At 52.1% G+C, this 922,746-nt stretch carries 786 protein-coding genes, 80 tRNA genes, 6 rRNA genes, 3 other RNA genes, 1 pseudogene, 2 riboswitches and 3 other annotated features (2 of these 881 cut by a window edge); of the genes and pseudogenes, 485 read left to right on the forward strand and 391 right to left on the reverse strand.

What is annotated here, in order from left to right:
• The 6 genes in view from lptB to FH974_RS01685 are tightly spaced (at most 14 nt apart) and all read right to left on the reverse strand, a layout consistent with a single transcriptional unit that may run on beyond the window.
• Positions 1–137, reverse strand: partial view of an LPS export ABC transporter ATP-binding protein gene (lptB, locus tag FH974_RS01660; RefSeq protein ID WP_047886991.1) — the beginning only. 589 nt of this gene lie to the left of the window's left edge; 137 of the gene's 726 nt are visible here — the first part of the coding sequence; its start codon is at positions 135–137; the stop codon falls past the left edge of the window.
• Positions 138–144: 7 nt separating this feature from the next.
• Positions 145–648 (reverse strand): lipopolysaccharide transport periplasmic protein LptA, encoded by a 504-nt coding sequence (gene lptA, locus FH974_RS01665; protein WP_047886990.1) that lies wholly within the window; start codon positions 646–648, stop codon positions 145–147.
• On the reverse strand, positions 635–1,192 hold the full coding sequence (gene lptC, locus FH974_RS01670) for an LPS export ABC transporter periplasmic protein LptC (RefSeq protein WP_047886989.1): 558 nt from the start codon (positions 1,190–1,192) through the stop codon (positions 635–637). The genes lptA and lptC overlap by 14 nt, the downstream gene beginning before the upstream one ends.
• Positions 1,189–1,740, reverse strand: a complete 552-nt coding sequence (gene kdsC, locus FH974_RS01675) for a 3-deoxy-manno-octulosonate-8-phosphatase KdsC (protein WP_047886988.1) — start codon at positions 1,738–1,740, stop codon at positions 1,189–1,191. Before kdsC ends, lptC begins: the two co-directional genes overlap by 4 nt.
• Positions 1,740–2,711 carry a KpsF/GutQ family sugar-phosphate isomerase gene (locus tag FH974_RS01680; protein WP_047886987.1) on the reverse strand — a complete coding sequence of 324 codons (972 nt, stop codon included), beginning with the start codon at positions 2,709–2,711 and terminating at the stop codon, positions 1,740–1,742. The genes kdsC and FH974_RS01680 overlap by 1 nt, the downstream gene beginning before the upstream one ends.
• 14 nt (positions 2,712–2,725) lie before the next feature.
• On the reverse strand, positions 2,726–3,691 hold the full coding sequence (locus FH974_RS01685; RefSeq protein ID WP_047886986.1) for a calcium/sodium antiporter: 966 nt from the start codon (positions 3,689–3,691) through the stop codon (positions 2,726–2,728).
• Positions 3,692–4,123: 432 nt separating this feature from the next.
• Between FH974_RS01685 and mlaF the strand changes: the two genes are divergently transcribed.
• Genes mlaF through murA form a run of 7 tightly spaced genes read left to right on the forward strand, consistent with a single transcriptional unit; the run spans position 4,124 to position 8,728 of the window.
• Positions 4,124–4,942, forward strand: a complete 819-nt coding sequence (gene mlaF / locus FH974_RS01690; RefSeq protein ID WP_047886985.1) for a phospholipid ABC transporter ATP-binding protein MlaF — start codon at positions 4,124–4,126, stop codon at positions 4,940–4,942.
• A gap of 3 nt (positions 4,943–4,945) precedes the next feature.
• On the forward strand, positions 4,946–5,728 hold the full coding sequence (mlaE, locus tag FH974_RS01695; RefSeq protein WP_047886984.1) for a lipid asymmetry maintenance ABC transporter permease subunit MlaE: 783 nt from the start codon (positions 4,946–4,948) through the stop codon (positions 5,726–5,728).
• A 20-nt stretch (positions 5,729–5,748) separates the two neighbouring features.
• Positions 5,749–6,225 carry an outer membrane lipid asymmetry maintenance protein MlaD gene (gene mlaD / locus FH974_RS01700; RefSeq protein WP_047886983.1) on the forward strand — a complete coding sequence of 159 codons (477 nt, stop codon included), beginning with the start codon at positions 5,749–5,751 and terminating at the stop codon, positions 6,223–6,225.
• Positions 6,226–6,237: 12 nt separating this feature from the next.
• Complete coding sequence (mlaC, locus tag FH974_RS01705; protein ID WP_047886982.1) at positions 6,238–6,876, forward strand: phospholipid-binding protein MlaC; 639 nt, start codon at positions 6,238–6,240, stop codon at positions 6,874–6,876.
• Positions 6,873–7,184 (forward strand): STAS domain-containing protein, encoded by a 312-nt coding sequence (locus FH974_RS01710; protein WP_047886981.1) that lies wholly within the window; start codon positions 6,873–6,875, stop codon positions 7,182–7,184. The genes mlaC and FH974_RS01710 overlap by 4 nt, the downstream gene beginning before the upstream one ends.
• 19 nt (positions 7,185–7,203) lie before the next feature.
• Positions 7,204–7,461 carry a BolA family iron metabolism protein IbaG gene (gene ibaG / locus FH974_RS01715; protein ID WP_047886980.1) on the forward strand — a complete coding sequence of 86 codons (258 nt, stop codon included), beginning with the start codon at positions 7,204–7,206 and terminating at the stop codon, positions 7,459–7,461.
• 10 nt (positions 7,462–7,471) lie between these two features.
• On the forward strand, positions 7,472–8,728 hold the full coding sequence (gene murA, locus FH974_RS01720) for a UDP-N-acetylglucosamine 1-carboxyvinyltransferase (protein ID WP_047886979.1): 1,257 nt from the start codon (positions 7,472–7,474) through the stop codon (positions 8,726–8,728).
• Positions 8,729–8,809: 81 nt separating this feature from the next.
• Here the strand turns inward: murA and degS are convergent, their stop codons facing one another.
• From degS to zapG, 3 genes are all read right to left on the reverse strand, one after another.
• Positions 8,810–9,877, reverse strand: a complete 1,068-nt coding sequence (gene degS, locus FH974_RS01725) for an outer membrane-stress sensor serine endopeptidase DegS (RefSeq protein ID WP_047886978.1) — start codon at positions 9,875–9,877, stop codon at positions 8,810–8,812.
• A gap of 164 nt (positions 9,878–10,041) precedes the next feature.
• Positions 10,042–11,409 carry a Do family serine endopeptidase gene (locus FH974_RS01730; protein ID WP_047886977.1) on the reverse strand — a complete coding sequence of 456 codons (1,368 nt, stop codon included), beginning with the start codon at positions 11,407–11,409 and terminating at the stop codon, positions 10,042–10,044.
• 109 nt (positions 11,410–11,518) lie between these two features.
• Complete coding sequence (gene zapG, locus FH974_RS01735) at positions 11,519–11,941, reverse strand: Z-ring associated protein ZapG (RefSeq protein WP_047886976.1); 423 nt, start codon at positions 11,939–11,941, stop codon at positions 11,519–11,521.
• Between the two features lie 236 nt (positions 11,942–12,177).
• On the opposite strand from zapG, the gene zapE reads away from it, so the two are divergent.
• The 8 genes from zapE to sspB all read left to right on the forward strand — a co-directional run bounded on the left by zapE (position 12,178) and on the right by sspB (position 18,680).
• Complete coding sequence (gene zapE, locus FH974_RS01740; protein ID WP_047886975.1) at positions 12,178–13,275, forward strand: cell division protein ZapE; 1,098 nt, start codon at positions 12,178–12,180, stop codon at positions 13,273–13,275.
• Positions 13,276–13,546: 271 nt separating this feature from the next.
• Positions 13,547–13,975 carry a 50S ribosomal protein L13 gene (gene rplM, locus FH974_RS01745; RefSeq protein ID WP_047886974.1) on the forward strand — a complete coding sequence of 143 codons (429 nt, stop codon included), beginning with the start codon at positions 13,547–13,549 and terminating at the stop codon, positions 13,973–13,975.
• A 15-nt stretch (positions 13,976–13,990) separates the two neighbouring features.
• Entirely contained in the window at positions 13,991–14,383 is a 393-nt protein-coding gene (gene rpsI / locus FH974_RS01750) for a 30S ribosomal protein S9 (RefSeq protein WP_007464367.1), read from the forward strand.
• A gap of 488 nt (positions 14,384–14,871) precedes the next feature.
• Complete coding sequence (gene petA / locus FH974_RS01755) at positions 14,872–15,462, forward strand: ubiquinol-cytochrome c reductase iron-sulfur subunit (protein ID WP_047886973.1); 591 nt, start codon at positions 14,872–14,874, stop codon at positions 15,460–15,462.
• Positions 15,462–16,727, forward strand: a complete 1,266-nt coding sequence (locus FH974_RS01760; protein ID WP_047886972.1) for a cytochrome b — start codon at positions 15,462–15,464, stop codon at positions 16,725–16,727. Before petA ends, FH974_RS01760 begins: the two co-directional genes overlap by 1 nt.
• The gene (locus tag FH974_RS01765) at positions 16,724–17,461 is read left to right on the forward strand and encodes a cytochrome c1 (RefSeq protein WP_047886971.1); all 738 of its coding nucleotides are present in this window, start codon (positions 16,724–16,726) and stop codon (positions 17,459–17,461) included. The genes FH974_RS01760 and FH974_RS01765 overlap by 4 nt, the downstream gene beginning before the upstream one ends.
• Before the next feature lie 86 nt (positions 17,462–17,547).
• Positions 17,548–18,186, forward strand: a complete 639-nt coding sequence (gene sspA, locus FH974_RS01770; RefSeq protein ID WP_047886970.1) for a stringent starvation protein SspA — start codon at positions 17,548–17,550, stop codon at positions 18,184–18,186.
• A complete protein-coding gene (gene sspB, locus FH974_RS01775; protein WP_047886969.1) occupies positions 18,186–18,680 on the forward strand; it encodes a ClpXP protease specificity-enhancing factor in 495 nt (164 codons plus the stop codon). Before sspA ends, sspB begins: the two co-directional genes overlap by 1 nt.
• A 105-nt stretch (positions 18,681–18,785) precedes the next feature.
• Here the strand turns inward: sspB and FH974_RS01780 are convergent, their stop codons facing one another.
• From FH974_RS01780 to FH974_RS01795, 4 genes are read right to left on the reverse strand one after another with little or no spacing between them, the layout of a single operon-like run.
• Entirely contained in the window at positions 18,786–19,325 is a 540-nt protein-coding gene (locus FH974_RS01780; RefSeq protein WP_047886968.1) for a BON domain-containing protein, read from the reverse strand.
• 17 nt (positions 19,326–19,342) lie between these two features.
• On the reverse strand, positions 19,343–19,933 hold the full coding sequence (locus FH974_RS01785) for a phosphoheptose isomerase (RefSeq protein ID WP_047886967.1): 591 nt from the start codon (positions 19,931–19,933) through the stop codon (positions 19,343–19,345).
• Positions 19,934–19,936: 3 nt separating this feature from the next.
• A complete protein-coding gene (locus tag FH974_RS01790; protein ID WP_047886966.1) occupies positions 19,937–20,305 on the reverse strand; it encodes a YraN family protein in 369 nt (122 codons plus the stop codon).
• A complete protein-coding gene (locus FH974_RS01795) occupies positions 20,289–22,118 on the reverse strand; it encodes a penicillin-binding protein activator (protein WP_047886965.1) in 1,830 nt (609 codons plus the stop codon). The genes FH974_RS01790 and FH974_RS01795 overlap by 17 nt, the downstream gene beginning before the upstream one ends.
• A gap of 61 nt (positions 22,119–22,179) precedes the next feature.
• Here FH974_RS01795 and rsmI point away from each other — a divergent pair, with 61 nt between their 5' ends.
• The 16 genes from rsmI to lpxC all read left to right on the forward strand — a co-directional run bounded on the left by rsmI (position 22,180) and on the right by lpxC (position 40,524).
• Positions 22,180–23,040 (forward strand): 16S rRNA (cytidine(1402)-2'-O)-methyltransferase, encoded by an 861-nt coding sequence (rsmI, locus tag FH974_RS01800; protein WP_047886964.1) that lies wholly within the window; start codon positions 22,180–22,182, stop codon positions 23,038–23,040.
• Between the two features lie 91 nt (positions 23,041–23,131).
• An RNA gene (gene rnpB, locus FH974_RS01805) (RNase P RNA component class A) lies at positions 23,132–23,520 on the forward strand.
• Positions 23,521–23,840: 320 nt separating this feature from the next.
• Positions 23,841–24,788 (forward strand): 16S rRNA (cytosine(1402)-N(4))-methyltransferase RsmH, encoded by a 948-nt coding sequence (rsmH, locus tag FH974_RS01810; protein WP_047886963.1) that lies wholly within the window; start codon positions 23,841–23,843, stop codon positions 24,786–24,788.
• On the forward strand, positions 24,785–25,108 hold the full coding sequence (ftsL, locus tag FH974_RS01815) for a cell division protein FtsL (protein WP_047886962.1): 324 nt from the start codon (positions 24,785–24,787) through the stop codon (positions 25,106–25,108). Before rsmH ends, ftsL begins: the two co-directional genes overlap by 4 nt.
• Before the next feature lie 5 nt (positions 25,109–25,113).
• The gene (locus FH974_RS01820) at positions 25,114–26,883 is read left to right on the forward strand and encodes a penicillin-binding transpeptidase domain-containing protein (RefSeq protein WP_415719988.1); all 1,770 of its coding nucleotides are present in this window, start codon (positions 25,114–25,116) and stop codon (positions 26,881–26,883) included.
• Complete coding sequence (gene murE / locus FH974_RS01825; RefSeq protein ID WP_047886960.1) at positions 26,870–28,381, forward strand: UDP-N-acetylmuramoyl-L-alanyl-D-glutamate--2,6-diaminopimelate ligase; 1,512 nt, start codon at positions 26,870–26,872, stop codon at positions 28,379–28,381. Before FH974_RS01820 ends, murE begins: the two co-directional genes overlap by 14 nt.
• Complete coding sequence (gene murF, locus FH974_RS01830) at positions 28,378–29,766, forward strand: UDP-N-acetylmuramoyl-tripeptide--D-alanyl-D-alanine ligase (protein ID WP_047886959.1); 1,389 nt, start codon at positions 28,378–28,380, stop codon at positions 29,764–29,766. Before murE ends, murF begins: the two co-directional genes overlap by 4 nt.
• A complete protein-coding gene (gene mraY, locus FH974_RS01835; protein ID WP_047886958.1) occupies positions 29,763–30,845 on the forward strand; it encodes a phospho-N-acetylmuramoyl-pentapeptide-transferase in 1,083 nt (360 codons plus the stop codon). Before murF ends, mraY begins: the two co-directional genes overlap by 4 nt.
• A complete protein-coding gene (murD, locus tag FH974_RS01840; protein WP_047886957.1) occupies positions 30,846–32,180 on the forward strand; it encodes a UDP-N-acetylmuramoyl-L-alanine--D-glutamate ligase in 1,335 nt (444 codons plus the stop codon).
• The gene (gene ftsW, locus FH974_RS01845; RefSeq protein ID WP_047886956.1) at positions 32,180–33,388 is read left to right on the forward strand and encodes a cell division protein FtsW; all 1,209 of its coding nucleotides are present in this window, start codon (positions 32,180–32,182) and stop codon (positions 33,386–33,388) included. The genes murD and ftsW overlap by 1 nt, the downstream gene beginning before the upstream one ends.
• The gene (gene murG, locus FH974_RS01850) at positions 33,375–34,439 is read left to right on the forward strand and encodes an undecaprenyldiphospho-muramoylpentapeptide beta-N-acetylglucosaminyltransferase (protein WP_047886955.1); all 1,065 of its coding nucleotides are present in this window, start codon (positions 33,375–33,377) and stop codon (positions 34,437–34,439) included. Before ftsW ends, murG begins: the two co-directional genes overlap by 14 nt.
• Positions 34,440–34,456: 17 nt before the next feature.
• On the forward strand, positions 34,457–35,917 hold the full coding sequence (gene murC, locus FH974_RS01855; RefSeq protein ID WP_207103456.1) for a UDP-N-acetylmuramate--L-alanine ligase: 1,461 nt from the start codon (positions 34,457–34,459) through the stop codon (positions 35,915–35,917).
• A 274-nt stretch (positions 35,918–36,191) separates the two neighbouring features.
• Positions 36,192–36,944 carry a cell division protein FtsQ/DivIB gene (locus FH974_RS01860; protein ID WP_047886953.1) on the forward strand — a complete coding sequence of 251 codons (753 nt, stop codon included), beginning with the start codon at positions 36,192–36,194 and terminating at the stop codon, positions 36,942–36,944.
• 67 nt (positions 36,945–37,011) lie between these two features.
• On the forward strand, positions 37,012–38,268 hold the full coding sequence (gene ftsA / locus FH974_RS01865; protein WP_047886952.1) for a cell division protein FtsA: 1,257 nt from the start codon (positions 37,012–37,014) through the stop codon (positions 38,266–38,268).
• Between the two features lie 34 nt (positions 38,269–38,302).
• Positions 38,303–39,484: a cell division protein FtsZ gene (ftsZ, locus tag FH974_RS01870; RefSeq protein ID WP_047886951.1), complete on the forward strand. Its 1,182-nt coding sequence runs from the start codon at positions 38,303–38,305 to the stop codon at positions 39,482–39,484.
• A 122-nt stretch (positions 39,485–39,606) separates the two neighbouring features.
• Complete coding sequence (gene lpxC, locus FH974_RS01875; RefSeq protein WP_047886950.1) at positions 39,607–40,524, forward strand: UDP-3-O-acyl-N-acetylglucosamine deacetylase; 918 nt, start codon at positions 39,607–39,609, stop codon at positions 40,522–40,524.
• 178 nt (positions 40,525–40,702) lie between these two features.
• Here lpxC and FH974_RS01880 read toward each other — a convergent pair whose 3' ends face one another.
• Positions 40,703–41,167: a DUF721 domain-containing protein gene (locus FH974_RS01880; protein ID WP_047886949.1), complete on the reverse strand. Its 465-nt coding sequence runs from the start codon at positions 41,165–41,167 to the stop codon at positions 40,703–40,705.
• A 420-nt stretch (positions 41,168–41,587) separates the two neighbouring features.
• Between FH974_RS01880 and secA the strand changes: the two genes are divergently transcribed.
• Positions 41,588–44,305 (forward strand): preprotein translocase subunit SecA, encoded by a 2,718-nt coding sequence (gene secA / locus FH974_RS01885; protein WP_047886948.1) that lies wholly within the window; start codon positions 41,588–41,590, stop codon positions 44,303–44,305.
• Positions 44,306–44,417: 112 nt separating this feature from the next.
• On the forward strand, positions 44,418–44,816 hold the full coding sequence (gene mutT, locus FH974_RS01890; protein ID WP_047886947.1) for an 8-oxo-dGTP diphosphatase MutT: 399 nt from the start codon (positions 44,418–44,420) through the stop codon (positions 44,814–44,816).
• 93 nt (positions 44,817–44,909) lie between these two features.
• On the opposite strand, the gene yacG is transcribed toward mutT, so the two are convergent.
• The 8 genes from yacG to nadC all read right to left on the reverse strand — a co-directional run bounded on the left by yacG (position 44,910) and on the right by nadC (position 52,428).
• Complete coding sequence (yacG, locus tag FH974_RS01895; RefSeq protein ID WP_047887028.1) at positions 44,910–45,128, reverse strand: DNA gyrase inhibitor YacG; 219 nt, start codon at positions 45,126–45,128, stop codon at positions 44,910–44,912.
• An 8-nt stretch (positions 45,129–45,136) separates the two neighbouring features.
• Positions 45,137–45,874 (reverse strand): cell division protein ZapD, encoded by a 738-nt coding sequence (gene zapD / locus FH974_RS01900; protein WP_047886946.1) that lies wholly within the window; start codon positions 45,872–45,874, stop codon positions 45,137–45,139.
• Positions 45,875–45,898: 24 nt separating this feature from the next.
• Entirely contained in the window at positions 45,899–46,513 is a 615-nt protein-coding gene (gene coaE, locus FH974_RS01905; protein WP_047886945.1) for a dephospho-CoA kinase, read from the reverse strand.
• Positions 46,514–46,517: 4 nt separating this feature from the next.
• Positions 46,518–47,387 carry a prepilin peptidase gene (locus FH974_RS01910; protein WP_047886944.1) on the reverse strand — a complete coding sequence of 290 codons (870 nt, stop codon included), beginning with the start codon at positions 47,385–47,387 and terminating at the stop codon, positions 46,518–46,520.
• 275 nt (positions 47,388–47,662) lie between these two features.
• Positions 47,663–48,883, reverse strand: coding sequence for a type II secretion system F family protein (locus FH974_RS01915; protein ID WP_047886943.1), 1,221 nt, complete (start codon positions 48,881–48,883; stop codon positions 47,663–47,665).
• Positions 48,884–48,938: 55 nt separating this feature from the next.
• Positions 48,939–50,639: a type IV-A pilus assembly ATPase PilB gene (gene pilB / locus FH974_RS01920; protein ID WP_047886942.1), complete on the reverse strand. Its 1,701-nt coding sequence runs from the start codon at positions 50,637–50,639 to the stop codon at positions 48,939–48,941.
• Between the two features lie 8 nt (positions 50,640–50,647).
• Positions 50,648–51,070, reverse strand: a complete 423-nt coding sequence (locus FH974_RS01925; protein ID WP_047886941.1) for a pilin — start codon at positions 51,068–51,070, stop codon at positions 50,648–50,650.
• A 470-nt stretch (positions 51,071–51,540) separates the two neighbouring features.
• Positions 51,541–52,428, reverse strand: coding sequence for a carboxylating nicotinate-nucleotide diphosphorylase (gene nadC / locus FH974_RS01930; protein WP_047887027.1), 888 nt, complete (start codon positions 52,426–52,428; stop codon positions 51,541–51,543).
• 299 nt (positions 52,429–52,727) lie between these two features.
• On the opposite strand from nadC, the gene ampD reads away from it, so the two are divergent.
• The 7 genes from ampD to acnB all read left to right on the forward strand — a co-directional run bounded on the left by ampD (position 52,728) and on the right by acnB (position 66,244).
• Entirely contained in the window at positions 52,728–53,291 is a 564-nt protein-coding gene (gene ampD / locus FH974_RS01935; RefSeq protein ID WP_047886939.1) for a 1,6-anhydro-N-acetylmuramyl-L-alanine amidase AmpD, read from the forward strand.
• Positions 53,292–53,587: 296 nt separating this feature from the next.
• Positions 53,588–54,361 (forward strand): pyruvate dehydrogenase complex transcriptional repressor PdhR, encoded by a 774-nt coding sequence (gene pdhR, locus FH974_RS01940; RefSeq protein WP_047886938.1) that lies wholly within the window; start codon positions 53,588–53,590, stop codon positions 54,359–54,361.
• An 82-nt stretch (positions 54,362–54,443) separates the two neighbouring features.
• On the forward strand, positions 54,444–57,107 hold the full coding sequence (gene aceE / locus FH974_RS01945; protein ID WP_047886937.1) for a pyruvate dehydrogenase (acetyl-transferring), homodimeric type: 2,664 nt from the start codon (positions 54,444–54,446) through the stop codon (positions 57,105–57,107).
• Positions 57,108–57,121: 14 nt separating this feature from the next.
• Positions 57,122–59,014 (forward strand): pyruvate dehydrogenase complex dihydrolipoyllysine-residue acetyltransferase, encoded by a 1,893-nt coding sequence (aceF, locus tag FH974_RS01950; protein ID WP_207103457.1) that lies wholly within the window; start codon positions 57,122–57,124, stop codon positions 59,012–59,014.
• 182 nt (positions 59,015–59,196) lie between these two features.
• A complete protein-coding gene (gene lpdA, locus FH974_RS01955; protein ID WP_047886935.1) occupies positions 59,197–60,630 on the forward strand; it encodes a dihydrolipoyl dehydrogenase in 1,434 nt (477 codons plus the stop codon).
• Between the two features lie 412 nt (positions 60,631–61,042).
• On the forward strand, positions 61,043–63,403 hold the full coding sequence (locus FH974_RS01960; RefSeq protein WP_242551843.1) for a patatin-like phospholipase family protein: 2,361 nt from the start codon (positions 61,043–61,045) through the stop codon (positions 63,401–63,403).
• A gap of 243 nt (positions 63,404–63,646) precedes the next feature.
• Positions 63,647–66,244: a bifunctional aconitate hydratase 2/2-methylisocitrate dehydratase gene (acnB, locus tag FH974_RS01965; protein WP_047887025.1), complete on the forward strand. Its 2,598-nt coding sequence runs from the start codon at positions 63,647–63,649 to the stop codon at positions 66,242–66,244.
• 101 nt (positions 66,245–66,345) lie between these two features.
• On the opposite strand, the gene FH974_RS01970 is transcribed toward acnB, so the two are convergent.
• The 3 genes from FH974_RS01970 to FH974_RS01980 all read right to left on the reverse strand — a co-directional run bounded on the left by FH974_RS01970 (position 66,346) and on the right by FH974_RS01980 (position 70,077).
• On the reverse strand, positions 66,346–67,491 hold the full coding sequence (locus FH974_RS01970) for a glycerate kinase (protein WP_207103458.1): 1,146 nt from the start codon (positions 67,489–67,491) through the stop codon (positions 66,346–66,348).
• Positions 67,492–67,501: 10 nt separating this feature from the next.
• Positions 67,502–68,767: a GntP family permease gene (locus tag FH974_RS01975; RefSeq protein WP_047886933.1), complete on the reverse strand. Its 1,266-nt coding sequence runs from the start codon at positions 68,765–68,767 to the stop codon at positions 67,502–67,504.
• 134 nt (positions 68,768–68,901) lie between these two features.
• The gene (locus tag FH974_RS01980) at positions 68,902–70,077 is read right to left on the reverse strand and encodes a sugar diacid recognition domain-containing protein (RefSeq protein WP_047886932.1); all 1,176 of its coding nucleotides are present in this window, start codon (positions 70,075–70,077) and stop codon (positions 68,902–68,904) included.
• A 117-nt stretch (positions 70,078–70,194) separates the two neighbouring features.
• Here FH974_RS01980 and FH974_RS01985 point away from each other — a divergent pair, with 117 nt between their 5' ends.
• From FH974_RS01985 to FH974_RS02010, 6 genes are all read left to right on the forward strand, one after another.
• Positions 70,195–70,563, forward strand: a complete 369-nt coding sequence (locus FH974_RS01985; RefSeq protein ID WP_207103459.1) for a YacL family protein — start codon at positions 70,195–70,197, stop codon at positions 70,561–70,563.
• Positions 70,564–70,755: 192 nt separating this feature from the next.
• Positions 70,756–71,094, forward strand: a complete 339-nt coding sequence (locus FH974_RS01990; RefSeq protein WP_047886930.1) for a P-II family nitrogen regulator — start codon at positions 70,756–70,758, stop codon at positions 71,092–71,094.
• A gap of 30 nt (positions 71,095–71,124) precedes the next feature.
• A complete protein-coding gene (locus tag FH974_RS01995; RefSeq protein WP_207103460.1) occupies positions 71,125–72,354 on the forward strand; it encodes an ammonium transporter in 1,230 nt (409 codons plus the stop codon).
• Positions 72,355–72,516: 162 nt separating this feature from the next.
• A complete protein-coding gene (locus tag FH974_RS02000) occupies positions 72,517–73,530 on the forward strand; it encodes a Fe(3+) ABC transporter substrate-binding protein (RefSeq protein ID WP_047886928.1) in 1,014 nt (337 codons plus the stop codon).
• Between the two features lie 224 nt (positions 73,531–73,754).
• Positions 73,755–75,383, forward strand: a complete 1,629-nt coding sequence (locus FH974_RS02005) for an ABC transporter permease (RefSeq protein WP_047886927.1) — start codon at positions 73,755–73,757, stop codon at positions 75,381–75,383.
• Positions 75,383–76,426 (forward strand): ABC transporter ATP-binding protein, encoded by a 1,044-nt coding sequence (locus FH974_RS02010; RefSeq protein ID WP_047886926.1) that lies wholly within the window; start codon positions 75,383–75,385, stop codon positions 76,424–76,426. Before FH974_RS02005 ends, FH974_RS02010 begins: the two co-directional genes overlap by 1 nt.
• Positions 76,427–76,551: 125 nt before the next feature.
• Here the strand turns inward: FH974_RS02010 and FH974_RS02015 are convergent, their stop codons facing one another.
• Positions 76,552–77,142 (reverse strand): TetR/AcrR family transcriptional regulator, encoded by a 591-nt coding sequence (locus tag FH974_RS02015; protein WP_047886925.1) that lies wholly within the window; start codon positions 77,140–77,142, stop codon positions 76,552–76,554.
• Between the two features lie 227 nt (positions 77,143–77,369).
• On the opposite strand from FH974_RS02015, the gene hpt reads away from it, so the two are divergent.
• Positions 77,370–77,906, forward strand: coding sequence for a hypoxanthine phosphoribosyltransferase (gene hpt, locus FH974_RS02020; RefSeq protein ID WP_047886924.1), 537 nt, complete (start codon positions 77,370–77,372; stop codon positions 77,904–77,906).
• A gap of 51 nt (positions 77,907–77,957) precedes the next feature.
• Here the strand turns inward: hpt and can are convergent, their stop codons facing one another.
• On the reverse strand, positions 77,958–78,617 hold the full coding sequence (gene can / locus FH974_RS02025) for a carbonate dehydratase (RefSeq protein WP_047886923.1): 660 nt from the start codon (positions 78,615–78,617) through the stop codon (positions 77,958–77,960).
• A 209-nt stretch (positions 78,618–78,826) separates the two neighbouring features.
• Between can and FH974_RS02030 the strand changes: the two genes are divergently transcribed.
• Together FH974_RS02030 and FH974_RS02035 are read left to right on the forward strand one after the other, a co-directional pair.
• Entirely contained in the window at positions 78,827–79,762 is a 936-nt protein-coding gene (locus FH974_RS02030; RefSeq protein WP_047886922.1) for an ABC transporter ATP-binding protein, read from the forward strand.
• On the forward strand, positions 79,759–80,529 hold the full coding sequence (locus FH974_RS02035) for an ABC transporter permease (RefSeq protein ID WP_047886921.1): 771 nt from the start codon (positions 79,759–79,761) through the stop codon (positions 80,527–80,529). Before FH974_RS02030 ends, FH974_RS02035 begins: the two co-directional genes overlap by 4 nt.
• Positions 80,530–80,666: 137 nt before the next feature.
• Here FH974_RS02035 and panC read toward each other — a convergent pair whose 3' ends face one another.
• The 8 genes from panC to thpR form a co-directional block, all read right to left on the reverse strand.
• Positions 80,667–81,542, reverse strand: coding sequence for a pantoate--beta-alanine ligase (gene panC / locus FH974_RS02040; RefSeq protein ID WP_047886920.1), 876 nt, complete (start codon positions 81,540–81,542; stop codon positions 80,667–80,669).
• Between the two features lie 9 nt (positions 81,543–81,551).
• The gene (gene panB, locus FH974_RS02045; protein WP_047886919.1) at positions 81,552–82,346 is read right to left on the reverse strand and encodes a 3-methyl-2-oxobutanoate hydroxymethyltransferase; all 795 of its coding nucleotides are present in this window, start codon (positions 82,344–82,346) and stop codon (positions 81,552–81,554) included.
• Positions 82,347–82,377: 31 nt separating this feature from the next.
• Entirely contained in the window at positions 82,378–82,863 is a 486-nt protein-coding gene (folK, locus tag FH974_RS02050; RefSeq protein ID WP_047886918.1) for a 2-amino-4-hydroxy-6-hydroxymethyldihydropteridine diphosphokinase, read from the reverse strand.
• Positions 82,860–84,275: a polynucleotide adenylyltransferase PcnB gene (gene pcnB / locus FH974_RS02055; protein ID WP_084712673.1), complete on the reverse strand. Its 1,416-nt coding sequence runs from the start codon at positions 84,273–84,275 to the stop codon at positions 82,860–82,862. Before pcnB ends, folK begins: the two co-directional genes overlap by 4 nt.
• A gap of 248 nt (positions 84,276–84,523) precedes the next feature.
• Entirely contained in the window at positions 84,524–85,423 is a 900-nt protein-coding gene (gluQRS, locus tag FH974_RS02060; RefSeq protein ID WP_207103461.1) for a tRNA glutamyl-Q(34) synthetase GluQRS, read from the reverse strand.
• A gap of 68 nt (positions 85,424–85,491) precedes the next feature.
• A complete protein-coding gene (dksA, locus tag FH974_RS02065) occupies positions 85,492–85,941 on the reverse strand; it encodes an RNA polymerase-binding protein DksA (protein WP_047886915.1) in 450 nt (149 codons plus the stop codon).
• A gap of 138 nt (positions 85,942–86,079) precedes the next feature.
• The gene (gene sfsA, locus FH974_RS02070) at positions 86,080–86,784 is read right to left on the reverse strand and encodes a DNA/RNA nuclease SfsA (protein WP_047886914.1); all 705 of its coding nucleotides are present in this window, start codon (positions 86,782–86,784) and stop codon (positions 86,080–86,082) included.
• Between the two features lie 106 nt (positions 86,785–86,890).
• Positions 86,891–87,481 (reverse strand): RNA 2',3'-cyclic phosphodiesterase, encoded by a 591-nt coding sequence (thpR, locus tag FH974_RS02075; protein WP_053061923.1) that lies wholly within the window; start codon positions 87,479–87,481, stop codon positions 86,891–86,893.
• Between the two features lie 12 nt (positions 87,482–87,493).
• On the opposite strand from thpR, the gene hrpB reads away from it, so the two are divergent.
• Both hrpB and mrcB read left to right on the forward strand, forming a co-directional pair.
• On the forward strand, positions 87,494–89,977 hold the full coding sequence (gene hrpB / locus FH974_RS02080) for an ATP-dependent helicase HrpB (protein ID WP_207103462.1): 2,484 nt from the start codon (positions 87,494–87,496) through the stop codon (positions 89,975–89,977).
• 11 nt (positions 89,978–89,988) lie between these two features.
• A complete protein-coding gene (gene mrcB, locus FH974_RS02085) occupies positions 89,989–92,439 on the forward strand; it encodes a penicillin-binding protein 1B (RefSeq protein WP_242551844.1) in 2,451 nt (816 codons plus the stop codon).
• A 146-nt stretch (positions 92,440–92,585) separates the two neighbouring features.
• On the opposite strand, the gene FH974_RS02090 is transcribed toward mrcB, so the two are convergent.
• From FH974_RS02090 to FH974_RS02145, 12 genes are all read right to left on the reverse strand, one after another.
• A complete protein-coding gene (locus tag FH974_RS02090) occupies positions 92,586–93,842 on the reverse strand; it encodes a cyclic di-GMP phosphodiesterase (RefSeq protein ID WP_207103463.1) in 1,257 nt (418 codons plus the stop codon).
• 236 nt (positions 93,843–94,078) lie between these two features.
• Positions 94,079–94,154: transfer RNA gene (locus tag FH974_RS02095), tRNA-Thr, on the reverse strand.
• 48 nt (positions 94,155–94,202) lie between these two features.
• Positions 94,203–94,278 (reverse strand) — tRNA-Asn (locus FH974_RS02100).
• A gap of 43 nt (positions 94,279–94,321) precedes the next feature.
• A tRNA-Phe gene (locus FH974_RS02105) sits at positions 94,322–94,397 on the reverse strand.
• A 32-nt stretch (positions 94,398–94,429) separates the two neighbouring features.
• A tRNA-Thr gene (locus FH974_RS02110) sits at positions 94,430–94,505 on the reverse strand.
• A gap of 43 nt (positions 94,506–94,548) precedes the next feature.
• Positions 94,549–94,624: transfer RNA gene (locus FH974_RS02115), tRNA-Asn, on the reverse strand.
• A 43-nt stretch (positions 94,625–94,667) separates the two neighbouring features.
• Positions 94,668–94,743: transfer RNA gene (locus FH974_RS02120), tRNA-Phe, on the reverse strand.
• 32 nt (positions 94,744–94,775) lie between these two features.
• A tRNA-Thr gene (locus tag FH974_RS02125) sits at positions 94,776–94,851 on the reverse strand.
• Between the two features lie 43 nt (positions 94,852–94,894).
• Positions 94,895–94,970: transfer RNA gene (locus FH974_RS02130), tRNA-Asn, on the reverse strand.
• A 49-nt stretch (positions 94,971–95,019) separates the two neighbouring features.
• A tRNA-Phe gene (locus tag FH974_RS02135) sits at positions 95,020–95,095 on the reverse strand.
• A 147-nt stretch (positions 95,096–95,242) separates the two neighbouring features.
• Positions 95,243–95,869, reverse strand: coding sequence for a glutathione S-transferase family protein (locus FH974_RS02140; protein ID WP_047887870.1), 627 nt, complete (start codon positions 95,867–95,869; stop codon positions 95,243–95,245).
• A gap of 80 nt (positions 95,870–95,949) precedes the next feature.
• Complete coding sequence (locus FH974_RS02145; RefSeq protein WP_047887871.1) at positions 95,950–97,278, reverse strand: lytic polysaccharide monooxygenase; 1,329 nt, start codon at positions 97,276–97,278, stop codon at positions 95,950–95,952.
• Between the two features lie 511 nt (positions 97,279–97,789).
• On the opposite strand from FH974_RS02145, the gene FH974_RS02150 reads away from it, so the two are divergent.
• The 5 genes from FH974_RS02150 (at position 97,790) to FH974_RS02170 (ending at position 106,642) form a co-directional block, all read left to right on the forward strand.
• Positions 97,790–99,994: a prolyl oligopeptidase family serine peptidase gene (locus FH974_RS02150; RefSeq protein WP_053061961.1), complete on the forward strand. Its 2,205-nt coding sequence runs from the start codon at positions 97,790–97,792 to the stop codon at positions 99,992–99,994.
• A 110-nt stretch (positions 99,995–100,104) separates the two neighbouring features.
• Positions 100,105–102,249 carry a TonB-dependent hemoglobin/transferrin/lactoferrin family receptor gene (locus FH974_RS02155; RefSeq protein ID WP_047887872.1) on the forward strand — a complete coding sequence of 715 codons (2,145 nt, stop codon included), beginning with the start codon at positions 100,105–100,107 and terminating at the stop codon, positions 102,247–102,249.
• 11 nt (positions 102,250–102,260) lie between these two features.
• Positions 102,261–104,582 carry a proprotein convertase P-domain-containing protein gene (locus FH974_RS02160; RefSeq protein WP_242551875.1) on the forward strand — a complete coding sequence of 774 codons (2,322 nt, stop codon included), beginning with the start codon at positions 102,261–102,263 and terminating at the stop codon, positions 104,580–104,582.
• Positions 104,583–104,598: 16 nt separating this feature from the next.
• Entirely contained in the window at positions 104,599–106,068 is a 1,470-nt protein-coding gene (locus tag FH974_RS02165) for an Lcl C-terminal domain-containing protein (protein ID WP_207103465.1), read from the forward strand.
• A 10-nt stretch (positions 106,069–106,078) separates the two neighbouring features.
• Positions 106,079–106,642, forward strand: coding sequence for an Lcl C-terminal domain-containing protein (locus FH974_RS02170; RefSeq protein WP_207103466.1), 564 nt, complete (start codon positions 106,079–106,081; stop codon positions 106,640–106,642).
• 249 nt (positions 106,643–106,891) lie between these two features.
• On the opposite strand, the gene FH974_RS02175 is transcribed toward FH974_RS02170, so the two are convergent.
• The 11 genes from FH974_RS02175 to mutY form a co-directional block, all read right to left on the reverse strand.
• Positions 106,892–106,967, reverse strand: a tRNA-Asn gene (locus tag FH974_RS02175).
• A 43-nt stretch (positions 106,968–107,010) separates the two neighbouring features.
• Positions 107,011–107,086 (reverse strand) — tRNA-Phe (locus FH974_RS02180).
• A gap of 32 nt (positions 107,087–107,118) precedes the next feature.
• A tRNA-Thr gene (locus tag FH974_RS02185) sits at positions 107,119–107,194 on the reverse strand.
• 43 nt (positions 107,195–107,237) lie between these two features.
• A tRNA-Asn gene (locus tag FH974_RS02190) sits at positions 107,238–107,313 on the reverse strand.
• Positions 107,314–107,356: 43 nt separating this feature from the next.
• Positions 107,357–107,432: transfer RNA gene (locus FH974_RS02195), tRNA-Phe, on the reverse strand.
• 32 nt (positions 107,433–107,464) lie between these two features.
• Positions 107,465–107,540, reverse strand: a tRNA-Thr gene (locus FH974_RS02200).
• A gap of 43 nt (positions 107,541–107,583) precedes the next feature.
• Positions 107,584–107,659 (reverse strand) — tRNA-Asn (locus tag FH974_RS02205).
• Positions 107,660–107,708: 49 nt separating this feature from the next.
• Positions 107,709–107,784, reverse strand: a tRNA-Phe gene (locus FH974_RS02210).
• 129 nt (positions 107,785–107,913) lie between these two features.
• Positions 107,914–109,047, reverse strand: coding sequence for a membrane-bound lytic murein transglycosylase MltC (mltC, locus tag FH974_RS02215; RefSeq protein ID WP_047887456.1), 1,134 nt, complete (start codon positions 109,045–109,047; stop codon positions 107,914–107,916).
• Between the two features lie 115 nt (positions 109,048–109,162).
• Positions 109,163–109,435, reverse strand: a complete 273-nt coding sequence (locus FH974_RS02220; RefSeq protein WP_047887455.1) for an oxidative damage protection protein — start codon at positions 109,433–109,435, stop codon at positions 109,163–109,165.
• Positions 109,436–109,501: 66 nt separating this feature from the next.
• Entirely contained in the window at positions 109,502–110,569 is a 1,068-nt protein-coding gene (mutY, locus tag FH974_RS02225) for an A/G-specific adenine glycosylase (protein WP_207103467.1), read from the reverse strand.
• Positions 110,570–110,731: 162 nt separating this feature from the next.
• Between mutY and trmB the strand changes: the two genes are divergently transcribed.
• The 3 genes from trmB (at position 110,732) to FH974_RS02240 (ending at position 113,142) form a co-directional block, all read left to right on the forward strand.
• A complete protein-coding gene (trmB, locus tag FH974_RS02230; RefSeq protein ID WP_207103468.1) occupies positions 110,732–111,469 on the forward strand; it encodes a tRNA (guanosine(46)-N7)-methyltransferase TrmB in 738 nt (245 codons plus the stop codon).
• Positions 111,470–111,563: 94 nt separating this feature from the next.
• Entirely contained in the window at positions 111,564–112,484 is a 921-nt protein-coding gene (glsB, locus tag FH974_RS02235; RefSeq protein ID WP_047887452.1) for a glutaminase B, read from the forward strand.
• A gap of 208 nt (positions 112,485–112,692) precedes the next feature.
• On the forward strand, positions 112,693–113,142 hold the full coding sequence (locus FH974_RS02240; RefSeq protein ID WP_146149707.1) for a hypothetical protein: 450 nt from the start codon (positions 112,693–112,695) through the stop codon (positions 113,140–113,142).
• Between the two features lie 68 nt (positions 113,143–113,210).
• Here the strand turns inward: FH974_RS02240 and hemW are convergent, their stop codons facing one another.
• The 7 genes from hemW to FH974_RS02275 all read right to left on the reverse strand — a co-directional run bounded on the left by hemW (position 113,211) and on the right by FH974_RS02275 (position 118,284).
• Positions 113,211–114,377 carry a radical SAM family heme chaperone HemW gene (gene hemW, locus FH974_RS02245; protein ID WP_047887451.1) on the reverse strand — a complete coding sequence of 389 codons (1,167 nt, stop codon included), beginning with the start codon at positions 114,375–114,377 and terminating at the stop codon, positions 113,211–113,213.
• Positions 114,378–114,381: 4 nt separating this feature from the next.
• A complete protein-coding gene (locus FH974_RS02250; RefSeq protein ID WP_047887450.1) occupies positions 114,382–114,975 on the reverse strand; it encodes an XTP/dITP diphosphatase in 594 nt (197 codons plus the stop codon).
• 92 nt (positions 114,976–115,067) lie between these two features.
• Positions 115,068–115,505, reverse strand: a complete 438-nt coding sequence (locus tag FH974_RS02255) for a DUF4426 domain-containing protein (RefSeq protein WP_047887449.1) — start codon at positions 115,503–115,505, stop codon at positions 115,068–115,070.
• A 133-nt stretch (positions 115,506–115,638) separates the two neighbouring features.
• A complete protein-coding gene (gene yggU / locus FH974_RS02260) occupies positions 115,639–115,932 on the reverse strand; it encodes a DUF167 family protein YggU (protein WP_047887448.1) in 294 nt (97 codons plus the stop codon).
• Positions 115,929–116,483, reverse strand: coding sequence for a YggT family protein (locus FH974_RS02265; protein ID WP_047887447.1), 555 nt, complete (start codon positions 116,481–116,483; stop codon positions 115,929–115,931). The genes yggU and FH974_RS02265 overlap by 4 nt, the downstream gene beginning before the upstream one ends.
• Positions 116,484–116,496: 13 nt before the next feature.
• Positions 116,497–117,315, reverse strand: coding sequence for a pyrroline-5-carboxylate reductase (proC, locus tag FH974_RS02270; RefSeq protein ID WP_047887446.1), 819 nt, complete (start codon positions 117,313–117,315; stop codon positions 116,497–116,499).
• Between the two features lie 252 nt (positions 117,316–117,567).
• Positions 117,568–118,284 carry a YggS family pyridoxal phosphate-dependent enzyme gene (locus FH974_RS02275; protein ID WP_047887445.1) on the reverse strand — a complete coding sequence of 239 codons (717 nt, stop codon included), beginning with the start codon at positions 118,282–118,284 and terminating at the stop codon, positions 117,568–117,570.
• A 23-nt stretch (positions 118,285–118,307) separates the two neighbouring features.
• On the opposite strand from FH974_RS02275, the gene FH974_RS02280 reads away from it, so the two are divergent.
• Both FH974_RS02280 and FH974_RS02285 read left to right on the forward strand, forming a co-directional pair.
• Positions 118,308–119,345, forward strand: coding sequence for a type IV pilus twitching motility protein PilT (locus tag FH974_RS02280; RefSeq protein ID WP_047887444.1), 1,038 nt, complete (start codon positions 118,308–118,310; stop codon positions 119,343–119,345).
• A gap of 24 nt (positions 119,346–119,369) precedes the next feature.
• Positions 119,370–120,476: a PilT/PilU family type 4a pilus ATPase gene (locus FH974_RS02285; protein WP_047887443.1), complete on the forward strand. Its 1,107-nt coding sequence runs from the start codon at positions 119,370–119,372 to the stop codon at positions 120,474–120,476.
• A 504-nt stretch (positions 120,477–120,980) separates the two neighbouring features.
• Here FH974_RS02285 and ruvX read toward each other — a convergent pair.
• From ruvX to rsmE, 4 genes are all read right to left on the reverse strand, one after another.
• The gene (gene ruvX, locus FH974_RS02290; RefSeq protein WP_047887442.1) at positions 120,981–121,409 is read right to left on the reverse strand and encodes a Holliday junction resolvase RuvX; all 429 of its coding nucleotides are present in this window, start codon (positions 121,407–121,409) and stop codon (positions 120,981–120,983) included.
• Positions 121,406–121,972 carry a YqgE/AlgH family protein gene (locus tag FH974_RS02295; protein WP_047887441.1) on the reverse strand — a complete coding sequence of 189 codons (567 nt, stop codon included), beginning with the start codon at positions 121,970–121,972 and terminating at the stop codon, positions 121,406–121,408. Before FH974_RS02295 ends, ruvX begins: the two co-directional genes overlap by 4 nt.
• A gap of 133 nt (positions 121,973–122,105) precedes the next feature.
• Positions 122,106–123,056 carry a glutathione synthase gene (gene gshB / locus FH974_RS02300; RefSeq protein WP_207103469.1) on the reverse strand — a complete coding sequence of 317 codons (951 nt, stop codon included), beginning with the start codon at positions 123,054–123,056 and terminating at the stop codon, positions 122,106–122,108.
• A 30-nt stretch (positions 123,057–123,086) separates the two neighbouring features.
• A complete protein-coding gene (rsmE, locus tag FH974_RS02305; protein ID WP_047887439.1) occupies positions 123,087–123,818 on the reverse strand; it encodes a 16S rRNA (uracil(1498)-N(3))-methyltransferase in 732 nt (243 codons plus the stop codon).
• On the opposite strand from rsmE, the gene FH974_RS02310 reads away from it, so the two are divergent.
• Positions 123,817–124,032, forward strand: a complete 216-nt coding sequence (locus FH974_RS02310) for a hypothetical protein (RefSeq protein WP_047887438.1) — start codon at positions 123,817–123,819, stop codon at positions 124,030–124,032. The two genes, rsmE and FH974_RS02310, sit on opposite strands and share 2 nt — an antisense overlap.
• Positions 124,033–124,059: 27 nt before the next feature.
• Here FH974_RS02310 and endA read toward each other — a convergent pair whose 3' ends face one another.
• From endA to metK, 3 genes are all read right to left on the reverse strand, one after another.
• On the reverse strand, positions 124,060–124,764 hold the full coding sequence (gene endA, locus FH974_RS02315) for a deoxyribonuclease I (RefSeq protein ID WP_207103470.1): 705 nt from the start codon (positions 124,762–124,764) through the stop codon (positions 124,060–124,062).
• Between the two features lie 243 nt (positions 124,765–125,007).
• Entirely contained in the window at positions 125,008–125,487 is a 480-nt protein-coding gene (locus FH974_RS02320; protein WP_084712689.1) for a SprT family zinc-dependent metalloprotease, read from the reverse strand.
• A gap of 135 nt (positions 125,488–125,622) precedes the next feature.
• On the reverse strand, positions 125,623–126,777 hold the full coding sequence (gene metK, locus FH974_RS02325; RefSeq protein ID WP_047887435.1) for a methionine adenosyltransferase: 1,155 nt from the start codon (positions 126,775–126,777) through the stop codon (positions 125,623–125,625).
• 394 nt (positions 126,778–127,171) lie between these two features.
• On the opposite strand from metK, the gene tkt reads away from it, so the two are divergent.
• The 5 genes from tkt (at position 127,172) to mscS (ending at position 134,128) form a co-directional block, all read left to right on the forward strand.
• Positions 127,172–129,166: a transketolase gene (gene tkt / locus FH974_RS02330; protein ID WP_207103471.1), complete on the forward strand. Its 1,995-nt coding sequence runs from the start codon at positions 127,172–127,174 to the stop codon at positions 129,164–129,166.
• A 271-nt stretch (positions 129,167–129,437) separates the two neighbouring features.
• Positions 129,438–130,496: an erythrose-4-phosphate dehydrogenase gene (gene epd, locus FH974_RS02335; protein ID WP_207103472.1), complete on the forward strand. Its 1,059-nt coding sequence runs from the start codon at positions 129,438–129,440 to the stop codon at positions 130,494–130,496.
• Between the two features lie 77 nt (positions 130,497–130,573).
• Entirely contained in the window at positions 130,574–131,737 is a 1,164-nt protein-coding gene (locus FH974_RS02340) for a phosphoglycerate kinase (RefSeq protein ID WP_047886825.1), read from the forward strand.
• Positions 131,738–131,874: 137 nt separating this feature from the next.
• Complete coding sequence (gene fbaA, locus FH974_RS02345; protein WP_047886826.1) at positions 131,875–132,951, forward strand: class II fructose-bisphosphate aldolase; 1,077 nt, start codon at positions 131,875–131,877, stop codon at positions 132,949–132,951.
• A gap of 292 nt (positions 132,952–133,243) precedes the next feature.
• Positions 133,244–134,128 (forward strand): small-conductance mechanosensitive channel MscS, encoded by an 885-nt coding sequence (gene mscS, locus FH974_RS02350; RefSeq protein ID WP_047886827.1) that lies wholly within the window; start codon positions 133,244–133,246, stop codon positions 134,126–134,128.
• A gap of 86 nt (positions 134,129–134,214) precedes the next feature.
• Here mscS and FH974_RS02355 read toward each other — a convergent pair whose 3' ends face one another.
• Both FH974_RS02355 and FH974_RS02360 read right to left on the reverse strand, forming a co-directional pair.
• Positions 134,215–134,739: a YbaK/EbsC family protein gene (locus FH974_RS02355; RefSeq protein ID WP_047886828.1), complete on the reverse strand. Its 525-nt coding sequence runs from the start codon at positions 134,737–134,739 to the stop codon at positions 134,215–134,217.
• A 5-nt stretch (positions 134,740–134,744) separates the two neighbouring features.
• Positions 134,745–135,377, reverse strand: a complete 633-nt coding sequence (locus tag FH974_RS02360) for a LysE/ArgO family amino acid transporter (protein WP_047886829.1) — start codon at positions 135,375–135,377, stop codon at positions 134,745–134,747.
• Between the two features lie 282 nt (positions 135,378–135,659).
• On the opposite strand from FH974_RS02360, the gene FH974_RS02365 reads away from it, so the two are divergent.
• Both FH974_RS02365 and FH974_RS02370 read left to right on the forward strand, forming a co-directional pair.
• Positions 135,660–136,556, forward strand: a complete 897-nt coding sequence (locus FH974_RS02365; protein WP_207103674.1) for a LysR family transcriptional regulator ArgP — start codon at positions 135,660–135,662, stop codon at positions 136,554–136,556.
• Between the two features lie 125 nt (positions 136,557–136,681).
• Complete coding sequence (locus FH974_RS02370; protein ID WP_047886830.1) at positions 136,682–137,383, forward strand: oxidative stress defense protein; 702 nt, start codon at positions 136,682–136,684, stop codon at positions 137,381–137,383.
• A gap of 189 nt (positions 137,384–137,572) precedes the next feature.
• On the opposite strand, the gene serA is transcribed toward FH974_RS02370, so the two are convergent.
• From serA to zapA, 5 genes are all read right to left on the reverse strand, one after another.
• Positions 137,573–138,802, reverse strand: coding sequence for a phosphoglycerate dehydrogenase (gene serA, locus FH974_RS02375; RefSeq protein WP_047886831.1), 1,230 nt, complete (start codon positions 138,800–138,802; stop codon positions 137,573–137,575).
• A 252-nt stretch (positions 138,803–139,054) separates the two neighbouring features.
• Entirely contained in the window at positions 139,055–139,714 is a 660-nt protein-coding gene (rpiA, locus tag FH974_RS02380) for a ribose-5-phosphate isomerase RpiA (protein ID WP_047886832.1), read from the reverse strand.
• A 226-nt stretch (positions 139,715–139,940) separates the two neighbouring features.
• Positions 139,941–140,543, reverse strand: a complete 603-nt coding sequence (locus FH974_RS02385) for a 5-formyltetrahydrofolate cyclo-ligase (protein WP_047886833.1) — start codon at positions 140,541–140,543, stop codon at positions 139,941–139,943.
• Between the two features lie 79 nt (positions 140,544–140,622).
• Positions 140,623–140,805, reverse strand: a non-coding RNA gene (ssrS, locus tag FH974_RS02390) — 6S RNA.
• 7 nt (positions 140,806–140,812) lie between these two features.
• Positions 140,813–141,115, reverse strand: coding sequence for a cell division protein ZapA (gene zapA, locus FH974_RS02395; RefSeq protein ID WP_047886904.1), 303 nt, complete (start codon positions 141,113–141,115; stop codon positions 140,813–140,815).
• Between the two features lie 261 nt (positions 141,116–141,376).
• Between zapA and FH974_RS02400 the strand changes: the two genes are divergently transcribed.
• From FH974_RS02400 to gcvH, 4 genes are all read left to right on the forward strand, one after another.
• The gene (locus FH974_RS02400; RefSeq protein WP_047886834.1) at positions 141,377–142,039 is read left to right on the forward strand and encodes a UPF0149 family protein; all 663 of its coding nucleotides are present in this window, start codon (positions 141,377–141,379) and stop codon (positions 142,037–142,039) included.
• Positions 142,040–142,069: 30 nt separating this feature from the next.
• Positions 142,070–143,257 (forward strand): 2-octaprenyl-6-methoxyphenyl hydroxylase, encoded by a 1,188-nt coding sequence (gene ubiH / locus FH974_RS02405; protein WP_084712668.1) that lies wholly within the window; start codon positions 142,070–142,072, stop codon positions 143,255–143,257.
• A gap of 2 nt (positions 143,258–143,259) precedes the next feature.
• Entirely contained in the window at positions 143,260–144,468 is a 1,209-nt protein-coding gene (locus FH974_RS02410) for an FAD-dependent 2-octaprenylphenol hydroxylase (RefSeq protein WP_207103473.1), read from the forward strand.
• 282 nt (positions 144,469–144,750) lie between these two features.
• A complete protein-coding gene (gene gcvH / locus FH974_RS02415) occupies positions 144,751–145,146 on the forward strand; it encodes a glycine cleavage system protein GcvH (protein WP_047886835.1) in 396 nt (131 codons plus the stop codon).
• 105 nt (positions 145,147–145,251) lie between these two features.
• Here the strand turns inward: gcvH and FH974_RS02420 are convergent, their stop codons facing one another.
• Positions 145,252–145,461 (reverse strand): DUF1107 domain-containing protein, encoded by a 210-nt coding sequence (locus FH974_RS02420; protein WP_047886836.1) that lies wholly within the window; start codon positions 145,459–145,461, stop codon positions 145,252–145,254.
• A gap of 462 nt (positions 145,462–145,923) precedes the next feature.
• Here FH974_RS02420 and FH974_RS02425 point away from each other — a divergent pair, with 462 nt between their 5' ends.
• The 3 genes from FH974_RS02425 to nqrM are packed head-to-tail and all read left to right on the forward strand — an operon-like array spanning position 145,924 to position 146,906.
• Entirely contained in the window at positions 145,924–146,217 is a 294-nt protein-coding gene (locus tag FH974_RS02425) for a DUF134 domain-containing protein (protein WP_047886837.1), read from the forward strand.
• A 3-nt stretch (positions 146,218–146,220) separates the two neighbouring features.
• Positions 146,221–146,691 carry a NifB/NifX family molybdenum-iron cluster-binding protein gene (locus tag FH974_RS02430; protein WP_047886838.1) on the forward strand — a complete coding sequence of 157 codons (471 nt, stop codon included), beginning with the start codon at positions 146,221–146,223 and terminating at the stop codon, positions 146,689–146,691.
• Positions 146,688–146,906, forward strand: coding sequence for a (Na+)-NQR maturation NqrM (gene nqrM, locus FH974_RS02435; RefSeq protein ID WP_047886839.1), 219 nt, complete (start codon positions 146,688–146,690; stop codon positions 146,904–146,906). Before FH974_RS02430 ends, nqrM begins: the two co-directional genes overlap by 4 nt.
• Positions 146,907–147,029: 123 nt before the next feature.
• On the opposite strand, the gene FH974_RS02440 is transcribed toward nqrM, so the two are convergent.
• Genes FH974_RS02440 through ygfZ form a run of 3 tightly spaced genes read right to left on the reverse strand, consistent with a single transcriptional unit; the run spans position 147,030 to position 149,422 of the window.
• Positions 147,030–147,968, reverse strand: coding sequence for a LysR family transcriptional regulator (locus FH974_RS02440; protein WP_047886840.1), 939 nt, complete (start codon positions 147,966–147,968; stop codon positions 147,030–147,032).
• 11 nt (positions 147,969–147,979) lie between these two features.
• A complete protein-coding gene (locus tag FH974_RS02445; protein WP_047886841.1) occupies positions 147,980–148,441 on the reverse strand; it encodes an aminoacyl-tRNA deacylase in 462 nt (153 codons plus the stop codon).
• 3 nt (positions 148,442–148,444) lie between these two features.
• A complete protein-coding gene (gene ygfZ / locus FH974_RS02450) occupies positions 148,445–149,422 on the reverse strand; it encodes a tRNA-modifying protein YgfZ (RefSeq protein WP_047886907.1) in 978 nt (325 codons plus the stop codon).
• 408 nt (positions 149,423–149,830) lie between these two features.
• Here ygfZ and FH974_RS02455 point away from each other — a divergent pair, with 408 nt between their 5' ends.
• The 3 genes from FH974_RS02455 (at position 149,831) to FH974_RS02465 (ending at position 152,653) form a co-directional block, all read left to right on the forward strand.
• On the forward strand, positions 149,831–150,091 hold the full coding sequence (locus FH974_RS02455) for an FAD assembly factor SdhE (protein WP_047886842.1): 261 nt from the start codon (positions 149,831–149,833) through the stop codon (positions 150,089–150,091).
• Positions 150,063–150,488 carry a protein YgfX gene (locus tag FH974_RS02460; RefSeq protein ID WP_169776054.1) on the forward strand — a complete coding sequence of 142 codons (426 nt, stop codon included), beginning with the start codon at positions 150,063–150,065 and terminating at the stop codon, positions 150,486–150,488. The genes FH974_RS02455 and FH974_RS02460 overlap by 29 nt, the downstream gene beginning before the upstream one ends.
• A gap of 335 nt (positions 150,489–150,823) precedes the next feature.
• On the forward strand, positions 150,824–152,653 hold the full coding sequence (locus FH974_RS02465) for a methyl-accepting chemotaxis protein (protein ID WP_047886844.1): 1,830 nt from the start codon (positions 150,824–150,826) through the stop codon (positions 152,651–152,653).
• A 261-nt stretch (positions 152,654–152,914) separates the two neighbouring features.
• Here FH974_RS02465 and nadB read toward each other — a convergent pair whose 3' ends face one another.
• Positions 152,915–154,534, reverse strand: coding sequence for an L-aspartate oxidase (gene nadB / locus FH974_RS02470; RefSeq protein WP_207103474.1), 1,620 nt, complete (start codon positions 154,532–154,534; stop codon positions 152,915–152,917).
• A 385-nt stretch (positions 154,535–154,919) separates the two neighbouring features.
• Between nadB and rpoE the strand changes: the two genes are divergently transcribed.
• The 11 genes from rpoE (at position 154,920) to acpS (ending at position 164,090) form a co-directional block, all read left to right on the forward strand.
• Positions 154,920–155,498, forward strand: coding sequence for an RNA polymerase sigma factor RpoE (gene rpoE / locus FH974_RS02475; RefSeq protein WP_047886846.1), 579 nt, complete (start codon positions 154,920–154,922; stop codon positions 155,496–155,498).
• A gap of 23 nt (positions 155,499–155,521) precedes the next feature.
• Complete coding sequence (locus FH974_RS02480; protein ID WP_047886847.1) at positions 155,522–156,178, forward strand: RseA family anti-sigma factor; 657 nt, start codon at positions 155,522–155,524, stop codon at positions 156,176–156,178.
• Positions 156,179–156,209: 31 nt separating this feature from the next.
• A complete protein-coding gene (gene rseB / locus FH974_RS02485) occupies positions 156,210–157,181 on the forward strand; it encodes a sigma-E factor regulatory protein RseB (RefSeq protein ID WP_047886848.1) in 972 nt (323 codons plus the stop codon).
• Complete coding sequence (locus tag FH974_RS02490) at positions 157,178–157,675, forward strand: SoxR reducing system RseC family protein (protein WP_047886849.1); 498 nt, start codon at positions 157,178–157,180, stop codon at positions 157,673–157,675. Before rseB ends, FH974_RS02490 begins: the two co-directional genes overlap by 4 nt.
• 129 nt (positions 157,676–157,804) lie before the next feature.
• Positions 157,805–159,601 (forward strand): translation elongation factor 4, encoded by a 1,797-nt coding sequence (lepA, locus tag FH974_RS02495; protein WP_047886850.1) that lies wholly within the window; start codon positions 157,805–157,807, stop codon positions 159,599–159,601.
• Between the two features lie 175 nt (positions 159,602–159,776).
• Positions 159,777–160,676, forward strand: a complete 900-nt coding sequence (lepB, locus tag FH974_RS02500) for a signal peptidase I (RefSeq protein ID WP_047886851.1) — start codon at positions 159,777–159,779, stop codon at positions 160,674–160,676.
• A 10-nt stretch (positions 160,677–160,686) separates the two neighbouring features.
• A complete protein-coding gene (gene rnc / locus FH974_RS02505) occupies positions 160,687–161,361 on the forward strand; it encodes a ribonuclease III (protein WP_047886852.1) in 675 nt (224 codons plus the stop codon).
• A complete protein-coding gene (gene era, locus FH974_RS02510; RefSeq protein WP_047886853.1) occupies positions 161,358–162,263 on the forward strand; it encodes a GTPase Era in 906 nt (301 codons plus the stop codon). The genes rnc and era overlap by 4 nt, the downstream gene beginning before the upstream one ends.
• Positions 162,264–162,271: 8 nt before the next feature.
• On the forward strand, positions 162,272–162,982 hold the full coding sequence (gene recO, locus FH974_RS02515; protein ID WP_047886854.1) for a DNA repair protein RecO: 711 nt from the start codon (positions 162,272–162,274) through the stop codon (positions 162,980–162,982).
• On the forward strand, positions 162,979–163,710 hold the full coding sequence (pdxJ, locus tag FH974_RS02520; protein ID WP_047886855.1) for a pyridoxine 5'-phosphate synthase: 732 nt from the start codon (positions 162,979–162,981) through the stop codon (positions 163,708–163,710). Before recO ends, pdxJ begins: the two co-directional genes overlap by 4 nt.
• Positions 163,710–164,090: a holo-ACP synthase gene (gene acpS, locus FH974_RS02525; protein ID WP_047886856.1), complete on the forward strand. Its 381-nt coding sequence runs from the start codon at positions 163,710–163,712 to the stop codon at positions 164,088–164,090. Before pdxJ ends, acpS begins: the two co-directional genes overlap by 1 nt.
• A gap of 178 nt (positions 164,091–164,268) precedes the next feature.
• On the opposite strand, the gene barA is transcribed toward acpS, so the two are convergent.
• On the reverse strand, positions 164,269–167,061 hold the full coding sequence (gene barA, locus FH974_RS02530) for a two-component sensor histidine kinase BarA (RefSeq protein ID WP_047886857.1): 2,793 nt from the start codon (positions 167,059–167,061) through the stop codon (positions 164,269–164,271).
• Positions 167,062–167,216: 155 nt separating this feature from the next.
• Between barA and rlmD the strand changes: the two genes are divergently transcribed.
• The 13 genes from rlmD to rpoS all read left to right on the forward strand — a co-directional run bounded on the left by rlmD (position 167,217) and on the right by rpoS (position 181,207).
• The gene (gene rlmD / locus FH974_RS02535) at positions 167,217–168,533 is read left to right on the forward strand and encodes a 23S rRNA (uracil(1939)-C(5))-methyltransferase RlmD (RefSeq protein ID WP_047886858.1); all 1,317 of its coding nucleotides are present in this window, start codon (positions 167,217–167,219) and stop codon (positions 168,531–168,533) included.
• A gap of 31 nt (positions 168,534–168,564) precedes the next feature.
• A complete protein-coding gene (gene relA, locus FH974_RS02540) occupies positions 168,565–170,790 on the forward strand; it encodes a GTP diphosphokinase (protein WP_047886859.1) in 2,226 nt (741 codons plus the stop codon).
• Positions 170,791–170,878: 88 nt separating this feature from the next.
• Positions 170,879–171,694 carry a nucleoside triphosphate pyrophosphohydrolase gene (mazG, locus tag FH974_RS02545; RefSeq protein ID WP_207103475.1) on the forward strand — a complete coding sequence of 272 codons (816 nt, stop codon included), beginning with the start codon at positions 170,879–170,881 and terminating at the stop codon, positions 171,692–171,694.
• A gap of 211 nt (positions 171,695–171,905) precedes the next feature.
• The gene (locus tag FH974_RS02550; RefSeq protein WP_047886860.1) at positions 171,906–173,546 is read left to right on the forward strand and encodes a CTP synthase; all 1,641 of its coding nucleotides are present in this window, start codon (positions 171,906–171,908) and stop codon (positions 173,544–173,546) included.
• A gap of 80 nt (positions 173,547–173,626) precedes the next feature.
• Positions 173,627–174,928 (forward strand): phosphopyruvate hydratase, encoded by a 1,302-nt coding sequence (eno, locus tag FH974_RS02555; protein WP_047886861.1) that lies wholly within the window; start codon positions 173,627–173,629, stop codon positions 174,926–174,928.
• Positions 174,929–175,156: 228 nt separating this feature from the next.
• Positions 175,157–175,429 carry a cell division protein FtsB gene (gene ftsB, locus FH974_RS02560; RefSeq protein WP_047886862.1) on the forward strand — a complete coding sequence of 91 codons (273 nt, stop codon included), beginning with the start codon at positions 175,157–175,159 and terminating at the stop codon, positions 175,427–175,429.
• Positions 175,430–175,474: 45 nt separating this feature from the next.
• Positions 175,475–176,173 carry a 2-C-methyl-D-erythritol 4-phosphate cytidylyltransferase gene (gene ispD / locus FH974_RS02565; RefSeq protein WP_047886863.1) on the forward strand — a complete coding sequence of 233 codons (699 nt, stop codon included), beginning with the start codon at positions 175,475–175,477 and terminating at the stop codon, positions 176,171–176,173.
• On the forward strand, positions 176,173–176,646 hold the full coding sequence (gene ispF / locus FH974_RS02570) for a 2-C-methyl-D-erythritol 2,4-cyclodiphosphate synthase (RefSeq protein WP_047886909.1): 474 nt from the start codon (positions 176,173–176,175) through the stop codon (positions 176,644–176,646). The genes ispD and ispF overlap by 1 nt, the downstream gene beginning before the upstream one ends.
• Before the next feature lie 64 nt (positions 176,647–176,710).
• The gene (gene truD, locus FH974_RS02575) at positions 176,711–177,796 is read left to right on the forward strand and encodes a tRNA pseudouridine(13) synthase TruD (protein WP_047886864.1); all 1,086 of its coding nucleotides are present in this window, start codon (positions 176,711–176,713) and stop codon (positions 177,794–177,796) included.
• Positions 177,777–178,523 (forward strand): 5'/3'-nucleotidase SurE, encoded by a 747-nt coding sequence (gene surE / locus FH974_RS02580; protein WP_047886865.1) that lies wholly within the window; start codon positions 177,777–177,779, stop codon positions 178,521–178,523. The genes truD and surE overlap by 20 nt, the downstream gene beginning before the upstream one ends.
• Before the next feature lie 2 nt (positions 178,524–178,525).
• Entirely contained in the window at positions 178,526–179,155 is a 630-nt protein-coding gene (locus FH974_RS02585) for a protein-L-isoaspartate(D-aspartate) O-methyltransferase (RefSeq protein WP_047886866.1), read from the forward strand.
• 12 nt (positions 179,156–179,167) lie between these two features.
• On the forward strand, positions 179,168–180,154 hold the full coding sequence (locus tag FH974_RS02590) for a peptidoglycan DD-metalloendopeptidase family protein (protein WP_242551845.1): 987 nt from the start codon (positions 179,168–179,170) through the stop codon (positions 180,152–180,154).
• 60 nt (positions 180,155–180,214) lie between these two features.
• The gene (rpoS, locus tag FH974_RS02595; protein ID WP_047886868.1) at positions 180,215–181,207 is read left to right on the forward strand and encodes an RNA polymerase sigma factor RpoS; all 993 of its coding nucleotides are present in this window, start codon (positions 180,215–180,217) and stop codon (positions 181,205–181,207) included.
• Between the two features lie 177 nt (positions 181,208–181,384).
• Here rpoS and mutS read toward each other — a convergent pair whose 3' ends face one another.
• Positions 181,385–183,922 (reverse strand): DNA mismatch repair protein MutS, encoded by a 2,538-nt coding sequence (gene mutS / locus FH974_RS02600; RefSeq protein WP_207103476.1) that lies wholly within the window; start codon positions 183,920–183,922, stop codon positions 181,385–181,387.
• A 254-nt stretch (positions 183,923–184,176) separates the two neighbouring features.
• Here mutS and pncC point away from each other — a divergent pair, with 254 nt between their 5' ends.
• The 29 genes and pseudogenes from pncC to luxS all read left to right on the forward strand — a co-directional run bounded on the left by pncC (position 184,177) and on the right by luxS (position 204,464).
• The gene (gene pncC / locus FH974_RS02605; RefSeq protein WP_084712670.1) at positions 184,177–184,659 is read left to right on the forward strand and encodes a nicotinamide-nucleotide amidase; all 483 of its coding nucleotides are present in this window, start codon (positions 184,177–184,179) and stop codon (positions 184,657–184,659) included.
• Positions 184,660–184,782: 123 nt separating this feature from the next.
• Positions 184,783–185,853: a recombinase RecA gene (gene recA / locus FH974_RS02610; protein ID WP_047886871.1), complete on the forward strand. Its 1,071-nt coding sequence runs from the start codon at positions 184,783–184,785 to the stop codon at positions 185,851–185,853.
• Positions 185,854–185,968: 115 nt separating this feature from the next.
• Positions 185,969–186,433 carry a recombination regulator RecX gene (recX, locus tag FH974_RS02615; RefSeq protein ID WP_047886872.1) on the forward strand — a complete coding sequence of 155 codons (465 nt, stop codon included), beginning with the start codon at positions 185,969–185,971 and terminating at the stop codon, positions 186,431–186,433.
• A 276-nt stretch (positions 186,434–186,709) separates the two neighbouring features.
• The gene (alaS, locus tag FH974_RS02620) at positions 186,710–189,334 is read left to right on the forward strand and encodes an alanine--tRNA ligase (protein ID WP_047886873.1); all 2,625 of its coding nucleotides are present in this window, start codon (positions 186,710–186,712) and stop codon (positions 189,332–189,334) included.
• A gap of 16 nt (positions 189,335–189,350) precedes the next feature.
• Positions 189,351–190,529 carry an aspartate kinase gene (locus tag FH974_RS02625; RefSeq protein ID WP_047886874.1) on the forward strand — a complete coding sequence of 393 codons (1,179 nt, stop codon included), beginning with the start codon at positions 189,351–189,353 and terminating at the stop codon, positions 190,527–190,529.
• Positions 190,530–190,614: 85 nt separating this feature from the next.
• On the forward strand, positions 190,615–190,812 hold the full coding sequence (gene csrA / locus FH974_RS02630) for a carbon storage regulator CsrA (protein ID WP_036800069.1): 198 nt from the start codon (positions 190,615–190,617) through the stop codon (positions 190,810–190,812).
• 207 nt (positions 190,813–191,019) lie between these two features.
• Positions 191,020–191,112: transfer RNA gene (locus FH974_RS02635), tRNA-Ser, on the forward strand.
• Positions 191,113–191,166: 54 nt separating this feature from the next.
• Positions 191,167–191,243: transfer RNA gene (locus FH974_RS02640), tRNA-Arg, on the forward strand.
• A 54-nt stretch (positions 191,244–191,297) separates the two neighbouring features.
• A tRNA-Arg gene (locus tag FH974_RS02645) sits at positions 191,298–191,374 on the forward strand.
• Positions 191,375–191,384: 10 nt separating this feature from the next.
• Positions 191,385–191,477: transfer RNA gene (locus tag FH974_RS02650), tRNA-Ser, on the forward strand.
• 53 nt (positions 191,478–191,530) lie between these two features.
• A tRNA-Arg gene (locus tag FH974_RS02655) sits at positions 191,531–191,607 on the forward strand.
• Between the two features lie 55 nt (positions 191,608–191,662).
• Positions 191,663–191,739, forward strand: a tRNA-Arg gene (locus tag FH974_RS02660).
• Between the two features lie 10 nt (positions 191,740–191,749).
• Positions 191,750–191,842 (forward strand) — tRNA-Ser (locus FH974_RS02665).
• A gap of 53 nt (positions 191,843–191,895) precedes the next feature.
• Positions 191,896–191,972: transfer RNA gene (locus tag FH974_RS02670), tRNA-Arg, on the forward strand.
• Positions 191,973–192,064: 92 nt separating this feature from the next.
• Positions 192,065–192,141, forward strand: a tRNA-Arg gene (locus FH974_RS02675).
• A gap of 38 nt (positions 192,142–192,179) precedes the next feature.
• Positions 192,180–192,256 (forward strand) — tRNA-Arg (locus FH974_RS02680).
• 49 nt (positions 192,257–192,305) lie between these two features.
• A tRNA-Arg gene (locus FH974_RS02685) sits at positions 192,306–192,382 on the forward strand.
• Positions 192,383–192,419: 37 nt separating this feature from the next.
• Positions 192,420–192,496 (forward strand) — tRNA-Arg (locus FH974_RS02690).
• Between the two features lie 49 nt (positions 192,497–192,545).
• A tRNA-Arg gene (locus FH974_RS02695) sits at positions 192,546–192,622 on the forward strand.
• Positions 192,623–192,659: 37 nt separating this feature from the next.
• Positions 192,660–192,736, forward strand: a tRNA-Arg gene (locus FH974_RS02700).
• An 816-nt stretch (positions 192,737–193,552) separates the two neighbouring features.
• Positions 193,553–193,801 carry an oxaloacetate decarboxylase subunit gamma gene (locus FH974_RS02705; RefSeq protein ID WP_207103478.1) on the forward strand — a complete coding sequence of 83 codons (249 nt, stop codon included), beginning with the start codon at positions 193,553–193,555 and terminating at the stop codon, positions 193,799–193,801.
• A gap of 96 nt (positions 193,802–193,897) precedes the next feature.
• Entirely contained in the window at positions 193,898–195,685 is a 1,788-nt protein-coding gene (gene oadA, locus FH974_RS02710; protein WP_047886876.1) for a sodium-extruding oxaloacetate decarboxylase subunit alpha, read from the forward strand.
• Positions 195,686–195,694: 9 nt separating this feature from the next.
• Positions 195,695–196,828, forward strand: coding sequence for a sodium ion-translocating decarboxylase subunit beta (locus FH974_RS02715; RefSeq protein WP_047886877.1), 1,134 nt, complete (start codon positions 195,695–195,697; stop codon positions 196,826–196,828).
• A 145-nt stretch (positions 196,829–196,973) separates the two neighbouring features.
• Complete coding sequence (locus FH974_RS02720) at positions 196,974–197,936, forward strand: NADP-dependent oxidoreductase (RefSeq protein ID WP_047886878.1); 963 nt, start codon at positions 196,974–196,976, stop codon at positions 197,934–197,936.
• Between the two features lie 94 nt (positions 197,937–198,030).
• Positions 198,031–198,462 (forward strand): YqaA family protein, encoded by a 432-nt coding sequence (locus FH974_RS02725; protein WP_047886879.1) that lies wholly within the window; start codon positions 198,031–198,033, stop codon positions 198,460–198,462.
• 2 nt (positions 198,463–198,464) lie between these two features.
• The gene (locus FH974_RS02730; RefSeq protein ID WP_242551846.1) at positions 198,465–201,335 is read left to right on the forward strand and encodes a M16 family metallopeptidase; all 2,871 of its coding nucleotides are present in this window, start codon (positions 198,465–198,467) and stop codon (positions 201,333–201,335) included.
• 160 nt (positions 201,336–201,495) lie between these two features.
• A complete protein-coding gene (gene gshA / locus FH974_RS02735) occupies positions 201,496–203,061 on the forward strand; it encodes a glutamate--cysteine ligase (RefSeq protein ID WP_047886881.1) in 1,566 nt (521 codons plus the stop codon).
• A gap of 165 nt (positions 203,062–203,226) precedes the next feature.
• Positions 203,227–203,810: pseudogene (locus FH974_RS02740) on the forward strand (transglycosylase SLT domain-containing protein).
• Positions 203,811–203,945: 135 nt separating this feature from the next.
• On the forward strand, positions 203,946–204,464 hold the full coding sequence (luxS, locus tag FH974_RS02745; protein WP_047886883.1) for an S-ribosylhomocysteine lyase: 519 nt from the start codon (positions 203,946–203,948) through the stop codon (positions 204,462–204,464).
• Between the two features lie 276 nt (positions 204,465–204,740).
• Here luxS and FH974_RS02750 read toward each other — a convergent pair whose 3' ends face one another.
• On the reverse strand, positions 204,741–206,018 hold the full coding sequence (locus FH974_RS02750) for an HlyC/CorC family transporter (protein ID WP_047886884.1): 1,278 nt from the start codon (positions 206,016–206,018) through the stop codon (positions 204,741–204,743).
• 78 nt (positions 206,019–206,096) lie between these two features.
• Positions 206,097–206,894, reverse strand: coding sequence for a cytochrome C assembly family protein (locus FH974_RS02755; protein WP_047886885.1), 798 nt, complete (start codon positions 206,892–206,894; stop codon positions 206,097–206,099).
• Between the two features lie 221 nt (positions 206,895–207,115).
• Between FH974_RS02755 and ffh the strand changes: the two genes are divergently transcribed.
• The 5 genes from ffh (at position 207,116) to rplS (ending at position 210,629) form a co-directional block, all read left to right on the forward strand.
• Complete coding sequence (gene ffh / locus FH974_RS02760) at positions 207,116–208,480, forward strand: signal recognition particle protein (protein ID WP_047886886.1); 1,365 nt, start codon at positions 207,116–207,118, stop codon at positions 208,478–208,480.
• A gap of 191 nt (positions 208,481–208,671) precedes the next feature.
• Entirely contained in the window at positions 208,672–208,920 is a 249-nt protein-coding gene (gene rpsP, locus FH974_RS02765; protein WP_047886887.1) for a 30S ribosomal protein S16, read from the forward strand.
• Positions 208,921–208,946: 26 nt separating this feature from the next.
• A complete protein-coding gene (rimM, locus tag FH974_RS02770; RefSeq protein ID WP_047886888.1) occupies positions 208,947–209,474 on the forward strand; it encodes a ribosome maturation factor RimM in 528 nt (175 codons plus the stop codon).
• A 21-nt stretch (positions 209,475–209,495) separates the two neighbouring features.
• On the forward strand, positions 209,496–210,242 hold the full coding sequence (trmD, locus tag FH974_RS02775) for a tRNA (guanosine(37)-N1)-methyltransferase TrmD (protein ID WP_047886889.1): 747 nt from the start codon (positions 209,496–209,498) through the stop codon (positions 210,240–210,242).
• Positions 210,243–210,278: 36 nt separating this feature from the next.
• Positions 210,279–210,629, forward strand: a complete 351-nt coding sequence (gene rplS / locus FH974_RS02780; RefSeq protein WP_047886890.1) for a 50S ribosomal protein L19 — start codon at positions 210,279–210,281, stop codon at positions 210,627–210,629.
• A gap of 831 nt (positions 210,630–211,460) precedes the next feature.
• Here the strand turns inward: rplS and FH974_RS02785 are convergent.
• A complete protein-coding gene (locus FH974_RS02785) occupies positions 211,461–212,948 on the reverse strand; it encodes a carbon starvation CstA family protein (RefSeq protein ID WP_047886891.1) in 1,488 nt (495 codons plus the stop codon).
• A gap of 342 nt (positions 212,949–213,290) precedes the next feature.
• On the opposite strand from FH974_RS02785, the gene FH974_RS02790 reads away from it, so the two are divergent.
• Complete coding sequence (locus FH974_RS02790) at positions 213,291–213,770, forward strand: DUF2799 domain-containing protein (protein ID WP_053061922.1); 480 nt, start codon at positions 213,291–213,293, stop codon at positions 213,768–213,770.
• 14 nt (positions 213,771–213,784) lie between these two features.
• Here the strand turns inward: FH974_RS02790 and btsR are convergent, their stop codons facing one another.
• Together btsR and FH974_RS02800 are read right to left on the reverse strand one after the other, a co-directional pair.
• Positions 213,785–214,498, reverse strand: coding sequence for a two-component system response regulator BtsR (gene btsR, locus FH974_RS02795; RefSeq protein WP_207103480.1), 714 nt, complete (start codon positions 214,496–214,498; stop codon positions 213,785–213,787).
• The gene (locus FH974_RS02800) at positions 214,495–216,201 is read right to left on the reverse strand and encodes a sensor histidine kinase (protein ID WP_047886893.1); all 1,707 of its coding nucleotides are present in this window, start codon (positions 216,199–216,201) and stop codon (positions 214,495–214,497) included. The genes btsR and FH974_RS02800 overlap by 4 nt, the downstream gene beginning before the upstream one ends.
• Positions 216,202–216,417: 216 nt before the next feature.
• Between FH974_RS02800 and FH974_RS02805 the strand changes: the two genes are divergently transcribed.
• Together FH974_RS02805 and tyrA are read left to right on the forward strand one after the other, a co-directional pair.
• Positions 216,418–217,491, forward strand: a complete 1,074-nt coding sequence (locus FH974_RS02805; RefSeq protein ID WP_047886894.1) for a 3-deoxy-7-phosphoheptulonate synthase — start codon at positions 216,418–216,420, stop codon at positions 217,489–217,491.
• A gap of 25 nt (positions 217,492–217,516) precedes the next feature.
• A complete protein-coding gene (gene tyrA / locus FH974_RS02810; protein WP_047886895.1) occupies positions 217,517–218,644 on the forward strand; it encodes a bifunctional chorismate mutase/prephenate dehydrogenase in 1,128 nt (375 codons plus the stop codon).
• A 94-nt stretch (positions 218,645–218,738) separates the two neighbouring features.
• Here the strand turns inward: tyrA and pheA are convergent, their stop codons facing one another.
• The 3 genes from pheA to bamD form a co-directional block, all read right to left on the reverse strand.
• On the reverse strand, positions 218,739–219,914 hold the full coding sequence (gene pheA, locus FH974_RS02815) for a prephenate dehydratase (protein ID WP_047886896.1): 1,176 nt from the start codon (positions 219,912–219,914) through the stop codon (positions 218,739–218,741).
• Positions 219,915–219,937: 23 nt separating this feature from the next.
• Positions 219,938–220,059, reverse strand: a sequence feature (Phe leader region).
• A 121-nt stretch (positions 220,060–220,180) separates the two neighbouring features.
• The gene (hpf, locus tag FH974_RS02820) at positions 220,181–220,525 is read right to left on the reverse strand and encodes a ribosome hibernation-promoting factor, HPF/YfiA family (RefSeq protein ID WP_047886897.1); all 345 of its coding nucleotides are present in this window, start codon (positions 220,523–220,525) and stop codon (positions 220,181–220,183) included.
• Positions 220,526–220,919: 394 nt separating this feature from the next.
• Positions 220,920–221,645: an outer membrane protein assembly factor BamD gene (gene bamD / locus FH974_RS02825; protein ID WP_207103481.1), complete on the reverse strand. Its 726-nt coding sequence runs from the start codon at positions 221,643–221,645 to the stop codon at positions 220,920–220,922.
• Positions 221,646–221,784: 139 nt separating this feature from the next.
• Between bamD and rluD the strand changes: the two genes are divergently transcribed.
• Both rluD and pgeF read left to right on the forward strand, forming a co-directional pair.
• Entirely contained in the window at positions 221,785–222,759 is a 975-nt protein-coding gene (gene rluD, locus FH974_RS02830; protein ID WP_207103482.1) for a 23S rRNA pseudouridine(1911/1915/1917) synthase RluD, read from the forward strand.
• A gap of 1 nt (position 222,760) precedes the next feature.
• Entirely contained in the window at positions 222,761–223,504 is a 744-nt protein-coding gene (gene pgeF / locus FH974_RS02835; RefSeq protein ID WP_047886900.1) for a peptidoglycan editing factor PgeF, read from the forward strand.
• A 187-nt stretch (positions 223,505–223,691) separates the two neighbouring features.
• Here pgeF and FH974_RS02840 read toward each other — a convergent pair whose 3' ends face one another.
• On the reverse strand, positions 223,692–224,084 hold the full coding sequence (locus FH974_RS02840) for a hypothetical protein (protein ID WP_047886901.1): 393 nt from the start codon (positions 224,082–224,084) through the stop codon (positions 223,692–223,694).
• A 358-nt stretch (positions 224,085–224,442) separates the two neighbouring features.
• Here FH974_RS02840 and clpB point away from each other — a divergent pair, with 358 nt between their 5' ends.
• The 9 genes from clpB (at position 224,443) to FH974_RS02885 (ending at position 235,408) form a co-directional block, all read left to right on the forward strand.
• Positions 224,443–227,016 (forward strand): ATP-dependent chaperone ClpB, encoded by a 2,574-nt coding sequence (gene clpB / locus FH974_RS02845; RefSeq protein ID WP_047886902.1) that lies wholly within the window; start codon positions 224,443–224,445, stop codon positions 227,014–227,016.
• Between the two features lie 603 nt (positions 227,017–227,619).
• Positions 227,620–229,171: ribosomal RNA gene (locus tag FH974_RS02850) — 16S ribosomal RNA — on the forward strand.
• Positions 229,172–229,236: 65 nt separating this feature from the next.
• A tRNA-Glu gene (locus tag FH974_RS02855) sits at positions 229,237–229,312 on the forward strand.
• A 256-nt stretch (positions 229,313–229,568) separates the two neighbouring features.
• Positions 229,569–232,460, forward strand: a 23S ribosomal RNA gene (locus FH974_RS02860).
• Between the two features lie 118 nt (positions 232,461–232,578).
• Positions 232,579–232,694: ribosomal RNA gene (gene rrf, locus FH974_RS02865) — 5S ribosomal RNA — on the forward strand.
• The 16S, 23S and 5S rRNA genes sit together here with 2 tRNA genes alongside, the layout of an rRNA operon.
• 43 nt (positions 232,695–232,737) lie before the next feature.
• Positions 232,738–232,814 (forward strand) — tRNA-Asp (locus FH974_RS02870).
• 599 nt (positions 232,815–233,413) lie between these two features.
• Positions 233,414–233,713, forward strand: a complete 300-nt coding sequence (locus tag FH974_RS02875) for a hypothetical protein (protein WP_047883226.1) — start codon at positions 233,414–233,416, stop codon at positions 233,711–233,713.
• A 108-nt stretch (positions 233,714–233,821) separates the two neighbouring features.
• The gene (locus FH974_RS02880; RefSeq protein WP_047883218.1) at positions 233,822–235,021 is read left to right on the forward strand and encodes a multidrug effflux MFS transporter; all 1,200 of its coding nucleotides are present in this window, start codon (positions 233,822–233,824) and stop codon (positions 235,019–235,021) included.
• Between the two features lie 39 nt (positions 235,022–235,060).
• Complete coding sequence (locus FH974_RS02885) at positions 235,061–235,408, forward strand: DUF2799 domain-containing protein (RefSeq protein WP_047883217.1); 348 nt, start codon at positions 235,061–235,063, stop codon at positions 235,406–235,408.
• Between the two features lie 113 nt (positions 235,409–235,521).
• On the opposite strand, the gene dapD is transcribed toward FH974_RS02885, so the two are convergent.
• Together dapD and FH974_RS02895 are read right to left on the reverse strand one after the other, a co-directional pair.
• Positions 235,522–236,553 (reverse strand): 2,3,4,5-tetrahydropyridine-2,6-dicarboxylate N-succinyltransferase, encoded by a 1,032-nt coding sequence (gene dapD, locus FH974_RS02890; protein ID WP_047883216.1) that lies wholly within the window; start codon positions 236,551–236,553, stop codon positions 235,522–235,524.
• Between the two features lie 286 nt (positions 236,554–236,839).
• The gene (locus tag FH974_RS02895; RefSeq protein ID WP_047883215.1) at positions 236,840–237,154 is read right to left on the reverse strand and encodes a YebG family protein; all 315 of its coding nucleotides are present in this window, start codon (positions 237,152–237,154) and stop codon (positions 236,840–236,842) included.
• Positions 237,155–237,236: 82 nt separating this feature from the next.
• On the opposite strand from FH974_RS02895, the gene FH974_RS02900 reads away from it, so the two are divergent.
• Complete coding sequence (locus FH974_RS02900; RefSeq protein WP_047883225.1) at positions 237,237–237,923, forward strand: DNA-3-methyladenine glycosylase I; 687 nt, start codon at positions 237,237–237,239, stop codon at positions 237,921–237,923.
• On the opposite strand, the gene FH974_RS02905 is transcribed toward FH974_RS02900, so the two are convergent.
• Entirely contained in the window at positions 237,903–238,811 is a 909-nt protein-coding gene (locus FH974_RS02905) for a LysR substrate-binding domain-containing protein (RefSeq protein ID WP_047883214.1), read from the reverse strand. The genes FH974_RS02900 and FH974_RS02905 overlap by 21 nt on opposite strands.
• A 156-nt stretch (positions 238,812–238,967) precedes the next feature.
• Here FH974_RS02905 and FH974_RS02910 point away from each other — a divergent pair, with 156 nt between their 5' ends.
• The 4 genes from FH974_RS02910 (at position 238,968) to recD (ending at position 249,641) form a co-directional block, all read left to right on the forward strand.
• The gene (locus tag FH974_RS02910) at positions 238,968–239,945 is read left to right on the forward strand and encodes a TDT family transporter (protein WP_047883213.1); all 978 of its coding nucleotides are present in this window, start codon (positions 238,968–238,970) and stop codon (positions 239,943–239,945) included.
• A gap of 133 nt (positions 239,946–240,078) precedes the next feature.
• The gene (recC, locus tag FH974_RS02915) at positions 240,079–243,534 is read left to right on the forward strand and encodes an exodeoxyribonuclease V subunit gamma (protein ID WP_047883212.1); all 3,456 of its coding nucleotides are present in this window, start codon (positions 240,079–240,081) and stop codon (positions 243,532–243,534) included.
• A gap of 322 nt (positions 243,535–243,856) precedes the next feature.
• Positions 243,857–247,522 (forward strand): exodeoxyribonuclease V subunit beta, encoded by a 3,666-nt coding sequence (gene recB / locus FH974_RS02920; RefSeq protein WP_047883211.1) that lies wholly within the window; start codon positions 243,857–243,859, stop codon positions 247,520–247,522.
• On the forward strand, positions 247,515–249,641 hold the full coding sequence (recD, locus tag FH974_RS02925) for an exodeoxyribonuclease V subunit alpha (RefSeq protein ID WP_047883210.1): 2,127 nt from the start codon (positions 247,515–247,517) through the stop codon (positions 249,639–249,641). The genes recB and recD overlap by 8 nt, the downstream gene beginning before the upstream one ends.
• Before the next feature lie 90 nt (positions 249,642–249,731).
• Here recD and argA read toward each other — a convergent pair whose 3' ends face one another.
• Entirely contained in the window at positions 249,732–251,057 is a 1,326-nt protein-coding gene (gene argA, locus FH974_RS02930) for an amino-acid N-acetyltransferase (RefSeq protein ID WP_047883209.1), read from the reverse strand.
• Between the two features lie 339 nt (positions 251,058–251,396).
• On the opposite strand from argA, the gene FH974_RS02935 reads away from it, so the two are divergent.
• Positions 251,397–251,720: a DUF2850 domain-containing protein gene (locus FH974_RS02935; protein WP_242551847.1), complete on the forward strand. Its 324-nt coding sequence runs from the start codon at positions 251,397–251,399 to the stop codon at positions 251,718–251,720.
• 12 nt (positions 251,721–251,732) lie between these two features.
• Here the strand turns inward: FH974_RS02935 and FH974_RS02940 are convergent, their stop codons facing one another.
• Positions 251,733–251,969 carry a hypothetical protein gene (locus FH974_RS02940; protein WP_047883207.1) on the reverse strand — a complete coding sequence of 79 codons (237 nt, stop codon included), beginning with the start codon at positions 251,967–251,969 and terminating at the stop codon, positions 251,733–251,735.
• A 278-nt stretch (positions 251,970–252,247) separates the two neighbouring features.
• Between FH974_RS02940 and mltA the strand changes: the two genes are divergently transcribed.
• Complete coding sequence (gene mltA, locus FH974_RS02945; RefSeq protein ID WP_047883206.1) at positions 252,248–253,336, forward strand: murein transglycosylase A; 1,089 nt, start codon at positions 252,248–252,250, stop codon at positions 253,334–253,336.
• Positions 253,337–253,446: 110 nt separating this feature from the next.
• The gene (gene tcdA, locus FH974_RS02950) at positions 253,447–254,253 is read left to right on the forward strand and encodes a tRNA cyclic N6-threonylcarbamoyladenosine(37) synthase TcdA (RefSeq protein WP_047883205.1); all 807 of its coding nucleotides are present in this window, start codon (positions 253,447–253,449) and stop codon (positions 254,251–254,253) included.
• A gap of 194 nt (positions 254,254–254,447) precedes the next feature.
• Here the strand turns inward: tcdA and csdE are convergent, their stop codons facing one another.
• Together csdE and csdA are read right to left on the reverse strand one after the other, a co-directional pair.
• Entirely contained in the window at positions 254,448–254,876 is a 429-nt protein-coding gene (gene csdE / locus FH974_RS02955) for a cysteine desulfurase sulfur acceptor subunit CsdE (RefSeq protein ID WP_047883204.1), read from the reverse strand.
• Positions 254,877–254,885: 9 nt separating this feature from the next.
• The gene (gene csdA / locus FH974_RS02960; RefSeq protein ID WP_047883203.1) at positions 254,886–256,106 is read right to left on the reverse strand and encodes a cysteine desulfurase CsdA; all 1,221 of its coding nucleotides are present in this window, start codon (positions 256,104–256,106) and stop codon (positions 254,886–254,888) included.
• A 388-nt stretch (positions 256,107–256,494) separates the two neighbouring features.
• Here csdA and FH974_RS02965 point away from each other — a divergent pair, with 388 nt between their 5' ends.
• From FH974_RS02965 to rlmM, 4 genes are all read left to right on the forward strand, one after another.
• Entirely contained in the window at positions 256,495–257,415 is a 921-nt protein-coding gene (locus FH974_RS02965; protein WP_047883202.1) for a transcriptional regulator GcvA, read from the forward strand.
• Between the two features lie 66 nt (positions 257,416–257,481).
• Positions 257,482–258,156: an alpha/beta family hydrolase gene (locus FH974_RS02970; RefSeq protein WP_047883201.1), complete on the forward strand. Its 675-nt coding sequence runs from the start codon at positions 257,482–257,484 to the stop codon at positions 258,154–258,156.
• On the forward strand, positions 258,157–258,540 hold the full coding sequence (locus tag FH974_RS02975; RefSeq protein ID WP_047883200.1) for a DUF423 domain-containing protein: 384 nt from the start codon (positions 258,157–258,159) through the stop codon (positions 258,538–258,540). It abuts the gene before it with no gap.
• Between the two features lie 9 nt (positions 258,541–258,549).
• Entirely contained in the window at positions 258,550–259,632 is a 1,083-nt protein-coding gene (gene rlmM, locus FH974_RS02980; protein WP_047883199.1) for a 23S rRNA (cytidine(2498)-2'-O)-methyltransferase RlmM, read from the forward strand.
• Between the two features lie 191 nt (positions 259,633–259,823).
• On the opposite strand, the gene xni is transcribed toward rlmM, so the two are convergent.
• The 5 genes from xni to queF all read right to left on the reverse strand — a co-directional run bounded on the left by xni (position 259,824) and on the right by queF (position 267,305).
• Positions 259,824–260,618, reverse strand: coding sequence for a flap endonuclease Xni (xni, locus tag FH974_RS02985; RefSeq protein WP_047883198.1), 795 nt, complete (start codon positions 260,616–260,618; stop codon positions 259,824–259,826).
• Positions 260,619–260,754: 136 nt separating this feature from the next.
• On the reverse strand, positions 260,755–262,131 hold the full coding sequence (gene ppnN, locus FH974_RS02990; RefSeq protein ID WP_047883197.1) for a nucleotide 5'-monophosphate nucleosidase PpnN: 1,377 nt from the start codon (positions 262,129–262,131) through the stop codon (positions 260,755–260,757).
• Positions 262,132–262,383: 252 nt separating this feature from the next.
• On the reverse strand, positions 262,384–264,003 hold the full coding sequence (locus FH974_RS02995; RefSeq protein ID WP_242551848.1) for a sensor domain-containing diguanylate cyclase: 1,620 nt from the start codon (positions 264,001–264,003) through the stop codon (positions 262,384–262,386).
• 73 nt (positions 264,004–264,076) lie between these two features.
• Positions 264,077–266,356 carry a tetratricopeptide repeat-containing diguanylate cyclase gene (locus tag FH974_RS03000; protein WP_047883196.1) on the reverse strand — a complete coding sequence of 760 codons (2,280 nt, stop codon included), beginning with the start codon at positions 266,354–266,356 and terminating at the stop codon, positions 264,077–264,079.
• Between the two features lie 103 nt (positions 266,357–266,459).
• The gene (gene queF, locus FH974_RS03005; RefSeq protein WP_047883195.1) at positions 266,460–267,305 is read right to left on the reverse strand and encodes an NADPH-dependent 7-cyano-7-deazaguanine reductase QueF; all 846 of its coding nucleotides are present in this window, start codon (positions 267,303–267,305) and stop codon (positions 266,460–266,462) included.
• A gap of 63 nt (positions 267,306–267,368) precedes the next feature.
• Here queF and syd point away from each other — a divergent pair, with 63 nt between their 5' ends.
• Together syd and FH974_RS03015 are read left to right on the forward strand one after the other, a co-directional pair.
• Positions 267,369–267,935, forward strand: a complete 567-nt coding sequence (gene syd / locus FH974_RS03010) for a SecY-interacting protein (RefSeq protein WP_047883194.1) — start codon at positions 267,369–267,371, stop codon at positions 267,933–267,935.
• A 3-nt stretch (positions 267,936–267,938) separates the two neighbouring features.
• Positions 267,939–268,715 carry a Zn-ribbon-containing protein gene (locus FH974_RS03015; RefSeq protein WP_047883193.1) on the forward strand — a complete coding sequence of 259 codons (777 nt, stop codon included), beginning with the start codon at positions 267,939–267,941 and terminating at the stop codon, positions 268,713–268,715.
• A 37-nt stretch (positions 268,716–268,752) separates the two neighbouring features.
• Here FH974_RS03015 and FH974_RS03020 read toward each other — a convergent pair whose 3' ends face one another.
• The 4 genes from FH974_RS03020 to FH974_RS03035 form a co-directional block, all read right to left on the reverse strand.
• Positions 268,753–269,028 carry a hypothetical protein gene (locus FH974_RS03020; RefSeq protein WP_047883192.1) on the reverse strand — a complete coding sequence of 92 codons (276 nt, stop codon included), beginning with the start codon at positions 269,026–269,028 and terminating at the stop codon, positions 268,753–268,755.
• Between the two features lie 255 nt (positions 269,029–269,283).
• On the reverse strand, positions 269,284–269,514 hold the full coding sequence (locus FH974_RS03025) for a DUF2789 domain-containing protein (RefSeq protein WP_047883191.1): 231 nt from the start codon (positions 269,512–269,514) through the stop codon (positions 269,284–269,286).
• A 2,654-nt stretch (positions 269,515–272,168) separates the two neighbouring features.
• Entirely contained in the window at positions 272,169–272,471 is a 303-nt protein-coding gene (locus FH974_RS03030) for a DUF3301 domain-containing protein (protein WP_047883189.1), read from the reverse strand.
• A 153-nt stretch (positions 272,472–272,624) separates the two neighbouring features.
• The gene (locus FH974_RS03035; protein WP_084712415.1) at positions 272,625–273,674 is read right to left on the reverse strand and encodes a DUF3549 family protein; all 1,050 of its coding nucleotides are present in this window, start codon (positions 273,672–273,674) and stop codon (positions 272,625–272,627) included.
• Positions 273,675–273,885: 211 nt separating this feature from the next.
• Between FH974_RS03035 and FH974_RS03040 the strand changes: the two genes are divergently transcribed.
• The 3 genes from FH974_RS03040 (at position 273,886) to FH974_RS03050 (ending at position 275,502) form a co-directional block, all read left to right on the forward strand.
• A complete protein-coding gene (locus FH974_RS03040; RefSeq protein WP_047883186.1) occupies positions 273,886–274,206 on the forward strand; it encodes a YqcC family protein in 321 nt (106 codons plus the stop codon).
• 5 nt (positions 274,207–274,211) lie between these two features.
• The gene (gene truC, locus FH974_RS03045) at positions 274,212–274,949 is read left to right on the forward strand and encodes a tRNA pseudouridine(65) synthase TruC (protein WP_047883185.1); all 738 of its coding nucleotides are present in this window, start codon (positions 274,212–274,214) and stop codon (positions 274,947–274,949) included.
• 91 nt (positions 274,950–275,040) lie between these two features.
• Positions 275,041–275,502, forward strand: a complete 462-nt coding sequence (locus FH974_RS03050) for a flavodoxin (protein WP_047883184.1) — start codon at positions 275,041–275,043, stop codon at positions 275,500–275,502.
• Between the two features lie 210 nt (positions 275,503–275,712).
• On the opposite strand, the gene FH974_RS03055 is transcribed toward FH974_RS03050, so the two are convergent.
• From FH974_RS03055 to map, 3 genes are all read right to left on the reverse strand, one after another.
• Entirely contained in the window at positions 275,713–276,093 is a 381-nt protein-coding gene (locus FH974_RS03055) for a DUF3461 family protein (RefSeq protein WP_047883183.1), read from the reverse strand.
• Positions 276,094–276,142: 49 nt separating this feature from the next.
• Positions 276,143–278,758 carry a bifunctional uridylyltransferase/uridylyl-removing protein GlnD gene (glnD, locus tag FH974_RS03060; protein ID WP_047883223.1) on the reverse strand — a complete coding sequence of 872 codons (2,616 nt, stop codon included), beginning with the start codon at positions 278,756–278,758 and terminating at the stop codon, positions 276,143–276,145.
• A 147-nt stretch (positions 278,759–278,905) separates the two neighbouring features.
• Positions 278,906–279,736 (reverse strand): type I methionyl aminopeptidase, encoded by an 831-nt coding sequence (map, locus tag FH974_RS03065; RefSeq protein WP_047883182.1) that lies wholly within the window; start codon positions 279,734–279,736, stop codon positions 278,906–278,908.
• Between the two features lie 329 nt (positions 279,737–280,065).
• Here map and rpsB point away from each other — a divergent pair, with 329 nt between their 5' ends.
• The 20 genes from rpsB to FH974_RS03165 all read left to right on the forward strand — a co-directional run bounded on the left by rpsB (position 280,066) and on the right by FH974_RS03165 (position 303,311).
• Complete coding sequence (rpsB, locus tag FH974_RS03070; protein ID WP_047883181.1) at positions 280,066–280,794, forward strand: 30S ribosomal protein S2; 729 nt, start codon at positions 280,066–280,068, stop codon at positions 280,792–280,794.
• A gap of 113 nt (positions 280,795–280,907) precedes the next feature.
• Positions 280,908–281,753 (forward strand): translation elongation factor Ts, encoded by an 846-nt coding sequence (gene tsf, locus FH974_RS03075; protein ID WP_047883180.1) that lies wholly within the window; start codon positions 280,908–280,910, stop codon positions 281,751–281,753.
• A gap of 95 nt (positions 281,754–281,848) precedes the next feature.
• Positions 281,849–282,577: a UMP kinase gene (gene pyrH / locus FH974_RS03080; RefSeq protein ID WP_047883179.1), complete on the forward strand. Its 729-nt coding sequence runs from the start codon at positions 281,849–281,851 to the stop codon at positions 282,575–282,577.
• A 77-nt stretch (positions 282,578–282,654) separates the two neighbouring features.
• The gene (frr, locus tag FH974_RS03085; protein WP_047883178.1) at positions 282,655–283,212 is read left to right on the forward strand and encodes a ribosome recycling factor; all 558 of its coding nucleotides are present in this window, start codon (positions 282,655–282,657) and stop codon (positions 283,210–283,212) included.
• A 78-nt stretch (positions 283,213–283,290) separates the two neighbouring features.
• Positions 283,291–284,055 carry an isoprenyl transferase gene (locus FH974_RS03090; protein WP_047883177.1) on the forward strand — a complete coding sequence of 255 codons (765 nt, stop codon included), beginning with the start codon at positions 283,291–283,293 and terminating at the stop codon, positions 284,053–284,055.
• Between the two features lie 160 nt (positions 284,056–284,215).
• On the forward strand, positions 284,216–285,061 hold the full coding sequence (locus FH974_RS03095; RefSeq protein ID WP_047883222.1) for a phosphatidate cytidylyltransferase: 846 nt from the start codon (positions 284,216–284,218) through the stop codon (positions 285,059–285,061).
• A gap of 110 nt (positions 285,062–285,171) precedes the next feature.
• Positions 285,172–286,368, forward strand: a complete 1,197-nt coding sequence (gene ispC / locus FH974_RS03100) for a 1-deoxy-D-xylulose-5-phosphate reductoisomerase (protein WP_047883176.1) — start codon at positions 285,172–285,174, stop codon at positions 286,366–286,368.
• Positions 286,365–287,720 carry a sigma E protease regulator RseP gene (gene rseP, locus FH974_RS03105; protein ID WP_047883175.1) on the forward strand — a complete coding sequence of 452 codons (1,356 nt, stop codon included), beginning with the start codon at positions 286,365–286,367 and terminating at the stop codon, positions 287,718–287,720. The genes ispC and rseP overlap by 4 nt, the downstream gene beginning before the upstream one ends.
• 34 nt (positions 287,721–287,754) lie before the next feature.
• Positions 287,755–290,157 carry an outer membrane protein assembly factor BamA gene (gene bamA, locus FH974_RS03110; RefSeq protein WP_047883174.1) on the forward strand — a complete coding sequence of 801 codons (2,403 nt, stop codon included), beginning with the start codon at positions 287,755–287,757 and terminating at the stop codon, positions 290,155–290,157.
• Between the two features lie 20 nt (positions 290,158–290,177).
• Positions 290,178–290,687 (forward strand): OmpH family outer membrane protein, encoded by a 510-nt coding sequence (locus FH974_RS03115; protein ID WP_047883173.1) that lies wholly within the window; start codon positions 290,178–290,180, stop codon positions 290,685–290,687.
• A gap of 214 nt (positions 290,688–290,901) precedes the next feature.
• A complete protein-coding gene (lpxD, locus tag FH974_RS03120) occupies positions 290,902–291,930 on the forward strand; it encodes a UDP-3-O-(3-hydroxymyristoyl)glucosamine N-acyltransferase (RefSeq protein ID WP_207103675.1) in 1,029 nt (342 codons plus the stop codon).
• Between the two features lie 106 nt (positions 291,931–292,036).
• Positions 292,037–292,489 (forward strand): 3-hydroxyacyl-ACP dehydratase FabZ, encoded by a 453-nt coding sequence (gene fabZ / locus FH974_RS03125; protein WP_047883171.1) that lies wholly within the window; start codon positions 292,037–292,039, stop codon positions 292,487–292,489.
• Positions 292,489–293,277, forward strand: a complete 789-nt coding sequence (gene lpxA / locus FH974_RS03130) for an acyl-ACP--UDP-N-acetylglucosamine O-acyltransferase (RefSeq protein WP_047883170.1) — start codon at positions 292,489–292,491, stop codon at positions 293,275–293,277. Before fabZ ends, lpxA begins: the two co-directional genes overlap by 1 nt.
• A complete protein-coding gene (lpxB, locus tag FH974_RS03135) occupies positions 293,277–294,419 on the forward strand; it encodes a lipid-A-disaccharide synthase (RefSeq protein WP_047883169.1) in 1,143 nt (380 codons plus the stop codon). The genes lpxA and lpxB overlap by 1 nt, the downstream gene beginning before the upstream one ends.
• Positions 294,420–294,448: 29 nt before the next feature.
• A complete protein-coding gene (gene rnhB / locus FH974_RS03140; protein ID WP_047883168.1) occupies positions 294,449–295,054 on the forward strand; it encodes a ribonuclease HII in 606 nt (201 codons plus the stop codon).
• 263 nt (positions 295,055–295,317) lie between these two features.
• A complete protein-coding gene (dnaE, locus tag FH974_RS03145; RefSeq protein ID WP_207103483.1) occupies positions 295,318–298,797 on the forward strand; it encodes a DNA polymerase III subunit alpha in 3,480 nt (1,159 codons plus the stop codon).
• 54 nt (positions 298,798–298,851) lie between these two features.
• Positions 298,852–299,811: an acetyl-CoA carboxylase carboxyl transferase subunit alpha gene (accA, locus tag FH974_RS03150; protein WP_047883166.1), complete on the forward strand. Its 960-nt coding sequence runs from the start codon at positions 298,852–298,854 to the stop codon at positions 299,809–299,811.
• 213 nt (positions 299,812–300,024) lie between these two features.
• Positions 300,025–301,335 carry a tRNA lysidine(34) synthetase TilS gene (gene tilS / locus FH974_RS03155; protein WP_084712413.1) on the forward strand — a complete coding sequence of 437 codons (1,311 nt, stop codon included), beginning with the start codon at positions 300,025–300,027 and terminating at the stop codon, positions 301,333–301,335.
• 107 nt (positions 301,336–301,442) lie between these two features.
• Positions 301,443–301,754, forward strand: a complete 312-nt coding sequence (locus FH974_RS03160; protein ID WP_047883165.1) for a c-type cytochrome — start codon at positions 301,443–301,445, stop codon at positions 301,752–301,754.
• 207 nt (positions 301,755–301,961) lie between these two features.
• On the forward strand, positions 301,962–303,311 hold the full coding sequence (locus tag FH974_RS03165; protein ID WP_047883164.1) for a sodium-dependent transporter: 1,350 nt from the start codon (positions 301,962–301,964) through the stop codon (positions 303,309–303,311).
• A 241-nt stretch (positions 303,312–303,552) separates the two neighbouring features.
• On the opposite strand, the gene FH974_RS03170 is transcribed toward FH974_RS03165, so the two are convergent.
• The 6 genes from FH974_RS03170 to tsaA form a co-directional block, all read right to left on the reverse strand.
• Positions 303,553–303,741, reverse strand: coding sequence for a DUF4250 domain-containing protein (locus FH974_RS03170; RefSeq protein WP_047883163.1), 189 nt, complete (start codon positions 303,739–303,741; stop codon positions 303,553–303,555).
• Entirely contained in the window at positions 303,741–303,947 is a 207-nt protein-coding gene (locus FH974_RS03175) for a YaeP family protein (protein WP_047883162.1), read from the reverse strand. Before FH974_RS03175 ends, FH974_RS03170 begins: the two co-directional genes overlap by 1 nt.
• Positions 303,948–304,076: 129 nt before the next feature.
• A complete protein-coding gene (locus tag FH974_RS03180) occupies positions 304,077–304,934 on the reverse strand; it encodes a GGDEF domain-containing protein (RefSeq protein WP_047883161.1) in 858 nt (285 codons plus the stop codon).
• A 93-nt stretch (positions 304,935–305,027) separates the two neighbouring features.
• Positions 305,028–306,152 carry a patatin-like phospholipase family protein gene (locus FH974_RS03185; RefSeq protein ID WP_047883160.1) on the reverse strand — a complete coding sequence of 375 codons (1,125 nt, stop codon included), beginning with the start codon at positions 306,150–306,152 and terminating at the stop codon, positions 305,028–305,030.
• Positions 306,153–306,315: 163 nt separating this feature from the next.
• A complete protein-coding gene (locus tag FH974_RS03190) occupies positions 306,316–308,031 on the reverse strand; it encodes a proline--tRNA ligase (protein WP_207103484.1) in 1,716 nt (571 codons plus the stop codon).
• Positions 308,032–308,158: 127 nt separating this feature from the next.
• Positions 308,159–308,863, reverse strand: coding sequence for a tRNA (N6-threonylcarbamoyladenosine(37)-N6)-methyltransferase TrmO (gene tsaA / locus FH974_RS03195; protein ID WP_207103485.1), 705 nt, complete (start codon positions 308,861–308,863; stop codon positions 308,159–308,161).
• Positions 308,864–309,110: 247 nt separating this feature from the next.
• Between tsaA and FH974_RS03200 the strand changes: the two genes are divergently transcribed.
• Entirely contained in the window at positions 309,111–309,380 is a 270-nt protein-coding gene (locus FH974_RS03200; protein WP_047883157.1) for a type B 50S ribosomal protein L31, read from the forward strand.
• Positions 309,377–309,517, forward strand: coding sequence for a type B 50S ribosomal protein L36 (ykgO, locus tag FH974_RS03205; RefSeq protein WP_047883156.1), 141 nt, complete (start codon positions 309,377–309,379; stop codon positions 309,515–309,517). Before FH974_RS03200 ends, ykgO begins: the two co-directional genes overlap by 4 nt.
• A gap of 71 nt (positions 309,518–309,588) precedes the next feature.
• Here ykgO and FH974_RS03210 read toward each other — a convergent pair whose 3' ends face one another.
• From FH974_RS03210 to metN, 3 genes are all read right to left on the reverse strand, one after another.
• Positions 309,589–310,401: a MetQ/NlpA family lipoprotein gene (locus FH974_RS03210; protein ID WP_207103486.1), complete on the reverse strand. Its 813-nt coding sequence runs from the start codon at positions 310,399–310,401 to the stop codon at positions 309,589–309,591.
• 97 nt (positions 310,402–310,498) lie between these two features.
• Positions 310,499–311,185 (reverse strand): methionine ABC transporter permease, encoded by a 687-nt coding sequence (locus tag FH974_RS03215; protein WP_047883154.1) that lies wholly within the window; start codon positions 311,183–311,185, stop codon positions 310,499–310,501.
• Positions 311,175–312,209, reverse strand: coding sequence for a methionine ABC transporter ATP-binding protein MetN (gene metN, locus FH974_RS03220; protein ID WP_047883153.1), 1,035 nt, complete (start codon positions 312,207–312,209; stop codon positions 311,175–311,177). Before metN ends, FH974_RS03215 begins: the two co-directional genes overlap by 11 nt.
• A gap of 339 nt (positions 312,210–312,548) precedes the next feature.
• Here metN and gmhB point away from each other — a divergent pair, with 339 nt between their 5' ends.
• Together gmhB and FH974_RS03230 are read left to right on the forward strand one after the other, a co-directional pair.
• The gene (gmhB, locus tag FH974_RS03225) at positions 312,549–313,103 is read left to right on the forward strand and encodes a D-glycero-beta-D-manno-heptose 1,7-bisphosphate 7-phosphatase (protein ID WP_047883152.1); all 555 of its coding nucleotides are present in this window, start codon (positions 312,549–312,551) and stop codon (positions 313,101–313,103) included.
• A gap of 460 nt (positions 313,104–313,563) precedes the next feature.
• Positions 313,564–313,911 carry a hypothetical protein gene (locus FH974_RS03230; RefSeq protein ID WP_047883151.1) on the forward strand — a complete coding sequence of 116 codons (348 nt, stop codon included), beginning with the start codon at positions 313,564–313,566 and terminating at the stop codon, positions 313,909–313,911.
• 239 nt (positions 313,912–314,150) lie between these two features.
• On the opposite strand, the gene FH974_RS03235 is transcribed toward FH974_RS03230, so the two are convergent.
• The 7 genes from FH974_RS03235 to FH974_RS03265 all read right to left on the reverse strand — a co-directional run bounded on the left by FH974_RS03235 (position 314,151) and on the right by FH974_RS03265 (position 321,761).
• Complete coding sequence (locus tag FH974_RS03235; protein ID WP_207103487.1) at positions 314,151–315,371, reverse strand: tetratricopeptide repeat protein; 1,221 nt, start codon at positions 315,369–315,371, stop codon at positions 314,151–314,153.
• Between the two features lie 10 nt (positions 315,372–315,381).
• Entirely contained in the window at positions 315,382–316,014 is a 633-nt protein-coding gene (locus FH974_RS03240; protein WP_047883149.1) for an energy transducer TonB, read from the reverse strand.
• A 4-nt stretch (positions 316,015–316,018) separates the two neighbouring features.
• On the reverse strand, positions 316,019–316,426 hold the full coding sequence (locus FH974_RS03245; RefSeq protein ID WP_047877572.1) for an ExbD/TolR family protein: 408 nt from the start codon (positions 316,424–316,426) through the stop codon (positions 316,019–316,021).
• Between the two features lie 26 nt (positions 316,427–316,452).
• Positions 316,453–316,980 carry a MotA/TolQ/ExbB proton channel family protein gene (locus FH974_RS03250; RefSeq protein WP_047883148.1) on the reverse strand — a complete coding sequence of 176 codons (528 nt, stop codon included), beginning with the start codon at positions 316,978–316,980 and terminating at the stop codon, positions 316,453–316,455.
• A gap of 9 nt (positions 316,981–316,989) precedes the next feature.
• Positions 316,990–318,351, reverse strand: a complete 1,362-nt coding sequence (locus FH974_RS03255) for a MotA/TolQ/ExbB proton channel family protein (protein WP_047883147.1) — start codon at positions 318,349–318,351, stop codon at positions 316,990–316,992.
• A complete protein-coding gene (locus FH974_RS03260) occupies positions 318,351–319,118 on the reverse strand; it encodes a DUF3450 domain-containing protein (RefSeq protein ID WP_047883146.1) in 768 nt (255 codons plus the stop codon). The genes FH974_RS03255 and FH974_RS03260 overlap by 1 nt, the downstream gene beginning before the upstream one ends.
• Positions 319,119–319,187: 69 nt before the next feature.
• On the reverse strand, positions 319,188–321,761 hold the full coding sequence (locus FH974_RS03265; RefSeq protein WP_047883145.1) for a TonB-dependent receptor plug domain-containing protein: 2,574 nt from the start codon (positions 321,759–321,761) through the stop codon (positions 319,188–319,190).
• Positions 321,762–322,578: 817 nt separating this feature from the next.
• Between FH974_RS03265 and FH974_RS03270 the strand changes: the two genes are divergently transcribed.
• The 15 genes from FH974_RS03270 (at position 322,579) to FH974_RS03340 (ending at position 337,859) form a co-directional block, all read left to right on the forward strand.
• A complete protein-coding gene (locus FH974_RS03270) occupies positions 322,579–323,607 on the forward strand; it encodes an ABC transporter permease subunit (protein ID WP_047883144.1) in 1,029 nt (342 codons plus the stop codon).
• A 1-nt stretch (position 323,608) separates the two neighbouring features.
• On the forward strand, positions 323,609–324,652 hold the full coding sequence (locus tag FH974_RS03275; protein ID WP_047883143.1) for an ABC transporter permease subunit: 1,044 nt from the start codon (positions 323,609–323,611) through the stop codon (positions 324,650–324,652).
• A 38-nt stretch (positions 324,653–324,690) separates the two neighbouring features.
• Positions 324,691–326,526, forward strand: a complete 1,836-nt coding sequence (locus FH974_RS03280) for an extracellular solute-binding protein (protein ID WP_047883142.1) — start codon at positions 324,691–324,693, stop codon at positions 326,524–326,526.
• Between the two features lie 11 nt (positions 326,527–326,537).
• Positions 326,538–327,404 carry an ABC transporter ATP-binding protein gene (locus FH974_RS03285; RefSeq protein ID WP_084712412.1) on the forward strand — a complete coding sequence of 289 codons (867 nt, stop codon included), beginning with the start codon at positions 326,538–326,540 and terminating at the stop codon, positions 327,402–327,404.
• A gap of 29 nt (positions 327,405–327,433) precedes the next feature.
• Positions 327,434–328,270 carry an ABC transporter ATP-binding protein gene (locus FH974_RS03290; protein ID WP_084712411.1) on the forward strand — a complete coding sequence of 279 codons (837 nt, stop codon included), beginning with the start codon at positions 327,434–327,436 and terminating at the stop codon, positions 328,268–328,270.
• Between the two features lie 94 nt (positions 328,271–328,364).
• Positions 328,365–330,188, forward strand: coding sequence for an extracellular solute-binding protein (locus tag FH974_RS03295; RefSeq protein WP_207103488.1), 1,824 nt, complete (start codon positions 328,365–328,367; stop codon positions 330,186–330,188).
• A 357-nt stretch (positions 330,189–330,545) separates the two neighbouring features.
• A 16S ribosomal RNA gene (locus FH974_RS03300) occupies positions 330,546–332,097 on the forward strand.
• Positions 332,098–332,167: 70 nt separating this feature from the next.
• A tRNA-Ile gene (locus FH974_RS03305) sits at positions 332,168–332,244 on the forward strand.
• Between the two features lie 40 nt (positions 332,245–332,284).
• Positions 332,285–332,360: transfer RNA gene (locus FH974_RS03310), tRNA-Ala, on the forward strand.
• Between the two features lie 266 nt (positions 332,361–332,626).
• Positions 332,627–335,518, forward strand: a 23S ribosomal RNA gene (locus FH974_RS03315).
• Between the two features lie 118 nt (positions 335,519–335,636).
• Positions 335,637–335,752: ribosomal RNA gene (gene rrf / locus FH974_RS03320) — 5S ribosomal RNA — on the forward strand.
• Between the two features lie 43 nt (positions 335,753–335,795).
• Positions 335,796–335,872: transfer RNA gene (locus FH974_RS03325), tRNA-Asp, on the forward strand.
• Between the two features lie 104 nt (positions 335,873–335,976).
• A tRNA-Trp gene (locus FH974_RS03330) sits at positions 335,977–336,053 on the forward strand.
• A 563-nt stretch (positions 336,054–336,616) separates the two neighbouring features.
• Complete coding sequence (locus FH974_RS03335; protein WP_047886818.1) at positions 336,617–336,952, forward strand: DUF1904 domain-containing protein; 336 nt, start codon at positions 336,617–336,619, stop codon at positions 336,950–336,952.
• Between the two features lie 61 nt (positions 336,953–337,013).
• On the forward strand, positions 337,014–337,859 hold the full coding sequence (locus FH974_RS03340) for an endonuclease/exonuclease/phosphatase family protein (RefSeq protein WP_047886817.1): 846 nt from the start codon (positions 337,014–337,016) through the stop codon (positions 337,857–337,859).
• On the opposite strand, the gene FH974_RS03345 is transcribed toward FH974_RS03340, so the two are convergent.
• The 3 genes from FH974_RS03345 to gloB all read right to left on the reverse strand — a co-directional run bounded on the left by FH974_RS03345 (position 337,846) and on the right by gloB (position 340,923).
• Positions 337,846–338,535: a YIP1 family protein gene (locus FH974_RS03345; protein WP_047886816.1), complete on the reverse strand. Its 690-nt coding sequence runs from the start codon at positions 338,533–338,535 to the stop codon at positions 337,846–337,848. The genes FH974_RS03340 and FH974_RS03345 overlap by 14 nt on opposite strands.
• Positions 338,532–340,094 (reverse strand): lytic transglycosylase, encoded by a 1,563-nt coding sequence (locus tag FH974_RS03350; RefSeq protein ID WP_047886815.1) that lies wholly within the window; start codon positions 340,092–340,094, stop codon positions 338,532–338,534. Before FH974_RS03350 ends, FH974_RS03345 begins: the two co-directional genes overlap by 4 nt.
• Positions 340,095–340,164: 70 nt before the next feature.
• Complete coding sequence (gene gloB, locus FH974_RS03355) at positions 340,165–340,923, reverse strand: hydroxyacylglutathione hydrolase (RefSeq protein ID WP_047886814.1); 759 nt, start codon at positions 340,921–340,923, stop codon at positions 340,165–340,167.
• Between the two features lie 59 nt (positions 340,924–340,982).
• Here gloB and FH974_RS03360 point away from each other — a divergent pair, with 59 nt between their 5' ends.
• Entirely contained in the window at positions 340,983–341,726 is a 744-nt protein-coding gene (locus tag FH974_RS03360) for a methyltransferase domain-containing protein (RefSeq protein WP_047886813.1), read from the forward strand.
• A gap of 80 nt (positions 341,727–341,806) precedes the next feature.
• On the opposite strand, the gene rnhA is transcribed toward FH974_RS03360, so the two are convergent.
• Positions 341,807–342,271 carry a ribonuclease HI gene (gene rnhA / locus FH974_RS03365; RefSeq protein ID WP_047886812.1) on the reverse strand — a complete coding sequence of 155 codons (465 nt, stop codon included), beginning with the start codon at positions 342,269–342,271 and terminating at the stop codon, positions 341,807–341,809.
• Between the two features lie 52 nt (positions 342,272–342,323).
• Here rnhA and dnaQ point away from each other — a divergent pair, with 52 nt between their 5' ends.
• Together dnaQ and FH974_RS03375 are read left to right on the forward strand one after the other, a co-directional pair.
• The gene (gene dnaQ, locus FH974_RS03370; RefSeq protein ID WP_047886811.1) at positions 342,324–343,052 is read left to right on the forward strand and encodes a DNA polymerase III subunit epsilon; all 729 of its coding nucleotides are present in this window, start codon (positions 342,324–342,326) and stop codon (positions 343,050–343,052) included.
• Between the two features lie 8 nt (positions 343,053–343,060).
• Complete coding sequence (locus tag FH974_RS03375) at positions 343,061–344,302, forward strand: TIGR03503 family protein (protein ID WP_047886810.1); 1,242 nt, start codon at positions 343,061–343,063, stop codon at positions 344,300–344,302.
• Between the two features lie 116 nt (positions 344,303–344,418).
• Here the strand turns inward: FH974_RS03375 and fadE are convergent, their stop codons facing one another.
• Positions 344,419–346,869 carry an acyl-CoA dehydrogenase FadE gene (fadE, locus tag FH974_RS03380; protein ID WP_047886809.1) on the reverse strand — a complete coding sequence of 817 codons (2,451 nt, stop codon included), beginning with the start codon at positions 346,867–346,869 and terminating at the stop codon, positions 344,419–344,421.
• Positions 346,870–347,350: 481 nt separating this feature from the next.
• On the opposite strand from fadE, the gene dauA reads away from it, so the two are divergent.
• The 3 genes from dauA (at position 347,351) to FH974_RS03395 (ending at position 350,559) form a co-directional block, all read left to right on the forward strand.
• Positions 347,351–349,069: a C4-dicarboxylic acid transporter DauA gene (dauA, locus tag FH974_RS03385; protein ID WP_207103489.1), complete on the forward strand. Its 1,719-nt coding sequence runs from the start codon at positions 347,351–347,353 to the stop codon at positions 349,067–349,069.
• 62 nt (positions 349,070–349,131) lie between these two features.
• Positions 349,132–349,710: a D-sedoheptulose 7-phosphate isomerase gene (gene lpcA, locus FH974_RS03390; protein ID WP_047886806.1), complete on the forward strand. Its 579-nt coding sequence runs from the start codon at positions 349,132–349,134 to the stop codon at positions 349,708–349,710.
• 39 nt (positions 349,711–349,749) lie between these two features.
• On the forward strand, positions 349,750–350,559 hold the full coding sequence (locus FH974_RS03395; protein ID WP_047886805.1) for a class II glutamine amidotransferase: 810 nt from the start codon (positions 349,750–349,752) through the stop codon (positions 350,557–350,559).
• 62 nt (positions 350,560–350,621) lie between these two features.
• On the opposite strand, the gene purN is transcribed toward FH974_RS03395, so the two are convergent.
• On the reverse strand, positions 350,622–351,266 hold the full coding sequence (gene purN / locus FH974_RS03400; protein WP_047886804.1) for a phosphoribosylglycinamide formyltransferase: 645 nt from the start codon (positions 351,264–351,266) through the stop codon (positions 350,622–350,624).
• Positions 351,267–351,270: 4 nt separating this feature from the next.
• Complete coding sequence (purM, locus tag FH974_RS03405) at positions 351,271–352,311, reverse strand: phosphoribosylformylglycinamidine cyclo-ligase (protein ID WP_047886803.1); 1,041 nt, start codon at positions 352,309–352,311, stop codon at positions 351,271–351,273.
• A 196-nt stretch (positions 352,312–352,507) separates the two neighbouring features.
• Between purM and upp the strand changes: the two genes are divergently transcribed.
• Positions 352,508–353,134 carry a uracil phosphoribosyltransferase gene (gene upp / locus FH974_RS03410; protein WP_047886802.1) on the forward strand — a complete coding sequence of 209 codons (627 nt, stop codon included), beginning with the start codon at positions 352,508–352,510 and terminating at the stop codon, positions 353,132–353,134.
• A gap of 383 nt (positions 353,135–353,517) precedes the next feature.
• Here the strand turns inward: upp and FH974_RS03415 are convergent, their stop codons facing one another.
• A complete protein-coding gene (locus FH974_RS03415) occupies positions 353,518–354,774 on the reverse strand; it encodes a uracil-xanthine permease family protein (RefSeq protein ID WP_047886801.1) in 1,257 nt (418 codons plus the stop codon).
• Between the two features lie 299 nt (positions 354,775–355,073).
• Here FH974_RS03415 and FH974_RS03420 point away from each other — a divergent pair, with 299 nt between their 5' ends.
• The gene (locus tag FH974_RS03420; protein ID WP_053061920.1) at positions 355,074–356,234 is read left to right on the forward strand and encodes a DUF2066 domain-containing protein; all 1,161 of its coding nucleotides are present in this window, start codon (positions 355,074–355,076) and stop codon (positions 356,232–356,234) included.
• Between the two features lie 134 nt (positions 356,235–356,368).
• On the opposite strand, the gene FH974_RS03425 is transcribed toward FH974_RS03420, so the two are convergent.
• From FH974_RS03425 to bepA, 4 genes are all read right to left on the reverse strand, one after another.
• Entirely contained in the window at positions 356,369–356,800 is a 432-nt protein-coding gene (locus FH974_RS03425; RefSeq protein WP_047886800.1) for a DUF2069 domain-containing protein, read from the reverse strand.
• A 45-nt stretch (positions 356,801–356,845) separates the two neighbouring features.
• Positions 356,846–357,424: an NAD(P)H:quinone oxidoreductase gene (wrbA, locus tag FH974_RS03430; protein ID WP_047886799.1), complete on the reverse strand. Its 579-nt coding sequence runs from the start codon at positions 357,422–357,424 to the stop codon at positions 356,846–356,848.
• A gap of 8 nt (positions 357,425–357,432) precedes the next feature.
• The gene (gene arsC / locus FH974_RS03435) at positions 357,433–357,783 is read right to left on the reverse strand and encodes an arsenate reductase (glutaredoxin) (RefSeq protein ID WP_047886798.1); all 351 of its coding nucleotides are present in this window, start codon (positions 357,781–357,783) and stop codon (positions 357,433–357,435) included.
• Positions 357,784–357,960: 177 nt separating this feature from the next.
• Positions 357,961–359,415: a beta-barrel assembly-enhancing protease gene (gene bepA, locus FH974_RS03440; RefSeq protein WP_047886797.1), complete on the reverse strand. Its 1,455-nt coding sequence runs from the start codon at positions 359,413–359,415 to the stop codon at positions 357,961–357,963.
• Positions 359,416–359,599: 184 nt separating this feature from the next.
• Between bepA and FH974_RS03445 the strand changes: the two genes are divergently transcribed.
• Both FH974_RS03445 and FH974_RS03450 read left to right on the forward strand, forming a co-directional pair.
• Positions 359,600–359,827, forward strand: a complete 228-nt coding sequence (locus FH974_RS03445; RefSeq protein ID WP_047886796.1) for a sulfurtransferase TusA family protein — start codon at positions 359,600–359,602, stop codon at positions 359,825–359,827.
• Between the two features lie 8 nt (positions 359,828–359,835).
• On the forward strand, positions 359,836–360,915 hold the full coding sequence (locus FH974_RS03450; RefSeq protein ID WP_047886795.1) for an AI-2E family transporter: 1,080 nt from the start codon (positions 359,836–359,838) through the stop codon (positions 360,913–360,915).
• A 129-nt stretch (positions 360,916–361,044) separates the two neighbouring features.
• Here FH974_RS03450 and bcp read toward each other — a convergent pair whose 3' ends face one another.
• Both bcp and FH974_RS03460 read right to left on the reverse strand, forming a co-directional pair.
• On the reverse strand, positions 361,045–361,515 hold the full coding sequence (bcp, locus tag FH974_RS03455) for a thioredoxin-dependent thiol peroxidase (RefSeq protein WP_207103490.1): 471 nt from the start codon (positions 361,513–361,515) through the stop codon (positions 361,045–361,047).
• A 10-nt stretch (positions 361,516–361,525) separates the two neighbouring features.
• Positions 361,526–362,065: an ACT domain-containing protein gene (locus FH974_RS03460; protein WP_047886765.1), complete on the reverse strand. Its 540-nt coding sequence runs from the start codon at positions 362,063–362,065 to the stop codon at positions 361,526–361,528.
• Positions 362,066–362,550: 485 nt separating this feature from the next.
• On the opposite strand from FH974_RS03460, the gene dapA reads away from it, so the two are divergent.
• Both dapA and bamC read left to right on the forward strand, forming a co-directional pair.
• Positions 362,551–363,432 carry a 4-hydroxy-tetrahydrodipicolinate synthase gene (gene dapA / locus FH974_RS03465; protein ID WP_047886820.1) on the forward strand — a complete coding sequence of 294 codons (882 nt, stop codon included), beginning with the start codon at positions 362,551–362,553 and terminating at the stop codon, positions 363,430–363,432.
• 30 nt (positions 363,433–363,462) lie between these two features.
• Positions 363,463–364,485 (forward strand): outer membrane protein assembly factor BamC, encoded by a 1,023-nt coding sequence (bamC, locus tag FH974_RS03470; RefSeq protein WP_047886764.1) that lies wholly within the window; start codon positions 363,463–363,465, stop codon positions 364,483–364,485.
• Between the two features lie 456 nt (positions 364,486–364,941).
• Here bamC and lipA read toward each other — a convergent pair whose 3' ends face one another.
• The 12 genes from lipA to leuS form a co-directional block, all read right to left on the reverse strand.
• Entirely contained in the window at positions 364,942–365,910 is a 969-nt protein-coding gene (gene lipA, locus FH974_RS03475) for a lipoyl synthase (protein WP_047886763.1), read from the reverse strand.
• Positions 365,907–366,554: a lipoyl(octanoyl) transferase LipB gene (lipB, locus tag FH974_RS03480; RefSeq protein WP_207103491.1), complete on the reverse strand. Its 648-nt coding sequence runs from the start codon at positions 366,552–366,554 to the stop codon at positions 365,907–365,909. Before lipB ends, lipA begins: the two co-directional genes overlap by 4 nt.
• Positions 366,555–366,687: 133 nt before the next feature.
• Positions 366,688–366,963, reverse strand: coding sequence for a DUF493 family protein YbeD (gene ybeD, locus FH974_RS03485; RefSeq protein ID WP_047886761.1), 276 nt, complete (start codon positions 366,961–366,963; stop codon positions 366,688–366,690).
• A 149-nt stretch (positions 366,964–367,112) separates the two neighbouring features.
• The gene (locus tag FH974_RS03490; RefSeq protein WP_047886760.1) at positions 367,113–368,288 is read right to left on the reverse strand and encodes a serine hydrolase; all 1,176 of its coding nucleotides are present in this window, start codon (positions 368,286–368,288) and stop codon (positions 367,113–367,115) included.
• 204 nt (positions 368,289–368,492) lie between these two features.
• Entirely contained in the window at positions 368,493–369,299 is an 807-nt protein-coding gene (locus FH974_RS03495) for a septal ring lytic transglycosylase RlpA family protein (protein WP_047886759.1), read from the reverse strand.
• The gene (gene mrdB / locus FH974_RS03500) at positions 369,300–370,421 is read right to left on the reverse strand and encodes a peptidoglycan glycosyltransferase MrdB (RefSeq protein ID WP_047886758.1); all 1,122 of its coding nucleotides are present in this window, start codon (positions 370,419–370,421) and stop codon (positions 369,300–369,302) included. It lies immediately after the preceding gene.
• Positions 370,418–372,373, reverse strand: coding sequence for a penicillin-binding protein 2 (gene mrdA, locus FH974_RS03505; RefSeq protein ID WP_047886757.1), 1,956 nt, complete (start codon positions 372,371–372,373; stop codon positions 370,418–370,420). The genes mrdB and mrdA overlap by 4 nt, the downstream gene beginning before the upstream one ends.
• Before the next feature lie 6 nt (positions 372,374–372,379).
• Positions 372,380–372,850: a 23S rRNA (pseudouridine(1915)-N(3))-methyltransferase RlmH gene (gene rlmH, locus FH974_RS03510; protein WP_047886756.1), complete on the reverse strand. Its 471-nt coding sequence runs from the start codon at positions 372,848–372,850 to the stop codon at positions 372,380–372,382.
• 6 nt (positions 372,851–372,856) lie between these two features.
• Positions 372,857–373,174, reverse strand: a complete 318-nt coding sequence (rsfS, locus tag FH974_RS03515; RefSeq protein WP_047886755.1) for a ribosome silencing factor — start codon at positions 373,172–373,174, stop codon at positions 372,857–372,859.
• Between the two features lie 149 nt (positions 373,175–373,323).
• Positions 373,324–374,352, reverse strand: a complete 1,029-nt coding sequence (holA, locus tag FH974_RS03520) for a DNA polymerase III subunit delta (protein ID WP_207103492.1) — start codon at positions 374,350–374,352, stop codon at positions 373,324–373,326.
• Positions 374,349–375,032 (reverse strand): LPS-assembly lipoprotein LptE, encoded by a 684-nt coding sequence (locus tag FH974_RS03525; RefSeq protein ID WP_207103493.1) that lies wholly within the window; start codon positions 375,030–375,032, stop codon positions 374,349–374,351. Before FH974_RS03525 ends, holA begins: the two co-directional genes overlap by 4 nt.
• Before the next feature lie 123 nt (positions 375,033–375,155).
• Complete coding sequence (gene leuS, locus FH974_RS03530) at positions 375,156–377,729, reverse strand: leucine--tRNA ligase (RefSeq protein ID WP_047886752.1); 2,574 nt, start codon at positions 377,727–377,729, stop codon at positions 375,156–375,158.
• 183 nt (positions 377,730–377,912) lie between these two features.
• Between leuS and FH974_RS03535 the strand changes: the two genes are divergently transcribed.
• On the forward strand, positions 377,913–378,395 hold the full coding sequence (locus FH974_RS03535; RefSeq protein WP_047886751.1) for a zinc ribbon-containing protein: 483 nt from the start codon (positions 377,913–377,915) through the stop codon (positions 378,393–378,395).
• A gap of 172 nt (positions 378,396–378,567) precedes the next feature.
• On the opposite strand, the gene FH974_RS03540 is transcribed toward FH974_RS03535, so the two are convergent.
• The 7 genes from FH974_RS03540 to mtgA all read right to left on the reverse strand — a co-directional run bounded on the left by FH974_RS03540 (position 378,568) and on the right by mtgA (position 385,851).
• A complete protein-coding gene (locus tag FH974_RS03540; RefSeq protein WP_047886750.1) occupies positions 378,568–379,236 on the reverse strand; it encodes a lipid-binding SYLF domain-containing protein in 669 nt (222 codons plus the stop codon).
• A gap of 150 nt (positions 379,237–379,386) precedes the next feature.
• The gene (lnt, locus tag FH974_RS03545) at positions 379,387–380,946 is read right to left on the reverse strand and encodes an apolipoprotein N-acyltransferase (protein WP_047886749.1); all 1,560 of its coding nucleotides are present in this window, start codon (positions 380,944–380,946) and stop codon (positions 379,387–379,389) included.
• A 3-nt stretch (positions 380,947–380,949) separates the two neighbouring features.
• Complete coding sequence (gene corC / locus FH974_RS03550) at positions 380,950–381,822, reverse strand: CNNM family magnesium/cobalt transport protein CorC (protein WP_047886748.1); 873 nt, start codon at positions 381,820–381,822, stop codon at positions 380,950–380,952.
• Positions 381,823–381,928: 106 nt separating this feature from the next.
• Complete coding sequence (gene ybeY / locus FH974_RS03555; RefSeq protein WP_047886747.1) at positions 381,929–382,393, reverse strand: rRNA maturation RNase YbeY; 465 nt, start codon at positions 382,391–382,393, stop codon at positions 381,929–381,931.
• Positions 382,393–383,493, reverse strand: a complete 1,101-nt coding sequence (locus FH974_RS03560) for a PhoH family protein (RefSeq protein ID WP_047886746.1) — start codon at positions 383,491–383,493, stop codon at positions 382,393–382,395. Before FH974_RS03560 ends, ybeY begins: the two co-directional genes overlap by 1 nt.
• Before the next feature lie 84 nt (positions 383,494–383,577).
• Positions 383,578–385,002, reverse strand: a complete 1,425-nt coding sequence (gene miaB, locus FH974_RS03565) for a tRNA (N6-isopentenyl adenosine(37)-C2)-methylthiotransferase MiaB (protein WP_047886745.1) — start codon at positions 385,000–385,002, stop codon at positions 383,578–383,580.
• Positions 385,003–385,164: 162 nt separating this feature from the next.
• A complete protein-coding gene (mtgA, locus tag FH974_RS03570; RefSeq protein ID WP_084712663.1) occupies positions 385,165–385,851 on the reverse strand; it encodes a monofunctional biosynthetic peptidoglycan transglycosylase in 687 nt (228 codons plus the stop codon).
• Positions 385,852–386,001: 150 nt separating this feature from the next.
• On the opposite strand from mtgA, the gene FH974_RS03575 reads away from it, so the two are divergent.
• A complete protein-coding gene (locus FH974_RS03575; RefSeq protein WP_047886744.1) occupies positions 386,002–387,162 on the forward strand; it encodes a 2-octaprenyl-3-methyl-6-methoxy-1,4-benzoquinol hydroxylase in 1,161 nt (386 codons plus the stop codon).
• A gap of 633 nt (positions 387,163–387,795) precedes the next feature.
• On the opposite strand, the gene FH974_RS03580 is transcribed toward FH974_RS03575, so the two are convergent.
• From FH974_RS03580 to lolB, 29 genes are all read right to left on the reverse strand, one after another.
• A tRNA-Leu gene (locus FH974_RS03580) sits at positions 387,796–387,880 on the reverse strand.
• A gap of 43 nt (positions 387,881–387,923) precedes the next feature.
• Positions 387,924–387,998, reverse strand: a tRNA-Gln gene (locus FH974_RS03585).
• Positions 387,999–388,035: 37 nt separating this feature from the next.
• A tRNA-Leu gene (locus FH974_RS03590) sits at positions 388,036–388,120 on the reverse strand.
• 70 nt (positions 388,121–388,190) lie between these two features.
• Positions 388,191–388,275, reverse strand: a tRNA-Leu gene (locus FH974_RS03595).
• 41 nt (positions 388,276–388,316) lie between these two features.
• Positions 388,317–388,403 (reverse strand) — tRNA-Leu (locus tag FH974_RS03600).
• A 32-nt stretch (positions 388,404–388,435) separates the two neighbouring features.
• Positions 388,436–388,512 (reverse strand) — tRNA-Met (locus FH974_RS03605).
• 41 nt (positions 388,513–388,553) lie between these two features.
• Positions 388,554–388,628 (reverse strand) — tRNA-Gln (locus tag FH974_RS03610).
• 29 nt (positions 388,629–388,657) lie between these two features.
• Positions 388,658–388,742 (reverse strand) — tRNA-Leu (locus FH974_RS03615).
• A gap of 40 nt (positions 388,743–388,782) precedes the next feature.
• A tRNA-Gln gene (locus FH974_RS03620) sits at positions 388,783–388,857 on the reverse strand.
• A gap of 38 nt (positions 388,858–388,895) precedes the next feature.
• Positions 388,896–388,982 (reverse strand) — tRNA-Leu (locus FH974_RS03625).
• Positions 388,983–389,014: 32 nt separating this feature from the next.
• A tRNA-Met gene (locus FH974_RS03630) sits at positions 389,015–389,091 on the reverse strand.
• 41 nt (positions 389,092–389,132) lie between these two features.
• Positions 389,133–389,207: transfer RNA gene (locus tag FH974_RS03635), tRNA-Gln, on the reverse strand.
• Positions 389,208–389,236: 29 nt separating this feature from the next.
• Positions 389,237–389,321 (reverse strand) — tRNA-Leu (locus FH974_RS03640).
• 40 nt (positions 389,322–389,361) lie between these two features.
• A tRNA-Gln gene (locus tag FH974_RS03645) sits at positions 389,362–389,436 on the reverse strand.
• A 38-nt stretch (positions 389,437–389,474) separates the two neighbouring features.
• Positions 389,475–389,561 (reverse strand) — tRNA-Leu (locus FH974_RS03650).
• 32 nt (positions 389,562–389,593) lie between these two features.
• A tRNA-Met gene (locus tag FH974_RS03655) sits at positions 389,594–389,670 on the reverse strand.
• A 45-nt stretch (positions 389,671–389,715) separates the two neighbouring features.
• Positions 389,716–389,790 (reverse strand) — tRNA-Gln (locus FH974_RS03660).
• 37 nt (positions 389,791–389,827) lie between these two features.
• Positions 389,828–389,912: transfer RNA gene (locus tag FH974_RS03665), tRNA-Leu, on the reverse strand.
• Positions 389,913–389,982: 70 nt separating this feature from the next.
• Positions 389,983–390,067 (reverse strand) — tRNA-Leu (locus FH974_RS03670).
• A gap of 41 nt (positions 390,068–390,108) precedes the next feature.
• Positions 390,109–390,195, reverse strand: a tRNA-Leu gene (locus tag FH974_RS03675).
• Between the two features lie 32 nt (positions 390,196–390,227).
• Positions 390,228–390,304, reverse strand: a tRNA-Met gene (locus FH974_RS03680).
• 45 nt (positions 390,305–390,349) lie between these two features.
• Positions 390,350–390,424 (reverse strand) — tRNA-Gln (locus FH974_RS03685).
• A gap of 40 nt (positions 390,425–390,464) precedes the next feature.
• A tRNA-Leu gene (locus FH974_RS03690) sits at positions 390,465–390,551 on the reverse strand.
• A gap of 33 nt (positions 390,552–390,584) precedes the next feature.
• Positions 390,585–390,661 (reverse strand) — tRNA-Met (locus tag FH974_RS03695).
• Between the two features lie 442 nt (positions 390,662–391,103).
• Positions 391,104–392,195 (reverse strand): redox-regulated ATPase YchF, encoded by a 1,092-nt coding sequence (ychF, locus tag FH974_RS03700; RefSeq protein ID WP_047887635.1) that lies wholly within the window; start codon positions 392,193–392,195, stop codon positions 391,104–391,106.
• 79 nt (positions 392,196–392,274) lie between these two features.
• The gene (gene pth, locus FH974_RS03705; protein ID WP_047887636.1) at positions 392,275–392,865 is read right to left on the reverse strand and encodes an aminoacyl-tRNA hydrolase; all 591 of its coding nucleotides are present in this window, start codon (positions 392,863–392,865) and stop codon (positions 392,275–392,277) included.
• A gap of 200 nt (positions 392,866–393,065) precedes the next feature.
• Positions 393,066–394,013, reverse strand: a complete 948-nt coding sequence (locus FH974_RS03710) for a ribose-phosphate pyrophosphokinase (RefSeq protein WP_146149710.1) — start codon at positions 394,011–394,013, stop codon at positions 393,066–393,068.
• Between the two features lie 32 nt (positions 394,014–394,045).
• Complete coding sequence (ispE, locus tag FH974_RS03715) at positions 394,046–394,909, reverse strand: 4-(cytidine 5'-diphospho)-2-C-methyl-D-erythritol kinase (RefSeq protein WP_047887638.1); 864 nt, start codon at positions 394,907–394,909, stop codon at positions 394,046–394,048.
• A 7-nt stretch (positions 394,910–394,916) separates the two neighbouring features.
• Complete coding sequence (lolB, locus tag FH974_RS03720) at positions 394,917–395,549, reverse strand: lipoprotein insertase outer membrane protein LolB (protein WP_107193920.1); 633 nt, start codon at positions 395,547–395,549, stop codon at positions 394,917–394,919.
• Between lolB and FH974_RS03725 the strand changes: the two genes are divergently transcribed.
• The 8 genes from FH974_RS03725 (at position 395,548) to FH974_RS03760 (ending at position 402,760) form a co-directional block, all read left to right on the forward strand.
• A complete protein-coding gene (locus tag FH974_RS03725; RefSeq protein ID WP_157038333.1) occupies positions 395,548–395,709 on the forward strand; it encodes a hypothetical protein in 162 nt (53 codons plus the stop codon). The two genes, lolB and FH974_RS03725, sit on opposite strands and share 2 nt — an antisense overlap.
• Before the next feature lie 84 nt (positions 395,710–395,793).
• Positions 395,794–397,056 (forward strand): glutamyl-tRNA reductase, encoded by a 1,263-nt coding sequence (hemA, locus tag FH974_RS03730; protein ID WP_047887639.1) that lies wholly within the window; start codon positions 395,794–395,796, stop codon positions 397,054–397,056.
• 50 nt (positions 397,057–397,106) lie between these two features.
• A complete protein-coding gene (prfA, locus tag FH974_RS03735) occupies positions 397,107–398,195 on the forward strand; it encodes a peptide chain release factor 1 (RefSeq protein WP_047887640.1) in 1,089 nt (362 codons plus the stop codon).
• Positions 398,195–399,043: a peptide chain release factor N(5)-glutamine methyltransferase gene (gene prmC / locus FH974_RS03740; RefSeq protein WP_047887641.1), complete on the forward strand. Its 849-nt coding sequence runs from the start codon at positions 398,195–398,197 to the stop codon at positions 399,041–399,043. The genes prfA and prmC overlap by 1 nt, the downstream gene beginning before the upstream one ends.
• A 13-nt stretch (positions 399,044–399,056) precedes the next feature.
• Complete coding sequence (locus FH974_RS03745; RefSeq protein WP_047887642.1) at positions 399,057–399,437, forward strand: SirB2 family protein; 381 nt, start codon at positions 399,057–399,059, stop codon at positions 399,435–399,437.
• Positions 399,438–399,439: 2 nt separating this feature from the next.
• Positions 399,440–400,252 (forward strand): SirB1 family protein, encoded by an 813-nt coding sequence (locus FH974_RS03750; protein ID WP_047887643.1) that lies wholly within the window; start codon positions 399,440–399,442, stop codon positions 400,250–400,252.
• 31 nt (positions 400,253–400,283) lie between these two features.
• Complete coding sequence (gene kdsA / locus FH974_RS03755) at positions 400,284–401,138, forward strand: 3-deoxy-8-phosphooctulonate synthase (protein WP_207103494.1); 855 nt, start codon at positions 400,284–400,286, stop codon at positions 401,136–401,138.
• A gap of 365 nt (positions 401,139–401,503) precedes the next feature.
• A complete protein-coding gene (locus tag FH974_RS03760; RefSeq protein ID WP_047887644.1) occupies positions 401,504–402,760 on the forward strand; it encodes an SLC5/6 family protein in 1,257 nt (418 codons plus the stop codon).
• A gap of 486 nt (positions 402,761–403,246) precedes the next feature.
• Here the strand turns inward: FH974_RS03760 and FH974_RS03765 are convergent, their stop codons facing one another.
• On the reverse strand, positions 403,247–405,130 hold the full coding sequence (locus tag FH974_RS03765; protein WP_047887645.1) for a methyl-accepting chemotaxis protein: 1,884 nt from the start codon (positions 405,128–405,130) through the stop codon (positions 403,247–403,249).
• A gap of 485 nt (positions 405,131–405,615) precedes the next feature.
• Here FH974_RS03765 and FH974_RS03770 point away from each other — a divergent pair, with 485 nt between their 5' ends.
• The 5 genes from FH974_RS03770 to FH974_RS03790 all read left to right on the forward strand — a co-directional run bounded on the left by FH974_RS03770 (position 405,616) and on the right by FH974_RS03790 (position 411,374).
• Positions 405,616–406,977 (forward strand): Na+/H+ antiporter NhaC family protein, encoded by a 1,362-nt coding sequence (locus tag FH974_RS03770; protein WP_047887646.1) that lies wholly within the window; start codon positions 405,616–405,618, stop codon positions 406,975–406,977.
• Positions 406,978–407,332: 355 nt separating this feature from the next.
• Entirely contained in the window at positions 407,333–409,003 is a 1,671-nt protein-coding gene (gene ushA / locus FH974_RS03775) for a bifunctional UDP-sugar hydrolase/5'-nucleotidase UshA (RefSeq protein ID WP_047887648.1), read from the forward strand.
• Between the two features lie 114 nt (positions 409,004–409,117).
• A complete protein-coding gene (gene ybaK, locus FH974_RS03780) occupies positions 409,118–409,594 on the forward strand; it encodes a Cys-tRNA(Pro) deacylase (RefSeq protein ID WP_047887649.1) in 477 nt (158 codons plus the stop codon).
• Between the two features lie 45 nt (positions 409,595–409,639).
• The gene (locus tag FH974_RS03785) at positions 409,640–410,566 is read left to right on the forward strand and encodes a LysR family transcriptional regulator (RefSeq protein ID WP_084712694.1); all 927 of its coding nucleotides are present in this window, start codon (positions 409,640–409,642) and stop codon (positions 410,564–410,566) included.
• Between the two features lie 193 nt (positions 410,567–410,759).
• A complete protein-coding gene (locus FH974_RS03790) occupies positions 410,760–411,374 on the forward strand; it encodes a LysE family translocator (RefSeq protein WP_047887650.1) in 615 nt (204 codons plus the stop codon).
• 84 nt (positions 411,375–411,458) lie between these two features.
• On the opposite strand, the gene smrA is transcribed toward FH974_RS03790, so the two are convergent.
• Both smrA and FH974_RS03800 read right to left on the reverse strand, forming a co-directional pair.
• Complete coding sequence (smrA, locus tag FH974_RS03795; RefSeq protein ID WP_047887651.1) at positions 411,459–412,040, reverse strand: DNA endonuclease SmrA; 582 nt, start codon at positions 412,038–412,040, stop codon at positions 411,459–411,461.
• A 130-nt stretch (positions 412,041–412,170) separates the two neighbouring features.
• On the reverse strand, positions 412,171–412,311 hold the full coding sequence (locus FH974_RS03800) for a DUF3149 domain-containing protein (protein ID WP_047887652.1): 141 nt from the start codon (positions 412,309–412,311) through the stop codon (positions 412,171–412,173).
• Between the two features lie 286 nt (positions 412,312–412,597).
• Between FH974_RS03800 and FH974_RS03805 the strand changes: the two genes are divergently transcribed.
• The 8 genes from FH974_RS03805 (at position 412,598) to FH974_RS03840 (ending at position 413,557) form a co-directional block, all read left to right on the forward strand.
• Positions 412,598–412,697, forward strand: a tRNA-OTHER gene (locus FH974_RS03805).
• A 39-nt stretch (positions 412,698–412,736) separates the two neighbouring features.
• Positions 412,737–412,813 (forward strand) — tRNA-Pro (locus tag FH974_RS03810).
• Positions 412,814–412,853: 40 nt separating this feature from the next.
• Positions 412,854–412,930, forward strand: a tRNA-Pro gene (locus FH974_RS03815).
• 39 nt (positions 412,931–412,969) lie between these two features.
• A tRNA-OTHER gene (locus FH974_RS03820) sits at positions 412,970–413,069 on the forward strand.
• 39 nt (positions 413,070–413,108) lie between these two features.
• Positions 413,109–413,185: transfer RNA gene (locus FH974_RS03825), tRNA-Pro, on the forward strand.
• A gap of 39 nt (positions 413,186–413,224) precedes the next feature.
• Positions 413,225–413,301 (forward strand) — tRNA-Pro (locus FH974_RS03830).
• A gap of 40 nt (positions 413,302–413,341) precedes the next feature.
• Positions 413,342–413,441, forward strand: a tRNA-OTHER gene (locus FH974_RS03835).
• Between the two features lie 39 nt (positions 413,442–413,480).
• Positions 413,481–413,557: transfer RNA gene (locus FH974_RS03840), tRNA-Pro, on the forward strand.
• Positions 413,558–413,659: 102 nt separating this feature from the next.
• Here the strand turns inward: FH974_RS03840 and FH974_RS03845 are convergent.
• Together FH974_RS03845 and FH974_RS03850 are read right to left on the reverse strand one after the other, a co-directional pair.
• Positions 413,660–414,541: a TraB/GumN family protein gene (locus tag FH974_RS03845; protein WP_047887430.1), complete on the reverse strand. Its 882-nt coding sequence runs from the start codon at positions 414,539–414,541 to the stop codon at positions 413,660–413,662.
• A 217-nt stretch (positions 414,542–414,758) separates the two neighbouring features.
• On the reverse strand, positions 414,759–417,767 hold the full coding sequence (locus FH974_RS03850) for a cation transporter (protein ID WP_207103495.1): 3,009 nt from the start codon (positions 417,765–417,767) through the stop codon (positions 414,759–414,761).
• Between the two features lie 277 nt (positions 417,768–418,044).
• On the opposite strand from FH974_RS03850, the gene cueR reads away from it, so the two are divergent.
• Positions 418,045–418,440: a Cu(I)-responsive transcriptional regulator gene (gene cueR, locus FH974_RS03855; RefSeq protein ID WP_047887429.1), complete on the forward strand. Its 396-nt coding sequence runs from the start codon at positions 418,045–418,047 to the stop codon at positions 418,438–418,440.
• A gap of 168 nt (positions 418,441–418,608) precedes the next feature.
• Here cueR and FH974_RS03860 read toward each other — a convergent pair whose 3' ends face one another.
• The 3 genes from FH974_RS03860 to tesA form a co-directional block, all read right to left on the reverse strand.
• Positions 418,609–419,466: a co-chaperone YbbN gene (locus tag FH974_RS03860; protein ID WP_047887428.1), complete on the reverse strand. Its 858-nt coding sequence runs from the start codon at positions 419,464–419,466 to the stop codon at positions 418,609–418,611.
• A 544-nt stretch (positions 419,467–420,010) separates the two neighbouring features.
• Positions 420,011–420,838, reverse strand: coding sequence for an SDR family oxidoreductase (locus tag FH974_RS03865; RefSeq protein WP_047887427.1), 828 nt, complete (start codon positions 420,836–420,838; stop codon positions 420,011–420,013).
• A gap of 54 nt (positions 420,839–420,892) precedes the next feature.
• Entirely contained in the window at positions 420,893–421,492 is a 600-nt protein-coding gene (gene tesA, locus FH974_RS03870) for a multifunctional acyl-CoA thioesterase I/protease I/lysophospholipase L1 (protein WP_047887426.1), read from the reverse strand.
• Between tesA and FH974_RS03875 the strand changes: the two genes are divergently transcribed.
• Positions 421,491–422,162 carry an ABC transporter ATP-binding protein gene (locus tag FH974_RS03875; protein WP_047887425.1) on the forward strand — a complete coding sequence of 224 codons (672 nt, stop codon included), beginning with the start codon at positions 421,491–421,493 and terminating at the stop codon, positions 422,160–422,162. The genes tesA and FH974_RS03875 overlap by 2 nt on opposite strands.
• Complete coding sequence (locus tag FH974_RS03880) at positions 422,159–424,606, forward strand: ABC transporter permease (protein ID WP_047887424.1); 2,448 nt, start codon at positions 422,159–422,161, stop codon at positions 424,604–424,606. Before FH974_RS03875 ends, FH974_RS03880 begins: the two co-directional genes overlap by 4 nt.
• Before the next feature lie 252 nt (positions 424,607–424,858).
• On the opposite strand, the gene FH974_RS03885 is transcribed toward FH974_RS03880, so the two are convergent.
• Positions 424,859–425,767: a TIGR01777 family oxidoreductase gene (locus tag FH974_RS03885; protein WP_047887423.1), complete on the reverse strand. Its 909-nt coding sequence runs from the start codon at positions 425,765–425,767 to the stop codon at positions 424,859–424,861.
• 244 nt (positions 425,768–426,011) lie between these two features.
• Here FH974_RS03885 and FH974_RS03890 point away from each other — a divergent pair, with 244 nt between their 5' ends.
• The 5 genes from FH974_RS03890 to yfcE all read left to right on the forward strand — a co-directional run bounded on the left by FH974_RS03890 (position 426,012) and on the right by yfcE (position 428,950).
• Positions 426,012–426,746, forward strand: a complete 735-nt coding sequence (locus tag FH974_RS03890; RefSeq protein WP_047887422.1) for a DUF1538 domain-containing protein — start codon at positions 426,012–426,014, stop codon at positions 426,744–426,746.
• Between the two features lie 18 nt (positions 426,747–426,764).
• Entirely contained in the window at positions 426,765–427,559 is a 795-nt protein-coding gene (locus FH974_RS03895; protein ID WP_047887421.1) for a DUF1538 domain-containing protein, read from the forward strand.
• Positions 427,549–427,899 carry a P-II family nitrogen regulator gene (locus tag FH974_RS03900; RefSeq protein WP_047887420.1) on the forward strand — a complete coding sequence of 117 codons (351 nt, stop codon included), beginning with the start codon at positions 427,549–427,551 and terminating at the stop codon, positions 427,897–427,899. Before FH974_RS03895 ends, FH974_RS03900 begins: the two co-directional genes overlap by 11 nt.
• Positions 427,896–428,300, forward strand: coding sequence for a CBS domain-containing protein (locus tag FH974_RS03905; RefSeq protein WP_047887419.1), 405 nt, complete (start codon positions 427,896–427,898; stop codon positions 428,298–428,300). The genes FH974_RS03900 and FH974_RS03905 overlap by 4 nt, the downstream gene beginning before the upstream one ends.
• A gap of 101 nt (positions 428,301–428,401) precedes the next feature.
• Positions 428,402–428,950 (forward strand): phosphodiesterase, encoded by a 549-nt coding sequence (gene yfcE, locus FH974_RS03910; RefSeq protein WP_047887418.1) that lies wholly within the window; start codon positions 428,402–428,404, stop codon positions 428,948–428,950.
• Positions 428,951–429,351: 401 nt separating this feature from the next.
• Here the strand turns inward: yfcE and FH974_RS03915 are convergent, their stop codons facing one another.
• Positions 429,352–430,113 (reverse strand): sulfite exporter TauE/SafE family protein, encoded by a 762-nt coding sequence (locus FH974_RS03915; protein WP_047887417.1) that lies wholly within the window; start codon positions 430,111–430,113, stop codon positions 429,352–429,354.
• Between the two features lie 359 nt (positions 430,114–430,472).
• Here FH974_RS03915 and focA (FH974_RS03920) point away from each other — a divergent pair, with 359 nt between their 5' ends.
• On the forward strand, positions 430,473–431,324 hold the full coding sequence (gene focA, locus FH974_RS03920) for a formate transporter FocA (protein WP_047887433.1): 852 nt from the start codon (positions 430,473–430,475) through the stop codon (positions 431,322–431,324).
• Between the two features lie 137 nt (positions 431,325–431,461).
• Here the strand turns inward: focA (FH974_RS03920) and FH974_RS03925 are convergent, their stop codons facing one another.
• From FH974_RS03925 to FH974_RS03935, 3 genes are all read right to left on the reverse strand, one after another.
• Positions 431,462–431,899 carry a DUF3291 domain-containing protein gene (locus FH974_RS03925; RefSeq protein ID WP_047887416.1) on the reverse strand — a complete coding sequence of 146 codons (438 nt, stop codon included), beginning with the start codon at positions 431,897–431,899 and terminating at the stop codon, positions 431,462–431,464.
• 320 nt (positions 431,900–432,219) lie between these two features.
• Positions 432,220–434,373 carry a phosphate acetyltransferase gene (gene pta, locus FH974_RS03930; protein ID WP_047887414.1) on the reverse strand — a complete coding sequence of 718 codons (2,154 nt, stop codon included), beginning with the start codon at positions 434,371–434,373 and terminating at the stop codon, positions 432,220–432,222.
• A gap of 173 nt (positions 434,374–434,546) precedes the next feature.
• Positions 434,547–435,743 carry an acetate kinase gene (locus FH974_RS03935; protein WP_047887413.1) on the reverse strand — a complete coding sequence of 399 codons (1,197 nt, stop codon included), beginning with the start codon at positions 435,741–435,743 and terminating at the stop codon, positions 434,547–434,549.
• A 333-nt stretch (positions 435,744–436,076) separates the two neighbouring features.
• Between FH974_RS03935 and yfbV the strand changes: the two genes are divergently transcribed.
• Entirely contained in the window at positions 436,077–436,529 is a 453-nt protein-coding gene (gene yfbV / locus FH974_RS03940) for a terminus macrodomain insulation protein YfbV (protein WP_047887412.1), read from the forward strand.
• 135 nt (positions 436,530–436,664) lie between these two features.
• On the opposite strand, the gene FH974_RS03945 is transcribed toward yfbV, so the two are convergent.
• The 6 genes from FH974_RS03945 to rlmA all read right to left on the reverse strand — a co-directional run bounded on the left by FH974_RS03945 (position 436,665) and on the right by rlmA (position 442,735).
• On the reverse strand, positions 436,665–436,979 hold the full coding sequence (locus FH974_RS03945; RefSeq protein WP_047887411.1) for a DUF6172 family protein: 315 nt from the start codon (positions 436,977–436,979) through the stop codon (positions 436,665–436,667).
• 107 nt (positions 436,980–437,086) lie between these two features.
• Entirely contained in the window at positions 437,087–437,881 is a 795-nt protein-coding gene (locus tag FH974_RS03950) for an ABC transporter ATP-binding protein (protein ID WP_047887410.1), read from the reverse strand.
• 18 nt (positions 437,882–437,899) lie between these two features.
• The gene (locus FH974_RS03955; RefSeq protein WP_047887409.1) at positions 437,900–438,832 is read right to left on the reverse strand and encodes an ABC transporter permease; all 933 of its coding nucleotides are present in this window, start codon (positions 438,830–438,832) and stop codon (positions 437,900–437,902) included.
• Between the two features lie 231 nt (positions 438,833–439,063).
• Complete coding sequence (locus tag FH974_RS03960; protein WP_047887408.1) at positions 439,064–440,038, reverse strand: ABC transporter substrate-binding protein; 975 nt, start codon at positions 440,036–440,038, stop codon at positions 439,064–439,066.
• Between the two features lie 674 nt (positions 440,039–440,712).
• Positions 440,713–441,675 carry a ChaN family lipoprotein gene (locus FH974_RS03965; protein ID WP_047887407.1) on the reverse strand — a complete coding sequence of 321 codons (963 nt, stop codon included), beginning with the start codon at positions 441,673–441,675 and terminating at the stop codon, positions 440,713–440,715.
• Between the two features lie 187 nt (positions 441,676–441,862).
• A complete protein-coding gene (rlmA, locus tag FH974_RS03970; protein ID WP_047887406.1) occupies positions 441,863–442,735 on the reverse strand; it encodes a 23S rRNA (guanine(745)-N(1))-methyltransferase in 873 nt (290 codons plus the stop codon).
• A gap of 377 nt (positions 442,736–443,112) precedes the next feature.
• Here rlmA and FH974_RS03975 point away from each other — a divergent pair, with 377 nt between their 5' ends.
• Positions 443,113–444,102 (forward strand): porin, encoded by a 990-nt coding sequence (locus FH974_RS03975; protein ID WP_242551849.1) that lies wholly within the window; start codon positions 443,113–443,115, stop codon positions 444,100–444,102.
• 166 nt (positions 444,103–444,268) lie between these two features.
• On the opposite strand, the gene FH974_RS03980 is transcribed toward FH974_RS03975, so the two are convergent.
• The 4 genes from FH974_RS03980 to FH974_RS03995 all read right to left on the reverse strand — a co-directional run bounded on the left by FH974_RS03980 (position 444,269) and on the right by FH974_RS03995 (position 450,023).
• Positions 444,269–445,540, reverse strand: coding sequence for a sigma-54-dependent transcriptional regulator (locus FH974_RS03980; protein ID WP_047887404.1), 1,272 nt, complete (start codon positions 445,538–445,540; stop codon positions 444,269–444,271).
• Complete coding sequence (locus FH974_RS03985; protein ID WP_047887403.1) at positions 445,527–447,890, reverse strand: ATP-binding protein; 2,364 nt, start codon at positions 447,888–447,890, stop codon at positions 445,527–445,529. Before FH974_RS03985 ends, FH974_RS03980 begins: the two co-directional genes overlap by 14 nt.
• Positions 447,877–449,154, reverse strand: a complete 1,278-nt coding sequence (locus FH974_RS03990) for an ABC transporter substrate-binding protein (protein WP_047887402.1) — start codon at positions 449,152–449,154, stop codon at positions 447,877–447,879. The genes FH974_RS03985 and FH974_RS03990 overlap by 14 nt, the downstream gene beginning before the upstream one ends.
• Before the next feature lie 368 nt (positions 449,155–449,522).
• Positions 449,523–450,023 carry a YfbU family protein gene (locus tag FH974_RS03995; protein WP_047887401.1) on the reverse strand — a complete coding sequence of 167 codons (501 nt, stop codon included), beginning with the start codon at positions 450,021–450,023 and terminating at the stop codon, positions 449,523–449,525.
• A gap of 275 nt (positions 450,024–450,298) precedes the next feature.
• Here FH974_RS03995 and FH974_RS04000 point away from each other — a divergent pair, with 275 nt between their 5' ends.
• The gene (locus FH974_RS04000) at positions 450,299–450,943 is read left to right on the forward strand and encodes an energy-coupling factor ABC transporter permease (protein ID WP_047887400.1); all 645 of its coding nucleotides are present in this window, start codon (positions 450,299–450,301) and stop codon (positions 450,941–450,943) included.
• Positions 450,944–451,127: 184 nt separating this feature from the next.
• On the opposite strand, the gene FH974_RS04005 is transcribed toward FH974_RS04000, so the two are convergent.
• Positions 451,128–452,882, reverse strand: coding sequence for a formate--tetrahydrofolate ligase (locus tag FH974_RS04005; RefSeq protein WP_047887399.1), 1,755 nt, complete (start codon positions 452,880–452,882; stop codon positions 451,128–451,130).
• Between the two features lie 266 nt (positions 452,883–453,148).
• Positions 453,149–454,633, reverse strand: coding sequence for a formate transporter FocA (gene focA / locus FH974_RS04010; protein ID WP_047887397.1), 1,485 nt, complete (start codon positions 454,631–454,633; stop codon positions 453,149–453,151).
• A gap of 207 nt (positions 454,634–454,840) precedes the next feature.
• On the opposite strand from focA (FH974_RS04010), the gene FH974_RS04015 reads away from it, so the two are divergent.
• A complete protein-coding gene (locus FH974_RS04015) occupies positions 454,841–455,746 on the forward strand; it encodes a LysR substrate-binding domain-containing protein (protein WP_047887396.1) in 906 nt (301 codons plus the stop codon).
• Positions 455,747–457,339: 1,593 nt separating this feature from the next.
• Here FH974_RS04015 and pflA read toward each other — a convergent pair.
• On the reverse strand, positions 457,340–458,083 hold the full coding sequence (pflA, locus tag FH974_RS04020) for a pyruvate formate lyase 1-activating protein (RefSeq protein WP_047887395.1): 744 nt from the start codon (positions 458,081–458,083) through the stop codon (positions 457,340–457,342).
• A 428-nt stretch (positions 458,084–458,511) separates the two neighbouring features.
• Between pflA and FH974_RS04025 the strand changes: the two genes are divergently transcribed.
• A complete protein-coding gene (locus FH974_RS04025; protein WP_047887394.1) occupies positions 458,512–460,131 on the forward strand; it encodes a methyl-accepting chemotaxis protein in 1,620 nt (539 codons plus the stop codon).
• 111 nt (positions 460,132–460,242) lie between these two features.
• On the opposite strand, the gene pflB is transcribed toward FH974_RS04025, so the two are convergent.
• The 3 genes from pflB to ycaO form a co-directional block, all read right to left on the reverse strand.
• Positions 460,243–462,519, reverse strand: coding sequence for a formate C-acetyltransferase (gene pflB / locus FH974_RS04030; RefSeq protein WP_047887393.1), 2,277 nt, complete (start codon positions 462,517–462,519; stop codon positions 460,243–460,245).
• A 213-nt stretch (positions 462,520–462,732) separates the two neighbouring features.
• Positions 462,733–464,247, reverse strand: coding sequence for a DUF3360 family protein (locus tag FH974_RS04035; protein ID WP_047887392.1), 1,515 nt, complete (start codon positions 464,245–464,247; stop codon positions 462,733–462,735).
• Positions 464,248–464,755: 508 nt separating this feature from the next.
• Positions 464,756–466,516, reverse strand: a complete 1,761-nt coding sequence (ycaO, locus tag FH974_RS04040) for a 30S ribosomal protein S12 methylthiotransferase accessory factor YcaO (protein WP_047887391.1) — start codon at positions 466,514–466,516, stop codon at positions 464,756–464,758.
• A 308-nt stretch (positions 466,517–466,824) separates the two neighbouring features.
• Here ycaO and FH974_RS04045 point away from each other — a divergent pair, with 308 nt between their 5' ends.
• Together FH974_RS04045 and FH974_RS04050 are read left to right on the forward strand one after the other, a co-directional pair.
• A complete protein-coding gene (locus FH974_RS04045; RefSeq protein WP_207103496.1) occupies positions 466,825–468,195 on the forward strand; it encodes a M20 family metallopeptidase in 1,371 nt (456 codons plus the stop codon).
• Positions 468,192–469,679 (forward strand): YfcC family protein, encoded by a 1,488-nt coding sequence (locus tag FH974_RS04050; RefSeq protein WP_047887389.1) that lies wholly within the window; start codon positions 468,192–468,194, stop codon positions 469,677–469,679. Before FH974_RS04045 ends, FH974_RS04050 begins: the two co-directional genes overlap by 4 nt.
• Positions 469,680–469,875: 196 nt before the next feature.
• On the opposite strand, the gene FH974_RS04055 is transcribed toward FH974_RS04050, so the two are convergent.
• Positions 469,876–471,435: an ABC transporter substrate-binding protein gene (locus tag FH974_RS04055; RefSeq protein ID WP_242551850.1), complete on the reverse strand. Its 1,560-nt coding sequence runs from the start codon at positions 471,433–471,435 to the stop codon at positions 469,876–469,878.
• A 508-nt stretch (positions 471,436–471,943) separates the two neighbouring features.
• Between FH974_RS04055 and FH974_RS04060 the strand changes: the two genes are divergently transcribed.
• The 4 genes from FH974_RS04060 (at position 471,944) to FH974_RS04075 (ending at position 475,077) form a co-directional block, all read left to right on the forward strand.
• Entirely contained in the window at positions 471,944–472,714 is a 771-nt protein-coding gene (locus FH974_RS04060; protein ID WP_047887388.1) for an ABC transporter ATP-binding protein, read from the forward strand.
• 82 nt (positions 472,715–472,796) lie between these two features.
• Complete coding sequence (locus FH974_RS04065) at positions 472,797–473,573, forward strand: ABC transporter substrate-binding protein (protein ID WP_047887387.1); 777 nt, start codon at positions 472,797–472,799, stop codon at positions 473,571–473,573.
• An 83-nt stretch (positions 473,574–473,656) separates the two neighbouring features.
• Entirely contained in the window at positions 473,657–474,397 is a 741-nt protein-coding gene (locus FH974_RS04070) for an ABC transporter permease (protein ID WP_047887386.1), read from the forward strand.
• Positions 474,398–474,399: 2 nt separating this feature from the next.
• Positions 474,400–475,077 (forward strand): ABC transporter permease, encoded by a 678-nt coding sequence (locus FH974_RS04075; protein WP_047887385.1) that lies wholly within the window; start codon positions 474,400–474,402, stop codon positions 475,075–475,077.
• A 377-nt stretch (positions 475,078–475,454) separates the two neighbouring features.
• Here FH974_RS04075 and grxB read toward each other — a convergent pair whose 3' ends face one another.
• The 4 genes from grxB to FH974_RS04095 all read right to left on the reverse strand — a co-directional run bounded on the left by grxB (position 475,455) and on the right by FH974_RS04095 (position 478,243).
• A complete protein-coding gene (gene grxB / locus FH974_RS04080; protein WP_047887384.1) occupies positions 475,455–476,105 on the reverse strand; it encodes a glutaredoxin 2 in 651 nt (216 codons plus the stop codon).
• Between the two features lie 27 nt (positions 476,106–476,132).
• Positions 476,133–476,939: an exodeoxyribonuclease III gene (xthA, locus tag FH974_RS04085; RefSeq protein WP_207103498.1), complete on the reverse strand. Its 807-nt coding sequence runs from the start codon at positions 476,937–476,939 to the stop codon at positions 476,133–476,135.
• Between the two features lie 195 nt (positions 476,940–477,134).
• Entirely contained in the window at positions 477,135–477,683 is a 549-nt protein-coding gene (locus tag FH974_RS04090) for a GNAT family N-acetyltransferase (protein WP_047887382.1), read from the reverse strand.
• Positions 477,671–478,243: a P-loop NTPase family protein gene (locus FH974_RS04095; protein WP_047887381.1), complete on the reverse strand. Its 573-nt coding sequence runs from the start codon at positions 478,241–478,243 to the stop codon at positions 477,671–477,673. The genes FH974_RS04090 and FH974_RS04095 overlap by 13 nt, the downstream gene beginning before the upstream one ends.
• 242 nt (positions 478,244–478,485) lie before the next feature.
• Between FH974_RS04095 and FH974_RS04100 the strand changes: the two genes are divergently transcribed.
• Positions 478,486–478,734: a GlsB/YeaQ/YmgE family stress response membrane protein gene (locus FH974_RS04100; protein ID WP_047887380.1), complete on the forward strand. Its 249-nt coding sequence runs from the start codon at positions 478,486–478,488 to the stop codon at positions 478,732–478,734.
• Positions 478,735–478,863: 129 nt separating this feature from the next.
• On the forward strand, positions 478,864–479,832 hold the full coding sequence (locus FH974_RS04105; RefSeq protein WP_047887379.1) for a glutathione S-transferase family protein: 969 nt from the start codon (positions 478,864–478,866) through the stop codon (positions 479,830–479,832).
• 50 nt (positions 479,833–479,882) lie between these two features.
• Here the strand turns inward: FH974_RS04105 and FH974_RS04110 are convergent, their stop codons facing one another.
• The 9 genes from FH974_RS04110 to FH974_RS04150 form a co-directional block, all read right to left on the reverse strand.
• Positions 479,883–481,613 carry a response regulator gene (locus FH974_RS04110; protein WP_047887378.1) on the reverse strand — a complete coding sequence of 577 codons (1,731 nt, stop codon included), beginning with the start codon at positions 481,611–481,613 and terminating at the stop codon, positions 479,883–479,885.
• A gap of 259 nt (positions 481,614–481,872) precedes the next feature.
• A tRNA-Tyr gene (locus FH974_RS04115) sits at positions 481,873–481,957 on the reverse strand.
• 79 nt (positions 481,958–482,036) lie between these two features.
• Positions 482,037–482,121, reverse strand: a tRNA-Tyr gene (locus tag FH974_RS04120).
• A 78-nt stretch (positions 482,122–482,199) separates the two neighbouring features.
• Positions 482,200–482,284: transfer RNA gene (locus FH974_RS04125), tRNA-Tyr, on the reverse strand.
• A gap of 78 nt (positions 482,285–482,362) precedes the next feature.
• Positions 482,363–482,447, reverse strand: a tRNA-Tyr gene (locus FH974_RS04130).
• 78 nt (positions 482,448–482,525) lie between these two features.
• Positions 482,526–482,610, reverse strand: a tRNA-Tyr gene (locus tag FH974_RS04135).
• Between the two features lie 78 nt (positions 482,611–482,688).
• Positions 482,689–482,773: transfer RNA gene (locus tag FH974_RS04140), tRNA-Tyr, on the reverse strand.
• A 79-nt stretch (positions 482,774–482,852) separates the two neighbouring features.
• Positions 482,853–482,937: transfer RNA gene (locus FH974_RS04145), tRNA-Tyr, on the reverse strand.
• A gap of 82 nt (positions 482,938–483,019) precedes the next feature.
• A tRNA-Tyr gene (locus FH974_RS04150) sits at positions 483,020–483,104 on the reverse strand.
• 235 nt (positions 483,105–483,339) lie between these two features.
• On the opposite strand from FH974_RS04150, the gene FH974_RS04155 reads away from it, so the two are divergent.
• The 6 genes from FH974_RS04155 to aroC all read left to right on the forward strand — a co-directional run bounded on the left by FH974_RS04155 (position 483,340) and on the right by aroC (position 493,230).
• Positions 483,340–484,425, forward strand: coding sequence for an efflux RND transporter periplasmic adaptor subunit (locus tag FH974_RS04155; RefSeq protein WP_047887377.1), 1,086 nt, complete (start codon positions 483,340–483,342; stop codon positions 484,423–484,425).
• Entirely contained in the window at positions 484,425–487,565 is a 3,141-nt protein-coding gene (locus FH974_RS04160; RefSeq protein ID WP_047887376.1) for a multidrug efflux RND transporter permease subunit, read from the forward strand. The genes FH974_RS04155 and FH974_RS04160 overlap by 1 nt, the downstream gene beginning before the upstream one ends.
• Positions 487,566–488,098: 533 nt before the next feature.
• Positions 488,099–488,851, forward strand: coding sequence for an ETEC_3214 domain-containing protein (locus FH974_RS04165; protein WP_047887375.1), 753 nt, complete (start codon positions 488,099–488,101; stop codon positions 488,849–488,851).
• 83 nt (positions 488,852–488,934) lie between these two features.
• Positions 488,935–490,293: a transglycosylase SLT domain-containing protein gene (locus FH974_RS04170; protein WP_053061937.1), complete on the forward strand. Its 1,359-nt coding sequence runs from the start codon at positions 488,935–488,937 to the stop codon at positions 490,291–490,293.
• Positions 490,294–490,544: 251 nt separating this feature from the next.
• Positions 490,545–491,792, forward strand: coding sequence for a 23S rRNA pseudouridine(2604) synthase RluF (rluF, locus tag FH974_RS04175; RefSeq protein WP_047887374.1), 1,248 nt, complete (start codon positions 490,545–490,547; stop codon positions 491,790–491,792).
• Between the two features lie 352 nt (positions 491,793–492,144).
• The gene (gene aroC, locus FH974_RS04180; protein WP_047887373.1) at positions 492,145–493,230 is read left to right on the forward strand and encodes a chorismate synthase; all 1,086 of its coding nucleotides are present in this window, start codon (positions 492,145–492,147) and stop codon (positions 493,228–493,230) included.
• A gap of 151 nt (positions 493,231–493,381) precedes the next feature.
• Here the strand turns inward: aroC and FH974_RS04185 are convergent, their stop codons facing one another.
• The 5 genes from FH974_RS04185 to FH974_RS04205 form a co-directional block, all read right to left on the reverse strand.
• Complete coding sequence (locus tag FH974_RS04185) at positions 493,382–494,035, reverse strand: trimeric intracellular cation channel family protein (protein WP_047887372.1); 654 nt, start codon at positions 494,033–494,035, stop codon at positions 493,382–493,384.
• A gap of 389 nt (positions 494,036–494,424) precedes the next feature.
• Positions 494,425–495,735, reverse strand: coding sequence for an outer membrane protein transport protein (locus FH974_RS04190; protein WP_047887371.1), 1,311 nt, complete (start codon positions 495,733–495,735; stop codon positions 494,425–494,427).
• A gap of 348 nt (positions 495,736–496,083) precedes the next feature.
• Complete coding sequence (locus FH974_RS04195; RefSeq protein ID WP_207103499.1) at positions 496,084–497,334, reverse strand: outer membrane protein transport protein; 1,251 nt, start codon at positions 497,332–497,334, stop codon at positions 496,084–496,086.
• A gap of 296 nt (positions 497,335–497,630) precedes the next feature.
• Positions 497,631–498,362, reverse strand: a complete 732-nt coding sequence (locus tag FH974_RS04200) for a DUF3379 domain-containing protein (protein WP_047887369.1) — start codon at positions 498,360–498,362, stop codon at positions 497,631–497,633.
• Complete coding sequence (locus FH974_RS04205; RefSeq protein ID WP_047887368.1) at positions 498,355–498,921, reverse strand: sigma-70 family RNA polymerase sigma factor; 567 nt, start codon at positions 498,919–498,921, stop codon at positions 498,355–498,357. Before FH974_RS04205 ends, FH974_RS04200 begins: the two co-directional genes overlap by 8 nt.
• Positions 498,922–499,496: 575 nt before the next feature.
• Here FH974_RS04205 and fadI point away from each other — a divergent pair.
• Both fadI and fadJ read left to right on the forward strand, forming a co-directional pair.
• On the forward strand, positions 499,497–500,807 hold the full coding sequence (fadI, locus tag FH974_RS04210; protein WP_047887367.1) for an acetyl-CoA C-acyltransferase FadI: 1,311 nt from the start codon (positions 499,497–499,499) through the stop codon (positions 500,805–500,807).
• Entirely contained in the window at positions 500,807–502,918 is a 2,112-nt protein-coding gene (gene fadJ / locus FH974_RS04215; protein ID WP_047887366.1) for a fatty acid oxidation complex subunit alpha FadJ, read from the forward strand. The genes fadI and fadJ overlap by 1 nt, the downstream gene beginning before the upstream one ends.
• Positions 502,919–503,319: 401 nt before the next feature.
• Here fadJ and FH974_RS04220 read toward each other — a convergent pair whose 3' ends face one another.
• Together FH974_RS04220 and FH974_RS04225 are read right to left on the reverse strand one after the other, a co-directional pair.
• Positions 503,320–503,643: a hypothetical protein gene (locus FH974_RS04220; RefSeq protein ID WP_146149687.1), complete on the reverse strand. Its 324-nt coding sequence runs from the start codon at positions 503,641–503,643 to the stop codon at positions 503,320–503,322.
• A 321-nt stretch (positions 503,644–503,964) separates the two neighbouring features.
• The gene (locus FH974_RS04225) at positions 503,965–506,730 is read right to left on the reverse strand and encodes an insulinase family protein (protein ID WP_047887364.1); all 2,766 of its coding nucleotides are present in this window, start codon (positions 506,728–506,730) and stop codon (positions 503,965–503,967) included.
• A 389-nt stretch (positions 506,731–507,119) separates the two neighbouring features.
• Between FH974_RS04225 and sixA the strand changes: the two genes are divergently transcribed.
• Entirely contained in the window at positions 507,120–507,593 is a 474-nt protein-coding gene (sixA, locus tag FH974_RS04230) for a phosphohistidine phosphatase SixA (RefSeq protein ID WP_047887363.1), read from the forward strand.
• A gap of 96 nt (positions 507,594–507,689) precedes the next feature.
• Entirely contained in the window at positions 507,690–508,049 is a 360-nt protein-coding gene (locus tag FH974_RS04235) for a hypothetical protein (RefSeq protein ID WP_047887362.1), read from the forward strand.
• Positions 508,050–508,223: 174 nt separating this feature from the next.
• Here the strand turns inward: FH974_RS04235 and smrB are convergent, their stop codons facing one another.
• A complete protein-coding gene (gene smrB, locus FH974_RS04240) occupies positions 508,224–508,754 on the reverse strand; it encodes an endonuclease SmrB (RefSeq protein ID WP_047887361.1) in 531 nt (176 codons plus the stop codon).
• 53 nt (positions 508,755–508,807) lie between these two features.
• Here smrB and prmB point away from each other — a divergent pair, with 53 nt between their 5' ends.
• Entirely contained in the window at positions 508,808–509,740 is a 933-nt protein-coding gene (prmB, locus tag FH974_RS04245) for a 50S ribosomal protein L3 N(5)-glutamine methyltransferase (RefSeq protein ID WP_047887360.1), read from the forward strand.
• 129 nt (positions 509,741–509,869) lie between these two features.
• Here the strand turns inward: prmB and queC are convergent, their stop codons facing one another.
• Together queC and FH974_RS04255 are read right to left on the reverse strand one after the other, a co-directional pair.
• On the reverse strand, positions 509,870–510,568 hold the full coding sequence (queC, locus tag FH974_RS04250; RefSeq protein ID WP_047887359.1) for a 7-cyano-7-deazaguanine synthase QueC: 699 nt from the start codon (positions 510,566–510,568) through the stop codon (positions 509,870–509,872).
• 246 nt (positions 510,569–510,814) lie between these two features.
• The gene (locus tag FH974_RS04255; protein ID WP_047887358.1) at positions 510,815–511,882 is read right to left on the reverse strand and encodes a PLP-dependent cysteine synthase family protein; all 1,068 of its coding nucleotides are present in this window, start codon (positions 511,880–511,882) and stop codon (positions 510,815–510,817) included.
• A gap of 136 nt (positions 511,883–512,018) precedes the next feature.
• Here FH974_RS04255 and FH974_RS04260 point away from each other — a divergent pair, with 136 nt between their 5' ends.
• From FH974_RS04260 to FH974_RS04270, 3 genes are all read left to right on the forward strand, one after another.
• Positions 512,019–512,492: an Lrp/AsnC family transcriptional regulator gene (locus FH974_RS04260; RefSeq protein ID WP_207103500.1), complete on the forward strand. Its 474-nt coding sequence runs from the start codon at positions 512,019–512,021 to the stop codon at positions 512,490–512,492.
• 288 nt (positions 512,493–512,780) lie between these two features.
• Complete coding sequence (locus FH974_RS04265; RefSeq protein ID WP_047887356.1) at positions 512,781–514,520, forward strand: ABC transporter transmembrane domain-containing protein; 1,740 nt, start codon at positions 512,781–512,783, stop codon at positions 514,518–514,520.
• Positions 514,520–516,340, forward strand: a complete 1,821-nt coding sequence (locus FH974_RS04270; protein WP_047887355.1) for a SmdB family multidrug efflux ABC transporter permease/ATP-binding protein — start codon at positions 514,520–514,522, stop codon at positions 516,338–516,340. The genes FH974_RS04265 and FH974_RS04270 overlap by 1 nt, the downstream gene beginning before the upstream one ends.
• A gap of 194 nt (positions 516,341–516,534) precedes the next feature.
• Here the strand turns inward: FH974_RS04270 and tesB are convergent, their stop codons facing one another.
• A complete protein-coding gene (gene tesB, locus FH974_RS04275; RefSeq protein WP_047887354.1) occupies positions 516,535–517,401 on the reverse strand; it encodes an acyl-CoA thioesterase II in 867 nt (288 codons plus the stop codon).
• A gap of 188 nt (positions 517,402–517,589) precedes the next feature.
• On the opposite strand from tesB, the gene FH974_RS04280 reads away from it, so the two are divergent.
• Positions 517,590–518,009: a YbaY family lipoprotein gene (locus FH974_RS04280; protein WP_047887353.1), complete on the forward strand. Its 420-nt coding sequence runs from the start codon at positions 517,590–517,592 to the stop codon at positions 518,007–518,009.
• Positions 518,010–518,021: 12 nt separating this feature from the next.
• Here the strand turns inward: FH974_RS04280 and FH974_RS04285 are convergent, their stop codons facing one another.
• Entirely contained in the window at positions 518,022–518,327 is a 306-nt protein-coding gene (locus FH974_RS04285) for an MGMT family protein (RefSeq protein ID WP_047887352.1), read from the reverse strand.
• 88 nt (positions 518,328–518,415) lie between these two features.
• Here FH974_RS04285 and FH974_RS04290 point away from each other — a divergent pair, with 88 nt between their 5' ends.
• The 6 genes from FH974_RS04290 (at position 518,416) to FH974_RS04315 (ending at position 528,716) form a co-directional block, all read left to right on the forward strand.
• Positions 518,416–519,150, forward strand: a complete 735-nt coding sequence (locus FH974_RS04290; RefSeq protein ID WP_047887351.1) for a VP0952 family biofilm-associated protein — start codon at positions 518,416–518,418, stop codon at positions 519,148–519,150.
• A 182-nt stretch (positions 519,151–519,332) separates the two neighbouring features.
• Positions 519,333–519,429: signal recognition particle sRNA small type (ffs, locus tag FH974_RS04295), an RNA gene on the forward strand.
• 698 nt (positions 519,430–520,127) lie between these two features.
• Positions 520,128–521,240, forward strand: coding sequence for a response regulator (locus FH974_RS04300; protein ID WP_047887840.1), 1,113 nt, complete (start codon positions 520,128–520,130; stop codon positions 521,238–521,240).
• Positions 521,241–521,274: 34 nt separating this feature from the next.
• A complete protein-coding gene (locus FH974_RS04305; protein WP_047887839.1) occupies positions 521,275–523,860 on the forward strand; it encodes a sensor histidine kinase in 2,586 nt (861 codons plus the stop codon).
• Between the two features lie 750 nt (positions 523,861–524,610).
• A complete protein-coding gene (locus FH974_RS04310) occupies positions 524,611–525,669 on the forward strand; it encodes an efflux RND transporter periplasmic adaptor subunit (protein WP_277991779.1) in 1,059 nt (352 codons plus the stop codon).
• A 5-nt stretch (positions 525,670–525,674) separates the two neighbouring features.
• Complete coding sequence (locus FH974_RS04315; RefSeq protein WP_047887837.1) at positions 525,675–528,716, forward strand: efflux RND transporter permease subunit; 3,042 nt, start codon at positions 525,675–525,677, stop codon at positions 528,714–528,716.
• Positions 528,717–528,914: 198 nt separating this feature from the next.
• Here FH974_RS04315 and FH974_RS04320 read toward each other — a convergent pair whose 3' ends face one another.
• The gene (locus FH974_RS04320) at positions 528,915–529,595 is read right to left on the reverse strand and encodes a TetR/AcrR family transcriptional regulator (protein ID WP_047887836.1); all 681 of its coding nucleotides are present in this window, start codon (positions 529,593–529,595) and stop codon (positions 528,915–528,917) included.
• Positions 529,596–529,844: 249 nt separating this feature from the next.
• Here FH974_RS04320 and FH974_RS26420 point away from each other — a divergent pair, with 249 nt between their 5' ends.
• The 6 genes from FH974_RS26420 (at position 529,845) to FH974_RS04350 (ending at position 537,920) form a co-directional block, all read left to right on the forward strand.
• Positions 529,845–529,925 carry a potassium-transporting ATPase subunit F gene (locus tag FH974_RS26420; protein WP_084712712.1) on the forward strand — a complete coding sequence of 27 codons (81 nt, stop codon included), beginning with the start codon at positions 529,845–529,847 and terminating at the stop codon, positions 529,923–529,925.
• Between the two features lie 8 nt (positions 529,926–529,933).
• Positions 529,934–531,658, forward strand: a complete 1,725-nt coding sequence (kdpA, locus tag FH974_RS04330) for a potassium-transporting ATPase subunit KdpA (protein WP_047887835.1) — start codon at positions 529,934–529,936, stop codon at positions 531,656–531,658.
• Positions 531,659–531,661: 3 nt separating this feature from the next.
• A complete protein-coding gene (gene kdpB, locus FH974_RS04335; protein WP_047887834.1) occupies positions 531,662–533,683 on the forward strand; it encodes a potassium-transporting ATPase subunit KdpB in 2,022 nt (673 codons plus the stop codon).
• A gap of 10 nt (positions 533,684–533,693) precedes the next feature.
• Entirely contained in the window at positions 533,694–534,344 is a 651-nt protein-coding gene (gene kdpC / locus FH974_RS04340) for a potassium-transporting ATPase subunit KdpC (RefSeq protein ID WP_084712711.1), read from the forward strand.
• 217 nt (positions 534,345–534,561) lie between these two features.
• A complete protein-coding gene (locus tag FH974_RS04345) occupies positions 534,562–537,240 on the forward strand; it encodes a sensor histidine kinase (RefSeq protein WP_207103502.1) in 2,679 nt (892 codons plus the stop codon).
• On the forward strand, positions 537,237–537,920 hold the full coding sequence (locus tag FH974_RS04350; RefSeq protein ID WP_084712710.1) for a response regulator: 684 nt from the start codon (positions 537,237–537,239) through the stop codon (positions 537,918–537,920). Before FH974_RS04345 ends, FH974_RS04350 begins: the two co-directional genes overlap by 4 nt.
• 190 nt (positions 537,921–538,110) lie before the next feature.
• Here FH974_RS04350 and FH974_RS04355 read toward each other — a convergent pair whose 3' ends face one another.
• Positions 538,111–539,772 (reverse strand): pullulanase-associated domain-containing protein, encoded by a 1,662-nt coding sequence (locus tag FH974_RS04355; RefSeq protein WP_207103503.1) that lies wholly within the window; start codon positions 539,770–539,772, stop codon positions 538,111–538,113.
• Between the two features lie 925 nt (positions 539,773–540,697).
• On the opposite strand from FH974_RS04355, the gene FH974_RS04360 reads away from it, so the two are divergent.
• Positions 540,698–541,207 carry a phage regulatory CII family protein gene (locus tag FH974_RS04360; RefSeq protein ID WP_047887831.1) on the forward strand — a complete coding sequence of 170 codons (510 nt, stop codon included), beginning with the start codon at positions 540,698–540,700 and terminating at the stop codon, positions 541,205–541,207.
• Between the two features lie 793 nt (positions 541,208–542,000).
• Here the strand turns inward: FH974_RS04360 and FH974_RS04365 are convergent.
• Positions 542,001–542,999 (reverse strand): HD domain-containing phosphohydrolase, encoded by a 999-nt coding sequence (locus FH974_RS04365; protein WP_047887830.1) that lies wholly within the window; start codon positions 542,997–542,999, stop codon positions 542,001–542,003.
• A 20-nt stretch (positions 543,000–543,019) separates the two neighbouring features.
• Entirely contained in the window at positions 543,020–546,595 is a 3,576-nt protein-coding gene (locus tag FH974_RS04370; protein WP_207103504.1) for an MHYT domain-containing protein, read from the reverse strand.
• A 185-nt stretch (positions 546,596–546,780) separates the two neighbouring features.
• On the opposite strand from FH974_RS04370, the gene FH974_RS04375 reads away from it, so the two are divergent.
• Positions 546,781–547,824 carry a DUF4118 domain-containing protein gene (locus tag FH974_RS04375; protein ID WP_207103505.1) on the forward strand — a complete coding sequence of 348 codons (1,044 nt, stop codon included), beginning with the start codon at positions 546,781–546,783 and terminating at the stop codon, positions 547,822–547,824.
• Between the two features lie 26 nt (positions 547,825–547,850).
• On the opposite strand, the gene FH974_RS04380 is transcribed toward FH974_RS04375, so the two are convergent.
• Complete coding sequence (locus tag FH974_RS04380; RefSeq protein ID WP_047887828.1) at positions 547,851–548,645, reverse strand: AraC family transcriptional regulator; 795 nt, start codon at positions 548,643–548,645, stop codon at positions 547,851–547,853.
• Between the two features lie 239 nt (positions 548,646–548,884).
• Here FH974_RS04380 and FH974_RS04385 point away from each other — a divergent pair, with 239 nt between their 5' ends.
• From FH974_RS04385 to FH974_RS04470, 18 genes are all read left to right on the forward strand, one after another.
• Positions 548,885–550,027, forward strand: coding sequence for a multidrug effflux MFS transporter (locus tag FH974_RS04385; protein WP_207103506.1), 1,143 nt, complete (start codon positions 548,885–548,887; stop codon positions 550,025–550,027).
• Positions 550,028–550,193: 166 nt separating this feature from the next.
• Entirely contained in the window at positions 550,194–550,682 is a 489-nt protein-coding gene (locus FH974_RS04390; RefSeq protein ID WP_047887827.1) for a hypothetical protein, read from the forward strand.
• Between the two features lie 343 nt (positions 550,683–551,025).
• A complete protein-coding gene (locus FH974_RS04395) occupies positions 551,026–551,862 on the forward strand; it encodes a transcriptional regulator (RefSeq protein WP_047887826.1) in 837 nt (278 codons plus the stop codon).
• 2 nt (positions 551,863–551,864) lie between these two features.
• Entirely contained in the window at positions 551,865–552,371 is a 507-nt protein-coding gene (locus tag FH974_RS04400; RefSeq protein ID WP_047887825.1) for a FidL-like protein, read from the forward strand.
• Between the two features lie 927 nt (positions 552,372–553,298).
• Positions 553,299–553,577 (forward strand): BMC domain-containing protein, encoded by a 279-nt coding sequence (locus FH974_RS04405; protein WP_047887824.1) that lies wholly within the window; start codon positions 553,299–553,301, stop codon positions 553,575–553,577.
• A gap of 18 nt (positions 553,578–553,595) precedes the next feature.
• A complete protein-coding gene (locus FH974_RS04410; RefSeq protein ID WP_047887823.1) occupies positions 553,596–553,880 on the forward strand; it encodes a BMC domain-containing protein in 285 nt (94 codons plus the stop codon).
• A gap of 13 nt (positions 553,881–553,893) precedes the next feature.
• Positions 553,894–554,172 (forward strand): BMC domain-containing protein, encoded by a 279-nt coding sequence (locus FH974_RS04415; protein WP_047887822.1) that lies wholly within the window; start codon positions 553,894–553,896, stop codon positions 554,170–554,172.
• Between the two features lie 100 nt (positions 554,173–554,272).
• Complete coding sequence (locus FH974_RS04420; protein WP_207103507.1) at positions 554,273–555,901, forward strand: acetaldehyde dehydrogenase (acetylating); 1,629 nt, start codon at positions 554,273–554,275, stop codon at positions 555,899–555,901.
• 16 nt (positions 555,902–555,917) lie between these two features.
• On the forward strand, positions 555,918–556,175 hold the full coding sequence (locus FH974_RS04425; protein ID WP_047887821.1) for a EutN/CcmL family microcompartment protein: 258 nt from the start codon (positions 555,918–555,920) through the stop codon (positions 556,173–556,175).
• A gap of 12 nt (positions 556,176–556,187) precedes the next feature.
• Positions 556,188–557,330, forward strand: a complete 1,143-nt coding sequence (locus tag FH974_RS04430) for a 1-propanol dehydrogenase PduQ (protein WP_207103508.1) — start codon at positions 556,188–556,190, stop codon at positions 557,328–557,330.
• A 154-nt stretch (positions 557,331–557,484) separates the two neighbouring features.
• On the forward strand, positions 557,485–560,898 hold the full coding sequence (cutC, locus tag FH974_RS04435) for a choline trimethylamine-lyase (protein ID WP_207103509.1): 3,414 nt from the start codon (positions 557,485–557,487) through the stop codon (positions 560,896–560,898).
• Between the two features lie 71 nt (positions 560,899–560,969).
• Positions 560,970–561,938, forward strand: a complete 969-nt coding sequence (cutD, locus tag FH974_RS04440; RefSeq protein ID WP_207103510.1) for a choline TMA-lyase-activating enzyme — start codon at positions 560,970–560,972, stop codon at positions 561,936–561,938.
• Between the two features lie 9 nt (positions 561,939–561,947).
• Entirely contained in the window at positions 561,948–562,562 is a 615-nt protein-coding gene (locus tag FH974_RS26425; RefSeq protein WP_207103511.1) for a BMC domain-containing protein, read from the forward strand.
• Positions 562,559–563,212: a phosphate propanoyltransferase gene (locus FH974_RS04450; protein ID WP_207103512.1), complete on the forward strand. Its 654-nt coding sequence runs from the start codon at positions 562,559–562,561 to the stop codon at positions 563,210–563,212. Before FH974_RS26425 ends, FH974_RS04450 begins: the two co-directional genes overlap by 4 nt.
• Positions 563,213–563,224: 12 nt before the next feature.
• Entirely contained in the window at positions 563,225–563,911 is a 687-nt protein-coding gene (locus FH974_RS04455) for a hypothetical protein (protein WP_207103513.1), read from the forward strand.
• A 52-nt stretch (positions 563,912–563,963) separates the two neighbouring features.
• A complete protein-coding gene (locus FH974_RS04460) occupies positions 563,964–564,371 on the forward strand; it encodes a DMT family transporter (RefSeq protein WP_047887815.1) in 408 nt (135 codons plus the stop codon).
• Positions 564,365–564,694, forward strand: a complete 330-nt coding sequence (locus FH974_RS04465) for a DMT family transporter (protein ID WP_047887814.1) — start codon at positions 564,365–564,367, stop codon at positions 564,692–564,694. Before FH974_RS04460 ends, FH974_RS04465 begins: the two co-directional genes overlap by 7 nt.
• Before the next feature lie 227 nt (positions 564,695–564,921).
• Positions 564,922–565,434 carry a glycine cleavage system transcriptional repressor gene (locus tag FH974_RS04470; RefSeq protein ID WP_047887813.1) on the forward strand — a complete coding sequence of 171 codons (513 nt, stop codon included), beginning with the start codon at positions 564,922–564,924 and terminating at the stop codon, positions 565,432–565,434.
• A gap of 181 nt (positions 565,435–565,615) precedes the next feature.
• Here FH974_RS04470 and FH974_RS04475 read toward each other — a convergent pair whose 3' ends face one another.
• From FH974_RS04475 to dinG, 13 genes are all read right to left on the reverse strand, one after another.
• Positions 565,616–566,032, reverse strand: a complete 417-nt coding sequence (locus FH974_RS04475; RefSeq protein ID WP_207103514.1) for a MarR family winged helix-turn-helix transcriptional regulator — start codon at positions 566,030–566,032, stop codon at positions 565,616–565,618.
• Positions 566,033–566,046: 14 nt separating this feature from the next.
• Positions 566,047–566,997: a CDF family Co(II)/Ni(II) efflux transporter DmeF gene (gene dmeF, locus FH974_RS04480; RefSeq protein WP_207103515.1), complete on the reverse strand. Its 951-nt coding sequence runs from the start codon at positions 566,995–566,997 to the stop codon at positions 566,047–566,049.
• Between the two features lie 327 nt (positions 566,998–567,324).
• Entirely contained in the window at positions 567,325–567,858 is a 534-nt protein-coding gene (locus FH974_RS04485) for a CueP family metal-binding protein (RefSeq protein WP_207103516.1), read from the reverse strand.
• Positions 567,859–567,872: 14 nt separating this feature from the next.
• Complete coding sequence (locus FH974_RS04490; RefSeq protein ID WP_207103517.1) at positions 567,873–568,397, reverse strand: cupredoxin family protein; 525 nt, start codon at positions 568,395–568,397, stop codon at positions 567,873–567,875.
• 47 nt (positions 568,398–568,444) lie between these two features.
• A complete protein-coding gene (locus FH974_RS04495; RefSeq protein WP_207103518.1) occupies positions 568,445–571,573 on the reverse strand; it encodes an efflux RND transporter permease subunit in 3,129 nt (1,042 codons plus the stop codon).
• Positions 571,570–573,105, reverse strand: a complete 1,536-nt coding sequence (locus tag FH974_RS04500) for an efflux RND transporter periplasmic adaptor subunit (protein ID WP_207103519.1) — start codon at positions 573,103–573,105, stop codon at positions 571,570–571,572. Before FH974_RS04500 ends, FH974_RS04495 begins: the two co-directional genes overlap by 4 nt.
• Positions 573,106–573,113: 8 nt before the next feature.
• Positions 573,114–574,442 carry a TolC family protein gene (locus tag FH974_RS04505; protein ID WP_107193851.1) on the reverse strand — a complete coding sequence of 443 codons (1,329 nt, stop codon included), beginning with the start codon at positions 574,440–574,442 and terminating at the stop codon, positions 573,114–573,116.
• A 98-nt stretch (positions 574,443–574,540) separates the two neighbouring features.
• On the reverse strand, positions 574,541–575,098 hold the full coding sequence (locus FH974_RS04510; RefSeq protein WP_047887806.1) for a hypothetical protein: 558 nt from the start codon (positions 575,096–575,098) through the stop codon (positions 574,541–574,543).
• A 138-nt stretch (positions 575,099–575,236) separates the two neighbouring features.
• A complete protein-coding gene (gene rsmS, locus FH974_RS04515) occupies positions 575,237–575,413 on the reverse strand; it encodes a pleiotropic regulatory protein RsmS (protein WP_047887805.1) in 177 nt (58 codons plus the stop codon).
• A gap of 42 nt (positions 575,414–575,455) precedes the next feature.
• A complete protein-coding gene (locus FH974_RS04520; protein ID WP_047887804.1) occupies positions 575,456–576,379 on the reverse strand; it encodes a histone deacetylase family protein in 924 nt (307 codons plus the stop codon).
• Positions 576,379–576,930: a primosomal replication protein PriC gene (gene priC / locus FH974_RS04525; protein WP_047887803.1), complete on the reverse strand. Its 552-nt coding sequence runs from the start codon at positions 576,928–576,930 to the stop codon at positions 576,379–576,381. The genes FH974_RS04520 and priC overlap by 1 nt, the downstream gene beginning before the upstream one ends.
• 22 nt (positions 576,931–576,952) lie before the next feature.
• Entirely contained in the window at positions 576,953–577,726 is a 774-nt protein-coding gene (locus FH974_RS04530; protein WP_047887802.1) for a sulfite exporter TauE/SafE family protein, read from the reverse strand.
• A gap of 6 nt (positions 577,727–577,732) precedes the next feature.
• Positions 577,733–579,823, reverse strand: a complete 2,091-nt coding sequence (gene dinG / locus FH974_RS04535) for an ATP-dependent DNA helicase DinG (RefSeq protein ID WP_207103520.1) — start codon at positions 579,821–579,823, stop codon at positions 577,733–577,735.
• A 544-nt stretch (positions 579,824–580,367) separates the two neighbouring features.
• Here dinG and FH974_RS04540 point away from each other — a divergent pair.
• Together FH974_RS04540 and FH974_RS04545 are read left to right on the forward strand one after the other, a co-directional pair.
• Entirely contained in the window at positions 580,368–581,348 is a 981-nt protein-coding gene (locus FH974_RS04540; RefSeq protein ID WP_047887800.1) for a porin, read from the forward strand.
• Positions 581,349–581,450: 102 nt separating this feature from the next.
• Positions 581,451–582,092, forward strand: a complete 642-nt coding sequence (locus FH974_RS04545; RefSeq protein ID WP_047887799.1) for a YccT family protein — start codon at positions 581,451–581,453, stop codon at positions 582,090–582,092.
• A gap of 128 nt (positions 582,093–582,220) precedes the next feature.
• On the opposite strand, the gene FH974_RS04550 is transcribed toward FH974_RS04545, so the two are convergent.
• The gene (locus tag FH974_RS04550) at positions 582,221–582,586 is read right to left on the reverse strand and encodes a dksA-type zinc finger protein (protein ID WP_047887798.1); all 366 of its coding nucleotides are present in this window, start codon (positions 582,584–582,586) and stop codon (positions 582,221–582,223) included.
• 445 nt (positions 582,587–583,031) lie between these two features.
• Between FH974_RS04550 and FH974_RS04555 the strand changes: the two genes are divergently transcribed.
• The 6 genes from FH974_RS04555 to FH974_RS04580 all read left to right on the forward strand — a co-directional run bounded on the left by FH974_RS04555 (position 583,032) and on the right by FH974_RS04580 (position 588,956).
• Complete coding sequence (locus FH974_RS04555; RefSeq protein ID WP_047887796.1) at positions 583,032–583,418, forward strand: YbaN family protein; 387 nt, start codon at positions 583,032–583,034, stop codon at positions 583,416–583,418.
• A gap of 151 nt (positions 583,419–583,569) precedes the next feature.
• Positions 583,570–584,115, forward strand: a complete 546-nt coding sequence (apt, locus tag FH974_RS04560; RefSeq protein WP_047887795.1) for an adenine phosphoribosyltransferase — start codon at positions 583,570–583,572, stop codon at positions 584,113–584,115.
• 113 nt (positions 584,116–584,228) lie between these two features.
• Complete coding sequence (gene dnaX, locus FH974_RS04565) at positions 584,229–586,550, forward strand: DNA polymerase III subunit gamma/tau (RefSeq protein ID WP_047887794.1); 2,322 nt, start codon at positions 584,229–584,231, stop codon at positions 586,548–586,550.
• A 27-nt stretch (positions 586,551–586,577) separates the two neighbouring features.
• Positions 586,578–586,907 (forward strand): YbaB/EbfC family nucleoid-associated protein, encoded by a 330-nt coding sequence (locus tag FH974_RS04570; protein WP_047887793.1) that lies wholly within the window; start codon positions 586,578–586,580, stop codon positions 586,905–586,907.
• 3 nt (positions 586,908–586,910) lie between these two features.
• A complete protein-coding gene (recR, locus tag FH974_RS04575; protein WP_047887792.1) occupies positions 586,911–587,513 on the forward strand; it encodes a recombination mediator RecR in 603 nt (200 codons plus the stop codon).
• Between the two features lie 402 nt (positions 587,514–587,915).
• On the forward strand, positions 587,916–588,956 hold the full coding sequence (locus tag FH974_RS04580; RefSeq protein ID WP_047887791.1) for a porin: 1,041 nt from the start codon (positions 587,916–587,918) through the stop codon (positions 588,954–588,956).
• 467 nt (positions 588,957–589,423) lie between these two features.
• Here the strand turns inward: FH974_RS04580 and FH974_RS04585 are convergent, their stop codons facing one another.
• Both FH974_RS04585 and FH974_RS04590 read right to left on the reverse strand, forming a co-directional pair.
• Positions 589,424–589,972 (reverse strand): regulatory protein ToxS, encoded by a 549-nt coding sequence (locus FH974_RS04585; protein WP_047887790.1) that lies wholly within the window; start codon positions 589,970–589,972, stop codon positions 589,424–589,426.
• Positions 589,963–590,877 carry a winged helix-turn-helix domain-containing protein gene (locus FH974_RS04590; protein ID WP_047887841.1) on the reverse strand — a complete coding sequence of 305 codons (915 nt, stop codon included), beginning with the start codon at positions 590,875–590,877 and terminating at the stop codon, positions 589,963–589,965. Before FH974_RS04590 ends, FH974_RS04585 begins: the two co-directional genes overlap by 10 nt.
• Before the next feature lie 348 nt (positions 590,878–591,225).
• On the opposite strand from FH974_RS04590, the gene htpG reads away from it, so the two are divergent.
• From htpG to FH974_RS04615, 5 genes are all read left to right on the forward strand, one after another.
• Entirely contained in the window at positions 591,226–593,124 is a 1,899-nt protein-coding gene (htpG, locus tag FH974_RS04595; protein ID WP_047887789.1) for a molecular chaperone HtpG, read from the forward strand.
• A 197-nt stretch (positions 593,125–593,321) separates the two neighbouring features.
• Positions 593,322–593,966 carry an adenylate kinase gene (gene adk, locus FH974_RS04600; RefSeq protein WP_047887788.1) on the forward strand — a complete coding sequence of 215 codons (645 nt, stop codon included), beginning with the start codon at positions 593,322–593,324 and terminating at the stop codon, positions 593,964–593,966.
• Positions 593,967–594,175: 209 nt separating this feature from the next.
• Positions 594,176–595,171, forward strand: coding sequence for a ferrochelatase (hemH, locus tag FH974_RS04605; RefSeq protein ID WP_047887787.1), 996 nt, complete (start codon positions 594,176–594,178; stop codon positions 595,169–595,171).
• A 142-nt stretch (positions 595,172–595,313) separates the two neighbouring features.
• On the forward strand, positions 595,314–596,618 hold the full coding sequence (locus FH974_RS04610; RefSeq protein WP_047887786.1) for an inosine/guanosine kinase: 1,305 nt from the start codon (positions 595,314–595,316) through the stop codon (positions 596,616–596,618).
• Positions 596,619–596,758: 140 nt separating this feature from the next.
• Positions 596,759–597,295 (forward strand): outer membrane beta-barrel protein, encoded by a 537-nt coding sequence (locus tag FH974_RS04615; protein WP_047887785.1) that lies wholly within the window; start codon positions 596,759–596,761, stop codon positions 597,293–597,295.
• Between the two features lie 209 nt (positions 597,296–597,504).
• On the opposite strand, the gene asnB is transcribed toward FH974_RS04615, so the two are convergent.
• The 5 genes from asnB to nagB form a co-directional block, all read right to left on the reverse strand.
• Positions 597,505–599,184: an asparagine synthase B gene (asnB, locus tag FH974_RS04620; protein ID WP_047887784.1), complete on the reverse strand. Its 1,680-nt coding sequence runs from the start codon at positions 599,182–599,184 to the stop codon at positions 597,505–597,507.
• Between the two features lie 303 nt (positions 599,185–599,487).
• Positions 599,488–601,077 (reverse strand): cation:proton antiporter family protein, encoded by a 1,590-nt coding sequence (locus FH974_RS04625; RefSeq protein WP_047887783.1) that lies wholly within the window; start codon positions 601,075–601,077, stop codon positions 599,488–599,490.
• A gap of 174 nt (positions 601,078–601,251) precedes the next feature.
• On the reverse strand, positions 601,252–602,466 hold the full coding sequence (gene nagC / locus FH974_RS04630) for a DNA-binding transcriptional regulator NagC (protein ID WP_047887782.1): 1,215 nt from the start codon (positions 602,464–602,466) through the stop codon (positions 601,252–601,254).
• Between the two features lie 3 nt (positions 602,467–602,469).
• The gene (gene nagA / locus FH974_RS04635; protein ID WP_047887781.1) at positions 602,470–603,606 is read right to left on the reverse strand and encodes an N-acetylglucosamine-6-phosphate deacetylase; all 1,137 of its coding nucleotides are present in this window, start codon (positions 603,604–603,606) and stop codon (positions 602,470–602,472) included.
• A gap of 15 nt (positions 603,607–603,621) precedes the next feature.
• Positions 603,622–604,422, reverse strand: a complete 801-nt coding sequence (gene nagB, locus FH974_RS04640) for a glucosamine-6-phosphate deaminase (RefSeq protein WP_047887780.1) — start codon at positions 604,420–604,422, stop codon at positions 603,622–603,624.
• Positions 604,423–604,677: 255 nt separating this feature from the next.
• Here nagB and nagE point away from each other — a divergent pair, with 255 nt between their 5' ends.
• Positions 604,678–606,168: an N-acetylglucosamine-specific PTS transporter subunit IIBC gene (gene nagE / locus FH974_RS04645; RefSeq protein ID WP_047887779.1), complete on the forward strand. Its 1,491-nt coding sequence runs from the start codon at positions 604,678–604,680 to the stop codon at positions 606,166–606,168.
• A gap of 427 nt (positions 606,169–606,595) precedes the next feature.
• Positions 606,596–608,260, forward strand: a complete 1,665-nt coding sequence (gene glnS, locus FH974_RS04650) for a glutamine--tRNA ligase (RefSeq protein WP_047887778.1) — start codon at positions 606,596–606,598, stop codon at positions 608,258–608,260.
• Between the two features lie 125 nt (positions 608,261–608,385).
• Here the strand turns inward: glnS and fur are convergent, their stop codons facing one another.
• Positions 608,386–608,832, reverse strand: coding sequence for a ferric iron uptake transcriptional regulator (fur, locus tag FH974_RS04655; protein ID WP_047887777.1), 447 nt, complete (start codon positions 608,830–608,832; stop codon positions 608,386–608,388).
• Between the two features lie 217 nt (positions 608,833–609,049).
• On the opposite strand from fur, the gene FH974_RS04660 reads away from it, so the two are divergent.
• Complete coding sequence (locus tag FH974_RS04660; RefSeq protein ID WP_047887776.1) at positions 609,050–609,550, forward strand: DUF4442 domain-containing protein; 501 nt, start codon at positions 609,050–609,052, stop codon at positions 609,548–609,550.
• A gap of 156 nt (positions 609,551–609,706) precedes the next feature.
• Here FH974_RS04660 and fldA read toward each other — a convergent pair whose 3' ends face one another.
• The 3 genes from fldA to FH974_RS04675 all read right to left on the reverse strand — a co-directional run bounded on the left by fldA (position 609,707) and on the right by FH974_RS04675 (position 611,459).
• On the reverse strand, positions 609,707–610,234 hold the full coding sequence (gene fldA / locus FH974_RS04665) for a flavodoxin FldA (RefSeq protein ID WP_047887775.1): 528 nt from the start codon (positions 610,232–610,234) through the stop codon (positions 609,707–609,709).
• 158 nt (positions 610,235–610,392) lie between these two features.
• The gene (locus FH974_RS04670; RefSeq protein ID WP_047887774.1) at positions 610,393–610,614 is read right to left on the reverse strand and encodes a DUF2788 domain-containing protein; all 222 of its coding nucleotides are present in this window, start codon (positions 610,612–610,614) and stop codon (positions 610,393–610,395) included.
• A 77-nt stretch (positions 610,615–610,691) separates the two neighbouring features.
• Complete coding sequence (locus FH974_RS04675) at positions 610,692–611,459, reverse strand: alpha/beta fold hydrolase (protein WP_047887773.1); 768 nt, start codon at positions 611,457–611,459, stop codon at positions 610,692–610,694.
• 102 nt (positions 611,460–611,561) lie between these two features.
• Here FH974_RS04675 and seqA point away from each other — a divergent pair, with 102 nt between their 5' ends.
• A complete protein-coding gene (gene seqA, locus FH974_RS04680) occupies positions 611,562–612,110 on the forward strand; it encodes a replication initiation negative regulator SeqA (RefSeq protein ID WP_047887772.1) in 549 nt (182 codons plus the stop codon).
• 35 nt (positions 612,111–612,145) lie between these two features.
• Entirely contained in the window at positions 612,146–613,792 is a 1,647-nt protein-coding gene (gene pgm / locus FH974_RS04685) for a phosphoglucomutase (alpha-D-glucose-1,6-bisphosphate-dependent) (protein WP_047887771.1), read from the forward strand.
• A 184-nt stretch (positions 613,793–613,976) separates the two neighbouring features.
• On the opposite strand, the gene FH974_RS04690 is transcribed toward pgm, so the two are convergent.
• Positions 613,977–614,735, reverse strand: coding sequence for a DUF1853 family protein (locus tag FH974_RS04690; RefSeq protein WP_207103677.1), 759 nt, complete (start codon positions 614,733–614,735; stop codon positions 613,977–613,979).
• Positions 614,736–615,150: 415 nt separating this feature from the next.
• Here FH974_RS04690 and FH974_RS04695 point away from each other — a divergent pair, with 415 nt between their 5' ends.
• On the forward strand, positions 615,151–615,909 hold the full coding sequence (locus FH974_RS04695; RefSeq protein ID WP_047887769.1) for a Nif3-like dinuclear metal center hexameric protein: 759 nt from the start codon (positions 615,151–615,153) through the stop codon (positions 615,907–615,909).
• 84 nt (positions 615,910–615,993) lie between these two features.
• On the opposite strand, the gene FH974_RS04700 is transcribed toward FH974_RS04695, so the two are convergent.
• Positions 615,994–617,283 (reverse strand): citrate synthase, encoded by a 1,290-nt coding sequence (locus tag FH974_RS04700; protein ID WP_047887768.1) that lies wholly within the window; start codon positions 617,281–617,283, stop codon positions 615,994–615,996.
• Positions 617,284–617,713: 430 nt separating this feature from the next.
• Between FH974_RS04700 and sdhC the strand changes: the two genes are divergently transcribed.
• The 8 genes from sdhC to sucD all read left to right on the forward strand — a co-directional run bounded on the left by sdhC (position 617,714) and on the right by sucD (position 627,267).
• Positions 617,714–618,094, forward strand: a complete 381-nt coding sequence (gene sdhC / locus FH974_RS04705; RefSeq protein ID WP_047887767.1) for a succinate dehydrogenase cytochrome b556 subunit — start codon at positions 617,714–617,716, stop codon at positions 618,092–618,094.
• Positions 618,088–618,435 (forward strand): succinate dehydrogenase, hydrophobic membrane anchor protein, encoded by a 348-nt coding sequence (gene sdhD, locus FH974_RS04710; RefSeq protein ID WP_047887766.1) that lies wholly within the window; start codon positions 618,088–618,090, stop codon positions 618,433–618,435. Before sdhC ends, sdhD begins: the two co-directional genes overlap by 7 nt.
• The gene (gene sdhA / locus FH974_RS04715; RefSeq protein WP_047887765.1) at positions 618,436–620,202 is read left to right on the forward strand and encodes a succinate dehydrogenase flavoprotein subunit; all 1,767 of its coding nucleotides are present in this window, start codon (positions 618,436–618,438) and stop codon (positions 620,200–620,202) included. It abuts the gene before it with no gap.
• A gap of 14 nt (positions 620,203–620,216) precedes the next feature.
• The gene (locus FH974_RS04720) at positions 620,217–620,930 is read left to right on the forward strand and encodes a succinate dehydrogenase iron-sulfur subunit (protein ID WP_047887764.1); all 714 of its coding nucleotides are present in this window, start codon (positions 620,217–620,219) and stop codon (positions 620,928–620,930) included.
• A gap of 109 nt (positions 620,931–621,039) precedes the next feature.
• Positions 621,040–623,850: a 2-oxoglutarate dehydrogenase E1 component gene (sucA, locus tag FH974_RS04725; RefSeq protein ID WP_047887763.1), complete on the forward strand. Its 2,811-nt coding sequence runs from the start codon at positions 621,040–621,042 to the stop codon at positions 623,848–623,850.
• Positions 623,851–623,881: 31 nt separating this feature from the next.
• Positions 623,882–625,099, forward strand: coding sequence for a 2-oxoglutarate dehydrogenase complex dihydrolipoyllysine-residue succinyltransferase (odhB, locus tag FH974_RS04730; protein ID WP_047887762.1), 1,218 nt, complete (start codon positions 623,882–623,884; stop codon positions 625,097–625,099).
• Positions 625,100–625,228: 129 nt separating this feature from the next.
• Positions 625,229–626,395 (forward strand): ADP-forming succinate--CoA ligase subunit beta, encoded by a 1,167-nt coding sequence (gene sucC, locus FH974_RS04735; RefSeq protein ID WP_047887761.1) that lies wholly within the window; start codon positions 625,229–625,231, stop codon positions 626,393–626,395.
• A complete protein-coding gene (gene sucD, locus FH974_RS04740; RefSeq protein ID WP_047887760.1) occupies positions 626,395–627,267 on the forward strand; it encodes a succinate--CoA ligase subunit alpha in 873 nt (290 codons plus the stop codon). The genes sucC and sucD overlap by 1 nt, the downstream gene beginning before the upstream one ends.
• 119 nt (positions 627,268–627,386) lie before the next feature.
• On the opposite strand, the gene FH974_RS04745 is transcribed toward sucD, so the two are convergent.
• The 4 genes from FH974_RS04745 to FH974_RS04760 all read right to left on the reverse strand — a co-directional run bounded on the left by FH974_RS04745 (position 627,387) and on the right by FH974_RS04760 (position 631,614).
• A complete protein-coding gene (locus FH974_RS04745; protein ID WP_047887759.1) occupies positions 627,387–628,058 on the reverse strand; it encodes a 3-oxoacid CoA-transferase subunit B in 672 nt (223 codons plus the stop codon).
• 3 nt (positions 628,059–628,061) lie between these two features.
• Positions 628,062–628,715, reverse strand: coding sequence for a CoA transferase subunit A (locus FH974_RS04750; RefSeq protein WP_047887758.1), 654 nt, complete (start codon positions 628,713–628,715; stop codon positions 628,062–628,064).
• A gap of 208 nt (positions 628,716–628,923) precedes the next feature.
• Positions 628,924–629,817 carry a LysR family transcriptional regulator gene (locus FH974_RS04755; RefSeq protein ID WP_047887757.1) on the reverse strand — a complete coding sequence of 298 codons (894 nt, stop codon included), beginning with the start codon at positions 629,815–629,817 and terminating at the stop codon, positions 628,924–628,926.
• A gap of 414 nt (positions 629,818–630,231) precedes the next feature.
• The gene (locus tag FH974_RS04760; RefSeq protein ID WP_047887756.1) at positions 630,232–631,614 is read right to left on the reverse strand and encodes a short-chain fatty acid transporter; all 1,383 of its coding nucleotides are present in this window, start codon (positions 631,612–631,614) and stop codon (positions 630,232–630,234) included.
• 191 nt (positions 631,615–631,805) lie between these two features.
• Here FH974_RS04760 and FH974_RS04765 point away from each other — a divergent pair, with 191 nt between their 5' ends.
• A complete protein-coding gene (locus tag FH974_RS04765) occupies positions 631,806–632,114 on the forward strand; it encodes a VF_A0006 family four-cysteine protein (RefSeq protein WP_047887755.1) in 309 nt (102 codons plus the stop codon).
• A gap of 75 nt (positions 632,115–632,189) precedes the next feature.
• Here the strand turns inward: FH974_RS04765 and znuB are convergent, their stop codons facing one another.
• Positions 632,190–632,975 (reverse strand): zinc ABC transporter permease subunit ZnuB, encoded by a 786-nt coding sequence (gene znuB / locus FH974_RS04770; protein WP_047887754.1) that lies wholly within the window; start codon positions 632,973–632,975, stop codon positions 632,190–632,192.
• Complete coding sequence (gene znuC / locus FH974_RS04775; RefSeq protein WP_047887753.1) at positions 632,968–633,762, reverse strand: zinc ABC transporter ATP-binding protein ZnuC; 795 nt, start codon at positions 633,760–633,762, stop codon at positions 632,968–632,970. The genes znuB and znuC overlap by 8 nt, the downstream gene beginning before the upstream one ends.
• A 93-nt stretch (positions 633,763–633,855) precedes the next feature.
• On the opposite strand from znuC, the gene znuA reads away from it, so the two are divergent.
• The 6 genes from znuA (at position 633,856) to FH974_RS04805 (ending at position 643,646) form a co-directional block, all read left to right on the forward strand.
• Positions 633,856–634,986, forward strand: a complete 1,131-nt coding sequence (gene znuA / locus FH974_RS04780) for a zinc ABC transporter substrate-binding protein ZnuA (protein WP_207103521.1) — start codon at positions 633,856–633,858, stop codon at positions 634,984–634,986.
• 2 nt (positions 634,987–634,988) lie between these two features.
• Positions 634,989–636,341: a murein DD-endopeptidase MepM gene (mepM, locus tag FH974_RS04785; RefSeq protein ID WP_047883227.1), complete on the forward strand. Its 1,353-nt coding sequence runs from the start codon at positions 634,989–634,991 to the stop codon at positions 636,339–636,341.
• A gap of 301 nt (positions 636,342–636,642) precedes the next feature.
• Positions 636,643–640,365, forward strand: coding sequence for a two-component regulator propeller domain-containing protein (locus tag FH974_RS04790; RefSeq protein WP_047883228.1), 3,723 nt, complete (start codon positions 636,643–636,645; stop codon positions 640,363–640,365).
• Positions 640,366–640,897: 532 nt separating this feature from the next.
• Complete coding sequence (locus tag FH974_RS04795) at positions 640,898–641,125, forward strand: FeoA family protein (RefSeq protein ID WP_047883229.1); 228 nt, start codon at positions 640,898–640,900, stop codon at positions 641,123–641,125.
• A complete protein-coding gene (feoB, locus tag FH974_RS04800) occupies positions 641,125–643,404 on the forward strand; it encodes a Fe(2+) transporter permease subunit FeoB (protein WP_047883230.1) in 2,280 nt (759 codons plus the stop codon). The genes FH974_RS04795 and feoB overlap by 1 nt, the downstream gene beginning before the upstream one ends.
• Positions 643,401–643,646, forward strand: a complete 246-nt coding sequence (locus tag FH974_RS04805; protein ID WP_047883231.1) for a FeoC-like transcriptional regulator — start codon at positions 643,401–643,403, stop codon at positions 643,644–643,646. The genes feoB and FH974_RS04805 overlap by 4 nt, the downstream gene beginning before the upstream one ends.
• Before the next feature lie 217 nt (positions 643,647–643,863).
• Here the strand turns inward: FH974_RS04805 and FH974_RS04810 are convergent, their stop codons facing one another.
• Positions 643,864–644,298 (reverse strand): HIT domain-containing protein, encoded by a 435-nt coding sequence (locus FH974_RS04810; protein ID WP_047883232.1) that lies wholly within the window; start codon positions 644,296–644,298, stop codon positions 643,864–643,866.
• A gap of 233 nt (positions 644,299–644,531) precedes the next feature.
• Between FH974_RS04810 and FH974_RS04815 the strand changes: the two genes are divergently transcribed.
• Positions 644,532–645,137: a DUF924 family protein gene (locus tag FH974_RS04815; protein WP_047883233.1), complete on the forward strand. Its 606-nt coding sequence runs from the start codon at positions 644,532–644,534 to the stop codon at positions 645,135–645,137.
• Positions 645,138–645,235: 98 nt separating this feature from the next.
• Here FH974_RS04815 and FH974_RS04820 read toward each other — a convergent pair whose 3' ends face one another.
• Together FH974_RS04820 and argS are read right to left on the reverse strand one after the other, a co-directional pair.
• Positions 645,236–646,255: a GGDEF domain-containing protein gene (locus tag FH974_RS04820; RefSeq protein ID WP_047883234.1), complete on the reverse strand. Its 1,020-nt coding sequence runs from the start codon at positions 646,253–646,255 to the stop codon at positions 645,236–645,238.
• 164 nt (positions 646,256–646,419) lie between these two features.
• Positions 646,420–648,150, reverse strand: coding sequence for an arginine--tRNA ligase (argS, locus tag FH974_RS04825; protein WP_207103522.1), 1,731 nt, complete (start codon positions 648,148–648,150; stop codon positions 646,420–646,422).
• A gap of 417 nt (positions 648,151–648,567) precedes the next feature.
• Here argS and FH974_RS04830 point away from each other — a divergent pair, with 417 nt between their 5' ends.
• Entirely contained in the window at positions 648,568–649,161 is a 594-nt protein-coding gene (locus FH974_RS04830; protein ID WP_207103523.1) for a VOC family protein, read from the forward strand.
• Between the two features lie 9 nt (positions 649,162–649,170).
• Here the strand turns inward: FH974_RS04830 and purU are convergent, their stop codons facing one another.
• Complete coding sequence (gene purU, locus FH974_RS04835) at positions 649,171–650,004, reverse strand: formyltetrahydrofolate deformylase (protein WP_207103524.1); 834 nt, start codon at positions 650,002–650,004, stop codon at positions 649,171–649,173.
• Between the two features lie 188 nt (positions 650,005–650,192).
• Here purU and FH974_RS04840 point away from each other — a divergent pair, with 188 nt between their 5' ends.
• From FH974_RS04840 to rnd, 8 genes are all read left to right on the forward strand, one after another.
• Positions 650,193–650,696, forward strand: a complete 504-nt coding sequence (locus FH974_RS04840; protein WP_053061691.1) for a group I truncated hemoglobin — start codon at positions 650,193–650,195, stop codon at positions 650,694–650,696.
• A gap of 124 nt (positions 650,697–650,820) precedes the next feature.
• On the forward strand, positions 650,821–652,779 hold the full coding sequence (gene yoaA, locus FH974_RS04845) for a DNA repair helicase YoaA (RefSeq protein ID WP_207103525.1): 1,959 nt from the start codon (positions 650,821–650,823) through the stop codon (positions 652,777–652,779).
• The gene (gene tsaB / locus FH974_RS04850; protein ID WP_047883238.1) at positions 652,780–653,481 is read left to right on the forward strand and encodes a tRNA (adenosine(37)-N6)-threonylcarbamoyltransferase complex dimerization subunit type 1 TsaB; all 702 of its coding nucleotides are present in this window, start codon (positions 652,780–652,782) and stop codon (positions 653,479–653,481) included.
• Between the two features lie 161 nt (positions 653,482–653,642).
• The gene (locus tag FH974_RS04855; RefSeq protein ID WP_047883239.1) at positions 653,643–653,921 is read left to right on the forward strand and encodes a hypothetical protein; all 279 of its coding nucleotides are present in this window, start codon (positions 653,643–653,645) and stop codon (positions 653,919–653,921) included.
• 108 nt (positions 653,922–654,029) lie between these two features.
• Positions 654,030–654,584 carry a Slp family lipoprotein gene (locus tag FH974_RS04860; RefSeq protein ID WP_047883240.1) on the forward strand — a complete coding sequence of 185 codons (555 nt, stop codon included), beginning with the start codon at positions 654,030–654,032 and terminating at the stop codon, positions 654,582–654,584.
• Positions 654,585–654,615: 31 nt separating this feature from the next.
• Positions 654,616–655,560 carry an alpha/beta fold hydrolase gene (locus FH974_RS04865; RefSeq protein WP_242551851.1) on the forward strand — a complete coding sequence of 315 codons (945 nt, stop codon included), beginning with the start codon at positions 654,616–654,618 and terminating at the stop codon, positions 655,558–655,560.
• Positions 655,561–655,673: 113 nt separating this feature from the next.
• The gene (gene fadD / locus FH974_RS04870) at positions 655,674–657,362 is read left to right on the forward strand and encodes a long-chain-fatty-acid--CoA ligase FadD (protein ID WP_047883241.1); all 1,689 of its coding nucleotides are present in this window, start codon (positions 655,674–655,676) and stop codon (positions 657,360–657,362) included.
• 56 nt (positions 657,363–657,418) lie between these two features.
• Positions 657,419–658,543: a ribonuclease D gene (gene rnd / locus FH974_RS04875; RefSeq protein WP_047883242.1), complete on the forward strand. Its 1,125-nt coding sequence runs from the start codon at positions 657,419–657,421 to the stop codon at positions 658,541–658,543.
• 82 nt (positions 658,544–658,625) lie between these two features.
• Here rnd and minE read toward each other — a convergent pair whose 3' ends face one another.
• Genes minE through minC form a run of 3 tightly spaced genes read right to left on the reverse strand, consistent with a single transcriptional unit; the run spans position 658,626 to position 660,392 of the window.
• Positions 658,626–658,889 carry a cell division topological specificity factor MinE gene (minE, locus tag FH974_RS04880; protein ID WP_047883243.1) on the reverse strand — a complete coding sequence of 88 codons (264 nt, stop codon included), beginning with the start codon at positions 658,887–658,889 and terminating at the stop codon, positions 658,626–658,628.
• 7 nt (positions 658,890–658,896) lie between these two features.
• Complete coding sequence (minD, locus tag FH974_RS04885; RefSeq protein ID WP_047883244.1) at positions 658,897–659,709, reverse strand: septum site-determining protein MinD; 813 nt, start codon at positions 659,707–659,709, stop codon at positions 658,897–658,899.
• A gap of 20 nt (positions 659,710–659,729) precedes the next feature.
• Positions 659,730–660,392: a septum site-determining protein MinC gene (minC, locus tag FH974_RS04890; RefSeq protein ID WP_047883245.1), complete on the reverse strand. Its 663-nt coding sequence runs from the start codon at positions 660,390–660,392 to the stop codon at positions 659,730–659,732.
• Between the two features lie 219 nt (positions 660,393–660,611).
• On the opposite strand from minC, the gene FH974_RS04895 reads away from it, so the two are divergent.
• Both FH974_RS04895 and FH974_RS04900 read left to right on the forward strand, forming a co-directional pair.
• Positions 660,612–660,902 carry a YcgL domain-containing protein gene (locus FH974_RS04895; protein ID WP_047883599.1) on the forward strand — a complete coding sequence of 97 codons (291 nt, stop codon included), beginning with the start codon at positions 660,612–660,614 and terminating at the stop codon, positions 660,900–660,902.
• A gap of 3 nt (positions 660,903–660,905) precedes the next feature.
• On the forward strand, positions 660,906–661,877 hold the full coding sequence (locus FH974_RS04900) for a lytic murein transglycosylase (protein WP_047883246.1): 972 nt from the start codon (positions 660,906–660,908) through the stop codon (positions 661,875–661,877).
• Between the two features lie 374 nt (positions 661,878–662,251).
• Here the strand turns inward: FH974_RS04900 and FH974_RS04905 are convergent, their stop codons facing one another.
• Positions 662,252–662,671 (reverse strand): DUF3037 domain-containing protein, encoded by a 420-nt coding sequence (locus FH974_RS04905; RefSeq protein ID WP_277991785.1) that lies wholly within the window; start codon positions 662,669–662,671, stop codon positions 662,252–662,254.
• Between the two features lie 340 nt (positions 662,672–663,011).
• Positions 663,012–663,195: riboswitch (Lysine riboswitch) on the forward strand.
• 98 nt (positions 663,196–663,293) lie between these two features.
• Here FH974_RS04905 and FH974_RS04910 point away from each other — a divergent pair.
• Positions 663,294–664,889, forward strand: a complete 1,596-nt coding sequence (locus tag FH974_RS04910) for a Na+/H+ antiporter NhaC family protein (protein ID WP_047883248.1) — start codon at positions 663,294–663,296, stop codon at positions 664,887–664,889.
• Positions 664,890–665,118: 229 nt separating this feature from the next.
• Positions 665,119–665,697 carry a thymidine kinase gene (locus tag FH974_RS04915; RefSeq protein ID WP_047883249.1) on the forward strand — a complete coding sequence of 193 codons (579 nt, stop codon included), beginning with the start codon at positions 665,119–665,121 and terminating at the stop codon, positions 665,695–665,697.
• Positions 665,698–665,924: 227 nt separating this feature from the next.
• Here FH974_RS04915 and hisIE read toward each other — a convergent pair whose 3' ends face one another.
• The 10 genes from hisIE to FH974_RS04965 form a co-directional block, all read right to left on the reverse strand.
• Positions 665,925–666,551: a bifunctional phosphoribosyl-AMP cyclohydrolase/phosphoribosyl-ATP diphosphatase HisIE gene (hisIE, locus tag FH974_RS04920; protein ID WP_047883250.1), complete on the reverse strand. Its 627-nt coding sequence runs from the start codon at positions 666,549–666,551 to the stop codon at positions 665,925–665,927.
• Positions 666,548–667,321 (reverse strand): imidazole glycerol phosphate synthase subunit HisF, encoded by a 774-nt coding sequence (gene hisF, locus FH974_RS04925; protein WP_047883251.1) that lies wholly within the window; start codon positions 667,319–667,321, stop codon positions 666,548–666,550. Before hisF ends, hisIE begins: the two co-directional genes overlap by 4 nt.
• Before the next feature lie 17 nt (positions 667,322–667,338).
• Positions 667,339–668,073 carry a 1-(5-phosphoribosyl)-5-[(5-phosphoribosylamino)methylideneamino]imidazole-4-carboxamide isomerase gene (gene hisA / locus FH974_RS04930; protein ID WP_207103526.1) on the reverse strand — a complete coding sequence of 245 codons (735 nt, stop codon included), beginning with the start codon at positions 668,071–668,073 and terminating at the stop codon, positions 667,339–667,341.
• A gap of 18 nt (positions 668,074–668,091) precedes the next feature.
• The gene (gene hisH, locus FH974_RS04935; RefSeq protein WP_207103527.1) at positions 668,092–668,724 is read right to left on the reverse strand and encodes an imidazole glycerol phosphate synthase subunit HisH; all 633 of its coding nucleotides are present in this window, start codon (positions 668,722–668,724) and stop codon (positions 668,092–668,094) included.
• Positions 668,724–669,794: a bifunctional histidinol-phosphatase/imidazoleglycerol-phosphate dehydratase HisB gene (hisB, locus tag FH974_RS04940; RefSeq protein ID WP_207103528.1), complete on the reverse strand. Its 1,071-nt coding sequence runs from the start codon at positions 669,792–669,794 to the stop codon at positions 668,724–668,726. Before hisB ends, hisH begins: the two co-directional genes overlap by 1 nt.
• A gap of 18 nt (positions 669,795–669,812) precedes the next feature.
• Positions 669,813–670,865, reverse strand: coding sequence for a histidinol-phosphate transaminase (gene hisC / locus FH974_RS04945; RefSeq protein ID WP_207103529.1), 1,053 nt, complete (start codon positions 670,863–670,865; stop codon positions 669,813–669,815).
• An 11-nt stretch (positions 670,866–670,876) separates the two neighbouring features.
• Positions 670,877–672,184 (reverse strand): histidinol dehydrogenase, encoded by a 1,308-nt coding sequence (gene hisD / locus FH974_RS04950; protein WP_047883256.1) that lies wholly within the window; start codon positions 672,182–672,184, stop codon positions 670,877–670,879.
• A 4-nt stretch (positions 672,185–672,188) separates the two neighbouring features.
• Positions 672,189–673,085: an ATP phosphoribosyltransferase gene (gene hisG / locus FH974_RS04955; protein ID WP_207103530.1), complete on the reverse strand. Its 897-nt coding sequence runs from the start codon at positions 673,083–673,085 to the stop codon at positions 672,189–672,191.
• 33 nt (positions 673,086–673,118) lie between these two features.
• Positions 673,119–673,256: a sequence feature (His leader region), on the reverse strand.
• Between the two features lie 550 nt (positions 673,257–673,806).
• Entirely contained in the window at positions 673,807–674,343 is a 537-nt protein-coding gene (locus FH974_RS04960; RefSeq protein WP_053061692.1) for a YchJ family metal-binding protein, read from the reverse strand.
• Entirely contained in the window at positions 674,343–675,572 is a 1,230-nt protein-coding gene (locus tag FH974_RS04965; RefSeq protein WP_047883259.1) for an EAL and HDOD domain-containing protein, read from the reverse strand. The genes FH974_RS04960 and FH974_RS04965 overlap by 1 nt, the downstream gene beginning before the upstream one ends.
• Before the next feature lie 217 nt (positions 675,573–675,789).
• Between FH974_RS04965 and FH974_RS04970 the strand changes: the two genes are divergently transcribed.
• The gene (locus FH974_RS04970; protein WP_207103531.1) at positions 675,790–676,710 is read left to right on the forward strand and encodes a sulfite exporter TauE/SafE family protein; all 921 of its coding nucleotides are present in this window, start codon (positions 675,790–675,792) and stop codon (positions 676,708–676,710) included.
• Between the two features lie 293 nt (positions 676,711–677,003).
• Here the strand turns inward: FH974_RS04970 and lpxH are convergent, their stop codons facing one another.
• Positions 677,004–677,759: a UDP-2,3-diacylglucosamine diphosphatase gene (gene lpxH, locus FH974_RS04975; protein WP_047883260.1), complete on the reverse strand. Its 756-nt coding sequence runs from the start codon at positions 677,757–677,759 to the stop codon at positions 677,004–677,006.
• 45 nt (positions 677,760–677,804) lie between these two features.
• Complete coding sequence (locus FH974_RS04980) at positions 677,805–678,302, reverse strand: peptidylprolyl isomerase (protein ID WP_047883261.1); 498 nt, start codon at positions 678,300–678,302, stop codon at positions 677,805–677,807.
• 383 nt (positions 678,303–678,685) lie between these two features.
• Between FH974_RS04980 and cysS the strand changes: the two genes are divergently transcribed.
• Together cysS and glpQ are read left to right on the forward strand one after the other, a co-directional pair.
• Positions 678,686–680,068, forward strand: a complete 1,383-nt coding sequence (gene cysS, locus FH974_RS04985) for a cysteine--tRNA ligase (RefSeq protein WP_207103532.1) — start codon at positions 678,686–678,688, stop codon at positions 680,066–680,068.
• 255 nt (positions 680,069–680,323) lie between these two features.
• Positions 680,324–681,400, forward strand: a complete 1,077-nt coding sequence (glpQ, locus tag FH974_RS04990) for a glycerophosphodiester phosphodiesterase (RefSeq protein ID WP_207103533.1) — start codon at positions 680,324–680,326, stop codon at positions 681,398–681,400.
• A gap of 174 nt (positions 681,401–681,574) precedes the next feature.
• Here the strand turns inward: glpQ and FH974_RS04995 are convergent, their stop codons facing one another.
• Both FH974_RS04995 and FH974_RS05000 read right to left on the reverse strand, forming a co-directional pair.
• Positions 681,575–682,393: an ion transporter gene (locus FH974_RS04995; RefSeq protein ID WP_047883264.1), complete on the reverse strand. Its 819-nt coding sequence runs from the start codon at positions 682,391–682,393 to the stop codon at positions 681,575–681,577.
• A 242-nt stretch (positions 682,394–682,635) separates the two neighbouring features.
• Complete coding sequence (locus FH974_RS05000) at positions 682,636–683,274, reverse strand: YchE family NAAT transporter (protein WP_047883265.1); 639 nt, start codon at positions 683,272–683,274, stop codon at positions 682,636–682,638.
• Between the two features lie 721 nt (positions 683,275–683,995).
• Here FH974_RS05000 and adhE point away from each other — a divergent pair.
• Entirely contained in the window at positions 683,996–686,686 is a 2,691-nt protein-coding gene (gene adhE, locus FH974_RS05005) for a bifunctional acetaldehyde-CoA/alcohol dehydrogenase (RefSeq protein ID WP_047883266.1), read from the forward strand.
• 313 nt (positions 686,687–686,999) lie between these two features.
• Here the strand turns inward: adhE and FH974_RS05010 are convergent, their stop codons facing one another.
• From FH974_RS05010 to FH974_RS05050, 9 genes are all read right to left on the reverse strand, one after another.
• Positions 687,000–687,689: an SDR family oxidoreductase gene (locus FH974_RS05010; protein ID WP_047883267.1), complete on the reverse strand. Its 690-nt coding sequence runs from the start codon at positions 687,687–687,689 to the stop codon at positions 687,000–687,002.
• 309 nt (positions 687,690–687,998) lie between these two features.
• A complete protein-coding gene (locus tag FH974_RS05015; protein ID WP_047883268.1) occupies positions 687,999–688,520 on the reverse strand; it encodes a VC2046/SO_2500 family protein in 522 nt (173 codons plus the stop codon).
• Positions 688,521–688,643: 123 nt separating this feature from the next.
• Entirely contained in the window at positions 688,644–689,789 is a 1,146-nt protein-coding gene (locus tag FH974_RS05020; protein WP_107193855.1) for a MalY/PatB family protein, read from the reverse strand.
• Positions 689,790–690,005: 216 nt separating this feature from the next.
• The gene (locus FH974_RS05025) at positions 690,006–690,980 is read right to left on the reverse strand and encodes an alpha-L-glutamate ligase-like protein (protein ID WP_047883270.1); all 975 of its coding nucleotides are present in this window, start codon (positions 690,978–690,980) and stop codon (positions 690,006–690,008) included.
• A 3-nt stretch (positions 690,981–690,983) separates the two neighbouring features.
• Positions 690,984–692,489: an inactive transglutaminase family protein gene (locus tag FH974_RS05030; RefSeq protein ID WP_047883271.1), complete on the reverse strand. Its 1,506-nt coding sequence runs from the start codon at positions 692,487–692,489 to the stop codon at positions 690,984–690,986.
• Positions 692,490–692,510: 21 nt separating this feature from the next.
• Positions 692,511–693,281, reverse strand: coding sequence for a putative ATP-dependent zinc protease (locus FH974_RS05035; protein ID WP_047883272.1), 771 nt, complete (start codon positions 693,279–693,281; stop codon positions 692,511–692,513).
• Positions 693,282–693,369: 88 nt separating this feature from the next.
• Positions 693,370–694,344, reverse strand: coding sequence for a tRNA 5-methoxyuridine(34)/uridine 5-oxyacetic acid(34) synthase CmoB (cmoB, locus tag FH974_RS05040; protein WP_047883273.1), 975 nt, complete (start codon positions 694,342–694,344; stop codon positions 693,370–693,372).
• A 15-nt stretch (positions 694,345–694,359) separates the two neighbouring features.
• The gene (gene cmoA / locus FH974_RS05045; RefSeq protein WP_047883274.1) at positions 694,360–695,088 is read right to left on the reverse strand and encodes a carboxy-S-adenosyl-L-methionine synthase CmoA; all 729 of its coding nucleotides are present in this window, start codon (positions 695,086–695,088) and stop codon (positions 694,360–694,362) included.
• 407 nt (positions 695,089–695,495) lie between these two features.
• Positions 695,496–696,377 (reverse strand): DUF72 domain-containing protein, encoded by an 882-nt coding sequence (locus FH974_RS05050; protein WP_047883275.1) that lies wholly within the window; start codon positions 696,375–696,377, stop codon positions 695,496–695,498.
• A gap of 595 nt (positions 696,378–696,972) precedes the next feature.
• On the opposite strand from FH974_RS05050, the gene aspS reads away from it, so the two are divergent.
• The 18 genes from aspS (at position 696,973) to nadA (ending at position 713,248) form a co-directional block, all read left to right on the forward strand.
• Positions 696,973–698,757, forward strand: coding sequence for an aspartate--tRNA ligase (gene aspS / locus FH974_RS05055; RefSeq protein WP_047883276.1), 1,785 nt, complete (start codon positions 696,973–696,975; stop codon positions 698,755–698,757).
• Between the two features lie 263 nt (positions 698,758–699,020).
• On the forward strand, positions 699,021–699,764 hold the full coding sequence (locus tag FH974_RS05060; protein ID WP_047883277.1) for a YebC/PmpR family DNA-binding transcriptional regulator: 744 nt from the start codon (positions 699,021–699,023) through the stop codon (positions 699,762–699,764).
• A 34-nt stretch (positions 699,765–699,798) separates the two neighbouring features.
• Positions 699,799–700,320, forward strand: coding sequence for a crossover junction endodeoxyribonuclease RuvC (gene ruvC / locus FH974_RS05065; protein ID WP_047883278.1), 522 nt, complete (start codon positions 699,799–699,801; stop codon positions 700,318–700,320).
• A 350-nt stretch (positions 700,321–700,670) separates the two neighbouring features.
• Positions 700,671–701,294, forward strand: coding sequence for a Holliday junction branch migration protein RuvA (ruvA, locus tag FH974_RS05070; protein WP_047883601.1), 624 nt, complete (start codon positions 700,671–700,673; stop codon positions 701,292–701,294).
• Between the two features lie 11 nt (positions 701,295–701,305).
• The gene (gene ruvB / locus FH974_RS05075; protein WP_047883279.1) at positions 701,306–702,319 is read left to right on the forward strand and encodes a Holliday junction branch migration DNA helicase RuvB; all 1,014 of its coding nucleotides are present in this window, start codon (positions 701,306–701,308) and stop codon (positions 702,317–702,319) included.
• A 585-nt stretch (positions 702,320–702,904) separates the two neighbouring features.
• Positions 702,905–703,165, forward strand: coding sequence for a hypothetical protein (locus FH974_RS05080; RefSeq protein ID WP_146149688.1), 261 nt, complete (start codon positions 702,905–702,907; stop codon positions 703,163–703,165).
• 171 nt (positions 703,166–703,336) lie between these two features.
• Complete coding sequence (gene cydA, locus FH974_RS05085) at positions 703,337–704,923, forward strand: cytochrome ubiquinol oxidase subunit I (RefSeq protein ID WP_047883280.1); 1,587 nt, start codon at positions 703,337–703,339, stop codon at positions 704,921–704,923.
• A 17-nt stretch (positions 704,924–704,940) separates the two neighbouring features.
• A complete protein-coding gene (gene cydB / locus FH974_RS05090; RefSeq protein WP_047883281.1) occupies positions 704,941–706,077 on the forward strand; it encodes a cytochrome d ubiquinol oxidase subunit II in 1,137 nt (378 codons plus the stop codon).
• Positions 706,078–706,088: 11 nt separating this feature from the next.
• A complete protein-coding gene (gene cydX, locus FH974_RS05095; protein ID WP_047883282.1) occupies positions 706,089–706,199 on the forward strand; it encodes a cytochrome bd-I oxidase subunit CydX in 111 nt (36 codons plus the stop codon).
• The gene (ybgE, locus tag FH974_RS05100; RefSeq protein WP_047883283.1) at positions 706,192–706,494 is read left to right on the forward strand and encodes a cyd operon protein YbgE; all 303 of its coding nucleotides are present in this window, start codon (positions 706,192–706,194) and stop codon (positions 706,492–706,494) included. Before cydX ends, ybgE begins: the two co-directional genes overlap by 8 nt.
• A gap of 248 nt (positions 706,495–706,742) precedes the next feature.
• Positions 706,743–707,150 (forward strand): tol-pal system-associated acyl-CoA thioesterase, encoded by a 408-nt coding sequence (ybgC, locus tag FH974_RS05105; protein WP_373689506.1) that lies wholly within the window; start codon positions 706,743–706,745, stop codon positions 707,148–707,150.
• A complete protein-coding gene (gene tolQ / locus FH974_RS05110) occupies positions 707,151–707,837 on the forward strand; it encodes a protein TolQ (protein WP_047883285.1) in 687 nt (228 codons plus the stop codon). It begins immediately after the preceding gene.
• Positions 707,838–707,842: 5 nt separating this feature from the next.
• A complete protein-coding gene (gene tolR / locus FH974_RS05115) occupies positions 707,843–708,289 on the forward strand; it encodes a protein TolR (RefSeq protein ID WP_047883286.1) in 447 nt (148 codons plus the stop codon).
• A 13-nt stretch (positions 708,290–708,302) separates the two neighbouring features.
• Positions 708,303–709,367, forward strand: coding sequence for a cell envelope integrity protein TolA (tolA, locus tag FH974_RS05120; RefSeq protein WP_047883287.1), 1,065 nt, complete (start codon positions 708,303–708,305; stop codon positions 709,365–709,367).
• A gap of 13 nt (positions 709,368–709,380) precedes the next feature.
• A complete protein-coding gene (gene tolB / locus FH974_RS05125) occupies positions 709,381–710,727 on the forward strand; it encodes a Tol-Pal system beta propeller repeat protein TolB (RefSeq protein WP_047883288.1) in 1,347 nt (448 codons plus the stop codon).
• Between the two features lie 35 nt (positions 710,728–710,762).
• A complete protein-coding gene (gene pal / locus FH974_RS05130) occupies positions 710,763–711,290 on the forward strand; it encodes a peptidoglycan-associated lipoprotein Pal (RefSeq protein ID WP_047883289.1) in 528 nt (175 codons plus the stop codon).
• Positions 711,291–711,311: 21 nt separating this feature from the next.
• The gene (gene ybgF / locus FH974_RS05135) at positions 711,312–712,061 is read left to right on the forward strand and encodes a tol-pal system protein YbgF (protein WP_047883290.1); all 750 of its coding nucleotides are present in this window, start codon (positions 711,312–711,314) and stop codon (positions 712,059–712,061) included.
• Between the two features lie 125 nt (positions 712,062–712,186).
• A complete protein-coding gene (gene nadA, locus FH974_RS05140) occupies positions 712,187–713,248 on the forward strand; it encodes a quinolinate synthase NadA (protein ID WP_047883291.1) in 1,062 nt (353 codons plus the stop codon).
• A 202-nt stretch (positions 713,249–713,450) separates the two neighbouring features.
• Here nadA and FH974_RS05145 read toward each other — a convergent pair whose 3' ends face one another.
• Positions 713,451–714,032, reverse strand: coding sequence for a UPF0149 family protein (locus FH974_RS05145; RefSeq protein ID WP_047883292.1), 582 nt, complete (start codon positions 714,030–714,032; stop codon positions 713,451–713,453).
• A gap of 230 nt (positions 714,033–714,262) precedes the next feature.
• Between FH974_RS05145 and FH974_RS05150 the strand changes: the two genes are divergently transcribed.
• Positions 714,263–714,350, forward strand: a tRNA-Ser gene (locus FH974_RS05150).
• 1,072 nt (positions 714,351–715,422) lie between these two features.
• On the forward strand, positions 715,423–715,872 hold the full coding sequence (locus FH974_RS05155; protein ID WP_047883293.1) for an L-alanine exporter AlaE: 450 nt from the start codon (positions 715,423–715,425) through the stop codon (positions 715,870–715,872).
• Between the two features lie 208 nt (positions 715,873–716,080).
• On the opposite strand, the gene mscM is transcribed toward FH974_RS05155, so the two are convergent.
• A complete protein-coding gene (gene mscM / locus FH974_RS05160; RefSeq protein WP_047883294.1) occupies positions 716,081–719,392 on the reverse strand; it encodes a miniconductance mechanosensitive channel MscM in 3,312 nt (1,103 codons plus the stop codon).
• A 224-nt stretch (positions 719,393–719,616) separates the two neighbouring features.
• On the opposite strand from mscM, the gene FH974_RS05165 reads away from it, so the two are divergent.
• The 17 genes from FH974_RS05165 (at position 719,617) to yiaY (ending at position 735,575) form a co-directional block, all read left to right on the forward strand.
• Positions 719,617–719,704: transfer RNA gene (locus tag FH974_RS05165), tRNA-Ser, on the forward strand.
• Positions 719,705–719,710: 6 nt separating this feature from the next.
• Positions 719,711–719,801: transfer RNA gene (locus FH974_RS05170), tRNA-Ser, on the forward strand.
• A gap of 570 nt (positions 719,802–720,371) precedes the next feature.
• Positions 720,372–721,445: a sensor domain-containing diguanylate cyclase gene (locus tag FH974_RS05175; RefSeq protein ID WP_047883295.1), complete on the forward strand. Its 1,074-nt coding sequence runs from the start codon at positions 720,372–720,374 to the stop codon at positions 721,443–721,445.
• A 138-nt stretch (positions 721,446–721,583) separates the two neighbouring features.
• Positions 721,584–721,802: a Flp family type IVb pilin gene (locus FH974_RS05180; RefSeq protein WP_107193856.1), complete on the forward strand. Its 219-nt coding sequence runs from the start codon at positions 721,584–721,586 to the stop codon at positions 721,800–721,802.
• Positions 721,803–721,816: 14 nt separating this feature from the next.
• Positions 721,817–722,221 (forward strand): prepilin peptidase, encoded by a 405-nt coding sequence (locus tag FH974_RS05185; protein WP_047883296.1) that lies wholly within the window; start codon positions 721,817–721,819, stop codon positions 722,219–722,221.
• Positions 722,209–722,730, forward strand: a complete 522-nt coding sequence (locus FH974_RS05190; RefSeq protein WP_053061693.1) for a TadE/TadG family type IV pilus assembly protein — start codon at positions 722,209–722,211, stop codon at positions 722,728–722,730. Before FH974_RS05185 ends, FH974_RS05190 begins: the two co-directional genes overlap by 13 nt.
• A gap of 30 nt (positions 722,731–722,760) precedes the next feature.
• A complete protein-coding gene (gene cpaB, locus FH974_RS05195) occupies positions 722,761–723,873 on the forward strand; it encodes a Flp pilus assembly protein CpaB (RefSeq protein WP_047883297.1) in 1,113 nt (370 codons plus the stop codon).
• A 30-nt stretch (positions 723,874–723,903) separates the two neighbouring features.
• Positions 723,904–725,091, forward strand: coding sequence for a type II and III secretion system protein family protein (locus FH974_RS05200; RefSeq protein ID WP_047883298.1), 1,188 nt, complete (start codon positions 723,904–723,906; stop codon positions 725,089–725,091).
• 1 nt (position 725,092) lies between these two features.
• Positions 725,093–726,217, forward strand: a complete 1,125-nt coding sequence (locus FH974_RS05205) for a P-loop NTPase family protein (RefSeq protein WP_047883299.1) — start codon at positions 725,093–725,095, stop codon at positions 726,215–726,217.
• Positions 726,210–727,463: a TadA family conjugal transfer-associated ATPase gene (locus tag FH974_RS05210; protein ID WP_047883300.1), complete on the forward strand. Its 1,254-nt coding sequence runs from the start codon at positions 726,210–726,212 to the stop codon at positions 727,461–727,463. Before FH974_RS05205 ends, FH974_RS05210 begins: the two co-directional genes overlap by 8 nt.
• On the forward strand, positions 727,460–728,377 hold the full coding sequence (locus FH974_RS05215) for a type II secretion system F family protein (RefSeq protein ID WP_053061694.1): 918 nt from the start codon (positions 727,460–727,462) through the stop codon (positions 728,375–728,377). Before FH974_RS05210 ends, FH974_RS05215 begins: the two co-directional genes overlap by 4 nt.
• A gap of 80 nt (positions 728,378–728,457) precedes the next feature.
• A complete protein-coding gene (locus tag FH974_RS05220; protein ID WP_053061695.1) occupies positions 728,458–729,369 on the forward strand; it encodes a type II secretion system F family protein in 912 nt (303 codons plus the stop codon).
• 50 nt (positions 729,370–729,419) lie between these two features.
• Positions 729,420–730,220: a tetratricopeptide repeat protein gene (locus tag FH974_RS05225; RefSeq protein WP_053061696.1), complete on the forward strand. Its 801-nt coding sequence runs from the start codon at positions 729,420–729,422 to the stop codon at positions 730,218–730,220.
• Positions 730,217–730,660 (forward strand): DUF3613 domain-containing protein, encoded by a 444-nt coding sequence (locus FH974_RS05230; RefSeq protein WP_047883301.1) that lies wholly within the window; start codon positions 730,217–730,219, stop codon positions 730,658–730,660. Before FH974_RS05225 ends, FH974_RS05230 begins: the two co-directional genes overlap by 4 nt.
• 13 nt (positions 730,661–730,673) lie before the next feature.
• Positions 730,674–732,521 carry a pilus assembly protein TadG-related protein gene (locus FH974_RS05235; RefSeq protein ID WP_207103534.1) on the forward strand — a complete coding sequence of 616 codons (1,848 nt, stop codon included), beginning with the start codon at positions 730,674–730,676 and terminating at the stop codon, positions 732,519–732,521.
• 126 nt (positions 732,522–732,647) lie between these two features.
• Positions 732,648–732,781, forward strand: a riboswitch (cyclic di-GMP riboswitch).
• Between the two features lie 61 nt (positions 732,782–732,842).
• A complete protein-coding gene (locus tag FH974_RS05240) occupies positions 732,843–734,072 on the forward strand; it encodes a lytic polysaccharide monooxygenase (protein ID WP_207103535.1) in 1,230 nt (409 codons plus the stop codon).
• Between the two features lie 354 nt (positions 734,073–734,426).
• A complete protein-coding gene (gene yiaY / locus FH974_RS05245; protein ID WP_207103536.1) occupies positions 734,427–735,575 on the forward strand; it encodes an L-threonine dehydrogenase in 1,149 nt (382 codons plus the stop codon).
• A 100-nt stretch (positions 735,576–735,675) separates the two neighbouring features.
• Here the strand turns inward: yiaY and FH974_RS05250 are convergent, their stop codons facing one another.
• The 3 genes from FH974_RS05250 to cls form a co-directional block, all read right to left on the reverse strand.
• The gene (locus FH974_RS05250) at positions 735,676–736,848 is read right to left on the reverse strand and encodes a GGDEF domain-containing protein (RefSeq protein WP_047883304.1); all 1,173 of its coding nucleotides are present in this window, start codon (positions 736,846–736,848) and stop codon (positions 735,676–735,678) included.
• Between the two features lie 25 nt (positions 736,849–736,873).
• Positions 736,874–737,365 carry a putative pterin-binding protein gene (locus FH974_RS05255; RefSeq protein ID WP_053061698.1) on the reverse strand — a complete coding sequence of 164 codons (492 nt, stop codon included), beginning with the start codon at positions 737,363–737,365 and terminating at the stop codon, positions 736,874–736,876.
• A gap of 392 nt (positions 737,366–737,757) precedes the next feature.
• Positions 737,758–739,215 carry a cardiolipin synthase gene (gene cls, locus FH974_RS05260; protein WP_207103537.1) on the reverse strand — a complete coding sequence of 486 codons (1,458 nt, stop codon included), beginning with the start codon at positions 739,213–739,215 and terminating at the stop codon, positions 737,758–737,760.
• A 369-nt stretch (positions 739,216–739,584) separates the two neighbouring features.
• Here cls and FH974_RS05265 point away from each other — a divergent pair, with 369 nt between their 5' ends.
• The 3 genes from FH974_RS05265 to FH974_RS05275 all read left to right on the forward strand — a co-directional run bounded on the left by FH974_RS05265 (position 739,585) and on the right by FH974_RS05275 (position 743,140).
• The gene (locus tag FH974_RS05265) at positions 739,585–740,922 is read left to right on the forward strand and encodes a sodium-dependent transporter (RefSeq protein WP_207103538.1); all 1,338 of its coding nucleotides are present in this window, start codon (positions 739,585–739,587) and stop codon (positions 740,920–740,922) included.
• 90 nt (positions 740,923–741,012) lie between these two features.
• Complete coding sequence (locus FH974_RS05270) at positions 741,013–741,702, forward strand: TIGR01621 family pseudouridine synthase (RefSeq protein ID WP_207103539.1); 690 nt, start codon at positions 741,013–741,015, stop codon at positions 741,700–741,702.
• Positions 741,703–742,204: 502 nt separating this feature from the next.
• Complete coding sequence (locus tag FH974_RS05275) at positions 742,205–743,140, forward strand: class I SAM-dependent methyltransferase (RefSeq protein WP_207103540.1); 936 nt, start codon at positions 742,205–742,207, stop codon at positions 743,138–743,140.
• Positions 743,141–743,211: 71 nt separating this feature from the next.
• On the opposite strand, the gene FH974_RS05280 is transcribed toward FH974_RS05275, so the two are convergent.
• From FH974_RS05280 to FH974_RS05340, 13 genes are all read right to left on the reverse strand, one after another.
• The gene (locus FH974_RS05280) at positions 743,212–744,804 is read right to left on the reverse strand and encodes an ArnT family glycosyltransferase (RefSeq protein WP_207103541.1); all 1,593 of its coding nucleotides are present in this window, start codon (positions 744,802–744,804) and stop codon (positions 743,212–743,214) included.
• Between the two features lie 650 nt (positions 744,805–745,454).
• Entirely contained in the window at positions 745,455–745,859 is a 405-nt protein-coding gene (locus tag FH974_RS05285) for a GspS/AspS pilotin family protein (RefSeq protein ID WP_047883310.1), read from the reverse strand.
• A gap of 24 nt (positions 745,860–745,883) precedes the next feature.
• Entirely contained in the window at positions 745,884–746,183 is a 300-nt protein-coding gene (locus FH974_RS05290; RefSeq protein WP_047883311.1) for a YciI family protein, read from the reverse strand.
• Between the two features lie 140 nt (positions 746,184–746,323).
• Positions 746,324–746,722: an acyl-CoA thioester hydrolase YciA gene (gene yciA, locus FH974_RS05295; RefSeq protein ID WP_047883312.1), complete on the reverse strand. Its 399-nt coding sequence runs from the start codon at positions 746,720–746,722 to the stop codon at positions 746,324–746,326.
• A gap of 15 nt (positions 746,723–746,737) precedes the next feature.
• Positions 746,738–747,277, reverse strand: coding sequence for a septation protein A (locus FH974_RS05300; protein WP_047883313.1), 540 nt, complete (start codon positions 747,275–747,277; stop codon positions 746,738–746,740).
• Positions 747,278–747,399: 122 nt separating this feature from the next.
• Entirely contained in the window at positions 747,400–748,671 is a 1,272-nt protein-coding gene (locus FH974_RS05305) for a dicarboxylate/amino acid:cation symporter (protein ID WP_084712422.1), read from the reverse strand.
• 619 nt (positions 748,672–749,290) lie between these two features.
• A complete protein-coding gene (gene trpA / locus FH974_RS05310) occupies positions 749,291–750,097 on the reverse strand; it encodes a tryptophan synthase subunit alpha (protein WP_047883314.1) in 807 nt (268 codons plus the stop codon).
• Positions 750,097–751,287 carry a tryptophan synthase subunit beta gene (gene trpB, locus FH974_RS05315; protein ID WP_207103543.1) on the reverse strand — a complete coding sequence of 397 codons (1,191 nt, stop codon included), beginning with the start codon at positions 751,285–751,287 and terminating at the stop codon, positions 750,097–750,099. Before trpB ends, trpA begins: the two co-directional genes overlap by 1 nt.
• A 14-nt stretch (positions 751,288–751,301) precedes the next feature.
• A complete protein-coding gene (trpCF, locus tag FH974_RS05320) occupies positions 751,302–752,672 on the reverse strand; it encodes a bifunctional indole-3-glycerol-phosphate synthase TrpC/phosphoribosylanthranilate isomerase TrpF (protein ID WP_047883316.1) in 1,371 nt (456 codons plus the stop codon).
• Positions 752,673–752,674: 2 nt separating this feature from the next.
• Positions 752,675–753,685 carry an anthranilate phosphoribosyltransferase gene (gene trpD / locus FH974_RS05325; protein WP_422894359.1) on the reverse strand — a complete coding sequence of 337 codons (1,011 nt, stop codon included), beginning with the start codon at positions 753,683–753,685 and terminating at the stop codon, positions 752,675–752,677.
• A 33-nt stretch (positions 753,686–753,718) separates the two neighbouring features.
• Positions 753,719–754,348 (reverse strand): aminodeoxychorismate/anthranilate synthase component II, encoded by a 630-nt coding sequence (locus FH974_RS05330; RefSeq protein ID WP_047883318.1) that lies wholly within the window; start codon positions 754,346–754,348, stop codon positions 753,719–753,721.
• A 10-nt stretch (positions 754,349–754,358) separates the two neighbouring features.
• Complete coding sequence (locus FH974_RS05335) at positions 754,359–755,939, reverse strand: anthranilate synthase component 1 (protein WP_047883319.1); 1,581 nt, start codon at positions 755,937–755,939, stop codon at positions 754,359–754,361.
• Positions 755,940–755,956: 17 nt separating this feature from the next.
• Complete coding sequence (locus FH974_RS05340; RefSeq protein ID WP_047883320.1) at positions 755,957–756,970, reverse strand: bifunctional 3-deoxy-7-phosphoheptulonate synthase/chorismate mutase; 1,014 nt, start codon at positions 756,968–756,970, stop codon at positions 755,957–755,959.
• A 72-nt stretch (positions 756,971–757,042) separates the two neighbouring features.
• Positions 757,043–757,136 (reverse strand) — a sequence feature (Trp leader region).
• A 125-nt stretch (positions 757,137–757,261) separates the two neighbouring features.
• On the opposite strand from FH974_RS05340, the gene rnm reads away from it, so the two are divergent.
• The 3 genes from rnm (at position 757,262) to rluB (ending at position 760,009) form a co-directional block, all read left to right on the forward strand.
• Positions 757,262–758,155: an RNase RNM gene (gene rnm, locus FH974_RS05345; RefSeq protein ID WP_047883321.1), complete on the forward strand. Its 894-nt coding sequence runs from the start codon at positions 757,262–757,264 to the stop codon at positions 758,153–758,155.
• On the forward strand, positions 758,152–758,772 hold the full coding sequence (locus tag FH974_RS05350; RefSeq protein WP_047883322.1) for an L-threonylcarbamoyladenylate synthase: 621 nt from the start codon (positions 758,152–758,154) through the stop codon (positions 758,770–758,772). Before rnm ends, FH974_RS05350 begins: the two co-directional genes overlap by 4 nt.
• A 226-nt stretch (positions 758,773–758,998) precedes the next feature.
• Positions 758,999–760,009: a 23S rRNA pseudouridine(2605) synthase RluB gene (gene rluB / locus FH974_RS05355; RefSeq protein ID WP_047883323.1), complete on the forward strand. Its 1,011-nt coding sequence runs from the start codon at positions 758,999–759,001 to the stop codon at positions 760,007–760,009.
• Positions 760,010–760,089: 80 nt separating this feature from the next.
• On the opposite strand, the gene FH974_RS05360 is transcribed toward rluB, so the two are convergent.
• Positions 760,090–760,851: a YciK family oxidoreductase gene (locus tag FH974_RS05360; protein ID WP_047883324.1), complete on the reverse strand. Its 762-nt coding sequence runs from the start codon at positions 760,849–760,851 to the stop codon at positions 760,090–760,092.
• A 104-nt stretch (positions 760,852–760,955) separates the two neighbouring features.
• On the opposite strand from FH974_RS05360, the gene sohB reads away from it, so the two are divergent.
• Both sohB and FH974_RS05370 read left to right on the forward strand, forming a co-directional pair.
• Positions 760,956–762,014: a protease SohB gene (gene sohB, locus FH974_RS05365; protein WP_047883325.1), complete on the forward strand. Its 1,059-nt coding sequence runs from the start codon at positions 760,956–760,958 to the stop codon at positions 762,012–762,014.
• 9 nt (positions 762,015–762,023) lie between these two features.
• The gene (locus FH974_RS05370; RefSeq protein ID WP_047883326.1) at positions 762,024–762,458 is read left to right on the forward strand and encodes a DUF805 domain-containing protein; all 435 of its coding nucleotides are present in this window, start codon (positions 762,024–762,026) and stop codon (positions 762,456–762,458) included.
• A gap of 82 nt (positions 762,459–762,540) precedes the next feature.
• Here the strand turns inward: FH974_RS05370 and FH974_RS05375 are convergent, their stop codons facing one another.
• Positions 762,541–762,786: a YciN family protein gene (locus FH974_RS05375; RefSeq protein ID WP_047883327.1), complete on the reverse strand. Its 246-nt coding sequence runs from the start codon at positions 762,784–762,786 to the stop codon at positions 762,541–762,543.
• Positions 762,787–763,391: 605 nt separating this feature from the next.
• Between FH974_RS05375 and topA the strand changes: the two genes are divergently transcribed.
• Positions 763,392–766,025: a type I DNA topoisomerase gene (gene topA, locus FH974_RS05380; RefSeq protein WP_047883328.1), complete on the forward strand. Its 2,634-nt coding sequence runs from the start codon at positions 763,392–763,394 to the stop codon at positions 766,023–766,025.
• A 133-nt stretch (positions 766,026–766,158) separates the two neighbouring features.
• On the opposite strand, the gene miaE is transcribed toward topA, so the two are convergent.
• Both miaE and FH974_RS05390 read right to left on the reverse strand, forming a co-directional pair.
• The gene (miaE, locus tag FH974_RS05385) at positions 766,159–766,953 is read right to left on the reverse strand and encodes a tRNA isopentenyl-2-thiomethyl-A-37 hydroxylase MiaE (RefSeq protein ID WP_047883329.1); all 795 of its coding nucleotides are present in this window, start codon (positions 766,951–766,953) and stop codon (positions 766,159–766,161) included.
• A 137-nt stretch (positions 766,954–767,090) separates the two neighbouring features.
• A complete protein-coding gene (locus FH974_RS05390) occupies positions 767,091–767,852 on the reverse strand; it encodes a hypothetical protein (protein ID WP_047883330.1) in 762 nt (253 codons plus the stop codon).
• A 282-nt stretch (positions 767,853–768,134) separates the two neighbouring features.
• Here FH974_RS05390 and cysB point away from each other — a divergent pair, with 282 nt between their 5' ends.
• The 3 genes from cysB (at position 768,135) to FH974_RS05405 (ending at position 771,209) form a co-directional block, all read left to right on the forward strand.
• Positions 768,135–769,109 (forward strand): HTH-type transcriptional regulator CysB, encoded by a 975-nt coding sequence (cysB, locus tag FH974_RS05395; RefSeq protein ID WP_047883331.1) that lies wholly within the window; start codon positions 768,135–768,137, stop codon positions 769,107–769,109.
• Between the two features lie 183 nt (positions 769,110–769,292).
• The gene (locus tag FH974_RS05400; RefSeq protein WP_047883332.1) at positions 769,293–770,480 is read left to right on the forward strand and encodes a methyltransferase; all 1,188 of its coding nucleotides are present in this window, start codon (positions 769,293–769,295) and stop codon (positions 770,478–770,480) included.
• A complete protein-coding gene (locus tag FH974_RS05405) occupies positions 770,481–771,209 on the forward strand; it encodes a sulfite exporter TauE/SafE family protein (RefSeq protein WP_047883333.1) in 729 nt (242 codons plus the stop codon).
• 111 nt (positions 771,210–771,320) lie between these two features.
• Here FH974_RS05405 and FH974_RS05410 read toward each other — a convergent pair whose 3' ends face one another.
• Together FH974_RS05410 and tyrP are read right to left on the reverse strand one after the other, a co-directional pair.
• Complete coding sequence (locus tag FH974_RS05410; protein WP_047883334.1) at positions 771,321–773,279, reverse strand: putative bifunctional diguanylate cyclase/phosphodiesterase; 1,959 nt, start codon at positions 773,277–773,279, stop codon at positions 771,321–771,323.
• A 312-nt stretch (positions 773,280–773,591) separates the two neighbouring features.
• Positions 773,592–774,800 (reverse strand): tyrosine transporter TyrP, encoded by a 1,209-nt coding sequence (gene tyrP / locus FH974_RS05415; protein WP_207103544.1) that lies wholly within the window; start codon positions 774,798–774,800, stop codon positions 773,592–773,594.
• Positions 774,801–775,342: 542 nt separating this feature from the next.
• On the opposite strand from tyrP, the gene FH974_RS05420 reads away from it, so the two are divergent.
• The 4 genes from FH974_RS05420 to FH974_RS05435 all read left to right on the forward strand — a co-directional run bounded on the left by FH974_RS05420 (position 775,343) and on the right by FH974_RS05435 (position 779,562).
• Positions 775,343–776,590: a CinA family nicotinamide mononucleotide deamidase-related protein gene (locus FH974_RS05420; protein WP_047883336.1), complete on the forward strand. Its 1,248-nt coding sequence runs from the start codon at positions 775,343–775,345 to the stop codon at positions 776,588–776,590.
• Positions 776,591–776,892: 302 nt separating this feature from the next.
• Complete coding sequence (locus FH974_RS05425; RefSeq protein WP_047883337.1) at positions 776,893–777,711, forward strand: PhzF family phenazine biosynthesis protein; 819 nt, start codon at positions 776,893–776,895, stop codon at positions 777,709–777,711.
• 246 nt (positions 777,712–777,957) lie between these two features.
• Positions 777,958–778,713 carry a GNAT family N-acetyltransferase gene (locus tag FH974_RS05430; RefSeq protein WP_207103545.1) on the forward strand — a complete coding sequence of 252 codons (756 nt, stop codon included), beginning with the start codon at positions 777,958–777,960 and terminating at the stop codon, positions 778,711–778,713.
• A 210-nt stretch (positions 778,714–778,923) separates the two neighbouring features.
• Positions 778,924–779,562 (forward strand): LysE family translocator, encoded by a 639-nt coding sequence (locus FH974_RS05435; RefSeq protein ID WP_047883339.1) that lies wholly within the window; start codon positions 778,924–778,926, stop codon positions 779,560–779,562.
• Positions 779,563–779,740: 178 nt separating this feature from the next.
• Here FH974_RS05435 and FH974_RS05440 read toward each other — a convergent pair whose 3' ends face one another.
• From FH974_RS05440 to FH974_RS05465, 6 genes are all read right to left on the reverse strand, one after another.
• A complete protein-coding gene (locus FH974_RS05440; protein ID WP_047883340.1) occupies positions 779,741–780,061 on the reverse strand; it encodes a 2Fe-2S iron-sulfur cluster-binding protein in 321 nt (106 codons plus the stop codon).
• Complete coding sequence (gene nrdB / locus FH974_RS05445) at positions 780,058–781,191, reverse strand: class Ia ribonucleoside-diphosphate reductase subunit beta (RefSeq protein WP_047883609.1); 1,134 nt, start codon at positions 781,189–781,191, stop codon at positions 780,058–780,060. Before nrdB ends, FH974_RS05440 begins: the two co-directional genes overlap by 4 nt.
• Before the next feature lie 47 nt (positions 781,192–781,238).
• Positions 781,239–783,503, reverse strand: coding sequence for a class 1a ribonucleoside-diphosphate reductase subunit alpha (gene nrdA, locus FH974_RS05450; protein ID WP_047883341.1), 2,265 nt, complete (start codon positions 783,501–783,503; stop codon positions 781,239–781,241).
• Positions 783,504–783,907: 404 nt separating this feature from the next.
• Positions 783,908–784,564, reverse strand: a complete 657-nt coding sequence (locus tag FH974_RS05455) for an HAD family hydrolase (protein ID WP_047883342.1) — start codon at positions 784,562–784,564, stop codon at positions 783,908–783,910.
• A 280-nt stretch (positions 784,565–784,844) separates the two neighbouring features.
• On the reverse strand, positions 784,845–785,552 hold the full coding sequence (gene ubiG, locus FH974_RS05460; RefSeq protein ID WP_047883343.1) for a bifunctional 2-polyprenyl-6-hydroxyphenol methylase/3-demethylubiquinol 3-O-methyltransferase UbiG: 708 nt from the start codon (positions 785,550–785,552) through the stop codon (positions 784,845–784,847).
• A gap of 208 nt (positions 785,553–785,760) precedes the next feature.
• Positions 785,761–785,907 (reverse strand): hypothetical protein, encoded by a 147-nt coding sequence (locus tag FH974_RS05465; RefSeq protein ID WP_169776005.1) that lies wholly within the window; start codon positions 785,905–785,907, stop codon positions 785,761–785,763.
• A gap of 500 nt (positions 785,908–786,407) precedes the next feature.
• On the opposite strand from FH974_RS05465, the gene gyrA reads away from it, so the two are divergent.
• Together gyrA and serC are read left to right on the forward strand one after the other, a co-directional pair.
• Positions 786,408–789,068 carry a DNA topoisomerase (ATP-hydrolyzing) subunit A gene (gene gyrA / locus FH974_RS05470; RefSeq protein ID WP_047883344.1) on the forward strand — a complete coding sequence of 887 codons (2,661 nt, stop codon included), beginning with the start codon at positions 786,408–786,410 and terminating at the stop codon, positions 789,066–789,068.
• Between the two features lie 225 nt (positions 789,069–789,293).
• A complete protein-coding gene (gene serC, locus FH974_RS05475; protein WP_047883345.1) occupies positions 789,294–790,376 on the forward strand; it encodes a 3-phosphoserine/phosphohydroxythreonine transaminase in 1,083 nt (360 codons plus the stop codon).
• A 107-nt stretch (positions 790,377–790,483) separates the two neighbouring features.
• Here the strand turns inward: serC and FH974_RS05480 are convergent, their stop codons facing one another.
• Positions 790,484–791,059, reverse strand: a complete 576-nt coding sequence (locus FH974_RS05480; RefSeq protein WP_242551852.1) for a lipocalin family protein — start codon at positions 791,057–791,059, stop codon at positions 790,484–790,486.
• Between the two features lie 141 nt (positions 791,060–791,200).
• Between FH974_RS05480 and aroA the strand changes: the two genes are divergently transcribed.
• From aroA to pyrF, 7 genes are all read left to right on the forward strand, one after another.
• Positions 791,201–792,481 carry a 3-phosphoshikimate 1-carboxyvinyltransferase gene (aroA, locus tag FH974_RS05485; RefSeq protein WP_047883346.1) on the forward strand — a complete coding sequence of 427 codons (1,281 nt, stop codon included), beginning with the start codon at positions 791,201–791,203 and terminating at the stop codon, positions 792,479–792,481.
• A 222-nt stretch (positions 792,482–792,703) separates the two neighbouring features.
• Positions 792,704–793,387 (forward strand): (d)CMP kinase, encoded by a 684-nt coding sequence (gene cmk, locus FH974_RS05490; RefSeq protein ID WP_047883347.1) that lies wholly within the window; start codon positions 792,704–792,706, stop codon positions 793,385–793,387.
• Positions 793,388–793,486: 99 nt separating this feature from the next.
• Positions 793,487–795,157, forward strand: a complete 1,671-nt coding sequence (gene rpsA / locus FH974_RS05495) for a 30S ribosomal protein S1 (RefSeq protein ID WP_047883348.1) — start codon at positions 793,487–793,489, stop codon at positions 795,155–795,157.
• 72 nt (positions 795,158–795,229) lie between these two features.
• Positions 795,230–795,520, forward strand: a complete 291-nt coding sequence (gene ihfB, locus FH974_RS05500; RefSeq protein WP_047883349.1) for an integration host factor subunit beta — start codon at positions 795,230–795,232, stop codon at positions 795,518–795,520.
• Between the two features lie 201 nt (positions 795,521–795,721).
• On the forward strand, positions 795,722–796,006 hold the full coding sequence (locus FH974_RS05505) for a LapA family protein (RefSeq protein ID WP_047883350.1): 285 nt from the start codon (positions 795,722–795,724) through the stop codon (positions 796,004–796,006).
• A 6-nt stretch (positions 796,007–796,012) separates the two neighbouring features.
• Positions 796,013–797,182, forward strand: coding sequence for a lipopolysaccharide assembly protein LapB (gene lapB / locus FH974_RS05510; protein ID WP_047883351.1), 1,170 nt, complete (start codon positions 796,013–796,015; stop codon positions 797,180–797,182).
• 233 nt (positions 797,183–797,415) lie between these two features.
• A complete protein-coding gene (gene pyrF, locus FH974_RS05515; protein WP_047883352.1) occupies positions 797,416–798,111 on the forward strand; it encodes an orotidine-5'-phosphate decarboxylase in 696 nt (231 codons plus the stop codon).
• A gap of 22 nt (positions 798,112–798,133) precedes the next feature.
• On the opposite strand, the gene FH974_RS05520 is transcribed toward pyrF, so the two are convergent.
• Complete coding sequence (locus FH974_RS05520) at positions 798,134–798,361, reverse strand: hypothetical protein (RefSeq protein WP_207103546.1); 228 nt, start codon at positions 798,359–798,361, stop codon at positions 798,134–798,136.
• A gap of 189 nt (positions 798,362–798,550) precedes the next feature.
• Here FH974_RS05520 and FH974_RS05525 point away from each other — a divergent pair, with 189 nt between their 5' ends.
• Positions 798,551–799,819, forward strand: a complete 1,269-nt coding sequence (locus tag FH974_RS05525) for an MgtC/SapB family protein (RefSeq protein WP_047883353.1) — start codon at positions 798,551–798,553, stop codon at positions 799,817–799,819.
• Positions 799,820–799,878: 59 nt separating this feature from the next.
• On the opposite strand, the gene FH974_RS05530 is transcribed toward FH974_RS05525, so the two are convergent.
• The 6 genes from FH974_RS05530 to pspF all read right to left on the reverse strand — a co-directional run bounded on the left by FH974_RS05530 (position 799,879) and on the right by pspF (position 806,371).
• Positions 799,879–800,703, reverse strand: coding sequence for a peptide ABC transporter ATP-binding protein (locus FH974_RS05530; RefSeq protein ID WP_047883354.1), 825 nt, complete (start codon positions 800,701–800,703; stop codon positions 799,879–799,881).
• The gene (locus FH974_RS05535; RefSeq protein WP_047883355.1) at positions 800,700–801,701 is read right to left on the reverse strand and encodes a peptide ABC transporter ATP-binding protein; all 1,002 of its coding nucleotides are present in this window, start codon (positions 801,699–801,701) and stop codon (positions 800,700–800,702) included. Before FH974_RS05535 ends, FH974_RS05530 begins: the two co-directional genes overlap by 4 nt.
• Positions 801,701–802,588, reverse strand: a complete 888-nt coding sequence (sapC, locus tag FH974_RS05540; protein ID WP_047883356.1) for a putrescine export ABC transporter permease SapC — start codon at positions 802,586–802,588, stop codon at positions 801,701–801,703. The genes FH974_RS05535 and sapC overlap by 1 nt, the downstream gene beginning before the upstream one ends.
• Entirely contained in the window at positions 802,575–803,537 is a 963-nt protein-coding gene (locus tag FH974_RS05545) for an ABC transporter permease (protein ID WP_047883357.1), read from the reverse strand. Before FH974_RS05545 ends, sapC begins: the two co-directional genes overlap by 14 nt.
• Position 803,538: 1 nt before the next feature.
• Positions 803,539–805,161: an ABC transporter substrate-binding protein SapA gene (gene sapA / locus FH974_RS05550; RefSeq protein WP_207103547.1), complete on the reverse strand. Its 1,623-nt coding sequence runs from the start codon at positions 805,159–805,161 to the stop codon at positions 803,539–803,541.
• A 139-nt stretch (positions 805,162–805,300) separates the two neighbouring features.
• The gene (pspF, locus tag FH974_RS05555) at positions 805,301–806,371 is read right to left on the reverse strand and encodes a phage shock protein operon transcriptional activator (RefSeq protein WP_047883359.1); all 1,071 of its coding nucleotides are present in this window, start codon (positions 806,369–806,371) and stop codon (positions 805,301–805,303) included.
• Between the two features lie 205 nt (positions 806,372–806,576).
• Between pspF and pspA the strand changes: the two genes are divergently transcribed.
• From pspA to tyrR, 6 genes are all read left to right on the forward strand, one after another.
• Entirely contained in the window at positions 806,577–807,242 is a 666-nt protein-coding gene (gene pspA / locus FH974_RS05560; RefSeq protein ID WP_047883611.1) for a phage shock protein PspA, read from the forward strand.
• Positions 807,243–807,331: 89 nt separating this feature from the next.
• Complete coding sequence (pspB, locus tag FH974_RS05565) at positions 807,332–807,562, forward strand: envelope stress response membrane protein PspB (protein ID WP_047883360.1); 231 nt, start codon at positions 807,332–807,334, stop codon at positions 807,560–807,562.
• Entirely contained in the window at positions 807,559–807,945 is a 387-nt protein-coding gene (pspC, locus tag FH974_RS05570) for an envelope stress response membrane protein PspC (RefSeq protein WP_047883361.1), read from the forward strand. The genes pspB and pspC overlap by 4 nt, the downstream gene beginning before the upstream one ends.
• 240 nt (positions 807,946–808,185) lie before the next feature.
• Positions 808,186–809,583: a YcjX family GTP-binding protein gene (locus tag FH974_RS05575; RefSeq protein WP_047883362.1), complete on the forward strand. Its 1,398-nt coding sequence runs from the start codon at positions 808,186–808,188 to the stop codon at positions 809,581–809,583.
• The gene (locus tag FH974_RS05580; RefSeq protein ID WP_047883363.1) at positions 809,580–810,632 is read left to right on the forward strand and encodes a YcjF family protein; all 1,053 of its coding nucleotides are present in this window, start codon (positions 809,580–809,582) and stop codon (positions 810,630–810,632) included. The genes FH974_RS05575 and FH974_RS05580 overlap by 4 nt, the downstream gene beginning before the upstream one ends.
• Before the next feature lie 102 nt (positions 810,633–810,734).
• On the forward strand, positions 810,735–812,270 hold the full coding sequence (gene tyrR / locus FH974_RS05585) for a transcriptional regulator TyrR (RefSeq protein WP_047883612.1): 1,536 nt from the start codon (positions 810,735–810,737) through the stop codon (positions 812,268–812,270).
• Positions 812,271–812,518: 248 nt separating this feature from the next.
• Here the strand turns inward: tyrR and FH974_RS05590 are convergent, their stop codons facing one another.
• The gene (locus FH974_RS05590) at positions 812,519–812,995 is read right to left on the reverse strand and encodes a methylated-DNA--[protein]-cysteine S-methyltransferase (protein ID WP_047883364.1); all 477 of its coding nucleotides are present in this window, start codon (positions 812,993–812,995) and stop codon (positions 812,519–812,521) included.
• Between the two features lie 158 nt (positions 812,996–813,153).
• Here FH974_RS05590 and rimJ point away from each other — a divergent pair, with 158 nt between their 5' ends.
• A complete protein-coding gene (gene rimJ, locus FH974_RS05595; protein ID WP_047883613.1) occupies positions 813,154–813,756 on the forward strand; it encodes a ribosomal protein S5-alanine N-acetyltransferase in 603 nt (200 codons plus the stop codon).
• A gap of 81 nt (positions 813,757–813,837) precedes the next feature.
• Here the strand turns inward: rimJ and cydC are convergent, their stop codons facing one another.
• From cydC to ald, 4 genes are all read right to left on the reverse strand, one after another.
• On the reverse strand, positions 813,838–815,559 hold the full coding sequence (gene cydC / locus FH974_RS05600; RefSeq protein WP_207103548.1) for a heme ABC transporter ATP-binding protein/permease CydC: 1,722 nt from the start codon (positions 815,557–815,559) through the stop codon (positions 813,838–813,840).
• Positions 815,552–817,324: a heme ABC transporter permease/ATP-binding protein CydD gene (gene cydD, locus FH974_RS05605; RefSeq protein WP_207103549.1), complete on the reverse strand. Its 1,773-nt coding sequence runs from the start codon at positions 817,322–817,324 to the stop codon at positions 815,552–815,554. Before cydD ends, cydC begins: the two co-directional genes overlap by 8 nt.
• A gap of 81 nt (positions 817,325–817,405) precedes the next feature.
• Positions 817,406–818,368, reverse strand: coding sequence for a thioredoxin-disulfide reductase (trxB, locus tag FH974_RS05610; protein WP_207103550.1), 963 nt, complete (start codon positions 818,366–818,368; stop codon positions 817,406–817,408).
• A gap of 226 nt (positions 818,369–818,594) precedes the next feature.
• Entirely contained in the window at positions 818,595–819,716 is a 1,122-nt protein-coding gene (gene ald, locus FH974_RS05615) for an alanine dehydrogenase (protein ID WP_047883368.1), read from the reverse strand.
• 156 nt (positions 819,717–819,872) lie between these two features.
• On the opposite strand from ald, the gene lrp reads away from it, so the two are divergent.
• The 5 genes from lrp to serS all read left to right on the forward strand — a co-directional run bounded on the left by lrp (position 819,873) and on the right by serS (position 827,807).
• The gene (gene lrp / locus FH974_RS05620; protein WP_036832575.1) at positions 819,873–820,367 is read left to right on the forward strand and encodes a leucine-responsive transcriptional regulator Lrp; all 495 of its coding nucleotides are present in this window, start codon (positions 819,873–819,875) and stop codon (positions 820,365–820,367) included.
• Between the two features lie 311 nt (positions 820,368–820,678).
• Positions 820,679–824,278 (forward strand): DNA translocase FtsK 4TM domain-containing protein, encoded by a 3,600-nt coding sequence (locus FH974_RS05625; protein WP_207103551.1) that lies wholly within the window; start codon positions 820,679–820,681, stop codon positions 824,276–824,278.
• 55 nt (positions 824,279–824,333) lie between these two features.
• Positions 824,334–824,948, forward strand: coding sequence for an outer membrane lipoprotein periplasmic chaperone LolA (lolA, locus tag FH974_RS05630; RefSeq protein ID WP_479724822.1), 615 nt, complete (start codon positions 824,334–824,336; stop codon positions 824,946–824,948).
• 83 nt (positions 824,949–825,031) lie between these two features.
• On the forward strand, positions 825,032–826,372 hold the full coding sequence (locus FH974_RS05635; protein WP_207103553.1) for a replication-associated recombination protein A: 1,341 nt from the start codon (positions 825,032–825,034) through the stop codon (positions 826,370–826,372).
• Between the two features lie 127 nt (positions 826,373–826,499).
• Positions 826,500–827,807: a serine--tRNA ligase gene (serS, locus tag FH974_RS05640; protein ID WP_207103554.1), complete on the forward strand. Its 1,308-nt coding sequence runs from the start codon at positions 826,500–826,502 to the stop codon at positions 827,805–827,807.
• Between the two features lie 167 nt (positions 827,808–827,974).
• On the opposite strand, the gene FH974_RS05645 is transcribed toward serS, so the two are convergent.
• The 3 genes from FH974_RS05645 to metG form a co-directional block, all read right to left on the reverse strand.
• Positions 827,975–828,853: a hypothetical protein gene (locus FH974_RS05645; RefSeq protein WP_207103555.1), complete on the reverse strand. Its 879-nt coding sequence runs from the start codon at positions 828,851–828,853 to the stop codon at positions 827,975–827,977.
• Between the two features lie 235 nt (positions 828,854–829,088).
• On the reverse strand, positions 829,089–830,429 hold the full coding sequence (locus FH974_RS05650) for a dicarboxylate/amino acid:cation symporter (protein WP_047883373.1): 1,341 nt from the start codon (positions 830,427–830,429) through the stop codon (positions 829,089–829,091).
• Positions 830,430–831,342: 913 nt separating this feature from the next.
• Complete coding sequence (gene metG, locus FH974_RS05655) at positions 831,343–833,397, reverse strand: methionine--tRNA ligase (protein WP_207103556.1); 2,055 nt, start codon at positions 833,395–833,397, stop codon at positions 831,343–831,345.
• A 181-nt stretch (positions 833,398–833,578) separates the two neighbouring features.
• Between metG and apbC the strand changes: the two genes are divergently transcribed.
• From apbC to FH974_RS05670, 3 genes are all read left to right on the forward strand, one after another.
• Positions 833,579–834,655, forward strand: coding sequence for an iron-sulfur cluster carrier protein ApbC (gene apbC, locus FH974_RS05660; RefSeq protein WP_207103557.1), 1,077 nt, complete (start codon positions 833,579–833,581; stop codon positions 834,653–834,655).
• A gap of 216 nt (positions 834,656–834,871) precedes the next feature.
• Entirely contained in the window at positions 834,872–835,516 is a 645-nt protein-coding gene (gene udk / locus FH974_RS05665) for a uridine kinase (RefSeq protein WP_047883376.1), read from the forward strand.
• Positions 835,517–835,665: 149 nt separating this feature from the next.
• Positions 835,666–837,789 carry an AsmA family protein gene (locus FH974_RS05670; protein WP_207103558.1) on the forward strand — a complete coding sequence of 708 codons (2,124 nt, stop codon included), beginning with the start codon at positions 835,666–835,668 and terminating at the stop codon, positions 837,787–837,789.
• Positions 837,790–838,058: 269 nt separating this feature from the next.
• Here FH974_RS05670 and FH974_RS05675 read toward each other — a convergent pair whose 3' ends face one another.
• Entirely contained in the window at positions 838,059–838,511 is a 453-nt protein-coding gene (locus tag FH974_RS05675) for a CBS domain-containing protein (protein ID WP_047883378.1), read from the reverse strand.
• Positions 838,512–838,750: 239 nt separating this feature from the next.
• Between FH974_RS05675 and FH974_RS05680 the strand changes: the two genes are divergently transcribed.
• The 3 genes from FH974_RS05680 (at position 838,751) to FH974_RS26310 (ending at position 842,104) form a co-directional block, all read left to right on the forward strand.
• Positions 838,751–839,794, forward strand: a complete 1,044-nt coding sequence (locus FH974_RS05680; protein ID WP_047883379.1) for a metal-dependent hydrolase — start codon at positions 838,751–838,753, stop codon at positions 839,792–839,794.
• 522 nt (positions 839,795–840,316) lie between these two features.
• Entirely contained in the window at positions 840,317–841,639 is a 1,323-nt protein-coding gene (locus FH974_RS05685) for an anaerobic C4-dicarboxylate transporter (protein ID WP_047883380.1), read from the forward strand.
• Between the two features lie 342 nt (positions 841,640–841,981).
• Positions 841,982–842,104: a hypothetical protein gene (locus FH974_RS26310; protein ID WP_277991780.1), complete on the forward strand. Its 123-nt coding sequence runs from the start codon at positions 841,982–841,984 to the stop codon at positions 842,102–842,104.
• 268 nt (positions 842,105–842,372) lie between these two features.
• On the opposite strand, the gene FH974_RS05690 is transcribed toward FH974_RS26310, so the two are convergent.
• The 3 genes from FH974_RS05690 to FH974_RS05700 all read right to left on the reverse strand — a co-directional run bounded on the left by FH974_RS05690 (position 842,373) and on the right by FH974_RS05700 (position 844,443).
• Positions 842,373–842,807 (reverse strand): phosphate-starvation-inducible protein PsiE, encoded by a 435-nt coding sequence (locus tag FH974_RS05690; protein ID WP_047883381.1) that lies wholly within the window; start codon positions 842,805–842,807, stop codon positions 842,373–842,375.
• 243 nt (positions 842,808–843,050) lie between these two features.
• Positions 843,051–843,656, reverse strand: a complete 606-nt coding sequence (cobO, locus tag FH974_RS05695; protein ID WP_047883382.1) for a cob(I)yrinic acid a,c-diamide adenosyltransferase — start codon at positions 843,654–843,656, stop codon at positions 843,051–843,053.
• 19 nt (positions 843,657–843,675) lie between these two features.
• Positions 843,676–844,443, reverse strand: a complete 768-nt coding sequence (locus FH974_RS05700; RefSeq protein ID WP_047883383.1) for an adenosylcobinamide-GDP ribazoletransferase — start codon at positions 844,441–844,443, stop codon at positions 843,676–843,678.
• Between the two features lie 550 nt (positions 844,444–844,993).
• Between FH974_RS05700 and FH974_RS05705 the strand changes: the two genes are divergently transcribed.
• Complete coding sequence (locus FH974_RS05705; protein ID WP_047883384.1) at positions 844,994–845,464, forward strand: HIT family protein; 471 nt, start codon at positions 844,994–844,996, stop codon at positions 845,462–845,464.
• Positions 845,465–845,642: 178 nt separating this feature from the next.
• Here the strand turns inward: FH974_RS05705 and FH974_RS05710 are convergent, their stop codons facing one another.
• The 6 genes from FH974_RS05710 to FH974_RS05735 all read right to left on the reverse strand — a co-directional run bounded on the left by FH974_RS05710 (position 845,643) and on the right by FH974_RS05735 (position 849,805).
• Positions 845,643–846,734: a methyl-accepting chemotaxis protein gene (locus FH974_RS05710; RefSeq protein WP_047883385.1), complete on the reverse strand. Its 1,092-nt coding sequence runs from the start codon at positions 846,732–846,734 to the stop codon at positions 845,643–845,645.
• Positions 846,735–846,967: 233 nt separating this feature from the next.
• The gene (locus FH974_RS05715; protein WP_047883386.1) at positions 846,968–847,351 is read right to left on the reverse strand and encodes an SH3 domain-containing protein; all 384 of its coding nucleotides are present in this window, start codon (positions 847,349–847,351) and stop codon (positions 846,968–846,970) included.
• Positions 847,352–847,444: 93 nt separating this feature from the next.
• Entirely contained in the window at positions 847,445–847,663 is a 219-nt protein-coding gene (locus FH974_RS05720; protein WP_047883615.1) for a DUF6500 family protein, read from the reverse strand.
• An 86-nt stretch (positions 847,664–847,749) separates the two neighbouring features.
• Positions 847,750–848,091 carry a GFA family protein gene (locus tag FH974_RS05725; RefSeq protein ID WP_047883387.1) on the reverse strand — a complete coding sequence of 114 codons (342 nt, stop codon included), beginning with the start codon at positions 848,089–848,091 and terminating at the stop codon, positions 847,750–847,752.
• A gap of 508 nt (positions 848,092–848,599) precedes the next feature.
• Positions 848,600–849,076 (reverse strand): DUF2846 domain-containing protein, encoded by a 477-nt coding sequence (locus FH974_RS05730; RefSeq protein WP_047883388.1) that lies wholly within the window; start codon positions 849,074–849,076, stop codon positions 848,600–848,602.
• 207 nt (positions 849,077–849,283) lie between these two features.
• Positions 849,284–849,805 carry a GNAT family N-acetyltransferase gene (locus FH974_RS05735; protein WP_047883616.1) on the reverse strand — a complete coding sequence of 174 codons (522 nt, stop codon included), beginning with the start codon at positions 849,803–849,805 and terminating at the stop codon, positions 849,284–849,286.
• A 337-nt stretch (positions 849,806–850,142) separates the two neighbouring features.
• Here FH974_RS05735 and FH974_RS05740 point away from each other — a divergent pair, with 337 nt between their 5' ends.
• Positions 850,143–850,601, forward strand: a complete 459-nt coding sequence (locus tag FH974_RS05740; protein WP_207103680.1) for a low molecular weight protein-tyrosine-phosphatase — start codon at positions 850,143–850,145, stop codon at positions 850,599–850,601.
• Between the two features lie 193 nt (positions 850,602–850,794).
• Here the strand turns inward: FH974_RS05740 and FH974_RS05745 are convergent, their stop codons facing one another.
• Both FH974_RS05745 and rne read right to left on the reverse strand, forming a co-directional pair.
• Positions 850,795–852,351: a SulP family inorganic anion transporter gene (locus FH974_RS05745; RefSeq protein WP_047883390.1), complete on the reverse strand. Its 1,557-nt coding sequence runs from the start codon at positions 852,349–852,351 to the stop codon at positions 850,795–850,797.
• A 359-nt stretch (positions 852,352–852,710) separates the two neighbouring features.
• Positions 852,711–856,055, reverse strand: a complete 3,345-nt coding sequence (gene rne / locus FH974_RS05750) for a ribonuclease E (RefSeq protein WP_047883391.1) — start codon at positions 856,053–856,055, stop codon at positions 852,711–852,713.
• A gap of 436 nt (positions 856,056–856,491) precedes the next feature.
• Here rne and rluC point away from each other — a divergent pair, with 436 nt between their 5' ends.
• Positions 856,492–857,442 carry a 23S rRNA pseudouridine(955/2504/2580) synthase RluC gene (gene rluC, locus FH974_RS05755; RefSeq protein ID WP_047883392.1) on the forward strand — a complete coding sequence of 317 codons (951 nt, stop codon included), beginning with the start codon at positions 856,492–856,494 and terminating at the stop codon, positions 857,440–857,442.
• Between the two features lie 251 nt (positions 857,443–857,693).
• Here rluC and FH974_RS05760 read toward each other — a convergent pair whose 3' ends face one another.
• On the reverse strand, positions 857,694–858,275 hold the full coding sequence (locus FH974_RS05760; RefSeq protein WP_047883393.1) for a Maf family protein: 582 nt from the start codon (positions 858,273–858,275) through the stop codon (positions 857,694–857,696).
• A gap of 299 nt (positions 858,276–858,574) precedes the next feature.
• Between FH974_RS05760 and yceD the strand changes: the two genes are divergently transcribed.
• The 14 genes from yceD (at position 858,575) to ptsG (ending at position 871,188) form a co-directional block, all read left to right on the forward strand.
• Entirely contained in the window at positions 858,575–859,087 is a 513-nt protein-coding gene (gene yceD / locus FH974_RS05765; protein ID WP_047883394.1) for a 23S rRNA accumulation protein YceD, read from the forward strand.
• Between the two features lie 25 nt (positions 859,088–859,112).
• Positions 859,113–859,283, forward strand: a complete 171-nt coding sequence (gene rpmF, locus FH974_RS05770) for a 50S ribosomal protein L32 (protein WP_047883395.1) — start codon at positions 859,113–859,115, stop codon at positions 859,281–859,283.
• Between the two features lie 9 nt (positions 859,284–859,292).
• Positions 859,293–860,315 carry a phosphate acyltransferase PlsX gene (plsX, locus tag FH974_RS05775; RefSeq protein ID WP_084712426.1) on the forward strand — a complete coding sequence of 341 codons (1,023 nt, stop codon included), beginning with the start codon at positions 859,293–859,295 and terminating at the stop codon, positions 860,313–860,315.
• A 5-nt stretch (positions 860,316–860,320) separates the two neighbouring features.
• Positions 860,321–861,277: a beta-ketoacyl-ACP synthase III gene (locus FH974_RS05780; RefSeq protein ID WP_047883397.1), complete on the forward strand. Its 957-nt coding sequence runs from the start codon at positions 860,321–860,323 to the stop codon at positions 861,275–861,277.
• A 113-nt stretch (positions 861,278–861,390) separates the two neighbouring features.
• Positions 861,391–862,314 carry an ACP S-malonyltransferase gene (fabD, locus tag FH974_RS05785; protein ID WP_047883398.1) on the forward strand — a complete coding sequence of 308 codons (924 nt, stop codon included), beginning with the start codon at positions 861,391–861,393 and terminating at the stop codon, positions 862,312–862,314.
• A 95-nt stretch (positions 862,315–862,409) separates the two neighbouring features.
• Positions 862,410–863,144 carry a 3-oxoacyl-ACP reductase FabG gene (gene fabG / locus FH974_RS05790; protein WP_047883399.1) on the forward strand — a complete coding sequence of 245 codons (735 nt, stop codon included), beginning with the start codon at positions 862,410–862,412 and terminating at the stop codon, positions 863,142–863,144.
• A 157-nt stretch (positions 863,145–863,301) separates the two neighbouring features.
• On the forward strand, positions 863,302–863,538 hold the full coding sequence (acpP, locus tag FH974_RS05795) for an acyl carrier protein (protein WP_047883400.1): 237 nt from the start codon (positions 863,302–863,304) through the stop codon (positions 863,536–863,538).
• An 87-nt stretch (positions 863,539–863,625) separates the two neighbouring features.
• Positions 863,626–864,864 carry a beta-ketoacyl-ACP synthase II gene (fabF, locus tag FH974_RS05800; protein WP_047883401.1) on the forward strand — a complete coding sequence of 413 codons (1,239 nt, stop codon included), beginning with the start codon at positions 863,626–863,628 and terminating at the stop codon, positions 864,862–864,864.
• Positions 864,865–864,967: 103 nt separating this feature from the next.
• Positions 864,968–865,777 carry an aminodeoxychorismate lyase gene (gene pabC / locus FH974_RS05805; protein WP_047883402.1) on the forward strand — a complete coding sequence of 270 codons (810 nt, stop codon included), beginning with the start codon at positions 864,968–864,970 and terminating at the stop codon, positions 865,775–865,777.
• Entirely contained in the window at positions 865,771–866,784 is a 1,014-nt protein-coding gene (gene mltG / locus FH974_RS05810) for an endolytic transglycosylase MltG (protein ID WP_047883403.1), read from the forward strand. The genes pabC and mltG overlap by 7 nt, the downstream gene beginning before the upstream one ends.
• 2 nt (positions 866,785–866,786) lie before the next feature.
• Positions 866,787–867,416 carry a dTMP kinase gene (gene tmk / locus FH974_RS05815; protein WP_047883404.1) on the forward strand — a complete coding sequence of 210 codons (630 nt, stop codon included), beginning with the start codon at positions 866,787–866,789 and terminating at the stop codon, positions 867,414–867,416.
• Position 867,417: 1 nt separating this feature from the next.
• Complete coding sequence (gene holB, locus FH974_RS05820; RefSeq protein WP_047883405.1) at positions 867,418–868,380, forward strand: DNA polymerase III subunit delta'; 963 nt, start codon at positions 867,418–867,420, stop codon at positions 868,378–868,380.
• Between the two features lie 131 nt (positions 868,381–868,511).
• Positions 868,512–869,288, forward strand: a complete 777-nt coding sequence (locus FH974_RS05825; protein WP_047883406.1) for a TatD family hydrolase — start codon at positions 868,512–868,514, stop codon at positions 869,286–869,288.
• A 469-nt stretch (positions 869,289–869,757) separates the two neighbouring features.
• Positions 869,758–871,188, forward strand: coding sequence for a PTS glucose transporter subunit IIBC (gene ptsG / locus FH974_RS05830; RefSeq protein ID WP_047883407.1), 1,431 nt, complete (start codon positions 869,758–869,760; stop codon positions 871,186–871,188).
• A gap of 474 nt (positions 871,189–871,662) precedes the next feature.
• Here the strand turns inward: ptsG and FH974_RS05835 are convergent, their stop codons facing one another.
• The 3 genes from FH974_RS05835 to FH974_RS05845 all read right to left on the reverse strand — a co-directional run bounded on the left by FH974_RS05835 (position 871,663) and on the right by FH974_RS05845 (position 874,406).
• Positions 871,663–872,562: a LysO family transporter gene (locus FH974_RS05835; protein WP_047883408.1), complete on the reverse strand. Its 900-nt coding sequence runs from the start codon at positions 872,560–872,562 to the stop codon at positions 871,663–871,665.
• Between the two features lie 220 nt (positions 872,563–872,782).
• Complete coding sequence (locus FH974_RS05840) at positions 872,783–873,706, reverse strand: HDOD domain-containing protein (RefSeq protein ID WP_047883409.1); 924 nt, start codon at positions 873,704–873,706, stop codon at positions 872,783–872,785.
• Positions 873,707–873,812: 106 nt separating this feature from the next.
• A complete protein-coding gene (locus FH974_RS05845) occupies positions 873,813–874,406 on the reverse strand; it encodes an LON peptidase substrate-binding domain-containing protein (RefSeq protein ID WP_047883410.1) in 594 nt (197 codons plus the stop codon).
• Positions 874,407–874,683: 277 nt separating this feature from the next.
• Here FH974_RS05845 and FH974_RS05850 point away from each other — a divergent pair, with 277 nt between their 5' ends.
• Both FH974_RS05850 and dsdC read left to right on the forward strand, forming a co-directional pair.
• Positions 874,684–875,271, forward strand: a complete 588-nt coding sequence (locus FH974_RS05850; RefSeq protein ID WP_047883411.1) for a TfoX/Sxy family DNA transformation protein — start codon at positions 874,684–874,686, stop codon at positions 875,269–875,271.
• Between the two features lie 96 nt (positions 875,272–875,367).
• Positions 875,368–876,270 (forward strand): DNA-binding transcriptional regulator DsdC, encoded by a 903-nt coding sequence (gene dsdC / locus FH974_RS05855; protein ID WP_207103559.1) that lies wholly within the window; start codon positions 875,368–875,370, stop codon positions 876,268–876,270.
• 226 nt (positions 876,271–876,496) lie between these two features.
• On the opposite strand, the gene FH974_RS05860 is transcribed toward dsdC, so the two are convergent.
• From FH974_RS05860 to FH974_RS05875, 4 genes are all read right to left on the reverse strand, one after another.
• The gene (locus FH974_RS05860) at positions 876,497–877,045 is read right to left on the reverse strand and encodes a hypothetical protein (protein ID WP_047883413.1); all 549 of its coding nucleotides are present in this window, start codon (positions 877,043–877,045) and stop codon (positions 876,497–876,499) included.
• A gap of 237 nt (positions 877,046–877,282) precedes the next feature.
• Positions 877,283–878,272 (reverse strand): 2-hydroxyacid dehydrogenase, encoded by a 990-nt coding sequence (locus FH974_RS05865; RefSeq protein WP_207103560.1) that lies wholly within the window; start codon positions 878,270–878,272, stop codon positions 877,283–877,285.
• A 126-nt stretch (positions 878,273–878,398) separates the two neighbouring features.
• On the reverse strand, positions 878,399–878,899 hold the full coding sequence (locus FH974_RS05870) for a response regulator (protein WP_047883415.1): 501 nt from the start codon (positions 878,897–878,899) through the stop codon (positions 878,399–878,401).
• Complete coding sequence (locus tag FH974_RS05875; RefSeq protein WP_047883416.1) at positions 878,896–880,884, reverse strand: ATP-binding protein; 1,989 nt, start codon at positions 880,882–880,884, stop codon at positions 878,896–878,898. The genes FH974_RS05870 and FH974_RS05875 overlap by 4 nt, the downstream gene beginning before the upstream one ends.
• Positions 880,885–881,089: 205 nt before the next feature.
• On the opposite strand from FH974_RS05875, the gene FH974_RS05880 reads away from it, so the two are divergent.
• The 8 genes from FH974_RS05880 (at position 881,090) to ygjK (ending at position 895,005) form a co-directional block, all read left to right on the forward strand.
• On the forward strand, positions 881,090–882,391 hold the full coding sequence (locus FH974_RS05880; protein ID WP_047883417.1) for a DUF945 family protein: 1,302 nt from the start codon (positions 881,090–881,092) through the stop codon (positions 882,389–882,391).
• A gap of 301 nt (positions 882,392–882,692) precedes the next feature.
• Positions 882,693–883,109, forward strand: a complete 417-nt coding sequence (locus FH974_RS05885; protein ID WP_047883418.1) for a CBS domain-containing protein — start codon at positions 882,693–882,695, stop codon at positions 883,107–883,109.
• Between the two features lie 421 nt (positions 883,110–883,530).
• Complete coding sequence (locus FH974_RS05890; protein ID WP_047883419.1) at positions 883,531–884,946, forward strand: SLC13 family permease; 1,416 nt, start codon at positions 883,531–883,533, stop codon at positions 884,944–884,946.
• Between the two features lie 14 nt (positions 884,947–884,960).
• A complete protein-coding gene (locus tag FH974_RS05895; protein ID WP_047883420.1) occupies positions 884,961–885,434 on the forward strand; it encodes a response regulator in 474 nt (157 codons plus the stop codon).
• Between the two features lie 125 nt (positions 885,435–885,559).
• Positions 885,560–887,998 carry a zinc/cadmium/mercury/lead-transporting ATPase gene (locus FH974_RS05900; protein ID WP_207103561.1) on the forward strand — a complete coding sequence of 813 codons (2,439 nt, stop codon included), beginning with the start codon at positions 885,560–885,562 and terminating at the stop codon, positions 887,996–887,998.
• Between the two features lie 455 nt (positions 887,999–888,453).
• The gene (locus tag FH974_RS05905; RefSeq protein ID WP_053061699.1) at positions 888,454–890,403 is read left to right on the forward strand and encodes a HAMP domain-containing methyl-accepting chemotaxis protein; all 1,950 of its coding nucleotides are present in this window, start codon (positions 888,454–888,456) and stop codon (positions 890,401–890,403) included.
• A gap of 475 nt (positions 890,404–890,878) precedes the next feature.
• Complete coding sequence (gene udp, locus FH974_RS05910; RefSeq protein WP_047883422.1) at positions 890,879–891,646, forward strand: uridine phosphorylase; 768 nt, start codon at positions 890,879–890,881, stop codon at positions 891,644–891,646.
• 785 nt (positions 891,647–892,431) lie between these two features.
• Positions 892,432–895,005: an alpha-glucosidase gene (ygjK, locus tag FH974_RS05915; RefSeq protein ID WP_207103562.1), complete on the forward strand. Its 2,574-nt coding sequence runs from the start codon at positions 892,432–892,434 to the stop codon at positions 895,003–895,005.
• Between the two features lie 183 nt (positions 895,006–895,188).
• On the opposite strand, the gene FH974_RS05920 is transcribed toward ygjK, so the two are convergent.
• Complete coding sequence (locus FH974_RS05920) at positions 895,189–896,355, reverse strand: Card1-like endonuclease domain-containing protein (protein WP_047883424.1); 1,167 nt, start codon at positions 896,353–896,355, stop codon at positions 895,189–895,191.
• Positions 896,356–896,721: 366 nt separating this feature from the next.
• Here FH974_RS05920 and treR point away from each other — a divergent pair, with 366 nt between their 5' ends.
• From treR to treC, 3 genes are all read left to right on the forward strand, one after another.
• Positions 896,722–897,666: a trehalose operon repressor TreR gene (gene treR, locus FH974_RS05925; RefSeq protein WP_047883425.1), complete on the forward strand. Its 945-nt coding sequence runs from the start codon at positions 896,722–896,724 to the stop codon at positions 897,664–897,666.
• Between the two features lie 231 nt (positions 897,667–897,897).
• Positions 897,898–899,343 carry a PTS trehalose transporter subunit IIBC gene (treB, locus tag FH974_RS05930; RefSeq protein ID WP_207103563.1) on the forward strand — a complete coding sequence of 482 codons (1,446 nt, stop codon included), beginning with the start codon at positions 897,898–897,900 and terminating at the stop codon, positions 899,341–899,343.
• A 70-nt stretch (positions 899,344–899,413) separates the two neighbouring features.
• The gene (gene treC / locus FH974_RS05935) at positions 899,414–901,090 is read left to right on the forward strand and encodes an alpha,alpha-phosphotrehalase (protein ID WP_207103682.1); all 1,677 of its coding nucleotides are present in this window, start codon (positions 899,414–899,416) and stop codon (positions 901,088–901,090) included.
• Positions 901,091–901,211: 121 nt separating this feature from the next.
• Here the strand turns inward: treC and FH974_RS05940 are convergent, their stop codons facing one another.
• Entirely contained in the window at positions 901,212–901,853 is a 642-nt protein-coding gene (locus FH974_RS05940; protein WP_047883428.1) for a LysE family translocator, read from the reverse strand.
• A gap of 532 nt (positions 901,854–902,385) precedes the next feature.
• Here FH974_RS05940 and FH974_RS05945 point away from each other — a divergent pair.
• The 7 genes from FH974_RS05945 to FH974_RS05975 all read left to right on the forward strand — a co-directional run bounded on the left by FH974_RS05945 (position 902,386) and on the right by FH974_RS05975 (position 907,892).
• Positions 902,386–903,117, forward strand: a complete 732-nt coding sequence (locus FH974_RS05945; RefSeq protein WP_207103564.1) for a riboflavin synthase subunit alpha — start codon at positions 902,386–902,388, stop codon at positions 903,115–903,117.
• A gap of 239 nt (positions 903,118–903,356) precedes the next feature.
• Positions 903,357–904,076 (forward strand): SIMPL domain-containing protein, encoded by a 720-nt coding sequence (locus tag FH974_RS05950; RefSeq protein ID WP_047883430.1) that lies wholly within the window; start codon positions 903,357–903,359, stop codon positions 904,074–904,076.
• A 421-nt stretch (positions 904,077–904,497) separates the two neighbouring features.
• The gene (locus FH974_RS05955) at positions 904,498–905,106 is read left to right on the forward strand and encodes a pyridoxamine 5'-phosphate oxidase family protein (protein WP_207103565.1); all 609 of its coding nucleotides are present in this window, start codon (positions 904,498–904,500) and stop codon (positions 905,104–905,106) included.
• Positions 905,107–905,194: 88 nt separating this feature from the next.
• The gene (locus FH974_RS05960; protein WP_207103566.1) at positions 905,195–905,704 is read left to right on the forward strand and encodes a GNAT family N-acetyltransferase; all 510 of its coding nucleotides are present in this window, start codon (positions 905,195–905,197) and stop codon (positions 905,702–905,704) included.
• A gap of 52 nt (positions 905,705–905,756) precedes the next feature.
• Positions 905,757–906,260, forward strand: coding sequence for a GNAT family N-acetyltransferase (locus FH974_RS05965; protein ID WP_047883432.1), 504 nt, complete (start codon positions 905,757–905,759; stop codon positions 906,258–906,260).
• A 90-nt stretch (positions 906,261–906,350) separates the two neighbouring features.
• On the forward strand, positions 906,351–907,199 hold the full coding sequence (locus FH974_RS05970; protein WP_047883433.1) for a GNAT family N-acetyltransferase: 849 nt from the start codon (positions 906,351–906,353) through the stop codon (positions 907,197–907,199).
• Positions 907,200–907,307: 108 nt separating this feature from the next.
• Complete coding sequence (locus FH974_RS05975) at positions 907,308–907,892, forward strand: DJ-1/PfpI family protein (protein WP_047883434.1); 585 nt, start codon at positions 907,308–907,310, stop codon at positions 907,890–907,892.
• Between the two features lie 155 nt (positions 907,893–908,047).
• Here the strand turns inward: FH974_RS05975 and FH974_RS05980 are convergent, their stop codons facing one another.
• Positions 908,048–908,638 carry a LysE family translocator gene (locus FH974_RS05980; protein ID WP_047883435.1) on the reverse strand — a complete coding sequence of 197 codons (591 nt, stop codon included), beginning with the start codon at positions 908,636–908,638 and terminating at the stop codon, positions 908,048–908,050.
• 134 nt (positions 908,639–908,772) lie between these two features.
• Here FH974_RS05980 and FH974_RS05985 point away from each other — a divergent pair, with 134 nt between their 5' ends.
• Positions 908,773–909,675 carry a LysR family transcriptional regulator gene (locus tag FH974_RS05985; RefSeq protein WP_047883436.1) on the forward strand — a complete coding sequence of 301 codons (903 nt, stop codon included), beginning with the start codon at positions 908,773–908,775 and terminating at the stop codon, positions 909,673–909,675.
• A 157-nt stretch (positions 909,676–909,832) separates the two neighbouring features.
• Here FH974_RS05985 and FH974_RS05990 read toward each other — a convergent pair whose 3' ends face one another.
• The 4 genes from FH974_RS05990 to FH974_RS06005 form a co-directional block, all read right to left on the reverse strand.
• Positions 909,833–911,776 (reverse strand): S9 family peptidase, encoded by a 1,944-nt coding sequence (locus FH974_RS05990; RefSeq protein ID WP_047883437.1) that lies wholly within the window; start codon positions 911,774–911,776, stop codon positions 909,833–909,835.
• Positions 911,777–911,972: 196 nt separating this feature from the next.
• Positions 911,973–912,755, reverse strand: coding sequence for a hypothetical protein (locus tag FH974_RS05995; RefSeq protein WP_047883438.1), 783 nt, complete (start codon positions 912,753–912,755; stop codon positions 911,973–911,975).
• Between the two features lie 449 nt (positions 912,756–913,204).
• Positions 913,205–914,140 carry an alpha/beta hydrolase gene (locus tag FH974_RS06000; protein WP_047883439.1) on the reverse strand — a complete coding sequence of 312 codons (936 nt, stop codon included), beginning with the start codon at positions 914,138–914,140 and terminating at the stop codon, positions 913,205–913,207.
• 27 nt (positions 914,141–914,167) lie between these two features.
• Positions 914,168–915,379, reverse strand: coding sequence for an MFS transporter (locus FH974_RS06005; protein WP_047883440.1), 1,212 nt, complete (start codon positions 915,377–915,379; stop codon positions 914,168–914,170).
• A 494-nt stretch (positions 915,380–915,873) separates the two neighbouring features.
• Here FH974_RS06005 and FH974_RS06010 point away from each other — a divergent pair, with 494 nt between their 5' ends.
• Together FH974_RS06010 and FH974_RS06015 are read left to right on the forward strand one after the other, a co-directional pair.
• A complete protein-coding gene (locus FH974_RS06010; protein ID WP_047883441.1) occupies positions 915,874–916,266 on the forward strand; it encodes a DUF2391 family protein in 393 nt (130 codons plus the stop codon).
• Between the two features lie 238 nt (positions 916,267–916,504).
• Positions 916,505–916,726 (forward strand): hypothetical protein, encoded by a 222-nt coding sequence (locus FH974_RS06015; RefSeq protein ID WP_146149689.1) that lies wholly within the window; start codon positions 916,505–916,507, stop codon positions 916,724–916,726.
• Positions 916,727–917,025: 299 nt separating this feature from the next.
• On the opposite strand, the gene yccS is transcribed toward FH974_RS06015, so the two are convergent.
• Positions 917,026–919,236: a YccS family putative transporter gene (gene yccS, locus FH974_RS06020; RefSeq protein WP_047883443.1), complete on the reverse strand. Its 2,211-nt coding sequence runs from the start codon at positions 919,234–919,236 to the stop codon at positions 917,026–917,028.
• A 257-nt stretch (positions 919,237–919,493) separates the two neighbouring features.
• On the opposite strand from yccS, the gene helD reads away from it, so the two are divergent.
• The gene (gene helD, locus FH974_RS06025; protein WP_047883444.1) at positions 919,494–921,581 is read left to right on the forward strand and encodes a DNA helicase IV; all 2,088 of its coding nucleotides are present in this window, start codon (positions 919,494–919,496) and stop codon (positions 921,579–921,581) included.
• Between the two features lie 212 nt (positions 921,582–921,793).
• Here the strand turns inward: helD and FH974_RS06030 are convergent, their stop codons facing one another.
• Positions 921,794–922,746: the 3' portion of a zinc-binding dehydrogenase gene (locus FH974_RS06030; protein WP_047883445.1), read on the reverse strand. 28 nt of this gene lie beyond the right edge of the window; only the last 953 of its 981 coding nucleotides appear in the window; the start codon falls outside the window, past its right edge — the gene reads right to left on this strand; the stop codon is at positions 921,794–921,796.

A 922,746-nucleotide genomic window follows, 5' to 3' on the forward strand; every position in this document is an offset into this window, starting at 1 on the left:
AACGAGGTGGTTTTACCGGCACCATTTGGCCCAAGCAGGCCGACGATCTTGCCGGACTCTACTTGCAGGCTGACGTCCGAGACCACTTTGCGGCCGTTATAACTTTTTGCCAGATGCTCTGCTTTCAATACTGCCATATCGGGCTTACTTCTTACTCTTGTTCAGCTGGTTAGGCTGCAAAATGGTGGTGACACGTTTCTTCTCGCCACTTTCTGCGACCAGCTTCTGCTCGTCAATCTTGTAGCTGATCATCTTGCCCTGAATCTCGCTGCCTTCCTGAACCAGAACGGCGTCGTCAGTCATCCTCAGGTATTCGGTGTCAGTTTCATAGCGCATTTTTTTCGCCGCGCCGTCAATCGGTTTACCGTTGTCCATCAACTGGTGGAACGTGGCCGGATTGCCGTAGGCATCGATGGTCTCTTTACCTTCCTGACCGTTTGGCCGGGTCACAACAATTCGGTCCGCACGGATATCAATGCTGCCCTGGCGAAGGACCACACTGCCGGTAAAGGTGACGATATTCTTTTGTATATCAAGCTCTTGTTTTTCAGAGTTGATATAGATTGGCTGCTCTGTATCGTTGCTCAGGGCCCAGCTTGGGCTGCTGAGGCAGAGACATAGCAAAGTCGTCAATTTATAAAGCTTCATATCTACCTTTTACGTTCTTCAGTAAGGTGGCGATGCTACGGTCCATGTTACCTTGCAAACCCGTTCCTTCATTCTGGAAGGCGTCACCGGTAATGGTGACATGGTCTGGGGTATCGAAATCTTTGCTGACCAAATCCAGGCGCAGGGTCTCTGTCTGGATCACCTTGATCGCGGATGCGGGCAGCAGGTTAAAAATGCGTACGTTGCCGGTCATTTGCAAGACGTGGTCTTTGTCCAGACGGGCCTCGCTGGCGCTGATCCGCCACTCGGTCTCTGTGCCTTCACGATAGACCCAAAGTACCGGTTCGACAAAATTGGTATTACCGCTCTGGCTGAAATGCTCCAGGTAGCTGGCATCAATCTGGTAACTGCGCTGGCCGGACTCGTTATAGGTGGTGTTTACCACTGCGCTGCCGGTGAACAGCGGCTTTTCGGCATCCGGAGTAACCTGTACGTCTTCCTGCCAGTGTTTATCCAGCAGGTAGTAGCCGGCCCAGCCGCAAACAACCAGCAGTGCTACATACAGCAGCCGTTGTAAGGTCATATACTCAAGCCTTTATGTTTATCTAATTCCCCTTTGGCTTCAAGGATAAGGTCGCACACTTCCCGTACGGCCCCATAGCCACCCGGGATGCGGGTGACAAAATCTGCGCGGCGGGCCAGCAGCGGGTGGCCATCAGCCACACAGACGGACAAGCCGACTTTTTCCATGACCGGCCAGTCGATCAGATCGTCACCGATATAGGCGGTGTGAGCCGGGTCAATGCCAAGGTTGGCGTGGATATCCTCGTACGCCGCCAGTTTGTTATCCTGCCCCTGATAGACATGGTGGATACCCAGCGCCCGCATACGGTTTTCCACAATGGCTGATTTGCGGCCGGTGATAATGGCCACTTCAATCCCGGCATTCATCAAGGATTTAATGCCATAGCCATCTCGGGTATGGAATGTTTTTAGCTCTTCGCCGTCGTTGCCCATATAAATGCGGCCGTCGGAAAAGACCCCGTCCACATCACAAATCAGCAACCGGATGTGCTGTGCACGCTCAAACAGGCCGGCGTCCACCGGGCCGTAAAGGGTATCTACCTGCATCACATCACCCCGGCTTTTAGCAGGTCGTGCATGTTGAGCGCTCCCACTAATTTACCTGCATCTGTTACCAGCAGGCCATTGATTTTTCTGTCTTCCATCATTTTCAGCCCTTCGGCTGCCAGCACGTCGGCGGAAATGGTGGCCGGATTTCGGGTCATCACATCGCCAATGGCGGTGTTATGGATGTCAATGCGCTTATCCAGAAGACGGCGCAGGTCACCATCGGTGAAAATGCCGCTTAGCTGCTGATTACTATCAATGATAGCCGTCATTCCCAGCCCCTTGCGAGAGACTTCCAGCAGGGCGTCTTTGATGCTGGCTTCCTCATACACCATCGGCAGCAGATCCCCGGTGTGCATGACATCGCTGATTCGCATCAGCAGTTTACGGCCCAGAGCGCCACCCGGGTGGGAGAGGGCAAAGTCATCAGCCGTAAAACCACGGGCTTCCATCAGGGAAATAGCCAGTGCGTCGCCCATCGCCAGTGTGGCGGTGGTGCTGGATGTGGGAGCCAGATTCAGCGGACAGGCCTCTTTGGCCACCGTGATCTGCAGATGGATCTGAGACAGTTTGGCCATACTGGATTTCGGTTTCCCGGTCATGCTGATCAGCGGGATGCCCAGACGTTTGATTACCGGCAGCAGCGTCAGAATTTCCTGCGCTTCACCGGAGTTGGAAATGGCCAGCACCACATCCCCTTTTTCGATCATCCCCAGATCGCCATGACTGGCTTCCCCTGGGTGCACAAAAAAGGCCGGGGTTCCCGTGCTCGCCAGCGTGGCGGCAATTTTGTTCCCGATGTGGCCGGATTTGCCCATCCCCATCACAATCACTTTCCCGCTGGCGGCGGCGATCAGTTCGCAGGCGCGGGTGAAATCCCCATTAATATATTGGGTCAGTGTGTGCAGGGCGTCGGCTTCAATTTCTATTACTCTGCGGCCAATGGCGCAGTAATCAAACGTTTCAGACATATCTTGGCTCTCCGTTAAGCCCCCAGATTATAAAATAGATAACCTTGATAGGCGACAAAGCATACCAGCAGAATCAATCCTTCCACACGATTGATTCGACGGCGTTTTCCAAGAGCCATCACAACCAGTAATACAGAAATACCCAGCATGACGTAATAGTCACGCCCCATCGCCAGCGGGCTGAGCTGCGACGGGTTCAGCAGGCCCGGCAGACCCATGACCGCCAGGATGTTAAACACGTTGGAGCCGATGATGTTACCGACCGCCATGTCATCTTCGCCTTTAAACAGGCTGGCAATAGAGGCGGCCAGCTCCGGCAGGCTGGTACCCACGGCAATGATCGTCAGGCCGATCACCAGATCACTCATGCCGAAGTGCTTGGCAATGATGACGGCGGAATCAACCAGCATGCTGGCGGCGTAAGGCAGCAGCAGCAGACCGACCACGGTCCAGATCCCGGCTGCCATGTTACTGACGCCCTGCGGGATTTCGGATTCTTGCTCATCAACCAGCGGATCGCCCGTTTCTTTGGCGCTGCGGCTGATTTTCAGCATCGCCAGCAGGAAAATCACGAACAGCGCGATCAGCAGTACACCTTCCATGAAGCCCAGGTGGCTGTCCCACAACAGCAGGCCCGCTACTAGTGTGACACCCATCATCAGCGGCAGTTCACGACGAATGATCGCCGAACTGATCGACAGCGGCTTGATGAGGGCGGTCAGACCCAGAATCAGAGCGATGTTGGCAATATTGGAACCCAGTACGTTACCGACCGCGGTATCGGTTTTGCCTTCCAGTGCCGCAGTTGCTGAAACCATCATTTCCGGGGCGGATGAACCCATGGCCAGGATTGTCATACCAATGACCAAAGGGGTAACCCCCAGATTTTTTGCAAGCGCCGCAGCGCCAAAAACAAGTCGATCTGCACTCCATACCAGTAACGCCAGACCAATACAGAGCAACACGATGGCTTCGAGCATTGTTATCCCTTTTATCTTCAGATAGTGGATTTAACCGCCGTACCATGTCGGGCTGGCAACGACGGAAGTGTAATAGTGTGAATTGTTTAAAGGGCTAATTTTGACGGTTCAGGCTGTAAAAAGAAAGCAAAAGGCGAGATAAATTAGTCTGACTTGGCGGAATTGGACGGGGACTATCCGTACGTGACAAAAGCTGACAAATTCGACACAAAATAGGGCGGAAAATAGACGGTTTTCCGTTATTATTGCGTCCTAAAGGAGCGAGAAATAACAGACTTCTAACAGTTATTTCCTTGAGTTGGTTGCATAATCTTCCTATCATCAAGGCAACATTCAGGTAATATCTTAAATATTTCATTCTATACAAATACATCGGTTTGCGGCGAATAGGGCGGCAGACCAGTATGGCTTTTGCGCCAAATTAGGGTAGCTATGAAGCAAACTGAATCGCTGGTATCAATCCGGCATATGACTTTTTCCCGCGGCGAGCGAAAGATTTTTGACGATGTCTCGCTGGATGTACCCAAGGGAAAAATAACGGCGATCATGGGGCCGTCGGGGATCGGTAAAACCACCCTGTTGCGCCTGATTGGCGGCCAAATTCTGCCAGATAGCGGGGATATCTGGTTTGAAGGCTGGAATATCCCGACGCTGGGTCGTCAGGAACTGTACCAGGCACGAAACAAGATGAGCATGCTGTTTCAGTCCGGTGCGCTGTTCACGGATATGACGGTGTTTGATAATGTGGCGTTCCCGCTGCGTGAACACACGGATTTGCCGGATGACCTGCTGCGTACGCTGGTGCTGCTGAAACTCGAGGCCGTGGGCCTGCGGGGCGCGGCACAGCTGATGCCGGCAGAGCTGTCTGGCGGGATGGCACGGCGTGCCGCACTGGCAAGAGCGATCGCGCTGGATCCCGACCTGATCATGTATGATGAGCCTTTTGTCGGCCAGGACCCTATCAACATGGGGGTGCTGGTGAAGCTGATTCGAGATCTGAATCAGGCGCTGGATATCACCTCGGTGATTGTGACTCACGATGTCCATGAAGTGATGGGGATCGCTGACCATGTTTACCTGCTGTCGGGCGGTAAGATTATTGGTCAGGGCTCGCCTTCCGAACTGCAGCACAATGCTGATCCTAGGATTCGCCAGTTCCTGGACGGCAAGGCGGATGGTCCGGTGCCGTTTAAGTTCCCGGCGGGTGCAATAGAAGATGAATTGTTTGATGTTAATAGTAAGGGGCGCTAACACATGATTGCGGATTTTGTCGCGCGTCAGGGGCGTCTCGCACTGGATAAATGCCAGACCCTGGGACGAGCCTCGCTCATTCTGTACGGGGCGCTGGTCAGCCAGCCGCAGCCGGGGAAAATGTTTCCGCTGCTGCTGCGCCAGCTGTACTCCGTTGGGGTGCTGTCGGTCGCGATTATTCTGGTTTCCGGCCTGTTTATCGGGATGGTACTGAGCCTGCAGGGCTACATTGTCCTGGTGGATTTCGGGGCAGAGACCAATCTGGGGCAAATGGTGGCACTGTCGCTGTTGCGGGAACTCGGGCCGGTAGTGACAGCCTTGCTGTTCGCGGGCCGGGCGGGATCGGCGCTGACGGCGGAAATTGGCCTGATGAAAGCCACCGAGCAGTTGTCCAGCATGGAAATGATGGCCGTTGACCCGCTGCGCCGGGTGATTGCGCCGCGCTTCTGGGCTGGGGTGATCTCAATGCCGCTGCTGGCGATGCTGTTCTGTGCCGTGGGCATCTGGGGCGGCCAGCTGGTAGGGGTCGACTGGAAAGGGATCGACCACGGCAGCTTCTGGTCGGTCATGCAATCGTCAGTGGATTTGGGCTACGACATTGGTAACAGCCTGATCAAATCACTGGTGTTCGCGATCACAGTGACCTGGATAGCGGTATTTAACGGGTACGATGCCGTACCTACTTCGGCGGGAATCAGCCGGGCCACGACCCGCACTGTGGTGAATTCATCACTGGCGGTACTTGGATTGGATTTTGTATTGACGGCTCTGATGTTCGGTAGCTAGGGCGAAACGGGAAATTTCTGATGCAGCAAACAAGAAAACTAGAATTATGGGTAGGTAGCTTTGTCCTGGCGGGCATTGCTGCCATCCTGGTGCTGATTTTTAAAGTCGCGGATGTGCAGAACATCGGCGGCAATGAGACTTACACCCTGAAGGCGAATTTTGACAATATCGGCGGGCTGAAAGTCCGCTCACCGATCAAAGTGGGCGGTGTGACCGTAGGTAAGATTACCAGCATCACGCTGGATACCGAGAGTTACCTGCCGGTAGTGACAATGGCGATTGAGAAAAAATACGGCTACTTTCCGGAGACCAGTTCGGCGTCAATTTTGACATCCGGTTTGCTGGGTGAGCAATATCTGGGGATTTCTCCTGGGTTTGTGGATGACGACGTTGCCATGCTGCAGGACGGTGATCTGATTGAAGACACCAAGTCTGCACTGGTACTGGAAGATATGATCGGCCAGGTGCTGTACAGCATCGGCGGTGACAGTAAATAAGAGGACAGGCTAATGAAATGGTTGAAATACGCATTCTTTTTGCTGGTGAGCTTGCCAATGGTCAGCCAGGCAGCCGTGGATCTGAAAGATCCGTACCGCATGATTGATCAGGTCTCACAGAAGACATTTAGCCGACTGAAGTCGGAGCAAAACCAAATTCAGCGCAACCCGGAGTTGCTGCGCCGAGTGGTGCGCGAGGAATTACTGCCATACGTGAATACCCGTTATGCAGCATACAAAGTGCTAGGTCCGCACCTGAAACAAACGTCACCGTCACAGCGTGACAGCTTTGTGTCTGCGTTCTCTGACTACCTGGTTGCGTCTTACGCGCAAGTACTGACTCAGTACACTAATCAGGATATTCAGGTTGAATCGGCCAAGTCAGTACCGGCTAACCGTAATATCGTATCGGTTCGCGTCGATATTCTGGACACCAAACGTCCACCAATCCGCCTGGATTTTAAACTGCGTAAAAACAATAAAACCGGTGAGTGGCAGGGCTATGACATGGTGGCCGAAGGGGTCAGCATGATCTCAACCAAGCAGAGCGAGTGGAGCGGACAGCTGCGCAGCGAAGGGGTAGAGGCCGTCACTAAATCACTGCGTGACCTGGCTGCCAAGCCAATTCGCCGCGAGGCCGAAAAACAATGAGTAAGCCCAAGATTGAGTGGCGAGTTCAGGAAAATGGGTATTACTGCTTGTCAGGGGCGTTGGAACGTGACACAGTTCCCGCCTTTTGGCAGCGAAGACAAGAGTGGATGCCGCGTGATGGCTCGGTCACTATCGATCTGAAAGCGGTCAGCCGGGTGGACTCCGCAGGCATGGTTATGCTGTTGCATGTCAATCAAGTGCTCAGCCAGAAAGGGACTGAGCTAAAACTATTAAATGTGCCGGAACAGCTGATGACGCTGTTGCGCCTGAGCCACGTTGAATCAATGTTCGCTGCTTGCTTGGCGTGAGTAGTAAAGAGGATAGCTTGTGGAAATCTCTGAAATCAAAAACATCCTGGAAAATGCCGTAGAGCTGGATGAAGTCATCGTGAAAGGCGATGGCAGCCACTATGAAGTGATTGCAGTTGGCGCCCTGTTCGAAGGCATGAGCCGAGTGAAAAAACAGCAGACTATTTATGGTCCGCTGATGGGACATATCGCGACCAATGCAATTCACGCCCTGAGTATTAAAACGTACACACCGGAAGAGTGGGCGCGAGACAAAAAGTTAATGTCGCTGTCCTAAGAGGTAAATGATGCAGAAGTTTCGAATCCAGGGCGGTGGCCCACTGAGCGGCGAAGTCTCCATTTCTGGTGCTAAGAATGCAGCATTGCCTATTTTGTTCGCCTCCCTGCTGGCCGAAGAGCCGGTAGAAGTGGCGAATGTGCCAAAACTGCGTGATATTGATACTACCATGGAGCTGCTGAGCCGACTGGGTGCGAAAGTCACCCGCAATGGTTCTGTCCATGTTGATGCCGGTCCGGTAAACGAATTTTGCGCGCCTTATGATCTGGTGAAAACCATGCGCGCATCTATCTGGGCATTGGGCCCGCTGGTCGCTCGCTTTGGTCAGGGACAGGTTTCCTTGCCGGGCGGTTGTGCCATTGGTGCCCGTCCTGTGGATTTGCATATCCACGGTCTGGAGCAACTGGGTGCAACCATCGCGCTGGAAGAAGGGTACGTGAAGGCGTCGGTTGACGGTCGCCTGAAAGGTGCTCACATTGTCATGGATAAAGTCAGTGTTGGCGCGACCGTGACTATCATGTCTGCGGCGACGCTGGCTGAAGGGACGACCGTGATTGAAAACGCAGCCCGTGAGCCAGAAATTGTCGATACGGCGATGTTCCTGAATACACTGGGTGCGAAAATCACTGGTGCCGGCTCTGACACCATCACCATCGAAGGTGTGGAACGTCTGGGCGGGGGCTATCACAAAGTTGTGGCTGACCGTATTGAAACCGGGACATTCCTGGTAGCAGCAGCGGTTTCCGGTGGCAAAATTGTGTGTCGTAACACTAAGCCTGCGTTGCTGGAAGCGGCACTGGCGAAGCTGGAAGAGGCGGGAGCCGCCATTGAAACCGGTGACGACTGGATCAGTCTGGATATGACCGACCGTGAGCTGAAAGCCGTGAATATCCGTACTGCGCCGCACCCGGGCTTCCCGACAGATATGCAGGCTCAGTTCTCACTGTTGAATCTGGTTGCCAAAGGTACCGGGATCATCACTGAGACCATTTTCGAAAACCGTTTCATGCACATCCCGGAACTGATCCGTATGGGAGCAAAAGCGGAAATCGAAGGTAACACCGTGATTTGCGGCGATACCAAAGGTCTGAGCGGCGCTCAGGTGATGGCGACTGACCTGCGCGCATCAGCCAGTCTGGTGATTGCCGGCAGCATCGCGAAAGGTGAGACGATTGTGGATCGTATCTACCATATCGACCGCGGCTACGAGCATATCGAAGATAAGTTCCGCGCGCTGGGTATGAATATCGAGCGCTTCAGCGAGTAATCTCTCTGAAAGTGACCCAACAAAAAGCGAGAGCCAAGGCTCTCGCTTTTTTTATGGGGAATGCTTTTAGTGGCGACCAGATCAGTAATCCTGCGGGTCATCCCCAATCAGTACACTGAGCTTGGTTGGTTGACCATTTCGCAGCACGGTCATTTCCACTCGGGTTCCTGGGCGTAACTCGGTCACGATATCCAGCACATTACGGCGGTCAGTCACCGGCTTGCCGTCTATCTCCACCAAAATATCTTGCACCTGGAAGCCGGCTTTGGCTGCCGGGCCATTCGGGTCCATGCCCATTACAATGATGCCGCTAATCTGGTCTGCATCGTACAGGCGTGCCATCACTGGGTTGATATCTCTGGCTTCTAGGCCGATATAACCGCGAATTACCCGGCCATCCGCAATCAGCTTATTCATGATTTTATGGGTCAGCTCATACGGAATCGCGAAAGAGATCCCATAGGTTTCGATATCGGTCGCCTGTTGGAAAGAGGCGGTATTAATACCAACCAGCTCGCCGCGCGTATTGACCAGCGCGCCGCCGGAGTTCCCCTCGTTGATGGCGGCATCCGTTTGCAGGAAGTCCTGCCGACCATAGAAGCTCATGCCGGAACGCCCGGTGGCAGAAATGATGCCGTAGGTGGTGGTCTGGCCGAGGTTGTAAGGGTTACCGATAGCCAGAACCACATCCCCTACCGCGGGTTGGTAATCGGTGCTGAGCGGAATGACCGGTAGATTCTCGGCCTGAATTTTCAGTACCGCCAGATCTGTGCGCTTGTCTTTACCAATGAGCTGGGCAGTCAGAATGCGTCCGTCCTGAAGGGCTACAATTACCTGATCGGCTTCCGCGACGACATGATAGTTCGTCACGATATAGCCTTTATCGCTCATGATGACGCCGGAACCCAGTCCCTGCGTGCTGAGCTGAAGGCGATCGTTGGCGTTATACCGGCGGTTGTAAATATTGACGACAGCAGGAGATGCTCGCCGGACAGCGTAGTTGAAGGATACCTGAGTTTGATCATGCTGTGCCGGAACCAGAACCTGAGGGGTTTCCAGCATCTGGGTTCGAAGATCAGGAAAAACGGCCAGCAGAGCTGCGGCCGTGACCACACCAAGCAGAATGGATCGGCTAAAAAAAGCCAGCATGTATGCTCCCCTGAACACGAAACGGCAAACGTAGCCGATGAGAGTATCACTACCTCAGTGAGATACCAAATTTCGATGTTATTTTGTTGAATATAGCGGTAATTGCCGTAGGCGCAAAGCAGCCGGACACTGCCGGCTGCTTGGGATGTTGCGAGGGGAGGGAATCAGCGGATGATCAGATACAGGATGTTGTCACCGCGTTTGACTTCAAGCGCCATGACACCAGCGCTGCGGTCAAGCGCTTTACGCAGTTCACCCAGGTTACGGATGGCCTGACGATTCACGCCCAGGATAATATCCCCTTCCTTCAGACCGTAACGTGCCGCCAGCGAATTGGCCTGCAGGCTGGTAACTTTCACGCCTTTCACACCATCGTCGGCGGTGGTGTTGGCAAATTCAGCCCCGGCAAGATTCTGGTGCAGGTTGTCCGCCTTCACTTTATTCAGTGACGCTTCCTGAAGGGTCACGTTGACGCTTTGTTCTTTACCGTCGCGCACGATACCCAGGCTCACTTCTTTACCTGCGCCCAAGGTTGCAATTTTTGCTCTCAGCTCGGCAAAGCTGCGGATCTTCTTACCGTTGACCGTAGTGATGATATCCCCGGCTTTGAGTCCGGCTTTGGCCGCCGCAGAATCCGGCATTACCTGATTCACGAAGGCGCCGTAATTTGTGTCATAGCCGAACGCTTCGGCCAGCTCAGCGGTCAGTTCGCCCCCCTGAACCCCCAGAACACCACGTTTGACTTCGCCGTATTCAAGAATTTGCTGGGTCAGGTTCTTGACCATGTTGACCGGAATGGCAAAGCCAATCCCGACGTTGCCGCCGTTAGGGCCTAGAATGGCGGTGTTGATACCCACCAGTTCGCCGTTCAGGTTGACCAGTGCGCCACCGGAGTTACCGCTGTTAATGGCGGCATCGGTCTGAATGAAGTTTTCGAAGTTTTCGATATTCAGACCACTGCGGCCCAACGCTGAAATAATACCGGAGGTGACCGTCTGGCCGAGGCCGAACGGGTTACCGATCGCAACAGCAAAGTCACCGACCCGCAGTTTGTCGGAATCCGCCAGTTTGATTTCAGTCAGGTCGTCGGTTTTCTTGAGTTTCAACAGGGCAATGTCAGACATTTCGTCACTGCCAATCAGTTCGGCAGCCACTTCGCGGCCATCATGCAGCTGCACCATGATTTTATCGGCACCGCCGATCACATGGTGGTTCGTGACCACATAGCCTTTATCCGCATTAATAATGACCCCGGAGCCCAGGCCGCGGAACGGACGCTCACGAATTTGCTCTTCCGGAAAGTCCGGGCCAAAGAAGAAGCGGAATGTTTCCGGAAGGCGTTGCTTCGAAACCTGCTTGCCTTCGACAGCAATACTGACAACGGCAGGGGTCACTTGCTCAAGCATCGGGGCGAGGCTTGGCAATTGTTGGCTATTCACCGATTGAGGAAGGGCGGCAGACGCAGTTACAGGAGAAAGAACAGAACTGATGCCTAGTGCCAGAGCATTTAATACAAGCAAAGGTTTTTTCATTATCACTAAACTCCGATTTTCAAGTCCAATGGCAGGCATGGGCCTATTATGTTGATATGCCTGCTTTATCTCAGACTTGAAAATCAGTGTTTAGTTCCTGAGAAAATGATTAGCCGGCTTTTGGCGCCTCAACCACTGGTTCAGGGATGTCTTTCAATAGGCCACTCGCACCGTTGGCGTAATCGCGAGGCTGATCTTGCGGAGCCTCCACGTTTTTTACGGCTTCCAGCGTGCTGATGCGGCGGGCAAACGGATTATCCTGCTCCGGCAGGTTCGGCATTAGCTCTGTCGAGGTTTTCGCCATATGCTCGTACAGCTTGCTGTAGTCTTTCGCCAGGTTATCCAGCAACTCAGAGCTTTGGGCGAAGTGATCAACCAGCTCCTGACGAAACTGCTCGAGTTCGTATTTTGATTTGTCGAGCTCTTTTTTCAGCTCCTTCTGATTTTTAAGACTCTTGGTGCCCAGGCGAGCCGCAAAAGCCCCGACTGCCGCACCGGCGATAAAGATAAGAAGCGCGTAAATCCAAGCCATGAAGTACTCCTTTTGACTTAAGTAGCAGGGCCGCGACGGGTCTGGCAGGTTACATTGTTCCTGCAGTCTTGGAACATCGTGACACCGTTTATAACTGGCCGTTGTATAACAAAAAGATTAATTGGCGCTGAATCGTGACCAAGTTAATCAGATTCGTATAGATACTATACATGGTCACGCGCTGGCATGGTACTATCTCGGTCACTGAAGGGAGATGATTAGGTCTAGTTAGAAGGATGACGCCGCTACAAAAATACCAGGAAGATCTTAAACGGGACGACTTTATGGCTGACCCGGCTCAGGCAATGGCCGTTCGTCACCTTGATGATCTTTATCACCGGCTGCTTAAGCCGAAACCGGTCGCAGAACGAACCATGATGGATCGGGTGCTGCGCCGCTCACCGCCGCCTCCGCCGCCTGAAAAAGGGCTTTATTTCTGGGGTGGGGTCGGTCGTGGTAAAACCTATCTGGTGGACACGTTTTATGACTGTCTGCCGACACAACGCAAGATGCGGGTCCACTTCCATCGCTTTATGCAGCGGGTTCATGATGAATTGAGAACCCTGGAGCAGCAGGCCGACCCGCTGCAGGTTGTGGCCGATCGGTTCAAGCGAGAAGCTGACCTGATTTGCTTTGACGAATTCTTCGTCTCAGATATTACCGATGCCATGTTGCTTGGCACGCTGTTTGAAGCCCTGTTTAAACGCGGTATTACGCTGGTGGCCACCTCTAACATTCCACCTGATGAGCTGTACCGAAATGGCTTGCAGCGTGCGCGTTTCCTGCCGGCCATCGCCCTGATCAAAGCGAACTGCGAGGTGGTGAATGTCGATTCCGGGGTGGATTATCGGTTACGTACCCTGGAGCAGGCCGAAATCTACCATGCTCCGCTTGATGCGGCGGCCGAGCAGAATATGCTGAGGTATTTCGAACAGCTGAGTGTGGCACCACGTTTCAGTGGCAAAAACATTGAGATTAATCATCGGACGTTGCCGACGCTGCATGAGGCGGAAGGGGTAGTGCATTTTAATTTTGCCACTCTGTGCCAGACCGCGCGCAGCCAGGCCGATTACATGGAATTGGCCCGGCTTTACCATACGGTTTTACTGTCTGAGGTAAAACAAATGGGTGAGGCAGAAAGTGATGCCGCACGGCGCTTTATCGCCCTGGTCGACGAGTTCTATGAACGTAACGTCAAATTGATCATTTCTGCCGAAGTAAACTGGGAAAACCTGTATCAGGGACAACGCCTTGCATTTGAGTATAAACGCTGTTGCTCACGGCTTGTCGAGATGCAGAGTCACGACTATCTGGCTCGTCCTCACCTAGCCTGATGTGGGGCTTTTCCTGCCGTAAAACAGGGGAAATCCCGAAGTAAAATGGTGAATTTGAGGCAAAAATGCTCAGAGAGAAAAAATCGCAATTTTTTTTCAAAAAAAGGTGATTTTTTCTCCACCCTTCCCTATAATCTTGCGACCCACCGTACCTGTAACGGCAAAAGCCGGGAGTGCCAACCACTCGAAGGGGTGATGACTGGGCTCTGTACAGAGATGGAGCAATATGCTCCAGTGAAGTGAAACTATTTAATTTTGGGTAAGAATTAGCATGAAAACTTTCGTTGCTAAACCAGAAACTGTAAAACGTGACTGGTATGTTGTAGACGCTGAAGGTAAAACACTAGGCCGTCTTGCAACTGAAATCGCATCTCGTCTACGTGGCAAGCACAAGCCTGAGTACACTCCACACGTTGACACTGGTGACTACATCGTAGTTATCAATGCTGAGAAAGTTGCGGTAACTGGTGCTAAGCGCACTGACAAGATGTACCACCACCACACTGGCTACATCGGTGGTCTGAAGTCAATCAGCTTCGACAAGCTGATCGCTAAGAAACCAGAAATGGTTATCGAAATTGCTGTTAAAGGCATGCTTCCTAAGGGTCCTCTAGGCCGTGCAATGTACCGTAAGCTGAAAGTTTACGCTGGTGCTGAGCACAACCACGCTGCACAGCAGCCTAAAGTTCTAGACATCTAATTGGGGAAGATGACAATGGCAGAGAATCAATACTACGGCACTGGCCGTCGCAAAAGCTCAGCTGCTCGCGTTTTCATTAAGCCGGGTACTGGTAACATCGTAATCAACAAGCGTAGCATCGAAGAATACTTCGGTCGCGAAACTGCTCGCATGGTTGTTCGTCAGCCACTTGAGCTTGTTGAAATGACAGAGAAACTTGACCTGTACATCACTGTTAAAGGTGGTGGTATCACTGGTCAATCAGGTGCGATCCGTCACGGTATCACTCGCGCTCTGATGGAATACGATGAGACTCTACGTCCTGCTCTACGTGCAGCTGGTTACGTTACTCGTGACGCACGTCGCGTTGAACGTAAGAAAGTTGGTCTGCGTAAAGCACGTCGCCGTCCACAGTTCTCTAAGCGTTAATTTCAACGCTCCAGATTTTATCTGGTTTCTGTGGTCAAAAAGCTCAGCCTTCGGGTTGGGCTTTTTTTATATCTCAAAGCTTTCCCGCCTCCGCTGTCACTCTTATCAGTAATAACCAGATATTTGTTTTAGGAATGTGTTAGCTTGGTCACACCTAAGCAACAAACTTATCTGAATCAGATAATTATCAACCTAGTTTTTTGTTTGGTTGAAACCCGGAAATTTCCCATATAACAGCAATTTGCATGATGGCAAGTAACAAAAAGAACATACCTCTCACATTTGTTGCGAAAAGGTAGCTTTATCTTGTCATAAAGTAGGGTTTTCTTTATCATTTGGCGTGATAAGCAACAGCTTTAAAATGAATTAATTCTGCCGCTTGGGCAGGAGTAACTGTTGTTTCTTTCCGTTGAAAGTTAGCCGTAAGCTCCAGGGACGCAAAAGGACATAATAATAATCCAGAGCGGGAGCACATGGGAGAATGTTGGATGAGCAATGCGCCAGTAAGTAACGGCCGACGCCGCTTCCTGACTGCGACGACTTCGGTTGTTGGAGGCTTAGGTGCAGTCGCTGTAGCCGTGCCTTTTATCAAATCATGGAACCCGAGCGCGAAAGCAAAAGCCGCCGGTGCGCCAGTTGAAGTTGATATCAGCAAGTTGGAAGTAGGCCAGATGGTTCGCGTCGAGTGGCGTGGTAAACCTGTCTGGGTTGTCCGCCGTAGCGATGCGATTTTGAAAGAATTGGGTGGCCATGACGGCCAGCTGCGTGACCCTTCATCAGAAGAGCCACAGCAGCCGATGTATGCCCAGAATGAATATCGTTCTGTTAAGCCTGAAATTTTTATAGCCGTAGGTATCTGTACCCACCTTGGCTGTTCCCCTACCTATCTGCCAGACAGCTTCAGTGAGCAGGTCAGTGGTGTGTCGGCAGGTTTCTTCTGCCCGTGTCACGGCTCGAAGTTTGACATGGCGGGTCGTGTCTTTGCTGGGGTTCCGGCACCACTAAACCTGGTTGTGCCGCCTCACACGTTCCTGGACGACAACACCATTCTGGTTGGTGAAGATGGGGAGACTGCCTAATGGAAGCCTTACTCGGTTGGATTGAAAAACGTCTGCCTGCGATGAATGCTTATCGCAAGCATATGTCTGAATACCCGATGCCGAAGAACTTTAACTTCTGGTATATCTTCGGTTCGTTGGCAATGCTGGTACTGGTTAACCAGCTACTGACGGGTATCTGGCTAACCATGAACTACGTACCTTCCGGCGATGGTGCGTTTGCCTCTGTTGAATACATCATGCGTGATGTGGAATATGGCTGGTTGCTGCGTTATATGCACTCTACCGGTGCGTCTGCATTCTTCATCGTGGTGTACCTGCACATGTTCCGTGGGCTGATCTACGGTTCTTACCAGAAACCACGTGAGCTGCTGTGGTTGTTCGGTATGCTGATCTTCTTGGTACTGATGGCTGAAGCCTTCATGGGCTACCTGCTGCCATGGGGTCAGATGTCATACTGGGGTGCTCAGGTAATCATCTCGCTGTTTGGTGCGATTCCTGTTATTGGTGATGACCTGACATTGTGGATCCGTGGTGACTACGTTATCTCGGGCGCTACACTGAACCGCTTCTTTGCCTTGCACGTGATCGCTCTGCCGATTGTTCTGCTGCTTCTGATTGTGCTGCACATTCTGGCTCTGCACGAAGTTGGTTCGAACAACCCGGACGGTATCGAGACCAAACTGCCGAAAGGCAGCAAAGGCGAAGATTACAAAACGCAGTTCAAGTTCCACGAGTACTACACCAAGAAATACGACATCATCGACTCTATCCCGTTCCACCCTTATGGTACGGTGAAAGATCTGGTTGGTGTGGCGGTGTTTGCATTCCTGTTCAGCTACGTGATCTTCTTCAACCCGGAAATGGGCGGCTACTTCCTTGAGCCACCTAACTTTGAAGCTGCGAACCCGCTGAAGACTCCTGAGCACATTGCTCCGGTTTGGTACTTCACACCGTTCTACGCCATCCTGCGTGCGGTTCCGGATAAGCTGCTGGGTGTTATCGCAATGGGTGCGTCGATTGTTGCGCTGTTCCTGTTGCCATGGCTGGATCGCTGTAAAGTTCGTTCGTACCGTTACCGTAGCAAGCTGCACCTGGGGAACATTGTTCAGTTCACCATCTGTTTCATTGCTCTGGGAATTCTGGGTGCTCTGCCTGCCACGCCGGTGTACACACTGATGGCACAGATCTTCAGCTTCGGCTACTTCATGTTCTTCGTCCTGCTGTTCTTCTACAGCAAGAACGAAGCAACTAAGCCATTACCAGAGAGGGTAACATTCAAATGAAAAAGTTGATTGTCATGTTATTTGCCCTGCTGCCATCTCTGGCTATGGCAGCGGGTCCTGCAGTACCACTGGATGCAGCCAATAACGATCTGAGCGATAAAGCATCGCTGCAGAACGGGGCTCGTACGTTCATGAACTATTGTTTTGGCTGTCACGCCACGCAGTACCAGCGTTATGAGCGTGTCGCGACCGATCTGGGTATTCCGGCAGAGTTGATGAAAGAGAACCTGATCTTCGATCCTAATGCGAAGATCGGTGATCTGATGACCAACGCGATTCCAACGGAATATGCGGCGGCATCATTCGGTGCGCCGGCACCAGACCTGACAATGGTTGCCCGTGTCCGTGGCGCTGATTGGATCTACACCTACCTGCGTTCATTCTACGCGGACCCAAGCCGTCCGTTTGGCGTGAACAACGTTGTCTTCCCAAGTGTTGGTATGCCGCACGTTCTTGAAGAGCTGCAGGGTGTGCCAAGCAAGGTTTACGAGACGCGTCTGGTTGACGGTAAAGAAGTTCAGGAATTCGTTGGTATTGAGGCTGATGGCAGCGGTGAACTGAATAAAGAAGAGTATGATGCAGTGGTTCGCGATCTGGTGAACTTCCTGGCGTACTCTGCTGAACCGATGAAACTGGAACGTCAGCGTATGGGTTACTGGGTGATGGGCTTCATCGTCGTATTCTTTGTACTAACCTTACTGTTGAAGAAAGAATATTGGCGTGATGTCCACTGATCGGGTAATCTAGTGGGTTAGAATCTCGCAATGGGGGCAGAGGCCCCCGTTGCTTTTTGTGTATTGCTATAATACTGGAGGGGTTAATGGCTGTTGCTGCCAATAAACGCTCTGTGATGACTCTGTATTCTGATGCTTCTGACATCTACAGCCATCAGGTGCGTATCGTACTCGCGGAAAAAGGTGTGAGTGTTGAAATTGAGCTGGTTGATCCAAACAACCTGCCGGAAGATCTGCTTGACCTGAATCCGTACAACTCCGTGCCGACCCTGGTTGATCGTGAGCTTGCTCTGTATCAGGCAAGTATCATTATGGAGTATCTGGATGAGCGTTTCCCTCATCCGCCGCTGATGCCTGTATATCCGGTTGCCCGAGGTAACAGCCGCTTGATGATGTACCGTATCGAGCGTAACTGGTACAGCCTGGCTGACAAGATCAAGGGCGGCTCTGCCGACGAAGCTGACAAAGCTCGTAAGCAGCTGCGCGAAGAGCTTCTGGCTCTGGCACCAGTGTTTGCTGAATTCCCGTACTTCATGAGCGAAGAGTTCAGCCTGGTCGATTGCTACCTGGCTCCACTATTGTGGCGTCTGCCTGAAATGGGCATCGAACTGGCTGGTGCCGGTGCGAAGGAAGTGAAAGCGTACATGACCCGTGTGTTTGAACGTGATTCATTCCTGGCTTCTCTTACCGAAGTTGAGCGTGAAATGCGCCTGGCTGGTAAATAATGGATATGGATCGCATGACGCCACGCCGTCCGTATATTCTTCGGGCGTTTTACGACTGGTTGGTGGATAACGATTTGACCCCGCATTTGGTGGTTGATGCGACCCAGCCTGGCGTGCAAGTTCCGATGGAATTCGTGAGCGATGGTCAGATCGTGCTGAATATTGCCCCGCGTGCGGTAGGCAATCTGGAACTGGGCAACGAGGCGATCAGCTTCAATGCTCGTTTCAGCGGTCGTCCTCATTCGGTCATTGTTCCACTGTACGCAGCACTGGCAATCTATGCCCGTGAAAATGGTGCAGGGACGATGTTCGAGCCAGAACCGGCTTATATGGCTGACATTGAAGAGCTGGATGACATCGAGCTTGAAGATGATGCGCCGATGGTATTAAGTTCTGTTGAGGTTGATGAAGAGCCTGAACTGGTGAGTGAGTCAGATTCTAATGACGAGCCGCCTCGACCTCGTGGTCGCCCAAGCCTTCGTGTCGTCAAATAACGCGAAACCAATCCACAAAAAACGCAGCCCAGGCTGCGTTTTTTTATATATGTATTTTGGGATGGGCGCTGAACCAAACTGCCGGGCAGGGCGAATATCCGCGGTTTATTGCGGCGGGTACTCAAAGACTTTCACGACCTTTTTCACGCCAGATACATTGCGCGCGATTTCGGCGGCCACATTTCCCTGCTCTGGGGTGACATAACCCAGTAGGTACACTTCCTGCCCCGCGGTATACACCTGGATGGTTGCATCGCGAAGTTTCTTGCTGCCAATGAGCTGCGTTTTGACTTTGGTGGTCAGCCAACTGTCTTGGCTGACTTCGCTCAGAGCGGCAGGCGGACGAATTTGCAACTGGTTAAAGACGGTTTTCACCCGTTTGAATTCGCGAACCTTACTTTCTAGTTGCTGGCTGGTGGCCTGATCCGCGGCCTGACCAATCAACAGTACCTTGCCATCTACCGCGATGGCATTGGCTCGTACTTGCTCGCGAAACGGCGGCTTGTTAACCAGTCCGCCGATTTCCATCTCAATCTGTTGGTCATACCATTGTTGCGTGGTGGTACGGGTATCTGCCGGGTTAGTCAGGGCGCACGCCTGAAGAGCCAGTGACAAACACGCAATGAACAGGAGGCGACGCTTCATGAATATATCTCCCCTCATTAGGCTTCGTGATGAGGGAACAGGACTTTATCAATCAGATCGCACAGGCAGTGTACGGCCAGTAAGTGGCCTTCCTGGATACGTGCGGTACGCTGGGAAGGAATGCGGATTTCAACATCCTGCGGGCCTAGCAAGCCGGCCATTTCACCGCCGTCCATACCGGTGAGGGCTACAATGGTCATGTCACGGGTCAGGGCCGCTTCCATCGCTTTGATGATGTTTTTGCTGTTACCGCTGGTAGAAATCACCAGCAGGATGTCGCCGCCTTGTCCCAGTGCACGTACCTGTTTGGAGAAGATTTCATCCTGGTGGTAGTCGTTTGCGACAGCGGTCAGGGTTGTGGTATCTGCGGTCAGGGCAAGGGCTGGCAAACTCGGACGCTCAGTTTCAAAACGGTTGATCAGGCAAGAAGCAAAATGCTGGGCGTTCGCTGCTGACCCGCCGTTGCCACAGCAGAGGATTTTGTTACCGTTAAGCAGGCTCTGGACCATGAGCTGGGCCGCTTGAGACAGCGCGTCGGGCAGAGCCTCGGCGGCGGCAATCTGGGTTTGGATGCTTTCGGTAAAACTTTCTTTGATGCTTTCTAGCATGGATCAACCTTCAACTAGGATGTTGGTAAACCATTCGATTTGCGGTGGGGTTCCTTCCAATGACACCACGTCAAACCGAAACTCAGTATGCTCAATGGCATGGCCCTGTTGTTGGAGCCAGAACAGCGCGGCGCGTTTGATTCGCTGTTGCTTGCGCCAGTTTACCGCTTCTGCGGCCGAACCGTAATGGTTGTGTTGCCGGAATTTGACTTCAATGAAGACCCAGCAGTGACGATCGCGCATGATCAGATCGATTTCACCGCCCCGGCACTGGAAATTCCGGGCAACGGCAACGAGGCCATGGCGACGCAGATGCGTCTCAGCCATGACCTCGTAGGTTTTGCCTTGCTGGCGTTTATTGAACAGGTTCAATGCCTTCGCCAGAGAAGACGCCCCAGCTCAGCTCGCGCTGGACGACACACTGATCATTCAGGCTCAGCTGGCCGGTATGACCGGTAATGGAGTAGTGTTCAACTACCCGCATCTGAGGCAGTTCAGTGATCATCTTGTACGCATCCATTCCGAACGCGTGCAGGCGCATATTTGTATTGCTGGCGTTAGGCCACTGTGTTTCAAACTGGCTCATGAACCCCGGGTCCGCATTGACCAGCATCGGGATATCGCTGAACTCGACGCCTTTAATGTCCATGTGGCTGATATTGCGATCCGGGTAGCTGCGTGAGCTGGCGTACAGCTTCGGCGGTGTCACGCCCGGGTCGACGGCCACATCCACAAACGGCTTCAGCAGCTTCAGCTCGTTGACATTGCCGATCACATACACGGCATCGGTATCACGACGGCTGCGGGATTCGCTTTGGGTATCGCTACCCAAGATCTGCTCCATCTGACGGATACGGGCTTTGCTGTCATTCTGACCAAACACTTCCGTCATGACCTGTTGGATGTTTTTGCGCGAGCTAAACTGACGGGAGGTCGGGGTGTGACCGGTCAACTGTTCCCATTGCTTAACAAAGGCATCACTGACCCGGCGGCCATAGCTGTTCGCGGGTGCCAGGACGATAGGGAACTGGTGGCCATTGGCAAACAGGTGCTTGGCTGCTTGTTCTGCTTCCTGCTCCGGTGACAGCGAGAAATAACAGGTGTTGGCTTGGCTTACGCTGCCGGCATCCGGTTCGTTCAGGGCCAGTTGCGGGATCTGATCGCTGTTCATGCGCTGGAATTCCGTGATCTTCTCTTTGCGCAGCGGACCAATCACCAGCTCAACATTGTTTTGCTTCAGCTTCGCCAGAATGGCTGGCATTGGCTCGGCATCGGTATCGTACAGGGTCAGCTCGGTGTTGGCATCGCGGCCGGAATCGTCCAGCATCGCGTTAAGGAAGCCGTCACGCACCGCTTTCCCGGACTGCTCGAAGCGACCACTAAGTGGCAACAACAGTGCCACATTGTTCAGCTGGGTGATCTCCAGTGACATGATGGCCGTCAGATCGGCAGGCAGGTACTGGTTAGCCGGGTGGTACGGATTTTTGGCCAGCCAATCTTCAACCATGGTTTTCAGTTTGGCCGGGCGTTGCCCATATGTGTTTTTCAGCACGGCCAGCTGTACCCAGCCGCGCAGCACCTCTTCGTTGCTGCCCAGAGACAGTGACTGCAGTTGGCTGTTACTGTAATGGCTTAGATCCTGCCACAGGTTCTGCCAGTTCGCTTGTTTTTGCTCGGCGCTCAGCAATTGATCCAGAGCCGTGCGCTCACGGGCCGCCAGCAGATACTGGTTGGTTTGCCCAAGCAGGTCGGCGCGCAGCATGTGATAGCGCAGGTACTGGCTGTCAGCTAGCGTCCACCATGGCTGGAAGTTCAGGGTATCCAGCGCTGCCTGAGGCTGGCCTTGTTGGTAGCGCAGTGTCGCGTTGGCTAGCTGCCATTCCGCCATCTGAACCGGATCCAGGTTCATGCGGCTCAGTCGGTTAGACTGCTGCTCGGCCTGTTCCCAGCGACCTTCTTTAATGAATGCTTTTAAGGCAAGGATGTGCCAGTTGATACTGGTGGCACCTTCGGTAGATTCGGCTTTAATCAGATAATTGGCCGCGGTATCGGTAGCAGCGACAGTGATATCCGTGCCCACGACCTGTTGCTGATTAGGCGCACTACAGCCAGCTAGGATGACAGCAAGGGCTACAGGGGCTAACAGTCGTGATACACTTTTACGCTTATGGGTAAAATTGATCATTGAATTCATTCAACTATGACAAATTACTCTCTATATTAATTGCAGATGAGATCTTAAACAAATGAGTGAGACCAATTCATGCACGGTAGATGCCGCAACTTTGTACATCGTACCTACACCCATCGGTAATCTGGCAGATATTACACAGCGTGCATTGGACGTGCTGGCCAAGGTGGACTTGATTGCTGCGGAGGATACTCGCCATACATCACGCCTGCTGACCCATTTTTCGATCTCGACCCGCACCTTCGCGCTTCACGATCACAACGAACAGCAGAAAGCTGACTTCCTAATCGAAAAACTTCAGGCAGGTAACAGCATTGCATTGGTTTCTGATGCCGGTACGCCGCTGATCAGCGATCCAGGATATCATCTTGTCAATCGTTGTCGTCAGGCGGGTGTTAAAGTTGTTCCGCTTCCGGGACCTTGTGCGGTGATTACTGCACTCAGTGCTGCCGGTCTGCCTTCAGACCGATTCAGCTTCGAAGGCTTTTTGCCACCGAAAAGCAAGGGCCGTCGGGATTGTTTTCAGGCGTTGGCTGAGGACGAACGCACTCTGATTTTCTATGAATCACCACACCGTATTATGGAATCGCTGGCTGATATGTTGGCGGTACTGGGGCCGGAGCGGGATGTTGTCCTGGCGCGTGAGCTGACCAAAACCTACGAGACCATCCACGGCGCGCCGCTGGCGGAGCTGATTGAGTGGCTGAAGCTGGATAGTAACCGCATTCGTGGTGAGATGGTGCTGCTGGTGGCCGGTCATCGGGCAGAGAAAAATGCGCTGCCGGCCGAAGCGTTGCGTACTTTGGCGCTGTTGGTCAAGGAACTGCCGCTGAAAAAAGCCTCGGCACTGGCGGCGGAAATCCACGGTGTGAAGAAAAACGCGCTGTATAAGTGGGGGCTGGAAAATCTGGAGTAACCGGTGCGCGTTGCTGGCTTTTTAAGCGTTGTCACGTCGGGCAGGATATTTCACTGGTAACCGCGTGCCAACTTCTATACAATCGCTCGCCTGAGTTGGCCAGGTAATCGCTGCTTCGTTGATGTCCTTAGGGAGACTGACGAGGGGGAGGAAAGTCCGGGCTCCATAGGGCAGGGTGCCAGATAACGTCTGGGGGGCGCAAGCCTACGACCAGTGCAGCAGAGAGCAAACCGCCGATGGCCCGTTCTTCGGAATGGTGCACAGGTAAGGGTGAAAGGGTGCGGTAAGAGCGCACCGCGCGGCTAGTAATAGTTCGTGGCACGGTAAACTCCACCCGGAGCAAGACCAAATAGGTCCCCAGTGGCGTGGCCCGCGTTGGGGACGGGTAGGTTGCTTGAGCCTGTGAGCGATTGCAGGCCTAGAGGAATGATTACCACCGCGCAAGCGGTACAGAACCCGGCTTATCGGCCAACTCACCTCTTTCCGCATAAAAGGTGATGAGAGACGCCTCCTGGCATGTCTCTCATCACCTTTTGTCGTTTATGCCTCCCCGTTGCCTGTCTGGCAAAGCATTCTGAGGTCATTGAAAATTATCAATTGATTGTCAGAAAACGAGACCTTGGCTTGACATCTTTTTTGCCAAATACGTACACTTTGCGATGGGAATTTGCAGTAAATGCTTTTAAAACAGTGTTTTAATTGCTTAACTGAATGAATTCCTTCACGAATCAAATTTATCCCGCAGACGTCACCAGTCACGCTGACGTACGGGCAGCTTTTTAAGAGCCAATTAAATTATTATGTCTGAACAGTTTGAGCACGTTTCCGTGCTGTTGCACGAGTCTGTAGATGGCCTGGCGATTAAGCCTGATGGTATCTACATTGACGGCACGTTTGGTCGTGGCGGTCACAGCCGGTTAATTCTTTCACAGCTCGGAGAAAACGGGCGTCTGTACAGTATTGACCGTGATCCCCAGGCTATCGCTGAGGCTCAAAAAATTGATGACCCGCGTTTTACTATTATCCATGGCCCGTTTTCTGGCATGGAAAAATACATGGTTGAGCGTGATCTGATTGGCCGCATTGACGGCGTGCTGCTGGATCTTGGTGTCTCTTCGCCGCAGCTTGATGATGCCGAGCGCGGCTTCAGCTTTATGCGTGACGGCCCGCTGGACATGCGGATGGATCCAACATCCGGTATTTCGGCCGCTGATTGGCTGGCGACAGCGGAAGCGGACGACATTGCCTGGGTTCTGAAAGAGTTTGGTGAAGAGCGTTTCGCCAAGCGTATTGCCCGTGGCATTGTGGCGCACCGTGAAAATCCGGAGAACGAGCCACTGACCCGTACCACTCAGCTGGCCCGCCTGATTGCTGAAGTGTCGCCGTTTAAAGACAAGCATAAGCACCCGGCGACCCGTAGCTTCCAGGCCATCCGTATCTACATCAACAGCGAGCTGGAAGAAATCGAGACCGCGCTGAATGGCGCGCTGCAGGTGCTGGCTCCGGGTGGCCGTCTGTCCGTGATCAGCTTCCATTCGCTGGAAGACCGCATGGTGAAGCGTTTCATCCGTAAGCAGAGCAAAGGGCCGGAAGTGCCTGCTGGCCTGCCGCTGACCGATGAGCAAATCAAGGCGTTGGGCTCGGCGAAGCTGAAAGCGGTAGGTAAAGCAATTAAACCATCGAATACCGAAATTAACGTGAACGCCCGTTCACGCAGTTCGGTTCTGCGTTTGGCTGAGCGTCTATGAAGTCTGCGCCGGAACCGACAGACAATCTGGCCCGCCTGATTGGGCGGGACTTACTCTCTGTAGGACGGTTTCCGCTGTTCCTGCTGGTTCTGGTGCTGATTTCTGCATTGGGGGTTGTTCTGATCACCCATCATTCCCGTCAGTTAATTGCCGAACAGGAACAACTGTTGATCGAGCGTGATCAGCTGGATATTGAATGGCGTAACCAGATCCTGGAGGAGAACTCCCTTGCCGAACACAGCCGGATTGAACGGCTGGCTGAAAAGGACATGGAAATGAAACGCCCATCCCGTGATAACGAAGTCATTGTTCACGAATGAAGTTGATGAAGAATATCAAGCGCGATAATACGCCCAATCAACGTCGACAAAAAGCGCCACCGGCTTTTATTCCGTGGCGCTTTGGCGTTATTTGCGGCTTTGTAGTACTGGCGCTCGGGGCACTGATTGCCCGTGCCGCTTATATTCAGGTCCTGGATCCCGGCAAGCTGATCCAGGAAGGCGACATGCGCTCACTGCGAGTGAAGGCACTGCCGTCAGCCCGAGGCATTATTTCGGATCGCAACGGTGAACCGCTGGCGGTCAGTGTGCCGGTTCAGGCGGTGTGGGCCGATCCGGTTCAGATTTTCAAAAACGGTGGCCTGGCTCAGGTGGATCGCTGGCACGCGCTGGCGGATGTGTTGGGGCTCGATCGTAAAGCGCTGCTCAATCGCCTGGAGCAAAATCAATCCCGCCGTTTTATCTACCTTCAGCGTCAGGTCAGTCCGGCCATGGCGGCATATGTCAATAAACTTAAACTGCCAGGCATTGGCCTGAAAGACGAATCCCGTCGCTTTTATCCTTCCGGCGAAGTCAGCGCGCACCTGATCGGGGTGACCGGTATCGATAGTCATGGCCTGGAAGGGGTTGAGCGTACCTACGACGGCTGGCTGACCGGTGAGCCGGGACGGCGCACCGTGCGTAAAGACCGTTACGGCCGGGTGGTGGAAAATATCTCTCTGAAACAGCGTGAACCGGGTAAACCGCTGAGTTTGAGCATTGATCAGCGCCTGCAGGCGGTGGCCTATCGTGCCGTGAAGCAGGCCGTTGCGGATTATCAGGCGACCTCAGCCACTGTCATTATGGCGGATGTCCGGACCGGGGAAATTTTGGCGATGGTGAATGCCCCGTCTTATAACCCGAATAATCGCGATCAGCTGCAAAGCTTCCGAATGCGTAACCGCTCCATAACCGATGCGATGGAGCCGGGTTCAACAATTAAGCCCTTTGTGGTTCTGGCCGCCCTGGAAAATGGGGTGGCGGATGAAAATACAATAATCGACACCGGCAACGGCCTGATGCAAATCGGGGGTAGCCGGGTGCGTGATGTGTCTCAGGTCGGTAAGGCGGATCTGGCGCAAATCCTGAAAAAGTCCAGTAACATCGGCGTCAGTAAACTGTCGCTGGCGATGCCGGTGGATGCGGTGCTGGGCATGTACAGCGGAGTCGGGCTGGGGGATGCTTCCGGCATCAACCTGATTGGCGAAGCGCAGGGCTTTTTCCCTGACCGCCGCCGCTGGTCTGATTTCGAACGTGCCACTCTGTCATTTGGCTACGGCATTTCGACGACCCCGATCCAGTTGCTGCGGGCGTATGCCACTCTTGGAGGGATGGGGGTCAACCGTCCGCTGTCAATCCTGAAGACTGAGCAGGTGATCCCGGGGCGTCAGGTTGCCTCGGTGGAAAACACCCGCAAGCTGCTCAATATGCTGGAAACCGTTACGCAGAAAGGTGGTAGTGCCTTCCGCGCGGGTGTGCCCGGCTATCGGGTTGGGGCAAAAACCGGTACGGCGAAAAAAGCCGTGGCGGGCGGATACAGTGATGAATACATCGCAATGACAGCCGGCCTGGCGCCGATCAGCAACCCGCGTCTGGCGATGGTTGTGGTGGTTAACGAGCCCCAGGGCGACAAATACTATGGCGGTCTGGTCGCCGCACCGATTTTCGCGGAAGTGATGGAAAGCGCCCTGCAAATTTTGAATATCCCGCCTGACGCGGGAACCCGAGAAGAATTAAAAGTAGTAAGTCACAGGGGCAAAACGCATGCCGGAACTTAATCAGAATACTTCAGTTGGCGCCTTGGTTGCGCCGTGGCGTGATGCCCTCTCGTTACCGGATCGCCTGGCGGCGTTGACGGTCACGGGAATGACTCTGGACAGCCGCAAGGTTCAGGCCGGTGATCTTTTTGTCGCGGTCAACGGACACCAGGTGGATGGTCGGCGCTTTATCTCGTCGGCCATTGAATCCGGCGCTGCGGCAGTGCTGGCCGAAGCCGACGATGGTAAACCGGCACTGTGCTGGCAGGATGAGGTGGCGGTTATTGCGCTGCCGGAGCTGGGCCAGAAGCTGTCGGCGATTGCCAAGCAGTTTTACGGCGCGCCGGATCAGGCTCTGGAGCTGATCGCGGTGACCGGAACCAACGGGAAAACCACCATCAGCCAGTTACTGGCGCAGTGGGCACAGTTACTGGGCCACACCAGTGGCGTGATGGGAACCACCGGTAACGGGCTGCTGGCGAACATTCAGCCAGCCGCCAATACCACGGGCAGCGCGCTGGACATTCCTTGTGAGCTGGCGACGATGCACCGTCAGGGCGCAGATTATGTGGCGATGGAAGTGTCCTCACACGGTTTGGTTCAGGGGCGGGTGAAGGCGCTGCAGTTTGCGGCCAGCATTTTTACCAATCTGAGCCGGGATCACCTGGATTACCACGGTGACATGGCAAGCTATGCGGCGGCGAAGCAGACCCTCTTTACTGAGCACCACAGCGGGGTTGCGGTCATTAACGCTGACGATGAGGTAGGCCGTCAGTGGCTGGCAGGATTGCCTGATGCTGTTGCCGTGGCCACTGATGCTGCCGGTGTGGCGGAACATTCTGGCCCTAAACTGTGGCTGGATGAGGTGGCGTACAGCACCCAGGGCGTTAAGATTGCGTTTGACTCCAGCTGGGGAGCCGGACAGTTTGAGGCTCCGCTGGTCGGGGCGTTCAATGTGATGAACCTGATGCTGGCACTGGCCACGTTGCTGGCGACCGGGCGTGATAAAGCTGCGCTGCTGGCTGCCGCACCGCAATTGCGTGCCGTGACCGGGCGGATGGAAGTTTTTCAAGCGGCTGACAAACCTATGATGGTTGTTGATTATGCTCACACCCCCGATGCGCTGGAAAAAGCGCTGCAGGCACTGCGCGTACACTGTGAAGGCCGCTTGTGGTGTATTTTCGGCTGTGGCGGCGATCGCGACAGCGGCAAGCGTCCAATGATGGCCGCTGTGGCGGAGAAGATGGCTGATCGGATTGTGTTGACTGACGATAATCCGCGCTCTGAATCGCCGGTACAAATCGTGGAAGACATGCTGGCCGGGCTGGCACAGCCAGCGCAGGCGACAGTGGTTCATGACCGCCGTGCTGCCTGTGAGTGGGCACTTACCCAAGCCGGGGCTGACGACATCATTCTGGTGGCGGGAAAAGGCCACGAAGATTACCAGATTCTTGCGGATCGGACGATTCATTACTCTGACCGTGAAACCGTACAGGCGTTACTGGAGGCACACGCATGATAAATGTTCAACTTTCCCAGCTGGCTGAAGTGCTCGATGCTGAGCTGGTCGGTGAGGATATGGTTATCAGTGCGGTGTCGACCGATACCCGCCAAATCGGGGCAGACACCTTGTTTGTCGCCCTGATTGGCGAACGTTTTGACGCTCATGATTTTGCGCAGAATGCTTGTGAACAAGGGGCTAAGGCATTGCTGGTAAGCAAACACTTACCGATTGCCTTGCCTCAGCTGATTGTGGCAGACACACATGCGGCACTGGGCCAGCTGGGCGCCTGGCTCAAAGCCCTGATGGAGCGCGAGTACGGGTTACAGACTGTGGCCCTGACCGGCAGCTGTGGGAAAACCACCGTGAAAGAGATGACGGCAGCCATTCTGGCGGAAAAAGGCAAGGTGCTGGCGACCAGTGGCAATTTTAATAATGACATCGGCGTCCCCCTGACCTTATTGCGTTTGGAACCTCAGCATGAATATGCGGTCATTGAACTGGGTGCAAACCATCAGGGTGAGATTGCCTACACCACTGATTTGGTGAAACCGCAGGTCGCGCTGATTAACAATCTGGCTGCAGCGCATCTGGAAGGGTTCGGCTCGCTGCAGGGCGTGGCCAAAGCCAAGGGGGAGATTTTCCAGGGGCTGGCAACCGGTGAAGCCGGTACTGCCATCATTAACCTGGACTCCAACGATCGTACATTGTGGCAGCCGCTTCTGGACGGGCATCCGGTGATGACTTTCTCTGCAACCCGAGAGGATGCGGACTATCACGCCACTGATATAAATATTAACAATTTGGGGCGTGCTTGTTTTACAATGCGCACCCCCGCCGGGGAGTTCCCGGTGTCGCTGACGCTGGCAGGGGAGCATAACGTTGCCAATGCTCTCGCCGCCGCGGCGCTGGCCATGGCGCTGGGTGCCACGCCTGCACAGGTTCAGGCCGGACTCGGCCAGGTGGCAAACGTCAAAGGCCGGGTGGATATCACCGAGCCGCGAACCAATCTGCGGCTGATTGATGATACCTACAATGCCAGTGTGGCCTCAGTGAAGGCGGCGATTGACCTGCTGGCCGGTTTTGCCGGACAGCGCTGGTTTGTACTGGGGGATATGGCTGAGCTGGGTGATGACAGCGCTGCTCTGCACCGGGAAGTGGGTGAGTATGCGCAAGGCAAAGCACTGGATCAGGTGCTGACCTTCGGCGTTGCCAGTGAAGTCGTGAGCTCTCTCAACGGCGGCAAACATTTTAATAACAAGACAGCATTGATTGAGGCGCTGAAACAGCAACTCGAACCATTGCTCAATGACGATAACATCCAAGTGACAGTGCTGGCGAAAGGGGCTCGCAGCTCCCGCATGGAAGAGGTAATTGTCGCACTGCAGGACAACAAAGAATGATTTACTGGTTAGCCGAATTACTAGAACCCACGTTTCCATTTTTTCGACTATTTGAATACCTGACGTTCCGGGCCATCATTAGCATCCTGACGGCTCTGGTGATTTCGCTGTGGATGGGGCCACGTCTGATTGCCCGTCTGCAGATGCTGCAAATTGGTCAGGTGGTTCGCCACGACGGTCCGGAGTCTCACTTTAGCAAGCGTGGTACGCCGACTATGGGCGGGATCATGATCCTGGCCGCGATTACGATCACAGTACTGCTGTGGACGGATCTGAGCAACCCGTATGTCTGGGCCGTGCTGACGGTCATGCTGGGCTACGGGGCTGTTGGCTTTGTGGATGACTACCGCAAAGTGGTACGCAAGAATACAGACGGTCTGATCGCCCGCTGGAAATACTTCTGGCAGTCAGTGATCGCGCTGGGTGTGGCGTTTGCCTTGTATGTACACGGTAAAGACACGGTGGCGACTCAGCTGGTGGTGCCATTCCTCAAAGACGTGATGCCACAATTGGGGCTGTTCTATATCGTCTTTACCTATTTTGTGATTGTCGGTACCAGTAATGCCGTTAACCTGACCGATGGTCTGGACGGCCTGGCTATTATGCCAACGGTTATGGTGGCCAGCGGCATGGCGTTTATCGCTTGGGCAACCGGCAACGTGAATTTCGCGAACTATCTGCATATTCCTTACCTGAAAGATGCTAGTGAACTGGTGGTCGTCTGTACTGCGATAGTCGGAGCCGGACTGGGCTTTTTGTGGTTCAACACCTACCCGGCACAGGTCTTTATGGGCGATGTCGGCTCTCTGGCACTGGGCGGTGCGCTGGGTACAATTGCGGTGCTGGTGCGTCAGGAACTGCTGCTGGTATTGATGGGCGGTGTGTTCGTGATGGAGACCGTTTCGGTGATCCTCCAGGTGGGCTCGTACAAACTGCGTGGCCAGCGTATTTTCCGCATGGCCCCGATTCACCACCATTATGAATTGAAAGGCTGGCCGGAGCCGCGAGTGATCGTCCGTTTCTGGATCATCACCCTGATGCTGGTTCTGATCGCGCTGGCAACACTGAAGGTACGATAAATGAAAGGCTTGGAAGGCGTACAAAATGTTGTGGTAATTGGCCTGGGGATGACCGGTTTGTCGGTTGTGAACCACTTATGCCGATTGGCGCAGCCGTTGGATATCAAAGTGATTGATACCCGGGAGACGCCTCCGGGCCGAGAGCAACTGCCACCAACCGTTGCGCTGTGCAGTGGTGAGTGGCAGATGGACTGGCTACTGGCCGCCGATTTGATTGTGGCCAGCCCGGGGATTGCCCTGGCAACGCCGGAGTTGGTGCAGGCCGCACAGGCCGGCATTGACATTGTCGGCGACATTGAGCTGTTTGCCCGGGCGGTTACCAAGCCGGTGGTTGGGATTACCGGCTCTAACGGCAAAAGTACGGTAACCAGTCTGGTCGGTGAAATGGCGAAGGAAGCCGGTATGAATGTCGGCGTCGGAGGCAACATCGGCTTTGCAGCGCTCGATATGCTGGCCGAAGATCATGACGTCTATGTTCTGGAGCTGTCCAGCTTCCAGCTCGAAACTACTGCTTCGTTGTCGCTCAAAGCCGCGGTCTACCTCAACCTTTCTGAAGATCATATGGATCGCTACACCGGGCTGGATGATTACAGCCTGGCAAAAATGCGTATCTTCCGTCATGCCGAACTGGCAGTGTATAACCGCAATGATCTGGCAACCCGTCCGGAATTTGCTGGCCCGATGACCAGCTTTGGTCTGGATGCCGGTCCATACGGGCTGGTCGAGTTGGATGGCCGGGAGTGGCTGGCGGTGAACGGTGATGCTGTGCTGCCAAGTGATGAGATTGCGCTGGTGGGCCGTCACAATGTCGCCAACAGTCTGGCGGCACTGGCGCTGGCCGATGCCTTGGGCGTCGATCGTGGCGCTGCCTGCCGAACACTGCGTCGTTATACCGGACTGGCACACCGTTGCCAGTTGGTTGCCGAGCAGCACGGCGTGAAGTGGGTCAATGACTCCAAAGCCACTAACTTGGCGAGCACGGTCGCGGCCCTGAGTGGTCTCACCCTGCAGGGCAAGTTGCATCTGCTGATGGGCGGGGATGGCAAAGGCGCGGATTTCTCTGAGCTGGCGCCCGTACTGGCGGCGCTGAACGTTCAGCTGTACTGCTTTGGTCGCGACGGCCACCTGATGGCTGAGCAGGTATCAGGTGCGGTGCAGGTTGAAACGATGGCACAGGCCATGACAATGGCTGCCGCTTCAGCAGCCTCTGGCGATATGGTGCTGTTGTCTCCTGCCTGCGCCAGCTTTGATCAGTTTGCCAATTTCATGGCGCGCGGTGAGGCGTTTGCCGCACTGGCCGGTGAGCTACAGCATCAGGTCGGTGGGGCCGGATAATGCTGGGCGTACTGAGAGACAGTGTGGAGTCTCTGTTTGACTGGCTGACCCGACCGGCCGCACAAAGCAGTTACGATCGTCAGCTGGTGTGGATTGCGCTCTCTTTGATGGTAACCGGTCTGGTGATGGTGACTTCCGCCTCGGTGCCGGTGGCGACCCGCCTGACGGACATGCCGTTTTATTTCGCCCTGCGCCATGCATTCTTTTTGGCCGGGGCTCTAGTGATCGCTGGCTTCGTGGTCATGGTGCCGCTGGAAAAGTGGCGGCAGTACAGCGTACCGATGCTGATCACCTCGTTGGTGCTGCTGGTGGTTGTGTTGCTGATTGGCCGTTCGGTCAATGGTGCTTCCCGCTGGATCCCGCTCGGGATCTTTAATTTGCAGCCAGCCGAAGTGGCCAAGCTGTCTCTGTTTCTGTTTTTGTCCGGCTATCTGGTTCGTCAGTATGAGCAGGTACGTGAAAGCTTTCGTGGCTTTCTAAAGCCGCTGGTCGTACTGGGCGTGCTGGGCGTGCTGCTGCTGGCGCAGCCTGACCTCGGCTCCTTCGTCGTGATGTTTGTTACGACAGTTGGCATGCTCTTTATTGCCGGGGCCAAGTTGTGGCAGTTCATTGCCATGCTGGTGATGGCGATTGGCGGCATCGGCCTGCTAATCCTGCTGGAACCTTATCGGATGCGCCGGGTAACGTCGTTTCTTGACCCGTGGGAAGACCCGTTTGGCAGTGGTTACCAGCTGACGCAGTCACTGATGGCGTTTGGCCGCGGTGACTGGCTGGGACAAGGGCTGGGGAACTCCATTCAGAAGCTCGAATACCTGCCGGAAGCTCACACGGACTTCGTATTTGCGGTACTGGCGGAAGAAGTTGGCCTGATTGGCGTGACAGTCGTCCTGCTCCTGATTTTTGCTCTGGTGTTCAAATCACTGATCATTGGCCGCCGTTGTCTGCAGACCGGGCAACTGTTTGGCGGTTTCCTGGCGTTTGGTTTTGCCTTCTGGTTTGCGTTCCAGACGTTGGTTAACGTGGGGGCTGCTGCCGGTATGGTACCGACCAAAGGTCTGACCCTGCCGCTGATCAGTTACGGTGGCTCCAGTCTATTTATTATGGCAACCGCTGTTGCCATCCTGATCCGGATTGACTTTGAGCAGCGCCTGGCTGCCCGTTATGCCCCGGATCCTGAAAAAGAAGATACAGAGAATGAACAAGAATAAACGCTTGCTGGTGATGGCTGGCGGAACCGGTGGCCATGTATTTCCCGGGCTGGCGGTAGCCAAGAAGCTGCAACAGGAAGGCTGGGAAATTCGCTGGCTGGGTACCGCGGATCGTATGGAAGCGGATCTGGTGCCGAAACACGGTATTGATATCGATTTTATTAAAGTCAAAGGCCTGCGCGGACAAGGGATCCTGCGTTTGCTGTCGGCGCCGTTTAAAATCGTCGGGGCGATTCTGCAGGCCAGACAATACATCAAAGCCTGGCAGCCGGATGCGGTGTTGGGCATGGGGGGGTACGTGAGTGGCCCAGGCGGCGTGGCAGCCTGGCTGTCGGGCGTACCGGTGATTTTGCATGAGCAGAATGCCGTGGCCGGGCTGACAAACCAGTGGCTGTCCCGTATTGCCAGTGGCGTGCTACAGGCGTTCCCGGGAGCGTTTAAAGGGCGTGATGTTGTCGGTAACCCGGTGCGCGAAGATGTGACGGTGCTGCCAGCGCCGGCAGAACGTTTTGCGGAGCGCCAGGGGCCAGTGCGTATCCTGGTGATGGGGGGAAGTCAGGGGGCACGTATCCTGAATCAGACTCTTCCTCAGGTGGCAGGGATTCTGGGTGATAAAGTCACTATCTGGCATCAGGCCGGTAAAGGGGCGCAGGCCGAAACCCAGGAGGCCTATGAAGCTAACACCACGGTGCCACATAAAGTAACCGAGTTTATTGATGATGTGGCCGCAGCTTACGCCTGGGCCGATTTGGTGGTATGCCGCTCCGGTGCACTGACAGTCTCTGAGCTGTCAGCGGCGGGACTGGGGGCTATCTTTATTCCGTTCATGCACAAGGACCGCCAGCAGGCGCTGAATGCCGACCATCTGGTAGCCTGCGGTGCCGCAAAAATGATTGAGCAGCCGGATCTGACCGTTCAGGGGCTGGCTGATGAGATTGCACAACTAGACCGTAGTCAGCTGACGGCGATGGCCGAGGCGGCACGGAATGCAGCGATTCTTGACGCGGATGTCCGTGTCGCAGAAGTGATTAAATCGCTGGCAAAACAATAACAAGACGAGACAAAGTGATGAGTAAACTGGATAACCAGCAGCTAGCTAAAATTCGTACCATGGTACCAGAGATGCGCCGCGTAGAGCGTATTCACTTTGTTGGTATCGGCGGCGCCGGAATGAGCGGAATCGCCGAAGTACTGGTCAATGAAGGCTATCGGGTCAGTGGTTCTGATCTGGCGCCGAATGCGGTGACAGAGCGGCTGACCAGCAAGGGTGCTGAGATCTTTTTTGGTCATCAGGCATCAAATGTTCAGGGCGCGAGTGTGGTGGTGGTGTCGACCGCAATCCGTCAGGACAATCCAGAGTTAGTTGCAGCCCGTGAGCAGCGTATTCCGGTAGTGCGCCGTGCCGAAATGCTGGCCGAGCTGATGCGCTATCGCCACGGGATTGCAATTGCGGGAACGCACGGCAAAACCACAACGACGGCCTTGGTCACTCAGATTTATTCCGAAGCGGGGCTGGATCCGACGTTCGTCAACGGCGGTCTGGTGAAAAGCGCAGGAACCAATGCCCGTTTGGGTTGCAGCCGTTACCTGATTGCTGAGGCGGATGAAAGCGACGCGTCTTTCTTGCACCTGCAGCCGATGGTCTGTGTTGTGACGAACATTGAAGCTGACCACATGGATACCTATGGTGGTGACTTTGAAGTTCTGAAGCAGACGTTTATTGATTTCCTGCATAATCTGCCGTTCTACGGGCTGGCTGTGATGTGCATTGACGATCCTGTGGTTCGTGAACTGCTGCCGCGGGTCGGCCGTCCGGTGATCACGTACGGTTTCTCAGAAGATGCTGATGTTCGCCTGGTGGATTACACGCAAACGGGTCAGCAAGGCCACTTCTCGATTCTGCGCAAAGGCAAGCCTGCACTGAAAGTTACCCTGAATATTCCGGGGAAACACAATGCGCTGAATGCAACGGCGGCAGTGGCTGTTGCCAGTGAAGAAGGCGTGGAAGAAGATGCCATCATTCGTGCATTGGTAGAATTCCAGGGCACCGGTCGTCGTTTCGACCATTTGGGTGAGTTTGAAACCGGTAACGGCAACGTCATGCTGGTGGATGATTATGGTCATCACCCGAGCGAAGTGGATGTCACCATCAAAGCTGCGCGGGCCGGTTGGGCGGATAAGCGCTTGGTGATGGTGTTCCAGCCACACCGTTACAGCCGTACCCGTGACTTGTATGAAGATTTCGCCAATGTGCTGGAGCAGGTTGATGTTCTGGTAATGCTGGATGTCTATTCTGCCGGGGAAGCACCGATTACCGGAGCAGATGGGCGCTCTCTGTGCCGCACTATTCGCGGGCGCGGCAAAATTGATCCGATTTTTGTGCCCAACGGTGAAGCATTGCCGTCAGCGTTGGCCAACATTCTACAAAATGATGATTTAGTTCTGACACAAGGCGCCGGTGATGTTGGCAAAATTGCACGCCAACTTGCTGAAATGAAACTGAATATTGACATGATGCGTCAGAAGTAGTCAGCGGAGGCGCAAGTCTGGCGTAAATCTTGCGTGAGTATCAGGTTCAGTGATGTTTGCCGTGATGTTTGCCGGAAAAAGCTGTGCAATAGGTCTCTTAAGTGTCTTATTGCTATCAGTAATTGCAAGGAATCATGAGACAAGTGTTGGAGTGCCAGAGCTTGCTCGGTATAATCTGTCAACTTTGCTCGCAAGATGCGGTCTGATTTAGAGCGGTTTAGGCTGCCAGTTCCGTATCTTGCCGGTAAATGTCGGCTATTAGGGTTTTGAATGTATGGCTGATACGGTTTTAAATCGCATACCGCTACCTTCCCCTGTGGCCAGAAAACACTGGGGTGGGTTGGCTTTTTTTCTTTTTGTCATCAGCTTTATTGTCTGGCTGTTCAGTGCCGCAATAGACTGGATGACCGATGCCAACCGGCTGCCATTATCGCAGCTCATTATTCAGGGGGAGCTGCATTACCTGACGCCGGATGATGTCCGAAACGGAATACTCCAGCTTGACAGTCTGGGCAGCTTCATGACGCAGGATGTGGATGATATTCAGCATACGCTGGAAGCCATGCCCTGGGTAGCCAGAGCGGCAGTTCGCAAGCAGTGGCCGGATACGGTGAAAGTGTATCTGGTTGAACAGGAGCCCGCGGCCTTTTGGGATGATGAGTTTCTGCTGAATACGTCTGGTGACGTATTTTATGCCCCGAAAGAGCAGGCCGGACAGGCGTTTGTCGCGCTATCCGGACCGGAAGACAGCAGCCGACAGGTATTGGCTGCGTTGCATGAAATGCAACCCAGATTACAGCGAGCCGGCTTTGAAATTGCTAGGCTGGTATTGAACGAACGTCGTGCCTGGCGCGTGTGGTTAACCAACGGCATCAGGCTCGAATTAGGGCGCAAGGAAAGAATGGAGCGGCTGGAACGTTTCATTACCTTGTTCCCGGAGATAGAGCAGCAGGGAAAGGCCATCGAGTACGTAGACTTGCGCTATGACACCGGGGCTGCTGTAGGCTGGACTACAGATCCAGAGTAAGCGAAACCAAATGGGACGGCATCGCCGCTTTCTGTTTGGCTTGGTAGAACTATAAGAGCGTGCGCTAATGACGAAGGCAGCAGATAAAAAACTGATAGTGGGCTTGGATATTGGTACATCCAAAGTCTGTGCTTTAGTCGGGGAAGTGTTGCCGGATGGTGAAGTAAACGTCATCGGTGAGGGTAGCAGTCCTTCTGGCGGAATGGACAAAGGCGGCGTGAACGATCTTGAGTCCGTCGTAAAATCGGTTCAGAGCGCTGTTTACAAGGCCGAACTGATGGCTGATTGCCAGATTTCCTCGGTTTTCCTGTCTTTATCAGGTAAGCATATTCGTTGCCAGACAGAAGAAGGTATGGTGCCGATTTCTGATAAAGAGGTGACACAAGACGACGTTGATAATGTTATACATACAGCGAAGTCAGTAAAAATTAGTGATGAACATAAAGTTTTGCATGTTATTCCTCAGGAATTTGCTATTGATTACCAAGAGGGGATAAAAAATCCTGTTGGTTTATCAGGGGTGCGCATGGAAGCCAGTGTTCATCTAATCACTTGCCATAACGACATGGCGCGCAACATCGTGAAAGCGGTTGAGCGCTGTGATCTGAAAGTCGATCAGCTGATATTCTCTGGTCTGGCTGCCAGTTATGCTGTTCTGACACCGGACGAGCGCGAGCTCGGCGTGTGTGTCGTGGACATCGGTGGCGGTACAATGGATATCGCGGTCTGGACCGGTGGCGCACTGCGCCATGCTGCCGTCATCCCGTATGCCGGCAATGTGGTGACCAGCGATATTGCTTATGCCTTTGGTACACCGCTCGGTGATGCGGAAGAAATCAAGGTCAAATACGGTTGTGCACTGAGTGAAATGGTCAGCAAAGATGCGAAGGTCGATGTACCGAGCGTCGGCGGACGGCCTTCACGTAGTCTGCAGAGCCAGACATTGGCGGAAGTGATCGAGCCTCGTTACAGCGAATTGCTGGGGCTGGTGAATCAGAAGCTAATCGAAGTACAAGAACAACTGCGTAATGCGGGCGTCAAGCACCAACTGGCAGCAGGTATTGTCCTGACCGGTGGTGCGGCTCAAATGGAAGGGCTGGTTGAATGTGCCGAACGGGTATTCAGCAATCAGGTCCGGGTAGGATTGCCGCTGGACGTGACTGGACTGACAGAACATGTCCAATCACCGCATTACGCGACAGCAGTCGGTCTGCTGCATTACGGAAAGGATAGTCAGACATTTGACGATAGTGATCTGGAGCCGAAACGGTCTGTCTCCAGTATTTTCACTAGAATAAGTGGTTGGCTTAAAAAAGAATTTTAAAACCTGATGCGAACAGGATGAACGGAGAGAACACATGTTTGAACCGATGATGGAAATGTCTGACGAGGCAGTAATTAAGGTCATTGGCGTTGGCGGCGGTGGCGGTAACGCTGTCGATCACATGGTACGTGAATCTATTGAAGGCGTTGAGTTCATCAGTGTAAACACTGACGCTCAGGCACTTCGTAAAAGCAGTGTCAGCACTGTAATTCAGATTGGCGGCGCGATCACTAAAGGTCTGGGTGCCGGTGCCAACCCACAGGTTGGCCGTGATTCGGCGCTGGAAGATCGTGAAGCAATCAAAGCTGAGCTGGAAGGTTCAGACATGATTTTCATCGCTGCCGGTATGGGCGGCGGTACCGGTACCGGTGCGGCCCCGATTATTGCGGAAGTCGCGAAAGAGCTGGGTATTCTGACGGTTGCCGTAGTTACCAAGCCATTCAGCTTCGAAGGTAAAAAGCGTATGGCTTTTGCCGAGCAAGGTATCGAAGAACTGTCTAAGCACGTTGACTCGCTGATCACGATTCCGAATGAGAAGCTGCTGAAAGTGCTGGGCCGTGGCATCACTCTGCTGGACGCTTTTGCGAAAGCGAACGACGTGTTGAAAAACGCGGTACAGGGTATTGCCGAGCTGATTACTCGCCCGGGCATGATCAACGTCGACTTTGCGGACGTACGTACAGTGATGTCTGAAATGGGTCATGCGATGATGGGTAGCGGCGTTGCGACCGGTGATGACCGTGCAGAAGAAGCCGCTGAAATGGCGATTTCCAGCCCACTGCTGGAAGATATCGACCTGGCGGGTGCTCGTGGCGTACTGGTTAACATCACCGCGGGTATGGACATGCGTCTGGATGAGTTTGAAACCGTTGGTAACACCGTCAAGGCATTTGCTTCTGACAACGCGACCGTGGTTATCGGTACATCACTGGATCCGGAAATGTCTGACGAGCTGCGTGTAACAGTAGTGGCAACGGGTATTGGTAAAGACACCAAGCCTGATATCACTCTGGTTACAACCAGCAAACCAGCACCAGCAGTTGCACAGGAAAAAACGGTTCAGCCTACGCCTGTGATGGAAGACACGAAGCCAGCTCCGCTGACTCAGTCTGCCCCAGCCGCTGAAGGTAACGCTCAGGCAGCAGCGAAAGCTAAACCACAAGCGGACCACGACTACCTGGACATCCCGGCGTTTTTGCGCAAGCAAGCAGACTAATTGCTTAGCTGTTGCAAATTATTTGGGAAACAGGTAACAAAGTGGTATGATGTCTGTCCTTGTCCTATTTTTGAACAAGGATAAGGGCCGACATTAGGCATTTAAACAGTTGAGAAACGCAGATGATCAGACAACGTACATTGAAAAGCATTGTCCAAACGACCGGGGTGGGTTTGCACTCTGGACGTAAAGTCACGCTGATCCTTCGTCCTGCTGCGGCAAACACCGGTGTGATTTATCGTCGTACGGACTTGAATCCACCTGTTGATTTTCCAGCGAACGCCGACTCAGTGCGCGATACAATGTTATGCACCGCTCTGGTGAACGAAGAAGGTGTGCGTATCTCGACTGTGGAACACCTGAATGCCGCATTGGCAGGTATGGGTATCGATAACGTGATTATCGAAGTGGATGCGCCGGAAATTCCGATTATGGACGGCAGTGCCAGCCCGTTTATTTACCTGCTGCAATCAGCCGGTATTGAGACGCTGAATGCGCCTAAGCGCTTCCTGCGTCTTAAGAAAACTGTTCGCGTCGAAGATGGTGACAAATGGGCCGAGCTGCGTCCATACAACGGCTTCCGCCTGGATTTCACTATCGAGTTTAACCATCCGGCGATTGATGCGGATCAGCAGCGTTTGGTTCTGGACTTCTCAAGCCAGTCATTTGTAAAAGATATCAGCCGCGCACGGACCTTTGGTTTCATGCGTGATATCGAGTATTTACAGTCACAGAACCTGTGTCTGGGTGGTAGCTTTGATAATGCCATCGTACTGGATGATTACCGTATCTTGAATGATGACGGCTTACGTTTCGACAATGAACTCGTGACTCACAAAGTACTGGACGCCATTGGTGACCTGTACATGTGCGGCCACAACATCATTGGTGAGATGGTGGCTTATAAATCAGGCCACGCGCTAAACAACAAATTGCTGCGTGCTGTTCTGGCTGACCAAGAAGCTTTTGAATGGTCGACCTTCGATAATGAACAGCAGGTGCCTGTTACTTTTGCCCAGCCGGGCATGGTACTTGCCTGATACCCAATCAGATTGAAAAACGCCGGACTCTGTCCGGCGTTTTGCTTTTCTGGCTTCGTGAATCTCGCCTCGAGAAATACTTTACTATTTTCGGCAATAGCCACTCTCAGTATTCGCTTCTTTAAGCAATAGCTACTTTAGTTAGTAGCTACTTTAAACAATAGCTACTTATGCCGTGTTATTTTGAACGATTTCGGGCTTCAGCCATAGCGGCGATACGTTCCAGCCGAGCTTTAATTTTATCAGGGGCATCTGCTGCGGTTTGACGCAGGTAACCTGCTGCCTTATCCGAGATTGGCTTGCGAACGATATCCGGGGTTTTTTCTGACGGTGCCGGAGCGACCGCAGCTAAAGCCGGATTGACCCGAATGTCAATTTGACTGAGATTCGGGAGTAGTTTTTCCCGGAGCTTCTGCATCAGCGTATTGCGCTCGTAGTTCAGGCGCATTGACCAGGCCGCTGAGGCCGTTTCAATAATCAGGACTCCCTGGCGGTAGTTACTGACTCGACAGTGTTCAGCACAGTTCAGGTGCGCCTTAACCGCTTTATCCAGCTTACTCAAGGCGATAGCACGCTGCTGAATATTCCCCATCTGGCTGTTGTCCAGCAAAGTCGCGGGTGTTTGAGGGCGGTGATCACGCATGTCTGGCAATTCCTGGCTCTGAATTAGGGGATAAGTTCTAATTTTTCGGATATGGTAAACATCGCCGGGGGATTTGCCATAGGCGACACTGTCAATATGGCTTATTATATCAGGCTTGGGAACCTAATGAATAACACGACATAACTGTCTTGTGGCTCCCAAAATGAACACCGGTGAGCGGAAAATGTGGGTATTTTACGGTTTCGACTTGAAATGGCGGAGATAGGCCACAATATCTTTCTTAACCACTATTTTCCGGTCGGCTTGTTTCGCCACTTGTGTGGTGGATTGAAACGGGACAGGGACGAAGACGTTCAGGCCATGACCTCGATTCCGTCTGGTAGTATCCCGGTGAAATATTCAGATTGAGTCATCAGCCCGACCTACTGGCTGACATAACAAAGAGAAAACGGCAACGCCATGTTATCAAAACTACTGACTAAAGTTATCGGTAGCCGTAACGACCGCACACTGCGTCGTATGCGCAAAATCGTTGACCAAATTAACAAGCTTGAACCGCAATTTGAAAGCTTACAAGACGAAGAACTGAAAGCCAAAACGGTTGAGTTCCGTGAGCGTTTGGATCAGGGCGAAAACCTGGATCAGCTGTTGCCAGAAGCGTTTGCCACGGTTCGTGAAGCGTCGAAGCGTGTGTTTGGCATGCGCCATTTCGATGTTCAGCTGATTGGCGGTATGGTACTGAATAACTGCCAGATCGCAGAAATGCGTACGGGTGAAGGTAAAACGCTGACGGCGACGTTGCCAGCTTACCTGAATGCACTGACCGGTAAAGGTGTGCATATCGTTACGGTGAACGACTACCTGGCTGCCCGTGACGCCGAAACCAACCGACCACTGTTCGAATTCCTGGGGATGACCGTTGGGGTGAACATCCCGAATATGCCTCCGCATGCGAAGAAAGAAGCGTACGCGGCAGACGTACTGTATGGTACCAACAACGAATTCGGTTTTGACTACCTGCGTGACAACATGGCTTTCCGCCCGGAAGACCGTGTACAGCGTGAGCGTTTCTTTGCGGTTGTCGATGAAGTCGACTCCATCCTGATCGATGAAGCCCGTACCCCGCTGATTATTTCTGGTCCGGCTGAAGACAGCTCGGAGCTGTACATTAAGATCAATGCCCTGATTCCTCAGTTGGTGAAGCAGGACAAAGAAGATAGCGAAGAATACCGTGGTGAAGGCCACTATACGGTTGATGAAAAATCTAAGCAGACTTACCTGACGGAGAACGGTCAGGAATTTGTTGAAGAGCTGCTTAAACAAAACGGTATGATGGACGAGGACGATACACTGTACTCGCCAGCCAACATCAGCCTGCTTCACCATGTGAATGCCGCATTGCGTGCCCATGTGTTGTTTGAGCGTGACGTCGACTACATCGTGAAAGACGGCGAAGTGATCATCGTTGATGAGCACACAGGCCGTACGATGCCGGGCCGTCGCTGGTCTGAAGGCTTGCACCAGGCTGTTGAAGCCAAAGAGGGTGTGAAAATTCAAAATGAAAACCAGACTCTGGCTTCCATCACTTTCCAGAACTACTTCCGCCTGTATGAGAAGCTGTCAGGTATGACAGGTACTGCGGATACTGAAGCCTTTGAATTCCAGACAATCTACGGTCTGGAAACCGTGGTTATCCCAACCAACAAGCCGATGGTTCGTGATGACATGGGTGATTTGGTTTACATGACTGAACGTGAAAAGTTCGCGGCGATCAGTGAAGACATCAAAGCGCGCGTCAGCAAAGGTCAGCCGGTGCTGGTGGGTACCGTCTCGATTGAAAAATCAGAAATGCTGTCAAACGCCCTGAAAAAAGAAGGGATTAAGCATCAGGTTCTGAATGCGAAATTCCATGAAATGGAAGCTGAAATTGTGGCGCAGGCGGGTAAAGCCGGTGCGGTGACAATTGCTACCAACATGGCGGGCCGTGGTACGGATATCGTGCTGGGCGGCTCCTGGCAGAGCGAAGTGGCGAAGCTGGATAACCCGACAGAAGAACAAATTGCCGGCGTGAAGGCCCAGTGGAAAGAAGCCCACGATGCGGTACTGGCAGCCGGTGGCCTGCACATTATTGGTACAGAACGTCACGAATCCCGCCGTATTGATAACCAGCTGCGCGGCCGTTCAGGTCGTCAGGGTGACCCGGGTTCCTCGCGTTTCTACCTGTCGATGGAAGATGGCCTGATGCGTATCTTCGCGTCTGAGCGTGTTTCCGGGATGATGAAGAAACTGGGCATGGAAGAAGGCGAGGCCATTGAGCACCCATGGGTGACGAAGGCGATCGAAAACGCCCAGCGTAAAGTAGAAAGCCGTAACTTCGACATCCGTAAACAGCTGCTGGAATTCGATGATGTGGCTAATGATCAGCGTAAAGTCGTGTACGAGCTGCGTGACGAGCTGATGAATGCCGAAGACATCAGCGATATGATCGAGCAGAACCGTGAGGATGTGCTGCAGGCTGTGATTGACGAGTTTATCCCGCCTCAGTCTCTGGAAGAAATGTGGAATATTGCGGGCCTGGAAGAGCGCCTGAAGAACGATTTCGATCTTGAACTGCCGATTCAGGAGTGGCTGGACAGCGAAGAGAAGCTGTACGAAGAAGCGCTGCGTGAACGTATTGTCGAGAAAGCGGTGGAAGTTTACCGTCACAAAGAAGAAGTGGTTGGCGCGCCTGTGCTGCGTAACTTCGAGAAGACGGTCATGCTACAAAATCTGGACATGCTGTGGAAAGAGCACCTGGCTGCCATGGATCACCTGCGTCAGGGTATCCACCTGCGTGGTTATGCACAGAAAAACCCGAAACAGGAATACAAGCGTGAATCGTTTGAGCTGTTTGAGGGCATGCTGGAAAGCCTGAAGTCTGATGTGATTGCCATCCTGAGTAAGGTTCGCGTCCAGCAGCAGGAAGAAGTCGAGCGAATGGAAGCGGAGCGTCGTCGTCAGGCCGAAGAACTGGCCCGCCGTCAGCAGTTCCAGCATCAGGAAGCCGAAAACCAGGTGGCGGACGAGAGCCATGAAGATGGTGTTCCACACCGTGCTGAGCGTAAGGTAGGTCGTAATGAACCTTGTCCTTGCGGTTCAGGTAAGAAATACAAACAGTGTCACGGTAAAATCAGCTAACAACTGACCGTGTTATAGAATAAAAGGCCGCCAACGCGGCCTTTTGTTTATGCGCACAATGAGGCAAGATAACACAGAGACGCAGCATTACCGTTTGATGATAGGGTGAAGAGTGGATAAAAAACGCGTGTGGATCTCTGCGGGGATCATTCTAAATGACAGTAAAGATTCGGTCTTTATAACCCGACGTCCTGCCAAGGCGCACAAAGGCGGCTTCTGGGAGTTTGCCGGCGGCAAAGTCGAGCAGGGCGAAACGGCAGAGCAGGCGGTGATTCGTGAATTGCATGAAGAAGTCGGCATTGAAGCGACGGCCCTGGAGCATTTCATGGCTCTTGAGCATGACTATCCGGAAAAGGCGTTGAAATTTGATTTCTTTCTGGTGACGGCGTTTGAAGGGGAAGCCTTTGGTAAAGAAGGTCAGCCCGGGGAATGGGTCGCTCTCTCAAACTTGCGTGACTATACCTTTCCGGAAGCCAATGAGGTGGTTCTGGACAAACTGATGGGTCTGTAGTGCTGCTGGTTATAAGCGCATGACAGAGCCTATGCTCGGTGTTCTGTGGATTGAGATACGATAAGACCCGGCGAGATGCCGGGCCTTATGCTGTCAGTATCCCATGTCTTCTGACCAGCCATCAGAATCGGACATGTCCGGAGCGCCGGGAATGGATTTTTCCTCGTCCGCCCACTCACCCAAATCAATCAGTTGGCAGCGCTTGGAGCAAAAAGGTCGGAATGGGCTTTGCTCTCCCCATACCACGTCGGTGCGACAAGTCGGGCACTTGACCACGGTGAGATCAGATTGGGTGGATTTGGCTTGTGTCATGGTGAACCTCAGCATATCGCCAGTTTAAACTCGAGCAATTCCGCGATGCCGGTTCCTTCCTCAAAAGGTAGGAAGCGAACAGCAAAGCGGCTGCGATGGCCCGATATCATAGGGTATACCCCATGGCTTGAGCAAATATCAATCCTCAGCATGTTAGCCGCTTCGGCGTCATGCTGGAAGAAGCCGCCCCGAGCGACCTGCGGGCGGAATTGCCCTGACTCCCTGATCAGCTTTAGCCACAAGTGCAGCGCCACGCTCAGTTCGCTGATGTGATTGAGCCAGTTTTGCATATTGCTTTGTTTGTGCGCCAGCGGCAGGTGCAGCCAGTGATGCAGTGTCGGCAAGTCAAAGCTGCAGCTCCCGCCGGGAATTGACAGGCGCTGTTTAATACTACTCAAGAAGCGATCTTCACGCAGCTCCTGCCCCAGCCGGGTGGCTGTCAGCAGTTGATGGTGAGCAAGATCCAGCTTATCTAGCAGCTCCAGCAGTGCGTTTTGGTCCACTCCGTCAATGTTCAGCCACTGCTTGAGTTTACCGCGTTGTTTTTCTAGATCTTTGGCCAGCTCTGATTTCAGCTGTATTTGATCCAGGATTTCCAGCATATCAAACAGGGCACGAAAAAAGATCTGATGTTGCCAGGGGTCAGTAAGCTGGCTGGCATGCGTCATCTGGCGGATCAGGTATTCCAGCCGCAGGTAGATCCGGACTTTCTCGCTGAGAGGGTGTTCATAGCGAATCATTTGCATATCGACTTACCCAAAAATGTTCGGTTAATTTGATGCCGCCGGAGACTGGCTTAATGTCAGGTAATAGGCGTGCAGTTCCGCCACTTTTTGTTTCAGGCTCTCTGCGTCACCGTTATTGGAAATCACATCATCGGCAGCGGCCAGACGCTGCTCCCGGGTTGCCTGTGAAGCCAAGATTTTACGGACCTGCTCTGCTGCAACATTGTCGCGTTGCTGTGTACGTTGGACCTGTACCGATTCATCCACATCCACCACCAACAGACGATCGGTCATGGTTTGCAGGTTATTTTCCACCATCAGGGGGATGACCAACAAGCAGTAGGCGGATGTCGTCTTTTCAATGTCGGCTTTCATCTTTTCCCGAATCATCGGGTGCAGCAGATCGTTGAGCCATTGTTTGAGCGAGTGGTCATTGAAGATGGCCTCTCGCAGCTTACTGCGGTTGAGAGAACCATCTGTCAGTAAGATGTCAGATCCCAGTTTGTCAGCGATAGCCTGAAGGCCGGGCGTTCCCGGTTCCACGACTTCCCGGGCAATAACATCAGCATCAATAATATCAATATGGTAGGCGGCAAACAGATTGGCAACGGTTGTTTTACCGCTGCCGATGCCGCCAGTCAGGCCAATCACCATGGTCATAGCATTACATTCCCAGATATGAAGTCAGGTACCAGTTGAGCAGTGGCTCACCCCACAAGATGGCTATCCAGCCGGCAATCGCCAGATAGGGGCCAAATGAAAACGGTGTTTGGCTGTCGGAACGCTGCACCCGCATCAGAATGATGCCGCAGATTGCCCCAACCAAAGAAGAAAGCAGCACGACAAAAGGCAGCAGTTGCCAGCCAAGCCAGGCTCCCAGTGCGGCGAGAAGTTTAAAATCCCCGTAGCCCATTCCTTCTTTGCCGGTCAGCAGCTTAAACGTCCAGTACAGGCTCCACAGCGACAGGTAGCCCGCCATGGCACCGATGACGGCATCGGTCAGGCTGACTGGCGAAAAGCCAAGCAGCGCCATCAGCAAGCCAGCCCACATCAACGGCAGCGTAATTTGATCCGGTAGCAGCATTTTGTCAATGTCGATAAACGTCAGGACAATCAATGCAAAGCTGAAAAAGATAACGGCAAGCGCCCATTCAGAGTGCGGTAGCGTCAGCGCCACTGTCGTAGCAATGGCGGCAGTAAACAGCTCGACCAGCGGGTAACGGATGCTGATTTTTGCCTGGCAATTCTTGCAGCGCCCCTTTAGCAGCAGCCAGCTGACAACCGGGATATTTTCCCACATGCTGATGGGATGCTGGCAATGTGGACAGCGCGAGCGGGGAATGCTGAGGTTGAATGGGCCGGTTTCTTGAACAGAACCAAATTCCGGAAAACACTCGGCGCAGTCGGCTTTCCACTGCCGCTCCATCATGATAGGTAGGCGATAAATGACGACATTCAGGAAACTGCCGACAAGCAGTCCAAAAACAGCCGCAAAAACAGGAAAAAGCCAGGGATAGAGGATCAGCAGTTCCATGAAAACATTCTCATATCAGTCAATGGGATTATTGTAGGGGATTCGCAGTTCGGATCATAGCGGTCGCTGGAGGAGTGAGTCACAATGGTGCTCGCGTGCCGCGAAACCCGTACAGCGCAAAGTGATGTCACTAAAAGCTAAGCAAAGGCAAATGGGGCAAAGGTTATGAAGCAGAAGCAATAGCTTGTGGCAGAAAGCAGGGAAAGCTGATTTGGCCATGGCTTCCCTCCCTCTTTCTGTTGTTTATAACAAACCCACAGTTATCTAATCCACAGTTACCCAATCACACTCATCAGTTTGAATATCGGCATATACATGGCAACGAGTAATCCGCCAACAACCGTTCCCAGGAAAATAATGATCAGGGGCTCAATAATTTTTCCCAGGTTGTCGACGGTATTATCGACATCATCTTCATAAAACATCGCCATTTTATTGAGCATATCGTCCAGAGAGCCGGACTCCTCGCCAATCATCGTCATTTGCAGCATGAGTTCTGGAAATACATCGCTCTGGCGTAACGCAATATGCAAAGGCATGCCAGATGCTGTGCTGCCGTGGGCCTCCATCGCGGCTTTTTCGATATACAGGTTACCGGCAGTTTTTGCCGCGGACTGTAACCCGCTGAGCAATGGGATACCTGCACTGAAAGTGGTTGCCAGGGTGCGGGCAAACCTTGCGACTGTGGCTTTCAGTAATACCTCGCCAATCACCGGAATCTTAAGCATAGAGCGGTGCCAGCGATAGCGCAGAGGGGCAGAACGCTGGTAGCTGTAACGTAACGTGATAAATCCCAGCAACAACAGGATGGCCAGGTATTTCCCGGAATCAACCAACCAGTCAGAAGCCGAAATGACCTGACGGGTAAACCACGGCAACTCTGCACCAAAGCTATTGAAAATACTGGCGAACTGCGGAATGACAAACAGCAGCATCATGACCGTTACGCCGACGGCTGTCAGCGTGACGATGGATGGATAGATCATGGCTTTGATCACTTTTTTCCGCATGGCTTCATTTTTTTCCCGATAGGTCGCGATCCGGTCAAATACCTGGCCCAAATGACCGGTTTGTTCGCCGGTACTGACAAGGTCGCAATAGAAGGTATCAAACAGTGGGGAGCTGTTGCGCATCGCCCGGGCGAGAGAGGAGCCAGACTCGACCTGGACGGATACCTGGGTCAGTGTGGCGCGTGCTTCTGCTTTGTGATGGCTGTCGGCCATGAGTTTGAGCGCCTGGACGACGGGAACGCCGGCGTTAATCATGGTCGCCAGTTGACGGGTAATGGTCGTAACATCGGTTGGCTTCAGCTGATTTTTTAGTTTACTGAACGTAGACGGGTTACGGTGGCGAATTTTTTTTACCTGGATCATCTGCTCTGTGAGCTTGGCCCTGACTTCCTGCTCCTGGAAACCAAGGATCACCCCGGAGAGCTTTTTGCCTGACGGGTTAACCCCCCGCCAGTGGTAGTAACGGATTTTTCCGGCTTGCGCCATGGTAAGGTCCCTCAGATGGTTCAATCGGTCTGACGCAATCAGGCCCGCGGTGGTCTTAACTAAAGTGCAGTACGCGTTGTAACTCTTTTAAACTGGTGATGCCTTCGCATAGCTTCTCTATACCTGACTGTTGCAGGGTTTTCATGCTTTGCCGACAGGCAATGCCTTCCAGCTCCAGTGTATTGGCACCTGCCATTAAGGCTTCGGCGAGCTCTCGTGAAAAGGGCATGACCTCGTAGATACCGACCCGTCCCAGATAGCCTTTGTTACACTCATCACACCCTGTTGGGCTGGCTTTGAAAATGGTGGCATTGTCGGGAATCGCGAGGGTATCTCTGATAAAACGATCCGGGTCATCAGGCTGCTTGCAATGTCCGCAAAGACGGCGGGCCAGCCGCTGAGCAATAATTAGGCTCAATGACGATGCTAGGTTGAAGTTCTCGATCCCCATATTGGTCAGTCGGGTAATGGTTTCTGCCGCTGAGTTGGTGTGCAGTGTCGACAACACCAGGTGGCCAGTCTGAGCTGCTTTCACGGCAATAGAGCCGGTTTCCAGATCCCTGATTTCCCCGACCATGACGACATCCGGATCTTGGCGCAAGAATGAGCGCAGTGCTTCGGCAAACCCAAGCCCGACGGTGGGGCGTATCTGTACCTGATTTATGCCCGGCAGGTTGATTTCCACCGGGTCTTCGGCGGTGGAGATATTGCGTTCCTCGGTGTTCAGGATTTTGAGGCCGGTGTACAGGGAGACTGTTTTGCCACTGCCAGTCGGTCCGGTCATCAGAATCATGCCCTGAGGGCGCTGAAGGGCACTCAGGTATGCGGCTTTTTGGGGCTCGGTATAACCCAAAATATCGATATCCAGATTGGCACTGGAGCTGTCAAGAATCCGCAGCACCACCTTTTCACCCCACAGGGTAGGCAGTGTGGAAACCCGCAAATCCACGGCCACATTTTCGGACAATTTGAGCTTGATCCGGCCATCCTGAGGCTGGCGCCGCTCGGCAATATTGAGCCTGGACATGACCTTCAGCCGGGTGGATAAGCGACGGGACAAATTGGCCGGTGGGGAGGCGTGCAGATGCAAAATTCCGTCACAGCGAAAACGGATCCGATAGCTCTCTTCATAGGGTTCAAAATGGATATCGGAAGCGCTTTTACGCAGGGCGTCCAGTAGCACCTGGTTGATATAGCGGGTTACCGGGGCGTTATCACTGGTGAGATCTGTGGCGTCGTCAGCCAGTTCGGTGTCGGTCAGATCCACCAGCTCCATTAGATCTGCATCACTGACACTGCGCTGTGTTTTGTTGGAGCCGGCCCCTTTAATGTCACTGCCGTATACCCGGCGGATCGCCGCTTCCAGCTGCTTATGATCCAGCAATAGCGGCTCAATGTTTTTGCCGGTGGCAAAGCGAAATTCATCCAGCACATCAATACGGGTCGGATCGCTCAGGCCAATAAAAATACTGGTGTCCGTGTTGTACAGCGGCAGCACTTTGTGGCGTAACACCAGATCCCGCAGGTTCAGGCTTTTGCAACATTCCGCGTAATCGTACTGATGGACATCAACCAGCGGCAGGGCGAACAGCTGTTCCAGTTGCCGGGCCAGCTCGGCGCTGCCGATGATGCCAAGTTGCAACAGAACAGAGGGCACCGAGGCGCCCTCTGACTGAACCTGATCCACCACTTGTTGTTGCTCCACCAGACTGAGAAGATCTGCTTGGTGAAGAATGGAGGCGAGGTTTGTTTGCATTTTCTTGTCTACGGTTTCTTAGCTGCTGGGCAGCTATCTGTTTCAATGTCTGCATTGTTAACTTCACAACCCCAGCCTGTAGCTGAACGGGTAAATGTTATCTTCGTTGTATTTGGGAGTGAAGAATTGCCTGAAAAAGTAAAATCAAGTGAATTGTCTGAAGGAATAGAAATATCGCCTAGGCTATTTGATTTTGCGGAGATTCCAAGTGCCGTAAAAATATTTGCTTGTTCTGATTTTAGGTAGTCACCATTTTCCTGGTACCAAAGTTCTGATGGCGTGATAAGTGATTTTAATGTTGCAAGAGCTGAAGCACCTTCACTTCGTTTAACATAGTCTTGATAAGCAGGTACTGCTATTGCTGATAATACACCGATAATCGCCACCACAATCATCAGTTCAATCAGCGTAAAGCCGTTTTGTTTTTTCATTTCTGTTTCCTTTCAAAATAAAGAGATGCAAATAAGCCCAAATAATTGGTGGAGCGAGGATATGCCGATTGCGCAACGTGCTGAATTGGCTACAAATGATTGCTCGGCCCAGTCGAAAAAAAATTCAGGAGACTTGCATGGTTTTCAGTGGCTTTGCGAGTGAGTAGACGTAATGTCATTGGGGATTTTGTCAGTGAGGGATAGGGGATCGGCTCAGCGGCATTTTTATCCGGAAATACAGGACTTGGGCTTTGCCTGGTTAACAAGGTAAAACCGGGTGGGAGAGGTGAGAAAATGGTATGTGGAATAGAGGGTGCACAAAAGCGCAGGGAAAGGGTGTATTGGTGTGGATATGGTCACGGGCTGCTTATCTGAACAAGCTGGTCAAACAAGTTATTCACACAGGTAAAGCAAAAAAGGCAGCGGATGCTGCCTTTTTGTATGAACAGATTATGAAGAGTTACGCTGTATTATTTGAAACGCATTGACAAATCCAGTGCCTTCAGGTGCTTGGTCAGTGCGCCGACCGAGATATAGTCCACGCCGGTTTCAGCGTATTCCCGGATGGTGTCGAGCGTGATATTACCGGAGTTTTCCAGTGCTGCCCGGCCGGCGTTGAGCTTGACAGCGTCACGCATCATGTCAGTGGTAAAATTGTCGAGCATGATGATGTCTGCACCGGCATCAATAGCTTGTTGCAGCTCATCCAGGCTTTCGGTTTCCACTTCAACCGGTTTACCGGGAGCCAACTGCTTGGCGGTTTCTATCGCCTGACGAATCCCGCCACAGGCGATGATGTGGTTTTCTTTGATCAGGTAGGCATCAAACACCCCGATGCGGTGGTTGAAGCCGCCGCCGCAGGTCACGGCGTATTTCAGGGCGCTGCGCAGGCCCGGAATGGTCTTGCGGGTATCCAACAGGCGGCATCCGGTGCCTTCAAGTTGCTTGGCATACGCTGCCACTGTGGTCGCACAGCCTGACAACGTCTGAATAAAATTCATGGCGTTGCGTTCACCGGTGAGCAGAATGCGCGATGGTCCGTGCAGGGTGCAAAGCGTCTGATTTGGCTCTACCTTATCGCCGTCCTGGACATGCCAGGTAATGTCCACTTCGCCACCCAGTTGTTTAAATACCTCGTCCGCCCACAGTTGGCCGCAGAAAATACCGTGTTCACGGGTAATGATAGTGGCTTCGCCCTGGCTATCGACCGGGATCAGATTGGCGGTGATGTCGCGGCTCGGATCAACCTCGCCACCGAGATCTTCTCTGAGGGTATCGGCGACCATGCGGGTAATTTCGGCCGGAAGCTGTTGCTTGAGGTAGTTCAGGCGCGACGCGCTGTCGTGCATCTTTTCCATTTGAGTCATTACACGTCCATACAAGTGAGCATATATTGGGCAAACGAAAGCACGGTTCTGGGCGGCTTTCGGGGCCGTCTGGGCTTGCCGACGGTCATATAAGGATCATACCTTGGCTTTTCCGGAGATCCTAGGAGGGAGATCGGAGTTCTGGTGTTCGCTTTGTAGCTAAGCCAATTTGGGCAGTAAAAAAATGCTTCATCTCTATATAAAGAAGAACAAGAAGAATAAGCCAGGTGCTTGACCTTACGGCAGTTCACGCTACCCTTGCGACATTATGGTAAACCGGGATCGCACAGATGCTCACGATTAACGCACAACACTGGCTGGAAGGTGTCCGGCATGTTCCTTCTCCCTTTCATGATCCGCGTCCGGATCCGGCAGATATTTCGCTGCTGGTGGTGCACAACATCAGTTTGCCGCCGGGGCAGTTTGGTGGTCCGTACATTGAGCAATTGTTTACAGGGACGTTAAATCCGACAGATCATCCCTATTTTGAAGCAATTTCAGGCATTCGTGTTTCGGCCCACTGTTTAATTCGGCGTAACGGCGATATCATCCAGTTCGTTCCCTTCGACAGCAGGGCCTGGCATGCCGGAGTATCCCAGTTTGCCGGACGCGATAAGTGCAATGACTACTCGATTGGTATTGAGTTGGAAGGAACCGACAATCTGCCTTATACCCAGGTTCAGTACGACGTTCTGGCCGAGTTAACACGGGTTTTATTAAACCGCTATCCGCGATTGGACAGCCAGCGCATCACCGGGCATGAGTTTATTGCTCCGGGACGGAAAACCGATCCGGGGCTGGCGTTTGACTGGTTGGCTTATCGACAAAAGCTGCAAGCCGACATTGAATCGTGAAATGGATGTGAAGTGGCGAGATTGTGACCGATCAAATTGGTCAGACCATTGATTTTTTTCTTGCCGCTCCTTGCCCACAAGTCAGTTGACGACTATTTTTCATCTTGTTTTAACAAGTTTTCATATCTTGAAATTTTTGTTAAATCCCCCTTCGTTCTATGATTTCCATCAAGTTGTCGGTGGACATCTTCAATTATTTCTGTAAACTTTGCTGCTATCGTTAAATTGGTAATACCAATTGTCCGAACACAGACTGTCCAGAAGCGCGATAAGTACTCAGAAGAAATAATAAAAAAATGACTTATAAACGAATTCGCCAGCCCAAACTGTCTGATGCGATCGAGCAAGAGCTTGAGCATCTGATCCTCGAGGGCATTCTGTCTCCGGGACAGCAGCTCCCCCCTGAGCGTGAGCTGGCTAAGCAATTCGATGTTTCTCGCCCGTCTGTTCGTGAAGCTATTCAGCGTCTTGAAGCCAAACATTTACTGACGCGTCGCCAGGGCGGCGGCACATTTGTAACGGAAAAACTGTGGCAGAGCTTTTCCGAGCCGTTGTTGGATCTCTTGTCCGCCCATCCTGAAACCCAGCTAGACTTGCTGGAGTCTCGCCACGCCCTTGAAGGCCTGGCTGCTTACTATGCAGCCCTGCGAGGCACCGAAGAAGATTTTACCCGTATCCGTGACTGCCACGGTCGGATACAGGACGCTCAGCAGCAAGGTGATTTACCGGCAGAAGCTGCCGCTGTTATGCAGTACCTGATTGCGGTCACCGAGTCCGCACACAACGTGGTTCTGCTTCATATCATCCGTAGCCTTGCCCCATTGCTAGAGCAAAACGTATTACAAAACTTTGAGCTCCTGAACCGTCGCCCTGAGGTGGTGGAAAAGGTGCGAAATCATCGAGCCAACATTGTCCAAGCGATTGTTTCTGGCGAGCCGGAGCAGGCCCGAGAAGCATCGCATGCACACCTGGCTTATATCGAGGAAACCTTGTTGGATTTATCGCGTGAAGATAGCAGACGTGAACGCTCTCTTCGTCGTATTCAACAACGCAAGGATGGGCTGGATTAGTACCCCTCATATAAGCCTGGGGCGCTAGTGAACAGTCGCGACATTGTTAGTTTTGTAGATTATCAACGAAAGGATAGATCGCATGTCTGAAGTCATGAAAAATGACGTGGACGCACTAGAAACTCAAGAGTGGCTTGAAGCTCTTGAATCAGTCGTTCGTGAAGAAGGTGTAGAACGTGCCCAGTACCTGCTTGAGCAAGTAATGGAAAAAGCGCGTCTTGATGGCGTAGATATGCCAACTGGCATCACTACTAACTACATCAACACCATCCCTGCCGCACAGGAACCAGCATATCCTGGTGACACGACTCTTGAGCGTCGTATCCGTGCTATTATCCGCTGGAACGCAGTAATGATCGTACTGCGCGCGTCTAAGAAAGACCTAGACCTGGGTGGCCACATGGCATCATTCCAGTCTGCGGCAGCGTTCTACGAGACCGGTTTCAACCACTTCTTCCGTGCGCCAAATGCGAAGGACGGCGGTGACCTGGTTTACTACCAAGGCCACATCTCTCCGGGTATCTATGCACGTGCCTTCGTTGAAGGTCGTCTGACTGAAGACCAACTGGACAACTTCCGTCAGGAAGTCGACGGTAAAGGTATTCCTTCATACCCTCACCCTAAACTGATGCCTGAATTCTGGCAGTTCCCGACCGTATCTATGGGTCTGGGTCCAATCTCTGCTATCTACCAAGCTCGCTTCCTGAAGTACCTGGATGGCCGTGGCATGAAAGATACGTCTGAGCAGCGCGTGTACGCGTTCCTGGGTGACGGTGAGATGGATGAGCCAGAATCACGTGGTGCGATTTCTTTCGCTGCGCGTGAGAAACTGGACAACCTGTGCTTCCTGATCAACTGTAACCTGCAGCGTCTGGACGGCCCGGTAATGGGTAACGGCAAGATCATCCAAGAGCTGGAAGGCCTGTTCAAAGGTGCTGGCTGGAACGTTGTTAAAGTTATCTGGGGTAACAACTGGGATTCTCTGCTGGCGAAAGATACCACTGGTAAACTGCTGCAGCTGATGAACGAAACCATCGACGGTGACTACCAGACGTTCAAGTCGAAAGACGGCGCTTACGTTCGTGAGCACTTCTTCGGTAAGTACCCAGAAACTGCTGCTCTGGTTGCAGACATGACTGATGACGAGATCTTCGCGCTGAAGCGTGGTGGTCACGAAACATCTAAGATCTTCGCTGCGTACCAGAATGCGAAAGAAACCAAAGGCAAGCCAACTGTAATCCTGGCCAAGACCGTTAAAGGTTACGGCATGGGTGACGCTGCCGAAGGTAAGAACATTGCGCACCAGGTTAAGAAGATGGACATGACTCATGTTCTGCACCTGCGTGATCGCCTGGGTCTGCAAGACCTGATCTCTGATGAAGATGTGAAAGCTCTGCCGTACCTGAAGCTTGAAGAAGGTTCAAAAGAGTACGAATACCTGCACGCACGTCGTCAGGCTCTGCACGGCTACACGCCACAACGTCTGCCTAACTTCACTCAAGAATTCATCGTTCCTGAGCTGGAAGAATTCAAACCTCTGCTGGAAGAGCAGAAGCGTGAAATTTCTTCAACTATGGCTTACGTTCGTGCACTGAACATCCTGCTGAAGAACAAGAACATTGGTAAGAACATTGTTCCTATCATTGCTGACGAAGCGCGTACTTTCGGTATGGAAGGTCTGTTCCGTCAAATCGGTATCTACAACCCACACGGCCAGACGTACACGCCTGAAGACCGTGGCGTTGTGTCTTACTACAAAGAAGACACTGCTGGTCAGGTACTGCAGGAAGGTATCAACGAACTGGGTGCGATGTCATCTTGGGTTGCAGCTGCGACTTCATACTCGACAAACGACCTGCCGATGATTCCGTTCTACATCTACTACTCTATGTTCGGCTTCCAGCGTGTTGGCGATATGGCGTGGATGGCGGGCGACCAGCAAGCACGTGGTTTCCTACTGGGTGCAACAGCCGGTCGTACTACGCTGAACGGTGAAGGTCTGCAGCACGAAGACGGTCACTCGCACATCATGGCGGGCACGGTTCCTAACTGTATCTCTTACGACCCAACATTTGCTTACGAAGTTGCGGTAATCATGCAAGACGGTATCCGTCGCATGTACGGCGAACAAGAGAACGTGTTCTACTACCTGACGCTGATGAACGAGAACTACGAGATGCCAGCAATGCCAGAAGGCGCTGAAGAAGGCATCCGTAAGGGTATCTACAAGCTTGAGTCTTACGCGGGCGACAAGTCTAAAGTTCAGCTGATGAGCTCTGGTACGATCATGAACGAAGTACGTAAAGCTGCTCAGATCCTGAGCGAAGAATACGGCATCGCTTCTGACGTTTACTCAGTAACCTCGTTCAACGAACTGACTCGTGACGGTCAGGATGCAGAGCGTTTCAACATGCTGCACCCAGAAGCAGAGCAGAAAGTACCTTACATCCAAACTGTAATGGGTACTGAGCCTGCAATCGCTGCGACTGACTACATGAAGAACTACGCTGACCAAGTTCGCGCATTCATCCCAGCTGAATCTTACAAGGTTCTGGGTACAGACGGTTTCGGTCGTTCTGACAGCCGTGCGAACCTGCGTCGTCACTTCGAAGTTAACGCTGGCTACGTAGTTGTTGCTGCACTGACTGAACTGGCTAAGCGTGGTGATGTTGAGAAATCTGTGATTGTTGAAGCAATCAAGAAATTCGACATCGACGCTGACAAGATCAACCCGCTATACGCGTAAGAGGCATAGAAACAATGGCAATCGAAATTAATGTACCTGACATCGGTGCGGATGAGGTTGAAGTAACTGAAATCCTTGTAAGCGTTGGCGACAAGGTTGAAGAAGAGCAGTCTCTGATCACTGTAGAAGGCGATAAAGCTTCTATGGAAGTGCCAGCTTCTCAGGCGGGTATCGTTAAAGAAATCAAAGTTGCAGAAGGCGACAAGGTTTCTACCGGTTCTCTAATCATGATTTTCGAAGCCGAGGGTGCAGCAGCTGCTGCACCTGCTCCTGCGGCAGAGGCAGCTCCAGCAGCTGCACCTGCTCCAGCAGCAGCGGCTCCTGCTACTTCTGAACTGAAAGAAGTTCACGTACCGGATATCGGTGGCGACGAAGTAGAAGTGACTGAAATCATGGTTGCTATCGGTGACAGCATCGAAGAAGAGCAGTCACTGATCACTGTGGAAGGCGACAAAGCGTCTATGGAAGTACCAGCACCTTTCGCTGGCGTTCTGAAAGACATCAAAGTAGCGGCTGGTGACAAAGTGTCTACTGGCTCTCTGATCATGGTCTTCGAAGTAGCAGGTTCAGGTGCTCCGGCAGCGGCTCCTGCAGCAGTTGAAGCTCCATCAGCAGCGCCTGCGGCGGCAGCTGACAAAGAAGTTAACATTCCAGATATCGGTGGCGACGAAGTAGAAGTGACTGAAATCATGGTTGCAGTTGGCGACATGGTGGAAGAAGAGCAATCTCTGATCACTGTGGAAGGCGACAAAGCTTCTATGGAAGTTCCTGCTCCATTCGCAGGTAAAGTAAAAGAAATCAAGATCGCAGCGGGTGACAAAGTGTCTACCGGCTCTCTGATCATGGTCTTCGAAGTAGCGGGCGCAGCGCCTGCGCCAGTTGCAGCAGCGCCGGCGGCAGCAGCACCTGCTCCGGCAGCGGCGCCAGCGGCAGCGCAAGCAGCGGCTCCGGCAGCGAGTGATTTCGTTGAGAACAACGAATATTCACACGCTTCTCCGGTTGTTCGTCGTCTGGCTCGTGAATTCGGCGTTAACCTGGCGAAGGTGAAAGGTACTGGTCGTAAGAACCGTATCCTGAAAGAAGACGTACAGAACTTCGTGAAAGATGCGCTGAAACGTCTTGAGTCTGGTGCTGCGGCATCTGGCAAAGGCGACGGTGCAGGTCTGGGTCTGCTGCCTTGGCCGAAAGTTGACTTCAGCAAGTTCGGTGAAACTGAAGTTAAACCACTGTCTCGCATTAAGAAGATCTCTGGTGCGAACCTGGCGCGTAACTGGGTAATGATCCCTCACGTGACTCAGTGGGATAACGCAGACATCACTGAGCTGGAAGCATTCCGTAAAGAGCAGAATGCTATCGAAGCGAAGAATGACTCTGGCATGAAGATCACTCCACTTGTGTTCATCATGAAAGCAGCTGCTAAAGCACTGGAAGCGTTCCCGTCGTTCAACTCTTCTCTGTCTGAAGACGGTGAGAGCCTGATTCTGAAGAAATACGTGAACATCGGTATCGCAGTAGACACGCCAAACGGCCTGGTTGTTCCTGTCTTCAAAGACGTGAACAAGAAAGGTATCTACGAGCTGTCTGAAGAGCTGATGGTTGTGTCTAAGAAAGCACGTGCCGGCAAACTGACTGCTGCTGACATGCAGGGCGGCTGTTTCACCATCTCTAGCCTGGGTGGCCTGGGTGGTACTGCGTTTACTCCAATCGTAAACGCGCCAGAAGTAGCAATCCTGGGTGTATCTAAGTCTGAAATGAAGCCTGTGTGGAATGGTAAAGACTTCACTCCACGCCTGCAGCTGCCACTGTCTCTGTCATACGACCACCGTGTGATCGATGGTGCTGAAGGTGCACGCTTCATCACTTACCTGAACGGTTGTCTGTCTGACATTCGCCGTCTGGTGCTTTAAGGTATCCAATCGCAACGTCCATGCCTGCAACAGCAGGCATGGATTCTGTTGTGTAGCTCACAGGCTCCGGGAATTTACTTTTCAGTTTGTTAACACCTCTGTAAAATCGTTGGCCAGCTGAAACAAAAAGAAGAACATACCCGATAGCCTGAAAGGGATAAAAGACTTACAACGAGGTCATGATGAGTAAAGAAATTAAAGCCCAGGTAGTGGTGTTGGGTTCAGGCCCTGCTGGTTACTCTGCGGCGTTCCGTTGCGCTGACTTAGGTCTGGAAACGGTACTAATCGAAAAATACAGCACCCTGGGTGGTGTATGTCTGAACGTGGGTTGTATCCCATCTAAAGCACTGCTTCACGTAGCGAAAGTTATCGAAGAAGCTAAAGCGATGGCCGACCACGGCGTAGTATTCGGTGAGCCTCAAACCGACATCAACAAAATCCGTGTTTGGAAAGAAAAGGTTATCAACCAGCTGACTGGCGGTCTTGGCGGTATGGCTAAGATGCGTAAAGTTAACGTTGTTAACGGTTACGGTAAGTTCACTGGCCCTAACTCTATCCTGGTTGAAGGTGCTGACGGTGAGCAAACTACCGTTAACTTCGACAACGCGATCGTTGCTGCGGGTTCTCGTCCAATCGAGCTGCCATTCATCCCGCACGAAGACCCACGTATCTGGGACTCAACTGACGCACTGGAACTGAAAGAAGTTCCTGAAAAACTGCTGGTTATGGGCGGCGGTATCATCGGCCTGGAAATGGGTACGGTTTACCACGCACTGGGTTCTCAGATCGACGTTGTTGAGATGTTCGATCAAGTTATCCCTGCAGCGGATAAAGATATCGTTAAAGTCTTCACTAAGCGCATTCAGAAGAAATTCAACCTGATGCTGGAAACGAAAGTGACCGCGGTTGAAGCGAAAGAAGACGGTATCTACGTGTCAATGGAAGGCAAGAAAGCACCTGCTGAGCCTGTACGTTACGACGCGGTTCTGGTTGCAATCGGCCGTGTACCAAACGGTAAGCTGATTGACGCTGAGAAAGCGGGTATCGAAGTTGACGAGCGTGGCTTCATCAACGTTGATAAGCAAATGCGTACCAACGTTCCTCACATCCACGCGATCGGCGACATCGTAGGTCAGCCAATGCTGGCTCACAAAGGTGTGCATGAAGGTCACGTAGCAGCTGAAGTTATCTCTGGTAAGAAGCACTACTTCGATCCTAAAGTGATTCCTTCAATTGCTTACACTGAGCCAGAAGTGGCATGGGTTGGTCTGACTGAGAAAGAAGCAAAAGCACAGGGCATCAACTACGAAGTAGCGACGTTCCCATGGGCAGCTTCTGGCCGTGCAATCGCTTCTGACTGTGCTGACGGTATGACGAAGATGATCTTCGACAAAGACACTCACCGTGTGATCGGTGGTGCAATCGTTGGTACTAACGGTGGTGAACTGCTGGGTGAAATCGGTCTGGCGATCGAGATGGGTTGTGATGCCGAAGATATCGCGCTGACTATCCACGCTCACCCAACACTGCACGAATCTGTTGGTCTGGCTGCTGAAGTGTTCGAAGGTTCGATCACTGACCTGCCTAACCCGAAAGCAGTGAAGAAGAAAAAATAATTGTCGTCTCGGAATCACTTCCGCTACGAATTGCTGAAAGCGCCCCTCGGGGCGCTTTTTTTATGTCTGAGATCTTCCGGTTAAACCGATAGCACGCATTGTGGTCTCAAGGTTTTAAGCCAACCAGGTCTCAAGCCAACAAAGTCTCAAGAAAACAAGGTTTCAAGCCAAACGAGCTGTATTTCACATTGGGCTCTCTCTGGGCCGGTGCTGGCTAAAATTTGAACCATGTCACACAGTGGTACGATGAGAATGTCTTCCGATCTGCTGAAAACGAGATTTTGATATTATGCAGAGCGGTGTTATGCAGGCACATTCTGTCACAGCGTCTCAGACTGGGAGGCTGCATATCACCGACTGACTGTATTGACCCTTATTTTGAACCTGCTGTTAAGCATGGAATCCATCGCCAATGACCCGAACCCTGCGATTACAACCACTGTTTCTCTTACGCTCATTGCTGGCTGCGCCAGTCCGTTCACTCGTTGGGTGTAAGTGGGCCACTTGCATGTTCGTGACCTGTTTGCTGACGACCTGTTTGTTGGCAACTCAGGCTGTACAGGCGGCGGTCCCCAACCTGGCGGCGTCTCAGGAAAGGCCGAAGATCGGTCTGGTATTGGGGGGCGGGGGGGCCAAAGGGGCTGCCCATATCGGTGTGCTGAAAGCGTTGGAAGAAATGCAGATCCCGGTCGATTACATTGCCGGGACCAGTATGGGCGCCTACGTAGGGGGACTGTATGCCACCGGCATGAGTGCCGACGAAATCGAGTCGCTGCTTAACACCGTCAACTGGGATAAAGGCTACAAGGACAGGGTTGAGCGCAGCGAGCGGCGGGTCAGGGAGAAGCAGCAGGAAGATCGATTCCAGATCAGCAGTGAAATCGGGTTTGACTGGTGGGAGATCAAAGCGCCGAAAGGGTTTGTACAGGGCCAGACCATGGGAGAGATCCTGCGCTCGACGTCCGGCAACCTGCCGGTCTTTGACAGCTTTGATCAGCTGCCGATTCCGTTCCGTGCGGTGGCGACGGATATTGAGCATTTGGTGCCAGTCGTGCTGGATCACGGCGATCTGGCGGCCGCCATGCAGGCCAGTATGTCGATTCCGGGCCTACTGCCGCCGATGGCACTCAATGATCGGCTGTTAGTGGATGGCGGTATTACCAATAACCTGCCGATTCAGGTGGTACGTGAGATGGGGGCTGACATCATCATTGCGGTGGATATCAGTAATGAATTTCGCCAGCGGGATGAGCTGGACAGCTACTTTTCGGTGATGGATCAGCTGACCGACTACATGGTACGTGATAACGCCAACCGGCAGATCGAGACCCTGACTGATAAGGATGTACTGATCCGGCCGAATATCAAAGGGATCCGGACTGCCGACTTTGCTCAAATGCCGTTAGCGTTTGAGCGCGGCTATATTGAGACCAAAGCCCAGTCAACCAAACTCAGCGCGTTGGGGCGTTCGACCTGGTATCAGCGCTATATCGATCATAAACAGAAACGCCGGCGTCACATGCAATATCTCGACGAGCTCAGCGTGGAAGAAATCCGTCTGGTTAACAACAGCGCTTATTCGGACGATGTGTTGCTGGACAGGCTTGAGTTGGAAGCCGGCTCGCAGATTACGTCGGAACAGCTATCGTCGAGTATTCGCAGCCTGTATGCCCTGGATCGGTTTGAGCGTATCGATTACCACATCGAAAATGATGACGGCCACAATGCAATTTTTCTGAATGTCCGGGAAAAAAGCTGGGGACCTAACTTCATCGATTTGCGCTTCGCGCTGGAGGATGATTTTGAAAGTAATACCGATTTCTCTATTGGGGCGGCATTTAATGTGACCGGCTTGAGCCGGGCGGGGGCCGAATGGCGGACCGAGCTGGAATACGGCTCTGACAAGCGCATCGCCACCGAATTCTACCTGCCGTTCTATCAGAATCAGGACTGGTTCAGCCTGCTTTCGGCGGAGTACAAGATTGCGGATAAAAACGTGCGCCTGTTTTTCGGCGAAGAGCCGGAGCTGGAATTTATTGATAACTTCCTGCCTGCTACTTATACCGATGTGACTCTGGATGCCTCGTTTGGCTGGCAGCCTCAACTGTGGCAGGAGTTTCGGGTGGGGATGCGGTACATCACCGGTGAAACCGAGTACATCGGGTTTCCTGATGCTGGCCGGGATAAGCGGGAGAACAGGGTGGGATACCTGCATTACAGTCTGGATACTTTGGATAACCTGATGCTGCCGTCAACGGGGAATCTGCTGGAAATTGAACTGGCGGCGTCAGACGACAACATCCGCAACTTCGGCATTGAGTATAACGGTACCTCTATTCATCTGGATGCTTCCTGGAAAGGAGCGTACACGTTCGGACGCCACACCCTGATGGGGAAAGCGGAATACGGCAGGGTCGATTCGGATCTTGAATTGCGGCTGGATCCCAAAGAGCTGGGCGGTTTTTTAAATCTATCCGGTATTCCGAAGAATAGCCTGACGGGCAACAACAAGCTTTTCACCGCCGGGGTATACCGTTATCACCTGACGGATCAGGACTTTGGGTTGTTTAAATCGTCGATATATCTGGGCGGCTCCATGGAATACGGCGGGGTATACAACAACACCAGCCTGAGTATCAGCGATCTGCCGCTGTATTTTGCCGGCAGTGCATTCACCGGGATGACCACCCCGATTGGCCCGTTGATCCTGGCATATGGGCAGACCGAACAAAATAACAAGACCTTCTACGTCTTTTTTGGCGGGGCATTGTAGGTGGATTTTGAGAATACCCTCGATATTTATTCGAAATTTGTGAATGTTGTAAAAAACGGGCTGATTTTAATTTTACGTTAAAACTGGTATGCTGAGCGGACGGTTTTGGTCTCCCTTGACGAAAATTGAGGCAGCTACTGTCTGGTCTGCACAGCACCCGTCGCCTCATTGTAGCGTTCGAGAGATCAATCACTTCCAAGGATGTTCGGTCAGTGCGGCCGAACCAACAATGAGGAATATGTCGTGCTTGAAGCCTACCGTAAACACGTCGAAGAACGTGCCGCTGAAGGAGTGGTGCCTAAGCCCCTGGATGCTGAGCAGGTTGCCGCTCTGGTTGAACTACTGAAAAACCCGCCAGCAGGCGAAGAAGCGTTCTTGCTGGATCTTCTTGAAAACCGCATTCCGCCGGGGGTTGACGAAGCAGCATACGTGAAAGCCGGCTTCCTGGCCGCGGTAGCGAAAGGGGAAGCCCAGTCACCGCTGGTCAGCAAGGAAAAAGCGGCAGAGTTGCTGGGCACCATGCAAGGTGGCTACAACATCGAGCCTCTGGTTTCTCTGCTGGACGATGCCGAGCTGGCTCCGATCGCCGTTAAAGCTCTGTCTCACACACTGCTGATGTTTGATTCTTTCTATGATGTGGAAGAGAAAGCCAAAGCCGGTAACGAAGCGGCGAAGCAGGTGATCCAGTCGTGGGCGGATGCCGAATGGTTCCTGTCTAAGCCTGAACTGGCTGAAAAAATCACCCTGACAGTGTTCAAAGTAACCGGTGAAACCAACACCGATGACCTGTCTCCAGCCCCTGATGCCTGGTCGCGTCCGGATATCCCGCTGCACGCCCTGGCGATGCTGAAAAACGAACGTGAAGGGATCACACCGGATTTGCCGGGAACCGTCGGCCCAATCAAACAAATCGAAGCCCTGAAAGAAAAAGGTCACCAGCTGGTTTATGTTGGTGATGTTGTGGGTACCGGTTCATCACGTAAATCGGCGACCAACTCCGTCCTGTGGTTCATGGGTGAAGATATTCCACATGTACCAAACAAGCGTGCTGGTGGCTTCGTACTGGGCGGCAAGATTGCTCCAATCTTCTTTAACACCATGGAAGATGCCGGTGCATTACCGGTTGAGCTGGATGTGTCCAAGTTGAGCATGGGCGATGTTATTGATGTGTACCCACATAAAGGCGAAGTGCGTCGTCATGACAGCGATGAAGTGGTTTCCACCTTCAAGCTGAAAACCGATGTACTGCTGGACGAAGTCCGTGCCGGCGGCCGTATTCCTCTGATCATCGGTCGTGGTCTGACTGACCGTGCGCGTCAGGCGCTGGGTCTGCCGACATCTGACGTGTTCCGCCGTCCTGCGGGTGTTGCTGACAGCGGTAAAGGTTACACCCTGGCTCAGAAAATGGTTGGTAAAGCCTGTGGCGTGGAAGGTATCCGCCCTGGCACTTACTGTGAGCCTAAGATGACGACCGTTGGTTCTCAGGATACCACGGGCCCAATGACCCGCGATGAGCTGAAAGACTTGGCGTGTCTTGGTTTCTCGGCTGATCTGGTGATGCAGTCATTCTGTCACACGTCGGCGTATCCGAAGCCGGTTGACGTGAACACGCACCACACCCTGCCTGATTTCATCATGAACCGTGCCGGTGTCTCACTGCGTCCGGGTGACGGCGTGATCCACTCATGGCTGAACCGTATGCTGCTGCCAGATACCGTAGGTACGGGCGGTGACTCGCACACCCGCTTCCCGCTGGGTATTTCGTTCCCGGCCGGTTCTGGTCTGGTGGCGTTCGCGGCAGCGACTGGCGTTATGCCACTGGATATGCCGGAATCTATCCTGGTGCGTTTCAAGGGCGAAATGAAGCCGGGCATCACCCTGCGTGACCTGGTACATGCAATTCCTTACTACGCGATTCAGCAGGGTCTGCTGACGGTTGAGAAATCTGGCAAGATCAACGAATTCTCTGGTCGTATCCTGGAAATCGAAGGTGTTGAACACCTGACCGTTGAGCAGGCGTTCGAGCTGTCTGATGCCTCTGCAGAGCGTAGTGCTGCGGGCTGTACTGTGAAGCTGTCTGAAGATTCAATTGCCCAGTACCTGAAGTCAAACATCACCATGCTGAAGTGGATGATTTCTGAAGGCTACGGCGATGTACGTACCATCGAGCGTCGTATCAAGGCGATGGAAGCGTGGTTGGAAAATCCAGAGCTGATGAGCGCGGACAACGATGCAGAATATGCTCACGTGATCGAAATCGATCTGGCGGAAATCAACGAGCCAATTCTGTGTGCACCTAACGATCCGGATGACGCGCGTCTGCTGTCTGATGTACAAGGTACAGAAATTGATGAAGTCTTCATCGGTTCTTGTATGACTAACATCGGTCACTTCCGTGCGGCCGGTAAACTGCTGGATAAATTCAAAGGCCAGCTGGAAACCCGTCTGTGGGTGGCTCCGCCAACGAAGATGGACCGCGATCAGCTGACTGAAGAAGGCTACTACGGCATCTTCGGTCGTGCCGGGGTTCGTATTGAAACTCCGGGATGTTCACTGTGTATGGGTAACCAGGCTCGCGTGGCTGACAAAGCAACGGTTATGTCGACCTCTACCCGTAACTTCCCGAACCGTCTGGGTACGGGCGCGAATGTCTTCCTGGCTTCGGCTGAGCTGTCTGCGGTTGGCGCTATTCTGGGCCGCATTCCTACGGTTGAGGAGTACATGGAATACGCGAAACAGATCGATGCCACGGCAGCCGATACGTATCGCTACCTGAACTTCCACCTGATGGAGCAGTACACCAAAAAAGCGGACACGGTTATTTTCCAAGAGCCGGCATAAGCACTGCTTTGAATCATCATTAGCAAAACGCCTCCAGACGGAGGCGTTTTTTATGGCTGATTGCTGCACCTGAATCCTGTCGGAGTCAGGGACCTCTGGACTCAGGCCGAAAACTGGCGGGCCAGAGCAAGTGATGCCGCGACATTGCGCGCCGTCTGACGTACGTTGAACGCGGCTTCCTGCAGGGCTTCAGATAAAGGCATCGCTCGCGGTACCACACTAAACACTGCATCAATACCGTGCTGGTGGACCACATGGCAGTCCGGTGCGACGCAACCGGCAATCCCGATAACCGGCAGCTGATACTGCTTGGCAATCCGGGCAACCCCCATCGGGGTTTTACCGTGAATGGTCTGGCTGTCGATACGCCCTTCACCGGTGATCACCAGATCTGCATCTTGCACTGCGGCTTCCAGTCCGGCTGCTTCAGTGACGATCTCAATCCCCGGACGCAGGCTGGCATTCAGCAGACCCATCAGCGCCGCGCCCAGTCCTCCGGCGGCACCGGCTCCCGGGATATTTTTCACGTCACGTCCAAGCTGAGATTGGATGACTGCGGCATAGTGCGCCAGATTGGCATCCAGCTGTGCCACCATCTCTGGTGTAGCCCCTTTCTGCGGACCAAACACGGCTGAAGCACCTTTGGGCCCGCACAGCGGGTTATCGACGTCGCAGGCCACTTCCAGTTTCACTTGTGCCAGACGCGGGTCGACTTTTTGGGTATCGATTCGGTTCAGGGCTGCCAGTTCGCCACCGCCGAACCCCAGGCTGCGGTTGTCGGCATCCAGCAGCTGAAAGCCGAGTGCCTGGGCCATCCCGATCCCGCCATCATTGGTGGCACTGCCGCCAATCCCGATAATGATGTGCTCGACGCCGCGCTCCAGCGCCGCGGTGATCAGCTCACCGGTGCCGTAGGTGGTGGTCAGCAGGGGATTGCGCTGATCCGGCGCGACCAGGTGCAGGCCGGATGCCGCCGCCATTTCAATCACCGCGGTTCGGCCATCGCCCAGCAGGCCATAAAACGCTGAAACCGGTTCGCCTAACGGCCCGGTGACCGTGTGCTCGACGATGGTGCCCTGGGTCGCGTCGACCAGTGACTGAACCGTCCCTTCGCCACCATCGGCCATCGGCAGCTTCAGGTATTGTGCATCAGGCCAGATGTCCTTGAATCCTGCTTCAATAGCATCAGCGACTTCCATCGCGGTCAGGCTTTCTTTATAAGAATCAGGGGCAATCACAATTTTCATACATTTATCCTTACACGAAGAAACCGAAGACACCGAAAATCAGGGTCGACACAAAAGCAATGATCAGACCGACCGCAGATTCGTAAGGGATCAGCTTCAGTCGTTCTTTAATGTCCATGTGCAGCGCGCCGCCGGTGGCGTGGAAGAAGCTGCCATGCGGCATGTGATCCATCACCGTGGCACCGGCATGGATCATGGCCGCGCCAGCCAGAGCAGGCACACCCAGCTCCAGGATGGTATGGCTGAACACGCCGGCTGCGACCGCGGTACCGGCGGTCGTGGAGGCGGTGGCCAGTGACATCAGGGCACCCGAGATTGGCGCCAGCAGGTACGACGGTAGACCGGAAGCCGTCAAGACATCAATCAGACCTCCTTTCAGCCCGGAGTTAGCGATGATCCCTGCCAGGGTTCCGGTACCGAGCAGCATCACAGCGACCGGCGCCATGCGCGTCAGGCCGGAGACGGCAAAATGGTTGGTATCGCGAAAACGGCCCATGGCCAGAGCGCCCATCAGGCCACCCAGCGGCAGGGCAATCAGCGGATCGACCTGAATCCCGGCCAGCGGGCGCAGCGCCAGCAGGGCAATGGCGACCAACGGAGCCACGATGGCGGCACCAAAGCCTGGCAGGCGGCTGTGATCAACGGCAACCACTTCGTGCTCTTGTACTTTACTGCCGCGGTTCACCAGTTTTTTGGCGATCAGGTAGGCGACTGCCATGCCGCACAGACCGGGAATCACCCCGGCAGCCATCACGGATGTCAGCGGCACGTTGAAGGCATCGGCCGCGGCAATTGCATTCGGGTTCGGCGACATCACGTTACCGGCTTTGCCGCCACCGACCATGGCCAGCAGGATCGCCATCTTGGACAGATCGGCCCGGCGGGCAATTGCCAGGGCAATCGGTGCCACGGTGATCACCGCCACATCCACAAACACCCCCACGGCGGTCAGGATCATGGTTGCCACTGCCAGCGCCAGCAGGGCACGGGTTTCCCCCACTTTTTTCACGATGGTTTCGGCAATGGAGGTTGCCGCACCGGATTCAATCAGCACCCCAGCCAGCACCCCGGCCGCGAGAATACGCAGGACGGCGGTCACAATGCCCTGGGCACCGCCAATCATCAGGCCGACGGTGTCGCTCAGCGAAACACCACCAATCACCCCGCCGACCAGTGCACCTATGATCATGCCGTAAGCGGGCGGGACTTTTCTTAATATCAGGAATATCGCGACGACCAGTGCCGCTAATGCCCCGAGGGTAGAGACTTCTGCCATGTTTTGTTCCACGTAAAATTATAAAAAGAAATTATCAGCAGGCAGGAATGTACTGTGGGGCGGCAGGTTTGGCTTTAGGCGAGATGACAAAAAAGCCTGCCAAGAGAAAGGTTGATTTGTGCAGATGCACAAAATTAGAGTTTTTCGGGGAGACAGGTCACCGCCAAGTATAGCCGGGTCTTGTCATTTATGTTGTTGATTTTTAATTGAGTTATCTGTTCTATCCGCTCCAGGCGATAACGTAGGGTGTTACGATGAATATGAAGGGTTTGGCAGATTTGCGCCAAATCACAATTCTGAGCAAAAAATGCCTGCAGGGTTCGCATCAGGACACCCCGCGGATCCTGACTGCGCAGTGCCTGTATTGGCTGCATCAGTTGTTCATGACGCCAGCTGTCCTGTTTCAGGCCGCTAAGCAGGACTTGCAGGATATGATCCTGATAGAACACAACTCGGGTGGTATCCAAGGCCGCTGCCGGAGTAGCATCAAGCGTGGCTTCGAGGGTCGCTTTGGCGGTCTGGTACGAGCGGGCTAATCCCTGCAGACCCGGAAAATAGTCACCAATGGCAATCCGTATGGAAAACTGGCGTTCTCTGGCAACCTGACGCATCAGCTTGTCGAGCCGTTTCTGAGTCCGGGCTTTCGACCAGCCATCAGAGGTCAGGGTGATGGGTTTCAGCACCACGATTTCATTATGGGAAACGGAGACGATGCCGACCAGGTTATCCCGTTCCGGGTGCTCCAGCAGGTGAACCATCCGTTGCAGGTGTTCCAGCGACAGGCTGGCACCTTCTGCGGGCAGCACTTTGACGATGGCGGCGACGCGGGGCTGATCCAGATCCAGTGCCAGTTTCTGGGCGATGGACAGGCGCTGGGACTCACTCAGTTCGGTGCCGTTGATCAGTTGCAGCACCAGCTCTTCACGGTGGCGCTGGTTCCATTGTACCTGCGCCATCAGGGCTTCCTGCTCGATGATCAGCTCGGCAGTCATTTTGACCAGCTCACCGTAGTTGCGCACTTTGTCGGGCTCGCCGGAGATCCCCACCACGCCGATCACCCGGTGCTGAAACACGATCGGCAGGTTGATACCGGGTTTAACGCCCTTGAGTTGCTGCGCAGTCCCCGGATCGATCTCGACCACCCGATTTTCATTGATGGCAAGGATTGCACCCTCATGGCGTTGGTTCAGGCGGGTCGGATCGCCGGACCCGATGATCCGGCCATACTCATCCATCACGTTGACAGAGTAGCGAATGATTTTCATCGCCCGCTCGACAATTTGACGGGCCAGTGTGGCATTGAGTTGCATTTCTGAATCAGATCCTGACAATGTGCGCTCCGGCGTGCGGCTGTCTGTGACAGTGCAGCCATCTTATTGGTCGCCAGTGTATCACCAAGATGAACGAATGAGTGAAAGAGGATAGCTATGGATTACGAGTTTAAGAAAAATACCCTGGATGGTAGCTATCATGCCAACTTCTCAATGGGCCACGAGGCGCTGGGGCGCTGGCTGACGGAGGAGGTGGGCAAAAACTTCGCACTGATGGACGAGGTGGTGTCCCAGCTTGGTGCACTAAAAAACAGCACCCGGGAATGGCGGCGGATTGGTGAGGAGCTGACCCTCAGCCTGCAGGAAAATGAAGCGCTGATTCAGGCTAACTACCTGTTTTCTGAAGACGATACTGAGCTGGAAGAAAACATGGATTTTTATGATGAAGAAGCCGTAGCCATCTGCGGATTTGAAGATTTTGAGCAGGCTCTGCAAGCCTGGCGTGCATTTGTGACCCGTTTTTAGGTCATTATGCTGTTCTAAGAGCAAATTTGCTTCGTTTTAGTGAAAGGGCTGCACCCAATTGGTGCGGCCCTTTTTGCATTTTGGTACGGATATTTAGCAAGTTAATGAAAATTAAGGAATAAAAAAATTGGCACAGTGCTTGTTTATTCATCAGTGGTGACTGAGAAGGAATTCTGAATTGAGGAGCAGGCAATGAAAATAATTAGCGCAATCATTAAACCGTTCAAGCTCGATGATGTTCGTGAGGCACTGGCTGATGTCGGCGTCGAAGGGATGACGGTCTCGGAAGTGAAAGGGTTCGGGCGGCAGAAGGGCCACACCGAACTGTACCGTGGCGCGGAATACCAGGTCGACTTTCTACCAAAGGTAAAGCTGGAGATCGCGACTCAGGCTGACAACATGGAAGCCATTATTGAGGCGATCACCAAGGCGGCCCAGACCGGCAAGATTGGCGACGGCAAGATTTTTGTGTACGACCTGGAGCATGCGGTTCGCATCCGTACCGGGGAAACTGATTTAGAAGCCTTATAACAAACAGGATTGAAGTAGGGGACAAAGATTATGGAATTATCAACTACCGTTACCGAGCTGCGTTATGCGCTCGACACCTTTTTCTTCTTAATGTCAGGTGCCCTCGTGATGTGGATGGCCGCCGGGTTTGCCATGCTGGAAGCAGGGCTGGTGCGGTCGAAAAACACCACCGAAATCCTGACCAAGAACTTCTGTCTGTACGCGATTGCCTGCACCACGTACTTGATTGTCGGTTACAACATGATGTATGTCGACAACGGGGAAGGTGGCTGGCTGCCTACGTTCGGCACATTGATCGGCACTCAGGCGGACGGAGCTGATCACTCGCTGGAATCGGATTTCTTCTTCCAGGTAGTGTTTGTCGCGACGGCGATGTCGGTGGTATCCGGTGCCGTTGCTGAACGCATGAAGCTGTGGTCGTTCCTCATTTTCTCAGTCATTCTGACGGCCTTTATCTATCCAATGGAAGGGTACTGGACCTGGGGCGGTGGCTTCCTGTCTGAAGCCGGTTTCAGCGACTTTGCCGGCTCTGGCATCGTCCACATGGCGGGTGCGGCTGCAGCGCTGGCCGGGGTACTGCTGCTGGGCGCTCGTAAGGGGAAATACGGTAAGAACGGCGAGATCTACCCGATCCCGGGTTCGAATATGCCGCTGGCGACAGTGGGGACCTTCATCCTGTGGTTCGGCTGGTTTGGTTTTAACGGCGGTTCACAGCTGATGTTGTCTGACTTTGAAAACGCCACCGCTGTCGGGAAAATTTTCCTCAACACCAATGCCGCGGCGGCCGCGGGTGCGATTGCGGCACTGGCGGTGTGTAAAACCACGTGGGGCAAAGCGGATTTAACCATGATTCTCAATGGGGCGCTGGCTGGCTTGGTTGCCATCACGGCAGACCCGCTGTCACCGTCACCAATGGCGGCAGTGATTATCGGGGTAGTGGCTGGTTCACTGGTGGTATTTAGCATCATTGGTCTGGATAAAGTGAAAATCGATGACCCGGTAGGGGCGATTTCGGTCCACGGTGTGTGTGGCTTCTTTGGCCTGATGGCGGTGCCATTTAGTAATGCCGATGCCAGCTTTGGCTCACAGTTGCTGGGCGCGGCGGTGATTTTCGGCTGGGTATTTGCGACCAGTCTGGGTGTCTGGGCGGCACTGAAATATACCGTGGGCATTCGCGTGACCGAAGAAGAAGAGCTGGCAGGGATGGATGTACACGATTGTGGTATCGATGCCTACCCAGAGTTTGTCAGTGTGAAATAGTTAACATATATATAGATCACAACTTTACAAAAAACGCTGCCAATAAGGCAGCGTTTTTTTTATCTCAACGGCAATGACGCATTGTATTGATGAACTGCTACAGTATAATTGAGCGAAACTGATAACTGTTATCATTCTATTTTGCGTTTAAGGGAAGTAAAAATGAAAAAGCTGTTGGCATCGGCAATTCTATTGGGTCTGGCTGCTCCTCAGGCGGCAATGGCGGCGGAAGAAGTGAACGTTTATTCTTACCGTCAACCTTTCCTGGTTGAACCTATGTTCAAAGAGTTCACTGCAGAGACCGGTATCAAAGTAAACGTGAAGTTTGCAAAAGAAGGTCTGGCAGAGAAACTGCAGCAGGAAGGCGAATACAGCCCGGCCGATGTCCTTCTGACAACAGATATCAGCCGTCTGGTTGAACTGGCAGACAAGAAGCTGGTTCAGTCCGTTGACAGCAAAGTGATTGAGCAAAATGTTCCGGCTCAGTTCCGTGATAACGAAGACGAGTGGTTTGCGCTGACTATGCGTGCACGTAACGTGTATTCGTCTCGTGACCGTGTGGGCAAACTGCCAGCGGAATTTGATTACAAAGATTTGGCCAAGCCGGAGTGGAAAGGCAAGATCTGTACGCGTTCAGGTAAGCACCCTTACAACATCTCGCTGGTTTCTTCGATGATTGCTCACTACGGTGAAGCAGAAACAAAAACCTGGTTGGAAGGCGTGAAAGCGAACCTGGCGCGTAAGCCACAAGGCAACGACCGTGCGCAAGTTAAAGCGGTGAAAGAAGGTCTGTGTGACCTGGCAATCGGTAACAGCTACTACCTGGGTAACATGCTGAACGATGAGAGCCAGAAAGCATGGGCAGAGTCGGTATACATCAACTTCCCAGGCCAGCAAGCAAACGGCACACACGTAAACGTGAGTGGCATGGCAATGGCTAAATACGCGCCAAACAAAGCTAACGCGCAGAAGCTGATGGAATTCCTGACAGGCGACAAAGCCCAGCACATGTATGCAGAAGTGAACTACGAATACCCGGTTAAAGAAGGCGTAGCGCGCTCTGAGCTGGTAGCTTCATGGGGTGACTTCAAGTCCGATACGCTGTCACTGGAAAAAGTGGCTGAATACCACACTGCCGCCATCAAGCTGATGGACGAAGTGAAATTCGACCTGTAATACACCAAAAAATGGGGCCACAGGCCCCATTTTTGTTTAAGGATCGGGGAGCAGACAATCTGGCTTGATGTTGGAAAACGAATGAAAAATCCTTAGATCCTTGTACTTTTTCCAATGACTTGTGGTAGCTTCACTTCCCTACTCAGAGAAAGGATTTATCAGGCTCTGACAGTGGTATGGCGTCGTACCAGGGTTAAGTTGCAAAAGGTACTAAGTTGTAAGCAATGAAAGAAAGATATCTTTGTTGGCAAACCAGTGGCTGGGTGTTTTCCCTGCTGCTGGTTTTGCCTATTCTGGCCATTTTTTACACCGCAGCCGGTGAGAGCGATGAAGTCTTCTCTCACCTGATGGACACGGTGATGGCCACCTATACCACTAATACCTTCCTGCTGGTGGTCAGTACCAGCTTGCTGGCCTTGCTGTTTGGCTTGCCTGCGGCCTGGATCATGGCGATGTGCCGGATTCCGGGGGAGCGGGTGCTGCAGTGGGCGATGGTACTGCCTCTCGCCATGCCGGGCTACATTGTCGGGTACATCTACACGGACTGGCTGGACTATGCCGGGCCGGTGCAGATTATGCTGCGTGACTGGTTTGGCTGGCAGAATTACCAGGACTACTGGTTTCCGGATATCCGCTCTCTGGGCGGTGCCAGTCTGGTACTGGCTCTGGTGTTGTATCCCTACATTTATCTTCTGGCACGGGCAGCGTTTATGGAGCAGAGCACCAGCCTGCTGCAATCAGCTCGTCTGCTGCGCTGCTCACCGTGGGAAAGTTTCCGCCGTATTTCTTTGCCATTGGCTCGCCCGTCCATTGCGGTCGGCCTGTCGCTGGTGGCCATGGAAACCCTGGGGGACTTTGGTACGGTCAGCTATTTTGCCGTGAACACGTTGACCACCGCGGTTTACGATACCTGGCTGGGTTACTCCAACCTCAATGCTGCCGCGAAAATTTCCGCCATTATGCTGCTGGCGATCTTCCTGCTGATCAGTGCCGAACGGTTCAGTCGGCGTAAGCAGAAGTTGTTCCAGCAGGAGTTTGAACACGGTGATGACATTCGTTACCCGCTCAGCGGCGTGAAAAAGTGGGTCGCGGTGATTTGGTGCTGGGGACTGGTCGCTTTTGCCTTTGTCCTGCCGCTGCTGCAACTGAGCTATTACGCCTGGCATTACTTTGCTGCAAGCTGGACGCCGGAATTTCAGCAATACGGTCTGAACAGCCTGAAAGTGTCGTTGATGGCAGCGGCTGTTGCCGTCGTATTGGCCTTGATCTTTAACTTTTACCGCCGTCTTGACGGGCGCCGTACCACGGTTGTGCCGTCGCGGATTTCCTCGCTGGGGTATGCGGTGCCGGGCACAGTGCTGGCAATTGGGGTGATGATTCCGCTGACGGGGGCTGACCACTTGCTTAATGATACGACAATCGCGCTCGGTTTAGGGCGTCCTGGGCTGGTGTTCTCCGGCACCATGTTTGCCATTATTTTTGCCTTTGTGGTGCGTTTTGCTGCGGTGGCTGTCGGCAGTATTGAAAGCAGCCTAGCCAAGATTCCGCCGTCACTGGATATGGCTTCCAAGACTATGGGGTATGCCTCGATACAGATGCTGCGTCGGGTTCACCTGCCGCTGATCCGCCGCGGTTGCCTGATTGCCGGTCTGTTGGTGTTCATTGAGTCGATGAAAGAGCTCAATGCCGCGCTGCTGTTGCGCCCGTTTAATTTTGAGACGCTGGCAACCTACGTATTCAATTTCGCGTCTGATGAGCAGCTGGAGATGGCCGCTCTGCCGGCGATACTACTGGTCATTGTTGGCCTGATCCCACTGGTGATGGTTAACCGTTCTTTGGAGCAGAAACACTGATGAGTCATGCATTATCCGTAACCAACCTGACCTGTAAGTACAATGGTCAGGCCGTGCTGGAGAATTTGTCGCTGCCGGTTCAGGACAACGAAATTGTGTGTCTGCTGGGGGCCAGTGGCTGTGGCAAGACGACCCTGCTCAAAGCTATTGCCGGTCTGCTGCCGCTCGACAGCGGTGAGATTCACATTAACGGTCGGGTGATCGCTGATGGCAAAACCTGGCTGCCGCCGGAGAAGCGCAACATCGGCATGATCTTCCAGGATTACGCCCTGTTTCCGCATCTGACGGTGGCGGAGAACATCGCCTTCGGCCTGAGAAACTGGGACAAAGCCCGGGTTCAGAGCAAGGTGCAGGACATGCTGGAACTGGTGCACCTGAGCGGACTGGATGATCGCTATCCGCATCAGCTGTCAGGTGGTCAGCAACAACGGGTGGCGATTGCCCGGGCCCTGGCGTGCGAACCGGATCTGATCCTGCTGGATGAACCGTTTTCAAATATTGATACCCAGGTGCGCTACAGCCTGATCCGTGAAATTCGCCGGATTTTTAAAGCGCAGGGTGTGACAGCTATTTTCGTGACCCACAGCCGCGAGGAAGCGTTTGTGTTTGCCGATCGGATGGCGGTGATGAACCACGGCGTGATCGAGCAGTTTGGTTCTGCCACAGAGCTGTATTACCGACCGAGCAGCCGGTTTGTGGCGGAGTTTCTCGGAACCGGTACCTATCTGCCGGTGACCATGGGGAATGACAAAACGCTTGCCACCCCGTTTGGCCCGATTAATGTCGGCAGCCCGATCATGATGGAAGCGGGCAGCAGCAACGTGGAATGGTTGCTGCGCCCTCAGAATCTGAAGGTGATACCGGCAGCAGAAGGTGCCGGGGTGATCATTGATCAGCTGTTTATGGGAGACAGCTGCCGGTATACCGTCGATTATCAGGGACACCACCTGATGGTCTACTCTCACCTGATTCTGCAGATGGGTGAGCGGGTAGAAGTCAGTGTTGAGCCTCATGAGCCGGTGGTGTTTGCCTCTGCCTGCTAGCGCAGGGTTTTTGATATTGAACCTGGTGCAGCGGCTTAGTACTGGATTATGCCGAGCAGCAGGACAGAGATAGCCTTTGGCGCTAAATAATCAGGCCGGCATATTGCCGGCCTGATTGGTTTGGATTATTTTTCCAGGAGTGCCTGGATATGCAGGGTGGCTTTTTCCTGCATTGCATCGCGATCCGGATTAATATTGGTCTGCAGGTACAGCACGTAGCACAGGCCCTGAAACTGCCAGGCTCGCTCCTGACCAGACAGGACACCGTCAATCTTCGCGGCTTCAAACTGTTCAGAGATGAAGGCAAAATTCTGTTGGTTGTTACTGACAAACTGTGGCCAGATCTCGTCGCGAACTGAAGTGCTCCACTCGAACCAGACTTTGACCCAGTCCTGCTGCTCGATCACTTCGTCGATCAGTCGATGGGAGATCTGAGTCAGTTGCGCCTGGAACGGCTGGTCGTTGTCAAACGACTCGGCCAGCATGGACTTGAAGCATTGTTCCACTTGTCCCAGTACTTCTTCAACCAGTGCTTCGCGGGTAGGAAAGTAATTGAATACCGTCGCGACCGAGACATTCGCCATTTCCGCAATATCAGCGTGCCCGGCACGACCGATGCCGCGACGGGCAAAAACGTCCATAGCAAAGTTGAGTAGTTGTTCCTTCCTTTTTTCCGGTGACAGGCGTGTTCTGGTTTTTTTTAGGATGGTATCCATATCACTGATTCCCTAGCTCCAAAGTATTTGTTTTGGTTATCATTTGTTCTTGCGGGATAACTTTACAGGAGCAATCGGTTGTATTCAAACCAGTTTTTAATCAATGTGTATCATATCATTGACAGGGCGGATAAAATAACCATTACAATTGAAGGAATGCTAGAATAGGCGTCCGTTTTACCGCAAGCCGACAGCCGACGAAGACGGTCGGACTGATGGAGAATAAAATGAAACACACTATTGAAGTAATGATTTCTGAGCAGGACGTTCAGGCACGTGTTAAAGAGCTAGGAAAGCAGATCACAGAACACTATAAAGATTCAGAAAACCTGGTAATGGTTGGCCTGTTGCGCGGCTCCTTTGTGTTCATGGCTGACCTGGCCCGTGCCATTGAACTGCCGCATGAAGTCGACTTCATGACCGCATCAAGCTATGGCAACACCATGGAAAGCAGCCGTGATGTACGTATCCTGAAAGATCTGGATGACGACATCAAAGGTAAGGATGTCCTGCTGATCGAAGATATTATCGATACAGGTAATACGCTGAACAAAGTGTGTGAAATCCTGGCGCTGCGTGAGCCAAACTCTATCCGTATCTGTACCCTGCTGGACAAGCCTGAACGTCGCGAAGTGAAGGTAGATGTCGCTTGGATCGGTTTTGAAATTCCTGACGAGTTCGTGGTAGGTGTGGGTATCGACTACGCCCAGAAATACCGCCACCTGCCGTTTATCGGCAAAGTGGTGCCGCAGGACGGCGAATAACCAATAGGAAAAAGCGACTGATTTCAGTCGCTTTTTCTTTATGGCATCAATTTACTTGTGGGTGTTGCCCGGCAGGATTTCTGCCATGGCTGCCTGATACGCCACTTCCAGGCTCTCGCGGCTGGTCGCTGTCACGCCCAGGTTCCGCAGCTTGCCGTCACCGATACCATAAATCCAGCCGTGCAGTTTCACCTGCTGACCGCGCTCCCAGGCACTCTGCATAATGGTCGAGTTACCCAGGTTATAGACCTGACTGGCGACGTTAATTTCGCACAGCTTGTTGTCCCACTCTTCGCGAGGCAGCTGGCCCAGGTCTGAGCGATACTTCATGAACAGGTCGCGAATGTGCAGCAGCCAGTTGTTGATCAGGCCCAGCTGAGGATTATCAATCGCGGCACTGACCCCACCACAGCCGTAGTGGCCGCAGACAATCACGTGGCGAACTTTCAGCACGTCTACGGCGTACTGTACAACTGACAGACAGTTGAGATCGGTGTGGATGACCTGGTTTGCCACGTTACGGTGGACAAACAGTTCACCTGAGTTGAGGCCGGTCAGGCGTTCTGCAGGAACTCGGCTGTCTGCACAGCCAATCCATAGGTATTCCGGGTGCTGGGCTTTGGCGAGATGAGAAAAAAACTCCGGGTTTTCATCCTTGATATTCTCTGACCAAGCCAGGTTATTTGCAAATAGCTGTTTGATATCTGCCATTGTTGTGCCTTTCTCTGATACATTCGTATACCCGCAACGGCGGTGCCATTGCGTCTGGTGTCATATGGTATGGGTTACCATTCACATACCTGTCAGCACTGTAGCAATACTGGCAGATATACGAACCCGGCATCACTATACACAAGTTAACAACTTATCAAATCGGAGTAGTTATCCGACGAAAGTTTCTAACATAAAGATCGCATTTTATGAACGCATTGGAAATAAAAAATTTAAGCAAAACCTACAAGGGTGGTGTTAACGCCCTGAAAGATATGAGCTTATGTGTCGAAGAAGGTGATTTTTTCGCACTGCTGGGGCCAAATGGTGCTGGTAAATCAACCACAATCGGGATTATCAGCTCTTTAGTCAATAAGAGCGCCGGGGAGGTTAAAGTCTTCGGCTATGACTTAGATACCCAGCTGGTGGACGCCAAGCGTCAGCTCGGTCTGGTGCCGCAGGAATTCAACTTTAACCAGTTTGAGACCGTGGAGCAGATCGTGGTCAATCAGGCCGGGTACTACGGTGTACCGCGCCTACTGGCCAAGGAGCGGGCCCGTAAATACCTCAGTCAGCTCGACCTGTGGGAAAAACGCAACGAGCGTGCCCGTAACCTGTCAGGCGGGATGAAACGCCGTCTGATGATTGCCAGGGCGCTGATGCATGAGCCAAGACTGCTGATTCTCGATGAGCCGACGGCCGGTGTTGATATCGAGCTGCGCCGCTCAATGTGGGCGTTCCTGCGCGAGATTAACCGTCAGGGCGTCACGATTATCCTGACCACGCACTACTTGGAAGAAGCGGAGATGCTGTGCCGCAATATCGGTATCATCAACCACGGTGAATTGATTGAGCACACCTCGATGAAAGCTTTGCTGAGCAAGCTGGAAATGGAAACCTTCATTCTGGATATCAAGCTCAACGGCAATCATCCCGAGCTGGAAGGGGTGAACTGGCGGCTGCCGGACAACCATACCCTGGAGGTGGAGATCAACCGGGGATCGAGCCTGAATCAGGTGTTTGTCCAGCTGACCCGTCAGGGGATCGATGTGATATCAATGCGTAACAAGGCCAACCGCCTGGAAGAGCTGTTTGTGACGCTGGTATCGAACAGTAAGCGAGCCAAACAAGGAGAGCAGGCATGAACCCGATTTACTGGATTGCTTTTAAAAGCCTGATCACCAAAGAAGTGAGCCGCTTTGCCCGGATCTGGATCCAGACCATGGTGCCGCCGGCGATCACCATGACCCTGTATTTCATTATTTTCGGTAACCTGATCGGGAGCCGGATCGGGGAGATGGGCGGTTTCAGCTACATGGAATATATCGTACCGGGACTGATCATGATGTCGGTGATCACCAACTCGTATTCGAACGTCGCTTCGTCGTTTTTCAGTGCCAAGTTCCAGCACAACATTGAAGAGCTGCTGGTGGCGCCGGTGCCGAACTATGTGATCATTGCCGGTTACGTGGGCGGCGGGGTACTGCGTGGACTGGGCGTCGGATTCATTGTTTCCGTGGTGTCACTGCTGTTTGTCGACTTGCAGATTGCGCATCTGGGCATTGTGGTGGCGACGGTAGTGATGACCTCGGTGGTTTTCTCGCTCGGCGGCCTGATCAATGCGGTGTTTGCCAAGACATTTGATGACATCAGCATCATTCCGACTTTTGTGCTGACGCCGCTGACCTACCTAGGCGGGGTGTTTTATTCGCTGAGTCTGTTACCGGAATTCTGGCAGGGTGTGTCGAAGCTAAATCCGATTGTCTACATGGTCAATGCGTTCCGCTATGGCTTCTTAGGTGTGTCGGATGTGGGCATCGGGACGTCGTTTGCGGTGCTGGGACTGTTCACGGCGATCCTGTACGGGATCTGCTATTACCTGATCTCCCGTGGGATCGGTCTGCGCTCATAATCGACCCGTCACGTTGTAGTCCTTCTTGCGGCAAATAGTGACGACAAATCAGGTATAAAAAATCCCGGCACAGGCCGGGATTTTTTGTTTTGCGTATCACTCGTTGCGTATACCTGCGGTGGAGATCGGTGCAGGATTTATTCTTCGGTCGCTGCTGTTGGCGGGTTCAGATCCACAACCTGATTATCGATCAGGCGGGCTTTACCAAGGAACGCCGACATCAGGATCACCGCTTGCTGTGATTCGTCGCTGACCGGTAGCAGAGAGGCGGCGTCGCGAATGTAGATTTCATCCGGCTGCAGACCGGCGGCGCGCAACTGATCATTAGCATCCATCACCAGCTCGGCATAGTCGTTACGACCACCGCGCATCTGGCTGCTGATCCAGCGCATGGTGCGGGCCAGGACCGGGGCACGCTGACGTTCGTCAACGGTCAGGTAACCGTTGCGGGATGACATGGCCAGGCCGTCCATTTCGCGTACGGTCGGTACGCCAATGATCTCGATGTCCATCGCCATATCGGCCACCATCTGGCGAATTAGCGCCAGCTGTTGATAATCTTTTTCGCCGAAACAGGCGACATCCGGCTGAACAATGTTGAACAGCTTGGTCACCACGGTGGACACCCCACGGAAGTGGCTCGGGCGCAGGGCACCCTCCAGCATGGACGACAGGCCCGGTACGTCCACGAGCGTGTGACGATCCAGCCCTTGCGGGTACATGATGTCCGGGGTCGGAGTAAAGACCAGATCAACGCCTTCGCTGTTCAGCTTGGCCAGATCGTCATCCATGGTGCGCGGATAATTGTTCAGGTCATCGGCTTTATCAAACTGCATCGGATTGACAAAAATGCTGACCACAACCACATCGGCGACTTCGCGGGCTTTGCGAACCAGAGTCAGGTGGCCATCATGCAGGTTGCCCATGGTTGGCACGAAAGCAATCCGGCGGCCTTCACGGCGCCAGACGCGAATCTGCTCGCGGATTGGGGCAATCTCAGCGAATGTTTGCATCTTTATTCCTTATTCAAAGGTATGTTCTGGGCCAGGGAAGGTTCCGGCCTCAACATCTTCTAGATATTTAGTGACGGCTGCGCGCATGTCGCCGGTTTCTGCCAGATAGTTCTTGGAGAAACGTGGCATATAGTTTGCGGAAATCCCAAACATGTCGTGCATGACCAGAATCTGGCCATCGGTAACATTACCGGCACCAATGCCGATAACCGGGACTTCAACGGCTTTGGTGATACGTTCTGCCAGACTGGCAGGTACGCACTCCAGCAAAATGATCTGCGCACCGGCATTTTTCAGCAGAATAGCATCTTTCACCATCTGCTCAGCGTGGTCGGAATCACGTCCCTGCACTTTGTAACCGCCAAAAATATTGACGGATTGCGGCGTCAGGCCAAGGTGCGCACAAACCGGTACGGCGCGTTCAGTCAGTTTGCTGACCGTTTCTGCCAGCCAGGCTCCGCCTTCCAGTTTCACCATGTTTGCCCCGGCACGCATCAGGGTAGCCGCGTTTTCACATGCTTGCTCTGGCGTGCTGTAGCTCATGAACGGCATGTCAGCCATCAGCAGCGAATTCGGGCTGCCGGCACGGACGCAGCGGGTGTGGTACGCCACATCGTCAACGCTGACCGGCAGGGTGTCAGGTTTACCCTGTAGCACCATCCCCAGCGAGTCACCGACCAGCATGACCGGCACGCCCTGTCCTTCGAACAGTTGGGCGAAGCTGGCGTCATAGGCGGTGACGGAGGCAAATTTACGACCTTCTTTCTTCCATTTCATCAGGTCGTTAATCGTGATCTTTTTCATTTTCTCTCCCTCTGGTGCCTGAACGTCGGGATCAGTCAGACCAAACGGTCAAACCGTTGCGATCGACCTGAGCCAGCAAGGATTGCAGGCGGGTGTGATCGGGCAAAATCAGTTCAGGCGCAATTTCTGCAAGTGGGTATAAGACAAACTCACGCACCTTCATGCCATAGTGAGGCACGGTCAGGCGTTCACACTGATGGATCAGATCGCCATACAGTATGATGTCGAGATCCAGCGTGCGGGGTCCCCAGCGCTCGGCTTTACGGACCCGGCCATGTTCCTGCTCGATGGCCTGCGTACAGTCCAGCAGTGCCAGCGGCGCCAGTTCGGTGTCTACAGCGACCACGGCATTGATGTAATCCGGTTGATCCTGCGGGCCCATCGGGGTGCTGCTGTACAGGGACGAAACCGCCACCACCGTCAGATCCGGATGCTGTTGCAGGGCATCAATCGCACGGCGAGCCTGGCTGATGGGATCAGCCAGGTTGCTGCCAATGGCAATGTAGGCGCGGATCATGACGATTTGGCCTGTGGTTTCTTACGGCGCACCGGACGACGACGGCGACGGCGGGTCGTTGCACTTCCGCCATCGTTGATGATCTGCACCATCTTGTTGCGTTGGTTGCGATCGCCCTGTTGGAACTCGTCCCACCATTGGGCCAGTTCGGTCACTTCCGGTCCTTCGAAATGCCCTCGCATTTCCAGGAAGTCGAAAGCCGCGCGGAATTTCGGATGTTCCATCATCTTGAACGCACGTTTGCCAGTGCGGCGGCTTAAGCGCATCTGTTGCTGCCAGATATCCCGGATCGTGGTGGTGAAACGACGCGGAATCGCGATGTTTTTCACCTGCTCGTCAAGAATATCGTTGGCCGCCACCATGAAGGCGTCGTAGTAGCCCAGGCCGCTAGCAAATGCAATTTCCTCGGCACGGGTCATGGCCGGGTACCATAGCATAGCTGCGTACATGAAGGCTGGGTTGACCCGCTTGCCTTCCTCGATTCGGGCGTCGGTTGCTGCCAGAATATGCTCAAGCATTTTCTCGGTCAGGCTGCTCTCGTCTTCGGTAAAGTGCTCCGCCAGCAACGGAAAGAGTTGCTGGAACAGGTTGTACTGACGCAGCAGCTTATAAGTTGCCAGACCATTGCCGGACTGAAGCAGCTTGAGGCTTTCTTCAAACAGGCGGGCCGCCGGAATATCCTGGAGCAGGCTTGCCAGCAGCTTGATCGGCTTGGCGGTTTCCGGCTCGATGGTCATATCCAGCTTGGCAGCGAAACGTACGGCACGCAGCATCCGTACCGGGTCTTCGCGGTAACGGGTTTCTGGGTCACCAATCAGACGGATCACGCGATTGTCGAGATCTTCAACACCGTGGGCATAGTCTGCTACGGTGAAGTCCTGAATATTGTAATACAGGGCGTTGATGGTGAAGTCACGACGCTCGGCGTCTTCCTCGATGGTGCCGTAGACGTTATCACGCAGCAGCATGCCTTCCTGGCTTTGCGCCGAGATCTGCTTCTTGTCGTTCAGCGGCTGGGTGTCAGCGTGGTGGCCCCGGAATGTGGCGACTTCAATGACATCGCGGCCAAACAGGATGTGGGCCAGACGAAAACGACGGCCAATCAGGCGGCAGTTACGAAACAGCTGCTTGATTTCTTCCGGAGTGGCATTGGTGGCAATGTCAAAATCTTTGGGTTGTTTTCCTAACAGGAGATCGCGAACCCCGCCTCCCACCAGATACGCGTCGTAACCGGCTTTGTTTAGGCGGTAAAGGACTTTCAGCGCATTTTCGCTGATATCTTTACGTGAAATACCGTGCTCTTGGCGCTGATAAACTTGCAAAGCGAGTTCCTCGGTGTCGAGCGTACTACTATCGCGATTCAATACCTTACGGCAAAAGCTGGCGACTCGATTAAAGATAATACACCTCATTTATGTGGTTCGGATTCGATAAACGGCCGCTTATGATATATCACGGCAAGGAATTTTAGAATCCTATGGCCTGTTTCGTCTGTTTTACCCGCAGACAGGGCTGATGTCGGTTAACATTCAGGCTGGTTGAATCCTGGTTTGTGCTCAGTTCTGCAGCGCCGCTCCGGATTTCTCGGCCCGGATGAAAGAAGCAGACCTAGTGGCCGGAGAGATGGCCCGCCGGGCGGTGGTAACTTCCGGAGCGAGCACTACGGGATGCCCGCTTCGTGACGCAGAGTGATCGCCGTGGTGCGGGGGAGCTGTTCGACCTGCCAGTGTTGTGTTCCCCAGCGCAGAATCTCGTCCAGCGAGCAGGCGGCCAGATCGGCCGGCGGCTGCAGGCCGAGAAAACGCATCGCGGCGAGCAGGGCCGGTTTAGGGGCGGCCTTGTCGATCGCTGGCGCGTGATTCTGTTTTGACAGCTTGTTGCCGTTATCAGTTACCGCCAGCGGCAGGTGCAGGTAGCGGACTTCCGGTTGCCCCAGCAGGCGGTACAGACCAATTTGGCGGCTGGTCGGCTCTATCAGATCTGCGCCACGGACAATTTCCGTTACGCCCTGCTCAATATCATCCAGTACCACAGCCAGGTTATAGGCGTACAACCCGTCGCGGCGGCGGATAATAAAATCTTCCTCTGCCAGTGCCTGAGGGATGGACATGGTGCCATGGAGCTGGTCGGTAAAGGAGGTGACCGGTTGATCAACCCGGATCCTCACTGCGCTATCCTGAGCCGGCAGCCGTTTATCACGGCAGGTGCCGGGGTAAAAACCACCGGCTTCTTTAATTTGCTTACGGCTACACTGGCAGTAATAGGCCTGCCCGTCGGCCAGCCAGGTATCAATCCAGTGCTGATAGGCCGCATAGCGGGTACTCTGGTACATCACCTCACCGTCCCAGTGCAGGCCGTAGGCATCGAGCGTACGTAGAATATCGTCTGCGGCACCGGGCATTTCGCGCGGCGGATCGACATCTTCCATCCTGACCAGCCAGGTGCCCTGGTGAGAGCGGGCCTGCAGGTAGCTGCCGAGCGCGGCAATCAGTGAACCGAAATGCAGCGGACCGGATGGTGAGGGCGCAAAGCGGCCAATGTAATGTTCGAGTGTACTCATAAGCAAATCAGTGAAATGAAAGAGGGAGCGTCTGCTCCCTCTTCGGTAGAATGGTGTGGTTCAGGGGATTAGCCTGCCATCTGTTTTTCTTTGATTTCTGCCAGTGTCTTGCAGTCGATGCAAAGTTCTGCTGTTGGGCGAGCTTCCAGGCGACGGATGCCGATCTCAACACCACAAGAATCACAAAAACCAAAGTCATCGTCTTCGATGCGTTGCAGCGTTTTTTCGATCTTTTTGATCAGCTTACGCTCGCGGTCGCGGTTACGAAGCTCCAGGCTAAACTCTTCTTCCTGGGCTGCACGGTCAACAGGATCTGGGAAGTTTGCTGCTTCATCCTGCATGTGGTTTACGGTGCGGCCAACTTCTTCGCGTAGCTGGTTGCGCCAAGCTTCAAGAATTTTACGGAAGTGAGCCAGTTGCGCTTCACCCATATATTCTTCGCCAGCTTTTTCCTGGTAAGGCTCAACCCCAGCAATAGCCAGGATGCCCAGCGATTTTTTAACTTTGCTCTCTGGCATATAGCATCTCCTAATATACCTACATTAACCGTCACTGGTTAATTTGGGGCGGTATCTATAGCAGAAAGGGTGTGGAGTGGCAATTGCTGCATATATTCAATTTTATACCAATGTGAAGAAAGCATCACTTTGGGAAAACTAGCGATTGAATTTTATGCAGTGGCCCAGATAGAGCTCTTCCTGGGTCAATACCGCTTTGTAACACAGGATCTCTACGCCTGCCCTTTCTGCTTCCCGGATTAATGAAAAATAGTCCGGGTCTATATGGTGCGCCGCCGAAACATTTTCAATCCCTGAATGCAAAATTGCGAAAAAAAGTATGGCACGCTTTCCGCTTTCTGCTATTTCCTTGAGCTCTCTCAGGTGTTTTTGTCCCCGAGTTGTGACGGCATCCGGAAAATAGCCTCGACCATCCTGCAGCAGGGTCACGCTTTTTACTTCAATGTAGCAGTCGGGCTTACTTTCGTCCTGAAGAAGCACGTCTATCCTGCTGTTTTCGCTACCATACTTGACTTCGGTGCGAAGTGAGGAATAACCGGTCAATTCTGTGACGATCCCCTTGTTTATCGCCTCAACCACTAATCGGTTAGCCTGCGCGGTATTGACGCAGATGGTGTGGCCGGCTGCGGTTTCACTGAGTTCCCAGCTGCAAGGGTACTTGCGCTTGGGATTATCCGAGGTGGAGTACCAGACGCGGTTGCCCGGCTCGGCGCAGCCGGTCATGGCCCCGGTGTTGGCGCAATGAATGGTGGTGACTGACCCGTCAGGCAATTCAATATCGGCCAGAAAGCGCTTATAGCGCTTAATCAGCGTGGCGGGTTGCAGCGCCGGGGAAAACTTCATGCGGTGTCCTTTGTCGTGTTGTGTTGGGTGGTTCGGGGCCCTGGCTCTACTCTGGGGCTCAGATCTGGGATTCAGTTCAGGCACTCAACTCAGAGACTCTGTAAAGCTATGGGGACAGCGGCCATTGCCGAAGGCAGCGGTACACAACCCCCTGGCGGCCAGGCTGGCTGACAGACTGGGAAATATACAGGCCAAAGTGAGCAAAGTGAAAGTGCAGCGGCGAGATTGCCGGAAAAGGCGCTGGTCTGACCGGAACCGATTTGGCCAGTGTCAGGTGGGGGCGGTAGGGCCGTTCTTCCTGTGGAATCCCGCATCCGAGAGCCATATCGCGCAGCAGGGTGGCCAGCAGCGGCAAGTCCGGAGGGGGCGTTTCCGGCGCCAGCCAGATCACCTTGCTGCGCTTCCAGTAACCGAGTTGATCAAACCCGATGGAAAAAGGCGCGACGGTCGGCAGGTGAGCGGCAGCGTCCAGCAGCTGATCCCGTTGGTTAGCGGTGACGTTGCCCAAAAAAGCCAGAGTCACGTGGAGATTCTCGGGTGGCACGGTGCGGCCATAGTGCCGACACTGGCTCACCAATTGGCAGAGGCGGTGGAAATCGGCGGTGTCGTGACGCAGGCCAAGGGCAAAAAACAGGCGCTGTTTTTTCTCTTTCATAGCAGTCATGTACAATAGCTCAGCGTAAATTGAATATGACACAAGGTGTTTCCATTGTCACAGCTGCCTATCGATGAAGTGCTGACTCCGCTGCTGGATAAGCTGGGTTCCAGCTCTCAACTGATCCTCAAAGCCCCGCCGGGGGCGGGTAAATCAACCCGCCTGCCGCTGGTGCTGCTGCAACAAAAGGTGGTGCCAGGGCGGATTGTGATGCTTGAACCTCGCCGCCTGGCGGCCCGCAACATTGCGACGTACCTGGCCAGACAGCTGGGGGAAAAGGTCGGCGAGACCATCGGGCTGCGGGTACGCGGAGAAACGCTGATCAGTCGGCAGACCCGGCTGGAAATTGTGACAGAAGGGGTGATGACCCGGATGCTGCAGCAGGATCCGGAACTGGACGGCATCGATCTGCTGATTTTCGATGAATTCCATGAGCGCAGCATTCATGCTGATACCGCGCTGGCACTGGCGCTGGAAGTGCAGGAAGCGTTGCGTGACGATCTTAAACTGCTGGTGATGTCGGCGACCCTTGATGAAGCGGCACTGTGCAGCCTGCTGCCTGCTGCCGGTTACCTTGAATCGGCTGGCCGCTGTTTTCCGGTGGCCTATCGCTATCAGCGCCTGACAGACAACAGCCACTGGCTGGATGAGGCAGCCAAAGCCATTCTGCGTTTACTGGCCCAAGAGCCGGGTTCGATGCTGGTTTTCCTGCCCGGCGCCGGGGAAATCCGTCGTCTGACCGAACAATTAGCGCATTCGCTAGCGACTCAGGCCGGGAGTGTGGGGGAGGTGGAGCTGTGTCCTTTATACGGTCAGCTGTCACCGGCACAGCAGCAGCAGGCCATCAGCCCGGCCCCGCCGGGCAAGCGTAAAGTGGTGCTGGCCACCAATATCGCGGAGACCAGCTTGACCATCGAAGGGATCCGGCTGGTGGTGGATGCCGGGCTGGAGCGGATTGCTCGCTGGGATCCGAAAACCGGCATCAGTCGGTTGGAGTCGGTTCGTATTGCCCGTTCATCGGCCGAGCAGCGGGCGGGGCGGGCCGGTCGTCTGGAGCCGGGGATCTGCCTGCGTCTTTACAGCGAAGAGCTGTTGGCACGGCAGCCTGCGACACCTCAGCCGGAAATTTTGCGGGCTGACCTGACTGCGCTGGCCATGGAGCTGGCACAGTGGGGATGCCAGTCTGCGACCGAGCTGCGTTGGCTCGATGTACCGCCGGATACCGCGTTGCAGCAAAGCCGCCGCCTGCTGACCCTGCTGGGAGCGCTGGATGAGCGAGGACAGCTGACGGACATCGGCCGGGCTATTCAGGCGCTGGGCGCGGATCCGCGCCATGCGGCGATACTGGTGATGGCGCGGGATCAGGGGCGCGAGGCGATGGCGACAGCGGCGATGCTGGTCGCGTTGCTGGAAGACCCGCCGCGGGGGATGGATAATCCGGATCTGCATTTTCAGCTCAACCTGATGGAAAACGGCAAGTTACCACGCAGCCAGGCTTACCTGCAGCGTGCCCGGCAGCATCTCGCTAAACTGGGGGCGCAGAATGTGCCGTTACAGGTGGCCGGAACATGGCTGGCACCGCTGATGGCGGCCGGTTTTCCGGATCGCATTGCGCTTTCCAGAGGACGAGACAGCCGCTACCAGCTGGCAAACGGGCAAGGGGCGATGCTCCTGCCGGATGAACCGTTGGCGGACAATGAGCTGCTGGTGGTTGCCGATATCGTGAAGACCCGTCAGGGAGACAGCCGGATATTCTCGGCGGTGGCGGCGGAGCTGCATGCCCTGCGGGATGTCTTACCGCACCTGTTCGCTGAGCGGGAATGGCTGGACTGGGATGATCGGAAAGGTCGGCTGACGGCGGAGAAGCAACTGTGTTGCGGCAAGCTGGTCTTGTCTCGTCAGCTGATGGGCGAGCCTGATCCGGCCAAAGCCAGCGAAGCGCTGCTCAATGCCGTGGTCCGAAAAGGACTGGCGGTGCTGCCGTGGTCTGATAAAGCAGTCAACCTGCTTGAGCGGGCGCGTTGTGCCGCGGAATGGCTGCCGGAGCTGGCGCTGCCGGCCATGGATGATGACAGCCTGCTGGCTGATGCCGCGGACTGGCTGCTGCCGTATATGAACGGTATGACAAGCCTGAAAGCGCTGGAAAAGCTGGATGTGCTGGCGGCCTTGGAGGCCCGGCTGGGCTGGGACAAGGCGCAGGCGCTGGATGCGGCATTGCCGACCCATTACCAGGTACCGACCGGCTCGCGCTACGCCATTCGTTACCAGCAGGGCCAACACCCTGTACTGGCAGTCAAACTGCAGGAAATGTTCGGGGAAAAAAGCTCTCCGCTGATCGCCAACGGGAAAGTGGCGCTGGTGCTGGAATTGCTTTCTCCGGCCCAACGTCCGTTACAGATTACCCGGGATCTGGCCGCATTCTGGCAGGGATCCTACCGGGAAGTACAGAAAGAGATGAAAGGGCGCTATCCGAAGCATCCGTGGCCGGATGATCCTGCGAATCACGCCCCGACTCGTAAAACTAAAAAATACATGTAGATAAGATAATAATGATGAAAATGTTGCCTGTCCGCCAAGCGGCACCAGCTTCCCAGAGACCCGAATCGGGCAAAGGGGACGGGAAAAGAGGGGACGGGAAAAAAGCCCCTGTTCGCCGCAAGTCGACCACGGCGAAAAAGCGCCCGACGAAGACTACGCGGAAGCGCAAAAGCACCAAGAAATCACCGGGATCGGGCTTGCCGTCCTGGCTGAAATGGCTGCTGGCGTTTGGGGTCAAAGTTGCGATTGCGGTCCTCGCCGTGCTGGTAGTGGTCGGGATTTATCTCGATACCATTGTCCGCGATAAGTTCGAGGGCCAGCTCTGGAACCTGCCTGCCGTAGTCTACGGGCGGGTGCTGGACCTGCAGCCGGGCCAGGCGATTTCGCTCAATGAAGTGCGGCGCGAGCTGGATTTGTTGCAGTACCATAAGGTGCGAACACCGCAGCGAATCGGCGAGTACTCATCGTCGTCTACCCGGATTGAACTGATCCGCCGCCCGTTTGAGTTTGATGACGGCCCAGAAGGGGCGCGTCACATCATGCTGACTTTTGACGGCAACGAGCTCAAGCAGATCGAAGAAGCCGAGACCAAGCGTGCGCTGGGCTTTCTGCGGATCGAGCCGAAAATGCTGGGAATGCTCGGGACCAATGAAGCAGAACAGCGGATGTTCATGCCGCGCGAGCAGTTCCCGGAAGTGCTGGTGGATGCCCTGCTGGTAACAGAAGATCGCGACTTTTATCACCACGACGGCGTTTCTCCGCTGGCGATCATCCGGGCCATGGCGGTGAACCTGCGTGCTGGCCGGACCGTGCAGGGTGGCAGTACCCTGACTCAGCAGCTGGCTAAGAATATCTTCCTGACCCGTGAGCGAACCCTGTGGCGTAAGCTCAGCGAGGCCTATATCGCGGTGATTATCGATTACCGCTACAGCAAAGATCGTATCCTCGAAGCGTACCTGAATGAAATCTACCTGGGCCAGAACGGCTCACAGGAAGTGCACGGATTTGCGCTTGGGGCACGCCTGTACTTTGGCCGTCCGCTGCAGGAGTTGCGTATCGATCAGCAGGCACTGCTGGTGGCGATGGCAAAAGGGCCATCTTATTACAACCCGTGGCGTAATCCGGAGCGGGCCCGCCAGCGCCGGGATCTGGTTCTGCGCCTGATGATGGACAATGGGATCCTCGACGGCGCTCAGTATGAACAGGCCGCTTCCCGTCCGCTTGATGTGCAGGACAGGCCGATGATTTCCAGTCGCCAGCCTGCATATTTCCAGCAGTTGCAGCGTGAACTGCAGGATAAGGTCGGTGATAAATTTACCCCGGGCGTGGGGCTGCGGGTATTCAGTACCCTGGATCCTCTGTCTCAGCAGGAAGCGGAACAGTCAGTGCTCAGCATGGTGCCGCAGCTGAGCAAGAAGGCCGGGCTCAGTGTTGAGACGGCTCTGGTGGCAGCTGATCGCCACAGCGGTGAAATCCGTGCCATGATTGGTGGCAGCCGACCGGGTTATGCCGGATTTAACCGGGCACTGGATGCCAGCCGTCAGATTGGCTCGCTGGTGAAACCGGCAGTTTACCTTGCGGCGTTACGCCATCCGGAAAAGTTCTCACTGGCGACCACGATTGATGACAAGCCGATTGCCCTCAAGGGCAGCAATGGTAACCAGTGGAAGCCGCGCAATTATGACCGCCGCTTCCGGGGGGAAGTGCCGCTTTATTACGCTCTGGCCAAGTCGCTCAATGTGCCGACGGTCAATCTCGGGATGAAGGTCGGACTGGATGAAGTGATCGATACCATGGTCGAGCTGGGCGTCAAGCGGGATGAAATTCCCCGTCTGCCGTCGATTCTGCTGGGCGCGTTCACTCTGTCGCCGCTGGAAGTGACCCAGATGTACCAGTCGGTTGCCAGTGGCGGTCGCCGTGCTGAGCTGACTGCGCTGCGCAGTGTGGTGGATCTCAATGGCAGCGTCCTGTACCGGGCGATTCCCAAAGCGCGTCAGGCGGTGCCGGAGCAGGCAGCGTGGCTGACGACGTATGGCATGAAGAATGTTGTGTCACAAGGTACCGCACGATTCCTTCAGCCGCAGTTTGGCTGGGCGGCCCTGGCCGGTAAGACCGGGACGACAGACAAGGCGCGTGACAGCTGGTATGTCGGGATCGACGGACGGGAAGTGGTGACGGTGTGGATGGGACGCGATGATAACAAACCGGTCAACCTGACTGGCTCGGCCGGTGCCCTGCGTCTGTACAGTGACTACCTGCAACGGCGTCAGCCTGAGCCGCTGCGTCTGGCCTGGCCGCAGAAGCTGACAACAGCCAAGTTTAATCAGCTGCCAAATGGCACACTGGTGCGCGACTGTGGCGGCAAGCACTCTTTGCCGATGTGGGACAAGGACGGTTCGGTGAAAGCATACTGTGACCGGAAGCAACCGGCTGGCTGGATTAAAGACATGTTCAGCTGGTAGCGCTTTGTCGAGTACCCGACTGCAAAAGCAGACTGCAGCAAAAGGATCCTGAAGTAAAAGGATCCTGCAGAAAAGGGATTCGCTTACTCGTTCCCACTTCGAAATCCCCCGGTTACCGGGGGATTTTTTTATCCATGCGGTAACGATCAGTCGTCCGGGTCGAAATAATAGGAAATTCGCACCCGCGGGTTGAGGTAGGTATAGATCTTTTCCGGCAGTTTGTTCGGGGCGATTGCCTGCTCAATCCGCAGATCACTGCCTTCCAGCTCAATAATCGGGGCTTCATTGGATGGAACGGTCGGATCGTACAGCAGCACATTGGGGTACAGCAGGCTGTCCGTGTTCACGGAAATCACCAGCCCCAGCTGCTGATTCGACAACTGTACCACGCTGCCGGGAGGATAAACGCCAAGTAGGCGGATCAGCAAAGCCAGATAGTCATTGTTGTACGCCTCTTTCTTGTGTTTAAACAAGTAGGAGAGGGCGCTGTACGGAATTCTGGCTCGGGCCGGGTCCTGCGGGTGGCAAAGATTGTCATACGCGTTCACCACGGCGACCAGCTGCGCCATCGGCGTAATCTGATCGCCTTGCAACTGCTTGGGATAACCACTGCCGTCCAGCAGTTCATGATGCTGAGCAAGAATCGATTTAGCGTCTTCCGGAAAGTCTGCAGTCAGGTTGGCCAGATCGGTGCTGTAGCGGGTGTGCATCCGCAGATAGTTTTCTTCCGGCTCGGTCAATGGCGTGGTTTTGCGCAGGATTGCCGTCGGAATTTTCAGTTTACCCATGTCGTGGAATAGCGCACCCATGGCAATGGTTTTGATATCTTCGTGCGCCATGCCACACGAACGTGCCAGCATCATCGACAGAACGGCCACGTTCAGTGAATGGCAGTAGATATCCTCGTTCTCCTTGCCTTCATTCATCAGGTGCAGTGCCACGTTGTCGGACTCCAGCAAGGCATCGACCATTTCCTCTACCAGCATTTCAGCTTCGCGAATTGCGGTGACCGGGCGGCTTTTGATTTTGCCGGTGATCGAGCGCAGCTGCGCCATGGAGCGATTGAAGTTTTTCTCGCAACGTTGCAGCTTGCGTTTGTAATTCTTCAGCCGGGCGATGCGTCCCTGTTTCTCTTGCCAGAGCTTTTCGGCCTGTTGTTCGAGAAACTTGCTTTCCTGTGAGCTGATGACTTCCTGTTCGGTTTCCGGTTCCAGAGGCGGATTGTCACTTTTTTCCGGGATCAGATAGACATAGCGGATACCCAGATTCCGGATCAGGTGAATCTGCTGTTGGTCTTTGATTTTGAAGTGATTCAGCAGAAAAGGATGGTCTGTCCATTGCAAGGGGAGCTTAACATATAGACCTTCGGTTAAGCGCTCTACTGAAAGTTTGATACTGGCCATATGTCAGCTCAACCTGTTGTTTTTATTCTTACTCATGAGGTCGTCCAAGACCTGAAACACAAATCCAGACACAGTGCATGGCGGTGGTCTGGGAAAAAGTACCGGCCGGTTAAGTAACTGACTGGTAATAGAGGCTTTTTATTGTAACCATAATTGAGTAAACACCCAATATGAAAGGCGGAGAGTAGTGAACAACAGGCGAAAAAAAACCTCATCATGTGATGAGGTTTCAAAGATGGTGCCGACTACCGGAATCGAACTGGTGACCTACTGATTACAAGTCAGTTGCTCTACCTACTGAGCTAAGTCGGCAATTTATTCTTATTATTCGAGATTAAGCGGTGAAGCTTAAACTGAAAGTGGCTCCCCCTGCTGGACTTGAACCAGCGACATACGGATTAACAGTCCGCCGTTCTACCGACTGAACTAAGGGGGAATTGTTTGCTATCGGACGCAATAATCACGCATCTGATGAAATATGGTGCCTCGAGGCGGAATCGAACCACCGACACGAGGATTTTCAATCCTCTGCTCTACCGACTGAGCTATCGAGGCAAAAGTAAAGCATTGCTTTACTTTGCAAATAATGGTGCCGACTACCGGAATCGAACTGGTGACCTACTGATTACAAGTCAGTTGCTCTACCTACTGAGCTAAGTCGGCACACGTTATTTCTTGTCCATCAGGATTAACCTGAGTGGAAATTTGGCTCCCCCTGCTGGACTTGAACCAGCGACATACGGATTAACAGTCCGCCGTTCTACCGACTGAACTAAGGGGGAATTGTTTGCTATCGGACGCGATAATCACGCATCTGATGAAATATGGTGCCTCGAGGCGGAATCGAACCACCGACACGAGGATTTTCAATCCTCTGCTCTACCGACTGAGCTATCGAGGCAAAAGTAAAGCGTTGCTTTACTTTGCAAATAATGGTGCCGACTACCGGAATCGAACTGGTGACCTACTGATTACAAGTCAGTTGCTCTACCTACTGAGCTAAGTCGGCACACGTTATTTTTTGTCCATCAGGGTAAACCTGATTGGAAATTTGGCTCCCCCTGCTGGACTTGAACCAGCGACATACGGATTAACAGTCCGCCGTTCTACCGACTGAACTAAGGGGGAATCAACTTTTTACGTTATGTTGCTACCAGAGCACCACAATCAAAATTCATGGTGCCTCGAGGCGGAATCGAACCACCGACACGAGGATTTTCAATCCTCTGCTCTACCGACTGAGCTATCGAGGCAACGGGGCGCATTAAATAGTTTTTGCCGCTGTGCGTCAATGGTTTTTTCTGAAATCCAAACCAAAATGGCTTTTTTTGTTCTGATTGCTGTGTTTTTAAACTTTTCGCCGTCAGGACGGTGCTCTGTGATACGCAATTCTTGCCGTTTCAGGTGTTACCAAGGGCGCGGGTTTCCCGCTCAAGCGCCCGGGAAAGAGCAGGACGTCGGCTGACATACTGGCGGTATTTTTCCAGCTTCAAAGGCAGTTTCTGATCAAATTTGACGGCCCAGTTGAGGGTGTGTGCCAACAGAATATCGGCGACGGTAGGGAAATGGCCAAACAAGTACCCCTGCTCCGGGATTCGTGCCTCGGCCGTTTGCAGGGCTTTCTTGAATTCCCAGCTGGCGACGGGGAGCATTTCCGGCAGGCGGATCGATTCCGGCAGGGCAAAACGGTGTTTTCCCATGGACCACAGTGGCTGCTCCAGTTCGGTAATGATAAAGCTGGTCCATTCATGGTGAGTGGCAGACTCAGCCGTGCCGGGCTCTGGCAGCCAGTGATGGCCATAACGCTCGGCCAGGTAAAAGCAAATGGCGGCCGATTCCGTGACCACGGTATCGCCGTCAATCAGACAGGGGACTTTCCCCTGCGGGTTGAGTGCCAGAAACTGGCTGGAGCGGTGCTCGCTTTTATTAAAGTCAACCAGATGGTACTGCCAGTCGACACCCAGTTCTTCCAGTAGCCAGGAAACACGTAGTGAGCGAGTACGGGGATAGCCATAGAGTGTAATCATTCGTCATCCTTGAAACGTGACCAGGGGATGTCATTAAAGTTAGCTCAAAAAACACCGCCCGGCAGTGCCGGGCGGGAGGCTTATTGTTGTTGCCATGGGCCGCCTGAGGTGGGCTGATCCCCCTGCGTCCACCATCTGGCTTTATAGGACTGGCCGGAAAAGGTCACGATGGTACCTGCCTGATAGGCTTGACCGGTCTGCCACGCCGGGATGCTGTCGTTGTGTTGGGCTTCCCACACGGCTGACTGACCGGGATGTTCGCCTTTGGTCCACCATTTGGCCACATATGTCACCCCCTCATACACCACGCTGTCACCGGTATTGTAGACACGGCTGGCTTCCCAGGTCGTTGTCTCACCCGGCAGTGTTGGCGGGATCGGCTCTTCAGCCTTCACCTCCAGCCGGAAGGTGTAACCGGACTGCTGGAGGTACACCTGATTGGCATACAGATCGGCAGGATCAAAGGCGATCGTGCGGTCTGTGCCCTCGCGTCCGATCCGGCCACTGTCACTGGCGTGGCGATTAACGATGTCTGCCAGAGCGGCTGCCCACACTGCTTCATCCTGATTAGCCACTGTAATTGCCATTTTTTCAAAGAGTTGCTCTTGGCCTTGGGCATTGAAGATGCGGAACCACACGGTATCACCGGCACTGGCATCGGTGGTGGCTTTCAACAGCGGACCGGCTGATGTCCAGATTGGTGCGGGCACTTCCGGCTGGGCAGGCCCTTCACCAAATGAGATATCACTGCAGTTATAGAAGCCTTCACCGGCTGGGTCATGGCGCTGCCAGCGGGAATAAAGCACGGCATCGCCCAGACGGTCTGTCGGCAGGGTAATGGTGATTTCATAGTATTTCAGGCCGTTGATCGTGGTCACCGGGACATCACCGGCCTGATCGACCAGCGTCAGATCGGCCCAGGTCAGTGGCTGGCTGGCAGCGTCAAAGCCTGGCTTGGTGAGGTAAAACTGCCAGAAACTGGGGTTGTGTGGGGTTTCTGCACGGTAGCGAAGGGTCAGCTGACCATGAGTGTCGAGGGTTATCGGGGTTTTTTGCCAGTCAGGGGAGGGAATGTCCATCCCGGCTTTTTTCTTGTCGGCGGCTGAACACAGGCTGCCGTCAGGAATGGCCAGTTCGACGGCGGCCTGATTCTGATAGTCAGAGACCAGACGGGCGAACTCCGGCTGCTGGACGAAGGGATACCAGCCCGACTGAATAAAAGCCGCGCGGCAGGCAGCATTTGGGATCTGGGAACCGTCACTGGCTCCCCAGTATCCGCCGTCCAAATGGCAGACGTGCTGACGGGCCGGGGGATATTCCATGTAACCGTGGCTAAAGGCTTGTGGGGCAATGCTGAGCGCGAGCAGGCCTGCGGTACTGGCCAGCCCGAGAGAATTGAGTTTGCGCATGACGATCTCCGTTGTAGTTGCTCAAGGTGTGAGGGCAAGGTGTCACTGTGTGGATGTCGCTCAATATGTGTGTGCTTGCAATGAGAAGGGACAGGGTTTGCGGTCGGCTTCTAGGCCGGAAATGAATGTTTTCATCTGCCTCACCGGAAATGAGATGCGCCTTCGGATGTTTTCGTGTGTTTTTTAGCCATGTGGTAAAGGGATGTTCACCTTGTTGCGTGATCAACATCACAAAATGTCGTTATCACAATTAGGTTGATGATATTGATAATTGATCTCATTTTCATTTGGTCGCATGATTGCGGCCACTTTGCGGGTAGAATTTTGCTCTGCCTTTTCTTCTCTGGCCGGATAGTGCTGTGTTAAATGAACGCCTAAGTCTCATTTAAGACTGGATTTTTGCGGCGTTTGGTTTTTGTCTCTGGCGAGTTCGAACGCAATCGCGATGGAATTGAGCGCTTTGTTTGCTGAATGCCGGGGTTGGTTGCGGTGCGTTGCCATGGTCATGAGCATGGCCATAGCCAAGTGGTGTGGTGGTGTGGTGGTGAAAATGAAAACCGGAATGCGGACATTGATTGGAATGCTGATCATTGTCGGCTGCGTGCAGGTAAAGGCCGCAGATTCTGATGTTCGCGTTGTGACGGATACGACAGGCACAATACCCCTGAAAGGCGGGCCAGCAGACCCCACCTACCAGTGGCTGCGTGATGACAGCCGCCAGTCGCTGGCGGTGCGTCATTTTCTGGAGCAGGAGAACAGGCATACCGAGCAGGTTTTGCTGGAGCAGGCGAGTCTGGAGCAGACGTTGCTGACCGAATGGCAAGCCAGAACTAAACAGCCTGCGGAGCAGCCGTGGAGCCTACAAGGCCGTTTTGAATACCGCCTGGAGGCGGGGCATGCGATTGTGCGCCGGGAGGCGGGTTCCGCGCAGGCGCCACAAATTCTGGTGGATCTGGCGCAACGTGCGGCTACATCGGCGTATTACCAGCTTGGCAACTGGTCGGTCAGTCCGGACCATCGTTATGTGGCATTGGCTGAGGACCGGCGCGGCGATCGTCACCACAGGATCACGCTGCTGGATACCCATACTGCACGGATGATCGACACACCGCTACAGCAGGCGGCGACGGATCTGGTCTGGGCCAGTGACAGCCGGTCTTTATATTGGATCGCAAACGAGCGTGAGACCTACCGGCCTTACCGTGTGATGCGCTGGGATCTGGGGGCAAAGCAACAGCAGGAAGTGTATCGTGAGCCGGATCCTGCCTGGCTGGTGTCGCTATACCGCACTAGCGACACCGGTTTGGCGATCATTCAAAGCAACAGTCATAACGCCAGCGAACAGTTTCTGTTGGATCTGACTACTGGCCACCGTGGTACGCCGCTGCGTCCGCGTCAGGCCGGGATGGAATACTACGCAGATGTGCGCCACGGTCGCATGTACCTGTCGAGTAACTTGCACGGCGAGTTTGCCTTGTATCAGCGCAAGCTGGAATCAGTCACCCTCAACAGGAATGACGGAGATGAAGAGTCGGCCGGACCGACCGCCCAGGACTGGCAGCTTATCTGGCAGCCCGCGGTCGGTGAAGAGATCCGCAATTGGTATCTCTACCCTCAGCACATTGTGATCGAGACAGCCGTGCAGCAACACCATGATGTGGTGCTGCTGGATTATCAGGGGCGGGCGTGTTTCCGGCAGCGCATAACGCCGGAAGGCGGCGTGGCTTGGGTGTCAGGCAGCAAAACCCCGCACGATACCAAAGTGTGGATCCGTCGTATGTCGCTGTCTCAGCCCGCGCAATGGCTGACGCTGGATCTGGCCAGTGTGTCGCGGCCAGTGGTTCCGGGAGAGTCGGCGCTGCAACTGCGTCTCGAAGCCGAAGACCATTATGCCGGGCTTGATCCCCGTCTGTATCGCAGTGAGCAGATCGTGGTGCACCATGATGGTGTCGCCGTGCCTGTCTCGCTGGTTTATCGGGCGGATGCCCTCACACCGACCTCCGCAGTCGTGTTGTACGGGTACGGCGCTTACGGAACGCCGATGCGGCCATATTTTATGCCACAGATTCTTAGCCTGCTGGATCGCGGTATGGTTTATGCCATCGCTCATGTACGAGGCGGTGGTTATCTTGGGGAAGAGTGGTATCGGCAGGGGCGTGGCACCCTCAAACAGAATGGCATTGATGATTTTCGCGCGGTGGCCCAGACACTACGGCATTACCAGACTGGTCGGCAACGTCCGGTTCTGGCAATCGGCGGCAGTGCCGGTGGCACACTGGTGGCGGCCGCATTGAACCAGGCTCCGGCGCTGTTCCGTGCAGCGGTACTCCAGGTGCCTTTCTTGGACGTAGTCGCGACCATGTCGGATCCGGCTTTGCCGCTGACCCGACAGGAATACGCCGAGTGGGGCAACCCGGCCGATCCTGAGCAACGCCGTGCCATGCAGGCGTACAGCCCGCTCGACAACATTCAGCCGCAGGCGTATCCGCCGATGCTGGTCAGTGCCGGGCTGTATGACAGTCAGGTGCCGTACTGGGAAGCGGCCAGATGGGTCGCCAGAGTTCGCGAGCTGAGCCTGACGAAAGCGCATTATCTGCTGAGTACCAACATGCAGGGCGGGCACCAGCAGGACAGCCGTAAGGCGGCCGGACAGCAGGCGCGGGAGTATGCCTTTTTGATCCGTCAGGCGGCAAAAGCCGCGCCACACGCGCAGTAAAACACGTTTATCCCTTTATTTGCTTATCTGGCTGCCCTGGCAGCCGGAGGGGGCTGTTTTGTCCCATTTTTCTGTTTATCCACGATATTGAATTCACCTGGAGAACCACCATGCAGTTGAAGCCTGTCCCTCTGGCTCTGATGTCGATTTTTGGCTTGTCAGGCCCGGTTATCGCCGCCGGGGACGTTGTTGAGATCGCCCCTGTGATCGTTACCGCCAATAAAATTGAGCAGCCGCTGTCGCAAACACAGGGGTCAGTCGCTGTGCTGACCAGTCAGGACATTGAGCGGGAAGGCGCCACTGAGCTGTATGACGCGCTCAGCAATGAGCCGGGAGTGAGCGTAACCGGGGGAGCCGGCCGACCGCAGAACATCGTGATCCGCGGTATGACGGGGAACCGGATTGCGGTGGTGAAAGACGGTGTGCGGGTCGCCGACGGCTATGGCGCAAATGACATTAACGATGTCGCCGGTCGCAACAGTTTCGATCTGGGCGATATCCGGCAGGTGGAAGTGGTCAAAGGGGCGGGCTCATCTTTGTACGGCTCGGGCGCGATCGGCGGTGTGGTTGTCCTGACGTCCAAATCACCGCAGGACTATCTGGGCAAAGAGGACGGTTACCTCAGTGCTGAGGCCGGTTTTGCCGGGATCAGCGACAAGTACACCACCACGGTCACGGCAGCCAAGCGTCTGGGCGACACGGAGCACCTGGCGCGGGTCAGTTACTGGAACGGCAATGAAACCAAAAATTTTGCTGAGGATCTGTACCTGCGTGATATCGAGGGGTACAGCGCGGCGTTGACCAGCGAATGGTTCATGACGGATGCCTGGCTGCTGACCGGAAAGATCAACGTGTTCCGCGAAGAGATGATCCGTAACGAAGGGATACCGCCGGTTCAGGAAGACGGCAATGGCTGGTATTCCAAGTCTTTCCACGAAGAAGCCGTGACACGGTCAGTGGAAGGTCGGATGGGCGCTGAATGGGAAGGTGACAGCCTGCTCGCGGATACTGCGGCTTTCAACATCTATTACCGCCGGACCGAGAGTCGGGATGATCTGGACGTTGCAATGAGCCGCCAGAGCCACCAAGATCTGGAGTATAAACGTCGTCTGAATGATTCCCGTCAGTTTACCGATACCCTTTACGGTAGTTCGGCGACGATGCAGAAGCAGTTTGAGACCGGTGCGGTCAGGCACAATCTGGCATGGGGGGTAGAGCTGGAGTGGCTGGAGCATGAACGCCCGATCAATAAGACCGTGAGTGACTCGAATGGCGTCAATACCAAAGTGTACAGCCCATTTGCGGGAGCCACGACGCAGCGGGGCGGTGCGTATCTGCATGACGTGATCGAGCTGGGCCAGTGGCGTGTTACCCCCGGTCTGCGCGTTGACTATCAACGGGTAACGGCAACGGATGCCAAGGATATCGGTGGTTTCTCGCTACATGATGCGACCAGCAGCGAGGTCTCTCCAAGCCTGTCAGTCGGATACCTGTGGACCGACACTTTCAACACCTACCTGAGCTATACCCATGGCTTCCGGGCGCCATCGTATGACAAAGCCTACGGTTACGTGCCGCATTTCAGCAGTGGCCTGAACAACTTCGTCATTATCCCTAACGCTGATCTGAAGGCGGAAACCAGCGATAACCTTGAGCTGGGGGCGAAGTACGATGACGGTGCGCTGTCGTTGTATGGCGCGGTGTTTTATTCCCGTTTCGATGATTTCATCGGCCATAAGACCGTCAACTGGGATGATGAACTGAAAGCATCACAGGTGCAGTACGTCAATCTGGACGGAGTGAAAACCTATGGTGCCGAGCTGACGGCCGGTTACTGGTTTAACAACCACTATCAGTTGGTGAGCAAGCTGGGGATTGTGGATGGGGAAGATGATAACGGTGAGCCGATCCGTTCGCTGACTCCTCTGGAAGGCAATACCCAGCTGAATTATCACAGCGACAAGCTGAATGCATTCGTGCGGGCGAATTATGCCGGCGCCATGAGCCGGACACCGACCTGTCAGGACAGCGCTAAGGTGGAACAGGAGTGCGCCACCACGTCCGGCTGGCTGACTATGGATCTGGGCGTCGGGTATCACTTCACGCCGGATTTGCGAGTCAACCTGACCGTGCACAACGTGCTGGACGATGAATATACCCGATACCAGGATGTGGCCGGTCTCGCCAAGAGCAACACGCTCTATTCCTCTGAACCGGGGCGCTATTTCAACGTAAATGCCCGATACAGTTTCTAGGAGATGCCGTGATGAGAACCTTTTTCCTTGCGGCAGCCGTTGCAGCCAGTTACCCGGCCTGGGCCAATGACGCTCAACCGCACCTGATTTACCCGACAGAGACGCCGGTCATTCTCAATGCAGAAGATGCCCTGCGTCTGGCACAGCGCCGTTTTCCCCACACGGAAACCCTGGTGCATCGCTACACCCGCACCAGCCTGCTGGGGACTCATTATAACTTTGTACAGCACAACAGCGCCGATCAGCCATGCGTTGGCGCCCTTGTTGTCACCACTGATCAACAAGGGCAGCTGTACCGGATTTTCAACAATCTGATTGACGATCCGGACGGCTGTGAACTGAATCTGCCGTTGCCGCCACGAGCACATCAGCTGGTGGCACCGCCGACCGGAGAGCCGGTGACGGCCTCAATGCGGGTGTTCGATCCGGATCCGCGTACTGCAACCGGTGAGGCCCTTGAAGCGCAAGCAAGCAGCTCTGCGGATGAGGAAAGCCAGGGCAACCTGGAAGGGATCGCGATCCCGGCGCACGCCTACCATCAGGCTGACGGGGTCGAAGTGACCCGGCAGGACGGCAGGCTGTATCTTGCCAACAGCCGGGTGATGGCCGTTGACCTGACGGAGCTAGCCAGCGAGGCGCAGACGCCGCTGCAAGGGCTGATCTCGGTCACTGAGAATGAAGATTTCCTGTTTAACCGTGAGCAAGCGGCATTTCGTGACGTTAATGCTTTTTTTCATCTTGATCACTCGCTGCAGTATCTGAATCAGCTCGGTTTTAGCGGGGAGAGGGCGCTGTTTAGCACGCCGCTGAAAGTGGATGCTCAGGGGGAATCAGGCAACAGCTCGACCTACCTGACGGATATCGGCGTCCTGACGATGGGGATCGGCGGGATCCCGGACAGTGAAGACGCGGATATTGTGCTGCATGAGCTGGGCCACGCAATCAACCATCAGCTGGTGCCGGACTGGAAAGACGGTGACAGTGACGGGATGGGCGAAGGATTCGGGGATTACTGGGCCGGTGCTTACAGCTTCTGGGCCCAGCGCGATCGGGCTGACAAGTTTGAACTGGATGTGTTTGCCAACTGGGACGGGTTGTCTGGTGTGCTCAAATCGCAGCGCTCACTCAACGATCAGGAGGCCCGTTATTTTCCGGCGTTTGATTATCGAGCCCATGTCTCGGTAATGGGGACGCTGAGCGATCAGCTGTGGTCAACGCCGCTGTTCCAGACCCTGAAGCAAGCTGTGGCGCAGTACGGTGAACCCGCATTCGATGAGTTTAACCGGATTGTGCTCGAAGGAATGGCGGGCATGGGGTACGGCGTGAAGATGTATGACCTGGCGCAATCGACCGTGGATGCTGCCAACCGCCTGTATCCGGAAAAAGCCTACGCCCGTTTGCTGAGCGCGCAATTTCAGTATCACCAAATTCTGCAGGATGGCGTGGTTGTCGCGCAGCGCTCCACACTACTGAGCAGCGAGGAGGGGCACACGGCGGTGTTGCCGGTGTCACTGGCAAACGTCAGCGGGCAGCCATTGGTCAGCTACCGCGCCGAGTTGTCGCTACCTTCGCTTGGCTGGCGGCAGGTGATTGAGCGGGAACATATTCCGACGGATGCGAGCGAGGCGCTGGCGCTGGATATCCCGCTGCCAGTCGGGTTGCAGTGCGGCAGCCCTCTGGTGCTGGACGCCGATATCAGGGTCAGCAAAAACGCCGATCAGCAACCTCTAAACCTGCACCAGCAGCTCTCGTTTATTTATGGGCAACCTGTCTTTGCCTTGCCGCTGCAGACACTTAATCGACCTCTGACCGATGCCCGGCTGTCAGCGCAACACGACAAGTTACTGCTGGGCGAAGATTTTTTTGTCATGACGGTGCCGATGACGGTACCAGGGGAAAGCAGCGTGGTTGACGACCACTTTGCGATTTATCTGGATCTCGCCCACCCGCAGTTTGCCGATCTGAAAGTGGTGGTGCGAACCCCGTCGGGACGCAGCCTCACGCTGTTGGATTATCAGCACAAGCCTGTTGCTCAGCATGAACAGCTTTTCACCCTGGCCAATACCCCGGAGCTGGAGAACTGGCTGGGCGAGTCGCTGAGCGGCAACTGGACGCTGGAGGTGACCGATCGGGTTGCCGGCCACCAGGGCCAGATTCACCGCTGGGGGATTGGACCTGTAACCACGTTCCGCTGCCCGGAAGCGGACAAAAAAGAAAGTAAAGAGCCCACACCGTCAGTATCGGGCTCCTCCGGTGGCAGTGTCGGACTGTACAGCCTGCTGGCTGGCCTGGTTCTGGCCGGGGTACGACGCAAGGCCAGACATCATCGATAACGACAGAGAGATTTTTATGAAAACAATGCAATTTGCGTTACTGCCGGTTGCCATCACCTTCGCCCTGGCGGGATGTGGTGGTTCGGGTGGTGGCAGCAGTCATGACAGCAACCAGAGCGGGAAAGATCATGGCGCGCCGACCTACGAGGTAGCCGGTGTGCTGCCATCGGCGGTGCTATCAGCACCGTTCACCGCTTGTGCGGATTTCAACCGCAACTGGGAGTGCGACAGTAACGAGCCAGCTGTCCGTTCGGAGCAGCCGATGTTTACGCTGGTAAGCACAGATATCAAAGTGAAGGCGTCACCGCTGCTGGTGAAGGCAACTATGAACCAGGCCACGGACCATGCCGGAGCGGCGGTGCTGCTGGTTACTCCGGCGGTGGGTGAGCGGCAGTCTAATCCGGTGAACGGCATTACAACCCTGGTAATGGGCGAGATGCTGATGGGCAGTCACAAAGAGCAGGCCATCGCCTCGGTGGCTGCCAGTCTCACCACGTTGGGGCTGACGCCACCGGCTGATTTACTCGGAAACAGCGATGATGCGGCATTGGCGGAACTGGATGAGCAGCTGGTGACAGTGCTGGCGAAAATGGCGATGCGTACGGAGCCTTACGACAAACTGGTCGGCAATGTGGCCAAGGGGCTGGCGATGTACGGCCGGGATATTCTGGCCGGTACTCTGACTGATGCGCAGTATGACGAGCTGGCGAGGCTGGGGGTCACTGCCGGTCAGGCCCTTAATGATACCGGTTTGAGCCGGCATTTGAATCTGGCGACGGGGCAGATGACCGCAGAACCGGATCCGGGGGCGCCGGGACAGGATGCCAGTTATGGTCTGGATGTGACGGATGGCGGTTTTCAGTTCACCAAGCTGGACAGCAAGGGTCAGCCATTGCCCGTCAGCAGTACAACCTGGCAGTGCGTCAGAGATGAGCGTACCGGACTGATCTGGGAGCATAAAGCTGATGACGCACGTTCCTACCGCGATAAAAACAGGATGTTTGCGTTTGAGACCGCCAGTCATCAACCGCACCAGAAAGAGATCGCGGCGGCTTCATGTAAGACCGATGGTGTGAGTGTGTGTACAACGCAGGAATATGTCACCCGGCTGAACCAAGATAACGTCTGTGGTAAGAGCAACTGGCGCCTGCCCACGCTCAACGAGCAGTACGACCTGCTGGATTTTGGTGAAACGGCGAAGGATGAACACGGTAATGTATACGGCCTGGACGTGGCCTATTTTGATGATCTGGTAACAGGGGCTGGTGATTTGCCGTACAGCATTTACTGGTCAGCAACAACCATTCACTCCGATCCGTCTTACACCAGTGGCAGGCAGATTCCGTTGTTATCGCAAATGTCCCTGATAGAAGACCAGACAATGTTGGGGGATATCAATGCTGGCTACTCAGTGTGTGACGCTGGCCAGACGGATGATGAATGCTCGTCGCCGACTGTGATTCTGGCTCGTATGGTTGCTGAATAGGAAATTGAATATGATGAAGAAAACGTTGATTGTACTGTCCTCTTTCCTCGCTGTCGCCGGACAGGCCAGTGCTGCCATGCAGTCTTGTTATACCGATGAGCCGGGGAGTGCGGCAGATATCCGTTTTCAGGATAACCGCAATGGTACGGTAACCGATTTAAAAACCCGCCTGGTTTGGCGTCGTTGCTTGGTTGGCACCACCTGGAATCAGGCAGACCAACGCTGTGAAGGCGAACCGACCGGATTTAAATGGAAAGCGGCGTTGTTCCATACTGAATACAATGAGCGAAATACTCAGTACGGCGGTATGAATAACTGGCGTATCCCCAATATCAAAGAACTGGTTAGCCTGCGTGAAGTGGCCTGTATTGCACCGGCGGTCAACCTCAAGGCGTTCCCAAGTTTTATCAATACAGATAATGATAAGTGGGATCCCAAGCGAACCGTATGGTCAGCAACGCCGAATCAGACGAGTCAGGAAATTGCCACATTTGGCCTAAGTGAGGGGCTGGTGGTGCACTACGGTTTTCAGGATCATGAACTGGGTGTGTTGTTGGTCAGCGACGGTCAATAAAGACGGGCAATAAACAACGAGTAAGCCGCAGCAATACGCTGCGGTTTTTTTGTTCTCTGGCGTTGGCTTTCTTTCGCCATTTATATTTATGATTTCTAGGCTTCTTCCTGAGACGTCTTTCTCTGGGGTATTCAATTGTGTGGAGACGGCTGCAACTGGGGGAGGAGAGGTGGGCAGAAGTGAGGATATCACTGAGTGGTTGTTAACAGGCATAAAAAAAGCCTCGTCCGAAGACAAGGCTTTTTAAAGTGGCTCCCCCTGCTGGACTTGAACCAGCGACATACGGATTAACAGTCCGCCGTTCTACCGACTGAACTAAGGGGGAATTGTTTGTTATCGGACGCGATAATCACGCATCTGATGAAATATGGTGCCTCGAGGCGGAATCGAACCACCGACACGAGGATTTTCAATCCTCTGCTCTACCGACTGAGCTATCGAGGCAAAAGTAAAGCGTTGCTTTACTTTGCAAATAATGGTGCCGACTACCGGAATCGAACTGGTGACCTACTGATTACAAGTCAGTTGCTCTACCTACTGAGCTAAGTCGGCACACGTTATTTTTTGTCCATCAGGATAAACCTGAGTGGAAATTTGGCTCCCCCTGCTGGACTTGAACCAGCGACATACGGATTAACAGTCCGCCGTTCTACCGACTGAACTAAGGGGGAATTGTTTGCTATCGGACGCGATAATTACGCATCTGATGAAATATGGTGCCTCGAGGCGGAATCGAACCACCGACACGAGGATTTTCAATCCTCTGCTCTACCGACTGAGCTATCGAGGCAAAAGTAAAGCATTGCTTTACTTTGCAAATAATGGTGCCGACTACCGGAATCGAACTGGTGACCTACTGATTACAAGTCAGTTGCTCTACCTACTGAGCTAAGTCGGCACACGTTATTTTTTGTCCATCAGGGTAAACCTGATTGGAAATTTGGCTCCCCCTGCTGGACTTGAACCAGCGACATACGGATTAACAGTCCGCCGTTCTACCGACTGAACTAAGGGGGAATCAACTTTTTACGTTATGTTGCTACCAGAGCACCACAATCAAAATTTATGGTGCCTCGAGGCGGAATCGAACCACCGACACGAGGATTTTCAATCCTCTGCTCTACCGACTGAGCTATCGAGGCAACGGAGCGCTATTAAACGGGTTTTCACTCTTTTCGTCAACCTCTTTTTCAGAAATTTTTGTGTTTACGTTTCGTTTGGTTGTTTTCTGAACGTTGTGGCCGATTTGTTGCTATTTCCTTGTCTATTAATCAAATTTTTCCCTGATTGAACTCTTTCTGAAAGCGCGTCACTTTCTGTAAATACCGTCTGGCTTCGGCTTTGGGATGCTTGTTGGTCAGTGCCCAATAAACCTGATTGGGTTGCAGGCGGTTTAAGTCGTTCATCGCCCGTTGCCGATCGCGGTGGAACGTATTTAAGACGCCGCCGGTACCACCGTTATAGGCGGAAATCATGCTGTAATGGAGCGACAGGGGATCGTTGACCGCTTTCAGGTACCGGGTTTTCAGCAGGTAAAAATAGGCCGTGCCGGTATCAATGTTTTTCGCCGGATCAAACAAATAGGCAGGGGTGGGTTTGCCCGATTTGTTCTTGACCAGCTTGAAGACATCAGCGCCTGCTGTATTCGGTACAACCTGCATCAGGCCATAAGCATTGGCATGGCTGACAGCATAGGGGTTGAAACTGCTTTCAGTTTTGATGATGGCGTAGATCAGATCTTCGGCAATGCCATAGCGGCGAGAGGCATCGCGAACTATGCTCGCGTACTTGTAACCGCGCTGATTGACGTGATCCGCGACCATCGGAATTTCCACATAGTAGACCTGATGAAAGCGCTCGGATCGTTTCTGCAGTTTGGCGTCGATCAGGTAGTCAGCAAACCGGTTCGCGCGCCAGCTCCATTCGATCGGTTTGCCTTCCTGATCGAGGATCTGTCCATAAAGGAATGGTTTTCCGTGCAGATCAATGGCGGAATCGGAGTACAGATCGACCCCGGCAGGATCATCCGGAGTCAGCAGGGTCGTCGCAATAGCGTCTTTCAGATGGCGGGTTGGATCTGTTTTGGCCACGGTTTCGACGATCACCACGCCGCGCTCAAAATCAACATGGGCCCGGCTCTGGTAGCCGTCGGTATATTTGACGTACTGACGCTTACTGGCGATGAGTGAATCATTGTCACCCCAATGGCGTTTGACCTGGCCACTGAACGAGTTGATCAAGCGGTCCAGAGCCGCCTCGTCCTTGGTGAACTGGCCGGGCAGCGGAGCCAGATTTTTAGCAAACCGGTTTGTGGTAGTGTAGTCGACGTCGTAAATTTTCTCGACAAACTCCCGGCTACAGCCGCTTAACAGCAGGACAGACAGAATTAGCGCGCGTACTTTCATGACACCCTGAAAATAAAAATGGCACCATTTGGAGATGCAAATGATGCCATTATCAATATGTTAGCGATGTTTGGCGAGCGAAAATGCCCGCCAAGGGCTTCAAATGTGACGCGATTTACTCGCTTGGCGGAGTGTAACCGTCGATGATCACATCCTGGCCTTCAAACAGAAACTTCACCATCTCAGTTTCCAGCAGCTTACGGTGCTCCGGATCCATCATGTTCAGCTTCTTCTCGTTGATCAGCATAGTTTGCTTGCCTTGCCACTCGGCCCAGGCTTCTTTCGAGATGTTGTCGAAAATACGCTTGCCCAGTTCGCCCGGGTACAGTTGGAAATCCAGGCCATCCGCTTCTTTCTTCAGGCGGGCGCAAAATACAGTACGGCTCATCGGGAAGCTCCTTAGTTAAACCTTTTTGAATTCGTCGCTCTTTATACCAGAGTGTCGCGACAGCATCTAGTTTTGCTGCCTGAGCTCGTAGCGCAGGCTTTCCAGGATCTGTTGCACCGGTGCCGCCAAGCCGATTTCGGCGGGTTGATTCAGGTTATACCACTGGCCGTGATGCGCATCGCTGACCATGTCAGGCAGTTGCGACAGGTGCATGCGAACCGGGATGATATCCAGGTGATAGTGACTGAAAGTGTGGCGGAAAGCGTGCAGCTGCTCGCTGGCACTGATCAGCGTGGTTTGCTGGCCTAAGCGCTGATCGACGATCTCATTCAGCTCGTCGCTGTCATGCTGCGGGAAACACCACAACCCGCCCCAGATACCCGTCGGCGGACGTTTCTCCAGCCATACCTGTTCGCCATGCTGAAGAATGGCAAACCAGGCCTGTTTTTCAGGCAAGGTTTTCTTGGGCTTTTTGCCCGGGAAATCAGCCTGACGTCCCTGAACTTTGGCCTGACAAAGGTGTGCGACCGGGCACAGCTCACATTTGGGCTTGCTGCGGGTACAAATCATCGCCCCCATGTCCATCATCGCCTGGTTATAGCGTTCGACACCCGCCGCCGGGGTGTTGGCTTCCGCAATTTCCCACAGGCGATTCTCAACCGGTTTTTTGCCCGGCCAGCCTTCTACTGCGTAACAGCGGGCGAGGGTGCGCTTGACGTTGCCATCGAGGATCGGATGGTGCTGCTTGAGTGACAGTGACAACACGGCCCCGGCGGTAGAGCGTCCGACACCGGGAAGTGCCATCACCTCTTCCAGCGTGGCTGGGAATTGGCCCTGATGGTGGTCAACGATATGCTTTGCGGCTTTGTGCAGGTTACGCGCCCGGGCGTAGTAGCCCAGCCCCGTCCACAGGTGCAGCACTTCGTCCTGCTTTGCCGCCGCCAGATCGGCTACCGTCGGGAAGCGTTCGAGAAAGCGTTCAAAATAGGGAATGACCGTCGCTACCTGAGTCTGCTGGAGCATGATCTCCGACAGCCACACTTTATACGGGGTTTTATTCTGTTGCCAGGGCAGGGTCTTCCGGCCGAATTTGTCATACCACGTTAAAATGGCATCTGAGAAGGTTTTGGTCACAGTTTCAAGCTCACTTTACTGACAGGCATGTTGGTCTGCCTTATTTTGAGCGTGATTGCACCACAAAGTCAGGTCGGCCGCAAACGATAGACTTGCACTTGCGCGATATCTTTGGATAATGCCGACGCTTAGTTTCTTTTCAGTTCTAGTGTAGGTAATACGATGAGCAAAGTTTCAAAAACCTCAGGCGAAGTCACCGTGTCTGAATTTAACGAAGACGGCAAGCTGATACGCAAAGTTCGTAGCTTTGTTCGTCGTGAAGGTCGACTGACAAAAGGGCAGGAGACGGCGCTGGAAACCAACTGGTCAGCAATGGGTATTGATTTTGCCAAGCAAATGCTGGACTGGAAAGAAGTCTATCACCGTGAAGCGCCAGTTGTACTGGAGATCGGTTTTGGTATGGGCGCATCGCTGGTAGAAATGGCGAAGAACGCACCGGAAAAGAACTTCATCGGCATTGAAGTGCACAGCCCGGGCGTGGGCGCATGCCTGATGGGTGCAGAAGAAGCGGGTCTGACTAACCTGCGCGTGATGTGTCACGATGCAGTAGAAGTGTTTGATTACATGATTCCGGACGGCAGCCTGGATACCGTTCAGCTGTTCTTCCCTGACCCATGGCACAAAGCTCGTCACCACAAGCGTCGTATCGTTCAGCCTGAGTTCGTTGAAATGGTGCGTAAAAAGCTGAAAATTGGTGGCATCTTCCACATGGCGACGGACTGGGAAAACTATGCCGAGCATATGGTGGAAGTGATGAACGTTGCACCGGGTTACCGCAATACGGCAACCGATGGCGATTACATTCCGCGTCCGGAAGACCGCCCGCTGACCAAATTTGAAGCCCGTGGCCACCGTCTGGGTCACGGTGTGTGGGATATGAAGTTCGTGCGCACCGAATAAGCCGTAGAATGCTATTCCCGCCCGATAGTAGCGGGCGTACAATGATGAAAGAAGCCAACCTCGGGTTGGCTTTTTTAGCCTTGGAGAACCTGTAATGAAGCCTACTGAGCAGTTGCTTGATGAAATTCTGGATGAAGTTCGGCCGTTGATTGGTCAGGGGAAAGTGGCGGATTATATTCCGGCGCTGGCCGAGGTACCGGCGAATAAGCTGGGCATCGCGGTGTGTTATAACGACGGGGAAATTATCCAGGCAGGCGACAGTGAAGAAGGTTTTTCAATTCAGTCAATCTCTAAGGTGCTGAGCCTGACGCTGGCCATGACCCTGTACGAGCCGGAGGAAATCTGGCGCCGGGTCGGTAAAGAGCCGTCCGGTCATGCGTTTAACTCCATGATTCAGCTGGAGCTGGAAAACGGCATTCCGCGTAATCCTTTCATTAATGCCGGTGCCCTAGTGGTGTCGGATTTGCTGCACAGCCGCTTGTCGGCGCCACAATACCGCATGTTGGAGCTGGTACGCAGCCTGGCGCAGAACCCCTGCATTGTGTACGACAAGGTGGTGGCCAATTCGGAGATGCAGCACAGCGATCGCAACGCTTCGATTGCCTATCTGATGCGCTCGTTTGGTAACTTTGACAATGAAGTGATGCCGGTACTGACCAACTATTTCAGTTATTGTGCGCTGAAGATGAGTTGTGTCGATCTGGCGCGAACGTTCAGCTATCTTGCCAACAAAGGGCTTCCTTTAGGCGCAAAAAAAACGATCATCACCCAGACTCAGAGTAAGCAGATCAATGCGCTGCTGGCGACCTGTGGACTGTACGACGGCGCAGGTGAGTTTGCGTACCGGGTCGGGATGCCGGGTAAATCCGGGGTCGGCGGCGGGATCATTGCGGTGGTGCCGGGCGAGATGACGATTGCTGTGTGGTCGCCGGAGCTGGATCCATCCGGCAACTCGCTGGCCGGAACGGCGGCACTGGAGCTTCTGGCCGAACGGATTGGCCGTTCTATTTTCTGAGTTCAGTCACCTTGGCTGAACCTGCTTGGGGATGCCTATGCTGTGTCTGAAACACGTCTGTTGTTCTGTTAACCAGCCTGAAAACCTGCGGCATGGACTGTCGCGCCGCGGGCTCTGTCTTTATCCTGTTTTCTCAGTTTTTGCATCGACTTTGGGCTCCTTCAGCCGCTGTGCTGAATTGCGTCCTGTTGCGGGTGTAAGAGCTGGCTTGGCTGTGGTATCGCTGGTACTGGCTTTGTTTTCTGTTCCTGCAACGGCTCAGGGCGCAGAGGCGCTGGAAGACAGTCGCCAACCTGCTCTGAAGAGCAAGGTTGAGGACAAGAGCAACCCCCCGCTTTGTCAGTTGCAGTGGCACAATCCCGTCAGCCTGCAGGACGACAACCTGACTCTCGAACTGGGTGGGGAAACCTTCAAGATCACATCCACTGGCCAGCTCTATTTTGGCATCCATCCGGTTAAACTGAATCCGCAGCAAACGACGGTACTGGCTGAGTATCACCGACTGATGCAGGATGATTTGCCGTTTGTTCTGTCGCATTCGCAGCTGATAGACGACGAGCTGTGCACGCGGGTAGCGGCCAGACAAGCCAAAGAAGGGGAAATTCAGTCACTGATTCCGGCGCTCAGGCGCTGGCAGAGTGTTTCGCTCGGGGAGTAACAGAGCGGGCATTGCAGCTGAGCACACGCATCAGCTGCAATGATCCAGCGAAAAGTCCCTGAAAGGGATTACGCGTCGTCTTCGTCGTCGACAAAAGCGGCGAGCAGATCATTGAGGAACAGTTTTCCTTGTTCCGTGATTTGCCAGCTGTCGCCGTGATCCGCCAGATAGTTTTTCTCCAGCGCCCACTCAATCGGTCCGGCAATGCTGGCCAGCGGCAGGCCGGTTCGCTCTACATAATCTTGTTTCGGGCACGCTTCAAGCAGCCGGAAACGGTTCATAAAGAACTCAAAGGGACGCTCGCCGGCGGCAACCTGAGTCTCCTGATCCAGGTATGGCTTGGCCGGATTCAGGTAGCCGCGCGGGTGCTTCACCTTGACCGTACGGGTAATCGTGCCGTCAGGGAAACTGATCTTCCCGTGGGCCCCGCAGCCAATCCCCAGATAGTCACCAAAGCGCCAGTAATTGAGGTTGTGGCGGCACTGCACGCCCGGCTTGCTGTAGCCGGAAATCTCATATTGCACATAGCCGGCTTCGCGCAGCAACTCATGGCCCTGCTCGAAGATATCCCACAGCTCATCATCATCCGGCAGTACCGGAGGCTTGGAGTAGAACAGGGTGTTCGGCTCAATGGTCAGCTGATACCACGACAGGTGCGGCGGGTTGAGTGCGATCGCCTGGCGCAGATCCGACAGGGCGTCTTCGACACTCTGATCCGGCAGGCCGTGCATCAAATCGATGTTGAAGCTGTTGAGCCCGGCCTCTTCGGCCAGCCCTGCCGCCCGAATGGCTTCCTGGCTGCCGTGAATGCGACCCAGGCGTTTGAGCTTCTCATCCTGAAAACTCTGCACCCCGATAGAAATGCGGTTGACTCCCGCTTGGCGGTAGGCCGTAAACCGTCCGGCTTCCACCGTCCCCGGGTTGGCTTCCATGGTGATTTCAATGTCGTCACTGAACGGAATGCGCGCTTTAACCGCCTCAAGTAACCGGCCGATTTCAGCCGGTGCGATCAGGCTTGGCGTGCCGCCACCAATGAAGATCGAATGCAGCGGGCGCGTACTGTGCTCCAGCCCGTATGCGGCCAGATCTGTGTCCAGATCGTCGATCAGGGCGTCAATGTAATCCAGCTCCGGAATGTCAGCCTTGAGGGCGTGGGAGTTGAAATCACAGTACGGGCATTTCTGCACACACCATGGAATGTGGATGTACAGGCTCAGTGGCGGTGGAACAAGCATAGTGTCAGGCATCCTTCAGGGCAGCGAACAGCTTCGACAGAGCCTGGCCGCGGTGCGAAAGTTGTTTCTTGCGTGCCGGAGCCAGCTCGGCCGAGGAGCACTGATCTTCCGGTACCCAGAAAATCGGGTCGTAGCCAAAACCGTTTTCGCCGCGGGTCTCGGTCAGGATGCTGCCTTCCCAGGTTCCGTGGCAAACCAGCGGTGTTGGGTCGTCAGCGTGACGCATCATGACCAGCACGCAATGGAAACGGGCGGTGCGCTGCTCTTCCGGCACGCCGTCCATTGCTGCGAGCAGCTTTTGCAGGTTGTCTTCATCAGAGGCCTCTTCTCCGGCAAAGCGCGCGGAGTAGATCCCCGGTGCACCCTGCAGGAAGTCGACTTCCAGGCCAGAGTCGTCGGCAATAGCCGGCAGGCCGGTTTCTTTGGCAGCGTGACGAGCCTTGATAATGGCATTTTCGACAAAGGTGGTGCCGGTTTCAGCGACTGATGACACGTTGTAATCGCTCTGGGCAACAACATCAAAACCAAAGTCTGCCAGCAGGCTGGCCATTTCTCTGACTTTGCCCTGATTCCCGGTAGCCAGTACCAATTTGCTCATCACAGTTCCTCGCAAGGGTTGAAAGAGGCGCTATCTTATCTTACTGCCCGGAAATTGAAAGGGGCCGTTTCGGCCCCTGTCGTGGATGTGGTTCAGTCAACAAAGAAGGTTTGCTGGAAGGCCAGGTTGCCGCTGGCGCCAGTGGCATGAATTTCAATCGAGAAATTAAAGCTTTCCTCGTTGGCGTGTTTGATTTCCGCGATGTAGTAAATGGCCTCGCCCTCGCGCACTTCGCGGAAAGAGAGATTTTTCACGCTGCCCAGCAGGTTTTTGGCAGTCCCGCTCAGGACGGCCTGAACCGCGGGTTTACCCGGCTGGCTGCTGTCGAGCACGGTAATGTTGATGACGGCAGAGTAGCGGCTACGCTGAATCTTGTAAGTGCTGGCGATATCCGGAGTGAGGAAGGTGGAAGGAAAGCTGGAGTAATGCACTTCCAGATTACGGATTTGCTTGGTTTGTTCGGCACTGGCTGGCAGGGCAGTGAGTAGAGAGGCCAGTAAAAGTGCCATCAGGCTGAAAAATCGAGTCATATTATTATCCTTCTTGAACGCCACAGGTGGGAACCGAACCCTACCAGCCATGTGGGCATGTGTCCTTTAGTATAGTTGAGATAGCAGTCAGCCCGGCGCCGAAACGGCCGCCGGGCTGACTGGATAAGCAGTGTTACAGCAGGGTGGTGATGGTGTCGGGGATTTCTCGTGGCGCTTCAATCAGCACCTGCTTATGGCGTCCGAGTTCCCCTTTCTCGATAACGACCTGTCCCTTGGCGACGCGGAACAACTTGGCCAGGTACTTGGTCAGGTGGGCGTTGGCCTTACCATCAATCGGTGGTGCTGTAATGGCCACTTTCAGCTCGTCGCCGTGCAGGCCAACCAGCTGATCGCGGCTGGCTTTCGGCTGAATATACAACCGAAGCCGCAAATCATCACCGCTGCGTGTCACTGCCTGCGTGGTCATAGTTGGTACCAGATTGGCCCCACCATGTCACCAATCAGCATATTGGCGAACTGCAGACCGATAAACAGAATCAGTACACTTAGATCCAAGCCGCCCATCGACGGAATCACCCGGCGAATCGGTGCGGTCATTGGTTCTGTCAGCTGGTGCATGACGTATTCGATCGGGCTGCGGCCCTGGCTTACCCAGCTCAGGATGGCGCGTAGCAGCAATACCCAGAACACCAGGCCACCGGCTGCTTTAAGGAGTGACAGCGCGCCGACCCACAGGTATTCGGGAGTCAGGAGCAGACCACCGCCAAGCACCAACTGGAGCACCACAAATTTCGCCATACTCAGGAGATAAGCCAGCAGCAGGGTTGCCATATCCAGCGAGCCGATAGACGGGATCAGGCGGCGCAGCGGGCCGACAATCGGCTGAGTTGCTTTCACGATGAACTGGGAAAACGGGTTATAGAAGTCCGCTCGTACCCACTGAAGCCAGATACGCAGCAGGACCACCATGATAAAGAGGTCGAACAGAGTACTGACGAGAAAACCAAGTGCATTCATAATTTACTAAACCTTAAAATAGCGTTTCCATCTCTTGGGCGCGGGCTACCGCAGCACGCATTGCTTTGGCTACGGTATCACTAAGCTGCTCTTCATTAAATGTGCGGATTGCTTCCGCCGTGGTGCCGCCTTTTGACGTCACCTGCTCACGCAGGGTCGACAGTTCAATATCCGGATTCGCGACGACCATTTCGGCGGCGCCCAGGGCTGCTTGCTGAACCAGCAGGCGGGCTTGCTCAGAACTGAACCCTTGCTTGACGGCTTCAGCCTGCATCGCTTCCATGAACAGGAAGAAATAAGCCGGTGCACTGCCTGCAGCAGCAATAATACCGTTGATTGCTGATTCTTGCTCTACCCAACAGATCTCACCGACAGCTTTCATTAAGTTACCGGCAAATTGGCGATCGTTCGGATTCAGATCCGGTGAGGCGTACAGGCCGCTCATGCCTTTGCCGATCAAAGACGGCGTGTTTGGCATCACACGGACCAGATTCAGACGGGTGGCCAGCATCTCATTGAGACGTGCCGCGCTGATCCCGGCGGCGATCGATATCACCAGCTTGCCGGAAAAGTCGAGGATCTGAAGTGGGCGGCAGACATCTTCCATCAGCTGCGGTTTCACGGCCAGAACAATCACGTCGGCCTCAGAAGCCGCCTGCAGGTTATTGTCAGTAGTGTGAATTCCATAATCGCGGGCCAGCGGCTCACGTCGCTCAGGGCTGGGTGCTGTCGCGGTGATTTTCTCCGGTGCGTAACCGCTGACCACCAGACCGGCAATGATAGAGCGGGCCATGTTACCGGCGCCGATAAAAGCAATGGTGCGTTGTTCCATGTTCATTCCTTATGAGGGTGCTGGACCGGGAAGGGTAAAACGGGTGTCCTTCCTGGACGAATTATACCTAGATTGTTTCTGATACGGTTTGCGGATGCGACGGCGTGTGACCTTTGTCCTTTCCCGTTTGGCTGACGGTGCCGCTTGGCATCTGCTGTTCGATCCTTTGTTTGCATCAGAGCTTGCGAGAACACGTTCCTTTCAGCTGTTTTTGTCTGTGGCGTTTCACAGTAAAACGCCACAGTCAGGGCGTTACTGGGACGTCTTCTCGCCGTAGTCACGAGCGCCGAAAATGGCGGTACCGATACGCACTATGGTACTGCCGGCCGCCACGGCGGCGTCCAGATCGCCGCTCATTCCCATCGACAGGGTATCCATCTGCGGATGGAGTGTTTTCAGGGTCTGCATGGCATCCGCCAGGCTCTGGAACGCAGCCAGCTGGCTGTCATAGTCATCCGCTTTTTCCGGAATTGACATCAGACCGCGCAGCACCAGATTCGGCATGGCGGCCACTTCATCGGCCAGGGCGGCCAGTTCAGCAAAGGCCAGGCCGGACTTCGTGGCTTCACCGCTGGTGTTAACCTGCAGCAGGACATTCAGCGGAGCCATGTCAGCCGGGCGTTGTTCACTCAGGCGGCGGGCAATTTTGGCGCGGTCGACGGAATGGACCCAGTCAAAATGCTCGGCAATCGGCCGGGTTTTGTTGGACTGAATCGGCCCGATGAAATGCCAGCTCAGTGCCGCTGCGTTCTCGCTATCGGAAAAATGCTGAATTTTTTCAACGCCTTCCTGGACATAGTTTTCGCCAAATGCCCGCTGGCCGGCGGCAATGGCTTCTTCGATTGCGGCAATAGGTTTGGTTTTGCTTACCGCCAGCAGTTGCACGGAATCGACTGGTCGACCGCATTTTTCTGCCGCCAGGCCAATCTGAGAGATGACCTGTTCAATGTTTTGTTTGATACTACTCATAATTGATTCTGTTGGGAAAATTTATGGATATCACCGAACTACTGGACTTTAGTGTAAAGCATAATGCCTCGGATCTGCACCTCTCTGCGGGAGTTCCGCCGATGATTCGGGTAGATGGCGATGTTCGTAAACTGAGCTTGCCATCACTGGATCACAGTGAAGTACACCGCCTGGTGTTTGACATTATGAACGATGCCCAGCGGCGCGAGTTTGAAGAAAAGCTCGAAGTCGATTTCTCGTTCGAGCTGCCGGACGTCGGGCGGTTTCGTGTGAATGCCTTTCATCAGTCACGGGGATGCGCAGCGGTTTTCCGAACCATCCCGGTGCATGTGCCGACACTGGAATCACTGAAAGTGCCGGACATATTCTATCAGATCGCCCAATGCCAGCGCGGGCTGGTGCTGGTTACCGGGGCAACCGGCTCCGGTAAATCCACCACGATTGCTGCGCTGGTCGATTACATCAATGAAAACTATAACCGCCATATCCTGACGATTGAAGATCCGGTGGAGTTTGTTCACCACGGCAAACGTTGCCTGATTAACCAGCGTGAAGTACACCGCGATACCCACAGTTTCCACAATGCACTGCGCTCTTCCCTGCGTGAAGACCCGGATGTGATTGTGGTGGGGGAATTGCGTGATCAGGAAACCATCAGTCTGGCGCTGACCGCAGCAGAAACCGGCCACCTTGTGCTGGGCACTCTGCACACCAGCTCGGCGGCCAAAACCGTCGATCGGATCATTGATGTCTTCCCGGGGAACGACAAGGCGATGGTGCGTTCTATGTTGTCTGAGTCGCTGCGGGCGGTGGTATCGCAGAGCCTGCTCAAATGTACCAGCGGAGGCCGAATTGCGGCGCATGAAGTCATGATGGCGACCCCGGCTATCCGTAACCTGATTCGTGAAGACAAAGTGGCCCAGATGTATTCCATGATCCAGACCGGCTCATCCGTCGGGATGCAGACCATGGAGCAAAGTGTCCGGATGCTGGTGGCTCAGGGGCAGGTTGAGGCGGAAGAAGGACGCCGGGTCGTCGACAACGCGTTTGCGCAGTTTTAATCATTTCGTTTCCCGGGAGGGGATATGACATTACAGGATGCGCTGAATGAAATGGTCAGTAGCAAAGCCTCCGATTTGTACATCACGGTGGAAGCGCCATGTCTGCTGAAAATCGACGGTAATCTGCACCCGTTGGGGCAGGCGCTGGATCGTCCGGCGATTGACCGGATGTTCAGCGAAGCCATGGACGACGCGTTGTATCAGGAGTTTTGTGCCACTAAAGAAGCAAACTTTGCGCTGGTACGCGGCGAGTACCGGTTCCGGGTCAGTGCCTTCTGGCAGCGGGAGCTGCCGGGCATGGTGATCCGGCGGATTGAAACCGATATCCCGGACATTTTTGCCCTTAACTTGCCGATGGACATGCAGAAGATGGCACTGGCGAAGCGGGGGCTGGTGCTGGTGGTCGGGGCGACCGGCTCGGGCAAATCCACGTCACTGGCGGCTATGACCGGCTACCGTAATGCCAACCGTAGCGGTCACATTCTGACGGTGGAAGATCCGATTGAGTTCGTGCACAAGCATAATAAGTGCATCGTGACCCAGCGCGAAGTCGGCTTGGATACGGAGAGCTACGAGGTGGCGCTCAAGAACTCGCTGCGCCAGGCTCCTGACATGATTCTGATTGGCGAAATCCGGACCCGGGAAACCATGGAATATGCCATGAACTTTGCCGAAACCGGGCACCTGTGTATGGCGACCTTGCATGCCAATAATGCCAACCAGGCGTTGGAGCGTATTCTCCATCTGGTTCCGAAAGAGCGGCGGGATCAGTTTTTGTTCGATTTATCACTGAACCTGAAATGTATTCTGGCTCAGCAGCTGATCCCGGATGCCCACGGTATGGGACGGCACGGTGCCTTTGAGCTGTTGATCAACACGCCACGGGTTGCGGATCTGATCCGTCGGGGTGAGCTGCACGAAATCAAGGACACCATGGCGAAATCAGCCCAGTCGGGGATGATGACGTTTGATCAGTCTCTGTATGACCTCTATAGCGCCGGCAAGATCACGGAGCAGGACGCTTTGCACCATGCCGATTCGGCCAACGATCTGCGACTGATGATTAAAGTCGGCAACAAACATCATCAGGCAAACAGCAGCTTGGATGGGGTCACGATCGATATGGACTGAGTCGGTATTAAAAAGCTTACTATGTGTAAAAAGCTTTAGGGTTACTATGATCCTAAAGCTTTTTTATTGTCATGATGTTTTTAATCATCTGATTTTAAACATTTTGTGTTGTTTTTTTATTTTGGCTGTACAGCTTGTGGAGCTTTTGGGTTCCTGTAGTCAAAAAGCTGTACAGGCTGATCAGGCCGCAGAACACGCGGGATCAGGATGATCGGTGCAGATCCATTTTTTCGCTGTGTGGCTAGAGGGTGAGCAAAGTGAGAAAAGCTGTACACTGGGGTTTGTGCTCGATCAACCCGCGTTTGAGATTGAACACCAAAGACGAGTATTTGAAGACGAGCTGACTGTTGCGGTTAGGCTGAGACTGGGTGAGTAACCATTTGGGTAGGGCGTAATCTGGGAGTGAAAGAAGTGGTGGCCGCTGAGCGCAGCGATAACAAACAGGCCCCGATGGGCCTGCAGATAGTCAGTGTTAGCGGGGAGTGCGAAAGCAGAATGCGGGGATTAGCCGTACTGTTGTTCAAACCAGCTTTCGAGGATCACGACCGCTGACTGAGAGTCGATATTTCCTTTGCTCAGGTTACGATAGCCGCCACGATCGAACAGATCAGAGCGGGCTTCAGCGGTGCTCAGGCGCTCATCGTGTAACTCGACCTGGCAACCGAATCGGCCGTGCAGGCGGTTAGCAAATTTTTTCGCGCGCGGTGTAATGGCTTCCAGTTCGCCACCGTGCAGATCCAGCGGCAGGCCGACGACCACTAAATCCGGTTGCCACTCCTTGAGCAGCTTTTCAATGTCATCCCAATTAGGGATGCCGTCGCGAGCCTTCAGGGCTGCCAATGGGTTGGCTGTACCGGTCAGTTCCTGGCCGATAGCCACACCGATGCTTTTGGTGCCGTAGTCAAATGCTAAAACAGTACGAGACTGGCTCATGCATGTCCTTTATCTGTCGAGAGGTGAGTAGAGGTAATGCCCAGTTTGGCAATGGCTTTATTCCAGCGCTCATGAATCGGGGTGTTAAATACCAGATCCGGATCGGCTTCAATGGTCAGCCAGGAGTTGTCAGCCAGCTCTTGTTCCAGCTGACCGGCATCCCAACCGGCATAGCCGAGGGCAACCAGAAAGTTGTCCGGCGATTCGCGGGTACCCAGCAGCGACAGGATGTCTTTGGAGGTCGTGACGGACACCTGATCGGTAATGTTTATGCTGGAGCTGAGATCGTCGCCAATCCGGTTGTGCAACACGAAGCCACGGTCAGCCGCGACCGGACCGCCGTTGAAAACCGGTTGTTCCAGGCTGGCCGGGTTCTGAACAGGCAGCTCGCGGTCAATGTCAATTTGTTCAAGCATGTTGCCCACGGAAATCTCAATAGGCAGGTTGATCACAATCCCCATCGCGCCTTCATCGTTATGCTCGCAGATATACACGACGCTGCCTTTGAAGTTTGGATCCTGTAGTTGGGGCATCGCAACCAGAAAGTGATTGGTCAAATTCATTGGAGTACCTATTACTTAAGCTGCTTCTTTAAAGTATGCCGAGTAATTGACAGAAATGGTATTTAAATGACGAGGTGAGAGCCGGCCTCACGCAGCCCGTGCGGGCTGCGTGGGAGGGCGAAAAGGAGGAGCCTTATGCCTGGTTCAGGCGGCGCTCAATCGCATCCATAAGTTTGCCGGTGATGGAGATATCAAAGGCCGCTTCGATTTCTCGAATACAGGTCGGGCTGGTCACGTTGATTTCTGTCAGCTTGTCGCCAATCACGTCCAGACCGACAAAGATCAGGCCTTTTTCTTTCAGCACCGGTGCAACGGTTTCCGCAATCTTGCGGTCTGTGTCGCTGATTGGACGTGGTTCGCCACGACCACCGGCGGCTAGGTTGCCACGGGTTTCGCCTTCGGCCGGAATACGCGCCAGGCAGTATGGCATTGGCTCACCGTCAACCACCAGAATACGCTTGTCACCGTTACTGATGTCAGGCACGAAAGTCTGCGCCATGCAGTAGTTCTGACCGTGGTTGGTCAGGGTCTCGATGATCACCGACACGTTCGGGTCATTCTTCATGACGCGGAAGATGGATGAGCCCCCCATGCCGTCCAGCGGCTTCAGGATCACGTCACCGTGCTCCTGCTGGAATGCACGAATCTTGTCGGCACGACGGGTTACAATGGTGGTCGGGGTCAGTTCCGGGAACCAAGCGGTGAACAGCTTTTCGTTGCAGTCACGCAGGCTTTGCGGTTTGTTGACAACCAGTGTGCCTTGTTCTTCTGCTCGCTCCAGAATGTAGGTCGCGTAAATGTATTCGGTATCGAACGGCGGATCTTTGCGCATCAGTACCACATCCAGCTCAGACAGGGCAATTTCCTGCTCGCCGTGGAATTCGAACCAGCCGTTCGGATCTTCTTTCAGGCTAACCACACGGGTACGGGCAATGGCCTTGCCTTGTTCCAGCGACAGGTCGTTCATTTCCATGTAGTGGATTTCCCAGCCGCGGCGCTGGGCTTCCAACATCATGGCAAAGCTGGAATCTTTCTTAATGTTGATGGACTCGATAGGGTCCATCACGATACCCAGTTTGATCATTGGTTTCTCCTAAGTTTGTCTTCCCGAGGGTTAGCCGAGATCGCCGAAGCGAACCTGCAGGGCTGTAATGGCGGTCATGGCAGCCGTTTCAGTGCGCAGGACACGAGGACCCAGCAGGATTTCATCAAATTGGTAGGTTTCTGTCATGCTGATTTCTTCAGCGGACAGACCGCCTTCCGGACCAATCAGTAGGCGTACCTTGCTGACAGGTGCTGGCAGGGTGTTAATTGAGTAACTGGCTCGTGGGTGCAGGTTCAGCTTCAGGCCGTCGTACGGCTCGCTGCACCAGTCTTCCAGTTTCATGATCGGGCGGATTTCCGGCACGCGGTTACGACCGCACTGCTCGCAGGCGCTGATGGCGATCTTCTGCCATTGCTGCAATTTTTTATCGAAGCGATCGGCGTTAAGTTTGACGCCGCAACGTTCAGAAATCAGCGGGGTAATCGTGTTGACCCCCAGCTCGACAGATTTCTGAATCGTAAATTCCATTTTTTCACCACGAGAAATCACTTGGCCGAGGTGGATATCCAGCGGGGATTCCACGCTGTTTTCACGACGTTCCTGAATGTCGACTTCCACACTTTTCTTGCTGGCGTTACTGATAATGGCTGGAAACTCAGCATTGCTGCCATCAAACAGCAGGACTTCCTGGCCAACTTGCATGCGCATGACCCGGCCAACGTGGTTGGCGGCTTCTTCACTGAGCATGATGATACCTGAAGCCGGCAGGGTTTCAGGGTGATAAATTCGTGGGATTCTCATGGCTGATTGGTCATCGTTTTCATCTAGTCTGGCAGCATTATACGAAGGATTGCTGCCTCATGGTACAGAGATGGATGCCGTGCCTCGGAAAAACAAGGGCAAAGTGGATTTGTTTTTGTTGTCCGCCATCTCCCGTGCCATCAGCTGGAAAAAGGCCAGTGTCTTCACGACGCTGGCCCAGATGCGGTTTTCGTCTCGCCAAAGGCGGTTTTAGTCCGCTGAGCGCTGGCGGAGCGGGCGGTTACAGTCCTTTTGCCTGACACAACGGCTGAACGTAAGGGTTGTGGTTACTCTGGATTTTGGCAATTCGACGGTCGCGTTCACATTCCCATTCGGTCACGGCGTACTGTCGGTTCCAGGCTTCCATCAACTGGCGCTGCTGGCGGGACAGACGGAACGGGTAGGTGTCACTCATATAGAGATAAGTGCGGGCAATCGGCCCCCGGCTGGCTGGTGGTGGATCGGCTCGTTTCTGGCTGAAGTCCACCTTCATCTCACACTGGCCGTAATTGGCGCCGTTGGTACCGTTCCAGGGCATAAAGCTGAAGTTGGAACGGTCACCGTTCACTTCGCCGATTGCCGGAGTCAGGTTATGCAGATCGGCTTCCATCTGGCGGAACTGGGCGCTGCTCTGGCAGGCTTTGCGGCCGCCTTCTTGCCAGCACTGAAGCTGGTGGCCAAATTGCCAGGCCGGTACCACGTGTTCCCATTCGATACGGTTTGCCCGGTTGGGTTGTTTGCGGACTTCATAGCCGCAGCTGGCTAGATCCGGAATCCCTTTTTTGCCCTGCCAGGTGATGTCACAGCCGCAGTAAAAGCTGACCGGATGATCCTGATAAATGCCGATAGCCAGTTTTTTGGCTTGGCTGAATGAGGTTGGATGGGCTGCCAGTGCGGAAACTGGCGCAAGCAGGCTGATCAGCAGCCAGGGAGAGGGACGACGCATGCCTTTCCTTATTCTGAAAATGAGGGCGACAAGCCTATCATCTGGCTGATTTTTTGGAACTACTTCACAGTAAGTTTTGTGTTATTTACATTCGGCAATAGCAATAGCAGCAGGGGGGCTGAGTGGCAGAACATCCGCGGTGGTTTGTATACCTACGCTTATCGGAATTACGGAATAACCGGAAGGGATAGCTCAATGCTGTCACAGACGGCTTTTGACACCAGGAGTGATAACGACAACTTTTCAGCTCAGGCGCAGTTGGCTGCCGCATCGGCGACAGTGATATACCGCCTGACCGCGGACGATTTTGTTGTGGCGGCGAACGGTCATCTGGTGCTCACTGCACTGACAGCGGTAGACAAAAGTCTGCCCCTGCACGGAAGAAATATCAAAGCTGTGTGTGGTGCGGGGGGCAACGCCAAACACGTTGTGCATGACGCCTTGCCATTCCCGGCCATGCGGACGGACCCGGCCAAACAGCTTAAAGACCACCAGATGAGCCACTTCGTGCGGAACGACTTCATCAAGAAAAGTCTGCGGATTTTCAGCCAACAGCACAGGGTTAAACCTGACTTCCCAACCCTGTAACCGCGCACTTCCTGCGATTTTCCCCCGTTGTTTGAAATTGACGACGGGCAGGGGGAAATGCTGGTTAAGGTGCCGGTTGGCCTGATGGATACAGGACTCGACCTTGGCGATCACCGTTTGCTGTAATGGGGTCATAACAATGGGCTATTAGGCGGTGTGAGTTAACGAATCTGCGCGGGAGTATAGGGGAGAGGATAACAAAAAAGGAAGCCTAAGCTTCCTTTTTGTATCTTTTCTGTATCGGAGACTGCTGGCTCCGGAGTGACATGCTTATTTGATGTTTGCGAACTCGCGCAGCATCTCAGCTTTGTCAGTTTTTTCCCATGGGAATTCTTCACGACCGAAGTGGCCGTAAGCCGCCGTTTTCTTGTACATTGGCTTCAGCAAATCCAGCATTTCGATCAGACCGTATGGGCGCAGGTCGAAGTGTTGACGTACTGCTTCAACGATGATGTCGTGAGCCACTTTCTCAGTACCGAACGTTTCGACCATGATCGACGTTGGATCAGCGACACCGATAGCGTAAGACAGCTGGATTTCACAACGGTCAGCCATGCCGGCCGCAACGATGTTCTTCGCCACATAACGAGCCGCGTAAGCTGCAGAACGGTCAACTTTCGATGGATCTTTACCAGAGAATGCGCCGCCACCGTGACGAGCTGCACCGCCGTAGGTATCAACGATGATCTTACGACCAGTCAGACCACAGTCACCCATTGGGCCACCGATAACGAAACGGCCGGTTGGGTTAATGAAGTATTTGGTGTCTTTCGTCAGCCACTCGCTTGGCAGAACCGGCTTGATGATTTCTTCCATCACCGCTTCCTGCAGCACTGGCAGTTCGATGCTGTCACAGTGTTGAGTTGACAGAACAACGGCATCGATACCCACGATTTTGCCTTGGTCGTAGGCAAAAGTGACTTGGCTTTTTGCATCCGGACGAAGCCATGGCAGGGCGCCATTTTTACGCACTTTCGCCTGACGCTCTACCAGACGGTGGGCGTAAGTAACCGGTGCTGGCATCAGCACGTCAGTTTCGTTACAGGCATAGCCAAACATGATGCCCTGGTCGCCAGCACCCAGTTCACGTGGGTCTTCACGGTCAACACCCTGGTTGATATCCGGAGACTGTTTGCCGATTGCGCTCAGAACGGCACATGAGTTTGCATCGAAGCCCATGTCAGAGTGAACGTAGCCGATTTCACGTACGGTATCACGGGTCAGTTCTTCGATATCAACCCAAGCAGACGTTGTGATTTCACCACCAACCATTACCATGCCGGTTTTTACGTAAGTCTCACACGCAACACGTGCTTTTGGATCTTGTTCTAAGATCGCATCCAATACTGCATCCGAAATCTGATCGGCAATTTTATCTGGATGGCCTTCTGACACAGACTCAGAAGTAAACAGGTGCTTCGCCATGAGCGCTCCCACAAAGTAATGTTAAAAATGGATGATGTTGGGCTCTATACCGCAGGTTGGAGATTGACATCGTATAAGGATGTACGTTCGTATGTATAGAGCTACCTCCGTCTAGACGTCTATGATACCTCTGCTCGCCGTAGAAAATCAACAATACGAAGGGTATGGGTTTGCGTTTATTCTCAGGCAAACGTTTCCGTGTTTAGGGTGAAATTACAGGTGGTTGGCCATTAGTATCGCCCATTTTGTTGATATTCGTGTTTATTTTGGCAGGAAATCGTTTGCAGATAGCCGCCAGACTTTGCGACAATACATGCCCGCCGAATACCGGTTAGTCTGGTTACCCTAAAACCAGGCTACTCCATCATAACGTCTACGAATTTCTGGAGCAGACATGTCTTCTCGTAAAGAACTTGCCAATGCAATCCGCGCCCTGAGTATGGATGGTGTGCAACAAGCTAACTCTGGCCACCCGGGTGCCCCAATGGGGATGGCTGATATTGCTGAAGTCCTGTGGCGTGGCCACCTGAACCACAACCCTCAGAACCCACAGTGGGCTGATCGCGACCGTTTCGTCCTGTCGAACGGCCACGGCTCGATGCTGATTTACTCTCTGCTTCACCTGACCGGTTACGATCTGTCTATCGATGATCTGAAAAACTTCCGTCAGCTGCACTCGAAAACCCCGGGTCACCCTGAGTACGGTTACGCACCGGGTATCGAAACGACGACTGGTCCGCTGGGTCAGGGCATCACCAATGCCGTAGGTATGGCGATTGCGGAAAAAGCACTGGCAGCGCAGTTCAACAAAGACGGCCATGACATCGTTGACCACTTCACCTACGTGTTCATGGGCGACGGCTGTCTGATGGAAGGCATCTCTCACGAAGCGTGCTCACTGGCCGGTACTCTGGGCCTGGGCAAACTGATCGCATTCTGGGATGACAACGGCATCTCTATCGACGGTCACGTGGAAGGCTGGTTCTCCGACGACACACCAAAACGTTTTGAAGCATACGGCTGGCACGTTATTCCAGCGGTTGACGGTCACGATTCTGACGCGATCAACGCGGCAATCGAAGCGGCGAAAGCCGACCCTCGTCCAACCCTGATTTGTACTAAGACCATCATCGGTTTCGGTTCACCAAACAAAGCAGGCTCACACGACTGTCACGGTGCACCACTGGGCCACGACGAAATCGCGGCTGCCCGTGAATTCCTGGGCTGGAACCACGGTCCGTTTGAAATCCCGGCAGACATCTACGCTGAGTGGGATGCAAAAGAAGCGGGCGCTGCCAAAGAAGCGACCTGGAACGACAAGTTCGCGGCGTACCAAGCGGCTTACCCTGAGCTGGCTGCTGAGTACAAGCGCCGTGTCAACGGTGAGCTACCAGCGAACTGGGAAGAAGCGACCAGCGCAATCATTGCTGAGCTGCAAGCCAACCCAGCGAACATCGCATCCCGTAAAGCGTCTCAAAACGCGCTGGAAGCGTTCGGTAAACTGCTGCCGGAATTCATGGGCGGCTCAGCTGACCTGGCACCGTCTAACCTGACCATGTGGTCTGGCTCGAAGTCTCTGGAAGCGGGTGACTTCTCGGGTAACTACATCCATTACGGTGTACGTGAATTCGGCATGACTGCGATCATCAACGGTATCGCCCTGCACGGCGGTTTCGTGCCTTATGGTGCCACCTTCCTGATGTTCATGGAATACGCCCGTAACGCGATGCGCATGGCCGCTCTGATGAAAATTCAGAACATCCAAGTGTACACGCACGACTCTATCGGTCTGGGTGAAGACGGCCCGACGCACCAGCCGGTTGAGCAAATGGCGTCTCTGCGCCTGACGCCGAACATGAGCACGTGGCGTCCGTGTGACCAGGTTGAGTCTGCGGTTGCCTGGAAACTGGCTATCGAGCGTAAAGATGCGCCATCAGCGCTGATCTTCTCGCGTCAGAACCTGGCGCAGCAAGAGCGCTCTGAGGTTCAGGTGGCTGACATCGCGAAGGGTGGTTACATCCTGAAAGATTGTGCCGGCAAACCTGAGCTGATCCTGATCGCGACCGGCTCTGAAGTCGAGCTGGCTGTGAACGCAGCAGCGGAACTGACAGCCGAAGGCAAGCTGGTTCGCGTGGTCTCTATGCCATCGACTGACACGTTCGACACGCAAGACGCGGCATATCGCGAAGCAGTGCTGCCATCTGACGTGACAGCACGTATCGCTATCGAAGCGGGTATCGCAGATTTCTGGTACAAGTACGTCGGTTTCGACGGCCGCATCATCGGCATGACCAGCTTCGGTGAATCTGCACCGGCTGGCCAACTGTTCGAAATGTTCGGCTTTACCACTGAGAATGTCGTCAGCACAGCGAAAGAGCTACTGGCGTAATTTAGCGGGTAAATATACGGTAGCTTAAGGGCTACAGTATTTATTTCGAAGGATGAAAAAAAGACCTCTTCACGAGGTCTTTTTTTATATGAATTGAGATCTCACTCACATTGGATTGTGTTGGAAAAGTCATCATGCCAAGCGTGGGAATTATCTTAACGTTTTGTTTTATTTTGGGTTTGTAAGTCAGGGTGATGGCCTTCACAATTATCGTGATTCTCACAATCGCTTGGTATACACTAACCCCGCTTAATAATTTTGTAGCACGGATATGACACTAAGAGTCGCAATTAATGGATTTGGCCGTATCGGACGCAGTGTGCTTCGCGCCCTGTATGAAAGCGGCAAACACCACCACATTCAAGTCGTGGCAGTCAACGAGTTAGCTGAGCCTGAAGCCATGGCTCATCTGCTGCAGTATGACACCAGCCATGGCCGCTTCCATAAGTCTGTCAGCCATGACCAGGAGCATCTGTTCATCGGCGGGGCGGATAATCAGGATCAAATCCGTATCCTGCACCAAAGCGACATCCACTTGCTGCCTTGGAAAGACTTAGCCATTGATATCGTGCTGGACTGTACCGGCATCTTTGGCACCCGAAGCGACGGCGAAGCCCATATCAAAGCCGGCGCGAGAAAAGTCCTGTTTTCCCACCCTGCTGCAAACGACATCGACAATACAATCATATACGGTGTTAACCACCAGACCCTGACCGCCGACGACCTGATTGTGTCCAACGGTTCCTGTACCACCAACTGTATTGTCCCGGTTATTAAAGTGCTGGATGAAGCCTTTGGCATTGAGTCCGGCACCATTACCACCATTCACTCGGCGATGAATGACCAGCAGGTCATTGACGCCTACCACACCGACTTACGTCGTACCCGAGCTGCCAGCCAGTCAATTATCCCCGTTGATACTAAACTTCATCTGGGTATCGGTCGTATCTTTCCGGAATTTTCTGACAAATTTGAAGCTATTTCTGTGCGTGTACCAACAATTAACGTCACAGCGATGGATTTAAGTGTCACCGTGAAAACAAATGTGAAAGTTAATGACGTAAATCAATCACTGGCAGAAGCGTCTCGTTGTACATTAGACGGTATTGTGGACTATACCGAAGCGCCCCTTGTCTCCATTGACTTCAACCACGATCCACACAGTGCGATCGTTGACGGGACGCAAACCCGGGTCAGTAACCAGCATTTAATCAAGTTGCTGATCTGGTGCGATAATGAATGGGGATTTGCCAACCGGATGCTTGATACCGCGTTGGCAATGCAGGCGGTTGATGACAGCCGTGCTGCCTGTAACACAACTGAGCAGTAAGAATTAGCGGGCCTGGCAGTGACGCCGGGCCGACAAAAACTTTGACTTTAAATTAATCACTGTTGAGAGGACAAACCATGTCTGTAATCAAGATGACTGATCTGGACCTTGCAGGTAAACGCGTATTCATTCGTGCGGACCTGAACGTGCCAGTAAAAGACGGTAAAGTAACTTCAGATGCGCGTATCCTGGCATCTCTGCCAACGATCAAGCACTGCCTGGAAGCGGGTGCCAAAGTAATGGTTACTTCTCACCTGGGTCGTCCGACTGAAGGCGAATACGCTGACGAGTTCTCTCTACAACCAGTAGTGAACTACCTGAACGACGCTCTGGATTGCGAAGTGAAGCTGGTAAAAGACTACCTGGACGGCGTGGAACTGAATGCTGGTGAACTGGTTGTTCTGGAAAACGTTCGCTTTAACAAAGGCGAAAAGAAAAACGAAGAAGAACTGTCTAAGAAATATGCGGCACTGTGTGACGTATTCGTGATGGATGCATTCGGTACAGCTCACCGCGCACAAGCCTCTACTCACGGTGTAGGTATGCACGCACCGGTTGCTTGTGCGGGTCCTCTGCTGGCTAACGAACTGGAAGCGCTGGGTAAAGCGATGGACAAACCGGCTCGTCCGATGGTCGCTATCGTTGGTGGTTCTAAAGTTTCGACTAAACTGACAGTACTTGAGTCACTGTCTAAAATTGCTGACCAACTGGTTGTGGGTGGCGGTATCGCTAACACCTTTATTGCGGCGGCTGGCTACAATGTAGGTAAGTCTCTGTACGAAGCTGATCTGGTTGATACAGCGAAGAAACTGATGGATGAGTGTGCAATTCCGGTTGCTACTGACGTGGCATGTGCAAAAGCCTTCGACGAGAATGCGGAAGCAGAAATCAAACACGTTTCTGAAGTACAAGACGACGACATGATCTTCGACCTGGGCCCTGAATCAACAGAAGCGCTGGCGAAAATCCTGAAAGACGCGAAAACTATCCTGTGGAATGGTCCGGTTGGCGTTTTCGAGTTCAAGAATTTCGAAGCGGGTACGAAAGGCATCTCTGAAGCGATTGCCGCGTCTGACGGTTTCTCTGTTGCAGGTGGCGGTGATACGCTGGCTGCCATCGACAAATTCGGCATCAAAGCTGACGTATCTTACATCTCTACTGGTGGTGGTGCGTTCCTTGAGTTCGTTGAAGGCAAAAAACTACCAGCAGTTGCTATGCTGGAAGAGCGTGCTAAAGCTTAATCAAACAGGGCGGGAGCGTATGGCTCCCGCGCTTTAATTGTTTGTTAACAAGGTGCCGTTTTTGTAGAATACGGCGGTAGCAAACGATTGCAAAGATTTCCATTTATACAGACAACAAGGCAAATAGGACTATTGTTATGTCTAAGATCTTCGATTTCGTAAAACCTGGTGTGATTTCTGGCGACGACGTACAGAAAGTATTTGAAGTTGCAAAAGAAAACCAGTTTGCACTTCCAGCGGTAAACGTAGTTAACACTGACTCTATCAACGCTGTACTGGAAGCGGCTGCGAACGTTAAAGCTCCAGTTATCGTTCAGTTCTCTAACGGCGGTGCTGCATTCTTCGCTGGTAAAGGTCTGAAACTAGAAGGTCAGGAAGCACAAATCAAAGGTGCGGTTGCTGGCGCGAAATACGTACACGCTATCGCTGAATCTTACGGTGTGCCTGTTATTCTGCACACTGACCACGCAGCGAAGAAACTGCTGCCATGGATCGACGGTCTGCTGGATGCGGGTGAAGAGTACTTCGCTCAAACTGGTAAGCCTCTGTTCTCTTCTCACATGATCGACCTGTCTGAAGAGTCTCTGGAAGAAAACATCGAAATCTGTGCGAAGTACCTTGAGCGCATGGCGAAGATGAACATGACTCTGGAAATCGAACTGGGTTGTACTGGTGGTGAAGAAGACGGCGTAGACAACTCTGACATGGATCAGTCTGAGCTGTACACTTCTCCAGAAGACGTTGCTTACGCTTACGAAAAACTGAGCGCAATCAGCCACCGTTTCACTATCGCAGCATCTTTCGGTAACGTACACGGCGTATACAAACCAGGTAACGTTGTTCTGACTCCGACCATCCTGCGTGACTCTCAAGCTTACTGCTCTGAGAAATTCGGTCTGCCAACTAACACGCTGAACTTCGTATTCCACGGTGGTTCAGGCTCTACACTGGAAGAAATTCGTGAGTCTATCTCTTACGGTGTAATCAAAATGAACATCGATACTGATACTCAGTGGGCAACTTGGGACGGCGTTCGTAAATACGAAGCGGATAACCACGATTACCTGCAAGGTCAAATCGGTAACCCAACAGGTGAAGACGCGCCGAACAAGAAATACTACGACCCACGCGTATGGCTGCGTGCTGGTCAGGCTTCTATGGTTAAGCGTCTGGAGCAAGCGTTCTCTGACCTGAACGCGATCGACGTACTGTAATCTGTCGTTCTTTCTCCAAAGATTTAAAAAGCCCGCAATCGCGGGCTTTTTTATATCGTCAAAAAAATGACGTGATCTATGTCATATTTTTGTTGGTCTTTTTTGCACCCGCAGGTATTATCGCGGCACGGCGATACTTGGGAATGACTAACCAATTCAATGAAATCACTGTTATAGTGGTAGTTGCATAAGTCATTTATCTGAGTACTGCACGATAATAATTATGCTCCCGGACGATGTGGTATCGCAACGGGAACCACGTAGATAACCTATTTAGCAGAGTAAGATACGTATGAGTGAAAGTGTCGCAAATAGTGTCGTAGAGACGATTACGGATAACGATTTAACTAATGGTGTGCTGAATGCTGGTACATGGATTTCTGATAACCAGGATTTGCTGATTCAGTATGGGGTTAACCTTTTATCTGCCCTGCTGATCCTGTTTATCGGTAACATTATTACTAAAACTATCGCCAATGGCGTAGCGCGCATGCTGCGTAAAAAGCAGATGGACGATGCAGTGGTGGAGTTCCTGCATTCACTGGTTCGTTACCTGCTGTTTGTGATCGTACTGATTGCCGCTCTTGGCCGTGTTGGCGTTCAAACGGCGTCTGTGGTTGCTGTTATCGGTGCCGCGGGTCTGGCCGTTGGTCTGGCCCTGCAAGGTTCTCTGTCTAACTTTGCGGCTGGTGTGCTGATTGTTGCTTTCCGCCCGTTCAAATCTGGTGACTACGTAGAAGTCGGCGGTGTGGCTGGTTCGGTAGAATCCATTCAGGTGTTCTCTACGGTTCTGAAAACGCCAGACAACAAGATGGTTGTGGTTCCTAACGCATCGGTGATCGGTGGCCCAATCACAAACTACTCACGTCATGAGACCCGCCGTATCGACTACGTGATCGGTGTGTCGTACAAGTCTGATCTGAAGAAAACCAAAGCGGTTCTGGAGCGAGTGGTTGCTGCTGAAGCGCGCGTTCTGAAAGACCCAGCGCCAACCATCGGTGTGGTAGCACTGGCTGACTCTTCCGTTAACTTCGTGGTACGTCCATGGGTGAAAACGTCTGATTACTGGGGCGTGTACTTCGACCTTTTGCAAGCGATCAAAGAAGAGCTGGACAAAGAAGGTATCGAGATCCCATTCCCACAAATGGATGTTCACCTGAACAAGATCGAAAAGTAATCACCGAGTTGGTATTACTGACTGATTCAAAAAAGAAAATGGAGCCGATTGGCTCCATTTTTTATGGCGGGTGCTGTGCGGCTGAGTTATGCGCTGTGCACCTCAGGCAGCGGGATCACTGTGTTCGGCAGGGCCGCCAGCAGCGTATCAAGGTCCGCACTGGCAAAGGCGAAAGTAAACTCCGGTTTGCCCGGGGTATACATCAGCTCAGGGTGCTGATACAGCACCGGGTCGACCAGCAGGGTAATCTCTTCGGGCAAGCCGAACGGGCAGACCGCACCTGGCACACAACCTATCGCGGCAGCCATTTCATCATGGGTGCACACGGATACCCGTTTCCCCAGCGCTTGTTTGACTAGCTTACTGTCCAAGCGGCTGTCTTTATGTGTCAGGAGCAGGCTGTGGCCGCCTCCCTTCATTTTCATAAACAGACTTTTGGTGGGTGCCGCTGTCCAGCCCAGCTCATCGGCCAGTCTGGCATCTGTCTCATAATCCAGTACCGGTTCGTGTTCCCATGCCTGATAAGCAATCCCAGTCTGGCGGAACAGCGCCAGGTTACTCTGGTAAATTGTGTCTACGTTTTTCCCTAAAGCTAAAATTTCCTGCTGCATAAAGACTACCCCAATGTTTTTGTCCAGAGTTCCTGGCTGAGATGGAATGCAATGAAGAACATCATACCGGCAACGGCCAGATCGATTCCGCGCTTGACCTTTGGTTGGGACAGCGTGGGCCCGAGCTTGGCAGCGCCGATGGAAAGGGTATAGAACCAGACGAAAGATGCCATGATCGTACCCAGGGCAAACGCGATTCTGTCATGTCCTTCAAACTGACCGCCAATCGACCCGAGAATCACCACGGTATCCAGGTACATGTGCGGGTTCAGCACTGTCACAGCCAGGGCGCCGAGAATAACGGCACGTCGACCACGCGCCAGTACCTGCGTCGAGGCTTCCTCGGCGGATGCTGAACGCAGCGCGCTGCTGAGTGACAAAGCGCCGTAAAAAGTCAGAAACAGAATACCGCCAATGGTGACACAGGTCAGCAGGGTTTTATTGCTGGACAGCAGGGCACCGCCGCCGAAAATGCCCAGGCTGATGAACAGGGTATCAAGCAGACTGCAGATCGTCGCCGTGGTCAGATGATGGTTACGCTTGATTCCCTGATTCAGAACAAACGCGTTTTGCGCACCAATCGGGATGATCATCGAAGCGCCCAGTCCAAATCCTTGCAGTAAAACCCAGATACTCATTGTTTTGCGATTCCTGTCATTATTACAAACACCGAGTGGGCTTTGCCCACGTGATGGCGTGGTGAAAAAGATGGAGGCAGCATACAATCGCCATATAGTCTGGGTACAACTAATAATATTTATTGATTATTAGAGTTTCTAATAATAGTGGGGCGGTGTGCTGAGCTTGAGAGTGTCAGCCTGTAGGTCTGCCGCCAAGGCTGGACCGCAATGGAGAAACTCAGCATCGCAGAAGACACTGCGTTGAAGTCGACCACCCAGCCGGAACGACAGGAGAAAGGAATGCGGGGACTGGATTATCGCTGGATTGAAGCACTGGATGCGGTGATTTCCCAGCGTGGGTTTGAACGGGCCGCTGAGCATTTGTGTATCACCCAGTCAGCGGTCTCGCAACGGGTGAAACAGCTGGAAAAACTGATGGCTCAACCAATGCTGGTGCGGGGACAGCCCCCAAGAGCCACTCCGGCCGGTCAGAAAATGCTGGGCTTATACCGCCGGGTTCGTTTGCTGGAGCAGGAATTACTGCCGGTGTTGGCGACCGATGCCGACGATCAGCCGATGTCGGTTGCCATTGCCACGAATGCAGACAGTCTGGCAACCTGGCTGCTACCGGCACTGAGCCCTCTACTGAAGTCGCGTCGCATTGAGCTGAATTTGCTGGTGGAAGATGAGGCCCGAACGCTGGATAAGCTACGCAGCGGTGAGGTGGTCGGGGCGCTCAGTATGGAAAGCCGCCCGCTGCCGGGATGCGTCGCTGAGTACCTGGGACGGGTTGACTATCTGTGTGTGGCCAGCCCTGAATTTGCCGCCCGGTATTTTGCTGCCGGGGTAAGTCGTGACAGCCTGCTGGCGGCTCCCGGCGTGACCTTTGACCAGCATGATGATATGCATGAGCAGTTCGTCCATCAGCATTTTAACCTGCCGCCGGGCAGTGTGATGAAGCATACCGTCCGTTCGTCGGAGGCCTTTGTGCGGCTGGCGCTGGAAGGGATTGCGTTCTGCCTGATCCCCCGAGTGCAGATAGAGCAGGAGCTGGCGCAGGGGGTGTTGGTAAACCTGACCCCCGAGATAATGCTCAGTCGACGGATGTACTGGCATCACTGGGCGCTGGAGAGTGGGGTACTGGCCGAGCTGACCCGGCAGCTGACGGAGTATGCCCGGCGTATACTGCCGCAATAGTGGCTGTGCAGGATGATCGTTAATGATAAATAAAACAATGTACAAAAAATTTCACTAGAATGGGAATTTTTTGTGGTGACGAGTTGTCGAAAGGATATATTTCGTAAAACGAACAGGAAATCACGATGAAAAAACCACTAGTTGCTGCAATGCTGGGTATGAGTTTGATGGGGCTGAGCGGCGTGGCATCTGCCAACGTTTCGGTTCCTCACCTACAAACCACCGGTCACGGTGAAGTGACGGCACAGCCGGATATGGCCGTTTTTTCTGTCGCGGTGGAAGAGCTGCGTCCGACAGCTAAAGCAGCCAAAGAGGCCGCAGATAAAGCGGTAACCGCATTTGTGGATCGCCTGCTGAAAGAAGGTCTGGATCGCAGCCAGATCCAGAGCGCCAATATTAATCTGCAGCCGCAGTACCATTATCCGAAAGACCAAGAGCCAGAACTGAAAGGCTACCGTGCCAGCCGTTACATCACGGTCACCGTGAACTCACTGGATAAGCTGAATACCTATCTCGACAATGCGTTGGGCGACGGCATCAATCGCATCAATAATATCGAGCTGAAAGTCAGCAATGAAAAAGAGTATCAAGATCAGGCGCGTCAGGCTGCGGTAAAAGATGCGATGGAAAAAGCCAAGTCTCTGGCTGATGGATTTGGCGAGAAGCTGGATGGCGTTTGGCAGATTAACTACCAGACCAGCTACCCGCGTCCAGTGATGATGCGCATGGCGATGGATGCTCCGGCAATGGAAAAATCTATGGGCTATCAGGACACTCAGATCGTGATCCGCGATCAGGTGGATGTCACCTTTAAGCTTCAGGATTAATTACGTTGCTGACATGCCGCTAAAGCGGGGCTGAAATGCAAAACACGGAGTGATGGCTGACGGACTCTGCGTCGTCAGGTAACAGAATCAAAAAGCGAGAGGCTGGCCTCTCGCTTTTTTGTTTCAATCGCTTGTCGGACGGGGCTGGTTGTCGCGTTTATCCCCGTCACGCAACTCAGTCTCAGTGACTTAGTGCAGGATACGGGCGCGGATTGTGCCGTCGATCGCTTTCAGTTTCGTTAAGGCTTCTTCTGCGCGCTCGGTTTCGACATCAATTACCACGTAGCCGATTTCCGGCCCGGTTTGCAGGTACTGCGCGGCAATGTTGATGCCGTCTGAAGCAAAGATCGTCGTGATCTGGTTCAGGATACCCGGACGGTTTTCGTGAATGTGCAGCAGGCGCGAGCAGTTGCGGTGTTCAGGCAGCGATACTTCCGGGAAGCCAACGGCCGACAGGGTCGAACCATTGTCTGAGTATTTCGCCATCTTACCGGCAACTTCGATACCGATATTGGCTTGGGCTTCCTGAGTGGAACCGCCGATGTGCGGCGTCAGCAGTACGTTGTCAAATTTGCTCAGTGGCGTTTCGAACGGATCGTTGTTGGTCTTCGGCTCTACCGGGAAGACGTCGATCGCCGCACCAGCCAGGTGGCTGCTTTCCAGCGCAGAGCACAGCGCGTCGATGTCGACAACGGTGCCGCGAGCAGCATTGATAAAGATTGAGCCCGGCTTCATCAGTGCAAATTCTTCCGGCCCCATCATATTTTGAGTATCGTGCGTTTCCGGCACATGCAGGCTGATCACGTCACACATGTTCAGCAGTTCAGTACGGGACGCCACCTGTGTTGCATTACCCAGCGACAGCTTGTTTTCGATGTCGTAGTAGTACACGTGCATACCCAGATTCTCCGCCAGAATACCCAGCTGTGTACCGATGTGGCCGTAGCCGATAATACCCAGGCGCTTACCACGTGCTTCGTAAGAGTTATCCGCTGATTTCAGCCACTCACCACGGTGAGCTTTGGCATTTTTCTCCGGCACGCCGCGTAGCAGTAGCAAAATTTCACCCAGTACCAGTTCCGCGACACTACGGGTATTAGAGAACGGTGCGTTAAAGACCGGAATACCGCGCTTAGTCGCTGCATCCAGATCTACTTGGTTGGTTCCGATACAGAAACAGCCTACCGCGGTCAGTTTCTTCGCCGCTTCGAAAACTTCGTCAGTCAGCTGAGTGCGGGATCGGATCCCGATAAAGTGAACGTCTTCAATGGCAGTCAGCAGTTCCTCTCCGGAGAGGGAGCCTTTGTGGTACTCGATGTTGGTGTAGCCAGCCTGCTGCAACACTTCGATTGCTGAAGGGTGGATGCCTTCGAGCAGCAGAATTTTTATCTTTTCTTTATCCAGTGAAACTTTTGCCATTGATACTCATCCTTAACAACACTTGGGGCGAAGGGAGGGGCTCATGGGAGCGAGGCAGAGGCAGGAAAAGGAAGGAACAGATTTCCTGTATGCGGGCCATCCATGAGCGCCACAAATTACAATTGCTTACATGCAGGCTTTTACGTTACCAAAAAATGCGCAGGAAGGGTAAGAATATTACAGGATTGATAAGAAAAAACGGCATATATTATGCCGTTTTGAAACTCAATAACGAGATGAAAGCCAAATCGCTTATTTTTCGAAAGTTTTCACGCCTTCCGGAGAACCAACCAGCAGGACATCAGCGCCGCGGTGTGCAAACAGACCGACCGTAACGACACCCGGCAGGGCGTTAATTTGGTCTTCCAGCGTTTTCGGATCAGTGATCTGCATGTTGTGCACATCCAGAATGATGTTGCCGTTGTCGGTAACACAACCTTCACGGTATACCGGATCGCCGCCCAGCTTTACCAGCTCACGGCCAATGAAAGAACGGGCCATTGGAATCACTTCAACCGGCAGCGGGAACTGGCCCAGCACATCGACCTGCTTAGTGTCATCGACAATACAGATGAACTTCTTGGCAATCGCGGCAACAATTTTTTCACGGGTCAGAGCGGCACCGCCACCTTTGATCATGTCGAACTCGCCGTTGATTTCATCTGCGCCGTCAACATATACGTCCAGGCTGGACACTTCGTTGGCATCGAAGACAGGAATCCCGATTTTTTCCAAACGCTCTGTCGAAGCGACGGAGCTGGATACTGCGCCCTGAATTTCTTCTTTACGGGTCGCTAACGCATCGATGAAGTGATTAACTGTCGAACCGGTGCCGACACCCACGATACTGCCTTTTTTGACATATTCCAGAGCAGCCCAGCCGGCAGCTTTTTTCATTTCATCTTGTGTCATGCTTTTCTCCTAATGATGACAAACGTTGCGCGGAGCGACGATTATAGCCAAATGATGGCCTGCCGTCAGTCCTTATCTCCCAAGCGATATGCTGTGTTATTCGCCGAAAAAAGATAATTCTTTTAATAACATAGATTTAAATTTTGACCAGGGGCCGTCTGTCCCACAATGAGGAGCCAATCGTTTGCCTGGCGCGGCGTGAGCGGACAGTGATAGTTGCCAGGTACTACCAATGAAAATGGTAAGACGGGGTGATGATCTCCGGCAACGGCACGTCCCAGGCCTCAACGGGCAGGGTGTCGACCTGCTGGCAGTCGTGGGCAAGGCCTATCGGGCGGGGCCCTTGGCGCTCTTGGTGCCAGCGGTTTAAGGTGCGGTCGTAGTAGCCGCCGCCCATGCCCAGACGCTGGCCGGTGTTGTCAAACGCGACCAGCGGGGTTGCAATCACATCCAGTTCGGTAATCGGCTTCACCAGGCGAATATCCAGCATCGGCTCTCGGATCTGGTAGCGGTTCGCGGTCATTCGGGTGTCCGGGGTGTAGTGCAAAAACAGCAGATTGCCTTTGCTGAAGGGGTGCAGGACTGGCAGGTAGACCGATTTTCCCTGATGCCAGAGCCAGTCAATGACCGGTTGGGTATCGAGTTCGCCGTCGTTGGCCAGATAGAGGGCAATGTGCTGCGCGTGGAGCAGGGTGGCAGACTGCTGACAATGCTCAAGTAAATCTTGTGCGGCTAGTTGCTGCTGGTCGGGAGTAAGTGCCCGGCGATGCTGGCGAATAATCTGGCGAATGTGCTGACGGGTAGCATCCGGGTGAATTGCTGATCGCATAGGTCATCCATTGACGTTGTTGGAGAGCGATCGTTAAGAGTGACAGAAAGTGACTCGCGACGCTCGTCACAATATGTGGAGGTACCCCAAGGTGCCGTTGCGAATTGTGGCCCTTGAACCAGATGTTCAAGGTGGATCAGCAACATTAACCGTAGGCTTCTCGGTACATGCCGAGCATGCTCAATAGCTAATAAAAGCAGATCCTGGTTTTTTGCTTATCGGCTCGGGGACGTTAATCCGCTGACGTACACCCCAGGGTCAATTCATTATCAACGCTCAGGCTGATATTGCAATGCTTTCTCCAACAAATCTTCCATCTCGTTGATTCTGTTGGTTAGTTTTTCTTCATTGCGCTGTTGTTCATGGCGTTCGTTATGCAGTTCGTTACAGACATTCAGGCCGGTAAACATCAGCAGCTGCTCAAGATTGCTGATTTTCGTTCGCTCAGACAGATCATGCAGGCGCTGATCAAAGTCGGCGGCCGAAGCACGCAGCGCATCTTCTTGCCCGGAAGGACAATTAACTTTAAAGACACGACCATAAACCTTAATTTCTACTGCCTGGTTACTCATAACCTTTTCATCTGCTCCGTGCCAGTCATAAACATGGCATTCCGCTTGCGATACACGTGTGGGCTCAATATAGAAAAAGCCCGAGAAACATGCAAGTTGGCGCATCACGCTTTGTCCTGAAAGGTGATTAACTAATCAGATCTTAACCAGATTGGGGCAATCCTGTCCCAGAGGCGGGAAATGCCGAGTGACTGCGCTTTCGTATAAGTGGTAGCATACCACAATTAAGATTGACACCCATGACATGAAGGCGAACAACGCATGAGCGAAGTAAAATTGCCCACCTATGAATCCCTTGAGCCAATGCTGAAAGAGCATGGGCTGACCGCCACCCCGGCCGAACTTCACGGTCTGCTGAGTGGGATGATCTGCGGCGGTCTCGAGCTGGACGGCGAACAATGGCTGGCTCCGGTGTGCGATTATGCCAATCAGGGCGAACCGCTGACCGATGGCGCGAAAACGCTGGTGCGTGCGGTGTACGATGCTGCGGCTCATGAACTGAGTGGCTTACTCAATACTCTGTTTACCTCAACAGGCGCAGAGCTGAACGAGGTCGAACTCACTGTGTCGCTGTTGCTGCCGGAGCAGGATGGTGATCTGATGCTGCGTGCCGAAGCCCTGAGTGAGTGGGTGACGAATTTTATTTCCGGCCTGGGATTGATGGGACTAGATAAGAAAGCCTTATCGGAAGATGTGACCGAAGCAATTGAAGCGCTGGAAGAAATTGCCAAGCTCGGGATTGATGATACGGAAGATATGGACGAGCAGGCGATGCTGTTCGATAACATTGCGGCATATGTGCCGGAGTGTGTGATGGTGTGCCTGATTGGCCTCAGCCAGCGCCGCGATGCGAGCAGTGATGAGCCGGTGAATGGCGACCTGGCTGATGATGCCGCATCAGCGCAAAAACCGACCTTGCACTGAGGGGCGGGGCAGTAACATAAGGGACAGGATGTGAAGCAGTACGATGTCGTCATTGCGGGCGGTGCGATGGCCGGGGCAACCCTGGCCATTGCGCTGCACAAGCTGACCGCCGGTCAGCTCCGTGTCGCGGTGGTTGAAGCCGTGGCGCCAAATCTGGTGGATCACCCGGGTTATGATGCCCGAAGTATCGCCCTTTCGCTGGGGTCAGCGAACCTCCTTGAAAAGATCGGCTGCTGGGACACGCTGGCACCGGTGGCCACCCCGATCGACCATATTCATGTTTCGGATCGCGGCCATGCCGGACTGGTTCGGATCGATCGGCGGGATATCGCCGTGGATGCGCTGGGCTATGTGATTGAACTGGCTGATGCCGGGCGGGTGTTTCACCATCAGCTGGCTGACCTGACAAACGTGGACTTGCTTTGCCCAGCCATGATCACCGGCATTACCCGTCATCAGGATGCAGTGGATCTGGTGCTTGATAATGGCGACAGCCTGCAGGCCAAACTGCTGGTGGCGGCGGATGGCGCGTTGTCCGGTTGTTGCGAGATGCTCAATATCGGTCGCAGCGAGTATGATTTTGACCAGATTGCGGTGATTGCCAACATCACCACTGCCGAACCGCATCAGGGGCGGGCGTTTGAGCGCTTCACCCCACAAGGACCATTGGCCCTGCTGCCGATGACCGAAGGACGCAGTTCACTAGTGTGGTGTATCCGCCCGGAAGCCCGTGACGAAGTGATGGGCTGGGATGACGAGACTTTTCTGGCACAGCTGCAACAGGCCTTTGGCTGGCGTTTGGGCGAGCTGGTGAAAACCGGTCGCCGCAGTGCCTATCCGTTGCTGCTTCGCCAGTCTGAGCGCCTGACATCACACCGGGTGGCCGTGGTGGGCAATGCCGCGCAAACCTTGCACCCTATCGCGGGACAGGGTTTTAACCTCGGCCTGCGTGATGTCATGAGCCTGGCCGAAGAAATCGCAACGGGTGTGGCTGCCGGTGAGGATGCCGGGAGCGCAGCCGTTCTCAGCCGTTATCGTCAGCGCCGGGAGGCAGATCGTGATGCCACGGTGGCGATGACCACAGGGCTGGTCGGGCTGTTTGCCAATGATAGTTTTCCTCTTGTGGCCGGTCGCAATGTCGGCCTGATGGCCATGGGAGCGATGGATGTAGTGAAAGGCCCGCTGGTTCGCCGGGCAATGGGACAGGTAGAAAGATAACCATGATGCAGAGTGTGGATGTTGCCATTATCGGCGGCGGAATGGTCGGGCTGACGCTGGCGGCGGCCCTGGCTGAGACAGAATTACGAGTCGCTGTCATTGAAGGGCATCAGCCTGAACCGGAACTGTCGGCCCTGCCGGACGTGCGGGTCTCTGCGCTCAGTCGGGCGAGTGAGCGAATTCTGCGTCGTCTGGGAGCCTGGGAAGGCATCGCCGGACGCCGGATGGCGGCATATGACAAAATGCAGGTCTGGGAGCAGGACAGCTTTGCCCGTATCTCGTTTGACGCTGCCCGTCTGGCACAGCCTAACCTGGGACACATCGTGGAGAACCGGGTGATTCAGCTCGCTTTGCTGGAGCGGGTGAAACAATTACCTATGGTCAGTCTGATGATGCCGGAGCGTTGTCAAAGCATCGCGTTTGGGGAAACCGAAGCATGGCTGACGCTGGCTTCGGGCAAACACCTGACGGCCAAACTGGTGGTTGGGGCTGACGGCGCTAATTCCTGGCTGCGCCAGCAACTGGATATTCCTCTGACTCACTGGGATTACGGACACAGTGCCATTGTGGCCAATATACGCTGTGAAGAACCGCATCAGCAGACCGCGCGACAGATTTTCCGCCCGCAAGGCCCGCTGGCCTTCCTGCCGCTGTCAGACAGCCATCTGTGCTCGATTGTCTGGTCAGTTGCCCCGGAAGAGGCAGAGCGCTTGTGTACACTGTCTGACGAAGCATTCAATCGGGAGCTGACTTCGGCGTTTGACGGCCAGTTGGGGCTGTGCCGGGTTGAAGGCGAACGTCAGGCATTTCCGCTTAAAATGCGCTATGCCCGGGACTTTGTTCGTGATCGAGTGGCACTGGTCGGCGATGCCGCGCACACCATTCATCCACTGGCGGGGCAGGGCGTCAACCTTGGCCTGCTGGATGCGGCCAGTCTGGCCCAAGAGCTGAAACAGCTTTGGTTGGCGGATCAGGACATCGGCAAAAAGGCCAAGTTACGTCCGTATGAACGTTGGCGTAAGGCCGAAGCTGCGAAAATGATCACTGCGATGCAGGGCTTCCGCGACCTGTTTGACGGCAGCCATCCGGCCAAGAAACTGGTGCGTGATTTGGGCATGTTGCTGGCTGACAAAGCCCCGGGGCTGAAAGACGAATTCATGCGCCGGGCGCTGGGTTTATCCGGCGAGTTGCCGGAGCTGGCCAGGTATTAATCCCTCGCGGTCTCTCCTGAGATCACAAACGCCGTGAAAAAACCGCTCAGAGAGCGGTTTTTTATTGGGTTGTTTCTGTATAAAAAACCACCCGTTTTTTGTATTCCTTTTTCGGATTTTTCTCCTACAGTAAATATCAGGAAAAAATTGAGTCTATGTCACTTATTGCAGGATCTTTTTGACCGGGCACTCCTGACTCCAGGCTCATAACCTGAAATTAACGATGCTGCACGGTGCGACCGGAAGGCGACGCTTTGCAGGCTTTCATAAGGAAGTTTCGTCATGAGCTATATTCCGTCTGAACTGAAGTTTACCAATACCCATGAGTGGGTCCGCCCGGAAGGGGACGGTATTTATACCGTAGGGATCACCGATCACGCGCAGTCGCTGCTGGGTGATATGGTGTTTGTTGAGCTGCCGGAAGTGGATGCGGCGACCGAAGCCGGGGAAGACTGCGCTGTGGCAGAATCGGTGAAGGCGGCGTCGGATATCTACGCCCCGCTGACCGGCTTTGTGGTGGCGATCAATGAAGAATTAGAGGGGGCGCCTGAGCTGGTCAATAATGATCCGTACGGGGATGGCTGGCTGTTTCAGATTAAAGTGGATGACGAGAGCGAATTTGAGGATCTACTGGACTCTGACAGTTACATGGATCTGGTGGCCGACGAAGACGATTAAGCCGGTTGTCAGTATTGCTCTCCGTGGCCAGACTGTCTGGCGTTGTCATTAAAGCCCACCGGTTGCACCGAAGGTGGGCTTGTTTTGCCTACGGGAACGGCTTTGTTATCGTTGATTATTTTCCCGCATCCGCCGGATTTCACCGTTAATTTCGTTAACGGTGTCGTAGTGACGTTGCTGTGCTTTGACCGGCACCAGCAACTGGCCGTTGTCAAATTCATACCCGCCCCGGCCGTCAATGTAGATCCTTCCACTGAATAAACGACTGACGTGCTTTGCAATCATTTTAGGCACGTAGCGTTTGAACATTCGCATAATTAGCCAACCTTTCCTTATGTTTTTGACGGCCTGAAGTATAAAACAACATGCATGACGCTTTTGTGATAGCTTCAGCATAATAACAAAGTTAAATAGATCTTCATTTTGAAAATCTGTTGCATATATGGTCAGTATTGGAGTTTTATTCTGTTTATTATCAATGGTAATTAAGTTTTCTGACAGTGGGTTGGCGGTTCCTGGTTTGCATTTCTTATAAATATTTCTGCTTTATTAGTAAGTTATCGTGAAATTTGGAAAAAGAGACGGGTATTGAGTTTATGCGCAGCAGTATCAGGCGATTACAGGATTGATAGAATTCCTATCAGATTTTTATACCGGACAGAAGAAAATGCTGAAAATGTAAAAAGGTCTGATCTCTCAACCGGTTTCCTGCGCCAGATCAAAGCCGGTTATTGGCATATGCCAATAATAATGGCGTTGATTAATGACGGAGTGCCAATGCCCAGACCTTTGAAACCCCGCCGGATAGGTTGTCGTCCGGCTTACCAGTGCTTTAAACCCAATGGCGTCCCGATGTCGGCGCTGGCCTGTTTGCCGCTGGCGGCTGATGAACTGGAAGCGCTCAAGTTAGTGGACTTGCAGGGACTGCAACAGCAGGCTGCTGCCACTGAAATGGGCATTTCCCGGCAGACCTTGGGGAACATTCTGGCCAGAGCGCGCCACAAAGTGGCCCAAGCGCTGGTACAAGGAATGGCATTAGAGCTGACTCCGTCTCATTGTGAAAAGGAATAAGCCATGTCAGTAGCAATAGCATTAACCGCTCATTCAGATGTTGCCGGTCACTTCGGTAAAGCCGCCGTTTTTGTCATTGTCGATGAGCAGAACCGGGAAGTCGCACGGCTGGAGAATCCGCAAGGGCGAGCCATGGGCTGCCGCTATAAAAAGCAGCTTCAGCAGGCTTTACTGGCGCAGGGGGTGACGACGCTGATTTTAGGCAATGTGGGACAACGCTCGCTGGCGAGGTTGCTGCAGGCCGGATTGACCATGATCCGCGTACCGGCCCGCTCGTCGCTTGCGGCTGTGCTCAATGGTGAGGTGCCAAAAGAGACGCTGACTGAGTCGTCTCAGGGGCGTCCCTGCAAGCGGGAAAAAGGCAGTTGTGGCTGCGGTTGTGGTAAACCCAAAGGCGCAGTAACCGCTAAAATTGGTATGACAAGAGCGGCAACCATGACAGGACTGACGCGTCTGGGAGGTGTGAAGTTATGACCTATCTGCTGACTGTACTGATTTTTTTGGTGGTGATTGGGGCGATGGCAATTGGCTGGATCGTGAAGAAAAAAACGATTCAGGGGAGCTGTGGCGGCTTGGCCAACGTCGGCATCGAGAAAGAGTGCGATTGTGACTCGCCCTGCGACGAGCATAAGCTGTATCAGATTCAGGAGCCAGGCGCCGCGACAAGCCGTAGCCCAGACCGGGGTTGAGCCTTGATTGTTAAGCGTTGATTGTTAAGCGTTGATTGTTAAACGTTGAAGCCAATCTGGCTTAACGTTTTTACAGCGAAGAGAAAAGCAATAAGGATCTGGCCACTACGCCTCGTAATTGAGTCAGTCTGGTTGTCTGAGCTCTGTGACCCGCGCTGTGATGGTCTGACGCACACACTGACGCAGCCAGGCGAGGCGCGGATGGCTGGCATTGCGCTTCAGCCATACCATATTGATGTCAAAATCGGGAATGGTGACCGGTGGCGGGCACTGGCTGAGGCTGTCATTGAACATATCAAGCCGGGCCATCAGGGTCGAGACGACACACAGCAGGTTGCGGCCGGTCAACAGGTGGCGGATCGTCAGAAAGTTACTTGAGCCAACGGCAATGTGGCGCTGAAAACCTTGCTGCTGCAGTTGCTGGTCAACCTGGCTGGCCAACTGCCCATCCGGAGACACCAGCGCCTGCGGGGTCTGGATATAACGCGCCAGATCAATTGGAACTGACAACCCGGTCGCCTTGGCATCAAACAGGCACACATGATCTTCGGTATAGAGATACTGTGAGTCAAACTCTCGGGGCAGGTTGGTCATCGAGCCGATCAGCACATCGATGCCGTGGGTTTCGGCCGCTTGCTGATAATTGTTGCGATCGACGTGATAAAAGCTGAGTTGGCTGCGGGGGGCCGCCTGCTGAATGGCATCAAACAGGGCCGGTGCAAACAGCAGTTCGGCGTAATCGGTCAGGCCAATTTTGAACAGCCCGGTGTAGTGCTCGGGATCAAACGCCCCCGGCTGGAGTATTTCTGTCGTGATCAACTGCAGGATCAGATCGACCACGGGAGCCAGCTCCAGCGCTTTGGCCGTGGCGATCATCTGGTGGCCGTTTCGTTCAAACAGCGGGTCATCGAGCAGAGTGCGCAGCCGTGACAGGTTGTGGCTCATGGCCGACTGGCCAATCGACAGCTTGTTCGCGGCCTTAGTGACACTGCGGGTTTCCATCAACGCTGAGAATGCGATCAGCAGGTTGAGGTCGACACCGCGCCAGTTAATATTGCTCATGCCCGGCACTCCTAGCGGCAGATATCCGCAAACAGGGGATCGCAGAGCAGGAGCAGATCTTCGGTATCGAGTTCGATCCCGGCCATCCGGTCACCACTGCTGATATTGACCCGTTGCAGGCGGGTGATACTGTGATCAAAAATCACTGGCAGCGTTTGTTTCAACCCAATGGGGGCAACTGTCCCGATCACCAGTCCCGTGACTTTTTCGACATCCCTCGCATCAGCACAGGTCATCCGGCGGCAGCCGAACATGGCCCGGACTTTTGTCGGGTCGACCTGAGCCAGCCCCGGAACACAGGCCAGCACATGAAAGCCGCTCATATCCCTGAGCAGGATAGACTTAACCATATGGCGGGGATCAACCCCGCGCTCGCGGGCGGCTTCCTCAATGGTTTTGGCCGGCTGCTGGTGGGGCAGCAGCCGGTATGCCACCCCTTCGTGATCCAGAAAAATGGTGACGGGGGTTTGCATAACTTACGCGTTTTCTTCCAGTGAGTAAGGCAGTGGCAGTTTATGCCAGATGCCCTCTTGTTCCGCCAAACGGAACTGCGTGTCTTCTTCCAGATCGTTTGGCAGGCCAACCAGGGCAATCGCGGTACCGTCATTGAACAGGTAACCCGCGATAATTGTGCCGCCTTTACGCCAGTTCTCACCCACACTGCGCTCCAGCGCATCGCCTGCCTGCGGACAGCGTGCCGCCGGGCCACTGACGATGTACATCGCACGTTTGTTGATGCCGCGGTATTTGGCGCGTGCCACGGTTTCCTGGCCGGTGTAACAGCCTTTCTTAAAGCTGATGCCGTCCAGCGCCTGCAGGTTCACTGCCTGCGGGATAAACTCCAGTTCTGTGGCGCCGTCAACCCGAGGGATCGCGGCACGAATGTCGTACAGATCCCACAGCGTATCATCACTCAGGATTGCGTCGCTGAGCTGCTCCGCAAGGGTCTGTGCCTGAGCTGGTTCCACGGCCAGTAACCAACGCTGGTCATCAACTTTGACGGCGGTACCGCCAGGGATTGGGCGCACATCACCGCTACCGCCAAACAGGCTGTCGATGCGGGCCGTTGCGTCGCTACCGGTCAGGCCGAGCAGCACATCATTACTTTCGGCAATGTCTACTTTCGAAAATACCGCGTACTTTTTCAATTCCGGCAGTTGCGTGGCCATGACGCTACGGCGCTGAACAAAGCCATAACCATCATGATGATGGAACAGACGGAAAATGGTGCGCATTTTGCCTTTGGCATCACAATGGCCGCCCAGCGTAGACTGATCCGCAGCCAGAGAGACCACATCGCAGGTAACTTGACCGTGCAGGTAAGATTTCTTGTCGTCGCCGACCAAAGTCACCAGAGCCCAGCTGGCCAGATCAACCAGTGCCAGGGCCGGCAGAGGATCGGCTGGGGCCAATGAAAGCGTGTCAAAATGTAAGGTTTCAGACCAGGTGCTCATAGGATATCCGTGATTTGCTGCACCGACGAAAACAGCCTGAAATGCGGCTTCGGCGGTGGGTGAAATTGACAAGTATAGGTGACCCCAACTGCCTGCCCGTAAGATCTTCAGACGGCCCGGGCTGGCACAGATCATTTCTGGCTATGTTAAAGACCTTATTGGCATTTGTCAGCATCAATACCTGAGGTTATTGGTCGGAATTGGTTTACTGGCTGGATGAAATGCCGGGAATGCTGCCGGAAAATTGATCCTAGCTCTCAACTTGGCGGTTTGCTTGCGCTGGCGCATAGTCGGCGGCGGGGCTGGCTGCTAGTATTGGGTGCATTGTTAACGACCGGCCAGGCGGGGGCCACACCCTGTTGTTGTGGTGCTGCAGGCCGGCTCAGAAAATCAGCTTGAGGTTGTAACATGTTGAGTGCAGATGAAAAAGCACGAGTAAAGTGGGCATGCCGCCGTGGGATGCTGGAGCTGGACGTGATCATTATGCCGTTTTTTGAAGAGTGTTTTGACGCACTTACCGAGCAGGAGCAACTGGACTTCGTTTCTCTGCTGACCTGTGATGATCCGGATCTGTTTAACTGGGTTATGCAGCACGGCCGCAGTGATAACCCGGCACATGCTGCCATGGTGGACAAGATTGTTGCCCACAACAACAGCAAGCTTCGCTGATTTTACGCTGAGACCTTCCGCGTTACTGATGACCGCACTGGCATTGTTGTATGCCAGTGCGGTTTTTCTTTTGCTGCTTTCTGCCTGGTGGCTGTCGGTGCCGCTCTCGCTGGTTGTGGCATGGCTGCTGTTGCTGTTTCACGAAGGGTGGCACCTGGCACTGGCACACAGTCAGGATTCTGGCCGGATACAGCTTTTTGCCGGACGTAAGCTGCATTGGCAGGGGCAAGACTGGCTGTTGGTGAATGCCAAAATCTGTACCGCCTGGATCATGGTGTTTAAGGTTCAGGGCGCGGCCGGTAGCCGCTGGCTGGTCATCGCGCCGGATCGCTGCGATTTCGAAGCCTATCGCAGCCTGGCCCTGTTCGGCCGTTATCCGGATGCGCTTGACGGCTGAGCGGCAACATCCGGAGGTTCGCGGCTGGTACTCTCAGTGCGCCGACTGTTTGGTCTTTTATCCGTCGGCGGCGGCTTCTCATCATTTTTGCCTGCATCGTTCTTGTCTTATATCGCTTCCTGTTTAATCTGTTTCCTTTTTCGTCAGTCTTTCTTGCCTGTCTTTATTTTCAGCTGTTTTTGTCCGCCTTTCACTGCATCCTGATGGATAAATGTGCGTTCGAAGCAGGCTAAGCGAATAATCGTCGCTTGGGTGCTTCAGGATTTGCGGCGCAGGCCGACACAGGGAGCAGGCGCAATGTTGTGGACGCGTCAGACGGAGTAGAAAGGGTAACAATGAAAATAAAACATAAATTGGTCGGGTTGACAGTACTGTCAGCTGTCGCCCTGACGGCTGTGTTGTTTATGAGTTGGCTGGCCAATGAACAGGTTGTGCGTATCAACCAGTCTGTGACAACCGTCAGTGAGATGGAAGTCTCGCTGCTTAACCTGCGTCGGAACGAGAAAGATTTCCTGATGCGGATGGACACCAAATACCGTACCCGGTTTGAAGAAAATCTGGCGAATTTTCAGGTGCTGGAACAATCATTGCTGCAGGATGTGCGCGAGCTGGATCTGGCGTTGCCGGAACAGTCAACGCTGACTTCGGCGATGCAAAGCTATGCCACGGGCATGATGAACCTGATCGCGGCCTATCAGCAACTGGGGCTGAGTCATGAGCAGGGCATGCTGAAAACGTTTTTTGCTTCCGCTTCTGCGCTGGTCAATGCTGCCGGAGCCTATCCTGAACACTATGACACGGTTTTTCGCCTGACTTTGGCGGGCAAAATGCTGGTGTTGGATGCCAGCCCGCAAAATGCCGATGAATTCCAGACCCTGCTGACTCAGTTGCAGCCACGTTTGATGCCGGCAATGGGCACCGCGTTTACCCAGTATGAGATGGTTGCCCGCCGTGTTCTTGATCAGTTGCGTATGATTGGCCTCGACCATAACAGCGGACTGCGCGGAGAAATCCGCAGCTACTCCCATCAGGTCGAAAGTACCTTTGCCGGTCTGAAAACCCATTTGCGCGAAGAAGTGGTCACCGCGCAGCGGACAACCGTCACTGCGACCCTGGCAGCGGTTGTGCTGGTGGTCATTGCTTTGCTCGTGCTGTCCGGCTGGATCAGTCGTTCGATTCAGCAACGGCTGTCTTCACTGGGCGATTTGATGCGTGAAATTGCTGCCAGCCACGACCTGCGTAAAACGGCTGACACCCAAGGTAATGATGAATTGGCGGACATTGCTGCGAATTTCAACTACCTGCTGGCAAACCTGCGCAAGTTGATAGGTGAAGTGCAAACCGCGATCACGGAACTGGGCCCGGCGTCAGTGCAATTGCAACAACGCAGTCAGGACTCGGAGCAGGCAATGCTGCAGCAACAGGGTGAAACGGACTCTGTCGCAACGGCAATCACCGAGATGGGGGTGACAATTCGTGATATCGCGGCCAACACTGAAACGGCCGCGGCCAATGCCGATAACTGCTATCGCGGAGCGGAAGCCGGGCTGGCAGAGGTCAGTGCGACCAAACAGCAAATCGGTGTGCTGTCTCAGGATTTAAGCCAGGCCAGTGACGAAGTGGCCAGCCTGTCGACCCTGTCGGATAACATCGGCTCAGTGCTGGATGTGATCAAAGCGATCGCCGAGCAGACTAACCTGCTGGCCCTGAATGCCGCGATTGAGGCGGCCCGAGCCGGTGAGCAGGGGCGGGGTTTTGCCGTGGTGGCTGATGAAGTTCGCTCGCTGGCACTGCGTACCCGCCAGTCGACGGAAGAGATCACCACTATTATTGGTTCGCTGCAAGGGCAAACGGATCAGGTGGTCGAACATATCAACCGCTGCCGTTCGCTGGGTGAAAGCAGTGTGTGTCAGGCGGACAGTGCCGAGCTGAAAATTCAGCAAATCATGGCCGATATTCAGCAGATCATGGATACCAGTACCCAGATTGCCACAGCGGTGGAGCAGCAGAGCATGGTATCGGAAGAGATTGGCCAGAATGTCACGGCGATTCGGGATATCACCAGCCTGAATTCCACGGTAGCCCATGAAAATGCCCAGGCTGCTGAGGCGGTAGCCAGTCAGGCGCACGGACTGGAAAAAGCCATCGAGGTTTACCGCGTCTAGCGGGTTCCGCACGGTTAAACGGCTATCAGGTGTGAGATCGCTGCTTGGTATGAGATAGCGGTTTGGTATGTAAGAAAGAGGCTTGGTATAAGAAAGCCGCTTGGTATGAGATAGCGATCTGGCATGAGATAGTGGTGACGGAAGCCAGAAAGTAACAACAGAGAGGGGCCTTGAGTGTAGGCCTCCCGCTGCGGATAGCAAAAAGTAAAAAGCGAGAGGCAATGCCTCTCGCTTTTTTATTGGTCATCATCGACTGGTGTATCAGCAAGGCTGATCCGGGATCAGAATGGTCGGAACTGGCGTACCGGACGCTTCCGGGTAATCCAGGGTGTAATGCAGCCCCAGACTTTCTTTTCGTTCCAACGCACAGCGAACCATCAGCTCGGCAACTTGCAGCAGGTTACGCAGCTCCAGCAGGTTGTTCGACACCCGGAAGTTGCTGTAGTACTCGTGGGTCTCATCCTGCAGTAACTGAATCCGGCGCATCGCCCGCTCCAGACGCTTGGTGGTACGGACAATCCCCATGTAGTCCCACATGAACAGGCGCAGTTCGTGCCAGTTGTGCTGAATCACGACTTCTTCATCAGAGTTGCTGACTTTACTTTCATCCCAGCCCGGCAGGCTGTCCGGCAGGCTGACCTGATCGAGTTGCTCGGCGATGCTGGTTGCCGCTGCCCAGGCATACACCACGCATTCCAGCAACGAGTTGGAAGCCATGCGGTTGGCACCATGCAGGCCGGTGTAGCTCACTTCCCCGATCGCGTAGAGGCCATCTAGGTCGGTTTTGCCGGATTTATCCACCACGACACCCCCGCAGGTATAGTGTGCAGCCGGAACGATAGGGATAGGCTCTTTGGTAATATCGATGCCAAACGTCAGCAGCTTCTCGTAAATGGTCGGAAAATGCTTGGCCACGAAATCAGCCGGTCTGTGGCTGATATCCAGGTACATGCAATCGGCACCGAGACGTTTCATCTCAAAGTCGATAGCCCTTGCCACCACATCACGCGGGGCCAGCTCGGCGCGTTCATCGAAGTCCGGCATAAAGCGGCTGCCGTCCGGACGACGCAGATAGGCACCTTCGCCGCGTAGGGCTTCGGTCAGCAGGAAATTACGGGCTTCCGGGTGATACAAGCAGGTTGGGTGGAACTGGTTGAATTCCAGGTTGGCGACCCGGCAGCCTGCGCGCCAGGCCATTGCGATGCCGTCACCGGATGAAACATCCGGGTTAGAGGTGTACTGATAAACTTTGGAGGCACCGCCGGTCGCCAGCACGACGAATTTAGCGCGCACGGTTTCAACCGCTTCCCGATTCCGGTTCCAGATATAGGCACCCAATACCCGGTTAGGCTGCTCTGTGCGGCCCAGTTTCTGGTTGGTGATCAGATCCAGTGCATTGTGGCGTTCAAGCACTTCAATATTGGGATGGTTGAGGACATTTTCCTGCAGAGAGGTCTGCACTGCCATGCCGGTGGCATCTGCGGCATGCAGAATACGGCGGTGGCTGTGGCCGCCTTCGCGGGTGAGGTGATAGCGAGGCTGGTCGCTGTCGCCGCTGTCTTCACGATCAAACGGTACTCCGCCGTCAATCAGCCATTGCACACAGTGCTTGGCATTTTCGGCGATAAACCGCACCACGTCCTCGTCACATAAGTGGGCGCCAGCAATCTGGGTATCCTCAACGTGAGAATCAACGCTGTCATCTTCATCAAAGACAGCGGCAATGCCGCCCTGGGCATAATAGGTGGCTCCTTCACTGCGCGGTCCTTTGCTCAGCACAATCACTTTGCCCAGTGGCGCTAGACGCAACGCCAGTGAAAGTCCTGCAGCACCACTTCCGATCACAAGCACATCACATTGATGTTCGCGGTTTTCGTTCATAATGATTTCATATCCCTGTGGTAGTCACGCCATCTTAGCAAATTCTGTCCAAATTGTTCATTTTTGACCAGTGATTCACACATCTAAGCAGTGAAACGCTATAATGCCCGTTTTGGCCGAATGGCCAATATTGCTTTATCACAGTCAAAAAATCGCGCACTATTGATGAGAAATAATTTCTCGCCGGGGAACTTTGCTTTGTCCTCCGTGTCTTACATAGTGCTCACGCTCATAGTGTTTTATCAAAAGTTTTGGAATGGGCATGCAGGCTTTCCCCTTGCTGAGTCGAGGCGGTTGCCGCATCAGGCATGGGGAAGTTAACGCAGTGCAAACGACCAATACGGATGAAATATCGAGTGAAACAGATATAGGAGTACACGCTCGGATGAGCGAGCAGCAAACTGATCAGGTATTAATCGAGCGGGTACAGCGAGGCGACAAGCAGGCTTTTAATTTGCTGGTTATGAAATACCAGAATAAGGTTTGCAACTTAGTGGCCAGATATGTCGGTAACTCCGGTGATGTGCCGGATGTTGCTCAGGAAGCCTTTATTAAAGCGTATCGTGCTCTGCCGACGTTTCGCGGGGAAAGTGCTTTTTATACATGGTTGTACCGTATCGCCGTGAATACGGCTAAAAATTATTTGGTGGCCCAGGGGCGCCGTCCGCCGGCAACGGATGTGGATGCTGACGACGCGGAATATTTCGAAAATGGCAATGCCCTGAAAGAAATTTCGAACCCTGAGAATCAAATGTTGTCTGATGAATTAAAGCGGGTTGTTTTCAGTACCATTGAGGCATTACCTGACGATCTGAAAACAGCGATTACGTTGCGCGAGCTTGACGGCCTGAGCTACGAAGAAATCGCTGAAGTGATGGATTGCCCGGTTGGAACTGTGAGATCTCGGATATTCCGTGCGCGAGAGGCGGTCGAGAAACGTATTCGTCCCCTTTTACAGCGTTAGTGTTGGGCCAAACGGTGAACAAGATGGCTGATAAAGAAAAGATTTCGGCATTATTAGATGGCGAAGAGCTGGATCAGAGCATTATCAATGCATTGGCAGTCGATGACGACAGCCAGCAGACCTGGCAGCATTTCAACCTGATTGGTGATGTGATGCGCGGGGAAGCACCGCAAAACAAGGATTGGGATATTTCGGCAAGGGTTGCACTGGCACTGGATAACGAGCCAGCCCACACCGGCGTAGCTGAATCTGTTGCAGAACCAGCACCTGTGGTGCAGATCGCAACGGCACGTCAGGCGCGGGAAGTCGAGACTCAGCCATCTCCTCAGCAGGCAAAACGTACCTTGCCAGCCTGGTTTACTCAGGTAGGGCAAGTGGCCGTCGCCGCGTGTGTGTCGCTGGCGGTGATTGTTGGGGTGCAGCAGTACAATGGCGGGGAAGAGAACCTGGGTGCAGGTGATTCTCAGCTATCTGTGCTGGAAACCATCCCGTTTGCCGGTACAGCCGAACCGGTTAGCCTGACAGCGGATTCAGTAAACCGTCGTCACGCAGGTCCGACAGAAGAGCAGGTCATGGAACAGCGCCGTCGTATCAACGCTATGCTTCAGGATTATGAGCTGCAATTACGCCTGAATGCGGAAGACGGTACCATTGACCGTACATTGCTTGAATCGAATTAAGCTTGAACCGAATTAAATTGTTGGCGGGTAAATGAAAAGATTTCTGGTCGGTGTGATGACACTGGTCAGCCTTGCGATGCCATTGCAAGCCTCTGCTGAAGAAACCGCTTCTTCGGCCGAGGCTTTGTTGCATCAAATGGATGAGGCTAGCCGTGAACTCAGCTATGAGCTGTCGTACATCCTAATCAAGAAAAACAGTATTGAACCTCTGCGCTATCGTCATGCGCTGGAAGATGGCGAGGTTTTTGCGCATCTGGTGTACCTCAGCGGCCCGCCGCGCGAAGTGATTCAGCGTGGGCACGAAGTCAGCTACTTCGAGCCCGGACTGGATCCTTTCACGATCGAAAGCAACAAAATGGTGGCACCTCTGCCGCCGATCATGCGTACCAACATTGACGAACTGGCCAGTTACTACGATTTTATCTCTATGGGACGGGCCCGTGAGGCCGGTGTCGCCTGCGATGTGGTGCGAATTGCGCCGAAAGACGGGGCACGTTACTCCTACCTGTTGTGGATTGATACCCGCAGTAAGCTGGTCATGCGTGCCGACTTGCTGGACCGTGACGGTGAGCCGCTGGAGCAGTATCGCGCGGTGTCTTATGTGATCAATTCCAAAGTGGGCGACGTATTGAAAAGCCTGAAGACGGTGGAACTGCCTGCCGTGGTTCAGTTGCCGCCGCAACCTCAGGCGGAGCTGGACTGGAAAGTCAGCTGGCTACCGCAGGGATTTGAATCCGTGTCCCGCAACCGCCATCGTCTGATGATGACCGAGCGTCCGGTTGAGAGCAAAATGTACAGCGATGGGCTGTTCAGTTTCTCGATTTATATTTCAGCCGCTGACCATTTTACCGTGCGTGAGCAGCTGGTTCGTCAGGGGCGTCGTACCTTGCACAGCTACATGCTGCAGGACAAAGAAGTCACCGTGGTGGGAGATATTCCCCCTGCGACGGCCCGGCGGGTAGCAGAATCCGTAGTCTTTGCCGACGGCGGTAAAGCACAATGATGCGCTCTTTGGCGACGGTAGTGGCTGTCGAGACCGGGCGGATCACCGTCAGTTGCCAGCAGCAGACCAGCTGCGGCAGTTGTGGGTCCCGTGACAGTTGCGGAACCGGCATCGTCTCCAAGGCATTGCCGGGGCGGCGTCACGAAATCACGATCGCCACCCGGGAAAAAGCCAGCGTCGGGGATACGGTTGAAATCGGGCTGTCTGAGCGCAGTATGCTTCAGTCGGCTCTGTTAGTGTATGTGTTGCCGCTGCTCGGCCTGGTACTGGGTGCCATTCTCGGGCAGTGGTGGTTTGTGTCGCTGGCCGGCGGCGGTGAGCTGGGTGTGATTGTGACTGCACTGGGATTTGCCGGGGCCGGGTTATGGCTGGCGCGTCGTCTGGCCACCCGCCTGGAAGGCGACAGTGCCTATCAGCCGACCCTGATTCGCGTGTTGGGGACACCGGTTTCAGCCAGCCTGGCGATAAATGCTATACCGAAAGATAGCGACTAGCGGCGAAATTCTGTAGAATCCTCCAACTTGATCGTAGGGTCGGTTTACCTTTGGGGTTATGGAACGAAGCCAAAGGTAAACGGACTCTATGTCTCATTCATTTTAATCACGAGTTAGTCACGCCAATTCATGAAGCACATTCGTAACTTTTCGATTATTGCACATATCGACCATGGTAAGTCGACCTTATCCGACCGTTTGATTCAAGTCTGCGGTGGCCTTTCCGATCGTGAAATGGCAGCCCAGGTTCTTGATTCCATGGATCTAGAACGTGAACGTGGTATTACCATCAAGGCCCAGAGCGTGACGCTCGATTACAAGGCCAAAGATGGTGAGACCTATCAGCTGAACTTTATCGACACCCCAGGACACGTTGACTTTTCATACGAAGTATCGCGTTCGCTGGCAGCCTGTGAAGGGGCTCTGCTGGTGGTGGATGCAGGCCAGGGGGTGGAAGCCCAGACATTGGCGAACTGCTACACCGCGATTGAAATGGATCTGGAAGTTGTGCCGATCCTGAACAAAATCGACCTGCCAGCGGCGGATCCTGATCGTGTAGCCGAAGAGATTGAAGAAATCGTCGGCATTGATGCGATGGAAGCGACCCGCTGTTCCGCTAAGACCGGCCTGGGTGTAGAAGATGTACTTGAGAACATCGTTTCTGCGATCCCGGCACCGGAAGGCGACCCGGATGCACCACTGCAGGCGCTGATCATCGACTCCTGGTTCGATAACTACCTGGGCGTTGTTTCTCTGGTTCGCATCAAGAACGGCGCACTGAAGAAAAACGACAAGATCAAAGTCATGAGCACCGGCCAGACCTGGGGCGTTGACCGTCTGGGTATCTTCACACCGAAGCAAGTAGACAAAGACGTGCTGAAGACCGGTGAAGTGGGCTGGGTGGTTTGTGGTATCAAAGACATCCTGGGCGCACCTGTAGGTGATACCCTGACGCTGGCGAAAAACGGTTGTGACAAACCGCTGCCGGGTTTCAAAAAAGTGAAGCCGCAGGTTTATGCCGGTCTGTTCCCGGTTTCGTCTGATGACTACGAGAACTTCCGTGACGCACTGGGCAAACTGAGCCTGAACGATGCTTCGCTGTTCTACGAGCCAGAAAGCTCGGCGGCACTGGGCTTTGGTTTCCGTTGTGGTTTCCTTGGCATGCTGCACATGGAAATCATTCAGGAACGTCTGGAACGCGAGTACGACCTGGATCTGATCACCACGGCTCCAACCGTAGTGTACGAAGTGAAGAAAACGGACGGCACAACGATTTACGTCGACAGCCCGGCGAAATTGCCAGCGGTGAATGATATCGATGTAATCGGTGAGCCAATTGCCCGTTGTAATATCCTGGTGCCGAGTGAATACCTGGGTAACGTCATCACGCTGTGTGTTGAGAAGCGTGGTATGCAGGTAGACATGGTTTACCACGGTAACCAAGTGGCACTGACTTACGACATTCCAATGTCTGAAGTGGTACTGGACTTCTTCGACCGCCTGAAATCGACCTCTCGCGGTTATGCGTCTCTGGACTACAACTTCCAGCGCTACGAAGAATCCGACATGGTACGTGTGGATATTATGCTGAACGGCGACCGTGTTGACGCTCTGGCGATTATCACGCACAAAGGTAATGCGCAGAATCGCGGTCGTGATCTGGTTGAGAAAATGAAGGAATTTATTCCTCGTCAGATGTTCGATATCGCGATTCAGGCCGCTATCGGTAACCATATCATTGCTCGTTCAACGGTTAAGCAGCTGCGTAAGAACGTTATCGCCAAGTGTTACGGCGGTGACGTGAGCCGTAAGAAGAAACTGCTGCAGAAGCAGAAAGAAGGTAAGAAACGTATGAAGCAGATCGGTAACGTCGAACTGCCTCAGGAAGCTTTCCTGGCAATTCTGCACGTGGGCAAAGATAAGTAATACTCGTAACCCATTGTTATTGGTGGACGCATATTCTAAACGATTGCTACCATTAGCGGTGTACACTAGTAACAATGACAATGCAGCAGGCTCCTCTGCTGCATTGTCGTATCGAGCGGACGCGTGCGTTCTCATCACACGCGGCAGCCTGATAGCAAGTTAAGTAGGGAATAGAATGGCAAATATTTTTTCGCTTATTCTGGTGCTGGCGACGCTGGTAACCGGAATCATCTGGGCTTTGGATAAATTTATCTGGGCGCCGAAACGTCAATTAAAAATTGAGGCAGCGGCGGTCAATGCCGGCGGACAGGTTGATGCTAAAACCCTACAGACCGTGGCACCGCAACCGAGCTGGGTCGAATCTGCCAGCTCTATGTTTCCGGTGATCGCGCTAATTATGGTATTTCGCTCATTTATTTATGAGCCGTTCCAGATCCCATCCGGTTCAATGATGCCGACATTATTGGTCGGGGACTTCATCCTGGTTGAGAAATTTTCTTACGGTCTGAAAGATCCGGTCTTCCGTCACCAACTGGTGGAAACCGGTGAACCTGAGCGTGGGGACATTGTGGTATTCAAATTCCCGCCTCAGCCGAATATCGACTACATCAAGCGTGTTGTTGGCCTGCCTGGCGATACCGTGCGCTACAGTGCTCACAAGCAACTGTGCGTGGCGGTGAAAGGCTCTGCCGAATGTCAGCCGGTACCGCTGACTGACATGACCGACAGTGAATTCAGCCAGGGCATGACTCGTCTGGTCCAGTTCGATGAAAAGCTGGGTGAACACGAGCACAAAATTCTGGTGCATCCGCTTAAGCGTGATCGCACGCTGGCTTACCAGCCACGTCCGGGCGTGAACGAGTGGGTGGTGCCTGAAGGACACTACTTTGTGATGGGTGATAACCGCGACAACAGTGCTGACAGCCGTTACTGGGGCTTCGTGCCTGAAGCGAACCTGGTGGGCAAAGCGGTCGGGATCTGGATCAGCTTTGAGTTTGAACGAGGTGCGGACAGTGCACTTCCATCTTGGATTCCTACCGGTGTGCGATTCAATCGCATCGGTGGCATAAACTGATCGGGAAAAAATGACCACTCCTGTAAACAGACTCCAGCGCAAGCTGGGCTATGAATTTAACAATCTTGATTTACTGACTCTGGCACTGACACACCGCAGTGCCAACGGAACACACAACGAGCGTCTGGAATTTCTGGGTGACTCGATCCTGAGTTTTGTGGTGGCTGATGATCTGTACCACCGTTTTCCGGCGGTAGACGAAGGCGACATGAGCCGGATGCGTGCCACGCTGGTACGCGGCAAAACCCTGGCCGAGCTTGGACGCGAGTTTGAGCTGGGCGATCACCTGCTGCTGGGCCCGGGCGAACTGAAGAGTGGCGGTTTCCGCCGTGACTCGATTCTGGCGGACTGTGTGGAAGCCATTATTGGTGCGATTTACCTGGACAGCGACATTGAAAATGTCCGTGCGATTGTCCTGCGCTGGTATCAGTCTCGTCTGGAAACGATCAAGCCGGGCATCAACCAGAAAGATCCGAAAACCCGCCTGCAGGAATGCCTGCAAGGCCGTCGTCAGCCCCTACCGGCTTACACGGTCACTAAGGTACAGGGCGAAGCTCACAATCAGGAATTCACGGTACAGTGTGAAGTGGCAGGCCTGGATAAGCCTGTTATCGGTAAAGGCGGCAGTCGGCGCAAGGCAGAGCAGGCAGCGGCAGAAATTGCGCTTAAGCAGTTGGAATCATGACAGAGAAGACACATTGCGGCTTTATTGCCATCGTTGGCCGGCCGAATGTCGGTAAATCAACGCTTCTGAACCGTCTGGTAGGACAAAAACTGTCTATTACCTCTCGTAAGCCTCAGACGACGCGCCACCGTATTATGGGGGTGGACACTCGTGACGGCTATCAGGCTGTCTACGTTGATACTCCCGGGCTGCACATCGAAGAAAAGCGTACCATTAACCGTCTGATGAACCGGGCGGCCAGCAGCTCGCTGACCGACGTGGAACTGGTCCTGTTTATGGTGGATGGCACCATCTGGACCCCGGACGATGAAATGGTGCTCAACAAGCTGATGAAGTCTCAGCTGCCGACCGTGCTGCTGGTCAACAAGGTTGATAACGTCAAAGAGAAATACGATCTGTTCCCGCACCTTCAAGAGCTGGCGAACAAGATGGAATTCGTTGACGTAGTACCGGTTTCTGCCAAGCACGGCACAAACATTGAGGCGGTCGAGAAGATCGTGCGTAAGCACCTGCCGGAATGCGAATACTACTTCCCGGAAGAGTACGTGACGGACCGTTCACAGCGCTTTATGGCGTCAGAGATCATCCGTGAGAAACTGATGCGTTTCACTGGTGACGAGTTGCCGTATTCGGTGACGGTGGAAATCGAGCGCTTTGACTACAACCCAGATACCGATGGCTTTGATATCAATGGCCTGATCCTGGTTGAGCGCAAGGGCCAGAAGAAAATGGTGATCGGCAAAGGTGGCGATAAAATCAAAACCATCGGCCGTGAAGCCCGTCTCGATATGGAAGATCTGTTCGAGCGCAAGGTGTACCTGGAACTGTGGGTGAAAGTGAAGTCCGGTTGGGCGGACGACGAACGCGCACTGCGTAGCCTGGGCTATATTGACGATCTGTAAGGGCCGCTATGGAAGGGCTTCAGCGCTGTTTTGTCCTCCACTCTCGTCCTTACAGTGAGACGAGCCTGATCCTTGATGTCTTCAGCGAGGACTCAGGCCGAATTACCCTCCTGTCAAAAGGGGCGCGCCGTAAGCGCTCCAACCTCAAAGGGGCGCTACAACCGTTTACGCCCCTTTTTATGAAATGGTCGGGACGCGGCTCCATGCTCGTACTGACCTACGCCGAACCTATCAGTATCGGTTTGCCGATGCGCAGCTATATCCTGTACTCTGCGATGTACGTCAACGAGTTACTGGCTCGCGTCTTGGAAACCCATACACCATACCCGGTGCTGTTTCTGGATTACCTGAATGTGCTGCGTGAGCTGGCACAGGCGGAGAATCCAGAGCCAGCATTGCGACGCTTTGAACTGGCCTTACTCGATCATCTGGGCTATGGCATCGATTTTCTGCATTGTGCTGGCAGCAGCCTGCCGGTTGAAGATACGATGACGTATAACTACCGCGAGCAGCGGGGCTTCATTGCCTCATTAACTATCGGGCAACTGACCTTTACCGGCGAACAGCTAAAAGCGATTGCCGCCCGGCGGTTTGAAACCCCGGAACAGCTGCGCGCGGCCAAGCGTTTTACCCGCATAGCCCTGAAGCCATATCTTGGCGGCAAACCATTAAAAAGCAGGGAATTGTTTATCCCTAGAGGAAGGAGTACCGGAAAATGAACAACATCTTACTCGGCGTGAATATTGACCATATTGCGACCTTACGTAATGCCCGTGGTACCCGCTACCCGGATCCGGTGCATGCGGCGGAAGTCGCAGAGCGCGCCGGGGCTGACGGGATCACGATTCATTTGCGTGAAGATCGCCGCCATATTACCGATCGCGACGTACGCATTTTGCGTGAAACCATCCAGACCCGCATGAACCTGGAAATGGCCGTGACCGACGAGATGGTGCAGATTGCGCTGGAAACCCAGCCGGAATTTGTTTGTCTGGTACCGGAAAAACGTGAAGAGCTGACCACTGAAGGTGGTTTGGATGTGGCTGGCCAGCTGGAAAAAATCAAAGCAGCGACCGAGAAACTGACTGACGCTGGGATCAACGTGTCACTGTTCATTGATGCTGACCGTACCCAGATTGATGCGGCGGTAGCATGTGGTGCTCCTTATATCGAGCTGCATACCGGTCACTATGCCGATGCGGAAACCGAAGCTGAGCAACAGGCGGAGCTGAAGAAGATCGCTGCCGCAGCCAGTTATGCGCACGATCAGGGCATCAAAGTGAATGCCGGTCATGGCCTGACTTACCACAACGTGAAGCCGATTGCGGCGCTGCCTGAGCTGTATGAACTGAACATCGGTCACGCGATTATTGGCCGTGCGGCGTTTGATGGCCTGCAAAAAGCTGTCGCTGACATGAAAGCGCTGATGCTGGAAGCTCGCGGCTAATGGCGATTGTCGGGCTGGGAACGGACATTGCTGACATTGCGCGCATCGAGGCGGTGTATGCCCGCAGTGGTGCGCCGTTTGCCGAGCGTGTGCTGACCCCGTCTGAGTTGGCGATTCTCAGTGGCCTGAAACAGCCTGCGCGCTATCTGGCCAAGCGGTTTGCGGTGAAAGAAGCTGCCGCCAAGGCGCTGGGAACCGGGATTGCCTGCGGTGTGTCGTTTCAGGATTTTACCGTCAGTAACGACGAGCGGGGTAAGCCGGTGCTGACCCTGTCCGGTAAAGCGGCGGAACTGGCGGCACGGATGGGGGCTAACCATGTGCACCTGACTATTGCTGACGAAAAGCAATATGCCGTGGCAACCGTCATTCTGGAGTCCTGAATCACTCCCGTTTGCCAACAACGGCAATATGTCACGAGCAGCCAGCCAACAGCATGGCAACCCCAATCAAAAAGAACCCCAAACAAAAAGCGAGCCCTCGGGCTCGCTTTTTTTATATCACGGCTGACAGAGGCCGGGTTCAGTCGGCTGTCTGCCGAATGTGGCCAATGGCGACGCGCTACGGCCGGTAGCGCTTTGACGCTTTGACGACGTTGTTCATTTCATCCACCAGTTCAAACAGCTCAGGCTCGATGTCTCTGATGCTGGCTCCGGCTTTCAGCTCCGTCTCAATCCTATGGCACAGGTTCTTCAGGCGCGGAACCCCGCTGTAGGCACAGCTTCCATGCAGTTTATGAATAGGCGGCCAGAGGTCGATTTCCTTGCCGTCCAACGCCTCGTTGACCAGCATTTCCACTTCCGGCATGAAATCCAGCAGCATCTGGAGCATGTCCCGCGCCAGATCTTCTTTGCCAGCCGCTTGCTTGAGGGCCAGATCCCAGTTCCAGCTGATATTGGGGTCTGCGGTGACTGCTTGTTCGGTACTGCTTTCCGGATGGTGCGCTTCCGTCAGGCCAGTGCCGTTAGCCAGCCCGTTGTCTGGGTGGCTATCGTGCGCGCTGGTCCATTTGGCCAGCATCTGCTCCAGAATCGGCTCTTCAATTGGTTTGGTGAGGTAGTCGTCCATCCCGGCTTTAATCAGGCGTTCGCGCTCCCCGGCCATGGCATGGGCGGTGACCGCAATCACCGGTGTCGTGTGGTTAAGCTCGGTCTTGTGAATTTCCTGGCAGGCGGTCACGCCGTCCATCTCCGGCATCTGGATATCCATGAAGACCAGATCAAAATGCTTCTGGTGGGCATACTCAACGGCTTTTCTGCCGCCGGTGGCGGTGATCACTGTCTCGACCCGCTCGCTCAGCAGGGCAGAGATCAGCTTCAGGTTCGCCGGGTTATCATCCACCGCCATGACCGTGATCGGCAGAATGCGCGGGGCCGCCTGTGGAATCGGCAGACCTTCCGGCTCGCCCAGCATATCCGGCTCGGTCACCAGGGTTTCGTACAGCTTGCGGTGGCCCAGCGGTTTCGGCAGGCAGGCGGTCACCCCGGCATTGAGCAGCCGCTCGGACAGAGCCAGCTCGGTAGTTGGCAGGGTGACAATCACTTTGTCACTGATTTGCTCTGCCTTGAATACCATGTCCAGCACACTGGCCAGCGGTGGCTGTTCGCCCGGCGACAGGTTCAGCAGGGCAAAATCGTGGTGCTCAGCCTCGTCCGGCATGGTCGAACGATAAGTCACATGGATGCCGGCACGGATCAGACGTTGCTGAATCACCGAGGCCGCCTGCATGTTAGGCTCTATCAGCAGCAGCTTGCGGTTCATCAGTGAGCTGGTGTCGATAGGCTGCGAGACCGGCAGATCGGTCTTGGTCAGACGCAGGCTGAACCAGAACGTGGAGCCCTGGTGCAGGCGGCTGGTCAGGCTGATCTCGCCGCCCATCTGGGTGACCAGTTTCTGGGTGATTACCAGCCCCAGACCGGTTCCGCCGTAACGACGGGAAATGCTGGCATCGGCCTGGCTGAATGCCTGGAACAGCTGGGCCTGCTGGCGTTCGGAAATCCCGATCCCGGTATCCCGGACCATAAACTGCAGATCGATGTTTTCTTCACGGTCAGCTTTCACTTCTACCGCGACATCAATGTTGCCGCGTTCGGTGAATTTCACTGCGTTACCGATCAGGTTGGTCAGAACCTGCTGAATACGCAGCGGATCGCCAATCAGGCCGGTCGGAATCCGGTTATCGACTTTCAGAGTTAGCTCCAGACCTTTCTCATGAGCACTTGGAGCCAGCAGTTTCATGACTTCATCAAGTGCATCGGTGAAGTCGAACGGAATGTTTTCTAGCAGCAGCTTACCTGCCTCAAGTTTCGAGAAGTCGAGGATGTCATTGATGATGGTCAGTAGATTGTTAGCTGATTTTTCAATGGTTTGCAGGTAGTCCTGCTGGCTGGTGCTGAGCCGGGTCTTGAGCATCTGACGGGTGAAGCCGATGACCCCGTTCAGCGGGGTACGTAGCTCGTGGGACATGTTAGCAAGGAATTCCGATTTAACCCGGGCGGCCTCCTGGGCACGTTTCTTGGCAATATCTAGTTCGACGTTCTGGATTTCCAGCTGCTCCAGGGTTTCCCGTAAATCCGAGGTCGCCTGGTCAATACTCTGCTGCATTTCAATGTGGTATTCCGACAGCGATATGGCCATCGCATTGATCCCGTTTTTCAGGGTGTCGAGTTCGCCCAGTAACTGGCCTTCAATCCGGACATCAAGGTGACCGCGGCGGATCCGGTCGACCACGCTCACCATGTGGGAGATAGGCCGGGTCACGTCTTTCATCAGGCGGTAGGCAAACAGCGACGAGAGAGTCAGGCCGAACAGCAGCACCATCAGCGCGGTGAAAATTTCCTGGTATTGCTGCAGACGCAGGGCGCTGAGATCCAGCTCCAGCGCGATATAGCCCAGCGTTTCTGCCTGATAGCCCGGCAAGGAGGAGTTGTTAAACTGGCCCTCGCGCAGGATCGGTGCCCGCAGAATCAGGTTGTTCTCATTGAGCTGGGTTTCAAGCAGCATCGGGAACGGCTGGTCGTCCGGGTACATCAAGGCTTCGAAATTGCGGTGAAAGTTTGAGGTGACAAACAGCTCGTTATTGTTGGTGAAGACCGCAATGCTGCGCACAATCTGGGAATGCTTGCGGTGGGCGTAGCTGATCAGGCGACGAACTGCCTCCCGGTTGTGATCGGCCATGCCGTATTCCGTGGAGATCGCCAGGGGTTCGATGATGCTGGCACCGGTTGAGATCAGCTGATGCTCCAGATCGCGATAGCGGCTCATGGTAAAAAAGGCACTCAAAAGCAGGCCAATAATCAGCGTCGGTGCTAATGTCAGGGTGAATACCCTGGCACGAAGTCCATATTTGGTCATGGTTCTCTTAATTACAAGAATGCGATTCTGTGGGAGAATTGTCGCCCAACTATGGTCGTTAGCTTAATGAAACCAAGGCTGTTCGACAATCAACGAATTCCAAACTGTCGGAAATATCACTCAGTTTGGCGAATCTGATCCGTGAGTCCGAAACAATGGCACGCTTTTTCAAGCCTCAGAAACGAAAATTAACTGATACCAAACACAAAGAAATCACTATCAGCCGTCTGGATCACCTGGGGGCGGGTATCGGCCACCTCGATCGCAAGCCGGTGTTTGTTCCCGAAGCCCTGCCGGGAGAAAAGGTGGTTATTCAGTTAACCGAGGACAAAAAACAGTTTGCCCGCGGCAAAGTGATGCGTCGGCTGAATGACAGTGCGTCTCGGGTGAAACCGGCCTGTCCGCTGTATGCGCAGTGCGGTGGCTGTAATCTGCAGCACCTGTCCCATGAGGGGCAAATCGCGGCCAAACAGCAGGCGCTGGGTGAACTGATGGGCAAATTTGCTAAGGCGGGTAGCATTGAACAGGTTGCGCCGATTGTCAGCCAGCCGTGGCACTACCGCCGTTGTGCCCGGTTTAGCGTGATGCCGGCGGGTAACGGCCTGCAAATCGGGTTCCGTAAAAAACAGAGCAAAGACATTGTCGATGTGGCGCATTGTCCGGTTCTGGCTGAATCTCTCAACGCGCTGTTACCGGCGCTGCGCGAACTGCTGACGTCGCTTAAAGGGCGCAGGCATCTTGGCCATGTGGAACTGGTGGAGGCCGACAACGGCCGGGTTGTGTTGATTCGTCACCTGCAGCCATTTTCTGACACAGACATGACGGCACTCCGTCAGTTTGCTGACCAGCACCAGCTAATGTTATACCTGGCACCAACGTCCGATGCTGTAGATAGCATTTCTGGCCCGGTTCCGTATTATGAACTGGACGGCCAGCAGCTCTTTTTCTCACCGAAAGACTTTATTCAGGTAAACCGGGATGTGAACCAGCAGATGGTGGCACAGGCGATTGACTGGCTGGATCTTCAGCCGGGTGACCGGGTGCTTGACCTGTTTTGCGGGCTGGGGAACTTCAGTCTGCCGCTGGCCAAGCGGGCCCGGGCGGTCGTCGGGGTTGAAGGTGTCGATGAAATGGTGGAAAGGGCAGGGGAGAACGCGGCGCGTAATCAGTGCGACAATGCTGCATTCTACCAGGCCAATCTGGAAGATGACGTGACTACAAAGAGTTGGGCGCAAGAACAATTCAATAAAATTCTGCTCGACCCTGCGCGTGCCGGTGCAGCCGGTGTGATGCAGCATGTCGTTAATCTGCACCCGGAAAAGGTGGTGTACGTTTCTTGTAATCCGGCGACGTTGGCCCGAGACAGTCAGGTCTTGCTGGAGCAAGGTTATCAGTTGGAAAAACTCGGTATGATGGACATGTTTCCGCATACCGGGCATTTAGAATCAATGGCGCTGTTTACCAAGCGGTAGCCGCCATTCACGTAAAACACAGGATAGAAAAATGGTCGCAGTTCGCGGTGCGCACTTAAAGGAAAATGATACATTTGAGCTTTCATCTTGGGTCGAAAGCCTCAAGCAGGACGCCGGTGTGGCGGAGCGGATCAAGCAGACTTATCAGCGTTGTACCGATCTGACCGCTAACATCGAGTCAGCGCCACTGCTGTTATGGCGTGGCCGTGAGATGGTGGAGATCCTGGTGACCCTCAGCATGGACAAGGATACCCTGACAGCGGCATTGCTCTTCCCGCTGGTGGAGGCGCGTGTCTATCCTCTGGACAAGTTGAAGGAAGATTACAGCAGCACGATTTTACAGATGGTGACCGGGGTCCGTCAGATGGCGGCGATCGGTCAGCTCAACGCGACTAAGGATGGCGCGGAGCAGTCGGTACAGGTTGATAATATCCGCCGGATGCTGCTGTCGATGGTGGATGACTTCCGTTGCGTGGTCATCAAGCTGGCTGAGCGAATCTGCCACTTGCGCGAAGTGAAAGATGAGCCGGAAGAGGTTCGCCGTGCTGCGGCGAAAGAGTGCGCCAATATTTACGCCCCGCTGGCTAACCGGCTGGGTATCGGTCAGCTCAAGTGGGAGATCGAAGATTACGCCTTCCGCTACCAGCACCCGAATACTTACAAGCAAATCGCCAAGCAGCTGTCGGAGCGCCGCATTGACCGCGAGCACTATATTGAGCATTTCGTGACGGATCTGCGTGAGTCGATGAAGGCGTCGCACATCAAGGCTGAAGTGCAGGGGCGCCCAAAGCACATCTACAGCATTTGGCGGAAGATGCAAAAGAAAAACCTGGCCTTTGATGAGCTGTTTGACGTCCGTGCGGTGCGGATTGTCGCGGATGAAATCCAGGATTGTTACGCCGCGCTGGGTATTGTGCATACCAAATACCGTCATCTGCCGAAAGAGTTTGATGACTATGTCGCCAACCCGAAGCCGAACGGTTACCAGTCTATCCATACCGTGGTGATCGGCCCGGAAGGCAAAACCATTGAAATCCAGATCCGTACCAAGCAGATGCACGAAGAGTCGGAGCTGGGGGTTGCGGCGCACTGGAAGTACAAAGAGAGCGGCTCTTCATCCGGCGGTGCGCGTTCTGCCTATGATGAGAAAATCAACTGGTTGCGTAAACTGCTGGCGTGGCAGGAAGAAATGTCCGATTCCGGCGAAATGCTGGAAGAGCTGCGCAGCCAGGTTTTTGATGACCGCGTTTACGCCTTCACCCCGAAAGGGGATGTGGTGGATCTGCCGCTGAACGCTACCCCGCTGGATTTCGCATACCATATTCACTCGGAAGTGGGCCATCGCTGTATCGGGGCCAAGGTGGAAGGGCGTATCGTACCGTTCACCTACCACCTGCAGATGGGCGATCAGGTCGAAATCATTACTCAGAAAGAGCCGAACCCCTCGCGGGACTGGCTGAACCCGAACCTGGGCTTTGTTAATTCCAGTCGGGCGCGGGCCAAGGTACATGCCTGGTTCCGTAAGCAGGATCGCGATAAGAACATTGCCGCCGGACGGGAAATTCTGGAAACCGAGCTGGTGAAAATCGGCGCGACCCTGAAAGATGCCGAAGCCTATGCCCTGAAGCGCTTCAACGTGAATTCGCCGGACGAACTGTATGCCGGGGTCGGCAGTGGTGATCTGCGTATTAATCAGGTGATCAACCACATCAATGCGCTGGTCAACAAGCCGACGGCTGAAGAAGAAGATCAGCAGTTGCTGGAGAAGCTGGTGGAAGCCGGCAACAAAACCAGCAAGAAACCGCGCCGTGATGCGGTGGTGGTGGAGGGGGTGGATAACCTGATGACCCACCTTGCCCGCTGCTGTCAGCCGATTCCGGGCGATGACATCCAGGGCTTTGTGACTCAGGGACGTGGCATTTCGGTGCACCGCAGCGACTGTGAACAGCTGGAAGAGCTGCGCCATGTGGCGCCAGAGCGTATCATTGATGCGGTCTGGGGTGGCGGTTTTGTCGGCAGTTATAACATTACCGTCCGGGTTGTGGCTTCTGAGCGCAGCGGTTTGCTGAAAGAGCTGACCAACACCTTCTCTAACGAAAAGGTCAAGGTGGCCGGCATGAAGAGTCGGGTCGACTTCAAGAAACAGCTGTCGATCCTCGACTTTGATTTGGAACTGACCAATATCGATGTCCTGGGCCGGGTGCTTAAACGCATCGAACAGGTGAAGGATGTGGCTGAAGCCAGACGTCTGCACTAACACTCAGCAATCAAAAGCGGGAAGCCACGGCGGCCCGCTTTTGTTTTTAACCGTTCCACTGAACCATTCAACCGAGACTCCAGCTACCATGAGTAACGCGAAACCTGCTCCGATCGAGCAACTGATTGACATTATGGCCACCTTGCGCGACCCGCAGCAGGGATGCCCGTGGGATCTGAAACAGACTTTTGCCACCATCGTGCCGCACACACTGGAAGAAGCGTACGAAGTGGCGGACGCCATTGCCCAGCGAAACTGGGATGACGTGCGAGAGGAGCTGGGCGATTTGCTGTTTCAGGTGGTGTTTTACAGCCAGTTGGGCAAAGAGCAGGGGCTGTTTGATTTTGACCAGGTTGTGGCCGGCATTAACGATAAACTGATCCGCCGTCACCCTCATGTGTTCAGCCAAACCGAGTTTGCCGATGAGTCGGCCATTCATGCTAACTGGGAAGCGGAAAAAGCCAAAGAGCGTGCTGCCAAAGGTGAGGATCACAGTGTGCTGGCAAATATTCCCCTGGCGCTGCCAGCGCTGAGCCGGGCAGAGAAAATCCAGAAGCGCTGTGCCAGTCATGGCTTTGACTGGGAGACACTCGGGCCGGTGGTCGACAAAGTGCGTGAAGAGATTGAAGAAGTGATGGAAGAAGCCGTTCAGGCCACGCGGGATCAGGATCGCATTGAAGAAGAAATGGGGGATCTGCTGTTCGCGGTGGCCAATTTAAGTCGCCACCTTAAGGTCAAACCGGAGCAGGCGCTGGCCCGGGCTAACCAGAAATTCGAGCGCCGGTTTCGCCAAGTTGAACAAACTGTGCTAGAACAAGGAAAGCAACTTGACGACTGCAGCCTGGAGCAGCTGGATCGCATCTGGGATGAGGTAAAAGTGCGGGAGAAAAAGGGCACATGGTAAGTGCAAACAGGGCTTGCCATACGGGGAATCAGGGCGTTATCTGATCAACATTGTTATTATTAACGCCCCTGACAGGCAGAATTGATTTGAAACAAAAAAAAACCAATCCTGCTGTGATAGTTTTCACGTTGTGGCGATAAAGTGTGTCTGGTATACTAATTTCCCGTCCAGATACTTTTTATATCCTCTATACCAATCTTCCAGGTAAAACATGACAACGAATTACATTTTTGTTACGGGCGGGGTCGTATCCTCACTAGGTAAAGGTATTGCTGCAGCCTCTCTTGCGGCTATTCTAGAAGCTCGTGGTCTGAAAGTGACCATGATGAAGCTTGACCCTTACATCAATGTTGACCCAGGCACAATGAGCCCAACTCAACACGGTGAAGTATTCGTAACGGAAGACGGTGCAGAGACTGACCTAGACTTGGGTCACTACGAGCGTTTCATTCGTACCAAGATGACGAAACGCAACAACTTTACAGCAGGTCGCGTGTATGCCGACGTACTGCGTAAAGAGCGTCGTGGTGACTACCTGGGCGCCACTATTCAGGTTATCCCTCACATTACCAATGCCATCAAAGAGCGCGTGATCGCAGGTGCGGAAGGCCACGACATCGCAATCGTTGAAGTTGGCGGTACTGTTGGTGATATCGAATCACTGCCGTTCATGGAAGCAATCCGCCAGTTGGCGGTTGAACTGGGCCGTGAGCGCGCCATGTTCACTCACCTGACACTGGTGCCATACCTGGCAGCAGCAGGCGAAGTGAAAACGAAACCAACTCAGCATTCTGTAAAAGAACTGCTGTCTATCGGTATTCAGCCAGATGTGCTGATTTGCCGTTCTGACCGTATGATCCCAGCCAACGAACGTGCCAAGATTGCGCTGTTCTGTAACGTGCCGGAGAAAGCGGTTATCTCAATGAAAGACGTAGATTCAATCTACAAGATCCCACAACTGATTAAAGCTCAGGGTCTGGATGATCTGGTATGTCAGCGTTTTGGCATTACAGCACCAGAAGCCGATCTGTCTGAGTGGGAACAGGTTATCTACGAAGAAGCCAATCCGACCGCTGAAGTGACCATCGGTATGGTGGGCAAGTACATCGAACTGCCAGACGCGTACAAGTCAGTGAACGAAGCGTTGAAGCACGCCGGCCTGAAAAACCGTCTGTCAGTGAAAATCAAATACATTGATTCTCAAGACGTAGAATCAAAAGGTACTGAAGTACTGGAAGGCCTGGATGCAATCCTGGTTCCGGGTGGCTTCGGTAACCGTGGTATCGAAGGCAAGATCATGACTGCTAAGTATGCTCGCGAGAACAAGATCCCTTACCTGGGTATCTGTCTGGGCATGCAGGTTGCTCTGATCGAGTTCGCTCGTAACGTCGCTGGTCTGGAAGGCGCGCACTCAACTGAGTTCAACCCTGAATCAGCGAACCCTGTTGTTGGCCTGATCACTGAGTGGGTTGATAACGAAGGTAAAGTTGAAGAGCGTACAGAGAAGTCTGATCTGGGCGGTACAATGCGTCTGGGCTCACAGCTGTGTCACCTGATTGATGGCACGAAAGCGCGCGAGCTGTACGGTAACGCGACGATTCACGAGCGTCACCGTCACCGTTATGAAGTGAACAATCACTACATCCCGCAGTTGGAAAAAGCGGGTCTGAAAATTTCTGGCCTGTCGGCGGACAAGAAGCTGGTGGAAATTATCGAGAACCCTAACCATCCTTGGTTTGTGGCTGCTCAGTTCCACCCTGAGTTCACTTCAACCCCTCGCGACGGTCACCCGCTGTTTGCCGGCTTCGTAAAAGCCGCTGGCGAAAACCAGCGCGGTGAGCTAAACAAGTAAGGATTACGGATAGCTGTAGCGGTAAGAGCTACAGCTATTTTTTTAGCTTTTAAATTGAAGATAAAGCAAGAGGAAACACAATGTCTAAGATCGTTAAAGTTCTAGGTCGTGAAATTATCGATTCACGTGGTAACCCTACTGTTGAAGCGGAAGTTCACCTGGAAGGCGGTTTCGTAGGTATGGCGGCTGCACCATCTGGTGCATCAACTGGTTCTCGTGAAGCTCTTGAGCTGCGCGACGGTGATAAGTCTCGTTTCCTGGGTAAAGGTGTACTGAAAGCTGTTGAAGCAGTTAACGGCCCAATCGCTGAAGCCCTGATTGGTAAAGACGCGAAAGCACAAGCTGACATCGATCAGATCATGATCGACCTTGACGGTACTGAAAACAAATCTAACTTCGGTGCGAACGCAATTCTGGCTGTTTCTCTGGCGAACGCTAAAGCAGCAGCTGCTGCTAAAGGCATGCCTCTGTACGAGCACATCGCTGAGCTAAACGGTACTGCTGGTCAGTTCTCTATGCCTCTACCAATGATGAACATCATCAACGGTGGTGAGCACGCAGACAACAACGTAGACATCCAAGAGTTCATGATCCAACCAGTTGGCGCGAAAACTCTTAAAGAAGCTCTACGTATCGGTGCTGAAGTATTCCACAACCTGGCTAAAGTTCTTAAGTCTAAAGGCTACAACACAGCTGTTGGGGACGAAGGTGGTTTCGCTCCTAACCTTAAATCTAACGCTGAAGCTCTAGAAGTTATCGCAGAAGCTGTTGCAGCTGCTGGTTACGAGCTAGGCAAAGACGTTACTCTAGCTATGGACTGTGCGGCTTCTGAGTTCTTCGACAAAGAAGCTGGCATCTACAACATGAAAGGTGAAGGAAAAACTTTCACTTCTGAAGAGTTCAACCACTACCTAGCTGGCCTAGTTGCGCAATTCCCAATCGTATCTATCGAAGACGGTCTAGACGAGTCTGACTGGGATGGTTTTGCACACCAAACTCAACTTCTAGGCGACAAGATCCAACTAGTTGGTGACGATCTATTCGTTACAAACACTAAGATCCTAGCTGAAGGTATTGAGAAAGGCATCGCTAACTCTATCCTGATCAAGTTTAACCAGATCGGTTCTCTGACTGAAACTCTGGCTGCAATCAAGATGGCGAAAGACGCTGGCTACACAGCGGTTATCTCTCACCGTTCAGGCGAAACTGAAGATGCAACTATCGCTGACCTGGCGGTAGGTACTGCAGCGGGCCAAATCAAAACCGGTTCTATGAGCCGTTCTGACCGTGTTGCTAAGTACAACCAGCTGATCCGTATCGAAGAAGCACTGGGCGAACGTGCTCCTTTCAACGGTCTGAAAGAAGTGAAAGGCCAGGCGTAATCGTCTGTCTCTGACACCTGGGCATCTTGCCTGAGATGGAAACCGCCTCACTGAGGCGGTTTTTTTATGGGCGAATAAGAGCCAGGCGCTAGAGTCAAAGTGCGCTTTGTGGGATTATTACAGGCTGACTGCCTGTCTGATGAATCGTATGAAGCAACCGCATTTCAGGCTGTTAGCTGAGAGGGGTTGCTTCATATTCTGATTTAACAATCGTTGCCGGAGAGAGGAATGCGTCTGTTTACCTTGCTGCTGCTGATGGTTCTCGGCTGGTTACAGTATGATTTCTGGTTGGGTAAGAACGGGATGATGGACTACCTGGCGGTACGGGATAACGTTGTACTGCAAAAACAGGCGAATGCTGAGCTGCAACAGCGTAATCAGCAGATGTATGTCGAAATCCATGATTTGAACCGTGGTCAGGAAGCCATTGAAGAACGTGCCCGTAACGAGCTGGGCATGCTTCGACCGGGAGAAACCTTCTTCCGAATCGTGAGCCCGTAATCGGTGCCGCCGTTCTGGCAGTGCCTGCGTCAGTGAAAGATACCCATGAAAGAAAGTTTGATTGCAGTCGTACCGGCTGCCGGGGTCGGGAGCCGGATGGCCGCTGACCGTCCGAAACAATACCTGCAGATTGCCGGTAAGACGATCCTGGAACACACGGTTGACCGCCTGCTGCAACATCCGCAAATCACTCGCGTGGTGATTGCAATCAGCAAAGATGACCCTTATTTCCCAACGTTGCCGCTGGCAACGGACCCGCGTATTGAACGTGTGAACGGTGGGGCTGAGCGGGCCGATTCGGTGTTTGCCGGATTAGCCGTCGTGGCAGATCCAGCGGCATGGGTACTGGTGCATGATGCTGCTCGCCCGTGTTTGCATCCGGAGGATCTGCAGCGCCTGATTGATGAAGCTCAGGCCAGCCCGTACGGGGCGATTCTGGCCGCGCCGGTACGCGATACCATGAAACGGGGCAATGGCGATGGCGCGATCTCGTCAACGGTCGACAGGGCTGATCTGTGGCATGCCCTGACGCCACAAATGTTTCGGGCCGGTGTCCTGAAGCAGGCGCTGGAACAGGCTTTAGCGGCTGGTGCCGTCGTGACGGATGAAGCGTCGGCGTTAGAATATTGCGGTCAGATGCCCATCCTGGTGAAAGGGCGCGCCGATAACCTGAAGGTCACTCAACCTGAGGATCTGGCACTGGCGGAATTTTATTTAGCAAAACTACTGGGGGATCCAGCATGATGCGAATCGGACATGGCTTTGATGTACACAAGTTTGGTGGCGAAGGGCCGGTTATCATTGGCGGGGTGGCGGTGCCTTACGAGCAGGGTTTGATTGCTCACTCTGACGGTGATGTCGCCTTGCACGCTGTGTGTGATGCGCTGCTGGGCGCAATCGGGGCCGGAGATATTGGTCGCCATTTCCCGGATACAGATGCCGAGTGGAAAGGGGCGGACAGCCGTTTTCTGCTGCGTGATGTATACAGTAAAGTGAAGGCCAAGGGCTATCGCCTTGGCAACCTGGACGTCACTATTATCGCCCAGGCACCCAAAATGGCACCGCATATTGACGCGATGTGCCAGGCAATCGCTGACGATCTGGAAACGGATATCAGCAACATCAATGTGAAAGCGACCACTTCTGAGCGACTGGGTTTTACCGGGCGCAAAGAGGGCATTGCCTGTGAAGCAGTGGTTCTGATCATTCAACAATAATGACTGTAATGAGGGGGTCGCTGATTGGGTGGCCGGCGCCTCATTGCAACGCGATGGTATTACTATGTCTGGTATTATGGACAACTTCAGCTGGCTTTACGGTAAACCCAGCTGTCAGGGTCGGATCAAAGTTGAACCTGAAGACTTTATCGTAAACGAAAATCTTGGCTTTGATTTCGCTGGTCACGGCGAGCACTTCATGGTGAAAATCCGTAAAACCGGTGAGAACACCAAATATGTTGTGAACGAACTGGCAAAAGCGTGCGGCGTGAAGTCGCGCGATGTCAGCTGGGCGGGCCTGAAAGATCGCCATGCCGTAACGGAGCAATGGCTGAGTGTTCACCTGCCGGGCAAGCCGGATCCGGATCTGACTCAGTTTGTGGCTGAGCACCCGGGAGTCGAAGTGCTGGAAACGGCCCGCCATGATAAGAAACTGCGTCCAGGCGATCTGAGCGGCAACTGGTTCCAGTTACGCCTGCGCGATTTGGATCAGCCAGAGGCGGTGCTGGAGCGACTGACGCACATTGCTGCTCACGGGGTTCCCAACTATTTTGGCGAGCAGCGCTTTGGTCATAGCGGCAATAACGTGGTTAAAGCCCGTGCCTGGGGTAACGATGAGTTCCGGGTACGCGATAAAAGTAAGCGCAGTTTCTACCTGTCTGCAGCACGCTCCTGGCTGTTCAACATGATTCTGTCGGCGCGTATTGAACAGAAACTGGTACATACTGTTATGGCAGGCGACTGGCTACAGCCGGGCTCTGATGCCGGGCTGGAAAGCGGTATGACGGGTCACTTAGTGGAAGATGTGGCCGCTGCGCAGCAGGCTGTTGATGACAGCAGTTGGCTGCTGACCGCCCCAATGATGGGAGATAATGCCCTGCCGACAACAGGCGAGGCTGAAGCGTTTGAAATGGCGCTGGTCGAACAGGAACCACTGCTGCTGAAACTGATTCGGGATAACCGGATGCGCCATGAGCGTCGCCCATTGTTGCTGAAGCCAACGGATATGGCTTGGGCGCAGGAAGGCGATCAGGTGACAGTCTCATTCTCTCTGCCTGCCGGCTGCTTTGCCACGGCGGTTGTCCGGGAATTGATGCTGGAGCCGGAGCTGGAGGACAAGGAAAATAACAATGAGAATTCTGATCAGTAACGATGACGGGATTTTTGCCAGGGGAATTAATACCCTGGCATCAGTGCTGAGTGAGCTGGGGGAAGTGACAGTTGTGGCCCCGGATCGCAATCGCTCGGGGGCGTCTAATTCGCTAACCCTGGATTACCCGTTGCGTATTCGCGAAGAGGGTGAGCGTCGGGTGTCTGTGGAAGGCACCCCGACCGACTGTGTGCACTTTGCCCTCAATGAGTGGTTGGCATACCGGCCTGACGTTGTCGTGGCCGGAGTCAATCACGGTGCCAATCTGGGGGATGACGTCCTCTATTCCGGTACCGTTGCGGCGGCAACCGAGGGGCATTTCCTCGGGGTGCCGGCGATTGCGGTTTCACTTGTCGGTGATACACATTTTGAAACGGCAGCGCAGGTGGTCAAACAGATATTGCAGAACATGCAGACGCGCCCGCTGCCGACCAATAAAATTCTTAACGTCAATGTTCCTGACGTACCGATGAATGAACTGGGTGATTGGCAAGTGACTCGCCTGGGGGCTCGCCACCGAGCGGAAAACATGGTTAAAGGTGTGGATCCTCGCGGCAAGCCGCTGTATTGGCTGGGCCCGCCGGGAGCCTGCCAGGATGCCGGGCCGGGTACCGACTTCTACGCGATCGAACAACGGTGTGTATCGATTACTCCATTACAGGTAGACCTGACGGCGCATGATTCGCTCGGGGCCATCCGGGAGTGGATTCATCAGGAGAAAAATTGAGGATGCGCTATGTGGAAAAGCGGAGTTCGCTGCTGAATTATTTGCGCCAGCAGGGAATCCGTAATGACAATGTGCTGCGTGCAATGGCAGCCGTTCCCCGAGAGCGGTTCATTGACGAAGCACTGTCACACAAAGCCTATGAAAATAATGCCTTGCCGATTGGCAGCGGGCAGACGATCTCACAGCCCTACATTGTGGCCAAAATGACGGAACTGCTGGCGCTGACCCCGCATAGCCGGGTGCTGGAAATCGGCACCGGTTCGGGTTATCAGACCGCCGTTCTGGCCCACATGGTGGATCAGGTGTTTTCCGTCGAGCGCATCAAGGCACTGCAATGGCAGGCCAAACGTCGACTCAAACAGCTGGAGCTGCATAATGTCGCCACCAAACACGGTGACGGCTGGCAGGGCTGGGCCAGTAAAGGGCCGTTTGATGCTATTATCGTCACCGCTGCGGCCTCGGATGTTCCAGCTGCGTTACTGGCGCAACTGGCGGAAGGCGGGCGGCTGGTGATCCCGGTTGGGGTACACAGTCAGGTGCTCAAAGTCATCACCCGTGAGGGTGAACATTTTTCATATCAGGATGTCGAACCAGTCCGGTTTGTGCCGTTGGTGGCGGGAGAGTTACGGTAGAAAATTATGGGGATGGAGAATAACCAAGCGAAATGGTGGCAATGGGTGACGGTGGTCGCCAGCTTGTCGCTGTCAGCATGCAGCAGCCATCCTCCGGCTCCCGTAACCAGTCTTGGTAAGGATTACAGTAGCATTGAGCGGGGCAGCTATCGGGGCAGTTATTACGAAGTCAGGAAGGGAGATACCCTTTACTTTATTTCGTATATTACCGGCCGTAATGTTGATGAAATTGTCAGCGCGAACAAGCTGAAGGCACCTTACACCATTTTTCCGGGGCAAAAGCTGACTTTGTGGAAGCCTAAATATGATGCTCCGCAATATGGCAAAGGTGCACCGAATGTGATCGCCGCGGGTTCCACAGGCTCACAACGCACATCCGGTACCACTTCTGTAACATCTTCGAAACAAGCTGCTGCAGGCCAAACGACAAACAAAACGGCTGCCCAGAATCAGCCGACAGCGAAACCTACCACAAATACGCCGTCTCAGTCCCAGAAGACAGCGTCTACGCCTAAAGTTGAACAAAAAAACAGCGATAAAAACGTTGATCCGTCTCGCACAAAAGGGTACTCTCAAGACACTAAAAGTAACAAAGTTGTTACAACTCAGCCGAGTTCCAGTAACAACAAAGTTGCCGAGTGGGCATGGCCGGCGAAAGGTCGCATCATTGCCAAGTTCTCAAATACTGAAAACGGGAACAAGGGCATAGATATTGCTGGAAACAAAGGCCAGCCTGTGACTGCGTCAGCCAGCGGTGTTGTGGTGTACGCTGGTAACGCATTGCGAGGGTATGGCAACTTGGTCATTATCAAGCACAGCGAAGATTACCTCAGCGCCTATGCCCACAATGACCATTTATACGTCAAGGAGCAGCAGAAGGTTGTGCTGGGTCAGAAGATAGCTGCCATGGGTAGTTCTGGTTCCAGTAACGTGAAGTTGCATTTTGAGATTCGTTACAAAGGTAAATCCGTCGATCCGATGCGCTATTTACCGCGATAGTCAACATGGCATAGTCAGGTTGGTAATGTTTTTTTGCTAACTCGCCATCTGGGAGGCGCTATGAGCAGAAGCAATACGGCTACAGATATCGAAGACTTTGATTTTGAAGAAGATATGGAGATTGACTCCGAAGATATCGACGTCAAGGCCGAAGAGGTAGAAGTTGGCGATGAGGAGATGGATATCTCCCACTACGGAACATCGCAAAAGGCACTGGATGCGACGCAACTCTATCTGGGCGAGATTGGTTTTTCCCCACTGCTGACCGCTGAGGAAGAAGTGCTGTACGCACGGCGTGCCCTTCGCGGAGATGAAGTGGCTCGCAAACGGATGATCGAAAGTAACCTGCGACTGGTGGTGAAGATCTCCCGCCGTTACAGCAATCGTGGTCTGGCGCTGCTGGATCTGGTTGAAGAAGGTAACCTCGGCTTGATCCGTGCGGTTGAGAAATTCGATCCAGAACGTGGATTTCGCTTCTCGACCTATGCGACTTGGTGGATCCGCCAGACCATCGAACGTGCAATCATGAACCAGACCCGTACTATTCGCTTGCCGATCCATGTGGTCAAAGAGCTGAATGTGTACCTGCGTACCGCCCGTGAACTGGCACAGAAGCTGGATCATGAACCGACGGCGGAAGACATCGCCCTGAAACTGGATAAATCCGTCGATGACGTCAACCGGATGTTGCGCCTCAATGAGCGTGTCGGCTCTGTCGATAATCCGATTGGCGGGGATTCTGAAAAAGCCCTGCTGGATATTATCCCGGATGAGAAAGGTGGTGGTCCGGAAACATCTACCCAAGATGACGATATCAAAACCTCGATCGTACACTGGCTGCAAGAGCTGAATCCGAAACAGCGTGAAGTGCTGGCTCGACGTTTTGGCCTGCTGGGGTATGAAGCCTCGACCCTGGAAGATGTCGGTCGTGAAATCGGTCTGACCCGTGAACGAGTCCGCCAGATTCAGGTAGAAGGTCTGCGTCGCCTGCGCGATATGCTGACCCATCAGGGTCTGAATATCGAATCTCTGTTTAACCATGGCCAGCTTTAAGTCAGCTTTAAGTTTTTGTTGAACAACCTTTTGGGACAGTATTGTCCAAGCTGAACAGCAATGGGTTAAGTAGAAGAAATCAGACAGAAACAACCAGAACGTTTTGATACGACATTGATGAAAAAAGGGAGATGCCTGGCATCTCCCTTTTTTGCGTCTGAAACCAATCTCCGTAGCTTACAGCAAGGCCTTCAGGCGATACAGCTCATCCAGTGCCTGACGCGGTGTCAATTCATCCGGGTTCAGGTTGGCCAGTGCTTCTTCGACTTCGCTTGGCTCAGGGATCAGGCTCAGTTGCTGTTCGGCACGCGGTGCATTGCTGGCCGGTGCCAGAGCCTGCTGATGGCCGCTGGCTTCCAACTGCTGCAGCTTGATTTTAGCCCGCTTAATGACCGACTTCGGTACCCCGGCCAGACTGGCGACTGCCAGACCGTAGGACTTGCTCGCGGCGCCTTCCTGCACGGCGTGCATGAAGGCGATATCGTCGCCGTGTTCAACCGCATCAAGGTGAACGTTCGCCAAGCCGTCAATCAGCGATGGCAGTTCGGTCAGCTCAAAGTAGTGGGTCGCGAACAGGGTCATGGCCGCAATTTTGTCTGCCAGCCACTCGGCGCTGGCCCAGGCCAGTGACAACCCGTCGTAGGTGCTGGTACCCCGGCCAATTTCATCCATCAGGACCAGACTGTTCTGGGTAGCATTATGGAGAATATTAGCGGTCTCAGTCATTTCCACCATGAAGGTCGAGCGACCGGATGCCAGATCGTCCGACGCGCCGATACGGGTGAAAATGCGATCCAGCGGGCCGATTTTCACGGCTTCTGCCGGTACAAAAGAGCCCACATGTGCCAACAGGGCGATCAATGCCGTTTGCCGCATATAGGTGGATTTACCGCCCATGTTCGGACCAGTAATGATCAGCATGCGACGATCGCGGTGCAGGGAGATTGGGTTGGCAATAAACGGCTCGTCCAGGACCTGCTCAACCACGGGGTGGCGGCCGGCAGTGATTTCAATGCCTGTGGTGTCCGTCAGCTCAGGACGGCAGTAGTTAAGGGTGTCAGCCCGCTCAGCCAGGTTGGTCAGGACATCCAGCTCCGACAGGGCGCTGGCGGTATTTTGCAACTGCTCCAGGTGCGGCAGCAGCTGATCGAACAGCCCTTCCCACAGCTGTTTTTCCAGAGCCAGTGCCTTGGACTTGGAGTTCAGAACCTTGTCTTCGTGCTCTTTTAGTTCAGGAATGATGTAGCGTTCGGCATTCTTCAGGGTCTGGCGGCGTACATAATGGCTTGGCACCAGGTGGCTCTGACCGCGGCTGACCTGAATATAAAAACCGTGTACCTGGTTGAAGCCCACTTTCAGGCTGTCAATGTCATGGCGTTCGCGCTCACTGGCTTCCAGCTCTTCGAGGAACTTGGTTGCCCCGTCTGCGAGATCACGCCATTCGTCCAGCTCGGTATTGTACCCCGGTGCCAACACGCCGCCGTCACGGATCACGACCGGCGGATTTTCAATAATGGCACGTTCCAGCAGTTCACACAGCTCATCCATCGGGGCTGCCAGGGTGGCCAGTTCACTGATGCGTGACTGGTTCAGTTCGGCCAGCAGTTCGGCCAGCTCCGGCAGGTGCTGCAGAGCCGTACGCATTCGCGCCAGATCGCGAGGACGGGCAGAGCGCAGGGCAAGACGAGCTAGAATCCGCTCCAGATCGCCCATATGGCGCAATACACCCGCAATATCCAGGAACATGCCGGTATCTTTCAGTGTCCCAATGGCATCCAGGCGGCCATTGAGTTGCTGGCGATCACGAATCGGTTGATGTAGCCAGCGTTTGAGCAGACGGCTGCCCATTGGGGTCGCAGTTTTATCCAGCACCGCGGCCAGGGTATTGTCGAAGCCTCCGGCCAGGTTCTGGGTCAGCTCCAGGTTGCGGCGGGTTGCGGCATCGAGGATGACCGCATGATCTTTGCGATCCAGAGTGATTGCGCGGATGTGCGGCAGGGCGGTACGCTGGGTATCTTTGACGTATTGCATCAAACAGCCAGCTGCGCACAGGCCACGCTCGGCATGTTCGACACCAAACCCGACCAGATCTCGGGTGCCAAACTGCATGGTTAATTGCTGGCGCGCTGTTTCCAGATCAAATTCCCAGACCGGACGGCGGCGGCTGCCTTTGTAGCCTTGCAGCAATCCCGGTAGCGCAAAGTCTTCCGGGTACAGGATTTCTGCCGGACTGGTACGCTGTAGTTCGGCTTGCATGGCTTCTTCGGTCTCTGGCTCGGTCAGCATGAAACGCCCGGACGTAATATCCAGTGTGGCGTAGCCGAATGTTTCGCCATCGTAGTAGATAGCTGCGATCAGGTTATCGTGTCGTTCATTCAGCAGCGCTTCATCACTGACAGTACCCGGTGTAATGATCCGCACAACTTTTCGCTCAACCGGCCCTTTGCTGGTTGCTGGATCGCCAATCTGCTCGCAAATCGCGACCGACACCCCTTGCTGAACCAGACGCGCCAGGTAACCTTCAACGGCATGATACGGCACGCCCGCCATAGGGATTGGCTGACCGTTGGATGAGCCCCGTTTGGTCAGGGAAATATCCAGCAGTTGTGATGCCCGCTTGGCGTCGTCAAAAAATAGTTCGTAGAAGTCACCCATCCGGTAAAACAGCAGGACGTCAGGATTTTCCGCCTTGATCCGTAAAAATTGCTGCATCATTGGGGTGTGCTGTTCTATGCCTTTTACTGTCACGATTATGCCTGCTACATTGTGCCGGTCGGAGTGAGTTATTCCGCACTGTCCGGAGAAATTTCTGGTCGCCTAGGATACGTGAATCATGCCGGTCGGCAAAGGGTCAGCCGTGAATTTTCCCGCGTTGAGGTGCGGGGAATTCGGGGGTTGAACTGGCGGTCTGTACAAGGTGAATACCTGTCCGGCGAAGGGCTTGCAAGGCAGAACACGGGGAGATGAAGATGGAATTAGCAACAGAAGTGGGGCAGGCGTTAGCCCGCCAGCAATGGATGGCGACAACCGCAGAATCATGCACCGGTGGCGGCGTATCGACAGCCATTACCGATATTGCCGGCAGTTCCGGCTGGTTCGACCGGGCATTTGTTACTTATAGCAACGAAGCCAAGCAGCAAATGCTGGGGGTGCAGGCTGATACACTGGCCACTTACGGTGCCGTCAGTGAGCCGGTGGTACGGGAAATGGCAGCAGGCGCACTGGCAAATTCGGCCGCCAATATCAGTGTTGCGATCAGTGGTATTGCTGGCCCGGGGGGCGGCAGTGTAGAAAAACCGGTTGGCACCGTGTGTTTTGCCTGGGCCGATGATAGCGGTTGGATGACGGTTAAAACCTGCCATCTGCCCGGAGATCGGCAGCAAGTCCGGCAACAGGCTGTTGAGATCGCACTGACGGGGTTATTGGATCGTCTGAATCAGCTGACCGATTAGGGCGGGCGCGGTAGAGCGGTCAGGCTCGTAAAAAAATTTCATCCAGTGCTAGACACTGTATGAATAGACAGTATACTAGTCATCATTATCAGTACTTAATTGAAGCATCCCTTGGAGAGTCGAATGGACGACAACAAGCAGAAGGCACTTGCCGCCGCGTTAGGTCAAATTGAGAAGCAATTCGGTAAAGGCTCGATCATGAAATTGGGCGACAACCGCGCAATGGATGTAGAAACAGTGTCTACTGGTTCTCTGTCTCTCGATATCGCCTTGGGTGCTGGCGGCCTGCCGATGGGTCGTATTGTTGAAATTTACGGTCCGGAATCATCAGGTAAAACCACACTAACTCTGGAAGTGATTGCCGCGGCGCAACGTGACGGTAAAACCTGTGCGTTCATTGATGCTGAGCACGCCCTGGATCCGGTATATGCGAAAAAACTGGGTGTTGATATTGACCAGCTGCTGGTATCTCAGCCGGACACTGGTGAGCAAGCCCTGGAAATCGCTGATGCACTGGCGCGTTCAGGCGCGGTAGATATCCTGGTGGTTGACTCCGTTGCAGCCCTGACGCCAAAAGCGGAAATCGAAGGTGAAATGGGTGACTCGCACATGGGTCTGCAGGCACGTATGCTGTCTCAGGCGATGCGTAAGCTGACCGGTAACCTGAAGCAGTCTAACTGTATGTGTATCTTCATCAACCAGATCCGTATGAAGATTGGTGTGATGTTCGGTAACCCGGAAACCACCACCGGTGGTAACGCCCTGAAATTCTATGCCTCTGTTCGTCTGGACATCCGCCGTACCGGTGCGATTAAAGAAGGCGATGAAGTGGTGGGTAACGAAACCCGTATCAAAGTGGTGAAGAACAAGATCGCGGCACCGTTCAAGCAGGCTGATACCCAAATCCTGTACGGACAAGGTTTTAACCGTAATGGTGAACTGGTGGATTTGGGTGTTAAGCACAAGATGATCGAAAAAGCCGGTGCCTGGTACAGTTACAAGGGTGACAAGATTGGTCAGGGTAAGGCGAATGCCTGCAAATATCTGGCTGAGAACACTGAAATTGCGGCGGAAATCGAGAAGCAACTGCGTGATATGCTGCTGAACACTGAAAACGTGCAAGGCGGCGAATCTGCTCCAGCGTCTGAAGACGACGTACTGGAAAACATGGATGCAGAAGATCAGGCGTTCTAAGTCCGTCTGGCCGAAAACTAGCAAACCAGTGTTAATCTATTGAGAATTAGCAAAACGGGCGGGTAGCAGTACCTCGCCCGTTTTTGTTTATCACCCGTTTGCCGAGGGGAAGAACATGAAGAGCAAGCAACCACCCAGACAAAGTGCCAAAGAAGCGGCGGTCGGCTACTTGTCGCGGCGTGATCATGCCGAAAAAGAGCTGCGGCTGAAGCTGAAAAACCGCGGTTACAGCGGTGCGGATATTGATGAGGCCGTGGCATTCTGTCAGGACTATAACTGGCTGGACGATGCCCGCTTTGCCGCGCTGATGCTGCGTAATGGGATTGCTAAAGGCTGGGGGCTGATGCGCATTCGGCAGGAAATGAAAATGAAAGGGGTGCACGACGCTATCGTCAGTCAGTTGCTGGAGCAGGATGAATTCGACTGGTTCGAGCATGCCCGCGAAGTGGCGCAGCGAAAATTCGGCGGCAGCCCGATGGATACCCCGAAAGAGCAGGCCCGCCGGTTTCGCTTTATGCAGTACAGGGGGTTCGACTTCGAGCAAATTAAATACGCGCTGAATGCCGAGGAAGAATATTAACGCCTGTGCGTGACGGTCTGTTGACGGCAGCGCCGGACAACGACCGGATGCGCAGCAAACAGGGCGCTCAAAGCACAGAAAACACCCCATTTTTGAACATAACATTTCCAGTTATGCCTACCGTTGTTTTACAATAGCCGCCAAAGAATTTATGTTAGTTTCATTATCCCTGCTTATTCTGTCCGGCCAAGGGCATGGTGGCTATTGCACAGGCAGGCGATTCAACAGTTAATTCGATTATTCCGTTTACAGAAAAGCATTATTCAGGATTTGCCAATGTACATGAGCACTGATGAGATTCGCCGTGCGTTTCTTGCGTTTTTTGAGAGCAAAGGTCACCAAATCGTCCCGAGCTCGTCTCTTGTACCTGCTAACGACCCAACGTTGTTGTTTACAAACGCAGGTATGAACCAGTTTAAAGATACTTTCCTCGGTCTAGAGAAGCGCAGCTACACTCGAGCGACCACAGCTCAGCGCTGTGTGCGTGCAGGTGGTAAGCACAACGACCTGGAAAATGTAGGCTTTACAGCTCGTCACCACACGTTTTTTGAAATGCTGGGTAACTTCAGCTTCGGTGACTACTTCAAGCAAGACGCCATCAAGTACGCATGGGAATTCCTGACTGACGTACTGCAACTGCCTCAGGATCGTCTGCTGGTCACCGTGTATGAAACCGATGACGAAGCGTTTGACATCTGGAACAAAGAAGTGGGTATCCCGGCTGATCGCATCATCCGTATCGGTGACAAGAAAGGCGGCAAAGCTTACGAGTCTGACAACTTCTGGCAGATGGGCGATACCGGTCCATGTGGTCCATGTACTGAAATTTTCTACGATCACGGTGAGCACATCTGGGGCGGCCGTCCGGGAACACCGGAAGAAGACGGTGACCGTTTCATCGAGATCTGGAACAACGTATTCATGCAATTCAACCGCCAGGCTGACGGCACGATGGAGCCACTGCCTAAACCGTCGGTTGATACCGGTATGGGTATTGAGCGTATCTCTGCCATCATGCAGGGCGTTCACTCAAACTATGAAATTGATATTTTCCAGACTTTGATCAAAGAAGCGGCAGCAGTGATCGGTCACGATGACCTGAGCAATCAATCGCTTCGCGTTGTTGCAGACCACATCCGTTCATGTGCCTTCCTGATTGCCGACGGTGTGATGCCATCCAACGAAGGCCGTGGTTATGTACTGCGCCGTATCATCCGTCGTGCTGTTCGCCATGGTAATAAGCTGGGCGCGAAAGGTGCCTTCTTCTACAAACTGGTTGGCCCGCTGGCTGAGGTGATGGGCACGGCCGGTGAAGAGCTGAATAAACAGCAGGAAATGGTTGAGAAAGTACTGAAGATCGAAGAAGAAAACTTCGGTCGTACGCTTGACCGCGGTATGACGATTCTGGCGGAAGCGCTGGATAGCCTGGACGGTAAAGTACTGGACGGCGAAACCGTATTCAAACTGTATGACACCTACGGCTTCCCGGCTGACCTGACAAACGACGTTGCACGTGAGCGTGGTTTCACTATCGATGAAGAAGGCTTCAACGATGCAATGGAAGCCCAGCGTCAGCGTGCACGTGAAGCAGGCCAGTTTGGTGTTGATTACAACGACGCGATCAAAGTAGACGCTGACACAGAATTCTGTGGCTACAGCTCGACTGAAGGCGAGTCGACGGTAGTGGCGCTGTACCGCGAGGGTGAGCAGGTTGATACCGTGAATGCCGGTGAAAATGTGCTGGTGGTCCTGGACAACACGCCGTTCTACGCAGAGTCAGGCGGCCAGTGTGGTGATACTGGTGTGATGCAGGCAGACGGTGTGCTGCTTAACGTCACTGACACGCAGAAATTTGGTGCGGCAATTGGTCACTACGGTGTGATGAGCGAAGGCTCACTGAACGTGGGCGACAAAGTGGCGGCGAAAGTGGATGCCAAACGTCGTGAGGCAATCAGCCTGAACCACTCAGCGACTCACCTGCTGCACGCGGCACTACGTCAGCTGCTGGGCGAGCACGTGACTCAGAAAGGCTCCCTGGTGAAGCCGGAAGGTCTGCGTTTTGACTTCTCTCACCTGGAATCGGTGAAGCCGGAGCAACTGCGTGAAGTTGAGCGCCTGGTGAACGAGCAAATCCGTCGTAACCACGCGATCAATACCGATCTGATGGACATTGAGTCTGCCAAACAGAAAGGTGCCATGGCGCTGTTTGGTGAGAAATATGACGATGAAGTGCGCGTGCTGAGCATGGGCGACTTCTCGACTGAACTGTGTGGTGGTATCCACGCCAAAAATACCGGCGACATCGGTCTGTTCAAGATCGTATCGGAAGGCGGTATTGCAGCCGGTATCCGTCGTATCGAAGCGGTGACTGGCGAAGCGGCGATTGACGCCCTGCACGCACAGGAAGCCCTGCTGACAGAAACGGCGGGCCTGGTGAAATCTGACGCGGCTTCCGTAGCCAGCAAAGTCAGTGCCCTGGTTGCCCACAGCAAGCAGCTGGAAAAAGAAATTCAGCAGCTGAAAGACAAACTGGCCGCACAGGAAAGTGCGGGACTAATCAATCAGGCGAAAGACATCAACGGTGTGAAAGTCCTGATTGCGAAACTGGACGGTGCCGACAACAAAGGCCTGCGCGGTATGGTTGATGAAATGAAGAACCAGCTGGGCAGCGGCATTGTGGTACTGGGTAATGTCAGCGATGACAAAGTCGGCCTGATCGCCGGTGTGACCAAAGATCTGATCGGTAAGGTGAAAGCCGGTGACCTGATCAACATGGTGGCACAGCAAGTTGGCGGTAAAGGCGGCGGCCGTCCGGATATGGCTCAAGCGGGTGGTACAGATGCTGCGGCATTGCCAGCAGCACTGGAATCTGTCACCCCTTGGTTGGCAGAGAAGCTGTAATACTTGGAGTGGTGATGTGGCACTATTAGTGCAGAAATTTGGTGGAACATCGGTCGGCAGCATTGAGCGAATTGAAGCTGTCGCCGATCGCGTGATTCAATCACGCCTGCAGGGTCATCAAATTGTTGTCGTCGTTTCGGCAATGGCGGGGGAAACCAACCGCCTGCTGGGATTGGCAAAACAGATCGATGAGGTGCCAACACAGCGAGAGCTGGATGTGTTGCTATCGACCGGGGAGCAGGTAACCATTGCGCTATTGGCAATGGCCCTGAATAAACGTGGCTATCCGGCCACCTCCCTGACTGCCGATCAGGTCGCCATCCGCACGGACAACGCATTTAATAATGCCAGCATCACCCAAGTTGATACGGACACGTTGCAACATTTTCTCAGCCGCGACCACATTGTGGTGGTGGCTGGGTTCCAGGGGCGTGATAGCCTGAACAATATCACGACACTGGGACGTGGCGGCTCTGATACAACGGCTGTGGCAATTGCCGGGGCGTTGAATGCAGACGAATGCCAAATCTTCACTGACGTTGACGGTGTCTATACCACAGACCCCCGTCTGGTCAGCGAAGCGTGCAAGCTCAGCGCCATTCATTTCGATGATATGACGGCAATGGCACGGCACGGAGCAAAAGTGCTACAATTACAGTCAGTTGAATATGCTGAGTCACACCGGGTGCCTTTGAGGGTGGTGTCATCGTTTGATGACGGCGAAGGAACTCTGGTGAACTTTGAGCCATCTTCGGCGGCGGGAGCTGTCGGCGTGGCGATCAAGGCACAGCAATCACTGCTGAATGTGGAACAGCCGATCCATGAGGTTGAGCAACGATTGCAGTTGCTCGGGTTTGATGTTTGGTGTTATGCCGGCGACAATCACTCCACCTGGATGGTGACGGCGGCGGATGCACTGGCCAGACTGAAACTGATAATGGGTGACCTAGCGGTAGTGGAAGAAAACGTCGCTACCGTTACCATTGTTGGGGAAGGGAGCGGGCAGATGTGGCCACATGTAGAAACACTGTTGCTCGAACATGAGCTGGCTGTGTATCAACAGACGTCAACCGTGCGATGCTTGTCACTGTTAGTGCAGGGACTGGATGTCCAGCGGGCCACAGCGATCCTCCATAAAAAATTTGTGGTCGAGGCAGAAAGTCTGGATAATCGGCCACTTCTCGCTGTTTCTTGAGCAGTGACCATTTACGATAACGTAAAATTTGTTGGATAATTAACCGTAACTCTTATAAGACAGAGATTACTCAAGGAGCACACGAATGCTAATTTTGACACGTCGCGTAGGTGAAACGCTGATGATCGGTGATGAAGTAACTGTTACTGTTCTGGGCGTTAAAGGTAACCAGGTTCGTATTGGTGTAAATGCACCAAAAGAAGTTTCTGTGCACCGCGAAGAGATCTACATGCGTATCCAAGCTGAAAAAGAAACGGGTACCCAAGGTTCTGGTAACTACTAATTCGAAGAAGGTCGGCCTGATGAGCTGGCCTTTTTTGTAGTCAGACAATTTTGCCATTTTATTGAAATTAAGTGCTTTCCTGTGCTTGTGCGTCCGATAATGTGCCGAGTTGGCTACTTAGTGCGCACACGCGCAGTTGATGTCGTTTTTTGATAATAAAGTGTTTGACTTATTTTGGGGGCGAAGTAATATGAGCCCCCGCAAGACGGTGAGGTGGCCGAGAGGCTGAAGGCGCTCCCCTGCTAAGGGAGTATACGGTTTATAGCCGTATCGAGGGTTCGAATCCCTCCTTCACCGCCATTCTTTCTTAACATGGTTTAAGTAAAGAGTTCTCTTGCAAATAGAAATGCCTGCGCGTCCGTAGCTCAGCTGGATAGAGTACCTGGCTACGAACCAGGCGGTCGGAGGTTCGAATCCTCCCGGACGCGCCATGATTGATTTGCATTGCCCGAATGGCAGTGCGAAATAAAAACCGAATTAAGTGTGCGCTCGTAGCTCAGCTGGATAGAGTACCTGGCTACGAACCAGGCGGTCGGAGGTTCGAATCCTCCCGAGCGCGCCATTATTCGTGCGGTGAGGTGGCCGAGAGGCTGAAGGCGCTCCCCTGCTAAGGGAGTATACGGTTTATAGCCGTATCGAGGGTTCGAATCCCTCCTTCACCGCCATTCTTTCTTAACGTAGTTTAAGTAAAGAGTTTTCTTGCAAAAGAAAAGCCTGCGCGTCCGTAGCTCAGCTGGATAGAGTACCTGGCTACGAACCAGGCGGTCGGAGGTTCGAATCCTCCCGGACGCGCCATTATATTGATTTACATTGCCAGGTAGGCGATGTGAAATAAAACCGAATTAAGTGTGCGCTCGTAGCTCAGCTGGATAGAGTACCTGGCTACGAACCAGGCGGTCGGAGGTTCGAATCCTCCCGAGCGCGCCATTATTCGTGTGGTGAGGTGGCCGAGAGGCTGAAGGCGCTCCCCTGCTAAGGGAGTATACGGTTTATAGCCGTATCGAGGGTTCGAATCCCTCCTTCACCGCCATTCTTTCTTAACGTAGTTTAAGTAAAGAGTTTTCTTGCAAAAGAAAAGCCTGCGCGTCCGTAGCTCAGCTGGATAGAGTACCTGGCTACGAACCAGGCGGTCGGAGGTTCGAATCCTCCCGGACGCGCCATCATTCCTTAAGTATCAACGGACTGTTACTTAAGCCAATGTCTACAAGGCATTGGCCGTTAGGTGTTCCTGACGATTGAAAACAGATTCTGCGCGCTCGTAGCTCAGCTGGATAGAGTACCTGGCTACGAACCAGGCGGTCGGAGGTTCGAATCCTCCCGAGCGCGCCATTAATCCCGTATTCTGGATCATAAAGAATACAGCCTGCGCGTCCGTAGCTCAGCTGGATAGAGTACCTGGCTACGAACCAGGCGGTCGGAGGTTCGAATCCTCCCGGACGCGCCATTATTGATAAGCATTGCCTCGGCAGTGTGAAACACCCGGAATTAAGCGTGCGCTCGTAGCTCAGCTGGATAGAGTACCTGGCTACGAACCAGGCGGTCGGAGGTTCGAATCCTCCCGAGCGCGCCATTATTTCCATATTCTGCATTGTCAGAATATAGCCTGCGCGTCCGTAGCTCAGCTGGATAGAGTACCTGGCTACGAACCAGGCGGTCGGAGGTTCGAATCCTCCCGGACGCGCCATTATTGATAAACATTGCCTCGGCAGTGTGAAACACCCGGAATTAAGCGTGCGCTCGTAGCTCAGCTGGATAGAGTACCTGGCTACGAACCAGGCGGTCGGAGGTTCGAATCCTCCCGAGCGCGCCATTATTTCCATATTCTGCATTGTCAGAATATAGCCTGCGCGTCCGTAGCTCAGCTGGATAGAGTACCTGGCTACGAACCAGGCGGTCGGAGGTTCGAATCCTCCCGGACGCGCCATTATTGAAAAGCTCAGCTTCGGCTGGGCTTTTTTCATTTCTGCGTCCTGCCTTCTAATGACTGTGACGGGGACCTCTCCTCTCGGCTTTTGGCTACAGCCAGAATTGCCGCTGTTGGACAACACCTAATTCCCGCGACCTTTATCCATCCGCTTTGTCGTTTTCCCCCGCGTTGTCTGTTGCCAGCCCTTCAAACTTAATCTGTGTGCTTACGTTGCTGTCTGCGTTGCTGTGTACCTGGCTTTGGCCGTAGCTTTGGACTTAGCTGTGGATTTAGCAATCTACAAAACGGTTTCGGTTTCGGTTTCGGTTTCGTTCGCTTGCTGCGTGTCTCATTCCCTTTGTTCGCATCTGGGTTAGATTAAGAATGAGAGAAAGGGGTAGAGACGGGTCGCCCAATCTCTTTTTTGATGTGATTTGTTATGCTTTAAATGTAAATACATATCTCACTGTGGGTGATGAGTGAAATGCGGCGCAACATCGGATCTTTTGCTGGGAACTGTTTCACTTTCCTGTCACTAATGTTTCTTTTTGATTTTAATGATCTTACCTTTACGTAAGCGATAAGGTTTTAGTTAAAAATTAGGTTATTCAAGGATCTACAACTTCCAAAATGAGAGGTGGCGCGCTGCATACAGTGGAATATCCAAGCAAAATACAGGCAAATTTTGCTGATTGAATAAATTTTTGCTTTCAGCGTGCCAAAAGCAAGAGACAAAATTTGCTGGCGTGTCGCATTGTTAATCAATTTGACATGATTTTGTGCGGCGTGATATTTGTTACATCGCCTATTACATCATCAAGGAAAGGAAGCATTATGGCCGATTTAGGAAGTTTGCTGTGGGAGGCCGCCACGATCATGGTCACCGGGATGGTGGTCGTGTTTTTATTTCTCAGTGTGCTGATTGTCCTGGTACAGCTGTTGGCCAAGATAGCCCCTGAGGACGCACCCCCCATTCAGAGCACTCCGCGCCAAGCCCCTCCCGCACCGGGCAATGGCGTTCAGCCTGAAGTCATCGCAGCTATAACGGCTGCCGTTCATCAATATCGCAGCCAGAAAACCTAAAGTTGTACCACAAAGCCTGCTTACAGGGGGCTCTGTACCGAGCCAGCAGGACATTGTGGTAATTAGGACCTATATTAAGACAAGGAGTTTGAGAGCATGTCTAAGCCATTAGCCATCACCGACGTCGTGTTACGTGATGCCCACCAATCTTTATTCGCTACCCGTTTACGTATCGAAGATATGCTGCCTATCGCAGAGCAGCTGGATAACGTCGGCTACTGGTCACTGGAAACCTGGGGCGGTGCCACCTTTGATGCGTGTATTCGTTATCTTGGTGAAGATCCCTGGGAACGTCTGCGTTTACTGAAACAGGCAATGCCTAAGACCCCGATGCAGATGTTGCTGCGCGGGCAGAACCTGCTGGGGTACCGTCACTATGCGGACGACGTGGTCGAAAAGTTTGTGGAGCGCGCCCATGCTAACGGCATGGATGTGTTCCGTATCTTTGATGCCATGAATGATGTCCGCAACTTTGAAAAAGCCGTCAAGGCGACGGTGGATGTCGGCGCACATGCTCAGGGTACCATTTCTTATACGACCAGCCCGGTACATAACCTGGATACTTGGACGGATCTGGCCAAGCGTCTGGAAGATCTAGGCTGTCACTCCTTGTGTATTAAAGACATGTCTGGCCTGCTTAAGCCGTATGAAGCGGAAGAGCTGGTGAAACGCATTAAAGCGTCCTGTGATATTCCGCTGGCCCTGCATTGCCATGCGACAACCGGTCTGTCGAGTGCGACGGCAGTGAAAGCGATTGAAGCCGGACTGGATATTCTGGACACCGCGATTTCTTCCATGAGTCAGACCTACGGGCACACTCCGACAGAAACTGTGGTCGCGATGCTGGAAGGCACACCGCGCGATACCAACCTGAATCTGCAGCAACTCGAACCTATCGCGTCCTACTTCCGTGATGTCCGTAAGAAATACGCCAAGTTTGAAGGCAGTCTCAAAGGGGTGGATGCCCGTATTCTGCTGGCTCAGGTGCCGGGCGGTATGCTGACGAACATGGAAAGTCAGCTCAAAGAGCAGGGTGCTGCAGATCGCTTTGATGAAGTGCTTGAAGAAATCCCGCGTGTGCGCGAAGACCTCGGTTACATTCCTCTGGTCACCCCGACCTCTCAGATTGTTGGTACGCAGGCGGTACTGAACGTCCTGACCGGTGAACGCTACAAGAGCATCAGCAAAGAAACCGCTGGGGTGCTGAAAGGTGAGTACGGGGCCACTCCGGCACCGGTTAACACGGCGCTTCAGCAGCGTGTACTGGAAGGACAGGCACCGATTACCTGTCGTCCGGCCGATCTGCTGACTGCCGAGTTGCACATTCTGACGGACGAACTTCAGGCCAAGGCTAAAGCAGAAAACATCGCCCTGGCTGAAGCGCAAGTCGATGATGTTCTCACTTACGCCCTGTTCCCACAGGTCGGGCTTAACTTCCTGAAAAACCGCCATAGTGCCGAAGCGTTCGAGCCAGTACCCGGCAGTGAGCCGGTGGCAGCGGCTGCGCCTGTGACGACAGGGTCAGCCAATGGCACAGAAGCTTACAGCGTGAAAGTGAATGGCCAGATGTACCATGTGGAAGTGGGGCCGGGTGGCGAATTGGCATCGGTTGAGCCGGTGGCAGCAAATTCTGGCGCGGCAACCGCTCCTGTGGTTCCGGTTGCTTCCAGTGCCGAACCGGTGGCGGCACCGCTGGCTGGTAATATCTTTAAAATTAATGTGCAGCCCGGCCATCAAGTAGCAGAAGGGGACGTTCTGGTGATCCTGGAAGCGATGAAGATGGAAACCGAAGTGCGTGCCTCTCGCAGTGGGGTGGTGCAGGATCTGCATGTGAAAGAGGGTGATTCGGTCGCCGTCGGCTCGCCAATTCTCAGTCTGGCGTAAGAGGGGACCATGGAAGGTTTGTTAATACTCTGGAGTGAAACCGGACTGGCGAACTTTGAGTTCGGCCAACTGGTGATGATGCTGGTCGGTGCCGGTCTGCTGTTTCTGGCCATTCGCAAGGGATTTGAGCCCCTGCTGCTGTTGCCGATGGGCTTTGGCGCGATTCTCGCCAATATCCCCAATGCCGGTTTTACTGAGCCGGGGGGATTGCTCTATTACATCTACCACATCGGGATCGAAACCGGGGTTTTCCCGCTGCTGATCTTTATGGGGGTCGGGGCGATGACGGACTTTGGAGCCCTGATTGCTAACCCGAAAACCCTGTTATTGGGGGCGGCGGCGCAGTTTGGGATCTTCTTTACCCTGTTTGGTGCGATTTTGCTGAATGTCGTGCCGGGAATGGAGTTCACCCTGGCCGATGCTTCGTCCATTGCGATTATCGGCGGTGCCGATGGCCCGACGGCGATCTTCTTGGCAAGCCGGTTGTCGCCGGATCTGCTGGGGGCGATTGCGGTCGCCGCTTACAGCTACATGGCGCTGGTACCGATCATTCAGCCTCCGATCATGAAAGCATTGACCACCCCGGAGGAGCGCAAGATCCAGATGCAGCAACTGAGGCATGTCAGCAAAGGGGAGAAGATCCTGTTTCCGCTGGCAGTGTTGCTGATGACGATCCTGTTTCTGCCGTCGGCCACCCCACTGGTCGGGATGTTCTGCTTGGGTAACCTGATGCGGGAATCCGGCGTGGTGGATCGTTTGTCCAACACGGTGCAGAATGAGCTGATTAATATTGTCACCATTATGCTGGGACTGGGAGTGGGCTCCAAGCTGGAAGCTGATAAGTTCCTGCAGTTTGAAACCCTGGGTATTCTGGTGCTCGGTGCTGTGGCCTTCGGGGTCGGTACTGGCGGTGGTGTACTGATGGCCAAGCTGCTCAACCGCTTTAGCAACGAGGATATCAACCCATTGATTGGTGCCGCCGGGGTGTCAGCGGTGCCTATGGCGGCGCGGGTCGTGAACAAGGTCGGGCTGGAAGCAAACCCGCAAAACTTTCTGCTGATGCATGCTATGGGACCAAACGTCGCAGGCGTGCTGGGTTCGGCGGTTGCGGCGGGTATTCTGCTGGCTCTGGTCGGCGGCTAAAGGTGCCTGGCACGATAAGCGTTTACCGGACCTTATTACATCCGGTAACAGACGGTAACGGGTAGCCATTCGGCTACCCGTTCTTTTTGGCCGGAAATACGCTATTGTACTTATTCACAAACCAGCAAGATAAAAGGAAAAGGAAATGACTTATCAGCAACTTGCTATCACCGAGTTTGGCCCGCCGTCAATGCTGGCGCTGCAGTGCGCCAATTTACCGGAGCCGCAAGCCGGGGAGGTCGTGGTGAAGGTGCACTTTGCCGGAGTGAATCCTATTGATGCCAAGACCCGGGCGGGATTGGGCTGGGCTGCACAGCAAAATCGCGACAAGTTGCCCTGGGTGCCTGGGTATGACATCGCCGGTGAAGTGGTCGCCTGTGGCGAAGGGTGTGAATTGCCGGTCGGTGCGCGTGTTGCTGGGTTTATTGGTTTTCCTTTGCAAGGTGGCGGTTACAGCGAATACTGCCAGGTTCCGGAAACCGCACTGAGCCTGGTGCCAAAAGGCGTGGAGCTGGCGCAGGCTGCCGCATTACCGCTGGCCGGACAAACGGCTTGGCAGGCACTGGATAAAGCCGGTGTCATGGCAGGCCAGCGCGTTCTGATTCTGGCCGGTGCCGGTGGTGTCGGCCATATCGCGGTGCAGCTCGCCGCCGCTCGCGGGGCGGAAGTGTTCGCCACTTGCTCGGCAGACAACAAAGCCTTTGTTGCTGCGATGGGAGCGCAGGCCGTGGATTATCGTGCCGGTGCCCTCGACAGCCAGATTGCGCCGGTGGATTGCCTGATTGATCTGATGGGGGGCGATGTTGGTTTGCAGGCTCTGACTTGCGTGAAGCCCGGTGGCATGGTGGTTACGGTGCCGACGATCACGGCCGAAGCGGTGTGTGAGAAAGCGATTAGTCTGGGATTGCAAGCGGAAGGCATGCTGGTGTCACCGAGTGTGGCGCAGAACGGTGCGATGTTGACCATGCTGGCCGAAGGGCAATTGGTCCTGAAGGTGGCTGCTGTTTTCCCACTTGACGACGGTATCGCCGCCCATGAGCAGATTGAATCGGGCCATACTCAGGGTAAGTTGCTACTCATGATGCCGGCTGCGGCAGTCGAGGCATAAAGTGAGGCACAGATCGGGGCAGATGTCATGATCAGTCTCAGCCAGCCGCAATAAAGGATGACGGACAAAACAGAACACAGGTGATGTTGTACTCATGCAAGCATTATTAGAGGGAGGATCAGCCTTATGGGTGCTGTTTTCAACCGGATTTTTAAGTGCCACCTTGCTGCCGGGTGGGTCGGAAGCCAACCTGATTGCGGCACTGAAGCTGGGAGATAACCCGGTCTGGCAGCTGGTTGGCGTGGCGACGTTGGGCAATACGCTGGGCGGAATGACCAACTATTGGCTGGGACGTATCCTGCCGGATAAAACTTCTGACCAAAAACACGGTCATAAAGCATTGCAATGGCTAAAAAAATACGGTTATTGGACGCTCTTGTTCAGTTGGCTCCCTGTCATCGGGGATCCATTGTGTCTGGCGGCCGGGTGGCTGCGGATGAGGCAGGGGCTCTGTCTGGTGCTGATCCTGATCGGGAAAGCGATCCGGTACACCGCGCTGACACTAATCGTAACAGGTTTACTATAAGGATGGCTCTAGTGCATAAATGGTTTGTAGGGGTTGCGCTGTTCTCGCTGGCAGGTTGTAGCCAGTTCGCAACGCAATCGGAATCGCCCGTCTTGCCCCAAGGGGTAACGTTTGTCGAGCAACTGAAAGCGGATCCAACGGCTGACACGCCGGTGATCCCGTATCAAAAATACCGGCTGGCCAATGGCTTGACTGTGATACTGCATGAAGATAATTCAGATCCGCTGGTGCATGTGGATGTGACCTACCATGTGGGATCGGCGCGTGAGGAGCTCGGGAAATCCGGCTTTGCCCACTTTTTTGAGCACATGATGTTCCAGGGCTCGGAAAATGTCGGGGATCAGGAGCATTTCCGTCTGATCACCGAAGCTGGCGGCACCCTGAACGGCACAACCAACCGCGATCGCACCAACTATTTTGAAACCGTGCCAGCCAATCAGCTGGAAAAAATTCTGTGGTTGGAGTCTGACCGCATGGGCTTCCTGCTGGGCGCGGTATCGCAGCGTAAGTTTGAAATCCAGCGCTCGACCGTGAAAAACGAGCGTGCCCAGCGCTACGAAAACCGTCCTTACGGATTGGTCTACGAACAGATTGGGGAAGCGCTTTTCCCACGTACCCACCCGTATTCGTGGCAGACCATCGGTTATGTTGAAGATTTGGACCGGGTGGACGTTAATGACCTGAAAGCCTTCTTCTTGCGCTGGTATGGCCCGAACAATGCGACCCTGACTATTGGGGGAGACATTGATGCGGCGCAGACGCTGGAGTGGGTGAATCAGTATTTTGGTTCTATCCCTCGCGGGCCGGAAGTGGCCAAACCGTCTAAACAGCCGGTCACGCTGGATCAGAACCGGTTCATGACGCTGGAAGATAATATCCAGCAGCCGATGCTGCTGATGGCATGGCCGACGTCGTACAACGGAGCCGAAGATGAAGCCTCGCTGGATCTGCTGTCACGAGTGATTGGCGGCGGCAAGAACAGTCTGCTGTATCAGGATCTGGTGAAAACCGGGGAAGTGGTGGACGCCGGTGCCTTCCATGATTGTGCGGAGCTGGCCTGTACTTTTTATGTGTACGCTATTGGTCAGAGCGGCGACAAAGGCAATCTGAACACCCTGCGCGGTAAAGTCACCGGTATCCTCAAGGGGCTGGAACAGCGCGGCGTAAACACCAAAGAGCTCAATGAGATCAAAGGTACCGTGGAAGCCAGTGCAATTTTCGGTCTGCAAAGCGTAAGCGGTAAGGTGTCTCAGCTGGCAGCGTACGAAACGTTCTATGATGATCCAAGTTACCTGAAAACCGAGTTGGGCAAACTCCGGGCGGTGACGACCGACAGCATGGAGCAGGCTTACATGCGCTATCTGAAGGGCCATCCGTCTGTGACCCTGAGCGTGGTGCCAAAAGGCCGCCCAGAGCTGCAGGCCGCGGTACCGAACTATAAGCCGGCGCCACGCATTATTCCTGAGCACAAAAAGATGAGTGAAGCGGAGCTGCAAAAGCAGATGCGTATCGCCAAGGACGACTTTGATCGTACCGTGATGCCGCAGCCGTCTTCGCCGGTAGAAGCGGTAATGCCATCGCTCTATCGCTTTGAACTGGCAAACGGCATCAAGGTGCTGGGAACCGAGTTCCGCGAAACACCAACGGTTGAGCTGCAGCTGGTGGTACCGGCCGGACGCCGTTTCGAGCCTGCGGGCAAAGACGGTCTGGCTCGTCTGACGGCCAGTATGATGGAAGAGGCCTCGCAGAAATCGACTGCCGAAGCCCTGTCTTCGCGTCTGGATACCCTGGGCAGTACCATCGGCTTTACTGCCGGTCAGTATGGCACTGTGATTTCCGTGACGTCACTGACCAAGAACCTGCCGCAGACACTGGCAATTCTGGAAGAGCGTCTGTTCCATCCGGCGTTCAATGCCGACGACTTCGCGCGAGTGAAGCAGCAGGCGCTGGAAGGCATCATTTATGAGCATCAGCAGCCATCTTGGCTGGCAGCGCAGGCAACCCGTGAAGTGCTGTATGGCGGAACCACGTTCAGCCGTCCGCCGGAAGGCACCAAAGCGTCACTGGAAGCGATTACACTGGGTGACGTAAAAGCCTTCTATTCGCGTTACTACACCCCGAATGGGGCGGATATCGCTGTCGTGGGTGATATTGATCAGGCGCAGCTGACGCCGCAACTGGGTTTCCTGGCTAGCTGGCAGGGACAGCCTGCGCCTGTGTACCAGACGCCGGCTCTGCCTGAGCGGAACTCGCAGACAGTATGGCTGGTCGACAAGCCGGGAGCGCCACAGACAGTGGTACGTCTGGTGCGTCAGGGACTGCCTTATGATGCTACCGGAGAGCTGTACCAGACCCAGTTGGCGAACTTTAACCTGGCCGGTAACTTTAACAGCCGGATCAACCTGAACCTGCGTGAAGACAAAGGCTTCACTTACGGTGCTGGTGGTTACCAGAGCGGTGGTAAAGAAGTCGGTTTATCCGTGTTCTACGCCCAGGTGCGTGCTGATGCCAGCCTGGCATCGGTGAAAGAGTTCCTCGCTGAAATGCAGCGAATCGCCACGGAAGGGGTCACCGATAAGGAAATGGACTTTATGCGTTTGGCGGTAGGTCAGAAAGATGCCCTGAACTATGAAACCCCGGGCAAAAAAGCCCAGCTGCTGGGCCAGATCCTGACCTATTCGCTGCCGGATAATTTTGTTGAGACCCGCAACGACATCGCAGCCTCGATCTCTAAAGCGGAGATCAATGAACTGGCGGCGAAATGGTTCAATCCGGATGATTATCAAATCATTGTGGTGGGAGATGCCAAGACGCTGCAGCCTCAACTGAAAACGTTGGGACGGCCGGTTAAGCGCCTGACACCGGCGTTGTAAGGCCAATAAAAAAAGCCGGCAGACGATGCCGGCTTTTTTGTCACTGACGGCGGCGCGTGATCCTGTAATCTGCGTTTTTTTCAGTGCAATAATCGTGGTAATCGCAAACAATTATGTTTACCCTACCGGACTAAGTTGTTACAAATTGAGAAGCACCTTGATGGATTTTTCACAAAGGTTGCAGCAAATTGCTGCGAATCCCGATGCCCTGACCCAAATGGGACGTGGCCTAGAACGTGAAGCGCTGCGTATTACGCCTCAGGGGCAGTTGTCGGCCAAGCCGCACCCTGCCGGGTTGGGTTCGGCGCTGACCAATAAGTGGGTGACCACTGACTTTGCTGAGCCGCTGCTGGAGTTTATTACCCCGGTATCGCATGATGTCGAGCAATTGCTGGCGCAACTGAGTGATATCCATCGGTTTACTTACACCAAACTGGGTGATGAAAGCCTGTGGCCGATGTCGATGCCGTGTTTCGTTGGCTCGGAAGATGAAATCAACCTGGCGCAGTACGGCAGTTCAAACACCGGCCGTATGAAAACCCTGTACCGTGAAGGTCTGAAGCACCGTTACGGCAGCGTGATGCAGGTGATTTCCGGCGTTCACTTCAACTTCTCTTTCCCAAATGCATTCTGGGACCAGTTGTTTGGTGAGCAGTCCGAAGAAGCCCGTCAGGCCGCTGTGTCGGACGCCTATTTCGGTCTGATCCGAAATTACTACCGTTTCGGCTGGCTGATCCCTTATCTGTTTGGTGCCTCTCCGGCACTGTGCGGATCGTTCCTGGATAAATCGGCGTCACCGCTGAACTTTGAGCAAGTCGGTTGCGGAACCTATTTCCTGCCGAATGCTACGGCATTGCGCCTGAGTGATCTGGGCTACACCAACCATGCCCAAAGCTCGCTGAAAATCGGCTTTAACAGCCTGTCGGAATACCTGGATGGCGTACGTCGTGCTATCCGTACGCCGTCTGAAGAGTTTGCCGCAATTGGGGTGAAAGTAGACGGCGAATATCGTCAGCTGAATGCCAATGTCCTGCAGATTGAAAACGAGCTGTATGCACCGATCCGTGCCAAGCGTGTGACCCGCAGCGGTGAAAAACCGTCGGAAGCGCTGGAGCGTGGTGGCGTGGAATATATTGAAGTACGCTCGCTGGATGTGAACCCGTTCAGCCCGGTAGGGGTGACGGCGGAGCAAATCCGGTTCCTGGATCTCTTCCTGACCTGGGCTGTGCTCAGCGACTCGGCACCGATGGATGAATCAGAACTGGCTTGCTGGCGCGACAACTGGAACCGCGTGGTACTGGATGGCCGTAACCCGGAGCTGCTGCTTAAGATTGGCTGTGACGGTGAACGCCTGACAGTGCAGCAGTGGGGTAACCGAGTGTTTGCTGAGCTGGCTCAGGTCGCTGACGCGATGGATAACGCCTCTGGCACCAGTGATTACCGGGATACGTTGAGCAAGCTACAAACCTGGATTGACGATCCGTCATTGACCTTGTCAGCGCAGCTACTTAACCAGATCCGTGAACAGCAGGGGATCGGCAAAACCGGGCGGGCACTGGCCGAGCAGCACACCTCGGCATTGCAAACGCAGGACTACCTATTCTATCAGGAGCAGGAGTTTGAGCAGGAAGCCCGTGAATCGGTGGCTCGCCAGCAGGCAATCGAAGCCGCTGACACGATGAGCTTTGATTCTTTCCTGGATAGCTATTTTGCGGATATCCGGTAACGTAAAAGAGAAATAAAAAAAGGGCAGCTACCATGCTGCCCCATAAGTCATTTCGCAGGGATGATGGCAGCGCATAATCGCTGCCAGTCATTCTTTAAGACCATAAGGATGGTGAAGAGTTCCATGGCTTCCGGAAAAAAGCGACGTCTTTCCCGTCTGCTCGGGATGTTAGCCGCAGGTGCTTTGCTCGCCGGTTGTGCGACCCCCCTCCCAAAGATCAAACTAACCTGTGCAATATTTTTCGTGAACACCCCAGCTGGTACGAAGCGGCGGTGGATATGGAAAAGGAATGGGGGACACCGATTCAGGTGGCCATGGCCATCGTCAAACAGGAAAGCAGCTTTCGTCACGATGCCCGCCCGCCCAAAGACTATGTGCTGGGGTTTATTCCCTGGGGCAGGGTAAGCAGTGCCTATGGTTATGCTCAGGCGCAGGATCCGGCCTGGGATGACTATAAAAAGGCAACCGGGAACGGCGGCTCGCGCAGCGATTTTGCAGACTCACTGATGTTTGTCGGGTGGTACACCCATGAAACTCAGCGTCAGCTCGGAATCTCGAAATGGGATGCCTATCGCCAGTATCTGGCGTATCACGACGGCCGGGGAGGCTATCGTCGCGGTACCTATAAAGCGAAACCGACGCTGCTGAAAGTGTCGCGCAAGGTTGATCAGCAAGCCAAAAATTATGGCTGGCAACTGAAGCAGTGCCGGCAGGAGCTGGAAGATAACCGCAGCTGGTGGCCGTTCTAGCTGTGGCCCCGTGCTCACCAAGCTGGTTGCAGGATAAGCAGGGGCTATATAAGGTTTATGTACGTATGTGCTTCCGACTGTGAGTGGAGGGATTACCTTCTGCCTGTCGGGAGTCTGACCAAGGAGTAAGGAAACATGCCACTGTTAGATAGCTTTACCGTAGATCATACCCGTATGCATGCACCGGCGGTGCGGGTCGCGAAAACTATGCAGACGCCAAAAGGCGATACCATTACGGTGTTCGACCTGCGTTTCTGCCGCCCGAATGCCGAAATCCTCAGCGAGCGTGGTATTCATACCCTAGAGCACCTGTTTGCCGGCTTTATGCGCAACCACCTCAATTCCAATCAGGTGGAGATCATCGACATATCGCCGATGGGGTGCCGGACCGGTTTTTACATGAGCCTGATTGGCACGCCAACTGAAGCGCAGGTCGCACAAAGTTGGCAAGACGCCATGGCTGATGTAATCAAGGTCGAATCGCAGGATAAAATTCCGGAACTTAATGAGTACCAGTGCGGGACATACAGTATGCACTCCTTGGAAGAAGCGCAGGCAATTGCCAAGCATATTCTTGAGCAGGGCATTGCGGTGAATAAAAACGACGAGCTGGCGTTGCCGGAGTCGATGCTGAAAGATCTGAGTGTGAAATAATCCCAGCGAATGCTGCAGCCGTTAAGTTGGCTGCCTGTACAATCCGCCGACATCAAAAAAGCCGACATTGCTTTGATTGCAGTGTCGGCTTTTTCGTTTAGGGCCGGTCATTGGCGATGGCCAGTCCCGTTTGTAACTGTTAGTCGAGGCTTAAGGTTGGTGACAGTTGCGCACCTGGTGCCGCGATTATTGTGGCGCATGTCGCTTTGGTGACAGTGGACTCGACGACAGCGGAATAGGCATGTTCAGCACAACCGCTCGTCTGAATCATGCCGATCAGCCGGTCTTTTTCAGCCGGCTGGGCAGAACCCGCACCAGCTTAATCATGTTGTCTGAGATCTCCATGATTTCCATCTTATATCCGGCTACCCGAATGCTGACCCGGTTTTCCGGAATGTCTTCCAGATGCTCCAGAATCAGGCCGTTCAGCGTGCGAGGGCCGTCAGTCGGCAAGACCCAGTTCAGGCTCTTGTTCAGATCGCGGATGTTGGCGCTGCCTTCAATCAGCAGGCTGCCGTCGTTCTGCGGGGTGATCTCTTCTGCCAGCGTCGGGCTGATCGAAGTGGTGAACTCACCGACGATCTCTTCCAGAATATCTTCCAGTGTGATGAGACCCTGAATATCACCGTATTCATCGACAATCAGGCCAATACGCTGCTTGTTGCGCTGGAACTTGAGCAGCTGGACATTGAGTGGTGTCCCCTCCGGGATAAAGTACACTTCGTCGGCCGCGCGCAGCAGGTTTTCTTTACTGAAGTCATTTTTGTCCATCATCAGGCGGTATGCTTCCCGCACCCGCAGCATTCCGACGACTTCATCAATGTTGTCGCGGTACAACACGATTCGGCCGTGCGCTGAGTGGCTGAGCTGGCGGACAATCGACTTCCAGTCGTCGTTGACGTTGATACCGGCAATCTCGTTGCGCGGTACCATCAGATCCTCAACGGTGACGTTTTCCAAATCCAGAATCGACAGCAGCATGTCCTGGTGGCGTCGAGGGATCAGCCCACCCGCCTCGTTCACAACGGTACGGAGTTCGTCGGAACTCAGTTTGCCGTCGTGTACGTTATCGACTTTCAGGCCGAGCAATAGCAGGAATCCGTTGGTAATGCCGTTGACAAACCAGACCAGCGGGTAGAGCAGCTTCATCAGGATTTGCAGCAGGACGCTGCTGGTGTAGGACACCCTTTCAGGGTACAGGGCAGCCAAGGTTTTCGGCGTAACCTCGGAAAATACCAGAACTACCAAGGTCAGGGCACCGGTGGCGATTGCGACCCCCATATCACCATAGAGGCGCATCCCGAGGATGGTTGCGATAGCAGAAGCGAGAATATTGACCAGGTTGTTGCCGATAAGAATCAGGCCGATCAGGCGGTCGGGGCGCGAAAGTAATTTTTCGACCCGTTTTGCCCCCCGGTGTCCCTGGTTGGCGAGGTGTCTCAACTTATATCGGTTGAGGGCCATCATGCCGGTTTCTGAACCGGAGAAATATCCCGAAATGACGAGAAGTAATATCAGGAGGGAGAATAAAATCCCCGTAGATATATCGTCCAAAAAGCTCTTTCCTTCATGTTCCGGTTACTTGAACTTTGTACCCAGAGTGGCTGGGTGTCAATGAAATGGGCAACCTAATTACGCACCAATAATGATTTCTTTGACAAAGCGACTGCCAAAGTAAGCCAGTGTCAGCAGGAAAGCGCCGACCAGGCTGAACCAGATGACCCGACGACCTCGCCAGCCCTTCTGATAGTGTCCCCACAGCAGGACGCTGTACACACACCAGGCCATGAAAGAAAGCACGGCCTTATGGGTTTTTCCCTGAGCCAGCATATCATCAATAAAGATGAAACCGGTGATCAGAGTTAGGGTTAACAGAGAGTTTCCGACCAGAATTATCTTGAAAAGCTGACGTTCCACCATCATTAATGGAGGAATGTTAGGGTTTATCAGCAGGCTTTTCTTATGCTTTAGTTTGTGATCCAGCCAGGCTAGCTGAATGGCATAGAGCGTGGCGATCATCAACGTCGAATAGGAAAACAGAGCCAGCGATATATGCAGCAATACCTGAGGGTGTGCCTCAAGGTGCGTAATAAATGCACCAGACAGCAAGGTTGCCGCAGATAAGTTTATGGCGGCAAAGCTGTAAACTACGGGCAACAGGAACCAGACCCGCATCCGCAGCATCGCACCTGTGGTTATCGCCGCAATCAGCAAGCTGATAAGTGATGCGACGTTGAGAATACTCAGGTTTTGCCCGGTACCGCCAAGGATTAAGTCCTTCAGTAACAGGATATGCAGCACAATGGCAGCCAGCGCGGCAAAAAATACCGGCTTGGTTTTGATGCCATTACTGTTGGTCAGCCCGGGAATAACCAGTCCCAGAGCGAGAAAATACAGGCAAGCAGCCATCAATGCGATCAACATATCCATAGCAAACTTAACAAATTAAGATGGTAAGAACAGGCAATTATACCCTGCAACTAGGCTCGCTGCTATGCCAAACCCCGGTTTCAGTGACTGCTGACAACGGTTTTGTCAGGTCAGGTCACAGTGAAAGTCATGGTGAGGGCATGAAAGCAGACTAAGGATTGCGGTATACTAGCCAAATCTGACAGTTTTTATCGATTAGTTGCGTAACGAGCGAGTAGCACATGTTCGAAAATTTAACGGAGCGTTTATCAAGAACGCTTAAGAATGTCAGCGGTCGTGGCCGCCTGACGGACGACAACATCAAGGATACGCTGCGTGAAGTACGTATGGCGTTACTTGAGGCGGATGTTGCGCTTCCCGTCGTTCGTGAATTCGTCAAGCGTGTTAAAGAGCGCGCTGTTGGCACTGAAGTTTCTAAAAGTCTGACTCCGGGGCAGGAGTTCATTAAGATCGTTCAGGCTGAACTTGAAGCCGTTATGGGCGAGTCGAATGAAGACCTGAACCTGGCCAGCCAGCCGCCAGCTGTTATTCTGATGGCTGGTCTGCAGGGTGCCGGTAAAACGACCAGTGTCGGTAAACTGAGTAAGCTGCTGAAAGAGCGCAAGAAGAAAAAAGTGCTGGTGGTGTCGGCGGACGTTTACCGCCCTGCGGCGATCAAGCAGCTGGAAACCCTGGCCAGCGATCTGGGCGTGGATTTCTTCCCGTCAACAGCGGATCAGAAGCCGGTTAACATTGCTAAAGATGCGCTGGCCCATGCGCAGCGTAAATTCTACGACGTACTGATTGTCGATACCGCAGGTCGCCTGCACGTCGACAATGAGATGATGGACGAAATTAAAGACGTCCATAAAGCGATTGATCCGGTCGAAACCTTGTTTGTGGTCGATGCCATGACCGGTCAGGATGCGGCGAATACCGCGAAAGCTTTCGATGAAGCGCTGCCGCTGACCGGTGTGATCCTGACCAAAGTAGATGGTGATGCCCGAGGTGGTGCGGCACTGTCTGTTCGTCATATTACTGGTAAGCCAATTAAATTCCTGGGTGTTGGTGAAAAAACTGATGCGCTGGAACCGTTCCACCCGGACCGTGTGGCATCCCGTATTCTCGGCATGGGTGACGTCCTGTCGCTGATCGAAGATCTTGAGCGCAACGTCGACAAAGAGAAAGCGGAAAAACTGGCGCAGAAGTTTAAAGATAAGAAAGGCTTTGACCTGGAAGACTTCCGCGGCCAGCTGCAACAGATGAAAAATATGGGCGGTATGATGGGCATGCTGGACAAACTGCCGGGCATGTCACAGCTGTCGGACGACGTGAAGAATCAGGTCGACGATAAAATCTTCGTGCAGATGGAAGCTATTATTAATTCCATGACGGCGGCAGAACGCGAGCGTCCGGAAATCATCAAAGGTTCGCGCAAAAAGCGTATTGCTATGGGGTCCGGTACTCAGGTACAGGATGTAAACCGTCTGCTTAAGCAGTTCACCCAAATGCAGAAAATGATGAAGAAAATGCAGAAAGGCGGCATGAAGAACATGATGCGCAACATGAAAGGCATGATGCCTGGCGGCGGTATGTTCGGCCGTTAATCGCGGTTTCTTCTGTCTCGCCGGGGGTTCTCCGGCGGGCTAAGTGGCGGGAAAGGCTTATTACTGGTGAAAAATTAGCTAAAGCGGTTGCATTCGTCAGTTTTAAGAGTAAAATTCCCGAGCTTAATTTGGCACGGGCCCCGTTATTTTGGCGGGGCCAATTTAATTTACAGTAATGCAAAGAGGACGATATGGTAACCATTCGTTTGGCACGTCACGGCGCGAAAAAGCGTCCATTTTATCACATCGTTGTTGCTGATGCTCGCGCTTCACGCGACGGTCGTAACATCGAAAAAGTTGGTTTCTTCAACCCGCTAGCTAAGGGTCAGGAAGAGCGTCTACGTCTGGACCTAGACCGTGTTAATCACTGGGTAGGTCAAGGCGCAACTGTGTCTGACCGTGCAGCTAAGCTAATCAAAGACGCTGCTAAAGCGGCTTAATTGGCATGTCAGGTAATAGAGAAGCTATGAGTAATCAAGACCATGTCGTCGTTGGCAAACTCGGTTCGTCATACGGTATCAAGGGCTGGCTCAAAGTTTTTTCTTATACCGAGGACGCTGAAAGTATTTTTGCCTATCAGCCTTGGCTAATTAAAGTCAAAGGCGAGTGGAAAGCGTTCCATGTTGAATCATGGAAACGCCATGGGCAAGGGTTAGTCGCGAAGTTGGAAGGCTTGAACGTCCGCGAGGACGCTCAGAAATACACAAACGCGGAAGTCGCTGTCATGGCTGAACAACTACCAGCCCTGTCAGATGACGAATTCTACTGGCGCGAACTGTACGGAATGACGGTGGTGACAACTGAAGGTTACGACCTGGGTAAAGTCACTGACATTCTGGAAACAGGCTCTAACGACGTGCTGGTGGTAAAAGCTAATCTTAAGGATGCTTTTGGCCAGAAGGAACGTTTAATCCCGTTCCTCGATGAGCAGGTTATCAAGTCGATTGATCGCTCTGCTCAGCGGATCGAAGTTGACTGGGATCCTGGATTTTAATCCCCGGTAATAGGTAGACAAATGAAGGTAGGCATTATAAGCCTGTTTCCTGACATGTTTAACGCCATTACCAATTTTGGGGTGACAGGCCAGGCGGTAAAAAAAGGCCTTTTGTCGGTAGAAACGTGGAATCCTCGTGATTTTACGCACGACAAACATCGTACGGTTGATGATCGACCATACGGTGGCGGACCGGGTATGTTGATGATGGTACAGCCTTTGCGCGATGCCATTCATGCTGCCAAAGCGTCTGTGGAAGGTCAGGCTAAAGTCATTTATCTCTCGCCTCAGGGCCGTAAGCTTGATCAAGCGGGTGTTGAGGAGCTGGCACAGAACGAGAACCTGATTCTCATCTGTGGTCGCTATGAAGGGGTTGATGAGCGCATTATCCAACAAGAGGTAGACGAAGAATGGTCTATCGGGGATTTTGTGCTGACGGGCGGTGAATTGCCGGCCATGACGCTGGTTGATGCGGTCGTTCGGTTTGTTCCGGGTGTACTGGGTGACTTTGCGTCGGCAGAAGAAGATTCTTTTGCCAATGGTCTGCTTGATTGCCCGCATTATACGCGTCCAGAGGTTTTGGACGGGCAGGAGGTCCCTAAGGTCTTGCTGTCTGGCAACCACAAGGACATTAGCCGCTGGCGGTTGAAACAATCGCTGGGCCGCACTTGGTTAAGAAGACCAGAGCTCCTGGAAAACCTAGCTCTGACTGACGATCAGGAATTCTTGCTGGCGGAGTTTATCCGTGAACATAAAGCAAGCAATTAATTTATTTAGTATCAGTTTATTCTAGGGTATTTACCAATGAGTAATATCATCAAAGCTCTTGAGCAAGAGCAAATGAAACAAGACCTGCCAACGTTCGCACCAGGTGACACTGTTGTTGTTCAGGTTAAGGTTAAAGAAGGTGACCGCTCACGTCTTCAGGCTTTTGAAGGCGTTGTTATTGCTAAGCGTAACCGTGGTCTACATTCTGCATTCACTGTTCGTAAGATCTCTAACGGTGAAGGCGTAGAGCGTGCGTTCCAAACTCACTCTCCAATCGTTGACAGCATTACTGTTAAACGTCGCGGTGCAGTACGTCGTGCCAAACTGTACTACCTGCGTGAGCGTTCTGGTAAAGCGGCTCGTATCAAAGAGAAGCTTTCTAAATAATTACGCCTGGCGTAAGACGTTTATGAAAAAGCCCACCGCAAGGTGGGCTTTTTTTATGCCTGTTAAACCGTCCAGAGTGTTACGGAAAGCCGTTATGCTCAAGCAGGCGAAAGCGAAACCACTCGTGTTGACAGTCTGTGGCTTGAACACGGCAACTTAGAGGCGGAGTGTGTGTTGAAAGCGCATCAGCCTTTGTTCCTCCCAATGTTTACCCGTTTCTGTTGCTGGCCGTTGCCTATCGATTTATTGCTTTGTGATGTTTCTTTTCGGTTTGTCTGTCTTCGCCGCAAGCGTCGGAAGAGCGCTGACAATTGTGTATTAGCATTCAGGAGTTCAGGCGACTGTATAACCGCCTTGGGTCAGCCTGCGGCAAACCAGGGGGCAAGGCGACATGATATGAGCACCGGAGAGGTTATTTCCCTGACATTGCCATAAAGGATATGGCCTTTATGACATCCCCCTCATGGCCTAGCTCTTATGACATAAATTTTATGACAAAGCTCTTATGACAAAGCCTCATGGCACCGTTTTAAAGATACAAGGTTATGAAGTAACGTCAGTCGTTGAACATGCTGTTCGATCGTTTGAAAAGGTAAAGCTCTGCCCGCTCTAAGACTCAGAGTAGAAGGCACAAGAGAAGTACGATATACAGCAATGTGTATATCGCTCTTGGCTTTATCAGCCAGAGGATTTGGCTAAGCCGGGGAGAGATTGAAAGGGGAAAACAATAATGAATGGTGGTAAATGATGGGAAACTGGGCTGGAGTATGGCTGGTGATAAACAAAAAGAAACCAGCCCGGAGGCTGGTTTCGTTATACAAGGCGTTGCGATTAAGCTGTTTCAGCGTTCGCGTTGACGTCGCCATCTTCGTCGGCCAGCTCGGTATCCCCTTTGCCTTTCGAGATTTTAATGACGTAGCCAGTAATAGCCAGGGTTGTCACGATACCGGCAATGGTTGATACCATCATTGGCAGGCCAAAGCCCAGCTGTGCGTTGTTCAGGATGAAAGTAATACATACTGTGGTCATGAACATCGCAGGAATCGTGGTGATCCAGTGCAGTTTGTTGTGGCGCAGCAGGTAAGCCGACGCAGTCCACAGCATCATTACCGCAGTTGTCTGGTTGGCAAAGCCGAAGTAGCGCCAAATCACACCGAAGTCTACCTGAGTCAGGATGCCGCCGATAACGAACAGTGGTACAGCCATCAGCAGGCGGTTACGCAGTGATTTCTGCTCCATGTTGAAGTATTCAGCCAGAATCAGACGGCTTGAACGGAACGCTGTATCGCCTGACGTGATAGGCAGGATAACCACACCCAGGAAGGCGATGATACCACCGAATACACCCAGCAGACCGACCGAAGAGCTGTAAACCACGTTACCTGGGCCACCGTTAGCAACAGCGTCAGACAGACCTTCCACAGAGCCGAAGAAAGACAGGGCAACCGCACACCAAATCAGGGCAATCACACCTTCACCAATCATTGCGCCGTAGAACACGAAGCGGCCGTTCTTCTCGTTTTCCATACAACGTGCCATCAGCGGAGACTGAGTGGCGTGGAAGCCGGAAATGGCACCACAGGCGATGGTGATGAACAGGGCAGGCCACAGAGGCATGTCTTTCGGGTTCATGTTAGTCAGCATTTGGCTAACTTCGTAGTCGCCCAGCAGCGTGTGCTCGCTTGAGAAAGCAATCGCCGTGATCAGGCCAACAGACATGAAAATCAGCAGGGCACCAAACAGCGGGTAGAAACGACCGATGATTTTATCAACCGGAACAATGGTCGCGATGATGTAGTAAGCGAAGATAATCACTACCATGGTTGTCATCGACAGACCAATGTTGGTTTGCTCGTTAACCAGGTTAGTGATCATACCCGCCGGGGCAGAAACGAATACCACACCAACCAGCAGCAGCAGGACAATTGCAAAAATGTTCATGAAATGTTTTGCGCCGTTGCCCAGGTAGCGACCGGTAATGGTTGGTACGGATGCACCGCCGTTACGCACTGACAGCATGCCAGAGAAGTAATCGTGCACCGCGCCGGCAAAGATACAGCCGAGAACAATCCACAGCATGGCCGCAGGACCATACAGCGCACCCATAATTGGACCGAAGATTGGGCCAACACCGGCAATGTTCAGCAGCTGAACCAGATATACTTTTTTGTTCGACATTGGCACGTAGTCAACACCGTCCTGCTTGGTAAACGCAGGGGTTTGACGTTTTTCATTGATGCCAAAAATTTTTTCAATGAAAGCACCGTAGATGAAGTAGCCACCAATCAGTGCTGCAACGCACGTCAGAAACCAGACCATAACTTGTCTCTCTATTTCTATTGGAGTGAGTAGGGTTGCTTTGCGTTCCTTGCTTTAACACCCTCAGCAATCGTCGCAAAACTTTTATCAATGGGTGCCATCTTAACCTTTCGCTGACCAGATTCACCTTCTATTCAGGTCAGTGGTTGTATGGCGTGGTGAGTGGTCAATAATCGGATTAAGTGGTTTTTCCTTCCCCTGAGTGGTCGTAGACCGGCCTGAATGGTGGGCCGGGAAAATAATCAAACTGTGACCCCGACACGGCGGCGGTGTGATCCGTGTTGGCCTATTAATGTCTGGCTTTTCGTATTGTAGGTCAGGGCAATCAGGCAGAGGTGAAGGATGAACAACAAAACAAGGCTGGGCGCTAAGGGAAGTACGCCGGAGTGTGGCGGTCAGCAGGCAGTGATGCCAGTCAGGCACCACGTCATTGTTGCCGGGCTGCTGACGTGGCTAATAGGACTGGCAGCAGGGTGCGCAGCGGTGGTCACAGAGGATGAGCTGATTCGGGCAGAAAACTGGTATCAGCTTGGATTTAATGACGGCAAATGGGGAGAAAAGGCAATTTCTCCGCCAACGCTGGAAGCGCAGGTCAGTAATGTGAGTAAAGACTTACAACCTGATTATTCGCAGTACCAGGAAGGGTATCAGGTCGGGATCGAAAAGTATTGCAGTCTGGATCGGGTGGAGCAACTGGGACTGGAAGGAAAAACGGATTGGGGAATCTGCGCATTTCGCCAGGCTGAAGGCGGTTTGTACCAGAGCTTCTGGCAGCAGGGATTCAACCGGCGCATGCATGTGGATGGCCCGGGCGATTTCTGACCGGGCCGACTGGCTTAGCTTAGCCCAAAGCGGTCCTTGAGCTCTTTCAGATACCGGCGACTGACTGGCACCTGGTAGTGATTCAGCGTGGTGATTTCGGCTAGGCCGTTTTCCAGCAGCTTGATTTCCCGAATGGCCTGTGGGTGGATCAGGTACTGGCGATGACAGCGAATCAGCGGTGTCTTTTCTTCCAGGGTCTTGAGGGTGAGTTGGGTGGTGGCTTTGGTGTCTTTGGTTACCACGTGTACCCCGCTCAGGTCAGAAAAGGCTGTTTCAATTTCCGCCGGGCTGAGCAGCAGAATCCGGTTATGGCCACTGCAGGGGATCAGCTCCAGCATTTCGCTGACCAGCGGTGAATAGTCGGCTGGTTGGCACTCGCGGCTCAGGCGTTTGATGGTTTTGTTCAGGCGCACGGTTTCCACAGGTTTGAGCAGGTAGTCAAACGCATTGTCCTCAAATGCCTTCAGGGCATATTCATCATAGGCTGTTACGAACACCACTTTGGGCATGGTTTCAGGATCCAGCATGCTGAGCAGCTCGATGCCGGTAATCTGTGGCATCTGGATATCCAGGAAAATCACATCCGGTTTCATACTGTTGATTTTCTTCAGGCCTTCAATGGCATTGCTGCATTCGCCGATGACTTCAACCTGACCCGTTTCTTCCAGCAGGTCGACTAATTCTTCACGGGCGTAGCGTTCATCATCAATCACGAGCGCCTTTATCATGCGGCGTGTTCTCCGTTATTTTTACTGTATTTCTGAGTCTCAAAGGGCATTCTGATGGTTGCCCTGGTCCATTGTTGTGGCTCAGAGGTCATGGTCAGGCCGTACTGACTGCCGAACATATTTTTCAGTCGTTTATCGACAATTTTCATCCCGAGACCGGTTTCCTCGCCGATCGGCGCATAATTGCCGGCATTGTCTTCCACTTCCAGAATGACCTGACGATGGGCAACCCGGCCTTTGATGGTGATTTTACCATTTTCGAGCAGGGACGAGGTGCCGTGCTTGATCGCATTTTCCACCAGTGGTTGCAGGGTGAAGGTTGGAACTTGTAATTTCAACAGCTCAGGTTCGACATCGACATCGACACTGAGCCTATCGGAAAAGCGCGCCAGCTCGATCTCCAGGTAGGAATGGACGTGTTCCAGCTCTTCCTTCAGTGTCACGGTTTCGATATTTTGCTTCAGGTTGCGGCGGAAAAACTGCGACAGATGCTGAATCAGTTGGCGGGCTTTGTCTGGATCCCTGCGCACCACTGAGTTGATGGTATTGAGGGCGTTAAACAAAAAGTGCGGGTTCACCTGAGCCTGCAGCAACCGTAACTCCGCTTGAGTCAGCAGGTTTTGCTGCTGGTTGAAACGACCGGTCAGAATTTGGTTGGACAGCAGCTTGGCGATCCCTTCTCCGAGTGTCAGGTTCACGGTCGAAAACAGCTTGCGCTTGGGTTCGTACAATTTGATGGTGCCCAGGACTTCCTGATTCCCGCCAACCAGCGGGATCACCAGGGCCGAGCCCAGCTTACATTTATCATGCAGGGAGCAGCTGTAGGGGATGTCGTACCCGTCGGCATAAACCAGCTCGCAGTTATCAATTGCCCGGCGGGTATAGCCGGATGAGATCGGGGTGCCAGGCAGGTGGTGATCATCCCCGATACCGATGAACGCCAGAATTTTATCCCGGTCAGTAATAGCAACGGCTCCGACGCCGGTTTCTTCATAAACGATTTCAGCAATCTTCCGGGTGCTTTCCTCATCGAACCCCTGGCTCAGGATTCCCACCGAACGCTGGGCAATTTTCAGGGCCCGGCTTGAAAAGGCGGCTGAATACTTTTCATAAATGGTTTTTCGATCCTGAATAATGCTCATAAAGAACGCCGCGCCCACCGAGTTGGCAATGACCATCGGCAGCGCGATCGCACTCACCAGTTGCAGGGCTTTATCGTAAGGTTCGGCGACGGCCAGGATGATCAGCATCTGGATCACTTCGGCGACCAGAGTAATGCTAAACACCACGATCGGCCGGAAAATCTGATCCGCCTGTCCCCTACGGACAAAGTAGCTGTGCATCAGGCCGCCAATCAGTCCTTCTGCCGTGGTGGAGATCGCACAGGCCAGATCGGTAAAGCCGCCAAGCGAGTAGCGGTGCAGCCCTCCGGTCAGCCCCACCGCCAGCCCGACCACCGGGCCGCCCATCAAGCCACCCATCACAGCACCGATGGCGCGGGTATTGGCAATGGCATCATTTATGTGAAGACCAAAGTAAGTGCCTAAAATACAGAAGAGGGAGAACAAAATATAACAGGTAAAGCGCTGTGACAGCCGGCCAGATATAGAGGTAAGCGGCATGAACAGCGGTGTCTTACTAAGAAGGTAAGCCAACACCAGGTAAACACTGAGTTGTTGTAACAGGGAGAAAATCAGTTCCATCGCGGTAATACGGCAAGTCGGTATTGCCATTATGGTAACTGGGTTTTGATCTGAGTACCAAAAAATACACTATGTAAATTTAAATTTACAAGTGGTGTTTTTTCTTTACGTGGTGTTGAAATCCACAATGGAACCCTGTTATTGTCGGGTTGTAACAGGGCAGCTCCTGTTCTACCTCAAACTAAATCGTATTAAAAAATTTACAGGGAAGCCCTTATGCAAAAAGATCAGTTAAACAATGTCCATATTGAAAATGAATCAGTATTGATCACCCCTCGGGAGTTGCGCGAAAAGTTACCCGTGAGTCAGTCCGGACTGGAGTTTGTTCGTCAGTCACGACAAACCATTGCTGACATCATTCACAAACGTGATCACCGACTGCTGGTAGTGTGCGGCCCATGTTCCATTCATGATATTGAAGCCGCCAAAGAATATGCGGTGCAGCTCAAGCGTTTATCTGATGAGTTAAGTGATCAGCTGTACATCGTGATGCGGGTGTATTTTGAAAAGCCGCGGACGACTGTCGGCTGGAAAGGCCTGATCAATGACCCTCATCTTGACGGCTCCTTTGAGGTAGAAGAAGGTTTGCACATTGCCCGTCAGTTACTGATTGATCTGGTTGAAATGGGGATCCCGCTGGCGACTGAGGCGCTGGATCCAATCAGCCCGCAGTACATCGGCGATTTGTTCAGCTGGGCTGCAATCGGCGCGCGAACCACTGAATCACAAACTCACCGCGAAATGGCCAGTGGTCTGTCGATGCCGGTCGGGTTTAAAAACGGCACAGACGGCAGCCTTGCCACTGCCATTAACGCGATGCAAGCTGCCGCATCCGGCCACCGTTTCATGGGGATTAATCCGGATGGTCAGGTCGCGTTGCTCAATACTCAGGGCAACCCGGATGGCCACGTTATTTTGCGTGGCGGTAAGCAAACCAACTATGACTCAGTATCGGTCAACGAGTGTGAAAACGAGATGAAAGCGTCAGGTCTTTCACCGTCTCTGATGGTAGACTGTAGCCACGCTAACTCCCGTAAGGATTACCGCCGTCAGCCGCTGGTGGCTGAAGATGTGATCCATCAGATTCGGGAGGGGAACTCATCGATTATCGGTCTGATGCTGGAAAGCCACCTGAATGAAGGGAATCAGAGTGCGGAACTGCCACGCAATGAGATGGCTTACGGCGTATCGATCACCGATGCATGTATCAGCTGGGACAGCACGGAGGAACTGCTTCGTCACGCCCATCAGGAGCTGACGCCGTTTTTGCAGCAACGCAATGTCCGATAATGTCCGAGATTACAGAGAGCCATAGATGGTTGCTGAACTGAGTAAATTACGAGATCAAATTGATGACGTTGATCGCCAGATGGTCGAGCTGCTGGCTCGCCGTCTGTCACTGGTAGAAGAAGTGGGCCATGTGAAAAGTCTGCATGGTCTGCCAATTTATGCGCCAGATCGGGAAGCCGCGATGCTGGCTTCCCGCCGCCAGGAAGCGGAAAGCAAAGGGGTGCCGCCCGATCTGATTGAAGATATCTTGCGCCGCACCATGCGTGAATCGTATGCCAGTGAAAATGATTCGGGTTTCAAATGCCTGAATCCTGAGTTGCGCCCGATTGTCGTTGTCGGTGGATACGGTCAGCTGGGCGGGCTGTTCTGCCGTCTGTTCGAGCTGTCGGGCTACCAGGTGCGTAAACTGGGCAGTCAGGATTGGGAGCGTGCCGATGAAATGTTGGCGGATGCCGGTATGGTTGTGGTGTCGGTGCCGATTAATCTGACGGAACAAATTATTGCCAAGCTGGATAACCTGCCGGAGGACTGCATTCTGGCGGATCTGACGTCAGTGAAAAGCGGGCCGCTGCAGGCGATGCTGGAAGTACATAAGGGGCCGGTGGTGGGGCTTCACCCGATGTTCGGCCCTGATATTGCCAGCCTTGCCAAGCAAGTGGTTGCTTACTGCGATGGTCGTCATCCGGAAAGCTACCAGTGGCTACTGGAGCAGATGCAGATCTGGGGCGCCAGCCTGAACCGGATCAGTGCGATTGAGCATGATGAAGGCATGACCCTGATTCAGGCGCTGCGCCACTTTACGTCGTTTGTGTATGGTGTCCATCTGGCGGAAGAAGATCCCAAGCTGGAACAGCTGCTGGCGCTCAGCTCGCCGATTTACCGGCTGGAACTGGCAATGGTGGGCCGTTTGTTTGCGCAGGATGCCCAGCTGTACGCTGACATTATCATGTCCTCGCCGCAGAACCTGGCGATGATCAAGCGTTTCCATCAGCGTTTTGGGGAAGCGATTGAGATTCTAGAGGGGCAGGATAAGGCGGCCTTTACGCAGGCGTTTGCCCAGGTAGAAAGCTGGTTTGGAGATTATGCCCAGCATTTTTTAACCGAGAGCCAGGGATTACTTAGACAGGCGAACGATTCTACTCACCGGAAATAATGGTATCGCTCAAAGAGCTGTACGGTTAGATAAACAAAGCCCACGCTATGCGTGGGCTTTGTGTTTTCGCATTCTGCTTCCTGATGTTGGCAGCTTAGCCTTCAATCTCAACTTCAGTTGGCTTGACGTTTTCGATCGGGTAACAGCCCAGCACTTTGATGAAGCGGGTCAGGCGGGTCAGCTCTTCCAGTGCCTGCTGCATCACCTCCGATTTGAGGTTCACTTCGACATCCACATAGAACATCTCTTCCCATGGGTTGCCGATGACCGGACGGGATTCCAGCTTGGTCATGTTGATATTGAGGTTACGCAATACCAGCAGACATTCCACCAAAGAACCGGCTTGTTGCGCAGTGGACATGATCAGCGTGGTTTTGGCCGGAATGAGTGAAGTAACATCCACGGGTTTGCGGGCAACCACGATAAAGCGAGTGAAGTTCTCTTGCTGGTTGGCAATGCCGCTTTTCAGTGGTGTCAGCCCGTACAGCTCGCCACTGGAGGCATTGCCAATGGCGGCCACGTTCGGCAGTTTCAGTTCGGCCACTTTCATCATGGCTTCCGCGGTGCTGGAGCAGTACTCCTGGGTAATGTTGCCCATAGTGTGCAGGTACTCACTGCATTGCTGATGCGGTTGAGGGTGTGAGTACAGGGTGTCAATGTCTTCCAGGCGGGTATCCACTGCTGTCAGTAGACAGTGCTCAATCGGCAGGGTGATTTCCCCTACAATCGACAGGCTGGTGTGCTGCAGTAAGTCGTACACTTCATTGATTGAGCCGGAGCTGGTGTTCTCAATAGGCAGCACGCCGTAATCGGCCTGCCCGGTTTCGACCAAGCTGACGACATCACGGAAGGTCGAACAACTCATTTCTACCAGCTTGGTTTGCTTCTTACTGAAATAGCTGCGGCTGGCCAGATTGGAGTAGGACCCTTTCGCTCCCAGGAAGGAAACCCGAGCGACAGGTTGTAGGCTGTCAGGATTCGCCAGTTTTTGCAGGTAGGCTTGTTGAAACAGTACAGAGTCTTCAATGATGGTATGGAAAATCTGGGTGACGTACTGGGCATCCAGCTGGTGGGACTTGCCCACCTCAATCAAGCGCAGTAGCAAATCCTGCTCGCGTTCCTGATCCCGGACTGGTTTCGCCGTCTGAATTTTGCTTTTAGCCACTTCAAGGCTGAGCTGGCGGCGTTCAGCCAGAAGTTTGAGAAGCTCGTTGTCGATACGGGTGACATTTTGTCGAATGTCGTCCAGTGAATATTGTGGCTCGGTCATTGTCGCTCCCTGTCTGCAACCCATACAAAAAAGCCCCCGGTGAAGGAGGCTTTCTGTTCGTCATTTGCTGTTTTTTCGCGTAACGAATTGCCTCCACTAAAGTGAGGTAAAAAAGAAACGAAAGAAAAACAGCTGAGTGACGGTCATAGGAATATATTGAATATTTTGTGTCTGATATGGTTCCACATTATGCAGGTGGTGTTGGCTTGTCAAGCAGAAAGTCAAAGCCCCGCCTGGGCGGGGCTTTGACTAAAAATCCTCTGGTATTATTCAGTTTCTTCTTCGAGTTCTTCCAGCTCAGGTTTATCGCAGTGACTTGCACGGCGAGAAGTTGGCTTGTGCGCTTGTTTATTCAGTTGTCTTTCCAGTTTCTGGTACACTTCTGCAATGGCACCGTACATGTCTTCATGCTCTGCTGAGGCGACGAGTTGACCTCCTGGAATGGCAGCAGAGGCTTCTACTTTAAACTGCCGGTTTGGCTCGGTGCTGATGACTGCGTGTTTGCTGATAAAAGGTACCTGATACTTCTCCAACTTCTTGAATTTGTACTCAATGCGCTCACGGATAGCAGGGGTGATTTCAAGGTTTTTGCCTGTGATATCTACTGTCATATTAGCTTTCCTTCTTTTGCTACCCTTCGTTGGGTTGACTTCAGATTACTAAAACCAGTAACTATTAATGTGACATAGATCACGTTTGTGTTGTTAAGAAAAGAATGGAAATGATTCTGTGATCAGGTTTTATTTGTTGCAAAAAAAGTCACAGAAAGTGCTTGTCGAGCCTGACATGGGTAGGGCAGTATGGAGGAATAGTGTTGACTGGCGGCCAGTGCTGTTCAGGGGACAAGTTCGGTTTATATTTCGGGCTAGTGTGAATTTTCACCACTTGTTTTATGCAGCGTTAACAAAAGGTTGAATATCACCAAGTGGTCATCTGAGCCAAAACAACAACAGAATACATAAAAAAACAGCAGCCTTAAGGCTGCTGTTTTTTTAATGCTTGTCTTTAAATCGGGTTGAGCGTTTTCAGCTTCTGAGTGTGTTCAAGAGGTGCCGCTAATCCCAGCTCTTTATAAGCGCTTTCCATGATAGCGATCGATTTACGCGCGGCTTGGGTATCAGCATATTCACGCTGGATCAGCTGTGAGCGATTAACCGCTGCCACCCAGGCTTCTCGACGCAGATAAAAGTCGGCGACAGCCAGTTCGTAATCCGCCAGGCGGTTTTTCAGGAACACCATGCGAGCTTTCGCATCATTGGCATAGCGGCTGTTCGGGTAACGTTCCAGCAGACGTTTAAAATCACGGAATGCTTTGCGGGCCGGTTCAGGATCACGATCGAAACGATCGATGTTGAAAAGATCGTGCATAAAGCTGCGATCCTGAGCCATGCTGGTCAAGCCACGCATATACAGCACCCAGTCTGATTTTTCATGCGCAGGATTGAGGCGATTGAAGCGGTCAATAGTGGCTTCACCCAGTGCCAGGTCATCGTTTTTATAGTACGCGTAGATCAAATCCAGTTGTACTTGCTCGGAATACGCCCCAAATGGGTAACGGGAATCCAGTGTCTCCAGCCGCTCGATGGCGGTGGTCCAGCTGCCGTTTTGTAGCGCTTTCTGAGCGGAGGCATACAGTTCTGCCGGTGGAATGTCCGGGACCACCTCTTCCGTGCTTGAACAGCCTGAAAGCAGGGCAACGGCAAGAAGAGTCGTAAGAGTCAGGCGTTTCATTGCGGCGTTAGTTTCCTTGCTTAAAATTTTATTTCGATAGATCCATTACGGTCAGAGCCGTTAACAGATACAATGACACTAATCGGTTATTGTACGCAGCGTTTGACGTTTAGTCCCACGCTTTTTAAAAAAGTTCGCTATGGCACAGCAGATAGAGTTAACAAATACAGTAAATGATAGCCAATTAGGTCTTCGTCTGGACCAGGTTATCGCTGAGTTATTCCCAGATTACTCCCGCTCACGGATTAAAGAGTGGATTCTTAATGGTATGGTATCGGTCGACGGAGAGGTGATCACCAAGCCACGTACCAAAATGATGGGCGGTGAGGAGCTGCTGGTAAAAGCGGAGATTGAAGATGAAGTGCGCTGGGTTGCGCAGAACATCCCGCTGAACATTGTCTATGAAGACGAATACATTCTGGTGATCAATAAGCCGCGCGATTTCGTGGTTCACCCGGGTGCCGGTACGCCGGACGGGACGGTACTGAACGCCTTGCTGCACCATTGTCCAACGCTGACAGAGGTTCCTCGGGCCGGTATCGTTCACCGTCTGGATAAAGACACGACCGGTCTGATGGTGGTGGCGAAGACAATTCAGGCGCAAACCCGTCTGGTTCGTGCACTGCAAAAGCGCAAGATCACCCGTGAATATGAAGCTATTGCAATTGGTAAGATGACGGGCGGCGGCACGGTTGAAAAACCAATTGGTCGTCACCCGACTAAGCGTACTTGCATGGCAGTCAATGAACTGGGTAAGCCGGCGATCACCCGTTTTCGTGTGGCTGAGCACTTCCGCGAGCATACCCGTATCGTGCTGCGTCTGGAGACCGGTCGTACGCACCAGATTCGTGTGCACATGGCCTACCTGAACCACCCGCTGGTGGGTGACATTATCTATGGTGGCCGTCCGCGTCCACCGCGCAATGCGTCAGATGAATTGGTCATGGCACTTCGTGCGTTCGATCGTCAGGCGCTGCATGCGCGTATGCTGCGTTTGGAGCACCCGATTACCGGTGAGCTGATGGAATGGCGTGCGCCGATGCCAATTGATATGATCGCGATGATTGATATTCTGCGCAAAGATAAAGACGCGCACCAAGAGGAAGATTACTGACATGTGGATTGTCCCTGACTGGCCGGCACCGGCCAATATCAAAGCCGTTTCCACCACCCGTAGTGGCGGGATCAGTGAGGGGCCTTATCTTGGCCTCAATCTGGGTGCGCATGTCGGGGATAAATCAGAGCATGTTGAGCACAATCGGGACTGGTTGCAACAGCAGCTGGGGCTGGATGTGGCTCCGGTCTGGCTGAACCAGACTCACAGCACGCGCGTGATTTCCCTGCCGCAAGCGGAGTTGTCTCCGGCACAGGCCTCGTCGCCGGATGCCGATGGCAGCATGACCGAGCAGCCGGGTATTGCCTGTACTGTCATGACAGCTGACTGCCTGCCGGTCCTGTTGTGTGACCGTGCCGGACGTCAGGTCGCCGCAGTCCATGCCGGCTGGCGTGGGTTGGCTGATGGCATTCTGGAAGAGGCCGTGGCTCAGTTTCATGTTAAAGGCCGGGAGATACTGGTTTGGATGGGCCCAGCCATTGGCGCGTCGGCGTTTGAAGTCGGCGGCGAAGTGCGCGAGCAGTTTATGGCGCAGCACGCAGATGCCGCCGAAGCGTTTCAGCCTTATGGCGACAAGTGGCTGGCTGATTTATACCTTCTGGCCCGCCAGCGTCTGGCGCAAGTGGGGGTAGAACACGTCTTCGGTGGCGATTTGTGCACATTTAGCGACCCGGCTCGTTTTTACTCGTACCGGCGCGACGGCATCACCGGACGTCAGGCGACGCTAATCTGGATCGAATCCTGATAGCTTCGCTCCCGATGCGCCTGAAAGCAGGTTGAACTGGCTCGGAGCGGATAAGCATTACAGCATCCGAACCTGGCCATTTTTCCTTTTCTACACAGAGCCCGACGGCTAATCCCGTCGGGCTCTGTTTCATTTCCGTTGCATAGCATCTGCAATTTGCTTAATCAATATTGAGCGTCAGCAAGGCTTAAAGGCATTGCGTGATGTCGAGAGAGTCATGTTCCTTTTCCTGAAATAGCAAAGTCACGGCATCGTAGCCGCCCGAAAAACGGGCTTGCAGGGTAATTACCAGGTTTTCTCTTTCCTCCTCCGCGTCTGCCCGGTAGCGGGACAATGTTGCTTTGATCGTGCTGGTTTCTTCAAAGGCCGGATGGGACATGATTGCCTTTAATTGGCTGACCCGGTGTTTCAACAGTGTTCCCGCGGGATGTTCTGCTGTCATATGGTCAACAAAAATCAGGGTGGCCTGGGTCGTGAAATCTTTCGACGGGCAACCGGCGGCAAATGCTGAGTGACTGACCATCAATGACGTGCTTACCATAAACCAGGCTGTGATAGCGCCTCTCCAATTGATCTTCATGTGTGCCTGCTGAACTTGCTGAAAAGGATGTGTGGTGCCCCATATTGTCCATTCAACAGCTGTGCAGGCCGATTACAACGGACACGTCCTGCGAATCGTTTCGCCTGAATACGTGAGCCCGCAGAAAAATGCGACAGGAAAAACCGACTAAAATCACACTGTTTAAAGGGCTAATGCATCGTGCTCATCAAGGCAAAAAGCGGCGATGACAGTGGGTGAGTGCATTAAACCAGGCTGGGGGTACCAATGGGCGGGCCACCGCTACCGGTGGCAAAAAGCAGAGTTCAGTGGCTGTCATTGGTTGAAAATTTCTCGATTAACCACCATATCTGAACCTGAGAGATGATTAGGAGGACTTATGCGTCTTGACCGTTTTACTAGCAAATTCCAGATGGCTATCTCTGATGCGCAATCGCTAGCATTAGGACGAGACCATCAGTATATCGAGCCGGTTCATTTAATGACGGCGCTGCTGAATCAGGATGGCAGCACAATCCGGCCGCTCCTGACATTATTGAATGTGGATGTGGCCCAGTTGCGTTCAGGACTGGCTGAACAATTAGATCGTTTGCCGAAAGTCAGTGGTATCGGCGGAGACGTCCAGCTTTCACATGGCCTTGGCGTGCTGCTGAACATGTGCGATAAGCTGGCGCAGAAACGAAAAGACAAATTTATCTCGTCTGAGCTGTTTATTCTGGCGGCGGTGGACGACAAGGGGCCGCTCGGGAAATTGCTCAAAGATATGGGCATGACGGCTGACAAAATTGAAAAAGCGATTGAGAAAGTGCGCGGCGGCCAGAATGTGGATGATCAAAATGCCGAAGAGAACCGCCAGGCACTGGAAAAATACACCATTAACCTGACGGAGCGTGCCGAGCAGGGCAAGCTGGACCCGGTTATCGGTCGTGACGATGAAATTCGCCGTACTATTCAGGTACTGCAGCGTCGTACCAAAAATAACCCGGTGTTGATTGGTGAGCCCGGGGTGGGGAAAACGGCCATTGTTGAGGGGCTGGCGCAGCGAATTATCAATGGTGAAGTACCGGAAGGACTGCGCAACAAACGTGTTCTGTCACTGGATATGGGCGCATTGATTGCCGGGGCAAAATACCGTGGTGAATTTGAAGAGCGGTTGAAAGCGGTACTCAATGAACTGGCGCAGGAAGAAGGCAGCGTTATTCTGTTTATTGATGAGCTGCACACCATGGTGGGTGCCGGTAAAGGTGAAGGTGCCATGGACGCCGGTAACATGCTTAAACCGGCGCTGGCTCGGGGTGAGCTGCACTGTGTCGGCGCGACAACCCTGGACGAATACCGTCAGTACATTGAAAAAGATGCTGCTCTGGAGCGTCGTTTCCAGAAAGTGCTGGTGGATGAGCCGAGCGTGGAAGATACCGTGGCAATTCTGCGTGGTCTGAAAGAGCGTTACGAGCTGCACCACCATGTCGAAATTACTGACCCGGCCATTGTGGCGGCTGCCAGTTTGTCACACCGCTACGTGTCCGATCGCCAGCTGCCCGACAAAGCAATTGACTTGATTGATGAAGCGGCATCCAGTATCCGGATGCAGATCGATTCCAAGCCGGAATCGCTGGATCGCCTGGAGCGCCGAATTATTCAGCTCAAGATTGAGCAGCAAGCCATTGCTAAAGAAAGTGATGAAGCCAGTAAAAAGCGCCTGAGTGATCTGCTTGAAGAACTCGACAGCAAAGAGCGTGAATATGCTGAGCTGGAAGAAGTCTGGAATGCAGAAAAAGCGGCACTGTCCGGTACGCAGCATATTAAAGCGGAATTGGAGCAGGCACGTACCGACATGGAAATTGCCCGCCGGGCTGGTGACCTTAACCGGATGTCGGAACTGCAATACGGCAAGATCCCTGAATTAGAAAAACAGCTGGATCTTGCGGCGCAGGCTGAAATGCAGGAAATGACACTGCTGAAGAACAAAGTCACTGATGCTGAAATTGCAGAAGTGCTGTCGCGTCAGACCGGTATTCCGGTGGCAAAAATGCTGGAAGGTGAGCGTGATAAGCTGCTTCGTATGGAAGAAGCATTGCATAAACGAGTGATTGGTCAGAATGAAGCGGTGGATGCAGTATCCAATGCGATTCGTCGTAGTCGTGCCGGTTTGTCTGATCCTCATCGTCCGATTGGGTCTTTCCTCTTCCTCGGGCCGACCGGGGTTGGTAAGACCGAGTTGTGCAAAGCGCTGGCGCATTTCATGTTCGACAGTGACGATGCCATGGTACGTATCGATATGTCAGAGTTCATGGAGAAACACTCTGTGGCTAGACTGGTGGGTGCGCCTCCCGGTTATGTCGGTTATGAAGAAGGGGGTTACCTGACCGAAGCGGTTCGCCGTAAACCTTATTCAGTGATCTTGTTGGATGAGGTGGAAAAAGCCCACCCGGATGTCTTCAACATTCTGCTGCAGGTGCTGGATGATGGCCGTTTGACGGATGGGCAGGGCAGAACGGTCGATTTCCGTAACACCGTCGTTATTATGACCTCGAACCTCGGATCCGATCGTATTCAGGAGCACTTTGGTGAACTGGATTACGAAGGTATGAAGCAAACGGTAATGGAAGTTGTCACTCATCATTTCCGTCCGGAGTTCATCAACCGGGTGGACGAGACAGTGGTCTTCCATCCTCTGGGTGAGGAGCACATTAAGAACATTGCGTCGATTCAGGTTACTCGTTTGGTGAAACGTCTGGAAGAGCGTGACTACCAGTTAGATATGAAAGACAGCGCGCTAGAGCTGATTGCCGAAGCCGGGTTTGATCCTGTTTATGGGGCGCGTCCGCTGAAACGGGCTATCCAGCAGTATGTGGAGAATCCTCTGGCGCAGGATATCCTCTCCGGGAAGTTTGTACCGGGTAAACCGATCATCCTGGAAGCGGTAGACGGCAAGATTTCGGCGCACCAATAAGGTTGTGGGAATGCGACAATCTTCGCCGTCAGTGTTTAACGTCAGCTTTATACACTAACGGGTAATGGCAATATCACGCCGCTCTTTTCAAGAGCGGCGTTTTTTTTCCTCAATTGTGACACTACGTTTTGCCTCACCCTTATCACTTTTCGGCTGCGGTTTTGATCGCTTAGGAAAATAGCAGAAGAGAAACAATGGGAGATAAGGTGAATCTCTTTATCTTTCTGCGAAAGATTATTTTACTTATCGGCTTCTATTGCTCATGAGACACAAAAGATAAGAATGCCGGGTGGAATAAATGACCGTTACTGGATGGTTGTGGCGAAATGATATTCAGTTGGTTCGGTTTTATGAAAATAATGCATTTTGCCTATTGCGATGCTGAGCCAGGTCTCTATAATGCCGCCTCACTGACACGGAGCGCGGCGAGATAAGCCAGCGACGTGAAAGAAAAGTTCTTTAACAATTTGACCATGCAATCTGTGTGGGCACTCGTGAACTGATAGTCAAAAAGATTTATCGATGAACTGAGTGACCAATTCAAAATGACTTCGGTTATTTTGGCACAGTCAATTTAATTCAGTATTCATCGAGCCAAAACTTTAATTGAAGAGTTTGATCATGGCTCAGATTGAACGCTGGCGGCAGGCCTAACACATGCAAGTCGAGCGGCAGCGACAACATTGACCCTTCGGGGGATTTGTTGGGCGGCGAGCGGCGGACGGGTGAGTAATGCCTGGGAACATGCCTTAGTGTGGGGGATAACCATTGGAAACGATGGCTAATACCGCATAATCTCTACGGAGCAAAGAGGGGGACCTTCGGGCCTCTCGCGCTAAGATTGGCCCAGGTGGGATTAGCTAGTAGGTGGGGTAACGGCTCACCTAGGCGACGATCCCTAGCTGGTCTGAGAGGATGATCAGCCACACTGGAACTGAGACACGGTCCAGACTCCTACGGGAGGCAGCAGTGGGGAATATTGCACAATGGGGGAAACCCTGATGCAGCCATGCCGCGTGTGTGAAGAAGGCCTTCGGGTTGTAAAGCACTTTCAGCAGTGAGGAAGGCGGTATCGTTAACAGCGGTATTGTTTGACGTTAGCTGCAGAAGAAGCACCGGCTAACTCCGTGCCAGCAGCCGCGGTAATACGGAGGGTGCGAGCGTTAATCGGAATTACTGGGCGTAAAGCGCATGCAGGCGGCTTGTTAAGCCAGATGTGAAAGCCCGGGGCTCAACCTCGGAATCGCATTTGGAACTGGCAGGCTAGAGTCTTGTAGAGGGGGGTAGAATTTCAGGTGTAGCGGTGAAATGCGTAGAGATCTGAAGGAATACCGGTGGCGAAGGCGGCCCCCTGGACAAAGACTGACGCTCAGATGCGAAAGCGTGGGGAGCAAACAGGATTAGATACCCTGGTAGTCCACGCCGTAAACGATGTCTACTTGGAGGTTGGTGTCTTGAACACTGGCTTTCGGAGCTAACGCGTTAAGTAGACCGCCTGGGGAGTACGGTCGCAAGATTAAAACTCAAATGAATTGACGGGGGCCCGCACAAGCGGTGGAGCATGTGGTTTAATTCGATGCAACGCGAAGAACCTTACCTACTCTTGACATCCAGAGAACTTAGCAGAGATGCTTTGGTGCCTTCGGGAACTCTGAGACAGGTGCTGCATGGCTGTCGTCAGCTCGTGTTGTGAAATGTTGGGTTAAGTCCCGCAACGAGCGCAACCCTTATCCTTGTTTGCCAGCACTTCGGGTGGGAACTCCAGGGAGACTGCCGGTGATAAACCGGAGGAAGGTGGGGACGACGTCAAGTCATCATGGCCCTTACGAGTAGGGCTACACACGTGCTACAATGGCATATACAGAGGGCAGCAAGACCGCGAGGTGGAGCGAATCCCACAAAGTATGTCGTAGTCCGGATTGGAGTCTGCAACTCGACTCCATGAAGTCGGAATCGCTAGTAATCGTGGATCAGAATGCCACGGTGAATACGTTCCCGGGCCTTGTACACACCGCCCGTCACACCATGGGAGTGGGCTGCACCAGAAGTAGATAGCTTAACCTTCGGGAGGGCGTTTACCACGGTGTGGTTCATGACTGGGGTGAAGTCGTAACAAGGTAGCCCTAGGGGAACCTGGGGCTGGATCACCTCCTTACCTAAAGACTGCGCTTTGCGTAGTGTCCACACAGATTGCTTGGTCGAAATGTAAAAGACAGATGTGTCCCATTCGTCTAGAGGCCTAGGACACCGCCCTTTCACGGCGGTAACAGGGGTTCGACTCCCCTATGGGACGCCACTTTCTAACTGCACTTGTGAGTGTGATTAGAAAGTGGTTTCTTCGGAAAACACATGCTCTTTAACAATCTGGAAAGCTGACTAGTAATTCGATTCATACGAATCGAAATTATTGTTTCTCGAAAGAGAAACGAGTTCTCAAGCAATACATATTCAAGTGTCTTGTGTAAGAAGAGTCCGGCAAAACAAACTAACCATCTTAACTCAGATGGAAAAACCTTGGTTGTTTGAACATACGAAACCTCTTGGGGTTGTATGGTTAAGTGACTAAGCGTACACGGTGGATGCCTGGGCAGTCAGAGGCGATGAAGGACGTACTAACTTGCGATAAGCGTAGATGAGGCAGTAAGAGCCACTTGAGTCTACGATTTCCGAATGGGGAAACCCAGCTGCATAAGCAGTTATCATCAAGTGAATACATAGCTTGATGAGGCGAACCGGGGGAACTGAAACATCTAAGTACCCCGAGGAAGAGAAATCAACCGAGATTCCGGCAGTAGCGGCGAGCGAAACCGGATTAGCCCTTAAGTTGGTTTGGTGTCAGGCGAATGAGCTGGAAAGCTCAGCGATACAGGGTGACAGCCCCGTAGCCGACAACACCTTATCAGTGAAAACGAGTAGGACGGGACACGTGTTATCTTGTCTGAAGATGGGGGGACCATCCTCCAAGGCTAAATACTCCTGACTGACCGATAGTGAACCAGTACCGTGAGGGAAAGGCGAAAAGAACCCCTGTGAGGGGAGTGAAATAGAACCTGAAACCGTGTACGTACAAGCAGTAGGAGCAGGCTTTGTCCTGTGACTGCGTACCTTTTGTATAATGGGTCAGCGACTTAATTTCAGTAGCAAGGTTAACCGTATAGGGGAGCCGTAGGGAAACCGAGTCTTAACTGGGCGTGCAGTTGCTGGGATTAGACCCGAAACCGAGTGATCTAGCCATGGGCAGGTTGAAGGTGCGGTAACACGCACTGGAGGACCGAACCGACTAATGTTGAAAAATTAGCGGATGACTTGTGGCTAGGGGTGAAAGGCCAATCAAACTCGGAGATAGCTGGTTCTCCCCGAAAGCTATTTAGGTAGCGCCTCGGACGAATACTACTGGGGGTAGAGCACTGTTAAGGCTAGGGGGTCATCCCGACTTACCAACCCTTTGCAAACTCCGAATACCAGTAAGTACTATCCGGGAGACACACGGCGGGTGCTAACGTCCGTCGTGGAGAGGGAAACAACCCAGACCGCCAGCTAAGGTCCCAAAGTTATCGCTAAGTGGGAAACGATGTGGGAAGGCTCAGACAGCCAGGATGTTGGCTTAGAAGCAGCCATCATTTAAAGAAAGCGTAATAGCTCACTGGTCGAGTCGGCCTGCGCGGAAGATTTAACGGGGCTAAGCGATACACCGAAGCTGCGGCAATGCGCATTAGCGTATTGGGTAGGGGAGCGTTCTGTAAGCCGCTGAAGGTGTCCTGTAAGGGGCGCTGGAGGTATCAGAAGTGCGAATGCTGACATGAGTAACGATAAAGGGGGTGAAAAACCTCCTCGCCGGAAGACCAAGGGTTCCTGTCCAACGTTAATCGGGGCAGGGTGAGTCGACCCCTAAGGCGAGGCCGAAAGGCGTAGTCGATGGGAAACGGGTTAATATTCCCGTACTTCTTGCTATTGCGATGGGGGGACGGAGAAGGCTAGGTGGGCCTGGCGACGGTTGTCCAGGTTCAAGGGTGTAGGCTGATGGTTTAGGCAAATCCGGACCATCTTAAGGCTGAGACCCGATGTCGAGGCACCACGGTGCTGAAGTCATTGATGCCATGCTTCCGGGAAAAGCCTCTAAGCTTCAGATAGCAAGAAATCGTACCCCAAACCGACACAGGTGGTCGGGTAGAGAATACCAAGGCGCTTGAGAGAACTCGGGTGAAGGAACTAGGCAAAATGGTACCGTAACTTCGGGAGAAGGTACGCTGCCGGCGGTGAAGAGACTTGCTCTTGGAGCTGCTGGCAGTCGCAGATACCAGGTGGCTGCAACTGTTTATTAAAAACACAGCACTGTGCAAAATCGAAAGATGACGTATACGGTGTGACGCCTGCCCGGTGCCGGAAGGTTAATTGATGGGGTTATCCTTAGGGAGAAGCTCTTGATCGAAGCCCCGGTAAACGGCGGCCGTAACTATAACGGTCCTAAGGTAGCGAAATTCCTTGTCGGGTAAGTTCCGACCTGCACGAATGGCGTAATGATGGCCACGCTGTCTCCACCCGAGACTCAGTGAAATTGAAATCGCAGTGAAGATGCTGCGTACCCGCGGCTAGACGGAAAGACCCCGTGAACCTTTACTACAGCTTGGCACTGAACATTGACCCTACATGTGTAGGATAGGTGGGAGGCTTCGAAGCAGGTACGCCAGTATCTGTGGAGCCGTCCTTGAAATACCACCCTTGTAGTGTTGATGTTCTAACGTCGCCCCCTCATCGGGGGTGCGGACAGTGCCTGGTGGGTAGTTTGACTGGGGCGGTCTCCTCCCAAAGCGTAACGGAGGAGCACGAAGGTGGGCTAATCACGGTCGGACATCGTGAGGTTAGTGCAATGGCATAAGCCCGCTTGACTGCGAGAATGACGGTTCGAGCAGGTGCGAAAGCAGGTCATAGTGATCCGGTGGTTCTGAATGGAAGGGCCATCGCTCAACGGATAAAAGGTACTCCGGGGATAACAGGCTGATACCGCCCAAGAGTTCATATCGACGGCGGTGTTTGGCACCTCGATGTCGGCTCATCACATCCTGGGGCTGAAGTCGGTCCCAAGGGTATGGCTGTTCGCCATTTAAAGTGGTACGCGAGCTGGGTTTAGAACGTCGTGAGACAGTTCGGTCCCTATCTGCCGTGGGCGTTGGATGATTGAGAGGGGCTGCTCCTAGTACGAGAGGACCGGAGTGGACGAACCTCTGGTGTTCGGGTTGTGTCGCCAGACGCATTGCCCGGTAGCTAAGTTCGGAATCGATAACCGCTGAAAGCATCTAAGCGGGAAGCGAGCCTCAAGATGAGTCATCCCCAGAGCTTCAAGCTCTCTGAAGGGTTGTTCGAGACTAGAACGTTGATAGGCAGGGTGTGTAAGCGCTGTGAGGCGTTGAGCTAACCTGTACTAATTGCCCGTGCGGCTTAACCATACAACACCCAAGGGGTTTTTGACGGACTCCACGAGCACTTGAATGGTGTGCTTGAACTTTAGTCAGTTTTTTCCAAGATTGTGATTTGCGGCCTGCGGGCAGTGAATCAAAGAATTTGCCTGGCGACCATAGCGCTGTGGACCCACCTGATCCCATGCCGAACTCAGACGTGAAACGCAGCAGCGCCGATGGTAGTGTGGGGCCTCCCCATGTGAGAGTAGGACATCGCCAGGCACCCAATTTAGGTTAGCGTTCTGAACAAACGCTAATTCTGAGTGGAGCGGTAGTTCAGTTGGTTAGAATACCGGCCTGTCACGCCGGGGGTCGCGGGTTCGAGTCCCGTCCGCTCCGCCACTCTTCAATAAGCCCAGTCGAAAGACTGGGCTTTTTTACATTTTACGCTCCCGAAAGTGCTACGCACTTTTTCGCGGGCCGGAATGCCGGACCATCGATTCCCGTCCGCTCCGCCACTCTTTAATAAGCCCAGTCGAAAGACTGGGCTTTTTTACATTTTACACTCCCGAAAGTGCTACGCACTTTTTCGCGAGCCGGAATGCCGGACCATCGATTCCCGTCCGCTCCGCTACTCTTTAAGAATCCCAGTCGAAAGACTGGGCTTTTTTACGTTTAAATACAATGTGTTCGCCCTGCGGTCGAATGTGTCCCGTGGATCGACAGCCCGGTAGCTCCGCCACTTATCTGACTCCTAAATTGAAAACAGCCGGTTTTTGCTCGTTTAAAGCTTTTCTGTTTGACCTCAGGCCAAGTGGATTCTGTAGATACGCTAGCCATACCTCTGCTCTATGGTCATTGTCAGAGATGCTTCCCTGCTTAGAAACCTTGTGTTCGTCACACCCATTTACAACTCTTTGAGATTAAGCAGTGATTGAAGCTTGAGTGAGACTGCTGGCTGTGAGAGGGTAGGCAGCATCTGAAAACTGTTGAGAATGCTGATGAAATTCTTTTTTGAACGAACTGAAACTGAGCGCGAGATTGCGATCACGCTGAAACCTCATTCACTGTATTTGATGTTGTTGATGCTGGCATTCTGGCTGGTTAATGACTTTGTCTTACAGTCATCGTCGATAGCACAGTTCATGATGCCGATTTTTATGGTGTTTATTGTGATTCGTTTCTTTTCGCTCATCCGGGTACAGAAAGAGGTTCTGGTTGCGATGAAGCAAGGCAAAGTGAAAACGCAGGGCAGCAAATTTTCATTTGCGAATCCGTTTACTTACACCATCTCGAAGTAATTCAAACTTTATTTCCCAAATGGAAAGAATCTCTGAAGCTAATGCTGCTTATTGTCTCTTCACATCCAGTGCATAATAAGGCATTGATGCGGAGGCGTAGGAGAAACAATGGCAGCATTTCAATGGAAACCTCTTTTACTGGCGTGCATGATCGTAAGTATCGGTCAGCTGAGCCTGGGTCTTATCTTCCCGTCTCTGCCATGGATCGCACAGGATCTTTCTTTATCGACTGAACAGGTACAACTTCTGGTTTCCGGCTACCTGTTAGGATTTGGCACTTCGCAACTCGTGTACGGACCACTGTCTGATGTGTTTGGGCGGCGGCCGGTACTGCTTTCTGGTCTATTGATTGCGCTGTTTGGCTTGTCGCTGGCGATTCTGCATGCTGAATCCTTCTCCTGGTTACTGGCCGGACGGGTGATTCAGGGGATGGGAGCCGGAAGTGTGGCTGTCATGGCCAGGGCGACAATCCGTGACAGTTATCAGAGTCATAACCTGGTGCGGGCCATGACCTGGCTGGCGATTGTCGCGGCACTGACGCCAATTGTTGCACCGGTCATTGGCGGAATGGTCAATCACTATGCCGGTTGGCTGGCTGTCTTTATACTGCTGCTGGGCTATATCGCTGTGATCTGGCTGGTTTTGTGCGTTAATTTCCCGGAAAGTTTATCAGTGACTTGCCGTGCGCCGTCAGTGATAACACTGATGAAGGACTATTCGTCGCTTGCGCGATCCAGCCATTTTCTCTCGTTTGCCGGTGTGGGTTGGGTGAATTTCTCACTGGTGGTTTTGTCCATCTCCCTGATGCCTTTCATCATGCAGGTACAAATTGGGATGACATCGGAAAAGTATGCGCTCTGGGCGATGATTCCGGCGTTCGGCCTGATGTGTGGCGGGCTGCTCTGCCAGCGGATACGCCCAAAAATTGGCACCCGACGTATGTTGCTGATCGCCCCTTGGCTGCACCTGCTGGCAGGAATGATTTATATTTTTTCGCCGGTAGAACCAGCGTGGATGATCGGTGGTAACTTTGTACTGGCCATGGCCAACGGGATCGCATTTCCGTGTGCTCAGTCTTTGTTGCTTGTGCCATATGGTGACAAAGCCGGCACTGTGTCTGCTTTGTCTGGAGCTTGCCAGATGGTGTTTGCTTCATTGTTCAGTAACACTTTGCTGAAAATCGGAATCAGTCAGCCGTGGCAACTGGGTGGCGTGATGCTGTTGGGAGCCGGGATCGGATTCGGGCTGGCATTTTTTGGGACGCAGACGGAAAGTGGTCGTCAGGCAGTGGCGACCCTTAACGGATAAACCATACTTAGAATCAGTGGGTTTACCGGAGAAGCGAACATGTGGGAATGTAACTGGCGCTCTTTAATCTGTGGATTACTGATTGCAGCCTGTGCGGCCTGTACGAGTCCTTATGAAGAAAACCTGGCGCACGACAGGCAATGGGACAAGCTCGGCAGCTATCATGGTGAGCAAGGCTACCGTGAGTGGGATGAAAAAGAACTCACCCGGCGTGGTGCGCTCAGTGAAACGGATTATGAAGCTTACCGGGCCGGTTACCTCAAAGGTCGATTCGAATATTGTAGCGAAAAACACACGGTAGATACGGTGATCAATCCCGGTTACCCCAACGATTGCCGGGAAGGTAAATCCAGCAGCAGTTACGGACTGGTTGAGCGGGGTTACTAGCGTCTGCTGTTTTTGTTTTGGATATCGGCTTGCTGACAACAATTCCCCAGCAAGCGGGAAAGAAAAAAGGCTGCCTGAATGGCAGCCTTTTGGCTATTTCACAGGGAGCACAATCAGTTATTGCTGTGCAGCTCGCTGTTCAGCTCAACCGCCGTTTTGTTGGTCAGGCACTCAATCTGGCCTGTAACAGAATTGCGGCGGAAAAGCAGATCCGGCTTACCGGCCAGATCACGTGCTTTCACGACTTCTACTTCCTGGCCGCTGGCATCCAGCATGCGCACTTTTGAACCTGCGGTCACGTACAGACCTGATTCGATGGTACAACGGTCACCCAGCGGGAAGCCCAGACCGGCATTTGCACCCAGCAGGCTGTTTTCACCGATAGATACAACGACTTTGCCGCCACCGGACAGCGTACCCATAATAGACGCACCACCGCCGATATCAGAGCCATTGCCGACAACCACACCAGCAGAAATACGGCCTTCAACCATGCTCACGCCGGTGGTACCTGCGTTGAAGTTGATAAAACCTTCATGCATCACGGTCGTGCCTTCACCCACGTGTGCACCCAGACGTACGCGAGACGTATCAGCGATACGCACGCCCGCTGGAACCACGTAATCAACCATTTTCGGGAACTTGTCGACACAGTCAACCGTCAGCACTTCACCGTTCAGGCGTGCTTCCATTTGGCGGTCAGCCAGCTCTGGCAGATCGATTGGCCCCTGGTTTGTCCAGGCGATGTTGTGCAGTAGACCAAAAATACCGTCCAGTACCAGTCCGTGTGGCAGAACCAGACGATGAGAGATCAGTTGAAGTTTCAGGAAACCTTCGGCTACTGAGGCTGGCGCTTCATCGCTTGCCAGTAACACAAGTACTAGAGGCTGCGCAGACTCAGCCGCTTTCGTCGCGAACTGAGCGCTGGCTGCTTCCCCTGCCGCTGCAAATGCAGCCGCAAGATCCGTACATTGGGCCGCTGTGACTTCAATGGCCTGATTACCTTCTTTGTACTCAACGACCGCTGCAATTGCGCTGACCAGCGCATCAGCCGGATTCAGAATTGGGGTTGGGAAGAAAGCTTCGATGATTTTGTTATCGCGGTTTTTGGTCGCAGTACCTAGGGCGAGTGCAAAGCTGGCCATGATTGATCGTTCTCCATGTGAAATGATTGAGCCCGGTCCGGCAGTACCGTCAGGTTCCCGCTACTGGGGCTCAATAAGAAAATGCATAAAACCCATCATAATGACACTTGTCACGATATTGAAGACCTAACCGAAGATTCGGGTAAAAATGACCAAATATTTGCCGGTAGCCGGGGTGGAGAGTCAGTTGCCGGGTGGCAGCGGGGAATGAACTTGCATAAAAAAACCTCCAGGAAGGAGGTTTATTCGAAAATGCGCCTGTGAAAACAGAAATTATGCAGCTAGCTTAAGCCGCTTCGTCAGCATCTTCCTGGTCGGAATCTGCATCAGCAACGATTTCCGGTTTAGTGGCTTTCTTTTTTGGAGCGGGTTTCTTTTTCGCCCCCAGTGCAACCAGCACTTCTTCGCGTTTCTGCGCCAGGAACAGTGATAGTTCTTCCTGTTTGGCTTCATCTTCGAACAGCTCGCTTTCACCCAGTAAAGCAAACATATCGTCAGCCATATCCAGCATCTTGTCGTATGCGTCGGCTTCGGACTTAGAGGTGAAAGTCATCTTTTCTTCTCCGTTGCGCTCAACCACATATTTGACGATAACAGCCATGGTCACCCTCTCCGAAATTGATTTACTGGCTGTTTATACAGTAGCATGGTAGGCATTGTCCAGTGATAAGCGTGTGAATGTGATGGCGAGAGAAAAATTTGCCCAGATCTATGCCAGGGCGGCAGAGCGAAAAGGTGGGGATGCGGCGCTGGAGAGTTTGCTGACAACTCCCCTGACAAATGAACAACTTAAGCAAATCAGCGATGACCGCTGGTTATCTGCTTTTTCGCAAAAGGTGTTCCAGTCAGGCATGAGCTGGAAAGTGGTACGCAGCAAATGGCCGAACTTTGAAGAGGTTTTCTTTGGCTTCGATATTGAGAAAATGCTGCTGATGCCGACGGATATGTGGGAGCGAAAAGCCACAGACCCGGCCATTATTCGCCATTTGGGGAAGGTTATGACCATTCCGGCCAATGCCCATATGATCCACGACGCGGCGACGGAGCATGGCTCTTTTGCGGCCATGGTGGCGGACTGGCCAGCCAGTGACATTGTGAGCCTGTGGCAATACCTCAAAAAGCATGGTCAGCGGCTCGGCGGTAATACCGGCCCGTACACGCTGCGGATCATGGGGAAAGACACTTTTATCATCAGTCAGGATGTTGAGGCATACCTGCGCCAGACAGGGGTCATTGATGGTGGCCGCGATACCCGTAAATCGCTGACCGCGACTCAGGAGGCTTTTACCGCCTGGCAGCAAGAATCAGGCCGACCGCTGTGCCAGATCAGCCAAGTGATTGCGTTTAGCTCAGGTGATAACCGGGTCTGATACTTTGTCTGGCCAGCGCTGACAAAACGCCAGAAACAGTTTCAGCAGCGGGCTTTGGTATTTTTCCCGGTGGTAGAGCAGCCAGTACTGGCGCTGCATATCCAGTGGCAGGTCGAGAATCACCAGGCGCTGATCTTTTACGGCGTGAGACACGGCCCGGCGAGATAGGCAGGTAATGCCCAGTCCGGCTGCGGCACAGTTAATGATGGCTTCGGTATTGTTCAGCTCAAAGGCCTGGTGCCAATGCTCTAATCGCGGCGACAGGCGGCTGAGAAAATATTCCCGGGTGCCGGAGCCCGGCTCGCGCAGGATCCAGTGGCTGTGCTCCAGGTCAGCTAATGTCAGCGACGGGCTCTGTGCCAACGGGTGGGCAGGGTGGCAGGCCACGACCATTTCATCGCCCAGCCAGGGAATAGCATGGAGCTCTTTGAGGTGCACCTTGCCTTCGACTAACCCGACATCGAGTTCAAACTCGGTCAGCATCTGGCAGATCTGCGCTGTGTTGGAAATAAAAAGCGACTGGTCTGTGTGGCCAGATTCGGCGCGGAAATCTCGCAGTAAAAACGGCGTCACCTGATTGCCGACGGTATCGCTTGAGCCGATTTTTAGCTTTCCGGTAACCGGCCCTTCCTGACAAAACAACTGCTCTATATCCTGACTGCGGGCCAGCAGTTCGTCCGCCAGCGGTAGCAAACGTCGTCCCTGATCGTTGATCAGCAATCGGTTATTGTTACGGTCAAAGAGTTTATGCCCCAGCTGTTTTTCCAGCTCTGACAGCGCCATGCTGACTGCGGGTTTGGATAAAAACAGTTTCTCCGCCGCGGCGGTGATAGTGAGTTCCTGGGCTACTGTCACAAACACTTTGAGCTGGCGCAGCGCAATGTTCATAAACCGTCCTGTTAAGTCATTCTTAAAATAAGATTCAATCCTTTCAAATATCCTAAACCTTTTTCCAGCGATACACTACGTCTGTTGTTGATGAACACATCGGAATACAGGCAGTGACGGATTTTTAACTGCGTTGCTGTACGTGGAGATAACATCATGATTCAGGCTACAAAGAAAACTGTGTTGGGCGCGCCAACGCCAATGGCGGGACTGGCGCTGGGTATTGCGTCGCTGGGCTGGTGCTGGGAAAACGCCGCTGATCTTAACGGGCTGGGACAGTTGACCGGGGCCGGGATTGCCAGCCTTCTGCTGGTGATCCTGCTGGTGAAATTCATCTGCTATCCGGGCTCGCTGTGGCAGGATCTGTGTCATCCGGTCGCGGGCAGCGTGGTACCAACTTTTTCGATGGCTACCATGGTGGTGTCAAAAGCGCTGGGAATGTATGCCCCGCAGGCAGGTCAGGCTCTGTGGTTGCTGGCGGTTATGCTGCATCTGGTGTTTCTGGTTTTGTTTGTTTATCACCGGGTGGTGGATTTTGAGCTGCACCACATGGTACCCAGTTGGTTTGTGCCGCCTATTGGGATCATCGTCGCTGATGTGGCCTTTCCGGGCGGGGCTCTGCGTCCATTGGCCGAAGGCTTGCTGGTGTTTGGTCTGATGGTATACGCCGTGATGTTGCCGCTGATGATTTATCGCCTGATCTTCTGCCATGAGATCCCGGATGCCGCTAAACCGACCATCGCGATTCTGGCCGCACCAGCCAGTCTGTCGCTGGCAGGGTATCTGACAGTGGCCGAAACGGTTTCGCCGCTGGTGGTGAGCCTGTTGGGCGGGATTGCCGTTCTGATGACCGGGATCATCTATGTGGCATTTTTCCGCCTGCTACGGCTGCCGTTCAGTCCGGGCTATGCTGCGTTCACGTTCCCGATGGTGATTGGCGCGACGGCCTTGTTCAAGGTGGCCGGCTGGATGGCAGCGCGAGGCTTTGCCGGACAGGATATTGCCTGGGTCAGCGGGCTGGCGTATCTGGAGCTGGCCGTGGCGACGCTGGTGGTCAGTTATGTGGCCATCCGTTATCTGGCCTATTACCGCCCGGTTACTCGCTGGTTCAGACCGCGGATGAGCGAAGCGTAACAGCCGTAAAATAATAAAAAGATTAATAAAAAGCCGTTCGGTGATACCGGGCGGCTTTTGCTTTATTTGAATTTGCAGCGATGCAGTGGATGGTAGACAATCAGAGCATGTCCTCAGCCTGCGAGAAAGCTGCGTGTTTACTGTTTATCACTCGAACCAACTGGACTTGCTCAAGTCCCTCCTTGTTGAACTTATCCGCCTCGATCCGCTCGATAATCCGTTTGAACAGGAATGTATCCTGGTACAGAGTCCCGGCATGTCGCAATGGCTCAAGCTGGAGCTGGCTAAATCGCAGGGTATTGCCGCGAATCTCGAATTTCCGCTGCCAGCGACGTTTATCTGGCAGATGTTTACCCAGGTGCTGAGTGATGTACCGGTGCGCAGTGCATTTAACAAAGAGGCGATGACCTGGAAACTGCTGCAGGTGTTGCCGGAACAGTTGCATCGTCCGGAATTTGCCCCGCTGGCCAGTTATCTGGAAGACGATGAGCATCAGGTTAAGCGCTATCAGCTGGCGGAGAAAATTGCCGATATTTTTGACCAGTATCTGGTGTACCGGCCAGAGTGGATTCAGGCATGGGAAGCCGATGAGATTGATCCTGAGCTGGTGGCCGAGCACCCGTGGCAGCCGCTGTTGTGGCAGGCGCTGTACGACCATACGCTGGCGCTGGGGCAATCGCCGTATCACCGTGCCAATCTGTATGAGCATTTTATCGAGACCCTGAACGGGTATCTGCAAAGCGGCTCGTCGTTGCCGATCCAGTTACCCAAGCGCCTGTTTGTGTTTGGTATTTCGGCGCTGCCGCCGCGCTATCTGGATGCCCTGGCGGCACTCGGCAAACACATTGATGTTCATCTGATGTTTACGAACCCGTGTCGCCACTACTGGGGAGACGTGCGCGATCGTAAATACCTGGCTCGTCTGGCAGCCAAGCAGCGTCAGCAGCTCCAGTGGTGCGCAGATCACAGTGAATTGGGCGGGGTGATCTCGCCAATCAAAGGGGAGCTGGAAGACAATATTGTCGACGAAACCCACGAAGGCGTGGTCGGCAATACGCTGCTCGCGTCCCTCGGTAAGCTCGGGCGTGACAACCTGTATCTGTTATCGGAAATGGAAGCCTACGAAGTAGAGGCGTTTGTGGATATTGAGCCGGACAGCCTGCTGCATGCGATTCAGGCCGATATTCTGAACCTCGAAGATCGGGTAAACGATGACATCACCGAATCGAGTGAGCATAAGTTTGCGATTGCCAAAGACGATCGCTCACTGACCCTGCATGCCTGTCATTCACCCATGCGTGAAGTCGAAGTGCTGCATGACAACCTGTTGGCCATGCTGGACGCCAATCCAAAGCTATCGCCGCGGGATATCGTGGTGATGGTGGCGGATATCAACAGCTACAGCCCGTATATTCAGGCGGTGTTCGGCAATGCGCCAGGGGATCGATTTATTCCGTTTTCAATTTCTGACCGCAGTGCGGATCAGGAGAATCCGGTTCTGCTGGCCTTCCTGCGTTTGCTGGGGCTGCCGGAAAGCCGCTGTCAGGCATCGGAGCTCTTAGAGTTGCTGGAAGTCCCGGCTGTCATGGCTCGGTTTGGCTTTGACAGTGACCGCTTTGAGCGGGTGAAGCAGTGGATTGAAGAGGTAGGTATTCGCTGGGGGTTGGATGACGATACGGCGGCGCAGTTTGCTTTGCCGCGCCAGCAACAGAATACCTGGCTGTTCGGTTTGCACCGTATGTTGCTGGGATATGCCATGCCGCAGGAGGCCGGGTTGTATCAGGGCGTGCTGGCCTATGACGAAGTACAGGGACTGGAAGCGGAACTGGCCGGTCAGCTCGGTCTGTTTGTTGAAACCCTGATGCACTACCGTCAGGCACTGGCGGTTGAGCAGCCGGTAGAGGGCTGGATCCGGGTGCTGAATCAGCTGCTGGATGATTGCTTTGCCGTTGATACTGACGGCGAAATGGTGCTGCGGATGATTCGCGATAAGCTGCACCAGCTTGAGCAGCAGCTGGCAGATGCCGGTTACCGTTCACCGTTGACCCCGGCGGTCATGCGTGACTACCTGCGCGCTAAGCTCTCCGGAGAGCGGGTCAGTCAGCGTTTTCTTGCCGGTCAGGTGAACTTCTGTACTTTGATGCCGATGCGTTCGATCCCGTTCAAAGTGGTGTGTCTGCTGGGGATGAATGACGGGGTTTATCCGCGCTCCATTGCACCGGAAGGGTTCGACCTGATGGTCGGCCGCGGCAAGCATGGCGATCGTTCCCGTCGCGATGATGACCGCTACCTGTTCCTGGAAGCGCTGCAATCTGCGCAGGAAACCCTGTATATCAGTTATGTCGGCCGTTCGATTCAGGACAACAGTGAGAAAGTGCCGTCCGTTCTGGTGAGTGAACTGCTGGAATACTGCCAGCAGGGATACTGTCTGGAGGGTCATCACTCGCAACCTGCGGACGAATCTGCCAAAGAATTGCTAACAGCACTGACTTTTGAGCACCCGCTGGTCCCGTTCAGTCCCAAGGCTTTTGAAGGCGATCAGCCCAGCTATGCCATTGAATGGCTGCCTGCGGCCCGGCGGGATCCGCTGTCGGTGGCGCCGTTTATCAGCCAGCCATTGCCGCCGCAGGTGGATGATAATGGCGGGATACTGGAGTTGGCTGAGCTGCTTCGTTTCTGGCGACTGCCGGTGCAGTATTTCTTCAACCGTCGACTGAAAGTGTTCTTCGATGCCGGGCCGGGCGCGGTTGAGGATGACGAGCCGTTTGCTCTGGATAACTTGGAACGTTATCAGCTGCGTGAGTCCTTGTTGAACACCTTCCTGCAGGATAGCAGTGCCTTGTCCCCTTCGGGACAGCATCCGTCACCGGATCGGGAAGCACTGTTTGCGCAGTTTACCCGTTATCAGCAAGCGGCGGGGCGTCTGCCGGTGGCGCAGTTCGGTGAGCTGGAGCTGGTGGAAGAGCGCGGCGTGATTGAAAGCCTGGCGCAAACCATCGCAGAACACATGACTGATCGCCGACCGGATCAGGAAGTCGACTTGCCGCTGACGATTGATGGCCGTGCCCTGCGTCTGCAAGGCTGGCTCAAGCATCGCACATCGCAAGGACTGGTGCGTTATCGTCCGGGGAAAATTCGCGCTCAGGATATGCTGTCGGGCTGGATTGAACACCTTTGTGCCTCGGCTGAGCTTAACGGCCCGACCACCACACTGATTGGACTTGACGGGGCGTGGCAGTTTGAGCCGGTCAGTGCCGAGACAGCGCTGCAATACCTGGAAACCCTGGTACAGGCTTATTATCTGGGGCAATGCCAGCCGCTACCGTTCCTGCCCAAAACCGCGCATGAAGGGATCCTGGCCGGGCGCGATAAGCAGGGGAACTGGTGTGAAGACAGTGAGGCACTGGAGAAAGGTGCAGACAGTATGCAGGCCATGTTCAACCCGGCATACATGCGCAGCGGTGAAGGTGAAAATAGTTACATTGCGCGGGTCTGGCCACAGTGGGATGAAGCGTTAGCCGCCGAGGTAATGCATTGGGGTACACAAGTGCTCAAGCCTGCACTGCTGCGCTTGCAGCCGGTTGAATAGCGGTGGTGGTGTAAGCTGGAGGGCGGTGGAAACGTCGCGGTAAAAAACAGGAAAGGTGTAGTGTGGCCGCCAGCAAAGTAATTATTTTATGTAGGGCTTGCTGTACGGCCACCGGTCCAGAGGTGACCCGATTTCGTGGCCGGGATAATAACGAAGCCTATGTTACAAAACCGTGAAACATCTCTCATATTGATATAAGACATAGTGGCGATATTCGATATTTTTATTTGGATATGGGCCAGTTCACAAAAAAATATCTGGAACGGGCACGGCTTTGTTTACAAAACGTGGCTGGGTTCCAGCACGGGAATCTGCGTATTCTATGACTCAACAAACGATGACAACGACACCGGAGCCGTTGGAAGCGATGACCTTTCCGCTTCACGGCAACCGGCTGATTGAAGCCTCTGCCGGTACCGGTAAAACCTTCACCATTGCCAGCCTGTACCTGCGCCTGCTGCTGGGACATGGGGACAGTCAGAGCCGTTTTCCCCGTGAACTGACAGTGGATCAGATTCTGGTGGTGACGTTTACCGAAGCGGCGACTGCCGAGTTGCGAGATCGTATCCGTCGCCGTATTCATGATGCCAGAGTGGCGTTCAGCCGTGGTACCAGCCAGGATCCGGTGATCGCTCCGCTGCTGGAAGATCTGCCGGATCATAAGGCGGCCGCAGCGATCCTGTTGCAGGCCGAGCGGCAGATGGACGAAGCTGCTATCTATACCATTCACGGTTTTTGTCAGCGGATGCTGACGCAAAATGCGTTTGAGTCCGGCAGCCTGTTCAATAACGAATTCATTACCGAAGAAAGCCAGTTGCGGGCGCAGGTGGTGGCCGACTACTGGCGCCGGAACTTTTATCCGCTGCCGCGCACGCTGGCAGAAGAAGTACGTCGGCACTGGAAAACACCGGCCGCTCTGCTGGGGGCGATCAACACCTTCCTGTCCGGTGCGGAAGTTGAAGTCCGGGCACCGGCGCTCGGCGACAGCTTGCAGGCTCTGCATGACAGCAATCTGGCGCGAATCAATCAGGTGAAGCAGCTCTGGCGGGAGCATGCTGGGGATTTTCACGACCTGATCGCCAACTCCGGCGTCAATAAACGCAGTTATACCAAAACCAGCCTGCCTAAAGCCCTGGCGGAAGTCAGCGAGTGGGCGAATCAGGATAACACCGGATACGCCCTGCCCAAGGCGCTGGCCAAGTTTGATCAGCAAGAGCTGGCGGAGAAAACCGCGAAAGGGGAGGTGCCGACCCATGTGGTTTTTGAGGCTATCAGTGCGCTGCTTGCCAACCCGCCGACCATCCGGGATCCACTGCTGGCTCACGCTATTCAGGAATGCCGTCAGCTACTGACTGAAGCCAAGCAGCGCAAAGGCTGGCTGGCGTTTGACGATCTTCTGACCCAGCTGGCTGCTGCGCTCAGCAATGATGAGGGGATGCTGGCGAGCCGGATCCGGCGTCAGTACCCGGTCGCGATGATCGATGAATTTCAGGATACCGACCCCCTGCAATACAGCATTTTCAATACCGTTTATGGTGATTCCGCTCAGGCCGCCGGGGAGCCAAGCGCCGAGTCTGCAGAAAACGCCGAGTTTGCAAAAACAGCATTGCCCGCAGAACCTGATGTCTGCGGCCTGTTTATGATCGGCGATCCCAAGCAGGCGATCTATGCCTTCCGGGGAGCCGATATTTTTACATATATCAAAGCGCGGCGGCAGGTGTCCGCCCATTACACGCTGGGCATCAACTGGCGTTCCACTGCCGAAATGGTGGCGGCGGTCAACCGGATTTTTGAGCACCCGAACAAGCCGTTTATATACGATCAGGACATCACCTTCCTGCCGGTCAGCCACAGCCCGAAAGCGGCGGAGCGCGGCTGGGCGCTGGACGGACAGCGACAGCCGGCGGTCAGTTTCTGGCACCAGCAGGCCGACCAACCGGTGTCGAAAGGGGAATACCAGCAGGTAATGGCGCGAGCCACCGCTGCGGAAATTCAGCGTATCCTGACCCTGGCTCAACAACACAAAGCCACGTTGATTGACGGTGGCGAGCCTTCGCGCGCCATTGAAGCCTGTGATATTTCGGTGCTGGTGCGCACCGGTACGGAAGGAGCGCTGATCAAAGAAGCGCTGGCCCAACAGGGGATCGCCAGTGTGTACCTGTCTAATCGCGACAGTGTCTTCGCCTGTAACGAAGCGGCGGATGTGCAGCGTCTGCTGCAGGCGGTGCTGACCCCGGAAGATGATCGCGCCCTGCGTGCCGCCTTGGCCTCCGGGCTGTTCGCGCTGACAATCGGTGAACTGGATGCGCTCAATGCCGATGAAGGCAAGTGGGAGCAGTATGTTTCTGAGTTTCGTGAATACCGCAAACTGTGGCAGCGCAGGGGCGTTTTGCCGATGCTGCGCCATCTGCTGACGGCGCGGAAGATCCCGGAGCGGCTGTTGAGTGAAAACGGCGGTGAGCGTCGGCTGACAGACTTGCTGCATATTGGTGAACTGTTACAGCAAGCCAGCCAGACCCTTGACAGCGATCATGCGTTGCTGCGTTGGCTGGCCGAGCACATTGAAGCCCCGAACGGCAATGTCGATGAGCAGCAGGTGCGATTGGAGTCGGAGCGTAAACTGGTGCAAATCGTCACGATTCACAAATCAAAAGGTCTGGAATATGACCTGGTGTTCCTGCCGTTTGCCTGCAGCTATCGCGAAACTGACACCGCGCTGTTCCACGATGAACAGACTCAGCAGGCCGTGCTGGATATTACCGGTGCGGAAGAGAGCCTGACGCTGGCGAAAAAAGAGCGGCTGGCGGAAGACCTGCGCCTGATATACGTTGCCCTGACCCGGGCTGTGTACGGCTGCTATATCGGCATGGCGCCGGTTCGCAACGGCCGCAGTACCAAAGCGCCTACCGGTCTGCACCACACCGCTATTGGCTGGCTGGTGCAAAACGGTGAAGAGGGAGGCCCGGCTGAGCTGGCGGCGGCACTGGCGACCGTGTGCGGGAAAAATCCGGCCATGGCGGTCGTCTCGCCGCCGGAGCGGCCGGAAGATATCTGGCAGCCGAGCGATGACACCCCGCCGGCTCTGGAGCCAAGAACGTTCACCAGCCAGTTTGAGAAAAGCTGGTGGATCACCAGTTATTCGGGGCTGATCAAACAAGGCCACAGCCATGTGGATGCCTCGTTTGAGCTGCCGGGGTTTGATACAGACTCGTCCGGGGATGAAACGCTGGCAGACGGTGAGCTAGCGGCAACACCCGCGCGATCCATTTTTACCTTCCCGAAAGGCGCGCGCCCGGGAACCTTCCTTCATAGCCTGTTCGAAAACATCGAGTTTACGGCACCGGCAGATAGCGCGGAAACCCGCGAGGCGATTCTTGAACTGCTGCGCCTGGAGAACTATGACGAAGAATGGCTGCCGGTTCTGCAGACCCTGATTGCGGAAGTGATGAACTGTCCGCTGGATGGCGACACCCTGCGGCTTGGTGCTCTGGAGCCATCGCAGCGGCTGACTGAAATGGAATTTATGCTGCCGATTACCCTGCTTTCGGCGCCGCTGCTCAATAAAGTGATTGCCCGCCATGACAGCCTGTCTGCCAAAGCGGGAGAGCTGGGTTTTGCCACCGTCAGCGGGATGCTGAAAGGGTTTATTGACCTGGTGTTTGAGCATGATGGCCGTTATTACGTGCTTGACTGGAAATCGAACTGGCTGGGAGATGATCCGGAGCGTTACCGTGGCGCGCAGCTGGCAGAAGCCATGGCTGAGCACCGTTATGACTTGCAGTATCAGCTCTATGCGCTGGCGCTACACCGGTTCCTCAAATCCCGGAAGCCGGACTATGACTACGACACCCACTTCGGTGGCGTGTATTACCTGTTCCTGCGTGGTGTGAAAGCCGACAGTGACAGCGGTATTTTCCATGCCCGGCCTAGCTTGGCGTTGCTGACTGACATGGAAGCCCTGATCGACGGAGAACCTCTGGATGCTTAACCGCCTAGAAAAACTGGCCCGGCAGGGTCACCTGCGGGCGCTGGATTATCAGTTTGCCAAGTTTGTCTGCCAATCCGCCGGGCGGCTGGATGATGCGCTGTTGGCGCTGGCGTCAGCCCTGACCAGCTACGAGCTGGGTCAGGGGCATGTCTGCCTGATGCTGGATAAGGTGGATGTCCAGCGGTTGTTTGGTCTGCCGACCGAACACAGCCAGCAACTGCTGGGGGACGTGGCTTCGCCTGACTCCTGGGTGGTACAGCTGGCCGATTCACCGGCCGTCTCTGACGGCAGCGCGCCGACACCGCTGGTGTTGGCGCAAAACCGTCTTTACCTCAATCGATACTGGCAGTTTGAGCAACGTGTGGCCGGTTATCTGCGCCATGCCGCTGCCAGTGCGGCAGATCACATGGTGGTAGATCAAGCGCGGGCTGACTCAGCCTCGCAGGCTTTGGCTGCGCCAATGGCGGCACAGCTGAATGAGTTGTTTGCCCGGGATTACCGTTTTTTGCATCAGGCACTGAGCGCGCTGGACGGGGAGGCGAATACTCCACAGGCGCGTCAGCAGGAAGTTTGCGACAAACTCGATGTGGTCGCCCCCGAATTGCTTGACTGGGCGGCGATTGATCAGGTGTTGCAGTCCGCTACTGACGTGGCGGCGCTGGCCCGGCTGGATACTTTAGTGCCGCTGGCTGCCTGCCTGAACTGGCAGAAAGTGGCGGCGGCGGTGGCGTTGACCCAGCAATTTGCGGTGATTTCCGGCGGACCGGGTACTGGTAAAACTACCACCGTTGCCAAACTGCTGGCAGCATTGGTGGCGCAGGCGCTGCACCGAGATGAGCGGGACGAACAGGGCAATCTGGTGATGCCGGATATCAAGTTGGTGGCGCCGACGGGCAAAGCGGCCGCCCGCCTGACCGAGTCCATCGGTGCTGCGGTGAAATCGTTGCCGGTCGGTGAGAATGTCAAATCTCATATCCCGACGCAGTCGAGTACGATTCACCGATTGCTGGGCGCGATTCCGAACCGGGTTGGGTTTCGTCACAACCGTGATAACCCGCTCCATCTGGATGTGCTGGTGGTGGATGAAGCCTCGATGGTGGATTTGCCGATGATGGCACGGCTGCTTGAATCGCTGCCGCCTCATGCCAAACTGATTCTGCTCGGAGATCGGGATCAGCTGGCTTCGGTCGAGGCCGGCGCGGTGTTGGGGGACATCTGTGCGTTTGCCGGACAGGGCTACAGCCAGACCCAGAGTCAGCAGCTGAGTGCCCTTACCGGTTTCAGATTTGCGGCGGGAAACGTGCAGAGTGTGGTGAACGACAGTTTGTGTATGCTGCAAAAAAGTTACCGTTTCCATGCCCAGTCCGGGATTGGGCAGTTGGCAAAGGCCATAAACAGCGGCCAGCCGTCGCAGGTCGAAAAAGTCTGGCAGCAGGGATTTCGTGATATCAGCTTTTATCCGCTGAGTAGCGAGAGCTATCAGACGCTGCTCAACCGGACGGTGACTTTTTATTACGACTACCTGGATGCCATCGCTGAGCGCCAGACTCCGGATGTGGTGTTGGCGCAGTTCGCCAAAGTGCGGTTGCTGTGCGCCCTGCGCGAAGGGGACTTCGGGGTGACCGGCCTGAATCAGCGCATCGAACGGATGTTGGAGAAGAACAACAAAATCAAGTGCGGCTCCGAAGACGTCTGGTACGAAGGGCGCCCGGTGATGATCACCCAGAATGATCACGGTCTGGGGCTTTATAACGGTGATATCGGGATCACGATGCTGGAGGCCGAGCCGGAGGCGGGCAGTGAACCGCGTTTGCGGGTGTATTTTGAGATGCCGGATAAAACGATTCGTTCGGTGTTGCCAAGCCGCTTGCCGGATCATGAGACGGTATATGCCATGACCATCCACAAATCGCAGGGCTCGGAGTTTGCGGATACCCTGATGGTACTGCCGCCGGATTACAGCCCGATCCTGACCCGTGAACTGATCTATACCGGGGTTACCCGGGCAAAAAGCCGCCTGGCTCTGTTTGCGACGCCGGAAGTGGTGCACCGGGCGGTGCGGCTGCGTACCGAACGGGCAAGCGGGCTGGCCACTTTGCTGAGTGTGCCCCAGCGATAATGTGAAAAGCCGGCGTAATGCCGGCTTTTTTATTTGGGGTGTTCGGGTTCTGACATGGCTTGATTTAGTACGGCAGCGTCCGTGGTCGCCTTACAGATCCAGAATCAGGATTTTGGAGCGGCGCTGGAAGTTATACAGCGCTTGTTTGGCCATCGGCAACTGATCGACATTGGATTCGGTGAACCCCTGCTCCCGGAACCAGTGTACGCTGCGGGTGGTCAGCACAAACAACTGGCGCAGTCCGAGTTGGCGGGCTTGCAGACGAATCTGGCTGAGCAGGATGGCGCCGCGATCACCATCACGGTAATCATGATGAACCGCTACGCAGGCCATTTCTGCCATTTTCTCATCCGGGAAAGGATAAAGGGCCGCGCAGCCGATGATCAGACCATCCCGCTCAATAATGGTGAACTGACTAATTTCCTGCTCCAGTTGCTCTCGGGAGCGGCGGACCAGAATGCCGTCTTGCTCCAGCGGACGGATCAGAGCCAGGATGCCGCCAATATCATCAATACCGGCCCGGCGCACCTGTTCGGCACTTTCCATGACGATCTGGGTACCGATGCCGTCAAACGAGAACAGCTCCTGGATCAGGGCGCCGTCTTCTTTGTAGCTGATGAGGTGGCTGCGCGGCACGCCGGCCCGGCAGGCGGTAATGGCGCCCCGCAGGAAGCGGCCGGTGCCTGAGCTGTCAGTCTGTTCGGCAATGAGCCGTTGCAGAACCTGCTCGGCTTGGGCTGGCAGCATTTCGGAGATCACTTCGCCTTCGGTGCTGAGGACGCCCTGTTCGGAACAGAACCCGATCAGCTTGTCCGCATTGAGCTTAATGGCTAGCTGGGTGGCAATTTCCTCTGAGGTCAGGTTAAAGCATTCACCGGTCACTGAGCTGGCAATCGGACCCATCAGCACAATGGCATCCTGATCCAGCTGGCGGTGAATGGCATCAATATCAATCCGGCGCACTTTGCCGCTGTGGGCGTAGTCAATCCCGTCATCAACCCCCAATGGCTGGGCGATGATAAAGTTGCCGCTGATCACGTGAATCTGGGCACCTGCCATAGGGGTATTATTCAGGCCCATCGAAAAGCGGGCGGTAATATCCAGCTGCAGTTGACCGGCAGCCTGCTTGGCAATTTCCAGCGCCCGCTCATCGGTAATGCGAATGCCTTTATGATAAGGGGTCGGATAGCCGACCTGCTCGGTCAGTGCGGAAATCTGGGGACGAGCGCCATACACCAGAACAATCCGTAACCCCAGGCTGTTCAGCAGGGCAATGTCGTTGACTATATTGGGGAAATTGCTGTCAGCGATGGCTTCCCCGCCCAGCATAATGACAATGGTCTTGCCAATATGGGCATGCAAATAGGGGGCTGACTGGCGAAACCCTTTCACCAGGGCGGTACTTCTGATCTTCACGGTGACTTCCTTGCGGCTGCGTGACAGCCATAGCCGGTATGATGGACGTAGTATTCAGGTACGATTAGCGAATCGGTATGTCACCAATTTATTAATGATTATGCGTTTTAAGTCAATAAAAATTCCATTGGTGGCATGTGTACCGTCGTTGTTCTGTTGCGCTTTGTCAGCCTCCGAAAGGAAGGTTTATTGACAGAGTTCGTCATTCATGCCGGAAAATTACGTTCATAGTGAGAGCAGATTAGTAAGAAGTTTGTCAGTATGTCCGAACCGCGTCCGTCTTCATCGCCTGTGCCCCAAAAAACAACATCCCGCCGGTATTGGATAGGTGGGCTGATTTTGTTGGGTACGATGGTATTTGGCGTAGAGCTTGAGCAAAAAATGTTTCAGCCTGAACCACTGCCGGATATTTTCGGGGTGTGGACAGAGCAAGAGGTCGCTCCCTATGCCGCAGACAGTTTTGAAGTGCGTCCGAGTGGAATTTTTGTTGATGGCCGTCAGGTGAATACCCATTATCAGTGGGATGGCCATGTGCTGGAATACACACTGGGTGAACAAACGTACACTTATACCTTTCTGGCTGATCAGCTGATTCGTCAGCGACCGGCACATTACACTTCTGCTTTTTCTCGTCAGGCGCTGATGCTGCGCCACACTCTCTGACGATGCCTGAACTTATGGGCGCTCCGGCATGGCGGTCAGGCAACGGAGCAGTTGATTGATTGGCACCTGGCGCATAGCCACCTGGCGCATCGTATCGGCCAGATCCGGATTTCCTCCCAGGCAGCGCTGAATCACATCATTGATTTGTCCCGGTGAGTTACCGTCGCTGGCGAGACTGCGAATCCACTGATACTCGACAGAATTAATGTCCAGAAGGGTATCTTTCCCTATTTTGAGCGGTTGGTTCATGGTGCCTTCCCTGTTGGTTCAGATGACGTTTGTGTGACGTTTTTATTAAAGCTGACAAATGTGACACAAATATGACAGTAGTGTCATATTGGTCAAGATGCAAGCACGAAACGCGTGGCACAGCAAATGAACCGAAAACCAACAGAAGGCTGACATTTTCTGCAGCCGGATCCGCCACAATCAGACATCTGAGCAAAGTGCCTTGGGTTTCACCTGCGAGCTGGGTAAACTTGGGGACTCGCTACATTTATTATCAACTCTGTATCATAGGTTTCACAGTGTTTCGTAAAGCAACCATTGCGCTTTTAATATTAGGGCTGGCCGGGTGTGCCAAGCCGACAGAACGGGGACAGCAGTATCTTGACGGTGAGTTCAATCAGATACTGAACCGGGTTGAAACTGTGGAATCGGATAAATCCCGCGACTACAGCCAGTTCCAGGCTCAGGCGGAAAAGGTGATAGAACGCTCACCGCGCATGGCATCCAAGTACCAGTCGCTGTATCACCAGATTCAGCTGTGGGTTGCACAAGGCGGTGATCCGAAAGAGCTGGCGAATTACGGTATTCAGATCGCTCAGATGGGCGGTGGGGACAGCCAGGGGAATGTGATGTTCACCGGTTATTTTTCACCGGTGATTGAATTACGCCATACGCCGGACGAAACCTACCGTTACCCGGTGTATGCGATGCCTGAGTGCCCGTCCCGCTGTCCGAGTCGGTCGGAAATCTACGCCGGGGCTCTGGCAGGACAGGAGCTGGAGCTGGGCTACAGTGCTTCCATGCTGGATGTCTTCATGATGGAGGTGCAGGGCAGCGGGTTCGTCCATTACGAGGACAACGATGAGCTGCAGTATTTTGCGTACAGCGGTAAGAATGGCCACCGCTATGTCAGTATCGGTCGTATTCTGATCGAGCGGGGCGAAGTACCGAAAGAGAAAATGTCCCTGAAAGCCATTGCTGACTGGGTGAGCCGTCAGGATGAAGAGACAGCCCGTGAGCTGCTGGAGCAAAATCCGTCGTATGTGTTCTTCAAACCGAAAGACAACCTGGATGTGATTGGCTCGGCAGGCATTCCGCTGCTGGCACATGCCTCGGTCGCCGCTGATCGTGACTATCTGCCGATGGGCAGTGTTTTGCTGGCCGAAGTGCCTCAGTTGGATGAAGAAGGGAACTGGAACGGTAAACATGTGCTGAAATTATTACTGGCGCTGGATACCGGCGGTGCGGTGAAGAAAAACCACCTCGACCTGTACCACGGGATGGGGAATCAGGCAGGCATTGATGCCGGTCATTACAAGCACTTTGGCCGGGTCTGGAAGCTGGGTCTGCAGGACACGGCTACTGAGCAACCGTGGCAGACAAACTAGCGACGGCGTTCAGTCGTGTCACTGGTCCGGCGGCGCTGGACAATTCCAGAAAGAGTGCGTATAAATCGCACTCTTTCTGTATGAACGATTGAACAGAGCGCGAGCAGGCCATGCGAGAACTAGATACCCCAGCATCAGACAGTTATAACCAGCGGTTCGGCGGAACACGCCGTCTCTACGGTAACAGCGAAGTGGAAATTTTGCGGGCGGCGCACGTCTGCGTGATCGGTATCGGTGGCGTGGGTTCCTGGGCGGCAGAAGCGCTGGCGCGTTCTGGGGTCGGTGAACTGACCCTGATTGATATGGACGACGTGTGTGTGACCAATATTAACCGTCAAATCCACGCGATGACAGGCACTGTCGGCCAGAGCAAGATTGAAGTCATGGCAGATCGCATCAAGCTGATCAACCCGGAGTGTCAGGTGAACCTGATTGATGATTTCATTACCCCGGAAAATATTCCGGAGTACATCGACAGCCGTTTTGACTATGTACTGGATGCGATTGACAGCGTGAAGCCGAAGGCGGCGCTACTGGCTTACTGTAAGCGAAACAAGATCAAGGTCATCACGACAGGTGGTGCCGGTGGCCAGGTTGATCCGACCCAGATTCAGGTGGCTGACTTGTCTCGTACCATTCAGGACCCGCTGGCGGCAAAAATCCGTAACATGCTGCGCCGCTTTTATAACTTCAGCAAAAATACCGATCGCAAGTTCGGGATTGAGTGCGTGTTCTCGACGGAGCAGCTCAAATACCCGCAGGCGGACGGCACGGTTTGCAATGCCAAAGCCTCGGCGGAAGGACCTAAGCGCATGGATTGTGCCAGCGGCTTCGGCGCAGCCACCATGGTAACGGCTACATTTGGTTTCGTGGCGGTATCCCGAATTCTGCAAAAGCTGATTGAAAAGCACCGCTAATCAGTGGCTGCGGTAAAGTCAGGCGGCAAGGATGAAGCCGCAGGAATGAAGCGACAGAAATGAAGCTATAGAAATAAAAAAGCGAGCCCCCGAGGTGCTCGCTTTTTTGTATCCAGAGATCAGTACCGGCGGCCAAGTGCCAGGGGGCCCTGTGAGCGATAGCCCTTATGAGTGAGAGTCCCCGATTGTGTTAATTACGCTGTGGCCAGCGCTTTGATCTGCTCAACGATGGCTTTCAGGCCGTTGCCGCGTGATGGGCTCAGGTGCGCCATCAACCCCAGGCTGTCAAAATAGCTGTCGATGTCGAATGCCTGGATCTGCGCGGCTGTTTTTCCGTCATAGGCGGCGAGTACCACGGCAATCAGACCCCGCACGATACGTGCGTCGGAATCAGCAGCAAAGTGAAAAACGCCAGCATCCTGCTGGTGGGCCAACCAAACCTGGCTTTCACAGCCACTGACTTTCAGCTGATCCTGCTTGAGCGCTTCCGGCAGCGCCGGCAGTTGTTTACCCAACTGAATCACGGTCCGGTAGCGATCTTCCCAGCCACTGGCTGCCGCCATCTGGGCGCTGATGCTGTCCGCTGTGATTTCGCGGCCAAAAGGGTGAGTCGGCAAAGTCATGGCATTCTCCTACAGCAGGCTGCACGTTTTGTGCAGCGCAGCAATAAAACGTTCTACATCTTCTTCAGTATTATACAGCGCCAGTGACACCCGCAGTGTTCCGGACAGTCCGAGTGCATCCATCATCGGGTGGGCGCAGTGATGACCAGCACGCAGCGCGATGCCCTGCTGATCAAGGAGGGTGGCGATATCCTGATGGTGGACGCCGTCGACCACAAACGAAAACAGGCTGGCATGTGGTTGCAGGCCGATAATTCGCAGGTCTTCTATATCCTTGATGCCATCGAGTGCTTTCTGGCGTAAAGCCTGAATATGCTGCTCGGCGGCGTCGCGATCCAGGTTATTCAGCCACTTGATCGCTGCGGCCAGCGCCAGGCTGCCTGCTACGTTAGGGGTACCGGCTTCAAATTTGCCCGGCAACGCGGAGAAGGTCGTACCCTCAAACGTGACTTTTTCGACCATTTTGCCGCCGCCATGCCAGGGAGGCATGGCTTCCAGCAGGGCCTGCTTGCCGTACAGCACGCCGATACCGGCCGGAGCAAACATTTTATGGCCGGAGAAGACGTAAAAGTCAGCATTGAGTGCCTGCACATCAATGGTTTCGTGAACCACGGCCTGCGCGCCATCGACCACGACCACAGCCCCGACCGCATGAGCCGCAGTAATCATCGCCTCGATCGGATTTCGGGTGCCGGTCACGTTGGTGACATGGGCAACCGCAACTATTTTTGTTCGTGGGGTCAGCAGCGTGTGGTAGGCCTCAAGATCCAGGGTACAGTCCGGGCGCATCGGAATTTTGACCACCCGGGCACCGGTTTGCTCGGCCACAATTTGCCACGGCACGATATTGGCGTGGTGCTCCAGCTCGCTGACCAGAATGTCATCGCCCGGCTGCAGGGTATTGCGGGCATAAGTCTGCGCGATCAGGTTCAGCGCCTCGGTTGCGCCGCGGGTCCAGATGATCTCTTTGCTGCTGGCGGCATGCAGAAACTGCTGAACCGTTTCGCGGGCCTGTTCAAACTGGGCGGTCGCAGCCGCGGTCAGGGAATGACTGCCGCGATGAACATTGGCATTGTGGCCACTGTAGTACTGCCGGATGGTTTCGATAACAAGGTGGGGTTTCTGGGCCGTCGCCGCGCTGTCGAGGTAAACCAGCGGCTGACCGTTACACTCCTGGGCAAGCGCCGGGAACTGCTGACGGATGTCATTGATATCAAATTGGGCAGTCATGGTGTGTCACATTGCAATTAGACAAGGGGGGAGATCATGCGGTTAAATCACAGTAAGAGCAAGTGTTTCTCCCGTTGCTTACAGTATAACGGGTCGTGATTCGGATCTGAGGATCAAAAAAAAGCACTGCGTTGGGGCGCAGTGCCAAGAATGAATTTTGACAGACAGGTCAAAAATACAGGAAGTAAAATCGGTAGATTGACTACCCATCCGGAACAACCCGGATAATATGCAAACACAACATCGCAACTATGCTGAGGCCAAAGTGCCTGAGGGCGAAAAACTTGGCCTCCCTCACCGTTGCGGGGTGAATCATATGGTTTATGTAGCACTTGAACAATGGACAATTTATAATGTTTCCCATAAAAAAAACTAATGCAGGAAAAGTATGTCTAGACGTCTGCCACCGCTCAACTCCTTAAAAGTCTTTGAAGCGGCTGCCCGCCATCTCAGTTTTACCCGCGCCGCGGAAGAGTTATTTGTCACACAAGCGGCGGTAAGCCACCAAATTAAAGCCCTCGAGGAGTTTTTGGGGCTAAAATTATTCCGTCGTCGCAACCGCTCACTCCTACTGACCGAGGAAGGTCAGAGTTATTTCCTCGACATCAAAGATATCTTTTCAGCCATTTCAGATGCGACCGACAAGGTTTTGGAACGTGGTGCAAAAGGCGCATTAACCATTAGTTTACCTCCTAGTTTTGCGATTCAGTGGCTGGTACCTCGACTGGCCGATTTCAATGAGCAACATCCTGATATTGATGTCAGGATTAAAGCGGTAGATCTGGATGAAGGTTCGCTGACTGAAGATGTGGATGTGGCAATCTATTACGGGCGTGGCAACTGGCCGGGTTTGCGTGCTGATAAGCTGTATCAGGAGTTTCTGCTGCCGGTATGTTCGCCGATGCTGCTCAACGGAACCAAGCCGCTGCGTTCACTTGACGACCTGAAATACCATACCCTGCTGCACGATACGTCCCGCAAAGAGTGGAAAAATTTTGTTCGTCACCACGGCATCCACGGCACCAATGTGAATCAGGGGCCGATTTTCAGCCACTCTACGATGGTGTTACAGGCGGCGGCCCATGGTCAGGGGATTGCGCTGGGTAACAATGTGCTGGCGCAGCCGGAGCTGGAAGCCGGGCGTCTTGTCTGCCCGTTTGATGAAGTGCTGATGAGTAAGAATGCGTTCTACTTGGTGTGTCAGGAGCGTCAGGCGGAAACCGGCCGGATCCAAATTTTCCGTGACTGGGTACTGGCGAAAGCGGCCCGCGAGCAGGAAGACCTGCCGGACGTCGCGGAAGCTGAATAATCAAAAAACCAAGCACAAAGACACAAAAACCAAAAATAAAGCTCAACGCAGTTAACTGAAAGTATTATGTCAGAGTATTTAATCGATTTGCCCGCCGACGGGCAGTATGAAGCGACGTTTCTGTTTGCCCATGGCGCGGGAGCTGGGATGGATCATGCGTTCATGACGACTATTGCCAAGGGCCTGACCCTGCACGGGATTCGGGTCGTCCGGTTTGATTTTCCTTACATGGTGAAACGGCGTGACGACGGCAAGAAGCGGCCACCGGATCGCCAGCCTAAGCTATTGCTGGATTTTCAGCGCCATATCCAGGCTTTCGCTACGGATGGTCCGCTGGTGATTGGTGGAAAGTCGATGGGCGGGCGTATGGCCAGCCTGATGGTGACTGAGATTGCCGCCGAGACTCCGGATGTGAGTGACTGCCAGGCGCTGGTCAGCGGCGTGGCGTGTCTGGGCTTTCCGTTTCATCCGCCGGGGAAACCGGAAAACTTCCGGGGGGATCACTTGCAGACTATCGCGATCCCGACTCTGATTTTGCAGGGAGAACGCGATACCTTTGGTACCCGCGAAGAAGTGGAAGGCTGGCAGTATGCCGAATGTGTCCAAACCGCTTTTCTGCCGGACGGCGACCACAGCTTTAAACCGCGCAAGGTATCGGGTCACACTGAAGCCGGTAATCTGGCACAGGCGGTGGGTGTGCTGGCAAAATTTATTAAGGAATGTGTTGCAGGGAGAGGATAAATGAACAATCAATTCAGTCGCTGGATCCTGGTGCTGGCGGCGCTGAGCGGTGCTGTCGCTGTGGCATTGGGGGCATTTGCGGCCCACGGGTTAAAAGCGCGTCTGGACCCGAATCTGCTCGATATTTTTAAGACAGGCGTACAGTATCAGGCCTGGCACAGCCTGGCTGTCATCGGGTGTGTAATATTGGCACGCATTCTTCCTTCAAAAGCGGTATTATACGCGGCCCTGTTTTTTATCGCGGGTATTCTGATGTTCAGTGGCAGCCTGTATGGCCTGGCGCTGACCGGAATGAAGTGGTTGGGGCCCATCACGCCGATGGGAGGAGTCTGTTTTATAATTGGCTGGGTGGTGCTTGCTGTGGCAGCCTGGCGATCAGCGTAAGGGGTGAATGTGAATCACGTTCTGTTGTACTGCCGTCCCGGTTTCGAGAAGGAATGTGCCGGTGAAGTTCAGGATAAAGCCAATGTATTGGAGCTGTTTGGCTTTCCGCGGGTAAAGAATAACTCCGGTTTTGTTCTGTTCGAGTTTTATCAGCCGGGCGATGCGGATGCGTTCATCCAGCGCCAGCCTTTTTCTGAGCTGATTTTTGCCCGTCAGATGGTAGCCGTCATGCCTCTGCTTGAAGCTTTGCCATCGGATGATCGTATTTCGCCGATCCTTGAGCAGGTCGAAGCGTTCCCGCGTTGTGGCGATCTGCGGGTGGAAACACCAGATACCAATGAAGCGAAAGAGCTGCTTAAGTTCTGCCGTAAGTTTACCGTGCCGCTGCGTCAGGCACTGCGTAAGCAGGGCGTGTTGTATACCAAGGACAATCCCAAGAAACCGGTTCTGCACTTGTGCTTTATCGCTCCGGGCTGCTGTTATGTCGGGTATTCCTACTCGCACAATAACTCTCAGTTCTTCATGGGCATCCCACGCCTGAAGTTCCCGTCAGATGCGCCAAGCCGTTCGACGCTGAAGCTGGAAGAAGCCTTCCATGTGTTTATTCCGCGTGAAGAGTGGGATGAGCGTCTGGCATCCGGCATGTGGGGGGTGGACTTGGGCGCTTGTCCGGGCGGTTGGACTTACCAGCTGGTGAAACGCTCAATGTTTGTCCATGCGGTGGATAACGGTCAGATGGCACAGAGCCTGATGGATACCGGGCAGGTCAAACACCACGAAGCTGACGGGTTCAAGTTTGAGCCACCGCGTAAGAACGTGACTTGGTTGGTGTGTGATATGGTGGAAAAACCGGCTCGCGTGGCGCACCTGATGGGTGACTGGCTGATTAAAGCCTGGGCCAAAGAGACGATTTTCAACCTGAAGCTGCCAATGAAAGGTCGCTACGATGAGGTACTGCAGGACATCGAAAACCTGAAACTGTATCTGATCCAAAACGGGGTGAAATTCAAGCTGCAAGCCAAGCACCTGTATCATGACCGTGAAGAAATCACGGTGCACATCCAGCGCCTTGATAACCGCGCGCCGTATTAACGGCCCGGCTGGTCACGGCAGCATTGTGTCTTGTGGCCAATCGCTTGCAAACAGGCGGTTGGGTCGGACACGTGATGTTATGAGCTGAGTCTGAACCTGAAAAAAACGCCATCATTGTGATGGCGTTTTTTTTGTGCGTGGGAAAAGCCAGGCAGAGGTGGTTTTCAGCGTCAGCCTGTTAAGCGCCTTTTTTACGTTTCTGCATCTGCCGTGGTAGCTGGCTGAAAGCGAATGTCTTGCAGGTTAAAACCCAGCTGCAGGTCTGTTTTCAGACTGGCCACCTGTTTACAAGCCAGAGCCTGCTCACCGTGGGCCGCTATTTTTTTTTGCCATTTCGTCGGCAGGTTATCGGCAGCCAGAATGGCTTCCAGATTCGGATACTGGGTAAGCAGTTCCACCGCAGCTTTTGGCCCGATGCCCGGCACGCCGGGAATTTTGCTGGAGCTGATCCCGGCCAGTCCCCAGTAATCGGTCAGTTGCTCGGGCTTTACGCCGAACTCTTTTTCAATAAACGGGCTGTCGAGCCAACGTTGCTGAAAGTAATCCCGAATGCGCAAGGTAGGCTGCAGTAGCTGGCAATAGCCTTTATCGGTCGAGACAATGGTTACCTGATGACCGCCAGACGCCACTTTCAGCGCCAGAGTGGCGACCAGATCGTCCGCTTCGTCCCCGTCTGACAGTAGGGAATCAATGCCCATCGCCATGAAGGCATCCTGAATCAGCTCCATGCCGTGCATCAGCTCTTCCGGCATGGGCTTACGGCCTTCTTTGTAGTTCGGCAGCAACTGTGCCCGCCATCCCCGATCGTCACCGTGGTGATCAAACACGGCAACAATGTGAGTCGGCTGGCTCATCTGGATGATTTTTCCCAGTGCCTGACAACAGACATTGGCAGTATTCCGGACATCCGGCTCGCCCGGTTGGGCGGCGTGAACCCGACGGATCAGGTTGAGGGCATCAATAACGACAAGGTGGATCGACGACATGCGTTAACCATTTGAATAGAAAAAAGGGCCTTCAGGCCCTTTATTGTACGCATGGATGGCGGGTGGTCTCAACCGCAATGCCGCCCGAGCGGTTAAACGGACGGGGAATCGGGTGATGACACTGGCTTACCGACGATCATTTGGCAATCGGCGGGGCAGCGGTGATGATGTCATAGCAGGGTTCATAACGGCTGCCCGGCAGCTTCATCCGTTGCTGCTCCACAAATTGTTTCAGCAATTTGTCCATGCGTTTCATCAGTGACAGGTCACCGTTAATCTGGAACCGGCCTTTGCGCTCAATTTCCCGGATCCCTTCTTCCTTGACGTTACCAGCAACGATACCGGAGAACGCCCGACGCAGGTTCGCGGCCAGATGCTCCGGACGTTGGTTCATGTGCAGATCCAGGCTGGCCATGGATTCATGGGTCGGCTCAAACGGCAGCTGGAATTCCGGTGGAATGGCCAGTGACCAGTTGTAACCGTAGGCATCGCCGGTGGCCAGACGGTGCTCTTTGATGATCGGCATAGCCGATTTCATTACTCGGGCAACCCTGGCCGGATCATCAATAATGATCTGGTAGTGCTTGGTTGCGGCTTCGCCCAGCGTGTCACGGACGAAACTGTCCAGGGTTCGGAAGTAGGCCTCACTTTCCTTCGGCCCGGTCAGTACAACCGGGAAAGGCTGATCCGCATTGGCCGGTTCCATCAGGATCCCCAGGATGTAGAGCAGCTCTTCCGCTGTACCCGCCCCGCCGGGGAAGATCACGATCCCGTGGCCGAGCCGGACAAAGGCCTCCAGACGTTTCTCGATATCTGGCATGATCACCAGTTCGTTCACAATCGGGTTTGGCGGCTCGGCGGCGATGATCGACGGCTCGGTCAGACCGATAAAGCGGCTGTTTCGGTAGCGCTGTTTGGCGTGGCCGATGGCAGCGCCTTTCATCGGGCCTTCCATTGCACCCGGGCCGCAGCCGGTACAGATATTCAGCTCGCGCAGCCCCAGTTCACTGCCGACTTCCCGGGTGTACTGATATTCCACTGGGTTGATGGAGTGCCCGCCCCAGCACACAACGATGTTCGGGTCTTCACCTGAGCGAATGGTTTTGGCGTTCCGCAGTACGCTGAACACAAAGTTCGTAATGTGCGGTGAGCTGGTCAGGTTCAGATCGCGTCGTTGCTGGATGTGTACGTTCACATACACGATGTCACGCAGTACCGAAAACATATGTTCCTGGATACCGCGAATAATTTTCCCGTCGACAAATGCATGTTCCGGCGGGTTGGTCAGTTCGAGCTTGATGCCGCGCTCACGTCGCATGACGTTCACATCAAACGATTTATGTTTTTCCAGCAGCTCTTTCGAGTTATCGGTGTGGCTGCCGGAGTTTAGTACGGCCAGCGAGCAGTTACGGTACAGGCGATAGATATCGCTGGAGGCGGTCGCTTTCAGCAGGTCGACTTCGTGTTGTGACAGCAGGTCCATGGTACCTACTGGGTTGATATGTGTGATCATGGTTACCTCCCTGGTCATGATGAGGCGGCGGTCATCACAATTAATTCATTGTAGGAAGAAAGGGTGAAGACTGCCGGAAGAAAGCAGATGGCTTACCGGAGGGTACGGACATTCTGTTTCCAAGGGATCAGTCGTGTTGTGTGCCTGACGTGCAGGGGTAATTAAGTGACTGATATATAAACAACCATACACAGTGTTGCCCGATTTTGCCAGAAATGACAAGCAGGATGCTGATTTAGCAGAAGAAAAATGTCAGGCAATCCACAAGATCCGGTTATTTCCGGCACTGCGGGCACTGATTAGGGCTTTTTCTGTCCGCTCGATAATATCCGGCGGCGTATCATTGGCCTCAAACAGCGTCGCGCCAATTGATACGCTGATGGTGACGTTTTTGTCCCGGAAGCGGAAGGGAAGCTTGACGATCGCTTCACGTATGCAACCCAACCGTTTATTGCGGGTTTCTTCGTCGGTTTCCGGCAGGATCAGCATGAAAGCGTCATCGGAAAAACGGGCGATGAAATCCGTCGGCGACAGTTGCTGGCGGATGGCGCGGGCGATGATTTTCAGGATCTTGTCACCGGCAGCATGGCCGAAGGAGGTGTTGATCTTCTTGAATTCATCAATGTCGACCAGCGCGACGCACAGCGGGTGCTGATTGCGCAGCCAGCGCTGGTATTCGTGGTTCAGCCGGTCGTGGAAAGCTGCCCGGTTGTACACCCGGGTCAGGTTATCCAGGAACATGCGCTGTTCCTGATCCTGCAGGCGTTTCCGGTAATCCTGGGTTTGCTCGTACAGGCTGATGATCTTGGATTCGTTGTAGTGCAGTTGCTCTAGCAGCGCCTGCTCCCGTTTTTCCAGAGCCCGGTTACGTTCCGCCAGAATCAGCAGTTCCTTGGTCATAGCCGTCAGCTCCGGCCGCCAGCTGTCCAGACTCTGCCGTTCTTTCAGGCCGGTACGGATCTGTTGGGCGAGATCGGCCAGCTCCGTGGTCATGCCGCTGCGGTGCTCGTATATGGTCTGGCTTTGCTCTGCGCTCTGCTGGGTGGTTTTTTGCAGGGTGGCCAGCTCGCCGTGAACATTGTCGAGGAACTGTTGCGACGCACGACGTTCCTGATGGGTGCCATCAAGCACTAGCCGTAGGATATCCAAGACAATTTCCAGCAGGGCAGATGGAGTCACGCCAGTCAGCAGACGATTGCGGATGGTTTGTAGCTTGTCACCGGTTTCACCGTCGAAGTCCAGTTCAGTGATCAGATGCTGAAGGTCATGCGTGAGTTTGAGCTGAACATCCAAATCCACCGCCGTCTGGCTGGCATCTGACTCCTGAGTTGACAGCAGCTTAACGGCGCGTTCATAAAACGCCAGCAGGCGATAGACTTGCTGGTGGGTTTGGCTAAGGGATTCTCCCGGTTGCGACAGCGCCTGGGTCAGTTCCCGTTTGAGCTGGGCCGGCAGGCTGTGCATCTGATGCAGAACTTCACTGCTGCGACTGATATGGCGGCTGAGATCCTGGTTTTCGCGCTCGGCAAAATTGGCCAGGCGGGAAACCAGACGCTCAACCACGGCCAGGCGCGGTAAAATTTTGCTGATGTCCTGATTTTGCTCGAGTTCCTGACGCAGCGCGATGAGCTTCTGATCCAGCTCGTGATCCAGCCCGCGACAGGCGGCGGAGAGGCGGCTGATCAAACGTTTTAATATGACAATTTCCCGGCGTGATTTTAAAGCAGCATCCCGGTAGGAGAGTTGAGCTTGGTCTAAACGTAGCTTTAATTTACTCACTTCAGAAGCTACGGCATTCAAATCAGTCACGGTGGTCGTCACATTGTACTCAATGTCAAACTCATTGCTTATCATGGGGTTAATTGTGGTCAAGCAAGTATCATGCTAGCAAATCCACTTTTCACTGCCATGATTTATCGGCCATTGCGCTGGAAAATTCACACCCTTAACTGACATTTTTGTCAGAAACGTGATCATCATTCCAGCATATTTCGTGCCGGGATGAAGATTGCACTTTTACCAGCCCATTATCAATACCTTGGATGCACGCCCGGCGAATATTATCGCTGGCAAAACTGGCGGCCGGTGCGGCGTTGATGGCACTGAGGTGAACCCACTGGCTGCCGGACTCCAGTTTGCTCAGTTCGCGCGCGGCATTGGTGGCCATCAGCAGGATATCCAGCAGCTCATGATCGTTGATTGCGGTGTAGGCGCGGGGCAGGAACGGGTACTCCGCCATACCGATGCGTACCCGGTTATCAATGTGTCGTTGCTCGACAAACCGGTCAACCAGTTCTTGCAGGGAATTGGCCAGTTGCTCCGGTGCTGAGTCCAGGCGTGAATTGGGCTCGATGTAGAGGAACATGGCATCGGAGAAGTGGTACAGCCTGGCAGGTTCACACACCTGTTTTTTAAGGTATTCGCCGAACTGACGTTCCAGCTCCAGTCCCTGTTGGTAGCCGTGCTTGAGGTAGATATGCTTGAGGAAAGGCACCTCAAACAGGGCAAAGCGCAGGCGGTCACTCAGCGGTTCGCTGATGATTTCCCCCAAGTGCCACTGTTCGAAGTTGGCACTGCTTTGCTGCAGCGAATTCGGCAGCTTAACGGTTAACATCCGCAGATTCCGCAGCCCGCTGCGGGGATGGGTGTAAAACTCGGTACGCAGCCGCATCAGCCGTGAGGTCAGCAGTTTCGCCGTGCGGTGACGGCGCAGCAGGATAATGATGGTAATAGCCAGCACTGACAGCAGAAACACGGTCACTTTCTGTTGTTTGTACAGGGCTTTCTCACTATCAAACTTCTGGCGTTCCAGCTCTTCGAGGTGCAGCGCCCGCTCAAGCATGCGTTGCTGCTGCTTGAAGACTTCCACGTTGCTTTCAACCTGAGCCAGCTGCTTGGTGCTGAACAGCTGTTCGTAGCGGCGCTGGCTGAGCAGGGCATTGTAGTAGTCTTTTTTCTGTTCAAAGGCCTGTGACAACAGCTGTTCGCCTTCCATTTGCAGCTCACGGTTGCCCAGACGGCTGGCGGCGATCAGGCCGTTTTGCAGGGTGGAAATGGCATTGTCTGTTTTGCCTTCGGCCAGCTCCAGCCGCCCCTGCAGCAGCTGGGCATCAGTCAGGATGCTGTCGTTGCCGCTTTGGGTCGCCATCAGACGGGCATGGTGCAGGTATTGCTCTGCCTTCGGGTAGTTGTACAACTGCAGGTAAACCCGAGCGATACTCAGGCGCAGCTGCGCCGAGCGCACTTCATGCTTGAGCTGGTTTTCCTGATCCAGTGCGTTGAAATAGTGCACCAGCGCCAGATTGTAGCGCCCTTGCTGCTCGTAGATGTCGGCAATCAGCCCCAGGGTTTGTGCCAACGGCAGGGTACGCTGGTAGTGTTCAAAGAAGTCTCCGGCCTGAGTTGCGTGTTCGAGCGCTTTGTCGAACACCTTACGTTGTTCAAACAGGGTGGCCAGTTCGTAGTTCGCCATCGCGATCTGCGGTTTGTCGTCGAGCTCCACAGCCAGCCAGTAACCGCTCAGCAGGCGATCCAGCGCCAGCTCGTAATGGTCATGCTCAAGGTAGTGTCTGCCGACGACCAGCTGGTAGTGGATCTGCTCGGGTTTATCATCCAGCTCGGTCAGAAAGCGTTTGGCTTTCAAAAAGCGCTTTTCGGCTTCGGTTTCCAGTCCGGTGTGAGATTCGATCACCGCGCGCTGCATCAGCGAGTCGTACTGCAGCCGTTTGATCTGGCTGTCCATCATCAGGTGGCGGCTATCTGTCAGCTGTTGATCAATGGCGTCGAGTGTCTTGAGCGCCAGAGTACTGTTTTTCAGGTTTTCCCAGAAAATTCGGGCGTGGATCAGCTGGCTTTCCAGGCTGCTGAACGTCAGGGCGTGCTCGTTGGCCAGCGCTTCCGCGGCTTTGATGGTTTGCATCGCCGCATCGATCTGGTTGAGCAGGGAGTAGGCCTGCGCTTTGATTTGCAGGGCATTGACGGTACTCAGCGGGGTGCGAATCGTGTGATCGGTTTCATCATTGATGTGTACGCGCGAGGTTTCTTTGGGCGTACTGAGACGGCGCTGGGCAAGATAGCGGTCGGTGATCTCAAGGGATTGCTCCGGGCTCAGCGGCAGCAAATCGTTGGCCTCCGCCAGTAATGGCGTAGTGAAGATTTTGGCCTGTGCACCCAGAGATGTGACGCAGAGAAACAGGTAAGGAATCAGCCAACGGCGAGGAAACATACTTTCAGAAACCCAGTGAAACAGTTCACTCCATATTAATGGCTTAGCATAGCAAGTCCAGCAAACTCTTCGAGTTTGCCGGACTTATCGCCGATCTCACCGCTTATTGGCGAGCCATGCGGAAGTTGTCGCTTGGGGTTTTGCCCATGTTGGTGCGATATGGATTGATATCCAGTCCACCACGGCGGGTGTAGCGAGCATAAACCGTCAGCAGCTCTGGCTGGCAGTATTTCATGATGTCGGTGAAGATGCGCTCAACGCACTGCTCGTGGAATTCATTGTGGTTACGGAAGGACACAATGTAGCGCAGCAGCTTTTCACGGTTGATTTGCTTACCTTTGTAAGAAATACGCACGCTGCCCCAGTCCGGCTGGCTGGTGATCAGGCAGTTGGACTTCAGCAGGTGGCTGTGCAGCTCTTCTGTCACGATTTCGCCCTCGGCTGCTCCTTCCAGATACGCCGGGTTAAAGTCGAAGCTGTCGATTTCGATATCCTGCTCATCGATGCACTGGCCGCTGAAGTTGACGATTTGCTGATCATCAAAATCAGTCAGTGGCTGAATGGTGACATCAACATCAGCCCCGGCACAGTTGCTCAGGTCTTGCTGAAGCTGATCTGCCACTCGCTGCCAGCTCTCGAAGCGCGTCTGGTTAAAGCTGTTCAGATACAGCTTGAAAGATTTGGATTCAATCAGATTCGGGCTGGAGGCCGGCAGGCGAACTTCACCGATAGCGACTTGTGGCAGCCCTTTGCTGTTCAGCCAGGACAGCTCGTAAAGCGTCCAGATATCGTAGCCGGTAAACGGCAGGCTGTCGCCAAGGGCCAGGTCATCACGGTTCAGGCTACGCGGTACCGGTTGCAACAGGCTTGGGTCATACTGATCTTTATATTCCGTCGTTTTACCTAGGGTCAAACCGGCTAATTCTTTTGCGTCTTGATATTTGCTCATACTGTCCTGGACACACTTGGATTAGAATAGCCAAAGTTTACTGAATCTTTTGAGAGGTTGCGAATGAATCATCCGGTTGCGGAGGCGTTATCTGAGTTTTCTTCCCGGTTTTTACAAGCATGGTGTGACGCCGATCAAGGTTTTCCCCGGAGCGAGGATCTGGTCGGGCTCGCTTCACCGTGTACGCGGGCTGATGACGGCTATGAAGTATCCTGGCAACCGGTCGCGCGTCAGCCTGTAGGTGATTTGGCCGCGGTCGAAAAAGGTATCGAATTGCGTCTGCACGAAGACATTGTTGCATTTTACGGCGCGCAATTCAGCGGAGACATGGCTGCCCGTTTTTCGGCGGTCGGTGGCCCGGTCGAGTTTGATTTGCTGCAGGCCTTTAATGACGACGATGTACTGCGCCTTCAGGAAAATATTTTGGGGCATCTGGTGACACAGCGTCGCCTAAAATTGAAGCCGACGGTTTTTATTGGGGCGATGGAGGCCGAAAATCAGGTGATTTCGGTGTGTAACCTGACCGGGGAAGTGGTAGTCGAAACCTTGGGCAAAGATGAACGCGAAGTGCTGGCCTCTGACTTAACCAGTTTTTTGCGTGCACTTGAGCCGGTAGTAAAGGCAGGTTGATCGATGTACGTAGTAGAGCTGCAGTTTGAATGTTTCGATAACACGACCGTGTCTGCGGTCGATATGGCTATCAATGGCCTGATGGATGCCCTGCGCTACAATGGTCAGGTATTGGGGCGGGAGTTTCCGATTGTGATGGATGACGGCATTTTTAAAGTGCGCGCCGTGTGTCCGGAGCAGGACAGTATGCATTCGAATTTCCACAGTCCGCAGGTCAAAGCCAGCCTGAACCGCCTCAGTCAGGCCAGTTTGCTGGCCCCGAAAGTGAAATTGCTGGGGCGCGATCTCAATTCCGAAGCTGCTGCAGAGAATTTCACGCCGTCATGGCAGGTGATTTACACCACATATGTTCATACCTGTTCGCCACTGCGCTGTGGCGAGACACTGATGCCGATCCCGCTGTACCGGCTACCGGACGCCACGCTCAACGGTGACCATAAAGCCGTGGTGAAATGGCAGACCGAATGGCAGGCCTGTGATGAACTGCAAATGGCCGGCGGGTGTAAAGCGGAGCATGCGGCCTTGCATGAGATTCGTGATGCTGACAGCGATCTGTTCCGGCGCGGCTGGGATATTCGCGGGCGTATTGAATTCATGACAAAGATCCCGACCTATTACTATCAGTACCGGGTGGGAGGAGTCAGCCTCGAAAGCGAGCTGAGCCGCCGGTGTCCGAAATGCGATGGCGAATGGCGTCAGGCTGAGCCACTGCATGGTATCTTCCTGTTTAAATGTGATGACTGCCGGATTGTTTCAAATCTGTCGTGGGATTTTCAGTAGCGCCGTTCGGGCAAAAGAAGCCAAAAGAAAAGCGCGGTTAACCGCGCTTTTCCAGTTTTTCCAGTCGGGCTGTCAGTTCAGCCACTTGTTGTTCCAGTTGGCTGATGCGAGCATCAGCACTTTGCGGTGCCGCGAGCTTTTCAATTTTCGGCACCCGCGCGCTGGTTTTCCAGCTTTGCAGGGCCTTGATGATCAATGGCATGGGCAGTGGGTCTGCCAGCCGGGCTTTGATCAATGCGACCGAGGGCTCTTTCCCTTCCTGAATCAGGCTATCAATGACGTTTGTCAGCGTCTGCGTGATGTTCTCTGACATTGTGTATCCTTTCTGTGTAGCCTTAGCTCTGTAGTGTATTGTTCAGTACGGTGATGCTCTGTGCTGGCTTGGACCGTGTTAGCGGCTATTGTCGCTGATTTCGTGTCAGCTGCCCAGCTTCATTCCGGAAGGCGTTATCCAGAGAGAAGGTCTTTTTGATAAGGGGCTGTTCAGCGATTTCAGTTCTGAGTGAGGCAATTGGCGGTAAACACTCCACATAGGCGAACCCCCCCGCCAATGCCTTTTAGTTCAGGGCTATTTGCGCAGCATGGCATCAAGCTGGTCGATGACTTCACACCAGTCGGCATCCTGTTCATAGGATTCGCGCAGGAATTTTTGTTGCGACGGCTCCCAGAACCGGGCCTCCGTTAATTGTTCATGCTGCTCCAGACAGTGCTCCTCGAGAAAGTTATCGATGTATTCTTTAGAATTATTCAGCCCTAACTGGCTGAAAAGCGAAGCGAGGTTATGTTCAAACGTTTCCATTGTATACTCCATGGCAAAAATGCGACGGGCGCAAAGAATGGTTGAAAGGCGTCATCCACTAAGTATAGAGAAAATTGATTTTGGGTGAGGTCAGGAGACATCGATTTCCATTTTGTCGATTCACTTTGTAAGAGATCTCTCACAAGCGTGTGGGAAATATGGTTAAAAATCGCAGGTAAATCTCCCTTTAAATGAAGTTAAGTATTTGATTTTTATTGTTTTAACCTGTCTCATTCTGATGGTGCGATATATCGATGTAAAAAAGTGAGTCATCGATCACTGGTTTTGGCCAGTGAAAAACGTAATCTTACTGGTGTCGGAAGGAACTGACGGAACGGAACAGGAACATAGCCAAGGATTTGGGTAGTCTCAGGATGAGGCCGGTGTGCCAGGAAGGTATATCGAACAGGGACTGTGAAGGGAATGCCGAGGAACGGCAAAACAGTAAACAGGATGTTTGCTGGTCAGGACGACGAAAAGGACCCCTTCAGGAAGAAGGTATGGACCCCTCCAGGATGGATGTTGAGAGTCAGGACAGGATGAACTGACGGGTCAGGAAGGCCACAGGACAACTTCAGGATGAAGTCAAAAGGACAATGCTGACGGATACAGCAGTCAAAGGAATGATGCAGGGAGCACCTTAGTAGCGGGAATGCTGCAAGTAAGACCTAAGGGCGCAACGCAAGTTGCGCCCGTTCTTTTTTCTGGCCCCTGAACCTGTAGGCAAGGTTACTTCTTACTCGCCAAATCTGCCTTTCGGGCACAAATTGCGTGGCGTTTATACCTGATACGAGTCCCCCGTTTTCTTCTTCACTTTTTCTCTGTGTCAGTCTCTTCAATCCGTTTCCCAGAACGCGGCTCTTGCCATCGTTTTCGGAATATTCAGGTTTTCGGAATATTCAGTTACATTCTCGCATTGATTAATCAGCAATATTCTAACTTTCTGTTTTGCCTTGTATTTACGGGGCTGAAATCGATTACTGTTTTTTCCCGATGCTTTGTGAGAGATCGCTTACAAGCGTGTAAGACTAAATCCGTTTATAACGCAGTGAAATGCGATGCATAATTTATCTTTTCCTTAATTTACAGAGTCTTGCGTTTTAATGGTGTTTTGAAGAGCCAAACAGCGTCAGCGAACGGAATCACGTTATCTTGTTCCGGTTTGGAATCGGCGTAATATGGGCCTTGTCGACAGGGACACGACGCAGGAATTCAGAAAATCGGTAGGACGCCGAAATCTCAGGATGAGGTGTAGTTGACTGGAGGTCAGCTACCCAGGAAGGTTGGACAGGGTAAGGAAACCTTAAAGCAGGCAGGATGTCTGCTGGTCAGGATGACAAAGGACAGTTTCAGGAAGAGACAGGGACCCCGAAGGAATCGGGCTAAGGAAGTGCTCCGGGACGGAGTCGGACCTCTCAGGATGAGTTATCAGGAACTCCTTCAGGATGAAGGGAAAGGACACCTCCAGGACGGATTGAGAGCGTGAGTTCAGGATGAACTGACAGGTCAGGGAACCACCGAAGGACAGTCCAGGACGGGACTTAGGGATTGCTGCAATAGGGATATTGTATAACAAGGATGACAGCAGGGAGCCATCAAGTAGCCGGATGCTGCATGTAAGACCTAAGGGCGCAACGTAAGTTGCGCCCGTTCTTTATTTGGGGGTAAAAACACCCGAGCTAATTTCCCCTTCCTTTATATTTCATCTGCTTATCGCTAGCCTTGGCACTCCACCTCCGATTCACCCCGGGCCTTTGTGAGAGATCTCTTACAAACCTGTAAGATATTACGCGTTTTTAACCTGGCCATTAGCCTAGGTCTTTAGTTTAAAGTGTTGAATTTAAAGTGTTTTTGCTTTTGTTTGGTGCAAATTTCATGCATTGAGACGAAAATTTCTGTCCGAGTATGCTCCCAATCCGATGGGGAAATCGTATTCTTAGGGTGTCGGAAGGAACTGACGGAACGGAACAGGAACATAGCCAAGGATTTGGGCAGTCTCAGGATGAGACCGGTGTGCCAGGAAGGTATATCGAACAGGGACTGTGAAGGGAATGCCGAGGAACGGCAAGACAGTAAACAGGATGTTTGCTGGTCAGGATGACGAAAAGGACCCCTTCAGGAAGAAGGTATGGACCCCTCCAGGATGGATGTTGAGAGTCAGGACAGGATGAACTGACGGGTCAGGAAGGCCACAGGACAACTTCAGGATGAAGTCAAAAGGACAATGCTGACGGATACAGCAGTCAAAGGAATGATGCAGGGAGCACTTTCGTAGCGGGAATGCTGCAAGTAAGACCTAAGGGCGCAACGCAAGTTGCGCCCGTTCTTTTTTGGGCACCGTAAAAGTTTGCTTGCCTGCTTACGGTACTTGCACTTTTCGGTGTGCTACCTTTTCTCACAAACCAGCCAAACCAGCCAAACCAGCCAAACCAGCCACAAAACAATGTCACAGTCAGAACTGCCTGCTATCTGGTAAATGATTGAGGTGAAAGCGTCGGCGACGCCTCAGCCCATACTGAATCTCATGCTCAAACATATGTGGCGTGATTTTCGCGTTGCCATGGTGGGGCATGCTGACAAGCGCCGCACGCCATTGACGTTTGTGGCGCTTGTGTATCAGGAGTTTATGTGGCGGTGAAGGAGCGATGGGAGCGTTAGCCGGGCATTCGGTGCGGCGGAACATGAAACTGCACCGGTCGGAACCCTTTCATGACCACATAGCCCTGATAGGCATCTTCTCCGCTGGCTGAGAATTCGAATAAATAAACGGTGTGCCAGTGCCATAGCCCCTGAGAATCGCGCAACTTGTGGCTGCCACTGGCAACGGTCAGTAACTGCAGACCTAAATGTTCACAGCGTTGGTGAATGAAAGTCTGAGCCAGCTCAGCCTGACGACGTTGTTGCCAGAACAGAAAGCCCGCCACGGCCAGCAGCAGTATTCCCAATAAATTATCCATGTTTTATTTCCTGTCGACATCCTTGATGTTGCCTGTCCATCTATGTGTATTTTCGCCAGCCTGACGACGTGATGTGTCAGGCCGGCAAACTGCACCGTGGTGTCGGCAAGCCGCTCTCACGGGTAGGCTAAAAGAGGAGAACCGTCTGGCGATTCAGTCTTCTCCCCGGGCGTGTTGCTGCAGTTTGGTGATGGCTTCAATCAGCGCCGTATTTGCCGGACTGTGCAGCAGTTGCAGCATGATTCCGCGTAGGTTCGGTAGCATCACCAAATCGGCAAAGAGCTGATTAAACAACGTCTGATCTTCGGTTTCGGCCAGACGCAGCAGGAACAGCCCAGCCAGTTCACTGTCCGTCAGTCCTTGCCAGCAGCGACCAGCAATTGCCACCAGGATTTCCGGATGGCTCAATGCTGACTGCGCCAGCAGATCACGCAATGCCTGACTCAGGGTTGCGGTATCGGCACCGGACAATGCCCGGATCAAGGCTGAAATCAGGAACAAATCCGGGGTGTCGACAGCGGCTTCTTCATCGAGGCGCTCTTTCAGGCGTGTCGCCAGGGCTTCCGGCAGAGTGCAGTGCTCAAGGCAACCCAGCAGGGCGTAGAGCGGAGTCAGCGGCAGGTTGTTGACTGCCTTACGCAGCTGAGTGGCGTTGTTTTCCTGCTTCATCCGGGCACAAACATCGGCCAGTCCCTGCAGGCCTACGCCCTGCCATTTATCCCAGCCTAAATCGCCGGTCAGGTAGTGCTGGGCGTGCTCATAATAGTGACTGGCAGGAAGATGCAGGAGTTCACGTAACTGGGCGTGGAAGATCGCCATCTTGTCGTCGTTAGGTTTGAAGGTGTACGGGTTTGCCGCCAGCTTTTCCTGCTCTTCTTCGGTTGGGGTCGTGTTCAGTGTCGCCCCCATGGCTTCAATCACGTACTTGATAAAGTCACCGACCGCTGCTTGCTTGAGCAGGCCACGCTCATCCAGTGGCAGACGAAGGAACCAGATCCAGGGTGGGTTCCCTGGCTGCCAGAAGGAAATAGAAAGGTGGGCGTGCTGTTTCAGCGGCCATGGATACGGCTGACGGTTTTCCTCAACAGCCTTGAAGTGTTCAATGTCGATTTCACACACACGGCGGCCGAGGTCGAAAATTTTATACTGGCAACCGGCGTTATCTAACAGTTGGGTAAGGTGATGAAATTTATCCATGGTCAGGTTCTGTGCTCCTCAATCAGAAGCGGGAGTATAGCACGTTCACCACGCTCGGCGATGGGCGGGGCGACAGTCTGAAGCGGTTGCCGTCTTCATTTCCTGCTTCCCTGACTGGGGCCATGTCACACTTGGGTGTCCTTGGGCAAGATGGTATCCTTCGCCGCCAGACTTATTGGCCGGGCCTGATCGGGCTTGGTATCAGAGAGATGAGGGTATGACAGACATGCACCAGCAATGTCGGCTGCTGCTTGAGCAGCTTGAAGCAACCATGAAATCGGAAGGGATGTGGGAAACCATACCGCCCAGCTCGTCTGCGTTGCAAAGTACAGAGCCGTTTGCGGTCGATACCCTGCATTGCACGCAGTGGCTGCAATGGATTTTTATTCCGCGTCTGCTCTGGATCCTGGCAGAGAACATGCCGCTGCCAGCCGCCATGGCGATTTCCCCTTACGTTGAGGAATCAATGAAAGGACTGGCTGGGCAGCCGGCGATTTTGTCGGTGACCCGCCAGCTGGATGAACTGTTTAAGAAGTGAGTGCTATGGAACTTGAAATCCTGTATCGCGACGAATACCTGGTCGCTGTCAATAAACCCGCCGGAATGCTGGTTCACCGTTCCTGGCTGGATCGCCATGAAACGCGGTTTGTGATGCAGACTTTGCGCGATCAGATTGGTCAACATGTGTTTCCCCTGCATCGCCTCGATCGCCCGACGTCGGGTGTTTTGCTGTTTGCGCTCTCAAGCGAGATGGCCGCACAAATGATGCCGAAGTTTGCCGGACGCGACATAAAGAAAACTTACCATGCGGTTGTCCGGGGCTGGATTCAGGAAGCCGCAGTGCTGGATTATCCGCTCAAGGAGGAACTGGATAAAATTGCTGACAAGCAGGCTAACCAAGATAAAGAGGCGCAGGAAGCTGTCACTGCGTACGCCCCTTTGGCTCACGTTCAGACTGACATTGCGATCGGCCGTTATCCGACCAGCCGTTACACGCTGGTGGAAATGAAGCCGGAAACGGGGCGTAAGCATCAGCTGCGTCGTCACATGCATCATCTCAGCCACCATATTATCGGGGACGTGAATCACGGTGATGGCCGTCATAACCGTAGTTTCCGGGATAACTATGACTGCTACCGCCTGATGCTGCATGCTTCGCGATTGCAGTTGCTGCACCCGGTCAGTGGCGAGATGCTGGATATCCGGGCCGAGGTGGATGCGCCCTGGCGCCGGGTCATGGCTGCTTTTGGGTGGGCGGAATCCCTGATGGAAGGCGCATAATCAGATAAAAGTTGCACCAATTCCGTCTGCCAGCCACAGTTATGTTATCGTGGATTCATGGATTTTCTGTCGCAAAGGAAGGTATTGAAATATGGCAAAGATTGGTGTTTTTGTGGGAACCGTATTCGGCGGCGCGGAAGAGGTGGCTGAGGAAGTCACACGTTTTCTGGTTGGCAGTGGGCATCAGGCCGAACTGTTTCTGGAATCCTCATTGGAGGAATTTCTGGCTTATCAGCAGGACATCGCGCTGGTGATCACCTCAACCACAGGTCAGGGAGAAATTCCGGACAACTTGCTGCCGTTGTTTCTGGCGCTGAATGATACCTTTCCGATGCTACCTCAGCTGCGTTACGGAGTGGTAGCGATGGGCGACTCCAGCTACGGCGAAGATCGTTTCTGCGGTGCCGGGCGGCAGTTTGATACGTTGTTGCAGGAGCTGCAGGCACGCCCCATGGTTGAGCGGTTGGATGTAGATGCCAGTGTTAATTTTGATGCGCTGGAAGTGGTCATGCCCTGGCTGAAAAGCTGGGCCAAGCAGGCTGATGCGGCCTGAGCCGAATGATCCATCATCAGCCGCAGAAACCGGGCGGGTTACCGCACCTGAATAAAAGGTTCCGGTAAATGCGGGTGTTTGAAGCGCGATTTCTCTGAGATAGCCGCCTGTATGCTGAGGGCCGATACGGGGATTCACGCTAAACAGAGATACACCGGGCAGCACAAAATGTGCTGCCCGGTTTTTTTATGGCAAGAAAGGGCGAAGCGGTTATTTCAGTTTTTCCAGATCGGCTTCAATTTCAGCGATTTTGTGGCTGACCACCTGCTCCAGGTGGCGCAGGTCGCCCAGGATCTTCTTCTTAATATCGATCTCAGTGTGCTTTTTGTTGGTGATACGATCCAGCTCATCAATGATGAACGTCAGCGTGCGGTTGATCTCGGTAATTTCTTTGTATTCCCGGTTACCGCTGTTGACCACCACCGATTTACGTTGGCGCGGGAACTTAAATTTCACACTTTTGGCAAAAAGCTCACCTTTCTGCTTGGTGAAATAGATCTTCAGGATATCGTTGGCCGCTTCCTGACGCAGGCTGTAACGTTCGATTGTTTCAGGGTGTTCGATGCCGATGGCAGAGAGGTTTGGGTACATATACGCCTCATGTTAACTACAAGTTTAAAAACAGGGGGGCAGCTACTGGTTATTGTTTTTCCAGACGGGCAATCAGTGCGTCTTTCAGGCGCGTTTGCTCATCTGGGGTTAACTGCTCACCGTCCTGGTTTGTGACAATGAAAAAGTCTTCCGCGCGTTCACCTATGGTGGTGATTTTGGCCGCCTGCAGGCTGATCCCCTGACGGGCAAATTCGGAGCCGACCCGGGCCAGCAGTCCCGGCATGTCGAGGGCTACCAGTTCCATCAAGGTTTTCTTACCGGATTTGGTCGGCAGGAAATCAACCTGGGTCTTGACCGTAAAGTGGCGCAGCTTGTGCGGTGGCCGTTTGCGTTTACGCTCTGACTTCATGTGGGTCAGGGCGTTGATTAGCGACCGTCGCACTGCATTCTGGCGCACATCGCTCAGGGCCTCGCCGTTGTGGTCCAGTACCATAAAGGTATCCAACGCATAGCCGTCTTTGCTGGTCATGATCTGGGCATCGTGGACGCTGAGGTTTTTCTTATCGAGCTCGGCAACCACAATGGCAAACAGTTTGGCTTTGTCCTGGCAGTAGACGAACACTTCCGTGCCGCCACGGGTGGCTTTTTTGCTGACCAGAATCAGCGGCTTGTCCTGCTCTTCATGGGTCAGAATGGCTTCTGCGTGCCAGGCAATCTGCTTGTGGGTATGGCGCAGGAAATAATCGGCCTTGAAACGCTGCCACAGTACATCAATATCCCGCTGTGGGAATCCCTGACTGCGTAACAGGGCTGAGGCCATTTGTTGGTTGTGGCGGATGCGCTCGCGCATATCTGGCGGGTTTTCCAGCCCGCGCCGCAGGGCTTTCTGGGTGGAGTAGTACAGCTCGGCCAGCAGGGTTCGCTTCCAGCTGTTCCACAGCTCCTGGTTGGTGGCACAGATATCGGCTACGGTCAGGCAGATCAGGTTATCCAGCCGCTCTTCGTCGCGGACTTCTTTGGCAAACGCGGTGATCACTTCCGGATCATAAATATCCCGGCGCTGGGCGGTGACCGACATCAGCAGGTGCTGATTGACCAGCCATTTCACCAGATTGGCCTCCGGTTTGGACAGGCCGTGCAACAGGCAGAAATCGTAAGCATCTTCACCGCCTAGCTCGGAGTGATCACCGCCTCGTCCCTTGGCGATATCGTGGAAGATGGCCGCGAGCAGCAACAGCTCTTTTTTCGTCACTCGCGGATAAACCTCACAACAGATCGGATGCTGCTGGCGGTTTTCCGGGTTGCTGAACTTATACAGATTCTTCAGCAGCCGAATGGTGTGTTCATCCACGGTGTAGACGTGGAACAGGTCAAACTGCATCTGACCGACGATCTGGCTCCATTGCGGCAGATAGGTCGACAGCACGCCGTGCCGATGCATCAGCGGAAAAGCGCGATGCAGGCAGTTGGTCTGGCGGATCAGCTCCATGAATTTTTCCCGCGCCTCGGGAATATCGACCAGGAAGCGGTTGAGCCGCCGCCGCGCGGTGCGCAGCTGGCGCAGGGTCGGGGCGGCAATGCCTTCGATCTGCGAGTTGCGGGCAATGTGCAGGAACATATCCAGAATGGTTTCCGGCCGGGCCTGGAACAGCGCCGGTTTGGTTGCCTCAATGAGCGGCCCCCGTAGCTGGAAGTCATCATCCAGGATAATTGGCTCCGGCGCCGCTCCTTTGTTCAGGATGGCCTGATCAAACAATTGCAGCAGCATCTTGTTGAGTTCAGCCACCCGGCGCAGGGTGCGGTAGAAATCTTTCATCATCATTTCAACCGGCCGGTTACCCTCACCCTGGTAGCCGAGCAATTCAGCTACGGAAGCCTGATGGCCGAAGGTCAGCCGGTTGTCATAGCGGCGCAGCTCGACATGGAGCGCGAAGCGGATACGCCACAGGGCGTCCTGGCATTCGACCAGCTCGCGGTATTCGGCATCGGTCAGAAAGCCAAAACGGCTCATTTCCAGCAGGCTGGTGGCCCCGAAGTGGCGGCGTGCGACCCAGCTCAGGGTGTGAATATCGCGCAGGCCGCCCGGGCTGGATTTAATATCCGGCTCCAGGTTGTACGTGGTGTCGTGATACCGGGCATGCCGGGTACGTTGCTCTTCCAATTTGGCCTGATAAAACGGTTTGCTGGGCCAGAAATGCCCGTCGTTCAGGCGCTCTTCCAGATGCTGATAAGTGTCATGGTTACCACACAGCCAGCGTGATTCGAACAGGTTGGTAGCAACGGTCAGATCCTCGCGGCCAAACGAAATACATTCGTCGACAGTGCGCACGCTGTGGCCGACATCCAGCTTCAAATCCCACAATAAGGTGAGGAACGTACTGATGGTGTTGCCGGTGGCTTCATCAACCGGTTCTTCGCTCAGCAGCAGGATGTCGACGTCGGAGAGCGGGTGCAGTTCGCCGCGGCCATAGCCGCCAACCGCGATCAGGGCCAGGGTCGGGTGCTGATGCAGGTTAAAATGGTGCCAGAGCGATTCCAGCAGATTGTCGATATAGCGAGAGCGGGCTTCCACCAGAGCCGTCACCGGGACTCGGTCGATAAACTGGCTTTTCTGGTGAGCAGTAAACTGTTCCAGCGCCTGACGCAGGCGATCCGGGGTTTGCGTGTTGTCTTCTGGCAGTACGGAAGAGATTGGATCTGTCATTGCTGTCCGTGCAAAGTTGGAAGTCTTATCCATAACCCTATCATGACCGTGAGCAAACGCCCAGCCTGCTTTCTCACGGGATTGAGCATCAACACGGCGAAGATTCAGGCATAAAAAAAGCCGACGCAATGGTCGGCTTCAATTGGCTTAGGCGTTGTGCATCAGGCGAGGAATCGATTCTTCCTCGCGCAGGGTCAACACTTCGCAGCCGGTTTCGGTAACCAGCAGGGTGTGTTCCCACTGAGCCGACTTTTTACCGTCTACGGTGTAAACCGTCCAGCCGTCTTCGTCATCAACCAGGCAACCGAATTTACCGGCGTTGATCATTGGCTCGATGGTAAAGCACATACCGGCTTTCAGCACGGTACGGTCGTTGTTCTTGTAGTGAACAACCTGCGGCTCTTCATGGAACTCGTTACCGATGCCGTGGCCACAGAAATCTTTAACGATAGAGAAACGGCTGTTGCCGTTCTTCACGAATTTTTGGATAGCCGTACCGATTTCACCCAGCTTGGTACCCGGCTTCACTTTTTTCATGGCCAGGTACAGGCTTTCTTGCGCCACGCGGCACAGACGTTTGTCTTCCAGAGACACTTCGCCCACTTCGAACATCTTCGATGTGTCGCCGTGGTAGCCGTCTTTGATTACTGTGATATCGATATTGATAATATCGCCGTCTTTCAGTACCGCCGGTTTGTTGAACTTGTCGCTGACCGGCTCATCGTTTTCAGCCGGAATACCGTGACAAATCACGTGGTTGATAGAGGTACAGATAGACTTAGGGAAACCATGGTAGTTCAGAGGCGCAGGAATCGCACCTTGCTCTTTGGTGATGTACTCATGGCAGATACGGTCCAGCTCTGCGGTGGTCACACCTGGCTTGACATAAGGCTCGATCATTTCCAGCACTTCTGCCGCCAAACGGCCAGCAACGCGCATTTTTTCAATTTCTTCAGCCGTTTTGATCTTGATGCTCATTCGCTCTTCTCTGCAATGAAAATTTGCTCTCCCCTACATGGTAACAGTGAGGGCGCTGGATGGAAACCCGATTCACGGTTGTACCGCGGTCACGGCAATATTTAAACTGGATTTTAGTGGCGAAATTATGGTATAAAGCGCGCCGTAATTGGGTAATGTCATCTCGATGTTGTTGCTCACATTACACAAACACTTTTATTAATTACTCACACATATCGGCACGTCTTCCGGGGTGCCCAGCGACTTTTCGCGAAGTTGTAACGCACAGGCGTTAATCTGGGTCGGTAAGATGGGGTATGTGGACGCCTAACCCCATAGAGGAATATTCAATGGCAACTGTATCAATGCGCGACATGCTGAAGGCTGGTGTTCACTTCGGTCACCAAACTCGTTACTGGAACCCTAAGATGAAGCCATTCATCTTCGGTGCTCGTAACAAGGTGCACATCATCAACCTAGAAAAAACTGTACCAATGTTCAACGAAGCTCTGGCTGAAATCACTAAGATTGCTGGCCGTAAGGGTAAAGTTCTGTTTGTTGGTACTAAGCGCGCAGCCAGCGAATCAATCAAAGAAGCTGCAATCAGCTGTGACCAGTACTACGTAAACAACCGTTGGTTGGGTGGTATGCTGACTAACTGGAAAACAGTTCGTCAGTCAATCAAGCGTCTGAAAGATCTGGAAACTCAGTCTACTGACGGTACTTTCGACAAGCTGACCAAGAAAGAAGCGCTGATGCGTACTCGTGAAATGGAAAAGCTTGAGAAGTCTCTGGGCGGTATCAAGAACATGGGTGGTCTGCCTGACGCTCTGTTCGTAATCGGCGCTGATCACGAGCACATTGCAATCAAAGAAGCAAACAACCTGGGTATCCCAGTATTTGCAGTTGTAGATACTAACTCAAGCCCAGACGGTGTTGACTTCGTTATCCCAGGTAACGACGACGCAATCCGTTCTATCCAGCTTTACACTAACGCTGTAGCTGCTTCTGTAACTGAAGGTCGTAACCAAGACATCGTTGCACAAGCTGAGCAAGACGGTTTCGTAGAAGCTGAATAATAGCCGGCTCCTTTGAGCATCTTAAGTTACCTTGTGTAAACTAAGAATGGTTACCAGGGGCCGATCATGGCCCCTGATTTTTACACCAAGTATTCAAAACTGAGGATATAACAATGGCAACAGTTACAGCTGCCCTAGTTAAAGAACTGCGTGAGCGTACTGGCGCAGGCATGATGGAATGTAAAAAAGCGCTTGTTGAAGCGAACGCTGACATCGAGCTGGCGATCGAAAACATGCGTAAGAGCGGTGCTGCTAAAGCTGCTAAAAAAGCAGGTAACGTAGCCGCTGAAGGCGCAATCATCATCAAAGAAGGTGAAGGTGTAGCTGCACTTGTGGAAGTTAACTGCCAAACTGACTTCGTAGCGAAGGATGGTAACTTCCTGGCATTTGCAAACGAAGTAGCTGAAGCTGCTGTTGCAAACAAATCTGACGTTGCTGCTCTGCAAGCTGACTTCGAAGAGAAGCGTGTTGCTCTGGTTGCTAAAATCGGTGAAAACATCTCTATCCGTCGCGTAGAGTACATCCAAGGTGAAAGCATTGCTTCTTACCGTCACGGCGACCGCATCGGTGTTGTTGTTGCAGGTAACGGCGACGCTGAAACTCTGAAGCACATCGCAATGCACGTTGCTGCATCTCGTCCAGAATACGTAAACCCAGAAGACGTACCAGCTGACGTAGTTGCTAAAGAGCGCGAAGTTCAAGTTGAAATCGCGATCAACGAAGGCAAGCCTAAAGAAATCGCTGAGAAGATGGTTGAAGGCCGCATGAAGAAGTTCACTGGCGAAGTGTCTCTGACTGGCCAGCCATTCATCATGGAACCTAAGAAATCTGTTGGTGAAATCCTGAAAGAGAAAGGCGCAACTGTTTCTACTTTCGTCCGCCTGGAAGTGGGTGAAGGTATCGAGAAACAAGAAGGCCTGAGCTTTGCTGAAGAAGTAGCACTGGCGCAGAAAGGTTAATCTTTCGCGAATTGCTTAAAAAGAAGACCGTGGCCAAGGCTGCGGTCTTTTTACAACTCCATATCTCTATTTTGTAAGCCTGGAAGGTATCACTAATGACCACGAATCCTAAACCGACTTATCAACGAATTTTGCTTAAGCTGAGCGGTGAAGCACTGCAGGGCGAAGAAGGTTTTGGTATTGACGCACAAGTTCTTGACCGTATGGCTCAGGAAATTAAAGAACTGATTGAGCTGGGTGTGCAAGTTGGCCTGGTTATTGGCGGCGGTAACTTGTTCCGCGGTGCTGGCCTTGCAGAAGCAGGTATGAACCGAGTTGTAGGCGACCACATGGGCATGCTGGCAACAGTCATGAACGGCCTGGCAATGCGTGATGCGCTGCATCGTGCCTATGTGAACGCCAAAGTGATGTCAGCAATTCCTCTGAACGGTGTCTGTGACAATTACAACTGGGCTGATGCGATCAGCCAGCTGCGTCAAGGCCGTGTCGTGATTTTCTCTGCAGGTACGGGTAACCCATTCTTCACCACCGACTCTGCAGCGTGTCTGCGCGGTATTGAAATCGAAGCTGATGTTGTACTGAAAGCAACAAAAGTTGATGGCGTGTTCACAGATGATCCAGTTAAAAACCCAGATGCAGTGCTTTGTGATAAGCTTAGCTATCAAGATGTTCTTGAGAAAGAACTAAAAGTGATGGATCTGGCTGCATTTACCCTGGCTCGTGATCACGGCATGCCAATTCGTGTTTTCAACATGAACAAGCCTGGTGCTCTTCGCCGTGTGGTGATGGGCGAGCAGGAAGGCACGCTGATCAACAACCTGTAAGTTTCAATGGCAAGGTTGCGGCCTTGCCCTGTGGGAGCCAGACTCCCTCGTCAACCGAATTATTAAGGGTTTAAATCGTGATTGATGCAATTAAACAAGACGCTAAAGAGCGTATGGGCAAAAGCGTTGAAGCGCTTAAAAACCAACTGGCAAAAGTACGTACTGGCCGTGCCCACCCAAGTCTGCTGGACGGTATCCAGGTTGAGTACTACGGCTCAAACACGCCGCTGCGTCAGGTTGCGAACGTAATCGCTGAAGACTCACGTACGCTGGCAATTACTGTGTTTGACAAAGAGCTGACTCAGAAAGTTGAAAAAGCCATCATGATGTCTGACCTGGGTCTGAACCCAATGTCAGCAGGTACAGTTATTCGCGTTCCACTGCCACCGCTGACAGAAGAACGTCGCCGTGACCTGGTGAAAATCGTACGTGCTGAAGCAGAACAAGGCCGTGTTGCAATCCGTAACATCCGTCGTGACGCTAACGCAGACGTTAAAGGACTGCTGAAAGACAAAGAAATTTCAGAAGATGATGATCGTCGTGCACAAGACGACATTCAGAAGCTGACTGACGCAGCAGTGAAAGAAATCGATCTGATCCTGGAAACGAAAGAAAAAGAGCTGATGGAAGTTTAAGGCGCTCGCCTTTCCATTTGCTTGAAACTGATCTGAGCGCTGTGCGGGCAGCACAGCGCTTTTTTTTGAGGGAGATGTATGGCAGATCATACAATCGATACTGCACTTTGTGCTGAGAGCTTGCCAAAGCACGTCGCTATCATCATGGATGGTAACGGGCGGTGGGCAAAGGCCAAAGGAAAGCCTCGAGTGTTCGGCCACAAAGCTGGCGTGGAAGCCGTACGTAAGACTGTCTCGACTGCCAAACGCCTCGGCATCCAGGTGGTGACCCTGTTTGCGTTCAGTAGTGAAAACTGGCGACGTCCTGAAGACGAAGTCTCACTGCTGATGGAGCTTTTCATGACGGTGTTGGGCCGTGAAGTGAAGCGGCTGCACAAGAACAATATCCGCCTGCGTATTATTGGTGATACCTCTCGTTTCAGCCCTCGTTTACAGCGCAAGATTGCCGAAGCCGAAGTGCTGACCGAAGGCAATACCGGCATGATTCTGAATGTTGCTGCCAACTACGGAGGGCAGTGGGACATCATGCAGGCGACTCAGCGTTTATTACACAAGATGGCTGAGCAGGGACTGACAGCGTCCGATATTACGGAAGATATGCTGGCGAGCGAATTATCGACTGCCGGGCAGCCGGATGTTGACCTGTTGATCCGCACCAGTGGTGAGTGCCGGGTCAGTAACTTTATGTTATGGCAAACCGCTTACGCAGAAATGTATTTTTCTGAGCAGCATTGGCCGGACTTCGATGAAGCCAGTTTTGCAGATGCTGTTGCGTGGTTTGTAAACCGTGAGCGTCGCTTTGGCTGTACAGGTGAACAGATCCAGGCATTACTGGAACGTTAAATATTACAACGCAATAATTTGGAAGTATTTTTAGGCATCTGGTTAATGGTCATCAGACCCTGGATGCCTTTTTGCTGGTTACCAGGTATGGGAACCACGCGGCCAACAAACACAACTCAGGCCGACCGAATTACAAAAAGAATTGAGAGGACGCAGTTTGCTGAAGCAACGTATTATTACCGCCCTAATCCTCGCCCCTCTGGTAATCGCAGGAATCTTTCTTCTGCCTTTTCCTGCCTTTATAGCTGCGCTGGCAGTGATCACCTTGCTGGGGTTTTGGGAGTGGACACAATTTCTGGACACAAAATCTAAGTGGATGGCTATGTTGGTGCCGGTTGCGGCACTGGGGGGAACATTGGCCGCCATGCCGACAGAGCCGGCAGCCTTGGCTGCATTGGCATCATCGCATCAGTACATGCTGCTGGCTGGTGGTTTGTGGTGGTTGAGCGCATCAGCGTTAACGATCAGCTATCCGCGTAGTACAAAATTGTGGTCGACTTCCCCTTCTTTAAAATATCTGTTTGGCCTTTTGACCCTGCTCCCGTTTTTCTGGAGCGTTTTGATGCTTCGTGCGGTCCAGTACACAGACAATCCTTACCACGGTGCTAAGCTGGTGCTGCTAGTGTGTGTCTTGGTCTGGGCGGCGGATACCGGCGCGTATTTTTCCGGCAAACGCTTTGGTAAGCATAAGATGGCCCCGGCAGTCAGCCCGAATAAAACCATTGAAGGCCTGATTGGCGGTGCCTTGCTGGCGGTACTGGTAACCTGGGGCGGCGCGTTTGTGCTGGATATCCCGTTTGTCAGTGTTGGCAGCCTGCTGCTGATTGCTGTCGTGACTGTGATTGCCTCCGTGATGGGGGATTTGGTCGAAAGTATGTTTAAGCGCGTTTCCGGAATCAAAGACAGTGGCAATATCCTGCCTGGCCACGGTGGTATTCTGGACCGTATTGATAGCCTGACGGCTGCCCTTCCTGTATTCGCCCTGCTATACCTGTGGCTGGTGTAAAATAGCAGGTCCTTTCCGGCCGGTATCAGTAAGCGATATCTTGCTTGTTGCCGGCCGGAATGCCATGCTCCACTGGCCCGATGAAATTTGAACTGCTGTAAAGTGAGACTATGCGTAAGTTAACAATTCTTGGTGCAACCGGCTCAATTGGTAGCAGCACCCTGGCGGTTGCTGCTCAGAACCCTGATCTGTTTGACGTTGTGGCCCTGGCGGCCGGAACGAATACAGAGAAAATGTTTGAGCTTTGTCTGCAATGGCGACCGAAGTATGCCGCTATGGCTTGCGAAACGGCTGCACAAGAGCTGTCGGCACGATTAAAGCAGCATCAGATTACCACTGACGTGCTGGCCGGTGAGGCCGGTCTGTGTCAGGTGGCGGCGCTGGATGAAGTGGATACGGTGATGGCCGCGATTGTCGGTGCTGCCGGTCTGCTGCCGACCATGGCCGGGGTAAAAGCCGGTAAGCGAATTTTGCTGGCGAACAAAGAAGCGCTGGTCATGTCCGGCCAGATGTTTATTGATGCCTGCCGGGAGTATGGTGCGGAGTTATTGCCAGTCGACAGCGAGCACAATGCCATTTTCCAGAGCCTACCAGCTGAGGTACAGCGGGCAATGGGCTACTGCGATCTTGATGCCGCCGGGGTCAGTAAAATTTTGCTTACTGGGTCAGGCGGGCCGTTCCGTTACACCGACGTCAAAGATCTGGCTGCTGTAACACCGGAAATGGCAATCGCGCACCCGAACTGGTCCATGGGGCCAAAGATTTCTGTTGATTCTGCCACCATGATGAACAAAGGGCTGGAATACATTGAAGCCCGCTGGCTGTTCAATGCTCGGCGCGATCAGATGGATGTCATCATCCATCCGCAATCGGTGATTCACTCTATGGTGCAGTATAAAGACGGTTCCGTGCTGGCGCAGATGGGATTGCCGGATATGAAAACCCCGATTGCCTGTGCCATGTCCTATCCTGAAAGGGTAGATGCCGGAGTGGCACCCCTTGATTTCAGCCAGGTGGGCGAATTTACGTTCCTGAAACCGGATTTTGCCCGCTATCCGTGCCTCAAGCTGGCGATGGATGCCTGCTATACCGGTCAGGCTGCCACCACCACACTGAACGCCGCCAATGAAGAGGCGGTTGCCGCGTTCCTGGCGACACAGATCGGGTTTACTGATATAGCCCGTATCAACCGTCAGGTACTTGAACAAGCCGCCTTGCGCGAGCCAACTGACTTGGAAAGCGTGATTGAGCTAGATAGAATGGCTCGAGGCTTAGCGCAGGAAATCATTCGTAAGGTATCGTTATGATGGGAGTTTTGTGGAGTCTTGGAGCTTTTTTACTGGCTCTCGGGATACTGATTGCGGTTCATGAATTTGGTCACTTCTGGGTAGCGCGACGTTGCGGTGTTTACGTTGAGCGCTTCTCCATCGGCTTTGGCCGCCCGTTGTGGCGTAAGGTCGGTAAAGACGGCACCGAATATACCCTGGCGATGATTCCGCTGGGTGGGTACGTCAAAATGCTGGATGAGCGGGTCGAGGATGTTCCGGCAGACCGTCGCCATCAGGCATTTAATAATAAAAATTTGTGGCAGCGCAGCGCCATTGTCGCCGCTGGGCCACTGGCTAACTTTCTGTTTGCCGTGGTGGCTTACTGGGTCGTTTACCTGATTGGGGTACCGGCGGTACGCCCGGTGATTGGTGAAGTTGCGCCTCAGTCTATTGCGGCAAATGCCGGAATTACGAGCGGAATGGAACTTAAAACCATTTCGGGAATCAAAACCGCAGATTGGGAATCGGTTAATATGGCCATGATTTCCCATATCGGTGATAAAGAGATGGTGCTGACCGTCACCGCACCAGATGCCGACTACGAAGTTGAAAAGCGTCTGGATTTGCGTGGCTGGTCGTTTGATCCGGAAACCGAACGGGTACTGACGACACTTGGTATCACGCCTTATTCACCGAAAATAACCTTAACCATCTCACAACTTGTTGAAGATGGCGCAGCAATCGCGGCAGGTTTACGGTTAAATGACGAAATTATCGCGATTGATGGTCAGCCTGTTACGCAGTGGCAAGAAGTTGTGCAGGCGGTTCGCTCACACCCTGCTCAGGCCATGCAGCTTGATGTTAAACGTGACGGTGACGCTGTTACCCTGACGCTGGTGCCAGGCTCAAAGCAGGCCGACAACGGCGACATGATTGGTTATGCTGGCTTTGCCCCGAAAATTGAGCCTTGGCCAGAGTCGTACCGCATCAACCTGCAGTATGGACCGGTTGAAGCTGTCGGCAAAGCAGCAGAGAAAACCTGGCAGCTGGTTACCCTGACATTTGATATGGTAACTAAGCTGGTGACCGGGGATGTGGCAATTAAAAACCTCAGTGGCCCGATTTCGATCGCCAAAGGGGCGGGGATGACAGCGGACTACGGTCTGGTGTATTTCCTTGGCTTTCTGGCGCTGATCAGTGTCAACCTGGGGATAGTTAACCTGTTACCGCTACCGGTACTGGACGGAGGCCATCTGATGTTCTTCGCCATCGAAGCGGTAACCCGTCGTCCTGTTTCTGAACGAGTTCAGGATATAGGCTACAGAGTGGGATCAGCCATTTTGGTTGCGTTAATGGCGGTTGCGCTATTCAATGATTTTACCCGCCTTTAATAAGTGCGTTTAGCAAGGAATAATCAGAACACTAATGGCGATGAAAAAACTGTTGGTCGCATCGCTGCTGCTCGGAAGCAGCGTTGCGCAGAGTGCGGAACAATTTGTAGTAGAAGATATCCGCTTTGAAGGCCTTCAACGTGTCACGCTGGGTGCGGCGTTGCTGAAAATGCCCGTTCGGGTTGGCGACAATATTGATGACCGGGATGTATCAGAGATTATTCAGTCTTTGTTCGCGTCCGGTAACTTTGAAGATATTAAGGTATTCCGTGACGGCAATGCCCTATTGATTCAGGTACAGGAACGGCCGACCATTGCCAGCATCACGTTTTCTGGCAACAAGGCGATCAAAGAAGAGCAACTGCGCGAGAACCTGGACGCTTCACGCATCCGGGTAGGCGAGTCGTTGGATCGTACAACCCTGAGCAAGATCGAAAAAGGGCTGGAAGATTTCTACTACAGCGTCGGTAAGTACAACGCCTCGGTGAAGGCCGTTGTCACTCCGCTGCCACGTAACCGTGCAGACCTGAAATTCGTCTTTACCGAAGGGGTATCGGCGGAAATTCAGCAAATTAACTTTATCGGCAACGAAGTGTTCTCCGATGAAGAGCTGCTCGACAAGTTTAACCTGCAGGCCGAAGTGTCTTGGTGGAACTTCCTGGCGGACAAAAAGTACCAGAAACAGGTACTGGCCGGAGACCTGGAAACCCTGCGTTCCCTGTACCTCAATAACGGTTACCTGAAATACCGTCTGGATGCGACTCAGGTGGCGATCTCACCGGATAAGAAAGGGGTTTATATCACCCTGAAAATCGATGAAGGTGAGCAGTACAGCGTTAAGGATGTCCAGCTGCGCGGTGAGCTGTTGGGTAAACGTGGTGAGCTGGAGTCGCTGATCAACATTACCGGTGGTGATATCTACAACGGTGCTCAGGTTACAGCGCTGGAAGAGGCGTTGAAACGTAAACTGGGCGAGTTGGGCTATGCGTATCCGCAGGTTAACACCCTCCCTGATTTTGACGACGACAACAAACAGGTGTCGCTGATCATCAACGTTGAGCCGGGCAAACGAATCTACGTGCGGAATATTGCCTTCTCTGGCAATACCTCCACTAAAGATGAAGTACTGCGTCGCGAAATGCGTCAGATGGAAGGCAGTTGGTTGAACTCTCGCATGGTTGAACGCGGTAAAGAGCGTTTGAGCCGGACCGGTTTCTTTGAAACCGTGGATGTTCAGACCGTGCGTGTGCCGGGTACCGATGATCAGGTGGATGTCAAATACACCGTGAAAGAAGCCAATGCCGGTAACGTAAACTTCGGTATCGGTTACGGTACAGAATCTGGCATCAGCTTCCAGGCGGGTATCCAGCAGGACAACTTCCTGGGAACCGGTAACCGTTTCGGTATCAATGCAATGATGAACGACTACCAGAAGAACATCAGCATGGAATACCGTGACCCTTACTTTACCCTGGATGGTATCAGCCTGGGTGGTAAGGTGTACTACAACGAGTTTGAAGCGTCAGACGCGAACATCTCGGATTATACCAACCAGAGCTATGGTGCAAGCCTGACCTGGGGTTTCCCGTATGATGAACTCAACTTCTTCGAGTTTGGCCTGGGCTACGATCACAACAAGATCTCCAATACCCAGGAATACTACCAGATCGAGAAGTTCAAGCTGATCCACGGCTTCAACGTGGGTGATAACGTAATTGAACTGGATGATTTCAACTGGTCGGTGTCGTGGACCCGTAACAACCTGAACCGGGGTTACTTCCCGACGGCCGGTAACCATCAGCGTGCTTCGTTCCGGATGACGATTCCGGGGTCAGACGCCCAGTTCTTCAAAGCTCAGTATGATGTTCGTCAGTACTTCCCGCTGACGCAGGATCATGATTACAGTTTGTTGCTGCGTGGTCGCTTAGGTTATGGTAATGGCTATGGTACAACAGACAACGGTAGTGACCAGTTGCTGCCATTCTATGAGAACTACTATGCCGGTGGTTTCTCAACGCTGCGTGGCTTCCGTTCAAACACGGTAGGTCCGAAAGCGGTTTACCTGAACTACTCTGGCGGTAACAACCCTGAACTGATTGGTTCAGATGATGCTGCCGGTGGTAACGCCGTGGCGCTGGCCAGTATGGAACTGATTGTGCCGACGCCGTTTGCGTCGGATGAGGTACGTAACCAAATTCGTACCAGCTTCTTTATCGATGCTGGTTCGGTCTGGGACACGGAGTATGATTTGGATGACAGCGATGGCAAGTACATCCAGGATTACTCTGATCCGTCTCTGATTCGTGCGTCATATGGTGCCGCGTTACAGTGGATGTCACCAATGGGACCACTCGTTTTCTCAGTCGCTCGTCCGATTAAGAAATACGAAGGGGATGATGAAGAATTCTTTACCTTCACCATTGGCCGAACATTCTAAAATTTATGAGGAGATACCTTTTGAAACAGTGGATTAAAGCGGCAGGTCTGAGCCTGGTCATTCTGTCTTCATCAATGTACGCCCAGGCTGCTCAAGCGGCACAGAAAGTGGGTTATGTCGCAACGGGCCAGGCGATGGCTCAGTTGGCGAAGCGCTACAATGTGCCAGAGAAGCTGCGCAATGAGTTCAAAGATCGTATCGACGAGCTGCGTGGTATCGAAAACCGCATGAAGACGAAAGTCGACAAAATGAAGCGTGACGGTGAGCTAATGAGCGCAGCGGATCGTACTAAGCTGCAACGTGAAATGGCTTCGCTGGAATCAGACTACAAACTGAAAGCGAAAGCCCTGGCGGAAGACCAACGTCGCCGCGGTTCAGAAGAAGAGCAGAAACTGGTACAGAAAATCCGTCAGGCCATCCAGGACGTTGCTAAGCGTGAAGGGTATGACTTGGTGGTAGATGCAAACGCAGTACTGTATGCAAATCCGAAAGATGATCTGTCATCGAAAGTGATTTCTGCCGTTAAGTAAGGCTTGTGCCAAATCGGCAATAAAAGTCTGAACATAAGTCGAAAGGATGGGGATTACTTTGGTAAACTTCAGACTTTCGACTTGTTTTATATTGGAGTATTGCCAGTTTCACTGGTCTTACCAAATATCATGCTAGTCTGGCGATAGCCGGCAGTATGAAAGGGGATCGGTCTTGGCCGTACTGACAGAAGATAAAGATAACGATAGGTTAAGAATGGCTGCATTTACTCTTGCTGAATTAGCAGACAAACTGGGCGCAGAGCTTCGAGGGGAAGGTTCTGTTGAAGTACATTCGATTGCCAGCATGAGCAAGGCGGGCGAAGGACAAATTACGTTCCTTTCTGATAGCAAATACCGCAAGTTGCTTGCTGACTGCAATGCGTCTGCAGTAATGCTACGAGAAGGGGATGTAGAGCACTTTCAGGGCAATGCTCTGATTGTGAAAGACCCATATCTTAGCTACGCCCTGGTGGCTCAGTTGCTTGATTCAACACCAGCCGCAGCTACCGGCATTGAGGCTTCGGCTTATGTGGACCCGACAGCGGTCCTGGGCAAAGATGTGGCCATCGGCCATAACGCGGTGATTGAAGCCGGAGCCCAGATTGGCGATAACGTCCAAATCGGTGCCGGTTGTTTCATCGGCAAAAATGCCCGAATTGGTGCCGGCACTAAGCTGTGGGCGAATGTGACCATTTACCATGAAGTGGTACTGGGCGAGCAGTGCTTGGTGCAATCGAGCACCGTGATCGGGGCTGATGGTTTCGGCTATGCCAACGACAAAGGCGAGTGGGTGAAAATCCCGCAAGTGGGTACAGTGCGTATCGGTAACCGTGTGGAAATCGGTGCCTGTACAACCATTGACCGCGGCGCACTGGATGACACTATCATTGAAGACAATGTGATCATCGATAACCAGATGCAGATCGCCCACAATGTGCAGATCGGATATGGTACGGCCATGGCTGGTGGTACTATTGTCGCGGGCAGCACCAAAATTGGTAAATACTGTATCATTGGCGGTGCGTCTGTGCTCAACGGCCACATTGAAATTGCCGATGGCGTGACCATTACCGGTATGGGAATGGTGATGCGCAGTATTGAAGAGAAAGGCATGTTCTCTTCCGGCATCCCGCTGCAGCCAAACAAAGAGTGGCGTAAAACAGCAGCACGTGTCATGAAAATTGACGAGATGAATAAACGTCTTAAGTCAGTTGAAAAGAAATTGGCGGAAAAAGGCGAATAACGCCTGAGCCGTCATATATGATTTAAATGGCCTGCATGCGATATGCAGGCCAGTTTGCGTTTCAACTGAACGCCATTTTAAATTTTTATCAGACAGGAATTCAGTTTTGACTAGCGAAAATAAAACGCTGAATATCACCGAGATTCAAGAGCTACTTCCACACCGTTACCCGTTTCTGATGATTGATCGTGTAACTGATTACGAAGAAGGCAAAACACTGACCGCCATTAAAAATGTGTCGGTGAATGAGCCACAGTTTACCGGCCACTTTCCGAAACTGCCGGTATTCCCGGGTGTGATGATTCTGGAAGCTATGGCTCAGGCAACCGGCCTGCTGGCATTTAAGACCTTTGGCGCTCCTGCAGAAAACGAACTGTATTACTTTGCGAGCATCGATAATGCCAAGTTCCGTAAGCCGGTTGGCCCTGGTGATCAAATGATCATTGAAGTGGAATTCCTGAAAGAGCGTCGCGGTATTGCTATGTTTAACGGTGTAGCGAAAGTTGACGGCGAAGTCGTATGTTCAGCTGAACTGAAGTGTGCAAGACGAGAGTTTTAATGATCCACGAAACAGCACAAATCCACCCGTCTGCGGTCATTGAAGAAGGCGTTAAAATCGGCGCCAATGTTACTGTCGGTCCGTTCACTTACATCGCAAAAGATGTGGAGATTGGCGACGGTAATGAAATCATGTCGCATGTGGTCATCAAAGGGCCTACCAAGATCGGTAACGATAACCGTATCTTCCCATACGCCATCATTGGTGAAGAGTGCCAGGACAAGAAGTACAACGGTGAGCCAACGCGCCTGGAAATCGGTGACCGTAATGTGATCCGCGAAAGCGTGCAGATCCACCGTGGTACGGTTCAGGACAAAGGCGTTACGATTGTCGGCAACGACAACCTGCTGTGTGTGAATGCCCATATTGCCCATGACGTTGTGGTCGGTAACCATACCCACATCGGAAATAACTCCATTTTGGGCGGCCATGTCACGGTTGGCGACCACGCCGGTGTGATGGCACTGTCTGCGATTCACCCGTTCTGTACTGTGGGTGCTTACAGCTACGTGGGTGGTTGTTCGGCCGTTGTGCAGGACGTGCCACCTTATGTGCTGGCGCAGGGTAACCATGCCACACCGTTTGGCCTGAACCTGGTCGGTCTGCAGCGTAATGGGTTCGAAAAGCCGGAGCTGCATGCTCTGCGTCGTGCCTACAAAGAGATTTACCGCTCAGGTAAAACGCTGGCAGAAGTGAAGCCGGTTCTGGAAGAAATGGCAAAAGACTGGCCGTCAGTCGGCTTGTTCCTGGACATGTTGAATAACACAACACGCGGTATCATTCGCTGATGACGAAGCCACTTCGAATAGGAATTGTCGCCGGAGAAATCTCCGGCGATATTTTAGGTGCCGGTTTTATGAAAGCGGTCAGGGAGCAATACCCTGATGCGGAGTTTGTCGGCATTGCCGGTCCCCGTATGCAGGCCGAAGGCTGTGACACCCTGTTTGATATGGAAGAACTGGCCGTCATGGGGATTGTTGAAGTCCTGGGCCGACTGCCGCGCCTGTTCAAAATCAAGGCCGAGCTGGTTAAGTTCTTCACCGATAATCCTCCTGACGTGTTTGTCGGCATTGATGCTCCAGACTTCAACCTGCGCCTTGAGCGCGATTTGAAGCTGGCCGGCATTAAGACCGTACACTATGTCAGCCCGTCGGTCTGGGCGTGGCGCCAAAAGCGGATCTTCAAGATTGAAGCCGCCACGAATCTGGTGCTGGCTTTCCTGCCGTTTGAAAAAGCGTTCTACGATAAATTCAATGTCCCGTGCGAGTTTATCGGCCATACCATGGCCGATGCCATTCCGCTCGAAACCGATAAGGTCACGGCTCAGCATCTGCTGGAGCTGGACAGCAACAAACGCTGGCTGGCAGTGTTGCCGGGCAGCCGCGGCGGTGAAATGGAGCTGTTGGCAGCGCCGTTCATTGAAACCTGTCGGTTGCTGAAACAAACGCATCCTGAGCTGGGGTTTGTGGTCGCGCTGGTGAACCAGAAGCGCCGTGAGCAGTTCGAAAAAGCGTGGCAGGAAACGGCTCCTGAGCTGGATTTTGTCCTGGTCGACGATACTGCCCGTAACGTGATGATCGCCTCTGATGCCGTGCTGCTGGCATCCGGCACCGTAGCGCTCGAATGCATGCTGGTGAAGCGGCCGATGGTAGTCGGTTACAAAGTGAAACCGCTGACCGCCTGGCTGGCCAAACGCATGCTGAAAACCAAATATGTGTCGCTGCCTAATATTCTGGCGGATCGGGAGTTGGTACCGGAGTTGTTGCAGGATGACTGCACCCCGGAGAAACTGGCGGCGGAAGTTAACCGTTTTCTGGAGGCTGATAATCAGGCTCTGATGGAAGAATTTACCCGACTGCACCAGCTGATTCGTTGTAATGCCGACGACAAAGCGGCGGCAGCGGTACTGAAATTGCTGGAGAGCCAATAGGCGACCGGCTGAAAAGATCGAAAAGTAAAATGGCAACAGAATTTGAACCTTTTGAGTACCCGGCCGCGACACGTATCGCCGGGGTGGATGAAGTTGGTCGTGGCCCGTTGGTCGGCGCCGTGGTGACCGCCGCCGTGATTCTGGATCCCGCCAATCCCATTGCGGGATTAACGGATTCCAAAAAACTGTCGGAGAAAAAGCGCAATCTGCTGTTCGATGAGATCAAAGAAAAAGCGCTGGCTTGGTCACTGGGTCGCTGCGAGCCGGAAGAAATAGATCAGCTGAATATCCTGCAGGCGACCATGGTGGCGATGCAGCGTGCCGTAGCTGGTCTGGCTGTGCAGCCTGACTTTGTGCTGGTGGATGGCAACAAGGTGCCGCAACTGCCGATGCCGGCTCAGGCCGTGGTCAAAGGTGACCTGCGTGTGGCTGAAATCAGTGCCGCTTCTATTCTGGCCAAAGTGACCCGTGACCGGGAAATGGAAGTGCTGGATGCCGAGTATCCGCAGTATGGCTTTGCCAAACACAAGGGCTATCCAACCAAGGCACACTTTGAAGCGCTCGCCGAGCACGGGGCGATTGAGCAGCACCGCAAGAGCTTCAAACCGGTCAAACGTGCATTGGGGCTGGACTAGCACCTCATTGGCCTTAGCTGCCTTCAGGGTTACTGAAGGCGGTAAGGTTTCACCCGTGTTTAGGCGCTTACTGCGGTTCCCTTGCAGCTGCGTTTAAGTTCCAGCTGAGCTTAAGTTTCCGCAGTGTTTACGTTACCGCCCCGTTTAAGTGGTGGTGTTTTACGCAGGTGGCCAAGCACTAACGGCGTTGTCAACAGTGATGCGGTGAGTGCTTTGGGCTATAATCATCACTTTGTTTTACAATCCTCAATTGCTGGTTAGTCATGGCAGAACCTCGTTTTATTCATCTTCGCGTCCACAGTGATTTCTCTATGGTCGACGGCCTGTCCAAGGTGCCACCGCTGGTTAAAGCTGTGGCCCAGATGGGCATGCCGGCGATGGCACTGACGGATTTCACCAACCTGTGTGGTCTGGTGAAGTTTTACTTTGCTGCCCACGGCGCTGGGATGAAGCCGATTATCGGGGCTGATTTTAAAGTGCAGTCCGAAGAAATGGGCGACGAGCTGTTTGATCTGACTATTTTGGCGGCCGACAACGACGGTTACAAAAACCTGACTCTGTTGATCTCGGAAGCCTATCAGCGAGGCCATGTGCAGCACATGCCGGTAATTGACAAAGACTGGCTGGTGAACCACAAACAGGGGTTGATTCTGCTGTCCGGCGGGAAAACCGGTGATGTGGGTAAGGCGCTGCTCAAAGGCAACCAGCAACTGCTCAACAAATGCGTCAGCTTTTATCAGGAGCACTTCCCGGATGCGTATTACCTTGAGCTGGTGCGGACCGGCCGGCCGGATGAAGAAGCTTACCTGCACTTTGCCATTGAGCTGGCGGAAAATGTCGGCTTGCCGGTGGTGGCCACCAATGACGTGCGTTTCCTGACCCCGGATAAATTCGATGCCCACGAAATCCGGGTGGCGATTCACGATGGCTACACGCTGGCAGATCCTAACCGGCCGAGACTCTACAGTGAGCAGCAGTATCTGCGCAGTGAAGAGGAAATGTGCGAGCTGTTTGCCGACATTCCTGAGGCGCTGGAAAACTCCGTAGAGATTGCCAAGCGCTGTAACGTCACTGTGCGTCTGGGCGAATATTTCCTGCCGAATTTCCCGACCGGCGATCTCAGCACCGAAGACTTCCTGGTGAAAAAATCCAGAGAGGGCCTGGAGCGCCGTCTAGAGTTCCTGTTCCCGGATGAGGAAGAGCGGGCCAAACGTCGTCCAGAGTATGATGAGCGTCTGGAAATTGAACTGGACGTTATCAACCAGATGGGATTCCCGGGCTACTTCCTGATCGTAATGGAGTTCATCCAGTGGTCGAAGGACAACGGGGTGCCGGTGGGGCCGGGCCGGGGTTCGGGTGCCGGTTCGCTGGTGGCTTATGCGCTGGACATCACCGATCTGGATCCGCTGGAATTTGACCTGCTGTTCGAACGCTTCCTGAACCCGGAGCGGGTATCGATGCCCGACTTCGATATCGATTTCTGTATGGACAAGCGGGATCTGGTCATCGATCACGTGGCCGAAATGTACGGCCGTGATGCGGTATCCCAGATCATTACGTTTGGTACCATGGCTGCGAAGGCGGTTATCCGTGACGTGGGCCGGGTACTGGGGCACCCATACGGCTTTGTGGATCGGATCTCCAAACTGGTACCGGCAGAGCCGGGGATGACGTTGGCGAAGGCGTTTGAAGCTGAGCCGCAGTTGCCGCAGATTTATGAGTCTGACGAAGAGGTCAAAGACCTCATCGACATGTGCCGGGTGCTGGAAGGGGTGACCCGGAACGCCGGTAAACACGCCGGGGGGGTTGTGATTTCGCCTACGGCGATCACGGATTTTGCGCCGCTGTACTGTGACGCAGAAGGTCATCACCCGGTGACCCAGTTCGACAAGAATGACGTCGAAACTGCCGGTCTGGTGAAGTTCGACTTCCTCGGCCTGCGTACCCTGACCATCATTGACTGGGCGTTGGGGATGATCAACCCGCGTCTGGAGCTGCTGGGGCAAGAACCCATAAACATAGCCGCGATTCCGATGGACGATGCCAAGTCGTTTGCCATGCTGCAGCGTTCGGAATCCACCGCGGTATTCCAGCTTGAATCCCGTGGGATGAAAGATCTGATCAAGCGCCTGCAGCCGGACTGCTTTGAAGACATGATCGCACTGGTGGCCCTGTTCCGTCCGGGTCCGTTGCAATCGGGCATGGTAGATAACTTTATCGACCGTAAGCACGGCCGGGAAGCGATTTCCTACCCGGATGAAAAGTGGCAGCACGAGTCGCTCAAAGAAATTCTCGATCCGACCTACGGCATCATCCTGTACCAGGAACAGGTGATGCAGATTGCTCAGGTTCTGGCGGGCTATACCCTGGGTGGCGCGGACTTGCTGCGTCGTGCTATGGGTAAGAAAAAGCCGGAAGAGATGGCCAAGCAACGGGCGATCTTCGAAGAGGGGGCGATTAACAACGGCATCGACGGTGAGCTGGCGATGCGTATTTTCGACCTGGTGGAAAAATTTGCCGGCTACGGCTTTAACAAATCCCACTCCGCAGCGTACGCCCTGGTGTCATACCAGACGCTGTGGCTGAAAGCCCATTATCCGGCCGAGTTCATGGCTGCGGTAATGACCGCGGATATGGATAACACCGATAAAATCGTTGGTCTGGTGGACGAGTGCCACCGGATGAAACTCCAACTGCTGCCGCCGGATGTGAACAAGGGGCTGTACCGTTTCAACGTCGATGACAACGGGGCCATTGTATACGGTATCGGTGCGGTGAAAGGGGTTGGTGAAGGCCCGATTGAAAATATCATTTCGGCGCGGGAAAAAGGCGGTCACTTCAAGGATCTGTTCGATTTCTGTGCCCGTATTGACACCAAGAAGGTGAACAAGCGAGTACTGGAGCGGCTGATCAAATGTGGCGCGATGGATCGTCTGGGACCGAACCGTGCCGCGATGATGGCCTCGTTGGATGACGCCCTGCGAGCAGCCAGCCAGCACCATCAGGCGGAAGCCTTTGGCCAGGTTGACATGTTCGGCGTACTGACCGAAGCGCCGGAAGAAGTCGAACACGCTTACGCCAATATCCCGGAATGGCCGGATAAAGTCTGGCTGGAAGGCGAGCGGGAGACGTTGGGTCTGTACCTGACCGGCCACCCGATCAATGCCTATCAGAAAGAGCTGAAGCATTACACGACCTGGCGTCTGAAAGATGCTCAGCCGACCGGGCGTGATAAAGTTGCCACCGTTGCCGGGCTGGTGATTGCTGCCCGGGTGATGACGACCAAGCGTGGAACGCGCATCGGGATTTTAACGCTTGATGACCGTACCGGACGGATGGAAGTCATGTTATTCTCTGAAGCGCTTGAACGGCACCTAGATCTGATTGAAAAAGATAAGATTCTGGTGGTATCCGGACAGGTCAGCTTTGATGATTTTAATGGTGGCCTTAAAATGTCTGCCCGTGAAGTGCTGGATATCTCAGATGCCCGAGAAAAGCACCTGCGTGGACTTGCTATCTCAGTCACTGAGAGGCAAATTGATGAACAGTTTTTTGAGCGTTTCAGCAAAGTGCTGGAACCCCATCGGGCAGGGACTGTCCCTGTTAACGTGTATTATCAGCGCTCGAACGCGCGTGCCAAGCTGACCCTGGGGACAGAGTGGCGCGTTACCCCGGCAGATCAACTCATTACCGATCTAAAAATATTGCTGGGTGAGAAGCAAGTCGAGCTTGAGTTTAATTAATGAAGCCATAATTATTGGCATTTGAATAATTATGAGCAAAAGGATTGAAGTGGTATGAGCCTGAACTTCCTTGAATTTGAACAGCCGATTGCTGAGCTGGAAGCGAAAATTGAAGCACTGCGTGACGTGTCGCGCCGTGATGAATCAGCATCGGTTGATTTAGATAAAGAAATTGAGCAACTGGAATCAAAAAGCCTGGAGCTGACCAAAAAGATTTTTGGTGATCTGGGTGCATGGCAGGTTGCCCAGCTGGCGCGTCATCCACAGCGTCCGTACACGTTTGATTATGTCGAGCACATGTTCACCGAGTTCGATGAGCTGGCGGGTGACCGTGCGTTTGCTGATGACAAAGCGCTGGTTGGCGGGTTGGCTCGCCTGGACGGCCGTCCTGTGATGGTGATTGGTCACCAGAAAGGCCGCGAGACCAAAGAAAAGGTACTGCGTAACTTCGGCATGCCAAAGCCGGAAGGTTACCGTAAAGCCCTGCGTCTGATGAAAATGGCTGAGCGTTTCAACATGCCAATCATCACCTTCATTGACACCGCAGGTGCTTACCCGGGTGTAGGTGCGGAAGAGCGCGGCCAGTCTGAAGCGATTGCCAAAAACCTGAAAGAGATGGCTGGCCTGACCGTGCCGGTGATTTGTAACGTGGTTGGTGAAGGCGGTTCCGGTGGCGCACTGGCGATCGGTGTGGGCGATTGCGTGAACATGCTGCAATACTCGACTTACTCTGTAATTTCACCGGAAGGCTGTGCGTCTATCCTGTGGCGTGACTCCGACAAGGCCCCACAAGCGGCGGAAGCGATGGGTATGACAGCCCCTCGTCTGAAAGAGCTGGAGCTGATCGACAACGTGATCGAAGAGCCTCTGGGCGGTGCGCACCGCAACGTGGTGGCAACGGCCGAAAGCCTGAAGCAGCAAATTCTGGCGACGCTGGAAGAGCTGGATCAGATGGATACCGAAACGCTGCTGGAGCGTCGCTACCAGCGTCTGATGAGCTACGGCTACTGCTGAGTGTCATGAGTGGAAATCTGAGCCACTCAGGGAGTGCATTCATTTCGGTTGATGTAACTTTATAATTGAATGCTTCCTCAGAAACAGAATCGACGTAAACGGGTCAGCCTGAACAGGCTGGCCCGTTTTGTTTTGTGCTGCGGCTAACTGACCGGGCTTGGTATACTTCCCCGCAGGTATCAGGCTGGCAAATTATCAGGCGGAAAATCAGATATGTTGTATTCCAGGCTCAGAACCCGGCTCAAGGCCAGGTTGCAGGCTAATGATGGCGCTGCCTCGCGCATCGTTCTGGCATTCAGTGGCGGGTTGGACTCCCGGGTTCTGCTGCATCTGCTCGGTCGCTTTCAGACGGAGCATCCCGACGTTGTCTGCCTGGCTGTTCATGTCCACCACGGATTAAGCCGCCATGCCGATGACTGGGCGCAGCAATGCTTAAACTGGGCGGATGACGCCGGGATCGCCTGCCGGATTGAGCGGGTAACGTTGCAGCTGGGCAACCGGCTCAGCCTTGAACAACAGGCCAGAGAAGCACGCTATCAGGCGCTGGCTCACCACCTTCGTCCGGGAGATCTGCTGCTGACGGCGCAGCATGCCGATGATCAGCTGGAAACGGTATTACTGGCGCTGAAACGGGGGAGTGGCCCGGCGGGACTGGCGGCGATGCCTGAGGCGATGGCATTTGCCGATGGTATCCATTTACGTCCCTTGCTCGATTGCCCGCGCGATGAACTGGCTGCGTATGCGTACCGCCATGGTCTGGAGTGGGTTGAGGACGAAAGCAACCAGGATGAACGCTTTGACCGGAATTTCTTGCGTCATCAGATCGCCCCGAAGCTGGCTGAGCGCTGGCCGGGCATCCGCAAGGCTGTGGCCCGCAGTGCGGCACTGTGTGGCGAACAGGAAGCGCTACTGCAAGAACTGCTGGCAGATAAGCTGAATGCGGCGCTGGCTCCCGATCACAGCCTCTGTGTGGCCGGTTTAGGCAGTGCACTGCAGGGCAAAGCCCTGATTCGCCAGTGGCTGGCTGGCCAAAAAGTCAGAATGCCGAGCAAAGCCCAGCTTGATCAAATCTGGGAGAGCGTGGTGCAGGCCAGGGAAGATGCCAATCCGTGCCTGAAAACGGAGGGCTATGAGGTGCGTCGTTTCCAGCAGCGTCTGTACCGGGTTGCGTCTTGGCCTGAACTGACGGATAGCCGGATACCATGTTCATTGGGAACGCCTTGCCAGCTGCCACAGGATTTGGGCTCGCTGACGCTGAGCCCGGCGGCCAATGGCTGTTTGCGCCTGCCGCGTGCCGATGAGCCGGTTTCGATCCGGTTTGAGCCTGCTGGACTGCATGTGCAACCGCTTGGGCGAGTCGGCAAGCGCAAGCTCAAAAAGCTGTTTCAGGAATACGGTGTGCCAAGCTGGAACCGGCGCCGGACACCCTTGGTGTTTTACGGTGAAGAACTGGCGGCAGTGGCCGGGCTGTTCGTGGTGAGCGGTTTTGAAGGACGGGAGTGTGACCTGAAGTGGCACAATTGACCATTCTATATGCAATGCAAGCTGAAAAAAGGCACAATGAAAATGCGTTTTCTGGCAGTGGTTTTCAGAAAACAGTATGGATATCAGAAAAATAAGAAGAGGACCTGATGAAGAAAGTTCTTGCATTGACCCTGTTAGCAACTGTGATGTCTGCCCCGTCCCTGGCGGCTGGTGATGCCGAGGCCGGGAAAGCTAAGGCTGCCGTGTGTGCGGCCTGCCACGGTGCCGATGGCGTAGCCATGATTCCGGGATACCCGAACCTGAAAGGCCAGAATGAGCAGTACCTGGTCAGCGCCCTGAAGGCGTATAAAAACAAGGAACGCAACGGTGGCATGGCGGCAGTCATGCAGCCTCAGGCTGCGATGCTGAGTGACACCGATATGGTTAACGTAGCGGCTTATTTCTCGCAAATGAAGTAACGCTGGCCTGGTAGGCACATAGCTTGCCGACCCAATCTGGAGCGCACTGCGGATCGTCGCGATCTTCAGTGCGTTTTTTTATAGCTGCAAGGTGGCACGCGATTTCCTGCTGGTTGGTTATCTTTTGTCCAATCAGATTTTCTGCAGTTGCGAAATAACGCAGTTAATATTATTGTACTAGCACGCTGATACATTAGGTGCGAGTTTATGGCAGGAAATAGAGAACATTTTGGCTCACGGATGGGGTTTATTCTGGCGGCAGCTGGTGCCGCTGTTGGGCTTGGAAACATTTGGGGGTTCCCAACCCAAGCCGCGAGCAATGGGGGCGGGGCATTTTTGTTGGTGTACCTGCTGATGATCCTGGTGGTGGCTTTCCCGATGCTGATTGTGGAAATGGCTATCGGGCGTCACGGTCAGGCCAACCCGATTGACAGTATGCGCAGCCTGTCTGCCAATCCGCTGGCCAAGAAAGCCGGCGCGGTGGTGGGCAGCATCGGGTTAATGGTGCCATGTCTGGTGCTGGCGTTTTACAGTATCGTTGCCGGATGGCTGATCACGTTTCTGCTGGCAGCCATTACCGATATTATCGGTCTGCAGGCGGCGACTGAGTGGCTGAAAGGATTCTCTGTTTCCCGTAATCTTTTTGGTGCGGCCATCTTTTATCTGCTGACGATTATGATCGTCCAGAGCGGGGTAAAGCAGGGAATTGAAAAATGGTCAACCCGACTGATGCCGGCCTTGTTTGTGCTGTTTGGCTTGATGTTCCTTTACATCATGACACAGGACGGCGCGATGGAAGGACTGAAGCATTACCTGGTACCGGATTTCAGCAAAGTACTGGAGCCGAAACTGTTGCTGGCCGCGATGGGGCAAGGTTTCTTTTCACTGACGATCGGTGGCTGTTCCATGCTGATTTACGGCTCATACCTGAGTAAACAGGAAAACCTGCCGAAAATGGCCATGAGTGTGACGCTGGTGGATACCGCGGTGGCGTTCATTGCGGGTCTGGTTGTGCTGCCGGCGATGTTTGTCGCGATGCAGAAAGGCGTGGCGATTTACGCTGAAGATGGGTCACTGCTCAGTTCAGATACACTAGTGTTCACTGTGCTGCCGATGCTGTTTGACAGCCTGGGATTTGTCGGCCAACTGCTGGCGGTCGTGTTCTTTGTACTGATGACGATTGCGGCGCTGACCTCGTCCATTTCGATGCTGGAATGCCCGGTGGCACTGGTGAGTGAACGTTTTGACACAGCCCGTAAACCGACCAGTTGGGTGTTGGGCGGTGTGATTGCTCTGTTCAGTGCGGTAATCATCTTTAACTTCGGCGCACTGTTCGGCTTGGTTGCTACCGTAGCAACCCAGTACTTCCAACCGGTTGCGGCACTGTTGTTTACCTTATTTGGTGGCTGGGTATGGTCTCGCCACAGCAAGCTGAAGGAACTCAGCGAAGGCTGTCCAGATCTGGAGCGTAGCCTGTTCTGGAAAATCTGGCCGCTGTACCTGAAAGTGGTGTGTCCGATTTTGGTTGCTACCGTCCTGTACGCCTCTTTCAGTTAGACGCTCTGGGCAGTTAGCCGCCCTGAATAGTTAGCCGCCCTGAACAGTTGGCCACTCAGGGGAGTGAGCTAGCTTGAGACGGCGGGTTAGTACGAGAGTTAATGCATTAAAAATTGACTATCAAAAACGGAAGCCTTGGCTTCCGTTTTTTGTTGGGGAATTGCCTGCCGAGCCGTATGCGGTAGCTCAATGCAACCGTTAAATTACTGCAGTGATGGTCGGTGGTGTGGCTAGTTGGGGCTTAGCGAAACTGTTTTGCTTCTGGCAGATAATCAAACCCGGCCGCCGCCAGCTTGGCGACCAGCAGGTCTTTATCAATGTCGTAGTAGCGGACCAAGGCATCAAGATCACCGAATTCGTCGCGGATTTTCATGTTCACGATGCTCATCAGCATCACCGGATCCATCTTTTCAAAGTTACTCAGGTTCATTACGCGTCCTCGTGATCACTCATCAGAAGATTTGCCGCCGCAAAGGCCGCTTTTTCCCGCATGTCCTGCGGCAGTGTGTCATTGGCCGCAATGTCATTCAATGCCAGTACTGCACAGTGGATGGCATTCGGGATATAGCCCAGCTCGCCGCCGCCAATCTGGGCATAGGTCATTCGAACCAACTCGCAACAATCATAGACTTTCATGGTTTGTACCTTAATCAAATGCATCGAAAATAGGGTTTTCGTCTGCCAGCGCTGCCTGAAGGAAGAGGAAAGCCCACTTTGATTGGATTCTCTCACTATACCAAACTCGGTTTGGGAAAGTCAGTGGGGTTATTTGCCGCGTTTATGGGCGTAAAGCTGGCGATCGGCACGATCGACCAGAGTGGTGCTGCTATCGCCATGACGGTAGGAGGTGTAGCCGCATGAGCAGCCAATATTCAACGGGCGCAAAATCGGGTCGTCGCTGATCATTTGCTCGACGCGGTAATAGACCTGAAGCGCGGACTCGTCGGTGGCCGGTTGCAGCAGCACCGCAAACTCGTCGCCGCCGATTCGGTAGCAGCGGTCAGAGGCACGGACGGATTTTTTGAGTAACTGGCTGAACTGTCGAATCACTTTGTCGCCATCAGGGTGGCCAAACCGATCATTAACCTGCTTGAAGTTATCGAGGTCAAACAACACCAGCACCAGGCCGACATTACGGCGTTCGCTCATCGCAATGGCCTGACTGACATCCTGCTCGAAGCAGCTGCGGTTGCCTAGACCTGACAGGTAATCCTGCAGGGCCATGTTTTTTACGCGGCGGTACTCAATGGCATTCATCAGTGGCCCGGCAAACAGGCGGTGATAAGTATGCAGCAGGCTGATTTCATCGTTGTCCAGCGGGTAGGGCGTAATGTACTGCAACTTGCCCAGTTCGTGCTGACTAAAACGCAGTAAAAAGGTTTTTCGGTGCTCGGTGGCGGGGCCTCGTCGGATCGGCAAGGTGGTGTTGTCACACTCCCATACCAGACGGCTGATATCGATCTGTTTCTCGACTTCCCGGGTGAAGATTTCAAACAGCAGCGCTAAATCCAGTTTTCCCTGCAGCTTCTGCAAGATCAGCAGACGTTGATCAGCACCAAGTGGTTTAGCCCTTGGTTTGCTGTGTTGTTCTGCGATCAGTTTCTTCCGTAGGATCGGATCCATATCAGCGCTATAGAGGAGTTAAGAGGCTTACTATAGGCAATAATGAGCCTATTTCAATAGATTAAGCGAAAAATCTCTTATTAATTCACTGAGTTAGTTTAAAAAATTGCGCAAGATCGCTTCTTTTTCCTGGGCGTCATCGTACCCCATTTTGATCAGGGCGCGCACGTAGGCGGGTTCGAACAGAATATAGCTGGTGATCGCAGCGTCATCCCGCGGACTGAGTCCGGTCAGCCGCATCAGGGCCCGAGCCATGGGAGGTAAGTGACTGTAATAGCGGCGGGCTAACGGTTCAAACGACTCGCTGGGATAGAGATGGACGTGTTCTATCACGCGCATTCCCTGTTCGCGGCGGGCGTCTTGAGGCAAGCTGGCCAGCAGGGAGTTCGTCCGTGACAGGTTTTCCAGATCTGCCGTCAGGGTATCACTGAAAATGGTGTCCATCAGGTGGCCGCCCAGAGCGGCCAGACCCGGGGCACTGGTTTGATCCGCTTGCTGCAGTTTCTGGTTGATCAGGTCAATGATCAGGATTTTATCTGCTCCCATTTTCAGTGACGGGCGCAGCGGTGCCAGCTGGTGGATGGAGCCGTCACCGTAGTAAGCGCGGCCGATCCGGGTAGCGGGAAACACCAGCGGGATCGCAGAAGAGGCCATCAGGTGATCGGTGGTCAGCATCGCTCGACGGCCTTTCGATTTGGCTCTGTCCCACTCGCGAATTTCCTTCTGACCCTGAAAAAAACTGACGGAATGACCGCTCTTGTAGCTTGAGGCTGTGATGGAAATACCGTGCAGATTACCGGCTGCGATCTGGGTTTCCAGCCGCTGATAGTTATTGACCTGATTGAGCAGGTGGCGCAGCGGACGGTTGTTGAGCAAGCCAAACGGCGGGCGTTCGTGATAGGAAGATTGCAGTCGGGCCATACCTTGCCCCAGCAGATAGCTACTCATGCCAAGCGAGCTGGCGGCAAAAATGCGGCGGCTGTGCAGACGCGACCAGATCCACTCCAGCTTTTTGACTCCCAGCCGAAAGCAGGAAGCATAACTGGCAATAGAAATGGCATTAATGGCGCCGGCTGAAGTGCCGCAGTAAATGGCAAACGGGCTGTGGTGAACACGGGGATACCACTCCGAAATGGCTTTCAGAACCCCGACCTGATACGCCGCCCTGGCTCCACCGCCAGTCAGCAATAAACTGATTTTTGGCTTATCCTTTGCCATGGCAATCCCTTTGTTACTGCTTTGCTATAACTATATCCCTTTTTGTTCTAATGGGTAACCCTACCTGTCCGGAATGGGGCCACGGAAGCAGAAACAAAAAAGCCTCCCGTTCGGGAGGCTTAGCAACAGACCCTGAAGATAAACAGGGACAATCAGAACCGGATTAAGCCAGTTTCTGTTTGATGAACTCAACGATGTCAGTCACAGCCACACCTTCTTTGGTGCCGGCACGACGGTCTTTGTATTCCATCTCGCCGTTTTCCAGGCTGCGGTTACCGATCACGATGGTGTGCGGAATACCGATTAGCTCGTGGTCAGCAAACATAACACCCGGACGTTCGTTACGATCGTCGAACAGGACTTCGATACCGGCTGCGGTCAGTTCCGCGTACAGCTTCTCAGCGGCATCGCGTACTTCTTCAGACTTCGCCATGTTCATCGGAACGATAGACACGTGGAACGGTGCAATGGCGTCAGGCCAGATGATACCGTTTTCGTCATTGTTCTGCTCAATCGCAGCGGCAACCACACGGGTACAACCGATACCGTAACAGCCCATTTCCATGATGACGTTTTTGCCGTCCGGACCAAGCACTGACGCGTTCATCGCTGCTGAGTAGTTGTTACCCAGCTGGAAGATGTGACCTACTTCGATACCGCGTTTCAGCATCAGGGTACCTTTACCGCATGGGCTTGGATCACCTTCAACAACGTTGCGCAGATCTTCAACCTGACCCAACTCAACATCACGGCCCCAGTTGATGCCGAAGTAGTGCTTACCGTCAATGTTCGCACCAGCACCGAAGTCGCTCATTACCGCCACAGAGCGGTCAACGATGAATGGGACTGGCAGGTTTACCGGACCCAGTGAGCCAGGACCTGCGTTAACCAGGGCACGGATCTCTTCTTCAGTCGCGAATTCCAGCGGAGACGCTACGCAAGACAGGTTTTCTGCCTTGATTTCGTTCAGCTCGTGGTCGCCGCGGATGATCAGGGCAATCAGCTCAGCTTCAACGTCATCCGATGCTTTCACAAACAGAGTTTTAACGGTTTTCTCGATAGCAATATCGAATTGCTCAACCAACTCAGCGATGGTTTTCGCGTCTGGCGTGTCAACCAGCGTCATTTCCATCGTTGGTGCCGCACGCTCGGTGGCCGGTGCCAGGGCTTCAGCTTTCTCGATGTTGGCCGCGTAATCAGACTCGGTCGAGAATGCAATCAGGTCTTCACCGCTCTCAGCCAGCACGTGGAACTCGTGTGAGCCGGAGCCACCGATAGAACCGGTGTCAGCCAGTACCGGACGGAAGTCCAGACCCATGCGGTTGAAGATATTGCAGTATGCCTGATGCATGGTTTCGTAAGTTTCAACCAGGCTTTCTTTGTCCAGGTGGAAAGAGTAGGCATCTTTCATGATGAACTCACGAGAACGCATCACACCAAAACGCGGACGGACTTCATCACGGAATTTGGTCTGGATCTGATACAGGTTCAGCGGCAGCTGCTTGTATGAGCGAACTTCGTTGCGAACCATGTCGGTGATCACTTCTTCGTGCGTCGGACCCAGCACAAACGGTCGGTCGTGACGGTCAGCAATACGCAGCAGCTCGGGGCCGAATTTGTCCCAGCGACCTGTTTCTACCCACAACTCTGAGGGCTGAACCACGGGCATTAGCGTTTCGACTGCACCTGCTTTGTTCATTTCGTCACGAACAATATTTTCGACCTTACGCAGAACACGCAGACCTGTAGGTAGCCAGGTGTATAGACCTGAAGCCAGCTTACGGATCATACCTGCACGTAGCATCAGCTGATGACTGACGATTTCTGCGTCGTTTGGAGTCTCCTTCAGTGTTGAAAGAAGATATTTACTGGTACGCATTGATGGTATCCGTTGGTTGAGATGAAAATAAAGTGATTCGGGAATGCCCCGAACGCCAGTATTGGCGGTAACCGCATATACTACCAGCCATTTGCCGGTTCGCCAAAGAGAACAGCCGTATTGCCCGTTATTTTCGGATGGGTTTATCCAGGGCTGTGACCGTCACCCGATCGTTTAGGACGATAAATTTAACGTTATAGTCGAAAAGGTGAACCGCGTACTCTTTTTCGTCCTGTTTGCCTTTTTTATAAGCCGGACGCGGATCCTGCGCCAGCACTTCTTCAATGACCGCACGCTGTCGCGCCAGTTGTTTTCCCGTTAGCTGGCGTTCCGCCTGTTCACTGAACTCGACGGCCAGAGTGTCTGGTTGATCATGGGCAAATCCCCCGCGAGCCTGAGTCAGGCTATCGGAGTAGGGGATGTAGGGCTTGATATCAATGATTGGCGTGCCGTCGACCAGATCGACGCCGCCGAGATCAAGGATCACATCACTGCCTTTCTGGCGAACGCCCAGCAGCTCCACCGCGGACATGCCAATGCCATTCGGACGGAAGGTGGCCCGGCTGGCAAACACGCCGATACGCTCATTTCCGCCCAGACGCGGAGGCCTGACGGTCGGCCGCCAACCGGCTTCCAGATTCTGATCAAACAGGAAAAGCAGCCACAAGTGGCTGAATTGCTCAATCCCTCTGACAGCCTCAATGGCGTTGGCTTCTCCTTGCAGGATCAGCTCGGAGCGGGCACTGGGTACCAGACCTGGCTGACGCGGGACGGCAAATTTTTCTTTGTATGGAGAGCGGATCACTCCGACTGGGGAAATCTGATAATTCATAGATTGCTTGGGTTGCACAACATGAAGCAGACGATAGCACAAAATAGTACTTGATCTTTTGTTGAGAATTGATGTCAAATATTACGTTATAACATAACAATTATTGGTAGGGACAAGCTAACTCGTTTGGTCACCAGCAAGCTGCGTTACTACCAGTAGCGCTAATCGCTGTAGCGCCAATACCGGTTTGCTAATACAGCCTCGTCAAATAAGCGTTGTGGAATTCGTTGACTAACAGGAGAACAACATGAAACCCGGCATCCATCCGGAATACCGAAAAGTGGTATTTCACGACACCAGTGTTGATCAGTACTTTGTGATTGGCTCAACCCTGAAAACTGATCGCACTATTGAATGGGAAGACGGCAACACCTATCCGTACTTCACACTGGATGTGTCTTCCGCTTCGCATCCGTTTTATACCGGTAAGCAACGTGTGGTCAGCAGTGAAGGGCGCATGGCGCACTTTAACCGCCGTTTTGGTCGTTTCGGGGCGAAACAGGAGAATCAGGAATGAAAGTGCTCAGCTCACTCAAAAGTGCGAAACAGCGCCATCGTGATTGTCAGGTTGTGAAGCGGCGCGGGCGTATTTATGTGATTTGTAAATCCAACCCACGCTTCAAGGCTGTGCAGGGACGCCGTAAAAAGCGCTAGTGGCCAGTGACAAATAAAAAAGCCCCTGTCAGACAGGGGCTTGATTCGATGGGAGGTTTTGACTGGCGATATTACCAGCCTTTAACGATCCCGCCGTTGAAGATTTCCATCGCTGCGTTGTAAACCGCATCAGACTGGTAGGCTTTCACGAAAGTTTGCACGTTCTCTGCATTGACGTTGTCCTGACGCGCCACAATCAGGTTGACGTATGGTGATTCTTTGTCTTCCACAAAGATGCCGTCTTTTTCCGGCGTCAGATTGATGCTGCTGGCATAAGTGTTATTGATAATCGCCAGTTGAACGTCATCCAGCGAGCGCGGCAGTTGCGCGGCTTCCAGTTCAACAATTTTCAGGTTCTTAGGGTTTTCAACAACATCCAGTACCGTGGCCGTCAGGCCAACACCGTCTTTCAGCTTCAATAGCCCTTGTTGTTGCAGCAGCAGCAGAGAGCGGCCCAGGTTTGTTGGATCGTTTGGCACAGCCACCTGATCACCGTCGTTCAGCTCCGCAATGGACTTGATTTTGCTTGAGTAAGCCGCAATCGGGTAGACAAAGGTGTTACCGGCAACGGCGAACTTGTAGCCGCGGTCGGCAATTTGCTGATCCAGGTATGGCTTATGCTGGAAGGCGTTGGCGTCAATTGACCCTTCTTCCAGTGCGGCGTTTGGTGAAACGTAATCAGTGAAAGTGATCAGCTCAACATCCAGACCGTATTTGTCTTTGGCTTCTTTTGCAGCCACTTCTGCCACCTGGGCTTCGGCACCGGCCATCACCCCAATTTTCACTTTGTTTGTAGCGGTGGCTTCTTTTTCGCCACAACCGGTCAGCACCAGCGCAGAGGCAAGGCCGGCAACGGCAAACAAGTTCTTCAAATTAAACGCCATGTTACTTCTCCTTAGAATTGGGGTTTTCCGTAATACTAGTTGTTAATTATGTTTGGTGTTGATTGTGTGCTTGGTGTTGATCGTGTGGCTGTGATGATTAACGGTGGTCCACGCGTTTCACCAGGTGATCGCCCAATGATTGAATGAGCTGCACTAAGATGACCAGTAGTACAACCGTAATCAGCATGACCGTGCCGTCAAAGCGCTGGTAACCGTAGCGAATACCGACATCGCCCAGGCCGCCACCACCCACGGTACCTGCCATGGCAGAGTAGCTGACCAGTGTCACCAGGGTGATGGTCACAGCATTGATGATGCCAGGCAAAGCTTCCGGCAGCAGCACTTTGCTGATGATCTGGCGCGGTGTTGCCCCCATTGCTTGGGCGGCTTCAATCAGGCCCGATGGGACTTCCAACAGCGCTCCTTCAACCAGACGGGCGATAAACGGAATCGCGCCCACGGTAAGCGGAACAATCGCGGCGGCGGTACCGATGGAGCTGCCGACCAGAAAACGGGTAAATGGTATGATCGCTACCAACAGGATAATAAAGGGGATAGAACGACCAATATTGGTAATGGTGCCCAGTACTTTATTGAGGGTTGGGTTGGCCAGCAGGCCGCCTTCTTTGGTCAGGTGGAGCGCGACACCGACCGGAATCCCGACCAGAAAGCCAATCAGACCAGAGGCAAAGACCATAACCAGAGTTTGGCCCAGCGCCTGAATAAGCAGATCAATCAGACGCTCGTTAGTCGTCCACCATTGTGCAATCGATTCAAGCAACATAACCCAGTACCTCTACATTCACTTTGTGATCACGAAGGAAGGCAATGGCTTGTTCCGCTGCCTGCTCGGTGCCGAAGATCTCGGCCAGCATCAATCCAAATTTGACGCCTCCGGCGTAATCCATGTCTGAGCTCATGATGCTGATATCGATGTTGAACTCACGGGCAATCTGGGAAATCAGCGGGGCATCAACAGACTCGCCAGTAAATTCCAGACGTACCAGCGGGTAACTGTTTTCAACCCGATGTTCTACCAGGCGAGTGCGATATTCTTCCGGAATGGACAGATCCAGCGTGGAACGGATGAACTCACGCGCCAGGTCGGTTTTCGGATGGGCAAAGATGTCACCCACCGGACCTTTCTCAACCAGCTCACCGCCGCCGATGATAGCCACTTCAGAACAGATATTTTTCACCACGTCCATTTCGTGTGTAATCAGCAGGATCGTCAGGTCCAGCTTACGGTTAATTTCTTTTAGCAGAGCCAGAATAGATTGTGTCGTGGCCGGGTCCAGGGCGCTGGTGGCTTCATCACACAGCAGCACTTTCGGATCGGAGGCCAGAGCCCGGGCAATCGCCACACGCTGTTTCTGACCACCACTCAGGTTGGCCGGATACACATCTCGTTTGTCTGTAAGGCCAACCAGTGCCAGCAATCCTTCCACTTTGGCTTTGATCTCGGCTTTTGGGGTGCCAGCCAGCTCCAGAGGAAGGGCTATATTGGCAAAAACGGTGCGCGAGGCCAGCAGGTTAAAATGTTGGAAGATCATGCCGATTTTGCGGCGTGCCTGAGTCAGTTCCTGATTCGAAAGTTGGGTAAGATCAACGCCGTCGACAACCACGTGTCCGCTGGTTGGCTTTTCCAACAAGTTGACGCAACGGATCAGGGTACTTTTGCCGGCACCGGATGCGCCGATGACCCCAAAAATAGTGCCTTGTTCAATCTTCAGGTTGATATCACGCAGGGCGTGGATCTCCCTTTCCCCTTGATAGAACACTTTGTTAACTCTGCTTATTTCTATCATTCTTCTTCCTGAATCATATTGCGTCAGTCGGTAAACCGATGCTGACGACGACCAATATTTTGTTATGTTATTTGCTGTCTTTGCATCATGTTAACGAGGTGTGTCATAAAATGACTAATCGTATCGTTTGACTTGATGCTATGGGTTAACATAAATGAAGTCAATAGATATTTTTACGTCTGGACGGCTAAACGGCTTTATTTCTGGATTTCCCAATTTTGGCAGCAATTCCGGCGTAAGAAGGATGGCTAAAATGGGGATAAAGCAGATGAATCCCGGTGCCAGCCGTGCCATAATTCGAGACATTGACACAAACTTCGAATAACAGAGGGCTGACGCTTGGCCAAACCAGCAGTTTTTATCGACCGTGATGGCGTGATTAATATCGATCGCGGTTATGTTCATACCGTAGATGATTTCGAATATGTCGAAGGCGTATTTGAGGCCTGTAAGAAGCTGAAAGCGATGGGCTATCTACTTGTGCTGGTGACGAACCAGGCGGGCATTGCTCGCGGCATGTATACCGAAGATGAGTTCCTGACCCTGACTGAATGGATGGACTGGAACTTTGTGGACAACGGGGTAGAGTTTGACGGTATTTACTATTGCCCGCATCACCCGACCGAAGGTCAGGGTGACTACCTGCAGGACTGTAACTGCCGCAAGCCAAAACCGGGTATGTTCATTTCTGCGCGCGATTTTCTGAAAATCGATATGGCCAACTCTGTCATGATTGGTGATAAGACCGACGACATGCTGGCAGCACAGGCGGCTGACGTAGGAACCCGAGTGCTGGTACGCACCGGTAAACCGGTCACGGAAGAAGGCACTCAGTTGGCCGATGCCGTTCTGGACAGTATTGCCGATGTACCTGGCTGGCTGGCAGCACGCTAACGAAAGTATTCTCTGGTTGGGCTTAGCCCGCTGTAAAAGGTCGCTCAGGCGGCCTTTTTTGTTTTCTAAGGCGGGAAAAAAGGCATTCGCACCAGCGACTGGCTGTGACGAAATGGCGCGCCGGATTCAGGGTAGTGGGAGAGCGTATTGGTTGCAGCGATACATTCGGCACTGAAATCATGCCGGGTTAGCGGCAGATGTTTTCTTTATTTAGGAATCAGGGATAGGTGTATCGGGTGCCAAGAGTCAGTGAATTAGTGAGTTAGTGAATTTGGCTAAAATGCGTACAAATTTGCCATCTTGAAATAACAAAATAATGCTGCGTTTAAAGGGTTTTTATTAAGCTATTGAAAAATATTGAAATAAATTTTGGCACGCGAGCTGCAATACCTGTTTTGCACCACCAAGCCATTCTGGCTGACACCACAAAGCATAAGCACAGCATAAACAGGAGAACACTATGAATACGATCGCGAAGCACTTATTGGTCACTTTGTCTTTGGTACTGGCATGGCAAGCGCATGCAACCGAACAAGAGGCAGGGCCCGGTGTTCTGACGTTGGATAAAGCACAGTGGCATGCTGAACTGGATGAGACCATGCAGGCCCAGAAGCGCAGTGTTCTGAATTCGCTAACCCATGAACAATCTGCCCAACTGAAAGCTTCAGCCTTGGACAGCAACAGTATGATGATTGCCGATGTTGAGCAACTTCACTTGCAACAGCAGCTGAGTCAGCCGGACGCACACAGCGAAACCAAAGCGATTTTGGTCAGTACCCGTAAACTAATGCCGGAGCAGACACCCTAACTTGGCCTCTGCTGTCGGTAGCAGTGTGAAGGCGGTAGGCCTTGTGAAATCGCATGAGCGCATGGTGTTAAAGATGAAACGGCTTGGTGGGGCTGTCCGGTCGTGACATCAACCGCGCGGAGAGAAAAAAAGGGAAGCGGATGCTTCCCAAAACCGTGTGACTGACTCACACATAGATCACAGGTTAGAGTGGGTAAGCCCGCCCCGAGCGAGACGGGCAAAAAGTAAAAGTATGAATATCAGCTTTGCTCTTGCAGGAAGGCAATCCACGGACTGGCCATGGCTTTCATTTCCTGAGACTGCGCTGCAGTTTTCATGGCTTGCAGGGCATTACCCGGCTGGTTCAGCTCGAAATATGCCATGCCTTGCAGGTAGGCCAGCTCAGCACGATCATTGCCAGAGGCATTGCCTGCCGCATTCTGGGTAAACTGCGTTGCTTGCTTAAACTGTTTAGCCTGAAGCATCAGACGTACAATCATCAGCTGGTTTTTCGCCGTTGGCTTAAAGTCATAGGCTTTACGATAAGCCACAATGGCTTCGTCCAACTCTTTGGCCTGATGCCAGAAGCTGCCCAGTCGTTCCAGATTATCCTGCGTGTTGGCGATTCTGCCTTTGGCCATTTCCGTTTCAAGCAGTTTGGCAGCCCGGTATGGAATACCACGGTAGGCCAGGAAGTTGACCAGACGCATCAGCTCTTTTTCATCTTCCAGCAGGCCCATTTTGTACGCCATTTCCAGTGTTGCCAAAGAGTTACGCTCTTGGTTCAGTTCCATGTACACCCCGGACAGCTGCATCCAGTACTGTTTCTTGGCTGGATACTTCGTCGTCAGGGTTCTCAGGACTTCCGCCACACTTTTCAGCTGGCCCAATTCATAATGAGAGGCCATCAGTAGCAGATACCAGGACTCACTGGGCGTTTTGCTCATCGCGATGGCTTGCTTCGTCGGCGGAATCGCATTGCGATAATCTTCCAGCTGAACATAAGCACTGGCCAGGGTGATGTAAGCATGTGCCTGTGGTTTTTCACCGGTTGTCTTGGCAACATCAAACCACTCTTTCATGGTCTGGACTGACTGCTTGTACTTTTCCTCGGCCAGATACAGCTGTGCGAGGCTGTAACGAACTTGTTGTGCGACCGGTACCGGCAGCGCATCCATCTTCAGGGCGTCGGAGAAGTACTTGGCGGCTTTGGGATAGTTATCCTTCAGCGAGTACAGAAAGCCCATCTGCTGAAGCAGCACAGCACGATCGTATTTACGCGAATTCGTGCCTTCCAGTGCGCCGTTCAGTTTTTCGATAGCCTCACTGTAACGTTCCGTAGCAATCAGTTCCTGTACTTTATTGACCGTTCGGAAAGTGCGATCACTGAGCTCCGGGCTCTCTGCGGCCATAGCCGGTGCCGCAAGGGCACCGGTTACCAGAATCAGCGAAGCCAGCAGGTGTTGATAATATTTTGGCATTGTTGACTCCTTAGTTAACAGAGAACTCGATTTCCTGAGCTAAGCGGGCACTGACAGGTTTTCCGTCAACTTGCTTAGGTTTGAAGGTCCATTTGGAAACCGTATGAACTGCCGCTTTCCCCAGACCGAGACGACGAGGGTCTTCTTTCAGCACCTTGACGTCTTCCACTCCACCCCGAGCGTTAACCGTAAACTCCAGCAGTACCACCCCGCGCTCAAGCCCAGCCTTAGCCGCTTTACGAGGCATTTGTGGCTGGAACGTGGCCAAAGGAACCGGGCCTCCGCTACCTGCCATCTGAGCCCCGCCGCCCTGACCGTAATGGCCAAGCACGGAACCGCCGGTCACGTTGACAGGCAGATCCAGTTTGGGCATGTCCATCGGGATCTGCTCCATCACCGGTTTGACTGTCGATGCCACTTTCATTTCAGGTGGCGGTGGCGGCCGTTTCGGTGGCGGCGGCTTAGGCAGCTCGCGTTTTTTCTCCTGTACTTTTTCTTCCGGTTTGACGCGAATGAAGTCCACCATGCGGAGGTCATCATTCGACGCCAGTTCGTGGCGCTCTTTGTTTACCAGCTTGTCCATCCCCCAGAACAAAGCCAGGGAGACAACGAGCGCCAGTGCTATTGAGGCCAGATACCGCATAGGCTTAATCCTTATTGGTTGCGGCGATGGAGATGCTCTGAACACCAGCCATACGGATCTGGTCCATGACCTTCACGACAACACCGGACTTCGCTTCTTCATCCGCCTGAATCACCACGGCACCATCCGGGCTCTCCGCACGCAGACGTTCGATATTTGCACGAACGGCATCCACTTCAACACGACGTTTGTCGACCCACACATCACCGGCGGCGCCAACGGCAACCATGATGTTGCCTTTCTTGACCGTCTGAGCCGTGTTGGCGCTCGGACGGTTAACGTCGATACCCGCTTCTTTGACAAACGACGTCGTAACAATGAAGAAGATCAGCATGATAAATACGATGTCTAGCATCGGGGTCATATCGATAGCTGCTTCGTCGCTGCTGTCGCTGCTGTAGCGTCTTTTCATGACCTATACCTCTAAATTCCGTTTACTCAGGCAATATGTTTCAACTTGTCTTCCAGCTTCTGCGTGGAGACTTTGGCCAGATGGTCCAGTCGCGAGCTGAAAAACAGCCCCGATAGGGATGCCACCATCCCGGCCAGCGTTGGGATTGTTGCCTTTGAGATCCCCGATGCCATGGCTCGGGGGCTTCCTGTTCCGATCACAGCCAAAATATCGAAGACCTGGATCATCCCGACAACTGTGCCGAGCAGACCCAGTAGCGGACACAGGGCGATCAGCACTTTGATGATCGGCAGGCCGCGTTTGTTTTCGATATCCTGCCGGGAGATGATTTCCTGGCGGATCATTTTGGCGTTCCAGCTTTGGTGATCCGGGCGTGCCGACCATTCAGCAACGGCTTTTTTCATCGCCCGGGGCAGGACTGCCGCATAGTAGAACCAGCGTTCCAGCAGCACAGTCCATAACATAAAGCTGAGGACGAAGATGGCCATCAGAACGTCTCCCCCCATTCCGAGGAAGCGTCTGATTGACTCTAATTCTTCAAGTAACCACCACATAGTGCCTCCTTAGCTGTCGGCAGCGTGCAGTTTTTCCTGGTAGCGAGCGATAAAGCCTGCACTTTGCTCTTCCAGCGTCTGCACCAGACGGCGGCTCTTACTGTGAACAAGGGTGTAGAAGAACAGCAGCGGGATAGCGACAACCAGACCCAGCATGGTGGTGACCAGTGCCTCGGAGATACCGCCGGCCATCAGTTTTGGATCGCCGGTACCAAACAGGGTAATCGCCTGGAAGGTGCCGATCATACCCATTACGGTACCCAGCAGACCCAGCAGCGGTGCCACTGATGCGAACAGCTTGATGGAGCCGACGAAACGCTCAATACTTGGTGCGTTACGCAGAATCACTTCATCCAGTTTGGCTTCCAGATCTTCCAGGTTATTGCCTTTATGACTCAGGTACGCTTCCATGATTTCGCCCAGCGGGTTGCCTTTGATCACCGTGTCGGACTTAGCTTGCTTACGCATCTTGCCGCCAATCAGTGTCAGGCGCAGGTAGCAGAACAGGGCAATCAGTGCACCCACGGCACCCATGGCCAGAATGACGTAACCCACGATACCACCCTGGTCGATACGCTCTTGAACGGTCGGGCTCTGTACCAGCAGAGACAGGATGACGCCGCGAGACGGGTCGATAAACAGTGGTTCGTAAGTACCAGACGCGGCTTCGAAGCCTGGAACATTTGCCATGATGGTGTTTGATGGCTGACGGGACAGCTCTTCAAACTTACCGGTCTGCGGAACATAGGTGACGTACTTGCCGTCAGCGATAGCATTGAACTCACCGATCAGAGTGACGTTGCGCACGTCTTCTTTACCTTCACCATAAACCACGGTAGCAGGCGTTGAAGTGGTGTTACCGGAGACAACGATCTGCTGCAGGATGGTGTGCCAGAAGGCTTCCAGCTCTTCCGTCGAAGGCAGTTCTTTACTCTCGGCCAGCTTGGTCAGGGTTGCATCTCGCTCAGGAAATTGCACTGCATTCTGAGAGGCGGAAAATAGCCCTTTAAATTCGCCGGCATACTGACGAACGACACCGAACATTTCACCCAGCGTACCGGAGCGCTGACGCAGTGTTTCTGACAGATCGGTCAGCTCTTTATCATTTTCGTCAAAAGTGGCTTTAAGCTGATCACCTTGTTCAGTGACTGACTGCAGCTCGGCACGGGCTTTTTGCAGCAGTGCGGCTTGTTGATCGCGGTTTGCGCGAAACTCTGCTTCACGCTGTTTGTTTTCTTTTGATTCGACAATACTTTCAGATTTTACTGATTTCAGTAATTCAGACAGCGAAGCCGGTGATTCAGCCTGAGCCGGTGATGCCATCACCAGGCCGGCCAGCAGGGCTGCTGCCAGTGTTTTGAATCCGTTCATTATCCTTCCTCCCCGGCAAATACTGGTAGCTTAATCAACGCTGGTGGTGCCTGTTTCTTCGCAATACGCAGACCTTGCTGGACGGCGATACGGTAGCTTTGCGGCAGGGTTTCCCACTGGCGGGTTTGCTGGTTCCACATACCTGTGTCACCACCGTCCGGAGACTGGTAAAGCAGCGCGGTGCGGCCAATGCGCAGGAAGTCGTAAGTAACGGTTTCACCATTACGATCCAGGCTGGCTTTGTAAGATTCAATGGAGCGAGAGAAGCCTTCTTCAATCTGGTAGGCTTCCATCACTTTCCGGAATTTTTCTGACGTGGTGACATCGGCGCGATCCATAAGCTGTCGCAGCTCCGTAATACGCTTGGTACGTTCGTCATGCTGGAACGGAACGTCCAGGGCAACGAACTCATCCAGCGAGTCGACCATCTTCAGCATCAGCGGCACGATTTCCATCGCGGTCTGATCGATCTGGGCGATCTGGCGGTTCAGGGAATCCAGCTCATCTTTTTGAGAATTGACCATGCGGCCGATTTGCTCGTTGTAGACCTTCAAGCTGTCAATTTGACGCAGTAATCCTTTGTATTCAGCAAGCATCGACTCAGTACTGTCAGCATATTTGTCGACTTGGACCTGAGAGGCTTCCGCTGATTGGTCAGTTTTGGCTTGGGTCGCAATGACAGTGCCCGAGTCAGCAGCCACAGAGGCTGCACTGATAGTGAGCATGGCGGCAGTGAGTGCACTTACGCCAAAGTCCTTTAACGTCATAGTTGCATCCTTGTATTTGTGTTAGTCAGTCGGGAAAAGGCGCGGGCTGAACCCGCGCCTGAATTGTTATTAGAAGTCGTAAGAACCTTCGATGTATAGCTGGCGACCGATAGGATCGTCATACTTGTTCGCGTAGAAAGGCGAAGTATCACTTAGCGGATCTGCTGGCGGAGTCTTATCAAACATGTTGATAGCACCCAGCGTGACACGGCCGTTCTCGTTGAACTGGTAAGATGCTGTCAGGTTCCAGGTCGTCATGCTGGCGATTTCCGCCTTGTAGCCTGCATCTTTGGCTTCCTGACACGTATCGAAGTAGTAACGGTTCGCATACTCAGAACACATGCGATCACGGTACTTACCGAACAGGTTCAGAGAGTAGTCGTCATAGGTCCAACCAAGGTTCAGAGTGGCGGTGTACTCAGGCATGAAATCCGTTTCATCAATAACTGCTTCACCTTTGTTTTCCTGGTACTCAGCAACCAGAATCTTGGTCAGCGACACACGAGTCGAGAACGAGCCCAGAGAGTTGGTGTCGTAGGCATATGCCACAGACAGGTCGATACCCGAACGCTTCTCTTTTGCCTGGTTTACCGGGCCGTAAGATACAGTGTTAATGGTGCCGTCGGCATTACGGGTAACTTCTGCGCCCGGGTATTTACCTGGTGCATTGATAACATCCTGGTAGGTTGGTGCTGTGACCACGTCTTCCATTTCGATGTGGTACCAGTCAACAGTAATGCCCAGATCATCAACCGGCTCCCAGACCAGACCCAGGTTAATGTTGGTACTGGTTTCTTCTTTCAGCTCAGCGTTTGGACCGTTAGAAATGTCGAAGTACTGAGTATCACACTCTGGAATGCTGGCATTCGGACCCGTCCCCCCCACAGAGGCACACAGTTGCGGGTCAAAACCGGAGCCAAAGCCACGGGTTGCGTTACCGAACAGACGCTTCAGATCCGGCGCTCGGAAGCCCAGACCGTAGCTACCGCGCAGCAACAGGTCGTCTGTCGGGCGATAAGCCAGAGCGACTTTCGGGGTAAATGCACCGCCGGTTGCAGAATCATCAAAGTAGTGGTCGTAACGGCCAGCGATTGTCATTTCGAGTTGTTCGAAAATTGGCACCATTACCTCGACACCCAGGCCGACCTGATCACGGTCACCACCGCCAGAGGTACCGCCAAGACCGGCAAATCCGCCAGCTGCGGTGATTGCATCAATAGATTCATCGTACTTGGTGCGGTTCCACTCACCGTAGATGGCAAAACCTGAAGTCCCGGCAGGCAGCTCGTACAGATCACCGGAGAACGAGCCGTTCAACGAGATCAGTTTTGAGTAAGCGTCTTTTTTGGATACGCCGGAGTATTTATCGACCACCGATTGAGGAATAGTATTCAGCAGATCCACTTCACCGTTCTGAACGGCTTGTTCCAGAGTGGCGAGAACGGCAGGGTTATCTGTTTTGACTCTCTGCTCAGAGTAGCTTGCGTAGATTTCCCAGTCGTAGGCATTGTTCAGTGACCCGTACAGACCGGTGGTCAGGCCGTAAGACTGTGCTTCAGTGTTACTTTCACGCGGTCCGAACTCGACCAGGCGTCGTGTGTACTCACCGGCGCCACGGAAGTGGTTGGCATCCACTTCAACTGATAGTGGGTTTGGTTCGAACGTGGAGTCTGTTGACTTGTAACCGTAACGGGCTTCAGCCATCGCGGTCAGGCCATCGTTGATGTCCATTTCACCACGCAGCAACAAGTCAGCTTGCTTGTTTTCCGGTTTCAGGGCACGGTCGCCTGAGCGGTTATAGCCACATTTGCCGTCAGCACGATCCAAACCGTTGCTGCCAACCACTGCCTGACAGTCATCAGGGCGCAGAAGTGTGCCGTTTTCACCGACGAAGTTGGCTCCGTAGCTAGAGCTGGCGCTAAATTGAGAGCGGTTTGAAGTATCATCGCCCGCCCAGTTGCGGTCTTGCTGCATCAGCATTTCGTTACCCGCGAACTGGCCGACAAACAGCACGCGCTTGTCTTCGAAGTCTTTACCGGCAACGATATCGACACGACCGTTTTGGAAATCGCCATCAGTGGCATCACCATAACGGGCTTTCACTGATACGCCGTCGAAATCTTTCTTCAGGATAAAGTTAACTACACCGCCGATAGCATCGGAACCGTAGATCGCAGAGCCGGAGTCCGTCATGACTTCTACACGCTCAATGGCGGCAACCGGAATCTGGCCGATATCCTGAAAGTTTGAGGTGCCGTCTTGTGCCAGTGGGTACTGAGGCATACGTCGACCGTCGATCAGAATCAGGGTACGTGATGCACCCAGACCACGAAGGTTGACTGACTGTGCGGCAGGGGTAAAGGTAAATGAGTCTGTTTGGGACAGTGTACCACCGGTGTTCTGAGTCAGACTGCCGAGAATGTCCTGTGCACTGTTAAAGCCTTTTGACTCAATGTCTTTGCTGGTGATGACGGTAACCGGCGACGGACCTTCCATGTCCGTAGTCGAAATACGAGAGCCCGTTACTTTCATCTTTTGAAGTTGTTCAACTTGTTGTTCTTCAGCGTGTGCTGCCGAGGTCAGGAACCCGGTTCCCAACGCAAGACTAATTGCAACAGATAGCGCTGTTGTCTTTCTATTCATCCTTGCTGCTCCATTATTCTTCTTCCTGTTATTCGGCTGAATACCGAATCGAACATTAACTTTTTGTTAACGTCCGAGTCCGAAGGTATACATGAAGCAAAAAGATGAAGTCAAACCAGTGACTTTTATGTGTTAGAAAATTTAAAACGGAATAAAAAACTAGCTTTGCTGTGAATTTGTTTTTTTATTCTTTGTAATTGATTTGGATCAAATCAATTGACTGAGTTAGTGTCAGTTTTTATTTGAAATGCGTGAGTGCGCATATGTGTTGTGATTGAGTGGTCAATAAGATGAATAAACCAATAGAACTAAAAATAACCGGTTAAATATTCTAAGTTTGCAGGTGGTGAAAAAGTATGCTGTAAAATGCCAATTAGGTATTATCAGATTTATCTCATCCGGCCACTTAATAAAAGAAAGTGAGCTCTTTTTATTCCAAAATGGAATTTGATGGAGGGGGCTGAATATTCATATTTGGGTGATAATAATGGTAGGGGAAGGGGAGCAGAAGGCTGCTATATTGTGTTGAATTTTCGTGCAAATTGGATTTTTATCATTTTTTTTTGTGTGATATCCCATATTTGAAAAATGTGACAATCCTGGGTCAAAATCGTTAACCGTGCTTGATGGTAGGCAGATTTAACTGTAATTATGATGTTACAAAAAATAATCGGTGTCTTAACTAGGACATCTATAAAGTGAAAATGTTCAGGACGAACAAGAATATTCGCTTTTGGTGACAACGAAGTGGCAATTACAGCAGTAATGGCCTTTTGCTTTTACCATCCTGACGAATGGACATGGAGTTGATTGAGACATGTTGTCATATTTTTTACGTCGTATGGCGTTGGTTGTTCCAACGTTTCTGGGTATTACGGTACTCATCTTTGCCATCACCCGGTTTGTGCCTGGCGGCCCGGTTGAACGGATGCTGGCCAATATGCAGGCTCAGGGAGACGGTGGCGGTGCTGCGATGACGTCTGCTGGCGGTAACTCCGCCTTGTCAGAAGAACAGATGGCAGAGCTGAACGCGTTCTATGGCCTGGACAAGCCTGTGGTCGAAGCCTATACCGAGTGGTTAAGCCGACTGATGGTGCTCGACTTCGGCGAATCCACCCGTTACTACGAACCTGTCTCAGAGATGATTGCTGAACGGTTGCCGGTCTCATTGTTTTACGGCGGCATGACGTTTTTTATCAGCTATTTTATCTCTATCCCACTTGGTTATTACAAAGCCCTCAAGCACGGTTCGGTGTTTGATTCGGGCTCTTCAATATTAATTTTCGTTGGTTATGCATTGCCCGGTTATGTGGTCGGCGTTTTGCTGATCACGTTATTCAGCTATCACCTTGAATGGTTCCCGATGGGCGGTTTTGTCGGTGACGAGTTTGACGATTATGAAACCTTCTTCGAGCGGGCGAAAGATGTGATGTGGCATGCGGTGTTACCGTTGATCTGTTATTTGATTGGTGACTTCGCCACATTAACCATGACCATGAAAAATAATTTAATGGAGAACTTGTCATCGGATTATATCCGGACCGCGATTGCTAAAGGGTTACCTTTCCGTAAAGCCGTTCGTAAGCATGCTCTGCGTAACAGTTTAATTCCTATTGCCAGCCACTTTGGTAATTCATTGTTATTTTTCATGACCGGCTCTTTCCTTATTGAAGTTATTTTCAATATCGATGGTATTGGTCTGCTGGGTTATGAATCCATTATTGAACGCGATTATCCCGTGGTGATGGGTATTGTTGCAATTAATGCTGTGATGTTGCTTATCGGAAATATTCTTTCAGATATTTGTGTTGCCATCGTGGACCCGCGCGTGAAGTTTGGAGCCTGATATGTTGAATCTAAATCCTTTAACACTGAAAAAAATAAAACGCTTCAAAGAAATAAAACGTGGGTACTGGTCATTTTTAATTTTGTCTGCGCTGTTAATTTTGTCACTGTTTGCTGAGTTGCTTATTAACAGCAAAGCGCTGGTGGTGAAATATAACGGTCAATACAGTTTCCCGGTCATTTCTGATGTTCGTCTGGGGCATGAATTCGGTCAGTCATCTTCCAGCGAAGCTGACTACCGTCTGTTGCAGAGTACCTTTGCCCAGGAAGGCGGCGACAATTTCGTTATTATGCCGTTGGTTCCTTGGAATCCGTACGAGCAGGATTTTTCTGGTAATTATCCGCCTAACCCGCCGAGCACGGCTGATAAACATTATCTGGGAACCGATGTGATTGGCCGCGATATCCTGGCGCGTTTGGTATACGGCTTTCGTACCGCGATGGGTTTTGCCCTGATGACTATGGTGATCTCTTATGCGATAGGAACCGCGGTGGGCTGTGCGATGGGGTTCTTCGGCGGTAAGTTCGACCTGTTCGTTCAGCGCCTGATTGAAGTGTGGTCAATGGTGCCTTTCTTGTACGTGATCATGATTCTGGTCTCGATTACTCAACCAACCTTCATGCTGTTTGTCGCGATTAACGTGCTGTTCGGCTGGCTCTCGATCACCTGGTATATGCGAACCATGACCTACAAGGAATCGGCCCGTGAATACGTGATGGCGGCCAAAGCGCTGGGCGCTTCCACCCCGCGGATCCTGTTTAATCATATTTTGCCTAATACTATGGTTATGATTGTGACACTGGCACCGTTCACGATTGCGATGAATATTACTGCCCTGACGGCGCTGGATTACCTAGGGTTGGGGCTGATGCCGCCGACGCCGAGCTGGGGTGAGTTGCTGCAGCAGGGCAAAGCTAATCTTGATTCGCCATGGATTGTCACCTCGGTGGTTAGCTCCATTGTCCTGGTACTGGTCATGGTCACCTTTATAGGTGAAGCGATTCGGGCCGCGTTTGACCCGAAAAAATTCACACGGTATGTCTGATTGTCTGCCGCAATTGTTGGAATAAGGATATTAAAACAATGAATATGAAGTTCACTTTTCCGGCCTTAGCGGTCATGGCCGCGCTGACACACTCAGCCTATGCCGCTGATTTGCCGGCCGACCTGGAATGGATCTCGAACATGAACGAGCCGCTGTTTGCTTCTCCAGAAGCGAAGTTTGGCGGCACGTTGCGTACTTACATGGCCAGCTTCCCGCAGACTCTGCGTAGCGTGGGGCCGGATGCTAACTCAGGCCTGCGCCATTATTTTATGGATGGGGTACCGAAACTGGCCGCCCGCCATCCCAATACCGGTAAATGGATTCCTCAGCTGGCTGAGTCCTGGGCGTTTGATGAGGACAACCAGACCGTCTATTTCAAGCTGAACCCAAAAGCCAAGTGGTCTGACGGTGAGAAGGTAACCGCGGATGATTACCTGTTCATGCTGAAATACTACCGTTCGAAAGACATTATCGACCCGTGGTACAACGACTTTTTCACAGAGAAAATCGAAGATGTGGTGAAGTTTGATGAGTACACCATTGCGATAAAATCTGCCGTGAAAAAATCGCATGATGAGCTGATGGTGCAAATCAACCTGCCAAGCAATGGCCTGCAACCTCGTCCTGAGCATTTCTTTAAACCTCAGAAAGATGACAACAAAGACGGAATCGATGACAACTTCGTCCGTCGTTACAATTTCAAAGGCGAGCCGACTACCGGTCCATACTTCATGGACAAGGTTGAGAAAGGCAAGAGCGTGACATTTAAGCATGTCGGGCAGGACTGGTGGGGATACGGCAATCCTTATTACCAGCACCGCTACAATGTGGAGAGAGTGCGTATTACCGTGATTCGCGACAGTGATATCGCGATGAAGCATTTCGAAAAGGGCAACCTGGACGTATTTGGCGTTATCTTGCCGAACCTGTGGCATGACAAGACCAATACACAGCCTTATAAAGATGGTTATATCGATAAGTTCTGGGGCTATAACCAGGTGGTGCAAGGCGCGGGCGGCCTGTGGATGAACACTGCGCAGCCGTTGCTGAATGACCGGAATGTTCGAGCCGGGATCACGTATGCGACTGACTTTGATGGCATGATTTCCAATGTGTTGCGCGGCGATTATGTCCGTAAACCACACGGTTTGGGAAGCGGGCACGGTGGCTATGATTTGCCTGACGTGAAAGCGCCTAAGTTTGATCCTGAGCTGGCAGCGAAATACTTTGAACAGGCTGGCTTTACCCAGATTGGCCCTGACGGCATCCGGATGAACAGCAAAGGTGAGCGCCTGAGTTTTGGTATTACTTACGGTTACCAGCCGAATACCCCGCGTATCGCGTACCTCAAAGAACAGGCCAAGCAGGCTGGTCTGGAGTTTACGCTGAACCTGGTTGATGGGTCTTCTGCGTTCAAGTACGTGCTGGAGAAAAAACATCAGCTGGCATTCCTGACCATGGGAGGCGGTGAAATTCCGGCATATTGGGAATACCTCCACTCTGACAACGCCAAGCCACAAACCAATAACCATACAAACTACCAGTCACCGGAAATGGACAAGCTGATCAATGCGTATCTGGCCGAATTTGACGTGGCGAAGAAGCAGGACATTTCACACGATATTCTGAAGAAGGTCTCGGATGAGTTCCTGATTGTACCGGGATACATGGTGCCTTATACCCGTGAAGCCTACTGGCGCTGGATGAAATACCCGATGCCGGGGATGACCAAGCAAACTGAAGTGATGTTCTCGGTTGTGGATTTGGCGACATTCTGGATTGACGAGAAAGTCAAAAAAGAAACCCTGGCAGCAATGGATAAAGGCCAGACGTTTGATCCGGTGACCGTGATTGATGATACCTACAAGCTGTAAGGTCGGTTGATATGCAAGATGATGTAATTCTGAGTGTTCGCGATCTGGAAACGGAGTTCGCTACCGATGACGGTGTAGTGAAGATCCTTCATGGTGTCAGTTTTGATGTGCGAAAAGGGCGGACGCTGGGGCTGGTGGGGGAATCCGGTTGTGGTAAGAGTGTGACCTCCATGTCGATCATGGGGCTGTTGCCAAAGCCCTATGGCCGAGTAACGAAGGGACAGATCCTGTACCGCGGTACGGATCTGGTAACGCTTCCGCCGGAAGAAATGTACGCGATGCGTGGCGATCGGATCTCAATGATTTTTCAGGATCCGATGACAGCCCTGAATCCGGTGCATACTGTCGGTCGTCAGCTAAATGAAGTACTGGAGCTGCATCGCCCGGATTTAGACAAACAGGCTCGCACGGCCTATTCGCTGGAGATGCTCAAGAAAGTCAAAATCCCGATGCCGGACAAGCGACTGAAAGAGTACCCGCACAATTTATCCGGCGGTATGCGGCAGCGCGTCATGATTGCGATGGCACTGGCTTGTAAACCTGACATACTTATTTGTGATGAACCGACCACAGCGCTCGATGTGACTGTTCAGGCATCCATTCTGGAATTGATGAATGAGCTCCAGGAAGAAACCGGGATGTCGATGATTTTTATCACCCATGATTTGGGGGTCGTTGCGGAAATTTGTGACGATGTTGCGGTGATGTATGGCGGTAAAGTGGTGGAGCATGCAGATGTGTTTGATCTGTTTGATAATCCGCAACACCCTTATACCGAACGTTTGATGGGGCTGATGCCAAGCTTGGACAATGAACCTAAGCAGCCTATCGAAATTAAGCCGATTGATGTCACCTTATTCCCTGAGTTCAAAGGGTAATCATCGCTGAGGTCGAGAAAGAGGACGCTATGACAGAAGTATTACGGATAGAAAACCTCAAGCAGCATTTTGTCTCTGGCAAAGGCATTTTCAAAAAAGGTTACACGGTGAAAGCCGTGGACGGCGTGTCGTTTTCCGTTTCAAGAGGCGAGACCCTGGGGCTGGTGGGTGAATCAGGCTGCGGCAAAAGTACCCTGGGGCGTACTATTCTTAAACTGTACGAACCGACAGACGGGAAAATTATCTTTGAGGGACAGGACATTACCCGACTCTCCACCAAAGAAATGCGGCCACTGCGAAAAGATCTGCAGATTGTTTTTCAGGATCCAATGGAGTCGCTGAATCAGCGTCATACCATCGGAATGATTCTGGAAGAGCCTTATATTATCCATAACATCGGAACTCCGGCAGAGCGCCAGCTGTGGGTCAAAGAACTACTGGTCAAAGTCGGCTTGCCGGAAAACGCGGTGAACCGTTACCCCCATGAGTTCTCCGGTGGCCAGCGTCAGCGTATTGGTATTGCGCGGGCAATCGCGCTGAAACCTAAGCTATTGATCTGTGATGAGTCTGTTTCAGCTCTGGACGTGTCGGTACAGGCTCAAATCCTCAATTTGCTGTTGCAATTGCAGAAAGAAATGAATCTGGCGATTATCTTTATTTCCCATGACCTGTCGGTTGTTAAACATATCTCTGACCGGGTGGCAGTGATGTATTTCGGCAAAATTGTGGAGATGGGGGAATCGAAGGACATTTACGCCAATCCGCAGGCTGATTACACCAAGACGCTGCTTTCCGCGATACCGATCACTCACCCGAGGGATCGAAAGAAGAAGCGACCAGCCGAAAAGAAGACTCAAGTAGCTTAACCACAAGAAGCACTGCCTCGCAGTGCTTCTTTGTTTTTGGCTCGCCCATACTTAATGGAACGTAGATCAGGTAAACGATTATCAAGGACGAAAAATGAAGAAAGTAATCACGTTGGCACTGTCTTTAATACCGATGGTTTCTGATGCCGCGTTGCCACCGGATGTGAGCTGGCAAACCAATAATCATGAACCCTTGTTTGCTTCCCCTGATGCCAAATTTGGCGGTACATTTCGTACTTCAATCGACAGTTTTCCGCAAACATTCAGAACCGTTGGACCGGATGGAAATGGTCGTTTTCGCACCTGGCTGTTAGACGGTCAGCCGCAATTACTGCAACGTCACCCGGACAGCTTGGCCTGGATTCCAGACATTGCCACGCACTGGGCTTTTGGTAACGACAATAAAACCATTTATATGAAGCTGAATCCGGCAGCAAAATGGTCAGACGGCGTACCGCTGAAAGCAACAGATTTTAGCTACATGCTGAAGTTTTATCGTTCCAAAGACATTTTTGACCCATGGTATAACACCTTTTATACCGAAATGTTTGATCAGATTAATGCTCTGGATGCCCATACGATTGAAATTGTTTTTGGCAAAGAAATGGATAAGGAAGACTTACTCTATTTCAGTCATCGTCTGAAGCCGCGGCCTGAACACTTCTATAAGCCAAATCAAGATGCAAACCAGGACGGCGTTGATGATAACTTCGTCCGCCTTTATAACTTCAAGCCTGAGCCGACACTCGGGGCCTATCATGTCGGTGACATCAAGAAAGGCAAATCCATCACCATGGAACATGCCGGGAAAGAGTGGTGGGGGTATAGCAATCGCTATTATCAGCATCGCTATAACCCGGAGAAAATTCGGATTCGTGTAATTCGCGATCAGGATATTGCCTTTAAGCACTTCGAAAAGGGCGATTTGGATGCCTTTGCTTTGGGGCGGCCGGAATTATGGTATGACAAAACTAATTCAGCGCCTTTCCAAAAGGGGTACATTCATAAGTTCTGGGGATATAACCAGACTGAAATCGGAGCGGGTAGCTTTTGGCTGAATACCGCCAAGCCTCAACTGGGTGATCGGAATGTACGAAAAGGGATTGCGTTGGCTTTAGATATTGATGGCCTGAACCAAAATGTATTCCGAGGCGATTTTAGTCGTAAGCCTCAGGGGCTGGGAGTCGGTCTGGGAGCGTTTACTAATGAGAGCCTCAAACCGTTACCTTATGATCCACAGGCTGCAATCTCGTCATTTACACAAGCGGGGTTTGATCGTGTGGGAGCCGATGGTATTCGGGTGAATGCGAGGGGCCAGCGCCTGAGTTTTGCCGTCACCTACAGTAATCAGGTCATGACGCCACAACTGGCTTATCTGAAAGAACAGGCTAAAGCAGCGGGCCTTGAACTGACATTGAATCTGGTCGACGGCTCATCGGCGTTCAAATATGTCCTGGAGAAAAAGCACGAAATCTCCTACCACAGTATGGGCTCGGCACCTCGTCCACAATACTGGGAATACTTCCATAGTGAAAATGCGAATAAGCCGCAGAACAACAATTTTACCAATTACAGTACCCCGCAACTCGATGAGTTGATCATGAAATACCGCAGTGTTTTTTCAACCAAAGATAAAGAATCCTTGTCGCGCGAGATTCAGCAGGTAGTCCATGACGCAAACGTGATAGTACCAGGAGTGATGGCACCATATACCCGGGAAGGGTACTGGCGCTGGATTAAATACCCTGACCAGCCGATGCAAAAGAAAATGGAGCAACTCATGACGATAAGTGGGTTATACGATCTTGGTCTGTACTGGATAGATGCTGATGTGAAGAAAGAAACACAGAAGGCGATGAAAAAGGGACAGGCCTTTGAACCTGTGACTATCATGGATAACCAATATAAGCCCAGATAAAGCTGTTTCTAACGGTACAAAGGAAGGTACCCAATGTGGTGTCTTCCTTTTTTTATACGAAAAGCCCTGAAGTAGATTGATTTTTAATCGAACGAGCTGGCTTTCTGAGTTTTTCTGTTTTTAGGGGTTGTCAGCGTGGCGGAAGTCTCTATAATCCCGCCTCACTGACACGGACTACGGCGAAATAAGCCAGCGACGTGAAAGAAAAGTTCTTTAACAATTTGACCATGCAATCTGTGTGGGCACTCGTGAACTGATAGTCAAAAAGATTTATCGATGAACTGAGTGACCAATTCAAAATGACTTCGGTTATTTTGGCACAGTCAATTTAATTCAGTATTCATCGAGCCAAAACTTTAATTGAAGAGTTTGATCATGGCTCAGATTGAACGCTGGCGGCAGGCCTAACACATGCAAGTCGAGCGGCAGCGACAACATTGACCCTTCGGGGGATTTGTTGGGCGGCGAGCGGCGGACGGGTGAGTAATGCCTGGGAACATGCCTTAGTGTGGGGGATAACCATTGGAAACGATGGCTAATACCGCATAATCTCTACGGAGCAAAGAGGGGGACCTTCGGGCCTCTCGCGCTAAGATTGGCCCAGGTGGGATTAGCTAGTAGGTGGGGTAACGGCTCACCTAGGCGACGATCCCTAGCTGGTCTGAGAGGATGATCAGCCACACTGGAACTGAGACACGGTCCAGACTCCTACGGGAGGCAGCAGTGGGGAATATTGCACAATGGGGGAAACCCTGATGCAGCCATGCCGCGTGTGTGAAGAAGGCCTTCGGGTTGTAAAGCACTTTCAGCAGTGAGGAAGGCGGTATCGTTAATAGCGGTATTGTTTGACGTTAGCTGCAGAAGAAGCACCGGCTAACTCCGTGCCAGCAGCCGCGGTAATACGGAGGGTGCGAGCGTTAATCGGAATTACTGGGCGTAAAGCGCATGCAGGCGGCTTGTTAAGCCAGATGTGAAAGCCCGGGGCTCAACCTCGGAATCGCATTTGGAACTGGCAGGCTAGAGTCTTGTAGAGGGGGGTAGAATTTCAGGTGTAGCGGTGAAATGCGTAGAGATCTGAAGGAATACCGGTGGCGAAGGCGGCCCCCTGGACAAAGACTGACGCTCAGATGCGAAAGCGTGGGGAGCAAACAGGATTAGATACCCTGGTAGTCCACGCCGTAAACGATGTCTACTTGGAGGTTGGTGTCTTGAACACTGGCTTTCGGAGCTAACGCGTTAAGTAGACCGCCTGGGGAGTACGGTCGCAAGATTAAAACTCAAATGAATTGACGGGGGCCCGCACAAGCGGTGGAGCATGTGGTTTAATTCGATGCAACGCGAAGAACCTTACCTACTCTTGACATCCACGGAATCCTGCAGAGATGCGGGAGTGCCTTCGGGAACCGTGAGACAGGTGCTGCATGGCTGTCGTCAGCTCGTGTTGTGAAATGTTGGGTTAAGTCCCGCAACGAGCGCAACCCTTATCCTTGTTTGCCAGCACTTCGGGTGGGAACTCCAGGGAGACTGCCGGTGATAAACCGGAGGAAGGTGGGGACGACGTCAAGTCATCATGGCCCTTACGAGTAGGGCTACACACGTGCTACAATGGCATATACAGAGGGCAGCAAGACCGCGAGGTGGAGCGAATCCCACAAAGTATGTCGTAGTCCGGATTGGAGTCTGCAACTCGACTCCATGAAGTCGGAATCGCTAGTAATCGTGGATCAGAATGCCACGGTGAATACGTTCCCGGGCCTTGTACACACCGCCCGTCACACCATGGGAGTGGGCTGCACCAGAAGTAGATAGCTTAACCTTCGGGAGGGCGTTTACCACGGTGTGGTTCATGACTGGGGTGAAGTCGTAACAAGGTAGCCCTAGGGGAACCTGGGGCTGGATCACCTCCTTACCAAAAGACTGCGCTTTGCGTAGTGTCCACACAGATTGCTTGGTTAAAATGTGAAGAGCGAAACGATGCTGGGTCTGTAGCTCAGGTGGTTAGAGCGCACCCCTGATAAGGGTGAGGTCGGTGGTTCAAGTCCACTCAGACCCACCACTTCCTGCCCAAAGGAAGCTGGTGAGGCATCGGAAACGTTGGGGCTATAGCTCAGCTGGGAGAGCGCCTGCCTTGCACGCAGGAGGTCAGCAGTTCGATCCTGCTTAGCTCCACCACTCTTTAAGGGTTTTCCCTGAGAATCTTTAAACAGTGGTGTTATCTCGTTGGAGATAATGACACATGCTCTTTAACAATCTGGAAAGCTGACTAGTAATTCGATTCATACGAATCGAAATTATTGTTTCTCGAAAGAGAAACGAGTTCTCAAGCAATACACATTCAAGTGTCTTGTGTAAGAAGAGTCCGGCAAAACAAACTAACCATCTTAACTCAGATGGAAAACCTTGGTTGTTTGAACATACGAAACCTCTTGGGGTTGTATGGTTAAGTGACTAAGCGTACACGGTGGATGCCTGGGCAGTCAGAGGCGATGAAGGACGTACTAACTTGCGATAAGCGTAGATGAGGCAGTAAGAGCCACTTGAGTCTACGATTTCCGAATGGGGAAACCCAGCTGCATAAGCAGTTATCATCAAGTGAATACATAGCTTGATGAGGCGAACCGGGGGAACTGAAACATCTAAGTACCCCGAGGAAGAGAAATCAACCGAGATTCCGGCAGTAGCGGCGAGCGAAACCGGATTAGCCCTTAAGCGCTTTAGGTGTCAGGCGAATGAGCTGGAAAGCTCAGCGATACAGGGTGACAGCCCCGTAGCCGACAACACATTTGGCGTGAAAACGAGTAGGACGGGACACGTGTTATCTTGTCTGAAGATGGGGGGACCATCCTCCAAGGCTAAATACTCCTGACTGACCGATAGTGAACCAGTACCGTGAGGGAAAGGCGAAAAGAACCCCTGTGAGGGGAGTGAAATAGAACCTGAAACCGTGTACGTACAAGCAGTAGGAGCAGGCTTTGTCCTGTGACTGCGTACCTTTTGTATAATGGGTCAGCGACTTAATTTCAGTAGCAAGGTTAACCGTATAGGGGAGCCGTAGGGAAACCGAGTCTTAACTGGGCGTGCAGTTGCTGGGATTAGACCCGAAACCGAGTGATCTAGCCATGGGCAGGTTGAAGGTGCGGTAACACGCACTGGAGGACCGAACCGACTAATGTTGAAAAATTAGCGGATGACTTGTGGCTAGGGGTGAAAGGCCAATCAAACTCGGAGATAGCTGGTTCTCCCCGAAAGCTATTTAGGTAGCGCCTCGGACGAATACTACTGGGGGTAGAGCACTGTTAAGGCTAGGGGGTCATCCCGACTTACCAACCCTTTGCAAACTCCGAATACCAGTAAGTACTATCCGGGAGACACACGGCGGGTGCTAACGTCCGTCGTGGAGAGGGAAACAACCCAGACCGCCAGCTAAGGTCCCAAAGTTATCGCTAAGTGGGAAACGATGTGGGAAGGCTCAGACAGCCAGGATGTTGGCTTAGAAGCAGCCATCATTTAAAGAAAGCGTAATAGCTCACTGGTCGAGTCGGCCTGCGCGGAAGATTTAACGGGGCTAAGCGATACACCGAAGCTGCGGCAATGCGCATTAGCGTATTGGGTAGGGGAGCGTTCTGTAAGCCGCTGAAGGTGTCCTGTAAGGGGCGCTGGAGGTATCAGAAGTGCGAATGCTGACATGAGTAACGATAAAGGGGGTGAAAAACCTCCTCGCCGGAAGACCAAGGGTTCCTGTCCAACGTTAATCGGGGCAGGGTGAGTCGACCCCTAAGGCGAGGCCGAAAGGCGTAGTCGATGGGAAACGGGTTAATATTCCCGTACTTCTTGCTATTGCGATGGGGGGACGGAGAAGGCTAGGTGGGCCTGGCGACGGTTGTCCAGGTTCAAGGGTGTAGGCTGATGGTTTAGGCAAATCCGGACCATCTTAAGGCTGAGACCCGATGTCGAGGCACCACGGTGCTGAAGTCATTGATGCCATGCTTCCGGGAAAAGCCTCTAAGCTTCAGATAGCAAGAAATCGTACCCCAAACCGACACAGGTGGTCGGGTAGAGAATACCAAGGCGCTTGAGAGAACTCGGGTGAAGGAACTAGGCAAAATGGTACCGTAACTTCGGGAGAAGGTACGCTGCCGGCGGTGAAGAGACTTGCTCTTGGAGCTGCTGGCAGTCGCAGATACCAGGTGGCTGCAACTGTTTATTAAAAACACAGCACTGTGCAAAATCGAAAGATGACGTATACGGTGTGACGCCTGCCCGGTGCCGGAAGGTTAATTGATGGGGTTATCCTTAGGGAGAAGCTCTTGATCGAAGCCCCGGTAAACGGCGGCCGTAACTATAACGGTCCTAAGGTAGCGAAATTCCTTGTCGGGTAAGTTCCGACCTGCACGAATGGCGTAATGATGGCCACGCTGTCTCCACCCGAGACTCAGTGAAATTGAAATCGCAGTGAAGATGCTGCGTACCCGCGGCTAGACGGAAAGACCCCGTGAACCTTTACTACAGCTTGGCACTGAACATTGACCCTACATGTGTAGGATAGGTGGGAGGCTTCGAAGCAGGTACGCCAGTATCTGTGGAGCCGTCCTTGAAATACCACCCTTGTAGTGTTGATGTTCTAACGTCGCCCCCTCATCGGGGGTGCGGACAGTGCCTGGTGGGTAGTTTGACTGGGGCGGTCTCCTCCCAAAGCGTAACGGAGGAGCACGAAGGTGGGCTAATCACGGTCGGACATCGTGAGGTTAGTGCAATGGCATAAGCCCGCTTGACTGCGAGAATGACGGTTCGAGCAGGTGCGAAAGCAGGTCATAGTGATCCGGTGGTTCTGAATGGAAGGGCCATCGCTCAACGGATAAAAGGTACTCCGGGGATAACAGGCTGATACCGCCCAAGAGTTCATATCGACGGCGGTGTTTGGCACCTCGATGTCGGCTCATCACATCCTGGGGCTGAAGTCGGTCCCAAGGGTATGGCTGTTCGCCATTTAAAGTGGTACGCGAGCTGGGTTTAGAACGTCGTGAGACAGTTCGGTCCCTATCTGCCGTGGGCGTTGGATGATTGAGAGGGGCTGCTCCTAGTACGAGAGGACCGGAGTGGACGAACCTCTGGTGTTCGGGTTGTGTCGCCAGACGCATTGCCCGGTAGCTAAGTTCGGAATCGATAACCGCTGAAAGCATCTAAGCGGGAAGCGAGCCTCAAGATGAGTCATCCCCAGAGCTTCAAGCTCTCTGAAGGGTTGTTCGAGACTAGAACGTTGATAGGCAGGGTGTGTAAGCGCTGTGAGGCGTTGAGCTAACCTGTACTAATTGCCCGTGCGGCTTAACCATACAACACCCAAGGGGTTTTTGACGGACTCCACGAGCACTTGAATGGTGTGCTTGAACTTTAGTCAGTTTTTTCCAAGATTGTGATTTGCGGCCTGCGGGCGGTGAATCAAAGAATTTGCCTGGCGACCATAGCGCTGTGGACCCACCTGATCCCATGCCGAACTCAGACGTGAAACGCAGCAGCGCCGATGGTAGTGTGGGGCCTCCCCATGTGAGAGTAGGACATCGCCAGGCACCCAATTTAGGTTAGCGTTCTGAACAAACGTTAATCCTGAGTGGAGCGGTAGTTCAGTTGGTTAGAATACCGGCCTGTCACGCCGGGGGTCGCGGGTTCGAGTCCCGTCCGCTCCGCCACTTATTTGAAGGGTTCGCCCTTCGGTCGAATGAGTCCCGCTGGATCGCCAGCCCGGCCGTTCCGCCACTTATTCAGACAAAGTTAAGTCTTAAAAAATAACTACAGGGGTGTAGCTCCAATTGGCAGAGCAGCGGATTCCAAATCCGCGTGTTGGGAGTTCGAATCTCTCCACCCCTGCCACTATCGAAGCCTCAGCAGAAATGCTGGGGCTTTTTTGCATTTTTACCTCCTAGGAAAGAGCCGCCGATTCCCCTGAAATTAATAAACAGTGCGTATTGGAAGCTGGATTCGCCAGCCCGGCCTAATCTCTCCACTCCTGCCATTTTCGAAGCTCAGACTAGGCATCCCCGAAAAAATGCTGGGGATCTGATTCGTTGGTGCTTACCACTCTTGCCTAAATAACTCCGTGTCTTAAGGAGGCTGCGTCTCAATGAAGCATACACCTCGAAGATCGTGATTTTTCCCAACTGAGATATAAATATGTGATGATAAAAGTCAGTGTTATGACTGGCTGATGGCTAACCTAACCCTCAAAATTGTAAGGTTTTCTTTAAAAGTGAGAGATCTCGTGACGGATAGAAGCCAAATTGGTGAAAAGAAAAGGCATAGACTTTTGCTGAATCACACGGCAAACTTGGCGCTTTTAATGAGCACATTATGAGTGGTGGTTCGAGGTTTGATACTTCTCTGACAGTAGGTGAGTAGCTTAAACTGTCAGAAAACACCGCTTGAAGGGAGACGCTATGCCACACCTACGATTCAGAGCCATTGAGTTTGATCACGTAAAATCGTTGTCGACCAAGCTGGTTGATGAACTGGAGCCTTTAATGGTGTGCCCCCGTGAAGATTTTACGCTGGAGCATATTTCCACCACGTTCATTTTTGACGGGGAAGTGTCTGATGCTTATCCGTTTGTCGAAGTACTGTGGTTTGACCGGGACCAGGATGTTCAGGATAAAGTTGCTCAAAGTATTACCGCTGCGGTGCGGGCTGAACTTGAAGATCCGGAACTGGATGTTGCGGTGATTTTTACGGCGCTGACACCGTCGGCGTATTATGACAACGGCAGTCATTATTGAGTTATCAACGGCCTTTGGGCCGTTTTCCTTTCGGGGCTGAAGTCGTTTTTAGGTAGGGTCAATGTCACGCTATACCAAGGTTGTTGCAGGATTAGGTGCGGTCGCAGGAGCGTTGGGGATCAGTGCCTTCAACTGGTCATTTGATGTCTCGGATGTTCCGGAGGTCAGTGCAAATGTGCTGGCTCCGCAATTTTCGTATAGCTGCGTTCATAGTGAAGTGGCTTTGCCTTTGGATCAGCAGGGGGAATTCTCTGTATCGGTCTGGAATATCTATAAACAGCAGAAAGAAAACTGGCGTGAGGCGTTGGCGCAATTCTCTGCGCACAGTCAGCTGGTGCTTTTGCAGGAAGCCAGCCTGACGCCCGGCTTGAAAGATTATCTGGATGACACCGAATGGAAAGTCCGGATGGCCAATGCGTTCAAGTTTTTGAATACCCCGGCTGGCGTAATGAACCTTTCCAGTGTCAATGCCAAGACGACCTGCGCCTATCTGGCTATGGAGCCCTGGCTGCGTCTGCCGAAATCTGCATTATTGTCTGAGTTTGTGCTGTCGGATGGAAAGACATTGGCTGTGGTGAACCTGCACGGGGTGAATTTCGCGCTTGGGCTTGAAGAGTACAAAGAGCAATTCAATACCTTAAAGAAGGTGCTGGACAAGCACATTGGCCCAATCATTCTGGCGGGAGATTTTAATACCTGGCGTCAGGCTCGGGTTGAGGTGGTAGAGCATTTTGCGCAAAGTTTGGGTCTGAAAGACGTGGTGCTTGAGCGGGATCGTCGAATCAAGGTGTTCGGTAAGCCATTGGATCATCTGTATTATCGCGGGGTTCGTCTGGTAAATGCAGAGGCACCCGTAACGGATGCCTCAGATCACAATCCGATCATTGCCAGATTCAGGCTGCAATAATCAGCAATGGCCAGATCAGCAGTGTCATTAGCCAAGGCAGGGCGGCAACAATAATGCATTTAGCCCGGTCGTAATCGGTCCAGGCACTGACAACGGCATAGCTCAGTGCAATATACCAAGGCATCAGTAACGGTATCGTCGTGGTAAATGGCGACCATGGGCTGTTGAGAGGGAGTTTCAGCAGGCCATTAAGGCTATTCAGATCCGCTGCATTCGGCAGAATCTGGCTGGTGTTAAAGACAGCATTCAGGTAACTGGCTAAATCACCAATGACAGCCGGTAACATGATAAAGCAGGCCGCGGCCAACCATTTACCGAAGCTGTGGGTATAAGTGCTGCTTTTGGTTGACAGGTTCAGCCACAGAGCCAGCACAAACAGCGCTGCAGTACGGCCAATCACATCACTGAATACTTCACCAGCCAGCAGAACTTCTTTACTGAGCCAGGCTTCCTGGATTTCTTGTTCCACATTACCGAGCTGATACATCAGCGTTTGCTGCAGCCAGGGCAGATCCACATGATTAAAGTACGCTCCCCAGAAGAAAAACGGGCCGAGAATAATCAGCAGATACGGTACAAACGCCCACTTCGGGCGTTCGTGGATGGCTGCAAAGCATTCAATTGGTGAGCGGAATGCATCCACAACGGCAATAAACGGATTGGATGACGGTGTCATGCGCTTACCTTAGTGACATCAATGTACAGTTTCAGTTTTTGTCCCGGCTTCAGGTATTTTTGACTGCCGATTTGATTCCATTTCACCACATCAGCCACTTTCACATTGTAGCGTTTAGCAATGGTGCTCAGGTTATCGCCAGACTGCACTTCATAATAGACGGTTCGCAAAGCATTGCTGGTGTCTTTGTCTTTCCACAAGGTGAGCTTTTGTCCGATACGCAGCGGTTTGCGCTGGGTAATATCATTCCATTTCTGGATATCTTTCACCGAGACATTATTGCTGCGTGCAATGCTCCACAGGCTGTCACCAGAACGGACGGTGTAGCTGGTGCGATAGCCGTTTTCGTGGGTCACCTGGTTTTTCCGGACCAGACTTACCGCCGGAGCGTCCGGCCCCTGCGAGGCAACCGGAATTAGTAGGTGGCGACCAACCCGGATATTGGTACCGGTCATATTGTTGGCACGTTGAATCTGTTTAGTCGTGGTCCGGTGTTTTTTGGCGAGCGCACTTAGGCTGTCACCGGATTTAACCTGGTAACGAATGACCTTCATGCCACGACGACCATTTTTGGCAAATGCGGTGTTGAATCCATCAACCTTATTAATCGGAAGCAGGAGGTGACTTGGGCCATCTGGAGCGGTTGCCCAGTGGTTGTAGCCGGGATTAAGGCTTTGCAGTGTTTCTACATTGACACCGGCAAAGGATGCCGCCATCGCCAAGTCCATCTGAGTGCCAGGTTTTACCAGTTTCACCGCCGGTTTATTAGCGATTACCGGAATGTCGAGACCGTATTTTTCGTGATTACGGATCACATCGGCGACAGCCAGCAGTTTCGGTACGTAGCCACTGGTTTCTTCAGGCAGATTCAGCGACCAGAAATCCGTAGGCTTGCCTGCAGCTTGGTTTTGGCTGATGGCTCGGAAAACCCGGCCTTCGCCAGTATTGTAGGCTGCCAGAGCATGAAGCCAGTTCCCATCGAATTTGCGGTTTAGGTACGTCAGTAAGTCCAGAGCCGCACGGGTTGATTCCACCACGTCACGGCGGCCGTCATACCACCAGTCCTGTTTTAGTCCGAAGGTGCGTCCTGTCGGCTGAGTGATCTGCCACAGCCCGGCCGCATGCCCGTGTGAGTAGGCAAACTGATCGAAAGAGCTTTCTACGATAGGGAGTAACGCGAGTTCCAGAGGGAGGTTACGTTTTTCAATTTCTTCGGTGATCAGGTACAGGAAGGGCTCGGCACGTTGTGCGACAACTTGAAGGTGACCCGGGTAGCGGCGGTACCAGTTGCGGTAGTAATTAACGCGTTGGTTTTCAGGTATCTCGAGAGACATCTGCATACTGATCCGCTTCCAGACATCGTCTTGTTCCTGCGGTGTCACGGTCACGACTGGCGGGACATTCTGCGGCGTTGCCTTTGTTGTTGGTTTGGTAGCAACCTGGGCCGCAGACGGGTTAAGGGGGGTTGTGTTTGTCGTTTCTTCTACTGTATCTGTCGTTTTAGTAATTTGGCAACCAGCCAGTAATAGCGCACTTGCCAAAAAAATTCGGGATTTCATGTGTCCAGCCCATAGCCAAAATAGCTGGAAATGATACTTGTCCTACCACCTCAGTGACAAGTGACAGATGTCAAAATTCGTCCTTCCAACGACGCAGCGCGGCAAAGGTTTCAACATCACTGTTGCCCGTCGCTTTGTTTGCAACGGATTTTTTGATGCTTGGCTGATCGCAGCGCAGGAAAGGATTAATCAGTTTTTCCTGTTTCAGAGTGCTCGGAATCGTGCTGATTCCCTGGGCACGCAAGCGGCTGACTTCTTCGCGGTAACGTTGCAGATGGGGGTTATCCTGCTCGGCTACCAGGGCAAAGGCCAGGTTGCTGCTGGTGTATTCGTGGGCGCAGTAGACTTCTGTTTCGTCCGGTAAGGCGGCCAGTTTTTGCAGGGAATGGAACATTTGCTCTGGCGTGCCTTCGAACAGGCGGCCACATCCAGCCGAAAACAGCGTGTCACCGCAAAACAGTTTGCCGTCTCCGACATAGGCGACATGACCGGCAGTGTGCCCCGGTACACCCAGGACCATAAAGCGTTCACCGAAAATTTCGACCTGATCCCCGTCTTCAACCGAACGGGAAACTGCCGGAATGGGCTCGTCAGCCGGTGCAACTATGTTTATATTTGGATAACGACGCTTCAACTCGCTAAGACCACCGACGTGGTCGTGGTGGTGGTGGGTGATCAGAATGGCATCCAGATGCATTTGTTCTTCTTCCAGCACCTTGAGAACCGGAGCGGCCTCGCCGGGATCAACCACTACACAATGGTTATCCGGACTGTGAATCAGCCAGATGTAATTATCATTGAATGCAGGTATGCTTTTTACTGTCAGCATGATGTTGTTCTCCGGCCTGTTTCTGTTTTGTTGAGCATGGATTGAGTTTGGTGTCGCTTATGAAGCCAGCCCGCATATTAAAACACATCGATCCACCCCATACCTGGTCGCAGGTCGTTAATGGCGAATGGGCCGCTGAGTTGCTTCAGGCCCAGCTGGACGAATGGTGGCCTAAGTTGTTTGGCTACCACATGTTGAAGCTGGGCGGGCTAAGTTGTGAATTAGCCAGTGGCCATTGTAACATCCAGCACCAAATTTGCATCGACAAGTTCAATCCACTGCATAACGTCGTGGCTGACCCGTTTGCATTGCCATTTGTCGAAAAAGCCTTTGACGTTTGCCTGATTGCCCATCAGCTTGATTATTGCTCGGATCCTCACCGTTTGCTGCGAGAAATCGACAGAGTGACCATGGATGACGGTTATCTGCTGCTCAGTGGCACGAACCCAATCAGCGTGGTGGGGCTGCGGGCATTATTGCCCTGGAATCGCAAGCGTTATCCTTGGAAGGGGAGAATGTTTATGCCGATGCGGATCAAAGACTGGCTGAGTGTGCTGAATTACGAAGTGGTTTTTCATGAAAACTTTGCCATTTTACCGGCCACTCATCATCAGGCTTGCTCTGCCTGGATGGAGGGGATGTTATCTGAAAGCTGCGCCGGTATCGGCAGCATGTATCTGATTGTGGCTCGTAAGCGTACTGTGCCCCTCAAACCGATTAAGCCGACCTGGAAAGTGCGACGGCAGTTGGCACCGTTGGGGATGAACTGTCGAACGAAGGCCAGTTCAAAGCGGCAGTGTTAACAATAAAACGGCACTACCCAAAAACACCGATTTCCAAATTAACAGAGGCGGCCCGATTGCCGCCTTATATCCGCTTAGGGTCAGGAGGCTTGGTACCCGGTGTCTTCCTGAGTCGGGGCATTGGCCGCGGTACGAGCCAGTTCGTCACAACGTTCATTCTCAGGGTGACCCGCGTGACCTTTCACCCAGTGCCAGTTCACGTGATGGCGTTGGGTCTCGGTATCCAGCCGTTGCCATAAATCGGCGTTTTTCACTGGTTTTTTGTCAGCGGTTTTCCAGCCGCGCTTTTTCCAGTTGTGGATCCACTGGGTAATGCCTTGTCTTACGTACTGACTGTCTGTCGTCAGGTCTACCTTGCAAGGTTCTTTCAGAGAGGCCAGGCCAACAATGGCGGCCAGCAGTTCCATCCGGTTATTGGTGGTCATGAAAAAGCCTTCGCTAAGCTCTTTTTCATGCTGTTTATAACGTAAAACCGTGCCGTAACCGCCGGGCCCCGGATTGCCGAGGCAAGATCCATCCGTGAAAATTTCTACCTGCTTGGTCATATTTGGTAGTATTCGTCTTAGTTGAAAACTTTAGTCTGACACAATCGCTGCTATGAAAGCCACTAATGAACGCATAATCGTCTTTGATACCGAAACAACCGGTATGAATATGACCGGTCCTCACTATGAAGGGCACCGTATTGTAGAAATCGGTGCCGTGGAGATCATTAACCGTAAACTGACCGGGAACAGTTTCCATGTCTATATCCGGCCGGATCGTAATATCGATGTGGAAGCCATTGATGTTCACGGTATTACGGATGAATTTTTGCGCGACAAACCGACTTACGCTGACATCCATGATGAATTCATGGAGTTTATTCGCGGCGCCGAGCTGGTTGCCCACAACGCACCCTTCGATATCGGTTTTATGGACTATGAGTTCAGCAAGCTGGATACGTCGATAGGAAAAACGACTGATTTCTGTAAGGTCACCGATACCCTGGACATGGCCAAGCGCCTATTTCCGGGGAAACGGAACAACCTTGATGTGCTCTGCTCGCGCTACGGGATAGACAACTCGCACCGTACGCTACACGGGGCCTTGCTCGATGCCGAGATTCTGGCTGATGTCTACCTGATGATGACAGGTGGCCAGACGTCGCTGGCGCTGAATGCCGGGGGCGAAGAAAGTGATGCTGGTACCGAAAATGAAATCCGACGCTTGGCGTCCGGGCGAAAAGCGCTAAAGGTTATTCGAGCATCTGCCGATGAATTATCTGCGCATGAGCAGCGTCTGGATATCATAGGTAAAAAAGCCGACGTTATGTGGCGTCTATAAGAGGTACAATGAAGCGATTATCTTGGCTAATTGGATTATTGCCGGTGTTGTCGTGGGCAAGCGACGATGCGGCTATGTCATGGCTGGATAACCGCTTCCGTGTTGACCCGACCATCAAGCAGGTCTCGTTTGTGGTCAAACGTGAACAGAGCAGCCATTCGGTTGTACTGGTTCGCCCTGACGGGCAAAAATATTATGCCTGGCGCCATCCGGACAATGTGTCCTGGTACGAAGAACCCGGCATGGATATCATCTCCATTGAAAACCCGATGCCCGGCCCCTGGCAGGCTGTCGGTAAAGTCACGCCTACCAATCAGGTAAAAGTGCTGTCAGATCTGCAGTTGCAGGTTGCCACGTTACCTTCCCGTCTTTATCAGTCGGAAACCCTCAAATTTACGGCACGCTTAACCCAGAATGGCCAGCCATTGACGATGCGGGATTTTCTGGATCGGGTGAAGTTATCGGTGGTGTTCTACGAATACATTGAGAATGTCGAGTCGCTGCCGAAAGAATCCCAGCCGTCGCCAATTCCGTTAGGGGAGTTTGCTGACGATGGCTTAGGCTTTGACGAGGTGCCGGGAGATGGCGTGTTTACGGTGGCATTACCGGTGGAATTGCAGCCGGGGAAATACCGGGTTAGCCTGAGCTCTGGCAATGGCATCTTCTTACGGACGGTTGAGCAGGAAGTACTGGTTTATCCACCACCACTGCGCGCCAGCTTTATTCAGGGGCGTGGGCGGCATGAGTATCACCAGATTGTGGTGGATGCCGAGGAAGGTGCCATCAAGCCGGGATCGCTTGCCGCTCATATCGAGCAGGTCAGCTTTGACGGTACCCGAACTATCAGCCAGCAGGCGGCGTTAAGCGATGAGGTTGATCTGAAGGTCTGGCTGCCAAACGGAGAAAAACCGGGGCGTTATACCTGGTCTGGCTGGCTTTATGCGACGGACAACTTCAATAACCGTGAACTGATTTTTAAACTGCCGGAGAGCCATTTTGCCGTGATGGCTGAACTTCAGCTGGATCGCAACCTGGAGTCATTCCGGGAGCAGCAGGAAGCTAAAGCCAAGCAGGCTGAAATTGCTCAGATGGAAGCGGAACGTGAAGCGGCGCGCAGTAAAGCGTGGAAGATGATTGCCGCAGCAAACCTGGGCGTGATCGGACTGGTGGCGTTGCTGATGGTGCTATGGCGCAAATGGCGAGCCAAGAAAGCCGTGAATGATGCGGGGCTGGATATTCCTGAAGCCTGAGGGCTGCCCCCGACAGATGGAGTCGCGCAAGCAGAACAAAGAAAAGGGAAGCCATTGGCTTCCCTTTTTTCGTCAGGGTTCCCCCCTAACTGACGTTGTTGCCTGCAGCAGATGGTTTAGGCCGCAATTTCTTTTGGCGAAGCCTGGTAAGCCTTCGCTGCCAGATCGCGCGGGTCGAAGTCATCAACATTGATGGTTTCGAGACGGCCGGCTTCAGCGCGGCGCAGTAACTCTGCTTCTTCCGCGTTAATCACCTTCAGCTCCAGACCGGTATCTGCGACTTTATCCAGCTGCATGAAAGGCATTTTCTTGCCAGCGGCCTGACAGACGCGATCATAGATCGGCTCTGCCGCCAGAATGTCTTTCAGTGCTCGCTCGATTTTGCCGACCGCGGAATTCTCGGTGTCTTCCAGGAACTGGTTCCGGCCGATGCGGTTACGGCTGTCACATGGCGTTTGCAGAATACGGGCAACCTGGTGGTCCAGTTTGTCAGAAGGACGCACTCGGCTCATTCCCAGCGGGAACACAATGGCACGCAGTACGGCTGCAATCGGACGATTCGGGAAATTACGCAGGAATTCATCCAGCGCTTCCTGAGTCTGGTACATGGCGTCCTGCAGACCCCAGTGCAGCAGCGGCAGGTCGTCTTTCTGGTAGCCTTCATCCTGGTAACGCTTCAGGGTGGCAGAAGCCAGGTAAAGCTGACTCAGCACATCGCCCAGACGGGCAGAGAGGCGCTCTTTACGTTTCAGCGAGCCACCCAGTACGGCCATCGACATATCAGCCAGAAGCGCCAGGTTGGCACTGTAGCGGTTGATCTGCTGATAGTAACGTTTGGTTTCATCTTTACGCGGTGCCTTGGAGCCACGGCCGTCGCTCAGACCCAGCCAGAAAGATCGAACCAGGTTACTGATCACGAAGCCCACATGACCGAACAGTGCGCCGTCAAACTCATTCAGGGCTTTTTCGGCGTTGTCATTGTAAGCGGCATTCATTTCTTCCAGTACGTAAGGATGGCAGCGGATCGCCCCCTGACCGAAGATGATCATCGAACGAGTCAGAATGTTGGCCCCTTCAACGGTCACGGCAATCGGAGCACCCTGATAACCGCGAGCCAGGAAGTTACTTGGCCCCATACAGATACCTTTACCGCCCACGATATCCATTGCATCGATAACGCCACGCTGGCTGCGGTGAGTACAGTGATACTTCACGATGGCAGAGATCACGGATGGTTTCTCACCCAAATCAATCCCGGCAACAGTCAGGCTGCTGGCCGCATCCAGCACGTAAGCATTACCGCCAATCCGTGCCAGTGGCTCTTCAATCCCTTCCATTTTACCGATTGGCAGTTTGAACTGGCGACGAATACGGGCGTACGCCCCGGTTGCCAGCGCCGCGCTTTTCAGTCCGCCGGTTGAGTTCGACGGCAGCGTGATACCACGGCCGACTGACAGGCACTCAACCAGCATACGCCAGCCTTGACCCGCCATGTCCTGACCACCGATGATGAAATCAATCGGCACGAACACTTTATCGCCCTGAGTCGGACCGTTCTGGAACGGAACGTTCAGTGGGAAGTGGCGACGGCCAATCTCTACACCGTCAATATCTGTTGGGATCAGGGCACAGGTAATACCGAGATCCTCCTGATCACCCAGCAGGTGCTCAGGGTCATAGAGTTTGAAGGCCAGACCCAGAACGGTGGCGACCGGTGCCAGCGTGATGTAGCGCTTGTTCCAGGTCAGCTCCATCCCCAGCACTTCCTCTCCCTGCCAGTGACCTTTTTTCACAATACCGAAATCAGGTATTGACCCGGCATCAGACCCGGCTTCCGGGCTGGTCAGAGCAAAACAGGGAATTTCTTTACCTTCAGCCAGACGCGGCAGGTAGTAATCTTTTTGATCCTGAGTGCCGTAATGTTGCAGCAACTCACCGGGACCCAGAGAGTTTGGGACGCCAACGGTTGACGACAGTACGCCGGAGACACCGGTCAGCTTCTGCAGAACCAGTGATTGTGCGTAAGCGGAAAACTCCAGACCACCGTATTCTTTTTTGATGATCATGGCGAAAAACTTATGATCTTTCAGGTACTGCCACACTTCCGGCGGTAGATCAGCCAGCTCATGAGTAACCTGAAAATCGTTCACCATGCGGCACACTTCGTTGACCGGACCGTCGAGAAATGCTTTTTCTTCCGGGCTCAGACGCGGAGCCGGGATGTCATGCAGCTTGTCCCAGTTCGGTGCGCCTCGGAACAGATCGGCTTCCCACCAGACCGTCCCGGCATCGATCGCTTCTTTTTCCGTGCGCGACATTTCCGGCATTACGCCTTTGAAAGCTTTCAGTGCCGGGCGGCTGAGCAGGGAACGACGCAGCGTAGTCATGTTTAACGGTACGGCAACCAGCAGGAACAGCAACCAGCTGTACTGACCGACGATATCCAGCAGGGTTCCCAGAATCAGGGCTGCGGCGATCGCGATAGTAAAGGTTTTCAGGTTGGCGCGGTGGTATGCGAGTACACCGGTCAGACCGAGCAGCCCTAGCAGGTACACAAGTGTTACCATGTTCAATCTCCTTATATGGGCGTTTCATTATTATTGTAGCGGGTACGTTTTTATTAAGGTAAGAGGTCTTACCACTTGTGATAAGTGTAATTTGATTTTTAATGAAATGTAAAATGTTTTTCTGTTCTGAAATTGACCGGTTACGTAAAGATGTCTTGTCAGCCCTTGCAGAGCCTCGGTTTGATCAAGATCAGTCCGGGGCAAATTACGGCTTGAGAAAATTCCTCACACAATTAACATATAGTGATGTTGATCACGTATTTGCTCGTTTTTTCTCCGCTCGAGCGGGTAAACTATGAGCAGGGCATGCCTGCCAGAGGCGGGATTTGCCCATATGTTGCCTTTCCCGAATTCCGACTGACATCTACTTGCCGGGTCCCTATCTCGGGATGACAGCTTCTCGTTTTCTTATCTAGATCTGAACCAGACTCCCCATGAGTGTGGTTTTTTGCGTTTCCGTTTAGTCTGCAAGGGGTTAACCGTGTTGGTATTTAATGCGATGAAACAGGCCTGGCGGGAAGGATTCTCCTTCTCGACCTTACGTTCAGATGTCATAGCCGGTATCACGGTCGGGGTGGTGGCGATCCCGTTGGGGATGGCGTTGGCGATTGCCGTTGGCGTACCGCCGCAGCACGGCCTGTACACTGTTATCGTCGCGGGTTTACTGGCGGCATTGCTGGGGGGCTCTCGTTTTAATATCACCGGCCCGACGGCCGCGTTTGTGGTGATTCTGCTGCCGATCACGCAGCAATACGGGCTGTCTGGGCTGATGCTGGCCACATTGATGTCCGGGGTGATCCTGCTGCTGATGGGGCTGTTGCGGCTTGGCCAGTTGGTGGCGTATGTGCCCTATCCGGTGACAACCGGCTTTACGGCGGGTATCGGTCTGACGATTGCCTTCTTGCAGCTGAAAGATCTGCTTGGCCTGACCGTGGCGACTAATCCGATCCACTTTCCGGAAAAAGTTGTCGCTTATGCCAGTGCAATGCCTTCCATTAATCTGGCCGATGCCCTGGTAGGCGGGTTGACCATCGCTGCCTTTATCCTGTGGGCGAAGCTCAAAACGAAAGTGCCTGCGCATGTGGTGGCGCTGTTGACTGGTACAGTGGTGGCATTGATTGTTAATGCGTCAGGGCAGGGCCACGTTGGCCTTCTAGGCGAAAAATTCCAGTACCAGATTGGTGATTTGATCGGGCAGGGGATTCCGCAGGTGCTGCCGCAACTGGTGTTGCCTTGGCAGGAAGGCCAGTTCAGCTGGTCGCTGGTGGTGGAACTGCTACCAGCCGCGTTCACCATTGCCATGCTGGGTTGTATTGAATCGCTGCTGTGTGCGGTTGTCGCGGATGGGATGACCGGCACCAAGCATAATCCGAACTCTGAGCTGGTCGGTCAGGGGCTGGCAAACATGGTGGTTCCGTTCTTTGGCGGGATTCCGGCCACTGCCGCCATTGCCCGTACCGCGACGAACATTCGCGCCGGGGCATTTTCGCCTATTTCAGCCATTGTGCATGCCTTGTTTGTCCTGGCTGCGATGATCGCGCTGGCGCCGGCGTTGTCGTTTGTGCCGATGAGTGCCCTGGCCGGTCTGCTGATCATGGTCGCCTGGAACATGTCTGAAGCCCCCCATTTTGTGCATACGCTCAAGGTGGCGCCTCGCCGCGATATTGCGGTGCTGATGACCTGCTTCACCCTGACGGTTGTGTTTGACATGGTTGTCGCAGTGGTCGTCGGGCTGCTGCTGGCGGGTTTGCTGTTTATTCAGCGTATAGCCTCGCTGACCACCGTCGAAAAAGTGGGAAGTACTCACTCACACCTGAATTTTGGGGAAGATGTGGTGGTGTATGACATTAACGGCCCGCTGTTTTTTGCCGCCAGTGAGAAAGCGTTGTCAGTGATTGAACGGGCGGCGCCTGAGACCCGTGCGGTGGTGATGGATTTGAGCGATGTGACCACCATTGATATCACCGCGATTCACGCGTTGGAATATGCCCTTGAGCGAGTGCGTGACTACCCCGTGTACCTGTTGGGTGTGGCACCGCATATCGAGCAAAAGCTGACCTCGGCCGGTGTGCTGGCGCTGGAAAATGTGGCGCTCTACCACAGCACAGAGTCATTACGTGAGCATTTGGCGAGTCAGACTCACAATGTTCTGGGTCAGGAGTCGACACCTCCGGCGGTTTCTTTGTACACTGCAAGCTAAGGCCATGTATCTGCGGGGCATCATGCCCCGCTTTTAGTATGTGAATAACCAGAGTAGAGCCTATGTACCAAGATATTATCCGCGCAGAGTTGACAGAAGCGGCCGAAGTGCTGAACCGCTTTCTGAGCGACGAGAAGAACATTGCTGATATCGAAGCGGCAGCCAAGCTGCTGGCCGAGTCATTCAAACAGGGCGGTAAGGTACTGTCATGCGGTAACGGTGGCTCCCACTGTGATGCCATGCATTTTGCGGAAGAGCTGACAGGGCGATACCGTGAAAACCGTCCGGGTTATCCCGGTATTGCGATTTCTGATCCCAGCCATCTGTCCTGTGTCAGTAACGACTTCGGCTATGAACATGTGTTCTCGCGCTACCTTGAAGCGGTGGGAATGAAAGGGGATGTCCTGTTCGGGCTGTCAACGTCCGGCAACTCCGGCAACATCCTGAAAGCCATTGACGCGGCGAAAGCCAAAGGCATGAAAGTGATCGCCCTGACCGGCAAAGACGGCGGCAAGATGGCCGGACTGGCGGATGTGGAGATCCGTGTCCCACATTTTGGCTATGCTGATCGTATCCAGGAAGTGCATATCAAGATTATCCACATCCTGATCATGCTGATTGAAAAAGAGATGGCGGCATAACACCACTTGGTGTCTGAGCGATTTAGGACATAACGGAAGATGTGTGAACTCCTTGGCATGAGTGCCAATGTACCGACTGACATTTGTTTTAGCTTTACCGGCCTGATGCAGCGGGGCGGTAAAACCGGCCCGCACCGTGATGGCTGGGGAATCACCTTTTACGAAGGAAAGGGATTCCGTACGTTTAAAGATCCGTCTCCGAGCTTTGACTCGCGTATTGCTGAGTTGGTTCAGAACTATCCGATCAAGAGCTGCGCGGTGGTCAGCCATATTCGGCAGGCTAACCGGGGCGGGGTGAATCTGGAAAATACTCATCCGTTCACGCGGGAACTTTGGGGGCAGTACTGGACGTTCGCCCACAACGGACAACTGACCGGTTATGATCAGCTGGAAACCGGACGGTTCAAGCCGGTTGGCGAAACGGACAGTGAAAAAGCGTTCTGCTGGCTGCTCAATCAGCTGGATGCCCGGTTTCCGGAAATCCCGCAGGATTGCGATGCGATGTTTGCGTTGGTGGCCGAATGTTGTGACACCCTGAGACAACTGGGGGTTTACAATATGCTGCTGAGTAATGGCGAGTATGTACTGACTTATTGCAGCAATAACCTGCACTGGATTACCCGACGTGCACCGTTCGGTAAGGCGTCACTGATTGATGAAGATGTGACGATTGATTTCCAGCAGGAAACCACCCCGAATGATGTGGTGACGGTGATTGCGACCCAGCCGCTGACCAATGATGAGCGTTGGCACAAAATGGGCGTAGGGGAATTCAGTGTGTTCCACCTGGGTGAGCCGGTTTACAGCCGGGTATTAGAGTCTGATACCTCCGGCGAGAAGAAAAAATAAAAAACGCGACCGTGGGTCGCGTTTTTTATTATGGAACACAGAGAAAAGGGATTAAATGTTACTCAGTCCTCTGCCGCGTAACCGTTCGCTGGCAGGATATCCCCTTCAAACACCGCATTGTTTCCTTGCATAGTGACTCGCTGCTGTAAGCACCAGTTGGCAACAACCGGATAGATACGGTGCTCTTGCTGCTGTACGCGTGCCATGACATCCTCGGCGGTATCATCCTCGAAAATCGGCACTTTGGCTTGCAGGATCACCGGGCCACCATCAAGCTCTTCCGTGACGAAGTGCACGCTGGTGCCATGTTCGGTATCACCGGCATCAATGGCTCTCTGGTGAGTGTTCAACCCGGTGTACTTTGGCAGCAGGGAAGGGTGAATATTGATCATTCGCCCCTGATAGTGACGAACGAAATCGGCACTCAGAATCCGCATGAAGCCAGCCAGAATGATCAGATCCGGTGAGAACTGATCAATGTTGTCGGCCATAGCCCGGTCAAAGGCTTCACGATCGGTGTAATCACCGGCAGCCAGGTGCAGCGTATCAATACCTGCCTGATGAGCCCGTTCCAACCCGTATGCATCCGCTTTGTTCGAGATAACGGCCGCTATGCGCGCGTTCTCAATGATGCCTGACTCGCAGGCATCAATAATGGCTTGCAGGTTGGAGCCGTTACCGGAGATCAGAACGACAATATTTTTCATACGATTACAGGATCTCCACCTGTGCTTCGTTAGCGCCGGCTTCAGCAATGTGACCCAGTAGCCAGGCGTTTTCACCTTCTGCGTTTAAAATGGCAATCGCTTGTTCAGCCTGAGCTTGTGGCAGCGCAATCACCAGACCCACGCCGCAGTTGAAAGTGCGGTACATTTCGTAGGTTTCGACATTACCGGCTTGCTGCAGCCAGTTGAACACGGCTGGCCATTCCCAGCTGTTACCGTCAACCACAGCTTTGGTCCCTTGCGGCAGAACGCGAGGGATATTTTCCCAGAAACCGCCGCCTGTGATGTGAGAAATCGCGTGAACATCGCAGCTTTCCATCATCTTCAGAGTCGATTTCACATAAATTTTTGTTGGCTCCAGCAGGTGGTCAGCCAGAGGTTTGCCTTCCAGATCCTGGCTCAGGTCGGCGGCAGACACTTCAATGATTTTACGAATCAGTGAGAAGCCGTTAGAGTGAGGGCCGCTTGAGGCAACCGCAATCAGGGCATCGCCGGCTTGTACTTTACTGCCGTCGATAATCTCTTCTTTTTCCACCACACCCACGCAGAAGCCTGCTACATCGTAGTCTTCGCCGTGGTACATTCCCGGCATTTCAGCCGTTTCACCGCCGATCAACGCACAACCAGACTGCACACACCCTTCACCGATACCGGCAACAACCTGAGCGGCAGTGTCGACATCCAGTTTGCCTGTTGCGTAGTAGTCCAGGAAGAACAGCGGTTCAGCGCCCTGTACAATAAGGTCGTTGACACACATGGCCACCAGATCAATCCCGATCGTGTCATGTTTGTTCAGATCCATTGCCAGACGCAGCTTGGTACCCACACCGTCTGTACCGGACACCAGCACTGGCTCCTTATACTTAGTCGGCAACGCACACAACGCACCAAATCCGCCGATACCGCCCATCACTTCAGGACGGTGGGTGCGTTTTACCACCCCTTTAATACGATCAACTAATGCATTACCTGCATCGATATCAACACCAGCATCTTTGTAACTAAGAGAAGAGTTATTGCCGCTCACAGGAGGTCCCTCAACGTATTAAAGTAAAAAAGCGGGGGTATGATAACAGCACTCAGGGCGGAAAGGAAAACGTTTGCGTCAAATATTGTGAGAGGGTATTTCCTGACCAAACGCAAGGCTGGCCCCTACCAGAACCGTATTGGTCTAGTGTATAATAGTGCGATTTTTTGAAATTTTGTTAGCTTAGGAGTCAGAAATGAAAGTCGTTGAGGTAAAACACCCACTGGTAAAACATAAGATTGGTCTTATGCGCGAAGGTGACATCAGCACTAAGCGTTTCCGTGAGCTAGCAACAGAAGTCGGCAGCCTGCTGACTTACGAAGCGACGGCAGACTTCGAAACAGAAAAAGTGACTATTGAGGGCTGGAACGGTCCCGTTGAAGTTGACCAGATCAAAGGCAAGAAAGTTACCGTTGTGCCAATTCTGCGTGCCGGTCTGGGTATGATGGATGGCGTGCTGGAGCACATGCCAAGTGCTCGTATTTCAACCGTCGGGATTTACCGCGACGAGGAAACGCTGGAGCCGGTTCCTTACTTCCACAAACTGGCTTCTAACATTGATGAGCGTATGGCGCTGGTCGTTGACCCAATGCTGGCAACAGGCGGCTCAATGATCGCGACGATCGACCTGCTGAAAGAGCACGGCTGTAAATCCATTAAAGTGCTGGTACTGGTTGCGGCACCGGAAGGCATTGCGGCGCTGGAAAAAGCTCACCCGGACGTTGAGCTGTACACGGCAGCTATCGATGAGAAACTGAATGACAAAGGCTACATCGTTCCTGGTCTGGGCGATGCTGGTGACAAGATCTTCGGTACGAAGTAATTGTCAGACTGAGAATTCAGAAAAAGCCGGCGATTGCCGGCTTTTTTATGTCTGTAATTTTTGCGCTATCGAGATATGGGTATAAGCGGGATGGGAAAGTGAGTCAGGGTATCCTGAGCCTGAGTGAAACCGCGTCGAGCTATACCATGTCGCTACAACTACAACTACAGCTCCGTCATACCGCTCTATCATATAACTCAATCTATTATAGCGACGCCAAGTAGCGACATCTTCACTGAGTGTGACCGTGGCAATGTTACACGCGGTTTATCCGCCATACGCGGCAACTTTTCGCGTCGCTGCCCTCAGTGTCAATTTTGTTGTAAACAAAAAGAGCTGCCCGAAGGCAGCTCTTATGTATTAGCGAACGCTAGTGTGAAGAATTATTTCGAGTCTTGCGCGCTGTCCAGCTGCGCATTATCAACCACGTGATTTTCACCCAGGTCCGCAGGCAGAATCAGGTTCAGTATAATGGCGACAATACCACACAGGCTGACACCTTGCAGGCTGAACTCGCCGATCCCAAAGGCCATACCGCCAATCCCGAATACCAGGGTAACGGCAACAATCACCAGGTTGCGTGATTTATGCAGATCCACCTGGTTTTTGATCAGCGTGTTCAGGCCGACGGTTGCGATTGAACCGAACAGCAGAATCATGATGCCGCCCATTACCGGTACTGGGATGGTTTGCAGAATGGCGCCCAGCTTACCGACAAAAGCCAGTACCAGCGCAGTGACTGCGGCCCAGGTCATGATTACCGGGTTGTAGGCTTTGGTCAGCATAACGGCACCGGTAACTTCAGAGTAAGTGGTGTTTGGCGGCGCACCGAACAGCGAAGCAGCCATGGTTGCCACCCCGTCACCGGTCATGGTGCGGTGCAAACCCGGCTTCTTCAGGTAGTCTTTACCGGTCACGTTAGAAATAGCCAGCATATCCCCGACGTGCTCAACGGCCGGCGCAATTGCTACCGGAATCATGAACAGCATGGCATTGATATTAAACTCAGGGTATGTGAAGTTTGGCATGGCCAGCCAGGAGGCCTGTTGTACCGCAGTAAAGTCAACCACACCGTAGACCAGTGCCGTCACGTAACCGGCGACGATACCCGCCATAATCGGCACAAGCTTCAGGAAGCCACGGGCGAACACGCTGAAGAAAATGGTCACCAGCAGCGAGACAGAAGAAATCCACAGCGCAGCATTGCCGTCGATCAGTTGAACCGCACCGTCACCGGTTTTACCCAGCGCCATGTTCACCGCCGCAGGTGCCAGCCCCAGCCCGATGACCATAATGACCGGCCCGACCACCACTGGTGGCAGCAGCTTGTGAATAATACCGACACCGCGCACTTTGATTATGCCACCCATACAGATGTACACCACACCGGCCATCATCAGGCCACCCATGGTTGCCGGGATACCCCAAGTTTGAACACCGTACATGATAGGAGCAATAAACGCGAAAGAGGAAGCGAGGAAAATAGGGACAGAGCGTTTAGTAATGACTTGGAACAGGAGGGTACCTAGACCGGCACCGAAGAGCGCAACGTTGGGGTCCAGACCGGTAAGTAGCGGAACCAGAACCAATGCCCCGAATGCAACAAAGAGCATCTGAGCACCTTGTAAGATCTGCATCATTTGTATATTTCCCATCCTAGCTGTAAAAAAATCGCGGAATGTTAGCATAGAAGAAATCGTTTGCCTAATTCTCCACTGAGAAAGTAGTGAATAAAGGCAAAATGTCGCTGGGTGGGTGTTTAGGGAAAGAATAACTGACGCAGCCTTGACGTATTTGTCGCCATTTTGGCTAAATATGAATAAAAGCGATGGCATAAAAATGCCGTCATGTCCGGATTTTTCCTACAATTGGTTGCCGAATTTAATGGGATCAATTTATCATCGTGCAACAATCAATCTAAATGATAAATGAGTTTATTATGCTGCGTCTTACCTTCCTTCTTATGGCCCTGCTGGCCGGGACTGTGCAGGCTGCAACAGTCACAGACCTTTACCAGGCCAGGATTGTGTTGCCCGATACTGACAGCCAGTCAGAGCAAAATGCCCGCCGCGATGCCCTTGCTCAGGTGCTGGTGAAGGTCTCGGGACAGAGCCGGGTGGTGAACAATGACGTCGTGACCAAGGCGCTGGCTAACAGTAACCCGTTTGTCAGCCAGTATGGTTACGGCAACCTGAAAGGGAAGCGTACCCTGGATCTGACTTTCGATCGGAACCGTGTGCGCCAGTTGCTGACTCAGGCTCAGGCAACCTTCTGGGGTGAACAGCGCCCGAATGTGCTGGTCTGGCTGGTTGAAGACGCGGAAAGCAGCCGTAACATTGCCTGGGATCAGTCGGGTAACCCGTTGCTAGCCGGGATGAAGAGTGAGGCAGACCGAAGAGGTGTGCCGACCATGATGCCAATCGGGGACTTTGAGGACGTTACGGCGATCAGCGTCCCGGATTTGTGGGGCGGTTTTGTCGGGCCAATCGTACAAGCCAGCCAGCGCTACCAGCCGGAAGCGGTGCTGGTGGTTCGCGCCCGCCGTAAAGGGCCGGATGACTACGTCATGAACTGGCAGCTGTATGCAGAAGGCCCGGAAAAAATGGCGGCGACCAAGGTGACGCCATCTGAAGGACAGGCATCCGGTACGTCGGAGGCAACGCTTCGTCGGATGATGGATCATGTGGCCGATCAGCTGGGAGTGAAATATGCCGTGCCGCTGGGGGGTGATGAGAGTGGCCAACTGGCCGTGGTGGTCAGTAATATTCGCAGTGCCAAAGATTTCTTTACCCTTGAGCGCATGATGACCAACCTGAGCTCCGTGGCCGGAATCAATGCTTATCGCATTCAGGGGGAGCAGGTGGAGTTTTCCGTAAAACTATTGAGTACGGAAGCAGCCTTCCAGCGTGAACTGAGCCAGAACAGCCGCCTGTCAGAAGTCACAGCGCCTGTGATGCCTGCAGAGCCGATGGAAGCATCAGAGGTTCAGCCAACAGAAGCCGTACTGGACGGGCAGACAGACTCATCTGAGACGCTATCTGCCCCAGCGAAACCGGTGAAGCAAGTCAGCATGTATGAATGGCGTGCGCCACAGGCCTGATTGAGCCAGTGGTTCATTGACCCTAAAAGTGATAAAAAAACGGTGGCTGATGCCACCGTTTTTATTTTTCATATTTCGCTAAGTCGCTAAGTCGCTAAGTCGCTAAGTCGCTAAGTCGCTAAGCTACTAAGCTACTAAGCCGACGGCCCCTCATGACGGGCTTTTTCTTCTTTCTCGACTTCCGACAACTTTTTCAGTTTGATGCCGAGTTCGCGGCCGCGATGGCGGGCAAACATGGCATTGGCGACGAAAGCACAACTGGTGATCAGCAGTTCAACCAGAGCGAGCCAGCGTTCACCTTCATCTACCCACAGCATGGTCAGTGCGTGGAGAAAGTAGAACATCAGAATAAAATTGGCCCAGGCATGGGTATAGGGTTTCCCTGCCAGAATGCCTTTGAGCGGCAGCAGTAGCGGAACAATCCAGACACCGGCCATGATCAGGCTATTCAGGTGCGGGTGCGGCGAAAGCAGGCTTTGCCACAGCCCAACCCAGACCATCAGTGACAGGTAAGCGGTTAAGGCGCCCAGGCGCAGGCGGCGAGTGTGTTGACTCATGGGGGTCATGGTACGCATCCTTCAGTATGACCGTGTTGTCCCTAACGGGACGGCTTACATTAGTTTCAGGGCCGCTTCGGCCAGGCGTTTGCCACAGGCCTGAGCCAACTCGCATTCTTCTCGGCTCAGCTGACGGCTTTCCCCGGTGTTGAAGTGGGATGGTCCGTAAGGAGTTCCGCCTGACTGGGTGGTATGCAGCGCCGGCTCTGAATACGGGATCCCGACGATCAGCATGCCGTGATGCAGCAGGGGCAGCATCATCGACTGAAGCGTCGTTTCCTGCCCACCGTGCATTGATGATGACGAGGTAAACACACAGGCAGGCTTGCCGATCAGTGTCCCACCAAGCCATTCCCGGCTGGTCGTGTCCCAGAAATGCTTCAGGGGGGCGGCCATGTTACCAAACCGCACCGGACTGCCCATCGCAAGGCCGATACACTGTTGCAGATCGGCCTGACTGACCAGCGGATCACTATCGGAATCCTGCGCACTGTTACCCTGACTGTCGATGTCAGCCACGGTGCGAAGCATGGCTTCACAGCCGTCAACCTGTTCTATCCCACGGGCAATCTGGCGTGCCAGTTGGCGGGTATTGCCGTGACGGCTGTAGTAAAGAACCAGAAGGCTTTTCATACTGGCGCTTACAGGATGTCGAGCACTTGCTCTGGCGGACGGCCCATTGCCGCTTTGTCACCATTGACCACGATTGGACGTTCAATCAGTTTCGGGTTGGCGGCCATGGCTTCAAACAGTTGCTGCTGGGTCACGTTGTCGCCGTCCAGGTTCAGCTCTTTGTACAGGCTTTCCTTGGTACGCATCATCTCACGTGCCGATCCATAGCCCAGTTGGCTAAGTAGCGTCTGAAGTTGCTCAATCGACGGCGTTTCATCCAGATATTTCACGATAGTCGGAGCGATACCTTTTTCTTCCAGCAGGGCCAGAGTTTCACGGCTCTTAGAGCAACGTGGGTTGTGATAGATAGTGACTGACATAGTTATTCTTCCTTTTTGAGGCTTATCCGCTCCCGCGTTCAGGCCGGGAGCCGAGCAGATTTTGAGGCGTATTGTATACCGAATCAGGGGGAAGCGGCAGGGGAGCAGGGCTTGAGGCCAGCGCAATGCCAGGCGGATCACATCTCCTGCCGGGTGGCAGGAGATGAGGGGAATTACTCAGAGTTCCGCGGCACGCTGGCGGGCCAGACGGAGCTGGTCTATCCGGGCGTCATAGCGGGCCTGATCCAATGAGTCCACATCAACAATTTGACTGGCCTGAATATAAAGCTGAATTGCCTCTTCCCAGGAGCCGCGCAGGGCCAGCACTTCCGCTCGGGCAGCCAGTTCGGCATCACGACGTCCCAGCGTGGCTTGTGCCTGAGACAACATATGCCAGCCGTTGGAGTCGTCCGGGTTGTCATAGGTGTAGCGGGTCAGAATCGGCACACTGTCGTTCATTCTGCCGGCTTCCTGAAGGGCATGAGCCAGGTTAAGGCGTAATACCTTGTTATCTGGGTTAGCTTTCAGGGCTGTTTCCAGGCGTCTGATGGCTTTGTCGTACTGCTTTTGCTTCAGATCCAGATCGGTAGCCGAATCGATGAAAAACCGGTTTCCCGGATCACTGGCCAATAACGGATCCAGCAAAGCGTGGGCCTGAGGGTAATTATCGTTGTCGATGTACACTAGCGCCTTGCCGTAATTGAGAGCAGTACGTACCACCGCATCGGCACTTTTCATTTCACGGTCAAACCAGCCAAGGGCAGCTTTGCTGTCCAGCCCGGCGTAACGGGCGACAATACGGGCGCGCGCCAGATGGTAGCGCTCAGATTCGCTCATCTGACGGCTGGGATACTGATTGGCTCGGCTGCGGCTGTCAGTGATCCGCGATTCCGGCAGGGGGTGGGTCAGCAGCATGGGTGGCGGTTTGCTGGCATAGCGGTATTGATCTGCCAAGCGACCAAAGAAACGCGGCATAGCCTGCGCCTCAAAACCGGATTTGGCCAGCGTCGCGATACCAATGCGGTCAGCTTCCTGTTCATTGCTACGGGTATAGTTGATTTGCCCCTGCGCCGAGGCGGCTGTTGTGGCATGAATGGCAGCCATTCCGGCTTCCGGTGAGGCGATGGCCAGCATCATGGAGCCAATCAGGGCTGCCAGGGTCGCCGGTGATTTCTTGGCCTGATCTTCCATGCTGCGCGCCAGATGGCGCTGAGTCACGTGGGCTATTTCGTGCGCCATAACAGACGCCAGCTCACTTTCGCTACGGGCATACAAGAACAAACCGGAATGGATGGCGACATGACCGCCAAAGAATGCGAAAGCATTAATGGCGCGGTTTTGGATCATAAAAAAGCTGAACGGGGTACGGACGTCACTGGCATTGGCGACCAGGCGATGGCCAAGATCCTGAATATACTCAGAGAGCAGCGGATCGGTAATCACCGGCATTTTGGCTCGGATCATACGCATGTAGGCGTCGCCGTACTGGAGCTCTTTTTCAATGCTCAGGGTGGCGGCGGCTGCCGTCCCGATTTCGGGAAGGTCATTAAATTCGTTGGCCGGGCTTGGCAGGCTGGTACCCAGCAACGCACCGATCAGGAGACAGGCTGGCGCCTTGGCGAATCGAAACATAGTAATAATTCGTACTGCCTTCTTTAACGTAGAGTTGCACTCGCGGTGATCGCGAGGTTCATAAAACCTGAATAAGGACTGTATTACAAGGTAATATGACCGTTAAACCTGTCACAGGTTTCTTTTTTGTCGCCTACTTGTCATTTACAATAACCCGATGGAAGATAATTGTCAGTATACCGGAATGGAAAGAGCCTTGCTGAATCTGACGGCAGAAAGGTGCCCGATGGCATTATTATTGGCCAAACGTGCTGTACAAAACCTGCACAGCGGCGAGTCAATGGAAATTCATGTGACTGACACGGGGGCAAGGCAAGATATACCCCGCTACCTATCTAATCATGGTTTTACTATCGAGGTCCGGGTGGATAATCACCAGGTACTGGAAATCATTGTGACCAAAGGGTTGTAATCAAATTTATGCTGGATATGTTGAATCGCTGGTATCAGCGACGATTTTCTGACCCCCATGCCGTTAGTCTGGTAGCTATTCTTCTGGGCGGGTTTCTTACCATTTATTTCTTTGGCAATCTGATTGCACCGCTGTTGGTCGCTATTGTTCTGGCATACCTGCTGGAGTGGCCGGTCATGAAACTGGTGCGTCTGGGGTTGCCTCGCACACTGGCCGTGATGGCTGTGCTGTTGGTGTTTGCCAGTTTGATGGTGATGGCCGTATTCGGCCTGGTACCGACCATCTGGCATCAGGTCAGTAACCTGATTGCTGACGTGCCAAACATGTTCAACGGCTTACAGAGCTTTGTCTCCAGTCTGCCGGAACGTTACCCGGATTTTGTCCAGCCGCATCAGGTCTCAACCTTCATGGTCACCCTGCGTGAAAAAGTGCTGGGGATGGGGGAAAGCGTGGTGAAAGGCTCGCTGGCCTCTTTGATCAGCCTGGCCACACTGGCCGTCTACCTGATTCTGGTTCCATTGCTGGTGTTTTTCCTGCTGAAAGACAAAGAGGAAATGATCAGCACCTTCAAGCGGGTATTGCCACAGAATCGTCGCCTGGCGAGTAAAGTCGGCGAAGAGATGAACGAGCAAATCTCCAATTATATCCGCGGTAAGGTCACCGAAATTTTTATCGTCGGTATTGTCAGCTATGTCACCTTTGCGGTGATGGATCTGCGTTATGCCGTCCTGCTCGGGGTGCTGGTGGGCTTCTCGGTACTGATCCCGTACATTGGCGCGGCAGTCGTGACGCTGCCGGTGGCGATGGTGGGTTTATTCCAGTGGGGGATTGGCCCTGATTTCTGGTGGCTGCTGGTGGCATACGGCATTATTCAGGCGCTTGACGGTAACGTACTGGTGCCGATTCTGTTCTCTGAAGCGGTGAACCTTCACCCGGTGGCGATTATTGTTGCGGTACTGGTGTTTGGCGGCTTGTGGGGATTCTGGGGCGTCTTCTTTGCCATCCCTCTGGCGACACTGGTCAAGGCGGTATGGAATGCGCTGCCGCCGACTCAGGAGCTTGTACCTGCCGAATCGGTGGAAGAGTAAGCATCAAAACCGACGTTCAATCAAAAAGGCCGCTAAACGCGGCCTTTTTGTTTTTTTAGAGGTGTTGGCTTAGGCCAGTGACACGGGCGAAAGGTACTTTGCTCCGGCAAGCCCGGAGAACCGCTTTACTTAACGGTTTTCGTTGAGGAATTTCAGCACCACCTCGTGGTGGTCTTTGGTTTTGAACTTGTTGAAGACATGCTCAATCACACCGTCTTCATTGATCAGGAAGCTGATGCGGTGCAGGCCGTCATACACTTTGCCCATGAATTTCTTTTCACCCCAGACACCAAACTGCTCAGCCACGGCATGGTCTTCGTCAGACAGCAGCGTGAAGTTCAGGTTGTCGCGCTCAATAAATTTAGGCAGGCGTTTAACCGGATCGATACTCACCCCCAATACTTCCACATTCAGCGCATCCAGCTCGGCTTTACTGTCACGCAGGCCGCACGCCTGAACAGTACAGCCCGGCGTCATGGCTTTCGGGTAGAAGTAAACCAGCACTTTTTTGCCTTTAAAGTCAGCAAGGCTGACTGGCTCATCGTTCTGGTTTTGAAGGGTGAAGGCTGGCGCTGGCGTACCGGCGGTCAAAGTCTTCATAGTGTTTTCCTTATTGATTATGGCCGATGAATGTCACGCTGCCGGTAACAACCAGGTCGTGGCAGAGTGCTTCAAATTCTTCTTGCAGAGTCATCAGGTTACAGCCGTCGGGCAAATTGGTGCCGATCTGGAGCTGGAACCGGTTAGGCACCCCAGGCTCTGTACTGTCGTGGGTATGCGCGCTGAGCGAAGCGATATCAATCTGCCGGGAGGCAAAGAACCGGGTAAATTGCTCAATCAGTCCCGGACTGTCGTCAGCTTCGATATGAAAATCAGCTGTATAGGGGAAATAACGGTATTCATGTTTGCTGGTACGTTTCATCACCGTCAGCAGGTCATGTTCATGCGCTTTCAGCGGCAGCGTGGACTCAACCCGGGAGATGGCATTGGCATTGCCGGACAACAGCATCAGTAGGCTGAATTCGCGCCCGAAAATAGCCAGGCGACTGTCAACAATGTTACAGCCACACTGGGTGATGAGTCGTGTTATTTCATCTGAAATACCGGGGCGGTCCGTCCCAATTGCGGTCACAACGAGATAATGTTCCATATTTATTACATCACTTTATGAATACCTCTAGCATGGTAGCACACACACTGACTCAGCCAAGTGGCAGCTGCTGCAAAATCAGTCTTTCGACAGGCAGTTAGCCTTCCTGCATTTACATAACTCTGTCTTGAGTTTACTGTTACTGAAAAGTAGTATGGATTTTCCGGGCTGCCTTATTATTCGGTTCATCGGCATAAATTCCAGGCCGGGAGCCGTCTTTATCTTCATCGACCAATTGTGACTTGCTTTCTTTTCTGCTGGCGGCACCCAGCGGAGCTCTTCGGATCTGCGCTCTGCTCTGATGAAAGAATTTGTTGCAATTTCTTGTTCAGGTATAACCTGAAAAATGTTCAGTTATACGCATTATCAATGCGTGACATCCCACTGAGTGCTTTTCAGGAATTACACGACAATGTTGATGATTACCAGACTCTGGGCCCCGAAGATAAGGATACCGGGTCAACAATAATTATGGGGAGATGGACATGTTTTCAGGAAGCATGGTAGCACTTATTACACCATTGGATGACAATGGTGAAGTCGATTACGCCAGTCTGGCGTCTTTGGTTGAATATCATATTGCTGCCGGTACCGATGCCATTGTGGCTGTCGGCACAACGGGCGAGTCTGCGACACTGACGGTGGACGAGCATGTGAAAGTGGTACTCAAAACCGTTGAATACGTGAACGGGCGTGTGCCTGTGATCGCCGGTACGGGCGCGAATGCCACCCACGAAGCCATCACCTTTAGCAAACTGTTTAGTGGCACTGGGGTGGCGGGTTGTCTGACGGTAACGCCATATTACAACAAGCCAACGCAGGAAGGGTTGTACCAGCACTTTAAAGCCATTGCGGAAGCGACCGAACTGCCGCAGATTCTGTATAACGTACCGGGACGTACCGGTGTGGACATGCTGCCGGAGACCGTGGCGCGCCTGGCGAAGATTGATAATATTGTCGGCATCAAAGATGCGACCGGCGATCTGAGCCGAGTGAAGAAAACTCGGGAACTTTGTGGTGACTCTTTCATCCAACTGAGTGGTGATGATGCCACCGGGTTGGATTTTGTGCTTGAAGGTGGCCATGGCGTGATTTCGGTTACAGCGAACGTTGCCGCTGCCGATATGGCACAGATGTTTAAGCTGGCATTGTCCGGTCAGGCTGATGCCGCGCATGAAATCAATCAGCGTTTAATGCCTTTACATAAGCATTTGTTTGTTGAATCCAACCCAATCCCGGTAAAATGGGCAGCTCATAAGCTTGGTTTGATTCAGCATGGTACGCTTCGTCTGCCGCTGACCGAGCTGAGTGAATCTGCCCAACCAGTAGTTACGGAAGCCCTCAAGGATGCGAACGTACTGCTGTAAATAGCGAGAGCGTAGGAGCGCAGAAGCGGAATGAATTACAAATACAAGCTGGTGGCGGCTGCAATTGCAGTGGTAACACTGGCGGGCTGTTCTGACGGGGCGGATCGCCGCCGTCAGGCCAATCAGGATTTCAATTACCTTGAAACCGCCCCGTTGGGGACATGGACGCAACCGGCAGGGGCGATTCCTGCTCAGGTTAGTGATTACAATATCCCGGCTCGGAGTTTCCAGGGCGGGCTGGGGCCTTCGGTCGATATTCGTCCGCCGCAGCAAGTGCTGGCGCTGATCCCGGGTGCCCGGGCGGTGAAAGGCGAAGATGGCGTGAGCCTGTTGCTGGCCAAAGAAGAAGAGTTGAACAAGGTCTGGGCGTTAACTCAGAAGTTGATTGTTGAACGAAATATCACTTTGCGCAGCAATACCGCGAACGCGATGGAAACCGACTGGGTGACCTGGAATAATGACGATGAAGATCGTCAGATTGGCAGCCGTTACCGTATTGAGCGTTCCGCAGAGCCGGGTCGTTATACCTACCAGATTTCTCTGATTGACTGGCGGGAAGACGGGGTTGAAATGCCGGTCTCGGTTGACAACAAAGAGCGCTACAGCACCATCATGACCAACGTGGTGACCGCGCGTTATGATCAGCTAGAGCGTGATAAAGCCCGTGAACGTGCCCAGCAGCTGGTGAAGCAAATCCCTATTTCTATGGGACAGGATCGCAGTGGCCTGCCGGTGATCATCGCCCGTGCCCCTTACAATGTGTTCTGGGAACGTCTGCCGTTGGTGCTGAACGAGATTGGCTTTACAGTTGAAAGCCGTAACCGCTCGCAGGGTCTGGTTGAGGTGAAATACCGTTCTCCGGATGATGAGTTCTGGACTGAGCTGGGCACCAAGCCAATCATGCTGGACAGCCGTTCGTACAATGTTCAGCTGGGCGATCTGGGTAACCGGACGTCAATCAACATTACCAATGATAAAGGTAAGCCGGTGAATGAAGAGGCGTTGAACAGTCTGGCGCCGGTGCTGGCAGCTGCGATTGAGCGCGCGCAATAATAGGCGTACCTGTACCTGTACCTGTACCTGAGTAGTGCAATTCGCAATCCTGCGTAGTGCAATCGTAATAACGCTGAATCAGCGACGAGTGCGATATGCATCCCTAAACGAAACGCTGCGGTTTTCCGCGGCGTTTTTTTTTGCTGATGGCTTTGTCTGGTGAAATCTTGTTTGTGAATGATTGTTTGTGAATGATTGTTTGTGAATGATTGTTTGTGAATGATTGTTTGTGAATGATTGTTTGTGAATGATTGTTTGTGAATTTTTGCCTGGTGATTTCCGGCACCCGAAGAGTGCCGGTGTCAGACTCAAATCGGATGAGCTGTGTCACGAGGCAGCAACGTTGTGGCAAAGTGCAAAGTGCTTAGGGCTGAGCAAGCTAGGCAGTTGATGAAAATCAAGCATAAAAAAACGGTGAGCCAGGCTCACCGTTTTTATGAAAAAGAAGCGGCGTTTTTATTTCACTTCTTCGCCACGCGCCTGTAGGTCGGCGTGGTATGAAGAGCGAACAAACGGACCACAGGCTGCATGGGTGAATCCCAGTTCCAGCGCGATTTCTTTTAGCTCATCGAACTCTTCAGGCGGCACGTAGCGCTCTACCGGCAGGTGGTGACGGCTTGGTGCAAGGTACTGGCCCAGCGTCAGCATGGTCACACCGTGCGCACGCAGATCCTTCAGCACTTCAATGATTTCTTCTTTGGTTTCGCCAAGGCCCATCATCAGACCGGACTTAGTTGGTACCTCAGGGTGCATCTCTTTGAATTTCTTCAGCAGATCCAGTGACCACTGGTAATTCGCACCCGGACGCGCTTTACGGTACAGACGAGGTGCAGTTTCCAGGTTGTGGTTGAACACATCCGGCGGGTTATCACGCAGGATGTCTAGCGCACGATCCATACGGCCACGGAAATCAGGGACCAGAGTCTCAATGCGGATTTCCGGGCTTTTCACGCGAATTTCACGGATACAATCGGCAAAGTGCTGAGCACCACCGTCACGCAGGTCATCACGGTCAACTGAAGTGACAACCACATAGCGCAGCTTCATGTCAGCAATCGTTTGTGCCAGGTGGACCGGCTCTTCTGCGTTAGGCGGAAGCGGACGACCATGAGCAACGTCACAGAACGGACAACGACGGGTACAGATTGCCCCCAGGATCATAAAGGTGGCAGTGCCGTGGTTAAAACATTCTGCCAGGTTTGGACAAGATGCTTCCTCACACACAGAGTGCAGGTTGTTCTTGCGCATTGCCGACTTAATGTCCTGGATACGCTGACTGTCAGCCGGAAGTTTGATTTTCATCCATTCCGGTTTACGCAGCACTTGCTTTGGTGCTTCTTCAGCCACAGTACGAACTGGGATCAGCGCCATTTTGTCGGCATCACGGTATTTGACACCTTGTTCAATTTTGATTGGTTTACTCATGAATTGCTTTCCATTTTCCACTCAACGCTCTGATAATCGAGCAGGTTGATCAGCTCTTCTACCAGTACAGGCTGAACTTCCGCTAGTTCAGAAGGCCCATTCAATGACACAGTTTGAGTCATTTCCATTCCTGCATAACCGCATGGGTTAATACGCAGAAACGGAGCCAGATCCATATTGATATTGAGTGCCAGACCGTGAAAAGAGCAGCCGCGTCTGATCCGCAGGCCAAGTGAGCATATCTTCTGGTGGTTGACATACACACCCGGTGCATCGGGACGGGCGTTAGATTCAATCCCGTAACGGGACAGGGTGTTGATGACAGTGTTTTCGATGTGGGTGACCAGCTCACGCACGCCCAGTTTGCGACGACGTAAATCGATCAGGATATAGGCGACCAGCTGGCCCGGACCATGATAGGTAACCTGACCACCGCGATCACTTTGCACAACCGGAATGTCACCGGTGTTGAGCAGGTGTTCGGTTTTGCCCGCCTGACCCTGTGTGAACACGGGATTGTGTTCAACCAGCCAGACTTCGTCGGTCGTGTCCGGAGTGCGTTCGTCAGTAAACTGATGCATCTCCTTCCAGATCGGTTCATAGTCCTGGCGGCCAAGGTTCCGAATAATTATCTTATTGTCCAATGTCACACCCATATATTGTCGTTTGGTAACGCCTGATACACGGACACCCCGGTAGGGGGTACGAGATTGAGGGTATTATAAAACTTGGCGACTGACTTTACAGCCGCCAATTTTGTAGGGGTATGCTGAACGCTTACAGAACGACGCGTACAATCTCAATTTCACTCAGTTCTTTGTACAGAGTTTCTACCTGTTCAATCGAGGTCGCTGTAATAGATACCGAAACGGCGCTGTAGGTGCCTTTACCACTTGGCTTCACGACAGGGCTGTAGTCACCTGGGGCGTGGCGCTGGATCACTTCAACAACCAGATCAGGCAGCTCAGGTTTGCTATAACCCATAACCTTGTACGTGAACTTACAAGGGAACTCCAAGAGATCTTTCAGTTTTGGCTGTTCTTGCTGCTGCATGCGGTACTCCGAGGTATTGCATTTATTGCGATTTAAGCCGTGCATATTAAAGGCTCAGACTAATTTTAACAAGTTCTGTGGGAATGCGAAAAGAGTCACAAAAAAGGGGCTGCAGAATCTGCAGCCCCTTTCTGTTGTATATCTGACTGTTACCCTAACCAGCTTTTAAACAGCAGCATGATGTAATCAATCAGACGGCTGAACATTCCGCCTTCGTTAACATCATTCAGTGCCAGCAGCGGGTACTCAGCAATGTCTTCTTCGCCAATACGGTAGTACAACTTACCCACGACGTCACCTTTTTGGATCGGCGCACGCAGCTCTTTTTCCAGCACAAAGCTGGCTGCCAGATCTTTGGTCTGACCGCGTGGCAGAGTCACAAAGGTATCTTCGCTGACGCCCAGTGAGACTTCATCGGTGTCGCCCATCCAGACTTTTTCGGTCACGAAGGTTTCGTTGGCTTTGTGTGGTGATACTGTTTCATAGAAACGGAAACCGTAGTTCAGCAGCTTCTTGCTTTCCGCTTTACGGGCGTTAGGGCTCTGAGTCCCCATCATTACCGCGATCAGGCGCATCTTGCCTTCCGTCGCTGTACTGACCAGGCTGTAACCGGCATTGTTGGTGTGACCGGTTTTCAGGCCGTCAACATTCAGGCTCTTATCCCACAGCAGGCTGTTACGGTTGTACTGAGTAATGCCGTTGTAAGTGAACGACTTCTCTTTATACAGCGCAAACTCTTCTGGGACATCGCGGATCAGGCCCTGAGCCAGCAGTGCCATGTCATACGGGGTGGTGTACAGGTTCGGGTTATCCAGACCGTGTACGTTGGCAAAGTGGGTGGAGTTCATGCCCAGGGTTTTTGCCCAGGCGTTCATCAGATCGACGAATGAATCTTCTGAACCGGCTACGTGTTCAGCCATGGCCACACACGCATCGTTACCGGACTGGATAACAATCCCGCGGTTCAGGTCAGAAACTTTAACCTCGCTGCCCACCTCAATGAACATTTTTGAGGAACCCGGGAAGTTTTTGGCCCAGGCGTTTTTGCTGATCACGACAGTATCATCCATAGATATGTTGCCGCGTTTGATTTCCTGGCCGATGACGTAGCTGGTCATCATTTTGGTCAGGCTGGCAGGCGGGATTTGTTCGTATTCGTTGTGACCAGCCAGAATTTTACCGGAATGGTAGTCTACAAGGACGTAACCCTTGGCAGCAATCTGTGGTGCTTCAGGGACAACCGCTGGTGCAGCAACCGCAGTTGCTGAAGCCAGCAGGGTGGCCGAGATTGCTACAGAGCGGAAAAGTGCAGCAGATTTCTTCATGATGGTTGTAACTTAATTTGTCGATTGCAAAAAATTGTACACACTATAGCAGATTGACAATAGCAGACCAGTGTTGGCGGTTGATATGACCGGTCATCCTGGTGACGATTGACGAATTTTGACAATACTGTGCGGAAATTTACCCGAGAGAAAGCACAAAAGTGCGGTCTCGGGCATCAAAAAGTCTGTTACTCAGAGTACAAATTACGATTTAGGTTCCAATTCCCTTTTCGAGGAAATGATGAAAGCCTGTGGGTAGCGGCTGGCTCGTGCCTTATCCCGCTGCGTCATGGCTTCTTCGCGATCCAGGTATGGCCCCAGGCGCAGGCGGTAAATATTACCGGTGTCGGCCTTTTGGGTATCGACCTGAGTGTTGAACTCTTTGGCCAGAGTCGTGGCAACTTGTTTGGCCTTGTCGCTGTCTGTGACGGCAGCCAACTGCACGAAGTACTGGTTCGGATTGGCGCTCTGCCATTCGTCAGGATTGGCCGGTTTGTCAATATTGATCAGCTCAATCTTTACCGGGGCAGTACCGTACTTGATCACATCCAGCCGGGCTGCAGCAGCCATACTCAGGTCAATAATGCGCCCGTCATGAAACGGACCGCGGTCATTAACCCGGACAACCACGGAGCGGCCGTTGTTCTGGTTGGTGACTTTCACATAGCTCGGTAACGGCAGAGTTTTGTGGGCTGCTGTCATCGAGTACATGTCATAAATCTCACCGTTCGACGTGCGGTGGCCGTGGAATTTTTTGCCGTACCAGGAGGCATAGCCTTCTTCGGTGAACGGCTGCTGACCGCGAATGATTTTGTAGTCATTGCCGCGCAGCGTGTAGTCCTTGTTGCCAGCCAGACTCTGCGGTTCGTAGCGCGGCTGGGCATCTTCAATGTGATCCAGCGTTGGCGATGATTCCGGCGCCTTATCATCGGCGATATCATAGCGCTCGTTGTTGGACGTGGAGCTACAGCCAGCAAGGATAAGAAGTAACAATAATGGAGATATGCGCATTTAGGTCGCCTTGGACAACATTTTTCTATGGGTGTGGATAGACATCAAAATACCGAAACCGGCCATCAGGGTTACCATGGAGGTTCCGCCATAGCTGACCAGCGGGAGAGGAACCCCCACCACCGGCAGCAGGCCGCTCACCATACCGATATTCACGAAAATATAAACAAAAAAGCTGAGCACGATACTGCCGGCCATCATCCGGCCAAAAGCGGTCTGGGCTCGGCTGGCCAGCATCAACCCGCGGCCGATGATGAATAGGTAAATTGTTAGCAGGCAGCAGACCCCAATCAGTCCCCATTCTTCGGCGATGACCGCAAAAATAAAGTCAGTATGGCGTTCAGGCAGAAATTCCAGCTGGGACTGGGTGCCCTGCATCCAGCCTTTGCCGTTGAGCCCGCCGGAGCCAATGGCAATTTTTGACTGGATGATGTGATAGCCCGCGCCTAGCGGGTCTGACTCTGGATTGAACAGGGTCAGCACCCGGGTACGCTGGTAATCCCGCATCAGGAACAGCCAGAGGACCGGTATGAACGCAGCCAGCATCAGCGCGGCAGCAATAATAATGCGCCAGCTGATCCCGGACAGAAACAGGACAAAGATCCCGGAGGCGGCAATCAGGATAGAGGTGCCCAGATCCGGCTGCTTGGCGATCAGAATTGTCGGGACAAAAATCAGCACCAGAGCAATCGTGATGTTCTTCAGGCTGGGCGGTAGCGGGCGGTTACCCACAAAGCGCGCGACCATCAGCGGCACGGCCAGCTTGATCAGCTCAGAGGGTTGAAACCGGACGATACCCAGGTTCAGCCAGCGCTGCGCCCCTTTTGAGACTTCCCCGAACAGCAACACCCCGAGCAGCAGTAACAGCCCGACCCCGAATAGATAAGGAGCCCAGGTTTCGTAATGCCGCGGCGCAATCTGAGCCAGAATAAACATGACACCCAGTGAGAGCAGCATGCGAACCGCCTGACGTTCCATCATTTCCAGATTCTGGCCGCTGGCGCTGTACATCACAATCAGGCCAAAGCCCATCAGAGTGAAAATGCCCAGTAACAGCGGAAAATCCAGATGTAAGCGGTCACTCAGCGTACGTTGATTCCCTGTCGCTGACATCATACTCATGGTGATACCTCTGCGAGTTTTTTATCGACGATCACCTGCAGCGGATCCGGTTCGGTGGGTTCCAGAAGCATGTGGTCAAAGATTTTACGGGCAACCGGGCCCCCGTTCGAGGAGCCGCCGCCGGCATTTTCCAGCACCATCGAAACAACGACTTCCGGATGGTCAAACGGTGCAAAGGCCGTGAACAGAGCATGGTCGCGTAAATGTTCTTCCAGCTCCTCGGCGTTGTACTTCTGGTCTTCCGCCAGGCCAAAGACCTGAGCCGAGCCGGATTTTCCTCCGGCCTTGTATTCCGCCCCGTAGAAAGCCCGGCGAGCAGTCCCTCGGTTACCAAACAGTACGCGGAACATGCCGTCTTTGGCGACTTCCCAGGTGCTGTCGCTGACGTTATCGATCGGCGGGAAGTCATCAAAGTTGGCCGGCTTGCCGCCTTCATCATCAATGACATCCTTGAGCAGGTGAGGTGCCTGTACCCGGCCGCGGTTGACCAGTACGGTCGTCGCCTTGGCGATTTGCAGCGGCGTCGCTGTCCAGTAGCCCTGACCGATCCCGACCGGAATGGTGTCACCCTGATACCATGGCTGGCGGAAACGCGCCTGTTTCCATTCGCGGGTCGGCATGTTGGCCTTGCTCTCTTCGTAGATATCAATGCCGGTGTATTCGCCGTAGCCAAAGCGGCTCATCCAGTCCGACAGGCGGTCGATGCCCATGTCGTACGCCACCTGATAGAAGAAGGTATCAACCGATTCTTCAATGGCTTTGTGGATATTCACCCGGCCATGGCCCCAGCGCAGCCAGTCGCGAAACGGTCGGCTGTTGGTGTTAGGGATACGCCAGTAGCCCGGGTCATTTCGCGTGGTGTTGGTGGTGATCACGCCTTCCGTCAGTGCGGCGACAGCGATCATCGGTTTCACCGTGGAAGCCGGCGGATAAATGCCCAGCGTGACGCGGTTTACCAGCGGACGGTCTTTGTCATTGAGCAGATCGCGGTACTGTTTGCCGGAAATGCCGTGGACAAACAGGTTCGGGTCGTAACTCGGGCTGGATACCATAGCCAGGACTGACGAGTCACGCGGGTCGAGCACCACAACCGAGCCGCGCTTCGGTTTGACGATCTCTTCGCCGGTTTCCGGGTCAGTCGTGCGCACGGTCAGCAGCTCCTGCACATACAGTTGGAGGCTGATATCTATATTCAACTTGATGTCTTTGCCAGGAATCGGCGGGACATATTTCAGAGTGCGGATGATCCTGCCGCGGCTGTTGACCTCGACTTCCTGATAGCCGGAGGTGCCGTGCAGCAGATCTTCGTAATATTTTTCAACGCCCAGCTTACCGATGTCGCGGGTCGCTTTGTAGTTATTCAGCTTGTTTTCGCGATCCAGCTTGTCGAGATCCCGATCGTTGATTTTTGCGACATAACCCAGCACATGGGTCAGGGCCTCGCCGTACGGATAGAAGCGCTTGAGGTAAGCTTTCACTTCCACGCCGGGGAAGCGGTGCTGGTTAACCGAAAATAACGCGACTTGCTCTTCGGTCAACTGGTTCATGATAGGCACGGACTTAAACCGGCGGGTACGGCGTCGTTCACGCTCAAACCGCTCGATTTGTTCGTCGGTGACGGCCATCATTTCTTTCAGGCGTGCAAAAGTGTCCTGCAGATCAGGCACTTTTTCTGAGGTGATTTCCAGGGAGTAGACCGGCCGGTTCTCTGCCAGCAGCACACCGTTACGGTCGTAGATCAGCCCCCGGTTCGGGGCGACGGGAACCACTTTAATCCGGTTATCGTTCGATCGTGTCTGGTAGTCTTCATGCTCGCGGATCTGTATGTGGTACAGATTCACCAGCAGAACACTGACCAGCACGATGATACCGATAAATGAGACAAGAGCCCGGCGAAAAAACAGTGCCGACTCAGCCCGGTGATCGCGGATCTGTGTACGCTTTTGCCTCATTCTCACTTATTCCCTGTGATATGGATGGTTAGCGGTGATGCTCCAGGCCCGGTACAGGCTTTCTGCCATTACGATACGGACCAGTGGGTGCGGCAGTGTCAGCGGCGACAACGACCAACTCTGGTCGGCAGCTGCCTTACAGGCTGGTGCCAGACCTTCAGGTCCGCCAATCAGAATAGACACATCACGGCCATCCAGCTTCCAGCTTTCCAGCTGTTCTGCCAGTTGTTCGGTGTCCCAGCGTTTGCCCGGAATATCCAGGGTGACAATCCGGTTGCCTTTCGGAACAGCGGCTAACATCGCTTCGCCTTCTTTTTGCAGAATACGGGCGATATCGGCATTTTTCCCCCGCTTGCCAGCAGAAATCTCGACCAGTTCAAGCGGCATATCTTTAGGGAAGCGACGGCTATACTCTTTGTAGCCTTCCTCAACCCATTTCGGCATTTTGGTGCCAACAGCAATCAGTTGAAGCTTCATTCTTGGTTAGCCCCAAAGCTTCTCCAGTTGGTACAGATTACGAGCATCTTCCTGCATGATATGCAGGATCACGCTGCCCATGTCCACGATGACCCATTCGCCGTCTTCTTCACCACTGATGCCTAATGGCGGGTAGTTGATCTGCTTGGATTCTTTGCTGACATGATCGGCAATAGAAGCTACGTGGCGGTTCGAGGTACCGGTGCACAGCACCATGAAGTCGGTAATGCTTGATTTACCGCGAACATCCAGAGTCACGATATCTTGGGCTTTGATATCATCAACTTTATCAACAATAAAATCGTGTAGTTCTTGAACCTGCAAAAGGATCTCCCTCTTTCACTGTATCTGTGTTTACTGTAGACCCGGAATCGGCCGGGTCACAATGTAGCGGCGCAGTATATCACGCACAAGAGCCGGCAACATATTCTGGCTGTAACTTTACATAACCCGTCCGGCTGTTGGGCGAAATACTAGCTAAACGGGGTGAGATGGGTTTTTATTCCGCACATTTGTGCACATAACGCTGCCAGTTCATCCCATGGTTGGGCGTCATAATCGGTTTTGACCTGCACTTCGAGCCGGGCCAGCTGACGCATCAGGGTGATCAGCGTCGGCAGGGGTAGGCGATGCAGTGCGCCGATGTAGAGCTCGCGGCGGCTTTGCCAGACCCGGAAATTTTCGAAGATTTTACTGAGTGGCGTGCCGCGGCTGCCCATTTCCTGCATCTTGTACAGTTGGGTGAGCTCGCGCTGGAGTGTACGTAGCAATACCACCACTTCAACCCCTTCGCCTTCAAGCTGGCGCAGTACCCGCTGGCTGCGTTTGGCCTGTCCGGCGAGAATGGCATCAATCAGCTGGAACGGGGTGTAATGGTTGTGGCGGCTCAGGGCGTCTTCCAGCCGAGGTACCGTCAGTTCACCGTCAGGGTAGAGCAACACCAGTTTTTGCAGGCTTTGTGCCAGTGCCAGCAGGTTGCCTTCGTGCCATTGTGCCAGCATCAGTACCGATTCATGATCCGGCTTGAGGCCGAGCTGCTGGCAGCGCCCCTGAATAAAGCGGGGTAGATGGCGGGCATCCGGCGTGTTGCAGGGGACATAGATCCCATGGTGATCCAGCTCCTTGAACCATTTGCTGGTTTCCTGCTTTTTATTCAGGCGTGGGCCCTGAAGCAGCAACAGAATGTCCGGGTGCAGATGAGCCGTGACCTCTTGCAGGGATTTGGCCTGTTGGGTATTGAGGCCGCTGTCTGGCAGAATGAGCTCGATGATCTGGCGAGCCGAAAACAGGCTCAGGGCCTGACAGCAGTCAAGCACCAGATTCCAGTCCAGCTGGGCATCAACGGTAAAGGTATGGCGTTCGTCAAAACCGGCTTGCTGAGCTGCCAGGCGAATCTGGTCGCAGGCTTCCAGCTTCAGAAGCGGTTCATTGCCGAACAGCAGATAAGCCTGACGCAGCCCTTTGCTGAGTTGCTGCGTCAGTTGTTCCGGGTAAATCCTCATTGTGTCGCAGTAACCTGACTGTTCTGGGTACGGTCGGCGTCAAACAGTTGCTCAGCGGCTTCCTGATCGGTCAGACGTTCAGTGGTGACCGTCACCTTGCCGTTAGATAACGTGACGTCGTTGGCGGAATCTTGCTCCAGCGTTTCCAGTGATTCTTCATCAAGCTGATTGAACTTGGCGGTCAGGCGAGCTAGCTGACGCATGATCTGACGTGACGCCTGTTGGCGCATTTCGTTTTCAATCATGTCGCGCTCTACCGACTTGGCCAGTGCCGTTAACGGGTTATCAAGGAAGGTACGGTTAACACGGGTCGTGAAGCTTTGGCTGCCTTTGCCCGGCACCACAATGCTGTAGCGTACGGTGTAGGTCAGTTCATATTCAGCTGCACGGGCGTTCTGGTAGAGCGATAGGGTTCGCTCACCGACCGATTCGCTGATCAGGTGCAGGTTGGGTACTTTGCTTGAGCTTGGGACCGCTTCAATACCGTGCATTTTGAACTGGGATTTTACCTGACGGTGCAGGGGGCCATACGGGTCAAAGCTGGTCAGTGACAGTTTAGCAATGTCGTCTGGCAGCATATAGTTACCACGCAGGTGGAAACCACAGGAGGCGGTGGCCAGCGCCAGAGTGGCAATTAAAAAAGTGCGGAAGATGCTTTTCAGAGAAAATATGGCTTTCACCGAGTCTGCTCCATGAAAGTGAGTGAAAACGGACCGGCTGACGCAGGTGTATCTGATGGGATAGTGAGCCGGAAAATCTGTGGCTCCACAAGGGAGCCACAGGTTAGGCACTGAGAAACGGCGTTAGTTCGCAACAATATTCAACAGTTTACCCGGAACGAAGATGACCTTGCGGATCGTCTTGTCGTCGGTGAACTTAGTAACGTTCTCATCGTTCAGTGCGATGGCTTCTACCTGCTCTTTCGTCGCGTCAGCAGCAACCGTCAGCTTAGCACGCAGCTTACCGTTCACCTGTACGATGATCAGTTTCTCGTCTTCAACCAGTGCTTTCTCATCAGCCATTGGCCATGCAGCGTGGTCGATATCTGATTCACCCAGTGCTTTCCACATTTCGAAACAGATGTGCGGTGTCATCGGGTACAGCATGCACACGATAGCTTTCAGCGCTTCGTCAAGCAGAGCACGGTCTTGCGCGCTTTCCTGCGGCGCTTTCGCCAGTTTGTTCATCAGTTCCATGATGGCCGCGATCGCGGTGTTAAACGTCTGACGACGACCCACATCATCGCTCACTTTAGCAATGGTCTTGTGAACATCGCGACGCAGCGCTTTCTGGTCGGCAGTCAGTGCAGCCGCATCCAGCGCTTCTGCTGCACCTTTGGCGGTGTGCTCGTGAACCAGTTTCCAGACGCGTTTCAGGAAGCGGTTAGCACCTTCCACGCCGGATTCCTGCCATTCCAGCGTCATGTCAGCCGGAGAAGCAAACATCATGAACAAACGAACGGTGTCTGCACCGTACTTGTCGACCATTTCCTGTGGGTCGATACCGTTGTTTTTCGACTTAGACATCTTCGTCATGCCTGAGTGAACGACTTCGTTACCTTCCGTGTCGACCGCTTTAGTAATGCGACCTTTCTCGTCACGCTCAACCGTTACTTCTGTCGGAGAAACCCAGATTTTCGCGCCTTTGTCGCTGGTGTAGTAGTAGGCATCAGCCAATACCATGCCTTGACACAGCAGCTGCTTGAACGGCTCGTCGCTTTGTACCATGCCGCAGTCGCGCAGCAGTTTGTGGAAGAAGCGAGAGTACAGCAGGTGCATACACGCGTGCTCGATACCACCGATGTACTGGTCTACTGGCAGCCAGTAGTTTGCCGCATCGGAATCCAGCATTTCGTCCGCTTTTGGCGAACAGTAACGGGCGTAGTACCAGGAAGACTCCATGAAGGTGTCGAAGGTATCGGTTTCACGCAGCGCAGGCTTGCCTTCAAAAGTGGTTTCTGCCCACGTTTTGTCAGCTTTGATTGGGCTGGTTACGCCGTCCATGACCACGTCTTCCGGCAGGATAACTGGCAGTTGGTCAGCCGGTACCGGATGCACTTCACCGTCTTCTGTCGTTACCATCGGGATTGGTGCACCCCAGTAACGCTGACGGGAAACACCCCAGTCACGCAGACGGAAGTTAACGGTCTTCTTGCCTTTGCCTTCCGCTTCCAGTTTTGCCGCGATCGCATTGAACGCATCCTGGAAGCCCAGACCGTCGAACTCGCCGGAGTCGAACAGCACACCTTTCTCGGTGTACGCCGCTTCAGAAATGTCCAGCTCGCTGCCGTCTTCTGGTTTGATAACTGGCACGATGTCTAGGCCGTATTTGGTTGCGAACTCAAAATCACGCTGGTCGTGGGCAGGAACAGCCATTACTGCGCCTGTGCCGTAGTCCATCAGAACGAAGTTAGCCACGTAAACCGGTACTTCACGGCCATTCAGCGGGTGAATCGCAGTCAGGCCCGTTGCCATGCCTTTCTTCTCCATCGTTGCCAGTTCTGCTTCGGCAACTTTGGTGTTACGGCACTCGTCAATGAACTTCGCCAGTTCTGGATTATTTTCTGCCGCCGCGGCAGCCAGCGGGTGACCGGCAGCAATGCCCACGTACGTAACGCCCATCAGGGTGTCAGGACGGGTGGTGTAAACTTCCAGGTCGCTGTGACCTTTAACGGCAAAGCTCAGTTCAACGCCTTCAGAGCGGCCGATCCAGTTACGCTGCATGGTTTTAACCATTTCAGGCCAGCCTTCCAGCTGATCCAGGTCGTCCAGCAGTTCCTGAGCGTATTCAGTAATTTTAATGAACCACTGTGGAATTTCTTTTTGCTCAACCGGAGTGTCACAACGCCAGCAGCAACCGTCTTCTACCTGCTCGTTAGCCAGAACGGTCTGGTCGTTCGGACACCAGTTAACGGAAGAGGTCTTCTTGTAAACCAGGCCCTTGTTGTACAGCTTGGTGAAGAACTCTTGTTCCCAACGGTAGTATTCTGGCGTACAAGTCGCGAATTCGCGGTTCCAGTCGTAGCCGAAGCCCAGCAGTTTCAGCTGGTTCTTCATGTATTCAATGTTTTCGTAAGTCCAAGGCGCCGGAGCCGTCTTGTTCTTAACCGCGGCGTTTTCTGCTGGCAGACCGAATGCATCCCAGCCGATTGGCTGCATGACATTTTTGCCTTGCAGACGCTGGTAACGAGAAATCACATCACCGATGGTGTAGTTACGAACGTGACCCATGTGCAGACGACCACTTGGGTACGGGAACATGGAGAGACAGTAGAATTTTTCTTTATTAGGGTCTTCACTTACAACAAACGTTTTGTTGTTGTCCCAATGTTCTTGAACTTTCTGTTCAATGTCCTGCGGACGATATTGTTCTTGCATCGATGACATCCGGGGTTTTGTGAGTTGAGTACAAACACATTCAATATAATCGACATAGAATAACTAAAGGTAAAGGTGTCAACAATAGCTGAAAATCATTTCGGGCCGAATTGTTGACTGTTCGGCAGTGAAAGGCGGCTTAAGGCGTAAAAAGCCGGCAGAGTGACCGCGAGGAGGTGGCGAATGGCAAATCAGAAAAAGGATTATGAGACGCTGCTGGAGCAGGTAACCGAAACGCTCAAGCACAGTCCGGATGAGCTGAAACACTGGGCCGAAGTGACTGAAAAATACCGTCAGGCAGCCAGTGATATGACCAAAGATGAGCTGGCTTTGATCTCTGCATACCTGAAGCGGGATTTGCAGGAATTTGGGCAGAATGTGGAGGAAAGCCCGGCTCCGTTCAGCGAGAGTCCGTTTTATCAGGTCGTTAAAGAAACCATCTGGGAAGGGCTGGCGGAAGTCACGGATAAAACCCAGATTGAGTGGCGGGAGGTGATGGATGACATCAAACACCAAGGGGTGTACGAAGCCGGAGAAATTGTTGGGCTGGGCAATCTGGTGTGCGAGCAGTGCGGGCACAAGGAGTTGATCACCCATGTGAAAGAGATTTCCCCCTGTCTTAAATGCGGGCATACCCGTTTCACCCGTCAGCCGCTTTCTCCCTGAGAAGGGCGGTCATTTGTAACGGGTGAGTTGGAACTTGTCATCGATAATTGGTCATTAGCCATAGATAAAAAACAGCGGGTCTTTGAGCCCGCTGTTTTTATTGTGCGTCTTTGTTGCCTTCTCTGTAGTCTTTCCGACTCCCGCTTGTCGCTCTGAGTTTCATCAGAAGCTCTTATGGGCGCTCTAAAGTCTCGACCACAACCGTGGTCGGTTCTGGCTCATACGGTTGGGTCTGCGGCTGTGCTGATTGTGCCGGTACCGCCGCTTGGGTGCTGAGCGGAGTATAGCTGAACTTCTGTCCGGCCAATGATGCCTCGACCATCATCCCGCCTTTGGCAAAGGTGAACACCGCAATCCCGTTGGTGTAGTTGGCATCAATGTATTTCTGACCGGAGCTGGCGCTGACGCCGGTGGTGCCCGCTTTGGCCTGCGCTCCCTCGGTCAGGGCGACGGCAGAAGCCTGCGCATCCAGCTCAAAGCTGCCGCTGGTAAAGCGGTCATATGCCCGTTTGTCCTGGAAGAAAATAATTTCGCTGTAGGCCTGACCGCCGAACTGGAGGCCGATCGAGACTTGGTACAGTTTGGCATGGCCGGTGACCTGGTGCTGCTGGTACACAGTACCGCTGCCGTAGGCTCCGCCAATCCAGAAACCGCCTTTACCGACTGATGGGAAAACCGCATAGCCGTAAGCGGACTGAAAGAAGGGATGGGTCTGTGATGCGGCCTTGAACTGATTCAGAGCCGCCTGGGTGTCTAGATCTTCTTTGGCGATAGAGCCGGTGGCGACACACAGCAGCGCGAGTGCGCCTAGCATGGCAAACAGTTTGTGAATGACTTTCATGGAGGTTCTCCCTGATTAAGCTGCGCGTTGTGTTCGCAGTTTTCTTTTCCGATATCTTAGCAGGGTGAAAAAAAAGGCGAAGGGGAGACCTTCGCCATTCCGTCATTTCTTGGTGAATTTTCAGTGAAGATTCAGCAAGATTCACGCTCATCAGTCGTGATAGTTAATTTCCGGCTGGTGATCGCGGAATCGGCCGCCTTGGCGGCGAATCAGAATCCACGACAGGGTGACAGACCACAGCAGGTAGAAATACAGCGGCCAGCTGCCAAGGGCTGTGTAAGGTGTCATCCCTTTGGTCGGCACTACTTTGCTGCGTAGCACAGCGGTTTCAAACTGCGGGATCTGGGCGATGATTTTGCCGTGATGATCCACGATACCTGTCAGGCCGCTGTTTGTTGCACGCAGTAATGGCTTACCCAGCTCCAGTGAGCGCATCTGGGCGATTTCCATGTGCTGGAACGGCCCGATTGACTTACCAAACCAGGTATCGTTCGACAAGGTCAGCAGAAACTCCGTGTTTTCATTCACATTGCGGCGCACCTGCTCGCTGAATGCCACTTCGTAGCAGAGTGCCGGGGCCAGCGAGTAACCGTTGGCTTCCAGGTTCGGCTGGATATAGTCACCGCGGCTGAACGACGACATTGGCAGGTTAAAGAACGGAGCCAGCGGACGCAGTAAATCCCCGAACGGGACAAATTCACCAAACGGCAGCAGGTGGTGCTTGCTGTAACGCTCGGCAGATTCATACTGGTACGGGCCGGCATTGTTGACCCCGAGGGTCAGGATGTTATTGAAATACTGGCCGTGGGCGTCCTGATCCAGCACACCGGTGAGAATGGTGGTCTGGTTGTTGCGCGCCGCGGCATCGAGATTCTGGAGGAAAGTCGGCAGTTGGGCTTCCAATGCCGGGATCGCCGCTTCCGGCCAGATGATCAGGTCTGCATCCCAGTTCTCTCGGGTCAGATCGGTGTACTTCATCAGGGTCGGCCAGCGCTGGCTTGGCAGCCACTTCACTTCCTGCGCGACGTTGCCCTGAATCATGGCAACATCCAGGGTGTTGTCCGGATCCGGCACTACCCATTGTTTCTGGCCCGCCAGCAGGGAGAAACCCAGTATCAGGGCCGGTACCAGCAGAGGCTTCCAGTTACGGTACGCGACGGCCGCGACCAGTGCCCCGCAGCTCAGTACCAGTGCCAGGGTGATCCCCTCGACACCTAAAATCGGCGCCAGTGAAGCATAAGGACTCTCAAGTTGGCTGTAACCCATCCACAGCCACGGAAAACCGGTCATCAGCCAGCCGCGGATCCAATCCAGCACCAGCCAGATCACCGGGCCGCTGAGCATCAGCTGGTGGAACGGCCGTCCCTGATTAAAGCGGTTGAACAGCGCACCGAATACCGCCGGGTAGAGGGCCAGGTAGCTGATCAGCAATGCCATCAGCGTCCAGCCGGCCAGCCACGGCATCCCGCCAAAGTTGGCGATACTGACGTGAACCCAGCTTATCCCGGTGCCAAATAATCCCAGCCCCCACAGGAAACCTATGGCAGCAGATCGTTTAACAGATTGATTTTGGAGCAGGAAAAAGAGAATAAAGAGAGAAACTGGTGCGAGGTACCAGTGTTGATACGGTGCAAAAGCCAGGGTGGCAAGAGCACCTGCTGGGACAGCCAGCGCAAGCTGTCCCAACTTCTTTAAGCGAATTGTTGTCATTCGTTATGGTGTCGTAGTCGGTTGATGAGCTTCGTGTGGTACGGTCACTTGCAGCTGGATCACCCGGCGGCTGTCAGCTGCCGTTACTTTGAACGAATACCCATCCAGTTCAACCACTTCGCCGCGAGTCGGCAGGTGGCCAAAACTGGTCATGACCAGCCCGCCGACGGTGTCGACTTCTTCGTCACTGAAGCGGGTCTGGAACATCTCATTGAACGCCTCAATGGTTGTCAGGGCTTTCACTGAGTAGGTATGTTTGCTTAATTGACGGATATCCTGTTCTTCTTCGTCGTCGAACTCGTCTTCGATTTCGCCTACGATCTGTTCCAGAATATCTTCAATGGTAATAACTCCCGATACCCCGCCAAATTCGTCAACCACTATCGCCATGTGATAGCGCTCTTCGCGGAACTCTTTCAGCAGGCGGTCAACGCGTTTGCTTTCCGGTACAACTACGGCAGGACGCAGTATCTCGTCCATATTAAATGGCTCACTATCTGGGCGCAGGTACCGTAACAGGTCTTTCGCCAGCAGAATGCCTTCAACATGGTCTTTGTCATCACTGATCACCGGGTAGCGCGAGTGTTGGGCATCGACAATAAGATCGATCAGATCCTCTAACTTCTGAGAACGTTCAATTGTGGTCATTTGGGAGCGTGGGATCATGATATCTCGCACCCGCATTTCAGAGATCTGCATGACCCCTTCCAGCATGTCCCGGGTGTCATGGTCGATCAGTTCATTTTCTTCCGAGTCACGGAAGACCTCGACCAGTTCCTCGCGGTTTTGCGGTTCGCCCTGGAACAGTTGACCAATACGTTCAAAGAAGGACTTTCTACTCGGACCTTCTGAATTCTGTGAGTTATCTTCGTTCATTGTTTGTAAGAATGGTTTCTCTAGCAATTAAGTGGCGAATGCCACGGAAATAAACAGGCTCGGCAGCAGGCTGCCGTGCCTGTTTGACAATTTTATCGGGGAAAGGTTACAGCTTTTCGTCGGCATACGGGTCAGCAAAACCCATGTTTTGCATGATTTCCGTTTCCAGCGCTTCCATTTCCTCGGCTTCATCGTCTTCAATATGGTCATAACCTAGCAGATGCAGACTGCCATGTACAACCATATGTGCCCAGTGGGCGTTAAGCGGTTTGTTCTGATCTTCGGCCTCATTTTCAACGACCTGACGACAAATCACCAGATCACCGAGCAGATCGAGTTCCATGCCCGGCGGGGCTTCAAACGGAAACGACAGTACATTAGTCGGCTTGTCTTTGCCCCGGTACTCGTGGTTCAGGGAATGGCTTTCTTCTGCGTCGACCAGACGCACTGTCACTTCGGCATCTGCCTGAAACGGGGTAATGGCAGCATCCAGCCACTGCTGGAAGTCAGCTTCACTTGGCATACCGTCAGGGTTGTCGGTCGCCACCTGGAGATCAAGATAAATAGCCATTAATCGGTTTTTTCCGTTTCTGCTTCTGGAAGAATGACGGCACCTGGCGTCAGTGCGGCCTGTCTGGCCATCTGCTCTTCACGGCGGCGTTGTTCAGCCAGCTTTCGTTGTTTCTGGTCTTCGGTTTCCCACACTTCATACGCCTGAACAATTCGGGCAACAACCGGGTGACGAACCACGTCGTCAGCCAGGAAGAAGTTGAAGCTGATTTCATCCACTTCAGACAACACTTCAATCGCATGGCGCAGGCCGGAACGGGCGCCGCGCGGCAGGTCGATCTGGGTGACGTCACCGGTGATCACGGCCCGGGAGTTGAAACCGATCCGGGTCAGGAACATTTTCATTTGTTCCACAGTGGTGTTCTGGCTCTCATCGAGGATGATGAAGGCGTCGTTCAGGGTACGGCCACGCATGTAAGCCAGCGGGGCAACTTCAATCACGTTACGCTCAATCAGCTTCTCGACCCGCTCGAACCCCAGCATTTCAAACAGGGCATCGTACAGCGGACGCAGATACGGGTCGACTTTCTGGCTCAGGTCACCCGGTAGGAAGCCCAGTTTTTCACCTGCTTCTACCGCAGGGCGGGTTAGCAGGATGCGACGGATTTCCTGACGCTCCAGAGCGTCTACCGCGGCAGCAACGGCGAGATAGGTTTTACCGGTACCGGCAGGACCAATCCCGAACGTGATGTCATGGCGAACCATGTTGGCAATGTATTGCGCCTGGTTCGGGGTGCGTGGTTTGATGATTCCCTTTTTGGTCTTGATTGTGACTTCTTTACCGTAAGGGATACTGGAGTCCGTCGATTGCTCCAGCACACCGGATTCTTTGATCGCCAGGTGGATTTGCTCTGGTTCAATATCCGGGATCACATTGCGGACCGGGGCGGTGTCGACATACAGGGTCTTGATGATGTCGGCGGCGGCACCGGCAGTATGCGGTTGGCCAACAATACTGAAACTATTGCTGCGGTGGTTAATTTCGACACCCAGACGGCGTTCAAGTTGTTTAATGTTATCGTCGAAAGGGCCACAAAGGCTGGAAAGGCGCTGGTTATTGGCGGGTTCCAGATTAAATTCAATCGTAATGACTTTACTCAAGATTTGCCTCTCATGAGGGTTGCCCGTTTGGTCGGGCAACCTTTGGTTCAGGGCTCGTCTGTTTGTATTTAGACGGGCGTCTTACTATGGAGTATATACGCCTACACCCAATTCATCTTCTTTGCGTGTTTTCTCGATGACTTCAGCTGGAGACATCGCAACACGCAGGTTCATTTCGGCTTCGGTACGTACCAGTTCACCACGCAGGGAGTTCGCGAAGACATCCGTGATCTTGACATCAACGAACTGACCGATCAAATCGACCGGGCCTTCAAAGTTAACTACGCGGTTGTTCTCAGTACGGCCACGTAACTCCATGATGTTCTTCTTAGAAGGACCTTCCACCAAGATACGCTGTTCAGTGCCCAGCATCTGGCGTGAGTAACGCATCGCCTGAGTATTGATCTGCTGCTGCAGTTCGTACAAGCGTTGTTTTTTCACGTCTTCAGACAGATCGCACGGATAGTCTGCGGCCGGTGTACCCGGACGTGGTGAGTAAATGAAGCTGAAGCTCATGTCGAAGTCGACATCACGGATCAGTTTCATGGTTTCCTGGAAGTCCTGATCGCTTTCACCCGGGAACGCGACAATGAAGTCAGAACTGATGGTGATATCCGGACGCGCTTTGCGCAGTTTACGGATTTTCGACTTGTACTCGATCGCCGTGTGCGGACGCTTCATCATCGCCAGAATACGGTCTGAACCGCTCTGTACCGGCAGGTGCAGGAAGCTCACCACTTCAGGGGTATCTTCGTAAACCGCGATGATATCATCGGTAAACTCGATAGGGTGGCTGGTGGTGTAGCGGATACGGTCGATACCATCGATGGCCGCTACCAGGCGCAGCAGCTCAGCAAAGCTCGCAATTTCACCGTCGTGGGTTTCACCGCGGTAGGCGTTTACGTTTTGTCCCAGCAGGTTGACTTCACGAACACCTTGTTCGGCCAGCTGAGCAATTTCAAACAGAACGTCATCCAGCGGACGGCTGACTTCTTCACCACGAGTGTAAGGCACCACACAGAATGTGCAGTACTTAGAACAGCCTTCCATGATAGACACGAAAGCCGTCGGGCCTTCTGCACGCGGCTCAGGCAGGCGGTCAAACTTTTCAATTTCAGGGAAAGAAATGTCCATGACCGGTGCGTCAGAGCTTTGTGACTGCTTAATCATCTCAGGCAGACGGTGCAGGGTTTGCGGGCCAAAGATCACATCCACATAAGGTGCGCGAACACGGATAGAATCGCCTTCCTGAGTTGCCACACAACCGCCTACGCCAATCACCAGGTCAGGTTTTTTGTCTTTCAGTGTTTTCCAGCGACCAAGCTGGTGGAACACTTTTTCCTGGGCCTTTTCACGGATGGAGCAGGTGTTAAGCAGCAGAACGTCTGCTTCTTCTGGTTCTTCCGTTAACTCGAAGCCATTGGCTGCATTAAGAAGATCGGCCATTTTTGATGAATCGTACTCGTTCATCTGGCAACCCCAGGTTTTGATAAGCAGTTTCTTAGCCATGTCTAACTCTTCACTCGTAGTGTTTATTCATTGCATTCAACATTGCTTCATTCGGCCAAGCGGCCGTGAACATGGCCGTCAGCTGTAGCAAGCCGCGTATTGTACTGCTTTAAACCTTGCCTGACCAGATCATCACCACCCCGAATACAATGTGGTTATAGACTAGAGCTTCTCCAGGGTTTGCATCCCGAGTTGGCGCATTTGCTGGCGGATCCAGCGACTGCGTTTGGCGACATAATCGGTCATCGGGGCCGGATGAATCCGGTAAGGGTTTGGCAGTACCGCTGCCAGCTGGGCAGATTGCTGAGCTGACAGGCGCGCAGCCGGGATGCCAAAGTAGGTCTGGCTGGCGGCTTCGATGCCGTACACCCCAGGGCCGAACTCAACGATATTGAGGTACATTTCAAGGATGCGCGTTTTGTCCCAAAGCCACTCCATCCATAAGGTGAAATACAGCTCGACCCCTTTGCGAATGAAAGTGCGGGACGGAAACAAAAACAGGTTTTTGGCCGTCTGTTGGGTAATGGTACTGCCACCTCGGCTCGGGCCGTCGCTGCCGCTTTGTTTCAAAATGGTCAGGACGGCATTAACGTCGATACCGCTGTGGTTCGGAAAGCGCTGATCTTCCGAAGCGATCACGGCCAGCTGGCTGTACGGTGAAATCGCCGATAACGGCTTCCAGTCATGGGCAGAGCGCGAAGGGTAACCGGCGGGCGGAAACAGGCTGCGGTGAAGCTGCCAGCCCCAGACCGGCGGATCGATGTATTTCCCGGCCATCACCAACAGGGGCGGGAGCGCCAGCAGAAGCAGTATAATGGTCAGCAAAAAGCGTTTCAGGCGGACGAACATAGGGGACGTAATCTTCCTCAAAATTGGATCAGCCCGCAGGGTGCAGCGATTAAGCACTGATTGCGTAGCAGAAATTAGGTAAAATGATAGCAAACAGGTCGCTGTACCTGCCATAAATCAGAGTAGTGAGCATAACAAATGGAAACCGGAATGGAACAGTTTGATGTGGTTGTCGCCGGTGGCGGCATGGTCGGCGCGGCGATGGCAATAGGTCTGGCGCAGCAGGGACTGACTGTGGCGGTACTGGAGGGGGTTGCTCCCGCCACTTTTGCTGCTGACCAGCCGATGGATTTGCGGGTGTCGGCAATCTCACCCAGCTCGGTTGCCCTGCTGGAACGCCTGGGAGCCTGGGACAATGTGCGCGCCATGCGGTTGTGCCCGTACAAACGGCTTGAAACCTGGGAACACCCTGAGTGCCGGACCCGGTTCAGTGCCGAGGACATGCATCTCGATCAACTGGGCTTCATTGTGGAAAACCGTGTGATTCAGCTGGCGTTGTGGCAGCAGTTTGAACACTATCCGAATCTGACATTACTTTGCCCGGCGCGCATGGCATCGGCGACCCCACATGACGCCGGCTATCACATCAAGTTGGCCAGCGGAGAAGTATTAAGTGCGCGTTTACTGGTTGGGGCTGATGGGGCAAACTCTCAAGTTCGTCAGCAGGCCGGGATCGGAGTGACCGCGTGGGATTATCGCCAGCATTGTATGCTCATTAATATTGCGACCGCTTTGCCGCAACAGGACATTACCTGGCAGCAATTTACCCCAAGTGGTCCCCGCTCGTTCCTGCCATTGCCGGGCCATCAGGGCTCGCTGGTCTGGTATGACAGCCCTTCCCGCATCAAGCTGCTATCGACAATGGAACCTGAACAGCTGAAAGCGCAAATCGCCGCCCATTTTCCACCAGAGCTGGGCGATTTTTCAGTTATCGGCCAGGGCAGCTTTCCCCTCACTCGTCGCCATGCCCAGCATTATTTCAAGCCGGGTGTCGTGCTATTGGGGGATGCTGCTCATACCATTAATCCATTGGCAGGGCAGGGGGTGAACCTCGGCTTTAAGGATGTGGATACGTTGTTGCATGAAATGGAAAAGGCCGGCAATGATTGGGCCAGTTTGCGGGTCTTAAAAGCTTATGAGCGCCGTCGTCGTCCGGATAACCTGCTGATGCAAACCGGTATGGACTTTTTCTATACGACATTTAGCAATAATTTGCTGCCGGTCAAATTGCTGCGAAATGCGGGACTGAAACTGGCAGAGCATGCCGGACCGCTCAAACAGCAGGTGCTGAAATACGCGATGGGCATGTAATCGATACAGTGAGCCTGAGGGCTCACTTTTTTGTGCCTTGGTTTTTTCCTGGGCTTTGCGGTATCTCGTTCTAAGCATGGTCGCACCCTAGGCACATTCTTCTTATTCCATCTTATCCTGTCTCTCACCATCCGCTCTGATCCTGCCTGCCGTTGCATCTTCTTAAACAGTTAGCGTCAGCTGCCAAGTGCTTATCATCTACCTCCAGGCGCTTATCATTTACCGCTGGCGTGTATGAGTCATCTCAATGGGGATTTGGATGGCCAGTCAACCCTATAGTGTTCCGAATTCTATGTCGTGTTTTCGCCTGCCGGAAGCGTCGGGATTGATGTGCTGAGGCGTGATATGTCTAGGAGAAGTCAGCAGAGAAAGGTGTACAGAGAGAAGACGCTTGGTGCTCGAAACTGCTAGTCGCAGGTGCCTAATGGCCTGGTCAATGTAGATGAAAGCCGGTAGATAAAGCTACGTTGATAGAATTGGAGCTAGAAAAAGAAACAGCCGAATGTGACAGGCACATTCGGCTTAACAACCAGAGAGATACGATCATTGAGTAGGTTGTAAAAAATCGTTGCTCAGCACCCTAGCCGGATGCCAGACAAAAGAAAACCCACCAAAGGTGGGTTTCTTAAAGGATGGTGCGGAAGGAGAGACTTGAACTCTCACACCTTGCGGCGCCAGAACCTAAATCTGGTGCGTCTACCAATTTCGCCACTTCCGCGTAACTTAGCGTGCTGATAAATTCAGTACGATAAGTGAAATAATGGCAGGGCTACCTGGATTCGAACCAGGGAATGGCGGCATCAAAAGCCGCTGCCTTACCGCTTGGCGATAGCCCTACAGGTGCTCTGTAACAGAGACTTTAATCAGAGAGAATGGTGCGGAAGGAGAGACTTGAACTCTCACACCTTGCGGCGCCAGAACCTAAATCTGGTGCGTCTACCAATTTCGCCACTTCCGCATTTTGGTTTGCTGTTACCAGCAGTGTTCTCTGATTGTATTCTCAGACTGAAAAAACAATCTGAAAAATATGGTGCGGAAGGAGAGACTTGAACTCTCACACCTTGCGGCGCCAGAACCTAAATCTGGTGCGTCTACCAATTTCGCCACTTCCGCATATTTTGTTGCTTACGCCCGAAAGCCTAAGACTTGAATGTTGGTGCGGAGGGAGGGACTTGAACCCTCACGTCCTTGCGGACACTAGCACCTGAAGCTAGCGCGTCTACCAATTCCGCCACCACCGCACGTGGTTTATTTTTACATTCTCCGGAGAGAATGGTGGCTACGACGGGATTCGAACCTGTGACCCCATCATTATGAGTGATGTGCTCTAACCAACTGAGCTACGTAGCCACTTTAACGCTGCTGACATAAAAATCAACATCGAAAAGTAATGGCAGGTCTACCTGGATTCGAACCAGGGAATGGCGGCATCAAAAGCCGCTGCCTTACCGCTTGGCGATAGACCTGCAGTTGCTCTTTACAGAGACTTGAATAATGGTGCGGAAGGAGAGACTTGAACTCTCACACCTTGCGGCGCCAGAACCTAAATCTGGTGCGTCTACCAATTTCGCCACTTCCGCGTTGCTTACATCCCGAACGAGTCGGCAGATAAGTCAATAATGGCAGGTCTACCTGGATTCGAACCAGGGAATGGCGGCATCAAAAGCCGCTGCCTTACCGCTTGGCGATAGACCTGCAGGGCAACTCTTAAAATTAAGAGGTAACCTAAATGTTGGTGCGGAGGGAGGGACTTGAACCCTCACGTCCTTGCGGACACTAGCACCTGAAGCTAGCGCGTCTACCAATTCCGCCACCACCGCACGTGGTTTATTTTTACATTCTCCGGAGAGAATGGTGGCTACGACGGGATTCGAACCTGTGACCCCATCATTATGAGTGATGTGCTCTAACCAACTGAGCTACGTAGCCACTTTAACGCTGCTGACATAAAAATCAACATCGAAAAGTAATGGCAGGTCTACCTGGATTCGAACCAGGGAATGGCGGCATCAAAAGCCGCTGCCTTACCGCTTGGCGATAGACCTGCAGTTGCTCTTTACAGAGACTTGAATAATGGTGCGGAAGGAGAGACTTGAACTCTCACACCTTGCGGCGCCAGAACCTAAATCTGGTGCGTCTACCAATTTCGCCACTTCCGCGTTGCTTACATCCCGAACGAGTCGGCAGATAAGTCAATAATGGCAGGTCTACCTGGATTCGAACCAGGGAATGGCGGCATCAAAAGCCGCTGCCTTACCGCTTGGCGATAGACCTGCAGGGCAACTCTTAAAATTAAGAGGTAACCTAAATGTTGGTGCGGAGGGAGGGACTTGAACCCTCACGTCCTTGCGGACACTAGCACCTGAAGCTAGCGCGTCTACCAATTCCGCCACCACCGCACGTGGTTTATTTTTACATTCTCCGGGGAGAATGGTGGCTACGACGGGATTCGAACCTGTGACCCCATCATTATGAGTGATGTGCTCTAACCAACTGAGCTACGTAGCCATATGGGTTGCCGACTATACCTGATAATCACCAACCTTGTAAAGATGGCAGGTCTACCTGGATTCGAACCAGGGAATGGCGGCATCAAAAGCCGCTGCCTTACCGCTTGGCGATAGACCTGCAGGCGCTCTGTAACAGAGACTTTAATCAGAGAGAATGGTGCGGAAGGAGAGACTTGAACTCTCACACCTTGCGGCGCCAGAACCTAAATCTGGTGCGTCTACCAATTTCGCCACTTCCGCATTTTGGTTTGCTGTTACCAGCAGTATTCTCTGATTGTATTCTCAGACTGAAAAAACAATCTGAAAAATATGGTGCGGAAGGAGAGACTTGAACTCTCACACCTTGCGGCGCCAGAACCTAAATCTGGTGCGTCTACCAATTTCGCCACTTCCGCATATTTTGTTGCTTACGCCCGAAAGCCTAAGACTAGAATGTTGGTGCGGAGGGAGGGACTTGAACCCTCACGTCCTTGCGGACACTAGCACCTGAAGCTAGCGCGTCTACCAATTCCGCCACCACCGCACGTGGTTTATTTTTACATTCTCCGAGGAGAATGGTGGCTACGACGGGATTCGAACCTGTGACCCCATCATTATGAGTGATGTGCTCTAACCAACTGAGCTACGTAGCCATATGGGTTGCCGACTATACCTGATAATCATCAACCTTGTAAAGATGGCAGGTCTACCTGGATTCGAACCAGGGAATGGCGGCATCAAAAGCCGCTGCCTTACCGCTTGGCGATAGACCTACAGGGCAGCTCTTAATAATTTAAGAGATAACCGAAATTTTGGTGCGGAGGGAGGGACTTGAACCCTCACGTCCTTGCGGACACTAGCACCTGAAGCTAGCGCGTCTACCAATTCCGCCACCACCGCACGTGGTTTATTTTTACATTCTCCGGGGGAGAATGGTGGCTACGACGGGATTCGAACCTGTGACCCCATCATTATGAGTGATGTGCTCTAACCAACTGAGCTACGTAGCCATCTTTTTGTTTTCCTTGCAGCTTGTCTTGCTGACCGCTGTCTCGGGAACGGGGCGCATTATGCTAATACCAGCCAATACCGTCAACAGTTTTTTTTAAGATCCCCCGAAAATTCGATTGTTCGATGGATATTTGGACGAAGTGGGCGATTGACGTGCTGATTTTGTGGTTTCTGAAGGGGATAGGCAGGAAATCCGCAGTCTCTCATGGGCCGGGTTCGTTTTTGATTTGATGTTACAGGCTGACAAAACGGCGCTGAAAATGAAATGTGTGTTGGTTTTTTTATGCGTTGTTGTCGCATAGACGTCGAAACGCTAGCGCCAAAAGCAAAATGCCAACCCCAAAAAACAAGAAGCCAGCCCGCAGGCTGGCTTTTGGACAACAATTGTCAGCAGTAAGCTCAGGTGTCACTGCCGCGCTTGTTGGTGATAGGTTGAATAGCTTATACGTTGAAGCGGAAGTGAACTACGTCGCCGTCTTTAACGATGTACTCTTTACCTTCCAGACGCCATTTACCTGCGTCTTTTGCACCGTTTTCGCCACCAAACTCGATGTAGTGGTCGTAACCAATAACTTCTGCGCGGATAAAGCCTTTTTCGAAGTCAGTGTGGATTTTACCCGCCGCCTGAGGAGCTGTAGCACCTACAGGGATCGTCCATGCACGAACTTCTTTCACACCAGCGGTGAAGTATGTTTGCAGGTTCAGCAGCTCGTAGCCAGAACGGATCACACGGTTCAGGCCTGGCTCTTCAATGCCCAGATCAGCCAGGAACTCTTCGCGGTCAGCATCATCCAGCTCAGCAATTTCTGATTCAATGGCTGCACAAACCGGGACTACCACAGCATTTTCTTTTGCCGCGTGCTCACGCACCATTTCCAGGAACGGGTTATCTTCGAAACCGTCTTCGCTGACGTTTGCGATGTACATAGTCGGCTTCAGCGTCAGGAAGTTCAGGTAGCTGATAGCTGCTGCTTCTTCTTTTGTCAGATCGATCGAACGTGCCATACCACCTTCGGTAAAGGTCGGCAGCATTTTTTCCAGTACCGCGATTTCGAATTTAGCATCTTTGTCGCCGCCTTTCGCACGCTTCGCCTGACGCTGAATGGCGCGCTCACAGGTATCCAGGTCAGCCAGTGCCAGCTCCAGGTTGATAACTTCGATATCATCCAGAGGGTTGATCTTACCGGCAACGTGAACAATGTTATCGTTCTCGAAACAACGTACAACGTGACCAATCGCGTCGGTTTCACGGATGTTAGCCAGGAATTTGTTACCCAGGCCTTCACCTTTTGACGCACCCGCTACCAGACCGGCGATATCTACGAATTCCATGGTCGTTGGCAGGATGCGTTCTGGTTTCACAATGGCCGCCAGCGCGTCAAGACGCAGATCAGGAACTGGAACCACGCCAGTGTTTGGCTCAATGGTACAGAACGGGAAGTTAGCTGCCTCGATACCTGCTTTGGTCAGGGCATTGAAAAGTGTTGACTTGCCTACGTTTGGCAGGCCGACGATTCCGCATTTAAAACCCATGGTGTAAAACCCTTTTGGTAGTGTTCGGTAAAACAGTCTGACAGCGGTTCTGTCAGATCAAATTCATGGTTGGTGACTATTATTCAGCTTTGAATGAATGTAGTCGATTCTGCGCTTTATTCAGGCCGTCTTTGAGCAAAATATCCATGCAGCGTACCGCTTCATCAACGGCGGCATCGATTTGCTCCTGCTCTTTGGCGGGAGCTTTGCCCAGTACAAAACCGGCAACTTTGTTTTTATCTCCCGGATGGCCGATGCCGATGCGTAGACGATAAAACTCTTTGTTGTTGCCCATTTTACTGATGATGTCGCGCAAGCCGTTATGGCCTCCGTGACCACCGCCTTTCTTGAACTTGGCGACGCCCGGCGGCAGATCCAGTTCATCATGCGCCACGAGAATCTCTTCCGGTTTAATCTGGAAGAAGTTGGCCAATGCTGCCACCGACTTGCCTGAGAGGTTCATGTAGGTAGATGGGATCAGCAAACGCAGATCCTGGCCATTGGCTTGGATCCGGCCGGTCAGGCCAAAATATTTGGCTTCATCACGCAGGATCACATTGTGGACACGGGCCAGCTCTTCGACCACCCATGCTCCCGCATTATGGCGGGTTTTCGCATACTCGGCGCCCGGGTTAGCCAGACCGACTAACAGGCGAATATTATTACTCACGCTCGTCTCTCAAGTCTTAGGGGCTGAAAACGCGCGCTATGTTATACCAAACGCGGGGAAATTGATATCTTCACCCCAGCCGTGGTTAACAGGCCGCCTGGTAATCACGGTGGTGGCGCTGTCCGGACACGGTTGATACCGGCGGGAAAAACAAAAACGCCCCGCAATTGCAGGGCGTTTGAAAACGATCAGTGTCGAGATTAATGCTCGAACATCGCCGAAATTGACTCTTCGTTGCTGATGCGACGAATGGCTTCCGCCAGCATGCCTGATAGCGTCAGTACAGAAACTTTACCGGTTGCAGCCATTTCTGGAGACAGTGGGATAGAGTCGGTGACGATCACTTCGTCAATGACAGACTCTTTGATGTTCTGTGGGGCACTGCCAGAGAAAACAGGGTGGGTAGCGTATGCAAATACACGCTTTGCACCACGTTCTTTCAGCGCTTCTGCCGCTTTACACAGTGTACCGCCGGTGTCGATCATGTCGTCAACAATGATACAGTCACGGCCTTCCACGTCACCGATCAGGTGCATAACCTGAGAAACGTTCGCACGAGGACGACGCTTGTCGATGATAGCGATGTCAGTGTCATCCAGCAGTTTTGCTGTTGCACGGGCACGCACTACACCACCGATATCCGGAGAAACCACAACTGGATCTTCCAGGCTTTTCGCCAGCATGTCTTCCAGCAGAACAGGGCTGCCGAAAATGTTGTCTACTGGTACATCGAAGAAGCCCTGAATCTGCTCTGCGTGCAGGTCAACAGTCAGAACGCGGTCAACACCCACGTTAGACAGGAAGTCAGCAACCACTTTAGCAGTAATTGGCACACGGGCAGAACGGACGCGGCGGTCTTGGCGAGCGTAGCCGAAGTAAGGGATAACAGCAGTGATACGGCCTGCTGAAGCACGGCGCAGTGCATCGATCATAACAACCAGTTCCATCAGGTTGTCGTTAGTTGGCGCACAGGTCGATTGAATGATGAATACGTCGCTACCACGGACGTTCTCATTAATCTGAACACAGACTTCACCGTCGGAGAAACGGTTAACTGTTGCGTCTCCGAGTGAAATGTAAAGACGATCAGCGATGCGTTGGGCTAGCTCTGGTGTCGCGTTACCAGCAAACAGCTTCATATCAGGCACGGTGGAAACCTCAGGTTGCGTCCAAGTTGTAGTTACTGACAATCCGTAGAAAGTGCGTGCAAGGCTGTCAAAAGAGGCGATGTGTTGACACCTTTGGCAACAAATCCGTGGAGCCAGTCAGGTAATTTTTTGAGAGTTGCATTGGCTTCGTGTTGGGTGCTAAATTCAGCGAAAACACAAGCGCCAGTGCCAGTCAATCTCGACGGCGCGTATTCTAACAGCCACGAAAGTGCCTTATCAACCTCGGGGTGCAGTGATCTCACGATTTTTTCGCAATCGTTTTCGTAAACCCCCGTCAATAGGGCATTCAGTGAGCGTTTTTCGGTATCACGTTTTAACCCCGGATGGGTGAAAATATCCACGGTGGCGATATTTACCTCAGGTTTCACGATCAGATACCACTTTTCCTCCGGCTCTGCCGGTTGCAGTTGCTCTCCGACACCTTCGGCAAAGGCACTGAAACCGCGGACGAAGACCGGCACGTCAGCACCGAGCTTCAGACCAATCTCTGCCAGTTCATCCACACTGAGGTTGGTTTGCCACAGGTAGTTCAGCGCTACCAAGGTCGTCGCCGCATTTGAAGATCCCCCTCCCAGACCCCCACCCATCGGCAGAATTTTCTCAATATGGATGTCGGCACCGGCTTTGATTCTGGCATAGCGACGTAGGGCATCGGCCGCTCTGAAGATCAGGTTATCTTCGGTCGCCACCCCCGGAATCGCGGGTGTCAGGATCAGGTCATTACTGTTGTTGGCGGTAATGGTTAGGGTATCGCCATGGTCGAGAAACTGAAACAGGGTTTGCAGCTCGTGATACCCATCCGGGCGGCGGCCGGTAATGTACAGAAACAGATTAAGCTTGGCTGGCGCCGGCCAGCGGGTCGTGCGGGTGATCATAGTATGCTCAGTTAGTAGACCAGTTATTAATAACAAGGGTAATGGTAACCCCGGTAGTGCTCAGAACCAGACGCTTAGGTAAGGCCGGCGTTACCGAGTAATCATACTCGTTGTAATCAAGCTGCCATAGCTTGCCATCGATTTCTTTCGCCAGGTAGCTGACGCGTCCTTCCTTGTTCAGCTGGTAGGTATCGGCAGCGGTTGGCAGGCCAATCAGCCAGTCCCGCATTTGGGTTACCGGTAAATTCAGGCCGGTTAGTTGTTCAACCAGTTTCCCGGCATCGCGGCCCTGGAAGGTTTTCCCCTCGTTATTAACCAGCGTGACCGATGACGGCGTGGCATTGAGCTTCAGCAGGGTGCTGCCAAGAAAATTGGTCAGCAGCAGCTTGTCTTCGCGCGGGCGGGTTTCCCAGTGCATATTGGCACTGAAACGTTGGCTGCCTTTATACCCAAGTTTCCCGGCTGCCTGATAGTGGGTCAGTTTAGTCAGCGCCTGTTCGTGGCTTTCCCAGCTGGTTTTGTGGTCGGTAGTCGGGGAGGTGGCACAGCCGCTCAGAAAGGCAAACAGGAAAAAAAGTACCGTTGTGCGACGGACCGGAACAGAAAGATGCCAATGGCGAAGCTCAAGAGTAGACAACATGGGTATCATTGTTTTTGTAAAGGATTATCGCCAAACAATAGCGGTAAAAAGGGAGGAATACCAATTTCTTAATGTTGATTTTGCAGTCTTTTTACTCGAACTTGATGAATTTGTTGTTAAAGAAAACACAGGTTTTGTGGTGTTATGCCATATTGATTAGGCTTGTGTTCTTTAATTAAGTTGGGGCATCAAGTAAAATCCCGCCCTACATCTTTTTTCATTGGCGAAGTGGTACACCGTCTCCATGACATTGCTTGCACTAGGAATCAACCATAAAACGGCCTCCGTAGACTTACGTGAACGGGTTGCGTTTTCGCCTGAAAAAATGAAACAGGCGCTGGCCCAATTGCAAGACCATCCCGATGTGAACAGCGGTGTTATCGTTTCTACCTGTAACCGTACTGAGCTGTACTGTGATGTGTCGCAGTCTGGTCCGGGGATCATGATTGACTGGCTGAGTAAGTTCCATCAAATCAGTACTGAAGATCTGATGCCGAGCCTGTATTTTCATGAAGAGCAGGCTGCTGTCCGGCACCTGATGCGGGTGTCCTGCGGGCTGGATTCGCTGGTATTGGGCGAGCCGCAGATTCTGGGTCAGGTGAAACAATCGTATTCTGACTCCCGGGAGCACGAGGTTGTGCACGGGATGCTCGAAAAGCTGTTCCATAAAACGTTTACCGTGGCGAAGCGAGTGCGCACCGAAACTGACATTGGCGGCAATGCGGTATCGGTGGCATTTGCGGCCTGTACGCTGGCCAAACAGATTTTTGAATCGCTCAGCGACGCGACTGTTTTGCTCGTCGGAGCCGGGGAAACCATTGAGCTGGTTTCCCGTCATTTGGCTGAACAGGGATGTAATAAGCTGATTGTGGCCAACCGTACCCGTGAGCGGGCGGAGAATCTGGCGAAGGAATTCGGTGCGGAAGTGATTACCCTGCCGGAGATTCCGGAGTACCTGCATCGGGCTGACATCGTGATCAGTTCAACGGCCAGTCCGCTGCCGATTATCGGCAAGGGGATGGTAGAGAAAGCCATTAAGCTGCGCCGTCACCAGCCGATGCTGCTGGTGGATATTGCCGTGCCGCGTGATATTGAGCCGGAAGTCGGCGATCTTAGCGATGCTTATCTGTATACGGTCGATGATCTGCACAGCATCGTCGAGAAAAACCGTGAGCAGCGCAAGATGGCCGCTATTCAGGCGGAAGCGATTGTCAGTGAGGAAAGCGCCGCCTTTATGAGCTGGATGCGATCCCTTGAAGCGGTAGACAGTATCCGGCAGTACCGATGCCAGGCTGATGATATCAAATCCGATTTGCTCAGCCGCAGCCTGCAGGCGCTGGCAAATGGCAGCGATCCGGAAAAACTGCTGATTGAGCTGAGTAACAAGCTGACCAATAAACTTATCCATGCCCCAACCCGTGCAATGAAAGACGCGGCCCATAATGGCGAACCCGAAAAACTGGCCGTGATCCGAGAAGCCCTCGGACTGGACATTGCCAAAAATTAATCCGGCAGAGCACTGCGCTCTGTTATTAGTGGAACTCAGTAGATACCTATATGAAACCTTCGATTTTAGTGAAATTAGAAACGCTGGTTGAGCGTTATGAAGAAGTCCAGCACTTGTTGAGCGATCCGGCTGTAATTGGTGACCAGGACAAATTTCGTGCGCTGTCCCGCGAGTATTCACAACTGGAGGAAGTGACCAAGTGCTTCCAGGCTTACCTGCAGGCAAAAGACGATCTGGCCACAGCAGAAGAAATGGCGCAGGAAGACGATCCGGAAATGCGTGAAATGGCGCAGGAAGAAGTGAAGGAAGCGAAAGCGGAAATCGAGCGTCTGGAAGATGAACTGCAGGTACTGCTGATTCCTAAAGATCCGAATGATGATCGTAATTGTTTCATTGAAATCCGTGCCGGTGCTGGTGGTGACGAAGCCGGTATCTTTGCCGGTGACCTGTTCCGTATGTACAGCAAGTTTGCGGAATCCCGTGGCTGGCGCATTGAAGTGATGAATGCCAACTCGGCTGAGCACGGCGGTTACAAAGAAATGATCGCCAAAGTGGCGGGTGATGGGGCGTATGGTACGTTGAAGTTTGAATCTGGCGGCCACCGTGTTCAGCGTGTTCCGGCAACCGAATCGCAAGGGCGTGTTCACACATCAGCATGTACTGTCGCTGTACTGCCGGAAATTCCTGAAGCGGAAATCCCGGAGATTAATGCCGGTGACCTGAAAATTGATACCTTCCGGGCATCGGGCGCGGGTGGTCAGCACGTTAACACCACTGATTCTGCGATTCGTATTACTCACTTGCCAACCGGCATTGTGGTGGAATGTCAGGATGAGCGTTCTCAGCACAAGAACAAAGCCAAAGCAATGGCGGTGCTGGCGGCGCGTATTATCAAGGCTGAAGAAGAAAAACGTCATGCAGAAGAAGCCAGTACCCGTCGTAACCTGTTGGGTTCCGGTGACCGCTCTGACCGTATTCGTACCTACAATTACCCGCAGGGACGTGTGTCCGATCACCGTATCAACCTGACCATTTACCGTCTGAACGAGGTCATGGAAGGAGAACTGAATACGCTGATTGAACCGGTGCTGCTGGAGTACCAAGCTGATCAGCTGGCGGCAATGGCCGAGCTGAACTGATGCAGCGTTCCATTGATGCCCTGCTGAAGCAGGCAGCATCAGCGTTAAGTGATGCGGGCTCAGACAGCCCGCATATCGATGCTGCCGTGCTGCTTTGCCATGTGCTCGACAAACCCCGCAGCTACTTACTGACCTGGCCGGAAAAAGAACTTGATGATTCGCAGCTGAGCGCGTTTAATGCGCTGTTAGCGCGCCGATTGACCGGCGAGCCGATTGCCTATATTGTCGGCGAGCGTGAATTCTGGTCATTGCCACTGAAAGTGGCACCCCATACTTTGATCCCACGACCGGATACTGAGCGCCTGGTGGAACTGGCATTGGATAAAATGCCGCCGCAAGCCTGTACCGTGTTGGATCTGGGAACCGGCACCGGCGCGATTGCCCTGGCCATCGCTTCGGAATGTCCACAGGCTCAGGTTACCGGGATCGATCTGCGGCCGGAGGCTGCGGCACTGGCGGAAGAAAACCGGATACGGCTGGGCATCGCGAATGCACGCTTTCTCAGTGGTAGCTGGTATAGCCCGCTGGACAGCCAGGAGCGTTTTGCTGTGATTGTCAGCAATCCGCCCTATATTGATGCGACTGATCCGCATCTGGATCAAGGGGACGTTCGGTTCGAGCCGAAAAGTGCCCTGGTCGCTGATGACGAAGGGCTGGCTGATATTCGTATTATCAGTGAGCAAGGTCGTCTTCACCTGAATGCCGGAGGCTGGCTGTTGCTGGAGCATGGCTACGAGCAAGGACAAGCGGTGCGCGAAATTTTAACATCGCTTGGTTACCAGCAGGTTTCGACCGCGCAAGATTATGCCGGCCTGGATCGTGTTACTCTGGGTTGCTGGCAAGGATAGAGAGAGAAGAATAATGTACACTGCTGTAAAACACCTTCACATGTTGGCGATTGCCCTGAGCGTGCTGCTGTTTGTGGTACGTTACGGCCTGATGATGGCCGACTCCCCGCTGAACCAGAAGAAATTCCTCAAAATTACCCCGCATGTGGTGGACACTGTGCTGTTGTTAACCGGTGTGGGCCTGATTTTTATCACCGGTTTTATGCCGTTTGCCCCGGGTGGCGAGTGGTTGACGCAGAAACTGACCTGCGTGTTGGCCTATATTGCTTTGGGTGTCTTTACCCTCAAAGTAGGTCGTAACAAAGTATTCAAGACATTCGCCTTCCTTGGTGCGTTGGGCTGGGTAGTGGCGGCTGCGCAATTGGCAATGACCAAAACTTCATTGCTGGGATAACCATGTTTCATTATACCGAACAAGAATTAGCACACATGCCTCTGGTTGAAGGGGCCATTGAAGTGACGGCGGCGGTGGATCCTTCCTTTCCTGCTGGTTGGGTAAAAGTGCAACTGGATCGGCTGGCTCAAGAGGCTGAAGAGGCACTACTGGATGAACCGAATGCCTCGCTGCGCCTTGATGGACTCATTCGCCTGTTTTACCGCGAGTGGGGATTCCGAGGCGATCACGAGCAGTATTTTTCTTCCGATAACGTCTTTCTGGATAAGGTGCTGGAGCGCCGGAAAGGGATCCCGGTCAGTCTGGGCGCGATTTTCCTGTATCTGGCGGATAAGCTGGAACTGCCGGTACGCGGCGTCGGATTTCCGACCCAGTTTGTCCTGAAAGTTGAGTGGTATGACGCGGAACCGCAGTTTATTAATCCGTTTGACGGTGAATACCTCAGCAAGCGAGTGATGGGAGCCTGGCTGAAGGGGCATCGCGGCCCGTTCAGCGAGCTGCGCAGTGAGTATTTCAATACCGCTGAGACCATTGATATTCTGGCCCGCTGGCTGACCGTTATGAAAAGCGCGTTGCTGCGTGAAGGACTGTTTACCGAAGCCTTGCGTTGCAGTGATGTGGTGCTGGACGCCTTCCGGCCGGGTGATCCCCATGAAATCCGTGATCGCGGCTATATTTATCAGCAGCTGGAATGCAGTCATGCTGCGGCCATGGATTATGAATATTTTATTGAGCAATGCCCTGAAGATCCGGCAGCAGAGCTGCTGAAGCTGCAAGTGGCAGAACTCCACAAAGAGCCGTTGACTCTGCACTGAGCAGGGTGGGCGAAGAGAAAAAAGAGAGATGATGATGGAACAGAAAGTTGTTCGCGTTGGCGATATTGATGTCGCTAATGACAAGCCATTTGTCCTGTTTGGTGGTATGAACGTACTGGAATCACGCGATTTAGCGATGCGAATCTGTGAAAAGTACGTTGAAGTGACGGACAAACTGGGTATTCCTTACGTCTTCAAAGCCTCGTTTGATAAAGCGAACCGTTCATCCGTTCACTCTTACCGTGGTCCGGGCATGGAAGAAGGCCTGAAGATTTTCCAGGAACTGAAGGATACCTTCGGCGTTAAAATCATCACGGATATTCATGAGCAGTACCAGGCGCAGCCTGTTGCCGACGTGGTTGATGTGATCCAGTTGCCTGCTTTTCTGGCCCGTCAGACAGACCTGGTGGAAGCGATGGCGAAAACCGGCGCGGTAATTAACGTGAAGAAACCTCAGTTCATGAGCCCGGGTCAAGTTGGCAACATCGTGGAAAAATTCGCAGAGTGCGGCAATGAGCAGATCATCCTGTGTGAGCGTGGGGTACTGCACGGATACGATAACCTGATTGTGGACATGCTGGGCTTTGGCGTAATGAAAAAAGCATCCAAGGGCAGCCCAATCATCTTTGACGTGACTCATGCTCTGCAATGTCGCGATCCTTTGGGAGCCGCGTCCGGTGGTCGCCGTGATCAGACTATTGATCTGGCGTTTTCTGGTCTGGCGACAAGAATTGCCGGTCTGTTTATGGAAGCACACCCGAATCCTGATCAGGCGCGCTGTGATGGCCCGTCTGCCTTCCCTCTGGATAAGTTGGAAGCCTTCCTGTCTCAGGCAAAACAGCTGGATGACATGATCAAGAGCTTTGAGCCTATCGACATCCAATAAGTCGAGTGGCTATACCATATAAAATACCCCTGCGGTTACCGTCAGGGGTATTTTTTTGTCTGTTTGTAGTGAAATCTGCTATGCCATTGATTTAGATCAATGTGAAGCATAATGTGCATTTTGTTTGATAACTTTGCACTAGGCAGGATTTATTGTAAAAATTAAAAAGTGTAAAATTTTGTACTTTAACTCTGTTATAGTTGGTTTTATTGGAGTTTTATTCTTATGAAATTCATTTAAATCGACATGAAAATCTATTTGTTAATGGTTTTTTAAGTGATATGTGTTAGCTTGTTGCTTTGAGAATTTCATACTGGATATGCATACTCACAGCCGATTAATATGCTGAATGGATAGGTGGTTGCGTGTCTATATCTCAAATTACGCAGGAAGCGATTTCTGAGCAACAAGTAAGCCGTTGGACGAAACACGATACAAGCTGGATGTTGAGCTTGTTTGGTACGGCTGTTGGAGCGGGAATTCTGTTCCTGCCAATTAATATTGGTATCGGTGGTTTCTGGTCACTGATTATTATGGCTGTTCTGGCCGGTCCGATGACGTTTCTGGCTCACCGTGGCTTGGCGCGTTTCGTACTTTCATCATCTCGTCGCGATGCAGATTTTACCGATGTGGTAGAAGAGCACTTCGGTAAAAGTGCAGGACGAATGATTTCAATGCTGTATTTCCTGTCCATTTTCCCGATTCTTTTGATTTACGGCGTGGGTCTGACTAACACAGTAGACAGTTTCGTGGTCAACCAGATGGGCTGGGAAAGCCCTAACCGTGTGCTGCTGTCTGGCGTACTGGTGTTTGGCATGATTTCGATCATGATGGCCGGTGAGAAAGTGATGCTGCGTTCGTTCGAGCTGATCGTTTACCCGCTGGCTGCAATTCTGGCTGGCTTGTCTCTGTATCTGATCCCGAACTGGCAGATGCCGCACATGGCAATGGATGTCGATTTGGGCCAGTTTACGCATACCCTGTGGTTAGCTATCCCGGTGACCGTGTTTGCCTTTAGCCACGCGGCCGCGATTTCGAGCTTCACCCACGCTCAGCGCCGTCAGTACGGTGATCAGGCGCAGCCTAAATCGGAGCAGATCCTGAAACGTACCTCGGTAATGCTGATTTCGTTTGTGCTTTTCTTTGTCTTCTCATGTGTACTGAGCCTGACGCCAGAGCAACTGACAGAAGCGAAAATGCAAAACGTGTCGGTACTGTCATATCTGGCTAATGTGAACGATAGCCCGTTCATTGTTGCTCTGGGTCCAATCATTGCCTTTATCGCGATCACCTCTTCTTTCCTGGGTCACTTCCTGGGGGCACGTGAAAGCCTGAATGGCATGATGCAAAAGCAGCTGTCATGGTCGGCAGGGACTATCGACAAAGTCGGCATCGTCTTTATGTTCCTGGCTATCTGGGGCGCATCAATCATGAACCCGAGCATTCTGGGTATGATGGAAGCGCTGTCTGGCCCGGTTATCGCGATGATTCTGTTCCTGATGCCAATGATTGCGGTATTCAAGGTTGAGTCACTGAAGCGCTACCGCGGCAATGCCAGCACTTACTTTATTATGCTGATGGGGGCACTGGCGGTTACCGGTCTGCTGTTCAGCATGATCTAACCTGGCGCTACTGACTGCGATAAACGAAAAAGGCTTGCCGGTAGGCAGGCCTTTTTTATCATTTCTACTCAGTACTCAGTACTCAGTACTCAGTACTCAGTACTCAGCACTCAGCACTCAGCACCCCCGAATGTCTGTGGGTTGCGGTGCGGGGAGAAGATCAGGCGAGGGGCTCGCGTGAGTTTTTATTACTTGAATTCTTAATACTGAAGTAAAGCCTTTCGCCGTTTACAAGTGAGCAGATGATAAGGGCGCAACACAGGAACAACCCAATAGGCCATAGCTTCGGGGGTAAAACCGGCGCGGAGGAATAAACCTTCAGTGCAGGTGATGCATTCTGCAGGGGTATTCGAAATACGGTAAAAGGAACAGAGGCTGACGGTATGCATGGGGATGTTTCTTGCCCGGCAAAAGATAAAAAAACCGCCTTCGAGAAGGCGGTTTGTCCGTTGTTCGTTGCTGCTGTCTGTCAGCTGACGGCAGAAGTTACAGCTTAAAGCGGCTGATTTCCTGATGCAGTTGGTGGGATAGCTCCGACAGCTCGGCTGCTTGTTTCGCGGCTTCGTCAGCTTCCACGGCCAGTTCATTGGACACATCGCGGATCCCTTCGGTATTACGGGTGATCTCAGCGGTTACAGAAGACTGCTCTTCTGCCGCCGATGCGATTTGGGTGGCCATGTCACTGATATTGGTCACTGCCGAGTTGATTTGCGACAGGCTGGCTGACGCGGCATTGGCATCATCCACACTGGTTTCTGCCAGACGACGACTGTCTTCCATAATGCCTACCGCACGCCCTGTGGTCTGCTGCAGGGTTTCAATCATCTGCTGGATTTCCTGCGTAGAGGCGTGGGTGCGCTGGCTCAGAACTCGCACTTCGTCTGCAACGACAGCAAAACCACGTCCCTGCTCACCGGCACGGGCCGCTTCAATGGCCGCATTAAGTGCCAGCAGGTTTGTTTGCTCTGCAATGTCCTGAATGGTCGACAAAATGGTGTTGATGCTCTGAGCGTGCGTGTTCAGTTCGCCAATCACACCCGTCGCCGTGTCCACTTCCGTCGCCAGGCTGGTGATAGAGTGTTGGCTTTGGCCGACCTGCGCGGCACCATGCTCAGAAACCTGCACAGTTTCACCCGCAGTGCGAGCAGTGTTGTCGGCATTACCGGCAATCTCCTGTGTTGCCGCCGCCATTTCGTTAATCGCAGTGGCAACCATATTGATCTCATCCTGCTGATGCTGGATGCGGGTGCTGCGCTCTTCCGCCTGCGAGGCGGTGACATGCGCCTGCTGGGTCAGGGCATTGGAAACGTCATTCAGGGTCGAAACCATGCTGTGCATGTTGCCGACGAAACGGTTGAAGTTATGTGCCAGCTGGCCGACTTCATCATCGCTGCGTGGCTCCAGACGCTGAGTCAGGTCACCTTCGCCAGTTGCAATTTCAGCCAGTGCGTCAGACACGCGGGCCAGATCCCGGAACAGGTAACCGACCAGTGCTGCGACTGCCCCTACCACAATCAGAGTGATTACGATGGAGGTAATAATCAGCTGGCGCAGCAGTGCCGTGTGTGCGGCTTCTTCTGTCGCACGATCCATTTCCAGGCCCAGAATCCAGTCAGTATCCGGAACTTGGCTGAAGTAGAATAGCTTCTCTTTACCATCAATGATGGCTGACTGGATTTCGCCGCTGCGGGTGGCCGCTTTGATCGACTCCATGGTCAACTGATTCGTGAAGCGGTTGATTGGCTGTAGGATCAGAGATTCATTCGGATGGGCAAGAAACGTGTTGTCCTGCTGATTGATCAGCATTGCGTAGGCGTTGGTGCCCACATCCAGGTTGATCACGTCGTTGATCAGTTGATCAATCAGAACGTCTGCGCCGACCACACCGACCATTGAACCTCGCTTCATTACAGGTTCTGCAATGGTAACCAGCAGGGCGTTGGTGATGGCATCGCGGTATGCGGTGGTGATGAGCTGCTTGCCAGCCGCTTGAGCATCACGGTACCAGGGACGGGTGCGAGGGTCATAATCTGCGCGGTTACGTTCCGGATGTGAACGGTACATGGCACCAGCAGGGGTACCAAAGAAGATGTCGTCAAACCCACCGGCTTTGCGGGCCTGTTGCAGGTAAGGGACGACGTCAGCTTCTTCACTGTAATCATTAAATGCGCTGGCAATATCACGGCGGATATTAACCCAGTTAGCAATGCCGTCACGGGCGGCACTGGCCAGACTGTCGGCGCGGGAATAAATTCCGTTTCGGGTTTGTTCAAAAAGTTGGTCTGCGGCGAGCCAGGTCAGTGCTGTTGCCATAACAACGACAGCTGACAGACTGGCTCCAATGAGCTTTTGTTTTAAGGATAGTGACATTTTTAATGTTCTCAACGGGTCAGGATGAGTGATGCGTGGCGGATTTTATAGCGGTTTATTACATGTTGCACGAAAAAGTGACATGTATTAAAAAATTTTATAAAACCGTGAAAAAGAATGACTTTTTATTGGCGATATTGTCTTTTGGTGTCAATAAGTTGACCATTTTTCGTGTGTCATGGCCGTGATTTGAACGCACTGCATGATTTAATAGCGACCACCTTCTTTGGGTATTAAGTGCCGTTGTTAAAACGGTTGAAGGGCTCACAAAAAATAAATGCGAGCGACGGTGAAAAGTTTCACCTTACCCATCAGCTATCTCTCATTACTATGAAACAGGAGGTATTGCGCGGCGTGAATACAATCTTGCCGTGATATTCTGCACAACAGTCTTTTTCTGGATGTTTAGACGTCTAGAAGTTGACACTGCCAGAGTGAAGCCTTAGGCTAGGCAAAATTTTTAGAAAAGATGTCCTGTAGTCATCATGCCAAATACAACACAACATACTTCGACGGAGCCGACGCCCTCGGCACTGCCGCTACTCCCTCTGGGAATATTCCTTGCGCTATTTATTGGTGTGGGGACTTATTTGACTCTGCAAGGTGTGGACTTTGCCTTTTACCAGTTACCGGCTCCAGTAGCCGCGTTACCAGCTATCGTCGTTGCGATCCTGCTGAGTAAGGAAAATCTCAATAAAGCGATTGAACAATTCCTGCGTGGGGTAGGCCATGGCGATATTATGGCAATGTGTATGATCTACCTGCTTGCCGGTGCCTTTGCGGCAGTCGCGAAAGCAACGGGTGGGGTGGATGCGACGGTTAACCTCGGACTTTCTATGCTGCCGGCCAGCCTGATTCTGCCGGGCATTTTTGTGATTTCTGCTTTCATCGCGACAGCGATGGGAACGTCCATGGGCACCATTGCAGCGGTGGCTCCGGTTGCGCTGGGGATTGCGCAGGCGTCGGGAATGGATATTGCCCTGACCGCGGGTGTGGTACTCAGCGGCGCCATGTTCGGTGACAACCTGTCGATCATTTCAGATACCACGATTGCGGCGACTCGCTCTCAGGGCTGTCAGATGAAAGACAAGTTCCGTGAGAATATCCGTATTGCCCTGCCTGCGGCGTTGGCGGCGATCGTTCTGTTCCTGCTGAGCAGCACCCCAAGTGAGTTACCGGCAACCTCGGAAGTGGAATGGCTGAAGGTGTTGCCTTACGTCACGATTCTGGTGCTGGCTGTGTCCGGCGTGAATGTGTTTGTGGTGCTGAGCCTGGGCATTGTGCTGGCGGGCGGTATCGGTCTGGTTTCACTGCCTGAGTACCAACTGGCCACGTTCGGTCAGGATATCTACAGCGGCTTTGGTAATATGCAGGAAATTTTCCTGCTGTCGATGATGATTGGCGGTATGGGTGAACTGATGCGCCAGCAAGGAGGCCTTGCTTTCCTGACTCAGCTGGTCAGCAAGATTATCCGGGTGTTCAGTAAGCAGCATACTCAGGGGGAAAACCTGCGTGCCAGTGAGCTGGGGATTGCCGGTCTGGTCAGTATGACCAATGTGTGTACGGCCAATAACACCGTTGCCATCATTGTGTCTGGCGGTGTTGCGCGTGAACTGGCGGAAGAAAATGGTGTGACGGCCCGTCGTTCGGCCAGCCTGCTGGATATCTTCTCTTGTGTGGTGCAGGGTATCCTGCCATATGGTGCACAGGCTCTGTTGCTGGGCTCGGTGTTTGGTTTGTCACCGCTGGAAGTGGTCAGTCACTCTTACTACTGTTTCTTCCTGGCTCTGGCGGCTGTTGTGGCGGTATTCCTTCGCCACCAGTCACGCAACCTGGCTGTTGCATAAGTGATTGCTACAGGCCTTCATGCGATAGCGTAAGTACGCAGAAAAAGACAGAAATGACTCAAGCCTCCCGTCGTGGAGGCTTTTTTATGCTTGCTCTCTCAATATTTCAAAATGGAATGAGTGGTATAGTGATCTGGTCAACATATTGATGAAATCTATACAACAAGATTCATTAATTATTTTAAACTGACGCTCGTTATCTCCCTGTTTCTCCTCATTTTGCAGGCTTTTTTGATGCCTGTGCTTTCGTTTGTCTGCGTGACTGGCGCCAGAGCGTCCAGAACCACCGGAAAGGGGAGGTAGCGCCACAAGTGCGGTGATAAACCAGAACACAATTAGGATAAGGGATGCCCTCATGAAGCAACATTTCTTTGCCAAGACAGCATTGTCTGCTGTGATTCTTGCCACGCTGGCAGGCTGTGCCGGCCAGACTGATACAGCGCAGGGTTGGCAGGCCGACCAGACATACAAGCTGACCATCCTTCATACCAATGACCACCATGGCCGTTTCTGGCACAACCAAAACGGTGAGTACGGCATGGCGGCGCGTAAGACGCTGCTGGATCAGCTACGTGCTGACGTGGCCGCTGAGGGCGGAACAAGCTTGCTGCTGTCCGGTGGTGATATCAACACCGGGGTGCCGGAGTCAGATCTGCAAAATGCCGAGCCGGATTTTAAAGGCATGAATATGCTGGGCTATGACGCAATGGCGCTGGGGAACCACGAGTTTGATAACCCGATTAATGTGCTGCGTCAGCAGGAAGAGTGGGCTGAGTTCCCAATGCTGTCTGCCAACATTTATGACAAAACAACCGGCAAGCGTATGTTCCAGCCATACCAGATTTTTGAGCGGCAGGGCATCAAAATTGCGGTTATTGGCTTAACGACCGAAGATACGGCGAAGATCGGTAACCCAGAATACATTGGCGGCATCGATTTCCGCGATCCGAAAGAAGAAGCCCAAAAGCTGATTGCAGAGCTGAAAAAGACGGAAAACCCGGATGTGATTATTGCTGCGACGCACATGGGCCACTACGAAAACGGTAACCGGGGCGTCAATGCACCGGGGGATGTGGCACTGGCGCGCTTTCTGCCTGAAGGCGAACTGGACATGATCGTCGGCGGTCACTCTCAGGAACCCGTGTGCATGGAAGGCTCGAACATGTACAACAAGCAGTTCAAGCCTGGCGACGTCTGTAAGCCGGATCAGCAGAACGGTACCTGGATTGTGCAGGCGCACGAGTGGGGTAAATATGTAGGTCGTGCAGATTTTGAATTCCGCAACGGCGAATTGCAGATGGTGAGCTACGATCTGATCCCGGTTAACCTGAAAAAGAAAGTGCAGTTGGCTGACGGCAGCTCAAACCGTGTGTTCATTCAAAATGAAATCGCGCATGACCCATCAGTGAAAGCCTTCCTGCAACCTTATCAGGAGCGTGGTCAGGAAAAACTGAATGTGAAGATCGCTCAGTCAAACGGTAAGCTGGAAGGTGACCGTAATGTGGTGCGTTTTGAGCAGACGAACCTGGGTCGCCTGATTGCGGCATCGCATATGCAGCGTGCCAAAGCCGACTTTGCCGTGATGAACTCCGGCGGCGTGCGTGACTCTATTGCTTCTGGTGATATCACTTACAAAGATGTGCTGAAAGTGCAGCCGTTTGGCAATATCGTGACTTATACCGATATGAGCGGTGCAGAAGTGATGGACTACCTGAATGCCGTCGCAACCAAGCCGGTAGACTCTGGTGCTTACGCACAATTCTACGGTATCTCTATGACGGTACAGAATGGTAATGTGAGCAAAGTGTCGATTGGTGGCAAGCCGCTGGACATGAAGCAAACCTACCGCTTTACGGTTCCAAGCTTTAACGCTGCTGGCGGTGATGGTTATCCGAAACTGGCCGATCATCCGGGCTATGTGAACACTGGTTTTGTGGATGCCGAAGTTCTGAAAGAGTTCCTGGAAAACCACAGCCCAATCGACGTGAATTCGTTCGCGCCAAAAGGTGAAGTGGTTTACCTGTAAGTTTGCCTGAATCATCCGAAGCCCCGGCGATAGCTGGGGCTTTTTTATGGGCGGCAGTTTTGTCTGTGCTCCGGTTGGGCTATAGTGGGGCTTTTGTGACGGAGCTAAAAGTTTATGACCCCAGCAATTAATCTGGCCAAGAAGAATAAAATTCCTCACACCATTCATCAGTACGATCATGATCCGGCGAATACCAATTTCGGGCTCGAAGCTGCCGAGGTCTTGGGGCAGGATCCTGATCGTGTCTTCAAAACGTTGCTGTTTGCCCTGAATGGCGATCAGAAAAAACTGGCGGTCGCGATTGTGCCGGTATCCGGGATGCTGGATCTGAAAGCGGCAGCAAAAGCGGCGGGCTGTAAAAAAGTCGAAATGGCAAATCCACAGATAGCAGAAAAAACAACTGGTTACATTGTAGGTGGGATCAGCCCGTTGGGCCAAAAGAAACGCTTACCGACGTTTCTTGATGCATCAGCCCAGGCATTTGACTCTATTTGTGTCAGTGCCGGACGTCGCGGACTGGAAATTGAGCTCGCACCGACGGATCTGCTGAGCCTGACCGGCGGCCAATTTGCCCCCTTGGGCAAAGATTGATCAGCTGAAGAGCAAACACGGCCAGTAAAAACGGAGAGCCAGCCATTGCTAAGCCAGATCAACCTGAATTTGTTGCGTACGCTGCAGGTCCTGATGGAAGAGTGCCATGTCAGTCGCAGCGCTGAGCGGCTGTGCCTGACTCAGTCAGCGGTCAGCCGCCAACTTAACCAACTGCGTGAGCTGTTTGCTGATCCGCTGTTAATTCGTGAAGGGAACCGGCTGTTACCCACGCCGAGAGGATTGCAGCTTAAGCTGCAGGTGGATGCGATTCTGGAAGGTTGTGAGGCATTGCTGGCGGCTCCGAGTTTTGATCCTGAGCAGTGGCAAGGGCCGATGATCATGGCATCTTCCGACTATGTTGCTCAGTATATTCTGCCGGATATTGTTGAGCGGGTTCAGCGTCAGGCACCACGGCTGAACCTCAGCTACCGGCTTTGGTCTCCGGAACAGATCTCCCGGCTGGGAGAACTTGATATTCATTTGGTTTCGACGATGTTACCTGCCATACCAGACGGATTGTGCGGGGCCCAGATCGGTGCCGATTTTCCGGTGTGTGTGCTGCGCAGAGGCCATCCGCTAGCGTTGGCTCCTCGGCTGACACTCGATGACCTTGTGCGTTATCCGCACATGCGTGTCTCAGCCGGAGGTGACAAGGACAGCTTTGTCGAGCGGGAACTGTCCGCGCTGGGTTTGCAGCGTACCGTCAAATTTTCCGTTCCTTTCTTCAGTTCCGCTTTTCAGACCGTCAGTCGGACAGATATGTTGCTGGTGCTGCCTGAGCACATTGCCATGAATATGCAGGCCTTATTTGATATTACCTACTGCCCGTTACCATTAACCACCCCCGAGCATCGGTACTGGCTGTTATGGCATCCTCGCTATGACGCCGACCCAGCGCATCGCTGGTTCCGTGAGCAGGTAATGGCAGTGATGCAAAGCTCGATGTATTCCATTCAGCCTCGCGTGTATTAACGCAAGCATTCAGTCATCCACAAGGGTTAAGTCTGTTTTTTCAAGCCGGTTTTTCACCTGGATACCTGGCCAGGGTAGCCGGAGACAGTGAGCAAAACAGCACTATGATTTGAAATCATAACCTTAATGATTTCTTTTGATTTCACAGAATACCTTGGCGTTGCTACATTTTTGGCAATACAAGGAGAATCTTATGACATTCAGTATCTGGCTTTCACTATTAATGATTTGCATGCTTGGTGCCATGTCCCCGGGCCCGAGTCTGGCTGTGGTGGCTCAGCACAGTCTGGCAGGCGGCCGCTTACACGGCGTGGTAACATCTTGGGCACACGCTGCAGGTGTCGGCATCTATGCGTTGTTGACCTTGTTGGGTTTGGCTGTGGTACTGAAGCAATCACCGACCCTGTTTCAGGTGATGACATATGCGGGAGCCGCGTATCTTGCGTATCTCGGTTTTAACGCACTGCGTTCAAAAGGTGGCGTGGCGGCGAAGCTGGCTGCCGGTGAGCCGAGCAGTTTGCTGGTAGCGGCGCGCGATGGAGCCATGATTTCTCTGCTGAATCCGAAGCTGGCTCTGTTTTTCTTGGCTCTGTTCAGCCAGTTTGTGGCCATCGGGACAGAATTGTCCAGCCGGGCGATAATAGTGGCCACACCACTGCTGGTGGACGGATTGTGGTACACCCTGATTGCATTTGTGCTGTCTAACCCTCGGGTGCTGGATAAACTTCGCATGAAAGCGCAGCTCATTGACCGTCTGTCAGGGGTTGTATTGATTCTGCTGGCTATGCGGGTGGTTGTTCAGGCCTGAGAAACAACCCGGGGAATACCCAATGTATTAAAAAAGGAGCCACAGGCTCCTTTTGTTTTTCGCAATATGCACAAGAAATACGGATTAACCTTGGCGCTTGCTATGTCGCTCGCGGTTTTCCAGCTTACGCTCCGGGCTTTTTTTCAGCATCACGTATAAGGCACCATTGCCGCCATGCTGGCGGAGCGCTGAGTGAAAACACATCACATCCGTGATTTGTTCGAGCCAGGTGGCAACAAAGCTCTTCATCATGGCCGGTGGATTCGACTTTTCCCCTTTGCCATGAACAATGATGACTGTGCGAATGTCCATCCGCTGGCACTGACGCAGGAAATTCAATACTTCCTCGCGGGCTTCTTTCAACGATTTCCGGTGTAAATCCAGACGCGCCTGAAGATCGTACTTTCCTAAACGAAGTTTACGAAAAACGCCGTCCTGAACGCCGGAACGCTTAAACTCGACCATATCATCAGGTTTGAGCATTTTGGCATAATCTAGGGAAAGGTATTCAGGGTCACTATCGGATAGGGTTTGCGCGGCCAGTCGTCGGGCGAGTTGGGCCTCCGATACCTGGTGCTTTTGTGTGACCTGAACTTTGTCCTGCGCCAGCGGGGCAACGTCGGCCATCATCTCCCGAAAGAGATCAAATTCATTATTCTCTGACATGGTGTTTCAAGATTGGAGACTCATGGCCTGAGTATACCAATTTCGAGCGGCGGGTATAGCGGGGAAAAGAAATCCAGGGTCATCACCGACCGTCTGACCCTGGCGCAAGCAAAAGACTTTGCAAATGGCTCTAGTGAGGAGATGGTGCAGTCAAGACTTTGTAAACAAAGTAACCGCCGTAAAACAACATTAATCCCAAGGCGCCGAAAATGACAATCATTGATGAAAGACCGACTGCATTACCAAATAAAAGCTCTAACCAGAAATCCATAGTCATTCCTTTTTGGTCGTGGGATAGTGGTTGTAAGATACTAATGCAACAGGGTTGTTATGATGATCTGGATCAATGGTGTTTTACATGTTTCACTCTTGTAGCTGCCTCTGCGTGTCTGATCACTTTTTCGGCGCAATTGCTAAATCAATAAGCAATTAAACAGGGAAACGGATAAAATTTACGGTTTCCCTCTTGCGTAATTTCTTGGCCTGAGTAATATAAGCCACCTCAGCAGCACAAGAGCTGTTGGCAAGTAAAGAGTTTACAAGGCTTTTTACTATGTCGGTGAATAGCGCAGTTTGGTGACGCATCCTGATTTTAGGAATAGCGGACCAGAGGGTCGGGGGTTTTCCAAGACCTTGAATTGGCTTCTTCACCGACCACTTTTTAAGTGGCAGGTTTATGACGTGCCGCGACAATGTCGGTGAATAGCGCAGTTTGGTAGCGCATCTGGTTTGGGACCAGAGGGTCGGGGGTTCGAATCCCTCTTCACCGACCACTTTTCAAGTGGCAGGTTTTATGACGTGCCGCGACAATGTCGGTGAATAGCGCAGTTTGGTAGCGCATCTGGTTTGGGACCAGAGGGTCGGGGGTTCGAATCCCTCTTCACCGACCACTTTTCAAGTGGCAGGTTTATGACGTGCCGCGACAATGTCGGTGAATAGCGCAGTTTGGTGACGCATCCTGATTTTAGGAATAGCGGACCAGCGGGTCGGGGGTTTCCCAAGACCTTGAATTGGCCTTTTCATCGACCACTTTTCAAGTGGCAGGTTTACGACGTGCCGCGACAATGTCGGTGAATAGCGCAGTTTGGTAGCGCATCTGGTTTGGGACCAGAGGGTCGGGGGTTCGAATCCCTCTTCACCGACCACTTTTAAGTGGCAGGTTTTATAACGTGCCGCGACAATGTCGGTGAATAGCGCAGTTTGGTAGCGCATCTGGTTTGGGACCAGAGGGTCGGGGGTTCGAATCCCTCTTCACCGACCACTTTTCAAGTGGCAGGTTTTATGACGTGCCGCGACAATGTCGGTGAATAGCGCAGTTTGGTGACGCATCCTGATTTTAGGAATAGCGGACCAGAGGGTCGGGGGTTTTCCAATACCTTGAATTGGCCTCTTCACCGACCACTTTTTAAGTGGCAGGTTTTATGACGTGCTGCGACATGTCGGTGAATAGCGCAGTTTGGTAGCGCATCTGGTTTGGGACCAGAGGGTCGGGGGTTCGAATCCCTCTTCACCGACCACTTATTTGAAAGCCTGCTCATAGAGCAGGCTTTTTTCGTTTCAGTGTTTAGGTCATAACGTTACAGCGTGCAGAGATAAATGTGCTAAACGTGTCTTTCGGGTTATGACGTGTATTTTTGTGTGGAAGGACAGATGGCCTTGGCACTTTGAGTCAGCGGCTCAAGGGTAAACCCCTGATGACTCAGAAGGGCCGGGAGTCCCTGAGGGCCGAGTAAATGCATGGCACCGACCACGACCAGGTATTTGCCCGGCGGGTAGTACTCCGATGCCATCTGATTCGCCCAGTCTCGATTACGAGCATAGATCAGCAACTCATCCGTTTTGGCTGAGTAATGGCTGTCGTCAAAAATGCGTTGCAGCTGAGCCAGATCCCCCGCCTGCCAAGCCGAAATCATGCATTGCAATTGGCTTTCCAGTTGCTCCCATTCCCCTACGGTTGCCATTAACAGATCTTTGCCGTGGTCATCCAGCTGTTCCATCAGAGTGATTTGCTGCTGAACGCTTTCCAGTTCTTTGATGGGGAGTTGGTCTTTTTCTGCCCGACGTAACAACGTCATGTCGATACCGTGAGCCGGACTTAATCCTGCGTTGTCCGCCATTTTCATTTGCAGCTGAATGGCAGCCAGCCAGGGAGGGGATTTCAGCAGTGGCGTCACTTTCAATCCAGCTTTGCGGGCTGTGTCGAGCAAGGCCGTTTTTTCTTCGGTTGAGAGCAGGCTTTCAGTCAGAGGAATTGCGGGGTTAATCCGGGCCTGATTGGGAGCCAGAATGTTGGCTTCGACAACCAGGGCGTTGGCACTGCGCCAGTGGTTCAGGAAAGCTTGTGGCAGCGGGTACAGAGACGGGTGCCCGGCATGGATGGAACCTAGCAGGATAAACTGGCGTTGGCTATCCTGTGCCATCCAGACCAGAGGTTCAGCATGGCTCCAGCTACTGAAAACAGGCACAAGCAATAAGAGTTTAGAAAGTAACGACTTAAACATAGCAATCCTGAGGAAAAGGCGGATAACACAGTTATAACAGCTAACGAAGAGGCTCGCTAGACGAGAGCTTACTCAGAGAAAAACGGGGTTCAGGAAAGTAAATAGCCCTGTTCGGCAGTGGAAGCCGGACAGGGCCTGAAGGGACGTTATTGGCGATCAGGATGGAGCCAGAACCACCAGATAATAAAAGCAATGGTTAGTATACCGATGAGAGCGATCATTTGTGTTGCTCCTTATTGTCTGAGGTAGTACGAGGACGACCGTCCGGAGTGAATAATCGCAGTCGGTTGGCGTTACTGACCACCGTGATGGAAGACAGCGCCATCGCGGCACCGGCGATCACCGGGCTGAGCAAAGCGCCGGTAAACGGGAACAAAATACCGGCAGCAACAGGAATGCCCAAGGTGTTGTAAATAAAGGCACCAAACAAGTTTTGCTTCATGTTTTTTAGGGTGGCACGAGACAGCTGCAACGCATCGGCAACGCCGTGCAGAGAATGACGAACCAGTGTCAGCTGGGCACTTTCAATCGCTACATCACTGCCGCTACCCATGGCAATCCCGACTTCTGACTGGGCGAGGGCCGGAGCATCATTGATGCCGTCACCCACCATGGCCACTTTTTTCCCTTCAGCCTGAAGCGCTTGAATCTGGCTGGATTTACCATCCGGCAATACGCCCGCGATCACTGTGGTGATCCCTGCCTGAGCGGCAATCGCCTGTGCTGTCGATTTGATATCCCCGGTTAGCATGATGACCTCAAGCCCCATGGCCTGCAGGCGCTTGATCGCCTCGACGGAGTCATGGCGGAGCGGATCGCTGATACCGAGTAATCCTGCTAACTGATTCCCGACAGCCACAAAGATCGGAGTGATACCTTGCTGGCTGATTCGTTCGGCATCGTTAATGCCTGCCACGAAATCGACCTGATGTTGTTGCAAAAGCTTTTGATTACCCAGCAGCAAATTCTGTCCGGCCACATCCCCTTCCACGCCAAAGCCGGGTTTGGCTGCAAAGTGGCCATGGGGCTGCAGAGGTAGGGAGTCTGCTTTGGCGGCATCCAGAATAGCCTTCGCCAGTGGGTGCTCGGAGCCTTGCTCTAACGATGCTGCCAGCGATAGCAGGGTCTCTCTGGTGTAGCCGTTGAAAGTCAGGCATTCCACCAGTTGGGGTTTTCCTTCGGTCAGGGTGCCGGTTTTATCCAGCACGACAGTGTCGACTTCGGCGGCCATTTGCAGCGCTTCAGCATTGCGGATGAGCACGCCGTATTCCGCAGCTCGTCCAACCCCGACGGTGACCGACATCGGAGTTGCCAGCCCCAGTGCACATGGACAAGCAATAATTAACACTGTGGTGGCCGTAACCAGCATATAAATGGACGACGGCTCTGGGCCAAAGTAGTACCACACCATGGCCGTGATAACCGCGATGATCATTACCGATGGTACAAAGATCGACGAAATGGTATCAGCCAGCCTTGCCAGCGCCGGTTTACTGCTTTGGGCCTGACGGACCAAGTCGATAATGCGTGCCAGCATGGTGTCCCGGCCGATTTTTTCGGCCCGGAACAGCAGGGTACCATTTTGGTTAATCGTGCCGGCATGCAGAGTGTCCCCTTCGCGTTTGTGTGCGGGCAGCGGCTCACCGGTCAGCATGGATTCATCAATGTAGCTTTCGCCTTGCGTGATTGTCCCGTCTACAGGAATTCGGGCCCCCGGGTAGAGGCGCAGCAGCATCCCTTGTTGTACTTGCGCCAGCGGCACTTCCCGCTCTTCACCTTGCTCAACAATCACAGCGGTCTGGGGTTGGAGATCCATCAGCTGTTCCAGCGCTTTTGAAGTGCGGCTGCGGGCACGGGCTTCAAGGGCATGTCCCAGAGTAATCAAACCGAGGATCATGGCAGAGGCTTCAAAATACACGTGACGTGCCTGATCTGGCAGTAAGTCCGGCACCAGTACAACAAACATTGAATACAGCCAGGCTGCTCCAGTACCTAAGGCGACCAGAGTGTCCATGGTGGCACGGTGATGGCGAAACGCCTTCCAGGCATTAACATAGAAATGGCGACCAGTGGTGACCAGCAGAGCAAGGGTCAGTAAGCCAATGGCTCCCCAGGCCAGTTGCTCAGAGGCTGAGGCGATCATCATACTGCCACCCAGTAGCCCCCATCCCATCATGGGAATACCAACAGCCAGGGCAAGAAAGGCATTGCGCAGGTGGGTGCGGTACAGCTGTTCGTTCTGAGCCTGCTGGCGCTGGCGGCGGGTTGCTTCATCTTCTGATAATTCGGCGCCGTAGCCGGCTTGGGTCACGGCTTCGATGATCTGTTCACTGTCCGCCGAGCCAGTGACCTGCGCCGTCCTCTCAGCTAGGTTGACCGATGCCTGAGTGACGCCGGGAACGCTCAGAATGGCTTTTTCTACCGAGGCAACACAGCTGGCACAGGTCATGCCGGACAGCATGTATTGCTGGGCTGTTGGTTGAGCTGTTGGAGGTTTTTGTTGCTCTGACGGCTGAGCCATGGGGGCAGTGACGGGCTGTGAGTGTTCAGGTGCCGCCGCTTTCGCCGCATCAGCAACCGGATTTTGAGGAATGACAGCAGGCAAAACCGAGTCATCCGGCACAGCCTGGTAGCCCAAGGCTGTTATTAGTGAGATCACCGCTGGTGTATCCAGTGTGGTGGTAACGGTAGCCAAAGTTTTGGTGACGGAAAACTGGCTGATCTCAGGCTGCTCTGCCAGTGCTTTTTCAACTTTCGCGACACATTTACCACAGCTAAGCCCGCTGAGAGCCAAGGAGAGAGTGGCGGGGGCAGCATCGGAAGAGCCATTTTCTGACCGTGGCACCTGATAACCAAGCGATTCGATCAGTGCAATTAATTCGTTTTCTGCCAAACGGGTGGTGGCTTTGAGGGACGTCTTGGTCACGTCGGCATTGCTCACCTGAGGATGCGCATCCAGGGCCGTCTTGACTTTGCTGACGCATTTTCCGCACGACAGACCGGCCAGTGGCAGGACAATTTCCCGGCCAGTGTCATAATCGACTTCGTACCCGAGTTGAGTAATCGCCTCGACAACGTCAGCCTCTTTCATCGAACCTCTGACCAACGCCTGTTGGGTATCAACATCAACAGATTCCACGCCGGGTAACTCGGTCAGCGCCGTTTTAATTTTGCCGGCACAGTTCATACACCGGACTTTTTTTAGGGGAAGAGTTAATTCAGCCATCATATAGCCTTGCTTGTCAGGTTAAAGCAATGCGTTTATCACAACACGCGCATTACTTGAGTCAATGCGTTTATCCATTACAAGTAATGATAAAGCTTCCATCAAGTGGAAGGTCAAGGAAGCGTGATAAAGAATTTTCATCATGGGTGCTTGAGGCGTTTTTCTGCGGTGTAGAGACAGTTTTTGCTGGTATGGTGACACTGACATTACGACTTGCGAACTGTCACAGTGAAGAGGCATACTGAATAAAACCTTCCATTAACTGTAAGGCAGAATGATGAACATCAGTGAAGTTGCTCAGCGTACGGGGCTGACCACCAAAACCATTCGATTTTATGAAGACAAAGGGGTGATATCGCCTCCGCTGCGGGCTGAAAATGGCTATCGCCAGTACAGTCGTCGGCATCTGGATGAGTTACTGCTGATCCGTCGCTCGCGGCTGGTCGGGTTTACGCTGGAAGAAAGCCGCGAGTTACTGGAGTTTTCCCGCGATCCCCATCGTCGCAGTGCGGATGTCAAAGCCAAAGCAGAGCAGAAGCTGCTGGAAATTGATGGAAAAATCCGGGAGTTGTTGGAAATGAAACAAACCCTGGAAGCATTAACCAAACAGTGTCCGGGCGATGAGGGCGCACGATGCCCGATTATTGATGGTCTGAGTCGTTGCGACGGCTAGCAAACAAGAAACAAACATCAGGAAAATAAAGATATCGCTTTAAGGGACAATAACCAATAGCCGGGCTTGGCAAAGCGACCGGCTCAGGTTAGAACTGTCTTTGGTAAAGGGCTTCAGTCAGCCTTCAGGAGATGTCAGTCTCGGCTTTCGTCTGACCTGTTCAGCCGCTTAGTAAAGCAGGGCGTACAGCTGACGGCGGTACTTGCTGGCAATGGCGTTCCCCTGACCCAGAGCCGTAAGAATATCCATCATGGTTTTCTTGGCCGCGCCGTCGGCAAAGTTGATGTTTTTACGCAGCAGTTTAAGCAATAATTCCAACGCCTCTTCGGTACGATCAACCTGGCTGTACTGAACGGCCAGTTCGAACGCAATCTCCTGATTCTCAGGCTCGGCTGTCAATTTTTCTTCCAACAGGCGAATTTCCGGGGAGTCACTGGCTTGTTTATGCAGCTCCAGCTTGGCAATCAGGCCTTTGAATTTAGCATCCTGATCCTGCATCGGGATGGTCGCCAGCAACAATTCAGCCTCATCAAACTGAGACGTCTCGAGCAGACACTCGGCCATTGCCAGATTGATCACACTGTTCTGCTCAAATTTCGCCGCCAGTTCGCGCAGAACCGGTAACGCTTCGTTGTATTGTTTTTCATCTACCTGTGCCAGGGCGTTTTTCAGTGCCAGCTCTTCCTGACTCGGCAGGTGTTTGCTCAGCATCTCACGCAGGCTTTGCTCCGTTTGCGGACCGGCCGCTCCATCTACCGGCTGACCGTTTTTGAACAGGGCGACGGTTGGCAGGCTGCGCACGCCAAACTGACCGGCCACCATAGGTTGGGCCTCGCAGTTCAGGGTCGCCAGCACGACTTGTCCCTGATAAGACGCCACAATGCGTTCCAGGAGGTGGTTTACTTCAGCCGTTTCCGGCATAGAGGATGCCCAGAAGCTGATTATAACCGGCGTCTGCATCGATTGCTCAATAACCTGGTGAAGGTTCTGCTCGTTCAATTCGATAGATACTTGTGGGTCATACATGGGTTCTTTTCACTCCCTGGGGAAAATGGCGATGCGCAGTGCTGAACACTATTCAGCTAACGCGCTGTATTGAATATGTTATGGGGGAGTGACGTCAGAATTTCAAGGGAAAGAGAGCGGAAGATCACGTGGCGGAAGAGAAAACACACAAACCGAAAAGTGGAGAGCCAGGCTCTCCACTTTTCAGGAAAAGGTCAACAGCAGAGCGAGTGTCACACAGACACAGAGAAAATTAATTTGGCGCAATGTCATAACCACACCTTTTATTGTTCAAAACGCACTACAGACAAAAGTTCTTGGTAAGTCATTGGTACTAAGGGGCACTTCCTTTAACTTACCGGAACAGAATATCTGTATTCTGTGACACTAATATTACATTTTGTCTGTTTTTGATGTGGTTGGTACCCTTATTTTGTTTAATCCGGTGTTTTTAATGCTTAACTTTATAAAATCGCTGCCATTTTGTGCAGCGATGTCACGATATTGTGTGAATGAATATTCACTCAATTGCAATTCTGGGCTGCCCGGGCATTAAAGCGCTTGGTTAGGCACTTTTTTTCAGCAGGTTGTCGAGCCAACGACTGGGCAATACTCGCCGCAGAAAACCGAACAGATAGGTCGGCTGTGTGACGAAATAGCGGGCCTTGGGGGTGTCACTGTCGATGATGGCTTGCAAGGGTTTAAGCACGGCTTCTGCCCCCAGAGTGAAGCGGTTCGACGGTGAGGATTTGCCCAGCCGTTCCAGCGTTTGTTGATAGGTGCGATGGTGGCGGGAAGCAGTCATGTCGATGTGTTGTTCAAACTTGGCTTTGGCGTTGGCCCGGAACTGGCTTTCAATAGGACCGGGCTCAATCAGGCTGACATGCACGGGGGTATCGTCAAGTTCAAGACGTAGGGTATCGGTGTAGCCCTCTAATGCAAACTTACTGGCATTGTAGGCACCGCGGTATTTCATCGCGACTAGGCCCAGTACTGAGCTGTTCTGCACGATTTTTCCGCTTCCCTGACGGAGCATGACCGGAATAACAGCCCGAGTCAGGTGGTGCCAGCCAAACAGGTTGGTTGAGAACTGCTGGCGCAGGGCATCGGTCGGGAGATCTTCCAGGGCGCCGGGCTGGCCATAGGCGGCATTGTTAAACAGCACATCCAGTCGCCCTTCTGTAATCGCCAGCGTTTCGGCCAAACCTTGTTCAATTGACGTTTCGCTGTCCATATCAAGTTGGACACACTGTAGTCCCTCCTGTTTCAGACGCTCGACATCTTCCCGGCGACGGCAGCTGGCCACTACCTGATAACCTGCGCGATGCAGGGCATGGGCGCAGTGATAGCCAATGCCGCTACTGCACCCGGTTATTAAAATACTGATGGTCATGATTATTCCGTTAGGTCTGAAAGGTGAAACTTACTGGCAAAGCCGCACTCTGATTTACAGGTGCGGCGCGACTTCCTGCGCCATAAACTCGGCGATCCAGGGTTGGGCGGCGGCGGTCGGATGCAGCCCGTCCTCCATCATCCAGTCTGGTTTCAGGATGATGTGTTCCAGAAAAAAGGGCAGCAGCGGCACCTCATATTCTTTACTGATGTCCTGATACAACATCGCAAACTGCTGACTGTAGCGTTTGCCGTAATTAGGCGGGACATAAATCTGCATTAACAACGGCTTTGCCCCGCTGGCTTCGATTTGGGTGATCATCTCTGCAAGGTTATTGCGTATAGTTGAAGGAGGAAAACCGCGCAGGCCATCGTTGGCACCCAGCTCAATGATCACATAGGCGGGCTTATGGCGTGTCAGCAAAGCCGGTAGCCGGGCTAGGCCGTTCCCGGTCGTATCGCCGGAAATACTGGCATTGACGACGTCAAGACGGCGGCCTTTTTTGTCTAGCTCATCGGCCAGTAAGTTCGGCCAGCTTTGTTCGGCTGACATCCGGTAGCCGGCGCTGAGGCTGTCGCCCACCACAACCAGAGTACTGGCCAGGCTCAGGGGCGCTAAGAGTAACAATAAGATAACTGAAAGGAATCGTAACATGTCTACATCCGTGATAAAGGCTGTCTCAGTGTCCAAGCAGGTAACGACGGCATCGTCGTCTCTGACCATTCTGCAGGATGTTTCTCTCGAGGTCGAGCAGGGGGAGGCGATCGCGTTGGTCGGCGTCTCCGGGGCGGGTAAATCCACCCTGATGACATTACTGGCAGGACTGGACTTGCCGACCCACGGAGACATTGAGTTACTGGGAAATGCTCTGAGCCAGATGGATGACGAAGCCCGTGCAGCCTTGCGCAGTGAATCGGTTGGCTTTGTTTTTCAGAGTTTTCTTCTTATTCCCTCACTGTCGGCGCTGGAGAATGTGATGCTGCCTGCAATCATCAAAGGGGAGGTTTCGGACGAATCCCGGGCTCGCGAATTGCTGAATCAGGTTGGCCTCAGCGGCCGTGAAACGCACCTTCCCAGCCAGCTTTCCGGCGGTGAGCAACAGCGGGTGGCCCTTGCCAGGGCGTTTATGACCTCGCCCAAAGTATTGTTTGCTGATGAACCGACCGGGAATCTTGACCAACACACGGCCGCGACGGTGATTGAGCTGCTATTTGCCCTTAACCGGGATCACGGTACAACGCTGATTCTGGTCACCCATGACCCGTATCTGGCGGATCGCTGCGACCGAACCCTGACACTGGAAAATGGCAAGGTGGTGGCATGACCGATATGAGTGACACCCGAGTGATCACGGCATCTGCCAACCACTCTCTGATGCTGAAATGGACCTGGCGGGAATTGTGGCAGGGGCAGTTGTGGCCGGTCGCTGTTGCGCTGACCCTCATCATTGCCTGTGTCTTTGCGCTGGCTGCACTGGTGGTGCGGGTGGAAAAAGTGATGGTGGCTCAAGGGCGCTCGATGATCGCAGCCGATTTGGTGCTCAGGGCATCCAACCCGATTTCGCCGGATCTGATTGCTCAGGCTCAGCGTCAGGGGCTGGTTATTTCCCGCCAGACCCGGTTTGGCACCATGGCGTTCAGTGATTCTGCTATGCAGCTGGTGAGTGTCAAAAGTGTTGAAGGAAATTTTCCGCTCAGGGGAGAGCTCAGCCTGAAAACGCCGACCGGGATGCATCACCAGGTGTTACCCGGCGAGCTGTGGCTGGATGAGCGCCTGTTCGGGCTGCTGAATGTGAAACCCGGTGACAGCCTGGCAATTGGTGATGCTGAGCTGGTGGTCAGCGGCACTATAGTTCAGGAGCCGGAGCTGTCGTTTAATCCTTTCAGCCAGATGCCGGCGGTGATGATCCATGCCGATGATCTGGCTCGCACCGGTGCCATACAACCTGGCAGCCGGGTCAGTTACCGTGCTTATTTCAACGGCGCTGACAATCAGCTGGCCGCCTTACAGCAAGCCGTGACGCTGACACCGGATCAACGCTGGATCAGTGAGACGACTCAGGGCCGTACCGGCGATATGCTGGACAAAGCCCGTCAGTACCTGTCTCTGACGTTGATTCTGGTGATCCTGATGGCGGCCGCTACGCTGGTGCTGACCTGCCTGCATTATGTTTCGACCCGCACTGAAACGGTAGCCATGATGAAAAGTCTCGGCGCCAGCAAGCGCTGGCTGTGGCGCTGGCTGGCACGTCAATTGGCCATGTTGTTTGCAGTTGCTGCAACCGCCGGGATTACTCTGGGTTGGCTGTTGGAGTATCTGCTGCGGGTGCCGCTGCACGATATTTTGCCGGATCCTTTGCCGGACATGGGCTGGACGCCGGGAGTGGTCAGCTTGTTGGTGGCGGGGTTGGTGGCACTGCCCGGAATGGGGATCGCCTTGATACGACTGGTTGACGCTCCGGCGATTTCGGTGATTCAGCAGCAGGTGGACTGGCCGGTACAAAAGCGGGGATACTGGCTGCTGGTTCTGCCATTGGCGGCGGCACTGCTTTGGTTTGGCCAGAACACTTTGGTCTGGATGACCCTGGCCGGGTTGCTGGTGGTCTTAGCCGTGCTGGCCGGGCTTGGTGTCGCACTGGTGCTGTTGCTCAAGCGCGGGCAATGGGGGCCGGCAATGACGCTCGCCCTGAGCCGGATCAGCCGCAGCCGGATGGCAACCGGTGCGCAGCTGGCGGCATTGACCAGCTCGCTGATGCTGCTGACGGTTATCTGGCTGCTGCGGTCCGATTTGCTGGCTGACTGGCAACAGACGTTACCGCTGGATGCGCCCAATGTGTTTGCTCTCAATATCAGTCCCGAGCAGCGTGAAGAGTACTTATCCACTCTGGATGCCGAAGGGGTGATTCGCTCGGACATTTACCCGGTGATTCGGGGACGTCTGACCCATCGCAACGGCGAGGATTTGCTGGCCGGAGAGCGTGAAGAGCAAGACGATGCCCTGCGGCGTGAACTGAATTTTACCTGGCGTAAAGCCATGCCGGTTCATAATACGCTGATGGAAGGACGCTGGGGCGAACCGGGCAGTGTATCGGTGGAGTCGGGTATTGCAGAGCGGCTGGGCATTGTGCTCGGGGATACCCTGACGTTTTCCGTTAACAGCCAGCCGTTCACGGCCAACGTGTCCAGTATCCGCGAAGTGGAGTGGCGCAATATGCGGCCAAACTTTTTCTTCATCTTTGCCCCGGATGTGATGGAGACTCTGCCTGCGACCTGGCTGGTCAGTTACCGGGTTGAGGACGGGCAGAGTGCGTTGGTCAACCGGTTAGGACGGGATTTCCCGACCGTCACCTTGCTTGACCTGCGGACCATGGCGACCCGGATTCAGGGCATCATGCAGCAAATTTCCCTGTCGCTGTCGGTGCTGGCGGCGCTGGGGGTGATCAGCGGTTTGCTGCTGGTTCTGACCCTGTTACGGCTGAGTATGGCGCAGCGGCGCCAGGAAATTCGGCTGTACCGGACCCTCGGTGCCAGTAAAAAACGGATTGCCGCAACGGTATGGGGGGAGTTTGGCATTATGGCATTGCTGGCCGGCGTGCTGGCTGCGGCAGCCGCGGAAGTGGTTGTAGCCGCTCTGGTCAAGTGGGGATTCGAGCTGCCGGTGCAGGGGCATCCGGTGATCTGGCTGGTCGTGCCTGTGTTGTCATTGCTGCTGGTGGTCGTGATTATCCGCAGTATGCTGCGGGATTTGTTGGAGCCGGTACGAAGCTAGCTGCCAATGGCTTATATTATCCAATGCGTAAGCAGAAACAAAAGCATAAGCAGTGCAGCAAGGCCGCCTGAACAGGCGCAAGAAGTTACGGGCTGATATGCCATGGCTTTGAATGAACACGCCCGAACAGGAGATAATTTCCGGTCGGGCGTGGGAGGTATCTGTTTATGTCCCTTGGTCTTGCTTTCTCAGCGGCGAAAACGCGCGACATGCCGTTGTAGCAGGACAGATTTGGATCGAAATCCGAACAAGTCAGTGGCTCAGTAAATCGGTCAATGCCTGCGATAAGTGTCGGTGGTGAAATTCAAATCCCAAAGTGGTCAGCTTCATCGGAATCGCGCGTTGCCCTTCCAGCAGGAGTGATGCCGATTCACCCAAGGCCAGTTTAAGGGCAAACGCCGGGGTAAACAGGAAATGCGGCCGGTGCAGGGTACGGGCTAACGTGCGGCTGAAGACCTTATTGGGTATCGGATCCGGCGCGGTCATGTTAAACGGTCCCTGGGCATCCTGAGTGTGGAGCAGAAATGTAATGGCGCGCACCATATCATCCAGGTGAATCCACGGAAAATACTGCTTACCATCGCCAATCGGCCCGCCGAGTCCGAGTCGGTATGGCGGCAGCATTTTGGCCAGTGCACCGCCGTGTTTGGCCAGAACGATCCCGGTTCTGAGCAAGCAAACCCTTGTGGCATCACTTTCGGCTTCACGGGCGATGTTTTCCCATTGCTGACACACGTGGTGGGCAAAATCGTCGGCTGCAACGTGAGCCGGGATGTCAAAATGTTCGTCAATGACGGTATCGTGCTGATCGCCGTAAATGCCCACGGCGGAACCGCTGATAAAAGTATGAGGTGGCTGCGCACTGGCCTGTATTTTTGCGACCAGTTGCCGGGTGATTTGCCAGCGGCTTTCACAGATCAGTGCTTTTTGTCGGGGTGTCCAGCGTTTATTGATGATGGGTTCACCGGCCAGGTTGATGACGGCATCATAACCGTCGAAGGATGCCAGTTGATCCAAATCGCCGATCGCCTGAACATGGCTACCCAATTGTTCACTGGCTCGGGCGGGGTCGCGGCTTAAAACCGTAATGCGGCAATCGCGCAGTTCACTAATCAGTGCCGAGCCAATAAACCCGGTTCCGCCGGTAATGAATATCTTCATGGCATCCTCTCAAACCTCGCCCATAGACTGTCCTCTACAAGTATATCCAAACCAATAGCTTGCGACACTATCTGTCACCGTTCGTTCTCCACATCAGGAATGTGGGTCAGTTCTCGTGACGGCAAAAAAGTTGTGTCAATTTGTAACCGGCGGATTACTGTTAATTGATAGCAGTGTTTTTTGTATGGCTATGTTTAACGCCAGAAAGATCGGTGACCGCGGGCGGTTGGTTCAGGGAGGGGGAATGTCAGCATTGTGGGTGTTAATGAAGTCCCTGCTTGCCAGTTTGCGAGATCTGATGCCGATAGTTCTGGTGGTTGCGTTTTTTCAGCTCGTCGTGTTACAGCAGCCATTGCCGCACCTTGGCTCAATTTTGCTTGGGTTGGGATTTGTGGTCATCGGTCTGACGCTGTTCGTGCTGGGACTCGAAATGGGGCTGTTCCCGATTGGTGAATCGATGGCCAGAGCCTTTGCGAGCAAAGGTAGCCTGGTGTGGCTGATGGTGTTTTCATTTTGTCTGGGATTCGGCACCACGATCGCTGAACCGGCACTGACGGCAGTAGCCTCGGAAGCGGCTAATGTGGCCTCTGAGGCCGGAATCTTACAGGATGGTGCACAGGCCCGGGAAGATTACGCAACCGGACTGAGGCTGACAGTGGCGGTGTCTGTGGGTCTTGCCATCATGCTGGGGGTGATCCGTATCCTTAAAGGCTGGCCGATTCATAGGGTGATTATCGGCGGGTACATTCTGGTGATGATCATGACCTGGTTTGCCCCGCCCAGCATTGTCGGAGTGGCCTATGACTCCGGCGGAGTCACGACGTCGACGATTACCGTGCCGCTGGTGACCGCGCTCGGGGTCGGGTTGGCTTCGTCCATCAAGGGACGCAACCCGATGGTTGACGGGTTTGGCCTGATTGCCTTCGCTTCGCTGACCCCGATGATTTTTGTCATGGCCTATGGCATGTGGGTGCACTAACGGGAGCCGAAGAAAGTCATGACGGAAACCACAGCCCTGAGCATCCACTTCTTTGAAACGCTGCTATCCACCCTGCGGGATGTACTCCCGATTGGCATTATTATTTTTGGTTTTCAGCTGGCGGTATTGCGGCGACCGGTCGCGAACTGGCCGCGGGTGGGGCTGGGTTTTGTGTATGTGATTCTGGGGCTGTCGCTGTTTCTCATGGGATTGGAGCTGGCGTTGTTTCCGCTCGGGGAATCGATGGCCCGGCAACTCACGGCTCTGGATTTTCTGTTTGGTGCCGGGGAGAGTGTGCCCGCGACTGTCCATTGGCAGGATTACTACTGGGTGTACCTGTTTGCCGCTGCCATCGGCTTTAGTACCACAATCGCGGAGCCATCCCTGATTGCCGTTGCGATTAAAGCCAATCAGGTCTCGGGGGACACCATCAGCGTGACCGGTTTGCGAGTGGCCGTGGCATTGGGGGTGTCGCTGGGGATTTCGTTGGGCAGTTACCGGATTGTCGCAGGTGATCCGCTGCATTATTACATCCTGACCGGGTACGTAGTGGTCGTGATCCAGACGCACTTTGCCCCGAAAGCGATTGTGCCGCTGGCTTATGATTCCGGCGGCGTCACAACATCGACCGTGACAGTGCCGATAGTGACGGCGCTGGGGCTGGGACTGGCATCGACCGTTCCGGGGCGCAACCCGATGCTGGACGGGTTTGGGCTGATCGCGTTTGCCAGCTTATTTCCAATGATTACCGTGATGGGCTATGCCCAGTTGTCGCAATGGCACTCTGCAAGGAGACAAAAAGATGCGCTTTAAGCTGTTGATTGCCTTCGTGGAAGACACGAAAACGGACGCCGTGCTGGATGCCGCCCGAAAGGCGGGAGCAACCGGCGCGACGGTGATTAACAATGCCCGTGGTGAAGGGCTGTTCCAGAAGAAAACCTTTCTGGGACTGGGGTTGGATGTACAGCGGGATGTGATCCTGTTTGTGGTGGAGGAGCATCTGGCGCGTACCATACTGGAGACAATCGAAGAGGCGGGCGATTTTGATACCGAATCGGGACAGGGGATCGCCGTTCAGCTGGATGTGGAAGATGCCGTAGGGGTTGCCCACCAGGTGCGGACGTTGACCAAAGTGGTGGAGGAAAAACTATGAGTAATGACAAGGTCGTACGGGTAAGGGATGTCATGATGAACACTTATGCCATGGTTGAAGGGCTGACCACCGTGGCAGAAGCCATCAGGATTGCCAAGCGCCGGCAAATCAAAGCGCTGATTGTCGATAAGCGGCATGAAGATGATGAATACGGCATTGTGCTGATGAATGACATCGCCAAAAAAGTGCTGGCGTTGGATCGCTCACCGGAGCGCACGAATGTGTATGAGATCATGACCAAACCGGCGCTGTCGGTCAGTGCCGATATGGATGTGCGCTATTGTGCCCGCTTGTTCGAACGGTTTGGCATCAGCCGGGCCCCGGTGATCGAAGACGGCGAAATCCGCGGTATGGTCAGTTATAACAATATTGTTCTGAACGGCATGCTGCGGGAAGAGTAGCCGCCGTGACATGACTGGCGTGGCTTGGTGGTGAGTCATGGCATTCCCGGGTGGCAAGGTGTAGGATCTGGCTACCTGTTCCAAAAAAGAAGATACATGGCATGAAACTCTTTTTTGCCTCCGATATTCACGGCTGTGCTGACAGCATGCGTCGTGCCCTGACTGCTTTTGAACAAAGCGGTGCCGAGCATTTTATTTTGCTGGGGGATGTACTGAACCACGGCCCACGTAACCCGTTGCCAGCGGGTTATGCCCCGACCGAAGTGGCTGAGATGCTGAACCAGTACGCAGAGCGTATTACGGCTGTTCGCGGCAATTGCGACAGCGACGTTGATCAAATGCTGCTGGATTTCCCGATGATGGCCGATTACAACCTGGTGTTATTGCCAAATGGCCGTCGGCTGTTTCTGACCCACGGCCACCTATACAACGGCGACAAGCATCCGCGTCTGCGCGACGGCGATGTGATTGTATCCGGGCATACCCATTTGCCGGTTGCGGAGCAACGCGGGGCGCTGTATCTCTTCAACCCTGGCTCCATCACCATTCCTCGTGGTGAGCATCAGGCCAGTTACGGCCTGCTGGAAGATAACACGCTGAAAGTGGTAACGTTCGAAGGCGAGGTGATTTGCCAAGTCGAGCTGCGTTAAGTTCGTCACTCCCTAAACCGAACTAGCCTAATGTACTGTCTTGCGTTGTCTTGCGTTGTCGCGCACAGTTCGCCGCAATGGCGAAGGCCATTCTTGTGAAGAAGGTCAGTGTAGTGAAAATGATGCTTGCGAAGGTGGTACTTGCTGGGGTGATGCGAAAAACGGAAACAGGCTGCTCAGGCTGCCTGTTTGTTTTTGGATAATCCTTGCAAGTTGGCTTAAACCTGTTTGTGGCGCGATATATCTGCTTAGACAGCGCCCCTCAAACCGTGTCTCTCAGAAGATGAGAAGATGCCGCTTTGCAGGGAACCGTTTCAAACAGTGCCGTTTCAAATAGCATTGTTCCAATTAGTGCTAATCATACCGCACCTTTCATTTAACCCGCTTCAGATTGCGCTGCCTTACATCCCCAGTAGCAACTTGAAGCCAATCAGGAACGTCAGTACCTCAAAGCATCGTTTGATCAGCCGGTTACTTTTCTGGGTTGCCAGATGAGCTCCCAGATACCCTCCCAGCAGCGAGCCGGCCAGTAGAACCGGAATCCACGGCCAGTATATCTCGGCCCCTGCCACATACATGGTAACCGCCCCGATTCCATTCCAGAACAATCCGACACTGACCAGTGTCAGGGCGACGGCCTGCTTGTAATCAAAACCGAACCAACGGATCAGAAACAGGGTGACAAATAGCCCTGTGCCCGCAGTCAAGGAGCCATTCAACACCCCAATCGCCGCCAGTCCGATGCCGCCGATCACCATGCCAGCCAGATCCCGGTGGCGTGGCTGGGTGTCCTGCCCGAGAGATGATTTAGTCAGCGAGTAGATCCCCAGCCCGAGAATGAGCACGCCAAGCAGCGCTTCTGCCACTCTGCCCGGGATAAACAGGATCAGGTTGGCACCGGCAATGACCCCGACCATCCCGGCCAGAATGACATAAATCGTTAAGGTCCAGTCGAGCGTGCCGGCCCGCACATGTTTGAGGGCCGCTCCAAGTCCCAGGGCCACGCTGGCAACTTTATGGGTAGCCAGTGCAATGGCAAAAGGTAGCCCGAGAAAGATCAGCAGCGGAAATTGTATGAGTCCGGCCCCGCCGCCGGACAGGGAAGCGAGTGTGTTTGATAAAAGCGAGCCGATAAAAAGGCCCATTGAGCTCAGAAAATCCATCGTGGAAGGTTTCGCCTGCGTCCTGCAAAAACATTCACCTTAGCGGCTTTTACCATCGGAATCTACTACGGCCTCACGCAGGTGACAGGGGGGCATAGTCCGACAGGAGAGCGGAATCGGCAAAACTAAATGTGGCTTAATATTTATGCGTGTGATTGCAAGATTGATGGTTTGAGAGGATCTGGTCAAGGAATTGTTCCCGGATGTTTACATTTTCTGTTGATTCGGGATATCCGAAATATCTGTTCGTATATTTCGAGTTTTTGTTGATCTGAGTGCTTGAACTTTCGATGCATTCGGTTCAATATCGCGCCTCACCTTTTTATATGTGTTACAAATTGTGTCAGGTGCTCATCACCATGTATCAAAATCAGTTTGATGCGCTGTTACCGCCTCAGATGGCGGAACGAGCTGCGGAAATCGGGGTCGGCAAGGCAACCAAAGACCCTGTGAAATCGCTTCTGCTGGCTATTACGGCCGGGATGCATATCGGGATTGCCTTTGTCTTTTATACCGTCGTGACCACTGGTGCCGGTGACATGCCGTGGGGGATGTCGCGGTTCGTGGGCGGGCTGGCTTTTAGTCTGGGGTTGATCCTGGTTGTGATCACCGGTGGAGAGCTGTTTACCAGCTCGGTGCTGACGCTGGTCGCGAGGGCGAGCGGTAAGATTAGCTGGAAAAGCCTGTGGCTCAACTGGGGGGTCGTTTACGTCGGCAACCTGATTGGCGCTCTGCTGCTGGTGGTGATCATGCTGATGACCAAGCAGTACATGTCAGCAAACGGCGAACTGGGGATCAATGCCATGCATATTGCCCAGCATAAGCTGCATCATGATTTCTGGCAGGCCGTTGCGCTGGGCGTTATGTGTAACGTGCTGGTGTGCGTCGCGGTCTGGATGACGTTCAGCGGCCGTACGCTGACTGATAAGATTCTGGTTATGATCCTGCCGGTGGCGATGTTTGTCTCATCTGGTTTTGAGCACTGCATTGCCAACATGTTTCAGGTGCCGATGGCGATTGGTATCAAGCATCTGGCCAGCCCTGAATTCTGGCAAATGACCGGAATGAATCCGGCCGACTTTGCCGATCTGACGTTCAGCAACTTTTTCATTAATAACCTGATCCCAGTGACCATCGGTAACATTATCGGTGGGGGAGTTTTTGTTGGGATGGGTTACTGGATTATTTACCTGCGTGGTCACGACAACTGATGGCGTGATGCTGCGGGTAAACAACCGCGTTCTACATTGCTGACTTACCCTTTGTGAGTCAGATATCTCTTGCTTGTATTGAGTCTAACCTTTGCCGCTGCGGAAACCCCCAGCGGCTTTTTTTGTAACCGGCAGGCTTAGCGACACGGAAAGGGGCGCCTGAAGGTAAAAGCATGCGGCGAGTCGGCATGCTGGCGTAAGTACAGTAAGCGGGATTTGGCTTCCTCGACTGTCGGAATATAGCCGTCCGGCACCCACCACAACACATATGTATCCTCGGCCAGAGGATAAAACCATTCGCTCTTACGCCGCATGAAATCCCGATGGTGTGTCCGGAACATGAAGTCTTTGAGCGCCTCGACGGATTCCCAGACCGACATATTGACGAGCATATCGGGGTCGCTGAATGCCTTAATGGACGTCGCATCACCGGAATCATCTTTAAGTCGCCAGATAAAGCCATCGCTGCGTTCGGCAAGGCGATTAATGGTATCCAAGTTATCGACAAAATCCTTGAGTTCAAGGGAATCCAGCGGATACCGGGCTTTGGCGATATTCAGTTGAGCCAGCTTCATGTTTCCTCCATCTGTCGAAACCGGGTGGGCCAAGGTTATTGTTCAGTTATGGCATGGGGTTGGGGCGATGGTTAGCATTGAGGCGGGCGCACTGCGGAGGAATTGTAAAAGTGAGGAATATCGCAAACTTTTGCGGTTTTCATGGTTGCAGCGTGTAATGTGGTTTTTCTGTTTACTGGCTGATCAAATCTAAAAAGATAGATGTTGTTTTGTGGTGGAAAATAGTGCCGATGAGTGCCGTAGCATAAAAAAACGCCCCGGCATTGGCAGGGGCGTTTCATCATTCAGACTAACCGGCAGTAGGCCGATAGGTACTGTGATTAGGCTTTAGCATCTTCAGCTTGTTTCGCCTGAATCGCTGTCAGTGCAACGGTGTAGACGATGTCGTCAACCAGTGCGCCACGAGACAGGTCGTTTACAGGCTTACGCATGCCTTGCAGCATTGGACCGATAGAAACCAGGTCAGCAGAACGCTGTACCGCTTTGTAAGTGGTGTTACCTGTATTCAGGTCAGGGAATACGAATACTGTCGCTTTACCCGCAACCGGAGAGTTCGGAGCTTTAGAAGCGGCAACGTTTTCCATGATAGCTGCGTCGTACTGCAGAGGACCGTCGATCACCAGGTCAGGACGTTTTTCCTGAGCGATGCGAGTCGCTTCACGTACTTTCTCAACGTCTGCACCCTGACCAGATGTACCTGTAGAGTAAGAGATCATTGCAACGCGAGGCTCGATACCGAACGCTTTTGCAGAGTCAGCAGACTGGATAGCGATTTCCGCCAGTTGCTCAGACGTTGGATCCGGGTTGATCGCACAGTCACCGTAAACCAGAACCTGGTCAGGCAGTAGCATGAAGAACACAGAAGACACCAGAGATGCACCCGGTGCCGTTTTGATCAGCTGTAGCGGTGGACGGATAGTGTTTGCCGTCGTGTGAACCGCACCAGATACCAGACCGTCAACTTCGTCACGCTCAAGCATCATAGTACCCAGTACCACTGTGTCTTGCAGTTGCTCACGCGCAACTACTTCAGTCATACCTTTGTTCTTACGCAGCTCAACCAGACGTGCTACGTATTGCTCACGTACCACTTCAGGGTCGATGATTTCAACGCCAGCACCCAGAACAACGCCTTGTTGTTCTGCAACACGCTTGATTTCAGCCGGGTTACCCAGCAGCACACATTCCGCGATACCGCGTTCAGCACAGATAGCTGCTGCTTTAACGGTACGTGGCTCGTCACCTTCAGGCAGTACAACGCGCTTAGCCGCTGCACGGGCAAATTCAGTCAGCTGGTAACGGAATGCTGGTGGGCTCAGGCGACGCTCGCGAGTTGAACCTTCAGACAGAGATTCAATCCACTGGCCGTCGATGTGGCTAGCCATGTATTCGTTAATCAGTTCAACGCGCTCTTTGTCGTCTGCTGGTACTTCCAGGCTGAAGCTCTGCAGGTTCAGAGATGTCTGCCAAGTGTTACCTTGTGCTGTCATCACTGGCAGGCCAGTGTCAAATGCACGCTTACACAGATCCATCACAGCTTTAGGCAGTTCATAGCCGCCAGTCAGCAGCAGGGCACCGATTTCCACGCCGTTCATCGCTGCCAGACACGCTGCCACGATAACGTCAGGACGGTCTGCTGAAGTTACCAGCAGAGAGCCTGGGCGGAAGTGCTCAACCATGTTCGGGATAGAGCGTGCACAGAACGTGATGCTCTTGATGCGGCGAGTTTTGATTTCACCCGGGTTAACGATTTCAGCGTTCAGGTGCTTCGCGATGTCAGTGGCACGCGTAGCGATCAGCTCAGCACTCCAAGGCGCACAACCCAGTACGCGGATTGGGCTGGAGTTGAACACCTGCATCACTTCTACGTGAGAAGGTACAGTTGCTTCTGCATCATCAAAAATTTCAGACAGATCAGGACGAGTACGGCCTTCAGCGTCAACCGGTGCGTTCAGTTTGTTAACGATAACACCAGCGATTTGCTTGTTCTTGATGCCGCCGAAGTTAGAGCATGCAACTTCGATACGCTCTTTCAGCTGAGAAGGATTGTCAGTACCTGGTGCAACAACGAACACGATTTCCGCGTCCAGTGTCTTTGCCATTTCGAAGTTGATTTGGTTCGCGAACGGATGCTTGCGAGTTGGAACCAGACCTTCGATCAGGGTAACTTCAGCACCGGCAGTCGCTTCTTTGAAACGAGCAACGATGTCTTCCAGCAGCACGTCGCTCTGATCGTTACGGATCAGCTCTTCAGCGCTAGCCATTGAGAACGGCTCAGCCACTTTCATGTCGCTGTTTGCAGTGATGATAGTGGTTGTCAGATCTGGCTGCTCACCGCCGTGACGAGGCTGCGCGATAGGCTTGAAGAAAGAAACGCGAACACCTTTGCGTTCCATGGCACGAAGCACACCCAGGCTAACGCTGGTCAGACCAACTCCGGCGCCAACCGGAACAAGCATGATAGTACGGGACACTATAGATTCCTCAACTATTCAGGAAACAACTGTGCTGTTCAATAACGATGAATCACCGGTATTGGACAGCACCTCAAAAAGCGGATAACTCAGTCTGTGGCACGTTGCCGGGGCAGACTGGTTATGTGAAAACGGCCGGCCCAGGCCAGCCGTCTTCAGACTCATGTCGCGGATTAGATGTCAGCCAGACGAGCTGTATCTTCAGCGATAACAAGTTCTTCGTTAGTAGAAACAACCATTGCAGGAACACGGCTGTTTGCAGTAGTGATCACACCTTCACCACCGAAGCGAGCTTTCAGGTTAGCTTCGCTGTCTACTTCTACACCCAGAATAGCCAGACGGTTCAGAACCATCTCACGGATTGGTGCAGAGTTTTCACCGATACCACCGGTGAAAGTGATTGCGTCCAGACGGCCATCCAGAGTTGCAGTGTAACCAGCAACGTATTTCGCCAGACGGTGGCAGAACACGTCCATTGCACGCGTTGCTTCTTCTTTCTGACCGTAGTTGTCTTCAACAAAACGGCAGTCAGAAGTCACTTCAGTCAGACCCAGCAGGCCAGACTCTTTAGTCAGCATCGTGTTGATTTTCTCAACAGAGTAGCCCAGTGTGTCGTGCAGGTGGAAGATGATTGCAGGGTCGATGTCACCACAACGAGTACCCATTACCAGACCTTCAAGCGGAGTCAGACCCATAGATGTATCTACAGACTTACCGTTCTTGATTGCACAAACAGACGCACCGTTACCCAGGTGGCAGTTGATGATGTTCAGTTCTTCTTCTGGCTTGTTCAGCAGTTTCGCAGTTTCGCGAGTGATGAACAGGTGAGATGTACCGTGCATGCCGTAACGACGGATACCGTGCTCTTTGTACAGGTTGTATGGCAGTGCGTACAGGTACGATTCTTCTGGCATAGTCTGGTGGAACGCAGTGTCAAATACCGCTACGTTCTTCAGGCTTGGGAAAGATTTTTGTGCCGCTTTGATACCGATGATGTGCGCTGGGTTGTGCAGCGGAGCCAGAGTAGAACACTCTTCGATACCTTTCAGTACGTCTTCACAGATCAATACTGACTGAGTGAACTTCTCGCCACCGTGTACTACGCGGTGACCGATAGCTTTCAGGTTTTCTGCTAGTTCAGGCTTAGATGCAAGGATAGTATCTACCATGAATGCCAGCGCTTCTTCGTGCGCAGCGCCTTCGCCCAGTTGTGCTTCGTGCTTACCGTCAAGTTTCCACTTGATACGAGCTTCAGGAAGGTGCAGACATTCTGCAAGACCTGTCAGGTGCTCTTCACCAGATACCGCGTCAACAACAGCGAACTTTAGAGAAGAACTACCGCAGTTAAGTACTAAAACCAGCTTAGACATGAGTGACTACCTATAATCTGTCTGAAAGTTGATATTCAACCGTATAAAAATTACCCATAGGATAGACGACTTTTCGATAGTCGGTCTCATCAGGGTCAAAATCGAGTTATGTCCGTATTATGTAGGAAGCGTGTAAATCAGCTCCTGGGGCCATCCATGGGGGTGCCTCTAGTTGCCAGAACAGAGATTACAGGCAACAATGAAAAGTAGGCGTGCCTAGGATAGCGATTGTTACGCAATATAACAAAAAGATTTTTAGAAAAATTTAATTTGAATCAAGTTTGTTATCCGTACAGTTTAAGTTTTACTGTTTTTTTTGAAGTTTGGTGATTTATGAGTCAACAAAATTCTATCTGGCGGGCGTTTCGCCATGGTCAGGATTACATGGCGGTCTGGCCGATACGCAAAGAGCTGGCCATCCTGTTTCCGGAGCAGCGTTACATCAAGGCAACCCGTTTTGCGATGCGGGTAATGCCGGCTGTTGCGGTAATGAGTGTGTTGAGTCAGATGGCCTTCAATAACTATCAGGCCCTGCCGCAGGCCATTGCGGTGGCTTTGTTTGCTCTGAGTATGCCATTGCAGGGGCTGTGGTGGCTGGGTAAGCGCAGCCGGACGGTGTTGCCGCCTTCTTTAGCTGGCTGGTATCGCGAAATTTACGACAAAATTGTCAGCGAGGGGTATGCATTGCAGCCGCCTAAATCTCAGCCGCGTTATCTCGAACTGGCTCAGGTGCTCGATCGCGCGTTTAAGCAGCTCGACAAAGGGGCCCTTGAACGCTGGTTTTGAGCGCCGGTTTTTGACGTGCCGACAGGGTTGGCACTGAGAGAGCCATATAAAACAGACAGGCCCAATAAAAAAAGTAGCCGCTTGGCTACTTTTTTTGGACGAGCTTTTGATGAATCAGGCGCTGTACTGGCTGCCTTATTCTTCAGTTTCGTCAAGGTCGGAAACGACTTTCTTCTTGCGAACACCTGGTTTTGCCAGGATCTCAACATAACAAGACGTTAGAGCCAGAGCTTCGGCTTCGTCCAGATTTTTGTTGATTTCTTTGACATGAATAACCTTTGCTTCCTGCTCGGTATGGCCGAAACGGCAGTCAAAATCCCAGTAGTCAACGCCTTCCGGCAAGCGTTTGTTGCGCTCACGCTTCAGGTATTTTTTGATCTCATACTTTACGGCTTCTACAACACGTGGAACCGCTTTCTTCGGGTGAGTTAAAGCAAATGTCTTTTTCATCGTATTCCTAAAATAAAAGGCCCGGACCATGCCGGGCTCAGTCAGTATTTTACTTTAATTCTGCCGCCGTCGCGAATACCGCGTGCGTACCGAGTGCTTTGGGGCTCTTAGCTCAGCAGCAAACTGTCGTCGGCCAGCTCTTCCCCACGCACTTTGCTGAACATTTCTAGCAGGTGTTTCACGTCCATATTGGCCCGCTCTTCACCTTCCACATCGAGAACAATTTGTCCCTGATGCAGCATCACCGTGCGATCGCCGTAGGCCAGGGCATCTTTCATCGAGTGGGTGACCATCATGACGGTGAGGTCGAATTCTTCCACCACCTTTTTGGTCAGCGCCAGGACGAAAGCAGCCATGCGCGGATCCAGCGCAGCGGTGTGCTCGTCGAGCAGCAGCAGTTTACTGTCGGCCAGTGTGGCCATCACCAGACTGACCGCCTGACGTTGGCCACCGGACAGCAGCCCGATGCTGTCGCCGAGGCGATCTTCCAGACCCAGCCCAAGAATGCTGATTCGTTCCTGGAACAACTTACGGCGCTTGGAGGACAAAGCCAGCTTCCAGCTGCGCTTTCCGCCCCGCTTGTAGGCTAGCGCCATGTTTTCTTCGATGGTCAGGGCCCCACAGGTCCCGGCCAGCGGGTCCTGAAATACCCGGGCGGCATACTGGGCGCGTTCATGCACCGACTGACGGGTTACGTCGATGTTGTTGATCAGCACTTGACCGCCAACCATCGGGGTTTCACCGCTGACGGCACCCAGCAGGGTTGACTTGCCCGCACCGTTGGAGCCAATGACCGTCACAAATTGTTTTTCCGGGACGGTCAGGTTGACGCCTTTCAGGGCCTGATTTTCCAGAATGGTGCCTTCATTGAAGGTCACGCGAATATCGTTTAGCTCAATCATGGTACATCCTTATCCCACTCAGGCCATTTTCTTAGCGGCGACGGAAGACTTCTTTTTTCCGCCACGTTTCAACTGGGTTTTCATGCGAGGTGCGATAAGAGCAACCGCTACCAGCAGAGCCGTGATCAGGTTGAGATCCGACGCCTGCAGGCCGAACATGCCGCTACTCAGGGCAAAGGCAACCGCCAGACGGTACAGGATTGACCCCAGAATCACGGCGACAACCGCGACCCAGATTTTGCGTCCCGGAATCAGGGTTTGCCCCAGGATCACCGCCGCCAGACCAACCACAATGGTGCCGACCCCAGATGTGACGTCAGCAAAGCTGTTAGTCTGGGCAAACAGGGCACCGGAGAAACCCACCAGGCCATTGGACAGTGCCAGACCGAAGTAGGTGTACAGTGCGGTGTTACCGCCCTGAGCACGCACCATGCGGCTGTTGACCCCGGTCGCGCGCAGACCCAGACCGAAATCACTGGCTAGCAAGCGGGTGATGAACCAGCCACTGAGTATCACCAGCAGCAGCACAACCACAAGACGGAATACGCTACCGTCCATGCCGGCATCAAACGCCAGCGTTTCAAACGGAGTGAAAATGGTATCTTCACCCAGCAGCGCGATGTTAGGGCGACCCATGATACGGATGTTGATCGAAAAGGCGGCGATCATGGTCAGGATACTCGCCAGCAAATGGAGGATCCCGCAGCGCACGGCGAGAAATGCCGTCACCAGGCCACACAGACCACCGGCCATAATAGCCAGCAGGGTCGCAACCCAAGGGTTGACACCGGCCACAATTGCAGTTGCGGCAACGGCGGCCCCCATAGGGAAACTGCCATCCACGGTCAGATCCGGAAAATCCAATACGCGGAAAGTAAGGTAGACCCCGAGCGCCACCAGGCCGTAAACCAGCCCGATTTCCAGGGTGCCGAGAAAGGCAAAGAAAGACATCCCAATTCTCCTTGTCTTTTGTCTTGCAGGGAATGGCGTGTAACGAAGCCGGCAAACCTAACACTGTCAGATAGCAGGGGAGACAGACAGCGCCCGGGAGCGCTGCCACGTGTCCTAGCCTCTTGTCCTGACGGTGAATGGGTCAGGACACCAGCCGTGTGATATCACGGCTGTGTCATGTCATGGTGAAAGGTCACTCAGTGCCGGACTGCGTCGGTCACGCAAAATGGTTTATTTCGCAACTGACGTCGCACGTTCCAGGACTGACGCCGGGAAGGTGATGCCCAGTTTGTCTGCCGCTTTTTGGTTTAGCGCTAAGTCGGAGCCACGCGCCACTTTGACCGGTAACTCAGACACTTTTTTACCTTTAAGGATAGCGTCAACGTAGTCGGCGGTCTGGATGCCTACCTGGTAGTAGTCAAAGCCCAGTGCTGCCAGCGCACCGCTCTCAATGTAGGTGGTCGATGCCCCAATAACCGGGGTATTGTTTTGGTTACCCGCATTGACCAGACCATCAATAGCACTGGCGACGGTGTTGTCGGTTGGCGCGTAAATCACGTCAGCTTTGGCGGCAACAATCTGTGCGGCAGCCTGAACATCGGCGCTCTTTAGTGCCGTGCCTTCTACGACCATCAGCCCACGTTCTTTTGCCGCGTTACGAAGCAGTTCGACCAGTGCTACGGCATTGGCTTCACCCGGGTTGAAGATCACGCCCACGCTCTTCATGCCAGGCAGCAGCTCCTGCATCAGCTCAATATGCTGGGCGACCGGAGACAGGTCAGACAGGCCAGTCACGTTGCGGTTGGGTTTATCCGGGTTGCTGACCAGCTTCGCGCCGACCGGGTCGGTTACGGCAGTAAAGACGATAGGAATAGAGCGGGTCGACGCCGCCAGCGCCTGAGCCGTTGGTGTTGCAATACCGACCAGAACATCCGGATTTTCACCAACAAACTGTTTGGCGATCTGAACGGCAATGGCCGGATTACCTTGAGCAGTCTGATACGTAAACTCCAGGTTTTCCCCTTCGACGTAGCCTTTTTGCTTCAGGCCATCAAGCAGACCGTTACGGGCCGCATCCAATGCCGGGTGCTCTACAATCTGAGAGACAGCGACTTTGGCCACATCAGCGAGGACTGCCGGTGAAGACAGTGCCAGTGACGCTGCCACTGCGGCAGCAGTAAGTAGTTGTTTGCTCTTGAATACCATATCTGAACACGCTCCCTGTAGTAATAGTACTGAGGTCTGACAGCGCTAAATCAGCAATCGGAGGTTGACTGCGCAGCTGTCTGGGGTCGATTCGCATCCGGTGCGAATCCCTCTTGGCATAAAGTTTTAGCGCAACGGGCTATAAAAGAACATAAGAATTTTAACAATGTTGCAACATGGTGATAGTGGTTCGTGCTGGCAGGTGGTGGATTGGGCAGGGGATTACATGGTGATACTGAGGGTATCCATATTAGTGTAAGGTTTATTGTATTAAAAATAGCCTTGCATTCTTATTTGGTATTTTTATTGGTGGCACAGGAATTGTGCGCCAAAGCAGTGTTTCTGCTAGAGGATGACAGGGCAATACACCGCGCTAACCGGGTGGATATTTCGTCATACCATTAATTACAGATACAGCATAATTGGCTGCAAAAGGCAGGCTACCCAGGCTACCGGCGCATTCTCTGGTGGGATTCTCCCTCTTCTGGCCGAATGAAATCGTTCAGACCAGAAGGGGGAATCAGTATGTTACGTCAGGATGAGGCGTCAGGTTGAAGGGCCAAACCGGTATGGCTCAGGAACACCGTTTTCAGTACAGGCACTCACCCATTATTAATTTATGAGAACGTATTGAACTGAGGAAACGTATTGACCACAGATAACGCGTTAACCCCTCATTGCGAATTAGGCGAATAGCACTGTAATGACTGGTTGCGGCTGTGGATTGTCTTCATCGCTGCCATCATTTTGACCTCATCCACGTAACCCGGCGGCAGAGGCATGACCGTGAACGTGTAGTCTGGCGCGCCTTCTGCCAGTGGCGATTCCGTAGTGACTGGCGTGACCATCATGACCTTCAGATTCGGGTTACGTGCCAGAATGCGTGATGCGGTGCCCAGCCCTTCGGCCACATGGAAACGTCCAGCGGTATGGATGATTTGGGTGCCGGGATGGCGGGTGAGGTAGTTCACCATGCTTTCTGCCATTGTGTCATCCCACGCGGTTTGCGCGGCAAACTGGCGGCTGGTCTTGGCCTCATCGCCGTGGTGCATTGAGGCATTGAAGGTTTGGCGGTAGGCATCATCGTTCAGGGTCAGAGACTGTGCGACCCACTGGCGTTCCTCTGCCGGTAGCAGGGAGAGATAGGCGGGGCCTTGCTGGCCGATGCAGCGCACGATGCTTTTCGGAGCATTCGCCGCGATCACATCCAGCTGATGGGTTTTGGCGAATTCCACTAACGGACGATAATCACTTTCGTAGTTGGGCCAGGCATTGCCCTCGTTCATCAGGGTTTTCTCGCCGATTTTGCCTGCCAGGTATTGATCAACCACGGCTTGTTTGTCGCGGGTGAACTGCTCCATCGACAGGGCCAGTTTCGGCTTCTGGCTATACAGGGCCGCCATTAATTGCGCTTGCATCAGATGCGATGCTGGGTGGCCGTGCCATTCCCCCACCAGAACAATATCGGCGTCGCGCAACGCCGATGTCAGCGCTGACAATGTCATCGGGGAGCCATCCGGGGACTGGATGGTGAAGTCGTACATGGTCGGGGCTGGGGTAAAGGCGGTGTCCGGCTCAGATTGAGCGGCACAACCGGCCAGCAGTCCGGCCAGACCAAGTGAAAGCCATTTTTTCATGAGAAATAATCACACTGGTTAGCAACACTTAACAGGGTTAAGTGTATGAGAAATCCGAAAATCTGGCGTGAGATATTAGATGAGTTGATAGTGGTTATCAAATGTTATTGATAACCACTATCAATTGATGGCGTTTATTGTGGTTGCAAATTGCGGCTGTTCAGCGACAAAGGGAAGCAACTGACGGTTAGGTTTCTGGCTGAGACTTCGACAGGCATTCTGGCGCGTTATCTTCGTTTCGGCGGTACACCCGAATCGCAAAATCGGCTTCACAGTCAAACGTCTCACTGTCAGCCAGTTGTTGCCAGACTGCTTCGCTGGTTTTCCAGGCAAACGGTGTCATTTGCATCAGTGCCGTTGCTTCTGCTCCGCTCAATGTCAGGGTGTAATGGAGCTGGGTATCGTCAATCAGGGAGAAGCCGTCAAGGGTTTCCGGTGTCATATCATGCAGACGGACGTCGTTATAAATCAGCTCTTTGAGCTGGTACAAATGACGTGCGGCCGGTGTGACCGTGACCAGAATACCGGCCGGGCGGATGGTTCGTTTCAGCTCTTCCGGCTTGCAGGGTGCATAAATGCGGATCACCCCATCCAGCGACTGATCGGCAAATGGCAGGCGGTGGCTGGAAGCCACGCAAAAGTGGCATTGCTTGTAGCGTTTTGCTGCATAACGCACGGCTACCTTCGAGATGTCGAGGCCATGAACTGTCAGTGACGGAGAATGCGTATGGTTTTGTGTCAGACCGTCAGCAAAGCCGGACGTGTAGTAACCCTCACCACAACCAATATCCAGCAGTTGCTCCGCCTCTTCCGGTAGCAGGGTCGCCAGTTTTTCCACCACCTTAGCCCGCAGCGGATCATAATGACCGGCTTCCAGAAATGCGCGGCGTGCCTGCATCATTTCTTTGTTATCACCCGGATTTTTCGAGCTTTTGTGATGAACCGGCATGAGGTTGACATACCCTTCTTTGGCCTCATCAAACTGGTGGTTGTTGGCACATTTCCAGGTTTTGTCTTGCTGGCTGAGTGGCTGGTGGCAGAGAGGGCATTGGTACGGCATGGGATCACACGGTCAGTTGAATTTGCGGGCATTGTAAACGTCTGCTCCGGCAAGCTGCAAGTAAACCGAGTGCGCCCGACCGTCTTGCTGGTGCAACAGGCTTTCTGGGCGCCACCATCGAGGTAGGCAACGCCAATGCTTTATTGCACTAAATTAGGGCGTACGTAATGTTCGGAAACAGGGCTCAGGAAGGCGGTTGAGCGTCAATGGCCGAAAATTCCACAAGTGAAAAAAATATTATTTTGTAAAGTTTTTGTGTGCCACCTAAGTTAATTAAGACAAGTCTGTTTTATGTCAGCGAGGATTTTATTGACAACAGGTTGTATCTGACTAACAAAGATAGGATATCTACAGATGAAAAAAAAATCGCTATAGCAGTGGCATGCTCTTTTTCAACCACGGTCGTTTCAGCCGCAACGGTATATCAGGACGATGAAACCACCTTTAATGTCGGCGGTCGAGTGGAGGTCAGGGCTAACTTTTCTGATGCCAACAAAACATCCGACAACAGCAGTAGTTATCAGGATGAATCCCGAGTTCGACTCAGTGTCGATGGTCGGCAGGCGGTATCAAGCAATTTGTCCTTTTTCGGCAAGTATGAATTTGAGTTAAAAGAAGCGGAAGATGGCTCAAGCGATGACGTTAAAATTAATACCCGTCATTTATACGCAGGGGTTGAGACCAGCCGGGGGAACTTATACTACGGTCACCAGACGAATGCGGTCACGTATTTGACCGATTGGACTGACGTGGCGGAAACATTTGGTGGCTACATCAATGAATATACCGTCGCGACAGCGGACCGGGCGAAAAATGTCCTGCGCTATGAGCTCATGACGGATTATGGCTTGACCTTCCAGATAGATGGCAACTTCAATTCCGATAGCGACAGTGCAAAAAGCGACGGCTATGGCGCGGTACTTGCCTACAGTCTGCCGGTCGGGCTTGAGCTGGGTGTCGGCTATGCTTCCAGTGATGAAACATACGGGAATGGCTCCGACACCGACCGCTCAGATGCTATTTTCGCTGGTGCGAAATACACCAATGATCTCGGTCTTTGGCTAGCGGGCTTGTACCAAGGGGGAAGTATTTCATCGTTAGGTATTCAAGACTCTGATTACAATGCGGCTGACTTTTACCTGGGCTACTTCTTTGGTGACAACAACGTCAACATGACATACAGCTATTTCTCGGCCGATGATATTGACGCTCTGGATATCAATTTCATTGGCGTTGAATATGCGCGCTATATCGGCGGTGTCACTCTGTTTGGCAGCTACAAGTTCAACCTGCTGGATGAAGGAGAGGGTGGCGTCGGGGATAACGACGAAGACGAACTCATGCTCGGGCTGCGTTACGCATTTTAAGCGTACCTTTTACCCAATACTGTTACTTACCCAACACTGTTACGCCTATTCATCCGCTAAGTCTGTGGGCGGCTGAAGTAGCAAAAAGCCTAGGAAAGCTTTCCTAGGCTTTTGGGTCAGAACAGCCACGGGTGGGTGATGACGTGGCAACACAAACTGGTTGGGATCAGCCTCTGGCCTTGTACTCGGCTTTATCCAGATTGTGTTTTTTCATTCGTAAGTACAGCTTTTTGCGTGGAATCTGCAGATAGTTGGACACATCGTTGATCCGTCCTGCAAACAGGTACAGCGCATCTTCAATCACCTGTTTTTCGTAATTGTCGACCAGATCGTCCAGTGGGCTGCTCATGTGCTCGATCGGTTTGGTGCGATCCTGCCCCGCCAGTTTCACGATACCGATAGCGTATAGCTCTGCCACGTTTTTCAGCTCCAGCACGTTGCCGTTCCACTCATGCCGGTTCAGGGTATTGATATACGCCTTGTCGAGCGTTGGCATCGGTTTGTGCAGTTTCTGGCAGCTGAGCTTGAGGAAATGCTTAAACAGCGGCGCAATATCACACACCCGCTGACGCATTGGCGGCATCTGGAAGCGTACCTGGCTTAGGAAGTAAAACAGCTCCGGCAGCAGGTTGTCATGCTCGACCAGGCTTTCCGGATTCGGTCCGGTGACGGCCAGTACCCGGACTTCTTTTTTGTTCAGACGCTCCTGCTCCAGCAGGAAGCGGCACAGCCATTGCTGTGTTTCCTGCGGCATAGCCTGCGGTTCACTCAGGCTGAGGCTGCCGCCGCGGGCGGAAATCATTGCACGCTGCAGATCTGCGGTACAGGTTATCGCCGAGCCCTGCACCGTAACATACGGGCCGTCACACACCATACTGTGGCGGTGCAGCAGGCGGGTCACGGTATGGCGACCGGTGCCGTTTTCGCCTTCGACCAGAACGTCCCGGCTGGTGAGGGCGATCTGTGCCACTTTCTCCCGCAGCTTGATCATCAGCGGGCTGTCACCCAGCAGTTCAGCGCTGGTGGTCTGGGCCATCGCCCGGCGTTGCTCAATTTTGGACTTGCGCAGTGGCAGGTGTTTATCGAGCAAGGCGAGCAGCTCGGCTGGTTGCAGCGGTTTTTGCAGAAAGTCGATGGCTCCGCGTTTGAGGGCATCGACAGCCATTGGAATATCCCCATGACCGGTGATCATGATCACCGGCAGCTCAGGATCCAGTGCTTTGACTTTCTCCATCAGCTCCATCCCACTCATACCGGGCATGTACATATCGGTCACCACGACACCCGGCCAGTCCTTATTCAGCAAAGGCGTGACTTGTGTCGGGTCGGTAATGGCTTTCACGGTGTAGCCGGACATTTCCAGCAGTTGCTGGTACGACTCAAGTACATCCTGATCATCATCAATGATTAAGATTTCGGTTTCGTTATTCATTGTCATAATGTTTTAACTCCAACACGACCATGGCCCCGCCGGACAGGTTAGACGCGAGAAAAATATCCCCGTCCAGGCGGTGCATGATGGATCGGCAGATACTCAGGCCAAGGCCCAGTCCCACCTCTTTTGTAGTAGTAAATGGAATAAAGAGCTTTTCTATAATTTCAGCGGAGAATCCCTGTCCGCTGTCGGTAACGGCCAGCCGACACCGGCCGTTTTCAATGCCAAGCGGCAAAATGTCAATCTGGCGTTGTTCACAACCGGCCACGGCATCGCAGCTGTTGACCAGCAAGTTGACCAGCACCTGCTCGAACTGAACTTGATCGGCCAGTCCGGCCAGTGGAGTGCTGATCCGGTTGATAATTGTGGTTTGCTGCTGACGGGTCCGGCTGTCCACAATCATCATGGCCTGCGCGATCGAGTCCTGAACATTGACCGGTTTGAGCGGGCTGTCGGCCGGCTGTTTCTTAGAGAAACTTTTCAGGCTCGAGATCATCTGTCCCATGCGGGAGGTCAGGTTATCTATCTTGTCGAGGCTTTGCGGTAGTTTGTCCAACCGCTCTTTTTCCAGCGCCAGCTTGGCGGTAAACAGATGGGTGGAAATAGCCGACAACGGTTGATTCAACTCATGGGCGAGGGAGGTCATGGTCTGGCCGACCACCGCCATTTTCGCTGCCTGGATCAGTTCATTCTGGGTGGACCGCAGATCGGCTTCGACCCGTTTCCGGTCTTCCACCTCGGCTTTCAGCTGGCGGTTACGGCTGGTCAGTGAGCGGGTTTTTTCCCGCACCATTTTTTCCAGCCAGCGGGCGGCATTTTCCTGCTCGGTAATGTCGGTCATGGTGATAATGACCTTGTCCGTTGGTCCCTGTTCAAACAGGCGGAAATCAAGCCGCAGGTACAGGGCGCTGCCTTCGTCATGCGGGTGTTTGATGGTCAGGTTGCAGCCACGGTTATTCAGCAGCGGGCTGTTGTCGGCGAACAGCGACTGCAGCCGGAACTGCATGGTCGGGCTGAACAACTCCCACAGGAATTTATTCTGGGGCTCGCTCACTTCGTCAAACAGGCTGAGCGCGCTGGAGTTGACGGACTCAATGGTGCCGCTCAGGTCGCAGGTAATGATACTGGCCTGAGTGTTGTTGATGAGGTTCAGGGCATTGCTTTGCTGCATTTCCTGCATCTGACGGCAGAACTGGCGCAGATTATCGCCCAGCAGGCCGATTTCGTCATTGCCGCTGACCTGAATCTGGGCATTGTGCTGGTTGCTGGCAACGGCATAGAGATCCTGCGACAACAGGTTGAGGCGTTTCACGATGCCTTGGCCGACCAGATAAACCGATACCATCACCGACAAAAACAGCGTGATGAACATCATTCCGAACAGGATGAAATTACTGATGGTGATGGATTGCCGGGTTTTCTCATTCAGCTGGTTCAGCAGGGCATCTTCGGTTTCCACCATGGTCAGGATCAGGGCTTCCAGATCGCTCAGCTGATGCTGAATTTTGGCTTGGTAGCGGGTGATCTGGCGTGACAGGTCTGTATCCCGGATTAGCTGGGCCTCCAGAATTCCGCCCGGTTGCACCAGCGAAATCATCTCCTGCAGGAGCTGCCGGTATGAGGCTGTCGACGCGTAGTGGCTGAGCTGCTGGCTCATCTTGCTGACTTCCTCGGTTTTATAACCGATGAAGTAGAACGCATTGTTGATGTCGCGATCCTGACGCTGGCGGATGATCTCCTGCACCAACTGGTGAAGCTCATTCTCTTTGACGGTAATGGCCTGGATCAGGGAGAACTCCGTCATCACATCGTTCAGCGCGCTGCTGCTGATCGCGTTCGGCAGCATCCGGGTAAGCTGCCACTCCACTTCCTGACGGATCGGGGTCAGCTCATCAATCAGATCCTGATGCAGCCACTTGATGTTGTTTTCGGTTTGCGCCAGCACCAACTGGTGGGTGTTGCGCTCGTACAGCAGATCCGCATAAAACTGGATATCTTGTTGCAGCGCCTGATAAGCATGGCGGATATCTGAATGCATATCCAACCCGGCGGTCTGCGTGATCGCCCCGTTGATCCGGCCGAGTTTATCAATGATGTTCTGCTTTAAATCGGCATGCAGGACGGTGTCGGTGTTATTGCCAAGCTGGTTCAGGGCCGCCTGCAGACCCGCGGTATTGCGCTCCAGCTGATAACTGGCACGCAGGGTCGGCAGGTTTTTCTCCACCATGGCCTGAATCTGGTCGTCAAAGCTCTCCCAGTTAACAATTGCAATCAGGCTGACGGCGATTGTCAGAAATGCCATAAACCAGATGGATACAATCAGGCGGTTTCCTATGGTGTTACGCTTTTTCATCGTGCACCTGCCTGTGTTCTTTCGAGGCGATTAACTGTTCGCAGATGGCTATCGCCTGATCCAGCTGGCTGGTCATCAGCTGGCGCCACTGGTTGATATGGTGGAGGGTGCTGATGTCCTGACGGTTCAGGCTGAGGGCCTCCAGCAAAATCGGGTCTTCGGCCTGACTTTCGGTGATCGGCGGGGTTGAAGCTAGTTTGACGGCCAGATTGAGCTGGCGGGTTTCCGCCATGGTCAGTAGCGGCAGCGAGCGGACTTCATGAATCAGCTGCCAGGCTTGATTAAGACGCAACAGTTGCTGATTGACGATTTGCTCAAACAGCAGCTTGATCAAAATGGTTCGCTGCTGCATTTGCGTCAGGTTAATAGGGGTAATATCCAGCGGCTGGCTCAGAGTCTGGTTCAGGGCGTATTTGTTCAGGGTGTCCTGAGCCAGTTTTTTCTGGACTTCTTCTGACAGCAGAAACCTGATCAGCGCCACGCTGTGCAGCGCCTGATTGGTATTGCGGACTGCCGCAACATAGCCGGGCAGCAGCGGGCTGTGCGGTTGGTAGGTAAAGCCAATATACGGAAAATGCTTCTGGCGGGAGAAGGCGTGACTGTCGATGGTCAGGCCGATCCCGGCCAGCCCGCGGGTAATGCTGTCACTGACCCCGTAACTGCGGGCCGAAACGGCGGCCAGGTTACCGCCTATCTGCAGTATGATCTGCCAGCCGCGCTTCCAGCCGTAGCGCTGGAGCAGGTTTTCGACCATAACATGCGTGGTGCCGGAGCGGGCCGGGCTGCTCATCACCAGATGACGGAAATACTCCGGAGCGGTGAGATCTTCCCAGCGTTCCGGGCGGGTCAGGTGGTGTTTATCGAGATAATCCTGATTCCACATCAACCCGAGCCCGGAATAACCGAAAATCACCACATTGTTGATGGTGTGCTGCATAAACCGTTGTTGCTGGGAGGTCGAATCAAAGTTCAGGGTTTCCAGCGGCAGCAAGCGCTGTTGCTCTTCCAGCGTGGAGAACAGAGACAGCGATGAAGACAGGACAACGTCGATGTCGTGATTGTCCTGATTTAATAGGTGCAGGCCGGAGGTTTCCCGGCGGTGCAGGACACTGAAACTGACATCGGGGTAATACTGCTGAAAAGCGTCGAGAACCGGCTGCAGTGACTCACGGGTAAAGGTCGTGAGAATGATCAGCTGGTTGGTCGGTTGTGCCCAACTCGATGCCGAGAGAAAGACAAAGACAAACAGCAGTAATCTCATCATAAAACGGGCAGCCGCTCCGGGAGGTGGCAGACAGACGAATATCCCTGTTTTCATCGTGTATCGGCGCAGCGCGTGGCTGGTTGTCAACGCTTATTGCAGGGATTGGGGTATATATACTCGTTAACGGGCGTTAAGAATAGCGGAATTGAATTTGATTGTTTCGAATTATTAAAGGTTTAGCGGTTTTTTTGTTGGTTATGTCTCACCCTGGGTCAAAAACAACTCAAAAGAGAAAAAATTATTGTTTGTGATCACAGTTTAAGGCTTGGAGCGTGGAGGTCGCGTGAGGCACAGGGATCAATAGCGGGCAAATGGCAGACAGCCGGGACAAGCCCGGCTGCGGAGAGAGCAAACGTGAGCGAGGTGGCTCAGGCGTTCTGAATCTGCTGGATTTCTGTTACTGACAGGTGGTACTGACGCGGGCAGTTACGCCAGGTTTGCAGCATACGCTGGTATTTTGCCAGCATGGGTACCTGACTGTTGAACATGTGCAGGGCTTTATCAAACTGTGGATACAGGCCTTCTTCTTCGGTTAGGAAGCGGACATAGTGCACCAGTTGTGCTTCGGTGGCGGCATCGAAACCCAGGAACTGCAGACGACGTTCGTCGACCTGGCCCTGATTTTCACCTGCCAGCATTTTGTAGGATTCCTGCATCGCGTGGTACATCTCCATGAAGTCGATGACCTGGCGGCAATCCTGCTCTGACAGTTCACCGAAGTCTTTGTCCAGCTCCCGCATCTGCAGGCCATAGCCACGTTCAACAATGGTTTGCAGGCGGCGGTACTTGGCGGCATGTGTCGGATCTAACTGCGACATCAGGAAGTACTGGTTAGATAGGATCAGGCGTTGTGCGTTTGTCATTTCCATAATGAAAGCCTTTATTGTGTCTTTGAGCTGTCATTGAGATTAGCAGGTTGGCAGTAAAAAAAATTGATCTGGTTTCGCTACAACTGTGAAAAATTGCGAAAATCGGTTAACGAGATGACATCTGCCCCTCGGGTAGGAACAACAGGGAAGGCTGAGTGGCATTTCCTTCAATAAAATCATGGCATATGGCTGGCGTCGGATGGTTTTTTTTGTCTTGCGGCACGCCAGGCCGGTGCCAGTCTGGAATCAGGAAAACACAGAAGGATGTGGTGACAATGACGGGGTTACAATGGGTAGGACTGGCGGGCTGGCTGGGGTTTCTGGCGGCTTTTTTTCCGCGGGAATTCTGGCCGAAGTTTAAACAGGAAAAAGATTACCAGCACTGGGTGCTTGCCAGTGTGGTGGTGTTGTTTCTGCTCTGGAGTCTGAGAGCCGGGCTGACGGACGGCCTGAAAGTACATTTTCTGGCGCTGACTATCCTGACCCTGTGCCATGGTTGGCGAATTGCCTGTCTGATAGGTGTGGCTCCTTTGCTGTTACTGGCCGGGTTCGGGTTGCTGCCACTGGCGGACATCGGGTTGTACGGCCTGACCGGAGTGACTTTGCCGGTGCTGGTCAGTTATGGTCTGTTTGCCCTGACTTACCGGTATCTGGCCCATCATCTGTTTGTCTATATCTTTGTCGGCGCGTTCATCAATGCGGCTCTGACTATGATTGCCCATATGGTGCTGACCAGTGGCTGGATTGCCCTCAGCAGTATCTTCAGCTGGTCATACATAGTGGAGAATTATCTGGTTCTGATGCCGTTGCTGTTGTTCCCTGAAGCCCTGATTAACGGGATGGCAATTACACTGCTGGTGGTTTACCGGCCGGAATGGGTGCGAACTTTCCATGACAGTGATTACCTGGATCGCCGCTGACTGAGCGTGCGTCGCCAGCGCAGCTACGGTCAATGGAAAGTACTCTACAAGTCTCACACCAGTGTTTGCGGGTGTGAGACTTGATCCTGGATAGAGGTTAAGGGAATGCGGCTAGGAATACCGCGTTTTTACCTCTGCCTCTATCACTATCTATGGCAGTCGCACTGCAGGCGAGTGAGACGGTTCAGCTCAGGCCGATGATATGGCCGTTTTCATCAATATCCAGTGCCATGTAGGCAGGCTTTTCCGGCAGCCCCGGCATGGTCATGACATTCCCGCACAAGGCATACACGAAGCCAGCTCCGGCGCACAGTTTCAGCTCTCGCACCGGGAGGACAAAATGACTGGGCGCACCTTTCAGGCTTGGATCGTGACTGATCGACAGCGGCGTTTTTGCCATGCACACCGCCAGGTTATCGTGCCCCTGAGCCTTAAAGGCGGCGAGCTGGTTTTGCGCCAGTGGCGACAGCTCAATGCCGCTGGCACCGTAACCGACTTCTGCCACAGCCATGAGCTTCTCTTCCAGCGGCTGGCCGAGGTGGTACAACGGGCGAAATTGCGCTGGATGCGCACATGCCCGAATCACGGCATCCGCCAGTTCAGCGGCACCGTCACCGCCTTTGCCAAAGGCTTCGCTCACTGCAACCTCGACATGGGTTGAAAACGAAGTGTTTGCGACCATGGCTTTGAGCTGCTCCAGTTCGGAGTCGGTATCCTGCGGGAAGCGGTTAATTGCCACAACTACCGGCACGCCGTACTTGGCGGCGTTATTGATGTGCCATTGCAGGTTGGCAAAACCGGCGGTTAACGCATTTTCATCCGGTGCGAAAATGGCGTCCGGCAGTGCTTGCCCCGGGCGCAGATCGTACAGGCCAGAGTTAGCTTTCAGGCCGCGCAATGTGGCAACCACGACCGCACAATCGGGACCACGACCGGCTTGCTGTGCTTTGATATTGCAGGCTTTCTCAAACCCCATATCAGAGCCGAAGCCCCCTTCAGTAACGGTAAACTCGGTCAGCTTGAGAGCAATGCGGTCGGCCAGAATGGAGGAGTTGCCGTGGGCAATGTTGGCAAATGGCCCGGCATGGATCAGCGTCGGGACACCTTCAAGAGTCTGCATCAGGGTCGGCTCAATGGCTTCGCATAATGTCACCGCCATGGCACCGGCCACCTGCAGATCATCCGCGGTGATGGGCTGACCGTCAATGTCATATGCCAACACGATCCGGCCAATACGCTGGCGCATGTCCGCCAGATCGCGGGACAGAGCCAGAATGGCCATCAGCTCAGAAGCGGCTGAAATATCAAAGCCGTCTTCGCGCTCAATGCCGTTAATGGTTTTTCCCGGTTCATTCTTGCCCACAGTGACCATGCGCAGGGCGCGATCGTTATGATCCATGACCCGCTTCCAGACTATGCGCTGGACGTCGATGCGCAGGGCGCGCAGGCTGGTTTTCTCGGTAAACCCGTCATAGCCATGACGGCTTTCATGGTACAGGCGGGCATCCAGCGCCGCCGCGGCCAGATTGTGCGCGGCGGTAACTGCGTGAATATCACCGGTCAGGTGCAGATTGAGTTTTTCCATCGGGGCAACTTGGCTGTAACCGCCCCCGGCGGCTCCGCCTTTGACTCCAAACACCGGCCCCATGGATGGCTGACGAATACAGGCCATCACTTTTTTGTGCCGTTTGGCCAGTCCTTGCGCCAGTCCGATGGTGGTGACAGTTTTGCCTTCTCCCAGCGGCGTGGGGGTGATTGCGGTGACCAGAACCAATTTCCCTTCCGGCTGATTTGCCAGTCGGTTGAGTACGGAGGGCTTCACCTTGGCTTTCAGGGTGCCTTGTGGAGTTAAGTCTTCCGGATGCAGTCCGGCACGTCGGGCCACATCATCGATAGGGGAAAGTGGGGTTTCGCGGCAGATCTCAATATCATTTTTCATGGTCAGCCATCACCTCGCTGGAAGTTGGGAATGTTGTCGATTCTATCATTTATAGAAAGGCAATCGTTTGCGTGCGGGTTATACCACAATAATATCATGCCTATGTATCTTTTTTACGGTGTAAGTGCGGTGATTTTGATGTGCGGCAAATTTCAGTACCTTGCCAAAACCAGGGCGACGGGGGAGGTTGGAAGGGAAATGGCAGCAAAGGCGACAAACAAAAAACAGGCCAGCTGAGAGCTGGCCTGTGAGTAAGAGATTGATACTCAGGCAGTTTCGACTTGTGCGGAGACTTCTTCGGAAGCGTCACTGTGATCCGTCACTGCACGAAGCTGACCGTATACCGGACGCAGCGCCTGGACAATTTCCTTACGGGTGATCAGGCCAACCAGCTGGTCGTCCTCTACAACCGGGTAGATATGCGGACGGCTGACATTCATGGTCCGTGCCCGCTCATTGAGTGACAGGCTGGTCAGTTGGGTCGCAATACCGCTGCTGGAAACCGGGTACAGGATATTTTTGTCGATACTCATGTATTCCGCGATTTCCAGAATGGAGTTGTCCGGGCTGACGGTCTGGATTTCATGGCGCATCAGATCCTGCACTTTGCTTTCCTGATCCGGCATGTAGTCATTGCACCACAGGTCAACCAGCGCATCATGCAGGGAGAAGAACCCCACCAGACGTTCGTCGCTGGTTAATACCGGTGCACCGGACAGGTCTTCACGCAGCAGTAAATCCAGCGCGGTAGCCACCGGCATTCCTGGTGCCAGAGTGAGAGGGGCAGGGTGCATGTGGTCTTTGACCAGTAAGTTATCGTTGAGCATATCAGAGTCCATTTGTAAGTTGTTGTGGGCTGAAAAATCCGGACGAATCAGAGTGGCGGAAGCCAGCGCCGGTTGCGGAGAGTGGTAAATCGCCCAGTAGCTGAGCCCGACCAGTACTCCTCCGCCGACGATATTCCCCAAGGTGACCGGGATAAGATTGGCAAAGATAAAGTTGTAAACAGTGAGATCGGCGTAGTGCTCGGGAGCAACGCCCAGGTTGGTCCAGAACGAAGCCGGTGCCAGCTGCTGAATGGTGATCCCAAGCGGAACCATGAACATATTGGCGACGCTGTGCTCAAACCCGGTGCTGACGAACATGGCTACCGGCAGAACCAGCATGGCCATTTTGGTCATCATGTTGTTGGAGCAGAATGTCATCCAGACTGCCAGGCATACCAGCAGGTTACATAGTACCCCCAGTGCGAATGCCTCCGCTGGCTGATGGTGCAACTTGTGCTGAGCGATATTCAGGGCATTGAGTCCCCATTGGCCGCCGTCGAGCTGATACAGGCTACCCATGGTGACCAGCAGCAGTAACAACATGGCACCGATGAAGTTGCCGAAGTACACCTTCCCCCAGGTACTCAGCATTTTGTGGGTGCTGATGTGACGGTTGGCGCGGGCGATAGAAGAAAGCACGGTACTGGTAAACAGCTCGCCGCCGCAGATAACCACCAGAATCAGGCCGAGGCTGAATGCCAGTCCGCCGAACAGACGGTTGATGCCCCAGTTAATTGCCTGGTTTCCGGTCGTGACCGTGATGTAAAACACGAAAGCCAATCCGATGAAGACACCAGCGGTTACCGCCAGAGCAACGGTGGTGTGCGTCGGCTTGGATGCTTTGCCGACGGCATAAGCCTCCGCTTGCTTCATCATCTCTTTCGGATTGAAGTTGGTGTTGTTGGATGAGGATGCTATTGCCATATTGCACCTCCTCCGTGGCGTCGTGGACGCACAGTGACTGCGTGATGCAGAGTTGATAACGTCACATTTCCTCCTGGTTGTGAATGTAGACTGCAGGCAGGATAGGTCGCGCGTAATACTTGAGTAAAATTGATAATTTCTTTAACCCTTATCACTAATGTTGATATTCTAGAGGGTGTATACAGGCAGATTTGCGAAGAGGATGGAATGCGCTACTCACTGAAACAGCTGGCCGTATTTGAAGAGGTGGCCAATACCCGCAGCGTCAGCAAAGCCGCGGAAAACCTGGCTCTGACTCAGTCCGCTGCCAGTATGGCGTTGTCACAGCTGGAAAAATTGCTTGGACGGCCATTGTTTGAACGGCAGGGGAAACAGATGGCGCTGACTTACTGGGGCGCCTGGCTGCGCCCACGAGCCAAACAACTGCTGTTTGATGCCCAGCAAATCGAGCTGGGGTTTTATGACCAGCACATTGTCAGTGGCGAGATCCATGTGGCGGCCAGCCAGACCGCGGCCGAGCACCTGCTACCTGATCTTATCAGTATGATAGATAAAGACTTTCCCGAATTGCGTATCCAGCTTAGCGTCAGCAATGCCCAGAAAGTTATTGATCGGGTCCGTAATTACGAGTGTGAGCTGGGTATTATTGAAGGGCGTTGTGATGACAGCCGGGTCGAGCAGGAAGTCTGGTGCCATGACCACCTGGTCATTATCGCTTCCAAATATCACCCCTACGCCAAACTGGAAACGGTCAGCCTGGCACAGCTGGAGCAGGCTAAATGGGTATTGCGCGAGCAAGGTGCAGGTACCCGAAAGAGCTTTGAAAGTGCGATTCACGGGGTGATTGATGATCTGGATGTGTGGCGGGAGTATGAGCAAATACCGGTGTTACGGACGCTGGTGATGAATGGCCCTTACCTTAGCTGCCTCCCATATTTGGATGTGGTGAAGCACATTGAGCGCGGTGAGCTGGTGGCACTGAAGGTACCGGAACTGAATATGCGCCGGACGTTATCTTTTATCTGGCGAGCGGATTCGATTGAAAACCCACTGCGGGAATGCATTCGGCGGGAAGCGATCCGGATGATGAAGGACCGTAAAATGGAGATGTAGGCCTGAAATGGCCATATTGGCTCAGCTTATATCATTAAAACTGATGTTAATTTTCAGGAAAACTTATACTCAATTACGAGCATATAAAGGGTTGTGTCGCTATTAATGGCAATTTCATTATGGATATTGCATTGAAAAAACATGTTTTTTCGTAATGTTTCCATCATGTACTGCTGATTCTGTTTAAAAACACTCTTCTGATGACAAAATGAAGGAAGTTTTCTTTATCAATTTAGCTGATTCATTTGTTAGATATATTAGATATGCATTTGAGTGATTAGTGTGCGGTTTAGTGGTTGTAAGGGGGCAATTTTGCGGCGCACTCTAAGTGGCTTTGCCACTCTTTGAAGCATTGCTTAGGTGTTAATGGTCGTTTGTCCTTTGGTATTTTTGCTCTTTCCACAGAAGTTGCCCTTGAGGACCAATTAAGTTTCCATCTTTGAGAAGACAACATTTAACAGCTGAGTTTCTTTGAATACCAGACCGATATTGAGTCTGAGCCAGCTTCCCATGTTCGATTTTCTCAACAATCGCTAGTTTGAAGGCGAGGGCGTTTGAGGTGGGTAATGATAGGTGGTTAGATTAGCTGTTATCATCAAGCCAATCTAACCAAGGGTGACCTTTCAGCTTTTTGTTTTATCATCAAGGCATTTAGGAATATGAATAACATCAGCTAAATGCTTCTTTTTAACTTTGGCTAAAATTTCACGTGACCTCTGCTTAATTTTCCTCTGCTTTTCCTTTGAATAGTCATTCACAGCTTTTGGTGCTTACCACATACAGTGCAGCGATAGAGTGCTTTATAAGAAAAGCGTTGAAAAAAATTACGTTTAATACGTACCCAATTATGATTAGCGCATTCCATGCTTCACCTCTCCTACAGACATCACTGAAATGTACCTGTAAGTATGAGAGGTTGCTCCCAAAAAATTCAGCTATTGAGATTCCGGTCAATAAATGGGAGGGTATATTTGATTGGCGTTATGAATAGTTTATTTTACTGTCTAAATAAGTGGGCTGGTAAATAAAAAATAAATACATTCAATAAGTTGCTAACAGATTCTGGGGGCTGGTGCTTTTATTGACCCATATTAAATATTGATTAAAATTTATGATTGTTGATATGGAAGTAGTTTAATAATGGGCGATTTTCGCTATGCCTGGTGTCTATCGCATCTTGCTGTGTGACATTGGTAGCTGCTAACACAAATAATCCGCATGTTCTTTCCACCAGAGAGTCTTAATCCCTTGCTCTGAGTAATTACAGCCATTCATTAGAGCCAAGTTTACTCTTCTACGGCTGACTTTAAACGTTCATCCATCTTTATTTTACCTCCCAAATAAAGCCATTTATCTAGTCACTTGCGACTCATCGACACGACTAAAAAGACGCCCTCTCTTTGTGAACGTTAATTGCTTGTTTTTACAGTGGCTTTAATCTTCTGTCTGGCCATGTGAACCTGTGTTCAGGACGGGACAGGAGAGAAAAAAGAGGGAGAGCATTAGCTCTCCCTCTGTTGTTTGAGATGACTTATTCAGCAACGTGGTGTTTGACTGGCTGAGGTTCACCACAATTCAAGGTCAGGCTTAGCCTTAGTACATGACCTTCGCGTTGGTGTAGCTGCTGATCACCGCTTTGACGTTTTCCATAACCTCTTTCGATGGCGGATTCACACCGGCCAGCGGGTATTCCAGCCCCATGGCTTCCCACTTGTGGGCACCCAGTTGGTGATACGGCAGCAGTTCCACTTTTTCAATGTTGTCCATATCCTGGATGAATTCACCCAGTAAGCGGGCAGAGCGTTCGTCGTCGGTAAAGCCCGGTACCACCACGTAACGGATCCAGGTTTTTTGCCCACGTTGTTGCAGGTAGCGGGCAAAGTCCAGTACGCGTTTGTTTGGTACGCCAACCAGATTCTGGTGGATGTCATCGTCCAGGTGTTTCAGATCCAGCATGACCAGATCTGTAGCATCCAGCACATCATCGATCACCTGTGAATGCTTGCGAATATAGCCGTTGGTATCCAGACAGGTATGAATTCCCTCTGCCTGAGCGGCGCGGAAAAAGTCGCGGATAAATTCTGGTTGCAGCATAGCTTCGCCGCCGGAGGCCGTCACGCCGCCACCTGAGGCATTCATGAAGTGACGGTAAGAACGGGCTTCTGTCATCAGCTCGTCAACGGTGATTTCCTTGCCTTCATGTAAGTCCCATGTATCCCGGTTATGGCAATACTGGCATCGCATCAGGCAGCCTTGCATGAAAACGATGAAACGGATACCTGGTCCATCAACGGTTCCGCAGGATTCGAAAGAGTGAATTCGGCCTTTAACTGGCATAGTGAAGCTTCTCCGCAAGGGATGTGTTTACGTGTCATTTTATTACAAAAAGACACGCTTAAATAGCAATAAACGCATAAAAACTGTAAGGATAATTCATTTTCATTCCCTTCTTAAAGTCTACACCCAGCCTGGCTTTCCGGCCTGCGGAAAAACCGCGTCAGCTCTCATGTTCACGTATTCGAAATGTAATCAAAAAGCTCGAGATGATCCCGTTTATAAACAAAATATTCACATCTGAGGTGCGAATTGCGGCGTTAATCGCATCAAACTGATTGCATAAAGATTATCCTTTAAATAACAACATCTTTCATGGGGTTTCATCCCCCTTGATGGCCGGATATGAGACGCTGCCGGGCAACGCGCTGGTGCAATCTGGATGATAAATGTAAGTGAGTTGTAACCGTGGAGTGGGAACAAGGAGAGATATGATCAACTTTAGCAACCTGTCGGTCAGAAATAAGCTGGTGGCGCTAATTGTCTGCGCCATTATTTTGCAAGTCAGTGTCAGTCTGTATGACATGATTGAGCAGAAAAAAGCGGCGTATTTTGAACGTAAAGCCTCGCTCAAAAGCCAGGTGGAACTGGCCGTTGACATGATTAATTATTATGCCGCGCAGCAGGGAACTCTGGGAGAACAGCTGGCCCAGCAGCAGGCAATTGCGATGATCAATGCCGTGCGCTATGACAGCAGCAACTATTTCTGGATCATGCAGCCTGATCTGACAATCGTAAACCACCCGTTGAAGCCGGAGCTGAACGGAACCTCTGCCCGTCAGCTGACCGATGCGGCGGGAAAGTATCACTGGCAGGAGATGGTCACGGCCAGCCAGCATGGCGGTGACGGGTATCTGGAATACAGCTGGCGATCGCCAGCCGGGCAGATCGAACCTAAAGTATCTTACGTAGCGCGTTACCCGACCTGGAACTGGATCATCGGAACCGGTGTGCACGTCAAAGATATCGAAGATGATTTCATGGCCTCGGCTGTCAAATCCGGCGGTCTGGCACTGCTGGCAACGCTGGTGCTGATGAGCTTCGGGTACGTCATCAGCAACAATATCTCCAGACCGCTCGCTGGGTTGGTGAAAAAATTTGATGCCCTGGCTGAGGGTGATTTGCGGGTGCATTTCAACGACGATCGCCGTGACGAAATCGGGATGTTGTCGCAGCGCATGGACACGGCGGTCGGGACGATTCGCCAGGCACTGAAGGCCGCGAATACCTCAGCGATGCAGTCTTCTCAGATGGCGAGCACCATTGCCTCGGCTACTGAGCAAAGTGCGCAAAGTATTCAGTCGCAGCATGTTCAGCTGGAGCAACTGGCAACAGCAATGAATGAGATGACTGCGACCGTAGCTGAAGTGGCCAGCCATGCTGAAAAAACGGCCAGTATGACTGACAGGATTGCGGAAAAAGCGACGCTCAGCAACGCGCAGCTTGAAGAAAACACCAGCCATATCCGCCAGGTCGCCGATCAGATCACAGAGGCCAGTCAGCGGGTTGATGCTCTTAAGCAGGGCGTCGGCCAAATACGCGACATGGCCGATGTGATTCGCGGCATTTCTGAGCAAACCAATTTGCTGGCACTGAATGCCGCAATCGAAGCGGCACGTGCTGGCGAACAGGGCCGGGGATTTGCTGTCGTTGCTGATGAAGTGCGAACACTGGCACAACGTACCCAGCGCTCAACGGAAGAAATTCAGGTGACGGTCGATGCGTTAACCCGCGGGGCCTTTGAAACCGCAGAGGCGATGAAAGCCAGCCATGAAAGCAGCCATCAAAGTGTTGAGAATGCGCTGGAAACCCAGCGGCAGTTACAGGTGATGGTGGAAGAACTGTATCAGTCGAATGAGCAGGTGGCACAAATTGCCGCCGCCGCAGAACAGCAGGAAATCGTGTCTGAAGATATTAACCGTAATGTCAGCAGTATTCATCTGTCGGCCAACGAAGTGAATGCAGCGGCGCAGCATCTGGCCAAAGAGAGTCAGAGTTTGGCGGAAACGTCGGATGATTTGGCGCACCAGTTACAGCACTTCAAGGTGTAATTCGGCGATCTCAACAGCAAAAAAGCGTTCACCAAAAAAAACAATAAAAAAGCCGGTTATAAACCGGCTTTTTCGTTTTCACCGGAGCCTGAATGCAGGCTCCGACCAGTCTTACAGAGACTGAGTGAATGTACGTGCGATAACGTCTTGTTGCTGTTCAGCCGTCAGAGAGTTAAAGCGTACAGCGTAACCCGATACACGGATAGTCAGCTGTGGGTACTTCTCTGGGTGCTTAACGGCATCTTCCAGGGTTTCACGGTTCAGTACGTTAACGTTCAGGTGCTGACCGCCTTCGATACCAGACTCGTGGTGGAAGTAACCATCCATCAGACCCGCCAGGTTTGCTTTCTGAGTATCAACATCTTTACCCAGTGCGTTTGGCACGATAGAGAAGGTGTATGAGATACCGTCTTTCGCATCAGAGAATGGCAGTTTACCAACTGAAGTCAGAGAGGCTACTGCACCTTTCTCATCACGGCCGTGCATTGGGTTTGCACCTGGAGCAAATGGCGCGCCTGCACGACGACCGTCTGGCGTGTTACCTGTTTTCTTACCGTATACCACGTTTGAAGTGATAGTCAGGATTGACTGAGTTGGCTCAGCATTGCGGTAAGTGTTCAGCTTACGGATCTTGTTCATGAAGGTTTCAACAAGTTCGCAAGCGATGTCATCAACGCGTGCATCGTTGTTACCGAATTTCGGATAGTCGCCTTCGATTTCGAAGTCAATAGCGATACCGTCTTCGTCACGAACTGGTTTCACTTTCGCGTACTTGATCGCAGACAGGGAGTCAGCAGCTACAGACAGACCTGCGATACCACATGCCATAGTACGTTTCACGTCACGATCGTGCAGCGCCATCAGAGCCGCTTCGTAGCTGTACTTGTCGTGCATGAAGTGGATAGCATTCAGGGCAGTCACGTACTGCTTCGCCAGCCAGTCCATGAAGTGATCCATGCTGTTCCAAACAGTGTCGAAGTCCAGCACTTCATCAGTGATCTTCGGCATCTGAGGACCAACCTGCATCTTCAGCTTCTCATCCACACCGCCGTTGATGCTGTACAGCATGGTTTTCGCCAGGTTCGCACGGGCACCGAAGAACTGCATTTGCTTACCAACAATCATTGGCGATACACAACATGCGATTGCGTAGTCGTCAGACTCGAAGTCTGGGCGCATCAGGTCGTCGTTTTCGTACTGGATTGAAGACGTATCGATAGATACCTTCGCACAGAAACGCTTGAAGCCGTCAGGCAGCTGCTCAGACCACAGTACAGTGATGTTTGGCTCCGGAGATGGACCCATAGTGTACAGGCTGTTCAGGAAGCGGAAGTTAGTACGAGTTACCAGAGTACGGCCGTCAAGACCCATACCGCCCATAGATTCTGTTGCCCAGATTGGGTCACCAGAGAACAGTTCATCGTACTCAGGAGTACGCAGGAAGCGAACCATACGCAGCTTCATCACGAAGTGGTCGATCATTTCCTGAGCTTGTTCTTCATTGATCTTACCGGCTTCGATATCACGTTGGATGTACACGTCTAGGAACGTAGAAGTACGACCCAGTGACATTGCTGCACCGTTCTGAGATTTAACCGCAGCCAAGTAACCGAAGTAAGTCCACTGGATAGCTTCTTGAGCCGTTTCTGCTGGGCGAGAAATATCACAACCGTATTTCGCAGCCATGGTTTTCATCTGGCCTAGCGCGCGGTGTTGTTCTGCAATTTCTTCACGCAGTTGCATGGTCATTTGCAGATCTTCGCCGTTTTCGAATTTTTCCTGCAGAGACGTGAACTGAGCCAGTTTGTCTTTCATCAGGAAGTCGATACCGTACAGTGCAACACGACGGTAGTCACCGATGATACGACCACGGCCGTAAGCATCTGGCAAACCAGTCAGAACACCAGACTTACGACAAGCCAGAATTTCTGGTGTGTAGATGTCGAATACGCCGGCGTTGTGCGTTTTGCGGTATTCAGTAAAGATTTTCTTCACCATCGGATCCAGTTCGCGATCATACGCTTTGCACGAACCTTCAACCATGCGGATACCACCGTTAGGAATGATGGCACGCTTCAGCGGCGCATCAGTCTGCAGACCAACGATAGTTTCCAGATCTTTGTTGATGTAACCCGCGTCGTGAGCAGTGATGGTAGAGATAACAGAAGTATCGAAATCAACAGGTGCGTGAGTAGAGTTTTCCTGTTTGATGCCTTCCATTACTTTAGCCCAAAGCGATTTAGTCGCTTCAGTACCTTCAGAAACCAGGAAAGACTCATCGCCTTCATATGGCGTGTAGTTCTTCTGAATGAAGTCACGTACGTTTACTTCGTTCTGCCAATCACCCGCAGTGAAACCTTCCCAAGCTTTAGCAAATTGCTCTGCCATGACATACCTACCTTTTTAGTAGAAAAAACACGTACTGAGTCGGCTGTTGAGCCCGCCTGCCCGTATGGGGCAACAGTACACTTTGAACAATAATACGGATAACCAATGCATCGTGCTGAAACGGTTGTGTCGGTTATTCGTATTGGTGCTCTTACTTCCCGTTAATGTGAGTGGGTTCTGAGAGGGGCAGTGCAGGCACTGCCCCTGTCTCAATTATAGTAACGCCGGAATACCGTATTGGCCTTCAAGCATGCCGACTGCCAGCATGGCAACCAGACAGATAATCAGTGCGCCTGCCGGAATGACGACTTTATCGATCATAGACAGTTTTGTGGCACGTTCTTTGTTCCCAATCAAACCGTTGTTATCTAGTAGCATGGTCAGGGCCCAGGCCAGAACCGGGTTAGTCACCATCGCTGCAAAGACACAGATACCAGCTGCTTGTGAATCTTTCGTGTCTTTCACCATCTGCACACCTGCTTCCAGCAGTGGCAGGAATACCCCTACCAGCAGCGCGATACGCATTACTGGTGGCCACACGGCAACGTCCATCGGGAAGCCCAGAATCGCTACGATGATACAGAAGCTGCCTAGCAGGATAGCACCCGCCGGGATTGGACGCTTCGCGATACCTGCCGGAATAATGTAAGTACCCCAGGAAGACGTAATGTTACAGCCACCTACAGCAGTACCGACCATCTGACGCAGTGAACAGGTTGTCATGGTGTCGTCCACGTCCATCAGTACGCGGTCAGTGCCTTTCGGGTAGTTCAGTTCCTGGAAGATACGGTGACCCAGGAAGTCCGGAGACCACATAGCAACCGCCAGAATCGCGAATGGCAGAGAGGCGATGAAGTGCTGCAGATTCGGCAGACCCAGCATCCAGCCATGTTCAGTGCTGCCCCACCAGTAAACCGGGTTCAGGTTAGGCAGGCCGGTTTCTGTTTCAAACACCAGGTCGAAGCCCGCGCCCAGAGCCAGTGAGACAAACAGACCGGTTACCGCACATGCCGGAATCGCCAGCCAGCGTTTGTTCACTTTCGCCAGGTAGGCGTACAGAATAACGTTGACCGCCAGCACCACCAGGCCAATGTAGCCCAGGCTGCCTTTTGCGACATCGGCACTTTCCAGCCCCACGGCCCATGACTGAATGTCGCTGATTTGGCTCATGGCACCGGTAAAACCAAGGAATATCAATAAGCCGCCGGCCACCCCTTCACTGGTTAGGTTAACCAGTTTGGAGCCCCCTTTAAAATAGCTCAGCAGCAAACCAAATACACCGATCAGAATGGCCAGCGCCAGAGGGTGGGCACCCGCCAGAGCAATTGTACCGATCAGTGGAATCATTGGACCGTGGTTACCGGCCAGGTTAGCGCGAGGGTTGAAGAATCCGGAAGCAAGAATACAGAACAGCAGGGCGGGGATTAACATTTCGACCCGGGCAACTTCAATGGCGAACGTCTTACCGAGTTCAACATGTTCCCAGGCCGCGCTCAGGCCATCAGCCCAAGACATGGCGACAGACGAGTACATCGCGATAATCGCAATAGTGCCCGCCAGGGCCGGAACCAAATCTTCCAGCTCAAAGCGAAAATCACGACCCGGCAGGTTTAATCCCCAACGGCGAGGTTTCATGATTTTCAGCTCATGATCAAGATAGTCGGAGCGACTAGCGAAGTCAGAAGCAGGGCGGTGGAGCTCCTGGTAACTTCTTTCTTGTGATGACATAAGTGCCTCGTTCTACATTAAAAAATAATTCTTATAATGCTGGTGAATTGTGTTTGCATGACTGCATCGGGATTGTCCCACGCAAGCTGCCATTAAGTGTAATTAACTTTCACCAATTTTGGAGGCAGTGTACCGCTTGCGTCGTTCGGTAAAATTGATCTTGATCAGGCTCACTCAAAAATTGAAAGAAAATAACCAAAAAAAATTGAGTGGTGAGTCGAAATATTGCCGGATATGAAAGAATGTTTATAAAAAAATTGGCCGTGTGAATTAGCTCGCAAAACTAAAAAGCAACAATAACCACTTGATTTCAGTGGTTAATTTTGAGTGAAATACGACATATTTGTGCTACAAATGTGAACGTGGGTGACCGAACGGGCAAGGGGGAAGTCTGTTCATAAAATTCAACTTTAGTTGAGCGGTGAGCAAAAATCAGGCTGAAAAAAAAGTACAAAAATGCCAGCCTGAAGGCTGGCATTGTCGTTAATTCAGCGGCGAAAATAGCGGCTTATTTTTGTGCGTGTGCTTTTTTGGCAGCCTGCAGCTTGTGGTAAGACGCCAGAAGCTTCTGGTGAGCCGGGAACTGCGTCATGCTCAGATCGCCGGCAGTCAGGCCGTGGAAACGAACGGTACCCTCAATGGAGCCCCATGCTGCAGCAACGGTTTCTTCACCAAACATACGTTCGAAGGCCGGCTTGAACTGGGCCGGATCGCGTTCTTCGTCCAGGGCCAGTTTCAGGCTGGCAACCAGGCAGCGGAAGAAGCGGGCGCGTTCTGCGCTGTAGGTAGACACGTTGTAGTCCACACACCAGTTCGCATGCTCCAGCGCCAGCTCCAGATCGCCGCCAGCCAGTGCCAGCAGACACTTCAGCTCACCGATTCGCAGGGTCTGCCATGCATTGCCAGCTTGTGGGACCAAGCCAACAATCTCATACAGACGGTTAAAGTCATCGAAACCTTCTTCTTCCAGAATGTGGAACATTTCGGCGTACTGTTCGGCTTCCCATTCTACTTTTGGCAGGGCCAGCAGGGTTTCGCGCAGCTCCATTGCTACGTTGTTGTTGGCTTCGATCAGCTCTTCAACCGGATAGATCTCAGACCAGCCCGGTACGATGATGCGACAGCAGTCAACGCCCAGATGATCATAGTCGGCGATGTAGGCATCAGTGCCTTCTTCGTGCAGCAGCGCCAGCAGGTGGTTGAACTCTTCTTCTGAGGTGCCGCTGAAGTTCCAGTCTACGAACTCGTAATCGGCATCCGCTTTGAACAGATCCCAGGAGATCAGGCCTGAAGAATCAATGAAGTGGGTTTCCAGGTTGTGGTGATCGCTCACTTCCTCGTTGTCGAATGACGGCTCAGGGAACACGTCCAGATCTTTCAGCCCACGACCCTGCAGCAGCTCGGTCACAGTACGCTCGAAAGCAACTTCAAAGCGCGGGTGAGCACCGAAAGAGGCAAAACAGGTGCTGTTGGTCGGGTTCAGCAGTACCACGCAAATCACTGGGTACTTACCGCCCAGAGAGGCGTCGTAGCAGTAGATAGGGAAACCTTCGGCTTCAAGGGTGTCGATAGATGCCTTGATACCCGGGAAACGCTCTACCACGTGTGACGGGATTTCCGGCAGGCTGATGCGCTCAGCGATGATACGGTTTTTGATCGCACGCTCGAACACTTCAGACAGACCCTGAGTGCGGGCTTCGGTTCTGGTGTTACCGGCAGACATCCCGTTCGAGACGTACAGGTTACCGATGATGTTCATCGGGATGTACACCGTTTCTTTGTCACTCTGGCGCTCAAACGGCAGGCAGCAAATGCCGCGTTTCATGTTGCTCGACTGCAGATCGATCAGATCGGTACCCAGCAGCTCCAGCGTCGGATCGTAGAACTGGGTCAGACGCTCGTCCAGAATGCCTTCCGGCGGCAGGTTTTCTTCCAGATCAACCGGGAACCACTTCTCATTCGGATAATGAACAAACTCGCTGTTGGCGATCGCTTCATCCAGGTAGTAGTCAGCGTAAAAGTAGTTCGTTGACAGACGTTCAAAGTACTCGCCCAGTGCTGAAGCCAGTGCAGCCTTCTTGGTGGCACCTTTACCGTTGGTGAAGTTCATTGGGGCATCCACATCGCGGATGTGAACAGACCACACGTTTGGTACCGGATTCAGCCAAGAAGCTTCTTCAATATTGAAGCCTAGGTCTTTGAGTTTGTTCTGAAAACGCTCGATAGATTCTTCAAGCGCGGCGTCTTTACCCGGAATAAATGTTTTCATTATCGATCTCGTCGAGGATGTTGAGTGGCGCGAAGTATAACCAATTTCAGCGCGGAAAACTAAATGTGATCACTATCAATGATCCCGGCCTCGGTGTGGCAGAAGTTGTTCAGTCTTTGAGCTGTGTCCCACTGTGTCCGGATAAGCAGTGAAAGCTATCACAGATTGCTGGCTATCCCTGTAGCAGAATACCTTGGTCAATAAAGATACAACTAACTGATAATTCTAAATCGAGCTGCCTTTTTGTTGGTTTAGTCGGTACTGGGAATAATAAGCAGACTAAATCAGATGGAGCTGAGAGGGATGCGATGAAAGCCAAAATAGCGACAACAAAAATAGCGACTGCCATTGATGCAATGCGTGACGATTACCTGGCTGCGGTGAAACGCCTGGTGGCCATTCCGAGTGTCTGGCAGGAAGATGACAGCGGGACACCTTTCGGACAACCGATTGATGATTGTCTGGATGCCACTCTGGCACTGTGCCGGGAAATGGGGTTCCTCACCTTCAAGGATCCGGCTGGTTATTACGGCTATGCCGAAATTGGCAGTGGTGAGCAGATGATTGGGGTTCTGGGGCACCTTGATGTTGTACCAACCGGTGAGCGTTCGGCCTGGCAATCAGACCCGTTCAGCCCGGAAGTGCGCGACGGCCGTCTATACGGTCGCGGCACGCAGGACGACAAAGGGCCGACGCTGGCCGCACTGTTTGCGGTCAAAGCCTTGCTGGACAGCGGGGTACAGCTCGAAAAACGGGTACGTTTTATTTTCGGAACGGACGAAGAAACCCTGTGGCGCTGCATTGATCGTTATCTGGCCAAGGAAGAAGTGCCGCAGTGCGGGTTCACCCCGGACTCTGCCTTTCCGCTGATTCACGCGGAAAAAATGCTGATTCAGGCTTGGTTACATGGGCCGGGTGATCCGCTGATTGAACTGGCCTGTGACGGGGCGCTGAATGCGGTGCCGGAGCTGGCACGCTATGAAGGTCCGCTGTGGGAAGAGTTGGCCGCCAAGCTCGATGAACTGGGGTATGACTTTACCGCAGAAGATGCCGAGGTGGTGGTGTTCGGCAAGGCGGCGCATTCGGCCTCGGCCGATACTAAGGGAGTCAATGCCATTGCCCGCCTGTGCCTGGCATTGCGCCAGTTGGGTGAAACCCATCCGGCTGTGAAGTTGATTGCCGAACAGATTGGTGAGGATGCTAATGCCCGGGAAATTTTTGGCCCGGTGGAGGATGTCAGCGGTCGGCTGACCTGTAATGTGGCCAAGCTGACAATTACACCAGAGCACAGCCGTATCGGATTGGATATCCGGGTTCCCGTCACTTTCAGCAAAGCCGACTATGATACGGATATACAGGCCGTTGCCGAACAGTATGGCCTGCGATACGAAGAGTTTGATGTGCTGCCCTCTCTGTATATGCCTGCTGACAGCCCGGTAATCACTGCCCTGATGGATGCGTATCAGGCCGTGAGCGGTGATATGGACAGCTTGCCGATGACGTCCGGCGGTGCGACGTATGCCCGGGCGATTCCGAATTGTGTCGCGTACGGGGCGATTTTCCCGGGGCGTGACAAGGTAGAGCACATGCCTGATGAGTACCTGATCATTGATGACATGATGCAGGCCATGAAGGTGTATGCCGAGGCAATCTATCGTTTGCAGGGAGTGGCGTTATGACAACAACAACGACTGAGGCTGGCAATATGAAACGTAAGTTTTCCATGCCGACTGTATATACCATCCTGTTCATTATTATCGCGCTGGTGGCTGCGCTGACCTGGATCATGCCTGCCGGGAAATATGACTATCTGGTCAATGGCACCGATCAGGTCATTCCGGCGGCGGAGGTACTCAACTACAGCGGCGGCGAACGTCTGCTGCCGATACCGGGTACTTATCAGGAGTTGGAATCGTCCCCGCAGGGGATTGTCGATGTGCTGATGGCCCCGATTAAAGGCTTTCACAAAGCTGTAGATGTGGCGCTGTTCGTGCTGGTGATAGGTGGTTTTCTCGCCGTGACCATGCGTACCGGGGCGATGGATGCCGGGGTGGCCTCGATAGTCCGCCGGTTCCATGGGCGTGAGCAACTGATGATCCCGGTACTGATCTCGCTGTTTGCTCTGGGCGGTTCCACCTACGGGATGGCTGAAGAAACGGTCGCCTTCTGGGCGGTGATCCTGCCGGTCATGGCTGCGGCCGGGTATGACCGGATGGTTGCGGCGGGCATCATTCTGCTGGGATCTGGCGTCGGGGTGCTGGCCTCAACCGTCAACCCGTTTGCAACCGGGATTGCGTCAGGGTTTGCCGGACTGCCGATTGGTGACGGGATTGGCCTGCGCCTGATTCAGCTGGTGATTCTGGTGGTGTTGGCATCCTGGTTTGTCATGCGCTACGCCGCCAGGGTTAAAGCCGATCACGCCTGTTCGGTGCTGGCCGATATCCAGTTTGATGATGAATTCTCCCACATCAGTGAAGATGGCGGTGAATTTACGACCCGTCAGAAGTGGACCATGGCGATCTTCTTTGGTGCGTTTCTGGTGATGATCTACGGTGTGATCCCGTGGGAAGACATGGGCATTACCGCGATTCCGACCCTGTGGTGGTGGTTTGATGAGCTGTCTACGCTGTTTCTGACCGCTGCGATTGTGATTGCGGTGATCAACCGCATGGGGGAAGGAGTGTTTATCAAAACCTTCCTGGAGGGAGCCAAGGATCTGATCGGGGTTGCGTTGGTAGTTGCGGTGGCGCGGGGGATTTATGTGGTCATGGATAACGGTGTGATCATCGATACCATCCTGAACTGGGCGGAAGGTGTGGTTACCGGCCTTTCCTCAGGCGTATTTGTTGTGGTGACCTACTTCGTCCATATCGTGCTGAGCTTCTTCATACCGTCGACTTCCGGTCTGGCGACCGTTTCTATGCCGTTGATGGCTCCGCTGGCCGACTTTTCCGGCATCGGGCGGGATCTGATCATCACCGCGTATCAGTCAGCCAGCGGTTGGATCAATATTTTTGCGCCGACAGCCGGGCATCTGGTAGCGGGGCTGGCGCTGGCCAAAATTCCGTATGAACGTTTCCTCAAGTGGGTGATGCCGTTTGTTATTATGGTGCTGGTGGTTACCGTGATTCTGCTGTTTGTCGGGGCGGCGCTGGCTGCGTAAGCCCACGGAGGAGGTATTTGGTGGATAACGCATCAGCCTGTTCAAATAGTCTTTAAGTAGCAATGTGTTAAGTGGCAATGTGCTAAATACTAACTCTTTAACAATAATGCTTTAAGTCATAGTCTTTAATCAATCACCCTATCCACAACAAGCCCGGACTGAATAGATTCAGCCCGGGCTTGCCTCTTTCTTCGTCTTAGTGTTTCACCGGATGCTCATCACCGGCCTGCCGGGTTTCGGTATCGGTGGCTGTTGGGCGAAGGGCCAGCACATGCAGCAACCGCTCTGGTGCCTGCGGCCAGACCAGCGGACTGGCGACCGGGTTATCTTTGTTGAACCAGCCCGTGAACCGACGGGTGTTGTACTGGTAAAACTGCACGGTGTTGTAGAGCGGCACTGTGATCTGTCGGCTGGCGGTGATATGGCTCAGCTCATGGATGATTGCCAGACGCTGCTTCGCGGTCGGCGCGACCGGGAAGCGGGCCAGCAAGGTATCGATCGCCGGATCCCGGTAATAATGTTTGGCATAGCGGGGATACTGCGGCGCCTGATAGGCGCTGTTGAAGGCCATATCGAAGTACTTAAACGGGGTCGGTCCCTGCGGGTAATTGGTCAGTGCCAGCTGGTAGTCGGCATGGCTGAATCGCTCAGCAAACTCATTGAAGTTCGTCTCAATAGTGCTCACCTTCAGACCGATTTCCCGCAGCATTTCACTGGCAAGCAGTGCCGTGGTATTGAAATCGGTCCAGCCACGAGGCGTCATAATCGTGAGTTCCAGTGGTTTCCCGGACGGCAGGTCACGCCAGCCATCATTGTTCTGGTCCGTCACCTGAATCTGCGCCAGCAAATCACCAGCCAATTGTGGGTTGTAGGTCATGTAGGGCCGGTAGCGCTCCGCTTCAAGCGGATTGGCCCAGCTTTGAAAACGCTCACTCATCCCGGATGCAAAACGGGATGGCTCACCTTGTCCGAAAGTGGCAATGTCGATCATCAACTGGCGCTGAATGGCCATCGAAACGGCCCGCCGGAACGCCAGCTGGTTGAAAACCGCGCGGACTTCCGGATCCTGTGCCCTGAAATTGAACATCAGGCTGATATTGCTGGCCGGTGGCAGCCAGTATTGGAAATCAGGAGAAAGCGAGGCGTAATGCCGTTCGATGTCCGGGATGAAACTGCCGGTCCAGTCAAATTCGCCGGAGGCAATACGCGTGATGAAGTCATCATTATTGGTGACCTTGGGATAGCGCAGGCAGTCAATATGTCGCTCGCTGGCCTGCCAGTATACGGGATTGGCGCACTGGAGGTAGCCGGAGTCACTCAGCGCGTGGATTTCTGTAAAAGGCCCTGTACCGACAGGGACTGGATTGGTGAAGTGTACATAATCGGTCACCGTGCGCCATTGGTGCTCAGGCACTATCGGCAGCAAGACCAGCGTGTATGCGACCAAAGCATTAGGCTTCTTCAGCCGGAAATAGACCTCATACTGTGACCGCTTCTCGATTTTTTGCACCCACTGGTTAATGCCATGGGAATCCAGTTCTGGATATTTTTGCGCAATGGCAAAGGAAAACAGCACATCATCAGCGGTAAAAGGTTTTCCGTCAGACCACTTTACCCCCCGGCGCAAGGTGAAGTGTATCCCTTTTAAATCCGGATCGAGCGCATAGTGGGTGGCTAAACGGTATTCAGGTTTGTTGTTCTGAAGCGTATTAAATATCACCAGTGGCTCAAAAATAAATTCATGCGTTGTAGGCATGCTGGACTTTAAAAAGGGATTGAAATTAGCAGTGATACTGTCTTTGTATTCCGGTACAAGCGTCAGAATGCTCGGGTTTTTGAAGGCTGGTTCTGTGGCGAGAAGGTTGGTTGAAAATAGATTTAAAACAATAAGTAAGGCTGATATCTGAAGCGTGGGCTGGTGCGAAAAAAAACTGCTGAACATGGGTTTACCGGATGATGCTGGTTATGGCGGTATTTTATAAAGATAAGCTACGCCATGTTGCGGGATGGATCAAATACTCTCGAGTCGGGGTTCTTGACTGTTTTATGCGTAAAATGTAATTTTTTATTCTATCATTCGGTAAGTTAATGAAATGTTGCCAAATTGAATGGGTAGTGATACCTTCGAGAAAGTGTTCGAAAAGCAGGCAATCTGTCTACCGTAAAAGTGTAGGTTTTCACCAGAGGCGAAAACCCGCGAACGATGGCAAAAGGTCGGATTTTTTTGGATGTAAGTTGTTCACGGAATACAGGAGTTAGCGCACATGGCAGGTGAAGTGGCGCTTGATGTAAAGGATTTACACAAATCTTTCGGTCAGAATGAAGTCCTGAAAGGGATTTCACTAACTGCCCACCGTGGTGATGTGATTTCTATTATTGGCTCTTCCGGCTCAGGCAAGAGTACTTTTCTTCGCTGTATTAATTTGCTTGAAACCCCGACCCAGGGGGAGATTTGGGTAAACGGCGAACTGATCAAAATGAAAAACAATCGTCAGGGCGAGTACCTGCCGGTTGATGAAAAGCAGGTGCAGCGCATTCGCTCCCGCCTGGCAATGGTGTTTCAGGGATTCAACCTCTGGTCGCATATGACGGTACTGGGCAATGTTATTGAAGCACCGGTTCACGTTCTGGGCGTGCCTAAAGCTGAAGCCATTGAGCGGGCAGAAGCCCTGCTGAAAAAAGTCGGTCTGTATGAGCGTCGTCATTATTACCCCGGTCACCTGTCGGGTGGCCAGCAGCAGCGTGCGGCGATTGCGCGTGCACTGGCCGTTGACCCGGAAGTGATGCTGTTTGATGAACCTACCTCGGCGTTAGACCCGGAATTGGTGGGCGAGGTACTGGGTGTTATGCAGGATCTGGCGCAGGAAGGCCGTACTATGCTGGTGGTGACCCACGAGATGGCTTTCGCTCGTGATGTCTCAAATCAGGTCATGTTTTTACATCAGGGTAAAGTGGAAGAGCAGGGAGAACCTGCAAAATTATTCACTAACCCGGATTCAGAACGTCTGCAACAGTTTATTTCTTCTATATATTGATGGGACAAAACCGGACGGGCAAAGACTTGTCAGGTAATCAGGACAATAACAACAGACAAAGCAAACATAACAGGAGTAGAAGATGAAAAAATGGATTTTGGCCGCTGCTGTCGTTTCAGCACTAGGCGTTACCTCTGCCCAGGCAAAAGAATGGAACACCGTGCGTTTTGGTATTGAAGGGGCTTACCCTCCGTTCAGCTGGACGGAACCAAGCGGTGAACTGAAAGGCTTTGATGTCGACATGGCGAATGCGCTGTGTCAGGAAATGCAGGCGAAATGTAAGATCGTGGCCCAGGACTGGGACGGCATTATTCCGTCACTGCTGGCGCGTAAATATGATGCCATCATCGCGGCGATGTCGATTACCGATGAGCGTAAGAAGAAAGTCGACTTTACCGGTAAGTACGCCCTGATCCCAAATAAGTTCGTGGCGAAGAAAGGCACGGACATTGTGTTCACCAAAGAAGGTCTGAAAGGGGTGAAAGTCGGCGTACAGCGTGCGACTACGCACGACAAATACCTGACGGATAACTACGGTGATGCCGTTGAGATTGTCCGTTACGGCTCGTTTGATGATGCCTACCTGGATCTGAAAGCTGGTCGTATTGCGACAATTTTGGGTGATGCGTCTGCACTTGAAGACGGTCTGCTGAAAAAAGCGGGCGGTGACGACTTCGAGTTTATCGGTCCGTCTCTGACTGATCCGCAGTGGTTCGGCGAAGGCTTCGGGATTGCGGTACGCAAACAGGATAAAGATCTGACCAAGAAACTGGATGAAGCGATCAAATCTCTGCGTGAGAAAGGGATCTACCAGGAAATCGCGTCTAAATACTTCGCTTATGACGTATACGGGCAATAACGCTTAATCACAGAGCAACAGTCCCGGAAGTTTTTGTCTTCCGGGGCTGATTCTCCTCCTGAGTCGTAATAAGGAGCTTCCTTTTGATTGATTTAAAAGGTTACGAATGGTCACTGATGGAAGGGGCTCTGATCACCCTGCAAGTGGCCTTGCTATCTCTCATTTTGGCCATGATTCTGGGGATGGTCGGCGCTCTGGCGAAACTGTCTCCGTACCGTTGGGCGCGTGCTGTTGCCACAACTTACACCACGGTGATTCGTGGTATCCCGGATCTGGTGTTAATGATGCTGATTTTCTTCGGCGGGCAAATGCTGCTCAACGACAGCCTTTATCAGCTCAATGAATCTATCAACAACTTTTTTTCTTCCAGCGATCCTAATCATGAGTGGGCCACTTATCTGCCTGACTATATTGAGATCAGTCCTTTTGTAGCCGGTATTATGACCATTGGCTTCATTTTCGGTGCGTATATGGCCGAAACGTTCCGTGGCGCTATCCTGGCGGTCGACAAGGGCGAACTGGAAGCGGCCAAAGCCTATGGGATGGGCAGTGTGCTGTCATTCCGACGCATTCTGTTGCCTCAGATGATTCGTCACGCCCTGCCGGGATTTGGTAACAACTGGCTGGTGCTGCTGAAAACCACGGCACTGGTGTCTGTTATCGGGCTTGACGACATGGTGCGCAAAGGAGCACTGGCGGCGGGGACAACCCAGATGCCGTTTACCTTCTACATGAGCGTTGCCATTATTTTTCTTGTTTTCACCTCGCTGTCGACCACTGGCCTGAAGTGGGCAGAGCGTAAATTCAGCATTCACACGAGGTAAGTATGGACTTCAGTATTCTGTCTGACTCGTGGCCAATTTATTGGCAGGGTTTTTATACCACCTTTTGGATGGTTGTGGTCGCATTGATCATTGGCTTAATGATTGCGGTGCCTGTCGGGGTAGCGCGTAACAGTCGTCAACCGTTGATTTACGGGCCGGCCTGGGCATTTATTTATTTCTTCCGCGGCACGCCGTTGCTGATCCAGCTCTACCTGATCTACTACGGGCTGAGCCAGCTGATGGATGTGCAGGGGACGTTATGGCAGGAAGCTTGGTTCTGTGCGCTGGTGGCGTTCGTGCTGAACACGGCAGCATATACGGCGGAAATCGTACGTGGCTCAATCAACAGCATGCCGAAAGGGGAAATTGAAGCGGCCAAGGCCTACGGTATGAGTCAGTGGCAGGCGTTCAGCCGCATTATCCTGCCGAGCTCACTGCGCCGTGCATTGCCGGCTTACAGTAACGAAGTGATCTTCATGCTGCACGGCTCGGCCGTCGCCGGGATTGTGACCATCGTGGATTTGACCGGTGCCGCGCGTATTGTTAACTCCCGTTACTATGCGCCGTTTGAATCGTACCTGTTTGCCGGAATGTGCTATATGGTTCTGACGTTCACGATTCTGTGGTGTTTCCGTAAAATGGAAGGACGTTGGATGCGTCACATGCGCGCCCTGTCGTGATGTGAACTTTATCGTAAGGTGATCGTTATCGTGGTTGAGTTTTGTGGGATATGAGGTTCGTCTGTCACACGAAGGCGGTACCTTAACTGGGAGTCAGTCACCCACATCACAGCTAATCAAAAAGCGCCGGGATGAATTCATCCCGGCGCTTTTTTGGATCGGATGGTTCAAGCTGGAAGGTCAGGCGTTTGGTTCTGACCGCGTGAATAGTGTTTCCGTTCGGTTTCCAACATGACGAATGGCGTTGTTCCCCTCACTGAATCTCACTACATTTCACGGCTTTTCACTTCACTTCAATTTACTTAGCCTTACCTCACCGTATTTCGCTATTCTCTCAATCTCAATCTCAATCTCAATCTCAATCTCAGCGGAAGCCGTTAAACCGCCACATCGTCGTACAGTGCAATGCCGGTCAGTGCCGCCACTTCCTCAATGTACTGACGTACACGAGGCGGGAACTGAATCCCTTTCACTACAGTCAGGTTACGCAGTGACGGGAACAGGTTGACGTCATCGTAGCTCAGCAGATTGTGGCGTTCAGACGGCAGTACCAGCCAGTCCAGCAGGCCGAATGAAGCATTGACCTTCGCCAGGTTTTCTTCTGTCTGGGCAAACGCGGTGTCGAAGTCCTGCTCCAGCATTGCGGATTTATTTTTCGTAAACCAGGCTTTGGCTTCCTGACATTGGAATTCCGGCAGGTCAATCATCATCCAGCGCGGGTAGAGCAGGCGGCTGGTATAAGGCCGGGAGGCTTCCGCCCACGCAGCGATATTGTGATCCTGACTACCGGTAGCCAGTTGTGGATTGCCGTCCCAATTATCCAGATAAGCGGCGATGTCCAGGCTTTCTGCCATGTAACTGCCGTCTTCTTTTTGCAGGATAGGGACCAGGTTTGCCCCCACTTTTTCTATTCGGGCGTCGACATCGTGGTTTTGCAGGTAAACCCGCTCGATGCTGAGCTTTTTCAGCCCTGCGACCATCATGGCTTTGATACAGAACGGGCAGTGGTCGAACACAAACAGTTTCATGGTTGCTCCTTGCGGTATGCCGGAAGATTAGTTAAACGTCGTCCAGATTGGCGCGTGATCGGATGGCTTGTCAATGCCGCGCAGCTCATAGTCGATACCGCTGTCAATACAGCGTTGCGCCAGTGCAGGTGTGGCCAGAATCACGTCGATACGCAGGCCGCGGTTGTCATCAAAACCACGAGAGCGGTAATCGAACCACGAGAACTTGTCGTCCACGTCCGGGTACTGCTGACGGAATGTATCGACCAGTCCCCAATTCATCAGGGTGCTCAGCCATTCACGCTCGATTGGCTGGAATGAACATTTACCGGTTTTCAGCCAGCGTTTGGCGTTGGCCGGGCCGATGCCAATATCGAGATCAATCGGGCTGATGTTGATGTCACCCATCACAATCAGCTCTTCATCGTTGCTGTGATGCGTGTTCAGGTAAGTCATCAGATCGGCGTAGAACTTCTCTTTGGCCGGGAATTTGGTTTCATGGCTGATGTTATCGCCCTGAGGGAAGTAGCCGTTCAGGACAGTCACTTTGCTGCCGTCTTCACGGGCAAAAGTGGCCATGATCATTCGACGCTGGGCTTCATCATCGTCCGTTGGGAAGCCTTTTTTCACTTCCAGCGGAGTCTGTTTACACAGCATGGCCACGCCGTAGTGGGCTTTCTGGCCGTGGAAATAAACCTGGTAGCCCATCGCTTCAATGTCTTCGAGCGGGAACGCTTCATCGTGCACTTTAATTTCCTGCAGGCCGATAATGTCCGGCTGGTGCTTGTCGATCACGGCCTGAAGCTGGTGAAGGCGGGCGCGAAGGCCATTGATATTGAAGGAAATGACTTTCATTAATGAGTCTGCCTTTGATTGATAATTTTTGCTATATCAGCAGGGTTACGCTGGTCGTGCGCACAGCACGCGAGCAACGCAGGGGGTTGTCAGGTAGGGTAACAGGAACCTTTGGTGCTGTGCCAGCGGCTTATGGCCGCCAGCGTGTTTTTGCGGCGGTAAGAGTGACTGGCACTTAGGGTCAGCTACCTGAGGTCAGCAACGCGGCGAGCGTTGTTCCCATTCGTTGCGAAGAATGGCCATGACGATGGTATCCCACCACTGATCTTTGAAAAAACGGTGCTGTTTAAACCGCGCCTCCTGACGCATACCCAGTAGCCGACACAGCCGGAGGGCTGGGACATTAGCACTCAGCGTTTCCGCATACACACGGTGAAGGCCGCACTGCGTAAAGCCGAAGGTCATCAGAGCATCGGCAGCTTCTTCCATCAGCTGCTTGCCATGATAGTGACGATTCAGTCCGCAGCCGATGGCTGCCTGTCGGTCAGCCTCGGTTCTCAGGCAGGCAATACCTATAAACTGGCCTGTAGCTTTGAGCTCGACGGCGAGCTGGTAATGGGTTCTGGGGCATTCCTGTGCCTGAGCCATAAACAGGGCTGCCAGCTGACGGTAATGGGCCGGGGTACAGTCATCATCGTGGTAAAAGCGGCGGTATTTTTCATCGCGGGTCAGGGCGACAAATGCCTCGGTGTCTTCGGGCTGCATGTCTCTCAGACGCAGTCGGCGAGTCTCTATAGTGAACATGATGCATCCTTGCTGTCAGCGTGCTGGTCAGGTTGCACGGCGTTCAGGAAGGCTTGTGTTTCTGCCGGGCTGCGCAGGCGGACAAAGCGGATATGGGGATAGTCCGGCGATTGCATCAGGGCACTGTAACGGCGACGATTTTTCGCATAGTTCCGGAGGGTCCAGAGCAGGATGGAATCTTTGCTGAGCAACAGATTACCCAGCGTTTCTTTATTTCCCGTTCCCGGCCAGAGCTCCTTACCGGGCAGCCAACGGCTCAGGGCGCGCTTCAGTGCCTGATAAAAGGTTCTCGGGAAGGAATAATCAACCCAGATAATGGTATCGACATGTTGCCATTTTACGGGTTCTGTCCGGCTGTAGTTACCGTCCAGTACCCAGTATGGCTGGTGGGTGATGTCCGCAATCTTGTCCAGTAACTCGCTGTCTGGTGTCTGTGTCCAGTTGGGTTTCCAGAACAGGGCATCTATTTCGTGATAAGGGTATCCCAGCTGGGCCGCCAGTTGTTTGCTGAGCGTCGATTTACCGCTGCCGCTGGTACCAATAACATTAATACGTTCCATGTATTCTCTCTGATTTGTCCCGTTCCTGTCATCGTTCTGTTACCGAGCGGGCTGAAAATGTCCCTGTGGCTTGAAAATCCATGACTGCGTTGGCAACCTGCCATCACCTTTCGCTGTACATTATGCAATAGATTGTATTTCATGTACCACGGGGGAGAGGCAATTTTCCGCTGGTATGTGGTGACAGTTGCAGGCTTTGACTATGCTCTTTGAGACACTACATCACCCAATGAGGAGAGGCTATGGGTATCATTTCTTGGATTATTCTCGGCCTGATTGCTGGTGCGCTGGCGAAATGGCTGATGCCCGGTGACGATGGCGGCGGCTGGATTGCGACCATTCTGCTTGGGGTCGTTGGTGCCTTCGTCGGTGGCTGGGTTGGATCATTCATCGGTTTAGGGCCAGCAACCGGGGTCAATATCGGGAGTCTGATCACCGCGACATTCGGGGCCCTGATAGTGTTGTTTGTGTATAACAAGTTCATCCGTTAGGGCGCGCAGGCGCCCAACCGGAGGTGAGCATGTTCAGAATTTTCGATGATCATGCTCGACTGTCCCCTCCCGACAGAATGACCGGCGCTTCTTATAATCATCTCATCAGTCAGCAATGAGGGATGAACAATGGGAAAATTGGTTAACGGTCAATGGCATGATGTGTGGTATGACACTAAAAGCAGCAAGGGAGAGTTCGTGCGGGAGGACGCCGGATTTCGTCACTGGCTGACCGCTGACGGCGGCCCGGGCCCGGATGGTCAAAAAGGGTTTAAAGCCGAATCCGGACGCTACCATCTCTATGTCTCGCTGGCCTGTCCTTGGGCCCACCGCACTCTCATTTTTCGCGCGTTAAAAGGGCTGGAATCACATATTGACGTGACTGTTGTCAGTCCTGATATGCGCAGCCATGGCTGGGAATTTGACGAGCCAGAACCGCTGTATGGTTTCTCTTTCATGCATCAGCTTTATACTAAAGCCAAGCCGGACTACACCGGTCGAGTCACAGTGCCTGTGTTATGGGACAAGCAGACGGAAACCATTGTCAGCAATGAATCCTCCGATATCATTCGCATGCTGAACACGGCTTTTGATGATCTGACGGGGAATCAGGACGACTTTTACCCACTTGCTCTTCGGGGTGACATTGATGAATGGAACGCGCTGATTTATCCAAACATCAATAACGGTGTGTACCGTTGTGGCTTTGCCACGACTCAGGAAGCGTACGATGCGGCGTTTGACCGTCTATTTGATGCTTTGGACGCGGTCGAAGACCATCTGAATGACAATCGCTATCTGACCGGTGACAGGCTGACGGAAGCCGACTGGCGTTTGTTTACCACTTTGATCCGTTTCGATGCGGTTTATGTTGGCCATTTCAAGTGTAACCGGCAGCGCATTGCGGAGTATCCGAACTTGCAGGGCTACCTCAAAGAGCTGTATCAGTATCCAGGGGTCGCTGAGACCGTGGACTTTTACCACATTAAACGCCACTACTATTTCAGTCACGATAACATCAATCCGACAGGCATTGTGCCCAAGGGGCCGGATTTAGATCTGGTTTCCCCCCACGGGAGGAATGCGTTAAGCGGCTAAATTTCCTTCAGCGGTTACGTTAAGCCAGTGCCGAAGCAAAAACGGATGGTTTAGATTCCCAACGCCTCTTCTCCGGGCTGAGGGGCCTGCCCGTAACCGGCCAGTAAAAACTGCCGGGTACGTTTCTGGTACGGACGAATCAGACGAACCTGACCCGGCGAGCTGCAGGGCGATGCCATCAGCTCAAAGAGCCGGGTACGCCATTTGTCCAGGCTGTCGGGCAGTGGCATCGAACTGATGGCCTGCAGGCTCTGGCGCAGGGGCTGCTCTTCCCCCATGTTCAACGCGTACAGGCACTGTAACCGGCCCAGGTTCGCTTCGGTACTGAGCGGATAATCAACCAAGATGGCCTCATACCGGGGCAGTGCCTGTTCCGGGGATTCCAGTAAGTCATAAGCCTCTGCCAGACGGCGTTCCAGCTGACGGACGGCCTGTACCAGTAAGGTATTTTCCCGTAACGCCCTTAGTCTTTGCTGGCTGTGGTGGTCAAACCGATCCCGAAGTGAGAGCGCCCGCAGGCATTCTGCAATGAGTTGGGTTTCGCCAAAGTGTATTAGCAGCGGCATGGCATCGGCGATCATGACGGACGGCAGCTTAGTGATCATATCGAAATAGGTCGACATCCCGAGTAATAAACGGCGTTTGGCTTTGAGTGGGGTGACATTTCCGAGGGTGAGCCGGGCGGTCATAATGTGACTGAAGCTGGTTAGAAAGGGTTGCTGAGCCGGCAGAATACGTGACTGTGCCCGGCGATCGATCTGTTTCAGTGCCTGGCGCAGCTTGGCGCGAAGCGAGGCCGCGGCGTGCTGGAAATAAGCCTGCTCGTAAATTGCCATGTACTGCGAAAAACAGATGATCCATTCCACATCAATAATGGGCAGATGGCCAGCCAGCGTGTGCCCGGCCTTAATCAGCTGCTCCGTTTTGTCCAGTTCGGCGGCCAGGCGTGCAACCCGCAATGCACGGTGGCTGATCCCCGGCGTCAGGGTCAGGGCTTTCTGGGCCGTTTCCAGCGCTTCATAGCGTTGTCGGTTTTGCTCCTGATATTCGGCCAGATAATCGTAAAGCTCAATGTGTAGCGGCGTTTCTGTCAGCTGGCGTTGTAAGAGGGCGATAGCAGCCGGCAGATTGTCTTTGTGCGCGGCAATTTTGGCCTGCACCAAGCTGATGTGAGCCGAAGGGTGGTACTTCTGCAACAAAGTGGCAAACCGTTCTGCCTGCCCCCACTGATTATTGGTCATCAGTAAATCCAGCAGTAAGCCTTCCCGTTTCCGGTGATAACCACTGTGTTGCAGGCTCTGTTTACACAGGCTGACGGCTTCCTCGTGATTGCCGGTTTCCATAGCCTGATAAATGGGTTTCCTGAGTGTGATTTCATCCATGACCGCAAACAGCTTTTTCTGGACCTGATCGGTGGTGATGGGTTTGGTGATGAAACTGTCCGGCTCGACCGACAAGCTGGTCAGGATCACTTCGGCAGAATGATCGCCGGACAGCAGAATCACGCCGCAGTAAGTGGTGATGTGACGCCGCCGCCGCAGCAGGCTGACCAGTTCGGTGCCGGTCAGGATGTCATCCAGGTGGTAGTCAATAAACAGCAGATCGTAGGCATTGAGCTGGCAGCGGGTAATGGCCTGAGTGTGGCCGTGAGCAATGTCGATATTTGTCACACCGGCTTGGCGAAGAATGCTTTTTAACAAAGTGGCCGCACTTTTATGATCTTCAACGATCAGCACTCGGATATTGTCGACTTCTGTATTATCAACGGCTTTCTGACCCATCTGGTGCACAGGCGTTTCCCCTTCCTGAACATGGCATCCATTTGAATTTTAGAAAGGTATTGTCCAAGTAGACAACATGATTTTTACCCGGTGTGAGAGATAGGCGACTGTCCGGAGAACTACTCAGTGAGAAAACCAAAGTGGAAACGCGAGCTTGCGCTTACCCGAAAGAAGGCGGCGGTTGTAAAAATTTGTGCAAGGGATGTGATTTATTTCAGGTATGAAAAAGGCCGACAGCTTGCGCTATCGGCCTGAATGATGGTGGAGGGGGACGGATTCGAACCATCGAAGGCGGAGCCGGCAGATTTACAGTCTGCTCCCTTTGGCCACTCGGGAACCCCTCCACGGGGTGTTGCAAATTGTGTTATTGCTCAAGTTTGTCGGAGCAATGTTGAGAACCGCGTTTGCCATTCTCAGTAATGATGGTGGAGGGGGACGGATTCGAACCATCGAAGGCGGAGCCGGCAGATTTACAGTCTGCTCCCTTTGGCCACTCGGGAACCCCTCCACGGGGTGTTGCAAGTTGTGTTATTGCTCAGTGTGTCGGAGCAATGTTGAGAACCGCGTTTGCCATTCTCAGTAATGATGGTGGAGGGGGACGGATTCGAACCATCGAAGGCGGAGCCGGCAGATTTACAGTCTGCTCCCTTTGGCCACTCGGGAACCCCTCCACGGGGTGTTGCAAGTTGTGTTATTGCTCAGTGTATCGGAGCAATGTTGAGAACCGCGTTTGCCATTCTCAGTAATGATGGTGGAGGGGGACGGATTCGAACCATCGAAGGCGGAGCCGGCAGATTTACAGTCTGCTCCCTTTGGCCACTCGGGAACCCCTCCACGGGGTGTTGCAAGTTGTGTTATTGCTCAGTGTATCGGAGCAATGTTGAGAACCGCGTTTGCCATTCTCAGTAATGATGGTGGAGGGGGACGGATTCGAACCATCGAAGGCGGAGCCGGCAGATTTACAGTCTGCTCCCTTTGGCCACTCGGGAACCCCTCCACGGGGTGTTGCAAGTTGTGTTATTGCTCAGTGTATCGGAGCAATGTTGAGAACCGCGTTTGCCATTCTCAGTAATGATGGTGGAGGGGGACGGATTCGAACCATCGAAGGCGGAGCCGGCAGATTTACAGTCTGCTCCCTTTGGCCACTCGGGAACCCCTCCACGGGGTGTTGCAAATTGTGTTATTGCTCAAGTTTGTCGGAGCAATGTTGAGAACCGCATTTGCCATTCTCAGTAATGATGGTGGAGGGGGACGGATTCGAACCATCGAAGGCGGAGCCGGCAGATTTACAGTCTGCTCCCTTTGGCCACTCGGGAACCCCTCCACGGGGTTTGGCAAACAAGTCATTTGCTTGTTTGTCGGAAAGACGTACCTTACACCAGATAAGGAACAGCTTTCAAGAAAAATGGTGGAGGGGGACGGATTCGAACCATCGAAGGCGGAGCCGGCAGATTTACAGTCTGCTCCCTTTGGCCACTCGGGAACCCCTCCACAAGTGCGGGGCGAATAGTAGCAGACAACTTGGCGCTGTAAACCTTTTTCCTCATAAATTCCGATTGCTTGCTGCTATTTTCATCATATTGCCGTCGGACATGGCAACCCGTGATGGAAAAACCCGGCTTTACCGGCAGACGTAAACGGAATATTGCTTATCTTTACACTTCTTTACCCCCTTACGGGGCGGCATCGGATATCATTTCCTCAGTTTAAATAGATGGATATTAGAATGAAAAAAGTCCTTGTTGCAGTTCTGGTGACGACTGCATTACTGGGCGGAGGATATGGCTACTTTTATCAGCCATCTCAGGCTGCTGAGCAACCAGCCGCTGCTCGGGGCGGGCGTCAGATCCCGGTCACGACCGGCGTGGTGACCTCTCACCCTGTTACACAATCCCTTTCCCTTATCGGTAAGCTAGAAGCTCAGCGTTCGGTCGAGGTGGCGACTCAGGTCGCGGCAAAAGTCGACCGCATTGTGGTCGGAGTCAACAGCCAGGTAAAAAAAGGCGAGTTGCTAGTGCAGTTGGATGATGCCAAAGCCAAGGCGGCTTACGCTGAAGCGGTGGCGTACCTGAATAATGAAAAACGAAAATACAACGAGTTTCAGCGACTGGTTAAACGTGGCGCCATTACACAGACCGAACTGGATGCCCAATTGGCAAGTGTGAGTATTGCCGATGCGCGTCTTAAGGCAGCGAAGGCTGATCTGGATGATCATGCCATTCGGGCGCCGTTTGACGGCACGGTGGGGCTGATTGATTTCAGTGTTGGCCACATGCTGACCGTGGGCAGTGAGCTTTTCTCGCTGGACGATTTATCCTCGATGCGGCTGGATATCCAGGTGCCGGAGCAATATCTCTCCTTTTTACGGGAAGGGATGACTGTGAGGGCAACCAGCAAAGCGTGGCCGGGACAGTCATTTAGCGGCACCGTTCAGGCCATTGATTCCCGCGTGCAGGCGGATTCGCTGAATATCCGGGTTCGGGTGGGTTTTGAAAATGCATCGCACTTGTTAAAACCCGGCATGTTGATGGCGGCGGAAATTGGCTTCCTGCCACAGGAGTCGCCGGTGATTCCGGTACAGGCCCTGGAATATTCTGGTACCAAGCGTTTTGTCTACCGGGTGGATGAGGCCGGTCAGGCGCACCGCACGGAAGTGACGCTGGGAGCACGGGTGAACAATGAAGTCGTGATTGAATCTGGCCTGCAAATCGGCGATCGCATTGTGGTACAGGGGCTGGTTAACATGCGCGACGGTATCAAGGTTAATGACCTGACGGCTGCCAGCGGTGAGAGGAAAGGAGACGATGCCTGATGTGGTTATCTGATGTTTCCGTCAAACGCCCTGTCGTTGCCATCGTGCTCAGCCTGTTGCTGTGTGTTTTCGGCTATGTATCGTTTACCAAGCTGTCGGTTCGCGAAATGCCGGATGTGGAAAATCCGGTAGTCACAGTATCGACCCGCTACGACGGGGCCTCCGCTTCGATCATGGAAAGCCGGATCACTTCGGTGCTTGAGGATCAGCTGTCCGGGATCAGTGGTATCGACAGTATTACCTCCACCACGCGTAATGGCTCATCACGGATCACCGTGGAATTTCAGCTGGGCTGGAACCTCACTGAAGGGGTCAGTGATGTCCGTGACGCTGTGGCCCGTGCCCAGCGCCGTCTACCGGATGAAGCGGATGATCCTGTGGTTTCCAAAGATAACGGCAGCGGTGAACCGGCCGTATACGTTAACCTGACCTCCAGTAATATGGACCGCACTCAGCTGACCGATTACGCCGAGCGGGTACTGATGGATCGTTTCAGCTTGATTAACGGGGTCAGTTCGGTGGATCTGAGCGGTGCGCTGTATCGGGTGATGTACGTCAAACTCAAGCCGGATCAAATGGCCGGCCGTGGCGTGATCACCAAAGATATCGTCAACGCCTTGAAAGATGAGAACGTTGAACTGCCTGGGGGGCAGGTGCGTAATGACACTACCACCATGTCAGTTCGAACGGCACGCCTCTACCGCACGGCTGCTGACTTCGAGTATCTGGTGGTGCGTACGGCGTCTGATGGTTCTCCGATTTACCTGAAAGATGTCGCCGACGTCGCGGTCGGTGCTCAGAATGAAGATGCCACGTTTAAAAATAACGGGGTCGCGAACCTCAGCCTGGGCATTGTCGCCATGACCGACGCGAATCCGTTGGATGTCGCCAAGGCAGTACATGATGAAGTGGAACGCATGCAGCGCTTTGTACCGGAAGGAACATCGCTGTACGTTGATTATGACTCGACCGTGTTTATCGATCGCTCGATTCAGGAAGTCTACAGCACCTTGATGCTGACGGCATTTCTGGTCGTGATGGTGCTGTACATTTTTATCGGTCAGGCGCGCGCTACGCTGATTCCGGCGGTGACCGTACCGGTTTCGTTGATCTCAGCCTTTATGGTGGCTTATTTCCTGGGTTTCTCCATCAACCTGCTGACCCTGATGGCGCTGATTCTGGCGATCGGTCTGGTTGTCGATGATGCCATCGTGGTGGTGGAAAACATTTATCACCATATTGAGCGGGGAGAGCCGCCGCTGCTGGCCGCGTATAAAGGCACCCGGGAAGTCGGTTTTGCGGTGGTTGCCACAACGGTGGTGCTGGTGATGGTGTTCCTGCCGATCTCGTTTATGGACGGGATGGTCGGGCCGCTGTTTACGGAATTTTCCGTATTGTTGGCCGTGGCGGTGATTTTCTCGTCGTTGGTTGCCCTGACCCTGAGTCCGGTGCTGGGCAGTAAGTTACTGAAAGCGAATGTCAAACATGGCAAATTTAACCAGGCGGTTGATCGCATGTTTGCCCGGCTGGAAGCGGGATACCGTAAAGTGGTCGCGGCATCAGTGCGCCACCGTATGGTGGCACCGGGTCTGGTTGTTTTGTTTGTGGTACTGAGTGGCTGGCTGATGACAGTTGTCCCGTCACAACTGACTCCGCAGGAAGACCGCGGGGTGATTTTCGCTTTTGTGAAAGGCGCGGAAGGCACCAGCTATAACCGCATGGTTGGCAATATAGAAGAGGTTGAGAGCCGCTTGCTGCCGATGGTCGGACAGGGTGTCATTAAATCGCTGTCTATCCAGACCCCAGCCTTTGGTGGTCGCGCAGGTGATCAGACCGGCTTTGTGATCATGGCACTGGAAAACTGGGAAGATCGTCAGATGACGGCTACTGAAGCACTGGACATGGTCCGCGGTGCGCTCAAAGGTATTCCGGATATCCGGGTATGGCCGTTTATGCCGGGATTCCGGGGAGGCTCGTCCGAACCGGTGCAGTTTGTGCTTAACGGTGCTGATTATGAAGAACTGTTCCAGTGGGCCAGCAAACTTCAGCTACTGGCAGAAAGCAGCCCGATGATGGAAGGGGTCGATCTGGATTACGCCGAAACGACGCCAGAACTGGTGGTGAATGTGAACCGCCAGCGTGCCGCAGAACTGGGTATTCCGGTCAATGATATTGCCGAGACGCTGGAAATCATGCTGGGAGGCCGGACTGAGACCACGTTTGTGGAACGCGGGGAAGAGTACGACGTATACCTGCGTGGTGATGAGAACAGCTTTAATAACGCATCGGATCTGAGCCAGATCTATCTGCGGGCGCGAAACGGCCAGCTGATTACACTGGAATCGGTAGCGGATGTACAGGAAGTGGCTTCGGCGCAGCGCCTGAGTCATAACCAGAAGCAAAAATCGATCACTCTGAAGGCAAACCTGGTGCCGGGCTATACCCTGGGGCAGGCACTGAATTATCTGGATGAGCAGGCGCTGGAGATATTACCGAGCGACATTGTGATCGATTATGCCGGTGAGTCGAAGGACTTCCGTGAAAACCAGAGCAGTATTCTGGTGGTCTTCGGGCTGGCGCTGTTGGTGGCTTATCTGGTGCTGGCGGCGCAGTTTGAAAGTTTTATCAACCCGATGGTGGTGATGCTGACCGTTCCTATGGGGATTTTCGGCGGGCTGACCGGCTTGGTACTGATGGAGCAAAGCCTGAACATTTACAGTCAGATTGGCATGATCATGCTGATTGGCATGGTGACCAAGAACGGGATTCTGATTGTGGAGTTTGCCAATCAGCTGCGTGATAAGGGTGTCGAGTTTGAACAGGCAATCATTGACGCTTCAGAGCGCCGTCTGCGCCCGATTCTGATGACGGCCTTTACGACGTTGTTTGGTTCGATTCCGCTCATCATGTCGACTGGCGCCGGTTCGGAAAGCCGGGTTGCGGTGGGGACTGTGGTGTTCTTCGGTATGGCCTTTGCGACTTTCGTGACTTTGCTGGTGATACCGGCAATGTACCGCCTGATGTCAGGCCGAACCCAGTCGCCGGGATACGTTGCCGCGCAACTGGAAAAGGCTTTGAAGCAGAAGGATCAAGCCGGAATGGGTAAAGAAGGGTTGGATGAGACTCCTGTGATGAAATGATCAGGGGAATCAAGCCTAAGCGCTCGTTGTACCTTGTGCTGTAAGCCAGGTCGCTAAGAGATGAAAAAAGCCGTCCAAGTGACGGCTTTTTGACGAATTAAGAGTGCGTATTTAACCTAAGGCTAAAACAGCAAAGAGATATAATTGGGGATAAATGATTAACTATTCCCTGAAAATGACCTGGTATTGGTTATATATATTGTTAACTCTGTCACTATTTATCCTTGATACGAATTTCACTATTAATAACTTTATTAAACCATTTATTAGTGATGCGTAAGATAGGCGGAAAAAGAATAAAATTAAAAACTACGTTCACTTAATAAATAAAGATTGCCTGTCAATTTTTATTTCATTTATATCACCTTTGGTAGCTGTTTTTTACATCTAAATTAGCGTAATGTGGTCGATTTTCAATCTAATTGATAAATTGATTATTGAACCAATATCTCCTGATTACTATGATCAAAAATTCAAATGTCATTGGTAATGTCGACAGATATTATTATTTCGCAAGGATAGAACCTTTCATTATGCAAAGTGAAGAACTGGCCACTGATTCAAATAATCCAACTGTATGGATAAAAATGCAGAGTATTGCCGTTACCGTCGTCGCCATTATGTTGTCACTCGGACAATGGAACGATACCAAAGATGCTATCGAAACGGTGTATGAGTCGGTTGTGACAAACTTTACTCATCAGGTTGAGTATGAGCAGTTATCACAACTCAAGGTTGGGCAGACTTATGAGTATGTTCAGTCATTTATGGGTGTACCGGTTGCATCCAAACCTTCTCGTCTCCAGCCCGGGATTCACTATTACTACTATGGCACTGATAAATACCTGTTAAGTGTCATTGTTGAAGGAGAGCGCGTATCGGGATACAGCATTACGGCTTTAACCGACGACTTTGCTATGGCGATCCCTTATACCGATATGGTACTAACTGAGTCACCTCTTTCCGAGTACTCACCAGAATACGAGAACTATCTGACGGACTTCGGCAACATTAATTATTATGCGGAAGTGAATACCTTAGGCCGCAGTGCGCTTTTTTATAACCTCTTACTGGCGACGGTTGACTATGGAGAGATGTTGCCTGGGGTTAAAGAGAAGATTCAGTCATTGAATTATCAACTGAATTTAGGAGAGGATGTTATGGAGAATGACATGGAAATCATTCGTCAGAGTCAGCCCAATATGTTTGCGCTGTCCGAAACATCACCTGAAATAATGATTGAATCAATGTTGACACGTTATGAGTTTGTCGCATTTTTTAAGTGAATACTCCAATTATTGGCATAAAAATAAATAACAAAAAATGGGGCTCGAACTGTTAGCCCTTTTATTAAATAAAGGAAAGGTCGATGAAGCTATCACGTTTAGCTTGCTGCTGCGCATTCGTGCTGACAGGTACGGTATGGGCAGGAACCGTACAAGCCGATAATCCCTTTGATGAACTGGACTCCGAGGTGACCGCAGTCTATTCATCGGCACAAACTGAGCAAGAGGAATATCTGCAGTTTGTATTGGCTTATATGAATGAGTACGAAAACTGGCGTAGTCAGTATCTTCGGGAATATGATGCATACCGCGCGCAGATTATTGAAAAATGGGGAGATGGTCTGGTTTCCGAACCTTTGGTGACAGTGGATTACAGTCGTGATCAAAAGACGCGAACGGTTGTGGATCTGGAACGCAACGAAGCAATTGTTGCGGTCTTGGTTGAACCTAATATGTTGCCTGAGGAGGCTGAGAAAGCGGTCAAACAAGCGGCTAAAACAGTTATGGGGGAATCGGGCTCAACGCTGGCATCTGTTGTGGAAAGCCCTAAAGTGCTGGAGTCCGGCTCTGTTGTGATGGTCGAGGTGAATTACTCCAACGTGACAGAAACAGCGGCAAAAAAAGTGATTCAGGCGCAAACTCGAACCCAGTTGCAGGAAATTGAAAAAGAATCTGAAGCGTTAGTGGCCCAGCTTGGGGCGACGGTATCCACGGATCTCATTGATACGCCTGTGGTTGCTTCGGCGATTGAGAAGAAAAAAGTACAGCTTCTGCAGCAGGAACAGCTGCGAATTAAAAAGCTGGAAAAAACGTATCAGATAGTACGCCAGCAAGCGGCGAAACAGCCACCGAAAACAGTGATGGAATACCGCATCAAGCTGCCTGCTAACGGTATAGGGAAGCGAGCGGCTAAATATGTGGGGTTTGCTGAGCAAGAAAGCCAGCGATTTGATATTCCGGCGGCGTTGGTGATGGCGATCATGCATTCGGAATCCAGCTTCAACCCGAAAGCGAAATCGCCGATTCCGGCGTATGGACTGATGCAAATTGTACCGACGACAGCCGGGCGGGATGTTAACGTGCGTATTCGCCGCAAAGATGAACCGATGAGTCCGGCCGAGTTGTATGTAGCGGATGTCAATGTTGAGACCGGTACCGCCTATCTGAACATTCTGGATAAAAGCTACCTGAAGGCGATCACCAATGATGAAAGCCGTCTGTACTGTACGATTGCGGCCTATAACACGGGTGCCGGTAACGTGGCCAAAGCGTTTAACCCGGACGGTTCGCGAAAAATTTACAAGGCGGCGAAAATCATCAACAGCATGACGCCACAGCAAGTGTATGACAAGCTGATGGCGGATCTGCCATACGATGAAACCAAGCATTACCTGAAGAAAGTCAGCACCCGTATCCGGTTATATGAAAAGCACAGCGCGTAAAAACACAAGAGAAGACATTTGAGCGTCATGTGCTGAACGGCAGGCTTGTTATTCGCTGACTTGCCCGGTCTTTCTCTTAGTACAGAAGCCTTTATCTGCCAGCGCTAAACAATCTCAGGTGGCAAGGTAAGGGCTTTTTCTGTTTAAGGGAGTTTTTCATTTCCCGCGCAGTTGGGTATTGGTAGAATGCATCGCCTAATATTCTAGTTATTAACCTAAGCGTTGCGAAACGCAGAGTGTAGAAGAACATCATGTCTCAGAATCATCCTCGTCCTGACGCCGTTCAGGGCGCGCAGGAAAACGCCGTGCGTTTGAATAAATACATTAGTGATACCGGTTACTGCTCTCGTCGTGAGGCAGATAAACTGATTGAACAGGGACGCGTGACGATCAACGGCAAATTGCCGGAAATGGGGATGAAAGTGCATCCTGAGGATGACGTCCTAGTTGATGACAAACCCCTGCGTGCGAAAGAAAAACCTATTTATATTGCGCTGAACAAACCGGCGGGGATCACCTGTACGACTGAGCGCCATGTACCGGATAACATCGTAGATTACATTGGTCACCGTAAGCGTATTTTCCCGATTGGTCGCCTGGATAAGCCTTCTGATGGCCTGATTTTCCTGACTAACGACGGTGATATCGTTAACAAGATTCTGCGTGCCGGTAATGCCCACGAGAAAGAGTATGTCGTGCGGGTCGACAGACCTGTGACGCAGGCATTTATCGACAAAATGGCATCAGGGGTTGAGATCCTGGATACCGTGACGCTGCCTTGTCAGGTAACAAAAGAAACGAATTACTCGTTCCGTATTACCCTGACCCAGGGCTTAAACCGTCAGATTCGCCGGATGTGTGAAGCGCTGGGCTACGATGTACTCAAACTGCGCCGTGTTCGTATTATGAACATTACTATCGATGGTTTACCTAATGGCAAATGGCGTTACCTGACGGATGCTGAGATCGCGGAAATTCATTCCATGATTTCTGACTCGAGCAAAACTGAAGAAGCTTCCCGTGTGGAAGTTCAGGGTAAATCGATCGCGAAAGCGACCGATGCCAAGCTTTATGACAGCCGCCAGCAGGCACGTCGCGAAGCGGAGCAGCAGGGCGATAAGGTGCGGTACAAAACCTACGCGGGTAAAGGGGAAGCTAACCGTCAGCCGCGCAGTGGCCGAAGTGATGAACAGCGTCGTGACGACACGCGTCGTGATGATCAGCGCCGCAGCCGTCCGGGACGTGGCCCACAACCTAGCCATTTCCGTAACCATTGTGACGACGAATCTCCGCGTGGTGCTTCTCGTGATGAGTCGCGCAATGAGCAACGTAAAGGCCCTCGCGCGGGTCAGCGTAATGACCAACGCAATGATCAACGTAATGACCGTCGCCGAAATGATCAGCGAAATGAGCAGCGCCCGGGTCAGGGACGTCAGAATCACGAGCAGTCAGGCGGCTCGAGCCGAATTCAGCAGTGGAAATCCAAGAAAGAACACTGATTTTCAGGCGAAAATGTATCGCAGACTGACACGATAACGGGAGCAAAAGCTCCCGTTTTTTTATCCGCTTTTAGTCAGTATCGCCTCTTCACAAAAGGAAAGTCAGAAGAAGCCGCGGAACAGGTTGGTAAGCCTGAGTAGGAAAGTGGTGATTGCGGCTACCGGGGGAATGGCAGAGGGCTGGTCGCTTTATGTCGGCCCGGTTACATTCCTGCTTGCATTCCCGGCAATGAATTTGCACTATGTACTCATTAATGAAAACAGTATAGCAGCGCCACGGCGCGTGACAGCGCGTGGATGTGGCACACCCGGTGAACCGGGGAAACAGCGTTAACAAGACACAGAGGAAGTAATGGCAGGCAATACGATTGGACAACAATTCCGTGTCACCACATTTGGTGAGAGTCATGGTTTGGCGCTGGGATGTATTATTGATGGTTGCCCTCCGGGTCTGGAACTGACCGAAGCGGACATGCAACATGATCTGGACCGTCGTCGTCCTGGGACATCAAAATACACGACACAACGTCGTGAACCGGATGAAGTGAAAATCTTATCCGGCGTCTTTGAAGGCCGTACTACCGGTACTTCTATCGGACTGCTGATCGAAAATACCGATCAACGCTCGAAAGACTATTCCAACATCAAGGACTTGTTCCGTCCGGGCCATGCCGATTACACCTATCATCAGAAATATGGTATCCGTGACTACCGTGGTGGTGGTCGTTCGTCTGCCCGTGAGACGGCGATGCGTGTTGCTGCCGGGGCAGTTGCTAAAAAGTACCTGAAACAGGTGCATGGTGTAGAGATTTGCGGTTACCTGTCGCAGATGGGTGATGTGAAAATCGACAAAGTTGATTGGGAGCAGATTGCCCAAAACGCCTTTTTCTGTCCCGATGCCGACAAGGTGGAAGCGTTGGACGAGCTGATCCGCAAGCTGAAAAAAGACGGTGATTCTATCGGTGCCAAAGTGACGGTTGTAGCACGTAATGTGCCGGTGGGGTTGGGTGAGCCGGTGTTTGATCGTCTGGATGCTGACATTGCCCATGGCCTGATGAGTATCAACGCCGTGAAAGGGGTGGAGATTGGCGATGGCTTTGGTGTGGTTGAACAGCGTGGCAGTGAACACCGCGATGCTATGACGCCGGAAGGTTTCCGCTCCAATCATGCTGGTGGCATTCTGGGAGGGATCTCTTCCGGGCAGGATATTATTGCGCACCTGGCGCTGAAACCGACTTCCAGCATCACGGTGCCGGGTGAAACGATCACTACGCAGGGAGATTCAGCTGAGGTGATTACCAAAGGCCGTCATGACCCATGTGTCGGGATTCGTGCGGTGCCGATTGCTGAAGCCATGCTGGCGATTACCCTGATGGATCACCTGCTGCGCCATCGTGGTCAGAACGCAGACGTTTTGACAGAGACACCAAAAATTTAATCTCTTCGTCGCTCCTAAGCCGCTGAGACGTGCTTGTTGAAAACAATAAAAAACGCCGGTATTTACCGGCGTTTTTGTTTGGGTGATTTTGTTTCGATATGTCTTCAGTGAGAGGGCGGAAGAGAGCCCTCTTTACTGCTTTTTGTCAGAGTTATGCGTTGTGCTCGAGCTTCTTTTGGCTGTCGCCCTCCGACTCTGTTTCTTCAATACGAAACACCGGCAGGCGCCAGCTGAATTTCACAGCTGCCATTCTCAAAATAAATCCGACCACTAAGGTGCTGATTGTGACCAGTGTTTCTTCCAGTCCGAAGTGCAACAGGCCATAGTACATACAGCCAGCAAAGAAAGAGACCGAAGCATACAGCTCTTTGTGCAGTACCAGTGGCTGGCGACGACAGATCAGGTCGCGAAGCAACCCGCCAAAAACCCCGGTAACCACTGCAGCAACGACGCAGATCAGGGGAGAAAGCCCCATATCCATCGCAATACGGCAGCCGATAATACTGAATACGATCAGGCCGAGTGAATCCAGCAGGACAAACACCTTATGGAAACGGACAACCAGAGGGGCGATCAGCGTGGTCAGCAAGCCTGCCAGACAGGTAATGGCTAGGTATTGCGGATTAGCGACCCAACCCAGCGGATAGTGTCCCAGCAGAATGTCCCGAACCGTCCCGCCACCAATGGCCGTCGCGCTGGCCACTAACATCACCCCGAACCAGTCCATATGGCGACGTCCTGCTGCCAGAGCGCCGGTCATTGCTTCAGCGGTGATACCAATAATATAAAGAGTTGTTAACAACATGAAAACAAATGATGGTAAATTGAATGCGTTAAGATATTGGTGATTGTAAGTAGCGGTATATTTGGCGTCGAATGAAATGTTTGCAAATAAGCATGAATTTGGTTCATGTATTGGTGGGGTGAAGATGTCGAAAATAGTCTATGACCTCGACATGAATCACAAAAATGTGTCGCAGAGGGATTCGACGATCAGAGAAAGGGAACGGGTGCCGTATTGGAAAATGAAGTGATTACATGTCGTTCATTTTGCCGCTATACAAAGAAACCAACACAACAAAGATAATGCTGAAACAAACAGAGCACCAAAACAAAGAGAGTGCAAAAACAAAGAGAGCGCCGAAGCGCTCTCTTGATTCCGTTAAATTTAACGGGAACATTGAGGCGAGGTTATCAGAAACGATAGTTCGCCTGCACGCCCAGCAGCCAAACACTGCCGGTGGTTTCACCTTTGAAGGAGATTGGCAGGCCTTTGATGTTTTCCTGCTCTTCCATTGGTGCATCTTTAGCAAAGATATAAGTGAAACCCGCATCAAAGCTCAGGTTTGAAGACCACTGGTAGCCAGCACCCAGGCTCAGCCACAGACGGTCAGTTTCCGGGATCGTCTGGGTACGGTGCTTTTCGCTGACAGCGGAGGTGTCATAAGCCACACCGGTACGCAGAGCCAGCTGGTTCGTGTACTGGTAAGTAGCACCCAGAGCGATGCGATAGTTATCTTCCCAGTTTTCTTCTTTAATCAGATCCGGGCTGTTCGGATATGTCGGAATATCAGCAACCAGCTTGTCGAAAGTGCTCCAGTCAGTCCAGTTGAAGCTGGCATGCATAGCCAGTTTATCAGTCAGTTGATGGAAGCTTGACAGCTCAGCGGTCGCTGGAAGCGTCAGATCCATGCTGCCAGGGCGAGTCATGCCGTACATCACACCGGATGCTTCGCCAGACAGAGTCAGATCCACTGCGGAACGGTAATTGACGCCGACACGGTGATTTGGATTGATCTGCCAGGCCATACCCAGCTGCCAGCCCCATGCCGTATCGTCACCTTCCATGTACTTCAGATCCTGACCGCGCAGTTTGTCAAATTGCCCTGCCAGTTGCGGGTTGGCTTGAAGCATGGATGCCATACTGGCAGGCAGCGAACCTGGCATAGCAGCGCCAAAGTGACCTTCACCCATAACATAACGAATACCACCGCCCACGCTGAATTGGTCATTCACTTTGTAAGCAAGGTTTGGGTTGATCTCAACAGTTTTGACCATTGCCTGGTTACCAAACAGGGTCGCATAGAAGTCGCCACCCAGCTCGGTTTCCATACCGTAATTGGTTGCAACGGCCAGACCCGCTACCAACTGATCGTTGATTTGGTGAGACAGGTAAAAGTTAGGAATCACAGCAGAATGCGCGATATCTTTCGCTTCCGTTGTGGCTACAGTGTGACCAGCGACAGACAGGTCGCCTTTTACATCGATGTTTGGATCAACGTAAATGGCACCGGCAGAGATTTGTGTACCTTTCAGGTAGGTCAGCATTGCCGGATTGCGGAATTGTGCACTGGCGTTGTCTGCCATTGCAGCTTCACCGGCAAAAGCACGGCCAAGGCCGGTTGCAGAATACTCAGCCAGCTGGAAACCGGCGGCAAATGCATTGGCGCTCATGCCCAGAGTCAGGGCTGCTGTCAGTGAAAGTGTAATTTTGTTCTTGTTCATCAATCTATTTTGTTCGCTGAAATCGAATAGCGCGCATCATACGCCTCCGTCAGTAAGCGTTAAGCCAAACGGGTATTTCTTTTTTATTTCAAAATTAAAATCTGTTTTTATTTTAATTTGTGGTTTTATGTGTGGCAAATAGTGAGCAATGAGTTCTGGTCGGATGAGATTTCAGCGTACGCATGTACTTGCAATGGCGGGTTTCAGCGATTGTGTGTTCGCTGAAAATGGCGTGTAAAGTTATAGGTATGTTGCAAATGATCTTATCAATCATTGGTTTAATAGCGAAATAAAAAGGGAGAGCCATTGGCTCTCCCTGATATTTCCTACTGGTTCTGTTCGCTCAAATTAAAAAGAGCGGCTGTACTGAACACCGTATAGCCATGCGTTAGCACGGGTAGTCGCTGTCACTGTACCCAGAAGTGGGTTGGATTCTGAGGCACGCACGTCTTCACCACGTAGGTAAGTTACACCCACATCGATGTTTGACTTGCTGTCCAAATGGTACGTGAAGCCGCCTGAGAACCACTGACGGTCTGAATCCGGTACAGAGATTGACGTGCGGTTATCCTGAGCGCTGGTGTCGTACATGTAACCGGCACGCAGAGTCCAGTCTTTGTTCATGTAGTACGTACCACCGATCGCGTAATGCCAGCCATCCTGCCACTCATAGGTATTCAGGTTATAACCGTTTGTGGTTTCCAGTTGATCAAATACACTCCAGCCAATCCATTGAACGCTGTAGTGTACAGCGAATTTAGGGTTCAGCTTGTGGTAACCCGAGAATTCCACCATATCAGGTAGCGGGATTTTCAGTTCGCTGTTGGAGATGTCGCCGCCAGCGTAATGCATGTCGCCATCTACTTTCAGTTCTGGGCTGTAACGGTATGACAGACCAAAGCGGTTGTCTTCATTCAGCTCGTAAACGGTACCCAGGTTGAAGCCAAAACCAACACCGTCAGCATCAATGTCGACCAGGCTCATTTCAGGGGTGGTCATACCGCCGGTATTTGGAATTTCAGCTGCTGGCATGTAACGCTTTAGCTTACCAGCGCCATAAATCACATCCACACCACCACCAACACTCCACTGTTGGTTCAGGCGGTAAGAGGCGCTCAGTGCCAGGTTAACGCTTTTCACGTCGGTCAGGCCGCCAAAGGCATTCGCTGCATAGTCGCTGCTGAACTCAGTTTTGGTGCCGAAATTGGAATACAGGCCAGCACCCACGGTAAATTTATCGTTGATTGGATGGATGTAGTAAATGTTTGGCGCATAGGAAGTGTCGCCAACCTGTTGAGAACCCAGGTCACCGGTCAGGAACGGGTTGGTTGACTGGTAACTTCCGTTTTTAACTTTGATATCAGTATCAATAGCATTGATACCCAGAGACAGTGCCGGCTTGTCGAACAGTGACATTGCTGCGGCGTTACGTGCCATGACGGAGGCATTGTCGGCAATCACGGCATCACCGGCAAATGCACGGCCCAGACCTGTTGCTGATTGCGCATTCAGCTGGAAACCTGCTGCCAGTGCTTGTTGAGAAGCCAGAGTAACTGCCACAGTTACTACAGACTTGGAAAACAGACGCTTCTTATTCATATTTATAATTATTCCGATTTTTTGGATGTTTTTCTCTGCTTTTTTAAGCAGAAGGCGCGTGATTGTATTGATGGAACGAATCTCATCAAATCAGACCAGTTAGCTGAAGATGGGCGAAATTAGACGCAAAACAGGCAGTTGGTGAAGGTTTGAACAATAATCCCCGCCTGTGCTGGGGGTTTGTATGGTTATCCGTATGAAAAGTAAGTGAAATATTGTGACACAAAAAAACCTGGCTTCAAGTTGCCAGGCTTTTTTGTCGCTAAGGGGAGAAAAGCGTCAAAATGCGTGAGTTGTCATATTTCCCACTTCAGATCCGCTTCCAGTGTCCGGGCGATAGGGGCAACATCCTGTCCTTTTTCTCCGAGTACGATCAGGCTGGCATCTCGGGTGGGTAACACCACGCCACTCATGGTGTTATCACTGAAAGTGGTCATTCTCTGGCTCGTAACCGGCACAATAAACACCGTGACTTTACCGTGCTGAGTTGACATCACCATGTGCAGGGCATTTTGATCGCCAAAACCGCAGTGGTTTACATAATAAATGTGTCCCGGCAGTGAGGTCAGTTGCGAGCCGAATGGGGACAGTTTCGCATTCACCTGAGTCAGCGACACTGCTTCATCAATGTGATCGATAAATGGCGCTTCGTTGTAAACATGCTCCAGTGCCAGGTTTGCGATTTCATTGTGCGGGTGTGCCGTGAAAATCCCCTGGGTGTACTGGCCAGACAATAAGCCGAAAATGAATGCAACTGACGCGGCCATGGCAATCAGTGTCTTGGGTTTCCACGTTTTAAGGTTCCAGGGTGACTTGTTGCTGGCCTGTCCGGTTTGGCGAAACAGAATGCGATCGGCTAAATCATCCGGCACATCCACTTTCATGGCTTTTTCTAATTGGCTGTCGAGTGCCAGTAGTTCATCTGACAACTTACGGTTTGTCAGCGAAGCGTTGCGTGCGTTAATCATCTCTTGGCTGTTGTCGTTCGGATCGGCCAGCAGACGACGTCTGAATTCTAAATCATCCATTATGTTGACCCCTCTGCTCTGACTGCTTTTCTATCTGCTCTTTCAGCTGGTTTCTGGCGCGGAACAAACGTGTCATGACGGTATTACGATTCAGTCCCAAAATGTCGGCAATCTCATCGCCGTTAAATCCTGCCATTACCTGCAGCACCAGCGGTTCGCGATATTCCGGAGCCAGCTTCATGATTTGCCTGCGCAGCATTTGTAGCTCGGCGTCCTGTTCGCTGCCATATTGCTGGGTATCAGCCAGGGCATAATCGTCGATATCGACCAGATCCAGCTGCTTCCTTTCAAAACGGCGTGCATTCTCCCGCCGCAAGATGGTGATCAACCAGGATTTGGCTGCACTGTCATCCTGCAAACTGTCGAGAGAGCGCCAGGCGCGTAAACAGGTTTCCTGAACCAAATCTTCCGCGATATGCGGGTCGTGGCACAGCCAGTAGGCATAGCGGTACAGGTCCCGATGCCAGGCCCGAACCAGGGCCTCGTAACGTCTTTGTTTATTCATATCCACAGAGACCGAGGCATCCGGCTTTTTCTTACGAAAAAAATGCTTAATCATAAAAATTGCCTATTAATGAGCAGAACATTGCCAGAAAAATGGAGGTTTAACGCAATGATCTCGCGATTCATCCAATAATCCGCCTTAAAATTGATCTGGTTCAAATTGTGTCTTGGCGAGAAAGCTATAGTAGTCCTCGTCATCTGATATTAAGCAGTGGCAAACGAGCCGGGGATTAGGTTCGTGAACCAAGGGTTAGTATCTGTTGAGCAAGATGACAACTTCCTTTTGAAGGCTGACTTTACTTTCTCCTATCAGGCTTGCCTGATTTGCAATTGGCTTTACGTTAATTGACTTATGCTATACATGGATTGCTTTCCGTGTAGATTATAACCATACCGTTTCGGTATGGTTTTTTTTTATCTCTACTTTGCCATCCTGTTGTTTTTCCTTTTCTGGCACGCGGCTGAAAAAGCCTGACAAACTGAGAATTCTTTGAGCGTTGCGGATCTCTCAATTTTTTAAACATTTGTTTGTTTCTGATAACAAACGAATTACAATTGATGTGGTCTGACCTCTAGTATCTGTTTGGGCTCATGCCCTGACGCTCAACTCATGAAGAATAAGGAGTAGCGATGACACGTCTCCAGAATCTCACCACGCGACAGGGTGAGCGCATCGCCGTAGTAAGTGGATTACGTACCCCGTTTGCCCGCCAGGCAACGGCCTTTGATGGCGTGCCAGCGCTGGATATGGGCAAGATGGTTGTCAGTGAAATGCTGCAACGGGTGGATATTGACCCTAAGCTCATCGATCAGGTGGTGTTCGGCCAGGTCGTACAAATGCCGGAAGCGCCGAACATTGCACGTGAAATTGTGCTGGGCACCGGCATGAACATTCACACCGATGCCTACAGTGTAACCCGTGCCTGTGCCACCAGTTTTCAGGCCGCAGCCAACGTGGCGGAAAGCATCATCTCCGGCACCATTGATATCGGTATTGCCGGTGGTGCGGACTCTTCCTCTGTGCTGCCGATTGGGGTGTCAAAACATCTGGCGGCAACCTTGCTGGCACTGAGCAAAGCCAAAACCATGAGCAAGCGTCTGAAGCTGCTGAGCAAATTGAGCGTTAAAGATTTGATGCCGGTACCGCCAGCCGTCGCCGAGTATTCGACGGGCCTGAGTATGGGGCAAACGGCAGAGCAGATGGCCAAAACTCACGGGATCAGCCGAGCTGAGCAGGATGCTCTGGCACACCGCTCCCATAGTCTGGCTGCCAAAGCCTGGAATGAAGGCTTGATCCGAGATGAAGTGCTGACCGCTTTCCCTGAGCCTTACCGTCAGTGGATCGACAAAGATAACAACATTCGCGAAGACTCAACGCTGGAAGGCTATGCCAAGCTGCGCCCGGCATTTGACCGTAAGTTTGGTTCGGTCACGGCGGCAAATGCCACGCCGCTGACGGATGGTGCTGCGGCCATTCTGCTGATGCGTGAAGGCCGGGCTAAAGAGCTGGGGCTGACGCCGCTGGGGTATATTCGCTCTTACGCATTTACAGCGATTGGGGTTGAGCAGGACATGCTGATGGGGCCGTCGTACGCCACGCCGCTGGCACTGGATCGCGCTGGCATCACGTTGTCAGATCTGACCCTGATTGATATGCATGAGGCGTTTGCGGCGCAGACGCTGGCAAACGTCAAAATGTTTGGCTCCAAGCAGTTTGCCCGCGAAAAGCTGGGACGCAGCGATGCCATTGGTGACATTGATATGGATAAGTTTAATGTGCTGGGAGGCTCCATTGCCTACGGTCACCCGTTTGCCGCGACCGGCGCTCGGATGATTACTCAGACCCTGCGTGAATTACAACGCCGCGGGGGAGGACTGGCACTGAATACCGCTTGTGCCGCAGGTGGACTGGGCGCAGCGATGATTCTGGAGGCCGAATAATGACTGAACAAGCATCCGCATTTACCTTAACTTATGCCGATAACGGGATTGCCTGGTTGAAAATTGATGTGCCGGACGAGAAAATGAATACCCTCCAGGCCGCCTTCAGTGAGCAGGTTACGGCTGTGCTCAATGAGCTCAAAGGTAAAAACGACCTGAAAGGTATGGTGGTGTATTCCGGCAAGCCGGATAACTTCATCGCCGGTGCTGATATTCGTATGCTGGCTGCCTGCACCACGACCGCAGAAGCGCAGGCTCTGGCAGAGCAGGGACAGCAGTTGTTTGAGCAATTGGAAGCCCTGCCATTCCATACCGTTGCCGCTATTCACGGTCCGTGCCTTGGGGGCGGCCTGGAGCTGGCACTGGCCTGTCACAGCCGTGTGTGCTCTGATGACGATAAAACCCGACTGGGTCTGCCTGAAGTGCAACTGGGGTTGCTGCCGGGCTCTGGTGGTACGCAGCGTCTGCCTCGCCTGATTGGGGTGGCTGGTGCATTGGATATGATTCTGACCGGAAAGCAGTTACGAGCCAAAAAAGCCAAGAAATTGGGCGTGGTGGATGAGTCTGTGCCACACAGCATTTTGCTGGACGTTGCAGAACAACGCGCACTGCAGCCGAAGCCAAAACGTCACCTGGCACTGAAAGACCGCATGATGGGCAGTTCACTCGGGCGATCTGTGGTATTTGATCAGGCTGCGAAGCAAACCCGAGAGAAAACCCGCGGCAATTACCCGGCAGCTGACGCGATTCTGGACGTGATCAAATATGGACTGCAGCATGGCATGAAAAAGGGCCTGGAGCTGGAGGCCAAGCGCTTTGGTGAGCTGGTGATGTCACCGGAGTCGGCGGCGTTGCGCAGCATCTTCTTTGCCACCACGGCAATGAAAAAAGAGACAGGTTCAGAAGCCGAGCCGCATCAGATCCGTCAGGTGGGTGTGCTGGGCGGTGGCCTGATGGGCGGCGGGATCAGCCATGTTACTGCCACCAAAGCCGGGTATCCGGTTCGTATCAAAGACATCAGCAACGATGGCATCCTGAATGCGCTGTCCTACAACTATAAGCTGCTGGATAAGAAGCGTAAGCGCCGTATTATCACCAAGGCAGAACTGCAAAAGCAGATGCTGTCGATCGGTGGCGGCATTGACTACACCGCCTTTGATCGGATGGATGTGGTGGTGGAAGCGGTGTTTGAAGATTTGAAACTCAAGCATCAGATGGTGAAAGAGATTGAAGCGAATGCCAAGCCGGCCACGATTTTTGCCACCAATACATCATCGCTGCCTATCCATCAGATCGCAGAAGCGGCGGAACGCCCGCAAAATGTAGTGGGTCTGCATTACTTCAGTCCGGTTGAAAAAATGCCGCTGGTGGAAGTGATTCCCCATGAAGGCACCTCGCAGGAAACCATCGCGACGGTGGTGGCGTTGGCCAAGAAGCAGGGCAAAACCCCGATTGTGGTGGGCGATACCGCCGGGTTCTACGTTAACCGGATTCTGGCTCCGTACATGAACGAGGCGGCCAATGTGCTGCTGAGCGGTGAGCCGATTGAACACATTGATACGGCATTGCTGGACTTTGGTTTCCCGGTCGGACCTATCACGCTGCTGGATGAGGTTGGCGTGGACATTGGCGCTAAAATCATGCCGATACTGGTGAGTGAGCTGGGCGAGCGTTTCCAGGGGCCGGATGTGTTCGATACATTGCTGAACGACGGTCGAAAAGGGCGCAAGAGCGGCAAGGGTTTCTATCTGTACGACAGCAAGAAGAAAGCGGTCGATAAGAGCGTTTATAAACTTCTGGGATTGGATCCGGAGCAGAAAGCTGACGGTCAGACCATCGCTATGCGCTGTACTCTGATGATGCTGAACGAAGCGGCACGCTGTCTGGATGAAGGTGTAGTGCGCTCTGCCCGTGATGGCGATATCGGCGCTATTTTTGGGATTGGCTTTCCACCGTTCCTTGGTGGCCCGTTCCGCTACATGGATCAGCTGGGCATTGACCGGGTGGTTGAAATGCTCAACGAGCACGCGAATAAATACGGCGAGCGGTTCAAGCCGTGTGACAAACTGGTTGCCATGGCGCAAGAAGGGCAGGTTTTCTATCCGGCTTAATCGTTGCGGTGGCAGACTATTGCTGTGCTAAGAGTAAAACCAATCAGGCCTGTCAGATGACAGGCCTTTTTTTATGGTGCCGTATACTCGTGGTAGGACAGCTGAGTGAAAGGGTGCTTGATGAGCTAAGCCGCTTTGTGAGCCAGGCCTTTCTGTGAACCAAGTCGCTTTCATAGCTAGGACTATTAGTGAGCCAAGCCTCTGAGTGAGCATAGCGGCTTGGTGCACATGTGTCAGGGAGCTTGAATTTCAGGGTGATTGCATTTGAATGCCTTGGACCTTGGCTTTCTTTGACCTTGGTTTTCTGTGACTTCGGGTATCTTCGAGTCTGAGAATAACTGGCTTCAGTATCACTAGCTTCGAGTTTCTTTGTGTATCACAAGCAGCCCTTGGCACGGTGGTCAGTCCGAAGTTGGCTGGTTTTCGGGCTGTGAGAGCGGAGACAGGTCGAGCAGGCGCAAGCGGAAAAACCGCTCGATGAGCACAGGGCGAAGCAGGTGGTAAGACAGCATGACCACAACCATGGCAATGAAAATATTCATGCCAGCGGCCATCATCAGCACCGGAGTGAAGAGCGTGATAAAGCCCAGTGCATACATCATGATATCGGTTTCATTGTGGGACAAGGCGCCGTGGCAGTGGGGACAGATAAAATAATCGTCGTACTGGCGGAGCGACGGCGCCGAAATCGGGTGGCGGCACTGAGGGCAATGCTGGGTATTCAATGTGCTGTTCTCCAGGAATACTTGTTATAAACGTGTAGTGGGATATCCATATTCATCCTGTCCGGAAACGGTCGTGGTGTGGTACCCGCAAGCATAGTTACCATTTCTCCCGAACCGTTCCGCGCATTATGGAACTGACTTCACGTTAATAAGGCGGATTAGACTTCATAAAGATTAAGGAATGAACAACTGAAATCCGCTAAAACCCCGTCAAATTTGCGCAAAAACTAACAAAAGCTATCAATATCAAATGGATGCAAATAAAAAGCCCTTCCCGGTTCTGATGCCGGAAAGGGCGATGGCTGGCGCAGGAAACGCGGTTTAGCGGGCTTTCTTCTGGAACTTCTCAACAGAATCAATGGGTTTGCCAATCAACATCGGTTCCAGGTTACTGTGAGCCTGGCCCTGGCTGTGCATGACAATTCGGTTTGCAGTCCGTGGTTTCACCACTTCCACAATGAAGCGCACCATATCCGCGCGGGTAAGCTTGCTCAACTCCTGTGCCACTTTTTGCCGCTGGTTAAAAGCTTCATCTTTATTGCCGATGCTGACCCAAAAGCGCTGGGCACGGGCTCGCAGATTGGTATCAGGTTCAGAAATCTGGGCAATCAGCCCCTGCTTCGATGCCTGCCACTGCGCTTCATTGAGTTCCAGCAGCACCAGGGCAAACGCATTGGTAAACTCATCGATGGCTTCGAGCAACTGCGTGGGTGCCGCGACAGGGGATTGGATATACAGAATCAGTCCCGGATGACGATTAAGCGGCAGATTGGCGGTGCCAACCATATAACCCAGTTGCTGGCGGGTGCGCAGTTCATGGAAGAAGGTTGACGACATCAGATGATTGGCCAGGGTATAAATCGCAATTTTGCGCGGATTCGTCTGGCGGGACTGGTAATACATCAGCAGCGCCGAATCGGCATGGTCACACTGAACCTCTTTGCGTAGGGTGCCGCAGTTGCCCAGTCTGACCAGCGGACGCTGAGATTCGCCATAAAGTTGATCGGTCACCCGGAATGCATCTTTCAGGATCTCGGCCAGTGCCAGCGCATCGGACTCCAGCCAGTCGCCGTAAATGAAGGTATCAATGTGCAGCTCGGCAAACATGGCTTCCACAAACGCCGGCAGCTCATCCACCGTAATGGTTTCCAGCGCTTCAATCAGCACCGGATAAGGTGGGTTGTGTGGCTGCAGCAGGCCGGTCAGATCATTGAACAGCTGAGAGATCGGCTTATCCTGTGCGGCATTGCGCCAGTTACGCAGCATCTGTGCCTTGATGTTATTGAAGCGATCCTGGTTGAACTCCCGGTTGGCGAAGCGATCCAGCATCAGCTTCAATAGCAGCGGTTGCTTTTCGCTAAAGCCGGATAATTGCAGCGTGACGCCGCCCTGATGGGCATACAGGTTGTAAGACATTCCAGCAATTTCAGCCGGATAGGCCGTTTCATTGATGGCATCGAGCAACATTTCTACGCACAGGCGGGTTTTGACAATGTTGCGGGATGAGCTGACCGCATGCGGACTGTCAATGGCGACATAGACAATCCCTTTCGGCACGCGAAACTCGTGTTCCTGCTTGTACCACAGACGAAAGCCCGGCAGTTCCTGAATCAGTTGTGGCGGCTTGTCGGCACCCGGCTGCAGGGCATGCGGATCGAAACGTTCACTCAGGAACGGGTTGGCTTCCGGTAACTGCATCGATGGATCCGTGTCGGGCTCACGCCATTGTGCCAGTTGCTTGTCGGTAAACGGTGTGACGCTGTACGGGGTGTGGTACCACTGGGCTACCCGGTCATACTCCAGGCCCTGAGCAACCAGCACCAGCCGCATGTTGTCCGGGGTCAGGAAGTCCAGCAGCTCCTGAATCAAAGCCGGTGCGTATTCCGCCATCATGTAATCGCCGTAGATGATATCTTCCGGGGCGTAGTGCAGCAGGTTCATCACCAGGTAGCTGGCGGTATCGAGCGGACGGCTTTTTTCCTGATAGCGGAACGCCATCTCCAGCACCGCCCGTTTTTCCTGATAACGCCATTCATCCAGCCCGCGTTCGCGGATCAGGTTGATGTACTGAAACACTGCCGTCACGATATCGTCCACATGCTCCATCCCGTGTGGGGTCAGGTTCAGGCTAATGGTAAATTCGCGGAAGTTACTGCCGCTGACTCCTCCGCCCGCCGCGAGGGTGTTAATCAGGCCGCTTTTTTTCAGTACGGACATCAGGCTGCCGGTGCCTTCATTTCCCAGCAGGTGAGCAATGTAGGAGAGCGGCTTCTGGCGGTAATAGCCGTCAACCGATGGCAACGCAAAGGACAGGGTCAGTTTGCGGACTTCCTTCAGCGGTTCAATGGCAATGAACTGGCGACTTTCGTTGTCGGTCACCAGTGGCACCGGGATCGGTGTTTTTTGTCGGCCGTTATTGGGGATGTCACTGAAATAGGTGTGGGCAAAAGATGCCAGCTCATCCAGAGATTGCGGGCCCAGCAGCACCAGCCCCATCAGATTGGCAGAGTAATGTTGCTGATAAAACTTCATCAGCTCCGTTCGGACCGGCTTGTTCTGGCGGTCTTCAAGTGTGGTGATGTCCCCGACCGAAAATTTGGCGAACGGGTGGGACGGATTCACGGTTTCTTTATGCACCTGATACAGGCGGCGAACATCGTCACGCAGCTTGAGCTTGTACTCAGAATCGACGGCATTACGTTCTTTATCGACGGCATCTTCATTAAACAGCGGCGCGGTAAAAAACTGCCCGAAGCGATCCAGTCCTTCAGAAAAAGCATGGGGGCTGACTTCAAAAAAATAGGTGGTGTTTTCTGTCCCGGTCCAGGCATTGTTGCTGCCGCCGCTCTGGTTAATAAAGGTCTGAAACTCACCGACACGCGGGTATTTCTCGGTACCGAGAAACAGCATGTGCTCAAGAAAATGTGCCATGCCCTGGCGATCCAGGGGATCGTCAAAATGACCGACTTTCACAGACAAGGCAGCAGCAGAACGTGGGGCTTCTTCATCATGTACCAGTAACACCTTCAGCGAATTCGGTAAGGTGAGATAGCGATACTGCTTAGGGTCATTGGGACTTGTGTGCACGGGGAGCGCCTATTTTTCTGAGGGGAAGTAAAGTAATTATGACGCTCAATAGAGGTGCTGGCAAATGAATCCCAGGTTAATGGGTGAAGAAACAAAAGCTTAGTTGCACTGGGGTTATACGGGGTTCTCTGGGTTTCCAGACTTCTTGTGGACGCGGGGATAACCGAGATCACGTATCGCTCATGCTGTGATGAGAATGTCTGTTTTCGCTGAGGGGTTCTTGCTAGCATAGTCGCAGGTAACCGGAGCGAGTGTCAGCACAGGCGGACAGTGCCCCGGGACCGGATAAGAAGCCTGATTGATCGATTCCACAGAGCCACCAGTAATGACAATTAAAGTGCCGGGGAGTGTCGCCACTGCCGGGAATCGACCGTACTAATGGAAGAATTATGCGAATTTATATCATGCGTCACGGGGAAGCGGAGACATTCGCTTCGTCTGACGCCGAGCGGTCGCTGACCGAACGTGGTGAGCGACTGTCAGCGCAAATGGCTGAACAGCTTGCGCCTCAGCTGACAACTGGCCTGGATCTGGTCTGGGTCAGCCCGTACCTGCGTGCGCAGCAGACCTGGCAGGCGATGGCATCAGCGTTGCCTGAGCCGAAACGTTTGATGGACGTGGAGGAAATCACGCCGTACGGTGACGCTGAGCATGTGGCCGCCTACCTCAAAGCCATGATCACAATTGAGCAGCCGGAGACAGTATTGCTGGTGTCTCACCTGCCATTAGTGGGCTACCTGACCGCAGAGCTGGTGGCCGGCATGCAGCCGCCAATGTTTATTACCTCCTCAATCATCGCGATCGATTTTCTGCCGGAAACCGATGCTGGTGAGTTTTTGTGGCAAGCCAACCCTGAAGGTTAATGGCTCAGTCGGTATCCGGTTATTTTCCTCAAGTTTTTCAGCCGGATGCCGATAGCTCTTTCTATTAGAGCCATCATTTCCTGATTACAAACCACCATGAAAATAAAACCATCTTTGATTTTGGGGACTGTGTTGTTAGCAGGTTGTGCTAACACGTCCTCGGGGCCGGGGATTCACGCAAATGGCGCCATTAAATGGGCCAATGGTGTGACCGAAGAAATGCACATTTCAGCGTCAGGCAGCAGTCTGACCTTTGCCGCCCCACCGAGCCTGTTCCGTTCCGAAGGCATTGCCATTTTTTCCCGGATTGACAGCGCCCGAAACGGTAACTGCGAGCATTATTACAGTGAGCAGGCGATGAAAACCCGAATGCAGATTTGTGATAACGGGGAAGTGGTGTTGATTGTGGAAGGCAAAGTGGCGAACGTCGGAGCCATGGCGCGCTACACTTATTAACGAGTTACACCTATTAACCGCGCTACACTTACCTAACCAATATTTTGTGGGCTTGGAGCGTTTAATAGCCCGTCATGCTTAATATGGATAGGAGAGATGAGGGCAAGGCAAGGGGCAAACCTTACCTTGTGGCTCCTTGGCGGCGAAATCCTGCTGAGCAAAGGCAGAAGAGGGCTATTTTTCCGGAATATCCAGCAGGACCAGCAGGGCACCATCGCCCCCAAATTCCAGCGGGGCCTGATGAAATGCCAGAACATCGGGATGCTGGGCGAGCCAAAGTGGCGTTTTTTGTTTCAAAATGTGTTTGCCAATCCCGTGCATCACGCAACAGCAGGTGATGTCTTCTTTCAGACACGCAGCTATCATGGCAGCAAGTTCGCGTTTGGCTTCCCGCTGTGTCATGCCATGCATATCAAGGTACATGTCCGGAACATAGACGCCGCGGCGGAGTTTTTTGACTTCGTATTTAGACACCCCTGTACGGGCATAATGGGTCGGCCCGTTTTCATTCAGGTGCGGTTCGAACTCATCGGAAAAATAAAATTCGTGATTTTGTGCTTCTTTTGTAGAGACTTTCGGCGTATCCGACTTTGTGATCTGTCGGCGTGGCGCGATTATGGTATCATTTGATATCTTTTTTACGCCCTTAACCGCTTCCTGGAAGAGTGCAAAATCGTCATCCAGGTTAAAATCTTTTTTGCTCATACTGAATTTCCAACAACTTTATAGCGGTATTGTAGCGCCATTCGGAGGCTATTTTGGATAAGATTTTTGTCGACGAAGCCGTCAACGAATTACACACATTGCAGGACATGCTACGTTGGACGGTCAGCCGTTTCAATGCTGCTGGTCTTTTTTACGGTCATGGTACCGATAACGCCTGGGATGAAGCGGTGCAGCTGGTGCTGCCTACGCTTTACCTGCCACTGGATATTCCGTCGGAAGTCCGCTTTTCCCGCCTGACAAGCAGTGAACGTCACCGTATTGTTGAGCGTGTGATCCGCCGTATTAACGAGCGGACACCGGTCGCTTACCTGACGAACAAAGCCTGGTTCTGCGGCATGGAGTTCTTCGTGGATGAGCGTGTGCTGGTGCCGCGTTCGCCAATCGGTGAACTGATCGAAAACCACTTCGAACCGTTCCTGAAAGAACGTCCGACCCGCATTATGGACCTGTGCACCGGTTCCGGCTGTATTGGTATTGCCTGTGCGCACATGTTCCCGGAAGCGGAAGTTGATATTGTTGATATTTCAACTGACGCGCTGGCGGTGGCAGAACAAAACATTCAGGATCACGGCCTGGAGCAGCAAGTAATCCCACTTCGTTCGGATCTGCTGCGTGATGTACCAAAAGACAAATACGACCTGATCGTGACGAACCCACCTTACGTGGATCAGGAAGACATGGATAACCTGCCGGAAGAATTCCGTCATGAACCGGAGCTGGGTCTGGCGGCCGGTACTGACGGCCTGAAACTGGTGCGTCGTATTCTGGCAAATGCGCCGGATTACCTGAAAGATGACGGTATTCTGATTTGTGAAGTAGGTAATTCCATGATCCATATGGAAGAGCAGTACCCGCATATTCCGTTTACCTGGATCGAATTTGAAAACGGCGGCCACGGTGTGTTCATGATGACCCGTGATGAACTGCTGGCCTGTAAAGACGATTTCTCGCTTTACCGCGACTAATTGGTCTGGTTTACGCAATAAAAAAACCGAAGCACTGGCTTCGGTTTTTTTATTTGATTCGGTGGTGAAAGGAGCGCGTTTGATCGCTTTTTTCACCGGGGAAGGCATTTTATGCCCGTCCGGCCGGTTTTAGGCCTGACCCGAACTCTGCTTGCGTTCCAACTCGGCCATAATGGCTGCCTGGTTAGTCTGGTACTCATCAAGACCGGCTTTACGCAGATCGCATGACGGGCACTGGCCGCAGCCATCACCAATAATGCCGTTGTAGCAGGTCAGGGTTTTCTCACGTACAAAATTCAGTTGGCTGTACTGGTCGGCCAGCGCCCAGGTTTCAGCTTTATTCAGCCACATCAGCGGCGTTTCGATGCGCAACGGACGATCCATACCCAGCACCAGAGACTGGTTAAGGGATTTCACAAACTCATCACGGCAGTCCGGGTAACCGGAAAAATCGGTTTCACACACCCCGGTGATTACTGCTTCGGCGCCGATTTGGTAAGCATAAATGCCTGCCAGCGTCAGAAACAGGATATTGCGGCCCGGTACAAACGAGTTTGGCAGTCCGTTGGCCTGCAGTTCATGAGAGACTGGAATGTTATCGCGTGTCAGTGAACTGATCGCCAGCTCATTCAGCAAGCCGACATCCATCACTTTGTGGGCGGTGACACCCAGCTCACGGCAGACAGATTCTGCCACTTCAATTTCCAGTTTATGGCGCTGACCATAATCAAAGGTCAGGCAGTGGACTTCATCGTATTGGGCCATGGCCTGGATCAGGCAGGTCGTGGAATCTTGACCGCCACTAAATACAACTACGGCTTTGCGCATGTCTATTTCCTATTTCAGATTCTTACCGAAAAACAGTCGGTAGGTGCTATCAACAAGATAGACCAACAGCAGGTTCTCTATTGGCATCGCCATGCTACCGTAGAGGCTGGCTTGAGGAAAGAGGAAAGAAACCGGTAAGGTGCTGGCAAACCGTGCCGTTTGATAACAAAAAGTCAGCCGCAGGGGCTGACTTTTGAGTGAGGTTTATCGCATGTCAGCGATGGTGCGAATGCAGTGGCCGTGGATTTAAATCAGCTGACCGGTCTGTTCAAATTGCTCCAGCTGCGCCAGATAGCCTGAGATGTCACCGATATGTTCCCGGACCCACTCGCTGTTGAAGTAGGTATCAAGGTAGCGTTCACCACTGTCACACAGCAAGGTCACGATCGAGCCGGTTTCGCCCCGTGCTTTCATTTCGCACGCCAGCTGCAATACCCCGTACAGGTTTGTGCCGGTAGAGGCACCGGCTTTACGACCCAGCAGTTTCTCCAGCCAGTGTACGGTAGCAATACTGGCGGCATCCGGAATAGTGCGCATTTCATCCACCACATCCGGAATAAAGCTCGGTTCCACCCGAGGGCGCCCGATACCTTCAATGCGGCTGCCAGTGGTGCCTTTCAGGGACAGATCACGAGTCCGGTAATACTGATGGAAAACCGAGTTTTCCGGATCCACCACACACAGTTGAGTCGGTTGTTTCTGGTAGCGCAGGTAACGGCCAATGGTCGCCGAAGTACCGCCGGTCCCCGGGCTCATCACAATCCAGCTTGGCACCGGGTGCTCTTCCAGTTTCATCTGCTCAAAAATACTGTTGGCGATATTGTTGTTCCCGCGCCAGTCAGTGGCACGTTCGGCATAAGTGAACTGATCCATGTAATGGCCGTTCAGCTCCTCAGCCAGGCGGCGTGATTCATCGTAAATCTCGCAAGGATTGTCGACGAAATGCGCTTTACCGCCGTAAAACTCGATCTGCTCAATTTTCTTACGGGCAGTACGGCGTGGCACCACTGCAATAAAAGGTAGGCCCAGCAGGCGGGCAAAATATGCCTCAGAAACGGCTGTGCTACCGGAAGATGACTCAATGATTGGCGTATCTTTGCCAATCCAGCCATTGCACAGCGCGTACAGGAACAGCGAGCGTGCCAGACGGTGTTTCAAACTGCCGGTCGGATGCGTGCTTTCATCTTTCAGGTAAATATCAATGCCTTCCAGAACAGGCAGTTCCAGTTTAATGAGGTGGGTATCAGCCGAGCGCTGAAAATCCGCTTCAATTTTACGGATGGCGGTGCTGATCCATTGGGCATCGTTACGCATGGGGGAATCCTTCTGACTACGCGGGTCTACTGCAATTGATATAGTCATAATCTAATCCCAAAACAGGAAAAATTCTTTGCTATATTTACTCTAAAAATGCTATCAAAGAGAAAATTTTTCTATCTAACTTATTTTTATGAGTAAAGTATTACCTTCTCTGGATGAAATCGATCGTACCTTGCTCCGAATGCTGCAAGATGACAGCACATTATCACTGGCGGAACTGGCAGAAGCTGTGAATCTGACCACGACTCCTTGCTGGAAACGGCTGCGCAGGCTGGAGGAAAACGGCGTATTGCGGCAGCGGGTTGCTCTGCTGGATCCGGCCAAGCTCGGCTTGTCCTTCACCGCGTTCGTGCAAATCAAAACCAGTAACCATTCCAGGGAGTGGTATCACTGTTTTGTAGAGACGGTTACGGAATTTCCTGAAGTGACCGAGTTCTACCGTATGGCCGGTGATTACGATTATCTGATGAAGGTGCAGGTGGCTGATATGGCCGCGTTTGATCAGTTTTACAAGAAGCTGGTAAACAGTATTGAGGGGCTGACCAAAGTGACCTCGACATTTGCGATGGAGCCGTTGAAATATACGACTGCTTTGCCGCTTTAATCCCCTGTACAAAAAAGCATATTCGCCCTGTTTTCTATAAGATTGCAGCCAATCGCAGGGTTTTTTATAAACAGCACTCTAGTTGGTTGAATTATATCCGTTTTCTCAGATAATAATTCTGTTCTCATTGTGTTTTCTTACAGTGTGCCGGCTTTCTTCGTCGGCCCTTCTTTACGCAGTGCATGGATGCGTATCTCGTCTTCTGAGTTTGTCTTACAGGGCAATTGCTGCTCTGACCAACTTTGATTCATCATAAATGAAGGCATTGCCTGTTTCTGTGGAGGGACTATGCAGGTTTTCTGGCAGCTGAGATGGTATTTCCGCCAGCAATGGCGCCGTTACGGCGGCGCTATCGGTATTCTGATCCTGGTTTCTTTGTTTGAGCTGTTACCGCCCCGGGCGATCGGTTGGATTGTCGATGACGTGGTGGCCGGAGAAATGAGCCTGACCGTCATGTTTGGCTGGCTGGGTGGTTTGGTCGCGATTTGGTTTTTTGTGTATTTTTTGCGCATCATCTGGCGGGTCTGGCTGTTTGGTGCGGCTGCAGAGATGGGCACCGTGCTGCGCAATCGCCTGTATAAACATTTCTCTTTTCACCCTCCGGTGTTTTTTGAACGTCATAAAACCGGGGACCTGATGGCCCGTTCAACCAATGACGTCAACGCCGTAGTAATGACCGCCGGGGAAGGGGTGCTGACCGCGGCGGATTCCCTGATCACCGGCATCGCGGTGTTGTTCGTCATGACCACGATGCTGAGCTGGGAGCTAACCTTGCTGGCACTGGCACCTATGCCTCTGATGGCGATAGCGGTGTTCTTTCTCGGACGTCAGTTGCACAGCCGCTTTTCAGCGTCTCAGGCCGCTTTTTCGGATCTGATGGACAAAACGCAGGAAAGTCTGAATGGGGTGCGAATGATTCGGGCATTTGGCCTGGAGAAACGTCAGCAGGCAGACTTTGCGGCCGTGACAGATTTTGTCGGGGATAAAAACCTCGGCGTCGCACGGGTGGATGCCAAGTTTGACCCGGTGATCCAGCTGGCGATTGGGATGTCTTTCTTCCTCAGCATCGCCGGCGGTGCTTACATGGTTCACCACGACCGGTTGTCACTCGGCGATTTAACGGCCTTTACCCTGTATCAGGGACTGATGATCTGGCCGATGCTGGCAATGGCCTGGCTGTTCAATATTCTGGAGCGCGGCTCCGCCGCCTGGAACCGTCTGAAGCAGCTGTTTGATCAGCATCCGGAGATAGTCAGCGGTGAGCAGCAACTGACTAAACAACGGCAACCTCTGCAGGTGGCGATCTCGCAATTTTACTGGCCGGAGCAAAAACAACCTGCGTTGGCGGATGTGTCATTCACCTTGGAAAGCGGCAAGATGCTGGGGCTGGCAGGGCCGATTGGCAGTGGTAAATCGACGTTGCTTGCCTTGTTACTGCGTCAGCAGGAGCTGACCGATGGCACGATTCATTATGGCGACGTTGCCCTGCGCGAAGCCAATCTTGATCAGTGGCGCAGCCGGTTTGCTGTGGTTAGCCAGACTCCGTTCCTGTTCTCGCGCTCGATTGCAGATAATATCGCATTGGGTCGGCCGGAGGCTTCGATGGCACAAATTCGGGCGGCGGCGGAAGCGGCGTGTATCGACAGCGACATCATGCAGTTTCCGGAAGGGTATCAGACGCTGGTGGGGGAAAAGGGGATCACCCTGTCTGGTGGTCAGAAGCAACGGATCGCCATCGCTCGGGCGCTGTTGCTCGATGCCGAGATTTTGATCCTTGATGATGCCCTGTCTGCGGTCGATGGCAAAACCGAGCATCGAATCCTGACCAATTTACGCCAGCAGCGCGGTAAAACGGTCATTGTGATTGCCCACCGCCTGACGGCGCTGGAAGAGGCCGACATGATTCTGGTGTTACAGCAGGGCAGGGTTGCCGAGCAGGGGACGCATTCCTCCTTAATCAAGGAAGAGAACTGGTATGCCGAAATGTATCGCTACCAGAAACTAGAGCAGGCCATTGAGGAGGCGTAATGGCAGATCAGGCAACAAATACGCGTATTATCCGGCGCTTGCTAAGCTACGCGCTGGCAGACAAAAAAAAGCTGGGAGTGGCCATGGGTCTGCTGCTGGCTGCCACGATAGCCGATGTGTCAGGCCCTTGGTTAATCCAGCATTTCATTGATAACAACATCGCGAGAGATGACTTCCCGGTTAAGGAGGTCGTCCTGCTGGCTGTGACCTATGTGGTGCTGAATATCGCCACCGCCTGGTTCCGTTACCAGCAAGCCATGCGTTTTAACCAGATTGCAATTGGCGTGGTGCAGACGATCCGCAAGCAGCTGTTTGGCCGGATCCTCAACCAGCCGCTTGCGGCATTTGATTACATGCCGTCCGGTAAGTTGATCTCACGGATCACCAATGACACGGAATCGATCAAAGATTTTTATGTCCATGTTATTGGCACTGTGATGAAGAACGTGGCGCTGGTGTCTGTCATGGTTGTGGTCATGAGTATGATTAGCTGGCGACTGACCGTGGTGGTGCTGATCCTGTTGCCGATTGTGGTTGGCATCATGGTGCTGTACCAGCGGAAAAGCGCCGCGGCGTATCGCCGGATGCGGGATCTGCTGACTGATATCAATGCCGCGATGAGCGAAACCATTCAGGGGATGAGTCTGGTTCAGTTGATGCGCCAGGAAAAAGCGTTTTATCAGCAGTTCTCTGAACTGACCGAGCAACATCTGGATGCGCAGATCGGTGTGACTAAACTCAATGGCTTTTTGCTGCGTCCGCTGATCGACTTTCTCTCCGGGGTGGCATTGATTTCTCTGGTGGCCGTGTTCGGCGTCAGTGGGGTGGAGCTGATCGGGGTGGGGGTCTTGTATGCTTTCATCAGTTATCTAGGACGGGTGACCGAGCCGCTGATCGAACTGACTCAACAGCTGTCTTTGTTGCAGCAGGCGCTGGTCGCCAGTGAGCGGATCTTCGGATTCATTGATGCTCCGCAGCAGCAGTATGGGAAGGATGAGAACGCTCTTCGTAGTGGTGTATTAACTTGTCAGGATCTGACATTCAGTTACGACGGCAAGCAGAACGTGCTGGAGAATATCCAGGTGACCTTGCCTCATCGCGGCTTTCTGGCTCTGGTCGGGCATACCGGAAGCGGTAAGAGTACGCTGGCATCGCTAATGATGGGATTTTACCCGGCAACGCAGGGGCAGGTGCTGCTGGATGAACGGCCATTGGACAGTTTGTCTCACGCGGTACTGCGTGAGGGAATTGCGATGGTGCAACAGGATCCGCATATCCTGAGTGATAGCGTTCGCGAGAATATCACACTGGGACGAACCCTGACGCTTCTTGAAGGACAAACAGCCGATGAGCAACTCTGGGGAGCCCTTGAGCAGGTCGGTCTGGCGGAGCAGGTGCGTCAGTACAGCGAGGGGCTGGATACCATTCTTGGCAGCGGTGGGGCCAGTTTATCGGCTGGTCAGAAACAGTTGCTGGCGCTGGCTCGGGTGCTGGTGGCTAAGCCGAAAATCCTGATTCTGGATGAGGCGACCGCCAATATTGACTCCGGTACGGAGCAGCATATTCAGCAGGCTCTGGATAAGCTGCGTCAGGACATGAGTATCGTGGTGATTGCCCACCGGTTGTCGACCATCATGGAGGCTGATGAAATCCTGGTGCTGAGTCATGGCCATGTGACAGAGCGCGGCACCCACCGAGATCTGCTAATGCAGCAAGGTCATTACTGGCAAATGTATCAGTTGCAGCAGGCCGGCGAGCACTTGCAGCAATTGGAAGCGGAAAGTCAGGACAGTTGTGCCGAGACCCGAATGGGCGCATAAGCGCTTTTGCCGGAATCGCAAGCATATGCGATGGGTGGAATTAACTATTGATAGCAACTGAAAAACGTAAGGCGGCTTGTGAGCCGCCTTTTCTTTATTCTTCTTCTTTTGTTTTTGCGCCGTTTCTGTATGTTGACGCTCTCATATTGCGTGGTCTACCTGACTGACTACGCCTTGTGGGGGTTATGCCAGGATCACGATTTGCCGGTGTGGCGCATCAAGCCTTCCTGTACTGCGGAAGCGACCAGTTCCCCTTTCTGGTTGAAGATCTCACCACGGACAAAGCCGCGGGCACCACTGGCCGACGGACTTTCAATCGCGTAAAGCAACCACTCATCCATGCGAAACGGACGGTGATACCACATGGAATGGTCAATGGTGGCCACTTTCATGCGCGGAGAAAATAACGTTACGCCATGCGGTTGCAAAGCGGTGACCAAAAATCCCCAGTCAGAGGCATAAGCCAGCAAGTACTGGTGAATACGTGGGTCGTCCGGCATTTCTCCGTTAGCTTTAATCCATAGATATTGTTTGGCCTCGGTTGGTTTCGGATCCAGCGGATTGATGACGTTGGCCGGACGAACTTCAATCGGGCGCTCACGGCCAAATGTATCCAGAGCCGCTTTCGGCAGCAGGTGCGCAATCTCGTGCACCAGTTCCCGTTCCGATTTCAGGGTGTCAAAAGAAGGAACCTGCGGCATCTCGGCCTGGTGGCTGAATCCTTCTTCCTCGATTTGGTAAGACGCGGTGATATAGAAAATCGGGCGGCCATACTGAATCGCTTTTACGCGGCGGGTGCTGAAGCTAACGCCATCGCGCAGGGTTTCCACATCATAAATAATAGGTTTGTGCGGATCGCCCGGGCGCAGGAAGTAACTGTGGAAAGAATGTACCTGGCGATCCTCTTCGACCGTTTCTTTGGCGGCGGACAGAGCTTGCCCGAGAACTTGGCCACCATATACCTGTGGTAAGCCTAAATGCTCACTTTGGCCACGGAATAATCCCTGCTCAATCTGTTCGAGCTGTAACAGATTGAGAAGTTCATTCAGCTCTTTACTCATCGGATCTCCCAAAATCATGTTATGCTTGCGCCCGCTCATACCTGATTGGCTTCAAGTATGGGCTGAAAACGCGGTATCTCTTTTAAAGATATCAATTTTGTTAAATGATAAATGATAAATCATCTGATTTAGTATTGAATTTACGGACTTGTCACAGAACCTACCGACAAGTTTCGACAGGAGACACTATGAAAAAGGTTTTTGCGCTGATTACGGTATTGATTACCGCATTGGTCATTTCAGCGTGTACCACCCTGGTACAGAAGGACGCCGATATGGAACAAGTGACAGGGACCTTGATGTATCGTGAACGTATTGCGCTACCGGCAGATGCCCGCATTACTGTTACGCTATCTGATGTGTCAAAGATGGATGCTCCGGCCGAAGTAATTAGCCGCCAATCATTCCTGGCCGACGGCAAGCAAGTGCCTTTTGCTTTTGAACTGAACTTCGACCGTACTGAAATCGACCCTCGCTTTACTTATGCAGTAAGCGCGCGTATTGAAGTTGACGGTAAGCTGATGTTTATCACGGATACAGCCAATCACGTGATCACTGACCCGCAACAAACGAAAAAACTGGAACTGATGCTGATTCGTACGCGTTAATTCGACGCGCAATCACCGTCCGTCCCATCGGTATCTCGCAAGTCGGATTTTTCCGGCTTGCGACACCTCTATCCCTTCTTCCAGTAACTTGTTTCTTTGCCGCACTAAATCTTCCCCTTTCAGAGAAATCTCTCCTTTCGCATTAATCACGCGATGCCAGGGAAGAGCAGACCCCTCCGGCAGTGACCCCATCAGACGGCCAACATGGCGCGCATAACCGGGGTAACCCGCAAAACGTGCAATATCCCCGTAGGTTGAGACTTTTCCGTATGGAATTTGGTGAACCTGGCTATAGATTTGACTTGCGAAATCGTCCATATTTATATCTGTGCCATATAAAGGTTGATAGTTGCGCTATAATTGATTGATTTCCTTGCGACTATCAGAAACGCAAGGAGGTGCTGCCATGTTGTATGCCGCGTTGCTTGTTGTGGTCAGCATTATGTTGACCGTTGTTGGTGTTAGTGCGCTGGGGCAGAGTCAGGGAGAACTTCCGGCATTGGCGCTGGCGATTCCCGCGTTGTGGTTGTTGCCACAAGGTGGTGTGTCTGCTTGGTTGTTATTAATTGGGCTCGGCTCCTATGGTGTCGTGTTACAGGATCAGCCCCTGGCACTTTCCATCAGTTTGTTCATGATGTTACCTGTTTTTGCTGTCAGCTTCTCCCCTAAAGGCTCCTGGCAACTGGCGACACTGTTGATTTCTATCGTGCTGGCCATGGACATTGGTCTGATGGCATTGCAGGGCGAAGGAAAACTGATCGGTAGTCCGGCTCATACCATTGTTCAGATTATCGCTGTGCTCGTGATTTGGGTCGCGGTGCGTAGCTGGCGTCCCGTTAACGGGAATACTTGGTGGCCGCTGTTTTTGGTGTTTCCGCTTTGGGTGGGGGGGATGGAGTACGCCGCACTGGTCGCACTCTGTATTACCGGGCTGATTGCATCGCTTCAGGGAATGCAAAAAAGCCAGCTAAAAGATTTGGCTCCCCGTATGATCTGGATTCTGCCGGCCATCGGCTTTGCGACATTGGTGCTGACGCCTTGGCTGGATGTCCCTAACCCGGTATTGGTGTCGTGGTTACTGATTTTGGGCGGGGCATTGCTGGGCGAATACCTCTTAGAAGATCCAGAAGAAGAAGTCTGAGGCCGCGGTTTGGCGGCCGTTTGTCAGGAACTACCCGAAATACGGGGTTTTGGGTGATAATTAAGCACTTGGCGTTGTTGGGGGATCACAGAGCTTGCATTCCAATCATGCATGGCTGATAATCATCCCGTTCTCGCGACAAGATAACGATTTTGTTCGAGATAACGAATCTATGGAGGCCCTGCTGGTCCTCCCGCAACACTAGTTTGTGAACTCGGTCAGGCCCGGAAGGGAGCAGCCGCAGCAAATGACGTGTGTGCCGGGATGTGGCTGGTGGGGCTTCCACCCATCTGAAGCTTGAAAATTTTCCACAAGTCTATACTTATCATCTGCTTTTCAGCTTTATCAGTACTGATGATAGCTGCACTGTTTTTATTTCCCCTCTTAACAGTTCAAAAAATTATTTCTATTTCTCTAAGTTGAATATCTAACATTTAGCTCTTAAATGGTCTGCTATTTTATCTGTTGCTATTATAAATATCGTTATTTAATGTTTTCAGTGAATAACTTATTGATACATTAATCTATCTCTCCACTTTTGAATAATTTATATTCAGTCACTAACTCAAGATACGGAACATCGATATTTTAATGGAAATGAGAATTATCCCATTCTAGATGGGTGACAAAATGGAATTGAAAATATACGTCTATGAAAAGAAAAATGATGCGTTGGTTTTTTTATCAAGACTTAAGATAAGCTTAATAAAATGTATAAAATAAGTGTTAATTTAAAAGCGAAAGTTTAAATATCAATTTATATTATTGAAAAGCTTGTTCCTGATGTTTTTTTTATTTTGTTAGCGATGACCATTGTTATTATAGATTGAGCTACTTCACTGAATGTGAGGTGTATTTTTACTATATTAGTAGTGACTTAATTAATGAGTAATTACACTAATACGCTCAAAGCTTATTCATTCAGGAAGGCAGGATTTATTGAGCTCTTGCTGTGTCATTGTGAAAAGGAGTAAAGGATGTACGATTTTTCGTCTTCCAAACCGACTTTATTGGTTATTGATGATATTCCTGAAAACCTCACGCTGATGTATCAGCTGTTTAAAGATGATTATAAGGTTAAAGGTGCCAACAGTGGAGCGCGTGGCATTGCCGTGGCTGAATCGGTTAATCCGGATTTGATCCTGCTTGATATTATGATGCCGGAAATGGACGGATACGAAGTCTGTCGTCGACTGAAGCACAATCCGGTAACGCGTGATGTTCCGGTCATCTTCCTGACCGCAAAAGTTGACCGAATTGATGAGCAAAAAGGGCTGGAGATGGGAGCTGTTGATTATGTGACGAAACCCATTAACCCGGAGATTGTAAAAGCGAGAGTTAAAACGCATGTCGCGCTTAAGATCGCTTCTGATTTGCTAAAGGGGAAAAATGAAGCTCTGGAGAAGGAGGTTGAGCGTCGCACCAGTGAAATTCTCCGGCAAAGAGAAGAGCTTCACGCGATCCAGGATGTGGCTTTCTATGCCATGGTTTCTCTGGCGGAAACCCGTGATAACGAAACCGGCAATCATATTCGGCGTACGCAAACGTACATTAAGCTTCTGGCTGAAAAACTGCGCGAGAACCCTAGTTATTCGGCAGTCTTAGATGACAACACCATTGGGCTGTTTTACAAATCGGCGCCGCTGCATGACATTGGAAAAATTGGGATCCCCGATAATATTTTGCTCAAGAAAGGCAAGCTGACACCTGAAGAATTCGATGTGATGAAAACCCACACGACAATTGGCTTTGAAGCGATTGAAAATGCCGAAAAGATAAGTGGTCAGCCGATGAAGTTTCTTAAATGTGCCAAAGAAATTGCGTATTCCCATCATGAATACTGGGATGGCAGTGGTTATCCGCAGGGGTTAGCAGGGAATAATATTCCGTTATCTGCCCGGTTGATGGCGGTCGCTGATGTATATGATGCATTAATCAGCAAACGGGTTTATAAACCCGCCTTTACGCACCAGGATGCCGTCCAGCTTATCTTGTCTGGGAAGGGAACACAGTTTGATCCCGATATTGTTGATGCATTCATCGAGATAGCCGATGAGCTGTATGAAGTTTCGCTGCGATATAACAATTAAGTGCGTTCATCCCTTCGGATAGCCAGGAATAAAGATGGAAAAATCCAAAATAAGCACCCAAGCCTGGGTATGGCGCTCAATGGTGAAAACCGGCATCATTCCCCTTATTCTGGTTGAGTCCGTGCTTATCGCGGTTTACTTGATGAGTAACCATTTCATCAGCACTGATAATATGGCGTATATTTACCATCAGGTTAATGAAGAGCTGAAAATATCTTCTCGCCGGGAAACGGATATTATTCGGGAAAAGCTGAAAGCGGTCGAAAACTTAACGGCACTCTACCGGAGTGAAACAGAGCGAGCATTAGCGCAGCGTTTACCGGTGGATAATTTCGAATCGTTACCCGATGAATTTCCTGAGCGATTGCGGGGGCCATTGCAAAATCTATTACCAGAGCCATCAGAGTTTTCGCAAGAGCTATTACAAGAGCTACCACAAGATCTGCTCTCTGAGTTTTCCAATCTCGCGCTGAGTCGTGACGGTGTATTGTACTCTCAGCAAGACTTGGGCGGAGCGGCTTCTTTCTATTCCGCAAAGACGGTCGACAAAGACTGGGGCAAAATTGCAAAACTGGCTCGTCTTGATCCGATGATGAAGCAATTCAAAGAAAGCAATGAGCAGATCGCCTCGGTTTATTTCAACAGCTGGGACTCCTACAACAGAATTTATCCTTGGTTTAATACGGTTGCGCAGTACCCAAGCGATATGGATATCCCCGAGTATAACTTTTATTACTTGGCTGATGAGCAGCACAATCCCGAGCGAGGGATTGTTTGGACGGATGTGTATATCGACCCGGCTGGCCACGGCTGGATGGCATCGTCAATTGCCCCTGTGTATCGCACCGCACAAAATGGAGACCAGGGACTTCTTGAAGGTGTGGTTGGTCTGGATATCACTGTCAGTTCCATTGTTGACAGTATTCAAGAGCTGGCGGTGCCCTGGGACGGCTATGCCGTACTGGCCAGCAATACCGGTATGATCATGGCTTTACCGCCGCAGGGGGAAGTGGATTTTGGGGTCAAGGAGCTCACGGATTACAACTACCAGCAGGCGATCAGCAAAGAAGTGTTCAAACCTGAGTCGTTTAACTTATACAAACGCGAAGACACGGCTGAGCTGAATCAGCATTTACAGCAACGTGAAGAAGGGATCACGCAAATCACGCTGAATGGCGCGAGTAAACTGATCTCCTGGTCGACGATTCCAGAAACGCAGTGGCGGCTACTCTTGATCGTGGATGAAAATAAAATGTATTCCAAATCAAGAAGTCTGGAAGAGAAATACCAGCATATTGGCTATGTTCTGATCGTTGGCCTGATTTCGTTTTACTCGCTTTTCCTGATCTTCATCTGGCGTTCGTCTAAAAAAATGAGTGAGTCTATCGCAGCGCCGTTGTCGCAAATTCAGAACATGGTGGACAGAGTCAGTACCGGGGACTTTAACGTTTCTCATGAGGGATTCAGGCTCAAAGAGATCAATGAGACGGCCAATGCGATTATCCATATGGGGAGTAAGCTGGATACGCTGACCGCCGCGTTGAAAGAGGCGAAGCTGGAAGCTGAAAACGCTAACATGGCAAAGAGTCAGTTTATCTCCACGGTGAGCCATGAGCTTCGAACACCGCTGAACTCGATCCTCGGTATGTCGTACATCCTGTTGCATTCCGAGCTGAATAACGAGCAAAAGAGCAGTCTAATGAAAATCGACAAATCAGGGAGACATTTGCTTTCACTAATCAGTGACATACTTGATTTGTCAAAATTTGATGCGGGTAAAGTGGAAATTGAGCATATCTCTTTTGACCTGCCGTCACTGGTGCACGATGTTCAGGATATTTTTGAATACAAGGCGAAGAAGCGGGGAGTCATAGTACACACCGAGCTAGACCGTTCCATCCCTCCATTGCTGGGCGACCCGCTCAGAATTAAACAAGTGTTGCTTAACTATGTGAGTAACGCCATTAAGTTCACCAACAATGGCGATATTGTGATTCGTGTTGAGGTCGAAGTGCTCTCGGTGGAATCGGTACGGGTGCATTTTAGTGTGCAGGATACCGGGATTGGAATGTCTGACGCTGAACAGTCGAAGATCTTTGACAGTTACCAGCAAGCCGACTCATCAACCACGCGTAAGTACGGCGGTACTGGCCTCGGGCTTGCGATTTCCAAGCATATTGCTGAGTTAATGGGAGGAACCGTGGGCGTTGAAAGCCAATGTGGTTTAGGCAGTACCTTCTGGTTCACGATTGATCTTGCGATTGACCGCACTGGTTCAGCTGCGGACTGTCGTTCTCATGAATTGCCAGAAATCAACATCAAACCCGTGAAACCCGTGCAGTTGCGCTGTGACAGTACCGCGATAGCAGTGTTTGAACAAAAGATACAGTATCTGACACTGTTACTGGAAGAATATGACTTAGAGTCAGAGTATTACTACTCACAGTATCAGCAATGTTTCGATAAGCTCAATCTGGAGCTCAGCCATAAACTTTCCGATGCGGTTGCCACGTACGATTTTGAGAAGGCTTTAGCGATCATTGCGCAATTTGGCATTGTGCTGGAGGAGTACAAAGCAGCACAAGCTTTGTCTTCTGAGCATAAGGGTATGACTTCATAATCCTTGAGTCATCGAACATCACGTTCTGAATAAAAAGGTGTAAGAGAATCTCTTACACCTTTTTTGTTTGGATCGGGCGGCGACCCGAGAGGCTTTGTCTGGTCTGCCTGAAGAGAACCTTTGGTGTCATCCTGAGGTTTTTTTTCAACAACTCATCTAGGTATTCGTCTGGGCATTCGTCTATTCCAACTTCTTCCTGCATACCTTTTTCATCGGCTTGATTTTACATGTCTTATCTTAAGTGTCTGAATTTAAGAGTTTTTGCTGTTTTTGTGTTAGGCGGTTTTAAGAGTGCGTTTAGCCCCAAGGCGTGTGATTTTTACAGAACTCACTGAACGTCTTTTCCTTTTTATTTAAAATAACGACTGTTGTGTTAATTGAATTCATTGTTATAATTCGCCCGAATTACTTGAAGAAAACACTGCTCAATGGTGGTTATGCCGGCTAGAAACCAACAAGCAACGTTTTGAAAAAGTGGTTTTTTTGTCTTTTCGCGCGCAGCCCGTACCAGGATTGGTGCGGTTTTTATGCTGGAGCTGGAAAAGCTTGGCGACCAAACGGTTGGGCCAGATTCTGATGGGGATCCCTCAGGTTCAAATGGCAATTACCGTGACAGGTCATTCCGACCTTATCAATTCAGAGCATCAATTCAGGATATTGATCTGGAGAGCTGAATGTTAAAGAAGTATCCATTTTTCAAACTATTAATGCTGTTTTTCGTCTCAATAGCGACACTCACTGCATGTGATGATGAGGCTGTGGGTGTCCGTGAGGTTTTTTTCGCGCCCGGTGAAATTATTTCAAGTGGGAGACGATAACGCTCAGCGGGTTTTCCGGTTTCCCGGCAGTGTTTCTGCTGCGAAGCAGTCAGATATGGCCTTTGAGGTGGCAGGTAAAATCACGGATTTTCTTGTTACAGAAGGAGAGTTAGTACCAGCCGGCACAGTGTTGGCAAAGCTTGATCCAACAACCCTGGCGGCGGAACGCGATCGGGCACTCGCGGAACGCAATGCGGCTCAAGCGGATTTTGAGCGATACGAGATCGCGTTTAACCGACAGGCCGTGACTAGGCAGCAATTGGATCTTGCGCGGCGAAATCTGGAAGTGGCAACGGCCGGGCTACGTCAAGCGAAGAAAGCGCTGGAGGATACCGTGTTACGTGCCCCGTTTACTGGCCGCATTGCGCGAAAAGTCGTGGAAGACTATGCCAATGTGCAGGCGAAGCAGACCGTGTTGATTCTGCAAACAGACGATGCCTTAGAGATGAAAGTCCACGTTTCGGAAGCGGATTGGGTGCGTAACAAGCGCGTTGAAGATATCGAAACCATCGAGATTAATTCAAATATCAGCGTTGAACTGAGTACGCTGCCCGGCGAGATGTTTCCGGCAAAAATCACGTCTTTTTCCAGCATGGCAGATCCGATAACCCGCACGTTTGAGGTAACGGTGGGGTTTGAGACACCGCAACTTGTCAGTATCAGCCCAGGTATGACCGGAAGTGTGATTTATGAAATGCCTCACGACCCAAATAAAATTAGCCTGTTGGTGCCAACCAACGCGGTTGTCCTGGCTCAGTTTAGCTTGTTGCTGGTCCCGGAAAGTGCGGTGCTTTCCACGGCAGATAAAGTTCCCTACGTCTGGCTCTATGACAAGAAGACTGGCACGGTTTTCCAGCGGATCATCACATTGGGGGATCCGGTTGGGAACAGTATTCATGTGAAAGCGGGGCTTGAACGGGGCGACATCATTGCTGTCTCCGGGGTGCGTTCGCTGGGCGAAGGTTACCCAGTACATGCTCTGAAGGGGTGACAGAAATGGATTTTGCCTCAGTCGCTATTAAAAACCGTATCGTTACGCTGGTCCTTACCGTTGTCATGTTTGTTGCCGGTTTGCACTCCTATTCAAGTATGAGTCGTCTCGAAGACCCTGAATTTACCATCAAAGATGCACTGGTTATTACCCCATACCCAGGGGCCTCAGCGCAGGAGGTTGAGCTGGAAGTTAGCGACGAGCTGGAAAAAGCGGTACAACAGCTTGGCCAACTGGAGCGGGTGACTTCGAAATCAGAGCGGGGCTTATCAACGCTTACGGTACGCATCAAAGACAATTACGACAAAACAACCCTGCCACAGGTATGGGATGAGCTGCGCAGAAAAATCAGTGATGCGCAGAGCGATTTGCCCCCGGGGGCTGGTCAGCCCATTGTGATCGACGATTTCGGCGATGTTTACAGTATTTTCATGGTCGTGACCGGTGAAGGGTACAGTTACGCCGAACTCAAAAATTATGTCGATGACTTAAAGCGTGAGCTGTTGCTGGTGAAAGATGTTGGCAAAGTGGCCTCATTTGCTGAGCGTAGTGAAGCTGTTTATGTCGAGTTTAACCGTAACCGGATGTCACAGTTGGGCATACATCCTGACGCTATTTTGGAATCACTGCGTCAAAAAGGATTAGCGGTTGATGCAGGCCGTGCCGCACTGGGAGCCTCGTTTGTGGCGATTCAGCCAACCGGAGGGCTCCATTCTGTCGCTGATTTTGAGTCACTGCTAATTAGCAGCATCAACAACCGGCAGATTTATCTTCGTGATATCGCCAGTGTCAAACGTGATTATGTCGATCCTATCGGCTCAGAAATTCGGTTTGATGGTCAGACGGGGATTGGCCTGGGTATCTCGACAGTCTCTGGCGGCAATGTGGTCACCATGGGAGAGGCGGTACAGGCCAAGCTGGCTGAACTGGAAAGTCAGCGTCCGTTTGGGGTGGAAATCCGGACTATCTCGATGCAGTCAGAATCGGTCAAAGGCGCCATCTCAGGGTTCGTGAGCAGCCTGATTGAAGCGGCTGCGATTGTGGTGGGTATCCTGTTTTTATTTATGGGGCTGCGGAGCGGCCTGCTGATCGGTTTTGTGCTGGTACTGACGATTGTCAGTTCTTTCATCTTCCTGGATTCAATGGGGGTCGCGCTAGAAAGGATTTCGCTTGGGGCGCTGATCATCGCGCTGGGGATGCTGGTCGACAATGCCATTGTCGTGGTTGATGGTGTGCTGGTGCGCTTACAGCGCGGTAAATCGGCAGAGCATGCGGCGATTGAGGTGGTTAAAGAGTCGGCCTGGCCGCTGTTGGGGGCGACGCTGATCGCGATTCTGGCTTTTGCGGCCATTGGTACTTCACAGGATGAAACCGGCGAGTATTGTCGTTCGCTGTTTCAGGTCGTCATGGTTTCCTTGCTTCTAAGCTGGGTGACAGCGGTGACGGTCACCCCGTTGCTGTGCGTGATGTTCCTGAAAGCGCCAGTAGAAGAGAACGCTGGCGTCGATCCTTATGGGAGCAGGTTTTACCTGCGCTATAAGCAACTCTTGCGGGCCTGTATTCGCCACCGATATCTCAGTTCGGCTTCGGTGATTGGGGCTTTTGCACTTTCACTCTGGGGCTTTACATTCGTTGAGCAGAACTTCCTGCCCAACGCGACCCGTCCGCAATTTATGGTTGACTATTGGTTGCCCCAAGGGACGCATATCGACACCACCCGGAAAGATGCGGCCAAAATTGAACAGCTGTTACTGGAACATGAGGGAGTGACACACGTTACGACCACATTGGGAGAGGGGGCGCTACGCTTTTTGCTCACTTACCAGCCAGAGCAACCCAACAGTGCTTACGCGCAGTTTTTAGTCAGTGTTGATGATGCGGATAAGATTGGCGCATTGCTGCTAGCAATTGAGGCGCAACTGGCCAAGGCGTTCCCGGATTCGCAGGCATATGCCTCAACATTCCAGTTAGGGCCCGGCTCCAATGGCAAGATACAGGCTAGGATCAGTGGTCCGGAACCCGCTGAACTGCGTCGCTTGGCAGAGCAGGTAGAGGCGATTTACCGTCAGGATCCTAACACTAAGTCGATCCGAACAGACTGGCGACAAACGGTCAAAGTGGTTAGGGCTGTTCTGGCTGAGGAGCAAGCGAACATTAACGGCATTACCCGGCCGATGGTCGCGAGTGCGATTCAGGAAGGGTTTCAGGGCGTGACGGCAGGGGTATATCGCGAAGACGATTTGATTTTACCTATTATCGTTCGTGCCGATGAAGCAACCCGAAGCCGTATCGATAATCTGGCTAACCTGCAAATCTGGAGTCCGGCAGCACAGCATATGATTCCGTTGCGACAAGTGGTGAGCGCGTTTGAAACCGGGTTTGAAGACGAAATTATTCATCGTCGTGACAGAAAAAGAACGATTACCGTGTTTGCCGACCCGATAGAAGGCAACGCGACCAAACTGTTTGCCCGTCTTCGCCCACAGGTGGAAGCGTTACCTCTGCCACCGGGCTACACCCTGACGTGGGGCGGCGAGTATGAAGATTCGGCAAAAGCGCAGGTGGGGCTGATGGAAACCATTCCGACCTTTATGCTGGGGATGATCCTCATCACCGTGATGATGTTTAATTCTTTACGCCAGCCACTGGTTATTTGGCTCTGCGTGCCACTGGCGGTGATTGGAGTGACTGTCGGTCTTTTGGCCTCAGGCCAACCTTTTGGGTTTATGGCGTTGTTGGGCTTTCTGAGTTTAGCCGGAATGCTGATTAAGAATGCGATTGTGTTGATTGAGCAGATAAACCTGGAATGTGCCGATGGGAAAAGTTTGTTACCGGCCATTGTTGATGCTGCAGTCAGCCGCTTGCGGCCTGTTTCCATGGCGGCACTGACAACGATGCTGGGGATGGTGCCATTGATTTTAGACGTATTTTTTGCCCCGATGGCGATCACCATTATTGGCGGGCTGGCATTCGCGACGCTCCTGACGATGGTTGTGCTGCCAGTGTTTTATGCGTCCATTTACCGGGTACCGTCGCACCGGTTTTAACTCTTGGCAATAACAAGTTAGTAAACGGATAATCAAGGTAAGTCAGAGGGAAACCAGAGACAGATCAGATGAAGTCCAGAGAATAAACCGGCCGGGTTTTCTTCTACAGAAAGTCCGGCCGTTTTTTATTCCGAGGGTAGTGGCCACTCAGCGGTGTTTTCCAGTAGTGTTTTTCAGCGTTTTTTTCGGGCGTTGTGTTCAGACAGAGCTCGCCGACGGCGGTGCGATCAAGGTCGATACCGTTTGCAGTAATACCTGGACTCGTTCCGGTGTGAACCGCTCTGGCTCAATGGGCATCATCAGTACCCATCCGTCGCACAAAGCACACAGTTGATCGGCAAGCAGCTCGGCCGGAATATCGTTTCGTATCGTGCCTTGCGCTTGCCCTGTCTCCACGATAGACGCCAGCCTCGAGCGAAATTGTGCACTGTGGCGTTGAATCACCGCGGCGATAGCAAGTTCATGGCGGGCATGGGCGAGTAACTGGATAAAGACCAGCCATAAATCCGTTTCACTGGAATCGTTCAAGACCAGCCATTTTTGCAGTAACTTGTTGAGATCCAGGTTCTCGTCATTCACATCGAGCAACGCTGCGAGTTTGCTGAACAGCTCTTCTGCAACGGCGGTGATCATTTCTTCTTTGTTCGCAAAGTAATAGGTCACCGTGCCGGTCGTCCCGCCAATCCGCTTTGCTACTTTGCGCAACGAAGCCCCGGTATACCCTTCCTCGGCCGTCACTGCGATAGCCGCTGCCAGCAATTCAGCCCGTTTCGATTCACGATCACCGACCGGCCTGCCGCGTCGACCGCGCGGTTTGACGGGGTTGTCCGTTTCGGAGTGTTGATTGGTTGGGGAGACGAGTGAACCTGAATTATTCATAAGAGCCATCGAGATCAAAGGGTTAACAGCAGGGTTGTATGCGACTGCCCGGTAAGTGTACTACCGACGGGATCGCATGAACATAGTATACCGCCAAACATCAGTCGGGAGCGGACGGCAACAGCCGAAGCGAGGGGCTGACACCTTACTTTACGAAATCTTTACGCCTTTGCGGTTTTCCTGCCTAGAGAATTTACGCCCGGTTTTCATACCTTTCCATGGTGACTTAATGACTTAGGGAGAATCACAATGGACTGGCTACTGTTAGCACTGTCTGCCTCGCTACTCGTTTATCTTATGTGGGCTGTTTTCGAGCCCGAGAAGTTTTAGGAGGCGCTATGTTAGATATCGTTATTATCTGTTCGCTGGCGCTTCTGCTGGCCATGCCGCTGGGGGCCTACATGACCGGCGTTTTTTCCGGCAAGGCACATGTCAGCGACAAAGTGTTTGCGCCGCTGGAGCGGGGCATTTACCGGTTGCTTGGAATTAATCACACCCAGGGCATGAACTGGCAGACCTACGGCGCCGCTTTTCTGCTCAGTAATCTGGTGCTGGGTGTGCTTGCCTATCTGATCCTCCAGTTTCAGCACATTCTGCCCATGAACCCGGATAACATCGGGCCGCTGTCGTGGGATCTGGCGCTGCATACTGCGGTGTCGTTTCTGACCAATACCAACCAGCAGCACTATTCCGGTCAGGCTCAGCTGAGCTATCTCTCACAGGGCTTTTTGATTGTTACGTTGCAATTTGTGACCCCGGCTATGGGGCTGGCGGTCTGTGTGGCAGTACTGCGCGGAATGCGTGGCGGCCTGAACCGTGACACCGCCAAAGAAGGCGAAGCCCGTGATCTGGGTAACTACTATGTCGATATGGTACGCGGTGTGGTGCGTGTGCTGATTCCGCTGGCCGCCATTGTGGCATTGCTGCTGACGTGGCAGGGAGTACCCAGCAGCTTCAGCGGGGCACAGCCGGTGACAACCTTAGATACGGCTTCGCCGCTGGCAGAGCAACAGGTGCCGATTGGCCCGGTTTCCTCCATGGTGGCTATCAAACAACTGGGCACCAATGGCGGTGGCTGGTATGGCCCGAACAGCAGTAACCCGCTGGAAAACCCGACCCCGGTGAGTAATGCCATTGAAACTATCGCACTGGTGCTGGTCCCGATGGCAGTGGTGTTTATGGCGGGCGGTCTGCTGCGCAATAAACGCTTTTCCTGGATGTCGATCGCGGCCATGGGGGTACTGAGCGTGAGTTTCATTGTCGCCACCGTATACAGTGAAATTCAGCCCAATGCGGCGTTTTCGCAGCTGAGTGCGGCCGGTCCCAACATGGAAGGTAAGGAAGTGCGCTTTGGCCCGGAGCTGTCTGCGCTGTGGGGCACGTTTACCACCCAAACCTCCAATGGGTCAGTCAATGCCATGCATGACTCATTCAACCCGCTGGGCGGCCTGATGATTCGTTCCGGTATGTTGATCAACGCCATCTGGGGCGGGATTGGCTGCGGTTTTGTCAATTTCCTGGTCTATGTCTGGCTGGCGGTGTTCCTGTCCGGGTTGATGATTGGGCGCACGCCGGAAATCTTCGGACGGAAAATTGAAACCAAAGAAATCACGATTCTGGCGAGCCTGATTGTGCTGCCTACCTTCCTGATCCTCGGGCTGACGGCAATCACTGTGGCGTTTCCAGGCTTGAGCGGCACCAGTAACCCCGGCCTGCATGGGATCTCGCAGGTGTTTTATGAATACACCTCCGCCTTTGCCAACAATGGCTCCGGCTATGAGGGACTGGGCGATGACACGCCGTGGTGGAACCTGACTTGTGTACTGGTGCTGCTTGCGGGCCGCTATCTGCCGCTGTTCCTGGCGCTGATTGTGGCGGGCTCACTGGCCAGCAAACGCGTCAGTCCGGTTAGTGCGGGGACGTTGAGACTCGAAAATCCGACCTTCTGCGTCACGCTGGTCGCCGTTATCCTGATTATTAACTTCTTATCTTTCCTTCCGGCCGCTGTGATGGGCCCGATTGGGGAAGCTCTGCAATTGGCTCAGGCCGGGATGGGGAACTGATTCATGAAACAAGAACAAGGACAGGTGATGTCAATGGCTGATATACAGCTGGCAAGTCTGGACGCGCTGAAAAAACTGTCGGCCAGAAGAATGGCCGCGAACCCGGTCATGTTTGTGGTGTGGCTCGGTACGGCACTGAGCGCCGTGATGACGGTGCAGCGAATGCTGTCCGGCAACAGTTTTGGGGTTGAGCTGGCCATTACGCTGATTTTGTTTTTCACCGTCTGGTTTGCCAACTTTGCCGAATCGGTCGCGGAAGCCAAAAGCCGCGGTCAGGCAGCCAGCCTGCGTTCGGCTAAGAAGGCGCTGCGTGCCTGCCGGATGCACGGTGAAAATCAGGAGTGGGTCGAGGCGTCGGCACTGCGCAAGGGGGATATCGTCTGCGTGAATCAGGGCGAGTATATCCCGGCAGACGGCGACATCGTTAAAGGGGTTGCCACGGTCAATGAGTCGGCGGTTACCGGTGAGTCAGCGGCGGTGCTGCGGGAAGCCGGGACTGATCACTCCAGTGTGATTGGCGGCACCAAGGTGCTGACCGGCTGTATCCTGCTGCAGGTCGCCAATGACCCGGGCAACAGTTTTCTGGATCGCATGATCGGGCTGGTGGAAGGAGCACAGCGTAAGAAAACGCCGAACGAGCTGGCACTGACCGTTTTGCTGTCAGCCATGACGGCGGTCTTTGTGCTGATCGTGATCACCCTGCCGCCGATGGCTGATTTCATCGGGGGCGAATTGGACTACGCCATGCTGATTGCGCTGCTGGTGTGTCTGATCCCGACCACGATTGGAGGATTGCTGCCCGCGATCGGGATCGCCGGGATGAACCGGGCCCTGCAAGCCAACGTGGTAGCGAAATCCGGTAAAGCCGTTGAAGTGGCCGGGGATATTGACACCCTGCTGCTTGATAAAACCGGCACCATCACGTTCGGTGACCGTCAGGCCACGGCGTTTCTGGCGGTGCGGGGAGTCAGTGAGGCGGATCTGATGCACGCGGCGGTGCTTTCTTCACTGGATGATCCAACCCCGGAAGGTAAATCGGTCCTGCAACTGGCGGAAGATAAAGGCGCCGTGATCGAAGAAGAACCGCAGGGTGCGGAATTCCTGCCATTTTCACCGAAAACCCGGGTATCGGGTATTCAGTTACCCGATGGCAGCTTGCGCATGAAAGGGGCCAGTGATGCGATGCGTCACTGGGCGACAGAAAGGCACCTTCGCTGGCCGGAGGATATTGATCAGCAGGTAATGTCTGTTGCCCAGAAAGGAGGTACGCCACTGGTCGTCGCCAGCGAGACTCAAGTGCTGGGGGTGATTGCCCTGATGGATGTTATTAAACCGGGTGTCGCCGAGCGCTTTGCCCGCCTACGGGCGCTGGGCGTCAGAACCGTGATGGTCACCGGCGATAACCCGGTGACAGCCGGGGTGATAGCGGCGGAAGCCGGGGTTGATGATTTTATTGCCGAAGCCAAACCGGAAGACAAGCTGGCATTGATCCGCCGTGAGCAGGCCAAAGGCCGCTTGGTAGCCATGGTCGGTGACGGCACCAACGATGCTCCGGCTCTGGCTCAGGCCGATATTGGTCTGGCGATGAACTCCGGCACGCAGGCTGCGAAAGAGGCCGGTAACATGGTGGATCTGGATTCTGACCCGGCCAAACTGCTGGCGGTTGTTGAAGTGGGTAAGCAGTTGTTGATCACCCGTGGCGCACTGACGACCTTCTCGCTGGCCAATGATGTGGCGAAATACTTTGCCATTCTTCCGGCGGTGTTTGTCAGCACCATTCCGGCCATGGCGGCGCTCGATTTTATGAACCTGAGCAGTCCGGCTTCCGCGGTACTGGCAGCGCTGGTATTCAATGCCGTCATTATTCCGGTGTTGATCCCATTGGCGTTGCGTGGCGTGCGGGTGAAACCGATCAGTGCGGAAAAACTGCTGCGAAACAACATGCTGGTATATGGGCTGGGCGGGGTGGTGTTGCCATTCCTGGCGATCAAAATGTTCGATGTCGTGATTGGCACGCTGGTATAGGAACAGAAAAATGAACTGGAATTACCCTCAATCTATTAACGATCTGGATCTGCAAGGCGAGCGTGGCCAGCTGGCATCTGATTCCTGGCAGCATCAGGTGGTGGTAGCGACCAAGGCCAGTGTGATCATGCTGCTGCTTTGCGGTGGCTTGTATACCGGTGGCGTGACGATGCTGGGGCAGTGGTTGTTTCCGCATCAGGCGACCGGCAGCTTAATTCAGGTCAATGGGAAGACATTGGGTTCAGAGCTGGTGGGTCAGGCCTTTGTCAGCGACCACTATTTCCATGGCCGCCCCAGTGCCGCTGGTTATGATCCGATGGCGACCGGCGGCAGCAACTTAGCGTCAGATAACCCGGAACTGCGTGAGCGGGTGGCGGCTGACAGCACGGTGATTCAACGCCGCGAAGGCGTACAGGCGGCGGATATACCGGTCGATATGCTGGCAGCATCCGGTGCCGGGCTGGATCCGCACATTTCACCGCAAGCGGCATACTTGCAGGTGCCACGCATTGCCAGAGAAAGGCAATGGGATGAAGCAAAGGTCAAGGCGGTAATCAGCGCGCACATCGAAGCGCCGCAGTGGGGGATGCTGGGTCAACCCCGGGTCAATGTGCTCAAGCTGAATCTGGCACTGGATGCCATGAGCGCATCTTCGCAATAGTCAGTGAAGGGGAAATTATCGGCGGATGCATCACGAGGAGTAAGCGTCACGCTCAGTCAATAGCGAAAAGCCACACAGGCAGGTCAGCAACATTGCTGACCTGCTTTTCGTCTTTTTGCGGTCCGTCGGTGTTTATACTTTTGCAGCTAATTTCATATGTAAGTTGCCCGTTGATAAGGTATGTTGACGGGCATGAAAATCAGAGGAGAGCCGAACCGTGGATGAAAATGTCCGCTCTCAGCAGGCCGATGCGTTACTCAGTAAGGTCATACATGAGGGAAAAGGCAAGTTAACCGTGTTTCTCGGGGCTGCGCCTGGGGTAGGGAAAACTTATGCCATGCTCAGTGCTGCCAAGGAGCGTTTGCAGCAAGGCACCGATTTAATGGTGGGGTTGGTGGAAACCCATGGCCGGGCGGAAACCGAGGCGATGCTGGCGGAGCTGGAAGTACTGCCGCGCAAACAGGTTAATTACCACAGCACGGTGTTAACGGAGTTTGATCTGGACGGTGCCCTTGCCCGCAAACCGGCCCTGATCCTGGTAGACGAGCTGGCGCATACCAATGTGCCCGGCAGTCGCCACAAGCGGCGCTATCAAGACGTGGCTGAATTGCTGGCGGCGGGTATCGATGTTTACACCACAGTGAATATTCAGCATTTGGCCAGCCTCAACGATGTGGTCAAGCAAATCACCGGTATCCGGGTCAGAGAGACGGTGCCGGACAGTTTTGTGGATGACGCGTACGATATCCGCTTTATTGATTTGCCGCCGCTCAATCTGGTTGAGCGGTTGCAGCAGGGGAAGGTCTATCTGCCGGAATATGCCCGGTTGGCGATGGACACGTTCTTTTCCGTCTCGAACCTGACCGCCCTGCGGGAGCTGGCGATGAAGCGGGTGATCGAGCAGGTGGATGCGAGCCTGATCAGTGAGCTGGAAGCCCGGGCCGAGAAAACCGAGTACATTCTCAAAGACAAACTGCTGGTGCTGATCAGTGCTAACAGCGATCACCGTTATCTGATCCGGATCGGCAGGCAGATGGCCGAGCGGCGGCAGATCCCCTGGACAGTGGTATGGGTCGATACCGGTAAAACCCGTGATCAGAAAAAGCGGACCTGGTTGAATGAGGCCATGGCTGTGGCCGAAGAGCTGGGCGCCACCGTTGAGGTGCTGCGTGGCTCCAGCACCTATAAAAGCATCTTGCCGTTTCTCAGCGAGCAACGGATCAACACCGTTCTGGTGGGGGCCGGTACCCGGCATCGCCTGTTCTGGTGGAAGAAGCGCCTGTATCAGCGGTTGATTGAATCCGGTCTGCCGGTTGAGGTGTCGGTCTATCGGGCGCCGGGACAGCTGGCCGAGCCGCAAGAGCATGACCTGCCTGACTCGCCGCTGGGCGATAAAAAAGGCCACCTGTTTGGCCTGGCGTACACGGCAGTGGCAACGGTACTGGCCGTGTTGCTGCTGGATGTCCTGAGCCGGGGCAATCTGGTACTGCTTTATGTGCTGGCGATACTCGGCATTGGTCTGAAATTTGGTGCCCGCCCGGCCATGGCCACCGCTGTCTGGTCCTTCCTGAGCTTCAACTTCTTTCTAACCGCGCCGATTTATACCCTCAAGGTGACCAATCAGGACGATGTCGCGACCCTGATTTTTCTGATCTGTATCGGTCTTATCAGCGGGCCGGCGGCCTCGCGCATCCGGCATCAGTTTATCCTGCTCAAAGAGTCGAACCGCTATGCCGAAACCCTTAAGGAGCTGGCGCAGGCACTTTCGGTTGCGGATGATGAAAAAGCGCTGTGGAAGTCAATCAGCCGTCATATCGGCCGGGCGCTGGAGGTTAAATGCACCATTGCGTTAACCGGTGATGATCGTCAGAAACGTCTCATCCCGCCGCCGCGGTTTACCCTGCAACAGCTCGACGAATCCGTGGTTGACTGGACGATGCAGCACGGCCATATGGCCGGTCGGTTTACCGATACCCTCAGTGCCTCTAAGGTGACGGTCGTCCCTGTCGTGCAGGAAAATACCGTTATTGCCGCGGTGATTCTGTACTGGGATCCGGCACAAACCCAGTTTGGCAATTTTGAACGTGAGTTGCTGCAAGCGATGTTGCAACAGGCCGCCGGTACTTGGCGGCGGATCCAACTGGTCACGGATCTGGAAAGTGCCCGGGTAAAAACCGAAGTGGAGCAGATCCGCTCCGCATTGCTGTCCTCGGTATCCCACGATTTGAAATCGCCGCTGTCAGCCATGATGGGGGCGGCTGAAAGCCTGCGCATTCTGGATAAACAGCTGAACAATCAAGATCGCTATGAACTGCTTGATACCATTTTGCAGGAAAGCCGCCGGCTGGACAGTTATATCCAGAACCTGCTGGATATGACTAAGCTGGGGCACGGCTCGCTGAAAATAGAGCGGGACTGGGTATCGGTGGATGACATTATCGGCAGCGTGCTGAGCCGCTTGAAACGGTATTTTCCGGCCGTGAAAATCGATTATGTCCGCAGGCACGAGCCGCCGCTGTTGTATGTGCATGCTGCGCTGGTGGAGCAGGCGCTATTCAATATTCTGGAAAATGCGGTGCGCTTTTCACCACAAAGCGAGCCGATCACCATTGTGATGGAAACAACCCCCGAGCGCTGCCGAATCGCTATTGAAGACAAAGGGCCGGGGATCCCCAAAGCCTCGCAGGAGCAGATTTTCAATATGTTTTATGTCGTGGCCGACGGTGACCAGAAAAAACAGAACACCGGAATGGGGCTGGCTATTTGCCGGGGCATGATCAGTGCCCACGGTGGCAAGGTGAGGGCGACAGATGGCAGCCAGGGGCAGGGTACTCGAATTGAAGTAGAACTGCCGTTAGACTATCCGGAACGGGCATTAGGGAAGGTAAGCTCTTGAGTATTAAGATAGTTGTCATTGATGATGAAACCCAGATCCGGCGTATGCTGCGTATTGCGCTGGCCAGTGAAGGGTATGACGTTACCGAAGCTGAAAACGGCGAACAAGGGCTGGCGGCGGTGGTGCGTCAGCAGCCGGATCTGGTGGTGCTGGACTTGGGGCTGCCGGATATGGACGGTCATCAGGTGCTGCAAGAGCTGCGCAGCTGGAGTTCGGTACCGGTTATTGTGCTGTCGGTGCGTAATCAGGACAGGGAAAAGGTTCAGGCGCTCGATACCGGCGCTCAGGATTATGTCACCAAGCCGTTCAGCGTCATGGAACTGCTGGCAAGGGTACGGGTGTGTTTGCGGGACCATATCAAGCCGGAGCAGATGCCGGTACTGGATGACGGTAAGCTGAAAATCGATCTGATGAAGCGACAGGTTTCTGTTAACTGCGCCAGTGTCGATCTGACGCCTAAAGAATACGCGGTACTGGCGATGTTAGCGTCATCGCCCAATTGCGTGATCACCCAGACTCAATTGTTAAAAGAAATCTGGGGTCCCAGCCATACCGCCGATACCCATTACCTGCGTATCGTGATCAGTCACCTCAGGCAAAAACTGGCGGATGACCCGACAGAGCCGACGTATGTCAGGACTGAGTCGGGCGTTGGTTACCGGCTGTGTATTGAGAGTTAGTGGTCGGTGAGCTTTGGCAACTGGCTATTTATGGGGGTAGATTGCCTCAGCCATATGACACGGTTTTGTTCACATCTGTGTTAGGTCTCAGACTCGATAAGTAACAAGATAGGCAAACAAACAACGCGATGGTTGAGGCAAGCTGTCTAGCGAGTTAGGCTCGGGTTATCCCAGCGTGTACCTGAAAATATCAGTTGCTGGTAATCCCCTGAGCCCCATACCTGGCTTGATAGAAGTATCTTGCATTAAGGTCAATGGTTTGGTTTTGCTCAACCGACTTCTCCTCGCCTTTGTGGAAGATGACATTCGCGCACCCGGTGTTGTTTTCTTTAATCTGCAGTTCAAAGTACAGGCCTAATAATGGGTCGAAGCCTGCGGGTTGCAAAGGCTGCTCCCAGCTGATTGTACTGAGCTGGGAGTCCATGATTGCATCACAGGTTGCGTCATTCCAGACTTGCATTCCCCAGCCGGAATGCGCCTCCTCCGGTAACATCTGGTAGTTCTCATCTTCAATCTGGAAGTAAACCAGCGCAGTGCTGTTGAGGGTTTCGGTATCTTTGGGCTCTTTTTCAACGGCTGTTAACTCGGCATACAGACGCGTGGCCAAATTGGGTAAATTCGGAATCTCATCAATTCCTAGTCTGGCTGTCTTATCCGCCATTGGCGCAAGGGAAATAAAACGGGTTTGTCCCCAGTCCGGTGTTTCGTATAACAGGTGGCCAAAGCGGTATTCCTGGCGTGTTGACGAGCTAGGAATAAGGTCAAGCAAGAGGAAACCAGCATCTTGGGGATCAAATCCGCGAAGTATGTACGTGCCGGATTCAACATAGTCATTCCAGTAATCCCCTGAGCAGTTCTCGTTGTCCGTCAGGCGGGTCGTCAGGGTGTAGTTTGTTTCTGTCAGCGACAACTGAAAAGACGGCGATTGTGTTTCTGCCGGGTTGCAGTGATAAGCGCTTTCCCAATTGCCGTAAAGCTGATCCAGTTTGTAGGCTTGGCGGATATTTTTCCATGGACTGTCAGCCGGAATCGCAGTGCTGTCAGGCATGTTGGTCAGATTGCCGACATTGTCCCTGTAGCGATTAAAATCGGCCAGTTCAGCGACGACCGGGGAGTAGATTCTGGCGCTGCTGTCAGAGATTTTCACAATGCCGATACCGGGTGAGAACCAGAGATCCTGAAGGACAGGTACCTGCGTTCTGAAGGTGCCATCTCCTTGTGGGCTGTCGCTCTGATAGGCATCGTCAGGCAAGGCGACAAACACATCCAGGTTAAGGCTGTACTGAACATGTAAGGCTTCATAACGGCCAGCCGGGGTCTCGATGGTCTCAATTCCTTTGTATGACCAGGACAAGGAGTACTCGCCATAGGTACTGCCGGCGTCCGGGGATATGGTGACCTGCATTTGCTGACGGGAGTTAATGCCTCCCTCGGGCGTTATGACACTAAATTCCGGCAACAGCAGGGCTGGGGCAGTAGACAAATCCATATCTACCTTATAGTCGGTGTTGTTTTCGGTGACTTTGTCGAAATGCAGGTGTTCGATGGACAGCGTATTTCCCTGATAGCGTAAGGTTTGCCGGTATCCGCTGTGATCCCAGGTCAGATCGACAGTTTCTTTACCGTTGGCTTGCTTGATGGCACTGCTTGAAAGCGAAAGATTTTCACCCGAATCTTTGACCGTATAACGCCAGACTGCGCCCTGCTCTGCAGGTAAATACGGACTGGAAAGGCGGGTTACCGACGAGGAGGCTTTGTGGTCGGTGTCTGTACCGTCACCGCCGCCGCCTCCACCTCCACAACCCGCCATTGAGAGAGTGGCTACGCAGAGCAAGATACCTTTTAGCTTCATAAATGAGTTCCTTACAAAAAATCCTCCGGCCTTAAACAAAACGGTGTTCAATACCGGGTTGAACGGCTCGCTGGTACATACTGCACAGGCAGTGGTTTATGGTATCTGTACGATGCAGACGGCGGGCGATGATGTATTGGTTATCCTGTGTGAATGTATTCAGTCAGGACAACGCTGGTCATTGGTTTGCGTTTCTTCATCGGTCAGGGCGCAGGGCAAGCATGAGGCCTACGTTATTGCACAAATCGCTCGTACAAATTTTCGAGCAAAGAAGGAACGGAGTCTTGCCAATACCGGCGACACATTTTTTTACAAAATAATTCAGGTGGTCAATACATCATGCGTGTTTTGGTGCATAACATGATTGGATTCTCACTCGGTGGTGAATCAAAAGTGTGGGATGAAACACGGTGATTACCAATTATTAACACTTGAGCGTTAATGAGACGGCGACGGAGTGGAGAGATGGTGCCTCAGTATGATCAATGGGAGGTTGTGAGATGACCAACTTGTGATTAATACAGGTTGCGACTGATAGCGGGGTGGGGAATAAAAGCAGGGGGCAAGTAAAGAGAATGAATAACAATGGATAAGGTTGCTCCTCCCGCGACCTGACGGAAAAAGATCTGCGTAGCTGAATGTGAATCAGATTGACTCTTGCCACAGAAGAAAACTACTCAATCCTTGTTGTTTGTATTATCATTAACGGTTGGTACATTGATGAATGGGATATTCACTGTGTTTACCTTTTTATCGCATAACGCGATATCTGATTATTAAAAATAACTCATAGTAAATTGTATAAAAATAAATATTGAAATGGAAAAGGTTATATCTGGGGGTGAAAATAGGATTATATCAAAATTAATATTTAAACATATAAACTCATCATATTTACGTTAATTAATATTGATAAAAATTATAAATGAATAAAGAATACCGTGAATCCAGCTTTTACCGAGCAATTCATCACCAGGCAAAGTCAGTAGGCATCGAAAATATCTTTCATCAGATAAAAGATCGCAGTGGTAAAAAACTGAGTGCGCGTACCTTTTCAAACAAGCTGAATCCTAGTCAGGAAGCCCATCAGTTGACAGTACAAGAGCTAATGCTGATGCTGGAAGTGCTCCAGGAAGACGAAAAGCATGTTTACATTCTGGAAGAGATGCTCCGGGTCTTTGGCATGAAGTGTAAGCGCCATAACTCGGAGGAAAGCTATGACATTACCTATCGTAACGTCCTGCATGCCTGGATGGACTGGGATAAGGAACGGGGAGACGTACAGCAGGAGATCCGCGATGCGCTGGTGGACGGTAAAGTCAGTGCGAATGAGTTAGAAGAGATCAAAAAAGAAATGGATCAGGATATATCCGCCATGACTAATTTGCGGGATATGTTGGAGTTTGCTTGTTCTCAAAATCTGACGATTAAATAAAACTGATAATGAATAACAAGGGGACAGTTTACGTCCCCTTTTTATCACAGATAAGTGAATTAAATTTTAATTGTATCGCCACAGTGGTAACAGCGATGAACTTCTTTATACACCAAGCGTTGCCAGAAAGTCCGCTTTACTCTATAAAAACGTTTATGTTCACAAACCATGTGTGCCTCACTGAGTCAGTATATATATGAGTTAATGTGTTTTTTATTTTTGGACTTGGCGGTAAACTAACTGCTTATCCATTTTTGATATGCAACTCATATTAATGATTTTATTTATTGTGGATACGTGAATCGTTGCTTGGCTTTCACATTTACAAATAACCATATAAATAAAGGCGGATTTGATTGAAAAAACAGCGATAAACCATGCGTAAAATATGCATGAAAAAGACAATGTTTATTGCTGGTTAACAGTCAGTGAATTTAAAAAATCGAATGAAAAATCAGCAATGATTTTTCGGGTAATAAAAGGAAAAAGCGAAGAAAGATAAAGAGAAGAAAGATAAACAGAAGGCAAAACTTGCCCAGAACTGGCCTCAAGGCATGCTCCATCAACACGGATGAAACCTGATGAAGGAAATAACCCCAGTCAGCTGGTATCCATTGCCATAAGTATGGTGCTTTTCAGGAAAGCCCCTTTTTTCCCGAGGTGGTCTTACCCGCGCTAACGGTCACTGACCTGTGCCGCTAAAGTGATGAGCGGCAACAGGTAAGCAACAGCTAAGTTTTCAAGGCAAGCAATACATCTCAGCACCAGAGCCAGAATGTCAGGATCTTCGTTGTCAGGCGAATTCCGGCTCCCGCCACTGCTCTTTGACTTCCAGCAGTTTCGGTAGACACTGAAAAAAGACCTCGACCAGATTCGGATCAAAGTGCTTACCGGATTCCTCGCGAATTAACTGGGTGGCCTGCTCGACGGGCCAGGCGGATTTGTACGGGCGCTCGCTGGTCAGGGCATCAAACACATCTGCGATAGCCACGATCCGCGCCGCAACGGGAATGGCATTTCCTGTTAGGCCTGTGGGATACCCGCTGCCGTCCCATCTTTCATGGTGATACAGGGCAATATCCTTGGCGATGCGCATCAGTGAGGAGTCGGGGGTACCAATGATTTCAGCCCCGATTTCAGTATGGCGTTGCATGACTTGCCACTCATCCGGTGTCAGTTTGCCGGGTTTTTGCAAAATGGCATCGGGGATGCCGATCTTACCGATGTCGTGCATTGGGGCGGCATGTAAAATCTCTTCCGCCTGATGTTCGCTGAATCCGGCGGCCAGCGCCAGAATCTGGGCGTAGCGGCTCATCCGGATCACGTGTAAACCCGTTTCATTGTCACGGTATTCGGCTGCCCGGCCCAGACGCTGCACGATAGACAGGCGGGTTGATTTCAGCTCATCCACCCGTACCAGCGACAAATGGGTTTTGACTCGGGCCCGAACAATTGCCGGTCGCACTGGCTTCGGAATGTAGTCCACGGCCCCCAGCTCAAACCCTAAGGCTTCTTCATTTTCGCCGGTTAATGCCGTCACAAAAATGACCGGTATATGGCGAGTGGATTCCTTGAGTTTGAGCTCCCGGCAGACGTCGTAACCGGATTGATCGGGCATCATGACATCCAGCAGAATGAGATCAGGCTCTTCAGTGGCGGCCAGCGCTAATGCGCGTTGCCCGTCTTTGGCAAACAGCAGCCGATAAGTACCGGCTAAGATATTTTTGAGTACCTGCAGGTTGGCGGGCTCGTCATCCACCACCAACAGGGTTGGCTTGTCGTCCAGTCGCATGATTCAGTTAATTATTCTTGTCATTGTGTATCGAAAATAGTGTGTGTTGCGCTTGCTTGATGTTGTGTTTTTGACAGGGGCCGGTTGGTCCGGTCGTCGGTATTGGCATCACAGAACGGGGTGAGTGCCTTTGCCGCTAACTCGGGCTCAAAATCGTTTAATGCAGCAGCCACGTTGTCGGCCACTTCTGACGGAAGTTTAGGCCGGATCTGCGCATATAAGGCATCGGGAATTTCTCCTTGATGCAACAGAGCAATGAAACGGTTCAGCAGGTCGATATCCGGCTTCTCCAGAGTGTCGGACCCTTGCTTGGTGACTGCTGTCTTCGAAGTGTGATCAAGAAACTCAGCAGAGTGTGACAGGGACGCGTTGAGCTCTGCCAAGGCCACCGTCAGTTGTTGCTGTTGCGTGGACAATGCGTTGTGCTCACCTTGTTTCCAGGCGGCCTCCAGTGCGGTTAGGCTTTGGGTCAATGTGTTTAGCCCCAGGTTGGCTGCCACGCCCTTCAGGCGATGTATCGTCGGCAGGGGCGCCTGTTCATCAGGGGCATGAGCCAATTCGTCGGGCGGAAGTGTCTGTTGAGCCAGCCTTTCAAGATGCGTGCTTTCGCGCGCGATAAAGTGCTGGATTGCCTGCCGGTGATTGACCGTACTTCCCCAAAGCTGAGAGCCGCGGGCAACGTCGATGATCGGTGCAGATGCGGGTAACGGGATATGCAGGGACGGGCGATGTCCGCTTTCTACGTGTGTCTGTTCACTCCCCGGACTCGTTGCATCGGCTAAGTCACTGTCCTGGTTGCTACTGCCTTCATCGCTAATGCCCTGATCGTGGTCACCCCTGATGTTCTTTTGCGTGACTCTGGCAATATCGGTGACTTTGGCAATTTCGGTATAGAGCGCCTCAATATCAACCGGTTTGGTACAAAAGCCGTCCATGTCTGACTCACAGGCCCGCTCTTTGGCGTGTTGGGTATGGCTGGCTGTCAGGGCAATGATTGGTGTGCGTGCCTGACCCGACAACTGCTCCTGCAGACGAATTACCCGGCAGGCGTCATGGCCGTTCAGGCCCGGCATCTGGATATCCATCAGAATCACATCGATCGGGTGTTGGCTGCAAAGTTCAATGGCTTGCTGGCCGCACTTAGCGCAAAGCACGTGATGTCCTTGCTTCTCAAGATGGCGGGTGAGCAACTGTCGGTTCTGCTCAACATCATCGGCGATAAGAATACGCAGGGGCGGGAGGGAGGCGGTATGGCTTTGCGGCGAAGGTACCGCTTTCCCTTCGATCGCGGGCAGCGGCAGACTGACGGTAAACGTCGAGCCCTGATTGGGAGTACTGCAAACATGGATGGTACCGCCCATCAGAAGGGCCAGTTGCCGGGCGATGGTGGTGCCCAGGCCGGTGCCGCCAAACCGGCGGGTCATACTGGAATCGGCTTGCGAAAACGGTGCAAAGATTTTATCCAGCCGATCTGCCGCAATCCCGATACCACTGTCTTCCACCACGATGTTGAGGATGGGATCCTGCTTTGGATTCTGAACGCCAGCAGGGGCTGGCAGCTGGACAGATAAACGGACAAATCCCTGCGGGGTAAATTTAATCGCGTTACTCAACAGGTTCATGATGATCTGCCTGATCTTCAGGGCATCCCCCAGAAAATGATCGCCGGTGCTGGCGTCATAGTGCAGGCTCAGATCCAGCCCTTTTTGACTGGCTGACAGTGACAGGGTGGCGACGACTTGTTCACATAACTGTCGCAGTGAAAAAGGCTGCCGTTCCAGCTCGGTTGAGCCATTTTCCAGCTTGGCGGAGTCGAGAATGTCATTGAGTAGTTCAAGCAGTGACTGTGCGGAGCTGCGGACGATCGTCAGGTTTTTCTTTTGCTCGTCATCGACCGGCGTCGACAGCAACAGATCGGTAAAGCCCAGAATGGCATTCATTGGTGTGCGAATTTCATGGCTCATATTGGCCAAAAAGGCACTTTTGGCCTGTGCCGCTTGCTCTGCCTGATCTTTGGCAGTCAGCAGTTCGGTTTCCATCTGTTTGCGATCGGAAATATCCAGCAAAATACCATCTGCCCACTTGAACTGGCCATGTTGCCCGAAGATTGTGGTGCCATGTTCTTCAACCCAGCGCCAGCTGCCATCCAGGTGAGAAATTCGGTACTCAATGGTGTAGGAGCGGTGTGCGGCAATGGCCTCATTGATGGTGCGCATTACCGGCGCAATGTCTTCCGGGTGAACCAGCTGTTTCAGGTGAACCCGTCCCTCCATAAAGTCGCTGGCCTGCCTGCCGGTGAGTGGTTCAATGGCATCACTGACAAACAAGGTGGTCCAGTTGCTGTCCCACAAACAGCGTAAAGTGGTGCCGGGAATATTTCCCATTAGGGTCCGGTACTGCAATTCACGCAATTGGAGCTCGCGTTCGGTTGCCTTCTGCTGGGTAATATCAGAGATGAAGCCGACAAAATTCAGGGTGTTTTTATGGCGAGATTCCCCCACTGCCAGACGAATGGTGATCAGCTCACCGTTTTTGTGTTTGGCCTGTACTTCACGTCCGGCACCGATAATCTGCTTTATACCGGTTTGCCGGTAGTTTCGCAGGTAGCTATCGTGGTTGCCCCGGTGCGGTTCTGGCATCAGCATTTTGATATTTCGACCCAATACTTCGGCTTCACGGTAGCCAAAAATACGTTCTGCTGAGGTGTTAAAGGACAGGATGGTGCCTTTGGGGGAAATCTTGATGATGCCGTCCACGGCAGTATCAATCATGGCTTTCAGTTCTGCTGTGGTTTCCCGGCTTTGGCTCAGCAGCAGGCGGTAACGGATGATGGCATTGACAGCGGCAATCAGCAGGCTAAGGGAAATAGTGACAATCGCGACGGTGAATCCCAGGGTGTAGTGCTGCTGGCTGGTGGGGTTGAATTGAGGATCGGCGTTGCCGACAAAACGGGTGGCGGCCATGGCGGTATAGTGCATACCGGCAATGGCCAGCCCCATCACGATACTGGCGATAAACCGTATCTGATAACCCGGTAGCGACAGCTTCCGCCTTAATCCGAAGCTGATCCACAGTGCCAGTGTCGCTAGTGCGATGGCCACCACAATTGACAGGGTGAAATACACGGGTTCATAGCGCAGCTCCGGTGCCATTATCATCGCAGCCATGCCAATGTAATGCATGGCGCCGATGCCGACACCGACCATGATCCCGCCAGCGATGAGCAGCGACGGCTTCACCGTATGTCTGGCCAGCAGGTTTAGCGTGACCCAGGCCGCCAGGAGGCTGGGCAGGAGGGAAAGCAGAGTGATACCGGGATCATATGCAACAGTGGTACACAAGGTAAACGCCTGCATACCAATAAAGTGCATTGCCCATACCCCGAGCCCGAGTGACGCTGCGCCAGTGGTCAGGTGAATACGCTGCATGACCGGAGAGGCTTTGCGTTTTGCCGCTGCGGCCAAAGTTAATGCCATGTAGGAGGCACCAATCGCGATCAGCAATGAGAGGACAACCAGTGGTGTGTCATGATGTCCCATTACCAGCAGGGAGGCATCAGGTTCACCGGTAATAAAAAAATGCTGAAGTTGGATCATGCCAGAAATAATAGCCAGTACTTACTTATGGTGTCGGATAATACTTGATTGAGTCTGAAATCAATAGAGAAAGCTCTGTGCTGTTACCTGCATTTTTTACGCTTTCTTTACGCGGGCAGAGAACGGGATTTTGCTAGAGTAACGTCACTTAATAAGAGCCTGAGTTGATATTGAGGTCGCTGATTGTGGAGTTTCGCCCCGGCATTTTTTCGTTCTCTGTGATTGCAGTAGCGCTGCTGATCAGTTGTCTGTCAGATTATCTGGCGGCATCGACGGCGGTTGTCCTGTTAATTCTGCAGTTAGGGGTTGTGCTGGTTGCTATGCGGGTGAACCGCCGCTGGGCATGTCTGGGAGCGATCTGCAGCGCGCTGAGTTTCAATTACTTCTTTACGGCTCCCCGATATTCTTTTCAGATGTTTCACCTGGAGGATGTCGTCAATCTGGGCGTGTTTCTGCTCGTCGCCCTCATCATCAGTCAGCTGGCCAGCCATTTTTGCCAGACCAATCCAGCCCGATCCCATCGTCATCGGTATCCGTTGCTGTCGGCGCAAGTCTCTTCCGATCTTCAGACGTCCCTGGCTGCCGTAAATCGAGCGCTGGAGAAGATACATCGGGATAGCTCCGGGTTGAACCGGCGGCAGGCAGGGCTGCTGCATCAGGCGATAACCGAATCATGGCGGCTGCAGCGGCATCTGCAAACCCTCGGGCTGGCCCATCAGCTGGCGTTAGCCGTCAGGGGAAATACCCACGTTCAGGCGAAGAATGTGTCATCCGTTGCTATGGTACCTCTTCTGCACCGTGTCATGGCGCAGTTTCCGGGGTGCTGCCAGAGACTGGTTATTAATGCCGATACGGAGTTGCCCGCCGTTCAGGGGGATCCCGCGTTGCTGGAGCTGGCAGTGGCGAACGTGATGGACACTTTACTGGCCGCGGTAGCCGATAACACAGCTCTGTGTATCTCGCTGAGCGCTGAGTTTCATCCGGCAGAATCTGCCCTCGGGCTACCGGAGATGCTCACGGCGGAGTTCCAAGGCCCGTTTTCACATCATGCGTTCGACGAGGATCCGGACTTCCCGGCATCCGGTCTGGCTATCGCCCGTGCCATTATTCGGGACAGTCAGGGATGCTTTGAGCTGTTCCCTGCGCAGCCTGACAAAGAGAAAGAACAAGATACAGTGTTGCGTGTCTGGCTCCCGATCTCCCAAAGGCCCTGCTTATCAGTACGTTGAGGCTAGGCAGAGAAGGTTCAGCGGTGTTATCTCTGGGCTGTTCTGCTTCCAGAGTCGGCCATGTACTCTCGGGGTGGCAAGCCGGTCATCGACTTAAAAAAGGTTGAAAAGGCACTGTCTGAGCTGAAGTCCAGCGCCGCGGCAATGGTGGTCAGAGAGTTCTGCTCTGCCAGCATCTCGATGGCTTTGATCAGCCGCCATTGTTGTCGCCACTGCTGGTAGCTCATACCCGTCTCTCGGCGCATGATCCGACTGATGGTTTTTTCCGATGCGCCGGTGTGATCGGCAAGCAGTTTTAGGCTGGGGGGTAAGGTGTGGCTGGCCTGTGACGCGAGGTGTCTGAGGCGAGGATCGCGTGGCAGGGGTAACACTGTCGGCTCGCTGCGGGCCTGGTGCAGCTCATCAAGACACACAGCAAGCAGGTTGGCTGGCGGACCTTGCTCCCACTGAGTGGAAAAATCGGCCATCGCGATACGTTCCAGAACGGCCTGGAGTAAAGGGGAGGCCTCAAGCACCTCAACGGTCTCCGGCAAATCGGGAATCGCTGCGGTGTCGAGATAGACAGAGCGGTAGCCGACAGCCCCGGTAACCTCGGCGCGGTGTGGCAGCTCAGGTGGAATCCAGGCGATGCGGGTTGGTGGCAGCAGACAAATGGCCTCAGCGAGCGTGATGCGAATACATCCCCAGTGGGTAAACAACAGCTGGCCCATCGCATGATGATGCACCCCGGAATCATGTACGCCAAGTTCTGCCGCAATGCCCAGCACCTTGTTGTGAAAGCTATCCGGGTCAAAGGTGTCGTCTTTGTTTAACCATGCCATATGAGTGATACCGGAATGTTGTCCGATTTTGTAAATAAGTCGTCCTGATTATTGTAATTTCCCTTTTTGTCTGATGCTACCTTGTGCTCGTAGAAAGACGGGCCCAAGGAGATGAGATGAAAATCTGGCACAACTATTCAGCTAAAACTAATGCACCTGAACAAAATGCACCTGAACAAAACGCACCCGAACAGAAGACTTCCCTCTGTTCTGCCGAATCGGTTAGGCGACCCTTGTCGATGGCATTAGTGATGGCACTGATGATGTTTCCGCAGATAGTGGAAACCATCTATAGTCCGGCACTGACGGGCATTGCGGCTGGTTTCGGGATCACCGCGGCTGAAGCGGCGCAAACTTTATCGCTCTATTTTCTGGCGTTTGCGCTTGGGGTGGTGATATGGGGATGGTTGTCGGATCGTATCGGGCGACGCCCTGCGATGCTGGCTGGTTTAACCCTGTATGCGGTAGCCTCTGTGTGGGCCGTATTCCTTACGAGCTTTCCGCTGTTGCTGGCTGCACGATGTCTGACTGCGTTAGGGGCGGCGACTGGCTCTATTGTGACACAGACGATGATGCGTGACCGTTATACCGGTCGGCAACTGGCGCGGGTATTTTCGATACTGGGAATGGCAATCGCGGTCAGTCCGGCATTGGGGGTGATGAGCGGGGCATTACTGACCAGCCAATGGGGGTATCGCGGCGTCTTTATCGGGCTGGCGGTACTGGCGTCGATGCTGTTGGCGTGGTCAGTACTGCGGTTACCGGAAACTCGACCTGACGGTTATCACAAGGCTGCTTTCAAGAGCGTGTTTTTTACTATGCTGAGTGATACCCGGCTCTGGGGGAACGCAGTGCTGGTGGCGGTGTTCAATGTCTGTCTGTTCAGTTTTTACCAGCTTGCGCCGTTTATGTTCGCTCGTTTGGGTATGGAAACGGAAATCTTCGGGCTGGCTGGTATTGTGCTTTCACTGGGCGTAGGCGCTGGTGCTTGGCTCAACAAATGGCTGCTGGCACGTCACTGGCCGGAAAAGCGAATTTTGCATCTGTCTGTCGGGTTTCTTGTGGTCGGCGGGGTAACAGTACACGTCCTTGATGGGCACATCAGCTTTGTGGCACCGGTTGTGCTGGTGGTGGCCGCATATGGCATGGCAATCCCTAATGTTCTGGCGGGAGCGTTAGTCAAATACCGAGCCTGTCAGGGGAGCGCCGGGGCGATATTCGGCCTGTTTTACTACTTGCTACTGGCGGGTGGTCTGATGTTAGCAGGATGGAGTCAGCATTTTTCTGCAGTTGTGGTAACCTGTGGGCTCGTCGCGTTTGGTGTGTTACAGATAGAGTCTCGGTTGCAAAATGATGCACAACCGGAGATAGATTTACCGTGAAAAAACGAGATGCGCTGAAGATTTCGGTCGAAATCGGGTGGATTCTTCGTAAACCTTGAACTCTGTCACTCTATTTAAATGAATTTTTGATAAAACGCATAGTTCTCTGAGGCAGGCGTGCATAATGTCTCAGTATTCTGTTCCATAGAAGTAAAAGGTTACCAATATGTCTGATGTACCAGTGTCTGTGGCAAAAGCTGCTGAAGTGATCCAGCCGGTGGCAGAGTCTTCCGGTTCGATTTGGGGCTATGTAGCGGGCGGTGTAGCCTTGTTGATCCTGGCCGGTTTCTTCGGCTACAAGAAAATCAACAAGCCAGCATTTATTATTAATCAGGTGAGAAAGCGTAACCTGAAAGAGATTCAGAAGTTAGGTATCGAAAACTCTGACTTCGTTAATGACTTAGATAAACTCCTGGTTTCTGTGCAAAGCTATGCTGAAGAGCAAGGCAGAACCGGTGGTGATGTGGTGAAACTGCTGAGCCCGCTGAATGATAAAGAGCGCATCAAAACTGCGCGCGATATGTATCAGTCAATGATTTACATTGCCAATGATATTCAGGACGCCTCTCTGGCGCGTGAATTTAAGAACAAAGCCAAGCAAGTTAAAGCCAGTTCACCTCTGATGGCTGGCCTGCTGAAGCGCGCCGGGATTTAATCTGTCCCGATATTGAGCTGATATTTGATAGAACGGCGTGTCCTGAACAAGGACGCGCCGTTTTTTTATGCTCTACAGTTATCTGCTGATTTCTTGCTGAAAATTGGGCGACGGAATGTGTACTCTGTGACCTTTCTGACAGATTGGCAAATTGCCAAACTGACCGACTGTTCTATTTTGATCTAAGTCATAACCTTGCTATAGGGGCAGGGCTAGTATTCAAGTCTGTTCTATTTTCCGTCACGTAAGTTCATCACTTTTATCATAATTATTCAGATGGATTGAAACGTCAGACGAAGGGAAAGGTAACTAAGCAAGTAATGTAACGGATTAGCTGATTACAATGAAGTATAAAATTAACGATTTCCTTTTTTATGATGTGACGGATGCAACTCTGAGTTTGAACGACTCAGGCGTTTCTGATACGCAGCTTTCAATAACAGCAAATGCTTTACTTTACTTTTTAATTCAGCACCCCGGCATTATCACTCGTGATGAAGTGATGAAAAAAGTGTGGGATGACAATGGACTGACATCATCCAATGGTAACCTTAACCAATATCTAAGCATGTTGCGAAAGGCGTTTCGATTCTATGACATCGACAATATCGTTGTTTCTGTTCCTCGGGGTCGGATTGAAATTAACCCGGATTTGGTTATAGAAATTGTTGATGATTGTCAGCTGCATCCTTTAATTCAGCAAGAAGAGGAAGACGGCACGGCAACTGAGCAACCTGTATCGCCGCTATTGTCTCCTAGTCCGAAAAAGCAACCGCTATTTGGTGAAGATTTACCACCTCAAACAGAAGAGCAGGAAAAAAACTGGCTGATGGCTAGCGCAGTACTGTTCACCGGGGCGCTGGTATTGCTCTGGACGGCGATCATTTCAGAACGTTCTATCAATATTTTGCAACTTAATCAGGTGCAAAATAGTGTTTGTGAACTCTTCTCAACAGAAAAAATGATCAATGACGAAATGCAGCAAAGTTATAACCATAGCTTTACGGCCGTCACAAATGCACTAGGTATCGAGTGCAATAAAGAACGCCGGTTTGTGTTTTACTACGGAGATAAGTTTCAGAATAAGGGATTAGGCAGAACATTTCTGGCTCAGTGTGCAAAAAATGAAAACAATCCTTATGCCTACTGTGATAATTATTTTTATTACTCATGGAAATAGTCATGACATCAAATAAAAGCGGAAGGATTTTTTTCTTTTATGCGCTAATTTTATTTCTTCTTTGTACCTTGCCTTTCTTATCCAAAGTGATTCCCGAAAACAGCGGTGAAATGCGATGTAGCGCTCGTGCCATCATGCACTTCGAGGATACCCAGACGGAAACCTTGAATGTGAATGTTCATTTCCGCTTTGCCCGTGATGGGGAAGGATCTATGGTGGTTGAAGGCTATTCTGATTCTAAAGCCGGTTGGCTGTATCTGCAGCGCTATGTCACCTTTAATTACTTCAGTCAGCGTGTATCTGATTTAGAGCGTGTTTATCAGGTGCAAAGCTGGAATGCGACTAAGTCTTCAATTGATGAGTCTCCTGACGTGTTGTTTGATTATTTCATGAGAGAAATGTCAGACAGTCATGACGCCCTGCAAATTAAAGTCCAGCAGCTCAACTATGAAACGGTATTACTTAGTTCACTGAACTCGCCGTTATTTGTTTGCGTGCTGGAACATTAAAGTCTGTTTGGTTTGAGAGAGCTGGTTTGAGAGAGAAAATTTGAATGGCTAGCGCAGCTGTATTTCAACATACCGGAATAACGTTAAGGTGTTGTTAGCTGTTTCCTATGCTGAACTTTACTTTTTCTGTTAATACGCCTTGAATTTTTCCACATGCGGCTTCCTGGACTTTGAGTTAATTGGATGTCCATTCACTTCGAACTTATCTTGATTTCCCCCCTATTTCCCCTGCCATCAAAGGCTTTTTCTATTTACTGGTCAGGTACAGTCAGGTTGTAAATACACTGGGTGGCGATTCCATCCTCCTCCAATCAATACGCTCAACCAATCTATTATTGCTTCCGAATCTATCCGCACAAACCTTATAAAAACCGAGATGGTCATTTCAGTGATTAACATCAGGCTGGTTCCTTTTGGCTGGTTGTTTTTGCTGTTCAGTACATTGGACATTGGACATTGGCTTTTCACGGTTTTGAATACCTTGTTCTTCATGGATGTATGTTGCTGCTTTGTAATATTACAGGGGCTTTTTGCTGCCAATTAATACGCAAATGTTACGCCATATAAAGAATAAATAAGGCGTGAAAAACGGCTGTTTTTTGCTCGGGAAAAAGTGTGAACCGAAGCACTTTTGTTGTGAATTTAGAGTTTTATTGAAAGCTGTGGAATGCAATTTAGCAGAGCAAAACGATAAATATGGGCGTCAATTTTTCTAAATCATGGAGTAATTACCTAAATTTCCATGATTGGTGGAATCAAATGCCATTTCTTTTTGTAGGGGAATATAGTCGTTTGCGTTGGTCGAATACGCTGCCTGAATGCGATGTATCAAATGCCATGAAAGATCTACCTGTCACATTCAGGCGGGGGTATTTCGGCCCAATTCCAATAACGAACGATGAAACCCTAGCTACGGAGGAAAGAAGTATGGGTGATGCATTGGGTTTGATTGAAACCAAAGGTCTTGTGGCGTGTGTAGAAGCCGCCGATGCCATGTGCAAAGCCGCCAATGTCGAGCTGATCGGTTATGAGAATGTTGGCTCAGGTTTGGTGACGGCCATGGTGAAAGGTGATGTGGGCGCAGTGAAAGCGGCGGTGGATTCCGGTGTTGAGTCAGCGCGTCGAGTGGGGGAAGTCGTGACGTCGCTGGTCATTGCCCGCCCTCATAACGATATCGACAAAATTGTGATTAAACACAAAGCCTGAGGAAGCAAGGAGATAACCATGAATGATGCCTTGGGACTGATTGAAACAAAGGGGCTGGTTGCGTGTATTGAAGCGGCCGATGCCATGTGTAAAGCCGCCAATGTTGAACTGATTGGCTATGAAAATGTGGGTTCAGGCCTGGTAACCGCAATGGTTCGTGGCGATGTGGGGGCAGTGAAAGCTGCCGTGGACTCGGGGGTGGAATCGGCTCAGCGTGTTGGTGAGGTCGTGACATCTCTGGTGATTGCCCGTCCCCACAGTGACATCGAAAAGATTGTTTCTCAGTACACCGTGACTGAATAAAAAGGAAAAACCTATGAAAGAGGCATTAGGTTTGATCGAAACCAAAGGGTTGGTTCCGAGTATTGAAGCTGCCGATGCAATGTGCAAAGCCGCCAACATTACGCTGATCGGTTATGAAAACGTAGGCTCCGGCCTGGTGACTGTGATGGTGCGTGGTGATGTGGGAGCTGTCAATGCGGCAGTGGAATCGGGCATCGAAGCGGCAAGAAAGATCGGTACGGTTGTATCGTCCCGAATCATCGCCCGTCCCCACAATGATATTGAAAAAATTGCGTCAAAGCACAAGGCCTGAGGGCATAGCTGCCGCAATGTGAAACACAGAAGGAGCCTTGCCAATCAGGGCAAGGCCACTCCAAACCGCTATCGGCAGCAGAAAAGGATGAAAATTTACCATGATGCTAGATAAAGATTTGCAATCAATTCAGGCTGCGCGTGAATTGGTGAAAAATGCCAAGCAAGCGCAGGCACTGTTCGCGAAATTTACGCAAGAGCAGGTAGACCAGGTGGTTGCGCATATTGCTGCCGAAGCGGCGAAACACGCGGAAGAACTGGCGAAACTGGCCCACGAAGAAACCGGTTTTGGGCGTTGGCAGGACAAAGTGCTGAAAAATGTTTTTGCGACCACGAAAGTACACGACCACATTCGCGCGATGAAAACCGTCGGGGTGATTGCTGAAGACCCTGTACGCAAAGTGATGGAAGTGGGGGTGCCACTGGGGGTCATTACGGCACTGGTGCCTTCAACGAACCCGACCTCGACCATTTTTTACAAAACCCTTATCGCCCTCAAAGCGGGGAATGCCATTATCTTCTCCCCGCACCCGAATGCGAAACAGTGCAGTCACAAAGCCATTGAAATTGTTAAACGCGCAGCACGGGAAGCCGGTGCGCCGGATGGCATTGTTGACGGTGTGAGCCTGCTGACTATGCAAGCGACCGAAACCCTGATGAAGAGCAAAGATGTGTCTCTGATTCTGGCAACCGGAGGGGAAGGGATGGTACGTGCAGCGTATGCTTCCGGCACACCAACGATCAGCGGCGGCCCGGGCAACGGTCCGGCATTTATTGAGCGCAGCGCTGACATTGAGCAGGCGGTGAAAGATGTTATCACCAGTAAGACCTTTGACAATGGTGTGATTTGTGCGTCAGAGCAATCCATTATTGCTGAACGCTGCATTTATGAACAAGTTCATCAGGCGCTGATTAAACAAGGCGCTTACTTCATGAACGAGCAGGAGTCTGCATTACTGGCAGGTCGTCTGCTTCGCCCTAACGGCATGATTAACCCTGAATTTGTGGGACAAAGTTCTCAGACTGTGGCTGAAAAAGCGGGCTTTAGCGTTCCGGCCCAGACCACCGTCTTGATTTCTCATCAAACCACGGTATCGCCTCAAAATCCTTACTCACGAGAAAAATTGTGCCCAGTTCTTGGCCTTTATATTGAAGAAGACTGGCATGCGGCCTGTGATCGGGTGGTGGAGCTGTTAACCAATGAAGGTAAAGGGCACACCTTGGTGATTCATACCCAGAACCCGGAAATTGTCCGTCAGTTTGCTCTGGAAAAACCGGTGTTCCGTATGCTGGTTAATACTCCGGCCGCGCTGGGCGGCATCGGTGCGACAACCAACCTGACACCGGCTCTGACTCTGGGATGTGGTGCGCTGGGGGGCGGCTCAAGCTCAGACAATGTTGGCCCGATGAACCTGCTGAACGTCCGTAAAGTCGGCTACGGCGTGTGTTCTGTCGACGACCTGCGCCAACCGGTTGCTGTTGCTACCCCAACCCTGATACCGACTCACCATACTGCGTCTGTGGCAACGCAGGCTGCTTGCACTCGTCCAGTAAGCATTTTTGACGATGCGCGCTTTACCGGGGAGTTGTCAGCACCATCTGTGGCCCATACAGCCAATACGTCGATGGGAGGTGATGATCGTTTTGCTTGCGTATCACCTGTTGCTCACAACGAGATGAATGAAGCCAGAGTTGAGCAGATTATCCGACAAGCTCTTGGCCGACAGTAACGGAAGGTAGCTGCTGATGATTCTTGCAACAGTAACAGGCCATGTTGTCGCAACGCAGAAATGCGACCAACTACGGGGATCCAACCTTCTGCTGGTGACTGCCTTGGGAGATGACCTCAAACCGATCAAAGACAGAACTTATGTCGCTGTCGACAGTGTGGGTGCCGGGGTGGCTGATCAGGTGTTGGTTGAAGACTATTTTGCGCTTTACAAAGAGCAATACAAAGCGATGTCGATTGTCGCCATCGTCGAGAAGATCCACAAGGGATGCTAGGAAGAAACCACGATGAATACCTTTCAGATCAAGCCCACTCTTCATTTCGGCGCCGGGGCACTAGAAAGACTGACAGCGTTAAGCCATCAGCGCACTTTGATCATCACAGATCAGGCAATGGTGAAGTTTGGGCTGGTGGAGCAGGTGCGTCGCTACCTCTCAGGCACACCTGAAATGATAAGCCTGTTTGCCGAGGTAGCGCCTGACCCTGACGTTGCAGTGATCTCTGCTGGCATGAAGGCTTACAAGGCGGCAGCACCGGATCTGCTTATCGCGATCGGTGGTGGCTCAGTGATCGATGCGGCAAAAGGGGTGCTGTACACCTTGCACCAAGCCGGAGAACTGGCTGAAAAGCCGAAGTTTGTTGCAATTCCGACCACCAGTGGGACCGGCTCGGAAGTTACCGCCTTTTCGGTGATTAAGTCAGGAACCGAAAAATGGGCACTGGTCGATGACTTTATGTTGCCTGATCTCGCCATTCTGGCACCCGAGCTGGTGGCATCGGTGCCGGCAGCAATCACTGCCGATACCGGAATGGATGTGCTGTGCCATGCCCTCGAAGCCTATGTGTCGAATCAGGCATCGGATTTCAGCGATGCGCTGGCAGAAAAAACCGTTCAACTTGTTTTTGCTCACCTGCCGGATTGTCATCGTAACGGCCAGGATTTGGTGGCCAGGGAGAAAATGCACAACGCCTCTTGTATTGCCGGTATGGCATTTACCAATGCTTCGCTGGGGATCACTCACAGCCTTGCTCATGCCTTGGGTGGCGGATTTCGGGTTCCCCATGGTCGTGCGAATGCCCTGCTGATGAGTCAGGTGGTGGCCTTTAACGCAGATTACCACGGCCAGTGTAATAACGCGGCGGCCTGTAAGTATGCGCGTCTGGCCAAGTTGCTTGGACTACCAGCCTCCGATACCCGAGAAGGCGTGATGAGCTTACTGGTAGCCATTGATGTGTTGCGTGAACAACTGGACATACCGGCCAGCATTGCCGCAACCGGTGTGGAGAGGCCGGCATTTGAAGCGGCGTTGCCAGCATTGGTGGCACAAGCACTGAAAGACAACTGTACCCCGACAAACCCGCGTAAAGCATCGGCGCTCGACATTGAGCAGTTATACCAACAGAGCTTTCGATCGGCGGCAACTCAGTGATGCGAATGCCAAGCGCTAGTGCCCAAAAGTGAACACAAAAAGCGAATACCAAGAGCTGATACCCAAAGCGACGACCGGGCGCTAACACGACACCCTAATACCCAGTGGTAGGTTGCAGCCTGCCATCGTGAAACAAAATTATAAGGAGAGGCCCATGGCCCACTATACCCTGACGCCACGCGTAAAAGTGCTGGCAGAACAACTGCTGGCCAAAAACAGCATCATCTGTGCTGAGCGAGCCAATATCCTGGCTGCTATCGGTGATGATATTGCCGGCATGCCGCCTCTGGTTAAAAAAGCCCAGCGCTTTAATCAGCTGGTCTCGGAGTTACCGATTTACATTGGTCAGGATGAACTGATTGTCGGCAGCCAGTCATCTGCGCTGAGAGGCGCGATTTTCCACACCGAAGAAGAGTTGAGCAGTGAATCTGTCTTTGGTTTTCTGAGCAGCGATGCCACGGGAACGCCTGACTACATGACCGTTATGAGTACCGGTTTTCAGGTACTGGAACAGCACATGGAAACGCGCCTGAAAAATATCGGTAGCGCGATCAGCCGTAGCGGCATGGATGAAGTCAATCAGGGCCGCGCGATGATCATGGCCTGCCAGGGGGCGATCTATTTTGCCAATAAACTGGCCGATACGCTGGCAACCAAAGCCAGTGTAGAGAGTCATCCTTACCGCAAAGCAGAGCTGGAAGAATCTGCGGCGATGTTACGTCATATTCCGGCTCAGCCTGCCCGGACATTCAAAGAAGCCTGTCAGGCTTTCTATCTGATTCAGCTATTGATGCACCTTGATAACGGCGGTTATGCCATTGGCAGCACTGGTTTTGATAAGGCGTTGTTTGGGTATTACCAGCGGGATATCAATGCCGGCCTCATTACTCCGGCGCAGGCGTATGAGCTGGTGGAATGCCTGTGGCTGAAACTGGCCGAGTTGTCAGAAGTACGTGCCGATCGTGCTGTTGACGGTTACCCGATGTTTGACTGGCTGGTTCAGGGCGGTCAGAACGGTGACAGCCAGATGGTACAGAATGAACTGTCCGCCATGCTGCTTGCTGCCCGGGATAACCTGGCTGCGTTAAATCGCTCTCTGACAGTCCGTCTGTATCAGGGCGGTGCCAAACCAGCGGAGGTTACACTGTGTAATGGCAATGTTCTGCCTGTCGATGAAAGCACTCCGGCGATGGAAGGACTGACCCCTCGTATGCAGCGCCTTCGCAGTAACTACCTGAAAGCCAAACCAAGTGTGTCCATTTATCGGGCGATTGCGTTCACTGAAGTGACCAAGCAAAACCTGGGTTTGCCGCCAATATTGCTGCGAGCTAAAGCGTTCCGTAAAGCCTGTGAAACCGCCCCTTTGCTGATTCAGGATGACGAGCTGATTGTCGGTCACCCTTGCGGTAAGCCTCGAGCCGGAGCATTTTCGCCGGATATCGCCTGGCGCTGGGTTCGCGATGAACTCGATACCATGAGTACCCGCCCTCAGGATCCGTTCCTGATCTCTGAAGAAGATAAGAAAGTCATTCGCGAAGAGTTGGTGCCATTCTGGGAAGGCCGTTCGCTGGATGAAATCTGTGAAGCGCAGTATCGCGAAGCCGGTTTGTGGGAATTCAGTGGTGAGACATATGTCAGTGATTTGTCTTACCACCAGATTAACGGTGGGGGTGATACCTGTCCGGGCTACGACATTTTGCTGTTCACCAAAGGAATGAACGGCATTAAAGCAGATGCCGAAGCTAAGCTGGCAGCGCTGAGCATGGAAAACCCGGATGATATCGACAAGATCTATTACTACAAAGCGTCAATCGAAACCTGCGAAGGTGTGATGGCGTATGGCCGCCGTCTGGCTGCTCATGCCCGCGAGCTTGCCGCAAAAGAAATGAATCCGCAGCGTCGCGCTGAACTGCTGACTATTGCTGACGTCAACGAAAATGTACCGGCGAACCCGCCGAAGACCTTACAAGAAGCTCTGCAAAGTATCTGGACCGTCGAATCACTGTTTGAAGTGGAAGAGAACCAGACTGGCCTGTCGCTGGGACGTCTGGACCAGTACTGCTACCCGATGTTCCGCGCGGATATTGACTCGGGGCGTTTGACGCACGAACAGGCGCTGGAAATGATGCAGGCCTTTATCATCAAGTGTGCCGAGCTGATGTGGATGTCGAGTGAGTTGGGGGCGAAGTATTTTGCCGGTTATCAGCCGTTCATCAACCTGACCGTGGGTGGCCAGAAGCGTACCGGCGGTGATGCGACCAACGATCTGACGCTGCTGATCATGGATGCGGTGCGCTTCGTGAAGGTATATCAGCCATCGTTGGCCTGTCGTATTCATAATCAGTCACCGCAGCACTACATGGAAAAAATCGTTGATGTCGTCAAAGCGGGGATGGGCTTCCCGGCCTGTCACTTCGATGACTCCCACATCAAGATGATGCTGCGTAAGGGTTACGACTTTGAAGATGCCCGTGACTACTGCCTGATGGGTTGCGTTGAGCCGCAGAAGTCTGGCCGAATTTACCAGTGGACCTCTACCGGTTACACCCAATGGCCAATTGCGATTGAGTTTGTACTGAACCGTGGCCGCATGGTGCTGTTTGACAGCTATCAGGGACTGGATACTGGTGATCTGAATAGCCTGACCAGCTTTGAAGCCTTTGATGCCGCAGTGAAAGAGCAGGTGGCATACATCATCAAACTGTCGGCCATTGGTACGGTGATCAGCCAGCGTGTGCACCGTGATGTGGCACCCAAACCCTTGATGTCTCTGTTGGTTGAAGGCTGTATGGAGCAGGGCAAAGACGTCAGTGCCGGGGGCGCCGTGGTGAACTACGGTCCGGGGCTGATCTTCTCCGGCCTGGCAACCTATGTCGACTCCATGGCAGCGATCCGCAAGTTGGTATTCGAAGACAAGAAATACACCCTGGAGCAAATGCGCGATGCGATGCTGGCCAACTTCGAAGGTTATGAAGAGCTGCGCCGTGACTGTCTCAATGCGCCGAAGTTTGGCAACGATGATAACTACGCCGATGAGTTCGCGCTGGATATCACCGAGTGGACTGAGCGCGAGTGTGGCAAGTACCAGATGCTTTATTCGCGTCTGAGCCACGGCACGCTGTCTATTTCAAACAACACCCCGATTGGTGAACTGACCAATGCCACTCCGAATGGTCGTCTGGCCTGGATGCCGCTGTCTGATGGTATCAGCCCGACGCAAGGGGCGGATAAGCACGGTCCTACCGCCATCATCAAGTCAGTGAGCAAGATGAATGTGGAAACCATGAACATCGGCATGGTGCACAACTTTAAGTTCCTCAAAGGGTTGCTCGACACGCCGGAAGGTAAAAATGGCCTGATCACCCTGCTGCGTACCGCGTCCATTCTGGGTAACGGCCAGATGCAGTTCAGTTACGTGGATAACGAAGTGCTCAAGAAAGCCCAGAAAGAGCCTGAAAAGTACCGCGATCTGATTGTGCGGGTGGCCGGTTACAGCGCTTACTTTGTTGAGTTGTGTAAAGAAGTTCAGGACGAAATCATTAGCCGTACTGTACTGGAAAAATTCTAACCCAGAAGCGGGGGCCGCTATGGCTCCCGCTGTAAAAACACTGCCTTCAGACGCAGTGAGGAGTAGTCACAATGACTGGGACAGCACAAGTGAGCAATGGCAGCGAGCTGAAAGGTCGTATTTTCAATATCCAGAAATATTCCATTTATGACGGTGACGGCATTCGCACACTGATCTTCTTTAAAGGGTGCAACCTCCGGTGTGACTGGTGTGCTAATCCAGAAGGACTGAGCAGCAAGTTTCAGGTGATGTGCAGTCACGATAAGTGTGTGTCTTGCGGTAAGTGTGCTGATGTTTGTCCGGCTGGGGTGCATGTCATGACCACGGATGCCGAAGGCAACAAGGTGCACAAAATTGACCGCAATGTGGACTGTATCGGTTGTCGTCAGTGTGAGGAAGTTTGTATGGGTGGCGCACTGGATGTCATGGGTAAAGATGTCACGGTTGCCGAGTTGATGGCGGTGATCATGCAGGATTATGACTTTTACATGTCATCCGGCGGTGGCGTGACATTGGGGGGAGGCGAGCTGAGCTTGCAGACCGATTTTGCCGCCGCCCTGCTGACTGAATGCAAAAAGCAGATGATCAATACGGCAATTGAAACCCAGGGTACCACCAGCATCGACAATTACGAGAAGCTGGCCACCTGCACCGATCTTTTCTTATTTGATATCAAACAAATATATACCGACCAACACCGCCAGCTCTTTGGTATTGGTAACGAAGGGGTGAAGCGCAATCTGGAGCGTCTGGTTGAGCTGGGTGCCAACATCGTGATTCGCATGCCGCTAATCCGTGGTTATAACGATTCTTTCGATGCCATTACCGGTGCTTTTGAATATGTGATGGAACTGGCCAAACGCGGCAACATTCAGCGAATTGATGTCCTGCCATACCACCAGTTTGGCAAAACCAAATACGACAAACTCGACATGATTTATCCGATTACGCAAGACATCGGTTACAGCAACGAGGAACTGGATCAGCTCAGCACTTTCTTCAAGCAGTTTGATTTCGATATCCGCCTGGTAAGGCATTAAGGAGGCGCTATGACAATCAGTCTTGGTGTGATTGAAACGATAGGGCTGACTGCGGCAATTCACGCCGCAGATGCAGCCTGTAAAGCGGCTGGGGTTTCTCTGACCGGCTACCGCAAAGTCGGCTCTGGTCTGGTTTCTATTTACTTACAGGGGGAAATCAGCGCAGTTAAAGTGGCGGTCGATAGCGGGGTTAAAGCGATAGAAAACCAAACCGATGTAACGGCCGCGATCGTGATGGCCCGGCCGGATCCCAGTGTGTTGGCAATGCTGGAAAACGCCGGTGGTTGTGTCACCGAAGCGGAGCCTCTGAGCAGTAGCGTGGCGCCGGAAACTGACCTACCGGGGGGGGACGTTCTTATCCAAATACCGGAGGCCCAAGCAGCCGAACATCTGGCGCAGATGGCTCAGGAGGCCGGCACTCAGAATGCCGAATTCCAGGGGCAGGCGAGTAAGGAGCCTTTGGATGCCAGCAAGGTGGATACCGTGAAAGCAGAAGCGGTCAAGATGGCTTCTCCTGTATCGGCATTGGCTTCAACTCACGCGAAAGTGACCACCAGCCGTTCAACTTCCACTCGGCAGAAAAAAAGTGCGGGCCAGGTTAGTTCACGGGGAGGCAAGTCATGATCAACGCAGCGTTGATGACGCAAATTGAACAGCGTTTAACGGTATTACCACAGCGGTGGTCAGAAGGGCAGATAGCAACGGAGGTTGGCATTCCGACTGGTGTGTCAAATCGCCATGTTCATTTGTCTCAGACGGATATCGAGGCCTTGTTTGGTCTGGGCTATCAGCTGACCCCGCTCAAGTCACTGCGTCAGCCGGGACAGTTTGCGGCCAAAGAGTGCGTGATGGTGGTTGGCCCTAAAGGTTCGATAAGTAAAGTGCGGGTGTTGGGCCCCGCCAGGGCTGAAACGCAATTGGAAGTCTCAAAGGCGGACTGCTACGCCCTGGGGATCAAAGCGCCGGTTCGTGAATCCGGTGACCTTTACCAGTCAGCGGATGCCTTACTGGTTGGCCCGGCAGGGCACGCCAATCTTCAGTCCAAGGTGATTTGTGCTCAGCGTCATATCCATATGTCGCCGCAGGATGCGCGGCAATTGGGCGTACAGCATGGCCAGACGGTGAAAGTGCGGGCCGGTGAGCAGTGTGGTCTGGTGTTCGAGCAGGTTGTGGTACGGGTGAATGAGCGCTTTGCCCTGGAATTTCATATTGATACCGATGAAGCCAACGCCGCCGGGATTCGGTCGGGGGATCCTGTTTATCTGGTCGGTTAGAAGGAATCGCGGATGGATGAGCAACAACTTCGGGTCTTGGTTGACCGCATATTGGCCGAGCAGCGTGCTCGCACGTTAATGATAGTCACACCGGCAACGGGCTATCGTTCGGAAATCGCTGCCCGTCTCCGCCAGTGGGAAAGCATCCGATGGGAAATCCTTGCCTGCGAGGGGACGGAAGAGGAGTTGGTGGCACTGGACGGAATAGGACAGCCTGTCCAGTGGGACGGTAAGTTACCGACAGAGTGGCTAGATCGCTTTGACCAGATTGTGATGCCGTTTCTCGATTTTGCCACCTTGGCGGAAATCAGCCTGGGTGTGTATCACAGCCCGGCCAGCCAGCTTTGTCAGTATGCCCTGATGAAGGGGATTCCGGTCTTTGCTTTTGATTACCAATGCAATCCGGCCAGTGAGTTGAATCAGTTAGTGGGACTGGATCGTAGCCAAGCCATGGCGGCACGGGTTGTGTCTCAGCTGGCTCAAGTCAGGGCCTTGGGAATGATCACCGGCACTCTCTCACAGGTCGAGGCGGCTATTAACGGCAAAGACGTGGCAGAGTCCGAGTCGTCTGAACTCAGTAAACCTGGCGGGTATATCACCCTCAGTGACGTGAAAAAACGGGGCGTGGGGACGTTTACGCTTCAGGACAATCTTACCGATCTGGCAGCAGAATACCTGAGAGAACAACAACAATCGTAATTTTTAAATCCAAACGTTAGACAATTTTATTACTTAAATTTAGGAGCTTCCTATGTCTGAATCGATAAAAAAATGGCTATGGATGGTGCTGGTCATTGCATCTGAAACCTCAGCCACCTCAACCCTGAAAATGTTTGATACCAGTGAGGGATTTACTAAAACTGCCCTGCTTGCGGTCATTGTCCTGCTGTACATCGTGTGTTACTACGCACTGTCCCAAGCGGTGAAATATTTGCCGGTGGGTCTGGCTTATGCGACTTGGTCCGGTACCGGTATTTTGCTGGTTTCGACACTGGGGATGCTGTTCTACGGTCAGCACCCTGACATGGCCGCTATGATCGGGATGACTATCATTGCCAGCGGCATCATCATTATGAACTTATTCTCGAAAATGGGCGAAGAAGAAGCGGAAGACACGCAACGGGTTGTCGCGGATAAAGAAGGAGAAGCACAATGTTAAATGCAGGCGTACTATGGTTGGCACTGTCAATTTGCTCAGAAATTACAGGCACTTCTTTTATTAAAAAAACCAATAACTTCCGTAAACTTGCACCATCACTGTTGGTGATCAGTGCTTACAGTATCTGTTATTTTGCTCTGACAAAAGCCATGGGATACATTCCTGTTGGAATCGCCTATTCACTTTGGTGTGGCTTCGGGATTATTGGTGTGACCATTTTCTCTATGGTGCTTTATAAGCAAAAACCTGATTTTCCTGCAATTATTTCAATGGGCTTAATCATTACCGGCGCAGTGATCATGAACATGTTTTCTCAGATGTAGTGATAGTTGCCATAAAATAAAAGCTCGAAAAGCCAGCGCTCGTCGCTGGCTTTTTTGTGGTTTTGTTTCCCGCGGCTTCGCAGCAACCCGCCTAATATCAGGATTGCCGGATGTGGCGGGGGAAGGTTTGTCCGGCAATAGAGAGGCAAATCACGGCAGGAGAGCGACTTGCTTGCTAGTCTGAGTAGGACAAGCAGCATTTAAGCTACGTTGTAGAGGGGGCGCCTATGAATACTTTATTAACCGTAACACTGGCGGGTGAAGATCACCCTCAACTGATCAATACCCTGGCCGCGAAAACCCATGAGCTGGGGGGCAAGTGGCTGGTCAGCAAAATAAACCGCCTCGACAATCAGGTCGTCGGTATTCTGAAAATTGACTTGCCGACAGAAGCGGTGCCTGCACTCAAGCAAGCCTTTGCTTCTCAATCGACGCTGGATGTGCGAGTGATAGAGGCGTTAACGGCACAGGCGCAGATCAAAACGGATCATGTGATGATGAAAGTGGAGTCGGCGGATCGTCCGGGTCTTGTTCATGATCTGACGCATATTCTCGATAACATCGGGATCGGTATTGTGAAAATGGAAAACCACCGAATCGGGGTACAGGATATCGGGAAAACGTTGTTCTTTGCCGAGTTACATCTCGATGTGCCGGTTGATATTGATACCGAGCAGCTGGTGGAAGCATTGCAGCAGGTGGAAGAGGGCATGCGAGTCAGCATCCTAGAAAATGCCTGATGCCTGATGCCTGATGCCTGATGCCGAAATAGACAGCGGCGTGAGACAGGTCGGAAGACCAAAAATACGCAAAGAGCCTGATTATTCAGGCTCTTTGCGTTTGTGATAGGACTTATATTTTACATCTCAGCGGTGAGTGACAGGTGAGTACTAACAGACTCGTTATATGGAGTGTGCGCCGCTAAAACTCTTTGTTGATTGCGGTCAGACACGCCAGCAGGTGCTGACGGTCAGTATCACTCAGCTTCGCTGTCAGATCCTGAGTCAGGTTCAGGTGCAGCTGGTCATGCTCCTGATAAAGCGCTTCGCCTTCTGCGGTCAGATCGACCAGAATCGAGCGACGGTCAGATTCATGAGGACGCCGCTCAATCAGCCCCATCTTGACCATTTTGTCGACCTGAACAGTCAGTGTTCCGGTCGTGACCCCCAGCTTGTCAGCCAGCTCTTTCATCCGCATGGCACCGTGGACACCCAGAATCTCAACCACATGCACCTGCGGCAGGGAAAACCCTTTGCCACGCACGACCGATTGCTCCCAGGAAGAGAGCTTTTCATAAAACTCGATGATGGTGTGGTTTAACTGTTCAATGTCTTTCATTCGTATCCCGTACCTCAGTGTGGCTCCCGACACTGGTTTACCTCAATGGTGAGGTGGCTGATTTTATCGAATTCTGTCAGTAATTGCTTGTATTCCTGAGCAGGTTTCGGGTGTTGGGTAACCAGCGAAATCACAGCAGCATAATGATCGGCGCTGACTTTCCAGATATGCAGATCGCAGACCTGGTTATCATCGGCCGCTTCAAGGGTATCAATCATGCGCTGCTGATAATGGGGATCGATGCTGTTGTCGAGCAGGATAGGGCTGGTTTGTTTGATCAGCCCGAACGCCCAGCGTGAAATAATCAGTGCACCGACGATCCCCATGACGGAATCGAGCCAGTTCAGGCCGAGGTATTTACCCAGAACCAGCGCGATGATGGCGAGTACCGAAGTCAGTGCATCGGCCAGAACATGAAAGTAGGCTGCCCGCAGGTTGTGATCTTCATGCTCATGCTCATGCCCATGTTCAAGGTGATGATGGTGAGAGTGTGTATGGCCATGAGGGTGATCGGCGTCATGAAGAAGGAAGGCACAGACCACATTCACGATCAACCCGATGACGGCCACCAGGATCGCTTCGTTAAAATGGATTTGTGCGGGGCTGAACAGGCGGTGCGTAGACTCAACCAGCATGATCAAAGCCACAATGCCCAGCGCAATTGCACTGCTGAAACCGCCTAGCACACTGACTTTGCCGGTACCAAACGAAAAAACCGGGTTGTCGGCATGCTTGCGGGCATAGCGATAGGCAAACAGTGTAATCAGAAAAGCGGCAGCATGCGTCCCCATATGCCAGCCATCCGCCAGCAGTGCCATGGAGCCATAAAACGTCCCGGCAAGGATTTCCGCGATCATGGTGACGAGGGTAAGGAGAAAAACCCAGAATGTTCGTTTTTCACCCAAAATATTGTTTTCTGCAAAATCATGGCGGTGTTGCCAGGATGAGAGATCGGTGCGGTGCATGCTTGGATACCTGCTCTTCAATGAAAAAGAAAATGGCGCACTCGAATAAGTATAGTGGTTTGAGTGCAATATAGTTTGAATATCAAAGTATATTGGTTTTATTTATTTTGACTGTCAAATATTTTGGTTTACAAAGGGATTGGGATGTTAAGCACATTGTGTTTCTGAGGGGGATCGTGAGGTACGCTTTTTAAGGGAAAAATGCGGCGATAAATTAAAAAAATGGCGGGATAACGAAGGGAAAAGGGCGGAATTCCGCCCTTTGATTTTGGGATGAGTACTCCTGAACCCGGAGGTTCTGCATATGCTCAATATGCGGATTATTCGCTACAGCAATTGCATGGTTGTGATGCAAGTGCGGCTGTTGGCATCGGTACTCAATACTTCCGATGCCGTCTTTCCTTGGTATGTAAAAGTGAACTGGTAGCGATGGTCTTTTGGCAGCCAGAAATCAATGAATCCGTCTTTCTGTGTACGCACCATGCCGGACTGAATCACTTCCTGAGTCTCGGCATTGGTGATTTTGACCATCATGGCTTTTTCCACCATTTCGCCCTGACAACCGGTCGGGACGTGGAAAGTACAGCCGTGGGTGACGTCTTCATATGGCGCGACGGAAAGCAGGAACTGGTCGCCGGTTGGAATTGTGGCGCTGGACTGGTCGGCAAAACTGGCTTCAATCCGGTCGGGATAAACTTTGACGCTGGCTTCACCGGTATGGTGCCACTGGTGTGATGCTTCCAATGCGTCTTCGGCAGACAGCTGGCGAAACGTGTCGGCTTGTGTCTCGGCATAGGCCTGAGGGGCAGACAGTACCAGCAGGGTAGCGACGATCAGTGGGTAACGGGATACGAAGTTCATGTGTGACTCCCTGATTATTTCAACACGGTATTACGTTTCATACCGGCTTCCGAATGGCCGGGAATGTTGCAGGAGAACTCAACAAAGCGCTCTCCCATGAAATGCCAGCCCATCTCGGCGCTTTCTCCCGGAGCCAGCGTGACTGTGGTGCCGTCATGGTGTTCCATATTAGGCATTTCGCGCATCATGTCACGGTGTTTGGCCTGCTCATCAAGGCTGCCGATGGAAAACTCATGCGGGATTTTACCTTCATTTTTAACCATGAAATTCACCACATCGCCCTGTTTCAATGACAGCGCTGGCTCAAAGCGCATTTTCATGTCATCGGTCAGGATGACCTGATAAGTTTTGCTTGCCTGAGTCGCTGGTGCAGGCATGCCGACGGATGAGGCCATCTGACCATGGCCTGCCATATCGTGACCAGCCATGCCATGATCACTCATGCCGTTCATGTTGCTCATATCATGATGGCCACCAGCGGCCAACGCATTACCGGCTGCCAGAAGAAAGGCCAGAGAAAGCAGTTTTGTTGATGTCATGGTAACTCCTTTACCCGGCACACCGTGCCGGGGAATGATGGGATGAATTAAGGATTAAGTTTGTAGTGATAGCTCTTCCAGAGCTTGAAAACGGCAGGCAGCACAACCAGCGTCAACAGCAGGGCTGATGACATTCCGCCGATCATCGGTGCGGCAATCCGCTGCATGACTTCCGACCCGGTACCTGACCCGTACATGATTGGGATCAGACCGATGATGACGGTGGCAACGGTCATCATTACAGGGCGTACCCGTAACCCGGCACCTTCGCGAATGGCGCGTACCAGCAGGCGCTGGGTGAGTGGTTCCTGTGACTGTTCCGCCTGGTGCTGATGGGTGTGCCAGGCCTGGTTGAGGTACACCAGCATGATCACGCCGATTTCGACGGCAACCCCGGCCAGGGCGATAAAGCCGACCCCGACGGCAATCGAGAAGTTGTAGCCGAGCAGGTGCATCAGCCAGATCCCGCCGACCATGGCGAGCGGCAACGTCCCCATGATGATGAGCACTTCGCCGACCCGACGGAAACTCAGGTACAGCAGCACCATAATGATGGCCAGCGTTGCCGGCACGACGACAATCAGCCGGGCTTTGGCGCGCTCCATGTATTCATACTGACCGGACCAGACTAGCGAGTATCCGGGTGGCAAGGCCAGTTGTTCGGCCACCGCCTGCTGCGCTTCCTGCACATAAGAGCCCAAATCCCGGCCGTCAATGTCGATGAAGACCCAGCCGTTAGGACGGGCATTCTCGGTCTTGATCATTGGCGGGCCGTCTTCAAAGCGGATGTCCGCGACATCGGCCAGGGCAATGCGCGCCCCGTTCGGCGTCACCAGTGGCAGGTTTTGCAGTTTCACCAGCGAGTCGCGGTAATGTTGCGGGTAGCGCACGTTAATTGGGTAGCGCTCCAGCCCTTCAATGGTTTCACCGATATTCATGCCACCCACGGCGGTACTGATGACCTGCTGAATGTCCTGAATACTCAGACCGTAGCGCGCGGCTTCCCGGCGTTTGATATCCATGGTGATGTAACGTCCGCCAGCCACCCGTTCGGCGTAGACCGATGCTGTCCCCGGCACCGGTTTGAGCAGGGTTTCCAACTGCGTGCCTATTTTCTCAATCTCCTTGAGATCCGGCCCGGCAATCTTGATTCCGATGGGGGTCTTAATACCGGTGGCCAGCATGTCGATCCGGGTTTTGATAGGCATCACCCAGGCATTTGTCAGGCCCGGGAACTGGATCAAAGCATCAAGTTCGCGGCGCAGGCTTTCGGTGGTGACCCCCTCCCGCCATTCTTCCCGTGGTTTGAGCTGAATAATGGTCTCAATCATGGTCAGCGGTGCTGGGTCGGTGGCGGTGTCCGCACGGCCGATTTTGCCCCACACGGTGTTGACTTCCGGAATGGTTTTGATCAGCTTATCGGTCTGCTGGAGCAGTTCGCGTGCTTTCCCGATGGAGATGCCCGGGTAGGTGGTCGGCATATACATCAGATCGCCCTCATCCAGTGGCGGGATGAACTCGCTGCCCATGCGCTGAAGCGGGTAGAGCGCTGAAGCCATGAGGGCCAGAGCCAGGATGATGACGGTTTTCGGATAGGCCAGGCTGATGTTCAGCAGCGGCCGGTACAGGGCGATCACCAGACGGTTCACCGGGTTTTTGTGCTCCGGCAAAATGTTGCCCCGGATCAGGTAACCCATCAGTACCGGCACCAGGGTAATCGCCAGCCCGGCCGCCGCGGCCATGGCATAGGTTTTGGTGAACGCCAGTGGCGAGAACATCTTGCCTTCCTGACCTTCCAGCGCGAACACCGGCACGAAGCTCAGGGTGATGATGATCAGCGAGAAGAACAGCGGCGCACCGACTTCCTCTGCGGCTTTACCGATCACCTGCCAGCGGTTCTCATCGGTCAGCGGGGTACGTTCGATATGCTTGTGGACGTTCTCAATCATCACGATGGCGCCGTCAACCATGGCGCCAATCGCAATGGCAATGCCGCCCAGCGACATGATGTTGGCGTTAATGCCTTGCCAGTGCATGATGATAAAGGCCGATAAAATGCCAATCGGCAGACTGATCATCACAACCAGTGACGAGCGGAAGTGGAACAGGAACAGGGCGCACACCACGGCGACCACAATGAACTCTTCCAGCAGCTTGTCGTACAGGTTGTCGACCGCCCGATCAATCAGCCCGGCGCGGTCATAGGTCGGCACAATCTCAACCCCGTCAGGCAGGCTGCGCTGCAGGGTTTCCAGCTTGGCTTTGACATTGCCGATGACCTCGCGGGCATTTTCGCCGAATCGCATCACCACAACGCCGCCGACGGCTTCCCCTTCGCCGTTGAATTCAGAAATGCCGCGGCGCATTTGCGGACCGGTGTTGATGGTGGCGACATCGCCCAGCAGCAGCGGTGTGCCCTTATCGGTAACGCTCAGCGGCAGGTTGTTCAGATCGTCAATACCGGAAATATAGCCGGTGGCCCGCACCATGTGTTCCGCTTCTGCCAGCTCCACCACCGAGGCTCCGGCTTCCTGATTACCGGCCTGAATCGCTTTGTTTACTTGTTGCAGAGTCAGGTTATAGGCACGCAGCTTGGCCGGATCAATCTGAATCTGGTACTGCTTGACCATGCCGCCGACGGTGGCAATTTCAGACACGCCATTGACCGTTTGCAGCTCATATTTCAGAAACCAGTCCTGCAGGCTGCGCAGCTCGCTCAGGTCGTGCTGGCCGGTGCGATCAACCAGCACATAGCTGTAAATCCAGCCCACCCCGGTGGCATCCGGACCCAGCGTCGGTTTGGCACTCGGCGGCAGCTTGGGCGCCACCTGACTGAGGTACTCCAGCACCCGTGAACGGGCCCAGTACAGGTCGGTGTCATCGTTAAAGATGATGTAAACGTAGGAATCCCCGAAGAAGGAATAACCGCGTACGGTGTCAGCCCCCGGTACCGCGAGCATGGCGGTGGTCAGCGGGTAGGTCACCTGATCTTCCACTACCTGCGGCGCCTGGCCCGGATAGCTGGTTTTGATGATCACCTGAACATCCGACAGATCCGGGATGGCGTCGATCGGGGTCTGCCTGACACTGAACAGTCCGGCGGCCACCAGAAAGGCTGTAGCAATCAGCACCAGAAAGCGGTTTTTGATTGACCAACGGATGATTGATCCAATCATTGCTCACCTGCCTTGGTGGCCGGCACCATCTTGCTGTGATCCATCTTGTTGTGATCCATCTGACGGTGAGCCGCATCTGCCGCGACCACATCGCTGACGGTGTATTGGCCATCCGGTTGCTGGTGGATCAGAAACCGGATGCGCTGCCCGCCAATCAGGGCACTGAGATCGGTATCCTCGCTGACGGTGAAATCCATGGTCATGGCCGGCCAGTCCCATTCCGGAACAGCGTCGTGTTCAATGGTCACCATGTTGTGGGCAGCCATGACGTGACGAACCACACCGGTGACGGTGACAGATGTCGGCGGTTCACCGGCGGATGACGTTTCTATCCGGCCCAGATCGGCGCTCTGGCTGGATTCGGAATCCAGCAGGAACTGGGCGGATGTCACGATATGGTCGTTGGCTTGCAGTCCGGCCAGCACTTCCACCATACCGCCGGCACTGCGCCCGGTCTCGATGCGTACGGAGCGGTATTTCCCGTCACCAGCCGCCAGAACGACCCGGCTCATATTCCCGGCGCGGATCACTGCTTGCTCAGGCACCACTATCACCGCCTCGGGACTGTTGGGACGCAGTTGCAGGTTGGCAAACATGTTCGGCTTCAGCTCGCCGCTTTTATTCGGAAATTTGAGACGTACACGCAAGGTACGGGTTTTGGGATCCAAAATCGGGTAGATGTAATCAACCTCTCCCAGCCATGGTTTCCCCGGCAGGGCATCCACGGACATCTCCGCCGCAGTGCCGGGTGTGATCCACTGCGCCTGGCGTTCGAACACTTCGGCATCGACCCAGACGGTGTCGAGGTTCCCGCCGGTAATCACAGTTTGTTGCGGTGACAGGTACGCCCCGTTGCGGACATTAAGCGTCGCGATAACGCCATCGGCCGGCGCCTTGACCGCAATATGCTGTTTGGCACTGCCACGCCGCAGCACCTCATCGATTTGTGCATTATCGACGCCCAGAGAGCGCAGACGATCTTTGGCTCCCCGGACCAGTACGGCTTTGCCCAGGCGTTGCGCATTCAACAGTTCTTCCTGCGCGCGCACCAGATCGGGAGAGTAGAGTTCAAACAGGATCTCACCCTTGCGCACGCGTTCCCCAATCGCATTGACGTTCAGGGTCTGGATCCAGCCGCTGACCCGGCTGTTGATCTGCCATAACTGGCTTTCGTCAAAGGCGATATACCCGACCGTGTCAATGTTCGGCACCAGTGCCTGTACCTGAACCGCTGCCGTTTTGACCCCGAGGTTGTTTTCAACCGCTGGCGTAATCGTCACTGTGCCGGCAGGATCCTGCTTGTCACCCGCCAGATCCTCGGCATACACCGGGATCAAATCCATCCCCATGGGGGATTTGCCCGGCTTATCCCGTTTGTAATTCGGATCCATCGGAGCCACCCAGTACAGGGGCTCGTTGCTGGCCGCGGCAGACGCTTCACCGGTCGGCTCGGTCGTTGTCGTGGCGATGAGATACCCCAGCACGCCACCGATGGCCAGTGCCAGCACGGCGACAGAAAATGTTTTGTTCATGTTGTCCCTTAATATTGATTCAGCAAATACGCCAGATTGTTATTGGCCTGGTTGAGATCGGCCTCAAGACGCGCTTGTTCGAGTTCGAGCGCCAGCTCATCGCTGGCCGCTCGGATGTATTCGTCTAGCTGGCTGGTGTTGTTCTGGTAACCGCGCTCCACCGCGCGGGTTTTCTCTCTGGCTTGCTTGAGCAGGGTGCGCTGATAGCGGGCCAGGCGTTGCTGAATATGGCTGCGGTCCGCGTCGGTCGCGGCGGCTTGAGCCTGCATTTGCTGGATCAGCAGATCGCGCTGGGTACGGGCGGCGCCAACCTGATGCTGAGCCGCGGCCAGTTTCTTGTCCTGACGTTTTTCCGTAAACAGCGGCAGATCCATGGTCAGATAAGCACTGACCAGATCCGGAGCCGGCGAGCCGTCCATGCGATCGGCCTGACGGTAGGCGTACATCACTTCCACACCGAACTGGGGCTGGTAGGCTTCACGGGCGATATCGACGCCGGTTTCGGAGGTTTTGATCAGGGCATCACGCACCTGCACCGCCGGGTGCGACGCCAGCGTTGAGACATGATTGGCCGGTTGGGTGGTGAGGTACTGGGTCAGGGTCTGCCATTGCGGATAGGAGGTGACCACTAACGATGCAGACTGGCTACCTAACCATTCTGACAGCTGCGCCCGCCAGCGCTGCTGCAGTTGTTGGTTAGCCTGCAATTGTTCGTCAATGCGGCTGATTTGCAGCTCGGCCTGAATAATGTCCTGAGCCTGATTGGCACCCAACCCGTAGTTGGTTTCAAGGTAGCTCAATAACTCGCGAAACAATGACTGGTTTTGCACCATCAGCGTACGGGTCTGGTTCAGATAGGCCAGCTCAATCCAGGCGTTGGTCACAGCTTTGGTGATATCCAGCTTGCGAATATCGGCCTGCTGGCGTACACCGCTTGCCTGTTGTTCACTCTGCTTTTGTTGCAGAGTCTGGGTGTCGCCGCGGCCAAATTCCTGCATCAGCCCGACGGAAATGTTGGTCATCGGGTCTTCATCAAACGCAAAACTGTCGACAGGCAGACCACCCACGCCCAGTTTGAGCTTCGGATCCATCAACTGGCTGCTGGCGATCCCCATTTCGCTGATGGCATCAGCCTGATAGTGAAATTGCTGCTGGCCCGGATCGTGGTCAATGGCCCACTGAATCAGAGTCGTTAAATCAGGCTGAGCATATGGCTGCAGCTCAGGGGATGAAGAAATCGGCATGGATGCGGCGTGCGCCAGGGCTGGGTATGCCTGGTTGAGCATCATAAGCATCAATGCCATGCCCAACGGCTGGGCAAGGTAATGTTTTGACATAAAAATTCACTTGAACGAAGTTAGTACTGACTGACGGCCTGCAAATGGCGATCAGTTGTCATCGTTGACATATGCCCCGGAAAAAGGGCGCAGTGCGTTCAGTGAATAGGCGGGCGTAGCGGGTTTTCCGCGCGCGAGACAGGCTGCAGTGTCGTCAGCACAGGACGGACACTGTCAGGATAGAGAGTGCTTGGCTCAGAATTCAGAACAATGATGACCGAGGACTGGCAGTGACGGCTGTCACAGCTGCTGCAATCGGAAAACATATCGGAAGAGGTGCAGTTGTCGGCGGCTTCGGCCCCACTGCCGCAGTGCTGACAATCTGGATTCGGGGTATCGGGTGTGGCATGAACCATCGAGGCGCTGTTCTGGCCTGAGTGATGTCCGGTATGTGGAGCAGGCGACGCCGCGTTAGCCGGATTTTCACCGTGCAACCCAGAGCCGTGTATTGATGGATCGTGCTTTGTCATGTCGCCATGCATCATGCTCATGCTGGCGTCAGTCATCGTCATGCCGTCGTTTTTCATTGCCACGGTAGCATTCGCCATTGTGGTCGCGTGCGAAAAAGACATGCCCATAGCCGGACCGGTGATCAGACTGACCACCAGTAGCAGGGTAAAAGCTGTCAATTTGTACGGGGCACGCAAAAACGTCATGTCACAACCGATTGAAAGCGAGAACGGCAACAGCGTTCAAGTTACAAAAATATACCCTTGAAGTGTAAACCTTCCCCCTAGGGAAAGGTCAAATTTTTCATGTTGTAACGCTGAGACTCACGCTGGCAGTCGCGGCTTTTACTGTTCGCTGTTGTCTTTTTTTAACTTGGCCAGCAGGTCAGATTTGACGATTTCCAGCGCTGACAGCGCCGTTTTGGGGTCAATCTCGTTCGTTTCCAGCAAGTAAATCAAATCGACTGCCAGTTTAATATCGGCAGGGGCATCATTCAGGGAAGCGGTGTTTTTTTCGCTCATGGGACAACTCGTAACGGCGGGATAGACAGCCGGGCTGGTGGTTCAGCCCAGCTCCAGAATATTCATGGCTGAGTATATAAGCTGGGCGTGCAGATTGACCAGTAGCTGATGGTCATGGCGATAACCGCCACCCACGACCGCCGCCACCGGAATGCCCGCTTCGCGACATCGGCTCAGCACCAGGTGATCCCGTTGATAGATACCTTCGACGCACACATTGAAATAGCCCAGCTCGTCATCCTGGTGGATATCAACCCCGGCATCGTAAATCACCAGGTCCGGCTGATACTGGGCGAGTGCCAGCGGTAACAAGCCCTCAAAGGCGTTCAGGTACTCTTCAGTCGTGGTGTTTATTGGCAGGGCCAGATCGAGCGTTGAGTCCGGTTTGCGGGCCGGGAAGTTTTTCTCACAATGCACAGAAAACGTAATCACGTTCGGCTCATCGGCCAAAATGGTCGCGGTGCCATCACCGTGGTGGACGTCGCAGTCAATGATCATCACGGTATCGACACCGGGCAAAGTGAGTGCATGCTTCGCTGCCAGCGCTAGGTCATTGACCAGGCAGAAACCGCTGCCGAAGTCTTTGTGGGCATGGTGGTAGCCACCGCTGAGGTGAATACTCAACCCGTACTGGTGAGCCAAGTCAACGGTCAGTTTGGTGCCGCCGGATGACATACAGGTTCGGGTGATCAGCTGCTCACTCCAGGGAAAGCCGATACGGCGCATTTTCGCCGCGGGCAGGGCATTGGAAAACAACGCGTCGATATAATCCGGGTCATGCAATGCCTTGATTTCGTCGACACTGATGGGCTCCGGCTGAAACAGCCGGATGGCCGGGTGCTGCTCAATGTTCAGGGTGTCCTGCAGGTACTGGTACAGACGTCGATATTTACTGATCGGGTAACGATGCGCCGGCGGTAGATCGAGTTCGGAGTAAATAGGGTGATAAACCAGAGGTAACGTCATTAGCCTTTTCGCTCCTGCAGGCTGATATCTTTTTCAATTTTTCTCAACGCAGCACGGCAGCGGGTAAGGCGACCGCCCAGTGCCAGCACTTCCTGCTGAAGTGTCTGGCGCTCTGTCAGTGAGGTACTGCGGTTGAGCAGGTGCTCTTTATCACGCAGCATCGCCGCCAAACGGCGTTCCCAGTCCTGGTGCTGGGCCAGATCCTGATAGAGCTGATGGATGGGTTTACGCCAGCCAGAGGTGCGCTTAGGTTCATTTTTGCGGATTTGCTGAGTCGCCAGCTCGCGCTGAATGGCTTGGATTTGTGACACCAGCTTTTCACACACATACTGGGTGCGAGCCGCTTCAAGTCGGCCGGTTCGACGTTCCATACGTAACGCGCGAATTTCATCCCGCAACTCGTTAACGCAAGGCGTCAGGAGTTTGCTGCGGCAATGGAACAGATGCTCGTCGAACAGAGGACGTTCCGATTCCCCGCGGGTACGGTCAAGCTGGGCAGCGTCTTTACCCAGCTGATCAATAAGCGTTTCAAGACGTTGGAGATCAGGCATGCTATTTCCTCAGGAAGCGAAATCAGAACCAGGCTTGCCAGGCCAGTTTAACGGCAAGCACAATCACCACAGTCACGAATACCGGACGGATGAATTTAGCTCCAAAACGGATGGCAGAATGGGCCCCTATGTAAGCGCCCAACATCAGGCAGACCCCCATGGTCAAACCCAGTGCAAAGTTGATATGTCCCAGTATGGCAAAGGTCACCAGTGAGGTCAGATTGCTGGTGAAATTCATGGCTTTTGCCAAACCAGATGCCATCAAAATATCTAACCGGTACAGCGCCATGTTCGAAACGGTCCAGAAAGCGCCGGTGCCGGGGCCGGCCAGTCCGTCATAAAACCCTAGCGTGGTGCCTTGCAGCCATTGTTTCCGGGCAAATTTTTCGCACTTTTCGGGCAGTTCATGGTTGTTGCCTTTAGGATGCGGGTGCCAGACGGTATAGACCGCAGCCGCCAGAATAATCAGCGGCAGCACTTTTTCCAGCCACTCGGTACTGATTAAATCGACGACCAGCGTGCCCAGAATCGCACCGGCCAGTGTGGCGATGAATGAGAGTTTCCAGAACGACGGAGAAAACAGCTGTTTCTTGTAATAGGTCCAGGCGGCCGTTGACGAGGCGAAAGTCGCCGCCAGCTTGTTTGTGCCCAGCGCAATGTGCGGCGGTAAGCCGATAGACAGTAAAGCGGGCACAGTCAGCATGCCCCCGCCACCGGCGACGGCATCAATAAATCCAGCAATCAGGGCTACCAGACCAAGCACCAACAGCATGCCTGGTTCTATCATTTCAATCATTCAGTCTTATCTTGTATTCAGGCTCTGTTCGATGACACGTTTAAACGGTGGCAGTGAGTCGAGTAGGGCTTTACCGTAGCGGCGGGTCAGCACACGGCGATCAAGCAGCACGACTCTACCAGAATCTTCTTCCTTACGCAGTAGACGTCCTACCGACTGGATCAGTTTCTTACTGGCCTCAGGAACGGCAATCTGCAAGAAGGGATTTCCGCCACGGCTTTCGATGTATTCTGCATGTGCTTCTTCTACAGGAGAAGTGGGAACGGCAAACGGAATTTTCGTAATAATCAGGTTGGTCAGCAAATTGCCAGGAAGATCAAGACCTTCTGAAAAACTGCCCGTTCCAAATAATATACTGGTTTTACCCTTTTGACAGTTTTCTTTATGTTTTTTTAGAATAATGTGACGGGATTCCTCACCCTGAATCAGCAGCTCCCAGCGATTTTTTACTGCCAGTGGGCGCAGTTTGTCCGCGACCTGGTTCATTTGCCAGTATGAAGAAAAAAGCACCAGGCTGGCGGTTTCACCTTCTAGGAACTCCGGCAGTTTCTCGATAAGCAGCTCTGTGAACTGTTCAGCCTGAGGTTCCAGCGGCATTGCTGGGATAACCAGCCGGGCATTATTCTGATAGTCGAACGGCGAAGCCAGTGCCAGGAAACGTGTTGCTTCTTTTTCAAAAATTCCCGCCTGACGGCAGAAATAGTCGAAGCTGTTTAACGCTCGAAGGGTCGCCGATACCAAAATAGCCCCGACCGCCCGGCTCCACAGTAACTGATCCAGACGGTGTCCTACCTCCAATGGCGACACTTCTACGATATAGTCGTTCTCCCGATCCGGGCTTTTTTCCAGCCAGCGTGCCAGCGGCGCCCCTTTATCTTTATTTGGCTGGGCCATCTGGCTCCAGACTTTCTCTAGGTTTTCCAGACGTTGCAGGTAAAAACCGGACTCGGCCAGCGCGGGTTCGGCTAAACGAGGGGCCAGTTCATTGTCTTTATTGCGCTCCGCAATCAGATCGTGAATTTTTCCCAGTGCCTGCAAGGCTTTCTTGCAAGATTCCTTGCACCCTTTCGCTTCTTCCTGCAGCCAGGCGGGCAACTCACCATGCTCAAAGCGGTAAACTCCGTCTTTATTAAACATGGCCGGGTCAATCGTGCTGGCAATTTGTCTTAACGAAGGGATGAGCAGGGCGATGTTTTCATTGAGTGCTGTCTGGAAACGGCCGGATTTTTTATAGTCGGCCAGCTCCGCCAATTTCCCGACGGATTGGTTGAGTTTTTCCAGCCAGCTTGCCGCCCCTTTCAGGCTGGCGGCGGCGGCAGAAAAATCGCGGGCAACCTGAGGAAGGTGATGGGCTTCATCTATCACATAAATGGTTTTTTCCGGCTCAGGCAGAATAATCCCGCCGCCCAGCTCAATATCGGCCATTAACAGGGCATGGTTGGCAATGATCACATCAGCCTTTTCCAAATGCTCCCTGGCCTTGGCAAACGGGCAGTGTCGATGTTTTGGCAGTCCGGAATGGCAACTGTGTTTATCTGCCACAATCTGCTGCCAGACACGGTCGGGAATGGTGGTTGGCCAGCTGTCTCTGTCACCGTCCCATTTCTGACTTTCACTTGCTTTGAGCATCCGCTTGAGCAAATCGAGATCTGACTTTTTGGGTTTTTCATCCCATAAAGCGGCCTGTTGGCCAATTTCACTGCTACAGCTGGCTTCCAGTTTGTGGTGGCAGCAATAGCGTTGGCGGCCTTTAGCCAGGATGAAACTGAATTCCTTAGGATAAATACGATTAAACAGAGGCAGATCTTTGTTGATGAGCTGCTCCTGCAGGGCCACGGTCGCAGTAGAAATCAGGACTTTCTTATTGTTGAACATCGCGTAGGGAATCGCCCCGAGCAGGTAAGAAAGCGACTTACCAATCCCGGTACCGGCTTCGGCCACCAACATCCGATGTTTCTTATGGTATTCACCACCAAGGGTTTTGGCGATTTCAGCAACCAGATAGTTTTGAGCCCTTCTGGGTATAAAGTTATCGAGCTGGTTACCCAGGTTCTCATAGCACTTTTTGATATCTTGCTTAATCTGGTTGTGTAACATTTTTGAAACTTCGTAGTGGCAGGGCCGGGCATTATAGCACGAAGGTCTGAATGTGAGCGGCTGCATATTTTGTTCAAATAGTTATCCAAAATGCGAATCACCTCACGAATTGTAATTGAACTATTCTATCAATATGGTGAACACCCTTTGAGGTGAAGAAATTAACTGTAAAAACCTGCTGTTAGTAATATTTTGTCCTGTATGTGTTGTTTTTTTATCTAAATTTCAGTTTTTAATCTTGGTTGAGTGTTTTGATTGTCATCAAATATTCATGCTTTTTTGATAAAAACAATGCTCAATTAGTAGGCTTTTGTTGGTGTAAGTTATTGATATTTGATGTTTTTGATGTTTTTTTAGTTTTTGTTTAGAGGTATTTGACATTCAGAGGAATCTTCTGTCAGGATGAAGTCCGCAAATTTCTTGCTCTTGGATTCTTTTATCATTCTTTATGTTTATAGAGGATGACGGAAGCTGAGAGACAAATAATGAAAAGGAATTCTGGAAACAGGAATTCCAGTCTAAATAAGAAAAGGCAGTGGATATCATGAAAAAAACACTTCTAGCACTTTCAGTACTAGCAGCAGGTTCTGCAAACGCAGGCATCAACCTATACGATGCAAACGGTGTAACAGTTGACCTGTCTGGTGCAGCTGAAGTTCAGTACTTCCAAAACTACGTAGACAGCGATGCATCAAACACTGATGACGCTGGCCTGCACCTGGATGATGGTGATCTGCAACTGAACACCACTATCGCTGTAACTGACCAACTGAACGCTGTTGCTGGTATCGGCTTCAAGTTCGAAAAGCGCGACGTTGAAAACGACGAGCTGTGGGTTGGTCTTGGCGGTGACTTCGGTACACTGACTTTCGGTCGTATGCTGTACATCTCTGATGACATGGGCATCGGTAAAGACTACGAGCTGGGCTTCGACCAAGTTGACTTCGTTAAAACTGAAGGTAACGAAGCAATCAAATACGTATTCGACAACGGTCAGTTCTACTTCGGTCTGACTCACGACCTGGATGCAGACGGCTCTAGCCCTGCAACTGACTACCTGAACAGCGATGGTACTGTTACTGACGTTCGTATCGGTGCACGTTTTGCAAACTTCGACGTTCGTGGTTACTACTACACAGCTGAAGACCTGGGCGACACTGATGTTGACGCGTTCAACATCGAAGCTGAATACGTAATGGGTGCATTCGCATTCGCAGCGTCTTACGGCAACGCTGAGTACGAGCAAAACACTAACCGTGCTAACAAGTCTGATGTAGACGTTTACGAAATCAACGGTTCTTACACTATGGGCAAAAACACTTTTGCTCTGGGTTACAACCATGCTGATACAGACATCGACGGTGTTGGTCACTACATCACTCGTGACGGCGTAGACAACGTTTACGCGAACATCACTCACCAGCTACACAGCAACGTAAAAGTTTACGGTGAGCTGGGCTGGGCAGACGCTGACAATGTTGACCTAGATCTAGGTTACCTGGTTGGTATGGAAGTTAAATTCTAATTGTGAGCCACAGTTAGAAAACTTTCTGAAAAAAGCCGCCTTTATGGCGGCTTTTTGCTATCTTGATGGGCTTATAACAGGACAAAAAAGGACAACTTGGACATGAAAAAGTGGTTTCTAGCGCTTGGTAGCCTGGCGCTGCCTCTGGCTGCACAGGCAGGCACATTAAGCACGGGTGAAAACATTAAATTACTGGTGGTTGACGGCAAAAAGGTAGCGTCTTCCTTCTGGTCTGAGACCAGCGCTGTGAATCTGCCTGCAGGCAAACACCAGATTGTTGTGCGTTATGACGGAGAAGTGAAAGACGGCTCGAAAACCCGTATCTATACGACTCGCCCTTATCTGTTTGAGATGGAAGTACCTACCCAGAACGCGACCATTACACTGCCTCGTCTTTCGACTTTGTCTCAGGCAGAATCTTATTTTCAGCGTGGCCCAGAGTGGCAACTGGAGCTGGCTGGTGGTGCAAAACAACCGCTGGAATACGTAGAGTTGCAAGGTAAAGGTTTTGCCGCATTCAGTGACATGGAAGCGCTGGTTGCGGAATACAACCGCGAGCACGGCATTACCTTTGAAGAAGGTTATGCGGTAGATTTGGAAAAAGCCGCGGTAGAAGTCAGCGATAAAGGTGAAATCAGTATCACCGGTGATGCGCTGGTTCAGCTGAAACTGTGGTATAGCAAAGCCAATGCTGATGAAAAAGCAGCGTTTGAGCAGTGGGTAAAAACTCAGGCGAATCAGTAATCTGCTATAAGCCGTCAGAAGCTTGACGGCGTTGTCGGCCTGACGAAACCAGGTCAGGCAGAACTGATGAAAAACAATAGGCGGGAATGTCCCGCTTATTGCCGTTTTAACGGCGCTGAACGGATTTTTCAGGCCTCATGGTGATAGCGGCTGTGCTCTCGGCAGTGCTGGCAGCGAGGCTGAGCCGGATCTGTTTCCAGATCTTCTATATCGATCTCATCTTCACAATCAGCACACAGGCCGTACATGCCCAGTTTAATTGAGCAAATGGCGGCATCCACTTTTTCCAGTCGGGTTGCTAAATCAAACAAATTCGGAATAAATGATGATTTAGCCATAACAATTAAATCACTCAATTCCGCGCCTTCAATTGCAGCTGATGACGGAAGCAGAGTATTGAGCAACATTTCTTGCTTAAGCTCGGAATAAAGTGCAGCGTGCTCCTGCTCAAGGCGAACCCGCAGCGGTTCATAAGTTAATTCTGACGTTGCCATAAGATCATCATTTTTGTTTTAGGTAAATTTAGTCTAAGTCGATTCTTAACTTTGATTGTGATTTGAATCAAACAAAGTCGGGGTTATTCCGGAATACCCGTATTTTCTCTCGGTTTTTGCGACACCCTTTATCCGCTATATTAGCAGGGTTAATGAGATGAGCGGCCCAAGAGCCGTGAACGATTATCAGCCTAAAATCAATCAGCCAATAAAGGAAGTGTACCATGGAGCATGGTTTTAAAGACCCATACAGCGTAAAGTACTTTTTCGGTTTTCTGCTGGCAATGGCATTGCCAACACTGCCAGCAAGTCTGACCTGGTTGGGCATTCTGTCTTCTTAATCAGGCAGAAACTCCCGTCTTTCTGAACGGCCAGCAACAAGAGTGTTGTTGGCCGTTTTCTTTTGTTGCTACACTGCCAAGAGGACAGTACCGGAATGTGATGTATGGTAAAAAGAACAATACTCTTGGTTTGTGGTTGGATTTGCGTGGTATTGGGCATGATCGGTGCTTTTCTGCCGCTGTTACCAACAACACCCTTCCTGCTGCTGGCCAGTGCCTGTTTCATGCGGGGCTCGCCGCGTCTGAACCATTGGTTGCTGAGCCATCCGCAATTTGGCCCGGTGCTTGAGAACTGGCATCGTCACCGCTCGGTTTCACCTCGGGTGAAACGCCGCGCCAACATTATGATGGTGCTTAGTTTTGCCTTCTCTATTTATTGGGTGCCATTGATTTGGCACAAAGTCATGTTGCTGGTCATGCTGGCAATATTGTTGTTCTGGTTTAACCGTCTGCCAGTCAGGGAAAACCCGCCATTATCTGATCCTCTCTAAGTGACACTCTCTATGTGACATTGGGTGGTGCAGATCTGGCGCCAGTCCTTGCTCCTGCTGCGGAAAATCACTACTATTTGAGCCGGTTTTTATCGGCTTTTAGCCGTTTCACTTACATTTGCCCCGTTGGGAGGGGCACGGATAATCGAATATGAATCAAGATAAGCTCGCGTTGATTAAAAACAGTATTAAATCAATCCCTGATTACCCAAAACCAGGGATTCTGTTTCGTGATGTGACCAGCCTGATGGAAGATCCTGAGGCTTACCGTGCAACGATGCAGGTGCTGATTGATCAGTACAAAGACAAGGGCATTACGAAAGTGATTGGTACTGAAGCGCGTGGCTTCCTGTTTGGTGCACCGCTCGCACTGGAACTGGGTGTCGGTTTCGTGCCGGTACGCAAGCCGGGCAAACTGCCGCGTGAAGTGATCGGCGAAAGCTACGAGCTGGAATACGGCCAGGATACGCTTGAAATCCACGTAGATGCTATCCGCGAAGGGGACAAAGTCCTGCTGGTAGATGATCTGCTGGCAACAGGCGGTACGATTGAAGCGACCACTAAGCTGGTACGTCGTTTGGGCGGTATTGTTGAAGATGCAGCATTTGTCATTAACCTGCCTGATATCGGCGGCGAACAGCGTCTGCAAGGTATCGGCCTGAAGGTCTTCAGCATCTGTGATTTTGACGGCCACTGACAGGCTGTCTGGCCAGGTGACTGGCTAATCATTGGGCGCTCGTCGAGCGCCCTCTCGCCCCATTATCCTCCCTGTGCTAGCATTGAGTTCTTGATTCTGTAAGGTTAGTTAACATGAGTTATCAGGTTCTGGCACGTAAATGGCGCCCGCACCAGTTTGCTGATGTGGTGGGTCAGTCCCACGTTTTGACAGCACTGGAAAATGCGCTTGCCCATAACCGTTTGCACCATGCCTACTTGTTCAGTGGAACAAGAGGGGTAGGTAAAACCACGATCGCCCGTATTTTTGCGAAAGGCCTGAACTGTGAGCAGGGTGTCACGGCTTCACCGTGTGGGCAGTGTGAGACTTGTCGTGAAATCGATGAGGGACGCTTTGTCGATCTGTTAGAGATCGATGCCGCCTCACGCACCAAGGTTGAAGATACTCGAGATCTGCTGGATAACGTGCAATACAAGCCAGCTCGGGGACGGTACAAGGTTTACCTGATTGACGAAGTGCACATGCTCTCTCGTCACAGCTTTAACGCCTTACTGAAAACACTCGAAGAGCCGCCGGAATACGTTAAATTCATTCTGGCGACCACAGATCCGCAAAAGCTGCCGGTGACGATCTTGTCGCGCTGTCTGCAGTTTCATCTCAAACATCTGGATAATACTCAGATTCAGGCGCAGCTTGAGTACGTACTTACCCAAGAGCAGGTTGAATTTGAACCTCGCGCATTAAGTCTGCTGGCCCGTGCAGCTGAAGGCAGTATGCGTGATGCACTGAGCCTGACCGATCAGGCCATTGCACTGGGGAACGGCAATGTTCACGCGACTGCGGTGTCGGAAATGCTGGGCACCCTGAACACGGAACAAGCTCTGTATTTGCTGGAAGCGGTTGCCCAAGGGGAAGCGCAGCCAGCCATGGCTTGCCTGGAAGAACTGGCGGGTGTCGGCGTTGAGTGGGACAGCCTGCTGCGTGAGCTGGCTTCCCAGCTTCACCGCGTTGCCATGTACCAGGCATTACCGGCATCGCTTGATGATTCTGTACCGGATGCCGAGCGTATTGTGCTGCTCAGTAAAGCGGTATCGCCGCAGGAAGTGCAGCTGTGCTATCAAATTGCGTTGCAAGGGCGACAGGATCTGGCTTACGCGCCGGATGGCCGTACCGGTCTGGAAATGGTGTTGTTACGCATGCTGGCGTTCCGTCCTGTTGCAGTGTCAACGGTGACGCCTCAGACGATTGCTGTTCCTGAGACGCAACCAGCAACGCAACCGGCGACTCCATCGGTCGCACGAACGCCAAGTCCTATGGGGCAACATCCCGCGGGCCAAACGCCTGCCGGACAAGGCCAGGGGATGCAGCGCGTACAGGCCCTGAGAGCGCAGATGCAGACACCAGCTGCTCAGCCAATGGCTCAGCCGGCGGCGACGCCTGCTTCGGTGGACACGGCGGCGCAAAGGCCGATGCCTGCGACTCACCACTATGAGAATCCGCCAGCTTACGACGCGCCGCCAGTGCCTGATTACTCTGAGTCATACGGTCCGGAGTCTCAGCATGTGGATCCGAGTGTGGCGTATCCGCAATCGCCACCGTCTGGTCAGGCTGCGCTCAGCCAGCCCGTGCATAATCAGCAAGCGAATAATCAGCCAGTGCACACTCAGTCAGCGCAACCGGCGGCAGAGCGTCCGGCTTCGGCAGCTTCTGGTCTGTTGGCGGCAAGGAACAAATTACGGAGTCAGGTGAAGCGTGATGGCGCGGCACCGGCCAGCGGAAAAAAGACCCAACCGGTACAGGCTAAAAAAGTCGCGACCGTCAGCGTTCTCGATCGAATTGCCAGTAAGCAAAACGGTCGTCATGCTGCCGCACCTGATGCGATGCCGGTACCGGGTATGCCGGGAGGCGGTTCATCGTCACAAGCGGCACCGCACTCTACCGCACCGCAGGAATACCAGTGGCGGCCAACGGCGGAGCCTGATGAGTCTGTTGTTGTAACCGAAGTTGCTCCTGCCCAGATGAAACAGGCGTTGGAGCATGAAAAAACACCTGAAATGGTGAATTTGCTTGTCAACGAAGCGGCAAATCAGGATAGTTGGTCGGATTGGGTGACTAAGCTTAATGTAGGTCGTATGGTTCAACAGCTTGCCCTGAACTCTGCGTTTGAGCGCAGTGGCGATGCGGTAACACTGACGCTGCGGCCGAGTCAAAAGCACCTGGATACACCGAAAGCGCGTGAGCAACTGGCTCAGGCACTGAGCGAATTGTTTGGTGCGGCTATCAGCCTCACCATCGAATTAAGTGATAGGGGACGTACACCGCTGGAATGGCGGGAGTGCCTCTATCAGGAAAAACTGGATCAAGCCCGGCAAAGCCTGATGGCTGATCCCAACGTGAATTTCATTTGTCAGCGGTTTGCTGCTGTACTGGATGAAGATAGCGTAAGACCCTTATAGATTAACCAGACCATAGAGAGAGAACATATGTTTGGTAAAGGCGGTATGGCTAACATGATGAAGCAGGCGCAACAAATGCAGGAGCGCATGCAGAAAATGCAAGAAGAGATCGCGAGTATGGAAGTCACTGGTGAGTCCGGTGCCGGCCTGGTAAAAGTGACTCTGACTGGTAGCCACAGCGTGCGTCGTGTTGAGCTGGATGACAGCCTGATGGAAGACGACAAAGACATGCTGGAAGATCTGATTGCTGCGGCGTTCAATGATGCGGCACGTCGTATTGAAGAAGCTCAAAAAGAGAAGATGGCAAGCGTGACTGGCGGTATGAACCTGCCAGCTGGCTTTAAGATGCCATTCTGATAAATGCGTACCAGTCAATTACTGGAGCAATTAATGGAGGCCTTACGTTGTCTGCCTGGGGTTGGCCCCAAGTCAGCACAGCGGATGGCCTTCAGTTTGTTACAGCGAAATCGTCAGGGTGGCCTGCAACTGGCGGATGCTTTGCAAAAAGCCATGACGGAAATCGGTCACTGCCGTGATTGCCGGACGTTTACGGAAGAAGAGGTGTGCTCCATCTGTTCAAATCCGCGTCGTCAGGAAAACGGCCAAATCTGTGTTGTGGAAAGTCCGGCAGATATTCTGGCGGTCGAAGCCACCGGGCAGTTTTCCGGCCGGTATTTCGTGCTGATGGGACACCTGTCGCCGCTTGATGGCATCGGGCCATCGGATATCGGGCTGGATGTTCTGGAATTCCGGATGCAGACCGAAACCATCAGTGAAGTGATTCTGGCAACCAACCCGACCGTAGAAGGGGAGGCGACAGCTCACTACATCGCTGAACTGTGTGGCGAGTACCAGGTTGAAGCCAGCCGCATTGCTCATGGTGTACCGGTTGGCGGTGAGCTGGAGCTGGTGGATGGCACGACCTTATCCCATTCTCTGGCCGGTCGACACAAGCTGATCTGACGGCAGCGCAATACGTAGCGTTAGCTAACTCAAAAAAATACCAACTCTCGATTTAGTCGGGCGTTGGTATTTTTTTATCTTTCCGCGGCAAAAGCCCGTATTTCTTTGCGCTCAATGATGAGTTTTTAGCTGATTGAGATTTTTAGAGTCTGATTTAGTTTTTATATCACCTTAATTTCTAAGGATAACTATTTAAATATCGTTTAAGACTGTTTTTGTTCATAACCCTTTGTTTCTATGTGTTTAATAGTCCGTGTCTCCCTAATGGCCAACACACCTTACGGGAAACATGCTGGCTGAAGTTGTGTGCTTTTTGTACCGCTTTCATCCGGCAGGTAGCAGTGAAAAATAAAAAACTGACGCCCAAAGAAGGGCTGATAGAGACAATAATTAGGAGTGAACATGAAAAAGACAGTTGTAGCAGCTGTGATCGGTTCTGTGGTTGCCAGTGCATCAGCAATGGCAGCGGAAGTATATAAATCCGATGACCTTTCAGTAAACATTTACGGTAACCTGCGTGTTCGTTACGAGACGACCGATAACGGCATCATGGGCGCTGACGACACGTTCACCGGCGAAGGGACAGAGCTGGGTCTGAACATGACCTACTTCATGCCAAACGGCCTGTACGTGAACGGTGATGTCCTTAAAGAGCTGAACATCATTCCTGAAGACGGCAACGGCTTTGATGATGAAGAATTCACGAAATTCGCTTCTGCTGCGATCGGTGGTGATTTCGGTGAATTCCGAATTGGTCGAATGTCAGCAGTGCAGGATACGCTGGCCGGTCAGTACGATATCACCTGGGAATACGGTGGTACGGCCAACATTAAAAACGACTGGTCAGCAACAGATCGCCTGACCAACGGCGTGCAGTACAAATTTGAAAAGAACGGTTTCACTGTGATGGCTCAGTACCACACTGGCCAGGAATATGATGACCGTGATGGTGTGATCAGCGGTGACATCATCGAAATCGATCAGGCCTATGCACTGGGTGTAGCATGGGAATCAGATTTCGGTCTGGGTTTGTCCGGTACCTACACCAGCTCTGAGCGTACGGAAAAAGACAAGAACTTTGGCGATGACAAAGATGATTCATGGACACTGAACGCCACATACGCGTGGAATAGCCTGTCACTGGCAGCGATGTACTCAGACTATGATTTTGCGGGCGATGAGCAAACCGGTGTGGGTGCGATGGTACGCTACGATTTCCCAATCGGCGTGGGCCTGTACGGTGTGTATGATTATGTTGACTACGACACCAAAGACAACACGCTGGATCAGTTCACCGTGGGTGCCGACTACTGGCTGACCAGCCAAGTGGTTTCATACATGGAATACGCTGACATGAGCTACGATGAAGAAAAAACCGCAATTGATGGCCAGAAGATGATGGATGACAGTGCTTTCACCATCGGTATGCGTCTGTACTTCTAATAATTTGTCTGTTTTGTTCATTATCAAGGGAAGCGTTCGCTTCCCTTTTTTATTGCCGCAAGTAACGCCAGTGTATTGATAACACAAAGCGATAGCCGTCTAGCCAACACCGATAATCTAGGTGTTGCCCACACAGTGTTCCCAAACTGGCTGGTCGAATCGAGTCAAAACCCCTGAGGCACTGAGTGTTAATCCCTCCGTGCCTGAGTCCAAGCAAGCCTAAATCCAAGCCCAAGTCCAAGCGTATGTCCTGATACCAAGCCCAACGCTCTTTTTCCACGAACCCAGAACGCAATTACCGTGCGAACAGAAAAACAACGTCGCGGGACGAACGCTAGGTGTATGGCGACTCAGCAAGACGGAGGGGGAAAGTTAAGAACGTGAGATGTGGAGATAAAGCTGGTCTCTGCCCCCTGATAGCGTTCAGGAGGCAGGTTCAGGACGCCACTGACGGCGAGTAGCAGTGCTTACAGTGAGTAAAGGATCGTGGAACCAAAGCTCAGGCTGGTCAGCAGAATCGACTTGTCATTGCGGATATCAACCCGGCGACTTTGCTCGGCATCCATCCGGAAAATCTGCTTCACAATGCTCAGGTGCTTGGGTTTAAAGTCCAGGTTGTGGCCAGATGTGATATCTTTAAATTCCAATGGCTTAGTAAGTAAATACCCACCGCTGACATCCCAGTTACCGGACTCGGAAATATGCAGCGTCAGTGGTGTAGCTTCATCACTGAACAGCTTCAATACCGTGATTCGCGAGTAAGTATTGTTTGGCAGGTAAATCACATGGCTGGTCTGCTCGACCTGTCGCAGCATCCCCAGCTCTTCCAGGGTGGTGTCCTTGATGCGGCTGACCGAGTTAGCATGCCACTCACGCGAGGTCAGCAGTTGCTCCAGCTTATAATCGCTGGAAAAGTACAGCCAACCGCTAAACAGGCAGGAAATGCCTAACAGAATAAATGCCCAATATTTTGCAGCCAGGAATTTGAGAGCTGAAGGCTTAATTGTTACTGACATAATGTGGCGTTGTCCTTGTTACTGGTCAGCAAACGCAGAGTCACGTTTTCATTGGGAATTTTGTCATTGTGTACATAGTTCAGCCATAGCTGAGAGCTTTGTCCGCCGGTTGCAATGACTTCGGTCGGCCGACGATCACCTTGGTGATATTCCAGATAAGATTCAACGCACTGACTGATCATGGTTTCCCATTGCGATACCGAAGGGTGGTTCTGCGGTACCAGTACCGGAATACCGTCGATTTGCGTCAGCTGGGTAAACGCAGAGGATTTTTGCGGCATGATCACAGTAACGATCAGCGGCATGACGAAAGCCAGCAATAAAGCGATGATACTGGCCAGTTTCAGCCCGGCGCTGGTGTGGCTTAAGCTGCCAAAACCGGCATGGTTTTGTGCCATGTAGTGATGACTGACTGAAGCGTGGCTGGCACCTGCCGCCGTGTTAGTCTGACCGCTTGCAGAAGGCGTTGAAACGGTTACCGCGTCGTCAAGCTCAGCGACTGGCAGGCCATCCAGAATTGCTTCCGCAGGCTCCGATTCAGAAACAGGTGGTGTCGAGTCAGACAGGGTTTCCACCGATGCAATCATCTGATAGCCGCGTTTTGGCACGGTTTTGATAAATTCAGGTGATTTGGTGGAATCTTTCAGGGCTTTTCGCAGGGTGGAAATTGCCTGGGTCAGGCTTGAGTCATCGACTTCAAATCCTTGCTCGCGCCAGACATAGTTATGTAATCGGGTGCGTGTAATGATGGCACCCGGTTCTTCCACCAACAAGCACAGTGCCCGGCTTTCATTTGTCCCAAGACGGGTGAGCTCATCCTCTTCGAGCTTGTCGACCAGACTATTATCGTATGGGTCAAAAACAAAACGCTGCCCAATAAGTAACTTACTTTCTATTTTATTCATTTTTAGCATTAACAAAGTTAAATCATGCAGATATATAGCATGAAAAGGCTGAATTATGCCTGAATGTAAAAAACATAAAAAAGTGTTCTGAAAAAACCTCAAAGAGATAAATGCAAACTTTTAGGTTGAAAACCGCCGAGAAGCCCACATGTATACAGAGTAGTGAATTGGGACGGCCATCCGGTGATGAAAAAACAGGGTGGGAAAAGGTATTCCAGACAGCGAAAATCGTCTGAAAGTTAGCGGTGACTCACTTTATAACAGCTGTGTCACCGGGGTTTCAGATTCGACGTCTGCACGTCCTCTTAATGCAAGTTACAAGTGCAAAATACAAGTTTCGGAGTCGAAATGAGCGAACAAACTATCCACAAAAATAAGGAAACCCGTGGTTTTCAGTCTGAAGTCAAACAGCTGCTTCAGTTGATGATTCACTCTCTCTATTCGAACAAAGAAATCTTCCTGAGGGAGTTGATTTCGAATGCGTCGGATGCTGCAGATAAGCTGCGTTTCCGTGCACTGTCTCAACCAGACTTGTATGAAAATGATGCGGATCTGGGTGTGAAATTGTCGTTTAATGCGGAAGCAGGAACACTGACGATCAGTGATAACGGCATCGGTATGACGCGAGATGAGGTGATTGAACACCTGGGTACGATCGCGAAATCCGGAACAAAAGACTTTTTTGCCAAGCTGAGCGAAGAGGAATCGAAAGATTCTCAGCTGATCGGTCAGTTTGGGGTGGGCTTCTACTCGGCCTTTATCGTCGCCGACCGGGTAACCGTGAATACGCGTGCGGCGGGTGTAGCAGCCGATGAAGCGGTGTCCTGGGAATCGACCGGTGAAGGCGACTACACCGTTGAGAGCATCGAAAAGGCAAGCCGCGGCACCGAGATTATTCTTCACCTGCGTGACGATGAAAAAGAATTCCTGAGCGAATACCGTCTGCGTGACATCATCGGTAAATACTCGGATCACATTGGCATTCCGGTGTATATCCAGACTGTTGAGCGTGATGACGAAGGCAAAGAAACCGGCCGTAAGTGGGAGCAAATCAACAAGGCTCAGGCTCTGTGGACACGAAACAAAGCCGATATCAGCGATGAAGAATACCAAGAGTTCTACAAACACGTATCCCATGACTTTGCGGAGCCGCTGACCTGGAGCCACAACCGCGTAGAAGGTAAGCAGGACTACACCAGCTTGCTGTATATCCCGTCAAAAGCCCCGTGGGACATGTACAACCGTGATGCCAAGCATGGCCTGAAGCTGTATGTGCAGCGCGTGTTTATTATGGACGACGCCGAGCAGTTCATGCCGTCGTACCTGCGCTTCATGCGTGGTCTGATCGATTCTAACGATCTGCCGCTGAACGTGTCACGTGAAATTCTGCAGGACAACAAAGTCACGCAGTCGCTGCGCAAAGCTTGTACCAAACGTGCCCTGACCATGATGGAGCGTCTGGCAAACAATGATGCCGAGAAGTACCAGACATTGTGGAATGAGTTCGGCATGGTGCTGAAAGAAGGCCCGGTTGAGGACTTCGCTAACCGTGACAAAATTGCCAAACTGCTGCGCTTTAGCTCTACCCATGCGGAAACCCAAGAGCAGACGGTATCGCTGGAAGACTACATCGGCCGCATGAAAGAAGGTCAGGACAAGATTTACTACCTGACTGCCGACAGCTTCACGGCAGCTAAGAACAGCCCGCACCTTGAGCAGTTCCGTGCTAAAGGTCTGGAAGTATTGCTGATGTTTGATCGCATCGATGAGTGGCTGATGGGTCACCTGCCGGAGTTTGAAGGCAAAGCCTTCCAGGCGATTACCAAAGCGGATTTGGATCTGTCCAAGTTTGATGACGAGGAAGAAAAAGAGAAGCGTAAAGAAACAGAGGAAGCCTTCCAGTCAGTGGTTGAGCGCACGAAAACCTACCTGGGCGATCGCGTTCAGGATGTGCGTACTACCTTCAAACTGAAAGACACGCCAGCGGTTGTTGTGACCGGCGAAAATGAAATGGGAACACAGATGGCGAAACTGCTGGCTGCAGCGGGTCATTCTGCTCCTGAAGTAAAATACATTTTTGAGCTGAACCCGGAGCACGCGGTCGTCCGCAAGATGGCTGACGAAGCCGACGAGGAAGTGTTCGGTCGCTGGGTCGAGATGCTGCTGGGACAGGCGATGCTGGCTGAAAAAGGTACCATGGATGATCCATCCAAGTTCCTGTCAGCAGTGAACCAGCTGCTGGTATAAAGAAATTTAATCAGCCAGTTAAATCAATAAACAGGCGGGGGGATGTGACTAAGGTCTAATCCCCCCTATCTATGTCAAATTGTATGCTGAGACAGTATGTAATAGCAGTCAGGCAGGGCAGCCGGGCTTGCGACTAAGGGCTAATCAGTGTATTTTTCATTTTTTTGAAAACTCCATTCAAATCTAAGGGGATCAAGATGCGCATCATTCTTCTGGGCGCTCCAGGTGCAGGTAAAGGTACTCAGGCACAATTCATCAAAGAGAAGTTTGGTATTCCACAAATTTCAACCGGTGACATGCTACGTGCAGCAATCAAGGCAGGGACTGAGCTGGGTCAGCAAGCGAAAGCCGTTATTGATGCTGGTCAACTAGTGTCTGACGACATTATCCTAGGTCTGGTTAAAGAGCGTATTGCTGAAGACGACTGTGCAAAAGGCTTCCTGCTGGACGGTTTCCCTCGTACGATTCCTCAGGCTGACGGTCTGAAAGAAATCGGCGTTGACGTTGACTACGTGATCGAATTTGACGTGCCAGACGCAGTAATTGTTGAGCGTATGGCGGGTCGTCGTGCTCACCTGGCTTCTGGCCGTACTTACCACGTTGTATACAACCCGCCAAAGGTTGAAGGTAAAGACGACGTAACTGGCGAAGACCTGGTTGTACGTGATGACGACAAAGAAGAAACAGTACGTGCTCGTCTGGGTGTATACCATGAGCAAACTGCTCCACTGATCGCTTACTACACCAAAGAAGCTGAAGCAGGCAACACTAAGTACCTGAAATTCGATGGTACTAAGCCTGTAACAGAAGTAAGTGCAGAGCTGGAGAAAGCACTGGCGTAATTCTGCCGGGTAGCTAAACCACTTTGAATCGGGTCAGCCTGTCAGGCTGGCCCTTTTTTATGCCTGATTTTATATGCTTGAATAGTTGGTGAGGAAATCGCCAGTGATCGTATTATTGTTAAGTTCGGTATAACCAGCTGAATTAAAAACTGTTAAAGTGACAAACGTTTCACTTCAATTATTTGGCTGCGTGAAGTACGAAGGACATTATGAGCGAACAAAGCACAGACCACATTGAACATACGCCTTCCTACGGTGTTCTCCTGGTTAACCTGGGTACGCCGGAAAGTGCGACATCGGCAGGTGTTAAGCATTTCCTGTCTGAATTCCTGCACGATCAGCGTGTCGTTGATATGAGCCGTTGGTTATGGTGCCCGATTCTGCACGGGGTCATCCTGCCAATCCGGTCCCCTAAAGTTGCCAAGTTGTACCAGAGCGTCTGGATGGAAGAGGGCTCGCCGCTGATGGTGTATTCGCGTCGCCAGCAGCAAAAATTGGCTGAAGCGCTGGACGTGCCTGTCGAGCTGGGGATGACCTATGGCAAGCCGAGCATTGAGGACGGTCTGGCCGCTTTACAGGCTCAGGGGTGTCAGCGAGTGGTGGTGTTACCGCTCTATCCGCAGTACTCGCGCACAACCACCGCGGCGGTATTTGATAAAGTGGCGAAGGGGTTGAGGCAGCGTCCGTATTTGCCGGAGCTGCGTTTTATCAATCACTACTTCGATCACCCGGACTATATTTCAGCGCTGGCTGATTCCGCCACACAGTTCTGGGCAGAACATGGTGAGCCGGATTATTTGCTGTGTTCATACCACGGCATCCCGAAGCGGTATGCTGACAATGGCGATCCGTATCCGGAACACTGCAATGGCACCACGGCGTTGCTGGCGGAGAAGCTGGGGATGGCGCGGGAAAAAATGAGCATGAGCTATCAGTCCATTTTTGGCCGGGAAAAGTGGCTGCAACCATATACGGAAGGGACGATTCGTTCTCTGGCTGAGAAAGGCGTTAAACGGCTGGATGTTATGTGTCCGGCGTTTTCGGTGGACTGCCTGGAGACCCTGGAAGAGATCGCTGTGGGTTGTAAGGAAGTTTTCCTTGAAGCTGGCGGGGAGACGTTCAATCTGATCCCTTGTCTGAACGACCAGCCTGAGCATATTGCAATGATGCAGGCACTGGTAAAACAGCACACCCAAGGCTGGTAGGCCAGTGCTGACAAGCTGAAATACGGCGTCCTGGAAATTCTCATTCCGTTAACTAGCTCTCGATTTGTTCGAGAGCTTTTTCTTTCTTGTTCTATATTCTGTGATAGAATTCGCAAAATTTCTCTACAGACAGCTCATCGACATGAAATTTCCAGGCCAACGAAAGTCCAAGCATTACTTTCCAGTACACGCACGTGATCCTCTTCTAAGTCAGTCAAAACAAGAAAAGCGACTCGCTCGTACTCACATCATCGGTATTGATCAGACGCTGGTGGATATTGAAGCCTGTGTTGATGATGAATTCCTGGAGCGCTATGAGCTGAGTAAAGGTCACTCACTGGTGATCACGGATGAAAAGGCGGAAGCCCTGTACCGTGAACTGAAAGAGAAAGAGCTGATCACGCACGAGTTTGCCGGCGGTACCATTGGTAACACGCTGCACAACTACTCAGTGCTGGCAGATGACAAATCTCTGTTGTTGGGTGTGATGAGTAAAGACATTGAAATCGGTAGCTACGCTTACCGCTATCTTTGCAACACATCCAGCCGTATGGACATGAACTACCTGCAACCGGTTGAAGGTCCGATTGGCCGTTGTTTTGCGCTCATTACCAGCGATGGCGAACGTACGTTTGCTATCAACGAAGGCCGCATGAACCAACTGCGTCCGGACAGCATCCCGGAACACGTCTTTGAAGATGCATCAGCGCTGGTACTGACGGCGTATCTGGTGCGTTGTAAAGAAGGTGACCCAATGCCAGCTGCAACGATGCAGGCCATCGAATACGCGAAAAAGTATGATGTTCCTGTGGTACTGACGCTGGGTACCAAGTTTGTGATTGCTGATGACCCGCAGTGGTGGCGTGATTTCCTGCGTGAACACGTGACTGTGGTTGCTATGAATGAAGACGAAGCTGAAGCGCTGACCGGGGAAACCGATCCGCTGATGGCGTCTGAAAAAACCCTGGAATGGGTTGACCTGGTGCTGTGTACCGCGGGGCCTGTGGGCCTGTACATGGCGGGTTATACAGAAAACGCAGCGAAGCGTGAAACCAGCCTGCCGCTGCTACCGGGGGAAATTCCTGAGTTCAATCGCTACGAATTCAGCCGCCCGATGCTGAAAGCCGACTGCCAGGATGCCATTAAGGTATACTCTCACATCGCGCCTTACATGGGTGGCCCGGAGCGTATCAAAAATACCAACGGTGCGGGTGATGGTGCGTTGTCAGCCTTGCTGCACGACATGTCAGCAAACCGCTACCATCGCGAAAATGTGCCGAAATCTAGTAAGCACCAGTACACTTACCTGACGTACTCGTCTTTCTCGCAAATTTGTCTGTACTCAAACCGAGTCAGTTATGAAGTACTGGCACAGCATTCGCCGCGTTTGTCTCGTGGCCTGCCAGAACGAGAGGACAGCCTCGAGGAAGCTTACTGGGAACGGTAATTCCCATAGAGAATACAAAGGCCAACGTAAGTTGGCCTTTTTTATTCTGTTTAGGACAAACTTTACACAAATTTTTTGGCATATTTTATGACCGGCTCCTAGTCTTAGTTTGAGTTACCTCAACAAGGAGTGGGATAAAAATGAAAAAATATGCAGTGGCATTGGCTGTGATGGGAGCGCTCAGCGCGCCGTCTGTATGGGCTCAGGTTTCTTTACCGCAAGGGACGCAGGAACTGGCTTTACAAGGTAGTCTGGATCTTGACTACGTTGATGATTACCTGTTCATCCTAAATACATCTTATGGTTATTTTATCCGGGAAGACTGGGAGATTGGTGCGGTACTGGATATCAATATGAGTGACAGCACTCAGACCTTCCAGTTTGGTGGTTTTACGGAGTATAACTTTACGAACCAGTCGAATTGGGTGCCTTACCTGGGGGCTGCCGCACAGGTGGCGAACTTGTCAGGGGATAACGGGGATTTTGAATTTGACTTTGAAGATGTGACGGCGCTGAACATTAAGATTGCCGGTGGTATCAAGTATTTCATCAACCCGCATGTCGCGCTGAGTGCCGAAGTGAACTACAACATCTCAACTGATGATATCAGTGTCACCAAAGATGGTCTGGAAGACAGCTTTACCCGTTTCATCTTCGGTACCCGTTTCTACTTCTGATGGAGTACTTGTCACAAGCTACTGAACTATGGCTTGATGACATTTCAATCAGCGAACAAACAAAAAGCGAGAGCCAAGGCTCTCGCTTTTTTTATGGTTATGGGGCTGGTTTGGTATTGCCAGCCCCGACGCTGCATGTGTCCGAATGTAACGTTGTTCTTAGTCAAAAACGTGCTGAGTCAGAAACGTACAGGTGTTGATGAATACATTTATACCGACGCTTTCTGGTATGCCTCGTTGTGTACGGCGGCTACTGCACGGCCAGATGGATCGGCACTGTTTTTAAAGCTCTCATCCCATTCAATCGCTTTAGCACTTGAGCAGGCAATTGATGGACCACCAGGTACACATTTCGCTGCGTCTTCCAGTGGGAACAGCTCTTCGAAGATTTCGCGGTACACGTACGCTTCTTTGGTGGTCGGCGTGTTGTACGGGAAGCGGAATTTCGCAGTTTCCAGCTGCTGTGCCGTGACTTTTGCTTCAGCCACTTCTTTTAGCGTGTCAATCCAGTTGTAACCTACACCGTCAGAGAACTGCTCTTTCTGGCGCCAGGCCACAGATTCCGGCAGGTAGTGGCCAAAGCATTCACGAAGAATGTGTTTTTCCATTTTACCGTTGCCACACATTTTGTCCTGTGGGTTGATACGCATGGCCACTTCCAGGAACTCTTTATCCAGGAACGGAACACGAGCTTCAATACCCCATGCCGCCATTGATTTGTTCGCACGAGCACAGTCAAACATGTTCAGAGCCAGCAGCTTGCGTACGGTTTCTTCGTGGAACTCTTTGGCGTTTGGTGCTTTGTGGAAGTACAGGTAACCACCGAATACTTCATCTGCGCCTTCGCCAGACAGAACCATCTTGATACCCATTGCACGGATCTTACGTGACATCAGGTACATCGGGGTTGATGCACGGATAGTGGTCACATCATAGGTTTCGATGTGGTAAATCACGTCGCGAATCGCATCCAGACCTTCCTGAATGGTGTAGGTCAGTTCGTGGTGAACCGTACCGATGTGGTCGGCAACCTTTTTCGCGGCTTTCAGATCCGGTGCACCTTCCAGGCCAATCGCAAATGAGTGCAGGGTTGGCCACCAGGCTTCAGATTGCTCATCATCTTCAATTCGGCGAGCCGCAAACTTTTTGGTGATTGCGGAAATCACGGAAGAATCCAGGCCACCGGACAGCAATACACCGTATGGTACGTCGGTCATCAGCTGGCGTTTTACGGCACCTTCCAGCGCGTTGGTCAGAGCGACTTTGTCAGTAACGTTTTCGGCAACACTGTCGAACTCCATCCAGTCACGCTTGTAGTAGCGAACCGGTTCACCTTTTTTGCTCCACAGGTAATGGCCTGGAGGGAACTCGCTGATGGTTTTACAAACCGGTACCAGCGCTTTCATTTCAGAGGCTACGTAGTAGTTTCCGTGCTCATCATAACCTTGGTACAGCGGGATGATACCGATGTGGTCACGGCCAATCAGGTATGCGTCTTCCTGCTCATCGTACAGGATGAAGCCAAAAATACCGTTCAGGTAGTCCAGCAGTTCCGGCCCTTTCTCTTTGTACAGTGCCAGAATGATTTCACAATCAGATTCAGTCTGGAACGGGTAATCAGGGGCAAACTCTGCGCGAAGTTCTTTGTGGTTGTAAATTTCGCCGTTAACAGCCAGGGCATGAGTTTTGTCGGCGTTGTAGAGAGGCTGCTCGCCGCTGTTCAGGTCAACAATGGCCAGACGCTCGTGCACCAGAATCGCACGGTCTGATGAATAAATACCGGACCAGTCCGGGCCACGGTGGCGCATTTTTTTTGACATTTCGAGTGCCGTTTGACGCAGCGCGGTTGCATCACTTTTAATGTCTAGAATCCCGAATACTGAACACATACTTCCTACCCCAAATCTAATGGCTGATTGCTATCCATGTAACTGTTGGAATCGAGATGTAGCCGGCTGACTAATCTGTCAGGCAGATCCTGACTACATACTTGTCGTTTCCCTGTTGGTTTTTAAAATTGCGTATTCGATAATGAAATGCAACCTCTAACTCCAATTCAATAAACAAAAAGCACCTATGGTGAATATTTTTTAATAAAAACAAAAAATACAGAATATTTTCTATATTGAGGCGATATTTCGTACGAAAAAACAAACGGCAGCCTGAGCTGCCGTTGGAGGGGGAAAGGAGGATTAAAGCTTTGACTTAATTTGTGGCGACAAATGCTCAACGACGTGGCGAGCAAAGCCACTACCGGCTTCGTTGTAGATATTGAAGGCGGCATCGACACCCAACTCTTTCAGTTCGGCTTCATCATCATTGTATTTTGCGATGGCGGCAATTTGCCCCTGATAGTCACGTTCGCGAATCTGCTCCAGCGCAAAGTTATTGGCCTGGCTGTGTGGCATTGCCAGCAGGATCAGCTTGGTGTTGCGTTTGGAGATGACCCTGGCCCAGAAGTCCGGGTCAGTTGCATCGCCGTGAATGACATGACGGCCTTCTTCTCGATGCTGGGCCACGGATTCTTCACGGGTTTCGACGCCAATCACCTGATCCCCGTAACGAGCAACCAGCTCATCATAGGCACCGGTACCGATACGGCCCATCCCTAGAATAAGAATCTGCTTCTCACCGAGGTCTATCAGGCGATCGCTGGCGTTAAGTTTTTCCGGTTCAAATTCTTTAAGCCATTTGGCGGCATCTTTGTACAGACGGTGGCCAAGGCTGTTGAGTGGGGCGGCGATCAGGAATGACATCGATACTGCAATGGCAATGGCGACCAGGAAGCTGCCAGGCAGGAGGCCCATGCTGTATGCCAGTCCACCCACAATCAGACCGAATTCACTGTAGTTAAACAGCGTCAGGGTACCGAGTAGCGAAGTGCGGACACGGTAGCGGAACATATTGAAAATGACGTAGTACAGGATCCCTTTAAGTGGCAACAGGGCGATCAGCAGCAGTGCCATCAGCAGGCCATCAATGGTCGGGGTTTCCGAAAGACCGATATTGAGGAAGAAACAGACCAGCAGCAGCTCTTTGAAGTTAAACAGTGACTTCGACATTTCTGATGCTTTCGGGTGGGCGGCCAGCAGCATACCCATGATCAATGCCCCCAGATCCGGTTTCATCCCGACGGCTTCAAACAATCCTGCTCCGGCAACCAGCGCCAGGAATACGCCGTACAGAACCAGCATCTCACCGTGGCCGGCACGATCCAGAATTTTAAACAGGGAAGGGCGCAACAGCGGTAGTGCGAACAGCGCCAGGGCGGTAATGTCCGGGACTTTTCCGGTCGAAATAGTCAGGAAAATGACCGCAAAGATATCCTGCATCACCAGAATACCGATCGACAAGGTACCGTAGGTGGCATTCAGCTCGCCTTTTTCCTGCAGCGCTTTAATGGCAAAAACGGTACTGGAGAAGGACAATGCAAAACCCAGCAGAGCCAGTTGCGTGATATCCAGGTCAGCCATAATACCAATACCGAGCTGCTTGAGCGCCAGTAGAGCCAGGGTAAACAGGCCGGTTGTCAGCAGGTTATGCAGGGTTGCACCGCCCCAGATCTCTTTTGCCAGCAGGGTTTTGACGTCGAGTTTCAGGCCAATGGTAAACAGCAGTAATGTGACACCCAGATCTGCCAGTGAGGAGAGGGTGGCGGTGGATTCATAGCCTGAGATGTTTAACGCGAACCCGGCGACAAGAAAGCCCACAAGCGGAGGCAATTTGCACCTGAGGGCAATGTAACCTGCCAAAAAGGCAGCAATGATATATACAAGTTCCATGGCTTGACTGAAATTTCTTATGGTTAGAAGACGATGCCCCGTCTGACGGGGGACACATTTTGCGCAGAAATATAACACAAGGAGCATGCTCCGAATAGGAACATGCTCCTTGTAATTGTTACAATATGAATAACTTAGCGAGCTGTCTACCCGCTGAATCGGCTAGCTGTTTGGTTATTCTTCCAGCAATTTCTGCAGCAATACACCGTTTAGCATGGCACGCTTAATCATTGAAAATGCACCAATTGTCGGCTGGGTATACAGCTCTGATTCGACGATTGGCAAATCTTTGTGGAAGGTCGACAGCGACTGGGTCTCAATGCAGCGACGAATCGCCGGGAACACAATGTTTTTCGCCTGTACAATGTTGCCGGAAATGACAATTTTCTGTGGGTTGAACAGGTTAATCGTCATCGCCAGTGCTTTACCCAAATGGTTACCGACTTTAATCAGTGCCTGAGTAGCCAGTTCATCCCCTTTGTTTGCCGCTTCGCAGATAGCGGGCATCGTGACCTCTTCCAGCTCCTGTAAACTGCTTGGGTAGCCCTGAGCCAGCAGAGCTTGAACGTGCTTGATGATCGCCGGTTCAGAGGCAACGGTCTCAAGACAGCCAAAATTACCGCACTGGCATTTGTCGCCCAATGGATCAATCTGGATGTGGCCGATTTCGCCCACATTGCGGTTATATCCCAGGAATACCTGGCCGTTAACAATGATGCCTGAACCGGTACCGTGGTGAACACTGACCAGAATTGAATCATGGCAGTCACGGCTGGCACCAAAGTAGTGCTCGGCCAGTGCCAAGCCACGGATGTCGTTACCGACAAAGCAGGCTACGCCATATTTGTCGGTAATGATGTCTGCCAGTGGCAGGTTATCAACCTCGATGTGCGGCATGTAATCCACCACACCGGTCTCCGGGTCAATCAATCCCGGTAACGTGATACCGAATGCTACCAGTTCGCGCATGATGCTCTGGTTATCAGCGATAAACTGCCGGATATGGTCAAGCAGGCCGTCAATCAGTGCTTGCTGACTGGTGTAATGAAATGCATGGCCGGTACCGGCAATGAATTTACCGCTCAGATCGTACAGCGTCAGTTCGATGTAATTGCGGCCCAGACGGATCGCAATTGAGTGAAAAGGGGTTGATTCCGTTGTCAGGGAGATAGCTCTCCGACCGCCGGTAGATGCCTGCTGCGCGACCTCTTTAATCAGGCCGCGCTCCAGCAGTTGGCGGGTGATCTTAGTAACACTTGCCGGGGCTAGCTGGCTGACGTCAGCAACCTGGATTCGTGAAATAGGGCCCTGCAAGTCAATGAGCCGGTAAACAGCTGCACTATTTAGCTGCTTTACCAGATCTACATTACCAATTTGTCCGCCTGTCATAGTTTAGTTCTGCTCGTATTCGCCGTTAACAACAGTCGCCCGGACACGGTAGTCACGATCAAAAATAGTCAGGTTAGCAACCATGCCTTTTTTGATGGCCCCCAGTTTCTTGTCAACGCCAATTGCGCGAGCAGGATACAAGGTAGCCATACGAATCGCTTCGTCCAGGGCGATACCTGCATGCTCGACACTGTTTTGAACTGCTTCAATCATAGTGAGTGCCGAACCACCCAGTGTGCCGTTTTCATCAACACACTTACCATCTCGGTAATATACTTTCTTACCGACAAAAATAAAGTGATCAATGTCTGCTCCTGCGGGTGCAGTTGCATCGGTGACCAAAACAAGTTTGTCACCTTTCATGCGATGCGCCATTCGGATGTTGGCGTAGTCCACATGGAAACCGTCGGCGATGATACCGGTATATACCTCAGGGGTATCATAAATGGCACCAACCATACCGGGTTCACGTCCGGCAATTGGGGTCATGGCGTTGAACAGGTGGGTAGCGAAGCTGATACCGGCCGCAAAGCCTTTACGGGCTTCCACATACGTTGCATTGGTATGGCCTGCCGAGACGATAATGCCAGCCTCAACCAACTGTTCAATATGGCTGTGGGCGTTTAGCTCCGGTGCCAGGGTCACTTTGGTGACCACATCAGCATTCTCGCAAATCGCGTGAATCATCGAATCATCAGAACGACGAATATGGTCAACAGAGTGGATCCCTTTTTTCATCACGTTAAGGTATGGTCCCTCAAGGTGCAGGCCCAGAGAGTGATTCTGGTATTTACTCTGGTATTCACGAGCTGCCTGGATAGCCGCTTTCATGTCTTCATCTGAAGAGGTGATCAGAGTGGGCAGAAAGCTGGTGCAGCCCGACTTGAGGTTGGCGCGATGCATGGTATGAATGGTGTCGGCGTTAATTTCGTCATTGAACATGACGCCACCGCAACCATTCAGTTGTAAATCAATAAAACCCGGTGTGAGGTTAGCCCCCTCCAGATCGTAGGTTGCTATTCCGGCAGGTAGGTCAGACTCAGGGCAAACAGCGTGAATGTTCACGCCGTCAATGATGACGGCGTGGTTATTCAGCACATCGCTCCCGGTAAAAATGCGGCAGTTGGTCAGCGCGTACATGAATAACTCCTTCAATTACAGATGTTTGATGTTTTCTGCTTCAAGCTCTTTGAAGTACTTCACAGTCTTCACTTTCAGTTCCTGCGTGGCAGGTTCATCGCAGACAATCAGTGACTTAGGATGAATCTGAAGGGCTGATACTGTCCACAGATGGTTAACTGAACCTTCGACAGCGGCCTCAAGAGCCTGTGCTTTACCGTGGCCGGTTACCAGGATCATGATCTCTTCGCTATCCAGCAGCGTCCCGACACCGATGGTTAGTGCGTATTTCGGCACCTGGCTGATATCGCCGTCAAAGAAGCGGGAGTTGGCAATACGAGTATCTTCGGTCAGGGTTTTAATGCGCGTGCGTGAAGCCAGCGATGAGGCTGGTTCGTTAAATGCGATATGACCGTCGTTGCCTACGCCACCCATGAACAGGTTGATTTTGCCGTAAGACTTAATTTTTGCTTCATAACGTTGGCATTCTGCGTCGTGATCGCCAGTGTTGCCGTTCAGGAGATTGATATTTTCTTCTTGAATATCAATGTGATTGAAGAAGTTGTTGTACATGAAGCTACGGTAAGATTCCGGGTGATCCGACGGGATACCGATGTACTCGTCCATGTTGAATGTTACAACATGTTTAAAACTTACTTCTCCTGCTTCATAAAGCTCAATTAAGCGCTTATATGTAGCCAGTGGCGTACCGCCGGTAGGCAGTCCAAGAACGAAAGGACGTTCTGCGGTAGGCTTAAATTTATTAATACGATCAGCAATATAGCGAGCAGACCACAGACCTACATCTTTAGCATTGTTCAGTGGGATTAGTCTCACGGCGACACCTCATTCCAAGTTTCGATTATGGGTCAATTCTAGCGCGATTCGGGGTTTGTTTTGGATAATAAAATAAGTTTTATGATCGAGCTAGCAAAATCGCTGTTTGATTGGGTTTGCAGGTGATTATGATCACAATTGAAGAGGTTTTAATTTGCGGGGCGAAATTAATTTCTTACACTGCATATTACTTAATCGGATAACTAAAATAAGTTATTCATATCGCATCTGAGAAAACCATAGGGGGAACTGAGGGTGAATATTCTTGGATACTTTCAAAAAGTAGGTAAAGCGTTAATGGTGCCAGTCGCCACGCTGCCTGCTGCTGCAATCCTGATGGGTGTTGGTTACTGGATTGACCCGAATGGCTGGGGGGCGAACAGCGCTCTGGCAGCTTTTCTGATTAAAGCCGGTTCCGCCATCATTGATAATATGTCGGTACTGTTTGCGGTTGGTGTCGCATACGGTATGTCTAAAGATAAGGATGGTGCGGCGGCACTGTCTGGCTTCGTTGGCTTCCTGGTGGTAACCACGCTGTTGTCTCCGGGGGCTGTTGCACAAATCCAAGGTATCGACCCAAGCTCAGTACCGGCTGCGTTTAACAAGATTAACAACCAGTTCGTTGGTATTCTGGTTGGTATTGTATCGGCTGAAATTTACAATCGCTTCTCCCATGTTGAGCTTCACAAAGCTCTGGCCTTCTTCTCTGGTAAGCGTTTGGTTCCTATCCTGACGTCGTTTGCAGGGATTTTCATTGCCTTTATCCTGATGTACATCTGGCCTGCAATTTATGGCGGTCTGGTATCGTTCGGTGAAGGTATCCAGAGTCTGGGTGAAGTGGGTGCTGGTATCTATGCCTTCTTTAACCGTCTGCTGATTCCTGTTGGTCTGCACCACGCGCTGAACTCTGTATTCTGGTTCGACGTAGCGGGTATCAACGACATTCCTAACTTCCTGGGTGGCGCTAAGTCAATCGCGGAAGGTACAGCAACACCGGGTGTAACGGGTATGTACCAAGCGGGCTTCTTCCCAATCATGATGTTTGGTCTGCCTGGTGCTGCACTGGCGATGTACCACACTGCGAAAGCGAAGAACAAAGAGAAAGTTGCCTCTATCATGATTGCAGCGGGCTTCGCGTCTTTCTTCACTGGTGTGACTGAGCCTCTGGAATTTGCGTTCATGTTCCTGGCTCCGGGTCTGTACGTTCTGCATGCACTGTTGGCGGGTATCTCTGTGTACATTGCGGCATCAATGCACTGGATTGCGGGCTTTGGCTTCTCTGCCGGTCTGGTTGACCTTGTGTTGTCGACGCGTAACCCACTGGCGGTTAACTGGTACATGCTGATTGTTCAGGGTCTGGTGTTCTTCGCACTGTACTACTTTATCTTCCGTGCGGTGATTGTGAAGTTCAACCTAAAAACACCGGGCCGTGAAGACGAAGATACCGAGTCGTCTGCTGTTACCGGTTCACAGGAAACGGGTGAGTTGGCGAAACAGTATCTGAAAGCGCTGGGTGGTCATGAAAACCTGGAAAATATTGATGCGTGTATCACTCGCCTGCGTCTGACTCTGAAAGATCGTAGCCTGGCAGATGAGAAAACTCTGAAAGCACTGGGTGCGATGGGAGTTGTCAAACTGGGTTCAAATAACCTGCAGGTTATCTTGGGTCCATTGGCAGAGATTGTGGCTGGTGAAATGAAGAAAATCCCAGCAAGCGAAGATCTGTCCGCAGTAAAACTGCCATAAGAGAAATGCCGCTGGTTATCTGAAACCAAAGGGTTCTCTGCAAATCGGCCTCAGTAAGAGGCCGATTTTTTTCCCACTTGCTTGGTCTGCTAACGTGAGTACAAAATACAAAAACAGAGTAGGGGAAAGGTGTGGCGTTAGGTCGTTTCTGTATCTGTTTTTCGCTTTGCGCAGTATCGATATAGAAGCGGTTTGCACTGCTTCAAACCGGGCTGCCGCTATCCCTGATAGGCACCTGAGTGGAATGTTGTATTCGGCTTTTATCTGAAAGCCATTTAATTGCTGAGAATAATCTCTCGATTGCCCCGCGAATAGCGGGGTTTTTTTATCCATATCGACAAACAATGCATACTATTTGTTGAGTCATACCCCATATTTATGGATCATAGGGAAATCAAAAATCCTTCAGCACACGAGGTGTACCTAGATGAGTGAATCTGAAGCTCGTCCAACGAACTTTATCCGTCAAATCATTGATGCGGATTTAGCCAGTGGCAAACATACCAGCGTTCATACCCGATTCCCGCCAGAGCCAAACGGCTACCTGCACATCGGCCATGCGAAATCTATTTGTCTGAACTTCGGTATCGCTCAGGACTACCAGGGTCAATGTAACCTGCGCTTCGATGATACGAACCCAGAGAAAGAAGACATCGAATACGTTGAGTCAATCAAGAAAGATGTTAACTGGCTAGGTTTCGAATGGGACGGTGAAGTTTGTTACTCGTCTGACTACTTTGACAAGCTTCATGGGTTTGCCATTGAACTAATCAACAAAGGCCTGGCTTACGTGGATGAGCTAAGCCCAGAGCAGATCCGTGAGTACCGTGGTACCCTGACTGAGCCGGGTAAGCACAGTCCATACCGTGATCGCAGCGTAGAAGAAAACCTTGAGCTGTTCGACAAAATGAAGAACGGTGAAGTGGAAGAAGGCAAAATGTGCCTGCGTGCGAAAATCGATATGGCATCACCGTTTATGGTAATGCGCGATCCCGTTCTGTACCGTGTGCGTTTCGCTACTCACCATCAGACAGGCGACAAGTGGTGCATCTACCCGATGTATGACTTCACCCACTGTATTTCCGATGCACTGGAAGGTATTACTCACTCTCTGTGTACGCTGGAATTCATGGACAACCGCCGTCTGTATGACTGGGTGCTGGATAACATCACCATTGACTGCCGTCCACGCCAGTACGAGTTCAGCCGTCTGAACCTGGAATACACCGTGATGTCCAAGCGTAAGCTGAATCAGCTGGTGACTGAAAAGCTGGTTTCTGGCTGGGATGATCCTCGTATGCCTACCATCTCTGGTCTGCGCCGTCGTGGCTTTACGCCTGCGTCTATTCGTGAGTTCTGTAAGCGTATTGGTGTAACTAAGCAAGACAACACCATTGAGATGAGCTCTCTGGAGTCATGCATCCGTGATGATCTGAATGACATCGCACCGCGTGCAATGGCGGTTCTGGATCCGGTGAAGGTGGTGATTGAAAACTTCGACGGTGCCACTGAAATGCTGGAAATCGCGAACCACCCTAACGACCCTGAAATGGGTAACCGTCAGGTACCATTCACGCGTGAACTGTACATTGAGCGTGAAGATTTCCGCGAAGAAGCGAATAAGAAGTACAAGCGTCTGGTGCTGGGTAAAGAAGTACGTCTGCGCGGTGCTTATATCATCAAAGCTGAACGTATCGAAAAAGATGAAGCGGGCAATATCACCACGATCTTCTGTACTTACGACAATGACACTCTGGGCAAAAACCCGGCAGATGGTCGTAAGGTGAAGGGTGTGATTCACTGGGTATCGGCTGAAGCAGGTGTTCCGGCGGAATTCCGTCTGTACGATCGCCTGTTCACTGTACCAAACCCAGGAGCAGCAGAAGACTTTGTTTCTGTCATCAACCCTGAATCTCTGGTGGTACTGAAAGGTTTCGTCGAGCCAGCGCTGGTTTCAGCAGAAGCAGAAAAAGCATACCAGTTTGAGCGTATGGGTTACTTCTGTGCCGACAGCAAAGACTCATCAGCAGAGAGTCTGGTATTTAACCGTACTGTTGGTCTGCGTGATACTTGGGCAAAAATTGGTGACTGAGACTAAGTCTCAGTAGCTCAAAGATAAAAACCAGCCGAAAGGCTGGTTTTTTTATAGAGGGAGAAATATCAGTGTCAGTGGCCAGTGTTGAGCCGTCCGGCCCTGGTCGTTATGGTTGTGACTGATTATTTCTCGTCGTGAAGACTTTCGTCTTCCTGGCAATTACCATTCGCACAGTGACCGTACAGGTACAAGCTGTGGTTAGTAAGAGTGACATTGAAGCTGGCTGCGATTTCTTTCTGACGCTGCTCAATGAGATCGTCAGAAAATTCAATCACTTTACCGCAATCCAGGCAAACCAGGTGATCATGGTGGTGCTGGGTAGCCAGCTCAAACACCGATTTACCACCTTCAAAATGGTGGCGTGTGACGATGCCTGCATCATCAAATTGGTTCAGTACACGGTAAACAGTTGCCAGGCCAATCTCTTCACCGATATCGATGAGTTTCTTGTATAGGTCTTCAGCACTGATGTGCTGGCATTCAGGCTGTTGCAGCACTTCCAAAATCTTTAGACGTGGAAGCGTTACCTTCAGGCCAGCTTGTTTAAGTGCGTGATTATTATCTGACATTGGATTTTCCTATTGGCTATCCGCACCCTCATGGCACGGTAGTCTTTCTCTTCTTTATTCATTATAAGTGACCACAAGGTAACAATAAACCTAAAAGCGGGTCAATCTTGCTGATCTCTAACTTTTTCTTCTGTTGCTTTCTTGTTAATGGAATGTACATTTGTCGCGGTGTAGAGTAAGCTTTGGCTCATCGTACCAGTATTCAGGAAGAAACTACGTGTATCGATTCTACAAACCGGGCATTGTCAAAGCAGCCCTGAATATATGGCCGCCTTTTTGGGGAGCCGGCATTCGTATCGTCCATATTTCCGACGATTTTCGGGAAGTTAAGATCAGGCTGAAGTTAAGATGGTGGAATAAAAATGCTAATCGTACTCAATACGGCGGCAGTATTTTTTCTCTGACGGATCCTGTCTACGCGTTGATGCTGATGGGGATTCTGGGTAAAGAATATTTTGTCTGGGACAAGCACGCTGAAATTAACTTTATCAAACCGGGACAGACTGATTTATTTGCAGATTTTGTCATCAGTGAAGACTGCCTGAGCGACATTCATAAAGCGACGGAAGGGGGAGATAAGTACTTTCCTGAATTCGTTGTACATGTCAAAGATGCCAACGGTGAGGTCGTGTCACAGGTGAAACGGGTACTGTATGTCCGTAAAAAGCCGCAATACCGTGAAGCCGGCAATGAGGCGGAAAGCGAGGTGTTATCTTAAGCCGGGCAATGAACAACGTGGTACAAATCGACAATTAAGCCAGAGAGCAACGAGTAATTTTTCTTTTTAAAAGATTAGGTTGCATGTCTCGGTTCAAACGTCAGCCAATAAAAAACGCCAGGTAAAACCTGGCGTTTTGCTTGTGTGAGAAGGAAATTAGTCGGCCAGTTCTGCCAGACACATTTCTTCGTAAATTTGGTTAACCCATTTCTCAACACGCTCTTGCGTCAGTTCTGGCTGACGGTCTTCGTCGATACACAGGCCAACAAAGTGGCTATCGTCCACCAGGGCTTTAGATGCTTCGAACTCAAAACCTTCTGTTGGGAAATGACCAACAATCGTTGCGCCACGGCCTTCCACGATGTCACGTACTGTGCCCATGGCATCACAGAAGTATTCTGCGTAGTCTTCCTGGTCACCACAACCGAAAATCGCTACCAGCTTGGTTGAAAAGTCAATCTGCTCCAGCTCTGGGAAGAAGTCGTCCCAGTCACACTGTGCTTCGCCGTAGTACCAGGTTGGGATACCCAGTAGCAGCAGGTCAAAATTGTCGATGTCTTCTTTGCTGCTTTTTGCAATATCTTTGACTTCAACCAGCTTTTTACCCAGTTGCTTCTGGATCATTTTAGCGACAGCTTCTGTATTACCTGTGTCGCTACCAAAGAAGAGTCCTACACTCGCCATAGTAGAGATTACCCGTATTTAATTGTTGACCGTCAGCGAAAACGCTCACGATATACATAAATTAACCCGAGAGCCAAATGCTCCGGTCGCCAATGGTCATTCGGCTGAAAGCAGCGATTATACCTGCAATGATAACCATTGGCGTTGTAAAATTCAGCTTAACCGATGCCGGCGCCTTCCCAGCTAATCTGGATCAGCCCTTTGGTAACGAATCCTGCACAGCCCAAAAACAGGACCAGCCACACAATTTTGCGGCCAAAAGGCGGAACATTACCTTGCTTCAGCACATCTTTGATCGCCATACCGATTAAGAAGAAAATGGCGGCAAACATTAAATCCAGCCCGATAGATTCAAGCAAGTCCATGTGCTCATACAGCATTTGCGTCTCCTTACAGCCATAACGTTGTTGCTGAGTCAGGCGCGAACTATACCACAGACATAATGGTACTGTTAACGTTAAGCAGCTTGTAAGAAGTTTAAAATGATACGGTTAACCGTGTCCGGCTTTTCGGCATGAAGCCAGTGTCCGGTATTGGCAACCATGTGAGCTTTGGCATTCGGGAACTGGCGGCTGATCGCCTCACGGTGCTCTGGCAGAATGTACTCTGAATTCTGTCCTTTAATAAAGAGGGTTTTTCCTGCGTAAGGCGCGACTTCCGGCCAACCCATAATTGTGTCGTAGTTAGCAATCAGCCCATCGACATTAAAACGCCATCCGTAGTCGCCGCTTTCTTGTTTGGCGAAAGATTTCAACAGGAACTGACGGACGCCCGGCTCAACCACATGCATGGCCAGGTACTGCTCGGCCTCACTGCGTTTGCTGACCGGATGGCTGGCAACTTCACGTAATCCGGCAAAGACATTTTGATGACGGTGAACCTGATAGTGGACCGGTGCCATATCCAGCACCATCAGGTGATTCAGGCGGGTAGTGGCCAGCTCAGTCATCGCCATGGCGACTTTTCCGCCCATGGAATGACCAATGACGGAAAAACGTTCAATATCCAGTTGATCCACAACATTCAGCACGTCAGTGGCCATGTCACGGTAGGTAAAACGGTCGCTGTGAGGGGAGCGTCCATGATTGCGAAGATCCACGCTGATCACTTTGTATTGTTCTTTCAAGGATCTGGCGAGCAGGCCAAGGTTATCTGCACTGCCGAATAAACCGTGGATCAAGACGATCACATCGCCTTCGCCATCAACCTGATAATGAAGTTTCACTGACTAATTTCTCTTGTTGTTAACGCTTTACCGTAGAGTATAACCTCGGTTCACGTTATAATCTCCCGGTGATTTTTAAACGGAACGACAATGAACACTACGATGAAGACTATTGAGGTAGACGAAGAGCTATATCGCTACATCGCCAGCCAGACTCAACATATTGGCGAGAGTGCATCCGATATCCTGCGCCGCTTGCTGATGATGCCTGATCAATCCGGATTAGCCGTTCACACTGAAGTTGCTATACCGGTTCGCCAAAAAGGGATCGTAGTCAGCAAAGATGCGGGCAAGGTCGAGCAGGCTGATCGTGTCAAAGAAATGCGATCTCTGCTGATCTCCGATGAGTTTGCCGCTCAGGAAAAAGCGATTGGCCGATTTATGCTGGTTCTGTCTTCGCTTTATCGTATCGATCCGGAAGGCTTTGCAGAAGCCGCGGCAATCAAAGGTCGTACACGCGTGTATTTTGCTGACAGCGAAGAAAAGCTGCTGGCCAGTGGTAAAACGACGAAGCCGAAAGCTATCCCGGAGACGCCATTCTGGGTCATTACGAATACCAATACTGATCGCAAACGCCAGATGGTTGAGCAGTTGATGAACAAGATGAGCTTCGGCGCGGATATCATCGAAAAAGTTTGCGGTGAAATTTAACAGGCAAAAGCCTTTGATTTTACAAGGATAAGTTAATGGCGATTCATCCTCGAGCTGGGCAGCGTGCCCAGCAAGAAGATATGCATAATATTCCTGCGTTAGTGGCAAATTACTTTCTGATCGAGCCGGACGTTCAAGACTCGCAGCAGAAAGTGGCTTTCGGGACTTCCGGTCACCGGGGAACGGCTGACAAGGGAACCTTCAACCAGCATCATATTTGGGCAATTGCCCAGGCCGTTGCAGAAGTTCGCGCTGCGAATGGGGTAACGGGTCCGCTTTTCTTAGGTAAAGACACCCATGCGCTGTCTGAGCCTGCTTTCACCTCCACCCTGGAAGTGCTGGTTGCCAATGGCGTACAGGTTGTGATTCAACAAGGCCGTGGCTATACGCCAACGCCGGGGATCTCACACGCTATTCTGTGCCATAACAAAAACCATGAGGCAAAAGCCGATGGTATCGTTATTACCCCGTCACATAACCCGCCTCAAGATGGTGGGATCAAATACAATCCAGTACATGGCGGCCCGGCTGAAGGGAACCTGACCAGTGCCATTGAATCTCGTGCCAACGAGATTATCGCCGCTGGGCTGCAGGACGTTAAGCGTGTAACGATTCAGGATGCTTTTGCCAGTGAGCTGGTGGAAGAGCGTGATCTGGTTGCTCCGTATGTTGATGATTTGGTTAACGTTATCGACATGGCTGCGATTCAGCAAGCGAACCTGAAACTGGGTGTGGATCCGCTGGGTGGCTCGGGTATTGAGTACTGGCGTCAGATAGCTGCTCGTTACGGGTTGGATCTGACTTTGGTTGATGAGTCGATTGATCCATCGTTCCGTTTTATGTCGTTGGATAAAGACGGCGTCGTGCGGATGGACTGTTCGTCACCGTACGCGATGGCGGGTCTGCTGGCACACAAAGATAAGTTTGATCTGGCTTTTGGTAACGATCCGGATTATGACCGTCACGGTATTGTAACGCCTACCGGATTAATGAACCCGAACCATTACCTGGCTGTTTGTATTGACTACCTGTATCGCCATCGCCCTGAATGGCGACAAGATGTTGCGGTTGGTAAAACGCTGGTATCTAGTGCACTGATTGACCGTGTTGTAGCTGATTTGGGGCGTGAGCTTTGCGAAGTACCGGTTGGCTTCAAGTGGTTTGTGGACGGTTTGTACAGTGGTGAGCTGGGCTTTGGCGGCGAAGAAAGTGCCGGAGCGTCTTTCCTGCGAATGGACGGTACGCCTTGGTCGACAGACAAAGACGGTATTCTTCTGTGTCTGCTGGCTGCGGAAATTACCGCAGTAACGGGTAAGAACCCGCAGCAGTACTACGAAGCACTGGCTGCCAAGCACGGTGAGTCGGCCTACAGCCGCCTGCAAGCGGTCGCAAACAGCGAGCAAAAAGCCGTGCTGAGCAAACTGTCGCCGGAAATGGTTGCTGCTGAGACGCTGGCTGGGGATGTTATTACTGCACGTCTGACCCATGCACCAGGTAATGGTGCCGCAATTGGTGGCCTGAAAGTAACAACTGCGAACGGGTGGTTTGCTGCACGTCCGTCAGGTACAGAAGACATCTATAAAATCTACTGTGAAAGCTTTAAGGGCAAGGAACACCTCGCTCTGATTGAACAAGAAGCGCAGGAGATTGTCAGTAAGGTTTTCGCTGACGCTGGTATGTAAGCTTCCAGCTTTCGAGTTACTGATCAGGTCGATTGCTGACTGAAATTTAAAAACGCCCGCTTTGCCGGGCGTTTTTTTATTGCCTCGTTTTATATTGCTCGTTTTATATTGTTCCACTTTTATTATTGTTTCATAGGGCCTATCGCGATCCCGTGTTTTCTTCAATCCTGTATGTCGAACTGTTCTATTTCACCATCTGATGTCCTAGCCTGTGTTCAGGTTGCTGAGCAGGCCAGTGATCCGGCATTACGAACCAGAGGTTTTCTTGCGCATCGACCGCCATGGCCGGATGAGAAATCACGCCCGTTAAAGGCGGCGTCGCCAGCGTTGAAAATGGCGGTGGAGCAATCCATTCCCGTTTTGTCAGCGGTCGTAATATCTTGTCTTGAAGCTGGTGGCTGTAACACCAGCGTCCGATGCTGGCTCCCGGATTAAGAGAAATGCCGGAACCTTGGCTGGTTTGATCTTCCGGGTAAAACAGTCGACCCTGCATGATGAGACGTCTAACCGCAACCTGACCGAAGATTGGGGAGAGCTGTTGTTGATAAGCCATGTGATCAGAAAGGGCTAACTGGTGCTCCAGCATTCGCTTTGCTTTTTTATCTAAGTTGTCTTTGGCGTTAGGACCCGGCCAACTCTGCTCCCAGGCTAGGTAAAATTTGATTGCCACTTCCCAGTGTTCCAGTTCACCTGTCATCAGATTGCGAACCAGGAAATCGATCGCCCCCAATGTTTGTTTGTTGTCGTGTAGCTGAAGTTCTTCCGCAACCAGATCATAATGCGGGTGTTCAAGGATGAGTTGTTGCCAAAGCCACTGATAGTAAAAGCCCAACCGTGGATTGCCCTGGTAGGATGAATCCGCTGGAATATTGGCGGATTGGCGAAATTGCGCCAGCCAATCTTGGTCGATGATGTAGTCATGCCCCGTGAGCAGGGGCGGCAGATGTAAGACAGCCTCAAACGGTTAGGCGAGCTCTGCTTATGGTTGAGCGGCTGGTTTTGCAATAGCTGGTTTGATGACATTTTGATATAAATCGCCTTTTTATATAAATAGATGGACTAAAAAGTTCGTCCGATTCTCATATCGCAGGAGATTTCTTCGATATCACCATGCCAATAATGGCTCTTGTGGATAACTATGGCGACTTATAAACAGCTCTGGTTTATTTTTTGCGTCGTCAGTGGGTAGCGAGATGGTATTTGTGCCTTACCTATCGCGATTTTCCTGCAATGTCGGGCATGCTGCCTTTATTACTCTTGATGGTAACAGGTTAGGAGCAGGGTGTATGGCCTTATCACGGCTTTTTTCAGCCCGGTTTCACGTTAGAATAGGATCATAGACGCAAAAGGAAATGACCATGAATCACTTAAAATTAGAAACTTTGCTCAATGAATTACTGAGTCCGCACCTGATCAAAGATTACTGCCCAAACGGGCTGCAAGTTGAAGGGAAAGTTGAGGTAAAAACCATTATCACCGGCGTGACGGCCAGCCAGGCGCTGGTTGACCGAGCGATTGAAGAAAAAGCAGACGCATTGTTGGTCCACCACGGTTATTTCTGGAAAGGGGAACCTTCTGAAATTCGTGGTATGAAATACCGTCGTATTAAGGCGCTGATTGAAAACGGGATTAATCTGTACGCTTACCACCTACCGCTGGACGTGCACCCAACCCTTGGGAACAATGCGCAATTAGCCAAGCTGCTGGATATTGAAATGCTGGGCGGGCTTGAGGCGGGTAATCCGAACTCAGTATCTGTTTTTGGCCAGTTTGCTGAACCGTTGAGTGGTGATGAGCTGGCAGCACGTTTATCCATCGCATTACATCGTGAACCGCTGCACATCGGTGATACGGGGCCGGCAGAGATCAAGACCGTTGGCTGGTGTACTGGGGGAGGTCAGGATTTTCTTGAACTGGCTGCTCAGAAAGGGCTGGATGCCTTTATTTCCGGGGAAATTTCGGAACGTACTGTGCATACTGCCCGCGAGCTGGGTATTCATTATTTCAGCGCGGGTCATCATGCGACCGAGCGCTATGGAGTGAAAGCACTGGGTGAATACCTGGCAGCTAACCATGGCTTTGACGTGACCTTTATTGATATCGATAACCCAGTGTAGTAACTAAGTTCGTCGTGCCAAGCGATGATGCGAAAGAAAGACGAATTAAAAAAGGGCCGTAAGGCCCTTTTTTAGTGAAGTAACTTATTCACGCTCATGCAGAGGTTTGAACGCACGCTGCTTGTAACCGGTGTACAGCTGGCGAGGACGGCCAATGCGGTTGTGCGGATCATTGTGCATTTCGTTCCAGTGGGCAATCCAGCCGATGGTACGAGACATTGCAAAGATCACAGTGAACATAGATACCGGAATACCGATTGCTTTCAGGATGATACCTGAGTAGAAATCAACGTTCGGGTACAGTTTCTTCTCAATGAAGTACTCGTCAGACAGAGCGATACGCTCAAGTTCCATCGCCACATCCAGCAGCGGATCCTGAATATTCAGCTCTTGCAGTACATCGTGACACGCTTCACGCATTACGGTTGCACGTGGGTCGTAGTTCTTATAAACACGGTGACCAAAGCCCATCAGGCGGAATGGGTCATCCTTGTCTTTAGCACGTTCAATGTACTCAGGAATCTTGTCTACGCTGCCAATTTCTTCCAACATTTTCAGACAAGCTTCGTTTGCACCACCGTGGGCAGGACCCCACAGAGAAGCAATACCCGCAGCGATACAGGCAAATGGGTTAGCACCCGAAGAACCTGCCAGACGGACTGTTGATGTTGACGCGTTTTGCTCATGGTCGGCGTGCAGCGTGAAGATTTTATCCATCGCGCGAGCAACGACAGGGCTCACTTCGTATTCTTCACACGGAGTGGCAAACATCATGTGCAGGAAGTTTTCCGCATAGTCCAGGTCATTACGCGGGAAGATAAACGGCTGGCCAATCGAGTATTTGTAACACATTGCTGCCAGAGTCGGCATCTTCGATAGCAGGCGGAAAGCCGTGATTTCACGGTGGGTATCGTTATTGATATCCAGAGAATCGTGATAGAACGCTGCCAGTGCGCCAACTACGCCACACATAACAGCCATTGGGTGTGCATCACGACGGAAACCGTGGAAGAAACTCGAAATTTGCTCGTGAACCATAGTATGGCGTGTCACCGTGGTACGGAAAGTTTCGTACTGCTCACGGGTCGGTACTTCGCCATACAGCAGAATGTAACAGACTTCCAAGTAGTCAGCGTTATTGGCTAACTGGTCAATCGGGTATCCGCGATGAAGCAGAATACCGTTATCACCATCAATGTAAGTAATTTGAGATTCACATGACGCAGTGGCTAGAAAACCCGGGTCAAAAGTAAAGTAACCGTTAGCGCCAAGCTTACGTACGTCAACTACTTCAGGCCCTTCAGTGCCCCCGATAATCGGCAGTTCGATCGGTGCATTCCCTTCAATATGAAGAGTAGCTTTCTTGTCTGCCATAACAATCTCCTTTGTTTTTTTATAATCCTAATCCGATCCTAGTCCTAGGCGGATGTGCATTTGTTGTACCGATCGGTGGAGTGATTGTCAATTTTTGTGCTCACTTGTGTGCGCTTGTTAATAACTTTGGATAAAAGGGGTAAATTTCTAAAAGCGTGTTAGAGGTCATGTAACAGGATTTGTAATTGACTGTTGCGAGGCGTATACTCGCCGCAGGTCTCTGGTTCTGCCGCCGCCAGATACAAATGCTCAAGTTATCAATAATTTTCGTAAGTTAGGTAAGGCACCGTTTTATCGCTATTTCAGGGTAAAACATAATTGCAACCTCAAGTTACAACAATGTTAACGGTTAACGCAGTTGTACGGCTTAAGCGGAAGCGGAGAGTGATAACAATAAAATTGCTTCAATGGAGCTGAGTGGGCAATCACCGTGAAAGTAAACAAGCCAAGACCTGTTAACCTCGACCTACAGACGATTCGCTTCCCTCTAACTGCGATAGCGTCTATCTTGCATCGCGTTTCAGGCGTGATCACCTTTGTATCCGTAGCTATCCTGTTGTGGCTACTGGGCCTCTCCCTGTCTTCCCCGGAAGGTTTCGCAAGTGCTGCTGACATTGTCGACAGTTTCTTTGTGAAGTTCGTTCTTTGGGGAGTACTAACTGCACTGTTCTATCACATTGTAGTCGGTATTCGTCACTTGTTGATGGATATGGGATATTTTGAAGAGATGGAAACCGGTATTGCGAGTGCAAAAGTAAGTTTTGCAATCGTTGCTGTACTGTCTCTGTTCGCTGGAGGCCTGGTATGGTAAGCAACGTTTCTACAGTCGGCCGTAATGGCGTTCATGATTTTATTCTGATCCGCGCAACGGCAATCATTCTTACGCTTTACACCCTTTATATGGTTGGTTTCTTTGCCTTCGGGCCTGATCTGACCTTTGAAACCTGGAGTGCTTTCTTCGGCAAGCTAAGCACTAAAGTCTTCACCATGCTGGCACTGCTATCCATTCTGGTTCACGCCTGGATCGGTTTGTGGCAGGTACTGACTGATTATATTAAACCTGCTGCGCTACGTGCGGGTCTTCAGTTTGGTGTTGTTGCTGTTCTTCTGGTTTACCTGTTCTCAGGTTTCTTCATTGTGTGGGGTGCGTAAGTGAGCATTGCAGTTCGAGAATTTGATGCCGTTGTAATTGGTGCTGGTGGTGCTGGGATGCGCGCCGCACTGCAAATTTCTGAGCAGGGCCTGAAATGTGCGCTGCTGTCTAAAGTTTTCCCGACCCGTTCACATACGGTATCTGCGCAAGGTGGTATTACCGTTGCTCTGGGTAACTCACACCCGGACAACTGGCAATGGCACATGTACGATACCGTAAAAGGTTCCGACTACATCGGTGACCAGAACGCGATCGAGTACATGTGTAAGACTGGCCCACAATCCGTAATTGAGCTGGAAAAAATGGGTCTGCCGTTCTCTCGTTTTGACAATGGCACTATTTACCAGCGTCCGTTCGGCGGTCAGTCGAAAGAGTTTGGTGGTGAGCAGGCAGCACGTACTGCAGCTGCAGCTGACCGTACCGGCCACGCACTGCTGCACACGCTGTACCAACAAAACGTGAAGCACAAAACTACTATCTTCTCAGAATGGTATGCACTGGATCTGGTTAAGAACCAAGATGGCGCTATTCTGGGCTGTACTGCATTGTGCATGGAAACCGGCGAAATCTGTTACTTCAAGTCTAAAGCAACCATCCTGGCAACAGGCGGTGCTGGCCGTATCTACGCATCGACGACGAATGCTCACATCAATACCGGTGACGGTGTTGGTATGGCTCTGCGTGCCGGTGTACCGATGCAAGATATGGAAATGTGGCAGTTCCACCCGACGGGTATTGCCGGTGCCGGTGTTCTGGTAACGGAAGGCTGTCGTGGTGAAGGGGGCTACCTGCTGAACAAAGACGGTGAGCGCTTCATGGAGCGTTACGCACCGAACGCGAAAGACCTGGCTGGCCGTGACGTTGTTGCGCGTTCAATGATGGTCGAAATTCGTGAAGGTCGCGGTTGCGATGGCCCATGGGGTCCACACATCAAACTGAAACTGGATCACCTGGGTAAAGAGGTACTGGAATCTCGTCTACCAGGTATTTGTGAACTGTCGCGTACTTTCGCGCACGTTGATCCGGTGAAAGAGCCAATCCCAGTTATCCCAACCTGTCACTACATGATGGGTGGTGTACCGACTCAGGTTTCAGGTCAGGCAATCAAACAAACAGCTTCCGGTCAGGACGTTGAAGTTCAAGGTCTGTTCGCATGTGGTGAAATCGCCTCTGTATCAGTACACGGTGCGAACCGTCTGGGTGGCAACTCACTGCTTGACCTGGTGGTATTCGGCCGTGCAACCGGTCTTCACCTGGGTGAAACACTGCTGGCGCAGGCTGAAGCCCGCCCTGCAACTGAATCTGACATCGAAGCGTCACTGGCTCGTCTGAACCGTTGGAACAGCACCCAGAAAGGTGAAGATCCGGTTCAAATCCGTAAAGATCTGCAGCGCTGCATGCAAAACAACTTCTCGGTATTCCGTGAGGGTGAAGCAATGGCAACCGGTCTGGAAGAGCTGAAAGTGATCCGTGAGCGTCTGAAAGAAGCCCGTCTTGACGATACTTCATCAGAATTCAATACCCAGCGTATCGAATGTCTGGAACTGGACAACCTGATGGAAACGGCGTTTGCCACCGCTGTTGCGGCTAACTACCGTACTGAGAGCCGTGGTGCGCACGCACGTTTCGACTTCCCTGAGCGTGATGATGCAAACTGGCTGTGCCACTCTATTTACAACCCTGAGACAGAAGAAATGTCGAAGCGTGATGTAAATATGTCGCCAGTTCATCGTGAAGCGTTCCCGCCAAAAGCGCGTACTTACTAAGGGGAAGATAGATTATGAAACTCAATTTCTCGATTTACCGCTACAACCCTGACGTAGACAACGCGCCGCACATGAAAGGGTACACCCTGGATGTGCCGGAAGGCTCTGACATGATGGTACTGGACGCCCTGATTCTTCTGAAAGAACAGGATCCGTCACTGGCGTTCCGTCGCTCATGCCGTGAAGGGGTATGTGGTTCTGATGGCATCAATATGAACGGTAAAAACGGTCTGGCTTGTATCACGCCGCTGTCGGCGCTGACAGGCGAAAAGACCATTGTTATCCGTCCGTTGCCTGGTTTGCCTGTGATTCGTGACCTGATCATCGATATGGATCAGTTCTACACCAACTATGCCAAGGTTAAGCCGTTCCTGATTAATGAAGGCGCACAGCCACCGGCTCGTGAAAACCTTCAGTCACCAGAAGATCGTGCCCACCTTGATGGTCTGTACGAATGTATCATGTGTGCATGTTGTTCCACATCGTGCCCGTCATTCTGGTGGAACCCGGATAAATTTATTGGCCCGGCTGGCCTGCTGGCGGCATACCGCTGGTTAATTGATAGTCGTGATACCGCGACTGACGAACGTTTATCTGATCTGGACGACGCTTTTAGTGTTTTCCGTTGCCATGGCATCATGAACTGTGTAAATGTTTGTCCGAAAGGCTTGAATCCGACAAAAGCGATTGGCCACATCAAGTCGATGTTGCTCAAGCGCGCAGTATAATTTTTCGAATTATCGATATGCTGGCTCTCTGATTCGCAATCGGGAGCCGGCTTTTAGCCCGGTACCCAATCCGGCGCAAATGGCGATAACTAGTGGTTAAGGGAAAACAATGCAGAACGGCGTTATGAAGACTTGGTTAGAGTCTTCACACCTGGCTGGCGCCAATGCAACTTATGTAGAGGATCTCTACGAGTTGTATCTTAGCGACCCAGAGTTAGTGGACGAAGAATGGCGTCACGTATTCAGTGATCTGCCTGTTGTGAGTGAAACTGCCGTTGAGCAGCCGCATTCACGGGTTCGTGACTACTTCCGGCGTTTGGCGAAAGAGACGACTCATCTAAGTGCTACCGTCAGCGATCCAGACGTTGATGCCAAGCAGGTTAAGGTATTGCAGCTTATCAATGCTTACCGATTCCGCGGACATCAGCACGCGAACTTAGATCCGTTAGGCCTGTGGCAACAGGAGCGAGTCGCAGACCTCGATCCTGAGTTCCATAACCTGACAGCGGATGATTTCAACGAAACATTCAACGTGGGCTCTTTCGCTATCGGCCAAGAGACCATGAAACTTTCTGAGCTGTATGATGCGCTGAAGAAAACCTACTGTGGTTCGATCGGTGCCGAGTACATGCACATCACTAATACAGAAGAAAAACGCTGGATTCAGCAGCGTCTGGAATCTGTGGTGGGTCGTGGTACTTTCACGAAGGAAGAGCAACAGACATTCCTGGAAGAGCTGACAGCTGCTGAAGGTCTTGAGCGCTATCTGGGCGCGAAGTTCCCTGGTGCGAAGCGCTTCTCACTGGAAGGTGGTGATGCCCTGATCCCTATGGTCAAAGAACTGATTCGCTACGCAGGTACTAATGGTGCCCGTGAAGTGGTAATCGGTATGGCACACCGTGGTCGTCTGAACATGCTGGTCAACGTTCTGGGTAAAAAGCCGCAGGACCTGTTTGACGAGTTTGCCGGTAAGCACGGCGAAAGCTGGGGTACTGGTGATGTGAAATACCACCAGGGTTTCTCTGCTGACTTCGCAACGCCAGGCGGTGACGTGCATTTAGCACTCGCATTCAACCCGTCGCACCTGGAAATTGTGAATCCGGTTGTTGTGGGCTCGGTTCGTGCCCGTCAGGATCGCCTTGGCGACAGAGATGGCTCGCAAGTTCTGCCTATTACCATCCACGGTGACTCTGCAATTGCCGGTCAGGGTGTGGTAGCTGAAACCTTCAACATGTCCCAGTCTCGTGGTTACCGTGTGGGTGGTACTGTTCGCATCGTCGTGAACAACCAGGTTGGTTTCACTACATCCAACCCGATGGATACCCGTTCGACTCAGTACTGTACTGACATCGCCAAGATGGTTCAGTCACCAATCTTCCACGTTAACGCTGATGATCCGGAAGCCGTTGCATTCGTTACTCGTATTGCACTGGATTTCCGTAACACCTTTAAGCGCGATGTCGTGATTGATCTGGTGTGTTACCGTCGCCATGGTCACAACGAAGCGGATGAGCCGAATGCGACTCAACCGCTGATGTACCAGAAGATCAAGAAGCACCCAACGCCACGTAAGCTGTATGCTGACATGCTGACTGATGCAGGTTCGGTTGATTTGGAAACTGCGACTGCACTGATCAATGAGTACCGTGATGCGCTGGATCGTGGTGATTGCGTCGTGAAAGAATGGCGTCCAATGAAACTCCATTCCGTTGACTGGGCTCCATATCTGGGCCACGACTGGACTGTTGAGTGGAAAAACCAGTACGACGAAGGCCGCCTGATTGAGTTGGCGCAACGTATCTGTCAGTACCCTGAAAGTCACATTCTGCAAAGCCGGGTTCAGAAGCTGTACAACGATCGCCTGTCTATGGCGAGCGGCGAAAAAGCTATCGACTGGGGTATGGCAGAAACACTGGCGTACGCCACTTTGGTTGACGAAGGCAATCGCATTCGTATCACTGGCCAGGACTCAGGACGTGGTACATTCTTCCACCGTCACGCGGTTCTGCACAACCAAAACGATGCAAGCACTTATATCCCGCTGGCAAACATTCATGACAAGCAGGGGCCTTTCCAGGTGTTTGACTCTGTGTTGTCGGAAGAAGCGGTACTGGCATTTGAATACGGTTATGCCACGGCTGAGCCGGGCGGCCTGACTGTATGGGAAGCCCAGTTTGGTGACTTCGCTAACGGTGCACAGGTAGTGATTGACCAGTTCATCAGCTCGGGTGAGCAGAAGTGGGGCCGTATGTGTGGTCTGACTATGCTGTTACCTCATGGTTATGAAGGTCAGGGCCCTGAGCACTCATCAGCCCGTCTTGAGCGTTACCTGCAGCTGTGTGCTGAGCAGAACATGCAAGTGGTTATCCCATCCACACCGGCTCAGGTTTACCACATGTTGCGTCGCCAGGTTGTACGCCCAATGCGTCGCCCGCTGATTGTGATGTCTCCGAAGTCGCTGCTTCGCCATCCACTGTGTACTTCTACTCTGGATGACCTGGCTAACGGCAACTTCCAGCCTGCTATCGGCGAGATTGATGATCTGGATCCGAAACAGGTGAAACGTGTCGTCCTGTGTTCAGGTAAGGTGTATTACGATCTGCTGGAACAGCGTCGTAAGAATGAGCAGACCGATGTTGCCATCGTGCGTATCGAACAGCTTTACCCATTCCCGAAAGAGGACGTCGAAGCGGCGCTGGCGGATTACCAGCACGTTAAAGACTTTATCTGGTGTCAGGAAGAACCTCAGAACCAGGGCGCTTGGTACTCAAGCCAGCACAACTTCCGTGCTGCTCTGCCTCAAGGCGCTGAACTGAACTATGCAGGCCGTGCGGCATCAGCCTCACCGGCGGTAGGTTACATGTCGGTTCACCTGAAACAACAAAAAGCGTTGGTTGAAGACGCACTAACAATAGCTTGATTTGAACTGGAACAAAAAGGACAAAGCCGATATGACGATCGAAATTCTGGTTCCCGATTTACCTGAATCAGTTGCTGATGCGACAGTGGCAACCTGGCACAAACAACCAGGTGATGCAGTTACACGTGATGAAGTTCTGGTTGATATCGAGACAGACAAAGTTGTGCTGGAAGTACCAGCACCTGAAGACGGTATTCTGGAATCTATTCTGGAAGCGGAAGGTACGACAGTTCTGACCAAGCAGCTGCTGGGTAAGATCAAAGTGGGCGCCGTTGCTGGCGAACCAACTAAAGATGTACCGGCGGAAGCCGAAGCTTCACCAAACAAGCGCAGTACAGCCGCGCTGAGTGAAGAAACAAATGAAGCACTGAGCCCTGCGGTTCGTCGCCTGCTGGCTGAGCACAGCATTAACGCAACGGATGTGAAAGGCACTGGTGTTGGCGGTCGCATCACTCGTGAAGACGTTGAAGCTTACGTGAAAGACGGTAAGAAAGCGGCACCGGTTGCTGACACTGCGGTTGAAGTGAAAGCAGAAGCGCCTCTTGCTCACCGTAGCGAGAAACGTGTTCCGATGACTCGTCTGCGTAAGCGTGTGGCTGAGCGTCTGCTTGAAGCGAAGAACAGCACTGCGATGCTGACGACCTTCAACGAAGTGAACATGAAGCCAATCATGGATCTGCGTCAGCAGTACAAAGACATCTTTGAAGAGCGTCACGGCATTCGCCTGGGCTTCATGTCTTTCTACGTGAAAGCTGTGGTTGAAGCGCTGAAACGTTACCCGGAAGTGAATGCTTCTATCGACGGTGACGACATCGTGTACCACAACTTCTTTGACGTCAGCATCGCTGTGTCAACACCTCGCGGCCTGGTAACTCCGGTTCTGCGTGACTGTGACAAGCTAAGCCTGGCTGAAATTGAAAAAGGCATCCGTGACCTGGCTATCAAAGGCCGTGACGGCAAGCTGAAAGTTGAAGAGCTGACTGGCGGTAACTTCACTATCACCAACGGTGGTGTGTTCGGTTCCCTGATGTCTACGCCAATCATCAACCCGCCACAAGCTGCGATTCTGGGTATGCACAAAATCCAGGACCGTCCAATGGCGGTAGACGGCAAGGTTGAAATCCTGCCAATGATGTACCTGGCACTGTCTTACGACCACCGCCTGATCGATGGCCGTGAGTCAGTAGGCTTCCTGGTTACTATCAAAGAGCTTCTAGAAGACCCAACACGTCTGCTTCTGGACGTATAACACTGTATCAGGCCGGGCAGGCTCAACGTCCGGCCTATTTAATATGCAGTGAAGAACGAAGAAATACCCCAGCGTATTTCGCATGGATATAACAAGTCCCTTAAGGGATATGAAAACGGATAGAACATCATGAATCTGCATGAATATCAGGCGAAACAGCTGTTCGCTGAGTACGGTCTGCCAGTTCCGGAAGGTTATGCGTGTGATACACCGCAAGAAGCAGCAGAAGCTGCTGGCAAAATTGGTGGCGACAAATGGGTCGTGAAATGTCAGGTACACGCTGGCGGCCGCGGTAAAGCGGGCGGTGTGGAACTGCACAAAACCAAAGACGGTATCAAAGAATTTGCACAAAAGTGGCTGGGTAAAAACCTGGTAACTTACCAAACAGATGCAAACGGTCAGCCTGTTTCAAAAATCCTGGTAGAAGAAGCCTCTAACATCGCGAGCGAACTGTACCTGGGTGCGGTTGTAGACCGTGCTACTCGCCGCATCGTATTTATGGCGTCTACTGAAGGCGGCGTTGAAATCGAGAAAGTTGCTGAAGAGACCCCTGAGCTGATCCACAAAGCGGCTATCGATCCACTGGTTGGCCCTCAGCCATACCAAGGTCGTGAGCTGGCTTTCAAACTGGGTCTGCAAGGCGATCAAATCAAGCAATTCACCAAAATCTTCCTGGGTCTGGGCAAAATGTTTGCTGACTACGACCTGGCGCTGCTTGAAATCAACCCTCTGATCATCACTGGCGAAGGCAACCTGCTATGCCTGGACGGTAAGATTAACATTGACTCGAATGCAATGTACCGTCAGCCAAAACTGCGCGAAATGCACGACCCATCGCAAGAAGATGAGCGTGAAGCGCATGCAGCGAAGTGGGAACTGAACTACGTTGCTCTGGATGGCAACATTGGCTGTATGGTAAACGGTGCTGGTCTGGCAATGGGTACCATGGACATCGTGAACCTCCACGGTGGTAAGCCTGCAAACTTCCTGGATGTTGGTGGTGGCGCGACGAAAGAGCGTGTAACAGAAGCCTTCAAGATCATCCTGTCTGACGCAAACGTGAAAGCCGTACTGGTTAACATCTTTGGTGGTATCGTCCGTTGTGATCTGATTGCCGAAGGTATCATCGGTGCCGTTGAAGAAGTTGGCGTAGAAGTACCGGTTGTTGTTCGCCTTGAAGGTAACAACGCTGACCTTGGTGCAGAAACACTGGCTAAGAGTGGCCTGAACATTATTGCTGCGACATCCCTAACTGAAGCAGCGGAAAAAGTAGTTGCTGCAGCGGAGGGTAAATAATGTCAATCCTAATCAACAAAGACACCAAAGTAATCTGTCAGGGTTTCACCGGCGGTCAGGGTACATTCCACTCTGAGCAAGCGCTTGCGTACGGTACGCAAATGGTTGGTGGTGTATCTCCGGGTAAAGGCGGTACAACGCACCTGGGTCTGCCAGTATTCAACACTGTTCGTGAAGCTGTTGAAACAACAGGCGCAACGGCGACGGTTATCTACGTTCCAGCACCTTTCTGTAAAGATGCGATTCTGGAAGCGATCGATGCTGGCATCAAGCTGATCGTTACCATCACTGAAGGTATCCCAACGCTGGATATGCTGGACGTGAAAGTACGCCTTGATGAAGCTGGCGTTCGCATGATTGGTCCAAACTGCCCGGGTGTGATCACACCGGACGAGTGTAAGATCGGTATCATGCCTGGTCACATCCACAAAGCGGGTAAAGTTGGTATCGTTTCACGTTCAGGTACGTTGACGTACGAAGCGGTTAAGCAAACGACTGACGAAGGCTTTGGCCAGTCTACCTGTGTTGGTATCGGTGGTGACCCAATCCCGGGTTCAAACTTCATCGATATCCTGGCGATGTTCGAGAAAGATCCAGCGACAGAAGCCATCGTAATGATCGGTGAAATCGGTGGTACAGCGGAAGAAGAAGCGGCAGCATACATCAAAGAGCATGTAACTAAGCCTGTTGTTTCTTACATCGCGGGTGTAACAGCCCCTCCAGGTAAGCGCATGGGTCACGCAGGTGCAATTATCTCTGGCGGTAAAGGTACTGCAGAAGATAAGTTCCAGGCACTTGAAGCGGCTGGCGTTAAAACGGTTAAGAGCCTGGCCGATATCGGTAAGGCGCTGCGCGAAGTAACTGGCTGGTAATTCCTCAGTTACTGACTATGCACAATAAAAACCGCTATCCAGTTTAATGGATAGCGGTTTTTTTATATTTATAGTGAAAAGTGATGAGTTGACGCTATAGCAGCCGTTGCAGCCAGTGGCTATGCTGCCATGAGCTTGAGTGCAGGGCTAATGGTGAAGGGGGCCTCGGTGGCTGCTTCGATATCCGAGATCGTAAAATGTGGTGAGATTTCGGTCAGCACAAGCCCCTCTGGCTCCACAACGAAAACGGCCATTTCGGTGATGATGACATTGACCTGGCCAGCTGCAGTGAGTGGCAAGCTGCAATGGTTAAGAATTTTAGGCTGTCCTTTTGCGGTATGCTCCATTGCCACAATGACCTTTTTGGCGCCAACCACTAAATCCATCGCCCCGCCCATACCCGGTACCATTTTTCCGGGGATGATCCAGTTCGCTAAATTTCCCTGCGCATCGACCTGAAGCGCGCCCAGGACAGTGACATCCACATGTCCACCTCGAATAATGGCAAAGGAGTCAGCACTGTTGAAATAGCTGGCACCGGGAATGGCGGAGATCGCTTGTCCTCCGGCATTGACCAAATCCGGATCAACGTTGTGCTCATTGGCCAGACCCTGGATCCCTAACAGCCCGTTCTCGGATTGAAATAACACTTCAATGTCAGCATCGATTTCGTTGGCAACTAACGAAGGCAGGCCAATGCCTAGATTAACGATATCGCCATCACGCAGCTCCCGGGCAACCCGCCGGGCAATGGTACAGCGGACGTGTTGTTTATCATTGTCGTTTGACATGGCTCAAGCCTCCTGGTGATAGATGTGATCGATAAATAAGCCGGGCGTGTGAACGTTCTCCGCCGCGATGGCACCGGTTTCAACGAGCTCGTGGGCTTCGACAATCACCGTCTCCGCCGCCATGGCCATCAGCGGATTGAAATTTTGTGTGGTTCGGCGATAGAAAGTATTTCCCTTGCTATCGACGACAGAGCCGCGGATTAACGCCAGATCAGCACGCAGCGGTTTTTCCAGTAAGAACATCTGGCCATCGACATCGATGACTGGTTTTCCTTCCGCAATTACAGTGCCCAGCCCCGTTGGGGTCAGAAATCCACCCAGTCCGGCGCCAGCTGCTCGGATCCGCTCGGCCAGAGTGCCTTGTGGGATTAACTCAACTTCCAGTTCTCCGGTAACCATTTGCCGACCGGTTTCGGGGTTGGTGCCGATATGTGATGCCAGCAACCGGCGGACACGTCTGGCGGCAATGAGTCGTCCGGAACCGGAGTTAGGTGTGCCGGTGTCAGTGGTGACTAGGGTTAAATTCTTCACTGAGCTGCTCAGCAGGATGTCAATCAGTTGTTCCGGAGCGCCATTTGCCATAAATCCGCCGATCATGATGGTCATGCCATCACGAAGGAGAGACTCGATTTCGCTGCGGTTGATATTCTTCTTCATTGGTTTTGCCTCAAACAGTCAGCGTCAGCCACATGCTAGTACAGATGTGGGGCGCTTAGAAACTGGGGTCGTGGTTCATTTGAGTGTATGGGGCGAGAAGAGTGGAGCGTTAGCGCTATTGCGGCAAAGCGAATTTGCGAATATGCAAGCGAGGGTGTTGTTTGGAAGAAGGCCAGCGAGACGCGGGGTCGGTCTCGCTGAAACTGGGCTAGCCCAATGCACGCTCAAGCAGAAAGGCCTTAAAACTACTGGCTGCCGCTGACGCTCGTTGCGGAGGGTAATAGTACAAGTTGAGGCTCCAGGTGCTGGTTCCATAGTCGCTGAATAAAGGCACTAAGTACCCGTTTTGAATGTCATTTCGTACGACGAATTCGGGTAAGTAACCAATCCCCGTGCCATTTCTTACCCCTTGCAGCAGCATGTCGCTGTCGTTGACCTCCAGATTTTTCGGGATCTTAATCATTTGGGTTTCAGGTCCGCAGGTAAAGATCCAGTCGTTGCTGCCCGTCAATGTTGATGCAAACAGGCAGCGGTGGTGGCTCAGTGCTTCGGGAGACTGCGGGGTGCCGTATAACGCCAGATAAGCGGGTGAGGCGACGGGAACAAACGGACACTGCATAATCTCTCTGCGCACCAGGTGCAGATCTTGCTCCCGATAGCCCTGATAGGTGGCATTGGCACTGATCATCAAGTCCGCTTCACCGGCATGATCTAAAGCCCAGGGGGTAATATTTAAAGAGAACGTGACGTGCGGTTGCTCGACCAGGTAGTCGTTGATTTCTTTCATCAGGAAATGATTGGCATAGACGGGAGTACAGGCAATATTGATATGTCCCTTATCATGCTCCTGATAGTCGAGCAGGGACTGCTGAATGTGGTGGGCGCTATCAACCAGCGGCGCAAATTCCTCGAACAGTTTCTGTCCGGCTGGAGTGGGTGTCAGTAGTTTGTTGGTGCGTCTGAGCAGGGGCATGCCAAATTGTGACTCTAAACTTTGCAGCCAGCGGCTGCCAGCAGAGACAGATATATCAAATTTACGAGAAGCGGCCGAGATTGAACCGCAGCGTATGACATTAACGAAAAAAGCCATCTTATCCAGCATGAGATCCCTTTTGCTTGATAACAGGTTGATAAAACGGCGACAGGAGAGTCATTCTCAAGTGCAGTGCCGGAAAGTTTTTCAAAGCGCTGTCCGGCGGGTTTAGCGTCGATGAGATACCCCTCGCCGAATTGAGCGGAATTGACCAATGTAACTGATATGTTTAGTGGTATCAGTGATGCAGACTTGAATCCTGGGATCGGGCACAGGGCGTTCGCGCCAGCACATGCAGGCCGGGAATGGAATTGGGTGTTAGTTGATGATAGTGCATTGGTAATGCTGGTGGTTATTTTGAGTGGCTATTGTGAGTGATTATTGTGGAGAATGGTCGATTGCGGGGCTGAAAAATGATGGAAATCGTTGGCAAAAAAGCAGCCTGCTCGGCGGTTAAACCTCGCAGGCCACTGAATTACCCGTTTAGAACAGTACGAGTCCCAAGCCGATGATCAGGCCGGAAGCCAACAGCGCAACCAGGCAATAGCCCATAATGTCTTTGGCGTTCAGGCCAGCAATACTCAAGGCTGGCAGGGCCCAGAACGGCTGGATCATGTTGGTCCATGCGTCGCCCCAGGCGATGGCCATGGCGGTTTTCGCGGCTGGGACACCCAGTGCTTCACCTGCCGGCATCATAATTGGTGCTTGGACGGCCCATTGACCACCCCCAGAAGGGACGAAGAAGTTGACAATGCCTGCGCTCAGAAAAGTAAAGAGCGGAAAGCTACCTGGTGTGGAAATACTGACGAACCAGTCGGAAACGGCTCCCGCCAAAGAGATCCCTTCCGGACCTTTAGCGACCATCATCCCCATAATCCCGGCGTAAAATGGAAATTGCAGCAAAATTCCAGCAGTGTTCTTGGTGCCTTCTGCCACCGCAGCGATCAATTGCTTTGGTGAGTCATGCAGGAGGATGGCGGTGAACAGGAAAATAAAGTTAACAATATTTAGGTTCAGGGCAAATCCGTGCTCAACGAAGTAGCTAATAATGTAGCTAAAACCGAGTAAGGCCAGCAGGCGATTGACCCAAGGGCTATGTTCCAGTTTTTCAGCTGGCGTAAGCGGATGAGAGGGTTGCGAAGTCGGCGGTTCTTGCAGCAGCGCCGGGTCGATAGTAACGACCTCGCCAGCCTGGCTCGGGTGCATTGCTTTGTTTAGCAATGGAATCACAAGGAGCATGACAGCCAGAATCAGTAGGTTGGATGCAGAAAAGAGGGTTTCGTTGGTAGAAATCGCCTGAGTGACGGCCCCGGCGGTGACAACCTCCAGATTACTTCCGCTGGCAAGCGCTAACGGGATCGAGCCTGACAGACCGGCATGCCAGAACAAAAAACCGGTATAGGCAGAGGCAATCAGCAGGCGATAGTCGACGCCTTTGACTTTGGCTGCAAGTTCTCGGGCAAAAATAGCCCCTACAACCAGACCAAATCCCCAGTTAATCCAACAAGCAATGGCACTGACGAGGGTAACAATAAAAATAGCATGGCCCGGCGTTTTGGCGGTCATCGCCAGGTAGGCCAGACTGCGCTTGAACACCGGGGCTGACGCCATGGCATGCCCGGTTACCACGACCATCGCCATTTGCATCGCAAACGTCAGCAAGTTCCAGAATCCGCCAGCGAAAGCATCGACCATCTGCATCGGGCTTTGTTGGGTTACAGGCATCGCAATCAAAAAGACCACAAAGGTCAGGATTGCTGCAAATAAAAAAGGATCCGGTAGGTAGCGCTGCACCAGGGTCGTGCAAAGGAACGAAAAGCGTTGCAACAGTGTGGACTGTTGAAAGCCAACAGTTTCAGTCGACATGGTTAACTCCTTTCCATGGATGGTTCATACTCATTGGGTGTGTTGATGTGGCTGCCAAAAAGCCTGTTAATAAATTGTGAAATTCTGGCGTTTGTCAATTCAAGACTATCCTCCGCCAGAATGAAACCTGTATTAACGGGAATATGATTTGCAAATTTTCAAGGGTGTACGAGCGGAGATGGAGGCCGGTGATGAAACGAGTCGTTGCGTTATTGCTGGGCGCTTTCGTTACGGTCAGCAATGTATCGGCAAAGGAAGACAAAGCCGGATATGAGGATTGCGTGCTTGAGCATGTGTCCGGAGCGGAAGAGGCGTTGGCAGTGAATGTCATCACCTACGCCTGTCATCGACTTTACATCGATAATTTCATGCTGTCGGGCAAAGACGAGGCGTATTTTTCTTGTTTGCTGGAGTACTTACCGGCTTCAAAAAGTGAGCAGGTGACCCACAAAATCAGAAACATTTGTTATCGTCGGCATCTCGGTTTGTTCGAGTTTTGAAACTGGCAAAACATAAAAAAACAGGCTGCGCGTGGCAGCCTGTTGTGCGGTTTTGTGCTGTATCTATGCAGTTCTTCACGCATGAGTACGTTTAAACTGACTCAGCATAAAGAGCCCTGCCGCTGCGACAACCACAGACGGGCCAGCTGGCGTATCGTAGTGCCATGACATGGCCAGACCCAGTATGACAGCGACCGTGCCTAAACCTGAGGCGATGGCCGCCATGGCTTCCGGGCTTCGGGCAAAGCGGCGTGCGGTTGCCGCAGGGATAATCAGCAGAGAAGTGATGATCAATGCGCCGACAAACTTCATTGCCACCGCGATAACCAAGCCGATCATCAGCATCAGCAGCAGACGCATCAGCTCTACATTAACACCTTCCACCTGAGCCAGTTCTTCATTAATGGTCATGGACAGCAGTGGGCGCCACAGTACAACCAGCATCGCAATAACGACAATTCCCCCACCGTAAATCCACAGCAGATCCTGTGTTGTTACCGCCAGTAAATCGCCGAACAGGTACGACATCAGGTCGATGCGGACATGGTCCAGAAAACTGACAGCCACCAAGCCCAGAGATAACGCACTGTGAGCCAGAATACCCAGCAAGGTATCAGTAGCGACATATTTCTGCTTCTGCAGGCTCACCAGAATGACGGCCAGTGACAGACAGCAGATGATCAGTGCCAGATTAAGGTTAATGTTGAACAGGAACCCCAATGCGATTCCCAGCAGCGAGGCATGAGATAAGGTATCGCCAAAATAGGCCATTTTTCGCCATACAACGAACGACCCCAGCGGACCGGCTAAAAGGGCGATGCCAATGCCGGCAATCAAAGCGGGAAGCAAAAACTCAAGCATTGTGTTTCTCTTGATTCTTAGGGTGTTCGTGAGTGTGATGATCGTGTTGGCAAGGGCCTACCGGACTGCCGGATAAATCATGGTCGTGATTATGATGATGCTGGTACAACGCCAGTTGTTCGCTCTGCTGGCGGCCAAACAGGGCGACATATGAAGGGTGCGTGGTAATCGCCTCCGGCTCTCCGGAGCAGCAGACATGGTGATGAAGACAAATAACGTGATCCGTTTTTGCCATCACCAGATGCAGATCATGGGACACCATCAGAATGGCGCAGTTCAGCCGATCGCGCAGTGACTGGATCAGGCTGTAAAGTTCCAGTTGGCCGTTGACGTCAACGCCCTGAACCGGTTCATCAAGAACCAGCAGATCCGGCTTTTGCAGCAGGGCGCGGGCCAGCAGGACGCGCTGCATTTCGCCACCTGAGAGTGCATGCATACTACTGTGATGCAGGTGCTGGCCGCCGACCATATCCAGGGCCTCAATACGCTCCTGTTCACGGTAGCGTCCTGCCAGACGAAGAAAACGATCCACCGTCAGTGGCAGGGCGGTATTGAGAGCCAGTTTTTGCGGAACATAGCCGATGCGCAGCCCGCGGGAGCGGATAACGTTACCTGAGGTCGGCTTGCGCAGACCGGTGATGACTTTGACAAGGGTCGACTTGCCGGCACCGTTAGGGCCGATAAGGGTAGTGATTTGGCCGCGCTCAAGTCTGACAGAGACCTGATCCAAGACATGGCGTCCTTCAAACGCTACTGTCACTGCCTGTAATTCAACTAAGGTTGCCATTATTTCGTTGCTTAAGATATTTGCCAAAGTGAGATGTTATAATATAACATCTGTGCCGGTTGTTGTAATCAAGAATTATTCAGGGAACAAAGTATGCGTCGACTCCTTCTTTCATGTAGCTCACTGGGCTTACTGTTTTCTTCTCATTTGCACGCTGCTGATCTGAACGTGGTCACAACCGTGAAGCCACTAAACCTGATTGTGCAGGAGCTGACTCACGGCGTGGCGTCCAGTGAAAGTCTGCTTCCTGCGGGCAGCTCTCCCCATGATTATGCGCTGAAGCCGTCAGATGCGAAAAAAATTCAACAGGCTGATCTGGTGATTTGGGCCGGACCAGAGCTGGAAATGTTTCTGACAAAAATGCTTAAGGATAATCCTCGTGCACTGGCGCTAACCGCTCAGGAAGGCATTGACTTCCGCTACTATGGCGAAGACAGTCATGCTGACCATGCTGACCATGCTGACCATGCTGACCATGCTGACCATGCTGACCATGCTGACCATGCTGACCATGCTGACCATGCTGACCATGCTGACCATGCTGACCATGCTGACCATGCTGACCATGCTGACCATGCTGACCATGCTGACCATGCTGACCATGCTGACCATGCTGACCATGCTGACCATGCTGACCATGCTGACCATGCTGACCATGCTGACCATGCTGACCATGCTGACCATGCTGACCATCACGGGCACAGCCATGACGGCATTGATCCGCATCTGTGGCTGGGGCCAAAACAGTCTCTACAGGCGGCAAAAGTGATTACTGCTAAGCTGATTGATCTTGATCCATTGCATAAACAACAGTATGAAGCTAACCTTTCCAGGTTTACTTCCGAGGTCAATAACACAATTCAGGCGCTTGAGCAGGAGCTGCAGCCGCTCTCAAGTCGAGGCTATTTCGTCTTTCACGATGGCTACGGGTATTTTGAAGATCAATTTGGTCTGAATAAGCTGGGTCATTTTACGGTTGAACCGGACCGCCGTCCAGGCGCAAAAACGCTGGTGTCAATTCGTCACTCACTGAAAGAAGCGCAGGCGAAATGCGTGTTCAGTGAGCCTCAGTTCTCGCCTGCTGTGGTGAACAGTGTTATTAACGGCGCGGAAGTAAGCGTTGGCACCCTGGATCCGATGGCAACAGAGATTGCTGAAGAGCAGGGTGGATACGTCCAGTTTTTGCGCCATTTGGGGCAGAGTTTTACCAAGTGTCTTAAATAATAATGAAAGCAAAAGTAAAGGTTGCAACGGAAGCCCTTTCCCGGCTGCCGCGTCAGCACCGAATTGCGCTACTTACGACCTCATGTTTGATGGCGGCTGTCATTTTGTGGCAGCCCGCTGGGGTTCATGTCGATCACTCGTCGGTTTCCGGCCGCAAAGATATCTTGCTGCCGCTGGATGATATCGAAGTGCTGTCAGAGCAGAACAGTGAACCGCTTGGTGCGGTTATTGACCCGCAGGATCCTGAATTCCAGGTTGAGAAAGATGAGCTGGAACAACAACTGGATGAAGTGGTTGAAACGGCACACAGCCATAATGTTGCCTCCGGTGACAATCTGGGCTCCATCTTTAACCAATATGCGTTGCCGATTGCGGATATGTACAAGATGATCGGGGTGAACAAAGCCATCGAACGTCTTGGCGTTGGCCAAAGCCTGACCTGGACTTTGAATGATGATGGCCAGGTCAGTGAGTTTGCGATTAAGCGAAATGCCAAAGAAACGGATCGGTATACTTTGGTTGGCAAGCAATACCGTTTTCAGACCATTGAGGAAAAAGGGGAGATTAAACCCGTTTTCCTGACCGGTCGTATCTCGGGCAGTTTCTATAATTCTGCATTGGCGGCCGGGCTGTCGCCTAACCAGATTCAGACTCTGGTACAGGCGATGCAATGGCGGTTTGATCTGGGGCGTGAGAGCCAAAAAGGGGATCGCTTTGCGGTCACCGTTGATCGTGAATTTATTGATGGAACTGCGGTGAACCGTGGTGATATTCGCTCGTTATACTACCTGTCCGGCAACCGTGAAGTGTTTGTGATGCGTCATAGTGACGGGCAGTTTTATGATGTGGAAGGCCACAGCCTGAATCGGGCGTTACGGCGTTTTCCGTTGGCGAAGCGCTACCGGATCAGCTCCTCATTCAATCCTAACCGTAAACACCCGGTAACCGGACGTATTTCTCCGCATAACGGGACGGATTTCGCCACACCAGTCGGTACGCCGGTGCTGGCATCTGGTGATGGGGTTGTAGTAAAGGCGCAGAAACACCCGTTAGCCGGTAACTTTGTCGTTATTAAGCATGGCCGGGAATATATGACCCGCTATCTGCACTTGCACCGCATTTTGGTGAAAGTCGGCGATAAGGTCACCATGGGGCAGCGTATCGCGCTGAGTGGCAATACCGGGCGCTCAACCGGGCCACACTTGCATTATGAACTGATCAAGAAGAACCGACCGGTTAATGCAATGAAAGTCCCATTGCCTCAGGCGGCGCCGGTTCCGTCTGCGGAACGTAAGCAATTCCTGCAACAGGCTCGTCAGGAACGTGACAAGCTCAAGGAAGTTGTGCCCGGGTAATGAAGGAATCTCCTCATTGGGAATCACTAAACGGTTTTCTGATACAGGTCTAAAAAAACGCACTTCGGTGCGTTTTTTTATGCATTTAACCTCATTTTATAAATGCCAGCTTATCTAAATACTCTGGATATTGCATAATGAGTCCAACTTTTATGACAAGGGTGAGGGCTTTTTACCACAGACTATGATTAGGCGGATTTTGCTTTTTTGGTGTTTTTTGTTAGCGGTTTGGTTTGGAACTGCCAACAGTTATGCGTCTGATTATTTGTTTTATCCGCTACCAAGCCAGGATCCGAGTAGTGTGGTGGTAGCAAAAAAAGTGCTCAATGGCAGTCAGAGTGGTCTGTGGCTGATAGATATCACCCAGGCGCTTTATTACTATGACGGCAGAAGCCTGAAACCGGCCAAAGACAGACAGGGTAATGCCATTACTGGGGTTACCGATGCGGCCTTATTGGCCGACAAACTCTGGTTGGTTAAAGAGGGCAGTGCCTATTACTATGAACCTTCGACGGCAAAACTCTCTAAGCTGAATCTCAGCCAGATCCCGGTGGAAGCTGTGGCGACCACTTCAAAAAACGTCTGGTTTGCCAACCGACGAGGCTTGTACCAGCTCTCCGAACCCCAAACGCCTCCTGCTTTTACCCCCTTCGCCCACCCGCTGCGGCTGACTGGTATACATGTCGCTGGTGACGCATTGTATGTTGCTGCCCAGCAAGGTGTGTATGAATATGCTGACAGCCTTCGTCCTGCGACATTGTTGATGCCGGAGCAAACAGTCACCGCCGTTTTTATGGATGATGATAAGCAGTTATGGTTTGGCACTTACGAGGGGTTATTTAAAGGACGTGACGGTAAGCCGGTGACCTTGCCGAGTGAGGAAAGGCGCCAGAGTACGACAGCGGTTACCGCTATTAGCCAGACTCAGCAAGGTCTGTGGGTGGGCACAAAGCAGGGGCTGTATCTGCTGGATCGCAGCAAGCTGACTGCCCGTCGCTATACCGCCTCGGTCCAGGAAGATTTTATGCTGCCGGGAAACCGAATTCTGAATTTGCATCGGGATCCGCTCGGCGCGCTCTGGATTGCCACTGATCGGGGGATTCGCTTTTTGCCTCAGGCGGCGGGGCTGGTGAAGCGGCTGCGGCTGGGTGATGGCAAGGGGTTGCTGCCGGCAACGGAGGTCAACGATATTGCTTTCACCAGTGACGGGAGTTACTGGCTGGCTACGGACAATGGCCTGATTGAAGTCTCACTGTTTTTTGATATTTTACGCCACCATAAAGGGCTGGGAGCGGTTCAGAAGCTTGACAGCTATCGTCATAATTTGTGGCTGCTGACAGCCTCTGGCGTGTATCAATACTCCAGGTTGCGGCATCACTGGTTGCCGCTGGCCCTGCCGCCGGGGCTAAACCATGAGAGCCTAACCACTCTGATGGTGGATCATTACGGCTCGCTGTGGCTGGCCGCCGGTTCACGACTTTATCGTTACTGGCCGGATTCTGCCGAGTGGATGGAATTCGGCGAGCACTGGCTTAAAGACCCGTTAGGGCAGGAGAAAATTACGTCGCTGTATGCAGACAGTGAACATCAAATCTGGGTGGGGACGGATTACGGGTTGTATCAGTTTGAATCTGGTCATCTGTATCTGGTGTCAGACACGGAAAAGCTGGGCGGGGTAAGGGACATCTACGAAGACCGCCTGGGGCAGCTTTGGGTGGCTAATCGTTACGGGCTGCAATATTCACAAACCCTGACACCGCTGGCTTTACAGCTGGTGCCGATAGTGGGATCTCGCGCATATCCTTATTGTGTGGTGGGGGACAGTAACGGGGTCTGGGTCTCATCCAGTCAGGGACTGTCTCACCTCTCTTTTGAAGCGCAGTTGATCCGGCACCTATCGCAGTCTGACGGTGTGCTGCCACAAGAGTTTTCCGCACCGGTTTGCCTGCGATCATCGGCGGGTAATTTGTTGTTTGCGACCCGTGAGGGATTGCTGACATTTACACCAAATACCTTGCTGGCGCACGAGCAGTTACCGGAGCAACTGACACTGAGTGAGGTTCGAGCCGATAACCAGTTGTACCAGATGGGCGGAACCAGCGATGAGCCGCTGCAGTTACCTTATGGTGCCGCGATCAGTTTTGAATTCACGATCACCCCCTGGCAGCAGCAGACCAATTTCTTCTACCGGATTCGTTCTGAAGACGGAGAGGACTCCGCGTGGCAGTCTGTTTCGAGTCCTAACGTCTTTTTGGATCACCTGTCACCAGGACATTTCGTGCTGGAAGCCTCATTGTCTTCACCGGAATCCGCCTTGGGGGGCCACAAGGTTTTGAGACTGGACTTTGATGTTGAACGGCCATGGTATCTGTCGACAGGTATCACGCTACTGGTAATGGCTGGCGTAGTGTCTTTGGTGGCAGCAGCCCTCTATTGGCGAAATGTGCTTAATAACCAGCAGAATATGCAGCTTAAGCAGGCTGTTTTTAAGAAAACGGCCCGTATTGAGCTGCAGAAAAAACAAATCAATGCCAGCAATATGCAGTTGCAGCGGATACTGGAAGTTCGGCAGAACATGATGGCACAACTGTCACATGAACTACGGACACCGCTTAGTCTGTCTCTCAGCCTGCTCGAAGGGGTAAAACCGCAGGGCAGCGAGCAAGGTAAGCTCGCGATTATCGAAAAAAATCTAGCTCATGCCTTGCACGTGGCTGAGCAGTTGCTGTCGAAAGATGCGCTGGCACTGGCAGAGCCGGATAAGCTGTGTGAGCAATGGGTCAGCCCTGTGGTACAGGCGAGCTGCATGAGCTGGCAGGTTGAGGCCGAGAAAAAACAGATAGCCCTTTGTCTGGAGGATGAATCCGCCGGATGCAGTGTGTTTCTTGCCCCATACCATTTGGAAATCATTCTGGGGAATTTGCTGTCTAATGCGCTGAAGTACACTGATCGTAACGGTGGCATTACGGTAACTGTCAAAGAAAGGCAGCAACAGCTGGTGATTTCGGTCAGTGACACCGGCAAAGGCATGAGCGCCGAAACCAAAGCACATTTGTTTGAAAGCTATTATCAGGAAGAGCCGGTATTCAGCCCGGAAGCCGGATTCGGTCTGGGGCTCAGCACAGTGAAACAGCTGGTGGAGAGGTATCAGGGGGATATCTCGGTGATCAGCTACCAGGGCGTGGGCAGCGAATTTATTGTACGTTTACCGCTCTATCATTCAGCAGCACAACATGCCGAACCGGAAATGGCGTCGGAAGCTGAGACTTGTGCTGCGCAGGCACCAGCCACCAGTAAACCCGCCGTGTTGCTGGCGTGCGCAGAAACACCGATGATTGCCTGGTGGCAGTCCCTGTTGAGTGAAGAGTATCGGGTGACTTGCGTCAGAGATGGTTATGAAGCGTTGATCGCTATGCTGGAAAATACCCCGGATCTATTAGTTGCTTCTGCGACGTTGCCCGGTTTGGCAGGAGTGCCGCTGCTGCAGCGGTTGGCTGAAGAGTTGCCCGATGGGTATGAGCCCCGTATTTTGCTGGTTGATGACAGTGGTAGCCTTGATAGCACGGATATCCTGCTTTCCGGTTGGGCACATGAGCTGATCACATGGCCGGCGGATAACCGGGATGTCAGAGCACGCCTGAATAAATTGATGCATCCCAAGGAGGATAGCTCAACGGACGATAAGGCCGTCCCTACGCCCGATCAGCTGTGGTGTGATAATGTCCGGGTTCTTATCGCGACCCATTATCATGACCCTCAGTTCAGTACCTCTATCGCAGCCAAGGCCTTGTTCTTATCGGAACGAAGCCTGCAACGTAAATTCAGACAGAAGTTTGGTCTCGCCTTCAAAGACTATGTTACGCAGTACCGGATTGAGCAGGCAATGAGCCACCTAGAGCAGGGGGAGCCCCTCAGTGAGGTTGCCCGGTCATGCGGTTTTCAGGATGTCGAGGTCTTCATCGCCCGGTTCAGAGCGGCAACAGGCCGTGAACCCGAAGAGATTTTGGCTGATTGCCCAGTATAGCTGATGATAGCGGCTTACTAAGAGAACAGCCTTCTTACTAAGCTTGCCAAGAGAGTTGCTTGCCAAGTGAGCCGCTTTCCAAGTGAGGATCGCCAAATGAACGGTAGGGGTAAGGATACAGTGGTAATTACGGCTTATCTGTACTCATTCAGATCTGATATGACAGTTACCCTCTGTTCGACTCGGTGCCTGTCTGATTCTATATGGGCTAGATTCTTTTCGCCCACATTGATTTCCCATCTTCTAATGTTGCTCTTGCCTGTTTAACCCCGTCTTTTATTTTCAACCGTTGTGGGATGACCCGTTTACGGAGCCGTTCATCTCAGAATGGCTCCAGCCCGGTATGGAAAAACACGGTTTATTTTCTTATCTAGCGTCTACTTGGCGATATTTCTATCAGTGAAATCAAAGCTGCAATCAATGAACCCATAAATGGAAAGGGTTTATTGATTTAAAACAAAGCCAAATGTGTTTCAATCTGTAACATTGATAAAAATGAATGAAAATTATTACCATTTAAGGTGTTGGTTATATGAAACTGTCAGAACTTTCCTGTGGCAGTGAAGGTATCGTGACCGGGATGTCCGGCCTTTCCGCAGCAACCCGAAAGAAATTAATGGTGATGGGCGTATTGCCGAATACGCCAGTCGCTGTTGTACGTGTTGCCCCTCTGGGTGACCCGATTCAGATTCGCGTCCGTGGTGTGGATATCGCGCTGCGTAAGCAGCTGGCTGAAGATATCGAGGTAGAGGTCAAATAATGCAATACAACATTCTCACTGTCGGCAATCCAAACAGCGGTAAAACAACCTTATTTAATGGCCTGACGGGCGCTCGTCAGCAGGTGGGTAACTGGGCGGGTGTGACGGTTGAAAAGAAAACCGGCCGCTACGAGTGTGCCGGTGACAGTTTTGCCCTGACGGACTTGCCGGGGATTTACAACCTGGACAGTGCCAACGATGCCAACAGTCTTGATGAAGCCATTGCTTCTCGGGCGATTCTGACCACACCTGCCGATGTGATCATCAACGTGGTTGATGCATCCTGCCTGGAGCGCAGTCTGTATATGACATTGCAGCTTCGCGAACTTGGCCGTCCCATGGTTGTGGTGCTGAATAAAATGGATGTGCTGGCTCGCCAGCGTCAGGTACTGGATGTCAAAGGGCTGGAAAAAGCGCTTGGCTGCCCGGTGATTTGCCTGTCGGCGAACAACCTTAAACAAGTCAATGAGTTTAAGGTGAAGCTGCACAAGATGCTGGCGCAGGGCATTGCTGTGAGCGACTTCTGTCTGGATTACGGGACGCGTTTCGAGCAGGCAGTGATTGAGATTGAGTCGCTGTTTGACGGCCAGCAGTTGAAACCACGAGCGCAAGCTATCCGGGTGATGGAAAACGATACCCTGGTAATTAATAGACTGGATGACGAATCAAAGAACGCTGCGTGTAATGCCCGTAACCGATTGATGGTGGATCTGGATCCTGATATTCAGGTGGCGGATACCCGTTACAGTTATCTGCATAATGTTTGTCAGAAGGTGCGTCGCCAGGAAGGAAAACTGAGCCACAGCCTGAGTGATAAAATTGATCGGGTTCTGCTGCATCGCGCCTTCGGTATTCCGTTCTTCTTCATCGTGATGTACCTGATGTTTATGTTCTCCATCAACATTGGTAGTGCATTCATTGATTTCTTTGATATCAGCGTCGGCGCGTTGCTGGTGGACGGCGGCCACTACCTGCTGGACGGTCACCTGCCGGTTTGGCTGGTGACCGTGATTGCGGATGGTCTGGGCGGCGGTATTCAGACCGTGGCGACCTTCATTCCGGTGATTGCCTGTCTGTATCTGTTCCTGGCTGTACTGGAGAGTTCCGGTTACATGGCGCGGGCTGCCTTTGTTCTGGATAAGGTGATGCAGAAAGTTGGCCTGCCGGGGAAAGCGTTTGTTCCTCTGGTGCTGGGCTTTGGTTGTAATGTGCCGGCTATCATGGCGACCCGTACGCTGGAGCAGGAGCGTGAACGTAAGCTGGCTGCGGCGATGGCACCGTTTATGTCTTGTGGAGCACGCTTGCCAGTTTATGCACTGTTTGCCGCCGCTTTTTTCCCTGAAAGTGGCCAGAACGTTGTGTTTGCCCTTTATTTGCTGGGGATTGCCGCTGCCGTACTGACGGGGCTGGTATTGCGTCATACCATTTATCCGGGAAGCAGTGATAGCTTCATTATGGAAATGCCGGACTACGAGCTGCCAACCATGCGCAATGTTGGGATCAAAACCTGGCAGAAGCTGAAGAAATTCGTCATGGGGGCCGGTAAGACCATTGTGGTTGTCGTGGCAGTCTTGAGCTTCTTCAACTCGCTGGGTACTGACGGTACGTTTGGCAATGAAGACTCGGCCAACTCTGTGCTGTCTAAGGCGGCGCAGGTTGTGACTCCGGTTCTGGCCCCGATCGGTATTCAGGAAGACAACTGGCCGGCAACCGTGGGTATTATCACTGGTATTTTTGCCAAAGAGGCGGTGGTCGGCACCCTGAATAATCTGTATGCCCCATCACAGTCTGGTGAGGAGGCTGACTATTATTTGCTGGGAAGTCTGCATGAGGCAGTCGCGTCTATTCCGGCGAACCTGGCTGACCTGAGCTACAGCGATCCGTTGGGGATTACGGTGGGTGAGTTGGAAGATCAGGCGGTGGCTGCGGAAGAGCAGGAAGTCGATTCCTCGATCTTTGGCAATATTCAGGCGCACTTTACCGGCGCAGCCGGTGCGATGGCGTATTTGATTTTCATTCTGATGTATACCCCTTGTGCCGCGGCAATGGGTGCGTATGTACGTGAATTCGGCCAGAAATTTGCGCTGTTTATCGCCAGTTGGACCATGCTGATGGCCTACACGTTTGCCGGTATTTACTTCCAGTTGGCAACGTTTACAGATCATCCGATGGCCAGTGCATTGTGGATAGCGTTCTTTGTGATACTGAACACGGCCTTGCTGGTGTGGTTTAAGCGTCAGGGGCGCAAGCAGGCAGATGAACAGGTGTTGGCCGTATGATTTTGCATCAGCTTAAAGCGTACATCGAGCAACACGGGCGTAGCAGTCGTAAAGCAATGGCATCGCACTTTGCGATGTCAGAAGATGGCGTTGATGCCATGCTGGAAGTCTGGGTGCGAAAAGGCAAGCTGGGGCGTGAACTGGTAGGCTGTGACAGCCGCCAGTGCTGTCAGGGAGCCAGTGACGTCTGGTATCGTTGCCTGGCCGAACAAGAGCTTTCTGTAACTGTGGTGAGAAATTAACGCCAATTCGTCCTGTTACATACGGGATTAGTATTTACAGCGCGTCACTGACAAGAAAGGCAACCTTCGGGTTGCCTTTTTCAGTTTACTATTCCAGCTTGTTTGTTCTGGTTTCTTTTCTTTGGTGTTTCTGTTCTAGCTACGCTGCTTCAGTCGCTTTGTTTCGGATTCCCGGTAAGCTAGTGAACGTCGGCCGGAGAGTTAACTCGTGACTGGGTTAAAGCGCCGCGGCAACAAAACCGTCCAGTTCAGCCATCAGGGCCTGAAGCTCTTCCGCCAGAGCCTGCTGAACGGCCTCGGAACGCTGAGTGCCGTCCGTGTTTCCCCAAACTGGTCCTGGCCAGGCGATATCTTCTTTAAATCGCGCAATATGGTGAAGATGCAGCTGAGGCACCAGATTGCCCAACGCACCGACGTTAATTTTGTCGGCCTGAAATTGGGTCTCCAGTAAACCGGCAACAGCACTGGACTCACGCATCAGCTGGAATTGTTCTTCCTGCGGCAGGTGATGAATTTCTCTGAGCTCTGCTTTACGAGGCACTAAGATGACCCATGGCCCCAGAGCTTCTTTCGACAGGAGCACCCGGCACAGAGGGAAATCACCCAGTACTGTGGTATCTGCTTCGAGTCTCGGATGAAGTGAAAACTGCATTTCTGTATTCCTTAATTGTATTGCTCAGCTCACAGGCTGGGAGTTTTGCCACAGCCTATTGCGCTGGCTGAGGTAGGATAGAGGCAGAAGAAAAAATTATGATGCCAGTAAGATAGTGGCTATCAATCAGTGAGGCAATGATTGATAGCTGATAAACCTCGGTATTCATTCAGGGAATAGCGCAAAATTTCAGGTGGAAGGCGTTTTATTGTCTCCATCATCAAGGGGGAACCATGGTGGCAGAGTATCAAGAAGTATTGGATTTCTGGTTCGGTGAAGTGGGCGAGGAAATGACCGTTGAGGACCACTCTCAGCTTTGGTTCGGTGGCAGCCCTGAGACCGATGTGCTGATCACAAACCGTTTTCGGGATACGGTGAGCCGCGCTGGGCTCGGCGAGCTCAGTCACTGGTCGAAAGAGCCGCAGGGAACGCTGGCGCTGATTGTTTTGCTCGATCAGTTTACCCGCAATATTTACCGCGGGCTGGGCGCGGCTTTTCGCTATGACTCCTTGGCGCTGGCGCTGTGCAAGCGAGGTCTGGCCCAGAATCAGGATCTTGAATTGACACCGATTGAGCGGGTCTTTTTTTACCTGCCGCTTGAGCATTCGGAGGTTATGGAAGATCAGGAAGAGGCCGTATTTCGGTACGATCGGTTACGCCAGTCGGTGACACCGGCACATTCCCGGAAATTTGATGAGTTCTACCAGTATGCACTCAGTCATTATGAGGTGATAAAGCGCTTTGGCCGCTTCCCTCATCGTAATTCTGTTTATGGTCGCCTTTCCACTCAGGAGGAGCTGGATTGGTTGCACAAAGGCGGGCAGCGATTCGGACAGTAAGATACCCGGATTTCAATAAATTTATGTGATATAGAAAATTGCCCGGTTAAACCGGGCAATTTTTATTGTTCAAGACCTTAAGTAATCGGTTCAAGGCTTCAAGCAATCGGTAAGACCCGATTCCGTCCCAGTTGTTTGGCCTGATTGAGATATCGATCGGCGCGGGTGATGACCTGAACCGGACTCTCGTTTTTTTCGCTGCAGGCCAGCCCCATGGAAGCTGTGATTGGCTTCATTCGCTCACGAGACTTTTTATCCTGCAATGAAATACGCTCAATGGCTTTGCGCACGATCTCAGCCTGTTGGCGGGCTGCAGACAGTGACTGGTCGGCTAGCAGTACCACAAATTCCTCCCCGCCGTAACGGTAGGCAGTTGCGCCGTCCTGACAGCTGACTTTGAGCTGGCTGGCAACCAGCTTCAGAACCTGATCGCCCAACTGATGGCCGTAGTTATCGTTAAACGATTTGAAGTGGTCAATATCCAGCAGGATCAGGCTGAAAGGAACCTGTTTCTGACTAATGCTTTCTATGTCGCGGTCAAAGGCTCGACGGTTGTACAGCCCGGTTAAGGCGTCTTCGTTCGCCTCCTGCTGGCTTTTATTCAGCGCGGCGCGCAGGCTGGCGATCTCTTTTTGGGCAGAGTCGAGCTGGCCTTTGAAGTTACCTGCTGATTGGCGCAGATGGCGCGATTCTTTCAGCAGACCCTTCACCAAGTTCGTTGTTTCTTCGAGGGACAGCCCGTCATTTTCCGCTTGCTCCAGCTTATCGAAGGTATGTTCGAGGACATCCTCAAAGTCAGTCGTACTGCTCAGGGTGTCGGCCATGCTGTGCGACAGCTCCTGCATCATCGCGGTCAGGCTAAGTTTGATTTGCTGGACATCGCGGTCTGTTTCGCTGGCAAGGTAGGCCTGATAAAGCTCATCACAAAGGGTGGGGGTACAATGCCCCTGCTCGGCCAGGCTCTGGTCCAGTGCGGCATTCAGTGCCGGGTTTTGCTGGGAGGTATAGGTATACCAGAGTGCATAGTTGGTAGGAGTCGTTGGGACCTTGTGTTTTATCATCAAAGGCACTGTTTTTTTGAGTGTCTCTGTTGATTTCACAAAGCTGTCGTTACGCATAACCTTTATCCATGTTCAGCAGCGAGGAGGCGAGGGGATTATCCCCGTCAACATCCGGAAGGTGGATATCCATGTAAATGATACAGAAATAAAAAGCCTTCTAAGGATACCTTAGAAGGCTCAATAATATTAGCGAATTAGCACGTTATCGGTGCGACGAATTGTTACATGCGATCCAGGGTTTCGATACCCAGTAGGTCCAGACCTTGCTTGATGGTCTTGGCGGTCAGCAGAGCCAGCTTCAAGCGGCTTTGCTTAACAGCTTCTTCAGCGTTCAGGATTGGGCATGCTTCGTAGAAGCTTGAGAACAGGCCTGCCAGCTCGAACAGGTATGCACACATTACGTGTGGGTGACCTTCACGGGCAACAGTTTGTACGGCTTCCTCGAATTGCAGCAGTTTAGACAGCAGCGCTTGCTCTTTCTCGTCGGTGATCATAACTGGGTGAGTCAGGTCAGACTGCTCAACGTTGGCACGCTTGAAGATAGACGCTACACGGGTGTAAGCATACTGCATGTATGGCGCGGTGTTACCTTCAAACGCCAGCATGTTATCCCAGTCGAAGATGTAGTCGGTAGTACGGTGCTTAGACAGGTCAGCGTACTTCACGGCAGCCATCGCTACTGTTTTCGCGATGTTTGCTTTTTCTTCTGCATCCAGTTCCGGGTTCTTCGCTTCGATCAGCTTAGTCGCACGCTCTTCTGCTTCATCCAGCAGATCAGCCAGACGTACCGTACCGCCAGCACGTGTCTTGAACGGACGACCGTCTTTGCCCAGCATCATACCGAATGCGTGGTGTTCAAGCGTCACATCTTCTGGCACGTAGCCAGCTTTGCGAACGATAGTCCATGCCTGCATTAGGTGCTGGTGCTGACGGGAATCGATAAAGTACAGCACGCGGTCTGCACCCAGAGTTTCGTAACGGTATTTAGCACATGCGATGTCAGTGGTGGTGTACAGGAAACCGCCGTCACGCTTCTGGATGATCACACCCATAGGTTCGCCGTCTTTGTTCTTGTACTCGTCCAGGAAAACAACCTGCGCGCCGTCATCTTCAACAGCCAGGCCTTTCTCTTTCAGGTCAGCCACGATGCCAGGCAGCATGTCGTTGTACATGGATTCACCCATGACATCATCACGCGTCAGTGATACGTTCAGGCGGTCATAGTTACGCTGGTTCTGAATCATGGTTACATCAACCAGCTTCTTCCACATTTCAGCGCAGTATTCGTCGCCACCTTGCAGTTTCACCACGTAGTTACGTGCACGCTCTGCAAAGTCAGCATCTTCGTCGTAAAGTTTCTTCGATTCACGGTAGAAGGCTTCCAGGTCTGACAGTTCCATGGACACTTCGCCAGATTCTTTCTGAACGCGCTCCAGGTTAGCAATCAGCATACCGAACTGAGTACCCCAGTCACCGATGTGGTTCGCACGGATGACTTTGTGGCCCAGATGCTCAAGGGTACGTACAACCGCATCACCGATGATGGTTGAACGCAGGTGACCCACGTGCATCTCTTTGGCAACGTTTGGCGCAGAGTAGTCAACCACAATGGTTTTGGTCTCTTCTTTTGCCACACCCAGACGCTCGTCAGCCAGGGCTTTTTCAGCCTGCTCAGCCAGCCACTCTTTGCTCAGGAAGATGTTGATGAAGCCAGGACCGGCGATTTCAACTTTATCGGCGATACCGTCCAGATCCAGTTGCTCAATGACTTTTTGTGCGAACTCGCGTGGGTTAGTACCCAGTTGCTTGGCAACGCCCATAACACCGTTAGCCTGGTAATCACCAAACTGGGCTTTCGCAGACTGACGGACTGCAGCAGGACTACCAGCTGGGGCACCAGCGGCTTCCAGCGCCTGAGAGACTTTGTCGTTAATTAGTGCTTGAATGTTCACACGCATATCCTTCAAATTCGTTTGGAACGCCAGGACTGACTGGCGAGGCAAAAGCGTCACCGTATTCAAGGAACTGACCGTCAAAAATAATCACGCCCAATGGGCTTAAAGATAGCACCTAGGGTTCAGTGGATAACGTGAGTATTTTTGACGGGGCCGCCTCTGATTGCTCGGAGAGGGGGAACATCTTGAATACGTTGCTTGCATTGCCCTAATAATACCCACAAATTTAGGTCATTTGGCAAGGTATAAAGGCTTCAGTATGCGAATTTTTTTTTACTTTGTCCGATGGGTGAAAATTATGCAGGAAGCAAGTCGCCACAAGGCCTTTACAGACTTGACGGGGCTGTTGTTTAAACCCAAAACTATGGATAATTATGCGTTGAACGGCTTGGCTCGAAAAATTGGAGAAAATACATGCAGAAGCTTGAACAAAAGGGGCTGCTTCCGGCTCAGATGCTGGCAGATTTACCGGCTTTCATTGCGCGGATAGAAGCGTTGGCTGCCGAATTGGGACTGGCTTTGTCTGAGTTTCAGGCTGATCACCTTGCGTTACGGGTTAATGACTGGGAAACGGCGGAAGTCCTGCATCAGGCATGGCTGGCTTATGGCGATGAATGGTCGAACAACCAGATTAATGGCCGCCCCATTATTGTGATTGGTTTCCATGAACCGATTAAAGTCGGATGCTGGACCATTGAGGCGCTGGAGTTGCCGTATCCGGGTGACAAAGCATATCCGCAGGAAGGGTGGGAGCATGTGGAATTTGTGATTCCGTCTGATGCGGCCGATACCGATACTCTGAAGCTGGAGCTGGACGCAAGGTTCCCGTCCCTGGCAGCGCAGTGGGAAAATCTGACAGACAAAGGGATCAAAGTAAAAGCCAGTTCGCCATCTGGTGAGAAAGAACGTCTGGCGAACCCGACGTATGCCTTTAAGAAAGGCGGAGTCTGTATCAAACTCCACCCTTGTTCACTGAAAGCAGTGATTGACAGCGAAACTGACGTGTAAAGCTGCCTCTTACAGGATCACGGTACGGTTACCGTAGACAAAAACCCGGTCATCAATCACTAGCCCCAGGGCTTTGCTCAGTACCGATTTTTCGACATCCCGACCGGCACGTGACATATCGGTCGCGCTGAAGTTGTGATCGACCGGAATAACGTTCTGGGTGATGATTGGACCTTCATCGAGGTCATTGGTGACAAAGTGCGCCGTGGCCCCGATGATTTTGACGCCACGCTCAAAGGCTTGCTGATACGGCTTAGCACCAATAAACGCCGGCAGAAAGCTGTGGTGGATGTTAATGATTTTATGTGGAAACTGCGCCACGAAGTTGGGCGTGAGGATCCGCATATATTTTGCCAGTACCACGTAGTCGGGTGTGTATTGGTTAATGGCATTGAGCAGTTCCTGCTCGTGCTCTTCCCGGCTAAGCCCCTCATGACTGACATGGTGGAACGGAATATTGAATTTGGTCGTCAGATCGGCCAGATGGTCATAGTTACCGACAATGGCCGCTATCTCAATATCCAGTGTACCGTCGAAGGTCTTAACCAGAATATCCCCCAGGCAGTGCGCCTCTTTGGTAACCAGAATCACAACGCGTTTGCGGGCTGAGCTGATGAGTCGGCGATGGCTGCCGGCCGGCAGGGCACGATCCAAATCGTCAAGGAAGGTGCTGTCGTTGAAGTAGCCTTCCAGCTCGGTACGCATAAAGAACTGGTTATGAGCATGGTCCACAAATTCGTTGTTATGAACGATATTCAGCTGATGTTTGTAACAAATGTTCGTAATTTTACTGATCAGGCCGATGGCATCCGGGCAATCTGTCAGCAGTGTTTTCTTTTCCATGCTCTTCCTTGAACTAAACTGTAGTACGAGATCAATTGACCTTTCGGCGCGCCAGCGACGTGCGTACCGAAAGGTCAATGGTCTGGGTCTCTATTGATATTTACCTTGGATTGATTTTGGGGTCAAAACATAAATGTTGGGCAAAAGGATTTGGGGTATTCGTCGTGAGTGCAATACGAGGATAAACTATGTTTGTTCAACGCAAATTTTGTCTTAAATCACTCTGCCTGCTGGGACCATTGTTGGCCGGAACCGTGGCTGCGACTGTGTCTGCGGAAGAAGCAAAAGAACCAAGCCTGTATGACCGCCTTGGTGGGTTATCAGCCATTTCGGTTGTGGTGGATGATTTCATCAACGTCATGGTGGTCGATGACGTGCTGAATGCGAACCCGGCGATTGATGCCGCCCGCAAAAAAGTCCCGTCGCCGTACCTGAAATACCAGGTTACCTCTATGGTCTGCAAAGCCACAGGTGGGCCATGTGCTTATACCGGCCGCACCATGGAAGAAGCACACAGTCATTTGAACATCACCCTCGAAGAGTGGCAACGCATGGTTCAGTTGCTGCGGGAAACCTTCAATAAATATCAAATTCCTGAAAAAGAACAGGAAGACATGCTGGAAGTCGTGTATTCGACCAAAGCTGCCATTGTGAAATCGGCCGAGGGTTCGGATGACGCGAAATCGGAGTAACCGCGCACCTAAGCCCGGGAATCAGCCTGGGAATTAATGATGGTCGCCTGAGGGGAAAGTTGGCATAATGGGCAGTCAAGTTACTGTATAAATAACCAATACTGACGGCCACGATTCTGATTTTATGATTGCCAAGTTTTTTGCACCCGGAGGCGCTTTGGATAAAGCGATCCCGGGTTTTCAGGCGCGCCAGCCTCAAATCGATATGGCTGAAGCGGTTGCCGATGCTATCCAGACCGAATCCCAGCTGGTAGTCGAAGCGGGGACGGGAACGGGCAAGACATTTGCCTACCTGGTGCCTGCATTAGTCAGTGGCAAGAAGGCAATCATTTCTACCGGTTCCAAAAACCTGCAAGAGCAGCTGTTTCACCGGGATCTTCCGTTAATGACACAGGCGCTGGGCTTTACTGGCCGGGTTGCGCTGCTGAAAGGCCGTGCCAACTACCTGTGTCTGGATCGGATGAGCCGTCAGATTGCCGAAAGCCATGGTATCCATGCAGATCCCAAGCTGCTGAGCCAGCTGGTTCAGGTGCGCAGCTGGTCGTCCTCGACCAAAAGCGGGGATCTCGGTGAATGTGATGATATCGCCGAAGATAGCCCTATTTTACCGATGATCACCTCAACCAACGACAACTGTCTGGGCCGGGAATGTCCGTCCTATGATGAGTGTTTTGTCGTAAAAGCACGACGTCGGGCGATGGAAGCCGATGTGGTCGTGGTTAACCACCATCTTTTTCTGGCGGATCTGGCTATTAAAGAGACCGGTTTCGGCGAGCTGATCCCCGAAGCAGACATGTTCATCTTTGATGAAGCCCATCAGCTGCCGGATATTGCCAGCCAGTATTTTGGTCAGAGTCTGTCCAGCCGTCAGCTGCAAGAGCTGGCCAAGGACATTGAAATTGGCTATCGCACTGAAGCCAAAGACATGCGCCAACTCCAGAAAACGGCGGATCGCCTGCATCAGGCTGCGTCTGATCTGCGGATTGTGCTGGGCGAGCCGGGGTTTCGGGGCAACTGGCGAGAGGTGATCAATAGTCCGGCGGTACAACGGGAAATCACCCGTTTGCAGGATGCGCTGGACTTAACCCATGAAGTGCTGAAACTGGCCCTTGGCCGCAGTCAGCTGCTGGATAGTGCATTTGAACGGGCAACCCTGGTGAAAGCCCGTTTGGAGCGGGTGTGCGACACCAGCATCACTGGCTATTCGTACTGGTACGAATGTACTCCCCGCCATTTCAGTTTGCACATAACCCCGCTGTCTGTTGCTGACAAGTTTCATGAGCAAATCACCGAGCAGGGTGGTGCCTGGATTTTTACCTCTGCTACCCTGGCCGTGAACGACGATTTCGGGCATTTCAGCCAGCGTCTGGGTTTAAAACCGAAGCAGCAGTTTTCCCTGGAAAGTCCCTTTGATTATCAGCAGCAGGCCTTGCTCTGCGTTCCTCGCTTTTTACCGGAGCCAAATAGCTTTGGCCTGGCCGATCGTCTGGTCGACATGCTGGCACCGGTGATTCAGGCCAACAATGGCCGCTGTTTCTTCCTCTGTACTTCTCATCAGATGGTGCGTGATCTGGCCGAAGGGTTTCGTGCCCGACTGGCGCTTCCGGTGCTGGCACAAGGGGAAACCACCAAGCAGAAACTGCTGGCCGAGTATCTGGAGCGGGGGGATGCCCTGCTGATTGCCACCGGTGCGTTCTGGGAAGGGGTGGATGTTAGAGGCCAGGCATTAAGCTGTGTTATTATCGACAAACTACCGTTTACAGCACCGGATGACCCGCTGCTGAAAGCTCGGATTGAAGATTGCCGCCTGCGTGGTGGCGATCCATTTTCTGAAGTCCAGATCCCCGATGCCGTCATTACCCTGAAACAGGGAGTGGGGCGACTTATCCGTGATAAACAGGATAAGGGTGTACTGGTGATCTGCGACAACCGATTGGTAACGCGCCCATACGGTGCGGTTTTTTTACGCAGCCTGCCGCCGATTCCTCGTACCCGAGACGTGGAACAGGTCGGGCACTTTTTGTCTTCAATTAATGGCCAGCAAGCGCCGTCAGCCGTTGAAGACCAGCATTCAGAGGCTTGAATGAGCAACAAAATTCTTGCAGTAGATACTGCTACCGAAAACTGTTCTGTTGCCCTTTTAATGGGCGATGAAGTGATTTCACGTTGTGAATATGCACCGCGTGAGCACACCACAAAAATTCTGCCAATGGTTGATGAGGTTCTGGCTCAGGGCGGAATTACCCTGAATCAGTTGGATGCTCTGGCTTATGGCCGTGGTCCGGGCAGCTTTACCGGTGTGCGTATCGGCATTGGTATTGCGCAGGGACTTGCATTTGGTGCAGATTTGCCGATGATCGGGGTCTCGACCCTTGCCGCGATGGCACAGGGCACTTACCGCCTTCACCAGGCTGAGCATGTCATGACGGCAATTGATGCTCGTATGGATGAGGTATACTGGGGACAGTATATCCGTCAGGCTGATGGTGACTGGCTGGTACACGGTGAAGAGCAGGTGATCAAGCCAGAATTGCTGGTTGGCCAGATTGAAACGCTGAATGCGCGCTGGTTTACGGCCGGGACAGGTTGGGAAAGCTATGCTGAGGTTTTAGCGCAATTGCCAACAGAGGTCGTGAAAGGGTCGGTGCTTTACCCTGAATCTGCGGATATGGTGCATTTGGCGAAATTTGCTCTGGCCCGTGGTGAAGTGGTGGCCGCAGAATCGGCTAGTCCGGTGTATCTGCGTGATACCGTGACCTGGAAAAAATTACCAGGTCGTGAATAAGGCAATTTGACCACTATGCCGTACTATTAAAGCGGTATGGTGGTGGAATCCCCGGTCACAACTTAACTTATGTCTCTTTTCTCTTGAGTTGACGTAAGGGAAGGACTGGCTGGGGAGGGTGCCAATCCCCCATCTGTCGGTTTTCTTTCTGGATATTGCTTATGGTTTCGATTCAGCGTCTTCCGGTTACTCTCACTCAACCCAATTCCAGCACGAAACCCGGCAAGTCCCCTGCTGCGCCCGGTAAACCCAAAGCGGTGGCTACCGCGGTTGCCCTTTCTGTTCGTGATCCCCAGACCCTTGAGGATGCCCGTCAGCACATTCAGTATGATCAGCCGGAAGGTAAGCATCGCGAAGCCTTAGCTTCTTACCTTGGTGTGATGCATCAACAGCGTCGAGATGAACTCTCGGCAATGGTTGGTGTCGATGTGTATGTCTGATCCACTTGTGCTCTTCATTGTTTCTTAGCCATGAGGCGGGTTCCCGGCTTGCGGTCGCGAACGGTCCTGATGTTGCGCGCATATTCATCAATCAGGTAGGAATTCAAGATGTTTAGGAAGCTATTGGCTGGGCTGCTTACTGGGATTATGGTAGGCTGCGCCGCAGTACCGGAGAGCTTGCAGACGACCACCGATCACCCGCTGACGGATATTACAGCTTTGCACCAGCAGGGCACGCAGGCGGTGGGTCAGGAAGTGCGACTCGGTGGGATGATTGCAGCCATTCGAAATGATGCCACTGAAACCAGGCTGGAAATTGTTGCTATGCCAATTGGCCGCGATGGTAAACCCAAACCGGATCAAGCATTGCAGAAGCGGTTTGCGGCTTATGTCAGCGGATTTCTGGAACCCATGCAATATCAGCCGGGACGTCTGATTACGGTTGCCGGTCAGGTAAGCGGAACGGAATCCGGGCAGGTGGGAGATTATCCCTACCTTTATCCGGTCGTGAAAGCCTCCGGAGTCCAGCTCTGGCAGGTGAAACAGGAAGTCTGGCTGGATGACTTTGACCGCTTTTCCCATTGCGTTGGTGCCTATTGCCCGCCGGTGTGGATCCGGGACGGATACACCCGCGGTGAAATTCGGGAGCGTGTTACCCACTAAGCACTGGGCAAAACACGGAAACATACTGCGAATGGAACTCATGACACATTTCACGATGGAAAGTATTACGTTTCAGCTGGATGCGTTACGTCTTGCCGGACTTTGTTCGTGCTCGCCGGGCGATCAGGTCATAACTGACCCGCAAGCCTGGCCGGAGGACACGCACTGTTTGACACCGGATAAACCGGTGTTGGTGATGCTGCATGGCTGGCAGGACAATGCGGCCAGTTTCGCGCCGTTGTTTGAGCCGCTGGCGGATCATTTCCACCTGCTGGCAATTGACTGGCCCGGTCATGGACTGTCTCAGGCGAGACCTGACGGTAACTTCTACCATTTTGTCGACTACGTAGACGATTTGGCGCAGTTATTGAGTCTATTGCCGGTTAGTCGTGTGCATTTACTGGGGCATTCTCTGGGGGCGCTGGTCAGTACCTGTTATGCCGCCGCTTTTCCTGAGCGGGTTGCATCCATGGTATTGATTGAAGGGCTGGGGCCATTATCCGAGCCTCCTGAGCATGCCGCGACGCGACTGCGAGACGGGATTCTCAGTCGGGAGCGATACCGTAAACGTGCGTCTGTCCGACGGGGGATGACCTCTTTCGATCAGGCAGTCACATTACGGTGTGAGGTGAATGCGTTAACTCCCGAGCAAGTTATTCCGCTGGTGGAGCGGGCGACGTATTGTCAGGATTCCCGCTGGTACTGGCGCCATGATCCGCGGCTGCGTTGCGATTCGTTGTATCGCATGGCGGATGGGCATAGCCTGGCGATGCGGGCTGCGGTCAGCTGTCCGGTGCTATCCATTATTGGTGAGCAGGGTTATCAAAGCCTGCAGCTGACGTCAGAGCAACAGCAGCAGTGGCAGAACCTGAGCCAGACCCGGGTAAGCGGGGGGCATCATTGCCACCTCGAAAGCCCTCGGGCAACCGTTGAACATATAGTGTCGTTCGCGTCAAAATTCAAAACACTGGTCTGACAAGTTGGTGTTAATTAGTTGTTACTTGTGCTGTAATGCGGTGTAAACAGATGTTTGATTTTCCCTACAGCACAGCATTGGCCTCGCGCCAGAATCGATAAGGAGAGTGCAAAGTGGATAAGGTTTGGCTTAACCGCTATCCGGCAGATGTACCGGCAGAAATTAACCCGGATCAGTATCCGTCGTTAGTCGAAATGTTTGAGCAGTCTGTTCAGAAGTATGCCGATCAGACTGCGTTTATCAACATGGGTCAGGTCATGACCTTCCGTAAATTGGAAGAGCGTAGCCGGGCATTTGCTGCCTATCTGCAGAATGAACTCAATCTGCAAAAAGGTGATCGCGTGGCGGTCATGATGCCAAACCTGCTGCAGTACCCGATTGCACTGTTCGGTATTTTACGTGCTGGTTGTGTGGTGGTGAACGTTAACCCACTGTACACGCCGCGCGAACTTGAGCATCAGTTGAATGACTCCGGTGCCAAAGCCATTGTTATCGTGTCAAACTTCGCGCACACGCTTGAAAGTATTGTGAAAAATACCGGAGTGCAGCACGTTGTACTGACCAGCCTGGGGGATCAGTTGTCCCGACCGAAAGGGACATTGGTGAACTTCATCGTGAAGTACATCAAGAAGATGGTGCCTAAGTATCATTTGCCACACGCGACATCTATGCGCATGGCGCTGCGCAAAGGCCGCCGCATGCAGTATGTGAAGCCATTTATGTCCGGTGAAGATACGGCATTCCTGCAATATACCGGTGGTACCACCGGAGTTGCGAAAGGGGCGATACTGACTCACCGCAACATGCTGGCAAACGTTATGCAGGCGAAAGGGGCCTATAGCCCGGTCCTGACGGAAGGCCGCGAGCTGATTGTGACCGCGTTGCCGCTTTATCACGTGTTTGCACTGACGGTGAACTGCCTGCTGTTTATTGAAATGGGCGGACGTAACCTGATGATCACCAACCCGCGTGACATTCCGACGTTTGTGAAAGAATTGCAGCGCTACCCGTTCACGGCGATTACCGGCGTGAACACCTTGTTTAACGCTTTGGTAAATAACGAAGATTTCCACGAAATCGACTTCAGTAATCTGCGCTTGTCGGTCGGCGGAGGCATGGCTGTACAGCGTGCCGTTGCTGAAAAATGGAAGCAGATCACAGGCAATTACTTGCTAGAAGGGTATGGTCTGACTGAGTGTTCACCACTGGTGGCGGCTTACCCTTATGATTTGGTCGACTATAATGGCTCTATTGGTCTGCCAGTACCGTCAACAGAAGTACGTATTGTTGATGATGAAGGCAATGTACTGGGTAACGACCAGACAGGTGAACTGCAGGTCCGTGGCCCGCAGGTGATGCAAGGATACTGGCAGCGTCCGGAAGCGACCAAAGAAGTGCTGTCGGATGACGGTTGGCTGTCGACCGGCGATATTGTGCGTTTTGATGACGAAGGTTTCCTGCACATTGTTGATCGTAAGAAAGATATGATTCTGGTGTCCGGCTTTAACGTGTACCCGAATGAAATCGAAGATGTGGTCGCACTGAACAGTAAAGTGCTGGAAGTGGCGGCAATCGGTCAGCCGCATGAGGTGTCCGGCGAGGTGGTGAAAATCTGCGTTGTGAAGCGAGATGCCAGCCTGACCCGTGAAGAATTGCTCAGCCATTGTCGGGAGCATCTGACCGGCTATAAAGTACCGAAAATTGTCGAGTTCCGTGATGAACTGCCGAAAACCAATGTCGGCAAGATTCTGCGCCGCGCCTTGCGGGAAGAATCCGATAAGCAGGTTGCTCAGCAAGCCTGACGGACGAAAACGAATCCAATGCCGGCGTAAGCCGGCATTTTGTTGGTAGGAAAATTGTGAATTTTGAAGTAATTACCAGTGCCACGCGCCTGGAAACTGTTTGCCTTCAGGCGCGAAACCAGAAGGCTGTCATGCTGGACACTGAGTTTGTCCGGACCCGAACCCTGTACCCAAAACTGGGACTGGTGCAATTGTATGACGGCGAAACCCTTGCGCTGATTGATCCGCTGGAGATCGACAACCTGGAGCCGTTGTGGGAGCTGCTGCGTGATCAGTCGGTGACCAAAGTACTGCACGCGTGCGGTGAAGATCTGGAAGTTTTCCAGTACTACGCAGGCACCATGCCGGTGCCAATGATCGATACTCAGGTGATGGCTGCATTTCTGGGATACGGGGTCTCTGCCGGTTTCGGGACACTGGTGAAAGATTTTCTCGGGGTGGAACTGGACAAAGGTGAAGCCCGCACGAACTGGCTGGCCCGTCCGCTGACCGATCGCCAGCTCGATTACGCTGCGGCTGACGTGTATTACCTAAAGCCCCTGTTTGATAAGTTGCTGCCGCTAGTGGAAGCAAAAGGCTGGTCTGAGGCACTGGAGCAGGAATGTGCCGCACAGGTACTTAAACGGATGAGAACCGTCGACCCTGATATGGCTTACCTGGATGTGAAAAATGCATGGCAGCTTAACCCGAGACAATTGGCTATCCTGCAAAAAGTAGCAAAATGGCGAATTCTTGAAGCCAGGAAACGCGATCTTGCGTTGAACTTCGTACTAAAAGAGCTGAATTTGTGGAAGCTGGCTCGCTTTGAAATCAAGTCGAAAGCTGTGATGGATAAAGAAGGCTTCGATAATATGGAAATCCAGCGTCATGGTAATCGCCTGATTTCACTGGTGAATGAAGTCGAGCGCATGTCACCGGCGGAGTATCCGGAAAAGATTGTCCGATTAGTGGATCTACCGGGGTACAAGCAGCGGGTTAAAGAGATTAAAGATGTCGTCAATGCGGTTGCTGAAGAAACCGGGCTGATGAGTGAATTTCTGGCGTCGAAGAAACAGATTAACCAGCTAATCAGCTGGGCGTGGAAGAAACAGTATCCACAAGATAGCCTGCCGGAAATGCTGAAAAGCTGGCGTAAGCCGCTGTTTGAAGAGCGTGTTTTGCCGTTGCTGAAAACTGTGTAAGACACGTCGGTTATAAAGATAATCAGTATTTAGCATCCACAAAAAAGCCCCATAAAGGGGCTTTTTTTATATCTTCAATCTTTTACTTGTCTTCGTCCGGTAACGTGACGTTAAGCTCCAGAACAGAGAGATCTTCTTCTTTCTGATCGAGATTAACCGTTACCTGATCCGGGCTAATCGCAACGTACTTGCGAATCACTTCCAGAATGTCCTGCTTAAGCTGCGGGAGGTAGCTTGGTGTACTTTGATCGGCTGAACGGCGCTCCGCAACAATAATCTGCAAGCGCTCTTTGGCGACGCTGGCCGTTGTTGTCCTCTTGGGGCGGAAGAATTCTAACAGTGCCATAATGTCTTTACCCTCCGAATAGACGTTTCAGGAAACCTTTCTTCTCTTCTTCAAGGAAGCGGAATGGACGCTCTTCACCCAACAAACGAGCAACTGTGTCCTGGTATGCCAAACCGGCATCAGAGTCTGTATCGAAGATCACCGGTTCACCTTTGTTGGAGGCATTCAGTACAGCTTGGCTTTCAGGGATCACACCCAGCAGCGGGATATGCAGAATTTCTTCCACGTCAGTCACGCTTAGCATCTCACCCAGTGTCACGCGGGCAGGGTTGTAACGTGTTAGCAGCAGGTGAGTTTTAACCGGAGACTCGGCTTGCTCAGCACGACGTGATTTCGAATCCAGGATACCCAGGATACGGTCGGAGTCACGCACGGATGAGACCTCAGGGTTTGTTGTTACAATCGCTTCATCTGCGAAATACAGAGCCATCAGCGCACCGGACTCAATACCCGCTGGTGAGTCACAGATAATGAATTCAAAACCCATTTCATCCAGATCTTTCAGGACGCGCTCAACACCTTCACGAGCCAGAGCATCTTTGTCACGGGTTTGTGAAGCAGGCAGAACATATAGATTTTCAACACGCTTATCTTTAATCAGCGCCTGATTCAGATTGGCTTCACCGTTAATGACATTAACAAAGTCATACACCACACGACGCTCACAGCCCATGATAAGGTCAAGATTCCGCAGGCCGATATCGAAATCGATCACTGCTGTTTTCTTGCCGCTCAGAGCAAGGCCCGATGCGATAGCTGCACTAGAGGTCGTCTTACCAACGCCACCCTTACCAGAGGTTACCACGATGATTCGTGCCATTCTTGATTCCTTATTAAACGCTATAGAGCCAGGTGCTCTATGTTCAAATTATTTTCGTTCAGCGAGATAACGACATTTTGCCCCCAGAAATCTTCCTGGATGTTGTCGCTCAGCCAATAGTTACCCGCAATTGAAATCAGCTCAGGTTGCAGGTTGTGACAAAAGATTTGCGCTTCCTGTTGCCCGCTGGCACCGGCTATTGCGCGTCCCCTCAATGTACCGTAGATGTGAATGCAGCCGTCGGCAATGACTTCCGCGCCCGCACTGACATGATTCATGATGACAAGATCACAATTCTTAGCATAAATCTGCTGGCCTGACCGAACCGGGGTGCGAATGATGCGAGTAGGGGCCATAACCGGCTCTGTCGCCTTGGCCTGACGCGCAGCATTCATGATCGCAAATCCTGCTGCTTTGGCTTTCTCCTGGAGCCGGGTCGCTTTGCATCCGCTGATGCCGACCGGAATCACACCGGCTTCGCTGACTTTATTTTTCAGCAGTGAGAAATCGATGGAATCGCCAGCCTGGCTGACATCGATAACTACGGGGGCGGATGCAAAAAAATGAGGAGCCTGCTCTACTTTCTGTTTCAGAAAGTCGGCAGCCTTATGGATGTCGCCGTCCACCAGGTGAAGGGCAGAGAGGGTGAAAGAGCCTCCCTTGAGTTCTGCTACTTTTGTCATTTGTCTAGCTGACTGTCGCTAAATTAGCCGTTCAGGTTCGTTATCTCTTTAGTACCTTGCATGTTATATTCCAAACCGTATATCAGCAAGCTATCCTTGCTTTAGCGTTGTAAATTCAGACAGGCGTCGCATCCCCCGTGGGCTGTGGGTTCCGGAGGGAGAGAAGTCGCGATGTTGTGGTCTGATACTGAGTCAGTTTTATCAAAAGGTTCTATCAGCATGTTGTGTGCAATTTATAAAAGCCCAAAGAAAGACAACACTTATCTCTACATCAATAAGAAAGACGATTTCTCTGCGGTGCCTGAAGCGCTGCTGAGCACTTTTGGCACACCACAGTTTGTCATGGTCCTGAAAATTGGCGACCGGAAGAAACTGGCATTGGCCGATATTGAAAAAGTGAAAAGTGAACTGCTGGAAAAAGGGTTTTATCTGCAGGTCCCACCGCCGGTGACGAATTTACTGGAAGAATATAAAGCCGCAAAGAAAGCCGCTTCACCATCTCAGGAATAGTTTATGCGTAAGCAATTGATCACGGCCCTGGTGGCCCTGGGCTTAGGAATGTCATCAGCGGTGATGGCCGCGGATGAAGGTTTCGATACCTATGTAAATGTACTGAAAACCGAAGCGCGGGAAAAAGGCATTTCGGAGCAGACCATTCAATCAGCGTTTGATGGTATTACATTTATTGAGCGTGCCGTTAAAGCAGATAAAAATCAGCCTGAGCGTAAGTTGACGCTGGATGAATACCTGCCGCGTGCCGTTCCGGAATGGAAAAAGAAACAAGCGAACCAGCTTTATCAGGAGCATAAAGCGGTGCTGGATCGAATTGGTCAGCAATATGGTGTCCAGCCGCGGTTTGTGGTTGCCCTGTGGGGTGTTGAAAGTAATTTCGGTCGCCTGACGGGCAATTACAATGTGGTTGAAGCGTTAACGACGCTGGCTTATGAAGGTCGTCGTGAAGCCTTTTTCCGTAATCAGGTGATGGCGGCGCTGGAAATTATCGATGCCGGCCATATTACCGCCAAAGAAATGAAAGGATCCTGGGCCGGGGCAATGGGACAACCTCAGTTCATGCCAACTTCTTTCCTGGCTTATGCCCGTGACGGAAATAATGACGGCAAGGCGGATATCTGGCAAACCAAAGACGATGTTTTTGCTTCTGCGGCGAATTATCTGCATGAAGCCGGCTGGAATGATGAATATACCTGGGGCCGACAAGTTTCGATTCCGGATAACATTGATGCCACATTGCTGGGTGTTCAGCCAGAGAAAGGCCGTTCGTTGTCTGAGTGGCAGAAGTTGGGTGTACGCCGTATGAATGGGCAGAATTTACCAGATACTGCGATTGATGCATGGCTTATTCAACCTGATGATAATCACGGAAGGGCATATTTGGTGTATGGCAATTATCAGTCACTATTAAAATGGAATCGGTCTCACTATTTTGCATTGGCTGTGAGTTATCTGGCAGACAGTATTCGCTAAATATTGCTTGGTGAAATGAATGGAAAGCCAGACTTTAACGTCTGGCTTTTTTGTACATTTCAGCGGACAGACCACAAGCAAAATATTTCCATTATCTTTGGCCGATGAAGCATCGAATAACGCGATAGCGCTATATTCAGTGACGGGTATTTAGAATAGTGACAGTGGCGAGTTGAAATAAGCAAAAATGTGATGGTAACTATAAATTATGAATAAATGAAAATCTTTCAGCGGGACATCTCAAGGTAAAGTAAATACTCTATAAGTAATCCGGATTTTATTATTTTATTTATTTTCAATAGCTTATGGTTGTGTTTCGGGTGAGAAAAAACCCGGTATAAAACCGGGTTTTTATAAGATTCAGAGGTAGGAGATTAGATCTCAAAATCTTCCAGAGATTTACCTTCATCCAGCGCTTTTTTCAGTGCGCTTGGTGTACGGCCTTGGCCTGTCCAGGTTTTCTCATCACCGTTTTCATCAATGAAACGGTATTTCGCTGGACGCTGAGCGCGTTTTTTAGGTGCTTTGCTGATAGCGGCAAGCAGTTCTTCTGGATCGATACCGTCAGCAATTAGCATGTCACGGTATTGAGTCAGTTTCTCCATGCGTTCTTCTTCTTTTGCACGCTCTTCAGCTTCTGCTTCTTCACGCTCAGTAACGACTGTTTGAAGCTTTTCCAGCGCTTCCTGAAGTTGCTCCAGAGAATATTCACGAGATAGGGCACGCAGGCTTCGGAGGTTTAATAGCACTTTCATTGCATCAGACATTTTTATTTCCTGTTGGAGTAATACTATGAAAATAATATTAGCAGTCTTAAATCAATAATTGCAATAACTAAAATGGTTATTATGAGCCTGAATATAAATAATTTGGGGCTTATTATCGGCATGTTAACTTAAGTAATTAACCATTCTTAATAATGGGATTAACAGCGACAGGAATTAACATTGTGGCCGGGGATAAGTGACCAATTTAATAAAACGGAATGAGTTTCATATAAGCTGGCTTAATATCGGTTTGCCTGGGGTGGTGGTTTTTTAATCACTCAGGCAAGACTATTCACTATTAATGTTAATTTTTTCACTTCAAGTTGTTGCAATCAGATCTTAAAGCCGTAGAATCGACTATACCTTGACCAAGGGTAGAGGCGCATCGTCTATCAGTAGCAAGTCGGAGGGTGATTCCGATGAGGGCTTGCAAAAGGAGCCGGTGCCGAAGTGAGAGAGGGTCATCATGCCTGCTCGCTGGGGTTGTCATCGAATAGAGGCAACACTGCCATAGTATATAATTACATTAACTATGGAGCGCTACTGTGGAGTCGGAAAAGGGGCACCTCTCTTTCTTTCACTCATTTTTCACGTTTTTAAGACGTGGCCAGCAGTAGATCTCCAACCAAGATCGGTTGTAGTAGAGATCATGAATATTGTAGATTTTTCACACTCCGCTGTGTCTGTGTTGCCCCCGCTGGTGGCACTGGGCCTGGCTATTGCGACGCGTCGCGTCTTGTTGTCTCTGGGCGTAGGTATTCTGCTTGGTGCCTTATTGCTAAATGATTATTCCGTTACGGGAATGGCCGGATATATCGGCAACACTGTAAAGGGATTATTCATTGAGGACGGCGGCATTAACACCTGGAATATGAGCATTGTCGCGTTTCTGGTGTTGCTGGGCATGACTACCGCTTTGCTGACCCTGTCCGGGGGAACCCGTGCGTTCGCTGAGTGGGCACAAACGAAAATTAAAAGTAAGCGTGGCGCAAAACTACTGGCTGCATTTCTGGGCGTATTCATTTTTGTAGACGACTATTTTAATAGCCTGGCTGTCGGTTCAATTTCTCGCCCGGTCACGGACCGTTTTTATGTGTCCCGTGCCAAGCTGGCTTATATTCTTGATTCAACTGCTGCGCCAATGTGTGTGCTGATGCCGGCCTCTAGCTGGGGGGCGTACATTATCACGCTTATCGGCGGCATTCTGGTGACACACGGTGTCACTGAATACACACCTCTGGGGGCATTCCTGCAACTGGCCCCGATGAACTTCTATGCGATTTTCGCCCTGCTGATGGTATTTGTTGTTGCCTGGTTCCAGCTGGATATCGGCTCAATGAAAAAACACGAGCTGGAAGCCAGCCATTGCCGCGGCTTTGATGAAGGGGATGATGACACCCTGGCGAAAGACCTGAACGATGAACTGGAAATTCAGGAAAGTGAGCACGGCCGCGTAGGCGATCTGGTGATGCCGATTGTGGCTCTGATCGTGGCAACGTTCTTCTTTATGATTTTCACTGGGTATCAGACGCTGCTGGCAGACGGTAAAGCCTTTGATGTTCTGGGCGCGTTTGAAAATACCGATGTGGGTGCCTCTCTGGTATACGGTGGGCTAATCGGCCTGGCGGCTGCCATGATTCCAGTGCTGCGTCAGCGTATTCCTGCCAGTGAAGTAGTTTCCACACTGTGGATTGGTGCTAAGTCAATGTTTGGTGCGATTTTGATCCTGCTGTTCGCCTGGAGCATTGGTAGTGTGATCAGCGATATGGCGACCGGTAAATACCTGTCGACCCTGGTTGAAGGCAGCATCAATCCGATGTTCCTGCCTGCGATCCTGTTCCTGCTGGCAGGGCTGATGGCGTTCTCAACCGGTACCTCTTGGGGAACATTCGGTATCATGCTACCAATCGCCGGTGATCTGGCTGCGGCAACTGACATTATGCTGATGCTGCCGATGCTGGGTGCTGTACTGGCAGGCTCGGTGTTTGGTGATCACTGTTCACCGATTTCAGATACCACTATTCTGTCGTCTACTGGTGCGCGTTGTCATCACATTGACCACGTGTCAACGCAGCTGCCGTATGCGCTGGCTGTCGCTGTGGTATCGACAGTGGGTTTCCTGGTACTGGGTTTCACCAGCTCACTGGCGGTGTCGTTCATGAGCGCAACTGTTATGTTTGTGGTGGTGTGTGCGATCCTGTCCTGGTTGTCTCGCCGTCCTAGTGAGTTGGCCGCGAAAGCCTGAACAATCTCTTAGGTTCAGCGTTAAGCTTGAACGCTAAGTCCTGATACTGTAATGAAAAGCCTGCCATGTGCAGGCTTTCTTTTTGGCGGTTTGCGGCAGTTGCTCTGATCCGGATGATACAAGCGATCGGGCAACGGGTGACAGAGCTCCTTTTAATTTGGCTGGGATTTCTGTAGCATCTCGCCAGTTTTTTCTTACCATTCTAAAGATAATCAGAGAAGCTTACTTAATGGCTCAGATGTACTTCTATTACTCGGCAATGAATGCGGGTAAATCTACCACCTTGTTGCAGTCATCGTTTAATTACCGTGAGCGTGGGATGACGCCGGTTATTTTTACTGCGGCAATTGACGACCGTTACGGGAAGGGGAAAGTCAGTTCACGTATTGGTCTGCAGGAAGATGCTGAGCTATTTTCCGTGACGGACGATCTGTATGCGCGTTTGCAGGATATGAATACGACGCAGAAACTGGATTGTGTGCTGGTTGATGAATGTCAGTTTTTGACGAAAGAGCAGGTTTACCAACTGACAGAAGTGGTCGATAAGCTGCATATTCCGGTGCTGTGCTATGGCTTACGGACAGATTTCCGCGGTGAATTGTTTGAGGGCAGCCGCTATCTGCTGGCCTGGGCTGACAAACTGGTTGAACTCAAAACAATCTGCCACTGCGGCCGTAAAGCCAATATGGTGATTCGTCAGGATGAGCACGGCAATGCAATTGCTGATGGTGATCAGGTCGTGATTGGCGGCAATGAACGTTATGTCTCGGTGTGTCGTACTCACTACAAAGACGCGCTCGAAAAATAACGCTGCCCTTGCGCTGTGTCGGATATGTCCGCTGAAGTTGGTTTTTTCAGCATAGCTTTGTCCGGCATGGTGGACGCATGAATGAATAATAAAGCCCGGCCTGTAGAGCCGGGCTTTTGTTTTTTTTCGATTTGCTTAGGTACTCTTTAAACGGTTTATTTAATTGCTTTATTTAACCGCTGTGTTTAAGCGCTAGGTTTATATGTTTGGCTTCAATAGCAGTGCGGTTATTTATGACGCTCTTGAAGACGCTGGGTAATATCTGCCAGTGACAGCCCCTGATCCTGAAGTAACACCAGTAGGTGGTAAATCAGATCGGCCGACTCATTCACTAGCTCCGCCTTGTCACCCGACGTTGCCGCAAGCGCGACTTCAACACCTTCTTCTCCCACCTTCTGCGAAATCCGCTTGGTGCCACGCGCGTAGAGGCTGGCAGTGTAGGACGACTCAGGATCGGCACCTTTACGAGCAGCCAGGACCTGCTCAAGTTGATGAAGAAACACCAGAGCCGGTTGTTCAGTCTGTTCTTCACCAGATGCATCGGTATCAAAACAGGTGGTGGTGCCCAGGTGGCAGGTTGGCCCAACCGGCGCGACCTGTATCAACAGCGTATCCTGATCGCAATCGAGGCGGATACTTTTCAGATTCAGCGCATTGCCGGACGTTTCTCCTTTGGTCCACAGGCGATTTTTCGACCGTGACCAGAACGTTACCTGATTGGACGCCAGCGTTTTGGTTAGCGCTTCGTCGTTCATGTAGCCCAGCATCAGCACCTGACCGCTGGTGTGATCCTGGATGATCGCCGGGATCAGGCCGTTGACTTTTTCCCAGTTAATTTTACTGCTCAGACTCATACCCGGACCTCCACGTTATTCTGTTTCAGGTATTGCTTTAATTCGCCGATATTGATGATTTGCTTGTGGAAGACCGAAGCCGCCAGAGCGCCGTCGACATTCGCCTGTTTGAAAGCATCGGCAAAGTGGATCATCTCACCGGCCCCGCCGGATGCGATAAGTGGAACGTGGCACACTTCACGGACCATGTTCAGCTGGGTCAGATCGTAGCCGTTGCGAACGCCGTCCTGATTCATCATATTCAGGACAATTTCTCCGGCACCGCGTCGCTGAACTTCCTGTACCCAGTCCTTCGTTTCCCATTGCGTCGCCTGAGTACGGCTTTCATCACCGGTGAACTGGTACACCTGGTACTTTCCGGTAGTGGCATCAAAGTAGGAATCAATCCCGACCACAATGCATTGCACCCCGAATTTATCGGCCAGATCGGTGATCAGTTGCGGGTTGGCCAGCGCCGGTGAGTTAATCGAGACTTTGTCTGCGCCGTATTGCAAAATCCGGCTGGCGTCTTCGGCCGATTTAATGCCTCCGGCGACACAGAAGGGAATATCAATCACTTCTGCTACCCGGGCAACCCAGCTTTTATCTACCACCCGGCCATCACTGGACGCGGTAATATCATAAAACACCAACTCATCGGCACCTTCTTCGGCATAGCGTTTGGCTAACGGTACGATATCGCCGATGATTTCGTGATTGCGAAACTGCACGCCTTTGACCACTTGGCCGTCACGCACGTCTAGACAAGGAATAATTCGTTTTGCCAGCATTTCTGTCTCTCCCCGATCTAGTCATTCCAACAGGCGAAAGCCTGCTCGGCGGTGAATTTGCCATCCAGCAGTGCCCGGCCGACGATGACCCCGGCAACCCCGGTGCCTTTCAGCGCGGCAATGTCGTCCAGCGAGCCGATTCCGCCGGATGACTGGAACCGGATATCCGGGTAACTCGTGCACAGATCCCGGTATAGCTCGACATTGGAGCCTGCCAGCGTGCCATCGCGGGAAATATCCGTGCACAGGACATGTTTCAGGCCGACAGTCAGGAAGTCTTCCAGAAGTGCTTCAATCGTCACGCCGGAATCTTCCTGCCAGCCAGATACCGCAACGTTGCGCTGGCCGTTGTGGTCAATGTTTACATCCAGCGCCAGAACAATGCGTTCCGGGCCGTAGGTTTCGATCCAGCCTTTGACCAGCTCTGGTTGCTTGACTGCCGTTGAACCGATAACCACGCGTTGGGCACCGGCCGCAAGCAGATTGGCCACGTCCTGTTCGGTCCGGACGCCACCGCCAATCTGAATATTGGCCGGGGTGCTGGCCAGCAGTTGTTGGATGAGGTTGAGCTGTCGGGCAGAGGTATCTTTGGCTCCGGTCAAATCCACGAGGTGCAGCCAGGTGGCACCAGCCTGGTAGTAAGCCTGAAATTGTTCTGCGGGATTGACCTTGTATTCAGTTGCTTTGCCATAGTCCCCCTGAAACAGGCGGACTACCTGGCCTTCAATCAAATCTAATGCGGGAATAATCATAACCAGTCCTTGTCGCCCTTACATTTCAAGAAAGTTTTTAATCAGTTGTGCACCGGCCTTACTGGATCGTTCCGGATGGAACTGGACCCCGTAATAATTGCCGCTTTGCACTGCCGCAGTGAACGGCTGGCCATATTCGCAACGGGCAATTGTGCGCCCTCCCGGTTGCTCAAACACTGGCATGGCGTAGCTGTGCACGAAGTAAAAGTAGCTGCCATCCGGAATGTCTTTAAACAGCGGGTGGTCGGCTTCCGGGGAAATCGTATTCCAGCCCATGTGAGGCAGCGGCAACGCACCGGTTTCCATTTTTCTGACCGGGGCTTCACACAGCCCCAGACATGGCACCAGCTCTTTGCCGTTCTGGCCTTGTTCTTCAGACACTTCTCCCAGCAGCTGCATCCCGAGGCAAATGCCCAGCAGCGGCTTGTCGACTTGTTTGACCAGCTCGATCAAATCACGCTCGCGCAGGTTTTTCATGGCTTCGCTGGCTGTTCCCACTCCGGGAAGAAACAGTTTGTCGGCAGCAAGCACGACGTCAGGATCTTTGCTGACAGTGACGGTATAACCGAGGCGTTCAATGGCAAAGCGCACTGATGACACATTGGCACATCCGGTATCAATAATGACGACTTGTTGGTTTTTCCCTGTCATTACAGCACTCCTTTGCTGCTGGGCAGCTCATTACCTTCCACCCGAATGGCCTGGCGCAGAGTACGGCCAAATGCTTTAAACAGGCTCTCCACAATGTGGTGGTCGTTATTGCCTTCCGACGACAGGTGCAGGGTGCAGGCCAGCGTATCGGTCAGCGAGCGGAAAAAGTGGGATACCATTTCCGTGGACAGATCGCCGACTTTATCGCGGCTGAAGGTTGCTTCGAATTTCAGGTACGGTCGGCCGGATAAGTCTAACGCGCATTGTGCCAGACACTCATCCATCGGCAGGCTGAAGCCAAAGCGACCAATCCCGCGTTTGTCGCCCAGTGCTTTTTTCAGCGCTTCACCCAACGCCAGTGCGGTATCTTCCACGCTGTGGTGATCGTCAATGTGCAGGTCACCTTCGACATTCAGCTCGAGACGGAATCCCCCGTGAGTCGCAATCTGATCCAGCATGTGATCAAAGAACCCCATCCCGGTGGAGATCTGGTTGCCGCCGGTCTCATCCAGATTCACCTTAACCCGGATATCGGTTTCTTTGGTTGTGCGAACGACCTCGGCGATGCGCGGTTGTGTTGTGAGATCTTTGACGATCTGCTGCCAGCCCATGGTTTGTGGGTGGTACTGAATACCTCGCACTGCCATATTTTCAGCCAGTTGCAGGTCAGTCTGACGATCGCCAATCACGGCAGAGTGAGCAAAGTCGACCCGACCTTGCTGCAGGTAGGTTTTCACCAGCCCCAGCTTAGGTTTACGACAACTGCAATTATCCGCTTCAAAGTGAGGGCAGATCAGAACATCGTCAAACCGGATACCCTGTGATTCGAAAATCGCCATCATCATGTTGTGTGGCGCATCGAAGTCAGCTTGCGGGTAGCTGTCAGTCCCTAGGCCGTCCTGATTGGTGACCATCACCAGTTTGTATCCGGCCTCCTGTAGCTTCAGCAAAGCCGGGATCACGAAAGGTTCAAGGGCCAGCTTGTCCAGCCGATCAACCTGAAAATCAATGGGCGGTTCGACGATGAGGGTGCCGTCGCGGTCGATAAATAAGATTTTTTCCTTGCTCACAGTGCTGTCCTTACTGAATTAATTCTGTTCTAGCTGTTTCCGGATAAATGCCAGGGTTTTCTCACACTCATCCCGGTTGCCGATACTGATGCGGATACAGTTTTCAATCGGCGAACGACGCAAAATAATGCCGTGCTCCCACAGGGCGTTAAACAGGCTGTCGGCATCCGGGAACTTGACCAGCAGGTAGTTGCCGTATCCTTCATAGACGGTAACGCCGTTTAGCATGCTCAGTCCAGCTTGCAGGTACGCGCGGTTGGCGCTTAAATCCAGAACCTGGAATTTGGTTTTGGCGCGACCCGCCGGGGAGAGCGCTTGCACTGCAATGTCCGTGACCGGCACCGGCACCGGGTAAGGCGCGATGACTTTCAGCAGCAGCTGAATGACATCCGGGTTCGCCAGGGTGAAACCACAGCGCAGTCCGGCCAGAGCAAAGGCTTTGGAGAGGGTGCGCAGAATGACCAGATTCGGGTATTGATCCAGCAGGTTCGCCATGGTCGCTTCCGGGCAGAAATCGATATAGGCTTCGTCGACCACGACCAGGGCTTTACCGGCCGTTTTATCCAGCAACGCTTCGAGATCATTGCGGTTAAGCAGGTTGCCGGTCGGGTTATTCGGGCTGCAGGCGAAAACCAGCTTCACCCCATCCAGGTTGGCCGTGATGGCTGGCATATCGAGTTGCCAGTCGGCTGTCAGTGGCACCACTTTGCGCTCAATATCGAAAGTTTCGGCACTGATGGCGTACATCCCGTAAGTTGGCGGGCAGTACAGAATGCTGTCTTTGTTCGGCTCACAAAAAGTGCGGATCAGTAGCTCAATCCCTTCATCAGCCCCGCGTGAAGTCAGTACCTGATCGGCTCGGACGCCTGCGTAATCCGCATAAGCTTCAATCAGTTCAACCGGTTGGCAGGTGCTGTAGCGGTTGAGGCGAGCGCACTGGATGTTGTACTCATTTGCAAATGGGGACTCGTTGGCATTGAGCCAGATGTCTCCGCTTCCGCCCAGGCGCCGGGCTGACTGATAGGGTGTCAGCTCACGTACTGTTTTTCGCGCCAGTTGTTCAATACTCATAATTTGCCTCGTTATTTAATGCGTTGTGATTGGGCGGTTAGTTTTTCGACCCGAATTGTAACGGCTCGTTTGTGGGCATCCAGTCCTTCCGCTTCAGCAATAGTGACGACGGTCGGGGCTAACTCAGCCAGTCCTTCGGCAGTGAGCTCCTGCACCGTCATGCGTTTGCTGAAATCAGCCAGTCCCAGGCTGGAATAGGTTCGGGTATAGCCATAGGTTGGCAATACGTGGTTCGTACCTGAAGCATAATCGCCAACCGACTCCGGTGACCAGCTGCCGAGGAAAATAGAACCGGCATTGGTCAGCTGGGAAACCAGCTCACGCGGGTGGCGGGTTTGTACAATCAGGTGCTCCGGACCATAGTGGTTAGAGATAGAGACACATTGCGTCAGACTGTCCGCGACTATAAGGATACTGGAACCCAGAGCCTGACGGGCAATATCGGCACGTGACAGCGCTTTCAGCTGCTTCTGGATAGCATCAGCGGTGCGATCGGCAATGCTCGGATCCGGAGTGACCAGAATAACCTGAGAGTCAGGCCCGTGTTCTGCCTGACTGAGCAGATCCGCGGCGATAAAATCCGGGTCGGCGCTGCTGTCTGCAATCACCAGCACTTCGGACGGACCCGCCGGCATATCAATTGCCGCGCCGCGGAAGTCATTGCTGACTTGCCGTTTGGCTTCAGTTACATAAGCGTTACCCGGGCCGAAAATCTTATCAACCTTGGTGACGGTTCGGGTGCCATAGGCCATGGCCGCGATGGCCTGCGCGCCGCCGACATTATAAATGTCAGTAATACCACACAGTTCAGCCACATACAGAATTTCATCAGCAATGGGCGGCGGCGAGCACAGGACCACCTCCTGACAACCGGCAATTTGAGCCGGTACACCCAGCATCAGTACGGTTGATGGGAGAGGGGCGCTGCCGCCCGGAATGTACAGGCCAACGGACTGAATCGGGCGGGTGATCTGCTCACAGACAACACCCGGTTGGGTTTCCACCCGCAGTGTTGCAGGTTTCTGCGCTTTGTGGAAGGTGGCAATGTTTTTGTAAGCCTGTTTCAGTGCGGCTTTCATGTCATCACTGAGGCGCGATGATGCAGCTTTTACCTCGTCAGCACTGACTTTCAACGAGGCGGGACGAATACCATCAAACTTTTCAGTCAGCTCGAGCAGGGCCTGATCACCGCGCTGGCGGACATCATCGATGACATCGGAAACGGTACGGCTGATGTTGCGGCCATCTGTGATGGCCGGGCGCTCAAGCAGGCTTTCCTGCTGGTTATCGCTCAGAGATTGCCAGACTACAGTTTTCATCGTGTTACTCCATCATCTTTTCAATTGGCAGTACCAGAATGGAGCTGGCGCCCAGCTCTTTGAGGAGTTCCATGGTTTCCCAGAACAGGTTCTCGGCACTGACCAGGTGAATGGCAACCTTGGTTTTGTCTTTTGACAGCGGCATCACGGTCGGGTCTTCAGCACCCGGCAGCAGGTCTTTGATTTGCTCAAGACGGTCGGTTGGAGCGTGCAGCATGATGTACTTCGATTCTTTGGCCTGAATCACCCCTTGCATACGGGTCAGCAGGCGCTCAATCAGTGCCAGCTTGTCGGCGGAGAACTCGCCCTGGCGCTGAATCAGTACGGCTTTTGAGCGCAGAATCACTTCCACTTCTTTCAGGCCATTCGCTTCTAGCGTGGCACCGGTTGATACCAAGTCGCAGATAGCATCGGCCAGACCTGCGCGTGGGGCAACTTCCACGGAGCCGTTTAGCATACAGGTGCTGAATGGCACACCTTGCTTATCCATGTAGCGTTTTACCAACTGCGGATAAGTTGTGGCGATGCGCTTGCCTTTCAGATCCTGCGGCCCTTTATACTCCGCGTCTTTATCAATCGCGATAGACAGGCGGCAGCCACCAAAGTCCAGACGACGCAGTTTGACATAATCAGCTGGCTCATTGCGGGCAAGGCGTTCCAGGCTCACTTCTTCCAGCTCGTTTTCGCCAATCACGCCTAAATCAACCACGCCATCCATAATCAGGCCAGGGATATCATCATCGCGAACCAGCAACAGGTCGATTGGCATGTTTTCACAATGTACGACCAGGCGCTCGCCCATCATGTTGAATTTGACGCCGCAGCGTTTGAGCAGCTCCTGACATTCTTTGCTCAGTCGGCCTTTCTTTTGAATTGCAATTCTCAGTCGTTGTGTTTGCATGGTGCTTATCCCTGTACTTTTTTGAATCCGAAAACGAAAAAACCCTCGGAAGAGTGCTCTTCCGAGGGTCCATGAATAGGGTAGTATCGCTGACCGCTGGAAGAGAGTTTTGCGTCTTCCAGAGCGAGGCGTATCCTCCTGAAAGACTAGTCAGGATGATGATGGTGATGTAGAGAAACCATTTGGATACGCATAATTATATACTCTGTTTAAATCTTTATTAACGCTGTGCTTAGCAAGCACACTAACCAAGCTGAGGATGTTTTGCAATAGCAATTTTACGGAAAAATGAAATTTTCTGGCGGAAGGTTAATGAGTGGTAATTTTTCCTAATGGGCGAGAAAAGCTAAACCAGCTTGCCTGCAGTACATGAACATGCAGTAAAACTAATATATTTACATTCAATTACAGTGGGTTAATCGCATTTTTGATTGTAGGGTGACTGAGGCCACATCCAGTTAAAAATAGACCTGCGTTGCAGACGGGTAACATATTTGGTTGCGTAATGCGCCAGATGGATGCAAATGTCTCAGTCAGAGTAAACGTCCTTATCCATCCAAAGAAGAGGATTAGCCTGACGGTTTTATGCATAAGAGGGCTGCTGGTACAGAATGCAAGACAGCGGCGGCATCCGAGTCAACCGAACCGTGGTGAACTGTAAGGCGGGCAGTCACACAGCTCCCGGCGAATGCTCGCCGAGAGTAATAAAGCGGAAGGCGGATTAGCCGCAGCATTTCTTGAATTTTTTGCCGCTTCCACAAGGACACGGGTCGTTGCGACCCACTTTGTCACTCACCACAGGTGCAGCTTTTGGCTCAGTGGCAGGTTCATGTTGTTGCGGGTAATCACCGTCTATGTAGAACCACTGCTGCTGGCTCATGTTGCTGGCGCTTTGTACGTCTTCACGTAAAAAACGAGAGCGCTCATGCAGGCAGTACTCATCCTGTCCATCACGATAGAAGGCCTGAAACTCAACAAAGCCTTCGCCGGAATCGGCAATTTCACTGTGTAGTACATCCAACCCCAGCCAGGTTGTATTTACTGACTCAGCAATGGCCTCTCGGTGTTGCTCAGCTTCACAGCTTGGGTGATAGGTGGCAACGACAAAATCAACCAGGCCAAGGACATGGGCGCTGTAGCGGGCACGCATGAGTTGCTCAGGATGCTCTGCCAGACAGGCATTTTCATGGATAGGGTGGCAGCATTCCCGAAGCGGACGCTGGCTGCCACAAGGGCACGCTTTATCTAGTGGATACATTAATTTTTCGGCATGTTCTGTTCAAAGTCAGCCGACCATTTTAATGACTCCATATAGCGCTCTGCAACGATTGATTCATCGAGCCCCAGTAACTGACATAAACGCTGCACCTGAGGCCAGTTGGCCTCATCATATGCTTTGACCAGACGTAATACCCCACCCAGATGACCCTGCTGTTTGATCAGGGCCTGATGTACCTGGGCGGGCAACGGCAGTTGTTCAACCAGCACTTCGATAGGCTGATCCAAGATGGAATCCAGCAACGAAAACAGCCCTGTCAGAAATGCCTGATTTTTATCAATCTGGCCAGGGAAGTTCATACTGAGCCTTTCACAGAACCAGGCCCGTTGTAATGAAAGATGGTAGAGCGACATTGGCTTATCTTCCATGACATGCGCAGTAGCCACGAATGTGATGAAATGCCGCAGCTTTTCTTCGCCCAGATAGACCAGCGCCTGCTTGAACGACGAGATCGGCTTCGCGCGGGTGTAAGTCATACAATTCACGTGGTGCAACAGCTTGTATGACAAGGAAACATCAGAGGCAATGATCCGTTCGACTTTGTCAAAATCCACCACGGGTTGGCTGATTTCACTAAACAGCCGTAAGGTGGTCAGGGCGTAAGGATTCAGGGTTTTACGCTGGACCATTTCCGGGCGACTGAAAAAGAAGCCCTGAAAGAGATCAAATCCGGCCTGCTTGGCAGCCTGATATTCGTCATAGGTTTCTACTTTTTCTGCCAGGAACAGCAGCTTGCTGCCTTGCTCACGATGGCGTCGAATAAAGAAACCGGCTTTGGCTATTGGGGTGGCACGAATATCAAATTTGATGATATGGACAAACGGCAGAAAGCGGTTCCATTCTGCTGTCGGAATGAAGTCATCCAGAGCAAGAGTGTAGCCTTTCTGATGCAGTTCCTGAATGGCAAGCAGGAGATCGTCATTTGGTTCGCAGCTTTCCAGCACTTCAATAATGAAGCTGCGCTTTGGGAAAATCAGCGGTGTGCGTTTGATCAGGCTGCTCTGAGGAAAGTTGATAAACGCAATTTTTCCGGCGGTGACTTCACTGGTCCCGGCACTCAGAAAATTATCTGTCAGTAAGCGATGGGTTGCCTGTTCATCTCCGACATCAGGGAAACAGTTTTGAGGGCCATCCCGAAACAATAGTTCGTAGCCGATGGTTTCCTTGTTTCGGTTGAGTACAGGCTGTCTTGCAAGATACGAATTCATGGATACGGCAAAAGGCTTTAAGTCGTGATTTATTCTAGGTGTTGCCGGGCAGGCTTATGATTATATCGGCCCATCGTGTCACGGCGTAGTAGTATGACAAAAATTAAGCTGTATAAACAGCGTTTCCTATAAAGCCAGCACTTGCTGATCTCAGGCATGGAAATACCTCTCATCTTAATAGATAATCCCCGCCTTTTTGTAATTATATGTGTAACTCATGACGGTATTCACAGTCATACAAGCTGGATTGCTTGTAGGTGGATGTATTTTTGTGGTCATGCTTTTAAAGTCATGGCGCAGAAACAAAAAGCAGGAAGCACATACCAAAATTCTCCCAATTGGCCTCATCGGAGGCTTTGCCAATTTCTGCGATACCCTCGGGGTCGGTAGTTTTGCTATCAAGACCGCCGGTTATAAGCAGTTTAACCTCATTGACGATCAGTTGCTGCCCGGCACCATGAATTGTCAGGCGGTGATGGCAACGGTGGTTCAGTCTCTGATTTTTCTTACCGCGGTTGATGTCGATCCGATGACGCTGGTGACGCTCGTGCTGGCGGCGTGTTTCGGGGCGACGATGGGCTCAAGGTTGGTTTCCGGCTGGGATCGCCAGATCATTCGCATCGTTATGTGTGGCGCTCTGATGGTAGTAGCCGGAATGATGCTGGCTGGCCAGCTTGAGTTGTTTCCGTTAGGCGGTACGGCTCTGGGGCTGTCGGGCTGGAAACTGGCGGTGGCCGCGATTGGTAACTTTCTTTTCGGTGCGCTGATGACAGTAGGCATTGGTTTGTATGCACCCTGCATGACCATGGTTTATCTGCTGGGCATGCATCCGCTGGCAGCTTTTCCTATCATGATGTGCTCATGTGCATTTTTGAGCTTCTTCGCGGCTGGTGGCTTTATCCGAAACAACCGAATCAACAGTCGTGCTGCGCTGGTGGTGGCAATTACCGGTCCGATCGGGGTGGTGATTGCCGCTTACATGGTGAAGTCTTTGGATCTGCAATTGCTGGCCTGGTTGGTGATTGGGGTGGTGATGTATACCTCTTTCACTATGTACCGTTCCTGGGCGAGTGAAAAATTCGGCGCAACGGCATCTGCAGCGACCTCGTCGGTAAAGAAAGAGAACGCAGCGGTGTAGACTGCCCGTGCGGAGGAGCTCGGTTAGTAAGAGCTCGGTTTGTAAAAGCCAGAGGCATCAGTTGTCTGCTTGGCCGAAGAGGCACGAATAGACGGAATATCTTTGAGTTACAGGCTACCAGGTCTGTCACCGTACCTATCGCCATGCCACAAGAAATAAAAGGTACGCAATTGCGTACCTTTTATTTTTCAATCAGTAGCTTGGTATTCACCGCGTGCTTGTTCACCGTGAGACTGATCGCCGTGTATCGGTTTGCCGTGACTCTGTTGGTTGGCCGTGTAGCGTAAATGCGGTTAAGCCGGAGTGCTCAGCGTGGCGAGTTCTGCCGGAAAGTCCCGGGTTTCAAGTTCACAGCCTTCCGGCGTGCAAACCAGCACGGAGCCATGATCATACCAATCCCCCAGCACAATTCGCTGGGCAGGTTGCCCCTGTACCAGAATGTCATGAACATCGGGACGGTGGGTATGGCCGTGAATCATCTGCCTGACCTGATACTGGTTCATGGCTTTGAGCACTTCAGTGGGGGTGACATCCATGATCGCCTGGCTTTTCATCTGGTTCGACTGGCTGCTGCCACTTCGCATCTTATGGCCAATTTGCTGGCGGTAGCGCAACGGCAGGCGGAAAAACAACCACTGAATAAAGCGGTTATGGACTTTTTTACGATAGCGCTGATACCCCTCATCCAGGGTGCACAAGGTATCACCGTGCAGGATCAGCGTCGGGGTACCGTACAGGTCAATCACTGAGTGTTCCGGCAGTAATGTTACCCCAGTTTCTTCACTGAACCGGCGCCCGATCAGAAAATCCCGGTTGCCGTGAATGAAATAACAGGGAACTCCGCTGTCGGTCAGTGCGCGGAAAGCCTGTTTCACCTGCTGGTGGAAGGGCGATTCATCGTCGTCACCAATCCACATTTCAAACAGATCGCCAAGCACATACAGCGCATCAATACCGCGGGCCTCCTGCGCCATAAAACGCAGAAAACAGGCAGTAATATCGGGCCGTTCAGCACTGAGATGAAGGTCGGAAATAAAAAGTGTTGTCATAAATAAAGGAAGGCAGGGCGGCATAAGGCCGCCCTGAATGAAGAATTACTCTTCGATGGTTACGCCGTTGATAGCGACTTCTTCAACCGGTACGTCCTGGTGAACATAGCCCCAGTTACCTGTTGCAACAGCTTTGATCTTGTTAACAACGTCCATACCTTCAACCACTTCACCGAATACACAGTAACCCCAGCCGTCTGGTGTTTCTGATTTGAAATCCAGGAATTTGTTGTCGTTCACGTTGATGAAGAACTGAGAACTTGCAGAGTGCGGCTCCATAGTACGTGCCATTGCAATGGTACCGACTTTGTTGCTCAGACCGTTGTTTGCTTCGTTCTTGATAGGTGCACGCGTTTCTTTCTCAACCATGCCTGACGCCATACCGCCGCCCTGGATCATGAAACCGTCGATCACGCGGTGGAACAGCGTACCGTCGTAAAAACCGTCACGGCAGTACTGCAGGAAGTTGGCACTTGTTTCTGGCGCTTTTTCCGCGTTCAGTTGGATTTTGATGTCACCAAAAGTAGTGTGAAGCGTTACCATGAGCTTGTCCTTTAATGGATATCTATTGCTTTAAACGTTGGATTGTAACGTACTCGTCTAACGCGTCAATAATATTGGCGGCGGATAACGAGCCGGGCTGTCATTTGTAGAGAAAGCCTGCATTTTCACGGTATGTTGACCGTACAGTCCGGATTGCCTGACTGCTGAAAGCAGAAAGAGTTGGCTTTAACTATAGAAGAGGATAGTGGCATTGGCATGACAGGGCTGGCCAGCAAAAGCACTGTATGTGCCGCAGATCGCATCAGACAGCAGGATTGCCGGGCAGAGTCAGGCAGATACGCAATTTTCCTTGCCTTAGCCTGCCATTAGAGGTGTAATTACTCCTTCATATTGTAACCCCACCAAATGAGTAGCAAAGAGACATGTTGAAGATCTATAACTCACTGACTAGACAGAAAGAGGAATTCAAACCCATCCAGCCTGGCAAAGTAGGCATGTATGTCTGTGGGGTTACCATTTACGATCTGTGTCACATCGGTCATGGCCGTACTTTCGTTTCGTTTGATGTGGTTTCCCGCTACCTGCGTTACCTGGGCTATGACCTGACGTTTGTTCGTAATATCACTGATATTGACGATAAAATCATTAAACGTGCGGCAGAAAACGGCGAAAGCTGTGATTCACTGACCGAGCGTTTGATCGGCGAAATGTACGCTGATTTCGATGCGCTGGGCATGAAGCGTCCTGACATTGAGCCGCGTGCGACGGCTTACATTGCTGAAATCATCGCAATGTGTGAGCGTCTGATTGAACGTGGTTTTGCCTATGTGGCCGACAATGGCGATGTAATGTTCGAAGTCAGCAAGTTTGACGAATACGGTAAGCTGTCGAAGCAGGATCTGGATCAGCTGCAGGCCGGTGCCCGTGTTGATATCGAAACGGCAAAACGCAGCCCGCTGGATTTCGTTCTGTGGAAAATGTCTAAGCCGGGTGAGCCGACATGGGAATCACCATGGGGCCCAGGTCGTCCGGGCTGGCACATTGAGTGTTCGGCAATGAACTCGGCGATCCTCGGTGATCACTTTGACATCCACGGTGGTGGTTCTGACCTGCAGTTCCCGCACCACGAAAATGAAATTGCACAATCTTGCTGTGCGACGGGCTCTAAGTATGTAAATACCTGGATGCACAGTGGCATGGTGATGGTTGATCGCGAGAAGATGTCTAAATCGCTGGGTAACTTCTTCACTATCCGTGACGTACTGGCCCACTATGATGCTGAAACAGTACGTTACTTCCTGATGTCTGGCCATTACCGCAGCCAGCTGAACTACAGTGAAGATAACCTGAAGCAAGCCCGTTCAGCGCTTGAGCGTCTGTATACCGCGCTACGTGGTTTGGATGCTGCTGCAGAAGCTAACGGTGGTGAGGAGTTCGTGACCCGCTTTAAAGAAGCGATGAATGATGACTTCAACACGCCGGAAGCCTACTCTGTACTGTTTGACATGGCCCGTGAAATCAATCGCCTGAAAGGCGAAGATGAAGCGGCGGCCGCTGGTCTTGCGGCACGCATGCGTGAGTTGGCTGATGTGCTGGGCCTGCTGAGTCAGGAGCCGGAAGCCTTCCTGCAAGGTGGCGCTGGTCAGGATGAAGATGTGGCGGAAATTGAAGCACTGATTCAGCAACGTCTGGATGCACGTGCAGCAAAAGACTGGGCTGCTGCTGATGAAGCGCGTGACAAGCTCGCGGCAATGGGCATCATCCTGGAAGACGGCCCACAGGGAACAACCTGGCGTCGTAAGTAAATTCCGGGTTGCGATTTTCCCGATTGCAACGATTCGGATTCCAATTGAAAAACCGGTGCATATGCACCGGTTTTTTTATTGTCAATTTTGGCAATACATATCACATTGATAATAAAATAATTTCGAAATCGCGCATTATGATCACATTTAGAAAGTGAAATATTAGTTTAATGTTCGTAAGTCATTATCATCAGCCTCGGTAATTCGCTGGATTTGGGCGGAAGAGAACACCGCTCACCAAATGGGATGATAATAATGAAGAAAACCATACTTACTGCGCTGATTGGCGCGACTATCCTCAGTACCCCCGCACTGGCTCAGGCTGACTCAGGTAAAATCGTTGTTGCACACCGCGGCGCTTCCGGTTACCTGCCTGAACATACTCTGCCGGCTAAAGCGTTGGCATATGCGATGAAGCCGGATTACATCGAGCAGGATGTGGTCATGACTAAAGATGATCAACTGGTTGTATTACATGATCATTACCTGGATCGGGTCACCAATGTGGCAGAGGTTTTTCCTGACCGCGCACGCAAAGATGGCCGTTACTATGCAATTGACTTTACACTGGCTGAGATTAAACAGCTCAGTGTGACAGAAGGTTTCGATATTAAAGCTGGGAAGCAGGTTCAGGGATTCCCTGAGCGTTACCCAATGTGGAAATCGGATTTTAAAGTGCCGACGCTGCAGGAAGAAATTGAGATGATTCAGGGGCTAAACAAAACCCTGGGTTACGACATCGGTATCTATCCGGAAATCAAAGCGCCGTGGTTCCACCGCCATGAAGGGAAAGATATCAGTCTGGCAGTGCTGAACGTGTTGAAGCAATACGGTTACACCAGCAAAGACAGTAAGGTATACCTGCAAACTTTTGATTTTGATGAGCTGAAACGCATTCATGACCAACTGATGCCAAAACTGGGTATGGATGTGAAATTGGTTCAGCTGATGGCTTACACCGACTGGAATGAGACCATGGTGTATGATCAGAAAGGCCAGGCGGCACCCTATAACTACGACTGGATGTTTAAAAAAGGCGGAATGGAAACGGTCGCCAAGTATGCTGATGGCATTGGTCCGTGGAAACCGATGGTTGTTTCTGACGAGTCAACCAAAGGAAACATCAAGCTGACAGGGCTGGTAAAAGCAGCACATGCGCAGGGTATGCAGGTGCATCCTTACACTTTCCGCAGCGATATGGGACGTATTCCGGCCTATGCCAATGACTTCAATGACATGTTGAACATTTTCTACAATACCGCAGATGTTGATGGCGTGTTCACCGATTTTCCGGATAAAGCAGTAAACTTCCTGGCGACGGAAAAGCACTAATCACGAGCGCTACATCCTCGGGCTTTTTGCCAATACCGAGCGTTTATCAAAAAAATAGCGGCCTGTAAGCCGCTATTTTTTTATCTGTATTCTTTCTTGTTTCTGTAACTTCGCTTTTCTTCGATTCGGCCACATGGAGTAACCCACGTAGGGCGCGCTCGGCTTACCGAGGACTTACAGATGTTCGGGTAACTCAGTGCCGCATTTGCGGCAGTAGCGCGCATCGGTTTCATGGCCGCTGACGGAGCAGTTGGTGCACCGGATTAAATCCCGCTGGGTGCGCAATTCCTGACTCAGCTCGGCAGTGATGATCCCGGTCGGCACCGCCAGAATGGAGTAACCCAATAGCATGGTAAAGGCGGCCAGCGCTTTGCCGATTTCCGTCTGTGGCACAATATCGCCATAACCCACCGTCGTAATTGTCACGATAGCCCAGTAAATACTGATCGGAATACTGGTAAATCCGTTGTTCGGTCCTTCAACGACAAACATCAGTGAACCGAGTACTGTGACCAGAATGGCTACCGTGCTGAAAAAGACAAAGATTTTACGCTGCGCCATCAGCAGTGAACGAAGCAGGATATTAGAATCTTTCAGGAAGCGGGCCAGTTTCAGGATCCGGAAAATACGCATGACCCTGATCAGGCGGACAATGAGCAGGTAGTGTGAGCCCGGGAAAAGGAAGGCCAGGTAGCTTGGCAGCACCGCTATCAAATCGACGATGCCATAAAAGCTTTTGGCATAAGCCCAGGGTTTGGGCGAACAGTACAGACGCACACCATATTCAATGGTAAACAGCAGGGTAAAGACCCATTCCAGAATAAACAGCGCTTCCCCGTAGCGGGTGTTGATTGATCCCACGGTTGAGAGGATAAGCACCAGCTCAGAACAAATAATGGTAACGATTAAGGCGATATCAAAATACTGACCGGCTTTAGTCTGGGTACCGAAAATCACCTCATACAGGGTGTCTTTTAAGCGGGGAGAGTCCACTGGCTTGCTTTCCTTTTTCTTTGGCCATTACTTTTTGAGGCATGCTTTGGGAGCATTGCTTTTTAATATTTATATTTTCGCTTTCGCACAAGGATATCGGGGATTGCGGAGGGAAACAATGTAAGCGCAGCTGCTTAATCTGGTGTGCGGATAATCCATGTAATCTATAAAGAAAAGGGCAGCCTTAGCTACCCTGGTTTTCTTTGAAATCTTTATTTCTTTCTTTGATGACGGGAAGCGGATCAAGCCAAACCTGGTAGCAGAACCCGCAATCCGTTGACAATAAACTCGATACCCAGTGCGCCCAGAATCAAACCCATGATACGGGTGATAACGTTGATCCCCGTTTGTCCCAGGAAGCGGACAATGATTGGGGCGGCACGAAACAGCAGCCAACAGCAGAAAGCAAAAAAGGCGATTGTCACAACAATCCCCAATGTGGTGCCAAGCGAGGGATAGCGTGAGCCATAGACGATAGTGGAGCTGATCGCACCAGGCCCGGCCATCAATGGCATCGCCAGCGGGACGACGCCGACTTGCTCACGACTGATTGATTCCGATTTCTCCTGTTTATTCTGCTTATCCTCACCCAGCTTACCGCTCATCATCGAGAAAGCGATGGTCAGTAGCAGCAGACCACCGGCCACCCGGAACGAGTCGAGGGAGATGCTGAATAGATCCAGCAAAAGCTGACCGGCCAGCAGTGACACTGTGAGGATCACGGCAACGGCCACGTTAGCGGTGATAGCGGTTTTGTTCCGTTCTTCCGGTGTCATATGTCCGGTCAGCGAAACGAAAACAGGCATGATTCCAATGGGGTTTACAGCGGCGATAAGGCCGATGAAAAATTGCAAAAATATAGCAAGTTCAATAGATGGCATTGTGTTGTAGTGGTTCTTGTCGTCGTTGATACAGGATAGTGCATCTCAACAAATGATCCGGCTGAGACCGAACGGCAAGGGAAATGGGGCACAATTTACTGGCGCCATTTTCCCCTGAAAAGTCCCCGAAGTCGCAGTAGATATGATCATGTAGGGTTGTTGATTGGTGATACTTTAAGCCAAAAGTCCGTTGTCCAACAATAAAATTCGCTGTCACTCCAAAACCCAAAAAGTAATTTATGAAGTTCTTGTTGCTCACCTGTAAAAAGGCTTCGTTATGGCTTACCCTTTAGTGGGATAGCGCTGTGCTACAGAACGGTATCCGACGTTGATTTGAACATCGGTTTTTTGTGTGATCTCGGTCGAGTTTGTTTCGCTATTTTACAAAATGTGTAGGATTATTACGTAAATTCAGAGGGTCGCTAAAGAACGATTTGTGCATTTGAATGCGTATTGCTGTTTTTCTTCATCTCGAAGTAATGATAATAACCATTTGATTTGTATTGATATTAAATTGAGAGTATCAAATTGTAACTATAAATAGGTGCAAATGATCTAAATCAATTTTTTTCGAGGTGTGAAAGAATATAATCAGTTTCGAAAGCGGTTTACTAAGCGTGTGTGTTACCAATTTGTTTGAGCGGGATGTTCGTAAGGTAACAATAAGGATGTAAGACGTATCCTTACTAAAAAGTTTTCAATATTAAGTTAGGAGTTAACTATGCCTGTAACTAATATGGCTGAATTGGATGCAATGATTGCACGTGTTAAAGCAGCTCAGAAAGAGTTTGCGACTTTCTCTCAGGAGCAAGTTGATAAAATCTTCCGTGCAGCCTCTCTTGCGGCCAACAACGCGCGTATCCCACTAGCTCAACAAGCCGTAGCAGAATCCGGTATGGGTATTGTTGAAGACAAGGTGATCAAAAACCACTTTGCTTCTGAATTTATCTACAACAAATACAAAGACGAAAAAACCTGTGGCATCCTGGAAGAGGATGACAACCTGGGTACTATCACTATCGCCGAACCTGTCGGTATCATCTGTGGTATCGTTCCGACCACTAACCCAACTTCTACTGCTATTTTCAAATCGCTGATTGCCCTGAAAACCCGTAACGCAATCATCTTCTCACCACACCCACGTGCAAAAGAATCGACAAACGCTGCAGCGAAACTGGTTCTGGATGCAGCAATCGCGGCTGGCGCGCCAAAAGACATTATTGGTTGGATTGATCAGCCATCAGTGGAATTGTCTAACGCGCTGATGAAGCACGATGACATTAACCTTATCCTGGCGACTGGTGGCCCGGGCATGGTTAAAGCGGCTTATTCTTCAGGTAAACCTGCTATTGGTGTAGGTGCGGGTAACGTACCAGTTGTTATCGACGAAACCGCTGATATCAAGCGTGCTGTTGCTTCGGTTCTGATGTCTAAAACATTCGACAACGGTGTGGTGTGTGCCTCTGAGCAGGCCGTTATCGTGGTTGATAAAGTATACGATGAAGTGAAAGAGCGTTTTGCTTCTCACAAAGGCTATGTACTGAGTCGAGCAGATGCAGACAAAGTTCGTAAAGTGCTGCTGATTGACGGCAACCTGAATGCGCAAATCGTTGGCCAGCCAGCAACGAAAATTGCTGAAATGGCGGGTGTGAAAGTGCCTGCGGATACGAAAGTACTGATCGGTGAAGGCTTGGACAAAGTGTCTTATGACGACGCATTTGCTCATGAAAAACTGTCTCCAACCCTGGGTATGTTCCGTGCGACCGACTTCGAAGATGCGGTGGCTCAGGCTGTGACTATGGTTGAAATCGGTGGTATCGGTCACACATCTGGCCTGTACACTAACCAGGACACTAACCAGGATCGTATCAAATACTTCGGCGACAAGCTGAAAACAGCGCGTATCCTGATTAACATCCCAACCACGCATGGTGGTATCGGTGACCTGTACAACTTCAATGTTGCGCCTTCGCTGACTCTGGGTTGTGGTTCTTGGGGCGGTAACTCAATTTCTGAGAACGTCGGTCCTAAACACCTGATCAACAAGAAAACAGTAGCGAAGCGAGCTGAGAATATGTTGTGGCACAAACTTCCAAAATCTATCTACTTCCGCCGTGGTAGTCTGCCAATCGCACTGGGTGACCTGGCTGGTAAGAAACGTGCATTCCTGGTAACTGACCGCTTCCTGTTCAACAACGGTTATGCCGATGACGTGGTTCAGCTGCTGAAAGCACAAGGTATGGAAGTGCAGACTTTCTTCGACGTGGAAGCGGATCCAACGCTGTCTGTGGTTGAGAAAGGTGCTGAAGCGATGAAGAGCTTCCAGCCTGACGTTATCCTGGCTCTGGGCGGTGGTTCACCAATGGATGCTGCGAAGATCATGTGGGTAATGTACGAGCATCCGAATACACACTTCGAAGAACTGGCAATGCGCTTTATGGATATACGTAAACGTATCTACAAGTTCCCGAAAATGGGTGAAAAAGCTGAGCTGGTTTGTATCACTACCACATCAGGTACAGGTTCAGAAGTGACACCGTTTGCTGTTGTTACCGACGACAAAACAGGTGCAAAATACCCACTGGCTGACTACGAACTGACACCAAACATGGCAATTGTTGATGCGAACCTGGTGATGAACATGCCTAAATCGCTGACAGCCTTTGGTGGTTACGATGCCGTTACGCACGCTCTGGAAGCCTATGTATCTGTATTGGCGAACGAGTACTCTGACGGTCAGGCTCTGCAAGCGCTGAAGATGCTGAAAGAGTACCTGCCATCTAGCTACGCAAATGGTGCGAAAGACCCGATTGCCCGTGAAAAAGTGCACAATGCGGCAACTATCGCTGGTATCGCGTTTGCCAACGCCTTCCTGGGTGTTTGTCACTCAATGGCACACAAAATTGGTGCTGAGTTCCACCTGCCGCACGGTCTGGCGAATGCCCTGCTGATTTCTAACGTGGTACGTTACAACGCTAACGACAACCCAACGAAACAGACGGCGTTCTCTCAGTACGACCGTCCTCAAGCGCGCCGTCGTTATGCGGAAGTGGCTGACCATCTGGGTCTGTCTCAGCCGGGTGACCGTACAGCACAGAAAATTGAGCGTCTGCTGGGTTGGATGGATGAGCTGAAAGTGAACCTGGAAATCCCAATGTCAATTCAGGCTGCGGGTGTTCCAGAGTCAGACTTCCTGGCGAAACTGGACGAACTGGCTGTAGAAGCATTCGATGACCAGTGTACTGGTGCGAACCCTCGTTACCCACTGATCAGCGAGCTGAAAGATGTACTGGTCGCGTCTTACTACGGTAAAGCTTATGTAGAAGGTGAAACTTTCGAAGGCACTACTGTTATCAAGAAAAAAGCAGACCAGAAACCTGCTACAGCAAAAAAAGCGAAAGCTGAAGCCTAATCACTGTTTTCGCTAGCGCACAACATTAACGTTCAGCCCGCCGTTTTGGCGGGCTTTTTTTATCTGCGTGTTTCTGGCCATTTACTCGCCTCAAGAAAGAATCGACTGGCACCGCTGTGCCACTAAGAGAAATATCCTTCAGATACAGATACAGATACAGATACAGATACAGATACAGCTACACAAATAGAAAAAAATAGGCACCCCACAAACAGAAAACCAGCCCGTAGGCTGGTTTGGTGTATGTCTCTGAGCTGATTCAGTGGGTGTTTCTCTGAAATTCACTGCTGATGCACGTTAATTTGCTGCACCTTCAGCTAACTTCGGCCTCAATCATTCGGCCATTGAAATAGTCATTGGCAACAATGTATTCCGCGCTGCGAACAATTTCATACTGGAGCGGCAGGCTGATGACATTCTGGGATTGGTTACGGCACGGGCAGTCAATGGTCAGTGGCACAACGCCTCCCACCCGAATATTAAACTCTGCCAGCTCTTTGGCCCAACTAAGGGTGAGTCCCGAAACCATGGCTTTTGAGCCAGAGTGGATCGCTGTGTGCGCACAGTTAGTATCGGCTGCCAGATTGATGATCACCCCCCGGCAACTCTGAGCGCACATATAGCGCGCCGCCATCTTGCCGAAAATAAAGAAAGGGGTCATGGATTTGATCAGCGTTTGGCTGAATTGATCAACGGAGCTGGGACCGAGTAACGAGGGCAGTTCTGCTCCTAACCAGCAATTCACCAGCACATCGATTTTGCCAAAATGGTGATGGACATTGTCGATAATCTCAGCAACATGTTGTTCATCGTCATATTGGGTCAGAAAGGATTGGCTGTGCGCCCCGACGGCTCGACATGCCGATAAAGTCTGCTGTAGCGACTGAGGGTGGCTGTCCACCAGAGCAAGCATCGCCCCCAAAGAAGCGAAATGCAGGGAAAGGGCTTTCCCCAAAGGGCTGCCGGCGGCGGTGACGAGTATGACTGATTGAGCAATATTCATGGCTCTTCCTCTCGTTCAGGTGACTGCAAACGGTCTCCGGTTTCCCTTCACCGTGTCGGAGGGATGGGCAGGCATCTGGTTCACTCGTGGCCTGACGCATCGTCCTACAGCCTGTTGTTCAATCAATAACCCAACATTACAGGCAGGGATCAAACAGGATCCTGAAGCCCAACCGTGCATGTCTGTTATTGAATGTTAGCGAACAGCCGACATCGTGCCGCATCGAAATGACAAAGCTATGAAGATGGTCACGAAAAATATCGGGTGTCCTTCGCGGGAAGAATTGTAGTGTGATCTGTTGCGGTAAAATCAAGCAGATACCGTGAAATGATGGCTCATTTCTGCGAAACGTTTGGCTTGAACCAGAGACAAATACAGGTCTTGAGGTGACGCTTTCAAGGCAACGTCTTCTTTAGGTGGCAGCATCCGGCGTTCATGGCCGGACAGATTATGGTACAGCTCTTCCGGCATGCCTTTGGTGCCAGTTGGCGGGTACGTCAGGGCTGTGGGGGATAATCCGCTGAGCAAGCGTACGTCAGCCATCCCGCCATCATGAAAAGCTTGCGCTTGTCGGGCACTGTTTTCATAGCAAGATTCGCTGGCTGAAAGCGGTCGGGGCGGCTGCAGCTCAAAGTATGCCCGGAGATCCCCTTCGGTTTGTTCCGTTGCCGGCAGGGTATCAACCGGTACGGTTTCCAGGCGATCCGGAGACAACATTGCCAGCATAAGCGCAAAATCAGCACGACGACCTGTCTCAACCGCCTGGTTGAGCTGGCTGCCGAGCTGAACTTCGTTTATCAGCTGTGCTTTGTCTAATGTATGGATTTGCATGGAAGCCTGACCGAACCTACCGGGAACTGATGTTCTGATGCGAGCATTGCGACAAGTCGAAAAGCTCGCTGATGTTCAGGGTATCGGTCAGGTGACAGATAACTTTAGAAAATTTTCGCGTAATCAGCCAAGTGCGTTGATGGCGTTGGTTATACGGCGCAATGCTTCATCCAGTGTTTCCGTGCGGCAGGCAAAATTGAGCCGGACAAAGCCCGGGTGACCAAAGTCCGCTCCCGGAGATAGTCCGACACCGGCTTGCTCAAAAAATTTGTGCGGTGACGGAACTGGCAGAGCCGTTGCATCAATCCAGGCGAGATAGGTGGCTTCAATCGGATGCAGTTTCAGGTATGGCAGGGCATTGATTGCAGCCTCCAGCTTGGCCTTATGGCCGCGCAGAAACGCCAGTTGTTGCTCCAGCCAGGGTTCACCTTGGGTATAAGCAGCCTCGGCGGCTGTGTATGCCAGTACATTGACATCCGGGACAATGCCCGCACGGGTTCGGAGAAAGGCTTTGCGCAATGCCGGATTCGGGATGATCGCCATTGACGCGCCCAGACCGGCGATGTTGAACGTTTTGCTGGGTGCAATCAGTGTCACCGAACGTTGTGCCGCGCTGTCGTTCAGGCTGGCAAACGGAGTGTGTCGGCAGCCGGGCTCCAGCAGCAGATCGCAGTGAATCTCATCGGAACATACCAGCAGGTCATGTTGTTCGGCAAAGGCCAGCACCTGCTCCAGCTCCTCTTTTCGGTATACGGTTCCCCCCGGGTTGAGCGGGTTACAGAACAGCAGCAGGCGCGATGCCGGAGTAACGTGACTGGGCGTCAGTTGCATCAGCCAGCGCTGTTTATCCAACGTCACCGGCAGGGTGGCTAACTCCCGTTGTGCCAGTTTGGCGGATGACTTAAACGGTGGATAAATGGGGGTTGGGCAGACCACGGCTTGTTCCGGGGTCGTCAGTGCCCGAACGGCCAGATTGATGCCGCACACCAGCCCCGGCAGGTACACAATCCACTCCGGCTGTATTTCCCACTGGTAAAGATGCTTCATGCGTTCAATCAGCGCGGCAGTGAGGCTTTCGGGTGCGCTGCCGTAGCCAAAGATACCGTGATCAACATGCTGGTGGAGAGCATTGATAATGGCATCCGGCGCGCGGAAATCGCTGTCAGCAACCCACATTGGCAGAATGTCCTGACCTTTGTATTTATTCCATTTGATACTGTTGCTCTGGGTACGGTCAATGTGCAGGTCAAATAACGGGTCGTTCGCCATGGCAGACATCCTTGTTGAGTGAATGGGGGCGGAGCAAGTGATTTAGTTTCAGGTGGTTCAGTATATGGCTACATGGCTCAAAACGGGGTCTGCCCAGAGTGTTCAAGTCACACGCTGTGAAGACGGTTACTGAGTCAATCCATGCAAAGAAAATCAGACAGCATTATGGCGTCTCGGCGAGGCAGAAAAAAGCCCCCAAAAATGGGGGCTTAAGGATCAGAATTGAGGTTTGGCGCCGAATTGCTCAGCGGCATAGGCCACCCGCTCAGCCGGAGAAGGCGGGATTGACGGAACGCCCAAGTTTTCGATGTGATGCAGTCGAGGCAGCAGACCACATCCGTTGGCAATTTGAATCGCCAGTCCGGGACGGGCATTCAGCTCAAGAACCATCGGGCCTTTGTACTTATCCAGCACCATATCCGTGCCTATGTAGCCCAGTCCGGTCATTTCCCAGGCGCTGGCTGCCAGAGTCAGTAGCTTTTCCCAGTAAGGAACGGTGAGCTCACTCAGCAGGCGCTCGGTGTCCGGATGGCGCTCAACCGGTTGGTTAAACTGAACGGCGCGCACGGCTTTGCCGCTGGCGATATCAATACCCACACCGACCGCACCCTGGTGCAGGTTGGCTTTGCCGTCAGATGCAGCTGTTGAGCAGCGCATCATGGCCATCACCGGGTAGCCTTTAAAAACGATGACCCGGATATCCGGCACCCCTTCAAAGCTGAAGCCGTCAAACACATCATCAAACTGGATCAGGTTCTCAACCATGGCAACATCGTTTTTGCCCCCGAGAGAGAACAGACCCGCCAGGGTGTTGGTAATGTGACGTTCCACATCTTCTTTGTTCATCTCAGCACCCGACGGCTTCACATAGATGCCGTCTTTGTGCTTGATCACCACCAGAATGCCCTTACCTCCGGAACCCTGGGCCGGTTTAATCACAAAGCCCGGCCAGTCTTTCACCATGTCATGAACGCGTTTTACGTTCACCTGGCTGTCGATGACCCCAATCAGTTCAGGTACCGTCGCACCGGATCGCTGAGCAATGATTTTGGTTTTCAGTTTGTCATCAACCAGCGGGTAGAGGCTTCGGTCATTGTATCGGCCAATGTAACTGTGGTTACGCTTATTCATGCCCATAATGCCGCGATGGCGCAGCTTGAAAGGCGAAGTAAACTGCGACAGAAATGACATGGTTTAGTCCTCCGTCAGCGGCTTGAAGCGACGTAGTTCACTCAGGCGATAACCGGTGTAGTTACCCAGCATCAGGATCATGGCCAGCACAATCAGCTGCATCCCGATAAAGTTAAAGGTCAGGTGACGAATCATCGGGTTCGTCATGGCCATGTACACCAGAATCGCGGTCAGCAGCGAGCCACCACCCTGAATCAGGACTTCTTTGGCACCTTCTTCTTCCCACAGAATGGACATACGTTCGATGGTCCATGACAGGATGATCATCGGGAAGAAGGTAATGGTCAGACCTTCCACCAGGCCAATTTTGAAGGCCACGACGGTAAATACTGAGATAATCATGATAACCGTAATGATGACCGCCGATATCCGCGCGACCAGCAGCAGGTTGAGCCTGGACAGATAGCTTCGGATGATCAGACCGGTACCGACGATCAGCAAAAAGCCCAGCACACCGGTGATCAGCTGTGTCTGCACGAAAGCGACTGCAATCAGGACTGGCATGAAGGTACCGGAGGTTTTCAGACCGACGATAATCCGCAGGAACACTACAATTAGTGCGCCGATAGGGATCAGCATGATGGTCTTAAACATGGCCTGCTCTTCAACCGGCAGACTGTGAATCGAAAAGTTCAGCAGATCTTCAGCCTGGATTTTTTCACGGGTTGCCTGCTGCGGCGTAATATCCTGCGCAATGATCGAGAAGCTGATATTGGAATTACGGCCACCGATGACGTCCAGCAGTGAATGGCCTTCCTGGTTCCACAACAGAATGTTGTCAGGCTTGCCTTCGCGACCGGTTTGCAGGTCGAACAGTTCCCAGTGCTCGCCACTCCAGACCTCAACCATCGGGGTGATGCTCTGGCGGCGACGGCCATCTTCCAGTTGCAGGCCACCGACGATACGGGCGTGAATCTTCTCCAGAGACAACAGGCTGATGATCGCCCGCTCACGGCTCAGGCTGTTCAGCAGCAGTGCGGAGTTCTGGTTGTTCTTGTCGTTGAACTGTTTAATCAGCTCGCGGGCCAGCGTGATGTTGTCAGAAGATAAAGTCCGGGCCTGAGTCAGCAGGGCAGTGGCCGCGGTTTGCTGCGGGTTGTCCAGGCTGACAGCCGGCGTCTCACCTTTCGGCGGGTCAACTTTAAAGCTCGCCTGATCATCAACCAGCATCTGGGTCTTGTAGTAGAGAACCTGTTTGCCCGTCGCCTGACGAACCGACCACTCTGCCCGGCGGCCCTGGTTCGTGTCGATCAGAGCGACACCGTAACCCGGTGATGAGGTGCTTTCGTCAATCTGAGTAAAACCTTGTTGTGTTTCCGGCGCGGCCATAGAAACCTTGACCGGATCGCCAATAGCATCAAACTCGATGCGGGCTTCCAGCTCCCATAGCGCGCGTTGTTCGCCTGGAGTCCAGGGCACACCATACACATCATGACGGTACATGCTCAGCGCTGTACCCGCAATGATAAGCAGGGTGATCAGAAAGTAGAACGGGATTCTTGATGTCATGACATCCTCATCGAATTGTTATCAGTTTTTTTGTACCTGTTGTTCGTTGTTGCCCTGAACAAACGTTTTACCCACATCCACAAGCGCTATGTCTTTGAAAAACTCACGACCTAATAATACTGGATAGGTCATTTGCGTCCGATCTGCCAAAGTAAATTGAGCCTTTTCATGGAGCTGGCCCAGCTTCACCCAAGCTTCAATAACCGGGCGACGCTGCGGTTCCTCGCTGTTAGCCTGGCGAATTTTCACCCAGCGAACAACTGGAGCCTCAACCATATCGGCATCTTCAGGGCGTTCATTGGCATCATGGTTCAGATTGAAACGAGCCCATTGTTTGCCGTCGCGCTCAAATACCTGAACGTCGGTCGCACTCAGTGAAGAGGTTGTGGCACCGGTATCCACTCGCGCCTTGAAAGAGGCTTTAAGGGAATCTAACCAGACCCATTCCTCTTCACCTAATATAACTTTGCCGTGAGCAGTACGCGTGTCATCCGTGATACTGATTGTTGATGTCAGCGCTTTCTGCTTCCTGCGCTCCTCTGCCGCAGCTTTTGCCAGCTGGGCATTTTGCTGGGCAACGTCTGCCGACAACGTAGATAGATCTTTTTCCAGCCCAGCGATGTAATTGTTTTGCTCATCAATTTGCTTGAGCATAGTCGCCAATTGGAAATGAACGCGATTTTCCATGGTGTTTAAGGCATCCATGGTTTGTTCATGCTGTTCTTGTTGTTGGGGTAGAGAGCACCCTGAAAGGAGGGCAAGGGTCAGTAATGGCACACAGCGGCGAAGCATTATTTCTCCCGGGAAGTCGGTATTTTTTTCTTAGGCAGCAGTATTTTAACTTACAAAAAGGGATGCGAACAGCATCCCTTGTCAGTACTTAGTCAGGATTTCGAGCGATCAGAACCGCACGTTTAGGTGCCGGGTAGCCCTCAATCGTTTTGCTTGGGTCATCCGGATCCAAATAGTCTGGCAGCGAGTTGTTAGTCATCCAGTCTGTTGAGCGTTGCTCATCGAGGGAAGTCACGCACTCGTCGACGATTTTCACGTCAACCAGTCCGCATTTTTCCATCCAGACCTTCAGCGCTTTAGCAGACGGGAAGAAGTACACGTTGTGCATCTGCGCGTAACGGTGCGTCGGCACCAGTACCGCATTCTCATCACCGTCGATGACCAGGGTTTCCAGAATCAGCTCACCGTCTTTGCGCAGTTGGTTCTTGAGCTGAATGATATGATCCAGCGGAGAACGGCGATGGTACAGAACGCCCATGCTGAACACGGTATCGAACGCGCGCAGTTCAGGCAGTTGCTCGATGCCCAGTGGCAGCAGGTAAGCCGGGTGTTGCTGGCCCAGCAGGCGCTTAATGGCCTCGAACTGGATCAGGAACAGGTTTGACGGATCGATGCCGACCGTCAGCTGCGCGCCTTCGCCTAGCATGCGCCACATGTGGTAGCCGTTGCCGCAACCGACATCCAGCACCGCACGGCCTTTCAGCGGAGAAATGTGTGGCAGTACACGATCCCACTTCCAGTCAGAGCGCCATTCGGTATCAATATGAATACCATGCATGTGGTAAGGCCCTTTGCGCCATGGGTGCAGCAGACGCAGCAGGCTTTCCAGGCGTTTCATCTCACCGTCGGCAATCGGCGTCGAGTTCTCGACACGCACGGCGTGCTTCAGATCGATAATGTCCGGCTTGTCGGTCGGAAATTTTTTCAGCGCACGCATCCAGCGGGCCATGTCGCCATGGGAGGCTTCTTCCCAGTCGGCCAGCTGTTGTGGCAGGGTGTTAAGCCAGGGACGCAGCGTCGGGTGTTGGGCAATGAGTTGATAAAACTCTGAAAAACTAAACATAAACAGCGAGTAACCTTATTTGATCGCAATCATCGAGCCGAAGTTGAAGCACTGGAACCAGACTTCCGAGCTGCTGAAACCAATTTTTGCAAAGCGTTCTTTGTGGGTGGCAATGCTGTCAGGGCGCATGACATTCTCGATAGCGCTGCGCTTCTGGCTGATTTCCAGCTCGCTGTAACCGTTGGCACGCTTGAAGTCATGGTGCAGGTCTATTAACAGCTCGTGGACCTGCTCATCATCGAAGATATATTTCTCAGACAGGATCAGAATCCCGCCCGGACGCAGGCCGGCGTAAATTTTTTCCAGCAGCGTCATGCGGTCTTCTGGTGCCAGAAATTGCAGGGTGAAGTTCAGCACAACGACCGATGCGTTTTCGATAGCGATATCACGGATGTCGGCTTCGACCACTTCGGTAGTGGTGTCGGAGCGGTACGCTTCAATGTGCAGGCGGCAGCGTTCAACCATCGCACTGGAATTATCCACAGCGATGATGTGGCAGCCTTCCTGTCGGATATGGCGGCGCATTGACAGGGTCGCGGCACCCAGCGAGCAACCCAGATCATAGAGGTTCGTATGTGGTTTGGCGAAACGCTCTGCCAGCATGCCGATTGCCGAAATGATGTTACTGTAGCCCGGTACCGAGCGTTGGATCATGTCCGGGAAAACTTCAGCGACACGCTCGTCAAAAGTGAAATCACCCAATTTATCGATGGGCGCGGCAAAAATATTGTCGTGACCTGCCATTCTCACGAACCTCATTAATATCTTACTTGAGAGTAGGGATCCTGAACTATCGTCCGGCGCTCTGTGCAAGAAGCCGGGCTCGGGTGTTCCGTCACCGTCTGAAAGGTCGCGTATTGTAGTGAATCTGCGCCCGTTTGTCTTTAGTGTTTTATATTTGCTTTGGCGGCAGTAAAGCGCTGATAGGGGAGGCGTTGACGGGGCTGGCGGCCGTGATTGGCCCGAATCGACCTTTGTGCCCTATGCCGAGTGTGCCGCGTGTCCTACGCTGTAATGCATGGATTTTGTGGTGATGCATGGGTTTTGTGCTTCAGCCCGGTTTTAATACTTAGTGTTGATGTTCGGGGCTGCAACCTGGCACGCCCCGGCTTTGCACTCGGTACAGAACATGCGGGGGTTACAGCAGGGGGCTACAGCAGGCTGAACTGCGCCGCACTGTCATCCGGAGGCAGACTGACATCGGGCAGTGCTATCGGGCTGACTTTTTGCAATTGCTGATACAACCGCGCAGCCAGTTCCGGTGCCCGGTTATTGTCAGGCGTGTGGATATAAAGATAAGGCTGCTTGCCGTCGGCCAGCCATTGCGGAAGGCGCGCCAGCCAATTGGCAAAAAAGGGATCGTTGTCAGCCTCCTCCGGGTGGCCGATGAAGCGGATCATCGGATGATCGGCGGTGGCGATCGCATGCACTGGCACCCGGGGTTTTTTCTGGTGCGCATCAATGATCGCCTCAGTAGTGGGGGCGGCGGCAAAAACCGGGCGGCTGTCCATGATAATGCGGTTTGCCTGATGGTCGAGCAACAGGCGGTTGAGTTGTTTTTCGGCCTCGCCTTTTTGAAAGAACGCCGGGTGACGGACTTCCACTCCGACCGGGAAATGGCGAGGCAGGCGGTTGAGAAACTGCTCCAGAGCGCCCAGGTGGTCGGGACCAAACTGGGCTGGCAGTTGAATTGTCCACAACCCGACTTTGTCGACCAGCGGAGCCATCACAGACAGGAAATCGGCCACCAACTGGTCGCAGTGGGCGAGTTGCTGCTGATGGGTGATGGCTTGCGGAAACTTAAAAGTAAAACGGAAATCATCAGGTGTGGCATCATGCCATTTCTTCACGGTGCCAAGAGAGGGCGTCGCGTAGAACGTGGTATTGCCCTCGACGGTGTGAAACACCTCCGCGTACTTCGCCAGCCGGTCGCCACTTTTACAGCCATTGCCATACAGCGACTGTTGCCAGTGGTTGTGAGACCACATGGCCAGTCCAAGCAGTACGGGACGATGGGGAGTGGGTGAGGGCATAACAGGTGTCCTTCCAGGCTGAATGTGGCGGAAATACCGCTATTGTGAAGAGTTTGTTTGTGTTGGGTCAATCTTTCTGCTGCTATCAGTTGATTCTGAGTGGTTTTTTGCTTGATTTCCGGCCGTGTTTTTTTCTACATTGGAACTTCTTGTTACTCAGTGTTCTCCTTGCAGTGTTTCAGACTCTTGACGGATGTCGGACCTAGCCGGTTATATTGGCTTCAACCTTGTGTATCCGTCAGTGCTGTGTCCGTCAGTGCTGTGGTTTCGCGGGCCTTTGTTACCATCGTCTCGGTTATCAAATCTCGGCTATTAAAGTCTTGGTTATCACCGCGCTTGTTAGCTAGGTACTGTTTACTTCAGGACATTTTGCTTCGGTACTGTCGTTCCGGTAATTAATTGGCGCTGAACATGCAAGTTAGGGGACTTGGGTATATAATACCTCGTTATTTTTGTCTCTCGGCCGACGGTAATACGTCAGATTGCGCAAAGTTTAATCTTATTGGCCGGGAAGAATTCAGATAGTACGCTGCTTGTGTGATTTTTAAGGTGGCAGTGTACTCAGGAAAGTTAGTAAACAGATCGGGAATTTCATATGCGCACCCAATATTGTGGTCACCTGAACAAGTCCCTTGCAGGGCAAACAGTAGAGCTATGCGGCTGGGTTAACCGTCGCCGTGATTTAGGCGGTCTTATCTTTATCGATATGCGAGATCGTGAAGGTATTGTTCAGGTAGTTGTTGATCCGGATATGAAAGATGTATTCGACGTCGCTAACCAACTGCGCAACGAGTTCTGTATCCGTCTGACCGGTGAAGTGCGTACGCGTCCGGAAAGCCAAATCAACAAAGATATGGCGACCGGTGAAGTTGAAGTACTGGCGAAAGGTCTGGAAATCATTAACCGTTCCGACGTACTGCCACTTGACTTCAACCAGAAGAACACTGAAGAGCAGCGCCTGAAGTTCCGTTACCTGGATCTGCGTCGCCCTGAAATGAGTGATCGCATCAAGCTGCGCGCGAAAGCGTCAAGCTTCGTTCGTCGCTTCCTGGATGAAAACGGCTTCCTGGACATCGAGACGCCGGTACTGACTAAAGCTACGCCGGAAGGTGCTCGTGACTACCTTGTACCAAGCCGCGTACACAAAGGCAGCTTCTACGCGTTGCCGCAGTCTCCTCAGTTGTTCAAGCAGCTGCTGATGATGTCTGGTTTCGACCGTTACTACCAGATTGTTAAGTGTTTCCGCGATGAAGACCTGCGTGCTGATCGTCAGCCGGAATTCACCCAGATCGATATCGAAACGTCATTCATGTCTGCTGAGCAGGTACGTGAAGTGACAGAAAAGATGATCGCGAACATGTGGCAAGAGCTGCTGAATGTGGATCTGGGCGCTTTCCCAATCATGAAATATGAAGAAGCCATGCGCCGTTACGGTTCAGATAAACCTGACTTGCGTAACCCGATGGAGCTGGTAGACGTTGCTGATATCCTGAAAGACGTTGATTTCAAGGTTTTCTCAGGCCCGGCAAACGATCCGAAAGGCCGTGTGGCTGTTATTCGCGTACCAGGCGGTGCGGTACTGACTCGTAAGCAAATTGACGAGTACACAAACTTCGTGGGTATCTACGGCGCGAAAGGTCTGGCTTGGATGAAAGTGAATGACCGCGAAGCAGGCTTCGAAGGCGTTCAGTCTCCGGTGGCGAAATTCCTGAACGAAGACATTGTCGCTCAGCTGCTGGATCGCACTCAGGCGCAAACTGGCGATATCCTGCTGTTCGGTGCAGATAAGAAACGTATCGTTGAAGAAGCAATGGGCGCTCTGCGTCTGAAGCTGGGTAACGATATGGAACTGACTGACACTAGTGCATGGGCACCTCTGTGGGTGGTTGACTTCCCAATGTTCGAGGAAGACGATGAAGGTAACCTGCACGCGATGCACCACCCGTTTACTTCTCCGCTGGGTGTTTCACCGGAAGAGCTGAAAGCGAATCCGGCTGGCGTGAATTCAAACGCGTACGACATGGTGATCAACGGCTACGAAGTGGGCGGTGGTTCTGTGCGTATTCACAATGCCGACATGCAGTCAGCAGTATTCGATATCCTGGGTATTGCCGCTGACGAACAACGTCTGAAGTTTGGCTTCCTGCTGGATGCGCTGAAATTCGGTACGCCACCACACGCCGGTCTGGCGTTTGGTCTTGACCGTCTGGTAATGCTGCTGTGCGGCACGGAAAACATCCGTGACGTAATTGCCTTCCCTAAAACCACGGCGGCAGCATGTCTGCTGACAGATGCTCCAAGCATTGCTAACCCGGCTGCGCTGGACGAACTGGCAATTGCCGTGAAGGCCGCGAAGGAAGACAACGCCGAGCAGGCGTAAGCGACCCCACACAAACAATCAGACTGGCCGAAAGGCCAGTCTTTGTTTTAGCCGCACCAGAATGGCGTCAGCCGTGATTTATCGGGTGCCGGTTAGCGGGAGGCTCTCTCGCAACAGATAAAATACGGTGTTTGCAGAAGCCATTTTGGCAATGGTGCGTTTGAAATGGCGCGTTTTGTAACTCTGTATTGTTAAAGCTATTTTAGTAAAATCTATTTTGTAAAACATATAGCCTTTCGGCTGGAAGATTTTCGGAGTGTGATATGGCAGGTCATAGTAAATGGGCCAACATTAAACACCGTAAAGCGGCACAGGATGCCAAGCGCGGTAAAATTTTCACAAAGTTAATCCGTGAGATCGTGGTTGCTGCGAAAGAAGGTGGCGGCGAAGCGGAGACCAACCCTCGTCTGCGTGCTGCTGTCGATAAAGCACTGTCAAACAATATGACCCGCGACACCATTAACCGAGCAATCAGCCGTGGTACTGGTGGCGAAGGTGAAGATAACATGGAAACGGTTATCTATGAGGGGTATGGGCCGGGTGGTACTGCGGTAATGGTTGAGTGTCTGACCGATAACCGTAACCGTACCGTTTCAGGGGTACGTCATGCTTTTTCTAAAGCAGGCGGTAACCTGGGTACCGACGGCAGTGTCAATTACCTGTTTGATAAAAAAGGTGTGATTTCATATGAGCCGGGTCTGGACGAAGACGCGGTGATGGAAGCGGCACTGGAAGGGGGCGCGGACGATGTTGAAACCAACGATGATGGTTCTATCGACGTTTACACAACACCGGCAGAATTCGGTCCGGTGAAAGATGCCCTGGATGCAGCAGGCTTCGAGGCACAGAATGCAGAAGTGACACTGGTGCCGTCAACCAAAGCGGATCTGGATGCTGATACTGCTCCTAAACTGCTGCGTTTGATCGATGCGCTGGAAGAGCTGGACGACGTTCAGGAAGTGTACCACAACGGTGATATCTCAGATGAGGTTGCGGCGCAGCTATAAGCGTCACGATTGCCCTAACAAGGAGTCTGACTGAATGTCAGTCATTTTAGGGATCGACCCCGGTTCTCGAATCACCGGTTACGGTGTGATTCGTCAGGTCGGGCGACATCTTGAGTACCTCGGCAGTGGTTGTATCCGCACTTCCGAAGAAGCCATTCCGGGGCGCCTGAGGCAGATTTATGCCGGTGTGACGGAAGTGATCACACAGTTTCAGCCTGATGTGTTCGCGATCGAAGAAGTCTTTATGGGCAAAAATGCCAGCTCGGCGCTGAAACTCGGGCAGGCGCGGGGCAGTGCCATTGTGGCGGCCGTGAATGCCGGATTGCCGGTAAACGAATATGCTGCGCGTTTGATCAAACAGGCGGTTGTCGGCACCGGTGGCGCCGATAAAGCGCAGGTGCAGCATATGGTGTGCTCAGTCCTGAAATTGCCGGGCAAACCGCAGGCCGATGCGGCCGATGCGTTGGCTGTGGCGATTTGCCACGCCCATACCCATAAAACCTTGGTCGCCATGGCCGGGCAGGCCCGGGGGGCACGTCGGGGGCGTTACCGCTAACACGGTTTTTTGAATCACGGTTCCCCGTTTTGAGGCACTGGTTATTGAGCCTCAAAATATCCATGGTTAATAGTAAAAGCAGCTTCGGCTGCTTTTTTCTTTTCTTATCTTTTTCTGTTTTTTAGTGCTGCGTTCTGCGTTCTGCGTTCTGTGGATAGTGCTTCTGATGGCTGTCGATTAATGAGCGAAGCTTGTTTCCTGTGCCGTTTATCCCACCCGCTGTGACTCTTTTTGCTCTAGGCTGAATCTTTAAGCAGAAAGCACCTCTGAAAAGGAGAAAAATGCTGGATATACATCCAGCCATTGACTATCCTAAAACCCATTTTGTGATTCAACGAAGAGATATTGCTGTGATTGGCCGACTACGTGGAACCATTATCGAAAAACAACCGCCGGAAATCCTGCTGGAAGTCGGGGGCATTGGCTATGAAGTCAATATGCCGATGAGCTGTTTCTATGAACTGCCGGAAGTCGGTCAGGAAGCTGTCATTGCAACGCACTATGTGGTGCGTGAAGATGCCCAGTTGCTGTACGGCTTTAACAAACGAAGCGAGCGTGATCTGTTCCGCGAAGTGATTAAAGCGAATGGCGTCGGCCCGAAACTGGGACTGGCTATTCTCTCTGCCATGACAGCCAGCCAGTTTGTGCTGAGTGTTGAGAATGAAGACATTACCACGCTGGTGAAAATTCCCGGGGTTGGGAAGAAAACCGCTGAACGCCTGGTGGTTGAAATGAAAGACCGCCTGAAAGGCTGGGGTGAAGGTGACCTGTTTACGCCTGCGCTGGATACGGCAGCGTCGAACGCACCGGTTCAGGACACGGCAGCGGCAGCACGAGCAGAAGATGAAGCGGTCAGCGCCCTGATTGCTTTGGGCTACAAACCACAGCAGGCGTCGAAAGTGGTGGCTCAGGTGGCTGCACCGGAGATGAGCAGTGAAACGATTATCCGTGAAGCCCTGCGGTCCATGGTTTAAGGTAAGCAAGAATGATTGAAGCGGATCGACTGATAGCGAACGATTACCCCACTTCGCGTGAAGAAGACATTATTGATCGCGCTATCCGGCCTAAGATGTTGTCTGACTACCGCGGACAGGATCATGTCCGTGAGCAGATGGAAATCTTCATCAAAGCAGCCAAACTGCGAAGCGAAGCGTTGGATCACCTGCTGATCTTTGGTCCTCCGGGACTGGGGAAAACCACGTTGGCCAACATTGTGGCCAACGAGATGGGAGTGAGCATTCGCACCACATCCGGTCCGGTGCTGGAAAAAGCCGGTGATCTGGCGGCATTGCTAACTAACCTCGAAGAAAACGATGTCCTGTTTATCGATGAGATCCACCGTCTCAGCCCACAGGTGGAAGAGGTGCTGTATCCGGCGATGGAAGATTACCAGCTGGACATCATGATCGGGGAAGGGCCGGCAGCGCGCTCAATCAAAATCGACTTGCCGCCGTTTACCCTGATTGGAGCGACGACAAGGGCTGGATCACTGACATCACCGCTGCGGGATCGCTTCGGTATCACACAGCGTCTGGAATACTATAAAGTGGATGATTTGTGTGGGATTGTTGAGCGCAGTGCGAAATGTCTCGGGTTGTCGATGGACTCTACCGGAGCAATGGAAGTGGCGATGCGATCCCGTGGCACACCGCGTATTGCTAACCGCCTGCTGCGCCGGGTACGCGATTTTGCCGAAGTGAAAGGAAATGGTCATATCTGCCCGGATATTGCCACTAAAGCACTGGATATGTTGGATGTTGACAGCAGTGGCTTCGATTACATGGATCGCAAATTGCTGATGGCGATTATTGATAAATTCATGGGCGGGCCGGTAGGGCTGGATAACCTGGCGGCGGCGATCGGCGAAGAAAAGGACACAATCGAAGATGTTCTTGAGCCCTATCTGATTCAGCAGGGATATTTGCAGCGTACGCCGCGTGGCCGGATTGCCACTCACCGGGCCTATCTGCACTTCGGGTTGGACTTACCGGAGTCGTAACTACCGATAAAAGTAAGCAAGTTGTAAAAACAGCAATAAAAAACGAGGCACAGGTGCCTCGTTTTTTTATATCCGTTTTTTGAGAAAACACAAAATAACGGATAAATCAGTTCGCTTATTTACATCTTATTGACAAATCAAAGGATATTTTTGATGTTGCTTCCGTCCCGGGATGAGATCAAAAACAAGCGAACGGCTACATTGTGAGCATTATTTTACTGATGCTTTGTACATTTCGGCAAAGCTTGGTTGATACAGTGCAATAATTTTTTCAAACATACGAGCCATATCCACTTCCTCATTCATACTCTGTTACAGATGGGGAAACAGCATACAACCCGCCAAAAAGATGACTTTTATCGTCCGGGCGGTTCATTCTGTTTCTGGCGCTGATTATAGAGATTTATTGCCTTACCAAAAGCGATATAAATTATATTTTCGGATTAGTTTATCTAATTTCAAAATCTGTTGATTAGCCCAGTGAAGTGCTGATTTAACAGCCTTTGAGGCCAGTTGATTGTGCTGATAATAGGGGTGTCAAGATAGGAAGGACTCGATTTTCTAACAGGTTTTATCAGGACTTTTTTGCTTGGTAAACATGCTGGCAAGTGGGCGGAAACCAGACCGTCAGAACCGGCTAAACATCCGTTTTTAGCAGGCGTATTGCGGGTTTTAACAAATGTTCGGATGTTTGATCCAGGTCAATCAAATAGTGCTTGTGTAAAAAATGAACAGGCTTTTTTGATGCTCATCAAAGCAAATTGTGCGCTAAATCCATTGAGCGATTTGAATAATGTCAGTAATATTAGCAATGACTATATTAGCTGTAGCTTAACAACAAATTAACTAATTTGGCACAGTATCGCAACATTATCAGGGATGCCGCTTATCACGGATAAATGGCAGCCAGGAAGGTGACAAGATTGCGGTTAAGTTCGGCTACAAGTTGCTAAGCCCAATCATCGGTACACTGTGTCGTACTGTCGTCAGTCAGCCTGGCGGTTAAAGGAGTTCTCAATGTTCACTGATATCGTCGAACTATCGCGGTTACAGTTCGCATTAACTGCGATGTATCACTTTTTGTTCGTCCCGTTGACTCTGGGGATGGCGTTCCTACTAGCCATCATGGAGTCGGTTTATGTAATGACCGGAAAGCAAATCTACAAGGACATGACCAAGTTCTGGGGTAAGCTTTTCGCGATTAACTTTGCACTGGGTGTGGCTACCGGTCTCACCATGGAATTCCAGTTTGGTACAAACTGGGCGTACTACTCTCACTATGTTGGTGACATTTTCGGTGCCCCTCTGGCTATCGAAGCGCTGATTGCCTTCTTCCTGGAATCAACTCTGGTCGGCCTGTTCTTCTTTGGCTGGGACCGCCTGTCTAAACGTCAGCACCTTGCGGTGACCTGGCTGGTGGCGCTTGGCTCTAACTTCTCGGCCTTATGGATTCTGATCGCGAATGGCTGGATGCAAAACCCGGTGGGTGCAGAGTTCAACTTCGAAACCATGCGTATGGAAATGGTGAGCTTTGCCGAAGTAGTCTTCAACCCGGTTGCCCAGGTGAAATTCGTTCACACTGTTGCTTCCGGTTATGTTTGTGGCGCAATGTTCATCATGGGGATCAGTGCTTACTACATGCTGAAAGGCCGTGATATCCCGTTTGCCCGCCGTTCTTTCGCGATTGCAGCATCTTTCGGGATGGCCTCGATCCTGTCTGTGATCGTTCTGGGGGACGAGTCTGGCTATGAGCTGGGTGACGTTCAGAAAGCCAAACTGGCGGCTATTGAAGCTGAGTGGCACACCGAAGAAGCACCGGCTGCATTTACCCTGTTTGGTTTGCCAAATCAGGAAACCATGCACACCGATTACGCGATTAAGATCCCATACGTGATGGGGATTATCGCGACGCGTTCTTTCGATACCGAAGTGACCGGCCTGCGTGACCTGAAAGCGGAGCACGAAGTGCGTATCCGCAACGGTATGATCGCGTACGGTCTGCTGGAAAAACTGCGTGCTGGTGAGAAAACGCCGGAAAACATTGCGGCGTTCGACGCGGTGAAGAAAGATCTGGGTTACGGCCTGTTGGTGAAGCCTTATGCCGATAACGTTGTTGATGCAACAGAAGCCGATATTGCTCAAGCTGCTGATGACTCAATTCCAACGGTTTGGCCGCTGTTCTGGAGCTTCCGGATCATGGTCGCCTGTGGCTTCCTGATGCTGGGTATTTTTGCTGCGGCGTTCGTCCAGACCTGCCGTCACAAAATCACCGAGAAGCAATGGGTTCTCAAAGCTGCGCTGTACGGGATTCCACTGCCATGGATCGCGATCGAAGCCGGTTGGTTTGTTGCCGAGTACGGTCGTCAGCCATGGGCTGTGGGTGAGATCCTGCCGGTATCAATGGCGGCGTCTAACCTGGCTGCGTCTGACATTATCACTTCAATGCTGGCAATTATTGCACTGTACACAGTGTTCCTGATTGCTGAAATGTACCTGATGATCAAATTTGCTCGTCTGGGTCCTAGCAGCCTGAAAACTGGCCGCTATCACTTTGAAACAACCGATGCCCCACAGAACGTGGTTGCGCGTCAGGTTGAAGCTTAATCAGGGAGAGTGAAGCAATGTTTGAATATGAAGTATTGCGCTTTATCTGGTGGGTGCTGATCGGTGTGCTATGCATCGGTTTTGCAGTCACTGACGGTTTTGACATGGGTGTAGGTGTTCTGTCCAAATTTATTGGTAAGACAGACAACGAGCGCCGCGTCATGATTAACTCAATCGCCCCGCACTGGGACGGAAACCAGGTATGGCTGATCACCGCGGGTGGTGCTCTGTTTGCTGCCTGGCCGCTGGTATACGCAACGGCGTTTTCTGGCTTCTACCTAGCGATGCTGGTAACACTGGCTGCGCTGTGGCTGCGTCCGCTTGGCTTCGATTACCGTTCGAAAATCGAAAATCCAAAATGGCGTGGCATGTGGGATAACGCGATCTTTATCGGTAGCTTTGTACCGCCAGTGATCTTCGGTGTGGCTTTCGGTAACTTGCTGCAAGGTGTGCCGTTTGAACTGAGTTCACTGCTGATCCCAACCTACAAAGGTTCGTTCTTTGGTCTGCTGAACCCGTTCGCCTTGCTGTGTGGTGTGGTTAGCCTGCTGATGATCGTGACGCAAGGTGCGGCTTACCTGCAGATGAAGACAACGACTGAAATCCGTGAGCGCGCTCGTCGCGTTGCCATGATGACGTCGATTGCGACTGCGGTATGTTTTGCCATTGCCGGTTTCTGGGCTCAAAGCATCGAAGGCTACATCATCACGTCTGAAATCGTGACTAATGCGCCTTCTAACCCGCTGAACAAAGAAGTGATGCGTCAGACAGGTGCACTGTTTGCGAACTACGATGCTTATCCGCTGCTGTGGATTGCACCGGCTCTGGCTGTGTTCATGCCGCTGCTGACGATGCTGGCTTCTCGCCTGAACCGTGGCGCCATGGCGTTTATCAGCTCCAGCCTGACAATGGCTGGCGTGGTACTGACCTTTGGTTTTGCACTGTTCCCATTCATCATGCCTTCAAGCCTGGTGCCTGCGCACAGCCTGACTATGTGGGATTCGACGTCGTCTGAACTGACCCTGAAAATCATGACAGTGGTTGCGGCGGTTATGGTTCCGATTATTCTGGGCTACACCTCATGGTGTTACTACAAGATGTTCGGTCGTCTTGATACCCAGTTCATCGAAGACAACAAGAACTCACTGTACTAAGGAGATAAACTATGTGGTATTTCGCTTGGATTCTGGGTGTGCTGCTAGCTTGCTCATTCGGTATCATCAATGCTCTGTGGCTGGAAGCGACAGAAAACATGGATGCTCAGAACGGTGAGTAACCTGGGCGATGGGGTAAAGAGAATCCATCAGTGGGTAGACGTTGGTCTGCTCCGACTGCTGGGGCTGGTGATGTCACTGGCCTCGGCAGGGCTGGTGGTGTGGGATCCCACGCTCTTTGCCCAGGCGATTGGCGGGTTCGGGCCCGTCATATCGCCGGCCCTGATTTGGGCAACCTGCGCCGCGATGGTCTATGGCGTCGGGTTTGTACCAAAGAAATGGTTCTGGCAGGTATTTTTTACTCCTTACCTGTCACTACCAATTCTGGCTTACATTCTCTACCTGAGACTGTGGTAATTGCTTCAGACTGTTAGAAGCTGAAACAAATCGAGAACATTGAAACAGCCCTAAGCATTTGCTTTGGGCTGTTTTTTTATTGTGCTGTCAGGCTGATGGCCTGCTTCGGCGCATGAATATTTTTATCGTTGGCAGCCAAGGATTCGCGGGTGGGTGATTTCATTCTACTGGGTAAGTTAGGTATAGTAGGCGTCTCGGAATGTACCTGTATTTTCGGTAATAACCGGATAGAACATAAAACTGGAAGAATGATGACCGAAGAGAATGCCTTTGAATGGCCGATCCGGATTTATTACGAAGACACTGATGTCGGCGGCATTGTATACCATGCCAATTACCTCAAATTCTTCGAGCGTGCCCGCACGGAACTGTTTCGGAGTGCCGGTGTCAGTTTAAGCGATCAATTTGCCGAGAAGATCAGCTTTGTGGTTCGCCATATGGATATTGATTTTCTTAAAGGCGCTCAATTAGATGATGAACTGGTTGTCAGAACCTGGCCAAATTCGGTGCGAAAAGCGTCGATCGAATTCTGTCAGGTTTTAGTTAACAATAATGGCCAAACCTTGTGTAAAGCCTTGGTTCAGGTAGCCTGTGTCCACCCTGATACCTTGAAACCAATCAAGATCCCAGAAAATATTATGTCGGAGATTTTTTAAGTGACTGCTGAACTGTCGATTTTAGATCTTTTTCTACAGGCGAGCCTGTTGGTAAAGATCGTTATGTTGATTCTGCTGGGAATGTCAGTTGTCTCGTGGGCCTTGATCATCAAGCGCTCGCAGGTGTTGTCGCAAGCCAAAGCGAAAGCGGAACGATTTGAAGACCGCTTCTGGTCCGGGATCGACCTGTCGCAGCTGTATCAGGAAGTCGAGGCTCGTAAAGACAGCCTGACTGGCTCAGAGCAAATTTTCCACGCGGGATTTAAAGAGTTTGCCCGTCTGCACCGCAACAACGGTAAAGCGCCTGAATCGGTGATGGATGGTACCAGTCGTGCAATGCGCGTGGCGCTGTCCCGTGAAGTCGATGATCTGGAAACCAGCCTGCCATTCCTGGCAACGGTTGGTTCGATCACTCCATACATTGGTCTGTTTGGTACCGTTTGGGGCATCATGCACGCCTTTATTGCACTGGGTGCGGTGAAGCAAGCGACACTGGCAATGGTTGCGCCGGGCATCGCTGAAGCACTGGTCGCAACGGCGATGGGTCTGTTTGCGGCTATTCCGGCAGTTATGTTCTATAACAAACTGACAAACCAGGTTGCAAAACTGGAGCACGCTTACGCGACGTTTATGGAAGAATTTTCAAGTATTCTGCACCGTCAGGCATTTGCGGCTAACCAGGAGTAACTGGCATGGCCTATCAACCAAAAAAGCGTAAATTAACGGCAGAGATCAACGTCGTGCCGTATATCGACGTGATGTTGGTACTGCTGATCATCTTTATGGTAACAGCACCGTTCGTGACTCAAGGGGTTGATGTGGATCTGCCGGCAACGGCTTCGGCCAAAACTGCCGCAGAGCTGGGCGGAGCCGATAACGATCGCCCGCCAATCATTGTCGAAGTCGGCAGGGAAGGGGAGCTGGGCCTGAGTGTCGACAACCAGGACATGATGCGTGGCCTGGCCATGGATGAACTGCTGACCCGAGTACGGGCCGAACTGCAACTGAACCCGAAATCATCTGTGCTGGTAGGCGGTGATGCACGCGCCCAATATGCTTACATCATCGAAACCCTGGATGCGTTGAATCAGGCGGGTGTCGGCTCGGTCGGTTTGATGACAGAACCACTTGAAGACTAGCGGGCGGACAAGGATGAAAAAGAATGACTACACCGTTGCCGTCATTGTTTCGTTACTTCTCCATGCTTTACTGGTCGTAGCCCTGCTTTGGGGCGCTGACTTTTCGTCAGACAAGCCCAAGCCTGCCGGCAGCACGATAAAAGCTGTCGTGGTGGATCCGGCGCTGGTGAATCAGCAGGCGCAACGGATCCGTCAGGAGCGCGCCGCGGCCAAACAAGCTGAACAGGATCGCCTGCGCCGCCTTGAGCAGCAAGCTGATGCGCTGGAAAAGCAGCGTCAGGAAGAAGAGCGACGTTTGCGTGAGCTGAAGGCCGACAAGCTGAAGGCAGAGAAAGCTGCTCGTGAGGCAGAAGAAGAGCGTAAGCGTGTAGCGGAAGAGCGCCAGCGTGTGGCGGAAGCCAAACGTAAAGCGGAAGACGAAAAACGCAAAGCAGATGAAGCGGCGAAAGTCGCGCGTGAGCAGGCAGCAAAAGCCGAAGCGGAACGTAAAGCGAAGCAGGAAGCTGCCCGCGTAGCGGAAGCAGAACGTCAGAAGCAGGTTGAAGAACAGCGTAAAGCTGAAGAAGCCAAGCGCAAGGCGGAAGCTGAAGCGAAGCGAGCTGAAGAAGAGCGTCAGGCTAAAGTAGCAGCGAAGAAGAAAGCTGAAGATGAGGCCCGTAAAGCAGAAGCGGCGCGCAAAGAAGCCGAGCGTAAAGCTGCTGAAGCCCGCGAGGCACAAAAGCAGCAGGAAGCTGCACTGAACGAGCTGTTTTCCGGCCTTGAAGCCGAAACTGAGCAACGTGGCGGTGCCCGTGGCCAGTTTGTTGCCGATGAAACGCAGCGCTACGGTGCCATCTACACGCAATTGATTCAGCAAAACCTGCTGGTGGAGCAAAGCTTCATCGGTCGTGAGTGTGTGATTCGTATGCGCCTGGCGGCAAACGGCCTGGTGCTGGATGCGTCAGAAGAAGGCGGCGACAGAAGTTTATGCCGTGCGGCAAAAGCCGCCGTGGTTAAAGTCAGCCAATTCCCGATGCCGGATGATCCGGCGATCGTTGAAAAGCTGCGTGGAATCAAACTGATTGTCAGCCCACAATGATGAAGGAGTGAGGATGAAACGTTGGTTAATGAGCTTGTGTGTTGCGCTGCTGAGTTTCAGCCAGCTGGCACAGGCAGAACTCGAGCTGGTCATCACTGAAGGGGTCGACTCTGCGCGCCCTATCGGTGTGGTGCCGTTTCAGTGGCAAGGTCCGGGCGAACTGCCTACGGACATGGCGGGCGTTGTTGCGTCTGATTTGCGTCGCAGCGGGAAATTCTCCCCGGTTGATGCGAGTAAAATGCCGCAGACTCCTTACAGTGACGAGCAGGTCGATTACAACGCCTGGACGTCAATGGGGGTGGATGCCCTGGTCACCGGTAACATCGTGTTGAACGCGGAAGGGAACTACGAAGTGACCTACCAGCTGATTGATGTGGTACGTGGCCAGCTGACGAGCGGCGACAGTCGCGGTCTGCAGGACGGCAAACTGGTACAGACGAAAGATCATGTTCTGTATGCCGGTCGTGCAGTGGTAGATGGCAAGCAGATGCGCAAATATTCGCACCGTATTGCCGACATCATTTACGAGAAGCTGACTGGGGAAAAAGGCGCGTTCCTGACCCGTATTGCTTACGTTGTTGTGGATGATAAGTCGAAATACCCTTATCAGCTGCGTGTGGCAGATTATGACGGTTACAACGAGCGCCTGGTACTGAAGTCCCAGCAGCCGCTGATGTCGCCATCCTGGTCTCCGGACGGCAGCAAGCTGGCCTACGTCAGCTTCGAGAATCAACAGTCAGAAATCTACATCATGGATATCTATAAGGGTACCCGTGAGAAAGTGGCGTCTTATCCACGTCATAACGGCAGTCCGCGTTTCTCGCCGGACGGCAATAAACTGGCCATGGTTCTGTCGAAAAGCGGCAGCCTGCAGATCTACGTAATGGACCTGCAAACCAAAGCCCTGACGCAAGTGACCAATGGTCGCGCCAACAATACTGAGGCATTTTGGGACCCGAAAGGTGACTCTTTGATCTTTACCTCCGACAGAGGTGGTAAACCACAGATTTATCGAGTAAATTTAGCGGACGGTTCGACCAAGCGCCTGACCTGGCAAGGCAGTCAGAATCTGGGTGGACAGTTAAGCCCGGATGGACGCTTCCTGGTCATGGTTAACCGTTCAGACAGTGGCTACAACATCGCCAAACAGGATTTGCAAACCGGTGCAGTACAAATCCTGACAAAGACATTTTTGGATGAATCACCAAGTATCGCGCCAAACGGCAGTATGGTGATTTACAGCTCGGTGAATAACAAATCCAACGAGCTGTCATTAGTGTCTATTGACGGGCGTTTTAAAGCACGACTACCTGCAACAAACGGACGAGTAAGGGCACCTTCTTGGGGGCCTTTTCTCTGAAGTCGCAGTAACAAACGATAACAAAGGAAAATAAAATGCAACTTAACAAAGTTTTGAAGGGCCTGGCAATTGCGCTGCCAATGTTCACTCTTGCGGCGTGTAGCTCTAGCGATAGCACTGACAGCTCTGCAGCTGAAACTAACGCTGGTACTTCAACTGAACAAACCACTGTTGCAACTCCAGTAGATTCTGAAGCTGCGGCACTGGCTGAGCAAGAGATGCGTAGCCAGCAACTGCGTCAGGAGCAAACTGTATACTTTAAGTTTGACAACGCAGAAATTCAGCCAGAGTACCAGGACATGCTGACTGCACACGCAGAATACCTGCGTGACAACACGGGCGTTAAAGTGATCGTTGAAGGTCACGCTGACGAACGTGGTACACCTGAGTACAACATCGCTCTGGGTGAGCGTCGTGCGAACGCTGTTGCTAAATACCTGCAGGCGCTGGGTGTTTCTGCTAGCCAAATCTCTATCGTAAGCTACGGTGAAGAGAAGCCGCTGGTACTGGGCCACACTGACGCAGATTACGCTAAGAACCGTCGTTCGGTTCTGGTTTACTAAGAAGCCATATAGGTTTTTATGATGAACAGTAACAAAATGCGAATGCTCGCATTAACGTTGCTGGTTGGTGCGGCGACCCAGGTGGTCGCCGCACCTGCTCCTGTCACCTCACTGGGTGGCAGTGCGCAGGGCGATAGCCTGGAACGTCTGGAAAGGATGATTGAGGCTCGCAACCAGATGCAGCTGGAGATGCAGCGGCAACTGGATCAGCTGGCAACCGAAATGGATGAGCTCCGAGGTATGGTTGAGCGAAACAGTTATGACCTGAGTCAGATGCTGGAACGCCAACGTGAATTGTATCGTGAAGTCGACGCGCTGAGTCGCCAGAAGCCACAAGCAGCGACTGAGGGTGACGGTAAGTCTGAAAAAGCCCCGAAGGAAGCTTATTCCGGCAATGTTAGCGAAAATGAGGCTTATGAAGCGGCGGTGAATCTGATCCTGAAGAAAAAGGATTATGATGGCGCGATTGCTGCCTTCCAGTCTTTCTTAACGACGTACCCGAATTCGGTGTACAAATCCAATGCCCATTACTGGCTGGGGCAGCTTTACTTCACCAAAAATCAGTTGCCGGATGCGGCGAAACAGTTCCTGGCTGTAGCCAGCGAGAAAGACTCCAACAAGCGTGCTGATGCCCTGTTGAAGCTCGGACTGATTGCGGAAAAAGCCAAGAAACCTGAACAGGCTAAAAAGTATTACCAAGAGGTGATCTCGACTTACCCGGATTCAACCAGTTCGCGTCAGGCAGAGAAAAATCTCAAGGCACTGAAATAGTGTGTTGACGCTAGTCTGTTGAAAAAAGGCCGGTTTTTACCGGTCTTTTTTGTACCATGATATTTGAACGTTTGCGGTGTATAATGCGCGGATTAATACAAGGACAGCAATAGAGCAAGCGAGCGATGAACCTGACATTCGATCCTTCTGAAATGGTCTATCCGTTTCCGCCTAAGCCGACCCCGCTAACTGTTGATGAGCAGGACGCTTATAAGGCCAAGATCAAAGCACTGCTGAAAGAAAAAGATGCCGTGCTGGTTGCCCACTATTATACCGATCCTGAAATTCAGGCCCTGGCAGAAGAAACCGGTGGCTTCGTCGGGGATTCGCTGGAAATGGCCAAATTTGGTAATCAGCATCCGGCCAAAACCCTGGTTGTCTGCGGCGTGCGTTTTATGGGCGAGTCAGCGAAAATTCTGACTCCGGAAAAAACGGTGCTGATGCCGACCCTGGAAGCGGAATGTTCACTGGATCTTGGCTGTCCGGCTGATAAATTTGCCGAATTTTGTGATGCCCACCCAGACCACACCGTGGTGGTGTATGCCAATACCTCTGCTGCCGTTAAGGCACGGGCTGATTGGGTCGTAACATCCAGTATCGCGCTCGAGATTGTTGAGCATCTGGATAGCGAAGGCAAACCGATTATCTGGGGGCCGGACCGCCACCTAGGATCGTATATCCAGAAGCAGACAGGGGCTGAGATGTTGCTGTGGCAAGGGGAGTGCGTGGTACACGATGAGTTCTCGGCCAAAGCACTGCAGGATATGAAGCATCTACACCCGGATGCAGCAATTTTGGTGCATCCGGAATCACCCGCCAGTGTCGTTGCCCTTGCGGATGCAGTTGGCTCAACCAGTCAGTTGATTAAAGCCGCTAAGACTTTGCCGCACAAGAAACTGATCGTGGCAACGGACAAAGGCATCTTCTTTAAAATGCAGCAAATGGTGCCAGAGAAAGAATTGATCGAAGCGCCGACTGCCGGTGCCGGTGCGACCTGTCGCAGCTGTGCCCATTGCCCGTGGATGGCAATGAATGGCCTGAAAGCCATTGAAACGGGTCTGCGTGAAGGCGGTGCTCAGCACGAAATCTTTGTGGATGAGGCGCTGCGTGAGAAATCTCTGATCCCGCTAAACCGGATGCTGGACTTTGCCGCTGAGTTACAGCTCAAAGTGAAAGGGAATGCCTAAGCCCTAAGCGCAGGTATTAGTCAGTAGCGCAAGGTATTTATTGCCGCGTTGCGTACAGAGACTTGTCTAAACAACGGCCAGCAAATTGCTGGCCGTTGTTGTTTGTGGCGCTTGTTTCTGTGTAAGTCTGGTTCGCTGTTCATGCGATAAATTTGCGCCGGTAACGACTGTTCCAGAGATAAACGCGCTGGTGGTTGTGGGATTATTCCGCGTCGTTATCTACCAGGTCCTGCGCTCGCAGCGTCAGGCCACACAGCATGGTTGGGACCGACTGGAAGATTTCTTCGAACTGCGCTAGGTTGTCCGCGCCTTCTTGCGCCAATGCTTCCATGGCACTTTCTGGATCGTAAAGCAGGCTGAAGCATAGCAATACGCCACCAAGCAGGGCATTGTTTTCGCTTTCTTGCGGCATCACGGTTTCCCAGTCGTCACGAGCGAGCTGCCAGCCTTGAAGCAGACCCTCTGCAAACTCACGGGTGTCTGGGGTGACCAGCTCTTTGTCATCCAACGCACAGCCTTCAGGCCATTGCCAGGTGCCGGTCAGCAAGGCTTCACGGGACGCATTCCACAGATCAACAATCGCGTTGGCATAGGCTTCCAGCTCTTCATGGCTGGCAAACGGAGACGTTTCTTCGCCGCCCCACATAAAAGCCAGCCACTCAGACGGATCGATGAGGTAGGGCGCAGCAGCCATTGCCGTGACAAAACCACGAGTCTGAGCTTCGGACAGTAATTGTTGTGCCAGCTGTGGCTCGGCCAGCAGCGTTTGCAGAGATGAAGACATAATACTCTCTCAGTCATTCGGTTGATGTGGAAAGCCATCTCTGGCCCCGGTTCAGATGGCCAGTATTGTAACAGGCTCACAATCTCAGTGGCACTATTGAACGGGGATTACGGCTTTCTGTTGTAAAATTAATCAGTTGAAAGAAAGGTCAGACTTTTTTGTTGACCTCTATAAGCATAGCCACTATAGTAGCGACCCTGTTGAGGCGTTAAGCCACGACAGAAAAATGTGGTGAGGTGTCCGAGTGGCTGAAGGAGCACGCCTGGAAAGTGTGTATACGGCAACGTATCGAGGGTTCGAATCCCTCCTTCACCGCCATCATTTAGAGAAAGCCCGCTGGTTGACAGCGGGCTTTTTCGTATCTGCGTTATTTTCCAATTCTGATTGCGGCACTCACCGTGCGCTGTGTTTACAGCACCATCTCTCGCGTTTCATTCTCTCGTGTACGTATGCGCCTCGTTATTGCCCCTGTTACTCATGTGCTGCACTCGTTACGTAATTTTCACATCAGTAATAAGACCGTTGTCGTGCCTTTTTCCTATATCACTCGGTATTAAGCCATTGTGATGACCCTTAAGCCGAAGGACATTTGAATAGAGGGCATTTAATCAGAGAGGCCCCAAAAGAGAATCTTCCGTGAGAATGGGCTTCGAAAAAAGCCGCTGAAAAGAAGAACCTCAGAAAGAAAAGACTTCTGAAAAGAATCGCTCCTGGCCTCCCTCTGACTTTACTCCTTTCGAACGGTAATAAACCGTAAGAAATACAGCCAGTTTTTATTGCATCAGTACAATTTTTCCAGATGTGCGGCTATCAATATCACGATTAAAAAACCTCATGTTTTGATGCTTTGGTGTGAAATGGTTTGAAAGGTTGATTTAAATCATTGTTTACCATCGCTATCAAGGCCGTCTGTTAACAGTTGTCTGGAGTAAATCACTGGATAGTGACCGTGTGAAGTCTTGAAATCAAATTTACCCTCCTATTTAACTGTAATTTATGGAGTATTTATTGGTATCTGAGTTGGTGGCGACATGGTAAATCTTTTTTGTGTTAATGGTTGGTTAATGTGCTTAGGGTGACTCTAAGTTCTATAAATGACAGCTTACGTTGCAATTCTGGCGCTGTGTTAGCATGGTTTGTTGTCAGTTTTGGCGGTCTTAATGACGTAGTTTTGGGTTGCAGCACGTCTGTGGTGCGTGGGTAGCAAAACATGCCAAAGTGAAGCCTCAAATCAGTGGTAAACTTACCAATGTTTGAAATATTTGGTGAGTAATTCCACATAAAAACTGATTTAATAATCACATCAACTGGTCACTAATCATTAACATGGTTAATTGGTCTGCTTTGAATCTATTCTGTGGATGTTTTTACTGTGTGATGAGGTTTCGAGATGTCTGGAAAAGCCCCGTTTAATGTCAGAAGTGCTGTAGCGGATACTTTCGCGATGGTCATATTTTGTTTTATTACAGGTATGGTGATTGAGGTCTTTGTTTCGGGCATGTCGTTTCAGCAGTCATTGGCATCTCGAACCTTGGCGATTCCGGTCAATATTGCAATAGCTTGGCCGTATGGGGTATTTCGTGACATGGTGATCCGGCAGGGAACACGTTTATCAGGTTCTGGCTGGATGAAAGGAGTCTCTGATATGGCAGCTTATGTGCTGTTTCAGTCTCCGGTCTATGCCTGTATCTTGTGGGTGGTCGGTGCGGATATGGATCAGATTGCCACAGCCGTCGCCAGTAATGCGTTTGTTTCTGGTCCGTTAGGTCTGGTTTATGGCCAGTTTCTCGAAAAGTGCCGTCGTTTGTTCCGGGTTCCCGGTTATTACCAGCAGGCCTGAGTCCTGTTCCTGTTTGTAGAAACGTAATTAATCTAAGCGTAAGCAACAGCACCATACGCAACAGTGTCCGGATACGCCTGAACAGCTGAACATGAAAACGCCCCCGAGGTTAACCTTCGGGGGCGTTTGTTTTTCGTGGTTGCACCAGAGTCAGCTCGCTGACTCTGTTTTTGAGTTGCGGTTTGAACGGTGTTTTAAAGCCGCACCCTTATACCGGCTGCGTTGTGCGTTTAGCCCGGTGTTTCATCTGAATTTCCAGCTGCGGATTAGCAATCTGGATGCCATTCGCATTGAATTTATTCTTGATCCGATTGTGCAGGTCATGCGTCAGGCGTAAACGGTGCGCGGTCTCTGCAGCATAGGCTCGCACTTCAAAGTTCTGGCTGTCGGCGGTCAGAGTCAGGAAGAACACCTCCGGCGCCGGGTTATCCAGAACCAGTTCGCATTCATCCGTGGCTTCAAACAACAGTTTCGTCACCAGATCGGTATTGGCGGCATAATTTACGCTGATCGACAATGTAACCCTCGTAATTGGGTCAGATAGCGACCAGTTTACGAATTGCTCGGTCACAAAGGCTTTGTTTGGCACGATCACTTCTTTGCGATCGAAATCGACAATGGTCGTTGCACGGGTCTGGATTTTGGCGATCACCCCGGTCAGGTTGCGGATAGTGACGGTATCCCCGATCCGGATAGGTTTTTCAAACAGGATAATCAGACCTGATATAAAGTTGGCAAAAATTTCCTGCAAGCCAAAGCCCAAACCAACACCAAGTGCGGCAATGAGCCATTGCATTTTCGACCAGTCGAAACCAATCAGACCGGAGCCGACGATGATCCCCATAAAAATGGCGACGTAGCGGGTCAGTGACGTGATGGCATAACCGGTACCCGGCGACAGCTCCAGATGCTGCAGGATCAGTAGCTCCATGGCACCGGGAAGGTCTCGTGCCAGGATGGCGGTGAGCCAGAACGCCAGAATGGCGAGCAGAACGTGCTTCAGCGAAATGGAGCTGAGTTCGTCAATGCCGTCAATATTGCTGGAAACATCCCACAGTGTGACATCTCCCAGGTACGAAATCGCCTGAATAAAGTCAGACCAGACATTTGACAGCACTGCCAGATAAATCAGCAGCAGCAGCGAACGCAACAGACGCAGAGACTGGGCGCTGATTTTATCGAGGTCGACTTCCGGCTCTTCAACATCAATCTGCATTTCACTGCTGGCGTGATGGTGGTGGTGCTCGTCCTTGTCTTCCTCCACCTCTGCCATACGCTGAGCAATGATTTCTTTTCGCTTCGCTTTGGCACGTTCAAAAGCGAGGCGGCGTTTCTGGATCAGCATCAAGCGTTTGATCAGATAGTAGATCAGCAGCGTCACGACGCCGATAACCGCTGACAGCTCCAGCTTTTGCATGACTGACTGTGAAGACGACAGATAACCATTCAGGGTCGAGTAGTTCAGACCCTGCGGGATCAGAATGAGTACCCACCAGAACAGGTGATGCCCAATATGCGGCTTACCTTCAGGCAAATCGCCATAGGTCATCGGTATTTTTTCGCGGTACATCTTCCACAGGAAGTAACTGACGGCGATATTGCTGACCACGAACGCCAGTCGTCCAAGCGTGGCATTGACATCAATGTCACTGTAGAGCTGGGTAAAATTCTGGATCACCATTAGCGGCAGGTAGATCCACAAAAGTTGCTGATAATGGCGGAAACAGCGGTGTACCCGCTCTGTTTCCCAGTCAAAATGCGAAATCAGCAGGCCGTTTTCTCGTACCAGCTCCCGTATAAAGCAGTACACGACCAGCGCCAGCGGCACAGTGAGTGCCTGCCCGATATGGTGTACAAACGGGTATTGCCAGGCTTCGGTAAACATCAGGCCAACCAGGCCGACCGTCAGGGGAATTGGCCAGGCGAAACAAAAGGACAAAAACACGTTGCCGTAGCTGTAACGGAATTTATCCTGGGTCACTTTGCCGATTTTTTTGCTGGTGTCGGCAAGGTGGCGTTTCCAGCGCTTACGGGTCCAGCTCAGGCCACCAATAAGCACCGCAATCACGGTCAGGGCAATAAACATCGGCAGTTTGTCGACCGATGCCGGGAACTTTAGGAAGCCCATCCACTGATAAGGGGAGAAAAACCACTTCAGCTTGTCCCAGGTTGAAACAATCAGGTTCAGGCTTAATGGATTGGTGTCCGGCGCCCAGAACAGCTGCTTGGTTGCCTGCGCCTTTAGTTCATTGAGGTTGTTGTTCAGGCGTTCATACGAGACTTTGAGCGTGGCCTGCTGGTAAATCAGGGCATCCGTGTTGTCGATCAGCTTATCCAGCAGCAGCTGGTTCGACTCAAACAGCGCGCGTTCCTGAAGTTTCTGCTCTTCCGTCAGCTCTCCTGAGCCCGGCAGCGTGCTGGGATCGGCAATCGTATCCCGCAGTTGTTGGTATTCGTATTTTTTGATCTGGTTCTGGGCGATTTCCTTATCCAGATCATCAATAGGCGGGTTGACCGGCAAACGGTTGATCTGGGTGCGCAGGTTTTCACTGAACGCCGGGCTCAGTTTCAGCCATTCAGACATGTTTTGCAGATCGGTGGCGGTTTTCTCAACCTTGCTGATCTGCTTTTCCGTTTGTTCAATGCGTTGCTGAATCTGTTCGCTCTGATTTGAGATGTCAGTCAGTGCTGCCAGAAACCGTTTATTGCTGGCGTTCAGCTGGCGCAGAATTTCGGGCTGATCAGTATCGAAATCTGAAATCGTCTGATCGACGTCTTCGGCACTGTCGCTGTTGGCATCAATACGCAGCAAGCGAGAAATTTCACGCTGCAGGTTATTGCGGTACGCCTGGCGCGCATCAATTTCAAGATTCAGCAGCTGGATCTGTTGTTTGACCAGAGTACGACGGTTACCGGCACTGAGTTGTTCGGCTTCCAGCATCGTCAGTTGACTGACGTAGTACTGATGAGTGATCTGATGCAGCAACTGCTGCTGAGAAGTACCCGCTTGCTCTTCCAGTTGCTGCAGTGCCTGTTCTTCCTGTTTGATCTGCTCGCGCAGCTTGGCTGAACGGCTTGAGAACTCGTCGATGCCTTTCTCTATGTCCAATTGCTCAGACTTGCGGCTGTTGCGGCTTTGCTCTAGCTGCTTGAGTTTGGCATCTTGCTGACGAACGGCTTCTCTGAGTCCGTCCTGATCCAGCTTGCTGTAATCGGGAAACTCAGTCAGCGCAAATTTGTTGATTTGCTGATCCAACTGGGTAGAGCGCTCCGGGAAGGTCTCTACCAGTTTGCGGTATTGTTCGGTTTGCTGCTCAAACTCGAGGGTTTTCTCCAGCTGTCCCTGCGCGCTCATCAAAGTATCGAGCACTTTCAGGTTTTCCGGGGTATTGGCCTGGGCCTGAATTGCCTCAATACGTTTATTGAGTTGCTTCTCCCGTTCGTTGTATTGATCGCTGGCAGCGATACTGAATGCGGAAACGGTGATCAGCAATATGAACACGAATAGCCTGTTGAACATAGGACTCCGATAAAATAGGTCACTCACGAGTTAAGAGCCTTAGTCTATCAGAGCTGACAGGGGAGGGAAGCTTCGGGTTAAACCTGTGTTAATTGCTGGTGATTGAGGCAGTTTGATCTATTCGTCACCACTTAGGCCTTTTAGAGAGAAAACCCCTTGACCCCTCTGCCGTTAGCCATTAAATTAGCCGCCGTTGAGACGCACAGTGTCACAGCAAACAATTTGGTGAGGTGTCCGAGTGGCTGAAGGAGCACGCCTGGAAAGTGTGTATACGGCAACGTATCGAGGGTTCGAATCCCTCCCTCACCGCCATATTTCGGAGAGATGGCTGAGTGGTTGAAAGCACCGGTCTTGAAAACCGGCATACGTTAATAGCGTATCTAGGGTTCAAATCCCTATCTCTCCGCCACATTCTAAGCCCCAGCAGAAATGCTGGGGCTTTTTCGTATCTCCATCAGGCAGATAAGCCAAAATCGTCCGCTCTCAGACTGAATGCTTTTCTTAATCAGCAAATCTCAAAAAATGCCACTGGGTTCCGCTTAGCAAGTGCTGTGGTAAACAAGTGTTGCTGTAATCAATAATTGCGGTAAACAAAAAGCAGAGCCAGATAGTAATAATTATATTTATATGCTTCGAATAACTTGTGTTTTATGACGTAAAGTGCAGATAAAAGTCGTCATGTCTTCTTATGAATTCAGAGCTTTCATCTTAATGGTGAGGTGTTTACGGAGAGAATGAGCAATGTGTGACAATTATAGATCTTTCTGAATTTGTCTGTTATTTAATTGTATGACCTGTAATAAATGTGAGTCATAGAATACAAATTTTTTAATTATAAATAAATCCATATATTATATTTGTGATTTTTAAATTATGGCTATCAACCATCACTCTACGTTTTCCATTCATAACGGCTTATTACTTTTAAATATGTCATCTAAAATATATGCACTGTCATTATTCGTGAGCAGGCGGAAAGATGTTGATGTATTTAAAAAGTTTGCCATGGTCAGTAATAATAACTGGCGTTGCTGTAACCATTTATATTCTGTTGTTTTTCTCCTGGTTTTATCAAAAGAAAACCATACATCGCCTGAAGTATCGCGCAAGGGCGAATCAGCGTTTTCATATAGCGACTTCCGTTGCTGGCCTGGGAGTGTGGGAATGGGATATTAAGCAGGATGTGTTGGTCTGGAATCCCTATTTATATCAGCTCTATGGTATGGGTAAAAAAGAGACGCTGACGGTGGATGAATGGAAAACAAAGTTAAAACAAAGTGATGCATTCTGTATTGAACAGCTTCGTGAAATGGCAGGCAATGCCCAACAAAAGGTGATTAGACTGACAATACCAGAGTATGGCAATCGAAAGCCGAAAATTATTGAGCTGCTCGCTTGTGGGGTGCCGGGAGAACCACAGCGTCTGATCGGCACTCAACGGGATATCTCAGAAGCCATTTCTATTCAGCAGGCAATGAAGCAAGCGGCCTTTGAAGATAAACTGACCGGGCTGTGTAACTCTCGTGCTTTGACCCAGCGTCTGCAGATAACGCTGGCGGAACCGCCGAAAAACCTGTCTTTTGGCCTGATGTTCATTGATTTAGATGGCTTTAAGCAGATCAACGATACCCTGGGTCATGATGCCGGCGATGAGTTGCTGCAATGCGCGGCTAAGCGGATGCGTAGCTGTATGCGACTTGAGGATGAGGTGTTTCGGCTAGGTGGCGATGAGTTTGTGATTTGGATTCAGCTGGAAGGCGAGCGGGGCTTGCAGGCAGAAGCGTATAAAGCCCGGCTTGATCTTATTGCTGCCAAATTGAAACAAACGCTGACCCAAGCTTTTGTCTTAAATGGGAAAACATGCTTTATTTCAGCCAGTATTGGTATTGCCTGTTATCCCATGGATGCGTGTAATGAGCAGGCTCTGTTGAAATATGCTGATATAGCGATGTACCGCGCAAAACAAACCGGTAAAAACCAATTTATTTATTATTCCGATATACATAGGGAAAGTGCAAATTCTTACACAGAAAGTGCGGTTAATACAGCCTGACAAAAAAATCCAACTTTCTAGTAAATTCTTTTAGACAAATTTGATACTTGTTCTAATATTTAATAAAACAATTAAATTCTCAATAATGAACTTGACAAATTGAGAAGCATAGACGTGTAAAACATCAGAGGTTATATCATGAAAGTAGTATCTTCGTGCTGGGCTTTTTGTGCCCGAGTTATATCCCGCCTTGCCCGTGATGAGAAAGGGGCTTCTGCCATTGAATATGTCCTGATTGCAGCTGTGGTGGTGGCTGCCGTTAGTTTAATCTCCGGAAATATTGAAAATGCTGTAAGCGCTGCAGGAGATAAACTTGAGCAGCAAGTTAGTGCTGCCAGTAGCACCATAGGATCATAATTACATGTAATAATATGGTTTTTATTTTCACATTTATATTATTGCTGTGTTCTTTATTAGACATCCAACAAAGAATAGTAAGTAACAAGCTATCCTTTTTACTTGTTTTAAATTCTATTTCTATGGTTGTTCAAAATAAAGGACTAATAGTTGGAAGTGAATGGTCATTCTGGTCACTGGTATTTGTCATTATATTAACGTTGCCCGGTTTTATTTTCGGCGTATTTGGTGGTGCTGACGTAAAAATTTTATTATCTGTGGCGATAATCAGTCCGCTTGCGTTAATGCTCAATATTTTATTGGTGTCGTTTGGCTGTTTTGCACTTTATTGGTTGTTGTTTATTCGTGATCGGCAACAGCACGGACCATTCATTCCGTGTTTGCTGGTGGGAGTCGGGCTGTCGGTATGGTTGTATTAAAGGCGGTTAAACCTATCAGCCAGTCAGTCGCTCGCCATCATCAGCAAGGGGCCGCGGCACTGGAAACCATTTTTCTGATGCCTGCCATCTTGCTGATGCTTTATACCATTGCGCACTACAGCCTGATTTTTGTTGCGATGCAGATGTTTACTTATACGGCAGAAGAGGCACTGAGGGAGAGTATCCGGTTTGTCGATGAGTCCTGCTATTACGGTGGCGGTTGCGACTCGCAAGCCCTGCAAGATGAAGTCAAAAGTAATGCGCAGGCAATTATTGGTGGGATGACACCCGGTGGAAAACTGTTTGGTCAGAGCCTGACGCAGGTCTGGACATCGGCAGAGACCAGTCAAAGTGGTAAAGCGTTTGAGATTTTGGTCGCAGATGTCGGGGAGGGTGAATGCTGTCAGGTTGTGATCCGTTATGAGTATGCCCGTTTTCCTTTCCTGCCGGCGATTTTTCACTTGCCGGTCCCTGACCAACTGACCGGATCGGCCAGATTGCAGTTATAACGAGGAAAAGCAAGGCGAACAGGAAAAGCAATGTCAGCCCGGTTTGTATCGGTGACAGGGGGCAGTCAGGAGAAAATTATGCAGGGACGTTCGTTAAAAATCGCGGCTGCAGTTTTATTGGGGCTGGCGGCGATGGTGGGGGCTTACGGGGTACATCTCAGTCAGTCTGCCGGGGTGCCGATGCCAGTGACAGTTGTTGCTCCACCGGTCAATGTCATTGAATATGCCGTTGATCTGCCCGCCGGGACCCTCATTCGGTCGGAAATGCTGCGCAGCGTCGAGGTAACGAATGCGCGCAAAGAAGATAGTCGTGATGGCTCTGACTATCTCGGACGTCGCCTGTCGCAGGCGGTAATGGCCGGAACACGGCTTCACGGCAATCAGTTTGCGGTATCCCGACCGGTTCTGGATACGCTGGAAGCCGGTTATCGTGCCTATGCTATTTCGGCCAATGCGCTGACAGTGGTGGGAGGACATCTGCAGCGTGGTGATGTTGTTGATGTGCTTTTTCTGCTGCGAGCCAACAAAGAATCCGGACAAAACAGCACGGCACGTCGATTGCTCAGTCAGGTAAAAGTGCTGGGGGTTGGTGGCGACTCTGAGAATCAGACAACGGGATCGGCTCAGGGAAAAGCCCAAGGTCATAAACAAACGGGTATCGCCAATACGATCATTCTCGCCGTACCCGAACAAGCTACACCTGAGCTGCTACTGGCTGAGAATACCGGGCAGCTCAGGCTGGCTTTAGTGGGAACAAATGAACATCAACCCGTGGTATCTATCAATAACCATGATGCCACCGTGCGATTGTCCACCAAGCAAAATTCTACCGATCAGGCTGGCACTGATCTCACTCTTACACTCACTCCCCAAATGTCTGCTCAGCCGGTGTTCCAGACTCTTGCACTGCAAGAGCCAGCCATCGAGTCACGGCCATTCACGATTGCAGCGCAGGGTATGCCCGCTTCACCTCTTGTGTCAGGGAATGACTCCAGTCATGTTGTCGCTCTGAAAACCCTGGGGGAGTACAAGGAAGTCGATATCGTGCAGGAAAAGCCAGCCCCGGTGAAATACCGTTATGTCACGCCCAGCGTAGAGATTTATCAGGGGGAATCTCGCACGCTGGTCCGGACTCGTCACTGACATTGGTTCGACAATGAATTGGAGTCTGGGATGAACATTTTCGTAATTTTGCTGCTGGCGCTATGGGGCTGGCCGTTGCTGGCCGCTTATCAGACGGTGGATTCGCCGAGAAGCGAACCCGCGAGGGGTATTGAACTGGCGACCGGGCAGCAACAGTCGCTGACCACATCTACTCGCATTGTCAGAGCGGCGATTGGCGATCCGGATATTGCTGGTCTGAAAGTATTGAGCAGTAAAGAGCTGATGCTCACCGGTAAGCAGGCTGGCTCCACCACGTTGCTGGTCTGGCAGCGCGGTACTGAAGAGCCGGTCAGGCATCGGATTCAGGTGACGCCCTATGGTGTGGCGACCGCCAATGTTCAGGTACAGACTGACATAAAAGTGGTTGAAATCAGCCGAAATGCACTGAAAGAAGCTGGATTTTTCTTTGGCAAGCAGGGCAATACTTTCTTCGGGATTGGTAACAGCGGCGCTCTGTCTGGTGGGGGCTTTGACGGCAATTTAATCAGTGGAAATAACTTTCTGCCGGGCTCTGATTCTTTCAATCTGGTTGTTGGCAATATATCGCAAGGGCTTCTGGGTACGATCAGCGCACTGAGTCGCAATGGCTTTGCCTACACCCTGGCGGAGCCCAGTCTGGTGACCATGTCGGGCCATACCGCGACGTTTTTAGCTGGGGGGGAATTCCCCTATCCCGTCAACGGGGGAGACGGGGACATTACTATTGAGTTTAAAGAGTTCGGGGTCAGGTTGAATTTAACGCCGACAGTACTGGCTGACGAGCGCATCATGCTCAAGGTTGCACCAGAGGTCAGTGAGCTGAATTATGCGCAGGGTATCAGTTCTGCCGGCGTGATGGTGCCGGCTTTATCGGTGCGTCGTACTGACACTACCGTGCAATTAGGAAACGGTGAGAGCTTTGTGATCAGCGGGCTGGTCAGCCGCAATACCATCAAAAATGCCGATCGTTTTCCGGGATTGGGCGATGTGCCGATTCTGGGGGCTTTCTTCCGATCAACCCGTTTCGACAGCAGTGATAAAGAAATCATGATGGTGGTGACGCCGCATCTTATCAAACCTTTTGCCCGAAATACGCCATTGCCACCACTGCCGGGTGAAATGTATCGCCAGTTTGAGCCTGACTTTTTTGATCTGATCTTTCTCGATGCCGAGCCGCATCCGCTGCCGGCCAACATGGGTTTTTCCCGGGAGGAGTAACATGTATCTGGCTGCTTATGATCAAGCCGGTGAGAGCAGGGCACTCATCTCGGATGCTGTCCCGTCGGGTTGCCGTCTCCACTGGATGGAAGCTCCAGAGCGGCAGACATCCCATACCCGATGGCATCAGTCACAGGTGCTGATTTTGGCCACCGACCGCTGGCCGGAACCGTCCATTGATTTGTTGATCGAGACTTTTTCGCCACGCCATATTGTATTGCTGGATCAGACGCCGGAAAGCCACTGGTATGGCATGCCTTCACGCAACAACCTTCATCTGTGTGATCCTGAACGCCTGGCAGAGACACTGGCGACCTTGGTGCAGGTGTCTGCGTTGCGGCCATCCAGTCGGCTGGCCATGATGTCGGCAAGACCCGAGTTCGACAGCGCGTTGCTGGCCATCTCGCTGGCCTGGCAAATCAGCCGGGATACGCAGCATCAGGGCGATGTCCTGATTCTGGATATCGGGCAGCCCGAAAGTGACATCCCCAGTTACCTCAATCAGCCTGCAGGTATCGATTTTATGAGCCTCGTCGAACGCAGTGCCTGCATAGACAAGAAGTGGCTGGCTGAGCAGGGGGTAGAACTGGCTCCGCGTATCCATGTGATTGGGATGTCAGAGCAGGAATACCCGTCGGCAATGACACAGGCGTCCCTGCAAACCGTCATGGATAAGCTCGAAACCATTTACAGCAGCATCATTGTCAATCTGGTCGGGATGCCGATCTGCCCGCTATTACAGTTGATGGCGCAGCGGTGTGATCAGCACTGGCTGCTGACTGATCAGAAAAATATCAGCTTGGCTCAGACCCGCCGTTTGGCAGAGATGCTTTATCAGGCTGGGGCCCGGCCGGGAGGGGTGAACCTGATCCTGGCACCGTTTTTAACACAGGTGTTGCCGGGCAGGGAGATGATTGCCGCCCAGCTGGAACTGCCTATCCGGGGGGTGTTGCCGTGCGCCCATCCGCTGACAACTGATATTAATGCCGGCACTTTGCTGCCGCCGACTGGGAGATATAAGCAGTTCCTGCGTGAAGTCGACAGGTTACGCACGCTGAAAGCAGAAAAATCCCATTGGCTGGATAAGCTGACCGGGGTGATTGCCAGAGAGGTGAACAATGAGTGATGCGATATGGTGGCCCAGCCGCGAGGTGGCGATTCAGCAGGATGAGTCCCGCCAGGAGCTGAAAGCGGATTTGCACCGTTTTGTTATCGACCGGCTGGAAGATGACGGACTGATGCAGGAAATGGAGCGGCCCGAGTTGCAAACCCATGTGTATGACTATGTGCGCACTTACCTGAAACAACAGCAGGTGGTTGGCTTTCAGAATGAACTGACCGGGCTGGTGAATGAGCTGCTGGATGAAATCCTCGGCTTTGGGCCATTGCAGAACCTGCTTGATGATGACGAGGTCGACGATATCCTCATTAACGGCCCACGGCTGATCTATGTGGAACGCAAAGGGCAGTTGTCCCAAGTGCCGTTTCGTTTCATGAACGATCAGCATGTGCTGCGGGTTATTCGGCGAATGATTGCACCTCTTGGTCGGCGGATTGATGAAGCTAACCCAATGGTGGATGCCCGTCTGCCGGATGGTAGTCGGATTAATGCGGTGATCCCGCCTCTGGCCATTGACGGGCCTTGTTTGTCAGTGCGCAAATTCAAAACCGATTGCATGACGGCAGACACCCTGATCCAGAACGGGGCGATGAGCGTGGCAATGCACCAGTTGCTGAGGCAATGTGCCGCGGCCCGCTGCAACATCTTGATCAGTGGCTCAACCGGGTCGGGTAAAACCACTCTCTTGAATGTGCTCAGCCAGTACATTAACGCCGGTGAGCGGGTGGTCACCATTGAAGACGCCGCCGAGTTGCAGTTGCAAAACGGTCACGTTGTCAGGCTGGAAACCCGCCCGCCGAATTCAGAAGGACAAGGCGAGGTTACGCCGCGGGATCTGCTGAAAAATGCCCTGCGGATGCGGCCAGATCGCATCATTCTCGGGGAAAGCCGCGGCGGTGAAGTGCTGGATGTGCTGCAGGCTATGAATACCGGGCATTCAGGCTCAATGAGTACCCTGCATGCCAATTCACCGCAGGATGCCCTGTTAAGGCTGGAAATGATGGTGACGATGGCCGGCTTCAATTCGACGTCAGCACTGGTCAAACAGATTATCGCCACCGCATTGGATTTGGTAGTGCAGGTTGCGCGATTGCCGAACGGAAAACGAGTGATTACTCACATTGTGGAGATACAGGATGTGGCCGATGGCCAGATTCGAACCCAGCTGCTGTACACCTTTAAAGGCGGCGATTTTTCGAGTGTCGATACGTTATCGACTGCACTGAGAGCATGGTTGGAGGAGGCCGAGTGAATCTGTTGTTTGGGCTGGCTATCGTGTTGTTGTGTGCTGGGGCAGCGTTGTTACTGTTGGCTGCGCGTGCCGGTACACAGGTTGAGGCCGAGCCGTCTGCGGTAGCAAACGCTGACCGTGCATCGGCCAACTCCGCTGTTGGTAAAGCCGAACTGGGTTCGCTCCGGCCTGTTGGGTGGCGCGAGCGTCTGGCCGAACGCTGCCAGAAACTGGGACTGACAACGTCACCGGTATTCTGGACAGCGGTTATCAGCGTTTTTGTTGCAGGAGAGTACGTGATCGCTTACCGGGTGGGTTCCGTCGGTTCTGGGCTCTATGGTGTAGTGCTGGTCGCGTGCATTGTTTTTTGCGGGCAGTGGCGGAAAGTGGCAATCCGGCGCCGGATTCTGTTGCAGCTGCCGGGGCTAGTGGAACAAATCAACCGCCGGGTCAAAGTCGGGATGTCACTGTCGCAGGCGGTCGGGCGCTCCGTCAGTGTCTTGGAAAATCCCCTGCGGGACATTGTTGAGCGTGCCATCCGTCGCGAATCTTTGGGCACTGATCTGGATGCATCGTTTGCCAAAGAAGCCCGGGTAACCGGCGTGAAGGAATTCCAGCTGTTGGGGGCGGTTTTTCGGGTCAACCGGCAGTTTGGCGGCAGTGTAAGCCAGTCGCTGGATAACCTGATTGAGCTGCTGTACCAGAATGAGCGCAGCCAGCGGGAACTGAAGGCGATGACGGGGGAAACCCGGATTACCGCCTGGGTCATGGGCGTTACTCCCTCGGTAATGGCGATGTACTTGTTAGTGACTGATCCGCAGGGAATTCAGACGATGTGGTTGGATCCAGAAGGTCGCCAGGCATTGTATTTTGCATTGGGGGCGCAGGCGGTCGGCGCGCTGGTTTTGTGGCGGATGCTGCGTTCGCTGTCATAACGTGCTGACGCTTCACACTCTCACACTCTCACGCGGTCACGGGAAACGGAATGATGTTGAGGTAAAGCAGGGAGGTCTGCATGTGGTTATCTCTCAGTGTATCAACCGGGTTGTTCATCAGTGGACTGGTGTTACTGGTACTGGCTGCCGGGCTGTTTTTGTGGTCAGTCAGACAACAACGCATCAGGCGTGTAGAGCAGAACCTCGCGCAGCGACTGGGTAAAACCGGACGGCGTGAAGCGGTGATACAACAGAGTCAGGCTTTGTGGAGTCGCACCAAACGGCAGAAGATCCCTTCCCTGGCAGAAGTGCAGCAATTATTGCGCAAGGCGGGGTATATCTCGAACCGGGAACAGACGCTTTGCCTGATGAAACTGTTGGTGACATGGCTGCTAATCCAGTTGCTGGTGGTGATCCCAGTGGTTCAGGGGCAGATCGCCACGGAACAGATGCTGAGTTTACTGGTGATCAGTCTGGCGGGAGGGCTGTACGGTGCCCTGCAATGGCTGAAGCAGAAAGTTGCACAGCGTTCCCGGATCATTGATGAAGAGCTGGTTGTGGGACTCCAGATGATGAAAACCTTGTGGGATGTGGGCTTGTCACTGGAAAGTATTTTGCGAGCCTACTGCCGGGAATTGGGAAATCTGACCCCTGAGCTCACTAAAGAGATGCAGCTTGCGCTGAATAAAATTGAGGCCGGACAGGAGCGCTCAGCCGTGTTCTCCGTGCTTGCCCGTTCAACAGATTCTCAGGGGTTGCAGGATGTCCTGACGATGTTTGCTCAGGTTTCGGATTCCGGCGGCAGCCTGTCGACCTCACTGACTCAGCTGACATTGCTGCTGCGAGATCGACGTCGTACGCAACTGCAGGAGAAAGTCACCAAGTTGTCAGGGAGGATGTCGGTGGTGATGATGATTTTTCTGTTTCCGGCGCTGTTTGTGGTGCTGGCGGGGCCGGGCATGATAGCACTCAGCCAGGCGATCGGTTTTTAAACGCTTTCAGTCGATGCTCTGAGAGCCGTGATTATCAGCATGGAGGCAGGATGGAAATGCAACCCTGTATTTTGAATTGCCGTAAATTTAAATCGCTGCGGCTGGCAACGATCTTCATGGTGACAGGCCTGGTGGGATTAACCGGATGCGCCGGAAAACCTGCAGACACTCAGGCCAGCATGACCAAGCCGGTCGGGGCATGTGGTCAGCAGATTTCTGCCGGAGAAGGCATGTCGCTTTCTCTGATCCAGCAGCAAATTCAGAAAGGCCAGTATTACTCTGCGCTGGCGGAACTGGCGGTGTTACCGGACTCATCGCCCGACAGTCTGCTGATGCAGGCAGACAGTTATCGTAAGCTCGGCAAGTGGGCGGATGCCGAACCCTTATATACCCGACTGGTGGATACCTGCCTGAGTGGCAAAGCCTATCACGGCCTCGGGTTGATTGCGGCCTATCAGGGCAAGGTATCCCCGGCTGTGAAGCTACTGGAAAAAGCAGCCAGAGTGTCGCCTGTCTCAGCGAACATCCGCAATGATCTGGGCTTTCTGATGCTGGTAACTGGTCAGGATAGTCTGGCTTATGATGAACTGCGCACCGCGCTGGAGCTTAATCCGGACCATCAGACCGCAGCCAGAAATTTATGGTTTTTACTGCTCAAGACCCACCGAACGGCGCAGGCTGAGACCCTGGCACAGCGCTATCGCTGGGCCGAGCAGGATCAGCAGGACATGCTGGCGGCCATTGCCCGGTTTCGGCCATTGGATCTGAACCAGGATCCGGCAAGCCGCAAAGGTGGCACTTCGGTGCGCAAGCGTGGTTATTCGTTACTGACGCAGGAGGCTTGGCAATGACAAAAGGCATACACCGTATCACTGGTGGGGATCATATCTTGGGCCGTCTGGTTGATGCCCTGTTGGTGGTGTTTTTACTGGGTACGACAGCAGTCAGCCCGACAATCAGGGCTGAAGCAGGACAAACGTTTCAGCAAAAGCCTCAGCAAAAATCTCGGCAAGAACCTCAGCAAGAAAAAAGCACATTGAATGCTGCGCGCCCGGAATACTTGCCAGTGAGGGGCTCGGCCTCTTATCACGAGGCGGGTTTGGTGCCAATACAGCGCCCTAAAACCACGACGCAGATATGGCTTGAACTGCAGGCGAGCGGCAAGCTGGCGACAGAATATAACGATGCGGTGTTGCCGCAGGCAGCCGAGCAGACTGAGCAGCGGATGCTGAACAGCTTTACCACCCCCATTCCGGCCAAATTTATCTCTGATTCTATGGGCGGCAGCTAGGAAGGATACCAATATGTCGGTGCGCATCGGTGGTGGTATCAGAAAGCGGCAGCAGGGAGCTGTCGGGAGCGGGCTTATTCTGCTGATGATAGCGATGGCCGTATTTTTAGCGTTGGCAGTCGATACCGGGCGATTGTTCTGGGAACAACGACGACTGCAGCAACAGGCTGATCTTGCGGCATTAAGTCTGGGGCGAAGCGGTTGTTATCTCCACGGAGTCAGCCAGAAAAGTGCCATGGAAGCGACGGCTAAATCGGTTCTGGCGGCGAATGGCTTTGACACCAGTAGTGCCAGTTATCGGGTTGATGTCGGCACAGCCAGTATTCACGATAATCACTGGGTGATCGAGACCGGTACTGAGAGCGCATTTCAGGACGCCGCGCGGGTGACCATCAGCAAAAAGGTGGCTGCCAGCCTGTTTCCCCGTCTGCTTTCTGGCTCTTCTGACGCCCAGATGATCACCTTGTCAGCTCAGGCGGGGATCAATAAAAAAGCGAAAGTCGGTTTCGGCGTTGGCTCAACGCTGGTCGATGTCGGGTTGACCAATTCCATTCTCGGCGCGGCACTGGGCGGAAACCTGACACTGGTGTCGTATGACGAGCTGGTCAACACCCGAATCGGACTGGGAACCTTGGTTGCTGCAATGAATCAAGAGCAGCCGCTGGGTGGCGACTCGCTGGAACAACAACTCGATCAGTTGCTGGTCAAAGAGTTGTCTATCGCGCAGCTGATAGACGTGTTGATCACCCAAGTTGGAGCGACGTCAGAAGCCGGTCAGGCTCTTTCCCAGATCCGTAGTGTGGCCAGTGTGTCTTCCCTGCCGTTAATCACCCTGAACGGATTTCTGACGCTGGCCAACGGGAGTGATGACAGTGAAATAGTGGCTATTCATCAAGCGGCGCTCGCTGCCAGCCTGTCTTTATATGATCTTGTTTACGCATCTGTGCTGGCTGCGGTCAATCTCGACAGCCGTACCTTGTCATTGGCGGGAGGAGAGCTGGATCTGGCATCACTGTTGGCACCGTTAACGGAAATCCGTCTGACAGTGACGCAGCCGCCGCAATTTAAAATGGGGCTGCTGCCGTCTCAGGAAAATGACGGGTTCGTTAATGCTGTAAAAACCGCCCAAATAGAGCTGGATTTAAAGGTTAATGCGTTGAGTCTGCTGAGCAGTCTGGATCTGGGGATTATTACGGTGAAAAGCAGTGTCCTTGGGGTCAAGGTTGTGGCAGCAGAAGCCGAAACCCGGCTGCTGGATGTGTCTGGCTGTCAGTGGAGTCAGCAACATACCGTCACGTTTGATTTTGCTACCAAACCCTCGGTGGCAACGATTTTCGTTGGTGATGGTGGGGCAGAAGGCAATGCCGACGATTTCGGTGATATCAGTCAGCCGTTCTCGGTTGTGGTTGATATTCCGGCGCTGTATTCAGATTTGCTGGCGGTAGAAGTCGGGGCCAGTTTTCCGAATTCATCGGCGGCATTTCAGCCCCACAGTGAGCGCTTGACTGCTACCGATATGCTGCCCAAACAATACGCTCAGGTAGCTTCCGGCACCTTGTCTGAGACCGTATCCGGGGCAACCTTGTCTGCCAATTTGAAAACCGCTGACACGGGTGAAGACGTTGATAAAGGTTTGTTAGGAGGCTTGCTTGGCGGTCTTCTGGGGAGCCTGTTGAATGTACTTAACTCGGCATTAAGCCTGATAGACAGTGTGCTGCTTCCTGCTATTTTGCATGATGTGCTGACGCCGGTGGTGACGGAGGTGGTCGATCCTCTGCTGAAAGCTCTGGGGGTATCGGTGGGGCAGGCCGATGTGTTTGTCAGCGATTTCGAACTGGAAGGCGGGGTATTGATCGAATGACAGGTAAGGCGTAAACAAGGAAGCTAACAATAAGGACGAAATGCCCTTGATAAAGAGAACGGGATCACCCTTCCAGAGTTGTCGTAGGGAATTGTTCTGACAGGCAAAATCACTATAACTAGTGCGGTCAGCTAAAGGCAAAGAATCTGAAAGGGTTCGACGCAAAGCCACCGGCCTAACAAGCGCAGATTGCACGACCGTTCATACGCTATCCGGCGTGGTTACTTGTCGCTGTGCTTTATGGCAGCGGGGCTACCTGATTAAGAAAGCACGGCTTTCTTCACATAGCTGGCTTCCCAACGAATTAACTGGAAGCACATCATGAAAAAACGTTTTTCCTTATCATTGAGCGCCGCTACGGTGATGGCCTTGATTCCGTTACAGGTCAGTGCGCACGGCTACACCGATTTTCCCAAAGCCCGGCAAATGTTTTGCGTAGAAGATGGCGGGTATTACTGGCCGACAGACGGCTCTGGCATTCCGAACCAGGCATGTCGGGCCGTTTTTCAGGAATCCGGCGCCTATCCATTTGTTCAGAATCATGAGTTCTCTGCCAATGTGGCGGGCTACACCGACTTGAATGCCGTGAAGGCTGTGGTTGCTGACGGGCAGCTCTGTTATGGCTCGGATCCCAAAAAGAGCGGCATGGGGGTTGCCTCAGGCCAATGGCAGCGGACTGCGATGCAATCCGGTGAGACGTTTCAGCTCAAGTTTCGTGCTACGGCACCACACAACCCGAGTTTCTGGGAAATTTACCTGTCGAAACCGTCTTACAATGCGGCGCACAGCCGCTTGGGGTGGGACGATGTCGAGCTGATTGCCAAACACGGCAATATCGCGAAAACCCAGATAGACGGTCAGGATTACTATGTGATGAACGTGACACTGCCAGCAGGCCGTTCTGGAGATGCGACTCTGCTGACACGCTGGCAGCGGGATGATGCCGCCGGGGAGGGATTCTACAACTGCAGTGATATCCGTTTCGACGGTGAAGCACCGGCAGTTGAATGGCAGCCTCTGGGCGCGTTGATCCCGCAGGGGCTGGAGGCCCAGGTTGGTGATCAGGTGCTGTTCCGTATTTTTGATGGTTCAGGGCAGGAGGTGGTTGAAGTTACGCTTCCTGTAACGGCTGCCAATCAGAGCGTCCATTTGTGGTCGTATGAACTGGCACTAAAGGTCAATGAGCAGTACCACGCAATCACGCAGTTGGGGATGCTGCAATCAACTGGAGAGATCTGGTTTGATCAATCCGATCTGTACGGCAATCAGGTGTATGTGACCAACCGTGATTACCGTTATGCCCTGGATATTCGCGACGGTGAAGTGATCCCGCCGGATCCTGTTGAGCCAAGTGAACCTGGCGAATACGATTTTGTTTACCCCGACAATATTGGCAGTTACGAGCCGGGTAAAACCGTGGTGCTGAGCCGGGACGGCAGCACATACCAATGTCGGCCATTTCCGGAAGGCGGATGGTGTAACATCAATTCGGCCTCACATTATGAGCCGGGTTATGGTTCGAACTGGCAGGATGCCTGGTTGAAACTGTAATCAACCGCGGAAATTCAGAGAAAAGCGCTGGCACAGTCCGGCGCTTTTTTATACCTGAAAGTTCACGAAAATCAGTATGAAACGTCAATGACAGGAAAGTCAGTGTTTACAGTAAAAAACAATGAATCCTGTTTTAAACGGGTTTAGTGATCTGCTTCAAATTAATTTGGTTGCATATCTCGGCAACTTGAATACCTTGCTCAAGATCAATTTGTTGCACATTAATTTGGTGGTAGCTTCTACCCCGCTGGAGTTACACAAGACTGATTACAGGTAGCTTGATCAAAGCCAATCAGTCTCTTGGCCGTTGGTAAGCTAAAGTAATGAGTATTTGATAATTATGGAGAATTATAAATGAGCACTGCGTTCTTTATTCCTACAGTAAACCTCATGGGCGCTGGCTGCCTGACTGAAGCGGCGGATGCAATTAAAGGTCATGGCTTTAAAAAAGCATTGATCGTCACTGACAAAATTCTCAGCCAAATTGGCATGGTTAAGCAAGTTGCTGACCTGCTGGCAGAGCGAAATGTTGAGTCTGTTGTTTTTGATGGGACACAACCAAACCCAACCATTAACAACGTTGAAGCAGGCCTTGAGCTGTTGAAAGCAGGCGGCTGTGACTTTGTTATTTCACTGGGTGGCGGTTCACCGCACGATTGTGCGAAAGGGATTGCGCTGGTTGCAGCGAATGGCGGCAAAATTGCTGACTACGAAGGTGTTGACCGTTCGGCCAAACCACAGTTGCCGCTAGTTGCCATTAACACCACGGCGGGTACTGCATCGGAAATGACGCGTTTTTGTATCATCACTGATGAAGCGCGCCACATCAAGATGGCGATCGTTGACAAGCACACCACGCCGCTGATGTCGGTGAACGATCCTGAGCTGATGCTGGCGAAACCGGCTTCACTGACGGCGGCAACGGGTATGGATGCGCTGACGCACGCCATCGAAGCGTACGTGTCGACAGCTGCAACGCCAATCACTGATGCTGTTGCGATTAAAGCCATTGAACTGATTCAGGCCAACCTGCGTACTGCAGTGAAAGATGGCCAGAATCTGGAAGCGCGTGAACAAATGGCGTATGCCCAGTTCATGGCTGGTATGGCGTTCAACAATGCTTCTCTGGGTTACGTTCATGCAATGGCGCACCAACTGGGTGGTTTCTACGACCTGCCTCACGGTGTATGTAATGCCGTATTGCTACCACACGTTCAGCGCTATAACGCGCAGGTGTGTCCTGAGCGTCTGACAGATGTGGCAAAAGCCATGGGTGTTAACGTTGAGGGTCTGTCTGCTGAGCAAGGCGCAGCGGCTGCGATTGAAGCTATTCAGGCACTGTCTCGCGATGTAGGTATTCCTGCTGGTCTGGAACAGCTGGGCGCGAAGAAAGAAGACATTCCTGTGCTGGCTGATAATGCCCTGAAAGATGCTTGTGGTTTCACCAACCCGAAACAAGCGACACACGAAGAGATTTCTGGCATCTTCGCTGCCGCGTTCTGAATCAGAATCGAAGCAGAGTGATATCACTTCAAAATGCAAAAAAGCGGCCATTGGCCGCTTTTTTTGTGCTCGTCAGTGGTTGTATCAGTAAGCTGTTGGGTTATTTGGCGGGCAGGTTTGCCGGAGGGATCAGCTCCTGAGCGAGGGTCTGCGTTTTCATTGGGGAGTTTTCTGCTGCTTCCGCCTGGCGGGTTGAATAGTGAATCATGCCGTTTTTCCCTTGTTGCTTCACTTCATACATTGCAAAGTCAGCCTGTTGCAACAGATGCGAAACGGTTTTGGCGTGTTTCGGGAATTCACTGGCACCAATACTGGCGGATATGGCATGGAACTCTTTGGCATAGTAAGCAGGGGCTTTGAATGCATCCATCAGGACATCGTCCAGAGACGACACGGGATCGGCCTGCAATTTTTCAATGATGGCAAACTCATCACCTCCCATTCTGGCAACCCGGTAGTGAGCGGCGTTAAGGCAGGACAGGCGCTTGGCGACTTCAACCAGCAGTTCATCTCCGGCCTGATGGCCGAGGGTGTCATTGATTTGTTTAAACCCGTCCAGATCAATCAGATAAAAACGAAACGGCTCATTGTTTTCTGTCAGTTGATCCAGTTTTTGATTCAACCACAGCCGGTTATGAACGCCGGTTAATGAGTCATACATTGCCAGCCGCCGCATCAGGCGGGATTCACTGACCAGGGTATAAAACAAGGCGCCGCCCAAAATAAGGGTCACGACCAGCATGAAGTGAATAATGATTTCAATTTTTTCGGTGGCCTCAACCCGGCGTTTCAAATCGCCGCTGGTCAGGCGGAATTTATTATTCACAAACAGCACCAGGTTCTCGTACTGGTTGCGGGAGGTGTCGACGAGTTCGTGAATGATCTGGGGATCGGGATCATGAGCCAGACTGACCAGCCTGGGCTCGAAGGCTTTAATCAGGTCAAAGTGCTGTTGTATCTGTTCCAGCGCCCCTTCATAGAGGTGAAGGTGAATGATGGCTGAGTTGCTGAGAATGGTTTTGAAACGACTCCAGAGAATCTCATATTGCAGCATCATATCATTGTAATCACTCAGGTTTCCCTGATAACTGCGCAACTGATAATTGAACTCTGCATACTCTTTGGTGAGCTGGAGAATATACCAGTTAGCCTCGTGCTGACTGCTGGAAATGATATCTGAATGGCGCTTGAGTGCACTTACTGCCACTAAAATGCTGAGCACCAGCAGCGGAGTAATGATGATAAGAGCCTTTCTTGTTTTATTTTGTCTCATAGGCAAAAGTACTGCTACTGCTTAATTAATAGGTTTCAATACGGCTAAGTTGCCAAACCATCTTTGCCAAATGTTTCATCTCTGCGGTTTCAGGGTGCTCATCAATGGATATCACAATCCAGTATGGGCCGTAATCTCTGACTTTAAGGTAATGCCCGTTTTGCTTAAGAGCAATCAGCGGATCGTATTGCTTGATGTAGTCCAGCGTCATATCGGTGGCGTAGTTGTTCAGGGCCGATAACTTGATGCGGGGGTGAACCAGAGAAAAATGCTCCAGCAGTGTTTTCAGCCGCACTCCGGTGAAGGTGGACGGGCCTTCAAACCAGGGTAGATGTGTCGTGAGTTCACTTTGTGGCAGGCTTTCAAGCCGATCGCGTTCAAGTTGGATATCCACGCTTTTTCCTTCAGCGTTATACCCGATAAGGTGCAGCGTTGGTGTAAAGGCTTTCGCCGGAAACGAAAGCAACATGCCGATCATGACGATAAGCCAGAAAAGTTTAGCATCCTGCTGAGGCATTCGTTGAACTCCTGAATCATGTTGCCTGCAATATAGTGTAGTTGCTGCAGACGAAATAAGGACAACCCTAAATAATAAAGTTGTTATCAGTAAATCAGGCTGGTTTTTATTTTATTTATTTAAAATCAATCTATTAATTGAATGCATGACGAATAAAATTAAGGCGAAAGCCATATTAAATTGGAAAAGTTTGAGGTGGGTTACGTTTGGAGGGAGTCATTTATTTGGCGCTCGTCACAGGTTACCGGGCTGAGGCTGGCAAGTGGAAGGGGAAGCGTATGACAGATCTCAAACTGCGCATCGCTGAGTCAAGAAAGCCGTTATCCCTTACGGCACGCCAGCATGGTCATTCGGCCGTTCAGCCGGCAAACCGGGTTGCCGACTGAAGGATGTTATAGCAGCGGACTGAACATGTAGAAAAACTGCTCAACCAGTTTGTTGATGATCGGGCGTTTTTCCCATTCTTCCGGCCTGACCCGCGTCGACTGCTTGATGTATTCCTGCTGTACCCAATTGAGTTGCTGGGTGAACTCAGCATTGTCTACCGCCAGCGTGACCTCAAAGTTCAGCCACAGGCTGCGCATATCCAGGTTCACCGTGCCAATCAGGCAGTGATTACGGTCGATCACAACCGACTTGGTATGCAGCAGGCCACCATGGAAACGGTGAATGCGCACCCCCGCATTCAGCAGTTCCGAGAAGAAAGAGCGGCTGGCCCATTCCACCATCAGTGAGTCGTTCTTATCCGGAATCACCAGATCCACCGCGACACCGCGCTGCGCGGCAGCTTTCATGGCATGGAGCAGGTTCTCACTCGGTACAAAATACGGAGTGGTGATTACCACGCTTTCTTTGGCTTGATAGATACTCAGCAGCAGCACCTGATGGATGATTTCATCCGGCATCCCCGGTCCGGATGGGATCACCTGTACCGTGTCCGCATCATCGGACACGGAAGGCACATGACACTCCGGCAGGCGAGGCAGGTAGCGTTCGCCGGTTTCAACTTCCCAGTCCCAGGCCTGAATGGTGTTCAGTACCGTGACTGACGGACCGGTCATTCTGACCATCACATCAATCCACTGGCCGACACCAGCATTCGTCTTGAAATAAGCGGGATCGACTAGGTTCATCGAGCCGGTAAAACCAATGCGGCTATCGATCACCACAATTTTCCGGTGCTGGCGCAAATCCATGCGGCGCAGGAAAACCCGCAACGGTGATACCGCCAGTGCTTCTACCAGCTGTATACCGGCATGACGCATTAGCCGCGGCCAGTGCGAGCGGAAAAAGCGCATACTACCGGCTGAATCGAGCAGGATGCGAATCTCAACTCCCCGCTTGGCAGCCATGATTAACGCTGTGGCAATCTCATCGGCCAGCCCGCCCGGATGCCAGATATAAAACTCCATATGGATCGAAGACTTCGCCTGATGGATATCGTCAATCAGCGAGCGGAGAATTGCTTGAGGAGAGTCCTGCAGCGACAGGCTGTTGCCACTCAATGCCGGAATGCCCAGCCGGTTTTCGCACAGGTCGTTCAGCGGGCGGGCATGCTCGCTCATCAGGTGAGGCTGGTGGCCGGGACAGTCGTTGAGACGCTGGAACCATTCAGCAAAGGGATCAAACATGTCACGGGCGCGTTCAGCCCGTTTTCTGCCCAGATTTAGCTCGCCTAACAGGAGATAGGCCATGATACCGCCGATCGGAATGATATAGATGATAAGTAACCATGCCAGGGAGACACCGACTACCCTGCGCTTAAAGACGATGCGCAAGGTGACGGCGGCAATACTCAGCCAGTATATGAACAAGCTGGCCCAGGCCAAGACTTGATAAAACTTTTCCATTCAGTGGGTTGATAGCAACAGAACATGTGTCTTTATTGTGCATTGAAACTGGGGGAATACCAGCGAAATTTACAATATGTGACTTTTATCGCAGCAAATTCACGAATTTTCGCAAGACGAGATTCGGAGCGATCGCTCTCTGTTTTTGCCGCATTATCTGAATGAATGGGGGAAGGGATCGGCGTGTGCGGGATCGAATTGCGATGCTGTCTTAAAGGCAAGCTGGTTTCCTGCTCAATCTTGATTACATTGATATTAAGCGATTGTATGAACCGGGCGTGAAGTCATCCCATCCGTACCGGCTACTCGCGACAATGACTTTTTGCTACAGGTTCATGGCACATCGGTATTTTCAAAAAGAGTAGTGGTATGGCGAGTGCATCCCGGGCGCAGTTCAGTTCACGTTTTGGCTTCATTCTGGCCGCCGCTGGTTCAGCGGTCGGACTGGGAAACATCTGGGGATTTCCGACACAGGCGGCAAACAACGGCGGCGGCGTTTTCATTGTCGTCTACACCCTGATGGTGATCGGCCTGGCTTACCCATTGCTGGTGGCGGAGCTGACTATCGGCCGTTACGGTCAGGCGAATCCGGTGCAGTCGTTACGGTCGATTCTGCCATCCGGCAGCCGCTGGCTGGGCACATTGCTCGCATTGGTCGGACTTACGGCGGCATCCTGCATTCTGAGCTTTTACGCTATTCTGGCAGGCTGGCTGGTGGGTTATTTCCTCAGTCCGATCCTTGAAGCCATCGGGCTGACCGGGGTATCACAGTGGCTGGAGACATTTTCTATCGGCCGCAATCTGTTTTTGATGCTGCTGTTTATGTGGGCAACTATCCATGTGGTGAAAAGCGGGGTAGCGGAAGGCATTGAGCGCTGGTCAACCCGGCTGATGCCGATTCTGGTGCTGCTGTTTGTGGTACTGATTGGATATATCTTCACTCAGGATGGCGCGGTTGACGGTCTGAAATTATTTCTGATTCCGGATTTCAGCCAGATTCACCCGGCCCTGATTCACAGTGCCATGGGACAGGCATTTTTCTCGTTGTCGTTGGGAGTCTGCACCATGATGGTGTACGGCTCGTACCTTAAAAAAGACGCTAACCTGCCGCGGACGGCAGCGGAAGTGGCTCTGATTGATACTGCGATTGCGTTTATTGCCGGCCTGCTTATCCTGCCGGCGATGTTTGTGGCGCAGAATCATGGCGTGACGATTTATAATGATGACGGGCAACTGGCCAGCTCCGGCACGCTGGTGTTTGATGTGCTGCCAGCGATGTTCGATACCATGGGCGCACCGGGATACCTGGTCGCCTCGATTTTCTTTGCCCTGATGGTCATCGCCGCGCTGACATCGTCGATTTCATTGCTGGAAGTGCCGGTGGCCGCTGCGGTAGAAGAATTGTCCCAGCCCCGAAACTATGCCGCGTGGACAATTGGCGGGATGATCAGTGCATTGTCTGCCGTCATTATTTTCTATTTCGATCCTCTGTTTGACTGGGTGATTGTGGCATCCACCGAATACGCCCAGCCGATACTGGGGCTGATCTTTGCGTTGCTGGTCGGCTGGATTTGGCATCGCGATCAGGTGCTGGAGGAGCTGCAGAAAGGCAACCCGGCGATTGCCGCCGGGTGGTTTTGGAAAATCTGGCCGGTGTATGTGCGTGTGGTTTGCCCGTTACTGATGTTGTACGTGTTCTTTGCCTGAATCCTGCGTCCGGCTTGGTCTCATCGTCATGGTTGTTTATACTGCGCCCGGTTTTGACTGCAACCGTTTTTGACAGAAATGAGTTTTCCTATGTTTACCCTGCTTTACCAGCATCCGGACTTTCTGGTTATTAATAAACACCCCGGCGTCAGCGTGCATAAAGATGATAATGATCAGCCTTTGCTGGCGGAAATTGCCCGTCAGACTGGTGATGAAAAGCTGTACCTGATCCACCGGTTGGACAAAATGACCTCGGGTCTGTTGCTGCTGGGGAGAAACCGGGAGGCGGCGGCTCTGTTATCGGCAAATTTTGCCAACCGGAATGTCGAAAAATATTACCTGGCAATTGGCAGTAAGAAGCCGAAAAAAAAGCAGGGGGTAGTGATTGGCGACATGACCCGCTCACGGCGAAGCAGCTGGAAGCTGGAAACCACGCGTGACAATCCGGCCATTACCCAGTTCTTTTCGACAGCGGCCGGGCAGGGGCGGCGCTTGTTCCTGTGTAAACCGCATACGGGAAAAACCCATCAGATTCGTGTTGCACTGCGCAGCGTTGGCTCTGGGATCACTGGCGATGATATCTACGGTTCAGAAGCGGCAGATCGTGGCTACCTTCATGCTTATGCTTTGTGTTTTCCATACCAGGGGACGATGAGGCAGTTTGTCTGTCTGCCTGAGCAGGGCGAATTGTGGGCTTTACCGGAAACACAACAGGCGCTGGCAGACTGGCAGCAGCCCTGGACTCTGGATTGGCCGGTATTGCCGGGTAAAAAGGCATAATGTTAATAAAATGTAGGGTTTGCGACAAAAGGCACCATAATGCCATATTTTGATGGTTTTTCCTGCATATGAGCTTGCGGCATGGGCGCTGTGATAGCCGAATAAAGCAAAATCCTTTATCCTACCGGTCTAGGAATTACCCTAGACCGAGGAAATTATGCGCCTATCCCGCTCTGTGTCGCTGAGAATGCGACTGAAAAAGAAAAAGTCCCAATCTCGATTTTGGGGGCTGGCGCAGTCAAGACGACACCATAAGCTGCTCAAGCAACGCGCCCGCCGTTCCCGGCAAGTCCGTCTCCAGGCTGAATATGTCCACCTTGCCAGCCACCGTATACCTGAACTCGAACAACTCAAACTGGTCGCATGACGGGAATGTCCCCTCAGCGCGCTATTGCTGCCTGCCGTTTGCGGGTAAACTAGCGGCTGTTGTTTGATCCTGCGCAGAACGTCATTGAGGACATTCGTGCTCTGGCCTGTTTTCCCTTGTAAAGCTGAATAAAGAATGAAAATTGAAGCCCTGAAAGAATTAGTTGACCGAATTGAGAATTTACTCAGTGAGCCACCGAAAGAATTGCGCCGTCTGTTCCACGGGCGTGGTCAAACAGTGGATGGGCTGGAGCAGATTACGGTTGATTGGCTGCAAGGCCAGTTGGTTGTCGCCGTATTCAAGCAGCAGGACGATGATTTTATTCAGGCTCTTGAGTCGGAATTGCTGGCGTTAACAACCAGAGACGTCTGGAGCAAGGCCGAGGGCTACGCGATTCTGATACAACACCGCTATCAAGAACTGGCGCCGACGCAGGTGTTGTGGGGCGAAGAGAATGTCTACCCTGTTGGGGTCGAAAATGGCCTGAAATACCAACTAGAGCTTAAGAAAAACCAGAATATGGGGCTTTTTCTGGATATGCGCTATGGCCGTAAGTGGGTGCAGGAAAACAGTCAGGGTAAATCTGTTCTCAACTTATTCGCTTACACATGTGGTTTCTCCGTCGCAGCAATTGAAGGGGGCGCCACGCAGGTGGTAAACCTGGATATGGCCAAAGCGTCACTGAGTCGCGGGCGTGATAATCATAGATTGAATCAGCATGATTTATCGAAAGTGAAGTTTTTGGGGCATGATCTGTTTAAATCCTGGGGTAAGTTGAAGAAACTGGGCCCGTATGATCTGATTATTATCGATCCGCCAAGTTTCCAAAAAAATAGTTTTGTCATGACTCAGGATTATCAGAAGATTCTTCGTCGCCTGCCTAGCTTGTTATCAGCAAGTGGTGAGGTTCTGGCATGTGTTAACTCACCGGCCATCTCCACGCAGTTTTTAATTGATGGCATGGCCGCCGAAGCCCCTGAATTACAATTTATTGGGCGATTAGAGAATCCACCTGAATTTGAGGACATTGATCCTGAAAAAGGGTTGAAAGTGATGAGATTCACTTATTAGTTCTTCGTTCTCGCTGTACCCTGTTAAAGCGCTATCGTTCGATAGCGCTTTTTTGTTTAAAGTCTTGGTGTTTACTCTGAAGCCAGTTCCATTTGAGCCGCGTATCTTTGGTTGTCAACAATATACAGCCATCCCCCTCGGTATGGGGTCGCTAAGATGGCATTGATGTTTTGTGCTATATCCGGCTTTTTTTGAATCAGGACGGTATACCCCTGCGTTTCTTGCAGATAGTTTTGCAGCGCGTTGGGATTGTTTGGGGCTTGTTCGATAGGTGCGGTTAATTTACCGGCATAGCCAAAAGTATTTTGGTATTTTCCGACGTAAGCGACTTTGTTCCCTTGCCGTTGCAGAGCGTTGATCTGCTGAGCGATCGGCGTAACGTTATAAATTTCATTGATCATCGGGGAAATGCTGGCGAGCAGCGCCGATAAGCTCAGTAGCACCGCAATGATATGTAATGCCAGTCGGGAGGAGGTCAGGACGTTAGGCTTCATGACCAGTGCAGTCAGCACTAAAGGTAACACGCCCCACCAAGGGATGACATTCGCGCTCTCTGCATTGCGAAATACCTGTGGTGCCCATAATGAGGCACTGAATATCGCAATGGTGGCGGCTGCCAGAAAGATAATGACGACAGGCTCAAGGTTGAATTTTTCAGGTCTGAGTTTGTTGCTTGCCCAGATAGCAAGCACCGGAAAAGCGGGAAACAGATAATGGAGCTGCTTACCGCTGAAGCAGCTGAATACGGCCAGGATAATTGTGAACATTGCCAGACAGAATTTGTCGCTGTTCTGGTTGTTGTTCCAGAGGCCACTGCGCCAGAACCCAACTAAGAACGGCCAGGGAAAAATGAGCACAGGCAGTAACAACAGGTACCAGTAGAAAGGTCTTGCATGAGCAAACGACTCATGAATCCGTCCTGCGGATTGTCCCCAAAAAATCGCATAGGCATAATCTTGGCCTCCGACCACCGCAGCCGGAATCGCCCAGGCGAGAATGATCAATATGCCAATGGCAGCCATGACTACACTCGCCTTGAGGATGGCGGTGTGATTAGCCTGCGGGTCAGGGTTCCACCATTTGACCAGTGCCACGAAGGGAATCAGATAAATAAAGGTGACCGGCCCTTTTGTCAGCAACCCTAATCCTATTGCCACGCCACCAGACATTATCCATACCATCTGACGGGTCTCGGCATACTTCCACACGGACAACATGGCGGTCTGTACAAAAACCGTCAACAGCAAATCGAACATGATCATGCCTGAATACAGAAACCATCCTAAGCCGCTGCAGAGTACTAACGGAGCCAGAGCGGCTGCCTGCGGGTTGTCGGGGTAGATTTTCTGCGCCAGTTTTCTGATCAGAAAAAGATTGAGTAAAACGAACAGCGGAATGGTAAGGCGAGTAATGAATTCCGATGTACCAAACAGTGTCCACATCGAACTGAACAGCCAGAACAGCAGTGGTGGCTTGTGGGAATAGGGCAGTCCGTTGGCGTGCGGTACCAGCCATGTGTTATTCAGCCACATTTCCCAGGCAACAGAGACGTAGCGCGTTTCATCGATGGGCAAAATAGGCCGGTAAAGGAAGTTGATAGCAATAAAGAACAGAGTGATCGCACACGCTATGAAAGGATAAGTAAGCTGTTGTCTGGCTGTCATATTTCCCATCTTTTTATCAGTTATCAGTTATCAGTTATCAGTCAAAAGGCCATTTACAGGGAATGAACGTGTTGCATTACTACGGGATTATGCGTACTGCGGTTTAAAATGTGATGACAACGTACATGGGGAAGTGCACACGCTGACGGCGTATTACATTGCAATCAGTTATGTTTATCCCTGCACATGTGATTTATTTCCATCAATTGCATGAACGCTTCGAACCTGGTGGACGTTTTTATGCAGTGCCATCAATGAGTATGGATGAGTTTTTTTCTGTCAGGACAAGCCTTACGAAAAAATTGGTTTGATCTGTTTACTCACGTGTTGATACGTAAACCGTCGCAGGGCCATTCTGACGGTAAACAAGGTTTGAATGCGGTATTAGCATGAGTATGAGTATGAGTATGAGTATGAATTGCGAAGGTTGAGGCACGGTTGGACAGGTTGGTCATTGATTGGGTAAAGGAAAGAGTAAAGGGCAGACAAAGGCTGATTTACGGCACAGTCTTCGAAACCGGTTTTTTAGGGCCAGCTCTATTTTAGGGCTTGCCATTGGAAGTGCCGTTAACAGAAGCGCTGTTCAGTCAAAAAATAACGCCAGCAGCAGCTGGCGTTTTGGTAACGGGTGAAAGACCGGTATCTGGTGATCAGGACTTTGCTGCGCCTTGGGCAAGCTGATTACAGATTGCCGCGGTGATTGGTTGTGTGACCATAGGGCGGCCGCGCATGTCCATAATCACGATCGTGTAGCTGACGCCTTCACTCACCAGAGGGCTCAGTTCACTGCTGTTGCAGTAACTGGCGGCCGCGTTTTGCGCTGCCATAGTGGGTGGGGTTTTACCGCCACCCCCGTAGAGGATGGTGATCTCAACGTTCTTTTCGCGCGCCTGCGCTTTCATGATCTGGTACTGATCAATCTTGGCATACGGCGCTTTACTGTTGATTGCCATCGCACGTGACTTAGCCAGGTCAAATACCGCCTGATCTTTAGAATTCGATGCACAACCTGCCAGCAGCATCGCCGCCATGACAGCGAGCGTTCGTTTCAGCATAACTTTGAGTCTCACGTTAAAGTGTTATGGCAACACCTTCTTGAAGGGTTTCACGATGACTTTCTCATAGACACCGGCTTCGATATACGGATCCGCGTCAGCCCACGCTTGTGCCTCTTCCAGAGACGGGAATTCCGCAATCACAGTGGAGCCGGTAAAACCAGCTTCGCCCGGATTGTCACTGTCAATCGCAGGCATAGGTCCTGCCACCAGCAGACGACCTTCTTCTTGCAGATCTTTCAGGCGGGCAAGGTGCTTTTCACGGACGCTCAGGCGGCGCTCTAGGCTGTTTTCAACGTCCTGGGAAAAAATAACGTACCACATGTGTGTCTCTCCTTGTTTGCTCTCACACTAGATCGGTGGACGGCAGTGTAAGCTGAATGCGTGTTAATGTTCGATATATTAAAGGAAAAAAAAAGCCCTAGCATCTGCTTAGGGCTTTTTTGCGGACATCTGACAGAAACTCAGGCTTTTTTGACCGGGCGAGGGCGGCCGTTGCTGTCAATCGCGACATAGTTAAAGGTCGCTTCACATACGCGGTAGCGATCCCCGATACCGTCATGAGCCACCGGTTTAACCCATACTTCCAGCGCAACACTCATGGATGTGTTACCAATGCGCTTACATTCGCCATAGCAGCAAACCACGTCACCGACACTGACCGGGGCTTTAAAGGCGATGCTGTCGACCGAGACGGTCACAACCCGGCCGCCGGAAATTTCTTTCGCCAGAATGGCGCCAGCAAGGTCAAGTTGAGACATGATCCAGCCACCAAAAATATCGCCGTTGGCGTTAGTGTCAGCTGGCATTGCGAGGGTGCGAAGCAAAAGTTGCCCGCGAGGAACGTTGTTTTCTGCTGTCATGTTGCGACTCTATAACTACTTTGAATCGGTTTCTTTTGGCATATGGTGATAAATATACCCGCCAGTGGCAAGGGTAAAGAGCAGGGTCAGAATTAATAGCCCAAACACTTTAAAATTTACCCAGACATCTAAGGGCAGGCGGAAGGCAATATAGACATTCACGACCGCACATACAATGAAAAACACCATCCAGGCAGTATTGATACGGCGCCAAACGGTGTCCGGCAGCGTAATTTCTTTGCCTAACATACTTTTTATCAGTGGCTTACCCATATACTGGCTAATGGCCAGACCAATGGCAAACAGGCCGTAAATAATAGTGACTTTCCACTTAATAAAGTCGGCGTCATGGAGAAAAATGGTCAATCCGCCAAAAATCGTCACCATTACAAAGGTGATAAGCTGCATTTTCTCGACTTTCTTATACAGAAACCAAGTCAGCGAAACTTGTACCGCCGTGGCAATAATCAGCGCGCCGGTAGCGGTATAAATATCGTGGGTCTTGTATAACACGAAGAAAATAATCAGTGGGATAAAATCGAGTAGCTGCTTCATAAGGTTAACCAGTTAATTACGCAGAACCATAGTATACCTTAAGTCAGTATAGAAACAGGCGGCAGGGTTGTGCCCGGCCGCCTGTTGATTCGTTTAACGGTTTTGAACCGCTAACCGATAACTCACACGTTTTGTGGTTTGTTCTCTGGTGCTTGTTCGCTTTCGTCGTTCATCATGTTATCAACGATGACCGCACATGCCGCGTCACCGGTAATGTTCAGCGCAGTACGAATCATATCGAAGATACGGTCTAGGGCGAACAGCAGTGGCAGGCCTTCAATCGGAATACCGGCTGACAGCAGTACCGCAACAACCAAGAACGATGGGCCCGGTACGCCGGCCTGGCCAACAGCACCCAGTGTCGAGGTGATAATAATGGCGATGTATGCCCCCATGCCCAGGTCGATGTTGAACATCTGGGCAAAGAAGATAGCCACCAGACCGTAGTAAATTGCATTACCACTCATATTGATGGTTGCGCCCAGCGGCAGCACGAAAGAAGCGGTGGAGTTTTTCACACCCAGTTCTTCTTCACAGGCTTCCATGGTCACTGGCAGGGTCGCCATCGAAGAAGCGGTAGACAGGGCAACGGCCTGAGGTTTCTTCATTACTGACAGGAACTTCATTGGCGAGGTTTTGCTGAATAGCTTGATCATGGCCGGATAGAAGAGGAAGCCATAAATCAGAATCGCGCCCACATACACCACGAACAGCTTAAACACGACCATCAGCGCCCCAAAGCCGAAGGTACCGACCGCATCGGCCATCAGACCGAATACGCCCAGTGGTGCAACTTTCATGACAACGTTGATCATCCATACCATCGCATCCACAATGGCATTGACCCCGTTGATAAGTGGCTCACGGCGCTCTTTTTCCAGTTTCGATACCGCAATACCGAAGAACAGGCAGAACACCAGAATCTGCAGAATGTTGGCTTCATTCAGGGACTGGAAAACGTTGGTTGGGATCATCCCCAAAAGGGTCGCCCAGAACGAAGGCAGGTCGCCTTTATCGGCATAGGCATTAGAGAACATGCCTTCCACACCGCTGAGGTCAACACCAATCCCCGGTTTGAAGACTTCCCCCATGAACAGTGCCAGGGCAACGGCTACCGCAGAGGTCAGGCCGAAGAAGCCAAGTGTTGTCAGACCGACTTTACCGGCAGACTGACTGCCGCCAAGACCGGCTGCACCGGAGATGATCGCGACTGCGACCAGAGGAATGACCAGCATTTTGATCAGATGGATAAAGATGCTGCCCAGTGGTGCAAACATGCTGGCGGACTGGCCCATCATTGCACCGACTAGTGTACCCACACACATGGCAATAACGACCTGGACGCCGATATTGCCTAACAGTCCTTTTTCTTTTAACACCTTTAGATACCTCAGTTGTGTTTGCTGCTAGCTTAATTTTATAGGGTCACGTTACTGTTTGGAATTTTGTTTTGAAATTGTTTTAAATGTTAACCCAATATTTTGCGGATGTGTTTTTACACCGAAACATAATATTTATCAATAATAAATTTAAATGTTTTATTCCTGGGTTATCATTTCTAACACTTAGTAGCGAAGCGTGACCTTTGTCTTAACAAGTTGGCTACTGTAAGGGCAGATAAGGGGAAGTTCTTTGATCTTTGTTCAGTTTTTGTTGGGTGTCACGAAATTGCCTTTTCCGCTGTCTGGCTGGCGCTTTGCTGCTTTCGTGGTGGGTTGCTCTCATTCCTTCTAATTGACTATGTGAAAACGTCTTATACATAGCCGTATAACCCTGAAATGGCGGCAACTTGTCGATTTACAACCCGGCTAAATAAAGAAGCCGCCCAGCAGGGGCGGCTTCAACAAGTAGCTATAACAAGTAGCTATACGGTCTTCGATAAAGTGCGGCGGTATGCGATAAAGTGCGCTGGTCACTCCGAGGCCATGCAAAGCATGATGCGAGACTGACCCTATTACGACTACATACTCTTGCTGCACATTATTTGCTTCACATTATTGCTACATATGGCGACTAGACGCGGGTCGCCGCTTTCATGTCACTGACAAAGCGATGCAGTTCCGACAGCATGGCATCATTGTCCGCCAGGTTTCGCTCAATGATCTTCACCACGGCAGAGCCGGAAATGGCGCCAGCAGCACCGGCCTGAATGGCGTCTTTTACCTGGGCTGGTTCAGAAATTCCGAAACCCAGCAGCGCCGGCGGGGCGTCATGTGCTTTCAGGCTGGCCAGCAGGTTATCAATGGGCATACCGGCTTTGGTTTCAGCACCGGTCACCCCGGCTCGGGACAGCAGGTAGGTATAACCGCCACCATATTCAGCCACAGTTTTCAGCGTATCTTCATTAGCATTTGGCGGGGCAATGAAAATCGGGTGAATGCCGTACTTTTCAGCGGCAGCACGAAACTCGGCAGATTCTTTCACCGGCACATCAGCGACCAGAACCGAATCGACCCCGGCATCTGCGCAGCGCTGATAGAAGTGCTCAATTCCGTTGGCAAATACCAAGTTGGCGTACATTAACAGGCCAACCGGAATGTCCGGGTGGCGCTCACGAATGGTTTTCAGCAGCTCAAAACAGACGGTCGGGGTGGTACCGGATTCCAGCGCCCGAATGGTTGAGCCCTGAATCGTCGGGCCATCGGCCAGCGGATCTGAAAACGGGATACCCAGCTCCAGTGCGTCAGCACCGGCTGCTATCAGGGTCTCGATGATGTTCAGCGACTGCTCCGGGTTTGGATCGCCAATCGTTACGAAAGGAACAAATGCGCCTTCCTGTTTAGCCGCCAGACGGGCAAATTGGGTTTGATAACGATCCATTACAGCACTCCCTTCTCTTCCAGAATGTGGTGAACAGTGAAAATATCCTTATCGCCGCGGCCTGACAGGTTAACGACCAGCAGCTGTTCTTTTTCCGGGTTTTCTTTTATCAGTTTCAGTGCGTATGCCAGGGCATGCGCAGATTCCAGCGCCGGAATGATCCCTTCATTGCGCGCCAGGGACTGGAAGGCATCCAGCGCCTCGTCATCGGTAATTGCCACGTATTCGGCACGGCCAATGGCGTTGAGGTGAGCGTGCTGAGGGCCGACGGACGGGAAGTCGAGACCGGCCGAGACAGAGTAAGACTCTTCAACCTGACCGTGCTCGTCTTGCATCAACGGGGCTTTCATACCAAAGAAGATACCGAGTTTACCGTGCTTAAGCGGCGCACCGTGCATGTTGGTATCCAGTCCTTTCCCGGCAGGTTCAACGCCGATCAGGCCCACGTTTTCTTCTTCAATGAAGTCGGCAAACATCCCGATCGCGTTTGAACCACCACCGACACAGGCGATGACGGCATCCGGCAGACGGCCTTCACGCGCCAGAATCTGGGCTTTGGTTTCTTCACTGATAATCCGCTGGAACTCACGCACAATGGTCGGGAACGGATGCGGCCCGGCAGCGGTCCCCAGCAGGTAATGCGCCGTATCGTAGCTGGCAGACCAGTCACGCATCGCTTCGTTGCAGGCATCTTTCAGGGTGGCAGAGCCCGAATGAACCGGAATCACTTCTGCACCCATCAGTTTCATCCGAAATACGTTAGGACTCTGGCGTTCAACGTCTTTGGCACCCATGTAAACGCGGCATTTCAGGCCGAGCAGGGCACAGGCCAGGGCCGTTGCCACACCGTGTTGTCCGGCACCGGTTTCGGCGATAATTTCGGTTTTGCCCATGCGTTTGGCGAGCAGTGCCTGACCCAGCACCTGATTGGTTTTGTGCGCGCCGCCGTGCAGCAGGTCTTCACGCTTGAGGTACAGTTTAGTGTTTGTGCCCTTGGTCAGGTTACGGCACAGGGTCAGGGCCGTCGGGCGACCTGCGTACTCGGTCAGCAGGTGCATAAATTCTTGTTGGAAGGCCGGATCCTGCTGGGCTTCAACAAAAGCGGCTTCCAGCTGGTCCAAAGCCGGGACGAGGATTTGCGGTACGTACTGCCCGCCAAATTCGCCAAAGTAGGCGCTGATTTTGCTCATAATCGTACTTATCCTTAATACTTTCTAATCGCTGTAAATGCAGCCTGTAACTTGTTCGCATCTTTCTTGCCGGGCTGGCTCTCAACACCGGAGTTCAAATCCAGCCCCTTGCAGCCGATATGGGCCGCTTCACACACGTTCTCAGGGGTCAGCCCGCCAGCCAGCATGGTGATTTTTTTCTGCTCATCCGGGATCAGTTGCCAGTTAAAGGCAACGCCGGTGCCGCCGGACTGGTTGCCCACTTTGCTGTCGAGCAGATGGCGGTCAACTTGCCACTGGGAGAAATCCGGTACGGAATCGGTTACACCATGAGCTTTCCAGATCTCACAGCCTGCGGGGAGCTGAGCTTTCAGCCCCTGCACATACTCCGGGCTTTCTTCACCGTGTAATTGAACCGCAAAGAGTGCCAGGGCTTTTGCCGCTTTCGTGACTGCATCCGGATCAGCATTGCGGAAAACACCGACGTATTTCAGCGGAGCACCACTCATGATCATGCGGGCCTGTTCAATGTCGACCTGACGCGGAGAGCCTGACACAAAAATCAGACCGCCATAGATGGCGCCGCTTTTGTACGCTGCGGCTGCATCATCGGCATGGGTCAGGCCACAGACCTTATTCTCACCGAGGGTCACGCGGCGTATCGCCAGTTCCAGATCATCTTCTGCCATCAGCGAGCTGCCAATCAGAAAGCCATTGGCATAGGCGGCAAGATCGCGTACCTGCTGGTGGTTGTAGATACCGGACTCAGAAATCACAATGGTGCCCTCGGGCAGGCGAGGTGCCAGCTCTTTGGTCCGGTTGAGATCAATGCTCAGGTCACGCAGGTTACGGTTATTGATACCGACAACCTTGGCCTTCAGGGTAATGGCACGCTCCAGTTCTTCCTCGTTACTGACCTCAGTCAGGATGCCGAGGTTCAGTGACTCTGCCACTTGGGCCAGTTGCTGGTACTGGTCGTCATCGAGCACCGATAGCATCAACAGGATCGCATCGGCTCCATAATGACGCGCCAGATAAACCTGATACGGGTCGATCATAAAATCTTTGCACAAGACCGGCTGGGAGACCTGACGACGTACCTGCGGCAGAAAGTCAAAGTTCCCCTGAAAGTATTTCTCATCAGTCAGTACGGAAATGGCACTGGCGTGGTTGTTGTACACTCGTGCGATATAGTCGAGGTCAAAATCCTCGCGAATCAGTCCTTTTGACGGTGACGCTTTTTTGCATTCCAGAATAAATGCCGCCTGATCGCCGGACAGCGCCTGATAGAAATCCCGGTCGCTGGGTGTCAGCGCATCCTGAAAGGATTCCAGCGGTTGCTGTTGTTTTCTGGCTTCAACCCAAAGGTGTTTGTCGGCGACAATTTTTGCTAGCACGGTTTCCATGATTATCCTCGTTCCGCCAGTTGACCCACAAGCTGGTAGGCCTGACCGGACTGCATCACGGCCAGCGCTTGTCGGGCATTGTCCTTTAACTCTTTCTGACCAAATAAACGCAGTAACAGCGCGACGTTAGCTGCAACGGCAGCCATCTGGGCGTCGGTGCCTTTACCGGTCAGGATATCAGTGATAATGGCACGGTTTTCTTCCGGCTCGCCACCCTTAATTGCATCCAGCGGGTAAGTTTCCAGGCCAAAATCCGCCGGGGTCAGAGTGTATTCACGAATGTCCCCGTTAATGATTTCCGCCACGGTGGTTTCTCCGTGAATTGCCACTTCGTCCAGTCCGCTGCCGTGTACGACTGCCGCCCGTTTAAAGCCCATGGCAGCCATGGTCTCGGCAATCGGGCGAACCAGCGCTTTGTCATACACGCCCATCAGTTCGATATTCGGGCGGGCCGGATTAATCAACGGCCCCAGCAGGTTGAAGATGGTGCGCGTTTTCAGGGCCTGGCGAACTGGCATGGCATGGCGGACGCCGCCGTGGTATTGCGGTGCAAACAGGAAGCATACGCCCTGTTCGTCAAGCGCTGCCCGGGCACTGTCCGGTGACATGGCGAGGTTAATGCCGAATTTATCGAGCAGATCAGACGAGCCGGATTTGCTCGATACCCCGCGGTTGCCGTGCTTGGCGACTTTGACGCCACACGCTGCAGCAACAAACGCCGAGGTGGTCGAAATATTGATGGTGTTATGGCCGTCGCCGCCGGTCCCGACGATATCGGCAAAGTCATAGTCCGGGCGGGGGAAATCGCTGGCATTGGCCAGCAAAGCCTGTGCGGCGCCGGCGATTTCTGCCGGGGTCTCGCCCTTGATTTTCAATGCGGTGAGCACGGCTGACAGCAGTACCGGCTCGACCTCCCCTTTGATGATGGCATCGAACAGGGTATGGCTTTCTTCTTGGCTGAGGTTTTGCTGGTCATACAGTTTGTCAGCCAGAGTGTAAATGGTCGCATCCATAAAAGTATCCTTCAGTGCTTGGTATGCCAGCGCTTATCCGCGCGCAGTTTGCTCGGCGGTATGTTGTCCGCCTGGTGGTACAGCCATGACCCATTCCAGCGTGTTGGTCAGCAGCTGGGCTCCTTGGGTTGTCAGGATGGACTCCGGGTGGAACTGGTAGCCACAAACCCGATCGGCGTCGTTGGTCACGGCCATCACCAGGCTGTCAACATCCGCAACAACGGTCAGGCTGTCCGGAACATCATGGGCGACCAGCGAATGGTAACGTGCAATGGTCAGCGGGCTTGGCAGTGGACCAAACACTTCGTGTCCGTTATGGCGCATCATGGCGGCCTTACCGTGCACAATTTCACCGGCTCCTGCGACTTTACCGCCATAGGCTTCGATGATGGCCTGATGGCCTAAACAGATACCAATCATCGGCACTTTGCCCCGCACGCGCTGGATCAGTGCCGGCATACAGCCAGCATCAGCAGGGGCACCGGGGCCGGGAGACAGGACCAGCACCGGATTGGTCAAGGCTTCCAGTGCCTGTTCGACCTGTTCGGCACTCAGGCTGTTGCGATAGATGGTGACCGTGCAGCCGAGCGAACGGAATTGGTCGACTAGGTTGTAAGTAAAGGAGTCGAAGTTATCCAGTAATACAATGTGTGGGGATGTCATATCCGGCTCCTTATTCAGCAGTTTTGCGCGATGATGAGGCCATCAGAGGCGCGGTATGCGCCTGACGGATCGCATTGATCACCGCCTGCGCTTTACTCCGGGTTTCGTCGGCTTCGGCTTGCGGCTGTGAGTCGTACACAACCCCGGCGCCGGCCTGCACACTGGCCATGCCGTTTTCGACATACGCCGAGCGGATCACGATGCAGGTGTCCATGTCGCCTTCACCGGTCAGGTAGCCAACAGCCCCGCCATAGGTGCCGCGACGGCGTTGTTCCACTTCCCGAATCAGCTGCATGGCGCGGATTTTCGGTGCTCCGGTCAGTGTTCCCATGTTCATGCAGGCCTGATATGCATGGAGCGCATCCAGATCGCCGCGTAGCTGGCCGACCACCCGCGAAACCAGGTGCATGACGTGGCTGTAGCGATCGACTTTCAGCAGGTCCGCCACATAGCGGGTACCGGGCTCACTGATGCGTGCGACGTCATTGCGTGCCAGATCAACCAGCATCATGTGCTCAGCGTTTTCTTTCATGTCGCTGCGCAGTTCCAGCTCAATGCGGCCATCTAAGTCCAGATTGATGGAGCCGTTTGGATTTTTGCCGCGAGGTCGGGTTCCGGCAATCGGGTAAATCTCGACCTGATTACTGTCCGCGCAGTACTTCAGGGCACTTTCCGGCGAGGCACCAAACAAGGTGAAATCGGCGTCCTGCAGGAAGAACATGTATGGGCTCGGGTTGCCGATTTTCAGCTCTTTATAGGCATTGAGCGGTGACGGGCACGGCAGGATAAACTGACGTGACGGCACCACCTGGAACACATCACCGTTAACCACATGCTGCTTCAGGTCGACAACCTGCTGGCAGAAGGCTTCGTCACTGACACTGGCTTGCGGTTCGCAGGCTTCCAGAATGGCGGCAGCCGGCAGGGGCTTAGGCTCTAAGCAGGCTTCCTTAATGTGTTGCAGGCGGCGGCTCAGTTCAAAATAGCTGGCGGTGTAGGCATCGCCGCCAAACAGGCTCGCCTGCAGTTTGCCTTTGCGACGCTGGTGGTCAATTACCAGCAGCGTTTCGGCGATGTAGAACAGGTAATCCGGACAGCGGTTATCCTGATTGACCGGCGGCAGCGGTTCAAAACTGTCCACCACGTCGTAGGCAAATAGCCCGCCGAGGAACAGGGCTTCACGAGGCTGCCCGGTACAGTCAAATGCATGCTGGATCAGACGCAACGCGTCAAACGATGAGGTCTGGCGCAGACGGCTGTCTTCATCCAGCGCACGGCCTGCCTGCGGGAAATCCAGGATCAGGCAACGTGCTTCACGGTTGGCCTCTATGTCGGTTGGCAGTTTGCTTTCCAGCGTCTGCAGGACGTTCAGCCCGTTATCAGTCAGGGCCTCAAGGCGAACCTGATGGCCACGGCAGACAATTCGTACCGCGGCATCAATCAGCATCAGGCTTTTTAGATCCTGTTTAGAGTCAATCTCGGCGGATTCCAGCAGCAGATTATGCGGCCGGTTGCCACACACGGAGTAATACAGCTCCGTTGGGTTTGATACGTAAGGGACATCCAGGCTGAGCACATCTAGCTCGCCCATGCCTAATGGGGTCGTATTCACAGCGTTCTCCCTGCCGCTTCTACAAACGGTTTCAGCTCTTGCATTAATTGTTCGAACATTGGACCGGTCAGTGCCTGGTGACCGTCAGACAAGGCTTCACACGGGTTGAGGTGTGTTTCGACGATGATACCGTCCGCGCCGACAGCAGCGGCTGCGCGGGACAGCGGAATCACCAGTTCACGCACGCCGGTTCCGTGGCTTGGATCCACAACCACCGGCAGGTGGGTGCGTTGTTTAAGAACGGCGACTGCGTTCAGGTCCAATGTATTGCGTGTTGCTGTCTCATAGGTGCGGATACCACGTTCACACAGGATAATGTTCGGGTTCCCTGCGTCATAAATGTATTCCGCCGCGAGCAGCAGTTCTTCGATAGTGGCGGAAAGTCCACGCTTGAGCAATACCGGTTTTTTACTCTCACCAACAGCTTTCAGCAGCGCATAGTTCTGCATATTGCGTGCGCCAATTTGTAAGCAGTCAATGTATTCGCACATGGCATCCATCTGACTCACTTCCATAACTTCTGAGACGGTTGGCAGCCCCAGTTGTTGGTTGGCTTGTTTCAGTAATTTTAATCCATCCAGCCCCATACCCTGAAAATCATACGGGCTGGTGCGGGGTTTATATGCGCCACCACGCAATGCAACCGCACCATGCTTTTTCACCACTTCGGCAACGGACATCAGCTGGCTTTCGGACTCGACGGAGCATGGCCCGGCAATCACCGCAAATTTTTCGCCGCCAATAGCTGCGCCGCCAAAGCGCACCACAGTGTCGTGCGCCTGTACTTCACGGCTGACCATTTTGTATTTGGTCAGAATCGGCTTGACGGTTTCCACGCAAGGGTAGGCGTCCAGGTGCAGTTGCTGGAGCACGCGTTCGTCACCCAGCGCGCCCAGCACGATGCGCTCTACACCCGGCATGTACAACGGTTTCAAACCGGCTTCTTCGATGCGGGTCAGAATGGTCTTCGCTTGTTCTTCAGTTGCATTGGGTTTGAGTACGATAATCATGTTTCAGTCCCTATTCAGTGCCTGGCACTGCTAAAAATTAAGAAGTTAATCGTTTGCCATCTGGGTGCAGAGTGAAAAAAACCCGCACTCAGGCGGGTTTGTGTTGTCTGGCTCAAGGCACAGCGAATCACACCACCCGCGTTGGGAAGTGCCACCACCAAGAGAAGAAAGCGCAGAGTTGATGATGAATTTGCTGTACCATGTTAATAATCCTTAACGCGATGCATTTGGTTGCGTTTAACTGCGTACTAGTAAACTAGTTCAGAGAAGTAATGTCAAGGCCTTAATTTTATGTTGTTTGATTTACACAGCCACACCACGGCGTCAGACGGACGTTTATCCCCGCAAGCGTTGATGCTCCGGGCCGTAGAAAAACGGGTGGATGTGCTGGCCATTACAGACCATGACACGGTAGCCGGTCTGGAAGCGGCTGAGCAGGCGATTTTGGAGGGTGATCTGCCAATATCTCTGATCAAAGGCATTGAAATATCGACAGTTTGGCAAAATTTTGATATTCACATTGTCGGACTGAATATCGACCCGCAGCACCCGGCAATCACCACTCTGATTGCGGCCCAGGCTGAACGTCGTGAAGCCCGTGCGGTGCTGATTGGTGAGCGTCTGGCGAAGAACCGGATTTACGGGGCACTGGACGGGGCAAAAGCGCTGGCGAATGGGGCCACCCTGACCCGGGCACATTTTGCCCAATGGCTGGTCGAGCAAGGGCACGCCAAGACCATGCAGGGTGTGTTCAAAAAGTTTCTGACCCGCAATAAACCGGGTTACGTACCGCCTAACTGGTGCTCGATTGCCGAGGCTGTGGCGGCGATTCAAGCTGCCGGCGGCCAGGCTGTATTGGCCCATCCGGGACGGTACAAACTCAATGGCAAGTGGTTAAAGCGGCTGCTGACAACCTTTGTGGAAGCCGGCGGTGATGCGATGGAAGTGGCCTTGCCGCAGCAATCCCCTCAGGAACGTCGCATGCTGGCCGATTATGCCATTGAATTTCAATTATTGGCTTCGCAAGGCTCTGATTTTCATTATGTCTCTCCCTGGACCGATCTCGGGCGCAACCTGTGGCAGCCCAAAGGGGTGACAGAAGTCTGGCAGGACTGGAGCGTTGAGAAGAAGCGCATTGAACAGGAAGTGTCGGAAGAGCGGACACTTTCAACGGAGGAAGAATGAGTCAGTTTTTTTATGTTCACCCGGAAAACCCGCAAACCCGCCTGATCAATCAGGCCGTGGCGATTATTCGCAATGGCGGGGTAATTGTTTATCCGACTGATTCCGGCTATGCCCTGGGTTGCCAGCTGGAAAACAAATCGGCACTGGAGCGTATCTGTCAAATCCGTCGCCTTGATGATAAGCACAACTTTACGCTGTTGTGCCGTGATCTGTCTGAGCTGTCGTTGTATGCCCGTGTTGACAACGGGGCGTTCCGCCTGCTGCGTAACAACACGCCGGGGGCATATACCTTTATCTTTAAGGGAACGAAGGAAGTACCGCGCCGGCTGATGAACCCGAAACGAAAAACCATCGGTATTCGGGTGCCGAACAATATTATTGCACTTGCGCTGCTGGAAGCCTTGGGCGAGCCAATGATGTCAACATCGCTGATCTTGCCGGGAAGTGACGTGACTGAGTCCGATCCTGATGATATTCGCGATAAGCTGGAACATGCGGTGGATCTGATCATCAATGGAGGTTTCCTGGGTGAGCAACCCACGACAGTGATTGATTTCAGCAACGATGAAATGGAAATCGTGCGTGTGGGTGCCGGTGACCCGACGCCATTTGAGTAACCCGGCGTCAGCTGAACAGATAATAGCCAACAGCTTAGCGCCCGCAGGAGTCAGTCGGCCGCTTGGGGCATATTTGCATAGGGTGGGAAAAATGATGATTTCCTGCGCTCTGTACCGTGTTTTCGGTGGTAACTGAGCTAAGCTTTTGGCATAATCCGCCGTCGCTTTAAGATGGCTTAAAGTGTGATGATTTTCGACGCCTGTGAAGGCGACAAAGGTTTGTCTAATGAGTGAAAAATTACAGAAGGTACTGGCGCGTTCTGGCCAGGGCTCTCGCCGTGAAGTCGAATTATTGATCCAGAATGGGCGTGTCAGTGTGGACGGCAAGGTTGCACAGTTGGGTGACCGACTGGAAGACCTGAGTTCTGTTGTTCGTATTGACGGTCACAAGATTCAGTTGGTTTCTTCTTCTGATGAAGTATGTCGTGTACTGGCTTATAACAAACCAGAAGGTGAGTTATGTACTCGCCATGATCCGGAAGGTCGTCGTACGGTATTCGACCGTCTGCCACGCCTGACGGACGGGCGCTGGGTGTCAGTTGGACGCCTGGATGCCAACACAGCAGGTCTGTTGCTGTTCACCACTGACGGTGAACTGGCAAACCGCCTGATGCACCCAAGCCGCAGCATTGAACGTGAGTACATGGTGCGCGTCTTCGGTGAAGTGAGCGAAGAAATGGTGCGTAACCTAGTTCGCGGCGTTGAGCTGGAAGATGGTATGGCACGTTTTGAAGACGTGGTTTACGCCGGTGGTGAGGGTATGAACCACACTTTCTACGTGGTGATCACCGAAGGCCGTAACCGTGAGGTTCGTCGTCTGTGGGATTCACAGGGTGTGACCGTAAGCCGCCTGAAGCGTGTTCGCTACGGTGATATCTTCCTGACCAAAGATCTGCCTCGCGGCGGATGGATGGAGCTTGAGCTGAAGGAAGTGAACTACCTGCGTGAGAAAGTGGAACTGCCGCCGGAAACCGAGACACATCTGACTGTTGAAGGTCAGAAGCGTAAGCGTGGTGTGCGTCAGATCCGTCGTGCCGTGCGTCGTCACGAAGAACGTCTGAATGACGAAACTCGTGGTGGTCGTCGCCGTCAGGATCAGCGTCGTTCCTCTTCCCGCACTAACAAAGTGGAAAGTAGCGAAAGCAACAATGGTCCACGTCGCAAGCCGTCAGGGAATGCAGCTAACCGCCGCAATCCGCTGAAGAACAAACCGGCTAAGCCGCGTACACGTAAATAAGTACCAGATATGAAAAAAAGCAGCCGGTTGGCTGCTTTTTTTATGCCTGTCATTCAGAGCAGACGACGGTGGGCTTCGTCTTAGCTGGCAGCACCGGGCTTGCGTTTAGGCTGGGCATCAATGCACTGGCCGTTGACGTCTTTGCTTTCCGGTCCCATCAGGTAAAGGTACAGCGGAATGATATCAGCCGGAGTTTTCAGCAGATTCGGATCTTCTGCCGGGAACGCTTTGGCACGCATGCCGGTGCGGGTACCGCCCGGATTGATGGCGTTGACGCGCACGTTGGTGTTTGCCAGTTCATCTGCCAGCACCTGCATCATACCTTCTGTGGCGAATTTTGAGATGGCGTATGCCCCCCAGAATGCGCGCCCCTGATGGCCCACAGTGGAAGATGTGAAAACGATACGGCCGTCTTGCGACTTCTTCACCAGCGGCAGTACCGCCTGAGTCAGCAGGAACTGCGCCTTCACATTCACCTGCATGACTTCGTCGTAGGTATCTTCGCCCAGTTGGTCAAACGGGCTCAATACGCCCAGCAGACCGGCATTGTGCAGCACGCCGTCCAGGCGACCGAACTGCCCTTCGATAGTTTCCACCATGTCGATGTAGTGCTGTTTAGTCGCACCCATCATATCCAGCGGGATAATCGCAGGCTGAGGGTAGCCGAGCGACTCAATTTCATCGTAAACCGCTTCCAGCTTGGCGACGGTTCGGCCCAGCAGAATCACGGTGGCACCGTGCGCTGCGTAGCTGATTGCGGCCTGACGCCCGATACCGTCACCCGCGCCTGTTACAAGAATCACTCTATCTTTCAGAGAGTTGTCGGCGATTTGATACTCCACGCTTTACATCCTTATTGTTTTTTCGTTTTCCTATTGTATTGCGATAGCCGAACCAATGACAACTTGGTTACAATGGGGTGACGTCAAAAAATGAGGACTCAACATTGGATTTTTTGTTTGATTACGGGCTTTTCCTGGCCAAGATTGCCACGGTGGTGATCGCAATTGTCGGTATTTTAGTGATTGCGAAAGGACTGAAAGGCCAGCACGGCGCAAAGGGCGAGCTGGAAGTAACCGATTTAACCGAGCAATACAACGATACCGTTCATCAACTCGAATCCCACTTGTTCGATAAGCCTCTGCTGAAAGCACGCGATAAAGCAGAGAAAAAGGCTGACAAAGAGAAAAATAAAGCGCGTCAGAATGAGATTAAAAAGGCTGCGAAATCCGGCGAGCTGTCTCAAACCCGTGAACCTCGCCTGTTTGTGCTGGATTTTCACGGTAGCCTGGATGCCCGAGAGGTCACCTCGCTGCGTGAAGAAGTAACGGCCATTCTGGCGGTGGCAGTTGAAGGGGATGAAGTCCTGCTGCGTCTTGAGACCGGCGGTGGTATGGTACATGGATATGGTCTGGCGTCATCTCAGCTGGATCGCCTGAAATCTGCCGGCATTAAACTGACCATCGCGGTGGATAAAATTGCAGCCAGTGGCGGCTACATGATGGCGTGTGTCGCTGACCGTATCATTTCGGCGCCGTTCGCGGTGGTCGGCTCGATCGGGGTCATTGCCCAGCTGCCGAACTTTAACAAGTTGCTGAAGAAAAACGACATCGAGTTCGAGCAGATTACAGCCGGTGAATTTAAGCGAACGTTGACAATGTTCGGTGAAAATACAGATAAAGCGCGTGAAAAGTTCCAAAGTGAGATTGAAGAAACACACGAGCTGTTCAAAGCCTTTATTGCCGATCACCGTCCGGAACTGGATCTGGAAAAAGTGGCGACGGGGGAACACTGGTTTGGTAAGCAGGCTTTTGAGCTGGGTTTGGTAGATGAAATCGGTACCAGCGATGACTTTATCAGTCATGCCTGCAAAGAGCGTGAAGTGCTGCAGGTGCGTTATGTGCAGCGTAAAAAGCTGGCAGAAAAACTGGCTGGTGCCACCGGTGACGCTGCTGACAATCTGCTGCTGAAGTGGATCAGCCGCGGTCAGCGTCCGATTGTTTAAGGGATGGCTATGAACCAGAAATGGGCTCTGTTCTCTTTTAAAGGGCGCATGCGTCGGCGTGATTACTGGTTGTACAGTATCCCGGTACTGCTCATGATCATGCCAGTGTTTTTCTATACGTCTCCGGAGAACTTCAGCCAGAATCCGCTGCTCGAAACGTTATCATTGGTGATAATGGGCTTCGTGACCTGGGCTTCCACCGCATTGAATGTCAAACGTCTGCACGATCGCAATAAAAGCGCGTGGTGGATCATTCTGACCTTCCTGCCGGTCATTGGCCCTATTTTTGTGATTATCGAGCTGGGTATTCTGGATGGCACTGCTGGGCCAAACCAGTACGGTCCGGATCCAAAGGGGCGGGGTGCACCGCCATCTTCGGGTACACCATCTTCAGGGCAGCCGTCTGACAAGGCGGAGAAAGATTCAGTGACCATCGAGATGTAACGGCTGGTCCAGTATGCTATAGCACTGAAAAGACGATAACAGCAGCCCCGTTCGCGGGGCTGCTGTTTTTGGTCTGTATGGATTATTCCAGGGTGAATTCCGGCGACAGCTGGTGGGCCAGATATTTGAACATGTTGAATACAGCCGTCGTTTTTTCCGTTGGCAGTCCATTGCTGTCCAAGAAATATTCCCCTTTAAACACCAGCACTCCGTCGCGCTCCTCAACGGAGGTGGCTCGCATACCTTCCTGGTAAGCATCATGGTCCTGAATCAGTTGGTTGGCGATCATCAGAAGGTCGGTAGATGAAATTGACTTTTTTTGACTCATGGGAATGTCTCTGTGGGTAAATTGAGCAATTTGTTGTCCCGGCAGGCCGGTACAGACGCGTTCAGTGTATTGAAACCGACACAGGATTACAAATCCTTGTTTATATGATGGTTATTGCAAAAGTGATGAAAGAGTAGGTCGCTAAGTGATTGAAATGCTCAAATTCTGTGAGCCACGACAAAGATCCGCTGTTTTTTATAGTCAAATTGTTGATGAGGTGGTAATGATTAGCGCCCGTTAAGGTATTGCACTGACATGAACTATATAAAAGAGGGAAAACGGTGATTTTTCGTTCTCGTGAAGAGGAAAAATTCGGTTTCCGGCTTGTGTAACGGGCTATTAACAAGTGGGGAAGGGACAACCAAACAAACCCGATTTGTTAAAAACCAGTTGACCTTCTTGGATTGTAGCCCAATATGTAAATACCAATTACATTACGTAACTACTTATCTATACAGTGTCCTCCACCCAGTTCGGGTCTCACTATGTGAATAGTTACTTAATCAGTTTGGCGTATCAACGTTGCCGTGCTATTCAGGTTTTTAAGCGTGCAACTATTTGTTTTATTTTGAATTTTGTAAGCACGAGGACGTAATAGAATTATTATGGGTAAATCTCTCGTTATTGTGGAGTCCCCAGCCAAGGCGAAGACGATCAATAAGTACTTGGGCAAGGACTTCATTGTTAAGTCAAGCGTAGGTCACGTACGTGATTTGCCGACCGGTGCGCGGAGTACGGGCAAAAAAGCAGCAGCCACTACAACCAAAGGGCTGAGTGCGGAAGACAAAGCCCGTATTAAAAAAGAAAAAGAACAGAAAGCACTGATCAACAAAATGGGTGTTGACCCATACCACGATTGGGATGCGCAGTACGAAATCCTGCCGGGCAAGGAAAAAGTCGTTACTGAACTGCAAAAGCTGGCGGCTGATGCTGACTGCGTTTATCTCGCGACCGATTTGGACCGCGAAGGAGAAGCTATTGCGTGGCACCTTCGTGAGATCATCGGCGGCGATGATGAACGTTATAAACGAGTGGTTTTCAACGAGATCACCAAAAATGCGATTCAGCAGGCGTTTGAACAGCCTGGTGAACTGAACATGGATGGGGTGAATGCTCAGCAGGCACGTCGTTTCCTCGATCGCGTCGTGGGTTTCATGGTCTCGCCTCTGCTGTGGAAAAAAGTGGCCCGTGGTTTGTCTGCCGGACGGGTTCAGTCGGTAGCGGTTAAGCTGATTGTTGAACGCGAACGTGAAATCAAGGCGTTCGTTCCTGAAGAGTTCTGGGATATTCACGCGAACACGCTGACTGCCGGTCAGGATGCGCTGCGTTTGATGGTCGCTCAGCAAGCGGGTAAAAACTTCCGTCCGGAAAACGAAGCTGACACCATGGCGGCGAAATCGCTGCTGGAAAAAGCGGCGTATACCGTGGTAGATCGTGAAGATCGCCCGACAACCAGCAAACCCTCTGCGCCATACATCACTTCGACGCTACAGCAGGCGGCCAGTACGCGCCTGGGCTACGGGGTGAAGCGCACCATGGGTCTGGCTCAGCGTCTGTATGAGGCGGGCTACATTACTTATATGCGTACGGACTCGACGAACCTGTCGAAAGAAGCGGTTGAGACGGTACGCGAATACATCACCAGTGAATACGGTGAGCAGTACCTGCCGGGTAAACCGAATGTGTACGGCAGTAAGCAAAATGCACAGGAAGCGCACGAAGCGATCCGTCCGTCCGATGTGGCTGTTAAAGCCGAGAATCTGGAAGGGATGGATGCGGATGCGGTGAAGCTGTACGATCTGATCTGGCGCCAGTTTGTCGCCTGTCAGATGGTTCCGGCTAAATACGATTCCAGCACCATTACGGTGGAAGCAGGTGACTTTACTCTGAAAGCCAAGGGCCGCACCCTGCGCTTTGCGGGCTGGACGCATGTTCAGCGCCCGATGGGTAAAAATGAAGACACTACGCTGCCGATGGTTAGTGTCGGAGATACCCTGAAGCTAGAGTCGCTGGAACCGAAACAACACTTCACGAAGCCGCCGGCTCGCTTTACTGAAGCGGCACTGGTTAAAGAGCTTGAGAAGCGCGGTATTGGTCGTCCGTCGACGTACGCGTCTATTATCTCGACCATTCAGGATCGTGGCTATGTGCGTGTTGACCAACGTCGATTCTATGCTGAAAAAATGGGTGAGATCGTTTCGGATCGTCTGAGCGAAAGCTTCGCGGATCTGATGGATTACGACTTCACGGCTCGCATGGAAGGCAACCTGGATAAGATCGCTGAAGGTGAAGCGAACTGGAAGAAGGTGCTGGACAACTTCTTCAATGATTTCTCTGCTGAACTGGAAAAAGCCGAGCAGGAAGAAGATGAAGGCGGCATGAAGCCGAACAAGATTGTTCTGACTGATATTGAGTGTCCGACCTGTGGCCGCCCAATGGGTATCCGTACCGCTTCAACCGGGGTGTTCCTGGGCTGTTCCGGTTATGCTTTGCCACCGAAGGAGCGTTGTAAAACAACGATCAACCTGGGTGACGAAGAAGGGATCGTGAACGTTCTGGAAGAAGACGTTGAAACTGCCGCGCTGCGTGCGAAGAAACGTTGTCCGAAATGTAGCACCGCGATGGATGCCTACCTGATTGATCAGGGCCGTAAACTGCATGTTTGTGGTAATAACCCAAGCTGTGATGGTTACCTGGTTGAGAAAGGCGAGTTCAAACTCAAGGGTTACGAAGGCCCGGTGATTGAGTGTGACAAGTGTGGCTCGGACATGGAGTTGAAAAACGGTCGCTTCGGTAAATACATGGGTTGTACCAATGAGTCATGTAAGAACACCCGTAAGATTCTGAAGAACGGCGAAGTGGCACCACCGAAGGAAGATCCGGTTCACCTGCCAGAGCTGCCATGCTCGCAGGATCCTGACGCGTACTTTGTACTGCGTGACGGGGCATCCGGTTTGTTCCTGGCAGCCAGCACGTTCCCGAAATCGCGTGAAACCCGTGCGCCGTTGGTGGAAGAGCTGGTGCGCTTCCAGGATCGTCTGTCATCGAAGTTCCATTACCTGACAGAAGCGCCTACGCATGATCCGGATGGTCGTCCGACAGTGGTGCGTTTCAGCCGTAAAACCAAAGAGAACTATGTTCGCTCTGAGGATGACGGCAAGCCGACGGGCTGGACGGCACTGTACATTGACGGAAAATGGGAAGTGACCGACAAGCGTAAAAAGACCAAGGAAAGTTGAGTCTGAAAACGAAAAAAACCGCCGATAAAGGCGGTTTTTTTGTCTCTGAAGCAGTGCCAATTAAAACGGTGTCAATGAATCCTGTGTCAAAAATCTAAAGTGAATAGGGCTGTGCACACTTTTGTGAAACGGCTCAGGCGGTAATGTCACTGGTTACCGGTACACCGCTGTGGAAACGAAAGTCGGGGTCGCCGCCGATAATCAGCTCTGCTTCTTTTGCGCCAATTGCCCGGATGCGATCTGTGATATCGCAACCGGCGATCTGCTCGGCCAGTGTCAGGTAGTCCTGATAATGGCGTGCCTCAGAGCGCAGCAATGAAATGTAGAACTTCTTGAGTTCGTCATCGAGGTACGGTGCCAGTTTGGCAAAGCGCTCGCAGGAGCGGGCTTCAATGTAGGCACCGACAATCAGCTTATCCACCAGAGTGGCAGGCTCATGGGTGCGTACCGCTTTCATCAGGCCACGGGCATAACGACCGGCACGCAGGTTGGAGTAGGGGATGCCGCGAGCAGCCATGATATCCAGCACTTGTTCAAAGTGGTGAAATTCTTCTTTGATCAGACGGACCATCTTGTCGATAAGCTCTGCACCGAAAGGAAAGTCCGCTTTTGGCTTCAATTCTGCGCTCAGGCCATTTTTCTTGCCGTGGAAGGCGGCGGTGTCGCGATGGATACCATACACAAATTCTTCGTACGGCTTGGCCCATTCCAACAGCGCCTTGCCGCTTTCAGCATCCACCGCGTACTTGCGGATCAGGAACATGGCTGTCTGACTGGCTTTCAACTCGCAATTACAGTGATCGACCAGCAATGCGGTCTGGTTCTCTGGTTTACGGGCTTCGTCAATCCAGGCTTGAGGCGTTTCACAATGCAGGAACTGTTTAATTGGCGTCAGTAGCTCGTCAATCATCCGCTCGGTGGTATTCATGGGCTTGCTTGTCTGAAATTGGTGAAATTAATTCGGCGCAGTATAGCAAAAAAAGTGGTGTTGGCGCAGCTTAGCCACTCCATGAAAAAGGCCACCTTGCGGTGGCCTCTGGCGAGTCTTGCTGAGGGTCGATGACCTTACCATTTACGTTTCGGCTGAAACAGAACATCCAGCTCATCCTGATCTTTTTCGATCCGTTGTTGGCGTTGTTGCTCCTGATTGCGGTTCTGGTTGCTGTCGATATCCGCCAGCATTTGCTGGAGCTTTTCACGAGCCTGATTCGCATAGTTGTCGTTTTTCGTTGCCAGTACGTCCAGACCTTTCTTCAGCAACTGTTTGGCGGTACCCAACTGGCGTTTGGCCGTGGCATCGTTAGCACGCTTAATCACATTTTCGATGTTAATACGCAGCTGGATCCCTTCAAGCCGTGCATTTTCCGCCACAAATGACTGGGTCGGCATGCGCCCCTTGCTGTGCTCACTCTTAATGACCGTTTTCAGTCGTTTAACCAGCTGTAACATGCCAATCGCCTGTTTGTCTGTACTCGGGACTTTAAACGTGGCCACATCTGACGCCGAATAGTTGTCCTGTAACTGGCGGATTTGCTCGGCCACATTATCAATGCGTTGCGGCAGTGATTTATCGGATGGATCGGTATCCAGCATACTCTGCAGGGAATACAGAATCCGTTTATTCAGGCATACCAATAGCTCTTTGCTGTAAGGCAAGTGATGGGCATTGCCGATCAAATCTTCGGTTGCATCAATAATTGCGATGTATTTGGCAAGTTCCTGCTGTTTGCTGCTTTGCAGTTTCTGGCGATACTGGATAATGATGTTGTATCCAATGATTAACACCAGTAATAAGCCCACTAAGCCTATAATCAGTGGCATGCTCATAAATTAGATAGACCGTCCATGCTGACACTAAGCCTCATAAGATACACTATCTCGTAAAGGGGTCATAGCGTTGTGGCTATTTTTGCTAAGTAAAACCGGGCTTAACGGGGATGGAGGCGGACAAATGTTGTCTGGCAGGCTGGAATGGGTTTCACATCTGCAGAAAACTTGACTATTCGCTGGTGAAAAATCATCTAACACTAGGAAAAGAAGCTAATAAGTTATATAACATTAAGTCATAGATGGGTGCATTAATATAATGGACTATGAATAGGCGGTACCATGAAATTACAGCAGTTAAGATACATTGTTGAGGTGGTTAATCATAACCTTAATGTCTCCTCAACCGCTGAGAGCCTGTACACCTCTCAGCCGGGAATCAGTAAACAGGTTCGCTTGCTTGAAGACGAGCTGGGTATCCAGATTTTTGAGCGCAGCGGCAAACACCTGACCAAAGTGACGCCGGCGGGGGAAGAAATCGTCAAAATTTCCCGCGATATTCTGTCCAGAGTTGAAAGCATCAAAGCCGTTGCCGGTGAGCATACCCACCCAGAAATGGGCACCCTGAACATAGCCACGACGCATACACAGGCGCGATACGCGCTGCCTGCGGTTATTCAGGGCTTTACTGCGCGTTACCCGAAAGTCACCCTGCACATGCATCAGGGGACGCCGAGCCAGCTGGCGGATGCGGTCTCGAAAGGGACTACTGACTTTGCAATTGCCACCGAAGCGCTGCACCTGTATCAGGACATGATCATGCTGCCGTGCTACCACTGGAACCGCTCGATTGTGGTGCGTGCGGATCACCCGCTGGCACAGAAGAAAGAGATTACCATTCACGACCTGGCGGCGTATTCGCTGGTTACTTATGTGTTTGGGTTTACCGGTCGCTCAGAACTGGACAGTGCCTTTAATCGTGCCGGCCTGACACCAAGAATTGTGTTTACCGCGACAGATGCCGATGTGATTAAAACCTACGTTCGGCTAGGCATCGGGGTTGGGGTGATTGCCAGCATGGCGATGGATCCGGCGACGGACAGCGACCTGGTGGCGATTGACGCGAGCCATATTTTTGAAGCCAGCACGACGAAGATCGGCTTTAAGAAAGGGACCTTCCTGCGATCTTACATGTATGACTTCATGGAGCGCTTTGCCCCGCATCTGACCCGTAATGTGGTCGATCAGGCGGTTGCACTGAAAACCAACGCCGAAATTGAAGCGCTGTTTGCCAATATGGAGCTTCCGGTCCGCTAATCGCATGATTTGCAGGGTGGCAGAGGCTGCCCTGCGATCCCCTCTCAGTTCGTTTTTCCTCAGGGCTTCTAACTCCTTTATATCTTGTTTTTCTTTCTTGTTGAGACAGGCTCTCTTTCTGCTCAACCTCCCAGGATTAGTATATAATTGCGAGGTTTTACCTGACCCTGGCAAGAGATACTGATGTACATCCCGTTATTCCAACAGCTTGATAGCCTTCTGACTGCGACCCGCGATTACTGGCAGTTTCTGCCATTCGCCACACCGCCGGGGCAGTGGCAGCACTCATATCCGGAGATGTACCAGTGGCTCGCTCAGTTGAAGGACGACGATCTTCAGCTGTACAGGGACGATCCTGAGCAACTTGCCCGGGCACTGTTACCGTGGATCCCTGAAGCGAAAGCGCTGTTGGCGTTAAGTGAGCTGAAATCCCTGCCGCAGGTCTCCCGTCCGTTACCCCGGGGAATGGACGCCGGTGTACCAGGAAGGAAATGGCAGCAGCTGGAAGCTTTTAATGGCGCAATGCCGGCGTTAGGGCTGCCCTGGTTGGAATGGTGCGCCGGAAAAGGCTTTCTGGGGCGGGTGCTGGCAGCGAGCCATTTTATGCCGGTGACGAGTTTAGAATGGCAAGCTGGATTATGCGAGGCTGGTCAGGCTGCGGCACATAAGCTGAAGTTGCCGATGACGTTTGTACAGGGCGATGCGTTTTCCGCGGACAGTGAGCAGTACATTGTGCCGGAGCAGCATGCGGTGGCTTTGCATGCCTGCGGCGATCTCCATGTGTCATTGCTGTCACGGGTGGCCCGGAAAAAGGGGCAGGCCGTCAGTGTGTCTCCCTGTTGTTATCACCTGATTCGTGGTCATGCCTATGAGCCGATGTCGGCCGTGGCGCGCAACAGCCAGTTATCGCTGTCAAAGCAGGATTTAAAACTGCCCTTGCAGGAAACGGTCACCGCAGGCAACCGGGTGAGAAACCTGCGTTTTCTTGAGGTGAGTTACCGCCTCGGGTTTGACAGCCTGCAAAGGAATATCCTCGGTCAGGACAGCTATCTGCCAGTGCCGAACGTGCAGAAAGCATTACTGAATGAAGGCTTTGAAGCCTTCTGCCGCTGGGCTGCCGGGCAAAAGCAATTGCCATTGCCGGGCAACATTGATTTTGCGGTCTGGCAGAATGAGGGAGAGCAGCGCTATCACTGGGTGGAACGCCTGGAGTTGGTGCAGCAAGTGTTTCGTCGTCCGCTCGAGTTGTGGCTGGTATACGATCGGGCGTGCTTTATGGAAGAAGCGGGTTATCGGGTAAGCGTCGGTACTTTCTGCGACAAGCCGATCACTCCACGTAATATTCTTATTCATGCGGAGAGAACACCTTAAATGGACACAAGTACACTGATTTACTGCGCCTTGGCTTTAGCGGCGGGCTGTTTTGTCCAAAGCACGGTGGGTTTTGGTATGGCTATTGTCGCAGCCCCCATTGTGTACTTTTTTGAACCTCGATTTGTGCCTGGTACGGTGACCTTTGTGGGGCTGGTTCTGGCCCTGATAAACATGTGGCAGTACCGGGCCATGATTTCTCTGAAAGGGCTGGGGGCGGCATTTGTCGGGCGGGTGCCTGGTACGCTGGTCGCCGGGGCGTTGTTGCTGTATATCTCCGCTGAAGCATTGGCTCTGGTGTTGGGCGCAGGGGTACTGATTGCCGTATTGATCAGTGTACTGAAAGTGAGAATTAGGCCGACCTCGACATCCTTATTCTGGGCTGGTTTTGCTTCCGGTCTGATGGGTACCACCACATCAATCGGTGGTCCGCCGATGGCGCTGGTACTGCAACATGCCGAAGCCGGTAGTCTGCGAGCCAATCTGGCCGGGTATTTTGTGTTCAGTTGTATTCTGTCACTGATCACGTTGTCGGCGACGGGACATTTTAGCTGGTGGCACCTGAAGTATGCGCTGATGATTTTACCTGCGCCGATTCTGGCGACCTGGTTTGCGTATCGGATTCAGCATTTAATCAAAGCTGAGTGGTTGCGGTTTGCCCTGCTTGGTTTGTGCTCATTTTCGGGAGTGATTGCTATCTGGCAGGGACTGTCACCACAAATGGCGTAAATAATGACGGGGAAGCATCAATGCTGCAGCATGCGTTGGTGTTACCGAGCCAAATACAAAAGGCCAGTGCAATGCACTGGCCTTTTTAGTCGGTTTTGGCTGGGCTGAAAGTCAGACCACTGCCGTATGCTGCAGCGTGAAATTGCGTTCTTCATGCTCATGAGCCGGCATTGGACGACCGAGGAAATAGCCCTGACAGTAATCAAACCGGCAGGACTTCAGGTAGTCCAGCTGCTCCTGGGTTTCTACCCCTTCTGCAACAACACGCAGATCCAGTTTCTCACAAATTGCACGGGTAGCTTCAATAATCGCCTGGCTGCCTTTGTGCTCGCCCTGCACAAAGCTTTGATCCAGCTTAACTGTGCTGATTGGCAGATCCTGCAACTGAGACAGGGATGAATAGCCGGTGCCAAAATCATCCAGATACAGCTCCAGACCCAGCGACGCGAGATCATCCAGGCACTGCTTGGCATCATCGTATTCCTGCAGCATGGTTGATTCCGTCAGCTCAAGGGCAAGTTGCGATGGCGGGATGTTATAGCGCAGCAACAGCGATTCTATCGTGGGAGCCAGGCTGGATTGGAGCTGAGCCCGTGACAGGTTCACGCTCATAATAAAGCCTTTACCGAACTTCTCGCGCCAGACTGACAACTGCTTACAGGCGGTCTTCAGAATCCACTTACCGAGCGGTACAATCTGGCCGGTTTCTTCTGCCAGCGGAATAAATTCGGCCGGGGAAACCTGTCCCAGTTCTTCATCGTGCCAGCGGATCAGCGCCTCGAACCCTTTCAGTTGCTGGGTCGTCATATCAACAATCGGCTGGTAGTAAAGCTCAAAAGCTTCCGCTTCCAGAGCCAGCGTCAGGTGATGGCGCAGGGTCATTTTCCGGTACAGGGCATCGGCCATATCCGGCGAGAAATGATGGCTGCGGTTGCGCCCCCGGAGCTTGGCGCGGTGCATCGCCATGTCAGCCTGAGTGATCAGGGTTTCAATATCTTTGGCATCTGTCGGGAAGTCCGAAGTACCAATGCTGCATCCGATTGAGAGCTCGCCCACTTCTTTGAGGTGAAACGGCCGGTTCAGGGCGCGGATCAGCTTCTGGGCAAACAACGAAGGCTGGCGGATATTACGGTGCTCGACCTGAATGATGAACTCATCACCGCCAAACCGCGCCAGCAGGCCATCATCTTTGACCTCGTCCTTCAGGCGGATGGCAATGGCCCGCAACAGTTTGTCACCAATGGCATGGCCATAGGTGTCATTGACCATTTTAAACCCGTCAATATCCAGAAACAGCAGACTGTAAGGGTGCTGGTTGTTTTGGTTTTCGGTAATGGCGTTAGTGATACCGCGGCGGTTCAGCAGGCCGGTCAGAAAATCATGTTCGGCATTGTATTTGGCTTTTTGCAGCTGCTCTTTCTCCTGGCTGATGTTAACCAGATTAAGCAGCAACTGGTGTTTGTCTGTCAGCCACTTGCCATCAATACTGAACCAGTGATGATTTTTGCCGGTCCAGCACAACTTTTTGGTTTTCAAGTTGCCTTCGGTTTTGGCTTTGGCCAGCCATTCCAGAGCTAACTGACTGTCACCCAGAAATCCTTCCAGGCTGAGTAATCGATCGCCAAAAGCGTGGGTAAATGTGTTGTTAGCACTGACCAGTTCGCCATCTTCGGCAAACAGCAGGGCTAAATTGGAGGTACTGGAAAACGCCAGTTCGCGGCGCAAACTGGATTCTTCGGCAATGACTTCAACCAGCATTCCGATGCGACCATCTTCTAATGGAATGCCGGAAAAATAGCAAAGCGCTTTCTTGAGAATGTTGTTCGGGGAGAAATACCACCATGTTTTGACAGTTTCACCCTCTTCAAAACATTTCAGGTAGCTGTCGAGCACGGCATTCACCGCCTCTGACATATCCCGGCTAAGGTCGCGCGATACCAGCTCTTCTCGACAGGTCGCTTCCCATAAAGGCAAGGCGGCAGAATTTGCCCAAAGAATACGTTTTTGGTGAATGTCGAATACCCATACAGGCGACTGAAGGTATTCAAAAAGAGAAAAAGAACGATTCATCACCAAGCTATATAAATTATTGTGATAGTTGATAAATACTATATTAAAAACAGGATGTTAAGTATGTGCTCACTACGAAAGCGTGATGCTAATTCACGAATAATGAATTATTCTGTGTTATTTCTTGAAAGTCAGCAAAAAAATCGATAGCTGATCACTGTTTTTATATAAATAAGTGACTATTTTGAACGATAAACCCTAGCTTGGGTATGACTAAAAAGTATCAAATTGTATTTTTGAATCGCCAGATAAAATAAAGGCAGCTGCAAGAATCAGCTGCCTGGTTAATTATACAGGTCTCATTTTAACCGGTTAGCCAACAGCGGGTAGTAGACCAGCCATCTGCAGCAGCTGTGAGGAGATAATCAGCACTCCGGCGCTTGCCGCCAGCAGCAGCGCCGGTTTACCGCCTGCCACCCGGTAGGCGTCATCTTCCTGACCCCGTTGCTTGCGTTGTGCTGTCACCATGGCGACTGGTAGGAACACCGCCAGAATGACCAGGGCAATCGCCGCAAAACCCAGCGCCATAATGAAGCCCTGTGGGTAAAATAGGGCAAAGCACAGTGGTGGTACAAAGGTGATCAGTGCGGTTTGCAGACGGGCACTCTTGCTCTGACCTTTGCCAAAGCTGTCCGCGATGAAGTCAAACAGCCCCAGACTCACACCCAGGAAAGATGTGGCCAGCGCCAGATCGGCAAACACGGAAACAGACTGGCTGACCATCGGGTTATGCAGAATTTCGCTTAGTGCACCGATAAAAGTACCCAGAGAATTATTCGCCATCAGCTCACTTTGGCTCATCACCCCCTGGCTGGCTACCTGCCAGAAAATGTAGATGATCAGCGGCAGGGACGAGCCAAAAATCATCACCTTACGCAGTGATTTCATATCCAAACCGATGTAGCGCACAATCGACGGGATACTGCCGTGAAAGCCGAACGAGGTAAAAATTACAGGCAGGGCAGAAATGACCAGACCTTTCTCTACCGGCATGTCCACCAGATGCCCCCCCTCAACGTTGGGAACCAGCAGGCCCAGCATCACTACCAAGGCAACGACTTTAAGCGTAAACAGGACACGGTTCACCAAATCGACAGAATGTGTCCCGACCCCGACGATAGTTGCAATAATTACTGTAAACAACACGGCGCTGCTTTGCGGAGAAATACTTAATCCGGCCCAGTAGTTCAGTTTCTCATTCAGTTGATCACCGCCACCGGCAATGTAAGCCGCACACAGTGAGTACATCAGGAACACCACCGCGAAACTGGCCAGTAACTGGCCCTTACGGCCCAACAGCTGATGTGCGAGGGAATTCAGGGTTGCTGACGGATCGGCATGCTGGTGAACTTCCAGCATCAGCAGTGCTGTGTAAGTCATAAGCAGCCAGATACTGAACATGATCAGCGTGGCAGTGGTGAACCCCAGTCCGGCTGAAGCCAGGGGAAGGGCAAGCATACCGGCACCAATGGTTGTACCGGCAATAATCAGCATACTGCCGAATGTTTTATTCATGGACATTAAATGGATCACTCCCAGAAAAAGGATTTAGCGGTTCGGGAGGAAGTGTTTACACCTGCGGTGACTTCCTGCATGTAAGGAGGCCACAACGGCGCGTTCAGAGTGTTTATTTTTGTTTACACCTGTCTAAGCCGTTGTGGCTATCGATAGCAAGTGTTCATCTGGTGGTTTTCCATACTTCGACGCTGCTTTTTAGTTGTAAATTGCGGTTTTCTTACTCAGGGTAAGGTTTGGTTTTGTGTGCGTACCTTATCCTTATGATATCTGACTGTCAACTTTACTTTATCTTGGTGTAATTTTAGGTTTACACTCAAATGATTGGTAAGTTGAATGAGGGTATGGAAGCGTCGTGTTCGAATGAAAAAAAACTCAGGGAACAGAATGAGATAAGGAAAAAAGAGTGAGATAGATAGAAAAGCGAATTAAGATGAGAACACACCCAATGGCAAATTAAAGCGATGGACTGGCCGCTGTCGTTTCGGCCATGGTTCAGGCAGACCATAACGTTCAGGCAGAACGTAAATCAGCATGTAGGGGACAGAATGCTACAGGTAGTGATGATCAGTACCGGTGAAGAGGTACTGCACGGAGATATTACAGATACAAACGCAGCCTGGTTGTCGCGTTTGTTTTTTGAGCAGGGTTTTGCGATGACCCGCCGTACGACGGTGGGGGATCAACTGGACATGCTGGTAAAAGAAATTGAGCATTGCAGCCTGACGGCGGACGTTGTGATTGTTAACGGCGGATTAGGGCCAACAACGGACGATCTTACTAATCAGGCCGCAGCGATTGCAGCGAATGTCGGGCTGGAATTGTCTGACTCCTGGGTAGCGGCTATGCAAGCTAAATATGCGGAACTTGGCCGTGAAATGCCGGAAACAAACCTGAAACAAGCGATGTTGCCGGAAGGGGCGGGAATTTTGGATAACCCGATTGGAACCGCCTGCGGGTTCGCGATGCGGCTTAATCGGGCCTGGCTGTTTTTCACCCCGGGTGTGCCTAGCGAATTTAAAAAGATGGCTCACGAGCAGATCTTACCAAGGTTGAAAAACCGTTTCCCGGAGAACCTCGCCAAAGATTGTCACCGCTTGTATACATTCGGTTTATCCGAGTCGGGTATTGGCCAGACTCTGCAGTCTCTGCCGTTGCCGGAGGAATTCGAGCTGGGTTACCGGTCAGCTTTGCCGTTTATCGAAGTCAAAGTGTTCTGTCCACGTCTTCACCCGCAGGCTGGTACGGTAAAACAAGCCATCAGTGAACGTTTGGGTGAGAACGTCGTGTCGATGGATCAGCCGTTGCTGGCGCTACTGGAAGAAAAGCTGGCTGCGACCTCTTATTCGCTGGCTCTTGCCGAACAAGGCACCGGGGGTTTTGTGGTGAACTGGCTGCAGGAACAACCCACGTTACAGATGCGCCTGAAGCAAAGCTGGGTGTTTGGCGAATCATCAGGGCCGGCAGATGCAGATTGTGATCTTTCAGATGGTGAACCATTACTGGATGTGGAGTCGATGGCGCAGGCGGCAGCGGTGCAAAGTGGTGCCCAACTGGTGCTGGCCTCAGGCAAAATCCGCGATGGAAAGATTGCGGTTGCCCTGCTGACCCCTGATGGTATCTGGTCGCAAGAGGTGACCACGAAACGTCGGTACAATCATCAGTCTTTCCGCCATGTTATCTCGACCCTGATGCTGGATATGCTGCGGCGCTGGCTGAACGCTCAACCTGTGTTTGGTCATTCAGAATCGCTTCAGCGCCTGGGCAGCAAAGTACTACAGCAGAGTGCACAATAGCTGAAGTTTAATCGCAGCAGTTTTATTGCAGTCGCTTTTTTGCAGTCGTTTAGCGGCAGAGGTTAACCGGCATCAGTGTCAAAGCGGAGTACATTCTCGCCAGATTGTAAATGTAGCGAAAAAATGACAAATGCTGACCGTACGAAGGGGCTCTTATGCGGAGCCCCGTTTTTGTCGCGCTCTGTTTTATTGCTCTCTGTTTTGTTATGCGATGTTTTATTGCGCGATGAACTTTGCCTTAGCGCAATACTTTGACGCAGCAGTGTTTTAAACGCTGCACCCTAAACAATATGGATATACCCATGAATCTTGATGTTTTTCAGGTCGATGCTTTTACCTCTGAACCATTCAAAGGCAACCCGGCGGCAGTGTGTCTGATTCCGCCCGAGTACACTCATCACATGGATGAGACGCTGATGCTGGCCATTGCCAGAGAAATGGCGGTCTCGGAAACCGCCTTTTTGTTCCTGCATGACATGCGCCTGCGATGGTTTACACCAGAGGTGGAGGTTGCACTTTGCGGGCACGGGACCTTGTCTGTGGCGCATGTCCTCAAAGAGCTGGGACGCATTGAAAAAGGGGAAACGATCGCGTTTTCCACCTTGTCCGGAGTTTTGCGGGTAACGGTCAGTGACAATGACATTGTGATGGACTTTCCTGCCACTGAGGTGGATACCTCCGCGCAACTTCCTCAGGCCTTGCTGAGCGGATTGGGACTGACAGAATCGCAGGTAGTGGCGTCGGGTTTGTTCGATACCAAATACTTTATAGAAGTGAGCGATGAGGCCATTGTGCGTTCCTTGTCACCCGACTTTTCTGCCTTGAAGCAGTTGCCCGGTCGCAGTGTGCTGATTTCGGTACGTGCCGCGGAGGGGACGGATATCATCTCCCGGTATTTTGCTCCCTGGGTGGGGGTGAATGAAGACCCGGTGACCGGTTCGGCGCATTGTGCGCTGGCAACTTACTGGGGGAACATGCTGAATTTGACAACTCTGAGCGGTTATCAGGCTTCCGCGCGAGGCGGTCAGGTAAACATGACGCTCTGCGACGACAACAGGGTCAAGCTGTCAGGGCAAGCGGTAACCGTATTGAAAGGGCAGTTGATGTTGCCATCATGCTAAGCAAGCAAGCAAGCAAGCAAGCAAGCAAGCAAGCAAGCAAGCAAGCAAGCAAGCAAGCAAGCAAGCAAGCAAGCAAGCAAGCAGCGAACACATTGCGCCCGGGAAATGATGGCCGGATGCTATGTTCGTGAAGCTATGTCTGTGAGGACATGTTTTCGATCACATAAATGGCAGTATGAATGGCATAAACGGTAAGTCTGCTGCCCACTTCTTATGTGGCGTGAAAAGGAATTTAAGTCCCGTTTTATGATTCGACGTTATCGCCAAACCGACTGGCAATCGGTCACGGAAATCTATCTGCAATGCAAGCCGGCTGAGTTTGCCGGTGAAGCGTTTGCCGAAAAGGGACTGGTGATTTTGCCGCTGCAGGACAATTTGCCTGCCAGACGCCAGTTCTTCGCCTCGGATGTGTTTGTCTGTGAGAGAGACAAGCAGGTCGTGGGGTTTATCACCCTGGAAGCGCAAGGCAACCAACCTCTGCAGACAGCAACTCGGCATGACATTGCTTCTTCTGATAATGCTCGTCACAAAAAAGCCCCTCATAAAAAAGCTGTTTCACCCCAAGGCGTGCATATTGGCTGGCTGTATGTTTGTCCCCGCTGGCAGGGGAAAGGTATTGGCCGGCAGTTACTGAAGTATGTACTTTCTCTGCCACGAGGCTATTCTGATGCGGCTACTTCGGCCACCTTGTCTGTAACGCCGGAGGCGGTTGCGAATTATTCTGTTCCCACGAACTTTGGGGTTACTCACTCCGGTATCACGCAGTCAGGTGAAAGCGGGTGTGATGTGTCCCAAGAACGGGTTTCTGACAATGAGGTTACTGAAGTCTGTTCAGCAGAATTAGGTACAGGCACTATAAGCCTTTGTGTGACAGCCTCTAACCATAAGGCGATTCGTCTGTATCAGTCCTGCCAGTTTGATATCGTGGGCAGACAAGTGGTGTCAGTACAGGGGTGTCCGGTTGTAGTTTTACGGATGCAAAATACGTTGTGTATCTCTTAGGGTGTATCTCTTAGCGTGTATCTCTTAGGTCGGGCGATTGATGATTGCGGAATCGGATGTCGTTTGCCAGAGAGAGGCTATTCACACCAGACAACGCCAGGCTAGAGAAAAACAACGATTGTATTCAGGTTTGGTCAGGGCAAACTTTTATACTCAAAGTGCAAAAATGATTCATTCGAGCGCGAGACTAATCAGAGCGAAAGGAAGAGCATGGACGGCATTACAGAACTGGGATTGTTTATTATTACGGCCTTTGCGCTGAACATCACGCCGGGCCCGGACTCGCTGTATATTATCGGGCGCAGTGCGCATCAAGGTTGGCGCGCCGGGACAGTAGCGGCATTGGGAATTGCGTCCGGGGTTATGGTGCATGTGCTGGCTGCTGCGTTGGGACTATCGGCTTTGCTGGCTACTTCGGCCACTGCCTTTACGGTGGTGAAAGTCATCGGTTGCCTGTACTTGCTGTATATCGGCTTTGGCATGTTGCGTGCCCGCCATGCGTCACCGGAGCTGCCATTAAATTATGGCTCGGCTTGCATGCCGCTAAATGCCATCTATTTTCAGGGTTTTCTTACCAACACACTGAATCCGAAAGTGGCACTGTTCTTCCTGGCTTTTGTGCCTCAGTTCATCGCGCCTGATGCAACGGAGAAGACTTGGTCATTTATTCTGCTTGGGGTGATTTTCAATGTTAACAGTCTGCTCTGGAGCCTGTTTCTGGTCTGGACATCATCCAGACTCGGGGCCCGTCTGAGACACAATCCGGCATTTACTGTCTGGCTGAATAAACTGGCAGGTGGGTTGTTTGTGTATTTCGGGTGCAAGCTGGCTCTGAGCCAAAGTGCTTGATGTGGCGGTTGTTGTTGCTGAACACAGATTTGCAGAGCACAGATTTCATTGGCAGCGCTTGGTCTGCGATACAACCTGGTCTGTGATTTAGCCTTGTTTGCGGCAAAGTTTTATCTGAGACATAGCCCTGTCTGAGAAATAGCCTAAACGGAGAAGCAAACTTGATTAGGGGTTGGGATCAGGAGCGGTGGGCAGTGCCAGAGAGCGTGTTTTTAGTCAGGTCTTCCTGCTCTGTTTCGCCAATATCATAGGCGAACTCAACTTCGACCCCGGATTTCGGAATCGCGCAACAAGCCAGAATCTCATTGGGGGCAATAAACGCCATGCTGTCTTTCTGATCAACCGCACCGGCAGCCAGCTTGCAGCGACAAGCACCGCACATACCGTCACGGCACTGGAATTCCGGACGCAATCCGGCGCGCTCCAGCTGGATGAGCAAAGGCTCACGGCTGTTGCCGTGAACCTTCATGCCATTCACCTTGATGGTGATTTGACTCATAGCTCGAAATCACCCAAATCGTCGGCGCTGACATCGTTGTCGATCTGGCCAACCAGGTAGGAACTGATTTCTGCTTCTTGTGGGGCGACCTGAACGTTGTCAGAAGACAACCAGGAGTTGATCCAAGGAATCGGGTTCTGCGTCGCGCCCGGGAAGGCATGTTCCAGACCCACAGACGCCATACGCAGGTTCGTGATGTATTCCACGTACTGGCACAGGATGTCTTTATTCAGACCAATCATCGAACCGTCTTTGAACAGGTATTCTGCCCACTCTTTTTCCTGAATGGCCGCATCTTTGAAGATGTGGAAACACTGCTCATGGCACTCAGCGGCAATTTCAGCCATCTCAGGATCGTCCTGACCGGTACGTAGCAGGTTCAGAATGTGCTGAGTGCCTGTCAGGTGCAGGGCTTCGTCACGGGCGATCAGCTTGATGATTTTCGCGTTCCCTTCCATCAGCTCACGCTCGGCAAAGGCAAAAGAACATGCGAAGCTGACGTAGAAGCGAATCGCTTCCAGTGCGTTGACAGACATCAGGCACAGGTACAGTTTCTTCTTGATCTCACGTAGGTTGACGACGACGGTTTTACCATTAATGGTGTGCGTACCTTCACCAAGACGGTGGTAGTCGTTGGTGGCGCTGATCAGGTCATCGTAGTATTTAGAAATGTCACCCGCACGTTTGATGATGTGCTCGTTATCCACGATATCGTCAAAGACCACACTTGGGTTGTTCACGATATTACGGATGATATGGGTGTAAGAGCGCGAGTGAATGGTTTCAGAGAAAGACCAAGTCTCAATCCAGGTTTCCAGCTCAGGAAGCGACACGATTGGCAGTAGTGCGACGTTCGGGCTGCGGCCCTGAATGGAGTCCAGTAGGGTCTGATATTTCAGGTTACTGATAAAAATGTGGCGCTCATGGTCCGGCAGGTTATTGAAATCGATGCGATCACCGGATACATCCACTTCTTCCGGACGCCAGAAGAAGGAAAGCTGTTTTTCGATCAGCTTTTCAAAAATCTCAAATTTTTGTTGGTCATAACGAGCAACGTTAACTGACTGGCCGAAAAACATCGGCTCTTTCATTTGATCGTTATTGGTTTGACAAAAAGTGCTGTATGCCATCTTATCCTCAACATCAATGGGAGCCGAAGCTCCCATTCATCTAACTTTTAAATTTTGCAGCTTGTGCAGTCGTCTGCAACGTCACCTTGGGCATCGGATGCACCATCACGAGTGTTGTGGTAGTACAAGGTTTTCACGCCGAGTTTATACGCTGTTAGCAGGTCTTTTAGCAACAGTTTCATTGGCACTTTGCCGCCTGCTTGCTTGCTCGGGTCGTAGTTGGTGTTGGCAGAGATCGCCTGATCGATGAACTTCTGCATGATACCCACCAACTGCAGGTAACCGTCGTTGCTTCCGATGTTCCACAGCAGTTCGTAGTTGTCTTTGTACTTGGTGTACTCAGGCACTACCTGCTTCAGGATACCGTCTTTAGACGCTTTCACTGACACGTACCCGCGAGGAGGCTCAATGCCGTTGGTCGCGTTTGAGATCTGCGATGATGTCTCAGAAGGCATCAGGGCAGACAGTGTCGAGTTGCGCAGGCCGTGAGTTTTGATTTCCTCACGAAGTGCTTCCCAGTCGTAACGCAGTTCTGCAGAGCAGATGTTGTCGATATCTTTCTTATAAGTATCAATCGGCAGAATGCCTTGAGCGTACGTTGTTTCGTTAAACGCCGGGCACGCGCCTTGTTCTTTAGCCAGACCCAAAGACGCTTTCAGCAGGTAGTACTGAATGGCTTCAAACGCTTCGTGTGTCAGGTTGTTTGCGCTGCCGTCTGAGTAGCGAACGCCGTGTTTAGCCAGGTAGTAAGCGAAGTTAATAACGCCCACACCCAGGGTACGACGGTTCATGGTTGCACGGAACGCCGCCGGCAGTGGGTAGTCCTGATAATCCAGCAGGGCATCCAGTGCACGAACGGTCAGGTCCGCAAGCTCTTCCAGATCATCCAGAGAGTCAATGGCACCCAGGTTGAACGCAGACAGCGTACACAGGGCAATTTCACCGTTCTCGTCTTCCACGTTGTTCAGTGGTTTGGTCGGCAGTGCGATTTCCAGACACAGGTTTGACTGGCGAATCGGTGCAACAGACGGGTCGAACGGGCTATGCGTGTTACAGTGGTCAACGTTCTGAATATAGATACGGCCGGTTGAGGCGCGCTCTTGCATCAGCAGTGAAAACAGGTCAATGGCTTTGATTGTTTTGCGCTTGATGCTTGGGTCTTGCTCGTATTTCACGTACAGACGTTCAAATTCTGCCTGATCCGCGAAGAACGCATCGTACAGTCCAGGAACGTCAGATGGCGAGAACAGGCTGATGTTGTCGCCTTTGATCAGACGGGTGTACATCAGTTTGTTGATCTGTACGCCGTAGTCCATGTGACGAACACGGTTTTCTTCCACGCCACGGTTGTTTTTCAGCACCAGCAGTGATTCCACTTCGCCGTGCCAGATTGGGTAGAATAGGGTGGCCGCGCCGCCGCGTACACCGCCTTGAGAACAGCATTTCACCGCGGTCTGGAAGTACTTGTAAAATGGGATACAACCGGTGTGGTACGCTTCGCCGCCGCGAATTTCAGAACCCAGAGCACGAATACGGCCTGCGTTAATACCGATACCGGCACGCTGAGACACGTAACGCACGATGGCGCTGGCTGTGGCGTTGATAGAATCCAGGCTGTCATCACACTCGATCAGTACACAAGAGCTGAACTGACGAGTAGGGGTGCGCACGCCAGACATGATTGGCGTTGGCAGTGAAATTTTGAACAGAGATACCGCGTCATAGAAACGTTTGATGTAGTCCAGACGTGTTTCGCGTGGGTATTTGCTGAACAGACACGCCGCGATCATCATGTACAGGAACTGGGCGCTTTCGTAAATTTCGCCGCTGACACGGTTCTGAACCAGATATTTACCTTCCAGCTGTTTCACTGCTGCGTATGAGAAGTTCATATCGCGCCAGTGATCGATGTAGGTATCCATCAGGTCAAGTTCTTCTTTGCTGTAGTCTTCCAGCAGGTGTTTGTCGTACTTGCCTTTCTCAACCAGACCGGTGACATGGTCGTACAGTGCTGGTGGCTCAAACTGGCCGTAGGCTTTCTTACGCAGGTGGAAGATAGCCAGTCGTGCAGCCAGGTACTGGTAATCAGGTGTCTCTTCCGAGATCAGATCAGCTGCTGCCTTGATGATGGTTTCGTGGATGTCTTCAGTTTTGATGCCGTCGTAAAACTGAATGTGAGACTTGAGTTCGACCTGAGAGACCGAGACGTTTTCCAGACCTTCAGCGGCCCAGGTGATCACACGGTGAATTTTTTCCAGATCGATGTTTTCTTTGCGTCCATCACGCTTGGTAACAGTGAGCTGTTGATTCATTTTTGGTCGTTTTCCCGGATATCAGCCCAAAACAGGGAGTTTTGCAAAAATTAGCACGAACGTGAACAAAGAGTGTGATCTTTGTTAGGTTTCAGCCAATCGTTACAAACACTATATATTGGGGTGTTGAGCTATTTGAGTTACAAGATAGTGATGATAATGGGGTAATGCAAGGTGGTATTTTTTAACCGGCTGTGGATAACATGGGGACTTATAATTTTTAGTTAGTGCCAACTAACCGATTTGCGCAGGTCTGACAATATCATAGAAAAATGCAAAAAAAATTCGCCCCGAATTTGGGGGCGCCGAAAAAAAAATCCTTGATTTTTGACCCTCATTGTACAGGTCGGATGATACAAAATTTTCTGGTTATTTCTTGGCTAGTTAGCCCGTAAAAACGGGGTTTATAAAATGGAAAGTAGATCTCCCGGGTGGGATAAAATCCCCGTTGCCTGCCATGCCTGTGGCGTATGGTCAGCGCCAATATATCCCCATCCGGCCACATAGCCCGGCATACTGGCTGCTCTGGCGGCAATCATGTCTTTTTCGATGTCACCAATATAGGCGCAATGCTGATGCTGAATTCCCATCATTTCACAGGCATGCAGCAGGGGAGCCGGATGGGGCTTGGCGACTGACAGAGTATCGCCGCATACGATGACGCGTGCGCGCATCAGTTCCGGGAAAAATGGCAAAAGCAACTCAGTAAGAAAACCGGGTTTATTGGTCATGATCCCCCATGGCAGCTGCATGTTATCAAGCGCTGTCAGCATCGGGCTAATACCATGATACAGAGACGTATTAACGCAGATATTTTGCTCGTAGTAGTCAAGAAATTGCAGGCGTAGCTGATGTATATCGAGGTGCGACGGAATTGTGCCGAAACCGGCGGTCAGCAATCCCCGGGCACCGTAGCTGGTGTTGGCACGAATTTGTTCATCAGACAGCGGGGGATGATCATAGTCGGCGAGTACCCGGTTAGCGGCGTCAGCCATGTCTGGTGCGGTGTCAAGAAGGGTGCCGTCCAAATCAAACAGGACAGCCTTGATCGTTGATGCCATGGTACGTTTCCTTGTAATGACAAACTGACATTAGTGTAGTGGCTGGCATCAGGGCGAAGCAAGGGGACGCAGGTTTCCTGCGAGTGACATCTTTCTGCTTGCAACATCTTTTTGCGATGTCATAACAGCTGCGGAGTCATGCCGAAGAAGCAATACCGAAGAAGCAGTGCCGAAGAGGCGATGCCCGCAGCTGTTAATGTGTGGCTTGTTTTTGGCAAAGTCTTTGGCAGCGATCTTGAGAAAGTCCCTGCGGATTCTTTGCCAAATGAGCGTGATCGTTTTAAAGCTTCACGGTATGAACGATGTAGTTCACGTCCACGTTTTTGCCCAGCCAGTACTTATCAGTCAGCGGATTGTAGTGCAAACCCGTGATGTGACGTTCCTGCAACGGTGTGTTGTCGATCATCGCCAGCAGCTCTGAAGGACGGATAAACTTCTCGTGATCATGAGTGCCTTTAGGCACTAGCTTCAGCAGTTGCTCGGCACCGACAATCGCAAACAGGTACGATTTCAGATTGCGGTTCAGGGTCGAGAAGAACACGTGGCCGCCCGGTTTAACCATTTTGGCACAAGCGGCAATGACAGAAGCTGGCTGTGGGACGTGTTCCAGCATCTCCATGCAGGTAACGACGTCGTAGGTTTCAGGGAACATTTCTGCTTGCTCTTCCGCCGTCCGCTGGACGTACTCCAGCTTAGTGCCGGTTTCAAGGGCGTGCAGTCGGGCGACCGTCAGAGGCTCTTTACCCATGTCCAGACCGGTTACTTCAGCACCTTCAACGGCCATACTTTCAGCCAGAATGCCGCCGCCGCAGCCGACATCCAGCACTTTTTTGCCAAACAGACCACCGGCATGATCCATGACGAAGTTCAGGCGTAACGGGTTAATTTGGTGTAGCGGCTTGAATTCACCTTCGAGATCCCACCAGCGGGACGCCATCTCTTCGAATTTACTGATTTCAGCCGGATCGACGTTTAACTGCTTAGTCATCTGATATTGCCATATTCCTTATTAATGACCACATTATAGCGAAAACCGTCCCAGAGGTAATACAGCAGTGTGAAAAACCGCCCGGAGCGTGATCCAGGCGCGCCATCTTTTGATTTAAGGTTGGTTTAGTAAGGTGACAGGCCGACAGCCAGTGAGCCGATGGTAAAACGACCGGGTTCATTAGCCCTGTCACGGGTGAGCAGTGTAATTACTCCGTCGGGTCCAGGTGGCTGAATGCCAGCATTTCTGCCTGAACGTTACCGGATAACAGCATAGTGGCGGCTAAAATCACAATAAGCAGGTATTTCCCACCCATAATGCACATGCCGATGGTATTGATAGCTTGGCTTAACATACAGACCTCCGCTTAAATGTAACGGGTTGTAGAAAAACACAAATATCGCGATACAGGATTATTGTAGCGGGTGAAAAAAGGGCAATGTTGATAAGGATCAGGTTTCACGTTCAGACTCTGAACAGCTTGGTGACAAAAGTGTGAAACTGCCGCATCGATCGCTAATTTACAACTGGTTGCAATTTAGTCTGATTCGGTACAAAACAGGAAAAGTCGCAAAAAACAGGGGTTGGGTGAAAAGTGAACTGTTCTGTGCCAATTTGATAAATAAGCACTTTCGATTTTTTACTAATCCGCTAAATTACTCACAACATCATAGTGAAAGGTGTGCCTATCTAGACTGAAATATGCTATATTCTCGCACCTTGCACGTATGGTTCCAAACGCTATAGGTATCACATCACGAAGGCCCGTCCTGACGTGTGATAACTCTAAATATGTGATAGCTATGCCGTTTGGTATACGTATACGACAGAAATTACCTGAGGGATATTGGCTCCATGAGCGATCTTGCAAAAGAGATCACGCCCGTAAACATTGAAGAGGAGCTGAAAGGCTCGTATCTCGACTACGCGATGTCCGTTATCGTGGGTCGTGCTCTTCCTGATGTGCGTGATGGCCTTAAGCCGGTACACCGTCGCGTTTTGTTCGCGATGAATGTATTGGGCAATGACTGGAATAAAGCATATAAAAAATCTGCCCGTGTGGTCGGTGACGTAATCGGTAAATATCACCCCCATGGTGACAGTGCGGTATACGACACGATTGTACGTATGGCGCAACCTTTCTCGCTTCGCTACATGCTGGTAGATGGTCAAGGTAACTTCGGTTCGATCGATGGCGACTCCGCCGCTGCAATGCGTTATACCGAAGTACGTATGTCCAAGATTGCCCACGAGCTGCTGGCTGATCTGGAAAAAGAAACGGTTGACTACGTACCTAACTACGACGGTACAGAACAAATCCCTGCGGTACTGCCAACGAAGATTCCTAACCTACTGGTGAACGGTTCGTCAGGTATCGCGGTAGGTATGGCAACCAACATTCCTCCTCATAACCTGGGTGAAGTGATCGACGGCTGTCTGGCGTATATCGATGATGAAAGCATCACTATCGACCAGCTGATGGAATATATTCCAGGTCCGGACTTCCCGACTGCTGCGATGATCAGTGGCCGTAAAGGTATCATTGATGCCTATAAGACCGGTCGTGGTAAAGTTTACATGCGCTCTAAAGCGGATATCGAAAGTGACAAAAATGGCCGCGAAAGCATCATTGTTACTGAGATCCCGTACCAGGTGAACAAAGCACGTCTGATTGAAAAGATCGCTGAACTGGTTAAAGAGAAGAAAGTTGAAGGCATCAGCGCGCTGCGCGACGAGTCTGATAAAGACGGTATGCGCATCGTTATCGAATGTAAGCGCGATGCTGTGGGCGAAGTGGTACTGAATAACCTGTACGCACAAACTCAGCTGCAAACAACTTTCGGTATCAACATGGTGGCCCTGGATAACGGTCAGCCTAAAACGTTCAACCTGAAAGAGATGCTGAAGTGCTTCGTGAACCACCGCCGTGAAGTGGTGACACGTCGTACAATTTTTGAACTACGTAAAGCCCGTGAACGTGCCCACATCCTTGAAGGTTTGGCACTGGCGCTGGCTAACATAGATGAAATCATCGACCTGATCCGTAAAGCACCGACACCAGCGGAAGCCCGTGCCGGTCTGATCGCTCGCGGTTGGGACCTGGGCAACGTTGCGGCAATGCTGGAACGTGCCGGTACTGATGCGGCGCGTCCTGAGTGGCTGGAACCGCAATACGGTATCCGTGACGGTCAGTACTTCCTGACTGAGCAACAGGCGCAAGCTATTCTGGATCTGCGTCTGCACAAACTGACAGGCCTTGAGCACGAGAAAATCCTCGACGAGTACAAAACTCTGCTGGGTGAAATTGCAGAATTGCTGCATATCCTGGGTAGTTCTGAGCGTCTGATGGAAGTGATTCGTGAAGAACTGGAAGCGGTGAAAGAGCAGTTTAACGACCCTCGTCGTACTGAAATCACTGCGGCCAGCCATGATATCGATCTGGAAGACCTGATCACTCAGGAAGATGTTGTGGTAACTCTGTCTCATGAAGGTTACGTGAAATACCAGGTGCTGAGCGACTATGAAGCACAGCGTCGTGGCGGTAAAGGTAAAGCAGCCACCCGTATGAAGGATGAAGACTTCATCGAACGTCTGCTGGTGGCGAATACGCACGATACCATTCTGTGCTTCTCAAGCCGCGGCCGTATGTACTGGCTGAAAGTATACCAGTTGCCACAGGCCAGCCGGACTGCACGTGGTAAGCCGATCGTGAACATTCTGCCGCTGGAAGAAGGTGAGCGTATTACTGCCATCCTGCCGGTGAAAGAATACGAAGAGAACAAGTTTATCTTCATGGCTACCGCTGACGGTACCGTGAAGAAGACCCCGCTGACTGATTTCAGCCGTCCGCGTAGCGCCGGTATCATTGCAGTGAACCTGCGTGATGGCGACTCCCTGATCGGTGTTGATATCACCGCTGGCGGCGATGACATCATGCTGTTCTCGAAAGCCGGTAAAGTGGTACGTTTCTCTGAAGAGCAGGTTCGTGGCATGGGCCGTACTGCGGCAGGTGTACGCGGTATTAAGCTGGCAGAGAACGACAAAGTGGTGTCACTGATCGTTCCTCATAACGACGGCGATGTCTTGACTGTGACCGAAAACGGCTTTGGTAAGCGTACTGAGCTGCTTGAGTACCCGGCGAAGAGTCGTGCTACACAGGGCGTGGTATCGATCAAAGTGACCGAGCGTAACGGTAGCGTTGTCGGTGCTATCCAGGTACTGGACGGCGACGAGTTCATGATGATCACCAATGGCGGTACGCTTGTTCGTACCCGTGTGGCGGAAGTGAGCCGTGTTGGCCGAAACACCCAGGGTGTGACGCTGATTCGTACTTCAGAAGACGAGCAGGTTGTTGGTCTGCAGCGTATCGAAGAGCCTGAAGAAGATGAGCTGAATGATGCTCTCGAAGGCGACGTGATTAACGCTGAGAACGAGGCTGATAGCACTGAGTCATCAGTATCTGACGAAGATGCTGGCAATGATGATTCTGCTGAGCAGGATACCGATCAGGAATAATCCCTGAGTGTGTATCTTCATGTATTAAACGCAGCCTTCGGGCTGCGTTTTTTTATGGCTGAAAAAAGAGGATGAAGGAATTCGTCATGAAACCCTTTTCAGCGCCGTCATAAAGGTGTAAAAACAGGTATTCGATCCTGGTCACAAACTGTCAGAAAACATTTGTGACTTGTGTCGCAACTATAATGTAACCCCATGTTTTATAGCAGGAGCAAGTCTTTCATCATGGAGCAGGTTTATAATTTTTGCGCCGGACCGGCAATGATCCCGGCAGAGGTTTTAAAAAAAGCACAGCAAGAGCTGATCGACTGGAATGGACTGGGCACATCGGTGATGGAAATCAGTCACCGCAGCAAAGAGTTCGTAGTCGTCGCCAAGCAGTCCGAGCAAGACCTGCGTGACCTGCTGTCCATCCCTGATAATTACCACGTTCTGTTCTGCCATGGCGGGGCTCGTGCTCAGTTTGCGGCTGTACCGCTGAACCTGTTGGGTGAGGCCAGCAGTGCCGATTATGTGGATGGTGGCTACTGGGCTCATAGCGCGGCCGAAGAGGCGGAAAAATACTGTTCGCCGAATATCATTGATATTACCTGTGAAAAAGACGGTAAACGTGCAGTGCTGCCTGCCGCACAATGGCCGCTGTCAGATGATGCAGCATTTGTACATTTCTGCCCGAACGAAACTATCGACGGGATTGAAATCCGTGACTTGCCTGTTACCGATAAACCGATTGTCGCGGACTTGTCCTCAACAATTCTGTCCCGTGAAATTGATGTCTCCAAATATGGGGTAATCTATGCTGGTGCACAGAAGAACATCGGTCCTGCCGGCCTGACGATTGTGATTGTCCGTGATGATTTGCTGGGTAAAGCCAGAGCTGCCCTGCCAAGCGTGCTGGATTACACCGTACAGGTCGATAAAGAGTCGATGTTTAACACCCCGCCGACATTTGCCTGGTACCTGGCCGGTGAAGTCTTCAAGTGGCTGAAATCCATTGGCGGTGTGGCAGAAATGCAAAAACGCAATGAAGCCAAAGCCAAGGTACTTTACGATTACATCGATCAGTCAGCGTTTTACCGTAATGAGGTCCATTCGGACAACCGTTCTCTGATGAATGTCCCGTTCCAGCTGAAGAACCCTGAACTTGATGCCCTGTTCCTGGAGCAGGCTGAAGCGGCGGGTCTGAAGGCGCTGGCAGGGCACCGCGCGGTCGGTGGAATGCGTGCGTCTATCTACAACGCAATGCCTATTGAAGGTGTTCAGGCTCTGGTCGACTTCATGGTGAAGTTTGAGCAGGACAATGCCTGAGTGAAGTCGTGAGACGACATTGTTGTACAAGTAAAAAGCCGCCGAGTGCGGCTTTTTCTTTTTCCATGCAGGACTGCGGCGCCGTTTTCTGTTCTTAGCCTTAAATTTTATTCATCAACAGATGCTTTTGATTTCAGCGGCGGTTGGGGGTAGATCAGGTTGTCGACGGCAAAACCAGCCTCTCGAGCCCGCTGCAGGTAATTGCCCAGTTGCGTCTCTGTTAATGACGGTTGACGGGCGAGAATCCAGAAATATTCCTTATTGTAGCCACTGACGAGTGCCACTGAATAATCCGGCTCGAGATAAAACACCACATAGCTGCTGTAAAACGGGCCAAAGAATGAAACTTTCAGGTGTGCTTTGTTTGGCTCACCGACAAAAACGGCGCGCCCCTCAGCCTGCTTCCATTCTTGATGACTTGGGTCATAACCACGGTTCAGCACGCTGATTGAGCCATCGCTATTCTTTTCATATGTTGCGGAGACTTGGGTCAGGCCGCGTTCAAAAGAGTGATCCAGCCGGGCAATTTCATACCAGGTTCCCAGGTAACGGTTCACATCAAAAGATGAGACTGGCTGAATGTTGTCCGGTATTCCGGTACATCCCTGTAAAAAGAACAGTGCAAACAAGGGAATGATGAATCGATCACGTTGTTTTCGACAAAGGCACATCAGCCAGTTCATGGTATCTCCTGATAAGTTTGAGGAAAAAAGCGCACTAACGGGTCAAAACAGCAAAATTAGACCTTAAACAGGACTGGCGAACCGCCATATTATTGGTTACTCTGCTGAGACTGTGACCAAACAGGATTAAAGATAATACAGATGGAAAGTTTAACGTTACAGCCGATAAACAAGATCAATGGTACTGTGAACCTGCCGGGTTCAAAAAGTGTTTCCAACCGCGCCTTGCTGTTGGCTGCGTTAGCAAATGGGACAACCCGCCTGACCAATCTGCTCGACAGTGACGATATTCGTCATATGCTCAATGCCCTGAGCTTGTTGGGCGTGAACTACCAGTTGTCCGACGATAAAACTGTTTGCGAAGTGACGGGAGTGGGCGGTGCATTTCATTCTGCTCAGCCCTTGGAGCTGTTTCTGGGAAATGCCGGTACGGCGATGCGTCCGCTGGCAGCGGCTCTTTGCCTCGGGCAAGGGGAGTACATCCTGACTGGCGAACCACGTATGAAAGAGCGTCCGATTGGCCACTTGGTTGATGCGCTGCGTTCTGCCGGGGCAGATATCACCTATCTGGAAAACGATGGTTTTCCGCCGCTGAACATAACCGGAACCGGACTGAAAGGTGGCAGGGTTGAGATTGACGGTTCGATTTCCAGCCAGTTCCTAACCGCGTTTCTGATGGCGGCCCCGCTGGCTGAAGCGGATACCGAAATTCGCATCATCGGCGATCTGGTTTCCAAGCCTTATATTGATATCACTCTGCATATCATGGCTCAGTTTGGCGTGAACGTGGAAAATCAGAACTACCAGGCCTTTATCGTTAAAGGCGGGCAGAGTTACCAGTCGCCGGGTGAGTTTCTGGTGGAAGGTGATGCGTCCTCAGCGTCTTACTTCCTTGCTGCCGCCGCAATTCGCGGTGGTGAAGTGAAAGTCACCGGTATCGGCAAGAAAAGTATTCAGGGTGATGTGCAGTTTGCCGACGCACTGGCGGCGATGGGGGCTGACATCGAATGGGGCGATGACTATGTAATTGCCCGCAAAGGTGAATTAAAAGCCATTGATATGGACTTCAACCACATCCCTGATGCTGCCATGACCATCGCTACTGCGGCGTTGTTTGCGGAAGGTACGACCGCAATTCGCAATGTGTACAACTGGCGCGTCAAAGAAACTGACCGTCTCAGTGCCATGGCAACCGAGCTGCGTAAAGTGGGCGCGGAAGTGGAAGAGGGTGAAGATTTCATCACTATCACACCGCCGGCTCAGTTGCAGCATGCGGCCATCGATACTTACGACGATCACCGTATCGCAATGTGTTTCTCGCTGGTGGCATTGAGTGATACGCCGGTAACCATCAATGATCCGAAGTGTACGTCAAAAACCTTCCCGGATTACTTTGATAAACTGGCCATTCTTAGTCAGTAACTGGCATAATTTCAGACCGTTGTCCGACAACCCGCCATCACGGCGGGTTGTTTTTTTATTCGTTAATGGTCCAGAAGATAACCGGATTACAGATTGGTATCACCGCCTATTTTCCCGTATACTATGGCCCCGCTTGGGAGCGGTAATACGCATCAGTGTTGCCCGTCTGACTCGCGCAGATGCGTATTACTGCTTACATTAGAACAAGTTCGGAGAAAACCTATGTCTACTCACGCGCCAGTGATCACTGTCGATGGACCAAGCGGTGCCGGTAAAGGCACACTGTGTATGCTGTTGGCAGAAAAACTGGGCTGGAAGCTTCTGGATTCAGGTGCGATTTATCGTGTGTTGGCTCTGGCGGCTATCCATCACGGCGTTGATCTGGAATCAGAAGATGCCCTGGTACCACTGGCGGCGCATCTGGATGTTGAATTCATTGCGGAAGGCGAGTTGGTGAAGGTGATCCTGGAAGGTGAAGATGTTTCCGGCGAACTTCGTAAAGAAGAAACCGGCATGGCTGCCTCCAAAGTTGCGGCACTGCCTCGCGTGCGTGAAGCGCTGCTGCGACGTCAGCGTGCTTTCAGCGAAGCACCGGGTCTGGTCGCTGACGGCCGAGATATGGGAACCGTAGTTTTCCCGCAGGCTGAAGTGAAAATCTTCCTTGATGCAAGTGCAGAGGAACGTGCAGAACGTCGTATGAAGCAGTTGCAACAGAAAGGCTTAGATGTTAACTTTGACCACCTTTTGAAAGAAATTCAGGAACGTGACCATCGAGATCGCAATCGCGCGGTCGCGCCGTTACGTCCCGCAGCTGATGCTTTGGTGCTAGACTCTACTGAGATGTCAATAGAGCAAGTGACCGAACAGGCATTAGCGTATATTGAACAGAAATTATCTGCTGAGTAATCAGCATGATCGCGTCGGTTTCACGGATGAAAACTGACTTTACTATCAACCCCATGCGGTAGGATACCCGTGGTTGTTTATTAAATTGAAGATTGAATAATGACTGAATCTTTTGCTCAGCTCTTTGAAGAGTCACTAAAAGAAGTAGAAACACGTCAAGGTGCCATCGTTAAAGGTACTGTTGTAGCTATCGAAAACGGTTATGTACTGGTTGACGCAGGCCTGAAGTCTGAGTCTTCTATCCCTGCTGAAGAATTCAAGAACGCTGCTGGCGAAATTGAAATCGAAATCGGTGCAGAAGTTGACGTTGCTCTTGACGCTGTTGAAGACGGCTTTGGTGAAACTAAGCTTTCTCGTGAGAAAGCGAAGCGCCACGAAGCTTGGATCGTTCTAGAGAAAGCTTACGAAGACGCTGAAACTGTTGTTGGTATCATCAACGGTAAAGTTAAAGGCGGCTTCACAGTTGAACTGAACGGTATCCGTGCGTTCCTACCAGGTTCACTGGTTGACGTTCGTCCAGTTCGTGACACTGCTCACCTGGAAAACAAAGAGCTAGAGTTCAAAGTAATCAAGCTAGACCAGAAGCGTAACAACGTAGTTGTTTCTCGCCGCGCAGTTATCGAATCTGAAAACAGCGTTGAGCGTGACGAACTGCTGGCTTCTCTACAAGAAGGCATGGAAGTTAAAGGTATCGTTAAGAACCTGACTGACTACGGTGCGTTCGTAGATCTGGGTGGTGTTGACGGTCTTCTGCACATCACTGACATGGCTTGGAAGCGCGTTAAGCACCCATCTGAAATCGTTAATGTTGGCGACGAGATCAACGTTAAAGTTCTTAAGTTCGACCGTGAGCGTACTCGCGTATCACTAGGCCTTAAGCAACTGGGCGAAGATCCATGGGTAGCTATCGCTAAGCGTTACCCAGAAGGCACTAAGCTGTCTGGTCGCGTAACTAACCTGACTGACTACGGCTGCTTCGTTGAAATCGAAGAAGGCGTTGAAGGTCTGGTACACGTTTCTGAGATGGATTGGACTAACAAGAACATCCACCCATCTAAAGTTGTTAACGTGGGCGATGAAGTTGAAGTTATGGTTCTGGATATCGACGAAGAACGTCGTCGTATCAGCCTAGGTCTGAAACAGTGTAAAGCGAACCCATGGCAGTCATTTGCAGAAATGCAAGCTAAAGGCGATCGCGTAACTGGTAAGATCAAGTCAATCACTGACTTCGGTATCTTCATCGGTCTTGACGGCGGCATCGACGGTCTGGTTCACCTGTCTGACATTTCTTGGAATGTTGCAGGCGAAGACGCTGTTCGTGACTTCAAGAAAGGCGACGAAATCTCTGCAGTTGTTCTGGCTGTTGACGCTGAGCGTGAGCGCATCTCTCTGGGCATCAAGCAAATCGAAGAAGATCCGTTCAACGGCTTCGTTGCTATGAACAAGAAAGGCGCTCTGGTAACTGGTACAGTTACTGCTGTTGACGCGAAAGGCGCAACTGTTGAGCTGGCTGAAGGTGTTGAAGGTTACCTGCGTGCATCTGAAGCTTCTGTTGACCGTGTTGAAGACGCAACTCTGGTTCTGTCTGTTGGCGATTCTGTTGAAGCTAAATTCACAGGCGTTGATCGTAAGAACCGCGTAATCAACCTGTCAGTTCGCGCTAAAGACGTTGCTGAAGAGCAAGAAGCAATGGCTGCACTGAACAAGCAAGATGATGCTGCGTTCGGTAACGCTATGGCTGACGCTTTCAAAGCTGCTAAAGGCGAATAATTGAGCATAGGGGGATCATTTTTCCCCCTAAGCGGTTATACTATTGAGAAACATACTAAAAACGGAGTGTTTATGACAAAGTCTGAATTAATTGAAAGACTATGCAGTCAACAAACACATCTTTCTGCCAAACAGGTAGAAGATGCAATCAAGGAAATCCTTGAGCACATGGCTTCAACGCTCGCTGAAGGTGACCGTATTGAAATCCGTGGCTTTGGTAGCTTCTCTTTACATTACCGCGCTCCACGTGTAGGTCGTAACCCTAAAACCGGGGATAAGGTTGAGTTGGACGGCAAGTACGTTCCTCACTTTAAACCAGGTAAGGAATTACGCGACCGCGTTAACGCTTCAATTATTGGTTAACCGCGTATAAATAAAAAAACGGCATGCTGTTAAGTGTGCCGTTTTTTTTTATGCGTTTTGATCATGGTCTGTAGAGCCAAAATCCTGCATAATCAGCCCATACCATCTGCCTTTACAGGTAAGCGAATTTTTTAAAACATAGAGCTTTTACTTTAGCAGATAGGTACAATCTATTTTTCATTCGAGTGAGAAGGATTCACGATGAAGATACTGACTGTTCTCGTATTGGTTGCCTGCTTTTTACTTACCCTTGCGTTAGGCGCCCAGAACCAACAGCTTGTCAATTTTGACTATTTGCTCGCTCAGGGTGAGTTCCAGTTATCAACTCTGCTTGGCATTGCCTTCGGTGCCGGTTTTATCATTGGTTGGATGATTTGCGGCCTGCTGTATCTGAAAGCCCGCTTCACTAAAAATCGCCTAGGCAAAAAAGTGGCTAAACAGCAGAAAGAACTGGAGCAGTTACGCGCTGAGCCTGTTAAGGAATAATCGTTAATGCTAGAGCTGTTGTTCCTGTTATTGCCGATTGCCGCCGGTTACGGCTGGTATATGGGTAACAGGAGCGCTAGTAACAAACAACAGGAGCAGTCTCACCACATGTCACGTCAGTACGTGACGGGGTTAAACTTACTGCTGTCAGATCAGTCTGACAAAGCAGTTGATGTGTTTATTGAGCTGCTCCAAGTTGACAGTGAAACAATTGATACGCACCTGGCTCTGGGGAATCTGTTCCGCAGCCGGGGCGAAGTCGATCGTGCTATCCGCATTCACCAAAACCTTATTGCACGTCCAAACCTGACCATTGACCAGCGCAATCTTGCATTGCAGCAATTGGCACAGGACTACATGGCCGCCGGCTTTTTTGACCGGGCCGAGAAAATTTTTGAGCAGCTGCTGGATGAGCCCGATCATCGCAAAGGGGCGCTGCAACAACTGCTGACCATATACCAGCAGACCCGCGAGTGGGATAAAGCCATTGAAATGGCGACGCAGCTGGTCAAAATGGGGAAATCCCGGCTCAAGCATGACATTGCTCACTTCTGGTGTGAGATGGCGATGCTGGAAATGAGTGCGCAAAATCCGGATAAAGCCAAGCAGATGCTGAAAAAAGCCCTGTCGGTTGATAAATCCTGTGTTCGTGCAACGATTATGCTGGCGAAAATCCTGATCACTGAGGACGACTTTAAAGCGGCTGCCAAGCAACTCGAAAAGGTGGTGGAGCAGGACATCGTCTTCGTTGGTGAGGCGCTGCCTTTGCTGCTGCAGTGTTATGAAGCCACAAATAATGAAGCCGGCTGGCTGCGTTTTCTGCACTATTGTGTGGAACATGAAGCTGGTTCAACCGCCGAGCTGATGTTAGCTGATGAAATTGCCAAGCGTGAGGGATCAACCTTAGCGCAGACGTTCATGACCCGGCAGCTCCAGAAAAATCCGACCATGAAGGGTTTTTATCAGCTGATGGAGTACCACCTGGACGAAGCCGAAGAAGGGCGGGCGAAAGACAGCCTGTCGACATTGCGCGGCCTGGTTGGTGAGCAGTTGAAAACCAAGCCTCATTATCGGTGCAGCCAGTGTGGATTTGCGACGCACTCTCTATACTGGCAGTGTCCTTCCTGTAAAGGGTGGGGATCCGTCAAACCGATTCGTGGTCTTGATGGTGAATAAGCATTCTTGAAAGCCCGTTCAGCAATGAACGGGCTTTTTTGTATTTAGTCTTTTCGCAATTAACCTCGCCTGACAAACGATTGGTCTCCTGAGAAAAGTGTCACTTTTGGTGCTTTTGTCGAAAAGCTTAAAAAATTCTCGATAAATGGACATTTTATTGTACAATCCTGACCGCCCTCAGCGCGCCTGTGCTCGCCGGGTGATTTGTGAACCGTAACTCAGCAGGAGATGCCATGTTAGATCCAAAAGTCATTGTTGCACTCGACTATCCAAGCCAGGACGAAGCCTTAGCTTTTGTTGACCGGATTGAGCCGGGTAGTTGTCGATTAAAAGTCGGCAAAGAGATGTTTACTTATTTTGGCCCTGATTTTGTGCGTAAACTGCATGATCGGGGCCATTCTGTATTCCTGGACCTAAAATTTCATGACATTCCGAATACCTGTTCCCGCGCGGTAGCGGCGGCTGCGGAACTGGGTGTATGGATGGTCAATGTCCATGCCAGCGGTGGTGAGCGTATGATGGCTGCATCACGTGATATTCTTGAGCCTTATGGCAAAGATCGTCCGTTGCTGATTGCGGTGACTGTACTGACCAGCATGGAAGCTTCTGATTTGCGTGGTATTGGTATTACAGCCGAGCCTCAGGAGCATGTACTGAATCTGGCGCGTCTGACGAAAAACAGCGGTCTTGATGGGGTCGTGTGTTCTGCTCAGGAAGCCAGCATGCTGAAATCAGAGCTGGGTACTGAATTTAAACTGGTGACGCCTGGTATTCGCCCAGCAGGCAGTGCCGCAGGTGATCAGCGCCGTGTGATGACACCGGTTGAAGCGGTACAGGCGGGTTCCGATTATCTGGTGATTGGCCGTCCGATTACACAGGCCGCAGATCCAGCCGCTGTGCTGGCTGAAATTAACCAGAGCCTGTCTTAATGTCATCAACTGGCTCTGGTGTTCAGAGCCAGTTGCATTGCCCTGTCAGTGTTTTATTCTTCTTGCTTCTTGCTTCTTGCTTCTTGCTTCTTGCTTCTTGCTTCTTGCTTCTTGCTTCTTGCTTCTTGCTTCTTGCTTCTTGCTTCTTGCTTCTTGCCGCTGCAGAACCGTATGGTTCGACTGGCACTGTCATCGAGCCTATGCCTTTTAGGGCATTATGATGTGCTTCACTGATGATAAATCGTGACAAAGCAGGCAGTTATCTTTTCCTGTCCGGCCTACACTGAATACAAAACTGAGTATTGTTCCCCAGTTGCCCCCCGATAAGCTTATCGGCGTGGGGCCATGCTGAAGGTGTGCGCTCGAACGCCGAACCGCCTCAGTGAAGGTCAGAGTATACCAATATCCGGTATGACAGCCATCGATACGGAAGCGCGATATGGAAACCACCCTGGATCTGTCTTCTCCTTTTGTTCGTCTTGCAATCGCCCTGTTGCTGGGGGCGATCATTGGTATTCAACGCGGCTGGGTAGAGCGTAATGAAGCTGCCGGCAGTCGGGTGGCAGGCATCCGGACATATTCACTGATTGGCCTGCTCGGTGGGGTTTGTGGGCTGTTAGCCAGTTTATACTCGGAGCTGTTTCTGGGGCTGTCCTTCCTTGGCCTGGCTGTGATCATTACTGTGGCCTACGCTTACCGTCTGCGGAGCCAGGCGAATTTGAGTATTACCGGCTTGATAGGGATGCTGCTGACGTTTCTGCTTGGCGCACTGGCCGTGGTCGAGAACCCAGCGCTGGCGGCATCTGCTGCGGTAATCACCGCCATTATTCTCGACAACAAGCGTGAGCTGCATGATGCCCTGTCTAAGCTGCAGGAGTACGAGCTGGATGCGGCTTTACGCCTGCTGCTGATTTCTGTGGTGATGCTGCCGTTGTTGCCCAATGAGCAAGTGGGCCCTTTTAATGCGATAAACCCTTACGAAATCTGGTGGATGGTTGTCCTGATTGCCAGTATCTCGTTTATCGGCTACTTCGCCATGAAGATCGGCGGAGCTGAAAAGGGGATTCTGCTGACCTGTCTGTTTGCTGGCCTTAGCTCTTCGACGGCGCTGACACTGCAGTTTTCTAACCTTTCCAAACAGCAGCCTCGGTTGTGTGGGCTGCTCGCGAGTGGCATTTTACTCAGCTGCGGCACTATGTTCCCGCGTATTTTGTTCATCAGTTACGTGATTAACTCATCGCTGTTGAGCCTGCTCTGGTTGCCGATGACGGCCATGATGGTCGGTTTCTATCTGCCTGCCGCTTGGATCTGGAAAAAAAATAAAATGGACAGCCAGACCAACCCTGAAATGAAACAAAACCCGTTGGCACTTTCCTCAGCCTTGATGTTTGGTTTGGGGTTGATGCTGATTATATTGCTGGCGACCGCATTACAGCAGTGGTTTGGCAATACCGGGACCCTGATTCTGTCGGCGATTTCCGGGATCACCGATGTTGATGCCATCACGCTGGCATTGGGACGGCAGAGTATCGACACATTGACGCTGACGACGGCTGCCACCGGGATCTTCATTGCCTCGGCGGTTAACAGCTTGGTGAAAATGGGAATGGCGGTGGTTATTGGTGATAGCCGAATGGCAAAATTCGTGGTCTGGCCAATTCTTCTGGCGGTGGCTCTGGGGGCGGGCTCTGTGGTTCTGATGAGCTGAGCAAGGTTTGTTGTGCTGACACGTGGATAGTGCCAGCACATGCAAAGGGTCACACCCGCTCAGTACTCGATTTTGGGTGTCACGCTGCTGAGACGGTTGGTCCGGTCGTGGGCGGGGGCTGAAAAATGGCTGTCGAGCAGTTTCTGGGTCAGTGGATGTTGAGGGTTGTTGAAGACCTCCAGAGTCGGGCCTTGTTCGACCACGTCTCCGGTCTGCATGACCATCACCTTATCGGTGAAGTGTTTGATTACCCCCATATGCTGTGACACATAGATGTAGGACAGCCCCATCTCTTCCTGCAGTTCCAGCAGCAGGTTGATGATTTGCGAACGCATCGACATATCCAGACCGTTCAGTGCTTCGTCTGCCACGATGATACAAGGCTGAAGAATCAGTGCCCGGGCGAGAGAAACCCGCTGTTTCTGGCCGGTTGCCAGCATTTGTGGGTAAAAGTACGCATGTTCGGGTAACAGGCCAACCCGTTTCAGGGTCTCCATGATTCGACGCTCACGTGCCTGCGGGGTCATCTGGGTGTTTCGTTTTAATGGTCCTTCCAGGATCTTACCAATCTGAATGCGCGGGTTCAGGGAGGTGTTGGGATCCTGAAAGATCATCCGGATCAGCTTGCAGCGGGTCTGGTAGTCACGGTGAGCCAGTGGTTCGCCGTTGACACGAATAATCCCTTCCGTTGGCTCGACTACACCGGCCAGCATTTTGGCCAGTGTTGATTTGCCGGATCCGTTTTCACCGATGAACGCGATGGTTTCACCGGCTTCCAGCGAAAAGGAAACCGGTTTCACCGCTTCAATAGTACGACGATGAAACAGGCCTGAGCGATAGTGGTAATCTTTTTTGAGGTTCTCGACCTCTAGCAGCGCGCTCATTTATTGGTTTCCTCCATATTCAGCGGGAAGTGGCAGCTGAATTTATGGTTTTTAATCTTCCGTCGCTTCGGTACTTCGACGCATTTGCGCTGGGCGTGCGGGCAGCGGGGGCCCAATCGGCAACCAATCGGTAAGTGCTGCAACGGTGGGATCGAGCCGGGCAGGGTTTCCAGCTTACTTTTGTGCGGCAGGATATCGAGGTTGAAATCCGGCATCGCGCGCAGCAGGGCTTCGGTGTATGGATGATGCGGCGATTCCAACAGTTGCTGGCGGCTGCCGGACTCCACAGACTGGCCGCAGTACATCACGGTGATGCGGTCGGCCCACTGGGTTACGGCACTCAAGTCATGACTGACCAGCAAAATGGTGGTATTGCCGAGTTGGTTCATCCGGCTGAGCAGACGGAAAATCTGCGCTTGCGTGATCGGGTCCAGGTCATTGGTCGGTTCATCGGCAATGAGCAGGCGCGGGCGGTTAGCAATGGCCATGGCAATCATGACTTTTTGGCACTCACCGTCCGTCAGTTCGTACGGATAGCTGCGCATGACCCGGCGGTGCTCTTTAATCCCGACTTTATGGAGCAGGGCAATCGCCTGTTTTTGACGCCAGTGGAAGCGTTGCCAGAAATGTCCGTTGAAAGAGGACGATGGAATCGCTTCTTCCAACTGCGCCCCGACGTGCTCGCTGGGATCCAGACACGATGACGGTTCCTGGAAAATCATCGCAATTTCCCGGCCAACAACCTTTCGGCGCTCGCGTGGTGACAGGGCCAGCAGATCAATATCTCCCAGACGCAAACGGTCTGCGCTGACACGCCAGTTGGCTTTGGTCACCCCGGCAATCGCCTTGGCAACCAGACTTTTTCCTGACCCTGACTCACCCACAAGACCGCGGACTTCACCTTCATTGATGGTTAGGCTCATCCTGTCAACAGCTTTGACCATCCCTTGTGGGGTGTCGATTTCAATCGTCAGGTTTCGAATATCTAACAGTGGCATTAGTCAATCCCCGCATTAATGGCCTGGCGGAGTCCTTCTCCTACTAAGTTTACCACTAACACACTGAAGGTAATGGCCAGACCCGGTAATGTAACAGTCCATGGGGCCAGATAAATCAGTTCAATCGAATCGCCCAGCATGGCTCCCCACTCCGGCTGCGGTGCCTGAGCACCCAGCCCGAGAAAACCTAGGGCGGCAATATCGAGGATCGCGATGGAAATCGCACGCGTCAGCTCGTTGGTCAGCACGGTCAAAATATTCGGCAGTATCGAGTTATACAGCAGGTAGAAGTTATTGGCGCCGTCCAAACGGGCCGCGATGATATAGTCTTTTTCTACTTCGGTATGCACTGCCAGGTATACCGCGCGGATAAATCGCGGGATCAGGGCCAGCCAGATAGCCAGCAGGATGTTCACTTCCCCCGGCCCCATGTAGGCTACAACGATAATGGCGAGTAGCAGGGAAGGGATAGACATTACGGTATCCAAAACGTGGTTCAGGAAGCTGGATTTCAGACCCTGAGTCATCCCGGCCAGGACGCCAATTAGAATACCGATCACGGCAGAGGCCAGCGCGATGAGCACGGCGTAGCCGAATGTGAGCTGTGAGCCCAGAATCAGGCGGCTGAGAATATCGCGACCCAGATCATCGGTGCCGAAGAAAAATTCCACATGGCCGCTTGGATCCCAGGAGGGCGGCATCAACAGCTCACCAACCTGGCTGGCCGGCGCATACGGAGCCAGCAGCGGGGCCGCCAGCGTCACCAAAATCAGTAAAATAAGGCACCAGAAACCAAAAAAGGCGATCGAATTGGCGCGGAAGTTTTGCCAGGCGCGCTCCCATTGCGTCGGGATCTTGGTTTCCTGGTAAATGTTATTTGATAGCATACCATTCCTTGCGCACAAGCGGGTTAACGAAGGCACCAGCCAGATCAGACAGAATATTGGCCAGCAGGATAAAGCTGCCAACCGTTATTACGCCAGCCTGAATCGCCACATAGTTTTGCGCCGAAATGGCATCGAGTAGCCAGCGGCCGATGCCCGGCCAGTTGAAGATAGACTCGGTCAGCATGGCAAAGGTCATCATGGTCGAAAACTGCATCCCCAACTTAGGAATAATCGGCGGAATGGCGTTGCGCAGCACGTGGCGAGTGATGATTTCAAACATCGACAGACCCTTAGTTTGCGCGACTTTGATAAAGTTCTGATCCATCACATCCGAAACTGACGCCCGGGTCAGGCGAATAACTTCGGTGGTGGGTGCCATGGCCAGTACCAGAGTGGGCAGGATCAAATGGCTGATGACGTTCATCAGTGCTTCGGCGCGATAAGGCTGTGGCGACAGCATCACGTCGAACAGGGCAACCCCCGTCACCGGTTCAATTTCGTACAGCAGGCTGAACCGACCGGAAACCGGCAGCAGGCCCAGCTTCAGCGAAAACAGCATAATCAGCAGCAACGCCAGCCAGAACAGCGGAATTGAGTAGCCGACCAGAGTCACGGAGGAGATCACCGTGTCGATGAACCGGCCCCGTTTAACTCCGGCCAGCGTGCCCAGCGGAATCCCCACGACCAGAGATAAAATGAAGGCAAAGAAACAGAGTTCCAACGTCGCCGGAAAAACTGCGATCACTTCTTGCACAATAGGCACACCTGCCTGATTCATACCGAGGTTGCCAAAGCGCAGGTTATCCAGGTAAATGAACCAGCCCGACCAGAAAGAGCGCACGCTCCAGAAAGATTCAGGATCCAGGCGGAGAATACTGTAGCCAATCAGGGTTAGGATCAGCATGGTAATGATGAACAGGTTTAACCGTCGAATCGTATAAATAAACATACTAGTTTTCGTTCCGGTATACAGTCGAGAAAGAACGGGTGCCAAACGGGCTCATCTGCAACCCGCTCAGTGAGCGGTGATGAACCTGGAAATGGACGCCGTGCGCCAGCGGAACAATGGGAACTTCCTTATCCAGAATATCCTGAGCGACGTGGTAATAATCCAGCCGTTGATCCAGTTTTGTGGTCCGGGAGGCAAGCTCCAGCAGGTTTTCAAAATCCAGATTACACCAGTTGGCGACGTTCAGACCGGCCTGTTTGGCATCGCAGGAAAGCAACGGACGCAGGAAGTTATCCGGATCGCCGTTGTCGGCAATCCAGCCGGCCAGAATCAAATCACTGTTGGCTTTATCAATAGTGCTGAAGCGACGAACCGAATCCTGCGTGATGATGTTCACTTTCACCCCAATGGCATTGAGGTCAGCCTGAATCAGTTCTGCCGTTTTGCGTGGACTCGGGTTATACGGACGTGGCTCAAGCGGTACCCACAGACTGAGCATCAGATTTTTCTCGTACCCGGCTTCTTTGAGCAGGGCCTGAGCCCGCTCCGGATCGTAATCGAGCGCCTGACTGTTATGGTTATACGCCCAGGACATTGGCGGCAGCAGGCTGCGCGCTTTAGTACCGGTGCCGTAGTAGACGGAATTAAGCAGATTTTCCCGGTTGATGGCGTGATTGATGGCCTGACGTACCCGGACATCTTTCAGTTCCGGCTGATTCGTATCGAGCGCCAGAAACGCCACGTTCATGCCGGTCTGGGCATTCAATTCGTAATTGTCGTTATCGCTGATCACCGGTAACTGGCTGGCAACCGGTGACGACAAGACATCACACTCACCGCTGAGCAATTTAGCCAGACTGCCGGTCCCCCGCGAGGCGATATCGAAAACAACCTGTTCCATTTCTGCCTGACCCTGCCAGTAGCCCGGATGGCGTTTCAAACGGACAAAATCATTTGGCTGATAGCTGTAGAGCGCGAACGGACCGGTGCCAATCGGTTTGCGGTCAATTTGATCCGGCTTACCGGCACGCAGCAGGCTGGAAGCATATTCCGCCGAGTGGATAACGGCGTAGGTGGTTGCCATGTTCGCCAGAAAGGCGTTATCCGGGCGCTTCAGGTTAAAGCGCACGGTATAAGGGTCGAGAATTTCTATCTCTTCTATCAGGTTGGCAAAGCCCTGGCTGTCAAACCAAGGGTAACGCCCGCCGGAGACCGCGTGATAAGGATGATTCGGGTTGATGACCCGTGAAAAACTGAATGCGACATCCTGCGCGTTAAACTCGCGGGTCGGGGTAAACCAGGGCGTGGTCTGAAAGGCGATGCCTTTTCGCAGCTCAAACGTGTATGCCAGACCATCTTCACTGATAGTCCAGTTACTCGCCAGTGCCGGGGTCGGCTGGTGGCTGACCGGATCCAGCAACAGCAGGCGGTCAAAAATTTGCGCCGCCAGCGTATCGGCCGTCAGCCCTCCGTCAGTCAGTTGAGGGTTGAAGGTTGCCGGCGTATCTTGCCCGCAATATACAAAGCCGCGGCTGCGTATATTGCTGTCCTGCTGAGGGTCGCTGCAGCCAACCAGGCTGGCCAGGCTGACACACGCAAGCAGAAGACGAGTATAAGCGCTCATAAGATAAGAAATTTTCTGAAAACAAGGTTACAAATTTACCATTATCCCACTGACACACCAAGCCATCAGCCATAAATACCTGCCAGGGGCAGGTGTTTTATGATGGGAAAATCACCAATTAAGCAAAGTGGACCCGCAATTAAGTCTCATTGCTGCCAACCAGCTGATATTTTCTCAGCAGGCCTCTCAGTTGATGGTAGCTTAAGCAAAGCAATTCAGCGGCTTTCCGCTGATTAAACTGGCTTTGTTCCAGCGCTTTTTGGATCAGTTCAACTTCCTGATCCTGTTGCCACTGGCGAAAGTCCAGGGGCAACTCCGGCGTATGGGATACTGACAGCGTGGAAAACAGCGCCGACGGGGAAGCGAGGTCAGCTGGTTGAGTGGTTGCTGCATGGACCTCAGTTTGTTTTGTGCTCGGTGACAAGGATTTGTCGTGCCAGGGCGCATGGAACGGGTCGAGGATAACCTCACCAACTGGCTCATCTTCCAGACCGTGGCGAAAGACAGAGCGTTCCACCACGTTTTTCAACTCCCGGATATTCCCCGGCCAGCTGTAGTCCTGCAGCATCGCTTTGGCGTGCCGCGTGAAACCGGCAAAATAGCTGTAGCCCAGCTCCCGACACATTCTTACTGCATAATGTTCGGCGAGGGGCAGAATATCGTCCTGGCGCTCCCGTAAAGGGGGCAGGTGGATGATGTCAAAGGCCAGCCTGTCCAGCAGGTCCGCCCGGAATTTTCCGTCTTCAGCCAGTCGCGGCAGATTTTCATTGGTTGCGCAGATCAGCCGCACATTGGCCTGACAGGTCCGGCTGCCCCCGACCCGTTCATATTCGCCGTATTCAATGACCCGCAGCAGTTTTTCCTGCACGCCAAGGGGCGTCGTACCCAGCTCATCCAGGAACAGGGTGCCGTTTTCTGCCCGCTCAAACCGTCCCTGATGGCGGCCTTTTGCTCCGGTAAAGGAACCGGCTTCGTGACCAAACAGCTCGGAATCAATCACCCCGTCGCTCAGGGCGGCACAGTTGAGTGAAACCAGCGGCTGATCCCAGCGTCGGGACAGATAGTGAATACGCTGTGCAATCAGTTCTTTACCTGTGCCTCGTTCGCCAAGAATCAGCACTGGGCGATCCAAAGGGGCCAGACGTGATGTATGATCGAGAACAGTGAGAAACGCCTCGGACTCTCCAATCAGATTATCAGGTTTTCGCATGGTCAATCTCGCTAACTATTGGCGTATATCCTCAGACTTTAGCACCGCTATAGAATGGGTGAAATCATAAGCCTATGATATTTAATGAAATTAAAAGTTGGCACAGTTGTTGTAATAACTGATGTAAGCTTGAGACATGAAACCATGCAAGCGACAGCATAACAAGCTGACTACTTCGCATATTCAACAACTGGAGAAAATGATTATGGGTATCTTTTCACGCTTTGCTGATATCGTAAACGCGAACGTTAACTCTTTGCTAGATAAAGCAGAAGACCCGCAAAAAATGATCCGCCTGATCATTCAGGAAATGGAAGACACACTGGTTGAGGTACGCACCTCTTCCGCCCGTGCCCTGGCCGACAAGAAAGAACTGCAACGTCGCATTCAGGCCATCGAATCTCAAAGTGCTGACTGGCAGCAAAAAGCCAGCCTGGCACTGGAAAAAGGCCGTGAAGACCTGGCCCGCGCCGCGCTGATTGAGAAGCAAAAGCTCAATGATGTGGCGCTGACACTGAACGAAGAGTACAAGCTGGTTGAAGAGACCATTAATAAGCTGAGTACAGAAGTGGCGGAACTGGAGCGCAAGCTGCAGGAAACCCGAGCTCGTCAGCAGGCACTGGTAATGCGTCATAAGACGGCCGACACCCGCCGTGATGTTCGTCGTCAGCTGGATACCAGCAAAGTGGACGAGGCAATGTCGAAGTTTGAGCAATACGAGCGTCGTATTGACGAGATGGAAGCCGAAGCCGACAGCTACAGCATTGGCCGTGGCAAGAGTCTGCAAGACGAGTTTGCTGATCTGCAAGCCCAGGATGACATTGAAAAAGAACTGGCGCGCATGAAAGCCAACCTGAAGGACAAAGAGTAATTCAACGGTCTGAATATCGCTTGGTATGATATTCGGTGTGGCAATCCTATTAAAGTAACTGACTGAATCTGCGCGAAAAGGAGAAAAAAATGTCTATGGGGTTTATTGTTGGTCCGCTCATCGTGTTTATGATCTTTGTAGCCCCGTTGTGGCTGATCCTGCACTACCGCAGTAAAAAACATGCGGGTGAAGGCTTATCCGGGGACGATCACCAGAAACTACAGGAGCTGGTGGCGCGTGCAGAGCAGATGAAAGATCGGATTGTGACACTGGAGCAGATTCTGGATGCAGAAGCGCCGCAATGGAGGCACAAGCAATGAATAAGACCCTTTACCGAGATCCCAAAAACGGCAAACTTGGCGGTGTGTGTGCCGGTATTGCCGAATATTTCGGGATGGAAATCTGGCTGGTTCGGATTCTGACGGTGTCAGCATTCCTGCTGGGGGTCGGATTCTTTGTCACCCTGGCGTATTTTGCAGCCTGGTTATTTCTCGACAAAATGCCGGAAGAGCGTGAGCAGCAACATTCGGTATACCGGGAGCATCATGTGAAGCAGAAGGCATGGCAGGCCGGTCAGCCAGCGGGGCAGATTTTGCGAAATGTCGAAAGTGAACTCAATGGCATGGAGCAGGAACTGCGCAAGATGGAAGCCTACGTCACGTCAACCGCCTTCAAGGTTGATCGCGAATTCCGCAACCTGTAAGCGTTCGGGTGGTTAAAAGCAGGCGAAAGCCTGCTTTTCTGTTTGTGTATGTTCTGTCCCGCCGTTTGTTTTCTGGCTTGGCACTCTTTTCTGGCTATCGCCAGAGGGCGACGGATTCCAGTCTGCTGACTAACCGATAATTTGAATGATCCTTTTATTAACCTGAACTACTGATTCATCCCAGGTTAATCAACGCTTTATTATTATCTTCTCCGCTAAATGTTTGAATCAGGAATTGCTATGAACCGATTTGGCAGTGAGTTAAACAAACTTGTTAACCGTAGTCTGGACCGTCATGTCCGGCTGGCGGTAACGGGTCTGTCCCGGGCCGGGAAAACCGCATTTATCACATCACTGGTGAATCAGTTGATGCATGTCAGTACTAACCCCCGGCTACCGTTGTTTTCAGCTGTGCGGGAAGGCTATTTGCTGGGAGCCAAGCGCGTGCCGCAAGTAGACATGCATGTTCCGAAATTTGGGTATGAAGAAGGGATGAGTGCCCTGCTGACCAGTCCGCCGGCTTGGCCGTCGCCGACCCGGGATGTGAGTCAGATTCGTCTGGCATTGCGTTACAAGCCACAAAAAGGGCCACTGAAGTTGCTGCAGGATACCGCCACGCTTTATCTCGATATTGTGGATTATCCGGGGGAATGGCTGCTCGATTTACCGCTGCTGGACATGGATTTTGTGGCCTGGTCGCGTCAGCAGGCGCAGGTATTGAAAGGAAAACGGGAAGAGCTGGCGCACGACTGGCTGGCTGAGGGTGAACAGTTTGATCCGCTGGCTCCGGCTGATGAGGCGCTGATTGAACGTATTTCGGCCCGTTTTACCGAGTACCTGTTTAAGTGTAAGGCCGAAGGGGGCTTGCACTGGGTGCAGCCCGGCCGGTTCGTGCTGCCCGGTGAACTGGCTGGTGCGCCGGTTATTCAGTTCTTTCCTATGGTCTGGTTCGATAAAGTCACTGAGCAGCAACTGGCAGAGGCGGGCGAAGACACCAATGCCGGCATGCTGAAAAGCCGTTACCGCTACTATCAGCAGCATGTCGTCAAAGCGTTTTATAAAGAGCACTTTGCCAAGTTTGACCGGCAAATCATCCTGGTCGACTGCCTGCAGCCGCTTAACACCGGGCCGGAGTCGTTCAATGATATGCGGCAGGCTCTGGATCAACTGATGCAAAGCTTTCGTTATGGCCGCAGCTCGTTGCTAAAGCGGCTGTTTTCGCCTCGGATTGATAAAGTGCTGTTTGCTGCGACCAAAGCGGATCATGTGACCCCGGAGCAGCACCCGAATCTGGTGAGTTTGTTGCAGCAACTGGTTAATGAAGCCTGGCAGACCGCTTCTTTCGAAGGCATTCAGATGGATTGCCTCAGTCTGTCGTCCATTCAGGCGACGGAGCCCGGTTTTGTTGACTATCAGGGGCGTCAGGTGCCGGCGCTACGTGGCCACACCTTATCCGGCGAAGCCAAAACCCTGTTTCCGGGAGACGTACCGCGTCGCTTGCCGTCAGATGAATTCTGGCAAAGCAGTGAATTTGATTTTCTTAATTTCCGACCATTGGTGGCGCAGAGTGACGAACCGCTACCGCATATCCGGATGGACAAAGCCCTTGAATATCTGTTGGGGGACAAATTGCAATGAATAACAAATATCAGGGAAAAATCGTTTTTGATGAACCGGCCGATGCATCATCGACGGATAAGCCAAAAAGGGCAGAACACGATTTAACTGCCGCGATGCAATTTGCTGAGCAGGAGACGTTTCTGCCGGAGCAGGCCTCGTCGGCCGCATCGGTTGAGAAGGCGTTGGAAAAAACGTTGTCAGCCCGTCCTAAACTGCGGACACGCTGGCTGAAAGGTCTGCTGGCCGGTACCGCCGTTATGATTGGCTGGCAAACGGTCGACTATGTCGTGACGGCGGTTCAGAGCGGTGACTGGCTGAGTCTGGGCTGGAGCCTGCTGGTGGCAGGCGTAGCCACGGCCGGTATCACTGCGCTGGGGCGCGAGTTTGTCAGTCTGCGCCGGTTACGCCAGCGCCAGAGCGAACAAGAGCAGGCTCAGGCGATGCTGGAAGCCGATGGTATCGGTCAGGCCAAAGGTTTTTGTATGCAACTGGCTCGCAAGGCGCGGATTCAGGAAGAGCACGCCGGGTATGATCGCTGGATGCAATCATTGGCAGCCACGCATAATGATCGTGAAGTTCTGCAGCTGTATGACCAGATGGTACTGGCACATCAGGACAAGCTGGCTCGTCAGCTGGTTACCCGCTATGCCACGGAAGCGGCGGTCATGGTTGCGGTCAGTCCGCTGGCAGTGGCAGACATGCTGCTGGTGGCCTGGCGTAACTTCCGCCTGATTGAGCAAATCTCGGCAGTATATGGCATTGAGCTGGGTTACTGGTCACGGATCAGGCTGGTGAAGCTGGTACTGGCGAATATGGCGCTGGCAGGGGCAAGTGAGGTGATTATTGATAACAGTATGGATCTGCTGTCGATGGATCTGGCCGGGCGGATGTCGACCCGAGTTGCACAGGGCGTGGGCGTGGGCCTGTTGACCGGCCGACTGGGGCTGAAGGCAATCAGCCTGATGCGGCCAATGCCATGGCTGTCGGACAATCAGCCGAAACTGAATGATATCCGGAAAGATTTAGTCCGCCGTCTGGCTGGGATGAAAGAAAGCAGAGAAAAATAATGAAATTGAGCGCACCGTCATTATTCACTGTCTTGACTGCATGGAAGGGAAGACGCAAACTTCATGGTGTCAACAATTCCTGACACCTTGGAAGAGAAGAATATGAGGCTACAAGTCTTTTGTGAAGACCGACTTGGTATAACCCGTGAGTTGCTGGATATCTTGAGCAGCCGGAAAATTGACTTACGTGGGATTGAAATTGATCGGGTAGGGATCATTTACCTCAATTGCCCTGAAATTGAATTCGAGCAGTTCAGTCAGCTGATGTCACAGATTCGTCAGTTGGACGGGGTGACGGATGTTCGCAAAATTCAGTTTATGCCGACTGAACGTGAGCACAAAGAGCTGAAAGCGCTGCTTGAAGCTCTGCCGGATCCGTTCTTCTCTATCAGTTTGCAGGGGAAAGTTGATCTGGCCAACGATGCTGCTGAAATGGTTCTGGGCAAAAGCCGCAATGAGATTGTGGGCGAAAATATCCATGCGCTGCTCGGCTTTAACGTCCACCAGTGGCTGGAAAAAGAGAGCGCCGGGAAACGCAGTGAGCTGATTGTGCTGGCGGGTATGGACTACGTCATGGAAGTGATGCCAGTCTATGTGGCTGACGAAAGTGAAGAGCAGGTGCTTGCCAGTGCGGTGATATTGCTGAAATCCCTGTCTGAAGCCAAAATGCCACTGGCTATGCGCCAGCTCAGCGGTGATAACGGCTTTGAGCATCTGGTCGGCCAGTCTTCACGTTTTAAGCAGCTGATATCACAAGCCAAGAAACTGGCGATGCTGGATGCGCCGTTACTGATTCAGGGCGAAACCGGTACCGGAAAAGAAATGCTGGCACGCGCCTGCCATCAGCGTTCCCTGCGCCGTGATAATCCGTTCCTGCTGGTGAACTGCATGTCGATGCCTGACAATGCTGCGGAAACTGAACTGTTCGGTATGGCGGCAACGGCCACGGAGCCGGGCAAGAAAGGGATTTTTGAACAGGCTGATGGCGGTACGGCTTTTCTGTATGAAGTCGGGGAAATGTCAGAGCACCTGCAGATTAAACTGCTCAGATTCCTGCAGGACGGCAGTTTCCGCCGTGTCGGTGAAGAGAAGGAAGTGAGGGTTAACGTCCGGGTGATTTGCTCGACCCAGAAGAAGCTGCCGGATCTGGTGGCTGCCGCACAGTTCCGTGAGGATCTTTACTATCGCCTGAACGTCCTGTCGCTGGTGGTGCCGCCACTGCGTGAGCGGACAGCTGATATTGTGCCACTGGCCGAGCTGTTCCTGTCTCAGTTTGCTCAGGAACTGCAACAGGCCAAACCGGCCATCTCGCCGGAGGTCGCGCAATATCTCAGCCAGTACGCCTGGCCGGGTAACATCCGTCAGCTGCGCAATGTCTTGTTCCGGGCCATGACTCAACTGGATAGCGGTGAGATGCGGGTGGAAGATGTCCAGTTACCGGAAAATGAGTCCACGACGGTCATCAGTGAAGAAACGCTGGACGGTTCGCTGGATGACATTATGAAGCGTTATGAGTCCGGGATCCTGACCAGCCTGTATCGCAGCTATCCGTCTACCCGGAAACTGGCGAAGCGCCTCGGGGTTTCGCATACGGCTGTAGCAAACAAGCTGCGTGAATACGGAATCAACAAACACTAAGAGAGAGTTTAAGGCGTTGCGAGGGTGCAGCTCGCTAGCTAACGACTTAATCGGTGATTTAACAGGGAGGCCATGGTGCCTCCTTGTTTTTTTTGGGCCTAATAGCTTCCCAGCTTCCCAGCTTCCCAGCTTCCCAGCCTCTCAATCTCAAACCTCTCAATTTCAAAGACTCTCTGTCCGCAGAATGTAGCGCTGACCGCGGGTGAAAAGCCAATCTGCGATAAAACGCTATAACTGATGGACGCAGTCTAAATCAGGCTGACTTCCCCTTTTTCCAGTGCCTGAAGCTGGTCGATAAACCCTTTCCCGTACCGGCAGGAGCACTGCTTGCTGTGTTCGTATTTCACCCGGTGGCAGGGAATAATGATGGGTATCGGATTGACATTTTTCGCCATGCCGACCGCCATCATGGCACACGGTTGGTTGAGGCGAGTCGCCAGTTCCTGGTAAGAGCGATGATGGTTAAAGGGGATATCGCTAATGGCCTGCCAGACCTGGCGTTGAAAATCGGTACCCTGTGGGGCGAGGGGGAGGGTGAAGGTCTTACGTTTTCCAGAGAGATATTCGGTCAGTTGCTTGATATAAGGTGCCATAAAAACCGGGTGATGTTCCCAGTGACTGTCGGGAGTGAATCCGTCACTGGCAAGGATCAACTGTCGGAGCCCCTGTTCGTCAGCCAGCAGGTATATCTTACCCAGTACCGAGTTGATAGAGTCGTAATACATAGTCTTCACTGTGTTAGTTGGCGTCGCTGCGGGCGCTGATTTGACAAGCATAGTTGATACAAAAGACCAAATCTTTGTCCTGCCATAAGTTTATAGTCAATGTTGTGCCCCTGTGCTAACGTTTCAGCTATCTGAGATAGCCATAGGATGAAGTGCTGTTGTTACATTCAATTATCAGTCGGGCGACGACGATCGAAATCAGTGATGACCAAGGTGGCAACGATGGCAAAGTGCGCCTGATCACCACCAAGGATTTGTCCGCGATTACCCGCTATTACCAGCGCAATCGCCAGTACCTGCAGCCTTGGGAACCTGTACGTGAAGAGGCCTTCTTCACTGAGTCCGGCTGGCAGCGCCGCCTGGAACAACTGGTGCAGTTGCAAAAGCATAAAATGGCTTTCTACTTCGTGATTCAGATGCATGACAGTGATGAAATTTGTGGGGTGGTGAACTACAGCAACGTAGTCAGATATCCGTTTTTCGCCTGCCATGTCGGCTACTCACTCGATGAAGGGTATCAGGGACGTGGAATCATGCCCCGTGCATTAGCGGCCACTAATCAGTGGATGTTCGATGATCAGGATATGCACCGTATTATTGCAGCCTATATGCCGCGCAATGGCCGAAGCGCCGCGGTTCTGAAGAAGTGTGGCTTTACCATTGAAGGTGAAGCACGCGATTATCTGATGATTAATGGGCAGTGGGAAGATCATATCCTGACGGCAAAAATCAACGATGCCTGGATTGCTCCGCTGAGTTAAAGCATGAGCTAGAGAAAAACACAAAAAAAAAGCGAGAGTATTTACTCTCGCTTTTTTTGGAGGGTTACCTAGCAGCGGCGTTTAAATACGTTGCCACAATTCGGCATACCGACCGTGTTGAGCCAGTAACTCACGGTGGCGGCCCTGTTCGATAAACTGACCTTCATCCATCAGACAGATGTGATCCATCTGCTCAAGACCGACCAAGCGGTGCGTAATGAACAGTACCGTCTTGTCTTTTGCATGCTCCAGCAGCAACGACATGATCTGTTGTTCAGTACGGCGATCCAGTCCTTCTGTTGGTTCATCCATCAGCAGAATCGGGGCATCGTGCAGCAGCGCGCGGGCGATACCGATACGGCGGCGTTCACCACCGGAAATCTGACGGCCACCTTCACCTAACCAGGTATCCAGCCCTTTACCTTTCAGCAGTGCACTCAGGCCGACTTTTTCCAGCACGTCACAGAATTCTTCATCGGTGCCTGATGGCTTGGCCAGAATCAGGTTTTCGCGCAATGAGCCATTGAACACGTCCACACGCTGGCTGACAACGGTGATGGCGCAGCGCAAAGCGGCTTCCTGCCATTGCGGCAGCGGCACACCATCCAGTGTGATCTGTCCCTGTTGCGGATCCCAGTTCCGGGTCAGCAGTTGAAGCAGGGTCGATTTACCGCATCCGGTACGTCCCAGAAGCGCGACTTTCTCACCCGCCTGAATCGTCAGGCTGATGCCTTTAAGCACAGGCTCATCACTGCCGTAATAGGTGTAAGCGATGTCATCAATGGTAATTGTGCCCTGAACGTTCGCGCTGTGCCCGTTCGGGTCAAACGGTGTATCCGGGGTTGCTTGAATGATCTCATTCAGACGACGTGCAGAAGTCAGGGTTTGTCCCAGATACTGGAACGCGCCAGCAACCGGCATCATAAGCTCAAAACTGGCCATGGTTGCAAAGGCTATCATGGCAACGAATGGATCCGGTGCCTGACCATGCACGCCATCTGCCGCCAGCCAGGTGATCAGTACCAGTGTCCAGCCTGTGGCAGCCATCAGTATGGCGTTGGCCATACCCGTCAGGTTAGCCATGCGGCGCTGTGCGGCCAGCAGACTTTCCTGCTCGTCCAGAGCTTCACGGTAGTAACGTTCTTCGGCATTGAACAGCAGCAGTTCAGCATGGCCCTGAATCCAGTCCAGCAGGCGTATGCGGTAGTTGGCTTTTGCCAGCGTCAGAGATTGGCCGTGGGTCTTACCCAGACGGTAGAAAATTACCGGCAGGCTTAACATCAGGGTCAGCAGAATGGCACCCAGTGTTAGGCCAATCGTGAGATCGAACCAGGCCAGAAAGCCGGTAATCGCCAGCAGGCCGATAACCCCGATGATTAACGGGCTGACCAGACGCAGATACACATGGTCCATGGCATCTACATCTGCTACCAGACGGTTGAGCAGATCGGCATCACGCAGATTTGCCTGCCTACCCGGAATCAGCGGGGTTAGCTTGCGAAAGAAGAACAGGCGTAGATCAGCCAGCAGCTTGAAGGTTGCGTTATGGCTGACCACACGCTCGCCCCAGCGCCCCGCCGTTCGGGCCATTGAGAAACCGCGAACGCCGGCCCCCGGCAACATGTAGTTGAACGTCTCACGGGCAATGGTCAATCCGGCGACCGCGGAGGCGGCGATAAACCAGCCGGACAGCGTCAGCAGGCTGATGGCCGACAGCAGCGTTGCTAGACCCAGCAGCATCCCCAGAGTCAGACCGAACCAGTGTTTACGGTAGAGTTTCAGGTAAGGGATTAATTCACGCATCGAGATCCCTCTTATCGGTGTGAGACAGCATATCCGCCAACAACCCGTGCTGGCGAATATCATCAAAATGACCGTTTTGTACCAACTGGCCGTTTTCCATCACCATTACCCGGTCCATGGCTGCCAGTTGATCCAATCGGTGGCTGACCATCAGCGTGGTCTGGCCATCAGTGGCTTGTTTCAGACTTTCCAGTACCAGATGCTCACTGTTGGCATCCAGACTGGCTGTCGGTTCGTCCAGCAGCCAGAAAGCACCGCTTTGCAACATGGCTCGGGCAACGGCAATACGCTGCGCCTGACCGACCGACAGACCGCTGGAGCGATCACCAACCGGATGCTGGTAACCATGCTCAAGACGCTGGATAAACTCATCAGCATAAGCCTGTCTAGCCACTTGCTGAATGTGCTCATCCGTCGCCAGCGGGTTGCCCAGCGTGATGTTGTCGCGCACCGTACCGTGCAGTAGCAGAGGGTTTTGACCGACCCAGCTGATGGCCTGACGCCACTGGCTGTGATCCAGTTCGCTCAGCTCACTGCCGTTGATCTTCAGGCTGCCGCGATAGGGCAGAAAGCCCAGAAGGGCATTGAGCAGGCTGGTTTTACCGGCACCACTTGGTCCGACCAGCGCCACTTGTTCATGCGCCTGAATGGCGAAGCTTAGTGGACCCGCCAGCACTTGCCCCTGAGGACTGAGCACTTCCAGGTTTTCCGCTTCGATCCGGATGGTTTCCGGTGAGTCCAGGTTTGTATCCCCTTGGCTCATGCCATCGGCTTCGGTGTTAAGGAATTCCACCAGTGATTCCGCCGCACCAATGGCCTGGGCTTTGGCGTGGTAGAAGGTGCCCAAATCACGCAGCGGTTGATAGAACTCCGGTGCCAGCACCAGAATAAACAAGCCGGTAAACAGCGTAATGGGTACGCCGTAATGGCCGAAATTCAGCTCACCGATAAAGGCAAAGCCAAAGTAAACAGCCACAATCGCGACGGAAATGGCAGAGAAAAACTCCAGCACGGCAGAAGACAGGAAAGCCATCCGCAGTACTTCCATGGTGCGCTTGCGCAGCACATGGGAAGCCGCGTGCAGGTTTTCTGCCTCGGCTTCAGCCCGGTTGAACAAGCGTAATGTCTGCAATCCCTGAAGGCGGTCATAAAAATGGCCGGACAGACGCTGCAGCGCTTTGAAGTTGCGCCGGTTGGCATCTGCGGCACCCAGTCCCACCAGCGCCATAAAAATCGGAACCAGTGGGGCAGTAATCAGGAAAATCAGGCCAGCCGCCCAGTTCAGCGGGAATACTGCCACCAGAATGACCAGTGGTACCAGAACGGCTATCGACATCTGAGGGATATAGCGGGCGAAGAAATCCTGCATCTCTTCAATCTGTTCCAGCACTAGACTGGCCCAGACACCGGCCGGCTTACCTTTGATGTATGCTGGCCCCAACGCCTGAAGACGTTGCAGGATCAGTTCACGAATATGAAGACGGATTTGCTCGCCACAGCGGTATCCGGCCACTTCCCGGCCCCAGCTGCAAAAGGCACGCAGGCCGACAATCACAAAAAGGCTGACAAAGCTGCTGACAAGTTGATATTTGTCTGTGTGCTCGATAATGAGCTGATGCAGGATATGTGCAAGCAGTGCCGCCTGGCCAACGAGTAGCAACCCCGACAGAAAACCAAGGCCGACACTGAGCATGAGCCAGCGTTTGGCCAGTTTGCTCTGTGATTTCAACCATTTGGTTAAATCGCGTTGTAGTTGTTTATCCATAAGAAAATCTTGCGCCGCATAAGCTGCCGGCTAAAGGTGAAGGCGAAAAACGGCCACTCGGGAGGAGTGGCCGGATAAAGATTATTGTTGTTCTTCCAGCGCGTCCAGGTAGCGCTCGGCGTCCAGCGCCGCCATACAGCCGGTACCGGCTGAAGTGATGGCCTGACGGTAGGTATGATCCATCACGTCACCCGCAGCAAATACACCGGTAACGCTGGTTTGGGTAGCATTACCATCTGTGCCAGACTGAACTTTAATGTAGCCGTTATGCATCTTCAGCTGACCCTGGAAAATGCTGGTGTTTGGCTGGTGGCCAATCGCAATGAAGGCGCCCATCACTTCCAGCTCTTCCGTCGCATCAGACTTGGTATCTTTAATACGCACACCGGTCACACCCATCTCATCACCCAGAACCTCGTCCAGAGTGCGGTCAGTGTGAAGGAAAATGTTGCCGTTCTCGACTTTGTCCATCAGTCGTTTGATCAGGATTTTCTCTGAACGGAAGGTGTCGCGGCGGTGGATCAGGTGAACTTCAGACGCGATGTTGGACAGGTACAGGGCTTCTTCAACGGCAGTGTTACCGCCGCCGACCACCGCCACTTTCTGGTTGCGATAGAAGAAACCGTCACAGGTAGCGCAGGCAGACACGCCGCGGCCTTTGAAGTTCTCTTCTGATTCCAGCCCCAGGTACTTCGCAGACGCACCGGTAGCAATAATTAGCGCATCACAGGTGTACTCGCCATTGTCGCCTTTCAGACGGAAAGGACGCTGGCTGAAGTCAGTTTCCTGGATGTGATCGAAAATAATTTCAGTTTCGAATCGTTCCGCGTGGGCTTTCATACGTTCCATCAGAGCTGGACCCGTTAACCCTTCGGCATCGCCTGGCCAGTTTTCAACTTCGGTTGTGGTGGTCAGCTGGCCGCCCTGCTGCATACCAGTGATCATCACTGGCTTCAAGTTTGCGCGTGCCGCGTAGACAGCTGCGGTGTAACCCGCCGGGCCAGAACCAAGGATGAGCAGTTTGCTGTGTCTTACGTTACTCATTACTTCTCCAGGCTGAAATGAGATTTCTATTATGTGATGGGTGATTGTAGGTAAATTGCGTGCCTAATGAAAGGGGGATTTCTGAAGGCTAAATGTGGGGAGGGGAGAAGTGGCTTCCTGCCTGTGGTTCCGTCCGGCAGGAAGTGAATTTTCATATATTAAATATTTATAAGTAATTCTTTGTGATTATAAATGAGCGGTACCGTCGGTCGTCAATCCTTGCTGGTTAATGCATGCTGATAGCCACGGTTGGATCGGTATAGTGCAGGTTAAAGGCATCAGCAACTTCCTTGCAGGTGATTTTGCCGTACATCACATTCATGCCCGCAAGGAATCCGGGATCGTCGAGCAGGGCTTTTTTATATCCTTTATTAGCCAGGTTAATGACATAGGGTAGAGTGGCATTATTCAGGGCAAAAGCAGAAGTACGGGCCACCGCGCCGGGCATGTTGGCAACACAGTAGTGAACAACGTCATCCACTATATAAGTGGGTTCGGTGTGCGTGGTCGGGTGTGATGTTTCAAAGCAACCACCCTGATCAATGGCGACATCAACCAGAGCCGAGCCGGGTTTCATGCGCTTCACATGCTCGGCAGAGATCAGCTTGGGAGCTGCGGCCCCCGGAATGAGCACTGCTCCGATGATCAGGTCTGCCTCAGGGACGAGCTTGTCAATCGCTTCATTCGTTGAGTAGAGTAGGGTGACTTTGCCCTGAAATTCCTGATCCAGAGCCCGAAGGGTTTCCAGGTTACGATCCAGCAGCGTAATGTTTGCCCGCATTCCCATCGCAATTCGGGCGGCATTTGAGCCGACGACGCCACCACCCAGAATCACAATGTTTGCCGGTTCGACGCCCGGTACACCACTGAGCAGCAAGCCTCTGCCACCGTGAGAATTCTCTAGGGTTTGGGCGCCAGCCTGGATAGACATTCTGCCGGCAACTTCTGACATGGGGGCGAGAAGCGGTAATTTGCCTGAGGAATCAGTGACTGTTTCGTAAGCAATACAGATAGCTTTGCTGTTAATGAGGTCTTTTGTTTGTGGAAAATCCGGTGCAAGATGGAGATAGGTGAATAAAATTTGTCCCTCGCGGAGCAGAGATCTTTCTCCGGCCTGGGGCTCTTTTACTTTGACAATCATCTCTGATCTGGTAAAAACTTCTTTGGCGTCAGAAATAATTTCAGCGCCGGCTTTTACATAATCAGCATCAGATAAACCGATGCCAGCCCCAGCTTGGGTTTCAATCAGGACGTGATGACCCAGCGAGGTAAGCTCGCGAACACTGCTCGTGACTAATCCCACACGGTATTCGTGATCTTTGATTTCTTTAGGGACGCCAATGATCATGCTTCACCTCCCTTGGCATCTGGAATGATTGGCTACTGATGAGGTTGTAAATGCAGATCTAATGGCAGTATAGTTTGACTGTCAGAGTATTTGATTCTAAATAATAGAAAGATGTAGTATATTTTTTTGCAAGGAAGTAAGAAGGTGGAATAAAAAATGGTAGATACCAAAAAGAAACCATCCAAGGAATTGGATCGCATTGACCGTAACATTCTGAATGAACTTCAAAAAGACGGTCGTATTTCAAACGTTGAGCTGTCTAAGCGTGTAGGCCTTTCTCCAACACCGTGTCTGGAGCGTGTGCGTCGGCTGGAACGTCAGGGATACATCAGCGGATATACTGCATTATTGAATCCACAATATCTGGATGCCTCACTGCTGGTTTTCGTTGAAATTACCCTGAACCGTGGTGCGCCGGACGTGTTTGAGCAATTCAATAAGTCAGTACAGGAACTGGAAGACATTCAGGAATGTCACCTGGTTTCCGGTGACTTCGATTACCTGCTTAAAACACGTGTATCGGATATGTCCGCATACCGTAAGCTACTTGGCGAGACCCTACTTCGCCTGCCAGGCGTTAACGACACCCGTACCTACGTGGTTATGGAAGAAGTTAAGCAGACCAACAACCTGGTTATTAAAACACGCTAATTTACCAGCGTTTTGAAGTACAGGATAAATCAAGCGGCCGCTGCAGAGCCGCTTGATTTGTATCTGGCGCTGGGATTTTCAGCACAGCCTTTGAAAAAATCACCAACTCTTTACCTTCCGCCACTCTCAAAATGGCAAAAACAGCCAGCATTTAGTATAAGATAAGGCAACAGATTCAATAGCGCCTGAACAGCCAGTGACGACTGTCAGCATAATAGGCAACCTGCTCACTTATTGAGTGTTTTTCATTGATAAGGAATGCAGGTAACGATTTTTCAGGTGCATTATTAGTGGTTACATCGGAGTGTTTTTTGAGGAAAGTTAAGGGCAAAAAGCAGCCTATCATTCGCCTTTCTGGGGGGCAGCGCTTACTGGAAAGCTTCTTAATTGTTGGCATTCTGGCTGCTATTTTTATCATGATCGCCTTGCTCAGCTTTAATCCGGCAGATCCTTCCTGGTCTCAGACCGCATGGGAAGGGCCGGTTCAGAATAAAGCTGGGGCATTGGGAGCGCTGGTGGCAGATACCCTTCTGTTTACTTTGGGCTCGTTAGCGTATCCGTTACCGGCCGTGATCATTCTTACAGCCTGGGTATTGTTCCGTCGTCGTGAACAACCTCTGAAGCTGGATTACATGATTTACGGTACGCGTCTGTTGGGCCTGCTGGTACTATTCGTAGCCAGCTGCGGTCTGGCGGATTTGAACTTCGATGACATCTGGTACTTCTCGTCTGGTGGTGTGATTGGCGATGTAGTCTCCAATATGGCGCTGCCGCTGTTTAATCTGCTGGGTGCGACACTGGTACTCATGTTTGCCTGGGCTGTCGGTTTTACCCTGTTTACCGGTATTTCCTGGCTCAATATTGTCGATTTTCTGGGGGAGAATACCCTGAAATCGATGGCCGGTATGCTGAACAAGGTACGTTCGGACCGTTCTGAAACCCTGACGCCGTTTGCCGCTGATATTCCGGATGAGCACCAGACCGAATTTGGTAAGCAGCTGATTCAGCAAATGGCCACTGAGCCGGATGCTGATGACGTCCTGCTGGCATCAAGCAGTGATGCTCAGGCTGCGAAGGCCGCAAAACAGGCTGAAGATCGGCATGTTTTCGCTCGAAAAGAGCCGCAATTTGGTGAACCGGGGCAAGCCGCAGATCCTTTGTTGTCTTCCCCGGCGGCGAAAGCGGAACACGGTGCTGGTTCTGAGCCTATGATTGTGATGCCGGAGCGACGCTTGCGTCAGCCTGTCCAGCCACAACAGCCGGGTGCAGGACAGGCAGTGGCTGCGCAAGCGCCTCAACCAGCAATGGTTCAGGGGGTGAATGCGTCGGTTGCTCAGGCTCCCCAGGCTACCGCTCCTCAGACTATGATTTCTCAGGTACATGCGCCTCAGACACATGCTGCTCAGGTGAATGCTTCTCAGCCTCATCAAACTCAGCCCCAGACTGGTACGCATACGTCGCCGAGCCCGGTTCAGCCGGTGTCATCTCAGCCCGTTGCTATGCAGCAGCCGCAAGCAATGCATCCGCACGGCCAGGCTGTAGCAACGCCTGAGCCGGTACGTCCATCAGAACGGCTTTCCGCTGTGCCTCAAGTGCAGCCTCAAACTGTGTCGGCCTCAACCGCACCAAGTGCAATTCAGCCAAGTACATCTCATCAAAGTGCAGCTCAACAAAGCGCGACTCGACAAAATGCGTCTCTGCAAAATACGCAGCCGCAGAGTGCGGCACAGCCAAATACCCCGCAGCTAAATACCTCGCAGTCAGGTGTTTCGCCGTCTGGCGTCGCAACTGCCACTTCTGTGATTGAATCCGCATCGTCGCTGCAGCCCACGCAGCAAGCGAAAGGGATGACCATCGCAGATCTGGAGCGTGAACTCGAAAGAGATGAAAACTTTACGGTGTATGTCGAAGATAGCGATGCTTTGCTGAAGGCCAGCGAAGCGGAAATGTCGGCTTCTGAACCAAGTACTGAGCCTCACCGTTACCCAGAGTCCCGTAACGAATCTTCATATTCCGAGCCTGAACTGGACCAGGAACCGTCTCAGTCGCTGTCAGAGGTATATACACCGGAAAATGAACCGGCATATTCATCCTCGGTTCATACCCAGCCAGTTACAACAGCTACACAGTCGGTTACGGAAACATCGTTTGCAGCAGCACCGATGCCGTCGTCTGAGATCGAGATTGGTGTGCAGGACGGGATGTCTGAACTGGAACGTGCAGAGCAACATGCCAGTGTTGACAGCGATGATGATTATGATGACGACTTCGATGATGCACAAAGCGATGCTGATCTGAGTGATGAAGAGGCTTTCCTGAAGAAAATCCGGGATGCCCAGAAAGCGCAGGCACATGCAGCCGGTCTGGATAATCCATTCCTGATGAAGCGGGAAGAGGACTTACCGGTACCGACTACGCCGATGCCAACCATCGAACTGTTGCAACCAGCAAGACAGACGGTACAGCCGGCAACAGAGGAAGAACTGAAGCAAACGGCCATGCTGGTTGAATCAAAGCTGGCGGATTACAAGATCAAGGCGAAGGTGGTCGGGGTTTACCCAGGGCCGGTTATTACCCGTTACGAGCTGGATCTGGCGCCGGGTGTGAAAGTCAGCCGTATTTCCGGTTTGGCGAAAGACCTTGCTCGGGCGTTGTCTGCCTCTGCGGTGCGGGTTGTGGAAGTGATTCCGGGCAAACCGTACGTCGGCCTTGAACTGCCGAACGTCAGCCGCGAAACGGTTTATATGTCGGAAGTGATCGCCAGTGATAACTTCCAGCACAAGAAGGGCGCACTGCCTATCGTGCTGGGCTATGACATTGCCGGTGAAGCGGTAGTGGCAGATCTGAGCAAAATGCCTCACTTGCTGGTGGCCGGCACAACCGGTTCCGGTAAATCGGTCGGGGTGAACGTGATGATTCTCAGCTTGCTCTACAAGTGCAAGCCGGAAGATTGTCGTTTCATCATGATTGACCCGAAAATGCTGGAGCTGTCGATTTACGAAGGAATTCCGCACCTGCTGACCGAAGTTGTGACCGACATGAAAGACGCGGGGAACGCGCTGCGTTGGTGTGTGGGTGAAATGGAACGTCGCTATAAGTTAATGGCCGCGTGCGGGGTGCGTAACCTGGCTGGCTTCAATGCCAAGCTGAAAGAAGCGGCTGCTGCTGGTCACCCAATTCACGACCCACTGTGGCGACCGGGTGACAGCATGGACGAGTATCCGCCGTTGCTGGAAAAAATGCCTAGCATCGTGGTTATCGTTGATGAATTTGCTGATTTGATGATGGTGGTCGGCAAGAAAGTGGAAGAGCTGATTGCTCGTTTGGCTCAGAAAGCGCGTGCTGCGGGTATCCACCTGGTACTGGCAACGCAACGTCCGTCGGTTGACGTTATTACCGGTCTGATTAAGGCCAACATTCCAAGTCGTATGGCCTTTACGGTCTCGACCAAAACCGATTCCCGTACCATTCTGGATCAGGGCGGTGCAGAATCGCTGCTTGGAATGGGTGATATGCTTTACTTACCGGCGGGACAAAACCACCCGATTCGGGTACACGGTGCCTTTGCGTCCGATGACGATGTACACAATGTCGTGAACGACTGGAAAGCCCGAGGTAAACCGCAGTACATCGAAGGGATTCTGGATACAGATCAAGGGGCTGATGGCCTGTTGCCGGGCGAAGCGCCGGTGGCTGGAGACGATGACCTGGATCAGCTGTTTGACGAAGTGGCGCAGTTTGTTGCTGAATCTCGTCGCGGCTCAGTATCCGGGGTGCAGCGTCGATTCAAGATCGGTTACAACCGTGCGGCCCGTATTGTCGAGCAGCTGGAGGCCCATGGCATTGTCAGTGCTCCGGGGCATAACGGCAATCGCGAAGTGCTGGCACCGCCGCCACCGCCTCGAGATTAACCCATTACAAACGGCCTGCTGTATCAGCGGGCCGATAATAAGGTAAACACGAATGATTAAAAAAATCGCATTGAGTCTGCTGGTTTCTGCTCCGTTATGGCTGTCAGCGCAAGCATGGGCAACGCCTCAGCAGGAGCTGACCACGCGCTTGGCAAAAGTGAATGCTTTCACGGCCAACTTTAAACAAACAGTAATCAGCCCTGATGGCGATGTGCTGGTTGAAGGCAAGGGCGACGTGGCGATCAAGCGCCCGAACCTGTTCCGTTGGAATACTAAGACTCCAGACGAAAACATTCTGATTTCTGACGGCCGTACACTGTGGTATTACAGCCCGTTCATTGAGCAGGTGACAGCCATGTGGCTCAGAGATGCGACCGAACAGACGCCATTTGTGCTGTTAACGCGAAACAGTGCTGCCGACTGGCAGAAATACAATGTGTCGCAAACGGTGGATACGTTCACCCTGACTCCGAAGAGCGGTGCTTCATCAATGGGCAAGTTTATTGTGACTGTGGCTAAAAATGGTGAAGTGCGGAGTTTCTCTGTGATTGAGCAAGATGGCCAGCGCAGCAACTTTGCTTTCAGCCAGTTCAACAAAACGGTGCCTGCGACGAGTCTGTTTACCTTTACGCCGCCAAAAGGCGTCGAATTGGATGATCAGCGCCAGTAAGGCGCCAGATATCCCTCATCGTTACAATGATTATGTTTAGGTGGTGTAATGCCACCTAATTTTGTTTTTAAGGAGTGGTTCATTTGAATAACTTCAGCCTTGATTTCTCATCGGATTTTCGCCCGTTGGCGGCCCGGATGAGACCACGTACTGTCCAGGAATACATTGGCCAGAAGCACATTCTGGGGGAAGGGAAACCGCTCCGTCGTGCACTGGAAGCCGGCCATCTTCACTCAATGATCCTGTGGGGGCCACCGGGTACGGGGAAAACCACGCTGGCTGAAGTCGCCGCTCACTATGCCAATGCGGAGGTCGAGCGGGTGTCTGCGGTGACCTCCGGGGTCAAAGACATCCGTGCGGCGATTGATAAAGCCCGTGACAATAAAATGGCCGGACGGCGCACCATCTTGTTTGTGGATGAGGTACATCGCTTCAATAAAAGCCAGCAGGATGCGTTCTTGCCGCATATTGAAGACGGTACTGTCACGTTTATTGGCGCTACCACGGAAAATCCCTCATTTGAGCTGAACAACGCGCTGTTGTCCCGTGCGCGTGTTTATAAGCTCAAATCACTTGAGAAAGCGGATATTCTCGCGGTGATTGAACAGGCGCTGGCTGACAGAGAACGCGGAATCAGCGAAACCAATCTGTACTTTGTCGAAGACGTGAAGGAGCGTCTGGCTGAACTGGTCGGCGGGGATGCCAGAATGTCCCTCAACTACCTTGAACAGCTGATCGATATGGCCGAGGAAGATGAGAAAGGCGTTAAGCAGATCACGCTCGCCTTGCTGGCGGAGGTCGCCGGCGAAAAGATTGCCCGCTTCGATAACAAGGGGGATTTGTGGTACGACATGATTTCTGCAGTCCACAAGTCAATCCGCGGCTCCAGCCCGGACGGTGCATTGTACTGGTTCGCCCGGATGCTGCAGGCGGGATGTGACCCGCTCTATGTTGCCCGCCGCTTGCTGGCGATTGCGTCAGAAGATATCGGCAATGCTGACCCGCGTGCGATGCAGGTGGCAGTATCTGCCTGGGACTGCTTTACCCGTGTCGGGGCATATGAAGGTGAACGGGCCATTGCGCAGGCGATTGTGTATCTGGCCTGTGCGCCAAAGAGCAATGCTGTTTATACCGCCTTCAAGCAGGCGAAGCAGGATGCGGCGAACCATCCCGACTATGAAGTGCCACATCACTTACGGAATGCACCGACCAAACTGATGAAAGAACTGGGTTACGGGCAGGAATACCGGTATGCGCATGATGAACCCGGAGCCTACGCGGCCGGTGAGTGTTATTTCCCGCAGGAGCTGGCCGGGACGCGTTACTATCACCCGACTAACAGGGGTCTTGAGACCAAAATTGCCGAAAAGTTAGATTATCTCGCTTCATTAGATGCAAAAAGCGCGTCAAAGCGCTATCAATAATAGGGCTTTTTGGGTATTGTTGATAAATCAGCGTTAGCGCCGCTAACGTATTATGATTCAAAAATTATTTAGCCATCGCATTGGCTAAATAATGTGCATTTTAGATCGTTATGAGCACAGGATTAGCATGCTAGATTCTAAATTACTTCGAACTGAGCTGGACGCAACAGCCGAAAAATTAGCGCGCCGTGGTTTCACACTTGATGTTGAACTACTTCGTTCCTTAGAAGAAAAGCGTAAGACTCTTCAGGTCCAAACCGAAGAGCTGCAGGCACTGCGTAACTCCCGATCGAAGTCCATTGGTCAAGCGAAAGCGAAGGGCGATCACGAAGAAGCCGAGCGCATCCTGGCGGAAGTAGGTAACCTGGGCTCTGAGCTGGACGAAGCAAAGAAAGCCCTGTCTGCACTGCAAGCTGAACTCGATACCATTACTCAGACTGTTCCTAACCTGCCAGATGACTCTGTGCCGGTAGGTAAAGACGAAGAAGATAACGTTGAGATTTCACGTTGGGGTGAGCCAAAAACTTACGACTTCGAAGTGAAGGATCACGTTGACCTGGGTGAGCTGGGTGGTGGCCTGGATTTCGCTAGCGCGGTGAAAATCTCGGGTGCTCGCTTTATCGTCATGAAAGGCCAATTTGCCCGTCTGCACCGTGCGATTGCTCAGTTTATGCTGGATCTGCACACTGACGAGCACGGCTACACCGAGATGTACGTACCGTACCTGGTGAATGCAGACAGCCTGTTTGGTACTGGCCAGTTGCCGAAATTCGGCGCAGACCTGTTCCACGCTCAGCCACTGACTGAGAAAGTGAATGATGAAGAGCCACGTACACTGTCTCTGATTCCGACGGCAGAAGTGCCTGTGACCAACTTGGTACGCGACACCATCACTGAAGAGGCAGATCTGCCACTGAAGATGACGGCGCACACGCCATGTTTCCGTTCTGAAGCGGGCTCATACGGTCGCGATACGCGCGGTCTGATCCGTATGCACCAGTTCGATAAAGTTGAACTGGTTCAGATTACCCGTCCGGAAGACTCAATGGCTGCGCTGGAAGAACTGACTGGCCATGCTGAGAAGGTTCTGCAATTGCTGGAACTGCCATACCGTAAAGTCGTGCTGTGTACTGGCGACATGGGCTTCGGCGCATGTAAGACTTACGATCTGGAAGTGTGGGTACCTGCTCAGGGTACATACCGCGAGATTTCTTCATGTTCTAACATGTGGGATTTCCAGGCGCGTCGTATGCAGGCTCGCTTCCGCCGTAAAGGTGAGAAGAAACCTGAACTGGTTCACACGCTGAACGGTTCTGGTCTGGCAGTAGGTCGTACCATGGTGGCTATCATGGAAAACAACCAGGAAGCTGACGGTCGTATCCGTATTCCAGCAGTGCTGCAGAAGTACATGGGTGGCGCGACGCACATTGGCTAAGATTAATTTAGTTAATCCTTCCCTAAACATTAAAAACCGGCCTGATGGCCGGTTTTTTTATGCCTGAAATGTGGTTTGTGAACCGCTTCTTCTGAGCTCTGCCTAGTGCCCGTTAACAGGAAGCATTAACACCACTGGCCTATTGGCTGGAATCGCCAAAAACTCGGTTATAGGTGGTTAAAGGGCAATACACTTGTACCCTGATGTTGATGCAGTTCGGGCAGTTTGACCTCGACCTCATTGGCTATTTCCGCCAGCATGCTATCGAACAGTTGAAACAGTGTGTCTGATACCTGCTGGGAGAACTGGTAGAGTGCATCCCGAACCTGGTCTTCATCGGCAACGTAGAGCGGAATATCGTCAAACTGGCCAAACAGGGTATCCAGTATCAGTGGGGGGACAGGCTCATGAATGGGCAGAGTCATTTGCCCCAGTCGACGTTTCAATATTTGCAGGTGCAGACGTAATTCCCTTTCCATCGCAGGGCTACCGACCGAAAAGTTATGAATGGTGTAGCGAAAGCGACTCAGGCTGTCGATTGCATTCAGAGTCACCGGCCATACTGCCTGATAGTGGTTGAAGATATGATTCTGCTCGGCCGCAATCAGGCTCTGTGTGATGGTATCGTCAATCAGGTAAAGAACATGCCGAATAAGCTTGCCGTGTTCTACTTGGTTGCGCTGCAGCGAATAGCTGGGCCATTCCTCAAGCAGGTTGTGGAGCCGCTTAGCTAAAATGCGATACATCGGGCGATTGCTCGGTTCGGCCAGGTTGGTCAGGCTTTGGATTAGGTTTTTGATGGCCCGGCTCTCTGCCAAAGCCGGTGGTTCCGGCTGCGCAGGAGGGGAGCCTGTCGTCGTATTGAGATGAATATTCAGCCATTGGTGGGTCTGGCGTCGGTGAAATCGCAATAAATGAATCAACTGGCGTAAGCCAATCACCTGATTAAAACGGCTTTGCAGCATCAGACGGGTCTGCTTCGCACGGTAAGCGTAAATAGCCAGCGCAAGCGCCACAACAAAGAGTGTGGAAAAAACATAGAGCATTGCTGCCTCCTTGGCGCGATGAAGCCTTAAAGAGACAGTTCAGCAAGTAATGTGCCTGAAAAGTGGCTGATTTACTTTATTTAATTCATTGAATTAAAACTGAAAAACACAGAGTGATTGGAGTAAATAACGCATTGATACTGTAGTGGTGCAACGATGGATCTTTTCAGTGCAAATAAAAAAGCTCCCGAAGGAGCTTTTTCTCTGAGTCATTAACTCTTACCGAGCACTGCTGTTACATATCGCCCTGTGAGGCTGGCTTAGAGTGTGTACCCGTTGCCGGATGCAGATGAACTTCTTCTTCTTTTTCGCCAGCATGCGGGTTGTGGTAACGGGTCAGATCCAGTTCACCCTCAGACTTAGCCACAATACAGGTTACACAACTGTCACCAGTGATGTTGACGGCAGTACGAATCATATCCAGCAGACGGTCAACACCCATGATCAGCGCAATCCCTTCAACCGGCAGGCCAACTTGGTTCAGCACCATAGCCAGCATGATCAGGCCGACACCCGGCACACCGGCTGTACCAATTGATGCCAGAGTCGCTGTCAGAATCACAGCCATGTAGTCACTCATGGTCAGATCGATGTTAAACGCCTGTGCGATGAACGCTGTCGCCACACCTTGCATGATTGCAGTGCCATCCATGTTGATGGTCGCACCCAAAGGAACAGTGAATGACGCGATACGGTTGCTGACACCCAGGCGTTTAGTCGCGGTTTCCATCGTGATCGGGATGGTCGCGTTAGACGAAGCCGTTGAGAAAGCAAACATGATGGCATCTTCCATTTTCTTCAGGAAGATTTTCGGGCTCAGACCAGAGAAGATCTTCAGCATTGAGCTGTAAACAACCAGACCGTGAATCAGCAGAGTACAAGACAGAACCAGGAAGTAACCGAACAGATTGAAGATTGCATCAATGCCCAGACCTGTGAACAGTTTTGCCATCAGGAAGAACACACCAAACGGTGCCACGTGCATCAGCAGCGCAACCAGCTTCATGATGACTTCGTTCAGGTCCGCAAAAACTCCGGCAATACGTTCCCCTGCTTCGCCCGCAGCACTGATGGCAATACCAAACAGAATAGCAAATACGATGATCTGCAGTGTGTTACCGTTCGCCATTGAACTGATTGGGTTTGTCGGGAACATGCCGATAATAACTTGTCCCAGTGATGGGGCTTCTTTCGCGGCAAAGGTAGTCGCCGCAGACAGATCGGCACCAGCCCCTGGCTGGAACAGGTTACCCATTACCAGTGCCAGAGTAATGGCAATGGCTGTCGTTGCCAGATAGAAGGCCAGCGTTTTTCCTCCCAAACGGCCCAGCGTGCTGAGATCCTTCAGGGTACTGGTACCGCAAACCAGAGAAACAAAGACCAGAGGCACAACCAGCATTTTCAGGCTGGCAATGAAAATAGCCCCGCCGACCTCAAACAGGCCGTTAACAATATATTCGTGAACAAAAGAATCTTCAGAAAAGAGGGAACGAATAATAAACCCGGTCAGGATGCCCAGCACCATACCGAGAATGACTCGGCCGGTAAGGGACATTTTTTTCTTTTGAGTTTGCATGAAAAGAACACTCCTTATAATTATTCACTCTGTCAGTCATTCGTCAGAGTGCGGAGCAGGTTAACAGCAGTTCTGGTGTTAATGCGAAGTAAAATGCTGTTTAATAATCAAAGGTATGTTTTAGATCACACTTTTATCAATAACGACAAGTGCTGAAAACAATGTTTTTAACCAAATTTTAACCTTGGTGATAATAATAGCTCGATTTTTATGTCGTGAATTGGATTGAAGATAATTTTTACGTTGCTTTTGCGGTTTGGTGTGATGAGGATCGGTTTCAGAGTTTTACGCTGTTAACATTTTTGCAGAGCATATATTGATAGCCTCTTCCTGAATTCGAGTGCTCATATGTAACTTATTGGTTAAAAAGGATTTGTCTTCACTTAATAGGTTTTGGCGGCGGCGTATTTATTTTGCGCGCTAAGTTGCATACTTATTCTTGTGTGCAAACTTGTGTACTAAGAGGAAGCCTTCTGTGTAAAGGGACGCATCAAAAAGTCTACCTGCGCCCTTGTCACTATGGTCGCGACCGATCAAGTCGCAAAAAAGCTAGCGGTCAACATACAGACAGACGGCAAATACCCAAAAGCGAAAAAGCGAAAAAGCGAAAAAGCGAAAAAGCGCATATACGCGAGGCACAAAGACAAACATACAGTGTTCGCTGATGCTGGTGGGTTGAAGTGAAAGGGAAGCTTCAAGGCTCACAATGCAGAAATGATTGCGTAGGGGCGAAACGAAAGCTCTGCAGCATTTGGGCTAGAGTGGCTCTAAGGTTTAACAGGAGCCAGCAAGCCAGATTTGGATAAGTAAGCCCGCACAAATGGCGGGAGAATAAAAAAGGAGCCCGAAGGCTCCTTTTTTTAACGATAGTTCATAACAACAGGTTACCGGTTAAAGGTAACCGGGCGTCGACTTACATGACGCGCATGCCAGGCTGTGCGCCTTCGTGCGGCTCAAGCAGCCATAGGTCTTTACCGCCTGGGCCAGCAGCCAGCACCATGCCTTCAGACATGCCGAATTTCATCTTACGTGGCTTCAGGTTTGCCACCATGACAGTGTACTTACCAATCAAATCTTCAGGGCTGTAAGCTGACTTGATGCCTGAGAAGACCTGACGGGTTTCGCCGCCCAGATCCAGCTGCAGCTTCAGCAGTTTGTCTGCTTTTGGCACGGCTTCACACGCAATGATTTTGGCGATACGCAGGTCTACTTTCGCGAAGTCATCAAATTCGATTTCGTCAGCGATTGGCTCTTCTGCCAGTGCACCCGCCGCGGCTGGTTTAGCCGACGCTGCTTCATCAGCCGCTTTTTCCGCTGCTGCTTCTTCTTTCGAGGTTTCGATCATCGCTTCAACGAACTTAGGATCGATACGGTTGAACAGTGCTTTGAACTTAGCGATTTCATGGTTGGTCAGCGGTTGTGCCAGACCTTCCCATGTCAGGGCGTTATTCAGGAAGGCTTCACAGCGTTCTGCCAGTTTTGGCATAACCGGTTTCAGGTAAGTCATCAGAACACGGAACAGGTTAAGGCTCACAGAACACACATCCTGCAGCTCCTGATCTTTGCCTTCTTCCTTGGCCAGAACCCATGGTGCTTTCTCGTCAACGTACTGGTTCGCTTTGTCAGCCAGTGCGGTGATTTCACGGATAGCACGGCCAAACTCACGTGTTTCGTACAGCTCTGCAATACGGTCAGACGCTGCAACAAACTCTGCGTACAGTTCTGGCTCGACACAAATGTCAGACAGCTTGCCGTCAAAGCGCTTGCTGATGAAGCCGGCATTACGGGAAGCCAGGTTAACAATCTTGTTCACCACGTCACTGTTAACACGCTGGGTGAAGTCTTCCAGATTCAGGTCCAGGTCGTCGATACGGCTGTTCAGTTTTGCCGCGTAGTAGTAACGCAGGCATTCCGGATCCAGGTGTTTCAGGTAAGTGCTGGCCTTAACGAAAGTACCGCGAGATTTTGACATCTTGGCACCGTTTACGGTCACATAGCCGTGAACGAATACATTGCTTGGTTTACGCAGACCCGCACCTTCCAGCATTGCAGGCCAGAACAGGCTGTGGAAGTAAACAATGTCTTTACCGATGAAGTGGTACAGTTCGGTTGAGCTGTCTTTGTTCCAGAACTCGTCGAAGTTCAGGTCACCGCGTTTGTCACACAGGTTTTTGAATGAGCCCATGTAGCCGATTGGTGCATCCAGCCATACGTAGAAGTATTTACCGGTTTCACCTGGGATCTCGAAGCCAAAGTATGGCGCATCACGCGAGATATCCCACTGTTGCAGGCCGGATTCAAACCATTCCTGCATTTTATTCGCGGTTTCTTCCTGCAGGGCACCAGATTTGGTCCACGCCTGTAGCATGCCTTCAAACTGAGGCAGGTCGAAGAAGAAGTGCTCAGAATCTTTCATTACTGGCGTTGCGCCGGAAACTGCCGACTTAGGATTGATCAGCTCAGTCGGGCTGTAAGTTTCACCACAGCTTTCACAGTTGTCGCCGTACTGGTCTTCAGCCTTACACTTCGGACAGGTTCCTTTAACGAAACGATCCGGCAGGAACATTTCTTTTTCCGGGTCAAATAGCTGAGAAATGGTGCGACTGGTGATGAAGCCGTTTTCTTTCAGTTTGGTGTAAACGAAAGACGCCAGCTCGCGGTTCTCATCAGAGTGCGTGCTGTGGTAGTTGTCGAAGCTAATATCGAAGCCAGCAAAGTCAGCCTGGTGCTCTTTGCTCACTTCGGCAATCATTTGCTCAGGTTCCATACCCATCTTCTGGGCCTTAAGCATGATTGGAGTACCGTGTGCATCGTCTGCACAGATGAAATGAACTTCGTTGCCGCGAAGGCGCTGATAGCGCACCCAGATATCCGCTTGCACATGCTCTAGCATGTGACCCAAGTGGATCGAACCGTTAGCGTACGGTAGGGCGCAGGTCACCAGAATTTTTCTTGGATTTGCAGCCATAGTGTCTTATTTCGCTCATGATGGGTAATAAAAACGTAGTCTTGAATACTACCTGATGGATAACTCGTTGCCTAGGAGGATCTGAGGTTTATGGCGGTAAACCAGAAGCGTAGGCTTTTCATTGGTGATAGGATGAAAAGAAAGAGTAAAAATGGAGCGCTAAATAACCATGAGTGACTCAATGATCCGATTTGAGAGCGTCGCAGACATTACCCGCTGGCTTAATCAGTTTGAGCATCCCTGGCTTCACGAAGAGTGGGCTGATACACCCAATTGGGTGTCAGTCTCGGCAACCGGTACGATTTCCGTTGTGTTCCCCTTTGCCGCCGCCACGGTTGTTGAATTACTGGAACAATGGATTTTCAGTCAGCAGCAGGCCAACCATATTCCCGCAGAAGCGAAGTTTGCCTTCTCATGCCGGGTTGCGCCGCTGGCTGCCGGTGAGAAACAGCCACTGCGCGGGGTGAAGAACATTGTCGTTGTCAGTTCGGCTAAAGGGGGCGTAGGTAAATCCACAACGGCGGTTAATTTAGCGCTGGGCTTGCAGGCGCAGGGTGCCAAAGTGGGTCTGCTGGATGCCGACATTTATGGCCCGTCAGTACCGATGATGCTGGGAGCAACCGACGAGAAACCGCAGTCAACGGATGGCAAGCACATGCTGCCGGTCGAGTCATGTGGTTTGTACACCAACTCTATAGGGTATCTGGTGCCGGCTGAGAATGCCGCAATCTGGCGGGGACCGATGGCGTCCAAAGCACTGTCGCAGATCGTGATGGAAACCTGGTGGCCGGATCTGGACTACCTGGTTATCGACATGCCTCCGGGTACCGGCGATATTCAGCTGACGCTGGCACAGCAGATCCCGGTTACCGGCGCGGTGGTGATCACTACGCCGCAGGATCTGGCGCTGGCCGATGCGATTAAAGGGGTCAGTATGTTTAATAAGGTGGATGTCCCGGTTGTCGGGGTAGTGGAGAACATGAGTTACCATATCTGCAGCCAGTGCGGTCACCATGAACCGATTTTTGGTACCGGTGGTGCAGAACGCATGGCCAAAGAGTATGCGGTCCCGCTTCTGGCCCAGTTGCCGTTGCATATTAAAATTCGGGAAGATATCGATCAGGGTAAGCCGACGGTAGCTGCTTCACCGGAGTCTGAGCAGGCACAAACCTACATTGAACTGGCCGGAAATGTGGCCAGCCGTTTGTACTGGCAGGGTACCCCGGTGGCGGAGCAAATTACCATTCGCACCATGTAACCGATTGCTTTTTCTAAGTTGCAGACATTCTGACCAAATGCCGCGGAAGCCGTATTTTTACTGGCATCTGCGGCCACAACTGCCTATAATCAGGCGGTTTATTTATGCCAAATTATACCTGTTTCAAACAATGTACCGGGCATCCCGATGCGAGCAGTGTTTTGTTTAGACAGGTATTTTTCACCTCGCTAAGTTGTTTCACAGGTGCTTTCTGATATGTCTGAACACTCACACCAATGCGTTATTATCGGTATTGCAGGTGCCTCTGCATCCGGTAAAAGTCTGATCGCCAGTACAGTTTATAAAGAGCTAAAAGAAAAAGTAGGCGATCATCAGATCGGTGTTATCACGGAAGATTGTTACTACAACGATCAAAGTCACCTGAGCATGGAAGAGCGGGTTAAGACGAACTACGACCATCCAAATGCCCTTGACCACGATTTGCTTTGCGACCACCTGCAAAAGCTGATTAACGGTGAAGCGGTTGAAGTTCCTCGTTACAGTTATAGCGAACACACTCGTATGGAAGAAACCACCACTCTGACGCCGAAAAAGGTGATCATTCTGGAAGGTATTCTGCTGCTTACGGATCCTCGCCTGCGTGAACTGATGCACGCCAGCGTATTTATGGATACGCCGCTGGACATCTGCCTGCTGCGTCGTCTGCAGCGTGACGTGGCGGAACGTGGTCGTACAATGGAATCTGTTCTGGCACAGTATCAGAAAACTGTTCGTCCGATGTTTATGCAGTTCATTGAACCGTCTAAGCAATATGCAGACATCATCGTGCCTCGCGGCGGTAAGAACCGTATCGCGATCGATGTACTGAAAGCCCACATTGGTAAGCTACTGCGCGCATAATTGTTTCGTGTATAATCAATCCTTTCAATCAGGCAGCATCCGCTGCCTGTTTTTTTATGGTTCAGAAAACTTACAGCAAAATTATTTGTCTTTATCAGAGAGATACGTTTAGGCTTCTCGTTGAAATGCGCTGTTGAAATGGGGATTCAATGAAAAAGATTTTATTTGCCTTACTGGCAATTGTGCTGGTCGTGGTGATCGGCATTGCAGCTCTGCTGGCACTGGTTGACCCAAACCAGTTCAAGCCAATGATTGCCGAGCAGGTTAAGAAAGCCACCGGGCGTGAGCTGGTAATGGACGGGGATATCAGCTGGCGCTTTTTCCCAAGCGTGGGGCTGGTTATCGGAAAAACGGAATTCCGTAATCCGGCAGGGTTTGCGGAAGAAAACCTGATGCGTTTTGACCGTGCAGAGTTGTCAGTATCGGTATTGCCGCTACTGTCAAATCAGCTGGAAATTGGCAATGTCAGCCTGCACGGCGGCCGGGTATTTATCCAAACGCTGAAATCAGGTAAGAGCAACCTGGATGGCCTGGGACAGGCAAAAGACGAATCCGGAGCTGACACCTCAGCACAGGATACGGCTAAAGACACGGCCAATGCGCCGAAGCAAGCATGGGCTCTGTCACTGGAAGGCATTGAAATTGTGGATGCCAGTGCAGTGATTCGTGACGATAAAGCCGGTACGCTGACACAGGTCGACAAACTGGACTTTGTACTGAATCGCTTTGCGCCCGGTGAGTGGACCGCAGCCAGCTTTGACGTAACGGGCAAAAACGGTGAACTGAACTTCCAGGCGAAAGGCAATACTGAGCTGATGATTGCCAAAGCGATGGACACGGCTGAGCTGAAAAAGCTGAGTCTTCAAGCTGTAGTTAATGATCCGAAAAACGACATTCGTGGTTTTACCCTGGCGATGGATCAGTTCAAACTGGGTGAATGGTCGGCGATCGAGTTCGCGGTAGAAGGTCAGATTCCGGATTTGACGTTCGATGCCAAAGGCTCGACCCGCCTGAAAATGGATCCAGCATTAACTGTTGTTGATGTGCAAGCGTTGGATATGAAAGCTGACCTGAAGGGGGCGGCACTGCCGCGTCCGGAAATGAAGGTAGCCCTGAAAACCGATGCGACTTATCAGCTGAAAGAGCAGAAGGCGACTCTGTCGAACCTTGCGGCGGATATCGATGAACTGTCGTTGACTGGTAAAGGCTCATTTAAGTCTGCCAATGTGCCAGTCATTCGCATTGATTTGGCCTCAGACAACATTGATCTGGATGCCTTCCTGGGTACGGAAAAATCGGCACAGGAGCAGGCGGCAACACCGGCTGAAGGTGGCCAGAAACCACAGGCTCCGGCAGCGGCCAAAGATAAGGACGCAGAGCCGGATCTGTCGGCACTGAAAACCGTTGATTTGGCAGCGAATGTAGCAATCGGCAAATTCAAAGCCGCTAATGCCAAGCTGAGCGATGTGTTGCTGAAACTGACCATCAAAAACGGTGTGCTGAACATGTCATCGCTGGATGCCAAATTGTATCAAGGCAGTATTCACGCTACCGCGAAGCTGGATGCGAACGGCAAACTGCCAACTTACCGAGTGAACAAACAAATCAAAGGCGTTCAGGTTCACCCATTGCTGATGGATGTGGCGCAAAACGATGTGTTGGCCGGTACGGGCGATATCAGTGTTAACCTGTCAGGCACTGGTCTGTCGGAAAATCGTATTCGCCAGAACGTTGCCGGCACACTGGCGATTAACTTTGCTGATGGCGCGATCTACGGTGTAAACATTCCTGAAATGATCCGTGAAGCGCGTGCGACCCTGAAAGGCAAGAAAGCCGACTATGTCGAAGAAGAGCGTAAAACGGACTTCTCTGCCATGAAAGCGACTTTCAAGGTAGGCAATGGGGTGGCCTCAACCGATAACATCGATGTCGATTCACCGCTGTTACGGGTGGATGGCAAGGGTTCGACCAACCTGATGTCTGAAGAGCTCAACTTCCTGATCAACACCTCTCTGGTGGCAACCAGCAAAGGGCAGGGCGGTAAAGACATTGATGAAGTGGCTAACTTGACTGTGCCGATTGATGTGAAAGGTAACTGGACGGAGCCGAAATTCGGGCTGAATCTGGCAATGCTGCTGAAGCAGAATAACGAGCTGGAGAAGAAAGCCAAGAAAGAGGTTGAGCGCGGTCTGGAGAAACTGTTGGGTGACAAAGCCAAAGATGAAGGCGTTAAAGACGTGGCCGACAAGCTGCTGAAAGGGCTTTTCAACTAAGTTGATCAATTAAAAATTGTTCAGCTAAGCATTGTTTAACTAAGCATCGTTCAACGCATAGCAGCTCAGCTAATTTTGCTCAATGAAGAGCTGTTTAAACTCAGGACTGTTCAACGAGAGCGAGAGGTTCGCTTTGAATGGGCTCAAGTTGATATCAATACAAGGCCTGCATCTGCAGGCCTTGTTGTTTGTACTGTATCAATGTTATGCTGCTGTGATGAAAAACAGAGTACGGCAGCGAGGTTAGGACCGTTGAGGAAGCCTGAGGATTAGACAAAGGCTTTTTTCTTTTTCTGCGTTTTCTGATGCTCCAGGCTGTCCTGAAACGCTTTGAGTAAATCGACGGCAGACAACATGCCAACCAGCTCGCCAGATTTGTTCAGAACCGGTGCCGCTCCGATCTGGTGTTCCAGAATGGTGCCAATGGCTCTGGACAATGTGTCGTAGGTATGGACGGATACGACATCTGTGCACATGACATCCTGTATCAGCAAATCATCCGTTAGCTGATACTCGTGACCAATCTCCGGGGTTTCATCAACCCAGCCCGGCCGACGCAGTTCCCGATCGCTGACAATGCCGACCAGCTCACCCTGCGCGTCCACCACTGGCAGGTGGCGGATGGCTTCATCTTTCATCATGAAGAATGCCTCCCTCAACCCGGTGTGTGGCTCAACAGTAATGACTTTCGGCGTCATGTATTCAGACACTTTTGTTGGCATCTCATCTCCCCTCTAAGAGTGAATAGCTAAGACTGCATAGCTTGAGTGAATGGTTGTTGCCCTATCCACCCTAGCGAATTCCAGACAGGTTAACTGCGAGCCGCGCCCAAGTTTTACTTTTGTAAACGAATGCGTCTGGCGGGTACGCTTTACATATTGTCTGAGAGCAAAATCTGGTATGGTACGCTCCGGTTTTCATAATCTTGTGTGATTAAACACAGCCTTAATAAGGAGTTGAAGTGGATTCAGTGACCCAGGCTGCTCTCGGAGCAGCGGTGGCCGGAATGATTGCGGGTAGAAATTGCTCGCCGAAAGTCTTGCTGGCCGGGGCGGCATTAGGCACGCTTCCGGATTTAGATGTGCTAATCAGCTACGGCGATCCGGTTTCCGATATGGTCAACCACCGTGGCTTCAGCCATTCATTACTGGTGTTGCTGCCGTTTTCATTTTTGCTCAGCTGGATATGGCAAACTGTTAAGCCCACTCGCATGGGTTTGCCCCGATTGTGGCTGCTGGTTGCGGCGTGTTTGATTACCCATCCGTTGTTGGATGCCTTTACCAGTTATGGCACGCAGTTATTGTGGCCGCTGGCGCTACCGGTCGCGATATCCAGTATTTTTATTATCGATCCGCTCTACACTGTGCCTCTTTTGGTGTGTCTGGCCGCCAGTCTGATGTGGCGGGATAAAATGGCGCACCTGTGTCGGGTTGGTGTCGCGATCTCGTCGGTGTATCTGATCTGGTCGCTGGTTGCATACAGTCTGGTATCGCACCGCGTTGAAACGCAACTGGCGGACACCCCGCTGGCTGAAAGACCGGTCTTTATTACTCCAACGCCGTTTAATACCCTGCTTTGGCGTGTTGTTGTTCACGATGGCGCTTATTACTGGGAAGGGTTGACCTCACTGCTGGATAAAAACACCGAGGTCGATTTTATTGCCAAAAACCGTGGCCATTGGCCGATTGAAGAACGATCCAACTACCTGCAAATGATCGAGCGCTTTAGTGCGGGGTTTGTGAAATATGAGCAGCGTGATAACACACTGGTGGTAACGGACCTGCGTTTAGGCATTCTTGATTACATGCCGTTTCAGTTCTCGCTCGCGCAACAGGATGAAGCCGAAGAATGGCTGCTGACCGATCCGGTTCAGCTACCGACGCCGCCTGTTAAACCGAAGCATCTGCCGGCACTGTGGTTGCGATTGCTGGGAAATCAGGATATTGATGCTAATTTGTGCCATGTCTCGGAGTGCCCTCATCCGGTAACATTTGCCAGCAACTAACGATCATGAATGACGATGAGCAATATGTCATAGATATTAACTGTTCGTTTTGAGCAACGGCTGACAATTGGTCAAATGACAAACCCGGTAAACCTTGGTGAGCCGGGTTTTTCTTTTTGACGTCCTTTCATTGGTTCCGTATTGCGGCCTTCGTCTTTTTTTGTGTGGTGGTTCTGGCAAGAAGTCGGCGGTAAGTGGGTTGGAAGGTATGAGGACTGAACGTTCTGTGTATCCAATGCTGGATAAATATTCGGATGAGTGATTTAACAACCAATGGATGCCCGGTTTGTTGCGGAGAGGTAAATAACGGGTTTCTCAATAGTATTCATCCTGTGGAATAAAATGGGTGGAAAGAAAGCAAATTTCCGTCATTTGTCACATAAATATAAGTTACTGAAATTACTAAGTAGATTCGCATAGCCAGTGATTTAATTCGCTCAGTATACTTGTCGTCCTGATTAAAAGGTTAATTATTATCCCGCTTGTGGGATATGCATTTTTCGATATAGGGAGATAGCGAGTATGCTGTATCTGGAGTTTTTATTCCTCCTTCTCGTGTTATATACCGGTAGCCGGTTTGGTGGTATCGGCCTGGGCGTCGTGTCGGGGCTCGGTCTGCTGGTTGAAGTGTTTGTTTTCCGAATGCCGCCCACCTCCCCGCCAATCACGGTAATGTTGATTATTCTTGCCGTGGTGACCTGTGCATCTATTCTGGAAGCCGCTGGTGGCCTGAAATATATGTTGCAGGTTGCTGAGCGTATCCTGCGCAGTAATCCAAAGCGCGTTACTTTCCTCGGTCCGCTGGTGACATACACCATGACGTTCATGTTGGGAACCGGTCACGCGGTTTACTCCATCATGCCGATCATCGGGGATGTGGCTCTGAAAAACGGCATCCGCCCGGAGCGACCAATGGCCGCTTCTTCTGTGGCTTCGCAGCTGGCGATTACTGCCAGTCCAATTTCTGCCGCAGTGGTCTATTACCTTGCCCAACTTTCCGGTGTTCAGGAAAGCATTCACCTGCTGACGATCCTGATGGTGACAGTGCCTTCAACATTGCTGGGTACCCTGCTACTGTCGCTGTACAGCCTGCGCCGTGGTGCTGATCTGGAAGACGATCCTGAGTATCAGCGTCGTCTGCGTGATCCGCTGTGGAAAGACAAAATCCTGAATACCACGTCCACGTCGCTCGACGAAATCCTGCCGGCGTCGGCCAAACATGCCGTGCTGCTGTTTCTGTTAGCGCTGATATCGATTGTGTTTGTGGCGATGGTGCCGGAAGTCCGTACTATTGGCGATGAGAAGGCGATTCCGATGTCTGTCATCATCCAGATGATGATGCTGGCGTTTGGTGGTCTGATTCTGTTGGTAACAGGCACAAATGTTCAGAAAGTCCCGGAAGGGGTGGTTTTCAAATCTGGTATGGTGGCGGCCATTGCGATTTTTGGTATCGCCTGGATGAGTGATACCTACTTCCAGTACGCGATGCCGTCATTCAAATCGGGCATCACTGAAATGGTGCAGGAATACCCATGGACCTTCGCACTGGCGCTGTTCATCGTTTCGGTGGTGGTGAACAGCCAGGCGGCTACTGCGCGTATGATGCTGCCGGTAGGGATGGCGATGGGACTGAATCCGGCTCTGTTGATTGGTTTGATGCCAGCTACGTACGGCTATTTCTTTATTCCTAACTATCCGTCAGACATCGCGACCTGCAACTTTGACGTGACCGGGACAACCAAAATCGGTAAGTGGTACTTTAACCATAGCTTTATGATGCCGGGCCTGATTGGTGTGATCTCGGCGTGTGCAATAGGTTATACCATTGCTCAAATTGTTGTTTAATCGAAATTAAGTCTCGGATACCGAATGCCATCAGGTTGATCCTGTTGGCATTTTTTTATGATTATTGTTTGATATTCATGCTGAATTTTAAAAGCAATCATAGATTCATGCTTTTTCAGAATAAAGGTGTGCTCTGATAACAGCAAATAGCTATAGTGATTAAAAACGCGCCAAACGAAATTCCTTTTCTTCAGCCGCGTTTCAGGGAATAAGACATAAAATGCTTCGTATAGATTGTGCAGTCAGCAATCTGTAGCGGTTTATTGGTGATTAGCGATCCTGATTTTTAGGGTATGACCTCCAGCTGTTTAGCCGCCCCGAAAGTGCCAACAGAGGTGAATAATGAAAAAGACTGAATTGGATGTGCTACGGGCAAGGATGCATGACAAAGCACTACAGAAAGCGCTGGATTTCTACCGAAAGAAGCATCGCAAAGAGCGTGTCGCCCGATGTGACGCAGATTAAATAACCCTGGATATCATCGGGTGGAGTAATGGCTCTTTGTTTGCTTATTCATTTCGGCTGTTTGATAAAACGTTCTGAGACAATCACCGGATAAATTCTGTTTTATATCGTGCACTGCGTGAATATCGCGGAACGGCAGACCGGGCAAACGCCCTTATAAAGGCTTAATGAAAAAGGGAGTGTAGCGACACTCCCTTTTTGTTTTCAGCAATCTGGTGGCTTTCTGGATTTATCCGTATTCGCGTCTGGCTGTAGTGATCCGCTTTTGTCAGTCTTCCGACTGATTTTTTGCCGGATCAGTGAGCTTCTCATACGGCCAGTAATGGTGCCCGACACGGATAAGCAGCGTGGCAGCGGCCAGAATAAAGGCTGCCAGGGCCAGCCAGACAACATAAATACCATCCAACTCTTTCATGCCGAGTGTGATGTATCGGGCGATCGCCATGATGGCGATATAAATCGGATAACGAACCGGGATCTTACCGTTGGTGACAAATTGCTGCACCATGGCTAGTACTTCCAGGTAAATGAACATCAGCAGAATATCTGTCAGCTGAATTTGCTTGTTCACGTACACGTGAATGAACTCGTTGACCATGGCTGCGAGGGTTGCCAGGGTAATCGCAACCAGCAGAATGGCTTCCAGAATATGGAAGATTTTCATAAAGGGCCGGGTAAACTGCGGCGGTAACTGGGAAGACATGGTCAATCCTTTTAGCAAGATAATGATTTCATTATATTAAGCTTGCCGGAAAACTGGAATGATTCTGTTACGTTATAGGGGAAACAGTGTGGTTGAAAGGCTGGTGAGCCAGGATACAGAAAGGCCGCCGTCTGCAGGAGTGTTCTTTACCGGCAGCCTGCAGTGAGTTCAATGCTTGATGAATAAAGTGAAATTCAGCGGGGCAGGTAGTAACCGGCACAAGTTTGCACCGGTATCCCATTATTACCAGTCAACGCCTTTACGGGCTTTAATACCGCTTTCGAAGGCGTGTTTGACATTGCGAACTTCCGAAACGGTATCCGCCATTTCAATCAGGCTGCGGTGTGCGCCACGTCCGGTTACAACCACTGATTGCATGGCCGGACGGTTTTGAATGGCTTCTAAGACCTCTTCCAGCTCAATGTAGCCGTAGGTCACCATGTAAGTCAGCTCATCCAGCAGAACCACATCGTAACTGTCGTCAGCCAGCATTATTTTACACTCAGCCCAGGTTGATTGCGCTGCCTGCGTGTCTGCCTCTTTGTTTTGGGTTTCCCAGGTAAACCCGGTTGCCATGACCGCAAAATTTACTCCGTGCTGTTCCAGCAGTGCACGCTCGCCGCAGTCCCAGGTACCTTTGATGAACTGGCCGACGCCGCATTTCTGACCATGGCCAACTGCGCGTGCGATAGTGCCAAAGCCGCTGGTGGATTTGCCTTTACCGTTTCCGGTAATGATCAAAAACAGGCCTTTTTCTTGCTGGGCCGCATCGACGCGTGCATCAACTTCTTCTTTGATTTTCTGCTGACGGGCTTTGTAACGTTCGTCTTTCTGATTCTGGTCTGCCATGAGAACCTTATTCCGTTTGTTAGGATGAGAGGCTTGCTAATAACACAAGATAACCCGCGATTTCTGCAAGCTGCTGTGTGGCACCCAGACAGTCTCCGGTGTAGCCACCCAGTTGCCGGGTAAACCATCGGCCACACAAGTGGCGGACAAGCAGTAGTGCAACGGTAACCCCGATTGCTGTCGATAGCGGTAAAAGCAGTAATATAAACAAACCGGTAAAAATTAAAACCCACAAATCTTGATGACTTTGCTGAGTCGCCAGCGGTTTCACCTTGCTTTGCTGATCCAACTGGACATAGGGATAACTGAAGATCAGACTGGCGGCGATGGCCCTGCTCAGGCCGTGCATCACAATCAATGCGGTAGCGGCCAGTTCAATGTTGAGTGTCGCCAGCTCGGTCAGCAGTGTCCATTTCAGCCCTAAGCTGATGAACAGAGCGGCAGCGCCATATGTACCCAGCCGGGAGTCTTTCATGATGGTGAGTTTTTGCGCCACATCCCAACCACCGCCAAACCCGTCAAACACGTCTGCCAGACCATCCTCATGGAATGCGCCGGTCAGTAATAAGCTGGCTCCCATCGCCAGCAATACTGCGACGGAAACCGGCAGAAAATTCGCACTCAGCCAGAAGACCGCCGCGCTGCACAAACCGATCAGTACCCCAACCAGCGCAAAGTAGCGATTGGCCTGATTCAACCGCTCCGGTGAATAGGGGGTATCGGCTGGTATCGGGATGCGGGTGAAAAAGGCTAATGCGATGAGAAAGGTCTGCCATTGCTTGTTCATGAAGGTTCCTGGCTGAAGGCGATGCGATAAGTAGCTGTAAGGTACTGAAAATGGTTAGGGAAATCTATATCGTGAGAAAGCTATACCGTAAGAAAGCGATATCGTAAAAAGAATAACAAGATGCACCGTCGGAATAATCATAAAAGAAGCCGCCAGGGCAATAATAATAGCCAGTGATATTGTGGGAATACAAAGGGATGGAGATGAGGGGTAGATAGGAGTGATTAACGATTTTCTCCCGCCATTCCTGCTCCGGATAAGGCATTTTTGAGCATTGAGCGCGTCGGTGGATGTAAGTCAAGCGATCAGCTAACTGAACGTAACGGGTTGGTGAAGCAAGGCCGTTTCAATTCAGACTCTCGTCACTTAGATGAAAACCGCTGATACACTTGGTATTGTTTATATTCTGGTGCATATTGAGACGGATGAGCACCGAGACAAGAACACGGTAAAACGCAGTATCAGCCAGATACTGACCACACAGAACAGGATTGTGCTTAGTTGCCGTTAGTTAGAGATAATTGTAAAAATGACAGGAAGTGAGGATTAAATGAGCTGCATATTTTGTGAGATCGTGGCCGGGAATGCACCGTGTCATAAAGTTTGGGAAGATGAAGACCATCTGGCATTTCTGTCTATTTTCCCCAATACCAAAGGGTTTACTGTCGTTATTCCTAAAGCTCATCATGGCAGTTACGCCTTTGAACAATCGGATGAGGTGCTGAGCAAACTGGTGTTGGCTACCAAACAGGTTGCCCGATTGCTGGATAAATCCTTCGAGAATGTCGCACGGACCGGTATGTTTTTTGAAGGATACGGCGTCGATCACTTGCACAGTAAATTGTTCCCGATGCACGGAACAGGAAATGATTCCCGTTTCCAACCGGTAGAATCAGTGTCTGACAAATACTTTGAGCAATATGAAGGCTACCTTTCTTCCCATGACAGTCATCGCGCTGATGATGCCGAGTTAGCCAGTGTGGCGGCGCACATCCGTCAGGTAGCGGAGAAATCAGTGTAACAAATGGTCTGAACCGTATTGTTTTAACTGTCGTTGTAAGCAGGTTTAGAGCAAGTTACCTGAACTAATACAAGTTACCTGCTCCGGTCTGTACAGAATTGTTTCATGAGGCCGTCTCACAGAATTATTTACAGTCTCGAGACGGCTTTAGCTTAACGGGCATGATCAGGACGAATACTCAGTACTCGCTGAGAACATCATCCAGTAATCGATCAATAGCCTGTACCACGTCATCGCTGGCACTTTCCATGGCTTCAATATGCTGGAGTAGTGCCTGTGATGACTGATGTAACCCTGCATGTAATGCGTTTTTACCGGAATCATGCACTAACTGGTGTGGCGGGTTCAGTTTGCTGAAACTCGGTAAATGGCTGTATTTTTCCATGCCCGCGCCCTCAAAGTACCACTTGCCCAGACGGCATTCGGTATGGGCATTCAGGACAGAGGCAAAGTTTCGCTGTTCGATTTGGCTATAGACATTGTTTTTCCAGACCGTGTGATCAAGTTTCACCGTATCAAGAAAAGCCCTTGTGGATGCAGCTCTAATCACTTCCTGCATGTGCTTAGACTTAGTGAGTACGTCAGAAACTACGATCTCAATTTGTGTCGCTGATGTGGCAACATCATCGGCGCAATGACGATTTTCATTGATTGATTTTTTGATGCCGTCAGTTTGCGATTGTACCTGATTGACCAGTGATTCAATATCCGAACTGGCGCTCTGAGCTTTACCGGCCAGGTTTCTGACTTCACTGGCAACCACGGCAAACCCACGTCCTGCTTCACCGGCCCGTGCGGCTTCAATGGCGGCATTCAGGGCTAATAGGTTGGTCTGCGATGAGATTTCCTGAATCATTCCGACTAATTTTCCGATAGCGTTGGCCGTGTTGTCCAGCACAATGGCAGATTCCATGCTCTCCTGTGCCTGCTGTTCGATTTTTTCCGCTCTTGAAGTGAGCCGTCTTAACGCCTGATGAGTTTGAGAAAACATTTCATCAAGCTCTTTTAGTGCCTCATTTTCTTGCTCCAGACTCTCCGCGCTGCTGGCTAAGCCATTACGGATCGTTTCCAGCATTCCACTGCCGCGCAGATGTAAATTCAGCAGAGCAATCTCTAAAGTGTTGGATTGTTTTTCTAGATCGAGTTTCTGGTGAAGCTGGCTTAATTCAGCATTAAGTTCCTGGATTTCAGCTTGATGGTTTTCTCGTTCTTGCTGTAATTGTCGCCGTAGTGACTCGACTTCTCTTTTTATTGTTTTATTTAAAAGCATAAAATTCTCAAGGCTGACTTAATTGAGATGAATGTAAATAACTTCTTTCTGGCAGTATACGAAGTTCGCATCCCTCGGAATGTAAGACGAATCACGAATAGTTATTCGCAACGTGGGTATTTGGGGGCAGGAAGAGGATCTTCTAAAAACCGATTATTGGTTGCCTGTGTTTTAATTGAACGGCTGGTCATGGTTTTGGTATCGCTCACTTTTTGCTTGTCCTGCTTCCTGTGTTAGCACTGAGTGAGTGTGCATGCATCTGTCAGGTTATCGATGGGTACCCAGCCAGAGGTTTCGACTTTATTGCTACAATTTGGAAATTCACACCATATCCAACCGTTCATACGGGTTGATCCATACAGTGTATCCCCTTCATCCACGTTTAATTCCCGCGCGGTATAGCTTTTAAGTGCAATGGCCGTGTCATTGGTTATTCTTTTGAAAATTTGCTCGGGAACCCATCCGGCTGCACCGTCTTCAGTCCGGCAATAAAACCAGTTGTGCCACTCTTCCTGACCTTGATATTCTTCGCCTACGAACAATGTGGCGCCTTTCGCAAAATGAATAGGGTGAGGGTATTCACTTCGATGCTGGCGTGTGACTTTGTACAGTTTCATCTTTTCCCTTTTCAGTAAAAATGTGACAGCACTTCCTTCGGCTGCTTTGTGAATAATTAAAGAAGCATTGAGCGTATTTAATTGCCGTAGTGGTTAACGGCCAGCTTCTACCATAGTGATAATCTTCCTCGCTTTTTCAAAATGATCCAGCTGATGAGTGTGTATCCACCAAGTCGCCGCTTCCATCAGTAATTCCGGGTCATCGTTTTTATTGGCAAAGAATGCATAAAAAGAAACCCCCACGTTTTCTCCTTTCTTCGCGATCTTTTTTGTACAAACGTCGATGATTTTTTCTCTTAATGAGTGGCGCATAATGCTGGTTATCCATTTTCCGTTTTGTTGGTGCAAACTGATTGCCGCTTTGGATAACATTATCCAGTTGTTGCGGCACCCGTTGCTTAATACTGCGCCCCATCAATTTTTCTGACCGGAATACTTTGCAGTAATTCGGTGTCAGCCATTTTCATGTTGATCGCTATTATCTGGGAAGCGCATTGAGGCGTGGTTTTATAGTGCGTGATACAGCCGCAGAGGTGACAGCGGTGGAACTCAACTTCTTTGTCACCCCAGATGTAGAATATTGACCTTTCTTTTGCAAAACTGATCACCACCTCTTGCGGTGGGTAGTACGCCCATGATGCGGCATAACGGCGGCAAATAGAGCAATTACATTCACCCACTTCTTCAGGCTTATAGTTCGCTTTCAGGGTGATATTTCCACAGTGGCATGAGACTTCCATGTTAATCCTCTATTTTTATTTATAGCTTGTTAAGTAAGCTTGTTAGTGTGCTGCTTGTATTTACGTCTGGCGTGTGTAGAGTCCGTGGTCGGTAACCAAGTTTCTTTTTTCATATCGCTGGCTAGCTCCTGCGCAACCCATTTATCCATCGAGGGTACGGAATCGTCACATCTGGTTGTTCAACGGTGCTATAACAGTGGACCGCGGCGTATCTCCATGTTGGTGCAATGTACGCATGGGGACTATTGAAGATAATCAACACTCATTGGCTGACTGCTGAGGAATAATTAAGACTAAGCCGCCAAGAAAATCGAATACGGCCAGTGTAGCGGATATGTGGCAGCTATGTGAATCCCTGTATTGCAACCTGAATGTTTCAACGCATTTATATTGGCGGTGATCTGAGAAAGGGACGATATTGAAGAAAAACAGGATTCAGCCAAGCGTATGTGGTGTTTGAATCCTGCAAAAATTGGCGGTAAAAGTGTTAGCGTTGAGCTTGAGTCACTTAATTCGAGTTTCTTAAACCTTTAAGAATAGAGAGTGCGCCACTTTCAGTGTGCTCGATAAGCATGCTTTGGGTCTCCCCTTCGACGTTTGTCAGAGCACCCATGGGTAAGACATTGAGATTGACCAGTTCTCCGGTCCATTCCAGATAATAGATCTTGCCCGGGTTAAATGTGCCGTTAACTTTTAATTCTTTAAACCAGTCACTACGATTTACCTTTGGCATCGTAATGACATGCTCACCAGGCTCAAGGTCTACGCGAAGAAAGCCGCCATTTGTCAGACAGCCTTTTTCAACCTCATCAATGATGACGGGACGACAAATCAGTGCTCCAACAAATTTACTTTGCCTCATCAGATACAGGGCACTTTTATCGCTGTCGACTTTTACAGAGTTATCAAATTTTGCGCCGGTCGTCACACAGCCGGAAAGGAGCATCACTGCCAGGCAGTGAAAAAACAGCACTAACTTTTTCATTTCTTTCTCATTGGATGAATGGATAACGCAATAATATGCTTCGTGTAACAATATGTTAAGAAATAAATGAAAGTTATTCTCATGTATTTGTGATCAAGATTAAAAAAGTGTCTTTAGCGGCTTGGGCAATGTAAATGACGATACCGCGTCGAACGATGATTCAATCGAATAAAATAAGTTCAAAAATAGGGTGTCGGTGAAAAGCAATTAATACATATAGCCTAGCCAGTCGATTGAGCCATTATTCCAGACTTTGCCACTGATCGATTTAATGAAAAGATCGTCGACATGCTCAGTCGCCACACCATAACTTTGATGTTCATGTAATCTTAACCAGGTATTTGGCTCGCTGACTTGGGTAAAACCGTGACGTGTATAGAAGGCTGCCAAATCGGAAATCAGGATAATGAAGTCAACATCTTTTGTTATGGCATAATCGCTGAGTTCAGTTAACATCGCTGAGCCTATACCTTTTCCCCGATAATTCGCGTCGATGCAAAAATCAATAATTCCCAGTATTTTTAGTGGGGTCTCAGCGACATTGATGACCCGATAATCCAGCCCCATATAACCGACAAGTGTGTCATCCCGGTATTTCGTCACTCGCATATGGGGTAATTGCTTGTAATAAGAACGTGCTACCTGATGCTCGGGGAATGCGGCATTTCGCAACCGAGTAATTGCTTCGTGCTCTTGGCGGGATACATCAATTTCAGCTGTGATTTTCAATATTTCACTCTTCTGTTTTTTAAATCTGGCATTGGCCTGTGGCTGGACTTGTTTAGCGGTCACTTCGCGGCAGGCTGTGATTTACGCGCAGGTGTTAACCCCAGAACTTGTCGCTCTGACACGGTATATTCATCCGGTCTACTATGTCACGGGGATCATCTGGCATTTGAGATCTAAGGCATGAAGGATAGGGTAGTGTTGAGGCCGTGCGAAGCTATTGATGAATTTATTTTCAGCAGCAGTCACAGGATTGGCGGGCAGGCTTGAAGATAGGCAGGCAAACTGCTATTGCTGAGGTACTGGCTATGGGTCTTAATGGGTAACAGGAGAGGGTATGGTGCAACGGGTTTTGGTCGTCTGCATGGGTAATATTTGTCGTTCACCGACGGCTGAAGCGGTATTACGGACTAAAGTGGCAGAACGTGGGCTGTCCATGGAGATCGATTCTGCCGGGACAATAGGTTATCACGCAGGAGAGTTGCCTGATCCGCGTTCTCGTGCAGCAGGGGAAGCTCGGGGATACAGTTTTTCGGGGATGCGTGCCCGCCAGGTTATTCCGGAGGATTTTGAAGTATTTGACCTGATATTAGCGGCAGATAATGCTAACTTACGGGATCTTCAGGCCATTTGTCCGGCTGACTATCGACACAAGGTGAAGTTGTTTATGGCGTATGGCCGCAGCGGCGTCACCGAAATTCCAGACCCGTATTACGGTGGCCCTCACGGCTTTGAACATGTTTTGGACTTAGTGGAAGACGCAGCTGAAGCACTGCTGGATACATTGCCGATTCGCTGAGTGGCGTTCACGTTTCGTGACGATCGCTCAGGTATGTTCTTCACGTCTGTAATATGCAATGAAACGCCCGCATTACGCGGGCGTTTTGATTTAGCTGTTAACATCTTTCTGCGCGAGGTAACCAGCACCAAAAATCCAGAGCAAGGAAGCCAGCGCCAGAAAACCAGCACCACAAAACGACTATCGTGGCTGGTTAGCCCAGAGTATCGGTCGCTACTTTGTACGTCGGGTCTTCCATCAGGTTAACTTCCACCAGATTACCGGCCTTTTTCAGCAGGGAACGACATTCAGGACTTAAGTGACGGATGTGCAGCGTTTTACCCTGGCTGGCATAGCGCTCGGCGATGGTATCAATGGCTTCGACTGCAGAGTGATCAGCAACACGCGACTGAGCAAAATCAATGATCACGTCTTGTGGATCATTTTTTGAGTCAAACAGGTCCAGGAAATGAGAAACTGAGCCGAAGAACAGCGGACCGTTCACTTCATAGATTTTCGAGCCGTTCTCATCGGTGTGGCTGGTGGCGAAAATATGCTTGGCATGTTCCCAGGCAAAAACCAGGGCAGAGTAGATCACACCCGCCAGTACTGCCAGTGCCAGGTCGAACGCCACAGTGACCCCTGTCACCAGGATGATGGCGAAAAAGTCATGTTTTGGTACCTTGCGTGCCAGCTTGAAGGTTGCCCATTCGAAGGTGCCGATCACGACCATGAACATCACACCAACCAGCGCCGCCAGCGGGATCATTTCAATCAGATCAGAGCCGAACAGAATGAACAGCAGCAGACCCACGGCCCCTGTGATGCCTGACAGACGGCCACGGCCTCCGGAATTAATGTTGATCATTGACTGGCCGATCATCGCACAGCCACCCATTGCACCAAACACCGAACAGGTCATGTTAGCCAGGCCCTGGCCGACACATTCCCGGTTCCCCTGACCGCGTGTTCCGGTCATTTCGTCAATCACGGTCAGCGTCAGCAGCGACTCAATCAGGCCAACGGCTGCCAGAATCAGAGAGTACGGCAGAATAATCTTCAAGGTTTCCAGATTGAAGCCAACTTCAGGCAGCGCAAACGTCGGCAGTGAACCTGCCAGAGTAGCGTCGGCATTGCCACTCATCGAGCGGACAAAATCAATCACCGTACGGGTATCCAGGCCCAGGCCGTGTACCAACGCGGTAACGGTGATAATTGCAACCAGTGAAGACGGAACAGCTTTGGTCAGTTTAGGCAGGAAGTAAATGATGGCCATCGTCAGGGCCACCAGGCCCAGCATGAGGTAAAGTTGGGTACCCTGCATCCACTGAAGCGCCCCGGTTGCATCCGGTACTTTAAACTGGCCAAGCTGAGCGAGGAAAATAACGATCGCCAGACCATTCACAAAACCGATCATGACCGGATGAGGAACCATACGGATGAACTTACCCAGTTTAAAGGCACCGGCGAGGATCTGGAATACGCCCGCCAGCATGATAGCAGCAAACAGGTACTGGATTCCGTGTTCGGCAACCAGGCTGACCATGACAACGGCCATAGCACCGGTGGCACCGGAAATCATACCCGGGCGGCCGCCAAGAACCGCGGTAACCAGGCCGACGATGAACGCGGCATACAGGCCGACCATTGGGTCGACACCGGCAACGAAAGCGAAGGCAACAGCCTCCGGAACAAGAGCCAGGGCAACGGTCAGCCCTGAAAGAACGTCATTTTTGACTGACTGTCTTGAAAATTGTGGGAACTCAAACATGATGATTCGATTTGCTTTGGGTCTGGTGATGACAAAGAGCGTACAAAGGCCGTGATCCTACAGAAATCTGTGATTCGGTTCAACTTTTGTTCAACTTGTTTAGCAAGATTTGTCTCGGAATGTAAAAAAGCTTGATGGCTATTACGTTTATTTTGAAAAACGTGTGATTTTGCAGGTAGTGGGCATGTCTGCGGTGTGCTCGTTGTGAGTTCAAGCCGTAAAGGAGAAATCACGATAGCCGGAGGCACCGTTGTTACAAACATTTGGCAATAAAAAAGCCATGCCGTTTAAGGCATGGCTTTTATGGGTACTTTCATCGTCACCTGCCGGATGGTACCAGCAGGTGAGAGCCAGACGGCTTATTCTGCAGTCGGTTTGCTCATTGGCGATGTTGCACGGTTGCTTGCTCCCTGGCTGCCACCTTGACGGCCAAGTACACGAGGTTCACGCATTGGTGCGATGGCCACGATGCTTGGTTCCGCTACGATTGATGGTGCTGGTGCTTTGGTCATCGGAGAAACAGCATGGTTACCGCGAGGTGTATTCGCCGTCACTTGCTCTTTCACTGCTGCCACAACAACAGGTGCTTCAGCTACCGGTGCGACTGCATCTGCTTCAGCATCCATAGGCATTGTCATACCCATCATAGCGGCTTGTGCAGCAGCAACGGCTTCAGCAACCTCAGCATCCGCCGTGGTTGTTTCAGCGTTAACTGGCTCTTCGGCTACCGTAACGTCTTTAGCCACGTTAGTCGCCTCAGTTGCAGCTGATTCAACAACCTCAACGGTAGTCACCTCGGCTTCCTGGCGGGCAGGCTCGGCTGCTACAGGCGCTTCGGTTGGTTGCGCTTGAGCCGTCACCTCTGAGCGCAGTGGGAAGACTTTACCCATTGCCATCTCTGGAGACGCTACACCGCTACGCAGTGCCGGTACAGCCGATGCTTCAGTCACGGCAACCGTTTCTTGTGCAATCGTTGCTTCTGTAACTGCTACGTTTTCTGCTACTACAGCTTCTTCATCCAGAGCGACAACCGGCTCTTTAGACGCAGATGGCCATACTTTACCCATTGCCATTTCTGGTGAAGCCACGCCGCTGTGCAGACGAGGAACCGCCTTTGGTTTCTCAACAACAGAAATCACGTTTTCGATATCGTTCAGAACATCGCTGGCTTCTTCAACCGCATGGCCCACAGCTTCCGTTACGATGCCTTCAACGTCTTCATCTTTTTCCGGACGGGTGTCACGGATACGACGACGGCGTTGGCCGCTTGCACGAAGATGACGCGGCGAGCGACGGTTACGGCGCTGACCGTTACCTTCCTGACCACCGTTGTCCTGTTCGATAGCTTCTTCCGCTGCTTCTTCAACAATCTCTTCAGACTTGGCCATTTTTGCCATTTCTGTGCCCATTGCTTGCAGTGGCGAAGCATCTTTCGCGTCCTGTACGGCATCCAGCATCAGCTCTTGTGTCTGCTCGGCATCATCAGTAAGACGCACTTTCTTACGCAGGTCACGGCGCTGACGACGTTGTTTCACCTTAGCGGCTTTTTCCTGCTCAGGCTTCTCTTCCACAACAGGTTTTTCAGCTTTGGCAGGTTTCGCAGCCTTTGGTGCTTTCTCTTCAGTGCGGCGCTGTTTCTGAGCTTGAATGTCTTCACGGCGTGACTGACGTTTTTGCTCTTTCTCTTTACGCTGCGGAGCTGCTTGCTTATCGCTAGCCTGTGGTTGCTGTTGTTCAGGTTTGTCTTTCGCCTTCTCGTTACGACGGCGAGACATACGCTGTTCACGCTGCTCAGCAACTTGCTTGTTGTCCGCTTCCTGACGTTCAGGACGGTTACGGCGAGTGCCTTCTTTCGGCTGACGACGGCCTTCCTGACGCTCGTTACGACGGTTGTCCGGACGACGGTTGTCACGACGGTCACGGCGGTTACGCTTACCGTTGTCTTGTTTCTCTTCCTGCTTTGCCTCAGTGGCAGGCGAGAAGAAGTTAGCAATCGCGGTGATCAGGCGGCTGAAAATACCTGGCTTGGTTTCACTTGGCGCGCTTGCAACAGGAGCCGCCTGCGGTTTCGCTTTGGCTTCCGGCTTTGGTTGCGGCGCGCTGAAACCTTGCAGAACAGGTTCTTCACGCTTCTTCACGGTCAGGCGCTCTTGAGGCGATTCGTTCGACTCGGCTTCACGCAATGCTTCAATCGCACGAGGCAGGTTGTAAGACAGTGTTTCATGCTCATCACCGGTACGGACACGAATCACTTCAAAGTGCGGCGTTTCCATATCGGCATTCGGTACGATGATCACGCGCACATCGTGCGATTTTTCAATGTACTGAACAGAACGGCGTTTTTCGTTAAGCAGGTAAGAAGCAATAGCCACTGGCACAATCGCCAGTACCTGAGAGGTGTTATCCTTCAGGGCTTCTTCTTCGATCAGACGCAGGATGGACAGCGACAGTGATTCACTGTCACGGATAACACCCGTACCGCTACAACGAGGACAAACGTGATGGCTCGCTTCTGCCAGAGACGGGCTCAGGCGCTGGCGAGACATTTCCAGCAGACCAAAACGTGAGATGCGGCCAATCTGAACACGGGCACGGTCCATACGGACGGCTTCGCGCAGACGGTTTTCTACTTCACGTTGGTGACGCACTGGTGTCATATCGATGAAGTCGATGACCACCAGACCACCCAAGTCACGCAGGCGCAGCTGGCGAGCGATTTCATCGGCCGCTTCCAGGTTAGTCTGCAGAGCGGTTTCTTCAATATCGCCACCCTTAGTTGCACGGGCGGAGTTGATATCAATAGAGGTCAGAGCTTCGGTTGGGTCGATAACGATAGAACCACCTGATGGCAGACGAACCTCACGCTGGAAGGCTGATTCGATCTGATTCTCAATCTGGTAATGATTGAACAGTGGTGTATCGCTGTTTTCATACAGTTTTACGCGAGACATGAAGTCCGGACGTACCTGCTGAATGTGTTCGCGGGCACGGTCGTAGATCTTTTTGCTGTCAATGACGATTTCACCGATGTCACGGCGCAGGTAGTCACGAATAGCACGAGCGATAACGTTACTTTCCTGATGGATAAGGAACGGTGCTGGTGCTGAGTCTGCTGCGTCTTTTACGCGATCCCAGTGGTTCAGCAGGTAGTTCAGATCGTATTCCAGATCTTCTGCTGATTTACCCACGCCGGCTGTGCGCACGATAAGGCCCATGCCTTGCGGCAGTTCCAGTGTGCTCAGTGCAGCTTTCAGCTGGGTACGCTCGTCACCCTCGATGCGGCGGGAAATACCACCTGCACGCGGGTTGTTCGGCATTAGAACCAGATAGCTACCAGCCAGAGAGATAAACGTGGTTAACGCGGCGCCTTTGTTGCCTCGCTCTTCTTTGTCTACCTGAACGATAACTTCCTGACCTTCCTTCAGGACTTCCTTAATGTTAGGACGGCCTTGGTAAGTGTAATCAGCAGGGAAGTAATCGCGGGCGATTTCTTTAAGAGGAAGGAAACCGTGACGTTCTGCACCATAGTCAACGAACGCTGCTTCCAGGCTTGGTTCGATACGTGTGATGCGTCCTTTGTAGATATTTGCTTTTTTAGATTCGTGGCCAGGGCTTTCGATATCCAAATCGAAGAGCTTCTGCCCATCAACTAATGCGACGCGCAACTCTTCCTTTTGAGTTGCGTTGATCAACATTCTTTTCATTATATTTTACTCGTTATTTCGTTGTGCTCGTTCTCTCAGCGCCAAGTTTGGTATTGGTGGTGCCCGACCCCAAGTCTGATCTTTCATGCAACCTCACGGCTGGAATTTCAGGGGTGCTAATGGCAACACGTCTTATCCAACTGTACCTGGATGGTTAGATCGGTAAATGTACAGCTGGCACACCGGTAATCACGGCGGTATCTCTCACACCAATAGAAAAATCGTCACAAAGAGAACAAAAAAACACTCCAAGGAAGTGAACGTCTTACGCCACATGCTGCGTTATTCGTTAGAGCGGTATATAAAGTAGTCAGGTGGGTGGTATTCTGCACACCCTGTTAGCAAAGTAGGCACTTTTTCCCACTTGTGCACGCCAATCATAGCAGGGTGACTTTTTTGCGGCAATCTGCTTTGTAGGCATGTTAGAATGAAACCCATGAAAGATGATAAACCAAAAGTGCAGTTCATCGAGATTTCTGATGATTTTGCAGGCCAGCGAATCGATAATTTTCTTCGGGCGCGGCTAAAAAATGTACCAAAAAGTATGATTTACCGGATTCTGCGTAAAGGGGAAGTGCGGGTAAACAAAAAAAGAATAAAACCGGAATACAAGCTGCAAGACGGGGATCTGGTTCGGGTACCTCCGGTCGTTGTCCCGGAGAGGGAAGAACAGGCGCCGGTCAGTACGAAGCTGGATAAAGTGGCGAAGCTGGAATCATGCATTATCTATGAAGATGATCACATGCTGATTCTGAACAAACCGTCAGGTACCGCTGTGCATGGCGGTAGCGGACTGAAGTTCGGTGCCATTGAAGCCTTGCGTGCGTTGCGTCCGGATGCGCGTTTCCTGGAGCTGGTACACCGTATCGACCGGGATACTTCCGGTATTTTGCTGGTCGCCAAGAAGCGGTCTGCACTGCGTCAGCTGCAGGAGCAGTTCCGCCAGAAAACCGTGCAGAAATATTACTATGCGCTGGTAATGGGCGAGTGGAAGGCTTCGTGTAAAAAAGTGACGGCACCGCTGCTGAAAAATGAGGTAAATAGTATTGTTCGGGTGAACCCGAACGGTAAGCCGTCTGACACCCGTTTTAAAATTATTGAACGACTGGAGCAGGCGACCCTGATTCAGGCGAGCCCGGTAACCGGCCGGACGCACCAAATTCGTGTTCACTGTCAGTATGCTGGGCACCCGATTGCCTGGGATGACCGCTATGGTGACCCGCGTTTTGATGCGTATACAAAGAAGGTGGGGCTAAACCGTTTGTTCCTGCACGCTGCGAATATCCAGTTCACGCATCCTCAAACGGATGAAAAGATGGATATCAGTGCGCCGATGGAGCCGATGCTGGTGAAAGCCATCGAGCAATTGCGCCGAAAATCAGCGTGAGGGGTGGTTGAGCTCCTTTCTGATGTAAGGCTCTGGCTTGTAAGTGGTGTGATTTGCCCAGTTTGGCGTTGTAATGCCAAATCGGTCGTAGGTGGCACTTCAAACACGAACGGCAGCGAAAGCTGCCGTTATTTGTTTGGGGTTTATATCAGTGGTTGACTGACACAACCACAACCACAACCACAACCACAGCCTCAAACCAAACAGGTGAAGCCTAGCCGGATAGGCGAGAGTGGGTGTAATTCGTAGCTCTAAAGGATTTCGATTCCCTGGGTTTGCAGCAGATCGCACAAGGCGATGAGCGGCAGACCGACAAGGGTATTGGGATCTCGCCCGTCTAACCTGTCAAACAGGGCAATACCAAGCCCTTCGCATTTGAAGCTGCCAGCACAGTACAGCGGCTGCTCTTTGGCAACATAGCGGGCAATGGCTTCATCGCTCAGTTGGCGGAAGTGAACATGAAAAGGTTCACAGATAACGCGGCTGTCACCGGTTCGGGCATTAAAAACGCAGAGGCCGGTATAAAAGGTAACCACCTGGCCGCTGGCGTCTTTTAGTTGCTGGCAGGCTTTCTCTTCGGTCAATGGTTTACCGATGATCTTGTCATTGATGACGCAAACCTGATCTGACCCGATGATGATATGGTCAGGATGACTGGCTGCACAGGCTTTGGCTTTCCCTTCGGCCAGACGGCGAACCAACTGCTCAGCGTTTTCGTTGGGCAGAGGCGTTTCATCGCAGTCAGGACTGGCGATAGAAAAGGGCACCTGGAGTTTTTCCAACAGGGCCTGACGAAAAGGTGAAGTCGATGCCAGCAGCAAGGGTTGGGTCATGGCGGGTTTCCGGTTGAAATTGATTGAAGATAGTCTACGTGCCATCAGCATAAATGGCTATATAATGAAGGTGAGTCTGGTGAGAGACTGGTATCTCACCAGGCAGTTGACGGTAATTTGACCGCATTGAATAAACCATAACGGGTCATTCTCTGGCGGGCATTTACCATCAAATTGGCGGAAGTGGTGGTGACGACTGCGCTGCAGGTAAAATGGCACCCTCGAATTAGCTTAAATGCTGTTAATTCGAGCACATTTCCTTTGACTCAAGCTGATTAGAAGGCTAATATTCGCGCCCTATGCAAAAGGTAAAATTGCCGCTTAAAGTTGATCCGGTTCGCGCCGCTCAAAAGAAACTCGATTATGATGGCATCATCAAAGCCGAGTTACTGGAGCGTCTGGCCGAGTCAACACAGAGCGTAACACGTGATGCAAACGTCACCTTATCATTTGACCTGGACCAGCGTCATATTGCATTCATGCGAGGCCGCGCGGATGTGGAAGTGATGCTAACCTGTCAGAGATGTCAGGAAGAATTCAAACACGAATATAGTGTTGAATTCTGTTATAGTCCGCTCCTCAACCGAGAGGGTGCAGATGATTTACCGGAAGCTTATGAGCCGGCTGACGTCGACGAAAATGGTGAGATCAATCTGATTCAAATCGTTGAAGACGAGTTGATTTTGGAATTGCCACAAGTCGCTATGCATGATGAAGCTGACTGCAAAGCCAGCGGAAACATGACTTTTGGTGAGATCCCCGTTGCTGATGAGCGTCCGAATCCGTTTGCAGTATTGAAAAACTTGAAGTAAGTAATTTTTAACAGGAGTAGGGTTAATGGCCGTACAACAGAGCAAAAAATCACGTTCAGCACGTGGTATGCGTCGTTCTCACGATGCACTGACAACTGCAGCTGTGTCTGTAGATTCTGCAAGTGGTGAAACTCACCTACGTCACCACGTGACTGCTGACGGTTTCTACCGTGGCCGCAAGGTTATCAAAAAGTAAGGTTGAGCCTTGAGTGGTCTAACCGTTGCACTTGATGCAATGGGCGGGGATTTCGGTCCTCAAGTAACAGTGCCTGCCTCCGTGCAGGCACTGTTGCAATTCCCGGAGCTTAAAGTCATGTTATTTGGTGATCAGACTTTGATCACATCGCAACTCTCTCTCCTGAATCAAACCAACCATCCCCGTATTAAGATTGTCCATTGTGACAATGTCATCGCCAACGATACCCGGCCGTCACAGGCATTACGCCATAGCCAGGGCTCATCGATGCGGGCAGCGCTTGAGGCGGTTTCAGAAGGTCAGGCAGACGCCTGTATCAGTGCCGGTAATACCGGTGCGCTGATGGCCTTGTCCCGTTATATCCTCAAACAGCTGCCGGGTGTGGATCGTCCCGCACTGGTTTCCGCAATTCCGACCCAAAACGAAACGAAAACCTGGTTACTCGATCTGGGCGCGAATGTGTCATGCGATGCTGATACGCTGTTCCAGTTTGCGGTGATGGGAGCGGTACTGGCCGAGCAGGGGAAGGCGGCGCCACGCGTTGCACTGCTGAATATCGGCGAAGAAGAGATCAAAGGTAATGATCTCGTCAAGCGATGTGCAGAAATGCTGGCGGACGCTAAGGAAATTAACTACATAGGCTATCTGGAAGGGGACCAGCTGTACAGCGGAAAAGCCGATGTGATTGTCTGCGACGGTTTTGTTGGCAATGTAAGCCTGAAAACCAGCGAAGGGGTGGCTAATCTATTTATAAACAATATCCGAAAAGCCATTTCGGACAATCCGTTTAAGCGTCTGGTCGCTAAATGGTTGTTTCGTGACCTATTCGAGAGCCTCAGGCAACTGAACCCCGACCAGTATAACGGCGCGAGTCTGTTAGGATTGCGCGGTATTGTGGTGAAGAGCCATGGAAGTGCTGATATCGCTGCCTTTACCAATGCCATTGGTGAAGCAGTCTGCGAGGTCAAACGGCAGATACCGATAAAAATCAGTGACCGTTTGGAACAAGTCTTACTCGAGAGGCATTATTAGTCTTCATGTATAGCAAAATTTTAGGTACTGGCAGCTACCTGCCGGAACAAGTACGTTCTAATGCCGATTTAGAACAGATGGTCGATACCAGCGATGAGTGGATCGTTGCTCGTACCGGTATTCGAGAGCGTCGCATTGCCGCAGAGGATGAAACTGTTGCGGTAATGGGATATCAGGCCTCCCTGAAAGCCATTGAAATGGCTGGCATTGCCAAGGACGAGATTGACCTGATAATCGTAGCGACTACCAGTGCGAGCCACGCTTTCCCATCGGCGGCCTGCCAGGTGCAAGGTATGCTGGATATTAAAGGCTGCCCGGCGTTTGATATTGCCGCTGCGTGTTCAGGCTTCATCTACGCATTGAGTATTGCCGATCAGCACATTAAGACCGGCATGGCGAAAAACGTGCTGGTAATTGGTTCTGATGCGCTGTCTCACAAGTGTGATCCAGAAGATCGTTCCACGATCATCCTGTTTGGTGACGGTGCCGGTGCGGTTGTTGTTGGTGCCAGTGATGAGCCGGGGATTATTTCTACCCACCTGCATGCTGACGGTCACTTTGGTGGCCTGCTGAGCCTGGCGGTGCCGGAACATGGCCAGACGTTCAGCGACGACAAGTGGCTGTACATGGCAGGTAATGAAGTCTTTAAGGTGGCAGTGACTCAATTGTCAAACCTGGTGAAAGATACGCTGGCTGCTAACAATATGGACAAGTCAGAACTGGACTGGCTGGTGCCTCATCAGGCTAACCTGCGTATTATTTCCGCGACGGCGAAAAAATTATCAATGTCGATGGATCAGGTTGTGGTCACGCTTGATCGCCACGGTAACACGTCGGCGGCGACCGTACCGACAGCGCTTGATGAAGCCGTCCGTGATGGCCGCATCAAACGTGGTCAGACCCTATTGCTGGAAGCCTTTGGTGGCGGTTTCACCTGGGGTTCTGCACTGGTGAAATTTTAAGGCTTAGCCTACCGAATTCGTTTCAATGAGGGAGCCTGTGGGCCAAACGGCACATCTGACGGTCTCCCTCTATTTAGTACTGAATGTTTCAGTCACAAAATAAGGATTCTCGAATGTCTAAATTCGCGATTGTATTCCCTGGTCAGGGTTCACAAGCTGTTGGCATGCTGGCGGAGCTGGCTGAGCAGTTTGAAGTGGTTAAACAGACTTTTGCCGAAGCTTCTGAAGTGTTGGGCTATGATTTGTGGGAACTGGTACAGAACGGTCCGGCTGAACTGCTTAATGAGACTCACCGTACTCAGCCTGCGCTGCTGACATCTTCTGTTGCTATCTGGCGTGTATGGCAGGAGCAGGGCGGTGCCCAGCCTGACGTACTGGCCGGCCACAGCCTGGGTGAATACTCTGCACTTGTTTGTGCGGGTGTGATTGACTTCAAAGACGCTGTCAAACTGGTTGAGCTGCGTGGTCAGCTGATGCAGGAAGCTGTCCCAGCGGGTACTGGTGCGATGTCAGCGATCATTGGCCTGGAAAATGACGCGATTGCGAAAGCGTGTGAAGACGCGGCGCAGGGTCAGGTTTGTTCGCCAGTGAACTTTAACTCTCCTGGTCAGGTGGTTATCGCGGGTAATAAAGAAGCGGTTGAGCGTGCCAACGTACTGTGTAAAGAAGCGGGTGCGAAACGCGCACTGCCTCTGCCGGTATCTGTGCCGTCTCACTGTGCGCTGATGAAGCCTGCCGCTGAGAAACTGGCCGTTGCTCTGGACGAGATCACGTTCAATGCACCGTCAGTACCTGTAATCAATAATGCGGATGTGGCAACGGAAACTGATCCGGCTGCAATCAAGCAGGCGCTGGTGAAGCAACTGTATGGACCGGTTCGCTGGACGGAATCTGTTGAGCGTATGGCAGCAGAGGGTGTGGAATCACTGCTGGAGTTTGGCCCGGGTAAAGTCCTGACTGGCCTGACTAAACGTATCAGCCGTTCACTGGGCGGTTCAGCAGTTAACGATCCGGCGTCACTGGAAGCTGCGAAATAAAAAGCCGCTACATAACAAGCGACTAAAATACTGGGTCAGCCGGGCAGCCTTAGCCTGTGCGGCTGACACCTCAATCCAAGCAAAGAGGAATAACAATGAGCCTGGAAGGTAAAATTGCACTGGTAACAGGTGCAAGCCGTGGTATCGGCCGTGCGATTGCAGAAATCCTGGTTGAACGCGGTGCCACTGTTATTGGTACAGCCACCTCTGAGAAAGGCGCAGAAGCGATCAGCGAGTACCTGGGTGAAAACGGTAAAGGTCTGGCGCTGAACGTCACTTCTCCTGAATCAATTGAAGCGGTTCTGAAGCAGATCAAAGACGAGTTCGGTGAAGTTGATATTCTGGTGAACAACGCCGGTATCACTCGCGACAATCTGCTGATGCGCATGAAAGATGACGAGTGGCAGGACATCCTGGACACCAACCTGACGTCTATTTTCCGTCTGTCAAAAGCGGTTCTGCGTTCTATGATGAAGAAGCGCTACGGTCGCATCATCAGCATCGGTTCTGTGGTCGGCACCATGGGTAACGCGGGTCAGACTAACTACGCTGCAGCGAAAGCGGGTCTGATTGGCTTTACTAAATCAATGGCGCGTGAAGTGGCTTCTCGTGGTATTACCGTGAATGCGGTTGCTCCAGGCTTCATTGAAACTGACATGACTAAAGCTCTGAATGATGATCAGCGTGCGGCAACATTGTCTAATGTTCCGGCTGGCCGTCTGGGTGAACCGCGTGAAATTGCAGCAGCTGTTGCCTTCCTGGCTTCAGATGATGCTGGTTATGTAACCGGTGAAACGCTGCATGTCAACGGCGGCATGTACATGATTTAAACAAAAAAGTTGCATAACTTGATGATGCAGGTCAAACTCAATTTGTTTTCACTGAAAATCGTGGTTTGACCAGCGTGTTGAGTATTGCAACTTTTGCAGTATTGAATAAACTACAGCAAATCGCATTAGCGAATTCTTGTTTTAAGGAAATAGATTAATGAGCAACATCGAAGAACGCGTAAAGAAAATCATCGTTGAGCAACTGGGTGTAGACGAGTCTGAAGTTAAGAACGAAGCTTCTTTCGTTGACGATCTGGGTGCAGACTCTCTGGACACCGTTGAACTGGTAATGGCTCTGGAAGAAGAATTCGATACTGAGATTCCTGACGAAGAAGCTGAGAAAATTACTACAGTTCAAGCAGCTATCGACTACGTTGTTAGCGCATCTGAGTAATTAAAGAACTCCCTCCAGGCGGTCACCATGACCGCCTGATTTTTCTTATGAATCCTGTTTTATCCTCAATTCCCGGAGAAATTAATCGTGTCTAAGCGTCGCGTAGTGGTTACTGGCATGGGTATGCTGTCACCGGTAGGTAATTCCGTTGAATCTTCATGGAAAGCCCTGCTTGCCGGAACTAGCGGTATCAGCACTATTGAACATTTTGATGCTAGCGCATTTGCTACTCGTTTTGCTGGTATGGTCAAAGACTTCAATTGTGAAGATTACATGTCGAAAAAAGATGCACGTAAAATGGATTTGTTTATCCAGTACGGCATCGCAGCAGGCGTGCAAGCATTAAAAGACTCTGGTATTGAAATCACTGAAGAAAATAACGCACGTATTGGTGTAGCTATTGGTTCAGGTATTGGTGGCCTTGGCTTGATTGAAGCTAACCATCAGGCAATGCTGGAAAAAGGACCGCGCAAAATCAGCCCGTTCTTTGTTCCTTCAACCATCGTAAACATGATCGCTGGCCACATGTCTATCATGTACGGTCTGCGCGGTCCGAATATCGCTATTTCAACTGCCTGTACAACAGGTCTGCATAACATTGGCCACGCGGCACGTATGATTGCCTACGGCGATGCAGATGCAATGCTGGCTGGTGGTGCTGAAAAAGCATCAACTCCGCTGGGTATGGGTGGCTTTGCTGCGGCAAAAGCGCTGTCTACTCGTAACGACGATCCTCAGGCTGCATCTCGTCCGTGGGACAAAGATCGCGACGGTTTCGTACTGGGTGACGGTGCCGGCATGATGATGCTGGAAGAATATGAGCACGCGAAAGCTCGTGGTGCGAAAATTTATGCTGAACTGGTTGGCTTTGGTATGAGTGGTGATGCTTACCACATGACTTCACCAAGTGCTGACGGTTCCGGCGGTGCACTGGCCATGGAAGCGGCTATCCGTGATGCGGGTATCAATGCTGACCAAATCGGTTACGTGAATGCACACGGTACTTCTACCCCTGCGGGTGACGTAGCAGAAACGCTGGGTATCAAACGTGCACTGGGTGCTGCGGCTGATAAAGTTATGGTTTCTTCAACCAAATCAATGACAGGTCACCTGCTGGGTGCAGCTGGCTCTGTAGAAGCGATCATCACGGCACTGACTCTGGTTGATCAGGTTGTACCGCCAACAATCAACCTGGATAATCCAGATGAAGGTTGTGATCTGGATTACGTACCAGGCGAAGCCCGCCAAGCGAAACTGGAGTACGCTCTGTGTAACTCGTTCGGCTTCGGCGGCACTAACGGCTCTCTGCTGTTTAAGAAAATCTAACGATAACCTGTTATTATAGTACCTGTTATCATAGTACGGCCTGGTGGTAACCCACCGGGCCGTTTTTTTATCTGTTTTTTCAGCATATTCGCAGGGATTAGGTATGATACTGATCAATGGGAAAGCGGGAGACACGCTCGGTATCTCTGACCGGGCGACGCAGTACGGTGACGGTTGCTTCACCACCATGCTGGTGGAGCAGGGGGCTGTCCGACTCTGGCCGTATCATTTATCCCGGTTGCAACGTACGCTTCAGGTATTGGCGATAGCCGAGCCAGATTGGGAAACCCTAACCCTTGAGGTGGAGCGCCTAGCTGCGCAGTATGCCAATAAAGGTGGTATCAAAATTCTGATAAGCCGTGGTGCAGGTGGCCGGGGCTACAGTCCGGTGGGGTGCCAGCAGACGACGGTAATTGTGTCTGATTTTGCCTGGCCGGTTCATTATGAGCAGTGGCAGGCAGATGGGATCACTCTGGGGGTTTGTCAGCAGCGGCTAGCCTTGTCGCCAATGCTCGCCGGTCATAAGCATTTAAACCGTCTGGAGCAGGTGATGCTGAAACGCGAAGCTGAGCAAAATGGCTGGCTTGATGCTGTGGTACTGGATGTGAATGGTTGTGTGGTTGAGGCAATCGCTTCGAATATTTTCTGGCGCCAGGGAAATGTGGTTTTCACGCCAGAACTGGATATGTCCGGGGTACATGGCGTAATGCGCCGCCATATTATCGAGCTCTGCAAGCAGCTCGGATATTGTTTAGAATTTGTCAAAACACCCCTCGATAACTTGCTTTGTGCAGATGAAGTCTTTATTACTAATGCCCTGATGGCGTTAGTGCCGGTAAATGAAATTAAAGGAAAACAGTTCACTGAGCGAACCTTGCTCAATGCACTGAATAAGAGGTTGTACACGTGCTAAAAAAGTTGCTGATCGCCTGTTTGCTGTTATCGCTGATCATTGCGGGCGGACTGGTCTGGTCGTATCAGCAGGTGAAGTCTTCACTTGATCTGCCGGTGCAGACACCTGAAAACGTCCTGATCACGGTAAAATCCGGAACATCTTTCCGTGGCCTGTTGAATCATTTGGCGGAGGAAAAAATCATTCGCCCATCAACCTGGACTCGCTGGATCCCGCGTCTTGAACCGGAACTGGTCAGGCTGAAAACCGGAACCTATCAGATCACGCCGGTGATGACGCTGCGTGATGTCCTGGCACTGATCGCTTCTGGCCGAGAGCACCAGTTTGCGATCACTCTTATCGAAGGGGATCGTTTTATTGACTGGCAGACCCAACTGACACAGGCGCCATATCTGAAGCATGCCAGCAAAACGATGAGTGAAGCGGAGATTGCCAAAGCTATTGGGGCCTCGGGCATAGAGAAACTGGAAGGATACCTGCTGCCGGAGACATACCATTATACTGCCGGAACATCCGACATTGAGCTGATGCGGCGCGCCTATCAGGCAATGATGTCGCTGCTGGATGAAGCCTGGCAGACCAGGGATCAAAATATTCCGCTGAAATCACCCTATGAAGCGCTGATCATGGCTTCGATTATTGAGAAAGAAACGGCGGTGGATGATGAGCGCGGTGTGGTGTCTTCTGTATTTATGAACCGCCTCAATAAAGGAATGCGTCTGCAAACAGACCCAACCGTGATTTACGGGCTGGGTGAAAGCTATGACGGAAATATCCGTAAGCGGGATCTACGCACCCCGACCCCTTACAACACATATACGATTTTTGGCCTGCCGCCCACGCCAATCGCGATGCCGAGCAAGGCGTCTGTTCTGGCGGCGGTGAAACCGGCTGAAAGCAGCTATTACTATTTTGTGGCCGATGGCAAAGGTGGCCACAAATTCTCCAAAACACTGACTGAGCATAACCGTGCAGTTCGTGACTACCTCAGAACACTAAGTAAATAACAATGACTGGTAAGTTTATCGTAATTGAAGGGCTTGAAGGGGCAGGGAAAAGTACTGCCATCAAGCAGGTTACCCGCGTGCTGGCTGAACATGGGATCTCGGATATCACATCAACCCGTGAACCGGGAGGAACCCCTCTGGCAGAGCAGATGCGTAAACTGGTGAAAGAAGGCCATCCGGATGAGCCGCTGACAGACATGGCTGAACTGCTGCTGCTGTATGCCGCGCGTTCACAGCTGGTGGAAAATGTTATCAAACCGGCTCTGTCTGGCGGTCATTGGGTCGTGGGTGATCGCCACGATATGTCTTCACAGGCTTATCAGGGCGGTGGTCGTGGTTTCAATCAAACCGTCATGGCTCAGCTGCGTGATACGGTATTGGGTGATTTTCGCCCGGACTTTACTATCTATATGGATATTGATCCGGTTGTCGGTCTGGAGCGCGCTCGAGGCCGGGGAGAGCTGGATCGGATCGAAAAGATGAACATTGATTTTTTCCATCGTACCCGTGCCCGTTTTCTTGAACTGGCCGAGCAGGATCCACGTGTTGTTATCATTGATGCTGGTCAGTCTCTGGAGAAAGTGACCGCTGATATTACCGATGCACTCGAGCAATGGCTGGAGCGCCAGTAAGATGTTGTATCCCTGGCAGGAAGGCATTTGGAAAAACTGGCAGCAGTTGCTGGATCAGGGACGCCTCCACCATGCGATTCTATTGGTCGCACCGACAGGCAGCGGGCGTGAGGCGTTAGGGAAACAGCTGGCCAAAACCGTACTGTGCCAGAATGGCATCACAGAGCCTTGTGGAATGTGCCATAGCTGCCGGCTATTTGATGCGGGCACGCATCCGGACTATCACCACCTCGCGCCGGTTGATGGTAAGCAAATCGGGGTTGATGCGATTCGTCAGTGTAACCGTTGGGCTGTTGAAACATCGCAGTTGAGCGGAGAGCGGGTCATACTGATTGAACAGGCGGATGTGATGGGAGAGGCAGCAGCAAACGCCTTGCTTAAAACTCTGGAAGAGCCGCCATCGGGCTGTCAGTTTATTCTGATGGCTACGTCACTGGACAATTTGCTGCCGACTATAAACAGCCGATGCAATAAATGGCGGCTTGCAATGCCGGCTGAAGCGGATACCCGCCGTTGGGTCGAAAGTGCCTTGATGCAAAGTATCCCGCTTGAAACTGTTCGCCTTAACGGGCGAGCACCGCTGGCAACGCTTCAGTTCATCGAGCAGGGGCAGGATATCCGCTACCGTAAATTACTGGAAGCTTTCGCTGGTTTTCTGAACCCGCCTTTCCTCGGTGTATTTGACGTTGCGGGCATGTGTGTTGAAGAAGGGCATCAGAGTTTGAAATGGCTGAGCTATTTCCTGGTGGACTGTCTGAAATGGCAGCAAGGGGTAACAGAGCACCTGATTCACTGTGAATCGCTTCCGTTGGTGCAGCAAGCAGCCGCGACGACAGACCCGATTCTGCTGCAAAGCCAAGTTCGTAAAGTTAATGCACTGCTGCGGCAACTTGAACAACAGACCGGACTGAACCAGGAACTGTTGATTGTCGACTGGCTGACAGGGTTTATGAACCAGCCTTAACATGCGGCCAGACAGACAGACAGACAGACAGACAGACAGACAGACAGACAGACAGACAGACAGACAGACAGACAGACAGACAGACAGACCGCACGCATAGCGTGCAAAGAACCGAATACTGAGGAAAAAACGTGTTAGTAGATTCGCATTGTCACCTGGATAAACTGGATTACGACAAGCTGCATACCGGCATTGATGACGTGCTTGCCAAGGCAAAAGCACGCGGTGTGGATTACTTTTTGTCTGTCGGGGTAACGCTCAATAGTTTCCCTGACATGATGGCGATGATTGAGCCTTACGAGAATGTGTTTGCATCTTGTGGGGTGCACCCGCTGGATATTGAAGCAGGCTTCGATTACGACAAGCTGAAAGAGTATGCGCAAAATGAGCGTGTTGTTGCGATCGGTGAAACCGGTTTGGACTATCACTACCAGCCTGAGCTGGCTGAGCAGCAGAAAGAGGTTTTTCGTCAGCATGTTCGCCTGGCCGTTGAACTGAACAAGCCTCTGATTATTCATACCCGAATGGCTCGCGAAGACACCATGCAGATTCTACGTGAAGAAGGCGCGGAGAAGTGCGGTGGTGTGTTGCACTGCTTTACTGAAAGTCTGGAAATGGCGAGAGAGGCAATTGAGATTGGATTCTACATTTCGATTTCCGGGATTGTGACCTTCAATAAAGCCAGTGATCTGAAACACGTTGTTAGTGAACTGCCGCTGGAATGCTTGCTGGTCGAAACAGATTCTCCGTATCTGGCGCCAATCCCGCACCGCGGAAAGCAAAACCAGCCTGCTTATGTGCGCGAAGTGGCTGAATATATTGCCTTGCTGAAGGGGGTTTCGGTTGAAGAAGTGGAAGCTGTCACCACGAAAAACTTCTTCACACTTTTTTCGCAGGCAAAACAGTAACAGAATAAAAAAGGAGCGTTGGCTCCTTTTTTTTCGTCTTTATTTTATGAGTCAGGCGAAAAATCACCCAGAATAAAACAAGTTACTCAACAAATTTGAAAAATGGCTTCTTAAATGTACAAAAAAGTTGAAATGTAATTTCGTAACGTTAAGTAACATAGCTTACAGTATTGAAAGATAATTACATACTCTTGTGCCCTGTCCGAATTCCTTATTATTTCATATAAAACAGTATCTTATGTTTTGATTTCTTGCTTTTTAACCAATTTTTTCACTGTGATCTATATTTTATTTTGAAATTATATTTCATGGTGCATTGGTAATTTTGATAGCCATCAAGTTATATTTAGCGCCGCATCTTATACTTATGCTGTATTCAAAAAGAGGGTCGTATCGGATACACGACTACGGGGGTAGGTCGCTGATACTGGCCTGATATCTAATTAAAAACCTCACTCAGGAGCACAATATGTTTAAGAACCTTTTTGCTAACCTGCAAAAAGTCGGTAAGGCGCTAATGCTGCCTGTATCGGTTTTGCCGGTAGCAGGTATTCTGTTAGGCGTGGGCGCCGCTAACCTTGGCTTTATTCCAGATATCGTTTCGAATCTGATGGAGCAGGCTGGTGGCTCTGTATTTGGCCAAATGGCCCTACTGTTTGCCGTGGGTGTAGCCCTGGGCTTCACAAATAACGACGGCGTTGCTGGCCTGGCAGCTATCGTTGGCTACGGCATCATGACAGCGACACTGGGCGTAATGGCTACAGTGATGGGCGTAGAAAAGATCGATACTGGTGTACTAGGCGGTATCCTAGTCGGTGGTGTGGCAGCTTGGGCTTTCAACCGCTTCTACAAAATTCAGCTTCCTGAGTACCTGGGTTTCTTCGCCGGTAAACGTGCGGTGCCAATCATCACAGGTTTCTCTGCTATTGCTCTGGGTATCATCCTGTCGTTCGTATGGCCACCTGTTGGTGCGGCGATCGGTGCATTCTCTGACTGGGCTGCTCACCAGAACCCAACCGTTGCATTCGGTATCTACGGTGTGGTTGAACGTTCTCTGATCCCATTTGGTCTGCACCACGTTTGGAACGTACCATTCTTCTTTGAAGCCGGTTCTTGTGTGAACGCAGCCGGTGAACCTCAGAACGGTGTACTGACTTGTTACCTGGTTGCTGATGAAGCTTCTCGTGCTGCGGGTAATGGCTTTGGTCAGCTGGCTGGTGGTTACATGTTCAAGATGTTTGGTCTGCCAGCAGCGGCGATTGCTATCGCTCACTGTGCTAAGCCTGAGAACCGTGCGAAAGTAATGGGTATCATGCTGTCAGCTGCTCTGACATCATTCCTGACTGGTATTACTGAGCCAATCGAATTCTCATTCCTGTTCGTTGCGCCTGTACTGTACGGAATCCACGCACTTCTGGCTGGTTCAGCATATGTCGTGTCTAACCTGCTGGGCTTTGTACACGGTACATCATTCTCTCACGGTCTGATCGACTTCCTGGTTCTGTCTGGTAATGCACAGAAGATGGGTCTGATGATTGCGGTAGGTCTGGTATACGCAGCGATTTACTACACAGTATTCCGCGTAGTAATCACTAAGCTGGATCTGAAAACACCTGGTCGTGAGCTGGAAGAAACCTCTAACGGTGTAGCATCTGAAGGTTCTGACATGGCGAAAGACCTGGTTATGGCTTTCGGCGGTAAAGACAACATCACAAACCTGGATGCATGTATTACACGTCTACGTGTTTCTGTTGCCAAGGTTGAGAACGTTGACCAGGATCGCCTGAAGAAACTGGGTGCAGCCGGTGTGGTTGTTGCAGGTAGCGGTGTACAGGCTATCTTCGGTACAAAATCTGACAACCTGAAATCTGACATGGATGAGTGGATCCGTAATAACTAATACGGCAGTCACTTAATCTGACAGTAAAGACAAAAGGGAAGCTTCGGCTTCCCTTTTCGTGTCTGCGTTCCATGCTCCGTTCACTCACACTATGAGTCTCAGAGGGTTAGGATGATGGCGACCTAGATGGATGTTCTCTTTTCATTTACTCTTTCTGAGGGCTCTTAGACTGCCTGACAGCGGTGTTTGCGTTTTATCAGGCTCCACACACAAGAGTATGCTCCCGCGAGGCTCAATGCCAGGTTGAGACGATTTCATTAGCTTGTTCCTGGATGGGCTGCATGCTGATGAGCGCGACAGGTTTATCGACGAAGCAGTGTGTGGACACCTTGAGTTAACTCAGAGGTTCTGTGTGCTGCGGGTTATCCTTGTCCGCGTCGCTGGTAAACAGACACAAATATCATCAAAAGAAACGTCACCAAAAAAACGAGAGCAATGTGCTCTCGTTCGTTTGGTGTATCCAGAAAGTAACGGTCAGAGCGAAAGGAAAAACAGCATCAACACCGGGACTAACAGACTCAGAATGAACCCGCTAACAATGGCGATAGGGACACAACGGATCCCGCCGCAGTTCTGAATGACCGGCAAGGTAAAGTCCATGGCTGTGGCACCGGCATATCCGATAGCCGTACTGGGGTACCGACGAATCATCAGGGGAATCATACTCAGGGCTACCAGCTCCCGCAGCAGTTCGTTAAGAAAGGCCACGCCACCCATGACAGGTCCCAGGCTGTCACCAATCAGAATCCCCGACAGGGAATACCAGCCAAACCCGGAGGCCATTGCCAACCCATGATTATAAGGCATATCCAGAAAGTAAGCGGCCAGTAGTCCGCCGGGCAGGGAGGTGGCAATGACAGCCAGAGCAATCAAAATGCCTTTCTTGTTCAGCAGAATCTGTTTCAGCGTCATGCCACTGTTGCGTAGCTGGATACCGATCAGAAACAGTAGGATGAGCAGGATAACTTCACTGGCCTGATCAACCCAACTTAAATCAATGCCGCTAACTAAACCGAATAGCAGGCCACCGGCCACCACGAAAATCAGTTTGACGGATTCCAGTATCATTTCCCGGAAAGGCAATTGCTGATGAGTATGCTCGGTAGACGTCGGCAACAGTTTATCGAGAACGGGTAGAACCAACAGGTTGCAACTGCTGATAACCAGAAAAAATACTAAAGTGTAAGTGACTATCTGGCTCAGGTTCTGGCTGATGTTATCCAGCCCCGCGAGACTGAGCCCCATCAGGGTCAGAATAACCAGAATCAGGCGGGTGGTCTGGGTATTAATGAATTCCAGCACCGACGCTTTGTTAACAGGGATCAGGTAGCCAATAACCAGTGGCAGAAAGATGTAAAGCATTCCGGAGAACATGAGGGTCCTTAAACAGTGTTCACGCTGAACTGCACGATAGAATCCATTCCTACCGGCAATAAGCAGATGAGGATGCGCTGCTAAATGCGGCCAGAATCAGCATAAGTTGTAAACAGAGTATGAATTCAACAGCTTATCAGCAAGGCTGAGAAACGGTCAATATGCTTTCTCAGCCTTTCCCGGCTTTATTTCTGCCGGTAGTAGGGTGTGGGGGAGGAAATCAGAAGCCGCTATTTTTAAACACGGTTTTGAGGCGATGGTTAAAGTCGGGATCCGGCAGGTTCGTCAGTTCATAGATTACTTCGGCAGCCGCCAAATCCATCTCGACATGATGCTCATCAATGGCGTCATCATTGTTTTTGAATAACAACAAATAGTGCGCCATGCGGGCAATATCCAGATAGATATGTTCTTTCATCGTGGCACGGTAAGGTGCCGGACGATTTGATGCCACTTCCAGATAATCATCATCAAATCCCCAGTGTTTAAGAATCATCATGCTGGCTTCCTGACAGCTGTGTTCAAAAACGTATTTGGCGATATCCAGGTCCAGATAGTTACCGCCGTCGAGATAGGCTTGGTATTCGTGTACCAGGCTAAATAAACCAATATCGGCAAACAGGCCGGCCAGCAGGGCTTTCTCCGGTTCAACCGCTTTGGGAAATTCAGGGTGAGTTGCCAGACCATTGGCGATGAGTGCCATAGTGGCAGCCAGCTGGCGGGAGCGAATTGCACTTTGTGTCAGTAGTTGATTGCCTTCCTGGCAGAATAAGTGGCGGGTTTTTAATTCTTCAATGGCTTTTGCGGTGATGATGTCTCTGACGCGGTACATCCCCAGTCTGCTGACGGCAGCGTAGATATCGTGGCAGACAATATTACGGCGATTGAACATCATGGTATTGGAGATTTTGATGATGTAAGCCGCAATCCCGGGGTCGTCCAGCAGAAGCTCGGCAATATCGTTCAGCGAGGTGTCTTCGTTTTTACAAAGTTGCTGAAGCCTGATCAAGACATTAGGGATCGGGGGTAAGGTTAATTTATCCTGTTTGATGGCATTTTGGACCAGGCCACAAAATTCTGACTCCAGTCCTTTTACTATCTTGTCGTTTTCAGGTTTTAACCAAAAGAAAGATACATGAGTCATTTGAAATAATAGAAATAGTTTTAACAAGGCTATTCTAGCCATAGTTAATGGTAAGTGACAGAAAAAAAAGATGAAAAAAACCTTTTTAAAACTGCATGAATTATTTTTAGTCAGTCAGGAACAGCTTGTGCAGAAAACGGACGGTCAGGCGCGGGGAATCCTGGGTGATAAGCAGTTGTTTGTAATGTACTTCCAGCGGTAAAACTTCGATCCAACGTTGGCAAACCCAGCATAAATCATCAAACTCCGGATCGGGATAGAAGGCGCCAATTTCCGGCACGGACTGATAGAAAACTTTAAGTTTTTCAGCGAGTTCATTGTCTTTGCTTTCCAGAGGCAAATAGTCCCAATTCGGGAAGTACGTACATTTTGCCCTCATCAATCCATCGTCTTCTACCCGGATCGAAAGCAGCCGAACCTTGTGGGTTCCTTCCAGCGCAATGCTCAGTAAGCCGCCTTCAAGCTGGTCGAAATTGATCACTTTGCAAAGGGTTGCGATAGCCGGAATTTTTTTTACATCGCTATCTTCTTCCATCTCGTTGAGCATACAGACGGCAAATTGACGCACCCCAGCCAACGAATCCTTCAGCATCTGAATGTGCCGTGCCTCGCAGATTGTCACATCCATTCTCCCATCCGGTAACAGATGAGATGAGGAGGGAAAAAGGGCAATTTCTAACGGTTTATCTGTCTCTGGCATACAACGGCTTTATAGTTTGTGGATAAGAAAAAAAGCTAAGAGCTCACTGAATAGTTTAGGTGATCTGTCAGTTTTATGCGGTTGCAGAATAAGGTCGATTTTGTCCCATAACGCTTATTTTTTGGTCCATAATATGTTTGGAATCCCACTTTGAAGTGTTCGCTGTTTCATATGGAAAAAATATGTATAGGGTAGAAGCAAGTCACGATATTGACGCTAAATTGTCCAGCGTTACTGGGGCTTTGCCAGGGAAATAACGTTTAACGGGAGATTTACTGTGCAGGATTTTAAGGAAGAGTTATTTAATTATCTTCACGAATTTGGTGGTTTCGAGAAGCGTTCAATGTTCGGTGGTACAGGTGTTTTTATCAACGGTGCCATGTATGCCATCATCACAGATCGCGCTCTTTACCTTCGTGGTGGTGAACAGCTCGATTCTCAATTAATGGCACAGGGGTGTGAAAGGTTCCGACACGTCAAGCGCAGCACTACCGCTGTAGTGAACTATTACAATGTGACGGATGTGTACCTGCAAGACAAAATCCGCTGTTCTGAGCTGATTCGACACTCAATTGATGTTGCTGTATCAGAGAAGGTGTATAAGTTATCGGATCAGAGTAAGCGCTTGAGAGATTTACCAAATATGCGCCTGACGCTGGAACGGATGGTAAAAAAGGCCGGGATTCCGGATGTCAGCAGCTTCGTGGCGCTGGGGGCAGTAGAGGTGTTTCGTAAGGTACGTCAGAGCCAGGGAAAAGACCTGGATCTGAAGCTGCTCTGGATGTTTGCTGGTGCTATCGACGGTTGTCACTGGACCTTATTGAAAGACGACCATAAGAAGCAGTTATTACGCAGTATTGAATAAGTTATCGCTCTTATTTTTTAACGGAGTCTAAGCCGCCGCCCTTTTGGCGGCTTTTTGTTGTATGATGGAGCGCAAATGGTTTGGTGATAATGACTTATGCGACTTCCACAATTAACCGGTTCGGTGTTGTCAGGACTGCATTGCTTTCTGATTGCTGCCGACCAGATGAGTTTTACCCGTGCAGCCGAGCTGCTGTGCCTGACCCAGAGTGCGGTCAGCCACAAAATCAAGAACCTGGAAGAAACGCTTGGGGTGAAGCTGTTTATTCGTCAGCCAAGAAAATTGGTGTTGACGGACGAAGGTAAACGGCTCAAAGAAGTGGTTGCCCACAATTTCGGTGATATTGCGAATGAGCTGCGGGATCTGAAGACCCTGGATTTAAGCGGTGATCTCAATGTGTCCGTTCCGCCGACCTTCGCCCAGTGCTGGCTGGTCCCACGTTTGAAGTCATTTGTTGAAAAGTACCCGGCGCTTCGTTTCCACCTGCGCACCCGTAATGAGCTGGTCGATTTTCAGACTGAATCGTTTGACTGCGCCATTTATTTCGGTAACGGCAAATATCAGGGACTGCATGTCAGTAAAATTATGGATGAAAGCATCATCCCTGTCTGCAGTCACGAATATGCGGTTGAGCATGGCCTGTATGGTAACCCGGCGAAGCTGTCCTCTTGCCTGCTGTTGCACGATGCGGCGCCGTGGGCCCGTGCCGGCCGCAATGATGAATGGCAGTACTGGGCACAGCAAAATGGCGTGGCGCTGGCGGAAGCGGGTTGTACATTCGATCGTGCAGACTTGGCACTGCAGGCTGCGGAGCGGGGGATTGGCGTGGCGATGGGGCGTGCCTCGTTTGTTACCGAGCAATTGGCTTCAGGTCGGCTGGTGGCGCCGTTTACCCTGTCGGTGACCTCCCCGCAGAGCTATTATCTGGTGTGCCGTAAAGAAATGGCTACTTCGCCGCGGATCAAGGCTTTTATCGACTGGCTGGAAGAAATTAAATAACCGGTGTGAGCCATTACGGCGTCTTAGGCCTGTCAAACGAAGTCTGGCATCAGGTATATGCCATCTGGGGAATGAATGCGACAGGCAAAAAATAGACGCGTTAAAAAACGGGCAAAAAACACCCCGGACTGAGCCGGGGTGTTTTAGACCGGGTAAATCATGCGAGTCGTACGAAATTAACAAGCACTTTAGTTAACAAATGCTTAAGAATACGTACGTGAGGCAATCAGTACTTAAAGCGCGTTGTCACCAGCACCTGATCGCCGTATACATCATTGAAACGGCCGGCAACACCGATAGAAAACAGCTCAGTGGCGTGGAAGCGGCCGTAAACACTGCCGATGGTCTTGTCGTGATCATCAATGTTCAGGTGACCAATCTGGCCGCCAACTTCAAGTTGTGGACCCAGCCACTGACGTACACCGAGGTTCACTTCGATCCCGGTTTTGCCGCCGGAGCTGTCAAACTCGTCTTTATTTTTCACGTTACGGGCTTTCAGCTCACCGGTAACGTCTGCCCAGTTGTTAACTGGCGCGTGGAAACCCACACCGAAAGCGGCATCCCAGTCGCTGTCAAATTCGGTATCAAGGCTACCCAGAATGTGCGCGTTCGGATGGATGGACTTGCTGAAGCCAGCGCCGTACGTCAGCGGGCCAACACCAATGCGGGCTTCCGCATAGTCGTAGCTGAAATTGCTCATTGATGGCGCGTTTTCGGCCTGAGCGGTAGAGATAGAAGCCAGGATTAAACCTGTTGCAAGTAGTATTTTACGCATGTGATTAGTCCAGCAGGGCTAAAAGTGATTGGCATATTTTAAAGGACAACATTGCGCGATCCTAGATTTTTGCCGGACTCTGTTGTTTTTTTACTGTCAAAAAACGTCAAAAAGGGTAAGGAAGTGCTGGTTTTGTGATCCTGCCGTCGCTACAGCGGGTTACGGCGATGATGAAAAAGGGCAGAGCGACCTGATCACTCTGCCCCGAATCATGCCGAGAGTTGGCAGATGCAGTCGTTAAATCAGCTCATTGCCTGAGCGTTCACCTTCTTCAAATTTCTTGATGCTGCTCAGCGTTGACTCGGCGATATTTGTCAGGGCTTCATCGGTGAGGAATGCCTGATGGCCGGTAAACAGCACATTGTGGCAGGCCGACAAACGACGGAACACGTCATCCTGAATCACGTCGTTTGACTTGTCTTCGAAGAACAGATCTTTTTCGTTTTCGTATACATCGACACCCAACGCCCCAATCTTGCTTTCTTTCAGCGCGTCAATGGCATCTTTGGAGTTGATCAGCTCGCCCCGGCTGGTGTTGATGATCATGACGCCATCACGCATTTTCTCGAACGCTGTAGCATCAAGCATGTGGTAATTGTCTTTGGTCATCGGGCAGTGCAGGGTAATAACATCTGCCTGCTGATAGATATCATCCAGCGTGGTGTAAGTGACACCCAACTCAATCGCGGCCGGATTTTCAAACGGGTCGTAAGCCAGTACTTTCATTCCCAGGCCGTTCAGAATACGGATGGTGGCGATCCCGATTTTCCCTGTGCCAATTACACCGACGGTTTTCCCGTGGAAATTGAATCCGGTCAGCCCTTCCAGGGAGAAGTTCGCATCACGGGTACGCAGGTAAGCGCGGTGAATACGGCGGTTCAGGCAAAGCATCAGGCCAACGGCGTGCTCGGCAATGGCTTCCGGAGAATAGGCCGGAACACGTACGACCTGAAGCCCAAGTTCCTTGGCGGCAGCCAGATCGACTTTGTCATAGCCAGCACAACGCATTGCAATCAGACGGACGTTTTCTGATGCCAGCGACTCCAGCACCGGACGGCTGAGATCATCATTCACGAAGGCACAGACCGCATCATAGCCATGTGCGATCCGCGCGGTTTGTTCCGTCAGGTGAAAATCGTAGTAATCCAGTGTATGACCAAAATGCTGGTTAATCTGGTCAAAGGATTTCTGGTCGTATTTCTTGGCGCTGAAAACTGCAACTTTCATCGATCACCTTTTGAGGTTACCTGCCTGATTCATCGTCTGGCAGTGTGTTATCTGAGATACTTTCTGTGATCAAGATAACACTATTATAGTGCCTCGCAAAGTAATGGTATGACAAATAATAACCAATCAGTTATCGGACAAGGAGAGCCTGCGATCGCTGAGTGCCTGCATCACTCGCTGAGTGTCCAGCACTTGAATCCAGGGCATTAAATCTTTTTCATGCTCAATGACATAGGTAGTCAGCTGATCAATAACCACCTGCTTCAGGGCATCCCCGTTCCACGGTTTGGCAATGTAGTAATCCAGGCTGGCATTGTTGACCGCCTGCACGGTTTCTTCCAGCCCGGCCTGACCGGTCAGCAGAACTTTGCGGGCGTCATTGTTTTCTTCCTGGTGGGTGAGCTCAATCAGGAAATCGATACCGGTTTCGCCGGGCATGATGTGATCACATAGGATCAGCGCCAGCGGGATATGATCCGCGATCGACTCGGCGATCACTTCTTTGGCTTCATCGACCGATTCGGCAGCCTCAAGCACAAAGTGGTCTTCAAGATCGCTCAGGTCATGGAGTACGCTGTCGAGCACTTCCCGCTCATCATCCACGCAAAGTATCAGATATTTGTTCATGAGGCCTCCTTCTTAGTGACATCCTCTAAAGGTAACGTGACGATCATCCGTGTGTATTGGCCCGGCTCCGATTCAACCCGGATGGTGCCGTTGTGCTGGTGGATGATTTGCTGGCACACCGACAGGCCAATCCCAAGACCAAAGTTGCCTTCGCGCTTGGTGGTGTAATTGAGTTCAAAAATCTTTTGTTGCTCTTCAGGGGGAATCCCTTTGCCATTGTCTTCGATCACAACCTCAATGGCAGCCTGCTCAGGTTGTGCAGCACCGGGGGCGTTTGGATTCTCGCTGGCGAACGGCTGGCTCAGCCGCGTGATCACCCGAATTTCGCCGGGCTCGGTAATGGCATCCAGCGCATTGGAAATCAGGTTCGTCCAGACCTGTTGCAAGGCAATGGGTTGGCAGGTCAGTGGCGGCAACTGGGCGTATTCTTTGATGAGCGTATGGCGTTTCAGCTTGTTTTCGAAGATGACCAGGGTATCTTCCAGCCCTTCATGGATGTCTACCGAATGCAGGGTTTCATCATCCTGGCGGGCATAGCTTTTAAGGCTTTTCACCAAATCCGCAATTCGTTGGGCACAGACATTGATAGAGCGCAGGAAGTTGCCCATCTGGTAATAGTGTTCCCACTCGCCCATGACCATGGCTAAATCGCCTTTTTGCGGAAGCAACCACTGGTTGAGATGGTCAGCGTCGTCAATGCCCATTTGCACCGCTTTGCGAGCCAGCTGGCGATCGCCGACTGCCGGTTCCAGATCTTTGGCCCGCTGGCGGGTTTCTGAGGTCGACAGAGGGCGGGACTGCATGGCGCGCTGCATGATGATGTGCCCGCGCTCCTGGTTAATTTCGCTGAGCGAGGTGTGGGTTAGTTTACCGATGGTCTGTTTTAACGTATCGCTGCCACGCAGAATGGCGGACACCGGGTTATTCAGCTCATGGGCCACACCAGCAACCAGCTGTCCCAGCATGGCCATTTTTTCTTTCTCAATCAGTTGGTGATAGGCTTCATCGAGCGACTTCAGGGTCTGTTGTAAGCGTAGCTCGGTTTTGATGCTGCCTTGCAGGCGTCGGTTGAAGTTCCTTAACAGCAGGTTGGTAAACAGCGGCAGTAACTCACTGCGTGAGTGCATGACCTTGTTGAAGAGATTACGGTCGAGTTTGATCACCGACGTCTGGCACAGTGTGACCCCGGTTGAGAAGGAGTTTTCCCCGGTCACGAAAGACATACCGCCGACCAGATGGCCGGGACCCACCCGAACCACCTCATGGCGGCAACCGTGTTCGTCTTTTTTGTACAGGGCAACTTCCCCTTCGGTAATGAACCACAGAAAACGGTTGGGCTCACCTTCCTGGGTCAGCAGATGGTGCTCGCTATAAGTGCGGCGGGCACGGTCTTCATCATTACCGGCAAAAAATTCGTGCAGGGCGTCAGACACCTGCTTGGCCAGGCTGGCATCGTCCAGGGTGCTGGTATCCTGAATAAAGCCGGAGCGGAACCGATTCATCTGCCGTTCGATGTGCGCGTTCAGAATACGTCGGTGATCCAGCACCTGGCTGTAGCGCAGCCAGTCTTCATCCGGATGTTTGAGAATAAAACTGGTCAATTCTTTGATCAGCACCTGGCGTAATTCCTGCTGGCTCCAGGGTTTATTCAGGCAATAGTGCAGCCGTCCTTCATTGACGGCCTGCATGATGACGTCCAGCTGCGGTTTGTCGTTGAGCAGCACAGAGCGAGCCTGCTGGCTGGCCGGGTACTGGGCAAGAGCGATCAGGAAATCGACGCCTTTATCGGCACCCAGATCGTTATCGCAGATCACCATCGCAACCCGCTGTCCGCCCTGATCAATGTCTCTGAGTACCTCGTGGGCTTCATTCAGGCTGTAGGCATTGAAAATATCGAAGAGATCCGCAAAGCCGGTCAGTTCCTGATTCAGACGTTCGACGATGCGCGGATCGTCATCGAGGCACACAATTGCAAAATTATTCACCCGTTTGTCCTTTACACTGCGTCACCCTGACGTGTGGTTAAGTGTACCGGAAACCCGGCACTGAGACTGAGAAGCCGATTGCAAACTGACCGGTAAGTGTATGAAGGTCTCAGTTAAGTTAATGATTAGCCATCGATAAATAGACTGTTCACACGGCTGTGTTAGACTCAGTTTTCGACTCTTGGTTACTGGGAATCCAAATACAATGTTGAAGAAAATTGGTGCGGTAGGCGGTGCGGTAGCACTGGTGCTTTGTTGGCCGCTGGCGACGGGTCAGATTGGTGAACGAATCTACCTTGATACACTTGGTCAGTACGACAACCCGTACCTGACCGTCACCAATGACAGCTATGATCGTGGCTACCTGACATCGGAAGTGGTGTCGAAAGTGGTGTTCAAAGATGAGCTGAAAGCCATTTTTGAAGATGAAGGGCTGCCGACGGAATGGTACTTTAAACATCACGTCAGCCATGGCGTGACGGGTATCAGCTCAACCAGCGAACTGATGGTCAACGATGACATTAAACCGGTGATCAAACAGCTGTGGGGAGAGAATGCGATTCCGGTTGCATTTACCACCCAGACCGCGATTACTCGCTCAACCGACTTTACGTTCACCATGAATCCGATCAAAGTGGATAACCTCAATGGTAACCGTGCCGATGTTGCGGCGTTTGTGATGACTGGTAGCGTAAATGCTGATGGGGCCGGCGAATTTTATTACAAACTGCCGACGGCGAGCCTGACGACGGTAGCCAGCGAAGAGATGCAGCTTGAAGGCCTGGAAGGCAGCGGGAAAGGCCGTCTGGACCGCCAGTTCTGGATCGGCAGCCAGAATCTCAGCCTGAACAGCGTCAGCTTTAAAGACCTGTCGGCAGAGAAAAGCGTTGATATCAACCGTATTTCCATCGACATGAATAACGTTCTGTCTGAACCTGCAGAAAAAGGCGCGTCTCCGATCCTGACCAACACCAATCAGGTGACGGTGGGGAACCTGACTTCGCTGGATGGCGAGCAGTACAAAGACTTTAATTTCCAGTTGTCTTTCGCTGGGCTGGATTATCCGGCAATCAGCCGACTGGGAGAGTTGTCTGAACGCTTTGAGCAGCAGATGACAGAAGATCAGGTACGTGAAGCCGCAGAAGCACTGGATGAGCTGGTGGCCAAAGGTCTGACGTTTTCCATCAGCGACCTGAGTGTGATGACACCGCAGGGCAGCGTCAAAAGCCACCTGAGCCTGACGGTTTCCCCGGGGCTGGAGCGCGCTTCTGAAAACATGGCGCGTATCGCCGAGAATGTCACAGGTGACATTCAGCTTAGCCTGCCGGTTGAGTTGGTTGAGGCTGACCCGGTACTGAGCGAGCGTGCTACTATGATGGAGCAAAGCAGCATCGTTGAGCGTAACGAGACCCACTATCTGCTTAATATGAAGATTGATGGTGACAAGATCATTCTGGCATCCGGCGATCAGTTGCCACTGGCTATGTTGTTTATGCTATTCATGTAATGTAAAGCATGTAAATCCCTCGTTCTTGCCGCAAAATCGGCATTAAAAACGGGTTCTTTCAAAGCCGTCCTCAGGGGCGGTTTTTTTTGTGTCTTTTTGATGTCGTTTTTATGTCATAGAAGGTAACGATTACTGAAATCGGTATTTTCTATTTAGTAATGTCAACGAAATAGACGACACTTATATCAAAAGGAGGTGCTCTCACAGAGGAGCCACCATAGTGACAATAATGATTTGAAGACGGCCGGAAATCATCATCGCGCCGGTTTCAGAATGAAAAAGATAGGTTATAGGGGGATGCATGGAATCATTGAAAGTGAAAGATTACATGAATATGCGCCCGGTGACATTTGAGCCTAAGATGTCACTTGCCAAGGCCTTAGATAAATTGCTGACGTCCAAGCAAATCGGTGGCCCGGTGGTGGATGAGAACCGCAGAGTGGTGGGATTTTTGTCTGAGCAGGACATGATCCACAAATTGCTGAAAGTCGGGTACTACTGTCAGGATACCCACACCGTGGAAGAGTGCATGCGACCTGATGTGCTGACGGTTTCTCCGGATGACTCCATTATTGAGCTGGCGGAAACAATGGCCGGTCAGAAGCCTAAGATTTATCCGGTTGTGGAGCGGAACCAATTAATCGGTGTAATTACCCGCCGTGACGTTCTGACCGCAATCAGTAACCAAATCGGGGATTGCTTTAAACATCCGGTGTAGTCCGGTTTTGAACTCGTGTAGGGACACCTTTCCCATTTCGCGATTACGCTTCTCTCCAGGCCAGCCTGAATAGGTTGGCTTTATTTTATCCGTTGAGCGGTCATTTCTTTGACGAGAAGCCCCACAGATAACAGCACTTTCCTGTTACTTATCATGTGCTTGATAGTAACAGCCACAAGGTTCCTCAAACCTGCCTCACAGATTTACGTTAAAGTCCTGTGACTTCACTGGTTTCTTGATCTAACGCCGGGAACAAACCCCTTCCATCTGACAAGGTGCGGTTGATTTATGGCCTCCGTCGACGCGTCTCAGTCGAATGAATGTCTGAGAGCCTGGCACCGGTAACGTTTGCTTACGACACTACTTTACCGGATTGGATTTGTTGGTACTTGTTATTGAGTCTTAAGGGATTGTTGCCACTATGCGTTTTTCTATGCAGTACCTGCTGCCTGTTTTGATACCCCTGATTGTGTTATTGCTGCCGGCTTCGGCTTTTCCGGTTGAAGGGCTGACGGTGATTCAGCAGCGGGTGATTGCGATCTTTCTGCTGGCGGCGCTGTGCTGGGTTCTGGAGCCTATTCCTATTTATGCCACCTCCGTGGTGATTATTGTGCTGGAACTATTGCTGCTGTCAGACAAGGGACTGTATCTGTTCCGCCTTGATGAGGGCAGCCCGCAGTTTGGGGATTTGCTCAACCACAGTGACATTATGGCGACGTTCGCCAGCCCGATCATTATGCTGTTTCTGGGCGGATTTTTTCTGGCCATGGCGGCCACCAAATACCGGCTTGACGTCAACCTTGCCCGAGTGCTGCTGAAGCCGTTCGGTACTCAGCCCAAATTTGTCATGTTTGGCCTGATGATGATCACCGCCGTGTTTTCGATGTTCATGTCCAATACTGCGACCACGGCAATGATGCTGTCGATTCTGGCGCCGGTGATTGCCCTGTTTGGCCCTAAGGACCCGGGCAAAATTGCTTTTGCTCTGTGTATTCCGGTGGCGGCCAATATCGGCGGTATCGGTACGCCAATTGGTACACCGCCTAATGCAATTGCCCTGAAGTACCTGACCGGCGAGAACATGATTACGTTCGGCGAATGGATGTTCTTCGGGGTGCCGTTCGTTGCCGTCCTGCTGGTGTTCGCCTGGGGACTGATTAACGCCATGTACCCGGCCGAGCAGGACAAAATTGAACTTACGATTAAAGGCACTTTCCTGAAAACCCCCAAGGCAATCACGGTTTACCTGACCTTCGGACTGACAATTGTGTTGTGGCTGATGGGAACGGCACATGGCATGAACTCGTATACAGTCTCGCTGATCCCGGTGGCGATTTTCTCCCTGACCGGAATCATCAACAAAGAGGATCTCAAGAAAATTTCCTGGGATGTGCTGTGGCTGGTGTCCGGGGGGATCGCATTAGGGCTGGCGCTGGATCAGACCGGCCTTGCCAGACTGATGGTACACAGCATCCCGTTTGATCAATTCTCGCCATATGTAGTGCTGGTCGGTTCAGCGGTGCTGTGCCTGCTGATGGCGAACTTTATGTCACATACCGCGACGGCTAACCTGCTGATGCCAATCATGGCAGCACTGGGCACCTCGATGACCTCGCTCGTCCCGTTGGGAGGCGAAATCACCCTGATTCTGGTGGTGACGTTTGCTGCTTCACTCGGGATGTCACTGCCTATCAGTACGCCGCCCAATGCGCTGGCACATGCGACCGGTCATGTGGAAAGTAACCAGATGGCACGAGTCGGGGTCATTATCGGGGTTGTCGGGGTTATACTGAGTTTCGGGATGATTTGGCTGTTGCATATGATTGACCATATCTGATGCGAGGGGGAGTTATGGATAAACTGAATATCATCTGCGTGGATGATGAAAGGGAAGTGCTGAACGCGGTGTTAAAGGATTTGTCACCGCTGGATGCGTACTTTCAGGTTGAAGGGTGTGAATCAGCAGATGAAGCCCTGGCCCTGATAGATGAGCTGGATGCTGCCGGAGAGTACGTCGCGCTGTTGATTTCGGACCATGTGATGCCAGGTAAAACCGGCGTTGAGCTGCTGACCGAAGTGTCGCAGGATGTCCGGTTCGCCCAGACCAAGAAGGTATTACTGACTGGGCAGGCTACGCATCAGGATACGATCGCAGCTATTAATCAGGCGCGTATCGAAAGTTATTTTGAGAAACCCTGGCAGGCAGAAGCATTGTTGGCTCGCGCCCGCAGCCTGGTAACTGAGTATCTGTTCGATAAGGGGCTGGATTATGAGCCCTGGCTGGATGCCTTAGACAACAGTGTGATTTACCGGCGGCTGACCTGACAGAAACAGACCATCGCAGTAAGTGCCAAAGAAAATCATTCTCCGCTTGACCTTGGACTTGGCTCTAAGGTTTATAGTTGGATATATGGAGATGAAAACCATTATCAACTAAGGAGAATGGCCTTATGTGTGCTCAATGTAATAACAAGAAATTGCACGTTCATGCTGCCCATCCAGGGCAGGACAGCCCGGCAACGGTTCAGGTTGCCAATAACCAGCATGATGGCGGCAGCTGCTGTGGTTCGTCGAGTTGCAGCTCAGTTAACGGTACCGATCCGGTGATCAACGAAGGGGATTCCCCCGGCGATGAGGAGCCTGCGCCCAGACCGCCCGCTGGCCTTGCTGTCAATCGCATCACGTCGGCGCCCGCCGATACCGAATCCTCCTGTTGCAGTCAGGGTGGCTGCTGTTCTGCTGAGTCTGTCGCTGACGAAGAGCAAGTAACGGCAGAACCGCCACCCGACCGCGCCACGTTAAGCTGGAAAGTCGGTGGCATGGACTGCCCTAGCTGTGCCAGCAAACTTGAAAAGGCCATCTCCGCGTTAGAAGGGGTGACGTCGGCCAAAGTGATGTTTGCGACAGAAAAACTGGTGGTCAGCTGCCTTTCAGAACGCGTTGCGGCCAGCCTCTCCGAGGACATTATCGCCAAAACACGAGAAACCGGCTTCAGTCTGCTGGACGCTGAAAATGCCCCGTCGGAATCAGAAAGCCAGAGTTTGCTCAAAGCGAATCTGCCGGTACTGACTCTGGCTGGCATGATGTTGCTGTCTGTCATCCTCAGCCAGTTCAATGACATGACTGGTACGGTGGCGTTCGCTGCGACCACATTGCTGGGGCTCGTGCCGATTGTGCGCAAGGCTGTCTCCTCTGCCAAAAATGGCTCGCCGTTTTCCATCGAGACTCTGATGAGCGTTGCGGCTGTTGGTGCCCTGTATCTGGGGGAAACAGCGGAAGCTGCCATGGTCTTGCTGCTGTTCATGATTGGTGAGCAGTTAGAAGGCTATGCTTCGGCGAAGGCGCGAAGCGGGGTCAAAGCGCTGATGGCTTTAGTACCTGAACAAGCAACTCGGCTGTTGTCTGATGGTCGACGCGAACAGGTTGCCGCGAGCGCGCTGCAGCCCGGCGATATTATTGAAGTCGCGCCGGGTGGCCGATTACCGGCCGACGTTGTTCTGCTCGAACATGCAGCCAGTTTTGACGAAAGTGCTCTGACCGGCGAATCGGTGCCGGTTGAACGCAACCCGGGAGAAACCGTGATGGCGGGGGCGTTGGCAGCTGACAGTGTAGTACGGCTGAAAGTGGTCTCGCGGCAAGGGGAAAATGCCATTGACCGCATTTTGCACCTGATTGAAGAGGCGGAATCTCGCAAAGCTCCGCTGGAACGCTTTGTCGATCGCTTCAGCCGCTGGTATACCCCGGCCATGATTGCGTTGGCGACGCTGGTTGTGGTTATTCCGCCGCTGTTTTTTGCGCAAAGCTGGGAAGCCTGGCTGTATAAAGGGCTCACATTGCTGTTAATTGCCTGTCCTTGCGCGTTGGTGATCTCTATTCCGGCGGCCGTTACGTCTGGTTTGGCTGCCGCCACCCGTCGTGGTGCCCTGATTAAAGGTGGCGCGGCTCTTGAGCAGTTAGGCCGGATTCAAACCGTGGCCTTTGATAAAACCGGCACCTTGACCGAAGGGAAACCTGCGGTAACCGATATTGTCAGTTGGGACGGCGATGAAGAGCGGCTACTGCGTCAGGCCGCGGCCATTGAAGTCGGCTCGGCACACCCGTTAGCCAAAGCGGTTATCACGGCCGCAGAAGCGCGTGGCTTAGCGGTTCAGGAAGCTGCCCACCGAAAAGCCCTGCCGGGTCGCGGTATTCAGGGGGAGATTGACGGTGAACTACTGATGTTGTCTGCGGCCGATCGGTTACCAGAGACAGTCAGTCTGACCAAGCCGCAGGCTGATCAGATTTTCGCTCTCGAAGACGAAGGGAAAACGCTGGTCGTCGTGCTCCGTAATCAGCAGCCGGTCGGGCTGATAGCCTGGCGCGACACACTGCGGCAGGACAGTGCAGCAGCCATTGAAGCGCTGCATGGAATGGGGATCCGCACGGTGATGCTGACTGGCGATAACCCTCGCGCTGCCGCTGCGATCGCCCGTGAAATCGGCATTGAATACCGGGCTGGATTGCTGCCGGAAGATAAAGTGAAGGAAATCGAGCAGGTCAGTCAGCATACCCGGATCGCAATGGTTGGTGATGGCATTAATGACGCGCCGGCAATGAAAACCGCATCAATCGGAATTGCCATGGGCAGCGGGAGTGATGTCGCGCTGGAAACGGCTGATGCGGCGCTGACCCATAACCGAGTGGCGGAACTACCGGTTATGATTGCCCTGTCGCAGGCTACGTTGGCGAACATTCGCCAGAATATTACGTTAGCTCTTGGGCTTAAGGGGATCTTTCTAGTGACAACCCTGCTGGGCATGACCGGCTTATGGCTGGCTGTGCTGGCGGACAGTGGCGCTACCGCGCTGGTGACGCTTAACGCGCTTCGGTTACTGAAGTTTAAATCGTAGGGGTTCCCCGGGGTGAGTGCCGTCCCCAGACAGTATTCAACCCGCAAATTGACCCTCTCTCTTACATCATCAAAGGACACTGTTATTCGAACAGTGTCCTTTTTTTATCTGACTGATTTTCTGTATGGCGTGGGGGAATACCCATGATGCGGGCTCGGCATTGGCATGCCAGAGGTTGGCGGAGAAGACGCTGTTTACGGTTGGTTGAAAAATTAATGGTTAAATAATGACCGCTATCAATCATCCGAAACAAAAAATAATATGCATCCTGTTTCTTGCTATAACTGATCATAGTGATTGCCAATAAGAGCTGACATCAACATATATTTAGTCGGGCATTGATGTCGAAGGGGCGAAATGAGTACATCGCTGCCGCCACTGTATTCAATACAGGATATCTAATACAGATCGGGACAAATTGAGCACGCCAAAACACAGGGAGTTGGGGGGACACTATGGTCAGAGACTTAAAACTGGGATGGAAAATCGGAATTGGCTTTGCCGTTGTATTAGGTCTGCTGTCTGTGATCCTGACCATCAGTATCATGGCGCTGCGTGATACCGAGCAGGGGATTGGCTCTTACCGGGAGCTGGCACGCGACAGTAATCTGACCGGACGTCTGGAAGCCAACATGCTGATGGTAAGGATGAACGTCAAAGACTACCTGTTGAGCCAGCGTGATGAAGATCTGCGGCAATTCACCCGTTATCTGGATAAAGTGAATACCTTAATGGCTGAAACCCGTCAGTCGGTTCATGATCCGGAACGTTCAGCGTTGCTCACTCAAATTGATGATAGTTTGAAAGAATACAATCAGTCGTTTGAGGAAATGGCAGCGCTGACCCAACGGAGCAATCAGGTCCGTAAAGATAAGCTGGAGCCACTCTACGACACTCTGTTCAGCACGATGGCATCAATTGCCCACTCAGCGTATCAGGACAATGATTACCAGACCTTTTTCTTTGCCACTAAAGTGCAGGAAGTACTGCAAACCGGGCGGCTTTATATCACTGATTTTCTGCACACCGGACTTCAGACCGATTTTAATATGGCGCGTTCAACGCTGGACACTTCAATCAGCGAACCTTTGAATCGTCTTAATCAGCTGGTGGCGAATCCGGTGCGCAAAGGGTTGCTGGGCCAGTTTCACACCGCCCATCGCGATTATCTGGACAGCCTGAGTACCATTTATAGCGATATCAACGCGCGCAATACCCTGATCTACGAAAGTCTGAATAAAATCGGGCCAGCGATTGCTTCCGATCTGGATGCCGTGAAAATGTCGGTGATAAATGATCAGGATCAGCTCGGGCCACAGTTGGTGGCAGTGACCAGCCGTCGAATTACCATGAACGTGATTCTCTCTGTGGCGGCGGTGATTGCGGGGGCGGTGGCAGCATATATCCTCACCAAGGCGATTACCGGGCCTATCCGGCGCGCGGTGCAGGCGGCGAACCAGTTGTCGGAAGGGGATCTGACGCTGGTGATTGACAACCACAGCAAGGATGAAACCGGCCAGTTGCTGGACGCGGTGCAACATACCGCCACGAATCTGCGCAATATGATCACCACAATCTCTGCAGCCAGTATTGAGCTGGCGTCTGCGGCTGAAGAGCTGGCCGTGACTGCAGCGCAGTCTAATCACGGCATTGAAGAGCAGGAAAAGGAGACGGAACTGGTTGCGACGGCGATGAACGAAATGACCGTGACTGTTCATGACGTTGCCGATAATGCGGCACGGGCGGCGGAAGCGGCCGATCAGGCAGACCGCGAAGCCACTGTCGGTGGGAAGGTGGTCGAAGAGACGATTCAGTCGATTAATCAGCTCTCTGATCAGGTGATGGATTGCTCAGCGAAGCTTCATGAGGTCGAGAAAGAGACCATGAATATTGGCCGGATCCTCAACGTGATTCGGGAAATTGCCGAACAGACCAACCTGCTGGCTCTGAATGCTGCCATTGAAGCCGCACGAGCCGGTGAGCAGGGACGTGGTTTCGCTGTTGTGGCTGATGAAGTCCGCTCGCTGGCACAGCGTACCCAGTCATCTACCGAGGAGATTCAGACGCTGATTGAACAGCTTCAGTCTGGTGTGAAAAGTGCGGTAACCGTGATGAACCACGGCAAGGATCAAGCGGTTGCCAGCGTGGGACAGGCCGCCGATACCGGAGCTGCGCTGAAAGCCATTACTCATGCGGTGAGTGTGATTAATGATATGAACATGCAAATTGCCAGTGCAGCAGAAGAGCAAAGTTCGGTGGCTGAAAGTATCAACCAAAATGTGGTGTCGGTACGACGGATTGCAGAGGAGAATGCCGTTGCTGCCACTCAGAGTCAGAATGCGACCAGTGAGATTGCGCAGCTGGCAGAGCAATTGAAAGGGATGGTGACCCAGTTCAAGGTTTAAGGGACAAAGGTATAAAAGACAGAGGTAAAAGAGGCAAAGGTAAAAGAGGCAAAGGTAAAAGAGACAGGTTTAAGGTCTTCAGTAAGAAGAAAAGAGTCAGAAAAAAGAGTCGAACGTTTTGAGCTCGGACAAAAAATCGTTGTAAATTCCATCAAGTAAAGAGCCGGGTGCAAGATGCAGCTGGCTTTTTTACTGGTGATATTCAAAACAAATAGTGTGATATATCGCAAAGGTAAACGTTTTTATGTGACTATGGTCACTATTAACTGAAATTTTAAAAGTCATACCTTTCTCTTAATGTGACAATCATCACTTAACTATTGGTTGCTATGAGCTATCGTTATTCTGTGTTTCACAAGTGCTTCTGACGCGAAGCCTTTTGAGTAACAGATTATCGAGTGCTTGTGAAACAACTCACGTAGAGCCGCTAGCCTCTTATCCCTATCTGGCGGCAATAACAAAAAAGGATATGACTATGTCTGACAACGCAGTATTTCATCTGGGTGTGACCAAAGCCGATCTTAACGGTGCTGAACTGGCGATTATTCCTGGCGACCCTGCTCGCGTAGAGAAAATCGCGAACCTGATGGAAAATCCTGAATTTCTGGCTAGTGCGCGTGAGTACACAGTTTACCGTGCCAAGCTGGACGGCAAGCCAGTAGTAGTGTGTTCTACAGGTATCGGTGGCCCATCAACTTCTATCGCGGTGGAAGAGCTGGCTCAGCTGGGCGTTCGTACTTTCCTGCGTGTCGGTACCACAGGTGCAATCCAGCCGCATATTAATGTGGGTGACATGATTGTGACTACCGGCTCTGTGCGTCTGGACGGTGCCAGCCTGCACTTTGCGCCGATGGAATTTCCTGCCGTGGCTGACTTTGATGTGGCAACAGCCATGAAAGCGGCTTGTGATGCTGATGGTGCAACCGTTCACACAGGCGTAACGGCTTCCAGTGATACTTTCTACCCAGGTCAGGAACGTTACGACACATTCTCTGGCCGTGTGGTACGTCGTTTCCAGGGCTCAATGAAAGAGTGGCAGGAAATGGGCGTGCTGAACTTTGAGATGGAATCAGCCACGCTGCTGACCATGTGTGCAAGTTCTGGCCTGCGTGCTGGTTGTGTGGCGGGTGTTATCATCAACCGTACACAGAAAGAAATTCCTGACCACGCCACGCTGAAAGAAACAGAAGCTCGCTCAATCAAAGTCGTGGTTGAAGCTGCACGCCGTATGCTGGCCCAGTAAATACTGAGTCTGAGACCGGCAGGAGCGGCTATTCATTTGGTGTAAAACGCTCTGCCTGTTCGTCAGTCTAGTATCAGGTAAAAAATCATGAAAAAACCAGTGCGAAAGCACTGGTTTTTTTCTTTTCAGGCACGGTGGTAGCCAAATTCATCGCATTGCCCCCATGACGAGACTCGTTTTTTGTAACTGAATACAGAGTGCATACACGAAGAAACGGGCTTGTCCGTTGCTTTAAAAAACGGCTGATACGTTGAGTTACAAATGAGAGATTAACGAAACAATCTATGGCCAAGAATGGCATGTGTTAACTGAAAAATGTCATGATTTAACCAGTGTTTCGCACGACACTGTGTCCATCCGTCATTGCCTTACAAGGAATACGTGACCTTGTTCCAGAAACCTTTCTGATAGCTCTGCCTGCTTTCTTTCTGTATGTAACGAATTAAGTTACGCGTCAAAATCCCCATAGTTATCAGTAATAACAAATGCTTAACTGTTCAATTCCAATACAGTGTGATCCTTTGTCCAGACTCTCTCCGTCGCTTTAAATAGTTATTCATTGTTATCCCCTTCGTTTTCCATTCTTACTATTGATAATTGATTCACTAAAAAAATAAAGTGTGATTTCTGTATCTTTTACTTAAAGTTTTACCAAATTATTATCCCTCCGAATTTTCGTATTTTATGACATTGCGATTGTTTTCTTTGAGCAAGGCAATTTCTTTTCAGCACCATTTTTCCCTGTGTCCGGGCGACGCTGGCACTGGGAGCAAGAGGGAATCAATATGTTTCGACACACAGTGTTAGCCGCTCTGATAGGTTCAGTCATTGCGCTGGCGGGCTGTAATAGCAGCTCCCAGGATGAGAAAACCGCCGCCGTACCATCCGGCCCATACAAAAATGTTATCGACCGCACCGGATCTCCGGCGTTTCTTCGTGACTATGACGAGTACAGCAACCTGAAATACAACGCATTTGTTGATTTAGGGGCGTGGCATGGGCATTTGTTGCCAGCCGATGAGCAAGGCTATGGGGCATTTGGCGGGATCATGCAGATTACCCAGGAATATGCGCATTACATGTCAGGACAGGCATTTGACAAGCTCCACATTGCCGATCGCCTGAGCGGGGAAGTGATTGATCTCGCAGGTGCTGAAGCAACGGTGTACAGCACGCCGGGCGCATTAGTGCAAATTCTCAAAACAGACGTGCTGACCGTACAAATGGTGCTGCGGTTTGTGACGGATCGGACCTCACTGGTCGAGACTCAGATTACCAACCACAGCGGTAAAGCGATGGAACTGGCGCTGACCTGGGACGGTGAGCTGTTGGAAAAAGCCCGTTCGACACCGGGTTATGAAACCATGTCAGTGGATGACATGTATCCGGATTACCAGCGCCGTATCGAACCAATTGAAAACGGTCTGAAAATTCGTTTCGGCGAGATGAAAGACAACTGGGCCATCCGCAATGATGGGGATGCAGAATTCCGGATTGTGCGCTCTGTGGCTAACCAGACCCATGTTGAGAGCAATAATATTGCGTTCTCATCGACGGCTGGCCAGCACGTGCCTGCCGATGGCATGGTGAAGATCTACACCACGTACTCACATCTCCATAATGCCGAAGAAGTGGAGAAAGAAGCGCGCAAAATCAACGACATTCTTGCTAATCCGCAGCCTTATATGCTGGCTACGGATGAGCGTTGGAACTCGTATATTGCATCGGGCATGGTGAATCAGCAGGCAACGGAAGCTCAGGCTCGTGTGGGGGTTAAAGCGATGATGACCCTGAACGGCAACTGGCGTTCGGCAGCCGGGGATATTCACCAGTCAACCGTAACGCCTTCCGTCACGGCTCGCTGGTTCTCTGGTAATCTGACTTGGCCGTGGGATACCTGGAAACAGGCTTACGCCATGGCGCATTTCAACCCGGATGTGGCGATGGATAATATCCGTACGGTGTTTGAGTATCAGGTCAAAGGCAATGACCCTATCCGTCCGCAGGACCAGGGATACTTGCTGGATGTGGTCAGCTATTCCTTGCCGCAGAGCCGGGGCGGTGCCGGGTCAGAAAACTGGAATGAGAGAAACACCAAGCCGTCACTGGCTGCCTGGGCTGTGATGGAAGTCTACCATGCGTTGAAAGATGAATTTAACCGTCCGGCAGATGCACAGGCCTGGATTGATGAAATGTATCCTAAACTGGTGGCGTATCATGATTGGTGGCTGACAAATCGGGATCACAATAACAACGGTGTGCCGGAATACGGTGCCGCGGTGGATCCGGCTCACAATACCGAAGATGGCCACATGTATGTGTGGGTAACCACCACGGAAGACTTGAATGCACGGTTTGGGGCGGATGTGCTGGAGCACAAAGGCAACGATTATAAAGTGCGGGGAATGGATAACTACAACACCATCCTGGATGAGGTGAATTACACCGCGCTGCATGTGGGCGCACAGGAAGCGGCAGGCTGGGAATCCGGAATGGACAATGCTGCCCGGTTTGGCTTTATTTCGGACGAACAGTTGCAAGCTTATGCCGACAGCCACTATGGCGGTAATCTGTCGGCAGCAAGAAAAGACTGGGAAGTACGTTTTGCGGAAAACCGGGATGATAACGGTGAACTACTGGGATTCTCCATGTTGCAGGAGTCGGTTGATCAGGCTTCATACATGTACTCAGACAACAAATATCTGGCCGAAATGGCGGCGCTTGTGTCCAAGTCGGTACCGGGCAAACAGCGAGCACAGGAGTTTCTTGATGGCGCTGAAGCGCTGCATACCTATATCAACACCTGTATGTTCGATGCAGAAAGCCAGTTTTTTTACGACATTCAGATGAACGTCGACCCGAACGGCAAGCTTGCTCCAGTGATGAAAAATGGCGTGGCCTGTGCGGGTGAGCCAATCGTAGCCCGTGGCCGCGGCCCTGAAGGCTGGGGACCGCTGTTTAATGGCGCAGCGACGCAGGCAACGGCGGATAAAGTTGTGAACACAATGCTCAATGCAGAAGAGTTTAACACCGCATTGAAGTATGAAGGGGCCGGTATTTCGCTGCCAACTGCGTCGCAGAGCAACCCGGCGTATCATGCCGATATTTACTGGCGTGGTCGCGTCTGGCTGGATCAGTTCTATTTTGGGGTGCAGGGCATGAAGCAATACGGCTACGGTGAAGAAGCGGTGCAACTGGCCAACGCCTTGTTCAGCAATGCCGAAGGCATGGTGGGTGACGGCGCGATTCGAGAGAACTATAACCCGGAAACCGGTGCCGTGCAGGGCGCGAGCAACTTCTCATGGAGTGCGGCGCATCTTTACATGCTGTATCGGGACTTCTTCAAAGAAACCAAATAGCGTGAGAAGGTATTATCCTCAGGCTTGAGTGAGAAAGAAGGGCAAAGGTAGAGGTCGAAGGATAGAAGCACAGAACCGAAAAAAGACCCCTTCAGAAAAAGAACCGTCATAAAAACAAAACCGCCACAGTCGTGGCAGTTTTGTTTGTCTTTTGTGGGCAGCTGTCAGCAGCATTGCGCAGACTTAGGCCAAATCCTGGCTCTGGCCTCCCGCCGCTTTGAACCACTGATGCAGATGTGTCTGCAAATCACCTAACTGCTCCGGCCCGATAATCGCCAGACCCAGATCCTGAGCGCGGACCAGATCGTGGTGACGCAGCGGACGGAAGCTGACTAGCATTGCGCGCGCCTGCAGGCCACCCAGCAGATCTCGCAGCGATTCCAGCTTATACAAGGTGTCGTCGCCGTCATCACGCATGCCTTTAGTTTTACATTCAATGATGTGGAGTTTGTTGTTCACCACGGTTGCCACATCCAGCTCGTTACGTACTTCACGGTCGCCGATTTGGCGGTAAACCTGCACCCCAAGGGAGTGATCCTGAATGGTCGGCAGATCGTTCTGAATCGCACGCACTGTGCTGTGCACCAGGTTCTCCAGCCACTCACCGTTGGCAAAGCGACGGGCCTCTTCATGCTTAAAGGTCAGTACACCGTCTTGGTAATTGGCCAGTCCGGTTTCCTCTAAATCATTAATCAGCATGCCCAGCTCTTTATAGCCTTGCTGCTTGTCACTCAGTTCAACGTCCAGTTTTTGTTCTTTACGGCAGGTGGTCGCCAGGTAGTTTAGTGTCGCCAGACCCGGCCCCAGTTCCAGTGCCGCACTAGCCCAGCGTTGGCCCAGTTCCCACAGTTGCTCGTTCAGGGCTTCTGGTACCTGAGATTCCGGCAGTTCGCAACGGGCACCAAAAATGGTCAGGTAATCGGTCAGCTGAATGCGGTCTTCAACCTGCTGTTGTTCGCGGTCGGCCGGATAAAGCCAGCACATCTCATCGCTGAATGGTTCGATGACATAAATCGGCCAGTGGTAGGTACGAAACACTTCGTAAGCAGAGAGCAGGCGGTGACGCAGACCACAGCTGGCATTGAACCAGACATCGGTGTTTTCTTTCTTGAGGCGTTCCGCCAGCTCAATCACGGTGGCGCGGATTTTGGTAACGTTGATAGAGTCGGGGATAACCCAGAATTCGGTGTCGATGTGACGGGGAGTCAGAATAGAGGCAAGGCGTTCATATTGATCCTGTTGAGAAGCCGTACCGAGAAAAATCATCTTGTCAGAAGGAATGCCGTGATCGAGAAGCGGGGTGATCAGTCTGACAGGATCTTGATCAATAATGCCAACGTGAGTAATCATAATTATCCTTAGGCGCTTTCAGTGACTTACTCCGGCAATCAACAGGGTACATAAAAGTCAGCTCCGGATAGTAAGGTCATTAAAATAACGCTTTTCATTGTCTTTCTTAATATATGTGGCCCGAGTGTCAGAATTTCAAGTCATACCCGGGAAGCTTTACTCTAAGCCAAGCAAATCAAAGAAATGTCTGAGTAATGTAAGTCTTTGTCAGCATAAATAAAAATTCGTAAATCCAGATTTCAGGACGTAATTTCCGCCCGCACTTTGTTATGTAAGCCAGGAAACCTGCCGTAAATTTCGGGAAAAAGATTGAAATTATTGTGCTGGCAGTGACAATAAACGGGAAATCATCAACCTGTACGAGTCATGACCCAGAAACTGACCATCCTAGATATTGCCAAGCTTGCCGGTGTCGGAAAATCCACGGTTTCGCGCGTATTAACTAACGATCCTAAAGTGAAGCCTGCGACCCGGGAAAAAGTGGAACAGGTGATTCGCGAATCCGGTTATGTGCCCTCAAAGTCAGCGCAGGCGATGCGCGGCGGCAGCGCCAAAGTGGTAGGGGTGATTCTGTCGCGTCTTGACTCCCCGTCAGAAAATAAAGCCGTCAGCGGTATCCTCGATGTGATCTACCAGGCGGGTTACGATGCCGTCATCATGGAAAGCCAGTTCAGCGCAGAAAAAACCAATGAGCACCTCGAGGTGCTGACCAGGCGCAATGTCGATGGGGTGATTGTGTTCGGTTTTTCCGGGTGCGATATGTCGGCCATTGAAACCTTTGGTCACCGTGCGGTCGTCATTGCGGTGGATACCGATCAGGTATCTTCGGTCGATTATGATCACAAGGGGCTGATTGAACTGGCGGTGAATAAGCTGGTGGAGCAGGGCCTTGAAGCCATTAGTTATATCGGGGTGGATGAGAGTGACCGAACAACGGGTCTGATGCGTTTGAATGCGTACAAAGAATGCTGCGAGCGGCTGGGCATTTCGCCTTGTTTTCAAACCGGCCAGCTTAGTTATGAAAGCGCTTACCACCTGACTGACAAGGTGCTGCTCGCTGAAACGCAGGCCATCGTCTGCGCCAGTGACACCCTTGCCATGGGCGTAGCCAAGCGCCTGCAGGAACTGGGGCGCACTGACGTTCAGGTCTCCGGTGTTGGCGCGACATCACTGCTTTCTTTCTTATTTCCCAATACCTTCAGTATTGATCCCGGCTACTACCAGGCCGGGGCAGAATCCGCCCGCTTGTTAATCCGGCAGCTTTCAGAACCGGCAGGCATAACTCATCTGGTGCAGCAGGCATCCGTCTGATCACTTCGTCATTGTCCATCGTTGCTGGCAGATCCAGCTAGACTTTCTTAACAGCAAGGTGTGAACTGATTCACGCAATGGGAATGTTCCCATTTTCAATGTGAGCAGTTTTTGGAATGATTGTTACTACCTGTTGGGAACATTCCCATACATGGCAAAAGCCTGCCGATACAGGCAAAAATGTGCGACGAAAAATACAACATTCCTATTTCAATAACGATGGACAACGGCATGAGTAAGATTACCCAACAACAGGTGGAGCGCCTGCTCGAACAAGTCGGAGGAAGCGAGAACATCGCCAGTGTCAGTCACTGCCTGACCCGCCTCCGCTTTGTACTGGCCGATACAGATAAAGCGGATATTAAAGCGATTGAACAGATTCCGATGGTCAAAGGTTGTTTCACCAATGCCGGCCAGTTTCAGGTGGTGATCGGCACTGAGGTGGATCAGGTCTATAAGATGCTGACCGAATTGACGGGCAAAGGCGGGGCGAGCAAAGAAGAAGCGAAAGTCGCGGCCCGTCAGAACATGAACATTCTGGAGCGCGGGATCTCCCATCTGGCCGAAATTTTTGTCCCGTTGCTGCCAGCTATCATTACCGGGGGCCTGATTCTGGGGTTCCGGAACGTGATTGGCGACATCAAAATGTTCGATGGCCAGACGCTGACGGAAATCAGTCAGTTCTGGGCGACGGTGCATTCTTTCTTGTGGCTGATCGGCGAGGCTATTTTCTTCTTCCTGCCTGTCGGGGTGTGCTGGTCAACCGTCCGGAAGATGGGCGGAACACCTATCCTCGGGATTGTACTGGGGATCACGCTGGTGTCACCGCAACTGATGAATGCTTACCTGATTGGCCAGCAGGCACCGGAAGTGTGGGACTTTGGCTGGTTTGTGATTGAAAAAGTCGGGTATCAGGCACAGGTGATCCCGGCCATGCTGGCAGGTATTGCTCTGGCGCTGATTGAAACCAATCTGAAGAAGATTATTCCAGCGTACCTGTATCTGGTGATCGTGCCGTTCATCTCTATCGTGGTGTCCGTGGTGCTGGCACACGCATTGATCGGCCCGTTTGGTCGCATGCTGGGTGATGCTGTCGGTGCGGCTGCACGTGCGGCGATGACTGGTGACTTTGCGATTCTGGGCGCCATGATTTTTGGTTTCCTCTATGCCCCGCTGGTGATTACCGGTATCCACCACACCACCAATGCCGTTGACCTGCAATTGATGCAGTCGATGGGCGGCACACCTATCTGGCCGCTGATTGCCTTGTCGAACATTGCCCAGGCATCGGCGGTGGTAGGCATTATCCTCATCAGCAAGAAACACAATGAACGTGAAATCTCGGTGCCAGCAGCTATCTCGGCCTACCTCGGGGTCACCGAGCCGGCAATGTACGGGATTAACCTGAAATACAAATTCCCGATGCTGAGCGCCATGATTGGCTCTGGTTTGGCGGCGGCGATCTGCGGCAGTGCCGGAGTCATGGCGAATGGCATTGGTGTGGGCGGCCTGCCGGGGATTCTGTCGATTCAGCCGCAATACTGGCTGGTGTACCTGATGGCGATGGCGGTAGCGATTGTGGTGCCAATGATGCTGACCCTGTTCATGTATAAGCGCGCAGAAGCGAAAGGTGAACTGGGCAATGACGAAGAAGCCAGTGCTGAAGCGGCAGCCTGATTCGGTCTGTTAATTTTGTAGCTGGCGGTGGCCAGCTACCTTTTCTGTAGTTTGAGTGTGCAGGTTTATGATGAAAGCGCAAAATGAATGGTGGCGGACTGCAACGGTTTATCAGATTTATCCGAAAAGTTTCTGCGACAGTGGCAGCAAAGGCACGGGGGATATTCAGGGCATTATCTCTAAGCTGGATTATCTGAAAACGCTGGGGGTGGATGCTATCTGGCTGACGCCGGTTTATCGCTCGCCGATGGTGGATAACGGCTATGACATCTCGGATTACTACGCGATCAATCCGGAATTCGGCACCATGGCGGATTTCGATGCCCTGCTGGCGCAGGCGCATGAAAAGAGTATCCGGATAATCATGGATATTGTGGTCAACCATACTTCTACTGAACATGCCTGGTTTCAGTCGGCGTTGGGGGATAAGCAGAGTCCTTATCGCGATTACTATATCTGGAAAGACCCGGTAGAAGGCGACGTCCCGAATAACTGGCAGTCGAAATTCGGCGGCAGCGCGTGGGCACTCGATGAGGCAACCGGTCAGTACTATTTGCACTTGTTCGCTACAGAGCAAGCGGATCTGAACTGGGAAAATCCGCAGGTACGGGAAGAAGTGAAGCAAGTGATTAGCTTCTGGGCGGAAAAAGGGGTCGATGGTTTCCGGCTGGATGTGATCAACCTGATTTCGAAACAGCAGGATTTCCCGAATGATGAATGCGGCGATGGCCGACGTTTTTACACTGATGGCCCGCGGGTTCATGAGTATCTGCAGGAGATCAGTGAAGCCGTTTTCCGGCAATACGGTTCGGTGACAGTGGGTGAGATGTCGTCGACGACACTTGCACATTGCCAGCAGTACTCGTCACTGGATGGTAAAGAGTTGTCGATGGTGTTCAATTTCCACCACCTGAAAGTGGATTATCCGAACGGCGATAAGTGGACCAAAGCGCCATTTGATTTCATCCAACTTAAACAAATCTTCAATCACTGGCAGACCGGACTGAACGGCAAGGGCTGGGGAGCATTGTTCTGGTGTAACCATGACCAGCCTCGGGTGGTCAGCCGTCTGGGGAATGACACCCGCTATCGGGTTGAATCTGCGAAAATGCTGGGCGCATCCGTGCACATGATGCAGGGTACGCCGTATGTCTATCAGGGTGAAGAAATCGGTATGACCAATCCGGGTTACACCAGCATTACCCAGTACCGCGATGTAGAAAGTACCAATATGTACGACATCATGGTGAAACAGCAGGGGATGAGCGATGCGGAGATGCTGGCCATTCTGGCGCAGAAATCCCGTGATAACTCCCGAACGCCAATGCAGTGGAACGACTCGGCCTACGCGGGTTTTTCTCAGGCTGAGCCATGGCTGGAAGTGGCGGGTAATTACCGTGAAATCAACGCAGAAGCAGCGGTGGCAGATGAAGACTCCGTGTTCCATTTTTATCGCCAGCTGATCAGGCTGCGTAAAGAGGTGGACGTGATCACTACTGGCGACTATACCGACCTGATGCCGCAGCATGAGAAATTATTCTGCTACAAGCGTGAGTCAGACAGCCAGATTTTGTTGTGTATCAATAATTACTATGGCGAGTCGGCGGAGTGTCAGTTACCAGAAGCCCTGGCTGTATCAAATGGGCAGTGCCTGTTGTCGAACTATTCTGCGGTAATGGCGCAACCGATGACATCGTGCTTTACCATGCAGCCTTATGAAACCCGGATTATTCTTATCGCGAAATGATGGTTTGGGTAGTACTGAGTATCACCATGAAAAAGAGCGCCGTTTGGCGCTCTTTTTGTGTTTAATGTCAGTGATGTGGGTGCTCAGCTCCCCCCCCGGGCATCTTGCTCACAATCGGCATTCAGTTGACTGAAGGCACTTGCGAGGCCAGCAGCCAGATCGCCAGCACAAAAAAGATCAGCCCCATGAATTTGTGCTGATTGGTACGGAATTTTTCGTTTTTCAGCAGTGGTTGACCCAGGCTGCCAATCATGGTGACCAGAAACAGATTAAACAGCAGGCCGAGCACATTGAGTAGCAGTCCCAGTACCAGCATTTGCTCGCCAGAGCTCGCAGTTACCTGTGAGGATACGAATTGCGGCAAAAAGAGAACAAAGAAAATCAGCGCTTTAGGATTTAGCAGATTACTGATCACCGCCCGTCGATACAGGGTTGTCGCCAGGCTCTGGCTGTTTTGTACTTCCGGTGTATCAGCCGGCTGAGTGCGCATACAGTCCCAGCCCATTTTCAGCAGATAGGCGCCGCCCAGTACCCGCAGGACTTCCAGGGCGAAAGGGTTCATGGCAATCAGTGCCGATACGCCCATGGCCGCCAGCAGTGTCAGGATCAAGCCTGATGTTGCATTCCCCAGACTCGCAAACACGCCTACTTTTTTGCCATAGCTCAGGCTTGAGCTGGCGATCAGTAACATATCCGGCCCCGGAATAAGCAGCAGGGCAATCACAGCAGTGAGGTAAACGGGCAGTATGGAAAAATCAATCATTTGCTTATCTGGGTTGGTTTAGAAGGAGCTGGATTCTACCGATTGTGATGGTCAAATTGAACTGTTTTTAACTTGATTGGTGGTAATTAGATCTGTTTTAACATGAGTGAGTGGAGAGATGTTCTGATTTGAGTGGTCAAAAAAACATCACACTGAAAGTGTGGCGTGAGCTGGCTGGCGTTTTACGCGTTCTTTTCACATCTGCCCGGTATTTTTATAGCAATCAATTAACGTCATATATACAATCAATTGCTTACTTGGTGGGTAAGTGATTTTATCGTGACGGGATTGTGTGATCTTGGGCGGTAGCATATTTGTCGTTAACCGGTTAACAATGGGGAAGGCGGATTTGCAACTGTATATGCCCTGTGATGTCTATCAGATTGTGCTCGATATACTGACCCTTTTTAAGCCTCATTAATAGACTGTGATGAGAGTACTGACCGGATAGTAAGTAAGGTGCGACAGTGCGCAATCACTTCTATAGTTATCAGTTCACTCTCAGACCATAGCTATTTGAAAAGGACACGTTATGTTTACAGGAATTGTTCAATCAGTGGCATTCATCGATGACATCAGCGATGAAAACGGAATTCAAACCTTTATCCTGAAGTTTAAAAAAGGCTTTTGTGACGGGCTGGAAGTTGGCGCCAGCATCGCCGTTGACGGTGTTTGTCTGACTGTAACGAAAATCCTGTCAGAAACACGGGTCAGTTTGGACATCATGTTGCCGAGTCTGGAGACGACGGCGTTGGATCGCTACCTGAAAGGGGATATCGTCAATGTTGAGCGAGCCGCCAAGGACGGAGCCGAAATTGGTGGCCATCCGTTGTCGGGCCACATTGATTTTCACACACCGATTTTGCAGATCACCCGAATAGACGATAATCACTGCCTGCGCTTTGTGCTGTGTGACGAGTGGAAGCGCTACATTTTCCCGAAAGGTTATATTGCCATTAATGGTGCCAGCCTGACGGTATCTGCTGTGAATAAAGACTCGGGCTGGTTTGAAGTCTGGTTGATTCCGGAAACCCGCCGTACGACAAACCTGGAAGCCAAGCGAGTTGGTGAACATGTGAATGTGGAGATTGAGCGGGGTACGCAGGTGGTGGTTGATACTGTCAGAGATACCCTGACTGAGAACCTGGGGCCGCTGATGCCAATGTTTGAAAAGCTGCTGGCTGAACAGGGGATCGATATGAATGCACTGGCCCAACCGGCGAAAGAGCAGACATCGTCGTTGCCTTGTCGTGAAACGTCCTGATTACCTCTTGGTAAATGCGCCAGTTGTCTGCGGCTGGCGCAGTTTCTGACGGCCATAGATAGCGCCGAGCCGGTGCTTACGGAACCGATGATAGCGTCCGCCGAGTAGGACAACCCCTCGCTGATTTTATCAATGAACAGTTTAGCCATACTTAGCTACAACTCACCATACCTAGCTAGTCACGTTGTGCAGTGAAGTAGGATGGGTGGTGGTAAGCACAACAGATAAAGGAGACAGACATGGAACGTTCCGATAAATCCGGCCTGATTGTGCTGGGGATATGCGTGCTGCTTGGCCTTTCGGCGTTAGGCTATATTTTGGGTCAGGCTGCGATTCAGTACAAAATGTATGACCGCACCGTCACGGTGAAAGGGTTGTCAGAGCGCGAGTACAAGGCTGACATTGTGATCTGGCCGATCCAGTTTAATGTGGCCGGGAATGATCTGACGGAGCTGTATAAGAGCATTGATGACCAGACCCATAAAATTCGCACTTATCTATTGAGAAATGGCATCGCAGAGGCGGATATATCCGTGTCATCACCGGCGATTACCGATAAATCGGCACAGCAATACGGTAATGATGCCGAGGCGAAATTCCGTTATACCGCGTTTCAGACAGTGACGGTGTATTCCAAAAATATTGATGCCGCCCGGTCGGTCATGAGTTCGTTGTCTGAATTGGGTAAACAGGGCATTGTTTTTACCGGGGATAACTACCAAAGCCAGACTGAATACCTGTTTACCCGTCTGAACGACGTGAAGCCGGAAATGATTCAGGAAGCCACCCAGAATGCCCGGGAAGTAGCCGAAAAATTTGCGCAGGACTCTCACAGCGATTTAGGCAAAATTCGTAAAGCCTCGCAGGGGCAATTCAGCATTGCAGCACGGGATCGAAATAACCCTCATATCAAACGTATCCGTGTTGTCTCAACCGTTGAGTATTACCTGTCAGATTAATCGTGCAGATGGCGTAAGGGTGCAAAAACGTTGCCCTCACGCTGACAGTTCTGACCCAAGATCTCGATATAAACCATCATCGTTTCAGATGCCATGCCGCTTCGGCGGCAAGGTATTCCTCCTGAGGCATTCCGTTCTTGAGCCTGTTATTGCACCGTCAGGGTATTCGCTGGTGGTTCAAGCGGCTTTGCTGTTTCAACGCTCAAGCATCAAGCCGAGAACGACCCACAGGGCTGTTTCTGTCTTCACGGGCCACATGGACATCGGTTGTCCTGAGAACCGTTTGCCGTGGGAACTGCTAGTGACGTTGTTTGTTATCCGGAATTGAGTGCATTTTCATTACGCCTTTTCATTTATCCCTTTTTCAATGTCTCTTTTGATCTCTTTTGATCTCTTTGTTTCACGATATAGGACGCTATTTATGGCCCAAATTACCTCAATCGAGCAACTGGGTGAGCTCTACAGCCAACCAAGTACCCGTGCTGCCAATAAGTCACTGTATGAACTGGATGGCTATACCCGAACGTTTATCGAGCATTGTCCGTTTTTACTGCTCAGTAGCGTGGATGAACAGGGGATGACCGATGTCTCTCCGCGAGGTGGCCTGCCGGGCTTTGTGGCTATTTTGGATAATAAAACCCTTCTTATACCGGACAGCCCCGGCAACAACCGTCTAGATACCTTCCGCAATCTGCTGGAAAGACCGGGAATCGGTCTGATGCTGATGGTGCCAGGTGTCGAAGAAGTCGTGAGAATAAAGGGGACCGCCAGCCTGCACGATGACGAAGAGTGGCTGGAACGTTGTCTGGATGGAAAGCGTCCGCCAAAACTGGTCATTAAAGTCGATATTCAGGAAACATTTTTCCACTGTGCCAAAGCGATTATGCGGGCAAAATTGTGGGACGGTACCTATACCGTTGACCGTGATATTCTGCCTTCTCTGGCTAAGATTCTCAAAGAACAGCAAAATCTGGACGGAGAAGCCATGGAGCAGAAAGAAATGGTGGATTACTACCAAAGTACACTGTAACCCTTGAATACCAGTCTTTGATCGACAGAGCAGCGTTAAGACGGCGACGCAGCATCGAGAATGGAATACTAACCATCAGGAAAGCACCGTGAAGAGTACGGAAACCCTACACATTAAAACCGTGGATGTTGATGCACACTATCCGCAATGCCTCGCGTTTCGTCGCGAGGCATATCAGTGCAGCTTTGGCCATACTGACGGGTTTGATGATGCGTTTGAGGATTATGAAGCTCGTATACGCAGTCGTCTTGAATTACCGGAATGGCGTTATGAACATGTCTGGCTGGGAGATGAGATTATTGGTCAGTTGGAATACAAAGCCTATTCTTTTGAGCCGGGTTTGGGTTATGTGCATCTGATTTATCTGGCTCCCGAGTATCGGGGAGCCGGAATAGCAGATAAGCTACAACATTACCTAGCCAAGCAGTTTCTCTCGCTGGGGTGCCAGGGTGCAATTCTCTCTGTCAGTAAAACCAATGTCAGGGCTCTCAGGCACTACCAGAAAAACGGTTGGAATTTCCTGAAGTCCAACTGCCAGATGCCGCCAAAGCAAACGGATTATTATCAGGTGCGATTCCAGAGCCTGCATCAGTGCTAAAGCCTGTATCAGAGCTAACACCTGAACCAGAGCGAAAGCCCCATGGAGATGTATGAATAACACATGTCACCCCACAAATGCCCCCGTCAGTCTCTCAACTCGCACGGCCGGTGAAGACGACTATGAATTTTTGTTTCAGTTGAAAAAGGCCGCCGAATTCGGACCAATCAGCGCCGTGTTCGGGTGGGACGAAGCACTGCAGCGTGAATTTCACCATGATGAGTGGTCTGCGGCCAAGCCAGAGGTCATCTGTGTCAATGGTCAGCGAGCTGGCAGCTATCTGGTGGAAGAGCGGAATATCAGGGATAAACTGACCAACGAAAGCTCTCCGGAACTGTATTTCTGTCGTTTCTTTCTATTGCCTGAGTTTCAGGGCAAAGGCATCGGGAGTGCGATTCTGGCACGGTGTGTCGCGCAGGCTGACAGGAGGCGTAATCTGATGCGTTTGTGTTATTTGCAGGGAAATCGTGTCGGGGAGCTGTATCAGCGATTTGGCTTTGAGATTGAAAACCAGGACACACAATTTGTCTATATGGTAAGGCAGCCTGCCACATGAGTTGGGAGACAAGTTGTTATCTCAAGCAGTACATACTCATGTATTTACCGCAGCTATCTGCCGCCATGTGAAAAGGTTCAGGGAAGAAAAATGAACAACAAACAGGTAACCGACGCGTATCGTCGTTTTGAACGTCAGGGACTGGTGCTGGAAGGCTTTCGCAAGGAAGTAACCACCAATGTTGTCAGATTCGTATCTGACGGCGAGTCTGGCAGTTTTATTAGTTTTTTCGAGGTGCCAGAGCAGGACGCTGACCAGTTGATTCAGCAAGAGATTGCTTACTTCACCACCCTTGGCAAAGACTTTGAGTGGAAAGTCTTCAGTACCGATGAACCAGCGGGGTTTGGAGAAAAACTGGTATCGCAGGGATTCGTGAAGGAATCAACAGAAAGCTTTATGGTTCTGCCACTGCCTGTTTCTCAGGCTACAGAGACAGATACTGATGCAGTAGCAGTTGCAGTTGAGATAGAGCCAACACGCTTTGAACCTGAACTGGTGGCATTACGTTCTGAGGCCGTATCAGTCGTTGAAGTGATTGATGAAGCTGGTATCCGCGCGGCTATGTCGGTGCAGGCGAAAGTGTTTGGTGGTAATTGGGAGGATCATACCGGTGAGTTAATTGCCACTAAGCAGAAAAGGCCGGATGATCTAAAAATCTATGTGGTGTTCGATGCGGAGATGCCGGTTTCATCGGCATGGCTCCGCTTTACCGAAGGTAGCCCGTTTGCTGGGCTATGGGGCGGCGCGACGCTCGACAGCCATCGCGGTAAAGGATATTACTCGGCATTGGTGAAGCGTCGAATTCGTGACGCGATGGTTAAGCAGAAGCAGTACCTGACCATCGACGCATCTGAGATGAGCCGAGTTATTGTTGAAAAGCATGGTTTTCAACATGTTGCGACGACATCCCCTTATTTGTGGAAGCTAACGCGGGGATAGCTTAAGCGATACCAGCAGTATTGACTTGTCGGGTACTAAAGCGCCTGGCATGGAACCCAATGTAGTAAAAACAGTGCTAAAAACCCACTATTCAAAGGAGTGAGTACGGTGAATATCGGCATATATATCTATGACAACGCAGAAGTCCTCGATTTTTCGGGGCCTTTTGAGGTGTTTACTACTGCGGCAAGAGTTGCCGGGCTCGACTGGCAGGTTTCGCTGATATCCGAGCATGGAGGGCTTGTCACTGCTCGGGGAAATTACCTGGTCCAGTCTCATTACAGCCTTTCGGCGCATCCGCCGTTGGATGTGTTGATTGTGGCAGGAGGTGTCCACAATCAGGAGCTGACCAAGCCGGACGTTCTGGCGTGGATTCGTCAGATGTCAGAGCAAGCCACCTGGGCGACCTCGGTTTGTACGGGCGCATTTATTCTGGCTAAAGCCGGGGTGCTGGACGGGTTAACCGTTACCACTCATTGGGAAGATATTCCGGCATTAACTGAACATTTCCCGGCCTTGAACGTTGTCAGCAACCAGCGCTGGGTCGAGCAAGGGAAAGTCATCACCTCGGCGGGGATCAGTGCCGGTATCGATATGAGCCTGCATCTGGTTTCCCGGCTGGAATCGGTTTCACTGGCTGAGCGCACAGCGCGGCAAATGGAGTATGAGTGGCAGGGTAACAAGCAAGGGTGAAAAGAGCGATTAGCCGCAGCGTCGGCTTGGCCGACGCTGAATGAGTCTTTCATGATGACAATTGGCGAGTGACACTCTTGACGCTCAGATGCTCAGCAAAGCGTGTCGTCCTTGAGGGCTTCATTCTCTGAGTCAGTCAGTGAGAAGTGACGCTTTTACATTTGTTTGAAGGCGTAAACAAAACAGGAAATCGACAAGAACAAGTAGAGAAGGCGCGTTATCTTTTGCCAGTTCTCCTCGTTGAGTGACAACCGTTTTTTATAGGTGGTAAAACACAAGGTATACATCGAATGTATAAAAATGACGTTACCAGCAAAAATAACAATTAATAAGAAAAAATGAATATTCTCATCGAGGTATAAAGGGTAAACCGAGGTAAAAAAGAGCAACGCTTTAGGGTTAGTGACACTAATGAGAACGCCACTGAGCATTTCATGATTCCTTGCCATTTTTTCGCGCAGAACAACCTTTTTATTATGGGGTTTAGCCGCGGCCAGCCATAGAAAGTAACACGCACCAAACAGCGTTACCCATCCCAGTCCTCCAGGGATATGGCGATCAACCCGAAGCAGCATCTCATGAGAGAAATAGCCAACCACCAGAATACCTATTGCGACGCCAATATAACCTCTGATCGCCGTTCCGGGACCTTTCGTCAGGGTATTGGTTATCGTAAAGACAACCGCCGCACCGGGACTTGCAACAGTCAACGCAGATATGATGAAGTAAGTAACGAGTGAACTCATGTAGGTAACCTTGGGAATCATTTTTGTGTCATCAGAGTACCGGGTTGCCAAAAAGATAATAATATCAATACGGTTTAAACATTTTTAACTAATGGTTTATGGTTACCCGTTTGGTCTAACTGGTGGAAGGTGTCATGGACAAATTTAAAGCTATCGAAACATTTATCACGGTGTGCGATGAAGGTAGCTTCACGAAGGCATCAGAAAAGCTTGGCGTGTCTGTGACCATGGTCAGTAAATATATTAATTTCTTAGAGAAAGAAATCCGGCTGAAATTGATTAACCGCAATACGAGAAAGCAGGAGATCACCGAAGCGGGAGCAATGTATTTAAGCAGTTGCAGAGCTATTCTGCGTGAGTTGGCAATAACCGAAAAACACCTTGAAAGCTACGCTACAGTGCCTGATGGAAGAATACGGATCTGCGCTCCGACCAATTATGGGACGTATGAGCTTTGCCCGTTATTACATGCTTTTAGTTCACAGCACCCCAATATTCGTATTGAACTGACTTTATCTGATGAAATTTCCGACATTATTGAAGATAAATACGATTTTTATTTTCGTGTGGGGCAATTATCCGATTCAGGTTTTATTGGCATGCAGGTTGGGGAGCAGCAGATGAGGTTCTGTGCTTCACCGGCGTATTTGGAGGCACACGGCACGCCAACGACTTTAGCCGATCTTAATGACCATAACGTGCTTGCTTTCAGCCCTTGGTTTGCAGGTTCTTCATTTAAACATCGTTTTGACCTGACGCCGTTATCCCTCGATGCGTCGACATTCGTTAGCAATAACGGCAACAGCTTGCGAATCTGCGCAAAGCTGGGTGCTGGTATCATTCTCCAGCCTTTGCCTTTGTTGGAAGATGATATAAAACGGGGCGAGCTGGTGGTTATCCTTGAAGATATCAAGCTGGAGCCTAGGCCCGTTTTTCTGATCTATCAAAGCCGCAATTTGCTTCCCGCCCGAATGAAGCTATTTATCGACTTCATTAAACAGTCCTGCAGTCAACGTAAAGGGATCTATCGGTGTTAGCCGTCTTCCTTTATCCTGAAAAAACGCTGTATCTTCAGAGTAATAAGTAAAAAACGGCATCAGACTCGCCGCTGTGCGGAAACAGAAGAGGGAGCTTAATGCTCCCTCTGGTTGCGGTTGCGGTTGTGATTGTAGTTTCGATTTGTCTGTTTGAGGCTTACTGCGTTTGCTCCAGCAGATGGGTTTTCAGGAACTTGTCCATCGCTTCATAGGCAGCAAGGCGGTTTTCCAGTGAGTAGAAACCATGCCCTTCGTTTTCTTTCACTATGTATTCCACTTCCACGCCGCGATCACGTAAGGCCTTCACGATTTGGTCCGACTCACTTTTGACTACGCGCGGATCTTTTGCCCCCTGCAAGACCAGTAAAGGTGCTTTGATGTTCTGAACATGGAAGACCGGTGAATAAGCGTGAAGCATTTTGGCTTCTTCCTGATCCTGCGGGTTGCCGACCATATCGTGCAACATGGCCAGATAAGGCTTCCAGTACGGTGGAATGGCATCCATAAACGTGAACAGGTTAGAGACGCCTACGTAGTCGATACCGCATTTATACACATCCGGAGTGAAGGTGACCCCGGCCAGCGTCGCATACCCCCCATATGAACCGCCATAGATGCACACATTCTCTTTACTGGCGAATCCTTGGTCGATGGCCCAGGCTACGCCGTCAGTAATGTCGTCCTGCATCGACTGACCCCATTGCTTGAACGACTTTTCCCAGAATTCGCGCCCATAGCCGGTTGAGCCACGGAAGTTCATTTGTAGTACGGCGATACCGCGGTTGGCAAACAGCTGAACTTCAGGATTAAACCCCCACACATCCCGCGCCCACGGGCCGCCGTGCGGCAGCACCAGCAGAGGCAGATCTTCAGCTTTACGGCCTTTCGGTAGGGTCAGGTAGCCGTGAATCAATGTACCGTCGCGTGAGGTGTACTGTATCGGCTTCATCGTTGCCATGTGTTCCGGCTTATGCCACGGGGCATTGTCGGCCAGCTTAGTCAGTTTGTCTGCCGTGCGGTCATACAGGTAGTAGCTCGGACGGGCAATGTCGCTGCTGGTGACGACAATAAACTTCGCCTCATCGCGGGTGGCGTTGTTAATCGAGACTTCACTGTCGGGAAAACGGCGTTGGAGTGCAGCGAACATGCTTTGAAAGCCATCGTCCAGAAAATGGTGTTGCACCTTGTCGGTAATGTATTCAATGCTGACCAGTTTGTTCAGATGGCGGGAATAGAAGGCATCTTCCACATCCACGTCCGGATGAGAGAATATTTCCCGAATTTCGCGGTTGTTGGCTACGTCATACTCGACGATCGCTGCTTTATCACGGGTGATACGTGAAACGGCATACAGGTTGTTATTGTCCGGGGTGAAAGCAATGGGGTTGAACGCTTCTTTGTAGCTCAGCTGTTTCAGCGGGCGGAAACTCCCTTGCTCGTTGTCCCGGTATAGCACCGCCGTATTCACGCCGTCGGTGGTCTCTATCGCGCGGATAATACCGTTATTGTCAGTCAGCCACTCGGTCACGTTCCCCGGGTTTTTCGCCACTAACTCACGCTTTCCGGATTCTAGGTGATAACGGTACACATCAAACACTTTGGGATCGCGCTCGTTACTGGTCAGCAGAATTTCATCTGGTTGATTTTCCAGCGTATCAATCACAAAAGCCTGAGTGCCCGTCGTCGGTGTGATGGCTTTTTGTTTGCCGGTGACGACGTTGACCATGACCAGATAGTAGTTTTCATCGCCACCGGTATCGCGGGAATAAATCAACGTGTCGTCATCGACCCAGTTGAAATACGCGATATCCCGTTCTGTCACATCAGTCAGCCGTGCAACCTTATCGGGTTGGTCGGTCGGATGGACGAAGATATTCATCCGATCCTGCCACGGCTTCAGCATGGCAATAAAGTCGCCATCCGGTGAAATCTGGTAGCTGCGCACCACGCTGTTGCGGAAAAAATAGTCAATCGGATATTCCGGTGGCACTGACTCAGCCTCTGAAGGCGTTGTGTTGGCGGTCGGTTGTGTCCCCGACTGGCTGCATCCGGCCAGTAATACGGCCAAACTGGCTGAAAGCAGTAACTTGCCTTGTTTCATTGTTGTGCTCCATGGTTATTTTCCAAGTCATCGCTTATGGTTAAAAAATGCAGATACTGATGACTTGCTTTATAGGCATGGTTTAGTCAGCTAATTTGCAAGTAAGTTTTTGCTGTCAGGAAATATTACTGATATTTAAGCCGTTAATGGGATGTCGGTAACGCTTTTGTTACATCTGGCTGAGGTGAATCATACGCTAGCCCCGTTTTCGGTAGCCGACAACGTGCGAGAGAAAGTGTTTGGAAAACCGCTCGTTGAAACGAAATCCATAGCCTATGTCGGTGTCATTCAGTTTGTCCCAGCCGGTTGTTTCGAAATACTGATTGATATCGTCCACCGCGTCTTCGGCATCAAGCAGGTGTTTTTTCTGCCATTGGTAAGTATTGGACACAACCAGTACACCGCCAGAACGGGTACTCTGCTTCAGGGCATCCATGATGGTCAGCGGAGACTGACACTGATCCAGCACATTAAGACAGACCGTTAAGTCGGCTTGGACGGTCAGGGTTTTTCCGTCAAACGGGGCATTGATACAGGTGATCTCGCTGTGCTGGCAGGCGCTGGCTATTACGGTGGTATCAATGACAAGGCTGCCCCGCTCATTGAGACCTTGGATGTAAGGAAAGGCATAGCAGCCCGGTGTCATCAGCAACTTCTGACAGTGACTGAGCAATCGTTGAGAAGGCTCAACAAGCCAGCTTTGACGAATCTGGGGAAAGCGTCGCAGCGTTTCGTAGGTGACACGCCCGAGGGCTGGACCCACTTCCAGATAGTGGCTCGGTGCCACATCGGCTTGTTGGCAACAGGCCGCAATAAACTGACTGACCTCGCGATAAAACGGAGAAATAACAAAGGCATCTGGTACGGGCTTGGAAGCACAAGCCAGTGGGGTGTTGTCACCCTGAGCCCGCAATACTTCCAGCCACTCCGCCTCAAAATAAGCACCCAGATTGCGTTCTTCGCAGTAAAAATCGTCCATATTGCTGTTCTCCGACCTAGCTTTTTTTATCCGAAATAGCTTCTTTATCCGACATCACTCTTTTCTCAGGCATAGCCTTTTTCTGGCACAGTCCTTTTCTTCGTCATCGCACTGTTTTCTGAGATGGCTCTGTTCTCAGACATGATGCTGTTCTTCGATTTAGTACTGATCTTTGATTTAGCACGGTTCTCTGATTGAGCATTGGTCTCTGACAAAATGCCGATCTCGCTCCGCGCCACGTGTCACTGTGCCACCAACTGACAAAAGAAATTCGGGAGCCGCGAGGATTAAAGCACAATGCATTCAGTTGTTTATGCTGAAAAAGAAAGTTTGAGATCGCAGTGGATTAACCGGCAGAAAATGGGATGAAAAAAAGGGAAGGGCACAAGTGCGCTTCCCAAAGGTTTCGAGTCTTCTGTTATTTTTGTAATTCGTTGAGGTGATCTGGTTTAGCTGTTCAGGAAATGTCCCATTTCCCGGTACACCTGTTCGCATTCGGCCTGAACCAGATCTTCCATATTCATAAAGGTATGAATCATGTCTTCAAAATGCAGGTGACTGACAGGAATGTCGTTGTCCTCAAGCTGATTGACATACGCAAACCCTTCATCACGCAGCGGGCAGAATTCTGCTGTAATAACAAATGTCTCCGGCAAGTTAGGAGTAAATTCGCCATACAGGGGAGATGCCTGATAGCGGTTTTCACCGTGACGGAAGTAATTGTCAAAATACCATGCGATTTTGCTGGTGTGCAGCAGATAGCCGATGGCGTTCTGCTCCAGTGACGGCATGCTCATGGTGTAATCCAGGCTGGGGTAAATCAGTACCTGGCGATGAATTGAAACGCTGGCATCAAACTGCGCCAGACGGCTGACGCTGGCAGCCAGTGCACCGCCACCGGAGTCCCCGCCAATCGAGAGCTGTCTGGCATACCGGACGGCTTGACTTTCGAGCGTTGTCCAGAGGTGTTTGACCACGTTATAGGCATCATTTAAACCGGCCGGATACGGGCACTCCGGTGCCAGGCGGTATTCAACGGACACCACAATGTGTTGGGTGGTGAGGGCCATTTTCCGGCAAAGCGGGTCATAGACGGTGACGCTGCCGCCCATGTGACCACCGCCGTGAAAATACACCAGAACCGGCAGTTCGCGGGTAGGGTCCGGGTGGTAAATACGCACCGGCACGTCGTACTCTTCCCCGGCGACAATGTCATCTTGTACCCAGGCGATAACCGGCGAGGTGGTGACCAGCCCTCTGGTGAGGTTGGCCAGTCCTTCCCGTGCGTTGACAGGAGTCGCTTTGAAGCCGTTTTCTATCAGAATCGCTAGTTGCTCGTTAAAAACGGCCAACCATGGCTGAAGTTTGGGGCTGACTTGTCGCATCCTTGATCTCCTGTATCCTGAAATAAATTACGCCCGGCGTGTTGAGGGAGACAATTGCTCAGCGCGTTTTCCTGTTTCTGGCAGGAAAAAGCTGGCTAAGAAAAATGTCGAGGAACAAGCGACAGCAAAGCTGGCTGCAACCGAAATATTGCCGGTGCTATCTGCCAGCACACCTGCGAGGTACATCAATATCGTTTCAATAATGTATGACACTGACCAGAACATACCAAAAATAACCGTGATTTTTGCCGGGTTCATGCCGGGTAACTCCTGCGGCAGGGTAATTAAACAGGTCATTGGCATGAACATAAAAAATCCTGCCAGAAAGGCTGCGGCGTAAGCCAGTGCCGGGCTGCTGGTTGTAATCATGATGGCAGCACTTGCCGTCATGGCGAGGCCGCAATAACGAATGACGGGCACCCGTAACGGATACCGTTTGGCCATGATGATACCTGCAACGGTTCCCACCATACCTGCCGCGATCATGATAGAAGACAAATACTTAGCCTCGACGGCAAAGGTCGGAACCAGAGGGAACAGCGAAAAGACTGCGATATAGCAGAACAACAGTCCGGAGTAGGCAATGGGCAGCCACCAGTTAACCGGCTCTTTCATGCCATCGGACAGGGAATAAGTTTCTGCTGGCGTGGAAGATTGGGAGGCTTGAGAAGACCCCGTCAGGGAGAAATCGTCACTGATCACCCACCACACTACGAGTATCGCGAGGCTTGCTATCGAAATAGCGGAGACAACCTGCTGCCAGCCGTCAAAAACCGACAGCATGAGGCCGGTCAGGAGCAAAGCCATCAGATTGCCGGTGTTAAAAGCCGCCGCATTGATGCCATTCACGACAGGACGCTCTTGTGAGTCAAAGTATTTCACCACAATGGGGTTGAAGTAGACGATCACGAACGCGCCGCCAAAGCCCATAATCAGGCGGGAAAACACATACAGCGGGTAGTTAGAAGCAAAGGCGCAGAGAATGCCGGCAACGATAAGCAATGAGGCAAAGGTAAAGGCTTTTTTCGGCCCCAGTTTGATCAGCACCCAGGCTGCCAGCAGATTACCGACAATTTTGGCAATGGTGATGGCGTTGGTTATCCAGGTGGCAGACGTCATATCTTCCACACCATAATGCAGCATGATGTCCTTTGTCATCATGGCTCCGGATACCCAAGACATGGCAAACAAGGCATAGGTGAGAAAGATGACACCTTCGATTAAGTGCTTTTTCTGCATCGCTATCACTCCCTGTGACTTTGCTGAACGTGATTGGAGAAAGAGGGGCGCTTATTAATGGTAACGATTACGTGCTGCCCCCGGTTACTTACGTCGCATCCCTTGTTATCGGCTTGCCCCGTTGGCCACCTATTCCCATTGGCCACTCATCATTATCTCCCTGCCGTCATTGGCAGACTGTGTTTACTCTAGCGGTTTACGGCCGAAAGGATTATGCCGATTTCGCAAAATACTGTTGTGTGATCTCTGACAGCTATTGGGAGGAGAGATAAATTTGAAAGGGCTTGTTTGGGAAGGGGGATTTATCAAGATAGCGTCCTCTACTGCCATACCTGCCTGTAATACCGGTCTCAATTGCCGCATTGCGTTCAGGAGCGGCAGCCGTAACGTATGTTGCACCACAGCTTGCGGGAAAGATTCGATAAAAACCGCTAAATTCATTCGGATGTTGCGATAAAGTATAAAGATTACGGTGGTTTGAATCGGAGCAATGAATGCTTAACTTTAATCTGGAAGATGTCAGTCAGGTGCTGGTCGGGGCTTTTGCGCTGGCTGTGCCGATTTCTTTTTCGGAAGAAGCCTGGCGGTTGGGTGAAACGCTGCCGTTACCCAATTTACTGATGTTGCTGTGTTTATCGTTTTGCTTTCTTGGTTTTTTTGCGTATGAAAGTGTTTTTCAGGGCAATATCAGACACCGGGTCTTTGGTTTTTTCTTCCGTGTGGTGGTGGCATACCTGATCGCGGCAATGGTCGTGGGGCTGGTGTTGCTGGCGCTGGATAAACTGCCTCTGATGACTGACCCGTTAATGTCATTACGGCGGGTTATCGTGATTGCGATGCCGGCATCGATGGGCGCCATTGTGGTAGACAGTTTCGACAAGGAATAACGCCCTAAAAACAAAATAAACAACCTACATAAAAACCAGCGAATTAAGCCTAAGACTCGCGTTAACGAAAAAAAGTGCGTGCCCGGCAATCCAGAAAATAGCGATAAAACCTGGCCGTCGGGAGTGAATAAATAGCCGGGTGTCTCACCCTTGAAACCGCCGCTTTCAGCCATATATTGATCCGTAAGGAGCGATGAATTTTTCGCCTCTCGTTGATAATTTTGCTGGGTGCGCTGCCATGAAAACCAAGTCTCTGATGGTGTTGCCGGGCATTCATTTTGAAGTGAGTGAAACGGCATCCGATAGCCGCAGCCGTGAATGGCCGGCGGCTCAAAGTTTTCCTGTTTTTAAAAATGACACGGCCTTTACAGTGCCAAAGGTCCACTTTGTGGTCGCACTGTCTCCTGATGCCGTCATCGGGGCGTTATTGCGCCAGTACTATCCGCAGCATCTTCACTAGCGGAGTGGATGTCGTGTTAAACGGCTGAAAGTGATGTAAAAAGATAAAAGTGATGTAAAACTGATAAGAGGGTCGAATGCACTTGTGCTGAAGATGCTTGAGTTGATTGCTTTTGTAGCGAAGACATTGAATTGACGAAGCGGCAGCGTCTCTGAATGTTCAGGACGCTGCCGCTTTTGTTTTGTGCCGTTTTTATTTTTGCCACGGTCGCCATGTGTCACTTCATATGGGTCTGCCCGGCGTCGTTCTGCTTCGTATGACTAAGCTTCGTATAAATGAGCTCTGTATGACATCGCTGATTATTGGCTTGGCGCAGCTTCACTCTTTTCCGGGCTGGCCGTACTCTGGGTGGTATTCGTCCTCGCGGCCAGTTTATTGGCCAGCGAGTGCAGCTCCGGTAGCATGCGCTGAATCAGGTGTAACTGCTGCAGAACCATGCGGGCAGACGTACAGTCTTCATCCCGCCATTGGGCCAGACGCTGTTCCAAAAGGCTGTCTGAATCTGGTGCCTGCGCGCACACGTTGCCGTCAAGTTGTGCGGCCAGACAATCCAGATGCGCGTGGATCTGCCGGTGCGCCTGGGCAACCAGATGGTGCGTCTGCTCATCCTCCAGTCGGGTGCGGTGCGCGCCTAATGCCGAAATGTAACTCAGCATGGCATGGTTCAGGGTCAGAAAGCGGAAGCACTCATCGGTGGCCATCCGGTAGCGTCCCGGCTCAGACAGCATGTTGCTGATCGCCGTGCTCAGCTGGGCATCGGTATTATGCGCTTCTCGGCGGGCAATCCGGTAGCTCAGGCTGTCACGCTTGCCGATACGGTACTGGCCAATAATCTGGCCCAGATAATCCCGATTTGTCTGTATGGCCGCTGCCATCACCTTATGCAGGCGGCGAGCCTGCCAGTCCGGCAAAATAAAGCTCACCGCCAGCACCGCCAGTAAGCAGCCCAGCAGGGTATCGCCAAGGCGCGGCAGGATAACCGCAAAGCCTTCGCCTAACTGATTGAAACAGAACAGCACCAGCAGAGTGATAAACATGGTCGCCAAAGCGTAACTGGCCGCGCGGAAAGCGAAAAACAGGACGCCCGCTAAGACCATCAGTACCATCTGGCCTTCCTGACCCGGAAACAGAAACAGCAGAGGCATGCCGATTAACAGCCCGGCCAGAGTCCCGATAACCCGCTGCTTTAGACGTTGGCGGGTGGCGCCATAGTTGGGTTGGCACACAAACAGGGTAGTCAGCAAAATCCAGTAACCACGTTCTAAATCGAGGAACTGAATAAAGCCGTAGCCGACGGTCAGTGCCACGGCCATCCGAATGGCATGGCGGAACAGCATCGAGTTGGGATTCATCTGACTGATCAGCCGCTGCCAGCGCTCTTTCATGCTGTGCGCTTCGGTATCGGCCAGCTCTATGTCACTGTCGGTCTGGGCGGCATCGGGATTACTGACATTTGACAGCTGTCGCTCCACCGTCGCCAGGTTATTGAACAGATAATCCAGCTGGCTGAGGAAAATACGGTATTTGGGGTTTTGCTGGTTCTTCAGGTACAACAGCGATTCCTGAAGTTCATCCAGATTCCTGACACTGTCGGCGCCGTGAGAATAGGGTTTGCCCATTGCCAGAGCATCGGCAATTTCCCGGCAAGCATTGGCTTGGCTGGTCAGCAAGCGCTGGAACCGGAACAGGACGTCACTGCGCAGAAATTCTGCTGCCAGATCCTGATAACGGTAATGGGATGAACTGGCGCGTTCATGAATATCTTGCGCCAGAAAGTAAATTTTGAGGAAACGGTCACCGCTCGGGTTCAGATGTCCCCGCCGAACGCGGCGCAGCAGGTTTGCTTTGGCATTATTCAGCGCCGTCACCACTTTGGCATTTTGGCTGGCCGCCTCGATACGAAGCGGCTGTGGGTTCATGTTGGCGATGGGCTCAAACAGTTTGCTCTTGCAGTCCAGGTAGCTGGCAAATTCCGAGAAAACCGCCGCCAGTCCTTGCTGAACCGGCTGATTCGGCCACAGGATATGCCAGGTCAGTGACAATACCCCGTACCAGGTGGCGCCGCTGAGCAGAAGCAGCGGCTGATACCAGAGATTGGGACTTTGTGCGGCGCCGAGCATGGTATAGACCGCCAGCAGCAACGAGGCGAAAGCAATCGTGGCGTAGCGGGCACCGATCGCGCCCAGCATGATAAAACCGAAGGTCGAGATAAACAGACCCAGGGTGAATAAAATCGGGTAAGGGAACAGCAGTTCAATAGAGAAGGCGGCGACGGCGAAACAGGCCAGTGTCATCAGCAGCGATTTGATGCGACCACTGAGACTGTCATCGGTTTCAGCCAGTGCCGAGGCAATAATACCCAGCACCAGCGGGGTTACTTCTGAATTCGCATCAAAATACCAGCAAGGAAGGGCTACCCCCACCAATGCGATAAGTACCCGAACACTGAAATTAATACGATCTTTTGCCCAGTATTGGCGCAGGGTCAGTTTGAGTGGGTGACTTTGCATGGTAACTCTATCAATCCGTCGGAGTGCCTAAGATAGCAAAGTTTGTCTTTCAAAGGATATATATCCACAGAAAAAATGCTGTTAAGCCAAATTATTAGCAGAAATTTTACGCAAAAAGCAGTACTGAAGCTATGGTGAAATCAGAGTTCTTGATACTCTACCAGCAGTTTATTTTATGGCTCGGAGATTGCATTGCGAAGTGACCGTCTCTGGGCCAAGATTGATCGAGCATCAACGAACAAAATTTTGGTGACACAATGCGTTTAACAGCGGGGTGGCTGGCTCAGTGGCTCGCCCAAGGTGATTATTGCAGTATTGCATTAGGTGAGAATTGTCTGATTTTGGATAGTCAGACAGAAACAGAAGAAATCCCGTTTGATGAGTGGGATGGCGCGATTGCCGTACATCGGGGAGTGATGTGGGGCAGTTTTGAAATTACCTCTGCCGACCAGGAATACTGCTGGACGATTCACGGCTTACCCTGGCGGTACTGTAAATCGTTCGCCAATATGTTGCTGGAAGCGTACCGTAACTGGGCGCAGGGCCGAGTAGAAAAACTTGATTCGCTGCTGCCGGAGATGCTCAAACGCATTGATACGTTTACTTCTCAGGATGCCTACCTGCGTGAATCCGATCACCGCCGTCTTCATCATTTTCTGGACCAGTCGCTGGCGTCAACGGGGTTAACCCGAGAGCTGGCCGCGTCTTTTCGTCCACTGGCGTTTGATAAAGTCGAACCCTGGCTGGAAGGGAACGGTGAGTGGGTTGATACCTCAAACGAGAAATGGCTGGAAAAAGAAGCCGAAAAGTGGTCATCGTGGTTCGATAAGTTTGAATCTTCTCCGCTTAACCCATCACAGCGGGAAGCGGTGCTGATCAACCAGGATCATAACTTGGTGTTGGCGGGTGCCGGAACCGGTAAAACCAGCGTGCTGGTGGCGCGAGCAGGTTATCTGGTGGCTAACCAGCTTGCTCAGCCAGAAGAGATTCTGATGCTGGCCTTTGGCCGTAAAGCCGCTGAAGAGATGAGCGAGCGGCTGGCGGCGAAAGTGAACAACAACATTAAAGTCGCCACGTTCCACAGTCTGGGGACCCAAATCATTAAAGCGGTTGAGGGTGAAATGCCAAGTGTTTCGCCACTGACTCTGGATGAAAAAGCCCGTACCGACTGGTTGGCTGGCGTGTTGAAAGAGCAGTGGGAAAATGACACCTCAGCCCGTCGTTGGCAGAAACACCTGACCCAGTGGCGGATTCCCGGCTTCAAAGCTGAAAACTCGATGGAAAAGCAGGCGCGCAGTGAACAGCTGATCAACTGGGTATGGCGTCACATTGAGCTGATTGGCCAGCGCGGCGCGAACAAATCTCAGCTCAGTGACAGTATCGAGCAACATAGTCAGGACACCGCCAAGCCTCGCATGAAGAGTGAGCTGGCACTGCTGTGGCCGTGTTACCGTGCCTATGAGCAATACCTGAAAACCCACAAGCAGATTGACTTCAATACCATGATTCAGCGCGCGACTGAGTACGTGAAGGAAGGTAAGTTTGTGCCGACCTGGCGCTTTATCATGGTCGATGAATATCAGGACATTTCTCCGCACCGACTGGCACTGATTGAAGCATTGTGCCACTCCAAGCAGGCAGCGCAGAAGCCGACATTGTTTGCCGTCGGGGATGACTGGCAGGCGATTTACCGTTTTGCCGGTGCTGATGTGAATTTAACAACCGGGTTTGAAAAACGCTTTGGCGCCTGTCACATGACCGAGCTGGAGACCACTTACCGGTTTAACAGCATGATTGGTGAAGTGGCCAATGCCTTCATCCAGCAGAACCCGAACCAGCTTAAAAAATCGCTGACCAGTTTCAAGAAACAGAAGCGAAAAGCGGTGACGTTGTTGTGTCAGGATCTGATTGACCAGGAGCTGGCACAATTGGCGTCGCAGCACAGTGAGCCGGTGACGACCTTGCTGCTGGCCCGAAATAATAATCAGCGTCCGGAAAAGCTCAAGCAGTGGCAGGAAAAATGGCCACAATTGGGACTAACCTTCATGACCTGCCATGCAAGTAAAGGCCGTGAGGGCGATTACGTCTTTGTGCTCGATGTGAACCGGGGAGTGTTCCCGGCACCGGATCGTGATACCGGGCTGGCCGCTTGCTTGCAGGCGCGGGGCGAAAGCTTTACGGATGCAGAAGAGCGCCGCTTGTTCTATGTTGCCCTGACCCGTGCCAAGAAACATGTCTGGGTGTGTGCCGAGCCGGAGAAAACCTCGCCGTTTGTGAATGAGCTGATTGATGATAACTATCCGGTTGTCAATAAAATCAAGCGTGTGAAGGCCAAGCAAAAATAACCGCCGTCATCTGACGAGGTGATCACATACCTCTTGATGAATGAAAGATAAAACCCGCTGCGTTTTTGCGTCAGCGGGTTTTTTGTTATTGGTCGGATTAAGCACTTGGTGTTGTTTGCAGCAACGAGCGATCTAAACGTTTTGGTTAAGTCTATTTCCTAGGATCATCAGTTTTATTCCTCAGTACCTTGGCCAAAGCTTCCAAAGACGGCTTACTCCAAGCTGAGTACCAGCTTTCCGCTGTGTTGCTGACGTTTAAGCAACTCCAGTGCTTCAGGCAGCGCGTCAAAAGAGAAAACCTGACTGACCATGGCATCCAGTCGGCCCTCGGCGACCCAGTTTGCCAGCTGATTACCGATATCGGCCAGATGTTGGATGTGTTCGATCAAGCCATGGGCGTACGTGCCATGAAGGGCCACTTCATGAAGGCTGATCGCTTTGGTCGTGGCCATTAAGGGCACCTGATTAAACTGGTCGGCAATCATGACAATATGGCCGTTGTAGCGAATAAGCGCACTGAGCATGCTGCCGGATTTCGCCGAAATACAGTCGATGACCGCGTGTACCCGTTTATCTTCAGTCAGCTCAATCAACCGCATGGCCGTATTTTCGGTTTCCGGATCAATGACATGATCGGCACCGTAATCGTACAACCGCATGTGGTGCTGGTTTTCAGCGATGGCATAGACAGTTGCTCCCGCCTGTTTCGCCAGTTGTACCGCAAAGCCGCCTACGCCACCACCGGCACCGGAAATAACTACGCTTTGTCCGGTTTGTAACCGCAATTTGTCGTGCACTGCCAGCCAGGCCGTATAACCGGCGCAGGGCAAGGCCGCGGCATCTGTGAAGCTGACCGTCTCCGGCAACCGGCTGACGGCATAAGCTTTTGCCAGCGTATATTCCGCAAAACCACCTGCAACCCGGGGATCGAGAAAGCACATGACCCGGTCTCCCGGTCGAAAATGCCGGACGGAATCCCCCACGCTGGCAACCGTTCCCGCGACGTCCAGGCCAATAATGTGAGGATACGACCAAGTGGCGTAGCCCCAGTGTGCCAGTTTGTAATCGATGGGGTTGAGCCCGGCAGCATTCACCTTGATACAGACCTCATCGGCTGCTGGTGTCGGGCGGGATGCCCGAGAGAGTTTAAGGCACTGAATGCCCT

It is taken from the genome of Photobacterium ganghwense, from assembly GCF_017329545.1.
Classification (GTDB): domain Bacteria; phylum Pseudomonadota; class Gammaproteobacteria; order Enterobacterales; family Vibrionaceae; genus Photobacterium; species Photobacterium ganghwense.

What these genes read in the sequence shown, in the direction of transcription:
- FH974_RS04830 (WP_207103523.1), top strand. Translation starts at nt 648,568, where the DNA reads ATGCAGAAGCTTGAACAAAAGGGGCTGCTTCCGGCTCAGATGCTGGCA.
- FH974_RS03170 (WP_047883163.1), bottom strand. Translation starts at nt 303,741, where the DNA reads ATGAACCTGAGTAACTTTGAAAAGATGGATCCGGTGATGCTGATGAGC.
- csrA (WP_036800069.1), top strand. Translation starts at nt 190,615, where the DNA reads ATGCTAATTTTGACACGTCGCGTAGGTGAAACGCTGATGATCGGTGAT.
- FH974_RS04100 (WP_047887380.1), top strand. Translation starts at nt 478,486, where the DNA reads ATGGGTATCATTTCTTGGATTATTCTCGGCCTGATTGCTGGTGCGCTG.
- aroC (WP_047887373.1), top strand. Translation starts at nt 492,145, where the DNA reads ATGGCAGGCAATACGATTGGACAACAATTCCGTGTCACCACATTTGGT.
- FH974_RS04540 (WP_047887800.1), top strand. Translation starts at nt 580,368, where the DNA reads ATGAAAAAAACACTTCTAGCACTTTCAGTACTAGCAGCAGGTTCTGCA.
- trxB (WP_207103550.1), bottom strand. Translation starts at nt 818,368, where the DNA reads ATGAGTAACGTAAGACACAGCAAACTGCTCATCCTTGGTTCTGGCCCG.
- FH974_RS05840 (WP_047883409.1), bottom strand. Translation starts at nt 873,706, where the DNA reads ATGACTCATGTATCTTTCTTTTGGTTAAAACCTGAAAACGACAAGATA.
- FH974_RS04755 (WP_047887757.1), bottom strand. Translation starts at nt 629,817, where the DNA reads ATGCTGGATAAGATGGCTTTTTTCGTTAATGTCATACGCTGCGGTTCA.
- FH974_RS05400 (WP_047883332.1), top strand. Translation starts at nt 769,293, where the DNA reads ATGTACATCCCGTTATTCCAACAGCTTGATAGCCTTCTGACTGCGACC.
- zapE (WP_047886975.1), top strand. Translation starts at nt 12,178, where the DNA reads ATGACGCCGCTACAAAAATACCAGGAAGATCTTAAACGGGACGACTTT.
- FH974_RS05590 (WP_047883364.1), bottom strand. Translation starts at nt 812,995, where the DNA reads ATGTATTACGACTCTATCAACTCGGTACTGGGTAAGATATACCTGCTG.
- FH974_RS05650 (WP_047883373.1), bottom strand. Translation starts at nt 830,429, where the DNA reads ATGCAAACTCAAAAGAAAAAAATGTCCCTTACCGGCCGAGTCATTCTC.
- dsdC (WP_207103559.1), top strand. Translation starts at nt 875,368, where the DNA reads ATGCGACTTCCACAATTAACCGGTTCGGTGTTGTCAGGACTGCATTGC.
- FH974_RS03270 (WP_047883144.1), top strand. Translation starts at nt 322,579, where the DNA reads ATGTTGTCATATTTTTTACGTCGTATGGCGTTGGTTGTTCCAACGTTT.
- ybgF (WP_047883290.1), top strand. Translation starts at nt 711,312, where the DNA reads ATGAACAGTAACAAAATGCGAATGCTCGCATTAACGTTGCTGGTTGGT.
- gshA (WP_047886881.1), top strand. Translation starts at nt 201,496, where the DNA reads ATGGATTTTTCACAAAGGTTGCAGCAAATTGCTGCGAATCCCGATGCC.
- FH974_RS04195 (WP_207103499.1), bottom strand. Translation starts at nt 497,334, where the DNA reads ATGAATAAGAAGCGTCTGTTTTCCAAGTCTGTAGTAACTGTGGCAGTT.
- cmk (WP_047883347.1), top strand. Translation starts at nt 792,704, where the DNA reads ATGTCTACTCACGCGCCAGTGATCACTGTCGATGGACCAAGCGGTGCC.
- FH974_RS02410 (WP_207103473.1), top strand. Translation starts at nt 143,260, where the DNA reads ATGATGCAGAGTGTGGATGTTGCCATTATCGGCGGCGGAATGGTCGGG.
- FH974_RS05255 (WP_053061698.1), bottom strand. Translation starts at nt 737,365, where the DNA reads ATGCCTCAGCAGGATGCTAAACTTTTCTGGCTTATCGTCATGATCGGC.
- FH974_RS01910 (WP_047886944.1), bottom strand. Translation starts at nt 47,387, where the DNA reads ATGGAACTGCTGATCCTCTATCCCTGGCTTTTTCCTGTTTTTGCGGCT.
- FH974_RS02320 (WP_084712689.1), bottom strand. Translation starts at nt 125,487, where the DNA reads ATGACCCCATTACAGCAAACGGTGATCGCCAAGGTCGAGTCCTGTATC.
- FH974_RS02590 (WP_242551845.1), top strand. Translation starts at nt 179,168, where the DNA reads ATGGAGAATAACCAAGCGAAATGGTGGCAATGGGTGACGGTGGTCGCC.
- FH974_RS05730 (WP_047883388.1), bottom strand. Translation starts at nt 849,076, where the DNA reads ATGAAAAAGTTAGTGCTGTTTTTTCACTGCCTGGCAGTGATGCTCCTT.
- FH974_RS04750 (WP_047887758.1), bottom strand. Translation starts at nt 628,715, where the DNA reads ATGAAGAAGAATATCAACCGCAGCGAAATCGAGTCTCTCCTTCGTGAT.
- FH974_RS04360 (WP_047887831.1), top strand. Translation starts at nt 540,698, where the DNA reads ATGAATAAAGAATACCGTGAATCCAGCTTTTACCGAGCAATTCATCAC.
- ushA (WP_047887648.1), top strand. Translation starts at nt 407,333, where the DNA reads ATGAAGCAACATTTCTTTGCCAAGACAGCATTGTCTGCTGTGATTCTT.
- FH974_RS05545 (WP_047883357.1), bottom strand. Translation starts at nt 803,537, where the DNA reads ATGTTTATTTATACGATTCGACGGTTAAACCTGTTCATCATTACCATG.
- serS (WP_207103554.1), top strand. Translation starts at nt 826,500, where the DNA reads ATGCTAGATTCTAAATTACTTCGAACTGAGCTGGACGCAACAGCCGAA.
- FH974_RS03275 (WP_047883143.1), top strand. Translation starts at nt 323,609, where the DNA reads ATGTTGAATCTAAATCCTTTAACACTGAAAAAAATAAAACGCTTCAAA.
- FH974_RS02440 (WP_047886840.1), bottom strand. Translation starts at nt 147,968, where the DNA reads ATGAGCAATATTAACTGGCGCGGTGTCGACCTCAACCTGCTGATCGCA.
- smrB (WP_047887361.1), bottom strand. Translation starts at nt 508,754, where the DNA reads ATGAGCAAAAAAGATTTTAACCTGGATGACGATTTTGCACTCTTCCAG.
- FH974_RS05350 (WP_047883322.1), top strand. Translation starts at nt 758,152, where the DNA reads ATGAGTCAGTTTTTTTATGTTCACCCGGAAAACCCGCAAACCCGCCTG.
- pncC (WP_084712670.1), top strand. Translation starts at nt 184,177, where the DNA reads ATGGAATTAGCAACAGAAGTGGGGCAGGCGTTAGCCCGCCAGCAATGG.
- pspA (WP_047883611.1), top strand. Translation starts at nt 806,577, where the DNA reads ATGGGTATCTTTTCACGCTTTGCTGATATCGTAAACGCGAACGTTAAC.
- mlaE (WP_047886984.1), top strand. Translation starts at nt 4,946, where the DNA reads ATGATTGCGGATTTTGTCGCGCGTCAGGGGCGTCTCGCACTGGATAAA.
- FH974_RS05050 (WP_047883275.1), bottom strand. Translation starts at nt 696,377, where the DNA reads ATGCCCTCACCCACTCCCCATCGTCCCGTACTGCTTGGACTGGCCATG.
- rsmI (WP_047886964.1), top strand. Translation starts at nt 22,180, where the DNA reads ATGAGTGAGACCAATTCATGCACGGTAGATGCCGCAACTTTGTACATC.
- cydC (WP_207103548.1), bottom strand. Translation starts at nt 815,559, where the DNA reads ATGCGTGAATTAATCCCTTACCTGAAACTCTACCGTAAACACTGGTTC.
- miaE (WP_047883329.1), bottom strand. Translation starts at nt 766,953, where the DNA reads ATGAATACCACCGAGCGGATGATTGACGAGCTACTGACGCCAATTAAA.
- FH974_RS04545 (WP_047887799.1), top strand. Translation starts at nt 581,451, where the DNA reads ATGAAAAAGTGGTTTCTAGCGCTTGGTAGCCTGGCGCTGCCTCTGGCT.
- FH974_RS03850 (WP_207103495.1), bottom strand. Translation starts at nt 417,767, where the DNA reads ATGGCTGAATTAACTCTTCCCCTAAAAAAAGTCCGGTGTATGAACTGT.
- bepA (WP_047886797.1), bottom strand. Translation starts at nt 359,415, where the DNA reads ATGTTTCGATTCGCCAAGGCGCCAGCCTGTCTCCTGATCGGTGCGTTG.
- FH974_RS05180 (WP_107193856.1), top strand. Translation starts at nt 721,584, where the DNA reads ATGAAAGTAGTATCTTCGTGCTGGGCTTTTTGTGCCCGAGTTATATCC.
- lrp (WP_036832575.1), top strand. Translation starts at nt 819,873, where the DNA reads ATGGTAGATACCAAAAAGAAACCATCCAAGGAATTGGATCGCATTGAC.
- glnD (WP_047883223.1), bottom strand. Translation starts at nt 278,758, where the DNA reads ATGACAGATCCAATCTCTTCCGTACTGCCAGAAGACAACACGCAAACC.
- rne (WP_047883391.1), bottom strand. Translation starts at nt 856,055, where the DNA reads ATGAAAAGAATGTTGATCAACGCAACTCAAAAGGAAGAGTTGCGCGTC.
- yfbV (WP_047887412.1), top strand. Translation starts at nt 436,077, where the DNA reads ATGAGTCAACAAAATTCTATCTGGCGGGCGTTTCGCCATGGTCAGGAT.
- mrcB (WP_242551844.1), top strand. Translation starts at nt 89,989, where the DNA reads ATGATGAAAATGTTGCCTGTCCGCCAAGCGGCACCAGCTTCCCAGAGA.
- FH974_RS04580 (WP_047887791.1), top strand. Translation starts at nt 587,916, where the DNA reads ATGAAAAAGACAGTTGTAGCAGCTGTGATCGGTTCTGTGGTTGCCAGT.
- FH974_RS26420 (WP_084712712.1), top strand. Translation starts at nt 529,845, where the DNA reads ATGGACTGGCTACTGTTAGCACTGTCTGCCTCGCTACTCGTTTATCTT.
- treB (WP_207103563.1), top strand. Translation starts at nt 897,898, where the DNA reads ATGAGTAAGATTACCCAACAACAGGTGGAGCGCCTGCTCGAACAAGTC.
- tesA (WP_047887426.1), bottom strand. Translation starts at nt 421,492, where the DNA reads ATGTTACGATTCCTTTCAGTTATCTTATTGTTACTCTTAGCGCCCCTG.
- tkt (WP_207103471.1), top strand. Translation starts at nt 127,172, where the DNA reads ATGTCTTCTCGTAAAGAACTTGCCAATGCAATCCGCGCCCTGAGTATG.
- FH974_RS05575 (WP_047883362.1), top strand. Translation starts at nt 808,186, where the DNA reads ATGAACCGATTTGGCAGTGAGTTAAACAAACTTGTTAACCGTAGTCTG.
- FH974_RS04455 (WP_207103513.1), top strand. Translation starts at nt 563,225, where the DNA reads ATGGATGAGCAACAACTTCGGGTCTTGGTTGACCGCATATTGGCCGAG.
- rsmH (WP_047886963.1), top strand. Translation starts at nt 23,841, where the DNA reads ATGTCTGAACAGTTTGAGCACGTTTCCGTGCTGTTGCACGAGTCTGTA.
- FH974_RS04285 (WP_047887352.1), bottom strand. Translation starts at nt 518,327, where the DNA reads ATGGACGATTTCGCAAGTCAAATCTATAGCCAGGTTCACCAAATTCCA.
- mraY (WP_047886958.1), top strand. Translation starts at nt 29,763, where the DNA reads ATGATTTACTGGTTAGCCGAATTACTAGAACCCACGTTTCCATTTTTT.
- FH974_RS03345 (WP_047886816.1), bottom strand. Translation starts at nt 338,535, where the DNA reads ATGACACCGTCATCCAATCCGTTTATTGCCGTTGTGGATGCATTCCGC.
- FH974_RS01990 (WP_047886930.1), top strand. Translation starts at nt 70,756, where the DNA reads ATGAAAATAATTAGCGCAATCATTAAACCGTTCAAGCTCGATGATGTT.
- FH974_RS05945 (WP_207103564.1), top strand. Translation starts at nt 902,386, where the DNA reads ATGTTTACAGGAATTGTTCAATCAGTGGCATTCATCGATGACATCAGC.
- nagA (WP_047887781.1), bottom strand. Translation starts at nt 603,606, where the DNA reads ATGTACGCGCTGACCAACTGCCGCATTTTTACCGGGAGCGATGTGCTG.
- lpxD (WP_207103675.1), top strand. Translation starts at nt 290,902, where the DNA reads ATGGCTGCATTTACTCTTGCTGAATTAGCAGACAAACTGGGCGCAGAG.
- FH974_RS04305 (WP_047887839.1), top strand. Translation starts at nt 521,275, where the DNA reads ATGGAAAAATCCAAAATAAGCACCCAAGCCTGGGTATGGCGCTCAATG.
- FH974_RS03890 (WP_047887422.1), top strand. Translation starts at nt 426,012, where the DNA reads ATGTCAGCATTGTGGGTGTTAATGAAGTCCCTGCTTGCCAGTTTGCGA.
- rseB (WP_047886848.1), top strand. Translation starts at nt 156,210, where the DNA reads ATGAAAAGATTTCTGGTCGGTGTGATGACACTGGTCAGCCTTGCGATG.
- FH974_RS05715 (WP_047883386.1), bottom strand. Translation starts at nt 847,351, where the DNA reads ATGAAACTGTACAAAGTCACACGCCAGCATCGAAGTGAATACCCTCAC.
- folK (WP_047886918.1), bottom strand. Translation starts at nt 82,863, where the DNA reads ATGATCCGCGCCTACATTGCCATTGGCAGCAACCTGGCTGATCCCATC.
- gluQRS (WP_207103461.1), bottom strand. Translation starts at nt 85,423, where the DNA reads ATGAGTACACTCGAACATTACATTGGCCGCTTTGCGCCCTCACCATCC.
- helD (WP_047883444.1), top strand. Translation starts at nt 919,494, where the DNA reads ATGCGTTTAACAGCGGGGTGGCTGGCTCAGTGGCTCGCCCAAGGTGAT.
- hisA (WP_207103526.1), bottom strand. Translation starts at nt 668,073, where the DNA reads ATGATTATTCCCGCATTAGATTTGATTGAAGGCCAGGTAGTCCGCCTG.
- FH974_RS04810 (WP_047883232.1), bottom strand. Translation starts at nt 644,298, where the DNA reads ATGCAGTTTTCACTTCATCCGAGACTCGAAGCAGATACCACAGTACTG.
- rpoE (WP_047886846.1), top strand. Translation starts at nt 154,920, where the DNA reads ATGAGCGAGCAGCAAACTGATCAGGTATTAATCGAGCGGGTACAGCGA.
- FH974_RS01860 (WP_047886953.1), top strand. Translation starts at nt 36,192, where the DNA reads ATGGCTGATACGGTTTTAAATCGCATACCGCTACCTTCCCCTGTGGCC.
- FH974_RS05375 (WP_047883327.1), bottom strand. Translation starts at nt 762,786, where the DNA reads ATGAGTCAAAAAAAGTCAATTTCATCTACCGACCTTCTGATGATCGCC.
- pspC (WP_047883361.1), top strand. Translation starts at nt 807,559, where the DNA reads ATGAATAAGACCCTTTACCGAGATCCCAAAAACGGCAAACTTGGCGGT.
- ygfZ (WP_047886907.1), bottom strand. Translation starts at nt 149,422, where the DNA reads ATGAGCACCTGGTCTGAAACCTTACATTTTGACACGCTTTCATTGGCC.
- FH974_RS03260 (WP_047883146.1), bottom strand. Translation starts at nt 319,118, where the DNA reads ATGACGTTAAAGGACTTTGGCGTAAGTGCACTCACTGCCGCCATGCTC.
- FH974_RS02430 (WP_047886838.1), top strand. Translation starts at nt 146,221, where the DNA reads ATGTCAGTAGCAATAGCATTAACCGCTCATTCAGATGTTGCCGGTCAC.
- FH974_RS04475 (WP_207103514.1), bottom strand. Translation starts at nt 566,032, where the DNA reads ATGAAAGACATTGAACAGTTAAACCACACCATCATCGAGTTTTATGAA.
- hemW (WP_047887451.1), bottom strand. Translation starts at nt 114,377, where the DNA reads ATGCTTGTTCCACCGCCACTGAGCCTGTACATCCACATTCCATGGTGT.
- FH974_RS04005 (WP_047887399.1), bottom strand. Translation starts at nt 452,882, where the DNA reads ATGAAAAATGATATTGAGATCTGCCGCGAAACCCCACTTTCCCCTATC.
- FH974_RS05700 (WP_047883383.1), bottom strand. Translation starts at nt 844,443, where the DNA reads ATGAACAAGCAATGGCAGACCTTTCTCATCGCATTAGCCTTTTTCACC.
- minC (WP_047883245.1), bottom strand. Translation starts at nt 660,392, where the DNA reads ATGACAAAAGTAGCAGAACTCAAGGGAGGCTCTTTCACCCTCTCTGCC.
- FH974_RS04385 (WP_207103506.1), top strand. Translation starts at nt 548,885, where the DNA reads ATGGCATTAGTGATGGCACTGATGATGTTTCCGCAGATAGTGGAAACC.
- adk (WP_047887788.1), top strand. Translation starts at nt 593,322, where the DNA reads ATGCGCATCATTCTTCTGGGCGCTCCAGGTGCAGGTAAAGGTACTCAG.
- purN (WP_047886804.1), bottom strand. Translation starts at nt 351,266, where the DNA reads ATGAAAAATATTGTCGTTCTGATCTCCGGTAACGGCTCCAACCTGCAA.
- prfA (WP_047887640.1), top strand. Translation starts at nt 397,107, where the DNA reads ATGAAACCTTCGATTTTAGTGAAATTAGAAACGCTGGTTGAGCGTTAT.
- serA (WP_047886831.1), bottom strand. Translation starts at nt 138,802, where the DNA reads ATGGCAAAAGTTTCACTGGATAAAGAAAAGATAAAAATTCTGCTGCTC.
- FH974_RS05865 (WP_207103560.1), bottom strand. Translation starts at nt 878,272, where the DNA reads ATGAAAGTTGCAGTTTTCAGCGCCAAGAAATACGACCAGAAATCCTTT.
- FH974_RS01780 (WP_047886968.1), bottom strand. Translation starts at nt 19,325, where the DNA reads ATGAAGCGTCGCCTCCTGTTCATTGCGTGTTTGTCACTGGCTCTTCAG.
- luxS (WP_047886883.1), top strand. Translation starts at nt 203,946, where the DNA reads ATGCCACTGTTAGATAGCTTTACCGTAGATCATACCCGTATGCATGCA.
- kdpA (WP_047887835.1), top strand. Translation starts at nt 529,934, where the DNA reads ATGTTAGATATCGTTATTATCTGTTCGCTGGCGCTTCTGCTGGCCATG.
- FH974_RS03050 (WP_047883184.1), top strand. Translation starts at nt 275,041, where the DNA reads ATGGCAAAGATTGGTGTTTTTGTGGGAACCGTATTCGGCGGCGCGGAA.
- FH974_RS05270 (WP_207103539.1), top strand. Translation starts at nt 741,013, where the DNA reads ATGTTTACCCTGCTTTACCAGCATCCGGACTTTCTGGTTATTAATAAA.
- FH974_RS04025 (WP_047887394.1), top strand. Translation starts at nt 458,512, where the DNA reads ATGATCAACTTTAGCAACCTGTCGGTCAGAAATAAGCTGGTGGCGCTA.
- FH974_RS02165 (WP_207103465.1), top strand. Translation starts at nt 104,599, where the DNA reads ATGAAAACAATGCAATTTGCGTTACTGCCGGTTGCCATCACCTTCGCC.
- FH974_RS01730 (WP_047886977.1), bottom strand. Translation starts at nt 11,409, where the DNA reads ATGAAAAAACCTTTGCTTGTATTAAATGCTCTGGCACTAGGCATCAGT.
- murE (WP_047886960.1), top strand. Translation starts at nt 26,870, where the DNA reads ATGCCGGAACTTAATCAGAATACTTCAGTTGGCGCCTTGGTTGCGCCG.
- FH974_RS04720 (WP_047887764.1), top strand. Translation starts at nt 620,217, where the DNA reads ATGAAACTCAATTTCTCGATTTACCGCTACAACCCTGACGTAGACAAC.
- tyrR (WP_047883612.1), top strand. Translation starts at nt 810,735, where the DNA reads ATGAGGCTACAAGTCTTTTGTGAAGACCGACTTGGTATAACCCGTGAG.
- FH974_RS05685 (WP_047883380.1), top strand. Translation starts at nt 840,317, where the DNA reads ATGCTGTATCTGGAGTTTTTATTCCTCCTTCTCGTGTTATATACCGGT.
- fabD (WP_047883398.1), top strand. Translation starts at nt 861,391, where the DNA reads ATGTCTAAATTCGCGATTGTATTCCCTGGTCAGGGTTCACAAGCTGTT.
- panC (WP_047886920.1), bottom strand. Translation starts at nt 81,542, where the DNA reads ATGCAAACATTCGCTGAGATTGCCCCAATCCGCGAGCAGATTCGCGTC.
- ruvC (WP_047883278.1), top strand. Translation starts at nt 699,799, where the DNA reads ATGTCAGTCATTTTAGGGATCGACCCCGGTTCTCGAATCACCGGTTAC.
- tilS (WP_084712413.1), top strand. Translation starts at nt 300,025, where the DNA reads ATGTTGTATTCCAGGCTCAGAACCCGGCTCAAGGCCAGGTTGCAGGCT.
- FH974_RS04495 (WP_207103518.1), bottom strand. Translation starts at nt 571,573, where the DNA reads ATGATTGGATCAATCATCCGTTGGTCAATCAAAAACCGCTTTCTGGTG.
- FH974_RS03175 (WP_047883162.1), bottom strand. Translation starts at nt 303,947, where the DNA reads ATGAAAGTCTATGATTGTTGCGAGTTGGTTCGAATGACCTATGCCCAG.
- FH974_RS03025 (WP_047883191.1), bottom strand. Translation starts at nt 269,514, where the DNA reads ATGGAAACGTTTGAACATAACCTCGCTTCGCTTTTCAGCCAGTTAGGG.
- FH974_RS02265 (WP_047887447.1), bottom strand. Translation starts at nt 116,483, where the DNA reads ATGAATGCACTTGGTTTTCTCGTCAGTACTCTGTTCGACCTCTTTATC.
- htpG (WP_047887789.1), top strand. Translation starts at nt 591,226, where the DNA reads ATGAGCGAACAAACTATCCACAAAAATAAGGAAACCCGTGGTTTTCAG.
- FH974_RS04460 (WP_047887815.1), top strand. Translation starts at nt 563,964, where the DNA reads ATGTCTGAATCGATAAAAAAATGGCTATGGATGGTGCTGGTCATTGCA.
- FH974_RS05920 (WP_047883424.1), bottom strand. Translation starts at nt 896,355, where the DNA reads ATGATTACTCACGTTGGCATTATTGATCAAGATCCTGTCAGACTGATC.
- FH974_RS03575 (WP_047886744.1), top strand. Translation starts at nt 386,002, where the DNA reads ATGGAACAGTTTGATGTGGTTGTCGCCGGTGGCGGCATGGTCGGCGCG.
- rluC (WP_047883392.1), top strand. Translation starts at nt 856,492, where the DNA reads ATGAAAGATGATAAACCAAAAGTGCAGTTCATCGAGATTTCTGATGAT.
- FH974_RS05780 (WP_047883397.1), top strand. Translation starts at nt 860,321, where the DNA reads ATGTATAGCAAAATTTTAGGTACTGGCAGCTACCTGCCGGAACAAGTA.
- FH974_RS01970 (WP_207103458.1), bottom strand. Translation starts at nt 67,491, where the DNA reads ATGAAAATTGTGATTGCCCCTGATTCTTATAAAGAAAGCCTGACCGCG.
- alaS (WP_047886873.1), top strand. Translation starts at nt 186,710, where the DNA reads ATGTACATGAGCACTGATGAGATTCGCCGTGCGTTTCTTGCGTTTTTT.
- xni (WP_047883198.1), bottom strand. Translation starts at nt 260,618, where the DNA reads ATGTCGTCGATCCACCTTGTCGTTATTGATGCCCTCAACCTGATCCGT.
- trpB (WP_207103543.1), bottom strand. Translation starts at nt 751,287, where the DNA reads ATGAGCAAAATCAGCGCCTACTTTGGCGAATTTGGCGGGCAGTACGTA.
- FH974_RS03765 (WP_047887645.1), bottom strand. Translation starts at nt 405,130, where the DNA reads ATGTCACTATCCTTAAAACAAAAGCTCATTGGAGCCAGTCTGTCAGCT.
- FH974_RS04760 (WP_047887756.1), bottom strand. Translation starts at nt 631,614, where the DNA reads ATGTCGACTGAAACTGTTGGCTTTCAACAGTCCACACTGTTGCAACGC.
- murG (WP_047886955.1), top strand. Translation starts at nt 33,375, where the DNA reads ATGAACAAGAATAAACGCTTGCTGGTGATGGCTGGCGGAACCGGTGGC.
- FH974_RS01975 (WP_047886933.1), bottom strand. Translation starts at nt 68,767, where the DNA reads ATGGCAGAAGTCTCTACCCTCGGGGCATTAGCGGCACTGGTCGTCGCG.
- ftsB (WP_047886862.1), top strand. Translation starts at nt 175,157, where the DNA reads ATGCGTCTGTTTACCTTGCTGCTGCTGATGGTTCTCGGCTGGTTACAG.
- FH974_RS02965 (WP_047883202.1), top strand. Translation starts at nt 256,495, where the DNA reads ATGTCTAGACGTCTGCCACCGCTCAACTCCTTAAAAGTCTTTGAAGCG.
- FH974_RS03340 (WP_047886817.1), top strand. Translation starts at nt 337,014, where the DNA reads ATGTCACGCTATACCAAGGTTGTTGCAGGATTAGGTGCGGTCGCAGGA.
- FH974_RS02340 (WP_047886825.1), top strand. Translation starts at nt 130,574, where the DNA reads ATGTCTGTAATCAAGATGACTGATCTGGACCTTGCAGGTAAACGCGTA.
- FH974_RS04280 (WP_047887353.1), top strand. Translation starts at nt 517,590, where the DNA reads ATGAAAAAGGTTTTTGCGCTGATTACGGTATTGATTACCGCATTGGTC.
- FH974_RS05900 (WP_207103561.1), top strand. Translation starts at nt 885,560, where the DNA reads ATGTGTGCTCAATGTAATAACAAGAAATTGCACGTTCATGCTGCCCAT.
- FH974_RS03255 (WP_047883147.1), bottom strand. Translation starts at nt 318,351, where the DNA reads ATGAACGGATTCAAAACACTGGCAGCAGCCCTGCTGGCCGGCCTGGTG.
- truD (WP_047886864.1), top strand. Translation starts at nt 176,711, where the DNA reads ATGTCTGGTATTATGGACAACTTCAGCTGGCTTTACGGTAAACCCAGC.
- FH974_RS02730 (WP_242551846.1), top strand. Translation starts at nt 198,465, where the DNA reads ATGGCTCTAGTGCATAAATGGTTTGTAGGGGTTGCGCTGTTCTCGCTG.
- FH974_RS03420 (WP_053061920.1), top strand. Translation starts at nt 355,074, where the DNA reads ATGCTGCGTCTTACCTTCCTTCTTATGGCCCTGCTGGCCGGGACTGTG.
- tyrP (WP_207103544.1), bottom strand. Translation starts at nt 774,800, where the DNA reads ATGTCCATGAATAAAACATTCGGCAGTATGCTGATTATTGCCGGTACA.
- rsmE (WP_047887439.1), bottom strand. Translation starts at nt 123,818, where the DNA reads ATGAGAATCCCACGAATTTATCACCCTGAAACCCTGCCGGCTTCAGGT.
- FH974_RS05250 (WP_047883304.1), bottom strand. Translation starts at nt 736,848, where the DNA reads ATGAGACAAAATAAAACAAGAAAGGCTCTTATCATCATTACTCCGCTG.
- mscM (WP_047883294.1), bottom strand. Translation starts at nt 719,392, where the DNA reads ATGTTCAACAGGCTATTCGTGTTCATATTGCTGATCACCGTTTCCGCA.
- pyrF (WP_047883352.1), top strand. Translation starts at nt 797,416, where the DNA reads ATGTTAGATCCAAAAGTCATTGTTGCACTCGACTATCCAAGCCAGGAC.
- FH974_RS04895 (WP_047883599.1), top strand. Translation starts at nt 660,612, where the DNA reads ATGTTGTGTGCAATTTATAAAAGCCCAAAGAAAGACAACACTTATCTC.
- FH974_RS04490 (WP_207103517.1), bottom strand. Translation starts at nt 568,397, where the DNA reads ATGACATCAACAAAACTGCTTTCTCTGGCCTTTCTTCTGGCAGCCGGT.
- FH974_RS02490 (WP_047886849.1), top strand. Translation starts at nt 157,178, where the DNA reads ATGATGCGCTCTTTGGCGACGGTAGTGGCTGTCGAGACCGGGCGGATC.
- relA (WP_047886859.1), top strand. Translation starts at nt 168,565, where the DNA reads ATGGTCGCAGTTCGCGGTGCGCACTTAAAGGAAAATGATACATTTGAG.
- FH974_RS04695 (WP_047887769.1), top strand. Translation starts at nt 615,151, where the DNA reads ATGAATCACTTAAAATTAGAAACTTTGCTCAATGAATTACTGAGTCCG.
- mazG (WP_207103475.1), top strand. Translation starts at nt 170,879, where the DNA reads ATGAGTAACGCGAAACCTGCTCCGATCGAGCAACTGATTGACATTATG.
- lptC (WP_047886989.1), bottom strand. Translation starts at nt 1,192, where the DNA reads ATGACCTTACAACGGCTGCTGTATGTAGCACTGCTGGTTGTTTGCGGC.
- lpxA (WP_047883170.1), top strand. Translation starts at nt 292,489, where the DNA reads ATGATCCACGAAACAGCACAAATCCACCCGTCTGCGGTCATTGAAGAA.
- FH974_RS03245 (WP_047877572.1), bottom strand. Translation starts at nt 316,426, where the DNA reads ATGAAAAGACGCTACAGCAGCGACAGCAGCGACGAAGCAGCTATCGAT.
- FH974_RS02705 (WP_207103478.1), top strand. Translation starts at nt 193,553, where the DNA reads ATGGCCGATTTAGGAAGTTTGCTGTGGGAGGCCGCCACGATCATGGTC.
- FH974_RS04670 (WP_047887774.1), bottom strand. Translation starts at nt 610,614, where the DNA reads ATGCTGTATGAGCACATGGACTTGCTTGAATCTATCGGGCTGGATTTA.
- ybgC (WP_373689506.1), top strand. Translation starts at nt 706,743, where the DNA reads ATGATGACCGAAGAGAATGCCTTTGAATGGCCGATCCGGATTTATTAC.
- FH974_RS05835 (WP_047883408.1), bottom strand. Translation starts at nt 872,562, where the DNA reads ATGTTCTCCGGAATGCTTTACATCTTTCTGCCACTGGTTATTGGCTAC.
- FH974_RS05240 (WP_207103535.1), top strand. Translation starts at nt 732,843, where the DNA reads ATGAAAAAACGTTTTTCCTTATCATTGAGCGCCGCTACGGTGATGGCC.
- smrA (WP_047887651.1), bottom strand. Translation starts at nt 412,040, where the DNA reads ATGTCAGAGAATAATGAATTTGATCTCTTTCGGGAGATGATGGCCGAC.
- pgeF (WP_047886900.1), top strand. Translation starts at nt 222,761, where the DNA reads ATGTGGATTGTCCCTGACTGGCCGGCACCGGCCAATATCAAAGCCGTT.
- FH974_RS05175 (WP_047883295.1), top strand. Translation starts at nt 720,372, where the DNA reads ATGTTGATGTATTTAAAAAGTTTGCCATGGTCAGTAATAATAACTGGC.
- FH974_RS05185 (WP_047883296.1), top strand. Translation starts at nt 721,817, where the DNA reads ATGGTTTTTATTTTCACATTTATATTATTGCTGTGTTCTTTATTAGAC.
- map (WP_047883182.1), bottom strand. Translation starts at nt 279,736, where the DNA reads ATGAGCATCAAGATCAAAACGGCTGAAGAAATTGAAAAAATGCGCGTT.
- FH974_RS04050 (WP_047887389.1), top strand. Translation starts at nt 468,192, where the DNA reads ATGACAACAACAACGACTGAGGCTGGCAATATGAAACGTAAGTTTTCC.
- znuB (WP_047887754.1), bottom strand. Translation starts at nt 632,975, where the DNA reads ATGCTTGAGTTTTTGCTTCCCGCTTTGATTGCCGGCATTGGCATCGCC.
- FH974_RS05190 (WP_053061693.1), top strand. Translation starts at nt 722,209, where the DNA reads ATGGTTGTATTAAAGGCGGTTAAACCTATCAGCCAGTCAGTCGCTCGC.
- dapA (WP_047886820.1), top strand. Translation starts at nt 362,551, where the DNA reads ATGTTTTCAGGAAGCATGGTAGCACTTATTACACCATTGGATGACAAT.
- FH974_RS05265 (WP_207103538.1), top strand. Translation starts at nt 739,585, where the DNA reads ATGGCGAGTGCATCCCGGGCGCAGTTCAGTTCACGTTTTGGCTTCATT.
- nrdA (WP_047883341.1), bottom strand. Translation starts at nt 783,503, where the DNA reads ATGAATCAACAGCTCACTGTTACCAAGCGTGATGGACGCAAAGAAAAC.
- FH974_RS04400 (WP_047887825.1), top strand. Translation starts at nt 551,865, where the DNA reads ATGACATCAAATAAAAGCGGAAGGATTTTTTTCTTTTATGCGCTAATT.
- FH974_RS04110 (WP_047887378.1), bottom strand. Translation starts at nt 481,613, where the DNA reads ATGGGTCAGAAAGCCGTTGATAATACAGAAGTCGACAATATCCGAGTG.
- FH974_RS05020 (WP_107193855.1), bottom strand. Translation starts at nt 689,789, where the DNA reads ATGGCGAACGACCCGTTATTTGACCTGCACATTGACCGTACCCAGAGC.
- sapA (WP_207103547.1), bottom strand. Translation starts at nt 805,161, where the DNA reads ATGAGCGCTTATACTCGTCTTCTGCTTGCGTGTGTCAGCCTGGCCAGC.
- FH974_RS05015 (WP_047883268.1), bottom strand. Translation starts at nt 688,520, where the DNA reads ATGCAAATCCATACATTAGACAAAGCACAGCTGATAAACGAAGTTCAG.
- ispD (WP_047886863.1), top strand. Translation starts at nt 175,475, where the DNA reads ATGAAAGAAAGTTTGATTGCAGTCGTACCGGCTGCCGGGGTCGGGAGC.
- yggU (WP_047887448.1), bottom strand. Translation starts at nt 115,932, where the DNA reads ATGACCACGCAGGCAGTGACACGCAGCGGTGATGATTTGCGGCTTCGG.
- FH974_RS02725 (WP_047886879.1), top strand. Translation starts at nt 198,031, where the DNA reads ATGCAAGCATTATTAGAGGGAGGATCAGCCTTATGGGTGCTGTTTTCA.
- FH974_RS03895 (WP_047887421.1), top strand. Translation starts at nt 426,765, where the DNA reads ATGACGGAAACCACAGCCCTGAGCATCCACTTCTTTGAAACGCTGCTA.
- sspA (WP_047886970.1), top strand. Translation starts at nt 17,548, where the DNA reads ATGGCTGTTGCTGCCAATAAACGCTCTGTGATGACTCTGTATTCTGAT.
- rpiA (WP_047886832.1), bottom strand. Translation starts at nt 139,714, where the DNA reads ATGACACAAGATGAAATGAAAAAAGCTGCCGGCTGGGCTGCTCTGGAA.
- cydD (WP_207103549.1), bottom strand. Translation starts at nt 817,324, where the DNA reads ATGGATAAACAACTACAACGCGATTTAACCAAATGGTTGAAATCACAG.
- tolA (WP_047883287.1), top strand. Translation starts at nt 708,303, where the DNA reads ATGAAAAAGAATGACTACACCGTTGCCGTCATTGTTTCGTTACTTCTC.
- murD (WP_047886957.1), top strand. Translation starts at nt 30,846, where the DNA reads ATGAAAGGCTTGGAAGGCGTACAAAATGTTGTGGTAATTGGCCTGGGG.
- FH974_RS04170 (WP_053061937.1), top strand. Translation starts at nt 488,935, where the DNA reads ATGAAGCTATCACGTTTAGCTTGCTGCTGCGCATTCGTGCTGACAGGT.
- FH974_RS04520 (WP_047887804.1), bottom strand. Translation starts at nt 576,379, where the DNA reads ATGACGTTACCTCTGGTTTATCACCCTATTTACTCCGAACTCGATCTA.
- FH974_RS02910 (WP_047883213.1), top strand. Translation starts at nt 238,968, where the DNA reads ATGATTCAGGCTACAAAGAAAACTGTGTTGGGCGCGCCAACGCCAATG.
- sfsA (WP_047886914.1), bottom strand. Translation starts at nt 86,784, where the DNA reads ATGAAGTTTTCCCCGGCGCTGCAACCCGCCACGCTGATTAAGCGCTAT.
- yfcE (WP_047887418.1), top strand. Translation starts at nt 428,402, where the DNA reads ATGAAACTCTTTTTTGCCTCCGATATTCACGGCTGTGCTGACAGCATG.
- FH974_RS03425 (WP_047886800.1), bottom strand. Translation starts at nt 356,800, where the DNA reads ATGACCCCCATGAGTCAACACACTCGCCGCCTGCGCCTGGGCGCCTTA.
- zapA (WP_047886904.1), bottom strand. Translation starts at nt 141,115, where the DNA reads ATGAGTAACCAGGCAGTAGAAATTAAGGTTTATGGTCGTGTCTTTAAA.
- dinG (WP_207103520.1), bottom strand. Translation starts at nt 579,823, where the DNA reads ATGTTACACAACCAGATTAAGCAAGATATCAAAAAGTGCTATGAGAAC.
- FH974_RS05905 (WP_053061699.1), top strand. Translation starts at nt 888,454, where the DNA reads ATGGTCAGAGACTTAAAACTGGGATGGAAAATCGGAATTGGCTTTGCC.
- FH974_RS03335 (WP_047886818.1), top strand. Translation starts at nt 336,617, where the DNA reads ATGCCACACCTACGATTCAGAGCCATTGAGTTTGATCACGTAAAATCG.
- FH974_RS02790 (WP_053061922.1), top strand. Translation starts at nt 213,291, where the DNA reads ATGAACAACAAAACAAGGCTGGGCGCTAAGGGAAGTACGCCGGAGTGT.
- rlmA (WP_047887406.1), bottom strand. Translation starts at nt 442,735, where the DNA reads ATGCCGTACCAATGCCCTCTCTGCCACCAGCCACTCAGCCAGCAAGAC.
- FH974_RS02900 (WP_047883225.1), top strand. Translation starts at nt 237,237, where the DNA reads ATGGCGAGAGAAAAATTTGCCCAGATCTATGCCAGGGCGGCAGAGCGA.
- rnc (WP_047886852.1), top strand. Translation starts at nt 160,687, where the DNA reads ATGACCACTCCTGTAAACAGACTCCAGCGCAAGCTGGGCTATGAATTT.
- bamA (WP_047883174.1), top strand. Translation starts at nt 287,755, where the DNA reads ATGGCGATGAAAAAACTGTTGGTCGCATCGCTGCTGCTCGGAAGCAGC.
- FH974_RS04090 (WP_047887382.1), bottom strand. Translation starts at nt 477,683, where the DNA reads ATGTTCACTATAGAGACTCGCCGACTGCGTCTGAGAGACATGCAGCCC.
- lpdA (WP_047886935.1), top strand. Translation starts at nt 59,197, where the DNA reads ATGAGTAAAGAAATTAAAGCCCAGGTAGTGGTGTTGGGTTCAGGCCCT.
- wrbA (WP_047886799.1), bottom strand. Translation starts at nt 357,424, where the DNA reads ATGAAAAGCCTTCTGGTTCTTTACTACAGCCGTCACGGCAATACCCGC.
- rpoS (WP_047886868.1), top strand. Translation starts at nt 180,215, where the DNA reads ATGAGCAGAAGCAATACGGCTACAGATATCGAAGACTTTGATTTTGAA.
- ispC (WP_047883176.1), top strand. Translation starts at nt 285,172, where the DNA reads ATGCGTAAGTTAACAATTCTTGGTGCAACCGGCTCAATTGGTAGCAGC.
- FH974_RS04900 (WP_047883246.1), top strand. Translation starts at nt 660,906, where the DNA reads ATGCGTAAGCAATTGATCACGGCCCTGGTGGCCCTGGGCTTAGGAATG.
- fadE (WP_047886809.1), bottom strand. Translation starts at nt 346,869, where the DNA reads ATGGTAACACTTGTGTACCTGCTAGGGCTGCTCGGTCTGACCGGTGTA.
- FH974_RS05980 (WP_047883435.1), bottom strand. Translation starts at nt 908,638, where the DNA reads ATGAGTTCACTCGTTACTTACTTCATCATATCTGCGTTGACTGTTGCA.
- tmk (WP_047883404.1), top strand. Translation starts at nt 866,787, where the DNA reads ATGACTGGTAAGTTTATCGTAATTGAAGGGCTTGAAGGGGCAGGGAAA.
- kdpB (WP_047887834.1), top strand. Translation starts at nt 531,662, where the DNA reads ATGAAACAAGAACAAGGACAGGTGATGTCAATGGCTGATATACAGCTG.
- FH974_RS05505 (WP_047883350.1), top strand. Translation starts at nt 795,722, where the DNA reads ATGAAGATACTGACTGTTCTCGTATTGGTTGCCTGCTTTTTACTTACC.
- cutC (WP_207103509.1), top strand. Translation starts at nt 557,485, where the DNA reads ATGGCCCACTATACCCTGACGCCACGCGTAAAAGTGCTGGCAGAACAA.
- clpB (WP_047886902.1), top strand. Translation starts at nt 224,443, where the DNA reads ATGCGTCTTGACCGTTTTACTAGCAAATTCCAGATGGCTATCTCTGAT.
- udk (WP_047883376.1), top strand. Translation starts at nt 834,872, where the DNA reads ATGTCTGAACACTCACACCAATGCGTTATTATCGGTATTGCAGGTGCC.
- FH974_RS02275 (WP_047887445.1), bottom strand. Translation starts at nt 118,284, where the DNA reads ATGAGTAGTATCAAACAAAACATTGAACAGGTCATCTCTCAGATTGGC.
- FH974_RS05745 (WP_047883390.1), bottom strand. Translation starts at nt 852,351, where the DNA reads ATGTTTGAGTTCCCACAATTTTCAAGACAGTCAGTCAAAAATGACGTT.
- FH974_RS03770 (WP_047887646.1), top strand. Translation starts at nt 405,616, where the DNA reads ATGCCAAATACAACACAACATACTTCGACGGAGCCGACGCCCTCGGCA.
- proC (WP_047887446.1), bottom strand. Translation starts at nt 117,315, where the DNA reads ATGGAACAACGCACCATTGCTTTTATCGGCGCCGGTAACATGGCCCGC.
- mscS (WP_047886827.1), top strand. Translation starts at nt 133,244, where the DNA reads ATGAGTGAAAGTGTCGCAAATAGTGTCGTAGAGACGATTACGGATAAC.
- kdsC (WP_047886988.1), bottom strand. Translation starts at nt 1,740, where the DNA reads ATGCAGGTAGATACCCTTTACGGCCCGGTGGACGCCGGCCTGTTTGAG.
- cutD (WP_207103510.1), top strand. Translation starts at nt 560,970, where the DNA reads ATGACTGGGACAGCACAAGTGAGCAATGGCAGCGAGCTGAAAGGTCGT.
- FH974_RS02170 (WP_207103466.1), top strand. Translation starts at nt 106,079, where the DNA reads ATGATGAAGAAAACGTTGATTGTACTGTCCTCTTTCCTCGCTGTCGCC.
- FH974_RS04625 (WP_047887783.1), bottom strand. Translation starts at nt 601,077, where the DNA reads ATGGAACTTGTATATATCATTGCTGCCTTTTTGGCAGGTTACATTGCC.
- metN (WP_047883153.1), bottom strand. Translation starts at nt 312,209, where the DNA reads ATGATAGAAATAAGCAGAGTTAACAAAGTGTTCTATCAAGGGGAAAGG.
- FH974_RS03860 (WP_047887428.1), bottom strand. Translation starts at nt 419,466, where the DNA reads ATGTATGACCCACAAGTATCTATCGAATTGAACGAGCAGAACCTTCAC.
- FH974_RS03495 (WP_047886759.1), bottom strand. Translation starts at nt 369,299, where the DNA reads ATGCGCATATCTCCATTATTGTTACTTCTTATCCTTGCTGGCTGTAGC.
- trpD (WP_422894359.1), bottom strand. Translation starts at nt 753,685, where the DNA reads ATGGATGCGACCATTTACACTCTGGCTGACAAACTGTATGACCAGCAA.
- rpsB (WP_047883181.1), top strand. Translation starts at nt 280,066, where the DNA reads ATGGCAACTGTATCAATGCGCGACATGCTGAAGGCTGGTGTTCACTTC.
- FH974_RS02220 (WP_047887455.1), bottom strand. Translation starts at nt 109,435, where the DNA reads ATGAGCCGTACTGTATTTTGCGCCCGCCTGAAGAAAGAAGCGGATGGC.
- FH974_RS02145 (WP_047887871.1), bottom strand. Translation starts at nt 97,278, where the DNA reads ATGCGCAAACTCAATTCTCTCGGGCTGGCCAGTACCGCAGGCCTGCTC.
- FH974_RS04820 (WP_047883234.1), bottom strand. Translation starts at nt 646,255, where the DNA reads ATGCGTAACGACAGCTTTGTGAAATCAACAGAGACACTCAAAAAAACA.
- kdpC (WP_084712711.1), top strand. Translation starts at nt 533,694, where the DNA reads ATGAACTGGAATTACCCTCAATCTATTAACGATCTGGATCTGCAAGGC.
- FH974_RS03215 (WP_047883154.1), bottom strand. Translation starts at nt 311,185, where the DNA reads ATGTTGCTTGAATCGATTGCACAATGGTGGACGACTAACGAGCGTCTG.
- FH974_RS02280 (WP_047887444.1), top strand. Translation starts at nt 118,308, where the DNA reads ATGGATATCACCGAACTACTGGACTTTAGTGTAAAGCATAATGCCTCG.
- ruvX (WP_047887442.1), bottom strand. Translation starts at nt 121,409, where the DNA reads ATGAGCCAGTCTCGTACTGTTTTAGCATTTGACTACGGCACCAAAAGC.
- can (WP_047886923.1), bottom strand. Translation starts at nt 78,617, where the DNA reads ATGGCAGATATCAAACAGCTATTTGCAAATAACCTGGCTTGGTCAGAG.
- FH974_RS03450 (WP_047886795.1), top strand. Translation starts at nt 359,836, where the DNA reads ATGCTGGATATGTTGAATCGCTGGTATCAGCGACGATTTTCTGACCCC.
- bamC (WP_047886764.1), top strand. Translation starts at nt 363,463, where the DNA reads ATGAATTACAAATACAAGCTGGTGGCGGCTGCAATTGCAGTGGTAACA.
- FH974_RS02480 (WP_047886847.1), top strand. Translation starts at nt 155,522, where the DNA reads ATGGCTGATAAAGAAAAGATTTCGGCATTATTAGATGGCGAAGAGCTG.
- cysS (WP_207103532.1), top strand. Translation starts at nt 678,686, where the DNA reads ATGTTGAAGATCTATAACTCACTGACTAGACAGAAAGAGGAATTCAAA.
- rluB (WP_047883323.1), top strand. Translation starts at nt 758,999, where the DNA reads ATGAGTGAAAAATTACAGAAGGTACTGGCGCGTTCTGGCCAGGGCTCT.
- gshB (WP_207103469.1), bottom strand. Translation starts at nt 123,056, where the DNA reads ATGATCAAACTGGGTATCGTGATGGACCCTATCGAGTCCATCAACATT.
- FH974_RS02715 (WP_047886877.1), top strand. Translation starts at nt 195,695, where the DNA reads ATGGAAGGTTTGTTAATACTCTGGAGTGAAACCGGACTGGCGAACTTT.
- lepB (WP_047886851.1), top strand. Translation starts at nt 159,777, where the DNA reads ATGGCAAATATTTTTTCGCTTATTCTGGTGCTGGCGACGCTGGTAACC.
- FH974_RS04805 (WP_047883231.1), top strand. Translation starts at nt 643,401, where the DNA reads ATGATTTTGCATCAGCTTAAAGCGTACATCGAGCAACACGGGCGTAGC.
- pabC (WP_047883402.1), top strand. Translation starts at nt 864,968, where the DNA reads ATGATACTGATCAATGGGAAAGCGGGAGACACGCTCGGTATCTCTGAC.
- lptA (WP_047886990.1), bottom strand. Translation starts at nt 648, where the DNA reads ATGAAGCTTTATAAATTGACGACTTTGCTATGTCTCTGCCTCAGCAGC.
- FH974_RS04045 (WP_207103496.1), top strand. Translation starts at nt 466,825, where the DNA reads ATGAAAGCCAAAATAGCGACAACAAAAATAGCGACTGCCATTGATGCA.
- FH974_RS04745 (WP_047887759.1), bottom strand. Translation starts at nt 628,058, where the DNA reads ATGTCAAACGACAATGATAAACAACACGTCCGCTGTACCATTGCCCGG.
- odhB (WP_047887762.1), top strand. Translation starts at nt 623,882, where the DNA reads ATGACGATCGAAATTCTGGTTCCCGATTTACCTGAATCAGTTGCTGAT.
- FH974_RS05000 (WP_047883265.1), bottom strand. Translation starts at nt 683,274, where the DNA reads ATGCCATCTATTGAACTTGCTATATTTTTGCAATTTTTCATCGGCCTT.
- FH974_RS03995 (WP_047887401.1), bottom strand. Translation starts at nt 450,023, where the DNA reads ATGGAAATGACAAACGCACAACGCCTGATCCTATCTAACCAGTACTTC.
- FH974_RS02140 (WP_047887870.1), bottom strand. Translation starts at nt 95,869, where the DNA reads ATGATTACACTCTATGGCTATCCCCGTACTCGCTCACTACGTGTTTCC.
- FH974_RS03350 (WP_047886815.1), bottom strand. Translation starts at nt 340,094, where the DNA reads ATGAAATCCCGAATTTTTTTGGCAAGTGCGCTATTACTGGCTGGTTGC.
- FH974_RS04555 (WP_047887796.1), top strand. Translation starts at nt 583,032, where the DNA reads ATGGTAAAAAGAACAATACTCTTGGTTTGTGGTTGGATTTGCGTGGTA.
- FH974_RS03165 (WP_047883164.1), top strand. Translation starts at nt 301,962, where the DNA reads ATGGCAGGAAATAGAGAACATTTTGGCTCACGGATGGGGTTTATTCTG.
- serC (WP_047883345.1), top strand. Translation starts at nt 789,294, where the DNA reads ATGGAGCAGGTTTATAATTTTTGCGCCGGACCGGCAATGATCCCGGCA.
- FH974_RS05860 (WP_047883413.1), bottom strand. Translation starts at nt 877,045, where the DNA reads ATGCGTAAAATACTACTTGCAACAGGTTTAATCCTGGCTTCTATCTCT.
- sdhD (WP_047887766.1), top strand. Translation starts at nt 618,088, where the DNA reads ATGGTAAGCAACGTTTCTACAGTCGGCCGTAATGGCGTTCATGATTTT.
- nadA (WP_047883291.1), top strand. Translation starts at nt 712,187, where the DNA reads ATGAACCTGACATTCGATCCTTCTGAAATGGTCTATCCGTTTCCGCCT.
- rpsA (WP_047883348.1), top strand. Translation starts at nt 793,487, where the DNA reads ATGACTGAATCTTTTGCTCAGCTCTTTGAAGAGTCACTAAAAGAAGTA.
- sapC (WP_047883356.1), bottom strand. Translation starts at nt 802,588, where the DNA reads ATGCTATCAAATAACATTTACCAGGAAACCAAGATCCCGACGCAATGG.
- FH974_RS04165 (WP_047887375.1), top strand. Translation starts at nt 488,099, where the DNA reads ATGCAAAGTGAAGAACTGGCCACTGATTCAAATAATCCAACTGTATGG.
- btsR (WP_207103480.1), bottom strand. Translation starts at nt 214,498, where the DNA reads ATGATAAAGGCGCTCGTGATTGATGATGAACGCTACGCCCGTGAAGAA.
- FH974_RS03800 (WP_047887652.1), bottom strand. Translation starts at nt 412,311, where the DNA reads ATGGATTTCTGGTTAGAGCTTTTATTTGGTAATGCAGTCGGTCTTTCA.
- upp (WP_047886802.1), top strand. Translation starts at nt 352,508, where the DNA reads ATGAAAGTCGTTGAGGTAAAACACCCACTGGTAAAACATAAGATTGGT.
- FH974_RS05010 (WP_047883267.1), bottom strand. Translation starts at nt 687,689, where the DNA reads ATGAATATTGCTCAATCAGTCATACTCGTCACCGCCGCCGGCAGCCCT.
- treR (WP_047883425.1), top strand. Translation starts at nt 896,722, where the DNA reads ATGACCCAGAAACTGACCATCCTAGATATTGCCAAGCTTGCCGGTGTC.
- FH974_RS05200 (WP_047883298.1), top strand. Translation starts at nt 723,904, where the DNA reads ATGAACATTTTCGTAATTTTGCTGCTGGCGCTATGGGGCTGGCCGTTG.
- FH974_RS04510 (WP_047887806.1), bottom strand. Translation starts at nt 575,098, where the DNA reads ATGACGTTTTTGCGTGCCCCGTACAAATTGACAGCTTTTACCCTGCTA.
- mrdB (WP_047886758.1), bottom strand. Translation starts at nt 370,421, where the DNA reads ATGAGTATGATGTCAGCGACAGGGAATCAACGTACGCTGAGTGACCGC.
- coaE (WP_047886945.1), bottom strand. Translation starts at nt 46,513, where the DNA reads ATGACCATGGTGATTGGCCTGACTGGCGGCATCGGCAGCGGTAAAACA.
- FH974_RS04410 (WP_047887823.1), top strand. Translation starts at nt 553,596, where the DNA reads ATGAATGATGCCTTGGGACTGATTGAAACAAAGGGGCTGGTTGCGTGT.
- FH974_RS02355 (WP_047886828.1), bottom strand. Translation starts at nt 134,739, where the DNA reads ATGCAGCAGGAAATTTTAGCTTTAGGGAAAAACGTAGACACAATTTAC.
- FH974_RS04430 (WP_207103508.1), top strand. Translation starts at nt 556,188, where the DNA reads ATGAATACCTTTCAGATCAAGCCCACTCTTCATTTCGGCGCCGGGGCA.
- FH974_RS05430 (WP_207103545.1), top strand. Translation starts at nt 777,958, where the DNA reads ATGATTCGACGTTATCGCCAAACCGACTGGCAATCGGTCACGGAAATC.
- FH974_RS04615 (WP_047887785.1), top strand. Translation starts at nt 596,759, where the DNA reads ATGAAAAAATATGCAGTGGCATTGGCTGTGATGGGAGCGCTCAGCGCG.
- fur (WP_047887777.1), bottom strand. Translation starts at nt 608,832, where the DNA reads ATGTCAGATAATAATCACGCACTTAAACAAGCTGGCCTGAAGGTAACG.
- FH974_RS05405 (WP_047883333.1), top strand. Translation starts at nt 770,481, where the DNA reads ATGGACACAAGTACACTGATTTACTGCGCCTTGGCTTTAGCGGCGGGC.
- FH974_RS03000 (WP_047883196.1), bottom strand. Translation starts at nt 266,356, where the DNA reads ATGTTTCCTCGCCGTTGGCTGATTCCTTACCTGTTTCTCTGCGTCACA.
- syd (WP_047883194.1), top strand. Translation starts at nt 267,369, where the DNA reads ATGAATCATCCGGTTGCGGAGGCGTTATCTGAGTTTTCTTCCCGGTTT.
- hisH (WP_207103527.1), bottom strand. Translation starts at nt 668,724, where the DNA reads ATGACAGGGAAAAACCAACAAGTCGTCATTATTGATACCGGATGTGCC.
- rpsI (WP_007464367.1), top strand. Translation starts at nt 13,991, where the DNA reads ATGGCAGAGAATCAATACTACGGCACTGGCCGTCGCAAAAGCTCAGCT.
- sixA (WP_047887363.1), top strand. Translation starts at nt 507,120, where the DNA reads ATGCGAATTTATATCATGCGTCACGGGGAAGCGGAGACATTCGCTTCG.
- FH974_RS03235 (WP_207103487.1), bottom strand. Translation starts at nt 315,371, where the DNA reads ATGCCAAAATATTATCAACACCTGCTGGCTTCGCTGATTCTGGTAACC.
- cueR (WP_047887429.1), top strand. Translation starts at nt 418,045, where the DNA reads ATGAACATCAGTGAAGTTGCTCAGCGTACGGGGCTGACCACCAAAACC.
- hemH (WP_047887787.1), top strand. Translation starts at nt 594,176, where the DNA reads ATGAGCGAACAAAGCACAGACCACATTGAACATACGCCTTCCTACGGT.
- oadA (WP_047886876.1), top strand. Translation starts at nt 193,898, where the DNA reads ATGTCTAAGCCATTAGCCATCACCGACGTCGTGTTACGTGATGCCCAC.
- FH974_RS02250 (WP_047887450.1), bottom strand. Translation starts at nt 114,975, where the DNA reads ATGAGCAAATTGGTACTGGCTACCGGGAATCAGGGCAAAGTCAGAGAA.
- kdsA (WP_207103494.1), top strand. Translation starts at nt 400,284, where the DNA reads ATGATGGAACAGAAAGTTGTTCGCGTTGGCGATATTGATGTCGCTAAT.
- FH974_RS04855 (WP_047883239.1), top strand. Translation starts at nt 653,643, where the DNA reads ATGGTTTCGATTCAGCGTCTTCCGGTTACTCTCACTCAACCCAATTCC.
- FH974_RS05710 (WP_047883385.1), bottom strand. Translation starts at nt 846,734, where the DNA reads ATGCTTTTAAATAAAACAATAAAAAGAGAAGTCGAGTCACTACGGCGA.
- tsf (WP_047883180.1), top strand. Translation starts at nt 280,908, where the DNA reads ATGGCAACAGTTACAGCTGCCCTAGTTAAAGAACTGCGTGAGCGTACT.
- murF (WP_047886959.1), top strand. Translation starts at nt 28,378, where the DNA reads ATGATAAATGTTCAACTTTCCCAGCTGGCTGAAGTGCTCGATGCTGAG.
- FH974_RS04015 (WP_047887396.1), top strand. Translation starts at nt 454,841, where the DNA reads ATGCGCTACTCACTGAAACAGCTGGCCGTATTTGAAGAGGTGGCCAAT.
- topA (WP_047883328.1), top strand. Translation starts at nt 763,392, where the DNA reads ATGGGTAAATCTCTCGTTATTGTGGAGTCCCCAGCCAAGGCGAAGACG.
- FH974_RS05220 (WP_053061695.1), top strand. Translation starts at nt 728,458, where the DNA reads ATGTGGTTATCTCTCAGTGTATCAACCGGGTTGTTCATCAGTGGACTG.
- ispF (WP_047886909.1), top strand. Translation starts at nt 176,173, where the DNA reads ATGCGAATCGGACATGGCTTTGATGTACACAAGTTTGGTGGCGAAGGG.
- hisG (WP_207103530.1), bottom strand. Translation starts at nt 673,085, where the DNA reads ATGCAAACACAACGACTGAGAATTGCAATTCAAAAGAAAGGCCGACTG.
- csdA (WP_047883203.1), bottom strand. Translation starts at nt 256,106, where the DNA reads ATGACTGCCCAATTTGATATCAATGACATCCGTCAGCAGTTCCCGGCG.
- znuC (WP_047887753.1), bottom strand. Translation starts at nt 633,762, where the DNA reads ATGGCAACCTTAGTTGAATTACAGGCAGTGACAGTAGCGTTTGAAGGA.
- nadB (WP_207103474.1), bottom strand. Translation starts at nt 154,534, where the DNA reads ATGAACGAAAACCGCGAACATCAATGTGATGTGCTTGTGATCGGAAGT.
- FH974_RS05670 (WP_207103558.1), top strand. Translation starts at nt 835,666, where the DNA reads ATGAAAAAGATTTTATTTGCCTTACTGGCAATTGTGCTGGTCGTGGTG.
- cydB (WP_047883281.1), top strand. Translation starts at nt 704,941, where the DNA reads ATGTTTGAATATGAAGTATTGCGCTTTATCTGGTGGGTGCTGATCGGT.
- ruvB (WP_047883279.1), top strand. Translation starts at nt 701,306, where the DNA reads ATGATTGAAGCGGATCGACTGATAGCGAACGATTACCCCACTTCGCGT.
- FH974_RS02585 (WP_047886866.1), top strand. Translation starts at nt 178,526, where the DNA reads ATGCGCTATGTGGAAAAGCGGAGTTCGCTGCTGAATTATTTGCGCCAG.
- FH974_RS02255 (WP_047887449.1), bottom strand. Translation starts at nt 115,505, where the DNA reads ATGACTCGATTTTTCAGCCTGATGGCACTTTTACTGGCCTCTCTACTC.
- FH974_RS01710 (WP_047886981.1), top strand. Translation starts at nt 6,873, where the DNA reads ATGAGTAAGCCCAAGATTGAGTGGCGAGTTCAGGAAAATGGGTATTAC.
- FH974_RS05990 (WP_047883437.1), bottom strand. Translation starts at nt 911,776, where the DNA reads ATGAAACAAGGCAAGTTACTGCTTTCAGCCAGTTTGGCCGTATTACTG.
- FH974_RS03160 (WP_047883165.1), top strand. Translation starts at nt 301,443, where the DNA reads ATGAAGAAAGTTCTTGCATTGACCCTGTTAGCAACTGTGATGTCTGCC.
- cls (WP_207103537.1), bottom strand. Translation starts at nt 739,215, where the DNA reads ATGGAAAAGTTTTATCAAGTCTTGGCCTGGGCCAGCTTGTTCATATAC.
- FH974_RS03980 (WP_047887404.1), bottom strand. Translation starts at nt 445,540, where the DNA reads ATGACAATGAATAACGAAACCGAAATCTTAATCATTGATGATGATCAG.
- lpxC (WP_047886950.1), top strand. Translation starts at nt 39,607, where the DNA reads ATGATCAGACAACGTACATTGAAAAGCATTGTCCAAACGACCGGGGTG.
- FH974_RS02465 (WP_047886844.1), top strand. Translation starts at nt 150,824, where the DNA reads ATGAAAATAAAACATAAATTGGTCGGGTTGACAGTACTGTCAGCTGTC.
- rseP (WP_047883175.1), top strand. Translation starts at nt 286,365, where the DNA reads ATGATGGGAGTTTTGTGGAGTCTTGGAGCTTTTTTACTGGCTCTCGGG.
- FH974_RS02370 (WP_047886830.1), top strand. Translation starts at nt 136,682, where the DNA reads ATGAAAAAACCACTAGTTGCTGCAATGCTGGGTATGAGTTTGATGGGG.
- FH974_RS03935 (WP_047887413.1), bottom strand. Translation starts at nt 435,743, where the DNA reads ATGTCTAAGCTGGTTTTAGTACTTAACTGCGGTAGTTCTTCTCTAAAG.
- rluD (WP_207103482.1), top strand. Translation starts at nt 221,785, where the DNA reads ATGGCACAGCAGATAGAGTTAACAAATACAGTAAATGATAGCCAATTA.
- FH974_RS02035 (WP_047886921.1), top strand. Translation starts at nt 79,759, where the DNA reads ATGAACCCGATTTACTGGATTGCTTTTAAAAGCCTGATCACCAAAGAA.
- bcp (WP_207103490.1), bottom strand. Translation starts at nt 361,515, where the DNA reads ATGAAGACTTTGACCGCCGGTACGCCAGCGCCAGCCTTCACCCTTCAA.
- FH974_RS04585 (WP_047887790.1), bottom strand. Translation starts at nt 589,972, where the DNA reads ATGTCAGTAACAATTAAGCCTTCAGCTCTCAAATTCCTGGCTGCAAAA.
- FH974_RS05300 (WP_047883313.1), bottom strand. Translation starts at nt 747,277, where the DNA reads ATGAAGCAGCTACTCGATTTTATCCCACTGATTATTTTCTTCGTGTTA.
- adhE (WP_047883266.1), top strand. Translation starts at nt 683,996, where the DNA reads ATGCCTGTAACTAATATGGCTGAATTGGATGCAATGATTGCACGTGTT.
- FH974_RS03900 (WP_047887420.1), top strand. Translation starts at nt 427,549, where the DNA reads ATGCGCTTTAAGCTGTTGATTGCCTTCGTGGAAGACACGAAAACGGAC.
- FH974_RS03985 (WP_047887403.1), bottom strand. Translation starts at nt 447,890, where the DNA reads ATGAAAAAGCGTAACACCATAGGAAACCGCCTGATTGTATCCATCTGG.
- trmB (WP_207103468.1), top strand. Translation starts at nt 110,732, where the DNA reads ATGAGCAAAGTTTCAAAAACCTCAGGCGAAGTCACCGTGTCTGAATTT.
- aspS (WP_047883276.1), top strand. Translation starts at nt 696,973, where the DNA reads ATGCGCACCCAATATTGTGGTCACCTGAACAAGTCCCTTGCAGGGCAA.
- FH974_RS03865 (WP_047887427.1), bottom strand. Translation starts at nt 420,838, where the DNA reads ATGACCATCAGTATTTTAATAACCGGGTGCAGTAGCGGCATTGGCTAT.
- recR (WP_047887792.1), top strand. Translation starts at nt 586,911, where the DNA reads ATGCGTACCAGTCAATTACTGGAGCAATTAATGGAGGCCTTACGTTGT.
- pheA (WP_047886896.1), bottom strand. Translation starts at nt 219,914, where the DNA reads ATGACCGAGCCACAATATTCACTGGACGACATTCGACAAAATGTCACC.
- FH974_RS05030 (WP_047883271.1), bottom strand. Translation starts at nt 692,489, where the DNA reads ATGACATCAAGAATCCCGTTCTACTTTCTGATCACCCTGCTTATCATT.
- FH974_RS04260 (WP_207103500.1), top strand. Translation starts at nt 512,019, where the DNA reads ATGAGTAAAGTATTACCTTCTCTGGATGAAATCGATCGTACCTTGCTC.
- pilB (WP_047886942.1), bottom strand. Translation starts at nt 50,639, where the DNA reads ATGCAAACAAACCTCGCCTCCATTCTTCACCAAGCAGATCTTCTCAGT.
- queC (WP_047887359.1), bottom strand. Translation starts at nt 510,568, where the DNA reads ATGCGCAAAGCCGTAGTTGTATTTAGTGGCGGTCAAGATTCCACGACC.
- ftsA (WP_047886952.1), top strand. Translation starts at nt 37,012, where the DNA reads ATGACGAAGGCAGCAGATAAAAAACTGATAGTGGGCTTGGATATTGGT.
- udp (WP_047883422.1), top strand. Translation starts at nt 890,879, where the DNA reads ATGTCTGACAACGCAGTATTTCATCTGGGTGTGACCAAAGCCGATCTT.
- FH974_RS04290 (WP_047887351.1), top strand. Translation starts at nt 518,416, where the DNA reads ATGTTGTATGCCGCGTTGCTTGTTGTGGTCAGCATTATGTTGACCGTT.
- FH974_RS04470 (WP_047887813.1), top strand. Translation starts at nt 564,922, where the DNA reads ATGAATACTTTATTAACCGTAACACTGGCGGGTGAAGATCACCCTCAA.
- FH974_RS02785 (WP_047886891.1), bottom strand. Translation starts at nt 212,948, where the DNA reads ATGGTCTGGTTTCTGACGTGCGTTGCAGCACTGATTGGTGGCTACTTC.
- FH974_RS01820 (WP_415719988.1), top strand. Translation starts at nt 25,114, where the DNA reads ATGAAGAATATCAAGCGCGATAATACGCCCAATCAACGTCGACAAAAA.
- FH974_RS04300 (WP_047887840.1), top strand. Translation starts at nt 520,128, where the DNA reads ATGTACGATTTTTCGTCTTCCAAACCGACTTTATTGGTTATTGATGAT.
- FH974_RS03880 (WP_047887424.1), top strand. Translation starts at nt 422,159, where the DNA reads ATGACCGATATGAGTGACACCCGAGTGATCACGGCATCTGCCAACCAC.
- trpA (WP_047883314.1), bottom strand. Translation starts at nt 750,097, where the DNA reads ATGGATCGTTATCAAACCCAATTTGCCCGTCTGGCGGCTAAACAGGAA.
- focA (WP_047887397.1), bottom strand. Translation starts at nt 454,633, where the DNA reads ATGGCAATAGCATCCTCATCCAACAACACCAACTTCAATCCGAAAGAG.
- FH974_RS04235 (WP_047887362.1), top strand. Translation starts at nt 507,690, where the DNA reads ATGAAAATAAAACCATCTTTGATTTTGGGGACTGTGTTGTTAGCAGGT.
- FH974_RS04105 (WP_047887379.1), top strand. Translation starts at nt 478,864, where the DNA reads ATGGGAAAATTGGTTAACGGTCAATGGCATGATGTGTGGTATGACACT.
- FH974_RS01760 (WP_047886972.1), top strand. Translation starts at nt 15,462, where the DNA reads ATGGAAGCCTTACTCGGTTGGATTGAAAAACGTCTGCCTGCGATGAAT.
- FH974_RS04795 (WP_047883229.1), top strand. Translation starts at nt 640,898, where the DNA reads ATGAAACTGTCAGAACTTTCCTGTGGCAGTGAAGGTATCGTGACCGGG.
- nadC (WP_047887027.1), bottom strand. Translation starts at nt 52,428, where the DNA reads ATGGAAAAGATGCACGACAGCGCGTCGCGCCTGAACTACCTCAAGCAA.
- FH974_RS05940 (WP_047883428.1), bottom strand. Translation starts at nt 901,853, where the DNA reads ATGATTGATTTTTCCATACTGCCCGTTTACCTCACTGCTGTGATTGCC.
- FH974_RS06010 (WP_047883441.1), top strand. Translation starts at nt 915,874, where the DNA reads ATGCTTAACTTTAATCTGGAAGATGTCAGTCAGGTGCTGGTCGGGGCT.
- hisIE (WP_047883250.1), bottom strand. Translation starts at nt 666,551, where the DNA reads ATGAGTCTGAGCAGTAAAATTAACTGGGAAAAAGTCAACGGCCTGATC.
- csdE (WP_047883204.1), bottom strand. Translation starts at nt 254,876, where the DNA reads ATGACTTTGCCGACTCACCCTTTTGGCCGCGAAATCACAGCGGACAGC.
- FH974_RS05455 (WP_047883342.1), bottom strand. Translation starts at nt 784,564, where the DNA reads ATGGCATCAACGATCAAGGCTGTCCTGTTTGATTTGGACGGCACCCTT.
- yccS (WP_047883443.1), bottom strand. Translation starts at nt 919,236, where the DNA reads ATGCAAAGTCACCCACTCAAACTGACCCTGCGCCAATACTGGGCAAAA.
- xthA (WP_207103498.1), bottom strand. Translation starts at nt 476,939, where the DNA reads ATGAAAGTCATTTCCTTCAATATCAATGGCCTTCGCGCCCGCCTTCAC.
- FH974_RS03265 (WP_047883145.1), bottom strand. Translation starts at nt 321,761, where the DNA reads ATGAATAGAAAGACAACAGCGCTATCTGTTGCAATTAGTCTTGCGTTG.
- leuS (WP_047886752.1), bottom strand. Translation starts at nt 377,729, where the DNA reads ATGCAAGAACAATATCGTCCGCAGGACATTGAACAGAAAGTTCAAGAA.
- FH974_RS26425 (WP_207103511.1), top strand. Translation starts at nt 561,948, where the DNA reads ATGACAATCAGTCTTGGTGTGATTGAAACGATAGGGCTGACTGCGGCA.
- tsaA (WP_207103485.1), bottom strand. Translation starts at nt 308,863, where the DNA reads ATGAATTATCAGATTTCCCCAGTCGGAGTGATCCGCTCTCCATACAAA.
- mltC (WP_047887456.1), bottom strand. Translation starts at nt 109,047, where the DNA reads ATGAAAGTACGCGCGCTAATTCTGTCTGTCCTGCTGTTAAGCGGCTGT.
- FH974_RS01685 (WP_047886986.1), bottom strand. Translation starts at nt 3,691, where the DNA reads ATGCTCGAAGCCATCGTGTTGCTCTGTATTGGTCTGGCGTTACTGGTA.
- FH974_RS04200 (WP_047887369.1), bottom strand. Translation starts at nt 498,362, where the DNA reads ATGGATGATTTAGAATTCAGACGTCGTCTGCTGGCCGATCCGAACGAC.
- FH974_RS04465 (WP_047887814.1), top strand. Translation starts at nt 564,365, where the DNA reads ATGTTAAATGCAGGCGTACTATGGTTGGCACTGTCAATTTGCTCAGAA.
- metG (WP_207103556.1), bottom strand. Translation starts at nt 833,397, where the DNA reads ATGGCTGCAAATCCAAGAAAAATTCTGGTGACCTGCGCCCTACCGTAC.
- acpS (WP_047886856.1), top strand. Translation starts at nt 163,710, where the DNA reads ATGGCGATTGTCGGGCTGGGAACGGACATTGCTGACATTGCGCGCATC.
- hisC (WP_207103529.1), bottom strand. Translation starts at nt 670,865, where the DNA reads ATGAGTATTGAACAACTGGCGCGAAAAACAGTACGTGAGCTGACACCC.
- FH974_RS04570 (WP_047887793.1), top strand. Translation starts at nt 586,578, where the DNA reads ATGTTTGGTAAAGGCGGTATGGCTAACATGATGAAGCAGGCGCAACAA.
- FH974_RS04860 (WP_047883240.1), top strand. Translation starts at nt 654,030, where the DNA reads ATGTTTAGGAAGCTATTGGCTGGGCTGCTTACTGGGATTATGGTAGGC.
- ptsG (WP_047883407.1), top strand. Translation starts at nt 869,758, where the DNA reads ATGTTTAAGAACCTTTTTGCTAACCTGCAAAAAGTCGGTAAGGCGCTA.
- FH974_RS04365 (WP_047887830.1), bottom strand. Translation starts at nt 542,999, where the DNA reads ATGCGACTGGACGACAAGCCAACCCTGTTGGTGGTGGATGACGAGCCC.
- tolR (WP_047883286.1), top strand. Translation starts at nt 707,843, where the DNA reads ATGGCCTATCAACCAAAAAAGCGTAAATTAACGGCAGAGATCAACGTC.
- FH974_RS01985 (WP_207103459.1), top strand. Translation starts at nt 70,195, where the DNA reads ATGGATTACGAGTTTAAGAAAAATACCCTGGATGGTAGCTATCATGCC.
- purU (WP_207103524.1), bottom strand. Translation starts at nt 650,004, where the DNA reads ATGGAAAAGAAAACACTGCTGACAGATTGCCCGGATGCCATCGGCCTG.
- FH974_RS05225 (WP_053061696.1), top strand. Translation starts at nt 729,420, where the DNA reads ATGGAAATGCAACCCTGTATTTTGAATTGCCGTAAATTTAAATCGCTG.
- arsC (WP_047886798.1), bottom strand. Translation starts at nt 357,783, where the DNA reads ATGTCAGTCACTATCTATCACAACCCACGTTGCTCTAAGAGCCGTGAA.
- rimM (WP_047886888.1), top strand. Translation starts at nt 208,947, where the DNA reads ATGAGTAATCAAGACCATGTCGTCGTTGGCAAACTCGGTTCGTCATAC.
- aceF (WP_207103457.1), top strand. Translation starts at nt 57,122, where the DNA reads ATGGCAATCGAAATTAATGTACCTGACATCGGTGCGGATGAGGTTGAA.
- yiaY (WP_207103536.1), top strand. Translation starts at nt 734,427, where the DNA reads ATGAGCACTGCGTTCTTTATTCCTACAGTAAACCTCATGGGCGCTGGC.
- FH974_RS04425 (WP_047887821.1), top strand. Translation starts at nt 555,918, where the DNA reads ATGATTCTTGCAACAGTAACAGGCCATGTTGTCGCAACGCAGAAATGC.
- tsaB (WP_047883238.1), top strand. Translation starts at nt 652,780, where the DNA reads ATGAGCAACAAAATTCTTGCAGTAGATACTGCTACCGAAAACTGTTCT.
- FH974_RS03845 (WP_047887430.1), bottom strand. Translation starts at nt 414,541, where the DNA reads ATGTTTAAGTCGTTACTTTCTAAACTCTTATTGCTTGTGCCTGTTTTC.
- FH974_RS02155 (WP_047887872.1), top strand. Translation starts at nt 100,105, where the DNA reads ATGCAGTTGAAGCCTGTCCCTCTGGCTCTGATGTCGATTTTTGGCTTG.
- aroA (WP_047883346.1), top strand. Translation starts at nt 791,201, where the DNA reads ATGGAAAGTTTAACGTTACAGCCGATAAACAAGATCAATGGTACTGTG.
- FH974_RS03040 (WP_047883186.1), top strand. Translation starts at nt 273,886, where the DNA reads ATGACAGACATGCACCAGCAATGTCGGCTGCTGCTTGAGCAGCTTGAA.
- FH974_RS05870 (WP_047883415.1), bottom strand. Translation starts at nt 878,899, where the DNA reads ATGAACAAATATCTGATACTTTGCGTGGATGATGAGCGGGAAGTGCTC.
- FH974_RS03020 (WP_047883192.1), bottom strand. Translation starts at nt 269,028, where the DNA reads ATGTCAGAGAACATCACGCAGACGCTGACAAACGTCATTGATAGCCTG.
- queF (WP_047883195.1), bottom strand. Translation starts at nt 267,305, where the DNA reads ATGAGCAAATATCAAGACGCAAAAGAATTAGCCGGTTTGACCCTAGGT.
- FH974_RS03965 (WP_047887407.1), bottom strand. Translation starts at nt 441,675, where the DNA reads ATGAAAAAATGGCTTTCACTTGGTCTGGCCGGACTGCTGGCCGGTTGT.
- yacG (WP_047887028.1), bottom strand. Translation starts at nt 45,128, where the DNA reads ATGACACAAGCCAAATCCACCCAATCTGATCTCACCGTGGTCAAGTGC.
- FH974_RS03945 (WP_047887411.1), bottom strand. Translation starts at nt 436,979, where the DNA reads ATGAAAAAGACATTTGCTTTAACTCACCCGAAGAAAGCGGTTCCACGT.
- fldA (WP_047887775.1), bottom strand. Translation starts at nt 610,234, where the DNA reads ATGGCGAGTGTAGGACTCTTCTTTGGTAGCGACACAGGTAATACAGAA.
- FH974_RS05965 (WP_047883432.1), top strand. Translation starts at nt 905,757, where the DNA reads ATGAATAACACATGTCACCCCACAAATGCCCCCGTCAGTCTCTCAACT.
- FH974_RS03290 (WP_084712411.1), top strand. Translation starts at nt 327,434, where the DNA reads ATGACAGAAGTATTACGGATAGAAAACCTCAAGCAGCATTTTGTCTCT.
- mtgA (WP_084712663.1), bottom strand. Translation starts at nt 385,851, where the DNA reads ATGTTCGTCCGCCTGAAACGCTTTTTGCTGACCATTATACTGCTTCTG.
- FH974_RS05440 (WP_047883340.1), bottom strand. Translation starts at nt 780,061, where the DNA reads ATGAGTCAAATCACCATCAAGGTGAATGGCATGAAGGTTCACGGCAAC.
- glnS (WP_047887778.1), top strand. Translation starts at nt 606,596, where the DNA reads ATGAGTGAATCTGAAGCTCGTCCAACGAACTTTATCCGTCAAATCATT.
- miaB (WP_047886745.1), bottom strand. Translation starts at nt 385,002, where the DNA reads ATGGCTAAGAAACTGCTTATCAAAACCTGGGGTTGCCAGATGAACGAG.
- FH974_RS02295 (WP_047887441.1), bottom strand. Translation starts at nt 121,972, where the DNA reads ATGAATTTGACCAATCACTTTCTGGTTGCGATGCCCCAACTACAGGAT.
- dnaX (WP_047887794.1), top strand. Translation starts at nt 584,229, where the DNA reads ATGAGTTATCAGGTTCTGGCACGTAAATGGCGCCCGCACCAGTTTGCT.
- ubiG (WP_047883343.1), bottom strand. Translation starts at nt 785,552, where the DNA reads ATGACTAAGCAGTTAAACGTCGATCCGGCTGAAATCAGTAAATTCGAA.
- pcnB (WP_084712673.1), bottom strand. Translation starts at nt 84,275, where the DNA reads ATGAGGTGTATTATCTTTAATCGAGTCGCCAGCTTTTGCCGTAAGGTA.
- FH974_RS02090 (WP_207103463.1), bottom strand. Translation starts at nt 93,842, where the DNA reads ATGGCCAGTATCAAACTTTCAGTAGAGCGCTTAACCGAAGGTCTATAT.
- eno (WP_047886861.1), top strand. Translation starts at nt 173,627, where the DNA reads ATGTCTAAGATCGTTAAAGTTCTAGGTCGTGAAATTATCGATTCACGT.
- FH974_RS05535 (WP_047883355.1), bottom strand. Translation starts at nt 801,701, where the DNA reads ATGCCACTGTTAGATATTCGAAACCTGACGATTGAAATCGACACCCCA.
- FH974_RS05410 (WP_047883334.1), bottom strand. Translation starts at nt 773,279, where the DNA reads ATGAATCGTTCTTTTTCTCTTTTTGAATACCTTCAGTCGCCTGTATGG.
- FH974_RS03990 (WP_047887402.1), bottom strand. Translation starts at nt 449,154, where the DNA reads ATGATGAGATTACTGCTGTTTGTCTTTGTCTTTCTCTCGGCATCGAGT.
- FH974_RS04840 (WP_053061691.1), top strand. Translation starts at nt 650,193, where the DNA reads ATGTTTGTTCAACGCAAATTTTGTCTTAAATCACTCTGCCTGCTGGGA.
- pflB (WP_047887393.1), bottom strand. Translation starts at nt 462,519, where the DNA reads ATGGCAGAGCAATTTGCTAAAGCTTGGGAAGGTTTCACTGCGGGTGAT.
- FH974_RS05845 (WP_047883410.1), bottom strand. Translation starts at nt 874,406, where the DNA reads ATGCCAGAGACAGATAAACCGTTAGAAATTGCCCTTTTTCCCTCCTCA.
- FH974_RS02880 (WP_047883218.1), top strand. Translation starts at nt 233,822, where the DNA reads ATGGCAGCATTTCAATGGAAACCTCTTTTACTGGCGTGCATGATCGTA.
- sucD (WP_047887760.1), top strand. Translation starts at nt 626,395, where the DNA reads ATGTCAATCCTAATCAACAAAGACACCAAAGTAATCTGTCAGGGTTTC.
- FH974_RS04450 (WP_207103512.1), top strand. Translation starts at nt 562,559, where the DNA reads ATGATCAACGCAGCGTTGATGACGCAAATTGAACAGCGTTTAACGGTA.
- FH974_RS02400 (WP_047886834.1), top strand. Translation starts at nt 141,377, where the DNA reads ATGAGCGAAGTAAAATTGCCCACCTATGAATCCCTTGAGCCAATGCTG.
- grxB (WP_047887384.1), bottom strand. Translation starts at nt 476,105, where the DNA reads ATGAAACTGTTTGTGTTCGACCACTGCCCGTTCTGTATCAAAGCCATG.
- lpcA (WP_047886806.1), top strand. Translation starts at nt 349,132, where the DNA reads ATGTACCAAGATATTATCCGCGCAGAGTTGACAGAAGCGGCCGAAGTG.
- minE (WP_047883243.1), bottom strand. Translation starts at nt 658,889, where the DNA reads ATGGCACTGTTAGAATTCTTCCGCCCCAAGAGGACAACAACGGCCAGC.
- secA (WP_047886948.1), top strand. Translation starts at nt 41,588, where the DNA reads ATGTTATCAAAACTACTGACTAAAGTTATCGGTAGCCGTAACGACCGC.
- endA (WP_207103470.1), bottom strand. Translation starts at nt 124,764, where the DNA reads ATGCGTCGTCCCTCTCCCTGGCTGCTGATCAGCCTGCTTGCGCCAGTT.
- rlmD (WP_047886858.1), top strand. Translation starts at nt 167,217, where the DNA reads ATGGCACGCTTTTTCAAGCCTCAGAAACGAAAATTAACTGATACCAAA.
- gloB (WP_047886814.1), bottom strand. Translation starts at nt 340,923, where the DNA reads ATGCTGACAGTAAAAAGCATACCTGCATTCAATGATAATTACATCTGG.
- FH974_RS04065 (WP_047887387.1), top strand. Translation starts at nt 472,797, where the DNA reads ATGAAAAAATGGATTTTGGCCGCTGCTGTCGTTTCAGCACTAGGCGTT.
- FH974_RS02840 (WP_047886901.1), bottom strand. Translation starts at nt 224,084, where the DNA reads ATGAAGATCAATTGGAGAGGCGCTATCACAGCCTGGTTTATGGTAAGC.
- minD (WP_047883244.1), bottom strand. Translation starts at nt 659,709, where the DNA reads ATGGCACGAATCATCGTGGTAACCTCTGGTAAGGGTGGCGTTGGTAAG.
- FH974_RS01980 (WP_047886932.1), bottom strand. Translation starts at nt 70,077, where the DNA reads ATGCAACTCAATGCCACACTGGCCCGTCAAATTGTCGAGCGGGCGATG.
- metK (WP_047887435.1), bottom strand. Translation starts at nt 126,777, where the DNA reads ATGGCGAAGCACCTGTTTACTTCTGAGTCTGTGTCAGAAGGCCATCCA.
- holA (WP_207103492.1), bottom strand. Translation starts at nt 374,352, where the DNA reads ATGAGGATTTACCCGGAACAACTGACGCAGCAACTCAGCAAAGGGCTG.
- yceD (WP_047883394.1), top strand. Translation starts at nt 858,575, where the DNA reads ATGCAAAAGGTAAAATTGCCGCTTAAAGTTGATCCGGTTCGCGCCGCT.
- ftsZ (WP_047886951.1), top strand. Translation starts at nt 38,303, where the DNA reads ATGTTTGAACCGATGATGGAAATGTCTGACGAGGCAGTAATTAAGGTC.
- FH974_RS04395 (WP_047887826.1), top strand. Translation starts at nt 551,026, where the DNA reads ATGAAGTATAAAATTAACGATTTCCTTTTTTATGATGTGACGGATGCA.
- FH974_RS04265 (WP_047887356.1), top strand. Translation starts at nt 512,781, where the DNA reads ATGCAGGTTTTCTGGCAGCTGAGATGGTATTTCCGCCAGCAATGGCGC.
- rnhA (WP_047886812.1), bottom strand. Translation starts at nt 342,271, where the DNA reads ATGACCAAGCAGGTAGAAATTTTCACGGATGGATCTTGCCTCGGCAAT.
- ffh (WP_047886886.1), top strand. Translation starts at nt 207,116, where the DNA reads ATGTTCGAAAATTTAACGGAGCGTTTATCAAGAACGCTTAAGAATGTC.
- FH974_RS04315 (WP_047887837.1), top strand. Translation starts at nt 525,675, where the DNA reads ATGGATTTTGCCTCAGTCGCTATTAAAAACCGTATCGTTACGCTGGTC.
- FH974_RS04915 (WP_047883249.1), top strand. Translation starts at nt 665,119, where the DNA reads ATGGCTCAGATGTACTTCTATTACTCGGCAATGAATGCGGGTAAATCT.
- FH974_RS04590 (WP_047887841.1), bottom strand. Translation starts at nt 590,877, where the DNA reads ATGAATAAAATAGAAAGTAAGTTACTTATTGGGCAGCGTTTTGTTTTT.
- tcdA (WP_047883205.1), top strand. Translation starts at nt 253,447, where the DNA reads ATGCGAGAACTAGATACCCCAGCATCAGACAGTTATAACCAGCGGTTC.
- FH974_RS02160 (WP_242551875.1), top strand. Translation starts at nt 102,261, where the DNA reads ATGAGAACCTTTTTCCTTGCGGCAGCCGTTGCAGCCAGTTACCCGGCC.
- FH974_RS05230 (WP_047883301.1), top strand. Translation starts at nt 730,217, where the DNA reads ATGACAAAAGGCATACACCGTATCACTGGTGGGGATCATATCTTGGGC.
- panB (WP_047886919.1), bottom strand. Translation starts at nt 82,346, where the DNA reads ATGAAAAAGATCACGATTAACGACCTGATGAAATGGAAGAAAGAAGGT.
- FH974_RS02455 (WP_047886842.1), top strand. Translation starts at nt 149,831, where the DNA reads ATGTTGAGTGCAGATGAAAAAGCACGAGTAAAGTGGGCATGCCGCCGT.
- ybaK (WP_047887649.1), top strand. Translation starts at nt 409,118, where the DNA reads ATGACCCCAGCAATTAATCTGGCCAAGAAGAATAAAATTCCTCACACC.
- gcvH (WP_047886835.1), top strand. Translation starts at nt 144,751, where the DNA reads ATGAGCTATATTCCGTCTGAACTGAAGTTTACCAATACCCATGAGTGG.
- FH974_RS05060 (WP_047883277.1), top strand. Translation starts at nt 699,021, where the DNA reads ATGGCAGGTCATAGTAAATGGGCCAACATTAAACACCGTAAAGCGGCA.
- FH974_RS05885 (WP_047883418.1), top strand. Translation starts at nt 882,693, where the DNA reads ATGGAATCATTGAAAGTGAAAGATTACATGAATATGCGCCCGGTGACA.
- fadI (WP_047887367.1), top strand. Translation starts at nt 499,497, where the DNA reads ATGACACGTCTCCAGAATCTCACCACGCGACAGGGTGAGCGCATCGCC.
- FH974_RS05645 (WP_207103555.1), bottom strand. Translation starts at nt 828,853, where the DNA reads ATGCTCTATGTTTTTTCCACACTCTTTGTTGTGGCGCTTGCGCTGGCT.
- rplM (WP_047886974.1), top strand. Translation starts at nt 13,547, where the DNA reads ATGAAAACTTTCGTTGCTAAACCAGAAACTGTAAAACGTGACTGGTAT.
- rnm (WP_047883321.1), top strand. Translation starts at nt 757,262, where the DNA reads ATGTTGTTTGATTTACACAGCCACACCACGGCGTCAGACGGACGTTTA.
- mrdA (WP_047886757.1), bottom strand. Translation starts at nt 372,373, where the DNA reads ATGAGGCAAAAGCGTACACAGATCCGCGATCACCGGGCTGAGTCGGCA.
- FH974_RS03905 (WP_047887419.1), top strand. Translation starts at nt 427,896, where the DNA reads ATGAGTAATGACAAGGTCGTACGGGTAAGGGATGTCATGATGAACACT.
- FH974_RS01960 (WP_242551843.1), top strand. Translation starts at nt 61,043, where the DNA reads ATGACCCGAACCCTGCGATTACAACCACTGTTTCTCTTACGCTCATTG.
- FH974_RS01995 (WP_207103460.1), top strand. Translation starts at nt 71,125, where the DNA reads ATGGAATTATCAACTACCGTTACCGAGCTGCGTTATGCGCTCGACACC.
- rpsP (WP_047886887.1), top strand. Translation starts at nt 208,672, where the DNA reads ATGGTAACCATTCGTTTGGCACGTCACGGCGCGAAAAAGCGTCCATTT.
- FH974_RS03725 (WP_157038333.1), top strand. Translation starts at nt 395,548, where the DNA reads ATGGGTATCATTGTTTTTGTAAAGGATTATCGCCAAACAATAGCGGTA.
- FH974_RS03445 (WP_047886796.1), top strand. Translation starts at nt 359,600, where the DNA reads ATGGAAAGAGCCTTGCTGAATCTGACGGCAGAAAGGTGCCCGATGGCA.
- FH974_RS26310 (WP_277991780.1), top strand. Translation starts at nt 841,982, where the DNA reads ATGAAAAAGACTGAATTGGATGTGCTACGGGCAAGGATGCATGACAAA.
- priC (WP_047887803.1), bottom strand. Translation starts at nt 576,930, where the DNA reads ATGCCTGATCTCCAACGTCTTGAAACGCTTATTGATCAGCTGGGTAAA.
- FH974_RS03090 (WP_047883177.1), top strand. Translation starts at nt 283,291, where the DNA reads ATGGCAGATCATACAATCGATACTGCACTTTGTGCTGAGAGCTTGCCA.
- nqrM (WP_047886839.1), top strand. Translation starts at nt 146,688, where the DNA reads ATGACCTATCTGCTGACTGTACTGATTTTTTTGGTGGTGATTGGGGCG.
- FH974_RS05205 (WP_047883299.1), top strand. Translation starts at nt 725,093, where the DNA reads ATGTATCTGGCTGCTTATGATCAAGCCGGTGAGAGCAGGGCACTCATC.
- epd (WP_207103472.1), top strand. Translation starts at nt 129,438, where the DNA reads ATGACACTAAGAGTCGCAATTAATGGATTTGGCCGTATCGGACGCAGT.
- bamD (WP_207103481.1), bottom strand. Translation starts at nt 221,645, where the DNA reads ATGAAACGCCTGACTCTTACGACTCTTCTTGCCGTTGCCCTGCTTTCA.
- rsmS (WP_047887805.1), bottom strand. Translation starts at nt 575,413, where the DNA reads ATGAGCGAAAAAAACACCGCTTCCCTGAATGATGCCCCTGCCGATATT.
- FH974_RS03285 (WP_084712412.1), top strand. Translation starts at nt 326,538, where the DNA reads ATGCAAGATGATGTAATTCTGAGTGTTCGCGATCTGGAAACGGAGTTC.
- FH974_RS04075 (WP_047887385.1), top strand. Translation starts at nt 474,400, where the DNA reads ATGGACTTCAGTATTCTGTCTGACTCGTGGCCAATTTATTGGCAGGGT.
- FH974_RS03295 (WP_207103488.1), top strand. Translation starts at nt 328,365, where the DNA reads ATGAAGAAAGTAATCACGTTGGCACTGTCTTTAATACCGATGGTTTCT.
- murC (WP_207103456.1), top strand. Translation starts at nt 34,457, where the DNA reads ATGAGTAAACTGGATAACCAGCAGCTAGCTAAAATTCGTACCATGGTA.
- FH974_RS04205 (WP_047887368.1), bottom strand. Translation starts at nt 498,921, where the DNA reads ATGATTAAGCATTTTTTTCGTAAGAAAAAGCCGGATGCCTCGGTCTCT.
- hisF (WP_047883251.1), bottom strand. Translation starts at nt 667,321, where the DNA reads ATGCTGGCAAAACGAATTATTCCTTGTCTAGACGTGCGTGACGGCCAA.
- FH974_RS02005 (WP_047886927.1), top strand. Translation starts at nt 73,755, where the DNA reads ATGAAAGAAAGATATCTTTGTTGGCAAACCAGTGGCTGGGTGTTTTCC.
- ispE (WP_047887638.1), bottom strand. Translation starts at nt 394,909, where the DNA reads ATGATCACCCGCACGACCCGCTGGCCGGCGCCAGCCAAGCTTAATCTG.
- sspB (WP_047886969.1), top strand. Translation starts at nt 18,186, where the DNA reads ATGGATATGGATCGCATGACGCCACGCCGTCCGTATATTCTTCGGGCG.
- FH974_RS05275 (WP_207103540.1), top strand. Translation starts at nt 742,205, where the DNA reads ATGAAAATTGAAGCCCTGAAAGAATTAGTTGACCGAATTGAGAATTTA.
- pdxJ (WP_047886855.1), top strand. Translation starts at nt 162,979, where the DNA reads ATGAACAACATCTTACTCGGCGTGAATATTGACCATATTGCGACCTTA.
- FH974_RS04420 (WP_207103507.1), top strand. Translation starts at nt 554,273, where the DNA reads ATGATGCTAGATAAAGATTTGCAATCAATTCAGGCTGCGCGTGAATTG.
- FH974_RS02940 (WP_047883207.1), bottom strand. Translation starts at nt 251,969, where the DNA reads ATGAACCAACCGCTCAAAATAGGGAAAGATACCCTTCTGGACATTAAT.
- FH974_RS05285 (WP_047883310.1), bottom strand. Translation starts at nt 745,859, where the DNA reads ATGCTGAAACGAACGCTCGCTGTCATGGCGGCGATGCTGCTGGCAGGT.
- FH974_RS04370 (WP_207103504.1), bottom strand. Translation starts at nt 546,595, where the DNA reads ATGATCCAACTTCAGCATTTTTTTATTACCGGTGAACCTGATGCCTCC.
- FH974_RS02720 (WP_047886878.1), top strand. Translation starts at nt 196,974, where the DNA reads ATGACTTATCAGCAACTTGCTATCACCGAGTTTGGCCCGCCGTCAATG.
- trmD (WP_047886889.1), top strand. Translation starts at nt 209,496, where the DNA reads ATGAAGGTAGGCATTATAAGCCTGTTTCCTGACATGTTTAACGCCATT.
- FH974_RS04160 (WP_047887376.1), top strand. Translation starts at nt 484,425, where the DNA reads ATGTGGTTATCTGATGTTTCCGTCAAACGCCCTGTCGTTGCCATCGTG.
- FH974_RS05025 (WP_047883270.1), bottom strand. Translation starts at nt 690,980, where the DNA reads ATGTCATTTCTGTCGCAGTTTACTTCGCCTTTCAAGCTGCGCCATCGC.
- FH974_RS05420 (WP_047883336.1), top strand. Translation starts at nt 775,343, where the DNA reads ATGCTACAGGTAGTGATGATCAGTACCGGTGAAGAGGTACTGCACGGA.
- FH974_RS04035 (WP_047887392.1), bottom strand. Translation starts at nt 464,247, where the DNA reads ATGTCATCACAAGAAAGAAGTTACCAGGAGCTCCACCGCCCTGCTTCT.
- FH974_RS03415 (WP_047886801.1), bottom strand. Translation starts at nt 354,774, where the DNA reads ATGATGCAGATCTTACAAGGTGCTCAGATGCTCTTTGTTGCATTCGGG.
- petA (WP_047886973.1), top strand. Translation starts at nt 14,872, where the DNA reads ATGAGCAATGCGCCAGTAAGTAACGGCCGACGCCGCTTCCTGACTGCG.
- tesB (WP_047887354.1), bottom strand. Translation starts at nt 517,401, where the DNA reads ATGAGTAAAGAGCTGAATGAACTTCTCAATCTGTTACAGCTCGAACAG.
- FH974_RS05530 (WP_047883354.1), bottom strand. Translation starts at nt 800,703, where the DNA reads ATGAGCGCGCTGCTAGAGGTCGAGAACCTCAAAAAAGATTACCACTAT.
- FH974_RS04980 (WP_047883261.1), bottom strand. Translation starts at nt 678,302, where the DNA reads ATGGTAACGCTTCACACTACTTTTGGTGACATCAAAATCCAACTGAAC.
- cmoB (WP_047883273.1), bottom strand. Translation starts at nt 694,344, where the DNA reads ATGTTTAGTTTTTCAGAGTTTTATCAACTCATTGCCCAACACCCGACG.
- rlmH (WP_047886756.1), bottom strand. Translation starts at nt 372,850, where the DNA reads ATGAAGCTTCAACTGATTGCTGTTGGCACCAAAATGCCGAAATGGGTT.
- ampD (WP_047886939.1), top strand. Translation starts at nt 52,728, where the DNA reads ATGCTCACGATTAACGCACAACACTGGCTGGAAGGTGTCCGGCATGTT.
- FH974_RS02895 (WP_047883215.1), bottom strand. Translation starts at nt 237,154, where the DNA reads ATGGCTGTTATCGTCAAATATGTGGTTGAGCGCAACGGAGAAGAAAAG.
- FH974_RS02360 (WP_047886829.1), bottom strand. Translation starts at nt 135,377, where the DNA reads ATGAGTATCTGGGTTTTACTGCAAGGATTTGGACTGGGCGCTTCGATG.
- FH974_RS05330 (WP_047883318.1), bottom strand. Translation starts at nt 754,348, where the DNA reads ATGACATCCCCACACATTGTATTACTGGATAACTTCGACTCCTTTACT.
- FH974_RS04550 (WP_047887798.1), bottom strand. Translation starts at nt 582,586, where the DNA reads ATGGCAACGTCAGAATTAACTTATGAACCGCTGCGGGTTCGCCTTGAG.
- FH974_RS02285 (WP_047887443.1), top strand. Translation starts at nt 119,370, where the DNA reads ATGACATTACAGGATGCGCTGAATGAAATGGTCAGTAGCAAAGCCTCC.
- FH974_RS05725 (WP_047883387.1), bottom strand. Translation starts at nt 848,091, where the DNA reads ATGGAAGTCTCATGCCACTGTGGAAATATCACCCTGAAAGCGAACTAT.
- rpmF (WP_047883395.1), top strand. Translation starts at nt 859,113, where the DNA reads ATGGCCGTACAACAGAGCAAAAAATCACGTTCAGCACGTGGTATGCGT.
- FH974_RS04815 (WP_047883233.1), top strand. Translation starts at nt 644,532, where the DNA reads ATGGTGGCAGAGTATCAAGAAGTATTGGATTTCTGGTTCGGTGAAGTG.
- recO (WP_047886854.1), top strand. Translation starts at nt 162,272, where the DNA reads ATGGAAGGGCTTCAGCGCTGTTTTGTCCTCCACTCTCGTCCTTACAGT.
- zapG (WP_047886976.1), bottom strand. Translation starts at nt 11,941, where the DNA reads ATGGCTTGGATTTACGCGCTTCTTATCTTTATCGCCGGTGCGGCAGTC.
- FH974_RS05335 (WP_047883319.1), bottom strand. Translation starts at nt 755,939, where the DNA reads ATGGGCGAGCTAGATGTGCTCAGCCTGGATGTCCCTTACGTATCAAAC.
- FH974_RS03240 (WP_047883149.1), bottom strand. Translation starts at nt 316,014, where the DNA reads ATGCGGTATCTGGCCTCAATAGCACTGGCGCTCGTTGTCTCCCTGGCT.
- FH974_RS05280 (WP_207103541.1), bottom strand. Translation starts at nt 744,804, where the DNA reads ATGACAGCCAGACAACAGCTTACTTATCCTTTCATAGCGTGTGCGATC.
- pspB (WP_047883360.1), top strand. Translation starts at nt 807,332, where the DNA reads ATGTCTATGGGGTTTATTGTTGGTCCGCTCATCGTGTTTATGATCTTT.
- FH974_RS06015 (WP_146149689.1), top strand. Translation starts at nt 916,505, where the DNA reads ATGAAAACCAAGTCTCTGATGGTGTTGCCGGGCATTCATTTTGAAGTG.
- murA (WP_047886979.1), top strand. Translation starts at nt 7,472, where the DNA reads ATGCAGAAGTTTCGAATCCAGGGCGGTGGCCCACTGAGCGGCGAAGTC.
- nagC (WP_047887782.1), bottom strand. Translation starts at nt 602,466, where the DNA reads ATGACAGGCGGACAAATTGGTAATGTAGATCTGGTAAAGCAGCTAAAT.
- mlaD (WP_047886983.1), top strand. Translation starts at nt 5,749, where the DNA reads ATGCAGCAAACAAGAAAACTAGAATTATGGGTAGGTAGCTTTGTCCTG.
- nrdB (WP_047883609.1), bottom strand. Translation starts at nt 781,191, where the DNA reads ATGGCATACAGCACTTTTTGTCAAACCAATAACGATCAAATGAAAGAG.
- barA (WP_047886857.1), bottom strand. Translation starts at nt 167,061, where the DNA reads ATGACCAAATATGGACTTCGTGCCAGGGTATTCACCCTGACATTAGCA.
- FH974_RS02875 (WP_047883226.1), top strand. Translation starts at nt 233,414, where the DNA reads ATGAAATTCTTTTTTGAACGAACTGAAACTGAGCGCGAGATTGCGATC.
- FH974_RS01925 (WP_047886941.1), bottom strand. Translation starts at nt 51,070, where the DNA reads ATGAAAAAACAAAACGGCTTTACGCTGATTGAACTGATGATTGTGGTG.
- FH974_RS03915 (WP_047887417.1), bottom strand. Translation starts at nt 430,113, where the DNA reads ATGGATTTTCTGAGCTCAATGGGCCTTTTTATCGGCTCGCTTTTATCA.
- FH974_RS02885 (WP_047883217.1), top strand. Translation starts at nt 235,061, where the DNA reads ATGTGGGAATGTAACTGGCGCTCTTTAATCTGTGGATTACTGATTGCA.
- FH974_RS04530 (WP_047887802.1), bottom strand. Translation starts at nt 577,726, where the DNA reads ATGATTGAAATGATAGAACCAGGCATGCTGTTGGTGCTTGGTCTGGTA.
- FH974_RS04270 (WP_047887355.1), top strand. Translation starts at nt 514,520, where the DNA reads ATGGCAGATCAGGCAACAAATACGCGTATTATCCGGCGCTTGCTAAGC.
- FH974_RS04700 (WP_047887768.1), bottom strand. Translation starts at nt 617,283, where the DNA reads ATGGCAGACAAGAAAGCTACTCTTCATATTGAAGGGAATGCACCGATC.
- FH974_RS05580 (WP_047883363.1), top strand. Translation starts at nt 809,580, where the DNA reads ATGAATAACAAATATCAGGGAAAAATCGTTTTTGATGAACCGGCCGAT.
- seqA (WP_047887772.1), top strand. Translation starts at nt 611,562, where the DNA reads ATGAAGACTATTGAGGTAGACGAAGAGCTATATCGCTACATCGCCAGC.
- tolB (WP_047883288.1), top strand. Translation starts at nt 709,381, where the DNA reads ATGAAACGTTGGTTAATGAGCTTGTGTGTTGCGCTGCTGAGTTTCAGC.
- FH974_RS03925 (WP_047887416.1), bottom strand. Translation starts at nt 431,899, where the DNA reads ATGAAGCTGGCTCAACTGAATATCGCCAAAGCCCGGTATCCGCTGGAT.
- FH974_RS02905 (WP_047883214.1), bottom strand. Translation starts at nt 238,811, where the DNA reads ATGAACATTGCGCTGCGCCAGCTCAAAGTGTTTGTGACAGTAGCCCAG.
- FH974_RS03180 (WP_047883161.1), bottom strand. Translation starts at nt 304,934, where the DNA reads ATGGATCCGATCCTACGGAAGAAACTGATCGCAGAACAACACAGCAAA.
- FH974_RS06005 (WP_047883440.1), bottom strand. Translation starts at nt 915,379, where the DNA reads ATGCAGAAAAAGCACTTAATCGAAGGTGTCATCTTTCTCACCTATGCC.
- cobO (WP_047883382.1), bottom strand. Translation starts at nt 843,656, where the DNA reads ATGGCAGACCAGAATCAGAAAGACGAACGTTACAAAGCCCGTCAGCAG.
- FH974_RS03745 (WP_047887642.1), top strand. Translation starts at nt 399,057, where the DNA reads ATGTACACTGCTGTAAAACACCTTCACATGTTGGCGATTGCCCTGAGC.
- gyrA (WP_047883344.1), top strand. Translation starts at nt 786,408, where the DNA reads ATGAGCGATCTTGCAAAAGAGATCACGCCCGTAAACATTGAAGAGGAG.
- FH974_RS02975 (WP_047883200.1), top strand. Translation starts at nt 258,157, where the DNA reads ATGAACAATCAATTCAGTCGCTGGATCCTGGTGCTGGCGGCGCTGAGC.
- FH974_RS03875 (WP_047887425.1), top strand. Translation starts at nt 421,491, where the DNA reads ATGTCTACATCCGTGATAAAGGCTGTCTCAGTGTCCAAGCAGGTAACG.
- FH974_RS04095 (WP_047887381.1), bottom strand. Translation starts at nt 478,243, where the DNA reads ATGGAACGTATTAATGTTATTGGTACCAGCGGCAGCGGTAAATCGACG.
- treC (WP_207103682.1), top strand. Translation starts at nt 899,414, where the DNA reads ATGAAAGCGCAAAATGAATGGTGGCGGACTGCAACGGTTTATCAGATT.
- FH974_RS04765 (WP_047887755.1), top strand. Translation starts at nt 631,806, where the DNA reads ATGAAACGAGTCGTTGCGTTATTGCTGGGCGCTTTCGTTACGGTCAGC.
- FH974_RS05705 (WP_047883384.1), top strand. Translation starts at nt 844,994, where the DNA reads ATGAGCTGCATATTTTGTGAGATCGTGGCCGGGAATGCACCGTGTCAT.
- trpCF (WP_047883316.1), bottom strand. Translation starts at nt 752,672, where the DNA reads ATGGAAACCGTGCTAGCAAAAATTGTCGCCGACAAACACCTTTGGGTT.
- sucA (WP_047887763.1), top strand. Translation starts at nt 621,040, where the DNA reads ATGCAGAACGGCGTTATGAAGACTTGGTTAGAGTCTTCACACCTGGCT.
- lolB (WP_107193920.1), bottom strand. Translation starts at nt 395,549, where the DNA reads ATGTTGTCTACTCTTGAGCTTCGCCATTGGCATCTTTCTGTTCCGGTC.
- recD (WP_047883210.1), top strand. Translation starts at nt 247,515, where the DNA reads ATGCTTAACCGCCTAGAAAAACTGGCCCGGCAGGGTCACCTGCGGGCG.
- FH974_RS03955 (WP_047887409.1), bottom strand. Translation starts at nt 438,832, where the DNA reads ATGTCTTTCTTTGCCTTTCTCGGCACCCTGGAAATCGGGCTGGTTTAC.
- FH974_RS03540 (WP_047886750.1), bottom strand. Translation starts at nt 379,236, where the DNA reads ATGAAAGTCATTCACAAACTGTTTGCCATGCTAGGCGCACTCGCGCTG.
- ykgO (WP_047883156.1), top strand. Translation starts at nt 309,377, where the DNA reads ATGAAAGTGCTCAGCTCACTCAAAAGTGCGAAACAGCGCCATCGTGAT.
- FH974_RS04310 (WP_277991779.1), top strand. Translation starts at nt 524,611, where the DNA reads ATGAGGCTGTGGGTGTCCGTGAGGTTTTTTTCGCGCCCGGTGAAATTA.
- FH974_RS04415 (WP_047887822.1), top strand. Translation starts at nt 553,894, where the DNA reads ATGAAAGAGGCATTAGGTTTGATCGAAACCAAAGGGTTGGTTCCGAGT.
- FH974_RS03535 (WP_047886751.1), top strand. Translation starts at nt 377,913, where the DNA reads ATGGCAAATCAGAAAAAGGATTATGAGACGCTGCTGGAGCAGGTAACC.
- acpP (WP_047883400.1), top strand. Translation starts at nt 863,302, where the DNA reads ATGAGCAACATCGAAGAACGCGTAAAGAAAATCATCGTTGAGCAACTG.
- FH974_RS03200 (WP_047883157.1), top strand. Translation starts at nt 309,111, where the DNA reads ATGAAACCCGGCATCCATCCGGAATACCGAAAAGTGGTATTTCACGAC.
- lipA (WP_047886763.1), bottom strand. Translation starts at nt 365,910, where the DNA reads ATGAGTAAACCAATCAAAATTGAACAAGGTGTCAAATACCGTGATGCC.
- FH974_RS02015 (WP_047886925.1), bottom strand. Translation starts at nt 77,142, where the DNA reads ATGGATACCATCCTAAAAAAAACCAGAACACGCCTGTCACCGGAAAAA.
- FH974_RS05035 (WP_047883272.1), bottom strand. Translation starts at nt 693,281, where the DNA reads ATGCTTCGCCGCTGTGTGCCATTACTGACCCTTGCCCTCCTTTCAGGG.
- dnaE (WP_207103483.1), top strand. Translation starts at nt 295,318, where the DNA reads ATGGCAGAACCTCGTTTTATTCATCTTCGCGTCCACAGTGATTTCTCT.
- ygjK (WP_207103562.1), top strand. Translation starts at nt 892,432, where the DNA reads ATGTTTCGACACACAGTGTTAGCCGCTCTGATAGGTTCAGTCATTGCG.
- mepM (WP_047883227.1), top strand. Translation starts at nt 634,989, where the DNA reads ATGAAAGCAAAAGTAAAGGTTGCAACGGAAGCCCTTTCCCGGCTGCCG.
- FH974_RS05950 (WP_047883430.1), top strand. Translation starts at nt 903,357, where the DNA reads ATGGAACGTTCCGATAAATCCGGCCTGATTGTGCTGGGGATATGCGTG.
- FH974_RS04390 (WP_047887827.1), top strand. Translation starts at nt 550,194, where the DNA reads ATGTCTGATGTACCAGTGTCTGTGGCAAAAGCTGCTGAAGTGATCCAG.
- FH974_RS03055 (WP_047883183.1), bottom strand. Translation starts at nt 276,093, where the DNA reads ATGTACCCAAACCTCTCTGCCATCGGCATCGAACACCCTGAAACAATC.
- FH974_RS05985 (WP_047883436.1), top strand. Translation starts at nt 908,773, where the DNA reads ATGGACAAATTTAAAGCTATCGAAACATTTATCACGGTGTGCGATGAA.
- ybeD (WP_047886761.1), bottom strand. Translation starts at nt 366,963, where the DNA reads ATGCAGCAGCAAGAACAGCCAAAACTGAAAGATCTCTTGGAGTTCCCT.
- FH974_RS04000 (WP_047887400.1), top strand. Translation starts at nt 450,299, where the DNA reads ATGACGGGGTTACAATGGGTAGGACTGGCGGGCTGGCTGGGGTTTCTG.
- pspF (WP_047883359.1), bottom strand. Translation starts at nt 806,371, where the DNA reads ATGCGAAAACCTGATAATCTGATTGGAGAGTCCGAGGCGTTTCTCACT.
- FH974_RS03230 (WP_047883151.1), top strand. Translation starts at nt 313,564, where the DNA reads ATGAATACGATCGCGAAGCACTTATTGGTCACTTTGTCTTTGGTACTG.
- lepA (WP_047886850.1), top strand. Translation starts at nt 157,805, where the DNA reads ATGAAGCACATTCGTAACTTTTCGATTATTGCACATATCGACCATGGT.
- mlaF (WP_047886985.1), top strand. Translation starts at nt 4,124, where the DNA reads ATGAAGCAAACTGAATCGCTGGTATCAATCCGGCATATGACTTTTTCC.
- mlaC (WP_047886982.1), top strand. Translation starts at nt 6,238, where the DNA reads ATGAAATGGTTGAAATACGCATTCTTTTTGCTGGTGAGCTTGCCAATG.
- FH974_RS04055 (WP_242551850.1), bottom strand. Translation starts at nt 471,435, where the DNA reads ATGCCTACAACGCATGAATTTATTTTTGAGCCACTGGTGATATTTAAT.
- pdhR (WP_047886938.1), top strand. Translation starts at nt 53,588, where the DNA reads ATGACTTATAAACGAATTCGCCAGCCCAAACTGTCTGATGCGATCGAG.
- apbC (WP_207103557.1), top strand. Translation starts at nt 833,579, where the DNA reads ATGATCCGATTTGAGAGCGTCGCAGACATTACCCGCTGGCTTAATCAG.
- surE (WP_047886865.1), top strand. Translation starts at nt 177,777, where the DNA reads ATGAGAATTCTGATCAGTAACGATGACGGGATTTTTGCCAGGGGAATT.
- aceE (WP_047886937.1), top strand. Translation starts at nt 54,444, where the DNA reads ATGTCTGAAGTCATGAAAAATGACGTGGACGCACTAGAAACTCAAGAG.
- FH974_RS04910 (WP_047883248.1), top strand. Translation starts at nt 663,294, where the DNA reads ATGAATATTGTAGATTTTTCACACTCCGCTGTGTCTGTGTTGCCCCCG.
- FH974_RS04865 (WP_242551851.1), top strand. Translation starts at nt 654,616, where the DNA reads ATGGAACTCATGACACATTTCACGATGGAAAGTATTACGTTTCAGCTG.
- pgm (WP_047887771.1), top strand. Translation starts at nt 612,146, where the DNA reads ATGGCGATTCATCCTCGAGCTGGGCAGCGTGCCCAGCAAGAAGATATG.
- zapD (WP_047886946.1), bottom strand. Translation starts at nt 45,874, where the DNA reads ATGCAAATGATTCGCTATGAACACCCTCTCAGCGAGAAAGTCCGGATC.
- FH974_RS03490 (WP_047886760.1), bottom strand. Translation starts at nt 368,288, where the DNA reads ATGAAGAAATCTGCTGCACTTTTCCGCTCTGTAGCAATCTCGGCCACC.
- lpxH (WP_047883260.1), bottom strand. Translation starts at nt 677,759, where the DNA reads ATGACAACACTTTTTATTTCCGACCTTCATCTCAGTGCTGAACGGCCC.
- FH974_RS03185 (WP_047883160.1), bottom strand. Translation starts at nt 306,152, where the DNA reads ATGGCAAAGGATAAGCCAAAAATCAGTTTATTGCTGACTGGCGGTGGA.
- FH974_RS04355 (WP_207103503.1), bottom strand. Translation starts at nt 539,772, where the DNA reads ATGAAGCTAAAAGGTATCTTGCTCTGCGTAGCCACTCTCTCAATGGCG.
- focA (WP_047887433.1), top strand. Translation starts at nt 430,473, where the DNA reads ATGTATCAAAATCAGTTTGATGCGCTGTTACCGCCTCAGATGGCGGAA.
- glsB (WP_047887452.1), top strand. Translation starts at nt 111,564, where the DNA reads ATGAAGCCTACTGAGCAGTTGCTTGATGAAATTCTGGATGAAGTTCGG.
- rnhB (WP_047883168.1), top strand. Translation starts at nt 294,449, where the DNA reads ATGGCAACAGAATTTGAACCTTTTGAGTACCCGGCCGCGACACGTATC.
- FH974_RS03460 (WP_047886765.1), bottom strand. Translation starts at nt 362,065, where the DNA reads ATGGAACATTATCTCGTTGTGACCGCAATTGGGACGGACCGCCCCGGT.
- asnB (WP_047887784.1), bottom strand. Translation starts at nt 599,184, where the DNA reads ATGTGTTCAGTATTCGGGATTCTAGACATTAAAAGTGATGCAACCGCG.
- FH974_RS03375 (WP_047886810.1), top strand. Translation starts at nt 343,061, where the DNA reads ATGAAGCGATTATCTTGGCTAATTGGATTATTGCCGGTGTTGTCGTGG.
- FH974_RS05760 (WP_047883393.1), bottom strand. Translation starts at nt 858,275, where the DNA reads ATGACCCAACCCTTGCTGCTGGCATCGACTTCACCTTTTCGTCAGGCC.
- ycaO (WP_047887391.1), bottom strand. Translation starts at nt 466,516, where the DNA reads ATGAAAACATTTATTCCGGGTAAAGACGCCGCGCTTGAAGAATCTATC.
- ybeY (WP_047886747.1), bottom strand. Translation starts at nt 382,393, where the DNA reads ATGGCTATTTATCTTGATCTCCAGGTGGCGACCGACAACCCTGACGGT.
- recA (WP_047886871.1), top strand. Translation starts at nt 184,783, where the DNA reads ATGGACGACAACAAGCAGAAGGCACTTGCCGCCGCGTTAGGTCAAATT.
- FH974_RS02425 (WP_047886837.1), top strand. Translation starts at nt 145,924, where the DNA reads ATGCCCAGACCTTTGAAACCCCGCCGGATAGGTTGTCGTCCGGCTTAC.
- FH974_RS05970 (WP_047883433.1), top strand. Translation starts at nt 906,351, where the DNA reads ATGAACAACAAACAGGTAACCGACGCGTATCGTCGTTTTGAACGTCAG.
- FH974_RS04320 (WP_047887836.1), bottom strand. Translation starts at nt 529,595, where the DNA reads ATGAATAATTCAGGTTCACTCGTCTCCCCAACCAATCAACACTCCGAA.
- FH974_RS04960 (WP_053061692.1), bottom strand. Translation starts at nt 674,343, where the DNA reads ATGTATCCACTAGATAAAGCGTGCCCTTGTGGCAGCCAGCGTCCGCTT.
- FH974_RS02000 (WP_047886928.1), top strand. Translation starts at nt 72,517, where the DNA reads ATGAAAAAGCTGTTGGCATCGGCAATTCTATTGGGTCTGGCTGCTCCT.
- recB (WP_047883211.1), top strand. Translation starts at nt 243,857, where the DNA reads ATGACTCAACAAACGATGACAACGACACCGGAGCCGTTGGAAGCGATG.
- apt (WP_047887795.1), top strand. Translation starts at nt 583,570, where the DNA reads ATGAATCAAGATAAGCTCGCGTTGATTAAAAACAGTATTAAATCAATC.
- FH974_RS04190 (WP_047887371.1), bottom strand. Translation starts at nt 495,735, where the DNA reads ATGAACAAGAACAAAATTACACTTTCACTGACAGCAGCCCTGACTCTG.
- accA (WP_047883166.1), top strand. Translation starts at nt 298,852, where the DNA reads ATGAGCCTGAACTTCCTTGAATTTGAACAGCCGATTGCTGAGCTGGAA.
- hemA (WP_047887639.1), top strand. Translation starts at nt 395,794, where the DNA reads ATGACATTGCTTGCACTAGGAATCAACCATAAAACGGCCTCCGTAGAC.
- FH974_RS03190 (WP_207103484.1), bottom strand. Translation starts at nt 308,031, where the DNA reads ATGCGTACCAGTAAATATCTTCTTTCAACACTGAAGGAGACTCCAAAC.
- cysB (WP_047883331.1), top strand. Translation starts at nt 768,135, where the DNA reads ATGAAATTACAGCAGTTAAGATACATTGTTGAGGTGGTTAATCATAAC.
- FH974_RS01785 (WP_047886967.1), bottom strand. Translation starts at nt 19,933, where the DNA reads ATGCTAGAAAGCATCAAAGAAAGTTTTACCGAAAGCATCCAAACCCAG.
- tyrA (WP_047886895.1), top strand. Translation starts at nt 217,517, where the DNA reads ATGGTTGCTGAACTGAGTAAATTACGAGATCAAATTGATGACGTTGAT.
- prmC (WP_047887641.1), top strand. Translation starts at nt 398,195, where the DNA reads ATGCAGCGTTCCATTGATGCCCTGCTGAAGCAGGCAGCATCAGCGTTA.
- FH974_RS04185 (WP_047887372.1), bottom strand. Translation starts at nt 494,035, where the DNA reads ATGTTGTTAACAACTCTTTATATTATTGGTATCACCGCTGAAGCAATG.
- dnaQ (WP_047886811.1), top strand. Translation starts at nt 342,324, where the DNA reads ATGAAAGCCACTAATGAACGCATAATCGTCTTTGATACCGAAACAACC.
- pal (WP_047883289.1), top strand. Translation starts at nt 710,763, where the DNA reads ATGCAACTTAACAAAGTTTTGAAGGGCCTGGCAATTGCGCTGCCAATG.
- FH974_RS04380 (WP_047887828.1), bottom strand. Translation starts at nt 548,645, where the DNA reads ATGGCATGGTTAAACAAAGACGACACCTTTGACCCGGATAGCTTTCAC.
- FH974_RS04970 (WP_207103531.1), top strand. Translation starts at nt 675,790, where the DNA reads ATGACGGTATTCACAGTCATACAAGCTGGATTGCTTGTAGGTGGATGT.
- FH974_RS03750 (WP_047887643.1), top strand. Translation starts at nt 399,440, where the DNA reads ATGTTTCATTATACCGAACAAGAATTAGCACACATGCCTCTGGTTGAA.
- dapD (WP_047883216.1), bottom strand. Translation starts at nt 236,553, where the DNA reads ATGGCCAGCTTTGCACTCGCCCTAGGTACTGCGACCAAAAACCGCGAT.
- mutS (WP_207103476.1), bottom strand. Translation starts at nt 183,922, where the DNA reads ATGATGCAGCAATTTTTACGGATCAAGGCGGAAAATCCTGACGTCCTG.
- cydA (WP_047883280.1), top strand. Translation starts at nt 703,337, where the DNA reads ATGTTCACTGATATCGTCGAACTATCGCGGTTACAGTTCGCATTAACT.
- hpt (WP_047886924.1), top strand. Translation starts at nt 77,370, where the DNA reads ATGAAACACACTATTGAAGTAATGATTTCTGAGCAGGACGTTCAGGCA.
- FH974_RS05675 (WP_047883378.1), bottom strand. Translation starts at nt 838,511, where the DNA reads ATGCCAACAAAAGTGTCTGAATACATGACGCCGAAAGTCATTACTGTT.
- FH974_RS05390 (WP_047883330.1), bottom strand. Translation starts at nt 767,852, where the DNA reads ATGAGCATGCCACTGATTATAGGCTTAGTGGGCTTATTACTGGTGTTA.
- ihfB (WP_047883349.1), top strand. Translation starts at nt 795,230, where the DNA reads ATGACAAAGTCTGAATTAATTGAAAGACTATGCAGTCAACAAACACAT.
- corC (WP_047886748.1), bottom strand. Translation starts at nt 381,822, where the DNA reads ATGAACGAAGATAACTCACAGAATTCAGAAGGTCCGAGTAGAAAGTCC.
- yoaA (WP_207103525.1), top strand. Translation starts at nt 650,821, where the DNA reads ATGATTGCCAAGTTTTTTGCACCCGGAGGCGCTTTGGATAAAGCGATC.
- ald (WP_047883368.1), bottom strand. Translation starts at nt 819,716, where the DNA reads ATGATCATTGGCGTCCCTAAAGAAATCAAAGATCACGAATACCGTGTG.
- FH974_RS05525 (WP_047883353.1), top strand. Translation starts at nt 798,551, where the DNA reads ATGGAAACCACCCTGGATCTGTCTTCTCCTTTTGTTCGTCTTGCAATC.
- ftsL (WP_047886962.1), top strand. Translation starts at nt 24,785, where the DNA reads ATGAAGTCTGCGCCGGAACCGACAGACAATCTGGCCCGCCTGATTGGG.
- ftsW (WP_047886956.1), top strand. Translation starts at nt 32,180, where the DNA reads ATGCTGGGCGTACTGAGAGACAGTGTGGAGTCTCTGTTTGACTGGCTG.
- rplS (WP_047886890.1), top strand. Translation starts at nt 210,279, where the DNA reads ATGAGTAATATCATCAAAGCTCTTGAGCAAGAGCAAATGAAACAAGAC.
- truC (WP_047883185.1), top strand. Translation starts at nt 274,212, where the DNA reads ATGGAACTTGAAATCCTGTATCGCGACGAATACCTGGTCGCTGTCAAT.
- FH974_RS01915 (WP_047886943.1), bottom strand. Translation starts at nt 48,883, where the DNA reads ATGGCGCAAGCCGGAAAAATCCGTTACTACCACTGGCGGGGGGTTAAC.
- FH974_RS01765 (WP_047886971.1), top strand. Translation starts at nt 16,724, where the DNA reads ATGAAAAAGTTGATTGTCATGTTATTTGCCCTGCTGCCATCTCTGGCT.
- FH974_RS04255 (WP_047887358.1), bottom strand. Translation starts at nt 511,882, where the DNA reads ATGCGTAACGATGCCCAATGGATCAGCACCGCCATCCGTAAAATTGAA.
- FH974_RS05955 (WP_207103565.1), top strand. Translation starts at nt 904,498, where the DNA reads ATGGCCCAAATTACCTCAATCGAGCAACTGGGTGAGCTCTACAGCCAA.
- lapB (WP_047883351.1), top strand. Translation starts at nt 796,013, where the DNA reads ATGCTAGAGCTGTTGTTCCTGTTATTGCCGATTGCCGCCGGTTACGGC.
- FH974_RS06000 (WP_047883439.1), bottom strand. Translation starts at nt 914,140, where the DNA reads ATGCGACAAGTCAGCCCCAAACTTCAGCCATGGTTGGCCGTTTTTAAC.
- FH974_RS02970 (WP_047883201.1), top strand. Translation starts at nt 257,482, where the DNA reads ATGTCAGAGTATTTAATCGATTTGCCCGCCGACGGGCAGTATGAAGCG.
- FH974_RS03790 (WP_047887650.1), top strand. Translation starts at nt 410,760, where the DNA reads ATGACATTCAGTATCTGGCTTTCACTATTAATGATTTGCATGCTTGGT.
- yciA (WP_047883312.1), bottom strand. Translation starts at nt 746,722, where the DNA reads ATGACAGCAGAAAACAACGTTCCTCGCGGGCAACTTTTGCTTCGCACC.
- FH974_RS01880 (WP_047886949.1), bottom strand. Translation starts at nt 41,167, where the DNA reads ATGCGTGATCACCGCCCTCAAACACCCGCGACTTTGCTGGACAACAGC.
- feoB (WP_047883230.1), top strand. Translation starts at nt 641,125, where the DNA reads ATGCAATACAACATTCTCACTGTCGGCAATCCAAACAGCGGTAAAACA.
- FH974_RS05370 (WP_047883326.1), top strand. Translation starts at nt 762,024, where the DNA reads ATGAACCAGAAATGGGCTCTGTTCTCTTTTAAAGGGCGCATGCGTCGG.
- FH974_RS05720 (WP_047883615.1), bottom strand. Translation starts at nt 847,663, where the DNA reads ATGCGCCACTCATTAAGAGAAAAAATCATCGACGTTTGTACAAAAAAG.
- fabG (WP_047883399.1), top strand. Translation starts at nt 862,410, where the DNA reads ATGAGCCTGGAAGGTAAAATTGCACTGGTAACAGGTGCAAGCCGTGGT.
- FH974_RS03015 (WP_047883193.1), top strand. Translation starts at nt 267,939, where the DNA reads ATGTACGTAGTAGAGCTGCAGTTTGAATGTTTCGATAACACGACCGTG.
- FH974_RS04610 (WP_047887786.1), top strand. Translation starts at nt 595,314, where the DNA reads ATGAAATTTCCAGGCCAACGAAAGTCCAAGCATTACTTTCCAGTACAC.
- rluF (WP_047887374.1), top strand. Translation starts at nt 490,545, where the DNA reads ATGTCTCAGAATCATCCTCGTCCTGACGCCGTTCAGGGCGCGCAGGAA.
- FH974_RS03885 (WP_047887423.1), bottom strand. Translation starts at nt 425,767, where the DNA reads ATGAAGATATTCATTACCGGCGGAACCGGGTTTATTGGCTCGGCACTG.
- FH974_RS02385 (WP_047886833.1), bottom strand. Translation starts at nt 140,543, where the DNA reads ATGCGATCAGCAATTCACCCGGATGCTACCCGTCAGCACATTCGCCAG.
- FH974_RS05690 (WP_047883381.1), bottom strand. Translation starts at nt 842,807, where the DNA reads ATGTCTTCCCAGTTACCGCCGCAGTTTACCCGGCCCTTTATGAAAATC.
- FH974_RS03280 (WP_047883142.1), top strand. Translation starts at nt 324,691, where the DNA reads ATGAATATGAAGTTCACTTTTCCGGCCTTAGCGGTCATGGCCGCGCTG.
- FH974_RS03250 (WP_047883148.1), bottom strand. Translation starts at nt 316,980, where the DNA reads ATGTGGTGGTTACTTGAAGAATTAGAGTCAATCAGACGCTTCCTCGGA.
- FH974_RS05465 (WP_169776005.1), bottom strand. Translation starts at nt 785,907, where the DNA reads ATGTTAAGCCAAGCTATCAATACCATCGGCATGTGCATTATGGGTGGG.
- cpaB (WP_047883297.1), top strand. Translation starts at nt 722,761, where the DNA reads ATGTCAGCCCGGTTTGTATCGGTGACAGGGGGCAGTCAGGAGAAAATT.
- FH974_RS05155 (WP_047883293.1), top strand. Translation starts at nt 715,423, where the DNA reads ATGTCTGGAAAAGCCCCGTTTAATGTCAGAAGTGCTGTAGCGGATACT.
- FH974_RS05340 (WP_047883320.1), bottom strand. Translation starts at nt 756,970, where the DNA reads ATGATTATCGTACTCAAACCCAATGCAACTGAAGAACAAGCGAAGACC.
- holB (WP_047883405.1), top strand. Translation starts at nt 867,418, where the DNA reads ATGTTGTATCCCTGGCAGGAAGGCATTTGGAAAAACTGGCAGCAGTTG.
- pflA (WP_047887395.1), bottom strand. Translation starts at nt 458,083, where the DNA reads ATGCCAGTTAAAGGCCGAATTCACTCTTTCGAATCCTGCGGAACCGTT.
- hisD (WP_047883256.1), bottom strand. Translation starts at nt 672,184, where the DNA reads ATGAAAACTGTAGTCTGGCAATCTCTGAGCGATAACCAGCAGGAAAGC.
- ppnN (WP_047883197.1), bottom strand. Translation starts at nt 262,131, where the DNA reads ATGATCACACATATCAACCCAGTAGGTACCATGGACCTGCTGTCACAA.
- FH974_RS01680 (WP_047886987.1), bottom strand. Translation starts at nt 2,711, where the DNA reads ATGTCTGAAACGTTTGATTACTGCGCCATTGGCCGCAGAGTAATAGAA.
- FH974_RS03395 (WP_047886805.1), top strand. Translation starts at nt 349,750, where the DNA reads ATGTGTGAACTCCTTGGCATGAGTGCCAATGTACCGACTGACATTTGT.
- FH974_RS04965 (WP_047883259.1), bottom strand. Translation starts at nt 675,572, where the DNA reads ATGAATTCGTATCTTGCAAGACAGCCTGTACTCAACCGAAACAAGGAA.
- hpf (WP_047886897.1), bottom strand. Translation starts at nt 220,525, where the DNA reads ATGACAGTAGATATCACAGGCAAAAACCTTGAAATCACCCCTGCTATC.
- FH974_RS02365 (WP_207103674.1), top strand. Translation starts at nt 135,660, where the DNA reads ATGCGGGGACTGGATTATCGCTGGATTGAAGCACTGGATGCGGTGATT.
- FH974_RS02150 (WP_053061961.1), top strand. Translation starts at nt 97,790, where the DNA reads ATGGCCATAGCCAAGTGGTGTGGTGGTGTGGTGGTGAAAATGAAAACC.
- degS (WP_047886978.1), bottom strand. Translation starts at nt 9,877, where the DNA reads ATGCTGGCTTTTTTTAGCCGATCCATTCTGCTTGGTGTGGTCACGGCC.
- FH974_RS02550 (WP_047886860.1), top strand. Translation starts at nt 171,906, where the DNA reads ATGACAACGAATTACATTTTTGTTACGGGCGGGGTCGTATCCTCACTA.
- dmeF (WP_207103515.1), bottom strand. Translation starts at nt 566,997, where the DNA reads ATGCACCGCACCGATCTCTCATCCTGGCAACACCGCCATGATTTTGCA.
- dksA (WP_047886915.1), bottom strand. Translation starts at nt 85,941, where the DNA reads ATGCCAGAGAGCAAAGTTAAAAAATCGCTGGGCATCCTGGCTATTGCT.
- fbaA (WP_047886826.1), top strand. Translation starts at nt 131,875, where the DNA reads ATGTCTAAGATCTTCGATTTCGTAAAACCTGGTGTGATTTCTGGCGAC.
- FH974_RS05890 (WP_047883419.1), top strand. Translation starts at nt 883,531, where the DNA reads ATGCGTTTTTCTATGCAGTACCTGCTGCCTGTTTTGATACCCCTGATT.
- FH974_RS03950 (WP_047887410.1), bottom strand. Translation starts at nt 437,881, where the DNA reads ATGATTGAGCTAAACGATATTCGCGTGACCTTCAATGAAGGCACCATT.
- FH974_RS03960 (WP_047887408.1), bottom strand. Translation starts at nt 440,038, where the DNA reads ATGGTATTCAAGAGCAAACAACTACTTACTGCTGCCGCAGTGGCAGCG.
- recX (WP_047886872.1), top strand. Translation starts at nt 185,969, where the DNA reads ATGAAGAGCAAGCAACCACCCAGACAAAGTGCCAAAGAAGCGGCGGTC.
- FH974_RS05435 (WP_047883339.1), top strand. Translation starts at nt 778,924, where the DNA reads ATGGACGGCATTACAGAACTGGGATTGTTTATTATTACGGCCTTTGCG.
- FH974_RS03210 (WP_207103486.1), bottom strand. Translation starts at nt 310,401, where the DNA reads ATGGCGTTTAATTTGAAGAACTTGTTTGCCGTTGCCGGCCTTGCCTCT.
- FH974_RS04060 (WP_047887388.1), top strand. Translation starts at nt 471,944, where the DNA reads ATGGCAGGTGAAGTGGCGCTTGATGTAAAGGATTTACACAAATCTTTC.
- glpQ (WP_207103533.1), top strand. Translation starts at nt 680,324, where the DNA reads ATGAAGAAAACCATACTTACTGCGCTGATTGGCGCGACTATCCTCAGT.
- FH974_RS04505 (WP_107193851.1), bottom strand. Translation starts at nt 574,442, where the DNA reads ATGTCAAAACATTACCTTGCCCAGCCGTTGGGCATGGCATTGATGCTT.
- FH974_RS05480 (WP_242551852.1), bottom strand. Translation starts at nt 791,059, where the DNA reads ATGAACTGGCTGATGTGCCTTTGTCGAAAACAACGTGATCGATTCATC.
- cydX (WP_047883282.1), top strand. Translation starts at nt 706,089, where the DNA reads ATGTGGTATTTCGCTTGGATTCTGGGTGTGCTGCTAGCTTGCTCATTC.
- ychF (WP_047887635.1), bottom strand. Translation starts at nt 392,195, where the DNA reads ATGGGTTTTAAATGCGGAATCGTCGGCCTGCCAAACGTAGGCAAGTCA.
- lnt (WP_047886749.1), bottom strand. Translation starts at nt 380,946, where the DNA reads ATGACAACAATTCGCTTAAAGAAGTTGGGACAGCTTGCGCTGGCTGTC.
- sucC (WP_047887761.1), top strand. Translation starts at nt 625,229, where the DNA reads ATGAATCTGCATGAATATCAGGCGAAACAGCTGTTCGCTGAGTACGGT.
- FH974_RS02420 (WP_047886836.1), bottom strand. Translation starts at nt 145,461, where the DNA reads ATGCGAATGTTCAAACGCTACGTGCCTAAAATGATTGCAAAGCACGTC.
- cmoA (WP_047883274.1), bottom strand. Translation starts at nt 695,088, where the DNA reads ATGGCAGGTCACGACAATATTTTTGCCGCGCCCATCGATAAATTGGGT.
- pyrH (WP_047883179.1), top strand. Translation starts at nt 281,849, where the DNA reads ATGACCACGAATCCTAAACCGACTTATCAACGAATTTTGCTTAAGCTG.
- fadJ (WP_047887366.1), top strand. Translation starts at nt 500,807, where the DNA reads ATGACTGAACAAGCATCCGCATTTACCTTAACTTATGCCGATAACGGG.
- FH974_RS05210 (WP_047883300.1), top strand. Translation starts at nt 726,210, where the DNA reads ATGAGTGATGCGATATGGTGGCCCAGCCGCGAGGTGGCGATTCAGCAG.
- FH974_RS02310 (WP_047887438.1), top strand. Translation starts at nt 123,817, where the DNA reads ATGGCTGATTGGTCATCGTTTTCATCTAGTCTGGCAGCATTATACGAA.
- FH974_RS02800 (WP_047886893.1), bottom strand. Translation starts at nt 216,201, where the DNA reads ATGGAACTGATTTTCTCCCTGTTACAACAACTCAGTGTTTACCTGGTG.
- FH974_RS03030 (WP_047883189.1), bottom strand. Translation starts at nt 272,471, where the DNA reads ATGGATAATTTATTGGGAATACTGCTGCTGGCCGTGGCGGGCTTTCTG.
- FH974_RS04500 (WP_207103519.1), bottom strand. Translation starts at nt 573,105, where the DNA reads ATGAACAAAACATTTTCTGTCGCCGTGCTGGCACTGGCCATCGGTGGC.
- FH974_RS05995 (WP_047883438.1), bottom strand. Translation starts at nt 912,755, where the DNA reads ATGGACGATTTTTACTGCGAAGAACGCAATCTGGGTGCTTATTTTGAG.
- FH974_RS05895 (WP_047883420.1), top strand. Translation starts at nt 884,961, where the DNA reads ATGGATAAACTGAATATCATCTGCGTGGATGATGAAAGGGAAGTGCTG.
- FH974_RS02030 (WP_047886922.1), top strand. Translation starts at nt 78,827, where the DNA reads ATGAACGCATTGGAAATAAAAAATTTAAGCAAAACCTACAAGGGTGGT.
- FH974_RS02010 (WP_047886926.1), top strand. Translation starts at nt 75,383, where the DNA reads ATGAGTCATGCATTATCCGTAACCAACCTGACCTGTAAGTACAATGGT.
- FH974_RS05145 (WP_047883292.1), bottom strand. Translation starts at nt 714,032, where the DNA reads ATGTCTTCATCTCTGCAAACGCTGCTGGCCGAGCCACAGCTGGCACAA.
- FH974_RS03360 (WP_047886813.1), top strand. Translation starts at nt 340,983, where the DNA reads ATGAAGCCAGCCCGCATATTAAAACACATCGATCCACCCCATACCTGG.
- FH974_RS02755 (WP_047886885.1), bottom strand. Translation starts at nt 206,894, where the DNA reads ATGGATATGTTGATCGCATTGATGGCTGCTTGCCTGTATTTTCTCGCT.
- FH974_RS01795 (WP_047886965.1), bottom strand. Translation starts at nt 22,118, where the DNA reads ATGATCAATTTTACCCATAAGCGTAAAAGTGTATCACGACTGTTAGCC.
- znuA (WP_207103521.1), top strand. Translation starts at nt 633,856, where the DNA reads ATGCGTCGACTCCTTCTTTCATGTAGCTCACTGGGCTTACTGTTTTCT.
- FH974_RS05290 (WP_047883311.1), bottom strand. Translation starts at nt 746,183, where the DNA reads ATGTGGTACGTTATTTTTTCCCAGGACGTTGAAAACAGCCTAGAGCGC.
- FH974_RS04405 (WP_047887824.1), top strand. Translation starts at nt 553,299, where the DNA reads ATGGGTGATGCATTGGGTTTGATTGAAACCAAAGGTCTTGTGGCGTGT.
- FH974_RS04155 (WP_047887377.1), top strand. Translation starts at nt 483,340, where the DNA reads ATGAAAAAAGTCCTTGTTGCAGTTCTGGTGACGACTGCATTACTGGGC.
- FH974_RS02805 (WP_047886894.1), top strand. Translation starts at nt 216,418, where the DNA reads ATGCAAAAAGATCAGTTAAACAATGTCCATATTGAAAATGAATCAGTA.
- FH974_RS05880 (WP_047883417.1), top strand. Translation starts at nt 881,090, where the DNA reads ATGTTGAAGAAAATTGGTGCGGTAGGCGGTGCGGTAGCACTGGTGCTT.
- FH974_RS05425 (WP_047883337.1), top strand. Translation starts at nt 776,893, where the DNA reads ATGAATCTTGATGTTTTTCAGGTCGATGCTTTTACCTCTGAACCATTC.
- era (WP_047886853.1), top strand. Translation starts at nt 161,358, where the DNA reads ATGACAGAGAAGACACATTGCGGCTTTATTGCCATCGTTGGCCGGCCG.
- FH974_RS05235 (WP_207103534.1), top strand. Translation starts at nt 730,674, where the DNA reads ATGTCGGTGCGCATCGGTGGTGGTATCAGAAAGCGGCAGCAGGGAGCT.
- FH974_RS04485 (WP_207103516.1), bottom strand. Translation starts at nt 567,858, where the DNA reads ATGAACTTCGTATCCCGTTACCCACTGATCGTCGCTACCCTGCTGGTA.
- FH974_RS02445 (WP_047886841.1), bottom strand. Translation starts at nt 148,441, where the DNA reads ATGCAAACCCCCGTCACCATTTTTCTGGATCACGAAGGGGTGGCATAC.
- lpxB (WP_047883169.1), top strand. Translation starts at nt 293,277, where the DNA reads ATGACGAAGCCACTTCGAATAGGAATTGTCGCCGGAGAAATCTCCGGC.